Below are 922,746 nucleotides of genomic sequence, written 5' to 3' on the forward strand. Positions count from 1 at the left end.
GATGTGCTAGGCATCGAAGGTAATTGTTTAAGGTGCTTTTGGCTTTGCCATTAATGGAAAAGCTCTGCTCCAATTTGTTCTGGAGTGTGCTGAAACCTGCTACTTCCTCAAAAGCGCGTTCAGCAATGGTTTTACTTTTTTTTAAACATGATATTAGATTTAATATTTAGCTACAAATTAATAAATCTATTACATTTACGCTAGGGACATCCGATCTCAGCTATTCAGGCGGGCTTCCGACCGGTAGGGAGGATTCGTTCAACATCGGCTTCTATAGCAAATGCGGGCAAAACTGCTAAAATAAAAGTAATTACACAAAATGAACTAACTGCTAAATGGATAATTAAGTGCTTTGAAATCTCGCACTTGCCATGGCCTATACGTTACCCTCAAGCAAAAAGTATCAATTAGACTAAGTCAAAATCTAGTGTAAAGCATGTGACTTTAACTTTGTAAACTATGTGCCTTAACGAACAGCTAAAAAAAATGACCATTACACCAAAAATGTTTCCTTTTCCCAAAAACCATTTCCAATAAAAGATTATCAATGTCTATCAAAACTTTAAAAAGGAATTGCTAATTTTAAATATTAATCGTAATATTGCGATTAAGCAATGAATAGATATAAAATATGTACACAGACCATCAAAAAGAAATCGCTTTATTCGCAAAAGTCTTCGGCCATCCTGCCCGAGTAGCTATTTTACAACAATTGTTTAAAATTGATGCCTGCTATTGCGGGGATTTATCCGAAGAAATTGGACTTGCCCAGCCTACTATATCACAACATTTAAAAGAGTTAAAAACCTTAGGACTAATTAAAGGGACAGTTGAAGGTGTTAAAGTCTGTTATTGTATAGACAGTGAAAACTGGACTAAAATGAAAATGTTAATGCATCAATTTTTAGATCAGGACATTCCTAAAGCAGATTGTGGCTAAATTTTTTCATTCAATTCATCGTTAAATCGCAATAAACAAATAAATATAAAGAAATGAAGTTATCAAAAATTAAAAACAAATTGAATAAACTGGATAAGATTGCTTTCCAATTACCAAATGGGGAACTAGTACCCAGCCACTTTCACGTAACAGAAGTTGGAAAAATCACAAAGCATTTCATTGATTGTGGCGGAACCGTGAGAAACGAGGAGGTAGTAAACTTTCAACTTTGGAACGCCAATGACTATGACCATAGATTGCATCCGGAAAAATTATTAAGCATCATTGAACTATCCGAACGCATTTTAGGGATTGAAGATTTAGATATCGAGGTGGAATATCAAGGCAATACGATTGGGAAATTCGGCCTTGACTTTGATGGTAAAAACTTTTTGTTGACCAATAAACAAACCGATTGTTTGGCAAAAGATAAATGTGGGATTCCTGAAGAAAAACCAGAAGCAAAATTATCTGATCTAAAAAATGAATCTTGCACGCCTGGCGGTGGCTGCTGCTAAAATAATAATTGAATATTAAGAAAATGCCAATAACAAAACCAACTTTGTTTTCAGAAATTGAACAAATAATTAAGAGATTAAATCCTCAAACAATTTCAGTTGAACGTAAAGCAATTTTACAGCCGCTAACGGAATTTATTCAGTCTAAAGTTTCAAGCCATCAAGAAATTAGAATCAACTTTATCTGTACTCACAATTCGCGAAGAAGTCATTTATCACAGGTTTGGGCACAAACCTTAGCTTATCATTTCAATATCAAAAATGTATTCTGTTATTCAGGTGGTACAGAAAGTACAGCACTTTTTCCAATGGTTGCAGAAACTTTGCAAAATTCGGGTTTTCAGATTAGAACTATTTCAAAAAACGAGAACCCAATTTACAGCATTAAATATGCGTACAACCAACATCCAATAATCGGATTTTCAAAAAGATTGGATGACGATTTTAACCCGAAATCTGAATTTGCTGCAATTATGACTTGTGATTCAGCAAATGAAGCCTGTCCATTTGTTCCAGGTGCTGAAAAACACATTCCGATAACTTTTGAAGACCCAAAAGTTTTTGACAATACACCACAACAAGCAGTAAAGTATAATGAAAGAAGTCTGCACATTGCAACCGAACTATTTTACATTTTCTCTCAGATAAACCTTTAAAAATGTCAACAAAAAAAATAAGTTTTCTAAATAATTATTTAACGCTATGGATATTTATTGCTATGCTCGTGGGCGTGGGAATCGGATATTTCTTCCCATCTTTTCCAAGCATTATTGATTCTATGAGTCGAGGCACCACTAACATTCCCATAGCCATAGGATTAATCTTAATGATGTACCCACCTTTGGCTAAAGTGAATTATACTCTTCTGCCAAAAGTTTTTAGAAACACTAAAATTCTTTCCATTTCACTTTTTCTAAATTGGATAATTGCTCCCGTTTTAATGTTTGTTTTGGCAATTACTTTTTTACGTGATTATCCAGAATATATGGTAGGCGTTATTTTAATCGGATTGGCTCGTTGTATCGCAATGGTTTTGGTTTGGAACGACCTTGCTGAAGGAGATAGCGAATATGGAGCAGGTTTGGTCGCTTTAAATAGTATTTTCCAAGTTTTTGCCTATAGTTTCTATGCTTGGATTTTTATAACGGTTCTTCCACCGTATTTTGGATTTGAAGGAGCTATTGTCGATATCTCAATTGCTACTGTTGCAGAAAGTGTAGCAATCTATTTGGGACTACCCTTTTTAATGGGAATTTTAAGTAGAGTGATTTTGGTAAGGTTAAAAGGAGAAAAGTGGTACACAGAAAAGTTTATTCCTGCCATTTCACCAATAACGCTAATTGCGTTATTATTTACCATTGTCATTATGTTCTCGCTCAAAGGAGAGTTAATTGTTGAAATTCCAATGGACGTTTTAATTATTGCAGTTCCTTTAATTGTATATTTTAGTTTAATATTCATCATCAGTTTTTTCTTTACTAAAGCAATGGGAGCTTCATATAAGGAAAATGCAGCCGTCTCATTTACAGCAGCAGGAAATAACTTTGAATTGGCTATTGCAGTTGCTATAGCAGTATTTGGACTAAATTCTGGACAAGCTTTTGCAGGAGTGGTGGGCCCATTAGTTGAAGTTCCTGTTCTTATCTTTTTAGTTCGAGTTTCATTTTGGTTAAAGAAAAAATATTATCCCAATGAAAGTATATGATGTCATAATAAATAGAAAGAAAGCCAGTGGGTAACATTGTATAAGTGTAATGCGGGAGAAAGTGCTAAATTTGAACAAATTGAATACCAACAAACAAAATCCTAAACCGAAAGTGAAGTGCTATTAATCCCGCACTACGCCTATGTGTGCCGAGAGTAACGACCGGCTGAAAGTCGTTACGCAAATGTTTATAAGATGGTGGTACCGACCCACCGGTGTTGTCCTACTGGGGAGAGCACCAACTAAACGAAGCGATATCACGACTATCATTTTGAAAATAAGAATACTAGGAGTAAACCACCATAAGGTGCTTTGGTAAAGAGCCAAGGTATTGAGCGTTATGAAAAAGGCTACGCCAAGAGCTGGTCAGGTATGAATAATGGAGATGAATGCAAATGAACCTCTGATGAAGTGTCGAGAAAGTGCAACCCTCTGTCAAAAGTGTTTGAAGTATGACAAACATTATAAGTCCAGCGGTCACCTGTTTATTGGCTGGGCGGCAGGCGTCATTTAGGAGGCATGACCATTATTTGGGCTTATTTACGGAACTCGGGAACCTGTGCCAAGATGCAAAGTGAAATGCACAATAGCACAAACTAGAGGCAGAATAGCGATGTTTGGCATAGGGGCGGACTCATCCGTAGTAGTGATGAAGTTTCTGTAATGGAAATGGAGCAAAGGGGTGAGCTAATTTGATAGACATACTGCCAACTTGAAAGAGGATGAGCTATTTTTGTATATCACTTTAGAAGAGCTGTATGATGGGAGACTATCACGTACGGTTCCCTGCCCGTCCGGCAGGCGGGTGTGAGAGGCTCGGGGTGAAACTCCCCTTGCTTAATCGACACTAAACGTTGTAAGTAATTGACGCAACCATTGCGAATAAAATGCATCTATATTATAAATAAAGTATACATTATGAAAAAATATCTGAAACTTATTTCTATTGGAATTTTTATTTCGCTTATAAGTTGTAGCGATTCTAATGACTCCAACACTTCAAACCCAATTCCTTCTAACGATTCCTTTCTCCCAATGAGTATAGGGAATTATTGGAAAAATAATGAAGAAAATTTTACTGAAATTAGAGACACATTAAGAATACAAGGGGATTTATACTATGAATTTTATTCATTAATTGGTGGAGACGGAGTTAGTATAGAATACTTAAGAATAGATGAAAATCAAAACCTCATAGGTAGCTATCCAAATAATCCAGATTTTAAATATATACATGCTAAATTTAATGAACAACTTGGAAGTACATTTTGGACTATAAATGACCAATCTGTTAATGATTTTAAAACTACTGTTATAGAAAAAGAAGATTCTTCTATAGCTTTTGAATTCCAAAGAGTTTATCATCCCAATGCAAAAGATAAGCACATAGTTAAATATGTAAGAGGATTAGGTTGGAATAATTTTAATGAAATTAAAATTGACGAGGATTTATTCAAATTTTAAATAGCCATTCAAATAAATACAAGAATAAAAACTACTTACAATAACTATGGATTCGGCTCGCCGATTACTCCCCTCGGTTATGAGATCGCTTCGCTAAGTTGGCCAGAGCTGGCTATTGTGTTGACACATCCGGTTGGTTTGCCGAAGGTATAATGATGAACAAGAGATGGACCATGGATGCGTTACAGGAATCGGATACATTTTGAATATGTTTGATGAGAATGTCACAATAGATCATAGTGTATGATTATTTATTTGTTCTATAATTTTCCTTACTTTCCGCTCCTCATATTTTTCTGCGTTTCCAATTTATCCTCAAGAATTTTCATATCATCGCTCACCTTTCTGTCTACAATTTTGGCATAATGCTGTGTGGTTCGGAGTGATTTATGTCCCAACATCTTACTGACCGTTTCAATAGGCACACCATTCGTCAAAGTCACCGTTGTGGCGAAGGTGTGTCGTGCCAAATGCGTAGTCAATGGTTTGGTTATCCCGCAGAGCATCGCAATCTCTTTTAGATAAGCATTGGATTTCTGATTGCTGAATACGGGAATCAATCGATCGCTTTTAATCACTTGCGGATCGTAAGCGTATCGGCTCAGGATTTCCTTTGCAATTGGCAATAATGGAATGCTACTGCGTGTATTAGTTTTGGTGCGTTTGATATTTATCCATTGTTTACCATCAATACCGATACTGATGTCGGATGTGGAGAGTTTTTCAACATCCGAGTAGGCGAGACCTGTGTAACAGGAAAATACAAACATGTCGCGAACCACTTTGAGCCTGTCAAAATGTAATTCTTTATTGTAAAGAATGTCAATTTCTTCGGCATTTAGATATTCTCGCTCAACAGCTTCAAATTGAACTTTGTAATTATAGAAAGGGTCTCTGTCCATCCATTGATTGGCCAAGGCAATCCGGATGATTTTTTTGAAATTATTGATGTATTTCAATGTGGAATTATGATTGCAATTACGAACGGTCTTTAAGAATAATTCAAACCTCTTGATAAAATCGTAATCAATATCCTTAAATCTATAATCCTCTTCCCTAAAGACTTCGTTTATAAATTGGGTTACGTGACTATAGCAAGTCCAATAGCGTTTAGCTGTGCTTTTGGAAATGTCCCTACCAATGAGTAGGTCAACTTCTTCGTTGTGTTTTTTAAATTCTTCTAAAACCAATTTGTTCGGTTTTCCACCAGAATTAAATTCCTGCATGATTCTCGAAGCTGTTATGTACGCTTCATCGTCTTTTAATCTTTGATGTATCTTATTGAGTTTAGAGGTTATCATATCCATATATGTGTTAAGCATATCGGCATCGTGATTTCTTCCCATCACTCGTGAGGAACGTTTGTTCCATTGGTTATCCTCAATTTTTCTATTGATACTCATCTCAGAGCGCTTGCCATTAGCTGTGATTCTTAAATATATATCACATTTATTGCTCTTTTTGCTTCTGCTTTTTCTAATGAAAAAAGTACTGCTAAACCTGTCTTCCATAATGCTGCTATTAAATTGCACACTAAATGTACACTAATGACCAATAATATGCAAATTCTGAAAGGTTTCAAATATCTGAAAAACAGTTAATTATAGTGAATTAGTGTGCAATTTTTAAGTGAGACCTAAGGACACCGAATTGCACACTTTTTAGATGATTTAGTGTGCAATTATCTGACATCAAATAAAATGAAAAACCCTGTAAATCATATGATTACAGGGTTTTTGTTGGGTTTTGATACCCATTAAGTGGAGTCGGAGAGAATCGAACTCTCGTCCAAACAAGTTACTAAAGGGCCTTCTACACGCTTATTCTTTTCTTGGGTTTTCGATTGCAAGCTGGTTAAAGACAACCCACTTACAACTTATCTTCTTTAGTTTCAAGAGCAAATCGAAGCGCTTCACTCTCTATGTCAACATTTACGATGTCTCTGAGCTGACCGCCGCTGACCAGGGCTTTCAAGAGACATTTAGCTTCCCTACCTAGTAGAGATTAGCAAATCTTACTGTGATTCAGATTATGCAGCTAAAGCGTAGTTATTCTCGCCGTTTAAAAGTTTGAAATAGTCTTTTACGTGTTTCAATTTCATTACACGACGTGCTTACCGTTCAATAAATCTCGCTGTCAAAACCAGTCGACCCCAAGTATTGTAATGGTAATTTTTAATAGATGTCAAGGCATAAATTCCGATATTCTGGAGCTTTAGCACTAACGCGGTTGCAAAGTTATCAAAAAACTTCTTCTAATCTTACAACCATCTATTTTATTTCAAAAAGTATGCCACGCCATGAGAATTTCAAATGCATGTCAAACTGACCTGTGTACTGATATAATCTCTAAGAACGGGTTCATGTTGTAGCATCTTTTCTGAACTCTCCTCAAAATCACAATTTTCGGGATAATATAGTATCAAAAATAGCCAATTTAATATAATCCAATCTAAGACTTAAATCTTACTTTTGCGGCTTAAAATGTAAGTGCTTTTTTCCATGACAAAACCAAGAATTGCCCTCGCTGTTGGAATCATTTGTATTTCAATTTTTCCAATTTTGGTGAAGTTGAATTTAACGTCAGGTCTGGTGTCAGCTTTTTATAGAATGGCAATCGCCTCAGTCGTATTAGTGCCTTATGTATTGATTAAGAAACAATTTAAGGTGACTTCCCGAAAAGCATTTTGGCTATCGGTTATTTGTGGTGTTGTTTTTGGCATGGACGTTGGCGTTTGGAATATTGCCATTCAACAATCTACAGCTACCCAAGCGACGCTACTGACCAATTTGTCACCTGTTTGGGTGGGTATTGGAGCCTTTTTGTTTTTAAAGGATAAACCAAAACAGAATTTTTGGATCGGAACGGTTGTGGCCATCATAGGAATGGTGCTTTTAGTTGGTTTTGATCTGTTTTTGAATTTCGATTTTAATCTGGCATTCATTTTTGGAATCTTATCAGGAATGCTCTATGCCGTGTATATGTTGACCAGTAAGCGTATTTTGGGCGAATTGGAAGTGATGACCTTTATGACCGTCAGCCTCGTTTCTTCAGTGGTTGCGTTGGGAATTTTAAGTTATGCTTTGGGAGAGCCTTTCAGCGGATTCTCAAACTCTGGGTGGTTGGTATTGGCAATTCAAGGCATTGTTTGCCAGCTTCTGGCTTGGTTACTCATCAGTTTTGCTACCAAACATATGCGTGCTACACGAGTGTCCGTAAGTTTATTGGGGCAAGCAGTACTCGCGTCAATATTAGCGTGGTGGCTGTTGGATGAACAAATCTCACTGCAAATGGTTATTGGCGGATTCGTACTTCTTTTCGGAATCCGATTGACCTTTTATGAAAAACCGTTCTTAAAAAGAAATCATAGATTTTATTTGATAATTCACTGGTTTTCATAATCCGAGAGGCGCGCTCTAAAAAAGCGTCGAAATCCATCGAATATGACCATGGTTTGTATTGTAAAAATGTAGTTACACAGGTCTAAAGGCTATTTTAGTATCTAATTTTTTGCTTAAGCATTCAAATCCGCTTATTTTCGTAGCCGTTGTGTGAAAAAATCAGTCCGTTGACTTAGGTTGATTGGATTTGGAGCACAATCATTTATTAACGAAGACGATCATAATCCGTATAGCCAATGAAGTTTGCCATTATCAAAGAACGTAAAAATCCACCAGACAGACGTGTCGTGTTTTCACCAGAAAAATTAGCGGAAGTTAGAATGCAATTCCCAAATGCAGAGTTTATTGTAGAGTCCAGTGATATTAGGGTGTTTCCAGATTCGGACTATAGGGCCTTAGGATTTGAAGTGACTGATGATGTTTCAAGCGCTGATGTTATGATTGGTGTAAAGGAAGTGCCGATTGACGCTCTAATTCCAAATAAAAAATACTTTTTCTTTTCACATACCATAAAAAAACAACCTTATAATAGAGGCTTGCTTCAAGCGATTCTTGATAAAAACATCGAACTTTTAGACCATGAAACCATCGTTAAAAAAAGTGGTGCCAGACTCATCGGTTTTGGTCGTTATGCTGGTTTGGTGGGTGCCTACAACGGATTTAGAGGCTTAGGGTTGAGAGAGCAGTTGTTTAATTTGCCAAAAGTTGAAACGCTTGCCGATTTAAACGCGGTGAAGTCTGAGCTTGATAAAATACAGATTCCGAACATTAAAATTCTACTTTCAGGAACAGGGAAAGTGGCTTATGGAGCGAAAGAAATATTGGATCATTTAAAAATTAAAGAAGTCAGTGACGCACTTTACCTAACATCGGAGTTTACGGAGCCGGTGTATTGTATGGTAGATGTGATGGAATACAACAAGCGTTCTGATGGAAAAGTAGGGAATAAGCAGCAGTTTTATAAAGATCCAACGGGTTATGAAAGCAATTTTATGGCCTATGCTAAAGAAACGGATATGTTTATTGCCGGACATTTTTATGGCAATAATGCACCATACTTATATACGCGCGAAGATGCAAAGTCCGCAGATTTCAGGATAAATTTTGTGGCCGATATTAGCTGCGATATTGATGGACCGGTAGCGTCAACAATTCGCCCGTCTACCATTGCCGATCCGTTTTATGGTTATGATCCGCAAACCGAAAAAGAGGTTGCTTTTGATGCTGAAGGTGCTATTAGTGTTATGGCTGTTGATAATTTGCCTTGCGAGCTTCCTAAAGATGCAAGTGAAGGATTTGGCGAAATGTTTTTAGAAAATGTGATTCCAGCGTTTTTTAATGATGATGAACGCGGCATTCTTAAACGCGCTAAAATCACCCAAAACAAAAAACTGACAGAACGTTTTAGTTATCTGCAGGATTATGTAGATGGAAAATAAAATCATAAAAAAAAGCCTGAAAATTTACTTTCAGGCTTTTTTTATGGCTTTTAAAATGTGACTATGATTTTAAGATATCAATCATAATGTCCATTTCATTTACTAGTTTTTCGTTTGAACCACCATAACCTACAGATTTGAATTTCATTCTGCCATCAGGGCCAATAATCACCTTTGTTGGGATGCCTTCAATGTCATATTTGCTGGCAACTTCATAGTTTCTGCTGTCTTCCATAACAGGATCAAAAACCACGTGGAAATCGTATTTGTTGCTCTTAATAAAATCTGCCACCATTTTTTCTCTATTTGGACCTTTTTCAAAAGTATCTACAAATAAAAGGACAACTTTATCGTCGTTTTTGTATTTCGTCACCACTTCTTGCATGCCTGGGAAGGACGCCTTACAAGGTCCACACCACGTTGCCCAAAAATCTAAGATGACCGTTTTTCCTTTTAGCGATGCCAGAGAAACGTCTTTTCCATCCATGTCTTTTAAGGTAAATGCAGGTGCTTCTTCATCCAACATTGTTTTTTTAATTTCAGCCATTTGGGTGTTATAGGCCGCTTTATCAAAAGCCGCTAAATTATCATCCGCATCTTTTGCATCAGGATTCACTTTAAGATACGCCGTTTTGTAAGCCTCTTTAATTTTAGCATTGCCATTGCCCAAGGTGATGTAATTCTCAGCTTTAGCAACAACCTTATCATATTGTTTGTCTGCCATTAAAAACTCAATCAAGCGCTCATTGCCCTCAACGTCCTGTAATTTTGGATGCTGTGCTTTTTCTTGATACGCTATGGCATCTTTTATTTTGCCTTGTTTAAATAAAATTAAAGCATACGTATCAGCATACATGCGGTATTGAGACGCTAAACTTTGTTGGTATTGTTTGGTTGTAACCTGTTCAGGCTTGTCCTTAGAATTATTTTGTAAGGCTGTAATAAGATCTAAGGATTGTTTCGACATTTTTGCAGCTTGCTCTAAGTTTTCACCTTTTTCAGCCATTGGCCATGCTAAACTATTATACGTTGAAGCGCGACGCGTTTTATCGTCAATTTTAGAGACATAGTTTTCAAAGTTGTCCATGTCCTTATTTTGATAAAAACTGCCAGCCAGAGATCCAGCCATATAATTTCCGATGTTACCCAATTTAGGATTCGCCGCTGCATAGTTTTTGAAGATTTCTGCTTTCTTGTTTAAATCCGTTTCTTTCTGAAATTCATTGACCATTTCAAAACTTGCTGTAGTGCCAGAAGGATATTTTTCAAGTACTATCTGTTTTAGGGAATCTACTTTTGATTCTTCGCCAAGAATAGAATACGCTTGAATCAATGAGGTGTATTCTTTTTCAGAGATATCAGATTTGTTTTTCATTGAAGCGGAGTAGGCGTTAATTAGTTTTTTGCCCTCTTCTTTATCATTTTTATAAGCCATTTGTAAATAGGACTGATTCCAATCTGCTTGCAATTCCGGATTCGCAGAAAGGTCCGATTTCATCGCTTCAAAAGCTTCTTTTTCATCAATTTTAATCCCGTAATTTCTACCGTTATTTAAAGCGTAAAAAGCAGTGGCGGCCTTGCTGCCTTGTACATGCTGTCCATCATTGGTGTATAACGGAATTAAATAGCCTTTTTTATCGTTGTCATCATATTTGTTGTCAACTTTTAGGTGAAACGCTAAGGCTACGGCAGAATCTGGAATTTTTATTGCCGCTTTTTGTTCTGAAAACTCAAGATCAACAGGATAATATTTATCGCCAACCAAATACGCGTAAAACGCTTCTAAATCTTGATTAGTGTTATAAATAAGTTCAATGTCATCTCCTGGCATTGGTTGGTCTTTGGAAATGGTCAATTGACCAATAGTAAGCGGTTTTGCTTCTTTCTGCTCTGCCTGTTTACAGGAGAAGCATACCAAAAGCATTAAAAAAGAGTAGGTAGTAATTTTTTTCATATCGCGTTTTTGAATTGTTCAGGACCTAAAATAAAGAATATTAGCGGAATGATAAAATTATGCGCCATGCTATTCACTGCCGATATAGGAGCGCATTTTAATACCACAATTGTAAGTATATGTGAGCTTTGTGTGATTGATGACAGAAGCTTATAAAATAACTCAGTTGAGAGCAATAGGGGTAGAAGCAAAAACACCAATCCAACTATATGAGTGATAGTGGATTGGTGTTTTAAGTGTTGGAATATTTATCGTTTTATAGCGGTGATGATAGTTAAACTATTTAGGAAAATCCATCTCACAACTAACCACAACTATTTTTAAGCATCTCTAAATAAATTTGAAGATACTTGTAAAAAATCTGCGTTCTATAGCGTTCTCGACATCAGATAATTCTCAAAAGCTACGCCTTTGTAATTTCTCTTATACTTTTTTTCTACGTCATAATAATGCGAATCGAAAAAGTCAAATGCATTGGTGCTGGAGTCAACTTTAATTACTTCAAATCCGTTGATGGAAACTCTAGATTCCATTATGCGGAGTAATTTTGAGCCCACGGTACGTCTCAAATAGGTTTTACTAACATAGAGGCCATCTAAATAATAACCATCCTTCAGGTAAGAAAACCCTACAATAACGTCCTTTACTTCAGCCACAATGAAGTAAACGTTTTCAATGCGCTCTTTCCAAAGGTCGCTATCATCAGCACCCGAAGCCCAGGTTTCAATCTGCTTTTCTGAATAAAATTTGCTGCTGATATTGCGAATGGTATCTCTGAAAATTGCTGTAATTTCCGGTAAATCCTCTAATGTTGCTTGTCTAATTTGTATCATAATTATACTCTAAATATGCCGCCTAGGCTAAAAATGCTCTCTGCAAAGAAAAAATGTTGTGAGGCACTATCTTTTGGGTTTGGTGTTGTTTTAATGTCGCCCATGTTAATGTAACCGCCTTTAATATCGCCTTGAATAAAAAAGTGTTTAAAAAAGGTCAGGTTCAATCCAACGCTTCCTGACACTCCAAAACCTGATATATGAAATTTGTCATGTCGCTCTCTGTTGAACAAGGTAGCATTTGTTTTTGGATATAATAAACCTGCGCCCAATCCTTCAGTGAGATTCACCTGAAATTTATCGGTGTTTTGAATGTTAAACAGTGATGAAATATCGTCAAATCTTGCGACTTCAGCAAATACGTAATTCAAGCCATCGGTATGTTCAAACTTTAAAAACTCCTTAGAAATCAAAACGTTTTGGTGATCATAATTACCGTTGTAAATTGATCCGACATCATCAGATGGTAAATCGATATACCCGTCAACTATTCTGTTCACATTGTTATGCATCACATATTTCATATGGTCCACCCCAATGGAAATTGAATAATGGTCAGAAATAAAATATCCCATTTTAAAATTCGTCTGCGGAATGGTAATGCGCGTCGGATTGATATAATCTATATGCCAGCCCTTAGGTTTGTCGTGAGCCGTAGCATTGTTAATGGTGAACTTATAATGTTCGCCTTTAAATGTGATATCAGATTTTGAATACACGCCTCGGTTGCCTCCCCAGCTGAAATATACTTTGCCTTTATTGGATGCTGTGTATCTTTCTGGGAGATTATGGTCTTGAGAATAGCTGTTAAATGAAAGCAAAAAGAGGACTGCACCAACAAGTGGTGAGTAAAATTTATTAAACATTTTAAAGGTAATTTACAAGGTGTTAACTGCCTTTCTGATAGCCACTAAGTTAGTAAGAAGTTTTTCCAGATTGTCTAAATGGAGCATGTTAGCACCATCGCTTTTCGCATTTGCAGGATCAAAATGGGTCTCAATGAATAAGCCATCCACATTATTTACAATCCCTGCTCTAGCAATAGTTTCAATCATATCAGGTCTGCCGCCAGTCACGCCAATAGTTTGGTTAGGTTGTTGCAACGAGTGTGTAACGTCTAAAACCGTTGGTGCATATTGACGCATGGTTGGAATGCCTCTAAAATCGACAATCATATCCTGGTAACCAAACATGGTACCTCTATCCGTAATCCAAGCATTCTCATTGCCAGCATCCTTCACTTTTTGCACGGCATGCTTCATCGCTTCTGGACTCATGAATTGTCCTTTTTTCAAGTTGACCACTTTTCCGGTTTGTGCCGCAGCTACCACCAAGTCTGTTTGTCTAACTAAAAATGCTGGAATTTGTAAAACATCTACATATTCCGCAGCCATTGTAGCATCAGAAACCTCATGAATATCAGTCACTGTAGGGACATCAAAAGTTTCGGAAACTTTACGCAATATTCTAAGTGCTTTTTCATCGCCAATACCTGTAAAACTATCAATTCGGCTACGATTCGCTTTCTTAAAACTGCCTTTAAAAATATAAGGAATTTGTAAATCGTTAGTAATACGTACTACCTTCTCAGCAATACGTAACGCCATATCTTCTCCTTCAATAGCGCAAGGGCCACATAGTAGGAAGAAATTATCGGCTGTAATATGTTTTAATTTGGGAACGTCGTTAAGAGTCATTTGCTTTGTATTATAAAATGCAAAGTTACGGAAAATAATGTGTAGAGCATTGGCTGAACTATAGGGTTTTTCTATAGCAGATGTAATGATTTTATATGGTGCATTTGAGAGCTTTTGAAGTGAAAAACCACAGCCGAAAATCTGGGATTTTAAATCAAATTTAGTGAGGTTTTTGAAGGGTAATTCTCAACTTAAATTTGGAGGTAAAAAGGGTCTTGGTTCGTTCTGTACAGAGATGGGAAAACGGATAAAAACTTAGGGTAAAGAAAGGTGTTGAATCCTAAAATTATGAGATTCAATAATTTATAATTATCTTATTGGGGACTTTTGGAATGGTGTACTTTGAAAAAAAAATCAAAATCACTTCCAAGGGTAACGGCTAGTAAAAAAAAAATAGCGTACATTTGCACGCTGAAAAATGGCACCATATATATGGCAAAGATAAAAAATATTGCAATTATTGCACACGTTGACCACGGAAAAACTACGTTGGTTGACAAAATTATGTACCACTGTAAAACATTTCGTGAAAACGAAAATACAGGTGATTTAATTCTTGATAATAACGATTTAGAGCGTGAAAGAGGTATTACAATTACTTCTAAAAACGTTTCCGTAATTTACAAGGATACAAAGATTAATGTTATTGACACTCCTGGTCACGCGGATTTCGGCGGTGAAGTTGAGCGTGTATTGAACATGGCTGATGGCGTTTTGCTATTGGTTGATGCTTTTGAAGGACCAATGCCTCAAACGCGTTTTGTACTTCAAAAAGCTCTTGATTTAGGATTAAAACCATGCGTGGTTGTTAATAAAGTTGATAAAGAAAACTGTACTCCAGAAGAAGTACATGAATCAGTTTTTGATTTAATGTTCGAATTGGGTGCTGAAGAATGGCAGTTGGATTTCCCAACTGTATACGGTTCTGCTAAGAACAACTGGATGAGTACCGATTGGAGAAAACCAACGGATTCTCTTGAACCATTATTAGATATGGTGATTGAGCATATTCCTTCTCCAAAAATTGAGGAAGGAACTACACAAATGTTGATTACTTCTTTAGATTTCTCTTCATTTACGGGTAGAATTGCTATTGGGCGATTAACTCGTGGTCAATTGAAAACAGGAATGAACATCTCTTTAGTGAAGCGCGATGGAAAAGTCGTGAAATCTAAAATTAAGGAGCTTCACGTTTTTGAAGGTGTAGGCCGTAGAAAAGTTGAAGAAGTTCAAACTGGAGATATTTGTGCGTTAGTAGGATTGGAAGGTTTTGAAATTGGTGATACTGTTGCTGATTTTGAAAATCCTGAAGGCTTGAAAACTATCGCAATTGATGAGCCTACAATGAGTATGTTGTTTACCATTAACGATTCTCCGTTTTTTGGTAAAGACGGAAAGTTTGTAACATCGCGTCATATTAAAGACCGTTTAACTAAAGAGCTAGAGAAAAACTTGGCATTACGTGTCCACGAAACGGACAGTGCTGATAAGTTTATGGTTTTTGGTCGTGGGGTATTGCATTTATCTGTATTGATAGAAACAATGCGTCGTGAAGGTTATGAGCTTCAAATTGGTCAACCTCAAGTTATCATTAGAGAAATCGATGGTGTTAAATGTGAGCCAGTTGAAGAAATGACAATCGATTTACCAGAAGCTGTTTCAGGAAAAGCTATTGAAATGGTGAGTTTACGTAAAGGTGAAATGCTAAGCATGGAAGCTAAAGGTGAACGTATGATCTGTAAATTCCTTATTCCTTCTCGTGGTATTATTGGTTTACGTAACCAATTATTGACTGCTACAGCGGGTGAGGCTATTATGGCACACCGTTTTAAAGAATACCAACCGCTTAAAGGTGGGATTCCAGAACGTCAAAATGGTTCTTTGGTTTCTATGGAAAAAGGTCAAGCTATTCCTTATTCTATTGATAAATTACAAGATAGAGGTAAGTTTTTCGTTGATCCGGGAGAAGATATTTACGAAGGTCAGGTTATTGGAGAGAATTCTCGTGGTGATGATATGGCTGTTAACGTTACAAAAACTAAGAAATTGAGTAACGTACGTTCTTCTGGTGCTGATGATAAAGCGCGTATTATTCCTGCGGTTAAATTCTCTTTGGAAGAAGCGTTGGAGTATATTCAAAAAGATGAGTATGTTGAGGTTACCCCTAATTTCTTACGTATACGTAAAATTTACTTAACGGAAGTTGAGCGTAAAAGAAATAAGATTAACTAAAACATTGTTTTATAAGTTATATAAAAAGGAATTCCAATTGGAGTTCCTTTTTTTTGTTTCATACCTACAGTTGCAAGCTGAAAATTGCCGTATGATGGTGTAATAATTAGTGGCAATTTTTAAACTCTCACTAAAAATATTGTAATTTGGATGTCCATATGAATGATTCTATTTTACAACCACCATTGTGTTTGAAAGAGTTTTCAGTTGAACGCTATCAACCAAAATTCAAGTCGGCTTGGGATATATTTGTATCCAAAAGCAAGAATGGTACGTTCTTATTTCAGCGCGATTTTATGGAATATCATAAGGATCGGTTTGAGGATTTTTCATTAATGGTTTTTGAGAAAGATGAAATCGTGGGTTTATTTCCGGCAAATAGGGTAGGTGATGCCCTTTATTCCCATCAAGGCTTGACCTATGGCGGATTGATTTTAGCATCAGATGTTAAATTCAAAACTGTTCTAAAATGTTTTCAATCGCTCTTGAAATATTTATCAAATGAACACATTGCATCACTTCACATTAAAGAGATTCCTTCCATTTATCATCAGATTCCCTCTCAAGAAGTCCAATATCTGAATTTTATTTTGGAAGCTCAATTGGAAAGACGAAATGTGTTATCGGTTATTGACAATCACAATAAATTAAAGTTTTCAAAGAGTAGGCGGGAAGGTGTTAAACGTGGACAACAACATGACTTATTAATTACAAATGATGACAATTTTGAGGCGTTTTGGAATTCCATTTTGAAGCCTAATTTGAACAAAAAATATAATGCGGACCCTGTTCATTCCCTTGATGAAATTCTATATTTAAAGGAAAAATTTCCAAATAACATCAAGCAATTTAATGTGTATCATGAGGAGCGAATTGTTGCCGGTGCTACTATTTTTGAAACAGCTCAAGTGGCACATTGCCAATATATTTCTGGGAATTCGGACAAAAACATTTTAGGAAGTTTAGATGCGCTGCATAGGTATCTGATTACTGAAGTGTATGCTGACAAGCGTTATTTCGATTTTGGCCCATCTAATGATAATTATGGGAAAACGATCAACCACGGACTCCAATTTTGGAAAGAAGGGTTTGGCGCCCGAACCATGACGCAGGATTTTTATAAAATTGAGACAAAAAATCACCCAAAGTTAGATGCGGTGTTGTTATGATAAAGTTTCTCGACCTACATAAAATCAATGCACGATTTGAACCTGAATTTCAGGAACTGTTCAAACGGTTTTTAGATACAGGGCATTATATTTTGGGCAATGAAGTCGCACAATTTGAATCTGATTTTGCAGCTTATTGTGGCACCAATTATTGCATTGGGACTGCCAATGGGTTGGATGCCCTTACCCTAATTTTTAATTCCTTTATACAGTTAGGGAGATTACAACCCAATGATGAAGTCCTCGTTCCTGCCAACACGTATATTGCCTCAATCCTTTCAATAATTAATGCTGGATTACAACCTATTCTTGTGGAACCTGATTTGGAAACCTATAATCTTTCACCATTAGAACTAGAAAAGAACATCACAAAGAAAACGAAAGCCATATTGGTGGTGCATTTGTACGGTCAATTAGCCAATATGAAAGCGGTAAATAGTATTGCACAGTCGCACGGATTATTAGTTGTTGAAGATGCGGCACAAGCCCATGGTGCGATTGATAATGCTAATTTGAAAGCAGGAAATTTATCAGATGCGGCTGCATTTAGTTTTTATCCAAGTAAAAATTTAGGTGCTTTGGGAGATGGTGGTGCGGTTACCACCAATGATAGCAGTTTAGCAGAAACACTTAAATTGATGCGTAATTATGGAAGCTCCAAAAAATATGAGAATGAAATTATCGGCGTGAATAGTCGGTTGGATGGACTTCAAGCTGCATTTTTAAATGTGAAATTGAAATTTCTTGATGCTGATAATTCCCAACGACAACAGATTGCGCAACGTTATCTTACTGAGGTTAAAAATAAAAAAATCACTCTGCCGTTCTATAGTGGCACTAAAGATCATGTGTTCCATGTTTTTGTGGTGAGGGTTGAAAATCGATCGGAATTTGCGCATTACCTTGAATCGCAAAAGGTCGAATATTTGATTCATTATCCAATTGCGCCACATCGTCAAAACGCATTGAAAGCATTTCAAAATTATAATTTGCCCATAACTGACTATATTCACAACACGGTAATCAGCATTCCTATAAATCCGGTATTGACTGATGATGAAGTTTCCAAAGTTATTGAAATAATAAATGCCTATTAATGAATAGAATTAACAGTTATATTAATGATCATGTGTTGTTTAAGGTGGCCAATCTTAACACCATGACTATCATTACCAAAATTGTTGCGGGTATTTTGACCTCCAAAGCAATTGCTGTTTTTATTGGGGTGGAGGGTATGGCATTGATAGGAAACTTGCGAAATTTTTTGGGCGCAATCCAAACATTTTCAATTTTAGGGTTTTATAATGGATTTGTAAAGTCCATAGCAGAAGTTAAAAATGATGCCTTCAAATTGAGTGAAACCTTATCTACAGCGTATTATTTGGGATTTGCTTCAACACTTCTGATTGCATTTTTGAGTTATTATAATGCCAAATACATTAATCAATTCTTGTTTTCGAACAACTATAACTATTCCTATGTTATTCAAATAATGGCTGTGGCATTGCCATTTTATGCCTTAAACATGTTTAGTTTTGCTATAATGAATGGATTTTCTAAGTATAAAATCCTGCTCATTATTAATATTATAGGACAGTTTATGGGGCTGGCCGTAACCTTGCTTTTAATATATCAGAATAATATTGACGGTGCATTGGTTGCCGCTGTCATTGCGCCATCGCTCATTTTGCTGATTACGTTTGTAGGGTTTGTTAACCAACGCAGTTTGGCATCTTCAATTAAACTATCCAACGTTAATTTAAGGGTTCTGAAGAAATTTGGTCCCTTTGCAGTTATGGGGTTGGTGACCGCCGTTGCAATTCCTATGGTTTCCATTTTTATTAGGAATTATATTATTGATGAAGTAGGCATCAAGGAAGCTGGACATTGGGAAGCCATGCAACGAATTTCAGATTATTATCTCATGTTTATCAACTCCTTGATGACACTGTATTTTTTACCGAGATTTAGTGAGATAGACAGTAAGCAGGAGTTCAGGAAAGAAGTGTTTAGCTTTTATAAAACATCGATTCCAATTTTCGCTATCGGATTGGTGATCATTTATGTGTTGCGATCATTTTTGGTTGAGTTGATTTTTTCTGAAGCGTTTCAACCTACGGAGGAATTGTTTTTATGGCAACTCCTGGGCGATTTTGTAAAAGTGCTTTCCATTGTAATTGCCTATCAATTTATCGCTAAAAAAATGTTTACCCACTTTATAATTATTGAAGTCTTTTTGGTGGTGGTGATGTATTTATCAAGTATTTATTTGATAGATATTTTTGGTGTGAAAGGAGCCGTTATCGGGCATTTTGTGAGTTATGTGATGCATTATGGTATTATTTTGTTGATCTTCGGAAGTTCACTTTTTGGAGTAATTCCTATTTCAGATGAGGATTAACAAGGATCAAAATACATAGGGCTTTTGAAACGAATTCTACATCACATAAATAGCAACCTACTTCTCAAAATAGCCTCATTTAATTCTGTAGCCGTATTAATTAGAGTCATTGCTGGGTTTATAACCTCAAAAGCGATTGCGGTATTTATTGGCGCTGAAGGATTGGCATTGATTGGGAATTTAAGAAACTTTCTCACCACCACGGAGTCCTTTGCCACATTAGGGTTTTCCAATGGGGTTGTGAAATATGTAGCCGAATTCAAAAAGGACGATACAAAACTCAAGCAAGCTGTTGGTACTGTTTTAACAACAGTTTTAATTACGTCAGTTGTTGTTTCTTCGCTTTTTTTCGTGTTAGCAGAACCTCTAAGTCATTGGGTTTTTGGTACTGAGCAATCCTATGTGTATGTTATAAAATTGCTCGCTTTTGCACTGCCTTTTACGGCTCTAAATAGTGTGCTGATTGCCATCATCAACGGGTTGTCAAAATATAAAACCGTTGTTAAAATCAATATTTACGGTCAATTATTTGGGCTTGCCATGACCTTGTTGTTAATCTGGAAAGCACATTTAGACGGCGCTTTAGTGGCATCAGTTGTAATTCCTGGACTCTTGTTTTTTGTGACCTTATTCAGTTTTTTTGATAGTATTGATTTTTTTAAAACTGTCAGACTCTCAAGCGTGAATTTGAAGATTCTTAAGAATTTAAGTTCATATTCTTTAATGGCTTTATTTACCGCCGCTGTAATGCCGCTTGTTTTTGTGCTTATCAGGAATTATTTAATAGATCATGTCAGTTTAAAGGATGCTGGATTCTGGGAAGCCATAAGGCGAATTTCGAATTATTATTTAATGTTTGTGAGTTCTTTGCTCGCGCTGTATATATTGCCTCGCTTTTCAGAAATCAAAACTTCAGTGGTGTTTAGGAAGGAAGTCGTTCACTTTTATAAAACGGTGATTCCAATTTTTGCAGTGGCCTTGATTGTTATTTATGTTTTAAGATCATTTATTATTCAGGTGCTGTTTACGGACGAATTTCAACCTGTAGCGCATCTTTTTAAATGGCAACTCTTGGGCGATTTCCTGAAAGTCATCTCTTCAGTAATAGCCTATCAACTTATCGCAAAAAAGATGGTGCTCTATTATATCGGCATCGAACTATTTTCAATCATCACGTTGTATCTCGCCAGTATTTATTTTATTGATCTATATGGTGTTGAAGGTGCTGTTATTGCTCATTTTGTTAACTTCGCCCTTCATACGATTGTGATTGTAATCGTCTTTAAAAAACTGTTATTTAGTCGCCAAAATTTTGACATATGATGAAGGCATTTAAATTAAAACTCGTAGCGTCGGTGCATTATTTCAGAAAACTGTTTTACAGATGGGTATCTACAAATGAACGTATCAGCGGAACGTTTAGGGATATTCAGCCAGTCATTTGCAAAGGAAATGGCAGCATCACGTTTGGGACTAATGTGAAATTTGGAGTGGCCGATTCGCCCATGTATTACAATACCTACGCCTATATTGAGGCGCGTACGGAACAATCGGCTATTACTTTTGGGAACAACGTGAGCATTAATAATCAATTTACGGTGGTTTCAGAAGATGCTATAACTATTGGTGACGATGTGCTTATCGGATTGAACTGTACCATTTATGACAGTAATTTCCATGATTTGGGCATCGCAAATCGTAATCAATCTGATCCAAATCCTAAAAAAGTTAACATCGCAAACAATGTATTCATCGGGAATAATGTCACCATTTTAAAAGGCGTTTCTATTGGAGAAAATAGTATAGTGGCAGCTGGATCTATAGTGACGCAAAGTTTTCCTGCCAATGTGGTCATTGGCGGAAATCCGGCAAAACTACTTAGGACATTAACTTAGTGTTTTGTCCAGGTTTTCAGATACTGTTGTGCAATGGATTTGTAATGATGATCCTTTTCAATAAAAGCTCTCGCTTGCAAAGAAATTGCGCTTATTTTTTCGGGATGTTCAATCAGCCAACTCAGTTTTTCAACTAAATAGGCAACGTCAGGTAATGCATTAATGGCGACAGAATCTTCCTCTAAATTATAATAATCCAGCCATTCTTGTTCAGCACCCGTAAATACCACTTTGCCTTTCGCCATTGCCTCAAGCGCATTATATCCTTGGTCATACGCATAGACCATATCCAACAGAATATGGCAGTCGTTATAGCGTTGGATATAGTCATTATAGGGAATATTGGTGGTGGAAATTATGGCTACTTTATCGGGATAGCGCTCCTCAATAATTTTTAAAGCTTCAGTAAAATAGGCATTTCCTTTTGTAAGTGCTGCGTGCGAATTAATCCCATGAAAGATTTTTATTTTACCATTGAGTTCTATCGGCAAATAGTCGATTTTATCGGTATTGATAGGGTTTGGAATGAGTCCGCGGTAATTAGGTTTTCCCACCAATGGCAAATGGTAATCCATATCTGTGGCAATGATTCCATTGGTATGATCTAAAATGAACTGGTGTAATGCCGTAAAGTCTTTATTTAAATATTGAAGCTTGAATTTATAATGGTCATTTAAAGACCTATCGTTTAAATAAGGCGTCATGGCGCTGTAAGTAAAGCCATTGTTGAGCATGTATTTTACACTCGAATGATCATAACTACACGAAAGGACAAACAGTTTATCAGTTTTAGTTTTTAAAAACTGGAGTAGCTTTAATTCTGCTTTAGGCTGAATGGTAAATGATGATTCATTGATAAGTTGCACCACATCAAACGGTGGTAAGGAGCTTAGTTTCTTTTTTACCTTATAGGCGATTTCAATGCTGCCTAAATCGATTCCAAAAAGTTTATAAATACCAACTTTAAATTTGTGCAAAAATTTGTTTTGAAACGAATGGTTGATGTAAATATCTACCGGATAATCTTTAAAACCGTCTTTATTACCCATCAATACCACCTCATGACCTAAGACCATCAAGCCTTCCTTTAAGGAGTTGTGAAGTCGGCTGTATTCGCCCACCAATAGAATCCGCATAAAACAATTACATTTGTTTTCAAAAATAATTAATACTAACTGTTTTAAGGTTAATAATGAACATTAAGTTACCAAGTATAGAAATCCTTGTGGCCACCATGAATCGGGAGTCCTTAGATTTTTTATGGGACATGTTCAAACACAATAACCATACAGATTTTAAGATTTTAATCGTCAACCAAACGACCCCTGACAAACAATTGGTTTCCGATTTTGAGCACATAAAAGTGATTAATTGCTTTGAGTTTGGCGTTCCGAAAAGTAGAAATCTGGCCATTAAAAATGCTTCTGCTGATATTTGTTTGATGGCGGATGATGATATTGTGTATCAACCAAATTTAAAAACCATAGTTTTAGATGCACATTTAAAACATCCGGATGCTGCAATGGTGTCTTTTGAAGCTGTAGATGAGCACAGAAAACCTTATACCAATTATGGACCGGAAGGAAGGCATTCAAAAAAGACGCTCCAGAAAATCTATACGTGGGTGATTTCATTTAAACGAGAGGCTAATCATCGCCATCAGGTTTATTATAACGCGCATTTCGGATTTGGCGCAACATTTAAAGGAGGAGAAGAGTATGTGTTTCTTCGTAATGCTTTTGATAAAGGTCTCACTATGGTGCACGTGTCTAGAACCATTGTACAGCACCCTAATGAAAGTTCCGGGCGATTAATGGGAAGTGATAATGCGGTGTTTTCGAAAGCCGCCTTGCAACAACGATTTCATGGGAATTTGAGTTATTTTTGGTTGCCAAAATATATTCTTTTTATTTGGCGCCATAATTACATTGCTACCAAGGAGGTTTTAAATAAATACCAAATCGGCCTGAAAGGCATTCAAGCATATAAAAGATTGAAGCAAACCGGAGAAATAGATCGAACACATGACATTTAAACTCATAGACATACCCAAAATAGAAGACAGACGCGGCAATTTATCGGTCATCGAACACGATTGTATTCCTTTTGATATTAAGCGCGTGTATTATTTATATGATGTGCCTAGCGATTCCTATCGCGGTGGACATGCGCATAAAGAGCAATCGGAATTTTTAGTGGCCTTGAGTGGTAGTTTTGATGTGATTTTGGATGATGGTGTTGAAAAACATACAGTCATGTTGAATAAGCCTAATAAAGGACTTTTGATTCCGACGAAAACTTGGCGTGAACTCGAAAATTTTTCTTCGGGTGCCGTCTGCTTGGTTTTAGCTTCGGGTACGTTTGAGGAAGCCGATTATATCAGAGATTACGATCAGTTTAAATCATTTAAAAGCACTTAAATGAATACCTAAGTGTTGCAAAAGCCCTTTAAATTTATGCAATAGTTTTATGCTGAATGCAGGTTGCTTTAACAGAAATTGCTGTTTCTTATTTAAGTTTACGTAATCAATAGCTTTTTCAAAGTTCTCAAAACTACGAGAGTCGTTTTCAAGCTTTGCCAACATGGCCATCGAGAACCGATTTAAATCCATGAACTTTTTTAAACCCGGATTGGTCGCTTCAAACTGCACATAGTTGTCAAGTGCAGGTTTGTCTTTTAATTGCATTGCGCTGTTAGAAAGACTTTGTTTTTGATATCGGTAAGTTACCAACGCTTGATTTTTGAACACAGTTTTGTAGTGAATACCTATCCTAATCCATAAATCAGTATCCTCTCCTTTTTTTATAGACGTATTATAAGTGCCGATCTTTTCAAATACACTTTTATGCAAAACCACACTAGAACTTGTCAGCAGCGAATTGATAGTACTGGATTCAAAATAGTCCACCACATAAACGTCATTTTCTTTTAAACTATCAATAGAATATACTGACGGAATCACATCGTTTGGCGTTTCTATCAACACTGACGTGGCAAAAACATGTTGTTCGGGAAATGATTGGATGAGTTGATAAATGGTTTCCAAATACGTAGGTTTCCAAAGATCATCAGCATCCAACAGTGCAATATAGGCGCCTTTTGCCTTAGAAATAGCCAGATTTCTAGTGGCGGAAACTCCTTGGTTTTCTTGCTCATAATAGTAGATTCTGTCGTCATAAAATGAAGCTAAAACGCTTTTGCTGGCATCCGATGAACCATCGTTAACTACAATCACTTCAAAATCCTGAAATGTTTGAGCCAAAACACTTTCTATGGTGGATTTAATGTGCGTTTCTTTATTGTAAAGCGGAATGATGATGGAAAAATAGGGAGTCATTTTTGAATGTCTTTAGAGCACATATACCCCAATTTGTAAAATTGCAAACGCGTAATGGAAGGGCTTGAACTTAGGAGGTTAGTGGTTAATTGCGGCTTTAGTCGATTGAAAAGAAAGGCTATTACATAATTCAATTTGAAGCTTTTCAATAATTTAAAGGTTTTCAGAAGGTCGTTGTCGCTTTTTGTGATTTGCTTGTTTTTAAACAGTGTTAATAATGTGTCAACTGCGTGTTCCGTCTTTTTCAAATAGACTGCATTTGTATCAATTCCTAAATGATAGACTTCATTGTTAATGTGTTTGATTTTATAACCCTGTTCCTTCAGCAAGGCTCCGAAATAATTATCGTACCCATAATTTTGGCCTTTTATTTGAGAATTTAAGGCTACGAACACTTCTTTTTTTATCAGGAAATTTCCTGAGATGACAATTTTATACGGTTTTTGATTTCTTATGGCTGCATCAACCTGTTCTTTCGCTGTTCCGTGAGTCCATCTTAAAGTATAATCGCGTTGTGGTGATTTCTCTTCATAGGCGAATCCACCGTAAATTGCATCCTGATTTCCATTGATGACCTCTATATAGCTTTGTATGAAATCAGAATTTTTAGGGATGACGTCAGCATCTAAAAACAATAACCAATCATAATTGGCCTTTTCACTTAGAAGTTGTCGGGTTTGAATTCTGCCGCGATTGACAGTGGACTTTTCAAAAGAAGTAAAGGGTAAGGTCTCAATTTGTGAATTTTCTGCAGTAAATTGACTGTCAGAACAATCGTCCCAGGCAATAATCTCAAACGGCAACTTTGCAGCACTCAATTGCTGGTGAAGTGTATTCACAAGCGATACAATGGCGCAGTTGTATACTGGGATTAAAACTGAAATCATTCCTTTAAATTAAATTTAAAAATACATTTTTTATAGAGAATGCTTTCGTGAAACTTCGTTTAAAAAATGAATATTAAAAAGGAGCGTGGATTGAAAGTTTCTTATGGGATTGCTTATCTAGTAAAAGGTTAAATTAAAACGGTACAGTAATTGTATTTTTAAAATTATGAGAACACTTTACGTATTACTTTTCGGGCTTTTTTTTAGTTTCTTCGTGAACGCACAACAAGAATTCCATGTGTTTCCTGATGGGAAATCTTCAGGAGATGGTAGTCTTTCAATGCCATGGGATTTACAAACTGCCTTGAGTCAAAAAACGGATGTTGTTAATGGAGGAGACACAATTTGGTTGCATGAAGGCATTTATACTGGTCGTTTTGTGAGCACCATCAAAAGCACTAAACCGAACCAATATATTACAGTCATGCCATATAATAATGAAAAAGTGGTTCTGAACGGTAATGTAAAGTCCACAAGTAACGGCGTCCTTCAAGTAAAAGGAGGACAGGTGATTTTTAGGGATTTTGAAATTACCTGGTTGGGCGAATTTTCAAGAGATGAACGGGATACTGATTTTCAGGCTTGCGAAGGCATCTCGCATACTACTGGTGAAAACTGCAAATTCATTAATTTAAAAATTTATAATAATCCGGGATTAGGTTTTGGCTCATGGAAACATACGGCCGGAACTATTATAGAGGATTGTTTTATTTATTTTAATGGGTATGTTGCTAAAACTGGCAAAGGCGCAGGTGAGGGCATGTATGTTCAGAATCAGAGTGATCAGACTCGGATAATTCGCAACAATATCATCTATAATAATTACTACAAAGGCATCGAAGTGTGGTCCGCTGGGAAACGGAAAGATTTTGAGTTTGTTAAAAATATCACCTTAAAAAATAATGTCATTTTTAATAGTGGTGCGATTTCTGGAAATTCTCGCGATAATCTAATAATCGCCACTGATGATCGGAATGGGATTAATATCGCTAAAAATATTAAAGTACTAGATAATGTATTTTACCATAATACTGATTTTGTAAACAATGAAATTAACGGTGATGCGGCTTCTTTAACGTTAGGCTTTAGAAGTAGCGCTCCAATAGAAGATGTTTTAGTTCAGAACAATGTAATTATTGGTAGGAATAATGCCTTAAGACTGCTTCACGTAAAATCTTTAACCTTTAAAAACAACATTGTGTACTCCGGATATGTCGCTTTAAATAAAGAGGAAATGACATACACTTCAAATTGGAATTTTGATAACAACCGTTTTTATACCAAAAAGTCAAAGGCATTCCGTATAGATAATAACACATTGTATACACTTCAGGAGTGGCAAGCTGGTCAGAAACTGGATAAAAATAGCCAATGGGAACACAATAGTAAATTTGACTTAGAGCCAATTTTGGCTGTTACGCCTAGTGCTGATCGGAAGAATCGCTTTACGGTAGTGCTTTTTGACAAGCAAGGAAAGAATGTTGCTGTCGATTTTTCAAAGTATAATGTAGATAAGAAGAAAGCTTATAAAATATATGATGCAGAAAATAGATCGAAAATTATCGCATCAGGAACTATAAATGCCAATCAGATTATCGAATTCCCAATGGATTTAACGACCTACGAAAGTCCATTGAATGCTACTGCACAAAAGACTTCATCGAATTTCGGTGTATTTATCGTCGAATTTCAAAATGAAGAATCTAATGAGGCGACAAAACCATTATTGGAGCGCTTATTAGATTGGATAGGGATTTAACCTTTACGCTGGACCACTTCAAACACCTTGTTTTCGTCACATTTTAAGGTCTTGCTTGGGTAACGTAAAAGAAGGGCATAATCATGAGTGGCCATCAAAATAGTATTACCGTTTTTGTTGATTTCACGTAACACTTCCATAACTTCAATACTTGTCTGCGGATCTAAATTACCCGTTGGCTCATCGGCCAAAATAAGTTCAGGATCGTTTAAAAGTGCTCTTGCAATTGCAATACGTTGCTGCTCACCACCAGATAATTCGTGCGGATATTTAAAGCCTTTGGTTTTCATCGCCACCTTATCTAATACTTTTTCAATACGATCTTTAATTTCGTTTTTGTCCTTCCAGCCCGTAGCTTTTAAAACAAATTCCAAATTACCATTCACCGTTCTGTCTGGTAACAATTTAAAATCTTGAAAAACAACGCCCAATTTGCGTCGTAAAAATGGAATGTCTTTCTCTTTTAATGTTCTCAAATCGAAATCTACAATATGGCCTTCACCTTCTGTCAATTGTAAATCGCCATAAAGCGTTTTCATAAAACTACTTTTTCCGCTTCCTGTTTTTCCAATAAGATATACAAAATCACCCTTTTGCATTTCTACATTCACTTCAGATAACACCATGCTGTCCCCTTGATATATGGAGACATCCTTTAATTCTAAAACAGTTTGAGACATTTTTGTACGTGAGTTTTTAAGAGTTGTAAATGTATTATTAAAATAATCAAATATCAAATTTTTGCGAGGCGCTTGCGTAAACCCTCATATATGCTGCTGTTAGAATAAATTCATATTTGTAACATACTCATAATGTTGTTCTTAATTAATTTTTGTCAAACGCTTAACATGGAAATTATCGAATTATTAGTGTAATGAATATTTATTACCATACTTTATTTAACTTTGGAAAAAAAGTTATGACACAGGATATCGTTTCGCGCAACAACGTGATTATTAAGGGGAAAGGTGACAAAACGATAGTGTTTGCTCATGGATTTGGTTGTGACCAAAACATGTGGCGCTTTGTTACGCCTGCATTTGAGGATGATTATAAAATTGTTCTTTTTGATTATGTGGGTTGTGGAAAATCTGATATTTCTGCTTACAATGTTGAGCGTTATTCCAATTTAGAAGGGTATGCGCAAGATGTATTGGATGTATGTAAAGCGCTTGAAATAGAAGATGCCATATTTGTTGGGCATAGTGTCAGTGCCATGATTGGAGCCCTTGCTGCAATTGAACAACCGCACATTTTTTCGAGCATGATTTTCATCGGACCTTCAGCACGATATATTAATGATGTGGATTATTTAGGCGGATTTTCTCAAGAAGATCTCGAAGGTCTGTTAGATGTAATGGATAGTAATTACATAGGATGGGCTAACTTTTTAGCGCCTGTAGTGATGAAAAATGACGATAGACCAGAATTGACCAAAGAACTCGAAGAAAGTTTTTGTTCTACGGATCCGGTTATTACGCGTAAATTCGCTGAGGTCACATTTTTTTCAGATAATCGAGAGGATATTTCCAATTTACAGCTTCCTTGTTTAGTGCTACAATGTTCTGATGATGCCATTGCACCAGATGAAGTAGGTATATATGTGCACCAACAAATTAAAGGAAGTACCTATCAAAAAATGGAGGCAACTGGTCACTGTCCACATATGAGTCATCCGCAAGAGACTATTGAACTTATTCAGGAATTCTTAAACCAACAACCTCATTAAACACGACGATACCAATCCTAATTCTTGGGAAACCGTTTATGACGACATTCCGTGCATTTTGTTTTCACTTTCTGAAAGTGGAAAGATTATCAAAATGAATGCTGAAATGCGTCAAAAACTCGGATTAGAGACCGATGAGGCGATAGGACGGCCATTGGAAGAATTGCTCACCATTGGCAGTAAAATATTTTATTAGACGCATTTTTATCCACTCATAAAAATGCAAAAATCCGTTCGTGAAATTTATTTGGTATTTAAGGGTGCCAAGGATGCCCATGTCCCTGTTTTGTTAAATGTTGAGGTTAAGCAAACCGCTACCATGACAGAAATAGTTTGTGGTGGAATGGAAATAGCCAATCGTAACCGGTTTGAAAAAGAACTATTGGAAGCGAAAAAGATAGCTGAAGAAGCCTTGAATGAAAATGCTGAGCTCATAAAAGCGAAAAATGCTTTAGTTGCACATCAGAAAATTTTAGAATCCCAATACAGAAAGGTTAATTCATTAAAGGAGCAACAGCAGGAAGTATTTAAACTCATTGCGCATGACTTGCAGGAGCGTAAATCGATATTTTCGAGCAATTATATATTGACAAAAGGGAAAGCGTTGCCACAAGCGGTAGTGGAACAGTTGCATAGGATTATCAGCTTTAATAGTAACATGAGCGATATGTTGTTGACATTACTGCATTTTAAGGAGCTTGACAATATGGAGTTGAATTACACTGAGATATCATTATCGGAGGTTATAAATGACGCTATTGTCGATTCGCAACTCCAAAATGCTGAACGGCTGGTCATCACTTATCCAGAAAAAGACCTTAGTTTTTTTGCGGATAATCGGTTACTGATGCGCCTTTTTAAAGAGTTGTTGAAAAACTCCCATAAAGAAAGAAATCCTGACGCTCCCATCTTGAAAATCGATATCTCTGCCATCGAAACCGTAAAAAATTCCTTCTTGGAACTTTCCGATCAATATCATTATGATAAATTCATAAAAATCACTTATACCGACAATAGCACAGGTTTTAGGACTAAATTTTCTGAAATTATTGAAAAATGTGTTCAGTTCAATAAGATTAATATCGGTTTGGCGTATTGCAAGCAAATTGTTGAAAAACATTCGGGAATTATAACTGCAGATTCAACAAAATGTAAGGGTGTGCGTTATACAATCATCCTTCCAATGAAACAACCTTCTCATTAATCCCAATTCAAGCATTCCATCTACGCATTAACTTCACAAGACAAAAAAATAAGTATAATCTGACTAAGTCCTTATAGCATCAATTGATGAAATTAGTGCATATTATGAAGTAGTGTCGGCTCTTTTATCATCGTGTATAGTGTTCATAATTAGTACTTAGTATTAAACTCCTCTTTTTAATAACTCCGTGTATAATTAAACGATTTTTCCTTCGTTATAGATTTAAGATTCAAGTATCTTTGAGTGTCAAAAAAAAAACGGATTTAATGGCTTATAAAAAAATTACATTCTTAGTAAGTTTCCTAATGATTATAGGATTTTCTTACGCACAGCAATCGGCAACTTATACTAATGACCTAGTCGATTTTCAAAAAGCACTAACTCTTTATAATAACAAGCAATATCAGGCAGCGCAAAGCATGTTTGATAAGGTGAGGGATGAAACAGACAACGAACAGTTGGAGGCAGATTGCACCTACTATTATGCAAATTGTGCAGTACGCCTTAATCAGCTTAATGCCGATGCGCTTATTGAAGAGTTTGTTGAGAAATATCCAACAAGCATCAAACGCAACAGTGCATTTTTAGATGTGGCAAACTATTATTTTGATAATGGGAGATACGCCTATGCCAGAAAATGGTATGAAAAGGTTGATGAAGGTAGTATGGCCAGAGCTGAACGTGATCGTTTTTCTTTCAATTACGGCTATAGTTTGTACACGACCAAGGATGAGGTTAATGCACAAAAATATTTAAGCCGTGTAGTGAACTCTAAGGAATACGGTTCTCAGGCCAAATACTATATAGGATTTATGGCTTATGAAGGTGATGATTATGACCGAGCCAATGAGTATTTTGAACAAGTAAGCGATAATGAAAAGTATCAGGAAAAGCTGTCATATTATCAAGCAGATTTAAACTTCAAATTGGGCAAATTTGAAAAAGCGATTGAGCTTGCACAAGCCCAAATGAGTAAAAGCAATCCAACTGAAAAATCTGAATTATCTAAAATCATTGGAGAGAGTTACTTCAATATGCAAAAATACAAGGAAGCTATTCCTTATTTAACGGCATATAATGGTAAAAAAGGAAAGTGGAGCAACACAGATTACTACCAATTGGGTTACGCGTATTACAAACAAAACGATTTTGAAAAGGCAATTTCCGAATTCAATAAAATTATTGGTGGTAATAACAGTGTGGCTCAAAATGCCTATTACCATTTAGGTGAAAGTTATGTGAATTTAGACAAAAAGCAAGAAGCATTAAATGCTTTTAGAAATGCTTCACAAATGGATTTTGATCTTAAAATTCAGGAAGATGCTTGGTTGAATTACGCAAAATTGAGTTATGAAATTGGAAATCCGTACCAATCTGTGCCTCAAGTTTTGACCAGCTACTTACAAAAATATCCACAAGCGGCTAACAAAGCTGAAATTGAAACCCTTTTGATCGATTCTTATATCACTTCAAAAAACTATGAGGAAGCGCTTCGATTATTGGAAGGAAAAACAAGCTTTGAGAATAAAGTCGCTTTTCAGAAAGTGGCCTTTTACAGAGGGATTGAAGTTTATAATGAAGGCAACTATAAAGAAGCAAAATCCTTGTTTGAAAAAGCAATCAAGGAACCTCGTGATGCAAAATTCACCGCAAGATCTATATTTTGGAAAGCTGAAACCGATTATAATATCGGGAATTATAACGACGCGTTAATTGGTTTTAAGCAATTTATGCAACAAAGTGAAGCTGCTGGAACACCAGAAATGACCAACATCGATTATAATTTAGGCTACACTTATTTTAAACAGAAAAATTATTCAAAATCGTCCGAGCATTTCAAGAATTTCGTCAACAAACGTCAGGATGATAAATTGCGATTGAATGATGCGTATTTGAGATTGGGAGATGGTTATTTCGTATCGTCCGACTATCAAGCTGCGATTTCAGCTTACGATAAAGCCATCGCTTTAAAACAGATTGAACCGGATTATGCAGATTTCCAAAAGGCGATGAGTTATGGTTATATCGGTCAGGGCAGTACTAAAATTCAAGAGTTAAATAATTTCATCAACAGATATAGCAAATCATCATTAAGAGATGACGCGATGTATGAATTGGCTAATTCTTATGTAAAGGCCAATCAAAATGACAAAGCTATTGCAATGTATGACCGTTTGAATGCAGAGTATAAAAACTCGGTGTTCAATTCAAAATCCATATTACGTCAAGGGCTTATTTACTACAATGCAAGTCAGAATGACCTCGCTTTAGCGAAATTTAAACATGTGGCTAGAAATTACCCGAGCAGTGAAGAAGCCATTCAAGCAGTATCTACAGCACGTTTAATCTATATTGATTTAGGACGCGTTGATGAGTATGCGGCGTGGGTTAAAACCTTAGATTATATGGAGGTGTCTGATTCTGATTTGGATAATACAACTTACTTGGCTGCTGAAAAGCAATATTTAGAGAACAAAACGGATAACGCTATTAAACAGTTCAATAACTATCTTAATCAGTTTCCAAACGGAATTCATGCTTTAAAATCGCATTTCTACTTGGCAGAGTTGTATTCCAAAAAATCATTGCCAGATAACGCGAGACCTCATTATGAGTTTGTCGTGAATAAACCGAAAAGTGAATTTACCGAGCAGGCTATCGTGAAACTGTCAGAAACGTATTTAAACAGTTCACAATGGAATAAAGCAATTCCTTTATTAAAGCAGTTGGAGGTTGAAGCAGATTATCCGCAGAATATTATTTACGCACAATCTAATTTGATGAACGCGTATTACCAATTGGAGAAATATAAAGATGCTGAAAATTATGCCGAGAAAGTATTATCAAATTCAAAATTGGATAATAAGGTGAAGAGTGATGCACAAATTATCATTGCACGTTCAGCAATTAAAACTGGTAATGAATCTAAAGCAAAATCAGCATATGCTACAGTTGAAAAAATAGCGACTGGCGCTTTGGCTGCTGAAGCACTTTATTACAACGCTTATTTTAAAAATAAGGAACGTAGTTATGAAGCTTCCAACGCGACTGCGCAACGATTGGCAAAAGACTTTAGTAGCTATAAATACTTTAGCGCAAAAGGATTGGTGCTAATGGCTAAAAATTTCTATGCCTTAAAAGATGCGTTCCAAGCCACTTATATTTTAGAAAGTGTCATCTCTAACTTCCCGGAATTCAAGGATGTTGTCCAGGAAGCAAGAACGCAATTAAGCATCATAAAAGCTGAAGAAGCAAAAACAAATTCATCAATAAATACTGATAATTAATTTCTAGGAAAGCTTATAGTAATCAAATGAGTTATCAATTTATTATGCCAATAACTCACGGAATTAGAGTCTTTATCTTCGGAATTCAATACTTATAAAAATGCTAAAAAAAATCAAATATATTTTCACAATTGCAGTTGTTTCAAGCGCTGCAACGTTTGCTCAAGAACGTACTAAGGACACTTTAGACACTGAAGTCGTTACCGTTGTCAAGGCTTACACACCAACAGTTGCGGACGCGTTCAAAATAAAGGAAACTCCAGTTTTGGATGACGATACCAACACTACAAAAAAAGAGATTAAGTATAATATTTTCTCAATCCCGGTAGCTTCAACGTTTACGCCGGCCAAAGGGAAAGCTGCTACAGTTAATAAGCCTAAAGCGGTTAAGTTATATGACAATTACGCGTCATTGGGCTTAGGTACTTATACTACCATTTTGGGAGAGGTGTATTTAAATCACGAATTGGGCAGAGGAGAGAATATTGGTGGCTACCTAACGCACCATTCTTCTAGCGGCGGTATTGAGGAAGTGCTGATGGATGATGATTTTATTGACACCAAACTAAATGTAAATTACAGCCAGAAGCTACGTGATTTATCGTGGACGGTTGATGCAGGTGGATTATATCAAAAATTCAATTGGTACGGATTGCCACAACCTTATTTTAATAGAATTACAGCTGATACCTTGGATGGTGGTCATTCTTTTTATGGTGGTAATGTTGGTGCAAAAGTGAAGTTGCACGATTATTTATTTAAAGATGCCAGTGCACGTTATAGAAGATTTGGTGATAATCAAGGTTCTGGTGAAAATCGCTTTGTAGTGAAAGCTTCCGCAGATTTACCAATTCAGGACGAACTGTTTTCTACTGAAGTGACTGTCGATTATATTGGTGGTTCTTTTGAAAGAAATTATTACAATGACACTGAGTTGAAATATGGGAATGTTGCTTTCGGAATTGCACCAAGTTATCAGCTTACGCAAGATGATTTAACGCTTAATTTAGGGGTGAATTTGGTGTATGTGAAGCATACTGAAGTTAGTGATAACGATTTTTATATTTATCCAAATATTACTGCAACTTACAGATTAGTGGACGAATTGATGATTGCTTTTGGTGGTCTTGAAGGTGGTTTGATCCAGAATTCATATTATGATTTTGCACAGGCAAACCCATACGTGTCGCCTACTTTAGAAATAGCGCCAACAGATAAAAAATATAATGGTTATGTAGGATTGAAAGGTAAACTTTCAAATAGCATCGGGTACAGTGTTAGTGGTGGATATATGAATGAAGGCAGTAAAGCATTATACAAAGCGAACCCTGTATTATTTGGCGCTACGGAACATTACCAATATGGCAATTCTTTTGAATTGGTTTATGACGATGTAAAAACGATTTCTTTTGCAGGTGAAGTAAATGTAGATGTTAACAGAAATTTCAAATTAGGCATTAAAGCTGAATATTTCTCATATAACACCTCTTCTCAAGCTGAAGCATGGAATTTACCAGATTCAAAAGCATCCTTATTCTTGGATTACCAAATCGATGAAAAGTGGTTTGCAGGTGCTGGGTTATTCTATGTTGGAGAGCGTAAAGACCAATTTTACTTAGCCAATTTAGCTGAGCCTATGATGCAAACAATGACTTTAGATAGTTATTTTGATGCTAATGCTCACGTAGGCTACAGACTTAATGATCAGCTTTCTTTTTATATAAAAGCGAATAATATTGCGAATCAAGATTACCAACGTTGGTTAAATACACCAGTACAAGGAATTCAAGCTTTGGCTGGCGCTACGTACCAATTTGATTTTTAATCCATCTCCGCGGGGAGCCCGTTTGAGTACAATAAATCAAGGTCTAACAGACATTATAGTAAAAAAGCATCCACATTTGGATGCTTTTCTTATTTTTACAATACACTAACTGAAACCATTCCCGAAAATGAAAAAAATATTCACCCTTCTTCTTATAGCCACGCTATTTTCTTGTGAAAACGAAAAAATAGAGGTTGATTCCATCGTTATTAACGGAAACGTATATACCGTAGATGACAATTTCGGAAAAGCGGAAGCTTTCGCTATTAAAGACGGAAAATTTCTAGAAACAGGAACTACGAAAGCCATACAAGAAAAATACGCTTCATTGAATGTTATCGATGCGAACGGTCAAACCATCGTGCCTGGTTTTATTGATGCGCATTGCCATTTCTTAGGATTGGGACTGAACCAACAATCTGTCAACTTAGTTGGAACGAAGAGTTTTGAAGAAATCATTCAGCGTATTACTGAATTTCAAAATGAGAAAAATCAAGATTTTATATTAGGTCGCGGTTGGGATCAAAATAATTGGGAAGTGAAAGAATTTCCGAATAAAGCCCTATTGGACGAATTGTTTCCTGATACGCCAATTGCATTGACACGTATTGATGGCCACGCGATTTTAGCTAACCAGGCAGCTTTAGATTTAGGAAAAGTTACTGTTAATAGTAAAGTGGACGGTGGTGAAGTAGTTGTGGAAAATGGGCAGCTTACAGGAGTGTTGGTCGATAACGCTGAGAATTTAGTGATGAATTATTGGCCAAAATCGTCTAAACAGGAAATGATCAATGCGCTTTTAGATGCACAAAAGATTTGTTTTGATTATGGATTAACTACCGTTGACGATGCTGGCTTATCTCGACAAGCTATTGAGCTGATTGATAGTTTACAGCAAACTGGCGATTTGAACATCCGTGTGTATGCGATGATTTCAGGATCTAAAGAAAACGTCGATTATTACTTGAAAAAAGGCACCAGTAAAACAGACAAACTCAATGTAAGTAGTTTTAAGTTTTATGCTGATGGCGCATTAGGATCAAGAGGAGCCATGTTAAGAGCGCCTTACAGTGATAAACCTAATCATTACGGATTGATGGTTACTGATTTGGAAACGTTTAATAATGCTGCAAAACGTATTGCTAATTCTGATTTTCAGATGAACACACATGCCATCGGCGATTCTTCAAATCATGCGGTGTTACAAACGTATAACAAAGTTTTAAAAGATAAAGCAGATAGACGTTGGCGTGTAGAACATGCCCAAATCATTTCTCCTGAAGATTTTGCCATGTATAAAAATATCATCCCATCTGTACAGCCAACACATGCAACTTCTGATATGTATTGGGCGGAAGATAGATTGGGACCAGATCGTGTTAAAGGTGCCTATGCATTCAAACAATTGTTGGATGCCCACGGAAAAGTAGCTTTAGGAACTGATTTCCCGGTAGAACAGGTGAGTCCGTTTTTAACCTTTTATGCAGCTGTAGCGCGTCAGGATTTGGATAAATATCCGAAGAATGGGTATCAAATGGAGAATGCGTTAACCCGAGAAGAAACCTTACGAGGCATGACCATTTGGGGTGCCTATTCAAATTTCGAAGAGAAAGAAAAAGGCAGCATCGAAAAAGGGAAATTCGCAGATTTTATCATTCTAGATAAAGACATCATGACTGTAGATGTGCATGACATTCCTAATATTAAAGTGCAGAAGACTTTTGTAGGCGGGGTGAAGCAATAATTGGACGTGTTTATTCCACAGAGAAACGCAGAGTACCGCTGAGGTTCACAGAGCGATTTAAAATATCATAATGCTCTGTGATTCTCTGTGTTTTCTCTGCGCATCTCTGTGTAAGAACTTTTAATGTATACGGGCAAGATAATCGTAATGGTCTCCCTCCATCACTAAATCGCATTGCAATCCGACAGATTCGCAAGAGGTTGCTAAGGTTTCAAAATCTAAATATAACCACGTGATCATTGGTTCTGACTCGCCTTTATAGCTCAACAAATAATCGAGTTCGCCATAATAATTGGAATGCAAATCTTGCCAATAGCCGCCATCTTCATCCTCATACATGTATTTAATATCTGTAGAATCAATCAAAATTTGGCCTCCAGGATTTAAAAGCGACTTAAGATGCTTCAAATACATGGGTGTCTTTGCAAGTTCTTGAAAAATTCCAGTGCCATTCATCATTAATAAAATGGTGTCAAACTTCTCGGTTTCGTCTAAAATGGAGATTAGTTCCGCATTTTTTACACCGCGTTTCTGGGCCACTTCTATAGCGCCTTTCGAAACATCAATCGCTTTCACGTGGAGTCCTTTTTCTTGAAGATATAAACTGTGGCTTCCTGCGCCACAACCAACATCGAGCACACTTCCTTTTGAAAGATCTAGTGCTTTTTGTTCTAATTTGGACATGTCTTTATAATCCCTGAACAAATAGGAGAGAGGCAATTCATCTTCATCAGAAATATTAGTAGAAGTAACAATGTCTTCCGTAAAATTCCCGTTGAAATAATCTAATAATGCGGTTCCGAAAAGATCTTTCATTGAAAAGTTTTTTACATTTCCGCACAGACGGAAATCTTATGTTCTAAATGTATTATTTTTACACTATGCAAGACATTATTCAAAATCTTCCAAAGCTGTCCAAAGATAAGCATAAGGAGAATAAAACCTTCTTTACGAAGCTTAAAAAGAAACCGCCCAAGCAGCTCGATTATATTATGCAGGAATTGCATGAGGACGAATTTAATCAAACAGACTGTTTAAAATGTGCCAATTGTTGCAAAACTACAGGGCCATTGTTTACAGATAAAGATGTGGATAGGATTGCCAAACACTTCAGGTTAAAGCCTTCGCAGTTTATTGAGCAATACTTAAGAATAGATGAAGACAATGATTATGTACTGCAGAGCGTGCCCTGTACATTTCTGGGTGCGGACAATTATTGTTCTATTTATGAGGTGAGACCTAAAGCTTGCCGAGAGTTTCCGCATACGGATAGAAAAAAGTTTCAACAAATTTCTAATCTTACAATGAAAAATGTTGCAATTTGTCCTGCGGCCTATAATATTGTAGAGGAAATGAAACGCCGAATAAAACTTTAAAGTGATTCCATGAAAAAATACATTCTGTTAGTATTATTAATGCTCGCATCTACGAGTATCTCCTTTTCTCAAGAGTGGATGACGTCATTAGATGCAGCCAAACGCATCGCTTTAGTTCAGGATAAGATGTTATTCATGGTTTGGGAGGAAGCGTCGTTAATTCCATATCCTGTTGTGGTTAACGATGAAAAGGGTATTGAGTTAGTGTTTGAGGATTTGTTCGGACACCCAGAGATCAATCGGATTATTTGGGAATATTTTGTCCCTGTAAAGGTAAGTGAGAGTCTTTATCCTGAACTTTATGACGAGATAAAAGACACTAGAAATAGCACGTATATTAAGCAATTTGAGGATGATAATATTAAAATCATGGACGTCAATGGCATGATTATCAATACGTCAAACTCGCCAGAAGCCTATTTTAATTTAACAAAATTCATTACGGCTTATGCCCTAAATACTTCCTATTTGAAATTGGAATTAGATAATTATTCTAAGCACCAAGATTATAATACGGCTTTTAGGTTAGCATCAAAATATATGGATTTTGCAATTATTGTGAATGCTAATATTAGAGAAGATATTATTCAAGTGGCCAAGATGTATTTGGATAATGCCGATAAACATTTATTGACCAATACAACTCAAGATAAGGACCATTTGCTTCGTAAAACCGAATTGTTACGACTCACGGAATACCTTCTCAATGACCGTCCTAAGAAAGTGCTTCGGGAGCTAAAGAAAATGGATCATTCAGCAATAGACGAAACCAATAAAGCGCTTCTTGCTTTTCTATATTATGCGGCTTATAAGTTAGATAAGGATGAAAAAAATGCGGAAGCGTGGAAAAGTGAAGTTTCTTCAGTAAATTTGAGAAAAGCACAATTGATCACTAATATTCACATGTAATCTTATGGAAAGCATTATCAATTATTTCGAAACCATACCAACGCTCCACAGAAGTTTGATTCTTGTAGGAGGGATTACGTTGTTTTGGCTTTTGGAAGGTATTCTGCCACTTTTCAAGTTTACCTACAAGAAATGGAATCATGCGTTGCCTAATATTTTTTTCACCTTAACGACGGTGGTAATCAACTTCGGACTGGCTTTTTTGCTGCTAAGTACGGCAGATTGGGTTAAAGTCAACGATTTTGGAATCATCAATTGGTTGCCCGAAATGCCTTTATGGTTATATGCTTTGTTGGGTGTTTTACTACTCGATTTTGTAGGCGCGTATTTGCCGCATTATGTAGAGCATAAAGTTAAGGTCTTATGGATGGTGCATTTGGTGCATCATACCGATCATAATGTGGATACAACAACTGCTAATAGACATCATCCATTGGAAAGTGTGATCCGTTTTGTTTTTACACTTTTTGGCGTATTTATCATTGGGACGCCAATCGCCTTGGTGTTTTTATACCAATCCATGTCTTTAATCGCCACCCAATTTACCCATGCAAATATCAAAATGCCACGAACATTAGACAAGCTGATGAGCTATGTGTTGGTGTCGCCAGACATGCATAAGGTGCACCATCACTATGTGTTGCCTTACACCGATAGTAACTACGGAAATATATTTTCAATATGGGACCGCATGTTTGGTACATTCATGGTGCTGGACAGAGAAAAAATCGTCTATGGCGTAGACACCTTTCCTGATGAAGTTGCCAATGGAAACATAGGTGAACTCTTAAAACAGCCGTTTCATAAGTATAGAAAGCCCACCACAAGTAGCATTGAAGCGGTGGAATAATTCCTCGGACGCCTTTTATGGATATAAGGTATACCGTTTTCTAACGTCCTTAAATTCTTGAAGTCCTTTGGCCCATGTCGCTTTAATTTCCTTTTCAGAAAGCCCCTGTTCAATTTGTTTTTGAAGTTGTGATGTGCCCGCTAATTTCACAAAAAACGAATTGAAAAACGTCTTCTTGTTTGATGTGTGTCTATAAGCTTCAATCACATATTCTAAATTAATTCCTGGCGCTACTTCAGATTGGGTCAAATTTCTCCCATAACACAATTTTCCTAACTGTGGCGGTGCTGTTGCCCCAGGTTTAGACTGTGGTGTGAAGCGATAATTAAAATGATTTTCATCCAATTCTGGACTTCCAAATACTTGAAATTGGGTGTCAGTGCCACGACCAACGCTCACATTGGTGCCTTCAAAAAAACACAAGCTTGGATACAAGGCAATGGACTGGTCATTGGGTAAGTTTGGCGAAGGTTTTATAGGTAAACTATAAGGCATATTATGCGTGTAGTTTTCCATTGAAATAATTGTCAAGTCACACTGAATGCCGTTTTTCAACCATTTTTCGCCGTTGATCATTTGAGCGTATTCCGCAATAGTCATTCCGTGCGCAATCGGGATCGGATGCATGCCCACAAAACTGGTATGTGCCTTTTCTAAAATTGGGCCGTCTATGTAATGGCCGTTCGGATTTGGTCTGTCTAAAATTAGTAATGGAATGTTGGCTTCGGCACAGGCTTCCATCACATAATGCAAGGTGGAGATATACGTGTAGAAACGCACACCAACATCTTGAATATCAAAAACCATAATATCTAAACCTTCAAGTTGTGCCGGCTTCGGTTTTTTATTATCGCCATATAAAGAGATGATTGGTAACTTCGTTTTTGGATCTAAGCCATCCTTGATTTCTTCGCCTGCATCTGCCGTGCCTCTAAACCCATGCTCTGGAGAAAAAACTTTTTTCACATTGATGTTCAAGCTTAACAATGAATCTACAAGGTGCGTATAAGCAGCGCCTTTATCGCTCTTACGCCTGCCATCTTTGAAAATAACGCTCGATTGATTGCCCACAAAGCCCACACGTTTACCTTTTAACAATTTCAAATAATTTTCTGTTCGATTGGCGCCAACTTTTATGGGCTGCTGGCTCAAGTCTGCGGTTGGCGATTCGTTTTTTGCAATCCCCTGACCGTGGTCAGCAGTCTTAATACTTCGTTCTTGATACTTAGTACTACTAACCCCATTCCCACAGGAAATCAAAATCAAAACAAGTCCTATTATTATCGGGAAAAACGTATTTTTGAACATCTTTAATCGCATTTTAAATTTTGAATTACGAGTTTTTTTTAGCTAAACGTATTATAGGCAGTAAAGCGTATAAAAGTAGTGTATCAGCACCGATAATAAAAATTGGTATTACTGCTATTGCTATCGGTATTGTGGTGATGTTGATTGCGATTGCAACAGGTATCGGACTTCAGCAAAAGATTCGGGATAAGGTGGTGGCTTTTAATGGCCATGTAACCATCACTAATTTTGATAGTAACGCATCAGACGAATCTGAAATTCCAATCAGTAAAAACCAAGACTTTTATCCAAAATTTAAAGATGTTGAAGGCATTAGCCATGTGCAAGCCACCGCAACAAAATTCGGGGTTGTTCGTACAGAAACGGATTTTGAAGGTATTGTGCTTAAGGGTGTGGGCTATGATTATAATTGGCGCTATTTCCAAGAGTTTTTGACCGAAGGCCGATTACCGGATTATTCAGGTGAGATGAGCAATGAGGTGCTTATTTCACAATATTTGGCCAACCGTTTGCAGTTCAAGTTGGGCGATAGTTTTCAAACCGTTTTTAAGAAAGAACGAATTGATCAGATGCCGTATTTAAGGGCTTTTGAAATTGTCGGGATCTACAATTCAGGCTTTAAAGAATTGGATGAAAAGTTTGTGATGGGCGATATTCGCCACGTGCAGCGACTCAATAAATGGGATGAAAACCAAGTCGGGAATTTTGAAGTGTTTATTGACGATTTCAATCAAATCGAGTTGAAAGGCATGGAGATTTACGATACGATTCCGTCAGATCTTGATGCCGTTACCGTGCAACAAAAATATGTGTCCATTTTTGAATGGATCAGCATTTTTGATAACAATACCTATGGTATTATTGGGATTATGATTCTCGTAGCGGGTATTAATATGATTACGGCCTTATTAGTTTTAATTCTGGAACGTACCCAAATGATAGGGATTCTCAAAGCCTTAGGAAGTAATAATTGGAGCATCAGAAAAGTATTCCTCTACAACGCCACCTATTTAATTGGATTGGGATTGTTTTGGGGGAATTTAATCGGGTTGGGGCTCTTATTCACTCAGAAGTTTTTTGGATTGGTGCCATTAAATCCTGAAGTGTATTATGTGTCAGAGGCTCCGGTGTATCTTAGCCTCGATTATATACTATTACTCAACTTAGGAACTTTAATCGTGTGTTTGTTGATGCTCTTAATTCCTTCAGTGATCATTACCAAAATATCTCCGGTTAAGGCGATGCGGTTTGATTAGTTTTCAGTTTTCAGTTTTCAGTCTTCAGTAGGCAGTTTTCAGTTGGCAGAACCTCATTAAATAAATAATAATTTCTTCATCGGATTTTGAAGATTGTAGCAGATGATCCAGTATTCCTTTGTGATGAAATTGATTTCAAAACGTCTTTGTGAAACTTTGTGCTCCTACGTGCAACTTTGTGCAATAGATTTTTAGATCTGATTATAATCATACGGCATGTTTCAACAATCAAATTTTCTCCGTGTAACTCTGTGACTTCTCTGTGGATCTCTGTGCAATTCCAAATTCAATAAATCAAAAAATCCCCTTACCTTTGCAGTCTTAAAATGAAACAGATGCAATACGCAGAAAATATACTTGAAACCATTGGGAACACCCCACTGGTTAAACTGAATAAATTGACCAAGGACTTACCGTGTTTGGTGTTGGCCAAATACGAAACCTTCAATCCGGGGAATTCTGTAAAAGACAGAATGGCCGTTAAAATGATTGAAGATGCTGAAGCGCAAGGTCTCTTAAAACCAGGAGGAACCATCATTGAAGGGACTTCAGGAAACACGGGAATGGGATTAGCTTTAGCCGCCATCGTAAAAGGCTACAAATGTATTTTTGTGCTTTCCGATAAACAATCCAAAGAAAAAATGGATATCCTTCGTGCTGTCGGTGCTGAGGTGATCGTTTGTCCGACAGATGTAGAGCCAACAGATCCGAGAAGCTATTATTCGGTTTCTAAACGCTTGGGTGAGGAAACGCCAAATTCTTGGTACGTTAATCAGTATGATAATTTAAGCAATACCAAGGCACATTACGAAAGCACTGGTCCGGAAATCTGGAAACAAACTGGTGGAAAGATTACCCATTTTGTGGTTGGTGTTGGAACTGGAGGCACCATTTCAGGTGTTGGAAAATATTTGAAGGAACAAAATCCGGATATTAAGATATGGGGAATTGACACGTATGGAAGCGTGTTCAAAAAATACCACGAAACGGGAATTTTTGACGAGAATGAAATCTATCCGTATGTGACTGAAGGTATTGGTGAAGATATTCTTCCTAAAAATGTCAATTTTGATATTATCGACGGATTTGAGAAAGTAACGGACAAAGATGCCGCCGTTTACACGCAATTATTGGCAAAGGAGGAAGGCATGTTTTTAGGGAATTCTGCTGGAGCTGCGATTAAAGGGTTATTGCAATTGAAAGATCATTTTACAAAAGACGATGTTGTGGTGGTGTTATTCCATGACCATGGAAGTCGTTATGTAGGAAAGATGTTCAACAATGAGTGGATGAAGAAGATGGGGTATATCGATTAGGTGTAATTAGTTCTTCACTATAGATTGGAAATGATAATAGACCGCTTCGCTGTTAGAATAGAGAGTATAGACTATTTATTTTAGAGTTGAAGCGAGTTGAGGTATAAATTTAAAAAGCGTCATGAAAATTAATTTCATGGCGCTTTTTTTATAAAATCTAATGTGTGATTATTTCACATGCACGCGAACACCTTCACTATGGCTAGTGAATTCAGGAGCATACATACTTTGGATGGTGGTAATCCCATTGCTCATGTTTCCTTTGTTATTCACGCGTAAGTCATATTCAAAAACATAGATGCCTTTTGGTAAATAATCGAAGAAGAAATTTGTTGCAGCGTCTTTAGTGCTTTCATAATAGCCTAATCCGTCTTGATATTTATAGGAGGATATGACATTGATTGGCTCAAAACCTGCCGCTCGCATATCTTTCATATGAATAAATTCCATGTCCCTATCGCTCCGTAATTCGATGCGTACGCGCACCAAATCGCCAACTTTTAATGCTGTTTCATTGGTGATTTCAGAAATTTTCTCGCCTGTGTCGGTATTGGTTTTTAAGAATAATTTCTTTTGTAATTGCAAAGGCGTTTCAGCAAAGGTGATTTTGTCCAAATCCTCAAAATACTGCCAGTACAATCCGCCCCAAGCAATGCCGTCACCTTTTTTGGTCAGCGTAACGTTTGCCATTTCTGGTTGTATCTCAGAACCAGTCCAAGAAGTTTTGTAATAACCGGTTCCAGCTTCAACCTTTACATTCTCCAGTTTTGATGGCGCAATTTTTTTACCCCCTAATGTCACGTCTACTTGTTCTATGACGCTTAACCAATCGCTACCTTGTAATAGTAAAGCATACACGGCTTCAGTAGTCGCTTTGGTGGTGTTCCAACTATTGGTCTGCTTGTTTTTAAGTAGCCAAATTTTTAAATTATCGACTATTTTGGTGTCCTTTTGAATCTCTGAAAACGCTTCAATCATAAGCGCTTGCGTTTCCACTGGCGCTTGATACCAGAACCAAGATGGTTGATTATCTTTCCAATACATTCCTAATTCGTCCGAAGTAATACTATTTTCTCTTAACGATTTTAAAATGCCTTCAGCAGTTTTAGAATCTTTGGAGCGGTGCGATACTAGTGCCATTAATCCTTTGGCGTATATGGATTGTTTCAACCAATACTTTTGAATTTGAGTCTGGTAATATTTTGTAATGGTTTCTACTTCTTTAGATTTTGGAATATTCGTAAAAAAGCTGCGCATGTATAAATAATGCAATTGGGTGTAGCTCAAATGATCTTTCGTTAAGTCAACCTTTTTATCGTATTTACGAAGGTCTTTATATTCCTGAACAAATTCTGCATCTAAATAGGCGATTGCTTTTTTAATCATGGCATCATTAGACCCTTCGGCTGCGCTCAGGGAAACATTCAACTGTTTTAAATGTCCAAATCCAGTAATAATCTGCTGGGTAATAAATCGATTTGGGCGTCCGCCTTCGAACCAAGCCCAAGCCCCATTATTCATCTGACTGTTTTGAAGTTTGCGTTGCGCAGCTTGCAATTCATTACTCATTTTATTCATATCGAACAATAGCGCAATACGCTTTTTTTGTTCGGTTTCCGATTGTGCATCTCGAAGCCAAGGTGTTTCCGAAATCAAGATACTTATCAGATCGGCATTCTTTTCCAAATTGCTTAGCAAGGCATCCGTTGCAGCCCACTGATCAAACACTTCCTTGATTCTCGGATTGCTGTTGGCAATATGGCTCGCTAAGGCATTGGCGTAATATCTGCTGAACGTTTGCTCATTATTATCATATGGATATTCCATCAAATAAGGTAATGCCTGAACGGCATACCACGCCGGATTGGATGTCATCTCCAAAGTCAGTTTATGGTTTTTAAGTGTGGAAGAGGTGTTGGACTTTAATTTATCTAAAGTGAAGGTTCGCGTTTCATTGGAGCGAATCCACATTGGTAAAGTTTCAGTCACTAACATTCTGTTCGATAGGACAGGAAGTACATTTTGCTCGCCATCACTAAAATTGCCAGACTTAGCAATGATTTTATATTGCACCGCATCTACATCGTCAGGAATGGTCAAACTCCAGGTTAAATCGGTATTGCCTTTTGCATCCACAGAAAAGGATTTACGATAATCGGCATTATTGAGTTTTGCATCAATTGCTTGTCCAGTAATGGCATCAAATAGCTGTAAAACCGCTTCGCCAGATAACTGTTGTTCCGTCAGATTCGCGATTTTAGTGCTGATAGAAATGTCGTCCCCATGACGTAAAAAACGCGGGGCATTAGGAATGACCATCAATTCTTTTTGGGTAACAGTTTCTAAAGTGGTGGTTGCACTCTCTAAACCTTTGGTATGCGCAAGCAATTGTAATTTCCACTTGGTCAATGCCTCAGGAGTGGTAAAGCTAAACGTAACATTGCCTTCAGCATCCGTTTGTAATTGTGGATAGAAAAACGCGGTTTCTTGCAGGTTTTTACGGATGGTGACGGATTCTAGATTTTCTTTTTGTGAAGAGGCTGATTCCTCATTTCCAGAGGTTGCAGAACCAACGGTATGGCTTTTAGGTGGCGTACCATAACCTACCGTAACTACTTCATCTAATTCTGCATCAGCTTGTTCATTGACCATATTCGATTCAAGCATTTGAACACCACTAACTTTCCCTCTTAACATTATTGAAATATTCCTGTCATTCCCAAAATTGAATCCAAACCAATTCCATTGGTCATAATTTTGATGAGGGAAATTGAAATTGCTGTTTGGTAGATACACGTAAAAATTAGTGTTCCCAAAACTTTTCAGGGCTTGCCTTTTAGAGTTGCTATAATAAATAGGTTGGTGCAGCGGACTAAATTGCCATTGGTGCGGCGTAAATTGGTCTAAAGACATGTCATACATGCTGGCTAACAATTCAGCACTCACTTTATCACCTTGAGGACCTTTGATGTTAAAACTCCACGTTTCATCAGTTCCCGGTTCCAATTTGTTTCTAAAGGTCTTGGTTTCAACGGTCAATTCTGATTTTGGATACGGCACAGTAATGGTTTTTGTACCCGATTGAAAACTATTAAAAGCGGCGAAACTGTAATGAATCGCGAATCCGCCCAAATCTGCTTCAGTTACCGGAATAGCAATCGTTTTTTTGTTGTTGCTTAACGGAATCAAATAGGTTTTGATGATGTTCTGATTTTTTTCAACATCAACCGTAACCATCACGTCGTCAGCCGCGCTGCCAAACGTCATAATCACATTTTGACCTATGGTGTAAGATGATTGGTCAGTGGTTACACTAAATAATTGATGATCAGGTAGTGTTTTGTCATCCGGACTGAATACAAACGTCTGCGCTTCATCTTTAACCAACTGGCCATATCTATCTTTGCTTTCTAAAACGACCACATAATTCCCGGAATCCCATTTTTTTATAGTGCCTAAGTCGATGGTTTTCGATTTGGAAGTATCAAAATGAGTTTCAAAAACAAGGGCGCCTTTCTCCCAAGTATTCGAGTTATGTTCGTCTTGATACGCTTCATGTGGAAATAGTTTTTTAAATTCTTCACGAGATAATGCTTGATAATCTGGTGCTGCCCACGGACGAGGTCTTAACACTTCATTTGGGGCCTTGAGTTTGTAAATTTTGACAGTTCCTGTGGCGGGCACAAATTCGCCATTTAAATTTTTTGTGGTTAAGGTCAATTGATGATCTTTTTTGGTTTTATCCAATTGATCATTAATGGTGACAGTAGCCAAAAGCACATGATAACCGACGTTTACGATGGTTGTAGCGCTTCGCGTTTCGCCATTGAGATCTGTAACGTCAGCGGTAATTTCATAATTGAAGACCGGCAGATTGGTTTTATCCACACTGTCATCAGGAATGGCTTTAAAGTTGATCTTAAAATCCCCATCCTTATCAGTGCTGGTTTCACCGTGGGCAATTTCTTGTGGTCGACTGTTAAAATAAGGTCTGGACCAATAATACCAACGCGGATATTGCACTTTTCTATGCACGCGATACACTACTTTAGCATCTGTGATGGAGCTTCCGGCATAAGCCAACGCTTTGCCCTTTATTGAAATAGAATCATTGACTTTGAAGGTTTCTGTGATTGGACTAAACGTCGTTTCAAATTTTGGACGCTTGTACTCTTCAACCGAAAAATTGGTAGAGCTCGAACTTCCGGCCAACATAATTATTGAATAATTACCGTTTAGGCCGTCGTTTGGCAAGATAAATTCGCCAGAAACAGATCCATAATCATTGGTTTTGAGGTTCATTTCCTTCACCAATTCGCCATTTACATTCTTTAAACTAAGTTTCGCTTCTTGATTGGCATAAACGACCGTTTTTCCATTTTCAGTTTTCGTTGCAATCCCTTTAAAATAAACGGTTTGCCCTGGTCTGTAAATGCTCCTGTCGGTGAATACGAAAGGCTTGAACGTTATCTTTGCCTCATCGTCATTTTCGTTATAATACCCGTTAGTGTAATGATCCTTAAAATATGCAACGTCTCCATTATAATTGACGGTGATATCCATATTATAATAACGATTCTTTGCAGTCTTCAAGGTGAATTCGCCCTTTGAATCCGTTACAAAGTCCTCCGTTTTAAAACTGTTGTTGTAATTTTCTTGATACTTAATGGTCACTTTTGCTCCAACTAAAGGGTGGCCGTTGGTTCTATTTATGATTTGAAATAATTCTTTCTCCGCATCCGATTTGGTTACTAAGGCACTATTGGTGACTTGTATGACTTCAAACCCGTAAAATGAATCATCAGATTTCTCAGGCGTTGCAACAATTAAATACTGACCATTTGGTAATTTAGGAATGACAACTTCTGTGCTGTGCTGTTGGTAATCCTGCTCGTCTTTTAGTTGACTTTGCCATACTTCCGTGCTTTTTAGCGATTTAATAAAGGCGAGACGCTCTTCTTTTCTGTAGATTTTATTAAAGCGATCTAATTCAGTTTCTGTGAGTTTATTGGCTTTGAATGCTAAACTTTTCAAATTGGAATAACGCACCAACATCAAGCTGTGGGTTTGGACAGGAATATTCTTTTCAACGGTTAGTTGGAGTGTAGGCTTAAGAATGCGTTGTTTTAAAACTTCACATTTTTTAGCCCCTTTACTTTTAGGGAATTGTTTCAGTACCGCATCACATAGCGCTAATGCTTCTTTAAGTTTCCATCGATTTTTATCTATTTCGTTTTGAGAACGATCGTCTTGATGTGATGCCACTGTATTATTGTAATACCCCAGCGATGCAATTTCAAAATTATAAAGTGCTGACACCTCATGGGTTTTATAGGTTTCAGCAGCCTTTTTGAGTGTGTTTAAGTAAATAATATCTTTATCCACTAAACTACTGTTGGTTTTCACGAACTGCAGACGCTTGATGTCTACATCAGCTAAGGCTTGTGGATCTTTATCTTTCAGATGAAAATCGATCAGATTTTGATAGATTTTGAGCGCTTTTAGTTGTAAAGATGTAGAATCTTGATGTGTGATTTTTAATTCAGAAAAGGTTTTGGCATCCGCTAAAAATTCAGGAGCATCAATGGTGAATTTATAGGCAGGTTGGGTGATGCTATTTTCATCGGTTTGGTAAAATTCCAAAGCATTATGACTTAAAAAATCAAAAAGTGTAGGTCGGAAAACTTTTGATCCTTTCTCTAATTGTAGCAAATCGTCAAAATTTGATAACGGAGTTTTTTGAAGCTGGGCCTCATTTTGAAGTGAATTTCCATAATGACAATCAATTTCTTCAAAGAGGGTTTTTAAATCCCAAGTTCTGAAATCGTCGGCATTGACCTTCTGCTCAGTTTGTGTACGATTGTAAAATCGGTACCTGTTGTTCTGGAAATACTGCCAAAAAACATTGGCGAGCATATTTTCTAAAATATTCTTAGTTGGGGCTTCACTTTTTGCGATTTGTGATTTAAAATCGTTAACCACTTTAAGTTGTGCATCCTCTTCTAAAATGAGAGCATATTTACTTTTATAGAGTAAACTCTTTACGTTTTGCGTCGTATTGTTTTCGGCAACGGCCATTTTTGAAATCTGCTCAACAACTTCCAAAGCCGATTTTGGCAAGCCATCACTTTCGAATTTATCTACTTTTTTCCATAGATTTTCGTAAGAATTAGATTGCGCTTGGGCAAAATTTGAAAAAAGAAAGACCATACATACTGCTATAATTTGTTTCATTGTTTTGATAGTTTAATTCTTAAATAGAATTTTTTGTAAGCCACTTAACAAAAATCGTTATCGAAATAGACGAAATTCCAGCTACTTACGTTTATATGAGTGAAGTTAACATATTTTGAAGTTAACTTTTCCTACTTTTTATCAATTTGCAAAAACAATACCATAAGTATCCCTATTTTTGAATTCATAAACTTTCATATGAAATTATCTCTCTCTTTCTTCTTTATGTCTATAGTGGCTCTAGGTCAGGCCGAATTTCAAAAAGCAGAACAATTATTCGCAACGAATCAATTTAGTAAAGCCGAAAATTTGATGGTTTCTTATGTAAAAAACTATCCCAATGATGAAAAGGGACTAGAATTATTGGGTGACGCGTATGGGCATCAAAAGAAATGGGATGAAGCCATTGAGAGTTATAAAAAGTTGGTGGAGATAAGCCCAAGAACTGCGAATTACCATTATAAATATGGTGGCGCTTTAGGGATGAAAGCGTTGTCTGTTAGTAAGATTCAGGCGTTGGGAATTATTGGCGATGTGAAAGAAGCTTTTACGACTGCGGCAGAATTAGACCCAAAGCATATTGAAACGCGATGGGCTTTGGTGAAATTGTATATGCAGTTGCCGGGGATTATTGGGGGAAGTAAGAGTAAATCCCTGAGTTATGCGGATGAATTACAAAACATTTCAAAGGTAGATGGTTTTTTGGCGAAGGGTTATATTTATGAATATGACAAGGATCTTAATTCTGCAGAAAAATATTATAAACTTGCCGTTACAGAAGGAGGCTCTTTGCATTGTTATGAGCAATTGACCAATTTATATGAAGCTAAAAAGCAGCCAGAATTAATGATTTCCACTATGGAGGCAGCCTATGATAAGCATAAATCGAATGTGCTAAACTATCAAATTGGGAAAGTTTCGGCAGATTATAAAATTCAATTGGATAAAGGCGAGGCGCATCTCCAACACTATCTTGAGAATTATAAAAAGGAAGATGGTATTTCAAAATCATGGGCTAATTACCGTTTGGCGCAAATTCACAAACTTCAAAAAAATAAAGCAGAGGCCTTAAAATATATTGATTTGGCAATTGGCGAATCACCAAGAGCGGATGCCTTTAAGAAAGAACGTGTTGCGATTTTGAAACTTTAAAGTTTTTTCAAAGGGTATTAACTTCACGGATTGTGCGATTTTATCTGATAAATTCTCAGTTAAAGCTTTCTTGCTTCATCTATAAAATCATTCGTCATTTCGCATCAAAAAAACTATCTTTGATCCTTTCAAAATTTAACTATGAACGTACATTTTATAGCTATTGGTGGCAGTGCCATGCACAATCTTGCCATAGCGTTACACAATAAAGGGGAGCAGGTTACGGGGAGCGATGATGAAGTATATGAACCTTCAAAATCGAGATTAAAAGCGAAGGGTTTGTTGCCGGAGAGCTTTGGTTGGTTCCCTGAAAAAATCAATACATCTTTAGATGCTATAGTTTTAGGGATGCATGCAAAAGCAGACAATCCTGAACTTTTAAAGGCGCAGGAATTAGGCTTGAAAATCTATAGTTATCCTGAGTTTTTATACGAGCAATCCAAACATAAAACCCGAGTGGTCATTGGTGGAAGCCATGGAAAAACCACCATTACATCCATGATTTTGCATGTGATGCATTACCATGACAGAGATGTGGATTATATGGTAGGGGCGCAGTTGGAAGGTTTTGATGTGATGGTAAAATTGACGGATGACAATGATTTTATCGTTTTGGAAGGCGATGAATATTTAAGTTCCCCAATTGATAGACGACCTAAATTCCATTTGTATCAGCCAAATATTGCCTTATTAAGCGGTATTGCCTGGGATCATATTAATGTGTTTCCGACTTATGACAACTATGTAGAGCAATTTAAAATCTTTGTAGACAGTATTGTCAATGGTGGCAGCATCACTTACAATGAAGAGGATGCAGAAGTGAAGCTCGTGGTGGAAGCCTCAGAAAACACTATTAGAAAACTGCCATATCATACTCCGGAATATACGGTTGGAAACGGCGAAACGCTTTTGGAAACCCCTGAAGGACCGTTGCCAATAGAGGTTTTTGGAAAGCATAATTTGAATAATCTTGCTGGCGCCAAATGGATTTGTCAGCATATGGGCGTAGATGAGGATGATTTCTATGAAGCTATTGCCAGTTTTAAAGGTGCGAGTAAGCGATTGGAAAAAATAGGAGAGGGCAGTACCAGTATTGCGTTTAAAGATTTTGCGCATTCGCCAAGTAAAGTGCAGGCGACTACAAATGCTGTAAAAGAGCAATTTCCTGACCGAACAGTGGTGGCGTGTTTGGAATTGCACACCTATAGCAGTTTGAATGCGGAATTTTTAAAAGAATATAAAGGGACGCTTGATGCTGCCGATGTTGCCGTTGTGTTCTATTCGCCGCACGCAGTAGAAATTAAAAAACTTAAAGAAGTCACACATGAACAAATTGCCACAGCCTTTGAGCGTGATGATTTAGTCATTTATACCAATCCGGACGATTTTAAAAACTTCTTGTTCTCGCAGAATTTTGATAACAAAGTGTTGTTGTTGATGAGTTCAGGGACGTATGGTGGATTAAATTTTGATGACGTTAAAAAGATGATGGTTTAGATGATCTATTTATTTTGATGTCACTCAATATAAAAAAAAGCCATTTACAAGTGTAAATGGCTTTTTAATTAAATATCGTTTAATCTTATCTAATCTCAACTAATTCTAGTTCGAAAACTAAATCTTGACCTGCTAATGGGTGATTTCCATCAACCACAATATGATCATCTTTTACATCGACTACTCTAAATTGGTGCTCTGTTCCGTCAGGGCCTTTAGATGCTAATCCCATTCCAACTTCTGGTTGAATATCTTGAGGTAATTGTTCCTTTTGTACTTGATGAAACAATTCTTGTTGAACATCGCCGTAAGCTTCTTCCTTAGCAATTTCAACAGTTTTCTTTTCGTTTACCTTCATATCAAGAATGGCATTTTCAAAACCAGGAATCAATTTGCCTTCACCAATAGTAACTTCTAATGGCTCACGCTCCAAAGACGTGTCAAAAACTTGTCCGTTGGTTAATTTTCCTGTGTAATGTACTTTTACCGTATCATTCTTCTTTACTTGACTCATAAATCTTTTTTAATATTAATATATGATGCAAAATTATGATTTATAAGGCGATAGCCAAGATTTTGACGTCTTAATCCGATTTAATTAAGAAAAGCTTAACGTAAAGCGCTCATATGCGCGGTTATGTGGGGTAAAAAAAAGAGAGGGTGTGCTTTTGCTCACCCTCTCTAATTAAATGTTACTATTCAATCTATCAACTATTTTAAATCGATGGATCTGCAGGTGTATTTGGGTTGTTTTCACGCTCAACTGACGGATAAGGATAATAATTCCTGTTTCTTTCATTTTTGGTATTCGCTTCTAACGGAACAACGAAATTAGGATGGAAACGTTTACTGTCCTCAAATCTCAATCCCGTTAAGAATAACTCGATGCTTCTGTTTTTGTATATTTCTTCCAAAATAGCATTCTGGTTGGTGTTGTCGCCCGACCAAGCAGGAAGGTTGGCATTGACGCCCAATGGGTCATTATTTTTTTGTCTTACTAAATTCAATTGCTCAACAGCTTTGCCTAATTCGTTTTTTCTAGCGTAAGCCTCTGCCTTAATTAATAGCATTTCACCCGGAAGATATATTGGAATCGAAGACGTGTTGGTTGCAAAAAAGCCGAGCATTTCACTTATGGCTTGTCCTCCCGCATCTGCATTTGCAAATCCAAGATCAGCGCCTAAATAAAAACCAACTCTGCCATCTCCCGGCTCAGGTTTATAAGCACCCAATAATCCAAAATTTGTTTGCGGTTTTAAGTCGGTGGAATTAACGGTTCTGTTCCAAATTGGATTTTGGTTATTCGCGTCATAAATCCACATAGAATTGGTAGCGTCACTATGATTTAAAACGGCACTTGCGGAGGTTATGGCGCCGTCATAATTCCCTGCCATCAATTCGTATCTTGCAAGGTAGGCGTTGATTGTTTTTTCCATATTAAATTCCGACCAAAGCACTCTCGATTTAAATTCTTCTGACATTGGGGTGGTCGCCAATATATCCCTTGCTTCTTTTAACAATGAAATGGAGGTTGCCAGTACTGTTGCACGGTCACTAAATTGAGCGGCACCATCAGCTGAGTTGTTGATGGGTACTTGTTCAAACATTTCAATTAAGGAACCTAAGGTCATCGCTTTAAATAAGTTGCCATAAGCTAATAATCCACTTTTGGTTCCACTAGAAAGTTCAACGGTTTTAGCGCCATTAATCAATGATTCAGACATTCCTTTAGCTCGTAAAAAAACGATCCACGGGTTTGTAATACCTCCGCTTTCACTTGGTAGTTCAGCGCCTCCTCTGGCGAGTTCATTAATATTCAAAAAGGTATTGGTTACGCCCAATTCCCTGGTGGTAATGCCTGGGGCTTCTATTATTTGGCGCAATGCAAACACTGAATAGTATTGTCTGACACCAGTAGCGAGTGCAAAAAGTCCTCCTTTAGTCCCTAAAACAACATCTTCCGTTGGGTTGTTCGGATTTTCAAATTCGGTGTCGCAAGCAGTAAAGAGACTACTACCAATAAGCAAAGCACCTATAATTGTATATATTTTTATATGTTTCATCTTTTTAAAATTTATTGATTATGATACTTAAAACGTAGCTACGAGACCAAGTTTAATAACCCTAGGAATTGGAACTAGTCCCATAACACCTCCTCTTGAACCGTTACTTTGCCCATCCATATTAACTTCGGGATCATAACCTGAGAAATCGTCAATTGAGAACAAATTACGCCCAGAAATTGTGAATTTAATACTATTCACTCCTTTTAAAGGATCCTTTAATAAGTATGAAGTGGACAATTCTCGAAGTTTGATATAAGATCCATCTTCAACATATGATTCTGCAATTCCAAATTTAGCGGCGCCTGTGCCTCTTACGCTTTCGCCTCTTAATTCCTTAGCTGTTTCCGGACCTCCACCAAAACGGTAGAACATACGTGTGTCCCAACTTAAAACATCACCACCTTGTACAGCATCAAACTGCATTCTGAATGAGAAGTTTTTATATTTCAGTTCGTTAGTTAGCGTTGCTGTAAAGTCAGGGTTCGGATCTCCAATAACCTTGCTTAAATTTGCACCACTAGGTTGCCCTGAAGCATTTCTCTCTGGAACAGGATTTCCGTTGGCATCAAGTGAACCTTTCTCTCTTTGAGGTAAGCCTCCAGGAGTTAAAAGCAACGTGCCATCAGGATTTCTTGCGTAAAAACCTTGATAGAAAACCCCTAAAGGTTGTCCGTTCTTAGCAACCGAAAATCCAAAGTTTCCAATGCCAAACTGCTCTCCTTCAATATTGTTTACTTCATTTTTATTTGTAGAATACGTTCCTGTCACTGTCCAACTAAAATCGTTGGTTTGAATAGGAGTGGCTGTAATCAATGCTTCAAAACCTCTATTGGTCATAATGCCAATATTTTCTACCCTTGATCCAAAACCTGTAGAAGGGGACAAGGTTCTTGCCAATAAAAGATCCTCAATATCTTGTTTGTAATAGGTTAACTCTAAACCTATTCTGTTGTCAAATAATCCCATATCAATACCAAACTCCAATTCCGTCTGTCTTTCTGGTTTAAGGTTAGCATTACCCAATTGAGTAGGGGCAATTAACCCAGAACTTCCGTCAATACTTATGGCTGAATAATTGGATAACCTATCAAATGGACCAATGGCCGTTAAATTTCCAGCTTGACCCCAAGCGGCTCTGACCTTAAAACTATTGATTGATGACCCTAAATTGTCCTTCCAGAAATCTTCTTCCGAAACTAAATAAGACATACTTGCTTTTGGATAAAATTGATTTCTTTCATCTTTTCCAAATACCGAAGATCCATCTAATCTTATCGCTCCGGTCAGGAATAATTTTCCACTTATACCAAATGTCTGTTGTAAAAATCCTCCCCAAAATGATCTTTCGCTTCTACTTTCATTGGTAGAAATTGAAGCCGCACCGTTGGTGGTTTTAACGCCTAAAGCCAGACCGCTTCCGGAAATTGAGCGATACATAGTTTGATCTGATTGCCAAGAAAATCCTGCTGTAGTGGTTGATTTAAAGTCATCATTAATGTCAGTGTCAAATGACCCATTTAAATCGCTATTAAATTGTTTTGTGCTAACTGTCGTAGTGTTTGCATTACCTATTGTCATTGTGGTAGTTCCAATTGGTACATACGAATTTCCGATAGATTCTGAATTGTCATAACCAAGAATATAGGTGATTTTAAGTCCATCTGCAGGTTTTAAGTTAAGCTGTAAATCACTAATGGTTCTATTGTTCTTTTGGTTGAAATCGAAGGTATTTAGGTACTCCAAAATATTTGGATAGAATGTCATCGTTGGGTAATTACCCTCTGCATCTGGGTTCGGATCTATCGTATTGTTTGTGAATAAGATTGTTGGTAGTATCCCTGCAACATAACCACCATTAGGTTGGTCTTGACTATTGCTTGTTGAGAAATATGTTCCAATAGAAGCAGAAGCCCAATCATTTATAACTTGATTGACCCGAATTCTTCCTCCTTGTCTTTCATAGTTAGTAGTTTTAAGAATTCCATCATTATTTAAATATGAAAAGGACGCAAAATAATCTGTATTTTCACTCCCTCCAGAAATAGAAACATAATTATCCGTTCCCATTGAATTTTCAAACACCATATCCTGGTAGTCATATCGTGTTACGGGAACTTTGTTGAGGTTAGTAATATCACTAGAAGACCAATCAAATGGTTCCTGATTGAAATCGCGCTTCTTTCTTAAGGAATTAAAATTCATGCTAGTAGAAAGCGTAATAACTGGTTTGCCCGATTTTCCTTTTTTTGTAAAAATCTGCACCACACCATTGCTTGCTCGAGACCCATATATAGCTGCTGCAGCTGCACCTTTTATAACCTCAATTCGGTCTATGTCTTGTGGACTTATATCAGATAACCTGTTTTGAACAACACTAGATGTGCCTAAAACATCGGTAGAATTATTGTTAACAATAACACCATCAATAATATACAAAGGGTCAGAACTACCATTAACTGTACTTGCGCTTCTTAACCTAACGCTGATACCTGCAGCTGGATCGCCTGAATTTTGAGTTACTTGAATACCCGAGAGTTTTCCTGAAAGACCTCCAGTGATATCAGTAGCGCCTGATTCTGAAATCTCCGAACCTTTAACACTTGAAATGGTATTTCCAAGTTGTTTTTTAGCTGTTAAAGCTCCTGCTCCCGTTATGACCACTTGGTCCAAACCCAGAATGTCATCAGTCATTACGACATCAGTTACAACATCAGTCTGTTGACCTAAAGTGATTTTAACCTCCTTGGTTGCCAATCCTAAAGATCTAAAAACAAGTGTGTAACTTCCTGCTTCAATAGGTGCTTTCATCTCATAAGTTCCATCTAGGTCGGTTATGGCTCCATGATTGGTGTTTTTTATTTGAACCGTAACTCCCGTTGCCGGGCCGCCTAAATTATCTTTTACGTTACCACGTAATGTGTAAGTCGATTGGCTATGAGCTGCAAAGCCAAACATGAACAGCAGCAAAAAGCTGCTTAAAAATCGAAATCTCTTAGCAAGTAAGAGCGTCTGATTGGTTATTTTCATTTGAATAGAGTTATTTGTTAGTTAGGTTAAAACCATGAAATAAAATCAAAATTAACGCTATTATATGCGCTTTTTATGTCTATTTTTGTTAATATATTGTGATTTTTTAATCAAAATGTGCATAAAATTGCGCTTTATTAAATTGCTGTTTTTATGGATGTGAGAGACGATTTTAGAAGGAGTTATTCTTGAAGAAATAGGTGTATAATATTAATCGGAAAAAAAGATATCTTTAGGGATAGTTCAAAATATAACGTGTATGCCCATTAAAATATTTAGTTCACTGGTTTTATTGCTCTTAATTCAGTCTATCTCTCTTGGGCAAAACAGGAATAAAACAGAAGTTCTTGCGGCTGAGATCAATGCTATATTGCAGGCCGCTGCAGATAATTCTGAAATACCCGGGGCGGTTATTTTGGTAAAGCAAGGGAATCAAGAGATTCATAAAAAAGCCTATGGATATATCTCTCTTAAGGGGTATGATCAGCAAACTCTTGCTAATCCTGAAAAAACGAGTGTCGAACATCTCTATGATATTGCATCACTTACAAAAGTTATTGGCACCACTACTTCTATTATGCTGTTGGTTGATAAGGGGCTTATAAATATTGAAGATCCTGTCGCAAAATATATTAAGGGATTTGATACTCCGGAGAAAAACAAAATAACCATTAAGCATTTACTGACGCATACTTCAGGGCTTTATGAATGGTATCCTTTATATTATTTTTCAAATGACAAGCATGAAGTTTATAAGCTAATTGATGATCTTGCTTTGAAATATCCTGTTGGAATCGGTAGGCATTATAGCGATTTAGGGTTTATCGTATTAGGAGAGATCGTTGAAATTGTATCCAAACTTTCCTTAGAACAATTTATGGATCAGCATATTTTTAAGCCACTTCGTATGGAACACACTATGTTCAATCCGGTAAAAAATGGATCTGAGTTAAGAATAGCCGCGACATCTCATGGCAATCCCTATGAAAGAAGAATGGTCTCTGATTCGGCTCTTGGGTTTGCTATTGATAGCATCAATCCTAATCAATGGGATGGATGGCGTAAATATACCTTAAAGGGAGAAGTAAATGATGGCAATGCTTGGTATGCCAACAATGGTGTATCGGGACACGCTGGACTTTTTTCTACAGTTTCGGACTTACAAAAAGTAGTAGATATGTTGAGGCACAAAGGACAGGTGGGAAATCTCCAATTTATTTCTGAAAAAACCATCAACTTATTTTTAACCCAAGATAAATTTAAGAATGGATTAGGGTGGGTAATGGACACTTCTAGCTCGTTTATGAAGAATGCCCCAAAAGGAAGTTATGGACATACCGGCTTTACGGGAACAAGTATCGCCGTTATTCCGCAATATGATATATCAGTTGTGTTATTAGTAAACCGTCAGAACATGGGATTATTACCAAATCAGACTTATTATAATCTCAATAAAATTAGGGCGCAGATTTTTAAAGCAGTGATGGATTATTGCACTCATAAATAGGATTGAATAAGTCCTTAATAGTATTTTAATGAAACCCAAGAATTGTTAAAGGAAAAGCTATGCAATTCGGAGAATAGCCTTGTGAAAAATTTATAGAAATAAAAAAGCTTAACGTAAACCTCTGATTTGAGAGCAATAGCGTTAAGCTTTTTTTTATAATGAAGATATATTACTTTAATATGGATGAAAGTCGTCATTCCGGTAATTAGACTTCGACCAATCCAAATTCTATTTCATAATTAGATGCTGAATAAAGAATTCCATCATTCGGTTGAAGTTTACAGCAGTATGACCTTTATCAGGACCCACTTGCACTTCAAAACTCTTTTCAGCCTTTTGTAACGCTTGTATCAGTTGCAAAGAATTTGATGGATGCACGTTATTATCGTTGGTACCGTAAAAAATCATTAATTCCCCTTTTAAATCGTTCGCGTAATTCATCAAATTAGAAGCTTCGTAGCCTTTCGGATTGTTCTCAATAAGGTTCATGTAGCGCTCCGTATAGATGTTGTCGTAGTTCCTCCAATCGGTTACTGCAGAATTTGCAACCGCCGCATGATAGACATCAGGGAATCTTAACAAACTCATCGCTGCAACAGTGCCACCGTAAGACGTGCCGTATACGCCAACTCTAGTGGTGTCAAAATACGGGCGATTGTATAAGGATTTGACGCCAGCTGCAAAATCGTCCATTTCAACAATGCCTAAATTGCCGTATAATTTGTCGAGCATTTTTTTGCCTCGTCCTCCAACATTTCTACCGTCAATATTGACCACTAAGAAGCCAAATTCGGTGATGGCGTTTGGAAACTGAAAGGTTTCTCTAAAGGCGTTTACTCCAGGGCCTCCGTAGTTGCTTAATATTAACGGGTATTTTTTTGAAGGGTCAAAATTTGATGGAAAATGGATCATTCCGTGCAATTGGGTTTCGCCATCTGCAGATGTGAATTCGAACACTTCAACCGTTTTGAAGCCTAATTCCTTGAATTTGGTCAAGTCGGTTTTTATAAGTTCTTTCTTAATAGTTCCCTTGTCGTCCACAAGGCGCATCACCGGAGGGATGTTATGGGTTTGAGCGATATCAATAAAATGTTTCCCTGTAGGTGATAGATTGACGTTATGATTGTAAGCCGGATCTGTTAAGCGCACATCATTTGTCCCGTCAAAATTAACGCGGTGCAATTGGGATTTCATGTGGTTTTCGCCACTTGCGGCCATATAGTACACTTGCTTTTTAGCTTCATCAACGTCAACAATGCGCTGAACTTCAAAATTATGATTGGTCAGTTGGTTGACTAAAGTGCCATTAAAATTGTAGAGGTAATAATTTTTAAATCCGCTTCTTTCCGATGCCCAGATAAAATGTTCTTTGTCTTTTAGCTTATAGATTTCTGGCGAATTCTCTGTAAAACTTGGAAGCCATTCTTCTCTTACAATCACTCTTGTCTTGCCAGTTTCAGGGTTGGCGGCTTTAAACTCCATAATGTCTTGCTTTCTATTAGTACTGTGAAAAAGCAGTTCCTTCCCATCTGGAGACCATTCGATGTCATATAAATAAGTACCAAGTTCGCCATCGTTAAACGGCTTGCCGTCACGCGTATCGAGCGTGATGATTTTTTTGGTTTCTAAATCATACACCATCAAGTCGACCGGGAGGTTTTTAGCGCCTACTTTTGGATAGGCTTCCACTTCCAATGAATCTTGGATTTTAGTTTGATGGTACAGCACATAATACATTTGAGCATCCTTCTCATCAAATTTGTAAAAGGCTACTTTTTTACTGTCTGGAGACCACCACATGGCGGTGTTTTGACCAAGCTCTTCACCATAAACCCATGTCGCTATTCCGTATTTTATTAGGTTTTCAGTAGTACCATCTTCGGTAATGGCGATAACATTGGAACCATCAGGATTGCTGAGGTACATGTTTCTATCCTTTGTAAACGCTTTTAAAGTAGAATCTGGCGAGATTGCTGATGCATATTGCCTTCCTCTATCTGGTCGTTGTTGTCTTCTGTTTGATGTTCTTGGTGAAGTTTTATACGCTTCTGATTTGATGACTTTATTTTTTTTGACATCAAAAGTATGAACGATATCACCCTCCTGATATGTGAAACGTTTTCCATCGTCACTCCACACCACATTTGACGAGATTCTTGGCACAGAACTGTATAATTGTGGCGCCATTTTTTGATACTGATCGTATCCTGGCATGTTTTTTATTTTCCCTTGGGCGTAACCTGTATTGACCGACACCATTGCTGATAATGTCAGTATGCACAAATGAATGTATGTTTTAAATAGGTTAAATTTCATGTATTTTATTTTAAAAGTTTAAATGAATTAAGACCCTAGCGCATTTGGAATGAACAAAGAGCCAAGAATCAAGATGTGTTGTTTGTCTCTTATAATGTTTCCTTCAACCATTTGAAGAATTCATTTTGCCATACCAACGCATTTTGTGGTTTTAGCACCCAATGGTTTTCCTCAGGGAAATACAACAGTTTGCTCTTGATGCCCAATAATTGTGCGGCTTGGTAAGCGCTTAAGCTTTGCTCAATTGGCACACGGTAGTCTTTCCCGCCTTGAATAATCAACATAGGCGTGTCCCATTTAGAAACATTAGTAATCGGATTAAATTCGTTGTAAACCTTTTGTGCGGTCATATTATCTTTATCCCAATACGGGCCACCAAAATCGTGGTTCACAAAAAACAGCTCTTCTGTGGTGCCATACATGGTTCGGGTATCAAAAACACCATCATGAGAAATGAACGTTTTAAAACGTTTGTTGTGAATACCTGCTAAATAAAATACAGAGTAACCGCCATAGCTTGCACCAACCGCACCCAAGCGATCCTTATCCACATATGGCTCTTTTGCAACATCATCAATTGCTGAAAGGTAATCGTCCATTACTTGGCCGCCCCAGTCCTTACTAATCGCTTCATTCCATTCCACACCATGGCCCGGCATCCCGCGACGATTAGGCGCCACGACGATATAGCCTTGAGAAGCCATCAATTGAAAATTCCAACGGTAAGAATAAAACTGTGATAGGGCTGATTGCGGTCCGCCTTGCGCATATAACAACGTAGGATATTTCTTAGAAGCATCAAAGTTTGGAGGTAAAATCACCCAAACTAACATTTGTTTTCCATCGGTAGTAGTTACATAGCGCTTTTCAACTTTAGGCAAATCAATACCATTGTATAAATCTTGATTGATGCTGGTTAAGGCTTTAAAGTTTTTGCTCTTTAAGTTAAAACTGAAAATTTCAGCGGCATGATTCATATCGGTTCTCGTTACCAACAGCGTGTTGTCTTTTTGGGCAATGATGCTAGTCACATCAAATTGACCTTCTGAAAGTTGTTCTACTACAGGCGCGATTCGTTTTCTACCCGGATAATTCACTTTAAAAAGTTGAACAGTGCCATCAACCGGCGCCGTGAAATAGATGTCGTTTCCATCCTTACTCCATAAAAAACTATTCACGGTACCATCCCATCGCTCGGTTAAATTTTGTTTAACACCATTGTTAAGTACAATAATGTCGTTTTTGTCTGCTTCGTAACCATCAGTTTTCATTTGTAACCATGCCAAAGCGCCTTGTGAGGAAAAAGCAGGATGGGTATCATAACCTTTATTGTCTTCCGTGATATTTATAGTGGACTTAGTCTCGAGATTATATTTGTAAATATCCGTATTGGTGCTCGTCGCATAGGCTTTGCCCTTTAATTTCTTACTCACATAATAGATGTCTTTACTGTCTGGAGACCAGATATAATCTTCGTCGCCACCAAAAGGACGCTGTGGCGTGTGGTGTGGTTCATTTGGCATAAGGTCTGTGCCATCTTCATCTTCAGTACCAACTTTTTTGTAAAACACATGGTTGTACTTGCCGTCTTGCCAAGTATCCCAATGACGAATATCGAGATCTGAATAAATATAAACATCAGATTTCTCCAATTCTTTGTAAACGTCGCTGCCTTTGATGTTCTCAATCGCTACTTCATTATGAAAAAGTTTGTAGTTTCCATCTGGCGAAATGTTTTTGTCTATTGCATTAACATCATCTTTTTCAATTTCGACCATTTCACCTCCATTGACGGGCATTTTGTAGTATTTAGAGTCGAAGTTATTTTCTTGAATGTTTGGTGTTTTTACCTCTAAATAAATAGTAGAACCTGCTTTGTCTAGTCCCTTAACGCTTAAGCGCTGTACCTTCCATAATAATTCAGGTGTCATTTTTTGTTGTGCAATTACTGCATTACTACTTACTATTAAGCTCATAATTAGAAGTGCCTTTTTCATAATTGATTTGTTTATAATTGAATGGTTTTTGGTTGACAGAGAATCCATATTTCGAAATGAAAAAATATGATTTTCATAAAGATGCTAAATTTATAAAATTCCTTTGAGATGGGGGAGTGAAGCGCTGTTTATTACTGCTATAAATGCATTTTGAAAATATGAGGAAATTACACGGTGAAACCCCGTGACTTTCTTTATGAATGCGGACTTTTAGTAAAAAGGAATATTTAAGGTTTTATTCAATTTCAACGCCTTCCGTGGTGAATAAAAACGATTTATTCCCTAATCCACCAACCATGACGGCCTGAAATATTGGGTTAAGTTTTTCGCTACCGTACCATTCGATGATAAAATTGGCTCCAGAACCACTAGTTTCATTACCTTGATCAACCATATACTCAAGGGTTTGAAGCGTATTTAAAAAAATAGGAGCTTTAATGTGTTTTCGCACCAACTTGCCTTTAGTATTATAATAATCTATTCGACTAATAAAAAGAGTGTCGGTTTCACTAGTATTGTGAATACTCAATGTAGAGGTCAATAATGTTCTTTCATTCCTCGTCCTCTGATAGATGTGGGAATATATTGGAACATAGACCTTCTTTATCTTGAATTCTGCTTCTGTTTTGATGGTATTGCCCAAATGGTGCTTTGTAGAAATTGTTTCGGTTTTATCGTAAGGTTTTTTAGTGTCGCAGCTCACCAATACACTAACGAAGACAGAAAGAATGATAGGGAGATTTTTCATGTGTAGAGGTCAAAAACTTCAGTGTCTTGCGCCGTCTAACAAATATAATAAAGAATAATACAGGATTTTTAGGAAAATGCATTGATTTTCAGTTAGATACAGTTCTGCATTATGGAGATGACTTAAATGAAAAAAAGCCTAAAAAATCTTACGATTTATTAGGCTTTCTGGTGGTACACATTAGGTGTATCCAAGTGGTAATTGATTAATTTCGATATAACGAAAATATATACTCTTAGTATCCTGGATTTTGTTGACTCTCAATTTCAGGATTCGCATTGATCTCTTCCTGAGAAATTGGTAACACGGTTTTGTAAAATGTGCGATCAATTGTTTTTTCTCTAGTCGAAATTGGCACTCCTCCAAGATCGTCATTAAAGGTGATTTGCTTATTCAATCTCAACATATCAAAAAATCGTTGTCCTTCAGTGAACAATTCTTTACTTTTTTCATCCAAAATCATATCGATACTAATGGTCTCCGCGGTTGCAGGAGCTAAGTTAGGTGCTCGTTTTCTAATCGCTTTAAGATACGTGGCCGCCAAAGCTTTGTCTGAATGAAATGCTGCTTCGGCTGCAATCAGATAAATTTCAGATAAACGAATAACTTTAATATTTACTGCTGTTGCTGTAGACTTTCCATCGCCAGATAGTGCAATGTCCCCGCTATATTTGTAGCTCGCTCCCATGTGGGTTGGGCCAACTTCATCATAATCAAGGACGCCCCATCTTACGTCATTGGTGTCTTCTCCTAAACGGTTCAAATAATAATCACTAGCTATAAATTGACCAATGGCACTTGACGATTTATGTCCGGCTCTTCTCAGATAAACACTAAGACTTGAGTTGCCTAAATCTGCTTCACTTGGCAGGATTGCCAATTCAAATATAGATTCCGATCCAAATTGTCCAGTCCAAGAATTGACCCATTCAGAATTGGAATACAAAGAATAGGCTCCAGAATCTATAATTTCTTGAGCGGCAGCAAGAGCTTCCGGATATTGTTCCATATTAAGGTAGACCCTTGCTTGCATGGCCATGTTGGCATAGTAATTTAAATACCCGTTATTCTTGGTTTTTGAAAGGAGTGGCTGAGCTTCTTTTAAATCAGAAATAATTTGATTATAATTTTCTGCTACCGTAGCTCGCAATGGTTGCGCTAAAGCATCTAAAGGTTCAAGAATATTAGGCACACCATAGGAGGCTTTGTCATAAGAATAAGGTTTCCCATAGATGCGAACCAAATCAAAATACATTAATGCCCTTGCTGTTAAGGCTTGTCCCTTTACATCGCTAAAATCAGCTTCCACACCAGAGGCTTCCAAGCGTTCAATATTTACAATTAGATTATTGGTTTGAAGGATGCTATTGTAAATGCTATTCCAGAATCCGGAATACGATCCGCTGGTTGGTGAATGGTTAAAGGAATAGAGGCCATCTAAACCTCGTCCCATTGAAAATGTTGTGAGATCTCCTCCTTTGGCGTCCCCATATAATATGAAATTACGACCATAATAATTTGAGGAAGTCATGTTACTCATAATTCCGGTCAACATCACTTTTGCATCAGCAAGTGTTTTGATAGATGTTGAAGCATCTCCGGAATTACTTGGGGTAACATCAAGAAAATCAGCATCGCATGAGCTTAACCCAAGGAATAGAATAATAATTATGACAGATTTTATATTGTTCATTTTTCAGTTGTTTTTAATTAATTATAATGACAATTCAATTCCAAAAGTATAATTCTTCATAAAAGGGGTTTCCCATCCTCTTGCTGCAAATTGATTTACTTCAGGATCTGCATTTTTATACTTTGAGAAGGTTAGCAGGTTTGTACCAATTACATATAATCGTACGTTTTCGAGCCCAATTGGATTTATTAATTTTGTCGGTAGATCATAGTTCAATCGGATATTCTTCAATCTCAGGAAACTTGCATCGTAAATATGTCTTCCACTTTTTTGAATGGCATCTGTTAGGTCTGTTCCTCTAACCATCGGCAATCCAGCATTTGGATTATCCTCAGTCCACATATTATCATAAGCATATTGTGAACGGATTCGCTCCCAGTAATATCCATCATCTGCGACATCTTTTTCAGCCCCGTCGTATAGTTTTCCACCCAATTTGTAGATGAAATCTAAACCTAAGGAAACACCTTTATATTTAACTTGAGTATTTATACCTCCAAAAACATCAGGTATACCATCACCTATAATTGTGTAGTTTGCGTCTTTGTAATCATATGTTGCGCCTCTTCCATTAAGAAGAAAGCTTCCAGCTTGAGGATTGTCTTTGTCATTTACATAATATCTACTCTTGCCGTTAGCGGGATCTACCCCGGCATATTCATACCCATAAAAAGCTAATGTAGATTCGCCTTCCCTGTAAATGTATTGGGCGGTTGCGTCTCCATCATTAACCCATATAATATCGGCGCCTTCGCTTAATTCAAGAACTTTTGAATCGACAAAAGATGCATTTACGGAAGCACTCCATGTGATATCGTTAGAACGGATAATATCTCCTCCTAAGGATAGCTCAAGGCCTTTATTTCTAATAGACCCAATATTTTTTAGGGTAGAACTAAAACCTGTGATGCGTGAAATTGGCACACTTTGCAATAAATCTTTGGAGTCACGCGTAAAATATTCGATAGTTCCATAAATTCGATTTTTGAAAAAGCCAAATTCCAAAGCAACGTCTGTGGAGTAGTTTGTCTCCCAAGATAAATTTTCATCAGCAACATTGCTCAGTACTCCGCCGGCGGTTTCCATATATTTAGCACCATAGCCGGTAAGCGATCTCCATCCAAAATTAGAAGGTGGCAATGTACCATTGACCCCGTAAGAAGCTCTCAAGCTTAAGTTGCTAACTGCTTCTACATCCTTTAAGAAAGCTTCTTTACTGATATTCCAGGAGGCGCCAACTGACCAAAAGTTACCCCAACGCGCGTCTGGACCAAGTTTTGAACTTCCATCACGACGGTAGGAACCAGAAAGAAAATATTTTTTATCAAAACTATATTCCAACCTAGAAAGGATAGACATCATATTATTGCCCCAGTAGTAAGCGCTAGCATCTGTGTCTCCAGCAGTGGCCACAGTGTGCAAATTACTTGAAGGTAAATCTTTACCGGAAGCACGTATGAAATCGGTTTTATTTTTTTCGACTTCATAACCAGCCAAGAAATCTAAGTGATGTGCGCCAAAATCTTTAGCATAATTCAAGGTGGTTGAAGACACTAAGCTTGTGGTGTTTGTGGACATTTCATTTACGGTGCCAAGGCCTTGTCCATTATAATGTAAACGGCTGTAGTACAAGTGGTCTTTAGTTTCGATATTATCATAAGAAAAAAGAGTCTGTACACTCAGTTCTGGGAGAATATTGACTTTCAAGCCTTCTATGGCACTAACTCTTAAAGTTTTAGAGGAGTTTTCCCACTCATTATCGTAGTAGACATTGTTTTGTGCCAAACTACCGTAACGTGCTGTCCACGGTTCGCCAGTTTTATAATTGGTTGGCCAATATAAGCCCCAAAGAAGGTTACGAGTTTGCTCATAATAGTTAGAACTAAGATTTCGGCTATCATTAAAACCAGATAATTCGGTTTGTGCTACATTCACTTTAGCCGTAAATTCTATGTGCTGGCCGATTTTCTGTTCTAAATTAACCCTTCCTGAGATACGTTCATTTCCATTTATTTTCACTCTACCTTCATCTTTGCTATAAGAAAAAGAAGAATAATAATTTGTGTTGTCACTTCCTCCACTTACTGAAATGTCTTGGGTCTGATTTATAGCAGTTCTGAAATAAGCATCTTCCCAATCAAAATATTTGCCTTCCCGATTTTCGATGCCATCGGTCATACCTCTAATGATTAGATTTTCACCTACGCCCGTACCATTCGTTTCAAAATAATAGCCATGTTTATTGAACTTAACGTTTAATCGTCTGATAGCATCTGCATTTGCTACTGCGTCATCTTTTCCGTTTGAAGTATTATAGTCATGGAATACGCGATATAAATAATTGATGTTCTCCTGCGTGCTGGCAGGCTCATAGTTGTCGGTTGCCCAAGATGGACTAAAACCAACTGAAGATTTCAATGTAATTCGCGGCACTCCTTTTTTTCCTCTTTTGGTCGTAATCATGACCACACCGTTAGCGGCTCTAGAACCATACAATGCAGATGCTGCAGCATCTTTTAATATGGTAATTGATGCGATGTCATTTGGATTCAAGGTGTTCATTATATTATTGGTCACCATAATTTGGTCGGATAGTTGGCCTGAATTTCCTGAGGTCACAGGAACGCCGTCAATAACATAAAGTGGTTGTGTGGAGGCATTCATCGAGCCAATACCACGAATTTGAATACTGGTTGAGGATCCTGCCTGTCCTGATCCTTTTGTAACATTTACGCCTGGAGCTTTTCCTGCCAATGCATCTTGAAAAGATGCGGCTGGCACGTCTTCAATGTCACCGCTTTTAACCACAGAAGCCGATCCTGTATAGGTTTCCTTTGTAGACGTTCCATAAGCTACTACAAAGACCTCATCTAAGGCGGTGGCGGATTCTTTTAAAGTAACATCAATAATGCTTGATGATCCCACGGTTATCAATTGATCTTCAAATCCTACGCTAGTAAATCGTAAGCTTTGTCCCTCATTGACTTCCAATGAATACTTTCCATCAATATCTGTAACGGCCCCCTGTGAGGTACCTTGAATAATGATGTTTACACCCGGCAGTGGAAGTTGTTTATCATCGGTCACTGTTCCAGTAACTATTTTTCCTTGTGCAAAACTCAACTGTGCAAGAAATAGCATTAACAGTGTGAAAAATCGAGTTAGGTTTACTTTCATAATTTAAGTAAATAAATGATTAGTTAATATTTTTTTTAAGTCTCTAGTTAACAAAATGTTATGTAGACCTTAACAAATATAGATTTATTTTTATGAAATCCAAATCCCACAATATGGGTAATCAATGCTAAATATGTTAAAGTTTTAAGTTTCTATTAAATTTTTCAATTTAATTGTCAAAAAAGGGATTTTTAATAGAAGCTTTGGGAATCAATTTAGTTTTTAGTACTAGGAATCAAGAATCTAGTTGTTGCTTTTAAAGTGTAATAAAACTAATAGCTGAATGAAACCTTTAGAATTATGTTGGTAGTAGTGGCAGGATTAACTACGTTGATCCTGGATATGGGGCGTTGCTCATTAAAAGCCTAAAACCGCGAAGAGCGGTTTTTACGTCTTTTTTTCATTTGTTAGCTTATGCGCAATTGCGTTGGCAACGCCACAAATAAAAAAAAGCCTAACAAATCTTATGATTTATTAGGCTTTTAGTGGTCGGGGTGGCAGGATTATACCCTTTCCCCATAATATTATATATATCAACCAGTTACAGATTCCGAAACTTTACTGTTAGCCGATTTGTTGACGATATTATAAATGAACTTAAAGTAAAATGCTTTACTTTCTGATGGTGCAAATATATAATTTGTATTATTTCAAACCAACATAAAAAGTCATTTATTTTATGACTCTTAATACTGCTTCAAATTTGGTTCATTATGCCTAATCATTTCTACTAAATATCTTTAAGTTAATCATTCTGGAAACACATTAAATCGAGTAATCAACTATTTCATTATAGGTCTTTTAAGTGATGAACTTCTATAGAAAAATTTGAGGTAGAGAGTATTCATACAATATTACCGAAATATAAACGTCGCAAAATATTTTTCGGAAAAGGGACGGCATAAAGCCATCGCTTCTTCCCTCGCTTATTTATTCCGTTTCCTTTCCACTCTAAAATTTTGTCTTCCGTTTGGGTTTTGCTCAAATATTGTTTAATCTAAAATCATTTAATTATGGAAACAAAAGTAAAATCAAACGGAACAGCAAAAAAAGTAAATGCAACCGTTAAAAAGGAAGTTCAAAAGAAGTTGACCGAGGAAGCTATCGGAAAAGCTGTTACACCGGAAAAGCTCGTGGTAGCCAAAAAACCAGAGATTAATTTGGATGACAGAATTCAAAAGTTTGAAAAATTGAGAGGTTTGGCCACGCAACGTGAACGACTTACGGAAACCTTGAGTGAACTTACCAAGTTCAATTACAATCAGGACGGTTCAAGTTCCTTTCATATTAGGGACTCACGCAATCTGGAATTCAAGACGACCAACACGAATTTAATCAAGTTGGTAACTACACATTTACAGTCCACTTTGGAACAACGTAAATCAGAGATTGAAGAACAGATTCTAAAATTTGAACTTTAATGAAGCTAATGTCTTCAAATGTGAAAGCCTGCTCGCAAGAGTAGGCTTTCTTTTTTTAATCATATCTGTCTTCAGACAGGTCTAAAATCAAATATTATGTATTTAAATCGTTTACAACAAGATGAAATTTTCGTTTCAAATGAAATGAAATCGTTAAAAATTATTACTGGTATGGAGTCTCGAAGAGGGCTTGAAAATGCCGTTATTTCCAATGACAAAATTGTGAATGTGGTCTCGAACAGTTATGGCCATATTCCAAATGAACTGTTTTTCAAAAAAGCCGAAGGGTTATTAATAGATGCCAATTTGAAATATCATAAACGCACTATCAACAGAAATGACAGGTCTTTCATTACCGATTTTATAATCGAGGACGATAATCAGTTTTCTTTAAAAGAAGGACAGGACAAGATTCTGCCAATGTTACGTTTCAAAAATTCTTATGATGGAAGCGAGAAAACTTCCGGACATTTCGGTTTTTATAGGGAAATATGCACCAATGGATTACACGTTGCACAAGCAGAAATCGCATTTTCGATAAAGCACAGCAAGAACAATACAGATTTAATAATGCCAAAATTGAACTTGCTATTTGATAAGTTTCTAAATAATGAATACTACGAAATCACAAGGAAATTCAGGGAAATGGAAGAAATCGAACTTATCGATACCGAGGCATTTGTAAAGGACATATTGGAAAAAACGAAATTGTTCCGATATGAATGTAGCGACAAAAACGATGACCCATCAAAAAAATCCCGTGAGGTTATAGAGCTTATCAACGATGAACCGTTTCCAGCTTATTCAAAACCTAATTTATGGGTAGGTTACAACGCCTTTAATTGGATGCTTCACAATACCTTGAAAAAGACCTTTTCACAACAAGAAAAGTTGGATAAGGTTTTGTTCGATGAAATATATGCAATGGTTTAAAGAAACATTGTAAAAGGTTTATCCAGTACCTAACTAAACTGGATTTTTAATTTTACTTCTGCCTTATCATTCCGTTTAGCACATTTCCCTACATTCCGTTGCTCTACATTTCGGAAAATGAGCTGCTCTCAAAAAAGGTCTTGGACACAACTTCAAAGATTCCGATTTCCATTCCACTTGCCCACTCATTCCCGAGAAAATTCGGGAAGTGGTCAAACTCTATTCCAATCTACATCTTTAAAGTCAAGTCCGCTTTAAAACCCTACTTCAAAAGAATAATTCGTTTTATAAACCGTTCAGCACTTTACCGCTACATTTCGCGAAAAGCTACATTTCGGGCAAAGAGCTTCTCTATAAAAAATCTTGGACCCAATCCCCATTTTTGGTTTTCCATTCCGCTTCCCCTTCCCGCTTCGATGGGAAGGAACGCTACATTCCCAAGCCAAAACCGTGAATCCAGTCCGCTTGTAATCGGAAAGTCAAAGCCTCGATTTTCTTAACAGAATTAACGGCAAAGCCTACTTTGGTCTTTGCTCGATAATTCTTAAAAACCGAACCTTTGCCTCACACATTTTAAGGGGTTTATAATAGATGAAGCCTTTAATGTTTTTCGGGACAGCGAAAAACAGGTATGGCATAACCAATTCTAAAATAATGCCATTTGCTCTGTTCGCTTAACTGTCGGTACGCTCTCGCCACAAATGGCTTTATAAGAATTGCTAATACCATTATGGAACTTGTCAAGACTGTACAAGTTTTAGGCAAAAATAAGGTTTCTACTTCCTTGAAAATCCAAGGATTTTACTACGTCGCAAACACACCTGATTTATTCCCTAAAAGTCTTGACAAAACCCACTTCATCTATTGTGCGGAGCACGAAAGAAATCATACAAACACCCCTTAAAATTTAATTCAGTTTAAACCTAATAGGGAAATTATTAATCTTTTAAATCTTTTATTATGAGTACTATTAAAAATCACGTACAGTTAATTGGAAATGTTGGACAAGAGCCAACCATTACGAACCTTGAAAGTGGTAAAAAAGTAGCCCGATTCTCATTGGCAACCAATGAATACTACAAAAACGGCAAGGGCGAGAAACAAACGGACACCAATTGGCACACCGTTGTCGCTTGGGGCAAAACTGCTGAAATTATCGAAAAGTATGCCGAAAAGGGCAAAGAAATCGGAGTTGTTGGAAAACTAAAGACCCGAACCTATACCACGGACGATGGCAACCAACGCTATGTTACCGAAGTGGTAGCCGATGAAATCCTATTAATGGGTAGTAAGTAAAAAGTAAAGAGGGCACTAATACCAGTTTTCAATTAGTTTGTGCCCTCTTCTTTTCATCATTAAATCTAAAAAAGACATTACAATGAAAGCACAAGTTAACGAAATAAAAGAAGGATTGCAACATTTTCACGGTTCTGAAATGTTATATCAAATCCCATTGATACGCACCCGATTTACAAACGGATTGAAATATTTAGCCAATGTAGCAGAATGTTTTTGGCTCATTACTGATGTTTCAGTAATCGCCAAAAGTTTGCTGAACCGAAGCCATTTTATCACAATAGATTTTAAAAGGCTATCGGAAGATGAACAAGATTTTACGGGCTATGAAGCTGAAATAATTTATAGCGATGGAAATGGAAATGTTTTTGAAACGCATCAATACAACTTTACTGATTTTCCTTTAGATGAATTGCGTTTATATTTTGTGGATAATACGCTGATGTTACCAAGTGAATACTAAAAACAAAGGCTATGATTTATCTAAATTATAACAACCTCGATGACGAAACCCAACAGCATCTACTTTCAGTTTCAAAAGAAGATATAGAGAACAAATTTGGGAACGACCTTAAAGCCTACGCCAATAAACATCATTTAGATTATAATACCATATTGGACGAAGAAGCGATAAAGAATTTATATACATATAAGTACATTTTTAACATCTAAATTGCAACGCAAAAATTTGGACCTTTGAATTTTCAGAGGTCTTTTTTTGTGCCTTATTTTTTCAAAATTTAAAGAGCCAATAATCCAAAACTCGACGTCCTAAATTTGCATTTTCATAAAAATCCTATTTTTTGGTATCAAAACCTACCATTTGAAAACAATCCGTATTTGAATATTATTTGCAAATAGAATATCTTTAAAAGGCTTTTAAGCAGTACCATTTTAAGTATCATTATCCCATTTTGATTTGACTTTCGCCGATAATGATACACACCAAAAATTAAACATATCGGAATTTTTTATTCCGAAAAAAAGCAACTGACTTTTTAGTCAGGTTGTTTGAAAAATTTTGTCCCTGCGGGACGAATTTGAGAAGCAAGAGGGTAACACGCCAAGGCGATGTTAACGGTTGATTTTTAGTTGTAATTATTTGAAAAACAAATAATTACTGTTTAAAGGGTTTAAGAAAATAATAAAATTTTACAGTAAATCCTTTTGAAACCCTTATAAAACGGCAATTTTTTACAGTAAATGAGTTCAAATCATCAAAAGAAATACAGTTTTTCTGCCATTAGTATTAAACCTAATGTGGCAACTCGTTTTCGGAAATTTTCCAAAAGAATTTCACGTTCGCACACCGATACGCTGGAAACAATGATGAACTTTTTTGATTTGAACGAGCTATCCCCAAATGAATCTTTGGGTCCGAATATGCAGACCTTGGAGAATAGTCTCAAAAAACGAATCAATGCCCTTGTAGCCATTATTAGAGATATTGAAAAAAACCAGACCAAGCCCACCAATGCAATGTTGGAATTGCTTTTTCAAGAAAACCCAAATGAGAAAGAGTTACAAGAAGAACCATTTGAATTTGAACAACAAGAATTGATTACCGAAAACGAAGAACTAAATCATTACCGAAATCGTTACGAAGAAGTTCAGCAACAATTTCATTCCGTAAAATATGATTTGGAAAAAATCATCAATAAGACCACTTATGTAAAAAGCAGTTTTGGAGGTGGCTATTTAAAACTGGAACTGACCAAAGATGAATTTGAAAACATTAAACAAAAAATATAAAATGTATATCACGGTAACCAAACAGACATTAGACGGTAATTATGCACAGAGCGTTTCCGATTTTGTCGCGTATCTCGAAAAAGAGAATGAAGGAAAATCCATTGATGAGATGGAACATTTTTTTAACCAATATGGCGAAGAAATATCAGGTAAGGAAGTCATTAAAGAAATTGACGGAAATACGGCTAAACTCAAAAAGACCGAACCAAAGTTTTATTCCATTACAGTCAATCCGAGTGCTTATGAATTGAAGCGATTGCAAAATCATTCCGAGGAACTGAAAAAGTACACCCGAGAATTGATGAAAGAGTACGCTAAATCTTTTAATCGGGAAATAAACGGACGAGCTGTAACCGTAGATGACATTAAATATTACGCGAAGATTGAACATCAACGCACCTATAAAGGAACGGACAAGAAAATTCAGGTGAACCAACCTTATGCCACCAAGATACTTCAAATTAAGAACGATATCTGGAAAATTGAAAGTGGCGAATTAGAAGGCAACATCAAAAAACTACAGCAAACGATGTTCCGATTGGAAAAAGAAGCACCACATCAACAAGACGGAAAACGCATTGTTAGAGGTATGCCAAAAGAAGGTTCTCAAAGCCATATTCATATTATTGTAAGCAGAAAGGATATGTCCAATAAATACAGTTTGTCCCCTGGAAGCAAATACAAAGCTTCTGAAACTGTTTTTAATGGAAAGCCTGTGAAGCGTGGTTTTGATAGGGATAAATTCTTTAAGGCTTCAGAAAAGACCTTTGACACTTTATTTCAGTATAAACGAAACTATGTTGAAACCTATAAGGCACGCAAAACATTTCTTAAAAACCCAAAACTGTATTTCTCAATTCTTTCGGGATTGCCAACCAATGAAAAGGCAACTGCCTATAAAATACTTGCCAAATCTGGTGTACCCATAATGAATATTCCAACAAACAAAGTACAGTTGGCATTGAAGATAATCAACAAATTTAAAAAGGGAATCGACCGAGCCATACAGTCGGGTTCTATTGGGATATGAGTATTTCAATACCACATATCATCCTTTTTATTGTTGTTCCGGTATTGTTTGTCAGTACAGTTTTATATGTGTTTCTTCATCAAGAGCAACCCAAAAACGGGGATAAGAAATATCAGGTACGCTTTAAACTTCGACGAGGCAAATTTCGAATCGATAATATAAAAAGAGGTGCATCAGTCATCGGGTCTGCGGGAAGTGGCAAAACAGAAAGTGTCATCTATAACTTTTTACAGCATTTTAGCACGCATCAATTTTGTGGAATCATACACGATTACAAGGATTTTGAACTTACCGAAATAGCCTATCCATTATTTAAAGAAAAGGACATAAAATTCTACACCATTGCTTTTGACCAAATCCATTATCGTGTAAACCCAATTGCCCCAAGATATTTGCCCAATGAGGAAAGTGTGAATGAACTATCCAAGGTACTTATTGAAAACCTTTTGGAATTCAACGAATCCAATACAAACAGTACCACAAAATTCTTCAGTGATGCTGTGGAAGGTTTGATGGGCGGGATGATTTGGAAACTAAAAACGTCCTATCCTCAATACTGCACCCTGCCCCATTTGATTGCTATTTTTCAATCGATGACTACCAAACAGTTGGTTACTTTTGTGAGCTCAAACATCACTTCCCGAAGTATGGCAAGTGCTTTTATCAACGGAATGGATTCTGACAAACAAACGGCAGGTGTAAAAAGCACCTTAGCTAATGCCTTTAAAAAAATAAGTTCCCAACAATTATTTATGGTTTTGTCAAAAGATGAAGTACCGTTGAATATAAATAGCCAAGAAAACCCTGCAATTATTTCTATCGTGAACCACCCTAAATATGAATCGGCTTATTCCCCGATCATTGCAGCGATTATACACACAGTCATCAAGCAAATGAGCGTGAGAGGTCAACAGTCGTCATTTTTAATGATGGAAGAAGCCCCAACCATTAAACTACTTAATATGCACCGCATTCCCGCAACTTTAAGAAGCTATGATATTGCCACAATTTACGTTATGCAGGATAAAATTCAGAATGATATGCTTTATGGAGACAAAGCGAGTAAGGCTATTTTGAGTAACCTTTCCTATCAGTTTTTCGGCAAAGTTAATGACCCAGATACTGCAAAATATTATGAGCGTTTCTTTGAGATTGTTCGTATGGAAACTACAAGTATAAATCGTGGACACAATCTAAATTTTGATACGAGAATTACCAAAGGCGAAAAAGAAGTTTCCAAACGCAGGGCAGATGTTTTCTTTCGTTTGAAACAAGGCGAGTTTATAACTTTTGCGGATGGCAAGGATAAAAGAGTTCAATTTAAACTACAAACGATTAAAAGAGAAATACCAAATGCTCATCAACATTTCACAACCGATGAATTAAAGCTCAATTTTGAACGGATTTATAGAGAAGCAAAATCTATATTTAAGGTCAACTAAAATTAGTTAATAAAGAACAACCGTAGTTTTTGCACAACCTGTGCATCGATTAATTTGTATCTTTGTGAAACTTTATGAAAATATTCTTTTCTATATCAATGTCTATTTTATTCTTTTTTCAGGGAATTAGCATTGATATGGATTTTTGTGGGCCAATTAAAGAAATTTCAAGCATTATTACCCATTATCAAGACCATAAAGTTTATGGAGACTCTTTCCTTGAATATGTAGTTGAAGATTACATTGACAATGATGCAAAAAATGAAGGGCATCATAATAACCCAGATAAGGAGAATACACCAGTCCATTCCCATCATCAATGTTGTCGCCCTCTAGTATTAATTATTGCGAACAACAATTCGGCTTTAACCAATCAACTAAAGTTTGAAGGGAAAAAACAGTTTACCTTACATAAAGTAAACTTCACTTCCAGATATCTGGAATCGCTTTTCCAACCCCCTAAAGTATAATTCAGTTTTTTAAGGATAGCTATATCCTTACGTGATGCTTTTCAAAGTAAGCATCCCATTATAAACGCATTGCATCTAATTGCATTGCGAGGTTTAAACTGAATTAATACTTTTTCTATGATTAACAAAATCATTTCATTTTCCATTAATAACAAGTTTATTATTGGGCTCTTTATAGTGGCACTTGTAGGTACGGGCATTTGGTCTATGGCCACTATAAATCTGGGTTCTGTACCCGATATTACCAACAACCAAGTACAGGTTATTACAGTTGCCCCAAATTTAGGTACTGAAGATATTGAGCAATTTGTTACCTATCCGGTAGAATTGGCAATGGCCAATCTTCCTGATGTTATTGAGCTGCGTTCGGTGTCTCGTTTTGGGCTGTCCGTGGTTACCATTGTATTTAAGGACGAGGCAGGCACATATCTTCCCCGGCAATTGGTACAAGAGAAATTAACCGAAGTTGCTGGAGAAATCCCCGAAGGCTTCGGCACGCCATTTATGGCACCAATAACTACAGGGCTTGGCGAAATCTACCAATACACCTTAAAATTAAAAGAGGGCTACGAAGATAAGTACGATGCAATGGAGCTTCGTACCATCCAAGATTGGATTGTAAAACGTCAAATGGCATTAGTCCCCGGAGTGGTCGAGGTCAATGCTTTTGGAGGTTATGTAAAACAGTATGAAGTTGCAATAAATCCTAATAAGCTGAAAAGTTTCGGTATTACAATGAATCAGGTCTTTGAAGCCTTGAAAGTCAACAATGCCAATACTGGTGGTGCTTACATTGAAAAAAACCACCAAGCCAATTTTATCCGTGGCGAAGGGCTGGCACGAAGTATTGCCGATTTGGAAAACACGGTTGTAACCACACAAAATGGAAGCCCGGTTTTAATACGTGATGTCGCGGAAAAAGTAGGCTATGGTAATCAAGTGCGTTATGGTGCGTTTACCCAAGATGGACACGAAACTGTTGGTGGACAAATTTTAATGCTGAAAGGCGAAAGCCCAGGCGACGTGATTGAAAATGTGGAAAAGCGTATTGTAGAAATTCAAAAATCCCTGCCGGAAGGTGTTTATATTGATGCTTTTTTAAGCCGAAGTGAACTTATTGAGGCAACCACAAGTACCGTTAAAAACAATCTAATAGAAGGAGCCCTAATCGTCATATTTGTTTTGGTCTTACTTTTGGGAAGCTTCCGTGGTGGCTTGATAGCAGCTTCGATAATCCCTTTATGTCTATTATTTGCATTTATTTTGATGAAACAATTTGGCATTTGGGCAAATTTAATGTCCTTGGGTGCGATCGATTTTGGAATTATTGTAGATGGAGCGGTGATTATCGTGGAAGGAGCGGTTTTCCACATTCATCAACGGATGAAAAAATCCACAACCGCCATCAACCAAGCTGAAATGGATGAAATCGCCTATGATTCTTCAAGTAAAATGATGAATTCTGCCTTCTTCGGTCAACTAATTGTTCTTATAGTTTTTACACCGATTCTTTTTTTGACCGGTGTGGAAGGGAAAATGTTCCGGCCAATGGCATTTACATTTGGTTTTGCCGTTTTAGGAGCGATTATCCTTTGTCTTACCTACGTGCCAATGATGTCATCATTATTTTTAAAACCTGCTAAAAATCAAAATAGTTGGTTCGCCAAGTTTGAAAACAAGATTGATAGGTTCAGTGATAAAATTATGGATGTTCTGAATCGTATCTATCTGCCTATATTAAATTTTGCACTTCGCTTTCGGGCAGGTGTGGTTATAGGCACGGTTTCCTTGCTTTTGATTTCAGGATTTATTTTCAGCAATATGGGAGCAGAATTTGTCCCTAAATTTGATGAAGGCGATATTGCATTTCAAGCATTGATAAAACCGGGGAGCAGTCTTACAGAATCTATTGAGGCTTCAGAGAAACTTCAGAAGTTAATCAATGAGTTTCCGGAAGTAAAAACAGTAGTTTCTAGGATTGGTGTGGCCGAAATACCGACAGACCCGATGCCTATGGATATTGCCGATAGTTATATTATTCTTGAAAAAGATAAGAGTAAATGGACTTCCGCAGATAGTAAAGAAGAACTGATAGAAAAAATACAGGAAAAAATTTCAGTAGTTCCCGGCGTAAATTTCGTGTTTACCCAACCTGTAGAACTTCGTTTTAATGAATTGCTTACAGGGGTTCGTGAGGACGTGGCAATCAAACTGTACGGAGAAGATTTAGGCGTTTTGGCAGACAAGGTACAGGAAATCGCAGCGGTCATCAGAACCGTTCCCGGAGCGGCTGACCTCAATGTAGAAGCTACAAGCGGTTTGCCACAAATGACAGTGGTGTATAACCGGGCAAAAATGGCACAATACGGTGTAACCGTTGACAAGCTGAATGATTATGTAAGTGCTTCATTTTCTGGAGAACAGGCAGGAGTCATTTTTGAAGGGGAAAAACGATTCGATGTGGTCATTCGTTTGGCAGAGGAATATCGACAAGACATCAATAGCTTAAAAAACCTTTTCATAGACCTGCCAAACGGTGCACAAGTACCTTTAAAGGAGGTTGCAGATATCAGCTATAAGCCAGGTCCGATGCAGATTTCAAGGGACAATACCTCCCGTCGTATTTCGGTAGGGGTCAATGTTCGTGGGCGCGATGTAAAATCGATGGTCGAGGAAATTCAACAAAAATTGGAAACGGACGTGAAACTGCCACCAGGTTATTTTGTAACCTACGGAGGTTCTTTCGAAAACCTTCAACGTGCTTCAGACCGATTGATGATTGTAGTTCCAATCGTTCTATTAACAATATTTGTTCTGCTTTACTTTGCTTTAAATTCAGTTACACAGGCCTTGATGATCTATATGGCAGTGCCTTTGGCGACCATTGGTGGTGTTTTCGTTTTGTTGATTCGTGGAATGCCTTTCAGTATTTCTGCCGGAGTCGGGTTTATCGTGCTCTTCGGAGTTGCCGTATTAAACGGACTCATACTCATAAACAAATTCAATGAATTAAAAGACAGTGGAATGACAGATTTAAAAAAACGTATATACGAAGCAACGCACGAACGTTTACGTCCAATTTTATTAACAGCCATTACAACAATTATGGGTTTTATCCCAATGGCGATTTCTACCTCTGGTGGTGCAGAAGTACAGCGACCTTTGGCGACAGTAGTCATTGGAGGAATGCTTACGGCAACATTTCTGACCTTGGTGGTTATTCCTATTCTTTATTATTGGCTGGAATCCCGAAAAGAAAAGAAGGACAATGGTGGAGATGTAAGTTATATTAAAAAATCAACCAATATTGTAACCGTATTATTGATGGTTGGAGGTTTGATGGCTTCTGGTACTTCATTTGCCCAAGACACCAATCAAGATGGTACAATCCCAAAGACCTTGACCATTGATGAGGCTATTGCTATGGCTAAACAGAATTATCCATCACTTAAAGAGAGCCAAGCATTTATTGAACGGGAAAAGGCACTAAAGGGAACGAGTTTTGACCTTGGTAGCACTCAAGTTTTCACGGGCAAAGAAGAATATGGAAATAATCTTCCTGGAGTGCAGACAACCGTTGGTGTGCAACAGGGCAACATTGATTTGCTTTCCGGTTTTTCAAAATCGAAGTTTTACAAAGAGCGTATTGCCTTGGGAGAAAAGTTTTATGTGGCCAGTGAACAACAATTGGTGCGTAATGTGATGCAAGCGTATGACCAAATAAATTATTATAAGGCGCAGTTGCGCTTTGCAGACCAACTGGACAGTATTTATGCCAATTTTAAGACCGCTGCCCAACTTCGGTATGATACGGGAGAAACAGGCAAATTGGAATTTATTTCAGCCTCTTCCGAATTTCAACAGATTCAAGTATTAAGGCAACAAGCCTTTGATGATATTGAAATAGCCAAACGTGCCTTAAAACAATATTTGGGAACGGATGAATCCATTGAAACGATTAGTGAACCATACAAAACATTGGATTTTATGGCGACATTAGATTCCACTTCGGTAGCGAATAACCCAATGTTGCAATATGCCTTGCAAAATGCCGAAGTAAGTAAAGCAAACGTGGGCGTTGAGAAATCACAATTCCTACCGAAATTCAGCTTATCGTATGGCAGACAGGTTGTGGATGAAGTGTCAGGCTTCAACACCTATCAGGCAGGTATTAGCATTCCGTTATGGTTTTTTCCCCAGAAGTCGAGGGTCAAGGCAGCCAAGGCAGACGCAATGGTAGCAGAGAATCAATATTTGGAACAAAAGGCGGTCACGGAAAGTCGTGTGTCGCAATTGACCAAATCCCTTGAAAAAACAAAGAAGATTTTGCAATATTACGAAGAAGGCGCACTACTCTTGGCAGAAGAACAAATTACCACCGCACAATTGGCATCTAAAGAAGGCGAAATAGATTACGTCAATTACATCACGATTCTCAATAGTGCCATCCGCATTAAACAAAACCATTTACAATACATCAATCAGTTTAACCAGCAGACCATTGATATGCAATATCAATTGGGCAATTTATAACCTTAAAAAAAGAGAAATGAAGAATATACTATTAGTAAGTACCGTATTATTTACACTTATGTTTATGAGTTGTAATGATGCCCCAAAATCTGAACTTGGGCATAACGAAGCCGAAGGCGTATCAAAAACCAATGAAGCTGGAGAAGATGCACACGGCGAGGAAGGCCACAGTGAAGGAGAAGAAGAAGGTCACAGCGAGGAAGAAGGCGTTGTGGAACTCACAAAGCAACAGGCCGAAACCATAGGTTTGGAAATGAAACTTTTGGAGGAACGCAATTTAGGGAACAACATTAAGGTAACAGGAACGCTGGAACTTTTCCCACAGGACAAGGCGAACATAAGTCCTTTTGTTGGTGGAAATGTGAGTTCCATAAAAGTAATACCCGGAGATAACGTAAGCAAAGGACAGGTGTTGGCATATATAGAACACCCTGATATCATTGCAATGCAACAAGATTATCAGGAAAAAAATGATGAATTGGTCTTTTTGAAACAGGATTTTGAGCGCAAGCAGACTCTTTATGATAAAGGTGTTTCTTCTGGCAAGGAATTTCAAATGGCACAGTCAAAATTTCGTTCTACAACATCCAGCGTCAATGGTTTGCGGTCCCAATTGAGACTGTTGAGCATTAACCCGGACAAAGTGGCGGAAGGACAGATATATTCCGCTGTTCCCATTACCTCGCCTATAAGTGGGTATGTGGATGAAGTAATGATTAGCCTTGGCGATTACGTGGCACAACAATCCAAAATGTTCTCGATAAGCGACAACTCAAAAATTTATGTCAACTTCAAAGTATATGAGAAGGACATAAAGCAAATCAAGCAAGGGCAACAGATATATTTTTCCACGGCCTCTCGTCCAGATGAACTGCTTAAAGCAACCGTTCGGTCTGTTGGTAAAACCTTCAATACAGACCCAAAAGCTTTGGAAGTTCTGGCAGATATTGAAAACAAGGATAAAAACCTATTGCCGGGTATGTATGTGGAAGGGCGAATAGTGCAAGGCGAGAAAAAGGGTTTTGCCGTACCGGAAGCTGCCATTATAAAAGAAGGCGAGCAATCCTTTATTTTTATTTTGGATGAAGATGAAGAAATGGAAGCGGACAAAATGAAATTTAAAATGATACCCGTAACGGTTGGTATTACTGATTTAGGCTTTGTTGAAGTCAACCTGCCTGCCGAAGTTTCAAAGGATGCCAAAGTCGTGATAAACGGAGCTTATAACCTGTCTTCGGAAATGGTCAAGGGCGAACTGGAACACGGACATTAATTCAATAACAATCAAAGATTTTGATTCCGAGTTTGTTTATCGTCTTAATTAGTTAGTTAAAAATTAAAAAACAGGCTCGGTTCAAAATCGATTAAAAATTTAAAAATATGAAATGAGCTATAACAATGTGGATACCAACCACAATGTTGATTGGGGAATTACATATGACCATTAAAAAACAAATAAATATCAACAGATGAAAGAAATAAAAGCATTTATAAAACCAAACCGAATCCAAAGAGTCATTGAAGCACTTTCTGACAATGGATTTGAAAGTATGACCCTTTCACAAGCAGAAGGCACGGGCGCATTCAAGGCAAAAGGTGCAAGACCGTCGCTAGATTTTCACGTAACAGATAGTCCTGTGGTAAAATTGGAATTGGTCTGTCAAAATGAGGAAGCCCAAGCGGCCATTGAAACAATTATAGCCAACGCCAAAACCGACGGGCCTGGAGATGGTATTATTTATATAGCAAATATTGAAGATGCCTTTCAGATTAAAACAGGAGATTCCTTAAAACGGCACGACCTGTAAATCTCTTTTTAAACAAATGGAAAAAATAGTTCAATTTTTAGAAAGCAAAGGAATACGACCTACAGCTATGCGCCTTATGACATATAAGCGGTTGGCAGAGTTGAATGTGGCCATCAGCCTTGGCGACTTGGAAAAGGATTTTAAGGTCAGTGAAAGAAGTACCCTATTTAGGACTATGAAAGCGTTTGAAGAAAAAGGTATTGTGCATCAAATCGAGGATGGTACGGGAGTTATAAAATACGCCCTTTGCGAAGAAAATTGTGAATGCGAGGTCGGCAACGACCTTCATTTGCACTTTCATTGCAACAATTGTAATGAAACGGTCTGTTTAACAGAGCATAAAATCCCTCACATCAACTTACCTGATGGTTATATTACCGAGGATATCAACTTGGTGGTAAAGGGCATTTGCGAAAAATGCAGTGGCAATTAGGATTAAACGTTTGGTTTTTAAATTTAATTATCATTTATAAATAGTGAGTAATGATGTCAATCTATAAAAAAGAAGCTACTGTATATATGGTGGCAGAGAAAAAGCTGGATGCCAAGGATTATGAAAACTTGATACCAGTCTTAACAGAACATATAACTGCCCATCCGGAAGTTTTCTGGTACATCGAGATGGAAAATTTTGAAGGTTGGACAGCAGAGGCACATTGGAAGGGAATTGAATTAGACCTTCCGAATGAAAAGCATTTAAAGCGTGTTGCTTTGGTGGGTAGCGTTAAATGGCAGGAGCAATTTACCGAGGTATTGCTTCCTTTTTCAGAAGCTCATATAAAATTTTATAAGACCGAAGAAAAAGACGATGCCAAAGAGTGGATAAAATAAAAATAAAAAATGGAAAAACTACAACTAAAAATACCGGTCATCCTTCCGCAAGTTCCTAACGAAAAAGATTCTTGTGTTGAAAGGCTTATTCAAAAACTACAAGCTAAAGAGGGCATCGAAAAAGTGCACATTGCCGATGCAAACGGAGATGATGTGCCGCAGCTCTGTTTTCATTATGACCCAGATATCATTTCCATTGACCGCATTCAATCCCTCGCCGAAAGTACTGGTGCCGAGATTACCGAAAAATACGGGCATTTGCTCATTGAAGTTAAAGGAATCAGACACACAAGGCAGGCTCGTTCCATAGAGAAAAGCCTTTTGACAATCAATGGAGTTTTGGAAGTTTCCGTTTCAGGCTCTGGAATGGTACGACTTGAATTTGATAAAAAGCAAACGAATTTTGATGAAATAAGTAAACAAATTGAAAAAGAAGAGCTTCAGATTCAGCGGAGTTCTTCAAACGAAAATGATTACACCAAAGCATCCAAAAAACAGGAGCGTTCAAAGAAGGAAGATACTAAAGAACAAACTTCCACAGAGGGCGAGACCCACGATGAAGGAGAAGATCACGCCCACGGTGGTATTTTCGGTAAAAATACGGAGCTCATTTTTTCCATTATCTGTGGGGCACTTCTCGGAATAGGTTTCGGACTTTCCTATGTAGAATCCATCCCAGATTGGGTCAGTCTTACTTTATATATTGGTGCTTACTTTTTCGGTGGTTTCTTTACGGCCAAGGAAGCAGTACAGACCGTCGCCAAAGGCGGTTTTGAAATTGACTTCTTAATGCTTGTTGCAGCCATTGGGGCAGCCATTTTGGGAGAATGGGCAGAAGGTGCCTTGTTGCTGTTCCTGTTTAGTTTGGGTCACGCCCTTGAACATTATGCAATGGAAAAGGCCCGAAAGTCCATTGCGGCACTGGCAGATTTAGCACCAAAAACGGCATTGCTCAAAAAAGATGGCAAGACCGAAGAAGTTGGAATTGAGGAATTGAGTATTGGCGATATTATAGTGGTCAAGCCCAATAGTAAAATATCCGCAGATGGCGTCGTGGTCAATGGAAAAAGCAGCGTCAACCAGGCACCTATTACCGGGGAAAGTGTACCCGTGGACAAAATTCCCGTGGAAGATACGAGCAGGGACTATTCCGCAGATGATGATATAAATGATGAAAACCGCGTGTTCGCCGGAACTATCAACGGTAATAACACGCTGGAAATAAAGGTAATCAAAGAAGCCAAAGACTCTACGCTGTCCCGACTGGTCAAATTGGTCAACGAGGCACAGACCCAGAAATCCCCAACCCAACTGTTGACCGACAAGTTTGAAAAATACTTTGTACCATCCGTACTGATATTGGTGGGTATCCTACTCTTTGCCTTTTTGGTCATCGACGAGCCATTTAGTGCCAGCTTTTATAGGGCGATGGCGGTATTGGTCGCAGCAAGTCCCTGTGCATTGGCCATTTCAACACCAAGCGCCGTATTGAGCGGTGTGGCACGGGCAGCACGGGGCGGTGTACTTATTAAAGGTGGGCGACCTCTGGAAGACTTGGGCGAATTGACCGCCCTTGCTTTTGACAAAACAGGCACGCTTACCGAAGGAAAGCCTAAACTTACCCAAGTTGTTCCACTTGGGGATATAGAAGAAAATGAACTTATAAAAATAGCCGTAGCTGTTGAAAATTTGAGCGACCACCCTTTGGCAAAAGCCGTTGTAAGGGATGGAAAAGAACGTCTGGAAGGCACTTCAATACCCGATGCGACCGATTTGGAAGCTGTTCTTGGAAAAGGTATCAAAGCTTCTTTGGGCAAGGATAAAATCTATATTGGAAACCTTGACTTGTACGAAGACCTCGATGAAGCAAAACCACCCGAAGAAATATCGAATAAAGTAAAAGAACTTGAAGGTGGTGGAAATACCACAATGCTCATAAGAAGGAACAAAGAATATATCGGTATCATCGCCCTGATGGATACCCCACGGGAAGCGGCCAAGGAAACACTGAAAAAATTAAAGGAAATCGGCATCAAACGGATGATAATGCTAACCGGGGATAATCAAAAGGTTGCCGATGCCGTTGCTAAAGAAATTGGGTTGACCGATGCCTGGGGAAGCCTGTTGCCAGAGGAAAAGGTTGATGCCATTAAAAAATTAAAAGAACAGGAATCCAAAGTCGCAATGGTAGGCGACGGTGTGAACGATGCCCCTGCAATGGCAAACAGCACCGTAGGAATCGCAATGGGTGCTGCGGGCAGTGATGTAGCATTGGAAACAGCTGACATTGCCCTAATGGCCGATAAACTGGAAACCCTGCCCTTTGCCATAGGTTTGAGCAGGAAGGCAAAAACCATTATTAAGCAAAACCTTTGGGTAAGCCTCGGTATTGTGGCATTGCTCATACCATCGACCATTATGGGTTGGGCCAATATCGGTATTGCAGTGGTCATCCACGAAGGCTCAACGTTACTTGTGGTTTTTAATGCGTTAAGGCTTTTGGCTTATAAAAAATAAATTTAATAAAAAAGGGTTGCTTTTGAAAAGGTTAAAATGACCAAAACGGAAAAGATACTATCATATCACGGGATTCGACCTACTAAAATGAGGTCGAAGATATACAAGTTCCTAAAAAGGAAACAAAGTGCCGTGTCCTTTTCCGATTTGAAAAAGGCCTTTGTTCAAAAGAGCGAAACCAATAAAACAGCAAACAGAACGACCTTTTATCGCAATCTCAAGATTTTTGAGGATAAAGGGTTGATTCATCAGATTAATGATGGGGTCGGAGTGGCAAAATATGCGATTTCTGATGAAAACGCCAAAGGTAAATACGGTACAGATTTACATATGCACTTTCATTGTACCGATTGTAGGAAAACAATCTGTTTACCAAATAAAATATCGGAAGAGAGCTTGCCAGACGATTATGAAGTGAACGATGTGAACCTTGTATTGAAAGGAATATGTGAAAAATGCAGGAAAAAATAACAGGTGGGAGTACTTGAACCTTGAACCTTTGCGCCCAATGGTCCAGTTCAGGTTTTTTCCACCCTCTTTAACTAAAAAATATGGCAGAACTAAAAAAATCTTTGGGTACGCTTCGACTTACCTTTTATGGCGTTGGCACGATTGTGGGTGCAGGAATCTATACCGTGATTGGTGCAGCTGCTGGACAAGCGGGCACAGACCTTTGGTTGAGTTTTATTTTTGCAGCAATTGCGGCTAGTGTCTCTGCAATGTCCTATGCAGAGTTGTCCTCTACCTATCCCAATGCTGGTGCGGAATTTATTTTTGTACGCAAGGCATTTCCAAAAATTGATATTCCGTCTTTTCTCACGGGTTGGACGATTGCGTTTCATAGTTCGGCCACCATTGCAGCCGTGTTACTTGCCTTTTCGGGGTATTTCAATACGTTTTTTAATATGCCCTCTCTTCTAATAAGTTATGGCATTTTATTGGTGTTGTCATTAATTAGTATTACAGGCATCACAAAATCGTCGACAGCAAATATTATTATGGTCAGCATTCAACTTTTGGGATTGTTATTATTGATAGTATTTGGACTTTTGGAAACTGGTCCACCCAAAGCAGAATTTTTTAAAATTGAATCGATTTCTGGAACTTTGGCGGCCACAGCTACACTGTTCTTTATCTATACTGGTTTTGAACATATGGCAGCTTTGGGTTCGGAAGTTAAGAACCCAGGGAAAACAATTCCCCGTGCATTTTTAATGACTATGGTAATAACTACAATAATTTATTTATTTATTGCTTTTACGGTTTTGAATATTGCAGACCCTTCCGCTTTGGCAAACGTGGATTCGCCACTTTCTCTTGCAGCTTCCAATCTCAACAATTGGTTGCCTGTGGTATTGGCTATCGCTGCACTTTTTGCTACGGCTAATGCTGCTTTTAGTGGTATCATATCCATAAGTAGGCTGCTTTTTGGAATGGCCAGTGTCGGAGAACTTCCAAAGTTTATGACCAAAACCAATGCACAGAAAGTACCGTGGGTTACTACTATTGTAGTTATGGCAGCAGTTGCGGGATTTTTATTGTTGGGCGATATTAAGATTGTAGCAGGTATGTCTTCTTTAGGCGCTTTACTTGTTTTTGTTGCCGTAAATGTCGCACTTATCGTGCTTCGGTTTAAAGCACCAGAGCAAGAACGACCATTTAAAGTTCCTTTGGCTATAGGACGAGTGCCGATTTTACCCATTTTGGCGATACTTATAAGTCTATCATTGATAATCCAATTTAATTGGCAGGTTTATTCAGCGTTCGTAGGTGCTGTTATCGTGGGTATTGTGCTTGATTATTTTTTGGACAAAAAGTCAAAAGATGAAATAGACCCTGAAAAAGAAAAGGAACTTTTTAACCATTAAAATGAAGCTATGGACTGGATGTTTGAAGATTTTAAAACTGACCTAGATACCTTAAATCCTATTGTACGAGAAAAAGCCCTGTCCATAGCAAAAGAACTAATTGAAAAAAAAGATATTTCAGCAAAAGAAGCTTTATCAGAAGGCATCATAAGGGCGGAAGAATGGTTTTACGATTTAGAAGGATAATTATTAATTAAAAACTATATAAAATGTTACAGATAATCGAATTAAAAGAAAAAAATATTGTTGCAACAAAAGCTTCGGGCAAATTGAGAAAAGAAGATATAGAAAAAATCCATCCACTTATCCACGCCATACTGGACAAAGGAATGAAAGTCCGGTGGTATTTTGAGATGGTCAACTTTACAGGTTGGGATTTACCTGGTTTATGGGAAGACCTAAAAATGGACACAGCCCACGCCACGGACTATGAAAAAATAGCAATGGTAGGAGATAAAAAATGGCAGAATTGGATAACCCAATTTATGAAGCCTTTTACCAATGCCGATATTAAGTATTTCAATATAGACCAAAAGGAAGATGCCAAAAATTGGATTGAGAGCCAGTAAGCTTACTTCCGTAAAAGACAGACGATGAATAAAAAAAGCATTCTTATTACCATTTTAATTGGGTTTGCCATAGGTGTTTTTATCCTTCAACCTTTTGGGATAACAATTTTCACGTTTAGCAGCCAGAATTACGAAATCAATTGATGGCAATATTTAATAAATAATTTCATTGAAATTTTAAATATCAACAATGGGAATCAAATTTTTGAGAACACTCTGTTTGGCTTATTAGGTGCAAGTGTTGCGCTAATTTATTATTTCGGTAAACGAGAAAAGGATATAGATAACAAGTAGCGGTAAATCGTTATAGGAATGAGCGAAATTTTTTATTTAAATAAGTTAAGTGAAAACTTAATTAATAGCAGGCAGCTTTTATGATGCTTTTTAAAGCAAAATGATTAATAGTATTAAAAGCAAAAGTAGAAGCTGCTTTTTTAAATTATACAAGTAAAGATGCGCATTATGAATATTAAACATTGTTTTTTAATAATCTTGTTGGTTAGTTATTATAAGGTAAATGCCCAAAAAGTTTATACAACTGAAGAAGGTCATATTATGATGATGACTTTGGTTGATGATAAACCCATCAAGGCAGAAAGCCATAAATTGGCACTATATCTTGATTATGATTCCAAAGTGGTCAATGGTGTACTCGACCTTAAGACTTTATCAACATATAGTCCTAAAATCAATGCCCTTTTAGAACAGCGGGAAGACCCTTTAATACTTCGGTTTACTGGCACTATTCCATCACAGGATTTTTTATCAAAACGGCACGACCCTATCAACTTTAATTGGCTGATAGATGTTACTTATCAAGGGAAATCCTTTAAATCACAATTTAAAGCAACCATTACCCATATAGAACAAGGAGTAAGTATGTCCTGCCTGATAAGTGCAACCGGACAATTATTGGTTTCAAATACTGGTTTGGATTCCTTAATAGAGGGTATCGATGATACCATAGAGGTGCAGTTTGCCCAATTGGTGTTGAGATTGGAATGACTGTGAATTTAAATAAAATTATAATTGATATAAATGAAAAAAAAGAAACTGAATTTAAGAGATTTAAATAAAACTTCATCCGATAATCACAAGCGCAATGATGGCCACAACCATAGCAGTCCGGAAAGTATAGGGAAATTTAAAATTTATGTACCAGCAATTTTCAGCTTTGTAATGCTGATTATTGGTATTGCGATGGATTATTTTGACGTAGCTTTTTTTAAAGATTGGATACGTATTGTCTGGTATGCAGTCGCATATCTTCCAGTAGGTTTTCCTGTGATAAAGGAAGGTTGGAACAGCATCAAAAATGGCGATTTCTTTACCGAGTTTTTATTGATGTCCATCGCAACCATAGGTGCATTCGCCATTGGCGAATATCCCGAAGGTGTGGCAGTAATGTTGTTTTATGCGGTAGGCGAATTGTTCCAAAGTGCCGCCGTTAAAAGAGCCAAGAGAAGCATCAAGGCATTACTAGATGTAAGACCTAATGAAGCCTTGGTCTATAGGAACAACAATTATGTTTCTGTAAATCCCGAAATCGTTGCTATTGGCGAAAAAGTGCAAGTCCGTGTGGGCGAAAAAATTCCTTTGGATGGTATTTTATTGTCCGAAAAAGGCTCGTTCAATACCGCAGCATTAACGGGCGAAAGCAAACCTGACACCATTGCAAAAGGAGAAAAAGTATTTGCAGGAAGCATCAACCTTGATGGCGTTATTGAAATCGAAACCACCAAGGAATTTAAAGACAGTTCCATTGCCCGAATCCTTGATATGGTCCAGAATGCCACGGCTCGTAAATCAAAAACCGAATTGTTCATTAGAAAATTTGCAAGAATCTATACACCTATTGTGGTATTCTTGGCGATTGGATTAACATTTTTGCCCTACTTTTTTGTGGATGATTATGTGTTTAACGATTGGTTATATAGAGCATTGATATTCTTGGTAATTTCCTGTCCGTGTGCCTTGGTTATCTCTATTCCGTTGGGTTATTTTGGTGGATTGGGAGCAGCTTCAAAAAATGGAATTCTCTTTAAGGGAGCATCTTTTTTAGATGAAATGACAAGGATAACCACAGTGGTAATGGACAAAACCGGAACCGTGACCAAAGGTGTTTTCAAAATCAAGGAAATAAAAACCATTGATTGGGATGAACCCGAATTTATGAAATACCTAATGGCAATGGAAGAACAATCCACCCATCCCATTGCCAAGGCCATAATGGAATATAAAGCCGATGGCGAAGATTTTCAGGCAAAAGAAGTAACCGAAGTCGCGGGTAAAGGATTAAAAGGCAAAGTAAATGGCAAAACGGTCTTGGTAGGCAACAAAGCATTGATGACTTCAAATAATATCGAAGTTCCATCTGAAACCGACAACATTGTAGAATCCATCGTAATGGTTTCCATTGATGGTAAATTCGCTGGCTATGTCATCATTGCAGACGAATTGAAAGAAGATGCCCACGAAGCCATCAAACAAATTAGAGAATCTGGAATTTCCAAAATCATAATGCTTTCCGGCGATAAGGATTCCATAACCCAACAAGTGGCAAAAGAAATGGGTATTGATACTGCAAAAGGCGGTTTGTTACCAGAAGATAAGCTCAACGAAGTTGAGCATTTGAAAAAACAATTTAATACTAAAGTAGCCTTTATAGGCGATGGCATCAACGATGCACCGGTTTTGGCAGCGAGCGATGTTGGCATTGCAATGGGTGGTTTGGGCAGCGATGTGGCGATAGAGACCGCAGATGTAATCATCCAAACAGACCAACCAAGTAAAATAGCTAGAGCCATAAAAATAGGACGTTCTACAAGACGCATCGTTTGGCAGAATATTGGGTTGGCCTTTGGTGTAAAAGCAGTGGTTTTGGTTTTGGGCGCAGGTGGTCTGGCAACGATGTGGGAAGCAGTTTTTGCCGATGTAGGCGTGGCCTTGTTAGCCATTCTGAATGCGGTTCGATTACAGAAGATGAATTGGAAATAGTATAAAAGAATGTCTCAAAAAAGAAGAAATAGAAGAAACAAAAAAAATCGGAAATCATCGAATACCGACATCACAAAAAGAGATAAGGTCAAAGGTATTCTTATGATAATCCTTATGGTAATAGCCGCATTTCTGCTTTATTTTTTTGTGCTAAAAGGAAATATTCATAAGCATTAATGAATTAAGATAATAAAATATTCCAAGTGGTTTGTGTGGCTACAAAAATTGAAGTGGAAATGATTGATATATAGTAAAAATGATATTCTATGTCGGAAAATAGACGGAATAGACGAAATAAAAAAAGCAATAAAGTACCCTCTGTAAAAAATAGTATTACCAAAAAAGATAAAATAATTTGGATTAGTATTCTAATCGTTGTTATTGTGTTAATCTTCTTTGTACTGTTCTTGCAATTCCTAAAGTACTTTATATCTATTTAATTAATTACAATTTTAAATGCAACGTTATTGCAGAAGATTAAGTGAAAATAATGATACCCAGAATGAATGACGACAAATTACGACGATATATTAAAAAAATTAGACAATAAATTAGATATTCTTGAAATAGAAGAACAAGATATTTTACTCAAAGCTGAAAAAGGGATTAAACTTGCAAAACAGACCCTTAAATCAGTTAGAAGTATCGTAGTTGATTATGAATTTGAAACCAAATTAGAGGAAATTCATTTCTTTAAATGTACTAAACCAAAAATTTATAGCAAACTTATTTATTACGTAAAATTATTTAACATTGAAAGTAAAAGACCCAGGGGAAGCAATAAATCGCAAGTAAAGTATTTGAACAATTATATTGAGAAACTTCAAACCTACTTTAACGACAATCTTGATTTTTACCATTATTACCGCAGGGAAGCTACTGTATTTGATGAGCAATATTTTTTAAGAGGCAAGGCAGATATTCGGTTGTTCCCAGACTCATTTCACTTTTTTGTTGATGAAGAATTTGCAACAAGCCACGATAGTACCGTGGCCTCAATTTAGATGGCACACAAACAGTTAAAACCAATTATCGCTTACAAATGCGGTTGATAAAAGATGCTACCATTTATGGACAACGCTATTCCAAGAATACGCCTATTTATGGATTTGTCAATTTTAAACCCAATCGCACCATCATAGACATTGAGAATATCAATCATCAACCAGTAAAATTGAAAGCCTATGATTTTCAGGATGGTAGCGAAGGCATTTATGTTGAAAACAGTTTTAGAGCAGAAGTTACCAATGAAATTGTTGGCGATATGGTGGACGACATTAATATTACTGGTGTTCCGCAAGTAAGCGGTTTCAAGAAAATATTCCAACGTAACCATAAAAACGTAAAGGTTACGATAACCGATAATTACAAACTCATTTTAAGACTTCCTAAAACAAAATATCAAGGAAAGCCCATAATGGGCAATTAATAAACTCACTCTTATGAAAACATATATCACATTACTGTTATTGATTTGTTCAATGTCAATTTCAGCACAGCAACCCCTTGACACTATTTACGCCAACGACCAGAAAAACGTTGCCCTGTTTTTTCCAAACCCTATTCGACAAGGAATTACAGGAGCTTCCAATTTTGTATTCACCTATAATCGTGAGAAAGAGCAGTATTTCGGTTTGTTACAGGCGAAGCCTGGAACAGAAAGCAACCTATTGACCGTTACAAGTGATGGTCGCGTTTATTCTTATATTTTGAAATATTCTGAAAAACTTCCAGAACTGAATTATTTTATCAATGAAAATGAAAGCATTGGCAGTGAACTTCCGGAAAAGATTAAGCAGAAGCCAGAAGTTAAACCGTTGAACGAATATGCAAATAGAATAACACATTTTCAAAAATTCAGCGAGTATTTATTAAAATCCAACTTTGAGCGTATTGAAACCAAACGCAAAAAAGGAATTAAAGTCCAATTACAAAAAATAGCGTATGATGCTTCTGAAGTGTATTTGGTTATAGAGGTCAAGAACAGGTCTGGAATCGATTTTGAAATTGACTACATTAAAGTTTATAGAACCAACGGAAACAAAAAGCGTAAAGCCTCTTACCAAAGATTACAACAAGAAGTTATTTACAAACACAAAATGCCATATTCCATTACTGATGGAGAAAGTCAATGCTTTGTGTATGTAGTTCCAAAGTTTGTTTTAGGCGACAACGAAAAGTTAATGCTGGAGCTGAAGGAGCTAAAAGGGAGCAGAAAAATGATTTTGGAAACCAAAATTTAAGAGGTGTTTATCACCTCTTTTTTTTGTGATTAAAAAAGTATCTTTGTTATAAATATAACAAATTTATTGACAACTAAAATTAGAATGAATAACGAACAAACCGCAATACGAACAACTTATTTCAGCATAATTGGGAATACTGCTTTAGCCTTAATTAAAGGACTTGCGGGATTTTTTGGAAATTCTTATGCTTTAATTGCAGATGCGATTGAATCGACAACGGATATTTTTGCTTCATTTTTAGTTTTATTAGGTTTTAAATATGCAAAACGACCAGCGGACGAAAATCATCCCTATGGACACGGCAAAATTGAGCCATTAATTACCTTTGGAGTTGTTACATTCCTTGTTGTTTCTGCCACAATAATCGCCTATGAAAGTATTCAAAACATTCAAACACCTCATAAAATCCCGAAATCTTGGACTTTGATTGTGCTAGGTCTAATAATAGCTTGGAAAGAAATCTCATTTCAAATTGTAATTAAAAAAAGTAAACAAACAAATAGTTCATCATTAAAAGCAGATGCTTGGCATCATAGAAGTGATGCCATAACTTCGGTAATGGCCTTTATCGGTATTTCGATAGCAATCATATATGGAAAAGGTTATGAAACAGCAGATGATTGGGCTGCCTTATTCGCTTCTGGATTCATTTTATATAATAGTTATTTAATATTACGTCCAGCTTTAGGAGAAGTTATGGACGAACAACTTTATGACGAACTGATAATTGAAATTAGAGAAAAATCAACAGAAGTTCAAGGTGTTTTAGGAACAGAGAAATGTTTTATTAGAAAATCCGGAATGAAATTCCACGTGGATTTACACGCAATTGTGAATAATGAAATTTCGGTAAAATCTGGTCACGACATTGCTCATAAGTTAAAAGACCATTTACAAAAAGAAATACCGAATTTAGGACACATACTAATTCATATTGAACCGAATTAATAAAAGCAATATATTCATAAAAATTGTCTATTCTGATAAGCAAAGAAAAGTTACTAATCTTTCCTATCCGTTTTAAAACCAATTCGTTCCCTGTTATGCTGTTCAATCTGTACCTTGTCCTTTTGCAGTAAATAATTCAAAGCCTGATGAATGTCCTTAAATTTGATATTCATTTCTTTTTCAAGTTGGGCTATATGTTCTTTAAGGTTGCTATAATCTGTAAGATGCTGCCGTAACGCTACAAATGCACGCATAATAGATATATTTACGTCAATGGCCTTGTCGCTGTTAAGTACGCTAGAAAGCATTGCCACGCCCTGTTCGGTAAAGGCAAACGGAGTGGCAGGACTAAATTTAATGTTCTCTGGAAGGTTGTCACAATTTGTGATAACCTCTTTCCACTCATCTTTTGAAAGCTGAAACATAAAATCATCGGGGAAACGTTTAAGATTACGTCTAACCGCTTGTTTTAGTACTCTAGTTTCTACTTCATAGAGTTCAGCAAGGTCAAAATCAAGAATAACTTTGTTTCCTTGAATATTATGGATTTTATTTTTTATTATAGATAGTTCCATTGTATTTTTAATTAACTGGAATTATGAATTTTGAGAAACCACTTTAGAGATAGATTCATTTTCTATCTCATTGAATTGAGCCCTTAATTTTTGCATATCATCACTTACTTTACGTTCAATGACTTTAGCATAAATTTGGGTTGTAGATATTCGGGAGTGACCCAACAATTTTGAAACCGTCTCAATGGGCATACCATTACTTAATGTAACCGTTGTAGCAAATGTATGTCGGGCAATGTGGAAAGTAAGGTTCTTTTTAATACCACAAACATCAGCAATTTCCTTTAAATAAGAATTTAGTTTTTGATTTGAGATTTTAGGAAATATACTTCCTTGTGATATTGATTTACGGTTGCTCTTGTATTTTTCAACAATTTGCATCGCCTTTGGCAACAAAGGTATTCGTATGGGCTTTGTCGTCTTTTCCCGTTTGTAATAAATCCAAAGTTCGCCATCGATGCCAATACAGATATTATCCGCAGTTAAATGGATGACATCGATATAACTTAAACTGGTATAGCAACTAAAAACAAACAAATCCTTTACCAATTCCAATCTTGGAATGCTAAATTGTTTATTTTCTATCTCTTGAAGCTCTTCGAGACTTAAAAAGCCTCTTTCGTTTTTAATGAATTTAGATTTGAAATTGATAAATGGGTCGCGTTGAATCCAACCCAATTTAAACGATAAATTTATCATCTTTCTAAAACGCTCGATATGCTTCATTACGGTATTGTTGCCCATTGGCTTTTGATGGTCTTCTGGTATGTAGTCCCGGAGATATTTCTCAAACTTTATGATAAAGTGATAATCAAGTTCCCGTAAATAAAGGTCTGTGGTCTTATAGGATTTCGATAAAAATTTGGAGATATAACTCTGTGTAGTGTAATAATTTTTTTGTGTTCCCCACTTTAATTTGTTTACCATATCTTCATTATGGTAATTGATAATATCTGTAATGGAACGATTATTTTCGTCATTACCGAAATATCGAGCCTTAACGACCTGTGCGGTAATCAATTTATGCTCATTCATTAAATCGCGATAACATTTAAACAGATGATTGTAAGTTTCATCTAAATAACTGTTTAGAATTCTTGATTTCTGATTTGTTCCCCGAGCTCTGTTTTTATGGACATCCCAATCAGACACTAAAACTTTTCGTTTTAGACTGATGGTAGCTCGCTTGCCATTTACCGTAATTCTTGCGTAAATAGATGCTTGGTCATTTTTTGCCCTGGAGAAGTCCGCCCAGAACAAAATACTGAAGGTGGTAGATGTTTTCATTATTTCGTCTTTTAGTTAACAATAATTCGTTGTTATCAGACGAAAGTCAAATCACTTATAAAGATACATTTATTTATTGATTAGCAGACCGTTGGTCATAAATCTGGTCAACACTTTTTGAAATTTTAATTTGTTATCCGATTTGTTGACATTTTTAATCAAAACATATCAATTCTTATGATATTCTTAAAAACAGAAAAACCTGAAAATCATACGATTAACAGGTTTTTGTTATAGATTGATACTATAATTTGTCGGGGTGGCAGGATTCGAACCTGCGACCTCCGCGTCCCAAACGCGGCGCGATAACCGGGCTACGCTACACCCCGAAGTGGTTATCTTTGTCTCGACTCCTGGAAATCGAGGTGCAAATATATGGTTTTTCTTTAAATTGTAACAAATTTTATTTCTAAATTTATAGATTAATCTCTAACTGTATGAAAATCAAAAATTACGTCGCCATAATAATGGCTTTTGTTGGTCTCAGTTCATGTGCCCAAGATAAAAATCCTGTGAATACCAATCATGATTATGAATTGGTTGTTTCGGAATTGACTAATCCCTGGGGATTTGTGTTTTTGCCTGACAATTCCATGTTGATCAATGAAAAGGAAGGTAAAATCATTCATTTTAAAGAGGGCCAGAAAACATTCATAGAAGGTGTCCCGGAAGTATATAATAGAGGTCAGGGCGGATTATTGGATATAGCCCTTCATCCAAATTATAAAGAAAACGGGTGGATCTACATCACCTACGCATCTTCCGAAGGGGAAGGCGATGGTGGGAATACGGCATTGATGCGTGCAAAACTCGAGAACAATACACTTATTAATAAGGAACTACTTTATAAAGCCACTCCAAATACAACTAAAGGACAACATTTTGGTTCACGAATAGTTTTTGATAGGGATGGTTATTTGTATTTTACCATTGGCGAAAGAGGCGATCGGGATGTGAATCCGCAGGATATAACAAGAGATGGTGGTAAAGTGTATCGCTTAAATGATGATGGGTCGATTCCTAATGATAACCCTTTTGTGAATGAGGCTAATGCCAAAAAAGCAATTTATTCCTACGGGCACCGTAATCCGCAAGGAATGGTTCTGCATCCTGAAACCGGTGCCATTTGGACTCATGAGCATGGCCCAAGAGGCGGGGATGAAATAAATATTATAAAAAAAGGCGCCAATTATGGGTGGCCAGTCATCAGTTATGGTATCAACTATGTTGGCACTAAATTCACTGATATTACTGAAAAAGAGGGCATGGAACAACCGCTGCATTATTGGGATCCTTCTATTGCACCGAGTGGTATGGCCTTTATTACTAGTGATATTTATCCGGGTTGGAAGGGCGATTTATTGGTAGGTTCGTTAAAGTTTATGTATGTGGATAAAGTGGTGTTGAAAGATGGGAAAGTGGAAAAGGAAGAGCGCCTTTTAGATGGGTTAGGGCGTGTTAGATCAATTAATCAAGGGCCTGATGGTTACATTTATGTAGGCATTGAAAATAAAGGCATTGTAAAGTTGTTACCTAAAAAATAATGAAAACAATGATAGCTATAATTGTATTTTTAAGTGTGTTATTTTCTTGTAATACCACACCAAAGCAAACCCCAGAATTAAAAGAGAGCATGGCAAGAGGTGCAGTAGTTTATGAGAATTTCTGTATGAACTGCCACATGCCAAACGGAGAGGGTATTCCCAAAGCGTTTCCGCCTTTGGCGAAAGCTGATTATTTAATGAAAAAACGTCAAGAAAGTATCAAAGCGGTTAAATACGGATTGTCTGGAGAAATTACTGTTAATGGTGTTGTTTATAATAGCAGTATGGCGGCTTTAGGACTTTCTGATAATGAAGTTGCTGACGTTATGAATTATGTTTTAAATTCGTGGGGAAATGACGACGGGAAAATAGTTACACCCTCAGAAGTTTCTAAAATTGAGCCGTAGTAGTTCTTAATAATTGGTTAAATTTGCCCTGAAATTTAAAAATTAAAAGATGCTGATTATAGGAATAGCTGGAGGTACAGGATGTGGCAAAACTACCGTTGTCAATCAAATTTTAAAAGAACTGCCTGAAGGTGAAGTAGGTGTTATTTCTCAAGATTCCTATTATAAGGATACCACACATTTAAGCTTTGAAGAACGTGTAAAAATTAATTTTGACCATCCACGATCTATCGATTTTGAGCTGTTGGAAAGTCATTTAAAAGATTTAAAGGAAGGTAAGGATGTCCACCAACCTGTTTATTCGTTCATTAAGCACAACAGAACAGGAGATACCATCTTGACACATCCACGTAAAGTGATGATTGTTGAGGGGATTTTGATTCTGACCAATCCGGAATTGCGCGACATGTTCGACATTAAAATATTTGTGCATGCAGATAGTGACGAACGCTTAATTAGACGTTTAAAACGTGATATCTCTGAACGAGGACGCGATTTAGATGAGGTATTGGCGCGTTATCAAAATACGCTAAAACCAATGCACCAACAATTTATTGAGCCGATGAAGGAATACGCAGACCTTATCATCCCAAATAATAAGTACAACACCGTAGCAGTAGATATCGTTAAAAGTATCATTAACCAACGCTTAGTATAAGTTGAAAATCAAAACTAAATACCTGAAGTTCTTCAAGAACATGTACGTACTCATATTTATTGTGTTCGTAGGATGGATGCTATTTTTTGATGCCAATTCGTACTTAATCCATCGTGAATTGAATAAGGAAATGGAGGATTTGGAAGATGAGCGCGATTATTATAAAAAGGAAATCCTGAAGGATAAAAAAGCGATAAAAGCTTTAAGTACTGAAGAGGGACTTGAGCGATTGGCTCGAGAGAAATATTACATGAAGCGCGAGAATGAAGAAATTTATATTATCGAATATGAAGATAGTATAAGAAATCAAGAAGATAATGAGTAACACGCTATTTGATGAATTTTCCGAAGCTACTTCCAAACAATGGAAACAGCTCATTCAATATGATTTAAAGGGAGCTGACTACAATGAAACCTTGGTCTGGAAGACAGATGAAGGCATTCACGTCAAGCCGTTTTATCATGCTGATGAGTTTGAAAAGCTTCCCGAAGTTTCTGATACGAAAGCAACAGATTGGCAAATTTGTCAAGCCATTTATGTTGCCAATGTTGAAAAATCCAATCTCAAGGCTGTCAATGCCATTGCGCGAGGGGCGGAAAGTATAACATTTATTTTACCCTCAGAAGCTATCGTTATTAAAGACCTTTTGGTCAACATCAATCTGACAAAAGTCACCGTATATTTAGAGTGTCAATTCTTGTCTGAAGCTTTTGTTAAGCATTTCGATTTTATTCCAAGTAAGGAAAATATCCATATCTACACTGATATTATTGGCAATCTGGCCAAAACAGGCAATTGGTTTAAAAACCTGAAAGCGGACCATCTAGAGTTTGAAGCTATCGTAAAACACACAAACTCGTTTTCAATCAATCTCAATTTATATCAAAATGCTGGTGCCAATATGGTGCAGCAATTAGCATACGGTTTGGCTCATGCCAATGAGTATTTGAATCATTTTGAGACTGTACTTTCAGCTGAGGAGAAACAAAGTTTTAAAGTGATTTTCAATGTTTCTGTGGGAACAAATTATTTCTTTGAAATAGCAAAACTACGCGCATTAAGAGATTTGTGGCGCGCTTTGGCAGATGCTTATCATTTTAATCCAGAATGTGTAATTGTTGTAAAACCAACAAAACGAAACAAAACGCTTTACGATTATAACACCAATATGTTGCGAACTACCACGGAATGCATGAGTGCTATTTTGGGAGGCGCAAACACGATATGTAATGTGCCTTATGATGCTATCTATCACAAGGATAATGAGTTTTCAGAGCGAATCGCAAGAAACCAAATGTTGGTCTTAAAACATGAAAGCTACCTTGATAAGGTAAACAATCCTGCTGATGGCGCATATTATATTGAAAGTCTAACCGATCAATTGGCAGAGAAATCTTTAGCATTATTCAAAGATATTGAAGCTACAGGTGGATTTTTACATCAGCTAAAAGAAGGTATTATTCAAAAGAAGATAAAGGAAAGTGCGGCAAAAGAGCAAAGCCAATTTGATAAAGGCGAATTGATCTTGTTGGGCACAAATAAACATCCTAATGCTGATGATAAAATGAAACAGGAATTGGAATTGTATCCTTTCGTAAAGAAAAATCCTGTAAAAACTTTAATAGAGCCTATTATTGAAAAACGTTTGGCAGAAGCTGTTGAACAAAAACGACTGGATGATGAGTAGAAAGAATGTACAAGATATCGTTTTAAAGCCTAAAGATTCTACAGCAAAAAACCTGAATTCGGAACCGTTTCAGACCGCAGAAGATATTGATGTGCAACCAACATACTCTAAAGCAGATTTAGAGAATGTAGAACATCTTAATTTTATTGCAGGCTTGGCGCCAAATTTACGCGGACCGTACTCAACCATGTATGTACGCAGACCTTGGACCATTCGTCAGTATGCGGGATTTTCTACAGCTGAAGAAAGTAATGCATTTTACAGACGAAATTTAGCAGCTGGACAAAAAGGTTTATCCGTAGCTTTTGATTTGGCAACCCATCGCGGTTATGATTCTGACCATGAACGAGTGGTTGGAGATGTTGGTAAAGCTGGTGTGGCTATTGATTCTGTCGAGGATATGAAAATCCTCTTTGATCAAATTCCTTTAGATAAAATGTCAGTGTCCATGACTATGAATGGCGCTGTATTGCCTATTATGGCGTTTTATATCGTTGCAGCAGAAGAACAAGGCGTGAAACCTGAGCAATTGGCCGGCACGATTCAAAATGATATTTTAAAGGAGTTTATGGTGCGGAATACTTATATCTATCCGCCAACACCATCCATGAAAATCATCTCTGATATTTTTGAATATTCGAGTAAAAACATGCCAAAATTTAATAGTATCAGTATTTCTGGATACCATATGCAAGAAGCTGGTGCTACGTGTGATATTGAATTGGCATACACATTAGCTGACGGTCTGGAATATATCAGAAAAGGACTGGATGCGGGAATGGATATTGACACGTTTGCACCCCGATTGTCCTTCTTTTGGGCTATTGGCATGAATCATTTTATGGAAATCGCCAAAATGCGTGCTGCACGTATGTTATGGGCGAAAATGGTGAAACAATTCAACCCTAAAAATGATAAATCGCTTTCTTTGCGTACCCATTGTCAGACGTCTGGTTGGAGTTTAACCGAACAAGATCCATTCAATAACGTGGCAAGAACTACTATTGAAGCCGCCGCAGCAGCATTTGGAGGTACTCAGAGTTTGCACACCAATGCCTTAGACGAAGCAATTGCATTACCAACAGATTTTTCGGCAAGAATCGCTAGAAATACCCAACTTTTTCTGCAGCAGGAAACCCACATCACCAAAACGGTTGATCCTTGGGCAGGTAGTTACTATGTGGAGAAACTGACTCACGATATTGCCCAAAAAGCATGGGAACTGATTGAAGAAGTTGAAGCGCTTGGAGGAATGACCAAAGCTATTGAAGCTGGGATTCCGAAGTTACGAATTGAGGAGGCTGCTGCCCGCAAACAGGCACGAATTGATTCTACACAAGATATAATTGTTGGCGTGAACAAATACCGATTGGAAAAGGAAGATCCAATTTCAACATTGGAAGTCGATAATCAAACGGTAAGACTATCACAAATAGAACGTTTAAACAGAATTAAATCTGAACGTGACAATGCAAAAGTGAAAGCTGCATTGTCAAAATTAACTGAAGTTGCACGTACGGGTGAAGGTAATTTATTAGCTTTAGCTGTCGAAGCCGCTCGAGAACGCGCTACTCTAGGTGAAATTAGCGATGCATTAGAAGACGTTTTCGGTAGGTATAAAGCTCAGATAAAATCATTTTCAGGCGTGTATAGAAAAGAGATAAAAGACGACAGCTCCTTTAAAAGAGCGCGGGAATTGGCTGATAAATTTGCGGAACAAGATGGACGTAGACCACGAATTATGATCGCAAAAATGGGGCAGGATGGTCATGATAGAGGCGCAAAAGTGGTCGCTACAGGTTACGCTGATGTTGGTTTTGATGTTGATATTGGTCCGTTATTCCAAACCCCAAAAGAAGCTGCAAAACAAGCCGTGGAAAATGATGTCCATATATTAGGGGTGTCTTCATTGGCAGCCGGACATAAAACCTTAGTGCCACAGGTTATTGAAGAGCTTAAAAATTATGGTCGTGAAGATATTATGGTCATTGTCGGTGGTGTGATTCCAAAACAAGATTATCAATATTTATTTGATGCGGGAGCCGTGGCTGTTTTTGGTCCTGGTACACGAATCAGTGACGCCGCTATTCAAATTCTCGAAATCTTAGTGGATTAATATCCTGAATATTTTTTGAAATTAGAACTCTACAATAGTAAGCTAAGATAATTAGCTGCTAAATTTTATTGCTGAAATAATCGCCCTAAACACCTCAAATTTGTTCGACAGAGACTTCTTATTAAAGCAATTAGAGCAGAATACTGTTTGGGATGTGATTATTATAGGAGGCGGAGCAACCGGTTTGGGAGTTGCGATAGATAGCGCCACAAGAGGCTACAAAACTTTACTCTTAGAGCAGTCTGACTTTGCAAAAGGGACCTCGAGTAGGAGCACCAAACTAATTCATGGTGGCGTTCGGTATTTGGCTCAGGGCAACCTGGATTTGGTTAAAGAGGCCCTTTATGAAAGAGGTTTATTGCTAAAAAATGCGTCGCATTTGGTCCGAAACCAATCTTTTATAATTCCGACATATAGTTGGTGGGATACGTTTTTTTATACGTTTGGGTTAAAAACATACGATTTCTTCTCTGGAAAACTGAGTTTTGGTAAATCTGAATGGATTTCCAAAACTAAGACTGCATCCCGACTTCCCACAATCAAAAGTGAGCATCTTAGTGGAGGTGTTGTATATTCCGATGGTCAATTTGACGATGCGCGTTTAGCTATCAATATGGCACAAACGGCTATTGAACAAGGCGCAACCGTGTTGAATTATGTTAAGGTTGGCGGTTTACAAAAAGATTCACAAGGACAAATCAAGGGCGTAAGTGCTATTGATGTCGAAACTCAACATCACTATTACTTAAGCACAAAAGTGGTCATAAATGCTACAGGTGTGTTTACGGATGACATCCTTCAGATGGACGATCCGGAAGCCAAACATACGGTGAGGCCGAGTCAGGGAATTCATTTGGTTTTTGATCGTTCCATATTGTCAGGGAATGACGCAGTGATGATCCCGAAAACGGTAGATGGCAGAGTTCTGTTTTTAGTCCCATGGCATAATAGAGTGGTAGTAGGAACCACAGATACTTTAGTAGAGCGGCATCAGTTAGAGCCGGAGCCCTTAGAAAATGAGGTCGATTTTATTTTAAATACATTAAATACGTATTTAAAGGTAAAGGTCACAAAAGCTGATGTTTTGAGTCAGTTCGCTGGGCTACGACCACTTGCTGCTCCAAAAAATGCTTCGGAAAAAACCAAAGAAATTTCCCGAAGTCATAAAGTTATTGTTTCTGCATCCGATTTAATAACGATTACTGGAGGTAAGTGGACCACGTATAGGCGTATGGCGCAGGACACCATTAATAAAGCGATTGCATTAGGGAAGTTGCCTAAAAAGGTCTGTGTGACAGAGAAACTAAGTATCCATGGCGCCGATGGATCAGCAGATGATACGGATCATCTTTATATTTATGGTACGGATCAGAAATTTATTGAAGCACTTATTGAGGAAGCTCCGGAATTAGGTGAGAAATTGCATCCGCGTTTGGAGTTTTTAAAAGCGGAGGTGGTGTGGGCAATCAAAAATGAAATGGCAAGAACCATTGAAGATGTGTTGGCTAGACGCGTACGAATCTTATTTTTGGATGCTAGAGCAGCACTGGAAGTAGCTCCAATTGTCACTGAATTATTCGGAAAGTACCTTGGAAAAAATGCTGAATGGCAGCATTTACAACTTCAAGAATTTAAGAAATTAGCCGAGCGTTATATTCTAAAGTAAAAAAATAACTTGTTGTGATTTATTCAATTCGTTTGTAATTCTCAGAGTAAATACGATTTCCTAAATCATCAACTTCAATTTGAATGAATTTATCTTTATCTAAATGGAGTTCGTATTTAAATTCCTTCTTTTCATCTATGATTTTTTTCATCATTTCTGAGCCGTATTCAAGTGTTTCCTTTAGTTCTTTATCAGTGTTATTATAATTGCCATACCCAAACCATTCCGTAGAATCTCCAGGAACGTTTTTGCTCCACATCACTTTATTGTCTGTGTACATTTTAACCTGCCTAAAGCCATGATTGATTTTAAATGAATCAGCAATTTTGTTATCAACATAATTATAATACCCTACCATTTCCCATGTACCATTGAGCTTCATGGCTTGTTCTTCCATATGTGATTCAGTGATAATATTTGATTTTTCGTGATCGTTGCAAGCTGTAAAAGTGAATAACACAATTAAAAGGAAAGAAAGTTTCATGACGCTAAGTTTTTGATTATTAAGGAATAACTATTCCTAATTTACAAAAAAAAGTGGACTTTCTTGAATATATTTTTCTTAACTAGGTCTGAATTTTTTATCAATCCCTCAATTTATGCCTTTCACCTCCTTGTAGGGTGTTTTAGAGTATGCTGTTGCAATCCATTATTTAATGTTTAATATAGACTGTTTTTCTATTTACAAATTCGTGAATTCCTTCTTTGGAAAGTTCTCTTCCATAACCAGATGCTTTTGTGCCGCCAAAAGGAAGTCGCGCGTCCGATTTTACAAGTTCATTTACAAAGTAAGCACCGTCGTCGATGATGGAGATATATTCTTGTGCAAGCTCAATAGATTGTGTAAAAACCATAGTGCCTAGACCAAATCTACTATCTGACGCTATCTTGAAAGCTTCTTCAGCATTTTTGACCTTCATGATGGGTGCGACAGGGCCAAAGGTTTCTTCTTTGAACACAGGCATGTCCTTGGTGATATTTGTTAGTATTGTAGGGGCAAAATAAGCATTGTCTTGCTCATTCCCGATAACTAGAGTAGCTCCAAGCGCAATAGAATCGTCCACTTGTTTTTTTATAATATCAGCGATATCTTTTCTTGCCAAGGTTCCAAAGGTGGTGTCAGACTTCAGGGGGTCATCATGTTTAAGTTTGGATACCTTGTCTTTAAATCGTTTTAGAAATTCGTCATAAATAGATTCCGTGACGATAAAGCGTTTGGCGGCAATACAGCTTTGTCCCGCATTTTGCATCCTCGCATTCACAATCGTGTCCATATAGGTATCCAAATCGGCATCATCAAGAATAATGCAAGCATTGTTTCCACCTAGTTCTAAAACAGTTTTCTTTAAGTTTTTACCGGCTGTTTCAGCAATTTTTCTACCTGCTTTCTCACTTCCTGTTAAGGTGACAGCCTTAATGCCATCATTGGCTATAAGTTCCTCAATCGCATCATGACCAGCCAAAATGGTCGTAAAACAACCTTTAGGGTAGCCTGCTTTTTCAAAAAGCTCTTCAATGGCCAACGCACAACCAGTTACATTGCCGGCGTGTTTAAGGATTGCGGTATTTCCTGCAGTTAATGTAGGAAGTGCAAATCTCATAACCTGCCAAAATGGGTAATTCCATGGCATTATGGCCAAAATAGTGCCCAGGGGATCATAACTTATAAAACTTTCTGTAGCTTCCGTTTCAATAAGTTCATCGGCTAAGAAATCGTCAGCATTAACGGCGTAGAAATCGCATAAAGTGATACACTTTTCAATCTCAGCAATACTTTGACTGATAGGTTTCCCCATTTCTTGCGTCATTAATTCGGCAAGTTCCTGTTTGTCATCGTCCATTACTTGCGCCAGATTCAATAATAGTCTGCAGCGCTCCTTAATAGAGGTGTGTCGCCACTCGTAAAAACGCTTATTGGCAGTGTCCAGGATGGTTTTTAATTCGGTTGCGGTATGTAGTTGATATTCCTTAAGGGTCTTATTGTTGAAAGGATTGACTGTTTTTATAGAATTTTTCATAATCAAGCTTATTAATGTTAAATTAGTCGTAAAACCTTTACATTTTAGGATATGATACGTAATTTTACTAATATATAATTGAGTGTTTACCGAAATTATAGGAATTTAACAAGGTCTGCAAGTACTATTGTGTAATAGTCAAAATATTATCGTAATGAGGTAATATAGATCTAAATAGGTATCTATTTTTGTTAAACTTAAAACAATTAATAATTAATAATTTAAAATAAAATTATGGGAAATAATAGTAGTAATACGCTTATCGGTATTTTAGCTGGTACAGCAATTGGAGCAACTTTAGGAATTTTATTCGCACCGGATAAAGGTATTAATACAAGACAACGAATTTCAGACGAAGCTTTGTCGGCAAAAGACAAGTTAGCTGAAAGTGCTATGTCAGCAAAAGATACTCTTGCGAGTAAAGCATCTCATTTAAGAGATAGTTTTGTTGACACTGTAGCGTCAAAAAAAATGACTTTAGATGAAAAGGTTGATCATATTATGTCTGATGCAAGCCACAAGACTGAAGATGTTATCTCAACATTGGAAAACAAATTGGCGATGTTAAAAGATAAAAATAAGAAATTCCAAAAATTCTAAATTGACTCTATGAATGTTTTTGAATCTATAAATAATACATCCAATAAAGCTACTGATATTGGAGAACAATACCTTGATAAAACTCAAGAGTATATTAAGTTAAAAGTTTTTCAACAAGTTTCCTATACTGTTAGTATGTTAGGAAAGGCGTTAGCTATTGGTGGTGTATTATTTATAGGTTTAATTTTTTTAGCTTTCGCTTCAGCTATTTCCATTGGTGATGCTATAGGCCATGTGGCTTGGGGTTACCTCATTGTGGGAGCTGTTTTTGTAATTGGCGCTCTTGTAATCTATAAAACGAGACATTTGATTGACAGTGCGATAATTAAAAAAATTCAAACCAAAATATTTAAATAATTTATGAAAACTTACCAATCCTTTGACGAAATCGAGTATGATTTGAACAGGCTTAAACTTGAAAGACAGATTGCTTGGGAAGAACTGAAGGGTGTTAAGAATCAGTTTCAAGAAGACATGCAACCACTTAATTGGGTGTCAACAGGTGTAAAGTTTGCAGGTAAATATGGCATTTTTGTCTTATTGAAAAAGTTATTTAGAAAATAAATCCTAATCACGGATTTCATTATCATCATCTAAAACAATCACTTGCTTCTTAAATGCGTGAGGCGTCATATTGTATTTGTCCCTGAAAATTTTCGAAAAATAACTTCTACTCGTAAATCCAATCGTGTATACGATTTGAGAAATATTCAAATCAGTAGTATTCATTAAATCTCTAGCAGCCTCTAATCGAACATGTCTTATGTATTCGGTTACTGTTTTAGCATATAAAAATTTAAATCCTTCTTGTAGTTTGGCTTGAGAAAGTCCAGAATCTTTCGAAAGTTGATCTAATTTATAATTAACGGAAGGGTCCTTCAAGATTTTATTCGCAAACTTACTAATCACCTTTAATTCATTCTTCAATAATGTATTTGGAATGGGATGGTTATTTTCATGTTTGTCATGTCGAGCGATATGCATCGCCAATAATTGGTACACTTTGCCCTCAATTTGAAGTATTCTTGTCATGCCTTCAGCTTTCAGATCACGCAATGATTTTACATGATCTTCCATTCTTAAGTGGATAGGACTGTAATAAGCATAGGTTGTTTCATTGCTTTCGTCTACAAACACCCGATACAAATTTTCGGTTAATTCAGACAGTTGGTTGTTTCGTTTTTTTAAAAACTCCGTTCTTATAATTCGGATATTATTAAAAATGATGTGTGTTGCTTTTGGGAGTAGTGTATAATGTTTGATGTTATCTTCGGCAACTATAATAGAGGAGTGGTATTGACCAATAGTCTGGAATTCCTCCTGATTTTCAAAACGGTGTTTGTAACAACCATGGGAGCAGTAAGTGAAATGAATGGGATTGGCATTTTTGTGAGGATCTATAAACAAGATGTCTTCAAAGAAAATAGAATTTAATTCAAATAAGCTCACACCCCAGTCAAAACTGATACATCTGATGCATCCTTTTCCAATGGCATTATCAAATCTTAAGGTGTATTCTCCCCATCGCTCATGAATTTCGCCACCTAAAAAACTTTTCATCTGTTTTAAGGCCTCTTCCGTACTATCAGCTTCAATAGTGATTTTTATCATTACTCCCGGATTTTAATAAAAAACTAATCTATAAATATTCGTAAAAACCTAGAGATTGAGGTAATGTATCACAAGTAACTCTAACTTGTTGATTAACAAATATACACAATGTTCATTTGAAAAACCGAACCTTAATAATTTCTGTTTACATTTTATAATTTTTACTACTTAAAAATAAGGAATTGTATACAGTTAAATTTTTCTCCGATTGAGGACTCAAAGTAGGGATAATACCTTTAATTTAGTGGTATAGAAAAGGAGTCTTGTACTCTTTTTATACTGGTTGGTTAGTTAGGAAGAATGACCTCAGCACAACTACAAAATTGCTGAGGTATTCTTTTATCCTATTGTGAATGATCTGCAGGTCATATCTTATTACATTCTTGTCTCGATTCCAGTCTTTAAATTCCTAAATCACACATGCTTTAGTTCCTATTTCCCTTTTGAAAAATTGACTTCAATTGGAACATCTTCTTCAATTATTTCAAGACTACATTTTTAATGATTTCTCATGTCAATTATTAATGAAATGTTAATTTGTTGACAGTAAACTGAATGGGTCAATTTTAATCGGAATTGAACTAACTGTCCACTTTAATGATATGTAGTTTTATATAAACTAAAAAACATATATTATGAGTGATTACACAGATAAATTAGGAAATAGGTTAAATGATTTGTTGGAAAAAAATTATGACGCCGAAAAGGGTTTTAAAAAAGCCGCTGAAAACGCAAAACATGTCGGTCTTAAATCTTATTTCTCAAACAAAGCGCAAGAACGCTACAACTTTGGTCACCAATTGAAATCTGAATTGAGGAATTTTGGACAAGAACCACAAGAAAGCGGTAGTGTTGCAGGTGCTGCTCACAGGACTTGGATGGAGGTTAAATCTTGGTTCTCCGCTGATGACGATGAGTCTATGCTTGAAGAAGCGATCAGAGGAGAGAAAGCTTCAGTAAATGAATACCAAGAGGTGCTTTCAGAAACAACAATTCCTGGGTCTACTAAACAATTGTTGCAAACTCAAAAAACTGCAATTGAACAAGGCTTAAACAACATTAAAAGATTGGAAGATTTAAGTTAATACCCCACATTATTAATTGTAAAGGACACTTATTGTAAGTGTCCTTTTTTTTTCTGATTCTCCGCAAACACACCTAATATTTTTAGTATATTAGCGCTCAAAAAGCAGGGATTATGAACATATTCAGTTTTACGGCTCATTTCGGTTCGGAGGAAGATTGTCGTTTGCATTTCAAGGAGCAGCGTGATAAGGAAGGGGTTGTCTGCAAGCGATGCGGGGGCACTTCCCATTATTGGTTACAGGGTAAATGGAGTTATGAATGCAAAGGTTGCCGTTTCCGCACCTCGTTGCGCAGCGGTACGATCATGGAGAGCTCCAAGCTGCCGTTTCTGGTGTGGTACAAAACGATGTTCCTGATGAGTTGCACAAAAAAGGGATTCTCCACCAACGAACTCCAGAAGCAATTAGGATTGAAGCGTTACGAACCGGTATGGGCGATGGTACACAAACTCCGCAGGGCGATGGGCAACCGGGATGCAAGGTATACACTGGAAGGGATGATAGAACTGGATGAGGGTTACTTTTCGGTGGCCAGTAAGGAAATCGAGCGAGGCAAGGGTACACGTGGCCGGGGAGCCGAGGGAAAGCAGAACGTTGCGGTGATGGCCGAAAGCACCCCGTTGGAAGATATCGAAACGGGCAAAAAGGAGAAGCATGTGCGTTATTTCAAGGCCAGGGTACTGGATAGCCATCAAAGTGAAGGAATCAACGGCGTGGTCAGGGACTGCATGGAGGATGATGCCATCGTATTTTCGGACAAAAGCACTTCTTACGTTGACATCTCCGATCTGGTGGAATTGCACGTCACCGAGAAATCAGACGCCAAAACCACCAAGGAAACACTCAAATGGGTGCATATCGCAATCAGTAATGCAAAACGGACATTGCTGGGCAACTACCATAAAATCAAAAGGAAATACTTACAGTTGTATCTCAACGAGTTTATTTACAAATTAAACAGACGGTATTTTGGAGACAAACTCTTTGACAGACTAGTAATTGCGAATATAACAGGTGCATAAACGGATAATCAGAATCTTTAAACATCCTAATTAACTACCTGCGGATTTTAGGTATTATTATAGAAGCCCCCATGAATAAATCGCTCATCATTTTCGGCATCGTCAACATAACCTCGGACAGTTTCTCCGATGGAGGCCGGTATCTGGCGCCAGACGCAGCCATTGCGCAGGCGCGTAAGCTGATGGCCGAGGGGGCAGATGTGATCGACCTCGGTCCGGCATCCAGCAATCCCGACGCCGCGCCTGTTTCGTCCGACACAGAAATCGCGCGTATCGCGCCGGTGCTGGACGCGCTCAAGGCAGATGGCATTCCCGTCTCGCTCGACAGTTATCAACCCGCGACGCAAGCCTATGCCTTGTCGCGTGGTGTGGCCTATCTCAATGATATTCGCGGTTTTCCAGACGCTGCGTTCTATCCGCAATTGGCGAAATCATCTGCCAAACTCGTCGTTATGCATTCGGTGCAAGACGGGCAGGCAGATCGGCGCGAGGCACCCGCTGGCGACATCATGGATCACATTGCGGCGTTCTTTGACGCGCGCATCGCGGCGCTGACGGGTGCCGGTATCAAACGCAACCGCCTTGTCCTTGATCCCGGCATGGGGTTTTTTCTGGGGGCTGCTCCCGAAACCTCGCTCTCGGTGCTGGCGCGGTTCGATGAATTGCGGCTGCGCTTCGATTTGCCGGTGCTTCTGTCTGTTTCGCGCAAATCCTTTCTGCGCGCGCTCACAGGCCGTGGTCCGGGGGATGTCGGGGCCGCGACACTCGCTGCAGAGCTTGCCGCCGCCGCAGGTGGAGCTGACTTCATCCGCACACACGAGCCGCGCCCCTTGCGCGACGGGCTGGCGGTATTGGCGGCGCTGAAAGAAACCGCAAGAATTCGTTAACTGCACATTCGGGATATTTCTCTATATTCGCGGTTCAGCAGGCATGTCCCCTTTGAGGGCGACCCGACGACAGGATAATCGACCTTATGGTGCGCAAATATTTCGGCACAGACGGTATTCGTGGCAAAGCCAACGAAGGCGCGATGACGGCGGAAACCGCCTTGCGCGTCGGCATGGCGGCTGGCCGTGTCTTTCGTCGCGGTGACCACCGCCATCGTGTCGTGATCGGCAAGGATACGCGCCTGTCGGGCTATATGCTTGAACCCGCGCTCACAGCCGGTTTCACCTCGATGGGCATGGACGTATTCCTTTTTGGCCCGCTGCCGACAACGTATAGGAAGAATAAACGCCCTTTTCACCCAAGTCCAACAGCTTTGGACCGCAGTTGACTCTTTCGACACCCCTGCGATGCAACCCAATCCGGCTGACGGGGAGCCAGCAACGCTGAAAATTTACCCTCCTCTTTCCCACTAGCGGCTCCTTTTCCGACAACCAGCACGGCGGATCCCTGCCGCGGCGCTGTGAACGCAGCATTTTGATTGGTATCGTTGGCCTTCAGGCTCGTCAGTCAAACAGACCCAGGAGCAGCTCAGCCGGTGGCGCCCGGCTTTCGGGTAACGCCCTGGTCCCGCTGGTTTCGGCTTTGTGCTTCAGGTGATCAAGGATCTGCTTGATCACTATAGGGTCTTCAATGCAGGCGATGACTTTCATGGCGCCGCCGCAGCCGCTGCAGGTCTCGATGTCGATATTGAAAACACGCTTGAGCCGTTGCGCCCATGTCATCGACGCTCGCCGTTGTGCTGGTGTTGCCGGTTCATCAGCCACCCTGACCTTGTTGCCCCTGCCCCGTTTTGCCGGCGTGACCAACGCCCGGTGCCGACTGTTGGGTGCGAACACCCCGTGGAAGCGGGTTAGGTTGACTCTGGGCTTCGGTACCAGGGCGGCCAGCCTTGCAATGAAATCCAATGGTTCGAAAATGACGTGCGTGGTGCCGTCCCGGTACGGCGTCTTGAGCTGGTAGCGCACGTTGCCGCCTCGTGTTAACGACAGCCGCTTCTCGGATACCGCCGGGCGGCTGATGTACCGGCACAGCCGTTCGAGCTTCTTGCGTTCATCGGCCCTGGCCGCCACGCCGGCGTGCAGGCTGGACCCGGCTACCTTGCCAATCCCGTCACCGAACGGATCACCACTGGTCGGCAGAGTTTGCAAAGTGAACACCTTTCGCCCCGCCTGTGAACCGACAGCGATACGGTAAGTGATCGAGTGCCCCAGCAGGGGTGTCATCGGGTCGTCATCCACCGCATCCGAGGCCAGATAGCTGTTTTCGACATCCCGTTCCAGCAGGCCTTGCCGTTCCAGATAGCGACCCACCCGGTGGGCGATGGTGTGCGTCAGCTGGGTGAGCTCTGGGCTGGTCGGCGCCTTGACCCAGCGGAAACGCGCTGAGCCGTGGGATTGCTCGACATACACACCGTCGAGAAACAGCATGTGGAAGTGAACATTCAGATTGAGCGCTAATATACTAAAAATATTAGGTGTGTTTGCGGAGAATCAGATTTTTTTTTATGTGTAAAGGTTCATACAAACACCAATTAGTTAAAGTTTATATGCGTTAGTAATTGAAGCGAACAAGTCAAATTTTACAATGGATTTTAGGTTATTTAGATGTAGATATTTAGTACAATGTTTTATAAGATTTCCAACATCGCAAGTAAGAAAGCTATTGAAAGAAAATTTCATGCCAGTTTTCAATTTCCCAATCTTTATGAACCACTAGATCTCATTGAAGGTCTTTTAGAATCTACTGTTGCAATTATTTCAATCAATGACCCTAAAAAAGTACTGTATGCCATATGGGGCTTGCTTCCTGAAAATTTTGAAGATAACTGGAGTGTTTTTCAAGATGTGTTTAACACCTTAAATGTTAGAGTGGAAACACTTCAAAGCGGAACAGAAGTCTATCATAACGCACTAAAAGAACGAAGATGTGTCATTATAGCCACCGGCTTTTATACTACTTTTTTAGCCAATGGAAGTGTCGAAAAATGTCATGTACATCTTGCAAATTTTGAACCCTTTCCGATTGCAGCCATTTTTAATGAACTTAGTGACGGATTTTTAACCTGTTCATTAATTCTAATAAAGGCAAACGACTCATTCAAGAATATTCCAAACCTCTCCGATTCAAAACCGCTCGTGTTAAATGACGCCGAATTAAAACAATGGTTGGATGCGTCCACTTCGTTAAATGAAGTGAATAAAATTTTTGAAAACCATAGTTCTTTAGATTTTGTCTTTGAACTAAGCATGGCTTAGGACTGATATACGCTCAGTTGTTCTATTGTTATGAGTTAAATTCTATTTTGATACGGTTAAACCTCCGCAGCATTAAACTATACCTTTATTTCATAAACTTAAAAACTCAAAATTATGTTACGTTGGACTATTATTTTTATTGTAATTGCTATTATCGCCGGGATCTTAGGATTTGGTGGAGTGGCTGGAGCATCAGCAGGAATAGCTAAAATATTCTTTTTTATTTTTATAGTCCTGTTCATTTTGTCTTTATTGAGAGGCGGATTAAAAAAATAAAGCTATATTTAATAACTAAAACCAAAATTTAAATTATGAAAAAACTAATGATGACATTCGCAGTCCTATTCACTTTAGGAACTGCAATGACAACTTTAACAAGTTGCAGAGAAACAAATAAAAGCTCTTTAGAAAAAGCAGCAGATGACGTAGGAGACGCGGTTGAAGATGCGGCTGACGACGTTGAAGACGCTTTAAATTAATAATGTAATTCTACATTTTACAAAAGAAAAGGTCATCACTAAAATGATGGCCTTTTCTTATTCTATCCCTTTACTATCGGGCTCAATATATTTAATGAAATCTGATGGCGATGTCAATTGGATAAAATGATTCCCAATAATTGCTATAGGGGAGGTAAGTACTTCCGGGTGCTTCTCAAGAATTTTCAACCAATCTTCTTGTTCTAAATCCACCAGTTCACCGTAGTTCTGGGTAAAATCAGGATGCTCTTTATTAATGAGGTCGGAAATTCGCACTCCTAAACCTACTGCCAATTCCGCCCATTGTGTTCCGGTAACTTTGGTTTTGGAAATGTCGATTGTTAAAACTTTCTTGTCTGAAGCTAAAACATAGGCTTGTATTTGTCTTCCTATTGAATTTCCAGAATGGAAGTATAATTTTATTTCGTTTTTGTCTGTTGAAATCACGCCCATTGAGTATTATAGTTAATTATTAAAACTTATTTATGTCCTAGGTAGATAGCCTTAAAACATCAGCTTAAATGCTGTATTTCAGAGGATATATCCCGAATTAAAATTAAGAAAAAAAAACGAGAAAGTGTATAGTGAAAGGCAATTGTTAAATAATAACTTTTAATGATAATAATGAGGGTTTTACAGCAAAATATCTATTTTTGTAAAGTTCAAAATTTAATACATATTATGTCAGATTCAATCGAAAAAGTAAAATGCCTAATTATAGGTTCGGGACCAGCAGGTTATACTGCTGCTATTTATGCGGCTAGAGCAAATATGTTTCCTGTTCTTTACCAAGGAGTGCAACCAGGTGGCCAATTGACAACTACTAATGATGTCGAAAACTTCCCTGGATATCCAGATGGTATTACAGGACCTGCAATGATGATGGAGTTACAAAAACAAGCCGAACGTTTTGGTACTGATGTTAGAGATGGCTGGATTACTAAAGTCGATTTTTCTGGAGATATTCATAAAGTATGGGTGCAAGACACTAAGGAGATCCACTGTGAAACTGTAATTATTTCAACTGGTGCTTCAGCAAAATATTTAGGATTGCCTTCAGAACAAAAATACCTTCAATTAGGTGGCGGTGTTTCGGCATGTGCGGTATGCGATGGATTCTTCTATAGAAATCACGAAGTGGTTATTGTAGGTGCTGGCGATTCTGCTTGTGAAGAAGCACATTATTTATCTAAACTTTGTAAGAAAGTAACAATGCTTGTAAGACGTGATGAATTTAGAGCATCGCAAATCATGCAAGCTAGAGTTAAAAACACTAAAAATATTGAAATCTTGTTCAACACAGATACTGAAGAAGTATTGGGTGACGGGCAAGTTGTAACTGGTGTTAGAGTACGAAATAACGTGAGTGGCGAAGTGAGCGAGATTCCAGCAACTGGATTTTTTGTTGCAATTGGTCACAAGCCTAACACAGATATCTTTAAAGACTATTTGGAGTTGGATGAAACTGGTTATATTATCAATGTTCCAGGTACAGCCAAAACTAATATAGAGGGTGTGTTCGTTTCTGGAGATGCTGCTGATCATGTCTACAGACAGGCTATTACAGCTGCCGGTACTGGATGTATGGCTGCATTGGACGCTGAGCGCTATCTAGCAGGAATTGATTCTAATTTTGAGGTTAATACAGCTACCAATTATTAAGATAAACCTTTAAATACTTAAAATATAAAAGCCTAAAGCGTAGTGTTGAACTATTCTTTAGGCTTTTTTTATTCTGAAATAAATTGTGACTGATTAGGCTGTTGGAGGTTATTGCTTCATCTGAAGTTTTGATGTCCCAACAAACTTAGGGAGTGTAATTTTAGGTGAGTTGTACAAGTACACTTCGCTATTGCCCGTAGCTTCAATAGTCACACTTTCATTAACACGAACTGTAGCAGAACTGCTCATATCTGCAGTGATAGTACAAGTTGTAGTCAGGAATTCTTTTCCATTAAACGTTGACGAATTGTCCAAGCGTAACTGCGTAGTCGTTAAAGTGCCCTCCATATTGGCAGTTGCACGTTGATAAAGGTCAAATTTGGCAATTTTTGCATTAAGCAAGGCTTCCATCTTCACATTGTCATTCAGCACAACCACGGCATTTGTGGCGTTGACATTCAATTTTACTTTCGCCTTATCTGAAGCTGTATAATTGAATTCATTAGTCTTAATATTCAAATAAGCACGTGAAGATCCCGTGGTTTTTAAGGTTGTGTTTTTTAACTCTAAGGACGTTAGTGACCTGAGTTCGCCATCTTCGATCACTTCAATAGTTTCCAATCCGTCGCTATAGTTGACCTTAATATTCATACGGCGGCTAGAAGTGATTTTTTTAGTGGTTTTGAAGGTGAGGGTGCCGTTAATTACTTCAAAGAGAATGTATTCATGTAGATTACTGTCGGCTTCAACTTCAACGGAAGGTTTACTGTTATAGATAATTTCAACTGAAAAATCTTCTCCTACAACAATTTTGTTGAAAGGATCAATATAGGTTTGCTTAATGGTTACATTTCTATCGCCTTTAATTTTCTCATCATCTTGAGCGGACGTGTAGGCGTTAAAACTTAGTGCCATTAAAAATGCAAAAATGATTTTATTCATTATAACTATTTAAGAGGTTATACTAACAAATATAAACAAAAACCATCCCAAACTTTTAACAAGCTTTGAAATGGTTCGTAATAGTGGTGCATAAATAGGTGATAGTATCTTCTTTTGGTTGCTTTTTAGTTAGCAATTACCTTAAAAATCACTGCATATTTTAAAAGTTTTCTATAGGATTGATATCGCTGGTATTGCTATTTGTACCTCTTTCTTTAGTTATGACGTTCTCACCACCGTTTGCAGTTGATTTAACATCTGTGCTACAGGAAAAAAGGCTAAAACTCAGAATGGAAGTGATGATGATTTTTATTATTGTACTCATGACTGCTGGTTTTTGGTGGTGTGATTTGTATGCTACACTGTTGATTATAGCGTGCTAATTATTGGTATTAGTCTGTTGTAATTTTTATACCATTCCCATCAATATTAACCTTTACACGTTCTGAATTTGATTTGATGCCGTCTTGATTAATTTCGACTGAATTCGAATCATTTTTAATTTTGATACCGTTTTCGTCAATCCTGATTCCAGAAGCATCATCATCACCGTCATCGTTATAATCAGAGTCTTGTTTAAGATCTTCAGGACAATCCAAGCATTTGATTTCGTTATCCAACATCTGTAAATAATGGCCCTTCACGTTTTTATCTCTTGAATTCGATCTTAAATATTGATTTCTATGAAACGAATGCGTGTTTTGATCAGCATAGATAACGGTGCCTTCAGGGATATAAAGTGTGACTTCGACTTCTTGATCTCTGAATTTATTTTGAAAAGCAGTCGTTAAAAACCCATCAAGTTCTAATCTATTATTCACAATGGTATAGTTGTAATTGATTTTTTCTGCTCTGGCTTTGGCACTTTGATAGGTACTTCCTTTAGAGCTTTTATCAATTCTGATGGAGGCCACAGAATCTTTAGTCGATTTCAAAATCAGTTCAACATCTGTTAAATACAGTAGTTTGTTGTCTTTTTCATCATAAATTGGACGCCATTGGCTACTGTTTCTTCCAAACTGTTTGCTAAAAGTACTGTTGTGCGCCATGTTAACATACAAGGTGTCTCTAGCTGTGATATTTAAGTTCTCAGTGTGTTGCACCATAGCATCTTCAGTGTATTCACTGGCTTGTTTTACACCAACAACTACCAGTCCAATAAGCGACATGAGCCACAATCCGAAGAGTGAAAATTTAGCAATTGCACCAATGGATTTTAAGTTGTTGACCAATATTTTCAAACCTAAATAGAAGAGGAAGAAAAACGGAATGCCTATCGCAAAAAGCAACATTAAAGACATGAGCCAAATAGGAACATTCGCAGCATTTGTAGCTTCTAGAAAATCCATACCAGGAATCTCAATAACGTCAGCAACACCTACTGAAAAGAATGCGATGATAAGTCCTATTAACGTGCTGGCACCAATAATGATGAGCATGATACCAATGAACTTGGCGAAAATTTTAAAGACAAACATGATCACCTCTCCCAACGCATCAAAAAAAGTTTTAGACCCCGATTTTATTTTATTGCCTTGTTTGGGCAGATCTAAGTTTTTTACGGCTTCAGAGACATTTTCAAAGCCGTCTTTAATTTTTTTTTCGATGTTACTGATGTTAACCGGTTCGCCCGTCATTGTCAGCTTTTCAGCGGTTGTTCGCGCTTCAGGAACTAAAATCCAGAAGAGGATATAGATTAAGATAAATGTACCGCCAGAACCTAAGGCCAATAATATCCAAAGTAAACGCATCCAAATAGCATCAACACCTAAATAATGTCCCAAACCTGAAGAAACTCCACCTATATAAGAGTTGTCTGTGTCTCTAAACAACTTTTTAGAAAAAGTACTTTGGCTTTTCTTATGATAACTTTTTTCTGGTTCATCTTCAAAGATTTCATCATCTACCAAATAGTCTTCAGGTTGTCCCATAATGGAAATAACGTCGTCAACTTCTTGAACTCTGATGACCTGTCTGTCATTTTGAACGCGCTCATTAAAAAGTTCGGCAATACGCGCTTCAATGTCCGCTATAATTTCAGATCGGCCCTGAGAATCCGTAAATGAACGTTTGATGGCCTCCAAATAGCGTTGTAATTTTATATAGGCATCTTCATCAATGTGAAAAAATATACCTGCTAAATTTATGTTGACTGTCTTATTCATCTTTTGCTTTTTTTGTGTTGGTAACTAAGTTGACTGCGTTTTGTAATTCACTCCAGGTTGTATTTAATTCCATTAGGAATAATTTGCCTGTTTCTGTCAGACCATAATATTTACGTGGCGGTCCGGAGGTTGATTCTTCCCATCTATAATTTAAAAGCCCTGCATTTTTAAGCCTTGTCAGTAGTGGATAGATGGTGCCTTCTACTACAAGCATTTTTGCATCCTTAAGTGTTTCCAGAATCTCGGCTACATAGGCATCTTCATCTTTTAAGATGGAGAGTATGCAGTATTCTAGGACACCTTTGCGCATTTGTGCTTTTGTGTTTTCAATTTTCATAGGTCTCTTCTGTTTTTTTAATCTGATGTTCTTTAACGCTCCAAAGCTGCACAACAGATGCTGTTTGATTAATGATGTTTGACAATGTTTGTGTCATGTTCATTAGTGATTAATGGTTAAACTGTTCGTTTTTTGATTGTGCCCTAAGGCAATTGATGATTTGATTGATGACTACGACTATCGTAGTTGATGAAAATTTATTTTAAAAAATTGATTGTTAATGGGTAATTGTAAAGTTCGCCATCTCTTGCCTTTAAACTTGCTACGACTATAAATACGAGTTCTAAAATAAAACCGATAACGGCCAGTAATCCCAAGCTAAAAGCAGTAATCAGTAATGGACTGAAGTTTACAAAGTCGAATTGGATGGTGTCAAAATCGTTGAAATCTAAAATATTTACAGATCCCAAAACACTCAATAGCAATACGGGAATGGTAATAGCTGCAAGAATAACGGCATATAGTAAAATGCTGATTTGAAAATTAATGGCTTGCTTTCCATGTGCATCTACAAACTCCGACTTTTCCTTATTGGTCATCCATAAGATGACTGGACCAATAAAATTCCCAAAAGGAATTAGGAATCCTGAAAAGGTGGATAAGTGAATAAATGTGGCGATGTTTTTTTGGTGATTGCTTATCATTTCTAAAAGTATATAATAGTGTCTTATGCAAATATATATCTAAAGGAAGGTATTATGCAAAACATAGTAGTGTAATTTAACATAAAATTAACAAATTGATATCTGAGATAAAAATGATAATTTAGCAACAATAAAAACTTGATAATGAATATATCCCCAAGAAAACTGAATGCTTTCTTAAGCTTTAAACTGCCATCAGCCTATTTGTGCGGCGTGAGAACAACGTATATTGATGATGTGCAATGTAAGGTGAGTGTGAAGCATAGATGGATCAACCAAAATCCATTCAACTCTATGTTTTGGGCCGTACAGGGCATGGCTGCGGAATTGACAACAGGCGCATTAGTCATGTCTAAAATTAAAGCAAGCGGAAAACCGATATCGATGTTGGTGGCAAATAACAATTGTTCCTTTACTAAAAAGGCGACCGGCAGAATAAATTTTATATGCAATGAAGGGGCTAAAATTGATGAAGCCATTAAAAAAGCTATTGCAACTGGAGAAGGGCAAACCATTTGGATGAATTCTGTGGGTAGGAACGAGGAAGGCATTGAAGTATCTAATTTTAATTTTGAATGGACCATTAAGCTGAAGAATTAAAAGTCTGAGACTTTTCTTTTTACTACTTGAAGCAGGATGAATTTAGATATGAAAATTTACCCGTTTGTAACAATTTTATAAAACTTCCTACCAATACACTAGAAAATAAATCATAGCACTAATATTTGGGAATTATGAGAGCACACGAAATTGACTATAGAATTTACGGCGAAGAAATGCAGTATGTCGAGATAGAACTCGATCCGCAGGAAGCCGTTATAGCGGAAGCCGGAAGTTTTATGATGATGGATGACGGCATAAAAATGGAAACTATTTTTGGTGATGGATCTGAGCAAACCAAAGGGTTTTTAGGATCAATATTAGGTGCGGGAAAACGTATCCTTACCGGAGAAAGTTTATTTATGACCGCATTTTACAACGTTCTTTCTGGGAAACGAAACGTCTCGTTTGCATCGCCATACCCTGGAAAAATTCTCCCAATTGATCTCACAGAATTTAGAGGTAAATTTATCTGTCAAAAAGATGCTTTTTTATGTGCTGCCAAAGGTGTAAGTGTTGGTATTGAATTTTCTAAAAAGATTGGGCGTGGATTTTTTGGAGGCGAAGGATTCATCATGCAAAAACTGGAAGGCGATGGCATGGCATTTATTCATGCAGGAGGCACTATGGCTAAAAAAGTGTTACAATCTGGCGAAACCTTACGTGTAGATACCGGATGTTTGGTAGGATTTACGCAAGATGTAGATTATGATATTGAATTTATTGGAGGCATCAAAAACAAACTATTTGGTGGAGAAGGTTTATTCTATGCGAAACTTCAAGGACCGGGTACGGTTTACATTCAGTCGTTACCTTTTAGTAGATTGGCAGCGCGTGTGTGGGCGAGTGCACCACAAGCTGGTGGGAAAGATAGAGGAGAAGGAAGTGTGCTTGGAGGCCTCGGAAATTTGCTTGACGGAGATAACCGTTTTTAACGATATTGGGTATTATTTGTTAAAGTAACAGAAGTCGTTGGCTGATGTCAATTATTTTTACTAAATTTAAACAACTAAAATAAATATGCCTATTATTCATATCTACTTATTAATCATCACCTAAACTAAATAATAATGGCAAGAGCAATGTTTGAGTACACTAAAACCGTACTAAGCAAAGTAAGTTTTGATGCTGCGTTGTTCTGTAGAGAAGTACAAAAAGCTATTCACCGTTTATTACCTTATGAACTAGAAGAGCTAAAGGTTTTTATTAAATCTTTAATACTACAGAATCCAGATCTAAACCAATGTTTAATCTATTTAAAAACAGAATAATGAAAAAGCGACCAACCGGTCGCTTTTTTATTTTGCTAATGGACTGATTATTTTTACATTTTGAAAGGCTATCGCACCTCTAATAATGCCGGAGATAATCCCGTGTAAGGCATCAATGATTTGCATTTTCAACTCACTTTTATGATAAATGATACTCACCTCACGCGCCGGTGTAGGCTCATTAAAGTGATGAAGATTATTGACTAAATTTTCATTAAGCTCTAGCGTATGTAAGTATGGCAGCAATGTCATGCCCAATCCTTCATTGGATAGTTTGATGAGCGTTTCTATGCTCCCACTTTCCAACTGAAAATTCTCATTAGTCTGGTCTTTAAACGCTTTACATAAATTAATGACGCCATCCCTAAAACAATGGCCATCCTCCAGTAACAACATATCATCTATCTCTAAATCAGAAACATCAATGGTTTTCTTTTTGTAAAGGCGATGGTGTTCAGGGATGTAACCAACAAAAGGTTCGTAATACAATACGCGTTCTTTAATGTTTTCACTTTCTAAAGGCGTAGCGGCAATGGCAGCATCTAAGTGACCATCCTTTATACGTTCAATAATATCTTCAGTGGTCAACTCTTCAATTTTAAGCTTCACTTTAGGATATTTCTTAATAAAAGCTTTTAGAAACATGGGAAGTAAGGTAGGCATGACCGTAGGAATAATGCCGATTCTAAATTCGCCACCAATAAATCCTTTTTGCTGATCGACGATATCTTGAATGCGCTCAGATTCATTTACAATATTGCGAGCCTGGTGTACAATTTTACGACCGACTTCAGTTAATTCGATAGGTTTTTTGCTTCGGTCAAAAATGAGTACGCTCAGTTCTTCTTCCAGCTTTTGTATTTGCGTACTTAATGTAGGTTGCGTCACAAAACACTTTTCCGCTGCTTTCGTGAAATTCTTATGTTCAGCAATCGCTAAAACATAAGTTAATTGTGTTATCGTCATAGATATTCATTTAAACTATAAAAATATAAAAACTATCTATAAAAACTATAGTAAAGTCAGTTAATTAAAGCTTAAATTTGAATTAACTCAAAAAATTATAAGAAGATGACATTAAATACGATTGGTTTAGATGCCAAAAAAGCGAAGGATTTAGCAAATGATTTGAATGAATTACTGGCCGATTTTCAAGTGTATTACCAGAATCTGAGAGGAATTCATTGGAATATTAAAGGAAAGCGCTTCTTTGATTTACATGTCAAATTTGAAGAGCTTTATACCGATGCCAATATAAAGGTGGATGAAATAGCGGAGCGAATCTTAACTTTAGGGGAAACACCTTTACATACTTTTGAAGATTACAGTAAAATAGCCAAAGTTAAAGTTGGTAAGAACGTTTCACAAGATGAAAAAGCTGTAGAATTAATCGTTGATTCTTTATCTGAACTGCTTAAAATTGAACGTATGATTTTGGATAAGGCAGCCGAAACAGGAGATGAAGGAACAAATTCTATGATGAGCGATTTTATCACAGAACAAGAGAAAACGGTTTGGATGATGAAAGCTTGGTTAGGAGAAACGGTTTAAATAGAATTTCACATTAATAAATATAAAAAGAGGACTAGCTGTCCTCTTTTTATTTGCACTTAATCACAGGTTGCCCTAGCTATATTTTCGATGACATTTTCCTAAATACAAGTTAAAGCAAACCTCTCGATTTAATCTCCAAATATTTATTAATGGTATCGATAGTTAAGTTTTCTGGAGTGGTCAGTATCGAATAAATGCCATACTTTTTTAATTCTTGCACGATGAGCCGCTTTTCAAAAGCGAATTTTTCAGCAATCACTTTATCATAAACCTGTTGAATGGTAGTGGCCTTATGGTCAACAATCGCATTCAGTTCTGTGTTTTTAAAAAAGATCACCACCATCAGATGGTTCTTGGCAATTGCCTTTAAATAGGGCAACTGACGATTAAGACCGTCTAAGGTTTCAAAATTGGTGTAGAGTAGGATGAGGCTGCGTTGGGTGATGTGCCGCTTCATGTTGGCGTACAATCGGCTGAAATCACTTTCAAAATAATCTGTTTTTACATTATAAAGTGATTCCAAAATCAAACGCATTTGTGAACTACGACGTTGCGCCACGACTATGTTTTCTACACTTTTGGAAAACGAAAGCATACCCGCTTTGTCGTGTTTTTTCAAAGCCACATTACTGATTACCAAAGTCGCATTGATGGCATAATCCAACAGACTCAAGCCTTCAAAAGGCATTTTCATCATTCTGCCTTTATCAATGATTGAATATATGGGTTGCGACTTTTCGTCCTGAAACTGATTCACCATTAAACTATTCTTCTTAGCCGTCGCCTTCCAATTAATGGTGCGTAAATCATCACCCAATACATAGTCCTTAATTTGCTCGAACTCCATGGTATGGCCAATTCTACGGATTTTCTTGACACCATAATCCTGTAAATTATGATTGATGTTTAGCAATTCAAATTTTCGCAACTGCTTAAAGCTAGGGTAGGTGGGCACCATGGCTTCCCCATTAAATTGAAAACGTTTTGCTACCAGCCCGATTTTTGACGACGCGTAAATATTCAAGTGACCAAAATGGTATTCGCCGCGTTGCGTAGGCTTTAGTTGATAGGTTAACGACTTTTCCTTTTTTGGTGGAATGCTCAGTTTAATGTTAAAGTCACGCATCTGGAATTGTACAGGCACTTCGTCAATAACAGTTGCGTCAATTGCAAACGGGTAATGATTGTTTATTATAATGTCAACTTGATTGGCATCGCCATTTGAGAACTTATCTGGTAACACGCGTTTCCCGCTAATCTTGGTGCTTCCTGCGAATACCATTGCCACATCCACTACAAATAGGATCACCACCACTAAAATTAAAAGTTGGGCCACTCCAAACAGTACAGGCACAAAATAGCTGAATACGAATAGTGCTATAATGCACAATCCACTATAAAAAAACCTAGGCTGTATGTAGAAGGATTTAAAGAAGTTCAAAGTGATGATGGGTTATTGGCTATAAATTCAGGAATTAAAAATGTTTTTATCTAGGAATTTCTACGTTTTCAATAATCTGTTTAATGACATCTGTGCTAGTAATGCCTTCCATTTCACGTTCTGGCGTAACGATAACACGATGGTGTAACACCGGAATCGCTGCACGTTTAATGTCTTCAGGCGTTACAAAATCACGACCTTCCATCGCTGCAAAGGCTTTACTGGCTTTTAAAATAGCAATCGATGCTCGTGGTGAAGCCCCTAAATATAAAAATGGGTTGTTCCGGGTAGCGACAATTAAATCGGCTATATATTTTAATAGATGTTCTTCTACCAATACTTGGGTCACCAGGGATTGATAGGACACGATTTGCTCTGCCGTCAAAAACGGTGTAATGGCATCTGTTTTAACGCGGTTTTGAAGTTGTTGTTCGCGCACTAAGATCTCTACTTCATCTTCATGATTAGGGTAATCCACCACGATTTTAAACAAAAAACGATCTAATTGCGCTTCAGGCAAACGGTAGGTACCTTCTTGCTCAATAGGATTTTGGGTGGCCAATACCATAAAAGGCGACTCTAATTTATAAAAGTGCCCATCAATGGTGATTTGCTGTTCTTCCATCACCTCAAAGAGTGCAGCTTGTGTTTTTGCAGGAGCACGGTTTATTTCGTCAATCAAAATCATTTGACTGAAAATAGGTCCTTTTTTGAATTCAAATTCGGTTGTTTTTAGGTTGAACACCGAGGTTCCTAAAATATCGCTCGGCATTAAATCGGGCGTAAATTGAATTCTGCTAAATCCGACACTTAAAGATTTGGCCATTAATTTTGCGGTAATGGTTTTAGCAACACCCGGAACGCCTTCAATTAAGGAATGGCCTTTGGCGAGTAAGGATGCTAAAAGCATGTCAACCATGTCCGTTTGCCCAACAATTACCTTGCCTATTTCCTGCTTAATGTTTTGAACGTTCTGTTGCAATTCCGAAAGATCCAAACGGTTGGTAAAGGTTAAATCTTGGGTGTTTTCTTCTTGAGTTATATCGGGACCAGACGAATGTGGTGTTTGTCCTTCTAAATTTTGTTCGTGTGCTTCCATATAATTATGAATAAAATTCTTCAATATATTTATTGAGCTTTAAGAGGTTTTCCTCAAAAAACTCATTTTTAGTCCGTAACCAGTTGATGAAAGTAATGGTTTTTTGAACGGATTCTTTTTTCTTCCCTGATTTTTGAGAGAGTTTCGTAATAAACTCATCATTTAATGTGGTGGTGTCCAAATTATAATCCGATCGTATTTTCTCTAAAAAATAGGTGATTTTCTTTTCAATTAGATTCTTATGATCTTCAGTTTCATAATACAAATTGGAAATTGTCTTTACAAAGCCAACGGTAGTATTCTCTAACGGTTTCACAATAGGGATGATGCGTTGTCGCCTTTTCGCATTAAAAACCATAAAAAGCAACGTCAAGATAATCGTTAAATACCATGCCCATTTAAACGATGGCTGTTCTAAAAACCAGCTCAATTGCGATTTTTTCTCTGCATCGCCATATTGAGAATTAAGGTATTTGGTATACGAATCGAAATAAATGGTAGCATCTGGCAGATAGGAGAGAGCGCCCTCTGTGTAACGGTACCGGTTATCTTTTAAAATATTATAATTGGTGAAAATTTTTGGTTCTAAATGCAAATAGATGTTGCCCTCTTCAAATGGAACTTTTAAGAAGTTGATTACATCAGGATTGTCATTAATGTATCCTAAAGCCGTTAAATTTTCATTGTCGATTTTAGAAAAATACGCAGTGCTGTCACTTTTATCAATGTCGACGTTTTTAGATCTTAAAGCTGCATCACTAAAGCTTAATTTGCTGATGCTGTCCTTGTTTTTAATATCATCTACTGTTAGCTGTAATGTGTCCAAAAGCATTTTTGGAAAGGTGTAGTCGGACATGAATAAGGTATTGCCCTGACCAGCAAATATCAGGAGTTCCTCAATGTCTGCGTCGTCTAGATAATCTGAGTTGCCAATCAATAGATAATTACCTTCAGCAATATGATCGCCATAACCATCCTCTGAATTCGCATAAAAATAATTATAGGGGGTATAATAAATGGTTTTGATTTTTTGGTCCTTAAAGAGTTTGGGTAATTCTTTATAAAGCACACTGACACCATAAGGTTTGTTGCTTTTTTCATTAAAGCTCTCTGTCCAATCTACGGTACGGTTGCTATTATAATCAATAGTGATGGCAATGCTGATGATTGCAATGATGATAACTACTATGGTGATGACGTTTTTATTCACGAGTTCACCTTTTTTATAAGTTGAACAAAACTCTCTTTTGCCAATTGATACTGCTCAGCATTTAGTGCAAACTCACCGTACCAGGTGTAATTATAAATATAGGAGGTATAGGCAAAATCTTTACTGAATTTTTGAGAAGCAATAGCCTGCATATAATCTGCATTGGTTTTGTCTTCCTCGTAGGTAATAAAGTTTTTTAGCGTCAACTGTTTCAGCACTAATAGATAATAATATCTGATGGCTAAACGGTAATCATTTGTGTTTTCAGCATTCTTGATGAGTGTTTTAATGTCGACATGCGCTATGTTTTCAGCAGAAATGTCCGTGAATGAGTTGATCTGCGTGTTTTTTCGTGACGAAAACAGCTTGCTACTCCCATCATTTAAAAGTGTGTAGGCTAAATAGCCGACAGCAAGAAACAGAATGACTACAAACATCCAATTTAAACCATTGAAGTTGAATGAAAATCCGTCAGCGCTTTCTTCTGGAATGTAAGGCTGGTCCTCTGAATATTCGGCGTTTTGTTGTTGGTGAGCAGAAGATGAACGCGCTTTTGGAGTGCCTTTGTAATTGTATTTTCTACCGGAATACGACTCTTTAAAGCCATCGTTAAACTGACGTTCAGTTGGTGGTTGTTGCACGGTGGCTTCTGCCCAGAGCGATGTGTTCGCATTGAGCAAAAAGGTGCAGACCAGAAAAATAAGCGTCAGGTTAAGTTTCATTTAATTGAAGGGCGTCAGTTCAGCTTTCAATCTCTTCTGTACCCTAAAAGGATATACGAGATAATAATAGCTGATAATTCCTAAAGTGACTAAGATAATCCCAACGGATATCATTTTGGGCATCTCTTGTGAATATCTGGTGATAAACCCTTCTAAAAAGCCTGCGAAAAAAGTAAATGGGAAGGTGCTAATAACGATTTTTATCCCTGTTTTGGCACCTTCTTTAAATGATGTGAATCTTGAATAGGTTCCAGGAAATAGAATGCTTGCGCCTAGAATCAGTCCTGCAGCTGCTTCAATTACAATGGCGAAGATTTCCATTGATCCGTGTATCCAAATGCCTCTAACACTTTCCCAAAACACATTCTTTTCATAAAAGAAATATTGAAATGAGCCCAGCATGATGCAGTTTTTGAACAGGATATACACGGTGCCGAGTCCGCCAAAAACGCCCATGACAAAGGCAATGATGCCCACACGCAAATTATTTACCGTAATGCCAATAAAACTCCCCCAATTGCTACCACTTTTATAGACCCCTACCGGATTTCCCGCCTCTATATTCTCTAAAGTCATATTGACGTACTCATCGCCTAAAATAGACCGTACAAACTCCCCATCATTAGCAGCGGAAATAACGCCAATTGCGGTAAATACGGTAAAGATGGCAAAGGCGATATACACAAACTTCCGATAGTGGAACATGATTAAAGGCACTTCGGTTTTCCAGAAAGAGACAATTCGGTTACTGTCCTCGCGCTTGGTTTTGTAAATTTTTTGAAAAGCCTTGGCAGCTAATTGATTTAAGTAGGTAATTATTTTACTTTTGGGGTAGTAGGTTTGTGCGTAAGATAAATCGTTGATCAGTTGGATGTATTGAGAGGCGAGTTCGTCAGGATTTTTAAAGTCATTATTGAAAATAGCGGTTTCAAAGCTTAGCCATTTTTCCTTATTTTGCTTGATAAACGCTACTTCTCTCATACAGTTGTTAAATTAAAATATAAAATGGCAGAGTTACAAATTAACACCACTCAAAATGTAAAAATAAATTTTACGGCAGCCGGAGCTGGTGAGCGTTTGTTGGCATTCATTATTGACAGCATAATTAAAATCGGCTATCTGACCATTTTAAACATGACTGTTGGTGCGTTTCAGGATATGGATCAATGGTCTCAAATTGGAATCAATACGGTGTTAGGGCTTCCTGTGGTGTTTTATACGCTGGCATTGGAATCTTTAATGGAAGGACAAACCATTGGGAAGCGAATCATGAATATAAAGGTGGTAAAAATAGATGGCTATCAAGCTTCCCTAGCAGATTATGTGGTGCGATGGTTTTTTAGGATTGTCGATATATACATTCTGGGTTTGGGGTTTTTCGTAATCATATTTAATAAAAGATCACAGCGATTTGGCGATATGGCCGCAGGTACTTCGGTGATTTTACTAAAAGACAAAGTCAATATCAGCCATACCATTTTAGAAGAATTGCACGACAATTACAAACCGACCTATCCTACGGTCATCAAACTTTCAGATAATGACGCGCGGATTATAAAAGAAACGTTTACCATGGCAAAATCCACCAACGATTACCAAACCCTAATTAAGTTGCGAAATAAGATTACGGAAGTGATAGGGGTAAAGGCTATTAATGGCAACGACATTCAGTTTATCGACACCATTTTAAAGGATTATAATTATTACACTCAAGGGATGTAAGCAGAGAGCCAAGTTTTGTTTTTACAAAACTTGTGCGAATCGCTTATCCCGCCTTTTCGCGGGATCTCAAGAGTGTAACCTATATTTTGTTAAGAAGGTCTAACTTGTGCGAATCGCTTATCCCGCCTTTTTTGCGGGATCTTAAGATTATAATCTGAATTATTTTATTAGATGGTCACAAAAACTTGTGCGAATCGCTTATCCCGCCCTTTTGCGGGATCTTAAGAATACTACCGTAATTTATTTATCAAAATTCTCCTTGTGCGAATCGCTTATCCCGCCTTTTTTGCGGGATCTTAAGATTATAATCTGCATTACCTTATTAAATGGTTTCAAAACTTGTGCCAACCCCTTATTCTTCCAACAATCAGCATCTTAAAAAAAAACAAATATTGTATCAAGCGCAATTCACCAAACCTATTAATCCAGTTTGTCCTGAGCGCAGTCGAAGGGCCAATCCGGGATTTTAGGATAGTTGTCAAAATAAATTCTATTATTTTAAATCCATCCTTTTCACCCTCAATTCCCCCACAAAAACACATTTCTCCCATTAAAGTTTAAATTCATTCTAAGGCTTCCTATCTTTGGACGCTGAACTTTTTACAATAAATCTATGTTTCTACTTACCATTGATGTTCTTGGAACCATTGCTTTCGCAATCTCAGGTGTATCTATAGCGATGGATAAAAGAATGGACGCCTTTGGTGTTTTGATCATTGCTTTCGTAACCTCGGTAGGAGGCGGTACCATGCGAGATGTCTTAATTGGTATTACGCCAGTAACGTGGATGACTAACATGACCTATGTTTATGTGATTTTTGGTGCGACCATTTTCACAGTTCTCTTCCGTCAAAAAATCAATTATTTACGTACTTCCTTATTCTTATTTGATACTATCGGAATAGCTCTTTACACGGTTGTAGGTATACAAAAAGGATTGGCGATAGGTTTGCATCCCATTATTTGCATTTCCTTAGGGACCATGACCGCATGTTTTGGAGGCGTGCTAAGAGATATGTTGTGTAATGAAATTCCTATCATATTCAGAAAGGAAATTTATGCAACTGCTTGTATTTTAGGGGGCATTGCTTATTTTGCTTTAAGTCAATTTCCTATTGAAGAAAATATTGTGTTTATGGTTGCGGGGGCTATCGTTATTACGGTGCGATTGATAGCCGTTAAATTCAAAATTAGTTTACCAAGCTTATATAAAGCATAAAAAAAATGCCACGCTTTAAAACGTGGCATTTTTATTAAAAATTAGATGTTCATTATTTTTTAGGAACCGGGAAACCTCTGTCTCTCATTAAGGCTTCAATCTTAGCATCACGTCCTCTAAACAAACGATACGCTTCTGCTGGATCCATAGAATTTCTTGGAGCGAATAGATAGTCTACCAATTTCTTAGCAACATCAGCATCGTAGAATCCTCCTGGAGCTTCCTTAAAAGCTTCCGAAGCATCACTCGTTAACACATCAGCCCACATATAGCCGTAGTATGCAGTAGCATAACCTTCACCGGAAAACACGTGACCAAACTGTGGCGTTCTGTGACGCATTACCAATTCTTTAGGCATTTTCAATTCCTTTAAGGTTTCACGCTCAAACTTAGCGATGTCGATATTTTCAGGATCAGCTAAATGCAATTTCATGTCAATCAATGCTGAAGCTAAGTATTCTGTAGTGCCAAAGCCTTGATTAAATGTTGATGCCTTCTTGATTTTTTCAACCAATGATGCTGGGATAGGCTCGCCAGTTTTATAGTGCACCAAGAATTGATTGATCACTTCATCCGTAGATAACCAACGCTCTAATAATTGCGATTGGAATTCTGTGTAATCTCTTACGCCACCGTTTAAGGTTGGGTATTTCACGTTAGAAGAGAAGAAGTGGAGTGCATGTCCAAATTCATGGAAAAATGTAGTAGCATCATCCCATGACACTAAAACAGGCTCACCAGGAGCTGGTTTCACGAAGTTAGAGTTGTTAGAAGCCAAAACGGTTTCATCTCCATCAAAAGTTGTGTGGCTTCTGTACGTAGTTGCCCAAGCTCCAGAACGTTTTCCTTCACGTGCAAACGGGTCTAAATACCATAATCCGATATGTTTTCCTGAATCCTTATCAGTTACTTCCCAAACTTTCACGTCGTCATGAAATACAGGAACTGATCCTTCAGCAACTGGCGTAAACTCATAGTTGAATAATCGTCCAGCAGTATAAAATAAAGCTTGGGTTAATTTATCAAGTTGAAGGTATTGTTTTACTTCTTCACTGTCTAAATCGTATTTTTTCTGACGTACTTTTTCAGCGTAGTAGCGGTAATCCCAAGGCTCAATAGTAATGTTGTCGCCATTGGCATTAGCCACAGCTTGCATATCAGCTACTTCTTCCTTAACTCTTGCAATAGCCGCTGGCCAAACAGCCATCATTAAATCCATTGCATTTTCTGGAGTTTTAGCCATTCTGTCCTGTAAGCGCCATTCTGCATAATTATCATAGCCCATTAAGCCAACACGCTCTTTACGAAGTTTTAAGATTTGTGCGATTAGCTCTTTGTTGTCATATTCGTCACCATTATCACCACGAGAATAGTAATTGTTCCACACTTGTTTGCGTAACTCACGCTCTGTTGAGTACGTCAAGAACGGATCCATTGAAGAACGCGTGTTGGTAATTGCGTATTTGCCATCTTGTCCTTTATCTGACGCTATTTTAGCTGCAGATTTTGTAAAAGATTCAGATAAGCCTCCTAATTGTTCTTTAGTCAAATACGTTACATAGTTCTCTTCGTCGTGCAATACATTGTTTGAAAACTTCGTGTAAAGTGAAGATAATTCCTTGTTGATTTCAGCATAGCGCTTCTTTTTCTCAGCATCCAAGTTGGCACCGTTCATTTCGAAGCTTTTGTAGGTTAAATCAACTACACGTTGTTGGTCTGCATCTAAAGGCGTGGTTTGTGAAGCATCATAAACTGCTTTTATACGTTGAAATAATTTCTCGTTTTGGGAGATTTTAGAATTGTATTCAGATAATTTAGGAGCTAACTCTGTTTGGATATCTCTAAACTCAGGAGAAGACATGTTGCTGCTTAAGATACCATAGTAGGTAAACACGCGGTCCAACTCTTTTCCAGAGCGTTCCATGGCAGCAATAGTGTTTTCAAAAGTTGGAGGTTCTGGGTTGTTGGCGATTTTTTCAATATCCTCCAAACCGAGTTCCATTCCTTTTTCTACAGCTTCCTTAACGTCCTTGACGTCCATTTTGTCAAATGCAGGAACACCGTCAAATGGGCCTGTCCATTCTTGTAGCAGAATGTTTTCATTATTAGCCATTGTGTCTTCTTTTTTTTCTTCGTCTTTACAACTGGTCGTAAAGGCAATTAGTGCACATAAACTCAAGGTTTTAATGTGTCTGAGGTTGTGTTTTGTCATTAGTATAAGTGTTGATTTTTAAAGTTTCCAAGATATTGAATTTAAGCCTCAATTTTCTTAATTAATTTATAATTTCCACGCTACGGATATAGATATTATTCAATGGCCATTCAGAGCCATCTGTTTCTTGGGAAGCAATTTTATCTACAACGTCCATACCGTCAATTACCTTTCCAAAAACAGTGTAGCTGCCATCAAGATGATGGGCGCCACCATGTTTTTGAACGATAAAAAATTGATAAGGGGAGGCTAGTTTGTGTGGGTTTTCAATTTCACTACTTGGCATACTGATGACGCCTCTGTCATGAACAAATCCGCGGTTTGTATCTGTTGGGAGTAAGTATTGACCGATTTTTTGCCGTCTTTCAGCAATAGATAGGTCGTCACTACTGCCGCCCTGAATAACAAAATTTTTGACAATGCGATAAAATTGGGTATTATCGAAATAGCGTTGTTTAGTAAGGAAGATGAAATTAGCACGGTGAAACTTGGTCTCATCAAACAGAAGAATGTCTATCGTACCAAAATCGGTGGTAATGCGGACCTTATTTTCTTTATGTTCTTTCTCATATTCCAGAAAGAATTCCATCGCATTTTTATCGGTGAGTTTAGGGTATTTGCGCTGGGGTTTTTGTGGTTCCTTTTTCTCCTCCACAATTGTTGAAGTGGTTAAGGAATCTGCTGCTGAATTGTTTGCTTTTTGGCGAGATTGTTTATCTTCACAGTTGAGAAAAACGAAAAATAAGCCAATGAACACTAAAATTCTCATGACTAAATGAATTTTGAAATATTTTTAAAATCTATCTCAAAAATAGAACATATTCCCCTTCCCGGGCAAGATTCACAGTTTAAAATGTCGCCTCCTTATCGTACCCAACTGATTCTTCAGCAACAAGAAGCCATGAAAAACGCTAAAAAAGCGGGGGTAATGGCCTTGTTCTATCCTGATGTTCAGCAAAACACCAAGCTGATTTTAATATTGAGAAAAACCTACAAAGGCGTCCATTCTGCACAAGTTGGTTTTCCTGGAGGCAAATTAGAACCTAACGATCCGTCGCTAGAATATGCTGCCTTACGAGAAACTTATGAGGAAATTGGTGTGCCATTTGGTGCCATAACCGTGTTACGACAAATGACCGAATTGTATATTCCGCCGAGTAATTTTACGGTATATCCCTTTTTGGGAGTCACAAATGAGACGCCAAAATTCCTTAAACAAGATGATGAGGTTGAAGATCTCATTGAGGTGACCTTCAATGATTTCATTAATGATGAATATGTTACATCGCAACGGATAATGACCTCCTTAAATAAGGAAGTTGAGGTTCCGGTATTTAAATTAAACGGACACACGGTTTGGGGGGCAACGGCCATGATGCTCAGTGAAATAAAAGACTTGTTGAAAATAGTAGTCTAAGTTGTGGTTTTTATTAAATTTGTTTTTTGGAATATGCTGAAGATTGATCATGTGTAACCAGTATATCATAATTCGTAAAAAGAAATAATGGGATTATTTAAGAAAAACCCTTTTGGACATATACTTTTTGTAAAAAAATGGCTCATCCGAATCTTGGGAGCCTTGACCCACAGACGATTTAGAGGCTTTAATGAGCTTCAAATTGATGGTTCTGAGATTATAAAAAATCTGCCGGACACCAATGTGCTGTTCATTTCCAACCATCAGACCTATTTTGCTGATGTTGTGGCTATGTTCCATGTGTTCAACGCAAGTTTGAGTGATCGTGATGATAATATTAAGAACATTGGGTATTTGTGGAATCCGAAATTGAACATTTATTATGTTGCTGCTAAGGAAACCATGAAGGCAGGCCTGTTGCCAAAAATATTAGCTTACGTGGGTTCTATTAGTATTGAACGTACTTGGAGAGCAGAAGGTAAGGATGTGAAAAGACAGGTTAAGATGAGCGATATTACCGCTATCTCTAAGGCTTTGGATGATGGTTGGGTGATTACCTTCCCGCAAGGTACTACAACCCCGTTTAAACCGATTAGAAAGGGTACGGCGCACATTATTAAACGCTATAAGCCAGTCGTTGTTCCTATTGTGATTGACGGATTTAGACGTTCCTTTGATAAAAAAGGGATTCGTATCAAGAAAAAGAACATTCTTCAATCTATGGAGATTAAGGCGCCATTAGAAATTGACTACGACAACGAAACAATCGATCAGATTGTTGAAAAAATTGAATACGCCATTGAGCAACACCCTTCTTTCTTAAAGGTGATTCCTCAGGAAGAAATCATGGCACAGCAAGAGTTGAACAAACTTCGTAAATGGAAAGTTGAAGAATAGAAATGCTAAAATTAGTTTAGCATTTCTAATTTTTTCAATTCTTTATAGTTTCTGTTCAATTTTCTAAGTAACAGGCCGTATATCAGCCAATAGAATAGTAGTAAGATTCCTGCAAAAACAGCAATTACACCAGCAACAATCAGTATGATCTTGGCGTAAAACATAAAGACATCGCCGTTGGCTGCTGCAATTTGAGCTTTGCTGATCATGGTTGGATCTTGATCCAATTCGATATATAAAACCGAAGCAAAGGAAGCTACCATAAAAATCAAGTTGAAAATCACGTAATTTTTGACTGTTTTCCTGGTCTTTAAAATATTCTCCATTAACACTTTCGCGCTGTCCGTCACAGAAATACGTCTGTAGTTTCTGTAAAACAAATAGAAAAAATAAGCTAAGATGATGTAGCCTGCTACGCTTAACGGTATGAGGAGGTAGTCTGAATCTAGTTTGTCAAAATTCTGTGTGCCTTTTGAGTCTTTAAAGATCAGCGCAAGGCTTGTCCAAAGGCCAAACTCCAATAAACTGATGATAAGCACCCATTTAACGATAGATGATGATCGTTTCAAGATCATTTTATATATGGCATTCGCAGAGACATGAGGATACTCGGTATCTTCTCTCTTCCAATGTTTTTTTAATAATTCTAATTCATCCATAAGATTACGGATTAAGTATTGTCTTTAATTTGTTTTTGATCCTGTTCATTTTCACTCTGGCATTAACCTCACTAATTCCTAAGGTTTCGCTTATTTCTCTATAATCTTTATCTTCTAAATAAAGGAAAACGAGTGCTTTTTCGATGTCATTCAGCTGCCTGACGGCATCATAAAGCAATTTTAACTGTTGTTCTTCAGTGTCGTCATAATCTTCAGCAGTAAGCTTGAATTGGTACGTGTCTAACTCATACGTATTAATTGTACGCTTGGATTTTCTATACAAAGTGATGGCTGTATTCAGACCAACACGATACATCCACGTGCTGAATTTTGCATCGCCTCGAAACTTCGGGTACGCTTTCCATAGCTGAATAGTGATCTCCTGAAACAAGTCATTGTGCGCCTCTCTATGGTTTGTGTAAAGTCTACAAACTTTGTGCACAATGTTCTGATGCTCCTCTAGCAACGCGACAAAATTATGTTCTAAATCTTTGTCCAAATCGGGTAGTTAGTTACAGTGTTAGTAGAGCGATCATGCAAATTGTTACAAGGATTATGATTTATTTTTTAAAAAATACTACTGATGATTTTTTTTTAAACTAAAGATTTAATTGTTAATAGTTAAAGAACTGATTTTAAACAATTTAAATTACTATCATAGATAAAAGCTATCGTTGTTTTAAGACTCCCAAGACGATAAAATATTGTGCTAAGCCGTACGTCAGCATGATGTAAATGGCAGAGAATTGTATCGGTGAGTAAAATTTATTCAGCGCTAAAATACTGTCGGATATCGCAAATAAAAGCGCTCCCGAAAATACTAAAATAAAACTTTTTTCAGGTACTTTTTTATGTCTTAAGTAGGATGTGATGACCATCATCAAAATGACCATCATGTAAATTATAACAGGAATTAACAAGTCGTTTAATCCATCTTTTAGGAAGTAGAAAAATCCTAAAGCGTAACCCAGTAAAATTAAAATGATGCCTAACGGATTTGTTTTTGGATTTCTATAGTTAAGAAAAACGAAGCAGTAAACTAAGTGCGCCAACAAAAACGCCACTAATCCTAACATGAAATAAATGGCTGATTGGTCATCAAACATTAATAGGATATCGCCCAATAATGAGAATGCAAGGGCGGCTAACATCATAATTCTTGTCTTTGACCCTAGACCTTTGCTTTGGCTATAAAAATAGAATAGCAAGCTTATAAGCAAGGATGGCTTAGTGATGTAATGCCATGTGGAAAGGTTTTCTACGCTGCCGCAGATAAGTTCGGTAATGAGTAGAAATGAAAAAATCAGTGCAAATAGTTTGTCGGTTTTGGTGAGCATGGGTTGGAATTTGGTTCTAAGATACTAAAAGGGCGGAATTCTTTATGCCCAACAATGATTCGTCATAGACTATTGACCGCTTTTCAATAAAATAAAGGATTAAATTCCAAAGTTCTAATATCTCAACTACGACGGATTATTATTCGAAGCGTTCTTTTCCTTGAGTTTCTCCAATTGTTCTTTCGCCTTTTCGAGCTGTTCCTTTGTGACTGGCTTGGGAAGTTGTTCTTTGGCGCGATCCGGTTCATAGGTCAATTCTACATACAAGGGGAAATGATCTGAATCGATGGAATTTCCAACAATTAAATCAGCCAATCGAAATTCTGGAGACACGAAAATATGGTCTAAAGGCCAGCGGAATAAGTGTTTGTTTGCATCGAACGTGCTGTAAAAACCACGTCCCACTCTTGTCAAGCAATTCGCCTGTGGCTTGGAATAAAAGTGTCGTTGGAGACCAGGCAACATCATTAAAATCGCCAATTACAATCACTGGAATTCTTGAATTACGCGCTAATTCTGATGTCATCATGAGTTCGGCATCTCTGTCCGTCGATAATGGGTTTTCCTGTGGCATTGGTGGTGTTGGATGTATGGCGTAAACCTGCGCAAGATCGCCTTGTGGTAAGCGTACCTTGGTGTGAATGGATGGGATGGAATCAGTCACCATGAATTTTACCTCCGGATTGACCAACTCTAATTTGGAGTACATCAAAATGCCATACGTATTGTCTAAGGGCAATTCTACCTTGTACTTGTAATCGGATGAAAGTGTTCTCACTATAGCGTCTCTCCAACGGTTGTTCGCTTCTGTGAACACCATAATATCTGCATCCAACTCTTTGATGATGTTTTTAAGCTCATCATCTTTCTCATTTTTCTGCAACACATTTGCCGTGAGTAGCTTTATTTTCGGTTGATTCTTATCGGTGGAAGCATCTAAGACTTCTTTATTATAAAAAGGAGTAAAGGGAACGATTTTAGCAAATTGGAAAATAAAACACGCTATCAGCAAAGTTATAAAGGCGTAATCTTTAATGTTTCTAAAATCGAATTTTATATAGTAAACCAAAATGGCGATAAACGTCAGGGAAGTCAATTGGATGTGAGGAAAATCGAACATTCGTATCCACCAATAGTCAGCAGGTATTAAGGGGATTAACGTGAAAACTATGGCAGTAATTCCAAATCCGATCAAGAATTTTTTTAGTAGCATATATTTTGTTTGCCTTGAAATTAATAATAAGTCACGTAAAAAACATGCTATTTTAAGATAAATGTTTTAGCGTTAAAGCTTTTGGCAATTGAAACACAATTGTTATTGTAGTTTTTAGAAATTGTGTAGAAAATCTTTTTATTATGAAAACGGTGTATCAAAATTGTATTGAAGCCTGCCAAAAGTGTTTGGTAGATTGCCAAAATTGCCTCATTGAAATGGCTGGCAAAAAGAGTATGAACGACTGTCCAAAATGTTGTGTGGAATGTATAGATGCCTGCTTGGTGTGTATAAAAATGATGTCCGCAAACAGTAATTTTGTGGCTGAATACTGTGAGTTGTGTGCTGAAATTTGCGACTGGTGTGCCGAGCAATGCAGTCAACACGATCATGCGCATTGTCAAAAATGTGCTGAATCTTGCAGAGCATGCGCTGAAGAATGTAGAAAACTAGCGGCTTAAATTCTTCTTAATCTTTATCTTTAATCTATGGCAATACTCGGAAATATCATTAAGGGATTCATTGATGTCAAAGAATCTTTTTCTTCGGAACACAACCCTGTAAAGGAACAACAGGAAGTTTTAAAAAAACTGTTATCAAAAGCTAAAGACACGGCCTTTGGAAAGCATTATGACTTTGAATCGATTTTAAATTCAGAAAATCCTGCGGAAACTTTTGCCAACACAGTGCCTTATTTTGATTACAATAAGATTCACGAAGAATGGTGGTATCGCTTACAGGATGGGGAGGAGGATGTGACCTGGCCTGGGCATCCAAAATATTTTGCTTTGAGTTCAGGAACTACCGGAAAATCGAGTAAACGTATACCTGTAACGGATGATATGATAGATGCCATCAAACAAACAGGTATCCAGCAAGTTTTTGCCTTGAGTAATTTTGATCTACCTGCAGATTTTTTCGAAAAGGAGATCATGATGCTAGGGAGTTCTACGGAGCTTAAGGAACACAATGACCATTTGGAAGGAGAAATTAGTGGAATTAGTGCTAGTAATATCCCGTTTTGGTTCAGATCGTATTACAAACCAGGAGAAGAGATTGCAAAAATTGACGATTGGGATGCGCGCGTACAGCGGATTGCCGAAAATGCAGAAAATTGGGACATTGGTGCCTTAAGTGGAATCCCATCGTGGATTGAACTCATGCTTCAAAAAGTCATCAGCCATCATAACTTGAACAACATTCATGAAATTTGGCCAAATCTTCAAGTGTATACGTCAGGTGGAGTTGCCTTTGGGCCTTATGAAAAAAGTTTTAATGCCTTATTAGGGCATCCCATAACGGTTATCGATACGTATTTGGCTTCAGAAGGATTTGTGGCATTTCAATCGAGACCAGAAACTAATGCTATGAAATTGGCTACTGATGAAGGGGTTTATTTCGAATTTGTCCCTTTTAAGCCAGAATATATCAATGAGGATGGATCTTTGGTTAAAGATGCGCCGTCAGTGACTTTGGAGAACGTAACAACTGATCAGGATTATGTGTTAATTATGAGTACCGTTAGTGGTGCTTGGCGCTATGAAATTGGCGATACGATTGCTTTTACAGATGTGGAACGCGCTGAAATTAAAATTACAGGACGCACCAAATTTTTCCTGAATACCGTCGGATCTCAGCTTTCTGTCAATAAAATGGACGATGCCATGAAGCATTTGGAGGAAGCCTTTTCAACAAAAATTCCAGAATATACGATTTGCGCCAAACGTTGTGAAGATGGCGAGTTTTACCATTGCTGGTATATTGGTTCGGAAGATCTTCTCAATGAAGAGGAGGTTGCCAATAGTATAGATGAATTCTTAAAGGAAGCGAATAAAAATTACAAAGTTGCTCGAAGTAAAGCCTTAAAAGGTGTTAGGGTTAAGGCAGTTCAGCCCACAGTTTTCCATGAATGGAGTGGTGCCAACAAGAAAAAAGGGGGACAGGTTAAAATGGAACGCGTAATGAACGAAGATAAATTTAAAGAGTGGGAGGACTTTGTTACTGAACAATAGATTCACTCTCCTTAGTTTCGGCATTCCTATGTTCAATCATGTCCATAATTTCTTCAGGAGATAAATAATATTTTTTTATCCGAAGTTTATAAGCTTCGTGAATGTCTGCGTTATTTAAAATGAAATCTTTCGTTTTAAGGATGTACTCTTCCATGTTATGCTGTACGGCATACGTGTCGGCAGCGCGTTCAGCCTCAACTATATGGTGGTCTGATAATAAATATCTAATTCCAAACCAAATGAGATTGAGTTTACTTCTATCTCTATAATCCATGATGTGTCCCAATTCATGGCCAATCCAACCTACTAAAATATCTGATGGAATATGCGTAGTTAAGAATTGTTTGTCGGCAATTTTAAATGATTCGCTGATAAGCACCACATAAGTTCTGTTTTTACGACTTTTAAAAAAACTGCCAAACGTAGGTCTGGCCTGCATGGTCGATTTCTTAATATGAGGTTTGAATCTAAATTCAATAGCCGTCTCGTTTAATTCTGGATAAAACTCAAGAGCTTTATTGATTTCCTTAGAGATGGAATTGGGTATGATATGTTGTGCGTTCATTGACGTAGTGAGGATTAAAAATAAATATAGAATATGTTTCATAGCGTAGAAACTTGAAAATACATTTATTTTAAAGAAAAAATCCAGGTTTTAATTTAAATTAACTAAAAAATGCATTCGGTTAAATTATATGTCGATTGAGGCAAACCCTTGGGCTGAATTAAAATATTTTTGAATACGGAAGCCTTAGAAATAGGTTTTCTCTGATCTTTTTTTTGCCCCCACTTTGAAAAAGACGGTTACTTGACCGTTTTTTTATGCCTAAGAATTTCTGGGCTTAATAGCATTCAAAACACTTCAAATAATGCCCGTTAAATTGTACATCATCTGAGCCTTTTAAAGGTGTCGTTGGGTATTCCTTTTCGTTTAATATCCGCTTAAAGGCCATGGCATAGTTGAGCAATTCATTTCTTCTACTTTTAAGTTTTGCCTCGATAGTTTTGCCGTCCAAATCATAAATTTGAGGTGGCCACTGGCGTAGTGCTTTTTCAATTACAGTATCCGTTAAAAGCTGTTGGAGTTTCTGTGCTTCTTCTATAAATACAGATTCTGGAGTGCTTTTCAAAAAATAAACATCAAAATCATGGATCAGTCCAGGCATGTAATCGATGTCCGATTGAAACGGGCGCATTTCCGGAGTTACGTTTTTATTGGCGATAATAGTAGGAATAACGCCACTAATATTAAAAAATGCGTTGTCCCTATCAGCCGGTAGCGGAATTGCAATTTGACTGTCTCCATTTTCCTTTATAATCCAGCCCCATTGTTTAGCATGTCGGTCCCAATCTCCAATAACCAAATCGAATAAGCGCGCTCTTACAAGTGCGTGTTCGTCTAGCTTTAGGGCATCACCCCGTTCTAATTTTAGTTCTTGTAAGTCGTCTGTTTCTATAATTTTGCTAACATTGTCAACGCTTGTCCAATTGGTCCCGCTTTCCGTTTCATGTTCAAAAACAAAGACCTTGTTGCCGTAGTTTTCATTAAACTCCTTTAAAGATGCTTGTTTCGGAATGAAATATATTTTGGGATTTGTATGTTGAATTTGAGCGGCATCAGCTAAAATTGCCACAACGGTAGCGGCATAAGGATGTTGTGCTGAAATGCCATCTACAATAATATTTTCTAGCCCCAGGGTTTTAGCAAATTCAGGCACTAGCGGTGCTGGGGTTTTATTGATGCTTCTTAGAGTGTATTTATTTCCAATACTATCTTCAAGTTTTAAAGATTTGGTTTGATTGCCGCCGCCTTCTTTTACAACAGTCAATCCGCCTAATAACGTATCCAAAAACGCGATTTTCACTTTAATAGGCGTAGACCATGCCTCACGGTAATGCTCGCCTTGCATTATCTTTTTTAAGTCGTTTGCCTCATACAGCGTACTGGCAGCAATAGTTAGTGAATCATGTTCTTTAAAATTAATATGTTCTATGTTTTTTGGTCCGACAATAGTTGAGGTTTTGTAATCCTCAGGAGTGCTATTTAATGACCAATAAATTAGGATGATAAAAAGGACGAGTATCGCGCCTAAAATTATAATGATTTTTTTCATGAAGTGAGCTTTTGACTATTTCTAAGTTGGTATAACAATGCTATGTCCAACATTAAAAATATGTTTTTACTTAGTTTTTATTTTCTTTGCGCCATTTGATATTACATCCAATACTTGGCTTTTGGTTTTGTGGTGGCGATTGATTGTTTAAAAGTAAATTGATTGCATTAGCCATATCTTCTCCGGTAACAGGAATACTATTTCCTGGACGTGAACTATCTAATTGCCCTCTATAAAATAATTCTAATTTCGAATCAAAGAGATAAAAATCCGGGGTACATGCAGCATCATACGCTTTTGCTACACTTTGGGTTTGATCATATAGGTATGGAAAAATATAACCTTCTTCAATTGCTGTTTGTTTCATAAACTTAGGCGCGTCTTGCGGGTAATTTTCCACGTCATTACTGGAAATTGCTACAAATTCAATACCCTTAGATTTATATGCCTTGGCGAGCTGGGTAAGTTTGGCATTTACATGTTTTACAAAAGGGCAGTGGTTACAAATAAACATAATGACTGTTCCTTTTACGCCTTTGCACATGTCCAGCGTAAGCATTTCATCGCTCACGATATCCAGTAGTTCAAAATTAGGAGCTTTCGTGCCCAGGGGTAACATATTTGACGGAGTGTCGGCCATAAGTTTATTTTTTTATCTTGTAAATTATTAAGAATATAAAGTATGGAAAAGATAATAACTTTTGAGGAGTTCACCAAAGTCGATTTGCGTGTAGGAACGATAATTGAGGTCAAAAACTTTCCTGAGGCACGAAATCCCGCATATCAGTTAATAATTGACTTCGGAGCCCTCGGCATCAAGAAATCTTCAGCCCAAATTACAACGCTTTACGCTAAGGAAGATTTGTTGCATAGGCAGATTGTTGCGGTGGTCAATTTTCCAAAAAAGCAGATTGGGAAATTTATGAGCGAATGCCTAGTGGTTGGCGCGGTAAAAGAACGGGATGTTTTTTTGTTACATCCAGAAAAGCCCGTTAAAAATGGGTCGGTAGTAGTATAAAGTGTATTGTTGGCGAATTATTTTATGCCATCGATTACTTAAGGGATAAAAAATGAACAACCCAAAGTTTTGCAGTTTGCTACAAAGCTTTGGGTTGTTTCATGTGATGAAATGGATTTGGATTAAAGCTCTTCCCTAAAAAAGATAGCGTTCATCATTAATTTATTTGTTCCAAACCAGAATGCTCTAAAGTTAGTGTTATCCGTAAATGCAACTACTTTGCCTCGTTTTAAACGTTGCATTTGGTAAGGCACGCTCAACGCCAAACTATCCAAATTTGGTTTGGATACATAACCGCTCAGCAATGGGTTTTTAGTGTACTGAATTGGGTTGTTATAACTCTGTTTGTCGGGATTAATAAATATAGTGGTGCCTCTAAACATCGGTAGTTTGTCATTTTTGTATCCAAAATTAATAGGGTGGGAGCGGTCTAATTTTGCTTCAAAAATGGCACCGCCAATTACTTGAGCGCCATTATAGTCGCTGCGGTCTTCAAAAGTTACATTCTTAGCAATGCGTTCGGATTTTTTAAAATCTAGCTTCATAAGTTTATTGGTATCGAACCATTTTACAGCATTTTCAAATCCAATGAGCGTCCCACCATTTTCAACCCACGCGGTTAATTTTTCGGCAGCACTTTTGCTGAGATTGGCGCTTGGTAGGATGATGGTGTTGTAACGGCTTAAATCAGCGCGCTCTAAATTATCAGTATCCAATTTTGTTAAGGTCATGTCATAACGTTGATCGAGCAAATGCCATATTTCTCCAGCGTCATAAGGTGATACACCACGGCCTACAATTAATGCTACTTTTGGTTGAGAAAGCGATCTGAATTGATTGCTGCCCAAATCAATTCCTTGGGTCAATCCAGTAGAAACGGCATCTAATTGCACATGTCCTTCTTTTGCCAAGTCATTTAAAAAGGTGTACAATTCATCGCTGTTTTTCGATTGATTTTGAACAGGAATCATAATTGTGCCATAATCGTACGCTTTACCGTTAGCGGTAAATTGCTTCATGGCGACTTTGGCGCGTAAATCGTTTTTTAGAATTTGATTAAGGACTTTTGGCGTGTAATACTCATGCCATTCCATTAAATAAGCATAATTGCTCTTTGCTGAAACTTGGCCAACTTTCATTTTTAAATCGGTCACTTGCGCGCCCATATACGAGGTTGAAATGCCTTCAGCATAATCTAAATTGAATGCCAATGGTAAAGTCCAAGCGGAAATGTCGTAAAACAAACTGTCTTGAAAAGTGATGCGTTTTTCAAACATGGCATTAATCAAGCGCGTGTTTTTTTGATTTTTAGGAATGACATAACTATAGCCTTTTTTGAATTTTTTACCGTCAATAGTAGTATCATCCTTAAGTTCGTACAATTTGATTTGATGTCTTCTTAAGATTTCTGCTAACTCAAAAGTTTTCGCAGCATCTTTTTCATCGCCAAAAACTATGGTTTTAGCAGATTCTTTCTTGGCTTCAGCACGTGCATTTTTGAAGAAATCATGTTGGTATTTTAAAATGTCTTCGCGCATGATTTTTGCTGCTTCCAAAGTAGAAAGTGCCGCGGTAAACTGATTGCGAATGGTAAATGGAAATGTTATCAATCCGTTGTCACTTTCCTGAACATGGCCTCTAGAACTTGCTTGTTCAAAAAGAATACCGATGCCGCCATTAATATCTGGAAACGTTGATCCTTTCCCGTAAAAGAAATCATCAAAACTTTCCTCTGTATAATAGAAAGACCCAATTTTGTCCAGTGCTTTCGCATGGAAATCTCCAATACGCTTGGTCAGTTCTTGATTTAATGTTGGTGTTAACGGATGTGTTCTGCTAGGGATTCCTGGTTGAAAAAAGAAAGTGGAGTTGGTACCCATTTCATGATGGTCAGTTAAGATATTTGGTAGCCATTTATGGAATGTTTCTAATCTGACTTTAGATTCCGGAAGTTGTACGGGCAACCAATCTCTATTCATGTCAAACCAATAATGGTTGGTTCTACCGCCAGGCCAAACCTCAGAAAACTCACGATCATTAGGGTCAGGATTTAAGTTTTTGCTTCTGTTGGAATTCGCCCAATAAGAGAATCGCTGCAATCCGTCAGGATTGAATGAAGGATCAAAAAGAATAATCATGTTATCTAACATCTCTTTAACCTCGCTACTTTCTGCGGCAGCGAGATAATAAGCTGCCAAAAGTGCTGCGTTAGAACCACTTGGTTCATTGCCGTGAATTGAAAACCCTTGATTGACTACAACAGGCATGGTGCTAACGTTTACAGAAGCATTATCCTCTGTAGCAGCAATATGTTGCTCACGGATGGCATCAATGTTTTGATGGTTTTTTGGGGACGTAATGGTCAATAAAATGAGCGGTCGGCCTTCAAAGGTAGTACCTCTATTTTCGAGTGTGATTCTATCGGAACTTGCCGCTAACGCTTTCATGTATTCTACAAGTTTGTCATGCGTAACATGCCATTCGCCAACCTCTTGTCCAATAACCGATTGAGGTGTCGGGATGGTTTGGTTATAACTTGTGTTTTGCGGTAAATAATACGATAAGTCAGTTTGCTTTTGGCCAAATATGAAACAAGACCATAAAAAGAGGAGCGTGTACAGAAATTTCATAAGTAGATATTATAAAAAGTGTTTGGTTAGTTGAAATTTAAATATAAAAAAAACCGCTCATAATGTAGCGGTTTTAATGGTGTTTTATGTGCTTTCAGATTAGATATCCTCAAAATTGATATCTGTAAATTTCTCTGTAGATTTAAGTGGCTCTGAAATTAAATCAACTTCTTCAGAATCAAATTCATCCTTTTTGAAATCTTTTTGATGGCGCTCGCTGATTACTTCATCACCTTTTTCATTAATGACATAATCTGTCATTTCTTTTAAAATCTCATTGAATTCGCTAAAATCCTCTTTGTAAAGATAAATTTTATGTTTTTTGTAGTGAAAAGAACCGTCGTCATTGGTGAATTTTTTACTCTCTGTAATAGTAAGGTAATAATCTCCAGCTTTAGTGGCTCTAACGTCAAAAAAATAGGTTCTTCTTCCTGCGCGCAATACTTTAGAGAATATTTCCTCTTTCTCCATCATTCCGTGATCACTCATAGATTTTTATTTTTATTAGTAACAGTTTACGTACCAAAAATCTAAAAAAAAAGAATAGTAACCAACAATTTCTGTTATTTCTTTTCAGTTAGTTTTCAGAAATGTGTTACAATGCTTTAAATGATTTTGGAGCAAGGGTAGAAGGCATTCTATCCGCCTTAGCTATAGCTGACATAACACAAACAATAGAGGTTTGCTTGATAGGTTTATCCGAAAAAAAATAATTGGTATTCTTTATACTTCTTAATGATTTTCAGTAAGCTGTTTGATGTAAAGTTCTTTGTAATAACCATCAACATCAATGAGCGAATCATGTGAACCGGTTTGAATAATCTTCCCGTCTTCCAACACAATAATTTTGTCCGCACTTTTAGCTGAAGAAACTCTATGACTCACGATAATAGTGGTTTTGTCCTTAGTGATCGTTCTCAGGTTATTCAGGATTTTCTCTTCTGTTTCAGTATCTACGGCAGATAAACAATCGTCAAACAACAGAATCTGTGGAGCCTTTATAATGGCTCTCGCAATAGAGATACGCTGCTTTTGTCCGCCAGAAAGTGTAATCCCACGTTCGCCCAAAACAGTATCATAACCTTTAGCAAAACCTTTAATGTTTTTATGGACATCAGCGTTTTTGGCAGCGTTTATGACTTCTTCTTCAGTGGCATCTTCTTTTCCAAACATGATGTTGTTTCTAATACTATCGGAGAACAGGAACGCTTCCTGTGGCACGTAACCCATATTGTCCCTTAAACATGTTAAATTAAGATCGGCAATTGGAGTGTTGTCAATTTTAATTTCTCCTGAAGTGACGTCGTAAAGTCGCCCAATAAGATCTAAAATTGTCGATTTTCCAGAACCTGTTTTGCCAATTATAGCCATCGTTTCCCCTTTGTCAAGTTTAAAACTGACGTTGTTAAGCGCTTGGATATTGGTGTCTGGATATGTGAAAGAAACGTTTTTGAATTCAATTTCACCCTCAATATGAGAAGGATTAGGATTGGTGTTTTTTATGGTTGGTTCCTGTTTTAAGAACTCATTGATACGCTTTTGGGAAGCTTCGGCTTGTTGTACCACAGAGGTCACCCAGCCAACAGTGGCTACGGGCCAAGTTAAAAGGTTGACATAGATTATGAATTTAGCAATGACGCCTAAACTTTCAATTTCGCCATCAATATATTGTTTGCCTCCAATGTAAATAACGATAATGTTACTAAGCCCGATTAAAAAAATCATCAAAGGGAAAAATAACGCTTGAATTTTAACCAAGGCAATATTTTTTTGTCTGCTTTCCGCAGATAATCTGTCAAAATCAGCATTGGTACCACCTTCTAAACCGTATGATTTGATAACGCTAATACCGCTGAATGTCTCTTGACTAAACGTAGAAAGTTTGGAAAGCCATTGCTGAACAATTGTACTGCGCTTATGGATCGATTTACTTAAAATATAAATAAAATAGGAGAGAATAGGTAATGGGATGATGGTATACAATGTTAATGTAGGCGCAGAATTGAACATTAATATCAGCGCAATGATAAAAAGCGTTGCAGTATTGATGCTGTACATTAAAGCAGGGCCCGCATATTCCCTCACTTTTCCAACATCTTCACTAATTCGGCTCATCAAATCTCCGGTGCGGTTAGATTTATAAAAATCTAAGGATAACCTTTGGTATTGCTGATACACTTCGTTTTTTAAATCGTATTCAATCTCGCGAGACACATATATAATGGTCTGACGCATCAAAAAAGTGAAAACGCCCCCAATGACGGCAGCGCCAACGATATAAAGAATATTAATGAGTAATTCCGTTTTAACGACACCAATATCTGTGGTGATACCTTTTCTATAATTGTCAATAACATCTACAGAATTTCCCACCAATTCCGGTGTAAATAGAAGGAAAATTCGTGCAACAATCGTAATTAAAATACCTGCAAGCAACTTATAGCGGTACTTATAAAAGTATTTATTGACGTGTTGTAACTCTTTCATATGTAATAGCAGACCGTTTTGTATTGATAATATGATAATTTAGGGGCTATATCCTTGCTATAACTCTATTATTGATTTATTTTTGAGCTTAGTTTTTAGATAATCTAAAAACCCCTGAATAAATTTAAAATATATGAATTCAAAAGTTATAAGTACTAAGGAACTTGCAAAGGCAGATCCTGTCTTTGGACAACTTTCTTTTGATGATCACGAACAAATTGTTTTTTGCAACGACAAAGATACTGGTTTAAAAGCAATAATAGGTATTCATAATACGGTTTTAGGACCAGCTCTTGGTGGTACTAGAATGTGGAATTATGCTAATGAATGGGAAGCATTAAATGATGTATTGAGGCTCTCTAGAGGGATGACTTTTAAATCAGCTATTACTGGCTTGAATTTGGGGGGTGGAAAAGCCGTTATTATTGGGGATGCTAAAACCCAAAAAACACCTGAATTGATGCGTAAATTCGGTGAGTTTGTACACTCCTTAAGCGGTAAATATATTACGGCTGAAGATGTTGGGATGACCACTGAAGATATGGATACGGTAAGAGAAGTGACGCCTTATGTTACTGGAATTTCCGAAAGTAAAGGTGGCGCAGGCAATCCATCTCCAATTACAGCGTATGGTGTTTTTATGGGAATGAAAGCTGCCGCTAAATATAAATTTGGCTCCGATGTTTTAGAAGATAAATCAGTATTTGTACAAGGTATTGGTAATGTTGGCGAAGCTTTAGTGGAACACTTGGTAAATGAAGGTGCAAAAGTGACCATTACAGATATTAGCCAAGAACGCATGGAAAATGTGAAAAGTAAATATGGTGTCACTATATATACAGGTAATGATTTTTATAGTGAACCTATGGATATTTATGCGCCTTGTGCACTTGGAGCTACCATAAATGATGACACAATCAATAAAATTAAAGCGAAAGTTATTGCAGGTGCGGCTAACAACCAATTAGCTGAAGATAGACATGGAGTAATGTTGCAAGAAAAAGGAATTGTATATGCTCCGGATTTTCTGATCAACGCCGGAGGCATCATTAATGTCTATGCTGAACTTGAAAACTATGGTAAACAAGAGATAATCCGTAGAACGGAAAATATATACAATACAACTTTAGAGATCTTAGAGCGTGCGGCAACAAATGGTGTTACAACTAATGTGGCAGCGGTAAATATTGCTAAAGAGCGTATTGCAAAACGAAAAAGCGAAGATTCAAAATAAGGTAATATATCTTAGAAATTTGTTTTGAAGTTATAAATTAATACTATTTTTGCAGGGCGAAAAGTCAAATAGACTTTTCGCCCTTTTTAATTTAATAAGTTCTTACAAATGCTAAATAGAAGACATATTCGTATTAAAGTGATGCAAACCCTTTATGCGTTTAAAGGTGGAGAAAGTGATGATTTCCACAAAGATGAGCGATTCTTGCTTCAAAGTCTTGATCACATGTATGATTTACACCTCTTAATGTTGTCGCTTTTAATTGAAGTGCAAAAACGCGCAGAGGATCATCAGGAGAAATCCCAACGTAAAATTTTAGCAACCAAAGAAGACAAAAATCCCAACACAAAATTTATTAATAACGAAGTTTTACAACTCTTAAGAGAAGACAGATCGCTTCAAATTGAGATTGAAAAACGAAAAGTAGATTATTGGTATCTCGATTTTGAGTATGTCGATATTATCTTTAAAAGTATCGTGGAAAGTGAGTTGTATAAAGATTATATGGCTACCACTGTTTCTACCTTTAAAGAAGATAGGAACTTTATAGCGGATGTGTTTAGTGAAATCATTGCGCCTAATGAGAAGCTTTACGATTATATTGAGGATAAGAGATTGACTTGGTTAGACGATTTACCGGTTGTAAATACGGGAATTCTGAAACTGCTGAGCAAAGTAAAGAAAGAGAACAGTGCCATCTACTTTACACCAAAGCTTTTTAAAGACACGGAAGATAAGGAGTTTGCTACGACGTTGTTTAAGAAAACGGTTCTTAATAAATCGAAGTTTAACGAAGAAATTGCGGCTAAAACCAAAAACTGGGATGCTGATCGTATTGCTAGTTTAGATGCGGTTTTACTTCAAATGGCAATTTGTGAATTTCAAAAATTCCCATCCATCCCTGTAAAGGTAACCATCAATGAATATATTGATATTGCAAAAGAATATTCGACGCCTAAAAGTAGTTTCTTCATCAATGGTATTTTAGATAAAATTGTTAAGGAATACACTGAAAAAGGCGAGTTAAATAAAATAGGACGAGGGTTGATGTAATAAGAAATTATTGCTATTTTTACATTCTCATATTTTATTTGAATTAAACATTTAAAAAAAAGAGTATAATGAAAAAAATAATGTTAGGTGTTAGCGCACTATGTATGGTAGCTTTTATGTCTTGTAAAGAAGATGCTACAGCAAAAATCAAATCGGAAAATGTAGCTGAAGCTGCAGAAAGAGATGCTAATTCAGGAAATTTCGCAGTAATCGAATTTGAAGAAACTGAACACGACTTTGGAACTATTAAAAATGGAACTCCAGTAGAAACTGTATTTAAATATAAAAATACTGGTACATCTCCATTAGTTGTTAGTGATATTAAAAGTACTTGCGGTTGTACAGTACCATCAGATTGGACAAGACAAGTTGCTCCTGGAGAAACTGGTGAGTTCAATGTAAAGTTTGACGGTAAAGGAAATGGAATGGTTACAAAATCAATCACCATGTCAACCAATACTGAAAAAGGATCAGAAACAGTAAGAATTAAAGCAATGGTAGAAGGTGATGCTGGTTCAGTACAACCTGCTGCACAAGGAAACGTTCAATCTATCATGCAACAACCAGCTGTTAAATCAAGCACACAACCTGGCCACGAAGGTCATAATCACGACTAATAATAATTAAGAATTAATGGGAGAAGGAATAAGTTCATTTTTGCCTTTTATAGCAATGTTTGCTGTAGTGTATTTTTTTATGATTGCACCACAAATGAAACGTGCCAAAAAGGAGAAAAAGTTTGCAAGTGAATTAAAAAGAGGCGACAGAGTAATTACCAAAAGCGGAATGCACGGTAAAATTGTTGACCTAAATGATAAAGATGGCAGTTGTGTTATTGAAACGTTGGCTGGAAAGATCAAGTTTGATCGTTCTGCAATTTCAATGGAATTGAGTAGCAAGCTTATGGCTGACTCAGCAGCAACTACTACAACAAAATAATTTTTATTTATTGAATTTAAAAAAGCCACTGTAAAGTGGCTTTTTTTTGTTTTAACAATTTTTGTATTTGTCGTGAAGTCCGACGCCTTTTAAAATCATCGGTTTTATTTTTTCCAATCTGGAAAGTTTAGTAGCATCGCGTTTTGCCGTTTCAATATGGTCAGCGTATTCTCTCTGTTTTCCTGGTGTGAGCTTTTTAAAGGACTCCTTTAACTCTGCATCTTCTTCAAATGCCTCCTTTAAGAACTCCGGAAGAGCCACGGTTTTGCCTTTGCGTTCAGGTTGTAATTCCTTCCCCAGTTGCTGATTGTCGATGGCTTCTTTTACGTAAGCCAACACTGATGATTTATCAATGTCTTCTACAGAATTAAATCGCATTTGTCGTAAGCCTTTGGTTTTCTCTTGAGCTTGTTCCAACAACTTTTTTTCGTCTTTTAAAAAGACACCGTTAAAGAACCAAATGCAGAAATGGTTTTTAAACGCACCAAGGCCCAACACATTTTTTCCGTTAAGGGAGTATACTGGAGCATTCCATTTTAAAGTTTCCTCCAATTCAGTAGAAGTGATAATTTCTCGTAAAATTTGAAGCGCTTCACTAAAATGCGCATGAACTTCAAAATAGTCTTCAACAGAATTTACTTTTTGCATAAGGTGCTTTTTAATTAAAAATTTGTCGTCTTCTTAAAATCTGCAATCAATTATTGAATAGAATCAAAACCGAAAGCAACTCAGTATTTTACTGCTTTAATGCTGTCAATTCTGCAATCTTACAAATTACCATCGTAGCTTTAATCATACTTTCAACAGGAACATATTCATAACGTCCGTGGAAATTATGACCTCCCGCAAAGATGTTAGGGCATGGTAAGCCCATATAACTTAATTGAGAACCGTCAGTTCCACCGCGTATTGGTTTGATGATAGGTTTGATATTAAGAGCAAGCATCGCTTCTTCTGCAATATCTACAATGTGCATTACCGGTTCAATTTTCTCTTTCATATTGAAATATTGATCCTTAATATCTATCGTAACCACTTCACGCTCATATTGCGTGTTCAAATCGAAAGTCAATTGGCGCATGGCTTCTTTTCTGGCGTTGAAATGGTCCTTGTTGTGGTCTCTAATAATATATTTTAAAACCGTCTCATCAACACTGCCATCAATGCTTGCAAGGTGGAAGAATCCTTGGTAATCCTCAGTATGCTCAGGCGTTTCCAACATAGGAAGCGAGTTGATAAACTCAGTAGCAATGTACATGGAGTTGATCATTTTGCCTTTTGCATAACCAGGATGTACAATTTTACCTTGAATTTTCACTGTTGCACCCGCCGCATTGAAATTCTCATATTCCAATTCGCCAATTTGACTACCGTCCATGGTGTAAGCCCATTCAGCGCCGAATTTCTCTACGTCAAATTTATGAGCCCCACGACCGATTTCTTCATCTGGAGTAAAACCTACACGAATTTCGCCGTGCTTAATTTCAGGATGCTGAATGAGGTACTCCATTGCAGATACAATCTCAGTAATTCCTGCTTTATCATCCGCACCTAAAAGCGTAGTTCCATCAGTGGTGATGAGTGTTTGACCTGTATATTGTAATAAATCATCAAACAAATCAGGCGATAGAATAATGTCTTGCTCAGCATTTAAAACGATGTCTTTGCCATCATAATTCTCAATAATCTGTGGTTTGACATTCGCTCCTGTAAAATCTGGCGACGTATCAAAATGAGATACAAATCCAATTACAGGCACCTCATGGTCCACATTACTGGGTAAGGTTGCCATGATATATGCATTCTGATCAATGGAAACGTCTTTCATGCCAATAGCAGTGAGCTCTTTAACCAGCGCATGTGCTAAATCCCACTGTTTTTCAGTGCTCGGCGTAGTATCTGAATTAGGATCAGACTCAGTGTCAATAGTGACGTAACTTATAAATCTATCAATGATGTGTTTTTTGTCAATCATGTTTTTTTTCTTTTACTATGCAAAATAAAGCATATTCAAATGAACAATTACAATGTTAAATAAATTTTCAATAAATATCCTCTATTTAACATGGGGTTCTAATTTGTATTATGGAATAAATAAATGTATCAATTCAATTATTTTCTTATATTTGATTGATATTCTTATGATTATGTAAGTTTTTAAGATAATATGTAATAAAATTGTATAGTCTTTAGCTTATTTAATGAAGATTTTAAATAGTTGGCTTTTATGTTCATTATGGTTTCGATTCATAGCAAGAACGTTTATTAAATCAACCTACCTTTTTTGCTTCCTAATGCCAACTTTTTATCAGATTTTAATTCTGCCCCTTTTATAGTTTTTAAATAATTCAGACGTAAAACAGTGTCCATGTGGATTGCTACAAGTGTTGTACTTGACCATGTAAACTCTTTCGGCGTGTAAACTGATTTTTAATAATTAATCCTTAATTCAATATATTATGAAAAAAAATTACCTTTTATTTTTTCTGATTATGTTTTCCTATTCATTGTATGCCCAAAAAGTGACGGGTATTGTGAAAGATGAGAACGACCAAGCCTTAAGTGGTGTCACCATTATGGTTAAAGGCACTTTAGCGGGCACAATTTCTGATTTTGATGGTAAATACGAAGTAAATGCTGATATAGGAGACAAGTTGATTTTTTCCTATGTCGGTTATAATTCGCAAGAGATTACCGTAGAAGGTACTACGCTTAATGTAGCCATGAAGCCTGGAGTATCCTTAAATGAAATTGTACTCGTGGGGAGTAGAAATCCTGCAAGGACTGCCGTTAATTCCTTAGCACCAGTAGATGTAATTGACGTTTCTGAGCTTGTAGCAAGTAGTCCGCAAGTCAACTTGAATCAAATTTTAAATTTCGTAGCACCTTCTTTTTCATCCAATACGCAAACAATTGCTGATGGGACGGATCATATTGATCCTGCTTCTTTAAGGGGCCTCGGTCCAGATCAGGTATTGGTGCTTATTAACGGGAAACGACGCCATACATCATCTTTGGTTAATGTGAATGGAACCTTTGGAAGGGGAAGTGTCGGAACCGATTTAAACGCGATTCCTACAGCGGCTATTAGACGTATTGAAGTGTTAAGAGATGGTGCTGCTGCGCAATATGGTAGTGATGCCATTGCAGGGGTGATCAATATTGTACTTGACAATGCGACTAACGAATTAAAATTGAATGTGACCACAGGCGCTCATTTTACTAAAAATGCGAATGAACAAACTGGCGGCGTGGATGGTGCAACAACCAATATTAGTGCTAATTATGGTTTGAAGATAGGGGAGAGAGGCGGTTACATCAACTTCACTGGAGATTTTGATTACAGAGATGATTATAATCGTATGAAAGAGTGGGAAGGAACTATTTTTAATAAATATAATACGATAGAGCGCTTAGCTTCCGCAGAGGGTTACGATCTTACTAAACTATTGGATAATGATGTCAGTGATGTGATTAAATACGGAAATCAAGCAGGTTTTAACCTCGATCCAAATGCGACAAAAGCAGAACTTGGGCCTATTTTGAAAATCGATAATACGGCGGCTGAATTGGCCAGTAGAAACCTAACGCGATCAGATTTTAACATGCGCGTTGGACAATCTCAAGTGAGAGGAGGGCGATTCTTTGCAAACTTTTCTTTACCGTTAGATGATAATGGGTCTGAAGTCTATTCTTTTGGAGGTTTGAGTTCCCGTACTGGTAATTCTGCAGGGTTTTATCGTCTGCCTAACCAAAGTAGAACGTATACTCCAGCTTATATCAACGGGTTTTTACCAGAAATCAATTCCACCCTTACAGATCAATCACTTTCTGTTGGTGTAAAAGGTAAAATAGGGGATTGGAATGCTGATTTCAGTAACACCTATGGTAAAAACGCATTTCTATATACTATTGGAAACACGTTTAATGCATCCTTACAAAATGCATCTCCAACAACGTTTGATGCGGGTGGCTTTAACTTTTCTCAAAACACAGTTAATTTAGATCTGAATCATTTTTATGAGGATATATTTTCTGGGCTTAACGTTGCGTTTGGAGCAGAATATCGTCTTGAAAACTATCAAATAGTTGCAGGAGAAGCAGCTTCGTACTTACAATATACTGCCCAAGGCGAGGGTATTACATTGGCCAGTCAGCAACCTTCCTTAGACTTCTTTGGTAATCCAAGACCGGGTGGCGCACAAGTGTTCCCAGGCTTTAGTCCGAAAAACGAAGTCAATAGAGGTCGCAATAGTATTGCAGGATATGTCGATTTTGAAGCTGATATTACGGAATCCTTCTTGTTGAGTTTTGCTTCCCGATTTGAGGATTACTCTGATTTTGGATCGACCATTAATTTCAAACTGGCAGCACTTTTAAAAGTGAATGAAAGCTTGAATTTAAGAATCGCAGGTAATACCGGATTTAGAGCACCTTCATTACATCAATTAAATTTCAATTCTACATCTACTATCTTTGATCAAGCAGGAAATCCACAGGAAGTGGGAACTTTTGCGAATGATAGCCGTGCGGCAAAATTGTTGGGAATTCCAGAACTTAAGCAAGAAACTTCAAAAAGTTTAAGTCTAGGTTTTACAATGAAATTGCCTGACGCAGGAATTAATATAACCGTGGATGGTTATTATGTAGGTATTGATGATAGAGTGGTTTATACAGGTCAATTTGTGGGCCCTGGTACAGGTACAGAATTGGATCGATTGTTAGCGCAAGCCAATGCAACGGCGGCTTCCTTTTTTGCTAATGCCATTGATACCGAATCTAAGGGGTTGGATTTAGTTTTTACCCATAGAATGAGTCTTGGTGCTAATATGTTGCTTAAAAATGATTTGGCAGCAACATTCTCAAAAACCAAAAAAGTGGGAGCCATAAACGCATCTCGCGTTTTGGAAGATGCTGGTTTAGTGAACACTTATTTCGCAGAAGATAGCCGCATATACTTAGAGGAGGCAGTGCCGAATACAAAAGTAAACTTATCACATACTTTGAGTTCTGGCGATTTTAACTTTTTCCTACGTAACGTGTATTTTGGAGAAGTTACTGAAGCAACAACCATCGTAGCGTTTCAGGAGGTGTTAAGTTCAAAAATAGTCACAGATCTTTCTGTAGGATATAAATTTGCAGATAGTTTTATGCTTACCGTTGGGGCTAATAATTTGTTCGATATTTATCCGGATCGTCTTGGTAAGGACCTTGATGGCAAAGGGAATAATAATCGTAGTGAAGGCCGTTTCGATTGGTCACGAAGAGCACAGCAATTTGGAATGGGCGGACGATTTTTATTTGCAAGACTAAGCTTTAACTTTAAATAAATTTTTTTAATGATTCACTTTAAAAACTACCCTATATTTGGGTAGTTTTTTATTTTTGTGACCTATGTATAAAACCTTACTTCGACCACTTCTTTTTTTATTCGATCCGGAATCCGTTCATCATTTCACCTTTAAATTAATAAGGTTTGCCAATACTGTAGGCTTTGGCAGTGTTTTTAAAAGCACCTATCAAGTAGCCGATAAGGCTCTTGAACGTCAACTTTTTGGACTAAAATTCCCTAATCCTGTAGGTCTTGCTGCCGGTTTTGATAAGGACGCGAAGCTTTATAAAGAACTTTCAAATTTAGGTTTCGGTTTTATTGAAATTGGAACCGTGACCCCTAAGCCACAACCTGGTAATGAAAAACCACGCTTATTTAGGCTTAAAGAAGACTCCGCTATTATCAATAGAATGGGTTTTAATAATGGTGGGGTAGAGGAAGCGGTTGAACGTTTAAAGGAAAATGCTGCGGTGGGTAATAAAAACCGTGTATTGATTGGTGGCAACATCGGTAAAAATAAGATAACGCCAAATGAAGACGCCGTTAATGATTATATCATCTGCTTTGATGCACTTTTTGATTATGTCGATTATTTTGTGGTTAACGTAAGTTCACCAAATACGCCAAACCTTCGTGCGCTACAGGAAAAGAAACCATTGACTGATTTATTGCAAACGCTTCAGAATAAAAATAATCTAAAGCAAAAACGAAAACCAATTCTTTTAAAAATTGCTCCTGATTTAACTGATGAGCAACTTTTAGATATTATTGATATTGTTAACGTCACCAAAATTGACGGAGTTATTGCTACCAATACGACTATTTCAAGGGAAGGACTGCAAAGCGAAAATAAAGAGGAAATGGGCGGCTTAAGTGGGCGTCCGTTAACAAAAAGATCTACGGAAGTCATTCGGTTTTTAGCTGAGAAAAGCAATAAGGCATTTCCAATTATTGGAGTGGGAGGGATTCATTCGCCAAAAGATGCCTTAGAAAAATTGGATGCTGGCGCTGATTTAGTACAATTGTATACTGGATTTATTTATGAAGGGCCTCAGTTAATAAAAGATATTAATAACGCAATTTTAAATAGGGCATAAGATGCAATAATGCCAGTTTAGACGTTCAACAATGAACGGTCTAATTTACCATGATAGAAGCTCTCATCTCTTTTTCAGTCGCTACCCTTGCATTGGCCATTTCTCCAGGTCCAGATAACATTTATGTGCTCACACAATCGTTGATCAATGGGACTAAAAGCGGTATTGCTACAACGGCAGGATTGATAAGTGGTTGTATTGTTCACACGACCTTATTAGCCTTCGGAATTTCCGCAATTATCACCACTTCAGAAACACTTTTTTATGGCATAAAAGTTTTAGGAGCTTGTTATTTACTCTTCTTAGCTTATAAAGTGTATCAAAGTGATGATGCCATTTTATTAACTACCGATGCACCCAAGAAATCTTATTGGGAACTTTTTAAAACTGGGGTAATTATGAATTTGCTCAATCCGAAAGTGATGATTTTCTTTTTGGCATTTTTCCCTGGTTTTTTGTGGGATAAAGATGGGAATACGGTGACGCAGTTTTATGTGTTGGGCATTGTGTTTATGGTGGTGTCCTTTCTGACTTTTAGTAGTATTGCAGTAATGGCTGGACGAATTTCTAATATTATTGTTGAGAAAAAAGGCGTTGGGGTGTTTTTGAAATGGCTCCAAATACTTGTCTTTGTAGGTATAGCCCTGTACATAATTGCAGTCTAAATAACATCGCTTTAAGTGTAAATGTCTGTAAATCATATTTTTAAAATGTGATTCTTGGGTTTTTGGTATTGCTTATGTGTATGAAATGCTGTACATTAGTCTTTAACTCAAGTAAGCACTTATGAAAAACTCGGCAATTCTTATAGGAATAATTCTAATATGTTATTCCTGCAATTCTGGTGATAAGAAAACTTCAGATTCAGTATCTAAAAATAATACCGATCAGGTCAGCAGTAAGGCAGGGCAAAAATCGTACGATTGTCTTAAAAATTATCAAGAAGATTACAGTAAATTACTCACAAAAGAGGAAATGGCTGCGGCGTATCCTATCGATTTTGAAAAGGCAAAACACGAATTGCGATCAGGAAGTTATGGTGAGTATGTGTATAGATGGCCAAGTGATCGTCCGTCGTTCACCATTGAAGTCAGTGGAATGAAAATCCAGAATCCCGACCAAAATACGATAGGTATAAAAATGCTTTCTTTTTTCTCTGACAAAACTGATGCTCAATCAGCTGCGGAAACTTTTGATATGGCTTACAAACAATTATCCGATGAAGAGTTGGATAAAATTAAAGCTAATCTCGATAAACAAAATGATGAGATTAAAAAGACTGGGGAAGATATGATGAAAGTCCGTGCCAAGCGCAGTTGGGAGTTTGTAGAAGGTTTGGGATCACGGGCTTGGTATAAGTGGGATGACCAATATGGAGGTGAATTGGCAGTGTTGGCTGGAAAATCTAAATTTTATATCATTAATAAAATCAGTAATGATCCACGAGAAAATCTCGAGGTTGCGAAAAAATTGGCTGAAAAGGTCATTGTAAAATGTGATTGATCACTTATCAGAATAGTATAATTGCCGACTTTTGATAGATGTAAATTTTATGTTTTTCCGAGTTTATTTGGGAGTAAAGAACTGAAATGCTAATTTGGTTTCTCGAAAAATAATTCTGAAGTGATTTTTTTATAGGGATGGATTTTGTGTTCAAATGAATTCCTATCTTTGAACCCATGCAACACGTTAAAATCATAGAATGTCCAAGAGATGCCATGCAAGGCATCAAGGACTTTATTCCAACAGATAAAAAAGTACAATACATCCAGTCGCTGTTGCGTGTCGGTTTTGATACTATCGATTTTGGAAGTTTTGTATCGCCAAAGGCCATTCCGCAAATGGTGGATACCGCTGAGGTGCTATCCAAATTGGATCTTTCCAAAACGAAAAGCAAGCTCCTTGCAATTATCGCCAATACCAGAGGTGCGGAAGATGCTTCTGTACATCCTGAAATCAATTATTTGGGCTATCCATTCTCCATTTCTGAAAATTTTCAAATGCGGAATACCCATAAAACGATTGCAGAATCTGTGGTGACCTTAAACGAAATATTAGAAATTGCCGATAAAACCAATAACGAGGTGGTAGTGTATATTTCTATGGGATTCGGTAATCCTTATGGTGATCCATGGAATGTTGATATTGTGGGCGATTGGACAGAACGCTTGGCGAATATGGGCGTGAAAATTCTATCGTTGAGTGATACCGTTGGAACTTCTAATCCGGAGAATATCAACTATTTGTTCTCTAATTTAATTCCGAAATATCCGCATATCGAATTTGGTGCACATCTCCATACAACACCTTTATCATGGCATGAAAAAGTAGATGCGGCGTATAACGCAGGCTGTCTGCGGTTTGATGGTGCCATTCAAGGCTTTGGAGGTTGTCCTATGGCAAAGGATGAATTGACCGGCAACATGCCAACTGAAAAATTACTTTCCTATTTTACGACAAAACAACGTTGCGATCTTAACGCATTAAGCTTCGAAAGTGCATATAATGAGGCCACAAAAATCTTTAAGGCCTACCATTAATCATTTTTATATACTGTTAGTCGGCGTATTTTCAATCCGTTAAGGCTTTGTTAAAAATATTATTTTAAATTAATCTAAATAAGCTTTGTGGAATTAAATTCCTGTTTTATTTTTGCCGAATAATTAATTATACATAATCATTCTAAATAAAAATAAATTCAAACTTTCAAGATGAAAAATATTTTATTGGTAGTAGCGCTATTAATTTCAGCTGTTACTTTTTCGCAAAAGGATCAAGATTCCATCAAAAACAACAAAAAAGAACAGAATTCTGCTGAACGTATTCTTTCGGGAAATATTAGCTCTGGGGTAACAGTTGGCGGTTATGGTGAAATTACTTACAATCAGCCAGAAGGCGATAATGGCGAACTTGACGTACAGCGTTTGGTATTAATGTTCGGTTATAAATTTAATGACAAAGTGCAATTTGTAACTGAAGTAGAATTCGAACACGTTAGTGAAGTTTACGTAGAACAAGCTTTTTTACAGTACAGTTTAAATGATAATGTGAACCTTAGAGGTGGATTGATGCTTGTGCCGATGGGAATCATCAACGAATACCACGAACCAACGACTTTTAATGGTGTTGAACGCCCAAGTATGGACAACAGCATTGTGCCAACAACGTGGAGAGAAATTGGTGTTGGTGTTGCCGGTACTATGGATGACGCATCATTACGCTACCAAGCCTATATTTTTAATGGATTTGCATCAGTTAATGGATCTAAGTTTTTAGGCGGAAAAGATGGCTTGAGAAACGGAAGACAAAAAGGAATAAAATCTACAGTTGATTCTCCTAACTTTTCAGCAAAAGTAGATTATTACGGATTGCCAGGTTTACGTCTTGGATTATCTGGTTATGTTGGACGCTCACAAGCTGAAGATGACGTAGAGGAATTAGAGGGCTCAAGTATTGGTATTTCTATGGTTGGCCTTGATGCACGCTACAATTTCAAACGTTTTGCAGCTCGCGGACAGTTTGTATATTCATCTTTGACTGATACGGAAGCATATAATGAATTGCATTATGATTTAGATGCTAACCCGAAACAAGGTTTAGGAAGTGCGATGCAAGGTTGGTATTTAGAGGCTGCGTATAACTTGTTACCAATGACCAAAAAACAACAACTATATGCTTTTGCACGCTATGAAGAATACGATACTAATGCATCTGTTAGTGGCGATTTGTTAGTGAATGATGCCTATAACAGAAGTGATTGGACTGTAGGTCTATCTTATAAATTAGCTCCTGGAGCAGTATTAAAAGCCGATTATCAGTTTAAAAATGATGCCACGACTGCTAGTTTGGCAAACCAATTAAACTTTGGTATTGGTGTTTGGTTCTAAAACCATTCAATACTAAAAAGTAGCCAAATGCTAGAGAAAAAAATGCTCTAGCTTTTGGCATATTTATTGGACAAGAGAAACATTTAAATATCTTTGTTACATGAATTTGAAATTAACCATTATCCTTTTTATACTTACGGCTTTTCAAAATGTTGAATTGCCTAAAAATATACAGAAGAAAGTTGATAAGCAAATTACCGAAACGTTCGAGACAACTGCGTTTAAGTACGACGCATTAAAAGTGACTTCAGAAGTAGCGAAGGGCTTGCCGTCGAAATTTGGATCGGATAATTTTTTTAAAATTCATTCCAAAAACAAATTGATAGGTTATGCTTATGTTTCCAAAGCACCAAGTAAAACCGATGAATTTGATTATTTGGTGTTATTAAATCCTGACCTTGTTGTCTTAAGTACAAAGGTTTTGATATATCGTGAAGATTACGGCGGAGAGATTGGCAGTAAGCGTTGGTTAAAACAATTTACTGGAAAGACCCAAAATGATAATCTGCGTTATGGCGATAATATAATGGCTATTTCCGGGGCTACTATTTCAGTGAGATCAATGACTTCTGCAATGAACGATTTGTTGAAATCTCTAAAAATTCTTCATTCCAAAAACATCATTTAGCATGCAACTCAATGGCTTAATTTTCACATTTCCTAAGGAAATAAAATTTTTAATTGCAGCTTTTATAATCGTGTTAAGCGTTGGGTTTTATACGGGGTTACTTTTTGTAGGTGATACCTCAGGCGCTCAGCCCAAAGGCATAGAAGAACAGTATTTAGGAAATGAAAATGACGAAGCCGCTACGGTTATGAAATTTAAAAAAAGTGAGCAGGAGATGCTTACCTTGGTTCATAACCACATCTTATCCATGTCGATAATTTTCTTTCTGGTTGGATCCATCCTAAGTACAACGCAGTTAAATAAAAAATTCAAACTCTTTCTAATAGTTGAGCCTTTTCTATCAGTAATCTTAACATTTGGAGGGCTTTATTTTCTTTGGTCAGGCCACCTTTGGATGAAATATATCGTCATGTTTTCAGGAATGTTGATGGCACTTACGTTCACCTGCTCTGTAGTGATAATTTTAGTACAATTATTCCAGTCTAAGAAGAGAGCATTGACGCAGTAAGTTGGTTATTTTTAAGGAATTTTCCTGTTGATGAATTTAATTACTGAGCATCAGCAAGTCCTTTTATCACACATTATTCTTCATATCAAGTTTTATAAATATTAAAAGTGCATTTAGTACAGAATAAAATAATTATTTTATGAGAATCCGAAAACTATTTTCGGTATAAATATTGTATATTTGCACGCAATTAAAACGTAATTGCAATGACAGCACACGAAAGCAAAATAGTAGGTGAGGGATTAACCTATGATGATGTCCTACTAATTCCCGCATATTCTGAAGTCCTTCCACGAGAGGTCAATATTCAAACCCAGTTTACACGTAATATCAAGATCAACATTCCAATTGTGTCCGCAGCTATGGATACGGTTACTGAAAGTGCTATGGCCATTGCTATTGCGAGAGAAGGTGGTATTGGCGTGTTGCACAAAAACATGACCATTGCACAGCAGGCCAATGAAGTGCGTAAAGTGAAGCGTGCTGAAAGCGGTATGATCACTGATCCAGTGACCTTGCCTTTAACGGCAACTGTTTTGGATGCTAAGCAAAATATGGCGGAACACAGTATTGGTGGGATTCCTATTACTGATGAGAATGGCGTTTTAAAAGGGATTGTTACAAATCGTGACCTGCGTTTTGAAAAAGATGGTACACGTCCTATTGTTGAGGTGATGACCAAAGATAATTTGGTAACCGCTGCAGTTGGTACGTCATTGCGAGATGCTGAAGGCATTCTTCAAAAAAATAAAATCGAAAAATTGCTGATTGTTGACGAGAATTATAAACTCGCCGGATTAATCACTTTTAGAGATATCACAAAATTAACTACAAAACCAATTTCAAATAAGGACACTTTTGGTCGCTTGCGCGTTGCTGCTGCTATTGGAGTTACTGGAGATGCGGTGGAGAGAGCAGAAGCTTTAGTGAAATCTGGAGTAGATGCAGTCATTATTGATACCGCTCACGGACATACGAGAGGTGTGGTGACTATTTTAAAAGAAATCAAAAAACAATTTCCTGAACTAGAAGTAGTCGTTGGTAATATAGCTACTGCTGAAGCTGCAAAGTATTTGGTAGAAGCTGGTGCTGATGCTATTAAAGTAGGAATCGGACCTGGTTCAATTTGTACTACAAGAGTAGTTGCAGGTGTTGGATATCCTCAGTTTTCGGCAGTTTTAGAAGTTGCAGCCGCTATAAAAGGTTCAGGCGTTCCAGTTATTGCTGATGGTGGAATTCGCTATACTGGTGATATTCCTAAAGCAATTGCCGCTGGTGCTGACACTGTTATGTTAGGTTCCCTATTGGCAGGTACAAAAGAATCTCCTGGAGAAACTATTATTTATGAAGGTCGAAAATACAAATCCTATAGAGGGATGGGTTCAGTTGACGCCATGAAACAAGGTAGTAAGGACCGTTATTTCCAAGATGTTGAAGATGATATCAAGAAATTAGTTCCAGAAGGTATTGTTGGACGCGTACCATACAAAGGAGAGCTTTTTGAAAGCATTCACCAATTTATCGGCGGTTTACGTGCTGGAATGGGATATTGTGGTGCAAAAGATGTTGAAACGCTTAAGGAAACTGGCCGTTTCGTGAAAATCACCTCTTCTGGTATTAACGAAAGTCACCCACATGATGTGACCATTACCGAAGAGTCTCCTAATTATTCAAGATAATTTCACGGATTTCATTATATATAAAACACGACCTTTATGGGTCGTGTTTTTTTTTTATGGAATTATAAAGTTTTCAGTGTCTAAGTGTTGAAATTCTACAGTTGCGAATTATGGATATTCAATGTTCATAATTTCAAATGTGCGGTCTTCTTTTGCCAATTTTAAAACAGCGATGTCGCCCACATTCTTATCGGTCAATAATTTGGCAATTGGCGATAAAAATGAAATCTTACCCTTTGATATATCAGCTTCATCAACCCCTACGATTTGATATTTTTGAAGTTTTTTGTCGTTGCCTATTTTTAAGGTGATTATTGCTCCAAAGCGCACTTCGTCTTGGGGTTGGGTAGAAAGGTCCACGATTTTAGCGGTTATAATGCGATTGTTTAGCAGTTGTAATTTGGCATTTATATAATTTGTGGCGATTCGTTTTTCCTTTTCATCGGTCATATCTAAGGCATCACGTTCCGCATTGAGCCGTTCTTTCTCCTCCAATAATTCATCCATACCAGCCTGTGTCATATAATTGATAGCGCCCTCTGGTAAATCAGCTCTTGGCGGAACCATTGGTACTTCTTCTTGATCTTCTTCTTTAACAAATCCTCTGCTCATGATTTTTGCTTTTGATGTTTGAATACTCAGAATTAGCCCTATTAAAGGCTAAAACGATGATTTATGAAGATACTAAGAATACTGCAAACCTCTTGTCTGTATACGTTGATTAATGAATGCTATGACTATTAGCACTGCAAATTGGTGACCATTTACGTACTCAGGATGATTAGGATTCTTTAAGGAGTTCCGTTAATACTTGTTTAAAGACATCAACTGGTTGTGCGCCAGTAACGGCACTTTTCCTGTTGAATACAATCGTTGGCACCGAAGTTACACCTAATTGACGCCAAAATTCTTCAGCATTCTTTATGTCAGTACGTGATTTTTCATCCTCGAGCTTTGCTAAAGCTTCATCAGCATTTAAACCTACTTCCAATAAAATTTGTTTTAAGACGGCTCTATCTGAAACATCTTTACGTTCGCTAAAAAAGGCTTTAGTCAAACCCATTTTTAGTTCAGTTTGCTTGTCAAATTCCTTAGCATAATCCAATAAAACATGAGCGTCAAAGGTGTTGACAATTCGCATATCATCAAAATAATCGAACTTGAAATCAACTTCTTCACCTGCAGCAATCATGTGTTGGTGAGATGCATTTTGCTGTTCCGGCGTAGAACCATATTTTTCTGCCAGATGTTCCTGTAAATTTTGGCCTTCTGCAGACATGTTTGGATTTAATTCAAAAGGTTGCCATTCAATCTCAACCTGATCTTGAATGCCCATTTCAGTAATCGCTTTTTCCAAACGTTTGTAACCTATGGTGCACCATGGGCATACCACATCTGAAACGATATCAATTTTTAAATTTTCTTTCATTGTTTTAAATTTTGTCTAATTCTTAATCGTAAAAAATTGCGGAAACTTTCAATTAAATTTTTAAAAATCCTCGAAAACCGCGACCAGCATAGTAAGCTTGAGCCCCGTTGTGATACACAAAAACCGTGTTAAATCGGAAATCTCCAAAAATAGCACCACCTAACTTCCTTATTTTTGGAGGTGTTTGTAGCCAACTGGATGTTTTTGTATCGAAATCGCCGAATTTTTGCAATTCTCGATATTGGTCTTCAGTTAATAATTCAATTCCCATTTCTGAAGCCATATCAACAGCATTGTTCTTAGGTTTATGTTCTTTTCTCGATTCTAAACCTTCTCTGTCGTAACAAACACTTCTTCTGCCTTGAGGACTTTCCGCAGAACAATCATAGAAATGATAATTAGTTTTCGCTGTGCCATCAGCAATCACATCAGGTTCGCCACCGGTTCTCTCCATTTCCTTGAGTGACCACAACGCATTGGGATTAGCCCTTAACGTTTCATCCACCGCAGTCCAATCAACCTGGGCATGCCTGTTCATGTTTTCAGTAAAACGTTTTTTTAAAATTGTAATTAAGTCTTCTTGTTGTTCAGCAGATAACTGTTTTTGAGATGTCATGGTCAAAATTTTTATAGTGCAATGATGTTCTTTATTAAAAATTATTGATGTTAACGCTAACACTATAAAAAAAACAGTAACGGTTTTAATTTTGTTCTATTTGCGAAACGTTTTTCACACCCATTTTACGTCTAATTTTTTTAATTCTGATTTTAAATCCGCAATTGAATCTTTGTGGATAGGCGGAATTTGTATTTTCATTCTTTCAGTAGTGGAGCTCAAGATATATTCACCCGAGGCATGTTTAATTTGTGTGATTTCCTCTAATTTCATTTGCTTTCCGAATAGCCAATTCTGCTTTATGATGCCGTTATCAATAGATAAATAACCCTTAGTTTTCTGATTGTAATAGACTATGAGGTGAAAGGCAGGGAGTAAAAACCAAAAACAATTTAACCAATTTGGGTTTTCATTCATTGTGACTTGTAAAATGGCATTTAAAAGCCAAATAACACCTGAAATCAAATTGAGGGTCGTCTGCTTTTTTGAATACTGTATTCTAATCATATAATAATTTTTCCGCTATAATTCCTGTTGCCCAATGAATCCTTATTTTATCTAATATAATCCATATTTTCATTTTGCTCCTTTTTCTGAAGTGAAAAATCTGCTTTGCGATGCCCATTTAGTCATCATAAATCTTTTAAAAAGTAAACTATAGCTTTCCTGGAACATCTTAAAAAGTTCCTAAACAGGTTCCCTCAATAAATATAAAGTCATAAAATCCAAGTTTATAAAACCATAAAACTGTAATTTCGCGCCAAATAATGATAACATTCAATGACGGATTTTAAACCTATAATTAAGGTTCTTGAAGAGGCTTATGAAATTCCGCATTTGCAGGCTACCAGAAAAATATCTGCGTTGTTGCCTTACAATTACTATGAAACGGATAAACATTTCCCTGTGCTTTATTTACAGGATGGGCAAAATTTGTTTAACCCCATGTCTCCTTTTGGCGATTGGGCTATAGATCAGTCGTTGGCAAAACTGGCCGAGCAGGGCATGAGTGATATTATTGTCATTGCTATAGATCATGGAGAAGACGAGCGTATCACTGAGTATCTGCCGTATTACCATCCGAGATATGGTGACGGGAAAGGCAATTTCTATATTCAGTTTATCCTTGAAAAATTAATTCCTTACATTAACAGTAATTATAGGACGCTGCCTGATTTTCAAAATACGGGGATTGGTGGGAGTTCTTTGGGAGGGCTGATTAGCCTACACGCGGGATTGTCAAATCCGGGTGTTTTTGGTAAAATGATGATCTTTTCACCAAGTCTGTGGATTGCGAAAACAATTTTCAATCAAACGGAATCATTTCAGCCTTTACAGGAGTCTAAAATTTATTTGTATTCAGGAGGTAATGAAAGTGCAGAACATTTGCCAAATGCCCAAAAATTAGAAGCCATTTTTAGAGAAAAAATGGTTGAAAACCATGCGATAGATTTCCATTTTTCAATCAATGAAATAGGAAAGCATGCGGAAATTTATTGGAAACATGAGTTTCCAAAAGCTGTGAAATGGCTTTATTTTTAATTTGAAATTATGATTTATAAACACATTACCCAACTCAATATCCATCAAGATGTCATTGTGCCATGTCGTAAAGGGCAATTGGACCATCTTAGTCAGTATACCACTGTAAAAGACCCAGATTTTAATGGTGAGTTTTCAACCGTTCAAATGCTTTACGGAGCAGAAGACAATAGAGTTTATTTGTTAGGACTAGGAGAGGAGAAAGATGCCGTTAATATTGATGACGCCTTCAGAAAACTCAGCTTCGATTATAAAAAATATTGGAAAGAGCCTGTTCAAATTATAACAGAAGGTTTTTCTGATGCTGAACTTCGCAAAGTGGTGATTGGTTTAGAAATGTCGGCTTATAATATAGGCGCTTTTAAATCTAAAAAGGAGCAGGAGGGGGCAATTACATTTGAAATTGTGAATTCTCAAGACGTGACCGCTCTTCTCGAAGAATCTCAAGCGATTGGCGCTACTATTAATAGAATTAAAACTTTAGTAGATGCGCCGGCCAATCAAAAAACACCTGAGTTTTTAGGGCAGTGGGCACAGGCCTCTGCGCATGATGCTAATTACACGTGCACGGTGTTGCACAAAAAGGAACTTGAAGCACAAGGTTTTCACGCCGTTCTGGCCGTTGGGCAAGGCAGTGTGAATTCGCCAGTGGTTATTGTAACCCAATATATGCCGAAAAAAGGAATGGCCGTAGATATCGGTTTGGTAGGTAAAGGGATCACCTTTGATACCGGCGGTTTGTCAATTAAGCCTTCAACCAATCTTCATTATATGAAGAGCGATATGGGTGGCGCTGCTGTTGTACTAGGCGTTGTAGAACTGGTGGCAAAATTAAAACTCAACGTCAATGTTGTTGGGGTAGTCGCTTCAGCAGAAAATGCGGTGGACAGCAATAGTTACCGTCCGGGAGATGTTATTAACAGTTATTCTGGCAAATCTATTGAAATTATTGATACTGACGCTGAAGGCCGTTTGATCTTAGCAGATGGTTTGAATTATATTATCAAGGAATTCCAACCCAAACAAGTCATTGATCTTGCTACTTTAACTGGGAGTGTAGTACAAACCTTAGGGTATTCGGCTGCGGGTATGTTTACTAACAATACCGAGATGGCTCAGAATCTTTCAAAAATAGGTTTTGAAATAAATGAACGGGTGTGGCCGTTACCGCTGTTCTCTGACTTTGATAGTGATTTGCACAGTGACATTGCGGATCTTAGAAACTTTAGCGGGAAACCTATTGCAGGTGCAACTACCGCAGCAAAGTTTTTAGAAGCATTCACGGAGGAGCATCAAGCATGGATGCATTTGGATATTGCGGGCGTATCGTTTGGCGACTCTAAGTATGCTAAAATGAAAAGTGCAAGTGGCTATGGCGTGCAATTAATGGTGAATTATATCAAATCTATTTCTGAGAACTAAAGGTTTATTTTGTATTTTGTGTGTGAATTAAGCTGAAGTAACCGTTGCTTCAGTTAATGATTTTAATTAGGGCAGCTTATTTAAAATCCTTTATCATTAAAAATCCCACCAAAATATGTCTACAAAACGACCACTCAATTTTCTATGTGTTACCACGTATCATAAAGGCGCCGATTTTATAAAAAGCTGTAAAGCTGAAGGCAATAATGTGTATTTATTGACCAAAAAGAAATTGGAACACGAGGTGTGGCCGTGGGAAGCCATTGATGATGTGTTTTACGTGGAAAATTGGAACCAAAGTGATGTCACCAAAGGTATCGCTTATAAATTCAGAACGATAAAATTCGATCGTTTTGTGGCCTTGGATGATTTTGATGTCGAAAAAGTAGCGCTTTTACGCGAACATTTCAGAATGCCCGGCATGGGCAGAACAACCTCTCATTATTTTAGGGATAAATTGGCCATGCGTATGAAAGCGCAGGAGGAAGGCGTCAATGTGCCCAAATTCACGGCGCTTTTTAATAATATCGACATTAATGCTTATGCGGATAATGTGAGTCCGCCGTGGTTCCTAAAACCACGTTTGGAGGCCTCGGCAACCGGCATAAAGAAGATCAACAATCGGGAAGAACTTTGGCAAATTATTAATGCATTACAGGACGAACGCGATAATTATTTAATTGAAAAGTTTGCCCCAGGCGATGTGTACCACGTAGACAGTCTGACGGTTGATGGAAAAGTCGTGTTTAGCAGAGTGAGTAAATATTTGGATACGCCGTTTGAAGTGGCACATGGCGGCGGAGTATTCCGATCTGCAACTTGTAAAATTGGCACTACAATCGAAAAGGCATTAACTAAAATGAATGCTGAGGTCATCACCGCTTTCGGAATGCAGTTTGGAGCGTCACACACTGAGTTTATCGAATCTAAAGACACTGGCGAATTGTTCTTTCTTGAAACATCTTCACGAGTAGGAGGCGCTAATTTAGCGGAAATGGTAGAGTTGGCATCCGGCATTAATCTTTGGGGAGAATGGGCGCGTATTGAAAGTGCCACCTTAAAAAAGGAAGTATATACCTTGCCTGAAGTCAAAAATCAGTATGCGGGAATTGTGGTGTCCTTAAGTAAATTTGAAACTCCGGATACGTCAAGTTTTGACGATCCTGAAATTGCATGGCGAATGGATAAGAAATGGCACATTGGGATGATTGTAGTATCTGAAAATGCAGACCGGGTGATGGAGTTGTTAGATGACTATACCCAACGTATTGCGACCGATTTCCATGCGAGTATTCCTGCACCAGATAAAAGTTTGTGATATAGAACGCTGACGACACTGATTGTTTTTGATATTCACTGATTTTTAAAAAGAAATTTCCGAGAATCCGCTTCACCCACCTGAACGGTCGGGCAGGTCAGTGTTCCAATTAAAGGAACTTAAGATTAAGAAATCCTATTTTCAAGATTTCGAGCAGAGTGATGAACGGTCAAAATGTCTATACGTGATGGAGTGACAACTTTATAGATAATTCTATAATGGCCTTCAATTAATTGTCTTGTATGATGCTTGTTTATTTCAGGAACGATTTGTCCAGAATAAATTTGAGAATGTAAAATCTTCGTGCGTTTCTTGATTCTTATAATTTGAAGCTTTGCGTAGTTTTTAGAATCTTTTGAAATGTAAACAAAAATAGCTCTTAAATCTGCTACAGATTGATGGGTCCAATTTATTTGAACCATTTTTCTAGTTCAGTAGTTAAATCAGATTCAGAAACATAATTCCCACTCTCAGACTGTTGGTACCCGCTCTCTATTTTTTCAATTAAAATTAATCGCTCAACGAGTTCATCAATAGTAAACTCTTCAGGTAAACTTTCGATCTGTTCTTTTAATTTAGTCTTTGTAATCATCACACAAGATTGAAGTCTAATATACAAAATTATTGATTTGGTCTACTTAAAAAGAGAATTAACTTGGTAATCCGATGGAACGCTGACGACGCTGATTGTTTATGATTTATAAATAGATATCTGTGATAATCAGTTAAATCTGTGTCCTCAGTGTTCCAGCTATCTCAAGGCTCAAAAAAGCCTGTGCTGCCACCAACCCAAGTTTTATTCTTGTTGTATTTTACGCCCACCATTTCGCCTTTACTGAGTCGCATCAAATTACTGACAATTTGAGTTTGATTGGTTTTGCTATTATGGAGTAACATCATCCGAATCTCACACTTTGCCGGTTCGTCCATCGTTTGTATGATAGGCGCATAGGCTACTTTTTCTTGCAATAGGTAATTCGATTTATCTTTAACAGCATCAATCTTCGCTTGGTCAACATGAATTTCAACACCAGCACCCGCAAAAGAGTAGAGTGGTTTTAAAACATAATTTTCTAAATCAGTCGGGATGTTTTCGAGTTGGTCCAAATAATAGGATTTTGGAACATAGTCGCCTTTTAGTAATGGCATCGTGTATTTGCTAATTCTGAAAAACCAATTGGGGTGGCCTATCCACTCAATATCCACTTCGTCTTTAAAATCAAATTCCCGGTCTAAATCTGGCCGTTGGTCCAATTCATCAAAAATGATACGGTTATAAATCTTTAAGACTCTAATTTCTTCGCCATTAGCATCTACATAAAATAATTGCTTTCCTCTTTTAATCAATTTGGAAATGCACAACACTTTAATTCCTAATAACACTTCCGTGGCATAAAAGTCGATGGCTGTAGCCTGTTTTTCAGGCTCAATTTCTAAAAGAATCACTTGTTTTGGAGCGGTGTCTCCAACAATCTCGGTTCTTAACAATTCAAGATATTCCTCAGAAGTTAATCCGTTAAGGTGCTGTGAAAAATCATCAGGGATGCCGTCGTAATGTTTGCGATACATTCTGCCCATCAATTCCTGAAAAAAGTAAAGGGACGGAAATCCCTGCAATTCGATCAGTTTTGGGGTGAGTTGTCCTTTTTCATCTAAGCATACCCCGAAATCCAATTGTAGAAATTTTGCTTGTGCATCTTCATAAGGCACTCTCATAGCCTCGTTAAAAAATGCACCATCAGTAAGGTCTTTAAAATTAGGCTGATTGATCACTTTCATGACGTCCTCACAAGCTTCTATCAACTGCTTTTTTAATGCTTTGGGAATAAAAACAGGCGTTTCAGCCACTTTAAATTGTGGCGTATAGTCGAATTGCGTATTGAGATCTGCCAGCATGCCAGCATATTTATCATCCGTAAATTGCGCGTTAAATGCTTGGCGTAATGAGGCAATCATAGTATTATGAGATTAGTTCTGGTGACAAGTGTTTAATAGCGCTTGCAATATAGTTGGGTAGAATGATTTTATGGGTTCTGATGATTTTATCCGGGTCGTCCATTTTATCCATCATATCATCATATTTTTCTTCGCCAAAATTGGCAATGACTTTGTGCTTATTGGCATCGGCTAAAAAATGCGCACGCATCCCGATAGGATCTGCTTCGGGGTGGAATTGTGTACCTACAAATTCCTTAGAAAAACGTACCGCCATAATGGCGCGCTCATAACTGACGTGGCTGCGGATTTTTTCTAAACTTAAAATAGAAGCGCCGTGCTCCTTAAAGACTTTCAGTCGGGGTTGTACCAATTGCCAATCCCGAGAATCTACAGCATAAAACGGATCGTCCAAACCTTCTAAAAGCGGGTCTTTTAGCCCTGCTTTAGTTTTGTGGATGGGCAAAACCCCAAAAGAAGTGCTGCGTCTTGGTCGCATTTCTCCTAATTTAAAATAATCGCATACCACTTGAAAGGAGTAGCAAATGAAAAACATGTATTTTTTTTGATCTGTTGAACTCTTATTGAAATCCCACAATTCTTGAACCAAATTCAGATAGGGAATGCGCCAAGGTCCATCCTCAAGAGGACTGTCCGGTCCGCCACTCGAAATATAAATATCGTAAGAGCTGTCTGGTAATTCATCAGCACCTCTCACATTAAATATGGCATAATCAACTTCATCTTCAAAGCCTCTCACAATATCAGCAATACAACGCAAGCCCTGATTGGGTTGGTTGTTGTTCATATCCAGTATGGCTATTTTTATCTTTTCTTTAGGCATGTATAGTTTTCTAAGTTCCTAAAACGGTCTGTGCAATAATATAATCGACCACCTTGGTCAAATCCTTGGTGTCTTCATAAACAGCAATTTGCCGATCAGCTCCCGTTCCGTTAACTAACATAGTCTTAATATGCTCTATTTCCTTACGCGATCCGAGCTCATCCACAACATCATCCACAAATTCAAGTAATTCGAGCATCAATTCTTTGGTAGGAACTTCAATTTCCTTTCCAAAATCAATCATTTTACCTTCAAGTCCGTATCTGCTGGCACGCCATTTATTTTCATTGATCAAGGCGCGGTGGTAGAGCATAAAATTAAGATTTTGAGTTCTTAATTTATAAAGTTTAGCAACTAGAGCTTGAATTAAGGCGGCAATGCTCAGGGTTTCTTCAATAGTCATTGGCACGTCGCAAATTCGCACTTCCACTGTTGGGAAAACTGGATGGATGCGGATGTCCCACCAAATCTTCTTCGGATTGTCAATACACTTCGTTTTGATCAGGATGTCAATATAGTGCTCATATTCGGCCACGGTTTGAAATACTCCAGGAATTCCTGTCCTGGGGAATTTGTCAAATATCTTGGAACGAAACGATTTAAACCCTGTGTTACGGCCTTCCCAAAATGGTGAATTTGTTGACAACGCGTATAAATGCGGTAAAAAATAACGCATGGCATTGGTTAAATGCAAGGCCAATTGTTTGTCTTCAATACCAACATGTACGTGGAGTCCAAAAATTAAATTAGAACGGGCGGTATCTTGGAGTTCGTTGACAATCTCGTCATAACGAGGGTTTGGTGTCATCAATTGTGTTTCCCATTTGGTAAACGGATGGGTGCCAGCTGCGGCAATTTTAAATCCTAAAGTACCAGCAATATTGGAGATTGATTTTCGCAAATGGGTCAGTTCTCTCCGAGCTTCACTGATATCCTTACAAATATTGGTGCCCACCTCCACAACAGCCTGATGCATTTCAGCTTTTACCTGCTCATTTAGGAGCTTGGCAGCTTCCGATACAATTTGCTGATCATGGGAAATCAATTCTCGGGTTTTCGGACAGATGACTTGATATTCTTCTTCAATGCCTAATGTGAATTTCATAAAATACAAATGGTTTTAAATTACTTTTGTGGCATAAAATGCTGACCTTTCAAATCTATTGAAAGATTAAAATACAGTTATTTGTAAGTGGTTTTTTTACCGGTAATTTGGTCTTTAACAAAAGTTCCCCAAGTGAGATTCATCTTGTCTTTTTTATATTTCTTAGCCTTCGCAATGGCCATGTTGGCCGCGTTTTCAACAATCCATTCAAAATTGTCCTGACCTACTGAATTAATATCAGCATCTGGTGCTGGATTACAAAAATCTATGGCATAGGGGATGCCGTCTCTTACGGCAAATTCCACCGTGTTAAAATCGTAGCCTAAGGCTTTATTGAGTCGGATACAGTATTTTTTAATCAAATCTAATAGCTCTTGTTTTATCGGTGGCCCGTCAATGACATAGCGTAAATGATGCGGATTTCGCGGTTCATACTGCATAATATGCACGTTGTCCGTATCTAACACATAACATCTGAAATACTCGGTAAAATTGATTTCTTCTTGCAACATCATTACCAAGTTTTCAGTTTCGCCGTGTTTTTTCCACAAATCTTGCGAATTTTCAACACGATACACACTTTTCCAGCCGCCACCATCATGAGGTTTCATATAGGCAGGAAAGCCAATGGTATCGAACATATGTTCCCAAGCAAAAGGGAATTTCATGTTTCTAAAGGAGTTTTCATCAGTATCTGGCGGACGATGTGAAGACGGTAAAATGAATGTTTTTGGTACCGGCACACCCACTTTTTCTGCCAAGGCATTATTGAAGAATTTTTCGTCGGCACTCCACCAAAACGGATTGTTGATGACCGCAGTCCCAGAAATTGCCGCGTTCTTTAAATAAGCGCGATAAAATGGGACGTCCTGAGATATTCTGTCAATTATTACCGCATAATCCGTAGGTTTTGCCTGTTCTACCATGTCGATAGAAACGGCTTCCGCCATAATATTTTTTACTTTCTTCTCATTAACACGATCTATAAAAGCCTGTGGAAACGTGTTTTCTTTTCCGAATAGGATGCCAATTTTTTTCATATGTATAAATTTTTGGTGGTGTATCTTAATTAGTTTAAAGTTTTGAAAGGTATTCTGGAAACATCTCGCGCCATAATGGCCAATCGTGTTTTGCCCACTTACGGACATCATACCAAAAGGGAATATTTTTATCGCGGAGTATTTGGGCCATTTTTTCGTTCGCTTCCAAACAAATATCCCATTCGCCGACGCCAAGGATGATCTTCATTTTCCATAAATCGGGATGGTTATTTCCGGGTAGAAAATCGATGGGATTATTGAAAAATACATTGTTATCATAATGACCGTCTACAAACGATTTGATATCAAAAGCGCCGCTCATACTATACATATGGCTTACTTTTTCTGGATGCTTAAACGCGAAATTTGAGGCTTGATAGCCTCCAAAACTCGGTCCTGCTACCGCAACCTTAGGCAATCCTTTGTCCTGACAAATAGGGTTGACTATTTCATTCATAATAAACTGATCGTACCATTCGTGGTTTTTTGCACGTTGTGATGGATGGATTTTTTTATTGTACCAACTCAGTTCGTTAATACCATCAGGACAATAGATTTGGACTTTACCTTGCTCCACAAACCATCGGACAGATTCTACAAGTTTCATGTCTTTACATTCGTTGTGTTTCCCCATGGTCGTTGGAAATAGGATCACAGGATACCCTGCGTGTCCAAAAACGAGCATTTCTATATCCTTGCTAAGGGTTGGAGAGTACCATTTGTGATGTTGTTCTTTCAATAGTTGAGTGCTTTAGTGTGTAAGGTGTCCTCGTAAAACTATGTGTGGACGCAGTGGTCAGTCATAGGTTAAGCTTGTTCTGTTTTAACTTGATACAGATACAACAATATACTTTTTTTAATTATAAATTGCCATAAAATACGGTGAGATTCTTAAATTATTATGAAGTCTATAATATTTTAGATTTAAATTCAGATTTTTGAGATGTTATGGTGCTAAAACAGTATTGTTCTCTAAGTCGTTTTGCTTTAATTCGCCAATCGGAGAGCTGTAGTGGTAAAAAAAATGGTTTTATTAGAGGCATGGTGCTTTGAATTGACAGTTCAGCCTTGTTATTCAACAACTGGGTGATCTTAATTATTTAAATAGGTCATACTCAGGGATATTTGTTGGCATCATCATAAACACATATCCTTATGAATCATCTTATCATTATCATCGTAAGTTTTATTACCGGAGTGGCTTCAGCACACTTCGATAGTCGTCGGTTAACTTTAGAAAAAGCACCATTTACTCTCTTCAGTACAATGAGTAGAGGGGAACAGCATGTTGATTTGAATTTTGAGGATTCAAACAAAAATCTGTAGAGCAAACCACTCGAATTTTTAAGCATTATAAATTCGAAAAACTTTTTCCTAATTTTAAACCAGTATTTCGAAGCCTTTTTAAGAATATCTCATGAAAAACATCCTCCTTACTTTTTTTATCGGTTGTGCAGTTTTTGTTTTTGGGAATGTGCTTTATGATGGTTTTCAATTTGAAAGCTTTACAGAATTTTTACAGAGTTTTAGTTTCTACCAACTGTACGGTTTCTTATTGGGTTATTCCAATTATTATTTCTTCGCATACCTTGAAAAGTTAAGTTGGAGGGGCGAGGAGCGTTTTAAAAGGATAGGTATCGGACTAATAGGCTCTGTGATCATTACTATGATAGGCCTTGTCCTATTAAACGGATTGCAATACGTGATTTATCGCGGGTCTTCTTTTTCCGATTTCATACAAACCCAAACTTGGGGTAAATATAGTTTTGGATTGTGGATTACACTGACTATCGTAATTATTTTTCACGTAGTGTATTTTTATATTCGCTATCAGCAAACCAAGATAAAAGAACAAAAAGTCATAGCCAATACGGCCAGCGCCCAATTTGAGAGTCTAAAAAATCAGATTGATCCACATTTTTTATTCAACAGTTTGAATGTGCTGACCTCATTAATAGAAGAAAATCCGGTTAATGCGCAGCGCTTTACCGTTTCCCTGTCAAAAATATACCGCTACGTTCTAGAGCAAAAGGACAAGGAATTGGTAACTGTCGCAGAAGAATTGGAATTTGCAAAGACCTATATGAATCTGTTAAAAATGCGTTTTGAAAACAGCATCAATTTTGAAATGCCAGAACATTTTAATAATGAAGATGCCAAGGTGGTGCCTTTATCCTTGCAATTGCTTTTAGAAAACACCATTAAACATAACACGGTAAGCGAATCTAAACCGTTGAACATTACCATTTCAGTTGAAGATAACCTCCTGGTTGTACGAAATAATTTACAAAAAAAAGGAGTGCTTCAAACCAGAAAAGGGGTAGGCCTTCAAAATATTGTCAATAGATATGGTATCCTCACCAAACGGTACGTGTTGATTGACGAATCAGCAACAGACTTTAAAGTGAAAATACCCATTTTAACTAAACAAACATCACACATGGAAACAAGATTTTTATACAATGAACAAGACGCCTACTACCGCGCAAAAAAAAGAGTAGAAGCTATTAAAGGATTCTTTGGCAATCTAGTATCCTATTGTGTCGTCATCCCATTTTTAATTTTCATCAACTATAAAACCTCATGGAATTTTCAATGGTTTTGGTTCCCAATGTTGGGATGGGGGATGGGAATCATCTTTCATGCCTTTGGTGTATTCGGCTTCGGAAAAAATTGGCAAGAACGAAAAATTAATGAAATCTTAGAGAAAGAACAAAACTCAAAAACATGGAACTAATGGAACCTAATTATTTTGAAAAGGAACGTTACGAACGAGCTAAAAAACGGGTCAAACAAATCACCGGATTTTATACACATTTCTTGGTATATATAGTGATCAATATAATGATTGTCATCTTAAACTTCCAGCAATTGGATTCCGGAGAAAGCTATTTTAAATGGCAGAATTTTACCACACTGTTTTTCTGGGGCATCGGACTTTTAGCCCACGGATTGTCCGTTTTTATGCCATATATTATACTGGGTAAAGACTGGGAAGAACGGAAAATTAAGGAGCTTATGGAAAAGGAACGCAAAAGTAAATGGGAATAATGCCCATAAAAAAGATCTAAGATATCTCACAACTCATTACCTAATACTTAATACTAAATAAGCATGGACGTCATTATTATAGAAGATGAAAAACCATCAGCAAGACGGTTGCAACGGATGTTAGGAAATCTGGATCTTGAAGCGCATACCATGTTGCATTCCGTTGAAGAATCTATTGCGTGGTTTTTAGAACATCCGCATCCAGATTTGATATTCTTGGATATTCAGTTGAGTGATGGCTTGTCTTTTGAGATTTTTGAAGCTTTGGAAATCAATTCTGCGGTCATTTTCACTACGGCTTTCGATGCTTATGCCTTACAAGCGTTTAAACTGAACAGTATCGATTATTTATTGAAACCGATTGATGAGGATGAATTGGCCAACGCGGTAACTAAATATAAACAGCGTTTGCCTGCGAAAAATCAGGTGGTGCTAGATTTTAATGACATTCGAAAAATGTTGGTGAATCCGATAGATCGCTCGTATAAAAAGCGATTTTCGGTTAAGGTGGGGCAGCATCTCAAATTGATTGCTACTGAAGATATTGAATGTTTTTATAGTGAAAATAAAGGTACTTATGCCTACACAAATGATGGTCGGAATTATCTTTTAGATGTGACTTTAGAACAGTTGGAACCGGACTTGGAACCTCAAAGCTTCTTTAGGGTTAGTAGAAAGTTTTATGTTAATATTGAAGCGATAAGGGATATGATCAGTTACACCAACTCGCGCCTTCAAATAAAATTAAACACCTATGATGAGCAAGAGGTTATCGTGGCCAGAGAGCGCGTAAAAGATTTTAAGGATTGGTTGGAATAGTTATTCATCAATCCTATTCTCATCAAATGCTGAAGGGAGTAATTTCGGGATAAACTTGATAAATAAAGGCAGTAAAAGCGCACCTCCTGGCAACATAAAGATGGCTAAACTTGGTATCGATTTAAAGATGTCCATCAATTGTTCTTGAACTTTTTTATGTTCAGCCGCTGTGAGTTCGCGTGTGGTGGACTTGGTTAAAAGCACCATCAATTCTTTACTCTCTTTTAATTCCTGTAAAAGTCTTTTGCTGTTTCTGCTAATCAGCTTCATGACCATCTTGCTCGAGTTGTCATAAAAACTCTGCACAAAATTTTTAGATCCTAAGGCAGCAATTTTACTTTTATTTGAGCTATAAAAAAGGTCAATATCCACAATAGACTGCGTTAATACCGCTAATTCCAGATCTAGATGTTCACAAAATTGAGCTAAAAACAGGTTCTCACTCTTGTCAATCACATTATCTGTCCAGGATGCCATGCAGGCAATATCAATGATATACCGTTTTTCTAAAGAGGTCTTGAGCGTGGCGATGGCTTCACCATAATCTAAAGGGCCGTTGGAATGGTAGCGTCTTGATAATTTAAAGAGCTTGGTTAAACTGTCGTCATACTTACTCTTTTGCAGTTTCGATTCAAAAACTTCTATGACAATAGTCTCAATAGACGTTTCAATGTCTTGTAGATATTTGTCTGAAACGGTGTTAGTGTCCAAATATTTCTGATACGCTAAGACATCTACAAATAAAAGGGCATTGGTAATGAAATAATTGAAATTCTTGGTAAACACGTTGTCATCAATATGTACGCGTTTCTCAATAAGGTCTTCCAATAGCGCCGCAGATTTCTTTTTGATTAACAGGGATTGAAAAACGGAAGTTTTACTGACAGTAATGGCACTATAGAAATTGATAACCGTGTCTATGAATTTTTCTTCGGAGGGGTTTCGCTTATAAAAATAGAAAAACGCCAGTATTAAATTGACTTTACACAATTCTTCGTCGGTCAGGTCTTTCTTGGGAATAGCATTGCTGACAACGTCCACATTACTACCATAAATAAATCCACACTGCTTAAGTTCCTGATAAAAGCTTTCAAGAGTATTGTTCAGAAAAGTTTCATCTACAGAAACTTCCTTCAGTAATTTTTTAATCCAACCAGAGGCAGAGGGATTCATAGTCGCTATTCAATTAGACTGCAAAGATACTTTTAAAAATAAATTTGCGCAGTTTTTTATGTTAACAAAACTTTAACAAAACCGGCCTCTTTAATTTTCCGTAGGTATGCACAGAGACATTAATAATTAACAAAAATCTCATTATTATGAAAAAATCAAAACTTTTATTAGGAGCAGCAGTTATCGCGGTAACGGGCTTCTTCGCAATTGCGGCAGATCATATTGATGCGCCAGCAGTTACAGGTGGTACAAATGACATCACCGATTTCTATGCCTTTCAAGGGCAGAACACTAACAATATTGTTTTTGTAGCCAACATTCAGGGACTTTTATCTCCTACGGCAACTCAAAAGGCAAAATTTGATGAAAACACCATGTTGGAAATTAATATTGACACCAATGGTGATGCGATTGAAGATTTAGTCATCCAAGCTATTCCTAAAGATGGCAAAATGTATTTCTTTGGTCCAGTTGCTCCCGGGCAAACAGGAATGAGTAGTACGGTACGCACCTCAGGGACAATGTCTAGTGTAGACATTACACCAGCGGGTTCAAATGCTATGGTAGCGACTAATGCAGGCATGAGCTTTTTTGCTGGCCCACGTGATGATCCCTTCTTTTTTGACTTTGATCAATATACCGCAATTTTAGCTGGTAATGCGAGTGGTTTTAATAACCCAGGAACAGACAAATTTAAAGGTACAAATGTGTTATCAATTGTGGTAGAAGTGCCAAAATCAATGATTGGTGGTAGTGGAAATATCAACACATGGATAGAATCAAAAAGAAAACAATAAACTCTAAAAAACTTATATTATGAAATTCAATAACATAAAAATTGCTGCACTAGCAGTATTGGTATCATTAACTGCATATAACTGTAGTAATGACGACGACGCGATGGATAACTCAGGACCTGACTTTTCAGGCAACTACGTCCAAGAAGATCAAATGGCAAGGCCAGCGATTAACACGGTATTTGTAACAACTGGGAACAAAGATGCTTTTAATACAACGGTGCCTTCTAAACAAAATGCTGCTTTTCAAGCTTCATTTCAAAGTAGATTACTTGCTTTAAATTCTGGATATACTACAAATGCATTAGGCATGGATGCTGCAACTTTTACCGGTGCGCTGGCTACTGATGTTTTGACGGTTTCCTTAGATGGAAAAACTACATTTTTTGACGGTACGAATGTCTTAACAGGTCGTGCATTAGCTGATGATGTGATTGACACAGAATTACTCCTGATTTTTGGTGGCCCAACAGGTGGCGATAATGGTGCTGTAACGAGTGATAATGTAAGTGCGAATGATAAACCATTCTCTAATTCATTCCCTTACTTGGCTGCGCCTCACATGTAATTATATAATCCCTGAATTCGCACTCACGTTAGTTCAGGGTTATTTTACAATACTCATAACAAAAACTCAAAAACTCAAACTCATGAATCCACACTATATCTTATCACTTTTTACTTTGGTGACCCTAAGTAGTTGTAGCACATCTCCAAATAAAGTTAGCAATGTTTCAGATTATAATGATTATCTGAATATTGCAGAAAACAAAACGATGATGGATGCGCAAAAAGACTACGATTTTTGGACTGCAAAATCTGCAGAGGCTCATAATCCATATTCTTATGCAAGTCAGATTGCAAATTCACAGTCGGCTTTATTTGCTACAACTGGAAATATCGATTACTTAAAATCAGCCGAAGCACATTTAGTTCAACTGAATCAATCTAGCAACTACAGTGTTTCTGGCCCAATGAAAAGCTTAGCGGCCAATTACATATCACAACATAAATTTAAGGAAGCTTTGCAATTATTAAACAAAGCTGAAATGAATGGTGATAATCTTGTCGGCACTCAAAAAATGTTGTTTGATGTGCATTTGGAATTAGGCAATTATCAACAGGCAAAATCTTATTTGGAAAAATTTGAAAACATGTCTGATTTCGATTATCTGATCCGACTATCAAAATGGAGTGACCATCAGGGCAATTTGAATGCTGCCATTACCTATATGGAGAAGGCAAAAGCAATTGCCGAAGCATCCAATATGGATGGTGTCAAACAATGGTCTTATACCAACTTGGCCGACTTTTACGGACATGCCGGTAGAATTGAAGATTCTTACAATCATTTTTTAAAAGCATTGGAACTTGATCCAAATGATGCTTATGCTAAAAAAGGCATTGCATGGATTGTTTATTCCCACGAGAAAAATGCGGATGAAGCTTTACGTATTTTAAATTCAGTGATGAAAGATTATCAAGCTCCCGATTATTATCTGCTAAAATCTCAAATTTTTGAATTTAAGGGAGATATGCTTGCTAAGAATGAACAATTGGCCCTCTATCAAAATGCCGTTAAAAACACTGCTTACGGTGCCATGTACAATCAATATAACGTGCAATTGTACACCCAGGAGAATCATAATTTGCTGGAGGCCATTGCCATTGCAAAAACAGAAATCGAAAATCGTCCAACGCCACATTCCTATGATTTATTGGCTTGGTCTTATTTTAAAAACGGACAATTGCAAGAAGCATTACAATTGACTAAGAACAATGTATTAGGACATACTTCGGAACCTAAGGCGTTATACCATAGTGCTGAAATATTAAAGGCTTCCGGTAATTTAGAAAAAGTAAAGGAACTCAAGCCAGATCTCATGGCAAGCGCATATGAATTGGGACCGATAATGGCAGAAAAAGTAAGCCAACTATAAAAGTGGACCCCTATGAAACTTGTAAATTTAACAACATTGTTTGCGGTGTTGGGTGGTATCGCTCTGGCGCATTCCCAACAAATAAAAGGTAAGATTACTGATCAACAAAACCAACCCTTAGAAGCCGCTTACGTATATAATATTAACAGTAAAAGTCATGCCCACACGTCGGAAAACGGTGTGTTTATTATCGAAAACAATAGGGTAGGTGACAGTCTAAAAATAGGACTGTTAGGCTACGAAACTAGAATTATTGCTATGAACGATTCCAACTTTTCACAGTCAATCACCACAATTCTTCAAGAAAAGGCATTTCAGTTGGATGAGATGGTGCTTACAGAAGAGCTGAATCCGGTAAGTACAATCAGTCGTTTAGATTTGAATACCAATCCCCTGAATTCCTCCCAGGAAGCCTTGCGGAAAATTCCAGGTTTGATTATCGGTCAGCATGCCGGTGGCGGTAAGGCAGAGCAAATATTTTTGAGAGGTTTTGATATTGATCATGGTACGGATATTTCCATTTCAGTAGACGGGATGCCAGTAAATATGGTTTCTCATGCCCACGGACAAGGGTATAGCGATTTGCATTTCCTAATCCCAGAAACCGTCAATAAGATTGATTTTGGAAAAGGCCCCTATTCTGCGAAGCATGGCGATTTTGCCACTGCGGGTTATGTCGATTTTTCAACGCGAGATGTTTTGAAAGAAAGTTCAGTATCCGTCACTGCAGGACAGTTTAGTAGTTTGCGGACCTTAGGTTTATTCAATCTATTGGAAACTACGACAAATCAAAATGCCTATATCGCAGCCGAATATTTAGCGAATGATGGACCTTACGAATCCCCTCAAAACTTTGATCGGATCAACATTTTTGGGAAGTATGTGGTGTTTTCTCCCAATAATGATAAGCTATCCTTAACAGCGTCGCATTTTACAAGTGGGTGGGATGCTTCCGGGCAAATACCGCAGCGTGCTGTTGATAGTGGAATGATTTCAAGATTTGGAGCCATTGACGCTACTGAAGGTGGCGAAACGGAACGCACCAATTTAAATGTGCAACTCAGCAAGCGCTTATCCAATAAAACAACGTTTAAAACCAACGCCTATTATTCGCATTACGCATTTTTACTGTATTCTAATTTCACCTTCTTTTTAGAAGATCCTATTAACGGTGATCAAATTAAACAAAAGGAAGATCGAAACATATTCGGCTTGAATACGTCACTAATGCACGATACCAATTTAGGAAACACGCCATTGACGTTAACCTCAGGTTTAGGCTTCAGAAACGATAGGGTAGATGGTATTGAGTTATCGCACACCTTAAACAGAAGCACGATTTTAGAACACCTGCAATTGGGCGATTTAAATGAAACGAACGTGAATGCCTTTATAAATGCCGAATTTGAATTAGGGAAATTCAGAATTGCCCCAGCCTTACGTTTGGATTATTTTAAATTTCTATACCAAGATCAATTGCAAACAGAATACCAAAATCTTTCAGAAACTAAGGCCATAGTGAGTCCGAAGTTGAATTTTTACTGGGATGTAAAAGATAACTATCAAGTCTTTTTAAAGTCGGGCATTGGCTTTCATAGCAATGACACTCGGGTTGTTGTCGCCAATCAGGGTAAACAGATATTGCCACGAGCCTATGGTGTGGACTTAGGCGATATTTGGAAACCATTTCCAAACTTAGTTGTAAACACTACGCTATGGTATTTGTTTTTGGAACAAGAGTTCGTCTATGTGGGCGATGCTGGAATTGTAGAGCCTAGTGGCAAAACAGAACGTTACGGCTTGGATTTTGGATTTCGTTATCAATTGAGTGATTATCTGTTTTTAGATACTGATATGACACTGACCCACGCAAGAAGTACAGAAGATCCTAAAGGCCAAAATTACATTCCGCTGGCGCCAAACTTTACTATGGCAGGAGGCTTATCCCTTAACGAATGGAACGGTTTTTCTGGAGGTTTGCGTTACCGATTTATAGATGACCGACCTGCAAATGAAGATAATTCTATAGTGGCGAAAGGTTATTTTATTACGGATATGAATGCCAATTACAAGTTTGATAGTATCACGATAGGATTTGCTATTGAAAATCTATTTGATGTGGCCTGGAATGAAACCCAGTTTGCCACGGAATCAAAACTTCAAAATGAAGCGCAAGCGATAGAAGAAATTCATTTTACACCTGGAACACCATTTTTTATTAAAGGCACTATTGCCTATACCTTTTAAATAATACGATTTTAAGTCTGATGTGGTTAAGACATTAAGACTTGCACAAATGAATAGAGTTCATTTTGTAAAGAGACCACGTGAGTTGTGGTAGTTTTTTAGAGTTTTTTGTTAGTGGAAAGCACTTGGCCGTAGAGATAGGGTTAGGTGCTTTCCTAATTTAAAGCTTTGGAGTATGTTGGGTGATTTATGGCCAACAGGTAGGTCATTTAAGAATTATTATAATTCAAATATTTGAAAGTGTATTTGTAAGATATTGGATGATGAAGATTTTCAATATTGAGGATAGGATTGAGTATTATTCTTTAGTTGGTGGTGGCAATTTTTTTATTGAAGAATTAAGAACCCTCCTTTCCCACGTAAGAAATCCAATTAAGATTGATAGGTGCAACTTAAATTTGGACATAATGGACAAAAGGGAATTTTAAAAAAAAAGAAGAATTTCTGTTGAAATTTTTAAGAAGTGATTTAATAGTTTTGTTAATAACCAAAGATGTTTAATTGTAGTAGATGATGGTTAAAACACAATAACACTGATTAGTAGTACATTTTTTGATGTTATAACTAAGTGCATTCTGTTTTATTGAGTTTGTTAATATACTAGTAATATTTTATTGGACATAGGTATTAAAATAGATAGATATGGCTTAAATTTGTGTAGTATTAAAAACTTATATAAAAAAACGCCAATGCTGTAACATTTACGTTTTAAATTGTAACCTTTTGGGTTTAGCTATAAGCTTATGAAACGAATACTATTTCCTTTCTCCTCTAAATTTGTTGCTAGAGACTTATAAAAGATTACATTTTGAGTTGAGTATGTTAAACTCGATTTTAATTATGGCTAATGGGACCATCTAAAACCCTCATTGAAAATGAAATAAAAGCATCCAAATGGGTGCTTTTCTTATTTGGTAAAATTAGACTAAAGGGTCTGAAGGTGAAAGTCAATTTTATAAACATTGTAAACAAGTTCTTAACAAACGTCTCAATAGTGATTCAATATCGAATTTCAATTTGATTTCAAAGTAAATTATATTTCGCTGAATAGTGGGGTTTAGGTTGATTTGATCCAAGTCGAATTGTGCGAAATATGAAGGAATAATTGCTTGTTTTGCAAACTTTTGATTAAGCGATCTCTGATTTTTAATACGTGAATTAAAAGTCATTTAAAATTTGCCTGACCAGATTATGTTTTATCAAAGAAGAGTGTCTATCGGAACACATATTATTTTTATATATAAAATCATAAATTTATTTATATTTCAACGATTCATGAACTTTAATATATTCTTGTTGATCATCAGCCAGAACCATTAAAGTGTCGCCTGCTTTTATCTCAGTGGAGCCGCCTGGGCGGATAAACTGATTGTCGCGTTTAATCATGATGATGAACGCCGATCTTGGGAAATTCAAATCTACAATACGCTTATTGACTGCGAAAAAATCGGGTGAAATCGAGAATTCCTGTAGTGACGATTTTGGTAATTCTAAAAGCAATTGGTCTACCTCATTAATGATTTTCGATTTTTCAGGCAATCCAACATTGAGCCATTTTGCTAAAATGGACAAAGTGGTGCCTTGAATCAAAATTGACGTCACAGAGATAAAAAAGACGATACTGAAAATAATATTTGCTTTTTCAATTCCTGCTAAGAGTGGATACGTCGCAAATACAATTGGTACGGCGCCTCGCAATCCTACCCAAGAAATATAGAAACGGCGTCTTAATTTCATTTTGAAAAACACTAAACTGATAAAGACACCAACAGGGCGAGCAATGAAAATGAGAAATAATGAAATCAGCATGCCAATGCCAATATAAGGCACAATTTGTGAAGGAAACACTAACAATCCTAAGGTAAGGAAGAGTACAATTTGCATCAACCATGCTAATCCATCAAACATCTTTAAGATGGTTTTTTTATGGATGATGTCTTGATTTCCTAAATAAACGGCACAAATATAAATGGCAAGAAATCCGTTTCCACCCACAAAATCCGTAGCTGAAAAAGTCATGAACATAAGCGCAATGACCAAAACAGGGTAGAGCCCTTCAAAGTCAAGTTTAATTCTGTTGATTATAAATTTGCTCGCCACACCAAATCCGAATCCTCCGGCAGTTCCCACAATCATTTGTTGTAGAAACATCGGGATTATCGATACAAGATCTTGGTCTTGATTAATGACTAAAGTTAAAAAGGCAATCGTCAGCACATACGCCATGGGATCATTACTACCACTTTCCAATTCTAATGTTGGCCTGAGGTTTGTTTTTAAGGCGAGATTTTTAGAACGTAAAATGGAGAATACCGCTGCTGCATCAGTAGAAGACACGATAGATCCTAATAGCAAGCTTTCATAAATCGTGAAGTCGGTAACATAAAATACAAAGGTTCCTAAGGAAACTGCGGTTAACAAAACCCCGAGAGTGGAGAGCATAATTCCTTCCCTTAGCACTGGTTTTATAGAGCTCCAGTTGGTGTCCAATCCACCAGAAAATAAGATGAAATTTAGTGAAACGATGCCAATAAGTTGAGCGATTTTAGGATTGTCAAAACGAATGCCGCCAATACCATCTGAGCCTGCCAACATACCAATAGCCAAAAACAAAATTAATGTTGGTACGCCAAATTTATAGGATGTTTTTCCGACAACAACGCTGATTAAAAGTAATAACGAACCAACTAATAAAATGTTTTCAATGGTTAATTGCATGCGCTTATCTTTTTTTTATGGATTCAAGCGAAGATACTTTTTTTTTTTCAAAAATTTGAGAGTGATTATAGGAATGGTTTATTATGATATTAATAAGTTACGTAATAAAAAAAGCACCAACAAATGTTAGTGCTTAAAGATATAAGTTTAAGGTCTTATCATGGTGCCGCAGCTACCACAACTCCTAAGGTATATAACTGCTCCATGGTAGGTGCTTCACTACCGCCTTCAGGCTCTAAAGTGATCCCAAAGGCTTCACTTTCGTGAGCGTTGGCAATGGCAAATATTTTGTTGTCATCAGTATTGAAATCGTCAATAGTACCTAAACTCGTAGGTGTTAACGGATTCAATTTTAAAGACCATACTTGATACACTTTCCCAGCAGGCGCATCAGGCAAGCCTTGGGCATCTAGATAAATACTATTGTCATTTTTGTTCCAATACACTTTAGCATAAGTGTTTGCAAATTCACCCTGTCCACCCAACGGTATTGAGATAATATCTTTGTCACGTAAAAAGTTCAACAAATTTTTTGACGCAGCAAGATCTGTTTTCGCATTGGCAATTTGTTCTTCCAAATATGCCTTTTCTATTTCGGCAGTGGTCAAATTGGACTCGAGATCGTTATTTTGATTTAATGTCCAAAGCAATCCTGCGCCAATAATAAAGGCAGCAGCCCAGCCTGTATAGGTTAACCAGTCGTATTTAGGTTTCACTATAGAAATCACTTTTGGTTCCGACTCTAGGTTTTTAGATTGGTTTTGAACCTTTGTTTTAATAGGTTCAAATAAATCAGCAGTGGTATTCGGAGCTGCAGCAGCAGTTAGTTTTTTGATGGCAGCCTCAATCTGTTCTACTTCCTTCTGTATCTCCGGATGTTGTTGCATCAATCGGTACACCTCTTTGTTTTCTTGATCCGAAAGGGCGCCAGCAACGTACAATTCTAAAATTCCAGATGCTATGTAAGCGGTTATGTCCATATTATTGAAGTACAATAGTTCTTAATTCGTTTATGCAATTTCTGTTCCGTGTTTTAATTGTGCCAATAGGCATGTCAAGTGTTTCTGAAGCTTCTTTTTGGGTATAACCTTTAAAGTAAAGCAGTTCAATAACCTCTATGCACTTTTTAGCAAGTTGACTCACAAATTTTTTAATCCCAATGGCGTCAGTTTGATCATCCAAACTATCACCGTGGGCCAGAATATCTACGAAATATTCGGCATCTAGGTTTTTTTTAGAATTTTTAAAGGCTTTAGACCGTGTTTTGTCTATCGCCGCATTTCTGGAAATGTTCAGGATCCAAGTGAAGAATCGACCCTTTTCTGCCGAATAGCTAGCGGCATTGTTCCAGGCTTTTATAAACACATCCTGCATCAATTCTTCAGCAATATCATGATCTCTCACAATGTTGTAGATAACGCCATGCATGCTTTTGCTATACATGTTGTAAAGTTCCTCAAAAGCTTTGACGTCTTTTTGTTGGAATTTTGAGATCAATAATTCTAATTGCTGCATAAAGTATTGTTTTAGGAATGACTGCTGAAAACTAAAAAAGCCACTTTTTAAAGTGGCTTTTAGTGTTATTTAGATATAACGTATATAATTACTTAATAATTCCTCCACAACTAACGCGTCCACCTGCATTACCTGTTGGTTGCGTTTTAAAGTCATCAACACCTTCGTGAATTATGATAGCTTTACCTACAATATCTTTGTTGGCATCGCCACATCCAATACACCATTCATCTGTTGTAACCGTTATAGTACCGTTTCCATTGGCATCAGCTTTAAAGTTGCCAATATCGCCTTTATGGTAGCCATCTGGGCTTCCCCACTTACCATGTGGTTGATTTGTTGGGTTCCAGTGTCCGCCTGAAGATGTTCCATCATCTGCTGAACAATCTGCTTTTTCATGAAGGTGTATCGCATGTTCACCTTCTTTAAGTCCACCTACGACTGCAACCATAGTTACAGCGCCATCTTCTTCAGTAAACACAGCGTTTCCTTTTACAGTACTTCCGCTTTTCGGCTCTAAGGCTACTTGCATTTTCTTAATGTCAACAGTCTTAGTTTCCTTTATTTCTTCTGTTACTTCTGTTTTGGTTTCTTTCTTGTCATTTTTACAAGATGTAGTCATGGTCAGTGCAAATACAGCAATGAAAATGAGTGATAATCGTTTCATATATTTAAGTTATTTAGTGTTTAATGATTAAAGTTACTATTTATTTAGGGCTTAAACAACCATCGGCCCTAATTTCAGTGGGCACTCAAGGGTTGTAATTTGATAATCAATTCATAAAATTAAAGCAAAGGGAATCGGTTAGATGACTTATATCATATTTTTTATAGCCGATTTAAAATAGTTTTGAATCAAATTTAAGAACATAGACAATGACGCCCTCTTTAATTGATAAATATAATGTTGCTGGACCAAGATATACGAGTTATCCTACAGTTCCATATTGGGATACGAGTACATTCACGATGAAAACATGGAAAGATTCATTAATCAACGCATTTAATGAAAGTAATGAAACCGAAGGCATCAGTTTGTATCTGCATTTACCTTTTTGCGAAAGTTTATGCACCTTTTGCGGATGTCATAAACGGATTACCAAGCAGCACAGTGTAGAAACGCCGTATATCAGTGCGTTAATAAAAGAGTGGGATTTATATTGTGATATATTACCTACAAAACCCAAAATTAAAGAGTTGCATTTGGGCGGTGGCACCCCGACATTCTTTTCGCCTGAAAATTTGAACTTACTCATTAGGAGTTTGTTAAATCGCGCCACATTGGCTGATGATTATGAGTTTAGCTTTGAGGGACATCCAAATAATACTACTGAAGAACATCTACAAACGTTTTATGACTTAGGGTTTAGACGCGTTAGTTATGGTGTTCAAGATTATAATGAAACCGTCCAAAAAGCCATCCACAGAATACAACCTTTTGAAAATGTAAAGCGCGTTACAGAACAAGCTAGAGCTATCGGATACACTTCCGTTAGTCATGATATTATATTTGGATTGCCATTTCAAACAAAGGCGCATGTGAGCGAAACCATAGCTAAAACTAAATCTTTGAAGCCTGATAGAATTGCCTTTTACAGCTATGCCCATGTGCCTTGGATTAAAGGTAATGGCCAACGTGGTTTTGATGAAAGCAATTTGCCATCCGGAACAGCCAAACGTCAGCAATATGAATTGGGTAAAACCTTATTAGCAGAAGCTGGCTATCACGAAATTGGCATGGATCACTTTGCATTGCCATCAGATTCTTTGTACCAATCCATGACCAACAAAACCTTACATCGGAATTTTATGGGGTATACAGCTTCAAAAACAAAAGCGATGATTGGTTTGGGCGTATCTTCAATTAGCGATAGTTGGTATGGGTTTGCACAAAATGTAAAAGGTATTGAAGAGTACTACAGTTTAATAAAAGAAGGCATCCTTCCTGTTGTGAAAGGTCATATTTTAAATACAGAAGATTTAATCATTAGAAAGCATATTCTCAATTTGATGTGTCAATTTGACACCTCTTGGAGTGATGATGAACTGTATTTTGATGAATTACCAGAAGTACTATACGGTTTGGAAGAGATGGAACAAGACGGATTATTGATCCGAAATGAGAATCAGTTGAGGGTGACCGAAAAAGGGAAACCTTTTGTGAGAAATATTTGTATGGCTTTTGATTTACTATTAAAACGGAAACAGCCGCAAACGCGAATTTTCTCCATGACCGTTTAGGTGAAATGTGCTGAATTTTAGCGAATTGATAAATACTTTCTTCGCAGCTTTATTTTTATATCACTACCTTTCTAAGTAAAGGCATAAATAATTAAAACCATGGAAAAAATAATTGTACCAATAGACTTTTCAAAATATTCAGAGCATGCCTTGGAAGCTGCTGCTATTTTAGCAAAAAAAAATAATGCGGAAATTTTAGCCTTACATATGCTAGAAATGTCTGACGGACTTTTTTCAAGTTCTGATGCAGGTCAAAAACCAAAAGTGTTATTTTTTCTGAAACTGGCCGAGCAAAAATTTGAAGAATTCTTAAACAAGGATTATTTAAAAGGCATAAAGATCACCCCAATTGTAAAACAATTTAAAGTGTTTAGTGAGGTGAGTGAGGTAGGAGAACAACATAATGCTGACCTTATCGTCATGGGATCTCACGGCGTAAGTGGCTTTACAGAAGTTTTTGTGGGCTCAAATACTGAAAAAGTAGTGCGCCATTCTAAAATTCCGGTATTGGTCATTAAACAAAAGCCGAACAATTTAAATTTTGAAACGGTGATTTTCGCCTCAAATTTCTCAGAGGAAGCGGTTGGCCCTTATATTAAAGCTCTAAAAATGTTACCTGAGACTTCCAAAATGCAGTTGTTGTACGTTAATGTTCCTGGTGAAAATTTTAAAAGCACATCAGAAATGGAGCAGCAGGTTGCAAGTTTCTTAAAAAAAGCAGATGGGAATTTAGACCAACTGAATACTGTAAATTATGTCTCTGACTACTCCATTGAAAAAGGAATTGTAAATTTCTCCAACCTTGTTGGCGCTGATTTGATCATGATGCCAACGCATGGCAGAAAGGGCCTAGCCCACTTTTTTGAAGGTAGTATTTCTGAAGATTTAGTAAACCACGCCAACTTACCTGTAATGACTTTTAAGATTTGAAGACAGGTATAATTACGACTATAAACTATGAAAGCTGGACGAGAGTTCAGCTTCTTTCGCATCTAACTTTATATAGGACTAATTTATCCTATATATGACAACCGTCATATTTTTCCTATATTTAAAATTTTAATTTTGATCACTAAATAATTTATCACATGAAATCACAAACTCTATTAAAATCAGTGTCGCTGCTGTCCTTACTTTTAATGTTCAGTTGCTTTAAAGAAAAGAAAACTGAATATGCTTCGGCCGAGGAGATTCCAGTAAGTCGAGAAATGATGGCTGAATTAACAGCACCACCCCATGTACCTACGCCAGTAGGGAAACGTAAAGCGAAAAAACTAATCGTTAAAATGGAAATTCTTGAAGAGGAAGGAGAAATTACAGATGGTGTACGTTATGTATATTGGACTTTTGGAGGTTCAGTGCCTGGCAGTTTTATCAGAGCTCGTGTAGGAGATGAAATTGAATTCCATTTACAAAATCACCCAGATAATAAATTACCACATAATATTGACTTGCATGCCGTAAACGGACCAGGTGGTGGTGCAGAATCTTCTTTTGTTGCTCCAGGCCACGAAAAAGTGTTTTCCTTTAAAGTGTTAAATCCTGGTTTATACGTGTACCATTGTGCTACAGCTCCTGTAGGGATGCATATTGCTAACGGAATGTATGGCCTAATTTTAATTGAGCCAGAAGGTGGCTTAGCTCCTGTAGATAAAGAATATTACGTAATGCAAGGTGACTTTTACACAAAAGGTGCCAACGGCGAACGTGGATTGCAACCATTTGACATGCAGAAAGCAGTAGATGAAAATGCAGATTATGTTGTATTTAATGGCAAAGTTGGGGCTTTAACTGGAGACGGTGCCTTAACTGCTAAAGTTGGAGAAACGGTACGCTTATTCGTCGGTAATGGTGGACCTGGGTTGGTATCGTCCTTTCATGTCATCGGGGAGATTTTCGACAAAGTTTATGTTGAAGGTGGCGATTTGGTGAATACCAATGTCCAAACGACCTTGATTCCTGCTGGAGGCGCTGCCATTGTTGAATTTAGGGTTGAAGTGCCAGGAACATTTATTCTAGTGGATCACTCTATTTTTAGAGCCTTTAATAAAGGTGCTTTAGGAATGTTGAAAGTGGAAGGAGAAGAAGATAAGAAAATATTTTCTGGAGAGTTGATGGATAATATCTATATCCCTGAAGGTCCTGGAATCCAAACGATGCCGACTACAGATGAAATTAAAGAATCTGATATTCCAGCAAAATCGTTTGCTGAGCAAATGGAATTTGGAAAACAAATCTATGGACAAACTTGTATTGCTTGTCACCAATCAGAAGGACAAGGTATCCCAGGTGCATTTCCTCCATTGGCAAAATCAGATTATCTTAATGCTGATGTAGACAGAGCGATTAGTGCTGTGCTTCATGGATTAAGTGGCGAAATTACCGTAAATGGTGAAAAATACAACAGTATCATGACCAAGCAAATGATTTCCCAAGAGGAAGTTGCTAATGTGATGACCTATGTGTATAACAGTTGGGGCAATAACAAAACAGTTGTAACGCCAGCAATGGTTAAAAAAGTAAGTGCTAAAAAATAATTAGTTCTCTACGATCAATTCTATAATAAAACTCTTTAAAACTGTAATCATGCGTACCAAAATCTTCAGATTGTCTTTTGTTCTAATGTTTGTGCAACTGTTTAGTTACGGACAATCTGAAGGTATGGCGCGTATTGAAGGCGCACGTTATATCCCTTTATATGGAAGGGATTCGACGGTAGTTGCTGTTAATGATTTCGATTTGGATGTGTACCCTGTAACCAATAAGGAATATCTCGATTTTGTAAAGAATTTTCCTAAATGGCAAAAATCGAAAGCCAAAAAAATATTTGCAGATGGCTCGTATCTCAGAAATTGGAAAAATGACTTAGAACTAAATGACGGTGCCTTGCCTAATAGTCCCGTAACTTACGTTAGCTGGTTTGCGGCAAAAGCATATTGTGCTAGTCAAGGCAAACGTTTGCCAACGATGGATGAATGGGAATACGCCGCAATGGCTGATGAAAAGCTGAAGGATGCCAGAATCAAAAAATCCTACAATGAACAAATCTTATCGTGGTACGAAGCTCCGCGTTCTAATGAAAATGTCATCGGACAACATCCAAAAAACTATTGGGGAGTTCACGATTTACACGGACTGGTTTGGGAATGGACCTCAGATTTTAACTCCGTTTTACTATCTGGAGAATCGCGAAAAGATAATGAGAAAGATAACAATCTCTTCTGTGGAAGCGCCTCGTTGGGTGCAACAGATTTGATGAATTACGCGGCTTTTATGCGCTATGCTTTTAGAGGAAGCGTTAAGGCAAATTATGCTATTAAAAATCTGGGATTCAGATGTGCAAAAGACGTTGAAAACATAAAATAAACATGAAAAATACGTTACTAATATTATGTAGCATTCTTTTTATCGGATTGACCTCTTGTAAAAACGAATCGGCTAAAACTTCAGATGCTATTGCTTATTACTGTCCAATGGAATGTGAAGGAGACAAAACCTATGATGAACCTGGCAGTTGTCCAGTTTGTAATATGGATTTGGTACGCGTTGAAGCGGATACAGAGACTTCCTCCGATGAGATTTCAGAAACTTCAATCTTCAATCTCACCTCCACATGGACCAACCAAAATGGCGAAGACCTTCAATTGGAAGATTTAAAAGGCGATGTTTTGGTAATGGTCATGGTGTATACCTCGTGTAAGGCAGCTTGCCCAAGATTGGTGGCGGATATGCGTAACATTGAAGGACGATTACCTAAAGATGCCAAAAACAATTTAAAGATGGTTTTTGTAAGTATTGATCCAAACACGGATACGCCAGAACGTTTAAAGGCGTTTGCAGAAGAAAATGTAATGGATAAAGAACCGTGGTTATTCTTAAGATCTTCCGTAGATAATACACGAGAGTTTGCGGCTGTATTGGCTGTAAATTATATGAAAATTTCGCCTATCGATTTTTCGCATTCTAATATCATCAGTGTATTTAATAAACAAGGTGAATTGGTGTATCAGCAAGAAGGACTCGGTGTTAATTCTGATGCAACCGTGCAGCATATTAAAGACGCTATGGCAAACTAATACGTTTGCTCAACCTTGGTAATCTAATTCCAGAATCATGAAAAAACTAGTCATTTTAGCATGCCTCGGCATGTTGAGCCTCACTACCTATGCCCAAGAATTTGGGATCGATTTACAGTTAAGGCCGCGTGTTGAGTATCGTCATGGCTACAAAACCTTGATTCCTGATGCTATTGATGCTGCGACATTTGTGTCCCAACGATCTCGGCTTAATCTGAAGTATGGCAGTACAAAACTCAATGCTTACATATCCTTGCAAAATGTAAGAGTTTGGGGCGATGTAAGCACTTTATCTGCGACAGATGCTAACGGTACAGCCATTCATGAAGCATGGGCGTCACTTAAATTAGATTCGGTTTTGAGCTTTAAAATGGGGCGTCAGGAAATAATTTATGACGATTCTAGAATTTTCGGCAATGTCGATTGGGCGCAAACGGGCAGAAGCCACGACGCTTTTATTGCTACTTACCAGCCCAACACAAAAAATCGATTAGATCTTGGAATCGCTCTGAATGAAGAAGATGAAACGCTTTTTAAAACGGATTATAATGTCAATAATTACAAGGCTTTTCAATATGTGTGGTATCATACAAACTTTGATAATTTGAATTTAAGTTTGTTGGCACTAAATACAGGGTTTACATTTGATAACGATGGCAACCAGGAAGTCGATTACAACCAAACTTTTGGTGCGTATGTCACTTTCAGGAAAAACGTGTTCAAAGCAGATGCTTCAGCCTATTATCAAACGGGGAAAATTGCGAATCGTGACTTAAGTGCTTTTAATTTATCTGGGAATTTACACGTTCAAGCAACTTCAAATTTAAATATTGGTATTGGTGCTGAATATGTATCGGGTACGGATATGAACAGTACAGATTCCGATATAAAATCGTTCAACCCGCTATTTGGGACCAATCATAAATTTAACGGTTGGATGGATTATTTTTATGTAGGCAACCATATCAATTCTGTGGGTTTGGTGGATATCAATCTACCCGTAAAATATCAACAGGATAAATGGACACTTCAATTGATCCCACACCTTTTTTCATCTGCGGCAACGGTTGTAGATCTTATGGGCAATGAACAGGATGCTTATTTAGGCACCGAAATTGATTTCTCATTGGGCTATAAAATCGCTGATGCTATCGATTTTCAATTAGGATATTCACATATGTTCGCTTCCGACACGATGCAATTGCTGAAAGGCGGTAATAACGACAACACGAATAATTGGGCTTGGGCCATGTTTGTTTTCAAACCAAATTTATTTACGCATTCCAAATAACAGTTCGGTTAGCTAGCGCCAAAACTCGTCTTCCACATTATCCACAAAGGCTTCTTCGTAATGAATTTCCGCTATGAGGGCCAACTGATCTTCAGTTGCTGTTTTTTGAATTTCCGGAAACAAAATGCGTTCTTCAAAACGGATATGCTGTTCTAATTCTTCCTCAATTTTATGAAGGTTTTTAACGGCATCATCGTCATTGGTAAATAAACGTTTTAAACGTCTATGTTCAGCTAAAGCGCGCTTGACCAATTCGTGGTCTTTGTTTAAGATGGTGAAGATATGCGTCTCTTCCAATTCGAAGTGGGGAATCAAATGGTTTTCAAAAAACCAATCAGCATACTTTTTAATGCGATCAGTTTCAATATGTTTACTGAAACCGTTTCTAATTTTCCAAGATAATAATAATCCATGGTGATGCTCTCTGCTTAAAGGTTGCAATGCTTTATGTCGTTTTAATGGTTTTGGTGTCATAATTTCTGAGATTTAAGATGAACATTAAGATGCCTACAGGCAATAAGATGCTGCATAACAGCAGAATTAGGTAATAATGTGGCAACATTCCCAAGTCTAAAAAATAATAGATTCCTTGAAGCATGAGTAATACTTCTGTGGAAACGAAGCCTAATATAAAGGTGTAAATTCCAAAGTTAAGGCTTATGCTAGTATCGCTTTTTGGAAATTTCTGTACTAAAACCGCAAACAAAAATCCGCTAATAACGCCCAACATCATTAAATGAATAAACCCGATGACGAAGTTACGGTATTGGTACGCCATTTCAGCAACTTGTGGGATAAGGGATGCTGTTTGCAGTATAATTTTCAGGATAAAAGAGAGTAGCGCCAAACCATAGAGCGCTTTCGTCGGTTTGGAAATGCGCGTCCAAAATTCAGTCCAATGTGGTTTTAAAAATAGCAGGAAATAATATCCTGAAAGTAGTTGTAACATAACACCTAATCCGTTTATGATCAGCCAAATTGGGTGGTAGGCAAACCAACTTATTGGCAAGGCGAAGGTTAAGATGGTGGCAGTTATAAGGGTGTTAAAAAATCGTTTAAAGAGTCTTGTGTCACCTAAGTTGAATTGATTCACAAACACCGCCAATACGGCCAACATAAACCAGCCATTAAACTGAAAATGTAAGAAGAATTGAATGGCGATTTGATAAAATGCGGAGGCTTGACCCAAGGTTACAACTGCGGGACCCAGGCACCAAACGCCTATGGTACTCAAAACCATGAACATCAAAGACGATTTCAGTAAGTAGCGCACAGGCATCGAGGTCACTTTATGGTGTTTCCAGGCTAACCTCACAAAATAGTAGCTACAGAAAATATGCAAACATGAGAACGTTATGGAAATTGCAGCATAACCGGTGAATGGAAAGCAGACCATCATTCCGATTACCGCAATTTGGGTTGCCCAAAACAAGCGTTTGTAAATGGGTTTTTTGTCCGGAATAAAATAGTGAACAATGAGAAGGTAGAGCATTAAATACACCCAACCAAGCATCGCCACGTGCGAATGTGCATGTGTGAGATACCTGAAATTAATCGGTAATGGTTGCACAAATTGGTAGCGCAATAGCAAACCCATGAGAGCGGCAATCAAAAAATTGATTAAGCATACAGCAATAAGTTTTTTCTGCATTTAAAAGAGATACGGTTGTTGAAAGTTACGACTATTAGAAAGATAAAAAACACTTCTTTTCGTCATTCATAGTGCTGATATTCAATTCCCCTCAAAGAAATAAACAAAATCACAGTAAATTGAAATTAGAAAAGAAGTGCTACCTCAACAATTAAAATCAAACATATTTATTTTAAGGATGCCTCCAGTTTTATAGCCTCTGGAAACAAGATGTTATTTTCTAGATGGATATGTAAATGCAAATCCTTTTCAAATTCTTCTAACATCGCAAAGGTTACTTTATAAGTGTTGCATGCATCAGCCGGTGGTGTGTAATTATCAGTCAATTCTGCAATTTTTCTGAAACGTTCACCTTCAGCTTCATGCTCATCTTTCATCATGGCAATGGGGCTTTCAACCGTATTAAATTGTGGCGATTCAACATTGAGGCCTTCCATTTTTGCTTTAACCATACGTTTGATAAAAGGGAAGAGGATCAACTCTTCTTTTTTCATATGTGAAGCCAATTCTTTTGTTGAGCCAATAAATAATGCGGTTATTTCAAGAAGTTCAGGATGGTTGTGTCCATGGACTTTACAGAGTTTGTCTAAAAACTGACGCACTATTGGCGATTTTTCCTCAACATAACGGTGGTGTTTTTTCTCAATATAATCTGCCAATAAATCTAAAGGCCATGATTTGTAATCAATTGATTGCTGGTTGTTTGAAGATTGCGCAGCTTCTAATTTTGATAACAATTCATCTACCTCGATCTTGTTTTTTGTGCAAACTTCTTCAATGGTGCGATCTCCCTTACAGCAAAAATCGATGCCATAGTTAGAAAATACAGCGGCAGTTCTAAAATCTTCAGCCACAAATTGGCCGATTTGTTTTTGTGAATCTTTATGTAGTGTTTCCATAAATTTAGCCCAATCCTGAAAATCAAGGATTTTTTCTGGGTGTTTTAAATTAGACTTGTTAATTCGGATAAAATTATCCTATTTATATTCAAATTTTTTTTACAGTTTTAGAAAACTTACGCCAGATTTTATGTCCAATGCCAACTGTTCAAGATTGGTGTTTTCCAACATGTTTTTCAACTGCGTTCTAACGGCTTTAAACTGATCATGTACAGGGCAGGGGTGCTCTTCATCGCAAACATGCAATCCTAATCCACACCCTCTATAAATGTTATCTCCGTCAATGGCATTTACAATTTGCGAGAGCTTGATGGTAGAAATCTCGTTTTTCGGAATTTCAAATCCGCCGTAAGCTCCTTTAACCGATTTTATAATGTTATGTCTGACTAAATCTTGTAATATTTTGGCGGTAAACGCTTCTGGAGAATCAATTTCCTTTGCGATTTCCTTTAAGCTGACACGTTTACCATCATAAGAAATGGTGGCTATATAAATTGATGCTTTAAGACCGTATTGACAAGCTTTAGAAAACATGGATTACTTATTTTGGTAGTTTAAAGATACGCTATTATTTTAAATAGGACAAATTTATCCTCATTAAGATTCATGTAAAATTAAAATTAGTTTTAATGGCATTCTATGTCGCTTTGAACCATTTCCGTGACCGGAGCGGGAGAGATGTAAGGGATACCAAGTCCCAAACCGCGTACTATGAATAATAGGCCAATAACCACAACAAATACTGGGATAGCTTTTTGGATGCGCTGTTTTACGGTCGCATTTAAAAACTTTCCAAGATAAATGGCGGACGTCATTAAAGGAATAGTGCCCAAACCGAACAACGCCATATACAAACTACCATGAAGTGCGCTGTTCATGGTCAACGATGCAAATACCGCCATATAAACCAATCCACAAGGTAAAAATCCGTTAAGAAACCCAATTGTTAAGAACGTGTCTGCTGTCTTTTTCTTGAGCGCTTTTCCTAAAGACGATTTTACTTTTGATATGAGCTTATAAATCGGTTTGGAAAAATTATACTTATTGAAGGTTTTTGTCGGAATTACAACAACTACAATCATCAAAACACCTATAATGATAGAGAGCTGTTGTTGCATCCCAAATATGTAAAGGCTTTTGCCAATCAATCCGAAAAAAAGACCAATAAGACTATACGCTAGAATTCGTCCAAAATGGTAGGTGAAAATCTGAACTACTTTTTTGGTGGAATTGGTCCGATCCACAGGAAGCATAAAGGCAATAGGGCCACACATGCCAACGCAGTGAAAACTTCCCAATAATCCGAATATGAGTGCAGACCACAACATTTAGTAGACAATATCTTTTTTATAGATGTACGAATCTCCTTGGTATTCCCAATCTACTTTAATGTTCCAGCGACCACCTAATAAACGTTTGTCAGGTATGAGCAAATTATGGTCAGACAATGAAATTGTACTTTCAAAGTCTAATTGTTTATTAGATGGTCTATATAGGAACACTTTACCTTTAATTTCTGATGGCGTCATGCTTTCAGGAAACGTAATCACCAATCCGTCTACAGTATGCGTCCAGGAAAGATCTTCTTCTAAGGTTTGCGCATGGCGCTGCTTGTGTAGATCGTTTTCGAATTCCAACTCTTGGACGTAATAATTTTCTGTAACTAAGTCGTGTTCATACTTTTTGTTGACCGTCATGGTTATCACAAAATATAATATAAAGCTTATAAAGCCTATAAACGCTAATACAATTCCAGTACCCCAGTTGATTTTCATAATCTCAATATTCCTGCGAAGGCAGGAACCCTTTTTTAGTTAATAGTCTATTTCTTTAGTTCATATCAAAACGACTAGAGTATTGATATGCAGTTTCCACTGATGATAGTGCCACCTACTTAAAACTTCTTGGTCCTAAGAAATTAACAATCGTGGTTTCAATCAAATCATCATCACTATACACCTCAATCATCAATTTATTTTTATCCGATCCCAATTCGCTTTGCGAAATTTCAATAAACATAGTGCCTTCAGCCATACCTTGCTTAGGAACCGTAAATCGATCTTCGGCTGAAACAACTTTAATTGTGCCTTTATAGCTTCTCAATTTGAAGTTTATTTCAGGGATATCTCGTGTTGTTTTATTAATCAATTTATAGGTGAACACATTACTGATAATGTTGTTTTCCTTATGTTCAAACAGCTGACCTGGAAGTCTTAATACGCGTGCTTCCACATCATTTCTTAACATCAACATGCCGATAAGAAGTCCAGTTAAAATAACCAATACAGCAGTATACCCTTTAAGGCGTGGCGTAAACTCAAATTTCTTTTTATTTTCGATGTTTTCTTCACTCGCATATCGGATGAGACCCTTTGGAAGGTTGATACTTTCCATAATATGGTCGCACTCATCAATGCATGCGGTACAGTTCACACACTCCAACTGCGTCCCGTTTCTAATATCGATGCCGGTAGGGCAGACGTTTACACATTGGAAACAATCAATACAATCGCCATGACCGAGTGCTTCTCTGTCTTCGTTTTTACGGAATTTTTTTCTGCCATTTTCACCCTCACCACGTTTATGGTCGTAAGCTACCACAATCGATTTATTGTCCAACAACACACCTTGAAGTCTTCCGTAAGGACATGCGATGATACATACTTGTTCTCTAAACCAAGCAAACACAAAATAGAATACCGCAGTAAAAATGGCTAACGATAAAAAGGTGCTGGCATGCGCCACGGGGCCATCACTGACATAGGTGATTAATTTATCGCTCCCAATCAAATACGCTAGAAACACATTAGCAATAATGAATGAAATCACTAAAAAGAGGGACCATTTTAGCGCGCGTTTCCTAATTTTTTCAGCGTTCCAATCTTGTCTGTCCAATCGCATTTGGGCACCTCTATCGCCTTCAATCCAATATTCAATGCGTCTGAAAACCATTTCCATAAATATGGTTTGTGGGCAAATCCATCCGCAGAAAATTCGTCCGAAAGCTACCGTAAACAGTGCAATAAAAATCACCCCAATCAGCATAGAAATCACAAACAAATGAAAATCTTGAGGCCAAAAAGGAAATCCGAAAATATTAAATCGGCGTTCTAAAATGTTAAACATCAAGAACTGGTTACCATTTATTTTGATAAAAGGCGCCAATAAAAAGAAGGCCAAAAGTCCATAACTGACCCATTTACGATAGTCGTAAATTTTTCCACTTGGTTTTTTTGGATAAACCCATTTGCGCTTCCCATCTTCAGTAAGGGTGCCAATAGTATCTCTAAAGCTTTCGTTTTGGGGAGTTTCCACTTGTGTTATATTTTTAATTCAATTGAATGCTATCGGTTGTTTACCAATATTTTATTCCTCTGCACTATCATCTACCCAAATGTCACCTTCAGGCTCTTTCGGTTTCGCCGGCGTTGTACCTTGAAATGTCAGAATATAGCTTGCTACCTGAGCCATTTCATTAGGTTTTAAGGTCGATTTCCATGAAATCATTCCTTTGCCGCTACGGCCACCTTCACTAATAGTGTTGAAAATATTTTTGATGCCGCCACCTAAAATCCAGTGTTCATCTGCAAGGTTAGGACCAATTCCACCGCCACCATCTGCCATATGACAAGCCACACAGTTGGATTCATAAATTGTCCGTCCACTTGCCAAATCGGATGGATCAGTCAATACGGTTACGGAATTGATATCTACCAAATCTTTGGCTGTTTTTTTATACTCTTCTAACTCTGCTTTGGCAATTTCTAAAGTGTTTTGCAGTTCTTCATATTGATTTTCACCATCAAATACATGGTAACGGATTAAGTATACGGCAGCAAAAATGATAGACGCATAAAAGCCATATAACCACCATGGTGGAAGATCATTATCTAATTCTTTGATGCCATCATAATCATGATCAAGAATAATTTCACCTTCTTTTTCGATAGGCTTCGTACCTAACATTTTTTTGTAGGTCTTCTTGATCCATTCACCAATTTTTGATGGTGATGATTTAGCAGCTAAAAAACGTGCTTTTGCCGCTGCATCTAAACTTTGATACATCACATTTTCTAATGCTGCTACAATGGCTTCTGTTGCAACTATAATAGCCAGTACCAACAATAGGAAAAGTCCAATCATCGGGTTTTTTATAAATGCCGGTTGATCTCCGGAGTCCACAAAAAATTCAATTAGACCCCAGATGGTAAAGAATACCAATGGCACCCTAACGTAAGATGGAATTAAATGTCTCATAGTGTAGTTTCGTTTTGGTTGTCTAAAGGAATATTGCTCATTTGTTTGATGTACTCTTTTTTAGCGGTAAATACCCACCAGAAAAGCAATACGAAGAATGTGAAAAATATTAGTAAGGAAATCACCGGGTATATTTCAATGCCCGCAATGCTATCCATATGGTTTTTTACAAATTTTAGCATGGTTGTTAGTTTTGTGTTGTTTCTAAATCTTGTATTTTAATGTCAGTTCCTAAGCGCTGTAAGTAAGCAATGATGGCTACAATTTCACGATTACGCATTTCCACGAAGTCATCGCCACTACTGTTCTTATCTGCTTCATAAGATTCTACAAAGTCAGGATCAGCATAAAGGTTCTTTTCAATTTGAGTCCCTTGTTCAGCCATGTGTTGTTGGGCGTTTGCAATCTCTTCGTCAGTATAAGGCACGCCCATACGCACCATAGCTCTCATTTTCGTTTCTGTGTTGGACTTATCCAATTCATTTGTAATCATCCATTTATAAGCAGGCATGATAGAACCTGATGAGGTGCTTTGTGGGTCATACATATGATTGAAGTGCCAGTTGTCAGAATATTTGCCACCAATTCTATGTAAGTCTGGCCCTGTACGTTTACTTCCCCATAAGAATGGATGGTCATAAACATATTCACCAGCTTTAGAGAATTCGCCGTAGCGTTCTACTTCATCCCTAAACGGTCTAATCATTTGAGAGTGACAGCCCACACAGCCTTCACGGATGTAAAGATCTCTACCTTCAAGTTCTAATGGCGTATAAGGTTTAACACTAGTAATGGTAGGGATGTTTGATTTCACCATAATGGTTGGCACAATTTGAATAATTCCACCAATAAGGATCGCAATAGTGGCTCCAATTGTTAACTGAATTGGTTTACGCTCCAACCAGCTGTGCCAGTGTTCACCAGCTACACGGCTTTTTGAAACACGCTGTAATGCTGCTGCTTCAGCAAGCTCGTCAGTTACTTCACTTCCTTTTCTGATGGTTTGAATCACGTTATAGCACATGATTAACATTCCTGTGATAAATAAGGTACCACCAATAGCGCGCATCCAGTACATTGGCATAATTTCCGTAACAGTTTCTAAGAAGTTACCGTATACCAGCGTGCCATCAGGATTGAATTGTTTCCACATACTCGCTTGGGTAAACCCAGCAACATATAGAGGCAGCGCATACATAATGATTCCCAAGGTGCCAATCCAGAAATGAAAGTTGGCTAAACCGATAGAATGCAATTTACTTTTGGTCATACGCGGAATTAACCAGTAGATCATTCCGAAGGTTAAGAATCCGTTCCAAGCTAAGGCGCCAACGTGTACGTGCGCAATAATCCAGTCTGTGTAATGCGCAATGGCATTGACGTTTTTCAAGGATAACATTGGTCCTTCAAAGGTTGCCATACCATAACCGGTGAGGGCAACGACCATGAATTTTAAAACAGGGTCAGTTCTTACTTTATCCCAAGCACCACGAAGTGTCAGAAGTCCGTTGATCATCCCACCCCAAGAAGGCATTAATAACATAACAGAGAATGCCACACCTAAATTCTGTGCCCATTCTGGTAATGCGGTATATAATAAGTGATGTGGTCCGGCCCAGATATAAATAAAAATCAATGACCAGAAGTGAATAATGGAAAGTCGGTAAGAATACACCGGTCTGTTGGCCGCTTTTGGTACAAAATAGTACATCAATCCTAAGAATGGTGTGGTTAAGAAAAACGCCACCGCATTATGTCCGTACCACCATTGTACTAACGCATCTTGAACCCCTGCGTATACCGAGTAGCTTTTAAATGCACTTACAGGTAAGGCTAAACTATTAAAGATGTGGAGTACGGCAACGGTTACGAAGGTTGCAATGTAAAACCAAATGGCCACATACAAATGACGTTGCCGTCTTCTTAAAATGGTTCCGATAAGGTTCCAACCGAATGCCACCCATACCACCGCAATGGCAATATCAAAAGGCCATTCTAATTCGGCATATTCTTTAGATGATGAAAAGCCCAATGGAAGCGTTATAGCAGCACCAACGATAATTAATTGCCATCCCCAAAAGTTGAAGTTACTTAAGGCATCGCTAAACATGCGGGCTTTTAATAAACGTTGCGACGAATAGTAAATCCCGGCAAAAATAGCGTTCCCTACGAAGGCGAAGATGACTGCATTGGTGTGCAATGGTCTTAATCTACCAAAGCTCAACCATGAAATGCCGTCCGTAAGATTTGGGAAAAGAAATAAGAAAGCCAGTAATAGGCCCACCAACATTCCTATAACGCCCCAGAACATAGTGGCATAAAGGAATTTTTTGACGATTTTATTATCGTAATAAAATTGTTGCATTTCCATAGTAAAATAATTAGTCTTGATTAGTTAGTTTTGATGTTTTTGGTTTTTCTTTTATGAGTTCGTCTTCAAAAAGCATACGAACGGAAGGGGTGTAACTGTCGTCATATTGTCCGCTCCTGACGGCCACTATAAAGGCAATAAAAAAGATGACAGCAACGATGATGCTGATAGTCAATAAAATATAGATAACGCTCATACCTAATTAGAAGTTATGGGCCAAAATTACATTTGACACCAAAGTTATTTTATGATATAAATCATATTTGGTCATTTTTCTACCGATTTATACCTCACATTTTCAAATTAATTTCTCTCTATTTCTTTCAAGACAATACAATGTTTTCATTGTCCCAATGCACTTCATTTATTTCAATTTTCGAGACACCCAATTGGTAGCTATGGTTGTAAATACCACGACACTTATTGAACTTAAAGGCATCAAGATGGCGGCAATAACGGGGGCTAATTGACCGGTGACCGCAAAATACACCCCGATCACATTGTAGAATAAGGACAACATAAAGCTCCAATTCACAATTTTTATGGCGGATTTCGATAAACTGAGGAAATCTCCCAGGCGGTTAAAATTTTCCGCATCTAAAATGGCGTCACAAGCAGGGGAAAACACATTGACATTTTCAGATAGTGCAATCCCTACATTACTTTGTGCCAAAGCACCAGCATCATTCAATCCGTCGCCAAGCATCATCACTTTAGCGCCTTCACTTTGATGGTATTTTATATATTCGAGTTTGTCGTCTGGTTTTTGGTTGAAGAGCATCTTGGTTCTTACCGGCAACAATTTTTTCAGATTCTCCAATTCACCTTCGTTATCGCCCGATAAAATGGCCAAATCGTAGTGTTTTTTAAGCCTGTTGAACAATTGTGCCAATCCTTTTCGGTAACTGTTATAAAACGTGTACTTGCCTTTGTAGGTGTCATTGCTGCTAATATGAACGGCAGTATTGAGTAAGGCCGTTTCGTTGGTTTTCCCAACAAACTTGGCCGATCCTATTTTAATTCGATCGTCTTGGTGTACGCCTTCAATCCCTTGGCCTAAATGCTCTTCAAATTGATCGAGGGTAATGATGTCATGTTCTTCCAAAAGTGCATAAAGCGTTCTGCTAAGTGGGTGATTTGAGCCTCTCAAAGTGTTTTTTAGAAGTTTCTCTTCGGAAGCCGATAAAGTAGCCCCTTCATACGTTGCAGTACTTTGTTTATTGGAAGTTATCGTCCCTGTTTTATCGAAGATAATGGTGTTGATGGCCGCCATTTGCTCAATAACCGTGGCATTTTTCAGATAGAATTTATGTTTTCCGAAAATCCGAAGCATATTCCCAAGGGTGAAGGGCGCGGCCAAAGCAATAGCACACGGACAAGCAATAATTAAAACCGAAGTGAATACGTTTAGGGCTTTACTGGAATCGGCAAACAACCAAAATGTTGTAGAGATAAATGCAATACTTAAGACCACAATGGTAAAGCGTTTACTGATGACGTTGGTTAGCGTAGTAAAGCCATCTTCCTTAGATTTGTTAAACACATCATTTCCCCACAATTGGGTCAAATAACTCTGCTCCACACTTTTTAAGGCTTCCATCTCAATACTTCCCGAGGTTTGCTTGCCACCAGCAAAAAGTTTATCGCCTGATACTTTTCGGACCGCTTCAGATTCGCCAGTTACAAAGCTGTAATCTATTTTTGCATTACCTTTTATGAGCACCCCATCTACAGGAATGAGTTCCTCATTTCTGATCAACAATCGGTCACCTTCCTTAATATCATAAACTTGAACGGGTTGTTCTTTGCCATCCTTGGTTATTTTGGTAATGGCGATAGGGAAATAGGACTTATAATCCCGTTCAAACGATAAAAAAGAATAGGTTTTTTGTTGGAAGAATTTCCCTAACAATAGAAAGAATAAGAGGCCGGTTAAACTATCAAAGAAACCAGAACCGAAATCGAACATGATGTCTATCGTACTTCTTAAAAAGAGCACAATAATGCCTAACGCAATAGGCACATCAATATTTAGGGCTTTTGCACGTAACCCTTTATAGGCGGATATAAAATAATCTGACGACGCATAAAACACTACTGGTAATGAGAATGCAAACATTAACCACCTAAAGAATGGTTTATACTGTTCCAACCAAAATTCATTCACTTCAAAATATTCTGGAAACGATAAAAACATCACATTCCCAAAAGCGAAACCGGCAATACCGAGTTTGTAGATTAGGGAGCGGTTAACGTGGCTCTTTCCAGTAGAAAAATCTTCCAAACTGATATAGGGTTCGTAGCCTATGGAACTCAATAAAATGACGACTTCCTTTAAACTGTAATGTTCTGAGTTGTATTGAAGTCGCACCGTTTTCTTACCGAAGTCGACTTGAGGCGATGAAATATTCGGGTTGAGTTTGTTGAGGTTTTCAAGGATCCAAATACAAGAACTGCAATGGATTTGCGGAATATAAAGTGTTACAATTTGCGATTTGCCATCATCAAACTCTACTAATTTGTCAATAATATTCTGTTGGCTAAGAAAATCATAATTCCCCTGAATATCATTTGGCGTGGTGCCAGGGTTAGATTGTAAATCGTAATAACAAGTCAGGTCGTTTTCTGAGAAAATTTCATAGACCGTTTTACAGCCCTGACAACAAAAAGATTTGTCATCGTAGTGCATAGTGGATGTGTCACATGGATCGCCACAGTGGAAACAACTTAATTGCGCCATATTAATGCTCATTTATACCTGGCGCAAATGTTCTATTTATATTCTCTTTAAAAAATGATATATGTCATAGTTTGAATCCACATCTAATGATTCACGATTAAGTTTTTTTTGAAATTTACTTGGTGTTTCTTAGACGGTTGATATATAGAGTTTTGTGAAAATAAAAACCCAAAGCTGTAAGCTTTGGGTTTCTAGAATTGTAAAATTTATTTTTGAATTTAGATTAATCTTCAGCTTTAATTTCTGTTGATCTCAATTCACCATCTACAGGTTGTTTGTCCGCTTTTAAATATTTGTCCAGAAATTGCACTACTCGGCTATACGCTTCAATCTGATTCTCTTTTTTGACAAATCCGTGGCCTTCATCTTCAAAAAGTACATATTCTACAGGAACACCATTTTTACGTACGCCTGCAACAATTTCATCTGATTCCACTTGTAGGACTCGAGGATCTTGAGAACCTTGTAAAACGATGAGTGGTTTAGTGACTTTATCTGTGTGGAATAATGGCGAAATACGTTTCAATCGGACAGAATCAGCCGTATAGGGATCGCCCAATTCTAAATACAATGATTTTCGCATCGATTCCCAATATGGCGGAATACTTTTAAGCGTTCTAATCCAGTTGGTTACACCAAATAAATTCACACCAACATCAAATTCCTCCGGAGCATAGGTAAGGGCTGCCATAGTCATATAACCGCCATATGAACCGCCAATAATTCCGATTTTGCTACCGTCAATTTCCGGTTGGGTGGCAAGCCAGTTTTTACCTTCCACACAATCTTGCAAATCCTTTTCACCGTGATTTAAATCGTCCATTTGATAAAACGTCTTCCCGTAGCCACTACTTCCGCGGTTATTGACCGCTAAAACAGCGTAACCATGATTCACCATATATTGAATCATCGAACTGAAATTCTGACGTGTTTGCCCACCAGGACCACCGTGAACCCAAACCATAGCAGGTACTTTATTGTTTTCAGAGGCTTGGTGAGGGAGGTAATAAATGGCCGGAATTTCTACACCATCAAAAGATTTGTAGCGCACCACCTTGGCCGAAACCAAATCTTCAGGGTGAATCTCGTCATTTAATACATTGGTGAGTTGGTGTTGTTCTTTCGTTTCAAAATTGTAAGTGTATAAATTGGATGGCATATTAGAGCCTCCAACATATAATCGCATCCATTTTTCATCATTGCTAAATCCAACGCTAGTAATGCTTTGGTCGCCAAAATTTGGTAACTCAATAGGTTTATTGGTTTTGGTGTCTATCACTTCAATAGCATTTTTGCCATCTTCATTCACATAAACCACCATATAAGAGCCTTTTTCAGTAAAGCCAGCACCCATAATGTCCCACGGTTTCTGTAACACGTTAGAAGTTTCTTTAGTGTTTAAATCGTATTTCATTAAATAGCTAAATTCTACGCCATCATCTGTAGTATAATATAATGCACTACTGTCATTTGAAAAATCTTGTGCGGAATTGCCGCTTTGGTTGGCGTTAATTTTAGTTTTCTGTCTTGTTTTTACATTGTAAACATACAAATCGCTGTCATTGGTATTTAAGGATTGTACCAAGGCAATATGATTTTTGTCCTTAGAAATGGCGCTGAAATTGAGGCCGTCATTATTTTGATAAATCATTTTAGCATTGAAATTGGTGACATCCATTTCATAAACATCAAAGAATTTCGGATTCATTTTGTTAGATCCAAAGTAGAATGATTTTCCATCATCGGCCCATCCATAAAATTCAGCTTTGGCCCCTTTTTCAGGAGTTAAATCTTTGATGGTTCCTGTAGTGTCCCGCAAATAGATGTGATTTATTTCATCCCCATTGCCATCAGCAGACAACAGCATACGGTCGTCATTTGGGAAAAATGATTCTGCAAAATAAGACGTACTGTCTGATGCTGTAATAGGTGTGTAGTTGCCGCCTGATGTTGGCACAGTGTACACATTAAAAATTCCCGAGCGGTTGCTTGAGATTAAAAGTTTGGAGTTGTCATAAGAAAAACTACCACCACTGACGGCTTCGTTATCCATAAATTGTTCAATGGTATACTGCTGAACGGTCACGGCAGTATCTTCCTTTTCTGCTTTTTTGTTGTCCTTGCAACTTGTGCCTAAAAGAATTAAGAAGATGAAAATAAAATGTTTCATGAGGTTGGTTTTTGTGATGATTAGTTACAATTATTAGTATTAGGTTTTTTGAAAATAGCGCCAACTGACAATCTGTATGTCAATCAGTTCCTATAAAGATAACAAAAACGCATTACCTGATTTGTAAAATCGATGTTAATAGCGAGAGTGATCAGGCAAAAAGTCGTATTTTTATAAGGCTATGACAAATAACAAAAACAAACGAAAAGGCTTTATTTTTAAAACTTACGAAGCGCCGTTTCAATCTCCCTTTGATAAACTATTTGAAATTTTTAAGGAGTTGATAACGCACACTTCTGGCGATTTTGATGAGGCGATAGATTGGTTGCGGGAGTTGGACAAAGAATACAAATTGACCACAGCAGAATATAACATAGATGATTTTATTGAAGACCTTAAGAAGAAAGGTTATATCAGGGAAGAAATTGATCCTGATGGCAATGGCGGCATGGCCATTACCGCGAAAACGGAACGCGCCATTAGGCAACAAGCATTAGACCATATTTTTGGGAATATCAAACGCAGTGGACAGGGTAATCATAAAAGCAAAAGTCCAGGAATAGGCGATGAGCACACGGGCGATTACAGAGATTATCAGTTTGGGGACGCTTTGGATAAAGTCTCCATGACCGAGAGTTTAAAGAATGCTCAAATCAACCATGGTATAGGCGATTTTAGATTATCAGAAGATGATTTGGTGGTTGAGGAAACGCTTCATAAATCGCAGATGAGCACCGTTTTGATGATTGACATCAGTCACAGTATGATTTTATACGGCGAAGACCGCATCACTCCAGCGAAAAAAGTGGCGATGGCATTGGCAGAATTGATAACTACGCGCTATCCGAAAGATACTTTGGATATCATTGTGTTTGGAAATGACGCCTGGCAGATTGAAATCAAGGATTTACCGTATTTAAAAGTTGGCCCATATCACACCAATACCGTTGCTGGTTTGCAATTGGCGATGGATTTACTCCGAAGAAAACGTAATACCAATAAACAGATTTTTATGATTACGGATGGAAAACCAAGTTGTTTGCGACTTCCGGACGGCCAGTATTATAAAGATAGTGCAGGTCTGAATCCGTACATCACCAACAAGTGCTATGATATGGCGCAACAAGCCAGAAAACTTCATATTCCGATTACTACGTTTATGATTGCGCAAGACCCATATTTAATGCAGTTTGTGAGAGAATTTACATATGCTAATCAAGGGAAAGCTTTCTACACCGGATTAAAAGGTTTGGGTGAAATGATTTTTGAGGATTATGAAACGAATCGGAAGAAGCGAATTCGGGGGTGATTTTTTAGAAAAAGAGAATAGAATAGAGAATAGAGAATAGAGAATGCTGATAGTACATGATGCTTACACCAATAATTATCTGTTGGCGTTCTCAGTACACAAAATATTGAAATAAGAATATGAACATAGAAAAAATTACGACCCTAGGCGAGTTAAAAAAGGCTGGGTACCAAAGCAAGTCCATAAAAGATGAATTACGAGATAATCTGATTCGGAAAATTAAGAATAAAGAAACCACTTTTGAAGGTGTTCATGGCTACGAGAATACCGTAGTTCCAGAATTGGAACGTGCCATTTTATCAAGACATAACATTAATTTATTAGGGTTGCGCGGACAAGCGAAGACTAGATTAGCGCGTTTGATGCTAAATCTTTTGGATGAATATATTCCAGTAGTGGAAGGTTCAGAAATTAATGATGATCCATTACATCCAATTTCAAGATTTGCTAAAGAATTGATTAAAGAGAAAGGCGATGATACGCCGATTTTTTGGTTGCACAGAAGTGAGCGTTTTGCTGAGAAATTGGCAACGCCAGATGTTACCGTAGCCGATTTAATTGGTGATGTAGATCCGATTAAAGCAGCCAACTTAAAATTGAGTTATGCAGATGATCGTGTGATTCATTACGGCATGATTCCACGTGCCAACCGCTCTATTTTTGTGATTAATGAGCTACCAGATTTGCAGGCACGAATTCAGGTGGCCTTATTTAATATTTTACAGGAAGGTGATATTCAAATTAGAGGATTCAAATTGAGACTGCCGTTGGATATTCAGTTTTTATTTACGGCAAACCCTGAAGATTATACGAATAGAGGGAGTATCGTAACCCCATTGAAAGATAGAATTGGGTCTCAAATTCTGACTCATTATCCTTCAGATATTGAAACAGCACGCTTAATTACAGAGCAAGAAGCACGCTTAGTAGAAGGTCAGAAGGACATGGTTGAGGTTCCAGATTTGGCTCGGGATTTATTGGAGCAGATTGTTTTTGAAGCCCGTGATAGCGACTTTATTGATGCTAAAAGTGGTGTAAGTGCACGTATGAGTATTACAGCTCTTGAGAATTTATTGAGTACTGCAGAACGTCGCGCTTTAAAAGCAGGTGACGATAAAACGATGGTCCGCTTGAGCGATTTTGTAGGTATTATTCCTTCCATTACTGGGAAAGTGGAGTTGGTTTATGAAGGAGAGCAGGAAGGAGCGGCCGTTGTGGCTTATAATTTAATTGGCGAAGCAGTTAAAAGTCTGTTTGAAGAGTTTTTCCCGAAGATTGAAAAATTGAAGAAGGAAGATGCTGAAACGGATTATGATGATATTATCTCATGGTTCTTTAACCAAAAAGATGGGTTCGAATTGTTAGATGATTTAACTGATAAGGAGTATAAAGCAGTGTTAGATTCTATTTCGCCTTTAGATGAGTTGTTGACAAAACATCAACCGAACCTATCTAAGGCCGAAAGTTATTTCGTGAAAGAATTCGTGCTTTGGGCGTTGGTTGAGTTTAAACAATTAAATAAGTTCCGATTTTCAGAAGGCACACACTTTAAAGATCCTTACGGAAGTTTTATAAGCGGTATTTAGGGAATACGTATGGATTCAACTCATTCCATTTAGTATTTGTCATTCCTCTTAGTATTTGTCATTCCGACGTAAGGAGGAATCCCATAACAGTAATACGGGGGAGACTTCTATAATGTGATGTCTCACTGCGTTCGACATGACAAACTGTGTCGCGATCATAGTATTTGTCATTCCGACGTAAGGAGGAATCCCATAAGAGTAATGCGGGGTAGACCACTGTTATGTGATGTCTCACTGCGTTCGACATGACAAACGGTATGTTGTCTCATTGCATTCGACATGACAAATTATGTCTCACTTCTTCCGATTCCTCTTGGGGTTTGTCATTCCGACGTAAGGAGGAATCCCATAACAGTAATACGGGGTAGACCATTGTTATGTGATGTCTCACTGCGTTCGACATGACAAACAGGATGTTGCCTCTTTGCATTCGACATGACAAAATAATATGTTCCCTTTTAATTCAAGAACAAAAAACTCAGTAGCATCACTACTGAGTTTTTTTGTTTTTGAATTAAGAGCCGGAGTCTATAGCTGCTTTGAGTCTACGTAATAATCAGGTTCAACAGTTATAGTTTTTCCTTTTACTTTTAATGTGGACCAACTTGCTTTTGGACCTATTTTCTGATTTTTCCCATCGATAGTTATTTCAATAGGCATTTCAAAATTAGCCACTGTATTGGTCCAACGGTATTTTAAGTGTTCATCTTTAAGTTCGTATTCTAATGTAGGGATTTTAGAATCTCTTAAATATTGATTAAAGAACGCGTTTAAATCAATACCTGACATTTCAGAAATATAGTTTTCAATTTGGGCTGTAGTCACGGTTTTGTGGTAGAATGTTTCGTTTAATCCTCTTAATATTTGTCGCCACTTGTCATCATCATTAACCCACTGTCTTAAGGTGTGTAACATATTGGAGCCTTTGTAATACATGTCGCCTGAACCCGATTGGTTCACGTCATACTGCCCAATAATTGGGCTGTCGTTTTGAATAGCGCGACGTGTTCCAATAACATATTCCGCGCCTGCATTTTTTCCGTAGAAATACTCTAAAAACAAACTCTCCGAATAAGCGGTAAAACTCTCATGAATCCACATGTCTGCAATGTCTTTGTAGGTAATGTTATTTGCGAACCACTCGTGGCCAGATTCATGAATAATGATAAAATCAAACTTTAAACCCCAACCAGTGCCTGATAAATCGCGTCCTAAATAGCCTTTTTTGTAATCATTTCCATAAGTGACTGAACTTTGGTGCTCCATTCCTAAATAAGGCACTTCCACCAATTTAAAACCATCTTCATAAAATGGATAAGGCCCAAACCAATATTCAAAAGCTTCCATCATTCGTGGGGCATCCTTGAAATGTGTCTTTGCCTTTTCGAGATTGTCCCGTAATACATAATAATCCATTTTTAACGGTCCTTTTTCGCCGTTATAAACTTCTGAAAAATGGACATAATCCCCGATGTTGACATTCACACCATAATTATTGATAGGATTATTGACGAACCAATTGTAAGTCTTTTTTCCATTGTTATGTTCTTCAATACTGCGTAATTGCCCGTTAGAAACATTCATCAACTCCTTCGGAACAGTCACGCTTATAAGCATACTGTCAACTTCATCATACATATGATCTTTGTTAGGCCACCAAACGCTAGCGCCAAGTCCTTGGCAAGAAGTCGCTACAAAATCATTACCGTTGTCATCTTTTTTCCAAGAGAATCCACCATCCCAAGGAGCTCTTATAGCTTCTTTAGGCTGACCTTCATAATACACATCTAAACTTTGAATGCTTCCTAATTCCTGAGCATTTTTCAAGGTGATAAAATGCGCATTGCCGTCATGAGAAACCTCTAAAGGAATATCGTCTTGAGTGACTTTGGTAATGGTTAAAGGGGATTGTAAATCAATTTGAAGCACGTTATGTGGCTCCAAAACCTTATACTGAACAGTGTTTTTCCCTTTAATAGATTTTGTTGAAGGGTCAACTTCAACATCCAAATGATAATAGGTCAAATTCCACCAAGCGCGTTCTGGCGTTATAGAGCCTCTCAACGTGTCCTGTTTTGTAAAGGATTTCTCTTGAGCTGTTACCGTTTGAAATGTTAATGCAATAACTATTAAAATATACTTGTTCATTGGTTAATTTCTTAAAATTGAATTTGGGAATACTACCACGCTTTCATGACCATTTGCGCCCACAGAAGCGACGCCAAAATAGTAATTATCTATGACAATGCCATCGAGCGTGAATTCTTCACTATTGCTAACATATCTGGAATGGTCCCAAGTTGGTGAGGTTGTGTCTCTCCAATAAATTTTATAACCTATAGCCCCGTCTACTTTATCCCATTTTAATTTAGCCGATGGTTCCACAATGCCGCCAATAGCAACAGTTTTAGGTGGAGGAGGAGCGGATGCTAAACTAGCCATGCTAATAGCGTTGACTGCGGTTAATTTAGCCGCATAAGGAAAATTAACGTGTTCAAAAGTATCACCATAAGTAATGCCGTTTTCGGTACGAATGTCTTGATGTTGTTGGGTGTAATTCTCATGAGCTTCCATAATTCGGATGCCAGGAAACCCTAAATCGTTAAAGGGACGGTGGTGCCCGCCACGACCAAATCGATCTAATCTGTACACCAGCATCGGATTCATTTCTGGCATATACGTTTGTGTAGTTTTGTGCACATAACGTGCCAATTGACGTGAAATTCCATCGACTTCACCACCGTAAAATCGGCGCATTTGACGCTCCTTTTCAGTTTCAGTAGGAGGGACGGGTTCAGAAAAAATTCGGAAGCTGCGGTTATCGATTACGCCATCTACACCTTCAATATTGCCAATCATATCATTATTCAAAACGCCAATAATGTCCCAACCTTTTTCTTTAGCATAAGCAGCCAACCCAGTGCCACCAAATAGGCCTTGTTCTTCTCCCGATAAGCCAACATAAATAATGCTATTTTCGAATTTATATTTTGATAAGACACGAGCTGCCTCAATGGTTCCTGCCATTCCCGAAGCGTTATCATTAGCGCCGGGAGCATCTGTTGTAAAATCCATGGTATCACTCCCGCGCGAATCAATATCGCCACTCATGATGATATAGCGGTTGGGATATTTAGTGCCTTTCTGAATGGCTACTACATTAACAATCCAAGCGTCATGCGGTACACGGCTATTTCCTTCCTTGGTTACAAAATCCTTTTGGTAAGAAACCGCCAAACAGTTATTGCATGCTTTGGAGATGTTTTCAAATTCTTTTTTAATCCAACGTCGTGCAGCGCCGATTCCCCGAGTTTCTGAAACCGTATCGCTAAAGGTATTTCGGGTTCCAAAATTAACGAGTGTTTGGACATCTTTTTCAATGCGCTGTGCAGAAACAGCATCAATGATATCGTAGATTTTTTGATCTGTTTGGGCGTTGAGGCTCACACAAAAACAAAGTGTAAGACCATATTTTAAAAGATAATTCATAGTAGCTTAATTTGATAGATGATGTGGCAATTTTATTTTTTATAATTGAATCTCACGTTCTCGATACTGCCATCTTTTTGTTTTATATCGACGTACACGTTCATTTCATTAGCGCTTATTCTTTCAAAGGTCATGCCTTCAAATACCACTTTATTTGAGGTGATTTCCTTTAATGGAAAATCGATGGTTTCATCTTTTTCCTCCCATCCTTTAAGGTCGTTGCTAAAATGTTTTAGCTGCAGCATCAAGGTGTTGTCCACTTCACGAATAATTTCAATCTCATAAAAGACCACAGTGCCCTTTTCAATCAATTTAAATGTCGCCATCATCGATCCGCCTGTAGGTTCGCTCCAATTTTCTTCCGTTTGTCCGCCAAACGCTTCACCTTTCCAATTGCCAGCAATCCATTTGATGTTTTCAAGAGTTGGCGCTAAAGGAGTGTCCGGAGCAACTTCATTTTTTGCTGTTAGTTCACCAACAATCGCTAACTTTTTGCCGTTAGGGCTAATCGCTAAACGTGAAAGGTTTGATATGCCAAACTCCTTCAAGGTAGCTACTTCATTCCATTCTGTAGGATTCCTCGTGTTGAGTTTGTAAATGGCATCGCCTTTGGTCATTAATATCTGTCCAATTTCCAGCCAATACATGTCCTCAACGCCCGGGAGTGCTGTAGCAATAGTTTTAATAGTTCCGTTTGCGGGATTTAATGATTTTATTTCCGAAGGCCCAGTGGTATTCTTAGAAATAAAACTGATCAAATTTGAGTTCGGAATTTGATGTAACGATCGGCCAATATGTGTCGCTACTCTTTTGTTTTCCTTCGTTTTTAAATTAGAAACATACAGGGATAGATAGTCGTTTTCCAAAACCGCCGAAACGATCTGATTTTCGTTTGACCAAACATGGTAACCAACTACCAAGGTGTCAAGTATAACTTCGTTTGTGCTGTTATTTAGATTATAGCGATAAAGGCGTTGCTTTCCGTCAGGATCCAATCTAATTGCGGCAACGGCATCTTGATTTGGGATTTTTAAGGGCGAATATTCACCGCCTTCCGTAAAGCAAATCCATGTTTTTAAGCCATAATTAAGGTCATATTTGATGATGTCCGTTTGTCCATTTCTCGATCCTGCAAAGAGAATCGATTCATTGTCTATAAACGAGGGTTGGTTGTCATAGCCTTCATTGTTGGAAATATTTTTAATATTAGACAGTTGTAAAGTTTCTTTTTTGGGATTCAAATCAAATAGAAATACTTCGGTATTCGGTTGAGAGAAACTGTAGCAAAAGCTAAATACAAACAAGATTAAAAAGCGTGATCTCATGGAAGTTAATTTTCATAAAGATATAATTTTTGACGCTACGGGAGCATAAATTGAGCATAGCAGTTGGTACATTTCAATAAAATCCAATTGTATTTAAAAGCAAAAAGCCAATTCAAATTAATGAATTGGCTTTTCTTAGTTAATAAAATTTATGTTAGTCAGAATTTTAGAAACTATATTTATTGTCAGCTTTTACTTTTTCAGCAATTGCTTTACGTAAATCCACAATATCTGGATAGTTGGTATATTTCACATAACGCTTCAGACCCATAAGCATCATACGTTGTTCATCTCCTTCAGCGAATGAAATAATACTTTCCTTACCATTCTTTTCTACTTTAGAAACGGCATTGTATAAGTATAATTTAGCCATTGCAATCTGAATTTCTTGAGACGCTTCACCAAAACGTTTTGCGTTTTTCTCAGTTCTCAAGATAGTGGATTCTGCCATGTAAATTTCAATCAGAATATCAGAAGCAGCCAATAACAATTGTTGTTGACCATCTAATTCTGGACCGAATTTTTGAACAGCAGCACCTGCAACCATTAAGAAAACTTTCTTCAGTTTAGCAATCATTTCCTTTTCTTCTGCAAATAGTTCAGAGTAATCAGGCGTATCAAAAGAAGGGATTCCCATTAATTCATCAGCCACCGCTTGAGCAGGACCTAATAAATCGACATGGCCTTTCATTGCTTTTTTAACCAACATTCCTACAGATAACATTCTGTTGATTTCATTGGTGCCTTCGTAAATTCTTGCAATACGTGCATCTCTCCAAGCAGCTTCCATAGGCGTATCTTTAGAGAAGCCCATTCCACCAAAAATTTGGATGCCTTCATCAGCACAATGTTGTACATCTTCAGAAACGGCAACTTTTAGGATAGAACATTCGATAGCGTATTCTTCAACACCTTTTAATTCAGCTTCTTGATGTGAATTACCTGCAGCTTCACGAAGCGCAATACGGTCTTCAATATTTTTAGCAGCTCTGTATGATGCAGATTCACCAGCATAACAGTTAGTTGCCATTTCAGCCAACTTTAACTTGATCGCACCAAAGTCTGAGATTGGCGTGTTAAATTGCTTGCGCTCATTAGCATATTGCACGGCATTGGTGGTAATTCTTCTTTGAGAATCTAAACACGCCGCAGCAAGTTTAATACGACCAATATTTAAGGCGTTCATAGCAATTTTAAATCCTTCGCCACGACCAGCCAACATATTTTCAACAGGAACCACTGTATCACTAAAGAATACTTGACGTGTTGAAGACGCATGAATACCTAATTTATGCTCTTCTTCACCTAAAGAAATGCCGTTGTTAAGATCTTTCTCAACGATAAATCCGGTGATGTTTTTATCATTTTCTATACGCGCAAATACAATAAACAAGTCGCAGAATCCAGCATTGGAGATCCACATTTTTTGTCCGTTGATTTTATATGATTTGCCATCTTCCGAAAGCGTAGCGGTAGTTTTACCAGAATTGGCATCAGATCCAGCGCCTGGTTCTGTTAATGCATAGGCACCAAACCATTCGCCTGTAGCTAGTTTTGGAACATATTTTTGTTTCTGCTCTTCAGTTCCATAAAGTGTAATTGGCATTGTTCCAATTCCTGTATGTGCTCCAAAGGCTGTACTAAAAGATCCTGTTCCACTAGAAATGTACTCACATACAATCATGGTAGAAACAAACCCCATTCCCAATCCGCCATAAGCTTCAGGAACAGACACACCTAAGAATCCCATTTCTCCTGCCTTACGCATGACTTCTTCAGTAAGTGCATAATCTTTAGCCTCAAAACGATCTCTGTTTGGTATAATCTCACGGTCATTAAATTCAATAACCGAGTCGCGCATCATCTTTTGCTCTTCGTTAAAATCTTCAGGTGTAAATACGTCTTCGCATTTTGTTTCCTTTACGAGGAACTGTCCACCTCGTAATATTTCTTTTTCTTGTTGTGCTTCCATGTTGTTAGTAGTATTAAGTATTTGGTATTAAGTATTAAGATTAAAAAAGTTGAATTTTATTCATCTTGATACTTAATACTAACGTCTTTGTTCTGTTATTTAAATCAATCAAGAGCCAAGAGTCAAGAGCCAAGACTAAAAAATTAGTCCAGATTGAAATCTTGAAATCATTTTTTGAATGTGTATTATTTTTTGTTCTAGTTCTTTAAATTTTTCTTGTGACAAGTAGTTTTCGTTAAATGCCACTATCAATTGTGTTTCCCATTCGAATGCTGAACCTAAACTGTCTTCAAGATATTTATTAAAATGTTTGTCAGTGCTTTTGCTCGATCCTTCTGATATGTTCGAAGGAATTGATACTGCACATCTGTTCATTTGTGTCACTAAAGCAAATTTTTCAAAATCTGGAAAAGTTCGCGTCAGCCTATAACTATGTTGAACTAGACTGATTGACTCTTCCCAAATTTTTAATTTTTTAAAATTATGCATTAGTCTTGGTTCTTGATTCTAGTAGTCCTGATTCTAGTTGAGGAACTCAAATATCCCACAAGCGCCTTGACCTGTACCTACGCACATCGTCACGGCTCCGTATTTTCCTTGCATGTTACGCTGACGCATTTCATCAAATAACTGTACGGATAATTTTGAACCTGTACATCCTAGTGGGTGACCTAAGGCAATGGCGCCTCCATTAACGTTAATGATGTCTGGATTTAAATCCAATTCTCTGATAACGGCAATAGATTGTGAAGCAAACGCTTCGTTTAACTCAATTAATTCTAAATCTTTTTGCTGTAAACCTGCTTGCTTTAATGCTTTTGGAATCGCTTTTACTGGACCAATACCCATAATGCGCGGTTCAACACCTGCGGCAGCATAATTCACTAATCGTGCAATAGGTTCAAGATTTAATTCTTTAACCATATCTTCACTCATGATCATTACAAACGCAGCACCGTCACTCATTTGTGATGAGTTTCCTGCGGTTACACTTCCGTTGGCAGCAAATACTGGACGCAATTTCGCAAGGGCTTCTAAACTTGTTCCTGCTCTTGGGCCTTCATCTTTAGTAACTGTGTAAGATTTCGTAGCTTTTTTACCGTTGGCATCAATATACGTTTGATCAACAGTAATCGGTACAATTTGTTTTTGAAAACGATCTTCTGCTTGTGCTTTTAAAGCTTTCATATGCGAATGATAGGCAAACTCATCCTGATCTTCTCGAGACACTTTGAATTGGTTGGCAACTGCTTCCGCAGTATTTCCCATTCCCCAATAATAATCTGGGTGACCCGCTTTTACGGTATCGTAATTTAATTCCGGTTTAAATCCGGTCATCGGTACAGCACTCATACTTTCAGCACCACCTGCAATGATGCAATCGGCCATGCCTGCTTGAATTTTAGCGGTGGCAATTCCAATAGTTTCGATACCTGAGGCACAAAAACGATTGATAGTTACACCAGGAACATCCACAGTGTCCAATCCGATCAACGAAATGAATCGTGCCATGTTAAGGCCTTGTGCACCTTCTGGCATTGCGTTACCCACAATAACGTCGTCAATACGTTTCTTGTCGAGGTTAGGCAATTCTTTCATCATGTACTGGATGGTCTCAGCAGCGAGCTCGTCCGTTCTTTTAAATCGGAAAACACCTTTGGGCGCTTTACCAACAGCAGTTCTGTATGCTTTTACTATATATGCTTGTTTCATTGAAATAGTATTAAGATTTTAGTATTTAGTATTAAGATTTTGTGAGCGTGTTTTGTAATGAAAAATTCATTTTACATACTTCTACAATGTCATTAATAATCGGTTTAATTGTTTCTTTTGTGACTAATTTTAAGCGTTCTGAAAGATATAACTGGGTTAATAATTCGTAGGAAGACCCATTGGCAATACCTAAAAACTGTTTAAATTCTCCATTAGAATTTCTTCCAGCACCTTCTGCAATGTTTGATGGAATAGAGACGGCACTTCTTCTAATCTGAGAAATTAAATTAAATTTTTCTTCAGATGGGAATTTTGCGGTAACGCGATAACAATGCTCTGTCACATCCATTGCTTTCAGCCAAATCTTTAAATCCTCAAACCTATGCATAATCATAAATTTAGTCTACATGTATCTTTGTACTTAATTCTGAGTACTTAATACTTAATTACGTAACGGTTTCCCTGTTTTCAACATGTGCTGAATTCTTTCCAAAGTTTTTCTTTCGGTACACAATGATAAGAAGGCTTCACGCTCCAAATCCAATAAATATTGTTCCGATACTAAGGTAGGTTCTGATAAATCGCCTCCAGCCATTACATAAGCTAGTTTGTTGGCAATTTTCTGATCATGTTCACTAATGTAGTTGCTGTCTTCCATAGAGTCTGTTCCTACTAAGAACATTCCTAAGGCTTGTTTTCCGAGTACTTTAATATCTGTACGTCTTATAGGTTGGGTGTAACCAGCATCTGCCATTAATTTAGCATGTGCTTTAGCTGTCGCTAACTGTCTATCTTTATTGACCACCACAACGTCTTTTCCTTTTTGTAAGAGGCCTAAATCAAAAGCTTCATAAGCAGAAGTAGAGACTTTAGCCATTCCAATAGTTAGGAAATATTCTTGAAGCGTATTCAATTCCACATCACCCTTTCTAAACGTATCTTGAGCGCGAAGTGCCATTTCTTTAGAACCGCCACCACCAGGAATCACACCAACACCAAACTCTACTAGTCCCATGTAAGTTTCAGCTGCAGCAACTACCATATCAGCATGTAAGGAAATTTCGCAACCGCCACCAAGTGCCATACCATGTGGTGCAGCAATCGTTGGGATAGCAGAATAACGCATACGCATCATCGTATCTTGGAAATATTTAATCGCTGCGTTCAACTCATCATATTCCTGTTCAGCAGCCATCATAAAGATCATTCCGATGTTTGCTCCAACTGAGAAGTTTGCTGCTTGGTTACCAACAACCAATCCTGCGAAATCTTTTTCAGCGATGTCTAAAGCTCTATTTAAGCCTGAAAGCACATCACCTCCAATAGTGTTCATTTTAGATTGGAATTCAACATTTAAAATGCCATCTCCTAAATCTTCAACAACAACACCTGAGTTTTTAAAGACTTCTTTCGACTTGCGGATGTTATCTAATATGATAAAGGCATCCTGTCCTGGAACTTTCTCTTGTTGTTTTGATGGAATATTATAGAAAAACGTGTTGCCTTCCTTAACAGTATAAAATGATGTGCTACCCGATGCAATCATCTCTGTAACCCAAGCTGCAGGCTCTAAACCTTCCGCTTTCATCAATTCGATACCTTTTTCAACACCGACAGCATCCCAAATTTGGAAAGGTCCGTGTTCCCATCCAAATCCAGCTTTCATAGCGTCGTCTATTTTGTATAGCTCATCGGTTATTTCTGGAATTCTATTAGAAACATAAGCAAACATGGCTGCAAAGTTCTTTCTATAAAATTCGCCTGCTTTATCTTTTCCTGAGATTAAAATCGGGAAACGGTCTACAACTTTATCCACAGTTTTTGTGAGTTCTAAGGTTGCAAATCGTGCAGATTTTTTATCTCTATATTCTAAGGTATTTAGATCTAATGTTCTAATATCCTTGCCTTCTTTTTTGTAGAAACCTTGTCCAGTTTTACTTCCCAACCATTTATTTTCCATCATGGTGTTGATGAAATCTGGTAATTTGAAAAGTTCGTGAGCTTCATCTTCTGGACAGTTGTCATAGATGCCATTTGCCACGTGGACTAATGTGTCTAATCCAACCACATCAACAGTTCTAAAAGTTGCCGATTTTGGACGGCCAATAACAGGTCCAGTTAATTTATCGACTTCTTCAACCGTTAAGTCCATTTCCTTAACTTGATGGAATAAACTTTGGATTCCGAAGATTCCGATACGGTTTCCGATAAATGCCGGCGTATCCTTAGCAATAACTGATGTTTTTCCTAAGAATTTTTCACCATAACCATTTAAGAAATCCAACACCTCTGGAGATGTTTTTGGTCCAGGAATGATTTCAAATAATTTTAAGTAACGTGCAGGGTTAAAAAAGTGAGTTCCACAGAAATGCTTTTGGAAATCTTCACTTCGGCCTTCACTCATAAAATGGATAGGAATACCAGAAGTGTTAGACGTAATTAACGTACCAGGTGTTCTGTGTTTCTCAAGTTTTTCAAAAACTTGTTGCTTAATATCCAAGCGTTCCACAACAACTTCCATAATCCAATCCACATCCTTTACTTTGGCAATGTCATCTTCAAGATTACCTGTAGTAATTCTACTTGCAAAAGATTGGTGGTAAATAGGAGAGGGTTTCGATTTTAGAGAGGCAGTCAGAGAATCATTTACAATTCTGTTTCTAACGGCTTTGTCCTCTAAAGTTAATCCTTTAGCTTTTTCAGCATCTGTCAATTCTCTTGGAACAATGTCAAGAAGCAACACATCCACACCAATATTGGCAAAATGACATGCAATACCGCTTCCCATAATTCCGGAGCCAACAATGGCTACTCTTTTTATTCTACGTTTGCTCATATTATTATAAACTATTTTCTTTTTGATTGTAAATATTTTTATTTGAAATCATGTTGTTGATTTTTTCGGCAACTTCATAAAAGTGGGTCAACTGTTCTTCAGTCACATTCTTGCGAATGGCTTCATTGAAAATCAGAACTTTTTCTCTCGAGTAGGCACGTTTTTCTTTTCCAAAATCGGTTAGAAAGATCAAAACGCCACGTCCATCTTCCGGATTGGGTCGACGTTCAATTAATCCACGTGCTTCCATAGCTTTTAAAGTTCTGGACAAGCTCGTGGCTTCCATGCCCATTTTCGGTCCCATAGCGGTAGAAGGGGTTCCTTTTTCGGGATCAATACTTAATAGTGCGAAGCCTGTTGCCATTGTGGTGTCAAACTTAGATGCTTCTTCATTATACATTTTTGTAACTGCTAACCAAGTGGTTTTTAGTACATAATCAATGGTTTTATCTTTCATTGTAAATCATAAGGAATCCAAATATACAAAAATTTATTATGCATGCATAGTAAATTGGGATAAATTATTTAGAAATTTTTGGAGTAATGAATTGATATTTTGGAGACTATTAAATAACAATTTTATAATACTGCGCGCGTTATTTGTACTTTTGCCGCCAATATTCACCAGGAAATTATTGATATGACGTTATTTTTTCGAAAACAGGAATACAAAATCTTACTCTACCGTCTGTTTTTGGTCTATGTGTTTTATTTTGTTGCCAGAGTTTTATTCTTCCTATACAACTATGATGTTTTGGAAGTTCATACCGTAGGGGAGTTTTTTAAACTGTCTTATTATGGATTGGCTTTTGACACAGCGGCCATTTTATATGTGAACCTCCTTTTCATCGTGCTTTCTATTATACCGCTACGTGCCACCACCGCACCTTGGTACCGAAAGTTGTTATTCTATGTGTATTTTGCAACCAACCTGGTGGCGTATACGCTTAATTTTGTTGATTTTATCTATTACAAATTCAATTTTGCTAGAACAACGCTATCAGTTTTGGATGTGGTTAAGAATGAAGGCAATAAAACAGAAATGTTCTTCAGATTCCTGATCAGTTATTGGCACGTTTATGTGCTATTTATATTGGTGAGTGTCCTTTGGATTTATCTCTATAAACACGTCAAACTTCCTCAGACAGAACAGCGTCTCTCTACGAAGACTTATTATTTGTCGTCCATAATCGGATTTGTCATTATCGGAACTTTAATTGTTGGTGGAATTAGGGGAGGCGATTTCAAAAAAAGTACGCGTCCAATTAACTTGGTGGATGCCAGTAAGCACGTCAAAAAAATGGAACAGGCCGATTTGGTTCTCAATACGACCTTTGCCTTTATTAGGACCTTTGGAAATAATAGCTTTAAGAAAGTGGATTACGAAATTAGTGATGAGGAAGTGAAATTCTACATCAAGCCGATTAAGCAATACACTACGAATGCACCAACAAAGCCGAATATTATTGTCATTATTACTGAAAGTATGGGCAGGGAATATATTGGAGCGTTTAATAAGGATTCTGGGATTCCCAATTACGAAAGTTATACGCCATTTCTAGATTCTCTAGCACAGCACAGTCTCATATTCCCCAATGCTTTTGCTAATGGTGCAAAGTCAATTCATGGGATGTCGTCTGTATTATCCGGGATTCCGTCGTTTGTTGATGCCTTTACGTCTTCTAGTTATTCCAATCAGAAGATTCAAAGTTTGGTTTCTATAATGAATGATTTGGATTATGATACCTCATTTTTTCACGGCGCTCCCAATGGTTCTATGGGTTTCTTAGGGTTTAGCAATATTTTGGGGTTTGATCATTATTATGGTATGGAAGAATATGGTAATGATGATGATTTTGATGGGAGTTGGGGTATTTGGGATGAACCATTTATGCAATTCATGAAAACGACACTCGACAAGAAAACCGAGCCTTTTTTCAGTTCTATATTTACCGTGTCGTCTCATGAGCCATTTAATATTCCGGAAAAATATGATGGAAAGTTTCCAAAAGGACATGTAGCTATGCATGAGCCTGTTGGGTACACTGATTATGCATTTAAAAAGTTTTTTGAAGCAGCTAAAAAAGAACCTTGGTTTGACAATACTATTTTTGTGATTACGGCCGACCATTGCAACCAAGTGTATTTTGATGAATATAATAAGGTTGTGAACCGTCGTGCAGTACCAATTATGTTTTACAAATCTGATGGCAGTTTAGTTGGCACACAGAATGAATTGGCTCAGCAAATTGATATTTATCCTACTATAATGGATCTGATTGGGTACAACAAACCATTTAGGAGTTGGGGCAGGAGCCTGGTTTCTGATGACGGTGTGGAACCTTTTGCGATAAATCATAATGCCTCTCAATACCATTTACAACGCGGCAATTACATTTGTACATTTGATGGAAAGCGCGCCACAGGGTTTTATGATATTAACGATAAAAGCTTAGAGCATAATCTGATTGCGAACAAAACGCCAGAAATGGAAGAGGTAGAATTGGCCTGCAAGGCATTTTTAAAAGATTACTTTGAACGCATTGTAGATAAAAAGCTGAACCAATAACTAAAAAAAAGAGCTTCAATTTATGAAGCTCTTTTTTATTATGGTCTGTAAATCTTTTCGATAAGATCTTTATACATTTCTTTGATAATCTTTCGTTTCATTTTCAAGGTTGGTGTCAAATGTCCACCTTCAATGGTCCATATATCTGGAGTGATTTCAAATCTTTTAACTTGTTCCCATTTTGCAAAATGTTCATTGGCGTCATCAATTTCTCTCTGAATGCGAGCAATTACGACGTCAGATTTCATGATAGATTCATTGTCCAATGGAATGTTTTTATTTTTCTTTTTGATCCATTCCTTAATAAATTCAAAATTAGGTTGAATTAAGGCAGCAGGCATTTTTTCGCCTTCGCCAATCACCATAATTTGTTCTATAAATCGAGATTGCTTTAATTGATTTTCGATTAGGGCAGGAGCCACATATTTACCACCAGAAGTCTTAAACATTTCTTTCTTACGATCCGTAATCTTTAAAAAGCCGTCAGCATCAATTTCACCAATGTCGCCAGTGTGAAAATAATCGCCAGACATAACTTCCTTAGTCTTTTCAGGTTCTTTAAAATAGCCTAACATAACGTTTGGTCCCTTTACAAGAATCTCTCCGTCAGCAGCAATTTGAACATCTACCTTATCAATAATTTTTCCAACAGTGCCAACTCTAAAGCCACCATTACGCATATCATTTACTGCAATAACTGGAGAGGTTTCGGTTAAGCCGTAACCTTCCATAATAGGCATACCTGCCGCAGCAAAAGTTTTCGTTAATCGAGGTTGTAACGCGGCGCTTCCAGAAACCATTAAGTCCAATTCGCCACCAAGGCCTTCTTTCCACTTGCTAAATATGAGTTTTCTGGCTAATTTAAGTTGTGTTTCATACCACCATCCATTAGCGCCGTATGGTTCATATTTAAGGCCTAATTCAATCGCCCAAAAGAATAATTTTTTCTTGATTCCTGTTAAATCACTTCCTTTAGCAACAATCTTATCGTAAACTTTCTCATAAAGTCTTGGGACTGCAGTCATCACATTTGGCTTGACTTCCTGCAGATTCTCACTCATTTTATCAATAGATTCTGCAAAATAGATTTCTACACCGCAGACTTGATAAAGATAGATTACCATGCGCTCAAAAACGTGACACACGGGTAAAAAGCTTAAGGATTTAGACTTCCCATTTTCGAACGGAACGCGTTTTTGACTTGCTAAAACATTTGAGACTAAATTATCATGGGAAAGCATGACGCCTTTTGGTCGGCCAGTAGTTCCAGAAGTATAAATTAAGGTTGCCAAATCTCCTGGTTTTACAGCAGCCATTCGTGTTTCTACCTCATTTTGGTTACTCTCGTCCTTGCCTAATTCTAAAACCTCATTCCAACTTTTTTCTCCTTTTACATCATCAAACGTGTAAACTGCTCTTAGTTTTGTGTTGTCTTTAATGGCATTCACTTTAGCCATCACTTCTGCATCAGAAACAAAACAGATAACAGATTCAGAGTGATTTAGAATATACTCATAATCTTGTTCGGAAATAGTAGGGTAAATTGGTGTGTTTTGCGCACCAATTTGAAGGATTCCAATATCCAAAACATGCCATTCTGTTCTATTATTCGTAGAAATGACGGCAATTTTATCATTCGGTTGGATTCCTAAGCGTAGTAAACCTCTACTTATAGCATTGGCTTTCTCAACATATTCCTTTGAAGAAATTGATTTCCATTCGCCATTATATTTAGTAATTAGCGCTTTATCAAGATTATAATTCTCTAATTGATATTTAGGAATATCAAAAATTCTGGTAATACCTGTCATTAGTTATGTGAAGTTTAGTCTCTGCAAAGTATGAAATTAAATAGGATTTTCAAATGTAGACCAAAAAAAAGGGGTTTTTGTTAATAAAAACCCCTTGGCAATCTTAATATGATAACTGAATATTATCTGTTTTCAATCCATTTGCGAGCATTCACAAAGGCCTCTAACCAAGGTGAAACTTCATCTTTTCTAGCGTCTGGGTAATGTGCCCAGTTCCACTGAAAAATAGAACGTTCAATATGTGGCATGGTTACCAAATGACGTCCTGTTGTATCGCACATCATGGCCGTGTTGAAGTCAGATCCATTTGGATTTGCAGGATAACCTTCGTAGCCATATTTTGCTACAATCTGATAGTTGTCTTCTGAAAGTGGTAATTTGAATTTTCCTTCGCCATGAGAAATCCAAACCCCCAGTTTGCTACCTTCTAAAGTTGAAAGCATTACCGAGTTGTTTTTCTGAATTTCTACAGATATAAATCCACTTTCGTGTTTTTTCGAATTGTTATACGTCAACTTTCCATGAGTTTCATGTTCCGGATTTACCAACTCCAATTCCATCCAAAGTTGTGCACCATTACAAATACCTACTGAAAGTGTATCTTCTCTTTTAAAGAAATCCTTGATTACTTTATTAGCTTTCTCGTTGTATTTTATAGCACCTGCCCAACCTTTAGCAGAACCTAATACGTCAGAATTTGAGAAGCCACCTACAGCACCTAAAAATTGAATGTCTTCTAAGGTTTCACGGCCTGATATTAAATCGGTCATGTGGACGTCTTTTACATCAAATCCGGCAAGGTACATGGCGTTTGCCATCTCTCTTTCAGAGTTTGAACCTTTCTCACGTAAAATAGCCGCTTTTGGACGGTTTTCTGAACCTCTGGCGTTCTCTAATACTCCCGTAAAATGCTCAGGGAATTTAAATTGTAAGGGTTGATTTTTATAATTATCAAAACGGTCTTGCGCTAATCCGTTGGCTGTTTGCTTCTGATCGAGTAGGAAAGAGGTTTTGAACCACGTATCTCTCAGTTTTGAAACCGTTAGATTATAAACATCTGTACCGTATAATATGTTCAAGTTGTCGCCTTCAACAACAGTTCCTATTTTGAAAAACTCAATATTTGCGTTAGTCAGGAGGTCTTCTGCGGAAGTGTCAATGGTTTGAAAAACAAGACCTGCATTTTCAGAAAATAACAGTTTAAAGGAATCTTCTTCACCGATAGTCGTCAGATCCAATTTCGCACCCAAATTGTTATCTGCAAAACAAAGTTCCAATAAGGTGGTTATCAATCCGCCTGAAGCCACATCATGGCCGGCAACAATTTGATTGTCCTTAATTAAATTTTGAATTGTGTTGAAAACCGTTTTCACATACGCAGCTTGTTGAACTTTAGGTGTTTCATCACCAATTTTATTCACAATTTGCGCGAAAGAACTGCCACCTAATTTAAAATCGTCTTGTGATAGATTAATATAGTAAACAGGTCCCGCATCCTTTTTGAAAACAGGCTCTACTACTTTGGTGATGTCGTTACAGTTTGCTGCTGCAGAAATGATCACCGTTCCTGGAGAAATAACCTCTTCATTAGGGTATTTCTGCTTCATAGAAAGCGAATCTTTTCCTGTCGGAACATTGATTCCTAAGTCAATTGAAAACTCAGAAACTGCTTTTACAGCTTCGTAAAGGCGTGCATCTTCACCTTCGTTTTTACAAGGCCACATCCAGTTAGCTGAAAGTGACACACTTTGCAAGCCGTCTTTTAATGGCGCCCAAATAATGTTGGTAAGCGCTTCAGTAATTCCATTTCTACTTCCTGCTGCAGGGTCAATTAAACCTGAAATTGGCGAGTGCCCAATGGATGTTGCTACACCTTCTTTTCCTTTATAATCTAAAGCCATTACCGCCACGTTGTTCAGTGGTAATTGCAATGGGCCAGCACATTGCTGTTTTGCAACTTTACCGCCAACACAACGGTCAACTTTATTGGTAAGCCAATCTTTACTTGCTACAGCTTCTAACTGTAATAATTGGTCTAAGTAATCATTAAATTTATCTTTAGCATAGGTAACCGCTTCATAATTACGAGTAACCGTTGTGTCTGTCATGATTGTTTTTGGAGAACTTCCAAACATGTCATTCATTTCTAAATCCATTGGTTTTGCACCAGTAGTTTTAGATTCAAACGTAAATCGGTTATTTCCTGTAACATCTCCAACAGTATACATTGGGGAACGCTCACGATCAGCTATTTTTTGTAAAGTTTCTACGTGTTTTTCAGCAATGACCAAGCCCATACGTTCTTGCGATTCATTACCGATAATTTCTTTTGCAGAAAGGGTAGGGTCGCCAACAGGTAATTTATCTAAATCGATAAGTCCACCAGTTTCTTCTACCAATTCGCTCAAACAGTTTAAATGTCCGCCAGCACCATGATCATGAATGGAAACGATAAAGTTTTCGTCACTTTCAACCATTCCACGAACCGCGTTGGCAGCACGTTTTTGCATTTCAGGATTGGAACGTTGTACGGCATTTAAAGTGATTCCTGTAGAAAACTCTCCAGTATCAGCAGAAGATACTGCAGCACCACCCATACCAATACGGTAGTTTTCGCCACCTAATATAACAACTTTATCACCAGTTTTAGGGCTGTCTTTTAAAGCTTGATCCGCTTTTCCATACCCAATTCCTCCTGCTTGCATGATGACTTTATCATAGCCTAACTTTCGTGCGGACCCTTCGGCTGCGCTCAGAGTGCTATCCGAGTTTTCGTCATGCTCAAACGTCAAAATTGAACCGCAAATTAATGGTTGACCAAATTTGTTTCCAAAATCGGAAGCACCATTACTTGCTTTTATTAAGATATCCATTGGTGTTTGGTACAACCAAGGACGTGCATCCATTTTTTGTTCCCAAGGACGGTTTTCTTCCAATCTTGAATAAGAGGTCATATACACAGCAGTTCCTGCCAATGGCAAAGAACCTTTTCCACCTGCGAGTCTGTCTCTAATTTCTCCACCTGAACCAGTTGCAGCACCATTAAAAGGCTCTACAGTAGTTGGGAAGTTATGCGTTTCAGCTTTTAATGAAATAACTGATTCGAATGGTTTTGTTTGATAAAAATCGGGCTTGTCAGCTGTTTTTGGTGCAAATTGCTCCACAGTTGGCCCTTGTATAAACGCTACGTTGTCTTTGTATGCCGAAACAATAGAGTTCGGATTTTTGTTTGAAGTCTCGCGAATCATCTTAAATAACGATGTTTCTTTTTCCTCTCCATCAATCACAAATGTGCCATTGAATATTTTATGACGGCAATGCTCACTATTGACTTGTGAGAATCCGAAGACTTCAGAATCCGTTAATTTTCTTCCAATTTTTTTAGATACACCTTCTAAATACTCAATCTCTTCATCGTTCAGCGCTAAGCCTTCTTTTTGGTTATAGGCAGCGATATCTTCAATTTCTAAAATTGCTTCTGGTTGAATGTGAATGGTGAAGGAATCTTGGTTGAGCCCTTGATACTTTTCAGAGATCATAGGGTCATAATCTTTGAAATCTTCAGCTACAGCTTGAAATTCCTCAATACGAATGATGTCAGAAATCCCCATGTTTTGAGTAATTTCAACAGCATTGGTACTCCAAGGAGTAATCATTGCAGCTCGAGGACCAACAAAAAAAGCATCGAGAGATGCTTGTTCTATTTTCGGTTGATTGCCAAATAACCACACTAATTTAGCGATGGTTTCAGCGTCTAATTCTTTTGTTGTTTGAACAGCGAATAGCTTGCTGCTTGCGTTTCCAAAGAAATGAATCATTATGTCTTAGTTTGTGGCCGCCTTTGAAGCAGTCATGTTGTGTTTTGAAAGTGCAAAATTAATCTTTTTTAAGCATATTTTTTTAAAATGTATCATAAAAAAAAGCGACTTGTTGAAGGTCGCTTTTTGTACTAATTTATGGGTTCATTTTTACGATATCTATAGTTCCTGAAACTTAATTTTTTAGGGTAGATAAAGTGTTATGCCTTAATTTTTCTGGATCAATGCCATATAGAATCCGTCAAATCCTGATTTATGAGACATGATTTTTTCGTCTTTAACAAAAGTAAAGTCTTTTCCGATTTCAGATTTTAGAAATTCATTTACCTGATCTTGGTTTTCTGATGGCAATATCGAGCATGTTGCGTACACCAATTGACCTCCAGATTTCACGATTCTTGCGTATTGTTGCAAAATTTCCTGTTGGGTTTTTTTGATGTTCTCAATAAATTCTGGTTGCAATTTCCATTTAGCATCCGGATTTCTTCTCAGTACGCCCAAACCTGAACAAGGTGCATCAATCAATACACGATCAGCTTTATCATATAGTTTTTTGATGACTTTGGTGCTTTCAATCGCACGTGTTTCAACATTAAAAACGCCGTTACGTTTCGCTCTACGCTTCAATTCATTCAGCTTATTGCCATAAATATCAAGAGCAATCACCTGACCTTTATTTTGCATTAAGGTAGCAATATGTAAAGCTTTCCCACCTGCACCCGCACACGTGTCTACAACGCGCATTCCTGGTTGCACATTTAAAAATTCAGCCACCAATTGAGAGGACGCATCCTGCACTTCAAAATGGCCATTTTTAAAAGCTTCAGTTTGAAAAACGTTAGCACGTTCTTTTAATTTTAAAGCATCTGGGTAATCTGCTAAGAATTCTGTTTCAATATCCAAGTCGAATAATTCCGCTTGAAGTTTTTCCTTAGTTGTTTGAAGCGTGTTGACCCTTAAAATAACATCGGCTTGCTGATTTAAAGCACTGATTTCTTTGGTCCAAAGTTCAGCACCCAATTCTTTCTCTCCCATTTCATCCATCCAATCAGGAATAGACTCTCTGTATTTTCTAATTTTAGAAAGTTCATCAAATTTTCCTTTGATTTTGCGGGTAGGGGTATTTTCAAAATAAGACCAATCCGGAAGTTTAATGCCTTTTAAGGTTGCCCAAACAGCAAACATTCTCCAAATATTATCTCTATCAAAAGGTTCTTTTACTTCAGCAATTTCAGCATAGAGGCGTTTCCATCTTACAATGTCATAAGTAGTTTCTGCCACAAAAGCGCGATCGCGGGCTCCCCAACGTTTGTCGCGTTTTAATAGTTGTTGTATGACTTTGTCAGCGTATTGACCTTCATTAAAAACGAGCATCAATCCATCAATAACTGCAAAACATAGATTTCTGTGTAACCTCATTTGTTAAGTTGTATATTGTAAGTCGTATAATTGAACGACTGTAGTTTAATATAAAAAATTGCGATTGCAAAGTTACGCTAAAATGCTGCGAATGTATCCTTATTTTAATATTTTTAATGCGAAAACAATTACCTTTCCATAAAAAATATAATGATGAGAATTTTACTCTGTGTTTTGCTGGTTTCAACGCTATTTTCTTGTAAAAACGACGATCAAAAAGTCAACAAAAATAGAGACTCAGTTCAGATAGAAACCATTTTGAATGATTCGCTTTTAAGTATAAGAGCCATTGATGTGGCTTCTGATAGGAGCATGGCTTTTGCTGCCAATAACGGCGTTTTTGGATTGTACAATCCGCTCACTGATCAATGGGGAACGGCAAAACAGAGTTATGATACGTTAGATTTACAGTTTAGAGCTGTAGCCAGAACGGTTAATGATTTCTTTATGTTAAGCGTTGGAAATCCAGCATTGCTATATAAAACAGGCGAAACAGGAGCAATGGAAATTGTTTATAAGGAAGAACATGAAAAGGTGTTTTATGATGCTTTGGCGTTTTGGAATTCGAAGGAAGGCCTCGCTATTGGTGATCCAACAGATGATTGTATGAGCATCATTTTTACGCGTGATGGAGGGGAAACGTGGAACAAAATTGCGTGCGATCAATTACCAAAAGTAAAAGAAGGGGAAGCGGCATTTGCAGCCAGCAACAGTAATATTGCCATTGTAGGCGACAATACATGGATTGCGACCGGTGGAAAAACCAGCCGTATTTTATTTTCTCCAAATAAGGGGGAGTCTTGGGAGGTTTTTGAAACCCCAATGGTTAACGGAGAAGAGACAACGGGTATTTATTCCATTGATTTTTATGATGCCAAAAACGGATTTGCAATTGGCGGCGATTATACAAAACCTGAGCAAACCAAAGCTAATAAAATGAAAACTACAGATGGAGGTAGAACTTGGAAAATAGTTGGCGATGGTGAAGAACCGGGCTATAGAAGTTGTGTGCAGTATGTTCCTAATAAAGGAGGGAAGGAGTTGGTTGCTGTAGGATTTAAAGGCATTGATTATTCATACGATTCTGGTAACACATGGAAACATTTAAGTGATGAAGGCTTTTATACCTTACGCTTTTTAAACGATAGTGTAGCGTATGCTGCCGGGAAAGGAAGAATCTCGCGATTGAATTTTAACTAACCAATTAGTGTATTTATAAAAAAATCCCAAATTCCTTTTCGTTGGGATTTGGGATTTTAATTTTTAAAGTGGTCCGTCTTGAAGGTTTAATCCTTGCTATGACGCTTTTTATATTCTTGAAGCATTTTTCGGTTGAATTCTTCTTCTGCCAGTTTTAATTGAATGATTTTTTTAGCAGGCATGACTTTCAACAGACTTTCCACAAAATTGGAGCGTAAGTCTTCACGTTCTTTTTCGAATGCTACAAAGTCTTTAAGCATGGCTTTGGCTTGCGCTTCAGTCATGTCTTCCGAAATTTGTTTACGCTTTTCATAACCCATTCTACGTTGCTCATCTTTCTTATTTTCATAAGTGTTATAAATAGGCCAGAATTTTTGAGCTTCAGTTTCAGTTAATGCCAAACGTTCTGTAATAAAAGCGACTTTAAGTGCCTTTATTTTTTCTCTTCGGTCAGAATTTTGGGAAAATGTAGACCATGAGGTTAAGACTACACATAATGTGATAATAATTTTTTTCATTTGTCGTTTATTAAATCTTCAATAGAAGCATTATTAATTAAGTAGTTTTCTAAAGATTCATCAGTAAAAGTGTTTGCTACAAAATCATCCACCACAATATCCTCAGCATTCAATAATGAGGTAATGTCATAAATATTTAAGTTTTCATTATTAAGATAACTTTCAATAGAGGCTGTTTCCACCTGATTTATTGTTAAGATATTATCAGATTTCAGGAAAACTGTAAACATCAAAACGAGAACCGCGGCAGCACCCGAAATATAGGCGGCCTTTCGCCATGACACCAACGATCTCACTTTAGGTTGTTGAACATCTTTAAGTCGATTTTCTAATTTAGCATCAAAACTCTCAAAGTAATGTTCCGGTACTTTATAACCAGGACCATCCATCTCTGACATTTCCTTTTGAACCGCCATTTTTTTGAATAGACGTTCATCAAAATTGTCAAAATAAGAGTCAGGTGTTTTAAAACCTGGTTCCTTAATTGTATGTAACTTACTTTTTTTCATGCTATTAGTATGACGTATTATTTAACGAAAGGTTTAATCGCTTGTTAAATAAGCTTCAATTTTCTTCACTGCTATATGATAAGATGCCTTTAATGCGCCTTCACTTGTTTCCAAAATCTCAGACATTTCTGAATATTTCAAATCATCAAAATAGCGCATATTAAAAACTAACTGCTGTTTTTGAGGCAACGTGGCCATGGCTTGCTGTAATTTTAATTGAATGTCGTTGCCTTCAAAATACACATCAGCTTCAAGATTCGCCATGGTCTGCTCTTGTAATTCTTCGCTGTTGATGTTTTTTAATTTGGCATTGAGCTTTAAATGGGTGATGGCTTCATTAGTGGCAATACGATACATCCAAGAAAACAGTTTGCTTTCCCCTTTAAAGTTATGGATATTTTTGTAGACTTTAATGAAGGTGTTTTGTAGCACATCATCAGCATCATCATGAGATCTTACAATCTTACGGATATGCCAATATAAACGTTCTTTATAGAGCGCTAGTAACTCCTTAAAAGCCGAGTCTTTGGTCTTTTCGGAAGTCAATCTTAAGATGAGAGCGGCGTCATTATCCACAAAAACGTTTTTTTATAAGACTGCTCAAGGTATAAAAAGTTTAATATTTAATTCAAAAATTATAGGTAATTGTAACGTATTGTAAATCAATGATTAAAGGTTTGTTGTATCGATTAAACGCAAATAAATACGATAAAATGCGATTTTTTCTTGTTTTATATTATGAAATGGAATATATTTGTATCACTAACCTACTTAAGATTAATGCCTCCCCAAGCATTGATTGTTATAAAAAAAAGGATGCTTCACGATAGTGGCATCCTTTTTTTAATTTAAAGTGGGTTGGGTTTATTCAAAACTTTGCATATCCACAAGCATTTTGTAAACGCCATTTTTTTGAATGAGTTCATTGTGCGTTCCTTGCTCTACAATTTCACCTTTTTGCATCACTACAATTTCGTCCGCATTTTGAATGGTAGACAAGCGATGGGCGATAACAATTGACGTTCTGTTGCGCATCATATTTTCGAGAGCAGATTGTACTAAGCGTTCACTTTCAGTATCTAAAGCAGATGTTGCCTCATCAAGAATCATGATTGGTGGATTTTTAAGCACCGCTCTGGCAATACTCAATCGTTGCTTCTGACCGCCAGATAATTTATTTCCTGAGTCACCAATATTAGAATCTATGCCATTTGGAAGGTCTTTAACAAACTCCCAAGCGTTGGCAATTTTTAAGGCTTCAATGACTTCTTCATCAGTAGCGTTTTGCTTACCAATTTTTAGATTGTTTTTAATGGTGTCATTAAATAAGATAGAATCTTGAGATACCACACCTAACATCGCGCGAAGTGAGGTTTGGGACAAATCTTTAATATTTACACCATCAATAGAAATAGTACCTTCATTTACATCATAAAACCTGGTAAGAAGGTTCGCGATGGTGCTTTTTCCACTTCCAGACTGTCCAACGAGTGCTACTGTTTTTCCTTTCGGAACATTGAGATTAAAGTTTTTAAGGACTAAATCATCTTGATATTTAAAGGAAATGTTATCTACTTTAACGTTCGACTCGAATTGTTCCTTAACAACAGGATTTTCAATTTCCTGAATGGTATTTTCAGATTCTAAAAACTCCAAGATCCTGTTTGCCGCACCGTTTCCTTTTTTAACGCCATAACTTGCTTTTGCAATTGCCTTTGCTGGCGTTAAAATGTTATAGGCAAGAGTGATATAGCCAATAAAGAAACTGGCATCCATAGAATTGTCCACAAACACCAAATATCCACCATAGACCAACAAAATCCCGATAACAATGATGCCTAAAAACTCACTAATTGGCGACGCTAAATTTTGACGATTTAGCAGTGTGTTGGAATATGTATAGTAACGCTGGTTGGAATCTTCAAACTTTTTGGCAAACACATGTTCTACATCAAAAGCTTTGATAATGCGCAAACCTGACATGGTTTCTTCCAATATTGAAAGAAAGATTCCTTGTTCCTGCTGTACTTTTAAAGATCCTTTTTTAAGTGATTTACCAACTTTTGAGATGATAAAGCCTGAAATCGGAATGAATATAAAAACAAATAAGGTCAGTTTAGCGCTCAAAATAAGCATCGCTATCAAAGAGAACAAAATGGTTAAAGGTTCTCTGACAATCATTTCTAAAATAGCTAAAAATGAGTTTTTTACTTCGTCAACATCACTGCTGACGCGGGAAATGGTATCTCCTTTAGTTTTTTCAGAATAGAAGGCGAGTGGTAAGGTGACTATTTTATCAAACAGTACATTTCTGATGTCTTTTAATACCCCATTTCTTAAAAATGTGATGTAAAACATCGCAAGGTAATTGAAGAGATTTTTCAGTAAAAAGATACTGATAATCACGCCTACCATGAGCATTAGCACTTTGAAGTCGCCATAAACCTCAATTTTATCACTGATAAAGTAATTGAGATAATCTTCAACATAGCTCTTAATGCTGCCTATACCTTCAAAAGTAGGTTCAGTCACCACTTCGCGTTGATCATTAAAAATAACCTTAAAGATCGGAATTAACGCAACAAACGATAGGGTGCTGAATAGTGCATATAGGATGTTGAAAAAAATGTTGAGGTAAGCATATTTTTTATACGGAATAATAAACCGATAAAACTTTTTTAAATATTCCATTTAATTCAGGTGCATGTCTTTAAGTATCGCATCAATTTTTTGCTGTAGTTGTGCATCTACTTTTGAAAATTCTTCAACAGATGACAATGGTGTATTGACGCTCAAATAAAACTTTATTTTTGGCTCTGTTCCACTAGGTCTCAAAGCTATTTTACTGCCATCTTCAGTGTAATAAATAATAACGTTCGATTTTGGGATGGCTATTTCTTCTTCTTGATTCGTTATAAAATTCTTTGCTTTTGAAAGCTGATAATCTTCAATGCGCGTCACTTTGGAACCATTAATTTCTTTTAATGGGTTTTCTCTGGCGTCAATCATCATCTGATTGATTTCTTGTGCGCCTTCCATGCCTTTTTTGGTAATAGACACTAAATGTTCCTTATAAAGACCATGTGTCACATATAATTGTAATAATCTTTCGTAAAATGAGCTGCCTTCAGCTTTTGCCTGTGCAGCAATTTCACAAGCCAATAGGGTGGAAGTGACCGCATCTTTATCGCGCACAAAATCGCCCACCATAAATCCGAAACTTTCTTCGCCACCACCAATAAAGTCGAGCTCAGGAAAATCCTTGATCATTTTGGCAATCCATTTAAATCCGGTTAAGCCTTCTTTGTAATCAACACCGTAGGATTTTGTTAAAACTTCCACCATTGGCGTAGACACAATTGTTGAACCTACAAATTCATTACCATCAAGTTTGCCTTCTTTTCTCCATTGTTGCAGTAGGAAATCGGTCATTACCAACATGGCCTGATTACCATTAAGAAGCACTAATTTATTATCCAAATCTCTAACGGCAACGCCAAGTCGGTCGCAATCAGGATCTGTACCAATTACGATATCGGCATTTAATGTTTCTGCGAGTTCTGTGGCCATTTTTAAAGCTTCAGGTTCTTCAGGGTTAGGCGATTTAACCGTTGGGAAATCACCATTTGGAACCTCTTGCTCCTTCACAAGATGCACATTTTTGTAGCCTGCACGTTTTAATGTTTCAGGAACTGTCGTAATAGATGTCCCGTGAAGCGATGTGAACACCATGGTTAGGTCTTCTTTAGCTTCCTTGTTGGTGAAATTTCCGTTTTTAACTGAAGCATTGATAAATGCATCATCCACTTCTTTTCCAATATAATTGATGAGATTTTCGTTTGCCTCAAATTTGATTTCAGAATAATCCAGACTGTTGATTTCTTTAATAATTTCTGCATCTTGAGGTGGCACTAATTGTCCGCCATCTTGCCAATACACTTTGTAACCATTATATTCTGGAGGATTATGAGAGGCCGTAAGTACGATGCCGCAATGACAATCCAAATGTTTTACTGAAAATGATAATTCTGGCGTGGTGCGTAAATCTTCAAATAAATAAACTTCAATGTTATTTGCTGAAAATACATCAGCGACAACTTTAGCTAAGGATTTACTATTATGTCTACAGTCATAAGCAATGACCACCTTGAGTTTTTCATTAGGAAACTGCTCATGCAAATAATTGCTCAAGCCTTGTGTATTTCTTCCTAAGGTATATTTATTAATACGGTTGGTGCCCACACCCATAACGCCGCGCATGCCACCGGTACCAAATTCGAGATCCTTATAAAAAGCATCCTGGATTTCTTTAGGTTGGAAAGCAATACTGTCTTTAATCTTGTCTTGCGTTTCCTGATCAAAAGTTGGTGTTAGCCACGTATTGATACGTTCTAAAATTTTTGGTTCGATGTAGATCATGCTGCTGTGATTATGATTTATAATGCAAAAATAAGGAATTCAATAAATGTGGACTTGAAATCGATTTTAAATGTGAAGAACTAAAAGTTCAATTCGTCATTGATAAGATAACGTTTCTTGTCTTCTTTGGTTCTTAAAACGATCTCCCCTAAAAATCCGGCTATAAAAAATTGTGTCCCGATAACCATTGTGGATAAGGCGATATAGAATTGTGGACGATCAGTAATTAAGCGTCCTCCAGGATTTATAAAGACTTTATCAATGCCTAAATAAAGCGTGAAACCAAGTCCGATAAACAACATGATAACTCCTAAAGCGCCAAAAAGATGCATTGGCCGTCTTGCAAATCGAGATAGAAACCAAATAGTTAGCAAGTCTAAAAAACCGTGAATAAAACGGTTCATTCCAAATTTAGTAGTGCCATATTTTCGAGCTTGGTGGAGTACAACTTTCTCTCCAATTTTAGAAAAACCTGCATTTTTAGCCAAAACCGGAATGTAACGGTGCATTTCGCCATTAACATCAATGTTTTTCACGACTTCAAGGTTGTAAGCTTTCAATCCGCAGTTAAAATCGTTCAATTTTACTCCTGAAGTTTGGCGCGCCGCCCAATTAAATAATTTGGAAGGCAGATTTTTGGAAATTACAGAATCATATCGCTTCTTTTTCCAACCAGATACCAAATCATAATGTTGATTGGTAATCATTGCATAAAGTTCTGGGATTTCTTCTGGATTGTCCTGCAAATCGGCATCCATGGTAATAACCACGTCGCCCTGAGCTTTTTCAAAACCGGCATGCAGTGCTTGAGATTTTCCAAAATTCCGCAAAAAACGAATCCCTTTTACGTTATGATCTTTTTCTGATAATTGTTCTATCACCTTCCACGAATCATCGGTGCTGCCATCATCAATAAAAATGATTTCATAAGAAAATTGATTGGATAGCATCACTCTTGCAATCCAATCATGTAATTCAGTTAACGATTCTTGTTCGTTGAGTAGTGGTATAACTACTGATATGTTCATTGATGTGTTTTCAAATGGTGATGATATAAAAGTAACGAAATTAGAGATAACCTTACTTTAATCTTTCTTCATGATTAATCCGGCAATTACAGAAACCACAAGTCCAAACAATAAAGACCCGATAACAGTTGTTAAACTGAAGAACATAGGCGTCATAAAGATGTTGCTTATTTCCATGGTTTTAGAAATCTGTTCTTCGCTCATATTTGGATTCTGTGTAGATATTTCAAGGTAGGCTTGATCTCTTGCGATATCAATAAATTCCGGATAGATGTATGCGTAATGTAAATATGCATAAATACCCGCAAGAATCCCTCCAATAACGGCAATAGCTAATCCAACTTTCATGGCATCGCTTATGGTTAAGAAGCCAGCATTTTGATGTTTGTAGGTTTTAATTCCATAAACAAAAACAACAATGGAGGCAAGGGAGCTCGCGATGGAGAGCATCCAACTTTTTTCTAAATTAGCAACATACATGATTACTAAAACGATGACGCTAACAAGTGCAAGGTATAATCCGTAAGTATATGCAATTGGTTTAATGGCTGGTTTTTGTGTTTCCATAATTATATAGTAAGTTGGTTCATTTGTTAGTTAGTAAGCAAATATATGCAAACGTTACAATTTATACCCACGAAAGTGTGAATCTCGCTCTAATAAATTCCATATATTCGCGATATCGAAGGTGAATTTTAAGTGACGTATTTGTTGGTTTTTATTTGACATACAATAAAATGACAAAAAATAAAAGCAAATCTATTGCACAGACGGAAAAAATACTTAAATTTGCACTTCCAAAAATTGAACGATATTAAAGTATTTAGAGATGAAAAAAGGTATACATCCAGAAAATTATAGACTAGTAGCATTTAAAGATATGTCAAATGAAGACGTGTTTTTGACTAAATCTACAGCAGATACAAATGAAACTATTGAGGTTGACGGCGTTGAGTATCCACTTGTGAAGATGGAGATTTCAAGATCATCTCACCCTTTCTACACTGGTAAATCTAAGTTGGTAGATACGGCAGGTCGTATTGATAAATTTAAAAATAAATACGCTAAATTCAAGAAATAATTTAGTGTTCAAGATATTAAAAGCCTTCAGATATTGTCTGAAGGCTTTTTTTGTTTTCTATAAATAACTTATTTTTGCGCCCTGAAACAGTTGCAATTACAAAGACTACAATAGTTAAACTTAGGTTTTACTTAGGTTGGATGTGATTTCTCTCTTTTTCTTATGTTATCAATTTTTATTAAGAATTTATTTTTTGTACTCAATTAACTTCTAATATAATCCATGAACTACATCCTTTTCGACGGTCCATCTAGAAATAATCTTTTGCCCTTTACCTACACGCGACCAGTTGCAGAAATTAGAATTGGAATATTGACCATAAGAGAAAAATGGGAAATGTTTTTGGGTACCACAACTACAACGATTACGGAAGAGTATTTATCTGAGAAGTATCCGATGGTGGAGCTGGAGAATAACGTGTTGATTAATGCGTCATATCTTCCTACAGATGAATTGGTCGATATGATTAAAAATCTTGAGGAAAATCAGGCGATTTTTAAGGATGAAGATGTCATTGCTTTTTATACCAAAGATGCTCAAGAAGATATCGATTTTGATTCTTATGAAGCAATTGAATACGATGGAGATGCTATTAAAGTAGAACACACTTGGGATATTTTCAGCAAAAACGGAGAAGCTATTCAGCAAGATTTCGATTTAATTACAGAAGGAAGGACTTCACAGCCTTTATCTTCAACCAATAATGTATTAGGAGCCCATAATGTGTTTTTAGAAGAAGGTGCTGTTGTAGAGTTTGCGACGCTTAATGCGAGTAAAGGACCTATTTATATTGGTAAAGATGCAGAAATTATGGAAGGTGCCCTTATTAGAGGTCCTTTGGCAATGTGTGAGCACTCTATAGTTAAGATGGGTAGTAAGATTTATGGGCCAACTACCGTTGGGCCGTATTGTAAGTTAGGAGGAGAGGTTCATAGTTCAGTATTATTTGGTTATAGTAATAAGGGGCATGAAGGATTCCTTGGGAATTCTGTTCTTGGCGAATGGTGCAATTTGGGTGCAGATACCAATACCTCCAATCTTAAAAATAATTATGCTGAAGTGCGAATTTGGGACTATGACAGCGAAAGTTTTGCCCGAACAGGATTGCAATTTTGCGGCCTAATGATGGGTGACCATAGTAAATGTGGAATCAATACCATGTTTAATACGGGTACGGTTGTAGGTGTAAGCGCCAACATCTTTGGTAGTGGCTATCCACGTAACTTTATACCAAGTTTTAGCTGGGGTGGCGCAGCAGGATTTACAACGTATTTGACTAAAAAAGCATTTGAAGTCACTGAAATTGTTATGACCAGACGTGAATTGGAATTTACTGATGCCGACAAAGCAATCTTAGAGCATGTATTTGAAATCAGCAAGAAATTTAGGAGAGATTAAATCTGCTGTTGCTGAACTTTTCAAGTAACAATCATTCTTTCTGTTTTCTGTGATCAATGCTATAATGAACGTTTTCTGTGTCATTGTAAATGCTCATTTATGCTGGAAATTTCGTTTGATTAGAATTTTATTCCCCATAATAGCTTCACTAGTGTTTGATATTAGTATTACTTTCAAACAATTGCGTAACTTTGCATTTCCAAATCCAAAAACAAGGTAAAATCTTATTTTACTTTTTAAAACAGATGCTAATGTTCTATTGATTAGTGTCTTAGTTTAAGAATTGAAGACTATACTATGAATAAAAAAGTAGCATTTTATACCTTAGGTTGCAAGCTGAACTTTTCAGAAACCTCTACTATTGCTAGAAGTTTTACTAATGAAGGTTTTGATCGTGTAGAGTTTAATGAGGTTGCAGATATTTATGTTATTAACACTTGCTCTGTAACTGAAAATGCCGACAAGCGCTTTAAATCTATTGTAAAACAGGCCCAGAAAGTTAACCCTGATGCTTTTGTGGCAGCAGTTGGTTGCTATGCGCAATTAAAACCACAAGAATTGGCTGATGTTAATGGTGTGGATTTGGTGCTTGGTGCTACTGAAAAATTCAATTTGACAAGTTATATAAATGAGTTGATCAATAATCCGGAACGCAATAGAGGTGCGGGAGAAGTACATTCGTGCGAAATCGAAAATGCCGATTTTTATGTAGGCAGTTATTCCATTGGCGATAGAACTCGAGCGTTTTTAAAAGTTCAGGATGGCTGTGACTATAAATGTACCTATTGTACAATTCCGTTGGCAAGAGGTATTTCACGAAGTGATACCATGGAAAGTGTCATTAAAAATGCCAAGGAAATTGCAGCACAGGATATAAAGGAAATCGTTTTAACTGGTGTCAATATTGGTGATTATGGAAAAGGGGAATTCGGCAATAAAAAGCATGAACATACTTTCTTAGATTTGGTTAAAGAATTGGATCAGGTAGAAGGCATTGAGCGTTTGCGTATTTCGTCCATCGAGCCGAACCTTCTTAAAAATGAAACGATTGATTTGGTCTCAAAATCGAGAGCATTTGTCCCTCATTTCCATATCCCATTACAAAGTGGAAATAACGACATTCTTAAAAAAATGAAACGTCGCTACATGAGAGAACTTTATGTAGACCGTGTTTCTAAAATTAAAGAAGTTATGCCACATGCCTGTATTGGTGTTGATGTTATTGTTGGTTTTCCAGGTGAAACTGATGAGCATTTTCTAGATACTTATAACTTCTTGAATGAATTAGATATATCTTATTTGCATGTCTTTACGTATTCGGAACGCGATAATACGGAAGCGGCAGTTATGGATGGTGTAGTTCCTAAAAAAGTTAGGGCAAAACGCAGTAAAATGCTACGAGGATTATCTGCTAAAAAACGTCGTGCATTTTATGAAAGTCAATTAGGAAGCACACGAATTGTATTATTTGAAAGCGAAAACAAAGAAGGCTATATCCACGGATTTACTGAGAACTATGTTAAAGTTAAAACACCTTGGAATCCGGAATTGGTAAATACATTACATGAGGTTGAACTTACCAAGATTGATGAAGATGGCATGGTCAGATTCGATTTCGTAAAAACATTGGCCTTCTAAATGGCTTAATGTGAAATGGTAAAATGGCTTTCGTCTGTCTTTTGGGCTGTTCGTCTTGTTTTTTTTAGTACATGGACGCTTATCTATAATTTTGGTTAGATCCCAACGTCTAACTAAAATCGGCAATGAAAAAATCATTTTTCCTACTACTCATATCTACATGCTTTCTTGTTTTTTCTTCTTGTTCTAATGATGACGCCAGCAATCCTGTAATTGGGAGTTGGAAGTTAATTACGTGGTCTATTGCAATTCCTGTTGATTTAAATTCTGATTCAAAATTCAGTACCAATCTTTTAGATGAAATAGCGTGTGACGCCAATGAAATCTTGAGTTTTGATGCACATGGATTAGCGTATTCAAGCAATACTTTTAATCCGGAACTTAGCATCAGTTTAAAGGATGATACTTCTGATGAGTACATCATAGACGTCACATGTGATGAAGGATCAATTGGGTTTGCTACTGAATACGCTCAAATAGGTCAGGAAAGTGTCAGTTTTAATGATGCTGTAGGAGTTGTTAGTGGTTCTAGACTTTCTATTGTCTACCCAAATGCTATTAAAGTTTACAATGAGACTTTTACAGAAGTTGTAGAGACCAAAAACTTAACATTGATTTACGAAAAGAACTAATCCAATAAAATACAGTCGCAAGGCGGCAAAAAAAATATCCAAAGTTTATGTTGGATATTTTTTTGTTTGTGCTTTATTGATATTTGAAATTAAATTCTAATTCCAACAGGAAGCATTTTTTGATACTTCCTATTTTTCCTAATAAATTTAGCTATTTCAGGACTGGTAGGAACAACACTAATGTTGCGTTCAGAAATATTTTCAAAAACCAGGGTTAAAAAATCACTCTCAAATTCTTCAGAAGTAATGTTTTCTGGAATCACCATTTTAGTTAGAAAGATCTTACGGTCTTGTAGGGAATACTCAATTTTGGCCATGTCGTCTTCAACTTTAAGCTCAAATTGACGTAAGAAGTCATTGTCAACTAATTCTGCTGCATCAATCATAATAATATATTTAAGTTATTTTCAACTATTGGAAAGATAAGGTCACTACATTTTTATATAGCTTTGTTGCACAAATTTACGAATAATTACGGTAAGAATGAATTTATTAGGTGTTAAATGCTTAGGAAATAAACCGTTACACTCATAATAGACATAAGGTTTTTTTATATTTAACAATAGCGTTGCTATTTTATAGCTACCTTTTGAAAAGTGCACATGGAAAAAGAAATTATACCTGTATATCTCATGCCAGGAATGGCAGCAAAACCAACCATTTTTGAACGTCTTAGATTACCCGAAGATCAATTTAAGGTGTATTGGCTGGAATGGATGATTCCTGAAGAGAATGAGACTTTTGAACATTATGCCAAGCGCATGATCAAAAAAATCGAACATAAAAACCCAGTCTTATTAGGGGTTTCATTTGGAGGCGTACTTGTTCAGGAAATGAGTAAGTACATGAGCGTGCGCAAACTAATTGTGGTAAGCAGTATAAAATCGAAGCATGAACTTCCTAAACGAATGAAGATTGCCAAGTTTATGAAAGCTTATAAATTTGCGCCTACACAATTGCTATCCAATTTAGACGTTCTTAAAAAATATGCTTTCAATGATATGATCTCCAAGCGGATTGATTTGTACAAAACCTATCTCGCCGTAAATGATAAACGATATTTGGATTGGGCCCTAAAAGAAATGTTACTTTGGGACCAAGAGGAACCACATCCGGATGCCATTTATATCCATGGCGATAAGGATGCCATTTTTACACATTCTTGCAATGGGAATTGTATTGTAGTAGAAGGCGGAACGCATATTATGATCGTTACAAAATCACAGTGGTTCAATAAAAACCTGCCTTCAATAATAGTAGGGTCGAATTGAATACTATAGATTTATTTTTTTACATTTATAAAAAACTTACAGAATGAAAATTATTAAGAATTTATTAGCCATCGTCGGACTTGTTTGTATTTCTGGGCTGTTCATATTTGCCGTACAGAAACCAGCAGACAGTGTAGATAATGAAGGAGGAGCAGAGCAAAAGATGGTCAATGATTACAATGTGTACGCTATTAAATTACCTGATAACCTAAATTTTGCAGGAGAGAAAGTCCCAGTGTCAATTCCTGATGTTTATGAGCGTATGGACAGGGAGCTTTTGGTGAACACCTATTGGCAATCCAACGGATTACTGATGTTTAAGCGTGCCAAAAAATACTTCCCAATTATTGAGCCTATCCTGAAAAAGCATGGTATTCCTGACGATTTTAAATATTTGGCCGTTATTGAAAGTGGATTGACCAATGCCGTTTCGCCTGCAGGTGCAAGAGGTTTTTGGCAAATTATGCCAGCAACGGGCAGAGAAAATGGTTTAGAAGTTAATGACAATGTAGATGAACGCTACAACTTAGAGAAGGCAACTGAAGTGGCTTGTAAATATTTATTGCAGTCAAAAAATAGTTTAGGGTCATGGACTTTAGCGGCGGCAGCGTATAATGCTGGTAATGCTGGCATTTCAAGACGTTTAAAAGAACAGGATGTCGATGATTATTATGATTTGTTGTTAGGTGAAGAAACAGGACGTTATATGTTCAGAATCGTTGCGTTAAAAGAAATATTGAAGAACCCAAAGATGTATGGATTTAATTTTGAAGAAGAAGATCTCTATACGCACATTCCAACCTATAAAGTTACGGTTGATACAGACATAAAGGATTTTGCTGCGTTTTCTAAAGAACATGGCATCAATTATAAGATTCTCAAAATCCATAATCCTTGGTTGAGAGAACCGCATTTGAATAATAAATCAAGAAAGAAATACACTATTGAGATTCCGGAAAAGGGATATTATAACAAATCTTAATGAGAGCCTTTATTTCAGATAATATTTGGATAATACTTATCAGTATTAACTACCTCTTAGTCATTTTGGCTGCCTTTACTGTGCTGACCAAAAACATCAATCCAACCAAAACGATATCCTATATTATCGTTTTGGTTTTTTTTCCTTTTTTCGGACTCATCGTGTACTATCTCTTTGGACAAGAGTATCGAAAAAATAAAATCTTCAACAGGAAAAATATCCTCAATCAAAAATTGATTACAGACGTTAATAAACGCCTGAAACCAGATAAACAGGAAATCACCGATTTAAAAAATGATCTTTTAGACGATAAAATTAAACTTGTAAAGTTACTTCACAGCAGTGAAAATGCTCCATTAACAACGTATAACAGCGTCGATATCATAAAAAACGGAGAAAATAAGTTTAAGGTTCTTATAAAAGATTTGAAGAATGCTAAAAAGCATATTCACATGGAGTATTATATTCTCCGTGATGATAAAATAGGATTGGAAATCATAGATATTTTATGTGCCAAGGCAAAAGAAGGTGTTAAAGTCAGATTAAGCATTGATGATGTAGGCAGTAGTGTTTCCAGAAAGAACAAGAAGAGAATGGGGGCCAACGGTGTGGAATGGCACTCGTTTATGCCAGTTTTGTTTCCTGGGTTTACAGGTAAAATGAATTACAGGAACCACCGTAAGATTGTTGTAATTGATGGCCAAGTTGGGTATATCGGGGGTATTAATGTTTCAGACACTTATGTTAATTATGATGATTCTCCAGATTATTGGAGGGATACGCATTTGCGACTCGTTGGTGAATCTGTAAAGTCTTTACAAATTCATTTTCTGATGAACTGGGAATTCGTTTCCGGTCGTAAAATTGAAATGGAAGAAAGCTTTTTTCCTAAGGAAGATTGTAAAGAGTTTGTCGCAATGCAAATTGCTGCCAGTGGTCCGGATACGGATTGGGCCAATATTATGGAGGTTATTTTCACCGCTATTGTTACGGCAGATAAGTATGTGTATCTGACAACACCATATTTTATTCCAAATGAGCAAATCATCACAGCGCTACAGGTGGCTTCAAAAAGTGGAGTAGATGTCAGGCTTCTAATACCGAAGGAATCTGATTCATGGACCGCAAAACACGCTACCAACTCCTATATTGAATGTTTGTTGGAGGCTGGTGTCAAAATTTATAGATATCACAAAGGTTTTGTACATGCGAAAACAATCGTCATTGATGATGTGTTTTCTACAGTTGGGACCACCAACATGGATTACAGAAGCTTTAATATCAATTTTGAGATTAATGCGATCATCTATAATGAAGAAAAAAGTTTGGAGTTAAAAGCGCACTTTTTTGAAGATTTAGAAGATAGTGAGATCATTGATGGCGAGCGTTGGCTAAACCGACCAAAAAGTGAAAAGCTTAAAGAATCCTATTGCCGTCTTTGGGCACCATTATTATAAATTAAGGCTCATCAAGTGTAGTCACGTTGATGTTCAGGCTCGATTGAATGCCGTTATTCTGTGTTTCTAACAAGGCCGTAATGCTTTTATGGGCTTTCTCCAGAAATAACTTTTTTGTTGCGGTATTCAAATTCTTCAAAAAGAACTTTCTATCAATGTCAAATATTTGTTTGTCTTGATTGATGTAGAAACAAACAGGCACGCCAAATGAATGTTTGTAAATGGAAAGCGCATTGTTCGATTTATTATTGCGTTCATCAGCATATACAACGGTGATATTGTTGTTATAACTTCTGGCTTTCTTTTTTGCTGTTCGTTTTTTATCCCAGTAAAGCACAATTATACTCACCCGGTCTTTATATTCAGTAGCTAAGTCGTTAATTTTAGTGATTTCGGCTTTCCTTTGAATAATTGCAGAATTTTTAGTGATCAATAAAAAGGGTTTGTCCAGCTTTTCAGTATTAAGTTTACCACCTGTCGCTTTTTTGAACTTTAAATCAGCTATATAAGTGTTCCGTAAATGATTTTTCACCAGGGAATCAAAAAGAGCGTCCACTTCTTCCGGTCTGTCGTTTTTAATAGCCAAATCAGACTTATTATTGAACGTTCTTAAGTGTTGAGAAAGGGCGTCGTCAAAGTACACTTTGTTCTCTTGGGCATAGAGAAGTGAGAAGTAGGTAAAAAGTAAGAGTGTGAGTAGTTTTTTTATGGCCATTAGCAGCTCATTTTAGTTAGGTCCGAAAATTAGTGCTTGTAGGCAACAATCTCAAAATTTCTCGATAAGGTCTTAAAAAACAATGTTAATTTACAAAAAAAAAAGCACTTCAACTAGAAGTGCTTTAATTATAGTTTCGGTTATATATGCTAACCTTCAGCAGACTTTATATTAGCGTCTTCTGCCTTGTCTGTTTCCACCGTAATGTTGGTTGGGAATTTGTGCTTTCTTCATGTTGTCCTTCATCATTTTAATTTGATCAGCCAACATATTACGCTTATCTAATTTTTGGGCCTCGTTCAATAAGATTTTAGCTTCTTGTGGGCGTCTTTTACTAAAGGCGATTCCAGCAAGGTTCAATTTAGCCATAGCCATATCATGATCCATTGCCAATCCGAAAGTCAGCGCTTTTTTGAAATATTTTTCAGCTTCATTCATGTTAGATTGAGACACCATGATGCCATGCAAATAGTTGTAATAGCCTTCTTGCTTCTTAACCAAAGCGGTTGAAGGGTTTTTAATTTTATCCAACCAACGTTTTGCTCCTGCAAAATCTTGCTTTCGCAATTTTAAAAATGCTAACAGGATAAATTCGTTTTTGAAGTATAGAAATACAAAAATTAAAGAAAATAAAATAAGCATGATGCCATTACCAATATAGCCTTCAGTAAATTGATAAACGGCAAAAGCTAGGATTAAAGCAGTAATAACAAGTTTTAAATTTTTATTGTACATGATTTAATTTAATAATTTATAAGTAATTGTAGAGGTTATTTTTGTTGGTATGGTCATGTTTGCAGCATGCACTTGGGTATCTCCCGAATAGATGCCTTTAACCGTAATGTTATTAAACAGTCCCGTTTTAGAATTGGCATTGATGGTAGTTTCTTGAGTACCTGCAAGCACCATCGTAACGTTTTCGTCAATATTGGACATCGTCGTGTCTGCAGCTCCAGAGATGCTGTAGGTGTCTTCTGAATGGCTCGTTAAAGTCCATTTGTTATTTGATTGTAAATCTCCCTTATACGCATTCTGCCATGTGTCTTCAATTTTTACTGGTTTGGCAGGAAGGAAATACGTCATTTGCTCAAAGCTGTTGGAAAGTGCTTCGCTTCCAAATTGCTTTTCAAATTGTGGCTTGCTTGCTTCAATGGCAGCGGCATCAGTAATATTAGCGACTTTAAACATGGACGCAATTAGTTTTTCTCCGCCAGTAATAGATCTGATTTTGCCTGTTTTTTCCATTGTCATGGTAACAGGAATGTTTAAAGTACCCTTAAACATCTTCGAAGTCATATCAGTATCATCATTAATAGCCGTATCAGCACTTAGTAATTCGCCAAGTGTTGGAGAACTCATGGTCATCTTCATATGGGTAAACACCATTTCTAAAGTAATAAGGTCTGCTGAGACATTTACTACTTTAAATTGCATGGTACTTTTTAAATTGTTGTCAATTATCTGATCTACACCTCCAATATCTTGGGTTATGTGTTGTTTAGCTTGTTGCTCAACCTTAAAAGTATCATCAACCTTAAGCTCATATTGTAGCGTTTTTTGAGCGCAGACAGCTAAGGATGAAAGGAAAACAAGCAAAAAAGCACATACTTTCATAAATCGATTTATGGATTCTTTTTTAAAAACACAAAGAAACTAATTTTTTTTAAGTTGACATTCATAATTCAGCTTATTAGTCGCTTTGTCTACGTATTATTTATGTTAATTTTGAGCTTAAATTCCTAAGATGAAAAATTCATTAAAATATTTTAAAATTAGATTTGTCAGAGTAAAAAGTCTTTGTATATTTGCCCGCAGTTTTGGAGAAAGAATCCAAATGATATTTTAGACTATACAAGATTATTTTAAAGATATAAGACAATGAGCAAAAGAACGTTTCAACCATCGAAAAGAAAGAGAAAAAACAAACACGGTTTTAGAGAAAGAATGGCTTCTGCTAATGGTAGAAAGGTCCTTGCACGTAGAAGAGCTAAAGGAAGAAAAAAATTATCTGTTTCTTCAGAAGCTAGACATAAAAGATAATGATTAACATTTGTTAATATATTAAGGTGTTACTTAGGTGTAACGCCTTTTTTTGTACCCAAATCATATTTACTTTTGCAAAACAAAATCCATCAAAATGCCTAGAAATAAAAACATCAAATCTGTACTAATTATTGGCTCAGGACCAATTGTTATCGGACAAGCTTGCGAGTTTGATTACGCTGGTACCCAAGCATTACGTTCACTTCGTGAAGACGGTATAGAGACTATCCTCATCAATTCCAATCCTGCAACAATCATGACAGACCCAACTATGGCTGATCATGTTTATTTGTTGCCGCTTACTACAAAATCCATAATTCAAATCTTAAAAGAACATCCACAAATTGATGCTGTTTTGCCAACAATGGGAGGTCAGACCGCATTAAATTTATGTATTCAGGCTGATGAAAAAGGCATCTGGAATGATTTCGGTGTAAAACTTATTGGTGTTGATATTAAGGCGATTAATATTACTGAAGACAGGGAAGAATTTAGAGAGTTGATGCTTAAGATTGGTGTGCCGATGGCGCCTCAAGCTACAGCAACGTCTTATTTGGAAGGTAAGGAAATTGCTCAAGAATTTGGTTTTCCTTTAGTTATTAGAGCTTCTTTTACGCTTGGTGGCGAAGGAGCATCTTTTGTACATACAGAAGATCAGTTTGATGAATTACTGACACGCGGGTTGGAAGTTTCGCCAATTCACGAGGTCATGATTGATAAGGCTTTAATCGGATGGAAAGAGTATGAACTTGAGTTATTGAGAGACAAAAATGACAACGTCGTTATTATTTGTACCATTGAAAATATGGACCCAATGGGAATCCATACAGGAGATTCCATTACAGTGGCGCCTGCAATGACCTTATCTGACAAAACGTTCCAGCGTATGCGTGATATGGCCATCCATATGATGCGCAGCATTGGTGATTTTGCTGGAGGATGTAACGTTCAATTTGCGGTGAGTCCTGATGAAAATGAAGAAATAATTGCTATCGAGATTAATCCACGTGTATCAAGATCGTCAGCATTAGCAAGTAAAGCAACAGGATATCCTATCGCGAAAATTGCTGCAAAATTGGCTATCGGATATAACTTGGATGAATTAAGTAATCAAATAACAAAATCGACTTCTGCATTATTTGAACCGACTTTAGATTATGTAGTGGTGAAGATTCCAAGATGGAATTTCGATAAGTTCGAAGGTTCTGACAGGACTTTGGGGCTTCAAATGAAATCGGTAGGAGAGGTAATGGCTGTTGGTCGTTCATTCCAAGAGGCGCTTCACAAAGCAACACAATCTTTGGAGATTAAGCGTAACGGACTTGGTGCTGACGGAAAAGGTTATAAAAATTATGATCAAATTATCGACAAATTAACCCATGCGAGTTGGGACCGTGTATTCGTTATTTATGATGCCATTCAAATGGGGATTCCTTTGAGCCGTATTCATGAAATCACGAAAATTGACATGTGGTTCTTGAAGCAATATGAAGAATTATATCACATAGAAAAGGAAATTTCAACCTTTACGATTGATACAATTGACCGCGATTTGTTATTGGAGGCAAAGCAGAAAGGTTATGGTGACAGACAAATAGCGCATATGCTAGACTGTTTGGAAAGCCAAGTCTACAACAAGCGTGAGGAATTAAATATTAAGCGTGTTTATAAATTGGTGGACACTTGTGCTGCTGAGTTTAAAGCGCAAACTCCATATTATTACTCCACTTTTGAAAACGAAATGGAAACGCCAGACGGCACACGTCTTTCGGCCAATGAAAGTGTGGTAACTGACAAGAAAAAAATCATTGTTTTAGGATCAGGACCTAACCGAATTGGACAAGGTATTGAGTTCGATTACTGTTGTGTACACGGTGTAATGGCGGCTTCAGAATGTGGCTACGAAACCATCATGATCAATTGTAATCCTGAAACGGTTTCTACAGATTTCGATATCTCTGATAAATTGTATTTCGAACCGGTGTTTTGGGAACACATATATGACATTATTCGTCATGAAAAACCAGAAGGCGTTATTGTACAATTAGGCGGACAAACAGCATTGAAACTTGCTGAAAAGTTAGACCGTTACGGTATAAAAATTATAGGAACAACTTACGAAGCGCTAGATTTAGCGGAAGACAGAGGTAGTTTCTCAAAATTATTGCAGGAAAACGATATTCCTTACCCAGAATTTGCTGTAGCAACAACTGCAGATGAGGCTTTGGATATTTCTGATAAGCTAGGTTTCCCGATTTTAGTTCGTCCTTCTTACGTACTGGGAGGTCAGGGTATGAAGATTGTTATCAATAGAAATGAGTTAGAGGAGCATGTGGTGAATTTACTTCGAAGCATGCCTAACAATAAATTACTTTTAGACCATTATTTAGATGGCGCGATTGAGGCTGAAGCGGATGCAATTTGTGATGGTGAAAATGTCTACATCATCGGAATTATGGAGCATATTGAGCCTTGTGGTGTCCATTCTGGAGATAGTAACGCAACCTTGCCACCATTTAACTTGGGTGAATTTGTATTGCATCAAATAAAAGACCATACTAAAAAGATTGCCTTAGCACTTAACACTGTGGGGTTAATCAACGTTCAATTTGCGATAAAAGATGATGTTGTTTACATCATTGAAGCGAACCCTAGAGCTTCTAGAACGGTGCCTTTTATTGCGAAAGCATACAAAGAACCTTACGTTAATTATGCAACAAAGGTCATGTTGGGTGAGAAAAAGGTAACCGACTTTAATTTCAATCCGCAGTTAGAAGGATTCGCCATTAAGCAACCTGTCTTCTCTTTTAACAAGTTCCCGAATGTGAACAAGCAGTTGGGACCTGAAATGAAGAGTACTGGAGAAAGCATCTTGTTTATTGATAATCTGAAAGATGACGAGTTCTATAACTTGTACTCAAGACGTAAAATGTACTTGAGTAAGTAATAAAAAAGTTAATTTTTTATAACGCGCAGTGTATCTTATTAATAATTTGTAACTTAGTGATTGTTAATAAGATGCTGTGCGATAATTCTGCTTTTATTCCACAGTATTTAGATTAAAAAATAGATTTAGTAGCGTTGATATAAAACAGGTTATCTATGAAAAAAATTACTTTATCCCTTTTGGGCTTTTTATTAATCTCTTTGAGCGCTAGTGCAGATAATCTGATAGCGGTCTATGAGGATGCAGCTGTGGATTATAGTGATGTTAGAGGATTTCCGTTGCAAAGTATTGCTTATGATCAAGAAGTGACTTTCAATGATTTTAAAATGACACCTAATCCATCACATTCCAAATTTGAGTTGAAATTACCTAGCGGTCTTAACAATGTGAAATTGGATATTTTTGATGTGCTTGGTAAAAAGGTCCTAACAAAAGCGCTATCTAAGCTGTCAAGTACTATTGATGTTTCAAAATGGAATGACGGTGTTTATTTGGTGAAAGTAACTTCAGATAGTGGCACACACATCAAAAGATTTATAAAACAGTAACATCAGGTTAAGAGTTCAAAACACCTTTTTTAAATATATAAAACCACCAATTTGGTGGTTTTTTTATGGAGTTTTTAGAAGATCATCAGATACATTAAACCGACCAGGATGGCGATTCCGAAACTGATTAATGTGCCAATCAATATATATTCTGTCAGTTTTCGTTCCTTGGATTCTTTTAAATCGCCAAACCGAAATACAGATTTAGCGGTAATCAAGAAGCCAACTGCTTCCCAATGATTTAAAATCACGAATACAAACACCAATATACGCTCGAGAATTCCAATATACATTCCCGCATCCTTAAGCGATTCGTTTCCTTCAGTAAGCTTTGAAATATCCCATTTCATAAAAATGGTCTTCATGATAATGGAGGTTGGTAGCGTTAGGAATAAAATACAGGTGAGTAGGATGAGGGTGTTATTCGTAAAGATCTCCCCTAAAAATCCATTGTTGGAACTACCAAACCAATACACCGCAACAAGCACCATAATATGTAGTAATTGGTCTATAAAAAATAGCAGTCGTTTTGTTTTTTTCTTTTGAATTAGGAGTTTAAGCGCATCAATAACAAAATGGGAAACACCTATAATGAGGATGATTGGCCATTTGGAAAGGTCCCAAAGCACAAGAAATAAGAGGGCAACATGAATCAGAACGTGCAAATATAATTTTGGCGATTTTAATTTTTGCTTTTCCTTTTCTTTAACCCAAGATGTAGGTTGTAGAAAGAAATCACCAATGAGGTGCGCGAGAATCAGTTTTATCAGTATCATGGCTGTAATGTTGTTATCTTTTGTCGGTAGAGTGCTTCTAACTGCATTATAACGTCCAAATGCGCACGTTTCTGTCTGCTACTCACTGCATTTTGGTTAATGCCTAATTGTTTTCCAAGCTCTTCTTGTAGAGCCTGTGGTTGTTCTATGTGCAACTTCACAATTTCAGCCGAATTAGCAGTCCAATGATCCATAATGGTCAAGGCTAACTTAAAATATAAATTAAGCTCTTGATCTAATGTTGCATTGGTGGTCTTTATTTTAAGATTTACTTTTTCCTTTTTTAACTGCTCCAGCGTTTCGCCAGAAAATTGAAAAGCTTCTCCATTAGACTCGACAACACTTTTACCTTCAAAAGTTTTATCGCCAATGCCTATAGCAATGCGTACGTCCAAACCTTTTACTGTCTTAACGCAAGCTTTGATATATATAGCAGCTTTTAAGCTTTCTTCAATGTTTGGTGTTTCCAGTTGAAAACTATCACCTCTGTAAATATCCCATTGCGAAGTGTTTTCAGCACAAGCGGTTAGGGCATCCTTTAAAACAGAAAGCCATACGTCAGAATCTTTTATAGATCTGGATTTGATAATATCTCCCGTTAATATGCTTGTCATAACAGTTAATTTAGTGATAATTGATTGTATCGCTTTTAATCGTAATAGAGCTAATTATCATCTATTTGATTGATAAATTAAAATATCACCTTATTAAGTGATATTCAAATATATTGCATATTTACGAGATATCCTAATTAGGATAGGTTCACTTTCACCTTGTAATCTTCTAGAATATGCAGATAATCATTTGGAGAAAAATCTTTTTCCTCAAATTCTTGTTTTCGCAATTGTTTCATTTCAAGTCGTTTCAAGCATTTTAAAAAACGTCTGATTTCTTGCTTGTCCTTTAAAATTAAGCCAGGAACTTCAACCGAATTTCCTTCAGTATCTTTGGCTACCATTGTAAAGTAAGACGAGTTACAATGTTTTATAACGCCGGTTCTAATATTTTCAGCTTCTACACGAATGCCCACCACCATTGAGGTGTTGCCGACATAATTTACCGAGGCTTTCATAGTTACCAATTCGCCAATTTCAATAGGATTTAAAAAATCGACGGTATCAACAGATGCTGTAACGCAATAGGTTTTGGAATGTTTTGAAGCACATGCAAATGCAATTTGATCCATTAAATTAAGGATATATCCGCCATGGATTTTACCATTAAAATTGGAATTGGACGGTAACATTAATTCTGAAATTAAGATTCTAGAGGCATCTACTTTTTTATATTTCTTTTCGTCTTGTTTTTTATTCATCTTCAATAGCGCGTTTCAATAATTTTTCGTTTTGTTGTTTACAGGCTTTAGCACCAAGCGTTTTTAAAGTTTCTACACGTTTAATCAAATTGCCTTTTCCGGTCAATTTTACCATTGCATTGTCGTACGATTTTTGAACAGTTCCTAATTGATTACCCACCTTGACTAACTCTTCAGTTAAATTAACAAAAGAATCATACAAACGTCCTGCTTGGGTAGCAATTTCGATGGCATTTGCTTTCTGTTTCTCATTTTGCCACATGGTATCGATGGTTTTCAAAACGGCAAGCAACGTAGTAGGAGTCACAATAATAATGTTTTTTTCAAAAGCATCGCTATACAGCGCTGGGTATTCCATAGAGGCAATGGCAAAGGCCGATTCGATGGGAATGAACAAGAGCACAAAATCAGGACTTTCCATGTCGTAGAGTTGTTGGTAATTTTTTTCTCCCAATTCGCTCACACGTTTCCTTACCGATAACAGGTGATTTTTTAAATGCGTAGCGCGTTCTGATTCGTCAACTTCATTAATGTAGCGCTCGTAGGCCACTAATGATACTTTTGAATCTACAATCATTTTTTTATCGCCAGGCAACGAAATAACCACATCAGGCATCACGCGTTTGCCATCTTCCGTGGTAAAACTTTGTTGTATAAAATACTCGCTGTCCTTTTGAAGTCCGCTGCGTTCCATAACACGTTCTAACACCAATTCTCCCCAGTTTCCTTGCATTTTAGTGTCACCTTTTAAAGCTTTGGTCAAGTTATTGGTTTCCTTACTCATTTGCTCATTCAGCTCTGTCAAACTAATAATTTGACGTCTTAAATCGGCACTTCTAGTGATGTCTTCTTTATTGGTTTCTTCCACACGTTTTTCAAAATGTTGGATTTTCTCTTGTAACGGTTTTAAGATGGCATCGATATTTTCTTTGTTCTGAAGCGTAAATTTGCTCGATTTTTCATCCAGAATCTTATTCGCCAAGTTTTCAAATTCTTTCGCAAATTTTTCCTGCAATTTTTCTACTTCAGCTTTTTGTTCCTGGTTTTTTAAGGCGAGGTTTTCAAAATCGGAGTTTCTACGTGTCAACTCAGTATTTAAAAAATCTTTTTCTCTGCGGATATGTTCGCGCTCAATTTCAAGTTTGTCCAATGATGCCTTCATTGACAATAGCTGCGCGTCCTTTTGTTGCTCTATTTTCTGAACATCTGATGCGTGTTGTTCTTTCGAATCTTTAAGCTGATATTGAAAACTTGTAATACGTTCTTCAAGTACGCTTTATTCGCCCTTAGTTTTAAGTCGGGTGATGGTAATACCGATATAGGCTCCAATTCCGCCAGAAACTACGATGGAAATGATGAGAATGATAGTGTCGTTCATTTAAAATTTCAATTTTACCAAAGATAGATTTTTTTAAGCGACGTTCGAATTTGGAAAATGTAAGATTTGGTTGTTATTGAAAAGTAAATGCTCCTAATAGAGTAGGGCACCAACCGTAAAAGTGCTGTTGACGAAAGCTTATTTTTTAACCTTAAAACTTCCCGTATTTTGATCGAAGGCAATCAAATCTTCAGGGAATAAGGTATTAAAAGTACCGTCTGAAATCAAGTGACAAGGCGTGCCTGAGATTACCGAAGTACTATTCATCACAATCATCACGTCACACAGTTGAATGGCCAAATCTATTTCATGCGATGAAAATAATATGGTTTTCCCGGTTTCTTTGGCCAATCTTTGAAGTAATTTTAAGATGTAGGCCTTGTGGTACATGTCCAGATGCGTAGTAGGCTCATCCAAAATAATCAAGTCGGTGTCTTGTGCAAGAGCTCGTGCAATCATCACTTTTTGGAGCTGGCCATCACTCAATTCAAAACACTTTTTATCTTTTAGAGGAACAATATTTGTTTGTTGAAGTGCATTTTCGATAATCGCTAAATCATCTGCAGAAAGGCTGCCAACCCAATTAGTGTAGGGTTGTCGCCCTAAAGCTACCAATTCGAACACAGAAAGGTTTTTAGAAGCTATTTGTTCAGTGAGTACCAAACTTAGTTGTTTTGCCAATTCCACCGTAGTGTAATCTCTTATAGACTTTGAATTGATGAAAATATCCCCTTGTAGCGGTTTTTGAACTGTGGTTAACGTACGTAAAAGTGTTGATTTCCCAATCCCATTTGCACCCACCAATCCGATGAGTTGTCCTTTTTGTAATGTGATATTTATACCATCAGCAATCACATTGGTACCTTTTTTAGAAGTGTAACCAACGGAGAGGTTTTTAGTTTCGAGGACGATATGTTGCTCTTTTTTTATCACTTAAAAAAACATTTTGCGTTTTCGTGTCAATAACCAAATAACTACTGGTGCGCCTACCAATGACGTGATAGCGTTAATTGGTAAGGTATAATCGCTGGTTGGTAATTGTGCGATACTATCGCAGATTAACATTACGATGCCACCAAATAAAAACACTGCCGGCAATAAAATTTTATGATTGGAGGTATGGAAAATTTGACGTGTCATATGTGGTATCGCTAATCCGATAAACGCAATTGGACCCGCAAATGCAGTAATGGTTCCTGCCAATAAACTTGTTGCTATAATGATAACCAATCGGCTTTGCTTTAATTTTAACCCTAAACTCTTGGCGTAGTTTTCCCCCAATAATAAGGTGTTCAAACCTTTTATAGAACTGATGGTCATCAAAATTCCTGCAAGATAGATTAAGAAAAAGATAAACAATTCCTTCCACGAAAGATTGCCCAAACTTCCAAATCCCCAAAAGATATACTGTTGTAATTCTTCGGCAGAACTAAAATAAGAAAGCACACTCACCACAGCCGAAGTGATACTTCCAAACATTAATCCGATGATAAGAATTGCCATCGTATCTCTAACTCGTGAAGATACGATCATGACTGCCAGTAACACAAGGAAACTCCCTAAACTGGCAGCCACCACGATGCTCCATTTAGAGGTTAATAAACTAGCAAATACTCCTCCGAAGAGTCCAGATCCCAAAATGACGAGCGCCACGCCCAAACTTGCGCCTGAACTGATGCCCAGTACAAACGGTCCCGCTAATGGATTTCTAAATAATGTTTGCATCAACAATCCTGAAATCCCTAATCCTGATCCGACTAAAATGGCCGTAAAAGCTTTTGGCAAGCGGTAATTTTGAATGATATACTGCCAAGATTCATTATCAATATCGCCCACAAGACTTTTGAAAATCTCTAGGGTAGGAATCGACACTGAACCTAAACTGATGTTTACGAAAAAAAAGATGATGAGCAACGCTATCAAACTTAGAAATGGATATGTGTATTTAGTGTTCAATCAGCTGTATTGGTGTTGATGAAAAGAGATTTAGATAAAAAATTAATTCAATTTTTTAAAGAAGGAGGGCTCATAATCTTCCATTAATTCAGGATGGCAGACTTTTATCAAATCCTTTAAAACTAAATCTGGACGCGCCATGCCCATTTCAAAGTAGGAAACGCCGCCTGTTTTACCCGTTGAATTAACAAAAGAATACACTTTTCCTTGTTGGAAAGCCTTAAACTTGGTATAATGTGGATTTGCCTTTTCAATACCTTCCAAACTTGGATGATACGACGGACTGATCCAAATATCTGCATCTTGAGCCTCATTGAACACATTTTCAAAACTTAGCGAAAGACTACCTTTTGCTGTAGTTTCACTCCATAAATAATTGGCATTCGCATCTTTTAATAACATAGCTTCTGAGCTCGTTCCACTTGGCAAATACCAAACATCTTTGTGCATGGCACCACTTAATACTGTAGGTTGATTGGTAGCTTGTTCAGCTAAGGCTTTAGCTTCCAAATAATCAGTAACGATAGTATTAAAGATGGTATTGGCTTCTTTTTCCTTATCGTAAAGCGCTCCGAAAACTTTTATCCACTCTGCTTTTGCCAAAGGAGAAGCTTCTACCCATTCGCCATTAAAAATAACAGGAATACCCGCTTTTTGAATGTTATCAAAGGTTTTGTTATTCCCATCAATTCCAAAACCGATGACTAATTCTGGTCTGAGTTCTAGTAAAACTTCTGTATTAATGCTTTCATTTTTGCCCAATTCTCTTACGTTGCCACTGTCAATCAAAGCCCTCGTTTTTTCAGAAGACACATAATCAGTTCCTGGAAAGCCAATCAATGTTTGCTCAACATTTAATAATTCCAATCCGGGGATGTGAGTAGTGGAAGTCACTACAATTTTTTCAATAGGCGTAATCAAAACCGCGTTATAATCATCTTTATTTAAGGTGATTTTTGGCGCCATGTCTTTGTTGATCAATGCATAGCGAAAGGTTTGTTCAGATTTTGGCCATGGATTTTTAATGGTCAAGACCTTAAAATCCTTATGGTCTTCAATTGAAAAGCCTTGCGCATATAAGAGCGTGTCTGTTTGGGCAGCGGGCGTTTGGTTTATTTTTGATTGTGTTGTTTCCTTGCAGTTTACAAGGAAAAGGAAGAGAAAAAGAAACGGAATAGTCTTCAAAGCATTTTTAATTTGAATGTCAAATTTAAGATTATTTAATTGATTTAAACACGGCCATATTTTTAAAACCGTTCTCGCAACCAACTACAATCCATTTAAAATGATTAATTTTGCGCAGAATTTTGGTTTGACATATTCATCTATGTCGATTAAAAGGGAATCTGGTTAGAATCCAGGACTGTTCCCGCAACTGTAAGTTTTTGTCCACTGTTTTGGACTGCTCAAATTGAGATGTTACACACTTCAATTGCCACTGGTTTAACAACTGGGAAGGTATTGTAACATAAAACAAGTCAGGAGACCTGCCAATTTCATCCATCACGAGCGGCTTTCGGGTAAAGAGCCTTAAGATTATGAGAAAACTAGTATACATTTTTTTAGGTTTAGTTATTGGTAATTTCACTATTGCCCATGCACAATTGGATTCCATTCAACAATTGGATGAAGTTATTTTGAGCGATAATAAATTAAAAAACTTCTCCAAGGGTTACAAAATAACAGTACTATCCGATTCTGTATTGCAAAAAAGTAATGGGTCTTTGACGGATTTACTGCGCTATAATTCCAATCTCTATTTTAAGGAAAGTGGATATGGCATGGTGTCTTCAGTGTCTTTTAGAGGGACAAACGCCTCACAAACTGCAGTAGTTTGGAATGGCATCAACATCAATTCACAGCTTAACGGTCAAGTCGATTTTAATACGTTTAATAATTCTAATTATGATGCTGTTGAAATCAGAAGTGGCGGCGGAAGCGTACAATATGGTAGCGGTGCAATTGGTGGAAGTGTGCATTTAAGTAACGCCTTGTCATTTAAAAAACATGCTGATCATAAAGTCAAAATGAGTTATGGAAGTTTTGATACCAAACGTGCAAATTACCAACTTTCAACGGGGGATGAGCAATGGTCCGTTAATTTTGGTGTGGGCTATGTGGATTCTGAAAATGATTACAAATACCTTGGGTCGAATAAAACCAATGTCAACGGGCAATATGAGAACTTAAGTTTCAATGTTAATGCGGGATATTTTTTGAATAACAAGAATGTTTTAAAGCTCTACCATCAAAGTTTTCTTGGCGATCGTAATTTTTCAGGAACACGAGTCGCGCCTTCCAAATCGCGATATGAAGACACCAATCATAGGTCGATGTTAGAGTGGGGGCTTTTTCATAATAATCTTTCATCAAAATTAAAAGTTGTTCACCTTTTTGAGGAATTTAAATATTTTGAGAATAAAGACGCAGAGCACTATTCATTTGGAAACGTTAAAAGTTTTATAGGAAACCACAATTTCAATATCAAACTGAATGATGCCATTGAAGTACGTTCAATTCTTGAGTTTTCTAAATATATTGGTGAAGGTGATAGTTTTGGAAGCCCGGAAAGAGAGGCATTTTCTGCCACAGGCTTGTTAAGGCATCAAGTGTCTGATGCCTTTATTTATGGACTGAATATTAGAAAGGATTTCACCTCAGGTTTTAAAAGTCCTTTGGTGTTCTCTGCAGATGCTGAATATCGCTTCAGCGATTCGTATACCTTGAAATTAAATGGATCACGGAATTTTAGAGTGCCATCTTTCAATGATTTGTATTGGAAGCCGGGCGGTAATTTGGATTTGCTTCCAGAATTATCACATCAAATAGATCTCGGTCAGGAATTTTCGTCACGCTTTTTCGATGTAAAAGTCAACACGTATTATATCAAAACTAAAGATATGATTCAGTGGATTCCTGATAACACGGGATTATTCAGGCCACAAAACGTCAATAAAGTGAAGAGTTATGGTGCTGAGTTGGAACTGTTTTTAAGGTATCACATAAATGGTCATCAGTTCAACTTAAATTCAGGCTATTCCTATACGGTTTCTAAAAATGAAGCAACAGGAAAACAATTAATCTATGTGCCTTTACATAAAGCTAATTTAAACTTCAGCTACAGTTTTAAGGCTATGGAGTTGGTTTATCAACATCTTATAAATGATGAAGTAGATATTATTGGAGGGCAGCTTAAAGGTTATAACGTAGGCAATATTGGGCTCGCCTATCATTATGATGTGTTTGAAAACGTGAATAGTATTTTACAATTTAATATCAATAACCTCTACAATTCAAATTACGAAAACGTGGCTTTGAGGCCAATGCCAAATAGAAATTATCAATTACAATTAACACTGAAATTTTAAATTTATGACACTTAAAAAACATTTAGTATTAGGATTATCTCTTGTGATGTTATCTTTCGCTTGTAGTAATGATGACAACAACAATGAGCCAGAAGCAAGTGGCGCTTACGAAAACGGAATATTGATTACCAATGAAGGTGGCTATAGTCAGGGTAATGGTTCTGTATCTTTTGTATCAATGGATTTTTCATTTGCGGAAAACTCTATATTTTCAAAGGTTAACGGAAAGTTATTGGGCGATACCGTACAAAGTATGGCTTTCCATGAAGATTTAGCCTACATCATCGTGAACAACTCTCAAAAAATTGAAGTGGTAAACCGTTACACATTTGAGTCGGTTGCTACTATTGACGCTGGATTGAATAACCCGCGCTTCATGACTATTTTATTAGGAAAAGGATATGTGACCAATTGGGGTGATGGCTCTAATCCGTCTGATGATTATGTTGCAGTAATCAATTTAGAAACTAAGGAAGTTACAAGCACTATTCCAGTGGAAGAAGGCCCGGAAAGAATCGTTTCTAATGGTACGGCAGCCTATGTAGCACACAAAGGTGGTTATGGTCAAAACAATATTGTTTCAGTGATTAATCCGAATGGCACTGTTTTAAAAACGATAGCTGTTGGTGATGTGCCAAATTCTTTGGTGTTTGATAATTTAGGCAGATTGCACGTATTGTCAGAAGGTAAACCATCTTGGACAACAGACGAAACTGGAGGTAAATTGAGCATGATTGATGTGAATTCTAACACGGTGGTTAGCACTTTAGAATTTGGTGCAAAACAACATCCTGCTAACCTGGCTTACGAAGGATCACTTTATTATACTTTAGACGGCGACGTTTTTAAACTTGAAGTTGGAAGTGCTAGTTTGCCAACCACTTCAGTAGTACAAGGTGTTAGCTTTAATTATATGACTATTAATAATGGCGTTTTATATGGTGCTGATGCAGGTAATTATACGACAAATGGAACTTTAAAAAGCTATGATTTAACCACTTTTGCTGCAAAGAATTCTAAAGAAGTAGGCATTATTCCTGGTGGAATTTATTTCAATAATTAGTAAGATTAAAAATTGAATCTTTTTTGTCCCGAACTGAAAGTTCATTAAATAAAAAAAACCGCTGAAAAGCGGTTTTTTTATACTCTATACTGTAAATGATATTACTTCAAGTTGTTGAAAATTGAAATGTTATCATCAAAATCAATGTACATTTCATTATCTAAAAACTTCGCATCAACATTATCTTTTAAAGGAACTAGGTTGTTATCCACAGAAGGGAATGGACGACTCTTACCTGTAATGTCAGCAATTGCTTTTGCTAAAAATGGCTCATTAACATCGCCTAAAACACCAAGGTTGTTGACCATTTCTCTCATTTTAAACTGTTCCAAAGCACTTTCCATACCCGTTGGAGCAACAGGCTCATTGTTTTTGTTGATTGACATAGCTACAAGAGGTTGCAATGCATAGGTGTGATTTGGATTAGCGTTTTGACGCGAAAAATTAGCCGAGTCATAAAGAGTAATCGACGCTTGCGATTTTCCAGTAGTTTTTTCTCCAATTTGAACCACGGTAATATATGGTGCAAGACTGTTTAAAATCAATTCACTTGCAGATGCAGTTCTGTTGGTTGTCAACACATAAATCTTATCTAAGTTAAGAGAGTTGATGGCTCCACCAGCTTCTTCAGCAAAGTTTCTGAAATTGAATGATGTGTTTTCTGACTGTAAGTTTTTGTTATAAACAAGTTTGGAGAAAACCTGACCATTAAATTGACCTGTAATCATACTTGCTAAGTTAGCAGCAGTATTAACGGATCCACCACCATTATATCTTAAGTCTAAAACTAAATGTTGAACACCTGCAGTTTTAAATTCGCCAAAAGCAGCATTTAATTGTTTGTCATAATTTCTTGTAAAACCATTGTACATTAAGTATCCAATTTTCTTTCCTTCAACTTCAATGACTTTGGAAACATGGATCGGGTTTTCATTATATTCTACTTTCGTAATCGTAGATGATGTGTTGTTAGAAACAATTCGGTCATCATCAGTAGTAGCCGTTCCGTTGGTGTTATAATCAGCAAAATTTAAGGTGTAAGTATCAGGTCTTAAAAGCGTAGCAAAATTATTTACCGTCATTGGAACACCGTCAATAGCGTTAAATATTTGTCCACGTTTTACGCCTTCAGTCTTCGCAGGGCTATCGTTAAGCACCATACGTACAAGACCAAATACAGCATTAGGATCTTGAGGTTGTCTGTAGAAATTAAATTCTAAACCGTTACTTTTAAAAACACCCGTAAACTGCTTTTCTAAAGCAATATAATCTGAGGTTATAAAACTAAAACGGTCAACAAGTTCTGGCTTGTGAAGTAAACTTTCGAATAAATCTTCAGGCTTTTCAAAACTGTTAATATAATCTGCGTAAGCTTTTTCAGTCGTAAAACGAGTATCTGCTAAATTTGGAATTTCATCTTTATACAGATAAAATATATTCATCGCTTTCCAAACAAAGTCATTAACCTCATTTAATTTGGTTTCAGTAGGTGGTTCAATGGTGTCATCTTTGTCTTTAGAACAACTCGTGTTAAGACCAAATGCAACAAGTGCAAACAGGGCAAACTTTAAAATTTTCATAATTTTTCTTTTTCTATTAAATAACTTGAAGCGTTATTTTGGTCTAAATTTACAGACATTATTGTAAAATCAAAACTATTTGTAACAAAACTGACGCTCTATCGTCGTAAGTAAAGAAACAGGTTTAACTCACTTGTTATAAACTAACCATAATGACACAAACTAATTTTTTGAAATTGGTAATGCCTTTTAAGGATAAGATCTTTAGGCTTTCAAAGCGCCTTTTAGTTTCTAATGAAGAGGCGGAAGATGCCACGCAGGAGATCTTGTTGAAATTATGGAATAACAATAAAAGCATTGAGAAGTATAACAATGTAGAGGCTTTTTCAATGACAATGACGAAGAATTTGTGTTTGGACCGATTAAAATCCAAACAGGCACAAAATTTGAAGATTGTACATAGTAATTATCAAGATCATAATGTGTCTTTGCAAAAACAGATTGAAAACAATGATAGCGTTGACTGGGTTGCGAAAATTATGGATGAGCTACCAGAGCAGCAAAAAATAATTGTACAGCTCAGGGATATTGAAGAATACGATTTTGATGAGATTGCTGAAGTATTGGAAATGAATGAAACCGCAGTGAGAGTTGCGCTATCAAGAGCGAGAAAAACGATAAGAGAAAAATTGACAAATAAACATAACTATGGCATTAGATAATATAGATCAGCTATTAGAAAAGTACGATAATGCTGAAACAACATTGGCTGAGGAAGCACAACTTAGAGCCTATTTTGCACAGGAAGATATTCCGCCGCATTTAGAATCTTATAAACTATTGTTCCAATATGTTTCCAATTCACAACAGGAGCAATTTACGAAAACGGTGCCTTTGCAATCCAATCGTAAAAAAGTTGGGCAATGGGTTGCTGTTGCAGCAGTGGCCGTATTGATGTTGGGCGCTTATTTTCAAGTGAATCAAATGAATCAAAAAACAACTTTAGATGATTTGAGTCATGAAGAATTATTGGCCTATAATCAAACCATAGAGGTTTTTAGTTTAGTGTCATCGAAACTTAATAAAGGAACAGAAAATTTGGAAGCGTTTAAGTTAGTATCCACCAAGCTGAACAAAGGCGCGGAAAACCTTAATCACCTTCAAGAATTTAATAAAACAACAAACAAATTATTTAGAAACCAGTAACAAGATAAAAATTAAGAAATATGAAAAATGTAATCAACCTTCGCGCATATCTTCAAAACAGAACATATGTCAGTAAAAAAGCACTCCTTTTACTAGCTATAATGATAGCGCCAATGGTATCCTTCGGACAAAGTTTTTTTAGTAAATATGAGTCTATGAAAGGCGTTACCTCAGGGGTAATCAGTCAAAAAATGTTTAAAATGATTGCGACCATCGATGTGGATCTCGACGATCCGGAAGCCCAAGGCTTTTTAGATATGGTTAAAAAAATTGAAAGCGTTAAAGTATTAAGCACGGGAGATAAGACCATTTCTTCAAATTTGGCGGCTGATGCGGAAAAGTATATTGGCAGTTCAAAATTGGATGAGTTGATGCGCTTTAAAGATGGCAACCAAACGGTAAAATTTTATGTAAAAGAAGGCCGTGATGAAAACCATGTGAAAGAATTGTTGATGTACATCAATGGTTTGAAAGAATTGACAAAAGAAGCCAACATTGAAATTAATGGCGAAAAGAGAGATATTGAAACGATTGTTGTGTCTATTATTGGCGATATCGATTTGAGAGAGATTTCTAAAATCACCAGTAAAATGAATGTACCAGGTGGTCAACATCTTGAGAAAGCAAGTAAAGGTAAAAAACAGTAGTCATGACAGCAATAATGAAAAATATGACGGTAATGGTTTTATTGATTGCAACGGTTTTTAGTTGCAATCAAGGACCATCGTTACAAACTTATTTTGTAGATAATCAGGAAAAAGCTAATTTCTTGGCTGTAGATGTGCCTTTAAGCATGTTGAATATTGATAAAATGCAGTTGACGGATGACCAACGTGATGCTTATGAGTCCATTCAGAAATTGAATATGTTGGCTTATAAGATGAAACCGGATAATGTGATTGAATATCAGGAAAAATTGGTAGAAGTCACCGCTATTTTATCTGACCCAAAATATGAAGAGTTAATGCGTGGTGGAAATCCTGAAGAAGGACAATTTATTGTTAAGTTTTTAGGGGATGAGGATGATGTTGAAGAATTTATTGTCTTTGGAAATATAGACGGCAAAGGATTTGCAGTGGTAAGAGTTGTTGGAAACGATATGAACCCTGGTAAAATTGTGACGTTGGCTTCGGCATTAGACAAATCAACAATTGACGATTCGCAGCTTAGCCAATTTAAAGAGTTTTTTAAATAGTAAGTATTAGCAAATCATATATCAAAATAAAAAATCACCCAGAAACATTAAACTTCTGGGTGATTTTCGTTTTTAAATAAGCTGACAAACATAACGATTACAAGAATGCTGAAAATTAGAAAAAGTAAAAGCTTCACTATAAAATAATCCAGCACGTTAAAAATAGCAGCGATTAAAAAACCGAAAACAACTACTCCTGTAAGTGTGCGCGCTATGAAGTCCGCTTTGATCATTTCTTATATCCCAGTATAATTACTAGGTGTAATTTGCTTAAGTTCTTCTTTGATGGCATCTGACACTTCTAACGTATTGATAAAATCAGAAATCGATTTTTGGTCAATTTTCGTGTTGGTTCTGGTCAAGCCTTTTAACGCCTCGTATGGATTTGGATAAGCTTCTCTTCTTAAAATAGTTTGGATAGCTTCAGCTACAACGGCCCAGTTGTTTTCAAGATCTTCTTGAAATTTAGGCTCATTCAATACCAATTTATTCAAGCCGGTTAAAGTGCTCTTAAATCCAATAAGCGTATGTCCAAAAGGAACACCTACGTTTCTCAAGACTGTACTGTCAGTAAGGTCTCTTTGTAATCTTGAAATAGGAAGTTTAGCCGATAGATGTTCAAAAATTGCATTTGCAATCCCTAAATTACCTTCACTATTTTCAAAATCGATAGGGTTTACTTTGTGTGGCATCGCGCTACTTCCAACTTCTCCCGCTTTAATTTTTTGTTTAAAGTAATCCATAGACACATAGGTCCAGAAATCTCTATCTAAATCTATTAGGATATTGTTGATGCGTTTAAGCGTGTCAAACAAAGCAGCCATATGGTCATAATGCTCAATTTGTGTGGTCGGAAATGAATGGTGCAAACCTAATTTACCTTGAACAAATTCCTGTCCGAAAGCTTTCCAATCTACCGTTGGGTAAGCTACTTTATGCGCATTGAAATTTCCAGTAGCACCACCAAATTTAGCAGCACTTGGGATGTCATTTAATAAGTTGAACTGCTCTTCCAAACGCACTACAAATACTGAAATCTCTTTTCCTAATCGGGTAGGGGAAGCAGGCTGTCCGTGCGTACGTGCCAACATAGGGATGTTAGCCCATTCTGAAGAAAGCTCTTTTAATTTTTTAACGATATTCAAATATTCAGGAACATACACATCATTCATAGCTTCCTTGATACTTAGCGGAATTGCCGTATTGTTGATGTCCTGAGAAGTCAATCCGAAGTGGATAAACTCTTTAAATTGATTCAGATTAAGGGTGTCAAATTTCTCTTTTATAAAGTATTCAACCGCTTTTACGTCGTGATTGGTTACTTTTTCAATGTCTTTAATTGCTTGTGCATCTTCTGTAGAAAAATCTTTGTAGATAGCTCTTAAATCATCAAATTTTGAAGCGTCGAAGTCTTTTAGTTGCGGTAATGGCAACTCGCATAAAGCGATGAAATAATCGATTTCAACTTGAACACGGTATTTAATTAGTGCTTCTTCTGAAAAATAATCAGCTAAACTGTTGACTTTGTTTCTGTACCTTCCATCAATTGGAGAGATGGCATTTAAAGATGTTAATGACATTGGTTGTGTTGTTTTGTTGTGTTAAAAGAAGCTGCAAAGATAAGAAAGAAAGTTATAAGCAGGAAGCTTGAAGAAAGTTTAAACTGTTGGTTTTGGTAAATAGTTTTAAGGTTCTAAAAACTTACAATCAGAAAAAATAATTCCAAAGAAATCTGCTTAATTTATAGGCAACCACATTTTGATTGTACTGACAAACTCGTTGCTTTTTCATACTTTTAACCTAAAATCAACACAGATGAGAAATTCAAAGAAAGTTTTAGGCGTGCTACTAGTTGTTTTTATCGCAGTTCAATTTATCGATCCTGAAGAAAATGTGGGTAGTACGGCATCTTTTGAATCGTTTTTGAAGGATACCAATCCGAATGAAGAAGTGACTGCCATTCTAAAAACCACCTGTTTTGATTGCCATAGTGACGTCACTAATTATCCTTGGTATAATGAAATTACACCGCTTAATTTTTGGCTGTCAGATCATATAAAAGATGGGAAGAAGCATTTTAATATTTCTGCATGGGATGGGTATTCCGTCAAAAAGAAAGATCATAAATTTGAAGAGCTTATTGAGATGGTAGAATCTAAAGAAATGCCGTTAAAATCTTATACCTATGTCCACTCAGAAGCGAAATTGACTGATTCTCAAATAGCCGCTGTTATTGACTGGGGCAAAAAAGTAAGATTCAAATACAGTTTAGCGCCTCAGCCACAATAATTATAAAATCCATAAAATCGGAATTCCAAAATCTAATAAGCTGTAGAAGCCATCTTAGAATTTGGAATTTTATATTTGAAACTTAACCTTCGAAGTTGTTATGAAATTTAAATTACTCATTATTGGTCACGTATGGCCAGAACCAAGAAGTTCTGCGGCAGGCAGTAGAATGATGCAACTGATTGAAGGTTTTCAAAAGGAAAATTATGAAATCATTTTCGCGAGTGCTACTGCTAAAAGTGACAAAGCTTTTGATCTTTCTGAAATTGGGATTGTACAGGCAAATATTGAGATGAATAACTCCAGCTTTGATCATTTTGTAAAAAGTTTCAATCCTGATGTGGTTCTTTTTGACCGTTTTATGACCGAAGAGCAATTTGGTTGGCGCGTCTCAGAACAATGCCCGAATGCCCTGAAAGTCTTAGACACTGAAGATTTACATTGTTTAAGAAAAGGAAGGCATCAAGCCTTTAAAGACGGCGCTAATTTTGATCATTCCTATCTTTTTAATGACTTTGCAAAGCGAGAGATTGCCAGTATTTACCGTTGCGATGTGTCGTTGATCATCTCTGAGATTGAAATGGAGGTCTTAAAAAATGATTTTAAGGTTCCGGAGACGCTATTGTGTTACTTGCCATTTCAATTGGATGCTATTTCTGTAGCAACTGTAGAGCACTTACCTTCTTATGCTAATCGTCAAGATTTTATAACCATTGGCAATTTTCTTCACGAGCCTAATTATAACGCGGTTTTATATTTAAAAGAAGCGATTTGGCCATTGATTAAACAACAACTCCCGGGGGCGAAGCTGCATATTTATGGCGCCTATGAATCACAAAAAGTTAGGCAGTTGCATCATGAAACGAGTGGATTTTTAATAAAAGGCTACGCTGAAGATGTGCATGAAGTGATGGCAAAAGCGAGAGTTTGTTTGGCGCCTTTACGTTTTGGTGCAGGTCTAAAAGGAAAATTGGTTGATGCGATGTTGAATGGTACGCCGTGTGTTATGACTTCAATTGCTGCGGAAGGTATGTTTGGCAATTTACCGGCAAATGGACTTATTGAAGATGATCCACAAGTGTTTGCAGATAATGCCGTTCAGCTCTATCAAAATGAATTGTTATGGAAGGAAATGCAACAACACGGATTTAAAATCATAAACGAACGATTTAATAAGGCTCATTTCCACGAATTATTCTTTAAGACTTTAAACGATATTACTTCGGAACTCCAAAAGCATCGTCATAGTAATTTTACAGGGCAAATGTTGCAGCATCACGCATTACAATCCACTAAATATATGAGTAAATGGATTGAGGAAAAGAATAAATAATTTTAAGTGTGTGCTAGCTATCGGTTTTCTCTAAAATATAATCCGCAAATAAATTTTTCGAATCCGTCAAACGATCAATAATTTTTAAGTCCGAATGCCCTAAAATCTCTTTTAAAATGTGGTCATTATATTTTCTGCTCGTTTCTGTATGAATCTTTTCACCTTTTGAAAAATAAAAGGTCTTATTCATGCTGTTAATCGTGACACTTTGATCTTTGGTGCTTACTAAAAAACTTCTTGCTACGCCTTCAGTTTCGGTGTATTCCGGTTTGTGCTCAAAATTATTGATATCAAAATCGGCATCCAATTCATTATTAATACGGGTCAATAAATTGAGATTAAAACGCTTGGTGATGCCTTGTGCATCGTTATACGCAGGAAGTACAATGCTTTTTGGTTTAATCAAATCGACACCCAATAAAACACGGTCGCCGACTTTAAGATTGTCATTCAATTTTTGGATAAATTCTATTGCACGTGCATCGGGAAGATTGCCAATATTTGATCCTAGGAACAGCACAATAATTGGGTGTTCCGTTTGTTTTAAATCGGCCAGCACATTAAAATAATCGCCTTGTTTAGGGCAAATTTTAACATTGGGCAATTCAGAATTTACAGTTGCTTTCAGATTTTGCAAAGCATGTTCTGAAATATCAATAGGGGCGTAAACGAAGTTGAAGTGCTGTTCATCGAGCGCATTTAGTAATTGTTTGGCTTTTGTACCATCACCGGCGCCTAATTCTACCAATTCAAAAAAGGTTGAAGGCTTTAATTTTAAGGCTTTGATAAGGTCATTGGTCTGATTTTTAAAAATGTCCAACTCTGCTTTGGTGAGATAATATTCGGGCATTTTCATGATTTCCACAAACAAGGCATCACCAATTTTATCATAAAAATATTTAGATGGTAAGGTTTTGTTAGTGGCACTCAAGCCCAGTTCTATGTCTTTTTGGAAGGTTGTATTCATTTGTTATTTTGCAAGTCTGATTCCTGAAAATTGCCATTGAGATTGCGGATGGAAAAAGTTTCTGTAGGTATGACGGCTATGATCGGGCGCGGTAGCACTTGAAGCGCCTCGTAAGACCATCTGATTGATCATAAATTTACCATTGTATTCTCCAACGGCTCCCACGGCAGTTTTGAATTTGGGGTATGGTAAATAAGCGCTATTGGTCCATTCCCAATGTGTTCCCCAATCTAATTGGTTTGAGGCAACTTCCCATTCAAATTCGGTGGGAAGCCTAAGGCCTTTCCATTGCGCATAAGCTGAGGCTTCATAAAATGAGATATGGGTTAGAATAGTGCTTTTATCGATAGGCTCTAATCCAGATAAGGTATATTGAAACCATTTGCCATCTTCTTGCTTCCAATATAATGGTTGAGTGATATGATTTTCCTGTATCCAGAACCAACCTTCATCCAGCCAATATTCGGCTTTTTTATAGCCGCCATCTGCCATGAATTCCATAAACTCGCCACACGTCACTAAGGCTTGGGATATTTCAAAAGATTCCAAAAATACCCGATGCACACCTAATTCATTATCAAAAGAGAATGAGTGATTGTCATGTCCGATACGATAAATTCCTTCATCTATATTTAACCAGCCCTTTTTAGAATTGTAGTGACTCACAAAATTGGAGTCATACAATTTTGGGTACAACGGATTTTTCGAAAGCGTATATTTTATGTCTGTCAGAAGTAATTCTTGATGCTGCTGCTCGTGATTGATCCCTAAAATTGTTAAGGAGTTGATGTCTTCATTGGGTGAAGATTCCAATAACCTTATCATCGCCTTGTCAACATGGGCTCTAAAGTCATAAACACGTTCAAGTTTCGGTCGTGTCAATAATCCTCTGTTGTGGCGCTCAATACGTTCGCCAATACTATTGTAATAGCTATTAAAAAGGAAACCGAAATCGGCATCAAAAACGGTATAATTAGGCAAGTGTTTTTTTAAGATCATTTCCTCAAAAAACCAAGTGGTATGCGCTATGTGCCACTTAGGCGGACTTGTAAAAACGGCCGATTGTGGTGTGTAATCTTCTACTTGTAAAGCCTCGCACAAGTGTTCTGTGCGTTGGCGGGTCTCCATATATTTTTCGGTAAGTGTCTTCATGGTCTTCTAAATATACTAAGGATTTTGCTCTTGAAGAATGAAAAACTTAATTGGAGCCGTTTTTATCTCAAATGAGCTACAGTTGTAAGTGGTTGGAATTCATTTGAAATCACTAAAATTCATTTTGTTTTGATTCAATGCCATCGGTCACTATTACTCTTGATAAGAATGTCCTTTTCAGGAAATTTATAGTCAGCAGTTATCAAAATAAATTATAGTTTTGCAGCTCTAAAAATAGAACTATGATTTCAGTCGATAATTTAGCTGTAGAATTTGGTGGAACTGCCTTATTTAGTGATGTGTCTTTCACCATAAATGAAAATGATAAAATAGCCCTAATGGGGAAAAATGGTGCAGGAAAATCTACAATGATGAAAATTATTGCTGGGGAGCAAAGGCCGACGAGAGGACATGTGCGTTTCCCAAAAGATGCGATTATCGCGTATTTACCGCAACATTTGCTTACTGAAGATGAGTGTACCGTTTTTGAGGAGGCCTCTAAAGCTTTTGCGCATGTGTTTGAAATGCGTGATGAAATGGAGGCGCTAAATAAAGCTCTTGAAACCAGAACAGATTATGACTCCGATGAGTACATGCAAATCATTCAAAAAGTGTCTGATTTAGGCGAAAAGTACTACGCTTTAGAGGATGTTAATTATGATGCTGAGGTTGAAAAGGCTTTAGGCGGATTAGGTTTTAAGCGCGACGATTTCTCAAGAATGACCAGCGAATTCAGTGGGGGATATCGTATGCGAATTGAGCTTGCGAAAATTCTGTTGCAAAAACCAGATTTAATTCTGTTGGATGAGCCTACCAACCACATCGATATTGAATCGGTGATCTGGCTTGAAGACTTTTTACTGAATAAAGCCAACGCCGTCATGGTTATTTCCCATGACAAGGCTTTTATTGACAATATTACCAATCGAACTATTGAAGTAACAATGGGGCGTATTTACGATTATAAGGCTAACTATTCGCATTATTTACAATTGCGAGAAGATAGACGCGCCCATCAGATTAAAGCATTTCAGGAACAGCAAAAGTTTATTGCGGATAATATGGCGTTTATTGAACGATTTAAGGGAACGTATTCCAAAACCAATCAAGTCAATTCTCGCGAGCGCATGTTAGAGAAGTTGCAAATTATTGAAGTTGATGATATTGATACATCTGCTTTGAAATTACGTTTTCCACCAGCACAACGTTCGGGAGATTATCCTGTGACTATAAAGGATTTATCAAAATCTTACGGTGATCATGTTGTCTTTAAAAATGCCAATATGTCCATTTCAAGAGGGGAGAAGGTGTCTTTTGTTGGACGAAACGGTGAAGGTAAATCTACCATGATTAAAGCCATCATGGGCGAAATTGACGTAGAGGGCACCTGTAGTTTGGGCCATAATGTTAAGGTGGGGTACTTTGCTCAAAATCAAGCGGCATTATTAGATGAGAATTTGACCATTTTTCAAACCGTAGATGAAGTCGCTCAAGGCGATATCAGGACTCAAATCAAAAATATCTTGGGTCGATTCATGTTTAAAGGCGATGATATAGATAAAAAAGTGAGTGTGCTTTCAGGCGGGGAAAAAACCCGATTGGCAATGGTGAAATTACTTTTGGAACCTGTCAATTTATTGATTTTGGATGAGCCTACAAATCACTTGGATTTAAAGTCGAAAGACGTTTTAAAGGAAGCCCTATTAGATTTTGATGGCACCTTGATTTTGGTATCGCATGATCGTGATTTCCTTAAAGGACTATCTCAAAAAGTTTTCGAATTTAAGGACCAACGTATCATTGAACATTTTGAAACAATTGACGATTTCTTGGTAAGAAATAGAATCGAGAATTTGAAGGAAATCGATTTAAAAAAATAAGGGTTCAGTGTGATATGCGCACATAAACTTCCATTTGCGCTCATTGGTTTAGCTTTTTTTGATTAAAATTAGTGCGTCAAAAAGATTGAAAAATCTGTACTTTAGATTTTTAGTTGTGAACACCACTATTTATGAGAAATACCGTTAAACTTTTAATTGATAATTTAAGGACCTTTTTAAGGGATAAATTTCATCAGTATGATGTGACATTGCCCTATATCATTACCGTTATAGTGGCACTCATTGTTGTGGTTGGCGGAATCAATCTGTTTATCGAACTTACGGAGACTTTGAAGTCAGATGTATTGGCAGATTTTGATTATAAGATTACCGAGTATGTAATTTCCCATCGTTCTGCAGCACTGACTAAATATTTTGTTTTTGTAACCCATGTGGGTGATGTTTATGGCTACGCGTTCGTTTTAATTGTATTTGCCATCATTTCCTACTTCGTATTGAAACAATGGAAGCTCATGCTTCAAGTCTTTTTTGTGTTGGCGCTATCGGCAATATCAAACTTAATATTAAAGCGCTTTGTAGATCGTGCAAGACCTGGAATTGAGCATATGGTGTCCGTAGAAACATTGAGTTACCCGAGTGGGCATGCTATGAGTGCGATGGCATTCTACGGATTTTTGATGTATCTGATCTATAGGTTTAATATCAATAGGTATTTGAAAATTGGCGTTATGCTGCTATTGGGAATACTGATTTTAAGCATCGGTATCAGCCGTATTTATCTTGGTGTACATTTCCCATCTGATATTGCTGGAGGCTTTATAGCAGGCTTTATTTGGGTCGTATTTTGTATTTTAATATTCGATCTGATAGAAGTGTTCCGTAGAGATCCACAAACGCCTACCGTTTAGGAGAAGTCACAAATTAATTTCTATTTTAATTTGTAATTACTCCAATGATTTCAATTCTTCCATTAATTTCTTAACGCCTTTAGTGGCGGTTTCAGCTATGACGGTTAAAGTCCCGCGACTTTCCATTGCAGGTTTAGGGTCAATAAAAAACGTAGGCGTTCCTTCAGGGACATAATGCATCAAACTGGCTGCAGGGTAAACTTGCATAGACGTGCCAATAATAATGAGTACATCTGCAGTAGTACATACTTCAATTGCCTTGTCAATCATCGGAACTGCTTCTCCAAACCACACAATATGAGGTCGTAATTGATGACCTTTTGGACAAGTATCGCCTAGATTAATGTCACTTTTATGTTCAAAATACTCCTCTTCATTAATGATATTTCTCGCTTTGAGCAATTCACCATGCAAATGAATTACATTGGAACTTCCTGCACGTTCATGTAAATCGTCCACATTTTGTGTAATAATAGACACTTCATAATCCGTTTCAAGTGATGCCAAATCAAAATGAGCACTGTTCGGCTGCACACTTAACAATTGTCGTCGGCGTTGGTTATAAAATTCCAACACCAACTCTGGATTATTTCTAAATGCTTCAGGCGTTGCCACGTCCATGACATTGTGGCCTTCCCATAAGCCGTCAGCATCCCTAAAAGTCTGTAATCCACTTTCCGCGCTAATTCCCGCGCCCGTAAGTACAACGATATGTTTCATTTTTATAAGTTTAAGTGTATGATATTCAAATTCCTGATTCAAGATATCGGAAATAGCCTATCAAAAGCAAGAAATAAGATGTAGGATTTCAGGCTACACGTTATCTTTGTTCCATTAATTTGTCTAAATATAAACTTTTTCAATGATTGATCTTCAACTTCTAGAGCATTTAGAAACCTATCTCACTCCTGAACGAAAAGCGCGTTTTGATGCGGTACTTCCTAATAGAACCAAACATTTTACCGTTGCTACGGAAGATGTATATCAATTGCATAATACAAGTGCCGTGATACGTAGTTGTGATGTTTTTGGGATTCAGGAAGTTAATATAGTTGAAGAGCGCAATTCAAAACGTATAGATAGGGAAATTGCGATGGGGTCTCAAAAATGGGTCGATTTAAATCGATTTCATTCCGTAGCAGACTGTATTCAGGATTTAAAGCAAAACGGATATCAAATTGTGGCCACCACGCCGCATGAACAGGATCAAGTTCTAGCCGATTTTGACATTTCTAAAAAGTCGTGTTTCTTTTTTGGAAGAGAGACAGAAGGGTTATCTCAAGAGGTAATGGAAGCGGCCGATTGTTTTTTGAAAATCCCGATGGTTGGTTTTACGGAGAGTTTGAATATTTCAGTTTCTGCAGCCATCATTTTACAAGATGTAACTAATAAACTTAGACGATCTGATATCAATTGGCAGTTGACGGAACAGGAACAATTGCAAAAACGCTTGGATTGGATATCCAAGACATTAAAAAGCTATGGTAAGATTGTGGAACGGTTTTATGAAACCGCAGAGCGCTAGTATCTTTTTTTGCTTCGGCTCAAAATTTTGTATTCTTCGTAACATTCGCTAATGGCATCCAAAATTTGAAGGTCGTTTGCTGTCTGAATGAAATCTCGAGAATAGTTGCATTGACTCACAATTTCATCTAAATCAACACGGTTTAAATCTAGAAGTACCATCAACATCTCACGATCAAAACGAGAGGCAAGCAAATTGCGGATTTCGTCATCCTTTTTCATTTGCTTAAGCTTACTGAGTTCGTTAGGTTTCTTTCCGAACATATTGTAGAGAAAGTCGGCTGGATTAAAAATCGCACCTAAAACTTTATTTACGGCCCCAGCATCACCTGCTTCGTAACCAGCTGTAGAAAGTCCAGAAATGCTATAACGGTAATTGGTTCTTATAGGCACTTGATTCATATCGACCTCTAAGAAACCGGTAAGGCGTAACTGATTCACCACGACTTCCTCTAGCGCAAGCGCAAGCTCTGTCAGTTCAATTTTAGTTTCACCAAACTTAAGCCAGTCGTTTGTTACCCGTACTTTAATTGATTTGTATCCTAAGAAAGAAAAATGAAGCGTATCATTTGCAGTGGCTCTAATTTCGAATTTACCAGAACTGTTTGTGGTAGTTCCCACAACTTGATTCAAATTGACAATATTTACACTTTCCAAGGTTTCATTGGTGGTGGTACTATACACCACACCTTTAATGGTGGTTGGCTCTTGTGCCACACTGAGAAACGAAATAAATAGAAAAGCAGTAAGTACTAGTAGGTGCCTCATTGGAAAATTTAAGTGATAAAAGTAAGAAACTAAACTTAAAAACATATTGAAACCTTACAATTTTGATATAATATTAACTTTCAAGATAGCACTTATTGTATTGCTATTGATGCGTCACTAGAATACGAGATTTATAAAACTAAAAAAACGAAGTGAAAAAGTTTAAGTTTCCACTTCGTTTAATAATTACTATATATTCAGTTATGCGTTTGCTAACTAATCTTTACGTCTAGAACGTGTTGGTCTTGAAAACCCAGCTTCAGCTGTAGGTCTTTCACTAGCGCCAGAACGTCTGTCTCTTCTATTTGGTCCAGAACTGTCTCCAGAACGTCTTGGTCTTGAAGCATCAGAACTTCTTCCGCCTCTACTTCCAGCTGCTTTGAAATCGCCTCCAGAACGTCTTTCGCTACGCGGTTTGAAATCGCCACCTGAGCGTCTTCCACCACCATCGCCGCCACTAGAACGTCTTTTGTTTCTGCTTGTGCCTCTGCCTTTATCTTCGCTAACTTCAACATTTACAAAACGACCATTGTGTTTGTAATCGTTGAAAAACGCTAATATTTTATCTTGTAAGCTTTTATCGGTATTAAAGAAAGAGAAACTATCCTTCACATCAACTTTAAAGACATCATCTCTTCCAAGATCTAAAATGTCTTTTAAGAAATCTTTCAAGCTCATCCAATCAAAGCCGTCTTTTTGACCAACGTTGATGAAATAACGAGCAGAATCGTCATTACTTCCGTAATCCTTACCAAAATCGCCATCTCTATCGCTTCCACGTGATTCAGCTACTGATAAGTTTTTGGATTTATTGTAGTAGTTAAAGAAACGTGTGAATTCAACAGAGAAGAATTTTTTGATCAATTCATCTTTTGAAGTGTCTTCAAACAATTCGTTAATACTAGTAAGGTATTTTTCAATCTCAGGATTAATTTCCGTAGTATGGATTTTGTTTGCCAAAGACATTAATTGTACTTCACAAATTTCCATTCCGTCAGGAATTTCTTTCTTGTCAAAGCTCTTGTTAATGATACGCTCAATACTTTTGATTTTACGTAATTCACTTTTAGAAACAATAACTATAGAGACTCCAGTTTTTCCTGCACGACCTGTTCTACCTGAACGGTGTGTATAAGTTTCAATTTCATCAGGTAATTGGTAATTGATAACGTGTGTAATGTTATCGACATCAATACCACGGGCAGCAACATCCGTAGCCACCAACATTTGAATTTGGTTTTTACGGAACGAATTCATGACCATGTCACGTTGGTTCTGGCTTAAATCGCCATGTAAAGCACCAGCGCTGTAACCATCTTCAATTAATTGCTCAGCTACTTTTTGAGTATCGCGTTTTGTACGACAGAAAATTACTGAGAAAATATCAGGATTAGCATCAGCCAAACGTTTTAAAGCTTGGTAACGGTCACGAGAATTTACTAAATAGTATTCGTGAGTAACCTGATTTGTACTTTCATTTTTATTTCCAACAGTGATTTCAACCGGCGAATCCATGAATTTTTTCGCAATGGTAGAAACTTCTTTTGGCATGGTTGCAGAAAACAACCATGTGTTTTTATCTTTTGGAGAATGGGAAAGAATATCAGTGATATCCTCATAAAAGCCCATGTTCAACATCTCATCTGCCTCGTCAAGTACAGCGTATTCAATTTTTGAAATGTCAACCATATTACGGTTGATCATATCTTTCATACGACCTGGAGTAGCAACAATAATTTGTGCACCTCTCTTAACTTCTCTTGCTTGGTCAGTAATGCTTGCACCACCATAAATAGCAGCAACATTAAAACCTTTACAGTATTTACCGTAGTTTTTTAATTCGTTGGTAATTTGTAAACAAAGCTCACGAGTAGGAGAAAGGATTAAACCTTGAGTGGTTCTACTTTCAATGTTGATTTTTTGTAGCATTGGGAAACCAAAGGCAGCAGTTTTACCTGTTCCTGTTTGTGCCAAAGCCACTAAGTCTGTGTCTTTTTCTAATAAAATTGGGATTGCTTTTGCTTGGACGTCACTTGGGGTTTCAAAACCCATGTCGGTAATAGCGCGTAAAAGGTCATCATTAAGACCTAAATCTTGGAATGTGTTCATTCGTTTTAATAAGTATTCGATTATGTTCTTTGGTGTTACAACAGAAGCGAATCGACATACTTAACCTAAACTCCCCGTAACACATCCTCACCTTGAGGAAATTTTTCAAGGTGCAAATGTATGGTTTTATTTTTTATTTATAATTATAAACTTGCGTTTTATTTTGAAGTTTTTTTGAGACGGATATAAATCTCTGCGGATTGACATTCAATTCGTTAGGGTTTTATAAGCTTGAAAAAGCCAATTCTAGCCAATTGAATTTAAGAAGTTTACCAACTGATTTACGGCTTTTCCACGGTGACCAATTCTATTTTTTTCTTCCAAAGAAATCTCCGCGAAAGTTTTGTCGTAACCTTCTGCTTTAAAAACCGGATCATAGCCAAAACCTTCATTTCCGCTTTTGCTTTTTGTGATTTCTCCTTTGCAAATACCCGTAAAGGTGTGTTGTGAACCATTTAGCTCTAACGCAATGACCGTTTTAAATTGTGCTTGTCTATTGGTATGGTCTTCTAGTTCGTGGAGTAGTTTTTGAATGTTATCTTCTGAATTTCGCTGCTCACCAGCATAGCGCGCTGAATATACTCCAGGTTCACCATTTAATGCATCCACTTCCAAACCGGTATCGTCTGCAAAACAGTCATAGCCATATTTTGTTTTGATGTATTCCGCTTTTTGGATGGCATTGCCCTCAATAGTCGATTGCGTTTCAGGAACATCTTCTAAGCAGCCGATGTCTTCCAAACTTAAAAGTTTTATGTTATCAGGAATCAAACGCTGAACTTCCTTTAATTTATTAAGATTGTTGGTGGCGAATACGAGTTGCATATAATATTATTATAGTGTGATAAGGTTGGGCTGGTAAAATTAAAGGAAAAATTTTAATCTCATTTTATAAAACGATTATTGAGGTGAGGTGAACGGCAACTTTAAGCATATTTTATGATTTCTGTCAGCTTGAATTCCTTTTAAAACCCTTAATTTAGTCTTATAACTAAAAAACAATATTCATGACAATAAACATTCAATTCGTAAACTTAGACTATAGCGATTCACTTGCTGAACATACCACTGAGAGATTAAAAAAAATGGCCGAAAAATATGATTGGTTGATCAGTGCAGATGTGTTTTTCAAAGAGGAAGGTAATGAACCTGAAAAGGGTAAAATCTGTAATATCAAATTAAGTGCGCCAGGACCACAGATATTTGCTACTTCTGAAGAAAAAAATTATGAAATGGCAGTAAAAGAGACCATTAATGACTTGGAAATTCAACTTAAGAAGAGAAAACAAACTTTTAAAACATTTTAATAAAATGCGAATCTATCTGTGATGGTAAGGTTCGTTTCGTAAAATAGTAAATGCACGATACAATTGTTCAATCATGAACAAACGGATCATCTGATGGGAAAATGTCATTTTTGAAAGTGATATTTTCCCATTTGATTTATTATAAACGTCTTGCGAAAATCCGTAAGGACCACCAATAACAAAAACCACTTGTTTTACACCCGAGTTCATGTGTTTTTGTAAATAGTCTGAAAATCCTACAGAATCGTACTGTTTTCCATTTTCATCCAGCAAAATCAGAACATCAGTGGGGTTGAGCTTGGCTAAAATCAATTCGCCTTCTTTCTGTTTCTGCTGCTCTTCACTTAAATTCTTTACTTTTTTCAGATCAGGAATGATCTCGAAATCAAATTTGATGTAAAATCCCAAACGTTTTTGATAATCGTCAATGAGCGTTTGCAATTGTTTATTGTCGGTTTTGCCTATGGCCAGGAGTTTTATTTGCATGGTGTAAAATTACAAATTTGTCGGGATATGGAATTTGAGTTTTGTAATTTGAGTATTTCCATTTTCAATTAGTATTTTTACGTTAAATATCTCAAAAAAATGATTTCAAAAGAGCAGTTCAATAAAGAAATAGAAGGTATCATCAGTAATGCCATTAGAGAAGATGTAGGCGATGGCGATCACAGTTCATTGGCATGCATCCCCGCATCAGCCCAAGGAAAAGCAAAATTATTAGTAAAAGATAACGGCATTATTGCCGGTGTTAAATTCGCAAAACAAGTTTTTCACTATGTTGATAAAGATTTAAAGATTGAGACTTTAATTGAAGATGGTGCGGCGGTGAAACATGGCGATATTGCATTTTATGTGGAAGGCGCATCCCAATCTATTTTAAAGGCAGAGCGTTTGGTGTTGAATGCCATGCAACGAATGAGTGCTATTGCGACCAAAACCAAAACTTTTGTGGATTTATTGGAAGGTACCGGAACCAAAATTTTGGATACAAGAAAAACGACCCCTGGAATACGCGCTTTAGAAAAATGGGCGGTAAAAATTGGAGGTGGCGAGAATCATCGATTTGCATTGTATGACATGATCATGCTTAAGGACAATCACATTGACTTTGCTGGAGGCATCACCAAAGCCATCACAAAAACCAAAGATTATTTAAAGCAAAATAACTTAGATCTTAAAATTATTGTCGAAGCGAGAAACCTTGAAGAGATTGAAGAAATTCTTAAAACGGATGGTGTTTATAGAATCCTGATCGATAATTTTAATTATGAAGATACTAAAAAGGCCGTCGCTTTAATTGGTGATAAATGTTTGACTGAATCATCTGGTGGAATTAACGAAGTAACAGCGCGAGAGTATGCCTTATGTGGCGTGGATTACATTTCTTCGGGAGCGCTTACCCATTCCGTATATAATATGGATTTAAGCTTAAAAGCTGTTTAAATGTCTGAGAAACCTGATGCAAATATTGAGGATGAAATCGAGGATAAACTCGATCGCATCCCCATTTTAAAACATCTCATTAGGCTTCTTAAAAAAATAGAGCTGCCTGCTTTAGAAGGGTTAACGCTCTATTATTTTTTAAGACTTTACGGGAAAGGGATTATTAAAGGTGCGGTAACCAGTAGGGCGAGTGCCATTGCATTTAGTTTCTTTACGGCCATTTTTCCATTTTTATTGTTCATTATTATTCTCATCCCTTATATTCCCGTGGAGGGATTTGAATATGAGTTTAAAGGATTTTTGAACTCCGTGTTGCCACCGCAAACTTCCGATTTCTTTTTTGAAAATATCTTTCAAAATATCATGAAGGGGGAAAATGGCGGATTGATATCTACCGTTTTTTTACTGTCCATTTTCTTGATGGCAAACGGGATTAGTGCACTTTTTTCGGGATTTGAAAGTTCATACCATCAGCAACTCACCAGAAGTGTCGTTAAGCAATATTTGTATTCGTTGTTTGTCGCGCTTATTTTGGTGTTTCTATTGATTATAACCATTGCGGTAATTGGATATTTTCAAATTTATGTCATTCAGCGTTTGCTGTATTATATGGATAAGCAGGGGTACGAAACCTATCAGGAAGGATTGTTTATGGCCGCTATAGCAAAATATGTGTTTTTTGTATTTATGGTTTATATTGCCACGGCTACCTTGTATTATTTCGGAACCAAAGAAGGGAAACATTCTAAATTCTTTTCAGCGGGCGCCTTATTGACCACCATATTAATTATCGTTTTTTCCTATCTATTTGGCATTTATGTGACGTATTTCTCGAGTTATAATGAGCTTTATGGTTCTATTGGAGCCTTATTGATTCTGTTATTTTATTTGTGGCTGAACTCCAATATCCTTTTGTTAGGGTTTGAATTGAATGCTACCATCAGACGATTAAAGAAATATAACGATTCTAAAAAACGGGATCAAAACCTACTGTAATTTCCAGCATGCAACATTTTATTGACGTCATTCTTCCAATTCCGCTTGAAAAACTATTCACGTACAGTATTACTGCTGCCGAATCTGAATTTTTAAAGCCAGGGATGCGTGTGGCGGTACCATTTGGTAAAAGTAAAATCTACACGGCATTGGTCTTTAATGTGCATCAGCAGAAACCTGTGGCGTATGATGCGAAAGACATTCATCAGATTTTAGATGAGGCGCCAATTACAACGCCTACGCAGTTAAAACACTGGCAGTGGATTGCCGATTATTATATGTGTACTTTAGGTGATGTACTACGGGCTGCGCTACCGAATTCGTTTTTGCTTGAAAGTGAAACGATCATCACTAAAAATTTGGATAAAATCATTAATGACGACGATTTAAAAGACGAGGAGTTTTTGGTTTATGAAGCGTTGCATCACCAATCGTCATTAAAAATTCAAGATTTAGTCACTATTCTCGATAAAAAGAATGTATTTCCAATAATCAATTCGCTTCTCGATAAAGATGCCATTGTGCTTCAAGAAGAAGTGTATGAGAAATACAAGCCGAAATTAGTGCGTTATGTGAAGTTGAATCCGCAGTATGCTGAACAGGCAAAACTGCAACAATTACTAGAAGACTTAAGTAGGGCGCCAAAACAAAGGGATGTGGTGATGACTTTGTTTTCAATTTCTGCACAAACGAAAAAGCCTGTAAAAGTATCTGATCTGTCTGAGGCTAGTGAAGCGTCTTCATCCATTATTAAAACCCTTATTGATAAAGAAATTTTAGACGAGTATCATATCCAAGAAGATAGGGTCGGTTATTCGGGCGATGCTAATGAAGATTCTAAAACATTAAATGTTTATCAGGAGAAAGCTCTGGAAGAAATAAAGCAGACATTTGAAGACCATAATATCACCTTACTTCACGGTGTGACGTCTTCCGGGAAAACAGAAGTGTATGTAAAGCTTATTGAAGATGTCATCGCCACGGGGAAACAAGTGTTGTATTTGCTTCCGGAAATTGCCTTGACCACACAATTGGTGACGCGTCTTGAAAATTATTTTGGAGGAAAGGTTTCGGTGTATCACTCAAAATATTCGGCTCATGAGCGTTTTGAGTTGTGGCATAATGTGTTGGAAAACCAGCCGAAAGCACAAATCATCCTGGGAGCACGCTCGTCCATCTTTTTGCCGTATCACAACTTGGGATTGGTAATTGTAGATGAAGAGCATGAAACCTCCTTTAAGCAGTTTGATCCGGCACCACGTTACCACGCTCGGGATGTTGCCATTGTGTTGGCGGCATTGTTTAACAGCAAGACGCTGTTGGGGTCGGCAACGCCAAGTTTGGAAAGTTACCATAATGTGCAGCAAGGAAAGTATGGCTTGGTGGAAATCACCCAGCGTTTTAATGATGTGTTGATGCCGGACATTGAATTGGTAGATATTCAGGATAAACACAAACGGAAGCGTATGAATGGCCATTTTAGCGATCGGTTGATTGAGGAAATGACCGACGCGCTGAAGGAAGGCCATCAAATTATTCTGTTTCAAAACAGGCGTGGTTTTTCGCCCATTGTAGAGTGTAATACTTGTGGCCATGCACCGCAATGTTCAAATTGCGATGTGAGTTTGACCTATCATCAATATAAAAATGAATTGCGTTGCCATTATTGTGGGTACTATACCGCAATGCTCAAAACCTGTATGGCTTGCGGCAGTGTGGATTTAGATAATAAAGGATTTGGAACAGAGCAAGTGCAGGAGGAGGCTCAAGCCATTTTTCCGGAGCACAAAGTGGCGCGAATGGATTTAGATACCACGCGCGGTAAATTCGGCTATGAAAAAATAATTAGGGCTTTTGAAGAAAAAGAGATTGACATTTTGGTAGGCACGCAAATGCTGACCAAAGGTCTCGATTTTAGAAATGTGAAGCTGGTGGGCATTATGAATGCTGACAATATGCTGAATTTTCCTGATTTCAGAGCGCACGAGCGTAGTTTCCAATTAATGCTACAAGTTTCGGGTAGGGCAGGACGGACAGATGAACGCGGGAAAGTGTTGATTCAAACCTACAATCCGCATCATCGGATTTTACAGCAAGTCTCCACGAATAATTATGCTGAGATGTTTAAGGAGCAAATGGATGAGCGCCATAATTTTAACTATCCTCCAGTTTATCGTTTGATAAAAATCACGTTGAAGCATAAAGACTATAATAAGGTGAATATTGGAGCCGAGTGGTATGCCACAGCATTGCGACAAGTGTTTAAAAGCCATATTTTGGGACCTGAATTTCCGCCGGTTTCCAGAATTAGAAATCAGTTCCATAAGAATATATTAGTGAAGATTCCGCCGCAACAGTCGTTAGGAAAAACGAAAAAAGCCATCGTTAAGGTTAACAATAGCTTTTTGAGCATTAATGAATTTAGGTCGGTTAGGGTAATTCTTAATGTCGATAATTATTAGTGAGATAGAAATTTGGTACAAATTTCGTGATCGAACTAATCCCGCTATTTTGCGGGATCTGATTATCTTATTACTTTATATGTTATAGAAATTTGGTACAAATTTCGTGATCGAACTAATCCCGCTATTTTGCGGGATCTGATTATCTCAATGCTTTATATGTCATAGAAATTTGGTACAAATTTCGTGATCGAACTAATCCCGCTATTTTGCGGGATCTGATTCTCTTATTACTTTATATGTTATAGAAATTTGGTACAAATGTCGTGATCATAAAAATCAAACTGAAATACCAGTCCTTCTGTATGAATATCTAGAGCAGATTTAGAAAATCGGGGCAAATCCTCAAAAATCATTCTAGCTATACTTTCAAGTAATTGTTTAATCTATAATTTCAGCAATTATAATTTTATGTTTGATAAAAACTTCAGTGTGTAGAATTGATTAACGCTTAAATGTTATTCAACGCGTCTACAAGTTCTGATTTTTTATTTCTACTCAACGGAATTTCATAAGCGCCAACTTCAACATTTTTACTATTGAAACGGTCTACTTTGTCCAGATTGACAATGTACGACTTGTGAATTCTTAAAAATTTACCTTCAGGGAGTTCCTGTTCAAAAGCTTTCATGGTAGAAAGAACTACCAAGCTGTTTTCTTCAGTCACTAATTTAACGTAATCGCCAAGGGCTTCAATCCATTTGATGTCCTTAATATATACCTTACGTTTTTTGAGATTACTTTTTACGAAAATATGTTCACCATCAGTTTCATTGAAATCGAGTTTCAATTTATGTTGTTCCACTGCTTTTTCAACAGCAATGTTAAAACGCTCTCTGGTGATTGGCTTTTGTAAATAATCGGTAGCATCATAGTTAAACGCTTTAAAAGCGTATTCTGTTTTGCCGGTAACAAAGATAATTTGGGGTTTGTTATTTAGAACGTCCAGTAGCTCGAATCCGTTAAGGACAGGCATTTCGATATCCAAGAAAATAAGATCGACTTTATGGGTATTTAGGCCGTTTTTGGTTTCTAATGCGCTACTATATTCTGCAATAAGATTGAGCGATGAATGATTTTCAATTAACTTTACAATCGATAACCGTTGTATCGCAGAGTCATCAACTACTACACAGTTTAAAGTCATAACATTTCATTTGTTTAGGTTAAGATATCGACAATAGTACAAAAAATTCGGATAAAAACCAAAAAACGTCGTTAAAGTGTTTAATTTAACAATATCTTTAGTCTATAATTTACAAATAAAAATACTAAGAATTTAGTTGTCAGTAAAGGAAATAATGCCTATTTTTGCACTCATTTTTAATTAATAAATAGAATTTATATGAATCATTATGAAACTGTTTTCATCTTAAATCCCGTTTTATCTGAGACCCAGATAAAGGAAACAGTAGAGAAATACGAAGATTTTCTTGTTTCTAGAGGAGCGAAGATGGTAGCCAAAGAAGATTGGGGCTTAAAAAAATTAGCTTACCCAATTCAAAACAAAAAAAGTGGATTCTACCACTTATTTGAGTACACTGTAGATGGTGAAGTTATCAATCCACTAGAAGTAGAGTTCAGACGTGACGAGCGTTTTATGCGTTATTTAACTGTAAAGTTAGACAAACATGCTATCTCTTGGGCTGAAAGAAGAAGAACTAAACTTAAACAAAAAGCATAATTATGTCATCAATAGAACAACAAGCTAAAGGAAAAAAAGATGGTGAGATCAGATATTTGACACCATTGAATATTGACACAAGCAAAACAAAGAAATACTGTCGTTTTAAGAAGTCAGGCATTAAATATGTTGATTATAAAGATGCAGATTGGTTGTTAGGTTTTGTAAACGAACAAGGTAAATTGTTACCAAGACGTTTAACAGGAACTTCATTAAAATACCAAAGAAAAGTTTCTGTTGCAGTAAAAAGAGCGCGTCACCTTGCGTTGATGCCTTATGTAGCGGATTTATTAAAATAATTAAAACATAACTATGGAACTTATATTAAAACAAGACGTTGAAAATTTAGGATTTAAAGACGATGTTGTAACGGTAAAGAACGGTTATGGTAGAAATTTTTTGATTCCTCAAGGACAAGCGGTTATGGCAACGGCTTCAGCTAAAAAAGTATTGGCTGAAAACCTAAAGCAACGTGCGTTCAAAGACAAACAAATAATTGAAGAAGCTCAAAAAGAAGCTGAAGCAATTAAGGCATTAGAAATCAAATTAACTTCTAAAGCTGCTGCTGGTGCAACTGCTGGAGATAAGATTTTTGGTTCTATTACCAATATCGATTTAGCAAATGCATTGAACAACGAAGGCATTTCAATTGATAAAAAATATATCGCTATTACTGGTGGAAACATCAAACGTTTAGGTCAATATAACGCTGTTATCAGACTACATAGAGACGTAACAGTAGATATGACTTTTGAAGTTATTGCAGAAGCATAATTTTTAAAACACCTTTTTAAGAAGCCTCAATCCTTTACTGGAATGAGGCTTTTTTCATAATTAAAAATAAATATTCGATGAAATATACAAGACTCACTAAAGAACAATTTGAAGAACTTCACCAGGAATTCATCAACTTTTTGGCCACGCAATCCATTACTGCAGATGAGTGGGCAGATATTAAAGCTAACAAACCTGAAGTTGCCGAGGAAGAGCTGGATATTTTCAGCGATTTAGTTTGGGAAGGTGTTTTGAGAAAAGTGACGTATTTAGAACATATTTCACCACAGCAAATGCACTTGTTTCATTTAAAGGAAACGGACATGCAGTTAATTGCTGTAAAATTAAATATTGATACGGTCGATTTAACCACATCAGAAGGTTTTGATTGGTTTAGAAACAACCTATTGTCTGATGACGTAGAGTTTTTAACGGCCAATAAAGCCTATTCAGAAGACAAAGCATTGGATAAATTCAAGCTCATCCAACAGGGCGGCGTGATTACAAAAGGTGATTTATACAGGTATTTCGAAAAGTTAGTGGTGAAATAAGCCACTTTCTTTTCTCTTATCTATTTTCTCTTCTCTCTTCTCTGAAAAAATTATTCGTAACGCAACGACTCCACAGGGTCCAATTTAGCCGCTTTAACTGCTGGAAGCAATCCCGCAACCACAGCTACAATAAAAGCGATGGTGAAGGCGCTAAACATGGCTAGCCACGGTGTAGAGAACTCGAAGTCTGCCGCTGCCGATACAGCATACCCAATCAGCACACCCAATACAATCCCGATAATGCCACCTAATTGGCCAATAATGATTGCTTCCATAAAGAATTGTGTGGCTATTGTTTTCTTTTTTGCACCTAAGGCTTTACGCACGCCAATCTCCCGTGTACGTTCAGTTACAGATACAAAAAGGATATTCATAAGGGCTATGGATGAACCTAAAATAGTGACCATACTTATTACCCAAGCAGCAATATAGAGGTAGTCTGTTATAGAGCCGATACGGTTTAGTAGATCGTCACTTCGTTCTATACCAAAATCATTTTCTTCAATAGGATTAAGCGCTCTAATATTTCTAAAGGTCAAAATAGCGTCATCCTGAGCGCCTTCCAGCATGTCTTTTTTATCGGTTTTGACACTCAAACTGTAATTGATATTCGGACTCGTAAAGAGTGTTCTGGCTTTTTGTATCGGAATCATCACACGCAAATCTTGATTGTTGCCAAAAGTGGAACCCTTCGATTTTAACACGCCAATCACCTTAAATTTGGCGCCTCTTACACTTATCGTCTGTCCAATTGGGTTGACATCATCTAAAATGGCTTTCACCAAATCGCTACCAATAACGCATAAGTTGGAACTATTATCAATATCAAACACATTAAACTCACGACCTTCACTGATTTCCAATCCGGAGTTTTGGATAAAATTCTCATTGACTCCTAATACCGTAACTTCAGGATCCGTTTTTCTATTTTCATATTTCACTTCAGCCGTTTGCGTCCCTGCGAATGATACAGATACTTTCGTATAAGGGAATTGGTACTTCTCCTCAAATTCTTTGACATCGCGATAACTGATAATCGGATTTACTTTTTGGACTTCTTTCCCGCTTTGACGTTGGGTTGTAAACTCATAACGCTGGATGTTGAAGGTATTGGCTCCCATTGAAGAGAAATCGCTCGAAATGGTGTTTTCCAATGCTGAAACTGCGCTCAAAATCCCCACCAATGCCGTTATGCCAATGGCAATTATTAAAACCGTCAAAATGGTTCGAAGCAGTTGTGTGCGAATGGAATTTAAGGCAATTCTAATATTCTCTCTGAATAATGAAAACATAAACGTGTGGTGTTCTTATTTAGGTTGATAGCTATAAGACTACAAACAGTGAATAAAGTTACTACAAATTTGGAATAACCGCTGTATTTTTTCTTTTTCCGGCTATTAACTCGACTGTTTCCGCAATTATTTAGTAAAACGTCTCGATAAATGTGGAAGAAAACATCCACAATAGTATTTGCTCCTTCTTTTGGTTTTATATTCTTCAAATTATAATATTTTTGCAGGAGTAAATTATTAACTGAGATTCCTGCCCGTGCAGGAAGATAAAACAGATTCCCGCTTTTGCGGGAAGTGAACATGGCAAAAAAACCTAGCATCCCAAAAGGCACGAGAGATTTTAATCCGGAAGAAGTAGCAAAACGCAACTACATTTTTAATACGATTCGTCAAAATTTTGAACGTTTCGGATTTCAACCTATAGAAACTCCAAGTTTTGAAAATTCAGAGACCTTAATGGGGAAATACGGCGATGAAGGTGATCGGTTGATTTTTAAGATATTGAACTCCGGCGATTTTTTAAGTAAAGCAGATCAACAGGCGTATGACGCGAAAGATTCCACTAAAATAACGAGCTCTATTTCAGAAAAAGCGTTGCGTTATGACCTGACTGTTCCATTTGCGAGATACGTGGTACAACACCAAAACGAAATTGAATTTCCATTTAAACGCTATCAAATTCAACCTGTTTGGAGAGCTGATAGACCTCAAAAAGGACGTTTTAGAGAGTTTTTCCAATGTGATGCTGATGTTGTTGGGTCACAATCCTTATGGCAGGAAGTAGAGTTTGTACAATTGTATGATGCGGTATTTACGGCCCTAAAATTGGAAGGTGTAACGATTAAAATCAACAACCGAAAAATTCTATCAGGGATTGCTGAAGTTATTGGAGCACAAGATAAATTGATAGATTTTACGGTTGCTTTAGATAAATTAGATAAAATAGGCGAGGAGAAGGTGAAGGAAGAAATGCTGGGCAAAGGGATTCCGCAATCTGGTATTGATAAATTACAGCCTTTGTTTAGTCTCTCAGGAACGTTTGATTCTCAAATTGAACAATTAAAAACCATTTTATCAACGTCGGAAGAAGGTAAAAAAGGTATTGAAGAATTAGAATTCATTGATAAAGCCATTTCAGAATTAAAATTACAAACAGCAAGTTTACAATTGGATGTGACTTTGGCTCGCGGACTCAACTATTATACTGGGGCTATTTTTGAAGTTGCAGCACCAAAAGGTGTAGAGATGGGATCTATTGGTGGCGGTGGTCGTTATGATGATCTTACTGGAATTTTCGGATTGAAAGACGTTAGTGGTGTCGGTATTAGCTTCGGATTGGACCGCATTTATTTAGTGTTGGAAGCCTTGAATTTATTCCCGGAGACCATCACTAATTCCGTTAAAGTGTTGTTCATCAATTTTGGGGAAGCTGAAGCTATGGCCAGTATGAAAGCCGTAAAAGAATTGCGAGCAAACGGTATTAATGCTGAATTGTTCCCTGATAATAAGAAAACCATCAAACAGTTCAATTATGCTAACAAACGCAACATTCCAAATGTGGTGTTGGTGGGCGAATCAGAATTGCAATCTCATACGTTTACGCTTAAAAACATGGCGTCGGGAGAGCAACAGTCGGTGGATTTGAAGACGCTGGTGACTCTGTTGAAGGAAGCTTAGAACGTTGTTTCGCGGCGATACACTGAGTTGTCTTTAGACTTATAATATATTAGGTAATCAATCTCAATATAAACCTCACAGGTTTTTAAAATCTGTGAGGTTTTTTGCGTTTTAAGGAATTCAATTCTTCAATACATTGACAAAAAAATCGCCCATTCTCATATAAAGAATGGGCGATTGCAAAAATTGGTTGGTTAAATTTTCTGTAAGAAGAATCGTTACTGGTTTCTAATATAGTAATTATTTTAGAATGATGAACTCTACACGTCTGTTGATTGAATGTTCCTCATCGCTACACTTATCACCACAATCAACAAGTGGTGCGCGTTCGCCATAACCTTTCGATCTTAAGCGCTCACGGTTAATGCCATTCTCAACAAGATATTCAAGCGTTGCAGCAGCTCTCTGATGCGATAAATGCAAATTATAGAGGTCTGAAGCTCTATTGTCAGTATGAGCTCCCAATTCGATTTCCATACGAGGATATTTATTCAACAGTCCTACCAAAACATCTAATGTACGTGCAGCTTGAGGTTTGATATCCCATTTATTGAAATCAAAATAAATGTTCTCTAATTCAATATAAATATAACCATCATCTTTGGTGACAACTATTTCTTCAGCGTCATCGTAAGACTCAATCGCTAATTCAATATTAAAAGTGATATTGCCGTCATCATTAGTGGTGAATTTTTCTGTGGTAGGGATATAAAACGCCTGATGTCCTTCTATGGTATAGGTTTTATTAGGTTCTGTATTGAACACATATTGTGCGTCTTCACCAACCACCATCTGACCAACTTGATTGCCATCCTCATCAAACAAGGTTACCGTTGTACCTGGGAGTAGGTTTTTGGAGTTTTTATCTCTTACATCACCCACCACGGTAAACTGACGTTGGTTGTCCTTACGTGTAAATGCGTATAAATTGTCATGTCCAGTACGGTTAGAGGCAAAATAACCAGTGTCTTCATCTTCCTTAAGGATATAGCCAAAATCATCCAATTCTGAGTTGATGGTTTCTCCTAAATTTATAGGTTTGGAATACACACCATCAAATACTTTACTCATGTAAATATCCAATCCGCCCATCCCTTGATGCCCATCTGATGCAAAATAAAGGGTGTTCTCCGAATCGATAAATGGAAATTGCTCTCTGTGGATGGTGTTTATGGTGCTGCCCATATGAACAGGTGCACTATACTGGAATTTTTCATCACCTTCAGAGTTTTCTGTAATATCCACATAAAAAATATCGAAAGAGCCCATGCTTCCCGGCATATCACTAGAAAAGTACAATTTCGTGTTATCTGTACTTAACACAGGATGTTGGGTAGAGTAGAGCTCACTGCTAAAAGGGAGTTCTTTCACATTGGTCCATACGGTATCTATCAATTCTGCTCTATAAAGTTTGACAGTTGCTACCAATTCTTCTCCTACAAGCACCCGTTTATCATTGGTTCGGGAAAAATACATGGTTTTGCCATCTGTTGTAAACGTGGCATTACTTTCGTGTGTTTTCGTGTTGATTTCGTCAGAAAAAGGCACGATGTTAACGAGCTTCTTATCCTTGGTAACGTCCGCTCTAAATAAATCTAAATACGGTTTGTTGTTCCAAGAATATATAGGATTTTTAAGGTTTCTTAAAGAAGAAAACACCACTTGGTCTTTGTAATAGGTAAGCCCAAAATCGCCAGTTCGAGCACTCTGATTCATAATTTGAATCTCGTAGGTAAAAGGTACAATTTTGTTAAGGTTTTCGATGAACTTTGGAGTATCCACGAAATAACCAAGGTATTCGCCCATAATTTTATCGGCGTTTTCATAGTCTTTTACACCCAGTAAAGATTGGGCATATCTAAAATAAACTTCCCGATCTAAGCTATCTTTATATTTGGTAAATAACCCTGTATATGGGGTTCTTGCCAACTTCATTTCTGAATTATAGTAATAGGAATCTGCTAATTTCTGAAGCACTTCCTGACTTGGGTCTAAGGCTTGGTACATTTTTGCCGCCTCTACATAAGACTTTTGTTCAAAAAGGATATTGGCCCTTTTTAAACTCGGTCGTTGCGCCTGGACTGTCCATTGCGTAGCAAGTAAAAAGAGGAGTATGCAAATGTTTTTCATGAGTATATTTTTAGAAAAATCTTGGCGATTTATCATATCCTTTTGGGTTTCCTAGTTTGTCAATATCTAATAAAATCATGATTTCATGAGATCCTGAATTAAATCTTCCAAGATTGGAAAGTGTATGGTCATACGCGTAACCTATACGCATGGACGGACTAATTTTGATATTAGCAAGTCCTGACACCGAATCATCAAAACGATATCCAGCTCCAACTTCAACCATATTATTTATGAGCATATTTGCTGTTACATCTATTGATAAAGGTGCTCCGCTGACCGCTTTTGTCATGAAAGCAGGTTTGAATTTTAAATTGTCGTTCAAATCAAATACATAACCTCCAGTTAGAAAAAAGTGAAGTTCTTCTGCTGCATTGGTGACCATACCACTATCTCTTTCAAGATGTTTTGTGTTGAGCAGATTCGGTACAGAAAATCCAACATAATAATTGTCACCAAACACATATGCACCGGCACCAACATTCGGAAAAGTTCTGCTCAGGTTATTGGCAAATGCTGGATCTGGTGTATCATCAGAATATATAAATCCATCAAAATTGGTACTAAAAAAAGTAGCACCAGCTTTAACTCCTAAAGATAGTTTTGTTCTATCTCCAAGCGGTAGGATATACGCAAAATCAGCATACACGTTGGTTTCATTCACAACATCCCCAATTTGGTCATTAATGACTGAAAGTCCAACTTGAATTTTTTCCTGTAAAGGCACGTTGACAAAAAACGACCCCGTTTTTGGGCCACCAACACTACCTACCCATTGTGAACGGTATAACACCCCCACATTGATATCTTCGCCTTCAGTAGCATATGCAGGATTAATGACGCGCATATTATACATGTATTGTGTGTACTGCGGATCTTGCTGTGCCATACTGTTAAGTCCTGTGCAAAACAGAAACAAAATCAGCGTATATTTTAAAATTTTAATGTTCATAGATACATTTATTCACTTTACCTATTAAGGTAGACTCTACCTTGGATCGTTTTAGTGGTTTGGTCGTTAAACTCCAATATATAAAAATAGACTCCTACTGGTAAAACGCCATTTCCAACTTCTCGACCTTGATTTGATGTGCCATCCCAATTTGGCGTATTGATATCACCTTTATAAAGAATGTTACCATACCTGTTATAAATTTGTAATTTAAAATTAGGATAGAGTTCGTGTAAGTCTTTAATATGGAACGTGTCGTTGATATTATCGCCATTTGGACTAAATCCGTCAGGGATAACAAGAACCAAAGGCTCACATCTTTCTACACTTACCGTTACTTCTAAACGGATGCCATTTGAACAGCCATTTGCAGTGCTGTTTTCAGCATAGTAAGTCGTTCCATCCACTAATGGTGTATCTTCATCATAAGCAGTACCATTTTCTGAAGCATCAGACCACGTAATGCGATCGCCTCCAATAAGGTTAGCAGTTAAATTAGCAATAGTAGGAGAGTCTTCTGAACAGAAGTTGTCACCATCCGTTGTCAATTGTGGTGTCTGTGCTTCTTCAACATTAAATTGAACCGTAGGGATTGTTCCTGATGTCGTTCCGCAATTTGTAACAGGATCGATAAGTTCCACAATGGTGAACGTTGTTGATCCTACATTTGTTAATTGTGAAGCAGGAATAGTAACTGTTGCACTACCATTTGAAAAATCTAAATTAATAGTGTTTTGTGACGAATTAGCACCTGTTAAAGTGTAATTAACTTGATAGTTTCCATTGGCGATTTGTGTTGCTCCTGAAATTGCAACAGTAGCAGCTTCAGTAAGGCAGATGGCATTAGCCGTAAGTGTAATTCCAGTACTATTTGGTGGCGAAACTGTTTCTACAGTTACTGTTGCCGTTTCAGTACCACAAGCAGTAGTTACGGTATAGGTATAGGAACCGGCCTTATCTTTTGAAGGATCAAAAATTCCAGGACCACTTGTTAACGCAGGAGACCATGTTCCTCCAGTATCTGGAGAACCTCCTAAGCTGTCAAACAGATTTGTAGGTGCATCATTGCTGCAAACTTTTAAATTGCCATCCGAACCGGCATTAGGGACCTTATCAACAGTTACCGTTACGGTTGCAGAAGCAACATCACACGGACCATTTGCTGCAATGGTGTAGGTGTAAACGCCAGCAGTATCTTTTTTAGGATCAAAAACTCCAGTGCCACTTGCTAACGCAGGGGACCAAATGCCGCCAGATTGAGGTGTTCCACCTAAACTATTAAATAGATTCTGAGGTGCACTTTCAATACAAATAGTGAGGCTGCCGTTGATACCAGGTTGAGGAGCAGGACTAACAGATACGGTTACAGTTGCTGTTGCGTCACCACAAGACTGTTTTCCTTTTACGGTATAAGTATATAGGCCAGCGGTGTCTTTTGACGGATCAAAAATACCAGTACCGCTTGCTAGCGCAGGCGACCAAGTTCCACCAATTTCAGGCGTGCCTCCTAAGCTGTTAAATAAATCTTGAGGGGCTTCATTACTACATAAAATTAAAGAGCCATTGCTACCTGCATCTGCTAACGGATTAACCGTAACGGTTACTGTAGCAGAAGCATTGCCACAAGGCGCAGTTCCGGCAACAGTATAGGTATAAGTACCTGCAGCATCTTTAGACGGATCAAAAATACCCGATCCACTTGCTAATGCTGGAGACCAAGTGCCACCAGTTTCAGGTGTACCTCCTAAACTATTGAATAAATTTACAGGACTATTATCAACGCATAAGGTTATCGCTCCATTTGTTCCAGGTTCCGCTTTCGGATTGAGGGTGACATTTACTGTTGCTGACGCATCGCCACAAGGAGACGCACCTTTCACAGTATAGGTGTAAATTCCTGCAGTATCTTTTGATGGATCAAAAATGCCAGTGCCACTTGCTAATGCTGGAGACCAGGTGCCGCCAGTTTCTGGCGTTCCACCTAGGCTGTTAAATAAATCTTGTGGTGCATCAGTGTTGCATAACACCAAAGTGCCATTGCTACCTGCATCTGCCAACGGATTGACCGTAACTGTTACTGTAGCAGAAGCATCGCCGCATGGCGTCATTCCGGCAACAGTATACGTATAAATACCTGCAGCATCTTTTGAAGGATCAAAAATACCTGACCCACTTGCTAAAGCTGGAGACCAAGTGCCGCCAGTTTCAGGCGTACCACCTAAACTATCGAATAAATTTACAGCGCTGCCGTCTACACATAAGGTTATTGCGCCATTTGTTCCAGGTTCCGCTTTAGGATTGATGGTGACATTTACTGTTGCTGACGCATCACCGCAAGGAGACGCACCTTTTACAGTATAGGTGTAAATACCTGCAGTATCTTTTGATGGATCAAAAACTCCCGATCCGCTTGCTAATGCTGGAGACCAAGTTCCTCCAGTTTCAGGCGTTCCACCTAGGCTGTTAAATAAATCCTGTGGCGCATCATTAGTACATAACACCAAAGTGCCATTGCTACCTGCATCTGCCACCGGATTGACAGTAACTGTTACTGTAGCAGAAGCATCGCCACATGGCGTCATTCCGGCAACGGTATACGTATAAGTTCCTGCAGCATCTTTTGAAGGATCAAAAATTCCCGATCCACTTGTAAGTGCAGGGGACCAAGTTCCGCCAGTTTCAGGCGTTCCGCCTAAACTATCGAATAAGTTAACAGGGCTGCCATCAACGCATAGTGTTATTGCGCCATTTGTTCCAGGTTCTGCTTTAGGATTGATGGTGACATTAACTGTTGCTGACATATCGCCGCAAGGAGACGTTCCCTTTACAGTATAGGTGTAAATCCCTGCAGTATCTTTTAGAGGATCAAAAACTCCCGTGCCACTTGCTAACGCTGGAGACCAAGTACCACCCGTTTCAGGCGTGCCTCCTAAGCTGTTAAATAAATCCTGTGGCGCATCATTACTACATATTATTAAGGCACCATTATTACCTGCATCTGGTAACGGATTAACAGTGACGGTTACGGTAGCCGAAGCATTCCCACAAGGCGCTGTTCCGGTAACGGTATACGTATAGGTTCCTGCAGTATCTTTTGAAGGATCAAAAACACCTGTACCACTTGCTAGCGCCGGAGACCAAGTGCCTCCAGTATCAGGAGTACCTCCCAAACTATTGAATAAATCTGCTGGACTGCTATCAACACACAATATCAGTGTGCCATTAGTACCCGGTTGTGGTTCTGGATTGATCGTAACACTCACTGTTGCAGAAGCATCTCCACAAGGTGCGGTACCAGCTACAGTATAAGTGTAAGTGCCTGCAGTATCTTTTGATGGATCGAAAACTCCTGTACCACTTGCTAATGCAGGGGACCAAGTGCCGCCCGTTTCCGGCGTACCACCTAAACTATTGAATAAATCTTGAGGCGCATCATTGCTACATAATACCAAACTGCCGTTGATTCCTGCATCTGGAGGAGGAATGATATTTATACTTACGGTTGTAGTACTTGTCGGACAAGTGTCTGAAGTAACATCATATGAAAATACATACGGACTTCCCGCTACAGTCATTGCTGTAACGCTAACGGTGCCTTGGCTTCCGTTGGTGGTTGAAAAAGGACCACGCCACACGCCGTTAGTACTAGGGGTGCCGCCCAAGGCATCAAATAAATTAACAGTACCTGTACTTGTAAGGTCGGTAAAACAAAGATCAATATTTCCAATGGTTCCTGAATCGTTAGGTGCTATAAATTCAACAGTAACCTCCAAACGTTCTTCACTTTCACAAATGTCAGTATAGGTTGTGGCGAAATAAGATTCCCCATCTACTAAAGGTGTGTCTAATGGTAATGCCGATCCTGAGGATTCAGTACTGTACCACTTATTGTTTCCACTTGCTTCTAAATCCGCCACTGTTGGTTGAGAGTCAGCACAAAATTGCTGAAGTGATTCTCCTGTAGGCACAGGCACCACACCAACACTTACAAGTACCGAACGTCTAGATGATCTACAGCCAGTATCTGGATTGGATTGATCTACATAATAAATGGTATTATTTGTTAAGACTGTTGTTTCTGCTAACGGAGTTCCTCCAAAAGGAACATCATACCATTGAATGTCATTACCAGTAGCAAACAATCGAGAAATTGTTGCTTCATTTGGCTCATCTACACAAGGGCCTTGAAAACCTAAAGCTTTTGGTGGTCCATATATTGTAACTTTTACAACTTGTCTCGTACCACAAGTTCCAGCAGCATTACCAGCGTAATACTTTTCTCCGTCAATAAGACCTGTAGTATTTGATAGTGGGGTAGTTGATGTTGCTGTAGCATACCATTTAATGCCACCACCGTTATTGGTCGCCACTAAGTCGGAAACCATTGGCGCTTGAACATCACAAAAACTTTGCGTTGGGTTAGTCACCGTTGGACATTGTGAAAATCCAGCATTAACGCCTCCTAAGAAAAACAGGGTAGCAAGTATGAACGTATAATAAAGGTTGGATGGGGTAGTTTTTTTCATAAATAATAAAGATGGTGCATGGCATGCAACCGTTCCAATGTATTCAAGTTAGTTAGCTTCCTTTATGGTATTGTCTGAATCATATTGTAATATATAAATCCCTTCATTGCTAAAGCCTCCCAACGCATTCTTTTCATAATCAAATTTAAGTTTTGTGTATTCAGTAGTTTTATCTTCTGCCGAATTTTGAAAACTTTCTTGTTGGAGCATTCTTAGCAAGCTGTCAAATGTAATATCAAATCCTAACATCACATTCGTTGTTGGCTGCAAGTTATACTTTTTTTGATATGAACGAATAAATTGTTTCGAGCTCAGTGTAGGTATAGCAGGTCCTAATGAAGGATAAATCATTTTTAAAATGCGGAATCTCAATTGGGATACGTCGTTTGCATCAGGAATTAATGACGATTCCAATACTGCTAATTGCAGCTTGTAATTTGATGACTCACTCAGCATTGTGGTGGTAGCACTTAAAAAGACACTGTTTCTCTCACTATCCAACACCACAAAGTTAAGTTGGTTCTTTTTAAATTTAGCAATCAACTCTTTTTCATTAAAGGTGCCGTTCTTCTTGATGTTTATAAAATCAGCATTTGGGATGTGACGCTCTATAAACGCTTTGCTTTCCCCGCGGTTAACATCACTCAGCACAATAATATGCGCTTGTTTTGACTTCATATAATTCAACACTTTTAAACGCTGTTGATTTATTGAAGGTAATGCACTGTATAAATTATTGGTATTGCTTTGGCGCGCAATCGTAGATGCTGTAATTACCGGAGTTTTACTTTCTGCGGTAAATGCCGCGATGTCTTCCTCTATATTGTCATAAAATGGTAACACAATGGCATCATATTTAGTGATGTCTTTTTCTTTGGCCACTTCTAAGACTTTAGAATTACGCTGTCCGTTTAAGGTTTCAATAATGTCAACATTCAATTGAAGGTTAAGCTTTTTTAAAGAATCTATTGCGATGGATGCACCTTGATAAAATTCCAAACTATTTTTTTTGAACTCATCGGAAACAACATCGAATTTATACCCAGTTACGGCATGATTTTGAAATTCTGTTTGCGAAAATGGCAAAAAGAACAACAGATTTTTCGATTGTGAAGTATTCGCAGACGCTTTTAAATCGGTATAACGCGCTGTAGATTTTGGAGCAACAGGAACGTTGGCAACTTCTGTGCTGCCTAATCCGTCTTTTGGCATCTTGATAACTGCACCAATTTGCACAGATTCCTTTAACTGCGGATTTAAAACAAGAAACTCAGGAATGGTCATTCCTGCTCTTTTAGATAATCCGAATAATGTTTCCTTAGGTTTAATTACATAAGTACTGTATGCTCTGTTGGTAAGAGGAGTGCTTGAAGTGTTATCCTTAGTAGTTGGCTCAGAACTTTGCTCTTTAATGTCTTCAACCGGCGCTTCATTTGTAACGACGTTTTCAGTAGTAGGAGTTTCCTTCACGACAACGTCATTCTCAACAGGCGTTGCAATAACAGGTTCTGGTTTGGTAACTTCTGGCAATGTGTCTTCATTTTTGACGACCTCTGTAGGTGGAGTCACTTGAGCTTGAACTTCAGGTGCATCGGTGGTTGTTGTACCACTTGACGTTGGAATCTTGATTTTATGTCCCGTTACCAACATTGAAATGATGTGCGGATTCTCACGCTCTAAATCGGCAATTGAAACGTTGAATTTTTGAGAAAGTCCGAATTTAGAATCGCCTTTCTGAACCACATAAGTGTCAAAACTAGTTGGAGTATTGACTGGTTGTGATGTAGCGGTTTGTTCTTCAGGAGCATCTTGCTCATCGGTAGGGATTTTTACAATCTGATCTTCTTTAAGGACGCCATTGATTAAGCTTGGGTTGGCATTGGTTAATTCAACAACCGTCAAACCATTGGCTTGTGAGATACTCCAAAGTGTTTCGCCTTTGCTAACACGATGGTTTTTCGTGTTTGTGAAAGTTCTTGCAGGTGGCGTCGCCGCTACAGGATTGTTTGTGGTAGCATTTTGATTACTAAAAGGAGCGTAGGTGTGAATTTCTAAAACCTGTCCTATTTGCAGGCCGCCCACAATTTGTGGATTTTGCGATTCGAGTTCAGGAACAGTCAAATCAAAACGTTTTGAAAGTCCAAATTTCGTATCTCCTTTTTTAACGGTATAACTGATGGACGAACGTTTTACCGAAGCCTTCAAGGAATCCGCCAAGCTGTTTACAACTGGTGTTTTAATTTTACTGGTTGGGATAATCAGGACGTCACCAACCTTGAGATTCGCAATCACTCCAGGATTTGCTAATTGCAAATCATAAGGTGTCACATTATATTTTTTAGCAATAGAACTTAACGTTTCATCACTGCTTATGGTATGTTTTTTAAGGTCTTCTTGCGCTGTCCCTATAGTAAAGCACAGAAAAAAGAGCGTAAAAAACATATAAAGTCGCTTCATTTCAATCACAGACTATGGTTGTTTGTTTTAGTGTCATAATAATCTTATAAAAATACCAAAAAAACCGATAAGCGCACCTTGAAATGTTAAATAAATTTGGATCCTTTCAATAATAATAAGGCATTTTCGAGTTTTTACATGGAAATGACGCTCTTAAAAACAGCTAAGAATTACGATTAGTTGCTCATTTTATTCGGATTAGTATGTTAAATACATGTTCTTCAGAAGTTATGGATAAGGTTGTTGGGATGGTCTTTGACAATTTCCTTCAAACAATTGATAGCTGCTATTTTTTATGTCATTATAATTTTTTATCAAATTTTGTTTGTATCATCGGGTGTAATGCAGGTTTTGAAGGTTTTTTTGGTTTCCATAGAGCTTAAAATTTTATTAAAGAAAACCATTAAAAAGTTTCACATTAAGGCTAGGTATTTCGTCTTAAGTTTCTACTTTTAACAGCTTCCTTAAGGTGGTATTTAGCACTGTTATATTTAAATTCTATCCAACGTTATTAAATTAAGGAACTTGAATTCTATAATACACATACGTAGACATAACCTATGAAAATACTTCATACTTCAGATTGGCATATTGGTAAACAATTGCACAAAATTGACTTAGAACCAGACTTGGATTTGTTTTTTGATTGGCTTTTAAAAACCATTAAAGAAGAGCACATCGATTTGTTGTTGGTTTCTGGTGATGTGTTTGATCAAGCAAATCCGTCGCAAGCCTCATTAAAACAGTATTACAATTTTTTAAAGCAGATGATTAATACGGATTGTAAAATCATCATTACAGGTGGAAATCATGATGCGCCATCCGTTTTAAACGCTCCAAAGGAGATTCTGGGATTTTTGAATATTGATGTTATTGGCGGAGCTCCTGAAGCGACCGAAGAATTGTTTTTTAAGTATAGTAAAGGTGATGAAGAAGTAGTGATTGCTGCCGTACCATTTTTACGGGATAAGGATATTAGAAAGTCGGTTGCTGCGGAAACCTATAGTGATAAAATTGAACAGATTAAGGCAGGAATTCAATCCTATTTTTCAAATATCAATGCGCATTATAATCAACATTTTAAAGGGCGCTGCTTTATCGTTATGGGACATTTATATGTTCAGGGAGCACAGGTTTCTGAGAGTATGAGAGACATTCAAATCGGGAACCAGGCTGGCGTTATGGGGAGTATTTTTGGAGAGGAACCTGACTATGTTGCCTTAGGACATATTCATAAACCCTATGCGGTGTCTGCCTCAAGAAACGTGCATTATTCGGGTTCACCGGTATGTTTGAGCTTTAGTGAAAAGGAAGAAGTAAAGCAGGTCAATATTATAACGGTTCGAGGAAAGGACTTAGAGGTGGAAATTGTACCGATTCCGAAATTCAGGAATTTAGTCACTTTTCAAGGATCCTTAAAAGAGGTTAGGAGGCAGTTGAATGAGCATAAAGTAAATACACAATTAGTATCATTAGCTGAAATTATTGTGAACGAACCCAATGAAAATGTGCAAATCAGACGAGATTTAGACGAATTGTTGGAAGCTTTTGCCAACGATGATTTGGTTATTGTTAAGTCGAAACTAAATTTCACCAATAAAATCCGCGGTGCCTCCGAGGCGTTTCAACCAGGAATTAGCGTTGCTGATGTCACTCCGATGGAAATGTTTGAAAAACGATTGGAATTGGATGGGCAACACGAAAATGCGGAGGAGTTGAAAAATGCGTTTCGTCAAATTTTAGAAGAACTTAACCTGTAGGCTATGAAGATCAGTAAAATTAGTTTTAAAAATATCCACTCGCTTCGTGGTGAACATCATATTGATTTTATGAAAAATCCGTTGGCTGACAGCGGGTTGTTTGCCATTACCGGGCCTACGGGTTCTGGGAAATCGACATTATTGGATGTGATTACCTTGGCTTTGTATAATAAAGTACCGCGGATTGGTGCCATCAGCAAATCGGTTATTGATGGTGAAGGCGGAATTATGACCAGGAATACCCAAGACTGTTATGCAGAAGTAGAATATATTGTTAAAGGAAAAACGTATCGCTCGCATTGGTCTATTGAGCGTAATCGCAACGATAATTTAAACGATAGAAAACAGGAAATAATTGATGTTGCTACAGGTACAATTATTGAAAGTGGCAAGGCTTCGGTCCCTACTAAAAATGAAGAAATAATCGGGCTTAACTATGATCAGTTTGTAAAAGCGATGGTGCTGTCTCAAGGGCAATTCAGTAAGTTATTGCAAGCGAAAAGAGATGAACGCAATAAGTTACTTGAAGATATTACAGGGGCCAAAAATTATCGCGCTATCGGGATTGCTGTATTTAAAAAGTTTAAGGCTGCGGCAGAAGCTACCAAGGAACAGGAAATTAGGTTGGGTGAAATTGAATTGATTCCTGAAGAAGAAAAGAAAGACTTGAATGCCCAAGTAGGAACGCTGACTAAAGGAAAGGAAAGTCAGAAAAAGGAACTCGATGAATTAAAAGTTGAGATAGAGAATCGAAAAGGTATTCTCAAACAACAGACCATTTTAACCACCAACGAGCAACATCAAAAGGCATTAGCAAATGCCCTCGAAAGTTTTAAAAAGGAGGAAGGGTTATTGGAAAAACATGCAACATATGTGATTCATAACGCCCTCATTTCCAATTTTGAACAAAAAGACAAATCGCTAATAGAGCATACAGAAGCACTCAAAACACACAAGGCTACGGAAGCAGCCGTTGTAAAGGAGAAATCCGATTTATTGGAGATAGCTTCCGCTATTTTGGGTCAAAAAGTAGAAGAAAGCAATTATGTCGATCATTTAACGCAGCTTCGTAAAGAGGTTAATACGTTAAAACATGAAGAAAACCTTGCAGTGGAACAGGCTAAACTTCATGAAGATCAGATTAGAAAAATTCTTCAGGATGTCAACGTTGGTACCGTAAGAATTCCTTTTAATGAGAACCCAATCGATTTCAGCAAAACGATTCATCCGCTTGAGGAAAAAATCCAACAGTTTTTAAATTCGGTTCAAGTTGATAACGAGGCACAATTATCCGAAAAAGAAGCTAGTTCTAAGGAGAAATCAAGTCTTGTCGGTGACTTAAAAATGGCGGTTACACAATACAATTCAGAATTAAAAAACAAAAATGCAAAGGAGGATGAATTAAAACAATCCAAAGCATTGGTTGAAAAGTATCAGTTGCAGCTAAAACAAACAGAATCAGAGCTCAAACCTTTGGAGTTGGAAGTAGAGCAATTGACCAAAGCTGAAGAGACGCGTAAACAACATCAAAGTTTGGAAGCGCATAGAGCGACTTTGGTAGATGGCGATCCTTGTCCGCTCTGTGGTGCTCTAGAGCATCCTTATGCAACCCATAAACCGCACTTTGACTTTCAAGCTGAAACCCTAAAAACGAAGCAGGAATTACTGAAAGCGAAGCGTGACTTAAAGATTGCAACTGAAGCTAACTTAAAAAGTGAGCAACCCAAAAGTGATGCTTTAAATAAAACTTTAAAGCAGCTTACCGAAAATTTAAAACCAAAGGTTGAAGACATTGAAAAATTGTCCAGAGTGCTCAAAGTGGAATTTGTCCAGAGTGTTGACACTATCAGTGACTTAGAAAACGCTGTAAAGGCGGAAATACAACTTGTAGAACAGGTTAAAAAAGCCTTTGGTTTAAGAAAATCGTTGTTAGATTTAAAACAGACCACTGAGAAATGGATAAAAAGTTCAGAACAGAAAACCCAAAAAGAGGCGGCACGCAAGAAATTATATGCTGCAGATGATATTGACGCAAAAGTGCAGTCGTTACTGAATAAATGGACAAAAACACTTGAGCAAATCAACCAAACCACGAAACTTATTTCGGAGCTTAATGGTAAGTTAAAGATGGTTTCTGAAGAAAGAGCGGACTTAGAAAAACAATTACAGCATATTCTGGAAAAGGAACGCATAGAAAGTGTATCACAATTAAAAACATTTATCCTTTCAGAAGAACAGGCAGAAGATATTCGCAAGAAAAAACAAGGCTATCAATTGCAACAGGAGCGTTTAAAAATTGAAAAGGAAAGTGCTGTAAAGGAAATCGAAACGTTCAAATCTGTAGTAAAAACGTCACTGCCAATTGCGGAACTGGAATCAAAATATGTGAAATTGGAGGAGGAATTCAGCAGTTTAAATGAGCGCATAGGGGTTATTAAAACGCGATTGGAAGCTGATGAAAAAGCGAAAGAAAAACAGGGCATACTACAGACAAAATTAAACTCCCTGAAAAAGAAGGAAGCCTTGTGGAAAACGATGAATGGGTTGATTGGTGATGCTAATGGCAAGCGCTTTTCTAATTTTGTGCAAGATCTGACCTTGGAACAATTGATTGGCTATACCAACCTGCGATTGAAAGATTTAAGCGATCGCTATCGGGTGGATATTCCAACGGCGGACGAAGCGGATAAAAACGATTCCTTAAAAGTGTTTGATAGCCATCAAGGCGATGCGCGTCGGTCGATCAATACACTTTCAGGAGGAGAAACATTTATGGTGAGTTTGGCAATGGCGTTCGCGTTGTCCGATTTGGCGGCTAAAAATGTCACCATCGAATCCATTTTTATCGATGAAGGTTTTGGAACCTTAGATCCGGATACCTTAAATCAGGCGATATCCATACTGGAGAAAATGCAAAATGAAGGGAATAAATCCATTGGTGTTATCTCACATGTGGAAGCATTAAAAGAACGAATCACCACTCAAATACGATTGGAAAAAACAGGAGCAGGTTATAGCAGATTTGATATTGTTTAAGTTGATGATGACAAAATAAGCACCTTATTTTATTGGTTAAAAAATATCTAAAACCAGCGTTTGGTTCTTTATCATCATAAATATTCTGTATTCTTGTAAGTTGAACATCTTTGATTATGGGACCACAACACGACACCACGAACGATACTCGTAAACCTATTCCTTTAGAATCTGAAGCAGAAATTCAGGAGACTCAAAATGAGGAGGAATTGAACGAAGCCGTTCCTGTTTCAGAACCTAACATAGAGAAGAAATCGTTTGGTGAGCGCTGGAAAACACATCGGTTCTGGCTTTTTAGAGGCACCTATTATGTCCTCTTTTCCGTTTGGGCAATTGTGATGGCTATTGGCGGTGCCATTGCATGGTTAATTGCGATGCTCTTTATATGATGTCAAGCTTGCCATTAAAGTTTTTACGCACCTATTTTCTTTTGTCTTTGCTCGTTTTTTTAGGCGTACAGAGTTTAAAATACTTCTCAATTGCCAGCCCTGATTGGATCATCCACCACCTTAATGATTTCTTGGTAATACCTATGGTCGCTACTTTGGGGTTGCATGCGGTTTGGGTTATCAAAAAAGATGATACGATTCGTCTCAACCTATTGACAATCTTTAGTTTGGTCGCGCTTTTCTCAATTGTATTTGAATATTACCTACCGCAACACTCTTACCGTTACACCGGCGATTGCTGGGACGTTTTCGCCTATGTTTTAGGAGGATGCGTATTTTTTGTGCTGCAGAAAATGGAATAAGTGCCGAATTCGGTATTAATACGTGCAGTTCACCTCTTCATTTAGCCTCCAAATTTCCAATTATCGTATTTATTCAACTATTTGTCAGAAGTTGTATTTTATTCATTCTTAATTTGTTAGATTTATTATAAAACTCTACTAGTGTTGAATCGAGGCGTGAAATGGTTATTAATTGTGCTAACAGGTATATTCCTGTTAATTTTCGCATTAAAAATAGTGACCAAGCGAGAGATAAATGAGCTCGACGAGACGCGAACAGTTTACATTAAAAAGCAGGATAAGGGCTTTACCCTCATAAGAAATGGAGCGCCTTTTAAAATTAAGGGCGCCACTGGCAATAGTCATTTAGATGCCTTAGCGGCAATTGGCGCTAATACACTTCGCGTTTACGATTATGAAAATATAAAGTCCATATTGGATGAAGCACAGCAGCATAACTTGGCGGTTATTGTAGATATCCCTTTAGCGAAATATACTGATGATGCCAATTTTTATTCTGATGAGATACAGATAGCTCGGTTCAGGGATACACTGAAAAAATTAGTGAGGACCTATAAAGATCATCCTGCACTTTTGTTTTGGAATTTAGGGAATGAGCTCGATTATCCGTTGGTGTTAAGAAAGAATGAGTTTATAAAAACCTTTAACGGATTTATTGATTTAATTCACAAAGAAGACCCTAATCACCCGGTCGGGACGAGTATTATTCCTTCAAAAACCGAAACTTTAAGTATCCATTTGCACTCTCCACAATTAGATTTAATCGGTTTCAACGCGTTTGGTAATTTAAACATGATCAAACCTCTGCTAAATAAAATAACTTCATAAGCCATATGATGCCTTATTATATTAGTGAATACGCAAATAATGGGCCTTGGGAGGAGCGGAAAACATTATGGTCGGTTCCCGTGGAACAAACAAGTGCTAAAAAAGCCGAGCAATATGCTGACAATTATCGGACCTATATCCTTTCAGATACCCGATCAATGGGAGATCTTGTGTTTTATTGGGGACAAAAACAAGAACACACGCATACTTGGTTTAGTATTTTTGATGAAGAAGGAAGGAAATCCCAAGTCTATTATAATTTAAAATCACTTTGGGGGCAGCATACCAGTAAAGCCGAAATGCCGCCTCAAATAAAATATATGCTCATTAATCAACAAGGTTCAAAAGACACTTTAATCTATAACGCAAAAGACATTAAAACCGCTCAGATTTTAATGGAGGATAAAGCGGACACTACTTTACAATATAAATGGGAAATTTTTAAGGAAGGGTGGAGTTATAAAGTGGCAGAAAAAGAGAAAAGACCAAAAAATGTTCCCCTTAAAATTATAGAAAAACACGACAACATCTTAACCTTCAGGGTACCGGAAAAGGATGGACCATATCGCATTTTTGTCTATGTATATGATCAGAAAGGAAATTTTTCGACTACAAACGTTCCCTTCTATGTGCTCAATCAATGAATGATCAGAATTCAATAACCCATCCAAATCGAAAGGAGCTCCTCATAGTCCGCACAATTATAGTAATTGCGCTGCTGAGTATTGGTAATTTCTTTTATTGGTTTCTTCAGGCTGAATTGATAGAGACCCCAATTTTATTTGGGTTATTGACCTCTGTTATTGTTTTTGACACCATCCGTGTTGTTTATATATGGTACCATTACTGGACTATTAGCATCCCTAAAAAACCTGTTTCTAAGACACAATTTACTGTAGATGTTCTGACCACTTATTTTCCGGGGGAGCCCTATGAAATGACCACTGAAACGCTTTTGGCGATTAAAAGAATGAGGTATCCCCATACCACGTATTTATGCGATGAAGCTAATGATGCCTTTCTAAAGGATTTCTGTGAAGCACATCATATTGTCCATGTTACCCGGACGAATAGGAAAGATGCCAAAGCAGGTAATATCAACAATGCACTATTGCAGGCTACAGGCGATCTTTGTCTTATTTTGGACCCTGATCATATCCCTAAACCTGAGTTTTTAGAAGAAATCGTTCCTTATTTTGAAGATGACGCTATCGGTTATGTGCAATCCGTTCAGGCCTATTATAATGTAGAAGGATCTTATGTTGCTGAAGGCGCGGCCCAACAAACGTTTCATTTTTACGGACCTATGATGATGTCCATGAACTCCTACGGAACGGTTAATGCCATTGGTGCCAATTGCATGTTCAGACGGAAAGCGTTAGATAGTATTGGTGGGCATGCCCCTGGACTGTCGGAGGATATGCATACCGCCATGCAATTACATGCCAAAGGATGGAAGTCAGTTTATGTGCCCAAAGTGTTTACAAAAGGATTGGTGCCTGCAACCTTAACTGCGTATTACAAACAGCAGTTAAAATGGTCTCGAGGCACCTTAGAATTGTTGGTGTCCGTGTATCCTAAACTTTTTAAAGAATTTACCTGGAGGCAGAAACTGCATTATGGCATATTGCCATTGCACTATCTGTCTGGCTTGTTTTTCTTAATAGGATTTTTAATTCCTATAATTTCCTTGTTTAATGCCTCGCTGCCGTGGCGTGGAAATGTAATCCGATTTGGACTTCTTTATTTTCCCGTCGTCATGTCTATTATCTGTATTAGAATATATGTTCAGAAGTGGGTGATGCACAAAAGTGAACGTGGTATTCATATTCAGGGCGGATTGTTATTAATGTGTACGTGGTGGGTTTTTCTGTTAGGCGCGCTATATACCGTAATAAGGAAAAAAGTGCCCTACCTGCCAACGCCCAAGGATGATAAGGAAGTGACTAATTTTAAAATTGTTGTCCCTAATTTAGCGGTTGGTATCATTTCAATATTGGCCATTATTTATGGCTTGTCAATAGACTTTACACCGTTTTCAATAGTTATGTCAGGGTTTGCATTGCTGAATGCCGTGATCATGTTTTATACCTTGGCGTTTGCCTATCAAAAGAATGCAGCGGTTGAAATACCAACATATGAACACCCCAGAATTTATACAAAAACCACCAGCAATAATGTGTTTAACTTCTTTAGCAATGCTGCACTTGCCATAGTACTGATAAGTGTTATTGGATGTGCTGGACTTCAATATTATGGCGATTACGTAAAATGGGCTGGGGTAACGCCGCCCAAAAACGAGAAACATACCATCAATTATATCGGAATTTTTGCGCCTAAGGAAGATAATGGGCTTACGGATATTAAAGAGGCTAATAAGATTTCAAACAGGGTAGACAATCAGTTCAATCTGATTTCCCTCTATCTGGCATGGGATAAAGACCTTGATAAAAGCTTTCCATCAAATTTGATGGATTCTATTTACAAACAAAAATCCATCCCCGTCATTACTTGGGAGCCTTGGATCAATACGTTTGAAGAGGACATACAAGATCAGCATGTTTATGATTTGATAGAAATTGGCTATTTCGATGCGTATTTGGTGGAATTTGCTCATACACTAAAAAAAATAAACAAGCCAGTTTTTTTAAGGTTTGCTCATGAGTTTGATAATCCATTTTATCCGTGGTATATGTATGGCAATGGTGCTGCTGATAAATTTAAATCGGCATGGATCAACGCTTATGAGATTTTCAAGAAAGAAGGAGCAGACAATGTAATGTGGATCTGGAATCCGTGGAAACCAAAAAATGTCGCCGCCTTTTACCCGGGAAAGGCCTATGTGGATTGGATAGGGGTGAATGCTTTAAATTATGGCAACTTAAATGATGATGGTGTTTGGCATGAATTTGAAGCGCTCTATGAACCATACCATGAGGAATTTAAAAAACTGCCCCAAACACCCGTAATAATTACAGAATTTGGCTCCTTAAAAAACAATCCAAACGAAAGCTCGTCCGATTGGATAAATAATGCGGTCAGTGCTATAGAAAACAATTTTAAGGAAATTAAATCCATTATATATTTTAATAGCCAAGTGGATAATAATTGGCCTACAGGTGAGAAACCTGATGACTATCTCGATTGGTCCATTCCTTCTAGTCAGACTAAAATTAACCTGTTTGCCAATAAGGTGGTGCCTAATTATATTCCGACGCCATTACAGCAAATTAAGACCGAGGTTATTGAGCTTGAAAAGACGGATGAAATATTAAAAGATGTTAAAGGCATTAACCTTAAGCAAGGGCAAAACTGGGAAAATGATTACCATGTTTTAAATCGTAGAAAATTAATGGGTGATTTTAAAAACCTTAAAAATTTAGGCATTAATACCATAAAATATCAAGGTAATTCCATTTATGACTACAATGTGATGGAAGTCAGTAGACTGTCAGGTTTAAACATTGCATATAGTTTTTGGATTCCTGAAAATATCGATTTTATGATGGATAGCTTAAAAATCCGAGAATTAAAAGCGGACATCCTTAAATCGATAAAGTCCTATAAAAACACGAATCATATTTTATCGTGGCATCTCGAGAATGACGTCCAATTTACCCAAAACCATTTCTTCCATAAACCGTCCCTGCTTTATCAGAACAGAGCATACCTCCTTTGGTTAAAAGACGTAGCTGCTGAGATTAAAAAGCTCGATCCTAAACGTCCCTTGATTGTGGATGTTGAGGTGAATCCCAATGCGATTTTCCATATCACACGCATTGTGTCTAATATTAAGGATATTGACGCCATCGGTTTGGTGGTGAAGGATGCTACATATTTAGAGGAGGTAAAATCTTATCTAAACAACATCAACCAACCGTATGTTTTTAGCGGCATAGACAGCGATGATCTGGCAGCGCATCATATTGTGGACGCAAAGGCCTCATTTTTTATTACCTCCTGGCAAGACAAGCATGAAAGTAATACGCTGGATTTTGATGGTGTTATTGACCGAAAAGGGAGGTTTAAAGAGGATTATGTGACGCTTGCCTCGCATTTAAACAAGCCTAAGATTGACGTAACTATTCCTAAAGTAAAAATACTAAAACCTTCAAAATTGATTTACGAGGGCAATACCCATACGTTTTATGCGATGGTGTACAGTGATAAAAATAATTGGCAATTGGCCTCTAAACACAAGAATTTAAAATTTGAATGGGCATTGGTTAAATGTGACGCGTATGGGAATTACTTGGCGATTAAAGAAATGGGAACTGAAGCAAAAATATCTATTAAAATTCCTGAAAATTACACCTATTATCAATTGCATCTGACCGTTATTAATGGCGATTACATAGCCACAGATATTACAGGCTTGAACACCCCATTAATTGTAAACTGATGCTTTGTTGTAGGATTTAAAAAATCGAATTTCAGCATGTAAATCTTTGTGAACAGGTAAAAGCATGAGCGCTTTTAAACGGATAGTTCAAAATAAGAGTTGCCCGTAACCAATAATTTATTAGATTTATTGCAACTATTTTTACTAACATAACACGAAAGCAACCGATATTCTTGCAAAAAAAAATGCAGTAATCCTGCAACTATTTGTCATGGATATCCTCTAAAAATAACATACGCTACATGAAAAACCCAAACCGCTTCACCCAAATTTTCTACTGTTTATTTGTTGGAATCTTAGCCTTAGGATGTTCAACTTCTAAATCGGTGGTAGCAAGTCCAACGCCAAATTTGGAAATTGACATCATCCCAAAGCCTCAGGTGTTAACTATTGACAATGGGGTGTATGAAGTGCCAAAACAGAATACAGTGTCCTATTCCGGAACGTCTCAAGATGCAGCCGTTTTGCTGAACACATTACTACAATCCGTAAATGTGAGTAGCAACATACAAGCCACATCTAATCGTGCGAATTTTAAACTGATACAAGACCAAGCTTTTGCCCAAGAATTAGGTGATGAAGGCTATATTTTAGATATCAAAAGTAATGGTGTCACACTAACCTCAGCGGGAGCAGCGGGACTGTTTTACGGCATCCAAAGTCTGAAGCAACTTCTACCTTCAGGTGTGGAAAATGGAGCAATAGCTTCTAAAAATATAGTGTTGCCACAGCTTCACATTAAAGATGTTCCAAAATACAGTTGGAGAGGAAATATGATTGATCTGGCGCGTAGTTTTTTTGGTGTGGATTATTTAAAACAGCACATGGACCGAATGGCGTTTTATAAACTCAATCGTCTTCATCTTCATTTAACCGATGATCAAGGTTGGCGATTGGAATTAAAAAGCAAACCCTTACTGTCAGAAATTGGCGGGAAAAGCGCGGTTAAGGGTGGCAGATCTGGATTTTTAACCACGGAGGATTATAAAGAATTGCAGGCTTACGCAAAAGAGCGACACATTGTAATTATCCCTGAAATCGATTTGCCGGGACATATTTATGCGGCTTTAGTGGCGTACCCAGAACTTAATTGTGAGGAATTGACCAACCTGAATCCGAAAATGGCCACGCCTCCAGATTTTTATGATGGCTATAAAGTAGGGTGGAGTAAATTATGCCTTACTAATCCGGCGGTTTATGATTTTGTAGCTGAGGTTTTAAAAGAAGTTTCAGAATTGACTGATGGTCCTTGGGTGCATATTGGCGGTGATGAAATTGATGATGACCTTTACGAAACTTTTGTGGTTAAAGCCGATTCTATGGTCAGAAGCTATGGAAAAGTGCCGATTGGATGGGAGGAAATGTCTAAGGCTGATGTGAGTAAAGAATTTATCAGCCAACGCTGGAATGCCAAAACCACTCCAAAACATAAATCGAAAGTCATCGAGTCAATTTGTACCAGTTTTTATTTTGACCATGCGAATGTCACCGGGCAGGAGCAAACCAACAATTGGTGTCAGAAAGCAGGTGTGTCTTTGGAAGATGTGTACCATTTTAATGATAAGGAAGACGAAATTATTGGTGTGGAAGCACCTGTTTGGTCAGAATTGGTCCTTACGGATGCCATGATGGATAACCGTCTATGGCCACGGTTAATGGCCGTTGCAGAAGTTGGTTGGTCGGCTTCACATGACGATTTTAATGATTTCCTCAAACGCCTACGTGCCCATGAATCGAGGTTGGAAGCGCTTAATATTGAGTATCATCCATTGCCTGAGCTTAATTAAAAATTAATGTCATTTCAGTAGATGAACATCATAATCCTTCAAAGTGAGCAGATTCTTGTCTGCCATTTTGAAGGATTGTGTATGTAAATCACATAAAAATCCCAAAACAGAATATCAAATCCTCCTAATTTAGGTTGTCTGACAAATTTAGAATTCCTGAAATCATCCAAAATCGCCTAAAATCTGAACGAATTACGATATTCTATTTGCATTTGTTGAATGTTTAAAAATGCACGTTTTGCACTCTATAACTGCAAAACAGAAAAAAAACAACGAACAAAATTAACATTTACTTAACTTTTTTAGAAGTTTTTCCGCAATACTCACAAAATTTTCTTAATATTATACTACGAAAATTGTCGCAACAACATTTTAAATAATTGAAGTGTTGAACTAAAAACAATAATGGTGTAATTAATAGACTTAAAATTATGGAAAAACGATTACTCTTAATTTTACTCTGCTTTATCGGGTTTCAGGCATTTGCCCAGGAGCGGATTTTGACCGGAGAGGTTAGTGATAAAAACGGAATCCCGGTTGTTGGGGCCTCTGTTTATATCAAGAACACGACCAAAGGTGCCGTAACGGATTTAGACGGTAAATTCTCATTCAGTGCCCCAGATAAGAATGACGCCGTATTGGTAATTTCATCTGTTGGGTTCAATACGCAAGAAATTACCATTGGTGCCAACGCCACCTTTAAAGTGACACTTTTGGAAAATCTTGAAGATTTGGATGAGGTAGTCGTAACGGCACTCGGTATTAAACGGGAGAAAAAAGCGCTTGGTTATGCCGTAACCGAAATAAAAGGTGCAGTTATTGCCGAAACACAACGTGAAAACTTCATTAACGGATTGGCAGGAAGAGTTGCCGGAGTAGAGGTCAATAGTACTTCTGGTCTGCCAGGATCTTCGTCTTCAATTGTTATTAGAGGAATCAGTTCTTTAAGTGGTAATAACCAACCGTTATTTGTGGTAGATGGATTGCCAATCAGTAACAACACCACCTCAACGTCAGTATTTGCATCATCACTTAGTGGGTCGACATCTTTTGAAAACAGAGGGATTGACTTTACCAATAGAGGTGCGGACATTAACCCTGAAGATATTGAGTCGGTTACCATCTTAAAAGGACCGGAAGCGGCTGCGCTATATGGTATTGAAGCGGCGTCAGGTGCAATTGTCATCACTACTAAAAGAGGTAAAGCTGGTAAAACACGCATCGATTATAGCAATAGCTTCAGAATGGATAAAATTGTTGAATACCCAGAAATCCAACAGGTTTATGATAGAGGCGCTAACGGGTATACCAATGAAGGGAATGAAGAGCTGTACTATTTTGGTGAGCCTTATCCTGCAGGAACACAGTTTTTTGATAACGTAAAAAACTTCTTCGGCAATGCCTACACGCAAAAGCATAACATTTCTTTTTCTGGAGGTAGTGAACAAACACAATATAGAATTTCTGCATCGCATACCGATGCTGAAGGATTTGTGCCTACCACAGGATTGGAGAAATTAAATATTTCGTCTTCTGTAACAACGGAGTTGAACAGATTTATCTCGGCTGATGTGTCTTTTGATTACACCCGTTCTGATAACGATCAAACCTTTAGAGGTTCAGGCGGACCTTTATTACACTTATTGTTATGGCCATCAACGGATGATGCCAGCAATTATTTGACACCTGGTGGCGATCGTAGAGATTACGCAGATTATTCAAATGCCGTAGAGAATCCATTCTTTAATGTGAACAAGAATATTCTTAATTCGCTAACCGATCGTTATAAATTGAATACTCAAGTTACCATAACGCCATTAAATTGGTTAAAATTTGTAGGACAGGTAGGGGTCGATTATTTCACTACAAAAAATACGATTGTTAGACATCCACAATCCAATTCAGGAAAAGACTTCGGCGGAATCTTCGATCAGGCCTTAGTCACCACACGAAATCTTACATTTCAATACTACGGACAAATTACACCTCCAAAATTATTGAATGACAAGCTTGTAACGGATATTAAAGTGGGTAGTGCGGTTTATGATTATAACACATTTAGCGCTGCTGCTGGAGGTCAAAACTTTCAAGCGCCAGATTTATGGTCCATTAACAACACTGAATTAAGTACGCATAGAGCGTTTAATAATTTAACTGAACGTCGTTTGGTTGGTGCTTTTGCGAGTATCAACGCGAGTTATGACAACATGCTGTTTTTAACCTTAACTGGTAGAAATGACTGGAGTTCTACATTGCCAGTTAAAAATAATTCATTCTTCTATCCTTCCGCAGGGTTGAGTTTCATTTTTACAGAACTCGACGCGTTCAAAGGTAAGAGTGATGTGTTAACTTACGGTAAATTAAGAGCTTCTGTGGCTCAGGTGGGTAAAGATGCGAATCCTTATAGTATACGTCCATTTTATACCAATGCTTTAACTACTGGCGGCGGATTCAGATACGGATTTACAGGACCTAGTTTAGATTTAAGACCAGAGATGACAACGTCTTATGAGTACGGACTTGAACTTAAATTCTTCAAAAACAGATTAGGGATTGATGCGACGTATTTCAACAAGAAATCTGTAGATCAAATTGTTCAAAATCTACGTTTGAGCTACGCTACAGGATTCGTATTAATGACGTTTAATGCGGGCGAGATTCAAAACGAAGGAATCGAGCTTCAGTTGAATGCAACACCTATTTTAAATGATAATTTCTCATGGGATATTTTGGCAAACTTCACCCAAAACTGGAGTGAGCTTGTAAAACTTCCTGGTGATGTTTCAGAATTCTACAACTCTGATACGTGGTTATACGGAAACGTGCGTGTAGGATCGAGAGTTGGTGGTCCATTAACAACGTTTACGGGGTATGATTACCAAAGAAACGATAATGGTGATGTGTTGATCAATCCTTCCAACGGATTACCGCTTCAAGATACGAGCGAGTGGATTGTTGTTGGTGATAGAAACCCAGACTTTACAGTAGGTCTTACCAATACGTTCAGATACAAAAACTTCTCATTGAACTTCTTACTGGATTTCCGTGTTGGCGGCGATGTGTATAATGCAACAGAGCATTACTTAACTACAAGAGGTTTAAGTAAGCGAACGTTAGATAGAGAAGTACCACGTATTGTTACGGGGGTTTTAAAAGATGGAAACGAGAATTCAGGAAACCCTACAACAAATAACATTCCTATTGACTTGTACCGCAATTCAAGCTATTGGTCTTCCATTTATCCACACCAAAGTTTTATCGAAAAAGATATCAATTGGATGCGTTTAAGAGATGTCACCTTTAGCTACAACTTGCCATCAAGCTTTTTGGACAGCACTAAATTCTTAAGATCAGCGAGCGTATTTGTAACAGGAACGGATTTGTTTTTGTTCACTAATTATTCTGGACTCGATCCTGTAGCAAATGGAAATTCTGCTGCAGTTGGAGGCGCTGGTGGAGCAGGGTTAGATTATGGTAACTTCCCGTTACCAAGAGGATTGAATTTTGGATTGAGAGTTGGATTTTAAATTAAGAGAGCGATGAAAAAAATACTATACACATGTTTAATGATTGCCGGCACACTTACATTTTCAGGTTGTGACGATTATTTAGACGTAAATACAAACCCAAATGGTCCGGATGCACTGTTGCAGCCCGAGCTATTTCTACCACAAATCCAGTCTGAGTTAGCAGTAGCAATTCAGTGGGATGGAAGGTTCACTGGTTTTTACACCCAAAACTGGGCCTATACCTCAGGAGAATCTTATTCTTTAAACCTGCATAGTAATCCACTGTCTGATTCTTATGCGCAGCTGTGGAGAGCCGTTTACTGGAGTATGGGCTATAATTTATCTGATATGATAGAAAGTGGCCTTAAAAACAAGAAATATGATTTTGCAGGCGTAGGCTACATTTTACGTGCCTATGGATGGCAAATGCTAACTGATTATCACGGTCCTGTAATTGTTACGGAAGCTTTTGATTCTGACAGACGCGTTTTTAATTATGATGATGAAGCGACGGTTTATGCAGAAATTCAGCGATTGTTAGCCTTAGGGATTGAGCAATTGGACCGTACCGATGGATTAAGTCCGGCAGATTCTGGATTGAGCCAAGCCGATTTAATTTACAATGGCGATCGTGAGAAATGGAAGCGTTTCGCTTATGGATTATTGGCCATCAACGCACACCGATTAACAAATAAGGGCACATACAATGCTGATACTGTTATAGGTTATGTTGATAAAGCGTTATCAGGAAATCAAGACGATGCGAGTATTCGTTTTGATGGTATCGTAAGTGCAAATACTAATTTCTTCGGACCACTGAGAGGGAATATTGGCTACTACCGTCAAACCAAATTTATCATGGGCTTATTGGATGGTACCAATCCTGAGCTGACCGATCCTAATTTAATTGGCGCCGATCCGGTATTTAATGATCCTGAAGCGCATCTTAAAGATCCTAGAATTACAGCAATGATGGCACCATCGCCAGACGGGCAATACCGAGGGATTTCTCCTATAACCGGAATCAATGAATGGTCGTCAGCGGAAGCAGCTATGGTTCCTAAGAATTTCTGGAATGTAGCTGGCTATTCGGGAACAACGCCATCACCTCAGATTTATTTCTTTAACAACGATGCGCGTTTCCCATTAATGACCTATGCGCAATTACAGTTTATCAAATCTGAAGCGGCATTTCTTTCCAACAAACCAGATGTGGCCTTAATGGCGTATCAAGCCGGGGTGAAATCGCATATGGATTTTGCAAAACAATATGCGCCAGATCCTTCAGTGTTTGAAGCCCGTAAAGCGGCCTATTTAAGCAGTGAAGAGTTATTTCCTGTAACGACCAGTGAGTTGACACTTTCTAAAATCATGTTGCAAAAATACATCGCCACTTGGGGATGGGGCTTCTTTGAAACATGGTCTGATATGAGAAGATACCACTATGATATTGAAGCTACAGATCCGGTGTATAAAGGGTTTGAATTGCCTGATCCATTATATATCACGAATAACGGCAATCCTGCCTACCGCGCAAGACCGAGATATAATTCAGAATATATGTGGAACAAGGATGCACTGGAGGTTCTTGGAGCTTATGAGGAAGATTATCATACTTACGAAACTTGGTTTAGTAAACCTGAATAATTAAAACATTATGAGAAAAGCAATCAATAAATTAATAATACTATGTGCGGTAAGTTTGGTGTTTACTGCATGTGATGAGAATGCCATCCCTGAAATTACAGAGCCAGTTTCTGACACCGCAACCTTTGTGAAGTTTTTTCTTCACGCTGAAGATGCACCGGCTGTAAATTTCTATTTGGATGATAAAAAAGTGAGTGCCATAGCGTCGAGTTCTTCTGATGAAGAGCGTGGCAATAGCTACGGTTCTGTATTTCCATCCAATGCGTATGCCTTGATTCCTTCTGGAACCTTCAATTTGTATGCGAGAGATTTGGAGGGCAATGTGATCGCCACCAATTCGGTAACCTTTGATGCTGATAAACATTATTCAGCATATTTGGGAGGTACGGCAGAAAGCGGCTATGAGATATTTACTATTGTAGACCCGCTTCCGGCGCCAGATAATGTAAAAATCTATTGGAGATTTGTAAATACCATGTCCAATATGCCATTTTCAGTAGATGTGTATGCGGTAAAAGCGGCTGTGCCAGCCACTGAAACGACGCCTGCAGAACCTGTTAAAATTATCAACTTAGGTATGGATTTGGACTATAAGGAAGCAGGGGAGTATAAGGAATTGGAACCTGGCAGATATAATTTTAGAGTGTTTGCATCAGGAACAGAGTACGAGGTTGAAACCTCTACACCTTATATCCAGAACACCCTCACCTTGGCAAGTAAAGGTCGCGTGTACTCTACGCAAATTAGAGGTTCTTATAAAGAAACGCCGACTTCCAAAAATATAGATTATTGGAGAGAACGTTAATTAGCCTAATTATGATTCTTATTAAAGAAAGAGACACGTGTTGTGCCTCTTTCTTTTTTTATAAACGCATTTTGTCCGTTGCCACGGCATTTTGAAATTTGTCTCATTTTAATTCACAATCCTATGTCCTTCAATTTTAAATCCACCACCATCCTTTTACTGTGTCTTACAGTATTAAGCGCGTGTAAATCGTCCAAGCCTTTGGTTTCTACAAATGAGTCTACTGACCAAACCGTAACGTCCAGGCCTGAAGTGATGCGCGAATTTCGTGCCGCATGGATTGCTACTGTGGCGAATATCAACTGGCCAAGCCAACCCGGTTTAACCCCAAAAGAACAGCAGGATGAGGCGATAGCACTGTTGGATCTGTTAAAAACGCATAACTACAACGCTGTTGTTTTTCAGGCGAGACCGCAGGCAGATGCCATGTATCCGAGCCAATTGGAACCTTGGTCCTTTTTCTTGACCGGAGAGATTGGAAAAGCACCAGAACCGTTTTATGATCCGTTGGAGTTTTGGATAAACGCCGCGCACGACCGTGGCTTGGAATTGCACGTATGGTTAAATCCGTACCGCGCGCACCATTTTGATGGTGGCGAAGTGACCGATAAGTCGTTAGTTACAAAGCACTCAGAATTTATAGTCGGATTAAAAAATGGCATGTGGTGGATGGATCCGTCCAAAAAAGCCACACAAGACCATTCTGCCGCGGTGGTAATGGACCTTGTAAAACGCTATGATATTGATGGCGTTCACTTTGACGATTATTTTTATCCGTATGCTTCGTATAATGAGGGCAAGGATTTTCCTGATGCTGAAAGCTATCAAGACTATTTAACTTCGGGAGGAACACTAGCGAAGGCGGATTGGCGAAGAGCCGCCGTAAATACGTTTGTGGAGCGTGTGTATACGGAGATTAAAGCAGAAAAGCCAGAAGTGAAGTTCGGGATTAGTCCGTTCGGGATTTGGCGTCCTGGCCATCCAGCATCCATTGCGGGAATGGATCAGTATAATGAGTTGTATGCGGATGCGAAGTTATGGTTGAATAAAGGGTGGATCGATTATTTCACCCCACAGTTGTATTGGAAAATCAATCAGTCGGCACAAAGTTTCCCGGTGCTTTTAGGGTGGTGGGAACGTGAAAACACACAGAAACGCCACTTATGGCCAGGCATGAGTTTGTATGCTGGTGGCGATGCGGCAGCTATTGATGAGGTTATCAATCAGATTATGATTACTCGCGGCATGGTGCCAGAAAGTAAGGGTACGGTGCATTGGAGTATCAAACCCTTGGTAACACACCCAAGTCTTGCACAAGCGTTGTTAGACGGACCTTACAAGCAACAGGCGTTGGTGCCTGCAAGTCCGTGGTTGGATCATAAAGCGCCGAAAGCCCCTGTGGTTACCACAAAAAAGAATGCTGATACAGTAACCATCACTTGGCAGCATACCGAGGTAAACGATGTGTTTCAGTGGGTCGTGTTTTATAAATACGGCACCCGTTGGACTTATAAAATATTGGACAAAAATCAGCGGACTTTTGAATTGGCCATGTATGCTGATGCCGAGAAAAAGAATGCCTTAACGGCCATTGGTGTATCTGCAGTTGATAGAACCGGAAATGAAAGTCCTTTTAAGGAGATTGTGATTCCTGCAAATTTGAGCAACGATTAAGGTGTTTCAAACTATTTAAAAATAGGCTATGCCTTTAAAACAAAATCCCTTGCCGAAGTGGCAAGGGATTTTTTATACGCTCTAAATTGTAATGCGGCAATCTCAACATCAAATTTAAGCACTGCCAATGTCTACAAATACTTCTTGTACAGATTATTGAGCACTTTTAAATCATAATCGGTGAGTGTGTCATTCACTTCCGTCTGAATAAAATGGAGTTTAAACGCTTTGATGGCGGCAGGTAAATTGCTCACATCATACCCGATAATTTTCAGGGCAACTTCTGGCGCTACATCCAATAACGGCGCTTTAATTGCTGTTGGTGCTGGCGTGATGTCCACCGCTTCATTCCCAATGTCTATAACATCTTGTGGGATGTTGCTACTCACCACAGCGCTATCTTCTATAGGCTGTAGCGGTTCTTCAAGAATATCATCATACCACAATCCGAAACCTTCTTCGGCCAATTTTTTCCAAGGAAAAGTTTTATTAGGGTCACTTTTACGTGTTGGTGCAATATCAGCATGGCCTATAAAATTGGCGGTCGGAATTTTGTATTTCTCTTTGAGGTCTTTTAATAATTCCAGCAGACTTTCAATTTGAAGCGGTGAGAATTCAGTAAATCCATTATTGTCCAATTCGATGCCAATAGAAGACGAATTGATATCGGTATTCGAGCCCCATTTGCCACTGCCACCATGCCAAGCGCGGTAGAGGTCGTTTAGCATGTGGTAAATCTCGCCGTTGGCGCCAATCACATAATGGGAGCTCACTTGAGTCCTCGGCAACGTAAAGGTTTTTAAAGTATGTTCAACGGAATCTTGTGCCGTATGATGGATGATCACTAAATTAGGCCTTCTAAGGCTGAAATTAGTGGTGCCTACCCACGTGTCCGCATATTTAGGAGCGCTGGCAGTACCAGGTGGCGGTGGCGGAAGGGCCACTAACACTTTACTCAATGCTTTCGATTGTTTTTTATGGGCTCTGTTGGTAGGCGCATACGGATTGCTTGCGCAGGACGCGAGCATAAAGGCCGTAGCGACTAGTAGGAGTGTGGCATTGTATGTTTTCATTTCTGTAATCAATTAGTGGTTCTATAAAAATGGTTATTCCGAGGTAATTATAGCTGCCGAAGCTCATCTAACTACTCTGAATTTGGGCTATAATAAAAAGAATGATCGGTCAGTACCTGGTAGTAAGTTTTAAACAATACACTTGTAAGTGGTAAGCAGTACGGGGTCCTAAACAATACAGTTTTGCCGCAACCCGAGCAGCTCTAGGCGGTAGCGTTTTCAATTTGCCCCGAAAACGCACACCAAAAAAAGGGGCTGGCACTCGCCCCGACCATTCCGCCTTTCGGCTTATGCTTTTAATACGGTGAGCCAATTGAGTTCTTGAATCTTACTGTCAAGTTCTCTAAAGGCGCGTCCCGTTTGATCCATTTCAACTTGGAGCTTTTTAATGTCGATGGTGGTTTTCAGATTCGTTTCGCCGCTATTATTAATTTGTGCCGCGTACCGAATGGTTCTGAGTTTCTCCGAAAGCATTTTTAGCGCATCCCGTTTGGCAAGGGCTTCCATAAGTGTGCCTTCGCCTTCAACGAGGGTGTCATTATTGGTTTTGTTGATGCGGACCACCAGAGTTTCTAAATCTTGAATGGCTTTTCTCAATTGCGCGAGTAGTTTATCCGGATCTTCTTGTGGTTGCTTATCGTCAGACACAATTAATACAGGTCTGATTCTGTTTTGAAGCTGCTCAATCTTTTTCAAAAGATCAGCTCTGAGCAAAAGCCCTTCAGCAAGTTTCATTGGTTTATGTTGTAATTCTTCCTGTTTTGACATTTCTAATAGTTTATTTTTTAATAAGGATTAACGCCACATCCAGCTGTAATATATAATAGTGGACTAAAATCGTGAGTCGCTAATACCCCTCAATGCTACACATTATTCTCTTATACTCCAAATTTCGTTAATAGGAGCGCCTTTGCTCGACAAGCCTTTGTGATGCCAATGGCCGTCAATCAATTCATAGTCAAACTGTAAACTGTTGCCCACACGCGAATTGTCTCTCGAAAAGAATTCGATGTGCTCCGTATAGGCGCCATTATTGCTGGTGTAGGTTCCGCCGCCGGTGCCCATAAATTGTTTAGTTTCTGTATTGTAAGCAATCCATTGGAATCGGGTGCCCGATAAAATTTTCATCGTTTTCCGTGGGCCACTCGTATCACGTGATTGAGCAGTCCCATCCACCACACGGCCAGACATTAACCAAGCACCTTGTAAGGCACCTGGAGTACCAGCATCAATTCTGTGAAATTTTAAGTTGCCTTCAGTGAGTTCCAATTCGGTATCACCAACACTCATCTTAAAATGATGTTCCGTACCAACACGCTCAGGAGCTTCAGTATCAAATTCGATGGTTTGTATTAAGGTATCACTTTCCAAATGCCATGAGCCACCGCTGGTCTTTATGAAAGTTCCTGTAGAAGTATAGGTGGTAGACGCGAAATACCCATCGGCATAAATAACTACGGTTTTTACGGCGTCGCCAGAGTTGGTAGTGGATCGGTTTTCCCAAGCACCCATAAGGCTTTGCGCATGCATCCCAAAGGACAACACTACACAACTGAGCACTAAAATAAGTTGTTTCATAATTTTAGAGAGTTACGTATTTCAAAAATAGTTAAAATGAGGCACATAAGTGCAGTTTTAGGACTCTAGCAATGGTTTTTGAGGTTTTTTTTGGCGATAAAAATCCGTGACAAAGCTGTTTGTGTGGTAGATTTCGGAAAATATTCATTTCTGATCACAAAAAAGAGGTGTTAGTGAAATATGCCTCAGGATGTGTTACGCCTTCAATTTACAGTTGTCAGAATCCCCTTTCTTAGAAAAAATCTTTAAAAATTTAAAATAATCGAAAATTACTTTGGAAGTGACGCAGGAATTCAATTTCTTACGATAAGAAAATTTTGCCACCCTATGGATAACCTCATTACCTTTTCAATTACCGTTTTTACCGGGTTTTTTGCGATTACCAATCCCATATCAAACATGACGGTTTTTTTATCCTTAACGCAAGGTGCGGATGAAACCACAAAACGAAAGATCAACAAAAAGGCCAATATTATTGCCTTTATCATTGTGACCGTTTTTATCCTATTGGGGAAATATATTTTTGAACTGTTTAATATCAGTATTCCTGCCTTTAAAATCACCGGGGGTATTCTTATTTTCTACATCGGATTTGAAATGCTACAATCCAAGAAATCCAATGTAAAGAACATCAAAGACGTCCATATAGATGAAGATATTGCGGTGTCTCCATTGGCAATTCCTATTTTGGCGGGCCCTGGCACCATTGTTACCGCCATGAACTTCGTGTCGGACGTTTCCACCGTGCAACTGCTTTTAGTGATTGCTATTTTCGGGTCGATGAGTTTATTAACCTACATCACCTTCAGGATTAGTAGGTTTATTGTGAAAGGCGTAGGCTACAACGTGATTTCTGTAATCGGAAAAATCATGGGATTAATTATCGCGATTATCGGTACCGGAATGATTATTGAAGGGATTAAATTATCTTTTAATTTGTTTTCTTAATTTAGAAGTGGGCAAGGGGTTTTAAGGGGATGATGGCAGCTTCAATTTTCTTACATTTCACCATTCCTAGAATCTGAAGTCAATTGATCAGACTGACTTTCTTTCCAGTTTTTATAATCTTCAATATCGCTAGAAAGCAATCGTATACAAAACGCGAATACAGCGGCGTCATCTATAAATCCAACTATAGGAATAAAATCTGGGATGGCGTCAATAGGAGATAATACATAAGCCAATGCTGCACCTATGGAAACAATGCTCAACCACGGAATTTGAGTATAGACACCTTTGGAATAATCTTTTATTAAGGAGAACAACAGCTTGAAATCCTCCCAATATTCTAAGAGGTTTTTGTTGTTTTTAAATTTAGATTTAAGGGCTTCATTATTTTTTATAAGGTTACTCAAATCTTCTTTCGAAAACTTTTTAGCCGCCTTTTCATGCTCCTCTTTAGCTTGTTGATTTGTAAACTTCATTCTGTTTATAAATTGGTTTAATGATAGATTTTATAGATCGTTTTGAGTAAAACGACTAAATTTTTATTCCATTGTGCCTGATACCTGAAATTGATGTTTTCAGAGTCTCAAACGCTCTGTTTTTTATGAAAATTACTTCAAATCTATGATTTTTAGTAGATGAAAAGAACAATTTAAAGCAATAATTTTAGAATGCCAATAAGCTTCCATTTCTAATATTTTCAGCATAGTCGTGGCATAATTTAATAAATGCGGAATTCCGCACAGGCATAAACGTGCTTCTACGTATTTTGTCGGAAATTTCGTGGATAGAGTTGAGAAGCGTGTAGAATTTTCAAAAAACTTGCTATATTAACCAATTCGAATCTTATAATTATTGTGCTAATATAAATAGACCATGAACGAAATAAAAAAGACAATTGATAAATTGCTAAAGTTCAGAGATGAAAGAGAATGGGAGCAATTTCATAATTCAAAAGATTTGGCATTGGCATTATCAATTGAGGCTAGTGAATTATTAGAGCTTTTCTTATGGAAGGAGAATGAAGATTTTGATAAAGAGAAGTTAGAAGATGAATTGGCCGATGTTTTATCTTATGGATTATTGTTGGCTCACAAACATAACTTGGATATAGCCGATATCATAAATAAGAAAATCCTCAAGAATTCTAAGAAATATCCGGTCACAAAAGCGAAAGGGACTTCAAAGAAGTATAACGAATTATGAATGCATCCTTTGAGTTATCTGTTGAAGTTTCTGAGCGCTATGATTTTAATAAAAATTCATTAGATGTTATCAATGAAAATATTTGGGTTAAAAATCAATGGCCATTAGTTTATTTTATACAAAATGATTCGAAAAAAGTAGCTTACGTTGGAGAGTCGACAAATTTTTCGAGTCGGATTAAAAACCATTTAGCTAATCCCGATAAAGCAAAGGCTTTCAATCAAATTTCAATTATTGGTTCTGATAAGTTTAATAAGTCTGTCGCTTTAGATATTGAATCGAAATTAATTCAGTATATATCTTCAGAAGGGTCCTACGAGCTGCACAATGGCAACTATGGCTTAATAAATCATAATTACTATCAACAAGATCTTTACAAAAATCTGTTTACAACCATTTGGGACAAGTTAATAGAGAATAAAATTGTAAGTAAGTCGCTAAAGGAAATTGAAAACACAGAACTTTTTAAATACTCTCCGTACAAATCGCTTAATGAGGATCAATATAATTCCGTAATCGAGATTATGGAAGCCCTACAAAAAGAAAATTCTAGTAAGATATTTATCAAGGGGAGTGCAGGAACAGGAAAAACAATTCTTGCGACATATTTGATCAAGCTTCTCATATCAGATGTGTCAGAAGCTAATAAAGATGATTTCAGTGAAAACGAAATCTATGAAATATCACTAATTAGGGCTTTCAAAGATAAATATCCAAATGCAGAAATTGGATTTGTGGTCGCTATGAGTTCCTTAAGAACAACTCTACAGAATGTGTTCTCTAAAACTCCTGGTTTGAACAAATCTATGGTTATTAGTCCTACCGAAACCTTTAAGAAAAAATATGACTTACTTATTGTGGATGAAGCCCATAGATTAAGGCAATATAAAAATATAAGTTGGCGCGGTGCTTTTAAGAAGGCTAATGAGAGATTAGGATTAGATGATACAGGAACAGAACTAGATTGGATAATTGCAAATAGTAGGCATCAAATATTTTTTTATGATTCGGCTCAATCAGTAAAACCATCTGACATTGATGCTTCTAAATTTGAAACACTTATTACTGATTCAGACTCATTAATAATTGAATTAAAATCGCAAATGCGTTCGCAGGGAGGTAATGATTACATAAAATTTGTAGATGACATTTTGAATGTTAAGCGCGACAATAAAGAAAAGTACATTTCCGACAAATATGAATTAATGGTTTATGACTCTTTAAAAGATTTGTACGCAAAGCTTAAGATTAGGGAGGAAGAGCATGGTCTTTGTCGATTAGTCGCAGGGTTTTCATGGCCGTGGCTATCAGATGTACGAGGAAAGACACCTGAAGCCATAGATATTGAAATTGACGGACTACAGTTTCAGTGGAATAGAACACCTAATGATTGGGTGAGTTCACCCAATGCTTTTAATGAAATTGGTAGTATTCATACTACCCAAGGTTATGACTTGAACTACGCCGGAATTATTTTCGGTGAAGAAATTGTCTTTAATAAGCAAACTCAAGAAATCGAGATTGACAGGGCGAAGTACTTTGATAAGTATGGGAAACAACAAACGAACGATAGCGAATTAAAATCCTACATTATAAATATTTACAAAACAATCATGTATAGAGCTATTAAGGGCACCTATGTCTATGCTTGTGATGAGGGTTTAAGAGACTATTTAAAAACATACATTCCTACCTATAAAGCAGAAAGTAAGTTGCGAATCCTTCAATTTGAAGATGTTAAACCATTCGTAAACTCGGTGCCAGTAGTTGATATTTATGCTGCGGCTGGAGGATTTAGCGATTTACAAATTCAATCACAACTTGAAGAGTTTGATTGGGTTGAATTGCCCATAAACATATCTGTTTCCGAAGGATACTTTGTTTGTCAAGTCATTGGAGAATCTATGAACAAAATGATCCCGAACGGTTCCTGGTGCTTGTTCAAGCAGTATTCAGGGGGTTCTAGGGAAGGGAAAATAGTTTTGGTCGAACACTATAATATTCAAGATTCAGATTTTGGAGCTGGTTATACAATAAAGTCATATCACAGTGAAAAGCTATTTACTGAGGATGGTTGGTCTCATCAGTCCATTGTACTAAAACCCCTTTCTTCTGATTCAACACATGAAAACATTATTTTGGAAGATAATGAAATTGAAGAACTAAAGGTAATAGGAGAGTTTGTTAGGGTGTTAGATATATAATTCATAGGGTAAATGAAGTAATTCGAATATCTCTTGAATTGATTTTGTAAGAACTATTATTTATTGAAGATGGTTTTAGAAGTCAGATTATTGAATATAATAATTTATGACTTGAAATGGCAATGTGGTTTATAGTCTTATTATAAATATTATTCAAATAACTCGAATGTGGTATTGAGTGTTATTTGATCAAGACAAGTAGAAATGCTTATTAACTTAAAAAATGAAATATGTTTAGCAAAGTCGACAAAAATCACATCCTACTTGGTATTAGGGACTTTGAAGAAAGAGGATTGCCAAATGAATTTGGACCATCTTCAACTTATGATGTAGTGATCGATGGAAAGTCATACCCACCAAAAGCTGTTATGGCTTATGCAAACTATCACGCTTCTGGAAGAGAAATAGAAAATTATTTTAAAGGGGGAGAAGGAACAGAATGTTTTAATGCCTTTATAAACAATGGGTTTAATGTGGTTAAAAAAGAAAATAAAAATATGCATCAAAAGCTTTACTTGCTAAAACAACAATTTTTAGACACGTGGCCAATTGAAAAATTGGAGCGAATGACATTAGAAGAATATACCAATCTGGACAAAACTTCTTTTTGCTACTGGGTGGAAGCTATTACAACCGATTTAGGAAGCATTTGGGGAGGATCGGCCTACAAATTTGGAATATTTAAAAGAAGAGAATTAGAATCGGAAAATTATAATGAAAAAAGAAAAACAGACGGCGTTTATGCGTGGTATGGAAAATACGGCGATACTAAAGAGGAGGTTTTTGAAAATATAAAATCAATTGTAATTAGTATAGCCAAGTCAGTGCAATCAAATAATCTTGAAGACATTGACAAGATAGATTTAGGAAATGGCTTAAAATGGAAGATTGCTTTCTTATATGGCGATTTTAATTGTTTAAACGTGTTTAAGTTAGATGCTTTAAGAGTTATTGCCTCTAATTTAGGAATTGAGTATTCCAATAAAACACCAATTTCTCAATTTCATAGAAAAATTGTGGCAATAAAATCAGAGTCAGACAATTATTTTACTTGGAGTCATGAACTTTGGAAACAATATGAAACCGGGTTAATTGATGTAAAAAGGGACTTTGCGCTATGGCTTAATAAAAACACCTTTGAATCATATCGCGCGTATTTGGGATATTCCACTGAAGGAATTGAAAAGAGGTTAGATGAAATTAATGGTTATTTTGATGACGTCAATTTTTTTCTAGTTGACCCAAAGAAAATTAATGATTTAGTGAATACCATCTTGTTTATGATGAGTAAAAAGGAGCGTGTAAAAAATCCAAACTTTGTGGAGTATGACTCTAAAAATAGTAATGGTATACCAAAAGCAATCTTGGGTAAAAATAACTACATTAAATATTTAAAAGAGAAATTTGAATATTCAACTCCAAACTATTGGATTTTTCAAGGTAATCCAAGCATTTATAACATCACTGAAGCCTTATATGCAGGTCATTTAAAAAGTTGGAAAGTAGCAGCCCATAAAGAAAGTATTCGCGTTGGAGATAAAATAATTCTTTGGCAAACGGGAGGGAATGCAGGATGCTATGCTTTTGCTGAGGTGGCTTCAGAAGTTGAAGTATTTAAAGAGGATGAAATTGAGCTAAGATATTATAGTAATCCAAGTGCGAATTCTGAAGCAGAAAGAGTAAAAATTAGGATCATTAAAAATTTAGCTGATGCCCCTATTTTGTGGAGCGACATAAAGGATAACCTAATTTTTTCAAATTTTAAAGCTGGGAATCAAGGCACAAATTTTAGCGCCACTGAAGAAGAGTACCAAATGCTTTTGGAGATTTCTGAAGCTCGTAAATACCCTGAAATGGATGCGGAAAAAGAATTGCTAGAGATTATAGGGTTTCATGCTAGACATGATGTCTTGGATTTTTTCGAGTTTTTAGATGCTATTATGGAACGTTTCAATATCACAATTGATGATGAACGTGTTGTTACTGGAACATCCCATAAAAATTTGAATCTTACCATCGGTCAGCGGTATTGTTTTAATTTATTTCCGCCATTTCGATCAAAAGGGAGATTTGGAATAATATCATCACACCGTTTAAATGATACCAGCGATCCTTTTAAAGGAAATGGAGAACAGCCATTTTACACGCATTTTAATGGCTTCCAGGATGTTTTAGCAAATAAAAATGCTACATTCTCCGCTATTGAAAATGAACTGAATCGTTCCACGAAATCAAGCTTTTCAGAGTTTAATAATCCTTTTTATCGTAAAGCAATATTTGATAAGGAGTATAGAAAATTAATTTTAGGCACTTCAGCATCTAGTTTAAATGAAGCGTCATTATCCTACAAGAAAATGCCAAGCAATCCTACAAACCAAATTTTATATGGGCCTCCAGGAACAGGGAAAACTTATTATTTAAAAGATCAATTGTTTGATCGATACATTTCAAAAGAAACATCAATTTCAAAAGAACAGCACTTTGAAACAGTGGTGAGTAAGTGTTCTTGGTGGCAAGTCATTGCAATCGCACTTTTAGATTTAAAAAAGGCTAAGGTTTCAGATATTTTTAATCATGAGTGGGTTCAGAAAAAAGCAAGTTTGTCTAACTCGAAAACCATAAGACCGACACTTTGGGGACAACTCCAAAGTCACACCACTCTAGAATGTGACTATGTGAATGTTACAAATAGGCAACAGCCTTTAATATTCAACAAAACAGAAGATTCCTACTGGGAAATTCTAGAAGAAGAGGTTGAAGAATTGGTGCCTGAATTATTTACATTAAGAGACTCAGTTGAAAATTACAATCCAAGTCCAAATAAAAAGATTAAACATTATGATTTTGTAACCTTCCACCAATCCTTCGCCTACGAAGATTTTATAGAAGGTATAAAACCGATACTTCCAGAGACAGATGTGGATTTGGAGGAATCGAAAGATTTGGGTTATAAAATTGAGGATGGAGTTTTCAAAAGCATCTGTATTCGAGCCAAAAATGATCCCGATAATAGATATGCCATTTTTATTGATGAAATTAATAGGGGCAATGTTTCTGCAATTTTCGGAGAGTTGATTACGTTGATTGAAGTTGATAAACGACTGGGTAAAAAGAACGAAATCGTTATTAAATTGCCATATTCAAAAAAAGAATTTGGTGTTCCTTCAAATCTAGATATTTATGGCACAATGAACACGGCAGATCGCTCTGTGGAAGCGTTGGATACCGCTCTAAGGCGTCGATTTGAATTTAAAGAGATGATGCCAGATTGTAGTGTTATTGAAGATGAATGGGTTGAGGGCATTCAACTTTCGGAAGTATTAAAAAGAATTAACCAGCGTATAGAATTGCTAATTGATAGAGATCATACCATTGGGCATTCATATTTTGTAAATGTAAATACGCCTAAAAAATTGTCTGAAGCCTTTAATAACAAGATTGTGCCATTGTTACAGGAATATTTTTATGGCGATTATGGTAAAATTGGATTGGTGTTAGGGAAGGGATTTGTAGAAATTTTAAAAAATGACAAAATTGGTTTCGCAAACTTTACTTATGAAAATGCTGATGATTTTAAAATGCCAAGTTACAATCTTAAACAAGTTACTGAAGAGAATGTACTTGATGCTGTAGCACAATTACTTGGTATAAAAGAAATGGTGTCCGAATAATTGAAAAAACTGAGCAACATATCTGTTTTTGAGCATCAACGCCTAGTTGTTGGTGACCATGGATTTAAACAAACCCATTTGGATGCTTTACTTAAATTGAATGAATATCATGATGGGAATTATTTTGAACCCATTGCTAAAGGCATTAAATTTAATCAGTATGTAGGCGTCATTCAGGTGGATGGCTTAACTATTGAAATTAATCCTAAGGCGGATAAAGATGACGATGATTATAAGTGGAAAGGTGTGTTGCTAAAGATGCTTCGCGCATGCGGTAAGCTAAAAGCAGAATCTTCTGGTGCAGCAAACGTCAAAAGACAACATCTTAATCTATTAGAAGTGTATTTTGAATTGTATCTGCATGAGGTAGAATCCCTAGTCAGAAAAGGACTAATTAAAAAGTATAGAAAACAAACCCATAATACAAAAGCTTTAAAGGGTAAGTTAGAATTCTCAGATCATATTCGGCATAATTGTATTCATAAAGAGCGTTTTTACACCACGCATCAGGTGTATGATCATAATCACTTTTTACATCAAGTCTTATTTAAGGCCTTAACAATTGTGGACCAGTTTACAAAAGGATCAAGACTTCAAGATGTCACAAATAGAGTCCTACTAAATTTTCCAGAAGTAAACACTAAACCAATTACAGCAAAACAATTAAATGCTATTCAAATAGACAGGAAAACTAAAAGCTATACTTATGCTTTAGAATTGGCAAGACTCATTATCTTAAATTATTCGCCAGATATTTCAAGTGGAAAAGAAAAAATGTTGTCGCTTTTATTTGATATGAATGAACTGTGGGAAACTTATATCCTAAAAGAACTTCATAAAGCATGTCATGGAACCACAATTGAAGTTTCCGGGCAGGAATCGAAGTCTTTTTGGGGGAATAACAGCCTAAGGCCAGATGTTGTATTGCGGCAAGGGAACAAAGTATTTATAATTGACACCAAATGGAAGCGACCTCATAAAAGTTCAGCTTCTGTTAGTGATTTACGTCAAATGTATGCCTATTGCCGTTTTTGGGATGCAGAAAAAGCGATGCTTTTGTATCCTGGGACGTATTCTGAAAACAAATTTAAATCCTATTTGACTGATGATTATTCAAAAGATCATGAAGATAATCACAATCAAATTGAGCATCAATGTAAAATGGGATTTGTATCGGTTTTAAATGATTTTAATAATGACTTGGATTCTAGGATAGGGGATAAAATATTGGGGTTGTTGTTTGAGTAGGTTGTTGATTGGAAAATATCAAACTTTAAATAAATTACCTTAAATCCACTATAAATGTTAAATCCTTTCTCACATTCGATTTAAATTTTAACATTTGCCAATTATTATCTCCTAACTTTTATGTCGCTTAAACTTAAGTCTGTTTTAACACTCATGCTCTTTAGTGTAGCATTCCATTCGTCTATTTCTCAGGAAGTCACACGACCTGAAATTTCAACTAATGAAGTGCCAAATGTGGGTGAACTATCGCAGCCCTCAGGTTCCGAAACCCAAAAGGATAGTGCTACAGAATTTACAGCCGACGACACAGAAGGCCTTGTTGAATTTACGGCAGATAGGGAAACAGCAGCACCAACTAACGACGTTCCAAAATTTATACAAAGTCCTTATGTGATGCGCGAGTTCAGAGCCGCGTGGGTGGCTACCGTTGCCAATATCAACTGGCCAAGTAGAAACGGGTTGTCCACCCAACAGCAGCAGGATGAGGCCATCAAATTATTGGATTTCTTAAAAGCACATAATTATAATGCGGTTATTTTTCAGGCACGTCCTCAGGGAGATGCCTTGTATGAAAGCCATTTGGAGCCATGGTCGTTCTTTTTATCGGGCGAAGTTGGTGCAGCACCGTCGCCGTGGTATGATCCGCTTCAGTTCTGGATAGATGCCGCGCATGAACGCGGGTTGGAATTGCACGTGTGGTTGAATCCGTATCGCGCACATCACAGTACAGGTGGTCCCGTGGCGCCTAAATCCTTAGTGAAAACCAGTCCTGACATTATGGTGAGTTTAAGGAATGGTATGTGGTGGATGGATCCTTCCAAAAAGGCGACCCAAGACCATTCTTCAGCTGTTGTGATGGATATCGTAAAACGCTATGATATTGACGGCATTCATTTTGACGATTACTTTTATCCGTATGCGGAATATAACGGCGGGCAGGATTTTCCAGATGCTGAGAGTTATCAGGCCTACCTAAAATCGGGAGGGAAACTCTCAAAAGCAGATTGGCGAAGAGCCGCAGTAAATACTTTTGTAAAGCGCATCTATAACGAAATTAAAGCGGAGAAGCCGGAAGTGAAATTCGGCATTAGCCCGTTTGGCATTTGGAGACCTGGCTTCCCGAAATCGGTTAGGGGCTTAGATCAATATAATGAACTGTACGCTGATGCGAAGCTGTGGTTGAATGAAGGGTGGATTGATTATTTTACACCGCAATTGTATTGGAAAATCAATAAACCAGGCCAAAGTTTTCCGTTGTTGTTGGAATGGTGGGAGACTGAAAACACCCAAAAACGCCATTTATGGCCTGGAATCAGAATTGATTACGGTAGAAATGCCGCCAATGTGGATGAAACCATCAACCAGATTGAATTAACACGTAACAAGGCTGCTGTAAGTATGGGCACGGCGCATTGGAGTATTGGGTCCTTAGTAAACGACCCAAATCTTACCAAAGCCTTGGTGGAAGGTCCGTATAAAAAACAAGCCTTGGTACCTGCAAGTCCGTGGCTCAAATCTGCGCTGCCGGAAGCGCCTGTCGTCAAAGCTAAAATTGAGGGTAATGTGGTTTCCATTTCCTGGGATCATGAAACATCAGAATCGGTGTTCAGATGGGTGCTATTCTATAAATATGCCGATACTTGGGAATATGTGATTTTAGACAAGACTAAAAGCACGGTTGAATTGCCACTGCATCGCGGCACATTGAAGAGTAAAAAACCTTTAACCAGTATTGGTGTTACTGCGGTAGATCGTATAGGAAACCAGAGCAGTTTTAATGCCATTGCGATAGGGAATACGCTGCTTGGTTCTTCTTAGACGAATAGTGTGATTGGATTCTGAAATTATTCACGTGTTTTTTCCTTTTGTAAACCCCGAGTTTAGTAGCGTAGAAGTGGTATGCTAAAAACCGCTATAAAACAGTTAAAATTAAAATATTGTGACTGTAAATAATTGAATTGCAGTAGTTTGGGTTGTTTATTTTTTGAAAAAAGCGACTTTAATTCAATCACGGCATTCATTAATTCCTTAATTTAGACCTATCCAAATTTCCAAAAAATTTAGCCTTTTTTTTAAATAAAAAAGGTATGAAAAAGCGAAATAAACCCCTGTTTTGGATCGTCGTGATCCTTGTCATTATTATGATATCCGCAGTAGGCTACCTCAAGTTTTACCTGCCAAACGTAGGGCAGATGGAAGACATTACTATTGAAAGCACTCCTGAACAAATTGCCCGCGGCAACTATTTGGCCAATCATGTAACCATTTGTATGGATTGCCATTCCGAACGGGACTGGTCTAAATTCTCCGGCCCGCCCATACAAGAATCACTCGGCATGGGCGGCGAACTTTTTGATCAGAAGTTTGGATTTCCTGGCTCTTATTACGCTAAAAACATAACGCCGACAGGTATTGGTAGGTATTCCGATGCCGAGCTTTTTAGGGCCATCACCACTGGTATCACTAAAGAGGGCAGGGCCATGTTCCTGATAATGCCCTATCCTTATTATGGCCAAATGGACAAAGAAGATATTAAAGCCATCATTGCCTACATCCGCACTTTAAAACCCATAGAACATACGGTGCCCGAATCGTCGTCCGATTTCCCAATGAGCTTGATTATTAATACCATTCCGCATAAAGCCAATTTCACCATACGCCCCGAAAAAACCGATGTGGTTAATTATGGAAAATATTTGGTTTCCGCCGCAAGTTGTATTGAATGTCATACGCAAACGGATAAGGGCACATTGGTGGCGGGCCTTGAATTTAGCGGTGGACGCGAATTTCCGTTTCCTAACGGCGCCATGTTGCGCTCAAAAAATATTACCCCAGATATGGAAACAGGCATAGGGACCTGGACAGAGCAAATGTTTATTGACTTGTTTCATTCGCGTTCCAATGCGGCTATTACAGATAAAATGCTGACTTCGGATGGTTTTAATACCGTGATGCCTTGGACCATGTATGCTGATATGGAAGAGGATGACCTAAAAGCGATTTACGCCTATTTACGCACCGTTAAGCCCATAGGAAATTCGGTTGACTTCTTTACTCCCGCACCTGAACAGTAAGGCAGCCACAATGTAAGTGGTGGATGTTTTCTTTTGTATGTTACTTTTTTGATAGCGACAACAGTTAAAATTTGGCAAGCGCCTCATACAATGTATCATTGTTGATTTTGGTTAATCGAGGTGATTGCAGCTATCTTAAATAATAGTAGATTAATTTTCCTGTTTCCCGCCATAGTTCCGTGTCAAATAAAAGTATTTCCACCACATTTTCAATGATGATAAGGATGCCGCCATAAAGCAAAACAGGGTGGATGCGACCATTTTGTTTTTTGTCCAAAATCCAAGCCAACAGAATTAAACTGTCGGATAGCACGACCCCAAACCAAATATCCGGCCGGGGAACTTGAGGGAAATAGTGCCTAAATCTGAACCACGCCGGCCATAGCACCAAAATGGTTGCCAAAAGCATAAAGCGTTTATGAACTTGTGGCCGTTCTCTGTTTAGGACGCCTAATAGGACTAGTACTAAAAAAATAAAGCCAGAAGTAATCGTGCCAATAGTGTTTAAATACGCAAAGTCACCAAAGCCTTGTGCCAATTCTTTTTCGGTGGCAAAAATGCCAACAGGAACCATAGTAATGGCGGTCCCAAAAGCGAATGCCACCCCAAACACTCCTGAAATGATGTGTGCTTAATAGTTTTTGTAATGAATTAAAAAGGTTTGGCTAGCATAGAGTAATATCCAACTAAAAGCCAAAGCACCGTGAATATAGATGATTGTTGGCGCTTTAAAAACGCCTTTGGAAATCGGAATAAAGAAGGTACTCATAAAGCCTCCAAACGCGCCAAATAATCCAATTAATCCAATAATGAGAAACAATGAAAATCTGGATTTTATTGGACTAGCAGCTTTCATAAGTGTTAAGCTATGTTGATGGATCCTATGTTTTTTGGCAAGGTTGCGGACAGGCGGTTACAGGCCGCCTCACAACCAATTAAAAATACAAAATATTCGCGAATATTTTGAGGTAATCGCATTAAAATCAATTATTTATAGTAAAACAGTTATCTTTAATCTTATGACAACAGCTGATTTCTTATTGCGGTTAAGTGCTGCTGCATTGGCAGGATTATGTATAGGGTTCGAAAGGCAATGGCAACACAAATCGGCAGGCCTAAAGACCAATATGCTGGTCACTGCGGGCGCTGCAATTTTTACCATGTTTTCCATTCAATTGAGTCATGATGCTGGTGAAGTAGATGTGACGCGCATAATTGCACAAGTGGTTTCGGGCGTGGGATTTTTGGGTGCTGGAATTATTTTTAAAGAAGGATTCAACGTTCACGGACTTACAACTGCTGCAACCATTTGGTGTAGTGCAGCTATAGGATGTGTGGCAGCCGCAGGTTTCTTTTTGGAGACTTTAATAAGTGTGGCTTTGGTGCTGATCATCAATATTGCCTTACAGCCTTTGGACAGATGGCTTAAAAGTAGGAAATGAGTTTTAATTGGTGGTTGCAGACAAATTAGCTTCTAAATAACAGATATTTAGCTGCTATTTCCTTCGTGAATAATAAAAAATGTTAAGAATTTATGGGTATTAAAAAAGGCAGTTACAAAGTGATGTCACTGCCTTTTTTTATCAAGTAGCGAGAAGGGGACAAGGACTCCCAACTCCGGGTTATGAAGTAAACAATTTACAAGGAAATACAAGTGATATTCGTTCCAGGCTTCACAAGTTGCTTCTATTTTTTTATATGACCCATTAATCCCTGTTTTGGTGTATACCCGAAAGTTTTTTTGAAGGTACTTATAAAATGGGATACACTTTTGTAGCCAAGGATGTCCGCCATTTCCTGAACGGAATGCTGTTCAGCCAACATTGTTTGTGCTTTTTCCATTTTCAATTTGATCACATAGGCATATATAGAGGTATGGTATACTTGTTTGAATCCCTGCTTTAATTTTAGCTCATTTAAAAATACGATTCTTGAGAGTTGTTTTGCAGTTGGCGGATGGTCATAATGCAATGTGAGATAAGCCTTAGCAGCCTCTATTTTATCATATTCGTCGCTGTTTAATATGGTTTTATTGGTAATTCCTTCAGAGAACGTTATTAGAATATGCAAAAACAGTTCTTTTAGTTTGAGGTCCGTGAGATGTTTTGCGTGCTTTTCAGGAAATGCCTGCAAGATCAATTCATTTAAAACGCGCTTTAATAACGTGTCTAACGGAAAGGTGACCTCGCCGTACTCCACTGTCTTTCGCTCAATAACGGCTCTGTAAAATTTAGAATGGCGGATCCAAGGTTCATGAAAACATAATTGCAAATAATAGTTCCGACTCATAACAACAGATAGATAGCGAGATTTCTGTTGCGACACAATCTCTAAGGACCTTTCTAAACCTTTGCAATAAGCGAGATGCATAATCCCTAAATTGAATTCGCATGTTTTGTTACACGAATTTTTCCCCAAAGAACAGCCGTCCATCATGCAAAAGATGTGTACATAATCTTCAGTAACCGTCATCTGATCGGTTAGTTGGTGTTGCGGTGATACGGAAGTTTCTATGAGACATAAGCCTTTCGTACAAATTAAATTACTTGTAATCTCCGACTCATTAGTTACCCTTTCCTGTACTGATAAAGCACCCATTCGGTCTTCAATCATCTCATTACTGTTGAGATCAATGTTATAAACGATTCGATCGAGTTCAATTACTTTTGATTGCACATACATAATCCTATTTCCGATATTTTTAGTCCCAAATCCGATATTTAATGGAGAGGCCTATTTATAGATTTGCAAATCTATTTATAATTAATCTAAATAAAAATAGTCTTGGAAAAATTTTTAGTATTTAGACGTTTTCGTATCGGAAGTAGCATCTCTAAAGTAGTCCAAAAGTCTGCCGCATTTGATAGCGTTAGGCAAGGTGGAGGTCACCTCAATCGCTATGCTTCACTAACTATTTTCCAATCAGGTCAAATCGACCCATTTAAAAATCATTATGACTTACGACATCTCTATAAAAAAACGGAGGCATGCAATGATCCTTAAGGTCAACCAAGTCTAATAAATGAGAGGAGGGAGTCTTCTCAAAAAGTAAACTATTCTAAAGTAAAAATTTAAACAATCAAATCTTATGAAATTACCGCTATTAATGTTGTCAAAAGATGACCATACCAGTGCGGTTGCCGCCAATGGTTTGGAACCGCAAAAATCACAACTCACATCACTTATTTACACATTCATATACATCAAAAAATCTATTTAATTATGCTCAAATATATAAGTCTATCATTGCTTTTTGCAGTACAACTTTCTTTTGCACAATCAAAAATCAGTGGCCTTATTACCAGCCAAAACAACGACATAATTCCGTTTGCTTCCGTGCTGGTTGAAAACACGACCATGGGAACTTCTGCCGATGAAACCGGTTATTATGAGTTGCATAATTTGGCTCCTGGTGACTATAAGATTAAAGTGTCATTTGTTGGCTATAAATCTATTACCAAAACAGTTACAGTTAATGGTGACGAACAAATAAAATTATCGTTTCAATTGCTGGAGGATTCTCAATTAGAAGAAGTTGAAATTTTTGGAAGTCGATTTGTACATCCAGATAAAATAGAAGCTCTGACCCGCTTGCCTTTGGCACCATATGAGCAAATACAGAGTATATCTATAATTTCAGATAAGCTCATAGCGCAACAAGGGAATCTAACAATTTCAGACGCGACCAAAAATGTGCCTGGAGTATACACTTTTGCAACCTATGGTAATAAAAGAGAAAGCATGTCATCCCGTGGCTTTAGGGGCATCCCTATTTTAAAGAATGGGGTTCGTGTCCATTCTGATTTTAGAGGAACAGGTATTTTAACTGATATGCAAGGTGTTGATAATATTCAGGTGTTGAAAGGTGCAGCTTCAATTACGCAAGGTGTGGCCACTGATTTGGGAAGCCCAGGTGGAGTAATCAATTTAGTGACTAAAACTCCAAAATATGTTTTTGGCGGAACTGCAGGATTAAGAATTGGAAGTTATGGTCAGGCGAGATCTACCTTTGATGTATATGGTCCGTTGGTAGAAAGCCAAAAAGTTGCATTCCGGGTAAACACGGCTCTTGAACGGTCCGACAGCTATAGAGCTATAGTAACTTCTGACCGCTTTTACATCAATCCTTCCTTAGAATGGAAACCAGATGATCATACAACATTTACTTTTGAAATGGATTATTTTGAAGACAGCCGAACACCTGATCTTGGTACCGTAAATTTAGGAGAAGATGACGTCAATACTATTAACGATCTGTCTCATGATACATTTTTAGGATTTGCCAATGACAAATCTTTGACCTCTAATACGACTTACGCTATACGATTTAACCGAAATCTTAGCGATAAGTTAAGTTTGAAAGCAGCTTTTTACAAATCAAATTTAGATTTAGATGATAAAGGTGCCAGCTTGGGCAATGTCGTTAAAGACGCTTCAGGAGCGCCTATCTATAACCAAAGACATCGCGGGTATTCTATTTCGACCCGAAAGGATAATAATAGTGTCCTCCAATTTGATTTAATAGGTGATAAAATTGAAACTGGTGGCATTTCACATACGTTTCAAGTAGGGTTCGATTATCGCACTACAGATTATAGTACAGCATCGCAAAGTATTTCCAATATTGATATTATAGATGTCTTCACTTCAAATACTAATGATTTACCTGATGGTCTTAGTCTTCCCGATGCTAAGGTTTTAGGGGCAAAGTCGAAAGCTATAGGATTTGTGGCCCAAGATGTGATAACCTTTAATTCCTACTTTAAAACATTCTTAGGGGCTCGGTATAGTAAAACACAAACTATAACAGCTACAGAAACGACACAAAATGATGCTTTCAATCCGTTGGGAGGTGTTATCATAACGCCATTTGAGAATCTTAACGTATTTGCATCCTACACCAGTAGTTCATACCCAAGAACAGCGACTCGTTTAGACGTCAACGGAAATGAATTGGGAAATGAACGCTTTGACCAGTTTGAAACAGGAATTAAAACAAATTGGGCAAACAATAGATTACGCTTTAACCTAACCTTTTTCAAAATTAATAATAAGGGCATCAATCTACCTGTTTACGATGAAAACTGGGTGGCCACAGGCTATTATCAGAAGGGGGGCAATGATGAACGAAAAGGTTTAGAAGTAGAGCTTACCGGTCGTCTGTTGGATAATTTGGAAGTCATAACGGGCTACTCCTATATCGATGCGCAATATAAGGAGCACACGTCCTATGTATATGGATCAGCCCCTTTAAACACACCAAAACATACATTTAATGCGTATGCCAATTACAGTTTTAAAGAAAAGTTTGAGGGTCTATCCGTTGGCGCCGGAATATATTTTACCGGTAAACGCCCAATAAACGATTGGAGTTCTGGAGCAGTAACCCATGAAGGGATTGTACCTAATCAAAAACCTTTTAATGTTGAAGCCTATACTCAGGTGAATGCACAGGTGGGATACAGAATAGATGCCCATTGGAATCTCAGACTATTACTTAATAACGTCTTTAATGAAATAGGCTATAATGCTTATAGAACGCGTTATATCAACCAAACGGATCCTCGAAATTTCGCAGGAGTTCTAAGCTATTCATTTTAATAAATACCCATAGAAAGTGTACTCATTCCGAGTGCACTTTCTTTTTAATTCTCGATTCCTTATGAAGAAAAACAAAAAATATAGTTTCAGAAAATTTATAAATGATGTGCATTTATGGTTAGGTTTAGCCAGCGGCATTATATTATTCATAGTGTGTTTTACGGGTACCATTTTAGTGTTTGAACAGGAAGTAAAAGACTTTTTTGCTGAGGATTTTACGGTAGCAGCTAATGGAGAAAAACAAACAGTAACCATTTTAACCAAAGAGTTAAAAACTTCCATCGATTTACATGTTATAGGAGTTACGATACCATACGATGACTCAGAGGCCTATACGTTTTTGGTTAAAGAGGATTTAAAGGAAAAACGGGCGAGTAAAATCCTTGTAAACCCGTATACAAAGGCCATAAAAAAAGCGAAAAAAACAAAGGCAGATGCATTCATGTTAACCATTTTTAAACTGCACAGATGGCTATTGTTGGACACTTATATAGGAAGACCAATTGTAGGCGTTGCAACGATTATTTTTATGATCTTAGCGATTTCCGGTATTGTACTTTGGCTTCCTAAAAGAGTCAAGTGGAAGACCCTTAAACAAGGGTTTAAGATAAAAACCAATGCCAATTGGAAGCGAGTTAATCATGATTTACATAATACCTTAGGTTTTTATGCTTGCATTTTTTTGCTTGTTATGGCAATTACAGGGTTGTGTTGGTCTTTTGAATCTTATAGAGAAGGTTTAGGTTCTGTTATTGGCACTAAAATATTTGATAGGTCGAGTCCTGAATTTCAAATAGACGATCGACCGGAGGCTACGCCGATCTCATATGATGATGCCATCAACATAGCAAATGAAAATTTAAATTATACAGGGGAGCTTACGGTAACATTCCCAAGCCCAAAGAATAACTATTTTAGTTTTAGGAAGTTTAATGTTCAAAATTGGTCGCCTGTCACTGCTGATAATGTATACATAGGTCTTGAAGGAACAGTTTTAAAAGTTGAGAGGTTTAATGAGAAACCTCTAAATCAGAAATTTGCAGCAGTAATAAAGCCACTTCACACTGGGGAAATTCTTGGGACTTTTTCAAAATGCATTTATTTCTTAGCCTGTTTAATAGCGACTAGTTTGCCAATAACAGGAACCATCATATGGTTGAATAAGTTGAAAAAGAAGCGACAGAAGAAAAAGTAAAACTCATAAAGTCCTTTTTATGGGTTTAAAGTTCATGGTGTTTTTTCGCCAACATGAAAAACGTTTGTGTCCTGGTTTCTGTTTCAAACCGTGTTCGTTATGATGGGCGAAGGGAAGCAAAACATAACTATTTTGCATAAAAAAAACGGTTTAGAGTGAACTAAACCGTTAATAGGTATGCATTTAACATAAGTAGCGAGAAGGGGGCACGATCCCCTGACCTCCGGGTTATGAATCCGACGCTCTAACCAACTGAGCTACCTCGCCATAAAATTAAACTATTACAAGTGTCAGAACTGAATCCGACGCTCCCCGCCCGAACGTACCTTTTTCGGTGCGGGCTAGTAACCAACTGAGCCTGTCCGAATCAATTCATTCAGGCCGGCTACCTCGCCATAATTTAAGGCTGCAAAGATAAAAACAAAATTAATGTGCGCAAACATAATCTGCATTAAAAATCAGATAAAATTATTTTGTAGCAATTTGTTTTTAAACTAAACAATTAATTATATATTGAGCGGGCTAACAAAAAACATCTATGGAAGAAAAAATTAAATTTGAAATGGAATTCCCAATTCATTCATCTCCCCAACTTTTGTACCAATACATTTCGACACCGTCTGGCTTATCAGAGTGGTTTGCCGACAATGTGAACTCACGTGGAGAGCTGTTTACGTTTATTTGGAATGACAGTGAAGAGAAGGCAAAATTACTTAGTAAAAAGAGTGGCGAACGCGTTAAGTTCAGATGGCTTAATGACGATGAAGATGGACAGTCCTATTATTTTGAAATTAGAATACAAGTGGATGAAATCACTAAAGATGTCTCCATTATCATTACAGATTTTATTGATGAAGATGAAGTTGACGAAGCTAAAATGCTCTGGGAAAATCAAATTTCAGATTTGAAACAGGTTTTAGGATCTGCTTAGGAAGACTCTTTTTTTAATGGTATATTTGTCTCGATTTTTTTAAAACTTCGAGACTTTTTTTATGGTTAATTTTAACGGAACACTATACGATTCTTCATCCAATTTATTGTCAATAGAAAATAGGGGCTACGCTTATGGCGATGCACTTTTTGAAACCCTGAAAGTGGTACATGGCAAGGTGTTGTTCTGGGAAGATCATTATTTTAGGTTAATGGCTTCTATGCGTATTATGCGGATGGAAATCCCTATGAATTTTACCATGGAGTTTCTTGAAAGTGAAATCCTAAAAACAATTGAGGCCAACCAATTCTCCAACGCTACAGCAAGAGTGCGCATTAATGTGCACCGTGTTGAAGGTGGAAAGTACCGTCCAAACTCCAATGACATTGCCTACAATATGATTGCAGAGCGCTTAGATGCTGACTTTTATAGCTTAAGTGAGTCGCCTTATGTTGTGGAACTCTTCAAGGATTTTTATGTGGCACCAGGATTGTTATCAACCTTAAAACACAACAATAAAAGCATCAATGTTTTGGGAAGTATTTTTGCCAAAGAAAATGACTTTGACAATTGTTTGCTGTTAAATACTGAAAAAACCGTGGTGGAAGCGCTTAACGGAAATTTGTTTTTGGTAAAGGATCGCGTGATAAAAACACCACCATTATCCGCAGGATGTCTTAAAGGGATTATGAGAAAGCAACTTATGGAGCTTATCGAAAAATTAGAGGGTTATACTTTAGAGGAAGCTGCAATTTCGCCATTTGAACTTCAAAAAGCGGACGAAATATTCATCTCCAATGTGATTACGGGGATTCAACCGATAACTAAATACAGGAAAAAAGAATTTAAGAGTGAGGTGTCGAAGTTGTTGTTGGATAAACTCAATACTAAAATCAGGCTTTCCTAATTATAGCTTGGATTTTCAGGTGCGTTACACCAGATGCTGTAATGGTCGCCGAGTTCGACCATTTTTTCTTTCCAAAAACTGTCATCCTTTTTTTCAATGATGGACTTTTCGTAGATGTTTTCAGTCACGATCCATGAGTTGGTTTCTAGTTCTTCCTCTAACTGAAAAGGTTCCCAGCCGGAATAGCCCAAAAAGAAGCGAATGTCTGAGGCTTTAATTTTACCTTGGTTGATGAGTGACAGTACCGTATCAAAATCGCCTCCCCAATAAATGCCCAATGAAATTTCGATACTATCAGGTATGAGTTCTGGTACTTTATGAATAAAGTAAAGATTATCTTGTTCTACTGGGCCACCGTTATACACTTTAAACGTTACTAAGGTATCAGGAACAAGATCTCTCAACGTGTATTCCAAAGGTTTATTTAAAATAAACCCGATAGAACCTTCATTGGTATGGTCTGCTAATAATACTACGGAACGGTTAAAAGACGTGTCGCCGATTATAGAAGGTTCGGCTATTAAAAGGTGTCCTTTTTTGGGTTTGATTGTAATCATAAATCATGATTTGATACTAAAACTAAAACTATTTTTCTAAAAATCCAATAAATTTGTTAAAAAACAGCAAAAAAAAATCTGCTCAATTGAGCAGATTTTTAAATATATTTGGTAAGTTGTTAGTTTACAGCACCACTTAAATCAGAACCAGCTTTAAACTTTACTACGTTTTTAGCTTTGATGTTGATAGTTTTTCCTGTTTGTGGGTTTCTTCCTTCTCTTGCTGATCTTTTAGAAACTGACCAAGATCCAAATCCTACTAAAGATACTCTATCTCCTTTTTTCAAAGTGCTTTCAATATCAGTTAATAAAGAATCCAATGCTTTTTTTGCTGCTGCTTTAGTAATTCCAGCGTTTTCAGCCATTCCATTGATTAAATCTGTTTTGTTCATAAAATTATAATTTTTAATTATTAAATAATAGTTCGGTTAAACATTTTGTCAAATCCTTCTACAAATTTATACGGATTATTCATTCAAGCAAGTAATAGCAAGGGAAATACAAAATATTGTTAATAACTTCGACGAATTGTTAATAAAGTCGGACGTGATTACGATAAATTTCGCAATATCAGTGTACACAAGGGTTTACAGCATTTTGTCGCCTTCCGAAAAACTATAACCGTTCAAAAGCGACTTAATATCCATTTTTTTCTTGCCAGGCAATTGCATTTCCTTAATAATAAGGTAACCATCTTTAACTGCGACTTTTAGGTCATTTTTAGTGGCAATTAATGTTCCAACAGATTCTAATGGTGCTGTTTTTTCCTTTTCCACTTCAAATAATTTCACCATGGCGGTGCCTGAAGCGGTTTGAAGGTTGCTCCACGCTGCAGGAAACGGATTTAAGCCTCTGATTTTGTTGTAAATCTGATCTAAATTGGCAGTCCAATCTATCTGACAGTTCTCCTTGTTCAGTTTGTAAGCAGTTTTAGGTTGCTCTACTTTTGGTTGAATGGTGGTTTTAACAGCATCATTTTCTATAAGCTTCAGCGTGTCTATCACTAATTCGCTACCTATGTTTTGTAACGTGTCATGCAGCGTGCCAACGGTTTCGTCATCTTTTATGGCAACTTCCTTCTGTAAAATGATAGCGCCTGTATCAATCTTCTCATCAATGAAGAAGGTAGTCACGCCCGTTTTCTCTTCCCCATTAATAACGGCCCAATGTATTGGTGCAGCACCTCTATAATCGGGTAGAAGGGAAGCGTGCAGGTTAAATGTTCCATATTCAGGCATTTTCCAAACGGCTTCTGGCAACATTCTAAACGCTACAACAATGTGAACATTGGCGTCTAAGGATTTTAATTCGGATAAAAATCCTTCATCCTTTAGATTTGTAGGTTGTAAGAGTCGTAAATTTTGAGAGAGCGCATATTTTTTCACATCCGATTGGTGCAGTTTTTGGCCGCGCCCGGCTGGCTTGTCTGGCGCCGTTATAACGCCTACAATGTTGTAATCATGTTCTACCAATAGTTTTAAAGTGCCCACCGCGAATTCCGGTGTGCCCATAAATACAATTCTTAACGCGTTCTTTTTCATGTATGTTTTATTTTATACGAATTGTTACTTGTAACCTCTAAAATCTCATTTGAAAGCATCAGTCTGAGGGTTTCTAAAATTTCCTGTTCGGAATAGTCCAAGTGTTCAACCAACGCTCTTGAGGTGAGCGGTTGTTGTTCTAACTGTACTATAATCTCGTAGGATATGTTTTTTGACTTTGATGGTTTTGCTTTTGAAGATTGTGAAAGACACACCGTGCAAATGCCGCAAGGCGTACTGTTTTTCTCTCCAAAATATTCTAAAAGCTGAATGCTTTTGCAGTGCTCGTCATCAGAAATGTAATTAATTACGGCATCAATCTGACTTTCCTTTAAGCGTTGCTGTTGCTCGATTGTTTTGGCAATTCGGTTGATGGTTTTATCGTCTTCGCGCGATTGTAAAAAGGTCAATTCAGAATCGGTGTTGGAATGGTGAAAATCGACAACCCCATCTTTTTCCAATTGGTGCAGCGTACTAATGATTTTATCTTCGCTCAGCATCGCTTTCTCAGAGACTAAAGCGAGGTTGATTTTCATGTTCTGATCAAAAATCCCGCCGTATGTCCTTAAAATTGCTTTTACAACAGGTTCAAAGGCTTTATGGGTATTCAAATAGCCGAATAATGCGGGACTGCTGATTAGAAACTGAAGCTTGGTTTGGTAATTGAACTGCTGAGACAGGCTGATAATACTATTCCTATCCAAAATCTGGACAGCATTATAAGCCGTCGCTGTTGGAAATCCGTAAGTTTTGCAAAAGACGTTGAAGTTAAACTGATGCTGGGTTAAAAAACCTTCACCATACGAAATCTGAAAATAGTTGCAGAGTTTACGGTACACTTTCTTGATGAAATCTACGGAAGGCAGCGTGCTCAAAAACTGATGTTTCAACTGTTGCTCGTCCGTTGAATTTTTTAGAATAACCGCAAAGGCTTTTTCTTCATTCCGTCCGGCGCGTCCTGCTTCCTGATAATAGCTTTCCAAACTTTCAGGCAAATTAACATGGATAACGGTCTTGACATCAGGTTTATCAATGCCCATCCCGAATGCCGTGGTGGCTACCATAACAGCTTTCTGGTTATTGGTCCACTGCTCTAAATGGTCGTTCTTTTCCTTGTTGCTTATGCCGCCATGATAGTAGGTAGCCGAAATGCCTTTCGATTCCAAAAAGGAATGCAGCTCTAAGGTCGCCCGTCTGGTACGTGTGTAAATGATGGAGGAACCAGGATATTTCGTCAGAATTTGACCAATTTTATAATGTTTATCCTGAGTATCTAGAACCATATAGGCAATATTTGGTCTTTTAAAGGATGCTTGAAACACCTTTGGCGCCATAAAATCCAACTCGGTCATGATTTCTGTTACCACTTTAGGCTTTGCGGTAGCCGTAAGTGCAATGACATTAACGGAAGGGTGCAATTGGCGTAATATGGCAATATTTTTATAGGCGGGCCTAAAATCATTTCCCCATTGGCTAATGCAATGTGCCTCATCCACCGCAATTAAATTGACCGGCATCTGCTGTATTCTGTCCTGTACCAACGTCTGCTGTAAACGCTCTGGTGAGAGGTAAAGAAACTTATAATTGCCATATATGCAATTATCCAAAAGCGTATCTAAAGTACTGTAGGGAATGCCACTGGTAATCGCCATGGCTTTGATGCCTTTTGCCTTAAGTTGATCCACTTGGTCCTTCATCAAGGCAATCAACGGGGAAACAACAATACAAATGCCGTCCTTTATCAAGGCTGGCACCTGAAAACAGATGGATTTTCCTCCGCCTGTAGGCAATAACACAAACGTATCCTCATTATTTAAAACGGCATCGATGATCTCCTCTTGCAATGGTCTGAAAGACGTGTGATTCCAATAGCGTTCTAAAATAGTGATCGGGTGTGACATCACTATAAATTTAAGGAATCTATAATGAAATCAGCGCGTTTTTCTACAGTATCAAAAGGGATGTCAATTAAATTATAATTGAACCGGTTATAAGTGTTTAAAAGGTGTTCGTGGATCAGCTCAGACTGCTCAAAAGTTTCATAACGCACACTATCGCTTCTAAAAATTTCTTTCCATGGCGCTAAGATAAATACCCCTTCGTACGTGTTATTCTGGCAGATTTCAACAAAGTCTTCTGGATATTCACTGCCAAAGTAGTCCATGTATGCCAAAACATCAGGCAGGCCTCTGTCTAAAAAAACAGTGCTGTTTTTATAGTTAGTGGCTTCCATAAACTGTTTTGTCCTGCCCTCTAAAAGCATCTGACTGAAGAGTAGGGGTTGTTTTAAAAACAGCTGATCTACACCGCTTTTCCTAGCCTCAAGAGTGACCTGTCGTGAAATTTCCTCAAAACAAATGTGTCCTCTTTGCTTTAATTCTTCTATAATTGATGATTTCCCAGTTCCTGGTCCACCAGTAATAACAATCTTTTTAGTGTTCAATTTGGCAAGGTTTTGGCAACAAAAATCGTAATTTTAATAGGAATTAAAAAATGTAAAGTAAAATGTATCTTTGCAGCTGAATTAAGAATCATTATGAGTGCAGATAAAAAACAAAAAGAATTTTACGATAAATTAAGGTCGCAACTTTATGAAACATCAAGTTGGCCTTCAGAATATCTTTATAAATTTATAGTCAAGACAGATGTTGAAAAAATAGGAAAAATAGAGTCTATTTTCAATAATATGGGGGCTGTCATCAAAACGAATCCTTCCAAAAACGGTAATTATACCAGCGTTTCTGTTAACGTACAACTACCAACTCCTGAAGCTGTTATTGAAAAATATAAAGAAGTTGCAGAAAAAGTTGAGGGTGTAATTACATTGTAATTCCAAACAACATTGCAGCCGACAAGGCGTAAGTCCATTTGTAATTGCAGATTTGAGTAATGAGTCGTTCGCTAATTTGCGGTGTGCAAATGGTGAGAACACGAAAATAAATAGACAAATAGCATCGTTTTTTTTATAAAATAACATCGGATTAAGCCGGCTGTCATTTGCTATTTCTCGAAACTTTTGAACGACAATTAAAGTTGCTTTATTATTTTTTCGTATTTTGCAGGCCTGCACAACGTACTCCGCTGCAAAACAATTAATACTACACATTTTATATTTTGATAGATAATTTAGAATACAATACTGAGCGTGAACATTTGATCATTCCCGAATACGGAAGACATCTACAAAAAATGATCAATTACGCCAAAGAGCGCCCTACAAAAGAGGAGCGCAATGAAGTTGCAAAAGCCATCATTTCTGTAATGGGTAATTTGCAACCACATTTAAGAGACGTACCTGATTTTCAACACAAACTTTGGGATCAGTTATTTATAATGGCCGATTTTGATTTGGATGTTAATTCGCCTTATCCAAAACCGCTAAAAGAAGAATTACAGGCACATCCTGAGCCATTAGAATATCCGCAGAATTTCCCGAAATACCGTTTTTATGGTAACAATATCAAAACAATGATTGATGTTGCCAATACATGGGAAGAAGGCGATTTAAAGGAAGCTTTGATTTATACCATTGCCAATCACATGAAAAAATGTTTCCTAAATTGGAACAAAGATACTGTTGAGGACGATGTCATTTTTAAGCATTTATATGAATTGTCAGGAGGTACCATCAATTTAAAAGCGGAAGATGAAGACTTGTCTGATGCTTCTACCTTAATGCGAAACAAGAAAAAGTACACTGCTACAAGTAATAAGAAAGTACACAGTAAAAAAAGCAATACCAACCGCAACAGAAAACGCTACTAACCATACATGGCAACATTTATAATTGAAGGAGGTCATCAATTAAAAGGAAGTATCCAACCTCAAGGTGCAAAAAACGAAGCATTACAAATTCTTTGTGCTGTTTTATTGACACCAGAAACCGTAACTATTCATAATATCCCAGACATCATTGATGTTAATAAACTGATTTCGCTTTTAGGAAATTTAGGGGTCAAAATCAATAAAATTGGTTCAGGCTCTTATACGTTTAAGGCGGATGAAGTCAATATGAAGTATCTCGAATCGGCTGAATTTAAAGAAGACGGTAAAGGTTTGAGAGGTTCCATCATGATTGTTGGGCCACTTTTAGCACGTTTTGGAAAAGGCTATATTCCAAAGCCAGGAGGTGATAAAATTGGACGCCGTAGATTGGATACCCATTTTGAAGGGTTTATCAATTTGGGCGCAAAATTCCGCTACAACCGTGAAGACCATTTTTATGGCGTAGAAGCTGACCGATTAAAAGGGGCGTACATGCTGTTGGATGAAGCGTCTGTAACCGGAACAGCCAATATTGTCATGGCGGCCGTTTTAGCGGAAGGTGTAACCACTATTTATAATGCAGCCTGTGAACCGTATTTGCAACAATTGTGCAAAATGCTGAACAGAATGGGTGCCAAAATTAGTGGTGTTGGTTCTAACATGCTGATTATTGAAGGTGTAGATGCATTAGGAGGCACAGAACATAAAATGTTGCCTGACATGATTGAAATTGGAAGCTGGATAGGATTGGCGGCCATGACCAAGAGTGAATTGACCATAAAAAACGTGAGTTGGGATGATTTGGGACAAATTCCTGATGTCTTTAGAAAATTAGGCATTACGATTGAACGTAAAGGAGAGGATATATTTATTCCTGAACATAAAGACGGCTACGAAATTCAAAACTATATTGACGGCTCTATTTTAACCGTTGCTGATGCCCCTTGGCCTGGATTTACGCCAGATTTGTTAAGCATCGTGTTGGTAATCGCCACACAGGCAAGAGGAGCTGTTTTAGTACATCAAAAAATGTTTGAGAGCCGATTGTTCTTCGTGGATAAATTGATTGATATGGGCGCTAAAATCATACTTTGTGATCCGCATCGTGCTACCGTAATTGGGCATGACTTCAATTCGAGTTTAAAAGCGACAACAATGACCTCGCCAGATATTAGAGCTGGTGTTTCATTACTAATTGCTGCATTATCCGCAAAAGGGACGTCTACCATCCATAACATCGAGCAAATTGATCGTGGATATGAGCGTATTGATGAGCGTTTGCGAGCGATAGGAGCAAAAATAACAAGGGTAAGTTAATTGCTTTAGACTATAATCATACAAATACAAAATGCCTCGAAAAATTCGAGGCATTTTTTTATTCTTTAAATTTAGTCTATTCGCTCAATTGCCGATTGATCAACTCAAACTTCTTAATCAAAGTATCTAATTTTTCCTCTTGTTTTTTAATAGTTTTTGGTCTGAGATAAAACCAAACGAATGCCAACCATGCGAGTGTTAAGACACCAAACGACACTCCTACAACTCTTGGCATCATGATGAGGTATTCATATAGATAGAGACAGATTCCGAGGGAGAGTAAAATGAAATACACTTGCAACATCGTTGTTTGTATAAACTTCTGTTTGCCTTTAACAACAATTAAACTCTGTAAATATGCGCTATTGCTTTCAGTTTCTGGAGTAGCTTTATAATATTTAAATAGCGAATTATAGGAGAGCACAAAAATGACCATTGCGAATATGGAAATAAGAATTCCAATTTTAGTAGTGATCAATTGTGGTTGAAAATAATACCAGATCATTATTAAGCACATTATTGTAATGAATAATAAAACATTAATCAATATTAGGCGTTTCAGACCTTTGCTTTTGTAATGTTTTAAATTACGCATCAACTCCTCGAAATGGGGTTGCTGAACCTCTTGCTGTCTCCAAAGGTTTTTAAAATCGATATTAGCGCTCATAAACTTTGAATTTTTCTGTTAAAATAGCTTTGATTCGGTGAATCCTTACTCTTATATTGCCTTCTGATAAGCCAATAATTTTGGCAATTTCAGCCTGTTTGACATCTTCTAGTTCTAGTGATATAATTATACGATCGGTTTCCGGTAATTCTGAAATACAGGCGTATAAAAAATGGATTTGTGGTTCAATGGAAATAGGATTGTCCGCTTTAAGTTGATAGGGCAATTCTGATTTTTGAAACCGTTTGTTGGTTTCAAGTTGTCTCAAACATCTATTGGAGGCAATTCTGTAAATCCAAGTACCAATACTCGATTCATTCCTGAATTTCGGTAACTGTTGCCAAACGATGATGAAGGTCTCTTGGGTCAAATCTTGTGCCAAGGCATGTTCATTCACATAACCCATGCACAGACGGAAAATTTTAGCCCAATAGTGATTGTAGATTTCTTCAAAAGTCATTAGTTGACAGTAATAAATTGTTTTAATTCATTAAAATACCAATCTTTATCATCGTACATAATAAAGTGCAGACCTTTATTCGCATAGCGCAACTTACCAGTTTTTAGGTCTTTATATTGAGCTTCTATGGCGGGTTTGAAATTTACAAAATAAGATTGCAAAAGAATGAGAGCGGGGCTTTCAATCTTTTTGAGGTATGGTCTTAAATCAGTGTTTGTGAAATCGCAGTACATTTTGGCAAAGGTTTCTCTGTCTGATGCCACGCTCCAACCAAGAACAGCGTCATGCATTTCTGAATTTTCCATCATCATGGGCAGACTTGATTTTTGCATTTGATAAAATTGCAGGTCCTCCATTTCTTGAAAACGCTTAACCTGTTCAGAACAGTCTAAATTTTCGGTAGGCTTGAAATCGGGGTTGCTCAGTGCCATCAGCGCCGGAAGTGCGTCAACAATAACAATTTTTTTAATGAGCTCTGGGTAATCTGCGGCAATTGCTAATGCCAAGCCGCCTCCCATACTATGACCAATAAGGATGGGCTGCTCAATCTTTTCATTTTTGATGTAATTAGCAATCTCTGATTTCCAATTTTCAAAAGTGATAGGTTGTTGCGGTGCGACACCCGCAAATCCTGCCATTGTAAAGGTGTAACAGGTAAAGCTTCCTTCAAATTGTGTTAACGTATCTTTCCAGACATCTCCAGAACTGGCGAAGCCTGGAATAAAAATGATCGATTGATCACCTTGTCCTGATATTTTAACTGTGAAGGGATAGTTGGCGTTAGAACCGAAAGTGGTAGTGGCAAAACAAAATACAATTAAAATTATGGTAATGTTGATTTTCATAATAGTCTCAGGAAATTAAGTTAGTATTCTTTTATTTTCCTTTTGGATACGAGCATATCAGAAATGTTACAGAATTTATAACAAAAAATTAGATTCAATCAATTCTATTGGTCAAAGTTAGGTGAGTTACTAGTTTGGATTGTTACGCTGTTATTCCACGCAGCCACTAGTCTTTACCACGCACCATGATTGGTATTCTTTGGTCATTGATGGTGTTTTCCACCATTAATTCATTTTTTAGTAAGCCTATTTATTCGCTTTCTATTTTAATTTAAAGCGCGCTTATAAGTTGCCAAGCAGCGTTCCCGCGCTTCTTTATGATCTACGATAGGTTTAGGATAGCTGGATGTGTCAAACTCGGGCACCCATTTTTTGATGTATTTTAGATCTTTATCGAACTTCTCAATTTGGGTTGTCGGATTAAAAATTCGGAAATAAGGCGCAGCATCAACGCCACATCCCGCAACCCATTGCCAATTGCCAACATTGCTCGAAAGTTCATAATCGTGTAGTTTTTCAGCAAAATATGCTTCGCCCCAACGCCAATCAATTAACAAGTGTTTGCACAGAAAGCTGCCCACCAGCATGCGCACGCGGTTGTGCATAAATCCAGTGGCGTTCAGTTCACGCATGCCCGCATCTACAAGAGGATAACCCGTATTACCGTCGCACCATAGTTTAAATTCTGTCGTGTTATTGCGCCATTCAATGCGGTCATATTTGGGTTTGAAACTTTGGTCTACTGTATGCGGGAAATGCCATAAAATCTGCATAAAAAATTCACGCCAAATGAGTTCTTGCCAAAAGATTTCATTGTTTTCAGCAATTGCTTTTTTAATCATTTTACGAATACTGACAGTGCCGAAGCGCAGGTGCGGACCAAGGCGCGAGGTGCCATCTTGGGCTGGGAAATTTCTGGTTTTTTCGTAATCTTGAATGAGCGTAGGCGTTGTGTTATAAGCTGCAATCTTCTGAGTTGATTTTTTAAAACCGAGTTCCGACAGACTTACATGAGGCAGATTGGAAGTTTTGATAAGATTATTTAGCATCAGTTTGGTATTGTAAATCCCTAAGTCACTAGTATTGAATTTCTCTTTCCAAACCTTCATATAGGGCGTGTACACCATATACGGCGTGCCATCTTTTTTGACTACTTCATTTTTCTCAAAGATGACCTGATCTTTAAACGTCTTAAATTCGATTCCGTTTTCTGATAAAAATTCCTGTAGTTCTGAATCGCGCTTTTGGGCATAAGGTTCATAATCGTGATTGGTGTATACGGCAGAAATTTGATAATCTTTTAGGAGCTGTTTATAAATCTCCAAAGGTTTTCCGTGAAACATGGCCAATCCGCTTTCGTGTTCCTTTTGTAAGGTCGTACGCATTGTTTGAAGGGTGTCGTAAATGAAGGAGACGCGCGCATCATCTTTAGGAAGTTCATCTAAAATTTCAGTGTCAAAAATAAAAATGGGTAACACAGGATGTTCCGACTTTAAAGCTTCGTACAGCCCGACATTGTCATCTAATCTTAAATCGCGACGAAACCAAAATATAGTGATAGGATTTTTCATCTGTTATAATGCATTTTACGTTTTATAGACCCCAAATAATGCTTCTAATTTTTGTGTGCGATACTTGAAAATCTCTTCCAATTTAGGCTTTACTATAATAGGGTGGACCAGCTGTCCTAAAATTCCGAAAGGCAGTTTATAATCGATGATGTCTTCCATTTCCACACCGCCATCAATGGGTTTGATAAAGTGTTTGTGGTGCCACATGGCATACGGCCCATAGCGTTGCTCATCTACAAAATAGTCGTTTTTCACACTATGTGTAATCTCTGTGACCCATTTGGTTTTGATGCCCATCACAGGCGTGACAATATATTGAATAATTTGTCCAGCAAACATTGGACGATCTGCACCAGAGAGAATATTGAACCCCATATAATCAGGGGTAATGGTCTTTAGGTTTTTAGGATCTGACAGAAAATCCCACGCCGTTTCCATGCTTATGGGGAGCTTTTGTTTTTGATGAAGCGTGTATATTTTCATGGGAATAGCTTTGAGTCCTTCGGAAAAAGATGTCTAAAATTAATTATTGACTAAGATATAGAGGTTAAGTGATGTGGCTATTACAATCCACACCATATAGGGAAGGATGAGTAAACTCCTGAGGTGCATCAGCTTTGAAAAAGTGACCAAAAAAGCAGCAATTACAAGCGTCAATGCGGTTATGATGATAAACCCTAAAGTAACCAACTGTTGATTGAAAAACACAAAGTTCCAAGCGACATTCAGTATAAATTGGAAAGCGAATAAGGTGATGACTTTTTTAGTAGGCTGTTTTAGATAAAGCAATGCCATATAGATGGAAAAACACAGCATTACTAAGGTCCAAGCAGCACCGAACATCCAATTTGGTGGTGTCCAAGGCGCTTTATTCATAGAGGTGTACCAGTCACTTGTCGCGCCATCTCCCATTAGTAAAACACCTAGTGCCAAAGCACTGAAGTTGATGAAAAGAAAGAGGAGAAATGGTTTTAAAAATTTCATTGCTGCTGATTAGTTCAGGTGCTTGGTAATTTTGGAGCTCGACGGTTTGGTAAGCGAATAAAAATAATCAATCAGCTGACCATCTTGGTCGATCAGGTATTTTTGGAAGTTCCACTTAACTGACGATCCTTTTACACCGTTTTCTTCCTTTTGGGTTAACCACTGGTAAAGCGGGTGTTGGTTTTTGCCTTTCACGTCAACTTTTTCTGTAAGCAAAAATGTGACGCCATAATTGAGCTCACAAAACGCGTTAATGTCGTCAGCATCACCAGGCTCTTGTCCGCCAAATTGGTTACAAGGCGCACCTATGATTACTAATTGGTCTTTATAACGCTCGTGTAAGGCTTGTAAATCTTTGTACTGTGGTGTAAATCCGCATTTAGAAGCCACGTTCACTATAAGAATGTGTTTCCCTTTAAAATCGGTAAGCGCTATGGGTTGCCCCGTCAGACTGTTGATTTTTAGATTGTAGAATGATGTCAATTTTTTCGGATTTTTTTGAGTCTATTGTAAAAAAAAGGTGGTGAAGTAGCTTTGCTGTTTAAAGCAGCTGCCATCTCACCACCCAATTAATTTATACGGCCTATTTTGGCCTATGTTGACGCTATTGCACAAGTTATGATGTGACGACCTCAAATTCTAGGTCGCCAGTTGTTATCATTTATGCAACTAAAGGTCTTCCGTTCAATCGTTTTTCAACTTTACGTTTTATAGCTGTCAATCGCTTCATGATGTCCATAATCTGTTCATCTTTTTTGCGTTTATAAATTTCGTTCAAGCCTAAAATTAATGTTTTAGCTTGTCTAGAAATCTCGATACGATCACTTGTTGTAAGTGATTTTAGTTTTCGTTGCTCAAATTCAAGTGCTTCATTAATAATGTCCATAATCTTAATCTTTTAAATAATTTTGCAATTCGGCAATTTTTTCCGGTGTGCCAAATTTTCCACCGTAATATGAGGTTACTGTTGCTGATGATTCATCCTTGATGCCTCGTGAAGACACACATAAATGCTTCGCATCAATAATAACAGCAACATCTTCTGTTCCTAAAATATGTTTTAATTCTTCCGCAATCTGATTGGTCAAACGTTCCTGAACTTGCGGGCGTTTAGCATAATACTGAACAATCCTGTTCAATTTTGAAAGGCCAATTACTTTGCCGCAAGAAATATATGCCACGTGGGCTTTTCCGAATATTGGAACAAAATGATGTTCACAATTGGAGTAAAGGGTAATGTTTTTCTCAACCAACATCTGATTGTATTGATATTTATTATCAAACAATGCAATCTTAGGTTTGTTGGCAGGATTCAAGCCTGAAAATATCTCATCAACATACATTTTAGCAACACGTTGTGGGGTGCCTTTTAATGAGTCGTCCGTGAGATCCAGTCCCATCACATCCATAATTTCTTCAAATAACCCCGCAATGCGCTGTTTTTTTTCTTTGTCAGAAAGTTTGAAGGCATCGGGTTTTAGTGGGGTTTGTAATCCTGTGTATAAATGGTCGTCGCCAATATCGTCAACGCTAAATCCATTTAATTTATGATTGGGGTGGGGTATTTTTAATTCTTTGTCGGTAATCATTATTGTCTTTTATATGTGCTGTCTTCGGAAATTAAATTTGCGAAGCAAAGCAACGTTAATATTTTGAACTTAAGTTATCTGGCATTAAAATCAAGACTAAGCGAATGTGTTGGTCACATTTTGGAACTGTCTGATTTTATGTTGTAACACCTGTTAAAGTGAGTACTCATTTTAAAGTTCAAAATTGATATGCTCAAGGTGCTTTTTGTTAATTTGAGCGGTCTCGAATATCAATTTATAAATATAGGTTATTTAAGTCATTGTTTAAGTTTGTGTGTCAAACATTAAACAATTTTTAACATTTGAAATTTGATGGTGCAGCAAAGCCACTTGCTTTAGTAGCGGATTACTGATAATACTTACAGAATGGAGGCACTATTTTAATTCATCTTCATGGAAGATTAGAAATTTAAGAATTATGGCCACAGGGAAGTGCTGCATTTATAAAATGCGGTAGTCGTTAATTAAAATTAAAAGGTAGTTATGTGTTCAACATTTGGTTATCCTCAACTTCAACAAGTTTGTTGATCATGCCTCGAAAGATAAACCCATGAAACGGCAATACACTATACCAGTACAAGCGGCCAGCCAATCCGCGAGGTCTGAATGTAGCGGTTTGTTTAAGAAGTCCATCTTCAATTTTAAATTCCAACCAGGCTTCACCAGGAAGTTTCATTTCGGCATATAATAATAGTTTGCGTTCGTCCCGATCACTAAAAATCACCCGCCAAAAATCCAGCGCATCTCCAGCATCTAATTCTGAAACATGCGTCCTGCCGCGTCTCAATCCAATACCTCCGAACAGTTTGTCAAGATGGCCTCTAATTTTCCATAAATAGTTGCCGTAATACCAACCTGTGGTACCACCAATAGACCAAATTCGGTTAATCGTGCGGTCCATATCTATAATTTTTCGCTCCTTATAATCGGTAAAACAGCCATAAGTAGGCACATTGATATATTTGTGAAGACTGTTTTTTAGGCGACCGCTGCTAACGAGGGAATCTTTCCAACTGGACACAATGCTGTTCTGTTCAATCTTTTCAAATGCTAAATCTACGGCTTCACGATAGGTGATGGGCTGCACATCAAGAATGCTGTTAATATCACTTTTATTACCAATAATTTCAATGCCCATACTATCTACCAAGGAAGACGCGAGTTTATAGGAGGTAGACGTCACAAAATACAACCAATAGGAAGATAGTTTTGGAGTCATCACAGGCACTGTCAAAATGTACCGTTTTAATTTCCTGGCCTCTGCAAATTTGAGCAACATTTCCTTATAAGTCATCACTTCGGGGCCAAAAATATCGAAGGATTTATTGTATAGTTCTTCTCGTCCTTTGGCCTTGGATAAAAATGCCAAAACATCTCTAACTGCTAAGGGCTGCGTTTTGGTGTTCAACCATTTTGGAGCAATCATTACCGGTAATTTTTCAACCAAATCCCTAATGATTTCAAACGATGAACTTCCAGAGCCTACAATAATCCCTGCTTTAAAAATGGTGAGCGCATAGCTTTCTGACGCTAATAACTCTTCAACGTTTTTACGTGATTGCAGGTGTTTGGAGAGATTTTCATCATTGGTAATACCACTTAGATAGATGACCTGTTTTACTTGAGTGGTAGAAAAGTAGTTTTCAAAATTTTCAGCACATGTGGCTTCCAGTTTTTCAAAATCTTTAGAAGTGTTAGACATGGAGTGTATGAGGTAATAGGCCACATCAATATCTTTCGGAATGTTTTGAAGTGTTTCTGGTTTTAAAAAATCGGCTTCAACAATCGTGATATTTGGGTCTTCGCGGTAAGTTTTGTCTACTCTGAGTTGGTCTCGTACCGCACAAACTACGTGATGGCCTTCATTGATGAGTATAGGAATGATGCGCTTGCCAATATAGCCTGTAGACCCAGTAACGAGAATTTTCATATAAATTTTATAATGTTAGAGGCCGTCAGATACTATTGAGACCAGAATGTACTATTTAAAGGTACTGAAATTATTGATGTTGATGGCCTTCGCTTTTAAATCGAACATCAAATTATACAACCCAAAAAAGGTACGGTTCATATAAATGAAGTGTTTTGAGCCTCTATTACCGTTCATTTTTCTTAGTTCCGTATTTTTAGAATAGCGTTGGCCCAGTTCCGTTATTTTTCCGAAGAATTCACCATCTGAGAAATCGAAAGTTTCGGCATGAAACGGTTGGGTGAACAAGCTTAATAATTCGTGAAACATTTCCGTAAAAAATGCCACTTCCTCTTCAGAATCGTCCTCACGTAAAATTTCTAATTGGTACAATTTTTCGACAAAAAAGGCCTTGTTGGAAATATTTTCAGGTTTCGCCAATTCAAAATAGGGAGCATAAAATTCGTCCGGAATGGTTTTCATACAGCCAAAATCCAGCGCAATTAATTGGTTTGTTTTTGAAATTAGAAAATTTCCAGGGTGCGGATCAGCATGAACTTTTTTGAGCACGTGAATTTGGTACATATAGAAATCCCATAGCGCCTGGCCTATCTTGTTGGCAGCCTCCTGATTGGTGTTGTGAGCCGTGAATTCCGAAAGGTGTTCACCCTCCATATAATCCATCGTAATAATGCGTTCTGAGGATAAGTCTTCGTAATACTGCGGAAAATGCAGATTAGGAATATGGGCACAAGCGGCAGCAATTTCTTTGCTCTGTTGCACTTCCAATATGTAATTGGTTTCCTCAATGAGCTTTCCTTCAACTTCCTTAAAGTATTTGTCAGAATCTTTTCCTTTGATATTGAACATTTTCATGGCAATAGGTTTTACAAGGGCAAGATCAGACGAAATACTTTGGGCAACTCCCGGATATTGGATTTTCACAGCAAGTTTCTTCCCGTTTTTTTCTGCAATATGGACTTGGCCTATGCTTGCAGCGTTTACAGAAGTTGTGTTGAAGGAATCATAAAGCTCATTAGGTAATTTACCAAAATAGGTTTTAAACGTTTTTAGTACTAAGGCCGGCGATAATGGCGGTACTGAAAATTGTGCCAAGGAGAATTTCTCAACATAAGCTTGCGGCATAATGCTTTTCTCCATACTCAGCATTTGAGCCACTTTCAGAGCACTCCCCTTAAGTTGCTTTAAACTGTCGTAAATATCTTCAGCATTATTTTCATTGAGTTTTGAACGCGCTTCCAGTTCAGTTTTGGTCAATTTATCACCGTAATATTTGAGGTAATTGACACCAACTTTGGCACCTGTCGATACTAATTTAGAGGCACGTTGAATTTTTGATACTGGAATTTTATTTATGGTTTTCATTTAGGCATGTGTATTTTTTCCTTGAAAAGAAATTTTCCAAGATCGATTACGCTTTTTAATGGCGTAATATTTAAAACATCAAAACTGGTATTGACTGATTTTTCAATAAAAATGTCTGTTTTTTCAAACGAAGGCGAGCTGTCATCCATCCAAAATTTTAAGGTCACCAGTAACTGAATCCAAGCAGATTCCTGTAGGGCACGACGTTGAAATTTGTCGATGCGTTCTTCTTTAAGATCTATGGTTTCTATATCTAAAGCATTGATGAATTGTGAAAAACCTTGTTTAAGTTCGGACAGTACGGCAAGTCCTTTCAGACTGTTTTTATGGCGATTTAGCGCAAATAATACATAGCTTCTGTTGGCAGTTAAATTTTCAAAAAATGTAAAGTAGAAGCTTAACAATTTGTTGCGGGCATCGAACAATTGATAGTCTTCACTTTCATTTAATACGAGTATGGTGTTATCAAAAAAAGCTTTGAAAATGTGTTTTTCAATCGCTTCAAAAGAACCAAAATGTTCGTAAAATGTAGACTCTTCAAAGTTGTTTGCTTTTGAAAATATATATACGGACTTGGGTTGTTTGCCGTGTTCTAGAACATAATCCATATAATAGGTGATGATGTTCTGTGCTGAAATAGGATGTCGTTTTGCCATGATTTTTTAAAATATAAGTAAAGGTACGTAATGTTTAACTTTTTAATGATAACATTAAACAAAGTTTAACAGCGCTTTATGATATTCTAATTTTAGATTTAAGGGTTTGAATTGCAGAAGATTGAACTTAAAACAAGATTTATTTTAAGATTTCATTAACAATTGAGGGTTTTAAAAGCTGTAATTTTACGTAATACTTAAAATAACCATCTAAAATATAGATTATTATGAAAAAAATTATGCTTTGTCTCGCTGTAATCGGGATGTCCTTTTCAGTGAATGCACAAATTAAAACCCCACAACCGAGTCTTTTTTCCACGATTGAACAAAAGGTTGGTTTGACGGATGTCACTTTAGAATATTCTCGTCCTAACATGAGAGGTCGTACCGTTTTTGGAGATTTAATTCCTTATGGACAGGTTTGGAGATTGGGAGCGAATGAAAACACTAAGATTACTTTTAGTACAGATGTTACCGTAGGTGGCAAAACCTTAAAAGCTGGAACGTATGCATTATATGCAACGCCTAACGATAAGTCTTGGGACGTATTTTTCTATACGGATTCTAACAATTGGGGGAATCCTGAAAAATGGGACGATTCTAAAGTTGCTGCAAAAGTATCTGCTGAAACCTATCCGTTGCCAATGGATATCGAAACATTTACAATGTCATTTGATGATTTAAGAAGTGGCGGTGCAACCCTTGGTATGATGTGGGCAAATGTATATGTAGGCGTTAAATTTGACGTGCCTACCGATAAGTTGGTGTCTTCTTCAATTGAGAAAGTCATGAACGGCCCTGATGCTGGCGATTATTACAATGCTGCAGTGTATTATTTACAAGAAGGCAAGGATATGAAAAAAGCTAAGGAATGGATTGACAAAGCGATGGCAATGACTCCAAAACCTATGTTTTATCAATTAAGACAACAATCGTTGATTTATGCAAAAGCAGGCGATAAGAAAGGCGCTATTGAAATTGCTAAAAAATCTTTAGCGGCATCAGAAGCTGCTGGTAATGCGGATTATGTTAAAATGAACAAAGATTCCTTGAAAGAATGGGGAGCAATGTAGTTGCATAAACCGATTAAGACTTTATAAATTAGTAAGCCTCACAAATACTGTGAGGCTTATTTTTTTTGCTATACGGAACATTAAAAGTTGGGAGTTTTTTTAATCGTATCTTAAATTGATGAGATGCCTGACATCATCTAATATAAACATAAGGTTTTTACTAAAATCGTGGGTCATTATCGGGCTTTCAACTTTGTTGGTTCGTAACAGATCATTAAAATGTTCAGTTTCATAGCTGTAACCGATTGTGGTGTATCCGAACTCGTGCGTTGTTTCTTGTCCTTTATGTGTGATGGTTACGGTAGAAGGTTGATGGAATCTGGTGTTGATTTTAATGGTGCCGTGTTCACAATGAAAAATTGCTTCGGTGGGTGTTTCTTCCAACAACGTGCTTTTTAAAAACGCCTTCACACCATTATTGTAATTGAAAATAACATCACAAGTGGCATCCACACCATTATCAAAAAACGTGGCTTTAGCTTCAATATCTATTGGTTTTCCTAAGGTGGATAAGGCAGCGAAAATAGGGTAGATGCCAATATCCAACAAACTACCGCCACCGAGTGATTTTTTGAATACTCGTGATTCCATGTCTATGGTCGGTTGAAAACCAAAATCGGCTTCTAATTTTTGGATCGCACCGTATTTATTTGATTTCAATTCACTTAAAACGAATTGGTAATGCGGTAAAAAATAGGTCCATAAAGCTTCCATAAACAATACATTGTTCAACTTGGCGCTGGCAATCATCGCTTCTACGTCCTTAAGATTCAAAGCTAATGGTTTCTCGCACAATACCGCTTTTTTATGGTTCATGCACATGATGGCATGCTCCTTATGATAACTGTGAGGTGTCGCTATGTAAATAGCATCAATATTAGGGTCAGCCGCTAAAACTTCATAAGAATCGTAAGCTTTAATGGCATTATATTGCTTGGCAAACGAATTTGCTTTTTCCTGATGTCTTGAGGCCACCGCATAAAGTTCGCAATGGGTAACCGATTGCAGGTCTGTAGCAAACTTATTGGCAATTTTACCGAGCCCGATAATGCCCCATCTTATAGTTTTCATGACATGGAATTTTTATAGATTAAATAACTGAAATAGGCCAGGAGGCTAATCAAAAATAGTAATGTGAGTCGGTTGTTTTTTGATATACCTTTGAAATCAATGAGCATGGCGATAATAATGGCTAAAAAGCAGCCCACAAAATTCAACCATAAATACGGAAGATTGATGTAATTGTATTCATCTAAAAAGTATAAACTCAACACAAGGGCTTGGGTAATAAGTGCGGAAATAAATACCGCATTGCCTCTAACATGTTTAAAGAAAAAGGCCAACAGGAAAATGCCCAAAATATTGCCATAAAAAATGGAGCCAATGATATTGACCAACTGAATTAAATTATCCGCCAAATAGGCTGCTGAAGCAAAAATAATAGCTAAAACGCCCCAAGCCAGGGTAAACCATTTAGAGGCTTGTAAGTAGTGCTGTGGACTTTTATCTTGAGCGTAGCTGCGCTTGTACAAATCCATAGTCGTGGTTGAAGACAAGGCATTAAGCTCACTCGCAGTGCTCGACATGGCAGCGCTTAAAATTACTGCCAGTAGCAAGCCGATCAATCCGCGTGGTAGGTTGTTTAAGATGAAATGGATAAACACATAATCTTTATCGTTTGTTTCTACAGAAAGTACGCGTTCTGTATTGGCTTTGCTGATCAATTCTTTTGCAGCCTCTCTATTGGCTCTATCTTCATCATTATAGAGTGCAATTTGCGTTGCTAAGAGCTCACTTTTGTTACCCGCATACTGCATCATGACTTCCTTTTTCTCCTCAAAAATGTCATTTTGTTGTTGTTGCAATTTGGTGTAATCTTCAGCATATGAGGAATTCATCACGGTTTCTGTGGCGGCCGGATTAAAATTGATAGGCGAGGTGTTAAATTGGTAAAACACAAAGACCATCACCCCGACCAACAGAATAAAAAACTGCATCGGTACTTTTAAGAGCCCATTAAAAATCAGTCCCATTTGCATTTCCTTAACTGATTTCCCTGACAGGTAACGCTGCACCTGACTTTGATCTGTCCCAAAATAGGAGAGCGCCAAAAATGAACCTCCAATAACCCCACTCCAAAAGGTGTAACGGTTATTGAAATCAAAGGAAAAATCCAGAATTTCCATTTTTCCGCTTGCCCCAGCAATTTCTAAGGCTTTGGTAAACGTGATGTTTTCTGGAAGGTAGCTGACAATGAGAAAAAACGCAATGAACATGCCCGTAAAAATAACCGCCATTTGCTGTTTTTGGGTGATGCTGACCGCTTTCGTACCTCCTGATACTGTATAAATAATTACCAAAATTCCAATAATGATAATCAGTAAGTTCAGATTCCAACCCAATACCGCAGAGAGGATAATGGCAGGTGCGTAAATGGTAATCCCTGCAGCCAAGCCGCGTTGGATTAAAAATAAAATAGCGGTCAAGCTTCTGGTTTTTAAATCGAATCGATTTTCCAAAAATTCATAAGCGGTGTAGACTTTGAGTCGGTAATACAGCGGAATAAACACCAAACAAATGATGATCATGGCAATGGGCAATCCAAAGTAGAATTGCACAAAGCCCATCCCGTCGTGAAATGCTTGTCCAGGCGTGGATAAAAATGTAATCGCACTGGCTTGGGTGGCCATCACACTTAAGCCTATGGTCCACCATTTAGCTTCATTGCCGCCTTTTAAATAATCCTCAACATTTTTGCTGCCGCGCGTTTTCCAAGTGCCATAAATAACAATGGCCAATAGCGTTCCGATGAGTACAATCCAATCTAATAGCTGCATGTTAGAAGGATTTCATGATAAAATAAAACAAAACAATATAAAGCGCATTAGCCACAAGGACTAAGGTGTACGATTTTTTCCAGCGCTCTTTTGGTGGTTGTTGTAGTTTCATGAATAAATTTATTGTTTTAATTGTTGATTGGCTTTGATATTTTCTTTTCCGATAGAAAGCATATTTGCAAATAATCGAAACGCTCCTGCAACCCCTTCTGGGAATTCTCTAAAAAAGCTCAATCCCGTATAAATATAATGTCCTTTTCCGTATTTGGCCACTAATAAGCTCCCTTCTTTTGGGGTTTCACCGGTATCGTGCATGGATAATACGGGAGTGAAGGCCTCTGACCACGTATCAGGAAAATAGAGTCCGCGTTCTTGAGTCCAACCTTCAAAATCGGTTTGGGTGATTTTGTTGGGATAGTTGAGCAATTCGTGTTGCGGATTGAGAAACGTTACCTCAGAATTTTCATCCGTTACACGGTCTCTTGAAAGTTTCATTGGATATGGCGCTAAATCATCTACCACAAGTCCTCCGCTTGTATTGTACTGCACAATTAAATTGCCGCCCTGATTAACAAATTCGAACAATTGGTGTTGTTTAAATTTCAGTGCGTCTATAGTATTGTAAGCTCTGATTCCGACTACAATAGCGTCAAATCGATTAAGATTGTCTGTAGTAATATCTTCAGGTTTTATGATCACAACGTTGTAGCCAATTTGCCTTAGACTTTCTGGGACCACATCTCCTGCGCCTTCAATATATCCGATATTTTCACCCTTTTTCTTTATGTCCAAACGTACAATTTTGCTCTCGCTTGGCATTAATATGGTTTGAAAGGGAATGTGATTATAGTCCATTTCAATCAGCTGTTTTGTGTAGACCTCATTGCCGATATGAACCATTGGCGATAAAAGTCCTTCACTTTGATTTTTAGGCGGAATCACCGTAAATACTAAGGTTTTTTCTTCACCTTTATGAAGGAGCGATACTTTTTGCTTCTCAGGATATACATTCCAGCCTTTAGGATGGGCTAATTGTACAAAACCTTCTAAGTTTTCTCGCTGTGCTTTGACGATAACTTGAATATCCTTTTGCTGATCATCGGCGAAAATGATGACTGGTTCCGCGATATGTGCTGAAACCTGCGGAACGATTTCAAACGGTTTGTAGACCTCACCTTTTACAGGGTCGTTGGTTTTGTAAATTACAGGTCTGACGTATGGAATCACTACACCGTTAATGGAAATATTGAAGGTTGCCGTTACATTTCTAGGGGTTTCCGGTAAGCCGATAAGTTGTTGATCGTCCACCTTGTACATGCCCAAACTCCCCTTGGAGTCCAACCAATATGGAGTAGAGTAGGACGTAGTTGGAGCAATTGTCATCTCAGATTTAAAGCGATGGGAGTCATTATTTTGTAAATCGGTATTTTTTTGAATTCTGGAACCATCCGAAAATACTACAGATAATAATTTGATGTTTTGCGGACTTCTGTTGATGGCTTCTAAACTTAAATTTATGACGCTTTTTGGTGAAGCAGTATTAGATGCGGCTGCAACTTCAAGATACAGGCCGGCACATCCTGCAATTACCTCTTTGATAGCTTCAGATTTCACGGTTTTCCAATGGTTGTCCTCTAATTTCTGAATCAATTTGTAGGCTTCAACTAATTTTTGAATAGAGGCTGAAGGATTGTTGAAATCATAATTTTCTTGAACGCTTTTAAGTAGTTCACCGATAGGTTTTCCTCCTTTTACGCGATTCCAACTCGTATCAATTCCTTCAAAAATATTTGTTTTATCGGTTGGTTTGTTGCCTTTTATCAATTCCAAATATTCGGTTTCACTACCACGAGAGCCGGTATTTCCAAAGCCTTGCGATTGATGAGAGCTTCTACTTAACGCTGCAATCTCGGCATTGGAGAGTCCGAGGGCAGGGTAGAAGTTGCCCACTTCCAATTCGTAAAAGTTTGTTTTATCGGCGGCATCAAATTTTTCTTGACTGCCATAAAACCACCACGACGGATTGAAAAATTCACGTTTTGGTTGCCACACTTTTACATGTTTAAGCTGCTCAGGATATTTTGTAGGGTCAGCCGCTGCATCAAAAGCTTCCATGCTTAACATGGCGGAACTGGTATGATGTCCGTGGGTAGACCCAGGACTACGGTGGTCAAAACGGTTGATGATAATATCTGGCTGAAATTTACGAATGGCCCAAACCACATCACTCATAACCTCATCTTTGTTCCAAATGGCCAAAGTTTCATCCGGATGTTTAGAATATCCAAAATCATTAGCTCGGGTAAAGAATTGTTCACCTCCGTCAATTTGTCGTGCTGCAACCAATTCTTGGGTTCTGATCACTCCTAAAAGCTCTCTGAGTTCAGGTCCGATAAGGTTTTGGCCACCGTCGCCACGGGTTAACGAGAGGTAAGCGGTTCTTGCCTTAACGGCATTCGACATGTGTGAAATGAGTCGCGTGTTTTCGTCATCAGGATGCGCTGCAACATACAATACAGAACCTATAAAATTGAGTTTTTCTATGGCTTCATATAATTCTGAACTCGTTGGTTTTTTTGGCTGCTGGGCTTGTATCGAAATACAAGACATTAAAATAATTAAAAGTAATAACTGACGTCTGAACATTTGAAGTGCATTAGCTTGAACTTCAAATATAAAAAAGATGGGACGTAATTTTAACTTTTAGATTTTATTTAACTTGAATTTTACTGAGATTTCAGGCGATTTTGAGAAGTATGGAAATTTTAAACTTTTAATAATAAGATTTTAATGATGGCGCTTCAAATTGTGCTTAAATCATGTCCGTATTATCTTCAAATAATTCGTCAATAGCATCTTTTTTAATTAGTGTGACTGCTTTTTGTAGCATTAAGTTATTGGGATAGGTTACCAAATCGCCATTTTCAATGCGTAAATGCAGTTGAAAGGCTCTAATATCTTCTATAATACCTTCAAGCGGAAAGTCTTTATCATGAATTTGTATTTTATCACCTACTTTATAGGGAAATGAGAAAAACATAATGATGCCTGAGGTGATATTGCTGAGAATGGACCAGATAGCGAACAGACCGATACCAATAACGGCAAATACCGATGAAAACAGCAGAATCAAATCTTTGGCCTCTGTTCCAAAAATAAAAGGAATAATCAACAGTGCAACAATAAATAGTGCAACACTAACATAGCGTTGCATTAAGTGAATGCGCGCAATGTTAATGCCTTGTTTTTTTGAAACTTTAGCAATAACCTTGTTAACGAAAAATCGTATGATCAGTAGAAACAGAAGTAAAAAACCGGTATAGATAAAACCGTCCTGATAGTCTTTAAAAAACATAGATTTTTTTTAAAATTTGATTAATAGCAAAGATACATACAAATCTATTGTTTCTGTTTTAAACCAAGGCTTTCTCTGAGGCTTGCATCTGCATTGGAATTTTTGTTCCAATAATCGGATTTGATAGACTTCATCCTTGTCGCTTTTGTGGTCAATTCTTTAGCTTTTTCCCCCTGACCACTAATAAAGGTCTCTTCCCAAGAAATGATGTCAAATGGGGATTTTGGATTGAAGGAGATGCTAATGCTTCGGTTTAATTCTGGATACGATAGCGTGTATCGGTCCTGTGTCAATTCTGCGGAAGCGTTATAAGCCTTAAAAGGAATGTGTCTTAAACGTAAAAATTCGAAAGCCGGAATGATCTCCACATTGCCGGTAGGTAAACTTTTAGGGTCGATACGTAATTGTGTCCATAGTTCGTTTTCGAGGATGTTTTTATTGAAATCAAACTCTTCATCAGCTTCGCCTTCAAAATAAGAATGAGATCGCACCTCAAAATCTGAGCGGTTGTTGAGTTGGATGTACACTTGACCACACCACTCCTGCACGGAACACGTAACCTTTAAAGCATGCTGATTGTTCGCTGCGGGATAAAACACACTTTGCATGATGCTATAGGGGTAAATGCCGGTATTGAAATTTTTAGTGGCATTCAATTTTAATACCGGAATACTATTGGAGGACGCTTGGTCTGCTTTTACTTGTTCGGATTTCAAAAAAGGCTCGGTGACATAAACTAATACAGCGGTGCCTTTACGGATTTCGCCATAACGTGCTTGCTCTAAAGCATAGGAAGTGATTTCCGCCTCGCCCTGATACCAGTAGTCCTTAAAATCTTGCGATAAAGGTTGTGCTTTTTTTAGTTTCTCTCCTGAAGTTTTATGTTCTTGTAAATCAGTGTTTTGAATTGGTTTGTTTTCATCTTTACATGAAGAGAACATCAAAAGAAAACAAGCACTAAACACTAAGGTAATTGACGATTTCATAGCGATAAAATTTGTATAAAAATACAAAGTTAATTGCTTTTAACAATGTCATTTAACGTTTGATATACGAGGTGTGTCGGCAAACCCATGACATTAAAATAAGACCCTTCAATTTTGGTAACACCAATTTGGCCTATCCATTCTTGAATGCCATAGGCACCCGCTTTATCAAAAGGTTTGAAGGTGTTTATGTAGTAGTTGATCTCCTCATCGGTCAAATTTTTAAAGGTGACTTTTGTGACCGAATTCACCGTTTTTTCAATACTTGTAGTTGTAAAACAAACAGATGTAATGACTTCGTGCGTGGCATTGCTCAAGGATTTAATAAGCTCAAAAGCTTCTGCAGCGTCCCTTGGTTTGCCCAATGCTTTTGTGTTGTGCCACACAATGGTGTCGCTGGTAATGAGAATATCTTTGGGGCGAAGTTCGTTTTTGTAAGGCAGTGCTTTGAGCTGTGCTAAATAATCGCTGATTTCAAAATGTACCAACCGTTGTGGGTAATCTTCCAAAACAGGCTTTATACGGATTTCAACATCCAATCCTAAATCTTTAAAAAACTGTTGTCGCCTTGGTGAATTAGAGGCTAAAATAACATGGTAGTCTTTTAAGGTGTCGTTAAGCATGGTATCTAATTTTCAGTCTCGATTTGGATAAACTTTAAGTGATATATGGGCTGTTATTTCAAAACTATCGGATATAATAACAGCGACAGCATCCCAAAAAGCATTACTAATTTAAACATATTACTGATATGGGAATAGTCTTTTTTAGATTTTGCGCTAAAGATTCTAATGGCAATATAAATGAGTGGTGCAATGATGAATATTAGAAAATATCCGATAAACAGTTCATATTTAAAAAGGTATGTGACCACATAATAAATAGAACCCAAAAGAGGCACTAACGTTACAACTAATGCAATTTTAGCAGCTCTGTCTCGCCCGATGGCGATAGGCAAAGTGTTCATCCCGGCTTTATAATCGCCATCTACGTCTTCCAAATCTTTGATGAGTTCCCGCACCAAATTGATTAAAAATGCAAAAAGGGCATAGTCCAATAAGATTTTAAAAAAGGTGAGCTGTGTTGCTTTATTTTGTTCGGTAATAACAGGAATCAATTCGAAGACACCCACAATCAAAATACTCAGAGCCACCAAGACGGAAATGATAATATTTCCTATTAAAAGTGTTGGTTTTAAATAGGAAGCATAGACATAGAGCAATGCAGAAATAATCACAAAAAGGGCGAAAAACCCGCTGCGGCCCACTAAATTGGAGAGGTAGAACCCAATAAGAACACCAATAACATTAAAGGTGATAAACAGAATGTTTGCTGTTTTTTCAGAAATTTTAGAACCTACAATCACTTTTGAAGGTTTATTCACCAGATCGGTTTCGACATCATAAATATCATTAATGATGTTCCCGGCCGCCGCAATGCAGAGTGTGGAAAACACCAATAATCCAAAACCAAACCCATTGAGTGTGATGGTCAGATTTGTGGTTTCTAAAAACGGCTCAAAAAGCGCGTATTTTATAAGTAATTGCACAAGGGCAATCAGCAATAAATTTTTCCAGCGGATTAAGTTTAGGATATGCAATGGGTGGCTATGTGTTGGTTAGTTTTATAGTTGGCAGTATTCAGTGTTCAGTATTCAGTGTTCAGTATTCAGTATTCAGTGTTCAGTGTTCAGTATTCAGTAGGCAGTATTCAGTTTGCAGTCTTCAGTGTTCAGTGTTCAGTATTCAGTATTCAGTGTTCAGTTGTGAATTTTTCATCATCAATCAACAATCAACAATCACCAATCACCAATCATCAATCAGCAATCGTCAATCATCAATCAACAATCCTCAATCCTCAATCCCTCTAGTCATATTTCGCGCTAAAGTTTCCATTCCATTTGTCCTGTACTTTTAAGACTTGTTCAATAACGTCTCTTACGCAACCTTGGCCACCGTTTTTATGGGAAATGTATTTAGAAATGGCCTTAATTTCTGGTACGGCATCTTGCGGACACGTTGGTAAGCCCACACGTTTCATCACCGGATAATCAGGAATGTCGTCGCCCATATACAACACGTTTTCAGGTTTGATATTATGAAGCGCTAAATACTCCTCCATCTGCTCAATTTTGTTATGTGCACCTAAATAGATCGCGTTAACGCCCAAACCTTCTAATCGTTTACGAACACCTTCATTGCTGCCTCCAGAAATAATGCAAACATTAAAGCCTTCCAGTAGCGCGGTTTTCATGGCGAAACCATCTTTAGTGTGCATCGTGCGCAACATTTCGCCAGAGGTAGTCAAGGTAATGGTGCCGTCTGTCAATACGCCATCAACGTCAAAAATAAAAGTGGTGATATGTCCTAGGTATTCTTTATAACTTTTTTCTTCCATGTGTTTTTTGGATGCTTGCTGTCATGAGTTCATAAATAGCTTTATGTTGCTCGTTTTCTAGCAATTTTAAATGTTTTTTAATCGTTTTTTTATCGTTGCGTTTAGCAGGACCTGTTTGCGCCATATACGGGGACATGTCTTGCACTTTTTTCGCGGTTTCAAGTATTAATGGCTTTAAAATGTCAAATTCGACACCTTTTGATTCGGTGATTTCATGTGCCACACGATACAGCTGATTGGTGAAATTATTCACGTAAACAGCAGCTAAATGCAACGCTTTACGCTGTTGTGTGTTCACTTTGTGCGCATTGCAGCCAATTGCTTTTGCCAACGACTTTAAAGTCTTCAAATCCGCCTTATCCAACACCTCCAAACAAATAGGTACGGTAGCAAAATCTAACGTTGCCGCTTTGCTAAAGGTTTGTAAAGGATAAAATACGCCGCGTCTGTTTTTCTTGTCCAAATCATGGACATTCACAGATCCTGAGGTGTGCACAACCAATTTGTTTTCAAAGGACAATTGGGTAGAGAAATTAGCAATAGCATCATCACTTACTGCAATAATATAAACGTCAGCGTCCACCAATTCAGAAAGGTTATCTGTAATGGCAACTTTGTTTTTGTAAGATTGGATGCTTTTGATAGATCTGTTATACCATTGTTTAACCTCTACTTGTTCTGCTTTCTCAAAAGCATTGAACAAATGGGTGGCAACATTGCCCGCGCCAAGAATAATTACTGATATCATGCCGCTAAATTAATGAAGAAATAAGACATAGGAATTATGAATTTTGAATTTTCATGCTGATGATAACGCCTTAGAGTGATTTGTCTTTAAAATCTTTTAATGGTAACAGACTTTAAATGACTACTTTCCGGTCAATAATAGCCAAGGCTTTTGATTTTTCAAGCTTTTTTATGGCTCTGATTACGGTTTCCACGCGTAGTCCTGTCAATTCTGATATTTGTTGTCGCGTTAGTGGCACTTCAAAATCGGTTTCTACTTTGGCATTGGATTTTAAATGATTCAACAAGGTTAGAATCCGATGTTCCGGCGGGTAAATAGACACTTCCCGGGCTATTTTCGCTTTGTAGATCATGCGCTTACATATCATTTTGGTGAATGTGAGATGAATGTCAGGATGCATTTTCAACAGCTCAAAAAAGGCGGATTTTGAAAGTAGATAAAGTTCAGTATCCTCTAACGTCTGCGCTGTCGCAGGATATTTATAATCTCCAAATAGAGGCGGCTCTCCAAATGAATCATCATTTTTAAAGAATCCCTGCACAAATTCTTTTCCATCTTCCGTGAGGTTAAACATTTTTACATGTCCGGTTTTTATCTGGTAATAAAAATCGGCGTGCTCTCCTTCGTTAAAAATGGTGCGGTCTTTTGAATAGGTTTTCAAAGTGCCTCCAAAAGATTGAATGATCTGTTCTGGAATCATGGTCTTATGATTTGAGTCATAAAAATACGGATAATCATTTAGGAACTTTGTAATAACCTAAAAAGAAAGATCATGACATTATACAATAAAGGCTTATTCGACTTCAAAGAGCACCTTACATTATATGTACCATTGAGCATCATTTTTCAAAGCTGCATTGGCTCTATAGCGGCAATGCTGATTTTAATGAACAGTAGCGACACCTTTCATTTTCTCGATTTGACTATGGTGGTTATTTTTGCGATGGCCTATAATGGTTCGCTGTATGCCCAAATGAAACCAAAGGTGATTTTCAATTTATTGATTGTGACCGTTTTGGTACACATTACATTTATTGTCATAAATTTGTTGCGAATGGCATAAGATAGAATGGAAAAAAAAGATATTCAAAGTAGGGAAGATGTATTTCTACTCGTTTCAGAATTTTACAAAAAAGTTAGAAAAGATAAGGTTTTAGGCCCTTTTTTCAATCGCGTGATTACAGATTGGGATGCGCATATTGAACGCTTGACCACCTTTTGGGAAAGTAGTTTGTTTATGTCCAAAAAATTGGAGCAACGCTACCATGGTAATCCTTTAGAGGTCCATATTAAGGTGGATGAAGAGAATAATAACACCATAACTTCAGAGCATTTTGGCTTGTGGCTCAATCTGTGGTTTGAAACTCTAGACCAACTTTTTGAGGGTGAGTATGCCGATAACGCAAAAAATCGTGCGCGTAAAATGGGGACTTTTATGTTTATGAATATTTTTCAAGCAAGGCAGTCATAAACCGACTTTTTATGAAGAAGTCAGTGGGTTTTTGGCTTTTTCTGATTGTAATTTCCTGATCTCTAAAATATATCAACTTTAACATCTTTTAACTCTTCCTCAATCAACAAAATTGGCTAATTTTGCACTGCTTCAAGGAAAGCCCAGAAAACCGACCTTATATCATGCAAAAAAGACTCGCTAACATTCTTTTCTCCACCCGATTAACAGCCATTTTATTTGTTGTTTTTGCCTTAGCTATGGCAATCGGTACATTTTTAGATGCCAATCAAGACACCTCTCCAACACCGTACACACGACATTTAATTTACAATGCGTGGTGGTTTGAGGCTATTATGGGTATTTTCATGATCAATTTTATTGGTAATATGTATCGCTACCGTTTATTGCGATGGGAAAAATGGGCCACCTTAACTTTACACTTAGCTTTCGTATTAATCATATTTGGTGCTTTTGTAACGCGATATATCGGATACGAAGGAATGATTGCCATTAGAGAAGGCGAAACCGAAAAGCAGTTTTTATCCCAAAAAACCTATGTCACCGCTTATATTGATGGTGATTATATGGTGGATGGCATGGCACAACGAAAGATTGTTGAGCGTGAAGTTGACTTTTCATACCGATTGAACAATAAATTCAAGGCTGAAACCGACTATAATAACATCCCAGTTTCTATTGAACTTGAAAAATATATTAAATCAGCTGAAATTGATGTGATTCCTGACGAATCTGGAGAAACCTATTTAAAAATTGTTGAAGCCGGAGATGGACTACCTCATAATCACTTTTTAAAATCTGGCGAAGTACAAAACTTGCATAATGTTTTAATCGCCTTAGATAAACCAACACCAGGTGCAATTAATATTACCAGCACTCCTGATGGACTAACCATTGAGTCTCCTTATGAAGGCGATTATATGACGATGGCCACACGTGCTACAGGAGTTGTAGTAAAAGATAGTGTGCAGCCATTGGTGTTGCGCTCACGTTACCAAATTGCCAATATGTCTATGGTATTCCCAAAACCTATGGTGAAAGGTGTTTTTGATGTGGTTAAAAAATCAGAAATGCTTAAAGGTGATGAAGATGGAGTGGTGATGAAAGTAACCGTTAATGGTGAAACAAAACGTGTTAATCTGTTGGGCGGTCCTTATAAAAACAACCCATTTGAACAGGTTGAATTCGGGAATATTATTGTGTCTTTAAAATATGGTTCTAAATTGATTGATCTACCGTTTGAAGTGAAACTGAACGATTTTATCGCTCAAAAATTCCCAGGAACAGAAAAGAGTTATTCTTCTTATGAAAGTAAAGTGACTGTTTTGGATAAAGAGCAGGGCGATTTTGATTACCACATTTATATGAATAATATTTTAGATCACCGAGGATACCGATTTTTCCAAGCAAGTTTTGATCCAGATGAGAAAGGAACAATTCTTTCTGTAAATCATGATTTCTGGGGAACTTGGATCACTTATATTGGCTACTTCCTCCTTTATATTGGGTTGATGGCGATTTGGTTTGATAAGAATACACGTTTTGCAGATTTAAATAAGATGCTTGAAAAAGTTAAAAAGCAAAAGCGAAAAATCACCACGATTTTCCTTTTAGGATTTACCACTTTTGGTTTCTCACAAACACATTCTGCAGATGATGGCCATAACCATGGTCTACCAACAAAAGCGCAAATTGACTCTGTGTTGAGGGCCAATATTACCCCAAAGGAACATGCTGATAAATTTGCACATCTTGTAGTCCAGGATTACAGTGGCCGTATGATGCCAATGGATACCTATGCGTCAGAGATTTTACGAAAACTGAGCAAGAGTGATACTTATGAGGAGTTTGACGCTAACCAAATTATGCTATCTATTCAGGAAAGCCCATTGTTATGGTACAATGTGCCGGTTATTTATTTAGCACCACAAAAGGCGGATACCATTAGAAAAATTATTGGGGTGCCAATGGATAGAAAACACGTCGCTTTTGTTGACTTTTTCAAACCTGATGGTACTTATAAATTGGAGCCTTATCTTAATGATGCGTACAGAGCTCAAGTTCCAAACGGAACTCAAAAGGAATTAAAAGAAGCTGATCAGCGTGTCAATTTGATGCACAATGCACTTGAGGGCCGCGCAATGAAAATCTTCCCGGTACCTAATGATGATAATAATAAATGGATTTCTTCGAAAGAGTTTCGTGATGGAAATTATAGAGAAAAAATTGAAGATTCCCTTTTAGGGAATTTCATGAACAATGGATTTAGCGCGTATTTATTAACGTTAAATAAAGCTAAGCATGACGGCGATTTTTCAAAAGCGGAAGATGTGCTGAATGGCATCAAAAAGACTCAACAAAAGTACGGAAGTGAAGTGATGCTGTCTGATGAAAAAGTCAAGACTGAAATCGCCTATAACAAATATGACATTTTCAAAAACCTGTTCAGTTGGTATATGTATGCCGGAACATTGATGTTTATTGTGTTAATCATGCAGATTTTTAACGGCAACAATAAAATAATCAACATCAGTGTAAAGGTGTTTGCCTTTATCATCTTAGGTTTATTCCTTTTACATACGGCCGGACTCGGGGTACGTTGGTACCTTGCTGGGCATGCACCTTGGAGTGATGCGTATGAATCCATGATTTATGTGGCGTGGGCTACAATGTTCTTTGGATTGGCATTTGGTAGAAAGAGTGATTTAACCATTGCGGCAACAGCATTTGTAACTGCAATTATTTTGATGGTAGCGCATTGGAATTGGATGGATCCTGCAATATCAACCTTAGAGCCTGTATTGGATAGTTATTGGTTGATGATACACGTTGCGGTAATCGTGATGAGTTATGGTCCGTTTGCGCTCGGTTTGATTTTAGGATTGGTATGTTTAATCTTAATGATTGTTACTACTAAAAAGAATCGCAGCAAGATGTTGCTTAATATTAAAGAGTTGACCATTATTAACGAAATGGCTTTGACTACCGGTTTAATCCTATTGACCATTGGTAACTTCTTAGGAGGTATGTGGGCCAATGAGAGTTGGGGTCGTTATTGGGGTTGGGACCCTAAGGAAACTTGGGCATTGATCAGTATTATGGTTTACGCATTTGTAATCCACATGAGATTGGTTCCTGGACTTCGAGGTCGTTTTGGTTTTAACTTGGCTTCTATTATTGCATTTGCGAGTATTATGATGACGTATTTCGGGGTAAATTTCTATCTTTCAGGACTTCATGCCTATGCAAGTGGAGATCAAATTGTGAGCTTGAAGTTTATTGCAATAACAGCGGCTATTGTTGCTGTGATAGCAATTTTAGCTTACCGTAAATATGTTATATATTATAAAAAATAAGAACTAAATACCTACTATAATACATCAGCCATAAGCATTTTTTGTTTATGGCTTTTGCCATTTATGGCGTAAAAATTAGAGTATCGTTTGAAGACTAAATCTTAAGAATAGATGAAAATATTTAAAGAATTCAAGGAATTTGCTGTTAAAGGGAATATGATGGACATGGCCATCGGGATTATTATTGGCGCGTCTTTTAATAAAGTGATTGACGTGTTGGTGAAAAAAGTGTTGATGCCACCATTATCCTTAATGACCGATGGTTTAAATTTTCAGGACAAGCGATTTGTTTTAAGAGAGAAAATTGTAGATGCTACTGGAAAGCTAATTACAGACGAAGTAGCCATCGGGTATGGCGAACTTTTCGAAACTTTCCTTGACTTTTTAATTATTGGATTCACTGTTTTTATCCTTGTCAGATTCCTAAATGGCCTTAAAAACAAAGCGCAGGATCCCAAAGATAAAACGGTTCAAACACCTAAGGATATTGAACTGTTATCGCATCTTACCGAGTTGATGGAAGAGCAAAATCAGTTGCTTAAAAAACAACAGAAGTAATCTGCTGTTTTCAAGAAGTTAGAAAAACTAAAAAAAAAGAATAGTTTTATTTCTGAGGAACCATAGCATTAAAATGCTGTGCTATTTTCGCGTAGGCGATGTCTTTAAAATTGCTGACTACTAAATCTGCAAGGCCATAATCTTGGTCATGGGAATGTAGACTATCATAACCCACACAAAAAATACCTGCATCTTTAGCGGCTCTAATTCCGTTAGTGGAATCTTCAATAACGATACATTCATGAGGCTTATACCCTGAAGCCATGGCTGCTTTTTCAAAAATTTCAGGATGTGGTTTAGATGCTTTTAAATCGGCACCACTCAATTTAGCCACAAAATAAGGGTTCAAATGGAAGCGATCAAAGATATTGTTGATGTTGTCCATTGAGGCCGAAGAAGCCAAAACTAAGGTCAATCCGTTATTGTGGTAATCTTGAATTAAGTCCAGAACACCAGGCAAAAGATCCAATTCGTCATCGTTTTCAAATAAATATTTAAAATGATCACGTTTGAGATCTACCAAGGTTTGCGGACCTAAAGGCAGATTAAAATGTTCTACCAATTCTTCACAAATGGCTCTCGTGGCTTGACCCGTGAACGAGGCATAGAGTGATTCTGAAACATTAATGTTAACATCCCTAAACATGAGATGATACGCTTTGTGGTGTAGCGGTTCAGTGTTTACGATAACACCGTCCATGTCAAACAATACGGCTTTAAGCATTTGGAGAGTAATTAATTAATAGCTCTACGAATATAAGGGAATTGGACTTCAATCCATAAAAAATGGTTTAAACTTTTTATTATTTCTCAAACGTTATCGATTTATCAAGGCCTTTAGGAGTTATAAATAAGCTTTAATTAAACTAAAACCGGTAGATGGAATAAAAATTCTGGGATGTAACGGAATTGTTATTTCTTATAAAAAGGACTCTTCTAATGAGTGCAGGTGTTGTCAATTATTTGTAATTTTAAAGCTTACTAAATGTCAGATCTAATGTCTATATCAAAATACGGATTAAATACCATTTGCACGCATGTTGGCGAAATTAAGGATCAACAGTTTAAAGGTGCAGTGTCACCAATTTATATGTCTACGTCCTATGAGTTTGAAGATGTGGATGTAAAACGTTATCCACGCTATTTCAATACGCCAAATCAGGAGTTCACCTCTAAAAAAATCGCTGCGTTGGAGCATGCTGAAGCAGGAATGCTTTTTGGAAGCGGAATGGCTGCCATTAGCACTGTTTTCTTGGCATTTTTAAAACATGGCGATCATATTGTTGTTCAAAATACGCTTTATGGTGGCACGAGTAATTTTATTAGGGAGGAATTTCCAAAATATGGAATCGAATTCACGTTTACGGACGGCTATGAAGTTTCCGATTTTGAAGCGGCAATTCGTCCAAATACCAAACTTATTCATATTGAGACACCATCCAATCCGTTGTTAACCATTACAGATATTAAAGGTGTTGCTGATTTAGCGAAATCCAAGAATCTGATCACAACCATCGATAATACCTTTGCAAGTCCCGTCAATCAAAATCCAATCGATTTTGGAATTGATATTGTCATGCATTCCGCCACAAAATATTTGGGTGGACATTCTGATATTTTAGCGGGTGCCATTGCCTGTAGTGATGCGCATATGAAGATCATTTGGAATGTTGCCAAAAATTTAGGCGGTAGTTTGAGTGATATGACCGTTTGGATGTTGGAGCGCAGTATGAAAACATTGGCTTTACGCGTTAATGCTCAAAATAGAAATGCTAAAAAGTTGGCAAAATATTTAGAGAAGCACGAGGATGTGAAACAGGTTTTCTATCCTGGTCTTAAAACCCATCCGCAATACGAATTGGCAAAATCTCAGATGAAAGGATTTGGAGGAATGATGTCCTTTGAATTGGCTGACGGATTGGATGCCATGGCTTTTCAAAAGGCATTAAAATTGATCAAATCGTCTATGAGTTTGGCAGGTGTGGAAAGTACGGTATTGTCGCCACATAAAACATCACATTCATTGCTGACCCAAGCTGAACGTGATGCTATGGGGGTGAGTGATAATTTAATTCGTTTTTCTGTGGGAATCGAATCTAAAAAAGATTTGATTGATGATATTGAGCAAGCCATCAACAAGGTGAAAAACGCATCATATGTGTCTTAACATTTTCATTAAAAATTTCAAACCATCAAAAATTAAATAATTTGCATAAAAAATCACTTCATAATAATAAATACAATTTTGATGAACTCGTTAAACATCACGAGGCTTTAAAACCGCATGTGTTTGTAAACGATTATCAAACCCAAACGATAGATTTTTCAAATCCAGCAGCCGTAAAAGCTTTAAATACGGCGCTCTTGGCCACATATTATGGTGTAAAGTACTGGGAGTTTCCTGATGAAAATTTATGTCCGCCCATTCCGAGTCGTGCTGATTACATGCATCATTTAGCGGATGTTTTAAGACGAAGTAATCTAGAAGACAACGTTACTGTACTGGATGTGGGAACGGGCGCCACATGCATTTATCCGTTATTGGGCAATGCGCTTTATAACTGGAATTTTGTAGGGACTGATATTGATAAAAAATCACTTCAAATCGCTCAAAAAATCATTGATAAAAATAATTTATCGGAAGCTATTGAAGTGCGATTGCAGCCGGACTATCAGCAGATATTAAAAGGAATCATCAAACCATCAGATAAGTTTACCGCTTCAGTGTGTAATCCGCCATTTTTCAAAAGTCAAGCAGATGCTTTTGAAGCTACCAAAACGAAATTGAAAGGATTAGGTAGGGAAGGGGACAAAGTGGTTAGAAACTTTAGTGGTACGCCAACAGAGTTGTGTTATGCAGGAGGCGAGAAGGCTTTTTTACATAATTATCTATACGAAAGCTCACAGTATAAACAACAGTGTTTTTGGTATACAAGTTTGGTGTCTAACGTTAACCACGTCGAATCTATGAAAGCATCTTTAAAGAAATTGGGCGCTACAGAGTTTCAGGTTGTAGATATGATTCAAGGCAATAAAGTGAGTAGAATAGTGGCTTGGAGTTTTTTAACCAAGCAAGAACAAAACGAGTGGAATAAAAATTAAATACATGAAATTAGATATTTTGGCTATCGGAGCACATCCTGATGATGTAGAATTGGGTTGCGGCGGAACCATAGCAAAAGAAGTACATAACGGGAAAAAAGTAGGCATTATTGATCTTACTCGAGGCGAATTAGGAACACGCGGTACGGCAGAAACAAGAAAATCTGAAGCTGAAGAAGGCGCCAAAATTTTAGGAGTTGCCGTACGGGAAAATTTAGGGTTTGCGGATGGTTTTTTTGTCAATGATAAAGAACACCAATTGCAAATTATTAAAATGATCAGAAAATATCAGCCTGAAATTGTGTTATGCAACGCCATTGATGATCGTCATATTGATCATGCTAAAGGCAGTAAATTGGTAAGCGACGCTTGTTTTTTAAGCGGATTGATGAAAATTGAAACAGAATTGGATGGCAAAATGCAAGAACAATGGCGTCCAAAATTTGTTTACCATTACATTCAATGGAAAAATATTGAGCCAGATGTGGTAGTGGATGTTTCTGGATTTATGGATATAAAAATTGCAGCGGTCCACGCTTATAAAACGCAATTCTTTGATCCTGAGAGTGAAGCGCCACAAACACCTATCAGTAGTAAAAACTTTACAGATAGCATAGATTATAGAGCGCGGGATTTAGGAAGATTAATCGGAACTGAACACGCTGAGGGGTTTACGGTAGAACGTTACCCTGCTGTGAAAAGTTTATTCGATTTAGTGTAATTTTTTTTCAAAAAGACTTTGTAAACATTAGTAAATAATATACATTTGCACCTCCCAACCAATACAGGTTGGATCGCATCGCAAGATGTGGCTACATGGTGGTTGTAGCTCAGTTGGTTAGAGCATCGGTTTGTGGTACCGAGGGTCGCCGGTTCGAGCCCGGTCTTCCACCCAAAATATAAGCCTTCAAAGCAATTTGAGGGCTTTTTTTGTGCCCAACGCTGAACTAAACACGTCTAGGGCGAGAAAGCTTGTACTGAGCGTAGTCGAAGAACCTGTACTGAGCGCAGTCGAAGAACCTGTACTGAGCGCAGTTGAAGAACACGTACTGAGCGTAGTCGAAGAACCTGTACTGAGCGCGGTCGAAGAATCTGTACTGAGCGCAGTCGAAGTAAGGGATAATTCTCAAAAGTTGTGGGATTTCTATGCTCTGTCATTCCATTCCAATTTGTCATTCCGACGTCAGGAGGAATCCCATAACCGTGGAGGCACTATGGGACAAAGATGATGCGATGTCTCATTACATTCGACATGACAAAAATGGGACGAAGTCGAAAAATTGTGGGATTTCTACGCCCTGTCATTCCATTCAAATTTGTCATTCCGACGTCAGGAGGAATCCCATAACCATGGCGACTCTATGGTACAAAGATGATGTGATGTCTCATTACATTCAACATGACAAAAACGGGAAGTGTCATTCCCTATCGCCGTTGTGGTTTTGTCATTCCGACGTTAGGAGGAATCCCATATCCGTGGAAGTTCTATGGTACAAAGATCATGTGATGTCTCATTACATTCGACATGACAAACCTGGGAAGTGTCATTCCGACGTCAGGAGGAATCCCATGACAGTGGTGATTCTATGGTACAAAGATGATGTGATGTCTCATTACATTCGACATGACAAAAATGTTAATTAAAACAAATCATTCAAGACCTTAGCGAGTCTAATACCTGCAATTTGCATTTGTGTACGCGCCGTATTTAAATATTTATAAGAATATTCATAACGTAAATTTTCACCTGCTTCAGTAGCATTGTAAACGTCTTTTGCAAGAACTTGTGTTTCATTCACCCAATCAACGATAGAACCTTGTTGCAAATATTTCACTTGGGCTTTTGATAACTGGTCAGCATTTGCTGATAGTTCACTATAGGTCATGCCGTAGGATTCCAGCATTTGACTGTCCCATACTCTATGAAGGTTTGTGTCTTTATTGAACCATTTTACCCTAACATCATTACCGCCTTTGTCTTCCTCACGACCAACATGCAACGGCTGATGTAAATCGCCAATCAAATGAATGAGCATTTTTAAGTAAAATGCTTTATCGTCATCGGACGCATTTTCATCTGTGATGATGCTTTTGCATTTTGCTATTCCTGTCACTAAATCGCCTTCTGGATTTTTTGTAGACGTTTCATAGGTGTCCTCAAAAGACATATTAACGTAATGCCAAACGCCAAATTCCCTGTAGCGTGGATCAGATTTTATTTCATCGCTAAACGTAGATACCAACGCTAAAGATTGGTGGTTTAATAGCTTTTTGAGCTTACGTTTGGTTTTGTTGGTTGTATGTTGATCAGCAATAGCACCCACCACACGATGTCCTGTGGCGCCCCATTTTTTAGTAGCGAAACTCTGTGTATTAAAAAGTAAAGCAAGGAGTAATAGAAGTACTGGAATTGGTCTCATAAAATTTAATATCGTATTATTTTTTGTTACGTCTGTTGTAGTTTTTGTCGCCACGTGTTTTAGGCTTTTTGTATTTTTTTACGATTTCTCGCCTGTAGGAACCTCCCAAATTTTCCTTTTGGTTTTTCTCCTTTTTCTCATGAAAAGCAGGTCCTGGAGCATCTTCGTCGCGTCGTTTTATCGGATTATAGCGTTCCTTGTATTGTGGGCGTTCTTCTTCAAGAAGTTCTGTAGACATTTCAACGCCTTCAGGGATTTCTTTTAGCGGAATTTCCATCTGCATCAATTCTTCAATGCCTGTCACCATTTCCTGTTCAGCTTCTGTTGAAAAAAGTAAGGAATGTCCTTCGCGTTCTGCACGACCGGTACGTCCAATTCGGTGCATATAATTCTCAGGGAAACTTGGCGTGTCAAAATTGATAACATGGCTGATATGATCAATATCGAGTCCACGTGCCATCACATCTGTAGCAATTAAGATGCGATTGCTGCCTTCTCTAAATTGTTCAATACTCCTAAGTCGGTAATTTTGTGTTTTGTTGGAGTGAATAACGCAACTTTCATCACGAAAGTGTTCTTCTATTTTGTCAAATAATAAATCTGCCATTTTTTTATAGGCGACAAAAATCAACACCTTATTATAGGTTTCTTTATCTGCCAATAAATGTTTTAAAACATTCACCTTTGAATAAAAGTTAGGCACATTATAGCGTTCTTGACTAATATTTTCTAATGGCGTTCCAGACACAGCAATCGTTACTTTTTCAGGTTTAATGAAAAAATTAGTAATCAATTCATCCACATCCTCAGTCATAGTTGCTGAAAACATGATGTTTTGTCTGCGCTCCGGAAGAATGTCAAAAATGTTCAAAAGTTGATGTCTAAACCCTAAATCGAGCATCACATCTACTTCATCAATCACCATTTTTTGAATGGATTTAAGTTGCAGCACGTGACTCACCGCCAAATCGAACAAACGTCCAGGAGTGGCTACTACGATATCTAAACCTTGGGCAACAGCATGTTTTTGGGTGTTGATATTGACACCTCCATAAACGCCAAGTACTCTTACATTGATGTATTTGGTAAGTTTTTCAATCTCATCTACAACCTGAACAACCAACTCTCGCGTTGGTACCAATACAAGGACGCGTGGATTGTTTTGTTTGGAATATGGCAGATTCCTAAGAATCGGCAACATATAAGCATAGGTTTTTCCCGTTCCTGTTTGTGCAATTCCCACCATGTCTTTTCCTGAAGCCACCACATTAAAGGCTTCTTCCTGAATAGGTGTAGGAGTGGTAAACCCTAAATCGTCTAGGGCGTTATATAATGGGGTATTTAAGTTCAGGTTTTTAAAGCTCAAGGTATTTAATTTTAAATGATGTTTAATATGTTGTGTTGAAGCTTCAGTTTTAAGTAACTACATGGCTTTTTTACACAATTGGCAAAGTTAATGCTAATTAATAACTTATGCTAAATGCGTTTTATGTATTTCAATGGTGTAGGAGGCGCTGTAAGTCTTGCTCTTGTCTAATGCAATAATACCTTCTTTGTCTTTTAAAAGTTGTGTACTGTTTTCAGAATCGGCAACACCTTGCCAAGGTTCTATACAGACAAAATGGGCTTTTGGCTTGGCCCAAATTCCCATAAAAGGAAAATCAGCAAAGCGGACGTTAAGAATTTCGCCATATTTTTTACTGGTTAAGGTGATTTTATCCGATTTAAGATCTTTAAATACAAGCGCATCCTTATCAAATAAATGTTCATGTAAATTGATGGTGTTTGGTGTCGAAAAAATAGGTTCAGTGTTTAAGTTTAAGAGACCATTCTCCATATTGATGAGATGTGTTAAGCTGTTTTCTGCTTGATTAAACTCTAGAGTATAATTAGAATAATCTTCATCAGAATATAGCGGACATTTAAATGCAGGATGTCCACCAACCGAGAAATACATGGTTTTTTCGTCCTTGTTTTTTACGGTATAGGTGATCTTAATGCGATTGTCCAGCAACTCATAACTGACCAAATATTCAAATTCGAATGGATAGTTTTTAAGTGTTTCTTCTGATGATACTAATTTTAAAGTCAGTTGTTGGTCACATTTTTCTTCAACCGAAAAGGAAGTGTTGTGCCTAACGAAGCCATGTTTTGGTAAAGTGTATGATTTGTTGTCATGAATGAACGTGTTTTCTTTTAAAGCACCTACAATTGGAAATAAATTGGGTGCATGTCCAGTCCAAAACTCAGGATTGCCATCCCACATGAATTCCATATTATTTTTTACGGCGGATATTTTTTGTAATTCCGCGCCAGTTGGATGAATGGCGAGTTCTAAAAGTCCATTTTTTAAGCTAAACATGAGCAATATATTTTCAACTAAAGTACAAAGTTCTTAATAAGTTTGCAGAATGTGATTAACTTTACTTCGGAAAATTGAGCCTTGAGAACACGACATACTTTTACGATAGCGAACCCAGATTTTAAAGCACAACTTTTACAGTGGAGCCAACAATTTGAGGAAGTAGTTTGGTTAGATTCCAATAATTATCAGCAAAACTACAGCACCTATGATGTCGTTTTGGCGGTAGATGCTTTTACATGTATTTCTACGGATAGTCATCAGGGATTCGATCAATTGCAAGAATATCAAGCCATCACTAAAGACTGGATTTTTGGCTACTTAACCTACGATTTGAAAAATGATCTTGAAAACCTAAAATCGGAGCATTTTGACGGTTTAGAGTTTCCAGAACTTTTCTTTTTTCAACCTAAAAAGATTTTCTTAATTAAGGGTGATATTGTCGAAATGGACTATCTAAAAATGGTGGATGACGAATTTGAATCTGATCTAAAAGAAATTGCCGCAATTGACTTCGATGAACCAACAAAACCGAGAAAACCTGTAAACATTCAAATGCGATTGACTAAAGAGCAGTATGTTGCTAAAGTCAATACCATGTTGGACCATATTCATAGAGGCGATATTTATGAAGCTAATTTTTGTCACGAATTTTATGCTGATAAGGCCCAGATTGATCCTCTAACGACCTATAAAAAACTGAATGCCATTTCTAAAGCACCCTTTGCGGCGTATTTCAGGAACCATGATCACTTTCTATTGTCTGCCTCTCCGGAAAGATATCTAAAGAAAATTGGGAACAAGGTAATTTCTCAGCCTATTAAAGGGACGGCTTCGCGATCAAAAGATCAATTGTTAGATGAAAATTTAAAAAACGAACTTCAAAACAATCCAAAAGAGCGAAGTGAGAACATCATGATTGTTGATTTGGTACGTAATGATTTGTCACACACCGCGAAAAAAGGAAGTGTCACCGTTGAAGAATTGTGCGCCATCTATACCTTTGAACAAGTACACCAAATGATATCGACAATTACGTCTGAAGTAGAAGCTACAATTCCGCCGGTTCATATTTTAAAAACTACGTTTCCTATGGGAAGTATGACGGGAGCACCAAAAATTTCTGCCATGCAAATTATTGAGGACCTGGAAGAAAATAAGCGCGGATTATATTCTGGGAGCATCGGTTATTTTACACCTTCGGGCGATTTTGATTTTAATGTGGTTATCAGAAGTATTCTTTATAATGCCGATAACAACTATGTTTCCTATTCTGTAGGCAGCGCCATTACTTCAAAAAGTGATCCTCTTAAAGAATATGAGGAGTGCTTGATTAAGGCGAAAGCAATGAAGGAAGTGCTGGAAAATTAATTATATTTAAAGACAACCGTGGCGAAGAGAAAATGCTGAGTTCCGCCATTCCAGTCTTTAAACGCCTAATACAAAACTTATGCTAGAAACTTTTCAAAAACATCTTGGGACTAATTTAAATATGCTTCATGACAGCCGATTGTTGCTGGCAATTTCTGGAGGTCTTGACAGTGTGGTTTTAGCACATTTATGCCATCAATTACATTTAAAAGTGTCCTTGGCACATTGTAATTTCAATTTGAGAGGTGATGAAAGTGATGCTGATGAAGATTTTGTATTGCAGTTGGCTGAAGATTTGGATATGGAAGTATTTATTGAAAGTTTTGATACCGAAACCTACGCTAAAGAAGAGGGACTTTCCATCCAAATGGCTGCTCGCGAATTGCGTTACACATGGTTTCATGAACTGGCTGAACAACTGAAATTTGATTATATCCTCACTGCACACCATGCGGATGACAATCTGGAAACCTTTTTAATCAACTTAACTCGTGGAACGGGCTTGGAAGGCTTGACCGGAATTCCAGAAATGGCGGGTAATATTGTCAGACCTTTATTGCCATTTTCTAGAGAAACGTTAGAGGTGTATGCTATTGGACAGGGAATGTCATGGCGTGAAGATAGTAGTAATGCCTCCACAAAATACTTGAGAAATAAATTGCGACACGATATCATTCCGGTATTGAAACAAATGAATCCGCAATTGCTTCAGAATTTTCAAACCACTATTTCAAATCTGCAGGATAGTCAAGATCTTATTGACGACAGTGTTGTACGCATTCAGAAGAAATTCACTAAAGTTGAAGACGATCAGATTAAATTGGATGTTCATAAACTTAAAAAGCTCTCTAATCCTAAAGCATATCTCTACCAACTTTTAAAGGATTTTAATTTTACGGCGTGGACTGATGTGGTGAATCTATTGGATGCACAATCGGGGAAACAGGTGTTTTCATCCACCCACAGACTGCTCAAGGACCGGGATTTTTTGTTGTTGAGTGAAATTGACTCTGAAACTGCAGCACAGCCTATATCTATTGAAGAAAACGAGAAAGAAATTGCACTGCCTTTTGGAACATTAGCTTTTGACAAGGTGGATACAATTTCAGAAACAGCTCCAAACATTCTTTATGTTGATGCTGAAAAATTGATATTTCCGTTAACCTTAAGAAAATGGGAGGAAGGCGATGTGTTTTATCCTTTAGGAATGAAAGGAAAAAAGAAGTTGAGCAAATATTTTAAGGATGAGAAATTCTCCTTGATTGAAAAAGAGCAAGTGTGGATTATAGAATCTGCTGGAGATGTGGTTTGGATTGTGGGGAAACGTGCAGATGACCGATTTAAAGTCACCGAGAACACCACTAATATTTTAAAAATAGAAGTACAGTAAATGAAGTTACAAGGACAGATCGTCGATATTCAAAATAGACGCATTTATAAAGGAGAAGTCACCATTGCACATGGGAAAATCACCAATATTACCGAGAAGTACCACAGCATTGAACATTATATTCTCCCGGGTTTTGTAGATGCGCATATCCATATAGAAAGTTCAATGTTGGTGCCGAGTGAGTTTGCCCATTTGGCAGTTGCCCATGGTACCGTTGCCACCGTTTCTGATCCGCATGAAATTGCCAATGTGCTAGGTGTAGAAGGCGTTGAATTTATGATTGCCAACGGAAAGAAAGTACCCTTTAAATTTAATTTCGGGGCGCCTTCATGTGTGCCAGCTACTGATTTTGAATCGGCGGGTGCCATTATCGATGCTGACGGCATCAAGGAACTGCTAGAGAGCCCCGACATCAAATATCTGGCGGAGATGATGAATTATCCCGGCGTATTGTTTGATGATCCTGAAGTGATGAAAAAAATCGAGTGGGCAAAACATTATAACAAACCGGTAGACGGCCATGCGCCAGGTGTTGTAGGAGACGATATCACCAAATATATCAAGGCAGGTATTACTACAGATCACGAATGTTTTACCTACGATGAAGCACTCGAAAAACTTCAAAAAGGGATGAAAATCTTGATTCGGGAAGGAAGTGCAGCCAAAAACTTTGAAGCCCTTATCGATCTTTTACCGGAACATTTTGAAAACATGATGTTTTGTAGTGACGATAAACATCCTGACGATTTGCTGTTGCATCATATCAATGATCTTTGTGCAAGAGCTGTCGCAAAGGGCATGGATGTTTTTAAAGTCTTACAAGTGGCATGTCTTAACCCTGTAAAACATTACGGATTGGATGTGGGTACATTAAATAGTGGAGATGCTGCCGATCTAATTGTAGTTGAAGATTTGAAAGCATTTAAAACCCTGCAAACATATATTGATGGCGAGTTGGTTTTTGATCAAGGAGAGTCATTGCTTAAAAAAGTAACATTCCAAAATCTAAATAATTTCAATACGTCGACAAAAGAAATCAGCGAATTTAGATTCCCATCCAACTCCAAACACATTCGTGTCATTGAAGCTCTGGAAGGTCAATTGGTCACCAATGAAGTTATCGAAGAAAGTTTGGTTGAAAATGGGAATGTGGTTTCAAATATAAAAACTGACGTTCTTAAAATGACTGTTGTAAATCGATATCAAAATCTACCGCCAGCTATCGCATTTATCAAAAATTTTGGTTTAAAAGAAGGTGCTATTGCAAGTTCCGTGGGGCACGATTCGCATAATATTATTGCCGTTGGTGTTTCTGATGAAATGATTTGTAAAGCGGTCAATTTGGTGATAGAACATAAGGGCGGAATTTGCGCAGTTTCAAATGCAGATGAACAGATCTTACCTTTGCCAGTTGCCGGAATTATGAGCGATAAGGATGGTGAAACTGTAGGCAAAGCGTATGCTCAATTAGATAAAATGGCGAAACAATTGGGGAGCACTTTAAATGCACCGTACATGACGCTATCATTTATGGCGCTTTTAGTTATTCCTGCATTAAAACTCAGTGATAAAGGCCTTTTTAACGGGAAAGAATTTAAGTTTACTACTGTTGCCGTCGATTAAAATTTCAATTAACCAGTTAATTTACAATCAAAAATGCCCATTATAGAATCTTCATTTAAAGCACCATTTTTATTCCGAAAGGGATTTGTTGCTACCGTTTATTCTGGATTGTTCAGAACAGTCAAATTAGAGCAAAAACGTGAACGTTTAGAGTTGGCAGATGGCGATTTTATTGACTTAGATTGGAGTTATGCCGAGCAAAAATCTGATAAAGTGATCATTTTACTTCATGGATTGGAAGGCAATGGCCAACGTCCGTATTTAACGGGAACGGCAAAATTATTCAATCAGAATGGGATTGATGCCATCAGCGTAAATTTTAGAGGCTGTAGTGGCGAGCCTAACCGAAAATATTATGCCTATCATTCTGGAGCAACGGACGATTTGCACGACATTGTAATGCACGCCATTGAGGATAAAAACTATGCTGAGGTTTTTATTTATGGGATCAGTTTAGGAGGGAATTTAGCATTAAAATATTTAGGGGAACGCGATGTTCCATCAGAAGTGAAAGCGGGTATTGGAATCTCCGTGCCATGTAGTTTAAAGCATTCCGCCAAACGTTTGCACAGTTTGGAGAATAAATTATTTCACGACCGATTTAAAAACAAATTAGTGGACAGTTTAAAGCTTAAGCAGGCGTTATTCCCTGAGCATTTATCGCTGGAAGAGGTGAATTCCATAAAAACCTTAACTGAATTTGATGAGGTATACACTGCAAAAGCTCACGGATTTGAAAACGCTCAAGATTATTATGAAAAAAGCAGTTGTCTGCAATTTTTACCTTCTGTTAAAGTCCCAAGTTTAATCATCAATGCGCTCAACGACTCATTTTTAACCCCAGAATGTTTCCCAGTAAAAGCAGCCAAAAATAATCCCAACCTCTATTTAGAAATGCCAAAACATGGTGGGCACGTTGGTTTTGTGCAACGCGGCGGATTTTATTATACGGAGAAACGTGCCTTGGAATTTGTAAAGGAGCACTCGACTAAGGACTCGTAAAACAATGACCGTTTCGCGTCAATTCGTGAAATTCGTGTCTCTAAAATCTCATCGTTTCAAAGCCTCAGGAAAGCCTTCCACCGTCAAATCCCATAGCATTGGCAACATAAAATAGACAAACAAGGTCAGAATGACGATAGATATAACATTCATCACAACACCTTTACTTACCATATCAGGAATGCGCAAATACCCAGAGCCGAAAACCACGGCATTTGGAGGTGTAGCTACGGGTAACATAAACGCACACGACGCAGCCACCGCGGCGCCCACCATTAGGATAAATGGATGAATGTCTACAATAACCGCCATGGGAGCCAGTACAGGTAACAACATGGCCGTAGTTGCGGTATTGGAAGTGATTTCCGTTAAAAAGTTGATGGATGCAATCAGTAAAAGAATTAAAATGATGGTAGATAAACCAGCAAACGTGGTCATTTGATTGCCGATAAACACCGCTAATCCGCTCGATTCAAATCCGCTTGCAATGGCTAATCCACCGCCAAATAATAGGATTACACCCCAAGGGAGTTTAACGGCATCTTCCCAAGTCATTAATTTTTCTTTTTTATTTTTTGAAGGGATGAGGAATAGGACTATTGTAAAAATGATGGCAATAATGGTGTCATCTAATTTCGGAATCAATTTGTCAAATAGGAGGGAACGGGTTATCCAAAAGAAGGCTGTTGTTCCAAAAACAATCGCTACCATTTTTTCTTCATAACTTATGTTACCGAGCAATTTTAGCAGTCGTTTGATTTCTGTCTTTCCTCCAGGAAATTCTTTTTGAGTAAAATTAAATGCGTAGGAGGTTAAATATTTCCAACAAATAAGAAGGAGCACAAGGGAAATTGGCAATCCGAACATAAACCATTGTAAGAAGGTGATTTCGTAGTCATAAATATTTGAAACGACACCCACTAAAATCAAGTTTGGCGGAGTGCCGATTAAGGTCGCAATGCCACCAATAGAGGCGCTGTAGGCTATGGCCAGCATTAAGGCTTTTCCAAATAAATTAGTTTCGTTTTCAATGGTATTTGGATTGTCTTTAAGTTGTGTAATAATAGCAATGCCAATAGGTAGCATCATGACAGCCGTTGCGGTATTTGAAATCCACATGCTCAAAAAAGCGGTGGCCACCATAAATCCGAGGATGATTTTTTTAATGTCCGATCCAATAAAATTGATGATGTTGAGGGCTATTCGTTTATGGAGGTTCCATTTTTCAATGGCAATTGCAATGATAAATCCGCCAATGTATAAGAAGATGTACTTATGGCCGAATGAAGCCGTTGTTGTGCTCAAATCTAACCCTCCAGATAAGGGAAAGAGCACAATGGGTAACAAGGCTGTGGCTGCAATAGGAATTGCTTCAGTAATCCACCAAATAGCCACCCAAGCTGTGGAAGCCAATATGGCTCTGGCTTCTGTGGAAAGTCCTTCGGGTTTAAAAAATAATAAAATCAGGATAAAAGCTAGTGGTCCTAAGATAAAACCGATGCGTTTAATAGTGCTCATAGTGTTTGGTTGGTGCAACTAAGATATGTTTTTTAGCGCAATGATTGATGAAAATGTGAGTATCTCGGCTGATGCATTAAATTCATCATTCTTTAAGTATATTATCGTTGATCTCTATTTTCCCCTTTGTAGTTGAAGGCATTCTTCCTACATTTAACAAATTGTATGCATTATGCTCAAGAAATTTTTTGGTAGTGCCGTTTTTGGACAAAACCATGGTATCAAAATCGCAAAAGCAAAAGGCACTTACAAGAGGTCGTAAGATAGGGGCAATGTAGTCTGATACTGATTGCTTGAATCGTCGTAAAGATGTTTTAGAACTCCTTAAAAGACGGTTTGTCATTGAACAAAACATCGAAGTGTACTGAAAAATCTTTTGTAACTGTTAAAGCAGTAAAATTGAGAATGGAACAAGTTGCTTAATGATAATAATAAATTTATTTTTTATCAAAAAGATTTACTTTACCATCGTCAAAATCCATAAGGAACTTTTCCTTATTAATATAAATATCAAAAATTATTGTGCTGAGAGTTTTTTCTTCGTCAAATTCATTAATAAATTTCCTAAGAAGGCCACCGCAATATGATTTTGCTTTCCAAGCATAGTATGGTAGAAGAGTATTGTCATAATGAGCATTATGGACAATTAAATTTCGAATTCTAGCAATCATTAATATATCAGTTTTTATGTTGGAGATATGTTGATTGATAATTGACTTTGTATAATCTAAATCTTCATAAAATTTTGAAGCGGCATTAATTTTATCTAATATAAATACATTGGTTTCGTGTTTTTTGATTTCATCTAGACAGTCGATAAAGTTTTTTAGATATATTTCATCGCCTGCTTCTACCTTAATTTGGGCTTTCTTTATAAGTTCATGTGGTAACTTACTTTTATAATAATTTTTATTTCTATAATACCAATATAGCTCCCATCCATAATCATATACAAAATTATAGACCTCTCTCGATGCAACAATTTCTTGAACTATATGTGCTTTTCCGATTCTAGGCTTATCCAATATGTTTTCTATTAAGTTACTTTCCATATTACATAATGTCTCAAGTGCAATCCAATAATTGAGAATTCTATCTTCATCTCGATGTGATTGTTCAGCCTTTCGATGCCATCTTAATGCATTTTTAATTTTGGATAATGTCTCGTTATTATTACTATCGTTCCATATAAAACTAAATTCTTGAATATTATCTATTTGTTTTTCATTCTGTGAAATGTCTAAAGAATTAAAATGCATTATATTTTCATCGGGATATTTATCACCTCCTTTTGAAAAAATCATTTTTCCGTTCTCGTCATAAATTATATAACCATATTCATTGTATGATAGAGGTGATTTTATATTGAAATAGCAATGAAGTACGTCAATAGCTGTCTCTAATTTTCGTTTGGCAATTTTCGATGATGATTTAGGCATTAGATAATCAACTTCTACTTTGGCTTGAAGGTATTTCTCACTAGGCTCACTATCTCTTTGTAGATTTTCCCAATAGTCCAAATCGTTTGGTGTATCAATATCAGGAGTATAGAAAGTAACACCTAAAACATTTTTATTTATAATATTTTCACTTTTTAAACCGCGGATCACAAAAATATATTTAACTTTTTCCGTTTCCTTGTTGTAGTAGTAGCCAAGTGCATTAATTCTATCCCTTAAACTAAGATTGTCTATTTTTTCTTTTTTAACTTGAGTATACTTTTCCTTATCTAGTTCTCCAAATTCATTTTTGTAGTCATTATGATTTATCTCTACAGGGAATTTTGTATTTAATAAGGTAGAATTTCTGTAATAAGAATAATTATCAAAGATATTAGTTAGGAAATTTTCAATATCCTCTAATACGTAGGTCTTCTTAATGAAATCAACGATTAAGCTTTGCGAATAATAATTAATTTTATTTACGAAATTCAAATTAATTTCGTCATCAGATAAGATTATATTTTCAACTAATTCTAATGTGTGTTTAAAATATAAGCCTTTTTCCAGTATTGTTTTTATTTGCTTACACAGAGAAAGAGTGTATCCATCTTTTGTAGTGTTTATTGCTTTTTGAAGTAAGGAGAATTCAGATTTTAAAATAGTTTTGATAACTTCATCATTGTTCTTGTATTCTGCAACTTTTGCAGAAAAATATCTTTTATTATCGGCATTTTTAAACTTATTATCTTCAATTTCAGTGATGATATCCTCAATTAAGATTTGAGGAGAATACAAGTTAAACCCATAGGATCGTTTAAGAAAATTACTAATTAGATCAGTCCATAACTCTTTCCAAAATTCGATTTTTAAATCTGTATTATTCATTGACTATAATTTTGTATCAAAGTAGAAAGATTAATCTTAATGGCAGATGTTTTTAATTAATATTAAATAGAAAATTTTAAGCGATGTTGTTTTCAAATCTCCTGTCCAAATAATGTTTGGTACGGTGCTTCTTTGTATATTTATACTGATACTTTACGGTGATAATCATGGTTAATTCTTTTCGCCAATTAGTTGAAAATATCAATACTAGTCAGCACTAATTCTTATTCATCTATAGTTGGAAATACGAAATCTTCTACGATATAAACTTATGTGTAATTAGTTGAACATGCGATATTTTAAAAACTCTTCTTCTGATTAATGACAACATAATTCGACAAAACAGTATCGTTTTTCAGTTAATTCCTGCGATCCTAATTTTCCCCTTTGTAGTTGAAGGCATTCTTCCTACATTTAACAAATTGTATGCATTATGCTCAAGAAAGTTTTTGGTAGTGCCGTTTTTGGTGTTGAGGCCACAACAATTACTGTTGAGGTTAATGTAGATAATGGCGTAGGATATCATCTCGTTGGGCTTCCCGATAATGCCATTAAAGAAAGCAACTACCGTATTGCTGCTGCTCTTCAGAATAATGGGTATAAAATTCCAGGTAAAAAGATCATCATTAACATGTCGCCTGCCGATTTACGAAAAGAAGGTTCCAGTTATGATTTGACTTTAGCCATCGGGATTTTAGCGGCAACAGGTCAAATTGAAGCTGATAATTTAGGCGAGTACTTAATTATGGGCGAATTGGCTTTGGATGGCAATTTGCAACCCATAAAAGGATCATTGCCAATCGCTATAAAGGCTCAAGAAGAAGGTTATAAAGGATTTATTCTTCCGCTGCAAAATGCCAAAGAGGCTGCCATTGTTTCAGATTTGGAAGTTTATGGTGTAGATAATATAAGGCAAGTCATCGATTTTTTTGATAAAAACGAACCGATTGAACGTACCGTCATTAACGTTCAGGAAGAGTTTTATAAGAATTTGGATTTTCCCGAATTTGATTTTTCCGATGTGAAAGGCCAAGAATCCATCAAACGCTGCATGGAAATTGCAGCGGCGGGCGGACATAATATCATCTTGATTGGACCTCCAGGAGCTGGTAAAACAATGTTGGCAAAACGATTACCCAGTATTTTGCCACCCATGACCATGCGGGAAGCATTAGAAACAACTAAAATTCATTCTGTTGCTGGACGCGTTAAGGACAACACAGGCTTAATGTCGCAACGACCGTTTAGGAGCCCACATCATACCATATCGAACGTTGCCTTGGTTGGTGGTGGGAGTTATCCGCAGCCAGGAGAAATCTCATTATCTCACAATGGGGTTTTATTTTTAGACGAATTACCAGAATTTAAACGCGATGTCCTGGAGGTGATGCGACAACCTTTAGAAGATCGGGAAGTGACCATCTCTAGAGCAAAATTCACAGTAACTTACCCATCATCATTTATGTTGGTGGCGAGTATGAATCCGAGTCCCGGCGGTTATTTCAACGATCCTAATGCGCCCGTAACTTCATCTCCTGCTGAAATGCAACGCTATTTAAGTAAAATCTCGGGACCACTTTTAGATCGGATTGACATTCATATTGAAGTAACACCTGTCCCTTTTGAAAAATTATCTGACGAGCGTAAGGGCGAAGCATCTATTGACATCAGAAAACGAGTTACAGCTGCCAGAGAACGACAAACCGAGCGATTTTCAGACAATCAGAATGTGCATTACAATGCGCAAATGAATACCAAACAAATCCGGCAACACTGCATTTTGGATGACGCCTCCAAAAATCTCTTAAAAACAGCCATGGAGCGCTTAAATCTTTCGGCGCGAGCCTATGATCGCATATTAAAAGTCTCAAGAACTATTGCCGATTTAGAAGGTGTGGTTGAGGTAAGTGGCGCGCATATAAGTGAAGCCATTCAATACCGAAGCTTAGACAGAGAAGGTTGGTTGGGTTAATCGTGTTCACTATTAGAAAATATCATATTTAATGAATCAAAATAGAAGTACCATATATTAAAAATTACACCACCTTAATGAAATCACTACTACTCAGCATTCCATTTTTATTAGTCTTAAGTTGTAACCAATCCGAAGAAAAGAAAGCTAAAACCCCCATACAAACTACTACAGAAGTAGCACAGGTAACTGCACCTACACTTCATTTGGAAGAGGCCAATCGGTTGGCCCAATTGCCCATCCATTGCATCCAGACAGAATATCCTAACAAGCTTGGGCAAACTATAGGAGGTAAGGACGATTTACAAGAGCCAAAGACACTTCACCCAGCATTTTACGGGTGTTTTGATTGGCATTCCGCAGTACATGGCCATTGGAGTTTGGTGAGTTTATTAAAGCAATTTCCTGAACTTGAGAATGCAGAAGAGATCAAACAAATGCTTCAGCAAAACATCTCAAAAGAAAATATTCAAAAGGAAGTCGAATATTTTTTCGGGAAACATAATACGAGTTACGAGCGCACTTATGGTTGGGCGTGGCTATTGAAACTTGCTGAAGAATTGCATACTTGGGATGCCCCGTTGGCAAGAGAATTGGAGACCAATTTGCAACCACTAACAGATCTTATTGTAGAAAAATACATCGAATTTTTACCAAAGCTTAATTATCCTATTCGTGTTGGCGAGCATCCTAATACCGCTTTCGGACTATCCTTTGCTTATGATTATGCTGTAACGGTAGGTAATGAAACATTATCATCAGTTATTGCACAACGCGCAAAAGATTTTTATTTAAAAGATGCTAATTGTCCATTGTCGTGGGAGCCAAGTGGATTTGACTTTTTATCGCCATGTTTTGAAGAAGCGGCATTAATGAAACGGGTGTTGCCAAAAGAGGAATTTAAAACTTGGCTTGCCGATTTTCTGCCACAATTAAAAGATAAGAACTTTAAGTTGGAACCTGGGATAGTGAGCGATAGAACTGATGGGAAATTGGTGCATTTAGATGGCGTCAATTTTTCAAGAGCGTGGAGCTTATATGAAATAGCTAAAGATTTACCAGAATATGTACATCTGGAAAACACCGCAAATGCACATATCAACTATTCCCTGCCAAGTATTGTAGGAGATAGTTATGAAGGTGGGCATTGGTTAGGCAGTTTTGCCATTTATGCCTTAAACACCGTAGCGCGTGATTGAAAAAAAATGGTTTAAAACTATAGGTCACGGACTAACGTGAGAAAAAATTTACATTTAAGATGCTGTATTAATAGGATAAAACCATAAATCTTGATAGTTTAGGGGTTGATATTCAGAATTATATCACCTTCAATACATAACCAACTTATACCAACCAAATATGAAAAATCTATTACTACTCATTTTAGGAATCCTTATTGGCGCATTTATTACGTATTTCTATTTTTCTAAAACCGATGCGGATTTTGCTATAAACGCACCCAAAGGACTCATTTCTCCTGAGCAAATCAAAACCTTGGATAACGCCTATAACCCGCGTTACAAATTAATCAGTGATTCCATCGTGACCAGGGAAGGCGGCGATAACCGTTCATCATGGTACGGATTAGATCAAGTTCGGGACTATCTCAATTATGCAGAAGACGAAGCTAAACAACGTGGTTACACCATGGATGGCGTTCGTATTTATTTGGGGGCACATCCTGATCAGGATGGTAAAGCAGGCTATACCACGATGTTTTTTGTGCCGACAGGAAAACTTGTCAAAACTGAAGCCTCCATGCTTAATTTTTCTTTGCAAAATGGAAGCAGTGACATCCCTGATGGTGAGGGCTTAGACATGGGCGGTCATGGGTATCCTCCAAGTGCTAATTATCCTCAATAGGCTAAAGGAAATGGACGAATTTTTGAGGCAAAATTATTTCATAATCACGCGTTCAGTTGAGTTTCTAGCGGCTGCTACTGGATTAATTTGTTTCTATAAGTATAGAAAAACGGCAGTTAAATATTTTATCCTGTTTTTAGTCTATGCCGCTCTAGGGGATTATTTGGGTGGTTATCCAACATTTTTTGCACGTTTTAATGCCTTACACCTTATTGAAAATACGGTGTTTGAAAAAAATTATTTCTATTATGCTGTGTTTTGGGGAATTGGAACAGCAGTGTTTTTTCCGTTTTTTTATAGGAAAATCCTTTCAGATTCGGTTAGAAAGCGATTTTTATTCTTTGCAACGCTCTTGTTTTTTGTCGGATCTGTAATTTACTTGGCGCTGAATGCTCAGTTGCTCAACCACAAGTTCTATATCCCGATATTTGTATGGGGTTCATTCCTCATTTTACTTTGTGTTTGTTTTTATTTTATAGAAGTTTTGGAGAGTGATAAAGTGTTGACCTTCTACAAGTCGATTTACTTCTGGATAAGTTCAGTCATCTTGATATGGTTCTTAATTACAACACCATTATTGTTTTATGAGACTTATTTTTCCACTGCCGATTGGAATTTTGTTTTTTTAAAATGGCAACTTTATTTAGCTGCCAATATGTTTATGTATGTATCCTTTACAATTGCTTTATTATGGTGCAAACCGGAGAACAACTGATTAGTACTGATGCCCAAAGGTATCTGTTGCTTTATATGATTGCTGTTTTAGTAATTGTGACAACGCTTATTATTGTGTTTTTTATCGTTTTTCAGAAGCGAAAGAACAAGCTGTTAATAGATAAAATAAAGCAGCAAAAGCAATTTGAAGAAACGGTTTCTAAAACCAAAGAGGAAATTCAGGAGCAAACACTTAAATATATTGGCCAAGAACTTCACGATAATATCGGTCAATTACTTTCTTTGGCCAGTATGCAAATGGGAATGTTAGGCGTTAAAATTGGAGCGGATATTAAAGAGCCATATGTTGAGACCCAAAGTATAATCAAAGAGAGTTTGGGTGAAGTGAGAGCGCTTTCTAAGTCCTTAAATACCGAAGTCATTCAAAATAGAGGATTTGTTGAATCCATTAAATTTGAAATTGCACGTCTCAATAAGTTGAAATTAATGACAGCGGATTTTGTTATTACAGGTGACGTTATCCCTTTTAAAAACACTAAAGATAGTACCATCTTGTTTCGTATTTTGCAGGAATTTATTTCCAATTCTGTAAGACATTCTAGGGCATCAAAGCTTACGATAGCATTAGATTTTTCGCCAAATGAATTGCTAATTGAAGCGTCGGATGATGGTGTAGGGTTTGCGATAGATGAGGTTAAGGACAGTTCAGGATTGTTAAATATGAAAAATAGGGCAGAGCTGGTAGAATCCGTTTTCAAGTTGACTTCTCAACCAAATCAGGGTACAAAGCTTAGTATAGCGTATCCAATTTCGAAACGTGTTTTAAAGGACAGTGAATTTTTATAATAGTAAGCCCAATATTCTGTTTTAAGCCATAAACCATTTGCAAAAAAAATGAGTAAATATTGATCCTTTCTAAATTTTGTAATTAGACCTTTCAACAAGTCTCTTCTCTCTTTTCTCTTCTCTCTTTTCTCTCTTCTTAGAATGTTAAAAACTGTTCCTACAAACAAGCATCCCAAAGTGGGGCACTAGGCAAAGGTGCTTCAACATGAATATTCTCATTAGAAACAGGATGGACAAACGATAAGGAGCGGGCATGTAAACTAATGCTTGCATCCGGATTGCTTCTATCAAAACCATATTTTAAATCGCCTTTAATAGGGCATCCAATACTCGATAGTTGCGAACGAATTTGATGATGTCTACCTGTTTCCAAAGCGACTTCAATCAAGTAATAATTGTCTAAATTCTTAAGGACTTTATAATGTAGAATGGCTTTTTTGCCGTCAGCTATTTCTTTGGTGTAGGCAGTCGATTTGTTAATCTTCGGATTCTTTTTAAGCCAATGAATTAGGGTGTCTTCTGTTTTAGGAGGCATCTGCTTAACGAGTGCCCAATAGGTTTTTTTAGCGTCCTTTTCAGCGAATAATTTATTGAGACGTGGTAAGGCTTTACTCGTTTTTGAGAATACGATTACCCCTGTAGTTGGTCGGTCTAACCGATGCGCTACACCCAGGTACACGTTTCCAGGTTTATTGTATTTTTCCTTGATGTACGATTTAACAACTTCACTTAAGGGTTCGTCCCCGGTTTTATCACCTTGAACAATATCACCAGCACGTTTATTGATGATGATAATATGGTTGTCTTCGTATAAGACCTGTAAGTTGTCTTTATTTGAGAGTACTTTAGCCACGGATTTTTTTAGATAAGTTTTTGGATAAGAATTGCACTACGTTTACAAAAGACACCGAATTACAGTCATTTTAATTAACCCCAGACTGCCAACTGTCTTACTGCTAACTGCCAACTGAATACTGCTTACTGAATACTGCCTACTGAATACTGCCAACTGAACCCTAATACTGTTCTTCCTCATTCGGAAAATCCAAATCCTTCACATCTTTCACATATTGTGAGATTGAATTGGTCATGTCTTCATACAAATTCATGTATCGGCGTAAGAATCGCGGATGGAACTCATGCGTCATTCCCAACATATCATGTAGGACAAGCACTTGTCCGTCAACGCCATTACCAGCGCCAATTCCAATAACCGGAATAGAGATGCTTTCTGCCACTTCTTGAGCTAATTTTGCCGGGATTTTTTCTAAAACAATGGCGAAACAGCCTATGCGTTCCAACATCAGTGCGTCTTCTTTTAGTTTTTCTGCTTCTTGCTCTTCCTTGGCTCTAACAGTGTAGGTTCCAAATTTATAGATAGATTGTGGAGTGAGTCCTAAATGGCCCATCACAGGAATTCCCGCATTTAAAATACGTTTGATAGATTCCTTTACTTCTTTTCCACCTTCTAATTTTACAGCATGTCCGCCACTTTCCTTCATGATTCTGATGGCAGATCGTAAGGCTTCTTTTGGATCACTTTGGTAACTTCCAAAAGGCAAATCGACCACCACTAATGAGCGCTCAATAGCACGAACGACACCTGCAGCATGATAAATCATTTGATCTAAAGTTATTGGCAGCGTCGTTTCATGACCGGCCATTACATTACTTGCAGAATCACCTACCAAAATTACATCTACACCAGCGCCATCTACAATTTTAGCCATTGTATAATCGTAGGCGGTAAGCATGGATATTTTTTCACCATTGGCTTTCATATCCACCAATGTTTTTACGGTAATTCTTTTGTAATCTTTTTTAGCTACTGACATGTGTAATAATTTAGTGGTGTAAAAATAAGTGTTTTTAAATAAATGATGGTTTTTGAATTTAAAAGCACTTAGTTCAATGACAAAATTCCAAAATCATCTAGATTTTAGAATTCCGTATGTATTAATTATAAATTTTTATTTTAACAATCTGACAAATGTACGCCAACGGCTAAACCACCTTCAGAGGTTTCTTTATACTTCGTATTCATGTCCTTGGCGGTTTCCCACATGGTTTGAACCACTTTATCCAAAGGAACTTTTACGTTTTTAGGATCTGTATTTAGCGCCAATTCTGCAGCATTAATAGCTTTAAGCGCACCCATGGCGTTACGTTCTATACACGGAATTTGAACCAGTCCCGCAATAGGGTCGCAAGTCAGTCCGAGATGGTGTTCCATGGCAATTTCAGCGGCAATCAATACTTGTTCAGGGGAACCTCCCATCAATTCACATAACGCAGCTGCTGCCATTGACGATGACACGCCAATTTCTGCCTGACAGCCACCCATTGCGGCAGAGATGGTCGCATTTTTCTTGAAAATACTGCCAATTTCTCCTGCAACCAATAAGAATTTCTTGATTTCCTCAAAGCCAGCGTCATGATTTTCAATCACTAAATAATACATCAAAACTGACGGAATAACGCCAGCACTGCCATTGGTAGGTGCAGTAACTACGCGCCCTAAAGCCGCATTTACTTCATTGACACTCAGCGCAAAACAGCTTACCCATTTTAGGATCTGTCTGAATTTGACTTCTGTTTTTCGGATGGTTTCTAACCATTCCTTTGGATTGTTATAAGGAAGGTCACCTTTTAAATTCTCGTACATGTCATACGCACGACGTCTGACATTTAATCCGCCAGGTAAATTACCTTCGGTATGACAGCCCGTGTACATACATTCTAACATGGTGTCCCAAATACGGTGCAATTCAAAATCGATGGTTTCCATATCCCTGATCGATTTCTCATTTTCCAATACCACACTAGAAATTGGCAAGTCTAACTCCTTACAATACGCGAGAAGTTCAGTACCTAATCGGATAGGGTAAGGGAAAGTGTTTTCGAAAATTTTACAATTCTTCTTCGACACTTTTCGCTCTTCTTTAACTACGAATCCGCCGCCAATGGAGTAGAAGGTAGAACTGGATCTTCTGCCATCAATCATTGCGGTGAATTTCATGCCGTTGGCGTGAAACGGTAAGAATTTTCTATTGAAAACAATATCAGCTTTTGGATCAAAAGTGATTGGTATTTCATTGTTAAACAGTAAGGTGTTGGTGCTTTTAACCGTCGCAATAATAGATTCAAGAGAATCTATTGGAATTCTTTCAGGATCTGCGCCATAAAGCCCTAAAATTACCGCATAATCTGTAGCATGGCCTTTACCGGTAAGTGATAGAGAACCATAAAGATCTACGGTAATGCTTGTAACCTTATCAAATTTATTGCTATCCTTTAACTCTTTAATCCAGCGTTCAGCAGCACGCCAAGGTCCTAAAGTGTGGGAACTTGATGGGCCAACGCCAATCTTTAACATATCAAATATAGAAATACACTCCATTAACGCAAACGATTTAGAGCTACAAATATAGCCTCTTTTTATTTCAAAATGGAATTGCAATCACCTAGAAATAAATTATCGGAATATCTGCCTGAGACCCTATTAATTACGATTGTTTATACTTCAAAAAACGAATAAACATCTTTCCATAACTAAATAAAGAAAGGACGTTCATATCACAAGTAATCGTGACAACAACATCCTTTTTTAAATTTAAATGAAACGTAGAAAATCTACTATTTTATATCAAAATGTGTAATATTAGTGGCTTGCATCACTTCGTTAAGATTAGAAATGTCTACACCATCTACATTATCTGCAGGAACGACAACCACTCTAAAAGTTTGGTTTTGTGTCCATTCAGCATCTAAGGTGTTGAATTTTTTAGTGCCATCTAAAAAGAAACGCACATCGGTTCGGGTAAAATCGTAGTTGTATACTAAAGTGCCATCATCAAAATAGACACTTTGTGGTAACATACGCCAAATGTCTGTGCCGTTATTAGTTTCCCATAAAATATAAACTAAGGTCACGTCAGAAGGTAAAACTTCAAAGCCATAATTTTCTGTGTACGAATAATTATTGTCAGCTGTGAAATTGACATCAATTTCAAATGCCGAGGAGACAATAATTCCGCCGTCAGCACCATCTACACCATCAATGCCGTCAAAACCAGGAGGTCCCATTGGTCCTTGGTCGCCTGTACAGGCCGTCAGTGTTATAGCTAATACAAATAATAAGGTTGCGATCTTTTTCATATGAATTCGTTTTTAAGTGATTTGTAAATTTACGAATCCTTATCTATATATGGTATAACTATGTCAAAACAAAGCATAAAAATGACACCTTGTCAGATTTTCTGTCATGGCACAATGATTGACATATAGAAAGAGAAATTAAAAAATTAATAATTCAACACAAAACATATATTATGAGTAAAATAATTGGAATCGATTTAGGTACAACCAACTCTTGCGTTTCGGTAATGGAAGGTAACGAGCCAGTTGTAATTCCTAATGCAGAAGGTAAAAGAACTACACCATCTGTCATTGCTTTCGTAGAAGGTGGTGAAATTAAAGTTGGTGATCCAGCAAAACGTCAAGCGGTAACAAACCCTACAAAAACGGTTTCTTCCATTAAACGTTTCATGGGTAACAAGTATTCTGAGTCTAAAAACGAAGCAGAACGTGTACCATATAAAGTGGTAAAAGGTGATAATGATACGCCAAGAGTAGATATTGACGGTCGTTTATATACACCACAAGAATTATCAGCAATGATTCTTCAAAAAATGAAGAAAACTGCAGAAGATTATTTAGGTCAAACAGTATCTGAGGCTGTAATTACAGTACCAGCTTACTTTAATGACTCTCAACGTCAAGCTACAAAAGAAGCTGGTGAGATTGCAGGTTTAAAGGTACGTCGTATCATTAACGAACCAACTGCTGCTGCTTTAGCTTACGGATTGGACAAAAAAGGAACAGACCAAAAAATTGTTGTTTTTGACTTTGGAGGTGGAACGCATGACGTTTCTATCCTTGAGTTAGGTGATGGTGTTTTTGAAGTATTGTCTACAGAAGGAGATACACACTTAGGTGGTGATGATGTTGATGAAAAAATCATCGATTGGTTAGCTGACGAATTCAATAAAGAAGAAGGTATCGATTTACGTAAAGATCCTATGGCGCTTCAACGTTTAAAAGAAGCATCAGAGAAAGCGAAAATTGAATTGTCATCTTCAGGACAAACTGAAATCAACTTGCCATATGTAACAGCTACAGCTAGCGGACCAAAGCACTTGGTAAGAACGTTAACTAAAGCGAAATTTGAGCAATTGATTGACGATTTAGTAAAACGTACTATCGAGCCTTGTAAGAATGCAATGAAAGCTGCAGGTCTTTCAATATCTGATATTGACGAAGTTATCTTGGTAGGTGGATCAACACGTATCCCAGCTGTACAAGAAGCTGTTGAAAAATTCTTCGGTAAAAAACCTAGTAAAGGTGTAAACGCTGATGAAGTTGTTGCCGTAGGTGCTGCAATTCAAGGTGGTGTATTAACTGGAGATGTTAAAGATGTATTGCTTCTTGATGTGACGCCGTTGTCTTTAGGTATTGAAACAATGGGTAACGTGATGACGAAGTTGATTGAAGCTAACACTACAATTCCAACTAAGAAATCGCAAATATTCTCAACAGCTGCAGACAATCAACCTTCAGTGGAAATCCACGTATTACAAGGTGAGCGTGCTATGGCAGCCGATAACAAAACAATTGGACGTTTCCATTTAGATGGTATTCCACCAGCAAAACGTGGAACTCCTCAAATTGAAGTAACGTTTGATATTGATGCCAATGGTATCATTCACGTAACGGCTGGAGATAAAGCTACAGGAAAAACACAAGACATCCGTATTGAGGCGTCTTCTGGATTGACTGAAGAAGAAATTAAGAGAATGAAAGCTGATGCTGAAGCAAATGCTGAAGCTGATAAGCAAGCGAAAGAAAAAGCAGAGAAATTAAATGCTGCTGATGCAATGATTTTCCAAACAGAAAGTCAATTGAAAGAGTTTGGTGATAAATTATCTGATGATAAGAAAAAACCAATTGAAGAAGCGCTTGAAGAATTGAAAACAGCTTTCGAATCTAAAGATATCGCAGTAATCGACCCAGCTCTTGAGAAAATCAACGAAGCTTGGAAAGTTGCTAGTGAAGAAATGTACAAAGCACAAGCAGAGGCTCAAGGTGGACAACAAGGACCTGATGCTGGAAACGGAGCTCAAGGTGGTCAGTCTAATGAAGGTAGCGACGTTGAGGACGTAGACTTTGAAGAAGTAAAATAAGCTGAAACCTTATTTTGATAATCATAATAAAGTGAATAGCTAATTCCGAGCTAGACTTGGAATACTAATAAAAACGCAACCTTAAATTAAGGTTGCGTTTTTTATTTGGTTGATTTTTAGAGAGACTGTTATTGCTTAGCACTTAAAACCTCGCCATCACCATCTACTTTAATGTTCATCTTTTCACTGCCTTTTGAAATTTGCAGATGATAGGTTCTTTCAAGATCTCTATTGCTCGCAAACTTCACACGAAATACCGTTGAGTTCAGTTTCCAATTAGGATACTTGTCTAAAAGCGATAATCTCACTTTTTCAGTCAGTTGCACATTCTCAAATCTTTCTATAGATTTTAACAACTCTCCATCATTATTATATACCGCTCTAATTTTACCTGCATGATTTTTAAATATAATTAAATAGGATTCATATTTACCATACAAGTCAGAGCTGGTAATGTCGTACTTAGCAGCTGCCGTTTCAAGTCCCTTTACTGCTGTGGATGCAGTTGGATCGTAAACAGCATCATAATAGGTTACATTTTTAATAGGTGATAAAATAATTTCATCTAAATCTACATAAGCTATCGTAGTTTCAGGATCCTGTGCATTAACCAAGTTACTTAGGCCTATAATTGCTAGCCCAACAAGCATTAGTTTTACTTTTTTTATAGTTTTCATGATTTCTAGGTGTTTAAGTTACAGATTGAATAGTTGGATTTATTTAGGATTTAAAAGAACTCCATTATTATCAATCTTTAGATTCATTCTTTTGTTGTCTTTAATCAGTTGTACCTCGTATACCCGTTTGATATCTTTGTTCAACCAATAATTTACCCGATATTTTGTAGTATTAAGTCGCCAGTCCGGATAGGTGTTCTTGAGTGTCGCGACTACAATTTGTGGCAAAATGATACCTTCAAACTTTTCATTTGAATAAGTGATTTCACCATCACGATTAAATAGCGCCCAAACTTTGCCATGTTCAGATTCAAATAACACTTCATAATTAGAATTCTCTTTAGAAAATACCGTTGCCGTTGTAATATCATATTTGGCAACTAGCTTTTCTAATTTTATAGCTCGTTTAGGAGCATTTGGATCATTAACTAAGTCGAAGTATTTTGCATTCTTATAAGGTGAAACAACAACCTCGTCCAGTTTCTCTTCACTTACCATTGTGGTAACAATTTGAGAGTTCATCATCAGGCTGGTCAGACCTAAAAAGAGACCAATCAGTAAAGTTTTCATAATATTTATATTTAGGAGCAGGTACGATCAACCTTGAGAATTATAAAATAGTTAGATGCGATTAAAACGCTCAGTCTTAAAAAGGTCTACACTAAAATTGGGACATTAGCTTGCAGTAGCACCTTCACGTAAATCGTGTTGCTATTGACAAAATGCTAGTACTTGAATATCTTAAAATGATTTTTTTTGATACCTAAAAGGTAATGTTGATGACTTGGGAGCCGAGGGGAAGTGTAATGATATAAAGGTAGGTAAAACTTAAAGAAGGCTATGCTACTATAGTAGTTTTTAGTATGCTTTTTCTTATGTTTTATTTTTGGTATTGGTTGTAAATCATAGAGTTGTGTGGTTTGGGGCTTTTGAAGGTTGTAATTAGCTGTCATATAAAAACGCAACCTTTTTATAGGTTGCGCTCTTTAAGGATGACATTATTTAATTAATTATAGTGAGGCGAAACAACCTGATTTTAATACATCTCCATCACAATTTACTTTTACATTCAATTTATCTGTGCCTTTTTGAATTTGTAAGTAATATGCTTTTTCAACATCTTTATTGTGGGCATACTTTACACGGAACACAGTTGAATTAAGTCCCCATCCAGGATATTTGCTTAAAAGTGCTAATCTTACTTTTTCTGGCAATTGGATGTCTTTAAATTTTTCTATAGAAGTAAGAAGCTCTCCATCTTTATCGTACATGGTCACAATTTTCCCTACACTATTTTTGAATATGAACATGTAGGAGTCATAGTTGCCGTATACATCTGAAGCGGAGACATCGTGTTTAGCGACTATAGTTTCAAGATCTTTTACACCTTTTGCGGCATATGGATCATAAACGGCTTTATAATAGCTTACGTTTTTGATTGGCGAAATAATAACTTCATCTAATTTTACTCTATTTGTAGAAGTTTCAGGGGTCTGAGAGTGAACAAAATTGGAAAAGCTTATAAAAGCCAACCCAATTAATATTGTTTTCATCGTTTTCATGATTTCTAGGTGTTTAACATTGAATTTTAATTTTATTACTAGCTGTTATTTAGGATTTGGAATGACGCGATTACGGTCAATTTAATTTCATTTTTTATTGGATTACATCAAAATAAGCAGTGTTTTTAAAGGCGTTTAGACAAACTTCATTTAAGACCACTTCACTTATGTATGTTAAGGTTCGGGTGTGCCTAAGGCTGGTCGGACCTAGAAAAGACCATTCAGTGAGTTTTTCATATTATTGTATTTAGAAGCAGGTTGTTCCCAATGAGAGATAACTAAAAGCTACTAAGGATTAGCGCTCAGAGGTGCACCGTTCAGTACGAGAATTAGGGCAGTAGTGTGAAGTAGCAGATTTATGACATGACTCTGCTAACTTAATTTTATACGAGTTTTTGATTCTAAATTGGAACTATTTCTGACTTGGGTTTCGTGGGGGAAGTTTTATAGGATAAAGGTAAAAAATACTTGAAGTTGGTTTTGCTATTTAAATAGCATAAAATGTTATTTTAACTGATTTTTTTGCTTTTTTTAACGTTGTCAAATCGTTGTTGTGTATGGCTTTATAAGGGTTTCTTGGAGATGAACGCAAATCAAGAACGCAGTCTTTTTATAAGATTACGTTCTTGATTTGATTAGTTGCTTATGTTGAAATTAAAGGTTTTTAGGATTCATTATTACCCCGTTACAATCAATTTTCAAATTCATTTTTTTATCATCTTTTGTAAGTTGTACTTCATACATCCGTTTGATATCCTTGTTCAAATTGTATTTTACTCGGTATTCAGTTGTATTAAGTCTCCAATCTGGATAGGTGTCTCTAAGCGAAAGTCTTACAGTTTCCGGTAATCGAATACCTTCAAATTTTTCGTTAGAATTTAATAGTTCTCCTTCGCCACTAAATGACGCCACAATACTTCCGTAGTTAGACTCAAATAAGACTTCATAGCTATTGTGATTTTTTGAGTATACTGTTGCAGTTTTAATGTCATATTTACCAACTTCATGTTCAAGTTGTTTGGCCTGGCTTGGCGCATTAGGATCATTTACTAAATTAAAGTATTTGGTGTGGATTACGGGCGATACTATTACCTCGTTCAGGGCAACTTCTTCTACATTTACCGAAGCGTTCGGAGTTTGGGAGTACATAAGGGTGGTCAGACCTAAAAATAGACCAATCATTAAAGTTTTCATAATATATTTGTTTTGAAGCAGGTGATCTCTTAATGAGAAATAATCGCAAAGCAACTCATGCATTATCGCTCATTCGTCAACGGTTCAATACTAAATTTGGGACATTATTGTGGTGTAGCAAGTTCACAAAAAGCGTGATGTCGCTAACTCAATTTTAATAATGGCTATTAGGGTTCTAACTAGGGAAATAAATTAACTGTGGGAATTTATATTGCTAAGAATTTGATTTGGTGCGCGGGGAAGTTTAATGATGTAAAGGTAAGATAATCACTAAGGCGACTTTGCTACTTATATAGCACTCAGGGCGTTTTAACAAAATTTTTTGTTTTTTAACATTCGGAAACCATGCAAATTATGATGGCATTCCAATGTTAAAAACGCAACCTCATACTAACTTCGGAGCGTGTGCTGGTGTTGCCATTTCTCTAAAATTATGGCGATTTTTTATACGGTTTAATTTGTGATTTAATCGGAAGGTTTAAAGGAAAGGATCTTTTGTGTCACTTTGTTCTTTTAACAATTGAAGGTCTAATATTTTAATGTGTTTGCGACTGACATCGATAATTCCTTCTTTTTTAAATAGTTGTATGTGGCGATTAAAAACAGCACGTGAAGTGCCAATTAATTCTGCCAACTGCTCATGGGCTAAATTATCAATGTGTTCTATTTTACCGGTACTCTCATTATAGTGTCGCAATAATAAATTTGCCAATCGAGCAGTAACGGTATTTGTACCAATATCTAAAATATGCGACTCGAGTAATTTAAATTGTTGAATGGTGTATGTGAAAAAAGCCTTTAAAGTGTCAGGATTGGTTTTTAACCAGTCTCTCATAATATCCATTGGAACCACTAATAGATCTAAATCTTCCAATAGTTCATAACAGACATCATGTTGAATGGTATTGATTAGTGTAAAGACATCAAAAACATCATTTTTGGTGAGTATAAATAGCGTGAAATGTTTATCTGACTGGTTTAAATTGTAGACTTTTATTTTGCCTTTAACAATAAAATGAAATTTGTAGAGCGTACATTCTTTATCAATAGTGTGTTCTCCTTTGATAAGATGTTTCAAAGTACAACTATTTACCAAACTTAAAAGTGAGTGTTCAGTAGTAGTCTCGAAAATTGAATTGTTTCTTAACAGGTGTATGTATAAATCGCATTTGTTTTGGTCTGCAGCCATTATAAAAAATTGTGCAGGCAGCCCATAGTATAAAGGGGTAAAAATGCCAATGAAGTTACGATATTAATTTGTAATTAGAGAATTATGTTTGTTAACTTCAAAATACTATGCATGCATAATATTTCCTATATTTGTAAAAACAGCACGTATATATATGTCAAAACTTAACCAACTTCTCAATATAAAATACCCAATTATTCAAGCGCCAATGTTTTTGGTTTCAAATACCGCTATGGTTATTGAGGCTATGAAGTCAGGTATTGCAGGGTGTATTCCTGCTTTAAATTATAGAACCTTGCCCGAATTGAAATCTGCCATTCACGAACTGAAGGCGGCAAAGGTAGAAGGTGGTTCTTTTGGATTTAATTTGATAGTTAACAAATCTAATATCAAATACAAAGAGCAGTTACGCGTATTGTGTGAAGAAGGCTGTGATTTTATCATCACCTCATTAGGCAGTCCTGAAGAAACAATAAATCAAGCTCACAAAGCGGGCATTAAAGTGTTTTGTGATGTCACAGATTTAAAATTTGCGCAAAAAGTGGAAGCCTTGGGTGCGGACGCTATTATAGCGGTTAATAATGAAGCAGGTGGGCACCGCGGAGAGATTTCGCCTAAAGACCTCATAGATCTTTTAAAAAGCAATTGTAATATTCCTATTATTTCAGCTGGTGGTGTTGGGACAAAAGCCGATTTGGATAAAATGTTGGCTTATGGTGCAGATGGCGTTTCTATTGGCAGCCCATTTATCGCATCTGTTGAAGCTGGGGTGACGGAGGAATATAAACAAGCTTGTGTAGACTATGGCGCTGATGATATTGTGATGACACAACGTATTTCGGGTACACCATGTACGGTCATTAATACGCCTTATGTCCAAAAAATTGGAACCAAGGAGTCGTGGTTGGAATCTGTGCTGAACAAGAATAAAAAGCTTAAGAAGTGGGTGAAGATGATCCGTTTTTCAATCGGTATGAAAGCCACAGAAAAAGCGGCCAAGGAAGCAACTTATAAAACCGTATGGGTGGCCGGGCCGAGCATTGAATACACTACACAAATCCTTCCGGTAAGAACAATTGTTCAAAATTTAACTGTCTAAGATTTTGGAATTGGATTAATGTTTTGGGCAAATGGTTAAGTTAAACGGTTTAACTTTATCAGTGTTTAAAATATAACACTATGCGCTTAACATCTTCGGAACCTTTTTGGTTGGTTAAAAATGGTATCATTCACTCGTACCCTTCATTAAATGAAGATATTGATACCGATATTGTAATTATAGGTGCCGGAATTACCGGGAGTCTTATTGCGCACCAATGTATTGCCGATGGTTATAATACTGTTATTGTTGATAAACGGGAAGTTTGCCATGGGAGTACATCAGCCACGACTTCAATGCTGCAATATGAGATTGACAAACCTTTATATGAACTGATTGATCTGATTGGTGAAGAAGGCGCCGTGCTCAGTTATAAAGCTTGTTTTGATTCTATAGATCAACTTCAATCCATTTCAAATCAGATAAAGTCTACCTGCGGATTTAAAAAAAAGGAATCACTCTATTTTGCATCAAGAAAAAAAGATGTGACTTGGCTGAAAAAAGAATTTGAAGCCCTTAAAGAGCATGGATTTCCTGTGAAATGGTTAGAACCCAAAACGATTTCAAAAAACTACCAGCTTGAACATACCTATGGCGGCATTCTGTCCGGTCAAGGTGGCAGTATTGATGCCTTTCAGTTGGCTCATGATCTTTTACACTATAATCACAAAAAAGGGCTGCAGATTTTCGATAAAACTGATGTTGTTACTATTGAATACCGCAGTAAAGACGTTATCATTCATACTGAATTCAAAAAGTCCATAAAAGCCAAAAAAGTAATTTTCTGTAACGGATTTGAAAGCACTGAGATTATTCCCGAAAAATTTGTAGACCTGTTATCCACTTATGCCGTTGTAGGTGAACAAAAAGAGGACGACCTATCTCATCTTAATACTACTTTGTTTTGGAATACTGCAGATCCTTACAACTATATGAGAACTACTGATGATAACAGGCTGCTTATTGGTGGCGAGGATGAAGATTTTGTAAACGCCGATAAAAGGGATGCTCTTATCAAAAAGAAGTCTGCCAAATTGGAAAAAACAGTAGAAAAAATCCTTCCAAATTATGATTTTAGAATCGATTTTGGTTGGGCAGGCACTTTTGGTGAAACTAAGGATGGTCTACCTTATATAGGTAAACATCCCGACTTTAAAAATGCCTATTTTGTTTTAGGTTTCGGCGGTAACGGCATTACTTTTTCTGTCATTGGTATGGATATGGTTTCAGCTATGTTACATGGCAAAACGCACGAGCTCTCCAAGTATTTTAAGTTTGGGAGGTAGACGATAAGCCTGAATATTCTTCGATTACAATACGACACAATAGATCATAATTACATTTTGAAGATGGAACTTCTTGACGAAGTCATGCTTCTTATTTCTCGTTCTTCAGAGATGAAATTAATTGGTTTTAAGGCTTTTAATGTATTATTTGATGTTGTCGTTTCGATGCTTTGTTTAATTATTTGAAAAAAAACAATAAAAATTTAAAGCAATTGTCATTTTCGCCAAGCATTGATAAATTAAGGCAATTTGTGATGTTTTGATCATAATTTTATTTCAAATTAGTGTAGTTATTTATTAATAATCAGTCAATTGTGTTAATTGTCTGTTGATTCTGTTGATATATTTTATATATTTGATTTTTCCTCCTAGAAATTTAATAATCAATCTTTTAAATAGATTAATAGCAGATTTTTTGATTAATAGCATTTTCAAAAATCAAGGTATCCTAACTATGCCTTTTATTTTTTAATTGCCCAATCCAAATTTACTGGTGTGCGACTTATTTATATGTTCATGTAAATGAATTTATTAATTAAATCAAATGCTATGCTATTATTCTACGTTACCAAAAACGGTAGACTCGAGAGGTCTATTATGAATCTGATTTGTTGTGCGTTAGTTTTGTTCTTTTCTGTCCAGTCAAGTCCAGAACTTTTTGCACAAAATGACACACCTTGTGAAGGTGCACAGAGGTGGACAAGAGGAGCTTCTTGGAATCAAAATGGATCCATTAATGATTCTAATCAAGCACCCTCTCCCAACGGTATCATACGTTGCGGGAGTTCTGCTGAAACTCAGTCGCAACTCGTCCCCTTTAATAATTCAGTTTATAATTCCAGTCAATTCGCCATTAATGTTGAAGGCTCAAATGCCTGTATAGATCCAAGTAATGGTCAGCCTGTCAATGTTAAAAATCCTACTAATGGGCAACCTATCATTTGGTTGAATTTTGACGTAAGACCTAAAGCGGGCAGCTTTGAAATTCAATTGAACGATAATTCAGGCGATAAAGTAGGGTGGGCACTTTATGTTTCTAATGTTCATCAAACAGGAACTACTTTAGCTGCCAATGGAAATATATTGAGTGGCGATTGTTCCAATTTAACAAAAGTAGCATGTGGTGTTGAAAGTTCAAGTATGTGGAATACCATACCCATTGATGGGGCCGATTTTATTGAAGCTACCAATTTCTACCTCGCCATTTGGGATCAAAATGCAGATGGCAATTTATCTATTAATAATTTTAAAGCACGGTATGGCTGTGGTGATGCAGATTTTGAAACCTGCTCATTAAGTAGTGGGACACCAGAAGAAGTGTGTAATAATGACGGCACTTTTACTATTAATGTGCCGATAGAAGGAATTAATGGAGAATATATTGGATATGACGCTAATGCTAAAAATGGCGGCTTATCAAATAGAGTTTGTTTGACCAATTCCGGTGAAGCAGGGAGTACGTCAGGTGTCATTTCCTTAACCTACGATCAAGGGGTTGATTATAATATTCAAATTTTTGAAACGACTAATTCTAACCCACCAACACCTGTAATACCAAGTGCAGGTTGTGATCATCCAGATCCTTATCCTGGAGATCCTAATAATGGAAACGCAGATAGTTGTGTGGCAACAGTTACCGGTACGGCACCGGAGTGTTGCGTAGCACCTACATTAGTAACAGCTAACGGCTCGGTGTGTGCAGAATCGCAATCTGATATTGACTTAACGACGTTGGTTACTTCTAATGGAATTGTCAGTTTTCATGAAACTCAAGCTGAGGCAAATTCCAAGTCCAATCCAATCAACTCGACAGTAAGTCCACTAGCGCCCAAAACATATTATGTCAGAAGTGAAGTTGATGCATATTGCTTTGTGACAGCTATAATAGAAATCAGTATTGATCCATTACCAACAGTGACCGTTTCGGGCGGCTCCTGGTGTACGGATGCTGGACTTGTTCAAAATATAGCAGGTTCTGGAATGCCTTTGGGCGGTACATACAGTGGAACCGGCGTTACCGACAACGGTGACGGCACGTTCAATTTTGATACCTCAATGGGTACGCAGACGCTGACCTATACCTATAGTGATGGAAATGGCTGTGAAAACTCAGCAACAGCTTCGCTAGAGATCAACGATCTTCCAACAGTGACCGTTTCGGGCGGCTCTTGGTGTACGGATGCTGGACTTGTACAGAACATTGCAGGTTCCGGAATGCCTTTGGGCGGTACCTACAGTGGAACGGGAGTTACCGACAACGGTGACGGCACGTTCAACTTTGATACCTCAATGGGCACGCAGACACTTACCTATACCTATAGTGATGGTAATGGTTGTGAAAACTCAGCAACAGCAAGTCTAGAGATCAATGATCTACCAACGGTGACCGTTTCGGGCGGATCCTGGTGTACAGATGCTGGACTTGTACAGAACATTGCAGGTTCGGGAATGCCTTTGGGCGGTACCTATAGTGGAACCGGCGTTACCGACAATGGTGACGGCACGTTCAACTTTGACACCTCAATGGGCACACAGACGCTGACCTATACCTATTCCGATGGAAATGGTTGTGAAAATTCAGCAACAGCAAGTCTAGAGATCAACGATCTTCCAACAGTGACCGTTTCAGGTGGATCATGGTGTACAGATGCGGGACTTGTACAGAACATTGCAGGTTCTGGAATGCCTTTGGGCGGTACTTATAGTGGAACCGGCGTTACCGACAACGGCGACGGCACGTTCAACTTTGACACCTCAATGGGCACACAGACGCTGACCTATACCTATAGTGATGGAAATGGTTGTGAAAACTCAGCAACAGCTTCTTTAGAGATCAACGATCTTCCAACGGTGACCGTTTCGGGCGGATCCTGGTGTACAGATGCTGGACTTGTGCAAAATATAGCAGGTTCTGGAATGCCATTGGGCGGTACCTATAGTGGAACCGGCGTTACCGACAATGGTGACGGTACGTTCAACTTTGATACCTCAATGGGCACACAGACGCTGACCTATACCTATTCGGACGGAAATGGTTGTGAAAACTCAGCAACAGCTTCGCTAGAGATCAACGATCTTCCAACAGTGACCGTCTCCGGCGGCTCCTGGTGTACAGATGCTGGACTTGTTCAAAATATAGCAGGTTCTGGAATGCCTTTGGGCGGTACTTATAGTGGAACCGGGGTTACCGACAACGGTGACGGTACGTTCAACTTTGACACTTCGATGGGCACGCAGACACTGACCTATACCTATTCCGATGGAAATGGATGTGAAAACTCAGCAACAGCTTCGTTGGAAATCAACGATCTTCCAACGGTGACCGTCTCCGGCGGATCCTGGTGTACAGATGCTGGACTTGTTCAAAATATAGCAGGTTCTGGAATGCCTTTGGGCGGGACTTATAGTGGAACCGGGGTTACCGACAACGGTGACGGTACGTTCAACTTTGATACCTCAATGGGCGCACAGACACTGACCTATACCTATTCCGATGGAAATGGTTGTGAAAACTCAGCAACAGCTTCTTTAGAGATCAACGACCTACCAACAGTGACCGTCTCCGGCGGCTCCTGGTGTACAGATGCGGGACTCGTACAAAATATAGCAGGTTCTGGAATGCCTTTGGGCGGTACCTATAGTGGAACAGGGGTTACCGATAATGGTGACGGTACGTTCAACTTTGATACCTCAATGGGCACACAGACGCTGACCTATACCTATTCCGATGGAAATGGATGTGAAAACTCAGCTACAGCGAGTCTAGAGATCAACGATCTTCCAACAGTAACCGTTTCGGGCGGATCCTGGTGTACGGATGCTGGACTTGTTCAAAATATAGCAGGTTCGGGAATGCCATTGGGCGGTACATACAGTGGAACGGGCGTTACCGACAACGGTGATGGCACGTTCAACTTTGATACCTCAATGGGCACGCAGACGTTGACCTATACCTATAGTGATGGAAATGGTTGTGAAAACTCAGCAACAGCAAGTCTAGAGATCAACGATCTTCCAACAGTGACCGTTTCGGGCGGAGCCTGGTGTACAGATGCTGGACTCGTTCAAAATATAGCAGGTTCTGGAATGCCATTGGGCGGTATCTATAGTGGAACAGGAGTCACCGACAACGGAGATGGCACGTTCAACTTTGATACCTCAATGGGCACGCAGACGTTGACCTATACCTATTCCGATGGAAATGGTTGTGAAAACTCAGCAACAGCTTCGTTAGAGATCAACGATCTTCCAATAGTGACCGTTTCGGGCGGATCCTGGTGTACGGATGCTGGACTTGTACAGAACATTCCAGGTTCGGGTATGCCATTGGGCGGTACATACAGTGGAACCGGCGTTACTGACAACGGTGACGGCACGTTCAACTTTGACACTTCGGTGGGCACGCAGACGTTGACCTATACCTATAGTGATGGAAATGGATGTGAAAACTCCGCAACAGCTTCTTTAGAGATCAATGATCTTCCAACAGTGACCGTCTCCGGCGGCTCATGGTGTGCAGATGCTGGACTTGTTCAGAATATAGCAGGTTCTGGAATGCCAGCAGGCGGTACCTATAGTGGAACAGGCGTTACCGACAATGGTGATGGCACGTTCAACTTTGATACCTCAATGGGCACACAGACACTGACCTATACCTATAGTGATGGCGACGACTGCAGCAACAGTGCAACGGCAACATTGGACGTAAATGCATTGCCAACAGTGACCGTCTCCGGCGGCTCCTGGTGTACGGATGCTGGACTTGTTCAGAATATAGCAGGTTCGGGAATGCCAGCAGGTGGTACCTACAGTGGAACCGGGGTTACCGACAACGGTGACGGCACGTTCAACTTTGATACCTCAATGGGCACGCAGACGCTTACCTATACCTATAGTGATGGAAATGGATGTGAAAACTCAGCAACAGCTTCTTTAGAGATCAACGATCTTCCAACAGTGACCGTTTCGGGTGGCTCTTGGTGTACAGATGCTGGAATTGTTCAAAATATAGCAGGTTCCGGTATGCCAGCAGGCGGTACCTATAGTGGAACAGGAGTTACCGACAACGGTGACGGCACGTTCAACTTTGATACTTCAATGGGCACGCAGACGCTGACCTATACCTATAGTGATGGCGATAACTGTAGCAACAGTGCAATGGCAACCTTGGACGTAAATCCATTGCCAACAGTGACCGTTTCGGGTGGCTCTTGGTGTACAGATGCTGGACTTGTTCAAAATATAGCAGGTTCTGGAATGCCAGCAGGTGGTACCTATAGTGGAACCGGCGTTACCGACAACGGTGACGGTACGTTCAACTTTGATACCTCAATGGGCACACAGACGCTTACCTATACCTATTCGGATGGTAATGGTTGTGAAAACTCAGCTACAGCGAGTTTAGAGATCAACGATCTTCCAACAGTGACCGTTTCGGGCGGATCCTGGTGTACAGATGCTGGACTTGTTCAAAATATAGCAGGTTCGGGTATGCCATTGGGCGGTACCTATAGTGGAACCGGCGTTACCGACAATGGTGACGGTACGTTCAACTTTGATACCTCAATGGGCACGCAGACACTGACCTATACCTATAGTGATGGCGATGACTGCAGCAACAGTGCAACAGCAACATTGGACGTAAATCCATTGCCAACAGTGACCGTTTCGGGTGGCTCTTGGTGTACAGATGCTGGACTCGTTCAAAATATAGCAGGTTCAGGAATGCCAGTAGGTGGTATCTACAGTGGAACCGGCGTTACCGACAACGGTGACGGCACGTTCAACTTTGATACCTCAATGGGCACGCAGACGTTGACCTATACCTATTCCGATGGAAATGGTTGTGAAAACTCAGCAACAGCTTCGTTAGAGATCAATGATCTTCCAATAGTGACCGTTTCGGGCGGCTCTTGGTGTACGGATGCTGGACTTGTGCAGAACATTGCAGGTTCAGGAATGCCAGCAGGTGGTACTTATAGTGGAACCGGGGTTACCGACAATGGTGACGGCACGTTCAACTTTGATACCTCAATGGGCACACAGACACTGACCTATAGCTATTCCGATGGAAATGGATGTGAAAACTCAGCAACAGCTTCGCTAGAGATCAACGATCTTCCAACAGTGACCGTCTCCGGCGGATCCTGGTGTACTGATGCTGGACTTGTACAGAACATTGCAGGTTCTGGAATGCCATTGGGCGGTACCTATAGTGGAACAGGGGTTACCGATAATGGTGACGGTACGTTCAACTTTGATACCTCAATGGGCACACAGACACTGACCTATACCTATTCCGATGGAAATGGATGTGAAAACTCAGCTACAGCGATTCTAGAGATCAACGATCTTCCAACAGTAACCGTTTCGGGTGGCTCTTGGTGTACAGATGCTGGACTTGTACAGAACATTGCAGGTTCTGGAATGCCTTTGGGCGGTACCTACAGTGGAACGGGCGTTACAGACAATGGTGACGGCACGTTCAACTTTGATACTTCGGTGGGCACGCAAACGCTGACCTATACCTATAGTGATGGCGATAACTGCAGCAACAGTGCAACGGCAACATTGGACGTAAATGCATTGCCAACAGTGACCGTTTCCGGCGGATCCTGGTGTACTGATGCTGGACTTGTACAGAACATTGCAGGTTCTGGAATGCCTTTGGGCGGTACCTATAGTGGAACCGGCGTTACCGACAATGGTGACGGCACGTTCAACTTTGACACCTCAATGGGCACGCAGACACTGACCTATACCTATTCGGACGGAAATGGTTGTGAAAACTCAGCAACAGCTTCTTTAGAGATCAACGACCTTCCAACAGTGACCGTTTCGGGCGGATCCTGGTGTACGGATGCTGGACTTGTACAGAACATTGCAGGTTCTGGAATGCCATTGGGCGGTACCTATAGTGGAACAGGGGTTACCGATAATGGTGACGGTACGTTCAACTTTGATACCTCAATGGGCACACAGACGCTGACTTATACCTATTCCGATGGAAATGGATGTGAAAACTCAGCTACAGCGATTCTAGAGATCAACGATCTTCCAACAGTAACCGTCTCGGGCGGCTCTTGGTGTACGGATGCTGGACTTGTTCAAAATATAGCAGGTTCAGGAATGCCATTGGGCGGTACCTATAGTGGAACAGGGGTTACCGACAATGGTGACGGTACGTTCAACTTTGATACCTCAATGGGCACACAGACGCTGACCTATACCTATAGTGATGGCGATAACTGCAGCAACAGTGCAACGGCAACATTGGACGTAAATGCATTGCCAACAGTGACCGTTTCGGGCGGCTCTTGGTGTACGGATGCTGGACTTGTACAGAACATTCCAGGTTCGGGTATGCCTTTGGGCGGTACATACAGTGGAACCGGCGTTACCGACAACGGCGACGGTACGTTCAACTTTGATACTTCGGTGGGCACACAGACACTGACCTATACCTATTCCGATGGAAATGGTTGTGAAAACTCAGCAACAGCTTCGTTAAAGATCAACGATCTTCCAACAGTGACCGTCTCCGGCGGCTCCTGGTGTACAGATGCTGGACTTGTACAAAATATAGCAGGTTCAGGAATGCCATTGGGCGGTACCTATAGTGGAACAGGAGTTACCGACAATGGCGACGGCACGTTCAACTTTGACACCTCAATGGGCACGCAGACGTTGACCTATAGCTATAGTGATGGCGATAACTGCAGCAACAGTGCAACGGCAAGATTGGAGGTGAATCCATTGCCAACAGTTACAATTACACCATTGGAACCAGTATGTATTGAGAATGGACTAGTTCAAATTATGGCAAGTCCATCGGGTGGAACATTTAGTGGTTCTGCTGCGATTAATCCAATTACAGGTTTATTTGATCCGATGATTGCTGGTAACGGTACACATACAGTGACTTACACTTATAATAGTTCAAATGGTTGTGAAGGAAAGGCAACAATTGATATTTCAGTAATTACCTGCCAAGCAGAACCGGAATGCGACACTGTATTTGCTTACAATAGTGAAACCTCCACGTGTTTCTCAGAAATTTCAGAGCTTAAAAACAACAATCGTTGGGGCTGGACAAATGAGATTACTGCACCAGGTACTTATAATTTCACCTTATATGGTGGCGCAGCACACTGCGATATCGATAAAGGTCATAATTATGGCAATGCGAGAGTGGTTTATGCTGACAATGGCGATGTGACAGTCTATTATGAAATGACTGGAGGCAGCGTGTTAAGTGAAGCCCATGTGTATATTGGATGTACGCCTGTACCAATGGTAACAAAAGGTAAGAAAACCCAAGCTACAGTAGCGCCAGGTCAATACAACTTTAATCCTAACTTAGGTGGTGGTGTTCAAAACTATCAAGTTGGACCAGTTAATGTGTCTGGTGGTTCATTCTATCTTATTGTTCATGGTGTAGCTTGTTCTTCAGGAGTTGTAGATGGTAATGAGAATGGCATATCGTTTAATAAACGAGCCTCTGTGAAATGCGCAACGCCAAGTATGGCATCTGTGGACAGCAATGTAAGTCTGCAAAAATCTGGAGATATCCTAATTTCACCAAACCCATTTGTTGATAAAGTGGATGTATCATATAAATATGATTATGATACTGATGTTTCAATCGAGATTAGAGATATTAGAGGTCTGTTAATTGATTCTTACATAAACAATTCCTATAAGAAAGGTCAAAAGGTCAAAGTGAAATTTGATTTGACTAAAGCTGTAAAACATATGTTATTTGTACAGTTTACCACTAATAAGGGGGTTGAAATTAAGAAAGTAATTTCCTCTGATGCCAAACGATAATTAATCTAATAACTTAAAACAAAAGCGACCATCTAAAAAATGGTCGCTTTTTATTTATACCAAATCGTTTAGAAGTGTTTTGTTGACCACATGTCCACCTTCAAAAGGAGTGATTTGTAAATTGCAATGCCCAAATAATTCAAAAGCTCTATTTTTTTCTGAGACGAGACGATCTTCATCCAAATACTCATCAGAAGTCCCATAAATTAAAGAGACTTTGGTATTTGAATTTAAAAATTGAAAATCTGTAGCAACAAGTTCTTTTGGAATTCCGCCCGACATCATTACAATTTGAGCACATTTTAATTGCCTTTTTGCAATGTATCGTAAGGCTACTGATACGCCTTGGGAATATCCTAAAACGATTAAATTTAAATCTTTGGAGATAGCTTCAGCCTCAAAGACGGCGTCAAAATACCGGAGTACATTTTCTGTTTCTTTTACGGTATTTTCCTTGGTCAACCAACTTGCACCAACATGCCTAAATTTTGGTGGCGTATAATATTTACTTGGTGCTTGTGGGGCAATGATAAAGTTCTCCTCAGGATTTAAATCGGTAAAATATTTTAGAAAATACCGACTCAAATAACCCATGCCATGACACACAAACCAAACATTTTTAGTCTTATCCGATATCTTATTTAAGGTGGAGTAGGTGTTTGTAGTTTGGTATGCTATTTCTTTTTCGTTTGAAGTCATGCTGCTTATTTATCTTAAGTGTAAAGGTAATGAGAACTAAATAGAATCATAAAATTTTTGAATTTCTATAATGACAGCTACCCATTCATATGAATATTGGTCACATCTCATATTGTTTTGTACCTTTACCTTTGGTTTAAAAAACATGAAATATCTATGCAATTAACTAAAGAAGATTTATTGGCTAAAGCAAATGCAGCCAGTAAAAACACACTGATGGAAACACTCAATATTGAAATGATTGATTATGGTCCTGATTTTTTAGTCGCTAAAATGCCGGTCAATTCTAGAGTTTACCAACCAGATGGAGTGCTTCATGGTGGTGCTACTGCTGCTCTCGCGGAAAGCGTAGGAAGCTTTGCGTCTCATATTTTTTTAGATACAGAACATTTATTTGTGCGCGGACTTGAAATTACAGCCAACCATTTAAAATCTGTAAAAGAGGGCCATGTGTATGCCAAAGCAACGTTTCTTCACAAAGGGCGAACTACACAGCTATTAGACATCAGAATTACGGACGACCATGATAATTTAGTGTCCATTTGTAGATTATCGACCATCACGCTGCCTAAAAATAAATAGAATGCTTGCAGACGACTTTTTTGAGCAAATAGAAGTGCAGTTTGAACAGGAATTGCCTTTTGTTGCCTACAAAAAACCAGATACATTAGTTGTAAAAGGCGTGCTTCAAAAGGATAAGGAGCTTCATTATTCTCGTGATTTTACCGAAAGCGGATTTGTTTTTGCACCATTCGACGCAGAAAACGATGCGTTTTTACTTCCTTTTGAAAACGCTGCAATTATTACCCATGATTTTGTAAAGACGGAAGATTTGGAATTGTCGCAAAATTCAATCCAGAGTATTAGCACTCAGAAGGACTTTCATGTCAACCTTGTTCAGAAAGGAATCGATGCCATTGCTAAGGATTATTTTAAAAAAGTAGTGCTGTCGCGTCGTGAAGCTGTCGAAACGTCAGATAATAATCCAATTCATTTATTTAAAAAATTATTGAATACCTATCCAACAGCCTTTGTGTATTGTTGGTACCATCCAAAAGTGGGATTATGGTTGGGCGCCACTCCTGAAACCTTATTGAGCATCAGAGGTAACCGCTTAAAAACGATGTCATTGGCAGGAACGCAAGCCTATAAAGGGAAAACAGCCGTTGTTTGGAAAGAAAAAGAGAAAGAGGAACAGCAAATTGTCACTGATTTTATCGTAGATAGTTTACGTGATTCTGTTGGCCAAGTGGATTCTAATACTCAACATATTGAGGTTTCAGAGCAACATACCGTAAGAGCTGGTAATTTATGGCATCTAAAAACGGACATCCAACTTAATTTAACTCCCGGAACTAAAACCCTAAAACCTATTATAGACGCGTTGCATCCAACCCCTGCAGTTTGTGGGTTTCCAAAAGATGAAGCCAAAGCTTTTATTCTAGAGCATGAAGGTTATCCACGGGAGTTCTATGCTGGATTTTTAGGCGAATTGAACCTCAAAGAAACCATCACCAGAAACACCAACAGACGTAACGTTGAGAATAATGCCTACGGAGTTTCAAAAACTGTTTCTAATCTGTATGTGAATTTGCGTTGCATGCAAATTAAAGATGAAAAGGTTCATATTTATGTTGGTGGAGGAATCACCAGAGATTCCGATGCAGAACAAGAATGGGAGGAAACGGTTCATAAATCTCAAATTATAAAACGCGTGCTTTTGTAGAAAAGATAGTGTAGAGGTATTGAAATAAATTAATAGGATGCTTTAAATAACAATCTCAATAATTTCAATCCTATTAAGCATCATCGATTTTCATCTTAAACCATCAATTTTTCAATCTAAATAGCTTCATTTAGCGCACCTAATTTTGTATTTTTGTTTCAAGATTAGCTATGAATGAAATATCCTAAAATTCCCCTTGCACAAACCGTAATTCAGCTTTGTAAAGCAAAAAACATTAAACATATTGTTATTTCTCCAGGAAGTAGAAATGCACCGCTGACCATTGGGTTTACCAATGATCCGTTTTTTAAATGCTACAGTATTGTAGATGAGCGTTGTGCGGCGTTTTTTGCTTTAGGAATTGCGCAACAAATAGAAGCGCCTGTTCTGGTAGCTTGTACTTCTGGTAGTGCGCTGCTTAACTATTATCCGGCTGTAGCGGAAGCGTTTTACAGTGAAATTCCATTAATTGTTCTTTCTGCTGATCGACCAAAACACCTTCAAAATATTGGTGATGGACAAACCATCAATCAGAAGAATGTTTTTGAGAATCACATTTTACATTCTGCCAATTTAAAGCTGGATTTAAAAGATGAATTGAATATTCCCGTCACTGAAGACATTCCTATTTTCAAGAATTTAGAAGATAAATTGGAACGCTTATTAGGGTTGCAAAAGGATATTCAAAAACATAATGAGCAAGAGTTGAATGACGCCCTTAACAAGGCTGTTATTAAAAAAGGCCCGGTGCACATTAACGTGCCATTTGACGAGCCTTTATATGATATGGTTGATGCTTTAAAGGTGGCCCCAAAAAATATTCCTATTGAACTGGATGAACCCAAAATAGATACTTATATTTTAGATCAATGTTTGAATGATTGGCGTAAAGCCAAGCGAAAAATGATTTTGGTAGGGGAGTATGCACCTAACAAGATTGATCAAAAGTGGTTAAATTTATTGGCGAAAGATGAAAGTGTTATCGTACTTACTGAAACCACTTCAAATTTAGATCATGGTACCTTTATTACAAGTATCGATAAGCTCATTGCGCCACTAAAAAAGGACGATTTCAAAAAATTACAACCTGAAATCCTCATCACGTTTGGTGGAATGATCGTTTCTAAAAAGATAAAAGCATTTTTAAGGGAATATCAACCTAAAGAGCATTGGCATATTAGTGAAACTAGAGCTTACGACACATTTTTCTGTTTAACCCAACATATTAAGGAAACACCAAATTACTTTTTTAGCGAATTCTTACCGAAAGCTAAACAGGTAAAAACCTCCTATAAAAACTATTGGACAGGAATTAAATTGGACCGCGCCAAAAAGCACCTTACGTATGTTGAAGACCTTCCGTTTTCAGATTTTAAAGCGTTCGATATCCTTTTTAAAAACTTGCCAAATGATTCTATTTTACAAGTTGGCAACAGTTCTGCCATTAGGTATGCGCAGTTATTCGACATTCATAAATCAATAGAAGTCTTTTGTAACCGAGGCACGAGTGGGATTGATGGAAGCACATCTACCGCAATTGGCTGTGCTGTGGCCAATAAACGTCCGACGACTTTTATAACGGGAGATTTGAGTTTCTTCTATGATAGTAATGCACTTTGGAACAATTACATTCCGGCATCGTTTAGAATCATCATCATTAATAATGGTGGTGGTGGCATTTTCAGAATTCTTCCGGGACATAAGGATACTGAAAATTTTGATACTTATTTTGAAACCAAGCATACCTTAACAGCACAACATTTGGCTGAAATGTATAATTTTAAATATAAAAGAGTGTCTAGCCAAAGTGATTTGAGCAATGCCTTAAATTCATTTTTCAAGGAAAGTAATCAGCCAAAAATCCTGGAAATCAACACTGCTGGTCAGCCTAATGACGAGATATTGCTCAATTATTTTAAACACGTTAAATAGTTGGCAATAATTTTCACAATTTTTGTGCAAGTATGTTAAATTTTATTATCTTGAAACTTGATTCGAAATAAATTAATAATTAACTATAAAAATTTAGAAATGAGCAAAAGAGATGAATTAATTACCAAATACGCAGCAGACTTAAAAGAAAAATGCGGTGTTAATGCTGATATGGATTTATTGACCAAAGTAGTTATTGGTTGTGGTCCGTCTATTTATAATGCAGATGCATCTACAGTTTCTGGTTCTGATGCTGGTGAATTAGCAACTGTAAAAAACAACTTTTTGATCAAAAAATTAGGGTTGAAAGACAGTGAAGAATTGGATAAAGGCATCGAAGCGGTTATCGAAACTTACGGTAAATCTAACAGAAACAAATATAGAGCTGTAGTGTATTACTTATTGACAAAACATTTCAAAAAAGAATCCGTTTACAAATAAGATTTTAACACTTTAAGTTTAGAAAGCGATACATCTGTACTCTCAGAACTGTATCGCTTTTTTTTTATGTGATAAACACTAATATTCTTACATTTGCATCATGATACATATTGGAGAATTTAACACCCTAGAAATACTACGAGAAGCTGAGCAAGGCCTTTATATTGCGGACACTGAAGGCAATGAAGTGCTGTTGCCAAACAGATATGTTCCTGAAACCTATCAAATTTGGGACAAAATTGAAGTTTTCGTGTATTTAGACAACGAAGAACGCCTTGTTGCTGTAACTGATAGACCTTACATTACGCGTGGCGAATTTGCTATGTTACGTTGTAATCAAGTTACTGGTCATGGTGCTTTTTTAGATTGGGGCCTTGTTAAAGAGCTGTTCTGTCCGTTTAAAGAACAAGCCTTCAAAATGAAAGCTGGCGGTTGGTATTTGGTACATTGTTATTTAGATGAAAAAACCGGACGCTTGGCAGCTTCTAGTAAAACCAATCATTTTCTTGACAATAAAGAATTGACGGTTACCCAATTTGAAGAGGTAGATGTTATCATTTCCCATCCTTCAGAAATTGGTATGAATGTTATTGTCAATAATCGCCATGCGGGATTGATTTTTCAGGATGATATTTATAAGGAATTGAGTATCGGTGACCGTATGAAAGGTATCGTTAAGAAAATCAGACCTGACAATAAACTTGATATCACCTTAGAGCAGATTGGCTATAGAAAAATCGAGCCAAATGCAGATGCCATCATGTATGAGTTGGAAGACAATGGAGGGTATCTCAACTTAACCGATAAGTCAGATCCGGAGGATATTAAAGCGGTTTTACAAATGAGTAAAAAAACCTTTAAAAAAGCCGTCGGAACATTATACAAACAGCGATTAATTGAAATTAAGGACGACGGAATCTACCTTATTTAAATCGTAAAAAAATATACGACATGAGTCAAATTAAGTGGGAAACGGTAAAAGAGTACGAAGATATCACCTATAAAAAATGTAACGGCGTTGCCAGAATTGCATTCAATAGACCTGACGTTAGAAATGCCTTCAGACCTAAAACGACAAGCGAATTATACGATGCATTTTACAATGCTAATGAAGATGTGAACATTGGCGTGGTGTTGTTATCTGCAGAAGGGCCTTCATCTAAAGACGGCGTATATTCATTTTGCAGTGGTGGCGATCAAAAAGCCAGAGGACATCAAGGCTATGTTGGCGAAGATGGTTATCACCGATTGAATATTTTAGAAGTGCAACGTTTAATTAGATTCATGCCTAAGGCCGTTATTGCGGTTGTTCCGGGATGGGCAGTCGGTGGCGGCCACAGTTTACATGTGGTTTGCGATTTGACTTTGGCAAGTAAGGAACATGCCATTTTTAAGCAAACTGATGCTGACGTAACGAGTTTTGACGGAGGTTACGGTTCAGCGTATTTGGCTAAAATGGTAGGTCAGAAGAAAGCTCGAGAAATCTTTTTCTTGGGAAGAAACTATTCTGCACAGGAAGCTTTTGAAATGGGCATGGTCAATGCGGTTATTCCACATGCTGAATTAGAAGATACTGCTTACGAGTGGGCTCAAGAAATATTGGCAAAATCGCCAACCTCTATAAAAATGCTGAAGTTTGCCATGAACATGACTGATGATGGAATGGTTGGCCAGCAAGTTTTTGCAGGCGAAGCTACACGTTTGGCATATATGACTGATGAAGCTACTGAAGGGCGTAACGCCTTTTTGGAAAAAAGGAAGCCTAACTTCGAGAAAAAATGGATTCCATAATCCAATCAGAATCATAGAATGAGCAATTTAAAACTCTGGTTATCAGCGTTCAGACTACGGACGCTGCCATTATCTATTTCAGGAATTATCATAGGCGGCTGCTTTGCGGCCTACGAAGGTGCTTTTGATCCTTTCGTGTTTGCTTTAGCGTTATTGGTTACGGTGGCGTTGCAAGTGCTTTCTAATTTGGCCAATGATTATGGCGATGGGGTGAAAGGGACAGATAATGAAAACAGAGTAGGGCCAATGCGTGCCATTCAGAGTGGTAAAATCACACCAGAACAGATGTTTGATGGGCTAAAGATCAATGTCCTTATTGTTATCTTTTTAACTGTGCTACTTATTTACTTCGCATTCGGGCATGGTTATTTCTTATATTCATTATTCTTTTTTGTTTTAGGTGGACTTGCGGTTTATGCGGCGCTAAAATATACTATGGGCGATTCTGCTTATGGCTACAAAGGTTTGGGTGATATTTTTGTGTTTATTTTCTTCGGATTGGTAAGCGTCGTGGGAAGTTATTTTTTATTCACTAAACAATTTGATCACATTGTTATACTGCCATCTATAGCTGTTGGTTTATTGAGTGTTGGTGTTCTTAATCTTAATAATATTAGAGACATTGAATCTGACACACTTTCTAATAAAATAACCATGGCGGTGAGAATGGGGAAAGAAAAATCAAAACGCTACCAATTGCTATTGGTAATAACGGCCATGATTTTAGGAGTTGTCTTCGCGGTTTTGTACTATCACTCACTTTGGAATTTTTTATTTTTACTGTCATATATTCCGTTGACCATCCATGTCTTAAAAATCAGAAAAGCAGAAAGTTCCTCTGATTTTGATCCGCAGCTCAAAGTATTGGCCTTGTCTACATTTTTATTCTCTTTATTATTAGGCCTCGGCTATATCATTGACATCGTAAAATTCGGCGAGTTGTTCTCGTAAACGTTCCCATTTTTGTAATGTTCAGATAGAGTACACCAAATATTTTGAATATATTTAAGTCTTATAAAAATTAACACATCAAATTTCCAACCACATGAAAATCACATATTACGGTCACGCAAGTTTAGGTATTGAAGTTAATGAGGTTAACATTTTAGTAGATCCTTTTATTTCAGCAAATGAAAAAGCGTCGCATATAGACATCAATACGTTAAAAGCTGATTATATTCTGCTGACGCATGCACATCAAGATCATATTTTAGATGTGGAAGCCATTGCTAAACGTACCAATGCAGTGATAGTTTCTAATTTTGAAATAGCGAGTCATTTTGAAGCGATGGGTTTTGAAGTGCACCCTATGAACCACGGTGGATCTTGGGATTTTGAATTTGGAAATGTGAAATATGTGAACGCCATCCACACGTCGTCATTTCCAGATGGATCTTATGGCGGTCAGCCAGGCGGTTTTGTGATTGAAGGCGAGCGCAAGAACATCTATATTGCTGGAGATACCGCGTTGACCATGGATATGAAATTGATTCCGATGTACGTAAAGCTCGATTTGGCTATTTTACCAATCGGCGATAATTTTACAATGGGTATTGACGATGCCATAATTGCCAGCGATTTTATCCAATGCGATAAGATTATGGGGTATCATTATGACACTTTTGGCTATATCGAAATTGATCACGAAGAAGCGAAACGTAAATTCTTTGATAAGAATAAGGATTTAATGTTATTACAAATCGGTGACGATATTGAATTGTAATAATCCATTCCTAGAGAAATTGTCATTGCTTTTACAACTGATTGATGAATAAATTTAGTACTGAAATTGTCAAAACAAAAACCTATAATAAAACTTTTATTATTGTGTTTTCGATATTTTATGTGATGGCAGGCTTATATAGCTTTTTATTAATCAGTGACTATCCAAACGTAATTTTAAAATACGCCTCTGCAGCTATCCTGGTAGTTGGAATCTACTATATGTTTGGACAGTCTTTTTTGAAACCTAAATCGGTAGGAACCTTTGAAATTTTTAATGATGCAATTCATTTAAAATTCGATAAAACGCACGAAACCATACCTTTTAATCAATTGGAAGAAATTATTCTAAAATATACAGGATATGGGAGTTGGTGCAACCATTCAATTTATGGTAATAAGAATTTTTTGCAGATTACAGATAAAATGGACCACACCCATCAAATAGAAATACTATTGAAAAATAGAAGTGCAAAAAACATTTTAAAAAGCATAATGACTGCTGAAAGGCTATCTGAAAAGTTTTATCAGTAAATTGAACAATAGCAAAACCGAGTTCTAATCAGGTTTTACTGATATATTACCTCACAGCACTCCTCAGCACGTACCAATGCAAAATTTTAGGGAAAAACCGTTTTAGGTATACGCCTAAGATTTCTTTTTTGCCAATATAAGCTTCAAACTTTTCCTGATCAATCGCTTTCAACATGCGCTTTGCAAATTCATCTACATGCAAGCCATTTTCTGTAGCTTCATCTTGATAGTTTTGTTGGCTACCATCACCAGTTAAGGCGTTTTTAGCAACGTCAGTATTCACAAATCCGGGACAAATCATGGTCACTTTGATGTTGTCTTTATCATGCTCTAAACGTAGAGCATCAAAAAATCCGTGTAAAGCGTGTTTGGCACCACAATAACCTGAACGGTAAGGACTGCTGAATTTTCCCATTAAGCTCGTTACCGTTACAAAATGTCCACATTGGCGTTCTATAAAATGCGGCAACAATGCTTTAGAAAGGGCCACAGGACCTAAATAATCAACTGCCATCAATTTCTCATCCACACTAATATCCGTATCGATAACTAACGACCGTTGACTTATGCCACCATTATTGATAAGGATATCAATTTTACCAAAAATGTTGATTGCGTTGATAACTACAGGTTTCATCTGCTCATAGTCTGATAAATCGAATGGTAAAATGGCAACTTTCTCTGGATGTTGACATTGATTTTGGACGTCTTCAAGCGCTTCTTTGCGTCGCGAAGATAATATCAAATGGCAATCCTGCTGAGACAACGCTAAAGCCAATGCTTTGCCAATCCCACTTGAAGCGCCCGTAATCCAAATAACTTTAGTGTTGAAATTCATTTATGAAGTTGAAGTTGAAGTTGAAGTTGATGTTGAAACGAACAGAGTGAATAAGTTGGACTCATCAAAGTATCACAAATCATTCACTCACTGCCGACTGCCCCCTGTCAACTGAGAACTGTTTACTGCCAACTGAAGACTGAACACCGCCAACTGAAGACCGCCATTCCCTCCGTAAATCGTCACTTGATTTTCCTGTACCATCGTGTTTCCATCCTGGGGGTTTTACAATATATTTTACACGATCTCGCAATGATTTTTTACCAGTAAACACATCCTTTCCCATGGCCATCCATTCATGGAATGCTACTTTTAACGGGTTATGGGTGCCAATATTTGTAACTAAGCCATATACAACTTTTTCTTCTTTGAGTTCCGGTTGAAACGTCCCAAACAACTTATCCCAAATAATAAAGATTCCTGCATGATTTCTATCTAAATATAGCGGATTACTCCCATGGTGCACACGATGGTGGGATGGTGTATTCATGACGGCCTCAAACCATTTTGGCATTTTGTCAATCGCTTCAGTATGAATCCAAAATTGATATAATAAACTCACCGACATCTGTAAAATGATCATTCCGGGATGAAACCCAATCAAGGGCAGCCATAGCCAAAAAATAAAGGTGTAAAAGCCGCCAGACCAGGTTTGACGCAACGCGGTACTTAAATTATAATGTTCTGAAGAATGATGCACCACATGCGAGGCCCAAAATAATCGGTTTTCATGAGAAATACGATGGAACCAATAATAGGCGAAATCGTCAGCAAATAATAGCAGAATAAAACTCCACCACGCGAACGGGATGGTGAAAATTCGGAAGTTTTCGTAAATCAGCATAAATGCAAACAACACAATTCCTTTACTTAAAAAGCCCAACATGACATTTCCCAATCCCATGGTAATTGAGGTAACTGCATCTTTCGTGTTGTATGATTTCTTGTTTTCTTTGATGCTGCCGTAGATTTCCAACCCGATAGAAATAACGAAAAATGGGATGGCATAAAGAATGATATTTGGAAATTCAGGCATGATGACTTACGTGTTCTAAACAGTGAGTATTTATATAGGGTGTCGTTAATTTACGATGTTTCTTTCTAAAGAATGAAATTCATGGAAATACCCGCTTTTCATTTCTTAAAAATACAACATTTTTTGACTATTTTTGACAAGAATATGATAGCGACCTACCAAAAATACACCCTCAACTTTAAACAACCTAGTGGCACTTCCCGTGGCGTTCTGAAAACCAAGGATACGTGGTTCATTACTATTGAGTCTGACGGTAAAAAAGGGATTGGAGAATGTGGCATGTTTAGAGGTTTGTCTGTTGACGATCGGCCAGATTTTGAATCTGTATTGCGTTGGACCTGTAAGAATATTTTTTTAGGAAAAGAGGTGCTGCTCTCTAAGTTGAAAGAGTTTCCAAGCATTCAATTTGGATTGGAAATGGCATTTTTAGATCTTGAAGCTGAAGCGCCTTTTGAGTTGTTTCCATCTAAATTTACAAAAGGTGAAGCGGCTATTCCCATTAATGGATTGATCTGGATGGGAACTGAAGGGTTTATGAAAGAGCAAATCACTTCTAAAATCGATGCCGGTTTTAACTGCATCAAGCTTAAAATAGGTGCTATAGATTTTCAAACGGAACTCGATCTTCTTAAGTCTATCCGAACACATTTTTCCGCAAAAGACATCGAATTGCGTGTGGATGCTAATGGCGCATTCACGCCCGAAGACGCTTTAGAGAAATTAAAACGTCTATCTGACTACGATTTGCATTCTATTGAGCAGCCTATCAAACAGGGGCAAGTGGAGGAGATGGCTAAACTGTGCGACATTACTCCATTGGATATTGCATTGGATGAAGAATTAATCGGTGTTTTTGACGTTACAGATAAGCAAGATTTATTACAGACCATAAAACCACAATACATCATTTTAAAACCAACGTTAGTGGGCGGTATTAAAGGAAGTAACGAATGGATTGAAGCTGCCAATGCCAATAACATAGGCAATTGGATTACCAGTGCCTTAGAAAGTAATATAGGTTTAAATGCCATCGCACAATGGACATATACGCTACAAAATGCCATGCCGCAAGGTCTTGGAACAGGAAGTCTGTTTACCAATAATTTTGAAAGTCCACTCGTAGTGAAGAATGGCGGATTGGAGTACGATAATACAATTAATTGGAATTTTAATTTATAAATACATATGTACATAGCTCAAGCTTATAAAGGATTACATGATTGGTGGCGATATATTGTAGGTGTCATAATTGCTGTAGTAGGCGTCACTATATTTTCGATTCCTCATGCATTGGGAGTATTAATGAAAACCATGCAAGGTGGGGAGCTTGATCCGTCCAAAATGGACGATACAGCGTATCTTATGGGCTTATTTGAGCCAAACCTGAATTTGGTGTTTATTCTGCTTCCTTTTGCGGGTGGGTTGTTGTTTTTATTTGGAGCAGTAAGATGGTTGCATAAACAGTCCATTACATCGCTTACAACGGCAAGGCCAAAAATTGATTGGAAACGCTTTTGGGTCATCTTTTTCGCTTGGGGGGTTTTGTCCTCGGGTTTGGTGTTGGTAGATTACTTCATGTCTCCTGAAGATTATGTCTTTAATTTTAACTTACAACCGTTTTTAATCCTCTGTGTGATTGCCATTATTTTGGTGCCATTACAAACGAGTTTTGAAGAATATTTATTTAGAGGGTACATCATGCAAGGCCTTGGTGTAGTTACAAAGTACAAAGTAATCCCATTGATTTTTACCTCGGTAGTTTTCGGATTATTGCACATTGCCAACCCTGAAGTTGACAAACTCGGACCTGTGATTATGGTATATTATATTGGGACTGGATTGTTTTTAGGAATTATGACCTTAATGGATGATGGTTTGGAATTAGCTTTAGGTTTTCATGCCGCCAACAATTTATTTACCGCTTTGTTGGTGACTGCAGATTGGACTGCATTTCAAACACACTCCATATTAAAAGATTTGTCTGATCCTGAAGCAGCAGGTTTTACGGATGTTTTTATCCCTGTGTTTGTGCTGTTCCCAGTCTTACTATTTATCCTTTCAAAAATGTACAATTGGACGGATTGGAAAGGGAAATTATTCGGCAAGGTAGTTGAACCACCAAAAGAAAATTATAAAGTGTTAGAAGAAATTGACACTATCGGCACTGAACAATAGCTGATTTATTGAAATTACTTACTTTGTTTTCGTCGGAATCAATTACCTTGGTTCACTTAAAATAATTAGATTACCATTCTAAAATAACATAAAAATGACGCCAACTTTTGATAAAATCCATAATAAATTTAAACTAAACGGTAATGCCTACGATACTGAGGAACTTAAAGAGGTAGCGTATAGTTTGGTTAAAGAGGGCGCCTATTATGAGCAAGTTATGGGTGATTTCCTCATGGATTGGTTAGATGCAAAGGACTATATTAAAGTGCGTACTTCAGGCTCTACAGGCAAACCAAAATTGATGATGGTGAGTAAACAAGCCATGGTCAATTCAGCAATTGCGACCGGTAATTATTTTAATATGGAACCGGGACAACGCGCATTACTTTGTTTGCCTACCCACTACATTGCCGGTAAAATGATGTTGGTAAGAGCTATGATTTTAGGATTGGAACTCGATTTTGTTGATCCTACGTCGCAGCCTATTTTTGACTATGGTCAGACTTATGATTTTTCAGCGATGATTCCGCTACAATTAAAAAATACCATCGATTATATTTACAATATCAAGACGTTGATCATTGGAGGTGCTTCCATCTCAAAACCATTGGAAGATGCTATTCAGGGGTTAGAAACTAAAATTTATGCCACTTACGGGATGACTGAAACGGTGAGTCATGTGGCTGTAAAAGCAATGAATGGTAAAGACAAGATGAACTACTTTACAGTGTTTCCTGATGTTACCATTTCTCAAGATAAAAGAGGTTGCTTGGTAATTGATGCTCCAAAAGTAGCTTCTGGACAGTTGGTGACCAATGATGTGGTTAACATCCATTCTGAAACAGAGTTTGAGTTGATTGGTCGTGTGGATAATATGATTAATTCTGGAGGAGTAAAATTGTTTCCAGAACAGATAGAAGCAAAACTTGCAGATAAAATTAAGGAACGCTTTATAATCGCTTCTAAACCTGATCAAGACTTGGGCGAAAAACTGATTCTTGTTTTGGAAAGCGATAAAAATACAATCGACAATAAAGTGTTTAACGGTTTGGATAAGTTTGAGGTTCCTAAAGAAATTTATGTTACACCTCAATTTAAAGAAACTGCCACAGGAAAGATTCAGCGTAAAGGCACTCTTAAATTGTTAGGAAACGATGTGCTCTAACACGTAAATCCTAGATATAGAATATAAAAAAAGGAGCGAAGACTATATGTTTTCGTTCCTTTTGTTTTATTCTTTAATTGATAATCTAAGGTCTAAACTTATGAACGCTGTTGATTATTCGCCAGCTTCATTGTCAGTAGTATGAAGAAAATACATACGTTGTCCTGTTTTTTTTAATACTTCTTGCGCTCTTGCATGTTGTTCGTCAAAAGTTTTGAGATCGGTCCCTTTACATATGCCATAAGAATAATGATATTTTAAAAGTTCCAGGTCCATCGGGGTCAACTTTTTATTTGGTGAGTAACAATTTGAAAAATAACTATCACAGTCAAAGTCACGGATAAATTTAAAATACCCAAGGGATTTAATAAAGAATTCTCGCATTTTAAATTGCAACAAGTCATCACTTGAAAGCTCGTTTTTATCTAACCTTATTGCACCTTTATAAATCTTATTGTGATTCCATGAAATGTAATAATTGGAAGTCTTAGAATTATACAGTCGCGGATCGTATTCATAATCACCAGCATAATAAATGGTGTAATTTGAATCCTCTAATTTTTTTACTTCCTTAATCCGTAAGGAATCCACTGCATTGTCAATCTGTTTTAAAAAGGACATAAACTCCTTTTTCGATTTTTTGGAGACACTCTTTGAAAAGAAGATACTGATGTCATTTTTCCAATATTTCATTGAGGTTTTGTTACTGTAAATGCCATTCCTATGTTGGAAAGCTACTTTTCTGTAATAGGATAAAAATGTAGAATCTTTTGGTTCATAAGGCACTTTAACGCCCTTTGGTAGTGTTTGGTCTTCTAACATTACCAAAGTGTCATTGTCTATAATTCTAATATTCAATGAATCTTTTTTAGTCAGTGGCTTATTGAACTTAGCCTTGTACATTTTGATAGGCATGTAACGTCTCACGATAGACTCAGTAGGAGTTTGGGCAAGAACAACGGAAGTAAATAATAATATGGCGATTAAGATTATAGACTGTTTCATTAATAGGTTTTAGTTAGTTAGTTAGTTAGTTAGTTAGTTAGTTCACTAAATTGAATTAGCGCTTTTAGTTTTTTTTCTGGTCAACAACGAGAATGCAAGCGCTGCTGCAAAACCGATAATTGAGAAAGCTGCCATCCCTAAAAATACGTGCTGATGTCCTAACTCTCCTGGTGAATTATCTAACAACAAGCCAATCAAGGGGCCAGCAAAAACATCTGGAGTGTAACCCACTACTGAAATAAATCCGACAGCAGTTCCCGTAATAACCAAAGGTAAATTGGCTTCTTCCATGATGGCAAAATAAAGAACTCTGGTGGCATAAACTCCAATCGCCATAAAAATAATGGATACGGTAAAAAGACCAATAGTATGATCTGAAATAATTCCCGAAGCAAAAAGTAAACTGCTGAGCAACATGATGACAAAACCAATAACAATCCATAGGGAAGCCCGTGTTCTATCCGCCAGAAATCCAATGGCAACTCCAGTCACAGGTCGTATGTAAAGTAAATATGTGCCAATTTCAGCTGATTTTATGGCATCAAACCCTAACACGTCTTTAGCGTACAAACTAAAAATATCTGTGATTTTATAGCCTACGTAAGCACATAAAATAATAAGCATCATCAGCCAAACAGTAGGATATTTTAGTACTGCTTTAAAATTTTCAAGCGTATAAACCTTACGTTTTGTAATGCTGGTTTCGGCATTGTCAGATAATGGTTTAAGAAAATAAAAAACAAGAATTCCAATCAGAGTAACTATTCCAGAAGAAATCCAAATAACATATTTAAAAGCATCTTGCCGTTCTGGCAGCGAGGCTTCTGAAACATCTACTGTAAGCATATATGAAAATACTAAAACGCTAAGAGATCCAAAACTTGCAGCAACAAGGCCCCTGCCACCATCTAGAAATCCGAAGGCCATCCCTTGCTTGTCCTGTCCGCCCCAAACCCTTGTGGCTTTAATCATAGGTGCCCAAAACAAAAAAATGGTGGTAAAACCATAATAACCAAAAAGTAGTTTTAATGCAGTATAAGATGGAAATGTCGCCATATAGAACCCGCCCAGTGCAGTCATCAATAGTGCAACAGCCATTAAGGTTCTTGGCGCATACTTATCGGCTAATGAACCCCCGAAAAAGTAAGAAAGTAAAGCTACGATTCCATAAATTGAGAAGCAACTGCCCAATTCATAGTTGTTAATATTAAAAATCTCTAGAAATGTAGGTCTAAATATTCGTGCCAAAACAAAGGGAAGCACAAATATGGCCTCCCCTGCTAATATTAATAATAGGATAATAAATAGTGAATGTTTTGGTTTTTTAGCCTCCATTAAACCTGTAGTACCCCCATATTGAATTTCTTCTCAATAGGAGCGTGGTTGGCAGCTTCAATTCCCATACTGATCCAAGTTCGAGTATCTAAAGGATCGATAATGCCGTCGGTCCAAATTCGGGCCGCTGCGTAATAAGGCGACACTTGGTCATCATAACGGTCTTTGATTTTCTTGAAAAGTTCGTCTTCTTTTTCTTTGGTTATGGTTTCGCCTTTCTTTTTAAGAGAAGCGGTCTCAATTTGTAACAATACTTTTGCGGCACTGTTTCCGCTCATCACGGCTAATTCAGCACTTGGCCATGCCACAATCAATCGTGGATCATAAGCTTTGCCACACATCGCATAGTTTCCGGCACCATAACTGTTACCAATTACAATAGTAAATTTTGGAACAACAGAATTACTCACCGCATTTACCATTTTAGCGCCATCTTTAATAATTCCGCCGTGTTCACTTTTACTGCCCACCATAAATCCAGTCACATCTTGCAAAAAGACTAACGGAATTTTTTTCTGGTTACAATTCGCTATAAAACGCGTGGCTTTATCAGCAGAGTCGTTATAAATGACACCACCAAATTGCATTTCGCCTTTTGCAGTTTTCACTAGTTGACGTTGATTGGCAACAATCCCAACTGCCCAACCATCAATCCTTGCATAAGCTGTAATGATGGTTTGTCCGTAGCCTGCTTTATATTCATCATACTCTGAATTATCAACCAAACGTTTGATAATCTCATACATATCGTACTGTTCAGCGCGGCTTTTAGGAAGAATTCCGTAAATATCTTCAGGATTTTCCTTTGGTTTTACGGCTTTGGCGCGGTTAAATCCGGCTTTGTCATAATCGCCAATCTTATCTATAATATTTTTGATAGTGTCTAACGCATCCTTATCATCTTTGGCCTTATAATCAGTAACACCAGAAATTTCACAGTGTGTCGTTGCACCACCTAGCGTTTCGTTGTCTATGGTTTCGCCAATTGCCGCCTTCACTAAATAACTACCCGCAAGAAAGATACTTCCAGTTTTGTCAACAATAAGGGCTTCATCGCTCATGATTGGTAAATAGGCACCACCGGCAACGCAACTGCCCATGACCGCAGCAATTTGAGTAATGCCCATGCTGCTCATAATGGCGTTATTTCTAAAAATACGTCCGAAGTGTTCTTTATCAGGGAAAATTTCATCCTGCATTGGCAGATAAACACCTGCAGAATCCACTAAATAAATAATTGGTAATCGGTTTTCGATAGCAATTTCCTGAGCTCTCAAATTCTTCTTTGCCGTAATAGGAAACCAAGCGCCCGCCTTAACCGTCGCATCATTAGCCACAACCATACATTGCTTGCCTCTAACGTAGCCGATTTTGATAACCACACCTCCAGAAGGGCAGCCACCATGTTCTTCATACATGCCTTCGCCAGCAAAAGCAGCAATTTCAATCGATTTCGCTTTAGGGTCTAAAAGATAATTTATGCGCTCGCGAGCGGTCATTTTACCTTTTTCATGATGTTTATCGATTCCTTTTTGTCCGCCACCTAATTTTACTTTGGCAAGGCGTTGACGTAAAGCAGAGAGTAGAAGTTTATTGTGATCTTCGTTTTTATTGAAGTTAAGGTCCATTACAAATATTTTAGTTGACGCTAAAATACGAACTTTAAAAGTTATAGAAAAGTAGGAAATTAGGTTAAAACAGAATTATTTATTTAATAACCTGCCATGGATATAGTTTCCTTGGAAGATAATAATTATTGTTATATATTTGCCATGGAATATAAATTATATCGTTCATGAAGACAAATAAAATTGTTTATTACGCCTCAACAGGATTGTTGACACTATTGCTGCTTTTTTCGGCAGGTATGTATTTTTTTAATTATGATGAAGTATCTGTAATGTTTACACAATTCGGTTACCCAACATATCTTATCTATCCTTATGCTGTATTAAAGCTATTAGGATTGATTGCACTGTGGAGCCTTGGTTTTAAAATTTTAAAGGAATGGGCGTATGCAGGCTACTTTTTTGCATTCATTTTGGCTTTCTTCGCACACTATATGATTGGGGATGGAGAGCAAATGGCAGCTTTAATTGCGCTTGTTTTATTGACGGTTTCTTATATTTACAACAAAAAAATAACCCAATAATATGAAGAATATCATCGCATTTGCAGGAAGTAACAGCTCAAAATCGATTAATAAGCAATTGGCTACCTATGCTGCCAGCTTGGTAAAAGACGTTCAAACCACCATTCTTGATCTTAATGATTTTGAATTGCCAATTTTTGGCGTCGATTTAGAAAAGGAGATAGGAATTCCTGAGAATGCTCAAAGATTTCTAGAATATATAAGAAAGTCTGACGGAATTATCATCTCTCTTGCTGAGCACAATGGTGCCTATGCAACAGTTTTCAAAAATATATTTGATTGGATGTCACGCGCAGAACAAAAAACATTTATGGGCAAACCTATGTTGTTAATGGCCGCTTCCCCTGGCGGAAGAGGAGGAGCTTCAGTGTTAGGAATGGCAAAAGATAGATTTCCGAGACATAATGCAGATATTGTTGCAACGTTTTCATTACCAAATTTTGCCGATAATTTTAAGAATGGTGAGCTCGTTGAACCTGCGTTAAATTCCGAATTGGAATCAGCCATCAAAACTTTACATCAGGCAGTCTTTGCAAAGGAATTGGAACAGACCGAAGCCGACCAGTAGATCCCTGAAAAAGGCTTTCATAAATTGCAATAGTAACGCTAAAGTGATTGCGTGTTTTTTGTGTAATAATATGAAGAATGAAAATTTGAATAGTAGCAACTGAACTATGGGAGATTTATCAAAAGACATAAAATCTAAATTTGCCAATGCTAAAATTAAGGCTCTGATCAACGTGTTGTACACCGCCAATTGGATTACGAGTTTTCAAAATGAGTTTTTCAAACCCTATGGAATTTCTCCACAGCAGTACAATATTCTTAAAATATTGAGAGGCGCCAATGAACCGTTAAGAGTTCAGACTATTAAAGATCGGATGATCGACCGGTCGCCCAATGTAACACGTTTAATGGATAAATTGTGTGCAAAAGAGTGCATTGTTCGTTTACCTTCACCAACCGACAGGCGTGTGGTTTATATTGAAATTACCGATACAGGAAAGGCTCTGTTGGATTCAATTTCTGAGGATTTTAATGATGAATTGGTAGAAAATATCACAGAAGAAGAAGCACAGATTCTGAGTGATTTATTAGATAAGATGCGTTAGTAATAAGATGCAGGATCAACAACTGAAGCGTCAGAAATAGTCTTTATTGAAGTGCCTATGGCATAATCATAAACTTCAGATCGTATAGAAAAGCACTTATGAAAATGAGTGCTTTTCTACGTTTTTAGTCTGCCGTTTTTTCAACATTAAAATGCCTATAGCTATCAATACGCCTGTGCCAGCCATGGCCGCTCCAACCCAATCTGCTGATGTGTAGCCGTAACCCATCGCGATAGGTAATCCTGCAAAATAGGCGCCGGAGGCATTTCCTATATTAAAAGCGCTTTGGTTTAGTGAAGAACCCAATGTTTCCGATCCTTTCGACGCTTTTATGATCAACATCTGTATAGGCGTGGAAATTGAAAACGTTACAATTCCTATAATAAAGGTCATTACCAATACCATTATTTTGTCGGAAGCCAAGTAGGCATTGAGCGATAGGGAAATGGCCATACAAACCAAGACAAGTGTAACGGTATGTAATGGTGAAAACTTTTCAGTTAGTTTGGCGCCAACAAAATTACCGATGACCATTCCTAAACCTGCTAAAATCATCGCATAGGCCACTACGTTTTCAGCATGTCCTGCAACTTCTGTTATTAAAGGTGAGATATAGCTGTACCATGCGAAAAATCCCCCCGTACCAATGGTTGTTAGTAATATGATGAGCCATAGCTCTAAGCGTTTAAATATTTTTAATTCGCTTAAAAATTTAGTTTCTGACGATTTCTCTAATAAAGGCATCCAGAATTTAACGCCTAAAACGGCCGCAACACCCACGGCACCAACTAATAGGAATGACATGCTCCAATCGAGATTTTTACCCAAATACGTGCCTAAAGGTACACCGAGAAGGTTCGCAAAGGTCAGTCCGCTAAACATTATGGCAATACCCTGTGCTTCTTTACCTTTTTTGGATAATTTCCCAGCGACTACTGCACCTATTCCAAAAAATGCACCATGAGGTAACCCTGATAAAAAGCGTAATGCCATAAAAGAGTTATATCCTGTGGCAAAAGCTGAAAGCGTATTAAAAACGGTAAACCACAACATGAGCACCAATAAAACTTTGTTAGCAGGCCATTTACTTCCAAATCCGGTAAGTATTGGCGCACCAACGACGACACCTAAAGCGTAGGCTGAAATGAAATGTCCAGCTTCGGGAATGCTAATATGGAATGCATTGGCGACATCGGGTAAAATACCCATGATGACAAATTCCGTTAGTCCTATTCCAAACCCACCAATAGCTAATGATAATAAAGCTTTATTCATGTCGTAAAAAATTTTTATGCTGAAAAAAATAAGCGGCAAAATTAAGGTCTTGCTTGTTGTTGGAAGCACAATTCCTGATAATTAAAAGTTAATTTGAGAGTTGGTAATATTAGGTTGATTAAATTATGGGAAACACAGTAAAATAGCTGATATTTTAAATATATGTTATTTTTAATAAGCTAAAAAGCATTTAATAAGTATAACTTTAAAGAAGATCGGTTTTTTATAAAAATCCTTTTAAAATCCCTCTTTAGGGGCGATTTTATGTTAAAATAATCGATATTTGTAATTCCCTTAAAAATGAAGATTTATGTCAATGAATAAAAATACTGTGTTGGCTTGGGCCACAACAATCATGATTATAGTTGGAGTAGCATTAATCGCTCTTGGCGCATTCAGATATGATGATGTCGCTGGGTACGGCTTTGCATCAGTGGGTATTGGTTTCTTCGCCATTGCCTGGGTTTTCAACGCACTTAAAGGACGGGTATAACTAATTCACGGTTATCATCTGCAGTCCATACCAAGCATTCAAGCTAGTGTTATGCTTGAATTATAATTGTATAATAACAACTAACTTATTTTCGAAATGAGCGACGACAAAAAAATAATTTTCTCGATGCGAGGTCTTACAAAGACCTTTAAAGGCGCTGATACGCCAGTCTTGAAAAATATTCACTTGAGCTTCTTCTACGGAGCAAAAATTGGAATTTTAGGACTTAACGGTTCAGGAAAATCCACTCTTTTAAAAATTATTGCTGGACAGGATAAAAACTATCAAGGAGACGTCACGTTTCTTCAGGATTATTCTGTAGGATTCTTAGAGCAAGAGCCGCAATTGGATGATGATAAAACGGTAATGGAAGTGGTACGTGAAGGTGCAGCTGAAACCGTTGCTATTCTTGATGAGTACAATAAAATCAACGATATGTTTGGTTTGGAAGAAGTGTATTCTGATCCGGACAAGATGGAGAAATTGATGAACCGTCAGGCCGAATTGCAAGATAAAATTGATGCTTCTGATGCGTGGGAATTGGATACCAAGTTGGAAATTGCCATGGATGCCTTAAGAACTCCAGATGGCGATAAGAAAATTGGTGTCCTTTCTGGTGGTGAGCGTCGCCGTGTGGCTTTATGTCGTTTACTGTTGCAAGAGCCAGATGTATTGCTCTTAGATGAGCCTACCAACCACTTGGACGCAGAGTCTGTGCATTGGTTAGAGCAACATTTATCTCAATATAAAGGTACTATTATTGCCGTAACGCACGATAGGTATTTCTTAGATAACGTTGCCGGTTGGATTTTAGAATTGGATAGAGGTGAAGGTATTCCGTGGAAAGGAAACTATTCTTCTTGGTTAGATCAAAAGTCTACACGTATGGCGCAAGAAAGCAAAACAGCTTCTAAACGTCAAAAAACACTTGAGCGTGAGTTGGAGTGGGTGCGTCAAGGTGCTAAAGGACGTCAAACGAAACAAAAAGCGCGTTTGAACAACTACGACAAACTGATGAATCAGGATCAAAAACAACTGGACGAAAAATTAGAGATCTACATCCCTAATGGACCACGTTTGGGAACAAATGTTATTGAAGCCGTTGGCGTCAGTAAAGGTTTTGAAGATAAATTGCTTTATGAAGATTTAAATTTCAACTTGCCTCAGGCAGGAATTGTTGGTGTTATTGGTCCAAATGGTGCTGGTAAAACCACAATTTTCAAAATGATCATGGGTGAGGAAACTCCAGATAAAGGCGAATTTATTGTAGGCGAAACTGCAAAATTGGCTTACGTAGATCAAAAACATTCCAATATTGATCCTGAAAAGTCAATCTGGCAAAACTTTAGTGATGAGCAAGAGTTGATTTTGATGGGAGGTAAGCAAGTCAATTCAAGAGCATATTTAAGCCGTTTCAATTTCTCGGGAAGTGAGCAAAACAAAAAAGTAAAATTGCTTTCTGGTGGTGAGCGTAACCGTTTGCATTTAGCGATGACGCTAAGGGAAGAAGGTAACGTATTGCTTTTAGATGAGCCTACTAACGACTTGGATGTTAATACATTAAGAGCGTTAGAGGAAGGTCTTGAAAACTTCGCTGGTTGTGCGGTAGTGATTAGTCACGACAGATGGTTCTTAGACAGAATTTGTACGCATATTCTAGCATTTGAAGGTGACTCGCAAGTCTATTTCTTTGAAGGAAGTTTTAGTGAATACGAAGAAAATAAGAAAAAACGTTTGGGTGGCGATTTGACGCCTAAGCGAATTAAGTATAAAAAGTTAGTACGCTAATACAGAAAATGCCGCTCATTGAGCGGCTTTTTTTTTATTTTAAATTATTCTATTCCTTAGTCGAATTAGTGAAGCTTCCTAAAATTTACTTGTTGTCATATAAATGACCTTCAGTAAAATCTTTATAGCCTTCATCAACTTTAGCTTTAAAAGCATCGCTTTCTGTCAGACGTTTATTTTCAGCCTTAAGTTTGTACATTTTGATCACAGCTATGGCAATAAAAAACAAAAAAATAGCTGCAGTAATGAGTAAGACTACTGTAAGTTGTTCTGTGCTGACCATCAGAAGTGTATTTAATTTATAGTCAATAGCGAACATGGTTCAATGCAATTAGATTTGGTTAGGGTACCAAATATACACTTTTAATTTATTCGGTAACTATTTCATCCTAAAAAAGTTATGAAGTCAGTGTGTTTTTAATCGATAGAATTAATCGATAATCTGCTATTTATACCACTCCAATTGCACCACTTCTATATCGGAATTTTCCTTCTTTACGAGCGATTTAAACTGGTTCACATCGCTCATGCCTTCGGTGCCTCTAAAGTGGTAAGGGTATACTTTATTCGGCTTAAAATCTAGTACAGCGCTTGCAGCACTTTCAACAGTCATTGTGTACGGTAAGTTCATACATACAAAGGCGATATCAATATTTTTAAGTTGTCGCATTTCCGGAATATCTTCAGTATCACCAGAAATATAAATTCTTTGTCCGCCAAGAGTTAATACATAACCATTACCTCTCCCTTTTTCATGAAATTTTAAGGCTTCAGGTCTTAAATTATACATCGGAATCGCTTCAATGGCGTAGTCCTCAAATTTTTTTGTATCGCCATTTTTCATCACCACCAAATTCTTAACCTTAAGTTCAGGCAATTTAACTTTTACCGCTTTCGGAACCACTAGAATTGTCGAGTCCAAAGTCATGGCCTGTAAAGTTTTAACATCAAAATGATCGCCGTGAATATCCGTAATCAAAATGTAATTTGGCTTTTCCTGTTCAGCAAATGCTTCCGTTCCTCCAACAGGATCCACATAAATAACAACATCCTTATGGGCCAAAATCATCGTTGCGTGATTTATCGGAATGATGTTTATGGAGTCTGGCGCCGTAGTTTTATGCATGTCATTGGCCGTCTCTGAAGCCATTTCAACAACTTTTTCAGTGCTGTTTTTGCAACTACAAAGGAGTAAGATATTAAGTGCGGCAATAAAGAGTGCTCGTTTCATTTTATGGAAATTTATTTCCTTAAATATACTGACTTTTCAACATATTTGAAAAGAGTGTAACAATTTACTAATAATCACTACCAATAATTTAAGGAGTAATAATTTTGAAACCGATATTTTTTAACGAAATTGCTACTTACTAAAATATGTCCAACGCACTAAAACAAGTTACCCTATGTCTGATGATTTTGATTTATTAGAAACCAATTCCAACGAAAAAACAGGAAAAGTAGATGTCAATTGGGGAAAAGCAATTGATACCATGAAATCTAAATTGGCTCAAGAAGAAGATCCGCAATCGCGTCAAAAAATTCTGAATGCCACGTTGGATGATGTGGTACATATGGCCGAAAAAGACAGAACTACCTTGTTGGACGCCATTAAGGATTTAACCGATTATCAGGATGAAGTTGGTATCATATTCGAAAAGTTCTCGTCTCTAAATGCCGATGAACAACGCGTAATAGACGAGGCTCAGAAAGCTTTAGAACGTGCCCGTATTGAATTGGAAGATGCACGAAACAAACCGGATACTTGGTGGAATAACCTGTGGGGACGTAAAAGCAGAATTAAAAAAGAAGAACAAGAATTTAAAGAAGCCGAAAAAGTACGCGCAGGAGCTGATAATAAAGCCAAGGCAATGTTTCAGGAGCGTATTGAAAGCGCCGATGTACAAACCTTGTTAAGCGAATTATCATTTAAGAGTCAAGCTGCAGTTTCTCGCTTAAAAAATAGAGAAGTTGAAATCAAAGAAGTGGAAGATAAACTTCAAGTGGCGATTGTTGAAGCGACTAAAAATCATACCCGCGCCTTAGAAAAAAAGAAGGAAGTAGAAGGAAAGCTCGATGAAGACTATGCGTTGTTGAGACAGGCACGTCAGGAATTGGAAGAAATTGTAGATAAACAATCTGCTGATTACGCCCAAGCCGTAGGTAAAGTAACCACGCTAGAGCAAAAAATTGAGGAGTTGGAAGGTCTTAAAAATGCCTACACCACGCTGGCGGCCAGTAAAGACAGTTTTGTGCACAAGCATAATCTGACCATTAAAGTGTTGACCTCTTTACGCAGCAATTTACAAACCCACCGTGCCAAATTAAAAAGTGATACGGAAGAGCGTCTAAAATATTATGACGGTTATGTGGTGGCTTTAAAAGCGCGTACCGATCAGGAATTTGCCGCTATTTTAGAACATTTGGGAGTTAAGACCGATGAGCATATTGGCGAAACTTTAGCCTCAATGCATACCGCAAGTGCTAAAGCACGTCAGGAAATGATGGAAAACATTCCGGTGCACGAAAAAGTGATGCAAGGTGTATACAGCAGTTATGCTGAGGCTTTACAGGAAATTCGCGCTAAAGACAGCGACATTCAAAAGAATTTTGCGGAGCGTTATGGCATCGACATGAAAGAGATTTTTGAAGATTACTATAAGGCAGATGCTACCAAACCTTCAGGAACTCCGGAGCCTAGCAAACCAACGCCTAAACCTGAAAATTCAGGCGACGAGTTGTTATCTTAATAGTAAAGCTGAATAGGGTTGATGTTTAATTTGGGCGTTCCCACGCAAAAAAGCGTGGTCAGGTTTTCCGCTGTATCTTTTTTCTGAAATAGAAAAAAGGATGCCGCTGCAACACTTAACGCAACTCCAGATTGAAAATGCAATTTAGGCTTACAATACTAAACCTTCAATATTCATTTTAACCATACTAAAGTGTCCATAAATCACATTGTAACACCATTAGATTCTGCCTACCTCGATTCTAAGTCGCAGTATGTATTCTATCATAAAATGGTCGATTTTGCTTTAAAGGAATTAATTGTAACTGCGCAACAAAATCAGTTGTGTACCACGCAAGAGATAATTTTCTTTAAACAATATGCTGATTTGCTGTTGTATTCTATTGAAGCCATGCGTGTCAAATACATGTATGACGAAGAGGAACATATGAGAGTGGATTTAACGGAGTCTGGTTTTCCTAATTATTTAGAGTTCCGTTATCTTTTTAACGATTTGTCTTTAAAAGAGAATTACGTCAATAAACTCAAAGATGTTAGTGAACTTCAGGAAGAATTTTTAGACACCTTATTGAGGAAAAAAGAACCCGTGAGCAGAACCAAATTGTTCCAAGCGGCTTCAATTGTGTATTACACATCTGTAGAACAAAAATTTATTTTCAATCGGTTTGTTCAAGGTAAGATCATTAAGGCGCCTGAAGGTTCTGAAGGCGCATTTATGACCAGTTGGAGTTTCTTTGATGTGGGTTGCAACCGTCCATTTGTGTGCTATATGTATTTCGATTTTGAGGGTAGTAACATAGATTCCGTCAAAGAACTGGTATATGAAGTGCTTAAAACCACTGCAGATAGAGAAATGAATCTGGATGTAATGGCCTACGGCATTGATAGAAAATTAAAAGACATCAAACCAAAACACATCAAACGTATCGATTTAGGGCCTTTCCATAACGTGTTTGCTAAAGATGAAAACCTGATTACTCATACCATATTAGAAAGTATTGCAGCAAAAGATGTGCCTTTAGAATCGTATGTTTTATCATTAAAAATTGATGAAGTGTCGTCCGGAGGCGAATTCTCAGAAGGCGGTTATTTTTCAAAGCAAACCTTACAACGATGGAACCAACCCGACAATAAAAGTTACGTATTGGCCCCGCATCGCATCATTCAATTGCTATATAGTAAAAGACCAGAAATTATGAATGGATTGGCAAAACCGCCTATTCAGATTGCGGATATGAAAAATTGAGTAGGCAGCAGGCAGTCTTCAGTAGGCAGTAGGCAGTATACAGTAGGCAGTAAACAGTTTGTAAAGAAAGAAGATTAAACTTATGATGAACACTATAGATTGAAAACCAAATACTGAACACTGAACACTGAACACTGAACACTGAACACTGAAGACTGAAGACTGAACACTGAAGACTGAAGACTGAAAATTTTACAAAATAAAATGAGTTTTAAAAAGCTAATGGCATATCAAAAAGGATTTGATTTAGCGATGGAAATTTTTCATCTGACCAAAGGCTTTCCTAATTCAAAGCAGTTCATGTTGACATCTCAAATGGTGCGATCGAGTAGAGCGGTATGTTCGGCGATTGCTGAAGCTTACCGGAAGAGACCATATGAAAAGCATTTCAAAAGCAAATTGACTGATGCTGACAGTGAGAATTCCGAAACACAGTTATGGTTGGATTTTGCATTCGCTTGTCATTATATTGATGTGCAAAAGAGAGCAGCGTTACAATTGAAAAGTGAAGAAATTGGAAAACTCTTGAATTATATGATAAATCATCCAGAAAAGTTTGGATCTAATTAATAACGGCAATCTAAAAACTGAAGATTGAAGACTGAAGACTGAAGACTGCCAACTGAGGACTTATAAAAACTATGCAACAAAACTCCACATTTCCCATAAAACAAAACGAACTCGATATGCTTCGCGATGAAGCAGCATCATACCTAAAAAGCATTCAATGGGAGCAAGGGCAGCGCGCCAAAAACAAAGATAAGGAGGCGAAAGACGAATCGATTCTCCTGTATCTTTCTCGTGCCAACAACGGCTCTAATGTTGCAGAAACAACATCTGTTTCTAAGACCATTTTAGAGCTTAAAAAACGGTTGTTGCCGGATTCTATTGCAATCCCAGTATTGCTCAATCAAACCTTATATGCGGTTCAGGAAGGGTTGACGCTTGGCGTATGGATAAAGGATAGTTATTATGATGCCTCCGGTTTGTCCAGCTTAAATGAGCGGAAAGCGTCCTTAGATAGTATGGGAAAACGGGAATACGAAAGCAAAATGCACACGGCAACGGCGTTCATGTTATTTTCAGCTGCTTATTATATTCTGCATCATCTAAAACCGTATGCTTCTGACGATTTAAGCGTCATGAAACAAAAGTTCGCGGGGATTCCTGAGATTTCACTTTTATCACCTTTGAAAGGTGTGGCGTGTATCCTGTTTTATTACGACAAGTATTTAGGACATCCCGATATTATCAAAAGTGATAAGGATGTGGCCGATTTTACAGTCGTGTTTTTTGAAGCGCTGATCGACGAAATCCAAATGCGAAAAGCCACTTTGGAACACCAAGAAACCATTTTGGACAGAACCTATAAATTGGAGCATTCAGATTTCGCAATTTCTGGATGGAATAATGTGTTTGCTGGAGCCGCTAAAAACGTCGAGTTTAATAAAATCCAATTTGAACAGATTGTTGGTAATAAAGATGCTAAGCATTTCGCCCGACGATTGACCGAGCGTATGTTGAGTTATGATTTTACGGCAAAGAAAAATCCGTTTCAAGAATTGGGCGGCTTTATGCCCGTATTTATGGGTTACGGAATTCCAGGAACAGGAAAAAGTATGCTCATCGCAGCCATTGCGACGCGGTTAAAAGAACACTGTGAGCATTTGGAGCTCCCGTTTTTATTTCATCCTATGCCGGACACTTTAATCTCTACATTTCAGGGAGGTTCTGCAGAAAAGATGGTAGAATGGATGAAACCCATGCAAGATCCTACAAAACTGATTTTTGCACCAATAGATGATGCTGAAAACAATTTACAAGAACGTACCGCGCAAGGTGTGTCGGCAGGCGTAAAGGAAGTTATCGGTGTGTTTTTAAGATATACTGAAGGCGCTTATGCGGTAAATTACGGAAATAGTGCTATCGGTTTGTTCACTAATTTACCTGAAATGTTGGATAAGGCGGTGATTTCGCGTGTGCAAGGCCGATTCAAAATTGACGGCGCACAGACGGAACACGATTTTTTAGATCAGGATCATTTATGGTGGCGAAAGTTGCAACATACGATGCCAGATTTTATCAATATGAAAAATCCGGAGCAATACCAATATCTTCAAGATCAAGGTGTGGCTAAAAATATGGGAGAGATTCTCAAATCGGTCGGTAAACCTTCAGAAGAGCGCGTCCATGCGGTTTATGACAAGGTAGAAAGTCAATTCCAAACCAACGAACATCAATTTTACGCCAATCTGTATAAAGAAATGCAGCGCGTGTTTCCATTCTTTTCGTCCAGGGATGTTCGGAATATCCAATCGGCCATTTCATTGCGACTTACTGATTTTGATTTGGAGAGCTCGTGGTTTGATAATCCTGAAGTGTATTTTAAGCAAGATTACGACACCAAGTTTAATATGCTTCAAGAATTGATGCGCGCCAATATGAAAGGCCTCGATTTTTCTGAAATACGGCGTCAGGAAGTGGTGCGGTATCTAGATAATGTGGCCACAATTGCGGATACCGATTTCAAACGCCAGGTGGATTCTAGAGTTAACGACCTTAATATTGAATTGGCAGCACGTCGTCAATTCGATAGTTAAAAATAAAATCTAAATCAGACAAAATTTATAGAATGTCAGAAAACATCAAAAATATTACTATTAAAACGCTTTCTAAAGCTTGGGCAACCTTGTCAGAAATCAATTATGATTACCAATTTAAAAATGGCTCTTGGAAGCGCGTCTCACGCGAAAGTTATGATCGTGGGCACGGCACCGGAATTTTATTATACAATTCAGAAAAAGGAACGGTTATTTTAACCCGGCAATTTCGGATGCCAATTTTTCAAACCAATAAGAACGAAGGCATGTCTATTGAAGTCTGCGCTGGAGCCATCGATGATAACGACTCGCCGGAAGTTACAATTATAAGAGAAGTGGAAGAGGAAGTCGGCTACAGAATCACCGATGTTAAAAAAGTGATGGAAGCCTATACTTCACCTGGAGCCTTGACCGAAAAAATGTACTTATTCGTCGCACCGTATTCCGACACTATGAAAGTACATGAAGGCGGAGGAGTTGCAGGGGAACTCGAAGAAATTGAAGTGATAGAACTATCGTTCTCAAAAGCTTTACAAATGATTGCATCGACTGAAATTCGTGATGCGAAAACGATTATGTTGTTACAATATGCACAGATACATGGATTGTTTGGGGTAGAGAATAGAAAATAGAAAAGAGAGAAGAGAGTAGAGAGATGAGACACAATTCATTGAGATAAAATTATTGACATTTTTTAATGGAAAAATTAAAAGCAGCACAATTATATAGAGACGAACTCATTCCCATTAGTGGGAAATTGGTTGAGCGTTACAATCAGTGCCTTAAAATATTAGGGTTTACTGAAACGAAACTTACTAATTTTTCTATCGATGGTATTGGTTGGAGCCCTGAAATTGCTGAAGAGAAGCAGGAAATCCATTATTTGAATAACGGTGAAGCCAATCCGAATGCCATTATCATTACCCCGTTGCAAAAAGGAAAACCAGTCTATGTGCCTTTCCATACGTTCGATCGGGAAATGATGCAGCATGTGTTTAGAACTCATGGTGATAAAATCAACGATATTACCAGAGATTGCGCCATTTGCGTGCACTTTGATCAACATATTGATGCGTTTTATGAGCCTTTGGATGTCTTGAAATATGGCGATATTTCTATGACGTTTAAACTGATCAATAATCTGGATAAAGTCCAAAAACAGCAGTTTGGGTTAATAGATAAGTTTAAACAAGGCCATAATTTTATTGACGAAGGTTTGCACCAACAGTTGTTGGAATCGGCTAAAACGTATGGCGATTTAAGACATCGGAATCTTGAGCTCCCACAATTGTATTACACCACAGACTCGTTTTATACCAAAGCCTTTGGCGGTGTGTTTGTGTTGCGCGATTTTATTTCTCCAATCGTTGTTTTTCAAGACGAAAAGTGGCATAAGGAAGCTATTAAGGATATCACTTATGATGTGTTAATCTATCATATTTCTCAGCCAGAATTGATGGATAAATTGCGCGATCATTTAATCGTCGGATACGATTTAGATGCTGCTGTAAAAACACCACGGTATAACCGAATCAAAAAATTTATGTTCGCTCAGTATTTAAAGGATACACCACACCCTATTCAAGATATTTTGGAGGATAATGTGTTATTTAAGGGGTATTTGAATAAACTAAGTATTGAAGACCGGAAAAATGTAATGAGTGTTGAGCTCTATTTGGAGAAAATGGAAATCAGCAATCAGCATAAATTGGCGGATATTGTTGATGTAGAATTATTTGAAGCATTAAATGAACCACATTCGTCATTGAATGTCAAACATCAGGATTTAATCTGGAAATTGTTGGTCAATATAGCTCCATTGGATGTTTTATTTCTGTATTGGTATGATAAAGAGCTGTTTTATAAAAACTATGACACTTGGGATGATTCCTTGAAAGATTGGGTAATTGCGACGATTCGTAACAATATTTAAGTATTATAGACTAATTTTAAGGGAGGCGGAATGTTTAATTGAGGAAAGGCTGAATTAACCACCTCGTCTTCAGTTTCTTTACTGAAACTGAATCCACTCCTCCTTAAAAAGGAGGAGAAGTTTTAAGCTTTTTAAAAAACGCAATTAATAACTATCACAAAAGTTCCTTCCCTTTATAAGGGAAGGTGGATTTAGGCTCCACAAAGAGCCTAAAGACGGAAGGGTTATAGAATTATTAAACTTTTAAGCATTAAAAACTCGACATCATGACATTAGAAATCATTGTTTTCATCGGCTCCATTTTATTCGGAATCTTGCTGTATTGGCGGGAATCAACAGGCAACCGACTCTATCGCTTTATAAATAAGTTGATGTATTCCAAAAAGCTACAAATGTCACCGGACAATCCAACGGGTTTTGTATACCAACAAAAATTTCTATTACGTCTGGTATTCATCACGATGATTTTTTTGGTTGGTATTTTAATCGCTCGATTTTTAATTCCGATAGATATAGCAACAATTTCAGTATTCGCTTCTAGTATTGTAGGGACGCTTATTGGGACTTATATTGGAGGTTTTGTGCTGAAATCTGAAAAAGTAATCGATGCCCATAGTGATACCATAGAAGAAAAATTTGATAATGCTATAGATCAAGGGCGCGATTTTATTCAGGATATCACGTCTAGAGAACCAAAAGTGGTGGAAGAAGCTAAAAAGGAAATCGAAGAAAATCCTGTTGAGCCTAAGAAGAGCGCCCGAGAGCGATTGAAGGATAAAGGGCTGATGTAGATAGGTGTGAGGTTTGAGGACTGAGGTTTGAGTTTGATGTTGTAATAAGTTTAATAATAGAACAGCGTAATTATGATAAAGAATTATTGGAATAGAGGCAGTAGACAAAAAACAATCACCATCGTTGTTACCTTGGTTTTGATGTTGTTATTGTTTTTTCTTCGAGATGATTACCAACCGTTTTTACTATGGATAAGAAAGTATATCTTCCTCATTCTGGTAATCGGTTTGGTCATGTTTTTCGGGTTGCGAAGCTTTAGAAACTCGGCAAGCGTAGGACGTCGCATCATGATTCTTGTCTTTCTATTACTCTTTTTCGGGATGCTGTATGTCATTGGCGGACACTTTAAAATGTACGATTATGTGAAAACCTACAATGTGTTCAATAACTTGAATAAGGTTCAAATTAACGAATTGCCGCTCACCCAAAATGAGCGTATTCAGCCGTTGCGTAATATCTTTTCAATGGCGAATGAATCGGTTGGGGAGACCAAAGATGTGTCTCTACCACACTTGGTAAGGGTTGATGGTGAAAACAAATGGACTATGGCCATCCAACCTTCCGAAAAATATACCATGCAGCAAATCAGTGAAAATACGGAGGAGGTATTTGCGGTATCCAGTACATCGCCATTTCCTAGGTTTTCTAATGAAAACCGTATTCCAGTGACCTTTTCAATTGGCGAATCTCTAAAATTCAGCAGAAACACCTATAATGCTGTGGTGCAACGTTTCAATATTTGGCAATTGTTTACCATGGAACCTGGCGATACGTTTTATATGAAAAATGATTCCGGTAAATGGGTGGAAGTGGTGAGCTTAATCAAATGGAAAGGCTTCTTTTTTCCTTATCCAACCTTTGGTGGCGTAATGATAATCGATAGTGGGGAACACGATTTTAACGACTATATAGAGCGGGTTTTAATTGGAAAAGGCACGTATGTCAGTCCCGAGAATATGAAAAATTACCCGTTTTTAACCAGACAAAACACGCTATCTGAAAAAGTATCTCGATTACAAGCCGAGTCTTTAAAATTTTTAGGTGGATTTACGGACCCATTACCATGGAAAATGGAAACTGCTGTGAAAATACCAGACTTACCAGAAGACCAAAATCAGCAGCCTTTTGTTACCGATTTTGATTTTTCATCGGTTGATGCCAAAGCATATAACGGCTTATACCACTGGTTTGGATTGGAGCCTATTGGAGAAGAGCGCACGAGTTTGACCTATAGTGTTTTTGTACCTGCAGATGGTACTGATAAGTTGTTTTATTATGATCATGCCGCCAAGAAACAAGGCTATGCGGGAGTTTCAGCAATGCCTTTAAAAATAATTGAGTCTCGTAAAGAATATGATTGGTCGGTTAATAAGCCAGTAGAGTTCAGACCTTATATAAAAGATATCGCAGGTCGCAGACGGATGTTTTTCTTAGGAACAGTATCCGCCGTTAAAGATGGTTCTGCAAAATTTGACGGATCAGCAACCCCGGACTTGGCGTTGGTTGATAGCGAGTATCGCGACGTGATTTGGATTGATGTCAAACGACCAAGCACATGGGATGAAACCGTATACGATCAGCTCAATGAAGCTTGGAGAGCAAGTGAAGGGATAGGATATTTTTATGAAGAAGAAAACCGAACTTCCGATTTAGACTTGATGCAACGGGAAATGGATTCAATACGATCTATTCCAAAGATTAATGCTAATGCTCAAGAAATAGAAAAGTTACAACGTAAAATAGACTCGTTGAATTCCGCTGGGAATTAATAAGGAATTTATCATTCCAACTTACTTTTTGTCATTCCGACGATAGGAGGAATCCCATAACGGCGCATCCAAGTAGCCTTGGATTCTGATTATGAGATGTCTCATTACATTCGACATGACAAACCAGTTTCATTGTCATTCCGGCTTAGGTTTGTCATTCCGACGTCAGGAGGAATCCCATAACAGTGAAACCGTGGAATATGATTATGAGATGTCTCATTGCATTCGACATGACAAAACAATTTTATTGTCATTCCGACACAATTTTGTCATTCCGACGATAGGAGGAATCCCATAACGGCGCATCCTAATAGCCTTGGATTATGATTATGAGATGTCTCATTGCATTCGACATGACAAAATGATTATTCGTCATTCCAACGACGAGTTTGTCATTCCGACGTCAGGAGGAATCCCATAGCACTAATCATCAGTTTACTTGCTTTATGCGATGTCTCATTGCATTCGACATGACAAAAGCTCGCATTGTCATTCCCACCCAGTTTTGTCATTCCGACGCTAGGAGGAATCCCATAACAGTGTAACCGCGGATTATGATTATGAGATGTCTCATTACATTCGACATGACAAACCAGTTTCATTGTCATTCCGACTGGGCTTTGTCATTCCGACGTCAGGAGGAATCCCATAACAGTAATCACCAGTTTACTTGCTTTATGCGATGTCTCATTGCATTCGACATGACAAAATAAGACCTCATTCCATTCATCACAAAACCAAAAACACACTACCCAAACCGCTTCTGTAAATCCGCTACGACCGTCTCAATCTGCGCATTTTTGTTTTTCCGCTCAAGTAAAATTGGTGGCGCTTGTCTCACCTCACAATCAGCAATCGCACAACGTTCACAAGTTACGCCAACCTTTGTAGTCTTAATTTTAGGGTCATCTAAAAAGGCTATTTTGCGTTGCAGTTGTTTGTTAATCAATAAACCGATGCTTATACTTCTGTATTGATTGTCTCTAAAAGGGTCTTTTGTAGCGGATGATAACAGTAAATATTTCATATCATCATCAGGATAATCCGATATCTGAAGATCAAAAACATGATCTTCTTTGGTGCTGCTGATGGTTTTTAAAACTCTTAAAGATACCCAACGGCGACAGTAATGTTCATTAGTTTCATTGGCGCGTGGTGAGTGTTGGTGCGATAAATGCAATTCTTTTTTGAGGTGAAAACGTTCACTTCCTGCACGATGTGTAAAGCGTAAAAAGAATAAATCTTGAATATTAAACTCTTTTGGGAGCACATTGGTCAAGCGTTGATAGAAGGATTCTGGTGACGCGTTATAGGAATTTAATATTTCTAAAAACAAGTGCTCATCAAACGTCTCTTTTTCAAATAACGTAGTGAGTTGTTCGGTTATGCTGGCTTTAGGTAAAATTAAAGCGCCAGCAAAATACGAGGCATAAAAATTATTCAATACCTGATCAAAGTTTTCAAATTTAATCCATGAAAAGGTGTAAAGTCGTTCTTTGTATTGCAGAAAATTATATGCCAGCTCTTTGGCATAAATGAACGTCCGCTGAGCATCATCCATTTGGTTAGCAAGCAAAAGTGTCTTTGTTTTTGGTACAAATACAGAACGTAACGAATCTAATGCCTGATGTTTGTCTAATTCAGTTTCATTAAACACATAACCGTATTCCTCAATTAGAATTTCCTTTAATTCATCAGAATCGATTGGTTTGGTTAAATCAATTTGATAAGCCTTAGCGAATTTCAAAACGGCCTGTTCAATTTCTTCAAAATAATTATGGTTCGCCTGTTGGAAGGATCTTACGGAAGCTAAGTAAAAACTCTCACGACTGAAATTGTAATTCTGCGCGATTTCAATAATAGTACTTATAAAGGCATTCACCTTTGCTGGCGCATTGGAAACGATATCAATGAGGGTGCTTTCTTGGATTCCAAAAAGGTCTAATGGAATTTCTTTTAAAATTTTAGATTTTAAAATATCGCCAATAGGGGCCAAGTTTTTATCCAGTTTTAAAGATACCATTTGGTCATATGGCACTTCCAATTTGTCTGAAAGCATCGAAATTTTATCCGGTTTCGGATATTTTTTGCCCTTTTCAATTTCGTTCAAATAGGACTTCGATAAGCCCGATAATTTAGACAAGCCAAATAGGGACAAATTCTTTTCTGTCCTGATCTGCTTGAGTTTTAACCCGAATATAAGTTTAATGTAGTCTTCTTCCATAATCACAAATATAATCGTTTTTTGCGAATAACTATTTTTAGCGAATTTATTAATTTAGCGAACGTTCGCTTGTTTTTTAAAAAAGTTATTTTTATCATTGTACTATCAAAACGACAACATCATGGAAAACAACATTTTAAGCGCACCGAAAATTCAATATTCAAAGGAGGTAAAAAACTACTATCCTGAAATCTTAACCGATAAAGCCCTTGAGTTTTTGTCCGCTTTGCACGAAGAGTTTAACCATCGTCGCTTAGAATTGCTAAAATCGAGAGAAGCACAGCAACACGTATTTGATACAGGTGCCTTTCCGGATTTCCCTGCAGAAACTAAAGCTATCAGAGAAGGCGATTGGACAGCGGGCTCTATTCCGCAAGATTTATTGGATAGACGTGTGGAGATTACAGGTCCTGTAGACAGAAAAATGGTGATCAATGCACTTAATTCTGGAGCGAAAACATTTATGGCCGATTTAGAAGATAGCAATGCACCAACTTGGAAAAATGCTATTGAAGGGCAACAAAATCTGATTGATGCCAATAAAAGAACCATTTCGCTTCACGATGCTAAACGCAACAAATCGTATCAATTGAATGACAATCCGGCGGTGCTTTTAGTACGTCCTCGAGGTTTGCACCTTAACGAACGCCACATTTTAATCAATAAGGAAGTAACCTCTGGAAGTTTAGTTGATTTTGGATTGTATGTATTTCACAATACAAGAACGCTATTGGATAATAATACAGCGCCCTATTTCTACCTACCAAAATTGGAACATTATACGGAAGCTAGATGGTGGAACGATGTTTTTGAGTTTGCTCAAGAGTATTTAGGAGTTCCAAAGGGAACCTTTAAAGCAACGGTTTTGATCGAAACCATCACTGCAAGTTTTCAGTTGGATGAAATCATCTACGAACTAAAGGATCATATTGTTGGCCTAAACTGTGGTCGTTGGGATTATATCTTTTCCTATATCAAGAAATTTAGAAATCACGAGAATTTTATCGTGCCCAATCGCGATCAGGTTACCATGGCAACGCCATTTATGGCCGCGTATTCAAAATTGGTGATTCAGCGTTGCCATAAACGTGGCATCCATGCCATTGGCGGAATGGCGGCTCAAATCCCGATAAAGAACAATCCTGAAGCTAATAAAGCAGCATTAGAAAAAGTTCGAGTGGATAAGGAACTCGAAGTGAAAAACGGTCATGACGGCACTTGGGTGGCACATCCAGCATTGGTAGAAGTGGCGATGAAAGAATTTGACAAACATATGCCAACGCCTCATCAATATCATGTGACCCGAGACGATGTTTCAATAACCAAAGAAGATTTAGTAGAGCTTCCAAAAGGGACTGTAACTGAAGAAGGGGTGAGAAAAAACATCAACGTGGGACTTTTATATACTGAAGCTTGGTTGCGAGGCCATGGTGCCGTTGCGCTCTATAATTTAATGGAAGATGCAGCCACCGCTGAAATTTCTAGAAGTCAGGTTTGGCAATGGCTGAAGAATGAAGTGGTATTAGAAGATGGGCGCAACTTTACGAAGGCACTTTACACTTCTATTTTTGATGATGAAGTTGAAAAAATCATCAGAGAATATGGAGAGGAAAATATTAAAAACACCAAATTCAATTTAGCGATTGAACTGTTTGATAGGTTGGTTACGAATGAAGAATTTGAAGAGTTTTTAACCTTGCCAGCATATCAATACATCTAAAAAAATAAAAAAAAATGTCTCGCAACTACGGGAATAGTGTACGAGACGTAATTATCAAAATCTAGAAAACCTTAATAATCAAACACAAAATTATGAAAAATTTAGCACAAAGTAATTATAGTTCAGCTTTAGAAACTGTAAGGAACCTTAAAGCAAAGTATGGGACAACCTGGAATGCTATAAATCCTGAAAACGCTGCGAGAATGGTCACTCAAAACCGTTTTAAAACCGGTTTGGATATCGCTAAATATACCGCGGCTATTATGAGACAGGATATGGCTGATTATGATGCAGATGCTTCAAATTATACGCAGTCTTTAGGTTGCTGGCATGGGTTTGTGGCGCAGCAAAATATGATTGCGGTTAAGAAACATCATAAAACAACCAATAAACGATACTTATATCTTTCAGGTTGGATGGTGGCCGCGCTTCGTTCAGAATTCGGACCCTTGCCAGATCAATCCATGCACGAAAAAACCGCTGTTCCATCTTTGATTGCTGAGATTTATGATTTCTTGAGACAGGCGGATGCCATCGAATTGAATGATTTATTCCGCAGACTTGAAAATGGCGAGGATGTTCAGGATAAAATCGATAATTTTGAAACACATATTGTTCCTATCATAGCAGATATTGATGCTGGTTTTGGTAATGAAGAAGCTACTTATTTATTGACCAAGAAAATGATTGAAGCTGGCGCTTGTGCAATTCAGATTGAAAATCAGGTGTCTGATGCTAAACAATGTGGCCATCAGGATGGAAAAGTGACAGTGCCTCATGAAGATTTTATAGCCAAATTAAACGCTATCAGATATGCATTTTTAGAATTAGGTGTGGATGACGGTATTATCGTAGCACGTACAGATTCAGAAGGTGCAAGTCTGACCCAGAAATTACCGGTTAGTAAGGAACCTGGCGATTTGGCTTCGCAATATTTAGCGTTTGTTGAAGCTGAAGAAATTGATATTAATGATGCGAAAGAAGATGATGTGCTTTTAAAAAGAGACGGGAAATTGGTGCGCCCTGTGCGATTGCCAAATGGTTTATACCAATTTAAGGACGGTTCTAATATTGATCGTGTGGTGTTAGATTGTGTAACGAGTCTTCAAAATGGAGCTGATTTATTATGGATTGAAACGCCAACGCCAAACGTGAAGCAAATTGCACATATGGTGAACAGGATAAGAGCGGTGGTGCCAAATGCGAAATTGGTATATAACAATTCGCCTTCATTTAACTGGACTTTAAATTTCCGTAACCAAGCTTATGATGAAATGCTTGCGGAAGGCGAAAACATGACTAGTTATGACAGAAATAATTTAATGGATGTGGCCTATGATGGTTCAGAATTGTGCTATCGTGCAGATCAGAAAATAAAAACCTTTCAGATAGATAGCGCTAAAGAGGCCGGTATTTTCCACCATTTGATTACGTTACCTACCTATCATACAACAGCATTGCATATGAATGATTTAACTGAAGGATACTTTGGAGAAGAAGGCATGTTGGCGTATGTAAGAGGCGTTCAGAGGCAAGAAATCCGTAAAGGTGTTGCTTGTGTAAAGCACCAACGTATGGCAGGATCTAACCTTGGAGACGATCATAAAACATTTTTTGCTGGTGACAAGGCTTTAAAAGCGGATGGCGAAAAGAATACGTCAAATCAGTTTGAAGGCATTGCGGAAGATGCTGCTGTTGAGCAACCCTTAAGTGTTGTCGCTTAATAACAAATCACTACTAAATACGATCATAAAAGACTCCAGATTAATTTCTGGAGTTTTTTGATTTAAGTAAAATCTGAATTTTTATTAATCCTTATTGCTCATTCAATTTTAGTATCATTTTAATATCACTACGTTTGTAAACGCAATTGGGCTCCATAGGAACTTCGATAAAACCATATTTTTTATAAATGTAAATAGCGTTTTCAAGCTTGGTGCTGGAATAGAGGAGAAGCGAGATTAATCTGTTCGCTTTAGCAAAGTCAATACAATGCTGCATCAATTGCTGTCCTATTTTATAGCCTCTATGTTCCGGAGATACGGCCATTTTTGTAAGTTCAAAAACATCAGCATCCTCAGTTGGCATTAAGGCTACGGTTCCGACAATTTCCTCATGAAGTTTTGCGAAGAAAATATAACCACCCTTTTCAATGACGTATCCTTCAGGCTTGCTCAACACTTCTTCATCAAAAGGTTCTACACTAAAGAATTTCTGAAGCCACTCTATATTTAATGCGTAAAAATCTTTCGCATATTTATTTTTAAAGGGAATAATTTCAATCATTACAATAACATGGTATAACCTATCATAAAGGCGGTTAATAAAGAGAACAGCATCGTTAAAATGGCCAAGCTTTTTTGTTCGGTTTTTTTAGATATTCCCCTAAAAATCACAATTATTGGAATGACAGCGCCAACACTAAAAACTGGAACCGTAATCACTTCCATGAGCGACTTTAATGCTGTGTTGCTATTTTCTCCATCAAACATAACATTCATCAATAAAAGATATAGCAGCACAATAACACTCCCAATAAATAACCATAAATCGATGCGATATTGTCTATTTAGTTTCATAAATGGATTGATTAGCCCTTATAAAATCGGTAATGAGATAGGTGATGAGCTTTCCAACGATAACTTCAGTTTCTGGCGTTGGTGCTGCTTCACAAATATGTAAATACGCGGCCTTGTTTTGATTTCCAAAATAGGTAACAAAAGCTCTCGCTTTTTTAACACTGAATCCACTCGGCGTAATAGCGCTACTAGGAATGAACTTAATAGCATCACAGTCTACTTCCACACCAAAAGGTTTCTCAGCAACGTGCTTCGCAGCGCGTTCCAATTCTGATTTGAACTTTTTATCCTTTCGGACAGTTAAGGCTTCAAATGTATTATACTTTAAAGCTTTGAATTTGTCCAACGTTTTAAAAATTAATTCTGATGTGTAATTTTCATGTAGCCCGAAAATGAAATAGTTTTTTAAAAACCCTTCGGCATAGGCATAACTAAATCCGTTGCCACTATGTCGACCTTCTTCTTTTCTAAAATCAGAATGGGCATCAAAATTAACAACGTTGATTGGTTTTTTATAAGCTAATGATGTGCCTTTGATATTGCCATAAGCATTGTTGTGGCCACCTCCAATAACTATTGGTTTTTTACCTGCACTCACAATTAAATGCACCAAATCCGTAACATGTCGGTCAATTTTTTCTGTGAGCTTTCTGGCTTTTGCAATATTCTTGTCAGAGGTATCAAGGTGATCGATCTTTTCCATCTCCTTGCTAAAATCTAAATGTCCTAAAATTAGTACTTTACTTGCTTTAGTATGGCTGTTACTTTGTATATTTAACAGAACCTTTAAAGTTGCATTCCATGCTTTGGCCGTACCTCGATTTCCATAGTTGGCAAACACACCTATATCTTCAGGTAGTCCAAATATTACATACTCAACGTCTAAAGTTGTTAAAGATTCGTATATATTGGTAGTGTCGGAAAGTAATTTAATGTGTTCTCCAAATTTGGATTCATTTGGTCTTTTTTTTAAGAACGTGTCTAAATCGTTTATATTAAATAGAACAAGTTTGTTCATTGTGGAGTTTAATTTTAAATTTGAAGTATTAAAAATACATTAATATTTAATTCTACAATTAAAAACAGAGTAAAACCAGTGTTAATTTAACCTTATTAACTAAAAAGAAAACTTATGGAAAGTTCAAGTAGTAACAAAAATACCGGATTAAAAATTGCTTTAGGTATCTTATTGGCCTTATTTATTGGAACAGGTTTCTATACCTCCAAATTATACAATGAGAAAAAAGAAAATGAGGCTACCCTGATTAAAGAGAAACAATTGGTCATGACAGATTTAAATAATATGGCCAAACAATATGATATTGCGATTAGTGAGAATAAAGTGGCTAATGAAGATTTAGTAGATGCTAGAAATAGAATTCAAAATTTAATGGATTCTTTAAAAATCTCTCAAAACAGTGTCAACAGCTTATGGAATTATAAAAAGAAATATTTATCACTTCAAGAAGAAATGAATGTGCTTTTAGCTGAAAATGATAAGTTGAAAGTCGAAAACTCTTTGTTAGCGAGCTCATTGGATAGTACCAATGTAAAGTTGAGAGAGCGTAATATGTTTACCGATTCATTATTGGTTCAAAATACAGAATTGGCATCCGTAGTTGAAAGTGCTGCCGTTTTACAGACTGTAGGTTTAAAAGCCTTTGGTGTGATCGAAAGAAGCTCAGGGAAATTAATTCCTACAGAAAGAGCACGTCGTAGCGATAAAATCAGAATTTGTTATACCGTTGCAAAAAACACTTTAGTGGGTGCTGGTGACAAAGAATTATATGTTCAGGTATTAGATCCTAAGGATAATGTTTTAGGAGCGAATGAGCAGATTCAGTTTGGTGATAAAGTATTAAATTATAGTATTGTGAGTAAATTCAATTATGAAAACAGAAACTTAAACATTTGTGAGTTTGTTTCTCCAAGAGGTGAGTTTGCTGAAGGACGCTATACTGTTAATGTTTACAACAAGAAAGAAATAGTTTCTACAACTGAATTCACTTTGGAATAGGCTTTAAAAATTATAAAATGAAAAAACCCGAAAATCAATGGATTTTCGGGTTTTTTTATGCTCTATAGTTTAATGTGAAGTTTATTTATCTAAAATTTTTCCACTTACAATTACCGTATCGATCAGGTTATCACCAAAATTATAAGGCAGGTTGTTGTAGCTCGGAATTTCTTTTGTGATGATAATATTAGCCTTTTTTCCTCTACAGATGCTTCCATATTGATTGGAGATGCCCATAGCATACGCACCATTGATGGTTGCTGCATTGATAGCTTCTTCAGGAGTCATTCTTAATTTAATACATGCCGTACTCACTACAAAATTCATATTCCCGCTTGGCGTTGATCCTGGGTTGTAATCGGTTGCTAATGCTAATGGCAGTCCAGCATCTATCATTTGGCGTGCTGGAGAGTAAGGAATACTTAAGAAATAGGAACAGGAGGGAAGCGCTACAGGCATCGTACTGCTATCTTTTAAAGCATCAATATCTTCCGGTCTCATTTCCTCCAAATGATCTACAGAGCGCGCGTTGTGCTTTACGGCAAGCGCTACACCACCAAAAGCATTGAATTGGTTGACATGGATTTTTGGCGTCATCCCGTGTGCTGCTCCAGCAACCATAATACGTTCCGTGTCTTCCAGATCGAAATAGCCTTTTTCACAAAACACGTCAATATAATCGGCTAGTTTAGATTTTCCAACTTCTGGAATCATTTCAGAAACTACAAGATCTACATATTTTGTTTTATCGTCCTTAAACTCTTTAGGTACTGCATGCGCAGCAAGTAAGGTTGTTTTTATAAATGCTAATGATTCTTTTTTCAATCGTTTTATGACGCGGAGCATTTTTAATTCGGCTTCCACAGTCAGACCGTAACCAGATTTTATTTCAATAGCACCTGTACCCAATTTCATCACGCTGTTTAATCGTTTCAAGGATTGTTGATACAGTTCCTCTTCAGACGTATTTTGTAGTACTTCAGCAGAATTTAAAATTCCACCACCACGTTCCGCTATTTGTTCATAGGTTAATCCGTTTATTCTATCTACAAATTCCTGAGAGCGGTCTCCCGCATATACAATATGTGTATGGGAATCACACCATGCAGGAAGCACGATTTTCCCTGTAGCATCAATAACTTCATCTGCTTCATATTCTAAATAATCTGACATAAGTCCATATTCAACTATGGTGTCATGTTCAATAATTAGATAGGCATTTTTGAGGGTTGGCAAGGTTTTCATGTCTTCACCTTTAACAATGGTCACGTTGGTTTCCCTTACCTGAAGCAGTTCTTTAATATTTTTGATGAGTATGGACATAGTATGAATCTAAATTTGAAATTGAAATAAAAAAAAGCAAGTTATTAAATTTAACTTGCTTTTTTGGTAAATATCTAAGGCTTTATGATTTTTGAAACCTCTATTTGGTGTGGCTTATTTAAGTCCGCCAACCATATCTTCTGGTTTTACCCATTCATCATATTCTTCTGCAGTCACATAGCCTAAATTAACAGCTTCTTCTTTTAAAGTTGTACCGTTTTTATGAGCTGTGTTAGCAATTTCAGCTGCTTTATAGTATCCAATTTTTGTGTTTAACGCCGTCACCAACATTAAAGAATTATTTAAAAGGTGTTTAATGACATCGTGGTTAGGTTCAATACCTTGTGCACAATGCTCGTCAAAACTTCTACATGCGTCACCTAAGAGTTGAGCAGATTGCAAAACGTTAGCAGCCATCATCGGTTTAAAAACGTTTAATTCATAATGTCCTTGCGTACCACCTACAGTTACGGCAACATCATTCCCCATAACCTGAGCACAAACCATAGTTAAAGCCTCACATTGCGTAGGATTTGCTTTTCCAGGCATGATAGAACTTCCAGGCTCATTTGCAGGAATGATGATTTCACCAATACCACTTCTTGGACCAGAAGCCATCATACGAATGTCATTCGCTATTTTGTTTAAGCTTACAGCTAATTGTTTTAAGGCGCCATGCGTTTCCACCAAAGCGTCATGAGCAGCTAATGCTTCAAACTTGTTAGGAGCCGTAACGAAAGGTAAATCCGTGAATTTTGCTATATATTCAGCAACGAGTTTGCTATAGCCTTTTGGAGTGTTTAATCCAGTACCAACTGCAGTCCCACCTAAAGCTACTTCGCTCAAATGTGGTAAAGTGTTTTGTAATGCTTTTAAGCCATAGTCCAATTGCGCTACATAGCCTGAAATCTCTTGACCCAATGTAATAGGAGTAGCATCCATTAAATGTGTACGACCAATTTTTACGACATCCTTAAACTCGCCAGCTTTATTGTGGAGTGTGTTGCGTAATTGAATCACACCGTTAATAGTATTCTGAACTACTTTTTTATAAATGGCAATGTGCATTCCTGTTGGGAATGTGTCATTTGAGGATTGAGATTTGTTAACATCATCATTAGCTTTAATAACAGGCTCGTCTTCACCAATCTTTTTGCCCGCTAATTGCTGCGCTCTATTAGCAATCACTTCATTAACGTTCATGTTGCTCTGTGTACCAGAACCCGTTTGCCAAATAACTAATGGAAATTGGTCATCATGCTTACCTTCTAAAATTTCGTCGCACACCTGAGCTATCAAATCGCGCTTTTCCTCAGGTAAAACCCCTAATTCGCAGTTTGTATAAGCCGCTGCTTTTTTAAGATATGCAAAACCATGAATGATTTCTAAAGGCATGGATGCAGGAGCACCAATTTTGAAATTATTTCGGGAACGTTCAGTTTGTGCGCCCCAAAGTTTATCTGCAGGGACCTTAACATCGCCCATTGTGTCTTTTTCAATTCTGTATTCCATAATTTTTTTGATGATTAATTACCACACAAAGTTAAGATTTTGAGGAAGATTAAAGAATAGTTTTTGAGGTTTAATTTTTAAGGTTCTCTCTAATCCTCCATTAAACTAAAAAAGTGATATGTGATTGTCTAAATTTTGTTGTGAGGCGCTTTAATTTATATCGAGAGTATTCAATTGATGGGCTTCGTTGAAAAGTTTTATTGCATAATGGTGATGATGTATTCAATAGTAATGATTAATTTTATTAGGATAATAATCTCAAAATTAATCAATTATGGAGGCGAAAAATCCAATAGTATGGTTTGAAATATATGTTGACGACCTGAATAGGGCCCAAAAATTCTACGAAACAGTTTTAGATATAAAACTAACAACACTGCAATCACCAGAAATGAGTGAAGATGATAGCGGATTCAAAATGATTGCATTTCCGATGGATATGAATGGTGCGGGAGCCTCTGGAGCCCTAGTTAAGATGGAAGGCGTGAAGGCAGGAGGTAATTCAACTTTGGTATATTTTGCAAGCGAAGATTGCAGCATTGAAGAGGCGCGTGTGGAGAACGCTCGAGGAACAGTTTTTAAGCCAAAGATGTCCATTGGTGAATACGGATTTATCACCTTGTTTTACGATACGGAAGGGAATATGGTTGGACTCCATTCAATGGCATAAAGAATACAATATTATGGCAACAGAAATTTTTATAAACCTTCCTGTAAATGACTTAGAAAAATCCATAACCTTTTTTAAGCAACTTGGATTCACTTTCAATATGCAATTTACAGATGATAAAGCAGCCTGCTTGGTTTTGGGCGACAATATATATAGTATGTTACTCTCCAAGCCAATGTTTGAATCCTTTACAAATAAGCCTGTCGTTGATGCTAAAAAATTCACTGAAGTGTTGATTGCAATAGATGTAGAAAGCAAAGATAAAGTTGATGAGATGGTCCAAAAGGCAGTATCTGCAGGAGGTAAACTATATAGGGCGCCTCAAGATTATGGTTGGATGTATCAGCATAGTTTTGAAGACTTAGATGGTCACCAATGGGAGATTCTATTCTCCGATATAAGTAAATTACCAAAGGATTGATTCGTATATGAATCACGATTAGTTTCCTTATCTTAGTACTATTAATTAATTCAAAATAATGTATTTATGAAAACGATTCGATTAGGTGATGAAGCACCCAATTTCAATGCGCAAACTACAGAAGGAGATATTAATTTTCATGAATGGTTAGGGGATAGCTGGGGAATTTTATTTTCGCATCCTGCAGATTTTACACCTGTATGTACTACAGAACTAGGCACTGTTGCCAAGTATAAAGAAGAATTTGACAAGCGCAACACCAAGGTTATTGCACTAAGTGTTGACGGATTGGAATCTCATAAAGATTGGATAAAAGATATTAATGAGACCCAACAAACCACTGTCAACTTTCCAATTATTGCTGATGAAGACCATAAGGTCGCTCGTTTATACGATATGATTCACCCTAATGCCGATAGCAAACATACTGTAAGATCAGTATTTTTAATTGCTCCTGATAAAACGGTGAAATTGACCATTACCTATCCAGCATCTACGGGTAGAAATTTTGACGAATTGCTACGTGTCATTGATTCCTTGCAATTGACTGCCTATCATAAAGTTGCAACGCCTGCTAATTGGAATGATGGCGATGACTGTGTAATTGTTCCTGCGGTAAGTAATGAAGAAGCCACAAAACTGTTTCCAAAAGGTTATGACGAAGTGCGCTCATATTTAAGAATGACGCCACAACCAAACAAGAATTAAGGTCTTAACAACCTTGTTAATAAAAGTTAATTTTGGTATTGTATAACACAATGCTTTCTTATATCTTTGCTTTAATTATTAAAAATAACTCTCGGCATGTTTGAATTTGAACAATATTTAGGATTTTTAGCGTTTTTGACCATTTTAACCATTGGGTTTTGGTTAATGATATTTTTGATGACTTTCGTAATCCCTTACTGGATTTTTGGTTCTTCAATAGAACGTTTTAAAGAAATTCAAGCGGAGCGTAAAGCTAAAAGAGAAGGTACTACCTTAAATCAATAATTATTTTATTTCTTATATAAAAAAAAGCGGTTTCAATTTGAAACCGCTTTTTTTATGCCTTGGTGTGTAGATTTTATCCTTCAAAATCCATATCATCTCCACCATTACGACGCTCCATATCACGTTGCTGTTTCTTTTGTTGGTTGAAACGGTAAGTGAATGACACGTTGAAGCTACGTTGTCTCCATTGGAATTCAGCACTACTGTTGAATGTAGGTGTTGTAGATTCCATGCTACGTTTTCTGGTATTGAACAAATCACTTACGTTGAAAGCGAGTGAAGCGCGGTCATCAAATAAATCTTTGCTAAATGCCATATCTGTAGAGAACATGCCTTTTCTTTTGTTCTGAGCATCTTCACTTGGTCCCATATAGAACACACGTGTTTGCCAATCAATATTTCCTGGTAATGTGTATTTGTTGTTTAATCTTGCAAACCAGCTTAAGTTTTCTGCACCGTAATCAAATCCGTTATAGAATCCTTCTGTGTTCGATTGGAACAAGTTGAAGTTACCATTAATGTTCCAAACTTTTGACGGTCTGTAAGACACTGTGAACTCAAAACCGTAACGGTCATTTGTCGCTAAGTTGATAGGTGTACGACGAATAATTGGGAATTCAGTTCCGTTAATAATTGCAACCTCGCCAGTATCTTCACTAATAAAAGTGAAAACATCAGTAGCACGCTCATAATAAATAGAGCTATTTAAGGTGAATTTTCCAAATCTGTTTAAATAACCTAAGTCAACTTTGTTAGAATAACTAGGGTTGATGTCTGGATTTCCTTGAAATAGGTTAGTAGCACTACTTCTTGATGGGAATGGATTGATAAATCTAGATCTTGGACGGCTAATTCTGCGGTTGTAGCCTAATTGTAAACTTTGTTTATCATTTATTTCATACCCTAAATTAACAGTAGGGAATAAGTCTGCATAATTTTTTCTTTGAAAGTCATTACTTGTTAATTGATCAATCGTCAATCTTGTAGATTCCATACGAAGACCTAACAAATAAGAGAATTTGCTTTTTATTTTACTACCAAATTGAGAGTATACAGAATTGATGTATTCTCTATAAATAAGGTTGTTGCTCACGTCAGTATCTAATACAAACTCACCGTTATCATTGAATTCTAAACTATAGTCCGTATCCAATTCATTAAAATTACCACGGTATCCAAATTCAAATTGACTGTTTTCACCTAATGGTAAAACGTAATCTGATTGAAGTAAAATTTCATCTTGAGATCTTAGAGTCCCAACGCGCTCAGCAGCATCTCCATCTTGAGAAATTAAAGAGCGTTCGTTTTCATCACTCGTTTCATATTGAAAATCGAATGTCAATTTATGTTGGCTGTTGCCACCAAACTGCTTGTCAAAGTTTAATGAATATTGAATGGTTTTATCGTCTTCCAATTCTGGATCATAACGCATAGATTCATTTAAAATATCGCCAGCCGCGTTAAATTCTTTGATATAGTTTGAAGTGTTGTTTTCTTCATCACTTTTTCTATAAACTACAGAGGTTGTTAAAGAAGCTGAATCGGTAATGTACCATTCCAAACCTAAATTGGTTGTAAAGTTTTTGTTTTGTCTGTCCGTTTCACGATTTTCATTTAAAAACGTATCAGGATTATCTATTAAAAGATTGCCGTTTTCATCAAACTGTCTGTTGAAATATTGCGTCTCAGTAAATGATTTACCTGGAGATTCTCTATAGCTGTAACCTGTTGTGTTGAAAAAGTTGAAGTCGCCAGTTCTGTAATTAATGTTACCAGAAACACCAGCATTGGTTGGATGACCTGCGTTTGCAGTGATGGCACCATTTAAACCTTGAAGTTTACTTCTTCTTAAGATGATATTTAAGATACCTGCAGTACCTTCAGCATCGTAGCGTGCAGAAGGTGAGGTGATGACTTCAACACGTTCAATAGACTCCGCTGGCAATTGGCGTAAGGCATCTGTTGAATTAAGACCAACCAAACCAGATGGTTTACCGTTGATTAAAATGGTCACGTTTTCATTTCCTCTTAACGATACATTACCTTCAACGTCTACTGATACTGAAGGAACGTTATCTAGAACGTCGCTCACAGTTCCACCTCTTACAGTAAGATCTTGGCCAACATTATAGATTTTTTTGTCTAATTTGATTTCCACAGTGGTACGTTCCGCAATAATGGAAACTTCACCTAAAGATTGTGCATCAATAGCAATGCCTACAACACCTAAATTTGTGTCTTTATTTAAGGTCTTATTTGGGATTTTATATGTTGTATATGAAATATATTCAACAGAAATATCATAGGTGCCTTTAGGAACTTTAATATCGAATTTTCCATCAATATCAGTAATACCACCTGTTACAATTCTATTTTCTGCTTTACTGAAAAATGCAATAGTTGCATATTCCAGTGGTTGGTTAACATCTTTGTCCATTACAACACCAGTAATGCTCACCTCTTGGGCGGAAATGAGATTTGATGTCAATAAAAAAAGAAGGGTAAATACGTAGGGAATTAGTTTCATTTTAATTTAGTTGTTTTTCTTGGTTTTAGTTTTTTGCAATTTTTTTATTTCCGATTTATTATCTTCTACAAAACGTTGGACTGAGGCAATCGTCTCTTCCGTATAAAGTTCTTTAACATCAGCAAAATGTGATGTCTTTAACTCTTCAATTAAGGTTTCTTTTTCGAAAATTTGGTGGAGTTCAGACATGGCAATTTGATTCCGTTTTTGGTAGAAATCATCAATTTTTTGCTTGAGAATTTCACCTTTAAAATCGTCTATGTCTAAAAGTTTGACAAATGTGGAAACACGTTCTCTGTACTGCTCCATTTGTTTTTCCATATATTGTTCCTGCTCTCTTTCATGCGCTTCTTTCCGTTGGGCATAGGACGGAGTGACGCCTAAAATGAGCATCAAAACAATAACCTTAACTACTTTTGCAACCATAATAAATCGGTTTTATTATTGAGAGTGCAAAAATAGAACTTGGTTTAATGGTGTTTGGTTAAAGTTGTGTTAAAGGTCCCCTTAAAGGATGTCGAGGATTTTTTGTGGAGGTCGGCCAATAGTAGCTTTATTGCCATTAATGACAATTGGACGTTCAATAAGTTTAGGATGCTTTGCCATGGCGGCGATAATTTCTTTATCGGTCAAGTCTAAACCTTTATACTCATCTTTCCAAATGGATTCATTTTTTCTGACGAGTTCAATAGGTTTGATTTTTAATAAGTTGATGATTTCTTCTAGAGCTTTTTCATCTAAAACATCGTCAAGATATTTGATAACCTTAAAATCATTGGTTTTGGTTTCAAGTATTTCCAAGGCTTCCCTTGATTTGCTACAACGTGGATTGTGATAAATAGAAATCATTAGTAATGGTTTTAAAGATCCGGCAAAGTTAAGAAATTTGCCAGCATCAAGCAATTCATCATGTCTCTAGGATTAAAGTTGGATGTTGAACGCTTTTAATTCTTCTTCTAATTTTTCAGGAGTATTAAAAAGAATGGTATTAATGCCCATGTCTTTGGCAGCAATGATATTCCGCAGATTGTCATCAATAAAAATAGCGCGTTGTGCCTCGATATTAAAACGATTCAATGTCAACTCGTAGATGTCCTTAAATGGTTTTCTTGTTTTTTCTTCGCCAGATACTACAATACCCTCAAACCAATGTAAAAAATCAAATCGCTCAAGTGCAATAGGAAAGGTTTCGTGGCTCCAATTTGTTAGTGCTACCACTTTATAATCTTCATGGTCAATTAACTTTTTTAAAATGGCCACAGTTCCCTCAATTGCTTCTCCTAACATCTCTTCCCAACGCCCGTAAAACATCCTGATTAATTCTTCATGTTCAGGAAAAAGCGCCACACGTTCTTCAGTTGCTTTGGCTAACGGATAGCCTGCATCTTGATTCTCGTTCCACTCATGCGTACATACATTATCGAAAAACCATTGCATTTTTTCGCGATCGCCATTAAAAACGTCTAAATATACATACTCAGGATTCCAGTCAATAAGAACGCCACCGAGGTCAAAAATAATCGTGTCAATTGTTTTCATTTAGATAATGCTGTAAATTAATAATGCTCCTAAGAGTATTGAAAATGGTGAAATTATTTGAAAATATAGAGGTTTTAGCATCCGTGTCCATTTTTGAGAATAGTTATAATGCCATTGCCTCGGTATTAAAAATAACACAACCGAGGTTAGTGCCATAAACCATCCTATAATGGATAATGCCATTGGATATTTGGAATGTGCAGCATAAATAATGAGCGCTATTGCGGGAACCATTCTTAAACCGATTTCAGTATAATTGATAATGGTAGTGCTTGCCGCTTTATTCAATAGGCCTCTGGCAATTTCGGGTTTTAATAACATGAGGAAGCCCACGCCAATTAAAAATAGCCCGAATAAAATAAGGATGAATTTGGCAAAAAGAACCATAATCTTGATTGAAACTTAATCAAGATACGCTATAATTCATTCGGATTGTCATCCTTTTGTCCCATCATCATCAAATAAGCTTTCAGGAACTCGTCAATCTCGCCATCCATTACATTGTCCACGTTTCCAGTTTCATGCCCAGTTCTCACATCCTTCACTAATTTATAAGGATGCATGACATAGTTGCGAATCTGGCTTCCCCATTCGATCTTCATTTTTCCAGCCTCAATATCTTCACGCTGTGCCAACTGTTTTTGCAGTTCAATCTCGTACAATTGCGATCTAAGCATTTGCATAGCTCTAGCCCTGTTATCGTGTTGAGAGCGCGTTTCAGAACAGGAAATTTGAATTCCCGTCGGTTTATGGGTCAACTGCACCTTAGTTTCTACCTTGTTGACGTTCTGTCCACCAGCGCCACTGGAGCGTGCGGTAGTAATTTCAATATCAGCAGGGTTTATCTCTATTTCAATGGTATCGTCAACAAGAGGGTAGACATATACAGAAGCGAAACTGGTATGGCGTTTGGCATTACTATCAAACGGAGAAATTCGGACCAATCTATGGACACCGTTTTCACCCTTTAACCAACCAAAGGCAAAAGCGCCTTCAATCTCAAAGGTTACTGTTTTGATACCTGCAACATCGCCTTCCTGAAAGTTCAGTTCCTTAACCTTAAATCCGCTATTTTCAGCATACATCAGGTACATGCGCATGAGCATACTTGCCCAATCACAGGATTCCGTACCGCCAGCGCCGGCAGTAATTTGGAGGACTGCACTTAAACTATCACCTTCCTCAGAAAGCATGTTTTTAAACTCTAGCTTCTCAACGTGTGCTAAAGTTTTGTTGAAATGGTCTTCTAATTCTTGTGCTGAAAGTTCTTCGGCTTTGTAGAATTCATAAAACACCTCCAAATCCTCAATTAGAGTTTTGGCAGTATTATAATCTTGAACCCAACTTTTTTTCTCTCTAATGGAGCGCATCACCAGCTCTGCAGCTTTAGAATCGTTCCAGAAATTAGGATCAAAAGTTTGTTCTTCTTCGTTTGTTATCTCAATAGTTTTGGCATCTATGTCAAAGATACCTCCTCAACGCTCCAAGGCGTTCTACAAGACCCTTAATTTGATCAGATGTAGTCATAATAGTGTGAATTTTTCACAAATATATCATTAAAACGGAGGACAGTTATAGAATTTATCAGATAATTTTTTCAGTTTATTTGTGTAGTTTTATAAGCTAATTAACAATTATGAAAAATTACAGTCTACTTCTCATTTTAGTTTTATTTGCAACCAGTTCATACTCACAAGTATTAAAAAATAAAAAGCTCGAAAATTATAAGGGTTTTTTTAACTTCTATTACGAAGCGAAACAAGATAAAATTTATCTTGAGGTAGCCGAGTTGGATAAGGAGTTTCTTTACGTGAATAGTTTAGCCAGCGGCATTGGCTCTAATGATATCGGGCTTGATAGAGGACAGTTGGGTTCTGATCGACTTGTTAAATTCATTAAGGCCGGCAATAAAATATTGTTGGTGCAACCCAATCAGAATTTTAGAGCAATTACAGATAATTCTCTAGAGAAAAAAAGTATAGAGCAGGCATTTGCAACCTCTGTACTATATGGGTTTAAAATTGAAGATACGATTGCAGGAAAGTATGTGATAGACCTCACGCCCTTTTTATTACAGGATACGCATGGGGTGGCGGAACGATTAAAATTTCAAAACGAAGGCACTTATAAATTAGATCTTTCAAAAAGTGCACTATCCTTAGAACGTACCAAAGCATTCCCAAAGAATGTTGAGTTTGAAGCCTTATTAACTTTTGATGGTGAAGCAAAAGGTAGAAACATAAGAAGCGTTGCACCTACAGCATCATTGATTAGTGTGATTCAGCACCATTCGTTTGTAGAGCTTCCAGACAATAATTATAAGCCTCGTGCTTTTGATCCGCGAAGTGGTGCCATATCAATATCCTATATGGATTATGCCACGCCTATTGAAGCGCCAATTGTAAAACGGTTTGCCATCAGACATCGGTTACAAAAAAAACACCCAGAATTAGCAATGAGTGAGGCTGTTGAACCAATTATTTACTATTTGGATCCTGGAACACCTGAACCTGTGCGTTCGGCATTGTTGGAAGGTGCGCGCTGGTGGAATGAAGCTTATGAAGCCATTGGTTATAAAGATGCGTTCCAGGTAAAAATGTTGCCAGATGATGCTGATCCTATGGACTGTCGATATAATGTGATTCAATGGGTCCACCGTTCTACAAGAGGATGGAGTTACGGCGCCTCAGTTGTCGATCCTCGGACAGGAGAAATCATAAAAGGTCATGTAAGCTTGGGGAGTTTGCGCATTCGGCAGGATTTTATGATCGCTCAGGCTTTGTTGAACCAACCTTTTGCCAATTCTGATACTAATAACGAACCCATGTTAAAAATGGCTTTGTCTAGAATCCGACAACTAAGTGCACATGAAATTGGCCATACGCTTGGATTCGCTCATAATTTTGCGGCAAGTAGTACGGCGGATGCTTCCGTTATGGATTATCCACACCCTAAAATTACTTTGAAAGACGGAGAAATTAGTTTAGAAAACGCCTATACCGACGGCATTGGGGTTTGGGATAAAGTCACGGTGGCTTACAGTTATTCTGAGTTTGATGAAAAGATGAGTGAGCAGGAAGCCTTACGTGATATTTTGAAACAAGCCCAAGACAAAGGATTACGTTTTATATCAGATTACGATGCGCGCGCTTCAGGAGGAGCACACGCTTATGCGCATTTATGGGATAATGGCAACAGTGCTTCTGAAGAATTGCAGCGTGTATTGGAAGTTCGCGCTCAAGCCATTTCAAACTTTTCTAAAGACAACATAAGAACTTACGAACCGTATTCAGTATTAGAAGATGTTTTTGTTCCCTTGTATTTTTTCCACAGATATCAAGCTGAAGCTACTTCAAAATTAATAGGTGGATTGGACTATAATTATGCCGTTAAAGGCGACGGACAATTAATTTCAAAAACTATAGATGTAGCACTTCAAAACGATGCTTTAAGCGCTTTACTAAAATCTATAGCTGCGGAAACATTAGCAATACCAAGAGATAAATTAGCCTTGTTTCCTCCGAGGGCGTTCGGTTATGGTAAGTCGCGCGAATCGTTTTCAGGTAAAACCGGCGTTTCTTTTGATGCCTTAAGCGCCCCTGTAACAGCTAGTGATATGGTGTTGGAACTGTTGTTGAATCCGCAGCGCGCAAATAGACTCGTACAGCAAAAAAGTCTGGATAAAAAACAATTGGGTCTCCAAGATGTGCTTCATCAACTTGTGGAAAGTACATTTGCCAAATCCCATAAAGATGATTATTTATCTGAGGTGCAACATTCAATTAACGTGAACGTCCTTAAATATATTATGAATCTATCTGTGGCTGATGCGTCTACATTTCAGGTGCAGGCGATTGCTAATGATGCCATAGACCATATATCCAAACGCATATATGACAAGAACTATGGCGCAAAATCTTATGCGGCACAATATGGGCGACTCATAGCTCAGTTGCGTGAGTACCCTGATAAATTTAAAATTGAAGCCGCTCCGAGAATTCCTGATGGAGCACCAATAGGCACCGATGCGTGTAATTATACTACAAAATAAAAGCAATGATTATAGATTTAAGAAGTGATACCGTTACCAAACCCACACCGGGTATGTTGGATGCCATGATGAGTGCTGAGGTTGGTGATGATGTATATAAAGAAGATCCTACGGTAAATGCATTAGAAGAGCGATTAGCCGATATGTTTGGGAAGCCAAAAGCTTTGTTTTTTCCAACCGGAACCATGGCTAATCAAACAGCTTTAAAACTGCACACCAATCCTGGAGATCAGGTTATTTGTGATTCTAATGCCCATATTTATCATTATGAAGGCGGTGGTGCCTCATTTAACAGTGGTATTTCCTGCAAATTGTTAGAAGGAAACCGTGGGATGTTTACAGCTGAACAAGTCGTTGAGGCCATTAATCCACCGGATTTTTATCACAGTCCGCTTACGGCGATGGTGGAAGTGGAAAACACGGCCAATAGAGGCGGAGGTTCATGTTGGGATTTTCAAGAGTTAAAAAAAATAAGACAGGTCTGTGATGATCATAATTTAGGATACCATTTGGATGGCGCTCGTATTTGGAATGCATTGGTTGCAAAACCGGAAACTGCGCGAGATTACGGACAGTTGTTTGATACGATGTCTGTGTGTTTAAGTAAAGGATTGGGCTGTCCTATCGGTTCAGTATTGATTGGTGATGAAGCCATTATGCAGAATGCATTGCGAATTCGGAAGATTCTTGGTGGCGGAATGCGGCAAGCTGGTTATTTGGCAGCAGCTGGATTGTATGCGTTAGATAACCATATGGACAGACTTAAGGAGGATCATCAAAAAGCGAAAGACATTGAAAAAGTCTTATCTGGGTTGGACATCATTAAAAATGTAGAACCTGTAGAAACCAACATAATAATTTTTGAGTTGACCGATAAGAAGAATGATACCAGCTTTATAAATAACCTTGCGGCTAAACATGTTCGTTTGAGCAATATGGGCGGCGGTAAACTACGAATCGTAACCCATTTAGATTATACAGATGAAATGCACGATAAATTTCTTTCACTCTTGAAAAGCATTTAGTTTTTTTCAGGATTTTAAATCCAAGTAAAATAAGAATCATTGTAGATTTTATAGGTATAATGTGTAATGGTGAATGGTGGTCTTTAAATCCTTTGTAATCAAAAAGATAATTCCTGAAAAAACTAATATGGATGCGTTGGTTTATTAAGTTTTGAATATCTTAGTGTATAAATAAGCTTATCGCAGTTAATGAAATTAAGTATCATCATTCCGGTGTACAATGTTGAAAAATACATTGCTCAATGTTTAGATAGCATGCTAGATCAAGATTTAGGTCCTGATGAGTATGAAATTATCTTGGTCAATGATGGCTCTACGGATAGTAGTTCTGCAATTGCGCATAGCTATGCGGGTAAACACTCCAACATTATAGTTATAGACAAAGAGAATGGAGGCGTTGGTAGTGCTAGAAACTGCGGAATGGGCCAAGCGGTAGGTAAGTACATATATTTTATTGACTCTGACGATTATCTCATTTCAAAGTGTCTAAAAACAATTGTGAGTACCTGTGAGCAGCATGATCTGGACATCTTGACGTTCGTGTCGACTGCTTTTACGACTTCAGATTCAAATAAGGAAATAGTATTAAAGAATAAACCCTTTAAACCGTCCTTTGGTCCCGACAAACTATCTCCCATTGTAAACGGTGAAGAGTATTTAGCGAACGTTAAGTATAGGGGTGAAATTTGGTGGTTTATTATAAACCGGGAATTTCTAGTGAATTCCAAAATTCGGTTTATAGAAACAGGTTGGATGGAGGATGCTATTTTTACCTTGCAGCTTATGTTGGAAGCAAAAAAAATGGCACATCTTAAACTGAATGCCCACAGACATCGGTATGCGCCAGGAACAGCAATGTCGAGTAGGGAACCTAAACATTTCCTTAAAGTGATAAGAGATCTTCATAATGCAGCGGTTGTACATGTGCCAATTATTGAAAAATTGGAGAACACCAATGCCCATCCAGAAGCTATAACGCGCATAAAAGCCAGGCAACAGTCTTTTGTGTTTTTTTCAATGTTACGGATGATTGAATCGACCATGAGTTTTGATGAAGTTAAACAACGGATGAATGACATGGTCCAAATCAAAGCGTATCCTTTAACTTCCTTTTTGGGAAAGGATTATAATGGGGTGCCTTATCAAATGTTAAGTATCCTTTTGAATAGCAAAGGCAGGTTTTATTTCATCTTTAAACTTCTAAATCCTATTTTTAAGCTGAGGTATAAGTTTTTGAAACCCGTATAATTTTAAAAAGAAAGCGGTCGTCACTTAAATTAAATGACGACCGCTATTTATATACTATTTATCGCATGTTTATTTAAACATATCCAAACCAGGAATGTTTGGCATCCCATCCTTGGCTACTGCAGCCAATTCAGCTTCGTTCACCTGCGTTGCTTTCTCAATTGCTTTATTTAAGGTCATGATTAAATAGTCTTCAAGCATTTCTTTATCTTCAAGCAATTCATCATCAATAGCAATCGATTTTATTGTTCTGTTAGCAGTTAAAGACACTTTCAACTTCCCGTCCGTACTTTGTTCATCAACCAACACATGGTTTAAACGTGCTTTTGTTTCCTCAACTTTTTTTTGGGTCTCTTTGAGTTTATTCATCATGCCCATCATATCTCCAAACATATTCTTCAATTTTAAAATTAGTAGGACAAAATTAATAAAAGATTAGATTCCTTCTAAGTCTGATATGTTATAAATCTCACAAAACCCTCGAAAATAGATGAGGTAATATGTTGTGTTAACTTTTTTATCAATTCTATAGGGCGGTCTTTTATTATCACTTCTTATAAATGAGTACTTTTGCAATCTGTAAAAAACATATCTAATGACACATCATATTCAGCCTCCAAAAGCAAACAAAGTACTTAAAACATTGAGTATTCATGACGACGAACGCCACGACGAGTATTTTTGGCTAAATGAACGCGAAAACGAAGAGGTTATCGATTACCTGAATGCGGAAAACGAATATTATGAAGCGATGACTTCAAAATATAAAGATTTTGAACATTCGCTTTTTAAGGAAATGAAAGCCCGAATAAAGGAAGATGACGAGTCTGTGCCGTACAAATACAATGGGTATTGGTATATTGTTAAATATGAAGTAGGGAAAGATTACCCTATTTATATCAGAAAAAAAGACACGATGGATAATCCTGACGAGCTGCTTTTTGATTGTAACAAAATGGCTGAAGGTCACGATTATTTTAAATTAGTTGGGTTGAGCGTGAGTCCTGATAACTCAATGATTGCCTATGGTATTGATACGGTTGGAAGACGTAATTATACGTTACATATTAAAAGTTTAGTCACTGATGAGGTGTTCTCTGATGCCATTCAAAACACGACAGGTTCAGCAACATGGGCTAATGATAACAAAACCTTGTTCTACACCGTAAAGGACGAAAAAACATTGCGTTCAGATAAAATTTATAAACATAAATTAGGAAGTGCTTCTGCTACTGACACCCTTATTTTTCATGAGGATGATGATACGTTTGGCGTGGCAGTTTATAAATCGAAATCAAAAAAGTATCTAATTATAGCGTGCTACAGTACACTCACAAATGAGTATCATATTCTAAACGCTGATATTCCAGATGAAGAATTTACTGTTTTTCAAGAGCGTGTAAGAGGATTGGAATATAGTATTTCGCATTATGGCGATCAATTTTACGTTGTTACAAATGCAGATGGTGCCATCAATTTTAAGTTGATGAAAACGCCAGAAAATGAAACTAAATTCAACAATTGGATAGAAGTTATTCCGCATAGAGAAGAGGTCTTACTTGAAGATATTGATATTTTCAAGGATTTCTTGGTTATAAGTGAACGTTCCAATGGACTGAATCATATCCGTATCAAACGATGGGATGGCACCGCCGATTATTATCTGCCATTTGATAATGAAACGTATACAGCCTATACATCCACCAATGTTGAGTTTGATACCGACATCTTAAGGTATGGCTACAATTCCATGACAACACCTTCTTCAAGTATTGACTTTAATATGGTCACAAAGGAGAAAACTATTCTGAAGGAACAACAAGTTTTAGATCCTAATTTTGATAAGGATAACTATACCTCGGAAAGAGTTTGGGCAACGTCCCACGATGGTGTTAAAGTGCCAATTTCCATGGTTTATAAAAAAGGAATCAAAAAAGACGGCTCCAATCCGGTGTTGTTATACGCTTACGGATCTTATGGTCATACTATAGATCCTTATTTTTCAAGTATCCGTTTGAGTTTATTGGATAGAGGTTTCATTTATGCTATTGCGCACGTCAGAGGTGGTGAATATTTGGGTCGTATGTGGTATGAAAATGGAAAATTACTTCAAAAGAAAAACACATTTACGGATTTTATTGAATGCTCCAAATTTTTAATCGCTGAAAACTATACCTCTCCAAAACACTTATATGCGTTAGGGGGAAGTGCTGGTGGACTGTTGATAGGTGCAGTAATCAATGAGGCGCCTGAGCTTTATAATGGCGTTATTGCGGCTGTTCCTTTTGTGGATGTGTTGACGACTATGTTGGATGATTCGATTCCGTTAACAACAGGGGAGTATGACGAATGGGGCAATCCAAATGATCCGGAATATTATGAATATATGAAATCCTATTCGCCTTATGACAATGTGAAGAAGCAGGATTATCCGCATATTTTAATTACAACGGGGTTGCATGATTCTCAGGTGCAATATTGGGAGCCTGCAAAATGGGTGGCTAAATTAAGAACCTATAAAACGGACAACAACAAATTGCTTTTAAAAACCAACATGAAAGCTGGTCATGGAGGTGCTTCTGGACGTTTTGAAGCTTTAAAAGAAGATGCTGAAGAATACGCGTTTTTATTAGACTTGGAGAACATTCATGCCTAATTGAAAAAAAATCGTACTTTTGCAACGTTTTAGGTTACAATTTTCTAAATTGTAATCGGTGAATAGCATTTATGAAATCGCGATGGTATTTCATAGTTTTTAGAAATACTATTAAGGATAACAATCGCGATACAGTACGTACTATTGAAACGAATAAGAAACACGTATGAAAAAAAACATCCAGGTATTTGATAACGTATTACAACTTATTGGTAATACACCCCTTATCAAATTAAGCAAAATGACGGCTAACTATGAAGGCGAATTTTACGCTAAAGTAGAAGCATTTAATCCAGGTCATTCTTCAAAAGATCGTATTGCACTACATATTATAGAGGAAGCTGAAAGGCAAGGCATTTTAACTCCAGGAGATACCATTATTGAAACTACTTCAGGTAATACAGGTTTTAGTATTGCTATGGTGAGTATCGTTAAAGGTTATAAATGTATTCTTGCAGTAAGTTCTAAATCTTCTCCGGATAAAATTGACATGCTAAAATCAATGGGAGCACAAGTTTATGTGTGTCCTGCTCACGTTAGCGCTGATGATCCGAGATCGTATTATGAAGTTGCAAAACGTTTACACCAAGAAACTAAAGGATCAATTTATATCAATCAGTATTTTAATCAGTTAAATATTGATGCTCATTATAGTAGTACAGGTCCTGAAATTTGGGAACAAACAGAAGGCCAAATCACGCATTTAATCGCTTGTAGTGGTACAGGAGGAACAATCTCCGGAACCGCTAAATACTTGAAAGAGCAAAACCCAAAAATAAAAGTGATAGGTGTTGATGCTTATGGCTCGGTTCTGAAAAAATATCATGAAACGCGTGAGTTTGATCACAATGAGATTTATCCATATAGAATTGAAGGTTTGGGGAAAAATTTGATTCCTACAGCTACAGATTTTGATATGATTGACGAGTTTGTGAAAGTAACAGATGAGGAAAGTGCACATACAGCACGTGAAATCTCCCGTACTGAAGGTTTATTTGTAGGGTATACGAGCGGCGCAGCAATGCAAGCTATTAAACAACTTCAGGAAGAAGGCGAATTTAAAGCCGGAGACAAGGTAGTTGTGATTTTTCCAGACCATGGATCGCGTTACATGAGCAAGGTTTATAGTGATAAATGGATGGAAGAGCAAGGCTTTTTTGATAGTAAGAAAGCGGCTGCATTGGAATCTATACAATACGTTAAGTAATTGAATATCTATAACTTAATCCTGTAACAATCCCATTTGTTATAGGGTTTTTTATGGATTGAAATGTTATAAACAGCGGTTTATAACTAAATTATGCTATGAAAAGTAATTTAGTTAATTTTGCGCGAACTAATTAGACTAATTGAAGATGATGACGTCAAAGTGCTTTAACCCATATAAAGGTTGAAAAACTTGGCTGCTTATGTCCGAATAATACTAATATTACATGAAAGACTTATTTGATAAAATTTACAGAGATAAAGGCCCTCTAGGTAAATGGGCTTCACAAGCTGAAGGCTATTTTGTATTTCCAAAATTGGAAGGTCAGATCTCTAACCGTATGAAATTCCGTGGTAAAGATGTTATTACTTGGAGTATCAATGATTACTTAGGATTGGCAAACCATCCTGAAGTCAGGAAAACGGATGCTCAAGCTGGTGCAGATTATGGTTCAGCGTACCCAATGGGCGCGCGAATGATGTCTGGTCATACAGATCTTCACGAAGTCTTACAGAAGGAATTGGCAGAATTTGTTAATAAGGAAGCAGCATATCTTTTAAATTTTGGTTACCAAGGAATGGTGTCTACAATTGATGCGTTGGTATCTAAAGATGATATTATTGTTTATGACGTAGATGCTCACGCATGTATTATTGACGGTGTGCGTTTACATATGGGGAAACGTTTTACTTATAAGCACAATGATGTTGAAAGTTTAGAGAAAAACTTAGACCGTGCTACTAAAATGGCAGAACAAACAGGTGGAGGAATTCTTGTAATTTCTGAAGGTGTGTTTGGAATGCGTGGTGAACAAGGTCGTTTAAGAGAAATTGTTGCACTTAAAGAAAAATATAACTTCCGCTTTTTAGTGGATGATGCTCACGGTTTTGGTACGCTTGGTAAAACAGGTGCTGGTGCAGGTGAGGAGCAAGGTGTTCAAGATGGTATTGATGTGTATTTTGCAACCTTTGCAAAATCGTTGGCTAGTACTGGTGCATTTATTGCAGCAGACCAAGAAATCATCGATTACTTAAAATACAACTTACGTTCACAAATGTTCGCGAAATCACTACAAATGCAATTGGTAGTTGGAGCGCGTAAACGTTTGGAAATGTTGAAAACCATGCCGGAATTGAAAGCTAAGCTTTGGGAAAACACAAACGCTTTACAATCTGGACTTAAATCTCGTGGTTTCGATATTGGTACAACACAAAGTTGTGTGACGCCAGTATATTTAAAAGGAAGTATTCCTGAAGCAATGGCTTTAGTGAAGGATTTACGTGAAAATCACGGAATTTTCTGTTCTATTGTTGTGTATCCAGTGATTCCTAAAGGATTGATCTTACTGAGAATGATTCCAACAGCAACACATACTTTAGTTGATATTAATGAAACTTTAGATGCGTTTGAATCTATCAGAACGCGTTTAGAAAATGGTACTTATAAAAGATTATCCGCTTCTGTAGCAGCTGCGATGGGTGAGTAATTCATAAGATCCAATAACATAAAATAAAAAATCCCAATATCATATTGGGATTTTTTTTGTTTTATAAAGCGATTAAATGAATGGTGCTTTTTTTGGAAACCATCCGATTTATAATTCGCATTTGATTATTCAATGGGCTTTCTAACCGTCTTTCTTCTTTTAAAAACTTCAGGGTTGAAATGCTTCCAAATTTGATGGATCGCTAAATTGTCTTCCAATTCTGGAGTTCTGATACAGTTTTCAATTCCTTTTTCAGTAAACACCTTGTAGTATTCATTGAAAATAACAGCTGTAACCCCTTTGTTTTGGTATTCCGGCTGAATCCCTATCAAATAGAATACAACTTCCTTACTGTGCTTCTTAGCATGAAGGATATGGGTGAAACCGAATGGAAATAACTTTCCTTTAGTTTTTTGTAACGCTTTTGCAAACGAAGGCATGACAATAGCAAATGCTACTAATTCATCATTTTTATCAACAACAAATTTGATATACTCAGGATTGACAAAACTGATAAACTTTTTCTTGAAATACTCTTTTTGAATATCCGTAATGGCAACAAATGAAGATAAAGAGGCGTAAGATTTATTGAAAAGATCAAACATCTTGTCAACATAAGGCATAACTTCCTCTGTTTTAGTAAATCCTAAAGCCTTTAGTTCATAACGTCTTTTAATCAGTTCTTGGGCCTTATGAAACTGCTCAATTTTCACATTTGAAAATGGGAAGCGGCTTTCAGAATATAATTTTTCATCCTTATACCCTAATTCTTTAAAATGGTCTACATAATAAGGATAGTTGTACCAGGTAATCATATTGCCCATATGTTCATAGCCTTCGGTCATGACACCAACTTTGTCTAAATTTGAAAATCCTACAGGGCCTTCAACATATTCTAAGTTATTTGCCTTACCAATCTCATGGACTTTCTCTAAAAGAGCTTTGGTCACTTCAATATCATCAATCACATCGAACCAACCGAAACGCATTTTTCTTTGGTTCTGATTTTTCACTTCCAACCAATTGATAATAGCTGCAACTCTTCCAACAATGTTATTGTTTTTATACGCTAAAAAGAACGTCGCTTCAGCATCATTAAAGATTGGGTTTTTCTTCTTGTTAAAAGTTTCCAGTTCCTGTTTAATGATAGGAGGCACCCACTGTGATGAGTCTTTATAAAGTTCAAAAGGGAATTTAACAAAAGCCTTTAATTCCTTTGGGGAACTTACTTGTTTAATTGTAATCATAAAGTGGTCTTAAAAATTGCCGTTACTGTTAAAGTCAGTTTCTTTTTTTCTTTGGATATCGCGTTCTTGCATTCTTAGTTCATCTCTAGCAGGGATGCCGTTGTCAATTTCCTTGTCCTTATGAAAATCAAAGCGGTAGGACATTCCGAAATTCACTCCAAGAACAGATGGCGTGTCTTTTGTATTAAACGTTAAAGCGGTATCCAACTGAAAATTCTTATTCCAAAGGTAAGCACCTCCAAAACGGAATAATTCATCGGCATAAAAGTCGCTGATAATACCTTGCGCCTCCCCGAAAACTGCCCATTTTGGGTTGAATGAATGCGTTAAGGTGAAGATATATTGATAATCTGATTGGTCTGTTCCAATTCTATCGGCAATTAAATTGATAACAAAAACCCATCCACCCACAAAATTATTTTGCGAAATTAAGGCAACTTTCGGGCTGAATCCTTCAATTCCTGGAGCTGTATAAGGATTGTCTTTTGTATCAAAATTGGCACCAGCGTAAATAGCCACTGCTGGTATTAATGATTTCCATTTAAACTGTCGGTTGGCTTTCCAACTGTATAAATTTGGTTTTTCTTCTCCTGCTTTTCGGTACGGATCATAAATCATGTATTTCGCACCAATTGTCAAATTTTTGAAATTACCACGATCATATTCGGTTGGGGTGCCTGAGGAATTATAAGTTTGGGTATCGTTTTGATAGGTGCCCTGGATGTTCAATTCCAATTCTTCAAAAAGCAATCCGTAACGTGCTGCAAAATCGGCTCCAAACCCTGAAACCTCATAATTTAAAAGCGAATGCTCTTCCTTAAGAAGATAAGGGCCAGCCTCAAATTGAAGGACATTAGTGCCAACTGAAAAGGCGCTTTGTGAAACGCCGGGCCTGTTGGAATTGATGACTTCAGTATATTGAGCTACTGCGAAATTGGTGAACGTGAAAATTAAAAATATTAAGGATATTTTGATGGATTTCATTTTCGAATCGATTAGGCTCAAAACTACATATTTTTTTTGATTTTGAATTGCTTTTAATCGATGGAAAGGAGGATTGTTTTAACATATAAATTTTTGTCACAAGTGAGCAAACTCCACCAAACAGCGGTATTTTATATTTTTTTTAAGTATTTAAAACGGATTATAAAGGCGAAGAATCGTACTTTTGGAGAAAAATTATTTGACTATGCAAATGGCGTCCTTCACGGGTTTTTTAAGAACCATTTTGATTATTTTATTGGTTTGGTATGGCGTTAAGATTCTTATGAGACTTTTCGCTCCGTATTTTGTGCGCTATATGTCCAAGAAAGTAGAAGAGCGTTTTGGTGGTCAGTTTCAGCAACAGCAGCAGGACAGAAATCGTCCTAAAGAAGGTGAGACCGTTATTGACAAAATACCTGAGCAACGCCGAACTTCTGATAAAAAAGTAGGGGAGTACGTGGATTACGAAGAAATTGATTAATTTTCCGCAATCAAACAATCGCAATACTTCATGGCTTCGTCACTAAAAAGATTCCTACCACATTTCTTAATAATTATTGGTTTTATCGCACTGTCACTGGCTTATTTTAGCCCGGTTTTGAGTGGGAAGCAAATATTCCAGAGTGACATCATGCAGTATATTGGAATGTCTAAGCAGCAAACCGATTTTAGAGCTGCCACTGGCGAAGAAACCTATTGGACCAACAGTGCATTTGGAGGCATGCCTACATATCAATTAGGAGCCAAATATCCGCACAATTACATAAAAAAATTAGATTCGGTTTTACGTTTTCTACCAAGGCCGGCAGATTACTTGTTTTTATACTTCATCGGCTTTTATATTCTATTACTAACGCTAAAAGTCAATTATAAATTGGCTGCACTGGGCGCATTGGCCTTTGGGTTTTCTACTTATCTTATTATCATTCTTGGCGTTGGACACAACAGTAAAGCACATGCTATTGCCTATATGCCTTTGGTATTAAGTGGGATATTACTGGTCTTTCAAAAAAAATATATTTTCGGGTTTTTATTGACTACTGTTGCGATGGCGCTTGAACTTGGTGCTAATCATTATCAAATGACCTATTATTTATTGTTGTTGGTACTGATAATGGGAGCGGTCTATTTATTTGATGCCTATAAAAAGAACCTATTGCCTCACTTCTTTAAATCGGTGGGCATTATGTTTATAGCGGTTGTTCTTGCCATTGGCATGAACGCCACAAATATTTTGGCAACTCAGGAGTATGTAAAAGAAAGTACCCGTGGCAAAAGCGAATTGACCATCAATCCGGATGGCACTCCTAAAGAAATAACCTCTGGGTTGGACAAAGAGTACATTACAGAGTATAGTTATGGCTTTTTAGAAACTTTCAATCTTTTTATTCCAAGACTTTTGGGTGGTGGTAACGGAGAAGATGTTGGTAAGGATTCTGAAATGTATAAGTTTTATACGGGAATTGGTGCAAGTCCGGTAGAGGCTATGCGCGAAGTGAAACACACACCAACGTATTGGGGAGACCAACCAATTGTAGAAGCACCTGCCTATGTTGGCGCCGTGGTATTATTCCTTTTTGTATTTGCACTTATTGTTGTAAAAGGCCGTTTAAAATGGTGGCTCGTTGGTGGTACCATTGTGTCTTTATTATTGTCTTATGGGAAGAACCTCGGCTTTTTAACAGACTTCTTTATTGATTATGTGCCGATGTACGATAAGTTCAGGGCTGTAAGTTCTATTCAGGTCATTTTGGAGCTTTGTATTCCTGTGTTGGCAATATTTGGATTAGTGCATCTGTTCAATGATTTTGAAAAGAATGAAGGCAAGTTGAAGGCGTTAAAGATTGCTGCTGGAATTTCTGGAGGACTTGCTATTTTATTCTTACTGTTTAAGGGCTCCTTCGACTTTGTAGGCGTTAATGATGGGTATTTTAGACAGGCTTATGGCGAATATGGACAGAGCTTTGTAGACGCCTTAAAAGCGGATAGAAAGTCAATGTATACTACAGATACATTGCGGACCTTAATGTTGGTATTGCTTTCTGCTGGTGGTATTTGGTTGTATTTACAAAAGAAGTTATCTCAAAATGCATTAGTTGTTGTATTTGCAGTACTCATACTTTTTGATTTGGTCAATGTTGATAGGCGTTATGTTAACAATGAGAATTTTGTATCGGCACTTCAGGTGAGCAAACCTTATCAGGCCAATGCTGCAGATTTGGAAATCCTAAAGGATGATGGCCATTTTAGGGTGTTTGATGTGGCTTCAAGTGGGGCTCGAGCATCTTATTTCCACAATTCGCTTAGTGGTTATCATGCCGCAAAATTAGGTCGCTATAATGAGTTATTTAATTTCTATATCGCTAAAAATAATATCAATGTATTGAATATGCTCAATACGAAATACATTATTGCTGATGATGAACAAGGCGGAATTTTTCCTTATGAAAATGAGGACGCCAATGGCAATGCTTGGTTTATTTCTGAGATAGAAAAAGTGAATTCTGCTAATGCAGAAATGACTGCTTTAGAAAATTTAGATACTAAAATTAAGGCTGTAACTACGCAAGATTTGGCTGCTGCTAAATTCAAGATAGATTCAACTGCAACACTATCATTATCAGAATATAAACCGAATTACTTAAAGTATAGCTCTAACAATAGTAACGATGGATTTGCAGTGTTTTCTGAGATCTATTATGGCGATGGTTGGAACGCATATGTAGATGGAAAGTTGCAACCACATTACCGAGTCAACTACGTGTTACGCGGAATGCCAATTCCGAAAGGACAGCACACCATCGAATTTAAATTTGAACCGCAGGTTGTTAAAACTGGAAGTACAATTGCCTTAGCGAGTAGTGCATTGGTTGGACTGTTAATTTTGGTTGGGATTGTATATATGCGAAAGCAGATTCGTGAGAAAGGTGACACCATCTCATAAATAGGCCCTTTAGAATTTATAAACGATAATTATATCAAAAGATTCCCGCCTTCGTTGGAATAAAGATTATGCCAAAAAAAGCACTTATCATTACGTATTATTGGCCCCCAGCAGGTGGGCCTGGAGTGCAGCGTTGGTTGAAATTCGTAAAATATCTTCCTGATTTCGGCATACATCCAATAGTATATATTCCGGAAAACCCTAGTTATCCTTTATTGGATCAAACCTTGTTGGATGACATCCCAAAAGAGGTCACTATTCTAAAACAACCCATAACCGAGCCCTATAGATTAGCAGAGATCTTTTCAAAACAAGCTTCGAAAACCATTAGTTCTGGTGTCATTCCCAAAGAGAAGAAACAAACGGCTATTCAGAAATTAATGCTCTATGTGCGTGGTAATTATTTTATTCCAGATGCCAGAAAAGAATGGGTAAAACCTTCCGTGAGCTATTTATCTTACTACATTAAAGAACATCAAATTGAAACAGTAATCACGACCGGTCCGCCGCATAGTTTACATTTAATTGGCTTACAACTTAAAGCGCGGTTAGGGATAAAATGGATTGCCGATTTTAGAGATCCGTGGACCACAATTGGTTATCATAAAAAATTAAAACTCAGTGCAAGTGCCGCTAAAAAACATGAGCATATGGAAAAGCAGGTGCTCACTACCGCTGATCATATAATTGTTACTAGTGGGAATACCAAAACGGAATTTGCAGCAAAATCAAACCGGCCTGTCACCGTAATTACCAATGGTTATGATTACCAACAACTCCCTAAGACAGAAAAAGACCAAAGGTTTTCTGTAGCGCACATTGGATCCTTATTGTCTGAACGTAATCCAAAAGCATTGTGGAAAGTTTTAGGTGAACTCATTCAGGAACACGACCATTTTAAAGATACCTTTATTCTAAAATTAATCGGTGTGGTAAGTGACGATGTGCTTAATACAATCCGACAATTCATACCGGAAAATAATATTGATATTGTGGGCTATGTCACTCATAAGGAAGCTTTAGTGCATCAAAGACAATCTCAATTGTTATTATTGATTGAAATAGATTCCGAAGATACCAAAGCCATTATTCCTGGAAAATTGTTCGAATATATGGTGGCTGAAACTCCTATAGTTGCGGTAGGTCCGCCAGATTCTGATGTTGAAGGTATTATAAAGTCTACAAATACAGGTCGATATTTTGGTTATCACTCAGAGCCGGAATTAAAAGCCCATCTTTTATCTTGTTACGAAGCTTATAAAAATTCAACCCTCGCCACGCACCCGATAGGTTTGCAGCAATACAGCAGAAAGGCCTTAACCCAAAAATTGGCAGAACTCATCTGACACTTGTCTTGCAACTCAAAATTCTTATCTTCGGGTTTTAATATTCTATGGGAATAGTCACCAACCAATCTTTTAAGAATACCATCACCACGTATTTAGGGTTTGCCATTGGCGCTTTGAATACTTTGTATTTGTATGCGTTCTTTATTTCTGATGTGCACTATGGCTTGATTTCCTTTATGTTATCTACCGCTACTATCATGATGCCTTTAATGGCTTTTGGTGTGCACAATACCATTGTAAAATTCTATTCCACATTTAAAACCAAGAACTCACTCAATAGTTTCTTAACACTGATGCTGTTTTTGCCCTTAGCCCTTATCATTCCTACGGGGTTAATTGGTGCGCTGGCTTATGAAAACATCGCTAGTTTATTGTCGCAAAAGAACCCAATTATTGGCGATTATGTGTGGTATATATATTTTGCCGCCATAGTTATGGCTTATTTTGAGGTGTTTTTTGCATGGGCAAAAACCCAAATGCAAACTGTTTTTGGGAATTTTTTAAAAGAAGTCTTCCATCGCATAGGTATTATGGTGCTGCTTTTTTGTGTCTATTTTGAATGGATCTCGGTGGACACCTTTATAGCTGGAGTAATTGGGGTATATGCCTTACGCATGTTGATTATGATGTTCTATGCGTTTAGTATCCGTTTACCTGTTTTTAGGTTCAACAGAATTGATAAGTTAAGCTCAATTTTAAAATATACGTTTCTAATCATTATTGCTGGCTCTATCGCAACTGTCATTTTAGATATTGACAGTTTTATGTTGGGAATGTATATTCCTATTGAAAAGGTAGCCTATTATGGCGTTGCTATTTACATCGCTACAGTAATTGTTGTGCCTTCAAGATCCATGCAGCAAATCCTTCAGCCGTTAACGGCAAAATACCTCAATGAGAAAAATAAAGTGGCTTTGGAAGATTTGTATGTAAGGAGCTCGCAGACTTTATTTATTATTGGTGGACTTATTTTCTTGCTGATTATATTGAATATCAATTCACTTTATGAAACGATTCCAGCTCAGTTCAGCGGTGGATTAATTGTGGTGTTTTTGGTGAGTTTAGCCAAGCTATATGACTGTTTAATGGGGTGTAATAACGTGGTACTGTTTAATAGTGATTATTACAGAGTAGTGTTGCTATTTGGTGTTATCTTGACCATCCTTACCGTGGTTCTCAACATGATATTTATTCCGAAGTATGGCATCAACGGATCGGCATTTGCGACCTTCTTGGCCGTCTCAGTATACAACTCCATTAAAATCTATTTCGTAAAACGGAAATTCAATATGATGCCTTTCACCATGGACACAGGAAAAGTGGTGCTCGTGTTAATTGTAATGATTGGACTGTTCTATTTCTGGGAATTCCCATTTCATCCATTGGTAAATATTGCTTTAAAATCGGGTTTAATTGCGATAGTGTATATCGTTGTGATTTTAAAAATGGAGGTGTCAGATGATATTAGCGCGCTGATTCGGAAGTATTTGAAATTGAAATAGGAGTGAAGATCAGATATGTTGGATTTCAGTTAATATCAATCCCTCCATTTCGGTAGGTATAAAAAAAGGAAAATCCCGCAAGGTGCTTTGAGGCATACTACTTGCAGGACATTCCCACTAACCAACCAATTATTTTATAGAGAGTTAATTATCTCTACCTTGCGTAGATCTTGACCTAGTGTTAGACGCTTGTCTGTCCATTTTGGTGTTTGCTCTACTGTTGTTTTGCCTTGCACGGGTATTTCTACTAGTGCTTTCTGCTTTATTATATGTACGCGACGGCGCTGCGTTTGGTTTTCTTTCAACCGATTTTTTTTGTTCTACTCTCGTGTTTGCAGGTCTAGAAGGAGCAGATGCTGTGTTCTGTCTTCTGCTGTCTCTTCCTACTGCACCTTTACTTGTGTTTTCATTTCTAGGGGCACGAGCTGCATTTCTGCTATCCGCACTTCTTTCGCCAGACCTTGAAACATTCGTATTGGCAGGACGTTCATTGCCTCTTGTTGCCTGCACATTACGTTGGCCTTGTGTTCTACCTGATGTTTCTCTGTTCATAGTTCTTGGCGCACTTGCATTACCTCTCGAACTCTCAACACTTCTTTGTGAACTTTGAGAACGTGTTGCCGAACTGTTTACTCTCGCATTGCTTCCTCGTGAAGATGACGCATTACTTCTATGAGACACAGCATCTTGTCTGTAACGATCACTGATGCGGGAATTAGTAGCAACTGCATTTCTTCTGCCAGAACTGTTAGAATATTGACGTGGTTGCGGCGTATATCTTACAGGTGTTCTATAGTTATTTGCGTATGGTCTGTAATAATGGTGTCTTATAGGTTTGTAATGTTGTCTATAAGGTTTTACGTAAACTACACGGTATTCACGCGCAGGTACGACATAATAATTATGCCATGGACGGTGTACATACACACGGTTATAGACGTTGATATACCCGGAATAGTGCGTAAATCTATGGTGACGGTCATAAAACACCTGTAAGCCACCTACACGACTCACATAGCCGTTATGATTATAATGGATATTAACATTTCCTGCTTGTGTTATACGTCCGTAGTAATCATAGTAAATTGGAACATTTTCAATTTGTATGATGGCACCATAGTCGTCATATTGCAGATAAGGGCTATAGTCGTAACCATTATTGAAACTAAATGACACGTTTGGTGTGTTTATAGTAACATGAGTATTAGGACCATAATTTGGAGCATAGAAGTCAAATTGACCATCTGGGAACACAGAAAATTCAATACCACCTTCAGTGAAAATAAAGGAATTGCCATACCCTTTTTTACCCTTAGGGTGTTTTTTACTGTATGAATTATCTTTAGCTGTTGTGGTGGTTGTTGCGTTTACTGACATCCCAATAAGGAACATTGCAGTAAAAAGTAAAGCTAACTTTTTCATGAATGTTTGTTTTTAAGTATTTATACGCTATAGGCAACACAAACAATGTGCCAAAAACTTTAAGATAATATTATGATATTGGATTACAGGCAGTTATGTGTTTGAAGACTGGTTATAAAGAGGGATATTAAAGCGTCAAGCGCCTAATATTTGAATTAAAAAAGACAAAATTCAGGTGTGATTTTGTGATTTTATTAAGTATCTATAATAAAGTCAAGTGATGGTCCACATTCACATAGCCCTTAAAACATTGGCAGACAAACTTGATAAAAAGGCTTTTAGAAGTGTTTACTCTAATACTTCATGAAATTGCGTTCTGTAAACCGTAATGAAACCTAAATACTATAAAATCATTCTTATTAACCTGTTTTTATCAATTATGCGAACGTCTCTTCGTGAACCCGGTTTTAAATGCTTATCTTTTCCGATTTAACAATAAAGTCTATATATTTAGGCTATTTTAATTATTTATATGGATTTTACAAATCCCCTGGTATATGGGGTTCCTTTCTTTTTAGGGTTGATTTTATTAGAGCTCACCTACAGCAAAACACATAATCACAAAGAATTATACAAATGGAAAGATCTCGTCTCTAGTCTCGGCATGGGCGTAGGTTCAGCAGTTATAGCGCCACTTGTTAAAACTGTTACGGTCATTCTTCTATTTAATTTAGTGTATGACTTTTTCAATCCCTTGGTAGATGGTGTTCGCACCAATATTATGGGATATGAATCATTTGGATATGCTTGGTATATTTGGGTTTTATGTATGTTGTGCGATGATTTCTCCTATTATTGGTTTCACCGACAGAATCATATGGTAAGGTTCTTTTGGGCTGCACACATTGTACATCATTCGTCCGATAATTTTAATTTAGGTACTGCCGTAAGAAACGGTTGGTTTACCATATTCTATAAACCTTTATTTTATGTCTGGATTGTAGCCATTGGTTTTCCTCCAGAAATGCTCGTAGTATGTTTAGGTATTGAGGCGCTTTGGCAGTTTCAATTGCATACGGTATTTGTTCCGAAATTGGGCTTTCTCGATAAATTTCTGAACACCCACACTATGCATCAGGTGCATCACGCCTGTAACCTTGAGTATATGGATAAAAATCATGGTGGGATTTTAAATGTTTTCGACCGAATTTTTGGAACGTGGAAACCTCTGGACGAAAGCATCGATATCACGTATGGCGTTACTAAACCACCTGAATCCTATAATTTATGGGTGATTTTGACGCACGAATATACCGATATTTGGAACGACATGAAGAAGTCAAAAAATCTTTATCATAAGTTTATGTACGTTTTTGGACCTCCAGGCTGGAGTCATGATGGGAGTACAAAAACTGTAAAGCAGATCAGGCAAGAGATGGCCATGTAACAAGACCTTCAAGAGGAACCGGAATCTGAAGTTTTGGTGTCTCGTACCCAGTTGTGAATTTTCTGTAGGAATCCCTGCCTGTCAAAGATGGGATTAGGCATTTTTCACTACATTTAGAGCTCTAATAGAAACGTATGTCGAGATCTTTAACGGAATGTAAAAATTGTTTACAACGGTTTAAGAGTCATTATCCTTACTGTCCATACTGCGGACAAAAATCAGGTCATCAATTAACTTTAGGTGTTCTATTCAATAATACATTAAGCAATTATTTTTCAGTAGACGCGCGATTCTTTAAGAGCTTCATTCCCTTAATGATTAAGCCAGGATATCTTGCAGAGCAATTTGTGCAAGGCCGACGCTTGCTATACTTGCATCCTGCGCAGATGTATTTGTTTATCTCCATCGTGTTTTTCTTCTTGTTTTCTTTTATCAGTCGAAACCAGGTAGAATATATTGATAGTGAAATCAAGAAAGATATTGAACGTAGTCATCGTTATAAAGATTCAATTAATAAGAGTGTTGAAGCGAATAAAAACTTCACGTTGATGAGTGATGATTCATTAACTGCCTTAACACAAGCGCCTAAAACGGATAGTATAATTCAACCGAAAAAGAAAAAAAGCAGTGGCGGATTTTTCGATAGTTTTAATGAAATGGAAATAGATTCCATGCTAAGAGCTGGAACCTCTGACGAAGTCATTTACAGAAAAATGGGGATGACGGCGGACGATGGTTTTATTACAAAACGGGCTTATAAACAAGCGCTTAAGTTCTTTAAAAGTAAAAGTGGAGGCTCCATTCTAAATGCCTTTACGGACAGTATCCCTTTGGCAATGTTTATTTTACTGCCAATTTTCGCGCTGATTTTAAAAGTCTTTTATTATAAAAAGGGGAGGTTTGCGCATCACTTGGTCTTCAGTTTCTACTTTTTTGCGTTTATTTTTGCGATGCTCACGCTCATTGTCATTGCCAATTTAATATGGGCTGATTTCCCAGGCGGGATTGTGACGTTAATGATGCTATCTATTTTTATTTACTTGATTATAGGCGTAAAACGATTTTATAATCAAGGATGGTTTTTGAGTTTTGTTAAAACCACCATGATCACTTTTGTGTTTTTATCGTTCGTTTTACCTTTGGCCATCGTTATAATGGGATTGATGGCGTTCTTATTCTATTGATAAACTGTTTATTGTTATAGTTTTTCCTTCAAATATTTACCAATCACTGATTTTTTGTTTTTCACCAATTCTTCCGGCGTGCCTACAGCAATCACTTTTCCACCTCTTTCTCCGCCTTCCGGACCTAAATCAATAATGTAATCAGCACATTTGATTAATTCGAGATTGTGTTCAATCACTATGATGGAATGTCCTTGTCCGATTAATGCTTGAAAGGATTTCAAAAGTTTTTTGATGTCATGAAAATGAAGTCCTGTGGTAGGTTCATCAAAAATAAATAAGGCATTATCGCTTTTTGATCCTTTTCCGAGAAAAGTTGCCAATTTAATACGTTGTGCTTCACCACCAGAAAGTGTAGAGGAGCTTTGTCCTAAGGTCACATAGCCTAAACCAACATCTTGTAAAGGCTGTAATTTGCTTTGTATTCTAGTCTCCTGGTGTTCTTCAAAAAACGCAATGGCATCATCAATAGTCATGCTCAACACATCATCTATGTTTTTGCCTTCAAAAGTTACTTCTAAAACTTCTTTTTTGAAACGCTTACCATTACAAGCTTCACATGTTAAATGTACATCGGCCATAAATTGCATTTCGATGGTAACTTCACCATCTCCTTTACATGTTTCGCAGCGGCCACCATCCACATTAAAACTAAAATGTTTAGCCTGATAATTTCTGATTTTACTCAGTTTTTGACTCGCAAAAAGAGCTCTAATATCGTCATAAGCCTTCACGTAAGTAACAGGATTGGATCGTGAAGAACGACCAATTGGATTTTGATCAACAAACTCAATATGTTTGATGTTTTTATAATTGCCTTTCAATTCAGAAAATTGTCCTGGCTTATCACCAAAACCGGTTAATTCTTTCTGAATGGCCGGAAATAGAATTTTTTTAACCAATGTACTTTTTCCACTTCCAGAAACGCCAGTTATAACGGTCAGCATCTCTAAAGGAAGCGTAACATCAACATTTTGTAAATTATGTTCTCTTGCTCCAACAATATCAATATGATATTTGGATGTGCGTCGCTTTTTTGGTACTTCTATCTTGAGTTTGCCGTTTAAGTATTTTGCAGTTAAAGACTCAGATTTCAGAATATCATCATAGGTGCCTGCAGCAACAACTTCACCACCAAGCGTTCCAGCTTCGGGTCCAATATCGATAATTTCATCGGCCGCCTGCATAATATCTTCATCATGTTCTACCACTATAACAGTGTTTCCTAAATCGCGTAAGGCTTTAAGAACCATAATCAGTTTTTCGGTGTCTTTTGGATGCAGGCCGATACTTGGTTCATCCAAAATATACATAGAGCCTACTAAACTACTGCCTAATGAAGTTGCCAGATTAATACGCTGACTTTCACCGCCCGATAACGTATTGGACTTTCTGTTAAGCGTTAAATAATCGAGTCCCACATTAGATAAAAACTCGAGCCTGTTGGAAATTTCCTTTAATAGGCGCTTGGCAATGGTGGTATCATGTTCATTCAGCTCAAGGTTCTTAAAAAATACAATCAGTTTATCTAAAGGTAAGGTTACCAAATCGGTAATTGTAACACCTCCAACTTTTACATAATTGGCTTCCGGTCTCAAGCGTTTTCCATGGCATTTGCTGCATTTAGTTTTGCCTCTGTAACGCGAAAGCATCACCCGATTCTGGATTTTATAAGCCTTCGATTCCAATTCTGCAAAGAAACTGTTCAAGCCTTCAAAATGAGAATTGCCTTCCCAAATTAATTCTTTTTGAGCATCTGTTAATTGGAAATACGGTTTATGGATAGGGAAATCAAATTTATGGGAACTGTTGACCAGTTGATCTTTATACCAGCTCATGCTTTCACCACGCCAAGGGAAAATGGCGTTTTCATAAACTGATAATGCCGTATTTGGGATGACCAAATCTTCATCAATTCCAATAACATCTCCATAACCTTCACATTTGGGACATGCACCATAAGGATTGTTGAAACTGAACAAATGCACATTAGGTTCCAAAAACGTCATCCCGTCTAACTCAAACTTATTATTGAATTCGGTTTGTTTGTTATTGGAAAGCGACTCTATAATAGTGGTGCCTTTCCCTTCAAAAAAAGCAGTTTCAATAGCGTCTGCCAAGCGGTTGTAAAAATCTTCCTCATGTTTCACAACAATCCTGTCAACCACTAAAAAGACTTCTTTTTTAAGATCTTTTTCTAAAGCATCTTCAATACGCAACACTTCATTCTTGTACTGTACGCGGGCATAACCTTGTTGCTGAAGCACCTTTAGTTTATCAACCATTGTACGGCCTTCTTCTAAAGAAATAGGAGCGAGGAGCAGTAATTTTTCGCCATCCTCAAAAGATTTCACCAAATTGAGAACATCAGCAGTAGTATGTTTTTTTACTAATTCCCCAGAAATAGGAGAGTAGGTCTTGCCAATTCTGGCGAACAATAATTTTAAATAATCGTAGATTTCAGTAGTAGTTCCAACCGTAGATCTCGGGTTGGTGGAATTGACCTTTTGCTCTATCGCAATTGCTGGAGCAATCCCTTTAATGTAATCTACCTTTGGTTTGTTAAGTCGCCCTAAAAACTGACGCGCATAACTGGACAAGCTTTCAACATAGCGCCGTTGTCCTTCAGCATATAAGGTATCAAATGCCAAACTCGACTTTCCTGAACCTGACAGCCCAGTTATCACCACCAATTTATTACGAGGAATCACCACATCCATGTTCTTCAGATTGTGGAGATTGGCCCCTTTAATAATGATGTTTTGCTTCGGATTTACTTCGGAAAGATTAACGTACATAGTCATTTTGGCATATAAGAATGCAAAGATACTACTTCTAAATCAGTCATAAAATAAAGTTATTGTGCAATAAATTGTTAAAGTTTCAGTTGTTTTTTTGTTTTTTTGATTTGAATATTGTTATATTTGACGCCATACATCCAAATAAAACAGACGCCTATACCATACAATTACTTTATATAGATTAACCCCAAGCAAGGAAATTTCCTGGCATTTAAAGTAATTATTATGGAACTCGAACTTATCACAGACGCTGTTTTAGTGAACAATTATATCAAGGGAGAAGAGAATGCGCTCTCAGTATTGATCACCAGGCACAAGCAAAAAATTTATAGTTTTATCTACTCTAAAGTTTACGATAGAGATATCACTGAAGATATTTTTCAGGATACGTTTATCAAGGTCATCAAAACCCTTAAACTAGGAAAATACAATGAAGAAGGTAAGTTTTTACCTTGGGTGATGCGTATTGCGCACAACTTGGTAATTGACCACTTCAGAAAAAGCAACCGTATGCCTAAATTCGACAATACTGGGGAATTTAGCATTTTTTCTGTGTTGAGCGATGCTTCATTAGATGCGGAAAAAGGAATGATTAAAGAGCAGATTGAATCTGATTTAAGACGCTTAATTCAGGAATTGCCAGAAGATCAAAAGGATGTGCTTGTGATGCGCATGTACAACGACATGAGTTTTAAGGAAATATCAGAAAAAACAGGTGTGAGCATCAACACAGCATTAGGGAGAATGCGCTATGCTTTAATCAATTTGAGAAAAGTTATTGAGGAGAAAAACATAATTTTGACAAATTAGTTATACTAAAGTTAAATTTGCTGCGTTTATAGGTTTATAATCAAACAAACTCTCCTATAATGGCAAAACTTTACTCTGAGTGTCCCCAAAAAAACAACAACCTGAATCCAAAAGAAGAAACTGTTGATTTTCTTTTGAATTATTCTAAGGCTTTAACTGTTATACATTGTAATAAATGGAAGTTTGAAGCACTTCTAAACTAAGATTTAAAAAGTCCCGAGAATTAGCTTAACGGGACTTTTTTTATGCGCCATAAATGCGATATTCTTAGAGTTTGCTTAGAAGATTATAGGATGAATTTTGGATTCTTTTTATAATAGTCTTTAATAACACTTGCTCTCCCAATTGTTTTGGTGATGATGTCTTTTTCTAAATCCCAGCCACGCGCCGGAGAATATTCCCTTCCATACCAAATAATTTGAAGGTGTAAGTCATTCCATAATTCTTTCGGGAAAAGGCGTTTGGCATCCCGTTCTGTTTGCACCACATTTTTCCCGTTTGTAAAATTCCAACGGTACATTAGTCTGTGAATATGCGTATCTACAGGAAAAGCAGGAATACCGAAAGCCTGAGACAGTACCACAGCTGCCGTTTTATGTCCTACAGCTGGAAGTTCTTCCAACGCTTCGTATGTTTTAGGTACTTCACCATTGTGCTTGTCAATAAGGATATGGGATAAGCCATGAATCCCTTTGCTCTTCATCGGGGAAAGACCAACAGGTTTTATAATTTCACGTATTTCTTCAACCGAAAGCTTAATCATGTCATACGGATTATCAGCTTTTTCGAAAAGGAGTGGTGTAATCTGATTCACCCGAACATCTGTACTTTGTGCGGATAACAATACGGCGATTAAAAGGGTATAAAGATCTTTATGGTCTAAAGGTACAGGGATTGTTGGATACAGTTGCTTTAACGTATTTATAACAAAATCTACCTTTTCTTGTTTGGTCATAAGTTGTATTTTTACAAATATCAAATTTAAAACAGTTATGACCAAATTAAAAGCAGGAGACAAGGCGCCAAATTTTTCGGCAAAAGATGAACAAGGAAATACGATTTCGTTATCAGATTATAAAGGGAAGAAATTAGTCGTTTTTTTCTATCCAAAAGCTAATACGCCAACCTGTACAACCGAGGCATGTAACCTAAGAGATCATTACAAGGAATTAAAAGAGCAGGGATATGAAATTTTGGGTGTGAGTGCTGACAGCCAAAAAAGGCAATCCAATTTTAAAGAGAAATACGATTTTCCTTATCCTCTGTTGGCAGATGAAGACAAAGAGGTTATTAAAGCGTTTGATGTGTGGGGAGAAAAGAAATTTATGGGACGCACCTTTGATGGAATTCACCGTGTCACCTTTGTAATTGATGAAAATGGCATTATAGAAAAAGTGATTGATAAAGTAAAGGCCAAAATACATACAGAACAGATTTTGGCGGAATAAGTAGTCATATAGAATCATAAAAAAAAGACCTTAGATGTTATTCTAAGGTCTTTTTTTTATTCCTCTCTAAAAACTTCTTCAGCTTCATACCCGAAGAGGCTCTTTTCTTTTATGATTTTTGCAACACCCGGTGGAAGCATTGACTCCCAACCTTCATCTCCTGAAGCAATTGCTTTAAGTACCGATCTTGAGAAAATAGTGAGGATGCTCGGATCGAAATCTGTGATATCCACCACTTTGCCATTATACTTAAAGAATTTATATAATTCCTTCATTCGCGGATGTACTTTTAAGGTTTCGCTATCCGTCAACGTGCCATCTTCATTTACCATCGGGTAAAGATACACTCGTAAATCCTTAAAGAACAGCTTACCAAAAGCTTCCAAAATACCACCACTTAAATGACGGTAATATTTCTCATCAAAAATGTCCACTAAATTGTTGACACCCATGGCAAGCCCCATTCTGTTTTTAGAATATTGAGAAAAATATTCCACCAATTTATAATACTCCTGAAAGTTGGAAATTAAAACGGTATGGCCCAATGAACACAGTAATTTTGCTCTGTCCATAAAGTCCTGTTCGTCAATTTCTCCTTCAGCTCTTAAGTTGGAAAGCGTAATCTCAAAAACAACTTGGGTGTTATTAGGGTCAACCTTGTTTTCTTTGACGAACATTTCATAAGATTTCTCAAACATGTCAATATTGACCTTGGTAACGGGTCTGAAACTACCGCGTAAAGCCAAAATGTTTTTCTTATAAAGTATTTTTGCAGGAAGAACGTTATTTCCATCAGGAGCAAACATAACCGCATCCGTCATGCCGTTTTTTACCAATTGTAAACTCATCAAACGGTTGTCGACATTTTCAAATACAGGACCTGCAAAGTTAATGGTGTCAATTTCTATTTGATCCTTATCTAAATGGTCATATAAATAGCGCAATAACTTTTTAGGCTCATTGTATTTATAGTAGGCACCGTATATAAGGTTCGTCCCTAAAATTCCGAGGGTTTCTTGCTGTAGTCTGGCGTCATTCTCTTTAAAACGCAAATGCAGAATGATTTCATTGTAAGGTTTGTCCTGCTCAATTTGATATCTGATTCCTACCCAGCCATGGCCTTTGTACTGTTTTGCAAAATCGATAGTGGCTACCGTATTTGCATAAGAAAAGAACATCTTATTTGGATGTTTATCTCTCGAAAGACGTTCTTCAATCAAGTTGATTTCGTGATCTAACATTTTACGCAAACGCGCTTCTGTTACATAACGGCCGTCACTTTCTATACCGTAAATAGAGTCACTAAAATCTTTATCATAAGCTGACATTGCCTTAGCGATGGTACCTGAACCTCCACCAGCTCTAAAGAATTGACGAACAGTTTCCTGTCCTGCGCCAATTTCTGCAAAAGTTCCGTATATATTCTCATTGAGATTAATACGAAGTGCTTTAGTTTTAAGCGACGGAATATCTTCGAATTCCTTGTCGCCCTTTAAGGTAATCTCCATGTTATAGATTGAGTTTTGTCAGGCACAAAGGTATCGAATTGCTATCTTAAAAGAAAAAATAAACTTACTTTTGTTCTAAACTAATCACCTTTGAAAGTAACATTTTTAGGAACCGGTACATCTCAAGGAATTCCAGTTATAGGAAGCACTCATCCCGTATGTTTAAGTGAAAATCCGAAGGACAAACGGCTACGTGTTTCAGTATTAATTGAATGTGATCGGTTTACTTATGTGATCGATTGTGGTCCTGATTTCAGGCAACAAATGTTGAATGCGCAGTGCACGCGATTGGATGGAATTATTTTTACACACGAGCATGCTGATCATACTGCAGGTTTGGATGATATAAGGCCATTTTATTTTAAACAAGGAGATATTCCAATTTATGCCCATACGCGCGTTTTAAAATCCCTTAAAGAACGCTTTGGTTATATATTTGAAACCGAGAATAAATATGCTGGAGCTCCTGGAGTTACGCCAATTAAGATTGAAAACAAGCCTTTTGAAGTTGGAAATTTAACCGTTGTTCCTATTAATGGAATGCACTATAAGCTTCAAGTATTTGGCTTCCGATTTAATGATTTTGCCTATTTAACCGATATGAAATCAATTAAGGAGGAAGAGATTAAAAAATTGAAGGGCGTTAAGGTTCTTGTGGTAAATGCATTGCGGGAAACGGAACATATTTCTCACTTCAATTTAGAGGAAGCGTTAGAGGTGATTGATAAAGTTAAGCCAGAACGCGCTTACCTGACGCATATAAGCCATATGCTTGGGTTTCATGATGAAGTTGAAAAGAAGCTGCCTAAAAATGTCTTTTTGGCTTATGACAACCTACAAATTAAACTGTAAAACTTATGAAAGGTAAAATCTTTACGTATGCATTCATCTTTGCATTACTATTAATGGTATTTCAATATGTAAATTCCAAAAATATCTTTGAATCATACCAAGAGAAAATGACAAAGCTGATTGAGCGCGAAGCAATTCTCAAAGATTCTATCGCACAATTAAATAAGGAATTACAGAAATATAAGTCCCAACCGGAATAACGCAGTAGCGTAAAAATCCAATTATAGCGCTTACTTTTCTAATCGCTGATTCAACCAGCTTCTAAATTCGTAGAAATTTTGTGGCGCTACGCCATGACCTGTGGGAAATTCACTATACGTGTGTTTTACGCTTAGCGAATTTAAAAACTGCGGTACTTTTCTTGCCCATTCAACAGGAATTACCTGGTCTTGACTTCCGTGCGAACAATAGAATGCCAAACGTGAATAATCTTTAGTTTCAATATCGTCCGGCAACATCTCAGGACTGATATAGCCACTTAATGCAATAACATTTTTAACTTTTTCAGGATAGGTGAGTGCCACGGCGTAACTCAATATGGTGCCTTGGCTAAAACCTAAAAGCGAAACTGTATTTTTATCAATAGGATACGTCTCTTTAACTTCATCAATAAATTTTGAAATCAAATCTCTCGATTTAATGGCCTGCTCATTATCATTCCATTTGTTCATTTCTGCATCAAAATTAATGGCATACCACGCATTTCCGTAAGGTTGGATTGGGTAAGGCGCTCTTGCAGAAATAATGAACAACTCTTCTGGCAATTCTGAAGCGAATCCGAAAAGGTCGTTTTCATCACTTCCATATCCATGAAGCATGATAAGTACAGGTGCGTTTTCTGTTAAAATTGATGGTCTTGTAACGTGATGTAATGAAAGATCAGACATAATTAATTGATATTTTTAAACCATTCTTGGAATTTTTCACCTAGAACAGGAATCGGTTTGTATTGTTCTTTAATGGCATGATACAGCCCAAAAAGCCAAGCCACGAAGGTAATGGTCCAAAATGCAGTTCCCAAAAAACTATTGATGTATTTTTCGACCATGTTTGAAACAAGGAGCATTATAATCAACCCCAACATTTGACGGATATGGAATGATGTAAATGGATTGCGCTTTTCCAAATTCATGATGATGGCAATAATGAGGCCTACAAATGTGAAATAGCTAACAATGGCCAGTGTTTTGCCTTCTTTTACGGTGGAATTTTGCATCTTAATTTAGAACTAATTGATTGTTTGAATAAATACCGTAAACCTTACCTTTTAATTTAAAGTCCTCAAAAATTGTGTTTTTTGAAGTGGAATGAAGTATTTTCTTAGTAAAAGTGTAATTTTCTGTAGGATTGAACAAGGTCAATTTTGCTTTTTCTCCAACTGAAATTGAATTGGAATTTATGCCGTAACGCTCTTTTCCTTTGGTCAATAAATCAATGGTTTTCTTTAAAGTGAACACTGTATTTAAAGCTCCAAAAGCGGATTCTAAACCAACCGTGCCATATTTAGCGTAATCAAATTCAACTTTTTTATGCTCAATATCTATCGGATTATGATCAGATGTGACCATGTCAATTGTGCCATCTTTTAACCCTTCAATAAGCGCATCACAGTCTGATTGTGTGCGTAATGGAGGCAAAACCTTAAAGCGTGTATTGAAGGTTTTTAACTCTTCATCTGTCAATATTAAATTATGAATTGCAACGCTACAACTCACATCAAGCTTTTTAGCTTTCGCATTTCTGATGAGCTCAACAGATTTCGCAGTAGATATGGTTGGGATATGGAGTTTTCCGCCAGTATATTCCAATAAAAACAAATCACGTACAATTTGCAATTCTTCCGCCAATGTCGGATTTCCTTTTAAACCGAGAGATGTACTCATGACATTCTCATTCATCACGCCTAAGCCTGAAATTTTAGATTCCTGAGGAAATGAATACACTAAGCCATCAAAATTGCTTGCGTACTGCAGGGCTAATTTCATCAAATTCGGATTTCGGACAGGCTTTTGGTAATCATAAAAGGCAATGGCACCAGCATTCTTCATATCATAAAGCTCTGCAAGGTCTTCGCCTTCACTGTTTTTGGTTAATGCACCCACAGGGAACAAGTTGACCGCATTGCCCTGTGCTTTTCCTTTTACAAATGAAATATCAGCATTACAATCAATTGCCGGATTGGAGTTTGAATTCATCGCGACATCTGTAAAACCTGACAATGCAGCGGTTTTAAGTCCGTTAGCGATGGTTTCGCGTTCTTCATAACCTGGCTCACCGAAACTCACACTACTATCAAACCAGCCTTGGGAAACGTGTAGGTTATCCAAAGTAATCTCTTTGAATTTAGAAGGGGCTTGAATGTCTTTCTGAATTTGGGTAATGATGCCCTTTTCTATAAGGATATCGCAGGTTTCATTGTGAAAATCGCTTTTGGAATCTACTATCGTAGCCGATTTTATGAGTACGTTCATTTAAGAAATTTTAAGATGAGCATTTCAATAATTAAAAAAGCTACTGCAAAAATAACAAACCATTTCCATAGCTCATTAACATTTGTCATACTTTTTATATCCTCAATTGCGGTAGCAACAGAAGTGTTTTTTGCACTGTGTTTTACGTCAGCAAGATTCATATAACTAAGCGCGCTTTCTGTTCTGTCGTAGTTATAACTGAGGTGTTGCACCACATTCTCCTTGTTCTTGACTTCAAAAATGCCAGCAGTATTTGGAAACTCATCTGTAACCATCTGAACTTTATGAGTATATGTTTTTTGTTGTGGAATAATAGAGGTTTCTCCTTGTTCTAATTTTAAAATCGCGTCCTGTTGCAGTGTGGTGTTAATATCAATGGTGTTTTGGGTCCCCACAGTATAATATAAGCGCGGTAATTTTAAACTTTGCTTTCCAATATTGTAAAGTACAGGAACAATTAAAGGCGAATTTTTAAAATTTGAGTTGCCGTCATCCAAAGCTGCGGAAAAAGCATATGTATTATTTGACTGTATTAAAAATGGCGTGTTGTCTTCATAACTTAAAATTGAAATCCCTGAATTAGTAAAACCATAATAGGAATTGACTTTTGGATATTGGAAATTATCCACTTTTTTGTCGAATACATTGTCTAAAAGTGGGTGAGAAAAGTTGATTTTTGTAATACGTTTTTCTAGTGCTTTTTTTGGCGATAGATTAGGTAATAAAAAATTGTTATGTAATTGATTGTAAGATGTTAAATCAGATTCATTTGAAGGAATGATTAAAACACTTCCGCCATCTTCTGAAAACGATTTTAAGGAGGTTGTTAAGCTTGCAGGGATACTTTTTAATTGATTGAGGATAATCAAATTTTGGTTGACGATACTATTATAATTAAGTGCATTAGAATTGACTAAAGTCAAGTCGAATTCATCTTTTGTATATAATTTTTTCAAGAACTCAGCGTCCGCTTCGTTGATTGCTAAAACTTTGATGCGTTCATTCGAATCCAGATTGAAATAGAAGGTATTATCATAGGTGAGTTGTGCATCGTCTATGGTGATTTTCCCTTTAAAAGCTTGATTGTTGGGGATGGTAAAAACGGTTTCAGCTGATGAATTGATATTCACTGCGCTTTTCGACATGAGTTGATCATCTTGAAATAACGACACTGGCAACGTTTCAATCGGTTCCCCTTGATTGCTGAGAAGCACTGTTAATTCGAGTGTTTCTACCCCTTTTTTTGAGATGTACAAAGAATCGATGCTGACATTAGCGCTTTTTGTAGGTTTTAATTGCACCAAGCAATAATTGATGAGACTATCGTTTTTAATTGATAAATCATCTTTATTGTGTTGAAAATCAGAAATTAGAACAAAGTTTTTGGTGCTTCCTTTGTCTTTAGAAAAAGTCTTTTCTCCTTTTAAGAGGATGGCTTCGTAATCTAACTGGTTGGGAGTATAGGATAATTCGATTAAATCATTTCTAATAGCCTTGATGCTTGTATTGATAAACTGGAGATCATTGGTGAAAATGCTGATGGTTTCATTCTCGTCAACATGTTCTAATAAATCTTGAACGGCTGTATTTAAAAGCGTTCCATTAGCGCCCTTAGCTTGCATGCTAAACGAGTTATCCAAATAAATAACCGTTTCATTCTTAGTGTTGAAAGCGCTTGTATTGGTCTGATAAGGTTGCGCAAATGCGATAACTATACAGGCTAAAAGAAGTAAACGCGTCAATAAAGTGAGCCATTTTTTAATTTGCGAACTTTTGCGTGTTTGTATGGTGATGTTTTTAAGGAGCTGAACGTTGGTAAACGCTACTTTTTCAAAACGTCTGAGTTGAAATAAATGAATAATGATAGGAATGACAAGCAGTAGAAGCGCATAAAGAATTTCTGGATTTTTAAACTGCATTCCTTTTTCTGATTTTTAGCTGTTGAAGACGCGTGTCAAATATAAAAAATACGTCAGGATAAACGCCCTCTAGTTTTGAGAATTTTAACCGTAATATACTGAGTTTACTAACAAAAAAAGAAATAATCTTCTGCTTTTGCCAACCCAAGATTTTCTAATACTGATGTGATTCTTTTTTGAGAAGTTTTATTGGCTACCGTTACGATTACCTGAGGATGTTCTAATTCGTTTAGAACGGATACCGCCTGCAGTTCAATATGATAGATGATATGGCCAATCTTCTTCGGATTATTGCAAATCCATACAAATGGAATCTTGCGTTTTTTTAAGAATCTAGCACAAAACTTACCTTTAAATCCGGCGCCCCAAATCACTAAGGGTTGACCTGGACGTCTGTCGAGCTCCAAAAAGTAATCTAACTTTAATTTCAAAAAATGATTTGCCGCATAATTGTCATCTGTTCTAGAGGTTCTTGTAGTGTAATCCCGCCAATGATGAAGCGTTGAGTCACTGGGAATACATTTTAAACCGTGTTTATAAAACCGAAACGCCAAATCATAATCTTCAGGATACATATCGCTTTCAAAAGCACCACAGGCAATTAAATCTTCCCGATGGACCATCCAGCAAGGTGAGGGGATAACGCATTCTTTGTAAATGTCAGTGTAGTTAGTTCCTTCTAATGTCAATCCGTTGAGCCATTTTTCATAATTCTGATAGCCTTCACCAAGCGCTTCATCAGAAAAATAGTTGACCAAACCCAGTGCGACATGGCCTCTGCCTTCTGTTTTTAAATCCTCTAACATGACTTCTAACTTAATGGGCGCCATTAGGTCGTCACTATCCATACGTGTAACATAAGCGCCTGAACTGTTTTTAAAAGCCAATCTTAAGGCATCAATAATACCACTGCCGGAATTTTTAAACAGTTTAATTCGGTCGTCCTTTTGAGCAAACCCCGCTACAATGTTATAACTGTCATCTGTAGAGTGGTCATCCACAATTAGTAATTCCCAATGGGGATAGGTTTGATAGATTATGGAGTTGAGACAGTCTTCTAGATATAAAGAACTGTTTCTAAAAGGTGTTAAAATGCTGATTAAAGGTGATGACATACTGCTAAAATATAAAAAAGCCTGATGATTGGTGTCATCAGGCTTTTTTTAAAGGTAACTAGTGTCTTAATATTTGGCAGGTTTTCCTTTAGAATCAGAATCCTTAATAAATTGTCTGATATCATCCGTTGCCAATTTCAAATCTTCTTTTCTCAAATACATCATGTGGCCACTGCGATAGCCTTTAAAGGACACGCGGTCTTTCATTCGTCCACTAGGATCCATTTGGCCTACAGTATATTTGGCGGCAAAATAAGTGGTTGCACCATCATAATAACCAGACTGAACCAATACTTTTAAAAATGGATTTTGGGCCATTGCCTGACGTAAGCCATCTCTTGTGTTATCATTCTGTCTGTCCCAAGGATGTACATCGCCAAACATATTGTATTTAATGTCGGTTTTAAATTTTAGCTTTTCCCTGATATAATAATTGATTGCAGGAGTGAAGGAGTGAAGCCATGACGTTAATTCTGCGTTATAATCTGGTCTATCGCCAGCGGTCATTTTATCAATACCTAAATAGCGTGAATCCAATCTTCCAATGGTGTAGCCATCTTTACGAAGTAATTCTTTCCAGAAAAAATTGGTCGGAACATTCAAATTATGATCAATAATTGAGGTTTTGCTCAATCCAGAATACAAACTCATTTTTTCAGCCACTTCGTTTCTTTCTGCATCAGAAATAAAGCCTCCTTTTGCAATTGCTGGCATCACTTTATCAATGGTATAGGATTCCACTTCAGGCAGGATTTCTAATAAATCTTTTTGTTGTAACGCAGGTGATAACGCTTTTTGGTACCAAGCTGCAGCGGTAAAATAAGGTAAATTTAAAGCGGAATAAATCGGCTGATCTGTAGAATATATTTTATAATCGGCTGGAGAAACTAAAATAACGCCGTTTAAATACATCCATTGGCTATTTTGCAGTTCGCGAGACAAGCCCATCACTCTTGGTCCGCCGTAACTCTCGCCAATTAAATATTTTGGAGATTCCCAACGATTGTTTCGAGTCACAAATGTGTTCATCCATTCTGCCAAATATCTAATATCCGCATTGATTCCAAAAAATGATTTTCGGTCAGGAAGTTTTCCGTCTTTATCTTCAACCATACGTGAATAACCAGTATTTACAGGATCGATAAAAACAATGTCCGCAACATCTAAAATGGAATTAGGATTGTCTTTTACACCGTATGGTTGTACAGGGTAACCTTCCTCGTCCATATTCAGAATTACAGGACCCGTATAGGCAATATGCATCCATGCAGATGCGGAACCTGGTCCGCCATTAAATGAAAAAATGATTGGTCGTTTTTCTTTTTCACTGTTGCTTTTTCTATAGTACGTATAAAATAAGGTCGCTGTAGGTTCACCTTTGTCATTCCATACGGGTTGCGTTCCCGCGATAGCTTGGTAGGCCAAATTTTGACCATTAATGTTAATAGAATGATTGGTGACAACCATGGTGTCTAAAGGAATTTTTTTAACCTGCGAAAACAGCAGGCTTGTAGAAAATGTAGCAATTAGTAAAAAGAGGTTTTTCATGTTGTTGGAATTTTAACCTTTAAAGATAAAACGATTTCTTAAATGCCGTTTTAAAATCTGTTAAAAATTGATGAAATACATCCTTTTTTTATATGCTAAAAGCTTCTATTGGATAGTTGCGAAATGTATATTGATACTTAAAAAAATTTATATCGCGTCTTACAATATTATGTATGAAGAGTTTATCAAAAGCGGTTGATTTATTTAGCAATTGTAAACGTGAACACACTTCCTTTTCCTAGTTTTGAACTCACATGGATATCACCTCCTAATTTGATCACCAAATTTTTAATGGTGCTCAGCCCGATGCCTGTACTAGGTTTTGTATCATTTTTATGAGGAATGGAAGTGAATAGCTGAAAGATTAACTCTTGTTTGTTTTTTGCAATACCAATGCCATTATCCGAAACCGAAAATTCATGGTATTCTGGTAGTGATGTGTAAGAAACATCAATTATGCGTTCGTCTTTGTCATTATATTTTAAAGCATTATCCACTAAATTAATAAGTATTTGAGTTAATACCGATTTGTTAATATTTTGAATTGCTTCTGTCGCGTGACAGTTTAAAACATCTGATTTCGTTAATAAAAGTTGCTTTAAATCTTCGCAAAGTTCTGATAACTGAACATCTTGATGTGCTGCTTTTAATAACTCATCAGCTTTATAATGGAGTAGAATTCCGTCAATATAATCTTTAAGAATTAAGGCGGAGTCGTTGATGTAATCTAAGTATTCTAAAGATGAACTTGATATTTTCTCCGACAAATCATCTTTTAAAAGCTGCGTCAACGAAATGATATTAGCCAAAGGCGATTTCAAATCGTGGGACACATGGCTTGCAAACTTTTTAAGTTCTACATTATGCAAAGTCAGTTGCTTTTTAGCAGTTTCCAACTTCATGTTCTGACGTCTTAACTCCATCGAATTAACCACCTGTTTTGCTAGAATTATAAGCGCGTCTTTTTGAGTGTCGCTTAAAGTTCTCGGTTGATGGTCAAATATGCACAAGGTTCCCAACGCATAGCCTTCCGGGTTGACCAATGGTACGCCGGCATAAAAGACCGCATCTGCAGTATTTACAAGCGGATTGTCAATAAACCGCTCATCCATTCTGGCATCTTTGATAATGAAAATTGGATCTTCAGTGAGAATAGCATGTCCGCAGAACGAAATATCTCTCGGTGATTCTTGAAAGGGTACACCGTAATGCGCCTTAAAAAAATTACGATCACGATCAAGAATGGTAATTAAAGAGATAGGAACTTCACAAATTGTAGAAATAAGCTTCGTTATATTATCATAATCGCCTTCAGGAATTGTGTCTAGTAGGCGGTATTCTTTAAGAACCTCTAATCGTTGTAGTTCATTTGCAGGCAATTTGGGGATGATCATGGTGTTATATTAGTTTAATAAGGTACGAAAACTGATTTTTATTGGTTTTATTATTTTGAAAAGTTTTCAAAAACGCCCAATCCAAATAATGCAAAATCATATTTTACAGGATCATCTTTATCCAAAGACCTTAAGTTATTATCAAGTTCCGTCAACGCCTTTGCGTCATTCTGTGTTCTTTTTAACAATCCTAATGAGCGCGCCACATTGCCAGAGTGTACATCTAATGGGCAAGATAATTGAGCAGGAGTAAGGGTTTGCCAAATTCCGAAGTCGACGCCATTGTTGTCATTTCTCACCATCCATCTTAAAAACATATTAATGCGCTTGGCTGCAGAATTCTTTAAGGGATCGCTGACGTGTTTTTGTGTTCGTGGCATATGGTCAATTTCAAAGAAAAGTTTTTTAAATTTATGAATCGCATTTTGGGTTGAGAATGCTTCTGAATGTTGCGAAAAAACAGCTTCCAATCCGCCGTGTTCCTTATAAATATGCTTTAGACTTTTAACGAATTGTATAAAATCGTCCTCATTGAAGGTTCTATGAACAAAACCTTGTAGTTTCTCCAAATCGGTAGACTCATGATGCATTATAAAGTCGTAGGGAGAATGCTCCAGCATGTTCATCATTTTATTGGCATTGGTAATGATGCTTTTTCTGTTGCCCCAAGAAATGGTAGCAGTCAAAAATCCAGCGATTTCAATGTCTTCCTTTTTAGAAAATTGATGCGGAATTTGAATAGGATCACTTTCAATAAATCGCGGATGATTATAGGTAATGACTTTAGCGTCTAAAAATTCTTTAAGGTCTTGTTTGTTCAATGGGAATAGGGCTTTTACATTGTAATTTAAAACAGTATATGAGTTAGCAATTTCCTTGCCATTATTAGATTTTATTCAATCCGTTTTTATTGGGGCGATTTAAGGTTTAACGCAATAAGTGAAATTTTAGACTCATTACAGTTTTATGTTTCTCGAGTGATTTAAATTGGTTAATTTAGATCAAATCATTCAAATAAAATGCTAATGAAATCTCTTATAAAATTTGGATTAAAATCAGCTATAGCGCTTTTTGTCATTGGTATTGGTACCAAGTTGGGCAAGGATGCTATTGACGACTTAAAAGATTTTCAAGATAACCGTAAACAAGTAAATGATGGAGAACACAGATGATATTGTAGATTCAACTTTAAATGTTGTAAGTAATTCTATAACCAATTTCGATAATGTTTTAGGCCACGTGCCTTTGTACAAAAGTGGCCACCAAATGGGTGGGGCTATAAGTCGGTTGATTGATCGTATCGTGGATAATATTCCAGGAAACAAACAAGAAATCTAGACTATTTTCCCATCCACCATGACTAATTTCCGGTCGGCCATGTCTGCCAATTCTTCGTTATGGGTCACTATAACGAAGGTTTGGCCGAATTGGTCACGGAGTTTAAAAAATAGATTGTGAAGGTTTTCAGCACTTTCACTATCTAAATTCCCCGATGGCTCATCGGCAAATATTAATTCAGGGTTATTGATCAAAGCTCTAGCCACAGCAACACGTTGTTGCTCACCGCCTGATAATTCGCCTGGTTTATGATGGTAACGATGACTCAATCCTAAGAAATCCAACAATTCTTTAGCGCGTTTTTCAGCGTCTTCTTTAGCTGTTTTTTTAATAAAGGCAGGAAGACACACGTTTTCTAACGCTGTAAATTCTGGCAATAATTGGTGAAATTGAAAAATGAAACCTATATGTTCATTTCTAAATTTGGCCAAATTTTTATCGGATAGCGCCATTATGTCCACATCATTAATAAATAATGTGCCTTGATCTTTGGTTGACGCTCTGTCCAACGTACCTAAAATATGCAAGAGGGTGGTTTTTCCTGCTCCGGAAGCCCCAACAATAGATACAATTTCTCCTTTTTGAATATTAAGATCGACGCCTTTTAAAACGTGTAGGTCAGTGTAATATTTATGGATATTGGTAGCTTTAATCATAGACTTAAAAAATGAAAGGCAATTTAGCATTTTGTTTCTTGCTGTACAATTATGAAACGGTATTCTTCAAAAACTGTATTTTCAATTTATTAGGTGAAATTTTCTGTTGCCTAAGCAGTGTCATTCCGATTTTTTTTTTAATAAATTTCGATCTATTATTTTTTCAATTCGAATTCTGATGATTGTTACTGATTTTTAAGGTTTGATTTTCAATAATATCGTGTATTTTTATCATAACTAAAACAAGAAAGTAATGCCTTACCAACATTTTGAAGAATATGATATTCAGGTTACAGAAGCTATTAAAGAGCGCTTTGAACATATTATTACAGATTTAGGTGAAGATGTAACGAGGGATGGGTTGCTGAAAACACCCGAGCGTGCTTCTAAAGCCATGCAGTTTTTGACGCAAGGGTATCATCAGAATGCTGAAGAGATTTTAAAGAGTGCCATGTTCGAAGACTCTTATAATGAAATGGTAATTGTTAAGGATATTGAGGTGTATTCACTTTGTGAACATCATATTTTGCCCTTTTTCGGAAAAGCTCATATTGCCTACATTCCGAATGGGAAAATTGTTGGTTTGAGCAAACTGCCCCGCATTGTGGATGTGTTTGCAAGGCGCTTACAAGTTCAGGAGCGTTTAACGAAACAAATATTGGATTGTATCAATGATACGATTAAACCAAAAGGAGTGGCCGTTGTCATTGAAGCTTCGCACATGTGCATGATGATGAGAGGAGTTCAGAAGCAGAACTCTGTCACTACAACCTCAGGATTTAGAGGGCAATTCGAAAAAATAGAAACTCGTAATGAGTTTTTGAAATTGATTAGCGATAAATTCTCATAATATTTTTTTGGTATATTTTTTGTAATAATTAATCGAATTAATATTTATACCATGAATTTAGATAACTTAAGTAAAAATCAAAAGTTAGTTCTCGGGATCCTTTTTGATGCCATTGGAATGATCACTTTTATTGATATTATATGGGCGCCTCTTTCAGGGTTCCTTATGACAAAAATGTACGCAGGACGAAAAGGTAGGGTAGCAGGTATGTTTTCATTTATTGAGGAAATTCTACCAGGCTTTGATGTTATTCCGTCATTCACCATTATGTGGTTTTACACCTATGTGTTTGCAAAGAAACCGAAAACAATTCAAGTCAAATAAAAAAAATCCCTTTCAAATTTGAAAGGGATTTTTAGTTTTTAAAGCGTGTAAGTCAATCCTATATTGATATTACGGCCCATATTAAAAATACCTTCCGATTTTAATCGGGATAAATGATTGATGTATTTTTTATCGGTCAGGTTACTTCCTGAGATTTTAACGTCCAAATCATTATTGAATACTTTTACAACACCACCCAAGCCAGCGCCCAAAAGGTTGTACCCATCGGTTGACGTCTCAAAATCACCCAAATTATTTTGTTTAAAAGTAGATTTAAGCCTTACAAATCCATAAAACTTTTGAATGGATTTTGGATTAAATTCTACACGTAAGGTATTTGTCAGGCTATTAGCGGGAATAAGCGGTAAATAGCTGTCGTTATTTTGTTTTCCAGTAACCGTCTCAAAACTACTCTCAATATGCAACCAATCTAAAGGGTGAGGGTGGAAGTGCAATCCTATTTCGCCACCATATAAATTGGCGTCTGCCTGTAAATAATTATATACAGGTGTATTTTGAATTAATTCGCCATTTGGTGAAAGGAAAATATAGTTGTTCACTTTATTATAGAACGCATTCACAAATACTTCAACATGCTCATTCTTGAATTCTATAGCCAAATCAGCTTGAAAATTCTGCTCATTCTCTAACTGATCATTTCCAATTTCGTACCTGTTAGTGCCTTCATGAGTACCGTTTGATGTCAATTCAGCTAAATTTGGAGCTCTATAACCAGAAGCTAAATTTAATCTGGTTGTAATATTTTGAGCCAGATTAGTTTTGACTCCAATAGCGCCATTAAAACTTAAAAAATTCTTGTTGATACCTGATAGCACGTCGATATTGCGATAGTCATAACGTGCACCAATTTGAATGTCAGATTTGTCAAAGTGGATGTGCGATGTTGCCAATATCCCAAAATCGTTAGTAGTAGCATCTGGGATTAATTGCTCTTCACCATAATTGGTGTTGCTTTGGCTCATTCCTTGAACGCCTACGATAGTTTCAAATCTTCCAATTGTTGGCAAGTTATATTTGACATCATAGTTAAGCGTTTTTAATTTCATTTGGAGTGCTGCCTCTAAATGTTCAGCTTCATCATCGTCATGTTCCTCATGGTCGTCGTCCTCGTCATGATGATGGTGGTGTTCTTCGAATTCTTTTCGGTCATTATAAAGCAGGCCTAAATTGACGTCTAAACTCGAGTTGTTGAAAAATACGGTAGATTTTGAACTCAATACGTGATTAGTCACTTCTTGAAACGGAAGTAAAGGTGTTTTGTTGGTAGATTGTGCACCAACTGTTTCAGGAATGCCGAGTTTGGAATTATTTACATTATAACGTAATTCTGTCTTAAAGTTTGCAATTTGATACCCTAAACCAGCCTTCAGGTCTTGTTCTCTAAAGCGCGTATTTGTCACCCTGTAGTCGGCCGTATTGTAATCAGCGTGTTCTGCAATACTACCTCTAAATAAAAACTTGAATTGATCGCCAGAAGCTTTATAGCCTACGTTTGTATTAAAACCTTTGGTGTTGCTAAAATAATTATAGCTGGCATCCGCTTGATTGGTATGAGATTGTGCAAATCTTTCAGGATTTAAATACAATACACCACCCAAGGCATCGCTTCCATAGAGTAGGGAAGCAGGTCCTTTAATGACCTCAATGCTCTCGATGCCTGAATCGCTCAAACCAAGTCCGTGTTCATCGCCAAATTGCTGATTTTCTAAGCGTACACCTTGTGCATACACCAATACGCGATTGGAACTTAAGCCTCTAATTACTGGTTTTCCGATACTCACACCGGTGGTAACACTTTCAACTCCCGCAATGGACGTGATGCCATCAGCTAAGGTTACAGCGCCTTTAGTTTTTAAATTTGCGATAGTGGCGCGTTCAACCTTCATAACGTTTTCACTTTGTAGTTTGTGAAAAGGCGTGGAGATAATAATTTCTTCCATTTCAATAGCAGAAGGGATTAAATTAATATCAAAAGGTGTTGTGTACGGAAACGTAATACTTTGGGAAAAGGTTTCGTAACCAATGATGGAGACAATAATCTTATAGGTGCCATTTGGAATATTAGAAATAAGGTAGCTGCCATTTTCATCAGTGGTAGCGCCTTTTTCCAATTGTGGAACGTAAATATTGGCAAAAGTTAAAGGTTCATTTGTGTTTTTGTCCACTACATTTCCTTGTAGTGTGTTTTGTGCGTAAACGGCTGGTATTGCTAAAAATAGCAACAAATAGCATATGTATTTCATAGATGTATTTTAATTAATTTAATGTGAATTGCGACTGAATTAAATTCAGTAATCCTAGATTAAATTAATTGAAGGGGGACCTCGAAGTGAAAAATGAAGGGTTTGAAATTCACTTAGAAACGAATAATGTGTAGGGATTATACTTTCAATGTGTGGAAATTCAAGGACTACCACATTGTTTTCAGGAATGGTAAAAGGAGTGTTTAATTTGAATTTATAAAATTCACATTCAACATCCTGTGTATGGAAATGTGCGTTAGATTCACCCAAACATACTTCATGATGATGCTCTTCAAAAATATGCATGAATTTGGCTGCAGAAGGCAACAAAAAAGCCAACACTAAAACAAGTGTCAGTCCTTTGAAAAAAATATGTAGCCTTATTGTATTCATTAATTTAAAAATCGTTCCAAACCGAATCTACGTAACATTTTCTTTTCAAATTCCCAGAAGAATTTGAACTGGCCAAACAGCCATCCGTAAGCAACCAATAAAATTTGATAAAAGATGATGCCTACAATAATATACAAAATCCAATACAACACAATATTAAGGTTGTCTTTGGTTATACCGATTAATGCTATAATAGGTCTTCCAATAAAAACTGACGAGGAACCTGTAATTGCAAAAACTATAAACACGCGGATCATTTCCCAACGGTAATCCACAGACCATTTGCGTTCAAATTTATCAAATAGGAACAAGGTCAGTTTTAAAAATCCAAAAAACAAGACAATGGTAAGTATGATTACCATAAATAAATTGATGCCACCAACTACAACATCAGCCAATCTATAGGAGGAATAACCTAGTATTAGGACACCTAAAACCGGAAAAAGTAGCTGCCAGTTATGTTGTATTTGCCAATTTTTTTTAAAATTTTCCATTGCGCCATTTTGCCGGGCAAAGATACTGTAATTCCTCTAAATTCGAGGTTCAAATGGGCCTAATCTTTGTTTGTAGGTTAATTGGAAGTAAATGAAATAGTTGTAAAGTTTGTAATTCACGTCATACCCATAATTGATATTCGGCTGATAGTCAATCTGAAGTTCATATAAATTACCATTATAACGTTGTGGTTGCGTTACACGTTGGTTCCATTCTATAACATATATTCTGTTTCTTCTTTCCAAATATTCTTGAGAGTAAAAGCCTTCGGGTTTTGCTCTCGAAGCAAGCCAGGAGTTAAAACCAGGTTCGATGATGAGGATCTCATATTCTAACGAATCGTTGGCAATCCTGACCGTATCTTGAGCGGTGCTATTGCTCATGGAATTCGTCTTGTTAGTTGATTTTGTGCTATTACAAGAGATAGTGAAAAATCCTAACAGCAAAATAAAGGTTACAATGGTTTTCATAGCGATTTAATTTGCTATTTAAATTACAATAATTATACCTAAAAGTCTGAGATTGAATTGTTTTTAACAAAAAAAAAAGTCATGCTTTTAAAAGCATGACTTTCTGAATTATAAAGATTTTTTTTGTGGTGATTTTATTTATTTCCACCAAACAAACCGCCAAGCAATCCGCCTAGTCCACCTTTCTTTTTATTTCCGCCCATGGCCATTCCTGCAATATCATCCATAATACTACCATCGCCGTCAGCGTCAAGAATTGATTCTAAAAAGCTTTGATCGCCACGACCTTGCGTTGAATTACCTTGTAACAAACCTCCTAACATACCTTCTAAACCACTTGGGCTATTCACATTTTGCTGTTTGGCTTGGCTACCCAACATCCCCATTAAGATTGGCGCAGCAACTTTTAAGATTTGAGATACAGATCCTGCATCAATCCCTGATTTTGCACTAATAGCACTTTCAACAGTGTGTTGTTTGTTCCCTAGCACATGACCTAAAATTTTGCTGCCGTCATTCATTACGCTATCATCAACACCGCCACCAAATAAACTGCCTAAGTTATTTAAAATGCTTCCGTCGTGTTTACTATTTATAGCATTTAATAAGCCTTCAGCTCCTTGAGGAGAAGATGCATTACGCTTCATTGCGGCCATTAAAAGCGGCATCGCCATCATTAAAACATCTTGTGTTTTACTTTCCGGTTGATTGGTTTGACCAGCCACACCGTTGACAATAGATTTTCCAATATCACTATTTAATAGATCTAAAATTCCAGACATAATTTTTATTATTAAGTTTCACAACCTTAAAAATACAAAAAATGCTTACAATAAGATTTATGTAAGCATTATAAGTTGTGTAATGTTGATATCTTTAAACTGCTTCAGTTTTTAAAATACTGATGATTTGAGCAGCCAATTCGGTGCCAATTCTATCCTGTGCCTCGTTAGTCGCAGCACCAATATGTGGCGTTAATGAAATACTACCATTCATTAAAACCTGAACCGCTGGTGTTGGCTCACTTTCAAAAGTATCTAATCCTGCAAATGCAACTTTACCACTTTCGATTGCTTTAACAAGTGCAACTTCATCAATTACACCGCCTCTCGCTGCGTTCACGATGCCTACGCCATCTTTCATTGCCTCAAATTGCTTTTCTCCAATAACATAGCCTTCTTGGGCAGGCACATGTAAAGTGATAAAATCAGAGTGCTTCAAAATCTCTTTCATCGGTTCAGTCTCAATTTCAACATTGATAAACTGGCCGTTATAGAATTCCACTTTTATAGTCGCTTTACCTACAAATTTATCGCTAGCAATAACTCGCATCCCAACACCAAGTGCTATTTTAGCAACTTCGCGACCAATACGTCCAAAACCGATAATTCCTAAGGTTTTTCCTCTTAATTCTGATCCTTTAGCATAATTTTTCTTCAGATTGTTAAATCTGGAATCGCCATCTAAAGGCATGTTTCTGTTGGCATCATGTAAAAACCTAACGCCACCAAATAAGTGAGCAAATACTAATTCCGCAACCGATTGTGAGGAAGCAGCGGGTGTGTTGATCACATGTAATCCTTTGCTGCGTGCATAGTCTACATCAATATTATCCATCCCTACGCCACCACGCCCAATTACTTTAAGGCTTGGGCAGCTGTCAATAAGTTCTTTTCTCACAGTTGTAGCACTTCTTACCAATAATACATCAATAGCTTTGTTGTTGATGTAGTTTGCAAGTTGTTCTTGGGCTACTGTAGTAGTGATTACTTCAAATCCAGCTTCTTTTAACGCATCTTGTCCGCTTTGAGAAATTCCGTCGTTTGCTAATACTTTCATAAAATTTTTATTTTTTATCCCCTGGATTAAAATCGGGAGGGAACATTTTTATATTTTGTTTTGACTAGTTCTACTGATGTTTTGGTAATCAATAGATTTCGATTTATGCTTTTGTTTCCAATTCGCTCATCACTTCAACAAGTGCCTTAACACTATCCAAAGACAAGGCGTTATACATGGAAGCTCTATAGCCACCAACACTTCTGTGACCATTTAATCCACTGATTCCAGCCTCTTTAAGCATGGTGTCAAAAGTGTCTTTTAAATCGTCGTTAGCAAGTGTAAAGGTTGCGTTCATCATGGAGCGGTCCTCTTTTGCAGCATATCCTTTAAATAGCGGATTAAGATCGATTTCTGAATAAATTACGCGAGCCTTCATTTCATTCAATTTTTCCATTGCTTTAATGCCGCCCATTTTTTTAATCCATTCCAACGTCAACATTGAAGTATATACAGCAAAAACAGGAGGAGTGTTGAACATGCTGCTTTTTGCAATATGAACTTGGTAGTCTAAGATGGAAGGAATTTTACGGGATACTTTACCTAAAATTTCTTCTTTTACCACCACAAGTGTTGTTCCGGCAGGGCCCATGTTTTTTTGAGCACCAGCATAAATAAGATCAAACTTAGAAAAATCCAATTCACGCGAAAAAATATCGCTACTCATGTCACAAACCATAGGGATTGGCGAATTCGGGAATTGTTTTATTTGAGTTCCGAAAATGGTATTGTTGGAAGTGCAGTGAAAATAATCATAATCTTCAGGGATTGTGTACCCTTTAGGAATGTAATTAAATCCTGCATCTTTTGACGAGGCTACTTCATGAATGTCATCGTAAATACGAGCTTCTTTAATCGCGTTATCACTCCAAGTTCCAGTGTTAAGATAACCGGCACGCTTTTCGAGTAAATTTTGAGCAACCATGATAAATTGCATGCTTGCACCACCTTGAAGGAATAAAGCTTTATAGCCTTTTCCTTCAAGACCCAAAAGCTCTAATACCAATGCTCTGGCATTCTCCATCACGTCCACAAAATGTTTGCTTCGATGCGAAATTTCCAATAAGGATAATCCTATATTATCGAATTCCACAACAGCCTCTGAGGCTTTTTGTAAGACTTCTTGAGGTAATATTGATGGGCCAGCGCTAAAATTGTGTATTTTCATAGGTTTTTGGTTTTGGAAAGTTACAAAGGTGCTAAATTCATAAAGAAAAGTGGTTAATAATATAATAATTTATCCACTATATTTTTGTCAAAAATGCAATTGTGTCTACATTGTCAGCATAGTCCCATAGCTTTGGATGTTGCGACTGTCCAAATGCTACAGAATTTTCTATGACGCCTTTAGACACTACACATTGAATGTTTTTTTCGTTATTATTTAAGATCGATTTTAGGTCGTCTAAATCGTTATAATATTCATAGAAAATAGTGGCAATTGGAGATCCGTAGCTCGCATCTTCCTTAATCATTAAAAATCCATTTTCTAAGAGATCAAATTCGCTCATTAGATACACCGCCTTATTGTAATCGTAATTATTGGCATATTTATGTTGATTGATGATAGGATGCCAATCATACAGCCCTTTGAAGAATCCATCAAAGCTGTAATCTTTAGGTACAAAGAGTTTTGACACGTTTCTGCAACCTAATCCATAATACCTAAAAATATCTTCTGACAGTGCCTTGAGTTCTTCATCGCTTTCTTCACCAGTCAAAACGGCTACAGAGTTCCTGTTCTTTCTAATAATGGACGGTTTCCCTTTAAAATAATGTTCAAAATACCGCGCGGTATTATCGCTGCCAGTTGCAATAACAGCGTCAAAAGCGGTTAGTTTTTCTTCTGTAAAAGTGATTTTACCTTTAAAGCCTGGCTCTACATGTTCTAAATATTTTGCTAAATAGGGTAGAAGTTGTTTGTCGTTAGAGGATTGCTTTACAATAACATCATACCCCGAAATAAGCACAGATAAGAAGTCATGAAAACCTACCAAAGGAATGTTTCCAGCCATAATAATGGCTACTTTTTTAGCAGATATATCGTTAAAGTTATAAGTGCTCAACCATTGGTTAAGTGTATTGTCTTTTAGTGAGTTAGACCAACCTTCTAAAGCAAAGGCGATGTTTTCTTTTGTAAACCATGCATTGTGCTCATGAGCCAATGTAATTTGATGTTTGAAACCATCAAAGAATAAGTCATTAGCATTGGTGTTGTCGTTCTTCTGAAAGCCTTGTCTTGAGAATTGTCCTATAAATTCTCCTAATTTTACAAAAGCATTAATTCTTTGCTGTAAATCCATTCTGTATTTGGTTATGAATTGTTTTGGCGTTATTTTTGCTTCGCAAAGTTAGAAAAATGAAATGAAGGAGATTTGTTTAAGTCCCACTTTTTCTAAAAGGGTTTAAAAATCTACAGAATCGGTTAAAAACCTATAAAATCTCATCAGTTTTTCTAAAGTAAAAATTTTAATGAAAAGAAGTTATGGCAATTATAATAACAGATGAATGTATTAACTGCGGTGCTTGTGAACCAGAGTGTCCAAATACTGCTATTTATGAAGGTGCTGACGATTGGAGATATAAGGACGGTACGAGTTTAAATGGCACTGTTGTGCTTCCTGATGGAAAGGAAGTGGATGCTGAGGAGTCTCAAGAGCCGATTAGTGATGAAATTTACTATATAGTTCCGGATAAATGTACGGAGTGTAAAGGGTTTCATGAAGAACCACAATGTGCGGCAGTATGTCCTGTAGATTGTTGTGTTCCGGATGACGACCATATGGAAACAGAGGAACAGTTGTTGGCTAAACAACGTTTTATGCATCCTGAAGGATAAAAATAAAAATATCAGAAATAAAAAAAACCGAGCAAATTGCTCGGTTTTTTAGTTTTAATAACTAATTGAAATTAGAACCTGTAGTTTATTTTAGCATAATAGTATGAACCACCAAAGCCCATCTGTACAGCATCCCAATAGCCACCGCCTTCCGTCCAATCATCTTGTTGGTCAGGGTACACATTGAATAAATTATTGCTTCCAACATTCAATTTAAGGTTGTCAGAAATTTTAAAACCTAAATTAAGGTCGGTCACCATCTTTGCGCCATAAGTATCAGTTGCAGCTATAATTTGCTGTGCGAACCCACCATAATCTGCCGCGTCTTCAAATGTTTGAAAATCCAGCAAGTGCACTTCACTAAAGCGGGTAAAGCTCAAGCCTGCATCAAACCATTTTTTATTGTAATTAAGGGATAGACTCAACTTATTATCCGGTGCAGAGGCCAATAAAAAGGCTTTATCGCGTTCGCCAAAGAAGGTTTGTTCGTCTAAACTGCCATTGAGCACTTTGTCAATTTTCATATCGTTAAAGTTACCTAAAAAGGTTGCTCCAAATGAGCTGTCTTCGCCAAGATTAGCTTTCCAAGATAAGATGACATCCAATCCGGTAGTTTTGGTGTCCACACCATTTGTGAAGAATTGTGCGGTGTCTACGCCTTCAATATCTGGCGCTTCAAACGTACCTGTTAAAACGATTCTGTCTTTTACATTAATATGGTACCCATCAATAGTAGCGGAAAACTGCCCGAAATTTGCAGTGAAACCTAAAGCTGCATTAAAAGCTTTTTCTTCATGTAACGGACCTATTCCGAAGGCAGCAGTCACCGGACTGTTGTTTGGTGATAGCAATTGATCACTGGCAACACCGCCAATAAAATTGGTGAATCTTAAGTTGTAATAAATCTGCGCTAAGGATGGTGCTCTGAACCCCGTGCTAACGGAACCACGAATGTTGATGTTATCTGTGGCTTTTAAGCGGGCAGCTAACTTTCCATTGATCGTGCTTCCAAAATCGCTGTAGTTTTCAAAACGAGCAGCCAAACTAACTAAAAAGGCATCGGTAATATCAAATTCGCCATCTGCATACAAACTGATGTTGCTTCTGCTTCTATCAACCTCATTGGCTGGCGCATAACCAGGGAACCCTTGAGAGCCTCTTGGACGTGGAATAGCGTTTCCATCATCATCTAAAATAAGATCGCCATTGGCATCCATATAATTTACGGTTGAAGAATCAGGTGTGTTGGCATTAAAAGGGACGCCATTTATATCATAAGTGGCCCATGAGCCTTCTTCACCGGCAAAAATTAGGAAGTTTTCAGTTCTGTATTCCGCACCAAACGCCAAGTTCATGCCGCTTAACACATCATCATAATATTTAGAAACATCAAAATTGATTGTATTTTGACTCAAACTATGTCCGCCCGCATCAAAATCAGTTGGAGAAACATCTACCAAGGAAGCATTGAGCGTTCCCTTTATATAGTAGTTGAATTTGTTAATACCGTAGGTGTTACTTATATCCACTTTCCAACCGCTCGCAGTTTCAGTGCGCACACCGGCAACAACAGAATTGTCAATAATAATAGATGTGATTCGTGGTGTGTAACCATTAGGGTAAATGGATTCCACTACACGCTCACCGTCATTCCTGGTGAATGCGTAGGCATTGGTGTCTCTATAATTTCGTCCGCCAAACGCATAAACTTCTGTTTTGTCAGATACTGGGACTGCTATATTTCCAAAGAAATTAAAGCCATCAATAGCGGCTTCTCCAAAACCTTTTCTAAAATCAAACGTAGGGCGTAACGTGTGATTTTTGCTTAAATATTCCGTTGTGAAATTAGCATAACCGCCCTTGTTGCCAACTTTAACGCCATAATTGGCCGTTACTTTAAGAGAGCCTCCATCAAAGTTTTTGTTTTTTCCAATGGCATTACCATCTCTTTCGGTGTCTAAAAAGAAACCGTCAGTATTCCAAAGCCCATAATTATCTTCTTGAAAAGCACTTGTGTCAACGTCAGCATTAGTGCTGTAAAAACCATAGTTAACACTACCTGTGGCCACATCGGTATCATTTTTCAACACAATATTAATAACACCAGCAATCGCATCTGAACCATATTGAGCGGAAGCACCATCACGTAAAATTTCAATACGCTTAATGGACGAAGCAGGAATGGCGTTCAAGTCTGTTCCAGTATTCCCACGACCACGGGTTCCAAATAAATTGATTAATGACGATTGGTGACGTCTTTTTCCGTTGATTAAAACAAGTGTCTGGTCAGGACCCAAACCACGCAACGATGCTGGATCGATATGGTCAGCACCATCACTACCAGATTGCTTATTGGCATTAAATGAAGGCGCGGCATATTGCAGCAATTCATTGATTTCTACCTTTCCAAGCTGCGTCGTAACTTCAGAAACATCAATAACGTCAATGGCTACCGCGGTATCCAAGGAGGTGCGTTTAGGACTTCTGGAGCCTACTAAAACAACTTCTTCTAAGCTGACGCCATCTCCGAGTGTGACATCGATGGTGGTGCGGTTGTTTACAGGAATTTCTTGGGTGTTTGAGCCCACATAGCTAAAGACCAATGTGGCCGTGCCGCTCACGGAAATGCTGTAGCGCCCTTCAAAATCAGTTTGCACACCATTTGTGGTTCCTTTTTCAATAACATTTTACGCCAGCCATTGGATTGCCATCAGAATCCTTTACGGTTCCTGAGACGTTCTGGGCTAAACATAAAGACATGCTAAACACGGTTAGCATTAAAGTAAAGATGTATTTCATAGTTAAGTTGTTATGTATTAGTTAACATAAATATAAGAAAATATGTTAAAGCGATGAAAATCTGTAATAAAATGCTTAAAAAATTTAATTAAATTTAAATTGATGGTAAAAATTCAAGATTATTGTCATCTGATGGTCTTCAATTTTTTTCGTGCGATTTATTCAGATAATTGACTAAATTTGCACCCTGAAATTCAAGAACACACTTTATACCTGATTCTTGATACTTAATACCACTATAACATGAAAGCCGGAATTGTAGGATTACCAAACGTAGGAAAATCAACCTTATTCAATTGTTTATCTAACGCAAAAGCGCAAAGTGCAAACTTTCCGTTTTGTACCATTGAACCAAATATTGGTATTGTAAACGTTCCAGACCCGCGATTAGAGCGTTTGGAGGCGTTGGTAAAACCGGTACGTGTGCAACCTGCTACGGTAGAGATTGTTGATATTGCAGGCTTGGTAAAAGGAGCGAGTAAAGGTGAAGGATTGGGAAATCAATTCTTGGCAAATATCCGTGAGACTGACGCTATTCTTCACGTATTGCGTTGTTTTGATAATGACAATATTGTGCACGTTGACGGAAGTGTGAATCCTATCAGAGACAAGGAAACTATTGATATGGAGCTTCAATTGAAAGATTTGGAGACTGTAGATAAAAAACTTGAAAAAGTAAAACGTGCTGCAAAAACCGGGAATAAAGAAGCACAGAAAGAAGAAGCGGTATTGTTGAAGATAAAATCAGCACTAGAAGCGGGGATTTCTGTAAGAGCTTTAGAGTTTGACAAGGAAGATTATGAAGAATTTGTGAATCCTGCGCAGTTCATCACAGATAAACCGGTGATGTATGTTTGTAATGTAGATGAAGGTTCTGCCGCTACTGGGAACGCATATGTTGAGAAAGTAAGAGAGGCTGTTAAAGATGAAAACGCTGAAATTTTAGTGTTGGCAGTCGGTACAGAAGCGGATATCAACGAATTGGACAGTTATGAAGAGCGTCAAATGTTTCTTCAAGATATTGGATTGGAAGAGCCAGGATCTTCAAAATTAATCAGATCAGCATATAAGCTTTTAAAGCAACAAACCTATTTTACAGCGGGTGTTAAAGAAGTGCGTGCTTGGACAATTGATGTTGGCGCAACAGCTCCTCAAGCAGCAGGCGTTATCCATACTGATTTTGAAAAAGGATTTATTAGAGCAGAAGTTATTGCTTATGAGGATTTTTCAGAATTAGGAAGTGAAGCTAAAGTAAAAGAAGCAGGAAAAATGCGCGTGGAAGGGAAAAACTATGTTGTTAAGGATGGCGATGTGATGCATTTCCTATTTAACGTATAGTAACATAAAAAAACAGGACGTTGCTGTTGATGAAATCTTTGAAAACAGTTTCTTCAGCAGCAATGCCCCACTTTTTCTAAAATCTCGATTAGTGCAGTTTAGGCTATGAAATGAGCTTGTAGAGCATCTGGATTAACAATATTTCATTTAACGATAATTAAATGCTTATCTTTAAAACAGATAAAAAATTTAAGTTTTATGAAAATTATACTATGGATCGCTGCAGCAATCATCTTCTTCGTGGTGCTTTTTTACGTTTTTAAATTCGTATTTATTACCTCTTTAATTATTGCGCTTGCAATTCTTATCATACCCATTTTGTATTTTACATTTAAAGGGAAAAGCTAATAGTACTGTTGCTTTTGCTTTTTTTAGCATTTACACACTATTTTTAACACTTTGTTAATTACTTTAGACCATTGCGGTTTTAAGTTTTATAGCGAAATGTTATATTAGCAACCTATCTAAATTTTTCACGCTTTTATGTCTCAAGAAACCGACTATACCGAAGATAATATACGTTCGCTCGATTGGAAAGAGCATATCCGTATGCGTCCTGGGATGTATATTGGTAAGCTTGGTGATGGTTCTTCACCAGATGATGGTATTTACATTCTTCTAAAAGAAGTTTTGGACAACTCCATTGACGAATATGTTATGGGGGCTGGAAAAACTATTGAAGTTTCCATCCAAGGCAACAAAGTCATTGTCCGAGATTACGGTCGTGGTATTCCATTAGGGAAGGTTGTGGACGTGGTTTCTAAGATGAATACTGGTGGAAAGTACGATTCTCGAGCCTTTAAGAAATCGGTAGGTCTTAATGGTGTTGGTACAAAGGCGGTAAATGCATTGTCTCATTTTTTCCGTGTAGAATCTACGCGTGACAATAAGTCCGCTTCCGCAGAATTTTCGCAAGGAAATCTCATCAATCAAGAATTGTTGGATGACACATCCAGAAGAAAAGGGACTAAGGTGTCTTTTGTTCCGGATGAAACTATCTTCAAAAAATATAAGTTTCGCAACGAATATGTTGAAAAAATGCTCAAGAACTATGTGTATCTCAACACAGGTTTGACCATTGTTTTCAACGGCGAAAAATATTATAGTGAGCATGGATTGAAAGATTTGTTGGAAGAAAACATCAACGAATCTGATATGGTTTATCCAATCATTCATCTTAAAGCTGACGATATTGAAATAGCGTTAACTCACAGTAAAACACAATATAGCGAAGAATACCATTCTTTCGTGAATGGTCAAAACACAACCCAAGGTGGGACACATTTAGCGGCATTCCGTGAAGCGCTTGTAAAAACCATTCGTGAGTTTTACGGCAAAAATTTTGATGCTTCTGATGTTCGTAAATCTGTTGTAACTGCAGTTGCCATTAAGGTAATGGAACCTGTATTTGAAAGTCAAACGAAGACCAAGTTGGGTTCTACAGATATGGGAGGCGATTTGCCAACTGTAAGAACATTTGTTAACGACTTTGTAAAGACACATTTAGATAATTATCTACATAAAAATCCTGAAACGGCTGATAAAATCCAACGCAAAATCCTTCAAGCAGAACGTGAGCGAAAGGAATTATCAGGCATTAGAAAACTGGCTAAAGACAGAGCGAAGAAAGCCAGTTTACATAATAAAAAACTACGTGATTGTCGTGTGCATTTTGGAGACACAAAAAATCCTCGTTACTTAGAATCTACCTTGTTTATTACTGAGGGTGATTCTGCATCAGGAAGTATCACAAAATCACGAGATGTAAACACACAAGCAGTGTTCAGTTTACGTGGTAAGCCTTTGAATTCTTATGGCATGAGCAAGAAAATTGTTTATGAAAATGAAGAGTTCAACTTGTTGCAAGCTGCTCTAAATATTGAAGAAACTATAGAAGACCTACGTTACAACAATATTGTAATCGCTACCGATGCCGATGTGGACGGGATGCATATCAGGTTGTTGTTGATTACGTTCTTTTTACAATTCTTCCCAGAATTAATTAAAGAAGGCCATTTGTATATCTTGCAAACACCGTTGTTTAGGGTGAGGAATAAAAAGGAAACTATCTATTGTTATTCTGAGCAGGAACGTCGTGATGCCATCGAAAAATTAAAACCTAAACCAGAAATCACCCGATTTAAAGGTTTGGGTGAGATTTCGCCAGATGAGTTTGTTAATTTCATTGGAGAAAGTATTCGATTGGATCCTATTATGTTAGATAAAGACATGTCCATTGAAGCACTTCTAGAATTTTACATGGGCAAAAACACACCAGACCGACAAGAATTTATAATTGATAATCTTAAAGTAGAATTAGATATCGTAGAGGAAGTTCATGAGAACTAATAATGGGAGAGTAAAAAATATCATTGTATCAGTCTACTTTATTCTGATTGTGCTTGCCATAGTGCTAGCTACGATTTTTAGTGCCTTCAGTCATCTAACTTCCAATCCATTTCTCACTTTTGTAATTCTTTTGGTTGGATTTTTAGTCCTATTTTTTTCAGTTCACGCCATTTCAAAATATTTTGAATATGATAGTGATGGTGTAAAAGTAGTCGTCATAAACAAAGGACTTTTACTGACGGAATATTTGAATTACAGGGAGCACAAATTAGAATTTGATAAAGACAGATTAATGGCTTTTAAATTCAAAAATTATATTTTTTATAAGAGCCTGACTTTTTATATTAAAAATTCGAGAGATAAAATCAAAAAGGAAACTTTTAATGTGACTTTGGTTACTAAAAAGAAAAGACGCTTTATTGGACAATCCTTAAGCAAGATCGTTAAAAACAATACAAAACCTACTAACTAATACCCGCGAAATTGGAAGAAGATCACCTACAAAATGATGATGAGAATATTCAGGAGCATTCTAGTAATGAAACCATTACAAGGGTTACCGGAATGTTTAAGGATTGGTTTCTAGACTATGCTTCCTATGTTATTCTTGAACGTGCTGTTCCGGCTATAGAGGACGGATTTAAACCTGTGCAACGCCGTATTATGCAATCCATGAAAGATTTGGATGACGGACGTTATAATAAAGTGGCGAATATTGTGGGGCATACCATGCAGTACCATCCTCATGGGGATGCGAGTATTGCAGATGCCATGGTGCAAATTGGTCAAAAGGATATTTTGATTGACACCCAAGGAAACTGGGGAAATATTCTTACGGGAGATAGTGCCGCAGCGTCTCGTTATATTGAAGCGCGGTTGTCAAAATTTGCGTTGGATGTTGTTTTTAATCCGAAAATCACATCTTGGCAGGCCTCATATGATGGGAGACGAAAAGAACCTGTCAATCTTCCGGTCATGTTTCCTTTATTGTTAGCGCAAGGAGGAGAAGGGATTGCGGTAGGGCTTTCTACAAAAATATTACCTCATAATTTTATTGAATTGATTGATGCGTCAATCAAACATCTGAGTGGAAAGAAATTTACTATTTATCCTGATTTCCCAACGGCTGGGATTATAGATGTTACCGATTATAAAGACGGAATGCGCGGCGGAAAGGTGCGCGTTAGGGCTAAAATTTCTCAGTTGGACAAAAGTACTTTGGTGATTACTGAAATACCATTTAGTACCAATACTTCGTCATTAATCGATTCAATCCTTAAAGCGAATGAAAAAGGGAAGATCAGAATTAAGAAAATAGAGGATAACACCTCATCTTCAGTAGAGATATTAGTGCATTTACCTACAGGAATTTCACCTGATAAAACGATTGATGCATTGTATGCTTTTACCAATTGTGAAGTTTCCATTTCACCTTTGGGTTGCGTTATTGAAGATAATAAACCATTATTTGTTGGTGTTACTGAAATGTTGCGTCGTTCTACTGACAATACGGTGCAACTGTTAAAGCAGAATCTTGAGATTAAACTTGATGAGCTTGAAGAGCAGTGGCATTTTGCATCTTTGGAACGTATTTTTATTGAGAATAGAATTTATCGTGATATTGAGGAAGAAGAAACTTGGGATGGCGTTATTACAGCCATTGATAAAGGGTTACTGCCTCACATCAAACATTTAAAACGCACGATTACTACTGAAGATATTGAGCGTTTAACTGAAATCCGGATCAAGCGTATTTCTAAATTTGACATTGATAAGGCGCAGCAAAAAATTGATTCGCTCGAAGATCAAATTGCTCAAGTGAAACATGACTTGGCAAATCTGGTAGATTATGCGATTGCATATTTTACAAGACTTAAAAATGAGTACGGGAAAGGGCGTGAGCGTTTAACCGAAATTCGTTTGTTTGATGATGTAGATGCTACAAAAGTGATTATCAGAAACACCAAACTTTATGTAAATCGTGAAGAAGGTTTTGTAGGGACATCACTAAAAAGAGATGAATACGTCTGCGATTGTAGTGATATTGATGATATTATCGTCTTTACTAGAGACGGCAAAATGGTGGTCACTAAAGTAGATGCCAAAACGTTTATAGGCAAGGATATTATCCATGTTGAAGTATTCATTAAAAAAGACAAGCGCACCATTTACAATATGATTTACCGAGATGGCGCCAAAGGTCCTTCATACGTAAAACGTTTTGCTGTAACTGGAATTACGCGCGACAAGGAATATGATTTGACCAATGGTAGTAAAGGTTCTATGGTTTGGTACTTCTCTTCAAATCCTAATGGCGAGGCAGAAGTTATCACTATCTTTTTACGACAAGTAGGAAGTGTCAAAAAACTGAAATGGGATCTTGATTTTGCGGACATCCTTATTAAAGGACGAAACTCAAAAGGAAATCGTGTCACAAAATATGCTATCAAGAAAATTGAACTTAAAGAGAAAGGTATTTCAACCTTAAAACCTCGCAAAATATGGTTTGATGATACCGTTCAGCGTTTAAATGTTGATGGTAGAGGTGAGCTGATTGGCGAATTTAGAGGCGAAGACCGCTTGCTGATTATTAACCAATCTGGTACTGTAAAAACAATATTACCAGAATTGACCACGCATTTTGATAATGATATGATCGTTTTGGAAAAATGGGTTCCCAAAAAACCTATTTCAGCCATTTATTTTGACGGTGAAAAAGAACGGTATTATGTGAAGCGCTTCTTTATTGAACAAGAAGGCAAAGAAGAATCATTTATCTCTGATCATCCTAAATCGCACCTCGAAATTGTTTCTACAGATTGGAAGCCAATGGTGGAAGTAGAATTCACGAAGGAACGCGGTAAAGACAGAAAAGATAATTTAGAAGTCAATTTAGAAGAATTTATCAGTGTAAAAGGAATTACCGCTTTAGGGAATCAGTTAACCAAGGAGAAGGTGAACCAAATAAACTTGTTAGAGCCGTTGCCGTATGAGGCTCCGGAGGAAGTGCCTGCGCAAGATATTGAAGTTGTTGATGAGGATGAAGTTTCAGATGGAAAAACTAATAAGGATGCAGAGCAGAATGATGACGATCAATTGGATGAAAATGGACAGGTAAAGCTGTTTTGATCATTTAGCTGATTATAACTATGAGGATTAAAACGTTATCATAGCTTCAATAAAACTTAAAAAAGCACTTATATCATTTGATGTAAGTGCTTTTTTTGGTTTTATTTTTATCTGTAGTTACTGTCGAATTTTCTTGACCGAAGCGTAGAAAGCAGATCTTGAATCCTTATAAAGAAGCATATATCACTTTCCCTATAGAAATCTCAAAAATAGTTCTGGCTATAAGCTTTTACGATCTATTTTACTTTGGTTGCAGTACCTTGTTCAACACGTTTCTTTTGACTCCCTGGTTGTACTGCCAAGCTGTATTCAAATGTATAGGAATCCTCTGAAGTAGTTAGAATTTTCATATGGATTGCTTTTTCTTCACTCATGTTTTTCGGATTGATATGTTTCATGATAAACTCACAGTCATTAATCCAACGTATGGAGGCGGTATCAATCTTGTTTTCATAATAGTCGATATTTAAATCTTCAGTTCTCACAAAACGTCCGATTTTTTCAACGCCATCAGTAGTGTACTTAAATTCAAATGTTCCAGTTTTAAAATCTTGACAGTTTCGTTCTTTATTATAACAACTGGTTAATAGAACTAAAAAAATAAGGGGTAAAAGCAATTTCATGTGTAAAAGGTTTAAATGCAAAATTAGTCAAAAGTAAACTATTCTGGAACTTAAATCCTGATAGAAGGCACGGTGATTAAAGCTGTCAATACTTACATCTTGACAAAATCCTTAAAAGTTCCGTCTTTATAAAAAATCACAATTTTCTCGATGCTTTTGTCTGAAGTGTCAATTGTTGGTAGGGGTGTTTTTTCAACCTTTTTTTCCGGGATATTTTCTGGTGTATGAACTTGTGAAGGAGAAATTGGATTGGATTGTGAAGGGAATTCACCTTTACCATTTAGGAGCCAATAGAGTTCAACTTCCGGATAGGAGGACAAAACTTTCAACACAAAATCCAGACTAGGTTTATTTCTACCAGATAAAATATGTGAAATACTAGAACGCTGAACACCTATTTTTTCAGAGAAAGATGAGGCGCTTTCAGAGTAGTAATCGATGACTTTTTGAAGTCGTTTTGAAAAATCATCACTGTTGATCATTGTAAACTAGCATTTGAAAATATAGGCGTTACAAATGTAACGAATACAATCAATATAGCCATATTAATTACTAAATATTGTTTAATTTTATTAAAGTTTAGTTTTAAGTCGTTAGACATAATTAACTAATTTAAAGTAATTTAAATGTAATTCAGCAAGCACCTTAAATTCAGCACACTAAAACGTATGATGTATTAAGGTGTGAGATATCAAACTGTATATAAATGTAAACAAAGTGTTAGGGATTTCTTGTTTACAAATGTAAAATATCATTTGTTTACATTTGTCATCACAATAAATTGAATATGGAAATAGCACGCTTATCACATCCTTATAAACACTATTATGAGTCCTCTCTTTTTGGGCGCTATATTAATTTAGACCATATTCAACCTCTGCTCAAAAAACATAGTAGGACTTTTGAAACTGCAATTCTTGGAAAGTCAGTTTTAGGTGAAGACATTTATTTTATAAAAATCGGCACTGGCAGAACAAAGATTTTGATGTGGTCTCAAATGCACGGAAATGAAAGCACAACCACGAAAGCCATATTCGATTTATTGAACGTGTTGTCTGAACAGCAGCATGAAGCTGTCCGTAATCTTTTAAAAAATATTACGATTGGTATTATTCCAATGTTGAATCCTGATGGCTCAAGGGCTTATACACGCCTAAATGCGAATCAAGTAGACTTAAATCGGGATGCTCAGGATTTAACGCAGCCAGAAAGCAGGGTGCTGAGATCTTGTTTTGATAGTTTTATACCTGATTTCTGTTTTAACCTTCATGGGCAACGGACTATTTTTAGCGCGGGCACTACAAATAAGTCAGCAACGGTGTCTTTTCTTTCTCCTGCACAAGATGCAGCTTGTGCTGTGACCGACACACGAAGAAAGGCTATGGATGTTATTGTTGCAATGAATAAAATGCTTCAGGAGTACATTCCGGGCCAAATTGGTACGTATGATGACGCCTTTAATATAAATTGTGTTGGTGATACCTTTCAGACGTTAAATGTGCCCACTGTTTTGTTTGAGGCTGGGCATTTTGCAAATGATTATGCAAGGGAGAAGGTGAGAGGTCTCATTTTTAAATCCATATGGACAGCGCTTTTGAAAATCGGTTTTGAAGACGTTCAAGGAATTCATGAATCTGATTATTTCCAAATCCCAGGAAACGAAAAGTTATTTTTTGACATAATTGTAAGAAATGCAAAGTTAAAAACAGAGAACGGCTATGAAATTTTAGACTTTGCAGTTCAATACGAGGAGAAATTAAAACAAAATGAGGTGGAATTTATTCCTAAAATTGAAAAAATTTCAGACTTATCTCATTTTTATGGACATAAAGAAATTGATGCTAAAGGTACGCTTGTGATTTTGGATGAAATGAAACAGTTGAAAGCGGGTATCGAAATCGATTTCGTAATGATAAATAACGAAAAACACTCCTTTAATGTAGAAATAAAGTAGGTTTTAATGTATTATCTTCAGTAAATTTCTATTATTTTTGTAAAAAATTTAATAATACACTAAAAATGGGAAAGTTCAAATTGGATGAAATTGATCATCAAATTTTAGACATGTTAATTGATAATACGCGAATTCCGTTTACCGATATTGCTAAAAAATTAGTGATTTCTGCAGGAACAGTTCACGTGAGAGTTAAAAAAATGGAAGAGGCAGGGATTATTCAAGGCTCTTCATTGACTTTGGATTATAAAAAACTGGGGTATTCCTTTATTGCATATGTTGGTGTCTTTCTTAATAATACCTCCCAAACCAAGTTTGTTTTGGAGCGTATCAATGAAATTCCATTTGTAACTGTGGCGCATATTACTACAGGTAAATTTAATATCTTTTGCAAGGTGAGGGCTAGAAATACGTCCCACGCTAAGGATATTATCTTTATGTTAGACGATATTGAAGGAATTTACAGAACGGAGACCATGATTTCGTTGGAAGAAAGTATAAACGACAAAAAGCGTCTTATGCATTCTATTTTTAACGAACTATAATATTTTTTGCATTTATAAATCTATACCCTTTGTTGAGCAATCGATAAAGGGTATTTTTATGATCAATATTTAAATGTTTCCCTATGAGTGTACGAAATTTAAGTTCTGACGAGTATAATGTGTATTATCAGCCTTACCTAGATAAAGTTGGGGAAGGTGGCGCATTGGAAATTTTAAAGGGAAGCCGCAATATTGTTTCTTCATTTTTGGAAGGTATAAAAGAGGAAAAGTTCGCTTTTAGATATGCCGAAGGAAAATGGACCATAAAAGAAGTGCTTCTACATTTAATTGATACAGAACGGGTGTTTGCATACCGTGCATTATGTATTGCAAGAAAGGATCAAACCAAATTCTCGGGCTTTGATCAAGATGATTACGTCGCAAATAGTCAAGCTAATGAGAGAAGTGTGGAAAGTCTCTTATTGGAATATAAAAACGTTCGATCGGCTACGATATCTCTATTTGAAAGTTTCAATGATGAAGCGCTATTACAAACAGGCTATGCTAGTAATAGTCAGCTTTCTGTTAGGGCTATTGCGTTTATTATTGTCGGACATGAAAATCATCATCTGGACATCATTAAATCGCGCTATTTATAATTTGTAATAGTCAAAAGCTTTAATAATTAATTTATTTTCTACCAAGCAGTCAATTTTTGGCTTCCCAATTTGCTCTAACAGTACAAAGTTGATATTGCCATGCTCATTCTTCTTGTCATATTTCAAAAGATCTATAATGGCCTCGTGGTCTGAATTATCGATCTGTACTTTGTCAAAAATGTCAAGGAATGCTTTTTTTATGATTTCTAAGTCAGTTTTAGGAAATTCTAATAGCTCAGATGAAATGTATGATTCCATAATCATTCCAATAGCAATCGCTTCGCCGTGCAGTAATTCCGGTTTATCAGTTTGACTTAAAAAATAAGATTCGATAGCGTGCCCTAGAGTATGTCCGAAATTAAGCGTTTTACGCAATCCGTTTTCAAAAGGATCTTCAGTAACTATGGTGTTTTTTATTTGAACTGATTGATGAATTAAATCATCTAAATCATTTAAGGTTAAGCTATCTAAATCTAAAAACTTGTTCCAATAAGCTTCGTCGTAAATAAGTCCGTGTTTGAGCATTTCTGCCAATCCGCTTTTTAAATGATTTTTCGGTAGCGTGTCCAGGAAGCCTGTGTCCACCAAAACCATATCCCCAGAAGAAATCACGCCTACCTGATTTTTTAGAGCTCCAAGGTCGACACCGGTTTTTCCACCTACAGAAGCATCAACCATTGCTAAAAGTGAGGTAGGGATATTAATATACTTCAAGCCGCGCTTAAAGGTGCAGGCTATAAATCCGCCAAGATCAGTAACAACGCCGCCGCCAACATTAATGACAAGAGCTTTCCTGTCAGCACCTAAATCGGACAATGCATTCCATACCCCTACGCAAGTGTCAATATTTTTGTTGATTTCTCCAGCTTCAATTTCGATTATTTCGCACTCTAAATTAGTTTCCAATTTAGACATGAAATGAGGTAGGCAATGTGTATGTGTATTGGTGTCTACAATGATAAATATTTTAGAAAACCGATTGTCTTTCAGGTAGTTGTTGAGTTTTTCGTATGCATTAGCATTAAAGTGAACGGTATAGGTGTCATTGGTAATTGAGGTCATTATAAATAAGGCTTTTAATAAAGGATGAAATTAAGCAGTTTTTAATTAAATTATAGCGAATGAATAAATATATTTGCCATTATTTTTCCACAATGGCTATACCTAAAATTTTTGAAAATACAGAAGTTGCTTTTAGTCTTAAAAGCGACTCAGAACTAGAGCGTGCTTACTTTCTTTTTAAGATGATATCTTATGAACCTTTGGTGAAGATTGGCACAGCTGCTACCAATTTTGCTTTAAAAGCACATTTGCCTGTAGAAGGTCTGATCCGTTCAACCGTTTTTGACCATTTTTGCGGGGGCGTCAATGAAGAGGATTGTTTACCTGTTATTGATAGCATGTATGAGAAAAACGTGAGTTCAGTTTTAGATTTTTCTGTTGAAGGAAAGGAAACAGAGTCACATTTTGATGCGGCTATGGAAAAAACGCTCAAGATCATCAATTTTGCTGATGAGAAGAAATCGATGCCAATTGCTGTTTTTAAACCAACAGGATTTGGTCGTTTTTATTTGTATCAGAAAAAAGGTGAAGGAAAACCATTTACTGCAAAGGAGCAGGAAGAATGGGATAGAGTGGTGGCTAGGTTTGATACCGTATGTAAATTAGCGAAAGAAAAGGATGTTGAGATTTTAATTGACGGCGAAGAAAGCTGGATGCAAGATGCGGCAGATGATTTGTGTGAAGCAATGATGCGTAAATACAATATAGGTGTTCCTATTGTTTACAACACTTTGCAGTTATACAGATGGGACCGATTGGACTATCTAAAAAAACTACATGAACGTGCAAAAAAAGACGGCTTCAAAATAGGCGTGAAAATTGTACGTGGTGCTTATATGGAGAAAGAGCGTGATAGAGCCCAGGAAAATGGCTATGATTCGCCGATTTGTGCTACAAAGGAAGCTACTGATTTAAATTTTGATGAGACTTTAGAATACATTTTAAAAAATTTAGATACAATTTCATTGTTTATTGGAACCCATAATGAGCGTAGCAGTTATTTGGCTATGCAGATGATGGAAGATTTAAAAATTGATAAAAGTGATAACCGTGTTTGGTTTGGTCAATTATATGGAATGAGTGATCATATCAGTTTTAATTTGGCAGCTCATGGCTATAATGTTGCCAAATATGTGCCTTTTGGACCCGTAAAAGATGTGATGCCTTATTTGATTAGAAGAGCAGAAGAGAACACGTCCGTTGCAGGGCAGACTAGTAGGGAGCTCATGTTGCTTAAAACAGAAAAACAGAGAAGAAAGTTATAAAAAAAACTCCGATGCAAATGCATCGGAGTTTTTATTTTAAAATGGTCGAAATTCATACCATTTTTTCTTTCTATTAATATTAGGGTCATTACCATACCCATAGCCATATCCACTCTTCGAAATAGTACCATTTAATAAGACAGTCATATTTGGTAACCTTTTTTCATTATACATTGTTTGCGCTATATGGAGTTGACGTTTGTCAATATTGTTAGCGCTAATAACATAAATTACCATATCAGCATATTTTGATATCAATAAAGTGTCTGTAACAAGTCCTACAGCAGCAGTGTCGACAATTATATAATCATACTCATCTCTAACTTGTTCAAAAACTGTTCGAATTCTTTCGTTCATTAATAATTCTGCAGGGTTAGGGGGGATGGTGCCAGAAAGGATGATATTAAGATAAGGGTTATTTTCTACTTGAATTATAACATCTTCCAGTCTTAAAGATGGATCAGAAATATAGTCAGTTAATCCAATTCTAGTGTCCATTTTTAAGTATTTTTCTACTTTTGGAACCCTAATGTCTGTTTCAATTAGAAGCACACGTTTTTGTGAAAAAGAGAGGGAGTGTGCTAAATTAATTGACGTGTGGGATTTACCTTCTTGGCTTGTAGTAGAAGTTACAAAAATAGTCTTGCCATTGGTGTTTTGACCTTTTAGCATGAAATCAATGTTGGATCGAATTATTCTAAAAGCTTCCGCCTTAGGTGTGTAATCCACCTTTTTTATGACATTACTTTTGCCCTTAGACATTGGTATATCTCCCAAGTAAGGAATTGATAATATATCCATTACATCTTGTTTGTTGTGTAATTTAGTATCAAGTATGCTTGATATATAAATTGTAATTAATGGTATTAAGAAGCCAAGTACTAAAGCTCCTAAAAACAAGATTTCTTTAATTGGCCAAACCGGTACAGATGAAGCGTATGCTTTGTCAATAATAATAGCGTTAGGATTGGATATACCGTTCGCAATCGCTGCCTCCTCACGTTTTTCGAGAAGATACAGATATAGAGATTCTTTGATGCTCTGTTGACGTTGTAAATCTCTAAATTGTCGCTCCTTTTTTGGAGCGGCGTACAATTGAGAAGATATTTTGGAATCTTGTCGATTTAAAGCATTCAATCTAATTTCATTTGTAGATTTTGAGTTGGATAGACCAGCACTTAGGGCTGTCTTCAAACTATTGATTTCTTGATCTAAATTAATGATAACTGGGTTGTTTTCAGTTGAGGATTTTAATATCCTATTACGTTGCGCAACTAATTCATTGTGTCTTCGAGTCAAATCGTTTATAGAATTATCTTCAAAAGACATGTTTGCAGGTATCATATCACTATTCGAATTATTTTTCTCAAGATAACCCTTCATATAATCGATAAGCTGCAGTTGTGTTGCTGTATTGACTTGTTGATTCTCAATTTCTTTTTCACTTTGCAGAAAAATATTGGCTTGTGATGATAAATCAGTTAATTTGTTATCTTTCTTTATAGTTTCTGCGGTTAAATCTACTTCTGATAATTCTTTGGAAATGACTAATAATCTATTATTGATAAACTCAGAAGTGAGTTCAACGACTTGTTGTTTATTGTCATTAACATAACCGTTATACTCATCAATTAATGTATTTATGATATCCTCTGCCTTTGCAACAACTGGATCTTTTAGAGAAATAGATACGACGCTAGATTCCTTGTCAGCAGGTACAACTTCCACTTTTTGTTTGTAATAGTTGGTTACTTGATTTATATCCGAAAGTTTGATGATAATATCTTTGCCAACAGCCATTTCCTTTTGTTCAAAATTTGGGGTAATAATTATTTCACCAAAGGAAGTCTTAATTTTATGACCGAAATTGTATGTTTTACTATCGTTTTCAAAAGTGAATTCACTTTTTGATTTAACATTCAAAACCATTGAGGTATTGGTGTGTCGAACAATAGAATCATTACTCAAGAAACTAATAGAAAGGGGTGGGTTTTTATATATTTCAAGAGATTTTACTTTGCCCTTTATGAAATACTGCACATTGAGTTGTAGTTTATTTACAACTTCAGTCATTAAAGTTTTAGATTTAATAACTTGAATTTCATCATCAACTTTACTAAAACTTTTCCCAAAAAAACCATAGGTGTTAACGGCATTTAATTCACTTAACGGATTCTTGTTTTTATCGTCATTAGCTATTTTGATATTAGCCTTTACTGTATATTGATTAGTGGCATATCTTAAGTAAAGAAAAACTAATGAAAAACAGATTACAATACTAATTAAAAACCAGTTTTTATTATTAAGATATTTGTCAAACTGTTCTCTTATTAGGTCTTTGTTTGGTGTAGGATTATTCATTTTACGTTATTTAATTAATATTGCGACAATAGTTGCTAATGTTGCAATAGCAGAAATAAGTACGCCATTATTAGGGTTAAAAGAGGACTGTCTTACTTTAGCGTTATTAGGCTCAACATAGATAACATCATTCTGAGTTAGATAATAAAGAGGGGAGTTGAGAATTCTTATTGATGTTAAGTCTAATTTTTTATATTGTTTTTTGCCATTAATATCCCTAATTAAAAAAACATTGTCTCTTCTTCCGTATATAGTCAAATCGCCGGCAAGTGCTATGGCTTCCGTTAGCGATACGCGCTCATCATCAATTGTAAAGGTTCCAGGTTTATTAACCTCTCCAATAACCGAAATCGTAAAATTTGCTAATCTAATGTTGACAATCGGATTTTTTAAATATTCAGAGAGTTTTAACTTAATCATTTCTGTAGCTTGAATACTATTTAATCCTTCAAGCTTTAGGGTGCCAAGTACAGGAAACTCAATCGTGCCATCATTTTTAATTAAATAAGTTTGCATTTTTAGTGCACCTTGAGCGCTAATTGCTGACCCGGAGTAAGATACGGCAGGTAAATTGAAAGGTCTAATTGCCTCAGGGTCGGGGCCTGAAATATCAATTGTTAACATGTCTCCAGTTTTATAGATCAGATCAGGAGCATAAATTATATCATCAGAAGGAGTAGCAATTTTATCTTGAAAATAAATTATTTCTTCTCTCGGTGCACAAGAGGAAATTAAGACAATCATAATAAGATAAAATAGTTTAATGCTTCGGTTAGATTTTATGTTTAATATCATTTTATAATTTTTTAATTATTAATTCGGTTTTTATTTTTTTTATCATCAAGAACTTCAAAAGTAGAGTTGTTTGAGATGTATTCTGGAATTAATGCTTTCAACGTAGATACGATCTCTAAAGGCTGGGTCGCGGAATTTATGGAAGTGAGCTTATTGATTTGCTCTTCTAAATTATGCGAATCAATATTCCTGGTTTTCGCAATCATTATTTTTTCATGATATGTACGCTTAGTGTTTTCTCCATCGGCCAGAAGTTCTTCATAAATCTTTTCACCTGGTCTTAACCCTGTTATTTTGATTTCTATATCATCTGGATAGCGTAATCCTGACAGTATGATCATATTTGTGGCGAGAGTGAATATTTTAATAGGTTCTCCCATATCAAAGACAAAAATTTCACCACCAGTTCCCATAGCAGCGGCCTCTAAAACAAGTTGACAGGCTTCAGGAATGGTCATAAAATAGCGTGTAATATCTTTATGAGTAACCGTAATAGGGCCACCTTTTTCAATCTGTTTTTTAAATAAAGGTATTACAGATCCGTTGGATCCTAGAACATTCCCGAACCTTGTAGTGATAAACCTAGTTTTTCCTTTTTCACCCAAACAGGTGACATATAGCTCAGCCGTTCGTTTAGTGGCTCCCATTACATTTGTCGGGTTAACTGCTTTGTCTGTAGAAATTAAAACAAATTTTTCTACACCATGTTTCACGGCTATGTCTGTCACGTTTTTAGTCCCTCCAACATTTACGCTCACGGCCTCATATGGATTATTTTCCATCAAAGGTACATGCTTGTAAGCTGCAGCGTGGAACACGACATTGGGTTTGTGTTGATTAAATATTTGATCAATTCTTAGTTTGTTTCTGACATCGGCTACAACGATTTCAATGTTTGAAATGCCTTTTGAATTAAATTCTTGCTGAACATCATACAGTGCCGATTCTGCATTATCTACTAGAATCAACCTTTTATAGTTATATAAGCTTACTTTTCTGCTAATTTCACTTCCAATGGAACCTGCAGCTCCTGTAATGAGTATGACTTTATTCTCGTATTCATTTATAAGTGTAGGATTAATTATGGATATTGGTTCTCTGCCTAATAAATCTTCAATTTTAATATTTTTAATTTGACCAATACTTAAATCGCCATCGATCCAATGTTGCACTGGAGGTACTATTTTTACATGTAGTCCCAAATCAAATAAATATCCAGTTATATTTAGCAAACGAGGAGGATCAATAGTTTGAATTGAGACAATAACCTCCTCCAGATGGTTTTTTGAAACCAGTTCTGGTGTTATACTTTTGAGATTATAGACAGGGAGAAGGTCTATTTTTTTTCCAACCTTGCTTTCATTGTCATCTATAAACCCAATAACTATATAACTTTTTTTAGGGTCATTACTAATCGCGTCATAGGTTATCATACCATTATTTCCTGCTCCATAAATCATGATTTTCTTAGTGTCAACGAAATCACTACTTAGTGCATTATACATAGACTTTATGAACAATTTAAAACCTATTAGAAAAAAAATATTTAGTAAGAGATGTATATATATGATAGATCCAGGGACGTTAAATATTTCATTTTGAATATACTTCCGGCTAAAGAAAGTCGAAACAATCAAGAGTGTAGCCAAAATATTGACGCCAATTATGATGTTTATGATATCCTTAAAACCTGTGAATCTAACGACGCCCTTGTGAGATCCTACAGCTATAAAACTCACTATTGCTGCAAAGACCACAAAAGGAATTTGAATCAACATCGAATTGAAGTCAAATTCAAATTTGAAATTAAACCTAATAAAATAAGAAATGAAGAAGGTAATTGTTACAATCAATAAATCTATTGATAGCACCAACCATCTGGAGGCGTACTTTTGAGATATGTTATGTAAAATTTTATTTTTCATTAATTAAAAAACTTGTTTATCGTTTTAAAAACTCTTTCAAGTTCAGCATCGGACAAATTTGATCCACTCGGTAAACAGAGGCCTTTGTCAAACAATTCGTCTGAAACTCCATTAATGTAGCTGGGCGAATTTTTAAAAATAGGCTGTTGATGCATTGGTTTCCATAGTGGTCTGGATTCTATGTTCACTTTATCCAAAGCGAGTCTTAAATCTTCTCGTATGCTTTTGGAACTAAGTAATATACATGATAGCCAACGGTTAGAGAAGTATCCCTTTGGTTCATTTAAAAATGTGATGTTTCTATTATTTTCAAAAGCGTCTGAATAAAATTGATAATTAGATCTCCTTTTGGCAACATGGTTATCTAAAACAGTCATTTGCCCTCGACCAATTCCTGCAAGGATATTTGACATTCTGTAATTGTAACCAATATTAGAATGTAGGTAATGAGGAGCGTTGTCTCTAGCTTGTGTAGCTAAAAAAACTGCCTTATCTTTATCTTTCAATGACTTTGTTACTAATGCGCCACCACCTGAAGTTGTGATTATTTTATTGCCATTAAAAGATAATATTGAAAGATCACCAAAGGTTCCGCATTTCTTACCATTATATTGACTTCCTAACGCCTCGGCACTATCTTCAACAACTGGAATATTATATTTTAATGCTATTTCCATTACCTTATCAACGTTATATGGCATACCGTAGAGGTGTACAGCAATAATAGCTTTAGGCTTGTTGCCTTTATCTATCCTGTCCTTTATTGCAATTTCCAATTGAATAGGGCATATATTCCAAGTCTCTCTTTCACTATCCACAAAAACAGGGGTTGCGCCGAGATAAACAATTGGATTTGCCGAAGCTGAAAAAGTTTTACTCTGACAAATAACTTCATCGCCAACTTTAACATCTAATAAAATTAGGGCTAGATGAAGAGCAGCGGTTCCAGAACTCAATGCTGATACAAATGTCTCTTCTCCAAGATAGCCTTTAATATCGTTTTCAAAACCAGTAACATTTGGACCTAAAGGAGCAATCCAGTTTGTGTCAAAAGCTTCTTTTATATAAGATTGCTCATTGCCACTCATGTGTGGTGATGATAGCCAAATTTTAGGATTCATAAGTAATAACTATTTCTTAATTAGTTTATTTGCTATTTCATTTAATGTAAATAGAGGGGTCTAGTACGATGCTTTAACGTATAGTTAAATATGCGTTAATATGTTATAAAACCCCAATTAAAACGATGAGAAGCAGATATTTACGTTGTTGTATGTATTCGAAATTTTAAAAACAACAAATCCTGTTCCTGAACTAATTATGTATTGTGTAAGGAATAAAAATTGATAGTCTTCCTTTTAAAAAATTAATTTTCGTTCAGATCATATGGAATTTTATCTATGAAAATGAAATATACATAAACTAAATAGCTTGAAATGACATTAGTTTGGTATTTGCGCATAATTTATGGTGACCTTATTGATTTGGGTTATTATGGTTACAAAATTTTTTATAGCAGTTTAAAATTAACTATATTATATAATAGGCATATTTAAGGAAATCGTTACATTAATAAATTCACAACATGAACCATGATTCTTATGCTTGACTTGTTTAATTTTTATTATGTCCTGATTTTAAGTTGTATATCGTTAAAATCTCATTTATAATTAAATTTTTAATAAATTGGTAGTATAAACTATGGGAATGAATATTTTGATAACGTCCGCGGGACGTAGAGTTTCTCTTGTAAGATCATTTCAATCAGAGATTAAAAAAACGGGTTTAAAAGTTAAAGTGTTTGCGGCAGATGCGAGCCCAATTTTATCTGCTGCATGTCAAGTTGCAGATGCATTTTTTGAGGTGCCTCATTTGGATTCTCCAAATTATATTGATGATCTCATAAACCTTTGTTTATTCCACGATATTTCCTTAGTTATTCCAACAATTGATACAGAACTTCTTCATCTTGCAAAAAGTAAAGAACGTTTTAATGTCGAGGGAATCGAGGTTGTTATTTCTTCTGTTGAATTTGTTGTTAAGTGTAGAGATAAACGATTGATTCATAATTTCTTTTTAGAACATAATGTAACCGTTGCGAAAGAATATACTAAAGAGGATTGTGAATTTCCACTTTTTATTAAACCATTTGATGGGAGTCGAAGTGTGAATACTTATATAGTACGTTCAAGAGGTGAATTAACAGAATATCATCTCAATAATACTTCATTGATGTTCCTAGAATATTTGGATCATAATGAATTCAATGAATATACATGCGATTTATATTATAGTAGAGATCATAAATTAAAATGTGTTGTTCCAAGGAAGAGAATTGAAGTTAGGGATGGTGAAGTTTATAAAGCTTTGACTGATAGATGTTATTTGAATTCCTTTATAAAGGAAAATTTCAGTTACATTGAAGGGGCTGTTGGTTGTCTTACTTCTCAGTTCTTCGTTCATAAAAGAAATGATAAAAAAATTTACGGAATTGAAATTAATCCACGATTTGGCGGTGGGTATCCCTTAACATATTTGTCTGGTGCTAATTTCTCACAGTGGATCATTGAAGAGTATTTATTAGGAAATACAATTGACGACAAATTTGATGTCTGGGAGAGTGACTTATTAATGATTCGATATGATGATGAAGTTTTAGTTCATGGATATAAAGGTTAACGAAAATACAGTAATTGTCTTCGATTTGGACGATACTTTATATAATGAGTTGGATTTTTTAAAATCAGCATATAGGTCTATTGCCTTATTCTTGGAACCTAAAGATTGGAAACAATTATATTCAAGAATGTTTTCTCTTTACCGATCTAAAATCAATGTTTTTGAGTTTCTCATTAGTCGATATGAAGTTAGTAAGGAGAGTTTGATTTCAATGTATCAGAACCATTATCCAGATATTCAATTGTTTAATGGTGTGATTGAAGTTTTAGAGGCAATAAAATCAAATAAGGGTAGGATAGGAGTTGTAACTGATGGGAGAGTTATAACCCAAAGTTCTAAACTAAAAAGTTTAGATATATTGAAATATATTGATAAAATAATTATCTCTGAAGAATTTGGTTCTGAAAAACCAAATGTGGAGAACTTTAAAGCTATTGAAGCTTGTTTATCTGGATTGGAGTATTATTATATCGCAGACAATTTAAAGAAAGATTTTATTGGACCTCACTTTTTAGGTTGGACATGTATTGCTGTAGTTGATAATGGGAAAAATATTCATCATGACTCTTATAAATACATGGATTTATTAGAATTGCCTATAAATTTTATAGTTGATTTTAGTGATTTAAAAATCATTTAATAATTAAGGAACCTATTGATTGGAACCTGTGAACTCTGGCATATTTATATTTTCAGAATTATTAATATCATTTCTTCCCAACACCTTTTGGATCGTTTTAAGCATTATTTTTAAATCAAGAAGAAATGATTGGTGCTCCACATAATAGACATCATACTCAAATTTTTTATCCCATCCTATGGCGTTTCTTCCATTAACTTGTGCCCAACCAGTAATTCCCGGCATCACTTCATGTCTCCTAATTTGCTCTTTATTATAATATGGTAAATATTTTGGCAAGAGTGGACGTGGACCAATTAAACTCATGTCCCCTTTAAGGATGTTAATTAATTGAGGTAATTCATCTAACGAAAATTTTCTACAAAGATTTCCAATTTTTGTTACACGTTGTAGCGCAGGCAACAGCTCTCCATTAGAATTGGTTTTATCATTCATGGTTTTGAATTTAATAATTGTAAAAGGTCTACAGTTTTTGCCAGTTCGGGTTTGGTAGAAAAATGGTTTCCCATGATTAGAGATGCTTAATATAATAATTAATAAAATCAATAATGGGGAAATCAAGATTAAACCTATTAAGGTTGCTGTGACATCTATAAATGGTTTGATAAATTTGGAATACATAATTATGTTTCTAATGATCGATATAAATCTAATAATTCTTTCCAAACGATCTCATTTTTATAATTTTTTAAAATTACTGTCCTGGAAGAATTCGCAAAAACTTTAGTTTTGTCAGGGTTGTTTATGAGATATTGCATTGCTTGAAGTAGGGATTCTTCGTCTTTAGGTCTAATTAAAAGACCATTTTTATTATGAGTTATTATTTCGTTGCAACCATTGATGTCTGTTGCTATACAAGCTAACTCCATAGCGCACGCTTGTAAGACCGCATTAGGAAAACCCTCTCTGTAACTTGGAAAAACTAATGCGTTTGAAATTGCAAAATAGGGCCTTACGTCTTCTTGCCACCCTAATGCAATAATGTTTTTATTTAATTTAATTTCTTTTATTGTTCTAGAGCTCAAAGGGTCTAACTCTGACTCTGTTGAACCTACTAATAATAGTTTTATTTTTTTGTAATTTATAAAAATTCTTTTGAAGGCGCTAATTAACTCGTTGATGCCTTTATCTGCAACAAGTCTTCCAACGAAGATAAACACGAAATCATCATCAGAAATATTTAAAGTTTGTTTTAATTCATTTTGCAGGCTAGCACTTATATTGATTTTGTTGAAATAATTTGTGTTAATTCCATTTGAACTTCCTTTTCCAATTATTTTTAATTTTTTATCAGAAGTGAATTTATGCTCCTTAATAATAAATTGTAAACCATATGAATTTGGTAAGATAAGGGTTGCGTTTGCGTATGTGATTTTTTCAACTAGGTTTAATAATTGACGCTTTAGACCGGTTGCTTCAAGTAGGGGCAGACCGGCAACAGTATGGAGCCGATTTGGAACTCCTGCCAAACGGGCAGCTAACATGCCTAAGGTGCCGGCCTTTGGAGTATGAGTATGAATAATAAATGGTTTTTCTTTTTTAAAAATTAGATAAAGTTGATAAAGGTTTTTAAGGTCCCTGAAAGGGGTGATGGTTCTAGACATGTCTACAGCAATTGTTCTGATCCCTTCATCTTTGCCAACAATATCTAGCATATCGGCTTTATTAGCAATTCCAATTATTTCATAATGGTTGTTCATGAAGCGTAACTGTCCTTTCAATAGTGTGCCTAAAGATTGTGCTACTGTTGATATGCGTATGATTTTTTTCATTATTGATAAATCATAACGTAGGTGTTTAAATACCATTTTTGGAATGCATAGAAAGCCCATAATTGCATACTTCTGTCTTCCTTTCTGGAAATATGATTATTTACCAAATTAGAAATGTAATTATAATTAAATAAACCTTGAGTTTCTATAAATTTAGGTTCTATATACGACTCCAATTCAGGTCTTAAGCTTCCTCTAAGCCAATCACCAACAGGAATTCCGAACCCCTGCTTTGTTTTATCCAAAAAACCAGGCGGGAACTTATTCGAAAAAGCTTCCTTAAGAATATGTTTTTTATTCCAGCCTTTTAATAAGAAGTTTTCAGGTAACGAATTAGTAAAATGCCATAAGTTCTTGTTGAGAAAAGGGGCTCTACATTCGAGAGAATTAAGCATACTGGTTCGATCTACTTTTACTAGCATATCTCCTTCTAAGCTAATTTCCTTATCCACCATTCTGAAGTCGGTTAAGCTTTTCGGATGGAACTGATTCAGCAGTTCTTTATATTCCGCAAATACATCGTTTATTATTTTATTGGATTTTAATAATTGATTTTTTTCTAAATCGCTAAATGCTAATGAGATAATGTTCCAATATTGATTTCCATTGTAATTAAATGCTTTTAATAGTCTATTTATTTTAAATCTGTTCCCTCGGTTGTCATCCTTAGTATTGAGCACAGTAGATGATAATTTAAGGATCTGATTATGTGCAAATTCAGGCACAATAGAGGTGTAGTTATTATTTAACTTACCCATATAATACTTGTTGTATCCACCAAATACTTCGTCGCCACCATCTCCGGTTAGTGCCACTTTTACATGATTTCGAGCATGTTTGGAGACCAAATATGTAGGAAGGGCAGAAGAGTCTGCAAAAGGTTCATCGAAGTTTAATAAAATCTCATCGATACTATTTTTAAAGTCCGCTTCTCCTACTATAAATTCGCGATGATCACTGTTGACAAGTTTGGCTACTATTTTAGATTTATCAGTCTCATCAAATGCCTTTTTTTCAAAACCAATTGAGAATGTTTTTATCTTCTTATCTGAAAGTTCTGCCAAACAATGTGTGACTACTGAAGAATCTACACCCCCAGATAAAAATGTACCAATGGATACATCAGCAACAGATCTACTGTCAACACTTTCCATTACTTTGTTGTACACTTCTTTTTTCGCAGATTCAAAAGAGATGTCTAACTTTTTAACAGCTTTTATTTTTTCAATTTCAAGGATAGAAAATGTACCTGTAATTAAATCATAATCAATATAGTGATTGCTTGGTAATTTAAAAATGTTCTTATATATAGAATGGGGTGCAGGAATATAAGTTAATCGAAAGTAAAGGTTTAGGCCCTCTGTTGAAATTTCAGGTTTATTAGGAAGGATATTTATTATAGATTTTAACTCAGAACCGAAAATAAAATCAGATTTATTCTTTGTGTAGTATAATGGTTTTTCACCAAAAAAATCCCTAGCAATAAGAATTTTATCTTTTGTCTTATCATAGATACACATAGCGAACATTCCGTCTAATTCTTTAAATGCTAAAACGCCTTTTTGCTCATAAAGTTTAAGGACAACCTCTGTGTCACTAGTTGTTTTAAAAGTTACACCACCATTTTCTAATTCTTTTTTTAAAGCTTTATAATTGTATATCTCTCCGTTGAAAACGATTATAATTTTATTGTCTTCAGAATACATGGGTTGTTTTCCTGTACTTAAATCAATAATTGATAGACGACGCATGGCCAATGCAACGGTGCCGGAATCACAAGAATCGACGTGAAATCCGTCATCATCTGGTCCACGGTGAAGTATAAGCTGATTCATTTTGGTTAATTTACTCATTAGTAAATCAACATCATTACTGTTCTTGCTTACTATTCCGTTTATTCCACACATTGATGAGCTGACTTTTTAAGTTATGTTTTTGTTTTAGTTCGTGTTACCTATAAATGTATGAATCTATTTTATATATTTAAATGTTTTTCAATGTATTATGCAGTTTGAGTTAAATATTAGTAATTACTTTAAAATTTCAAGGAAAAATAATGAAGATTTAAGCTAAAACTCAGTTAGAATGTGCATGAAGTTACACCTGTAAAGTCTTATAAAGACTTGAGTTTTAGATGAAATATTACTCAATCTTTTCAATTGTAATTTCAGGTTCTATAGGGTTGTTTTTAATCCTTTTTGCATAAAATAACACCCCTAATGAAATCCAGAATAATGGAATTCTTAAGGTCATATGTACATTAGCAAATATGCTAAGTATCAAAAATAGGATAATGATATCCCGATAGGAATTAAACAATAACGTTGCAATTGACCTCATATAAAAATAAAACCCAATAATACCATAACTAAAAATCAAATTAAGAAAAGTGGAATGTAGTTCCAAATTGGCATTAAATCGAGAGTCAAAACCTTCTCCAGCACCAAAAACAAGATATTGAGGGAATCTAATGATCCGATCAAACCCTCGTTCACCTAACCCACCATCACTATCTCCTCCACTTGAAATTCTTTCATAAATATAATTAATTTGGGTTAAATTATCTAAACTGAAACTTCCGGTTGATATCACCAATAATAACATAATCGTAACCACAGAAGAAATGAGAATAAAGTTCTTTTTAGATTGGAATAGGAAAAATAGCCAAAATATTAAACTACATACAGTTGCAGATCTTGATGCCGATAAGAAAATAAATAAAGTAGCCAAAAAAGAAATCGCCAAGGTTAAATTATATTTTTCTTTTGTTATACTATAAATGCCATTAATAATAATTAAAATGCAAAGTCCCCATAAGGCTAATTGATTCGGATTATTAAAAAGGAGTTGAAGCCGTACGCCTTGATCAGGGATAGTTTGCCATACAATTAATTGGGTTAGCATGCTTATGAAAATTGCTATTCTTGTGAACTTAATAAAACCTTTTTGTTGAATTTTTTGGAGAACAGCCATCATAAATAAAAAACTGTATAGATAAAAAATACTGCTTTTAAAAATATAAAAGTTTCCCAGGATCAACATGAAGGTTGTATTCACTAAAAAACTGTAAATGACAAAATATAACAAATATTTGGTAAAAATGTTGGACGTTAGATTTTCTAAAATTGACTTGCCATTGAGTATGATGAATAAAGAACCTAGAATATCAGCAATTTGAGGATTTCCTTCTGAAAAAAAATAGAAAGGAAATAAGATTAAATAAAGAGACCAAATATAAAAGCTAAATTTCATTAGGTTCGATTAATTCTTTTACTACCCGATTATTGTATATAAAGGATAAGACAGCCTTGATACTTAGTGCTGTGACAATGGATATAGCGCCGCCTATATAAAAATATTTAGGAATTAAGATTAAAGCTGACAAAAGGCCCGAAATTGAACCTATTGCAACAATAATCATATATAATCTATCTTTCTTATGTATTAACAGACCGTTTACACCAAATATAGAAATAATTGAAGATAAAAGAGGTGTGGGACTCAACAATTTAACAACCAAAACTATCTCAGAATAATCCTCTTGAATCCACAGGCTAATTAAATATTCAGAGCAGAAAAACATAATCAAGGATAATAGAAAACCCATAGAGAGGAAAATGTACTTTACCTTGTTAAATATGCCTTTATTTCTATTTAAAATTGGAAAGAAAATATTGGTCAATATCGTATTAAGTACACTAAACGCTCCAGATACTTTAGAGCCAATTTGCATATAACTTACATATTGTGGGACTCCAAAAAAACCAATTAAAAAGATTGAAGTGTTAGTATAGATTGTTGGAGTTATTAGTGTTAAAAATGCGCTTATGCCATCCTTAAGCATATATTTTACATCTGTGATTTTTGCTATATAAAAACTTAATTTAAAACTTTTAAAAATAATGATTTGGGCAGCAATACCTGAAATGATATACCCAATAGATTGGAATAATGAAATAAAAATGTAATCTGATTCCTTTTGAATAAAAATAAATGTCAATACAGCAAAAGTTGATTTAGATAAAAGATTAATCATCGTAATATACCTCATTTTTTCAACTCCTAAAAAGAACCATATCGGGGTCATAAGTTCTCCAATAATTAAAATTACAAAGAATAAGTAGATAATATAATCTCGGTTGAATATATCAATAAAAACTACTAACCCTGCTAAAAGTAACAATACCGCTATAGTAAGGTAAATCTGGGTTGTAAACACCTTGTTGTAAATCTGGTTTAATTCATTTTTGTCATCTCTATTAGTTGCAATCAGTCTGACAGCAGATAGTGTGAATCCATATTGAATAATATTCATTAAATAGAAAACTAATGCAAAAGCAAATGCATAAATGCCATAATTTTTTGTGCCAACAACTGAAATTAAGTATGGGATAATTATTAATGGAATAACAGCGTCAATAGCTTTAATAAGAGAAAATGAAATAAAATTCTCAATAAATCTAAAATATTTTTTTAAGCTAAAATTCACGGGTATAGTTCGGCTGATTGGGATTTGTTCTATCAAATATATAAGGATATAAAATACTATTTATTTTGAGATGATCTAAATCGATGAAATGCACGTATATACGATGAAAGTAAATTTTAAGTGGTCTTTTCAATGTGAATCCAATCGATTTTGTAAGAATTATTTTTCATATCATAACATGTTATCGAAAAATAATGGCTTTTAACGTCGTTTTAAGGTGTTTACATTAATTTCGCCACATAATGCCTCAAATTAATAGCAAATGATTACAATCCTACGAACCAAACTTGCTTTGGTAATTATGCTTGTGTGCCTTTTGAATACGTTAAATTCTCAGTCACAAGATTATCAGTTAGATACCTCTAGTGAATTACACTGGCCTATTCCCAGTATGCCAAAACCAGAATATTTAAAAACTGTTGTTGACCCCGTCTTTGATACTAAAATAACAAGAATTAGTGGAGATGTTGGAACAAGCATCCCTAACACTAATGAAGTCTGGCGGAATATAGCGCGACATGGATATTCTGTTAGACAGCCTTGGAATGCCGATGAAAGTCTTATTTATTTAGAACAAAATAAAACTTCCGGAGGTGGTTGGGGCTCAAGTTTGTTTTTAGATGGGCAAACATACCAGGTTATTGGAAAAGCAAATGTGCCAAGTTCAAATGAAAAGAGATGGCATCCAACAAATCCTAACCTGATGTACCTTCTTACGAATAGTTCGATTAAAACATGGAATCATGTGAATGGTCAGCAAAATACATTAATATCTTTTTCTGGATATTCAAACACAACTTTTGGATCCTATACAGGGAACTTTTCTAAGGACGGATCGAAAGTGGGTGTACTAGGAACAAGAAACTCAGATGGGAAAACAGTTGCTTTTGCCGTCGATGTTAGCAACGGTAAAAAATATAATGATTTGGATTTGAGTGGAGTAAAAGTTGATTTTATAACAATGTCTCCATTAGGTAATTATATTGTCGTAAATGCTGATTTTGGAACCGGGTCTGATCGAACAAAAATTTATGATTTAAATGGTAATCAAGTAGGACCATTTTGGAGTGAGTATGGAAGGCCAAGTCATTTTGACGTTGCTGTTGATCAGAATGGAGAGGAGTTTGTTGTTGGGACATCGAAGTCCAAACCTGATGACGGTCGTATTATAAAAAGAAGGATGCGAGATGGTCAGGTAACTGTGTTAACTTCTGGTGGATATGGAAGTCACGCTTCTGCTAGAAGTATAAATAGGCCTGGTTGGATTATAACGAACACCTCAAAATCTACAAGTTGGTTACCTTACTTAGATGAAATCATTGCAGTTAAAATGGATGGTTCTAGGGTTGAACGAATTACTCATACAAGGGGAGTGTGGTCCGTTTATGATAATCAAGCACAAGCTTGTCCATCACCTAGTGGAAGTCGTATTATGTATGCGTCAGATTGGGGTAGTGGTGGAGTACCTATCCAAACCTATGTTGTTGATTTTCGACATAAAACTAATGGAGCAGCAAAAGTGGAGGCTAATGCAGGACAAGATTTAGATCTTTGTAAAGGAGCAAGCGTCACACTCACCGCTACTGGAGGTTCAACCTACCTTTGGAGTACCGGGGCTAAAACGGCAAGTATCAAGGTGTCGCCAAGCGAGACCACTACCTACACTGTTACAGCATATGATGCTTCAGGAAACAATTCTGATACCGATGATGTAATTGTAACTGTAAATCCATTGCCCACAGTTAATGCGGGACAGGATGTAACTATAAATACGGGAGAAACGATTACTTTAACCGCATCAGGCGCAGATTCTTATGTATGGAGTACGGGCGAAACTACGCCAACCATAAAAGTGAGCCCGCAAACCACCACCGAATACACAGTTGTAGGAACGAAAAATAATTGCGAAGCCTCCGATACCGTCACCGTTTTTTCGGTAGACGCCAGCGTTAAGGCCAACGCTGGCCAAGACACTGAGATTTGCCAAGGTACAACCACTACCTTAACCGCCACAGGAGGTTCGACCTACCTTTGGAGTACAGGTGCGACTACGGCAAGTATCAAAGTGTCCCCAAGCGAAACCACTACCTACACTGTTACAGCATATGATGCTTCAGGAAACAACTCTGATACAGACGATGTTATCGTAACAATAAACCCACTACCTACAGTCGATGCAGGACAGGATGTGTCTGTAAATTCAGGCGAGAGTGTCACATTGACCGCTACCGGAGCAGAAACTTATAAATGGAGTAACGGAGCTACAGGTGCGAGTATTACCGTGAATCCTACAGCAACACAGACTTATACTGTCATTGGTACATCAAACGGTTGTGAGGCGACGGACACTGTAACCGTTACGGTTCAAAATTCAACAGAAGTTGTTGCTAATGCCGGAACCGATCAAACTATATGTGAAGGTACTAGTGCGACCTTAACCGCCACAGGAGGTTCAACCTATCTTTGGAGTACAGGTGCGACTACGGCAAGTATCAAGGTGTCGCCAAGCGAGACCACTACCTACACAGTTACAGCATATGATGCTTCAGGAAACAACTCTGATACAGATGATGTAATTATTACGGTAAGCCCACTACCAACAGTTGATGCAGGAAAGGATGTGTCTATCAATTCAGGCGAGAGTGTCACATTGACCGCTACCGGAGCAGAAACTTATAGATGGAGTAACGGAGCAACCGGCGCAAGTATAACAGTAAATCCAACTGCCGCGCAGACCTATACTGTCACCGGAACATCAAATGGATGTGAGGCAACGGATACCGTTACTGTTACGATTCTAAATTCTACTGAAGTTGTTGCCAATGCCGGAACCGATCAAACTATATGTGAAGGCACTAGTGCGACCTTAACCGCCACAGGAGGTTCCACCTACCTTTGGAATACAGGTGCAACTACGGCAAGCATCGAAGTATCACCAAGCGAAACCGCGACCTTCACTGTTACAGCGTATGATGCTACAGGAAACAAATTTGATACTGATGATGTAATGGTTACGGTAAACCCATTACCAACGGTTCATGCAGGAAAAGATGTGTCTGTCAATTCAGGCGAGAGCGTCACATTGACCGCTACCGGAGCAGAAACTTATACATGGAGTAACGGCGCAACCGGCGCAAGTATTACCGTGAATCCTACGGCAACACAGACTTATACCGTAATTGGAACATCAAATGGTTGTGAAGCGACGGATACTGTAACCGTTACGGTTCAAAATTCAACAGAAGTTGTTGCTAATGCCGGAACCGATCAAACTATATGTGAAGGTACTAGTGCGACCTTAACCGCCACAGGAGGTTCCACCTACCTTTGGAATACAGGTGCAACCACAGCAAGCATTGAAGTATCACCAAGCGACACCGCGACCTTCACTGTTACAGCGTATGATGCTACAGGAAACAAATCTGATACTGATGATGTAATTGTTACGGTAAACCCATTACCAACGGTTGATGCAGGAAAAGATGTGTCTGTCAATTCAGGCGAGAGCGTCACTTTGACGGCTACTGGGGCAGACACTTATACATGGAGTAACGGCGCAACCGGCGCAAGTATTACCGTGAATCCAACGGCAACGCAGACTTATACTGTCACCGGAACATCAAATGGATGTGAGGCAACGGATACAGTTACTGTTACGATTCTAAATTCTACTGAAGTTGTTGCTAATGCCGGAACCGATCAAACTATATGTGTCGGTAGTAGTGCGACCTTAACCGCCACAGGGGGTTCAACCTATCTTTGGAGTACAGGTGCAACTACGGCAAGCATCGAAGTATCACCAACTGAAACCACTACCTACACTGTTACAGCGTATAATGCATCAGGGAAGAATTCTGATACTGACGATGTAATTGTAACAGTAAACACACTTCCAACGGTTGATGCAGGAAATGATGTATCTATCAATTCAGGCGAGAGTGTCACCTTGACCGCTACTGGAGCAGAAAGTTATAAATGGAGTAACGGCGCTACCGGCGCGAGTATTACAGTAAATCCTACTGTAACGCAGACTTATACTGTCACTGGAACATCAAATGGTTGTGAAGCGACGGATACCGTCACTGTAAATGTAGGAAGTACTGATAAAGTAGCAGTAAGGGCTAATGCTGGTCCAGATCAGAATATCTGTAATGGTTCAAGTACAATCTTGACAGCCACAGGCGGAGATACTTATCTATGGAATACTGGAGACACCACGCCAAGTATAAGTGTGAATCCTACGGTAACTACCAAGTATACGGTTACCGCCTATAAAGGAGAGGCAGCTGATACTGATGAGGTAATTGTTTATGTAGATGCTAAACCTATTGTGACCATAACCAATGGATCAGAGGCTAGCATACTAAAAGGAGAATTTATCACTTTATCTGCTACTGGAGCTAAGACTTATAAATGGAGTAATGGTGCAACAGAACCAAATATCGCTGTTAGTCCTAAATCGACAACATCTTTCGAGGTTACTGGATTTGTAAACAATTGCGTTGCTCAAAAATCGATTACGGTTAATGTATTTGAAACGATTGTTGCTAATGCGGGTACAGACGTTACAATTTGTAAAGGAGAAAGCACAACGTTAACTGCTGAAGGTCCTCAAAACAGTAAATTCTTGTGGAGTACAGGTGAGACTACTAAGAGTATTACGGTAGATCCGAAAAAGGACACAGAATATTCTGTGAAGGTGTATCATGACTTAGATTCAGATACTGATAATGTCCTAGTTAAGGTTGTCAACTGTAAAAATCCTAATATAGCTATTCAGCCTACTTCTGATGAGATAAAAGAGCCGAAAGAACTGGATTTCACAATTTATCCAAATCCTACGCATGGAGATGTTAATATTAAGATTTCAGGGCTTACCAATCTGTCAAGTATTCACTTGTACGATTTGTCAGGAAAATTATTATATACAGAAACAATTAATGAAGGTAACGACCAGAATTACGCAAAAACATTAAACCTTTCCGATTATCCATCTGGAGTTTATTTGTTGCAATTGGTTGATGATTACCGCGTGCTTACCAAAAAGATTATATTGAGGTAAGTCCTTAATAGAATCTAATTAATCAAATAAGCCACTGTTGAAAAACGGTGGCTTAATTGTTTTTATAAGGAACGATAGATTCAATTGTTGCCAGCGAGTCACAGTTTTTAATTTGCAGCCTAAAATCCTGCTTTTTAAAACTGTTTTCGATGACGTAAGTTTTGCAAGGTTCAGATTTAGTATCACTTTCAGAAAAATTAACAGAACCATGTTTGATCATTTCAGAAACAATTGTGGTATCCATTTCAAAAGATTGCATGGCGTACATTGCTTCTTCTGAATAAGATTTCTTTTTTAGAGAGATCGTTTTGGTAGTTCTAGCATTTGGACCGTAAGCGCAAGAAGTTTTTTTTCCACTTAAAAAAAATGCTAGAATAATTAAACCTATAGAAAAGCCACCTAAATAATAGCCCAAGCGATGAATGAATTTCATTTTAAAAAATTAAGAGATTGACGTCACTGTATTTTAAATCGAACCAATCGGCAACCGATTTATTAGTTAAAATACCGTGGTAAAAGTACAATCCATTTTTTAAACCTCTATCAAAACGCAGCGCATTTTCGATTCCGCCGTCTTCAGCAATTTTTAAAAGATAAGGCGTAAACATGTTACTGATTGTTACTGAGGCTGATCGGGAATAGCGCGCAGGAATATTAGGCACGCAATAATGAACAACGCCATTATGCTCAAATGTAGGTTTGTCATGTGTGGTAACCTCACTCGTCTCAAAACAACCGCCCATATCAATGCTCACATCGATAATTACAGCGCCTGCTTTCATATAGTCTACCATCGCTTCAGTAACCACAACAGGAGCTCTATTCGACCCTCTTACGGCGCCAATGGCAACATCACATCGTTTTAAAGCCTTTACTAAATTTTTTGGTTGTAATGTTGAGGTGTAAAGTGTTCGTCCTAGATTGGCTTGAACTCTTCTTAACTTGGTGATGGAATTATCAAAAATTTTCACGTTTGCACCTAGACCAATGGCGGAGCGTGCAGCAAATTCACCTACGGTACCAGCACCAATAATAACAACTTCCGTTGGTGGAACGCCGCTAATGTTGCCGAACATTAATCCGTTGCCACCATTCATGTTCGACAATAATTCCGACGCAATAAGAATGGATGCTGTTCCTGCAATCTCGCTTAAAGCTCTGACAGCAGGGTAGGAGCCGTCCTCATCTTTTATAAACTCAAATGCCAAAGCGGTAATTCGCTTGGAAGCTAAAGTTTCAAAATATTTTTTGTTCTGTGTTTTTAATTGAAGCGCTGAAATTAATAATGTCTGCGGATTGATCATCTTAATTTCATCCAGAGATGGCGGCTCTACTTTTAAAATGATAGGGCAAGAGAACACTTTTGCGGTGTCTCTCGTAATTTCGGCACCGGCTTCACTATAACTTTTATCTTTGAAATTTGCACCATCACCAGCGCCAGCTTCAATCATAACCCGATGGCCATTAGAGACAATAGCGGATACCGCATCAGGCGTTAGACAGACCCGTTTTTCTTGAAAATAAGTTTCTTTGGGGATGCCAATAAAAAGATTTCCTTTTTTTTTATAGATTTCTAGAGTCTCTTCTTGAGGTAGCAATTGTGCTCTAGTAAAAGGGGAAATGGATTTGCTCATTTGTATTTGAAATAAGAACTCAAATTACAAATATTTTTTTTAATAAATAGGTAATAAATTATTAGAAATAATCACCAAGTTTTTCAAAAATACTTTTCGGTTTGATTTTAAATTCATCCTCTAATTCCTGCATTGTTTTCCCAACATCATTTATTTTGCTGAAAACCTTAGCTCTAACTAAATAAATTGATGGAATTATTAATGCCATTATAGGAAGCATATAAATAATATTAAACTTATCAAGAGGAGTGTTGTCTTGGAGAATAGCGTCAATTATTTGATATATATACATGACTATGGGGACTAACAGCGAATGATACCACCAATGTCTGCAAGTGAAGAACCAGATAGTTAAAAAGAAAAGAGTTATAACTTTTCCCGTGAGAATCCACATTGCAGTTTGGGCATTCTCATAAATACCACTATGATAGGTAAATAATAATGTATCCCATTCTGCAGTTGGAGGAACATATTCATATAGGTAAAACAAAAAGGGAGATCCTGCCAGTAATGTTGCAAGGATACTCCCAATAAGAAATTTTTTCTTTATTGTAATTTTATCCGCTTCTTGGGATTTTAATAGATGCTCTGTCGACATTGGTTGTTTGTTGTCCATGTAAATCAATAAGATTTGTTGCTTGTGCAGTGAACAATGCACCTCCGAAAATTGCTAGTGCAATTACGTACTTTTTTGTTTTCATAATTCAAGGGATTTAATTAATTAATTGATTCAAATTTAATAGAACACCTCTAATAAAATGTTAAATAAATGTTAAAATTAATTGCTTAACCCTTGTAAACATTACGGTTTTCCCGTACTCTTCAAAAATGACGCGGGGTGTAGTTGGTAAATTTTTTACAAAATTTTCTGCTTTTTTGTTTGAAATATATTCGCTTTAGTTCCTTTAACCAAATTTTAAAGTTCTAGACCCATCATTATTCAATGTGATGTCAACTTTATTAGCATCCTCTGGAAGTAAATCTACTATCCTTTCTGGCCATTCAATAAAAATATAATGATTCGAAAATAGATAGTCTTCTATTCCAAAATTCAGTGCTTCTTCTTCATTTTTTATTCTATACAAATCAAAATGATAGATGAGGTCGTTGTCGATTTCGTATTCGTTAACAATGGAGAATGTAGGACTATTCACAGTCGTGGAACTTCCTAATTGTTTTGACAACGCTTTAATTAAGGTTGTCTTGCCAACACCCATATCTCCGTAAAATAAAAAAGTTTTAGAAGTGGCATGTTTTAAAACAGCATCTGCAACCGATTCAATATTTTCTAGTGGATATGTGAGTTCCATGTATATCTTAATTGCTTTATTAAGCAATATTACAGATTTTTAATGAAATCTACTAATAAAAACGTATTTCATCGGGTTTTTTGTGTATTACATGGATTTATTTCGGATTTAGTACCACAAATGGAATAATCATTTCTTCCAATGAAACACCTCCGTGTTGATACGTGTTTCTGAAGTAACTCACATAATGATTGTAATTGTTTGGATATGCTAAAAACATATCATTTTTAGCAAAAATAAAGGAGCTACTCATTGTTATCGAAGGTAAATGGATATCTTTGGGATCTTTCACAACAAATACATCTTTAGCTTCATAAGTTAAGCTTCTCCCGGTTTTGTAACGTAAATTCAAACTCGTTTCTCTATCTCCAATTACTTTGGACGGGTTGTTAACGTTAATGGTGCCATGATCAGTGGTTAGAATTAATTTAAACCCCATTTGCTGTGCTTTCTGAATCATTTCTAAGAGTGGCGAGTTCTTAAACCAGCTTAAGGTTAAAGAGCGATAAGCCTTGTCATTAGAAGCCAACTCTTTAACTACTTCCATTTCCGTTTTAGAGTGGGAGAGCATGTCCACAAAATTATAGACCACAACCGACAAATCGTTGTTTTTTAAGGATTTAAAATTGTCAACTAATTTTTTTCCAGATTGAAGGTTAGTGATTTTATGATATTCGGTTTTGAGATTCTGAAGTCCCAATCGTTTCAATTGTGCTTCCATAAATTCGGCTTCAAACAGGTTTTTTCCGCCATCATCGACATCATTTTTCCAATATTCTGGATGACGTTTTTCCATTTCTATCGGCATTAAGCCTGAGAAAATTGCGTTACGTGCATACTGTGTGGCCGTAGGGAGGATGCTGTAGAAGGAACTTTCTGAAGTCTTTTTGTAATAATTGCTTACAATGGGTTCAAAAGCTTTCCATTGGTCATAACGTAAATTGTCAATCACAATTAATAATGTAGGTTGATTATCCGTAAGCTCGGGTACAATCTTGTTTTTAAATAAATTATGCGACATTGTTGGCGCATCGGCATTTTTATCAAACCAACTGGTATAGTTTTTCTCGATAAATTTCCCAAACTGTGCATTGGCTTCGGTTTTTTGGGATTCTAAAATTTCTGTCATCCCTGCATCCTCAATATCTTCCAATTGCAGTTCCCAATAAATTAATTTCTGATATAAATCTGCCCATTCCTCATAACTGTTCACCATAGACATGTCCATTGCTATCTTTCTGAACTCTTGTTGATAATTGGACGTCGTTTTTTCTGAGATTAGTCGTGAATGATCCAAATTCTTTTTTAAACTCAGTAATATTTGATTCGGATTAACCGGTTTTATGAGATAATCAGCTATTTTATTGCCAATAGCTTCTTCCATTATAAATTCCTCTTCACTTTTGGTGATCATCACCACGGGAAGATTGGCGCGACGTTCCTTAATTTCATTTAGTGTTTCCAAACCTGTTAAGCCTGGCATATTTTCATCTAAAAAAAGAATGTCAAAGTTGGTGTCATCAATTATTTCCAAAGCTTCAGTACCGCTTTTGCAAGTCGTCACATTGTAATTCTTTTTTTCTAAAAATAGAATGTGTGGTTTTAGTAAATCAATTTCGTCGTCAACCCAAAGAATATTTATACGGTTCATGTATATTTGTTTATAATTAAATTAAAATCTCAAGTTTGAATAAAGTAAACAAACTCAAAATATTTAACGACCCAATTTACGGATTTATTACCATACCTAATTCGTTAATCTTCGATTTGATTGCCCACAAGTACTTCCAAAGACTCCGCCGCATTTCTCAAATGGGGATGTCGTATTTAGTATATCCTGGCGCTCATCATACACGGTTTCATCATGCAATGGGAAGTATGCATTTAATGCAGAAAGCTGTGAATGTACTTCGTTTTAAGGGTGTTGATATTTCTGAAGAAGAAGAAAATGGATTGTTAATCGCTATTCTTCTACATGATATTGGCCACGGACCGTTTAGTCACGCCATGGAACATAGTATCGTAACAGGTATCTCTCATGAAGCTATTTCGCTTCGTTTTATGGAACATTTAAATGCTGAATTTAACGGAAGTTTAACGCTGGCCATTCAAATTTTCAAAGGTGAATATGAGAGAAACTTTATGTGTCAGCTTATTTCTGGTCAGCTCGACATGGATAGAGCCGATTATTTAAAACGTGATAGCTTTTATACCGGAGTCGCCGAAGGCAATATCAATGCTGAACGCTTAATCACCATGCTTAATGTTGTGGATGATGAATTAGTAGTGGAAGAAAAGGGAATTTATAGTGTTGAGAAATTCCTTGTAGCCAGAAGGCTCATGTATTGGCAAGTTTATTTGCATAAAACCAGTGTTGTTGCTGAACAATTATTGATGCGTGTTTTAAAACGTGCCAAAGAACTTACAGATAAAGGTGTCCATTTAAAAGCGAGTAGGGCATTGACTTATTTCTTGATGAATGAAACCAACAGCACTAATTTTAATGATGAAACATTGGATGTTTTTGCTCATTTAGACGACTATGATATTGTATCAGCAATGAAAGAATGGCAATATCATGATGATTTTGTTCTGAAGAATCTGTGCGATATGATTATCAATAGAGATCTTTTAAAAGTAAAGTTAAAAGACAAAAAACGAAAGATTGAGAAAGTAAGAGAACATAAAGATGTGCTGATGCAGCGCTATAATATTACGTCTCAAGAAGCCGATTATTTCGTGTTTACGGGTCAAATCACAAATCAAGCTTATCAACTTAAAAGTCAGAATATAAATATTTTGCACAAGTCTGGGAAGATTCAGGATATTGTAAAAGCATCTGATCAATTAAATCTAAAAGCGCTCTCTAAACCAGTCACTAAATACTATATCTGCTATCCGAAGCCTGAGTCTATTTCGTAAAACGCTTAATTTTAAAGGAACTTATTAGCGAAATGGTATCTTTGGGCCGTTAATAACTCCGTTATAAACAACTCTACAACAAACGAGAATATATGGTACATTTTTTCTATTTTTGCGACTGATGAAATTTACAGCATTACAAATAGCAGAAATTTTAGATGGCGATATCGTGGGCAATCCTGATGTTGAGGTCTCTAAACTTTCCAAGATAGAAGAGGGGACTGAAGGGTCGTTGACTTTTTTGGCTAACCCCAAGTATAAACCGTATATCTATTCTACAAAAGCATCTATTACTATCGTTAGTAAAACTTTTGAAGCGGAGAACGCCATAAGTACAACACTTATAAAAGTTGAAGATGCCTACAAATCCTTTTCAAAATTATTGGAGTATTACAATCAAGTAAAACTCAATAAATTCGGAATTGAGCAACCGTCTTTTATTGCAGACAGCGCTACCTATGGAGAAGATGTATATATTGGAGCCTTTAGTTATATAGGTGAAAATGTAAAAATCGGTCAAAACGTAAAGATTTATCCTAATGTTTACATTGGAGAAAATGTTACCATTGGCGATAATACAGTAGTGTTTGCTGGTGCTAAGGTGTATTATGACTGTGTTATTGGTAACAATTGTGTTATTAATTCGGGCGTTATCCTTGGTGCTGACGGATTTGGATTTGCGCCGAATGAAAATGGAGAATACTCTAAAGTTCCCCAAACAGGAAACGTTATTTTAGAAGACTTTGTAGATGTAGGAGCGGCAACTACAATAGATAGAGCTACATTGGGCTCAACTATTATTAGAAAAGGAGTAAAACTTGACAATCAAATCCAAATTGCACATAATGTGGAAATAGGTAAAAATACAGTTATTGCAGCGCAAACTGGCGTTGCTGGTTCTACCAAAATTGGAGAACATTGTATTATTGGAGGTCAAGTTGGCATTGCCGGACATATTGTAATTGGTAATAATGTAAAAATACAAGCACAGTCAGGAGTGGGAAGAAATATTAAAGATGATGAAGCTATTCAAGGTTCACCAGCTTTTTCTTATTCTGATTTTAATAAATCTTACGTGTATTTTAAGAACCTACCAAAAATCATGAAAGAAATTAATGTTATTGATAAAAAAGTAAATGGGAATAGTTAAGACTAATATCAAGCAGAAAACCATTAAAGAGAGCGTATCTCTTACGGGTGTTGGGTTGCATACAGGTAAAGATGTAACAATGACATTTTCACCTGCACCAGTTAATTCTGGATTTTCATTCAAACGTTTAGATCTCGAAGGCACGCCAATTATTGAAGCAGATGCTAGTTTTGTAACAAATACACAACGTGGTACTTGTTTAGAGAAAAATGGTGTTGTTATTCAAACCTCAGAGCATGTTTTGGCAGCGCTTGTAGGGATGGATCTCGACAATGTTTTAATAGAAATGAATGCTTCTGAACCACCTATTATGGATGGTTCTTCTAAGTTTTTTGTTGAGGCTCTTGAAAAAGCTGGAGTTGCTGAACAAGATGAGTTTAGAGAGGAATACGTCATTACGGAAGTGGTTTCTTATATTGATGAAAACTCAGGAAGTGAGATCATCATTATGCCTGCTAAAGAATACCAAGTCACTACAATGGTCGATTTTGGTACTAAGGTCCTAGGCACTCAAAATGCAACTTTAAATACGATTTCAGATTTTAAAGAAGATATATCAGATTCAAGAACGTTTAGTTTCCTTCACGAAATTGAAATGCTTCTTGAGCACGGATTAATAAAAGGAGGCGACTTAAACAACGCTATTGTTTATGTTGACAAGGAATTGTCTGCTGAAACAATGGAAAAGTTGAAGGTAGCTTTCAAAAAAGATAATATTGCAGTAAAACCAAATGGCATTTTAGATAATTTGACGCTGCATCACCCAAATGAGGCGGCGCGTCATAAATTATTGGATGTTATTGGCGATTTGGCACTTGTCGGTGTGCGATTAAAAGGTAAGGTTATTGCAAATAAACCTGGACATTATATCAACACGCAGTTTGCGAAGAAAATGTCTAAAATGATTAAAATCGAAAGAAGGAGCAATGTTCCTGTAATCGATTTGAATCAGGAACCTTTAATGGACATCAACCAAATCATGGACATGTTGCCACACAGACAGCCGTTTTTGTTGATTGATAAGATTTTTGAATTGACAGATTCTGGCGTTATTGGTGTGAAGAATGTCACTATGAATGAACCGTTCTTCGCAGGACATTTTCCTGGTGCACCAGTTATGCCAGGCGTTCTACTTGTAGAAGCAATGGCGCAAACAGGAGGAATTTTGGTGTTAAGTACCGTTCCAGATCCTGAAAATTACTTGACGTTCTTCATGAAAATCGATAAAGTTAAGTTCAAGCAAAAAGTAGTTCCTGGAGATACATTAATCTTCAAATGCGATTTAATTACCCCAATACGTAGAGGTATTTGTCATATGCAAGGTTATGCCTATGCAAATGGAAAACTTTGTGCGGAGGCCGAGTTGATGGCTCAAATTTCAAAAGTTAAATAATAATAAAGTAAGTTATCTGTTAATGACAATTATTTAAAGTCATGTAATGGAATCTGTAACAAATAAACAAAAGTAAATGAACCAGCCACTCGCATATGTACACCCTGGAGCTAAAATAGCAAAGAATGTTGTGATTGATCCTTTTACAACCATACACAATAATGTGGTGATTGGAGAAGGTACTTGGATAGGGAGTAACGTGACCATTATGGAAGGTGCTCGCATTGGGAAAAATTGTAATATTTTCCCTGGAGCTGTAATTTCAGCTGTCCCACAAGATTTAAAGTTTAAAGACGAAGATACGACCACCGAAATTGGTAATAACGTCACTATTAGAGAGTGTGTTACTATTAATAGAGGAACCACTGACAGAATGAAAACCGTTATTGGGGACAATTGTCTTATCATGGCCTACTGTCATATTGCACACGATTGTATTGTGGGTAACAATTGCATTTTCTCTAATAACAGTACCCTTGCAGGTCATATTACTGTGGGAGACTATGTGGTTTTAGCAGGAATGACTGCAGTACACCAATTTTGTTCTATTGGTAACCATGCGTTTGTTACAGGAGGATCTTTGGTGCGTAAAGATGTACCACCTTTTGTGAAAGCAGCGAGAGAGCCGCTTTCTTACGTCGGAATTAATTCTGTTGGATTAAGAAGACGTGGGTTTTCTACAGACAAAATCAGAGAGGTACAGGATATCTATCGTATTCTGTATCAGAAAAACTACAATAACACGCAAGCTTCAGAGATTATTGAAGCTGAAATGGAGGCTACGCCTGAACGTGATGAAATCTTACAATTCATAAAGAACTCTCATAGAGGAATTATGAAAGGCTACTTTAAGTCTAATTAAATCAACGACCAATATATTAAGCATAACAACAAACACAATTAAAAATGGCAACTACATCAGATATAAGAAATGGATTGTGCATTAGGTACAATAATGATATTTATAAAATTATAGAGTTTTTACACGTAAAACCAGGAAAAGGACCAGCATTTGTAAGAACAAAGATGAAGAGTGTTTCTAACGGTAAAGTTTTGGAAAACACTTTTTCTGCCGGACATAAAATTGATGAAGTAAGAGTTGAAACTCATAAATTCCAATTTTTGTATAACGATGGTGAGTACTATCATTTCATGAACCAAGAAGATTATACGCAAATCAGATTATTGGAAAGTGCTTTAGATAGACCAGACTTGATGAAAGAAGGTGAAGTAGTTACCATTCAAATCAATACAGAAGACAATATGCCGCTTTCAGTTGAGTTGCCTGCTACAGTAACTTTGGAAGTGACTGCGACTGAGCCTGGCGTTAAAGGAAATACAGCAACTAATGCAACAAAACCTGCAACTGTTGAAACTGGAGCCGAAGTAAATGTGCCGTTGTTTATTAATGAAGGTGATAAAATTAAAATTGAAACAGAAAAAGGAACTTATAAAGAGCGTGTAAAAGAGTAGGCTTTTAAGTTTATAAAAAAAGTTAAGGAGTTTATTAAGTTTAAAAAAGTTTAGAAATAGTTTAAAAGTTTAGGAGTTTATAAAGATTAATAGAGTTGATGGGAAAGAAGGGAAGATGTGCTTAGTGAAAACACTAGATAATTTGAATTCTAAACAAAACATAATATTTCATCTCTAAACCCCTAAACCCCTAAACATTTAAACTCCTCAACTAATAAACCAATAAACTCCTCAACTCAAACCCCAACACACACCAACTAACAAAAATGAAATTTCCAAAACCACATACATTAAAGCAAATTGCAGAAATCATAAACACCACTTATGTTGGGAATGATGATTTTCCTGTTTTGGGTATGAACGAAATCCATGTTGTGGAACCTGGAGATATTGTGTTTGTAGACCATCCAAAATATTACGATAAAGCATTAAAATCGGCCGCTACCATTGTATTGATCAATAAGGAAGTGGAGTGTCCTGAGGGGAAAGCGCTTCTTATAAGCGATGATCCGTTTAGGGATTTTAATAAATTGACCCAACATTTTAAACCTTTTAAAAGCGCGAGTCAGAGTATTTCTGATTCTGCTAAAATTGGATATAATACCATTATCCAACCAAATTGTTTTATTGGTCATAATGTGGTTATTGGTGACAATTGCTTAATTCATCCAAATGTTATAATTTACGATGACACTATTATAGGTAATAATGTTACAATTCATGCTGGTACAGTTTTAGGAGCAAGTGCTTTTTATTATAAAAAACGTCCTGAAGGCTATGATCAGCTGATTTCTGGAGGTCGTGTAGTGGTTAAAGATAATGTTCATATCGGTGCACTTTGTACTATTGATAGAGGTGTTACTGGAGATACGATTATTGGTGAAGGATCAAAACTCGATAATCAAATTCAAATCGGACACGATACCGTAATTGGTAGAAAGTGTTTAATTGCTTCTCAAGCCGGAATTGCAGGTTGTGTTGTTATTGAAGATGAAGTGACAATTTGGGGTCAAGTAGGAAGTACGAGCGGAATCACAATAGGCAGTAAAGCTGTTGTTCATGCGCAAGCAGGAATTAGTAAGTCTTTAGAAGGAGGAAAAACGTATTGGGGTAGACCAGCTCAAGAAGCCAAAGCAGAATTGAAAGACAAGGTATATATTAAGAGAATACCTGAAATCATAGAACAATTAAAAAAGAAGTAATGTCTCCAAAAGAAATTGTAAAGTCGTTTTATGAGTCCAATTTAGCTAATGGTATCGAGCTAGTTCCTGAATATTTCCATCCAGAATGCGAATTACATTGGAATGGCTCCACAGGCTACAGTGTTATGGATTATGATGGTGTAGTAAAGTTTTTCGAAAACATCAAGGCATCTTATCAATGTATAAGAACCCAAATGAGTCATTTGTTGGAAGATGGCAACCATGTAACCATACGTTATACCTTGTTTGCCAGCACCATAGACGACCCTGATAATGAGTTGCCTTTGGCCAATTTTATTAGTATTTGGGAAATAAAGGATGATAAACTTTATAAACGCTATGAAATAAGTCAAATAGCCGATGATAATATAGAAAGTTACAAATCATTTTCAGAAATAAAAGTTTAACAAAGACTTCCTAAGTGCTGTTAAATAGATTACTTTTGCGAAGTCTTAAAATTTAAAAAATAATATAAATGAGCGTTTTAGTAAATAAAGATTCAAAGATAATTGTTCAAGGTTTTACAGGCAGTGAAGGAACTTTTCACGCTGAACAAATGATAGAATACGGAACAAATGTGGTTGGTGGTGTTACACCTGGCAAAGGTGGACAAACCCACTTGGACAGACCTGTTTTCAATACTGTAGAAGACGCAGTAAAAGAAGCAAATGCAGATACGTCTATTATTTTTGTACCACCAGCTTTTGCTGCTGATGCTATTATGGAAGCTGCTGATGCTGGTATTAAAGTGATTATTTGTATTACGGAAGGAATTCCTGTTGCAGATATGATTACAGCTTCAAATTATATTAAAAATAAAGATTGCCGTTTAATCGGTCCTAACTGTCCAGGAGTTATTACTCCAGGTGAAGCTAAAGTTGGTATTATGCCAGGTTTCGTTTTCAAAAAAGGGACTGTAGGTATTGTTTCTAAATCAGGAACTTTAACTTATGAAGCGGCTGACCAAGTGGTAAAACAAGGTTTAGGTATTACAACTGCTATTGGTATTGGTGGAGATCCAATTATTGGAACAACTACTAAAGAAGCTGTTGAATTATTGATCAACGATCCAGAAACAGAATGTGTAGTAATGATTGGTGAGATTGGTGGACAATTGGAAGCTGATGCTGCAAACTGGTATAAAGAAAGTGGTAGTAAAAAACCAATTATTGGATTTATCGCTGGCGAAACTGCACCTGCAGGACGTACAATGGGTCACGCTGGAGCAATTGTTGGAGGAAGTGATGATACTGCTCAAGCTAAAAAAGCAATTATGAGAGCTTGCGGAATTCACGTAGTAGATTCTCCTGCTGAAATTGGTAAAAAAGTAGCCGAAGTTATGGCTTAATTAGCACCTATAAATTATTAAGAACCTCACATTTTTGTGGGGTTTTTTTATTTGGTACAGCATCTAATCCTTATATTTGAAATGCGAATCAACAACCTAGTGAGAGTGCAGAAATTCATTAATGTCAGCATTCACTACTAAATTTATATTTATGAAATTATTACAAGGAAAAACAGCCATCATAACTGGAGCCAGTAGAGGTATAGGAAAAGGTATAGCTCAGGCTTTTGCAGAACATGGCGCGAATGTAGCATTTACATACAGCTCTTCGGCTGAATCAGCTAAAGCTCTTGAAGACGAATTGAATCAATTGGGTATCAAAGCTAAAGGCTATCAAAGTAATGCGGCCGATTTTGATGCGGCACAAAAGTTGGCTGAAGAAGTTCTAGCCGAATTTGGAAGCATCGATATTTTGGTGAACAACGCAGGAATCACTAAAGATAATCTCTTAATGAGAATGGGTGAGGAAGATTTTGATAAAGTGATTGAAGTCAACCTTAAATCTGTTTTCAACATGACCAAAGCTGTTCAGCGCACCATGCTTAAACAACGTAAAGGCTCTATCATTAATATGAGTTCTGTTGTTGGTGTTAAAGGAAATGCTGGTCAAGCAAACTACGCGGCTTCTAAGGCAGGAATTATTGGTTTCTCTAAATCTGTAGCATTAGAACTTGGATCCCGTAATATCAGAAGCAACGTCATCGCGCCAGGATTTATCGAAACTGAAATGACTGCTAAGTTAGATGAAAATACGGTTAAATCTTGGAGAGATGCTATTCCTTTAAAACGTGGTGGAACGCCTGAAGATATCGCAAATGTATGCGTATTTTTAGGTAGTGACATGAGTGCATATGTTACCGGTCAGACCATAAATGTGGATGGCGGTATGCTTACCTAATAGTTTCTCCTTTTGAATTGCGAATTACGATTTTACGAATCTTAATTTTCGTAAATTGTAATTCGCAATTCATAATTCTATAATGCAGACAGAAACGATTCTATACATTATATTGGCTGGAATTATAGCGCTTTCATTAGCGCTTTTTCAGTATATATATAAATCGAAAAAACGGACTAAGGTCACGTTATTGTTGACGTTCTTACGTTTCATTACCTTGTTTGCTGTATTTCTTTTACTGATCAACCCAAAATTTGATAAAACCACCTACTACAACGAAAAGCCAAACCTGATTGTCGCTGTAGATAATTCAGAATCCATTGGTTTTTTAAATCAGAATCAAAATACCAACGATTTCTTAGCGCTGCTGAAAAATCATGAGGAACTGAACGATCGTTTTGATTTGGAGTTTTATAGTTTCGGAAAGGACGTTAATTCCTTAGAAACATTAACGTTTGACGAAAAACAAACCAATCCTACGATAGTCTTTGACCAAGTTTCTCAAGTATATGGGAATGCTATTACGCCTTTAGTTTTGGTAACTGACGGCAATCAAACCTACGGAAATGATTACGAGTTTGTAAGTCAGAAGTACAAACAACCTATTTTTCCTTTGATTTTAGGAGATACCACGCGTTATATCGATTTAAAGATTGAACAGCTTAACGTCAACAAATACGCTTACTTCAAAAATAAATTTCCTGTAGAGATCATTGCCGTTTATAATGGTAAAGAAGACGTAGATACACAATTAATCATTTCTTCCGGAAACACTCCTGTTTTTACTCAGAATCTAACTTTCAATCAAGAACAATCGAGTAGGGTTGTAGCGCTGACTTTACCAGCCAATACTTCTGGAGTTCACACTTACAAAGCGGAATTAAAACCATTGTCAAACGAAAAAAACACCGTCAATAATATTAAAAATTTCGCGGTTGAAGTCATTGACAGAAAGACTAATGTGGCCATTATTTCTGATATGCTGCATCCTGATTTAGGTGCTTTAAAAAAGGCAATTGAAAGTAATGAGCAGCGCCAAGCTTCTATTATTAAGCCTTCAGAATTTATAAATTTAAGCGTTGATTTTCAACAAGTAATCCTCTATCAGCCAAACAATAGCTTTAAGTCTGTTTATGATGTTTTAGACAATCTTAAGATCAATACGTTTACTGTTCTCGGAACGAAAACAAACTGGTCTGAGCTGAATAAACTTCAAGCTGATTTCAAGCAAACGGTCACAAAGCAGTATGAAGATTATCAGTCTGCATTGAATTTAAATTACAACGATTTTATTGTAGATGATTTAAATTTTGCTGAATTTCCACCTTTGCAGACCGAGTTTGGACCTCTCGAATTTTCATCGCCAACAGAAACAATATTGTACAAAACTGTTAATGGCATTCAGTTGAAGGAACCTTTGCTCTTGACATATGAAGTTAATCAGAAGCGGGCGGCAGTTTTAAATGGCGAAGGAATTTGGAGGTGGCGAGCACAGAGTTATCTAAATGAAAAGTCATTCCTCAATTTTGACAGCTTCATCGGGAAAATTATTCAGTATTTAGATTCTAATCAAAAGAGAAATAGGCTTAACGTGTCTTATGAATCATTTTATGACGGCAACGATAATGTGGTGATTTCAGCTCAATTTTTCAATAAGAACTATGAATTTGACAATGCCGCAAATCTTGAAATTTTAATTACAAACAAGGAATCAAAACAGTCTCAAACGCTTCCATTCCTTTTAAAGCAAACCAATTATCAAGTTGATTTGAGTGGTTTGCCTGCTGGCGATTATCAGTTTACTGTGAATGCCAAAAGTGAAAACATTTTGAAATCTGGAGAGTTTAAAATTTTAGACTATAATGTTGAGCAGCAGTTTTTAAATGCGAATGTCTCAAAATTACAAAATTTGGCCTCTAGTAGTCAAGGTGCTGCTTATTTTATTGATGATAGCAACCGCCTTGTTGATCAGCTTTTAAAGGACGAAAGGTTCGCTACCCTTCAGAAAAGCACTAAAAAAGTTGTACCTTTGATAGATTGGAAATTTCTACTCGCATTAATCGCGTTAAGCCTTTCTTCGGAATGGTTCATTAGAAAATACAACGGATTAATTTAAAAACAAACTATTTATTATTTATGGAAAAATTACCTAAAGTCGCATTGCCTATTATTATTGGTGCAATCATCTTAATTATTATCATTGCTAAATCAGCAGTTACAGTCGATTCTGGAAAAGCAGGAGTGTTATATAAAACCTTTGGAGGTGGTGTTGTTACAGATGAACCCGCTCTAGGAGAGGGCTTTCATATTGTTGCACCTTGGAATAAAGTGTTTATTTATGAAGTAAGACAGCAAGAGATCTTTGAAAAAATGAGTGCTTTATCTTCAAACGGATTGGACATTAAATTGGATGCGTCAATTTGGTTTCAACCAGAATATGAAAATCTCGGAAAATTGCATCAAGAAAAAAGTGAAATGTACAAAGAACGTATTTTATTGCCTGCAGTTAGATCGGCAGCGAGGAGCGTTGTAGGGCGTTATACACCTGAACAGTTGTATTCTAGTAAAAGAGATGCAATTCAGTCTGAAATTTTTGAAGAAACTAAGAATTATGTAGATGATCAATACATTCAACTTATTGATATTTTAGTACGTGACGTCACTTTACCACCAACTATTAAAGACGCTATTGAACGTAAATTAAAACAAGAGCAAGAATCTTTAGAATATGAGTTTAGACTGGTTACAGCGGCAAAAGAAGCTGAAAAAGTAATTATTGAAGCTCAAGGTAAAGCAGACGCGAATAAAATTTTGAGCGCTTCTTTAACGGACAAAATTCTTCAAGATAAAGGTATTGAAGCAACAGTTAAATTGTCTCAATCCACTAATAGTAAGGTTATTGTGATAGGTTCTGGAGATACTGGATTACCAATTATCTTAGGCAACCAATAAGCTTAATAAAAAAAATAATCTGCTAAGATTAGGAATTGTAAAATATAATTCCCAATCTTTGTAACACAAAATAAGAACATGAAGTTTATTCAATCACATCATCACCATCATCATATTTGCACTCAAGCGAACTGAAGATGTATTGAATAAAGTCAACATATTTTAAAACCGTTTGAGTAAATCAAGCGGTTTTTTTGTTTCTATATATTTAGGAATTCCTCTCCAGAAGATTTACTCAGACAAAATTTAAGTTAAACTTAAAACTACCCATCATTGGGCACTAAGATGAGTAAATTAAAAATAGCAGTACAAAAATCGGGGCGTTTACACGACGACTCCATGAAACTCCTCAACGATGTAGGAATTTCAATAGACAATGGTAAGGATCAACTCAAGGCATCTGCCAAAAATTTTCCTTTAGAAGTATTTTATCTTCGAAATGGCGATATTCCACAATATCTCCGTGATGGTGTAGTAGATGCGGCAATTATAGGCGAAAACATTCTGATAGAAAAAGGTACGGATATTTCTGTGATTGAAAAACTGGGGTTTTCGTCATGTAAAGTGTCTATTGCGGTTCCAAAATCATTTAAATACAAAGATGTCAGTGATTTGGAAGGGAAGCGTATAGCGACCTCATATCCAAATACGGTGAACCAATTCTTAGAGAAACACAAAATTTCAGCTCAATTACACATCATTAACGGTTCTGTAGAAATTGCGCCAAATATAGGTCTCGCAGATGCTATCGTGGATATAGTTTCGAGCGGAAGTACGTTATTCAAGAATAATTTGAAGGAAGTTGAAGTGTTGTTGAAGTCTGAAGCTGTTTTGGCTGCGTCACCTTTAATATCTGCTGAAAAAGAAGCTGTTCTTAAGCGTTTACAGTTTAGATTTCAGTCGGTTTTAAAAGGGCGACAGTCGAAATATGTGCTTTTAAATGCTCCTAATGATAAACTCGATAAAATTATCAGTGTTCTTCCCGGAATGAGGAGTCCAACAGTTTTACCTTTAGCTCAAGAGGGCTGGAGCTCAATTCATTCCGTGATTAGTAAAAATGAATTTTGGGATGTGATTGATGAGTTGAAAGCAAATGGAGCAGAAGGAATTTTAGTCTGTCCAATTGAAAATATGGTCGTTTAAATATAAAAATCTAAGTCACTTTTTGTTGTTCATTATTAAAAGTATTGATTTAATAATAGCATATAAAAGTTTTTAAAATCAGGAGTATGCAAATCATAAAAAATCCAAATAAAAACGCTTGGTCCGAATTGATTAAAAGGCCAACGCAATCTGTGGAAAGCATTGAAGAAACTGTCGTTCAAATCTTTGATGATGTCAGTAGAAATGGCGACATAGCAGTTCAAAAGTACACTTCACTTTTCGACGGTATTGATGCGCAAGTATCTGTAGTTTCTGAAGAAGAAATTAAAGCGGCAGCTCAAAATGTGCCTCAAGAATTAAAAGCGGCCATTCAACAGGCGAAGCAGAACATTGAAAGCTTTCATAAAGCTCAAAAAACTGAAAAAATTGAGGTCGAAACCATGCCGGGCGTTAATTGTTGGCAAGAAAAACGCCCGATAGAAAAAATTGGTTTGTATATTCCAGGCGGTACAGCCCCGTTATTTTCCACTGTACTCATGTTGGCAGCTCCTGCTAAAATTGCTGGATGTAAGGAAATTATTCTCTGTACACCACCAAATAAAAATGGAGTTATTGCCAATGAAATATTATTTGCAGCGCAATTATGTGGAGTTACCAAAATTTATAAAGTTGGCGGGATACAAGCAATTGCGGCCATGACTTTCGGAACGGAAACGATTCCACAAGTTTATAAAATTTTCGGACCCGGGAATCAATTTGTCACGGTTGCAAAACAATTAGCCACTAAATACGGCGTAGCAATCGACATGCCTGCGGGTCCTAGCGAATTATTGGTGGTTGCTGATGATAGCGCCAATGCAGCGTATGTAGCTTCTGATTTGTTAAGTCAAGCCGAACATGGCGCCGATAGCCAAGTGATTTTGGTTTCCAATTCAGAGTTGTTTTTAACTGCTGTTGAAACCGAGATCAGCAAACAGATTGCAGTATTGCCAAGAAAGTCAATGGCGCAAAAAGCCATAGATAATTCGAAATTAATATTGATTAGTGATGATCAGGAGGCTTTGGATTTTATCAACGCCTATGGGCCAGAGCATTTTATTATTTGTTCGAAAAATGAAGAATTATTTTTAAACGGGATTAGTAATGCCGGGTCTGTTTTTGTTGGTGATTATACCCCTGAAAGCGCTGGCGATTACGCATCGGGCACTAATCACACCCTTCCGACTAACGGCTATAGCAAAGCGTATTCTGGAGTTAATTTGGATAGTTTTTCAAAAAGCATGACGTTTCAGAGAATCACTAAAGAAGGTTTGCAAAATATTGGGAAATCCATTGAGCTGATGGCGGAAGCTGAAGGGTTGCAAGCTCATAAAAATGCAGTGTCCATTCGATTAAATGATTTAGCAAAATGAGTATACAGCACTTAATACGGCCCACAATAAAGGCCTTAAAACCATATTCGTCCGCACGAGACGAATTTAAAGGAGCCAAAGACGATCTGATTTTCCTTGATGCTAATGAGAATCCGTTTGAGAATGGTATTAATCGGTACCCAGATCCTCAGCAGCGCGAATTAAAGTCTATAATTTCTGATTTAAAACATGTTCCTATAGAAAATATACTCTTAGGAAACGGAAGTGATGAAGTGTTGGATTTGTTGATTAGAATGTTCTGTGAGCCAAATAAAGATAATGTAATCATATTGCCTCCAACCTATGGGATGTATGAGGTTTTAGCAGATATCAATGCGGTGGAAACGCTAAAAGTGAATTTATCTGCTGAACAATTTCAACCAAAGACAACGACAATTTTGGAAGCAGCAAATGAGCATAGTAAAATTCTGTTTTTATGCTCACCAAATAATCCAACAGGCAATAGTTTTGAAGCGTCAACTATAGAAAAGTTATTAAAAAACTTTAAAGGTATTGTTCTAATTGATGAAGCTTACATCGACTTTTCTAGTGTCGAAAGTTGGTTGGCGCGACTTGAGGAATTTCCTAATCTGGTGGTGACACAAACCTTATCAAAAGCCTACGGAATGGCGGGAATTCGTTTGGGAATGTGTTTCGCTTCAACAGAAATAATTGCTACGTTAAACAAAATTAAGGCACCTTATAATATCAATGAGCTTACTCAGAAGAAAGCTATTGAAGGGTTAATGAATAATTCTAAAATTAATTGTCAAATTGACTCTCTGTTAAAGGAAAAAGAGGTTTTAGTTAAAGCTTTGGATGAAGTGAAATTTGTTCAAAATATTTATCCGTCTGATGCGAATTTCGTCATGATTAAAGTAGATGACGCTAACAAGCGCTATCAACAGTTGATTGAAAAGGGTGTTGTTATCCGCAACAGAACTTCGCAGCCACTTTGTGAAAATTGCTTGCGACTGACTATAGGGACAAAGGAAGAAAATTTGCGCTTGATTGAAATATTGAAAACTTTATAAAGAATTAGAACATGAAGAAAAAAGTATTATTTATAGATCGTGATGGTACTATTATTATTGAGCCTGAAGATTATCAAATTGATAGTTTTGGTAAGCTGCAGTTTTATCCAAAAGTGTTTCAGTATTTAGGTAAAATAGCGCGCGAATTGGATTATGAACTTGTGATGGTCACCAACCAAGATGGTTTAGGAACCGAATCTTTTCCTGAAGATACGTTTTGGCCAGTTCATAATTTTATGGTGAATACCTTTCAATCAGAAGGGATTGAATTCAAAGAGCAGTTTATTGATCGTTCATTTGAAGAAGATAACGCACCAACACGAAAACCTCGAACTGGTCTCTTGAATCAATATTTCTCTGAGGACTATGATTTGGAAAACTCCTTCGTTATTGGAGATCGGTTGACAGATGTGGAATTGGCCAAAAACCTAGGGGCAAAAGGGATTTTTATGAATGCGTTTCCTGAAAACAAACCCTCTACGGAAGAATTACGTAACTATATCGCACTTACATCCACAGATTGGGAAACGATATATAATTTCCTTAAAACTGAAGATCGAACTGCTACTTTGGAACGAAACACCAATGAAACCAAAATCGCTATCCAATTGAATCTCGATGGTACCGGAAAAAGTAATATTGATACTGGCATTGCCTTTTTTGACCATATGTTAGATCAAATTTCGCGTCATGGGCAGTTGGATTTGGATATTAAAGTAAAAGGTGACCTAGAAGTGGATGAACACCATACCATTGAGGACACTGGGATTGCCTTGGGTGAAGTTTTTGCGAAGGCTTTGGGGGATAAATTAGGTGTTGAGCGTTACGGATTTTGTTTGCCAATGGACGACTGTTTAGCACAAGCGGCAATTGATTTTGGAGGACGAAATTGGTTGGTTTGGGATGCTGAATTTAAGCGTGAAATGATAGGGAAGATGCCGACCGAAATGTTTTTCCATTTTTTTAAATCGTTTACTGATGGTGCAAAATGTAATTTGAACATTAAGGCGGAAGGCAGCAATGAGCACCATAAAATAGAGGCTATTTTTAAAGCCTTTGCTAAATCGATTAAAATGGCAATCAAACGTGATATGGATAAAATGATTCTGCCGTCAACAAAAGGAGTGCTATAACATTTAAAAATTGAATTCAAACATGAATATCGTTGTAATAGATTATGGTGCCGGAAACACCAAAAGCGTACAATTTGCTTGTAATCGATTGGGTTTTGACCCTGTATTGAGTAAGGATTCGCAGGTTATACAAGATGCTGATAAAGTGATATTTCCTGGTGTGGGTCAAGCAAGCAATGCTATGGACATGTTGATAGAATCCGGGTTAGATGCTGTGATTCCCTCGCTAAAACAACCTGTTTTGGGTATTTGTTTGGGAATGCAATTATTATGTAATAGCACGGAAGAAGGTAATGCAAAAGGTTTGGGAGTGTTTGATGTGTCCGTAAAACGATTTTCAAATAATGTAAAAGTGCCGCAGATGGGCTGGAATTCGATTTTTAATCTTGAATCAGATCTTTTTGAAGGCATAAAAAACGAAGCTTATATGTACCTTGTGCATAGTTATTATGCAGAAGTGTGTGAACATACCATTGCACAGACAAATTACGATTTAAATTACAGTTCTGCGCTTAAGAAAGACAACTTTTATGGGGTGCAATTCCATCCGGAAAAAAGTAGCACTGAAGGCGCTCAGATATTAAGAAATTTTTTAAAATTATAAGATGAGGATAATACCAGCAATAGATGTTATAGACGGCAAATGTGTGCGTTTGACAAAGGGAGATTATAATACAAAGAAAATTTACAATGAAAATCCGTTAGAAGTGGCCAAACAGTTTGAGGCTTCAGGAATTGAATATTTACACTTGGTGGATTTGGATGGTGCTAAGGCACAACATATTGTGAACTATAAGGTTTTGGAGCAGATAGCTTCAAAAACCAGTTTGAAAATCGATTTTGGTGGCGGACTTAAATCTAATGAGGATCTTCACATCGCTTTTAATTCGGGTGCCAAACAAATCACAGGAGGAAGTATTGCGGTTAACGACCATAGAACTTTTGAGTCTTGGTTGGATAAATATGGATCCGCTAAAATTATTTTAGGAGCAGATTGCAACAATGGCAAAATAGCCATTAGTGGTTGGCAGGAAGAAAGCAGCTTAGAAGTGATTCCGTTTATTAAAAACTACCAACGCCGAAATGTGCAATACGTTATTTGTACTGACATTGCGAAAGACGGCATGTTGGAGGGACCTTCATTCGACTTATACAACGAAATTATTCAAGAATGTACTAATAACAGTTCAGACCAATCCATAAAATTGATTGCTTCTGGTGGAATTTCACATATCGATGAATTGCCTAAACTAAAAGAGCTTGGCTGTGAAGCTGTGATAATTGGAAAGGCCATTTATGAAAACAAAATCAGCCTTCAAGATTTAGAAAAGTACTACTAGAAAGCAGAATTATAGGGGGCAACTAAAATCTAATGAAGTAACAAACTATACAATGCTTACAAAACGAATAATTCCGTGTTTGGATATAAAAAATGGCAGAACCGTAAAAGGTGTGAATTTCGTTAATCTTATAGATGCGGGAGATCCTGTGGTTTTGGCAAAACAATATGCTGAAAAAGGCGCTGACGAATTGGTGTTTCTGGATATTTCAGCAACCTTGGAAGGTAGGAAAACTACCTTGGAAATGGTTTTGAAAGTCGCTGAACAAGTTAATATTCCGTTTACAGTTGGTGGTGGCATATCTTCAGTTGAAGATGTTGATTTACTTTTAAAATCGGGCGCTGATAAAGTCTCTATAAATTCTTCCGCCATAAATCGTCCTGAGCTTATTGATGAATTGTCAAATAAATTTGGAAGCCAATGTGTGGTCGTTGCAATTGATGCAAAACAAATTAACGGACAGTGGATTGTGCACTTGGCAGGTGGAAGTATTCCTACAGAATTAGATCTTTTTGATTGGGCTAAAGAAGTGGAAATGCGTGGTGCTGGAGAAATATTGTTCACCTCCATGGATCATGATGGCACTAAAGACGGATTTGCAAATGAAGCTTTGGCAAGATTGTCAACAGCGTTGAATATTCCCATAATCGCCTCTGGTGGCGCAGGAACTATTCAGCATTTTGTGGACACGTTCCAAAAAGGAAAATCTGATGCAGCGCTTGCGGCAAGTGTTTTTCATTTTGGCGAAATTGAAATCAAAGAATTAAAAGAAAATTTGAAGAAAAATAATATTAAAGTTAGACTTTAAAATTGAGCTCTCAATGTTCATATAACTAACGATGTAAAATGTAAGCGATAATTTAGATTATAAATCTTCGCTTATCAAAAAAAGAAATAATGGATTTAAAATATAATTCAGATGGATTGATTCCCGCAATAATTCAAGACGCTACAACTAAAAACGTACTGATGCTCGGCTATATGAATAAAGAAGCGTTTAAGCAGACCAAAGAGCTTAAAAAAGTCACGTTCTTCAGTAGGAGCAAGCAGCGGTTATGGACTAAAGGGGAAGAAAGTGGAAATGTTCTAAATTTGGTAGATATTAAGGTTGATTGTGACAATGATACCTTATTGATTCAGGTCAACCCAGAAGGTCCAACCTGTCATAAAGGTTCTGACACCTGTTGGAATGAGCAAAATACATCCAATTTTGGTTTTATTTCTCAATTGGAGCACACTATTGAAGAGCGCCGTAGTAATTCCAATCCGGAAGAATCGTACGTAGCATCGCTTTTTGCGAAAGGGGTTAATAAATTAGCACAAAAAGTAGGTGAGGAGGCTGTTGAAGTGGTTATTGAGGCGAAAGACAATAACGATGAGCTATTTTTAAATGAAAGCGCAGATTTGTTATTTCATTACTTAATGTTACTTCAGGCCAAAGGTTTTAAATTGGAAGACATTGAGCGCGTCCTTAAAAACCGTGAGAAAAAGTAATTATGAACTATTTTTATCTTATCCATATTCAATATTTGGGTTTTCGTTACCATGGTTGGCAGAAGCAACCGAAGCTTAAAACGGTCCATTTAATGATTGATAAAACATTGAATTACGTTTTTGGAGGTGTCCTTAAGTTCAAAACCTTGGCAGTTGGTAGAACTGATGCTATGGTGTCAGCGAATGAAACTGCATTTGAGCTATTTGTCGAAACCCCAATTTTAAATGCTGACATATTTCTAGAGCATTTTAATTATTATTTGCCTCAAGATATTAAAGCCTTATCCATGAAAGAAGTTGATAAGGAATTTAACGTCATCCAAAACGCAAAACTCAAAGAATACAACTATTTGTTTGCTCATGGGCAGAAGGCACATCCGTTTTGCGCGTCACTTATGACCACTTTTAGGGACGAGCTTGACATTGATTTAATGACCCGAGGCGCTAAGCTTTTTGAAGGCACCCATAATTTCAAAGGCTATTGTTCTAAGGTTACAGATATTGGATTGTATACACGAGAAATTGTGTCCTGTGATTTGGTTGAAAACACGACGATTAGCGCCAGTTTCTTTCCTGAGAAATCTTATATACTAAAGGTGAAAGGTGAAGGATTTGGCTATAATCAAATTAGAACAATGATGGGCGCTTTAGTGCAACTTGGCAAACATGAAATCACCTTAACAGATATTTCTGAGAGTTTAAAGCCAGAAAGCACCACTACAATGGATTATATAGCACCAGCTTCGGGTTTGATTTTAAATTTGGTGGAGTTTCAATAGACAACTCATTTAAGCCATTGTCGCGCCAATGCACGTCTTGAAAACCAAACTAGAAATGTAGAGACTACAATAATGGTGAGACTTAAAAAGATATCACGCGGATAGATTTCCGTTACAATATATAATTGTTGCAGACCTACGGCTAAAAGGGAGACAACAAAAAAGGAATACGCCCATCGTTTGCGTAATACTAATGAAATAGCGCCCAATAATCCTGCAAATACAGCAATGGCGAACGCTCCAATATACCATGAAGGGAGGTTAGCGTATAAATTTTGATCTGTTTTTGAGAGTTGATCAAGATCTTCCTGGGTCATATAGGCTTGCATAAGGTAATTAAAAACACCAAAAGCGTTCCATAACACAGCAATAATGCTGATGACCCAAAAATAGACTGGAGGTTTGTTTGAAGCAGAAAAATTCATAAACGGAAGGTTTTTAGAGATCTAAAACACAACAATTTATGAATTTTTTAATTAGTAACAGTGATTTAATCTTAAATGACTGCTTTGTGGAATGAATTATTTCTCATCTACAACATGAAGTACTGGGGTTTTGTTGACCCATTTTCCGTTTTTAGATTCACCTAAAATGTAAACTTCTTTTGTCTGTTCATACTCTTTAATCGTACGAAGCATGTGTTCTTTAGTGTCTCTATGAATTTTAATACCTGTTGTTTTACCTTTATTTCTTATTTCTATATAAAAACCGTCTCTAAATTTGATCGGTCTTGTAGGTGGTCTTCCCATGAATTTAATTGTTTGATGTATATAACTCGCATATTAAACAAAATTATGTCAAAAAGCAAACGTTAATTGAACTTTTCAAATATAGGCCGCTTTCCTTTCAAATCCTTTTTAATCTGATAGTAATTATATATTCATTAATTGAGCCATACTATACGGAAAAAATATTTACTTTTAAAGCATAGATGACTACGAGAATTCCATAAAAAATGAGATCTAAAAAGAAGAAAAAATCCTATAAAACTGTCAATCGTTCGCCGGGTTCGATCCTTTATCGAGGTAAGAAACAGTCTACTGTTACCGCTATAGATATCATTAATTATAGTAAGGAATCCTATTCAAAAATTGAAACTCAAAATGTAGCGGATGCCTTTCATTTTAAGGGGAAAGATACGGTGACTTGGATTAATGTTAACGGCCTTAATAACACGTCTGAAATTGAAAAATTAGGCAGTCATTACGGATTGCATCCACTTACTTTAGAGGATATTTTAAACACCAACCATCGACCTAAATTGGACGAGTTTGATAATTATTTGTTTCTTGTTTTAAAGATGCTCTATTTCAAAAACGATGAGGAACTTGTCTATGAACAGATGAGTATTATTGTGGGTGAAGGGTATGTCTTGACGTTTCAGGAAGCTGATGGCGATGTCTTTGACGATTTGAGAGAGCGCATTGAAGCCGGTAAAGGTCGCGGTCGCAATATGGGTGCTGATTATTTGATGTACACCATTATTGATGCCGTAGTGGATAATTATTTGACCGTTATTGAAGCTTTTGGAGATAAAATTGAGGACATTGAAGATCACATTTTTGATGCAACCACTGAAGATAGTCAAACGGCGAGCACCATTCAGGGGTTAAAACGAGAGGTTCTTAAAATTAGACGCTCAGTGTTTCCTTTGCGTGAAGCCATTAATCGACTGGAAAAAATGGAGCATCCAATTATTGATGATAAAACCCGAAATTTCTTGAGGGATTTATACGATCATATCGTTCAAGTTAATGAAAGTATTGAGGTTTATAGAGAGATGGTGTGGAGTTTGTTGGAAATGCATATGTCGCTCATCAGCAATAAGATGAACGAAGTCATGAAAGTGCTGACTATCATCGCCACTATTTTTATTCCGTTGACTTTTATAGCTGGGATTTATGGGATGAATTTTGATAACATTCCAGAATTACATTATAAAAATGCTTATTATATCTTGTGGGGCGTCATGATTTTTATTTTCTTGATGATGTTAATCTATTTCAGAAGAAAGAAATGGCTTTAAGAGGTTTAAGCCATTAATTTTAACCATTTGCAATTATCTCTTGTGATAATTCCCTAGCGTAATTTTCTACAGAACTATTTTTAGTGGAATTTCTATTCCAATAAAATAGTGATCAGACCATTATCGAGCGCTGCAATTACCTAATTAATAATAGAATAGCCATTCTAAAATTTATATATGAAAGACGAATTAAACAGATCATTTGAACGCTTAGTTGAGAAATTATTGGGTTGGATGAATTCCATTATTGAAAATCTTCCAAACCTTGCCTTGGCCTGTATGGTCATGGTTATTGCCTACATATTAGCAAAATATGTGAGTAGATTAATGCTCCGCCTCGTTGGAAGTCGCGTTAAGCAAAAATCTGTAGGCAATGTTATTTCGAGACTAACCGCCATATTTGTGGTGTTCTTAGGTTTGTTTTTAGCCCTCGGAATTTTAAATCTTTCGCAAACATTAACCTCGCTTATTACAGGTGCGGGTGTGTTAGGGTTGGTCATTGGTCTGGCTTTACAGGGCACGCTGTCCAACACTATTTCGGGGATTGTAATCTCGTTTAGAGATAAAATACAGATTGGCCACTGGGTTGAAACCAATGATTTTGCTGGAGAAATTGTCGATATCAATCTTAAGAATTTTACTTTAAAGGAATCGGACAATAATTTGGTGTTTATTCCCAATAAGACCATTTTGGAAACTCCAATGAAAAACTATTCGCTGACACCCTATATTAGAGTGGATTTATCCTGTGGCGTGGGGTATGAGTCAGATTTAGAATTTGTAGAAGCCTTAACTAAAAAGACGTTGGAACAAACCTTTGAAAAAATTGACAACCTGAAACCTGTGGAGTTTTTCTTTACAGAATTTGGAGACAGTTCCATTAATTTTAAATGCCGTTTCTGGATTGAAGGCACCAAAAACGTCCATAAATTAACTGCTACCAATAAGGCGATTATCGCTATTAAGAAAGCATTTGATGCAGAAGGAATCAACATCCCATTCCCAATCAGAACGGTGCAATTTAAAAATAAATTGACTTTGGATAACCCTACGGTTGAAAACGAGGATTAACATTACGATAGCTTTTAAAGAACTTCATTTCAACAGCATATTTTAAAAAATGACAACATCATCTACATTTTCGAAGGACTTATTGGAATTTCTTAAACTATTAGAAGACAATAACGATAGAGATTGGTTTAATGAACATAAGGCAGAATTCACAAAACTCCAATCTGCTGCAAAACGAAACTTCAATTCACTATTCGAAGCGCTCAAAATGCATGATGATGTTGATCGAGTGAAGATTTTTCGAATTTATCGCGATGTCCGATTTTCAAAAAACAAGGCACCTTATAAAACACATTTTAGCGGGTCATTCCATAGAAGGAAACCAGAACTCAGAGGCGGTTATTATCTGCATATCCAACCAAATAATGAATCTTTTATTGCAGTGGGTTTTTGGGATCCATCAAAAGAAGATTTGTTAAGAATCCGAAAGGAATTTGAAATGGATGATGAAGATATACGTGCTATAATTAGCGATAAAAAGCTTCGTGATGTTTGGGGCGATTTAATTGGAGATGAACTTAAAACAGCTCCGAAAGGATTCGACAAAGAGCATAAGGCAATTGATATGATTCGTAAAAAGCAATTCATTTTTACCAAGAAATATACAGATGCAGAAGTTGTGTCCACTAATTTTTTAGAGGATGTAAATACATCATTTAAAGTCATCAGGCCTTATTTTGATTATATGTCTGATGTTTTAAATACCAATATCAATGGAGAGTTACTTATATAACTTCCGTAATGGTGAAAGTGTTGCCATTAAATTCAATACGATCTCCCACGGTTTTGTTGTTAAGCAGCATCCCAATTGGCGAACCAGATGAAATTGCATACACCGTTAAGTCGTCAATATCAATTTTGCCCGCACTGATGGAAATAAAAAAGGTATTGGTAGTTGTTTTAACCAAACTCCCTAGCGTCACAGTACTATTCGCCATTTTCGGATTGATGGCTTTTAAACTGTCCAACATTTTTTGGGCATCAATTAAATGCAGCGAATTTTTTTCCAGATCGTTAAAGAGCTTTCCATTTCCTGAATCGTCATCATCTCCGTTGCCCTTATCATTGCTTTCAAGAGAATCCTTGATGGTTTCGATTTCATTTTTGTAATTGGCAATCCGCTTGTTAGCATAGTCATAACAAGCTTGCAGAACATCACTTTTTATTTTCATATAACAGTTGCCATCTCTGGCCTAAATAGTTGGATGTGGCTAACCAAACGCTCTTTTACAAGATTCATCATGCGTTTGTTTAAGGCTGATGAATTTTCCATATAAATCTCATACTCTTCAATGGTAAAATGACCAATGATCATTCCTTTAATTGAATTTCTGAACTTTATATCCTTGTTAATAGCACTTTCAATATAGTCCAATTGTTTCGGCAAAGATAGGTTATAAAACATATTTTTATGTTTGGTAATATAATTTTTAAATACTACAATTATAAGGTCATTTTGAAGCTTGAGTATGGGTCTCAAAGTGCCGTTTTGAAAACGTTCATCGCTACTCATAGTATCATACATTAAAGCACTGGAAATGATTGGTCTTATTTGGTTAAGAGCTTCTGTTCTGTTTATCATGGCTTTAGGTTTTATTAAATGTAGGGATAATGGATTTCTTAGAAGGAAAAGCCGTAAGATGTTGTTAACCGCTTTATTAACAACCATGCATTTTGAACACTTGTTTTTAGGTCAGGTAAAATTGAAATGTGCTCTACAATGGTATAATCGCATTGAAGTCAGTAAAAATATCAATATCATTAATGATGCCAGTGCAAGTGAGCTACCTTTGTAGCTAATCAGTAAATTTTTAAAAGAGTATCGTCCAATATTTGAATAATTAAGGAGGCGATATTCCTAAAACACAAAAACCTAAATCATTAAATGAGATTTCACACACGTAAATGGGTTAAACCTGAAGATTTAAATCCTAACGGCACCTTATTTGGAGGTCAATTGCTGGCTTGGATTGATGAAGAGGCGGCACTCTATACCGTCATCCAACTCGAAAATTCCAAAATTGTCACCAAATATATTTCTGAAATCAATTTTATGAGTTCAGCTAAGCAAGGCGATATTATTGAAATTGGAATGGACGTAGTGAAGTTTGGAGCCACATCTATTACTCTAAAGTGTGAGGCTCGTAATAAAATGACACGGGAGACCATTCTTACCGTAGACAACATTATTATGGTGAATTTGGACAAAGATGGAAAGCCAGTGCCTCATGGCAAAACCGAGATAGAATTCGTAAAGAATCGGTTAAAGTAATTGGTTATTTTTATTTCATTAACAAATAATGGGAATTCCTTAACAACCAATATGTAGTAGAATTCGTATATTTAATACAAACCAATTTATACTTATCAAAATGAAAAAATTAGGAATATTACTACTTATCTCGACACTTTTTGTGTCGTGCTCTTTATCAAAAGTAGAAAAATCGGCGCGGAAAACCGTTGATGGCAACTGGGTTCTGAATTCAGTTACTTATGACACACCGGGCGTTTTTAACACCGTTTTATTCAACGATGCTACTGCATCCTGCTTTAAGGACAGTCAGTGGTTTTTTAGATCCAATAACAGTACGGGTACTTTTAATATTATAAATACCGACTGTTCAACTGGCGTAAGAAACTTTAGATGGGCCGCGAATGAAATAGGTAAAGACACTGGGAACTTCGATTTTACAATGAAGTTTACTGATGGAAAAAACAAGGACTTGCAAGAAGATGCCGGTTATAGAATGAATTTGAAATACTTAGATGAAAACAGTATGCAAATCACTCAAACCATTCAGTTTGAAGGCAAACCTTTTAATATCAATTTAAATTTTACAAGAACAACTTTATAAACATAAACACATGAAAAATACAATAAAAACATTCGCATTACTATTTATGGTAGTCGCATTAGTAAGTTGTGAGGCAACTAGAAATGCTAATAACAAACAAAAAGGAACGGTCATTGGAGCTTCTAGTGGTGCTGTAATTGGCGGCGTTATAGGCAATAATGTAGGTAACAAGAACAACACGGCTTTAGGCGCTATTATTGGTGCTGTAGTTGGTGGTGTTGCCGGTAATTATATTGGAGACCGTATGGACAGACAGGCCGAACGTATTGAGCAGGAGATTCCTGGAGCTCAAGTGGAACGTGTAGGTGAAGGTATTAATGTCGTTTTTGATGAAAGTAGTGGTGTTTATTTTGATACCAACAAATACAATATCAACAGCGCATCTTCAGCAACGTTAAATAAATTGGCGGCTATTTTTAAGGAATATCCTGATACTAATATTTTAGTTGAAGGTCATACAGATAGTACTGGTCCGATGGATTTTAACATGACGCTTTCTAAGCAACGTGCTAATGCAGTAACGTCTTTCTTGTCAAGTCAAGGTCTTTCTTCTGGTCGTTTTACTACCAATTGGTATGGTCCTAATCAGCCTAAATACGACAACTCTACTGTAGAAGGAAGAGCGAAAAACAGACGTGTTGAGTTAGCGATTATTGCTAATGACAAAATGAAAAAAGAAGCGATGGAAAAAGCTGGAAATTAAACAGTAGTTTTTTTATAGCAATGCAGCCTTATTTCAGTTGAAATAAGGCTGTTTTTTTATGCGCTATTTTTTGTCTGCAGGGAAAAGTGAAGGTGTCAATTCGAAAAGTTCCAAATCGAAATATGAAATGGCTGACAGAATATGATCAAAGATATCAGACATAATGTATTCATAATTCACCCAGCGTTTATCGCTGCTAAATGCATAGATCTCTAAAGGAATCCCTTGAGATGTTGGTGCCAATTGTCTGACCATAATGGTCATGTCCTTATTAATACCGGAATGACCTTCAATATACGTTTGGACATATTTTCTAAACACCCCTAAATTGGTAAGATTTCGCCCGTTGATTAACGTGGATTTATTCACGTTATTAGCCGTGTTGTACTCTAATAATTCAGTTTGTTTGGTTGTCAGATAAGCTGTAATCAACTCAATTTTCTTTAACTCTTCAATTTCAGCATCTGTAAGATAATGGATACTTTTAGATCTAATTAAAATAGATCTTTTAATTCGTCGTCCACCAGAAGACTGCATTCCGCGCCAATTTTTGAACGATTCAGAAATAATCGCATAGGTAGGAATATTTGTAATGGTCATGTCAAAGTTTTGCACTTGCACGGTAGAAAGGTTGATTTCTATCACATCACCATCGGCACCATATTTTTCCATCGTTATCCAATCTCCAATTCTTAACGTATCGTTGATGGCTACTTGAATACTTGCTACAAATCCTAAGATAGTATCTTTAAAAATCAACAAAAGCACTGCTGATGCGGCACCAAGAGTTGTGAAAAACTTTAAAAAGGATAAATTGATAATTGCTGCAAGACATGAAGCAATCCCAATAACCCAAACAAAAAGCATAACCACTTGAATGTAGCTGTCAATTGGTTTGTCTCTTAAACGAGGAAGGGTTTTAAAATAGGATTCTAGACTTCTGAGGACACTTCTTACAATCCAAATGGCGAGTAAAATACCATACACCTTGAGAGCCATAAGGATAAAAGACTCAAAATGAGGATAATCATAAAAGACAATCGGAAATAATTTGATGGTAATAAACAAAGGCACTACATGTGCAATATTTCGAGGGGCTTTATGACCGACTAAAAAATCATCAAATTGAGTTTTAGAACGCTTTGCAAACCTATTAAACGCCTCCACCAATATTTTTCGCGTCAAATAATCTGAAATAAATATGATCACACATAAAATTAAGAGAAGTGCGAGCATATTTAAAAACGTGGCCCATTTATCGGTGAAACCAAGATTTAAAAAATAATTGCAAAAAATATGACTGTATTCGGACATTATGCCGTGGTATTTAAATATTTCCGTTCAATGTAAAACGTAGCAAATGGAATTAAGGATGCCAAAAGAACAATTCCTAAAGTCTTAAACGACCATTTTAATTTAGAACCTACTAAAAGCGCCAAAAGCACGTAGGCAATGAATAATAATCCGTGACTCATCCCAATTGGGTAGAGGAGGGTTTTGTAGATTTCTGGCTGGAATGGTTTAACAAGTAACATGTTACCAAACAGCACTAAATAGGAAATGCCTTCTAAAACGGCAACAAGTTTGAAGCTCTTTAATAGTTTAAACATGGGTCTTTAATTTTTATGCAAAAATACCTATGTTATACTGTATTAGCTAATTTTTTGAAGCGATTTTATGTAAAGAAAATGGCGGTTTTACTACTAATTTCTTTAAATGAAGCTAAAAATCAAAATCCCGTTAAGATTCATAATCTGATAAATACAACCATTCAAAGTGATCCTCATTTTTGAGCGATTTAATTCGCGTAAACCCATTTTTTACATAAAACTTATGCAATCTATTTTCTTCAGTAAGTAGGAAGTACTTATCATGATTTTCGGCTTTCTTCAATTCTGTAAGCCAATAGGATCCTAGGTTATTACTGCGTTTGTGTTTTGCAATCCAAATAAAACCAAGGTAGAGATAACCCTTACTAAACCAATAATTCGCTTCATCTTCAAAATAGGTGAAATTAGGAGGGCAAGCAGAAAACATGATGCCACTACCAATAATGACGTTATCTTCTTCAATAACGTAAATTTTGGCAACAGATTCGTAATCTTTCCAAAAAGGTGCGATTTCTTTCTGCCATTCCGATGGGAGCATATCAAAAAACTGTTGTACTTCTGTAGTCAGCTGTCTGAAAGTTAGGGATTCCATAATATGTATTTAAGGGAATTAATATTGGGTGTAAATTTAGAAATTTTGTGGACAAATCGGTTATAAAAGTCCCCAAGACCATAAACGGTCAGAATCTTCAAACCATCTATCGCCAATATCGGTTCTATAATAGCCGTTATTGAGAATCACATTGCTGATCCTGTTGTTCATCATTTTTTGGGCATCCTTCATTGTAATCCCAGTCCCGCTAACCATGAGAGCAATTCCCGTATTTCCAGTAATTAGCCATTCTTCATTCACTTTTTTCAGGTGCATCGGGTGGATGCCTTCCTTTAAATCTTTCCTGAATACAACAACGGCATCTTTAGAAAATAATTCAAATGTTTTTTTATCGTCATAAGGAAATGGAGGCACAACCATAAAGGCACCAACTTGAAAGCCTTTTTTAGTTGCAATCTTGAATTTTTGACCAGAAGCCACTTTATAAAGCATTTCTCCAATTGGTTCGTTAATGCCCGCGCGTTGAATGAATATTTGTGGAAAACCGAAACGGGAGGTGAATTCTAACGGATAAATTCCGTTACCATTGACGATGCAATTAATGTCTATGTGACCAATAAATTTATGCTTGGCCAATGAAGGCTCAAACTTATGTAAAGTAGCATTAAAAATAGGAGATTGGTTGACCCAAAACATGCTAGAACCCATTTCTCCGGTAGAGACACCTAATTCCTTAGGGAATAGCTTTTTATGCTCAAAGGTGACGTTGATAGGTTTTATAAACTCTTTTCCATTAAAAAAAGCAGAAACTGAAATTTCAACCCCTTTTACTTTTTTCTGTAATTGGAAATTTCCAAAATCGTCTCCCCAAGATTTGTCGTAGGCTTTCAAAACGCGAATAACATCCAAACCTTCATCATCACTACCAACAAACAATAGTTGTTTCAGTTCTTGAGTTTCGCCCGAAGGTTTAATAACGTAAGAATCTGGATTCTTTTCAACATATGTAATGGCCTCCTGAAAACTTACGAATTCTTTAAACGGTAAGGTTTTAATCTTATGTTTTTGAAGTTCCTTTTGCCCAAAATTCCGATCTAATTCTAGCAGATCTGTATATTCACTTCCACCAAAAACAATCTTTCCGGCAGCTCTTAAATCGGCACATTCCTTGCCAAAGCCTGTATAGTCAAAAATCAGGATATCAGCCCAATCTATATATTTCTTCCAATCTTTTACTTTCTTTACAAACCCGGTTCCGATCTCTCTGGAAGGCTTGTCTTCAATATATAATTTGACATCGTTACCTTCATTTTGCGTCGCGTAGGCAATGTCAAGAATTTCTCCCCAACGGGAAATGAATAAGAATTTTTTAGGTAAGTAATTTTGCTTTTTCAAGGTGTGTACAAGATGAGTTATGTGCAACGAAATTAATTAAATTTTCGTCTTTAAAATCATTTTAAAAATAAAAAAGACCGTTATTTCTAACGGTCTTTTTTGAAGTAATTAATTAAAAAGTGATGCTTATTCTTCAGTACCCATTAAGGCAAAGAATTTATCTAAGTTTGGAAGGATCACGATACGTGTTCTTCTGTTTTTAGCTCTATTATCTTTAGTGTCATTATCAGCAAGTGGCTTATAAGAACTTCTACCTGAAGCAATCATTTTTTCAGGAGCAACACCATACTCATCTTGTAATTTTCTTACTACAGAAGTGGCACGTAACACACTTAAATCCCAGTTGTCTGCGATTTTACTTGTACGGATGCTTCTTGCGTCAGTATGACCTTCAACCATAACTTCAACGCTAGGCTCAGAATTGATCACATTAGCAATTTTCTGTAAGATATCGTTTGCTTTGTTACTTACTTTATAACTAGCTGTATTGAATAACATCTTGTCAGAAATTGAAATCATAACAACAGTTTCGTTGATGTCAATTGAAATATCTTCGTCTTCGTTAAGAGTACTATTATCCAAAGATTTGTTCAAGTTGTATGACAATGCAAGATTCATTGAATCTTTTAATGTTTTAGCTTCTGCAAGTTTTGCTGCATCTACATTTTGCAATGTTTTGCGCATTGCTTTTTTAGTGTCGTTAGAAATCACTGCAATATTGTCTACATTGACAAGCATTGCGTTATTTTCTTCGGTAAGTGAATTGATTTTTTTATTGTAGCTGTCCACTCTTGCTTGAATAGCATCAAACTTAGCTTCAAGATCTTCTTTTTCAACTCTTGTCTTAGTTAGTTCACTCTTAATTTGACCATTTTCTTGCTCAAGAGCAACGTATTTCTTTTTAGAAACACAAGACGTAAACATTATAACGGTGAATAATGCAATTGAAATTTTTTTCATAATTATAAATTTATTGGTTTAGTATATGTACGATCATCTATGCCTTATAGACGTTATCGTTTCTCATATTTTTGATTATTTTAACATTTTGATCTGTTAATGCAACAGAATCTGATAGTTAAGTATTTTCTGTCATTTAACATTTTTTGTTTTATGTTAAACTATTTAATACAAATTGCGCGAGATTTTCTTGAATGACCTTGCTGCATCCTTGTTTTAGGTGTTTTAAAAGTGTCCTTTTTTTAATCTCACAGGAATCCTATCTCGTCACCATACACCCCGATACCTGGAGTTGATCATAAAAATTATTGTAAAGGTTAATGAGCGATGTGTAACAGCCCATGTTTCGTATTACATAGGTTTGTTCAGTCGGCACTAACATGACAACTTAATCGATCTCTGTCGGATCCGTTTCCTCTAAATGTTCATTGCCGGGACCGCCTTGACTGTATAGCTGATTCTCTTCATCTTTCAATTTTCTTTTAGGGTTATCATCTGGTAGATTCCTACCGGGAATATCTAAGTCCTTACCTTCAAAATCTACAGGCGCAGTTCTATTTGCATCATCCAGTAGCGTGTCGTCACCGCCATCGGTCCTGAGATTTTTGCGCTTTTCACCAAGAATCTCTTTGTCATGTTCAGTGATGTTTGGGTTGTATGTTTTCTTATCCTTATCCTTATGATCCATAGTTATTGTATTTATAATTTAATATTCCTAAGGTACATCAGTTATATTTTAACATTTAACCGGTTCGATAGTAATCTTAATCCATTAAGAATCACTTATATATAGTAAGTTCGAAATGAGTCCAGTTTTAAATGGGTTGCATCAATTAATTAGGCAATGAGGTTATATTTTTGAGTTTAGTGTTGAAATCACACGCTAATGAAAATCAGTTATTAAAGATTGACTCAAACCTTTAACGAATTCAATAGTTACCTCGAATGTATTATGGATTGCTAAGATGATATAGAATGGCTCATGCCGTTTTCATGGCAGAGGTGCTAAAGCGTGCAGTTCAATATCTATAGGGTATAGTAAAAAGTAACAGTTTGGACCACCGGAATTCAAGACAAAAACCGTTGTAGCTGACCAGAAAAAATTTTCAATTTAAAATATTTTAAATCAGTTTTTTGCAGCTCTGGTTTGAGCAATAATTTCAAATTTATAAATTATGAATACAGATAAAAAGACGTTTTCTACAGTTAATCCTGCTACAGAAGAGGAGATTGCATCATATACATATATGAGCAGCGAGAACGCATTCAAAGCGGTGACGGATTGCCATAACGCTTACTTGGAATGGCGTAAGACTCCAATTGAAGATCGCGCAAAAATTATTAGAGCTATTGGAAAGGAATTGGTCAACCAAAAGGATAAATTGGCGGGATTGATGACTGCAGAAATGGGGAAACTCTTAAGGCAGGGGCATCAAGAAATTGACCTTTGTGCAGGAATTTGCGAATTTACATGTACTGAAGGCATAAATTACCTTAAGGATGAAGAGAGAGAGCTTGCAGAAGGCGGAAAAGGAATAATTACCTATGCTCCAATAGGTGTCATTTATGGTATTCAGCCTTGGAATTTTCCAACCTATCAGGTCATCAGATATTCTATAGCCAATTTAATGGCAGGTAATGGCATCTTACTTAAACATGCTAAAAATGTAACTGGCTCAGCCTTGTTGTTGCAAGAAATTTATGAAGCGGCAGGACTTCCAAAAGACCTCTTTAAGGTTCTCATTATTGACCATGAATTGTCGGATAAAATTATTGAACATGAATTGGTGCGTGGAGTTACCTTAACCGGAAGCTCTGGTGCTGGCCGAATTATCGGAAAAAAGGCAGGTGCGGAGTTAAAGAAAACGGTTCTCGAATTAGGAAGTAATGATGCCTATCTTGTGTTAGATGATGCTGACGTGGTGCTTGCTGCAAAAACTTGTGTACAAGGCCGAGTTTATAACAACGGTGAAACGTGCGTTTCCGCAAAGCGTTTTATCGTAACAGAAAAAGTTTACGATCAATTTAGAGCGGCATTTATTGAAGGCATGAAAACTATCGTCGCTGGAGATCCCACTGAAAAATCTTCTAAAATGGGACCTCTAGCACGTAAAGATTTACGCGAAACACTCCATGAGCAAGTTGAAGAAAGTGTGAAAAAAGGTGCCAAAATCAGCTTAGGTGGCGTAATGCCTGAAGGGAAAGGTTATTATTATCCGGCTACAGTCTTAGAAAACGTTACTCCAGGACAACCCGCATATGATGATGAGTTGTTTGGGCCGGTAGCCTCATTGATTAAAGCCAAAGATAATGAAGACGCTATAAGAATTGCCAATGATAGTGAGTTCGGACTTGGTGGTGGTATTTTTTCCAAAGATGAGGATAAGGCTATCGAATTGGCGAGACAACATTTTGATACCGGAATGATTAACATCAATTCTTACGGACTGGCAAGACCAAATATGCCTTTTGGTGGAATTAAAAATTCAGGTTTTGGTAGAGAACACGGCGGATTCGGAATTCGTGAGTTTGTGAATGCTAAATCTATTTTTATTCCGAAGAAAAATTAGACTTTAATATGAACCATGTAGTAATTAAGAATAAGTAATTTAGTAGAACAAAGAGTTAACTATAAATATAAAAATTATGAAATTTAATCGAACAGCAAAAGCCCACTGGGAAGGTGGCGGAAAAGACGGAAAAGGATCATTAACTACGGAAAGTGGCGTGTTGAAGGAATCTCCGTATGCCTTCAAAACACGATTTGAAGATGCGGTAGGAACCAATCCGGAAGAGTTAATTGGAGCAGCGCATGCAGGCTGTTTTACAATGCAATTGAGCTTCTATATAGTTGAGGAAGGCTTTACGGCAGAACGTTTAGATACGCAAGCGAGGGTTCATTTCGAAGATGGGAGCATTCCTAAAATAGAGTTGGAATTAACAGGGAAAGTTCCAGGGATGGACGAAAGTAAATTTAAGGAGCTGGCTACAAAATCTAAAGAAAACTGTCCGGTATCAAAATTGTTGAATGCCGATATTACGCTAACAACCACTTTTGATAACTAAAAATCACCCATCTCATCACTTTGCTTACCTCCGCCATTAATGAGTACAAAACATAAAATTATGAAAACAACTATCAAAGCTTACGGAGCAGAGGATGCTAAAGCCGATTTAAAACCAATGAATATCGATCGTAGGGCTTGCGGTGATGATGATGTGAAAATTGATATTACCTATTGCGGGGTTTGCCATAGTGATATCCATACCGTTAGAAATGATTGGAAAAACTCTAAATATCCAGTTGTTCCTGGTCATGAGATTATAGGTCGCGTGGTTGAAGTTGGGAAAAACGTGAGCAAGTTTAAGGAAGGCGATTTGGTAGGTGTTGGCTGTATGGTCGATTCTTGTCAGGAGTGCGCATCGTGCAAGGAAGATTTAGAACAATATTGTGAAGTTGAAATGGTCGCCACATATAACGGCAGGGATAAACATTTGGGTGGTCATACTTTTGGCGGATATGCTACGTCAGTTGTTGTCGATAAAAAGTTTGTTTTAAGCATTCCTGAAAATATTGACGAAAAAGGAGCGGCACCTTTGTTGTGTGCTGGCATTACAACGTGGTCGCCACTACGCACATGGAACGTTAAAAAGGGTGATAAAGTAGGCGTAATAGGATTAGGCGGACTTGGACATATGGGTGTGAAATTTGCTAATGCACTAGGCGCACATGTGGTTATGATTACCACATCGCCAGACAAAGCTAATGATGCGAAAGCTCTTGGGGCACATGAAGTTCTCATTTCTAAAAATACGGACGACATGAAAAAGCATCGAAACAGTTTCGATTTTATTTTAAACACGATTCCTGTTGGTCACGAAATGGATCCGTATATTGGACTGTTAAAGCGTGATGCTACGATGGTTCTTGTCGGCGCAGTAGAACCGCTGAAACCATTTCATGGTGGTGGAATTATACTTGGTCGTAAGCGAATTGCGGGGTCTTTAATCGGTGGCATTAAAGAAACTCAAGAAATGTTAGATTTTTGTGGAAAGCATAATATAGTGTCAGACATTGAGCTGATTGATATGAAAGATATTAATACTGCCTATGAACGAATTATTGCTGCGGATGTCAAATACCGATTTGTAATCGATATGGCGTCGTTGAAAAACTAATAGATTATTGAGAAATATAAAACTTTTAAAGAGGCGTTTCAGCGCCTCTTTTCTTATTTTTGCCTATTACTTTTTATGACTCCCCGCTATAAATAAACCATGAGCAGTTCAAAAAATACAATTCTTATTATCCTTGCTTTTTTCTCCATTTATGTTATTTGGGGTTCTACCTATTTATTGAATAAAATTGCCGTTACAGAACTGCCACCATTTATGTTGGCTTCGATGCGATTTATTACAGCAGGTGTTCTGATTTTTATAATTGCTAAACTCATGGGCAAGCCATTGGCAATTACTAAAAGACAGTTAATAAATACCGCAATTGCTGGGTTTTTATTTTTGACTTTTGGCAACGGCATCGTGGTTTGGGCACTTAAATATGTAGATAGTGGTTTTGCAGCGTTGGAAATCTCTGCGCAGCCATTGGTCGTTTTAATTTTGATGCGAGTTTTTCAAGGTAAAAAGATTAAAGCCATGTCTGTTTTAGGAGTGATTTTAGGGATTATTGGCATCTATTTGTTGGTGAGCCAAAACGAGGTGGTCAGCAAAGAAGGATCAGTTCTGGGAATGATTATGATTTTTGTGTGTATGGTAAGTTGGGCTACAGGCAGCTTATTTGTAGGGAAAGCAGATTTACCATCTAATTATTTCGTGAATACTGGCTACCAAATGCTCATGGGAGGCGTAATGCTTCTTGTACTAAGTTTGCTATTTGGAGAATCCTGGAGTTCACCGCACGTATGGAGCGAAAAAGTACAATGGTCTATGCTGTTACTTGTGGTTTTCGGAAGTATCGTCGCATTCACCTCATTTAATTTCTTATTGAAAAGGGTGTCGCCAGAAAAAGTAGCAACCTCCACATATGTCAATCCAATTATCGCTTTATTGTTAGGGTGGTATTTCTTAAACGAAGTGATAACCACCCAATCCATAATTGCTGCTATAGTCTTATTAACAGGTGTTTATTTTATTAATACGAAGAAAAAACTGGTCCTCTTTGCAAGGTTTCGTAATAGAATTTAAATATCTTTAAGTTTTAATGTGCCATGGACAAACAAACGCTACTCGATACTAGTCAACGGATTTCCCCATACATTCATAGTACACCAATTTTTACATCGCAATTACTGGATGAGATGGCTGATGCAAAACTATTCTTTAAGTGTGAAAACTTTCAGAAAATGGGTGCTTTCAAAATGCGAGGCGCCGTCAATGCCATTTTACAACTGACCGCAGCGCAACAGGAGCGAGGCGTGGTGACGCATTCTTCTGGGAATTTTGCCCAAGCATTAGCATTAGCAGCCAAAAACTTGAATGTTCCCGCGTACATTGTGATGCCTGATAATGCGCCTAAAGTAAAAAAAGATGCGGTTTTGGGTTACGGCGGAATTATAACGGAATGTAAATCTACTATTGCCGCTAGAGAAGAGGCTGCAGCAAAGATTGTAGCTAAAAAGGGAGCTACGTTTATTCATCCTTCTAATGATTTGAATGTTATTTTAGGCAATGCAACTGTTGGAATGGAGCTTTTAAATGCACACCCTGATCTTGATATGATTGTCACACCAGTAGGTGGTGGCGGATTGGTTGCAGGTACCGCCTTGGCGTCACATATTTTTGGAACGGATTGTAAGGTTATTGGTGGTGAACCTAAGGTTGCTGATGATGCATTTAGATCATTAATAAGTGGTCAAATCGAGACAAATATGGCGCCTAACACCATCGCTGACGGATTAAGAACGAATTTAGGCGATATCAATTTCCCAATCATTCAACAGTATGTAGATCATATAATTTGTGTTGAGGAAGCGGAGATTATTCAAGCTATGAGGTTACTTTGGGAACGTTTAAAAATTGTTGTTGAACCTTCAAGCGCAGTGGCTTTTGCAGCGGTCTTAAAAAACAAGGCTTATTTTAAGGATAAATTGGTGGGCATCATTTTGTCTGGTGGAAATGTGGATTTGGAAAACATTAAATTTTCATAGAAAATTTCAATATAATCCATAAAATAACCCACAGTTAGTGGGTTTCTTGTTTATTGATGCTTTCTTTAGCTTTTATTGGCTAACTCACTCGCCTCAGTCTTGATCTCTTGAGCACTATTTTTTAAACTGTCCAAGTTTGATTTTACAGAAGACTCAACTTCAGTGTATGTGTCTTTAACTTTTTGCCCAACTTCATTAACTTTTGAGTGAAGTTGTTCCTTCTTTTCAGGAGATAAGTTTTTGTATTTATACCAGGCAAAAACACCTGCTCCAAGTCCTAATAAGGCTAAAAGACCTTTTCCTTGTTGTTTTTTCATGTTCTAAGTTTTTTTAGTTTAAATTCTCTGATTTAAAGGTAAGATAATTTTAAACCAAACGGAAGATTTTGTGATTGATTGTGAGAACTTTAAGATAATTTTATAAGATAATTTTGATTGTAAATTATTGTTCGAAATTTAGTTGTTCAACTCAACCAAATGTATGTTTGCGGCGCCCCCAACAGATTCATTGGAAATATAGAGATCACCATTCTCGTTAAACGTCATTCCTTCGGGTTGTGGGAAATTGACTTCGTCTAATTTATAAACTGATTTTGCTGTTCCAGCTGAATCCATAATCAGTAATTTAGGATGCTTTCCTTCCAAAATATACATATCATGAGATTTAGGATGAATTGCTATTTCGGATGGGAAAAAAGTTTTGCGGGCCTTCTTTTCTCTATAAGGTGCTAATACGTCGGAATTCATGTCGATTTTATACGCTGGTGAATCCGTGTCTAAATTTTTAATAGGCAAGGATATCTTGTAGACGCCTTTATAATCCTCTTGCGAGTCCTTGTCCTTTGGAACTGTTAGCAACGCAGCATCATTTGACGAATAGGTGAGCGATTCCATATTATTGGAAGATTTAAAACCAGTTTGATGAGAACTAACAACTCGATTAGCATCGTTCCAATTCTTGATTTCATAAAGTAATCCATCACTTTGCATGACATATAAAGTATCACCATTAAGTGCAATTCCTTCATAATCGCCATTACCAGCAAACGGAATTTCTTCAACTATTGATTTCTGGTCTAAATTATAGATGTACACTATACCATCCTCATCTTGTATGCAGGCTAAAGTGTTGTTGCCAAGCCAAGTTATACCACTAATTTCTTCAAGTTCTTTGGGAAGTTCCCATGTTTCAGTAATGCGATAATGTTTGCTAGCTTCAACCATTTGCTCATTTGCCTTGCTAACTTTTGAAAACCCAATTATTGCAATTCCTACTAAAACAGCACTAAATACTGCTACATATATAGCTGATCTTTTCATTATTTAAGATTTGTGGTACAAAGTTCCATGATAAAACTTAAATTGCTAAAAATCTGGGTACAATTAGTATTTATTTAATACAATTTTAACGGCTTTTAAGAAAGGTAAATATAATGACTACCGATCAAGTTTAGAGCAACTTATATAATATGATATTATATTTATAAATGAAAACCAATTATGATAAAATGCCTTTTCTAGTATTACTCAAATAACTTCAAAAGAATATTACTCATGATTATCCGGTTTATTTTCCTTTTTGCTGTTCATCATAAAGTTTATAATAATGCTCACTAAAGTGATACAAACTATTGCGAAAATGCCGATCATGATGACGCCATTGTTCCAGTTGGAATTTAAAAAAAAGAGTTGAAACATAATATTTGGTATTATTATTTCGATAAAAATATACTTTAGCCGCCTTTCAAAATATGATATTTGTCAGTGTTTCCTAGTAAAATCACGCTATTAGGTAATGGGTTAAAAAATGTTTCATTTCAGGCTCTAAATTTGTATTGAAATCTGCTTTTAGATATGGGAATTGTATAATTTTGCAACGTCTTAAAACTCAGTTAAAATGAAACCATATACAGTATTGATTCTTATGCTATTTTCAATAGGATCAGTCGCACAAGTTGATTACAAAAGGCAGTTAGATAGCTTGACTACGGTACATAAAGTATGTACAATAGAAAACACGATTAGAAATCATCGGGTAAAACTCGATCAATTGAAAAAAGAAAAGAGACGGCTGAATACGCAGTTAACTGAAATTCAAAGCTTTAAATTAGGTCGTACCGATGCTGAAAAGGAAGAGCAATTATTGGAGATCAATAAATTGATTGAGGCAAATGCCGTAGCACTTACCAATGCAACTGTTCATTTAACGTCACTTATTAATGATTTAGTGATAGCAAACGACGACGTCAAACAATTGCAAAGAAAATAGGGATTTGTAATAAAATGGAGCGTTTCTTAAAGGTCCCACTTGATAATAATTCATCAAATGATTCGTATTAAAAAACGCTCCAATAATCCTTATGAATTAAACATTCTTTGGAGGTAAAGCAAAGGCCACAGCATCATGTTCAAAATGATTACGGTGTGCGCCATCGCAAAAAGGTTTATTAGCTGACAATCCGCATCTGCAAAGAGAGATCACATCACGACCACCAAGATCGTAAGCATTTCCATTCTTATCAACTATTTCAAAATCACCTTCTATTCTTAAAGAACCGTTGTTGTTTACTTTTAGGGTTGTTTTACTCATAGCACTACTTTTTTTATTATTAATTTCTGATATAGCGTGCTAATTTAAAGTAAGTTTTTCAATTACTGATGGAAACAATTTTTTATCATAATTATAGAATGGTTTAGGATTAACAAAATCATAACAAAGCGACTGAATATAATCTTGTATTTTAGTGGTTTTCGGTGAATTCTACGCCTTTTAAAAGATATACATATCAAAACATCCTATGAAACCCATACATACAGCATATTCAATTTTAGATTTGGCCTTAGTTTCAGAAGGCCATAGTCTTAAGCAAACATTTAATAATTCACTTTTATTGGCACAACATGCGGAACGTTATGATTACACACGTTTTTGGCTGGCTGAACATCATAATGCCGTTAATATTGGTAGTAGCGCCACCTCCGTGCTCATTGGATATATTGCGGAAGGAACAAACACGTTACGAATAGGTTCTGGAGGAATAATGCTACCTAACCATTCGCCATTAATTGTGGCTGAACAATTTGGAACCTTAGGTTCATTATATCCCAACCGTATCGACTTAGGACTGGGGAGAGCACCAGGAACTGATAGAGAAACGGCGGAAGCAATAAGATCAGACTTTATGCAAGCTGCACATTCCTTCCCTGAGGATTTGGAAGCCATACAACAGTATTTTTCAATGGATAACGCAAAATCTAAAATTAGGGCTACTGTCGCAGAAGGCGTAGAAGTACCTATTTATATTTTAGGTTCTAGCACCGACAGCGCGCACTTGGCAGCACGAAAAGGATTGCCTTATGCTTTTGCCAGTCATTTTGCGACTCGACATTTGGAAGAAGCCATAGCGATTTATAGAAAGGAATTTCAGCCATCAGAAGCCTTAGCTGCGCCGTATGTAATGGCGGGAGTAAATATTATTATTGGAGAAACCGATGCTGAAGCAGAAAGTTTTGCCACGTCTTTAATCCGAATGTTTTTAGGCATATTTACAGGGAAGCGCGATTATATGCAGCCACCAACTGCCATGACTCAGGAGTATAGAGAAATCATGGCGCATCCGCAAGTGCATCAAATGTTGAAATATTCTTTTATAGGTAGCAAGGCAACCGTTAAAGCTCAAGTGAAGGATTTCTTAGAGACTCACAAAGTAGATGAGCTTATTGCGGTAACCAACATTTATGACATTCAAGATCGAATTCGTTCTTACGAATTGTTTGCGGAGATTATGGAGGAGTTGAATGATGAGTAAATTGTGTCGCATTTAAGATTATTTCCGCTCTATTGTAAGACTTCCCACACCATTAATACCCCAAAGGGGGTTATTCTCTGCAAAAGTGTGGTTATCTTTGCAAAAAATATAGTTTATGTCACAACAGTTTTCAGATTTAGGAATTAATGATCAATTGCAAAAAAGTTTAGAAACTTTAAACATTTCTGTACCTACAGAAATTCAAAAAAAGACCATTCCTGTTGTCCTAAATCAGAAAGAAGATGTTGTGGTATTGGCAAAAACTGGGACAGGAAAAACCGCAGCTTTTGGTTTGCCTTTGTTACAATTAATTGATGCTGAAAACACGACTGTCCAAGCGTTAGTTTTAGCGCCGACGAGAGAGTTAGGACAACAAATTTTTAATAATATTACGTCATTTGCTGGAGAAAATCCACAGCTTTCAATTGCATCGGTGTGTGGCGGAATCCCTATTAAACCTCAAATAGAACGTTTAAAATCGACCACTCATATTGTAATTGCAACTCCAGGAAGATTACTTGACTTGGTAAATCGTGGCGCCATTGATATCAAACATGTTCAGTATTTAATATTGGATGAAGCAGATGAAATGGTCAGCGCCTTAAAAGAGGAGGTCGACACCATTATTAAAAGCATCCCAAAATCGAGACGGACCTTATTGTTCACCGCTACCATGCCTGGAGCCATCAAACAATTGGTTCAAAATTACATGTCAAAACATGTGGTGCATATAGAGGCTGATATGGCATCTGTTGGACATCAGGGTATAGATCACCAATATGTGGTGGTGGAACCTATTGAGAAATTAGAAGTGTTACTTCATTTTTTAAATTCAAAAGAAGGTGAACGTGGTATTATCTTTTGTAAAACGAAAGCAGCCGTTAATAAACTGGCTAAAAATTTAGCCATCAATAAATTTCCTTCCGGTGCGCTTCACGGGAGTCTGACTCAGGGGATTCGCGATCGAATTATGGGACAATTTAGAGAAGGTTATATAGATATTTTAGTAGCTACGGATCTGGCAGCTCGTGGTATAGACGTTAAAGAAGTGTCCTATGTTGTCAATTATCATTTGCCTGATACTTATGAAGCTTATGTGCATAGAAGTGGGCGTACGGCAAGGGCAGGTGCTAAAGGATTATCATTAACCATTTTGCAACAGGAAGAAGTTGAAGATATTGTCGATTTTGAAAATGAACTAGGCATCGTTTTTAGTAAATTCAAGAAAGCAGATGCCCAAAGTATTGAAGAGAATAACACCCTATTATGGGCCAAAAAAATATTTAAGACCAAGCCTAATCGAGACGTTTCAGAAGATCTAAAATCGAAGATTAAAACCATTTTTCATCATTTAACCAAAGAGGAGTTGGTGGATAAAATTCTAGCGAATTACTTGGCGCAATCTCATATTGAAACGCCTAAACCGGCAGTTTCTAAGTCACCTAAAAAGAACAAAAAATAATGGCAAATACAATCAAAGACCAACAGGATATTTTAGACAAATTAAATATCCAAACCTTGCACCCAATGCAGGAGGAGGCCATTTCCGTAATTTCAGAAAATGTCAACACCATTTTATTGTCCCCAACAGGTACAGGAAAAACATTGGCGTTTTTATTACCATTATTAGATACACTAGATCCAACAGAAAGTGATGTTCAGGCACTCATCATTGTGCCATCGCGAGAACTCGCCATTCAAATTGAGCAAGTTGCTCGAAATATGGGTTCCGGATTTAAAATCAATGCAGTTTACGGTGGAAGGCCAATGGCTAAAGATAAAATTGAGTTGAAGCATACGCCAGCGGTTTTAATTGGTACACCTGGTCGGATTTTAGATCATTTTGATGCCGACCGATTCTCGAAGAAAAGTATCAAAACCCTTATTTTGGATGAGTTCGACAAATCTCTTGAAGATGGATTTGAAGATGAAATGAAGCAAATTATTGGTCAGTTGCCAAGTATTAATAAGCGAATTCTAACGAGTGCCACTGAGCTCGAAAAGATTCCCGGATTTGTGCGTTTGGATAAACCCGTGACAGTTAATTATCTTAATGTAAAACGCAAATCAACTTTGGCCATTAAAACGGTGGTGTCTCAAAAGCCAAATAAATTGCCAATTTTGCTAGAGTTATTACAACATATTGGTAATGAGCAAGGGATTATATTTTGTAATTTAAGAGAGAATATTGACCGATTGAGTCACTTTCTAAAACGCAACAAAATCAGTCACTCTGCTTTTTCTGGAGGAATGGAACAGCAGGACAGAGAACGATCTCTCATCACTTTCAGAAATGGAACCAGTCAAATATTGTTGGCAACGGATTTAGCCTCTAGAGGGATTGACATTCCTGAGCTCAACTTTATCATTCATTACGAATTACCGAAACATAAGGAAGAATTCATCCATAGAAACGGTAGAACTGCGAGAGTGAATAGTAAAGGCACCGCTTACATTTTAAAAGGTAGCGATGAAACGCTGCCAGATTTTGTCAAAGATGCGCAAGGTGTCAATATTTCAAAAAAGGCTCCAGTTTCAGCACCAAAATGGGAAACTCTGTTTATTTCTGGCGGCCGAAAAGACAAAATCTCAAAAGGTGATATTGTGGGGCTTTTTATGAAACAAGGAGGACTGACACAGGAACAATTGGGAACTATCGAGCTTAAACAAGACTGTGCATTTATTGCAGTGCCAATCAACGAAGCGAAACGCATCGTTAATCTTTTGGATAATACACGATTGAAAAAGAAAAAAGTAAGAATAAGGGTTTTGTAATTTGAAATATAAATCCTTATTCCTTTATCCTAATTGGTTTTAACTGAATTAGACCAACAGCATCAAGGACTTTAATGACTAAATAAGTCATGTCAATTTCATACCATTTCACGCCAAAGTTCGCTCTACTGGCGTGTCGGTGGTGGTTATTGTGATAGCCTTCACCCATCATTAAAAAGTCAAAACGGAATAGATTCTTGCTGGTGTTTTTCATCTGATAATTGACATATCCATAAATATGACCAAACCAATTGATGATCACCCCGTGAATCGGTGCCATTAAAAAAGTAATAGGCAATAAAAGCCATTGCCACCATGCCGTAGCAAAGTATACAAACACTAAAACATAAATAGCAATCCAAAGTAATCTTGACAAACGAGAGCCTGCAAATTTATCAAAGGCAGCCCATTGTGGAACATTTTTGGTGAATTTCTGATCTACCTCTACACGCTGATCATTAATATCTTGGTAAATAGTTTTTGTTTTCCACATCATCGCAAATAAATTATCGTCGTAAGAAGGGGAGTGTGGGTCTTTTTCAGTGTCTGTATAAGCGTGGTGCATACGGTGCATAATACCGTAACCATACGCACTTAGGTAACTGGAACCTTGAAAAATCCAAGTAAGGACAAACGTAATACGCTCCATAGTTTTAGACATCGTAAACACCTGATGTGCTGCATAGCGATGTAGAAAGAAAGACTGAAAGAAAAGGCCGCCGTACCAAAGTACTAAAACGAAAATAACAATAACCATAATAATTTTTTTACAAAGATAAACTGATACTAGGTTCAAAACAATGAACCTAGGTCAAGTATTAGTGCTACAAGCGCCTTCTAATTCGGCTAAGTGCCTGAGCTGTAATGCCAATGTAAGAGCTGATGTATTTTAATGGAATCACTTTTAAGAGTTCTGGACGTTCTTTAAAAAGTTTCATATACCGTTCTTCAGCACTAAGATTCAATAGATTCTGTTCGCGTTTAGATTTGATTAAGAAAAGACGTTCTGCTGTTAATCGGCCGATAAGGTTACCAATTTGTGTGGTTTTATAAATTTCTTGCAAATCATTATAAGAAATGCTTAAAAGTGTGGTCTCCGTCAGTGCTTGTACGTGATATGCAGATGGCGTTTGGGTTAGGAATGAATCGTAAGCACTTACAAACTGATCTTTAAAACTAAAGCCAAAAGTGATTTCTTTTTCTGGATTGTCTTTAGGAATAAACAAACGCACGACACCCGATTCTATAAACGAAATATGATTTTCAATCTCGTTGACTTTTAAAAAAATAGTCTTCTTAGGAATAACACGACGGTGCAATTTTGAAGTGAAAAAATCCCAATCTTCGTTAGATATGGTTGCAATTTGATCAAGATATGCTCTGATTTGATTCACGGTGATGTTATGAGGGTTTTATGAAAAGTGCAAAGATAAGTATTTGGCTCGGTTTAGCAATTTCGATCGAATCAGTTTGACATAGAAGATGTAAGCAGAAGTATTGTGTCACAAGATTTATGGTGAATAAAAGAGCATTCAACACCTTGAAATTATAAGAGTAGTTAAGGTTAAATAAAAAAGAGGCCAGTATATACTACTGACCTCTTATATTCATATTAAAAGTAATTAATGTCCAACTTTTTTTCTTTTGAAGTTATAAAGTGTTTCATCTATAGTAAACCAGCAGAAGTAAAAAATTCCCACTGAGAAAATAACATCTCCAATCATGCGTAACCATTTTAAGGTTTGGACAACAGGAGAGTATAGTAATTCCGAATCTCTCGCAAATGAATAGCCTTGGGTTATGGAAGTGTACGCTTGAATAATCCCAATTGGTAATAAACTAAATACAACCATGGCCACCAATCCGATGTTTAACAACCAGAAAGCACGTTTCAATTTTGTGTTTTGCCATACACGATCAGAATAAAAGCGGAGGCAAATAATAATAAAGCCCATACCTAACATGCCATATACTCCGAATAAAGCGGTATGTGCATGGACTGCCGTGGTATTTAAACCTTGAATATAATACAGTGCAATGGGCGGATTGATCAAGAATCCGAAGACACCGGCACCAATAAAATTCCAGAAGGCAACGGCAATAAAGAAAAAGATCGGCCATTTGTATTTCTGAATCCAATCTTTACTTTTTAATAGGTTCCAGTTTTCTCTAATTTCAAAGCCCATTAAGGTTAAAGGCACAACTTCTAGCGCACTAAATGTGGCGCCTAGTGCGATGGCCTGAACTGGGGTCCCAGAATAGTACAAATGGTGTAAGGTCCCAATAATACCTCCTGCCAAAAATATGGCTGCCGAAGCTACAGAGACACGACCAGCAGTTTTTGTAGAAATCACTTTCATTCTCGAAAATATAAAGGCGATTACTACGGTGGCAAACACTTCAAAGAAGCCTTCAACCCACAGGTGAACTAACCACCATCTCCAATAATTTATAACCGGTAGACTACTATTTTCACCATACATTAAACCAGAGAAAAAGAACAGACCTATGGCCACGACTGAAACGAGTAAGATAATTATAAGATCTCTAGATTCATCTTTCTTATTAATGGCGTACATTAAATGTCTTCCCACCATTATCACCCATAATACAAGGCCAATGGCTAAGAAATATTGCCAAAAACGACCTAAATCCATATACTCATAGCCTTGGTGCCCAAAGAAGAAATTGGTGGTTAAATCTAGGAACTGATGTACTCCCAACCATTCTCCAAGCATAGAGCCTAACACAATAATTATTAAGGCGAAGAACAGGAAGTTGATGCCAAAAACCTGATATTTCATCTCTTTCCCTGAAATCATCGGGGCCAAGAAGAGTCCAGTAGCTAACCAAGTTGCGGCAATCCAAAAGATAGCCAGCTGCGTATGCCAGGTTCTGGTGATGGAATAGGGTAAAAATCGTGACAGATCATATCCAAAGAAGGCTTGCCCTTCTACAGTATAATGCACGGTGAGTGCCCCTAACACCACTTGTAAGGCAATTAGCAAGGAAATGACTATAAAATATTTTAACACCGCTTTTTGCGAGCCAACTAATTGCAAGTTTGACAATGGATCAAAATCTGGTTTTTCTAAAATCTCGCCCTTTTCGTGATTTCTTAAATAATAATACGTTAAGATTCCGATGAATAATAACAGTAATACAATAGATAAACCGGACCAAATAAGGGAGTCATCAGTGATTAAATTGTCAATTAAAGGCTCATGTGGCCAGTTAGACGTATAGGTATAATCTTTTTCCGGTCGATTGGTACTAGCTGCCCAAGACGTCCAAAACAAAAAGGCATTAAGTTGTCCTAATTTTACGGTATCAGTTAAAGCACCTTTCGGAATGGCATATTGCTCATGTCCATCAGAAAAAATAGAACTGTAATGGTTGATGTTTTTTGAAATAGCATCCCAGCGTACCTGAGATATAGTGATGGTTTTGGTAGTTGGATCAAAGGTGTTTGTTTTAACATCTTTAATTAAACGGGCCTTGATGGCTGCTTTTTTTTCTACATCAAGGTCGTCATAAGCGGTATTGTAATCCGTTTGTGCCCAATGCTCAAGCATATATACCGCTTCTTTATGTATCCAATCTGCCGTCCAATCAGGAGCCACATAACTTCCGTGACCCCAAATAGATCCAACTTCCATACCTCCGATAGACTCCCATACATTTTGTCCAATCTGAATATCGGCTTTGGTGTAAACTACTGTGTTGGTTTCTTTAATAATGACCTGTTCAGGGATGGGAGGTTGGGTTTGATATACCTCAGTACCAATCCATATGAGGACGACAAATGACAATACAACTACGCTAATAAAGGCGATCCAAATTTTTCTCATGTTTTCTAATAGGTTTGGGGTTAGTCTACAACATTATTAACGCGTTCAACACTGTCATTTTTTGATAGCGATAAGCGTACAATGGCGTCTTGGGTACAGTGTAAATCGTGAGGCACATTCGGGTCTAAAGCGATTAGATCCCCTTTTTTAAGCTGTAGTGTTTTGCCCTCTACGCCAAAATCTATAGATCCTTCAAAAATTTCTACAACAATAGAAGAGGGGGCTTTGTGTTCTTTCATTTGATGGCCTTTGCGCATCGTAATTCTAATTTCCTTACTGTGGTCGCTTTCCAATAAAACGCTGATGGCAGGCTTGTCCGTTTTATAGACCAATTGGTCTGTAAGTGATGCTGTTTTCATAAATTATAAGTGTATTATTATTAATTAATATAAAAAGGTCTTTTTATCCTTTATTGGTGTAAATAATTTAAATTTTTAAGTGGAATGGCTGTGATTTTGTGTCATTGGCCAACAGTATTGATGTGGTGTTGTGTAACATATTTTCAAATCCTTCTCTAATTCCTGCAAATATTTCCTTCAAAGTTTCACGTACTATAAAAGAACTGCCATATGAACTTTTTGGAGATTCGAAGAGATTGCACTCTGCCAACTGATCCAAAATTTCAGCTTTAAAAGCAGGAGGGAAGTCTTCCGCTTTTAAAATAGTTATTACATTCATTTTTTCTCCAAAAAAAGTTAATGTTGCTCTAAAAATGACGGCTCTTAATCCGTACTCACAAGACTTAGAAAACATAGTAGTGAATTAGTCTGCAAAAGTAAATCAAAAATCAATAAAGGACAATTTTATCCTATATAAAATTACTAGTATTTTCTATATTGATTTATGTGGTTGAATGCCAATAAATTATACTACATAAAAGTCAACTCAAATTGCTATTATAGATTAGTTATTTAAAAAGTCATACTTTGAAAAAAATGCGCTATGTTTACGATTCATCAGAATTTATACCATATTACATAAAAGTCGTACCCTAAGAATTGAAAAAAAAGATAACAATCAAAACATAAAGTTTGTTATTTGTTTTCAAACATTTTAAAGTAATGATTGCATCAGAAACCTTAGTGACTTATATGTGGATTTTATTGGCTGTTTACGCAGCGGTCATTTTATTTTTTGTGATTAGAGGTGCACGGAAAAATAAAGATCTTCAGGATTATGCGGTTGGGAATATTGGGTTCCCTGCTTGGGTAGTCGGATTATCTTTAGCAGCATCTATGACCAGTGCGGCAACCTTTATCATCAATCCAGGATTTATAGCGCTATACGGTATTTCAGGTGTGATTTCTTTTGCATTAGTACTGCCCATTGCAGCGTTTATTTCGTTGATTGTGTTTACCAAAGGTTTTGCCAAACAAGGGAAAGCCGTTAAAGCCACTACAATGGCACAATGGATTGGAAAGCGTTATGAAAGTAAAAACTATGCTATTTTCTTCGCGTTTGTCGCGCTCTTATTAATGACATTTATTGTATTGATTAATGTTGGACTTACCCAAGTCATTTCAAAATCTCTGAATGCAGAACCTTTTTACGTGTTGATGGGGATTACCACGTTTGTATTTGGATATATGATGTTTGGCGGTGCAAACTCTATGGTATATACCAATACTATTCAAGCAATAATCATGTGTATTGTGGCCATCATTTTAATTGGCTCTGGTGCGGAATATTTTACGGACGGGATAGATGGTTTTATGCAAAAATTAAATGCTATCGACCCTAATTTAACTAAGCCAACCAATCCATCAAGTTTCCTTTTTCGTGATTATTTTGAAATTATCGTCACCCAAATTGTCATAGGTGTCGCTATTGTTTGTCAACCGCACATCATCACCAAATCCTTATTATTAAAAGATTCAACTAAAGTAAACACGTATCTTATTAGTGGAATATCGTTTATGGTCATCTTCTTTTTGGTGGTTATTGTTGGGCTTTACGCCCGTATCAGTTTTCCGGATTTCACCGTCAACGGCACAACCTTAAAAATGGATGAAATCATTCCAACTTATGTAGTCACAAAATTCTCCGTAGGTGTTGGACTAGTAATTGTGGTGGGGCTAATTTCCGCAGGATTATCTACCTTGGAGAGTTTGATACAATCCTTATCCATCACCATTACATCAGATATTATTAATCCGCTGTTTAAGGATAAGTTTACTAAAAACACCATTTCTATCAATAAAGCGGTAATCGTAGTACTAGGAATTGTGAGTTTCCTGTTGAGCTGGAACCAAATTAAAAATCCGGATATTAGTGTGGCTATTTTCGCGCAAAACGGTGTGTATGCCTATTTTGCCGCTGCTTTTGTACCGGTGTTATTCGGAACATTCTTGAAAAACGTTTCTACAAGGTCTGTCTTTATTGCCAGTATCACCGCTATTGTGGTTCATTTTGGAATTTATTATGGCAGATTAACCCCGTATATGCAAGAGCCGGTTAACAATCCTGGAGTATCTGCAGCAATTGGAATTGTAGTATCACTCATTGTAGGGTATATATTTTATAAATTAGACGAAAAGAAACAACGTGGACACATTAGATTGGATAGCTAAATGGGCGGATTATACGCCTGAAAAAATTGCAATCACTTCGTATGACTCGAATAAAAGTTATACGTATAGCGACTTACACAACTATGCCAATCAATTAACTAAAAAATTTGCTGCACTCCATATAGAAGAAGGTGACAGAATAGCTGTGTTATCTGAGCACGGTTTGGAATATATTGTACTGTTTGTGGCGTGTCAGAGAATGGGCGTGATTATGGTGCCTCTAAATTACCGACTGTCGCAACGTGAGATTTCAAAGCTCATTGCCGACTGTACGCCAAGTTTACTTATTTATAATCATAACCATCAACCTAAAGTAGCACAACTCGCCAATCAAAATTTAAAAACAATTTCGTTTGATGCCTTAAGAGATTACTATGAATCCCCTAGTGCTACTCCAGTAAAAAACTTCGAGATTAAAGAGGATAATCCTTTATTTATATTTTACACTTCCGGCACCACGGGTACTCCAAAAGGCGTTATTTACACCAATAAGATGTTATTTTGGAACAGTCTCAACACGTCTATGCAACTCGGAATCACTTTTAGGGATTCTACCATTAACATTTTGCCTCCTTACCACACTTCTGGGTGGAATGTATTTATCACACCTTTATTGCACAAAGGTGCTCATATAGGCATGTTAGAGAAATTTGATGCTGAAAAAACCTTGTGTTTGTTAGAACTTAACAAGACCACCTTGTTTATGGCGCTTCCAACAATGCTCTTGATGATGCAAAAAGCACCTATTTTTAAAAATGTTAACCTCCGCAAATTACGTTATATCATTTCAGGAGGCGAGAAAGTCCCTTCAGAACTCGTTGCCTATTGGAAAGAAGAAAAAAACATTTACATCAGGCCAGGCTATGGTTTAACGGAAGCCGGACCAAGCATTACCTCGTTACATCATAAAATGGCGCATCTTAAACCAAATTCCATTGGGAAACCCAACTTTTATTTAAGTATAAAAATCGTCAATAAAAAAGGAGATGTGGTGCCGCCAACTGAAGTAGGGGAACTGTGCATTAAAGGCGATATTGTTACCCCTGGATATTGGAATAATTCGGTAAAAACAAATAACAAAATAAAAAAAGGATGGCTTTTTACGGGCGACTTCGCCTATAGTGATGCAGAAGGGTTTTTGTATATGAAAGGCCGAAAAAATGACATGTATATTTCAGGTGGCGAAAATATTTATCCGCAGGAAATAGAAACCCAATTGGAAGCTATGGAAGCTATTGATAAGGCGGTAGTGTTAAGTGTAAAAGATGAAAAATGGGGCCAATGTGGCATTGCCTTTGTAGCCTCATCAGACGAACAACTCTCTGTAGCTGAGATCAGGACATTTTTAAAACCCAATCTCGTCGCATTTAAACATCCTAAGTATATCTTTATATTAAACGACATTCCGCAGACAAGTTTAGGGAAAGTATCCCGAAAACAACTCTTAACGTACTATAATACAATCACAGCCAACCCATGAAACAGCTAAGCTTCCTTTTCGCATTTATTCTTATTAACGCTTGTGTATATTCTCAAAAACCTATGAAAGAGCTACTTTCTGATTATGATTTTAAAAGCCAAATGGTTACAGTGGACGATTTGGAAATCAGTTATATCAAAGAAGGTTCAGGAGAAAAAACATTGCTTTTTGTACATGGGTTGAGCAGTAATGCTGATGCATGGTCTAAAAATATTGATGTTCTTAAAAATGAGTATACCTGTGTGGCTTTAGATTTACCTGGTTATGGAAAATCATCTAAACCTGAGGCAGATTACACAGCATCATATTTTGCTGAAGTTGTATACAAATTTATTGAAAAGTTAGCCTTGAAAAACATTATTTTGGTAGGTCATTCAATGGGTGGGCAAGCAAGTGTTAAATTGGCTGTACATCATCCTGAAACTATAGAAAAACTGATTCTTGTGGCACCAGCAGGTTTAGAGCAGTTTTCTGAAGCTAGCGGTAACCTTATGAAATCCTTTTTAACACCGGAATCTGTTAAAAACACCACGGATGAACAGATTGTAAAAAACTACGCCTTAAATTTTCATGATCAGCCTGAAGAGGTTTCAAAAATGATAGCGGACAGAATCCGAATTAAAGAAGCTTCAGATTTTGATGCCCATTGCAATGCCATTGTCAACAGTGTTTCTGGTATGTTGAATGATCCAATTCACAACGACCTCAAATCTATTTCGCAGCCCACATTGGTTATTTTTGGAGATAAGGATATGTTGATTCCAAACCGTTATTTTAATCCAACGCTCACTACTAAAGCGGTTGGTGAAATCGCGTTAAAGCATATTCCAAATGCTCGTTTGGAATGTATTGAAAATGCAGGTCATTTTGTACAATTTGAAAAGCCATCTGAGGTTAACGCACTCATTCAAGAATTTGTGTCTGGATACTAAATCAATTTTAAATTTAACATCATTCTATTTTTTTAGAATCACAAGTACGGTGCCTTATAACCTAAAGTTTCTGCTATATTTGAGACCATGAAGACGAAGCTTAAAAAATTCACTGAATTCAGCAAAACGATATTGCCAAACGAAGCAAAATACCTTCAGGGACAATATCAATTTGTCGATGAAGAAAAGCTTCAAATTATCCAATTGGTTATTGCCAATGCACTGTCTCAATCCACAAGAAAGGATTTTGACGATGCCATAGATAAGCGAAAATATTCTTACATAAAAGATTGGATTGAACGGAAATTACTAAGCATAGACGTTGATGCCACTATTGGTTGGATCATGTCATTGAATCAGAAAATCCTAACGGATGCCATATCATCAAATGAAGAAAAGCAATTCCTGAACTATATCAGTGGTTATAAGGCAGTCGATTTTAATTTTCAGAATTTATATGAATTAGCCAAAGAATATAAGTCATTTCTATTGGTGAGGATGCGGTATAAGGACCATCAAGTCGTGGCTGATTTTATTAAGGAATTCAATCCTTCCTATTCAAAAGCCATCACTATAAAGGAAAAATTATACACCGCCACAACTGAAATCACCAATCAATACACCCTCAATAATAACGAAACGAAGCATCTGGAAGCGTGGTTATTGGAAGTTTTTAATGATGATTTCATTAGCGGTAAAAACAGGTATCAGGCCTTTGTGTTACTCGCCTTCATGTATACCAATTACAATGAAAATGATAAGTTAAAAGTGTTATTCGATCAAATTGACTTTTACTTCAGTCAAGGAAAAATGTATTCAAGACGTTTGTTATCCAATTATTATGCGAGTCGTGTACTTCTGCATTCCAAACAAGATGAATTGAAAGAAGCTGAATATTATGGCTATCTCTCCATCCGTCAAAACAACAATGACACCCTGATGTATTTGAATAATCTGGTTGCCATTTTGTTGCGTAATAACAAACCTGATAAGGCATATCTGTTATTGGAGAAACATAAAGATCTTTATAAGGAAACCCATAATTACCATCAAAAAATAGGGTATTGTTCCTACCAAATTCGCGTATTATCTGAACTTCATAAAAATGAACTTGCGGAAGCTACCGCCAAAACTTTCTTGAGAAAGTATAAAAACGAAGTCTTAAAACATCGTTGGCACCATTTTTTTACCTCCTATATTGGAACCTTAATCGCGCAGGAAAAATATGAAGACGTTTTAAAACTCTCCACAAAATTCGGACTTACGGAAAAGGAGGAAGAACGACAGAAACAAAAGAATTATGTGCCAAATATTTCCTGGAGTATTTCCTTGTCGCGCTATATGGAAGGCAAGATCAATTCCACGCGTTTATTGGACGAAATAAAGTCACCACTCATAGATATCAAACCCACCACAAATCAAAAACAATTGATGATTAAGGTGATTGATCGGCTTTCAAAAAACTTACCTGAAGCCTTTTTAAAACTAAAGTCACATATATAATGTTTTACAGTAATTACTGTAGTTGTAATTGGCTTTACTAGCATCAAAGTGTTTTTTTATTTAATAGTCACACTCTAAACCTTCCGTTTTCTCAAGACTTTGTTTTGTAATTCATAATAGATTGCCACCTAAACGAACTCAATCCATATTCACAATTATGAAAAAACTACTCTTTTTACTAACCTTAATTGGTTCTTTTGTGGTTAACGCCCAAGATACAGGAACCATTAGCGGATTAATTACAGATGCGAAAGGCGTGCCTTTACCTGGTGCATCAGTGTCTATTAAAATTATCAATAAAGGCGCAATGACTGGTTTTGATGGACAATATACCATTGAGAATGTTAATGTTGGTACTTATATTATATCTATTTCCTTTATCGGTTATGAGACGAGTTCCAAAAATATTTTGGTGACTGCTGGTCAAACAACTCAAGTAGATGTGTCCTTAAAAGAGTCCGATACAGTTTTAGATGAAATCATTTTAACGGCAAACAAAAAACCACAAAAAATTACGGATGTACCTGCTACGGTAAACGTTATTACAGCTAAAGAAATTGAAGAATTTCCAAGTTTTAATATTGGTGAGTTGGCTGCAAGACAGAAAGGTGTAGATTTTGTAAGAAGTGGTGTTTTAGGAACCGGAATTAACATAAGAGGTTTCAATTCTGCTTTCAACTCAAAAAACTTACAAGTCACTGATGATCGTTTGTCTTCTCTGATTGCCACCGGATTGCCATTAGGCTCTTTTTCTACGGTAACTAAAGATGATATTGAACGTGTTGAAATTCTGTTAGGACCTAATGGAACACTTTACGGACCTAATGCACATAACGGGCTTGTGAGTACCATTACAAAAAATCCTAGAACTTCTGAAGGCACAACTTTTGCAATTGGCGCAGGTAACCAAAGTGTTTTAACTGCAAGATTGAGACATGCTCAAGTAATTGACGACAAATTTGCATATAAATTTCATTTTGAAAGATCTCAAGGAACTGAATATGATTATGTAGATAGTGTATATGTAGGCACAAAAGCTTACAAAGAACTTGATTTGGATCGTGATTTCGATTCTCAAAAATATGGTGCGTCTCTTTACTACAAACCAAGCGCAGGATCTGAATTGATTGGATATTATGGACACAGCAATAGTAATAATATTGGTGCAACTAATGCAGGTCGTAACCAGATTAAAGATTGGAGTATTGATGAAGCTCAGATAAAATTTGTTTCTAAAAACTTCTTTGCAAATACGTACTATACTTGGAGTAAAACAGATGACACCTATGCCATGAACCAGCGTACACAAAACTATGTATCTTTTATTAATAATGGATTTACTGAACAAGAAGCCCGTGAGCGTTCTTTATTAGAGCAATGGGTTCCTACAGGTGAAGGCACAGGGTTTTCATTGCCTCGTGGAGCACTTTTTAAAGACGCTTCAAAACGATTTAATGCTGAAGCGCAATACAATAACAATTGGGATGAATTCTATTTGACATTCGGTGCGCAATATCAAAAAGATATGGCGGATTCTGATGGTACGTATCTATTGGATGAAGGCGGAATTGATTTGGCACAAACTGGTGTGTATACGCAGTTGGAGTATAAAATGGAAGATTCTGGATGGGGCTTTTTACTAGGTGGACGTTTGGATAACCACGATTTGTATGGGTCTAACTTTATCCCTAAAGCGGCAATTACTAAAAAAGTGAATAACGGTACTTTTAGAGTAACTTATGGTAAAGGAATTGCTGTACCATCTATTCTAAACCTTAAAGGCAACTTGTTTGGCGGCTTGGTATTAGGTAATGGCGAAGGATTTACTTTGAAAGATGGAACTAAAATTGCCAAATTGGATGTAGAAACCATCAACTCTTATGAAATTGGGTTTAAAGGAAAACTATCAGACAAATTATTTATTGACACGAATGCGTATTATAATCAGTCGGATAATTTTATTAGTCCATTAGTGAATGTTGCTGGTACGGCGACAGGAAACTTTGTGACGCATGTTGGAGACACGCCAATTGGAGAGGTTGTTCAAGGGTCTAACGGTGCATTTATATTAACCTATTTAAACTTTGGCCATGTAGATACTTACGGACTTGATGTTGGCTTAAACTACTATTTTAGCGACAGTTTTAGAGCGGCGTTCAATTACTCTTATTTTGATCGTGATCTTGACTTAACTGATATGGCCAACGACGGTAATTTAGATGGTAAAGTTCTTGAAAGTGAGTTGCCTATCAATACACCAAACCATAAATTTAGCTTAGGATTCCACTATAATCAAGGGAAATTTTACGGTTCTATCTTTGGGCGTTTTGTACAAAAATATGATTTCTTCTCAGGAATTAATGTCGCTGCCAAAACACAAGACATGGATGGAGATGGCGTGAATGAAATTGTTGAAAATGCTAGAGTAGGTAGAACTTGGAACTACGGTCAGTTGGGAGGTTTTACAGTAGATGCTAATGCGGGTTACAACTTTACAGATAATTTGTCTTTAGGGATGAGCATTACAAACTTATTCAATGCTGAAGTAAGAGAATTTGTGGCATCACCAGTAATCAATACGTTGATTTCATTTGAGTTGAAATACAAAATCAACTTTTTTAAAAATCAGGCAGTAGCAACCAACTAAGTTTCTAAAACATGCCAAAGATACAAGTGAACAACATTGAACTTGATTATGAAGACCATGGAAACGGAAAAGTGCTTCTATTGCTTCACGGATTAGGATCAACAAAAAAAGATTGGGACGCTCAAGTCCCTTTCTTTTCTAAAAAATACCGTGTCATTGCTTTAGACTTGAGAGGACATGGCAACTCTAGCATACCAACAGATGCTTATGGCGTAATGGTGATGACTGAAGATGTCAAAGCATTTCTTGATCATTTAAAGATTGATAAGGCCACGTTTGTAGGGTTTTCTATGGGTGGTGCCATCGCTTTTCAAATGGCTGCAAGTTATCCTGAATATGTAAATAATTTGGTGATTGTAAATAGTGGACCAGATTTTAATAATATGGGAACCATTGGCGAAGAATTGCTAAGAAGTAGAACGCAATTTTTGGAAACTAAAGGCTTGAAGCTTTTAGCGAAAGAGATTTCTTATAATATGTTTCCTGAGGATGATCAATTGGAATTGAGAAAGGCCTTTGAAGAACGTTGTAAAAACAATGATTATAATGCGTATTACCAATCTTTCGTGACTTTGATGAACTGGGGATTGGGAGACCAATTAGAAACAATTAAAGCCAGAACACTTGTGGTGGCGTCAGATATGGATTATACACCGGTAGCTTTTAAACAGGAATATGTCGATCGGATGCAAAACGCTAGTTTGACTGTGATCAAAAACTCAAGACATGGTGTGGTCATCGATCAACCGGAGGGGTTTAACAAAGTCCTCGAAAAATTTTTAGAAGATGAATAAAATCGTACTCATTACAGGAAGTACCAGTGGTATTGGTTTGGCTATTGCAAAGAGATTTGCCAAAAAAGGCTATGATATTATGTTTCATGGTTTAGAAGCTAACGGTGCGGAAATTGCAGAAAAAGTAGGTCAGAAGCATAACGTGAAAGTAGCTTTTTCTAATGCGAATTTATTACAATCTGAAGCTGTTGAAGGCTTGATTGCGGAGACAATAAAAAAACTTGGGGAGTTGCATGTATTAGTGAATAACGCCGGAATTCAACATGTGTCGCCAATCGAAGACTTTCCAAATAATAAGTATGAAAACATCATTGCAATCAATATGAATGCGGTATTTTATGCTTCTAAGGCGGCTTGGGGTCAGATGAAACAGCAGAAATTTGGTAGGATTATCAATATTTCTTCCGTCCACGGATTAAGAGCATCCGAATTTAAATCGGCTTACGTGGCGGCCAAACACGGCGTCATTGGGATGACTAAAGTGATGGCTTTAGAAGGCGCGCCCTTTAATATTACCTGTAATGCCATTTGTCCTGGCTACGTCAAAACACCTTTGGTAGAAGGTCAGATTAAAGATCAGGCCAAAGCTCATAACATGACGGAAGAAGAAGTGGTTGAAAAAGTCATGCTTAAAAAGCAAGCCGTGAAACAATTTGTTCCAGCTAAAGCCATTGCAGATATGGCAATTTTGTTAGCCAAAGAGTCTTCAACAACAATTACAGGAACTTCATTCGCCCTAGATGGCGGTTGGAGTGCCCAATAATACTGCTGCTAATTTAATTTTAATAGTTGAGTTCTCAATGCCCCGAAGGTTACGCCTTCGGGTTTTGTGTTTAATGATGTTTACATAATGGTTATTTCAATTTAAGTCTGTATTGAATGAATTTATAAAATTAATCGTATCCCTAAATTCTCCTCCTTTTTAAGGAGGAGTGGCTTCTGCTTCCGTAGAGAAGCAGAAGACGAGGTGGTTTTTAAAATTATTCTCACTTGATTTCACATTCCCAATTTTCGTAAATTGTAGGGATCTAAATTTATACACAATGGATCAGGTGACGTCTTTTGATTGGGCTCGAATTTTTGTAGGGGAGCAACCTTTATTTTTTATTGGGGAATTGTTTTTACGTGTAGTCGTTATTTATATCATGGCTTTGCTTCTGTTGCGACTTGCTGGGAAGCGTTCTCGGCAGCAGCTTACTACGTTGGAGTTATTGTTGGTCATTGCTTTAGGCTCAGCTGTAGGCGATGTCATGTTTTACCCGAGTGTGGCTATTTTATATACTGTTATCGTCATGCTGACGATTTTAATCCTCCAACTCATTATAGAGAAATTCAAAAGGAGATTCCCGCATTTTGATAAGTTTGTAGATTCTAAACCAACGTTAATTATAAAAAACGGCAAATTTGTAGATGACGGAATGAATACAGAGAATCTTACTAAAGCTGAAGTTTATAGTTCATTACGCTTGGAAGGAATTCGCAATATGGGCGAAGTAGAATATGCCTATTTAGAAATTCCCGGACAGATCAGTGTCTTTAAATTTGAAAAAGGTCAAGAACGAGATGGCTATGTTTTGGTACCGTATCAAGAGGAATAATATGGATTTTTGTTAACACTGAAAATTTGTGAAATACATCAGAACCAATAATTCTCCTCCTTTCTAAGGAGGAGTGGCTTCTGATTCCGCAGAGAAGCAGAAGACGAGGTGGTTCTGAAGCAGAATCAAACCTCATTCCTCAATCCTAACCCCTAAAACCTCCTACCTTACTTCACCAAAGGCCCCAATGTTTCCCAAACTGTTTCTGCCAAAATCTTATGACCTTCCACATTCGGGTGAATGCCATCACCTTGATTTAAAGCAGCAATTCCACCAACATCCTTCAATATAAATGGAATAAATTCTAGGTTATTTTTTTCGGCAAGATTAGCATACAATTCTCTAAATTCAGTAGTGTATGCTTTACCCATATTTGGAGGTAGTTCCATTCCTGCAAGTATAATGGTCGTTTCTGGACTTTTTGACTTTACCACGTCAATTATCGCTTGTAAATTAGCGCGCGTTTCAGACAAGGCCACACCACGTAGACCGTCGTTGGCACCTAATTCTAACAAAAAGATATCAATAGGTTGCTTGATGACCCAGTCGATCCTACTTTTTCCACCGGCAGTCGTTTCGCCGCTGACGCCTGAATTGATAACCGTATAATTCAAGTTTAAAGAATCAATTTTTTGTTGCACCAATGCCGGATAAGCTTCAGTCGTATCATCCAATCCATAACCTGCCGTAATACTATCCCCAAAACATAAAATAGTTTTTGTGGCAGTTGTTGGCGTTGTTGATTCCTCAACTTGGGTGTCGGTCTGTTCGTTATTTGTAGTTTTTTTTGTATCAGATTCACCACAGGAAAACAACAATAATGGTAAGATAAAATAACAAAACTTTATGAGTTTATGCCCGCTGGACGTTGGTAGATGTAATTGCAATTGTTTATTTTGAGCCTCGAACATAAATCGCTATTTAAATTAAAATTAAATGTCAAAGATATTAAAGATAACCGGGTTGGAAAAAACATATACCAGTGGTAACAAACAATTGACGGTCTTACACGACATCTCTTTTGAGGTTGAGAAGGGCCAAACCTTTTCAATTGTCGGACCTTCCGGTAGTGGAAAGACCACCTTGTTAGGAATTTGTGCTGGTTTAGACCAACCTAATGCCGGCAATGTGGAGTTATGTGGACAGAATTTAAATAGCTTAAATGAAGACCAACGCGCACAATTGCGGAATAAAAACGTTGGATTTATTTTTCAAAATTTTCAGTTGTTACCAACCCTTACCGCCCTCGAAAATGTAAGTGTGCCTTTAGAATTACAGGGCGCGAAAGATGCCACCCAGAAAAGTAGGACTTTATTGGAAAAAGTAGGACTCGGTGATCGAGTGCACCATTATCCGTCGCAACTCTCGGGTGGCGAACAACAGCGTGTGGCCCTAGCGCGCGCGTTTGCAAATTCACCATCCATTTTATTTGCTGATGAACCAACAGGGAATTTAGATGAAGAAACAGGAGAGAAGGTTATTCAATTATTATTTGACCTCAATAAAGAAAATGGCACCACCTTGGTGATCATCACGCACGATTTAGAATTGGCCAACCGAACCCAACAAATCCTAAAACTTAAAGGCGGCAAAATAGTAACCAATCAACTGACTACTGAACTGTGAATAATTCCGATAACAACACTTCCTTACAAATACCTTGGCTTTTTAAAATGGCTTGGCGTGATGCCAAAGCCAGTAAAGTACGATTACTTTTATTTATGGCGTCCATTATTTTGGGCATTGCTGCCGTGGTATCGATTCAATTATTTAGTACGAATTTAAAAGACAATATTCAGCGTCAGTCAAAAAACTTGATTGGTGCTGATTTTATCATTGATTCTCGACAAGTACCTACTGCACGTGCGCAAGCCATTATCGATTCTTTACAGCCTGACGCTTCTGAAGTCAAGTTTGTATCGATGATTGCGTTTCCAAAAAATGGCGGCACAAAATTGGTACAGGTGCGTGGCCTTGAAGGTGGTTTTCCATTTTATGGAAGCCTCGATACAGAGCCATCTGCTGTTTCCAGAACCTACCAAGAATCTGGTGGCGTGCTGGTGGATGCCACTTTAATGTTGCAGTTTAACGTAAACCCTGGAGATTCCATCAAGATTGGAGAACTGACACTTCCAATTGCCGGCGCATTAAAATCGATTCCGGGAAGTTCTGCGTTTTCGAGTTCTGTAGCGCCGCCAGTGGTTGTTCCGTATCGATTTATAGAAGCCACACAATTATTGCAATTTGGAAGCCGAAAGGAATACCAATATTATTATAAAGTTTCAGATACTGTTAATCTGAAACAACTTCAAGATCACTTAGAGCCGCAACTCGATTTGGAGAATGCCGATTTAGACACACATACCAGTACTACCAACCGCTTAGGAAGGCGTTACGACAACGTGGGCAAATTCTTAAATTTAGCCGCTTTTATTGCCTTGTTATTAGGGTGTATTGGTATTGCCAGCTCCGTACATATTTATATTAAAGAAAAATTACGGGCCATCGCTGTTTTAAAATGTATGGGTGCATCCCGACTTCAAAGTTTTCTGATTTTCTTGATTCAAATTGCGGGTATCGGAATTGTTGGCGGACTGGTAGGCTCGCTGATTGGTGTGGGACTTCAACAATTATTTCCATATCTGCTTAAAGACTTTTTACCGTTCACACTGGTCATCAATATTACGCCAGCACCTATTTTGATTGGGGTGTTTTTAGGGCTGTTCATGTCCGTATTATTTGCGCTGTTGCCCTTATTGCGCACTTGGTATGTATCACCTTTGGATGTGCTGCGCGTGGATGAAAAAGCCTCTCAAGAACCTACTAAAATCCGACTTCTTGTATTTGGAGCCATATTGGTGTTCTTGTATTTATTTTCATTGTGGTTGATAAAGGAGCCACTTTATGCCTTGGCATTCGTGGCCGGTACCGTGATTACTTTTATGATTTTGGCCGGAGTCGCCTTAGGATTTATCAGAGCCGTAAAACGCTTTTTTCCTAAGCACTGGAATTTCACCGCGCGTCAAAGTTTGCTAAATTTATTCCGCCCCAACAATCAAACTGTAGTTTTAGTGGTTGCGATTGGCTTGGGAACATTTTTAATCAGCACCCTGTATTTCACTAAAGGCATTCTGTTGTCAAAGACAGAAGTAGGGCAGACTTCAGAAAATGCCAACATCATTGTTTTAGATGTGCAACCGCCGCAATTGGATTCGGTAGCTCAAACTATTACGGCTAACAGTTTATCTGTTCTTAATAACATTCCGTTGGTCACCATGCGAATGCACAGCCTTAATGGAAAATTGGTGAATGAATTGCGTCAAGATACCACTCTCCAAATTCGAGGTTGGGTCTTAAACCATGAGTTTAGAACGACCTATCGGGATGCCTTGACGCCATCCGAGGAAGTGGTAGAAGGCGAGTGGGTTTCCCAAATCAATGCCAATGATCCTATAGCCATTTCAATTTCAGAGAATTTAGCTGATGATGCCAAACTGAGTGTAGGCGATCCTGTAGTTTTTAATGTTCAAGGTGTATTGATGGAAACCACCGTAGGCAGTATCCGTAAAGTAGATTGGGCACAAATGCAACTCAATTTTACCATTGTTTTTCCTGCAGGTGTATTGGAACAGGCACCACAATTTAATGTGCTGACCACATCTGTACCTGACGATGCCAGTTCGGCAGCGCTGCAACAGAATTTGGTGTCCAATTTCCCCAATGTCACCATCATTGACTTGCGCCAGGTATATACACTTGTGGAGGATATTTTAGATCAGGTTTCTTGGGTGATCAACTTTATGGCCTTTTTCAGTATCATTACGGGAATTATTGTCTTGATTGGCTCCGTAAGAACCAGCAAATACCAACGGATTAAAGAAAGTGTATTACTCCGAACCTTGGGTGCAAAAAATTCACAGATTTTACAAATTTCAGCTTTTGAATATGTGTTTTTAGGGTTGTTGGGAAGTTTGGTAGGGATTATCCTTGCCCTCATCAGCAGTTTGTGTTTGGCACTTTTCGTATTTAAAGAACCTTTTATACCCTCACTAATTCCGTTTGTAGTGTTTCTACCAGGTATTACCTTATTGGTGGTGGCCATTGGCTTGAGTAACATTCAAACCGTGTTGAGAAGCTCACCGTTAGAGGTGTTGCGGCGCGAAGCATAAACACAACTAATTATTAAAATCTAACCGTTCCGAATTCTTCGGGACGGTTTTTTATTTTATAGCCGCACTTAATCGGCTACTATTTAATTCATATTCACTGATTTATTCCGTAAATTGAGTGCTAATCATTTATTCATAAAAAATGCTAAACTTACTATATTCATTACTCATCCAATTACCTCAAGGAACTCGAAACCCAGATGATAACAGTCCTATGGATTTTTCCAACCCCTTTGATCTGATCGTCTATATCATTCTGCCCATTCTATTGATCATCTTTTATATATTATGGAGAAGGAGCAAAAGACGCCATAGAGACTAGAATCTGTTTAAGACTTGAATTAATCCACTAACAATAACCTTTCCATGTTACAAAATGTTTTAATAGAACGTCAAATTTATGCTTCAGAAGAACATAAAATGATGCAACAAATGATTCAAGATTTCATAAAAAATGAGATCATGGATCATATAGACGAATGGGAAAAAAATGGCATGGTCAGTCGCGAGATTTGGGAACGTGCTGGCGAATTGGGCTTGTTGTGCATTGACATGCCCGAGCAGTATGGTGGCAGTGGACTGGATTTTAGTTTTAGTGCGCTCTTTATTGAAGAATTAGGCAAAGAAGGAGTTAACGGCCCAGGGTTTTCATTGCATTCAGATATTGTAGCACCTTACCTTTTAAAATATGGGACGGAGGCTCAAAAAGAGAAATACCTCTCAAAAATGGCTTCCGGTAAAATGATCACGTCCATAGGCATGACCGAGCCCAATTGTGGAAGCGACTTAAAAGCCATAAGAACCACCGCTGTTGACAAAGGCGACCATTATTTGGTAAACGGACAGAAAACTTTTATCACCAATGGGTATATGTGCGACATGTCTATTGTTGCTGTAAAAACCCATCCTGGGACAGAAAAAGAAGGCGTGTCCTTATTGATTATGGAAAGTGCTTGGGATGGATTTGAAAAGGGCATTCCGTTTAAGAAAATAGGCATGAAAGCTCAAGATACCTGCGAGCTGTTTTTTGACAATGTCAAAGTCCCCAAAGAAAATTTATTGGGAGAAGAAGGTTTAGGCTTTAAAATCATGATGACTGAATTGGCCAGAGAACGCTTAACAGTAGCACTAAACGCCATTGGTGGGGCAGAAGGTGCCATAGAAAAAACCATTGCTTATACCTCTACCAGAACGGCGTTTAAACAACCTATTGCCGGTTTCCAGAACACCCAATTCAAGTTGGCCGAATGTGCCACGCAACTACAATTACATCAAGCCTTTTTAGACCGCTGTACCGAATTGTTATCGACACATCAACTCACTGCTGAAAGCGCTTCTATGGCAAAATATTCCGCCACCGATATGCACAGTAAAGTGGTGGACGAATGTCTACAACTGTTTGGAGGTTATGGTTATATGTGGGATTACCCAATCGCGCGGATGTATGCCGATAACCGTGTGGCCAGAATTTACGCTGGAACCAACGAGATCATGAAAATATTGATTGCACGTGGCTTGTTTAAGGAAGTGTTTGAGAAGATTAAGCAAGAATCTAGACCGCTTCGCTGATAGAATTAAGAATTAAGATCGCTTCGCTGATAGAATTAAGAATTAAGACCGCTTCGCTGTTAGAATCAAGAATCAAGATTTGGATGGGATGTAGTGTATATGTTTTAATTTTAGATTTAAAATTCGTGGAATTCGTGAAATTCGTGTCCAATAGAATTAGGACCGCTTCGCTGTTAGAATAGAGAATCAAGACCGCTTCGCTGTTAGAATCAAGAATCAAGACTTGGTTGGTGGAAATGTTTATGTTTTAATTTTAGATTTAAAATTTCGTGAAATTCGTGAAATTCGTGTCAAAAAAACGCGCACCTCATTAAAGATGTTTTAAAATTGGAGTTTCGTAACTGTATGTTTCTTGTATTTTCTCAAAGTAGATGCGTTAGAAACATGAATTCTAGCTTCAGCTCATCAAAAAATCACGTATCTTTAGCATTCCTATATAAGCAAAAATCCCAATGAATTTATGAAGTATGTGATCTCCTTACTGTTTGTCGTCTTATTATTTGGCTGCAAAGAAGTGAATTCTAATGACGAAAATAAACTACGAAAATTTGTAGAACAATGGAATGAGGCGCATACACTTTTAAAATCGCCTTACTTAGCGCCTAATTACATGAATGTGGTCTCCTATTATGGGAAACAACGCACCAGAGCACAAGTCATGCAGGACAAAAAGATGCTATTTGAACAATTTCCTGACTATACCCAAAGTATTTTAAACGATGAAATTGAAGTTACGGAAGAAGCAGGAAAATATTTGGTGACCTTTACCACACACGTTAGGTATAACGGAATAGAAGCTGATTACGATTCTTATCTTTCAGTAACCATCAAAAACGGCGATTTTAGAATCCTACGAGAAGGCGTGGCTGAATCAGTTAACGATTTGGATGCTCCTATTTTTCCGAAGGCACGGGAAAATAATCGCATTATAGCTAATAAAAGGCAGCTTTTTGGCGATTTTAATGGTGATGGATTATCAGATTACGCCACGGTCATTTCCCCGGAAATAATCGCATCAGAGACTATTGAAGGTCAAAATAACGATGCCGTAAAATGTAAAGGTGGGTGTGATAGCATTATCGTTTTTAGTAGTAGCGACTTAGAGAATATCACCATAAAAGGCGCGTATAAATCGGAGCTAGAAAACCTCAAGGACCTGAATAGAGATGGTGCTGATGAGATTGGTTTTTGGGATATCAAGCCCACATCCAAGACCTTATACGTGTTTAATGCCACCAATGGCGCCTTACTTACCGAACCAATTTTCATTAACACCACAGTGCATAAAGGCTTAAAGCTTATTGATGTTTTTAAGAAATCAGGTGTCAATAAAATTACGGTTACCCGCAGTGTGGAGCAAGATGGCAAATGGGCACTAAAAAGCCAAATTATTATGTTGGACTAGACGATTATTTCGATTCCCAAAGTAATTTTCTGGCCGTCCCATAGTTCCCTAATTGATACAGCGCTAAAGTAGGGGCCTTAAATTTAGTGGGATGGAAATGGTGGGTCTCTAAACTGTCTAAAACGGACGTATCTGCTACGCCTAAACTGATGTGCGGATTATAGTTTTCATAGCTGTGATCACTCACAAACTTCGGTACGTAGGCAATTGTAAAATCGTCAATAGGCGTTCCATCCTCATTTTGCACATACGATGCTTGGGAACCATTGCTCACACTGAACGGTTCTAAAATTTTAATCACCTTTTCATGTAGTCGCATGAGCGCTTCACTTTTTTCAATTCCCATAGAAGCGAAACTGGCTTGTTTGCCCTTATTATATTGGAGTTTGTCCACCAAAAGGGTGTCATTTTCTATGGTTTCATAAAGCCCCACGAGTACTTTTTCTATTTCAGGTACATCACTTTCATTAACATAGGCCTGTATTAGGGTGATGTGGGGAATATGTTGGGCGTCTAAAGTAAAATTGTTTGGATTGTTTTCAAGCACCGATTTGTTCAAATCGACCGCTTGATTATATACATCTTGGGGAAGCGTGAGAAGCACATCAATAGCGATGACGTTTTCTTGTTTTTGTCCACAGGAATAGGTGAGGGTCAGGATTAAAAAGGAAATGATTAGGTACTTCAACTTCATATTAACACGTAAATTAATTCGGTCAAAAGTAACCAAAATGTGACACATTCCCTTTTTTAAGGCTTTAATAACGCACACTTCGTTGTTCGCTTTCAACCAGGAACATTTTAATTGTTATTGATTAAGCATCCAAAACCACAGTTTCCTTTTTCGCCGTTTTATTAATTTTTAATTGCAACAAAAACACCATCGCTATAAATGCCACTCCAAAAATGAGCAATAACATTGTGATTTCTGAAGATACGGAGGCAAAATCGCCACCATAAAAAGCGATTTTACGAAATGCACTCAAAAATTGCGTCACCGGAATAAACTGCGCCACACTTGCAATAACCTCAGGAATTGCAGCGGTTGGCCAGGTAAATCCGCTCAAAATAAATGCAGGCGTAGAGATGACCATCAATAATTCGGTTGCTTTTAACTGACTTGGGATGGCGATAGAAAATAACATTCCAATAGCCATAGACGCCAAGGTCAACAGAATGGTTAGGACCAACATTGGGAAATTAAAAATATCTGCCGTAATTCTAAAAAATGGGAAAAATGAGCTAACAATTCCCCAAATAAAAGGCAACATGATTAAAAATGGTGTTGCTTTTAGGAAAATAAGGTATAACGACGACTTGTGATTTTTTACCAAATTAGCAAAATACCCATCTTCAAAATCTCTTGAAAACGCCAGTGCCATTGCTAAGAATATAATTTGTTGCATGATTGCAGCCAAAATCCCTGGCAACATAAACGTCACATAGTTTCCGGTAGAATTATAGAGCTTATTAAAGTTGATTTTAAAACTTTCAAAGGAAGCTTTGGCCTGGTCTGGATGCATTCCTTGTTTTTTTAATCCTTCAATTTCAATCCCTGCATTCATCGTCATCAACACGGTATTAATGTGATTGCTCGCCGTGTTGGCGTTAACGATGTTGGCCATGTTCAAATCTACGCGGATTTCAGGGTGCTTTTTTTGTAGCACATTCTTTTCAAAATCGGTAGGAAAGGTAATAACAGCCGCATATTGCTCGGTAGGCATTTCGGCAACAATATTCCCAGAAGTTGGGCGCACATCCTTTACAAGCAAACCTTCATTTGCTATAAACGCATCAATAATTTGATCGGTTACCGGGCTGCGGTCTTGATCTACAATAACAATCGGTAAATCTTTAACCTTGGCCTGTTGGTATACAAAGCCGAACAAAATTCCGTACCCAATTGGGGCTCCGAAAAAGATAGCCATCAATACGCTATTTGAAAAAATACGCTTGAATTCTACCTTAAGTAAGCTTTTGAAATCTTTCATGGGTTACTATTTGATAAGAATGGTTGCGTTAGTATAAAACTTTTGTTTGGATACATCTGATGTTGGCACCACTTTCAATTCATAGATAGACTCAGACAAGTTGTATAAAGGCGCCGTACTGGTAATGTCAGCATACTGTGCCATTTGTTTAATAGCGACAATTTTAGCGCTTGTCTCATCTTTTGTATAAGGATTGATTAAGGTCAATTCCTGACCCAATTTGAAGTCGTAAATTTTAGATTCTGGAATGGTAAATCTGAAATAGAGACTGTTGGTTTTATAGCCATTAAACATGGTATAGCCCGGCGTTAACAATTCGCCTTCCTCTAAACTGATGGTCTCCACAGTCATATCTGCTGGGGCAATCATATATTGTTCATCAGAGGCTGACAGAACTTCTTCCTTAGCACCTACGGCACGGTCCAATTGGCCTTGTGCCTGTGCGATTTGTTCTGAACGCGCTCCTTTTCTAACCTCATCACGCTTGGCTTCCAAAGCTTTTACTTGAGCTTTAGCCATATTGAGTTTCATACGTACCTCATCAAATTGCTGTTGGCTTACCAGCGAATCCTGATACATGTTTTGCAATCTGTTATACGACTCTTGGGCAAACTCCAATTGCGCTTTACCAGAGTTTAATTGGCCTTCAATTTGGTTCAACTGTTCAATTGTAGCGCCGTTAGTAGCCAGATTTAATTGACCTTTGGCAGCCGTTATAGCTCCTTCAGCCTGTGCAAGTTTTGCATTGACTTCAGGGGTATTCATCAATGCTAGAGTATCACCTTTTTTAACCGTTTGACCTTCTTCAACGTAAATTTTTTCAATTCGTCCACCAATTTTGCTGCTAACTGCAATGGTTTCAAATTTCACTTTCCCGCGGTTGGAAGTGATTTTATCGTTTTTACAAGCGTTTAAAGAGAGTAGGGCAAAAGCGCCTAAAAGTATGTGTGTATATGTTTTCATGTCTTAAGTTGTTGTAAGGTTAGTAAGTGAGGATGCCTTTGGCGTGTAACAAATCGGCTACAGCACGGCGTTCGTTAAAATAGGATTCTTGTAGTTTGAAATTGGCTTTTTCAACATCATTTAATACATCTAGCACATCGTTAATGGACGCTAAATTGTTTTTATATTGTTTGTTGATCATTTCGTAAGTGTCATTTGCCAATTCAATTTCTTTCTGCACAATTGTGGTGTTTTGCAATGCTGCCTGATATGTTAATTCTGCTTTTGTAATACTTAAAGCAACCATCTCTTCAGCATCTTCTATTTGGTCACGGTATCTTTGACTTTCCAAAAGCGTTTTTTTGCTGTTCAATCGGGATTGGTTACCATCAAAAATAGTCCATCGCACACCTGCGCCAATAAACCACTTAGGATCTAGGAGCGATAAATCGTCTTCAATAAATTCATAATGACCTTTCACTGCAATTTTCGGAATAAAACTGCTTTTCTCCATTTTAGCTTTATAAAGCGTCGCTTTTTCAGCTTCTTCCAAAGCCTTAATTTCGTTGCGCTTTTCAGCATTAGCGGCTTCTGAAACTGCAAAGGATTGCAATTCTGGATCTAACAATCTTAAATTTTCTTTCGTTTCGCCTGTCAATTGGTGTAGAAGTTCAATCAGTAAAATGTTGTTGTGTTCAAACTCTAATTGTTTACCTGCCAATTGCTGTTGCGCCAATTCAATTTTTTTCCTGCTGATAGGTGTCGCTAAGCCATTTTCAATCGCTTTTTTCACATAAAACACCTGTTCTTTTAAATAGTCTTCAGATGCCGAAAGAACTTTTTTAGAGGCTTTTACCAAGGCTAATTTGTCATAAGCTTCAATAATTTGTAAAGCGACTTTATCTTTTTCGGCCAGTCCTACATATTTTAGGGACGATTCTTTATGTTGACTTGCTTTTAGGGCATTTGTGGCTTCGAAACCACTAAACAATACCCAATCTAAATCCACCGACGATTTTAAAATGTTTTTATTCTGAAGATTGGGAACCTCCGTTAAAGGAATATTGTCAGGAAATGGTGTGTTAAATGGAATCCCAATAGCATCCTTTATGACCAATTTCTGAGTCCCAATCAATAAATTTTGCGTGTTTTCATCAAATGTAATGTCGTCATTCAGCCTTGTGTAGCTCCCGTTAAGAGTGATTTTTGGCAAGAAAACAGACTTCGCCAATTGCTGATCTACTTGCGCTTGCGCGGCATCAATTCGGTTGGAATTAAGCTGATGATTCTTATTGATGCCTTTCTGAATCAATTCTTGCAACACAGGATCCAATTGCTGTGCTGATAGAGACGTTGGCACTGCGATTGCCACGACCATCAAAAATAGTTTTAAGACACTTTTGAGTAAATTCATTGCTACTTTGTTTTAAGTACAGACAAATTTACGGATCAATATCTTGATTTCCTTTGACCTATGTCAAAAAATGACGGAGTTAGGTTTAAATTGTAGGTGTGAGGTGGATTTCAAAATGGTGAATAGTGTGTGCTCTACTTACGGATGCGGCTGAGGGTTTCCTGAGACATACCCAGATAAGAAGCGATATGGCCAAGTGGCACTTGATAGGCTATCTGAGGGAATTCAGCGAGCATATAATCATACCGTTCTTTGGCGGTTTGAAATTGAATGGCGTTCAGTTTATTCACAATTTTGGTGAGCATTTCTGTAGTCACCAATCGTCCTAATTTTTCCATTTTGTGGTATTTCGCAAAGAGTTGGTCTATGTCTTCTTTTGATATGCTAAATACCACGGAATCTACCAAGACTTCCAAATTGTACAAGCTCGGTGTTTGTTGAAAAAAACTATCGGCACTGGTCATAAATTTTCCAATCCCAAAAAACCATTGGGTAATTTCCTTTCCGTTTTCATTAGTGTAGAAACTTCTGCCCATACCTTGTTCCATAAAATACAAGGTTTTACAAATATCACCTTGATGGACAAGAATCTGATTTTTGGGAACTAATTCTTTTTTGAAATGACTTTGGATGTCATTCAATTCGTCTTGTGTAAAAGGTACTATGGAGCTTAAAAATTCAGTTATACTCATGTGTTTTGGTAGTATCGTGATTGTTTTTACCACTGAGCGACAAGATAAGTAAAATTGTTAAGTGCAAACAATCGGTAAAATCAAAATAACAGATTTTTATGAGCAGGTTAACTCGCTTCGGAATGGTAAAAAATGGCCTCAACGATGTGTTTAAAGGAAGTATTTTTACCAAAAATAACTGAAGTGATAAAATTTAACAAATTCATTGTTAATTCTGTAAATATTCTTGTAAAATGCAATGTTATATTTACTATTTTAGAAGGCAAGATAGAAGACTATCAAAAAAAAACTTATTATTAATAACAATTAATCAATCCATGTTTATGAAGAACACATTAAGAAAAAATTATCGAGGGCTTATTGCGCTTGGTTTAATGTCCTCCGTTTTTTTATTTCCCTCGTGCTCCAACTCGGCTATTGACTCAGAAATTGACCCAGCTGAAAACAAGGTATTAACCTTGATTCCGGATCCTAGTGAACTTTTGGTCGTAAATGGCTTTGGGCCAAACTACAAGGGAGAGGCAAATGGAAGTCCTGATGACAGAGGACGCTTTGATATCACATTGAGATATCTAACACCAACAACAGAAAGACAACGCGAAGTTTTTGCTCAAGCTGTTGCGCGTTGGGAGCGCATTATCATTGCTGATGTGCCTTCCTTTACAGGGACACTTCCGTCAGCTTTTCTTGGCGTACCGCCCATAGAGGGAACCATCGATGATATCATTATTGAAGTTGCTCTTGTCAATATTGACGGAAGAGGTGGGATTCTTGGATCAGCTGGACCAAGATATGTGCGTAATAGTGATAATTTGACCTTATCTGGAGTGATGCAGTTTGATGTGGCTGATTTAGCATTTTTAGATGAGATAGATTTATTTGAAGAAGTGATAGTTCATGAAATGGGGCATGTTTTGGGTGTAGGTACACTTTGGAATTTCAGAAGATCTTTAAGAGCAGGTCCTGCAAGCAATCCATATTTTACAGGCGACAAAGCCAACGTTTTCTGGAACGCAGAAGGTGGCAAGTTTGAATTGCCTATAGAAAATAGCGGTGGTCCAGGTACTGCAGGAGGTCACTGGCGTGAATCTGTCTTAAGAAACGAATTGATGACAGGTTATCTTAATTTAGGAGAAAATCCATTAAGTAGAATTACCGCAGGTTCTATGAGAGATCTTGGCTATGGTTCCTCGTCTGTTGGAGAATCATATGAATTGCCACGTGGTACCAAAGGGGTTGAAGTTATTGCGTCTGGAACACCAGGTAATCAAGGTTTGAATATAGCGGAAATGGAAGAGATTCTTATGCCTATTGGTATCGCTATCGATAATTAAATGAATTAAGTTTTTAAGAATACCTTTAAAATCGATTCACACATGTTCGAATTTGAGGTAAATTTTATAGGAGAGCTCATCATTAATGGTGGGCTTTTTTTTATAGTTTAAGTTAAAAGCCATCAAGCATTTGTAAGTAGATTTTTTATATAGTTCACCTAATTATAATAGAGTACAGCTGGAAAACCGTCTGCTAAAACGCCACATTTTAATTTAATTACTGTAACTTACAGTCTCATTATCAATACTATGCCTTTATTTATGGATTTGCATGAACTTCCTGAAGGTATTTCGGCCCAACACGTAGCTGAAATGCATCAGGCAGATTTGAGTATAGAGCATAAATTCAATTGTAGAGGACTTACCTACTGGTGTGATGAAAAACGAAAAACTGCTTTTTGCTTAATTGATGCACCCAATGAGCAAGCGGTCATTAATTTGCACAAAAACGCCCATGGTGCCATTCCGATGCGAATTATTCAGGTGAACGATGCTATAGTGGAATCTTTTTTAGGTCGGATAGAAGATCCTGAAAAATCAAAAGACGTCAGTTTAAACATCATCAACGAGCCGGCATTTAGGTCGATTATGGTAGTGAAATTGAATCGCAAAAACTTAATTCCGACCGATACGAGCCTCTTAAAAACTACCATTAAAAATTGCTCACGAACTATAAAGAGAATTACGGCAATCTGCAATGGCCGAATTGTGAAACATAAGGCAGACAGTTTTTTAATATCCTTTAAATCTGTTACCGATGCCATTACATGCGGCATCAAAATTCAAGAGTTTCAGAGAACTATTAATCCTAATTTGGAATTGAAAATCGGGATCAGCGCTGGCGTTCCTGTAACCGACAAGCTAGCTATTTTTGAAGACACCATCAGAACTTCTGATTATTTAAGTGATATTGCAAAAGGTGATTTTTCAATCACAAGAGCTCTAAAAGATCTTTACGAAGGGGAGAACCAAAATAGGCCAATCCCAAATGGAAATGCTCTTCAGATTGTAAACAGTTCTGAAGAAAATTTTATAACCCATTTGATGGCATATACAGAAGCTGTTTGGGCGCATTCTTCTATAAATGTGCATGACTTCGAACGACACCTTGGTTACAGTAAATCTAAATTCTACAGAACAATTGTTGACGTTGTCGGCCAATCTCCCAACTTGTTTTTAAGAGATTATCGCTTAAAAAAAGCACTACTATTATTAGAAAAACAATCTGCCAACATTTCTGAAATCGCATATCAAACGGGATTTAGTTCGCCTGCTTACTTTTCAAAGTGTTTCTACAAAAAATATGGAATTCTTCCTTCAAACCTTTGCAGTTAATTTATCTGCCCCGTTTGTAACCACAATAATCATAATCTCTCGATCTTCTAAAAACAAAAGCCTAATTTTGTAATCTTTTTGTTAGCATGTCCTTTTGCACTTCAATCAGAAAATGGAATGTAAAAGCATCACATGGTGTTGGTGCATTTTTATTTATAAGACAGAAGTAAAGGTTGAATTTTTAAAACAAATGCGAAACATAGACAACTAGGACATTTATATGTCCTTTATTTTTGATGGATATGGGAACACAGGATTCAAACAGATTAAACAAAGCTTCACGAACGCTATTGCTTGTAGGGGTTTTATTTGTGGCTATTAATTTAAGACCAGCACTTTCAAGTATTGGACCTTTGGTTGATATGATTCGTGCTGATGTTGGCCTTTCTGAAACCTTATTAGGATTGCTCACCACCTTGCCGTTAATAGCTTTCGGTATCGTTTCTACAATTACGCCGTTATTTACCAAGCGTTTTGGTATTGGGAACACCCTTTTATCTGCTTTAATTTTACTGGCGCTGGGCATCATAATTCGTTCCTTAGGTGGCATCTTTGGATTGTATTTAGGGACAATAATGTTGGGGATAGCCATTGCTTTTGGGAATGTGTTGCTTCCTGCGTTAATTAAGAGAAATTTTCCTCACAAAGCCGGATTTGTTACAAGTTTATACTCCGGTATTATGTCGCTTGGAGCTGCTATTGCTGCGGGTTTGAGTTTTCCTTTGGCTGTTGAGTTTAATTTAGGTTGGCGTGGATCTTTAAGTGTTTGGGCGGTTTTGGCGGTAATTGCCTTAATTATTTGGATTCCTAATATCAAACGCATCAACCGTACTGTACCAAGTAGAAGTTTCAAGGAGGCCATGAAGAAATTGAGTGGTTCCATGTTGGTTTGGAAAATGGCACTCTACATGGGGCTTCAGTCGTGGGCGTTTTATGTGATTTTAGCGTGGTTGCCAGCAATCTTGATTGATAGAGGATTTGATGCTTCTTATGCAGGTTGGATGCTATCCTTATCACAAGCAACAGGAATTATCGGTGCCATTGCTATTCCTGTATGGGCCGGTTCAAGAAAGGATCAACGCTTGATTATTGTTTCTTTAATTATCATTGAGGTTTTCGCGTTAATCGGGTTAATGATACCCGAACTGGGAATGGTTGAGCTTTGGGTAGGCCTGATTGGAATGGTCCTTGGCGGCACATTCGGATTAGCGTTATTGCTCATCGTTTTAAGATCTAAAGATGCCGAAACTGCTGCTGAACTTTCAGGAATTGTTCAATCAATCGGATATTTAATAGCGGCAACAGGACCTTTTATTGTCGGTTTAATTTATGACCTTACTGAGACGTGGAATTATGCTTTGGCCTTATTGGTAGCCGTTTCCGTTATCAAACTTGTTATGGGCATTGATGTTGGAAAAGATAGAAAGGTATAGCTTTCGCCATTTTTTTTTCAATACCTCCCAGAATAATTCATTTACGCAATTCCAGTTTCTATTTAGACAAATACTAAACGGTTTTGACGCTATATACTTTCCTTTTAACTCCTTTTACCTCTCTCGTGGATTGTAAGATCGTCTTGGTCTAAAAGTCTTTTTATTTGGTCAATATGTTGATTTAAAGATGGTTATTCTCATCTACATTTGTTATGAACCAAATAAAAAGAGGAACAGTTTTAAAACCAAATAAGATGAAAACTACGATAAAAGAAATTACACCAAATACGATAAAAGCCTTTGTGGAACAATTAAATGGTCGCGTTGTACTTCCCGAAGATTCGGATTATAACGAGATGCGGAAAGTGTATAATGCGATGATAGATAAACGACCTGGATTGATTGCGATGTGTGAAAACGTTGAGGACGTTATAGCCGCTGTAAATTTTGGTCGAGTTAATAATCTGTTGGTTGCCATAAGAGGCGGCGGCCATAATGGTGCAGGATTAGGATTATGTAATGACGGATTGGTCATCGATTTATCAGGAATTAAATTCGTTGAAGTAAATACATCCGATAGCACTGTAAAAGTTGGAGGTGGCAATATTTGGAACGAAGTAGATCAGGTGACTCATGAGTTTGGCCTGGCAATTCCTTCAGGAATGGTTTCCACAACTGGTGTTGGCGGCCTTACTCTTGGCGGTGGAATAGGATATTTGACACGAAAATACGGATTGACGATTGATAATTTATTGGAAGCCGATATGGTATTGGCAGATGGTAAATTTGTGACCGTTAACGCTAAAGAAAATACCGATTTATTTTGGGCCATTCGCGGTGGCGGCGGGAATTTTGGTGTGGTGATTTCCTTTAAATTCCAAGCACACCCTGTTAAAATGATAATGGGCGGTCCAACCTTATGGCCAATTGAAAAGGTTGAAGAAGTCATGTCGTGGTATGATAGTTTCATCAAAAACGTTACAGAAGATTTAAACGGATTTATTGCCACGATGATTATTCCGAAATCGCCATTTCCTGAACATTTACACAATAAAATGTTCTGTGGAATTGTATGGTGTTATGTGGGAGATCCCGATAAATTCGACGAAATATTTAAGCCAGTATTAGATCAAAATCCGGTCTTTTCACATGTGGGAGAAATCCCTTATCCTGCCTTACAAACCCTATTTGACGGGTTAATGCCAAAAGGCCTTCAATGGTATTGGAGAGCAGACTTTTTTAATGAATTAGGCCCAGAAGTAAGAGCCCAGCATTTAAAATTCGGATCTAAAATTCCAACACCGTTATCTCAAATGCATCTCTACCCTATATCCGGAGCTGCAAGTAGAGTAGGAGCGGACGAAACGCCATGGGCCTATAGAGATGCCAAATATGCAGGCGTATATGTTGGCGTAGATCCTGATCAGGCAAATGCAAGTAAAATAACAGATTGGTGTAAAGACTATTATAATGCATTACATCCTTATTCTGCTGGTGGTGCGTATTCCAATTTTATGATGGAGGAGGGTGAAGACCGAGTAAAGGCCAGTTATAAACATAATTATGAGCGATTGGTCAAAATAAAACGAGTTTTTGATCCTGAGAATCTATTTAGGGTGAATCAGAATATTAAAGTGTGATGACGTAGTTATTTAACTGACAAGGCTATAAAAGGAGGTATTAGAAATCCATCAATTTGGTATTGTGCTTAATGTAATATTGTTGATTATCAATTATTTAGTGCTTATAAATATTTATCTTTAGAGGAACTAATGTTTATACGTCATCTAAGTTGAAACAGTATTATTTATCAGTGTTGCTGTGGCTATGGTTTTCAAATGCTCATTTATGTGCACAGAATGCGACATTGTCCAGTGATGAAGCATTCATTCAATATAAAGCCATCAGTGATTCCATGGCGATTTCATTTCCTGAAGATGATATAAAAACTTTTAGGCGCACGTCATTTAATGAAACCCAATTGCAAAATTATTTGTCCATGCATTTTAAGCGTATGGACCTCTTAACTCAGATTGAAGGTCATCACGTATTTGTACTGAATAGTTATCTGCATTCGGGCAATTGGTTTAAAGACATTGGTTTTCCGAAAGAATCTATTAAATCCTATAAAGCCTTCTTTCGCCACTATAAGTTGGTAGAACATGAACTATCACCGGAGGATCAGGAAGGTTATAACGTGATGCGGTTCTATGCACGTAGTGTTCTTGCTGAAAATTATGCGAATCTTCGACAACTGGATAGCGCGGAAAAACAGCATCAACTGAACATGGACTTCACCAGAAATCTTGATAACTTCTATTATCCTTCTGCGATTAACAACTATGGATTGCTCTTATATTGGCATAAAAAAGAATTGGATTCAGCGCTTCATTATTTTCAAAAAGCTTATCAGATTACAGAATCCAAATTCCCTACGCATACGTTGATCGGGAGTATTCGCGATAATATTGCCGATGTTTATGTTGATCAAAATCTTCATGAAAAAGCGCAACCGCTATATGCACTCAATTTTGATTTTTATAATACCACTATCAATGAAAGAACCTTAGAAAAGGACATTCCGCGTTTAATCAGTGCAGGGGCGCAATTAGTAACCAGCAACATACATCTAAACAGGCTAGACGAAGCTCAGCAGGCTTTTACAGCATTGGAACGGATTGTAACAAATCAGGAAAATTCAAACTTAATAAATCCTGAATCATACTTGGAATTTTTGAATGCGAAGCAGCTTCTATTACAGGAACAACATAAAATTGACGCTGCTTATGCCACTGCAAGGCGCATCAATGCTTATGCAGATAGTATTTATAAAGTTGCGGCCATAACCGATAAGCGTTGGCAAAAGGAGTTTAATGACGTCACCATTGATAGGATTGCGCTTAATTTTAAGATTGATCAATTGGAAAAGGAGGATAAAGTTAAAAGTCAGCGCGGAAAATTAAGATTAATAGGGTTGGTCTCCTCTGTGTTTATTTTAATCTTATTGATTCTATTTTTAAGCAGACGCCAACATTTGATCAATGCCAAGAACAAACAATTGCTGGCAGAACAACAATTGGAAAACGCAGCCTTAAAGGTGAAGCAGCTACATTCTGAAATTAAATCTAAAGAACGCGATTTGTCAGATTTTGCTATTAGTTTGACCCAAAATCAAGACTGGACCAAACACCTTGCAGATCAATTGGAAGCGATCAAAACAGCCCGTCCTGAAGATCACGAAGCGCTTTTGGAATCCTTAAATCAGGACATTAAGAATAAAATAACTTTTGACAGTGATTCTCAGGAATTCTTTGAGCGGTTAGACAAATTAAGTGATGCTTTTTACAGTAAACTTACGACGATGTATCCTAACCTAAGCAAAAATGAAATTAGATTGTCTTCTTTAATTCGTCTGAAAATTGAAAGTAGAAATATTGCTACGCTCCAAAATATAACAATGGCTTCACTCAATACAAGCCGTTACCGGCTAAGAAAAAAACTTGATCTTTCCGAAGATGTGGATTTGGATACTTTTATTCAAAATTTGTAATCCGCTATAAAACAGCTATTTAAAGGTATAAATCACCCTGTGTCTATTAATTGTCTATAGTTTGTGCATCAGCTGTCTATACCAATTATATGGTATATAAGCCTATCTCATCTAATTTAGTAATGTCCTAAAATCGGAATTAATACCTCAAATTTCCTAAGTGTTTATAGCGTCACACAATCGTTTAATTTTAAAACCTTACACTCATGAAAACATGTATCCTCGGTCTAATATTTTTAGGAATGACCAGCCTGATGTCCGCACAAAATGATTTCGCAATGGTTACACCTGAATATAGCCACAGCGAAACCTCTGAAAAAACCGCAATCAAAAATGGACAGTATTTATCGGAAATGACCTTACAACCAGAAGCTGTGCGCGTCACAAAATTACAATCTATAGCCACAAAATTACAATCTATAGCCGCCAACTATGACATTAGTGCACTGTCTATTTATAATGCGAAGACCTCACAAACCTATTCAGTAGTATTTAAATCGGCTGAGAATTATATTATAGCTATCTACGACAATGATGGGACCATTATTAAATGTGACGAGTTTTACGATAATGTAAGAATGCCCTACGAGCTCAGCAGCGGATTGGCGAAAGAATATCCAGGTTGGGAGTTTCACAAAATTCATTACACGATAGATTACGCTATAAATGAAACGCCAAACTTTGTTTATGAAGTCATATTAAAAAAAGGGAAAACCTCTAAAAAAGTACAAATTACACTATAAACATTCTAAGTGTTAAGGTACAAGAAATTAAAAAAGGCTGTCCTATTGAAAAGACAGCCTTTTTTGATATTCAAAAGAATTGAGGGTTCTATTTCAAACTTTCCAATAACTTTTCTGCTACCAATTCAGAAGACGCTGGATTTTGACCTGTAATCAAATTCCCATCTTGAATGGCATAAGCTGCCCAGTCATCTTTTTTCGAGTAAATACCACCGTTTTTAGTCAGCATATCTTCCACTAAAAATGGCACGATATCAGTTAATTGAACTGCAGCTTCTTCAGTATTTGTAAAACCAGTTACTTTTTTGCCTTTGACTAATGGATTGCCTTCAGCATCTTTAACGTCTTTTAATGCCGCAGGTGCATGACATACAAAAGCAATAGGTTTCTTCTGACTGTTGAATTTTTCAATTAGAGCTACAGATGTTTTATCATTTGCTAAATCCCATAATGGACCGTGACCACCTGGATAAAATACCGCGTCAAAATCGTCGGGATTCATGTCCGCCAATACTTTGGTGTTTGCAATTAATTTTTGCGCTTCTTCATCCTTATCAAAACGTTTTGTGGCTTCAGTAGCTGCATCTGGAGCATCACTACTTGGGTCAATTGGTGCAGCACCGCCTTTTGGCGTGGCAAGAGTAATGTTGGCACCTTTGTCTAATAAAGTGTAATATGGGTTTGCAAATTCTTCAACCCAAAAACCTGTTTTCTTTCCTGTATCTCCTAATTGATCGTGAGATGTTAATACAAATAAAATGTTCATCTTTTTGTCTTTTTTAATGTCTGTTTGTGCTTCTGAAACGATTTCAGAAGTTCCTTCGTTTGTACTATCCTTACAACTTGACGCCGTAACGATAGTCAAAATCACTGCTAACGATTGTAATAACTTCATATCTTAAATTAGTAAGCCATTTTAACAATCTTCTCTACCTTGTCTGGCGACAGGGTTTGGTGTTCTCCTAATCCTAACCATCCACGTTCTGTAAAACGTTTCGAAATGGTTTCGGCGGTACCTTCGTAATCTTTAGTATAATCAGATAGTTTCGTGTCTATTCCCAATTCGTGGAAAAATGCCACCGTACGTTCAATAGCTGCATAAGCTTTATCATCGGTACTTCCTTCAGTGATATTCCAAACACGTTCACCATATTGTGCCAATTTTTCTTTCTTAGCTTCAAAATTATACTTGTAATGGCTTGGAGCAATGACTGCTAAAGTTCGGGCATGGTCAATTCCGAATAGTGCCGTTAATTCATGGCCCATAGCATGTACTGCCCAATCTGTAGGAACTCCTTTTTGTAGCAATCCGTTTAAAGCCATGGTACAACTCCACATAAAGTCTGCAGCAGCTTTATAATCTGTAGGATCCTTTAATACTTTTGGAGCCACTTCAATAATGGTTTGTAAAACGCTTTCCGCAAAACGATCTTGTAAAAGAGCACCGTTAGGATAGGTCATATATTGTTCCAATACATGTGTAAAAGCATCTGTTAATCCGTTAGCCAATTGACGTTGAGGAATTGAACTGATAACTTGCGGATCTAAAATAGAAAACTCAGGGAATAATCCAGGACCTCCCATGGCGAGTTTTTCTTGGGTTTCTGCTCTGGTAATTACAGCGCCCGAATTCATTTCAGAGCCTGTTGCAGGTAACGTTAAGACCGTTCCAAATGGCATTCCTTTTTCAGTTTTAATATTTTGGGTTAAAATATCCCAAGGCGTATCTCCATTAAATAGGGCAGCAGCCGATAAAAACTTGGTACCATCAATCACTGATCCGCCACCTACAGCAAGTAAATATGTGATTTTTTCATCTTTGATAATCTTTAAGGCTTCCATTAATACAGCATATTCTGGATTGGCAGGAATACCTCCAAACTCAATAATATTGCTGTTTTTTAAGGCAGATTTCACTTGATCATAAATCCCGTTTTTCTTAATACTTCCACCACCATAAAGTAATAATACTTTGGCGTTTTGAGGGATTTCATTTTCTAGTTTTGCTATGGTGTCCTTTCCAAAAATAATTTTGGTCGGGTTTTTAAATTCAAAATTGTTCATCGTTTTGTGTTTTATTTTTTTAGTTAACTATATTTTGACAATCATTTTCCCAGTGTTTTTACCTTCAAATAAGTCGATAAAAGCCGTTGGGATATTGTCAAAACCTTCTACAACAGTTTCAGTGTAGGTGAGTTTGTCTTCAGCCAACCATTCCGATAGTTGTTTCATGGCTTCTGGGAATTTTTCAGCGTAGTTTGATACGATAAACCCTTGCATGAGCGCACTATTTTTGACTAAAAATGGCTGCACGCTTAAGCCCTTTGGCAATTCGGTGTTGTTATACGCTGAGATGGCGCCACAGATGACCATTCTTGCAAATTTGTTGATGCTAAATAACACAGCATCTGAAATGGATCCGCCAACGTTATCAAAATAAATATCAACCCCGTTTGGTGCGGCTTCTTTGATCGCTGCTACCATATTTTCCGTGGTATTGTAATTGATGCCTGCGTCAAAACCAAATTTCGATTTTAGCATCTCAAGCTTTTCGTCCGTACCTGCAATTCCAATCACTCGTAGTCCAAGGATTTTCCAATTTGTCCTACTACAGATCCAACGGCTCCAGCAGCGCCAGAAACTACAAGTGTTTCTTTTGCAACAGGTTTGCCTATTTGAGTTAAACCTAAATAAGCGGTCAAGCCGGTCATTCCTAAAATTCCTAAGTAGGCACTTAATGATGCTTTCGACGGATCGACTTTTAGAAGCCCTTCACCAGTTGAAATCTGTTGGGTTTTCCAATCGAGCATTCCCGAAACATAATCGCCTTCCTTAAAATTATTATTTTTAGAATCGATGACTTTGGCAATGACGCCAGAATGGATCGGTTTATTGAGTTCAAAAGGAGGCACATAGGATTTGGCATCGCTCATGCGGCCTCTTAGATAAGGATCTACAGAAACATACACTGTTTCTAAAAGTAACTCGCCATCAGCAACAGTTAGCTGTGCATCTTCAGTCACAAATTCGAAATCTGCAAGTGTCGGAGTTCCTTTTGGTCTGTTTTTTAATAGGATTGTCTTTGTCATAATGTTTTTTTTTACTGAATTACAGTTACTAAATCGGACATAGGTTTTCTCACCTTTACCAAATTTACCAACCAATCTTCCTCTTCTTTTCTATAGCCTAATGGTAATAACACTGCACTACGTAAACCTTTTTCGCGAAGGCCTAAAATGGCATCCACGGCATCTGGATCAAAACCTTCCAAAGGTGTGGCGTCTACACCTTCAAAAGCAGCCGCTGATATGGCTTGAGAGAATGCGATATAGGCTTGCTTTGCAGCATGGTGATAATTTTCTTCGGAATCTTTTTGAGGATAGGAACCGAGTAACATCTGACGGTAATTTTCCCAACCTTCATTTTTAAACCCACGAATTTCATTGGTCAAATCGAACATATAATTGATGCGATCTTCAGTATAAGTATCCCAAGCCGCAAAAACAAGAAGGTGTGAACAGTCGGTAATCACCGATTGGTTCCAAGCCACCGGACTGATTTGCTCTTTAATATCCTGATTTTTTATGACCAAAATTTCAAAAGGCTGTAACCCACTTGAGGTTGGGGCTAAACGTGCCGCTTCTAAAATGCGTTCAATTTTATCTTCAGGGACACTTTTGCCGTTCATTGCTTTGGCCGCATAGCGCCAGTTTAATTTATCCAATAATTCCATATCTATATTATCGTACTATTTGTTAATAATTTCAGCTCTAATAAAAGCTTCTTTTAAAAGTTTAATTCTGTTACACATTGCCTATTTGCAATACACCAGATCGTGAATCTTTATACTTTATACTTAAATCTTAATACTCAATTCTTAATACTGCTCCAAGCCGATTGGTAGGCATCTTCAAGTTGTGATGCATCCAATTGAAATGCGCCACGTTTTTGGGCCATCATTAAAAACGACAGCGGATTGATGGCATACGCATACAATAAATAGTTGGACATATTTTTTATCAGCCCTTCCTTTTTACCGCGTTCCCAAAGGTCGAGTAGGGGTTGTAAATGTTTAATCCCTTCCTGTAAACTCGGTTCGTCTATAATTGGGGTGTTATCGCATTGTGCAAGAAACATAGCGTTTTCAGACTCGTTGAGTTTGAAATCGGCTATGCGTTTCCAGATCACCTCAAAACCCTTTTCAACACTCATATCCTCAGAATATGTGTCGAATGCAAATCGCGTGTATTGTGCTTTAACGTCGATATAGGTTTTATTGACTAAGTCTTGCTTATTTTCAAAATACAAATAAATGGTAGCAGGAGAGACGTTGGCCATTTTCGCAATCTTACTCATTGGTGTAGCGTGAAAACCATTGTTATTCACCAACTCAATGGTGGCCTTGATTAGTGCGTTACGTTTGTCTATACTTTTTTGAAGTGTTGCCATGTTTAATTTAATTATGGTACAAAGATACAATAAAATGAATGTTCATTCTTTTTTTAACACGGTTTTGTGTTTGTATGCAAATTAAGGTGATGAGATTAGCGGTAGATTAGCTTAGTTAAGCTATTGTATTCAAGATAATTACAATATTTTATGGTTTCTCTTGAGGACAATAAATAATATTGTTGAAATCAAAAGCAATAGTAAATACCATGTATTAGAAATCAAATCGACATAGGTAATAGAACCCTTGGCGAAACTTAAAATCATCAATACTTGTGCGCCATAAGGCAAGATTCCTTGTGTAATACAAGCGAAAATATCCAAAGTAGAGGCCGTTTGCTTGTTATCTAAGCCATACTCGTCATTGATAGATTTTGCAATAGAGCCCGAAATTATAATAGCAACTGTATTATTGGCAATGGCGAGATTGACGCTCGATACTAATGCGGCAATTCCGAATTGTGCAGATTTTTGATTTCGTATCAAGGTTTTTATTTTCACTAGAATAAACTCGATGCCACCATTAAAGGCTACCAGCGCTGCCAAACCACCCGTTAGTAAGGAGAGTAAAAATATTTCTGTCATATCGGTAAAACCTGTATAGGCGATACGCGTGAATTCGATGATTGAGAAATCCCCATAAAATAGACCTAAAATACCTGCCGTAAGTACGCCTAATACCAAAGTGACAAATACATTCACCCCGATAACCGACAAGCCAATCACGATTAAATAAGGTACAATTTTTAAAAGTGAATAAGTATAGTTTGCAGATTCAGAAGTATTGGTCTCTAAATGTATGCCTTGGTAGATAAGAATACCGATGGTCGCCACGGCTGCGGGGATAGCAATTTTGATATTGGCTTTAAATTTGTCGCTCATTTTGACGCCTAAAGATTGGGTGGCCGCAATAGTGGTATCGGAAATGACTGATAAGTTATCGCCAAACATAGCCCCGCCCAATAAGGCGCCAGAAAGGATACCCAATGAGAAGTCGCCCGTATCCGCAAAGCCAATGACGATAGGTGCCAAAGCGACGATGGCGCCCACGGACGTTCCGGTAGACACAGATAAAAATGCGGCAATCACAAACACCCCAAAATAAATATACTGGCTACTGATCAGGTCCATACCCAGATGCACAATAGTATCTACACTTCCGGTGGCTTTGGTGACCGCGGCGAAAGCTCCCGCCAGGAGGTAAATCAAACACATCGTGAGGATCTTAGGATCGCCACAACCTTCTAAAAGTGTCTTGATCTTAACTGCTACGGATTGTCTAAACAGTAAAAACGCCACGAAAATTCCGGCAATGACGGCAATAGGCGCGGGGAGGGCATAAAAATCATCTTGGATGATGCCAACACTTAAAAAGGTGATGATAAATACAAAAAATGGGATTAAAGCTTTAAAACTGGGGGTCACTGTACTGGTCATGAGTCTGTCTTTACAGAATTGCAACGGGAGGAGGATAGCAAATAATGAGGACATGGGATAACGTTTGTTCCAAAGTATTTGGCTTATCTATTTAGCACCTTGCTCGTTAATGCAGGTTGCTATCTCTCTTTGAGATTCTTGATAATTAAGTGGGCAAAAATAGTGGTTTTTATTTTTAAAACTGAAGAATTTTAATAAAGTTTTAGGTTAGATAATTAGCATGTAGCAACGCTATCGGAATGAAGTTATTAGACTTTGCTGAAGTGTATATCACAAGATAGCTCAGCCTTTACTTATTAAATAAATCAATCGTCTTTTCAATCGCTTTATCAAATTTGTCCCAAGACTCTTGAGAAGATAAATCTGTTGTGATAAACTTTTTATTGAATTTAGACAACAATGTAAAGTAAATGTAGCCGCCTATCATGAGTTGAAAGGCATGATTTAAGGAGGTGTCCTTATCTGAAATAGCAAACATTTTAGCCATTTCTTTATTGCTATACTTAAACAAATCGCGAGTAGCTTCATTGTTTTCGAGTAATTGCCAGCGCAGAATTTCTTGCGTGAGTTTATTTTTACGTAGTTCTTGTGTTCCAGCTTTAGCAAAATCTTTTAGATCTTCCGTGGAATTTATCTCTCTGTCTTGCAAGGATAGCATAGATTTAAAAAAATCACCTTTTTTAGCCAAATGCAGGAGCAGACCTTCTAATCCGCCGTAATAGCGGTAAATAAGTTCCTTAGAAACACCAGCTTTTTTAGCAATAGCATTAATGCCTACGGCTTGAGGTCCTTTTTCCTCTAATAGGCTTAAAAAACTTTCATAAATTTTTTCTTTTGTTGCAGCTCTGTCTTTCTTCATTACAATTCATTAAGGTTTAGCACCATTCCCAATTCAATATTTTTTTCTCGTAATAACGGATAGGTTTCCTTCATTAAATCGAGCATATAGGGTAATGGCACGTGGTCAAATGTACCATAATCTTCTAAATACTCCATAAATTCTGTCGTGCCCGAATTATCATAATATTGAAACAACGAATCATTTTTCCCATCAAAATCTAAGGGTTCAACGTTCAATTTTTCACATAACGTTTTATTAAAAGCTGGCGTGGCTTTTACCCATTTGCCATCTAGGTACATTTCAACATAACCATGTGGCACAAGCACATCGTTACCAAATTTTGCAACAATTTCATCAACCGCAATATGATTTTTGACTTTGGCTAATCCTAATCGGGCTGGAATGTTTTTAGCACGTAAAACAGAGATTAATAAAATGGCTTTATCCAAACAATGTCCACTGTTATGTGTACAAATTTCAGACGCTATCCAATCGGTTTCTATTAAACTAAAGCGGTACGGATTGTAATGCCATGCATCTCTAATATAATAATAGGCTTTTAATGCAAATTCTAATGGTGTGTCTTCTGTGTTGCCATCACTTATTTTTTCAATCAGTTTTTGAATAGTCGCTGACGAATAATCAAAATTATAATTGGCTTCTAAATATGTCATATTCGTTATCTTTTACTGATTTCTATGATTAAATCGGCAACAGTAAAGGTGATTTAATAGTATGTTAATAAAAATAAAGTCTTTTTTTTGACAAATATAATTCTTTAGTCTAAGTTTGTAACCATGTGGTCACATATTTTTTATACTATATGGTATCACTAGCAACTTTAAAAAATTAAAAGGAATGGATGCATATATTTATGATTCTGTAAGAACACCTAGAGGAATCGGAAAAAAAACAGGAAGTTTATCTCAAGTAAGCCCAGTTCAATTAGTAACCACGTTGCTGTCAGCACTGAAAGAACGAAACAATTTAAATACCTCCTATGTTGAAGATTTAGTCCTGGGTTGCGTTACTCAAGCAGGAGAGCAAGGTGGGAATATTGCAAAAGTTGCTGCACAGGTAGCCGATTATGGCGATCATTTAGCAGCAGTTTCTTTAAACCGTTATTGTGCTTCTGGCTTAGAAGCAGTAAATCAAGCAGCTGCTCGAGTAAGATCAGGTTGGTCAGATTTAATTATTGCTGGAGGCGTAGAATCTATGTCGCGAGTGCCTATGGGAATTGACGGTTCTGCCTGGGTAATGGAACCTGATGCTGCTTTCGGAAAGTTTGTACCACAAGGAATTTCGGCCGATTTAATCGCTACAAAATATGGTTACTCACGTAACGATGTGGATAGTTTTGCAGTCGCATCTCAAAATAGAGCCAATGCTGCTTGGGCTAAAAATGCATTCAAAAAATCCATAATCCCTGTTACTGATGTAAATGGTATGGAAATTTTAGCAATTGACGAATATATTCGTGCCAACACCACCTTAGAAGCATTAGGCAAATTAAATCCGTCGTTTGAGAAAATGGGCGAGATGCTATTCAACCAAACGGCTTTAGATACATATATTGAGATAGAACGGATTAAGCATGTACACCATGCTGGTAATTCTTCTGGACTTGTAGATGGTGCGGCTTTGATGCTAATTGGCTCTAAAGAAATTGGAGAAAAATTAGGACTCACACCAAGAGCAATAATTAAAATGGGAAGTATCATAGGTTCAGAACCCTTAATTATGTTGGAAGGTCCAACACCAGCAACAAAAAAAGCATTGAAAAAAGCAGGGATGACAGCTTCAGACATCGATTTATGGGAAGTAAATGAAGCCTTTGCTGTTGTACCAATGCGATTGATGGAAAACATGAAAATTGACCACTCTATTGTGAATGTAAATGGAGGAGCAATCGCTATGGGACATCCTTTAGGAGCAACAGGGTGTATGATTCTTGGTACTGCTTTAGATGAATTAGAGCAGCAAGATAAAAGCACTGCTTTAGCAACACTATGTGTTGGTGGAGGAATGGGAATAGCAACTATAATAGAACGTGTTTAATCGCTAAAAATGAAAAGAAAATGCAACATATAAAATATACAATAGATACAGACGGGATTGCTTTTATTACTTGGGACGTGGCAAACTCGCCAGTGAATATTATGAATGCAGAAACCATCTCAGAGTTTTTTGCAACAACCGATAAAGCCATTAATGACGCTACTGTAAAAGGTATTGTTATCAATTCAGCCAAAAGAGATTTTATTGCTGGAGGTGATCTAAAATGGTTTTTAAACTTTGACGGTACTAAACAAGATTGCTATGATATGCTAGCAAAAACGCATCAAAACATGCGGCAAATGGAATTATCGTCTAAACCCATTGTTGCTGCAATAAGCGGATTGGCTTTAGGTGGTGGTTTAGAGATTGCCTTGGCCTGTAATCATCGTATTATGCTTAATCATCCAGCAAATAGAATAGGATTGGTAGAATGTTCTGTAGGTTTATTTCCTGGAGCAGGTGGTACACAGCGTTTTTTAAGACTATTAGGTCCCAGAAAAACGATTGAATATATTACACAATCCCGTAAACTAACAGCAGAGCAAGCCTTAAAAGACACCTTAGTTAATCAAATATGCAGTCCTGAAGACGATATTAACGCTTTAGCTAAAGATTGGATATTGCAAAATCCAGAAGTGCAACAACCTTGGGACTATAAGCGCTTTGTAGTGCCTGGAACACCAAATGGAATAGGTCAAGTATCTGGTTTTACGGAGTTTTATTCGGTATCCAATGCTATGGCATATAAAACTACTCATGGTAATATGCCACATATTAAAAATGTGTTAAGCGCAATTTATCATGGAAGTTCTACAGGAATCGATAAAGCTTTAGAAGTTGAAACACGTTATTTTGTAGACACTTTATTCACTAAAGAAACGAAAAATATTATTAGAGCTGCTTTTATTTTTATAGGTGATGCAGCCAAAGGAAAAGCCAAACCGAAAGGTTTTGAAAATACGACCTATAAAAAGGTTGGTGTCATAGGTGCTGGAATGATGGGGGCAGGCATTGCCTATGTTTCTGCAAAAGCTGGATTAGATGTCGTTCTTAAAGATGTTTCTATGGAAGGTGCCGAAAAAGGAAAAAGCTATTCTTCAAAAATAGAACACGATAGGATTGCAAAAGGAAGAAGCACCGAAGACAAATCGAAGCTATTATTAGATAAAATTCAACCTACAGCTTCAGTTGAAGATTTAAAGGATTGTGATTTAATTATTGAAGCCGTTTTTGAAAATTTAGACCTTAAATATAAGGTAACTCAAGAAACCGAAGCACTGATTGCAGATGCAGTAATTTACGCAAGCAATACCTCTACATTGCCTATTACAGCATTGGCAAAAGCATCAAAAAAACCAGAAAAATTTATTGGTTTACATTTTTTCTCACCAGTTGATAAAATGCCTTTAGTAGAAGTTATCGTAGGAAAAAAAACATCCGATGAAACGGTTGCGGCTGCTATTGACTATGTCACAAAAATTAAAAAAGTACCTATTGTTGTTAATGACGGACGTGGATTCTTTACCTCTCGTGTATTCGGAAAATTTGTAAACGAAGGTATTAAGATGTTAGCAGAAGGAATTCCACCAGCAGTGATAGAAAATGTAGCCAAGAAAATTGGTATGCCAGTTGGTCCTTTAGCTATTTCAGATGAAGTCACTCTAAAATTGATGTTAGATATCATGAACGAAAGTCCTGATTTAACTGAATTTGAAAAAGAATTAAAAGATACCATTGACACTATTGTGAATAAACATGGTAGAGTAAGTAAAAAATCTGGTAAAGGATTTTACGAATATCCAGAAGGCGGAAAGAAATATTTATGGGAAGAATGGCCAATTATTTTTGAGCAGCAAACCGAATATGATAAAGAAGAAGTTGGCAAGCGATTACTATTCGCCATGGTTATAGATTCTTATAAGTGTTTAGATAGTGGTGTATTGCGTGAGCCTAGAGATGCTGATATTGGTTCTATCTTAGGACTTGGTTTCCCAATTCATACAGGAGGTGTGATGTCTTATATCGATTATATAGGTGCACAAGAATTCAAAAACTATGCAGCTGGTTTAGCTAAAAAATATGGCGAGCGTTTTCAATTACCAGACTCACTTTTAGAACGTATAGAAAATGCGGGAAACAAGCGTGTTTTTTATAAAAACTAAGTTAGTATTAACAAAAAAAATAAGCACAGATGTTACAAAACGTATTATTAGAAAGAAAAATATATGCATCAGAAGAGCATAAAATGATGCAAGGCATGATTCAAGATTTTATTGCTAATGAGCTTGCGCCTCAAATGGAAGAATGGGAAGAAAAAGGTATGGTAAGTCGTGAAATTTGGAAAAGAGCAGGCGAATTAGGTTTGCTTTGTATCGATATGCCAGAACAATATGGAGGTTCTGGACTCGATTTTAGTTTTAGTGCCTTATTTATGGAAGAATTGGCCAAAAAAGGAATCAGTGGCCCTGGTTACTCATTGCATTCAGATATTGTAGCACCGTATATCCTAAAATGGGGAACAGATGTTCAAAAAGAGAAATACTTGCCACTTATGGCTACTGGTGAGATGATTACGTCTATTGGAATGACAGAGCCTAACTGTGGTTCAGATTTACAAGCACTTCGTACAACAGCCAAAGACGCAGGAGATCATTATATAGTTAATGGTCAAAAAACATTCATTACTAATGGTTATTTGTCAGATATGTCAATTGTGGCTGTAAAAACAAATTCCGGTACACCTGAGGAGGGCGTTTCATTATTAATTATGGAAAGTTCAATGGAAGGTTTTGAAAAAGGCGTTCCTTTCAAAAAAATTGGAATGAAAGCACAAGATACTTGCGAGCTGTTTTTTGATAACGTAAAAGTTCCCAAAGAAAACTTGCTAGGTAAAGAAGGCTACGGTTTCAAAATAATGATGACAGAGTTAGCACGTGAGCGATTAACAGTTGCTATAGCAGCAATCGGTGGTGCACAAGGTGCAATTGAAGACACTATTGAGTATACTTCTGTAAGAACAGCATTTAAGCAACCCATTGCCGGCTTTCAAAATACCCAATTTAAACTAGCTGAGGCTGCAACAATGTTACAAATTCATCAAGCTTTTATAGACCGTTGTACAGAAGATTTAATTGAAGGTAAACTTTCTGCTGAAAGTGCTTCTATGGCAAAATTTTCTGCAACAGATATGCATAGTAAAGTGGTGGATGAATGTCTACAATTATTCGGTGGCTATGGTTATATGTGGGAATATCCTATTGCAAGACAATATGCCGATAATAGAGTAGCACGTATTTACGCTGGTACCAATGAAATTATGAAATTAGTAGTGGCTAGAGGCTTGTTTAGAGAGTTGTTTGCTCAAATGAAAGCCATGCGTAAGCAACAAAAGAAATAATGAGGCAAGTAACTATAGCAGATTTTAAGGTGCAAACTACTATTAATGTGCAATGGGGAGAAATGGATGCTTTTCAACATGTAAATAATGTGAGTTATGTGCGTTGGGGAGAAACAGCTCGAATTGATTATTTTAAAGCAATGGGTTTTTTTCTAAATGAAGAACCTAAGAAAATGAAATATGCCCCTATTTTAGGATTTCAATCTGTTAAATATATTTCACCCGTTGTTTATCCTGATACTATTATTATTGGTACAAAGACTGATGAGATTAAAGACGATCGCTTTATTTTAAAATCTTATTTTTTTAGTACCCAACAAAACCGATTGGTGGCAATAAAAACACATGAAGTTATAATTGTTGATTATAACAAGCAACAAAAAATAGCTTTGCCAGAAGAAATTATAGATTTTATTCATCAAATAGAAAATTAATGCAACAAAAAAAACCATTAGAAGGTCTTACAGTTGTTGATTTTACACGATTACTGCCAGGGCCTTTAGGCACGCATTTATTAAGTCAGTTAGGTGCAAAAGTAATTAAGATTGAAAGCCCAAAACGTTTAGATTATACGCGTTTTTACGAACCTAAAATTGACGATAGTTCTTATATGTTTTATGCCATGAATCATTCAAAAGATCAGCTTATAGTTGATTACGAAACGGAGGAAGGTTATAATAAAGTTCGGGATTTAATAGCTTCTGCTGATTTGTTGATAGAGCAATTTCGTCCTGGCGCCATGAAAAGTTTCAAATTAGATTTTGAAACTGTAAAATTAATAAACCCAAACATTGTTTATGTTTCAGTTACAGGTTATGGTCAAACAGGAGAATTACACACCAAAGCAGGTCATGATCTTAATTATTTGGCTACTGCTGGTTTATTAGATTTAAATAGAGACGAGAAAGGAAAACCTGTAATTCCTGGTTTTCAAATTGCGGATATTGCAGGTGGTTCTTATATGTTACTTTCAGCTTGTACATCTGGACTGTTAGCTCAAAAATTGCAGAATAAACCACAGTATATAGATTTGAGTTTGTTGGATGCAACTATCCCTTTAAATGCTATTGCACATAGTATGCTTCAAGGTGGCGCTTCGTATAAGCAAACACCTATTTTAAGTGGTATGCTTGTAAACTATAATGTATATGAAACTTCCGACGGAAAATGGATGGCTTTGGGTGCATTAGAAATGAAATTTTGGAACGGCTTCTGTGACCTGGTAGATAAACCTGATTGGAAGCGTAAATCGGAACTAGAATTAATCAATGGTGTTTTTCCGAAGAAAGATTTAGAAGCACTTTTTAAAACCAAAACGAGAGATGAATGGACAAGCTTAAGTGTCGATCAAGATACTTGTTTGTCTCCAGTTTTAGAGATAGAAGAAGTAACAGAACATCAACACATAAAAGAACGAAATGTCTTCAAAAAAGCTACCATAAAAGATAGCACCATAAAAACCTTTGCTTCGCCTTATAAAACCTACAGTTAATCTCTAACAATCTGTATTATGCCACAAAACTTAACACGTTTATTCGATTTAGCAACATATCAATTAAAACATACACCACAAGAAAAAGCCTTTAACACAAAGGTAGGAGGCAAGTGGCTGTCTTTAAGCACACAAGACTACTGTAATCAAATAGATATTATAAGTAATGCTTTGATTGAATTGGGTGTTAAAGTAGGCGATAAAATTGCTATTGTAACAGAAATAAACTGTGTAGAATGGCATATTTTAGACATGGCAATTTTACAAGTTGGTGCAATTAATGTGCCCTTATATGCAACCTTGTCCACAAACGATTATGAATTTATTTTAAACCATTCTGATTCAAAATTTTGTTTTGTTTCCAATAAGGATTTATATGAAAGAGTACAATCCGTTAAAAAAAACACAACAGTAGCTACAATTTTTTCTTTTGATAACACTGTTTGCAAAGACAATTGGCAAGGGCTGATGACATTAGGGCGACTATCGGATAATCACAAAGAAATTGAAGAAAGAAAAGCAAGTGTTTCACCAAAAGACCTTGCAACTATTGCTTATACTTCCGGAACCACAGGAGTTCCTAAAGGTGTTATGATTGCGCATGAAGAATTACTACATACTGCAACTACGTGTAAGGATCTTATTAATCTCCATGAGCCATACCTTCCAATGCTTAGCTATTTACCAATTAGCCATGTTTTTGAGCGACTAGTAACGTATTATTACCAATACATGGGAATGGAGATCTATTTTGCTGAATCTCTAGAAAAACTGGTTGATAACTTTCAAGAAGTAAAACCAGCATTTTTACCTATTGTGCCTCGCTTATTAGAAAAAATATTTGATAAGATCATAGCAAAAGGCAATGCGCTAACTGGTGTAAAAAAAAGCCTGTTTTTCTGGGCAGTAAGGCTAGCCGAAAACACAGAAATTGGACAAAAAAGAGGATTACAACACAAGATAGCAGATAAATTAATTTATAGTAAATGGCGTGCCATATTTGGTGGCGATTTACGATTTTTTATATCTGGTTCAGCACCTTTACAAGAACGCTTAATAAAAGTGTTTACGGCAGCAGGATTACCAATTTATGAGGGTTATGGTATGACAGAAACCTCTGGAGTGATCTCTTTAAATAGCTATAAAAAAGGTGGTGTAAAAATGGGAGCGGTTGGAAAAATTATGCCAGGATTAGAGCTTAAAATTGCAGAAGATGGCGAAATTCTCGTTAAAGGGAAAAATATTTTAAAAGGGTATTATAAAAATGAAGAAAAAACATATGAAGCTATAAAAAATGGTTTTTTTCATACAGGTGATATAGGCGAAATTTGTAAAGATGGGTTTTTAAAGATTACAGACCGAAAGAAAGAAATGTTTAAAACTTCAGGAGGCAAATACATTGCGCCAGCCATCATCGAAAACGTTATGAAACAGTCGTCTTTTATAGAGCAAATTATGGTTATTGGAGAAGGTTATAAAATGCCAACAGCACTCCTACAAGTAAACTATGAATTTGTTAACGATTGGGCAAAACGAGAAAATCACAAAATCACGGATATTTCTAACGACAAAGTTCTTATAGCCAGAATTCAAGAAGATATTGATTTATACAATCAAAATTTAGGGAAATGGGAAAGAATCAAAAAATTTGAAATCACACCGGATGAATGGACTATTGAAGCTGGGCATTTAACACCGACGATGAAATTGAAACGCAAGGTCATTAAGGAAAGATATCAGGATCTTTTTGCCAAAATATATTCGAGTTAATCTTCTATAAGTTCTGATTAAATGATATCGTTAAAAATAATTGTTTGATGAAAAATTGTTTGACGAAGTATTGAACCAATAATGACAGAATTATTAATGATTGACTATTCAGGTGACATTTGATATGTAATTTTGCTCTATAATTTATATTATGTAAAATAGAATTTTATAGCAGAAAGAACGGCCACTATTCTCCTTTGTCTTCCAATCTACTTACACGTCCTGTATATTCAATTGAAGTCCTTGTTGTCGACTGTACTCGGATGATGCTTTTCATATTTGGATATAATGTAATCATCATATCGTAATGTTCGCTGTTACGATATTTGTCGTCTATCTTTAATCTGATTTCAACCGCATGTTTTTGATCATCATGTGTTACTACATAATCTTTTGGAATATCATCAAATTCAATACTCGTTTTGTTGCTACCATAGCCACCGCTTCCAAAATTCTGTTCTCCAAAATATGGCAAATAGCCCTGAATACTATCGCCCTTGATAGTCAACTTATTAGCATTTGTGGTAATGTCAATATTATTGGCGTTGTTTCCTGGTCCTAGAATATTTGAATTCGCAACTCTTGAAAATGCTGCAGATGCAAATGGTGACGCGCTATTGGAAATAATTACAAGGGATTGTGAATCAACTAAATCCTTTAAATTTTGATATGCTAAATCATCCTGTGCTGTAAATTCTTTGGATGAACCACAAGCCATTAACATCAGAAAAAGTGCGCTAAATAGGAATAAGTTTTTCATAGACATTAATTTACGATTTTTTTTGAATAGAGAGACCCGAATTTCACGAATTAGCACTAATTAATTGACATTCTCTCCGTGTATCTCTGTGGTAATTCGTCGTGTCAAAACAAAAAATAGAGACACGAATTACACGAATTCACACGAATTTTTGATCTATAAATTCTCAAGATTTACTTTTATAAACCACCGCGCATTAATGTGTTTACTCCATATTATACCTGTTTTTCCGGCATCATTCGTGTCATTAGTGTAATTCGTGTCAAAAGAAATAGAGACACGAATTTCACGAATTTGCACTAATTAATTGACATTCTCTCCGTGGATCTCTGTGGTAATTCGTCGTGTCAAAACAAAAAATAGAGACACGAATTACACGAATTCACACGAATTCACAAGAATTTATAATTTATAAAGACTCAAGATTTGGTCTTGTAAAGCATTGGGCATTATTGTCATTTCACCATTATACTCTTTTATCCGGCATCATTCGTGTCATTAGTGTAACTCGTGTCAAAAAAATAGAGGTGGTTTTAAAAAATTTGCACGAATTAAAAAGACCCTATCCAATTACAGATAAGGTCTTATTTATACTATCCAAATAATGAGTTTACATTAACGATTCGAGTTCTGCTCTATTCACAGATTTTCCATATATTTTTTGTTCTGGATCCATGATTTTCGTTTTACTTAAATCGCCTACATATACGGCATCAAATCCAATATCCTCAATGAGTTGTTGGGTAACGCGCTTGCTTTCTTCATCCTGTGCAGCAAAAGGCACCGCTACACGATCCTGATCACGCCAAGCTTTCGTTTTTAAATGGTCAGCTTTAATAGTATTAAAGGCCTTGCCTGTTCTTGCCGTACCAAATTTCATGGCCGTATATTCCGAGGCATTTCTATTGCTGTCTCTTACCTCCTGTGCCAAAGCACCATCGCGTTCCGGATAAGGGTTTGTCGCGTCAATGATCACGCGATTCCCATATTCTCCTGCATAAAGTTCAGCCAATTCATCTATCGCTTTAAATGGAACTGCTAACAAGTACACGTCAGCATTGGCTTCAAAGGCTTTTTCAACACTTACCGCCTTTGCATTGCTGCCGCTATCTCTCACCAAATCATTTAACTGTTCTGGATGGCGCGAACTGAAGAGCACTTCATGTCCTGCTTTCGCCCAATGTTTTCCTAAGTTTCCACCTATATTTCCGCTTCCTATTACTCCTATTTTCATCTGTTTTTGATTTTAACTGTTATTATAATGTATTGCCGTTAGCAATAGTCATCTTGGAGTTCAAGATTGATAATTGTAAGTTAATCTGAATAAAACAGGAAATTTGGTTGAATAGCACAAATTATTGACCCTATCCAATTAGTACATTGGAGAAAGTAAACAGATGTAAATGATAAAGCTTATTGATTCAGTAGCCAGTCTTTTATTCTTCTGGTGGATATCCGTGGATTTCTTCAAAAACGGTATCGAAGTTTTCTCTGATATAAGCACGTAATTTCATACGATAATCCTCATGCAACCATTTCACAAAATTGAAAGTACTTTTACTGATGCATTGGGTGTAACGCTCCAATCTGTGATTGATATCGTCTTCCAATAATTTCATCAGCGCTAAAGCATCATAAACATCTTCACTGTTTTCAACACAAATTTTTGTGTGATGTGCAATAGATTGCTCTAACAAAACCTTTGAGGAATCCCCTTTATTAACCGAGTCAATATAAGCTTGTTTCATATCAAAATATACTTCCTCAGAATTGGCGAATTCCTTACGGATGGCATCCGGCATTTCATATCTGAAATTGGACTCAATATCATGATCATTTATAATGCTATCCAAGTAGTAATTTGGAGATCCGAAGATTTTCTGCCAATCAATATCCGCACCCCAAGGCCCGAAACGATGCATATTATTACCTAAATCGATAATTTTAAATACCTCTTTACCTTCATAAATACGAGATCCACGACCTACCATTTGGTAATACAATGCTAATGATTTGGTAGCTCTATTAAGAATAATTGTATCTACAGATGGCTCATCAAAACCTGTGGTCAAAATACTTACAGATGTTAATATGGCATTTGGTGTTTCCTTAAACCATTTCAAAATGGCTCTACGTTCTTTTTTAGAAGCGGTATTGTCTAAATGCGCAATGGTATACCCTGCTCTTTTAAACGTGTCATAAACATGTAAAGACGTGTTGATTCCGTTGTTGAAAATCAATGTTTTCTTGCCTAAAGAGTGCTGCTCGTAAGCATACACTACTTTTTTCAGCATGTCTGTATTGGTGTAAAGATCTTCTGAAGATTTTACGGTATAATCACCGTTCGATCCGACTTCCAAAGACGTCAATCCCACATTATATTGGTATGTTTCAGCCGGTGAAAGGAATTTATTTTCAATAAGCGATTCGATAGTTTCTCCCGTAATCAGCTCATTGTAATTATCCTTCATTGGCAAATCTTTATTTGAACTTAACGGGGTTGCCGTTACACCAAGAATAAACGATTTTTCAAAATATTTGAACAGTTTAGTGAAAGAGTTGTAATGCGCCTCATCAATAATCACCAATCCAACATCAGAAATATCTAACATGTCTTCCTGGAGCCTATTGTTCAGCGTTTCCACCATAGCCACAAAACAGCTATATTCTGCTTGGTCATCTAAATTGGCCTTGCTGTCTACCACCTTGTTGCTGACATTAAATTCTGTCAACATTTTTGAGGTTTGTTTCAACAACTCAATACGGTGGGTTAAAATCACAACTTTTTTATCGTGATTCTTCAAATACTGTCTTACAAATTCAGAGAAGATAACCGTTTTTCCACCACCAGTAGGCAATTGGTAAAGTAAATGATAATCTTCAGGTGCTTCATCAAAAGCTTTAAAAACCTTATCGATAGCTTTCTTCTGATAGTGGTATAAATCTTTTCCGGTTTGACGTTCTAAATTTTCTGAAAGAGTTTTTACAGACATGCGTAATGTAGCTTAGGCGTTTGGATTAATAAGAAGCTGCAAAGGTAAGTGTATTAGAGGGGTATTGCAATATTTGTCTAAAAGATATTTGTAATTTGCAACGAATAATTATGGATAAAGCTAATTTACAACGGAATTTTGAAGGGTATGTAAATACACCTCTATTATGGACTGATGCTCCTGTTTATGGATTATCACCTTATATTTTTAAGCCGATAAGCAATCAACATTTTACAGATGAAACTGTTAATCGGCTCAGGTTAGGGAAAATGATCGAGCATTTTGTGTTCCATCAATTGGCAACAGATCCGTCGATTACTATTCTGGCAAAAAATATTCAGATACAGGATGGCAAACGCACCATTGGCGAATTGGACACGCTCCTTTTGACGGAAGTTGGACCTGTTCATTTGGAAATTATCTATAAATTTTACCTGTATGATCCTGATGAAGGTGAAACTGAATTAGCACATTGGATTGGTCCGAATAGAAAAGATGCGTTGCTACAAAAACTGACCAAACTTAAAGAAAAGCAGTTACCACTACTCTATCATCCCAAAACACAAACCATGTTGGAGCGTTTGTCGCTCAAAAGTGATGATATAAAACAATACGTGTTCTTTAAAGCGCAGTTATTTTTGCCTTTAGATTTCTCGGATGATGCCTTTTCGCAATTGAATCCTGCATGTGTAAACGGGTTTTATCTTAAGAAAGATGAACTTATCCGTTTTAGAACGGCCGAATTTTACATTCCTCAAAAACAAGATTGGATTATGGATGCCCACGATTCCGTTGAATGGATGACTTATCATAATTTTGTTGCTGAAGTGTCACCTTGGCTTGATGACAATCGGTCGCCTTTATGTTGGATGAAAGAGGGAACTAAAACCCAAAAAATATTTGTCGTTTGGTGGTGATTTCCGTAACCATTTCATCTCCAAACACATTGCGGGTTTAGTTGGATTCCTTGCCAAATGTCCTCAAAAAGTTTTACTTTGCACACGCAATTTTAAAATGAAAATTGGAGAAGCTATGATCATCCAATGTTTCAAGAATTTCAGTTGGTTTGGATGTTATGTTGCCATCTAACGCGTTGAAATACTTTACAATCCATAAACCATTCATTAAAAACTAAACTCTTATTTTGAAAGTCTGTATTGCCGAAAAACCAAGTGTAGCCCGAGAAATTGCGGCTATTTTAGGAGCCAATAGTAAACATGATGGTTACTATGAAGGTAATGGTTATGCAGTAACCTATACGTTTGGACATTTGTGTACTTTGATGGAGCCAAACGATTATAAACCGCATTGGAAGAGCTGGGATCTGAATAATTTGCCCATGCTGCCTGAGAAGTTTAAAACTAAGGTGGTGAGTAATTCTGGCATTCAGAAGCAATTTAAAATTGTAAAGAAATTATTCGAAAATGCAGAACTCGTGATAAACTGCGGGGATGCTGGCCAAGAAGGAGAATTGATTCAACGTTGGGTTCTGGATCAGGCCAATTATAAAGGCAAAGTGCAGCGTTTGTGGATTTCGTCATTAACGTCTGAAGCTATTAAAGAAGGTTTTGAAAACTTGAAACCCTCTGAGCAGTATGACAATCTCTTTTATGCTGGATTTTCCAGAGCCATTGGCGATTGGCTATTAGGGATGAACGCTACCCGTTTATACACCTTAAAACATGGTGGTTATAAGCAAGTATTGTCCGTTGGCCGTGTGCAAACTCCAACGTTGGCTATGGTGGTGAATCGTTTTAAGGAGATTGAAAATTTTGTGCCTCAACCCTATTGGGAATTGCAAACACTGTATCGTGACACTCTTTTTAGTTATGAAGAAGGCCGATTCACCAAAATGGAAGATGGTGAAGTATTGGCCAATAAAGTAAAGGAACACGAGTTTGAAATTGTTTCTATTACCAAGAAAAAAGGCAAGGATTACGCACCAAAATTGTTTGACCTTACCGGATTACAGGTGTATTGCAATACTAAATTCGGATTTTCAGCTGATGAAACACTAAAGATTGTTCAAAAATTATATGAACAGAAAGTGGTCACCTATCCAAGAGTTGATACGACGTTTCTTCCAACTGATATTTATCCTAAAGTTCCTGGAATTTTAAAAAACCTATCAAAATATGCGCATTTAACCGCGCCAATTTTAGATAAAAAGATTAAAAAATCACCAAAAGTCTTTAACGATAAGAAAGTTACAGATCACCATGCCATCATTCCTACTGGTGTGGAAAGTCAGTTGCAATACAATCAGCAACAGGTTTATGACATTATCACTAAGCGATTTATAGCCGTTTTTTATGACGATTGTAATGTCTCTAACACCACGGTGATTGGTAAGGCAGCAGATGTCAATTTTAAAGCTACTGGAAAAGAAATTTTGAGCAAAGGTTGGCGTGTGGTTTTTGAAAGTGCTGACGGCAGTAATAGTGGTTCAAAAGAAAACTTATTACCAAGTTTTGTGAAAGGGGAAAAAGGACCTCACGAGCCTTCCTTTTTAGAAAAACAGACCAAACCACCTAATCAATTTACGGAAGCCTCCCTCCTACGTGCTATGGAAACTGCGGGGAAACAGGTTGATGATGATGAAATGCGCGAATTGATGAAAGAGAACGGAATTGGTCGTCCGTCAACCCGTGCGAATATTATTGAGACCTTATTTAAGCGAAAATACATCGAGCGGAATAAAAAACAGGTGTTGCCTACACAAATCGGAATTCAACTGATCGATACCATTCAGAATGAATTGTTGAAATCGGCTGAGCTGACTGGAATGTGGGAAAAACAGTTGAAGGATATTGAAAAAGGCACTTATAGCGCTGCACAGTTTATCGCCAACATGAAAAAGATGGTCGATGCGTTGGTGTACGAGGTCCGCAGTGAATCAACACGTGCAAACATTTCGCATACCAAGGTGGAGCAAAAGGCGGTTGCCAAGAAAGAAGCAAAAAAGAAAGCAGGCATCACGTCTGAACAATGCCCTAAATGCAAACAAGGTTACTTAATTAAAGGGAAATCGGCCTATGGATGTAGCGATTTTAAGAATGGATGTCGTTTTGTTTTGCCCTTTAAGTTTAAGGATAAAAAGATTTCTGAAAAACAATACTTAAGGTTACTTCAAAAAGGTTCAACGGTCAACTTAAAAGGTTTTAAAACTGAGTCTGGAGAATTGGAAGGACTGATCCGTTTTAATGAGGAGTATCAATTGGTTTTAGAACCGAAAAAATCGGCCAAAAAAGAGCTTCCAGATACGTTAACATGTCCAAAATGTAAGAAAGGAACCGTTATAAAAGGCAATTCTGCTTATGGGTGTAGCGACTATAAAGCGGGTTGTGATTTCAGGTTTACGTTTGATGACGTACGTAAGAAATCGGAAGGAAAAACCATGAGTAAAGAGTTGGTATTTAAGATTTTAAATGGAGACATCTAAATTGAATCAGCATGTGTATTATGCGCTTCATAAACCTTTCGGCTATCTGAGCCAATTTATGAGTAACGCCAAGCATGAGCGCAATAAAAAGTTTTTGGGAGAACTCTATGACTTTCCTGAAGGCGTGATGCCTGTGGGACGTTTGGATAAAAATTCGGAAGGACTGTTACTCTTAACCACCGATGGATTCTTGAGTAATGAAATAAACAGCCGCCAAGTTGAAAAGGAATATTATGTTCAAGTAGATGGCGACATCACATCGTCAGCTATTGAAGAACTGCAAGGCAGTGTCAATATCGGATTTAAAGGCATCAAATATGATACAAAACCCTGTAAAGTTTTCAAATTGGAGAGTCCGCCTGATTTTCCAGAACGGTCAAAAAAAATAAGAGATCCACGTCATGGCCCAACCTCATGGTTGTCGATTACAATAAACGAAGGGAAATTTAGACAAGTACGCAAAATGACTTCTGCGGTTGGTTTTCCTACCCTGAGATTGGTACGTATACGTATAGGCACCATTCATTTAAACAGAATGGCACCAGGTGATGTTATAAAATTGGATGAATTATAGGTAGATTAAACGCGCTTAACTCTTACGGCATTCATGCCTTTCATTCCGCGTTCTAACTCAAAAGTTACTTTGTCATTCTCAGCGATATCATCTAAGAGTCCGCTAACGTGACAGAAATACTTTTCATTATTTTCTAGGTCAATTATAAATCCGAAGCCTTTAGAACTATCGTAGAAAGACACTTTTCCTTGTCTGATTGGATCTTCTTCTTCGCCTTCTTCTTTTTTAGGCACACCTAAGACAATATCCTCAGCTTCAACTTTAATCTTGTCTGCAGGATTTGGTGGTGTATCTGTTAAATTGCCGTAAGCATCAACGTAAGCAAATTGGATACCATCGGTTCCTCCTTCAGCTTTACGGGCTTCTTTTTTCTTTCTTTTATCTTCACGTTTTTTAGCACGTGCTTTTTCTTTTTCAATTTTGTTAAAGGTCTGTTGCGACTTAGCCATTCTTTTTTTTAAATATGTTTTAAGGATTATACTTGAAATACCAATCAATACTGAAGATAGGCAATTTTCGGGAAATTGAAATGTCTAAAGATTAATGTAGTGATTACAATGTAAGTAAATATTGTAGAGTTCTAAGTCTCTAAATATCTAGATACCTTACAAATATAAGATATTGATTTCAATTAGCCATCTATCCATGGGTTATTATTTGCATTTGAGTTGTTTGTTTCAACCCTCTAAGCCTTGTTGTAGCTTAAATTTTTGATTATTGAGTTCCGGAAAGCTATCCGTAGTTATTGTTTTTAAAAGCGATGCTCAATACGTTAAAAATGCCTTTAGAGTTCTTGTTTTATTAAGAGAACGTCTGCTTTCTTAAAGGTGTTTTAGGATATTTTATATGTCGGTTTTAAAAAACGGACTATTTAGATCCGTAATTTCATCTGCTTCACAAATTATAAATGATAATCTATTCTATAGTGTCCATAGGAGTTATTCCAAGATATAAAACTCATAGAAAGCGAAATTCTGTTAGGTGAAGTGTAATTAATTATCTAAATTTATAGGAAGCATTACAATAAAACACACATAAAATGACATACATCACTGAAAATATAATCCCTGGGAATTACGGCAAAAAATTCACGACAGATGTTGACGATGCCTCAGAAAAATCAAAACTCGAAGCTGCTATTTTGGAAGTTGAAGGCGTTACAAAAGTGATTTTCGAGGAGAACGTTTACCCGTTAGTGTTCACTATTCATACAGATCAGGTGGTACACGTTAGCGAGATACAGGATAAAGCGAAGGCGTTAAAATGTCACGTGATTGCTAAAGAACCGTTCTTTCCGTTGTTTTAAAATTACTCTCCTTCTTTTACAATAATAACGCTAGCGGTCACGCCAGTTAAGAGATTCCATTTTTTGGAAGATACAAGCACGCCATTATCATCAAAAACATGAAATTCGGCAGTGTTCGGGCCAGACTCACCTTGGTTGAGTGCCACAAATTCTATTTTATTGATGCCTTCTACTAACGGCACATCAAAAGACTTGAAAGTACCAGTCAGTAACAGATTTGGAATAAAAACGACACCGTTTACAAAAACACGTACCCGGTCGCCATCAGGATATTCGTGGTCTCTACAGCTAATATTGGCTTTGTTTCCAGTCATTCTAAAACTCCCCAAGAACTGATCTTCCATGGTTGGCATTTTAAAACCTTGTTCCACAGCTTGACTGTTCCATTTTTTATCGAAAATTTCTCCCGGATCTTTTAGGTTGGAATCATCAAACATTGAAAATTCCTTTTTCTTTTTATTGATGGTGATAGGATATTCAACAGGAGCGGTTTCTTCCTTTTTAACGGGCTCGATTTTTACTGGTTCAGGGGCCGGTTCTTTCTTTTCATCCTTTTTTTCTACGGCAGGAATTGGAATGCTTCTAATTGGAAATTCTTGTGCGTTCACTTGAAAAATCGCAACGAGAAAGAATATGCCCAAAAGGTTGTATTTGTAGGATGCCATAAGTTTGAAAACTATTTCGGATACTTTAATCAATAACTGTACCTATTAGCGAAACTAACAATTAATTTTCACTATAATTTTAAAGAAAACGTTAAAACTTCCCGTTAAAACTCAGCCTTAACTTTCTAATATACTCTTCCATAAGCCAGTCTTTATAATTTTTGGTGCTGTTCATCATACAATACGAATATTGTTTGATGCGATATGAAATATCATCTTGCAAATATTTGATCATATCGCGGGCATCAAAAATAGTATCGACGTTTTCAATAATCATCTTCGAGTGTTGCTCTATAGATTTTTCAATAGCACTTATCGATTTCTGACCATCCAAAATGGCTTTTTCATAAGCTTCCTTAACGTCAAATTCGATATTTTCAGTATTGCTGAAACGTGCGCGTATGGAGTCTGGCATCACATATACAAAGTCGCGTTCAATATCTTCATCATTCCTAAGATTTTCAAGATAAAGATCAGGATATTTAAAGATATGTTGCCAATCTACGGCTTGATCCCACGGACCGAAACGGATTGCATTATTACCTAAATCTAAAACAGTAAACGATTTTTTGTTTTCAAGAATACGGGACCCACGACCTATCATTTGGAAATATAGTGTCAATGATCGAGTGGCGCGATTTAATATCACTGATTCCACGCTTGGCTCATCAAATCCGGTGGTTAAAATACTCACCGATGTCAAAATTCCATCAGGCGTATTTTTGAACCACTTCAAAATGTCCTTACGTTCTTGCTTGCTGCAGGTATTATCTAAATGTCTCACGTTATAGCCCGCACGTTGGAACGAATAACACACTTCTTTTGAAGTTTGAATTCCGTTATTGAAAATCAGTGTCTTCTTGCCTTTCGACATTTCTTCGTAAGCAAAAATCAGCTTACTCAACATATGCGAGTTGGTATAAAGCGCTTCTGAAGATTTTACGGTGTAATCGCCATTAATCCCAATTTTCAAAGTGTTCAATTCCACATCAAAATTGTACAACTCTGCTTTCGCCAAGAAACCATTTTTTATCAAGGTTGAAATGTCATCACCAACAATCAGTTTTTGGTAATTATCTTTCATTGGCAATTTGATATTCGAACTCAATGGCGTTGCTGTAACACCAAGGATAAAACAGTTTTCAAAGAATTTAAAAAGCTTTCTAAAGGAGTTGTAATGTGCTTCATCAATAATCACCAAGCCGATATCTTCCAAACGCAGTTTCTTATCATTCAGACGGTTGTTCAGCGTCTCAACCATCGCTACGAAACATTGATACTGATCTTGGTCTGGCAGCTCCTTAACTTTACTGTTGATGATCTTGTTATGAACATCAAAATTGGTCAACATTTTTGAAGTCTGCTTGCACAACTCAATCCGATGGGTCAAAATGACCACTTTCTTATTATGGTTTTTTATGTAACGTCTAACAATCTCTGAGAAAATAACCGTCTTCCCTCCTCCCGTTGGAAGTTGGTACAACAAATTAAAATTATCTGGAGACGTTTCCAATACCTCAAAAATCTTGTTCAAATCAGCGAGCTGATAATCATAAAGATTCTTCTTGGTTTTGGTTTCGTTAATGTTTTCGGACGTTTCTAACATAAAATAAGGGCGTTCGGAGAAAATTTGCACAAAATTAAGACATTATAAGAGTTATAAAGAGGTATTCATGAAAAGATTTTAGAAAGGCTAGACTCTAGTAACATGTCTTTCTTATAGATAGTTGCCTGCACATAAGCATAGATGCATTTTACTACAACAAAAAAGAGAACCAATTAGGTCCTCTTTTTTAAGGTTTGATTCTTATAATTAGCTTAAGAAACGGTAATACGTTTCGCAGGTTTCTCTTTGGCTTCTTCTTTCTTTGGTAAATGCACCGTTAAAATACCATCGGTATATTTGGCGCTAATGTTATCAGACTCAATGGTGTCTGGTAAAGTAAACGTTCTTTTGAAAGACGCATATCCAAATTCACGACGTGTGTAAGTTTCTTCTTTAACTTCGTTTTCTTCCTTACGCTCTGAAGAAATGGAAAGCACTTTATTATCGACATCAATATTAAAATCAGATTTTTTCATTCCAGGAACTGCAATTTCCAAAAAGAATTCCTCAGCATTTTCTTTAATATTCACTGCTGGAAGCGTCATTCCTGTATTGAAATTAGACAAAAAACCTGTGCCCCTTCCATTGTCAAACATATCCTCTATCCAAGATGAAAATGTTGGTAAAGAAGAGGTATGTCTTGAAGCTGTATTTCTTTGTGTAGAAACATCATTTCTATTTTTCTGAATTGTTGCTAAACTACTCATGGTTCATCAAATTTTTAAGTTAAACTTCATTTTCGATACCTCTATTTCAAAATCGATACCAAAGCTAAATTTGTGTGAATTCGGTTGAATTTTTACCTTAAAACCGTCATTTTGACATAGTTAATCGTCTAAATACTAACAAAATGACAGTTTTTAGGAATTAAAAGTATTAGCGAAGAAAGTTTACTTTGATGCTTTTTTTATAGTTTCTTTTGATAGTTTGTAATCGATACAGACTTGGCGTCGCCCCCATTCTCTTGCTGCCTCAATATCATCACCCATATAAATATCAATATGATTACGCCATTTGCGATGCATTTTATCCTTTACCAAATACACATCGTCAAAACCTTCAATCATGACCGGTGTATTATGTTTAAAGCCCTTGCGTAACAAATCAGGGGAAACGGCAATATATCTCATTCCTGGTTTTAGACTATCACCAAATGCTGTAAGGTGAGGCCTACTACTTGTTTGATCGACAGTGGAATTATAGGCACTTGCGATAACAGTAACAGAATCCCATATTTCTAAAGGCTCTTCTTTAGGGGATTTCTTACAACCTGTTACTATTAAGAATAACAATAAAAAACGTATTTGCATGAAATAAATATACAACTTATAGAAACATTAATTCATTTTTGTAACTTGTCACGTCACAAATATATTATTGAAACCTATGAAAAAAACTATTCTCTCTTTAAGTTTATTAACGCTTTTTATGAGCTGTAAAGACGACACTAAAAAAATGGCTGAACCTGATTCAAAACAAGATTCCATTGCGCTTATAGAACGTGCAAAAGCCATTCACGAACGTGTCATTACGCTAGATACGCATTGTGATTTTAATGTTGCTAATTTTACAGATGAAACCAACTATACGCAAGATTTGTCATCGCAGGTTACCTTGCCTAAAATGGACCAAGGCGGCTTGGATGTTGCATGGTTTATAGTGTATACAGGGCAAGAGGAATTAACGGATGCTGGTTTCAAAAAGGCTCATGAAACTGCTATGGGGAAGTTTAATGCCATTCACAAATTGGTAGATGACATTGCTCCAGAACAAATTGAATTGGCGGTTACTTCTGATGATGTGAGACGTATCGTGAAAGCCGGAAAAAAAGTGGCTATGATTGGTATTGAAAATGGCTATCCTGTTGGTAAAGACCTCGCAAATGTTGAGAAGTTTTACAACTTAGGTGGTCGATACATGTCTTTGTCGCACAACGGACACAGCCAATTAAGTGATAGCAATACTGGGGAAGAAGATTCTGTTTGGTTGAATAATGGACTGAGCGAATTAGGGAAGAAAGTTGTAAAAGAGATGAATCGTTTAGGGATGATGATTGATGTGTCTCACCCAAGTAAGGAAGCGATGAAGCAGATGATTGAATTATCAGAAGCTCCAATTATAGCTTCTCATTCTTCAGCAAGAGCTTTGTGTGATCATAGTAGAAATTTAGATGATGAACAATTAGAGTGGTTAAAGAAAAACGGTGGCGTTGTGCAAACCGTTGCTTTTGCTGCATATTTAAATACGGAAAAGGCTGAGAAATATGCTGCTTTTCAAAAAGAAGTGGGCTTAAAAGTGATGGATTCTATGAATGTGGCCTATTTAGAACGCAGTGATCTTAAGGAATTGTCTAGCGAAGAGCGTGACGCTTATTATTCTGTTTTAGAAAAGGTAAGACCTATTGTTGATGCAAAAATTAAGGGTATGAAAAATGCTCCAAAAGCAGTAAATGTTGCTGATTTTGTAGATCATATTGATTATATGGTGAACAAAATTGGAATTGAGCATGTTGGCATCAGTAGCGATTTTGATGGCGGAGGTGGAATTGATGGCTGGAACGATGCTTCAGAAACCTTTAATGTGACTTTAGAACTTGTGAAACGCGGTTATACCGAAGAACAGATTGGATTTCTTTGGAGTGGTAATTTACTACGTGTGCTAGATGATGTGCAAGCTTATGCGAAAAGCGTACAGAAAAGCTAACAAGATATATCAGTTATTAAAAAAGTCCGCTATATGCGGACTTTTTCATTTTATAATTATTACCATTTTAGGATGTGGTGCTTTCTAAAAGCATCTGTGCCTTTTCGGCATCAGCATCCGCTACGTATATTTCTATGTCTCCATCAATAACAAGAAAAGATGAATCTGATTTATTCAATACTTGGTATTCGATGTTTTCGTTTTCCAAAAGGTTTTTGATTTCCATGACCCTAACCTGAGAAGTCCCTGAATATATTTTTACGTCGCTCATAATGCTAGAATTTAAAAGTGAGGTTTATCTTTCTAAGATAATGAAAAAAAGCGACTTAAGAATGACGATATTAAAATCTCATGATTTTGAAAATTAGATTTCCCACTAAAAATAAAACCAGTGCTTGAAGTACTTACAAACACTGGTTTAGATCAATTTATTTTATCTGAATTTCAGGATTCAGTAATAATCACTAACGATTAATATTCTAAAACTCCTCGCAACGCTTCTTCAAACTTGCCTTTTGCTAAGTATTGTTCTTCCAATTGATTGATAAAAGGAATTGGAGTTTCCATACTTGCCACACGTTTTACTGGTGCATCCAAATACTCGAAACAGTTCTCCATAATCATCGCGCTTAAATCGCTCGCAATTCCACCGAACATGGAGTCTTCTTGAAGAATTATAGCACGTCCCGTTTTCTTGACCGATTTATAAATTGCTTCAACATCTAATGGCTGGAGGGTTCTTAAATCGATAAGGTCAGCATTAATGTCTTCGTTTTTAGCTAAAGTATCCAACGCCCAATGTACACCAGCGCCATAAGTAATAATGGTAATATCACTACCTTCCTTTAACAAGGCAGCTTCACCAAATGGAATTGTGAAATAATCAGTAGGAACTTCTTGACGTATACTTCTGTACAACGCTTTATGCTCAAAAAACAACACCGGATTTGGATCATTGATGGCAGTTGCCAACAATCCTTTTGCATCATAAGGAAACGCAGGATAAACCACTTTTAATCCAGGAGTTTTGGTAAACCAAGCTTCATTGGTCTGCGAATGGAAAGGTCCGGCAGCAACACCAGCGCCACAAGGCATTCTGACTACAACATCTGCTTTTTCGCTCCAACGGTAATGGGATTTCGCTAAATAGTTAACAATTGGATTAAAACCTGAACTTACAAAGTCGGCAAATTGCATTTCTACAACCGATTTCATTCCAGCAATAGAAAGTCCCATTCCAGTCTCGACAATGGCAGATTCACAAATTGGTGTGTTGCGAACACGGTCTTTACCAAATTCAGCTACAAAACCTTCTGTGATTTTAAATGCACCACCGTATTCTGCAATATCCTGACCCATGATGACAAGGTTTTTATGACGTTGCATACTTTGTCTTAAACCTTGGGAAATAGCGTCAATAAAACGAATATCTTCGGTATTTGATTTCGGCTCAACATTCTGATAATCAAATGGTGCATACACATCACCTAATTCAACACTTTCATCTGCTTTAATTGCTTCTTCTGCGCCTGCAGCTTGCAATGCTTGATCAATTTCAGCTTTAATTGCCATTTGAAATTGCTCATCTTGAGCCGTTGTTAAAACGCCTAAATTAAGCAGGTAATTTCTATAGTTATTGATAGGATCTTTTGCTTCCCATTCCTTTATTAATTCGCTAGGAACATATTTTGTACCACTGGCTTCTTCATGGCCACGCATTCTAAAGGTCTTAAATTCGATTAAAATTGGACGTGGACGTTTACGGATGCTTTCGGCAAGCTTTAAAACTTTGCCGTAGACTTCAAGAATATTATTTCCATCTAAAATAAAGGAGTCAATGCCATAGCCCTTGCCTCTATCTGCTAAATCTTTACAAAAGTATTGCTCAGAAGTTGGCGTGGATAGCCCATAACCGTTATTTTCAATACAGAATATGACAGGTAATTGCCAAACTGCAGCCACATTTAAAGCTTCATGAAAATCGCCTTCACTTGTGCCGCCTTCTCCTGTAAACACTGCTGTTACTTGATTTTTGTTTTGGAGCTTACTTGCAAGTGCAATCCCATCAGCTACACCCAATTGTGGCCCTAAATGGGAAATCATCCCTACAATATGAAACTCTTGAGTACCAAAATGGAACGAGCGGTCGCGCCCTTTTGTAAACCCATTGGCTTTACCTTGCCATTGGCTAAAAAGTCGTTCTAAAGGAATATCTCGCGTGGTGAAAACTCCAAGATTACGGTGCATTGGTAAAATATATTCGTCAGATTGTAAAGCCATGGTCACCCCCACAGAAATAGCTTCCTGGCCAATGCCTGAAAACCATTTTGATACTTTACCCTGACGAAGTAGGATTAACATCTTTTCTTCTATCAATCTAGGCTTAAGCATAGTCTTGTATAGCTGAAGAAGTGTCTTGTTATCGAGATTCTTTTTATCGTATTGAATCGCGCTTTTGGTAGATGTCAACATAAGGTTAGCGTTTTAAATTCCAAATGTAAATAAAAATAGAGAGAATGACTCTAAACCCTAGTTTTTTTAGCGTAATAAAGCGACTTCCTTTTACAGTATTTTCGTTACTTTTGTGATAACACAGTTAAATATAAAAACAGATATAGCAATGAATGTGATTCCAAGTGTAAACCTTCAGGATTTTGTCTCAGGAGATCCCGTTAGGAAACAAAAGTTTATTGACGAAATTGGGAAAGCCTATGAAGAGATAGGTTTTGTTGCCCTAAAAGGTCACTTTTTAGATGATGCCTTGGTGGATGATCTTTATGAAGAGGTAAAGAATTTCTTTTCGTTGCCTACAGACGTCAAACAAAAATATGAGATTCCAGGAATTGGTGGTCAGCGAGGCTATGTGTCTTTTGGAAAAGAAAGTGCAAAAGGCCAAAAGCAAGGCGATTTAAAAGAGTTTTGGCATTTTGGACAGTATGTTGAAGATGATCCTGTTCGCGCTAAAGAATATCCTGAAAATGTTCAGGTTGCGGAATTGCCAAGATTTAATGAAATTGGTAAGGAAGCCTATGCCATGCTAGAAAAGACTGCAAAATATGTGCTTAGAGCATTGGCGTTGCATTTAAATTTAGAGGAAACCTATTTTGATAACTATATTCATAATGGTAATTCTATATTAAGACCTATTCATTATCCGCCAATTAAAGAAGAGCCTAAAGATGCGGTTCGTGCGGCAGCGCATGGCGATATCAATTTGATAACGCTTTTGATGGGTGCACAAGGTCGTGGATTGCAAGTACAAAATCATAAAGGCGAATGGATTGATGCTATTGCTGAGCCTGATGAATTGATGATTAATGTTGGGGACATGCTTTCAAGACACACCAATAACAAATTGAAATCTACCATTCACCGTGTGGTCAATCCGCCAAGGGAATTATGGGGAACGTCGCGTTATTCCATCCCATTTTTTATGCATCCTATAAGTGAAATGAAACTGGACGTTTTAGAAGGTTGTATTGATGATGAGAATCCGAAGCAGTTTGATGATATCACTGCTGGCGAATTTTTGACGGAACGCTTGATTGAACTCGGATTAATTAAAAAATAAAAAGTAGTTGGTAATTGCTATGGGTTTCTTTGTAACTCATAGCAATTTCTGATTGAAGACTGAAGACTATGGATTTAGAAGACCAACTCAAAAAGTTGTTCCCAGAACATACACCCGAAGAAACTCCCGAAGAAGAAGCCTCCAATATTTGGTTGCAAGATGATCCTATCATTTGCAAATATGAAAAGCGAAAAGGCAAGCCAATTACCATTTTAGAAGGCTATACTGGAGCTACGGAAGATTTTAAATTATTGGCCAAAGAACTCAAGACCAAACTCAGTGTTGGCGGCAGTTTTAAGGATGACAAAATTATTATTCAAGGTGATTATAGAGATAAAATTATGGCAATATTAAAAGAAAAAGGTTTTGCTGTAAAACGTGTAGGTGGCTAATGGCATCTAAAATTCTACATATCACTAATGGAAATAATCTGACCAATTATTTAAAGGAACTGCGTTATAAAGGCCACTTTTTAACCTGGCAAGAAATGTTGTGCGAAGGGCCAACTACCGAGCGCATTACTACCGTAGAGTTCTATAATCTTAGAAAAGAGTTTCTGCAGGAGTTTTATGATATTGAGATAAATGAAGATGAACTGATTCATGAAATTGATATTTTAAACCATACAGAGAAATTCGATGAAATTGTACTATGGTTTGAATATGATTTATTCTGTCATATCAATCTCATCGCAATAATAACGCTGATTCAGCAAAAACACATTACGCTCCCACTCTCTTTGGTGTGTAGTGGTCGTATAAAAGGAGAAAAGGAATTTAAGGCATTGACCGAATTAAATCCTGAGCAACTTCTTCAGCATTATGAAACCCGGATTAAGTTGACCTCAGAAGATGCTGAATTGATGAAATCCTTGTGGCGCGTGTATTGTGGTAAAGATCATAATCTTTTTAAACCTTATATTGTCCAAAAATCGTCTTTTCCGTATTTGAGTAGTTGTTTAAAAGCGCATTTGGAACGCTTTCCAGATTCAAAAACGGGACTTTCAACATTAGAAACACACACCCTTCAAATGATTGAAGACCATAACATAAAATCGAAACGTCATTTGTTAGGCTATATTCTTAATTTCCAAGGCTATTATGGATTTGGAGACCTTCAAATTAGTCGAATGATTGATTTGTTAGATATCTTTTATGACCAGGAAGATGAGCGGTTAGTCCTTAACAGAAAAGGATTTGAGGCTATTGAAGGTGTACGCGATTTTTCATCAGAAATTAAATCTCCAATGATATTTGGAGGCGTTAAAAAATTAGATTTTCAGTTTAGCAAAGCTGAAAATAAACTTATAAAATCAATTTAATGGCACTAGCGGCATCAGAACTTATATTAAACCCAGACGGCAGCGTTTATCATTTAAATTTAAGGCCAGAACACTTGGCCAATACCGTTATAACTGTAGGTGATCCTGACCGAGTGGATAGTATTACGGAGCATTTTGATACTGTAGAATTTCAAACTCGAAAAAGAGAATTTCACACGCAAACTGGTATTTATAAAGGCAAACGCATCACCGTGATTTCTACAGGAATTGGTACGGATAACATCGATATTGTGTTGAATGAATTGGACGCGTTAGTCAATATAGACCTGCAAACACGCACCATTAAAGAGACGTTGACTACATTGGAAATCATCAGGGTTGGCACTTCGGGCTCTATTCAAAAGGAAATTCCCGTAGATTCTTTTTTAATCAGCAATTATGCAGTGGGGTTTGATAGTTTGTTGCATTTTTATAAGAATGAAGACATTCAGGATCACGACATTTCAGATGCGCTTGTAAAGCATACCAATTGGAGTACTTTAAAATCTAAACAGTATATTGTTAAGTGTAATGACGAGTTGTTTAATAGATTTAGTTCTGATAAAACCGTAAAGGGCTTTACAGCAACAAACGTAGGTTTTTACGGGCCTCAAGGCCGAGTTTTGAGACTTCCTGTGGAAGATGGTACGCTAAATGATAAATTGGCAAGCTTTAGATACAACAACATGCCGATTACAAATCTTGAAATGGAAACCGCTGGAATTTATGCGCTTTCAGCTCTTTTAGGTCATAAAGCGTTGTCTATGAATGCGATTATTGCCAATAGAGCCACAGGGGAATTTAGTGATGATCCTGCAGAGGTGGTCAATGAGCTTATAACCTATACATTAGATAAATTAGTGCAGTAAGTAAATTGCACTTAAAAACGAAAACGAAATCAACACACTTCCTAGCAAATTTGGGAGGTGAAATATATTATTCTTGATGAAGACAGTAAAAATTGGTGGTGTCCCAGAGCATTTTAACTTGGCGTGGTATTTAACGCTTAAGAATGGTGAATATAAAGATGAAGATATCAATTTGCGTTGGCAAGATTATCATGGTGGTACAGGCGCTATGACGGAAGCCTTGAGAAATGGTGATATTGATATGGCCGTTATTCTTACTGAAGGTATCGTTAAGGATATTGCTGAAGGAAATCCTAGTAAAATTGTTCAGGTTTTTGTTGAAACGCCGCTTATTTGGGGGATTCATGTTGCCAATGGCTCTGAATTTAAGTCCATTGAAGATCTAAAAGGGAAACGTTGCGCCATCAGTAGATATGGATCAGGGTCTCACCTCATGGCGTATATCAACGCTGAGAATAATGGTTGGGATTTAGAAACTGACCTGAAATTTGAAGTCGTTCAAGATTTGGAAGGTGCGGTTAAGGCATTAAGTAATGGTGATGCAGATTACTTTATGTGGGAGAAATTTATGACGAAACCTCATGTAGATTCGGGAGTTTTTAGACGTGTTGCCAATTGTCCAACACCTTGGCCGTGTTTTGTTATTGCCGTAAGGAATGAGTTTCTGGAAGCCAATGAGAATATTGTAAAGATTATATTGGAAATCATTAACAATACCACTATCGATTTTAAGGACATCCCAAGTATTGACCGAATGATCGCCAATCGCTATGCATTGGAATTAGAAGACGTTCAAGAATGGTTATCGCTAACCGAATGGTCGCAACGCCATTTGGACGAATCGACAGTAACTAAAGTACAGCAAAAACTATTGAAACTTGATATCCTTTCGAAACAACTACCATACAAGCAAATTGTAAAGAATATTTAGATTGCAGGTTTCGAGTTGCAACAACTTAATAGTGTACTACTGAAAGATTTTTAGAGATTTACCAAAGAATTGGAGCTTTGCCAACCTGTTCCAATTCCATGTTGGTTTTACTGAAGCAGTTGTTTCCAAACCAATACCCTCTGTTTGCACTTAACGGCGATGGATGGCCGGAGGTGATAATGGTATGTTTTGATTGATCAATAAATTTTGCTTTTTGTTTTGCAAATCCGCCCCAAAGCAAGAAAATGATCTCTTGTTTTTGCGCGCTAATCGCTTTTATAACTGAGTCGGTGAAGGTTTCCCACCCTTTTTTTTGGTGACTGCCTGCTGCGCCTGCCCTTACTGTTAAGGTCGCATTGAGTAAAAGTACGCCTTGTTTTGCCCAAGGCTCTAAATTTCCAGATATCGGATACGGTTTATCTAAATCGGCTTCCAACTCTTTAAAAATATTTCTAAGCGATGGCGGATGCGCAATGCCGTCATTGACAGAAAAACACAATCCGTTGGCTTGACCTGGACCGTGATAGGGATCTTGCCCTATGATGACAACTTTGACGTCATCAAATGGACACCATTCAAATGCGTTGAAAATAGCTTCCGCTTCTGGATAACAGGTATGTGTTTCATATTCTGCCTTAACGAATTTGGTTAATTCTTGAAAATAAGGTTTTTCGAACTCTGATTGTAACTGTTTTTTCCAACTGTGGTGTAGGTTGAAGTCCATATATGCATTTTCATTTGGAATAAAAATAAGGTGATTTTCGGTTGTGATAAAATTTATATTCCAAAACTTTAAATTTCCTTAAATTTGAACATAATTAAAAGACCCACATCAAGCGAATGCACATTCACGAGAAAACCCTTAAAGATATTGAATTCTATACCGTCCTCGATCAGATGGCGGCGCATTGCATTACACATTTAGGAACAGAAAAGGCATTACAAGTTACTCCATATTCAAAAAAGGAGGATTTGTTGACCGCTTTAGCGCTTACCAACGATTATTTGGCATCGTTTGAAAACGATAATCGTATCCCAAATCATGGGTTTGAACCTATTACCAATGAAATCAAACTTTTAAAAATTGAAAATTCGTTTCTTGAAACCATAAGTTTTAGAAAGATTAAAGCCATTTCCATTGCGAGTAATGAGATCATCAATTTTCTAAAAAAGTTTAAAGAATACTACCCAAGCCTGTTCGAGTATTCCTCAAATATTACGGTCACAACGGAGTTAATTACGCAGATTGATGCTATTATTGATCGTTTTGGAGATGTGAAGGACAATGCTTCCGACGAGCTTTTTAGACTGCGTCAGGAGATTAATAATGTGAGAGGTAAAATCAACCAAAGTTTTGGATCTGCACTAAATTCATATAGTGCGATGGATTATTTGGATGATATTAGAGAGTCTGTCGTTGAAAATAAACGTGTTTTAGCCGTAAAGGCAATGTACAGGCGAAAAGTAAAAGGTGCTATTTTAGGTGGAAGTAAAACGGGGAGTATCGTTTATATTGAACCAGAAGCGACTTTTAAATATACACGTGAGCTCCATAATCTTGAGTTTGAAGAAAAAGAGGAAGTCACACGAATTTTAAAACAGCTTACCAATTACATCCGACCATTTCAGCCTTTGTTAAAGGAGTATCAACGCTTTTTAACCGAAATTGATGTTATTTTCGCAAAGGCAAAATATGCACAATCCATCAATGGAATTTTACCGGAAATTACTGAAAGCAAAGATTTCGTCTTACGAGATGCCATTCACCCTTTATTATTTATTTCAAATAAAAAGAAGAATAAACCCACGTTTCCTCAATCCATTGAATTGCATCCCGAAAACAGAATAATCGTTATTTCCGGGCCAAATGCTGGTGGAAAAAGTATCACCCTAAAAACGGTCGGTTTGTTGCAGGTGATGTTGCAAAGCGGATTGTTGATTCCTGTGCATGAGCGCAGTAAAGTATGTTTATTTGATAGGATATTGACAGATATTGGTGATAATCAATCGATAGAGAATCATTTAAGTACGTATAGCTACCGCTTAAAACAGATGAACTACTTTCTTAAAAAGTGCAATAAAAACACACTCTTTTTGATCGATGAGTTTGGTACTGGGAGTGATCCTGAGTTGGGTGGTGCGTTAGCAGAAACGTTTTTAGAAGAGTTTTATCATAGGGAAGCCTTTGGGATTATAACCACCCACTACTCCAACCTCAAAGTTTTGGCGAACGAATTACCGTTTATGCAAAATGCCAATATGATGTTTGATGAAAAGAGTTTGGAACCTATGTTCAAATTGGCTTTAGGCCAAGCGGGAAGCTCCTTTACTTTTGAAGTGGCACAAAAAAATGGTATTCCATACAGTTTGATCAACCGTGCGAAAAAGAAAATTGAACGTGGCAAAGTACGTTTTGATGCGACTATCGCAAAACTACAGAAAGAACGCAGTAAGCTTGAAAAAACCGAACAATCTTTAAAGATTAACGAACGTAAAACGCAATCTGAAGCTGAAAAATTAGAAGAGATCAATCTTAAAATCCAGAAGAAACTTGAAAGCTATCAAGAATTGTATGATAGCAACCAACGCTTGATTTATTTAGGTCAGAAAATGAATGATCTGTCTGAACGTTATTTTGAGAACAAGAAAAAACGTGAGCTGATGGATGAATTGTTCAAATTGGTGCAGATTGAGAATTCCAAACGTAAAAAAGTTTCGGCTAAAGTGAAGAAAGTTCAAAAAGCGAAAGAACAAAAAGTCATTAAAGAAGCTGAAAAAACTGTTGAAGTGATTCGTCAGAAAAAGAAAGCCGCCAAGCAAAAAGTGGAAGCGTCACCAAAACCAAAACCAACGTTTAAAATTGGAGATCGCGTACGATTACAAGATGGAAAAGCTGTAGGAAGTATTGATAAAATTGAGAAAAACAAGGCGTTTATAGATTACGGCATGTTTACGACAAGTGTAGATATGGAACAGTTGGAATTAGTGGAACGCATGAAATAGTACGTGTTTATACTGATAACTGAAGTGAACTTGTAAAGTGAATTATTAGAATAGTTTAAATAGAACCGATGTCCATACCATTAGAAAAAAATAAACAACTGATCCTTTTTGATGGTGTTTGCAATTTGTGCAATACCTCCGTCCAATACGTCATCAAGCATGATCAAAATGATGTGTTTCGGTACACCGCGTTGCAAAGTGAGGTTGGGCAAGAATTATTGAAACAATTTAAGATCGACACTAAAAAAACAGATTCTATTCTCCTGTATTCTGAAGAAAATGGAATCTCCTATAAATCTACTGCCGCATTAAAAATAGCTTCAAAATTGGGTTTTCCAAGAAATCTTATTGCCGTTTTTTTGATAGTTCCTGCATTCATTAGAAATTGGGTGTATGATTTTATCGCTAAAAACAGATACAAATGGTACGGTAAGAAAGATGAATGTATGATTCCGACGGCGGAATTAAAATCGAAATTTCTATAACATATTAGTAAAACAAAAAGTCCTCAAATGAGGACTTTTATATTTAGAATTCAATAGTGAATTCAGTTTAATAAACTCTAACCGACTATAATGTTGCCAATCGGCTATTGTAAAGATAGTCGTTGTACATGCTTTTGTAGTATACTTTTCGTTCTATGGATTCAATTACTGGGGTTGCAAAATCGGCTTCATACATCTGCCCCATCACGTTTAAGCCACCTGGACTAAAAACATTAATCTCCATTAATTTGGAGCCTACAATATCAATCCCTACCAAGAACATTCCATCTTGAACAAGCTTAGGTTTTACGATATCCGCCAATTCCATAATTTGGTCAGTCATTTTGACTTTTTGAGGTTTTCCACCCGCGTGAATATTGCTTCGGATATCTCCAGAGGCATTCACCCTTTGCATTAAGGCATATTGCCCATTAACCTTCAGCGGTTCCCCATTCATTATAAATAATCTCGTATCACCTCCAGTAGCTTCCGTGAGATATTCTTGAGCTATCACAAAGCCATCTCTACAAATGGCATCAATGGTTTGGCTGAGATTGTGTTCGTTTTTCTTATCCATCATAAAAACGTTTGTTCCTCCAGAGCCTTGTAAAGGCTTCAGAATCATCTTCTGCTTTTGCTCTTTGAAGAACTCTTTTATTTCATTATGATCTCTTGTTATAATTGTTTTTGGGCGAATAATTTCTGGGAAATGCTGGAAATACATCTTATTAACGGCACCCGCTAAACTACTTGGGTGGTTGAGTACAATCACACCATTTCTCATGGCGATTTCACCAAATATAAATGCTGCATTATAAGCCCAATCACGTTCATTGATCTCATCAGCAGGATTGTTTCTTAAAAAAAGCACATCTAAATCTTCCGATGACAAGGTTGTAAACTCTTCCTTTTGTAGCGCTTTAAAATAGGTTTCTTCGCTCTTAAATGTGCGCTCTTTTATCGTTTTACAACGTACGGAAAGATGGCCTTGTGAGGCGTAAGACAATTCGCCAACGCCAATAAAATAAACTTCGTGCCCTCTTTTATAGGCAGCAAAGCCTAAAGCAGGTGTTGTATAATTCCACTTCTCTGTGGCATGATCATTTATTATAAACGCTATTTTCATTTTTATATAATTTTAATTAACAAGTTCAACAATATTGATGCCCTCACGTAATTTTTGTAATCGTATTTTTACATCGTCACGCTTTAAAAATCGAGGTAAAACGGGCTGTTTTAATACCTCTCGATAAAGTAATTCTTCTATTAATTTAATATGGGTTACATTAAACTTGCCTGTATAAAGCGGTTCAAGTTTGCCTCCATTTTTTAAATAAGCCATTAAGTCTATAAGGCCAGCTAAATACACGGCATCTTTGGTAAGTCCACCACCTCTATAAACGCGCATGCTAATGTAATAGGCCACACGAGCAGGAAATGCGTATGATGATCTCAACAGATTAAAAGTCTCAATAAAACTGGCATTATCAACCATAGATTGTACAGCAATGACTCTTCCGGCCAATAAGCGCAGTCTGTTTATAGTTAAACCGCCTACGAGGTATTCTGCGATTACAGCTAAACCTTCCTGCAACTGGTCATAGCCCTCAAAACCTTCGTGCATTTGCTTTAGGGGTTGACTTTTTCCGTTACAATAGGTTAAAATATGAGTGCCAATTTCGTGCTGTATGAGGGCATCACACCTATTGACATCTAAATTCATTTCTTCATTAATAAGTAATTTCGATTTGGATACCATAATTCCCGCGACATCATCGCGTATTTCTATACCCAAATCCACTTCGGGAAACAGTTGGGTATAATAGTCCATTTCTCGTTGCGCAAATTCGGCAAACTCTACCCCATTGTAGCGCTTTGAACTTCTTATAGTTTCGCCTTCAGGATACACTTGCAAAATGTGTTTTGCTACTTGCAAAATGTCTTCCCTAATGACGCCATACAGGCTTTCGCCTATAAATCTGAAATTTTCTGTACCACGCTCTTCCAACATGATGAGTTGCTTTTCAATTTCAAGACGTTTTCCCCTTAAAATAAAGGCGATAGTAGGATCTTCTATAAGATCTATGGGGATATTGAATAGTTTCCGTTTTTCAAGCTCAGGATCAACGGCAAGCAGTCGGTATTTAAAAGAAGGAGGCTTTTCGAAGTTATTCTGCTCAAATTTATCCCATTCTTCATTACTGTTTACAGGCGTGACACGCAGTAAAAAGGACATGCCTTCACTAATTTCAGCCAATTTACTGTCAGCAGATAAGGTAATTGCATCAATATGGGTTTTGCCCAGCATTAAATAATTTTCAAAGGCATCGGTGGTTTGTACTCTTATAAATTCGTGTACTGCTCTTTTAATCGTTTCAGAAAATATGGTGTAGAATTTCCTAAAAAACAACGAAAACAACTGATTGGTAGCGGTGTTTTCATAAACAGTAGGTATTGATACCCCAATAATCAGTGTGCCTTGTTTTTTAGACTGCTCAACACCTAATAAAGGTGTGAGGTGTTTTGGATGTCTGAATTCTGTATGAATAATTTTAGAATCTACATAAGACAATGTTTTTCTAATTTCACTAAACCCTTCACGTAAGGCATTAAGTGTCTCTAACGATTTAGTTTTCGGTCCATAAATTTGAAACTGATGTTTTAAGGAATCATTATTTGGCCATAATTCTAGAATTAAAAATGTATCAAACCTTTCTGAAGTAATTAATCTGATGGCTTCCAGAAGATGGGAAATATCAATGTCCTCATCTACGATAAGGTAAGATGCTTGAGTTTTCAATAATCTGGAAAAATAAACATCGCGCTTTTTATACCGATAGACGCAAATATAGGGCAGCAGTTTATCAATATGTAAGAGTCCTTTATTGGGGAACTCCACAGTTACAGGAACATTTTCTGTAACATTTTTACAAATTGTTTCAACTACATCAGCTTCTATATGATAATCTTCAGTCATTTAAATGGAATATATATTATAAAAATTAGCAGCGTGTTCAGGCAATCTTTTTCGGAGTCCTTTTCTGATCGCAGAAACAACTTCCGGATAGACTATTTGTCCTTCTTCATCACAGTAAATTTTTGCCACTTCAGTCGCTACAACAAGGGTGTTATTAAAATTATTGGTGATATACTTCAAAAAATAACCATTGCCCTGGAACGTGTCGTTTATTTTAGCTGTAGTCGGGATGCCATTTGGCAATTTAATCTCAGAGAGCTCGTGTCTCCAATCTTCTATCGAATTTTTAAAACGTTCATTGTCGACATTGGACGTTCCTAAATTCCAAGTTGGAACTTCCCTATCCCAACGTTTCCAATTGTAACTGTGCATGTCATAAACAATACAGCAGCCAAACTTTTTTTCGAGGGTTTTAATGAGTGCATGAACAACCTTATAAAAATTACGGTGTTTCTCTAAACTTAATGCTTTCTCATCAGCCGTTAAAGATTCTTTCCACAATTGTTTGCCCCATGCATCATCATAAATGGCATTGTCAGGATCACGATTTAAATCATATTCAAATCTAGAATCCAAGCCCGAAATGACAATTGGAAAGTCATTTACCATTGTTTTAGTCTCAGGATCCTCTTCGTACCAACGTTCATATTCTGAATGTGAACACTTTTGCCATAGTTCTTTCCTGAATTGATGTCCGTTATGTACAGCAGCGCAGGCATAAGGTACATATTCGTCAATTTTAATGGTGAAGGAATAATCTGAAGCCACGGCATGAAATGAGTCATGTGCTTCTATTTTTGAGAGTATATCTTCAAGTGTTAATCTTTGCATTTCCTTTTAAAAATATCATTAAAAATGAAATTAAAGCTTTAAAAACTGAAGGGTGGACTCATATCATAACAATTGTATCGATTTCTGAAAATGAGCACCGTATTAAGAAAACCTTATGAAATTATGCAGCTAAACCATTCTTTCGTAGACCTAAAACTTCTTTAAATTATAATATTATAGGCATGGTTTTTTAAAATACCTTTGCAAACTTATTTCAAAACCATAGCGATGAACACTAAATATTATGTTGCAGTTATCACGGCCTTTACAATATGGGGCTTTTTTAGTGTAGTGCTAAAGTCGCTAGACGATTTTACTGCATTTGATATTTTGAGTTATCGCACGCTTGGATCGGTGGTTATTATGCTTTTTGTGTCGTTAGTGCTACGGCCAAAAGCGTTGAAAGCTAATCTAAGCATATTTAAGTCGTTGGGGAAACTTGACAAGCGCAGAATTGTTATTGTCAATATCCTAAGTGGTTTGTTCCTCGCGCTTAACTGGTACATCTTCATTTATGTGATGAATAATGTGAGTGTCAGCGCAACGTCTTTAGCGTACCTCATTTGCCCTATCTTAACCATGGTTTTGGCGTATCTCATTCTGAAGGAAAAGCTTCTTAAATTACAATGGGTAGCTGTAATATTGAGTTTAATAGGATGTTTGTTGCTTTCTTTAGGGAATTTTACGGACTTGTTTTACAGTATGATCATTGCACTCACTTACGCGCTGTATTTAGTCCTGCAGCGAAAAAATCAAGAAATGGATCGGTTTTTAGTATTGACGTGCCAAGTGTTCTTTGCAGTTGTTTTTCTGCTCCCATTTCTTGTGACCTACGATTCACCGAATGAAAAAACGCCATTTTTCTATGGTATGTTGGCACTGATTGCAGTGGTATTCACCATCATCCCTATGTTTCTTAATATCTATGCACTGAGAGGTTTAAACTCTTCTGTGGTGGGCGTATTTATCTATTTAAATCCGCTGATCAACTTTGTGCTCGCCATTTTCTATTTTAAAGAAGAAATTAGTCTGTTAGAAGCGATATGCTATATCCTGATTGTTATTTCTATCGTCATCTTTAATTTTGCAGCGATAAAAAACAGAATTAACAGAAGGCGAGCCGCACATATTTAAGTTTAGGAATCTAAGTCGAATGTTTCCGTTGGACTTTTCTTGTCTTCATAATCCAACATGTTTTCACCATCGGCGATGATGGAACACACTGTAGCATCACCAGTAACGTTAACTACGGTTCTGAACATGTCCAAAATTCGATCTACAGGAAAAATAATAGCAATCCAAGCCGGATTAAGTCCTACCGAATCCAATACAATAATCAACATAACCAAACCTGCGCTCGGTACCGCCGCCGATCCGATAGACGCCAACGTGGTTGTCATAACTACCGTTAATTGTTGACCTATGGTTAAGTCAATCATGTGCAATTGCGCCAAAAAGATAACGGCTACAGCTTGATAAAGACTTGTTCCATCCATATTAACCGTCGCTCCAATTGGGAGTACGAAACTGCTTATTTTCTTGTTGACACCAAGGTTTTGCTCCACACATTCCATAGTCACAGGAAGCGTCGCTGCACTACTAGACGTGGAAAACGCTAGGGTTTGTGCCGGACTCATCGCCTTAAAGAAACCTGCATAAGGAATCCGTTTGACGAAGCCCTTCAAAATTAAAGGGTAGGTTACAAATATCATGGTAAGGAGACCAATCATAACCGTTAAAGAATACCAGCTTAATCCTTTGAAGATTTCCATGACTTTCCCAATGTCATCGCCTGCCATTTTACTAACGACACCGGCCAATAATGCAAATACAAAAAATGGCGCTGCCTGCATAACCAAGTCCACCATTTTAAGGAAAACTTCATTGATGCCGTCTACCAAACTTAATACAGGTGCAGATTTGTCATTAGGGATAAACAGTAAAGAAACACCAAAGAATATCGCGAAAAAGATGATTTGTAACATCAATCCGTTATTGGAAAGGGAATGAAAGAAGTTGTCAGGTACAATATCAACTAATGGTTGCAACGGTGTAGATTTCTTGCGTTTACCTGCCGTTTCAAGTTTATCTGATAACGACGCCTCCTTTAAGTCTTGTTTTGTTAAATCAGAAATTTCTTGAGCACGCTTAAAATATTCAGGATCTTTTAAATAACTGATTCCGTCTTTAATTTCATAGCCTTGTGAATCCGCCCAAATTTCATAGTTGATACGGTTATCTATTCGGCTTTGTTCGTCAATAAGTTTACCTGGTTTTATGGTGTTAACTAAAATAAGTCCCAGGGAAATTGCAAAAACCGTTGTCAGTAAATAAATACCTAAAGTCTTCCCTCCCATGCGTCCCAAACTTTTTGGGTCTCCAATATTAGCAACACCACTGATGATGGAAAACAATACTAATGGAACCGCAATCAACTTTAATAAATTGATAAAAATAGTTCCAAACGGATCAATCCAATTTATGGTAAAAGCGCTCCAACCCATTGAGCTAGAAACTAATGCCCAAATGATACCAAGGACCATTCCGATGATGATTTTCCAGTGTAGTGCTAATTTCTTCATGTAAATAAATATAATTTTATTCCCGATAATACCGGAATATTTTCAATTCTAACTCAATAATTTAGAATGCTAAAAGTTTCGTTTCTACGTATTGATCTCTTGTCTGCGCAAAAGTTGGTAATCAGCCAAAACTAAGGCGGCCATGGCTTCCACTATAGGGATCGCTCTTGGCACCACGCATGGATCATGACGACCTTTGCCTTGCATTTCTACAATATTACCTTTATTATCGAGTGTGTTTTGTTTTTGAATAACTGTTGCAACAGGTTTGAAAGCAACTCTGAAATAGATATCCATACCATTACTGATTCCGCCTTGAATTCCTCCAGATAAATTAGTTTTGGTGCTGCCGTTAGGATTAAATTGATCGTTATGATCACTGCCCTTCATTTTAGCGCCACAGAAACCGCTGCCGTATTCAAAACCTTTTACAGCGTTGATAGAAAGCATTGCTTTACCGAGTTCTGCATGCAATTTATCGAAGACAGGTTCTCCAAGTCCGACAGGTAAATTTTGAATCACGCAGGTCACAGTTCCGCCAATCGTATCACCTTCTTTTCTGATTTCTCTAATACGCTCAATCATCTGATTTGCAATATTTTCATCAGGGCAACGTACAGTATTACTTTCAATCTTTGAGAAGTCTAAATCTTGGTAAGGTTTCTCTAAAAACAAGTCGCCAACTGATGATGTATACGCGTGGATTTTAACGTCTTTGAGCATTTGTTTTGCAATGGCTCCCGCTACAACTCTACAAGCCGTTTCTCTTGCAGAACTTCTTCCACCACCTCTATAATCCCGTATACCATATTTTTGATCATAAGTGTAATCGGCGTGACTTGGGCGGTAAACGTCTTTTATATGTGAATAATCGTTTGATTTTTGATTCGTGTTTTTAATGATAAAACCAATAGGCGTTCCTGTGGTTTTACCTTCAAAAATTCCCGATAGGAATTCAACAACGTCCGATTCTTTCCGTTGTGTTACAATGTCAGATTGGCCCGGTTTGCGACGGTCCATTTCCAATTGAATGGCATCAAAATCTAATTGTATTCCTGATGGACAACCATCAATTACGCCACCAAGAGCGGCTCCGTGAGACTCGCCAAATGTGGTGAGCTTGAATAATTTTCCGAAGGAATTCCCTGCCATATATCTTATTTTATGCTAATGTAATTGTATTCTGAGAGAAACAAAAATAGAATTTTAAAACCTTTTTGGTTTTTTTAATTGCAGAAAGGTAACAATTACTTAATAAAAACCTCATAATTAATTAATTGTGTGGTAACCTTCAGAATATATTTAATTTTTTAATTTGTCTATATAACTAGAATCGAAACTATTGAAATTAAAACGAAAAGTAGAAGTTGCAGTCATCTCAGATGTGCATTTGGGAGCCTACGGCTGCCGTGCAAAGGAATTACTGACCTATCTGAACAGTATTGACCCAAAGACATTGGTCTTGAATGGTGATATTATGGATGTCTGGCAGTTTAGTAAACACTATTTCCCGAAATCGCATTTAAAAGTGATTAAGAAGCTTATCGATATGGCTTCTGATGGTGTTGAAGTAATTTACATTACAGGCAACCATGATGAAATGCTGCGAAAATTTAGCGGCACTTCCATTGGAAATATTTCTATTGTAGACAAGGTGGCATTGGAATTAGATGGCAAGAAAGCATGGATTTTTCATGGGGATGTGTTTGATATGTCTATTCAAAACGCCAAATGGCTCGCCAAGCTTGGTGGTTATGGTTATGATTTGCTGATTGTGCTAAATGGGCTTATTAACTGGTGCTTAGAAAAAACCGGGAGAGAGCGGTATTCGCTATCCAAAAAGATAAAAAACAGCGTTAAAAGTGCTTTAAAATACATCAACGATTTTGAAAACGTTGTATCAGACCTCGCTATTGAAAAAGGGTATGATTACGTGATCTGTGGACATATCCATCAGCCCAACATGTTGTTGAAAGAAAACAAATTAGGTAAAACGATGTATTTAAATTCAGGCGACTGGGTTGAAAACTACACCGCCTTGGAATATCAATTTAAACGTTGGAAAATCTATAATTACCAGCAAGATAAACTGACTCCGTTCTTTGGCGATGAAGATTTAAAAGATTTGGACATCAACGCTTTGATTGCGGCCATAACGATTATCGACCCAAAGATAAAATAATTCGCATACCATCCTAAAACAACATCCACCAAGCTCAAATAAAGAGCAGCTTACAAAAGAGCGCGTCTCAAAATGGTAATTGGATGAAATGCTTCTCTGTCTGTGCCATCCTTAATTTGATGTCTGCAGCTCGTTCCATTTGCTGAAATCACCGTATTCTCATCGGCCATTCTCACTGCAGGGAATAAGGTTTGCTCACCTACATTCATACTCACTTCATAATGCTCTTTTTCGTAACCAAAACTTCCTGCCATGCCGCAGCATCCACTCGGAATTATAGTCACTTTATAGTTTTCTGGCAGATTCAATACCGCAAAACTCGACATTTGATTACGAAGCGCTTTTTGATGGCAGTGGCCATGGAATTTTATGGTTTTGGCTTCTTTGCTAAATTGTGAAGCAGTAATGTTGTTGGACGCTATTTCTCTTTGGATAAATTCCTCTATCAGTAAGGTGTGTTTTGCAATGTTTTTTGCGGCTTCTTTATTATCGGCCAATTTTGGATATTCATCTGTAAAAGTCAAAATTGCGGAAGGCTCAATACCAATTAACGGCGTTTCCGCAGTAATGAGATCCTTAAAAATAGTGACATTTTCATTGGCTACTTTTTTAGCCTGCTCCAACAATCCTTTTGATAAAAATGCACGCCCGGATTCTGAGTGGGAAACGAACTTGATTTTGTAGTTTAAACCCAATAATAAATCGATAGCATCTTGGCCGATGCTCGCATCTAAATGATTGGTGAATTCATCATTAAAGAAGTAAACTGTTTTAATATATTTTTTTTCAACTGATTGATTTACATTGTTTTTAATGTAGTTGCTTAAACTTTTAGTTGATACTAAAGGCAAGGTCCGTTCTTTGGCTATTTTGAATGCGCTTTTTATAATTGATGACGTCAATGTGTTGGTGAAAAAGAAATTCGTGAGCTGAGGCACCTTGCTTGCAACGTTGTTCAAATCGTTGTTATAAGCAAACAGTTTTGTTCTTAAAGAGACACCATTTGCCTTCTGATATTGGTATTGGAATTCTGCTTTTAAACTCGCCACATCAACACTGCTTGGACATTCACTTGCACAAGCTTTACAGCTTAAGCACAGATCAAACGCATCCTTTAATTCTTGATGATCAAATTTGTTAGCCTTCTCTGAATTGGTTAAAAATTCACGTAACGCATTTGCTCTACCACGGGTAGTGTCTTTTTCATTTCTGGTAGCTCTAAAGCTCGGACACATCGTGCCTCCAAATTCAGGAAGCTTTCTACAATCGCCAGAGCCATTACATTTTTCAGCTTCGCGTAAAATCCCTAATGATGCTGAAAAGTCTAATAATGTTTCTATTTTTGGTTCCGTTCTGTCCGGTTGATAGCGTAAATTTTCATCCATTGGGTAAGCATCAACAATTTTGCCTGGATTGAAAATATTGTGCGGATCGAAGACACTTTTAATGCGTTTTAATAACTGATAATTTTCATCACCAATCATCAATGGAATAAATTCAGCCCTAACAATGCCGTCGCCGTGCTCACCACTCATTGAACCTTGATACTTTTTAACAAGATGCGCCACATCAGTGGTAATTTGCCTGAAAAGCGCTACATCTTCACTCTTTTTAAGATTAAGTATCGGTCTTAAATGTAATTCTCCCGCGCCCGCATGTGCATAATAAATGGCTTTTTGACCATGACCTTTCATCAATTGTGTAAACTCACTGATATAATTGGCCAAATCTGGTAGTGCAACTGCGGTGTCTTCAATACATGCTGCCGATTTCTTATCGCCAATCATATTACCTAAAAGTCCCAATCCGGCTTTTCTAAGTTCTACTGCTTTATCAATTTCATCGCCTATTAAAACAGGCACAGCATAGCTTAATCCAGAATCTTGAATGGCTTTAACAAGCGCTTCGGTTTGTTTTTCTACAGCTTCATAGGTTGTTGCTCGCACTTCACACATTAAAATTGCTTCAGGATCATCAACAATAAAAGCTCTGTTTTCTGCTTGAGTTTTATTTTGTTTGGTACAATCCAAGATGGTTTTATCCATCATTTCACAGGTAAACAAATGGTGTTGCATGGTCATTTCAACACTTTGCAAACAGGCCTCAATACTATGGAAATGTGCTGCTACCATCATGCTTTCGCTTGGTGGAAGTACATCCAATTGCAAGGTGATCTCAGTGGTAAACGCTAAAGTACCTTCACTCCCCGATAATAATTTGCACATGTTGAACTGCTCCGCATTTGTACTGAAAATTTCATTCTTTAAAAGCTCATCAACTGCGTAACCTGTATTCCGTCTATGGATTTCAGGTTTTGGGAACTTGTCAGCAATGCGTTGTTGAACATGTTCTGGTTGGAGTTCCTTATAAACTGTTTGATAAATTTGGCCTTCTAAAGTGCTGAGCTTGGTTTTTTCAAAGAAATCATCCTTAGTAATGTTTGTGAAAATAGCTTCACTTCCATCGCTTAAAATAGTTTTCATTCTGAGAACCTTATCTCGGGTAACACCATACTGAATTGAAGTTGTTCCAGAGGAGTTGTTCCCTACCATCCCACCAATCATACAGCGATTGGATGTAGACGTGTTAGGTCCGAAAAACAACCCGAAGGGTTTCAAATAGTTATTAAGTTCGTCACGCACCACACCTGGTTGAACAGTCACTGTTCGGGCCTTTTCATTAACGTCTAAAATTTTTGTAAAATGTTTAGAAACGTCCACAACAATGCCTTCACCAACACACTGCCCCGCTAAAGACGTACCTGCTGTACGCGGAATCAAAGAGGTTTGGTGTGTTTTTGCAAAATTGATCAATACTTTCAAATCTTTTATGGACTTTGGATAGGCCACAGCAAGAGGCAATTTCCTGTAAACAGAAGCATCTGTAGCATACAGCGCCTTCATTAAATCGTCCGTAAAAAATTGTCCTTCCAATTGATTTTTAAGCTCTTGGAATGGGATGTTTAAGTCTTTAACCATCGGTATTTGTGAAATTCAGGTACGTTGTTAAAAATAGGAGTTAAAATTAGGTTTTATTAAACCAATTTTAACATAAAGTTGGCCAATTTTTTTAAGAATCATAACAATTCAAAATGTATTTTTGTTAAAACTTAAAAACTAACATTATGAAAAGATTATTTTTAATTGCAGTTGCTTTTATTGGCGGCTCTATGATGGTGAATGCTCAGGATATTGCTGACAACGCTATTGGTCTACGTCTAGGAGATAGTGACGGATTTGGCGCAGAAGTATCTTACCAACGTGCGTTAGGATCAGAGAATCGTTTAGAATTGGATTTAGGAATTAGAAATGGAAAACACTATGACGGATTTAAACTAGCTGGTATTTACCAATGGGTTTGGAATATTGATGGTGGATTTAACTGGTACGCTGGTCCTGGTGCTGGTCTTGCAAGTTATAGCTACGATTATAAAGACAAAGATTTCCGTCGTGATGATAGTGAAACTTTTGTATTTCTTGCAGGTCAAGTAGGTATCGAATACAATTTTGATATCCCATTAATGTTATCATTGGATTTCAGACCAGAATTTGGTTTTGGTAATGAAGATTTCGACAACAATGATTTAGATTTTGATATCGCTTTAGGGATCAGATTCCAATTCTAGTAAATGCATTGCTTCTTTTTGAAGTTTATAAATTAGAAAACCATCATTTAAACAATGATGGTTTTTTTTATGTCTATTTTAGATGTCTATTGCGATATTCCGTGGGTGTCATCTGATAATTATCCTTAAAGATTTTCGAAAAGTAACTGCGACTTGTTAAGCCAATTTTATAGACCACTTCTGAAATGTTGAAGTTTTTATCTCTTAACAATGTTGATGCAATATCCAAGCGTATATCAGTAATGTAATTGTTGACAGTGGTATTAAACAGAATTTTAAAACCCTCCTGAAGTTTGGCTTCGGTCAGTCCTACTTCTTTCGCAATGTCACTAATATTATAAGTTTTTTCTAAGTTGAGTTTAATAAACTGCACGGCCTGTTTTATTTTAAACACTTCGTTCTGCCTTAATACGTGCTGTTTGTCCTCATTATTTAAATCATCCTGGTATTGCACAATATGATTCCCCAATAATTGATATCCGGAACTAATCATGAAGATACGCCTTAAGAAGAAGTTGTCCTTAAAAGACTTGATATCCTCAAAAATTTCGGCAAGCGCCAAACTGTAATAGCCTTCATGGTAAAAGCTCTTAGCAGCTTTAATGTCGCCAAATAGATCATGAAGATCAGACGTAATCAGTTCTGAAGCGCAGTCATCATTTAATAAAAAACGCTCTCTATCCATTTCTAAACTGTAAAGATGAATTGCCTTATCCTTTTTGAATCTAAGCACATGCCCATTATTGTCCTTACTGGCAACAATAGCTTGTTGGTATTCCTGCAATTCGTGGAGTTGTTCCTCATTTGAAAAACGGTGATCAAAATTGCCCTTTGTACAGTATAAAAATTTTAATGGATGGGTGAGATCTTTAACAAACTGGATTTCCACATCCTTGTTAAATTGGCAGTTATATTCGATGATTCCCAAACCAGATTCAAGCATCATGGCTTTTATAAAACCGTCGCCTATGTCGCTGGTCAGTTCTAAGTGATACTCCTTACAATTGAGTTGGTATGGGATTTGCAAAGCTGCAGCCAAATCTTGAATGACCAAATCTACAGGCAAAGAATTCACTTTAAGAGTTACCATGTGCTAGAGATTTTCACTTCCAAAACTTAGATAAAGGAAGACTATAAATATAATACTATTTTGCTAATGCACACTCGTTTAGTGTTCTAAGATAGATGGATTCATATTGTGGAACCACTTTTTCAATTCCAAATTTCGCAGCTTCTTTTGTTGCATTTAGCTTAAAAGTTTCTAAGCGTTCGTCATCACTTAAAATGTAAATGGCATTTTTAGACATGTCGTCAACATCATTGACATCACTCAAAAATCCAGTGACGCCTTCAACATTTACTTCAGGAATTCCACCAGTATTACTAGAAATTACGGGTACTCCTGAAGCCATCGCTTCTAAAGCAGCCAAACCAAAACTTTCGGTTTGAGAAGGCAGAAGGAACAAATCACTAAAACAAAGAATTTTATCAATTTCATTACTATTGCCAAAGAAAACCACTTTGTCTTCAATTCCCAATTGTTCGCAAAGACGTTCAGCTTCCATTTTTTCAGGTCCCTCACCTACCATCATTAACTTTGCGGGCATTTGTTTCTGAATGTTATAGAAAATCTTAACAACATCAGGAATCTGTTTTACTTTTCTAAAGTTACTGATATGGGTAATGATTTTTTCATCGTCATTTGCCATCAGGCTTCTCTGGCAGTCCGTAAATTCTATTTTATGTCTACTGAAATCGATGAAATTAGGCACAACATCAATCTCTCGTTTAATATTGAAAAGACGCATCGTATCGTCCTTCAAACTTTGAGAAACAGACGTTACAGCATCAGATTTATTGATGCTAAAGGTCACTGCAGGTTTATAGAACGGATGGCTGCCAACAAGGGTAATATCTGTGCCGTGAAGCGTTGTCACAATAGGTACATAAATGCCTTCTTCCTGCAACATCTTTTTTGCCATATACGCTGCATAGGCATGCGGAATGGCATAATGCACGTGTAAAATTTCAATTCCGTGCAATTTTACCATGTCTACGAGTTTGCTCGACAATGCTAACTCATAAGGTTGGTACAAAAATAATGGATATTCAGGAACTGTAACCTCATGAAAATGAACATTGTTACCCAACAAATCCAATCGTACAGGCTGGCTATAGGTGATAAAATGGATTTCGTGACCACGTTTAGATAATGCGAGACCCAACTCGGTTGCCACCACGCCACTGCCTCCAAAAGTTGGATAACATACAATTCCTATTTTCATGTTTTAGTTTTAAGGGATAAGTACCAAAAGGCACTTATGGTTTTGATGTAAAGTTATAGATTTTAAAATTAAATTTTAAAAACCCGTTAAGATTGTCGCTCCAAATTTAAAGAGCTTACAATGGTGGTCTGTTTAATCGATAATTGCCTCGTAAATTAATCTCTGAATTTCAGTTCTGATGCCATCCTTAATCAGGGTATTATTAGAAGCGCTTGGATAGGTTCTGTTTGATAAAAACACGTATACAATTTCCTGCTCAGGATCTGCCCAAGCGTAAGTTCCTGTAAATCCTGAATGGCCAAAGCTAGCAAGAGACACGCATCCACACGTTGGTCCTGCGGTTCCTAATTGCGGTTTATCAAATCCGACACCACGTCTCACACCACTTTCACAATAATAACAGGTATTAAACGTGTCTAAAGTTTCGGCTTTTAAATACCGTTTCCCGCCATAAAATCCTTTTTGAAGGTACATCTGCATAATTTTCGCAACATCATTGCTCGTGCTAAATATTCCGGCATGACCTCCTACACCATTTTGCATGGCGGCTCCCATGTCGTGCACATAGCCTTGAACGGTTTGATATCTGTAATAATCATCTTCCTCAGAAGGCACCAATTGCGAATTGCTAAATTGAGACGACGGATTGTAAGTTGTATGATTTGCTCCCAACGATTGGTAAAAATGTTCCTGTACCAACTCATCCAAGCCTTTGTCATAATGACGTTCAATATATTTTTTTAGAATGAAAAATGGGAAATCACTATATCTGTAACGTAAACTTGGCAATAAATCAGAATCCCTAATGATTTTTTGGATGCTATCAGGGTAGTCATGTCTCAAATACATTTCTTCCGCCACTTTAATATTAAACTTAGGGCTAGACGTTCTTCTGTAATATTTTGGATCTGGTTTCTTCGCGGCATCTAAAGTTGCCGTATAAAATGGAATCCATGGTTTTAGTCGCGCATAATGCGACAACATTTGTTTTAATGTGATATTCCTTTTGTTGGACTCTCTGTATTCAGGCAAAATCTGTGATAATTTGGTATCCATAGAGACCACGCCTTTTTCTTCCAATTCCATGAGCAACGGCAAGGTTGCTAATATTTTGGTAAGGGAAGCAACATCATACATGTCATCCAAATCAACCATTTCGTTGCCCTTATACGTATGTTTTCCGAAGGCTTTGTTGTAAATCACTTTTCCTCGTCGCGCCACTAAAAGTTGTAACCCTGGTGCAGCTTTACGAGAAATTGTTAGCTTGGCCATAGAGTCCAATTTTTTAAGCTTTTCTGAACTCATTCCTACAGATTCTGGAAGTCCATAACTTAAAGACTGGATGCTGTTGTAAAGATAGCCTTGGCCAACTTTAAAATTCTCTCCGCTGGAAACTGGCAAAGTCCCTTTTGCTGGAATGGCACCAAAAATGAGTTGTGCCGATTTACGCATAGAGATATCACTATTTTGATAACTCACCACAATCCCTTCAATATTTTCTACTGAATGCAAATCGATAAGGGCGTATGGACGCGCAAAAACATCTAATATGACAGTATTGGTCCGGGCAATTTCATAGAGCCAAGTCATTTCCTTTTGCGAAAACTGATACGGTTTCCACGGATTGACATTCGATTTATGAAAACCAACAATAACGGTATTGTAATTCTGAAGTTTCGTCAATAATTCATCTAGCTTATCTGCTTTAATTTCGTGGACTTTCGTGTATTTTCTTAATTCCTCTAAGTATGCCGAATTATCTACAGCATCACCCATTTCTACATAGGCGATTTTCTTCGTCTCCAAATTTCTCAAAGGAAGAATTTGCTTCTGATTTCGGACAACGGTAATGGCATTTTCCATAAGTTGCTCATAAAGCAAATCATCTTTCAATCTGTTAAGATCAGCCACGAGATTCTTCGTGCCAATTGGAACATATTTATTAAGGCCCACTTTATATTTGGCCATTAAAATTTTCTTTACTGAATGTGCCAATCGTTCTTCTGTATACACTTTATTCTCATAAGCTTCCACCATTTTTTCAATGGCTAAGGGTATATTTTCAGAAATTAAAAGCACATCATTACCTGCCATAAAAGCCGCTAAATCTATATCTCCTGGCTTACTAAAATTAGAAACACCTTTCATTTCTAAAGCATCAGTAAAAATCAAGCCTTCAAACTGCAAGCGTTCCTTTAATAAATCGGTGACTATACGTTTTGATAAGGATGATGGCGTGCCCACTTTAGGTTCTAAGCTTGGTACATTTAAATGCGCCACCATAACACTAGACAAGCCTTCTTGAATCAGTCGTTTATATGGGTAAAGCTCAATGGAATCAATACGTCTTTCATTAAAGTTTATTGTAGGTAGCGTTTTATGACTGTCCGTATCCGTGTCCCCATGGCCGGGAAAATGTTTCGCATTTGCCAAGACTCCAGCGCTCTGAATTCCTCTCATAAATGCTAAGGATTTCGCAGTTACATTATCTCGATCTTCACCAAAAGACCGGTTACCAATAATTGGATTCTTAGGATTGGTGTTAATATCTACATCAGGTGCAAAATTAAAATGGACACCAATACGTTTGCAATGCTCACCAAGCTGTCTGCCCATTTGCTCCACTAAGTTATTATCGGTAATGGCGCCAAGCGTCATGTTATATGGGAATGCATAGGTAGAATCTAAGCGCATGCTCAAACCCCACTCTGCATCCATACCAATTAACAATGGCACTTTAGAAATTGCTTGATATCTATTGTTTAATTTGGCTTGTTTTACCGGACCTCCTGTAGAATAAATGAGTCCGCCAATGTGATAGTCATTAATAAGTTTGGCAACTTCAGCTTCATTAGCTCTATTGTTGTTAGATACCGCTCTTGCCATAAACAATTGGCCAATACGCTGACGAAGATCCATGTTGTTATAGATATCGTCTACCCATTTTTGTTGCGCTGCCGCATCCTTTGTTACCAATGGATTTTTCGAGTTCTGGGCGGAACTTTTAAAAATAAAGAAACATAAAATGAGGGAAACTATTAATCGCATAGAAATTTAGGTCTTATAACTAGATGTTGGGTTATGTAAAGATGGCAAAATACCACTTTTCACTTAAGTGAATAAAATTTTAAGATAGATTTATAACGGACAAAGCTATCAATTAGTATGACCTAAAAGAAAGCTTGTTATAAATGCAAAATGGCATCCAAAAAGTTCAAAGATTTGAAATCAATTTGGATGCCACAAATTAGGATGCACTATTATTTCAGAAAACGGCTGTGCCAGCTTTCACTTGCCGGAACTTCCCAATTTTCATTGAATTCGGCAATATTATTGACTAAATTATTAAAGACAATTGTGTTTTTGGACACGGCTTTTTCCTTGGCCATTTTTTTGAAATCTAGAAGCGTCTTATAGGCAATGAAATCTCCTTGTTTGTAGGAAACATTCATCTTATCCATTAAATCGACATTATAATCTTTTTCCAATTGTTGGATAAAGCGCACGGAAGCATCAATACTGCAACCTGTTGCTTTGGTAAGACTTTGATTTAAAGCAAACACTATAAATCGTTTGTATTTTATGGTATAACCTGCTTCTAAATCAGTGCCGTGGGCTGTCCAATTGGAAATAAAAGTCTCTAATTTAGATTCCAATTCCACTATTTCTTCATCGGTAAATGAACGATTGGCTTGATAAATCCAAATTCTGGATTCTTCTGGTAATGTATTAAAATCAACTAGCATAATTCTATTTTTTTTCTGTTACAAAAATACACTTTTACATCCAATTTCTGTCTTGAGATTCCACCTTAAATAACAGATAATCATAAATGGAACTTGCGTTTTCTTCTGTAATATATGGGATTCTTACCGTATTTGAAGCTGTAGCAATGTATACCGACGCGATATGTCGTTGCTTTTGAAATATGGTCTGTTTCAGTACTACGGACTGAATTTTATGAAGTTCGCTAATATTCCGCACCCGATCTATAAATCCACTGTTTATGGTCAGGTATTCATCGGTAATTTGAAAGCTCGCATTCTTATAAGTATAATGTACAAATAATACAATCCAGGTTATAATGAGAAGATTTATCAGCCAAAAATAATCTCCTAAGATAAAATAGGCAGGAATATTAATCAGAGCTCCAATAAACATTGATCGCAGCATAAGCACTCGTTTGTAGTAGGCTTCTGGTTTATGGTTTTCACCAAGGCCGTCATATTCAGAGAAAATTTTCTGAACTAAGTGAGCCACCTGATGTTTTTCTAAAGCTACTATTTTGAAATGTTTCTGCTGTTTTTTATTGACCATCGCTTGTTTGATGGAGAGCGTGTGCAAACCTAAATAAGCTTTTAATCGGTTGGTTTTAATCACCAGATTTTGAATCTTAACCGGTGTTAATATCAAAGACATCTTATTGAAAAGCCCTTTGTTGATTTCAATGGTATCATCATTTTCAACAACTTCCAAATTGAAATTAGAAACAAATGTTTGTAGTACTGAAAACAGCATCGATCCTAAAATACCGATTGCCACAAGAAACAAATTGGCTAACAAAAAATTGAGGATGCTTCCGGTTTCTATATTGATGGTTGATTTAAGTCGGTCAGCAATCCCTAATTCTTGAAGATATTTTTCAAATTCACTATATAACCCAACAACAAAGGAAACAATGACCAAAAGACTTTTGATATGGTTTTGTGAGATGCCTTCTAAAAACAATCTGCTTATTGAGGCTTTAAAATACACCGTTCTTTCTTTGGGTGTTTCATCTAACGACGCTACTTCAGCTTGCTTTTTACTGAATAATTGATCTTTGAGTTCTAGAGCGGTATGCCGATCTAAAGCATTAATTTCAATTTCAGCCTTATCATCACCAGCGGTTTCAATAGTTAGCGAAACCACATTAATCAATTGCTGGATGAAATTTTGTTTGATGTAAACGTTTTGAATTTTTGATTTTGGAAGGATGGTTGCCTCCTTATTTATAATTCCTGTGGATAGATGAAACTCGTCCTTTTCTAAATGGAATTTAAAATTGAGGTACTTAAGAACTGCGAAAACTAAAATGACTAGAAAAATTCCTAGAATAATGAGCGTGATATTGGTTGTGGTTAAAAATGAAAAAGATTCCTTTTTAGAGAGTGATAATCCCAATGCTAAAATAAGCACAAAAAAACGCGTAATAAATTTGTAGGTGTTGAGTGCAAAGATGATAAGAATCCCTTTTGGAGATTGCCTTGCAGGTTGGGAGAAATCAATCGGTTCCATTGACTTTTTTACTTAAAAAATCATTGATTTTCTTGGCCTCACTGTAGTTTAAACCTTCAATGCTCAAGTCAATCCCCGCTTCGCCTGCAGTAAAGATGTTTAAAGTTGCCAAATTAAATTTCCGAGCTAACCAACTCCTTGAGATTTCTATATGTTGAATACGCGAAATAGGTACCGCTGCAATGGAATTCACCAATACTCCTTTGGTATAAATAACATCCTGCTCCCTAATGGCGTATTTGCGGGTTTTAAACGCAAGGATGGTAAATACCAAATTTAGGATAGCGAAAAGAACAAATGCACCAAATACATACCAAAACAGCATTCGGAAATTAACATCATTAACCATGGATTTGGCAACAAACAACGCTATAATGACCAGCGTGAAAACCAAACTTCTATTTAAAATAATGATGCTGAGATACTGTTTTGAAATGGGTTTGAAATCTACGTCATCAATAGAAGGCAAAGTATCTAAATTAATTTGCTGATTGGTGAACATAGATGTATGGTTTGTTATTTAGGAAGTGTCTTACTTTTTATTTTGTTTTTTAAAATTACGATAGCTCAAAAATCCGTAGACAACCACCGCAAAAGGGAAATAAAATGCCAAGCGTTCCCAACGTAATCCGCGGCCTAAAATATAATCGAAAATCAACACGACGACACAAAAGATGGTACCACCAACAAGCGCTGCTACCAGTACCCTCTTTTTATTGACTTCAGCCATTTTTACAAATCTTGAGCGTTGGCAATCAATTCAGCAATATCCATCACAGCAATTTCAGACTCTTTATCCTTAGCTTTTACGCCATCAGTCATCATGGTATTACAAAACGGACACCCTGCAGCAATAATTTCAGGTTTTACGTCAACAGCTTGCTCGGTACGTGCAACGTTCACTTCTTTATTTCCTGGTTCAGCTTCCTTAAACATTTGAGCTCCACCAGCACCACAACATAATCCGCGAGACTTGCAGCTTTTCATTTCGACCAACTCGGCATCCAATTTTCTGATAAGATCTCTTGGAGCTTCATAAACATTGTTAGCACGACCTAAATAACAAGGATCGTGGAAAGTAATGCGCTTTCCTTTAAATTGGCCACCTTCAATTGTGAGGCGTCCTTCATCTAAAAGCGATTTTAAAAACTGCGTATGGTGCATCACTTGGTAATTACCACCAAGTCCTGGATATTCATTTTTTATAGTATTGAAACAATGTGGGCAAGCTGTAACAATTTTCTTGATTTCATAAGCATTCAGCACCTCAATATTGGTAACTGCCTGCATTTGAAAAAGAAATTCGTTTCCTGCGCGTTTTGCAGGATCTCCCGTACAACTTTCTTCAGTTCCTAAAACAGCAAAATCTACATTGGCTCTGTTCAATAACCTTACAAAAGCTTTGGTTACTTTCTTTGCTCTATCATCAAAACTTCCCATACAACCTACCCAAAACAGGACTTCTGGTTGCTTTCCTTCTGCCATATATTCTGCCATTGTAGGCACTTTCAATGTGTTGCTCATATTGTAATCTTTTATATCTTATTCATCTTGCCTAAGCAAGAGATTGGTCTAATCATGATGACCGTCATCAAAAACTTGGATGGTCACATTTTTATCTACAAGTTCAGTAAACTTGCCTTTATATTGTGTTGCTTTTACTAAGTGATTGTCTATCCAATGGTAATTACCGCCACGTGGTTTTCCCATTAATAAAGTATGGTATTTAAAACCATGTTTTTTTAACCATGTTTCAGTATACTCACGGTGTTCTTCCATACGCGATGTAAAGAAACAAATCATATGACCTTCATCATACCATTTGTTACACGTAATTAAGGCATCAGGATACACTTCAGCGGTAAGCATACGTTCTGGTTCCTCATTAGGGATATCATCGCAAATGGTACCATCAATATCAATTAAGTAATTTTTTACGCCTTCAGGAAGCACTGGACTCACCTTCTCTCCTTTTTCTACTTTGTCATGTAAAAACTTATCTGCCTCTTCTCTTTTCATAAATGTTTACCCTTGTCATCTTAGGGATTTTTTTATTAATTATACACTTGATTTTAATCAATTCAAGCTTAAAACTAATATTATTCTTTCAAAAAGTCGTTGGTAGCGGTTTAATTATCAGCTTTTTCAATATTACTCAAAAAACAACGCTATCTGTTGAGTTATGTTTAAATATTAGAATGATTTTTAGTAATTGAGAAATCACCTCATTTTAAAATCTATTCGTTTTTCCAGTTCAATCTATCCATTTGATTATAAGGCCATGGAGCGCCATTATTCTCAACATTGGTCATCATATTGTTCAACTCCATTGGTGCTGCAGATTGCTCCATCACCAAGTAGCGACGCATATCCATAATAATAGATAACGGATCAATACTAACTGGACAAGCTTCTGTACACGCATTACACGTAGTACACGCCCAAAGTTCTTCTCTCGTAATATAGTCGTCCAATAGCTGTTTGCCATCTTCCTTAAACGTTCCGCCGTTAGCATCAATATTTTTACCTACTTCTTCAAGACGGTCTCTGGTATCCATCATGATTTTACGAGGCGACAATTTCTTGCCGGTTTGGTTTGCAGGACATTCACTTGTACAACGTCCGCATTCCGTACAGGTATAAGCATTTAGCAATTGTACCCAATTGAGATCTTGAACATCACTCGCGCCAAACTTTGCTGGGGCTTCAGTGCTTTCTGGCTGCGCTGCAAAGGGATCAACATTAGGATCCATCATCAATTTCACTTCTGCGGTTACTGATGCCAAATTGTCTAATTCACCTTTAGGCTTCACTTTTCCGTAATATGTATTTGGGAATGCCAAAAGGATATGTAAATGTTTCGAGAAATACAGGTAGTTTAAGAATCCTAAGATCCCTAAAATATGCATCCACCAAGCGCTACGTTCAATAATATGAATTGTGCCTTCTGAAAGTCCGCTAAATAGTGGTGCAATAAATTGACTGATTACATTACCATTATTCATGGCTTGAAATTTCAAATCTGTAGCATTCATTACTAAGAACAAAAGCATCAGCGCCATTTCAATATAAAGAATGTAGTTGGCGTCATTTTTTGGCCAAGCAGTCATTTCTTTAGACCAAAAACGTTTGATTTTAATAGCATTTCGTCTTAACCAAAAGATGATTACCGAAACGAATACGAGAAGTGCCAAGACTTCAAATGCGCCAATTAGTACGCCATATAATGGGCCAATGCCAGAAAAGATTCGATGTGTACCTGCAAGACCATCAATAATAATTTCTAAAACCTCAATGTTTATAATGATAAATCCTACATAAACGATAATGTGTAGAAAACCTGCAATTGGTCGTTTTACCATCTTGCTCTGACCTAAAGCGATCATTGCCATATTTTTCCAACGTTGCGAGGTGTTATCGCTCACATCAACATCGTGGCCTAATTTAATATTGCGGATCAGCTTTTTTACATTTTTTGCAAAATAACCAATGCCAACAATTAGTGCTATAGCAAAAAGGATATTTGGAATGTAATTCATTATGGAGTTGGTTAGTTATTTTCTAATTCTATATGAATCGCTTCTGGTTGGGTTTTCTCATCTTCAATGATATTGCCTTCTGCGTCAAAACGTTTTGGTTTCTTTCCGAAAACAGAAAAATGCACATAACGTTTAGGGTTCAATTTAAAGTCTTGTAAGAGTTGTTCGAGCTGTAAAGACGCCCCTTCTAGATTCACGTAAAGTTTGTCGTCATTTAGCATTTTACCTAATGAGCCTTTGCCATCCTTCACACTAGCCAATAAAGTGTTAACTTCTTGAAGTGTTTTATCGAGGTTTTCGAAGGTTTTTGATATTTCAACTTGTTTAAACTCGGTAGTAATTTCCGCAAGGTTACCAGATAAGGTGTCAAAATTATTGATAGCTGAAGATAAGGCCGCATCATTTTTAACTACCAAGGTATTCATTGCGGCAGACATGTTTCTGAAAGAAATAATGGTTCTATTCAATTCAGCAATGGCAGCTTTAAGTCCATCTTCACCATCGTTAATAATTAATGAGTTGAAGTTGGTCATCAATGAATCGGCCGTTTTTAAGGTCACCCCTAAATTACTGCTGATCCCAGAAAAGTTCTTAGTTAAACTGGTAATTAGGCCTTCCTCTATTTCTGATTCTAGAAAATCGCCATCCTTAGCAAGTTCTGGCCCAGGCATAGGTACAATTGCTAAAGCATTTCCACCCATAAGTCCAGTTTCATACATGCGTATTTTACTGTTTGTAGAAAACTTTACATCTTCAGTAATCACGAATGTGACAATGGTTTTACCTGTTTTGTCATCATAAGCGATGGTTTCAATTTTACCAATATTGTTTCCTTTGATTGTAACTAAAGAAGAGGAATTTAAAGCATTGTAATCAAATTGTGTTTGGTAGCGATTGTGTTTTTTAAGGATATTGATACCCTTTAAGTAGTTGATCGTAAAAACCATTAGGAGAATCCCACAGATTACGAGTATCGCAGTTTTAACTTCTCTTGTTATTTTCAAAGTCTTTGAGGTTTAGTTGCACAAAATTAGGTATAAATATATTAAGAATCTTTTTAATTTGCCTGAGATTTCAGAACCTTAGAAAGGTCTTCGCGCTCACCATTTCTATAGGCAACTATAAAAGACGACGGATAACCTTTTGATTTTGCAATTTCTGCCAGTTTTTTAGCTTCATTATAATCAGAAGTATATCCGTAAAAATATTTAAATAATTTACCTTCTTTTTCTCTTGATATATCAGTTAAGCCTTTAAAATTAAAAGGTTTTGGTTCTATCTTATTACTGCTTGCCGCTAATTGGACTTTAAAAACGGTATTTGGATAAATAAGTTTAGAAGTCTCTTCAGGTTTGATTTCTTCAGTGACCGCATCTTTAATGCTTTCTATATTAGGAACATCTTTATAAACGTTTTCTCCTACGTTTCTATCCAAGATCATTTTATAATCCATGATGCCTTTGTAAATAGATAAAGACATTTCATTCTGTCCTTTAGATGAATTTAGGTAAGCGCCTTCAGGTTGGTACGTTAGGAATCCAGTTTCAATTAAAACACTAGGCATATAAGTGTTGTGCAACACCCAAAAACCTGCTTGTTTTACACCTCTATCAGTACGTTTTAAACTTTTAGTAAAATTATCCTGAACCAATCGTGCCAACTGCGTACTTTGATCCAGATAATCTTCTTGCATCAAGGTTAAGCCAATAAAAGATTCTGGAGCATTTGGATCGAAACCATCGTAGTGCGATTTATAGTCTTCCTCCAAAAAGATTACCTCGTTCTCTTTTTTGGCAACTTCAAAGTTGCGTTGGTTGGCATGCAATCCCAAAACAAAAGTTTCGGTACCGTGCGCATTGGAGTTATGAGCGTTACAATGTACGGATACGAATAAATCAGCATCTGCATCATTTGCTATTTTGGCGCGGCCTCTTAAGGTTACAAACTCATCCGTTTTACGTGTGTAAACCACCTTAATATTGGGATGCTTTTCTAAAGCTTTCCCCACGGTTAAAACAATATTGAGTGCAATATCTTTTTCTTTATAGCCATTCCCAGTGTTTCCTGGGTCGTTACCACCATGGCCAGCATCAAGCACTACAACAAATTTGCCCTTGTTTTTTTGAAAGGCGTGTGCAGAGGAAATAAAACTGGCGAATAAAAATAGCTGTAATACGAAAATGTAATGTAGGTGCGTTCTCATAAAGGTCTTAACGAATAAAAATCTCGGTTTATTTTAATTTTAAATTTTAAATGAATAATAATTAATCACAAAAAAATATATGTAATTTTGACTTTTCAAAAACCGAGCCATACTTTTACAAAAATACACTTAAAAGCATTGCATACAAATAGCTTTCATATTCTTTTTTTTCTGAGTTTTACAGTGTTTGTTAACACTTTGGGGTTCTCCCAAGAGCTTCCTAAAAAACAAACTCCAATACTACCAAAAACAGAAAATGATTCTATGAGGGTGACGGTTAACGTCGATTCTCTATTACAGCCAACGGTCAATCTCAAAGAAACCGATTCTACACTACAAGACACACTTCCTAAAAAGAAGGAATTTTTAACCGATGTTGTCAATTATAAAGCTTTAGGCTATGTGTCTCTTAACGAAAAGTTGAAGCAAACCACTTTATATGATCAAGCGGAAGTCAATTATCAGGACATGGAAATCAAGTCTGGAATTATTGTGATTGATCATAATAAAAACTTGGTATATGCTGGGCGTTTAAAGGATTCGGCAGGGGTTTATTCGCAAGCGCCTACTTTTAAACAAGGTGCCAATTTGGTGGAACCTGATTCTATTATATTCAATACAGAAACCAAAAAAGCGCTGATCTATAATTCGAGAACAGAACAAAGTGGCGGATATATTATTGCAGATATCACTAAAAAAGAGAATGACTCGGTTTACTTTATTAATCGCGGGAAATTCACCACTTCTGAAAACAGAGAAGATCCGGAATTCTATTTCTTAATGCGAAAAGCTAAGATTGTTCCTAATAAAAAAGTGGTTACCGGTCTGACCAATATGTACATCTATAATGTACCGACGCCTATTGGGTTGCCTTTTGCCTATTTTCCATTGACAAAAAAACAAACGTCAGGCATCCTCTTCCCTACTTTTGGTCAGGATAGCAGACGTGGTTATAACTTGCAAAATGGTGGGTATTATTTTGCCATTAGTGATTATGTAGATTTGGCAGCATATGCCGATTATTATACCAACGGGAGTTACGGGTTACGTACAGAAAGTAGTTATGCCGTTCGTTATAAGTTTAGAGGGAATTTCGGATTAAGATATGAGAATTTAATCAATAGTGAACGCGGTTTCCCTGACTATTCAAAATCGTCAATCTATAACATTAGATGGTCACATTCTCAAGATTCAAAAGCGAACCCGAGTTCTCGCTTTTCTGCTTCTGTCAACTTAGGAAGTAGTAAATACTATCAAGAATCCGTGAACCAAATTAACGCTTCCAATTTCTTGAACAACACCTTGTCATCTTCTGTTTCTTATTCTAAATCGTTTACAGGAGAACCACAAGTTAATATGAGTGTGACGGCTACACATTCACAAAACACAAGAACGCAACAAATAGATATGACATTGCCGACGTTTCAAGGTAGTGTGAGCAGAGTTTACCCGTTCGCTCCAAAAGTGGGCACCAAAAAAGGGATTATTGATAACATCAACTTTCAGTATAACATCAACGCACAGAACAGGATAAACACTACTGATTCGCTGTTTTTCAAAAAGGAAATGTTTGATGAAGCTAGAATTGGCGTTCAGCAAAGCATTCCAATCTCTACCAACTTTAAGGTTTTTAAATATTTTAGTGTGAGTGCGAACACAAATTTTGAAGAAAATTGGACGCTGAATACGGTTCGTAAATATTATGATGAGGAAACCAATCAGATTTTAACCCAAGATCTCACCGGATTTGATGGCTTTAGAACCTACAATTTCAGTACAAGTGTAGGAACTACGGTTTATGGGATGTTCAATTTTGAAAAGAAAGGCAAAGACACCAAAATTAAGGCAATAAGACACATTATGAGGCCGTCTATCAGTTATAATATCAATCCTGCGTTTGATGAATATTATGACACGTTCGACTATATTACAGCTAACGGTGATATTACCCGTGCTGAGTACAGTAGGTTTGAAGAATCACTTTATGGTGCACCAAATAAAAACTTTTCAAGTTCTTTAGGCTTGAGTTTAGGAAATAACTTTGAAGCGAAAGTTAGAGATCGCGATTCCACCAAAACGGAGCCTAAGAAAATCATTTTATTGAATAACCTTAACTTCTCCACGTCTTATAACTTTGCTGGCGATTCCTTACAATGGAGTCCGGTTAGAGTTTCAGGAGGTACTCAGTTTTTCGACAATAAAATGAGTGTGAATTTTGGGATGACTTTAGATCCATATGCACTTGACAATAATAACCGTCGTGTAGATAAATTTAATGTTAGTAATGGGGGAAGTTTGTTTCGTATGACTTCAGCCAGTATGAATTTAAGCTACAGTTTGAGCAGTTCTAGTTTCTCTGGAAAGAAGGAACCAGATCAACGTGCTATTGACGAATCTGTACGAAGTGGTGGCCGTGCCGATGATTTATTTGGGAAGCCACAAAACTTTGCTGATGATCGTTTGGGTGACGACACAAAAGACAAGGACAAAGAAGTTGATTCTGAATATTATAACTTTACAATACCTTGGAGCTTACGAATTGCGTATGCAGTAAATTACTCCAATAATGCAAGACAGAATGAAATTTCATCAAATTCATTGATGTTTTCTGGAGATATCGATTTATCACCACGCTGGACCGTTGGTGTGTCTTCTGGTTACGATTTTAAAAATCAAGGGTTCACGTATACTCAACTCCGTTTTGAGCGTGATTTGATGAGCTGGCGTATGAATTTCAGTTGGATTCCATTCAGTCAACGTAGTTCATGGAACTTCTTTATCGGAATTAAATCGAGCTTATTGAAAGACATTAAGTACGACAAGCAACGTGAACCAGACAAAAGGTTATAGTTAAGTGCCCATTTCAAAATAAAAACTTCTAAAAAGTAAACTTATACATTATGAAAAAAATCATCAATACACCAAATGCTCCTGCTCCTATCGGGCCATATAATCAAGCGGTTTTAACTGGTAATACATTATATACTTCAGGGCAGATTGCTTTTGACCCGAAGACTAATGAATTGGTTTTGGATTCTATTCAAGCAGAAACAAAGCAAGTTATGGAAAACCTTAAAGCGGTTTTAGAAGCTGCTGATATGACTTTTGAAAACGTAATTAAGTCGTCAATTTTTATCAGCGACATGAATAACTTTGGTCAGATCAACGAGGTTTACGGCACTTATTTTAATTCAGAAACTGCTCCAGCAAGAGAAACTGTTGAAGTAGCAAACTTGCCTAAATTTGTGAATGTTGAAATCAGCATGATCGCTGTAAAATAAATTTCTTTAAGTTATCAACTAAAAAAAGCAGTGGCCTTAATTAGAACACTGCTTTTTTTTATTGAACAAAACCTGAGGTTTATTTGAGCTTTTTAGTATGATAGGCCACCAAACCTTCAATAGGTCGGCGGACAACGTTTCCTACAGTGAATCCCATTTCTTCCGCAACTTCCTTTATTTGCGTTTCAGCAAAAAACGCAATAGAGCCCGCAAAATGTACTGGTACTTTTTCTACTTCATTTTTATACTGGAAAATCATGTTTTTCGCGAATAGTCGAATCCCATCTTTAATCATATCTTGGATATATGGCGAATCTATATTTAAAAACATAAATTCTGCAAAACTTGCCAAATACGCATTAGGCGTCGGATTTTTGTAAAGGTTATATTTGATATAATCTGCATCCATATTGTACTTGTCAGCAAAAGATACTTTTATGGCTTCTGGCATATGATTAAAATAATAATCACGTATCATTTGTTTCCCATAAAAATTACCTGAAGCGTCATCCATTAGCGAGTATCCTAACGATTGAACACGTTGGTCTATACGTTCACCATCATAATAACTACAGTTAGAACCGGTGCCCAAAATACACACAATTGCAGCTTCATCGTCATGATTTAATGTTGCTCTTACAGCAGCCATTGTATCTTCTGTAACCTCCACTTCTGCGTTTACGAAAATATCTTCCAAAACACCTTTTAAAAGTAATCTTGGGCTTTCTGTACCACAACCTGCGCCGTAGAAGAAGATGTGCGTCACCTCACGCTTGTGCTTCATCAACTCCTCACTCTTACGAATGGTTTTATAAAGTTTTTTTTCCTTGAGAATTTCAGGATTTAAGCCACTTGTGCGGATTTTTTCCAGAAGTTGTTTCCCATTATTGTCTACTGAAATCCAATCGCATTTTGTAGAACCACTATCAACTATTAATATCATGTGTTTATTTAATAAGAAAATCCGTATATGTTAAGCTATAAATATAAAACACATACGGATTATATGGAATTACTTAATTGAGTGGATATGTTGTGCCAATTCTACCAATTTTGTAGAATATGCAAATTCGTTATCATACCAACCTACAACTTTGAAAAATCTTGAGTTCAATTCAATTGAAGCATCAGCATCAAAAACACAAGTGTTTGTTTCTCCAACAAAATCTTGAGAAACTACTAATTCTTCAGTGTATCCAACAATACCTTTTAAGGCTCCTTCAGAAGCATCTTTAAACGCTTTTTTGATTTCTTCCAAAGACGTTTCTTTAACTGTTCTCACTGTTAAATCTACAACAGATACATCAGCAGTTGGAACACGGAATGCCATCCCTGTTAATTTCCCGTCTAACTTAGGAATTACTTTACCTACAGCTTTAGCAGCGCCAGTAGATGCCGGAATGATGTTCATTAAAGCACTTCTTCCACCTCTATAATCTTTTTTTGATGGGCCATCAACCGTTAATTGCGTTGCAGTAGTTGCATGGACTGTAGTCATTAATGCTTCTTCAATACCAAAGTTGTCATCAATAATTTTTGCCATTGGCGCTAAACAGTTGGTTGTACAAGATGCGTTAGATACAATCTTGTCAGTAGCTTTTACTTCAGTATGGTTAACACCCATTACAAACATTGGCGCATCTTTACTTGGTGCAGAAATAACTACTTTTTTAGCACCTGCTTCAATATGATAATGTGCAGATTCCATAGTAGTGAAAATTCCAGTACAATCCGCAACAACATCAGCTCCTACTTCATCCCATTTTAGGTTGCGTGGATCTCTTTCAGCAGTTACACGAATCTTTTTTCCGTCTACTACCAAATGACCATCTTTTACTTCAATTTCTCCGTCAAATCTTCCGTGTACAGAATCGTATTTTAATAAGTAAGCTAAATGCTCTACATCTAACAAGTCATTGATTGCTACGATATCTACATTTGGTTTTTTTAATGTTGCTCTGAAAACGATTCTTCCAATTCTTCCAAAACCGTTAATTCCTAATTTTAAATTTGACATGTTCTTTTTATTATTTATTACTATTATTATTTTTTGTTTGAGTTCTGAAACTCCTTTTGTTGCTTATTCCTGTTTGATAAATATTACGTTGACATAATCTCAGAAACGCGCAATAATTCTCTATTGATTTGAGATTTACCTTTAACCGCTTGCTCTAATGGCGTTAAGGTCATTTTGTTGTTGAGAAGACCTACCATAAAATTGGATTTGCCTTCCAACAGACTTTCTACAGCCTTTACTCCCATTCTACTGGCTAATACACGATCAAAACATGATGGAGGCCCACCACGTTGCATATGGCCTAAAACGGAAACCCTTACGTCATACTCGTCTAAGTTGGCTTCCACATAATCTTTAAGTTCGAAAACGTTTTTACCAATTTTATCACCTTCTGCAACCACCACAATACTTGATGATTTTCCAGAACGTTTACTACGTTGTAACGATTCCAAAAGACGCTCAAGACCTAAATTTTCTTCAGGAATCAAAATCTCTTCGGCACCAGCACCAACACCTGCATTCAATGCAATGTGGCCAACGTCACGTCCCATAACCTCCACAAAAAATAAACGGTTATGTGAACTTGCTGTATCCCTGATTTTATCGATACACTCTACAACAGTATTTAAAGCGGTATCAAAACCAAGCGTATGTGAGGTTCCAAAAATATCATTATCAATAGTTCCTGGAATTCCTATAATTGGAAAATTATATTCTGCATTAAAAACCAATCCACCGTTAAAGGTACCGTCTCCACCAATAACAACTAACGCCTGTATGCCGGCATCTGTGAGCTTTTGATGAGCGATTTTACGTCCTTCAGGGGTTCTGAATTCCTTTGAACGAGCAGATTTAAGAATCGTGCCGCCTTTATTGATGATGTCTTTTACACTACGTGCATCCATCGGTTTGAAATCGCCTTCCATTACACCCTCGTAACCACGATAGATTCCAACACATTCAACGTTATGATAAGCGCAGGTTCTGACAACGGAACGAATGGCTGCATTCATTCCAGGAGAGTCACCTCCTGAGGTCATTACCCCAATTTTTTTTATGCTATTTGACATTTATTTATTTGTTAGAATAGTAAAACTACTAAACATATATTATAAAAAAGGCAGGATTAGTCATATTTTCAACGAGCGACTGAAATTCAATCGTTTTCGTTAATAACTAATTGGAAATTGTAAGAAAAAAATCGGGACTAATTCTCTTCTTCTTCCTTTCTGACCTTCATTTTAATGAAATCAGAAAGTGGGTTTTCTTCAGTAACGGTCGATTTTTCCTCTTCAATGAGCGCTTCTTTTTTTCTATTCTTCCCAGAGAATATTATTTTCAGCAACTCCCTAAAGGTGTCAAATTCTACGTTATAGGATAAACCTACTCCTTGTGTATAGCCAATTTCTTCACCGAAATTCCGAATGTTATTTTCTCGGTTGAAAAACTTAGCCGATAAAGTTCCGTCTTCGTTTAATAAGAGTTCTATCTCAGCATCACCAGCAATCACCGTTTCATTGACGCCACCAATTGGCACTCCCACTTTCCCATTAAACAACACACGATCGCTAATTTTAGTGCTTAAGGTCAACCCTAAACGGTCATCAGTTCTATAGTCAGGTGTTTGTTCTCCTGCCTGAAAATTCAAGCCCAATTTAAGCTTATCATCATCACTGGACAGCAAACTGTTAAACAAACTATTCACACGATCTGCGATGGTTCCATAAGCTTGTTGTCCTAAACTTAGCTCACTTGCAAATGATCCGGTAGCCAGTAAAAATAATGCTTGATTCTCTCTACTTTCTTTAGTTTCCAATCGGTATTCCAATTCTGATCTTACGGTTGAACTCGCATTAGGAAAGGTTACGGCGAAATCTGGCGTAGGTTGTTCCAATTGCCCTGTCAGACTGATTTCTACATTTACAGGAATACTTCTGTTGATAGGATTGTCTAATAATATGGAAGGATTGGCTTCCGTTTTATAAACAGCCTTCAGATTGATTTGTGCTTTTAAGGCATCGCCTTCCCAAATAATACTTCCGCCTGGCTCCACGACAAGATCCTTTTGAATCAACCCACCATAGGAGAAGTTGTAAATACCTTTAAAGACAGAAAAATCGCCCCACATCTTAAACTTCCCATTCGTATTGATTTCAAACAGAAGGTTTCCTTCTCCGTTTCCACGAATGGTACTTCCTGAACTTCTGTCAATTACAATCTCGATATCTGCATTCTGGTTCACATCTAAATCAAACTTAAGCTCCAGGCCTTTTACTTGGGTTTCAGTAATAATTTCTCCGTTCAATCGCGCTGCTTTCTCCTCAGGACTTAAGAAATGGATGTAAGAGTTGTCTCCAAAACTTTCCACATCATTTAAAGGAATCTTGAACACCGTACCTTGAGATGTGCTACCATCTACTTCAATAACCAATTGGTCTGTTGGTCCAAAAATTCGTGCTGTACCATTCATAAAAGCGGTACCATAATAGAGTGCGTCTTCAGCATCATCAGTGTTTAGCACCAGTAATCTGTTGGTGGCAATGTCTAAACCAAGCTTCCAATCAGAGAAATTTTGATGGGACATATACCCATTCAAGGTCGCTTTTGAAAAGAATTCTGAATCGGTAAATACAACGTCATCTAAAATAAAACGTTGGTCTTTCAGGGTGACTTCCGTATCAAAGTCGAAGGCATAATCCACATTTAAGTATGGAATTGCTATCCCGGCATTGTCTAAGATTAATTTACCTTCTATTTGTGGTTTTTTCAAATCACCAGTAACCTGCACATTTCCTGACGCCAGCCCTCTTATATTATTGATGACATCGGCTCCAAAAACATTTAGTGGCTCTAAATCGAACTCGTCAAAATCAATATCCAAATTGATACTTGAGTTATTGGCACTAACATCGATATTTCCTTTTGCATCTAATGATTTTAAGTTGTCATTTCGTAAAAATAGATCGACTTCATAATTTGTAAGTGATTGGTTCCCTAGGATATCTGCTTTCAAATCACCCAATAAATACTCATTAAATTGGAAATTTTCGATGGTTACATTGGAATTCGGGACGTAAACACCATTCTGTTGGAGCACATCTAAATTCCCATTCAGAATTCCGCCAAAAGATAGGCTGTCTATGGTTGGTGTAATTTTATAGAGATCAACGTCCTTAAAGCTTAACTTGAGGTCTTTGTATGTGGAATCCCTTAACGCTCCAGATAACTGAATTTCTTCATCCTGATGACTAAATATAACCTCTGAAATATTAAACTCTCTAAATTGTCTGTCGAAAGCGACTTTATTAAGCTGATTCTTTTGCTCGTTGATAAACCATTTGTTGTCTTTTATGATGACATCAGATTTTTTAAAACCAACTACCGATTTGTTGTCCTTATCTATGGTATAAAACAAACTCAAGTTGAATTGGTCCTTATTTTCCTTTCCACCATTAAATTCAGATTTGATAAACAGCGTATCTCTAACGGTCACATTAATCAAGCTGAATTTTGAAATATTATAAAAGTTAGTATTTATGGAATCAACTTCTATATAGGTGTTATATAATGGATTGCTATTATCTACAGTAATCTGAATATCATTGGCAAAATAATCCAGTAATTTTATTTGAGGCGAATTGAAGGTTAAATCAAATCCGCGCTCATCACTTTCAATTCGGCCTTTTAGCGATGTGTTTTTGCCGAGTTCCAAGTCAGGATAAAAGACCTCTACAATCTTGTTGTAAATGGTAAAATTGAAGTCCAAATACTGTTCAGACAACACTTTATGCGGCACATAGTTGGTGTAAATGCTACCTATTGAATTTTCTACCAACTTGCCAATATCCTTAAACTTAAAGATGCCGCTAACGGTTCCTTGAACAATATCTGGGGAATTGATTTCAATAATGCGTTCCTTTTCTTCAAAACGAGATACGATTTCAAAATCCTCAAAGTAGTAATAGTCGTGTTCGTTAATATATGTTGTGTTACTAAAGGTGAGCTTTCCGTAAGCATCGTCAATGGTTGAACCATCCATATCCATGGTGATGGTACCCATAAATACGGACATGCTATCCTTTTGCACAAAATTCATCTCTTTAAGGTTGGCATATTCTACATCAGCCGTAAAATCTAAAGAGCTGACTTTCTTGGACATGTCTGCTAACCCATTAAACCTAAACTTGAAATTTTCGTCGTGTGATACCAAGTTCCCGTTAAACACCTTATTCCCTAATTGGCCTGCAACGTCAATGTTTCTATAATTGTAGTTGTTGTAATTGATGTTGAATACCTGACCTTGAACGTTCGTTTTTAAGTTTTCGAGCGTAAAGCCTTTCCCATCGACATCTAAATCAAAACTGGTTTCTTTTACATTAGGATCATTTAATAGCTCGCCTACATTGAAATTCTCAACGATGATATTTCCTTTATAACTTGCATTATCAATATCATTAAAGCGTAATAAATTCAACCTAGAATCAATATGACCGAGCGCCGTATTAATCTTTAAATCAGCAAAAATATCAGTAGAGGTAATTTTAGTATGCCCGTAAATTGTAAATCCACCCAATTTTGAAAAAATACTTGGCATTGAAGCGCCGAGTACATTAGGCATAAGGGATTTTAAATCGTAGTAATTGGAAGATAGATTACTGAAATTGCCATCCATTGCAAACGTATTTTCCTCACTGTTGAATAAGTTTTTGAAATTGATATCCCCATAAATTTTAGTCTGACTGCTGGTATTGAGTCTGAGGTTATTCATGTTCAAATTATTCAGTGTTCCCGTTAAATTGACACTAAACTGTGCATGATCTTCTTTACCAAACTCGTTGTAAAACGTATTCAATTCGTTCAGCATTACATTAGAATCCCTAAAAGTGGCTATGACTTCAACTTTATCGGTAAAGTCTATAAAATCTTCCCTCTTATATTTAAAGGTCAATTCACCATTCAAAAAGGACTTCGGTGTTTTTATGGACAGATTTGCAAAGGTCATATACTCCAATGTGTATTCAAAATCGGTCATCATATTCTGAATCGTCAATCCTCTACTATCCCTAAACGTCAACGTGTTGATACGCGCACTGACGTTACTGCCATTAATCAGGAAATTTGTGGCATTAAGATTAAGCTTGTTAAACTCAAGGATTTTTGGAGTCTCCTTATTGTCATCAATCATTCTGAAGACACTATTATAAATGGAAACATCGCTGGACGACAATAAAAAATCACTTGTTTTAGATGGATTATCTTCCGCAAAACGCTCTACAAACACATCTAAATTGGTCTCATTTTCCCCTAAATACGTTCTGACATTAAAAGTTAAACCATGAACATCAATATCGCCAAAAACCAATTTTCCATTGATAAGATTCCTGTAACTGCGGATGGAAGTATTCAGCTCGTCAATACCAATTAAGGTGTCTTGTTTGTAATCTTCAATAAAAACACCTTTAAGTTCTACATCGCCGTTTAATTGAAGCGCCACTTTTTGAATGTAAATATGTGTTCCGTAAGTATCGTTAATCCGCTGGGTGACCTTTTTTCCAAGGAAAGTTTGAACTGGTGGGATAGAGAGAATCAGCACCAAAATGATGAATAGCAATAGAAATATCGCTACAATTTTAGATGCTATTTTTAAAAGTTTTTTGATACGTTTTAAAAGTTATAACTTTGAAGCCAAAATTAACAATTATTGTGCCCAATTCTAACTAATGGCTACACAAAATATTTATATTCTTGCTATTGAGTCTTCCTGTGATGATACAGCAGCCTCTGTAATGCTTAACGGCAAAATCCTGAGCAATGTTGTGGCGGGCCAAAGTATTCATGAAGCTTACGGTGGGGTGGTTCCAGAATTGGCGTCTCGGGCACATCAGCAAAACATTGTACCTGTTGTAGATCAGGCTTTAAAAAGGGCTAATATTGATAAAAATCAACTGAAGGCCATTGCTTTTACACGCGGCCCAGGATTGATGGGATCGTTGTTAGTTGGTACTTCCTTCGCTAAGTCTTTGGCATATGGTCTTAATGTCCCTCTGATTGATGTGAACCATATGCAAGCCCATATTTTGGCACATTTTATTGATGAAGAAGGATTTGAAAAACCTCCTTTTCCGTTTTTGGCGATGACCATTTCTGGAGGACACACTCAAATTGTTAAGGTGAATTCCTATTTTGATATGGAGGTGATTGGCGAAACTATTGATGATGCCGTTGGTGAAGCCTTTGATAAAAGCGGAAAAATACTCGGACTTGGTTATCCTGCAGGACCAGAAATAGATAGACGTGCTAAATTAGGAAATCCAAAAGCCTTTAAGTTTACTAAACCTAAGGTTGATGGGCTTAATTTTAGTTTTTCAGGTCTAAAAACGGCCATTCTTTATTTTATTCAGAAAGAGACAAAAGCCAACCCTAATTTTATTGAAGAGCATTTAAATGATATTTGTGCTTCCATTCAATATACCATTATCGGTATTTTGATTGATAAGTTGAAACTTGCAACTAAAGAAACCGGTATCACCCATATTGCTATTGGTGGTGGTGTTTCAGCGAATTCAGGCATCAGACAGGCTTTAAAAAATGGGGAATCCAAATTTGGGTGGACTACTTATGTACCTAAATTTGAATTTACTACAGATAACGCCGCAATGATTGCAATTGTAGGCTATTTGAAATATTTGGAAGGTGATTTTGCCGAGCAAAGTGTGACGGCTTCATCACGTCTCAAAATATAAAATTCTATAAATTACTTTATGCAGCTGTTTTACAATCCGACTATTGACGAAAATACCACTGAGATTTCCTTTTCTAAGGAAGAAAGCAAGCATATTGTAAAAGTACTCCGTAAAAATGGTGGCGATCAGCTTCAAATCACCAATGGCAAAGGCTGGTTGTTTGTTGCTGAAATTACTGTAGCAGATATGAAAAAATGCTTGGCGACCATTTTATCCAAATCTTTTGAACCGCCACGCGATTATAAAATCCATTTGGCTGTCGCGCCTACAAAAATGAACGATCGTTACGAGTGGTTTTTGGAAAAGGCGACCGAAATCGGGATCGACACCATCACTCCTATTATCTGTGACCATAGTGAGCGTAAAGTGATCAAAATTGACCGATTTGAAAAAATCTTACAATCGGCAATGAAACAATCTTTACACAACTATTTGCCGGAACTACATGAAGCTATTCCGTTTAATGAATTTATAACCACAGATTTTATCGGACAAAAATTCATTGCGCATTGTGAAGAAACGGATCGAAAATCACTTAAAACAAGTTTAGAACCAAAGAGAGATGTCCTTATTTTAATAGGTCCTGAAGGCGATTTCAGTACTAAGGAAATTTCTTCCGCTATAGCTTCAGGATTTAAACCGGTAATGTTAGGAAATACACGTTTACGGACCGAAACGGCAGCAATTGTAGCATGTCATAGTGTTGTGTTTTCTAATGAATAAATAGTTTAGATTAATTCATATAAACTATTGTAATTCAATATATTGACAGTTTATATTTTGAATTAAAATAGATTATTATCGACTATCTATTCGCACATTCTCGATATTGAAATTCATAATTAGAAATCCTTTTTATTAGGAACATAAGCAACCTTTACACCATTTTTATTTCTATTTTTGAAAATATGAAAATGAGCCTCAACATGTCTAAACGCTTTTTTACTATATTCCTTTTTAGCATGTGTTCAGTTATGCTAATGGACGCTCAAGACATTGCTGTGTTAAAGTATAAAGGTGGTGGCGATTGGTATGCAAACCCCACGTCGTTACCCAATTTGATTTCGTATTGCAACACAACAATCAACACTAAAATAAATCCTAGACCTCAAACCGTCGAGTCTGATAGTCCAGATATTTTTCAATACCCATTCATTCATATGACAGGTCATGGCAATGTATTTTTCAACGAAAATGATGCTGAGAACCTCAGAAATTATCTCATTTCCGGCGGATTCCTACATATTGACGATAATTATGGGATGGAACCTTATATCGTAAAAGAACTTAAAAAAGTATTCCCAAATAAGGAACTGATTGAATTGCCAAAAACACATCCTATTTTTAGCGCCGCATATAGATTTCCTGAAGGTCTTCCAAAAATTCATGAACATGATGGCAAAAGACCACAAGCATTTGGGATTTTTGAAAACGAAAGACTCGTCTTATTATTTACCTATGAAAGCGATTTAGGGAATGGCTGGGAAGATGAAGAAGTCCACAATGACCCTTTAGAAGTTAGAGAAAAAGCTTTGAAAATGGGCGCTAACATAATAAAGTACGTTTTTGAAAACTGATTCGGTATAACTGTTTAGCCATCATAATAATTCAACAATCTTCAATCATCAATCAACAATCGTAAATCCCATGCAACTCACCCATTACACCTCTAAATTTAACCAAAAATCGTTTCCGATTATTCTAGTCTGTGATAATGTGACCAATGCACCCAATATTGGAAGTCTGTTTAGAACCGCGGATGCCTTTGGGATAGATAAGATTATATTTTGCGGTAGTCCGATTCCACTGGGGAGGAAAATGACAAAAACATCACGTGCTACCGAAAAATACGTGAATTATGAAAATCAGGAGGACACGTTGGACACCTTAAATACACTCAAAAATGCAGGCTATCAAATCGTAGTTTTAGAAATCACATCGAATAGTACACCAATTGACAACATGAAATTCGAGGTTAATCAGCCAATTGCTTTACTTGTGGGCGATGAAAATTTTGGGATTTCTGACGCTTGTTTAGAGCTATCTGACCACATCACGCACATAGAAATGTTCGGGCAAAATAGTAGTATGAATGTTGCGCAGGCAACGAGCATCGCGCTTTATGAAATTACAAGGCAAATGCACGGCGCATAATTTGGGTTGATATGCTATAGCAATATTTTGGAAACCGTTAAAGTTTATTGCAAATACATCCTAAATTTGGTTAAATTTAAAACATGAAATCGAACACTATATCTAAGGGGCTTTTACAAACAATTGTCGTTGTATTCGGCATTATTTTACTCTTATATTTTCTTTATCAGATAAAGTCGCTCATACTCTACCTCTTTATAGCGGGCGTTATTTCACTTGTTTTCAGACCTGTTGTCTACTTTTTTAAAAACACACTCAAGCTGGGTAAAAACCTCTCGTCCTTTATTACCTTATTATTAATTGGAGGGATTTTCACTCTCATTTTATGGATTTTTGTTCCGATTATATTAGAACAGAGCAAGAATATTTCAGAAATTGACTTTGAGATGGTTAAAAAGGATTTGAATGAGTTGAACATTCAAGCCAGTGAATATATAGGTGTTGAGAAGATAAATATTATTGAAGCCATAAAACGAACGGATTCTGTCAAGGAATTTGATTCTGAATTCATAGAAAGTTTTGTAGATATTTTTGTAAACAACATCACCTCTTTTATAGTTGGGCTTTTTTCAGTGTTGTTTATATCGTTCTTTCTATTGAAAGATGAACGGATGATTTCCAATGCAGTGGCCGTATTTGCAGCGGAAGGAAAAGAACGTCGTTTTTTGAGAGTTTTAGAGAAATCGAAAGAATTATTATCGCGATATTTTATTGGCCTGATGATTCAAACCACAATAATGGCCGTTTTCTACCTGATATTACTCATGATTTTGGATGTTAAAAATGCACTCGCCATTGCTATCATTTGTGCCATGCTTAACATTATTCCTTATTTAGGACCACTTCTTGGCGGTGTTGTTATGATTTTGGTTGTAGTTTCGAATAATTTAGGAGCGGATTTTTCATCAGATTTATTGCCGCTACTTGTAAAAGTATTGATTGGTGTTGGCGTTGCTCAACTCATTGATAATCTTGTATCCCAGCCTATTATTTTTAGCCATAGTGTTCGGTCGCATCCTTTAGAAGTGTTTATCGTAATTATTTGCGGTGGTCTCTTGTTCAATATTCCAGGAATGATTTTAGCTGTTCCTGTTTATACCACGCTGAAGGTAATTTCCAAAGAATTTTTGTCAGAATATAAAATTGTAAAGCATTTAACGAAGGACCTGTAGTTTCTTTTTGATAATTTCGCGGTAAACCGATTTTAATGAATGCAGCTATTTTAGATCTTGATGTTCAAGAATTCATCAATAACAACCTTAAAACTGATGCCACTGCACTGATTTTAAAAGGTGTTCCATTCACAAAAGTATCGGTTCAGGAAGTGGTTGAGCAGATTGAGGCAAAGAATAAATGCGAAAAGAAGCTACTAACATGGTTTCAAACACCTAAAATCTATTTTCCCAATAAATTAAATATTGAACAGACTTCCTCTGAAGTTACGGCAGATTATAAATCGAAATTAATTGAAGGGAACACCCTTATTGACCTCACTGGAGGCTTTGGTGTGGACGCTTATTTTTTTGCAAATCATTTTCAAGACGTGACGCATTGTGAATGGAATGAAGCGCTAAGTAGCATCGTTCGCTATAATTTTGAGACATTAAACGTGTCTAATGTTAATTGCATCGCAAACGATGGATTATCGCAGCTACAAAACTCCAAATCGACTTATGATTGGATTTATGTTGATCCATCAAGACGTCATGATAGTAAAGGAAAGGTGTTCTTTCTAAAAGATTGTTTACCAAATATTCCGGAACATCTTAAATTGCTTTGGTCCCGTTCCAAAAATGTAATGATTAAAACTTCACCCTTATTAGATCTTACAGTAGGTTTAAATGAACTGGAGTTTGTTAAAACCATTCACGTAGTAGCGGTAAATAATGAGGTTAAAGAATTATTGTGGATTTTAGAGCACGGTTTTCAGGCCGAAATTGAAATAGCAACCACTAATTTGAAAACACAAGATGCTGAACATTTCAATTTCTTTATGCATGAAGAATCTGACGTAGAAGCGGAATTGAGTGAACCGCTTGCCTATCTATATGAACCAAATTCAGCCATTCTTAAATCGGGAGGCTTCAATGCGTTAACGAAAAGATTACCTGTTAAAAAACTTCATAAACATTCGCATCTCTATACCAGCGATACTTTAGTTGAATTTCCTGGGAGAGCTTTTGAAATACTTCAAATAGTACCTTACAACAAAAAACAGATCAAAGCATTAGCCATTGGAAAGGCGAATATAACCACGCGTAATTTCCCTGAAACGGTGCAAAATATTCGCAAAACGTTTAAAATCAAAGATGGTGGAAATCAGTATCTTTTCTTTACCACGAATGATGATAATGAGAAAATTTTGATAGTCTGTAAAAAAATTGAGTAAAACGAATCAAGCTGAATGATCTGATAAATGCATTTCTACATTTAAGGCCATTCAGCTGATGCTATATTGAAAAGTTGTAGTGTTATTTAAGCCTACTTCGACTTAGAACAAATTAAATACTGGTCCTAGTAGAACATAGATAATTATAAACACTACAATGGTACCAATGCAACCGCATTTTCCACCGCCAACTTTTTTTGCTCCCCAACCTGCAAGAAGCGCTCTAAGAATATTTTTCATCTTTATAAATTTTAAAGATTAAAGATAGCTAAAAATGAGATTAATAGGGAGCGCATTAAATAGAAATCATAGCTCAAATAATGATTTTTCAGTAAATCCATAGCATACGGAAGCCTCCACGGTACGTTTAGTATTGAGTCCTGTAAATTCACTAAATGCTGGCAAGATTAAGCGCTGTTCAGAAACTTCAAAACAGGGCAGTTTAATAAATACCTTCCCTCGGCCTTTAATGGTAACACCAGGATGCGTATGTCCTGAAACACAAAAAACGGTTGGTTCACAATGCTGTTCATCATGAACAAACCTGATTTCCCCAACATCTTTATGCGTTTTAAAAACAGAAATTCCCAAAGCCTCATAAAAACTATCTTTTAGTCGGTCGTGATTACCTTTGATAAGCTCAATAGTGATGGAGGCATTCTTTTGGATAAAAGTCTGAAATTGATCAATATCAGTATTGTTTTCCGCATGAAAAAGATCGCCAACCACCAAGATGGTACGCACATTAAAACGGTCAATCAATGCTTGCAAACGCTTTAAATCTGTATCCAAAACTGCGGACGGGATAGCGATGCCTGCTTTTCTAAAATGTGCAGTCTTACCGATATGCAAATCAGAAACCACTAATGTAGCCTCAGTTTCCCAATATAGCGCGCGCTGATTGGTAAGTGTTAAGGTGGTATGTTGAACCGAAATGTCTTTGGTAATAATGGTCATAGCTGGGTTTGCTTCATCACCTCATCACGGATACGTCGGATTCGTGCATCCAGATCTTCACTGGTAAGCGATTGACGTAAACTATCCACTTTTATAGGGAAGCTTAAAGGTGAAAAAGATTTTGCAAATTTAAGAATAAGTTTGCTTTTAGAGATCCGTTCAAATGCTTCTTTTAAACGCACTTCTTCCAACTGCTGATTAAAGACTTCAGTATAAGCTTGTCGCAACAGTAAATTTTGAGGTTCATAGTCTTCCAATACTCTAAAAATAAGTCCCGAAGACGACTGTAAACTTTTATTGTTTTTCCGATTTCCGGGCTGACTTTGCACAACGAGTCCTGAAATGACCGCAATGTCACGGAATTTTCGCGAGGCCATTTCTGAAGCGTTGATACTTCCAATAACATCTTCCATCAAATTTTCCTTTGACAGAATTGCTTTTATAGTGTGTTCATCAATGGGAATGGATTGGTCACTCAACAATTCAAAACCATAATCGTTCATAGCGATGGTAAAGGTCAACGGTTTTATCAAACTTAATCGATAAGCGATTAATGCCGCCATCACTTCGTGAACCAAGCGTCCTTCAAAAGGATACATGAATACATGATGTCCATCCTTCGTTTCAATCAGTTCAATTAAAAACTCATCTTTTTCAGGAATGTGCGAATACTTTTCTTGTTGCGAAATCAGCGGATGTAAAAATTTAAGTTCCTTTTCAGTTGTTTTAGGATGTAAGGATTCTGACAGTTTCTCGCGTAAATAATGGCTTAAATAAGACGACAAAGGCAAGCGTCCGCCCAACCAACTTGGCGTTACGGCCGATTTCCGTTTGCTGCGTTTTACTAAAACCGTCATGTCCTTGATGGTGACAATTTCTAAAACACGCCCCGCCAAAATGAAATGATCATTAGGTTTTAATTTGGAAATAAAATACTCTTCCACCATCCCAATATAACCTCCGGAGAAAAATTTTACTTTTAACATGGCATCGCTGACAATGGCACTAATATTCATACGGTGCAACATCGCAATACGTCTGCTTTTCACTTTGTATAATCCATCATCGTCAATGATGACTTTATGGTATTCTTCATAAGATTTCAAGGTGTTCCCACCTTCGGTGATAAAATGTAAGGCCCAGCGCCAATCCTCTTCGGTCATATAATGAAAGGCATGCACTTTTTGGATGGCAGCGAACAACTCTTTTTCATTGAATCCTTCACCAACCGCCAAAGACACCATATATTGAATCAGCACATCAAAAGTGAGCACCATGGGTTCCCGTGCTTCAATACGTCTGTCTTTTACCGCTTGTTTTAGAGCTGCAGCTTCAATCAATTCTAATGAATGCGTGGGCACAAAATAGATTTTTGAAGTTTCATATGGCGAATGCCCACTACGACCGGCACGTTGCATAAATCGGGCAATGCCTTTTGGCGATCCAATTTGGATGACACAATCTACAGGTTTAAAATCGACGCCCAAATCTAATGATGATGTACAGACCACAGCCCTTAAAAGTCCTTCAGAAATAGCGTCTTCAATCCAATTCCGCAACTCTGCGTCAATAGACCCGTGGTGAATGGCAATTTGACCCGCCAGATCGGGTTCAATTTTTAAAATTTGTTGGTACCAAATCTCCGACTGATTTCGGGTATTCGTAAATATAAGCGTGGTGTTATTCTCATATATTATGGGAATTATTTTGGCGGCCATTTTCACACCCATATGCCCTGCCCAAGGCAAGACTTCAATTTCATCCGGCAAAACTGAGACGATTTCTATTTTCTTTTTTTCCTTGGCAACGATGCGTTTAGTTTTTATATGCTCATAGGGAATCAAGACCTTTTGTGCTTCGTCCAAATTTCCTATGGTGGCGGTGATGCCGTAAATAAGAATTTTTGGAGATAGCGTCAATAATCTTGAAATCGCCAATTCAGTTAACACGCCCCGTTTGGAACCTAAAAGTTCATGCCATTCATCAATGGCAATGCAATTGAGGTTTTTAAAGAATCGTGAATTGTTTTTTTGAGAAAAAAGTATGTGTAACGTTTCGGGAGTGGTCAACAATACATCCGGCATCAAACGTTCCTGACGCCGACGGTCTTTTTGTGGGGTGTCGCCATTTCGGACCTCAACTTCCCAATCCAAGCCAATTTCTTCCACAGCAGTGGTCATAGCTTTGGCCAAATCTTTTGCCAAGGAGCGCAATGGACTTACCCATAACAGTTTCATCCCTTTTTTATAGGCTTCAGGTTGGTTTAAATAATCAATCACAACGGCTAAAAACACTGAAAATGTTTTCCCAAAACCCGTTGGTGCCACCACCATACCGCTATAGCCATTATGATATTGGTTCCAAGTTTGCAATTGAAAATCGAACGGCTTCTGCCCTTTCTCGTGCATCCAATCCGCAATAATCTGATAGCCTTGTGAATCCTGAACGTTTTTCAATTTGGATTGGTGATTAAAAGTTTAACTTGTTCAATGGTATCTATCTCCTCTACTAATTTATCACGGCGCCACCTTAAGATACGTGGAAACCGTAAGGCTACGCCAGATTTATGGCGGTTGCTAAACGCAATCCCTTCAAAAGCGATTTCAAACACAAGCTCCGGTTTGACCGTTCGTACGGGTCCAAATTTCTCAATAGCATTCTTATTGACGAATCTCGAAATTTCTGTGATTTCTTTATCGGTTAAGCCCGAATACGCTTTCGCTACGGTTACTAAACCGTCATCTTTTTTAACCGCAAAGGTATAATCGGTGTATTTGCTACTGCGGCGGCCACTCCCCTTTTGCGCATATATCATCACGGCATCAATGGTCAGCGGATCTACTTTCCATTTCCACCAATCGCCTTTTTTTCTGCCGGTATGGTAGGGCGAGTTTTTCTGCTTTAGCATCAAGCCCTCGCTGTTAAATTCTCGAGCTTTATTGCGTATAGCATCCAGTTCATTCCAATGTGTAAATTCTATAATTTCTGATATAACAAGGGTGTCATGGGCGCTATTCGAAGTTAATAGCTGCTCCAATAATTGCCTCCGGTACTGTAAGGGTTGCATACGAATGTCATCGCCATTCCATTCCAAAACATCATACACATAAAATCCGACCGGCACCTCCTCAAGCATCTTTTTACTGACATTTTTCCGGTTGAGACGTTTTTGTAAATCGTTAAATAACAATACAGCGTTATCCTTGAGCGCAAGAATTTCACCATCAATAACAAAGTCTTCCTTAAAGTTTTCCAATAGCGCTACAAGTTCAGGAAATTGACTTGTCACCAACTCTTCACCTCTAGACCAGATAAAAATCTCAGTGTTGCGTTTAACGATTTGCCCTCTAATGCCGTCCCATTTATATTCCACTTGCCACTCCTCAGGTTGTCCCAATTCTGCCAATTCTTTTTCTAAGGAATAGGCCAAGCAAAATGGATACGGTTTGGAATTGTCATAATTAATATGCTCCCCATTAACGAGGTCGTCAAAGCTAATGGTATCAATATCCCAGTGACCAATAATACTATGCATGAGTTGGTTGGCATCAATACCTGAATATTTCGACAAGGCATTTACTAAAGTTTTTTTAGACACCCCAATTCTAAAACTTCCCCCAATCAACTTGTTGAAAATAAGCCGTTCTTGCACTTGCAATCCAGACCAAGCATGGCGCACATATATTTTTTTTTCTGCATCAGATTTTGGCTTAAGAGCTTTTAGTTCGGTCATCCAATCGCTTAAGGATTTATCGATATGATGATTGGGATCGGGTAACATTAAGGCAATAGTTTCGCCTAAATCGCCCACACTGCTATAGCTTTCCAAAAACAACCATTCCGGAAGTCCCGTAATTTCTAAGCACCATTGACGCATGAGCGTCGTTTTAACGGGACGCGGTGGGCGCTTGCCAGTAAACAAAGTAATCAGCCATAATTTATCCTTTTCGGGAGCAATTTTTAAATAATCGACCAAGGCATCAATTTTTGCATTGGTTTTATTAGTGATTTCAATGGCGCTAATAAGGTCAGAAAAATGCTTCATGGGCTAACGGTTTTTTCTGTGATTAGTTCTGCCTCTTCTTCTTCCGTGCCGTATTCTGTTTTCACTTCCGCAGATGAAATCCCTATTTCATTTAAATATTTGGAAAATGTGGCTTGACTGCCATGGGTGACATAGACTTTTTCAGCTTCAGTTGCTTTCACTGCAGATAGAAGTCCATTCCAATCTGCATGATCACTTACTGCAAAACCTGCATCTACAGCTTGCCAACGTCTATTGCCTCTAATTTGCATCCAACCAGAGCAAATAGCGGTAGCCGCATTAGGTATTTTCTTGATTAATTTTGATCCCAATAAACCTGGGGGTAAGATGACTATTTTATTTTGAACGTCCTCCTTCTTAAAGTCATAGTTCAGGAGTTCTGTTTCCGGAAGCGGAATGCCGGAACCTTGAATGGCAGTATTTAAATTATGGATGGCGGAGTGCACAAATATTTTATCCACACCTTCCATAAGTTTCATCAGCCGTTGGGCTTTACCCAGAGAATACCCTAAAAATACACTAGTTCTATTATGCGCTTGATTTTTCTGCACCCAATCATGCATCTGTTGTTGTAATTGCGCTTCACTTAGCCAATTATAAATGGGAAGTCCGAAGGTGCTTTCGGTAATAAATTCGTGACATTTAATAGGTTCAAACGGAACGGTTATATAATCATCCTTCACTTTATAATCGCCCGTAAAAACCACAACAAATCCTTTGTATTCCAATCTAATTTGGGCTGAACCTATAACGTGTCCGGCAGGGAAAAAGCTCACCTGAACCCCATTGATTATTCTAGGCTCATTATAATTTAATGATTCCACGTGAATATCAGCACCCAAACGATGCTTAAGAATGGCTTTGGAATCTGTTTGACACAAATAGAATTTATTTCCACGTCGCGCATGATCGGCATGTCCGTGAGAAATAATGGCATAATCTACCGGCAACCACGGATCTAAATAAAATTTCCCAGGGATGCAATAAATACCTTTTTTTGTGAATTTAACGAGTTTCAAATGTGCTGTTCCTTCTCTTAAAAATAAGCAGAATTAATCAAAGACTCGAACTGACGCCCGAATAATCTATCTATTGGTTTTAATTACGGTTTTAGTTTTCCTGTATCCATCGTGTCCGGTTGATTGCCTGTGATGGCACCAATCCCCATTTTCACTAATGAAACCAATTTTCCATTCTTAGGATCCCAGTAAAAAGCTTCCGTCGGTTGTACTGAAATTGCGGTAATGTTCGGGTCATCCTTTCCTTCAAACCACATATCATCCGCACTTCCGTAAAGTTCATCAATAATAGCTCTATCCGTAGTAATAGTGGCCATACCATAAACGTTTAAAAACTGCATGTCGCTTTTATCGGCATAAATGAGGTGCAAGTTGGCGTCATTCATGATATTTTGATTGTGCGTGCTATCTTTATTGCTCAAAAACCAAATATTACCATGATCATCCACCTTCTTAGTGCTCATCGGAATCATATGGAGTGGCGCTTGTTTCAAATTGGTGGCCATCATCGTGAAGTCAATATCTTCTGCCATCTCTTTTATCTTTTTCCTGGCATCTTCGTTGTATAAATTTTCATTGCTCATAAAACAAAATTATAGTAATTAATCTATTTAATATCTAGCTAAAACTACACTGTAAATTATGAAGTGAATAGTTCAATCCAATAAAATAATAGCCTAATAACAAACAGCTCTCTTGGCCCTTATCATTTCTAACACACTTATTTTTTGTGATTGAGGTAATCAAACTACGCTAAAAACCCTTACTTTATCATTCATTAAAAATTTGAAATTATGAATACAAATAGATTATCAGATAAGATTCAAAATATGTTAAACAACCAAGTAGCCAAGGAAGCGGAAGCTGCACAAGTATTTCTGAGTTATGGCTGTTGGGCAGATTCTCAAGGCTATGGTGGTATTGCTAATTTCTTTTTCAGACATGTGGGTGAAGAGCGTGACCATATGATGAAAGTGATGCAATATATTATGGAACGCGGTGGCAAAGTAAAGATTACTGCAATTAAAGCGCCGCCAGAAGACCCTACAAGCTTGAAGGATTGTTTTGAAAAGACTTTTCAGCACGAAGTGGACAATACGACTGCCATTTACGAAATCGTCAATTTAGCGCATGAGGAACGTGATTGGGCCACTTACAATTTTGCACAATGGTTTGTGAAAGAACAAATAGAGGAAGAAAAACTGGTGATGGACTTATTGGATAAACTTAAAATTGCTGGAGGTGATAACGCGACGAGCGAGTCCTTATTCAATCTAGACCGATTTATTGGCGAGTCGCCAGATGATGTGCCGTTAGCTCGAGATGCTTCAATGGATAAACCGGAGTGATTCTAAAAACACTTTCATATAAAATAATGCCTGTAGATTTTCTACTAGGCATTTTTTATTTAAATAATGATTCTACAAGTTATGGGGAAAATCTGAAGACGACAACCTATTAAATAGTTAAATGACCTCCTACAAAACATGGTTTATAAATCCAGTTAAGAACTTCAATTAATTAATCTTTAGCTCCTTACAAGAGCTGTTTTTGAATAATGGGGTCAATTATTTTTTGAAATGATTTATAATTGCTTAACTTCATTACCTTTTAAAATGTCATTTATAAAACTCAAAATAACAACTAATTCTAACTTAAAATCAATTGTAATTATGAAACAAACAAAACATTTTCTGGTTGCTTTAACATTAGGACTAACGCTGGCGTCCTGTAGTAAAGATGAAGCTATCTCCGCAGATCCTGCATCAGCAGACATGAATGAAAATGCGGTATATTCTAGAAGTGCATTGCCAGCTACAACTGAAGGCAACATCACGTGGGAAATTCCAGGACTTAAAGCGCAAGACTTTTCTTTTAAGTACAACAATCTAGTCGAACCAAGCGAATGTGGTGCTACACCATTTAATAGCGTGACTGCTTATTATAACAATGCACTTATCGAAGGGTTTATATCTAGTTGGGATTTCAACAGGGATGCTATTGGTGTCATTCTGGAAGACTATTTTACAATCAATCAAATTGCTGCTCTAATAGGGAAGAATACAGATACGTTTGGTGCAGAAGGAGAGTATACTGCATACGTACAAAATAGAGTAAGAAGTCTTGAGAAATTTTGGAACATGTCCGATTTGATAAGTGTTAGAGGTCAGCATACTTCTACATTGGAGGATTTGGATTTTATCCGTTTTATCTATGAGAATTTTTCTGAAGCTACCCCAGATCAAGTTGATTACTTAGTAGGCATTGCAAATCATTTCAATACCACAAGTGATCAAATCCCAGAAAACCCATTTTACGCTTCTGATGGATTTGCAACTTCTTCAGGAGTAATAGTCATTGGCGATGGTATCGTATCTATGTTAGCTGAAACTGGTCTAGATCCTAAGGTGGTTTGGTCAGGCATTCTTGCGCATGAGTGGGGTCATCAAATTCAATTCCAAAATTATGGGAATTGGGAGTATCCAGTACCAGCGTTTATTGGGACTCCAGAATCAACACGTATGACAGAATTGGAAGCTGATTTTCTTACTGGGTATTATTTAACTCATAAGCGCGGAGGAACCTATAACTGGAAGAGAGTTGAGGATGTATTGCTATCCTTTTATAATATAGGGGATTGTGGTTTTGAAAGTTCAGGTCATCATGGAACACCTCTTCAACGTTTAGAAGCAGCAAGACAAGGCTATATATTGGCCGCAAGTCAACAAAAAGCTGGTCATATCTCTGAACCGCAAGCAATACACGATGCATTTATTGAAAAGTTACCAAGCATAATTGGAGGTGCATTGTAATTCTTAAAAAATCAATTATAACCAGATTGATATTGTAAAGGCCATCTTTAGGGGTGGCTTTTTTTATTAGTGAATATCGGGTTACTATAATTTTTAATATTCGCCAAGTTTACAAATGTTAGGGTAACCATATAAAACGCAAAAAGCGCACTATAAAGTGCGCTTTTGTAATGTGAGCCCGATAGGATTCGAACCTATGACTGTCCCGACCTAAGTCGGGATGCTCTTTTACTAAAGTTTGAACTGATTGTTTTGACTTCAATCTACAAGAAATAATAAAAGCGCACTATAAAGTGCGCTTTGTTAATGTGAGCCCGATAGGATTCGAACCTATGACCGTCCCGACTAAAGTCGGGATGCTCATTTACTAAAGTTTGAATTGGATTATTTTGACTTCAATCTATAAGAAATAAAAAAAAGCGCACTATAAAGTGCGCTTTTGTTGATGTGAGCCCGATAGGATTCGAACCTATGACCGCCTCCTTAGAAGGGAGGTGCTCTATCCAGCTGAGCTACGAGCCCATTCAAGAACTAGTGTTCTGAAATGGTAAGACGATAAAAAATGAATTTCATTTGTCTTACGGTCGGCAAATATACAATTTCTATTAAAACATCATAAATAAAATGTAAAAAAAATGCAGATTAATTTTAATGTTTTTCAGTCCTGCAAAAACACAAAATAAAATGACTTAATTATGAATTAGTTACGAGCAACGTTTCTTTTTATTGTGTTTGATCTAAAATTCAACTTTTTTTGAAAACACATTAAATTCATGTAGAGATTAAGTGCTTTTCACCTTATTCACCATATCGAAATGATGAAGTGTTTTTGAAAATTCTTCTCGGTGGTACCAATCATTATGAACTAACTCTAGCTTATCCACTGCAAAGGTGCCGAAATCAAAATCTCTATACTTCTCTAAAATTTCTAAAAATTTGTCCTTTTGTTGTAGTTTGTCACTAAAACGACAAACGGTACTGTGTGCAGTTTTAATGAGATAGCGTTCATCCATGCTCTGTTCCACGTCAACACTTTTAAATGTAGCTCTGAGGTTGTCTCGCAACTCATTTAACCAAGTACCGTAATAATATCCTTGCACCATCACGCAAGAGGGAGATGCTGTAAGGCCTTTAAAACTGATATTTCGGTTTTGCATAAACTCTACACTTTGGTCAACCAACGTAATATAGTCTTGAACGTTAATTTTTGAAATATCAAATCCTTCATAACAAGATATGATGGAAATGACCGTAACATGAATGTCAGTGCTTGGATAATAATATTGATTTGGAGCAACATTTTTAAGTTCATTTAAGAAGCCCTGTATGTTGTTTTTGATATCTTCAGGAGGTCTTATAATCAGTGACAAACCAAACCTCAGGTCATTATTAGAATGAATCAAAGTGTCGATTTCATAGGTGTCTGAGGTAATCCTTTCAATGGATTCTCTATAAAGTAGATTATAATACTCCTTAAGGTTCATTATTGACTTCAATTTTACCTGTTAAACAGTCCTAAATAAATATACCAATTTTATGGTGAGGGACTTGATTAAAAAAAAAGTAGCATCAAAAACTGATGCTACTCCTAATTAACACAAAACATCGAGAGCATTAATTCAGCAAATCAAAAGCTTGTTTTGCAATCTCTAATTCCTCGTTGGTTGGAATGACCAAAATTTTCACTTTTGATTCCGATTTATTAATTTCTCGTAACTCACTTGATTTTACTTCATTTTTGGCCGCATCCAAGTAGATTCCGAAGACTTCCAAATCGGAACACACTAATCCTCTGATTACACTTGAATTCTCCCCTATTCCAGCGCTAAATACAATGGCATCCAAACCATTCATCGCTGCAATATAAGCGCCAATATATTTCTTAATGCGGTAAGTGCTTATTGCCAATGCTAATATGCATTCTTTATTTCCCTTTTCTGCTTCTGCCTCAATATCTCTTAAATCCATTTTTCCGGTAAGCCCCAGCATGCCGCTTTTATTTGTAAGTAGTGTTTTGACCTCATCAAGAGAATACTTCAAGTTATTAACCAAATGAAAAATAACGGCATGATCAATATCACCACTTCTTGATCCCATAACCAAACCATTTGAAGGCGTAAAACCTAAGCTCGTATCGATACTTTTGCCATCTTTAACAGCGGTCATACTACACCCATTACCCAAATGAATGGTAATAATTTTAGAGGATCCCATACCGAGATATGCAACAGCTTTTTCAGTTACATATTGGTGACTAGTACCGTGGAAACCATACACCTGAATGCCATGTTTTTCATACAATTCGTTAGGAATGGCATACTTTTTAGCCTTTTCCGGAATTGTTTGATGAAATGCAGTATCAAAAATTGCGACCTGTTTTGCCGAAGGGAAAATTTCTTCAGAGACTAAAATCCCTTCCAGATTCCCCGGATTGTGCAAAGGTGCCAACGCAGCGTATTCGTGTATCTTTTCCTTAACTTCAGCAGTGATCAAGGTGGTATTGGAAAAAGAATTTCCGCCATGAACAACGCGATGTCCTACCACTTCAATTTCATTAGTATTATTAATAACACCCTTATCCGCATCCAGCAATAATTCTACAATTTTATTCAATCCGTCTTTGTGCGACTTTATAGGATAAGTCTGTTTATAGCTATCACCATTCGGTTTATAGTTTATTATGGCATCGTCATAACCAATACGCTCTACAAGTCCACTACATATCAATCTTTCAGAAGGCATATCCATGAGTTGGAATTTGATGGAAGAGCTTCCGGAATTAATTATTAAAATCTTCATTATAAATTAAATTTAAATGCCTTGTGCTTGAATGGCAGTCACAATTACCGTGTTATAAATATCGTCTATCGTACAACCCCTACTTAAATCGTTAACCGGCTTATTTAACCCTTGAATTATAGGTCCGATAGCCAATGCTTTTGTTTCGCGTTGAACTGCTTTATAGGTGTTATTTCCAGTATTGAGATCAGGGAAAATAAAGACATTTGCTTGTCCTGCAACTTCAGAATCTGGAAGCTTTAACTTCCCAACCTTAGCATCTACCGCAGCATCGTATTGAATTGGACCTTCAACTTTAAGATCAGGTCGCTTTTCCTTAACAATTTTAGTGGCTTCACGCACACGTTCTACATCCTCACCTACACCTGAAGTACCCGAAGAATAAGAGAGCATCGCAATTTTAGGGTCTATTCCAAAAATCGTACTTGTCCCTGCCGATGAAATAGCGATATCAGCCAACTGAAATGAAGTCGGATTGGGGTTAATGGCACAATCGCCATAAACAGAAACACGATCATCCAAACACATAAAAAACACAGAAGATACAATAGGCGCTTCAGGTTTGGTTTTAATAAATTGGAGCGCAGGCAGAATGGTGTGTTGGGTTGTATGCACTGCTCCGGAAACCATCCCGTCGGCATCGCCTTTATAAACCATCATGGTACCAAAATAGGACACGTCTTCCATTAAATCTTTTGCCATCGCTAAATTGACATTCTTATGCTTTCTCAGCTCAAATAAAGTTTCTGCATACGATTCAAAATTAGGAGATTCAATTGGGTTGATGATATTGACTTTTTCTAAATCCAATCCAATATCCAATGCCGTTATTTTATCATCTATCTGTTTTCTGTCGCCTAATAGTGTAATTGTAACGACATCGAGGTCCACAAGTCGTTTTGTGGCTCTTAAAATGCGCTCATCCAATCCTTCTGGCAACACAATATGTTTTTTGTTCGTTTTTGCTCTTTGGAACAGATTGTACTGAAACATTCGAGGCGTAACGCCGCTTGTTTCGAAAGTAATGAGGCGTTCTATTAGCGATTCCACATTAACGTATTTTTCAAATTCCTTAATGGAAGTTGTTATCTTTTCTGTGTTTTCTGCGTAAATTCTCGATTTGATATTCCCAAGTCTATTGGTCACCGAGAACGTCCCTCCTTCTACCAAAATAATCGGTACAACATCAGAAAGACCTTCAATGAGCTTAAGAATTGGCTCTTCAGGCATTAATCCGCCAGTTAGCACAATACCAGAAATGGATGGATAATTATGCGAAATATGTGCTTGTAGTGCTCCTAAAATGATATCAGCCCTATCGCCTGGAGTGATCACCAAAGCGTTTTCTTTTAAATGAATAAGGTAATTACGCAGTTGCATAGCACCTACACTAAAATTACCCGCTTGATTGTTTATGAATTCTTCACCAAAAAGAACTTTAGCATCCAAAGTCTCCACAATTTCCTTGATGGATGGATGTGCCAGACTATAATTTAACGGAATGGCGCTTACCAGAACATCTTTAGGCAAATATTTTTCTAACTCGGTAGTGACCAGTTTCAGGTTCTTTTCTTCTATTTTATTGGCGATGACTGATAACACTTCAACACCTTTATCTTTAAAGGAATCGAACGCCATTTGTAAGTTGCCGACAAATTCGTCCAAAGTTTTACCTACGCCACCGCCAACGATTAATGCAGGAACACCCAAATTTTTAGCAATTAAGACATTCATGTCAAACTCCATTATGGAGCCTTCACCAATAAAACTTGACCCTTCTACCAATACGAAATCGAAACGATTTTCAAGCGCTTTATATTTTTCAATGATGTTGCCTATAATCTCATCATCCTTATTTTCATTTATTTTTTTGATCACTTCGCTTCTTGTAAAAGCATAAGCATCTTCAAACTTAATGTCTAAATTAAAATAAGTGGTGACGGTATTGATATGGTTATCAATCTCTCCCGGTGCAAAGTTGTCGATGATTGGCCTAAAATAGGCGACTTTAGCTGCCTTTCCCAATAAGGATTGCATCAATCCGAGGGAGATTATAGATTTACCAATGTTTGGTTCAGTTGTGGCAATATAAATGCCTTTATTGGTTGCTTTTTTTGTCATAGGATTACACAACTATAGTGTTATATTTCTAGTAGGTATTATGACAAAAATACTGATTTCATTCAGTAAACCAAGGACAGTTTCATATGACTTTTGTCATTGTTCAGAAGTTATTTTTTCACAATTTCAGAAGAGTCCATCAATTTTTGTTTAAAATCGATTTGAATTGTTTGAAATGCAAAATACAGTGTCATGATAAATTAATTGTGAACTGCTCATCTATTTGCTAATCAATAACTTTTTATGCTCAGCTTGTTACATTTATAATTTATATGCATAATTTTAGTAAATCAAAGTAATTAATTATGGGAACATTAGAATTATACCAACGCGTAGCTCAAGCAATTAAAGAGAAAGATTTTGATAACCTGAAAGCTCTCATTCCCGAAAAACCAGAGTATTTTAATTGGGTCACCGATATTTTTGAGCCACTTAATGTAAATGAACACCCCAATGTCAAGGCTTTAATATGGAAGTATAATGATGACCGAGAAGATTTTACTTTTGCTGAAATTTCCGCACGCTGCAATCAGTTTTTGAATTTAATGAGAAAACATGGCATTGAAAAAGGCGATAAAATGTTTATTCAACTGCCACTTTTAGCGCCCAATTGGTATAGTTATTTGGCAGGTATTAAAGGCGGAATTGTGATTATCCCTGCAGCAACGAGTTTGGAAATTCGTGATTTGGAATTTCGTTTTAAATCCGTTTTGCCCCAAGTAGCGCTTGCCGATGCTGAAAATGCTGTAAAAATTGATGCTGCCGAAAAAAATATTGGTCAAGAAATCAAATTAAAAATTATAACTGAAGGCAGCAGAAAAGGCTGGGTTTCCATTCATGAAATTCTTAGAGAATCGACCGAATCTAAAGGCGCTAAAACAGGATCTGATGACGACTTGTTTTACTTTTTTACCTCAGGAACTACGGGCATGCCAAAAATTGTGGTCCACACCCATTTTGGCTATCCTACAGGTCATTTAACTACCAGCTGCTGGATTGGCTTGCAGCGTGGTGACGTCCATTATAATATTTCGCAACCTGGGTGGGCTAAATTCTCTTGGAGTAGTTTTTTCGGTCCTTGGAATGTGGGTGCCACAATTTTGGGCTATCACATTGATCGCTTTGTAGCGAAAGAACAATTACAAACTATACAAGATTTTAAAGTGAATACCTTTTGCTCACCTCCTACTTCGTTGCGCATGTTAATTCAGGAAGATTTAAACTCCTATAAGTTTTCACTCCGCGAATGTGTTGCTGCTGGTGAGCCTTTAAACCCGGAAATCATTGAAGTCTGGAAAAAAGCTACCGGCATCCTTATCCGTGACGGTTACGGACAAACTGAAGCGACTGCCTTGGTTGGGAATTTACCAGGCAAAAAAGTAAAATTCGGTTCTATGGGGAAACCAACGTTTATGTATGATGTGGTAATTGCGGATGATGATGGCAATGAGGTTGTAACATCAGAAGAAGGAAATATTTGCTTAAAGCATGATGTTAATTTAGTAACCGGCGTTTTTAAAACCTATTTAATCGATACTGAACGTAATGATTTGGTCTTTAAAAATGGGCTATATTATACGGGAGATAAGGCTTACAAAGATGAAGAAGGATATTATTGGTTTGTGGGTCGTGATGATGATGTTATAAAAGCTTCAGACTTTAGAGTGGGGCCTTTTGAAGTTGAAAGTGTGCTTTTAGAGCATCCAAAAGTTTTAGAAACTGCAGTAGTTGCTAGTCCGCATGAATTGCGAAGCAATGCTGTAAAAGCTTTTGTGGTATTAGCAAGTGGCGCAACTGCTTCACAAGAATTAGCTAAGGAATTATTCGATTATTCTGAACAGCATTTGTCCCGCTATAAGATTCCAAGAATTATTGAGTTTACAACAGACCTTCCTAAAACCATTTCAGGAAAAATTAGAAGAGTTGAACTTCGCGCTCAAGAAGCGCTCAGTAAACAGCAAAAAGAAACACGCGTTAATGAGTATTTTCATGACAAATATTGAGCATTATCGGTTGTTTGCGTAAAGGTTTTAAATGCTGATTAACTTGCTAGTAAAACAACAATTCTAAATACCTGTTTTTATTTATAGGCTATCGCAGCACTAGTCGCTCCTGTTAAAGGCATCAACTCGGTGGATGTAAATCCCGCTTGTTTTGTCCACTTATTGAAATCTTCAAAAGTGAAATCAAAGCCATTTTCGGTTTCAATTAGCATATTCAAGGACATTAATAATCCAAAAGCATTTTCACGTCTGGCATCGTCAATAATGTTTTCTATGACCACCAATGCACCTCCACTTGGCAATGCCTTATAAGCTTTGTTGATAAGCTTGATTTTGTCCTCTTCTCCCCAATCATGTAAAACGTTGCCCATAGTAATGATATCAGATTGTGGAAAATCATCAGTAAAGAAATCGCCAGAAATAAGCGTGATGTTAGTATTCAAATTCATCTTAGTGATAACCTCTTTCGCAATTGGCTCCACTTGAGGTAAATCAAAAGAACTACACTTCATATGAGGATTTTTCAAAACCACATGTGCGGATAAATGGCCCCCACAACCACCTATATCACAAAGTGTGGTGTATTCTGAAAAATCAAATTTTTCAGAAAAAGCCATGAAATTTCCCGTTTGCACACCTGCCATAGCCTGAATAAATTCACGCAATTTATGAGGATCATTATAAATGACCTCAAATAAAGGTTGACCATTATGTTTGGTTTCATTTTGTGGCAACCCAGTTTTAAGTCCAATTTCCAAATCGTTCCAAAAAGGATACAATCGATTATTGGTCATTTCTAAAATACCACCAATATATGACGGTTTGTTCTTGTCGAGAAAGAGATCTGTCTCTACCGTATTCTCATAAACAGCAGATTCTTTTATTCCTGAGCGGTTTAAAAACCCCAAGGCCACTAATGTATCCAAAAAGTCATAGAGACTTCTTGAATGCAGACCTAATTTATGTTGAATTTCTAGTCCTGATTTTTCACCTTCAGACAAAAAAGTAAATACCTCCATATTTACTGCGGTAAGTAAGGTTTTTGATGCCCAAAACCCCATCCCTACTTGAAGAATTGCAGCCGGCGTAGCTTGTAGTGTTTCCATTTTGAATTTAATTTAATGGTTCATTTTGATGGATTTTCAAGTGCCCATCCCACTATCATAAAAACTAAAAATGTGCGATACAATTTGTACATATCGCACATATAAATCTCTATTTATTTTCTTTCAGCAACTTTTACATCGCCGTTCATGCCACTCAAATCTGGACGAAATATCCATAATTCTGTTTCAAGACCATCGGTAACGGCCATCCAATCATTTATAAATGTGCTCCAGCTATTTTTGCCGTACACTGTTTCATATTTTGTAACAAAAGTGTTCTCCCTACTTAACCAAGCTGATTTTTCAAAAAATGAAATTACTGCCAAGTCACGACCTTCTTTTGTACTTGAAAACTCATTGGTGTAAATACCATAAGTGTCGTCAGGACTTTGTTCAGTATAAACTTTGTTAATTTTCTCCACCAATTTCTTAGCGTCACTCATTTTTCCACGTTTAACATCCCAGAAATTGACTTCTAAGTTTTTAATGGCAAAATCTTTAGGAAACCTAGAGAGGTCAGCCGCAAATCGCCAATAACTTGTATAACCACTTCCAGTTGTGGTGTAAGGCGCTACATTTGTATTCCAATCGGTATCGTGCCCGTCCTTTTGGGCAGGTCTGTTATCTAAGGAACTCCAAGGAAATGGCCCCATCGTCCAAATATAACTTCCCGTATTTGGACCATTAGAAATCCAATATACACGAGCGCCATAGGCCCCATTGCCATGGAATTTCTTGTTGTGTGCCGTAAGTCCTTTTTCGAATTGTGTTATTTGATGTGGATTGACTGTTAATAGTGCGTTTTCAAATACACCGTATTCGGTACTATTTTGTGATAGCGCCAAAAACGGTACAAAAAGCATGATTAAAATTATTTTTTTTACAAAGCCCAAAAGTGACTTGTCATGGGTATGCTGATTTTTATTAATAATATTCATAATGTTCAATTTTGTGTTCATCAGTGATGAACTGATTTGTATTATTTTGCTCATTTAAGAGTGAGATAACTACGAAACTAATTGATGATTAGTCCAATAATTTGGCGTTGTAATAAGCGGTTTCTGTTGTGATTTTTCCGTCTTTATTGAAATCCATCAAATAGTGAATTGGCAAGACAATGGCTTTTTTATCAGCTTTACGGACCAGGTTGATATTCCACCAAGATTGCACCACACGAGCATCGCCCATTTCGTAGTGTAAATAATCCGGATAGCCTACCATATCGATACTTCCAATATCATACTTATCCATAATTTGTTTGTCAATTACTTTTTGTTCGGTTAACGAAATCCCCTCAAACGAAGGAGAACTAGAATCTAGGAATCGTACGCCTTCATCATAAAAACTATACACTTTTTCCCAATCATTTTTCTCAATGGCATACATCATTTTCCTAACGGTATTGATGTTTTCGTGATGGTTGTAAATAGTTCCATTTGTTCTATCGGCGAAGCTTGCCATGATTTCACTGATAACCCCTTCATTGCCGTAATTAATAATAGTTTTAATCTTATGGTCTTTAGTAAGCGCATAAAGTCTATGCGATGCGGCATCAAGTTTTACTCCAGTTTTTTTGTGCACACCTTTTAGTAAATCCCAAGTTTGAACCCACACTTCTTTGTTTGGATTGTCCTTTTTGTATTCAATGGCGTCAGGATATGATCCTGGATAAGTTTCTATGGCATAATAATCAAGTTGGTCATGATACACCATTTGATTGTCGAGGAAGGCTTCTTTGTCTCTCCCCTTGTCGGTTTGTTTGGTAGACATGCCGTTATAAGCTTTAAAATCTTCTGTTAAATAACTCGCCATTTTAGTTCTGTCTCCAGCAACGGAAGCTTTTACAAATTCCTGCACAACATCAATTGTAGGATGTTCCATATACACGGTTCCATTGTTTTTTTGGGCGTAATTCACAAACGCGGATAGCATCAGTACTACTAGGATCATTTTTTTCATAATATTTGGTTTTGTGTCCGCTATATGCGAACGGGTTCGTAATATTTTGATGTTTTCGCTTCAAAAATCAAGTCTTATAACTACGCTTGATTTATCAAAGTTTTCATACATATTAAATTTTAAAAATCGCCCAACGTGGATTTGACTGGTCGGAACGGAATGCCCAATTCACCCTGAGCCATACTATTCTGATAAATTATTTTAGGTTGATTTTTAGGCTGTTTTCCATTCAACATCAAACTCAAATCAGAAACAGGATAGCTTTCGCTAGAGAGTAAATAATTCTTGCCATGCAATCCGGAAATTGTAGCGGCATTATATATGCCCTTTGCTACATCCTCTACGTCCACAACAGCGAATTCTGCATTGGTGTCAAAAAGCATTTTTACGAACCGATTTGGCGCAAGATTATTTTTAATTAAAAACTGCAGCCCGGTTGAGGTAGAATCATCTCGCTCTGACATGGACTTTCCAAAAACAGCCACAGGTGAAACACTTGTAATTTCAATGTCGAGATTTGGATGGCTTTTTATAAACTCATTTACGGTTTGATTGGCCATAAATTTTGCCTGAGCATACGGATGGCTTTCTTTGTTGATAAAAGGTGTATCAACTTCACTAAAAATATCTGATGCTGATTTTCCTTCTGCTGGCAATGGAAAATTGGTGTTCCATGCAGCGACGGATGCAATAAAGATGATCTTTTTTACTTTGTGCGATTTTGATATCACTTCCAAAAAATTTTCCGTCCCTTTAATGGTAGGGTCAATAAGTTCCTTTTGCGGGTCGGTTACATCCAATTGAAACGATGTACCACCATGGATAACGATCTCACAATCTTTAATGAAGGATTTTAATTGCGCTTTGTTTTTAACATCCAATTGACTGATGTGCAAATGGTCTGAATGGTCAAGTTTTTCTAAATGGGTGTATTTTTCTTTTTTGGACAGATCGGTCGCAGAAACTTTTACTTCGAATCCGTTATCCAAAAATTGCTTCGTAATATGACTTCCTATAAATCCGGAACCGCCAATAACGCCAACTGTTTTCATAGTCCTGGTATTTTAATGTTTGTTGTAACTAAATAGGTTTGAGCAGTGTGCTTCATAATAATTGTATGGATGGGTACAAACTTCAAAAATCTATGTTTTATAGAATTTTGAGTGTTGTGTGCTATCAATTACTATAAGCCGAATCAGTTTCTAGGGGAAGTGGGTTCGCTTAATTAAAAAGTGCGATTTCTGGCAACTGTTTTAATGACCACTAAATTACGAGGTATGGTCTTCATTGTCAATCACATATTAATGTGGTTTTTAAGTCTAACTTTTTGTATATTTGATAGTTACCTAATCCGCACCCTTAAAAAGCTTTGAACCCTCTCGTAAAGAAAATAGCTTTTGTTACCCTTATTTATTTGCTTCTTGTAAATAATGTGCTAAATGCACAGAATCCCTCACAAATTGACGTCCTTACTACTGAACAAGGTTTAATCTTTAGAGATATCACATCTATTACTCAAGACAGTAATGAGATGATGTGGTTTGGAACGGACTTAGGATTGGTACGGTATGATGGTTATGATTTTAAGGTTTATAACGCCGATAAAAACAATCCGTTTTATATTGAAAAGGAATTAATTACAGGGGAATTGGTTTTTGATGATGCCACCAATGAACTTTGGTTTATGGCGAATGAAAGTCTATTCAAAATCCAATTGTCTACGGATGAGGTCACTTCGTTTGACAAGTCACATCATTTAAAGGGAACCGTATTGCGCTTATTAAAAGGTCTGAAAGGCGGAATTTGGGTTATTACCGATGATTTTTTAACCGCAAAAAGTGGCCAAGCTAAACAATATCTGCAAAAATTAGTCAACGGTGAATTTGTCGTGAAGTACGCCATACCCAGAAACAGACACCCCTATAGCAGATTGACCCATGATAATAATGGCAATATTTTATGGAGTTCGCCAATGGCAAGTTTAAAATTTGATCCTGACGGCAATCTATTACAAACGTTTCATTTTACCTCTTTTCTATGGCATGGCAATGAACTACAATTTACTGTATCCTTTTATGATAGTCAGAATACACACTATTACTTTCCGCAGAAGGAACGTGGCGTTTTTAGTTTAAACGAAACAGATTTAACTTCAAAACGCGTGTTTGATATCGTGCATCAATTTTATTATGGCATAGAAGACCATCAAAAACATTTGTGGTTTGCTGGCAATAAGGAACTATTTCGGATGAGTCCCGATGGTGTTTTTACGGACTATACAAATCAATTACAATCCCGGTTTGAATACACTAAAATCAACGCGCTCTTTATCGACACCAACAAATTGCTGTGGGTAGCAACGGATAACGGATTGTTTAAAATTCGCATTGGTAAAACCTTATTTTCACCATTATTTAAATCGAATACGGATGGTTGGGGCAATACCATGCGTGGGGTATTTGAAGATGCCAACGGTACTATTTTTGCAAAATGTGAAAATAGAAATAAGCTTATTTATAGAACAAAAACAGGAAAAATTGATACGCTCACCATTCAATTGGAGAGCTTGTCTTTAGAAGGATTTCAATACACTGCAAATTTTTATGTGTTAGATGCTAAAAAGCAACACGTCTTTACTTTGGGAGAAAACCTCTTAAAAATAAATTTAAAAGACGGCTCTACAAAAAGCTATAATGAATTTAGGCCGAATGTCACCTTTAAGGAGCATAACCCCTTAATTAAACTTAAGGATGGAAGACTACTTTTCGGACAAAGTCTTTCCCGATTGGTACTTTTTAATCCTGAAACCGAAACGAGTGAACCCATCTTTAAAAACTTTAATGGCGACACTGATATCACTGACTTTACGTATTTTAAAGAAAGTGTAACGGACAGTGTTTTTTGGATTGGCACCCGTAATGATGGCCTTTTAAAAGTGCATCTCGGCGGTAAGATTGAAGCTGCCTACACCACCAATACATCGCCCAATATTTCTCGAAATTTTGTGCTTGTTATTGAGGAAGAACCCAATGGCAGTTTGTGGGTAGGTACTTACGGCGGTGGCTTGAACCATATTTCTGCAGATGGCAAAACAGTAAAGTTTTATAATAAATATCAGGGGTTGCCTGATGAGAATATTGTTGGAATTTTAACTGACGATCAAGACAACCTATGGATCAGCACCTACAATGGCTTATCACATTTCAATAAAACAACTGAAATCTTTCAAAATTTTTATCCTGAAGATGGTCTGTCGCATTATGGGTTTAATTACACCTCATTCTTTAAAGATAGTCACGGTAATTTTTACTTTGGAGGGATGAATGGCCTTAACCAATTTAAACCTGGTGAAGTTTTAAAGTATTCAGAACCTCCAACCTTGCGTTTATTAGGTGTTTCAGGATACAATAACAAAACAAAGACGAACTTTTTTAAAGACTATACCCAAACAGATTTTGCCACTTTAGATTTGTCGCCTTACGATCAATATTTTGAGATTAATTGGACCATGCCAAGCTACTTTCAAAATCAAAAAAACTCCTATAGTACCAAATTAGAGGGATTCGAAGACCAATGGTTTAATCGGGGCAACGTGGCGTCTATTCGTTACAATCAATTACCGGCTGGTAATTATGTCCTAAAAATTAAAGGCAAAGATTCGCGTGGTAATGAAAGTGCAGAAATACTAGCGATTCCCATTCAGGTACACAAAATATTCTATAAAAAATGGTGGTTTATAATTCTTGTCATGCTTCTCATTATTGGTTTGATGTATCTCATATTTCGCTACCGATTTCAACAAGCGTTGGCCATGGAACGTTTGCGTACTAAAATATCAAGCGATTTACATGATGATGTTGGCTCCTTACTCTCGGGGTTGGCAATGCAAACAGAATTAATGGAAATGAATGCCAGTGACACCGATAAATTTAAACTTCAAAAAATTGCTAGTATCAGTAGAAATGCCATTTCGCAAATGCGCGACTTGGTTTGGAGTATAGACAGCAGACGCGAAACTGTTAAAGATTTGATTGAGCGCATGCAGGAACTTGCTGAAGAGTTGCTACTGCCAAAGAACATCTCATTTCAAATAGATAGTTCGAGTGTAAAACACCCTAATAGAAAACTGTCAGCGCAAACAAAACAACATCTCTTTATGATCTATAAGGAAGCAATTACCAATATTCTTAGGCACTCTAATGCTACACGTGTCGTTACTAATATTATAAATCAACCTAAAGGCTGTGATATAAACATTATAGACAATGGTAGCATAAAAATGCCACATAAATCCACAGGGTTCGGATTGACAAATATGGTAATGAGAGCGGAAAAACTAAAGGGCAAAATCAGGTTTAAGAAAGACGATGGTTTTCGGGTGCATTTGCACTTACCTTTTCATTTGTAATACCACATCATAATGTGATTGTACAAGCGCTTTAATATTACTAATTTACATTAACAATGAATTGCAGGAGATTATGAACAACATTAGGCTAGCCATTATTGAAGATGATACCTTGGTACAGGAGAGCTTATGTGCATTTTTTGATGCTATTTCACATACCGATTGTGTATTGGTAGCGTCTTCCATTGAATCCTTTCTTATTGATTTACCGACTTTAGAAAATCACCACATATCATCCTATTGGATATTAATTTATTAGGAATGTCAGGCATTGATGGCATTCCATTACTTAAGAATGAATTACCAAATACTGATATCATCATGCTAACCACATTTGAAGATAGCGATAGTATCTTTAAAGCTTTATGTGCAGGTGCGTGTTCCTATTTGTCTAAAAAAACGTCTTTGAAAAAAATTCAGGAAGCTGTTGAAATAGTAGTTGACGGTGGTTCTTATATGTCGCCTTCCATTGCCAGAAAAATCGCAAATCATTATGCTCCAAAATCTATAAAAAATCATTTGCTTACACCACGACAACAAGAAATCGTGACAGGTATCGTAGATGGAAAAAGCTATAAAATGATTGCAGATGATTTATTTGTATCGATAGATACCGTACGTAGTCATATCAAGAACATTTACAAAACCTTAGAAATTAACAGTAAAGCTGAATTAATCAGGAAATCGTACGACAAGGAAATTTGAGATTTTTAATGTTTTCCAGTGATATTTTCTTGTGGCGGCTGGATTAACTGCGTTGGCAACGCTACAAATGAAAAAAGCCTAACAAATCTCATGATCTGTTAGGCTTTTACTGGTCGGGGTGGCAGGATTCGAACCTGCGACCTCCGCGTCCCAAACGCGGCGCGATAACCGGGCTACGCTACACCCCGAAATCAACTATTAAAGTTGAATTCTTTTAAACTTGCTATCCGGTACTATTAGCAAATCTTGCGGAGAGACAGGGACTCGAACCCTGGCGACAGTTTCCCGTCGACAGATTAGCAATCTGCTCCATTACCACTCTGGCACCTCTCCTATTTTGTTAAAGAACATCCTTAAATGCGGATGCAAATGTAGCCCATCATTCCAAAGAAAACAACTATTTTTTAAAAATTTTAAAGAAATTTTTTTATTCCGGATATTCTATCCTGAGATGGAAGATGTTAGCTAATTTATTTTTTAAAATTTTCTTGATGGATTCGATCTCTTTAAAGGTAATATTGGCATTTAAAAACTGTCCATCCTCCATTTGTTTGTTAATAATATTCTCCACAAATAGATTGATTTTTGTCGATGACGGGTCTTTTAAACTTTTTGAAGCTGCCTCTACACTATCGCACATCATCAAAATCGCAGTCTCCTTACTGAAAGGTTTTGGACCAGGATATCTAAAATCGGCCGCATCCGTGGCTGTGTCAATTTCCTTTTCTTTCATATAGAAATAATACACGAGGCTCGTGCCGTGATGCGTTCTAATAAAATCGATAACGCGGTCTGGTAAATTGTTCTTTTTAGCAATTTCAATGCCATCCAACACATGCGAGAAAATAATGGAGGCACTTTCTTGTGCTGATAATTCATCGTGTGGATTCAGTCCCGTCGATTGGTTTTCTGTAAAATAAGTTGGATTTTTCATTTTCCCAATATCATGATACAGCGCTCCCACCCTAACCAACATGGCGTTCGCTCCAATTTCATTAGCTGACGCTTCCGCTAAATTGGCTACGTTTAAGCTATGGTGAAAAGTGCCCGGAGCCTTATTGGACAATTCCTTTAAAAGCTTTGCATTCGTATCTGAAAGTTCTAATAGCGATACATCCGACACCAATCCGAAGAGTTTTTCATAAATATAAATCAACGGTTGCACGAACAACATCGCCAATCCACATAAAATGAACATCCCAAAAGCTTCAAAATTGAGGTCAATAATACTGCCTTCGTGGATCACGAAAAATGCAAAATAAGTAATGATATAAATGAGCGTAATCTGTCCTACAGATATAAATAAATTGGCACGTTTATACAATTCTGACACTGTAAGAATGGTCACAATCCCAGCGGTAATCTGCAAAAACATATATTCATAGCTATTAGGAACAACAAATCCTAATAAGAGTACGGTCAATACGTGCGAAAACAAGCCCAATCGCGCATCAAAAAACGCCTTTAACACCAATGGCAACACACATAACGGCACCACATATACATATTTGGCATTGTATTTTACTATAAGTGTTGTAAGCAATACCATTAAAAAAATATTGAAAAATATAAAGGTGACCTTCGTGTTGTCTAAAAAGACATCTGTCCGGTATTTCTTTAGAAATAACAACAGCATTAACAGCGTTAACGCTACTAAAATTGAATAGGAAATTACTACCCAAGTGTAATTGGAAGAACTCCAAACTTGCGACTGGTACTCTGATTCCAGCGATTTTAAAACGTCATATTTATGGCCTTCAACCAATTCGCCCTTAGCAATGATGAGCGTTTCACGTTCTATATTTCCGCGCGTTTCGGAAATCTTATCGAGTTCTTCATTTAAGGCTTTCTCGGTTATCGATTTGTTGATCTTTAGATTAGGTTCTATCAGATCAAAAAACAGGGATACAAAAACGGGACTAAAATTAGCGTTCTTCTTATCTTCCAACTGCTTTTCCAAAAGTACCCTGAAAGCTTCAATTTTAGAGAGTTCGGAATAAGTGGTTGATGCAACTTGATTTTGGCCATCTAATAAAATGACGTTCTTGTCATTAGGATAGTTATAGTCTTCTTCGAGAACACCGTTTTTATAAATGTCATCCAAAACCAATTTTCCAATCCTATAGAGCTCGGTCTTTTTCCTTCCTAGTGAATCATCAAAGGTTGCATTGAACTTTTTATTGTAATCTTCATACACAAAATCCTTCACCTCTTCAATGAGATCAAAATAGACCGTACTGTTTTCTACAACAGCAGATTTTTCCTTTTCTAACTCTTCGGGTGATTTTTGAATCGCAAAATCGAATGGCGCATAAAGATTTTCAGATTGCCACGGTTTATTTTTATCAAAATTATATTTGAATTTACCACTCTTGGGAAAGAGATAAACAATCAAAAAAGTAGTTCCTATAAAAAGGAGGATTTTGTAAATAAGCGCATGATTCTTGTACCACTTACTAATAAGATTTTTCATCAAAGTCGTCTCAATTGTCCTTCAAAAGTAATAAAATATTAAAGGATTTGTGGGTTTAACGTGAGGTTTCATTCCCAAATCAATTAAAAAATGTTTAATTTTGCGTTAATCAAATCAAAACCCATTTAAAATGAGTAAAGAAGTCGTTATTGTATCAGCAGCAAGAACTCCAATTGGCAGTTTTTTAGGAGCCTTATCAACAGTTACAGCACCCAGATTAGGAGCCGTAGCCATTAAAGGCGCATTGGATAAAATCAATTTAAATCCGGAGTTGGTACAAGAAGTGATTATGGGTAATGTTGTACAAGCAGGAACAGGACAAGCACCTGCCCGCCAGGCGGCTCTTTATGCCGGAATTCCAGATACCGTACCTTGTACAACAGTCAATAAAGTATGTGCTTCTGGTATGAAAGCGGTTATGCAAGCTGCCCAAGCAATTGCGTTGGGAGATGCTGATATAATTGTTGCCGGTGGTATGGAAAACATGAGTTTGATTCCTCATTATTTACATGCAAGAACGGGTTCTAAATTTGGTCCTGCTACGTTAATAGATGGCATGCAAAAAGACGGATTGGTGGATGCTTATGATGAAAATGCGATGGGCGTTTGTGCCGATGCATGTGCTACCGAATATAATTTTAGCAGAGAAGATCAGGATGCGTTTGCCATTCAATCTTATGAAAGATCTTCTGCAGCTTGGGAAGCAGGAAAATTTGATAATGAAGTTGTACCTGTAGAGGTTCCTCAACGTCGTGGAGATGCTATTGTAGTTTCAAAAGATGAAGAGTATACCAATGTAAGGATGGATAAAATTCCGTCATTAAGACCTGCGTTCACAAAAGATGGTACTGTGACGGCTGCTAATGCTTCAACTATTAATGATGGTGCTGGCGCTGTTGTTTTAATGAGCAGAGAAAAAGCTGATGAATTAGGCTTAAAACCATTGGCTACTATAAAAGGATATGCTGATGCGGCCCATGAACCAAAATGGTTTACTACTGCTCCTGCTAAAGCCTTACCAAAAGCGCTTGATAAAGCTGGAGTTTCTATAGATGATATCGATTTCTTTGAGTTTAATGAAGCTTTTGCTGTAGTTGGTTTAGCGAACATGAAACTTTTAGGACTTAATGATAGTAATGTGAATGTTAATGGAGGTGCCGTTTCTTTAGGCCATCCATTAGGGTGTTCTGGCGTTAGGATTATTATTACATTGTTGAATGTATTAGAGCAAAACAATGCTAAGCTTGGTGCAGCAGCCATTTGTAATGGTGGTGGTGGTGCTTCAGCGATTGTTATTGAACGTGCTTAAAAGTGATTTTTAATTAGGAACACTTTTTACAAACAACAGAATAATCCATCAAAATAGTCAAAAGACCATTTCACCTTTATGCAATACGGAATTGCCAATTTAAGCATCGTCCCTTTAAGAATTGAACCTGCTGATACTGCTGAACTTTTATCCCAGGTACTTTATGGCGAAATTTTTAAGGTTGTTGAACAACGAAAAAAGTGGAGTAAAATCCGTTTAACGTTTGATCAATTTGAAGGTTGGATTGACAATAACCAATATTTAGAAATCTCTGAAACAGATTATGAATCTTTAGTAGAAAAGCCTTCACAGCTTTCTGCTGATTTACTTGAATTTGTACAGGATAATCAAAACCAATTAATCACAATTCCGCTAGGATCTTCCCTGGCTGCTCTCAATTTTTTAAACCATTCTTATGACGGGGAAACGATAATTGGTGTCCTACCAAAATCGAATGTCATAAATACGGCTTTTATGTATCGTAATGCACCTTATTTATGGGGAGGCAAAACACCGTTTGGTATTGATGCTGCAGGTTTTACGCAGATGGTCTATAAACTGAATGGCTATACATTGTCTCGTGCGGTCGAGCAACAAGCAAAGCAAGGTGAAGCATTAAGTTTTATTGAAGAAAGTGAAGTTGGCGATTTGGCGTTTTTTGACGATAACGAAGGACAGATTATCCACGTTGGAATTATCATGCAGGACAATTATATTATCCATGCCTACGGTAAAGTCCGCATTGACCGTATAGATCATTCAGGTATTTATAATGTAGATACTAAAATGCACACCCATAAGCTGCGCGTCATTAAAAAAATCATATAAAAAAAAGGCTATCTAATTCAGATAGCCTTTTTCTTTACTTATAATTTTCAGTGTCTTATTGACCACCTTCTAAAGCATCCACTTTAAGTTTCATTTCTTTCATCTTTGCAGTATCACCCAAAGCGCTATAAATGTTTACTAATGTTTTAGCCGCTTGTAAATCTGTTGGACGTAACTTTAAAGTTGTTTCCAAATAAGGAACAGCCTCTGCATATAACTTAGATCTTTCCGCTTTTAACTCATCGTATTTTTTGTTATCAGCTGCTGAACTACCAAGTGCATTCATTTCCTCAATAAGAGCTTGCTCTTTACTCAAGATTAAAACTGCCATGTTGTTATGAACGTCAGTATAATCTGGCTTAAGTTGTAATGCTTTTTCATAATAACCTTTAGCTGCAGCAGTATCTCCAGCTTCAGCAGAAACAATACCTAAGTTGAATAACAATTCAGGGTTGTTAGGATCATTTACCAAAGCTTCTTCAATAAGTTTTTTAAACTCATCTTTGTTACCCATTTTCAATTGCATGTTAGCTTCAGAAATAATCAAACTTGCATCATCAGGATTAGCTTTTCTCGCATCTTTCATTGCTGCGATTGCTTTTTCATCTTTACCTTGAGTCATATAGATAAGAGCGATATTCTTAACAATCTCTCCTTTCTTAGAATCTGTTTTTCTAACCATTGGCGTGATATGCGACCCAGCTTTTACAGAAATATCCATTAAGCTTTTTGAAGGAAATGGCTCTTCTACACCAGTTTCTTTGTTAACAGCTACATATTCAGTTTCAACACCAACATAGCCTAATTCTTTAAGCTTCTCATAATGTTTCAAAGCATTGTCATAATCTTGACCATTTACAGCTGTTGCAGCTGCATAGTAAAGATAAACAGTGTCTTTACTTGACAATCTGTAAGCTTTTTCAAATCCGCTAGAAGATGCAGCGTAGTTTTTGTTTTCTAAAGCTGTAGTTCCTTTAGATACAAAGCTCGCTAACATTTGTTGCTTTAAATCGGCAACATCTTTAGCATATTTACCATTAGCTCCTTCTACTTTCTCTACCATTTCAATGCTTTCAATAGCGGCATCAATATCAGCGTTTGATCCTGTACCGTTAGCATAAAGCGCTTGTCCTTTTAAGATGTAAAAGTTTGCTTTTAACTTATCGTCAGCATTAGCTATTAAAGCTTCTGCAGCGTTTATTGCAGATTTCGCTTCTGCATAATTGTTTTTCTTTATTGCTTTTTCGGCATCTTTTAGTTCACTCTTTTGCGCGAAGGAAAAAGAACCTACTAAAAGTGCTAAAGCGACTGTGACTTGTTTTTTCATTTTTAGTTGTTTAAATATTAGGATTAATTGTTAATTATTGATTTCGTCTTCTGTATTATCAAGAGTTGTGCCATTATCTGTAGCACCATCATTTTCTGATAGCTCATCCAAGGCTTCCTCAATTAATGGATCCTCTTCATCTTTCATCACTTTAGCAACTGCTGCGATTGAATCGTTTCCTTTTAAATTAATCAATTTCACACCTTGTGTCGCACGACCCATGACCCGTAAATCCTGAACAGCTAAACGGATAGCAATACCTGATTTATTGATAATCATTAAATCATTATCATCACTCACCGATTTGATTGCTACAAGACTTCCAGTTTTCTCAGTAATAGAAATGGTCTTCACACCTTTTCCACCCCTGTTGGTAATTCTATAAACTGCTTCCCCATCTTCTGGATCGTCAATATAGGTACGCTTACCGTATCCGTTTTCAGACACTACCAACACAGATTCTTCCTGTGGGTTTTCAATGGTAACCATTCCAATTACTTCGTCTTTATCATGCGCTAAAGTTATACCTCTTACACCAGAAGCATTTCTTCCCATTGGACGCGTTTTTGCTTCCTCAAAACGAATTGCTTTACCAGATTTAAGAGCCAACATCACCTGACTGTTTCCAGTAGTTAATTTTGCTTCTAATAAAATATCGTCATCCTTAATAGTAATGGCGTTGATACCATTTGTTCTTGGACGAGAATATTGCTCTAAAGATGTTTTCTTAACCTGACCTTGTTTAGTCGCCATAATAACATAGTGACTGTTTATGTACTCTTCATTCTTAAGGTCTTCAGTACAAATAAACGCTTTCACCTTATCATCTTGTTCAATATTGATCAAGTTTTGGATGGCTCTACCTTTAGATGTTTTAGTCCCTTCTGGAATTTCATAAACACGCATCCAGAAACATTTTCCTTTTTGGGTGAAGAACAACATGTATTGGTGATTGGTACCAACAAATAAATGCTCTAAGAAATCCTCATTACGAGTAGTCGACGCTTTTTGACCTACGCCTCCTCTATTTTGAGTTTTGTATTCTGTTAATGAGGTACGTTTAATGTAACCAGCATGAGAGATTGTAATAACCACTTGCTCATCAGGAATCATATCCTCAATGCTCAAATCGCCTCCAGCATACTCAATTAAAGAACGACGCTCATCACCATATTTATCTTTTATAACAGCTAATTCATCTTTAATGATTTGCATACGACGTTCTTTCTTATCAAGAATGTCTTTCAAATCTTCAATAGTTTTCATTAACTCTTCGTACTCTGAACGTAATTTATCTTGCTCCAGACCTGTCAATTGACGCAAACGCATCTCAACAATAGCTTTCGCTTGAATTTCAGAAAGTTTAAAACGTTCAATTAATTTCTCGCGAGCTTCATCTGCATTAGAAGACGCACGGATTAACGCAATGACTTCGTCAATATTATCAGAAGCAATAATTAAACCTTCTAAAATATGAGCACGCTCTTCAGCTTTACGAAGTTCGTAAGTAGTTCTTCTTACAACAACTTCATGTCTGTGCTCCACAAAATAGTGAATCAGCTCTTTTAAATTCAATAATTGTGGACGCCCATTAACCAAGGCGATATTATTAACACTAAAAGAAGTCTGTAAAGCGGTGTATTTATATAAGGTATTTAAAACGATATTAGGAATCGCATCACGTTTCAAAACATAAACGATACGCATCCCGTTTCTATCTGACTCATCACGAATCATTGAAATACCATCAATTTTCTTTTCATTTACCAAATCAGCCGTTTTCTTAATCATGTCGGCTTTATTGACTTGATAAGGGATTTCAGTCACAACAATGGACTCTTTCCCTTGAATCTCTTCAATATTGGCTTTTCCTCTAACTACAATTCGACCACGACCAGTTTTAAAGGCTTCAATAACCCCGTCATAACCATAAATGGTTCCACCTGTAGGGAAATCAGGTGCTTTAATATGGGTGATCAATTCGTCGATTTCAATATCTTTATTATCGATGTAAGCAATAATACCATCAACAACCTCACTTAAATTATGAGGAGGCATATTGGTAGCCATACCTACAGCAATACCAGATGCACCATTAACTAACAGTCCAGGGATTCTTGTTGGTAAAACCGTTGGCTCATGTAAGGTGTCATCAAAGTTTAACTTATGATCAACAGTTTCCTTTTCTATATCTGCCAACATGTCCTCTGAAATCTTACGCATACGTGCTTCCGTATAACGCATTGCTGCAGGACTATCGCCATCTACTGAACCAAAATTCCCTTGCCCATCAACTAACATGTAACGCAAACTCCACTCTTGAGCCATACGTACCATTGCGTCATAAACTGAGGTATCTCCATGTGGATGGTACTTACCTAATACTTCACCAACAATTCTTGCTGATTTTTTATGAGCTGTGTTAGACCTTATTCCAAGTTCATGCATGCCAAAAAGCACACGTCTGTGTACTGGTTTCAGTCCATCTCTAACATCTGGTAACGCACGTGACACAATGACCGACATTGAATAATCAATGTAGGCCGATTTCATTTCATCTTCAATGTTGATAGGAATCAATTTTTCTCCTTCTGCCATATATAAATTAATTAGATTTTTCTAGGTTTTCAAATCGTGCTAAGATAACCATTTCATGAGTTATAATGCCACTTTAATGAGGGATTTTTGGTGTTTTTTATTAACAAATCCGTATCTTTTATATTTGATAAGTATCTCGTTAAATATTTTGAAATTGTGAAGTTTTTTTTGTCACTTAGCAACTATAAAACATTTAAGGAATAGTTTTTGCCCTAATACGGTTGTTTTTACTATTTTTAATGCAGAAAGGATTTTACTATGGATGATAATTTTTCCCCAAGAGTCAAAGATGTTATAGCCTACAGCAAGGAAGAAGCCTTAAGGTTAGGACATGATTTTATTGGAACAGAACATTTAATGCTAGGATTGCTAAGAGATGGCAATGGTAAAGCTATTGACATATTAAGCGCGCTAGAAATCGATTTAAACCACTTACGACGTAAAGTGGAGATCTTAAGTCCGGCAAACCTTAGCAATATTGCCCTATCAAACGAAAAGAAAAACTTGCATCTTACCAGGCAAGCAGAGCGTGCACTGAAAACGACCTTCCTAGAAGCGAAGTTATTCCAGAGCACCGCTATTAATACGGCACACCTATTATTGTGCATCTTAAGGAATGAAAATGATCCTACTACCAAGCTTTTAAATAAGCTTAAAGTGGATTATGATAACGTAAAAGAACAATTCAAGTCTATGATAACTAATAATGATGACTATACGGAATCTCCTAAAGCAGAGTCGTTTTCAGATGATGACATGAATGAGGATGATGTTTCAAAACAGAATCCATTCGGTCAATCCACCTCGAAAGGTGCGAAGAAATCTAAAACACCCGTTTTAGACAACTTTGGTCGTGATTTAACAGTTATGGCCGAAGAAGGGAAACTTGACCCTGTTGTAGGAAGAGAAAAAGAAATACAACGCGTCTCACAGATTTTGAGTCGACGTAAAAAAAATAACCCATTACTAATTGGAGAACCTGGTGTTGGTAAATCTGCCATTGCTGAAGGTTTAGCGCTTAGAATCATCAAACGTAAAGTGTCCAGAATCCTTTTCAATAAAAGGGTTGTCACTTTGGATTTGGCAAGTTTAGTAGCCGGAACCAAGTACCGAGGACAGTTTGAAGAGCGTATGAAAGCTGTAATGAACGAGTTGGAAAAGAATGATGACATTATTCTTTTTATCGATGAGATCCATACCATTGTTGGCGCTGGTGGTGCTACAGGAAGTTTGGATGCTTCAAACATGTTCAAACCTGCTTTAGCAAGAGGCGAAATTCAATGTATTGGTGCAACAACGTTGGATGAATACAGACAGTATATTGAGAAAGATGGTGCTTTAGAACGTCGTTTCCAAAAAGTAATCGTGGAACCGACAACTGTTGAAGAAACCATTGAAATTCTTAATAACATTAAAGGAAAATACGAAGAACATCACAACGTGCAGTATACGCCAGAAGCTATTGAAGCCTGTGTAAAACTGACCAATAGGTATATGACCGAGCGTTTCTTGCCGGACAAAGCTATTGATGCTTTAGATGAAGCAGGTTCTCGAGTCCATATTACCAATATTGATGTTCCTAAGAAAATCCTGGAGCTCGAAAAGCAGTTAGAGGATGTTAAAGAGACCAAGAACTCTGTGGTTAAGAAGCAGAAATATGAAGAGGCCGCCAAATTGCGTGATGATGAAAAACGTTTAGAAAAAGAATTGGCTACAGCCCAAGAAAAATGGGAAGAAGAAACCAAGCTTCATAAAGAAACGGTTACTGAAGATAATGTTGCTGATGTAGTGTCTATGATGACTGGAATTCCGGTAAATAGAATTGCACAAACTGAAAGTAATAAACTGGCAAAATTACCAGAACTCATCAAAGGAAAAGTAATTGGCCAAGATGAAGCTGTTGCCAAAGTGGTGAAAGCCATTCAGCGTAATCGTGCCGGACTTAAAGATCCTAACAAGCCAATTGGTTCGTTTATCTTTTTAGGTCAAACAGGTGTTGGTAAAACGCAGTTGGCCAAAGTGTTGGCAAGGCAACTTTTTGATAGTGAAGATGCACTCGTCAGAATTGATATGAGTGAATACATGGAAAAATTTGCTATTTCAAGACTTGTAGGTGCACCTCCAGGATATGTAGGCTATGAAGAAGGCGGACAATTAACGGAAAAGATCAGACGTAAACCTTACGCTGTTGTCTTATTGGATGAGATTGAAAAAGCGCATCCTGATGTGTTCAATATGTTGTTGCAAGTGTTGGATGATGGTTATTTAACTGATAGTCTTGGTAGAAAGATTGACTTTAGAAACACCATTATCATCATGACTTCCAACATTGGAGCTCGTAAATTGAAAGACTTCGGTCAGGGCGTCGGATTTGGAACAGCAGCTAAAGTTGCCCAAGCCGATGACAACTCAAGAAGCATCATTGAAAATGCCCTTAAAAAAGCATTTGCTCCTGAGTTCCTGAACCGTATTGACGATGTGATGGTATTTAACGCTTTAGAGAAAGAAGATATCGATAAGATTATTGATATTGAGTTGGCACAATTGATATTGCGTATTAAAGATTTAGGATACGCTCTTAAATTAACGCCAGCGGCTAAGGATTATATTGCAGAGAAAGGATTCGACAAACAATATGGTGCACGACCATTAAAGCGTGCTATTCAGAAGTATGTTGAAGACACTTTGGCAGAAGAAATCATTACCGCTCACATCAATGAAGGCGACACTATTACTATGGATTTGGATGCAAAAACCAATGAGTTAGTAATATCTATTGAAAAGCCTGAGGAAGAGACAAAATCGGAATAGTCTTTATTCCATTATAAAAAAGCATCTATAAATTATAGATGCTTTTTTTTTGGTTTTGCCCAATTATTTCTTAACTTCAGATATGATTGATTTTTTAAAATTAGACTTTTGCGAAATTCAAATCCACGAGAGTTATGTTATTGTAACTATTGATGCTGGTATTACAGTTATGCCGAAACATAACACTGTACTGGTGAATATTGTAGATACTTATTTTAGGAATCGCGAATTTGTGTACATCACGCATCGCATTAATTCTTATGCCGTAGATCCCTCTGTCTATTTTGAAACTTCAAAAATCAAGAATCTCCGAGCTTTTGTAGTGGTGTCCAATGATTATAAAGCCAAATCAAATGCTGAAGTGGAGATGTTATTTTCTTCAAAACCATTTAAAATATTTGACAATTTGGAAGATGCTGTGTCTTGGACAAAATCTATTGTACTGGTGTGATTTTCTAAAACCCACAATTAGCTTCTTCAGTTTGTCAATTCGAGTGAATTTCACGATTGAAATGAGTGGAATTTGTATCGAGAATTTATTGCGCTTTTTGAACGGTTCTCGATACGATTTTTTCGTCCCTCAAAAATCACTTGAACTGACATTGCACAGCCTTTGTCAATTCGAGTGAATTTCACGATTGTAATGAGTGAAATTTGTATCGAGAATCCATCTCGATTATTGCACGGTTCTTGATACAATTTTTTCGTCCCTCAAAAATCACTCGAACTGACAATGTCAGTGGTAAACAAGAATGTTAATTAATCAAACAACAACTCATTTTCTATTGAAAAATCAGTGATAAACTGCACCGATTTCTTCATGAGATCATGAAAAATTAAATCCTGAGTCACAAATTGCACTTCACTTTGATAACTATTTAAAAACGCTTCTATTAATGGTGAAGATGTTGTTGGTTTTCTGAATGTGATGGCCTGTGAAGCATTCAGCAATTCGATTGCCAAAATCTTTTCTACATTATACACTAAGGTATAGGCTTGAGTTGCAGAGTTGGCACCCATGCTCACATGGTCTTCTTGCCCGTTAGAGGACACAATAGAATCTACACTTGCAGGCGTTGCCAATTGCTTATTGGCACTGACAATACTTGCAGCAGTATATTGCGGAATCATAAATCCGGAATTTAATCCAGGATTATCAACCAAGAATGTTGGCAATCCACGCAAGCCTGAAATGAGTTGGTAGATTCGTCTTTCGGAAATGTTTCCAAGTTCTGCCATTGCAATCTTTAAGTAATCTAAAGCTAAGGCTAATGGTTGACCGTGGAAATTACCACCAGATATAATTTCGTTCTCTCCAACAAACACATTTGGATTATCGGTGACTGAATTGATTTCAGTTTTTATGGTTTTATGGATAAACTCCAAAGTATCCTTGGTTGCGCCATGCACCTGTGGAATGCATCTAAACGAATACGGATCTTGAACATGTTGCTTTTGCTGAGAAATCAACTGACTGCCGTCCAAAAATTCCCGAACGCGTTCTGCCGTTTTTAGTTGCCCATTATGAGGTCGTACTAAATGTACCAATTCATTAAATGGCTCGATTCTTCCGTCAAAAGCATCCAAAGAAATACTGCCAATTAAATCGGCTAAATAAGAAAGTTTATATGATTTCAATAATAAGTGCACACCATACGCACTCATAAATTGCGTTCCATTTAATAAGGCCAACCCTTCTTTAGACAACAAAGTAATAGGTTGCCAATTAAATTGCTCCATAATTTCAGAAGCTGGCTTTACTTTACCGTCGTGAAAGACTTCACCCTTCCCTATCAATGGCAACGCTAAGTGAGCCAAAGGTGCAAGGTCTCCAGAGGCGCCTAATGAACCTTGAGTATATATTATTGGCAGGATATCATTATTATAAAAATCGACCAAACGCTGTACCGTTTCAAGCTGTACACCGCTATGGCCATAACTTAACGACTGAATTTTTAACAATAACATCAACTTAACAACTGCATTTGGCACCTGATCTCCAATGCCACACGCATGAGACATGACCAAGTTTTCTTGTAGTTGTGTTAATTTATCTTTAGAAATTTTCACATTATATAAAGATCCAAATCCGGTATTGATACCATAAATAGGATCATCCTGCTCAAGCATTCGGTTATTTAGATAGTCTCTACACGTATTTATTTTGGAAATCGATTCCTCTGAAAGTTCCAAGGTTTTGTTATAGAACAGAATATCGCTTATTGTAGATAATTCTAAAGTCTCTGAAGAAATGGTATGTACTAAATTCATTATTGTTGTTTAAAGGCCCAAAAATCAACAATACCTTTGCATTATGCAACAAATGTTAATAATTAATAAAAGATTCTATTATATATCTCCAATCTCTTATTTTTGGCTACTTAAAATTATAAAAATGAAAAAAATATTTATTTTCTTATTTGCATTAGCTATCATTTCTTGTGAAGAAAAACCTAAGGATTATGTGACTTTATCAGGAAAAATTACAAATAAAACCAGCGATTCGATTTTGTTGAGAAATAGATCGATGATCAAAACAATTGCGTTAGCATCTGACGGCACTTTTTCTGACACGATTAAAATCGACCAACCTGAAGTATTTGGTTTTTTTAATGGCCGAATAGCGGCTCCAATTTTCTTGAAGAACGGATTTGATATTACTATTAATGCGGATGGCGAAAATTTTGAGGATACCGCAGAATTTTCAGGAGATGGATCTGAGCATAACAACTTTTTAATTGAGCGTGTGCGCTTAGAACGAAAATTATTGGATCAGGAAAAACTGACCAATTTAAGCTCTGAAGAACTGAGAGAGGAAATGAACACTATTAGAAAAGAGCTCCTTACTTTTTATGATCATGACAAAACCATAGATAGCACGGTTGTGGAAATGGCTAAAGGCGATTTGAATCCGATGTTGAATATGTTTTACAATCACTTTTCTGAAATTATCGCCATAAGAGAGGCATTTCCTGTAGGCTCCCCTTCTCCAACATTCAATAATTATGAAAATTTCAAAGGTGGAACGACGTCACTAAAGGATTTGGAAGGGAAATTTGTATACGTCGATGTGTGGGCGACCTGGTGTGGACCTTGTATTGCTGAAATTCCTTCTTTGAAAAAATTGGAAGCTGATTATGCTGATAAAAATATTCACTTTGTAAGCATTTCAATTGATGACGCTATGAGAAGCGGTGGCGGAGATTTGGAAGTGGCTAAAACAAAATGGAAAACGATGATTCAGGAAAAAAATCTTGGCGGAATCCAATTGTTTTCTGATAAAAACTGGCAGTCAGACTTTATATTAGGTTATAAGATTACGGGCATCCCGAGATTCATCTTAATCGATCCAAAAGGAAATGTAGTGGATGCCAATGCTCCAAGACCTTCTAATAAAAAACTTACAGAATTATTTGATAGTTTAGGCATCTAATACTAGAAAAATATACTAAAACTAAAACCGCACTTATTTAAAGTGCGGTTTTTTTAGTTATGAATTGTCCTGTTCGTTCTGCTCATTGGCTACTTGTGGAATTTGTGGTTTTTCAAAGAGACTGAGATATGCTCTGCCTAAATCCTCAATCACATGACTTGCGGTCAAACTTTGATACCCATAATCTTCAACTGCAATATCAGCTGATTTCCCGTGAAGATACACTCCAAAAACACTTGCGGTTAACGGCGCATATCCTTGACAAATAAGGCCTGTGATAATACCTGTCAGCACATCTCCAGTGCCAGCGGTTGCCAATCCTGGGTTACCAGTTGAATTGACATACAGTTTGCCATCAAAAACGATAATTGTATGCGCACCTTTAATCACCAAGATACATTTGTACTTCTTAGAAAATGCTTTAGCTTTTTTCAGCTTATCAAAATCATTTTTCCACTTCCCTATAAGACGTTCCAATTCTTTTGGATGTGGCGTTAACACCGTTTGCGGTTTTAACAACTTAAGATCATCCTTATGTTTGGAGAGTAAATTGATGGCATCAGCATCTATAACCAATGCTGAGGAATTCGTTTTCAAAAAATCTTGAAAAGCCTCATGTGTTGCTTTATCAGTCCCCATGCCCATTCCGATACCAATGGCTGTAGGTTCAATATCAAAATCGATGTTAGTGAGTTTGTTTTCGTCTTGGTCAGTAATGGTCATTGCTTCTGGAAAAGCCGATTGTAATGGAATATAGCCACATTTAGGAGTGTAAGTAGTTACCAAACCAGCTCCTGAAGCCAATGCGGCTCTTCCTGATAGCATCACCGCTCCTATTTTTCCATAACTGCCACCAATAATAAGTGCGTGTCCATAACTTCCCTTATTGGAAAATTTGTCTCGAGGCTGGTAAATAGGCAGCATTTCCAATTTGCCCATTAACTCTACTTCGGTTTCTGTTTCCTGCAAAAAACCAGGGTCAATACCAATGTCAATGGCTTCCCACTGTACGGTATATTTTGATGTTTGAGGCAGAAAGAATACCAATTTAGGCGATTGAAAACTCAAGGTGTAATCTGCCCAAACCACACCATTTTCATCTTCAGGTATTTGATCTGCATAAAGTCCTGAAGGAAGGTCTATAGCCAATGTAAAAGCTTTTGAAGCTCTAAAATGTTGGAACAGTCCTTTCACCCACTCGTTAGCTGGTCGGTTAAGACCAATACCAAAAACGGCATCTACAATGATATCATCAGGGCCGATTTCAGGAAAATCAGCTTCACAATTTAGCATTATAGGCCACTTTTTTGTGGTTTGTTTAATGCGATCATAATTAACCAAAAAATCTTCCGTGCGTTTGTCACTACAGTTAACGACGTAGGTGTGCACATTATAACCGTAAATTATCAAATGACGGGCGACTACCAATCCGTCACCTCCGTTATTGCCAATTCCGCAAAACACATGAATTGGCACTTGCGCGCCCTGCATACGTTGGTGGATCCAATTGAAAATCTGCACCCCAGCACGTTCCATTAATTCGGTGGAGCTGATTTTTTGCCGCTTTGCAGTGACTTGATCGCCTTTATAAATTTGTTCTTTTGAGAATATCTTCATATTTAGAGTCTTTTTTTAAGATATATTTATTAATTCAGTGATTAGCTTCAAAAATGAAGCTGTTTATTTTTTTATTAAAGTAAAAATAATACATTTGAGAGGTATAGACCAAGATATGTATAGCATACATTACATTAAAAATCTTTTTAGCACCTTTATTTCTACTAAAGGCACTACGTCTATTATTGGTATTACCCCTTGGGGTTAATACTATCTTTTCTACTCGTCTCTATATTCCATTTTCATTTTTTTAAAGTACTTACTTTAACTCATTATATATCCAACCATGAACGTATTAAAATTTGGAGGAACATCAGTTGGTTCCTCAGAGAACATAAAGAAGGTTATCCAAATTCTAGAAGATTATTCACAAACTGAATCCGTTATTTGCATTGTTTCGGCTGTTGGTGGCATCACCGATAAATTGTTAAAAGCAGGTGAATTGGCTCAGCAAAAAAACGAAAGCTATCTATCTGAATTTAAATCAATTAAAACAATTCATTTAAATCTTTTGTCTGAACTTATTCCAACACAGAATGATACGGCAAAAGACTATGTTGAAAGCACATTATCTAGCTTAAAAAACCTATTGGATGGTATTTATCTTATAAATGAACTATCTCCTAAAACAACCGATAAGCTTGTGAGTTTTGGAGAACTTCTATCCTCCTATATTATAGCTGAATCAATGAAAAGTAAAGGCTTGAATGTGGTTCGAAAGAACAGTCAAGATCTTGTGGTTACCAATGCTAATTTTACAAAAGCGGAAGTTAATTACAGCATTACGAACGAAAATATTCGAGAGTATTTCAATTCTGCCAACCAGAATATTACGATACTCCCTGGCTTTATTTCGAAATCGGAATCAGGAGAGATTACAACATTGGGACGTGGCGGTTCTGATTTTACGGCTGCCATTGTTGCCGCTGCTTTAAAAGTAAACCGATTGGAAATTTGGACTGACGTTAGCGGCATGTTTACGGCCAACCCTAAACTTGTTAAACAAGCCTATCCTATCGAAAAACTGTCGTATCAGGAAGCTATGGAGTTGTCACATTTTGGCGCTAAAGTGCTCTATCCACCTTCTGTTCAGCCTGTGTTAAATTTGGGCATCCCAATTCATATTAAAAACACTACGGAGCCTGAAGCTCAAGGCACTATTATCACTAACGACAAGAGCAATGGGTTCTCAAAAGCTGCTAAAGGCATCACCAATATTAGCAACATAGCACTTCTAACGCTACAAGGCCACGGAATGGTTGGGATTCCAGGTTTTTCTAAACGATTGTTTGAAACTTTGGCCCATGAGAAAATTAATGTGATTTTTATCACCCAAGCATCCTCGGAACACTCTATTTGTTTTGGTATTGATGAAAGCGATGCCAATCTTGCAGCAACGAGTATCAATCAGACCTTCGAAAATGAAATTGCGTTAAAGAAGATAGATCCGATTATTGTAGAGAAAGACTTGTCCATCGTGGCGCTTGTAGGCGATAACATGAAAAATCACCAAGGAATTAGCGGGAGAATGTTCAGTGCTTTAGGGAAAAATAATATAAACATCCGAGCGATTGCCCAAGGTGCTTCTGAGAAAAACATATCGACAGTTATTGCTCAGAAGGACGTTAAAAAAGCGCTAAATACAATTCATGAACGCTTTTTTGAAGATCAAACTAAACAGTTGAACGTTTATATTACTGGTGTTGGAAATGTTGGTGAACGCCTTGTTGAACAAATCAAACAGCAACGAAAATATCTTAAGGAACAACTGAAAATCAACTTGAGAGTTATTGGACTATCCAATTCTAAAAACATGATTTTTGATGAATCTGGACTCTCTCTAAAAAACTGGAAGGAACAATTGACTTCGGGAGAAAAAGCGTCGTTAGAAGGATTTTTAGAACGTAATAAAACCTTAAACCTTCGCAATAGTATTTTTGTGGATGTTACTGCAAATGAAGACGTTTCAAAAATTTACGCCGATTATCTAAAAGAAAGTATTGCCGTGGTAGCGTGTAATAAAATTGCATGTTCTAGCGCCTATGAAAATTACAGTACTCTTAAAAGACTATCGGTAAAATATAACGCGCCTTATTTATTCGAAACCAATGTGGGTGCGGGTTTACCTATCATTGATACCCTGAACCATTTAATTGCTTCTGGCGATCAGATAACTTCCATTCAAGCGGTACTTTCAGGAAGTTTGAATTTTGTATTCAACAATTTTAATGACCAAACAAAATTCCATGACGTTGTAAAACAAGCTCAAAAGGAAGGTTATACTGAACCCGATCCAAGAATCGATTTGAGCGGTGTAGATGTGGCTCGTAAAATTCTAATTCTAGCGAGAGAAAGTGGCACTGAAATGAATTTGGAGGACATCGAAAACTCGTCATTTTTAACTGAGGCGAATCTTAATAGTGGTTCGGTGGATGATTTTTATCAAACCCTAATCGATGATGAAGCCCATTTTCAGCAATTATATGCGTCTGCTAAAAAGAACGACTGCCAATTGAAATATGTAGCCGAATTCAATGATGGAAAAGCAAAAGTTGGATTGAAAGAGATCCCTAAAGACCATCCATTTTACAACTTACAAGGCAAAGATAATATCGTCATGTTCTATACGCAACGTTATCCAGAACAACCAATGATTATTAAAGGTGCTGGAGCCGGTGCAGATGTTACCGCCTCAGGATTATTTGCGGATATTATCAGGATTGGGAATTAGGATTCAGTGGGCAGTCTTCAGTCTGCAGTTTTCAGTAAGCAGTTTTCAGTCTGCAGTTGGAAGTTGAAAATTTAGTAGAAAGATTTAGTGATAATTCGTGCCATTCGTGTCAAAAAAGATAGAATATAAATTCAAATAAAGTACTTGTGATAAAAAACGAAATCAAAATATTTTCCCCGGCAACGGTAGCCAATGTGTCCTGCGGATTTGACGTCCTCGGATTTTGCTTAGATACCATTGGTGATGAGATGATCATCCGAAAAACAGACAAAAAAGGCATATTCATCACGAAAATTGAAGGGTTTGATCTCCCTTTTGAAGCTGAAAAGAATGTGGCTGGTGTTTCTGCTTTGGCCATGATTGCCGATGCGAAACCCGATTTCGGATTTGAAATCGAAATTTATAAACGTATTAAACCCGGAAGTGGAATTGGAAGCAGTAGCGCCAGTGCTTCAGGAAGTGTGTTTGCCATTAACGAGCTTTTAGGACGACCTTATAATAAAACACAAGTAACTGATTTTGCAATGAAAGGTGAAGCATTAGCTAGCGGAAGTGAGCATGCTGATAATTTAGCACCTGGGATTTTTGGAGGCTTTACCCTCGTAAAAAGCACATTTCCCTTAGAAGTGTTACAATTACCTACGCCCAATGATATTTATGCCACCATTATCCATCCGCAAATAGAAATCAAAACTGCTGATGCAAGAGCCATTTTACCCAAAGAGTTTGCGTTGAAAGATGCGATTACACAATGGGCTAATGTGGGGAGTTTTGTACATGCTCTACACACCAACGACTATGAATTGCTGAAAAGAGCATTGCAAGACGTTATCGTAGAACCACACCGTAGTCAATTGATTCCATTTTTTAAAGAGGTAAAATCTGCAGCGCTCAATAATGGTGCCTTAGGTGCGGGGATTTCTGGTGCTGGACCTTCAATTTATGCGTTATCAAAAGGGATTGAGAATGCGAAAAACGTTGAGAAAGCGATGCGAGCCGTATATTCCGAAACAAATATTGCGTTTGAAACACATGTATCTAAAATTAATACAGAAGGCATAAGAGAAATTTAAATTGTGAAGTTAGGTCGCGGAGTTTCACAGAGAAATGTGTAAAATATTCGTGAATTCGTAACGAAAAAATAAAATTGAAAATGAACTACAGATCACTTAATAAAAAAGCAGCAAATACAAGCTTTAAAGACGCCGTTATTAGAGGAATTGCTCCGGATAAAGGCTTGTATTTCCCGGAAAGCATCACCCCTTTACCGTCATCGTTTTTTGAAAGTATTGACGATTTATCTTACGAGGAGATTGCTTTTGAAGCTATCAAACAATTCGTTAGTCCTGATATTCCTGAAGCTGTGTTAAAAACGATTATTGCGGAAACCTTGTCATTTGATTTCCCCGTGGTCAACATCAACGAGAAGATTTCTACCTTAGAATTATTCCATGGTCCAACCATGGCATTTAAAGATGTTGGTGCAAGATTCATGGCGCGTTGTTTAGGGTATTTCAATCAGAATAACACTAAAGAAGTTACTGTATTGGTTGCCACTTCAGGCGATACTGGCGGTGCTGTGGCAAATGGATTTCTCGGCGTGAAAGGCGTGAATGTGGTCATTCTATATCCTAGTGGAAAAGTGAGTGACATTCAAGAAAAGCAGTTGACCACTTTAAAGCAAAACATCACAGCTTTAGAAGTAGATGGTGTTTTTGACGATTGTCAAGACATGGTGAAACGAGCGTTTTTAGACGAAGACTTGACTTCTAAAATGCAACTAACATCAGCAAACTCCATTAATGTCGCCCGTTGGTTGCCTCAAATGTTTTATTTCTTTTTCGCATATAAACAATTACATAAAACACATCAAAACATTGTGTTTTCGGTGCCAAGTGGCAACTTTGGAAATATATGCGCAGGAATGATGGCGCAACAATTAGGCTTGCCAATCCATCATTTTGTGGCGTCTAACAACCAAAATAACGTGGTCACGGAATACCTCACCACAAAATTATACCAACCAAAACAATCTGTACAAACCATTAGCAATGCCATGGATGTTGGTAATCCGAGTAACTTTATCCGAATTCAGGAAATCTACAAGAATGATTTTGAGTCCTTAAAATCGAATCTGTCTTCTTATAGTTTTACCGATGATGAAACTCGCGAAGCTTTAAAAGAACTTTATGAGAATTTTGAATATGTTGCTGATCCGCATGGCGCTGTCGGCTATTTAGGTTGTAAAGCCTATCTAAAAAAGCAAGACAATGCGCATTGTGTATTTTTGGAAACCGCTCACCCTACAAAGTTTTTGGATGTTGTTACATCTGTCATCAACAAGGATATAGAATTACCGCCACAGATTGAAGCTGTAATGGACAAGAAGAAAGAATCCATTTCAATTGGAAATTATGATGATTTAAAATCGGTGCTTTTAAACACCATATCATAAAAAAAAGAGGCAAATGCCTCTTTTCTTATATTAAAACTTAATATTCTTAAAAATCAAACATTTTCAAGGGCTCTACCTATCAAAGTATCTCCATTTAAAATCTCAAATGAGACCTTATTTGCAGTATCATCATTAAGCACACGTACCAGTGTTTGTGCAACATCTCCCCTACTTATTTCGCCCTGTTGCGATAATTTAGGTTGTAGCTGGATATGATTTGTTGGTTTTTCATTGTTGAGACTTCCAGGTCTTACAATCGCATAATTGAGGCCACTACTTATTAAGTGTTCATCAGCATTTTGCTTTGCTTTTAAATAGTCTTGCAGTTGTTCCGCTTCCTCTGGAGCATCTGCCCCCATGGAACTCAACATTACGAATTTTTTAATCTTCGCATTTTTTGAAGAGTCAATCAAGCGTTTTGCACCTTCTTGATCTACGCCTATCACATTTTTACCGCCAGAACCAGCAGCAAAAATAACTTTATCTATATTTTCGAGTGTATGTGAGACATCCTTTTCTAAATCGCCCAAAACAGTTTGTATCCCATCCTTCTCAAATTGACGGGCCTGATCTTTCGATCTCACCATCGCCACAGGCTTGAAATACTGCGTTTCTGATAATAATTGAACAATTTGTTTTCCAGTGGTGCCATTTGCACCGGCTACTAATACGTTTTCCATAACTACAATCTAATAGAATTTCCATCATGACCAATTTTGAGACCCGCTTTAACTTAAGTTTATCACTACAGCAAAAGGATTATATGCTATTAAAATCATCCTTTTAATCGTCTCTATTCATTTTTAAAACAGATAATTTTCGATACTTTTGTGCTGCAACTATGGAAGATTTTTTAGTAGGAATATTGAAGTTTTTCGGCAATACCATCGAAAACGTGGTTTCAGGCCTAAGTTTAAAAAAAAGGACTTTTTTATGCATTCTTAATTCTCGCCATATGTTTCGCCATCGTTTACTATCTAACAAAGAATTTTTAAATAAACTTTCTGCAACTGAATTGTGATAAACAGTTACACGGAAATTAAACAAACAATTTATGAAAAACACAGCATTAACATCTACACATGAAGCTCTAGGAGCAAAATTAGTCCCTTACGCAGGTTTCAACATGCCTGTTCAATATGAAGGTGTCAGCATTGAACACGAAACCGTCAGACAAGGTGTAGGTGTGTTCGATGTATCGCACATGGGTGAATTTTTAATTGAAGGTCCACATGCGTTGGAATTGATCCAAAAAGTGTGTAGCAATGACGCTTCCAAACTCACCATTGGGAAGGCGCAATACAGTTATTTGCCAAATGAAACTGGTGGTATTGTAGATGATTTGATTGTTTATAAAATTGAGGAAGAGACCTATTTATTGGTCGTCAATGCTGGAAATATCGAAAAAGATTGGAACTGGATCAGTGCTAAAAATGATGTAGGTGCCACTATGAGAGACCTTTCTCCTGAGTATTCTTTACTGGCTATTCAAGGTCCAAAAGCTGTGGAAGCTATGCAAAGCTTAACAAGCCATGATTTGTCTGCAATTAAATTCTACAATTTTGTGGTGGGCGATTTTGCAGGTATCGAGAATGTTATCATTTCTGCAACAGGTTATACAGGTAGTGGCGGATTTGAAATCTACTGCAAGAATTCAGAAGTAAAACAAATTTGGGACAAGGTATTTGAAGCAGGTGCTTCTTACGGCATCAAACCAATTGGCTTGGCTGCACGTGACACCTTGCGTTTAGAAATGGGCTATTGCTTGTACGGGAATGATATTGATGAAAACACCTCTCCTATTGCTGCTGGTTTAGGTTGGGTAACAAAATTCACCAAAGAGTTTACCAATAGTGAAGCGTTAAAATCAGAAAAAGAACACAGTCCAGAAAATAAATTGGTCGGTTTTGAGTTAGATGAACGCGGTATTCCTCGTCACGGTTACGATATTGTAGATGGTAATGGCAACAAAATTGGAGTCGTTACTTCTGGTACCATGTCGCCATCATTAAATAAAGGAATTGGTCTAGGATACGTACCAGCCATTTTTGCCGAAGCAGGTAGTAAAATTAATATTCAAATTCGTAAAAATGCCGTTCCAGCAACTGTTGTGAAAACGCCATTTTATAAAGTCTAATACATGATAGATTACCAAAATGTCATCAATACCATACATCAAAATTTAAAAGACGAGGTCAATAGAGGCGTTGTTGCTTCTTATATCCCGGAATTGGCTGGTGTTGATATTAATAATTTTGGTATTCATCTGAGGCTTATCAACGGGGAAACATATGCTACTGGCGATTGGGATAAGAAATTGTCCATTCAGAGTATTTCAAAAGTTCTGACACTCGCCATGGCATTACCTATGTATCCGGAAAATTTATGGCAGCGTGTAGACGTTGAGCCTTCAGGAAATCCTTTTAACCATTTATCGCTTTTAGAATTGGAAAAGGGAATTCCTAGAAATCCGCTGATTAATGCGGGCGCAATTGTTATTGCCGATATTCTGGTAACGCTTCTGGACAATCCTAAAGAAGAGTTTTTAAATTATGTCCGTTCTGTAGTTGATGATCCTACCATCAATTTTAACGAGACTGTTGCCAATTCTGAACGTATGACGGGGTATAATAATTTTGCGGCGGCAAATTTATTAAAGGCTTACGGCAACTTGCATAATGATGTAGATACGGTGTTGGATTTTTATTTTCATCAATGCGCTATTGAAATGACCTGCGAACAACTCACCAAAGCATTTTTTATGTTTGCAAATCATGGCGCTTGTTGTCAAGAAAATGTACTTATTTCTGCAAGTCAAGCCAAACGGATAAATGCGCTCATGCTCACCTGCGGATTTTATGATGAAGCTGGAGAGTTTGCTTTTGAAGTTGGATTGCCAGGAAAAAGTGGTGTTGGTGGCGGAATTGTAGCCCTTTTACCAAATCAATTTACCATTTCAGTGTGGTCGCCAGGATTAAATAAAAGAGGTAATTCTCTATTGGGAATGAAAGCTTTAGAACAGTTTACAACCATGACCAAACACTCTATTTTTTAAAGAAAGTGCCCCAAAATCATGATGACACCAGACAACAAACACCGCATCCTTATCCTTGGAGCCAGTGGCTTTATAGGCAATGCCCTGTACAAGGAGCTGTGTTCTTATTTTAAAACCTTTGGTACGTATCATCTAACAAACGCAACTTTTGAGAACAATAAACACTTTTTTCAATACCGTGTGGAAGAAGATGATGTTTTTGAGATTCTGGAAGCGGTCAAACCATCAATAATTATTTCTTGTTTACGAGGCGATTTTCACGCTCAGGCTATTGCACATCAGCATATGGCCGAGTATGTAGTAAATCATGATTGTAAAATTATTTTCTTTTCTTCAGCTAATGTCTTTGATGCCTATAGCCAATACCCGAGCTATGAAGATGACAAAACATTGAGTGGCAGTATTTATGGCCATTTCAAGATAAAGATCGAAAACATGCTGATGCGATTGCCTAAGAAGAAAGTGGTGATTGTCAGACTTCCGATGATTTTCGGTACACAATCTCCCAGAGTTAAGGAACTCAAGCAGCATATTGCTGATAAAACAGCCATTGAGTTGTTTCCTAATTTGATCATGAATGTAACGACAGATTTTAAGTTGACGCAGCAAATTCATTACATCATCAACAGGGATAAATTCGGCGTGTTTCATTTAGGAAGTTCTGATTTAGTGCACCACGACGATTTTATAAAGGAAATGGTATCTTTAATCACATCAGAAACGGTGTATTACAAACAAGTGTATACCACCAATGAAGATCGTTATTTAGCCGTGATGCCTAAATTGAATACCTTACCTAAGCATCTTCAAATTAGCAGCACAGAACTTCTTGAAGAATTGGACAATTACATCAATTATAATCCGTAGTCTTAGAAATTGTCAATTATAATTGATAATTTTAGGAAACTTTAAATTATAAATTATGTCTCCACTATCTGAAGAAACCATTGAAAAAAAATTATTGCATTTTCCTGATTGGGAATATTATGACAACGCACTACATGCAGAATTTGAATTTGATAATTTCAAGGATTGCTTTAGTGCCATGAGCAGAATTGCTTTTGAATGTGAAGCGCAAAATCATCATCCAGATTGGAAGAATGTCTATAACCTGCTCACCATTTCATTAACAACACACAGCGCGAAAGGTGTGACAGAAAAAGACTTTAAATTGGCTGAGGCAATTGAAGCCATTGTTGAAGTTCAAGATTAATTTCACATAAAAACCCTTGCATTTTACAGATTAAAACAGCCTCCTACAAGGCTGTTTTTTGATAGTACTATTAAAGAACATAGTCATTGTGTAACAGCTACTCAAATAATCTGGTTTTATACATAATTTTAAGCACGCAAATACCTACTCATAAATGGATTTTTTTAAATTTGCTTAGAATTTGGGATGATGCAAGGCTGATCTGATTACTAATAACTGTGGCCTGAGAAACATCTCAGACTTAGAATTTTAAACTTTAAACTTAGAACTTAAAATGGGAAGAGCTTTTGAATTTCGTAAAGCACGTAAAATGAAACGCTGGTCAGCAATGAGCAAGGCCTTTACGCGTATTGGTAAGGACATTGTAATGGCCGTTAAAGATGGCGGTCCTGATCCTGACACCAATGCAAGGTTGAGAGCTGTTATCCAAAATGCTAAGGCTGTGAATATGCCTAAGGATAATGTGGAACGTGCTATTAAGCGTGCTTCTGATAAAAGTTTGGGCGATTTTAAAGAGGTCCTTTTTGAAGGTTACGCACCTCATGGGATTGCCATTTTGGTCGAAACGGCTACAGACAACAACACGAGAACAGTTGCTAATGTGCGTAGTTATTTTAATAAATGTGATGGAAGTTTAGGGACTTCAGGTTCTGTGGTGTTTATGTTTGACCACACTTGCAACTTCAGAATTGCTGCTGAAGGTTTAGATCCTGAAGAGTTAGAATTAGAGTTCATTGATTTTGGTGCTGAAGAGGTATTTAAAGATGAAGATGATATTCTAATTTACGCACCATTTGAAAGTTTTGGTGCTATACAATCTGAATTGGAAAAACGTAAAATTGAAATATTATCTTCAGGATTTGAACGTATTCCGCAAGTGACTAAAAAATTGACACCTGAAGAAGCTGAAGATGTTGAGAAACTTTTAGAAAAATTAGAAGAAGATGATGACGTGCAGAACGTGTATCACACTATGGAAGAAAGCACAGAAGAATAGATTACAATTCTTATTTATATTAAAAAGGCCAACAATGATGTTGGCCTTTCTCTTTTTCATAGCAATGATTTCACAATAACAAACACGATATTTCTTTCATGTAGTTGAGCCTGAAAATCATCAAATTTGATCTGCTCTATATTATATACGCCACACCATAGGAAAAGGTTTACAACTTTTTGTGATTTAACAAAATTTTAAACTTGTTATGGGCGGTAAACCTAATGTGAACACCGGGTTTTACTCACTTTTGACAATTTGATATGAAAAAAGCCATCTCAGTAGAAGACGGCTTTTTGCATTGCAGAATTGATTATTGTTTCTCTTTAGGGACATAAAATGTTTACTGTATGTTTCAGCAATCAACACTATTAATTATAATTCAAATTTCATGCCGTTTTGCAACATTATAATTCTAAATATTTCATAATTAAGAGTATGCATGAACTTTCCCTTTAACCCCGTGAAAGAAACTCTTCATATATTTAAAATCGGCTTCTAAATCGTCCGTTGGATAAAACGGTTCAGAGATTTTATTTTGTTTATGTTCAAAATCAAAAGTAAACATGATAATAGGCACATTTGCCTTTTTTGCGATATAGTAAAATCCGGTTTTCCACTCCTCTACTTTCTTTCGTGTCCCTTCTGGCGATAAGGCCAATCGGAATTCGTCTCTATTTTCGAATAGTTTTGCAATGGCTTCTACTTTATTTTGTCCCGGGCGTCTGTCTAACGGTGCGCCTCCTATCGCTTTAAAATAATAGCTAAATGGCCATTTGAAAAGTTCTTTTTTAGCGATAAAATTTGATTTTACACCAATAACCTGTCGCATTAAAAGGGCGATATAAAAATCTTCCCAGCTGGTATGTGGAGCGCCAATAATGACTGCTTTTTTAATAGTGTCCTTAGACATTGTGACATTTCCCACCACTTTCCATCCTAACACTTTAGAATAAATAAACTTCGATAACCATCTCATATTACATTTTCTCGTATAAGGTTCTCAATTTTTCCCTGGTGATGATTTGTTTCCATTTTTTACCAAGGGCATTTTCCCATAAGGGCTCCAATCCTAAAGCAACATCAATCATGATGTTAAATTCGTCGTCAGTTAATTGAGCACAAATCCCTTGTGGAAGATTAATGCCATGTATTTTCTTCATTTCTTTAAAAATAGCGACGTCCTTTGGGTAAAACTCTTCAAGATGGTCAAACACAATACAATTTCCGATGCCGTGTTTTACTCCTAAATGATAACCCAATCCGTAGCTCATAGCATGTGCCACACCTACTTGAGAATAGGCAATACTCATTCCGCCGTGCCATGACGCCATCATTAGTTTGTCTTGCATCTCTTCAGCTGAACCGTTTCCGTCCATGAATATTTCCTTACACAGGTCGTAAGCTTTCTCACCATAACTTTGACTAAATGCATTCAAGTAGGTACCATTTAAAGATTCCACACAATGGATAAAACAATCCATCCCTGTGTAGAACCATTGGTCTTTAGGAACGTCTTTTGTCAATTCCGGATCTAATATAACTTGATCGAATGGCGTAAAATCTGAGTTAATGCCGAGTTTTCTATCAGGGCCTGTCAATACGGTTGTACGAGAAACTTCTGCGCCAGTTCCTGAAATTGTAGGTACGCCAACATGATAGATTGCGGGAGATTTTACCAAATCCCAACCTTGATAATCTTTAGCTCCGCCTTCATTGGTGAGCATAATGGCTACTGCTTTCGCTAAATCTAAAATTGTTCCGCCGCCAATACCTATAATCCCTGACGGATGATCTTTATGGTTCAAAATAATTTGTTCCACCAATTCATCCACTTGTGATGTTGAAGGTTCTTTATCGGCAGAAATAAAAAGAAGTTGATCTTCATATGCTAACGAAATTCTAGAAGTCAACCATGCATTTCCTTTAAAAACATCATCCACTAAATAGATAAATGGCGCCTTAACGTTTAATCGCTTTGGTGCTAAAATATCGCTCAATTGGCTAAAACTGCCTCGCCCAAAAACTACTCTGGACACCATTGGATGATTTTTATAAGTCATTATGTATCGTCTTAAACTTTAGATTTAGAGTTTTTCTTCAGCATTGGAAGAACGTCCAATAAACTCGATAAGGTTTTATATTTCTTATGATCCTTTTCATTGGGCACCACTAGTTCATGAATCCATGTGGTATGAAATGGCACATGAATGGCGTGGGCCTTAATATTTATCAAAGGCAATATATCTGATTTTAATGAATTGCCAATCATTAAAAATTCAGAAGGTTTAATGTCTAAATGGTTCAATAATTTAGAATAATTAGCTTCTTTCTTTTCACTCAGAACTTCAATATGATGAAAATAATCCATTAAACCTGATTTTTCCAACTTCCGTTCCTGATCTAACAAATCGCCTTTAGTAACCACTATCAACCGATAATCTTCAGATAATGTATGAAGCACCTCCTCTACACCTTCCAATAATTCGACAGGTTTATTGAGCATGTCCTTGCCTACATTTAGGATAGCTTCTATTGTTGTGTTGCTAATGGAATTGTTTGAAAGTTCCAGCGCTATTTCAACCATCGAAAGGATGAAGCCTTTAATGCCGTAGCCGTATAATGGTAAATTCTCTATTTGGCGTTTAAACAGTTCTTGATCTATTTTGTTTGCTGTTTCATAAGGAGCCAACAGTTTTGCAAACTCGAGTTCAGCGTCCCTGAAATAGGTTTCATTAACCCACAACGTGTCATCAGCATCAAAACCAATTACTTTTATGTTCTTATAGTCTATTTCCATAAACGTTTTGCGCGTTCCAAGTCTTCTGGTGTATCAATTTCAACACCTTCTACGTGCGTTTCGACCATTTTAATTCGTTTGCCATATTCCAAATAACGGATGCATTCTATCTTTTCAGTCGCTTCAATAAATTGCATTGGTAACTTGTAAAAATCGAGAAGGGCCTGTTTTCTAAATGCATAAATTCCTTTATGTTTAAAATAACGGGCGCCTGCTTCTTTATCTCGTGGATAAGGAATCGGGCTTCTTGAGAAATAGAGTGCGAAATTGTTTTGATCAACAATAACTTTTACCGTATTAGGATTGCTGATATCCTCCCAATCATGGATTTCTACCATTAACGATGCCAAGTCAATTTGTTTGTCATGGTCGTCTTTAAAGGCATTGAGTACCTTTTCTAAACTTTCACGTTCAGTAAACGGTTCATCACCTTGTACATTGACAACAATATCGACATCTAAATCTTCAACAGCCTCTGCAATCCTATCGCTACCAGATTCATGTTCTTTTTTGCTCATGATGGCTTTTCCACCATTATTTACAATTTCGTCATAAATAATAGGACTATCAGTTACCACATAAACGTCATCAAACAAGTTGGTTGCAACAGTGGCTTCATAAGTTCTAAGAATTACGGTTTTACCCGCCAAATCCTTCATTAATTTACCTGGAAATCGTGATGCGCTATAACGCGCCGGAATCATTGAAATTATCTTCATAGTTGACCTTGAATTCTAATCAAAAATAAAACTTTTTAAGGTATTTCAGGGCTTGGAAGGTTTAATCTTTTTATAAAGTTTGAAAATGATAAACAGTACAAAAATGACCAAGACGAAAGCGATGATTGGTAAGAAAATTGAAAAGATGGACATGACAATGGAAGTGCCTGTTTCAACGGTAGATACCAACGGATTTCCAAATCCTGCAGTAGACACAGTTGAGGTCACCCGCGAAGCTCCCGCAGCACTTTTAATGGTTGCTGCTGTACCGCCTCCTGCAATAATTGCCAGTGCCCAGGTAATGACAGGACTTAAATCGGCAACAGTAGATACCATTACCGCTGTGCCTGCAATTGCTGCCAATGGAATTGCAATGGTGTCCAATGAATTATCGACCACAGGAATGTAGTAGGCTAAAATTTCAATGAATGTGGCCACACCTAATGTGATTACTGCAGTGAGACTGCCAATCCAAACCCATGAAGAATTCAATTCCCATATATTAAAGTAGGATGCTAAACTGAGGGCGAATAAAGGCAAGAACACCCTAAAACCCACCGATGCGGCCAATCCGATACCCAAAAAGATGCTTATAAGTGTTTCAGTCATATAAATCCGGAAATCTTAGAAAAGGATATTGTATCCATTAACTATTCCTTAAAGTTATAAATTTCATTCGGATGTAGGCTAAAAATTTAGCATAGAAAACATGGGCAGCTATTCTAGATAGATATATTATATTAAGATTCGAAAAACTCATCGGGAAACCCTATCAAATATAATTTCTCTTTTGCACGGGTCATTGCGGTATAAAGCCATCTCAAATAATCTTTATCAATACCGTTTGGCAAATAAGGTTGTTCCACAAAAACCGTGTGCCACTGTCCACCTTGCGATTTATGACAAGTAATGGCGTAAGAAAATTTTACCTGTAAAGCGTTGAAATGCTTATTGTTCTTAATCTTTAGAAATTTTTTATAATTGGAAGTTTCCTCTTCGTAATCTTTTTGCACTTCAAGGTACAATTTGTTAGATTCTTCATAAGGTAAGGATGGGGATTCCGCTTCAATAGTATCTAAAAGTAAAACCGTTTCAAAAGGTGCCATTTTTGGATAATCGACCATTTGCACTTTCACTTCTGCAAATCTAAATCCATATAAATCCTGAATGCTAAAGATTTCCAACACCTGAATAATATCGCCATTAGCAATAAAACCGGCTTCTGAAGTTGGTTTTACCCAAAAATAATTATTCTTTACGACCATTAGAAAATCGCCTACGGTAAGCTCATTCTCATTATTTAAAATACGCTCCCTAATTTGCTTGTTGTACAAATTGGCACGTTTATTACTCCTTACAATGATGGCCGTCTCTTCATTTCCTTGATCGGAATATCCATCATTGATAGCATCCATAATCTCATAGCCATCCACAAGCCTGACAATATCTGAATAGCCTTTCAGATTAATTTTAAAAGACTCATAAAATTCACCTTCCAAAACATCGCGGAGGTTGGTGGCATTCATCAAAATACCTGAACCCTCTGCTTGACGCATCACCTCGTCCAATTCCATGGAAATGACGCTTTTGTTATAATTAAGATTTAGTTGCACACTATCTAACGCCGGACTTAAATCAGACTTTACAGGTGGCAACTGCGCTTTATCTCCAATAAGTAAGAGTTTGCAATTGTGTCCAGAATAGACGTATTGCATCAAATCATCCAATAAAGAGCCGTTTTCAAACAATTTGGAATCCGAAGGTGCATCAGGAATCATCGAGGCTTCATCAACAATAAATATGGTATTGCGATGTTTGTTGGGCTGCATCACAAACTTCACCCCACCGCCTTTGTCTTTTTTAGGAAAGTAAATTTTCTTATGTATGGTAAAGGCTTCTTTGCCCGAGTAATTAGAAATCACTTTAGCAGCTCTTCCAGTTGGAGCCATTAATACCGCACTTTTCTTAATATGCCATAAATTGGATACTAATGTTCCAATAATACTAGTTTTTCCGGTACCTGCGAATCCTTTTAGGAGATAGATTTGGTTATTATTGGTATCAAAAACAAAATTAGAAAGCTGATCTAGTACAATATTCTGTTTTAATGTGGGTTCAAAAGGAAATTTTTGTTTTAAAAGTTTATAAAAATCGGAGGCATTCATATTTCTGTCGTTCATTTTTCTTAAAGCCGAAAGATAAGGTTTATAAGGGATTGTTGTAACTTTATACCTCAATATTTGTAAGCTTTCTACAATATATAAGACCTCACATTTTTTAATTTTGTCATTTTTATAGGGATTGGTTTTCGTGAATAAAAAAAAATTGTAGATTTGCGTTAGACCATTTATAAAAATAAACTCACAAACTATGCTAACAGTAATTCTTGCTATTGTAATTGTTATCCTTCTTACGATTGGAATCGTTTGGTTGATTGACAAATTTGTTCCTAAAAACTTTAAGCCAATCTTACATATTGTTCTATGGGTGGCTATTGCTTTTCTAGGCTATTCTACCTTTATGTCAGTATATGGAGAAATCCAATTCAATCAACTTAAAGAAAAGCGTTATGCTGCTGTTATTGAAAAACTAATCGATATTAGAGATGCTGAATTAGCATACAAACAAGTAAACGGCAAATTCACTGATAACTTTGATGCTTTAATAAAATTTGTTGATACAGGTAAATATGTAATCACACAACGAAGAGATTCTTCTATTGTAGATGCGGAAGCTACAAAACTTTTTGGAGGCGTTACAATAATGAAAGACATTGTACTTATTGATACTTTAGCTTTTGTATCTGTTAAGGATTCTTTATTTGGAGCTGATACACGTTATAAAACAATGATGAATGTGCCTGTAGGTAAACCAGGTACAAAGTTCTCATTGAAAGCTGGTAAATTAGAAAACATTCCTGTTTTTGAAGCTAGCGTTGATAAAGCTCTCATCTTAGATGGCGAAGACAAAAACTTAATTGCTAAAGAAAAGCAAGTGGTTTCTGTTGATGGCGTTAACGGACCAAAACTTATGGTAGGTTCAATGGATGAAGTTAAAACTAACGGAAACTGGCCGAAAAACTACTCAACGAGAGATTAAATTGGAATCACATATCTTAAAAAAACTGTCCATTCAAATTAGTTTGAGTGGACTTTCTTTTTGTATACTAAACAGTGCTGACACTAAAGTGGACTATTTAAAGCGCATCGACTTTAAAAATAAACTTACACCAGAAGCTGTTTTGGACCATCTCAAAAAAGCCATTGCTGAAGAATCGCTTTTAAGAGAGCACTTTGATAGCGTTTTGGTAATTTTCCAAAATGACCTGTCCAACTTAGTTCCGGCAGAATATTTTAACGAAGAACATTCAGCCGACTATTTAAAGTTCAGTTCTAAAATTATCAAAACCGATTTCATTTCCCACGATACCATTGCGGCCAATAATAGTGTGAATGTTTTTGTACCTTATGTGAACATCAATAATTATGTTTTTGATGTCTATGGGGAATTTGAATACAAACACGCCTCCACCATTTTAATGGAACATGCATTAAAAGAAGAACAAGGCGCTGAGGATGACAAAATGTATATTAATGTGGCACCGTTTCATTATGAGATGGTCGTGGTCAAAAAAGGACAACTGCAACTTTACAATACGTTTGAATACGACACCAAAGAAGATTTTATCTACTTTATACTCTTTGCAATTGAGCAGCTGCAGTTGGATCCGGAAACCCTTATTGTTAAATTAACAGGGATTATTGAGAAGGATGATGCACTCTTTAATATGCTTTATACCTATATTCGATTTGTAGAGTTTGATAAACCATCACAATCATTTACGTTTGATAGTATTGACATCAATGCATCCAAACATCAACACACCCTTATTTTAAACAGTTTTAACTCATGCGAATAATCTCAGGTAAATTTAAAGGAAGACGCATTACGCCGCCAAAAAAACTACCAGTGCGTCCAACCACGGATATGGCCAAGGAAGCGCTTTTTAATGTGATCAACAATAATTATTATTTTGACGAGATTTCCGTTTTAGATTTATTTGCGGGAACAGGAAGCATCAGCTATGAATTTGCATCTCGAGGCACAGAAGATATTACTTGTGTGGATGAAGATGCAGGTTGTATTAAATTCATCAATAAAACTGCTGAAGAATTTGTAATGGACATCAAAACTGTTAGAAGCGATGTCTTTAAATTCTTAGAAACTGCAAAACTACAAGCAACGGTGATTTTCGCTGATCCGCCTTATGGAATTAGCATGGAATTGTTTTCGAAAATTCCGGAGTTGGTTTTTCAAAATAACCTTTTGGAAGACGATGGCATTTTAATTGTGGAACACGCTAAACAGATGGATCTTTCTGAACTTCCTTATTTTAGTTACTCAAAGCATTATGGAAGCAGCGTATTTAGTTACTTCGAAAGACCTGAATTGACTATAACCTAGACCATATACATTCATCAATAAATAAAACAAAGCCCTTTAGATCACTCCAAAGGGCTTGTTTATTTAAGTAAATCTATAAGCCGAATTCTGTACTTCTTCAGTATAAAATAAATTATAAAAAGAAAAAGCCCTTATCATTTATCTGAGTGTACTGTTACCAGCACACTTTAGCTGTCTACCCTCCAACAATCGAGCGTGCCGCCCTCAAACGTTGGTATACATGACATTGCACCACATAGAGTTTACCTGGTTTCACTACAGCATTACCTGTACATACTTTCTGTTGCACTTTTCCTGATCTCACGACCGATGGCCATTAACCATTATGTTGCACTACGGTGTTCGGACTTTCCTCCAAATGTCCAAGCTAGTTGAGCATTCAGCGATAAGGCGACTTACTTGGGGTCAAAGTTACTTTAAAGTTTTAACTACTTAAAGTTTTAAATGCCTAAAGTTGACTCTAAATCCAAAATCTCGCTTTCGTTAAACCGAAATTTTTTGAAGAGCGTCAACATCTAACATTTTTTGTTAATAACTAATACTAAAATCGGCCGTTGTGACTACGTATTTAGAACTGATTTTATAACTTTGTTACTTCTAGTTTAGCATCCATGATGTTGTACTAAATTCAGATTTATCAATGGAACATTTCATCGTATCGGCACGCAAGTATAGACCTCAAACATTCAAGGATGTTGTGGGCCAGCAGGCTATTACCAATACGTTACTGAATGCCATTGAACATAACCATTTAGCCCAAGCCCTACTCTTTACGGGTCCGCGTGGTGTTGGTAAAACAACCTGCGCACGTATTTTGGCAAAAATGATTAATAGTGATGGTTCTGAACAGGAAGATGAGGATTTCGCTTTTAATATTTTTGAATTGGATGCCGCGTCTAACAACTCGGTAGATGATATCAGAAATTTAACGGATCAAGTTAGGATTCCGCCACAAGTTGGAAAGTATAAAGTCTATATTATTGATGAGGTGCATATGCTCTCTCAAGCCGCTTTTAATGCATTTTTGAAGACTTTAGAAGAGCCACCAAAACATTGTATTTTTATTTTAGCAACTACAGAAAAGCACAAAATCATTCCAACGATTTTATCCCGTTGTCAGATTTTCGATTTCAAACGCATCACTGTTAAGGACGCTAAACACTATTTAAAATATATTGCTGAAGAACAAGGAATTGATGCTGAAGATGATGCGCTCCATATTATAGCTCAAAAAGCTGATGGTGCCATGCGTGATGCGCTTTCCATTTTTGATAGAGTAGTCAGTTTTTCTGGCAAAAACTTAACAAGACAAGCGGTAACTGAGAACTTGAATGTTCTTGATTACGAAACCTATTTTACAAGTACCGATTTAATTTTAGAGAATAAAATCCCGGAATTGCTCATTCAATTTAATGACACCTTATCTAAAGGTTTTGACGGGCACCATTATATTGCCGGATTGGCATCTCATTTTAGAGATTTAATGGTTTGTAAAAATGAGCATACCATAGAACTTCTTGAGGTTGGTGAGGACACCAAACTTAAATATATGGAGCAGTGTAGAAAAGCTTCCTATGAATTCCTGATGAAGGGCATAGAGTTGGCCAACGACTGTGATCTCAAATTTAAAAGTAGTAAGAATCAACGCTTACTCGTTGAACTGACTTTAATGCAGCTTGCCTCTATCACTTTTGATGGAGAAAAAAAAAATAGCAAACATTACATAATTCCTGCCTCTTACTTTAAGGCAAAAGGTATAAAACCCGTTCCCGTAACGGTTCCAAAAAAAGAAGTACCAGTTACCAATACGGTCGCTGAACCTACACCCGTAACACCACAACCTTCTAAACCACTGGCAACGCAGAATCCGTATGCGCAGCAAACGATTCCTAAAATTGATTTAAAACTTGATAGCAAGCGGACTTCAGGCTTATCATTAAAAAGTATTAAAGCAAAAAAGGAACATCTCATCAGACAAATGGAAGTGGTCATTGATCCCAATGACTTACCATCCGAGGATTTTACAAAGGAGGCTTTCGATGAGGCGTGGACAACATACATCAATTCTTTAAACTCAAAAGGTGAAAAGATTATGATGTCCATTTTAGAAATGAGCAAGCCCGTTTTAAAAGGCACTGAAATTCACGTTGAGTTCCCAAATGAATCTCTTAAGATTGAATTGGAACGCTCGCAATTTCCGTTGATGGAACATCTGAGAAAATCACTTCGGAATTTTAATTTATCTTTAGAGATTCATGTGAATGAGGAAATCTCTAAAAAATATGCCTTTACTCCCATTGAGAAATACGAAAAATTCAAAGAGAAAAATCCAAACATTGAGCTTTTGAGAAAGACCTTTGGTTTGGATATATAAATCGTTTGTCGCAATATTTTTCAGGATTGATTTTGATTAAATAGCTTGACTATGAAACACATTTTACTGTTAGTAGCTTTAATGTCTATAGCATTTGTTAGCTGTGATGGGCGGAAGACCAAGAAAGAAGCTTTGGAACAAGCGGTAGCCGAGTTTAATCTAAAAGCTACGCCGATTCAGGTGGTTACTTATAATCCGGAATCGTATGTAGAAATAGTCACTGATACAATAATTGCAAATTTTGTAAAGGTCAGGATTAAGAACTATGCGCTTATGGATGATCAAATTCTGATTTCAAAGACTTCAAGTGATCATACAAAAAGCATAAATTATCAACGGGTATTTGAGTCAGAAGTAACCATTTCTACGGCTACTAAGGACATTCTAAACACGCATATTTCTGCAAAACAATTTCAAGGTTTAGACACCGATCCGTTTTGGAAGAATGCGACCCTGCAACATGCTTGGGTAAATCAGGAACTGTCTTCCTCGGATGACATAAAATTGGATATTTCATTCATCAACCCGAATACGACAGCGTACAAACTTTTCAGAATGTCCATTGCTATTGATGGTCAACAAACACTTAATTTAATTGAAGAACGCAGTTAAATTCAAAGATTAATACTTTAAAAATCGTTCGTTTTTATAAACGATTGATATCAAAATAAACTTAAAATTATGCTCGGATTAAAATTACCTACTGATCCACGTTGGGTCAATATCGTTGAAAAAAATATTGAAGAGATCTTAACTGATCATGCGTATTGCGAGCAAAAAGCCACCAGTACCGCAATTTCATTAATCGTTAGTTTTCCTGAATATACCGAGTTGGTTCAAGAAATGGTGGCGTTAGTTAAGGAAGAAATCAGTCATTTTAAAATGGTACATGATAAGATTCTTGAAAAAGGTTGGACGTTAGGAAGAGATAGAAAGGATGAGTATGTTATTCAACTCCTTACCTTCTTCCCTAAAGGAGGCAGTAGAACGACGCAGTTGGTTCATAGACTGCTCTACGCCGCTTTAATTGAAGCACGAAGCTGTGAGCGTTTCCGTTTGTTATCTGAAGAATTAGAAGATAAAGAATTGGCAGAGTTTTACAGAAAATTAATGGTAAGTGAAGCCAACCATTACACCATGTTTTTAGGATTCGCAAGACAATATGGCGACAGGAAAGAGGTCGATAAAAAATGGAATACCCTTTTAGAATTTGAAGCTGAAATCATGAAAAACTTAAGCAAAAGTGAAACGATTCACGGCTAATTCATGTAGAATTCATAATCAGATTTAAATATTTAAAATAAAAAAGCTCCAACAGTATTGGAGCTTTTTTCATGAGTTATACTAAATAGAAATCGATAGTAAATCGAAATAAAACAAACTGTTTAAAGCATATTTACACTGGAAACGGAGCCAAAATAAACACTCTTAATAATCCCATCTGAAAGTCCGATTTTCGGTACATATATATATTTGGCATCGCTCCATTTCATAGCAGAAAGATAAATTCTCGTCGCCGGAATAATAACGTCTGCCCTATCCTGATTTAAGTCCAATTCCGTAATACGCTCTTCATAACTATACGTTTGAAGCATGTTATAATAAGATGTCAAATAGAAATACGTTAGGGGTTTACCCATCGCTTTTCCTGAGATTTTGAATATTTTATTGATATTCCCTCCAGAACCTAAAAGATCAATTTTTTCAAAATCTTTTGTATTCTGCTTGATCCATAGTTCCAGTTCTTGCCAAACTTCTTTTTGAACAATATCATTTAACAATCTTACCGTACCAATTTTGAACGATTTGGAAGCCGTCGTAATGCCTTTATCAATCACTGAAAATTCTGAACTACCACCACCAACATCTACATATAAATAGGTTTTACTTTTGTCGATAAAACTATTCAAATCTGTAGCAGCAATAATCGCAGCTTCTTCTTCACCATCAATAACATCAATCTTTATCTTGGAGTGCTTTTTAATGTTTTTCACAATAGCATCGCCATTTATAGCTTCACGCATTGCCGAAGTTGCACACGCTTTATAAGCCACAACTTTATGTGATTTCATGAGCAGTTTAAACGCATTCATAGTGTCTATCAAGCGTTGTTCATTTTCCGGAGAAATTTGCTGATTTAAAAACACATCAGCTCCCAAACGAATAGGTACACGTACCAAAGAACTCTTTTTGAAAAGGGTTGGTTTTCCTTTCTGTTCAATAATATTTGAAATCAGCAAGCGCACCGCATTGGAGCCAATATCTATTGCCGCATATTTTTTGATAGTCAACATAGTCTATTCCTGTAATTTATTGACATAATAATCATAAATGGCAAACTGTGCCCTTACCTTTGGCAAGTTATTATGTCGGTATTTATTTTCGTGTGAGCCACACAACAAACGGGCTTTTACGTTATCCTTCCAAGTGATTTCAAAAATATCCATCAATTCATTCTTGATATCCTTATCAAAAATAGGACAGGTAACTTCTACTCTATTTTCGATATTTCGAGACATCCAATCTGCTGATGAAATAAACACTTTTGGATCATTATTGTTGCAAAATACCAATAATCTGGTATGTTCCAAAAACTTATCAATAATACTCACAACCTCAATGTTTTCACTCATTCCCTTGATTCCTGGCACTAAACAGCAGATGCCTCTTACAATCATCTGAATTTTAACACCGGCCCTACTCGCTTCATAAAGTTTATCTACCATCATATAGCTTGAAATGCTATTGAGCTTCAACTTAATATAGGCAGGTTTGCCATTTTTGGCATTATCAATTTCGGTATCAATCAGTTTAAAAAGCTTCGTCTTTGTATAATGAGGAGAAACGATAATGTGCTTATACCTGAAAATCTTGTAATTGGTTTCGAAGAAGTCAAACACCTTTACAACATCCTTTAAAATCTTCTGATCGGATGTAAACAAAGTGAAATCCGTATAAAGTTTGGCGGTCGATTCGTTAAAATTCCCCGTACTCAAAAAGCCGTAGCGTTTTATTCTTTTATTCTCTTCACGCTCAATGACGCACATTTTACTATGCACTTTCAAGCCTTTTACGCCAAATAGCAAATTTATACCATCGGATTCCATCTGTTCCGCATAGTCGATATTGGCCTGTTCATCAAAACGTGCCTGTAATTCAATAGCCACGGTCACTTTTTTACCGTTTTTAGCTGCATTTATTAATGCACTGGCAACGTGGGATATTTGTGCCAATCGGTAAATGGTAATCTTTATATGTTTTACCTGCGGATCTAAGGCTGCTTCCCTTAAAAACTTAACGATGTATGAAAACGTGTGATATGGCGTGTGGAGTAAATAATCTTTTTTTGCGATATTTTTGAAAATACTGGTCTCCAAACTTAACCCCTTAACTGGTAAAGGACTTATTTTTTCATATAATAAATCTGTTCTTCCCAAACTTGGGAAATCCATGTAGTCGCGTCTATTATGGTATCGGCCGCCAGGAATAACACTATCCTTCGAATCAATTCCCATCATATTTAATAGGAAAAGTAACGTTTCCTGATCGATGGTTTTATCGTACACAAATCTCACCGGTTCACCCGTTTGGCGATGCTTGACACTATCAGAGATTTTCTCGATGAAACTCTTACTCAAATCACTTTCAAAATCCAATTCGCCATCACGCGTAATTTTAATCATGTGGGCAGATGCCGATTTATATTCAAAAATATTGAAGATGTCATCCAAGCAATAGCGCAACAAATCGTCCAACATGATGATGTAATTGTCCTGTCCTTTTTTTGGAAGCACAACAAAACGGTCCATTGTTTTCGGGATTTCAATAAGCCCATATTGCTTTTGATTATTGCCCAACTCCATTTTAACAGCCAAATAAGCGGCGTTATCCTTTAAGGTTGGCACCTTTACCAAATCGCTCAAGATAATCGTCACCAGCGCTGGACTTACATGTTGAATAAAGTATTTTTTTATATACTTATGTTGGGAGTCATCGATTTGTGTTTCGTTGACAATATGAATATTTTCATCTTCCAACCGTTTGTGGATGGTTGCTAAAATCTCGAGACTATCACTTTGTTGCTTGATAACAATTTGGGTGATGATCTCTAACAATTCACCTGCAGAAATTCCGCCCAATTCACTTTTACCTGTTTTTCCGGCTTCATAAATACGCTTGACTGTGGCATATCTCACCTTAAAAAATTCGTCTAAGTTATTGGAGAAAATACCTAAAAACCGAAGTCGCTCAATGAGGGGCACGCCTTCGTCTTCAGCTTCTTGTAAAACACGCTCGTTAAACTGTAACCAGCTCAACTCTCTATTGATGTATGTATTGGAATTTATATCTGTAACCATTAAATGCAAACTGAAGTTAATCTCTGACAAATATATTCTATTTATAACTCAAAATAAAGGGAGTAGATAAGGAATAGTTATTTGTTAACATTGCGAGAAGCTCACAAGGCAACGCTTGATTAAAACCATTGTGAACCAATTACCTACCTAAAGTCTTTCGGTTTTAGGATCATTTTGGTAGTGCCCTTCTTTAAGTCTTTCCACTGATCAATGTCAAATTGAATCATTGCGATACCTGAAGTTGGTAAATTATCGAGCGGCTTGTCCCCTAGACTGTTGGTCAATTCTGTAAAAGCGTGGTTATGCCCAAAAATCATGACCTCATTAAACGCATCGTCCATATGCTTCAGAAATCTCAAAACACGATTGCCACCAAAGTCATAAATCTGCTCATCGATAAACAGCAACGATTTTGGAGAATTTAAATTTCTCATAAATATTTCACAAGTACTTGAAGCTCTGAGTGCTGGACTTGAAAATATAACGTCAGGCTGAAAATTGTAATCTTTAAAGATCTCTGACAGTAAATTCGCATCAGAGATGCCCTTCTTGCTCAAAGGACGCTGTAAATCAGTGATATTGTGCTCCCAAGAGGATTTTGCATGCCTTATAAATACTATAGTCTTCATATTTTCATTCGATTAAATGCATTTTTTATCGATAAAGTGTTGTTTATATCCGTTTGAACGATTATTTTAGTCCCTTCAACACGTAAATTTGTTTACTAAATGAGTTATATGTTGTTTTGTTACAGTAAATTAATGTTGACCCCAAAATCAAAAACATGTTAATAGATCCATAATTTTCGGCTCTGGTCTCCAGCGTCGGTCTTCCCTCAAGATATACATTTAAGAAGTTACAGATTTTGATTTGACGTATCACGTCAATTCTTGACTAAACTTCTATAAGGTAATTAAATCAATTTAATTAAAACATTCGCTATGCGATTAATTAATCAATTTATGGCTTTAATTATTACATCACAACTAGAAATGTTCTATAAACAACGTAAAGTTAAATACTTATAAGAGGACTTCGCAAGTAAATAGAAATTTAATAACAGTAACACAACAAAATTAGTCACACCAACTAATTCCATAATTTAAAAATTAGGGCTTATGAAAACAATTACTCATGAAATCATTATAAAACGTTGCCTGTTTTTGATGGTTTTCCTTATTCAAAGTTTTGTGTTTTCGCAAACACAAACGAACATATTAGAATCTAGTTCTATAGATTCTAGTGTTATTACCGTCAATGGAGATGAAATTCTTTCTAAAGACACTCAAGCTAGTTGTAGTGCGAAGGATTTCATCCTAGAAAAATTGTATTTGGGAGATGCGAATGGAGCGCCGTTGGGGAACTCATGTACTCCAGGGTCTACTGTTGCCGCTTCTATATATGCCTATTTCGATGGGCCAACAAATGCAGATAGATATAGTCTATATATGGACTATGATATCTATATCAACGGCGTGTACAGTTCTCATGTTAATACTTGTTTATATACAGGACAAGTTGTCCCTATTCGACAAAATTTAAAATTAACAGATATATCTTGGCAATGTGGTGACCGAGTTGAGTTAAAGAACTTTTATATGGCTTGGCAAACCACACCTGGAAAACCATGTTCTACTCATCCTTCTAAATGTTATTTTAACGGAGAAGGTTACCATGTAGATGCGCCATTAATCGCTAATTTCTCATCTACTACTACATGTGATTCTTATAAGGTAGATTTTACAAGCACCACAACTGGTGGAGATACTGATCACCCTTACACTTATAAGTGGGACATTAATAATAATGGAAGTGTTGAATACACAACTGCCAATCCTAGTCACACGTTCCCTGGCCCGGGAACTTATTCTGTTAAACTTACAGTAAACGATTATGCCGGTAAAGTAGATTCACAAATCTATTCAATAACGGTAAATTCATTATTACAGAATTTAAGCTTGACAACTACTAACATTGCTTGTAATGCTAGCAATACTGGTGCAATTACAGCTAGTGGTGTTACTGGTGGTGACGGCAACTACACCTATTCAATTAGCCCTGTACCAACTGGCTATATTCAAAATGGTGCTCAATTCACAAACTTATCAGCGGGTACTTATACTGTAACTGTTACAGATGGCAGTGGTTGCTCAGTTAGTGCGACTGCCACAATTACAATGACGGAAGGCACAACACCTGCAATAACTGCACCTGCAAACCTAAGTGTGGAAGGTTGTTCAATTGCTGATATTAAAAACAATGAGACTACGGCTTTAGATTTTAGTGCAACTCCTATAAGCATTAGTACAGCACAATTTGAAACAGAAGGTGGAACCTTTGTTGAAGAGAATGTTGATACAATTACTTACCAAGATACTGCATCTGGTTCATGTCCTATAGTAATAACCAGAACGTTTACTATTACAAATGATTGTGGCTTATCTGCTACTGCAACGCAAACTATAAACATTGCTGATTCTGTCGCGCCTGTTTTTGCAGCATTACCTGCGCCATCAACTATTGAATGTGGTGTAACACCAAACTTTGCTCAAGCAAGCGTTTCAGATGCATGTGGTTCAGACCTAACATTGACATTTGAAGATGTAACAACTGATGGCGAGTGTGAAGGTGCCTATGCCATCACTAGAACTTGGACTGCAACTGATGCTTGTGGTAATACTTCTACTGCTTTTCAAACTATCAACGTTGAAGACAACACTGCTCCAGTATTTGCAGCATTACCAGCCGAATCAACAATTGAATGTGGTGAAACACCAAACTTCGCTCAAGCAAGCGCAATTGATGCATGTGGATCTGAAGTAACATTGACTTTTGAAGATGTTACAACTCCTGGTTCAACTGCAGGTGTCAACGTGATCACAAGAACTTGGACAGCGACTGATGCATGTGGAAATTCTTCAACAGCATCTCAAACAATAAACGTTCAAGATAGTACAGCTCCAGTTTTTGCCGCGTTACCTGCGCCATCAACTATCGAATGTGGCGAAACGCCAAACTTCGCTCAAGCAAGCACAACGGATGCATGTGGTGCTGAAGTAACCTTAACTTTTGAAGATGTTACTACTCCTGGCGAATGTGAAGGTTCATACGCAATTACAAGAACTTGGACAGCGACTGATGCTTATGGAAATGCTTCAACAGCATCCCAAACCATCAACGTTGAAGATAATACAGCTCCAGTATTCGCAGCATTACCTGCGGAGTCTACAATAGAATGTGGTGTAACACCAAACTTCGCTCAAGCAAGCGCAACGGATGCTTGTGGATCAGAAGTGACCTTGACTTTTGAAGATGTTACCGCTCCTGGCTCTACTTCGGGTGTTAGCGCGATCACAAGAACTTGGACAGCAACAGATGCTTGTGGAAATACTTCTACTGCCTCTCAAACGATCAACGTTCAAGATAATACAGCTCCAGTTTTTGCTGCATTACCTACGCCATCAACTATCGAGTGTTCAGAAACTCCTAATTTTGCTCAAGCAACTGCTACGGATGCATGTAGCTTGGAAGTCACCTTAACTTTTGAAGACGTCACTACTCCTGGCGAATGTGAAGGTTCTTACACGATTACAAGAACATGGACCGCAACTGATGCTTATGGAAATGCTTCAACAGCATCCCAAATCATCAACGTTGAAGATAACACCGCTCCAGTATTTGCAGCATTACCTGCGCCATCAACTATTGAATGTGGTGAAACACCAAACTTCGCTCAAGCAAGCGCGACTGATGCATGTGGATCTGAAGTAACATTGACATTTGAAGATGTAACAACTCCTGGTTCAACTGCAGGTGTTAACGTAATCACAAGAACTTGGACTGCGACTGATGCATGTGGAAATGCTTCTACAGCATCTCAAACAATAAACGTTCAAGATAATACAGCTCCAGTATTTGCTGCATTGCCTGCGCCATCAACTATCGAATGTGGCGAAACTCCAGAATTTGCTCAAGCAACTGCGACGGACGAATGTGGATCAGAAGTAACATTGACTTTTGAAGATGTTACTACTCCTGGCGAATGTGAAGGTTCTTACGCAATTACAAGAACTTGGACAGCGACTGACGCTAATGGAAATGCTTCAACAGCATCCCAAACAATAACTGTTCAGGATAATACAGCTCCAGTATTTGCTGCATTGCCTGCACCATCAACTATCGAATGTGGTGAAACGCCAAACTTCGCTCAAGCAAGCGCAACTGATGCTTGTGGATCTGAAGTAACATTAACTTTTGAAGATGTGACTACTGATGGTGAATGTGCTGGTGCTTATACTATCACTAGAACTTGGACAGCAACTGATGCTTGTGGTAATGCTTCAACGGCATCACAAACTATCAATGTTCAGGATATCACGGCACCTGTTTTTGCAGCATTACCTGCTCCATCAACTATTGAATGTTCAGAAACTCCAAACTTTGCGCAAGCCAGTGTAACTGATGCTTGTGGATCTGACGTGACATTGACTTTTGAAGATGTAACGACTGATGGCGAATGTGGTGGTGCTTACGCAATCACTAGAACCTGGACAGCAACTGATACATGTGGAAATACCTCTACGGCATCACAAACAATAAATGTTCAAGATAATACAGCTCCAGTAATAAACACAATAGCAACTGATCTTGTAGTTGAATGTGATGGAAATGGCAACAGTGGTGCTTTTGATGCTTGGTTGAATTCAAACGGTGGTGCTACTGCAACAGATGCGTGCTCAACTAACTTAACATGGTCAAACAACTATGACGGCTCAACTTCTGATTGTTCTAAACCAGTTGTTGTTACTTTTACGGTAATTGATGAATGTGGAAACGCTTGTTCAACTACAGCAACCTATACCATTCAAGATTCTCATCCTCCTGTCATTACTGCTGCAGCTGATGTAACGGTTGAATCTGATGGAAAAGGAAATAAAAGTGACTTACAAACGTGGTTAGAGAATAACGGTGGTGCTACTGCAACAGATGACTGTTCTGCTATCTCATGGTCTAATAACTTTACAAGCTTATCTGACTTATGTGGGGCAACAGGTGCTGCTACTGTAACTTTTACGGCAACTGACGCTTGTGGAAACTCAGACAGTACAACGGCTACATTTACAATTGTAGATACTACAGCACCAATTATATCACCATTACCAGATGTAACAACAATTGAGTGTACAGAAACACCAAACTTTGCTCCGGTAACGGCTATTGATTCTTGTGGATCTCCAGTAACATTATCTTTCCAAGATGTTACGACTCCAGGAGAATGCGATAATACATATTCTATAACAAGAACATGGACTGCAACTGATTTTTGTGGGAATGCTACAACGGCATCGCAAACAATCAACGTTGAAGATACAACAGCTCCTGTTTTTGCAGCATTGCCTGCGGAATCGACTATTGAGTGTTCAGAAACTCCAAACTTTGCTCAAGCAAACGCTACTGATGCTTGTGGATCTGAAGTGACATTGACTTACGAAGATGTTACAACGGATGGCGAATGTGCAGGTGCTTACTCAATCACGAGAACTTGGACAGCAACTGATTCATGTGGAAATGCTTCAACAGCATTACAAACAATCAACGTTCAAGATACTACAGCTCCTGTTTTTGCAGCATTACCTGCAGAATCAACTATTGAATGTGGTGAAACACCAAACTTCGCTCAGGCAAGTGTAACGGATGCTTGTGGAACTGAAGTAACATTAACTTTTGAAGATATTACAACTGACGGCGAATGTGCTGGTGCTTACGCTATCACTAGAACATGGACTGCTACTGATTCATGTGGAAATGCTTCAACAGCATCACAAACAATCAACGTTCAAGATACTACAGCTCCTGTTTTTGCGGCCTTACCTGCAGAATCAACTATCGAATGTGGTGAAACACCAAACTTCGCTCAGGCAAGTGTAACTGATGCTTGTGGATCTGAAGTAACATTAACTTTTGAAGATATTACAACTGACGGCGAATGTGCTGGTGCTTATGCAATCACTAGAACTTGGACAGCGACGGATTCTTGTGGAAATGTGTCTACAGCATCACAAACTATCAACGTAGAAGATAACACAGCTCCAGTATTTGCAGCATTACCTGCGGAATCCACAATTGAATGTGGTGAAACGCCAAACTTTGCTCAAGCGACTGCAACGGATGCTTGTGGATCTGAAGTTACTTTAACTTTTGAAGACGTTACAACCACAGGTTCAACTGCAGGTGTTAGCGCGATCACAAGAACTTGGACAGCAACGGACACATGTGGTAATTCTTCTACTGCATCTCAAACTATCAACGTTCAAGATAACACAGCTCCTGTATTTGCAGCATTACCTGCAGAATCGACCATTGAATGTGGTGAAACGCCAAACTTTGCTCAAGCATCGGCTACTGATGTTTGTAGTTCTGACGTTACCTTAACTTTTGAAGACGTGACTACTGCTGGTGATTGTGAAGGTACATATTCGATTACAAGAACTTGGACAGCGACTGATGCTTATGGAAATGCTTCTACTGCATCACAAACTATCAACGTTCAAGATACTACAGCTCCCGTTTTTGCAGCATTACCTGCAGAATCAACAATAGAATGTGGTGTAACACCAAACTTCGCTCAAGCAAGTGCTACTGATGCATGTGGCTCTGAAGTAACATTGACTTTTGAAGATGTTACTACTGATGGCGAGTGTGCTGGTTCATACGCCATCACTAGAACATGGACTGCGACTGACGCTTGTGGAAATGCTTCTACTGCATCACAAACTATCAACGTTCAAGATACTACAGCTCCCGTTTTTGCAGCATTACCTGCAGAATCAACAATAGAATGTGGTGTAACGCCAAACTTTGCTCAAGCAACGGCCACTGATGCATGTGGCGCTGACGTAACATTAACTTTCGAAGATGTTACTACGGATGGCGAGTGTGCTGGTGCGTACTCCATCACTAGAACATGGACAGCGACTGATGCTTGTGGAAATGCTTCTACTGCATCTCAAACAATAAACGTTCAGGATATGACTGCACCTGTGATTGCTGCTTTACCTGCAGAATCAACAATAGAATGTGGTGTAACGCCAAACTTCGCTCAAGCAACGGCAACGGATGCTTGTGGATCTGATGTAACATTAACTTTTGAAGATGTTACTACTGATGGCGAGTGTGCTGGTGCATATTCTATCACTAGAACTTGGACTGCGACTGATTCTTGTGGAAATGCTTCAACAGCATCACAAACTATAAACGTTCAAGATAACACAGCTCCTGTTTTTGCCGCTTTACCTGCAGCATCAACAATTGAATGTGGTGTAACGCCAAACTTCGCTCAAGCAAGTGCAACGGATGCATGTGGATCTGACGTGACATTGACTTTCGAAGATGTTACTACGGATGGTGAGTGTGCTGGTGCATATTCTATCACTAGAACATGGACAGCGACTGATGCTTGTGGAAATGCTTCAACAGCATCTCAAACTATCAACGTTCAGGATATGACTGCTCCAGTAATTGCTGCGTTACCTGCTGAGTCTACAGTAGATTGTGGTGTAACTCCAAACTTCGCTCAAGCAACGGCAACGGATGCTTGTGGATCTGACGTGACATTGACTTTTGAAGATGTAACAACTGACGGCGAGTGTGCTGGTGCATATTCTATCACTAGAACTTGGACAGCGACTGATGCTTGTGGAAACGCTTCAACAGCATCACAAACTATAAACGTTCAGGATATGACTGCGCCTGTTATTGCTGCATTACCTGCTGAATCTACAGTAGATTGTGGTGTAACTCCAAACTTCGCTCAAGCAACGGCAACGGATGCTTGTGGATCTGACGTCACATTGACTTTTGAAGATGTTACTACGGATGGCGAGTGTGCTGGTGCATATTCTATCACTAGAACTTGGACAGCGACTGATGCTTGTGGGAATGCTTCTACAGCATCACAAACAATCAACGTTCAGGATATGACTGCGCCTGTTATTGCTGCATTACCTGCTGAATCTACAGTAGATTGTGGTGTAACACCAAACTTTGCTCAAGCAACGGCAACGGATGCCTGTGGATCTGACGTCACATTGACTTTTGAAGATGTTACTACGGATGGCGAATGTGCTGGTGCATATTCTATCACTAGAACTTGGACTGCGACTGATGCTTGTGGAAATGCTTCAACAGCATCTCAAACAATCAACGTTCAGGATATGACCGCTCCTAGCCTAGTTACTGAATACGATACAGAAATCACAATTTCGTGCGACAATATTCCTGCCGCTCCAGAATTGGTTTTTGAAGATTCTTGTTCAAGCAACATCAATGTAGCGTTCACTGAAACGTCTACTGCTACTGATAGTGCTTCTAGCTATGTCATCACAAGAACTTGGACAGTATCTGATACGTGTGGCAATGAAGCTGCTTACACACAAACTATAAATGTGAATCCAGCTGCTGCAATTACTGTTACTGATACAGAACTTTGTAATGGTGATGACCTAAACTTTGACCTCTTCGATTTATTAAGTGGCACTTATGACACTAATGGAACTTGGTCAGTTGTTGCAGGAAACACCTCATTGGATGGTAGTTTATTTAATCCATACCAATTGGAAATAGGTACTTACACCTTTAAATACACATTAGCTGATGACTACTGTACTTCTGAAACTTTGGTAAACATTACCTTGAATGATGATTGTGTGGTATTACCATGTGGCGCTGAAGATGTAGTGATTTCTAGAGCGGTAACTACTTATGCTGACGGAAAGAATGATTTCTTTACAGTTACTGGTGTTGAAACTTGTGGATTTACTGTAGAACTTCAAATATTCAACCGTTGGGGTGCATTGATCTATGAGTCTAAAAACTATCAAAATGATTGGAATGGAACATCATCAAAAGCATCCGTTGGTAATTCAAACTATGTACCAACAGGAACATATTACTACATCGTTAACCTAAAAAACAGTGGATTAAAACCTTTTACAGGTCCAATCTACGTTGCAACCAAATAACTATTAACCTATGAAATTTTTAAAGTTTAACATTATCGTTTTCATACTGTTCACTAGCTGGATGGGAGTTGCACAACAATTACCACAGTTTACACAGTATATGTACAATACCATCTCCATTAACCCGGCGTATGCTGGTAGTCGCGAGACGTTGAGTATGGTAGGTCTGCACAGGAGCCAATGGGTAGGACTTGAAGGAGCACCTACAACCCAAACAATCTCTGTACATGCACCATTGCGTAATGAAAAGATTGGTCTTGGGATGTCATTTATTAATGACGAACTAGGATACCAAAATTTCCAATACCTCTACGCTGACTTTTCATACACAATTCAAACAAGTCAAAACACTAAGTTGGCATTTGGATTAAAAGCTGGATTCACCGGATTTAGTCTTGATTCAGAATTTAGAGAAGCTGAGTTTGATGATCCTGTAATCTATGGTTATGAAAACAGATGGAAACCTAATATTGGTGCTGGTGCGTATTGGCATTCTAACAGATGGTACTTAGGGCTTTCAGCGCCTCGATTATTGAACTCTGATTATAACGGAGAACAAGAGTTTGAAGCTTTAGAGCGCTTAAGCTACTACTTTACTGGAGGTTATGTGTTTGATCTTGGTGCAACAACCAAATTTAAACCTGCATTTATGGTGAAAGCCACCAACGGTGCTCCCCTATCTTTAGATCTTACGGCCAATTTCCTTTTCAACGAAGTATTGTGGATTGGTGGTGGTTACAGAATTGATGAAAGAACGTCTGCTTTAAGTGGAATTGCTGATTTTCAAGTGACGAAACAATTACGTATCGGTTACGCTTATGAGTATCCATTCTCAGATCTAAGACCTTATACAAGTGGAACTCACGAAATCCTCTTGATGTTCGAAATCTTTAAAAGTAAACGTATTAAATCGCCTCGATACTTCTAAAACTTATGACTATGAAAACAAAATTATTTATATTTCTTTTTGCGCTTAGTAGCACGTTCATGGTTGCTCAAAAGAAACTGGCAGATAAATTCTTCGAGAATTATGCCTACGTAAAAGCAACGGAACTCTATGAAGAGGCAGTAAAAAAAGGCGACAGCAGCGAGCATGTTTTAACCAGATTGGGCGATTGTTACTATAACAACTCCAAGTCTCAAGAAGCTGCACTGTGGTACGGGAAAGCTGTTAACAAATACAACAAAGTCAATCCAGAATATATTTTTAAATACATTCAAAGTTTAAGAAGTATTGGCAATTATGTTGAAGCTGATAAGTGGATGGTGAAGTTTAAGGAGATTCAAAGTGGCGATACCCGAGTTAAGGATTTTGATGCCAATAACCTCGATATGTATGAAGAATTAGCTTCTACGGATGATGCGGTTGTTCAAATTGAAAACTTGCCTTTTAATTCTGAATTCTCTGATTTTGGCGGATATATCGCTAATGGAACACTCTATTTTGCATCTGCAAGACATAAAGATTTGAAGAAGAATTACGGATGGAATGATGAACCGTTCTTAGATTTATATACACTAGCGGTTACAGAAAAAGAAGGTAAAAAAGAATATGGAGATCCTGAATTTATCAGTTCAGAGAAAATTAACTCTCCTTATCATGAAGCTTCAGTTGCCATTACAAAGGATGGAAAAACAATGTACTTCACTAGAGATAATCTAAACAAAAGAAACAAGTTAGGTTATGACCGTAAAGGGACTTCACATCTTAAACTGTATAAAGCTACTTTAGAAGATGGGCAATGGGGATCTATAGTTGAACTTCCTTTTAATGACACTTACTTTTCTAACGGTCACCCTGCGTTAAGTCCAGATAACTCGAAGTTGTATTTTGTGTCTGATCGCGAAGGCGGATTTGGTCAAACTGATATTTACGTCGTAGACATTTTAGACAATGGAAAGTACGGTACACCTCAAAATTTAGGTCCTAAAGTAAACACTGCAGGACGCGAAATGTTTCCTTTTATAGCGAAGGATAGCACCTTCTACTTTTCTTCTGATGGGTACTTAAATTTAGGTCTTTTGGATATTTATAAATCCAACATCCTAAAAGATGAAAATGCCGAACCAGAAAATCTTGGAGCGCCTTACAATAGTGGTTATGATGATTTTGCATTCTTTATGAATGACAGCACCAAAACAGGCTACTTCTCTTCAAACAGACCAGGTGGCAAAGGTGGTGATGATATTTATAGTTTTAATGCAGAACCTTGCAAACAAAAAATTGAAGGTATTGCTAGAGATATCAAAACAAATGAAGTTCTTGCCAATGTTGAGGTGAAATTGATCAATAAAGCTGGGAAAATCATTGCTACGGTAATGACTACTGAAACTGGAGCGTTTGCATTTGATGCTGATTGTGACAAGACTTATACAGTTTTAGGCAGCAAGAAAGATTATAAAGATGATCTTAAACAGGTGGCTACTAATTTCGAAAACGGAAAAGTCAACAATGCTGATCTATTCTTAACACCGTTAATTGATAATAACCAAATTGTAATCAATCCTATTTTCTTTGATTTTGATAAATGGAATATCAGAACAGATGCTGAGTATGAATTGGAGAATATTGTTGATGTGATGAGAGCGCATCCAGAAATGGTGATCAAAATTGAATCGCATACAGACAGTAGAGGAAGTGATAGCTACAACATGAAGTTATCTGACCGAAGAGCAAAATCTACAAGAGATTATATCATCTCTCGTGGAATAGCTGCAGAGCGCATAGAAAGTGCAATTGGCTATGGTGAAACTCAATTATTGAACAAATGTTCTAATGGGGTTAAATGTAGCTCAGAAGAGCACCAAATGAACAGACGTTCTTACTTCTATATTTTGAAAGATTAATTATAACACATATTTGAATTGGAAAAGCAGACTTTAGAGTCTGCTTTTTTTTGTCCTTATAGTTTATGATTCAACTTGAGTAAACAGTATTAATTTTACAGAATTAGTCAGGGAAAACAGCGTTTGCTTTGACACTATTCCTTCGTACGCAAATTGGAATAATGCATATAGGAAGCTGAATTTTGATCGATGAGAATTGCAGCGTAGAAGATAAAGTTTAATGAGAGGAACTGTATCTTCTGATGTACAAGAAACCGGATGGCCTAGTTGAGTTCATTCTTAATGTATGATAATATGTATATCAAATCAAGTTTCGAATGAGCTATGTTCAAAAAAGCTAGTAATTCAAATGCCTTCCCAAGTGATCAAAAATTGATATTTAAAAAAGGTGTGTTGAGAGCTTTTGAAGATTCGTGAGGCATCCTCAAAATCAAATTTGTGGAAAGGCATTAGGGACAATCACACGCTGATTTCTGCATGGTACAAGAGAATGTATTTAGTTTAATCGACAACATTGAGCATAAAAAAAAGCCACTTCAGGAGTGGCTTTAGAATAACTAACTAAACTTAAAAATCAATATTATTCTAACGTTTAATAAATATATTAGTAAAGTACCATTTACCTTCAGAATTCTTTTCTGCAGAGATATCAAAATCAGTGAAATCTCCTTCAATATTTGCTTTATGACCTGGGCTATTTAACCAAGCTTTTACGACTGTTTCAGCAGTTGTATAAGAGTATGCTACGTTTTCAGATACTTTTAAAGCATCAGCATTATTTACTAAGCTCTCTTTACGCTTGAAAAAATTATCATGGTTTACTTGGTTAACGGTAACCATATAATCGGTGTGTGTGAATGCAACAGATTTAATGATACTCAAATTGTTCAATGGTTGTAAATCCATTCCTATTCTATGAGCATTGATCAATTCTAAAATTTCAACTTCAATTGCCTTAGTTGCTGGCGTATGAATTGCAGAAGGATCTAACTTTTGATCATCTATATCCTCAGAGGAACAAGAGAACGTGAACATGGCAATTAAAGCCATCATTGGCAGTAATAATGTAGGTTTCATAGTCGGTTAATTAGATTTGGTGGAGCTAAATTAGAAGACTAATCCAAAAAAACTGTTAAAGAAATGTTAAAATCGATGAAAAACACACACTTTATCGATTTTATAAGTCAATCACCGATGAAATACACGTTTTTAAGTAACACATATTGATTACACCGATTAATTTCGCCTTTAATCGGACACAAAATCGGCTATTTCTTGCATAAAAATCATAAAAATGATTAACGCCTGATTTCTAATAATTTAAAATCCAAAAAATCCTATAAATAGCAGTGGAGATCGATGCTACTTTACCGTAAAACATAAATTATGGAACAAATAAGGAATCCAAGTCAACAGTGACTAAGAGTAAAACTGATGAAGATTAGGTAGTAACCGAAGCAATAATAATACTGACGTAAATCATGAGAAACCCAAATAAGGCGGAGCCACGCTGGGGTTTAAAGAAGGAAAATAAAATTTCTAAATATGGATTATTATATCATGGGGAAAGTCGCTCCATAACCCAATCAAACTCTTCATTTAACGTAAATCTGATACGGTCATGCAATCTATTAGGACGCCCTTGCCAAAACTCCATCGACACTGGTTTCACTATAAATCCACCCCAATAGGCAGGTCTCGGAATTGCCTTCTCTTTATAGTCTTCTTCCAGTTGGCGCAAATTAGCTTCAAGAACATCTCTGTTCTTTACCACTTCACTTTGATGGGACACCAAAGCTCCTAATTGACTGCCATGCGGGCGCGATTCAAAGTAACCATCGCTCATATTAGGTGCGATTTTTTCAGCAACGCCTTTTATAATGACTTGTCGTTCTGCCTTAGGCCAAAAAAAGGATAAACAAACGTTTGGGTTATTTAGGATAGCTTTACCTTTTTCGCTTTCATAATTGGTATAAAAAATAAAGCCTTCATGGGTGAATTTCTTTAGCAGCACTACCCTACTTTTAGGAAAACCATCCAAACCAATTGTAGAAATAGTCATGGCATTGGTTTCGCCTTCATCAAAGTTGGCATCTACTTCGTGAAACCATTTCTGAAAAACTTCAAGTGGATTATCACTAATATTAGCTTCTAACAACTCTTGTTTCTCGTAAGATTTTCTATAATTACCTAAGTCTGTATTCATTATCTCTTTCTGTGCGTTAAAGGAATTTTTAGAGCTTCGCATCCTATAAATTTAAGCATATTTTGCTTTACATCTTATTTGAGGATCCTAAATATCAAGTATTAAAACACCCGCGGACCTCAATAATTATCCAAAATTAAAAGATTTCCCATCTTTGGCCAGCTTGACCGGTTTAAAAATAGTCTCGGCCTCACGTTTAAATTCATTCAAATCGTCATAACGTGTAGAATAATGCCCTAAAATGAGGGTTTTTACATTGGCTAATTTTGCTATTTGCGCTGCTTCCTTGGCTGTAGAATGTTTCGTTTTTGGCGCTAAATGCGCATGCTTATCTAAGAAAGTAGATTCATGATAGAGCACATCTACATCCTTAATAATAGGAACTATGCTTTCCTTATAGGCCGTATCACTACAAAATGCATAGCTTTTTGGTGGATGTGGTGGTGAAGTCACTTTTTTATGATCAATGAGTACACCGTCATTATTGACGACATCATGACCTTGTTTTAATTTGTTGTAATACGCAATATCGATATTGGCTTCTATAACGGACGGCATATTCAAGTGACGTTCGCCTTCTTTCTCTCTGAATAAAAAGCCGTTGGTATACACGCGATGATCCAAAGGAATGGTCCACACCTCTACTTTATCATCTTCAAAAATAAGTTCTGATTCATCCGAAGTCAATTCGTGAAAAAACAACGGATAATTGGTCCAGGAATCGGCCAATTTCATTTGAAGCGTTATCACTTCCTTTAAGCCTTTTGGGCAGTGAATATGCAATTCTGTCTCGCGCGTCAGTAATCGAAAAGTAGAAATCAAACCTACCAATCCAAAGAAATGATCGCCATGTAAATGTGAAATAAAAATGTGCTTGATGCGCGCAAATTTGATTTTATTGCGTCGTAATTCCACTTGGGTACCTTCACCACAATCAATCAGGAACAGATGGTTATTAATCTCCAAAACCTGAGCGGTAGGATTGGTATCCTTTCGTGGCGTTGCACTGAAGCAACCAAGTATGGTAAGTTTCATAGTATGCGTTTAGAAGTTTTTCGTTTAGGAATTCAGTAAATGTCCAAAAGAACTTTTGAGGACTTTACACTAAGTACATCTAAACTTCAAACTCCTCAACTTAAAAACTAATTTTTAGATTCCCAAGTCGCGCTCCATCTCCTCCATTTCAATAACGTCATAAGCTTCTTTAAGTGTTGGAACTACCACAATTTCATCTGGTACTTCATCTAAATTAGCTTGATTGGTTACAATAACGAACGAATGCTTAGCACGTCGGTGGGTATTTGAGATTTCCAAAAACTCAACAATATCCTGTAATGTTACCTCGCGGATTACAGATAAGTTAATGATGACATCATCATTTTTAAATTTTGGATAGGTCGCTTGAAGTTTTTTTACCAATTCAACGATGGTACTTTTTTCCTGCGTAATGAGGGTAATATTGTTGTTTTTATCGAAAAGCATATCTCTAGGTTTTAACGTTTAATTTTAGAAGCTAACAAGTATATGACGGCCATTCTAATAGCCACACCGTTTTGAACTTGGTCCAAAATTATAGCCTGATCTGAATCTGCAACGTCACTGGTAATCTCTACCCCACGGTTAATTGGTCCTGGGTGCATGATGGTAATTTCTTTATCCAACGAGTTAAGCAACGCCATATTAACGCCATATTGTTGCGTATATTCTCTGGTAGACGGAAAATAAGTCATATCCATGCGTTCATTCTGTACACGAAGCATATTGGCAACATCACACCATTCGAGCGCTTTTTTAAGATTGGTTTCTACTTTTACGCCAAGTTTGTCAATGTACTTTGGCAATAAAGTTTTAGGTCCGCAAACCATAACATTGGCACCTTGCAATTGCAGAGCAAAAATATTAGACAATGCCACGCGACTGTGCAAAATATCGCCTACAATAACCACGTTTTTACCTTTAACTTCACCCAAACGTTCTCTAATAGAGTAACTATCCAATAACGCCTGTGTAGGATGCTCATGTGCACCATCTCCTGCATTTATGATACTTGCGTTAACATGTTGTGATAAAAACACGCTAGCGCCAGGATTTGGATGTCTCATGACTACCATATCTACTTTCATAGACAGGATATTGTTGACGGTATCAATGAGAGTTTCTCCTTTTTTAACGGACGATTGTGAAGCTGAAAAATTAATTACGTCGGCTGAGAGTCGTTTTTCTGCTAATTCAAAAGAGAGTTTTGTACGCGTAGAGTTTTCGAAAAATAAATTGGCAATGGTAATATCTCGGAGCGAAGGTACTTTTTTGATGGGTCTGTTAATGACTTCCTTAAAATGATCGGCAGTTTCAAAAATAAGTTGGATATCTTTTGAGTTAAGATATTTAATTCCCAATAAGTGATTGACACTTAATTCGCTCATTGTTTGCTGTATTTATATACTATTAGTTATTCCTTGCATAGTTACGCTTCAACTAAATAAACCGCATCTTCTCCTTCATTCTCTACCCAATTCACTTTCACCTTTTCTTTATTTATGGCATCTACTTGTCGGCCTCTATAATTGGGTTGGATAGGTAAATGTCTGCTAAAGCGTCTGTCAATTAAAGTAAGGAGTTCAATTTCATTAGGGCGTCCAAAAGATTGAATAGCTGTTAAAGCTGACCGGATACTTCGTCCCGTATAGAGCACGTCATCAATAAAGACAATATTCTTGTTCTCGACAATAAAATCGATTTTAGTGGTATTGGCCTCTAAAGGTTTTTCACCACGACGGAAATCGTCTCTAAAAAATGTAATGTCTAAATGTCCTAATTGAATGTGCTTAATTTTATAATCGTCCTTTAAAATTTGAGCAAGTCTATCCGCAAGGTATTTCCCTCTGGGTTGAATGCCTATAAGAACGGTATTAGTAAAATCGTTATGTTTTTCAATCAGTTGACAAGCCAATCTATGGAGAATGATGTTGATCTCTTTTGCGTTAAGTAGAACTTTTTGGCTCATAGTTTTCCAAACGTATTTGGTTTACAAATTTAGGATAAATATTTGTGTGTGCAATGCTTTTCTGCACTAAGACATAAAGTCTGGAGCAATAATATAAAAAAAGCCTTCAACATATGTTGAAGGCTTTGATTTACAAATGTTTTGAAAGATTACTTCTTCCCGTCCATTTTATCTTTAAGAGCTTGTAAAGCATCATTAGCATCACCAAGTGTTGGTTTTGCTTCTGCTGCAGAAGCTTCTGCTTTAGCAACAGCAGCTTTTACGTTAGCAATTTCTTCTTGTTTAAAGATAGCAGTATGAGAAGCGACAACACGTTTGAACTCTTTATTGAACTCAATAATTTTGAATTCAGCAGTATCACCTTTTTTCAATTTCTTACCATCTTCCATTTCTAAATGACGTGAAGGAACGAAAGCAACGATATCTTCGTTAAACTCTACTGTTGCACCTTTGTCAACCATTTCAGAAATTTCAGCTTTATGTGTTGTACCTAGAGCGAAATCAGTTTCGTATTTATCCCAAGGGTTAGTCGTTGTTTGTTTGTGACCTAAAGATAATTTACGTCCTTCAACATCCAATTCTAATACAACAACATCTAATTTATCACCTACGTTACAGAACTCACTTGGATGTTTGATTTTCTTAGTCCAAGATAAGTCAGAGATGTAAATCAATCCGTCAATACCTTCTTCTAATTCTACGAACACACCAAAGTTTGTGAAGTTACGTACAATACCTGTATGGTTTGAACCAACTGGGTATTTAGTAGTAATGTCAGTCCATGGATCTGGAGTCAATTGTTTGATACCTAATGACATTTTACGGTCTTCTCTATCAAGAGTTAAGATAACCGCTTCAATTTCATCACCTACTTTTACGAAATCTTGAGCAGAACGTAAATGTGTTGACCAAGACATTTCACTTACGTGAACTAATCCTTCTACACCTTCTTCTACTTCAATGAATGCACCGTAATCAGCAATAACAACAACTTTTCCTTTTACTTTGTCTCCAACTTTTACGTTTTCGCCTAAAGCTTCCCAAGGATGTTTGCTTAATTGTTTAAGACCTAATTGGATTCTTGATTTATCTTCATCAAAATCAAGGATTACCACGTTAAGTTTTTGATCCAATTCAACAATCTCGTTTGGATGGTTGATACGTGACCAAGAAAGGTCAGTAATATGAACTAAACCATCTACACCACCAAGATCAATAAAGACACCGTAAGAAGTAATGTTTTTAACAACACCTTCTAATACTTGACCTTTTTCTAATTGACCAATGATTTCTTTTTTCTGTTCTTCGATATCAGCTTCAATAAGAGCTTTATGAGAAACTACAATGTTTTTGAATTCGTGGTTGATTTTAACAACTTTAAATTCCATTGTTTTATTAACATACTGATCGTAATCTCTAATAGGTTTCACGTCAATTTGAGAACCTGGTAAGAAAGCTTCAATACCAAATACGTCAACGATCATACCACCTTTAGTACGACATTTAACAAAACCGTTTACGATTTCGCCAGTGTCATGTGCATTGTTTACACGATCCCAAGCTTTGATTACTCTAGCTTTACGGTGAGATAATACCAACTGTCCGTTAGCATCTTCACGTACGTCAATTAATACTTCTACTTTGTCACCAACTTTTAAATTTGGGTTGTAACGGAACTCGTTAAGAGAAATTACACCTTCAGATTTTGCATTGATATCAATAATAGCGTCACGATCAGAGATATGGATCACTACACCTTCAACAACTTCATCATCAAGGGTGTCCACGAAATTTTCTGATACTAACTTTTCGAATTCCTGAAGTTTCTTTTCGTCAACTTGCTCAATTCCTTCTTCGTAATTGTGCCAGTTAAAATCGTTTAAGAATTTCTCAGGATTTGCTTGCGCTTCTGAAACTACAGGAGCTGCGTTTGCTGTAGCGTTAGTAGCATCTACTTCCGCTTGGTTTGTTTCTTTTTCAGACATGTGCTGAATACTAAATTTGTATTCTGGGTGTTCTTGGAAGTTTTATGCGATCAACACACAGAAGTGTTATTTGCTTTTTGTTTTCATTCCTCTTATCTTCCAATGGGTATCGCTAAAAGGAGTGCAAAAATACAATATAATTCTCTCATTTACAAATTATTTAAAGTTGCATTATTTACCAATCAATTTCTCAATGGCAATGGAGTTAAAATTGATGCGCAATGGGTTACCAAATTAGGGCCAAATTTGGTATATTTACAATTACATTAATTTATATTATAAAAAATCAATTATTATGGTAAAATCTAAGTATCAAAGTGTTTTAGATCTTGGTCAAGAACTAAACATTCAAAATGGTGATGTTTCTGAGGAAAATGGTGTATTGAAAATTAAAGGAACAGCTAAAAACCAATATGAGAAGAATTTATTATGGGATAAAATCAAAGCTGTTGGTGGCGAAAATCCTTCAGATATAAGTGCTGACATTAAAGTAGCTGACACTTCCGTTTATGCACGACACACTGTTAAATCTGGTGAAACTCTTGGTAAAATAGCGAAACAGTATTACGGTGATGCATCAAAATACCAAAAGATATTTTCAGCTAATACTGATATTTTGAAAAATCCAGATATGATCCATCCAGATCAAGAACTTATTATTCCTAACGAATAGTTTGCAAATTGACTGAATAAAAAAGAACGATCTGAAAAGGTCGTTCTTTTTTTTGTCTTATAGTTGAAATGGACGTCACTCCTATTTCTTAAATTATTATTGGTTGATGATAGTCTGCGCCAATTCATGAAGGGTTTCAAATTGCGCTACCAATGATAAATTAGAGTTATCAATTTCTATAGCGTCTTCAGCTTTCATTAATGGCGAATCTTCCCGTGTAGAATCTATTAAATCCCTTGATTCCACATTTTTCAATACATCGTCATAACTGACAACTTCGTTGCGTTCCAATAATTCTTTATAACGTCGTTTCGCTCTCGTTTCTGCGGAAGCGGTCATGAAAAACTTTAATTCGGCATCAGGAAAAACCACAGTTCCTATATCACGGCCATCCATTACCACACCTTTTTCCTTGCCCATTTGCTGTTGTTGCAGGACTAACATTCTGCGGACTTCTGAAATTTCAGCCACTTGACTGACATTTTGTGAAACTTCTAAAGTTCTGATATCATTTTCAACATTCTTACCATTTAAATACACTTCAGCAAAGCCTAAATCGTCATTATATGTAAAGCTGACTTTTACATTGTCCAATTCTGAAATCAATCGGTCAATATCAAAAGAATCTTTGGTAATGATCTGGTGTTGCATCGCGTATAATGTAACCGCACGATACATAGCGCCTGAATCTACATACACATACCCTAAGGCTTTAGCCAATTGTTTGGCAACAGTACTTTTTCCTGTGGATGAAAATCCGTCTATAGTAATTGTAATCTTCTTCATATATATGTCCGTTAAAACGGGAATCTTTTTAATTATCTTAAGTCTATTTGTAATCCGAAAAAACTGGTGTTTGATGCACCAGTATAACGTGCATGCGTATAACTGAAACGCAATTTATTAAGTTTGATGCCAATCCCAAAGGAAAGACCTGAAAAGTTACGCTGGTCCACAATCCGAAGTTCTTCTGCGCGCCTAAAATTGTAACCTAATCTCACATTAAATCCTTTATCAGGAAACAACTCCGCACCAATAATAGTGTGACGCATCAGTTCATTTAAAAACCCAACTTTTTCTTCGGTTTGATTGCCATCTAAATCGGTTGAAGCCCGCGCAGGGTTTGAAAATCCGATAGGCCATTGTTGTAAATTATCAAAAGTTAAGTGCCATCTAATAGGTACATGTTGCAAAGTTTGAGACAATCCTAAATTTACCTCTAACGGTAATTTTTCATTAAGATCGGCATAGGTCGTAAATTGTGTACCTAAATTCCGAACGGTCACCGCTGCATGAAAATCGAGCTTTTCATTGATGTAAATCACGCCGACATCTAGTGCACCACCCACCGAATTATACTGTTCCAATTTTGAAGTAATCAACTTCGCATTGGCACCAACATAAAAATCAGAATACGGAATCTTATATGAATATCCAAAAGACAATGCGGCTTCGTTTCCAGAAAAAGTAACTGTAGATTCGCCGTTTTGATCATAGCCATCAAACTCGCCATAATTAATGTAAGTCATCCCAACATGAAAAGTCTGCACGTGGCGGTCCCAGGTATAAGCATAAGCGCCAGTCCCGTAACTAATGCCACCCAAATAACTCGAATAATTTAGAGCGAGTTGATTATCCATTTCAGGATTGATGGTTGCCGGATTATACAAGCCTCCGGTAACGTCATAATCAAAATTGGTAATGACCTTCCCTCCTAACGCAGCTTGACGGGGTGAGGACACCAAATTCAAAAATTGATAGGTAGATTCACCGCCAAGTTGCGCGAAAACTGAAACGTTCGAGACAATAAAGAATATGGCGGCAATCCTCTTAATCATACAGGAACAAAAGTAAGATTTCTTAGGTAATGCCGTTGTATGTTTACTTTATTTTAAACCAAAAAAAAAACGGCAACAAATTGTTGCCGTTAAAGTTATAAGGTTTTAGCGTTCTTGACTTTTTCCTCTGTCAAGGCTAATTTTAAAACATCACTCATATCGGTGACATAATGGAAGGTTAAACCTTTTAAATATTCTGGTTTTATTTCGTGAATATCACGTCGGTTATCTTCACAAAGCAGGATTTCCTTGATTTTAGCACGTTTTGCGGCTAAAATCTTTTCTTTGATGCCGCCAACAGGCAATACTTTACCTCTTAAAGTGATTTCTCCTGTCATCGCCAAGTTGTTTTTAACTTTTCGCTGCGTAAATAGAGACACCAATGACGTTAACATCGTCACACCTGCACTTGGCCCATCTTTAGGCGTTGCACCTTCTGGTACGTGAATGTGAACGTTATATTTTTCAAATACTTCAGGGTCAATACCAAATTCATCGGCATTAGATTTTATATACTCCATAGCAATGGTAGCAGATTCCTTCATCACCGTTCCTAAATTACCGGTAATCGTTAAGGTCCCTTTTCCTTTAGAAAGGATGGATTCAATAAATAATATATCGCCTCCTACCCTTGTCCAAGCCAATCCGGTGACAACACCAGCAACATTATTATTTTCATATTTGTCGCGCTCCATTCTTGGCGATCCTAACACTTCCATCACATCTTCGTTAGAAACCTTCTTATTATAAGGTTCTTCCATGGCAATGTTTTTGGCAGCATAACGGACCATTTTAGCCAATTGTTTTTCCAAGCCTCTAACACCTGATTCTCTAGTATAGCCTTCAACAATTTTTTCTAACTGTGGTTTCGCTATTTTCAAATCGTCCTCTGTCAATCCGTGTTCCTTAAGTTGCTTTGGCAATAAATGACGTTTGGCAATTTCCACTTTCTCTTCAATGGTATAACCTGTAACATCAATAATTTCCATACGGTCCAATAACGCTGGCTGTATGGTGCTTAAGCTATTAGCAGTAGCAATAAACATAACTTTAGAAAGGTCAAAGCCCATTTCTAAGAAGTTATCATGAAAATCGCCATTTTGTTCTGGATCCAACACTTCCAACATTGCAGAAGACGGATCTCCTTGATTGCTGTTAGACAGTTTATCGATCTCGTCCAATACAAAAACAGGGTTTGACGTTCCTGCCTTCTTCAAACTTTGAAGGATTCGCCCTGGCATTGCACCTATATATGTTTTTCTATGTCCGCGGATTTCAGCTTCATCACGCAATCCACCTAAGGACATACGCACGTACTCGCGGCCCAAAGCTTCAGCAACCGACTTTCCTAAAGAGGTTTTACCTACTCCTGGAGGTCCGTATAAACAAAGTATTGGCGATTTCATATCATTACGCAATTTTAAAACTGCGAGATACTCTATGATTCTCTTTTTAACATCGTCCAATCCATAATGATCACGATCTAAGATTCGTTTAGCGCGTTTTAAATCGAATTTATCCTTACTGAACTCATTCCAAGGTAATTCCAAGAAAAGATCTAAATAATTTCTCTGAATTGAATATTCTGCAACTTGCGGATTCATGCGTTGCAACTTCATCAATTCCTTTTGGAAATGCGTATCTACTTTCTCATCCCATTTTTTGGATTTTGCGCGCGTTTTCATTTCATCAATCTCTTCGTCATATGACACGCCACCCAATTCTTCTTGAATGGTTTTCATTTGTTGATGTAAGAAATATTCACGCTGCTGTTGGTTCATATCACTCTGAACCTTAGATTGAATGTCATTTTTAAGCTCCAATTTTTGGAATTCGACATTCATATATTTTAAAGTCGCTAATGCACGCTCCTTCAAATCATTGATCTCTAACAGATTTTGTTTCTCCTCAACAGAAAGATTCATGTTAGAAGACACAAAATTCACTAGGAATGAATTGCTTTCAATATTCTTAATTGCAAAAGTTGCTTCCGTTGGAATGTTTGGACTGTCCTTGATAATTTGAAGCGCCAAATCTTTGATAGACTCAATAATAGCTGAAAACTCCACATTATCTTCAGCAGGTTTCGCTTCAGCAACATCTTTTACCGTTGCCGTCATGTATGGCTCTTCGGTAGTTACTTGATCAATTTCAAAGCGTTTTTTCCCTTGAATAATGATCGTTGTATTTCCATCAGGCATTTTCAACACGCGAAGAATACGCGCTACAGTTCCTGTTTTGTAAATATCCTTTCCTTCAGGGTCTTCAATACTACCATCCTTTTGGGAAACCACACCAATCACCTTGCTTCCTTTGTTGGAATCGTTGATCAATTTTATAGATTTATCCCTACCGGCGGTAATCGGAATCACCACTCCAGGAAACAATACCGTATTACGCAATGGTAAAATTGGCAATGTTGCTGGTAATTCTTCGTTGTTTATTTGTGCTTCATCTTCTGGCGTCATTAAAGGAATTAATTCCGAGTTTTCATCAAACTCCTGAAATGACAAACTGTCAAGACTTAAAAATTTAGATTCTTTCATATATTTTCAAAGGTCATTATGTCATAAAACCGACATAATATTGTTTTTTCAATTAGTAAATTATCTTAATTAATCTCTGATAACCAATGCCTTGCTAGGTTATACACTAATATAGACACCCTATGTTTTCAATAGTTATGCCATAGTGATGTATTTAAGGGATGTTTCTTGCTAAGATCTTACCGCCAAAAATAACAGATTTTGGAAGCCTCAATCTATTTTACAATTATTTTTTATTAAAACTGTAACATTGTTTAAGTAACTTCATCATTATAACAAAGCAATTGTTTTTTGAATCCAATCCTTCCAAATATTAATGACTTGCTGGAACAGTGCAAATCTGGCAATCAACGTGCCCAGATGGAAATTTATACCAGGTATTACCATGCCATGTATAATACGAGTTTTAGAATTGTTAAGGACAGATTTAAGGCGGAAGACATCATGCAAGAATCATTTTTGACGGCTTTTACTAAACTCGAAACGCTGAACGATTTAACCTTATTTGGACCATGGCTGAAGCGGATCATAATCAATAACAGTATTAGTGAATTCAATAAGAATCAGAAAAACAGCGAGGTGCCTTTAGAGGATGTACTTTATAAAGTTGAGGACGATCAAGGTATTGAAGAAGATTATCATTTTACAAATGTCAAAGCTGCACAAATACTAGCGTGCATGAAGACCTTAAAAGATAATTATCAAATAGGCTTGACTTTGTATTTGATTGAAGGTTATGATTATGAAGAAATCTGTGAGATTATGAATATCAGTTATGCTAACTGCAGAACGATGATTTCCAGAGCAAAAGACAGTTTGAGACAAAAATTAAAACCTCTAATGGGTAGTTAATACAACACTTATGAAAAAGGATACGATAGACCAACTTTTTGAAGATTTACGAAATGAATTCGATATGGAAATTCCAGAAGAAGGTCATGAACAACGATTTTTAAAGAAGTTGCAATCACCACAGAAACGTAAAGTCGTGAAATCATCACGACCACTATTTTACAAGTCTTTAATGGCAGTAGCAGCAGTTTTAGTGATTTGCTTTGGATTTTTCACTGTTCTAAAACAAGAACCTAAAGTGAATGATTTGGCGAGTGTATCGGAACAATTATCACAAACACAAGATTTTTTTACCACGGCCATAACTTTGGAATTGAACAAGATTAAAACCGTAAGAACGCCAGAAAATGAAGCCCTCGTTTCAGATGCTTTAAAGCAAATGGAGCTTTTGGAAAAAAATTATGAGCGACTCAAAGTCGACCTAAAAGTAAGTGGTAATGATCAACGTGTGATATATGCCATGATCAACAATCTGCAAAGCCGTATTGACTTACTGCAAACTGTGTTGGCCTCCATAGAAAATTTGAAACAACTACAATCACAACAACAATTGACACTTTAATAACAGAATCATGAAAACTAAACACTTTTTTATCGCTATAACCCTAATCCTCTTTCAAGTTTCATTTGCAGGACCTGTAAAGAAAGATAAACACACTAAAGAAAAAACCATAAAGAAGGAATATGCCGTTAATAGTGATGCCTTACTAAAAATTGACAATAGTTATGGAAACATCAATATCATCACCTATTCTGGAAAAACTGTCAGTATTGAAGTCAAAATCAAAACCAGTGGCAATAATCTGGAAAAGGTTGAAGAAAAATTGAATGATATTACTGTCGAGTTCCAAGCTTCATCCAACCGCGTATCAGCCAAAACAATTTTCAGTAAAAGCAGATCCAATAATTGGTGGAATTGGGGACGAACTTCCAACGTCAACATGGAAATCAATTACCTTATAAAATTACCAATCACCAATAGCGTCGATTTGAACAATAACTATGGGAGCATTAATTTGGACCGATTGGAAGGCCATGCAAAAATCAATTGTGATTATGGTAAAATAACGACCAAAGAATTAATGGCCGATAATAATTCGATCAGTTTTGATTACACCAATAACAGTTTTTTTGAATACATCAAAAGCGGGAAAATTAGTGCCGATTACAGCGGATTTACAGTTGCTAAAACTAAGAATCTAGACATTGAAGCCGACTATACCAAGTCAGTAGTTGAAATTGCGGAAAACGTCACTTATACCTGTGATTATGGTTCGATAACTATTGAAAAAGCAAACCATATAAAAGGAGACGGCGATTATATAACCGCTCGCTTTGGAGAAGTTTACAAAAGCATTCAATTGTCTTCCGATTACGGTTCTATTAAAATTGACAAAATGACAGCTAATGCTGGGAATGTTACTATAGATTCCGATTACACGGGCATTACAATTGGTTACGATACGGATTATCAATTTAAGTTTGATATTGACCTTGACTATGCATCATTGAGAGGCGCTGACAATTTTCAATTCTCCAGCAAAAAAGAAGGTTCTTCCAGCAAAAACTACCAAGGTTATAGTGGCGGTTCAAATACCAATAATTTAATTAAAATAACCTCTGATTACGGAAGCGTGACCTTTAAGAGAAACTAAAAAACATATAAATCATGAAAAAATCACTTGTATTACTTGTGCCCTTATTGATGGTAAGCACAATCCATGCTCAAAATAAAATTAAAGGAAATGGTAATGAAACCACCATTACCAGATCAACCGCAGATTATGAAGCTGTAAGTTTTGCAGGACCTTTTGATTATGTTTTAGTTGCCGGAACTGAGGGTGAAATTGTTCTGGAAGGTGAAGAAAACCTCTTAGAACATATAATTACGGAAGTAAAAAATGGCACTTTGGTGGTTAAAACCGATAATAAAGTCAATTTACAGACCACTAGAAACAACACTATTAAAATAACAGTACCATTTAAAGACCTTAATGCCGTTGCACTTGCAGGATCAGGGAACCTATGGACTGAACATAAGATTTCTGGAAAGAATTTAAAAGTGTCTCTTGCAGGTTCTGGCGATGCGAAATTAGATGTTGCTGCTACCAACACAAAAGTGAATGTGGCCGGATCAGGAGAACTAGAATTAACAGGGAAAACAATTAAACTCGAAGTTGATTTGGCGGGATCAGGAGAGTTTAAAGGATTTCATTTAGAAACGGATGATGCCGATGTAACCGTGGCAGGCTCAGGAAGTATTGATCTGGTCTGCCATGGCCATTTAAAAGCACGTGTAACCGGATCTGGAGATATTAGATATAACGGCAATCCAAAAACCGAAGACACTAAAGTTACGGGCTCAGGAAGCATCAGCAATTAAAATTCGCCTACATATTAGACGATATCTAAATCAACACCTATTAATTGGTTTTAGGCACTCTCAAAAGCAAAATAATTCCGACTAAAAAGAAGATAAACAAGAATAAAATGGCATTGCGCATGCTGCCTGTAATTTGATCAATCGTTGCGAAAATGACCATTCCTATGACGATACCAATTTTTTCGGCCACATCAAAAAAGCTAAAATAGGACGTAGTGTCCTTCGTTTCAGGTAAAAATTTAGAGTATGTTGAACGTGCTAAAGATTGAATACCGCCCATAACAAAACCAACAAAGGCAGCGGCTATGTAAAAGTCTTTTGGCGTAATCATGAAATACGCATAAAAACACAGTGCCATCCAAATACAATTAACTACAATCAGGGTTTTTATATTTCCGAATTTATAGGAAGCTTTGGAGGTTAACGTTGCGCCAGCTACAGCCACCAATTGAATGATTAGAATACTGGTTATTAAGCCCATGGTTTTCTCTCCACTATCGCCCCAAGCAATTTCTTCTTCTCCAAAATAAACAGCCACCAACATAATGGTTTGCACCGCCATACTGAATACGAAAAATGCTAATAGGTATCGTTTCAATCTTAGATTTTCAGTCAAATCTTTCCAAACTAACTTCAATTCCCTAAACCCATTAAACACAATAGCCTTGGTCACTTTCTGCCCTGAAGAAACCCCTTTTGGTAAAATATAAAAAGTGTATTGGCTAAACAAAATCCACCATAGACCAACAGTTATAAAAGACACTCTCATAGCGTTCATTGATGCAGCATTATTTGCCGCTTCTGTTGCCGATGCAATTTCTGATGCATTACCGCTTGCTAGAATTTCTGGTGCTATGGACACATCAAATCCGAAGAACTCAGGCTTCATGACCATAGCCAAATTGAAAACCAATAATAAGACGCTTCCAATGTACCCCATTGAAAAACCTCTAGCACTCACTTTATCCTGTTGTTCCGGAAATGCAATATCAGGCAGGTAAGAGTTATAAAACACCAAGCTTCCCCAATAACCAATCAAACCCATGAAGTAAAATAAAAGGCTGATATGAATATGTTCTAAGCTAAACCAATAAAGTCCAATGCACCCGAGTCCACCTACATAACAGAAAAACTTCATAAAATTTTTCTTATTGCCTACATAATCGGCTATACCTGATAAAATTGGTGAAGTAAGCGCAACTATTAGAAATGTAAATGCCGTGACAAAAGTTATCAATGCCGTGCTTTTAAACTCAAAACCAAAGGCGGTGACTTTTTTGACTTCTGACATAAATAACGCAGAATAGAAAATCGGGAAAATTGAAGACGCGATCGTGAGCGTGTAAACAGAATTCGCCCAATCATAAAAAGCCCATGCATTCAGCAATTTCTTGCTTCCTTTTTCAAGTTGTTTCATTGGTGTAGGTTGGTGTTTTCAAAAATCATTTAGATCTGTTGGTCTTGCATAAGCACTATGTCAAATGCCTAAAAAAGAAAAAAAGCTGTCTGCCACAATGTTGTAGCAAACAGCTTTTAAAAATAGAGTTTTTATTTAAAACAAGAGGATCTTATTTTTTAAATGTGGTAGTTCCAAATTTATTAGCCTCCAACCTTGCTTTAGCAGCAAGTGATTCAATGTTTCTAATACGTGTTTCATTTGCAGGGTGAGTGCTTAAAAATTCTGGTGGTGCTTGTCCTCCACTCTGAGCATTCATACGTCTCCATAAGTTAGCCGCTTCTAAAGGCTCATAACCTGCGATTGCCATTAAGTAAAGTCCGATTTCATCAGCTTGAGTTTCATGACTTCTACTAAAAGGTAACATAACACCTACTGTAGATCCGACGCCATAAGCTTGGTTAAATAGATTTAAGGTTTGTGGATCCTTAATGGCCACATTTCCTGCTACAGCACCCAATTGTTGCAGCATACCTGCACTCATACGTTGCTGTCCGTGATTTGCAAGTGCGTGAGATACCTCATGCCCCATAATGGCAGCTAAACCAGCTTCGCCATTTGCAATAGGTAAAATACCTGTATACACTACAATTTTACCGCCTGGCATAGCCCATGCGTTCACGGTTTTGTCATCAATTAAATTATATTCCCATTGATAGTCCTTTAAATACCCCTGATAACCATTGGCATCCAACCAACGTTCAGCCGCTACTGCAATTTTCTGACCGATACGCTTCACCATTTCAGCGTCTTTAGTACCAGTAACCACTTTATTTTCGGTTAAAAATTGATCATACTGAGCAAAAGCAGTTGGGAAAATCTGGGAATTAGGCATAAGCGCTAATGTTTTATTTCCAGTAAATGGATTTGTAGCGCAAGACAGAAAAAGCGTTAAAGCTCCTAATGCGATTATTGAATTTTTATGTTTCATTTTATTAAGTCTTTGGTTATGGTATCTAAAATACAAAAACCGTTCCTAATTTGATGAACTCATTTAGAATTAGTTTTTGCTTATAAATTTTATGTTGATTTTATTAGTGTTCAAAAATATGTAACTGTGAGAAACTCTTATCGATTATCATGGTATTATCTCCATTCATTTTAACATCACTCAGAGAAATTTCTTCATTATCAATTTGAATTCTGCTCACTGAAAACGGAAGTCCATGGAATTTCACTTTAAACCTTTGGTATCCGGCGTCAAACTTTCCTTCTTTATGCTGTTGGATGATTAATTCATTCGTTTTCCCCGTTAATTTGTAGGTTCTTAGACTATAACGTCCTTTAGTGTAATCATAGCCATCATGTGCATCATCAAATAAGGTTGAAGATTCCTTTCCATGTTTATAATACACGTCTAGCGTGACTTCCTCAATATCCAATTCTCCCACATATTGTTGGACTGGATATTTTGGAATGATAGCACCTGCTTTTACAAAAATAGGAATCGTTTCAATATCAGCATCTACCCACATTTCCTTTCCGCCTGAAACCAGTTGGTCGGTCCACATATTAAACCATTCGCCACGCGGAATAAACATACGTCTACCGCGCGCATTAGGTTCTAAAATTGGACAAACCAGGATATGATCTCCAAAGATAAATTCATCCGATCTATAATGGGTGTGTTCATCATCCTGGTCGAAAATAACGAGCGATTTCAGCATTGGAATGCCTTCTTCCACATATTTCCAGAAAGTGGTGTATAAATATGGAAGTAACTGATAGCGCAACTCGATAAATTTACGTACGATATTGGTCACGTCTTCATCAAAAGTCCAAGGTTCCTGATTGCCATGATCTCCCGAAGAATGCACTCTAAAAAACGGATGGAAAACGCCCAATTGGATCCAACGCGTAAACAATTCGCCGTGCGGTTGCTCAGCAAATCCGCCAATATCACTCCCCGCAAAAGAAAAACCAGACATCGCTAAACGTTGCGCTTGAATGTTGGCAATCCATAGATGCTCCCAAGTGGCGACGTTATCTCCCGTCCAAGTGGATGTGTAACGTTGCGTCCCTGAATACGCCGCCCGCGTAATTACAAACGGACGTTTTGGGTAAGCGAATTTCTTAACGCCTTGATAGGTTGCTCTCGCCATTTGCATGCCGTACACATTATGAGCCTTTCTATGGCTACAACGGTTACCGTCATACTCATGACGCACATCATCAGGGAAGGTTTTATTAGGTACTTCCATTACCGCAGGCTCGTTCATGTCATTCCAAACGCCCTTAACACCAATATCTTCAATCAATTCCCTGTAAAGTTCAGACCACCAATCGCGTACTTCTTTATTAGTGAAATCTGGGAAATAACATTCGCCAGGCCACACTTTTCCTTTCATATATGGGCCATCAGCACGCTTACAGAAATAATCATTTTCTAAAGCTTCTCTAAACACCGAATAGTCTTTGTCAATTTTAATTCCCGGATCAATAATGACCACGGTTTTAAAGCCATCATCCAACAATTCCTTAACCATACGTTTTGGATCAGGGAAATGATTTTTATCCCATGTAAAACATCTAAAACCATCCATATAATCAATATCGAGGTAAATGGCATCACAAGGAATTTTCAATTCCCTGAATTTTGAGGTGATTTCTTTTACTTTAGATTCTGGATAGTAACTCCATTTACATTGGTGAAAGCCCAATGCCCATAACGGTGGCAATTGCTGTGGTTTCCCTGTAAGGTCAGTATAATTAGAAACGACATCTTCCATTTTAGGACCGTAGATAAAATAGTAATTCATTTCACCTCCTTGTGCCCAAAAACTGGTCACGTTCCGTCGTTCCTGACAAAAGTCGAAATAAGTTCTAAAACTGTTATCGAAGAAAACCCCGTAGGCTTTCTTATTGTGCAAACCTGTATAAAACGGAATGGCTTTATAAATAGGATCTGTGCCTTTTCCGTACGCGTAACTATCCGTCACCCAATTTTCAAAGCGCTTGCCTTTTAAATTAAGTTCTACGGGCTTATCTCCAAGTCCGAAAAAACTATCGCCATCATGAGACGTTTTGCTCACTTTCACGATGTCTCCGCCGTACTCATAGCTTTCTTCCCAATGGAAACCCAGTTCATCTTCATTGATGAGCTTATGGTCTTTAGCATCAAAAATATGGACCTTGAGATTGTCTTTTCTGATATGGCAGATCAGTTTTGAGGTTGTCACTTTATAAGATTCCGCCTCGTCTTCAATTTCTAGAAGATTATAACCTTTACTGGCATGTTTTGAAATCCCATAAGAAAAATCCATTTCAAATGTTCCGGTTGTAGTATACCTGAAACGGATCACACTGTCTCTCAAAATAGTCATTGCCAGAACGACATCATTCTCAGTTGTAAAAAAGAACGTATCTACATCTTTTTTATAAGAAACTATTTTTGATGGAAACAAATTCCCTTTGTGTTCTAATTCGGTATTTACAATCATAATTTTATTATATAGTTCACAAAAAAACGCATTAGTTTAGTAAAATAAAATTTAAGTTAAGAGCACTTATTAACGATATCGATTACGTTTTGACTATTTGATGCTCTTAAATCGATACTTATTTCTTCTTTTTAACAGCATCCAAAGTTGATTTCTCGCGGATAGATTTTGCCTTTAATTTCTTCTCCTGTGCCTCCCCTTTTGCTAAACACTTATTAGATAATTTAGCTTCTGCAGTATACTTGAACACTACCATCCCTAATGGAGGAATTATAATTTCTGCAGAATGTTCGCGGCTGTGCATTTCAACATTTTTGGTAGTGATGACTTTATTGATAAAATCGCCTGTTCCATTATATATGGTTGCATCACTGTTAAAAATCTCCTGCAATTTCCCTTTTTTAGGCACCCCAATTCCGTAGTTGACCATTGGTGTAGGCGTCATATTACACGCGATAACCACCTGATCTTTCGGGTCGTTCCCCTTTCTCGTATACACCAAAACTGAATTTTGATGATCGTCATAAGCAATCCACTCAAAACTTTCACCAGAAAACTGCTTTTCATAAAGTGCAGGTTCAGATTGATACAAGCCATTCAAATCCGTTATCAAACGTTGAATTCCCTGATGGTATTCTGAATCTAACAGATGCCAATCTAGTCCTTGACTAAAATTCCATTCATTTTGCTGTCCAAATTCACATCCCATAAACAACAATTTACCTCCTGGGTGTGTAAACATATAACTGTACAACAATCTTAAATTGGCAAAACGCTGCCAATCATCGCCCGGCATGCGTCCTAAAATAGACTTTTTACCATAGACGACTTCATCATGACTTAGAGGCAACATAAAGTTCTCTGAAAACGCATAGGTCATGGAAAAGGTCAAATCATTTTGATGGTATTGCCTATAAATTGGGGGTTTACTAAAATAATCCAAGGTATCGTGCATCCATCCCATCATCCATTTCATCCCAAAACCAAGTCCGCCGGAAAACGTAGGACGTGACACCATTGGAAATGCAGTGGATTCTTCAGCAATATTCTGAACATCAGGATAGTTAGCATATACCGCTTCATTCATCTCTTTTATGAATGCAACGGCATCTAAATTCTCACGTCCACCATGAATATTCGGTTCCCATTCGCCTTCTTTTCTTGAATAATCTAAGAATAACATGGAGGCTACAGCATCCACACGCAATCCATCAGCATGGTATTGATCAAGCCAAAATAGCGCATTACTGATTAAAAATGATTTGACTTCGTTACGACCGTAATTAAAAATCAAACTTTTCCAATCGTGGTGATAGCCTTTGCGTCTATCCGGATGCTCGTACAAACAAGAACCATCAAAATAACCAAGACCGTGCGCATCCTCTGGAAAATGGGACGGTACCCAATCCAATAAAACACCAATGTCATTTTTATGAAGCGTATCGACTAAATATTTAAACTCCTCTGGATACCCAAAACGTGAGGTCGGTGCAAAATACCCGGTAATTTGGTAGCCCCAACTCGGGTCATATGGAAATTCCATAATAGGCATCAACTCTACATGGGTGAATTTCATTTTTTTGACATAGGCCACAAGATCATCAGCCAATTCCACATAAGACAAAAAACGGTCTTCTGTGGCATGGCGTTTCCAGGACCCTAAATGCACTTCATAAACGGAATGTGGCGCATCTAAAGCATTGTTCTTTTTACGCTTGGACATCCAATTTTTATCCTTCCACTCATAGTCATCTTCCCAAACAATAGATGCCGTTTTTGGTGGATGTTCAGCCCGGCGCGCATAAGGATCTGCTTTTTCAGTTTTGATATCGTTATGATGACTTGTAATTTTATATTTGTAGATATTTCCTTGACCAACGTTCGGAATAAACCCTTCCCAAACGCCACTTTTATCCCAACGAACATTCAAGACATTCTCATTTTCATTCCAATGGTTAAAATCGCCAATTACAGAAACCTTTTTGGCACTTGGTGCCCATACAGCAAAATAGGTGCCTTTTACACCCTCATGCTCCATAATGTGGGATCCAAATTTTTCATAAAGCCTAAAATGTTTTCCTGCCAGAAACAGATTGATATCAAAATCGGTGAAACGACTACAAGGCTTAACTTCTGCCATATTTAAAGGATAAAAGGATTAAAGTTGTTAAGATAGGATAAAATAAAAACCTAAAGTAGTAAAATTTCGTACAAATGGTAGGACGGCGCGACTTTTAAATCCTTGTGATTATCTTAACGCCGCAGGAAGAAAGGAAATAGAATTACCTTCGACTTAAATTTATAACCATAACTCAATTAAAATGAAAACACTACCATTAATACTCTTGTTTAGCCTTGTATTTAGCTGCAATAGCTCTGCACAAAAGAAAGACGAAAAATCAGCACCCAAACCCACTTTTAAAATCACTAAAACTGATGCAGAATGGAAAGCTCAACTGACTGCCGATCAATATAATGTTTTGAGAAAAGCTGGCACAGAACGCCCGTTTTCAAGTCCGTTGAACAACAATCATGAAAAAGGCACTTATGTTTGTGCAGCGTGTAAAACACCGTTGTTTAAAAGTGAACACAAGTTTGATTCTGGCACCGGATGGCCAAGTTTTGATCGCGTAATTGAAGGTAACGTCGCTTTTTCTACGGATACTAAAATCGGTTATATGCGCAACGAGGAGCACTGCGCCACTTGCGGCGGACATTTAGGCCATGTTTTTGATGACGGTCCGAGAAATACCACGGGAAAGCGCCATTGTATCAACGGTGTTGCCTTGGAATTTGTACCTGCAAAGCAATAAAAATCAAACTTTTACATTTCAACACTTATTCAATGATTATTTTGCTTTAAGTTTCATTTTTTATGGGTTTTGATATTCATGATGTGAGCGCTGTTAAGTAACTTTACATTATGGAAACTTCATACATGTCTGGCATTATAAAACAGTTTATTTATTACAAAACTGTAGGCGATAAAACAATAGCACAATTGTCTTTTGAGGACATGAATTATCAACCCAACGAAGCTTCCAACAGCATTTCCGTTATTGTAAAGCACATGGTTGGCAATATGTTGAGTCGTTGGACCAACTTTTTAATGGAAGATGGCGAGAAGGAATGGCGCCAACGTGATCAGGAATTTGAAGCGTCCTATACTACTAAAGAAGAGCTCCAAGAGGCTTGGGATAAAGGTTGGGAGTGTTTGTTTAATGCGATTGCTCCACTTAAGGAAAGCGACATGCAGACCATCGTTTATATCAGAAATGAAGGCCATACTGTTGCGGAAGCCATTTTCAGACAATTGGGACATTATCCTTATCATATTGGGCAGATGGCCTATATTGGTAAATTACTAAAAGGCGATCAATGGGTGAATTTATCCATTCCAAAAGGGAATTCTTCAACTTATAACCAGGAGAAAATGGACAAAGATAAAGGCACGCGTCATTTTACTGATAATCTGTAATTATCTTGTAACATTTACAATATTTCTACAGATACTCTAAATTTCCTCTGATTATTTTTAATTATTCTGACATTGTTTAGAGTTTTCTGAATCTGACATTTAGCATCAATCCTCATAACAATCACCAATTACCAACAATTATTAATAACTAATGGTATTTTAGGAATTGGTAATTTGCAATTTGAAATATACTTTTTGTAACTTCGTGGCTTCTAATCACGATTAAAAAATACTCATGAGTAAATACGATATCATTGTTCTTGGAAGTGGTCCTGGTGGCTACGTTACTGCTATTAGAGCATCACAATTAGGATTCAAAACTGCTGTTATTGAAAAAGAAAGCCTTGGTGGCGTTTGTTTAAACTGGGGTTGTATCCCAACAAAAGCCTTATTAAAATCAGCACAAGTTTTTGAATATCTTAAACATGCTGAAGATTATGGTCTATCTGTAAAGGAAGCCGACAAAGATTTTGATGCGGTTGTAAAGCGCAGTCGTGGTGTTGCTGAAGGCATGAGCAAAGGCGTTCAGTTTTTGATGAAGAAAAACAAAATCGACGTTATTGAAGGGTTTGGAAAATTAAAACCTGGAAAGAAAGTTGACGTTGATGGAAAAGAATACAGTGCAGACCACATTATTATTGCAACGGGTGCACGTTCAAGAGAATTGCCAAGCTTAAAACAAGATGGTAAAAAAGTGATCGGTTATAGAGAAGCGATGACTTTAAAAGAACAACCTAAAAAGATGATTGTAGTAGGTTCTGGCGCTATTGGTGTTGAATTTGCTTATTTCTACAACTCAATGGGCACGGATGTGACTATTGTTGAGTTTTTACCAAACGTTGTTCCTGTTGAAGATGAAGATGTTTCTAAACAATTGGAAAAATCATTCAAGAAAAGTGGCATTAAAATCATGACCTCTTCTGAAGTAACTAAAGTTGATACTTCTGGAGAAGGCGTTGTTGCTACTGTTAAAACTGCAAAAGGTGAAGAAACTCTTGAAGCAGATATCATTCTTTCAGCTGTTGGCATCAAATCTAACATTGAAAACATCGGTTTGGAAGATGTAGGTATTGCTGTTGATAGAGACAAGATTTTAGTCAACAATTACTACCAAACCAATATTCCTGGATATTATGCTATTGGAGACGTTACTCCTGGTCAAGCTTTAGCGCATGTCGCTTCCGCAGAAGGTATATTATGTGTAGAGAAAATTGCAGGACAACATGTTGAAGCGTTAGATTATGGCAACATCCCAGGTTGTACTTACGCTTCTCCAGAAATTGCAAGTGTTGGATTGACTGAAAAACAAGCGATAGAAAAAGGATATGACATTAAAGTTGGTAAATTTCCATTCTCTGCATCAGGTAAAGCAAGTGCTTCTGGCGCAAAAGATGGTTTCGTAAAAGTTATTTTTGATGCTAAATACGGCGAATGGTTAGGCTGCCACATGATTGGTGCTGGTGTAACGGATATGATTGCTGAAGCTGTCTTAGGTCGTAAATTGGAAACAACAGGACACGAAGTTTTAAAAGCTGTACATCCACACCCAACCATGAGTGAAGCAGTTATGGAAGCTGTTGCAGCGGCTTATGGTGAAGTTATTCATTTATAAAAACAGTTTGTTCCTTTATTTAGGAATAGAGTTTATAATAAAAAAGCGATTCAAAATTTGAATCGCTTTTTTTATGCTTAGAAAACTGAATATGCCGAATTTCTATAATTTCTGGTTAACTTAAAGTTTCAAGCCTAAACCAAAAAATAGGCCGTTTGGAGCCAATTCGTCTATACCCAATGCGAATTTAACATGGACATCTAAAGCGTCAGAGAGGTCGTAACTGGAACCAATATCTGCACCTATCTTGACTTTACTTGTATAAAAATCGAAGAAGTAATTCACACTTGGCCCTGCCAATAAATGCAATTTATTTGCCACTTCATATTTGGCGTAAACAGGGACATTCAAAAAATTAAAGTCGCCCACAGAAATATATAACGCCTCCGGTTGAATGGTTAAGAAATCGTCAATAGGAAACGCTACAAATACACCACCATAAAATCCAGTTTCAGTAGTTGAATAAGCTCCTAAATTTTGCTGATCAACAGTAAAGAACGTTAGATTCAATCCACCTTTAACTCCAAACGTGGTATCCAAATTTTGGCCATTTACATAATTTGTAAAGGCTATAAGAAAAGCGACTAAAATCAATCTAGAATACGTCATCCTTATTCACTTAAAAAACTTTGAATTGCCAATTCATAACTCTGTAATCCAAACCCAAGAATCACGCCTTTAGCATTCGGCGCGATATAAGACTGATGCCTGAATTCCTCACGCGCAAACGTATTTGAAATATGAACTTCCACAACGGGCGTTTTTATAGCCTTGACAGCATCGCCAATTCCGACGGAAGTATGCGTATACGCGGCTGCATTCAGTATAATGCCATCAAAACTAAATCCCACTTCTTGAATTTTAGAAATCAATTCCCCTTCAATATTCGATTGGAAATGGAAAATTTCGACGGTTGGATATTTCTCTTTTACAGTATCCAAAAATTCATGAAGCGATAGACTTCCGTAAATATCTGGCTCTCTAGTTCCCAATAAATTCAAATTGGGGCCATTAATGATCATCAATTTTTTCATAAGTTAAATGTATTAAAAATTGAACACATAAGAATAAAAAAAGGAAGCCACGTGGCTTCCTTTTTAAGACTACTAAATAATTGTTTTTTGATTTTTCTTAGAAAGAAAACCCTACTCCAAACTGCCACACAGCGTTTTTCGCATCAACATCGCCCATTATGGTGTTGTCTTTGTAAATATTTGTCAATCCGTGCGTAAATCTTGCAGAAAGAGATAATCCGTTGTCAAATTTGTATCCTGCACCTAGCGCTACACTAGTGTCAAAATTTTTAATTTGAGAATCATCCGAATCAATTACAGTATCGCCACCTTCTGCACCTGGTTTAAAATCGACTTCTTCACTAACCTTAAATCCAAATTGAGGACCAGCTTCAGCAAATAATCCTTTAACCAAATACACTTTAGCCATTAAAGGCACTTGGATATAATTTAATTGATATTCTACATTTTCATCGGTATCAAAAACATTATCCTGATCTCTAGTTACTAATGTAAAACCTTGCCCTGAATACAGCACCTCTGGTTGAAAAGAGAAACGCTCACTCATCGGGATTTCCATGAATAACCCTAAGTTAAAACTAGTTCTGGCATCAAGATCGCCAATGTCGTCTCCAGTAATGTTTGCGATGTTAACACCACCTTTTACACCAAATTGTGTTGTCGTATCATCTGATTGTGCATTTGCAGCGGTAAAGCCGAAAACAGTTACTAAAGTTGCAAAAAATAAATTTTTCATAAGTCTGTTGTTTTTAAGTTCAGAAGGATATACGTTAAGAAAGCACCTACAAGATTTCGTCTTAACAGATTTTAACGTTAAAAAGATTTATTTAACAGTTTATTCATAATTCGTACAAGTAGACCGTCAATTATTGAACATTGAAACAAATATCCTTAATCCTCTGACCTTACAGTATTTAATAGGTGGACACTGGAAAGAGCGTCAAAATTATGGATTATTTAAAACGAGAATTATTGAAATTACTTTAAAAAGTTTATCATTGTTCTATCCAACAAAAGCAATAATACTCCTTCTCTAATGAAATGGAATGATGCACTTAACGACTTTCAATTGTATTTAAAAATTGAACGTGGACTGTCTCCAAATTCGATTGCCAATTATACTTTTGACATTCAAAAGCTGATTGGTTTTTTAGAAGAAAATAAAACTGCCGTCTCTCCTACTACAATTGACCACACTACCCTACAGCAGTTTATATATGAAGTTTCCAAAACGCTTAATGCGAGATCTCAGGCACGGATTATTTCAGGCTTGCGCAGCTTTTTTAGCTACTTAGTATTTGAAGATTATATAAATAACAATCCGTTAGATCATATTGAATCACCAAAAATTGGACGCAAGCTGCCAGACACTTTGAGTTTGGAGGACATCAACAATCTCATAGATGCTATAGATCTGACCAAGGAATATAATGGTGTTCGTATTGGGGAACGTGACCGCACCATATTGGAAACCCTTTACAGCTGTGGACTGCGGGTAAGCGAATTGACACATCTTAAAATATCAGATCTATTTTTTGAGGAAGGCTTTATCAAAGTAACAGGAAAAGGTGATAAACAGCGATTTGTGCCGATTGGACCATCAACCCAAAAATATATTACGATTTATAAGGATGAAGTCCGCACTAAAATAAATGTTCAAAAGGAATATAAGGATACACTTTTCTTAAATCATAAAGGCAAACAGCTTACGCGAGCAATGATTTTTACGATGATTAAAAGACTGGCCGAAAAAATAGACCTCAATAAGACCATTTCGCCGCATACGTTTAGACATTCATTTGCTACGCATTTACTTCAAAATGGCGCCGATTTAAGAGCCATTCAGCTCATGTTGGGCCATGAGAGCATCACTACGACAGAAATTTATATGCATGTAGATAGAAGTCATTTAAAAGAGGTGCTGTTAAGATTCCATCCGAGAAAATAAAGAGGCCTATTTTCAGAAATTTCAAACACTTGTAAATCTCCGGATTTTCGTTTCTACTTGTAGTAATTATCACACAAATAATCTGATTATGGGTTTATTAAATAGCTACACGATAGTGAATCTACCTAAAATAAATTTTAATTTATGTTAGATATTCCCTAACTTGCCTCTAATTCCCACATTTTTAGATTAATAGCATTTTAAAAAGATAAATGATTCCCTAAAATCACTTTGAGAAACTAACTCTCATTTCTAATTTAAAAGCTATGACCTCACTTAGATCAGGACTATTAAAACTTAACTTAAATTCTACGCCCGTGGATACGCGCAAATGGCAACTAGCATTAGAATACTCTGGCATTGGCATGTGGGAATATGATGCAGCCGCCAATCGCGTCTATTTCTCTGAAGGTTCAAAAAAAATTATTGGTGTTACTGATCCATTATTTGGTTCCAATGTAGACGCTTGGAATGAACGTGTTCATCCCGAAGACCGTTTACGTTACTTCAGTAACTTTCAAGACCATTTAACAGGGAAAGTTGAGATGTACGAAAATGAACATCGGGTGCGGTGTGAGGACGGTTCTTATAAATGGATACGCGATAGAGGTAAAATTGTGGAGTGGGACGCCAACAATAATCCAATGCGGATTATCGGGACGCATACCGATATCACCAAGCAAAAACAATTTGAAAATAAAATCAATGAATCCTTATTGGTTGCGACGGAACACAATAACAAGCTCAAAAATTTCGCTCATATTGTAACCCACAATCTGAGGCAGCATACCGCCAATTTTGAAAGTTTATTGGAGTTTTATGATGACACCAATAATCCGATTGAGAAAGAGGAAATAATGTCTCATTTAAGAACCCTATCTACTTCTTTAACCCAAACCATTAGTAATTTGCATGAGATTGTAAATGTGCAGAGTAATAAATCGCAATCAACCAAGAAGATTTATATTGCAGACGCCATTGACCGTGTATTGGAGGTGCTCGACATTTTCATTACAGAGAATAATGCCACCATTTACAATAACATCCCAAAGAAATTATTCCTGTATTATAATTGCTCTTATTTTGAAAGTATCATACAGAATTTACTATCCAACGCCATAAAATATAAGCATCCAGATAGAGACCCAATTATTTCAATTGATTTTGAATTCAACCAAGATGAATTTGAACTTTCTATCACCGATAATGGTATTGGCATCGATTTAGAAAAATTTGGAGACGATATTTTCGGCCTGTATAAAACATTTCATCGCAACTCTGATGCGGAAGGCGTCGGTTTATATTTGATCAAAAATCAGATTGAAAGTTACGGTGGCTCTATTAAAGTAAATAGTAAAGTCAATGTAGGAACCACGTTTACCATTATTGGTCAAAACAAAAAAGTCTAGCAACCTGCTAGACTTTTATATATCACTAAAATTTATTTCTATTTTGCGATGTTTACCGCTCTCGTTTCACGTATTACGGTAACTTTTACTTGACCTGGATAGGTCATATCCGTTTGGATTTTCTGTGAAATTTCGAAAGATAGATTAGCGGCTTGCTCGTCAGAAACACGATCACTTTCTACCATTACACGTAACTCACGTCCTGCTTGAATAGCATAAGCTTTATTTACACCATTAAATCCGAAGGCTACATCTTCCAAATCTTTTAAACGTTGGATGTAAGAATCTAAAACCTGACGTCTTGCGCCTGGTCTCGCACCTGATATCGCATCACACACCTGAATGATTGGCGCCAACAATGTGGTCATTTCAATCTCATCATGATGGGCTCCAATGGCGTTACAAACTTCTGGTTTTTCACCGTATTTCTCAGCCCATTGCATACCCAAGATCGCGTGAGGCGTTTCCATGTCTGCTTCAGAATCTGGCACTTTACCAATATCATGAAGTAATCCGGCACGTTTTGCGATTTTTGGATTTAAACCTAATTCCGCAGCCATCACACCACAAAGTTTTGCAACTTCACGTGAATGTTGCAACAAGTTTTGACCATAAGAAGAACGGTATTTCATACGTCCTACCAATTTGATCAATTCTGGATGCAATCCGTGAATACCTAAATCGATAACCGTACGTTTTCCTACTTCAATAATCTCCTGCTCTATTTGTTTCTGTGTTTTTTGAACTACTTCTTCAATTTTAGCTGGGTGGATTCTTCCATCCGTCACTAATTTATGAAGCGATAAACGTGCAACTTCACGTCTTACAGAGTCAAAACAAGATAGGATAATCGCTTCTGGCGTATCATCTACAATAATTTCAACACCGGTTGCCGCTTCAATGGCACGGATATTTCTACCTTCTCTACCAATGATTCGACCTTTAACATCGTCAGATTCGATATTGAATACCGATACACAGTTGTCAATAGCTTCTTCAGTACCAATACGCTGAATGGTATTGATAATGATTTTCTTAGCGTCCTGTTGTGCGGTAAGTTTTGCTTCTTCTAAAGTGTCTTGTATGTAAGCCATGGCATCAGCCTTAGCCTCATTTTTAAGAGACTCCACAAGCTGTCTTTTTGCTTCCTCAGCAGATAGTCCTGAAATAACTTCAAGCTGCTTAATTTGGCTTTTATGTGCTTTTTCTACTTCTTCCTTCTTCTTTTCCAAGAATTCTAAACGGAAGTCGTAGTCCTTAATTTTCTCTTCTATTTCTTGAGATAGCTTTTTGTTTTTAGCTAATTCATTTGATATTTGTGATTCTTTATCGCGGGTTCTCTTTTCTGCTTCTGCTATTTTCTTATCTCGGGAAAGAATGATTTTTTCGTGCTCAGATTTTAATTCAATAAATTTCTCCTTTGCTTGTAAAAGCTTGTCCTTTTTAATAGACTCTCCTTCGGCATTTGCCTGTCTTATAATTGAATTTGATTCTTCTTTTGCGTTTTGGATAAGTTTTGATGCATTGTTCTTTTCTAGGGTCTTTGCAACAATATATCCAAGTACTACGCCTAATACTACGCCTCCAACAATTAGTAAAATTGTGTTTGTTTCCATGTTTAGTTTAGTTTAATAAAAAAATTGATCTCATCTAAATCTCCGACTACACTCAGATTTAGAATAGCTACAGCATCCACTTTAAAGTGCAACCCATAGCCAAAAAAAAAGCCTACATCAGCTTCGAATTTTGTATAAACTCCTTAAAAACAAGTTTAGGGCTAACAAGCTGATCAAAAATCTGCTCAAAGGCAGCACGGTTTTACAACTTAAACTCACCCTTTTTAAAGAAATAATGTTGAGTTTATCAAATAAAATAACTAATGTAGGCAGTAACCTATTTATTTTAAAAAGAACGTTAAGAGCTTAAATGCGACTGAAGAAGATCATCCAAAGCGGTTAATCTATTTTTGACATCTTCACTTACATTGTCTTTATCTATCATTTTCTGTTCCACTTGAGATGCAAATTGTAAAGCACACATGGCCAAAACATCTTGTTTATCTCTCACGGAATAATTTTGCTCAAATTGACTGATCATAGTTTCAATTTTCTTCGCGGCTTTACGCAATCCTTCCTCCTGATCTGGTGCAATCGTCAATGGATACACTCTGTTCGCTATGGATAGCTTAATTTTTAGCTGTTCTGACATTAAAATACTATGCTTACATTATTCAGATAATTGTGCTATACAATGATCTATATCTTTTATTAATGTATTTATCTTGAGCTTTGTCTCTCGTTTATTTTCATCACTGCCCAACATTGAATTCGCAACTTTGAGGGCTTCATATTTTTCAACCCAAGAGCTCAATGCTTCTTGCTGCTGAATTATTTTTTGCTGATAAATAGCTAATTCTTCAGAAAGCTTTGCATTGGTCTGTTTTAAAACCTCTTGCTTATGTAAAACTTTGCTGATTTTATTCTCTAAAGAATCAACAATATCTTCAACTTTACTCATTTACAAATTTCAATACTGATGTAACAAAGTTAACATACCTTGTCAAAAATCACAATTGTTTTGTCATAAATTTTGAAAATTTTTAAAGTAATAATTTTAAAGCACTTAGCGCATCTAAACTTAACTAAGCATTACACCTTTTTATAAATCATTACATTAATCCATGTCATAAAGTCGCCGTACCTACGTGATGCTAGCTTTAGCTTAAAATTATATATTGAAATATCGTATAATATCTGCCAACAATAGTAGTTATTATGGGTTAAAACGTACAAAACGATAAACCCTATAACTTTAGGCACTCCTAACTTTTTTTAATATTTTTAGACTTTTAAATCTAGCTATGAAATTTCTATTTATCCCTCTTCTACTATCCACTTTTGCGTTTTCTCAAGTTGAATATCCAACAGATTATTTTAGAAGTCCTTTGGACATTCCGATCATCCCATCTGGAACTTTTGGCGAATTACGAACCAATCATTTCCACGCCGGTCTGGACATCAAAACCCAACAGAGAGAAGGCCACAATGTGTACACGGTTGCTGAAGGTTATATAAGCCGTATTAAAGTATCACATTATGGTTATGGGAAAGTAATTTACATAACGCATCCTAATGGCTATACTAGTGTTTATGGGCATTTATCGAGTTATGCACCCATCATTGAGGCTTATGTAAAAGCTGAACAGTACAAACAGGAATCTTATGAAGTTGAAATGTTTCCTGCGGTTGACGAGTTGAAAGTAAAAAAGGATGAAATCATTGCCTATTCCGGAAATACTGGAAGTTCTGGCGGTCCGCACCTCCATTTTGAAATTCGAGATCAACAAGAACGCACCATTAATCCGTTGTTGTTTGGTTTGGAGGTGCAAGATAAGAAAACACCTTTTGTTAATGGCGTTTACGCCTACACCAAGGATGATGCCTCTTCTGTTAACGGGAAAACTGGACGTGTGGAACTGCGCCTAATTCCGACTAAAACTAAAGATTATGTTACAGAAAGTATTAGTGCCCATGGGACTATTGGTTTTGGAATTGTCAGTTATGACTCGCAAGATTTAGCGGTTAATCAGAATGGAATTAACGGACTGGAAACTTTTTATAATGGACACAAAAAGTTTGAAATGGATTTTAACCGATTTGCCTTCTCTGAAACCAGACATATTAATAGATTCATAGATTATGACTACTTTAAAACGAAGCGAAGCCGTATCCAAAAGTTATTTGTAGAACAAGGCAATGTGCTTAGCCTCTATCAAAATCTCGATAATGACGGCTATGTTGTTGTTGAAGATAGCACTGCTTCCGTTTATAAAGTTCGAATTAAGGATTTCCACGGGAATGAATCTTGGGTAACGATTCCCATCAATGGAAAAAAGGCAACAACCACTCCCAAAGAGACGGTTACAACAGCCCAAACTTATATTTTTTATGACCAGCCTACCAATTTGAACGACAAAAATGTGACCGTTTATATCCCTTCCAACAGCTTTTATGAAGATACATCTATCGATTTTAAAGTGAGTAATGACACGCTCTATTTGCACAAGGACATCATTCCGCTTCAAAAAAATATAACCATCACTTATGATGTCAGCAATTATAAAGATGCTGATAAGGACAAATTATATATTGCAGAACTTATTGGATCTAGAAATTATCCGAGCTATCTCAATACAAAGCGTAGTGGCAATATATTAACGGCATCTTCAAACGCGTTGGGAACTTATGCGTTGGTTTTAGATACCCAAGGTCCAAAAATCACCCCTACAAATTTTCAGGATGGCAAATGGTTAAGCAATTTCCGTTATCTTAAATTCAAAATCACCGATAATCTTTCTGGGATCAGTAATTATCGTGCCACAATAAATGGTAAATTTATCTTGATGGAATACGAGTATAAAACCAATACGCTGACTTTCGATTTTAATGATAATGTTGTGACAGATACCAAAAATGAATTGAAACTTATAGTTACTGATAACGTAGGAAATAGTTCTACATTTGAAGCTACATTTTTTAGAAAATAAAACACACTCTTTGAAACCACATTTATACCTGTTCCGCTTTGCCATATTTGTGTTGCCTTTTTGGGGATGGTCCCAATCCGCTACCATTAAGGGAATCCTTATGGACGATGCCCATATGCCTATTGCCAATGCAAATATTACCTCAAATACTTCAGGAACCACGACTAATGAAAATGGTTTCTATGAGATAAAAATCCCTGCGAATAGTGAGGTAGTCCTGGAGTTTACCCATATTCTGCACAAACGCATCGTTGCAACCTTTAATCTCAAAAATGGTCAAGAAATTGAGTTTAATCCCGTGATGAACTTAAAAGTTGAACAAATTGCAACTGTTGTCATCAGGAGTAATCAGCGTCAAAATGTAACAGGTGTCACTACTATTGCGCCCGAAATCCTTAGGACTATTAAAGGCGCACAACCTGGAGTAGAAAACATTCTAAAAACCTTGCCTGGCGTCAATATTTCCAATGAATTAAGCACACAATATTCCGTGCGTGGTGGCAATTTTGATGAAAACTTAGTCTATGTCAATGATATTGAAGTGTACCGACCATTTTTGGTGCGTTCGGGACAACAAGAAGGCTTAAGTTTCGTGAATACAGATTTGGTACAGAATGTGGATTTTTCAGCTGGAGGATTCCAAGCAAAATATGGCGATAAACTATCGTCGGTTTTAGATATTACCTACAAAACCCCGATAACATTCGGTTTAAACGCCGATGTATCGTTAATGGGTGCTAGCGTATCTGCGGAAGCGATATCCAAAGACTCCAAATTATCAGGCATCATAGGATTACGATATAGAGACAATAGCTTAGTCTTAAATTCCTTGGAAACGGAAGGCATGGTAAAACCTGTATTTGCAGACGTTCAGACCTACGTAACGTATAAATTTACAGATAAGTTATATGTCAATTTTTTAGGTAATATTTCAAGAAACAAGTACACGTTTCAGCCACAAAACAGACAAACTAATTTCGGAACAGTAGACAATCCGATGGCTTTATTGGTGTATTATGAAGGTCAGGAAAAAGATGATTACAATACTTATTTTGGAGCTTTTAAAGCCAACTATTTTGCAAATGAAGACCTGACCCTTAGACTTATTGCGTCTACCTACCACACCACTGAAGCCGAGCATTTTGATATCTTGGCGCAATACCGTATGGGTGAAGTGAACAGCAATATTGGTGATGAAAATTTTGGTGAGGTCGAATTTAGTGAAGGCATTGGCTCTCAACTGACGCACGCCAGAAATGATTTGGATGCATTAATTACAACCGTTGAACACAAAGGCGATTACAAGCTGGACGATAACATTTTTGAGTGGTCCTTAAAATATACCCATGAAGACATTCGCGACCGTTTGGTAGAATGGGAAGTGATTGATTCGGCAGGCTTTTCCATAACACCTCCATATTCCAAAATTTTAAAAGATCAGCCCTACCAACCTTATCATGGACCGTTAGAGGCGTTTCAAAATATAAGAGCGACAAATGCTGTTCAAATTGACCGTTTTCAAGCCTATGCGCAGTGGAGCAAACGTTCAGAATTAGGAACGAGTGATGTGTTTTACAATTTTGGCGTGAGAGCACACCATTGGACGGTTAATGGTGAAGGTATTGAAAGCAATTCGCAAACAGTTTTTAGCCCAAGAGCACAATTTGCCATTAAGCCCGATTGGGATAAAGACATGTTGTTCAGGATTGCCGGCGGATTGTATTACCAACCGCCTTTTTACAGAGAACTTCGCGATTCATCGGGCACTGTAAGGCCTGAAGTGAAGGCTCAAAAATCCATTCACCTCGTTTTGGGCAATGAATACAGCTTTAAAATGTGGGACCGCCCGTTCAAATTAGTTTCTGAGGCCTATTACAAACACCTGACTGATGTCAATCCGTATACTTTAGAAAACGTCCGAATTAGATATAGCGCTAACAATAATGCGACGGCTTATGCGTATGGATTGGACTTAAGATTGAACGGCGAATTTGTTCCGGGTACAGAATCCTGGTTTAGTTTTGGTTATTTAAAAACGGAAGAAAATATTGAAGATCGCGGATATATTGCAAGACCAACTGACCAACGTTTGAAATTTGGCGTGTTGTTCCAAGATTATGTCCCAAACATTCCGGAATTGAAAGTCTATCTTAATTTGGTATACAACACTGGCGTTCCTGGCGGTTCTCCAAGTTATGTTGATCCTTATGACTACCAAAACAGATTGCGTGCGTATAAACGCGCTGACATCGGTTTTTCTTATGCCCTAGTGGATAGAGATAGAACATACACCTCTAAGTGGAAAAATGCTTTGAAGGAACTTACCATTGGCGTGGAAGTTTTTAACATGTTCGATGTGCAAAATTCCATTACCAATACGTGGGTAAGAGATGTGTATAGCAAACGCCAATATGCAATTCCAAATTATTTAAGTCCGCGGGTTTTGAATGTGCGACTGTCGATGAAGCTGTAACTTAGTTTAGACGAATTCCTTCAACACTTCAATCACATAATCCACTTCGGCTTTCGTATTAAAACTAGAGAATGAAAATCTGACCGAGGGTTTCATTAAGTGTTCAGGGATTAAAATCTCAGAAAGCACATGCGAGTTTTGATTGCTTCCACTTTGGCAAGCAGATCCTCTTGAACAGGCAATTCCTTTTAAATCGAGTTGAAAATGTAGCATTCCTCCTTTTTCTGGAGTAATTGGCAAACACACATTAATTACAGTGTAGGTACTATTTTCTGAATCGTCACAATTCCCATTAAAAGTGATGTCAGGAGACATGTTTTTCAACTGCTCAATAAAATATGCTTTAAGCTCTGAAATGTGCTTGCGTTCAGCATCAAGATTATCATAACTCAATTTCAAGGCGGTTTCCATACCTGCAATATTGTGGATAGCTTCGGTACCTGCACGATAGCCACGTTCCTGCTCACCACCAAAAATTAACGCTTTAATGCCTGATCCTTTTCTAATAAATGCAAAACCAACACCTTTTGGGCCGTGGAATTTATGGGCGCTTGCCGCTATAAAATCGACAGGAATAGTTTGCAAATCTAAATGGTAATGTCCTACAGATTGTACGGTATCACTATGAAAAAGGGCTTGATGCGCTTTACAAAGTGTTGCTACTTTCTGAATATCGAGTTTGTTGCCAATCTCATTATTCACATGCATCAAACTGACCAACTTTTTGGATGGCGATTGTAACAATTGCTCCAGATGATTTAAATCAATGACCCCATTTTCAAGGAGTTTTACATAACTCACCGTAATGTCGTATTCTTTTTGAAGCTGTTCCACGGTATGTAACACCGCATGATGTTCCAATTTACTAGTAATGATTTCTGTTACGCCTAAATCTCTTACAGCACTGCGCAGTACCAAATTATCCGCTTCTGTCCCTCCAGCAGTAAAAACGATTTCTGAAGCATGTACATTGAAAAATGAAGCAATGGTTTTTCTTGAAGTTTCCATTAAAGATTTTGCTGAACGTCCCATCCCATGTGTAGAAGATGCGTTACCAAAGTTTTGACGCATCACATCAGTCATACGTTCTATAACCGCATCTCGCATTGGTGTTGTTGCTGCATTATCAAAATAAACCTGTTTCATAGCTGTTTTTTGTAGTGAATAATTGTTTTGGAATCAACCTGTTTTCTAAGACGTTCTTAGGAATTTCGATAGTTAACAAACGGTATTTTACAACCGGGTTTCAATAAGAATCGCTTCCAAATTGCAAAAATACTCCAAATAAAATTATTTTAAAGATGGTACGTTATAAATTAGAGAATGCCTTATTTTTGTTGCTTAAACCTTAGAAATGCAGAAAATATTTTACCTTTTAAGTTTATGCGTATTGCTCACTGCCTGTGACGATGGCGATATTATTGAAGTAGAATTGGATTTTGACAAGCAACTTGCCATGTGCGAGTTGAATCCGGAAGTGTATTTCTTATATGAAACCAAAACGGATCCTTCTGAATCTTTGAGTTTAATTTTCCCAAAGAACTCCGCTACCCGACTTATATTCAATCCGGAGACTAATAATTACACCAGTTCATTTGAGATTAACGGATCCACGACCAAGTTCAATTATAGAACTTATGATGGGAAGCCTGAAAACTTAATCTGTAATTTATTACCTGACGCCAATACCCATATTCTTAAGGATTATGCAGCAACGTCGGGCTCGGTGACCACGCTGACTACATTTATTGATGATGATGGTGATGGGATTCCGTCAGCAATTGAAGATAAAAATCTCGATGGCGATAATAATCCTGCAACCAACCCGACAGATTCTGACGGCGATGGTATTCCTGATTATCTTGATGCTGATGATGATAATGACAATGTACTGACCAAAAACGAAGGCCACAACTACACCGAAGCGGATGGCTTGTCTAAAGCTCAAGATACGGACGGCGATGGTATTCCTGACTATCTAGACACTGATGATGATGGCGATGGTGTTTTAACGCGTTTTGAAGATGAAAATCTTAATGGAAATCCGATGGACGATCGTGATGAAAGCTCTCCTACTCCAACTGTTGCAAGGTATTTGGACAAAGTGGCAAAAGACGTTTTTGAATACAAACAATTTAACAAAAATACATACCAACGTATTATCACGGTAAAATTTCAAGTTAAGAATGTCAACTTAGACATTATTAGTTTAACCGATATTGATTTTGGGACGTACACCCAGACTTTTACGATAGAAAGTAAGTAATTACAATTTTATTTCACTTCTTTAAAAGCCATAACCTAAATAAGTTATGGCTTTTATTTTTTGTGCTTAATAATGACGATATTTAGAGATTGTGAGCAAGTTAAAAACTAATCGAACAAATTTAGAATAAATAAAAATGTGACTTTTAAACAAAATCCTAATATTGACTTTCTACTCTGTTATTTGGTCCGTTCTCATTACAAAACCTAGCGGATATTACTTAAAAAACAAAAAAACTTGAATAATATGGCTAAAAAATATCCATCAAAAATATCTTACGGCTTACTCATTTTTGTATTCTTGATGTTTTATGGACCATTGCTTCCCGATTTGCTTAATGGAGAACTCAATGGGAAAATGATTGGATTAATAGGGTTCCTGTCAGTTGTTTTTGGCTTTATTGTGCATCTATTTTTCAATACACATTATACGATTGATCATCGTAAACTCAAAATTAAATCTGGCGCATTTTCCTATCAACCAATTATCATTGACGACATTAAAGAAATATCAAAGACTAACAGTGTATTGTCCTCTCCTGCGGCTTCATTTGACCGAATTAAAATCAACTATGGAACAACTAATTCGGTTATCCTTTCGCCTAAAGACAAGTATCAGTTTGCAGAAGATTTGGTTAAAATAAATCCAAGAATAATAAATAAACTATCTTTAAGCTAGAATATTAGTAGTCTTTTATATACCCCATATGACAAAACAAATCTTCCTCTTGATTCTGACTTTCATTAGCATTAACGTGACAGCACAGAACGCCGATGCATTGAATGATCAGGCAAAACAATTGATAGAACAGCAGAAATTTGAAGAAGCTATTCCTATTTTAAAACAAGCAGCGGAATTAGGTAATGCAGAATCACAATATAATTTAGGCTACTCCTATCGTGCTGGAACTGGAATTGACCAAGATATCGAAAAAGGCATTTATTGGTTTGCTAAATCGGCGGAACAAGGTTTTAATGATGGGCTTTATCAAATGATGATGGCTTATGGCAATGGAGATGGTATTGCGCAAGACTACACCAAAGCTTTTGAATTTGGTTTAAAATGCGCTGAAAACGGAGACGGAACTTGCATGTGGAATGTTATTAATTGCTATTATTCTGGCATGGGCGTTGAGAAAAACATGGATAAAATGCTCGAATGGGCAACGCGTCTTGGAACACTTGAGAATCCAGAAGATTTGACTAAAAGTGGTTATATAACATCCGTTAGGCTACAACTTGCATATATGTATAGAGATGGTTCTGAACTGGAAAAAGACCTATTTAAGAGTTATCAGTGGTTTTTAATTTACAATGAATTCAAAAAGGACTTCTCGTATATGCAACAGCAACAAATTGTAAAGGAAATTGAAGCGTTAGAAACTCAATTGACTTCTGGTCAAATAGCTAACGGACAGCAAGACGCTGAAAAACTACTGGGCAGACCGTTAGTAAATATAGAAAATCTGTATAAAGCAGAATTATAAAATTTGTAATTATTATATTAACTCATTCAATATCAAAACATAACAACATGCAACAAATAATTATAATTCTCACAATTATGTTCAAATGCAGTTTTGGCACAAAGGATTGCGATTGATGGTATTGACAAGTTTACCGACAATTCTATATTTAAGGTTGATGCATCAAAAAGTGGAAATTGGAAAGCATCCGATAAAATCGTCAAAGGGCTTTATAACAACATTTTCCTTTCAACCAAATTAGTTTCAAACCAAAGTAAAATTTCAGCTTTAACTAACTTAAATTTTCAGCTTGGCACAGCTGTTTGTAGAAATCCAAACGAGGGGAAAATTATAATATTATTTACCGATAACAGCAAATTGACCTTAGAACAAGCTTCGGATATTAAATGTGATGACAACCTCGATATTGAATATTATTTGGGTAAATCCTTATCTGACATCGAAGAAACTTTATTTAATTTATCAAATAAAGACATGGACAGTTTTAGAGTATATTTTGCAAAAGGATATAAAGATTTCGCAGTATTAGAAAATAAAAGACAGATAATAAAAGATAATTATAAATTGATTTTTGAACGATCAAAAATTTAAACAAATCGCATTTTACATCGGCCATAATTAATCACCAATGTTTCTTTAATCGCAACTCTACTCTAATCAAATGTTGCTTATTTGAAAACATGACAAATCCTTCTACATATTCAGATAAATGTAAACTTCAGTCGCCCCCAATCCATATTTTTGAAAATCGGCAGCATAAAATTTGACGTTATCATAGCGTCTAAATAGTGTTTCCAGCTCCATTTTAAGCACGCCCTCGCCTACACCATGAATAAATACTACTTTCTGAATGCGTTTTTTAATGGCAAATTCCAATTTGCGTTCGGCCGTAGTCAATTGCAGCATCAACATATCATAGTTTGATAAATGACGCTCGTTTTCAGTGAGATTATGAATATGTAAATCCACCTCCATCGTAGGCTGGCTGCGTTCCTTAGGTTTTACCCTTACAGATTTTCGCTTTGCATTTTGCTCTTTCTCTGATAGTACTTCTTGGAAAGAATGTTCAGAAAAAATGCACGATTTCAACGTATCCTTTTCCGCCATCTTCAGCAATTCATGCGCTTGATAATCCATCAAAAAACCATCTACCGTATCAATGAAAATCGTTGTTCCATCAATTTTTGAGATTGTTCCAGAAATGGCCTCATCCAAAACCGTTACCTTATCGCCTACTTTGAAATTCATGAGTTCTCATTAGTGTCAGAAGAAGATTCTTGATCGTTCTTACTAGGAATATTTTTTGAAATGCGATACACACCAATCATTAAAATAACGATGCCTCCAATAAGGATATATTGATTCTGCTCCGTTCCTGCCTTGGCATAAATAGCCACAATTCCGCCAATAATAATGAGTAAAACACTGATAATCCGGGACGTATTCATAAGTTTTGTAGTTTATTCTTAGACGACGAAATTACACATTTAGTTCTAAAATATTCCGTTGTTGCATACAAATCTAATCTTAAAAATTCCGAGAATCACTTGCTATCTTTTTATACATTTGCGTATGACGTTGATCAATTTTATTAAGCCTGAAAATTATATGCTGCCGTGTTTAAACAAGCAACTATTTGGCTTGGAGTGTTTGGGCTGTGGCATTCAACGTGCTTCACTCTTAGTTTTTAAAGGCGAATTTGTACTGGCTTTTAAAACGTATCCTGCTATTTACACCCTTATTTTATTGGCGCTTTTCCTTATATTTAACCTGTTTATCAGATTCAAGTATGATTACGGCATCAAAATAGGCTTAATCAGTCTCAACGTGATCATCATTGTCGTCAGTTTTCTAATTAAAATAATCAACTAAAACCAATCACATGGAAAAACAACAATTACCAAATTCAACGCTCATTCTAGTCTTCGGTATCATTTCAATTGTCACCTGTTGCTGTTATGGCGTTATCGGTTTGCCATTAGGCATCATCGCGTTAGTAATGGCTAACAAAGCGACTGCTCTTTATGCATCAAACCCTGAGTTGTATACAGGATTTCAGAATGTTAAAACAGGTAAAATACTTGCTATTATTGGTATTGTATTAAACTCGATTTTCCTGCTTTATGTGATTTATATGTTTGCAACCTTAGGAAGTGAAGGCATTCAACAAATGTCAGAGGAATTGATGAGAGGGATGAATGAAGGAATGGAACAATAAACAAACACATTTTAAATATCAAAAAAGCGGCTTAAAGGCCGCTTTTTTATTTCATATCATCTGAAAAAATAATCTTATTGATAATTTACAACTACATCAGTCCTGTAAATAGGGCTCCTACAAAAATCAAAATGTATAAACTGATAATGGCAATAATGAAAATGCCTAAATACTTATAATGCGATTTTAAGTTTGAAAATGCTGCCGTTAAATCGTCGGTATTGTTGGTGGCTAAAGCACTCTTCATCTTTCGTGAAAAATTGAAAAGATAAAGCACAGGGAAAAAGTAAACAAAAGCCATAACCACATAAATAAGTCCAAAATAAGACATATTCATACCCATGGACTCATAAGGATTTCCACCAGGCATTAAGCCCATGACCACGCTAAAAAACGCGCCAAAAAGAACCATTAACCCGATTCCTATAAATCCTAAAATTGATAGAAAATAAGTCCAACTAGAGGTTTCTTTTAAAAACCCCACTACTGCTGGTGGCAAATTCAGTTCAAAATTATCAAAAGCCGATTTTTCTTCTATCATTATGAATTAGGTTCAAATTGTTTTAAAGTTTTGATAATGATGCGCACACAGTCTAACAACTGTTCTTCATTAATTACCAAAGGTGGCGCAAAACGAATGATGTTACCATGTGTAGGTTTTGCTAATAGTCCATTATCACGCAATGCCAAACAAATGTTCCAAGCGGTCTCGCCATCTTCACTATCATTAATTACAATAGCGTTAAGCAAACCTTTACCACGAACTAATTTTGTAATGGCACTCGTTTCAATGAATTTATCCAACTCACTTCTAAAAAGTTGACCTAATTTTTCAGCGTTATCAGCTAAATTTTCTTCTTCAACAACTTCCAATGCCGCCATTGCAACTGCAGCTGCCACAGGATTTCCGCCGAATGTACTACCGTGGTTTCCTGGTTGAATGACGTTCATAATTGCATCATTCGCCAACACAGCACTTACCGGGTAAGCTCCACCACTTAAGGCTTTACCTAAGATTAAAATATCTGGCTTCACATTTTCATGGTCAACGGCCAAAAGTTTACCAGTTCTTGCAATTCCGGTTTGGACTTCATCAGCAATAAACAACACGTTATATTGTTCACATAAGGCTTTGGCTTTTGAAAGATAATTTTCACTTGGCACATAAACACCAGCTTCACCTTGAATTGGTTCCACTAAAAACCCTGCAATATTTGGATTTGACTTTAATGTCGCTTCCAATTCCTGCAGATTATCGTACTCAATTTTAATAAATCCTTCAGTAAAAGGTCCAAAATGCTCACGCGCTACAGGATCATTTGAAAATGAAATGATCGTCGTTGTACGCCCATGGAAATTGTTCTTACAAACAATAATTTCAGCTTGGTGGTTGGCAATACCTTTCACTTCATATGCCCATTTTCTACAGATTTTAAGTGCTGTTTCTACAGCCTCGGCACCTGTATTCATCGGCAACACCTTGTCAAAACCAAAATATTTGGCCGCGTAGGCTTCATACTTGCCCAACATATCATTGTGAAACGCACGAGACGTTAAGGTTAAGGTTTTTGCTTGTTCAACCATAGCATTGACAATTTTCGGATGACAATGTCCTTGGTTGACAGCAGAATAGGCAGAAAGAAAATCATAATATTTTTTTCCTTCAACATCCCAAACATACACACCTTCTCCTTTACTCAATACTACAGGTAACGGATGGTAATTGTGTGCACCATACTTGTTTTCTAAATCTATCGCTTGTTGCGAAGTTAATTGGTCTAAAACAGCCATTTTTAATAAGAATTTAAGGTTTAATGTCTAAAAAGACACTGTTTAACCACTTTTGAAGAGGTAAACATTAATAATTAAATCTCGCTAAGCGAGGAAAATAACCATTCCTACTGTACCTTTATTCTTTCGATATCCCGATAGTTATCGGGACGAAAAAGCAGCGTGGGAGAGAAATCATCCCTAGGGCCTGCAAATTATGAAATTATTAAACCTCTAGAAAATTTTTAGCGCTGTTTTAAGGCTTCGTTTTCTAACTTTATTGTGTCAACTGACTAAAGCAGTATAATTAAAGGGTTTCATTAGCAAAAAAGATAGCGCAGCACAACGTCACATAACTCGTTTAGGACTACAAATCACTTTAAAAAAGTGGCTTGAAGTGACCTTACTCATTTAAATGTGAATTGTTGACATCATTTCCTTGATAAAATGACAAATTGTAATTCGTAAATCGCAATTGGTTTCACTATTTTTGCCGCATGGGAAGACGAAATAAAAAACAAATCTTTGAAAATGTCCTAGTAGTTGATGCTGGTGCAAAAGGAAAATCAGTGGCAAAATCGCCAGAAGGTGCTGTCATTTTTATGCAAAATGTAGTTCCGGGTGATGTTGTTGATGTAGAAACTTTTAAAAAGCGCAAGTCTTATTACGAAGGGAAAGCTATAAAATTTCACGAATATTCTGATAAACGTACCGAACCAAGATGTCAGCATTTTGGCGTTTGCGGCGGTTGCAAGTGGCAGGATATGGCTTATGAACACCAATTGTTCTACAAGCAAAAAGAAGTTGAAGAAAACCTAAAACGTATTGGGCATTTGGAACTTCCTCCAATCACACCAATTTTAGGTTCAGCCAAAGATTATTTTTATAGAAATAAGATGGAATTTTCATTTAGTGATAGCCGTTGGTTAACATTAGAAGAAATTAATTCTGATGAGAATTTTGGCGATAAAAATGCGCTCGGGTTCCATATTCCGGGAATGTGGGATAAAATTCTAGACATCGAAAAATGTTGGTTGCAAGAAGATCCTTCTAATGCTATTAGAAATTCTGTGAAGGAATTTGCTGTGAAACACGGCATGGAATTCTATAATACCCGCAACCAAACCGGATTTTTAAGAACGATGATGCTCCGCACCTCTTCTACTGGTGATATTATGGTGCTTTTCCAATTTTTTAAAGAAGATAAGGCCAACCGTGAGTTGCTATTGAATTATATTGGCGATAAATTCCCAGAAATTACTTCGCTACAATATGTAATTAATGGAAAAGGAAACGATACCATTTATGATCAAGAAGTGATTTGCTATAAAGGTGAAGATCATATTTTTGAGGAAATGGAAGGTTTGAAATTCAAGATTAATGCGAAATCCTTTTACCAGACCAATTCTGATCAAGCCTATGAGCTTTACAAAATAACACGTGACTTTGCCGATTTAAAAGGTGATGAACTTGTTTATGATTTATACACCGGCACAGGAACCATTGCGCAATTTGTCGCTAAAAACGCTAAAAAAGTAGTTGGCGTTGAAGCGGTTGCTGATGCTATTTCCGCTGCGAAAGAAAACGCACAATTAAACGGCATTGACAACGTTGAGTTTTATGTTGGCGATATGAAAAATGTGTTTAATGCTGATTTCATCAGTCAACATGGTCATCCAGATGTGATTATTACAGATCCACCAAGAGACGGAATGCATAAAGATGTGGTACAACAAATCTTAAACATTGCGCCATCAAAAGTGGTTTACGTAAGTTGTAACAGTGCTACACAAGCAAGAGATTTGGAGCTTATGGATGCCATGTACAAAGTGACCAAAGTGCAACCTGTTGACATGTTTCCACAAACACATCACGTAGAAAATGTTGTACTTTTGGAAAAAAGATAAGAAGCGTTACGATTTATGATTGTTGAATGATGATTGTTGATTGTTGATTCACATTTTATTGAAATACCACTGATTTAATAGAAAATTACGAACACTTGAAACAGAACACCTTCTATAAGTACACAAAAATTATATTTTCGTTCGTCATGATTGCCAGTCTTTGGAGTTGTGAGCGTGATGATATTTGTGCTGCTGCAACCCCTACGACTCCTCATTTAATTATCAATTTCTATAATATCAATGATAGAACAGAGGCTAAAACCGTAAGGCGGATGAGTGTTCATGAAGAAAACAGTTCTAAATATATCGTCTTTGATAAAACGTTAGACAAACTTGTATTACCGCTAAGAATTGATGCTTTGGATAATACAAACACCACACGATTTGTAATAGAAAGAGATATTGATTACGCTACGGATGAAGATCCTAACACGATTTCCAATATAGACATCCTCGAAATTAATTACACGCCAGAACTCATCTACGTGTCCCGCGCTTGCGGTTACAAAAGTATTTTTAACAACGTTGACGCCAATCGCGAAGCTGATGGAAGCAACTGGATTATTGATGTTGAAGTTATAAACACCACCATAAACAATGAAGATGCAGCGCATATCAATATTTATCATTAGCCTGATTTTTTTGATGGTGTTGCCCCTAACATCATTCGCTCAGGAAGAAAATAACACTAACGATACCATTGTTGTCAAACAAAAATATGGTTTGCGTTTGGGTGGTGATATTGGCAAATTGGCAAGATCATTTATTGACGACGACTATACCGGATTTGAAATTGGCGCCGATTATAGACTTACTCGAAAATTATACCTTGCAGGCGAATTAGGTTCTGAAGAAAATACCGTTAGAAATGACTATTTGGATGTTACTGCAAAAGGCAGCTACTTTAAAGCTGGTGTAGATTATAACCTTTACAAAAACTGGTTAGATATGGAAAACCTTATCTATACAGGATTGCGAGTTGGCGCGAGCACATTCAGCCAAAATTTGAACAGTTTTACCGTTTACACAACAGACCAATATTACGACACGCCGTTTACGTCTTCAGATTTACAAGAATACAAAGGCTTGTCAGCCATTTGGGTTGAAATGGTAATTGGCGCCAAAGCCGAGCTCGTAACCAATCTTTTTATTGGTGTTAATGTGCAAGTTAAAGGTATGATCACTCAAGATCAGCCTACAAATTTTGAAAACTTATATGTACCTGGTTTTAATCGAACGTTTGATAGTGGCCGATTTGGCTTCGGATTCGGTTATAATCTATCGTATTTGATTCCTATCTACAAGAAAGACAAGAAGATCTCCATCACCGATTAATTCCTTAGTAATACATCTATTTTTTGCTCCGTTAGTTTAAGAATTTTGCTTAACTTTTGCGTATAATTACTTACGTATGCATAAAGATAAGATTGCCGATTTATTGGAGAAAAATTACCATTCCCTTCTGAATTGGCTAGAAGAGCAAGAAGATGAGAAATGGATACAAGGTCCTGAAGGCAAATGGACTACAGGTCAGCAAGCTTTACATTTATTAAAAAGCATCAAACCGTTGAATGATGTTTTAAGCATGCCTCGCTTTTGGTTCAAATATGCCTTCGGTACAAATAAATACGAGTTACAGGACTATGACACAGTGGTAAATCGCTATCTCGACCAATTGGAAGCGTTAAAAACGAGTCCAGGAAAGGCCTCCAAGAAACTCAGGGTCCCGAAAATTAAAGATAAAAACTATATTTTGACGCGGTTGCAGGTGGAAAGCAAAAAGTTGCAGTACAAAATCCGACGCATCTCAGATAAAAATTTAGATACTTTGGTGCTTCCCCACCCTATTATGGGTAAAATGGCAATTAGAGAAATCTTGATGTTGAATGCTTATCATGTAGAACATCACTTAAAGCAACTTCAACAGAAGTATTGAAGTTGCCATTAATGATAAGTATTGAAATCTCAAATTGTAGTTGAAAAAGTTCTAAACTACAATTTAGTCCATATATTTTCCTTTTTTACTGCCTTCGTACATTACATATTTCACTAAACGTGCTTCCAATTTAGCATTCACTAAATGGATTTTACGAGAAGGTCTTAAGCCAACATGTTTTAAAGCATCGAGGTTTGAAGTGATAAACCAAGCATCGGTACCTGGATAATTCTGTTTTAAGGTATCGCCAATATTCTTGTAAAAAGATTCCATTTCAATATCCAAACGCTCACCATACGGCGGATTGAATACCATATGGAGCTTGCCGTTTCCGGCCTTTTGAGTTTTGAAGAAATCTTCGTGACGCACTTCTACAAAGTCTTCCAACTGTGCATTTTTAATATTTTCTTTGGCTTTGGTAACCGCACTTGGCGATTTGTCATAACCGATAATTTTATGATGGAAATCTCTAGTTTTACTCAATAACGATTCTTCTATTTTTTCAAATAAATCGACATCCCAATCTTGCCAACGCTCAAAAGCGAACTCTTTACGCATTAAGTTTGGTGGAATATTACAAGCAATCATAGCCGCTTCAGCCAAAATGGTGCCACTACCACACATGGGGTCCATAAAATCCGATTGACCATCCCAACCTGATAACATAATCAAGCCTGCAGCTAATACCTCGTTAATTGGCGCAATGTTCGTCGCTGTTTTATACCCACGTTTATGCAGAGAATCTCCTGAAGAATCCAGTGAAATATTACAGGTGTTACGATCAATATGAACGTTGATTTTTAAGTCAGGAAACTTCAAATCGACGTTAGGCCTATCGCCTACCGTGTCTCTAAATTTATCAACAACAGCATCCTTCGTCTTTTGCGCTATATATAATGAGTGCGTAAACAAATGCGAGTGCACAGTGGCATCAACAGCGATTGTTCCTGTAGGTTTTACATATTGTGACCAATCCATTTTATAGATTTGATCATACAAATCCTTCTCATTATTCACTCTAAAACTATTGATAGGCTTCAGGATTTTAATGGCAGTTCTCAGCGCTAAATTCGCTTTATACATAAATCCTTTATCACCTTCAAAACTCACATTTCTCACTCCCACTTTAACGTCTCTTGCACCCAACTGAGTCAATTCTTTTGCAAGCAATTCTTCAAAACCAAATAAGGTTTTGGCAACCATACTAAAATTATTATCCATTATTCTCATCATATAGATTACAAAAATAAAGTATTTTTGCAGTCAGACGAATTTATAATGACAAAAGACACAACTCAGTGGTACGCTTCTTGGTTTGATACACCGTATTATCACATACTTTACCAAGACAGAGATTATACCGAAGCGCATCATTTTATGGATAATTTGACCTCGTATTTAAATCTACCAGAAGATGGTAAAATACTTGATCTTGCTTGCGGAAAAGGACGCCATTCCATATATCTCAACTCTTTAGGCTATGATGTTACGGGCGTTGACCTCTCAGTAAACAGCATTGCGTATGCCAAAAAATATGAGAATGAGAAACTTCATTTTGAGGTCCATGATATGTGCCGACCGTTCAATGACCAATTTGACGCCGTATTTAATCTGTTTACCAGTTTTGGGTATTTTGACAGATCAGAAGACAACTTAAATACGATTAAAGCAATTAGAGACGACCTAAACGAGTCCGGTTTTGGCGTGATTGACTTTATGAACAGTGATTTTGTGATTGACAATTTGGTGCCCGAAGATGTTAAAACTGTTGACGGTATCGATTTTCATCAAAAAAGATATGTTGAAGATGGCTATATCATTAAAGACATTCGTTTTACTGATAAGGGTGAGGACTTTCATTACCAAGAACGTGTTAAAGCAAAGAATTTAGCCGATTTTGAAGCTCTTTTTGAAGAAGCAGGCGTGTATTTATTGGATGTTTTTGGTGATTATAAATTGCGAAAATATCATAAAAACACTTCAGAGCGTTTAATAATGATTTTTAAATGATGCACTATCTCTTACCAATTTTTGCCGTTGTTTTTGGTGTTTTATTAGTCTTGATATTCAAGCAGCGTAAATCCAGTTACACAAAATTACTTTTATCGTTTAGTGGTGCATTCTTATTGGCTTTGACGCTTTTTGATTTGCTCCCTGATGTGTATGATCATTTGGATGCGAAAGAAACCGGATTGTTCATCATGTTTGGTATTCTTATCCAGATTCTTTTGGAGTTTTTCTCTAAAGGTGCTGAACATGGACATTTACATGTCAATGAAAATGATACCGCATTCCCGTGGGTGTTGTTTATCAGCTTAAGCATTCATAGTTTTTTGGAAGGGTTCCCAATTCACCAACATAATGATATGGTTTATGGGGTTTTGATTCATAAAATTCCCATTGCAGCACTGATTACAACCTATTTGGTACAATCTAAATTTTCTAAACTTAAAGTCATTGGGTTTTTGGTGGTTTTTGCAGCGATGACGCCTATTGGAACACTCATTTCGAATACCGTTACGTTAGTTGAAGACTATGTGTTTTATATCAATGCCATTGTTATTGGAATATTCTTCCATATTTCAACGGTCATTTTGTTTGAAAGCAGTGAAGGTCATAAATTTAATCTCTCAAAACTTGTGGTCATTATCCTGGGGATTTTGGTGGCCTATGTGATATAGGTTTGAGGTGTGAGGTTTGAGGTTTGAGGTTTGAGGTTTGAGGTTTAAGGTTTGAGGTTTAAGGTTTGAGGTTTGAGAATAGAGAATAGAGAATAGAGAAAATATAAATTTCATTAAAAAGATTCCCGCTTTCGCGAGAAATGATATGTTTAGTAAAGAAGAATCAAGAAAATTAAGAGAAGAATTCTGGATCAGTTTCGGAAAGTCATTTCCTAGAAAATGGATTCTTTATGATACCAAACTAAAAGGGTTTGCCTTCAAATTTCATTTTGACACCAAGTCGGCCATGGTCACTTTAGACCTTGAAGACGATTTGGAAAACCGTATCAAATATTGGGATAGATTACTATCGCTAAAAGCCATTCTAACCGAGGAATTTCTACCTGAAGTGATTTATGAAGAAATGTATTTCTTAGACAACGGTAAGGAAATTTCAAGAATCTATGTTCCCTTAGATCAAAAAGTATCCATTCACAATAAAAACACCTGGAGAGATGTCATGGAGTTTTTTGTAGAAAAAATGAGTCTCTTTGAAGCGTTTTTTGAAGAATACAAGGATTTTATTGAAGCGTAGAAATGTAGTTGGCAGTGATCAGTTGGCAGTATTCAGTTGGCAGTACGCAGTTGGCAGTAGCCCAGTTAGCAGTGCTCTACCAAGAATTCAAAAACTTATTGCATAATTCTTAATCCTAAAATCTTAATACTCAATACTGCTTACTGAATACTGAGGACTGCAGACTCAATACTTAATTCTTAATACTAGATAATAGTACGCAGTTGGCAGTTCTCTGTCAATAAATTCAATTACTAATTACTTAATTCCTAATACTCATTACTGAAGACTGAATACTGAAGACTGCCAACTGAACTACTGAACTACTGAAAACCCTCCCAAACCTTGCTCTTTTCCTGAAATAGTTCGATATTGTTAGCTTACCCAAAAAATTAAAATCCATTATGATTATAGACGTTCACACCCATATCAATAATTACCATGAAGACCGCGTGGTGTCCATAGAAGACAGTCTCAACAAACTGACAGATACGATGGCGGAAAATAACGTTGATTATTCATTGGTTTTATCGTCATATAAAGTGAATGAGCACAGACCTAGCACCAAAAAAGTGGTCGAAGCCATTAGCCATAGAGATAATCTTGGCGTAGTTGCCGGCGTGAGCTACTTGAATTACAATTATAAGGATTTGCGTGAACTAAGCGAATTTCTTGACGCTGGACTCATTAAAGGGCTAAAATTTTACCCTGGTTATGAACCGTTTTACCCTAATGACATTCGGTTTAAGGTGATGTACGATATGGCCATCGAGTTTGATGTGCCTGTCATGTTCCATTCGGGTGACACCTATGCTCCTAATGGAAAAATCAAGTTCTCCCACCCTATTCACATTGATGATTTGGCGGTTGATTATCCTGATTTAAAAATCGTGATTTGCCATGTAGGAAATCCGTGGATTAAAGATTGTATGGAAGTGGTTTATAAAAACAAGAATGTGCATGCTGATATTTCCGGCCTGGTTTTAGGCGATTTTAATGAAAAGTTTGAGCGCTACATGAAAAAGGAAATCGAAGAAATGATTACCTACGCTGGCGATCCGAAGTATTTATTGTACGGAACGGACTGGCCTATCAGCAATATGAATTCATATCTCAAATTCATGGACCAATTGGATTTGGCGGATGATAAAAAGGAATTGATCCTATGGCAAAACGCCGCTGATCTTTTTAAGATTGATGTGAGTAAGTTTAAAAAATAGCCTTACAAAATATATAGGAAAATCAGTAGATAGTGGCAAATGGCGCCTCCTAGTACAAACAGATGCCAAATAACGTGATTATAGGGGATTCTATGTACCGCATAAAAGATAATGCCAATACTATAAAACGCACCACCGGCAAATAACAAAGCAACACCATTAGGCCCAATCAGATTTGATAGCGTACTGAAATCAAAAATGATGAGCCAGCCCATGACTAGATAGAGTAACGTGGACACGGTTTCAAATCTGCCCGTAAAAAACAATTTTAAAATCAATCCGAATCCCGCGATGGCCCAAACACTCCAAAAGAGTGGCCAACCTAAGCTGTTGTTGAGGGCAATTAAGGTTACCGGCGTATAAGTTCCAGCAATTAACAGATAAATGCTGATATGGTCTACAATTCTGAAATAGTGTTTTTTTCTTTCGTCTGAAACAGAATGATAAATGGCAGAAGCTGAAAAAAGAATAATTATGGAGAGGCCGTAAATAATGACGCTAATTAAACTCCAATCGGAAGCGTGTTCTTTATAGCTTACAAGCAGCGCCAATCCTGCAACTCCCAAGAGTGCCCCAAACCCGTGCGTCCAAGCGTTTAATTTTTCTTCGAATTCAGATTGTTTCCGCATTAATTTTTAACCTGTTTAGCCGCCCATTTAGATTTAAGTTCAAAATAATCAATTGGAAACGCCGATTTTTGTCGCTCTAATTGTCCATTTTGAAACGCGCGCTCCAAAATATCTTCAATTAAATAATCTTCACTCACCTCTAACGGATTAAACTCTTTTTTTAGAGAAATATCAAATACTTTCGCCGTATTGTTAAACCAGAAGGCACGCCAACCACTGCGCAATTCCTTAATCAAATCAAAAGTAGTTTTTCCTGTTTGGCGGTGAATCAGTTTTACTAGAATCTGCCCTTCAGTACGCGTCAATTTTTTAAGTTCAGCAGCAAATTCCTCTTCAATATAATTTTGAATAATTTTGGCATACTTACGTTTTTGACTGTTACGCTCTAAAGTTTCCAAACGATCCGTCAATTCCACCAAGCGCTCTGCTGCCAATTTTGCATAAGGATACACTTTGATGGTTTTTCGTTTTAAAATCAAATACCGTATTCGGGCTTCTTTATTATCAAATTGCAACCTGTTTAAAACCACAACTTCATCCAAGTCAATGGTAGTCACGGGAATTGAATCGCCATCAATATAATAATACTCTACAGTGGTTGAATCTTTCTCAACGGGAAGTGTTTGAGCAAAGAGCAGAACAGGGAAAAATATAAAAATGTAGGTCGCTAATTTCATGTGGTGCAAGAGCTCTAAAATCATACCAAAATTAAGAATTTAGAGATGCATTACCCTTAAAATTCTATTAATATTACTAATTTTAGAAAAAATATTAACTCATGCCAGAAAAGAACATTTTAGACAAAAAATCATTAGAATTTTTAGAGACTTATTTAAATAACGCTTCACCGACAGGGTATGAATGGACCGGCCAAAAATTATGGATGGATTACCTAAAACCTTATGTTGATGAATTTATTACAGATACTTACGGAACTGCGGTGGGTGTCATCAATCCAGATGCAAAATACAAGGTCGTCATTGAAGGTCATGCCGATGAAATTTCATGGTATGTCAATTATATATCAGATAACGGTCTTATTTATGTCATCAGAAATGGCGGTAGCGACCATCAAATTGCACCAAGTAAGATTGTAAACATCCATACCAAAAACGGTATTGTAAAAGGTGTATTTGGATGGCCAGCAATCCACACAAGAGACAAAGCAAAGGAAGAAGCGCCAAAACCAGAAAATATCACCATTGATGTTGGTGCAAAAAACAAGGAGGAAGTTGAGAAAATGGGCGTTCACGTAGGATGCGTCATCACGTACCCAGACACCTTCCACATTTTAAACAATGATAAATTTGTATGTCGCGCTATCGATAATCGTATTGGCGGCTTCATGATTGCCCAAGTTGCCCGATTATTGAAAGAGAATAAAAAGACCTTGCCTTTCGGACTTTACATCACTAATTCAGTTCAGGAAGAAATTGGATTGCGCGGTGCTGAGATGATTGCAGAACGCATCAAACCTAACGTAGCCATTGTTACGGACGTAACGCACGACACGACCACGCCAATGATCGACAAGAAAAAAGAAGGTCATTTAGAGCTTGGATTAGGCCCTGTGGTTGCCTATGCGCCTGCTGTTCAACAAAAATTACGCGATTTAATTACAGAAACAGCTGAAAACAAAAAGATACCTTTCCAACGTTCCGCTTGTTCACGAGCAACGGGTACAGACACTGATGCGTTTGCATACAGCGGTATGGGCGTTGCAAGTGCTCTTATTTCCCTGCCATTGCGATATATGCATACCACGGTAGAAATGGTGCATAAAGAAGATGTCGAAAACGTGATTAGATTAATCTATGAAACGCTGTTGAATATTAAAGAAAACGATACGTTTAGTTATTTTGAAGACTAATCACTTTTTCAACATAAAATCATCAAATTGATATTTTTAAGTTAGCTGCAAAAGAAACAACGGCGGAAAATTCGCCGTTGTTTTAAGCAGTAAAATGAACACCATTAACTGTTTTTCTTCATTAAGAATTAGATTGGTTATAATTTTATTTAAAGATAACGTACTTAAAGTAAAGATTTAAATAGTATTTATATCTTACTAATATTAAGCATCTTAAAAAACAAATAAATCTATATAAATTCCATTAGATGCAGGATTTTAAAAAATAATAGGCGCGTTTGATATCTATAACAACTTAAATGGAAACCGAAGAATATATCGCAATTTTAGACGCAGATGGATCGCCAACAGGTAAAACCGCGCTCAAATCTGAAATCCACAAAAAAGGCCATTATCACAACACTTCACATGTCTGGTATTATAATGCCAATGCCGAAATACTTTTAGCACAACGCGCAGCTTCAAAAACAATTTACCCCTTGTTGTGGGACATCTCTGTGGCTGGCCATGTTGACGCCGGCGAAACCATTGAACAAGCAGCTATTAGGGAAACACGAGAGGAAATTGGAATTGAAATTACTGAAGATGCTCTTCATAAAATTGGCGTATATGAGTGCTTTCAAAGCTACCCTAACGGTATTATCGACAATGAATTCCACCATACATTTATTTCAGAAATCAATTGTTCACTAAGTGATCTTACCACAGATCCAGAAGAAGTTGAACAGGCGAAGCTTTTGAGTATACCAGAGTTTAAGGAACTTTTGGAGAATAGCGAAAACAACAGTCATTTCGTCGCCAGCAATACGCCCTACTACCTTGAGGTCATTAAGGCCATCGAAAAAAGAATCGTAAACAAAAAAGCATGACCTTATTACTTTTAGCCATTTCCCCGGTACTCATCATCATCTTTTATATTTTTATAAAAGACAACTACGAAAAGGAACCGAAGCGATTATTGGTCTTCAACTTTATTCTTGGCGCCATTGTCAGCATCATTATTACTACGATGCTGTACATGATTATCGATATCCCATTAAAACTTGAAAACCACACCAGTATTTTTGAGCAATTCGTCAAGGCCTTTTTTGTTGTTGGCCTTACGGAAGAATTCAGCAAATATGTTATTGTGCGCTATTATGCACAACCACACAAGGAATACAATGAGCCGTTTGACGGTATCGTATATGCCGTAATGGTTTCCATGGGTTTTGCAGCCACAGAAAACGTGATGTATGTAATGCAAGGTGGCGTGGAAGTGGCCATCATTAGAGCATTTACCGCAGTCCCTGCACATGCTACGTTCGCCATATTGATGGGCTATTTTATGGGGAAAGCAAAATTTTCTAAAAATCGGAAGATATTAAATTTGACAGGCCTTTTTCTCGCGACCTTGTTTCATGGCGCTTACGACTTCTTCCTATTTATCGATTTTATTCCAGGCATCTGGATAGGCGCTTTTATCTCTTTATTTATTGGAATTGTCTTAGCACAGAAAGCAATCAAGAGACATCAATTCAATTCTCAATTCAACACTCAGAAAAAAGGGTGAAACACTAAACTTTGATTAATTTTATCGGAATGAAAAATACTATAGCCGAAAGAATTGCCGATTTTATCAAAAGCTTCCCTCCTTTTGACCAACTTTCAAAAGAGGATTTATACGCTATTGCACAAGTCGTAACGATTACCTATCTCGAAAAGGATAAAATGGTTTATGCTGCCGGCGATGCGCTGCACGACAAATTCTACATGATCCACAAAGGCGCCATTGCACTGACTAAAGAAATCAACGCTAAATTGGAAACGGTCGATCGTTTTGATGAAGGTGATGTTTTTGGACTTCGACCACTTTTTGCTAAAGAAAACTATGCCACAAATGCCGTTACTGAAGAAGAAAGCATTCTCTACGGAATTCCTTTAGCCACGTTCAAGCCATTAATAAGCCAAAACAAAGATGTGGTTGACTTCCTGATAGAAAGCTTCGCTTCCAATACTGAAAACCCCTTTTCAAAAGAGATACACGGCTCACTATACGACAATCGTTTAGAGGTTTTGGCAAACGATAAAGAGCTTTTTGAACTGCAGCCTGTCCGCTATATCAAAAAAGTGATTACCGCCAAGGCGAACGCTAAAATCAAGGACATCGCACTGCTCATGCAGAAACACCATATTGGCTCGATAATTATAGAAGCTGATGATATTCCCATTGGGATTGTCACCAATGTGGATTTACGAAATAAAGTTATTACTGGTGAATATACCATTGATGCTGAAGTCAAGCACATTATGAGCGCACCGGTGTTGTGCTACCCAAAAGGGGTATCCATTAGTCAAGCACAACTCACAATGATGAAACATAACATTAGTCATTTATGTGTCACTGCGGATGGTACTCCAAATTCAAAAATTATTGGGGTCATCTCACAAAACGACATCAATGTGATGCGGGGCAGCAATCCAACGGTTTTAATGAAAGCCATCAAGCGCTCCCAATCCACAAAACAACTGAAGCATATCCGCAAAAAGATGATGGTGCTTTTAAAGGGTTTTATGAAACAGGACATCCCTTTAACCCAAACCAGTAAGATCATTTTTGAACTGAATGACGCCACCATTAAGCGGATTATTGAGCGCTGTATTGTAAAGATGGGGAAACAGCCTCCTGTGAAGTTTGCTTGGATGTCTATGGGCAGCCAAGGGCGAAAAGAGCAATTATTGCAAACAGATCAGGACAATGCCATCGTGTTTGAGAATGTTGAGGCAGATGAGTTGGAAGATGTAAGAGCCTATTTCCTATTGCTCTCAAAAAAAGTGAATAAACGGTTGAATGAAGTGGGCTTTGACTTTTGCCCGGCCGACATTATGGCGAAAAACCCAAAATGGTGCTTAAGTTTGGATGAATGGAAAAATCAGTTTAACCAATGGACCTCCAACACGGGTGATGATGAAATATTATTATCCTCCATTTTTTTCGACTTCGACATCACTTTTGGCGATGCCAGCCTCACAAACCAACTCTCGGATCACATCTTCGACATCACTAAAAACAATCACATGTTTCTAACCAAACTGGCCGCGAGCGCCCTGAGAAGCGCTTCTCCACTTGGATTCTTTAGGCGATTTTTGGTAGAAAAGGACGGTGAGTATAAAGATTTTTTCGACATTAAAAAACGCGCCATCATGCCAATTGTAGATGCCGGACGACTGTTTGCGCTTTCAAACCAAATTAAAAATATTAATAACACGGCGGAGCGGTTTGAAAAAATGGCCGAATTATTTCCCGCGAATAAAGAACTCTACCTATCCTGTTCCTACGCCTCAAAAGCCCTTCTCAAATTCCGCACAAAACATGGCTTGCTCCATAACGATAACGGTCGATTTATTGAAATTGCCGCATTGACCAAAGAAGAGAAAATGAAATTGAAACGGTGCTTTAACACCATAGCAAGGGTTCAAGAATCAATCAAACTGAAGTATAATCTAAGTAATTTTAAATGATGCTCTGGAACTTCAAAAAAAAGACTTACCCCGACTATTGGGAAGCGTATTTGCATCACTTTGAAAAAAAGGAAAAAAAGACCTTAGATTCTTCACGGTTTGTTGCCTTCGATTGTGAAACCACTGGATTCGATTTCTTTATTGACAGGATATTGTCTATCGGTGCAGTGTCCATTTCTAAGAATGAAATTGCTGTTGCCGATTCCTTTGAAATCTATTTAAAACAGTCCCATTTTAATCCAGATAGCGTTCCTATCCACGGTATTCTCCAACATGATATGTTGCCGAAACTTTCTGAAGAAGAGGCTATAAAGCAATTTCTCAACTATATTGAAGATGCCGTATTGATTGCCCATCATGCTAGCTTTGATATTCAAATGATCAATGCCGCATTGAACCGAATGGGTTTACCCAATTTGAAAAATAAAGTTATTGATACGATGAACCTCTATGCCAACACGCGAATCAAATCAAATTTTATTGATAAACGTGCCCATTACTCACTCGACCATATTGCAGAGGCCTATGCCATTAATTTGATGGATCGGCATACCGCGCCTGGTGATGCGCTAATTGCCGCAATCATATTCCTTAAGACCACAGCGCTTCTCAAAAAATCGAAATCATTTAAGTTGGAGCGCTATTTTCTTAAACCAAATATGTTTTAATATCCCTCATAATATTCGTAACTTTTCCACCATTAATGATAAAACCCTATGAATAAACAACACCAAGTTCTGGTCAATGAAGAGTTGGAACTATCCCTATCCGATAAGGATATAAAATCTTTAGATGCTATCAAGACATCTGACACAAAATACCATATACTTCATGGTGGTAAGTCTTACAACGCTGAAATAATAGACAGCAAGTTTAACGAAAGGTCATATAAAGTAAAGATTAACAATAACAGTTATAACATAAATATAAACAATAGTTTACATCAATTAATAAAGGATTTAGGTTTTGAAATTGGAAGCTCTAAAAAAGTGGATAAAATAACCGCTCCTATGCCTGGGTTAATTTTGGAAATCAATGTCAATATTGGTGATGAAGTCAAAGAAAATGACCCTCTATTAATTTTAGAGGCGATGAAAATGGAGAATGTTATCACGTCTCCACGAGAAGGCATTATCAAATCTATTGCTATTAAAAAAGGCGAAGCGGTTGATAAAAATCAGTTGTTGGTGGAGTTTGAATAAGCCAAGTCTTTTACAATGAAAATCAATCACGGAAGCTTCTCTAAAGCAGCTTTCCGTAACCAAACATAAGATTCCCGCTTTCGCAGGAACAGAAATACATTTTTCAATGAAAAAAATACTAATTGCAAATCGAGGAGAAATCGCCATTCGCGTGATGAAAACAGCAAAAAGAATGGGCATTAAAACGGTCGCGGTGTATTCTACTGCCGATCGTAATTCGCCTCACGTCAAATTTGCAGATGAAGCCGTTTTAATTGGTGAAGCACCTTCCAATCAGTCCTATTTATTAGGAAACAAAATTATAGAAGTCGCAAAAAGCTTGAATGTGGACGCAATTCACCCAGGCTACGGTTTTTTAAGTGAAAATGCCGATTTTGCTGAAGCTTGTGAAGCCAATAATATCATCTTTATTGGTCCAAAATCGAAGGCCATTAGAATTATGGGGAGCAAATTAGCAGCTAAAGAAGCTGTTAAACATTATGACATCCCAATGGTCCCAGGAATAGACGAAGCCATTACCGATGTTGAAAAAGCCAAGTCTATCGCGAATGATATCGGATTTCCTATCCTTATAAAAGCTTCCGCTGGTGGCGGTGGTAAGGGCATGCGGGTGGTTGAAAAAGCTTCCGAATTGGAATCGCAAATGAAGCGCGCTATTAGTGAGGCCACTTCTGCTTTTGGTGACGGCTCTGTTTTTATTGAAAAATATGTGAGTTCGCCACGTCATATTGAAATTCAAGTGATGGCGGACACCCACGGCAATACCATTCATCTTTTTGAAAGGGAATGCAGTATTCAGCGCCGTCATCAAAAGGTTGTTGAGGAAGCGCCTTCTTCTGTCCTAACCCCTGAATTGCGCTCTAAAATGGGTGAAGCGGCCATTAAAGTGGCGCAAGCCTGTGATTATGCAGGCGCAGGAACAGTAGAATTTTTATTGGACGAACATCTCAATTTCTACTTTTTAGAAATGAACACCCGACTGCAAGTGGAACATCCAGTAACGGAACTTATTACCAATACAGACTTGGTAGAACTCCAAATTCGTGTAGCTCGTGGCGAAGTACTACCTATAAAACAAAAAGATCTTAAAATTAAAGGGCATGCTTTAGAGTTGCGTGTTTATGCGGAAGATCCTTTAAATGATTTCTTGCCTAGCGTTGGAAACTTAGAAGTGTACCGCTTGCCAATAGGCGACAATATCAGGGTTGATAACGGTTTTGAGGAAGGTATGGACATTCCTATTTATTATGATCCGATGCTGGCTAAACTGATCACGTATGGCGCTACAAGAGCCGAGGCTATTGAGGAAATGCTGAAAGCCATCTCTAATTACCATATTGAAGGCATTGAAACAACACTTCCTTTCGGAACTTTTGTATTTGAACACGAGGCGTTTCGTTCTGGTAATTTTGACACCCATTTTGTAAAGAAATACTTTTCACCAGAAAGCATTAAAGCCCGTCGTGAAGAAGAAGCGCATTTGGCAGCATTAATCGCTGTAAAACAGTATTTAGAAGATCAAAAAGTGCTGCGTATCCCTGACAACGATTAATATAATACTTGATTGCGTTAAAACCATCAGCAACTAAATGGGATAACGGAACTGTTCAAAAAAAAGATAAAAAAAAGAGAATGCTAACATGTGTTGTCTGCTGAAAATTCGTTTGCATTTTAAGTGAAACAAAAAATATATGGAATCAAAAATAAAAGACCTTAACGAAAAACTTGCGCTGGCTTATCTCGGCGGTGGGCAAGATCGTATTGACAAACAACACGAAAAAAAGAAACTCACTGCAAGAGAACGGGTGGAATATTTATTGGACGAAGGTTCTTTTGAAGAAATTGGCGCCTTAGTTACCCATCGTGCCAAGGATTTCGGAATGGCCGATCAGCAATTCTATGGGGATGGCGTGGTGACAGGCTACGGCACGGTGCATGGTAAATTGGTGTATGTATTTGCACAGGATTTTACGGTTTTCGGAGGTTCATTATCCGAAACCCACGCGGAGAAAATTTGCAAGGTGATGGATTTAGCCGTTAAAGTTGGGGCTCCAATTATTGGCTTAAATGATTCTGGCGGCGCACGGATTCAGGAAGGCGTAAGAAGCTTGGGAGGTTATGCAGATATCTTTTATCGTAATGTCCAAGCATCTGGCGTGATTCCACAGATCTCTGCCATCATGGGACCTTGCGCGGGTGGCGCTGTTTACAGTCCAGCAATGACCGATTTCACGATCATGGTACAAGACACCAGTTATATGTTTGTTACCGGTCCTAATGTGGTAAAAACGGTTACGAATGAGAATGTGACCTCAGAAGAATTGGGAGGTGCCAGTACGCATTCCACAAAATCTGGCGTGGCACATATCACCGCTTCCAATGATATAGAATGTTTGGAGGATATTAAGAAACTCATTAGCTATCTACCCCAAAATAATACAGAAACCACTCCCCTTTTGCCTTTTGAATTGAAAGATGAAGTTAGAGACGTGCTCTCTGATATCATACCTGACAATGCCAATAAGCCGTATGACATGCACAGCGTGATCAATGGGATCATTGATACCGATTCCTTTTATGAAATCCATAAGGACTATGCTGAAAACATTATTGTAGGATTTGCAAGATTAGGCGGCAGAAGCATTGGCATTGTAGCCAATCAACCCATGTATTTGGCGGGCGTTTTAGATGTAAATAGCTCTAAAAAAGCGGCACGTTTTGTACGTTTCTGTGATTGTTTCAACATTCCATTATTAGTTTTAGAAGATGTGCCAGGCTTTTTACCAGGAACGGACCAAGAATGGCGCGGCATTATCGTTCATGGCGCTAAACTACTCTATGCTTTTAGTGAAGCCACCGTACCAAGAATTACCGTGATTACCAGAAAAGCCTATGGCGGCGCTTATGATGTTATGAATTCGAAACACATAGGTTCTGACATGAATTTTGCGTGGCCAAGTGCTGAGATTGCAGTTATGGGCGCAAAAGGTGCGGCAGAAATTATTTTTAAGAAAGAAATCAATAAGGCTGAGGATAAAGATGCTAAACTGAAAGAAAAAGAAGCGGAATATGCACGTCTTTTCGCTAATCCTTATAGCGCTGCGGAACGTGGTTTTGTTGACGAAGTAATCCTTCCAAAGGATACGCGACGCAAATTAATCAAGGCCTTTGCGATGTTAAAAGACAAAAAAGTGGAAACTCCAAAACGAAAACATGGAAATATTCCATTATAAGCAACCTATAGAAACAAAAAAATGACTTCAATTTACATGAAGTCATTTTTTTTATGGTAATACTCAAATCCTAATTAGGTTTTTGAGATCAATTTCTTTTTGTTTCGCGACTGCTTGCTAGGTTTAGCCTGCTCTGCTTTAATTCGCACATAAATGAGTTTATAGTGCCCTTTTGAATCTTCGCGACGCTCAATTTCAAACTCTTTTAAAGACTTAATTAACGGCGTTAATTTCTGGAAACCATAATTACGAGAATCAAAATTAGGCTGCTTCTTTTGCATCAATCCGCCAACATCACCTAAGAAGGCCCAGCCGTCTTCATCCGCAACATCATCAATAGTAGCGGCAATAAACTTAATTTCCTTCTGGGTGATTTTATCGACATTGCTCTTAGCCGTTTTTGACTCTTCTGTAGAAACAACTTCTTCGTCTGAACTTTGATTCTTAAGAATTTCAATATAGATGAACTTATCACAGGCAACAATAAAAGGATTTGGTGTTTTCTTTTCACCTATCCCATACACTTTCATCCCTGCTTCACGCAGTCGTGTTGCCAATCGGGTGAAATCGCTATCACTTGAAACGATACAAAAACCATCTACTTTTGCTGTGTAGAGAATGTCCATCGCATCAATAATCATGGCCGAATCTGTAGCGTTTTTACCTACCGTATACCCATATTGCTGAATTGGCGTAATGGCGTTTTCCAAGAGCATATTCTTCCATTTTGAAAGATGAGGCTTGGTCCAATCGCCATAAATACGCTTAATGGTAGGATTTCCATATTTGGCAATTTCCTCCATCATTTCCTTTACATAGGCTGAAGGGATATTATCCCCATCTATTAATACTGCAAGTTTTATATCCATTATGTCGTGTTGTAATTATTTCGAATTTATAAATATTTTAAAAGTTAAATATACCAATTAATTAGGAAATGTATTGGGGATACTGACTTTAATGACTCCCTAAAAAAATGAAACCATAGCCAAAAAGGCTATGGTTTCTTGCTCAACCAAATATTATAGCATTCAACTAATAAGAAAAACTAAACGAGCAATTTTTGATATACTTTATCTTTTATGGCCTGGTTTTGCGCAACACATGCTGCATATTTTTCAAATACATAGTCATGCTTCTGAATGTAAAACTGATCACATTCGGTGTCATTGCACTCCCTAACATTATTAAATAGATTTCTATAAGAATAGAATTCATTCAACAGATTGATATTTTCATTAATATCATCCAACAATGCATCACGCAGCTCCTTGTCGCCAATTTTATGAGCAACAATTTTTGCAAGTTGATCCGCTTCTACGTTCAAGGCGTCCAAGTGCGATATCCAAGACTGAAGTTCACGACGCATATGTCTTTTAACAATTTCGTCGTCCGTTTCATGTCCGTAATTAACTAAAGGTTTCATTACGCAATATTTAATTTTGTGATATTATTTTGTTTGACATCCAAAATGGTGATGTCCTTATCTCCACCAGGAAACGTCCAACTAATACTATCGTTTTTTGCATAGCCCATAACAGCAGCTCCCATTGGTAATAACAATGAAATTTTCTTTTGCGCATTATTACTTTCAGCAGGTAACACCACCTGGAAAGTATAAGACCAGCCATCTTGAGTAGCAATGGTAATTTCTGAATTGATTCTTACAACATCATCAGGCATTTTATCGTCATCCAAAATTTCAGCGCTTTCCATTTCTTTGGCGAATTTGGTCAGCGAGACTTTTTGGGTTGAATCTTTATAATCATTGGTGAGCGTCAACAAACGTTTTATCGCCACATACTCTTTCTTTTCTAAAATCAAATTACCGTACTTCATGTTTACATATTTATTAATAATTAAGGAAAAATACCACGTTGTATATACGCTCTTTCAATACGCTCAATAGCAATTATATACGCCGTTGAGCGCATATCAAGATTTTTTAACTTAGAGGTTTCATATACTTTTTTAAACACCTCTTTTATTCTTTTTTCTAGTTTGACCATGATTTCATCAAGATCCCACAATTCCCCGTTCCGATTTTGTAGCCATTCAAAATAACTACCAACCACACCGCCTGAATTACAAAGAATATCAGGAATCACGTCGATACCGCGCTCCTGTAAAATCTTTTCAGCTTCAACTGTTGTTGGTCCGTTAGCACCTTCAGCAATCAAAAACGCTTTAATTTTCGACGCGCGATCTTCAGTAATTTGATTGCCTAAGGCTGCTGGAATGCAGATGTCGCATTCCAATTCAAAAAACGCATCTTTATCCATAGCTTCCGATCCTGGAAATCCTACGACACTACCTTTATTAGAGGTGGTGTAATTAAATAGGGACTCAACTTCCAATCCGTTAGGATTCACAATGGTTCCGAATGCGTCTTGCACACCTATTAATTTTGCGCCTACTTCCTGTAAAAAGTGAGAGGCCCAATACCCGACATTTCCAAACCCTTGCACGATGAAGGTTTTATCCTTCAAATCAATATTTTTGTATTCTGCCCAATACTTAATGGTCAAAAACACTCCAAATCCTGTTGCTCTGTCACGTCCTTCAAGACCTCCAGAGCCTACTGGCTTTCCCGTGACCACATGTTGATTTTTAGAACGCTCTGCTGGCGGTTTTGTAGACATGTAAGTGTCCGCAATCCATGCCATAGTTTGCGCATTCGTATTAACATCTGGCGCCGGAATATCATGTTCAGGCCCAATATTATCTCCCAATGCATAAGTGAAACGTCTTGTTATACGTTCCAATTCTGAATCGGAATATTTGGTAGGATCCATTTGGATACCTCCCTTGGCACCACCATATGGCAACCCTGCCAAAGATGTTTTCCAGGTCATCCACATTGCCAACGCCTTAACGGAGTCAATATCAATGGTTGGATGATAACGTAAACCACCTTTATAGGGACCAAGCGCATTATTATGCTGCACGCGGTAGCCTTTAAAAATCTCCACATCACCGTTATCCATTCGCACCGGAAAATGAATGATGAGTTCATTATTGGTTACCGAAAGGATTTTCTTAATGTTCGGATTTAAGTTTATAAGTTCGGATGCCGCATCAAATTGCTTCATCACGTTTTGAAGCATCCCTTGTTTGGGTGCTTCTTTTACTACTTTCTTTTTTGTTAAAGTCATCGCTTCGTATTTAAAGTAAAACCTCTACTTTACTGCCGGAAGCAGATAAACTATTGGCCTCATTAATTATTTTTTGTTGAAACTCCTGATCGTAATCCGCCGAGACCTCATGTTCGCTGCATGACCAAATTGAACTTTTATCATTTGTTAAACAGCAGTAAGCGAGATGCTCACATGATGCACATAAACTGTTTTCGAGAGTTTTCATAACTTAATGTTTATAGCCAAGCTCCTAAAAGCAATTGATGTGCCGTTAAACAATAAGAAGTTCGTTCACTCTTGTAAACTATTGGCAATCAGTAATTTAAATTATTATGTTTAATGTTTCTATGTTTTCAGACTGGGTAAATTCTCCTCACTGAGGAATTATTACGCACTTAAAAACGCTATTTTATTTTGTCTCTCAAGGTTTTACGATCAATCTGAAGGATTTCTGCCGCCTTCGATTTATTATTCCCCATAGCCTCCAACACTTTAAGAATGTGTTTTTTTTCTACTTCCTTGAGCGATAAAAAGATATCCTGTTTTGGGAACTCAATTTGATATTTAAGGTGTTGCGGTAAATTTTCAATTTCCACTTGCTTATCGCACATAATCACCGCGCGCTGAATACTATTTTCCAGCTCCCTAATATTTCCTGGCCAATCATAACGTTCTAGCGCCAACAAAGCCTCTTCTGATATTTTAACGATGCGGTCCTTATACTCTACCCCATATTTGAATAGAAATTTATCAACTAAAAGTGGAATATCAGATTTACGATCCCGTAAAGGTGGCACATCTATTTGGACCACAGTCAATCGGTAATATAAATCTTCCCTAAAACGTCCTTTTTCAATAAGTTCTTTTAAATCAACATTTGTTGCTGCAATCACCCGAACGTCAATTTTCTCCACTTTTTGGGAACCGACCCTCATGATTTCCTTTTCCTGCAGCACCCTAAGCAAACTCAGCTGTGTGGCCATGGAGGCATTTCCAATTTCATCTAAAAATAGAGTGCCTTTATTTGCCGCTTGAAAGAAGCCACTCCGATCTTCATTAGCACCCGTAAACGCGCCTTTCGTGTAGCCAAACAATTCCGCTTCTAAAAGATTTTCAGGAATAGCGCCACAATTGACCGCCACAAATGGTGCTGCCGCAAATTTCCCCATATAGTGAATGGCACGCGCCACAAGCTCTTTTCCGGTTCCACTTTCGCCTTTAATGAAAACTGTAGCCTTATTATCCTTTACTCTATCAATAATATTTGATACGTTCTTAAACGCTTCAGATTGCCCAATAAGTTCCCCAAAAACGGGATGCTGCGAGGTAGCTTTTTTAGGTTTTGAATGTGTTCGTGGGCGTAACGCAAATGATTTCTCTACCGCATTCTTGAGTTCATCTTTGGTGAAAGGCTTGGTTAAGTAGTCCATAACTCCAGACTTCATTGCTGCTAATGCGCCATCAATAGAAGGATAGCCCGTTACCGCCAATTTTGGAATTTCGGGAAAATGTTCAGATACGTATTTTACCAATTGCAACCCATCAACGCCTGGCATTTGGAGATCGGTAATTAATAAATCAATGGATTGATCCTGTAAAATAGCAATTGCTTCTTTTACAGAAATAGCTTTATAGGTATGATAATTTAAGGACTGCAGATGCCTTTGGATAAGTTCTAAAATGTGCACATCATCATCCACAATCAATATGTTTTCCTTTTCCAATGGCATGTTTTACAATTTGGGAAATGTTAATGTAAAAATGGTTCCTTGCGGTTTATTCGCACTATGTTTTATGGTTCCTCTATGGCTTTTCATTATACCATGAACCACACTCAACCCTAAACCTGAACCTTCACCAACAGGTTTGGTGGTATAAAAAGGATTGAAAATGTGTTCAGAAATTTCTTTTGGAATACCTACGCCCTCATCACTTATAATCATAACCACTTCCTTAGCATGGTTGCTAATATCCACCACAATTTTTCCGTTTTGAGGAGAGAAATAAATGGCATTGATTACTAAGTTAAAAACAACTTGTGTGAGTTGAATGGCATCGACTTTAAATGAAATATCTTCTTCACTAAACTGCAACTGACAGTCCAATCCTTTTTTACTGAAACTAGGCTGCAACAAATTTATGGCCTCAGTGATTATCGGATTAATGTTCACCAATTCCATTTGATGAGGCATTTCACAGGAAAAGAACATTAATTTTTTCACCACTTCCCTTGAGAAAATGGCGCTATTCATTATTTTGTCTAAATCCTGAAGGGCAACCTTATCCTTAGCAAAACGTTCTTTTAATAATTCAGAAAACCCTAAAATATTCGCCAATGGCGTATTCAATTCATGCGCGATGCCTGCTGTAATTTCACCTAAAATTGCGAGTCTATCAGCACGCTCCATTTGACGCTTGGTCCGTTCTTCTTTATCAATAATCTGTTTGCGTTCTATGAGATTGCCAATTTCGGCCGCCAAGGTTTTTAAGAGTTTTTTCTCTTCTTCCAAGAACACATTCTCATTATATTTTTCCTTCGGATAGCCGATTTTAATAGCACCATAAGGCAAGTTGAACACCTTAATTGCCGAGAGAATAAACACTTGATCTTCTAACCTTTGGCCTGCATACACATGCTGATCTCCCAACTTTAATTCAACAAAAGCTTCCTCACTATAAAGTATAGCTTCCTTCAAACTGGCAGCAATGGCTTTAAAGGTCGGATCTAAATCATAAAGATTACAATTGGCAATATAGGAGCTGACATTGTACAGACAAGTCAGCTCCTTAATGCGTTCTTTTAATTTATCTTCTGTTGAAACACGGGTTCTCATTTTAATGCTTACAGCCTTTTATCGATAATCTCCTGTACAACTTCCGGATTCAACAAGGTACTTGTATCCCCCAAGTTGCTCATGTCATTTTCTGCAATCTTACGTAAAATACGACGCATAATTTTTCCACTTCTTGTTTTCGGCAAAGCCTCCGTAAACTGAATCTTATCAAGTTTTGCGATTGGCCCAATACGTTCTGATATCAATTGGTTGATTTCTTTGCGCAAATTATCATGGAGCCTGCTTTCTCCTGTTTCCTTTAAAGATATATAGCCATAAAGTGCGTTTCCTTTAATGTCATGTGGGAATCCTACAATTGCACTTTCTGAAACTGCTGGATGCTCATTAATGGCATCTTCCAAAGGTCCTGTTCCTAAATTATGTCCTGAAACAATCACGACATCATCTACCCTTCCTGTAATTCTGTAATATCCAACTTCATCACGCAACGCACCGTCACCCGTAAAGTATTTATTCTCGTAAGTAGAAAAATAGGTGTCTTTATAACGCTGGTGGTTATTCCAAATAGTTCGTGCCATTCCTGGCCAAGGGAATTTTATGCACAAACGGCCTTCTACCTGATTCCCGACTAATTCTTCGCCAGACTCATCAACTAATGCAGGTTGCACTCCTAAGAAAGGCAAGGTGGCGTAGGTAGGTTTTGTTGGCGTTACATATGGCAAAGGCGTAATCATAATGCCTCCGGTTTCTGTTTGCCACCACGTATCAACAATTGGGTTTTTACCTTTTCCAATAATGTCATTATACCAGTGCCATGCTTCCTCATTAATTGGTTCACCTACTGAACCGAGCACCTTAATGGACGATAAATCTACATTTTCAGCAAATGATAAATTCTGCTTTGCTAAGGCACGAATAGCAGTTGGTGCTGTATAAAACTGGTTCACTTTATGTTTTTCGACAATCTGCCAGAATCTTCCAAAGTCTGGATAATGCGGCACGCCTTCAAACATTAATGTAGTCGCACCATTGGCCAAGGGTCCATAAACGATATAACTATGGCCAGTAATCCAACCAATATCTGCCGTACACCAATAGACATCGTTTTCTTTATACTGGAACACATTCTTAAAAGTATACGCGGTGTACACCATATATCCGCCCGTGGTATGCACCATTCCTTTCGGCTTTCCTGTAGAACCAGAAGTATATAAAATGAACAACGGATCTTCGGCATCCATAATTTCGGCTTCAAAAACTGCCGAAGCCTTATCCATTAACGGCTGTAACCATATATCACGATTTTCGACCATTTGTATGTCAGAATTGGTACGATTTACCACCAATACTTTATCTACTTCACATTGTTGTAATGCCTCATCAACAATTCCTTTTAAGTCGATACTTTTATTACCTCTATAGGAACCATCTGCCGTAATCACAATTTTACAGTCGCTGTCTTTTATACGTGTGGATAGTGCGGTTGATGAGAATCCAGCGAAAACTACGTTATGGATTGCGCCAATTCGAGCACATGCCAATAAAGTGACTGCCAATTCAGGAATCATAGGCAAATACACACAAACGCGATCGCCTTTTTTAACTCCTTGATCTTTTAAAACGTTGGCCATTTTACATACGCGCTCATGAAGCTGTTTATAAGTGATGTGTTGGGCAGCTTCATCCGGACTATTCGGTTCAAATATTATGGCTGTTTTATCGCCACGATTGAGTAAATGCCTGTCTAGACAATTTTCTGTAATGTTCAATTTCGCGCCTTCAAACCATTTGATTTCTGGTTTTTTAAAATCCCAGGTGAGTACTTTGTCCCATTTTTTTCGCCATAAGAAATGCTCTTCAGCGATTTCTTCCCAAAAATTTTCAGGCTCACGTACTGATTTTCTATAGACTTGGTAATACTCCTCTAGGTTTTTAATGCTGTAATTACTCATAATTAAATATTCTTTGTCGTGTTGTAAATTTACTTTCTGTTATGTTGGTTTCTTTATTATGTAGGAACGAAGGCGCGTTCTCTCAAAAATATCAAATAATTTTTAAAATCGGCGGAACTTGAACACTACCTGTAACAATTCATATTATTAAGAATGAAACCTATTTTAAACTGTCTCTAATAGCTGCGTTATAGCTGCATTCTTTTAGAATAGGCTTTCATTTCCTTTATCACCTTCGGTGCTAAAATAATAGTCGCCGTCATGGTAGGAATTGCCATCAACGCAAATGTTCCATCAATCAAATTAAGCATCATACTTAATGGTGTTACTGCACCCAGAATGATACTCGCGATATAGAAATAATTGTAATAATGTTTGTTATGTGCCCCAAATAAGAAGGACATGCATTTTGTGCCATAATAAGAATAGGTAAACAAGGACGAAATACTAAAAGTTGCAATACAAATCAACAACAGATAATTCCCATAGCCCGGCATCGCATCATTAAACGCCGCCGCCGTTAAGCTGACGCCATTGGCCTCACTAGTTTGCCATACGCCAGTAACCAAAATTGCGAGTGCAGTTAAAGTACACACCACAAGCGTATCTATTGCAGGCCCTAACATTGCGACCAAACCTTCGCGAACAGGCTCATTTGTTTTTGACGCGCCATGTGCCATTGGTGCGGTACCAATACCAGCTTCATTAGAAAATGCACCACGTCTCACGCCTAATAGTATCAATCCGCCAACAACACCTCCCAAGAACGAGTCGCCTTTAAAGAAATCACCAGCAAAGGCATCCGTAAACATCAATGCCAAATAACGAGGCACTTCTTCAATATATACTCCCAATATGATTAGGACCAAAACGAAATATAAGAGCACCATACTTGGCACTAGCTTGGAAGCTGTTTTACTAATTCTGTCCAATCCACCTAAAATAACAACTGCTGTAATTATAACAAGTATTATCCCGATAATGATATTTGAAGTGTTGGTCACTTCAATACCATTTGGTTCCAAAAGGACAAAGTTGATGGCTTGCTTTAATTGGTTCACGTTAAAAACCGGCAATGCGCCTATCAGTCCGCAAATACTAAAAAACACCGCTAATGGTTTCCAAGATTTCCCTAAGCCTTCCATAATAAAGTACATTGGTCCACCTTGAATATCGCCATTACTGTCTTTTCCTCTATACATAATAGCTAAGGTACAGGTGAAAAATTTTGTAGACATGCCAATTATGGCGCTCATCCACATCCAAAACATTGCTCCAGGACCACCAATATGAATGGCTACCGCTACACCCGCGATATTTCCCATCCCGATAGTTGAAGCTAAAGCCGTTGAAAGTGCCTGGAAATGAGTAATTTCTCCTGGTGCATTAGGGTCATCATACTTGCCTCTTAGGACATTTAAAGCGTGAAAGAAATAGCGAAAAGGTAAAAATTGGGATCGTACCAATAAGTACAATCCTCCTCCAATTAGTAAAATCAATAAAGGTAAACCCCATGCGTAGTCAGCGTAGGCTTGAAAAATTGAATCTAAAGTCTTCATTTGTAAAATTTGGTTAGCGATTTTAAAGATATAGTTTTCGTTTTATAATTTTTAAGAATGTCATAGAAAAAATCTCGAATCCTCGTAAAAGTTATTAATTTTGATTTTTAACATTATATTTACATTTACTAGCCAAAACCTCATTGAAAGCAAACCGACTTTATTTTATTGACGCTGTAAGAGCGTTTGCCATTTTAATGATGCTTCAAGGCCACTTTGTGGATACCCTATTGAATCCAATTTATCGCGATGACTCCTATGTGGCCTACACAGTTTGGTCTTATTTTAGAGGAATTACCGCACCTACATTTTTCACCATTTCAGGTTTAGTCTTTCTATATTTACTGTTGAAAGCGCATGCCAAAGGAAGTGACAAACAGCGTTTGCGGAAAGGTGCTACTCGGGGTGTGATGTTACTTGGTATTGGTTATGCGCTCAGAATTCCATTTTTTTCTTGGTTTAAGGGCGATTTTGATACCTACTTTTTGGTTATTGATGTCCTCCAATGTATTGGATTGTCGCTACTCTTATTAATCGGACTTTATTTACTCTGCAGACGAAACAGTACCATACTTTCTATTGTATTATTGATTATCGGGTGCGTCATATTTGTCACGGAGCCGTTGTATCGCACATTGACTTTAGAAAATGTACCGTTGGTTTTTGCTAATTATTTAAGTAAGTCTAATGGAAGTGTGTTTACGATTTTACCATGGTTTGGCTATGTGGCGTTCGGAGGATTTTTCGCCACCTTATTTTTTAAGTATTCACATAAAAAACATTTCAAACAGATAACGGTGTCTGCATTTTTTATCTTGAGTTTGATCCTGCTATTCTATTCTACGCAGATTTTACAACAATTATATGTAATTACGAATGTAGAATTGTTTGAAAGAGCGGCAAACTATAATTACCTCTTCTTAAGATTAGGGAATGTACTGTTGTATTTCACCTTTTTCTACGCCTTAGAGCGCTTTATGAAGCAGTCCATTGTTACCAGAATTGGAGAAACCACCTTGAATATATATGTGGTCCACTTTATTATTATCTATGGAAGTTTCACTGGGATTGGCCTTAAACACTTTTACTACAAAGCATTAGAACCTTGGGAAGCCGTTTTTGGAGCCTTAGCATTTATTGTAGCGGTATGTATTATTGTGTTCCATATTGGAAAAACCAATGCGTTTATCTACAAATACCTAAGAAAACTATTGCACCTGATAAAACCATCAGATGCAACAGCGAATGAGTCAGAGGAAGACCTCTAGGTTATTTATGATCAGCTAAAAAGCGTTCAACATTGGTTTTTATGCGCTCTTGAATGTGATTAACATCAGCCTTTACAAAAGCTTCACCCATAATATTTTCGTAAAGCTCAATATAACGGTCCGAAACGGCTTCAATATAAGCGTCACTCATTTCAGGAACCGATTGTCCTTCCAAACCTTGAAAACCATTAGTAATCAACCATTGGCGCACAAACTCCTTAGATAGTTGTTTCTGTTGCTCACCACTATCTTGACGGTCTTGATAACCATCTGCATAAAAATATCTTGAAGAATCTGGCGTGTGGATTTCATCAATCAATACAATCTTGCCATCTTTCGTTTTTCCGAATTCATATTTAGTATCCACTAAAATCAGGCCTCTACTTGCTGCGATTTCAGAACCTCTTTGAAAAAGTTTTCGGGTGTAATCTTCTAACACCACATAATCAGCTTCACTAACAATACCGCGTTTTAGGATGTCTTCTCTTGAAATATCTTCATCATGATCTCCCATTTCAGCTTTGGTAGCAGGCGTTATGATAGGCTCAGGAAATTTGCCATTTTCTTTCATGCCTTCTGGAAGGGCAACACCACATAACATACGCTTTCCTGCTTTATACTCGCGTGCCGCATGACCCGACATATAGCCACGAATCACCATTTCAACTTTAAAAGGCTCACATAAATGACCTACAGCCACATTAGGATCTGGCGTAGCAATCAGCCAATTCGGAACCAAATCTTCAGTTTGCTTCATGAACTTGGTCGCAATTTGATTAAGGATTTGACCTTTATAAGGAATACCTTTTGGCATCACCACGTCAAATGCACTCAAACGATCCGTTGCAATCATGACTAACAAATTGTCATTAATATTGTAAACCTCTCTGACCTTGCCTTTGTAAAGTCCTTTTTGTCCTGGAAAATTAAAGTTGGTGTCTATTATGGTATTCATTTTGGCTGAAATTTAAGCTGTTTTATGTAACACAAAAGTAAGGGTATTGCTCATTAGAATGCAAAAAAAAAGAGCAGTAAAAACTGCTCTTTCTAAAAATTTTAAAATTTCTTATTAAAATCTCAAGTTATAGGTTGCTCCAATCCCAAGGACTTTAATATCCAAATCATTTTCAGCAAATGTGTTTTGGTAATAAGCGAAGAAATTCCAATCGTTGTTATGGTATCCAATTTGAGGGTTTAAATAAAGACCTCCATCATTGTTATCACTATTAGTTAAGAATCCGTAACCGAAATCAGCACCTACAAACAAGCCTTTTTTCGCAAAATAATATCTCGCAAAACCAGCTGCTGGAATAACGCCAAAATCTTCACCATTATCTTTACCAAACATATGGGTGTAACCAGTTGCAATACCAATACCAAAATTTGGTGTTACCAAAAATTGTCCTTTCACATCCAATCCAAGGGCGAATGAAGCAAAGTCATCAGTGTCACCCACTGGCAAACCTGTATTCAATCCGACCTTTAACCATGAATTTTTGGAAGTAATGTCTTTTACTTGTACTTCCTGCGCGAAAGTTGTTAATCCCATAAACAACGCAAATACTAAAATAAGCTTCTTCATTTTTTTTAAATAGTTTTAAGTTTATAAAAACTCAGTAGTCAAAATATGTACCACTTTTGAGTTTTAAAATGGGAACTATTCAAAAAAAATAGCAATGGGTTGAAGGTGAAATTATTAACAACAAATAAAATTTGTCATGCTTGTCAGGTCACGTCATATAAGAGAACTTCGAGTAATTGGCAGTCCATTCGCTCCTACTACTCCATGTTTTCACTACTCTTATAAGCTTCAATAATTTTACGGACCAATTTGTGACGAATGACGTCAGTTTCATCCAAATAAATCATACCAACACCTTCTACATTTTTCAGAATTAAAAGTGCTTCTTTTAACCCTGATGTGGTACGTCTTGGTAAATCAACTTGGCCCGGATCTCCGGTCAGTAAAAACTTCGCGTTTTTGCCCATTCTGGTCAAGAACATCTTCATCTGATTATGAGTGGTATTCTGGCCTTCATCCAAAATCACGAAAGCGTTGTCTAATGTACGTCCACGCATAAACGCTAATGGTGCAATTTGAATCGTACCATTTTCAATAAGTTGCGCTAATTTTTCAGCGGGAATCATATCTCTTAACGCATCATATAAAGGCTGCATATAAGGATCTAGCTTTTCTTTTAAATCGCCCGGAAGAAATCCTAAGTTCTCTCCAGCTTCAACTGCAGGTCGCGTTAAAATTATTCTTTTTACTTCTTTATTTTTTAGAGCTTTAACTGCCAAAGCCACACCTGTATAGGTTTTTCCTGTTCCGGCAGGACCAATAGCAAAAACCATATCATTTTGTCGCATACTTTCAACCAATTTTCGTTGATTGACCGTCTGTGCCTTAATAATTTTACCGCCAACACCGTGAACGATCACTTCGCCACTTTTCTCAGTGGTAGTATAGTCCTCACTTTTAACGCTGGTTAAAACCTGCTCAATGGCATTTTCATCAATTTTATTATACTTTCCATAATGTGCAACGAGCATGGTCATGCGCTTGTCAAATTCCTCAAGCACGTCTTGTTCGCCGTAAGCTTTAATTCTATTGCCTCTTGCGACAATTTTTAATTTTGGAAAATATTTTTTAAGTAGTTCAATATTAACGTTATGTGGTCCAAAAAATTCTTTTGGAGCAATTTCTTCCAGTTCTAATATAAGTTCATTCAAAAGCTATCGGATTTAATAAATTAATCTCTTAAGTTTTATTAGTTTTGTGTGGACAAAAAAAGTCTCATAAATTTTCACGCTACTATACAAATCTAGTTGAAAAATATAGAAAAGTTTTATCAAAACATACAATTAATATATTTTTTTTAAATAGATAAAAGAAAGTATCATCACCATAGTAAGCAACCTAAAGAAGAACATTTAAAAGTACATGGCAATCATCACATTAACTACTGATTTTGGAGAAAAGGATCACTTTGTTGGCGCTATTAAAGGCTCTATTTATAGTGAACTTGAAGATGTAAAGATTGTGGATATCTCTCATGCTATTTCTCCGTTCAACGTTATGGAAGCTGCCTATATTATACAAAATGCCTACAGCAGTTTTCCCAAAGGGTCCATCCATTTAATAGGTATTGATTCTGAATTGAATCCTGAAAACAAACATATTGCGCTAAAATTGAACGATCATTATTTTATATGTGCCAATAATGGCATTATGAGTATGATTTGTAATGAAATTACTCCAGAAAAGATCGTGGAAATTAATATTCATGACAAGATAGAGACCAATTTCCCGGTATTGGATGTTTTTGTTAGAGTGGCCTGTCATATTGCACGTGGTGGGACTTTAGAGGTAGTAGGAAAGATAATATCAGAGATTAAACCGATTAAAAACCTGAATCCGTTTGTTAACGAAGATCAATCTCAAATTATAGGGAGCGTTATATATATTGATAATTACGGCAACGTGATTACCAACATCCGTCGCAAATATTTTGAACAAGTCCAAAAAGGACGTGCTTTTGAAATTTCAGCAAGGAGTTATAAGTTTAAGGAAATTCATACAAAATACAGTGATATTGTCAATTTTGACATGCCGGAAGAAGACCGTCAGGATGAAGGCCGCGGATTAGTGGTTTTCAATTCGTCCGATTATTTAGAAATTGCCATTTATAAAAGTGATCTTGCAACGGTGGGCAGTGCATCGAGCTTAATGGGCTTGCAAATGCGTGATACGGTGACGGTGAATTTTTTGAAGGCTTGATGATTGTTGATTGACGATTGAGGATTGTTGATTGTTGATTGTTGATTGTTGATTAACTAAAACTAAAAATAAGCAAACTGAAGACTGAGAACTGAAGACTGAGAACTGAATACTGAATACTGAAGACTGAAGACTGAAGACTGAAGACTGAAGACTGAAGACTGATAAAAATTAAACAAAAAAGATGTTTGTAAGAATTGTAAAAATGAGTTTTGAACCTTCAAAGATTGAGGCGTTTTTGGACTTTTTCGAAACTAAAAAGGAGCTTATCAGAGGCTTTGAAGGCTGCCAATTTTTAGAACTTTACAGAGATAAAAACGATACGAATATATTTTTCACCTATAGTTATTGGAATGCAGAGTCAGATTTGGAAAATTACAGAAACTCTGATTTATTTAAAAGTGTTTGGGCAACAACCAAGCAGGCTTTTAATGCCAAGCCAGAAGCATGGAGCGTGGATAAATTAGTATCACTTAAATAATTTAGAACATAAATACATGTTTGCAATACTTAAAAAAGAAATCAATTCCTTCTTTGCATCGCCAATCGGTTATTTGGTGATTGCATTGTTTTTGGTGCTCAACGGACTTTTTCTGTGGTTATTTAAAGGCGATTTCAATATTTTAGAAAGTGGTTTTGCGGAGTTGACACCATTTTTCCTTTTGGCGCCTTGGATTCTCATCTTCTTAGTTCCTGCGGTTACCATGCGAAGCTTTTCTGATGAAAAAAAGCAAGGCACCTTAGAACTTTTGGTCACCAAACCCCTATCCCATTTACAAATCGTATTAGGGAAATACATTGGCGCACTTATACTGATTGTTTTCGCATTGTTGCCAACACTTCTTTATGTTGTGGCGCTGGACAACTTGAAAATGAGCACTAATATCCTAGATTACGGGAGTATTATTGGCTCCTACCTTGGACTATTCTTTTTAGTGGCGGCATATACGGCCATCGGACTTTTTGCCTCTACCATATCTGACAACCAAATTGTAGCTTTTATTAGTGCTGTTTTTCTTTGCTTTTTCTTTTACTTCGGATTTGAAGGTCTTTCAAATTTAAGTGCATGGCCATTAGAAAAATTAGGTATGGAAGCGCATTTTAACAGCATTAGCAGAGGTGTTTTAGACACTAGAGATTTACTTTATTTTATTACTATTTCAGTCTTTTTTATTGCCCTGACCCAGTTCAACATTCAAAAAAAATAATATGATCATTACGCCCTTACTTATCCTTTTTTCAGTTATTGTATTTGCTTTAACTTTTCTATTTGTGAATACAATTGATGATCGCAAGTGGATTACCATTCCGCTAAGCATTATTTTAACGCCTTTTATCTATTTCTATGCGTTTTACCCGATGTTGAATATCTTCAGCAGCTATCATCATGAAAAATATTTCGATGCCAAACTGTGGCATAAAAATCCTTCGTTCCGTTATGAAATGTATGATAACATCATAGAAACAGATACGTTGATAGGCATCTCCAAGCCAAAAATAAAAGAACTTTTGGGCACCTATGAATGGTTATCTTGGGATGATGCTAAAAACGCACACAACCAGGACCGTTGGAATTACGGCATTGGTATTTTACCAGGGGCGTTCAATAGTCAATCTGAAGCTATGGAAGTTGTATTTGATAATGACACTGTAAGTCAGATAAACACCTATAAAATTACCCTCAAAGTAGATGCTAAAAAATAAATCAAATATTACAAAAATTGCTGTAATCCTTGTTGCGTTAGTGGCTCTTAATTGGGTTGGCTCTAAGGTTTACAAACGGTTTGACCTGACCCAAAACCAAAGGTATACACTATCTGAATCGGCTTTGGCAACAGTTAAGGATGTCAATTCACCTTTGGTTGTAGACGTGTTTTTGGAAGGGAATTTCCCTTCTGAATTTAGACGGCTAAGAAATGAAACCGAGCAATTGTTGGAAGAGTTTGCCTTAGATAATGACCACATCATCTTCAATTTCATCAATCCGTTAGAAGATGAAAAATCGCGCGACAACAACATTGAACAGTTGGTACAACGCGGACTGGAACCTTTGCAATTAAGTGTCAATACCAATGGCAAAACGTCGCAAGAGCTGATATTTCCTTGGGCTTTGGCAAGTTACAATGACCAAACCGTTAAAATTCCACTGATAAAGAATAAAATTGGGGCTTCTCAGCAAGAATTGGTTACGAATTCCGTTCAACATTTAGAATATGCATTTGCGGAAGGGTTTCAAAAATTGGTCACTCCGAAGAGTAAGAAAATTGCCATTTTAAAAGGCAATGGACAGTTGGGCGACGCCTATCTGGCTGATTTTCTTCAAACCATAAAAGAACATTATTTTATTGCACCATTCACCTTAGATAGTGTGGCCAGAAATGCGCAAGGCACTTTAGAAAAACTGAAGACCTATGACTTGATCATTTCGGCAAAACCTTCGCAGCCGTTTTCAGATGAAGAAAAATTGGTTTTAGACCAATACACTATGAATGGCGGTAAAAGTTTATGGCTCACGGAAAGTATTTTAATGGACAAGGACAGCCTTTATAATGATGAAGGCCGTGGCATTGCCATGAGGAATGATCTTAATTTAAATGATTTTTTCTTCCCATATGGCGTGCGCATCAACCCAGTAATTGTGAATGACCTCTACTCTGCTCCTATAACAATTGCTATAGGCGAAGGTAGTAATGCACAATTTCAACCTTTAAAATGGCCTTATTCGCCATTGGCGGCAGGAAATCCTGAACACCCAATTACGAGCAATTTAAACTTGGTAAAATTTGATTTTGCGAGTCAATTGGACACGTTAAAAAGTAGTACTAAAAAAACAATCCTTTTACAGAGTTCGAAGCACACCAAATTGGAAGGTGTTCCTAAGGAGATTTCTTTGGAAATTGTAACGCAAGATCAAGATCCTACGTCATTTACTAAAGGACCACAGACGTTAGCGGTATTATTGGAAGGTGAATTTACATCGGCCTATAAAAACAGGATCAAGCCATTCAACATGGCATCCTATAAAGACAACAGTCCTAACACAAAAATGATTGTGATTGCTGATGGCGATGTGATTAAAAACGATGTCATCAAAAACAAGCCTCAAGAATTAGGATTTGACCGTTGGACGGGACAAAGTTTTGGCAATAAGGAGTTTTTGACAAATGCCGTGAACTATCTCTTAAATGACGACGGATTGTTGGAAGTGAGAACAAAAGATATTAACATTGCTTTTTTAGACCCTGAAACTACGGTAGAAAACAAGTCACAATGGCAGATTATTACTATTGCGCTTCCATTGGTAATTCTTGCAATTTTTGGCTTAGTGTTTAATTTTATCAGACGTAAAAAATACGCATAATTAAATTCGGCGGTCATCATCGTCAAGCTTCAATCTTGGAACGCGCATTATTCACAATTTTGCGGTGATATTTCGGTCCATTTAGAGGCTTCAAACGAGATGCCATTCACGCTAAACACCCAGCAAATTCAGGGGTTTATAATCGCTTTACAGATTAAGCATTGAAAGCTTCAAATAAGCTGAACCTATGCACAAACTGTTAATAAAATTGTATAAGTTAGGCCTACGAGTATCATTTTAAACAAATATATTTGCTTTGTCTAATATCTAACATACAAAATAAACACATACATGAAGTTTATCGTATCAAGTACCTATTTACTCAAACAATTGCAAGTGTTGGGTGGGGTCATCAACAACTCAAACACCTTACCTATTCTGGATAATTTCTTGTTTGAACTTAATGATTCAAAACTCACTGTTTCTGCAAGTGATTTAGAGACTACAATGTCTTCAATTATTGATGTTGAAAGTACAAGTGTTGGTAGCATTGCCTTACCTGCGCGTTTACTATTGGACACCCTTAAAACGTTTCCTGAGCAACCCCTTACGTTTGTTGTAGAAGATAACAATACTGTTGAAATCAGCTCTAACCATGGTAAATACGCCTTGGCTTATGTTGACGGCAACGAGTTTCCAAAAGCAGTAGCGCTAGAAGATCCTAGTACTACAACGGTTATGGGAGATATTTTAGCAACAGCAATCAGTAAAACAATTTTTGCAGCAGGAAATGACGATTTACGCCCAGTAATGAGCGGTGTGTTCTTTCAGTTTTCTACTGAAGGCCTTACGTTTGTTGCCACTGATGCGCATAAATTAGTAAAATATACCCGTGAAGATGTAACTGCCAATCAAGTTGCTGAATTCATTATGCCTAAAAAACCTTTAAATCTTTTAAAAGGAATTTTAGCTGGTAATGATGATGCGGTAACTATTGAATATAACGATTCTAACGCGAAATTTACTTTTGAAAATTCTGTGTTGGTTTGTCGTTTAATTGATGGAAAATATCCTAACTACGAAGCGGTAATCCCTAAGGAGAACCCGAATAAATTGACGATTGACAGAAACCAATTCTTGAATTCTGTTAAACGTGTGAGCATTTTCTCTAACAAAACAACACACCAAATCCGCTTAAAAATTGCTGGTGCTGAATTGAATATTTCTGCAGAAGATATCGACTACAGCAACAAAGCTGAAGAGCGTTTAACATGTGATTACCAAGGTGATGATATGCAAATTGGCTTTAACTCCCGATTCTTAACAGAAATGTTGAACAATCTTGGTGCTAGTGAAGTACAATTGGAAATGAGTTTGCCAAACAGAGCTGGAATTTTGACCCCAATTGATGGTTTAGACGAAGGTGAGCGCGTAACTATGTTAGTGATGCCTGTGATGTTAAATAATTAGAACGACCCTATTTTATATAAAAAACGCCTACTCTAAAAAAGTAGGCGTTTTTGCTTTATCTAATGATTGTTTAACTAATAAAATTAAAAGATAAAGGGTATTTTGGTGTTTCGCCATTGCTGGCTTTAATGGCATTGATGACAGGAAATACAATAGAAAATAGTCCTAAAACTAAAAATCCAATAAATCCTAATCCGCAAATTAAAATTAGCGGTACACAAATGATGCAATAGACGATTAAGCTTAATTGAAAATTGATAATATTCTTACCATGTTGCTCCATTTCATACACTTTCTCTTTTTGTGTGATCCAAATAATTAATGGCAGAATTAAACTCCCAAAACCTAACACCAAGGTCACTAATTGACTTAAATGTGTAATGACGATTAATTGTTTGTCTTCTCTCATGTTGATTGATTTTTGATGATTGATGTATTTATATGACGTGCAAAAATCAAAAATGTTACAACACCTTAAAAGCGATAGTCTATTGAAAGGCCTCCGTAGTAATGACGTGGATTACCCGGATAGTAATAACGCGGTTCAGAATTATTAAATCCAGTGGCATTGATCAGGATGGACGACGCGTAGGTTGTATCGGCTAAATTGTTCACGCCAAAGTGTAATTGATACCCTATCTTTTTAAAAAGCTGACCGCCGTAGTTGAGTTTCACATTTAAGAGATTGTAAGCGTCTCTGTACAAACTATTGGCGTCATTCATAGGCATCTCTCCAACATATAAGTGATTTACAAATAAAGACAGCTGATTCATTTTAAAAGCAATTCCCGAAGCCAAGGTTACATTAGGAACCCCTGTGAGGTCATTGCCTGAATAATCGATATCCTCATTGATAAACTCTTTAAACCTGTGCCAATTAAAGGATGCGTTTATAAAAGGTGAAACACTTAGAGCTTCAGTCACTTGAATTTTATAATCCGTTGCAATCTCCAAACCTTTGTGTAACGTGCGTCCAGCATTTCTACCAATATATTGATCATCTCCTACGCGTTGGGCTACCAACAAATCCTTGATATCTAATATGTAATAGGAAGAAAATACATGCAAGCGTTTCCCAAAGAAATAGGCTTCAGTTCCTAATTCGTAATTATAACCTTTTTCCGGGCTAATTTCAGGATTAATGACACCGTCTGGGGTTAAGGTTTCCTCTAAACTCGGATAGTTAAATCCATAACTCACATTGGCAAAAAGCTGTTGCTGTGGATTAAGATGATAGGACACATTGACATTTGGAGCGATGATAGGATCAAAGTTTCTGGTGGCGCTTTTATCTGCTTCAGCCGAATTAAACTGGTCTTTAAAGTCGTAGGATGTTTTGTTGAAATTCACCCCAAACTGAAGGTTCAATTTGTCTGAAACAGGAAGTGTGACACTTGAAAAGAGATTCAAATTGTTTCTCTTTTCTTGATTTTCACTCAGCAACTCCCCTTCCAAACTTCCCATGCCATTATTTGAAGCATACAAATTCTCAATGGTTTTCCACTGATAGTCATCTTTAAAAACCTCGGTTCCAAAGTCCCATTTGGCCCTTTTTTCTAAAAAGTCAAAAGTGTTTGTGAATACCGAACGTAAACCAACGCCTTCAGTAGATTCATCCAGAATATTAAAAGGTCTTGGTTCATAATGGTCTGAATAGGTATAAAAAATGCTCGTCGTGTTTTCAAATGTGTCAGAGAATTTGTGCTTCAGACTTACACCAGCCAAATTTTGTTTATCCGCTTCATATCCTTTGGCTTTAGCCCAAGTAAATGCTGCTTTGGAAGGTTGCTCCAAATAATCCGTCTTTCCTATGGAACTCGGAATTTGCGCTTGATAATTGGTATGATTTAATACGAGTGACAGTTGGGTGTTCTCGTTTATTTGATAACTCGAATTTAGAAAATAAGAGTTTCTGTTATACCCGCCGTTATCACGAAAACCATCCAGTTCTAAATGGTCGTACGCCAGATGAATCGTGATGTTTTTATCAGAATAATCTGTGGAAATACTATTTTTAAACATTCCAAAAGATCCTACAGAGGTGTTGTTTTTAAAGGAAAATCCTGGCGATTTGGTGTTTTTGGAATTCAATAGTATGGTCCCACCCAAATTAGTCCCGTACAATGTGGCTTTAGGCCCTTTAATGATTTCTATAGATTGCAAATCTTCCGGATCATAAACATCCAAAGCAGTTTCCCCAACGCCATTAGTAATCGGGATGCCATTGAAATACGCCTTAATTTTATTGGTACCATAAAGTGTACGGGATCCCACACCTCTAATGGTGATGCGGTTGGTATTAATGGCACCACTTTGAATATAGGCCCCAGCGGTTTGATTCAAGGCATCAACAAGCGCCACGGGACTTTGTTGTGCGATGGCTTCGCTGGTAACAAAGCTTGTAGGGAGCAGGACCTCGCTCTTAATTTCTGAAGAGGCCATAACTACGACGGTACTCAGTTCCTCAATACCAGGATTTTCTTTCAAAGTAAATAATTGATTGGCTTCTGAAAACCGAAACGACCCAGGTTGATATTTCGGATGTTCCAATTGAATGTCTATAGGAAGAGTTAAATTGTTAGGAAGCACAAAAACACCCTTACTATCGGTTTTTGAAATAAGGCTATTTTCAAAAATCACAGAGACATCAGAAATAGGTATATTTTGTTCAGATGTAACAATACCCGTGGTGTTTTGAGCATTTAGTAGATTAAAAAAAACGGTCATGAATATCATAACCGCCTGTATCTTTAAAGATTTCATCTTAATGTAATTTGTCTTAAAAATGTCCTTCTAAATTAGACGACATCTAAATTTGCCTATTTTATACCATCTCAACGCAATATTGTGAAAAAAGCAATGCATTACTTTGTAGTCCCTCTTAAAATCAATTTCGTTTTGATGGTTTTTGTCTCGTGTTTCGTGCTGTTTTTCTGATTTAAACGCTCTATCATAAGCTCAACGGTAGCTTTTCCAATATCCATCGTGTGCTGGGAAATTGTAGACAGTTTTGGATCGGTAAAAGCGAGGACATTATCATCAGAAAACCCAATAATCGATAACTTTTCAGGAATATTATAACCTAATTTCAATGCTTTATGTTGTGCTACGACGCCAGAAGTATTATCACTGGAAATAATGCCGTCTACATTTTTATGTGACTTGAATAGATCATCGATAACAACTTCCAAATCATCCTCCTTACCGATATTAATAAAAATAGGATCGTTTTTGTAGTTGGCATCTTCTTCAATAGCTTTCAGATAGCCGTTTTTTCTTAATTTACCTACACTCAATTCATCAATATCGCTAATATGAACAATGTGCTTCCGTCCTTCCTTCAATAAATGTTTTGTGGCTTCATAAGATGCTCCAAAATCATCGATAATTACCTTGTCACAATCAAGGTCCTCCGCCACTCTATCAAATAAAACCACTGGAATATCTTTGTTTAAAATAGCCGAAATATGTTCCATATTATTTTCGACTTGCGTCTCTTCGGCAATGGACATAATAAATCCGTCTACGCTACCATTAGACAACAATAATAGGCTCTCTTTTTCCTTAGACAGGAGCTCATTGGAAAGACATGTGATAATGTTGTAGCCTTGTTTTGTCGCTTCCATTTCAATGGCATACAACGCTTTTGCAAAAAAATGATTGAGCACGTTTGGAATAATCACGCCCAAGGTTTTCGTCTTATTGCTCTTTAAACTTAACGCCATTCTATTAGGTTGATAGTTAAGATGTTTAGCCAATTCTTTAACCCGCTGAATAGTGTCTTTGCTTATTTCTTCGCTATTATGCAAGGCCTTAGAAACTGTTGATACAGATACATTTAATTGTTCAGCTAATTGTTTGAGCGTTACCATAGACATTTAAAATTAAAACGAGTGTAAAAGATAAAAGTACTGCCTTTTCAGGATAAAAGTGCTAAACCTATAAAATTATTAGAACCTATTTCTTGAACCATTTATGTGGTTTTCTTGATTATTCTTATCGTTTGTACAATCTCCTTTTTTACGATGGTTTGATTGAAAAATTCGAATACACCATCCAATTGATCAAAAGGAATGTTGGACAACTCATGTTTACCACCAATCACCTTATACAAATAATATGGCATTTCCAATTCCAGCAACCTTTCCACAATAGTTGCCGACCCGTCCAACATGATGTAGCCTTTCTTTTCCGGTTTGCACATATGGTGCGCCGCACTTCCAAAAGGCACGATATTATCAGCAGTGCCATGAAAAAATGCAGACGGCAAAGCATTCTCTTTGGTCATATAATCAGCATTGACCATTGCACCTGCCAATGAAAACACGCCTGCAAACTTTACCTTCTCATACTTTTTCAAGTTTTCTATAAAATATTCACGCATATATACTGCGTTCAGCATGCCTTCTGCTCCAGCGCTACTGCCACCCGCAATCATTTTGGTGACATCAGCCCCTAATAATTTTTTATTGTCATAAATAAACTTGGCAGCGTCTAGAAAATCGATGGCCGCATTTTTAAAGGTGGATAGTTTTTCGCCTTTTGGACAATCACATCCAAATCCTGTTGCTTGCCCTTTTCGAGTTAATCGGTATGAAATAAGCACGCCTAAATAGCCTTTTTCCGCAGCCAATTCGCCAAATTTAACCTCACTTGGATAATTCCTTGCGCCACCCACAAATCCGCCGCCATGCATCCATAACATGACTGGTAGCGAATCATTATTTTTCATGTTTTTCGGACTGTAAACATCCATACGTAACGTATCAAAACCTTTAATAGCATAGGTGTAAGTGGTTACGTTAGTTTGGGAAAAAGCAATACTTGTAATGAAAATAAAAATGTAAAAAATGTATTTTTTCATGGAAAAACCGGTTGTTTTTATAAGCAAATTCATAACGAATTCTATAGGAGTGAATCAACACCTTTTTGATGTTCTAAAATTTCACAGCATAAAAATATCAATTAAAACTCAATAACCATCCCTATGAGAAAATTGTAGGTAAAAAATAACATTAATATTCAGATCGTGCTACAAAAGCCTTTCGATGCACGCCTAAAAATCCCTTTTTGATAACTAAACTCGGGATGGTTTAATGTTTTATTTGCCTTACTTTTGCAAAACGTATGGATTCACTTACTCAAATCATTTTAGGTGCCGCTGTTGGCGAAGCGGTTTTAGGAAAAAAAGTCGGCAATAAAGCGATGCTTTACGGCGCCATAGCTGGTACGATTCCAGATTTGGATATTTTTTCCTCTCATTTTACAGACACCGTTTCTGCTTTACAGATTCATAGAGGTTTTACACATTCTATTGTGTTTTCTGCACTCTTCGCTCCCATTTTTGGATGGCTGGTATCGCGGTATGAACGTTATAAAGATTTTAAAGGATGGGGCTGGTTATTTTTCTGGGCTTTTGTGACGCATCCTATTTTAGACGCACACACCACTTGGGGTACGCAATTGTTTTGGCCTTTAGAAGAACGCCTTGCTTTTAAAACTATTTTTGTCATCGATCCACTATACACCTTACCTTTTCTGGTGTTCTTGATTTTAGCGATGTTCCAAAACAGGACTTCTAAAAAACGTCGTTTTTACAACACTACCGGGCTGATTTTAAGTAGTTCGTATTTACTGTTGACATTCTTTCTAAAATGGATGGCATTTACAAAATTTGAATCGGCTCTAGACCATCAAAATATCGCTTATAATCAAATTGACACAAGACCCGCACCTCTTAATACGATTCTCTGGAGTGCCAATGTTGAGACTGACGACGCTTATTTATTAGGATATTATTCTTTCTTGGACACCCAACCCATAACGTTCGAAACTTACGAGAAGAATCATGAGTTACTCGGCGACCTTGTTAAACATGAAAAAGTGCAACGCATGATTGACATTACGAATGGTTGGTATACCATCATTGAGAAAGACGGCAAGCTACTCTTTAATGATTTACGTTTCGGATTGTTAACTATGGATAAAGGATCTCAAGATTTTGTGTTTCAATATGAAATTGTAAGTGATGAGCAAGGCAATGTGCATTTTGTAGAGGAGGAAAAAACCCAGCGTGATGCCAAAAAGTTGATGGGCGATTTATGGAAGCGAATTAAAGGAAATTAAAAAATCAAACTGTTTTACCTTAATCTAAATAAAACCTCTGTTCACTAATCAACAAGCTATTTACCACCATTAGCTCTTAAATCTGCCATACAATTCGCATCTAGACTAGGCGCAGCACTCATGTTGGCCATGTCCAAAATTCCAGCACCGGATTCGGATTTCCAGAACATCAAACAGTCCTTATTATTGCAATGTTTTGCGTGTGCACCATCTTCATGATTTGTTTGCATTGGACTTCCTAAGTTTGTAAGTCCGAAAATATGACCAAATTCATGCGTCATTACAGTGGTTTCCAACAAAGAACGATTTGGCTCTAATGGGCTATTGCTATAATTATTTAAAGTTTCTTGAAATATAACAAAGGACGTGTTCCAATAGGCCGTACCCAACACTACAGTTTCATCTGCGGCAGAGTCTTTATCAGATTTCCCGTCAGAAAAGTAAGCCCATACGGCGATTCTATTGTCCGTATTATAATATTTTCGGTGCTTCTTCTCTATTTCCGAAATGTCATTAATACTGTATTTGGTTTTGTTTGGTGATGGGATGGCGCGTTTTTCTATAACAATTCCTTGAGGCTTGAATGTTCGCTTCTCTATAAACGACTTCAAATTATTTATAGAACTTTGAGAAGGTTCAAAGCCTTCAACATACACAATCTCTAAAATCATACTGGTATATTTATCAGCAGATAGTAGATCTTTTGCCGACTTTCCGGTAGATTGTCTGTTTGCCGATTGATTAACGCCATTGTCATCTGTTGTTAAGGCATCATCTGTTGAACATGCGTTCAAGAGGATCATCCCTAACATAAGTAATACGATTTTGTACTTCATTTGTGAGTTTTTAAATATCATTAAAACAGCAACCTCATTCGGACAACTGGTATTATATAACGGCAATTTAGGAATTTAATTTTAGCATTAACCCATCGACTTTAACTGATCGATTAACTTAAAAAAGTTTTTTAGGTAGAAAATTGAACTAAAAATTCGATACTGCATCTTGAGTTTCTAAATTAATCAAATGTAAATATCGAGATTGCATTCACGCTTCAACAATCTGATATAAAACCAAGATCAATCAATTTAAATATTGATTATCAACCACATAGATACAATACATTCAATTTATTCTCTATCAATGGATTCGAAGTCTAAAAGAGATAGGTTTATAAATCATCAGAAAATATAAGTCTGATATATGTCATTTTGCTATTACATTTAAAACCTTAATTTTACACTTCTAATTAACCTTAACTTTATTTCAGAGAATCAATTCAATAAAAGCATGAGACATCACATTTTAGTACCAACAGATTTTTCAGATAACGCATGGAGCGCTGCGCTTTACGCCTTAAAATTGTATGCCAATAAACCGTGTACATTTTATTTTTCGCATGCTTGGACGTTTTTGAATTCTGGCTCAAGAACTCATATTTCGCAAAGCTATATTGATCCATTAATTGAAAAAGCGAAAGAACAACTTGAAGAAGTAAAGGAAAAAGCTAAAAAGGAAAGTACCAATAGCGAGCATCAGTTTGAAACCATCTTTAGTTATGGCTCATTAATGGATTCTGTTGAATTTGCCAATAAAGAACACAATATTGATCTTGTAGTAATGGGTACAAAAGGCGCTACTGGTGCCAAAAAGATATTTCTAGGAAGTAATGCCGTAACGGTAGTTAATAGAGTAAGACGCGCTCCCCTATTGTTGGTTCCTAAGAAAAGTAAATTTGAAACCCCTAAAAAGATTTTGTTCCCAACAGCTTTTAACAGGTTTTTTGGCGAAGAAATAAAGCGCGTAAAGCAATTAGCGGAACTGCACCAATCGTCTATTGACATTCTTCATATTAACAAAAAAGAAACCCTAACAGACATCCAAAATTCCAATTTGGAAAGTTTAACAGCAGAATTAGCAGACTTTGATTTTAATTTCAATTGGATGCCTGATTACAACTCAAAAGCCGAAGCCATAACTGATTTTATAAAGGATAACAATATCAATATCCTCACGATGATTAATTATGAGCATAGCTTTATCGAAAATTTAGTTAAGGAGCCTGTGATTAAAAAATTAGGATTCCATTCTAAAATTCCTTTCATGATTATCCCTAGAATTGATTAAGGAAACACTGATATTTTCTGCATCGAAATTGAATACCACACTTATAAAAAATAACAAAGCGACTCCAATTGGGTCGCTTTGTTATTTTAGAAGGCCATTATAAAATAGCTAATTGAATATGTGTGACTATGCTACTTCAGTCAACCAACGTTGTACATACGCATCATTTCTGGCATGCCATTGTGTATGGATGGCATATAGAAAACCGTTTCTCTCAAATTCATAGTCCCACGTGTATCGGTCCATACCTTTTTCATCTTTTATGGCATCAGCTTTCTCTGTTGCTGTAAAATGTGTTGGTACTTTTAATAATAGTGGATTCTTTATATCAAAAACTACTTTTGAATGCGACTTTCTGCAGAACTTGTCTAAATCAGCATCGGATAAATTTTGAAGGGCGTTTGAAATTTTCTCTTGAATTTCAATGTTGGAATATAATCTTTGACTCATAATAAGGGTGACATTATTTTTTGTTTGGTTACTCACTATAACCATTAGCGCTTGTATAACGCTCTACTTGTGGATTATTAGGAAGGGGTCAAAGATAGGGAGATAATTTATATTAATTGCGCTTATAAAAATAAACCCTGACAATGCTACATACTAATAGTAAGTTGTACAGCAAGTCAGGGTTTTGATAAATTACTTTTCAGAAAGGATTTATTCCATATTTTATTCCTTCAAATCCAAAATACCCTCCAAACTTTCAAACGCATACCCACGCTTTTTTAAGATCATAATGAGGTCATCCAATTTTTTATAAAATTTATCAGTACGATCAGGATGCGTTCCTAAATGGGAGAGCAACATAAACCCATTCATGTCATTGGTTTCTTCGTAGCCTAAAATAGAGTTCATGATGTCCTCAGAACTTCTATAATTCTTCATATCTGGTGTTGTATAATCAGCATGAGATAAGGTGCCTTTAGTATAATTGATTAACGTAATACCCATTTGATCTGCCCATTGAGTGATGATGTTGTCGTTCCATTCGAATGGTGGTAAAAAATAGGGCGCCTCTTCTTTTAAAATGCCGAATTTCTCCATTTCAGCATAGTTGGCTTTGAGATCATTTTTAAATTCCTCTTGAGTGACCAAACGTTTTTTATCGGCTGTCCAATCATTATACAACAAGTGTTTATCAGAATGTGCGCCAAGATAATGTCCTACTTTTTTTGCATTTTTAATAAAAGATGAAAAGTTCTCATTTCGGTAGAAATCACCTGTTAAAAAGAATGCTCCTTTAATACCGTGCTTTTGAAGAACGCGTAATATGTCGTCTGCTCCGTCAGCATATTCATCTGCAGAAAATAGTAAGCTTATTGACTTTTTTGAAGTATCACCTCTAACAATGGCACCGGTTTCATCAAAGCTATAATTCTTTTTTTGATGCCCTTTCGCTCTACTTTCACTTTCAAGAGACGCTAGATAATAGACTAAAGAAGCCGTACCATCCATGGTAGGTTCGTTGGTGGCATAACTCCCCACATCGTCCTGGTACACGACCAAATCCGATTGGAATCGGGCATACTCATCGTCATTATGAAGTTCCACGCCTATCAAACTGTTAGCAATGGAGCCATATACCGGCCCGTCTATCAATCCGCCGTTAGTTGGATAACCTTCCAAAAGTGTTAACGAAGAATGCGGATCAACAGGGGTGTCTCCAAAACTTGGTAGTCCAACAATCATTGATGTTCCCCAAATATTACATCCAAAAAGCCAATCCCGAAGTGCGGCTTCCATTTCTAAATACGTTGCATCATCTGTCAAATTATGATACAATTTACTTTGCGTCACAGCGGCAGTTACAAAATTGTTGGAACACCACACAAAAGGAATTCCGATATAAAATGGATTGTCCTTACCCCGTTGGTGAAGCATTTCTAATCCTTTTTGATAATAAGACGCCACTTCCTTTTTTTCTTCGGATGCGAGTGCAGATGCCAATTCGTGATGTCCTGCGTTTAAAAATGGATAATATTGATAATGTAAGATTGTGTCTCGGCCAATCCAAGGCGTTACCTTTTCTTCGGACGCATATTTTAGAGCACTTTTTTTATAGGTCTCATTTCCTGTCAGCTTATAAAGACTACTTGCTGCCAATTCCATGTCATCAACCCAATTGTCCTCTTCGTAAAAATAAGGTGACCGTCCGGGAGCCGTTTGGCTTACCCCTGGATGTAGTTCCCCATAGATATAAGCTTCTTCTGCACGCTTGGTCAAATGTTTAGAATATTCAGGATAAAATTCACTCAGCACTTCCGCCCCAATAGCAAATGCTGAAGCAAATTTTCCGGCAGTAGATGCGGCGCCTGTAGATCTGTTTTTATATTTAAGAATTCCTTGTTTTTCACCACTTGCCATATATACAGGTCGGCCTTTTCTATTAGGATCATAAACTACCGAATCCTTATTTGGCAAGCGGTACCCGGAATGATCACGATCATCAGCAATTTGGTTATAATATTCTGAATCGGAAGGATTCATTCGTTTCAGCCAATCCATTCCAAATTTAGCTTCGTCAATCACATCAGGAATACCGTTCGGACCTGGCAATCCGGCGGAGTCATAAGCATCGCCGAACGACTCAGGATTATCTCGGTATGCGAAAAGCAATTGAAACACGGCATTCGCTGAAGTGGCCGTATATTGCAAATAATCGGAAGCGTCATGCCACCCTCCGGTTGCATCAATACGCTCTCCTTCTCGCTCCGGATTATAGACAATAAATCCGTCATCTAAATGGCAAGATGCCGTTAAAAAAGGATTGTAACCACATCGTTGCTGACGCATATATTCTAATAGGAAATCGGCTGTATGGTCATAAACATCAGCATTGATTCGGAATTCAGGCGATTTGACCCCATTCGCAGAAAGATAATAGTTGCCAGGCGTATTAAATGCACTAAAGTTTAAGCGGTAAGACGATTTAAAAGGGCCATATGCACCCTTAGCTACGGGCGATTTCGAACTAAATACAACTTTATGTGATTGCGCATCATGTAAAGAGAACGCACTAAGCGTTTCGGCTTCAAGGGCACCGAAAACAGCAACTTTAATCGAATTTGGTGTGTATCCTAATTGATTGACCCGAATTACAGCATTTTCTTCAGTTTGTAACGCCATTGCGCTAACAAGAGAAGTAAATAGTATCAGACTAAGAAATAAGACAATTTTTTTCATCTGTTTAGGTTATTTGATTTAGAAAAAATGGATGCTCCAATGCTTAAGAAAATGTTCCGTAAGCAGTCGCATCCATTGATTTTTATGAATTGAAGAGTTTCATTCCTCCATCTGTCACTGAAAAGTTTATTCAAGTGCAGAGGCGACCGTGTTCTCTTCGATTAGTTATACAGCAAGTACTTTGCTCTCGTTTCTTTAAAAGATTCCAATCCTGGTTGCCAAGTTTCTTTTATCGCTTCAATGGACATGCCTTGTTCTATTTGTGCTTGTAATTTGGTGGTTCCTGCCAGTTTCTTGAAGAAATCATTAAAGAATGTTTTTTTATCTGGTGCGCCATTATAAGCATCAATTAACCAATCTAAACGAAGTTCATTAAGCGTTTCCACTTCCCTCAAATCTTTTCCGTAGCAAAGCTCACCTTGATGTTTAGGAGTTTTAGCACCAAAATTAGGTTGTGGTGTAAAGCTGAAATCGAATTGATCTTTTGGTAAATATGGTGCTCCAAAAATTTGAAATTGCATTTCTGTACCACGTCCACAGCTTACAGTTGTACCTTCAAAAAAGCACACACTCGGATATAAATTAATCGATTTGGCATTTGGAAGATTTGGCGATGGTAATATCGGTAAATCGTATTCTGAAGCATAGGTATAGTTCTTCAATGGCACTACAGTTAAATCGCATTGAATCCCATTTTCCAACCATTTTTCGCCATTGATCATCTTTCCATATTCGCCGATGGTCATCCCATAAACAATTGGCACCGGATGCATGCCCACGAAACTTTTAACGTCGCTCTCTAAAATTGGTCCATCAATATAATGTCCGTTAGGATTTGGACGGTCTAAAACGATTACTGGAATATTCAGTTCCGCCGCAATTTCCATCACATAGTGCAATGTGGAAATATAGGTGTAAAAACGAACACCAACATCTTGAACATCAAAAAGCATGACGTCGATATTTTCCATAAATTCTGGTGGTGCCTTTCGGTTTTTACCATAAAGTGAAAATACAGGCAAGCCTGTTTTCTCATCCACACCATCCTCTATATATTCGCCAGCATCAGCAGTACCGCGAAACCCATGTTCAGGAGCAAAAACTGTGGTTACGTTAACGTTCATCGCAATTAACGAATCGACAATATGCGTATGGCTTTCTTCACTAGCATCTTTAAAAATGACACTTGTTTGATTGGCCACAACACCCACTTTTTTGCCTTCTAACAATTTCAGGTAGGCTTCTGTTTGATTAGCACCTGTAATAATCGAAGGTTTTTCAACCGGAGTGTTTTCAGAAGTATCATTGTTAGCTTGGTTTTTCTTAGGCGAAGAATTACAAGCTAAAAGGGTCATAAAACATAGGAACAGATATTTCATAATTTTCAATTTTAATTCGTGATTAGTAAATGGTTTTTATTCATATAGGTTGGAAACAACTCGTAACCAACTTAACAATTTTAAATAAATTAATTGGATTTCAAGATTTTAAACGTCCCCTGCGCTCCCCGCTCATCTTCAATTTCTAAAAAATAAATCCCGTTTTTTAAATGCGACATATTGATCATTTCAAGATCTGAGGTCACTTTTAAAACAGAGGCGCCTAAAACATTGAACAGTTCCATTTTAGAAAATTTTACAGGGCTATTACTTGAAATTTGAATGTAATCAGCTGTTGGATTTGGGTGAATTCTGATAGTTCCCAAATCTGAATCTTTCACTGAAGCCGTTGCACCAAATTTAGATTGGATGAGCTCCCAAAGTTCTGGACGGCCACCATCATAATTTAAAGCCCACATGCCCACGCCGCCCAATTCATTGGCGATAGCCAAATCAAATTTCTTTGAAATACTCAATTCATTATCGGTCCAAACCTGGTTCCAATTGGTACCATCGTTCCATTTATACCATGGGTATTCAAAATCTGAATTCCAAATAAATCCACCATGGGAATCCGCTTCCGTAACCGTGTTTTTATAGCGTGTAGATTTTACATGCGCCACCGTCGTAGATTCCGGTGCATCTGTAGCTGTTTTCCAATGCTGCCCGTAATATGGCACCGCCATTATTAATTTCTCCGGATTCTTTGTGGTCGGCACAGCATAAGTTCCTGTTTCAATTGTACGTTTAACAGAACGTTTCCAAGACGTATGATGCGTCAGTGGTGCAACTGGCCCTGAATTCGCGCCGCTTGCAGAAGTGTAATCGTAAGCCATAATAACAACGTAATCCACACTATCTACCAAGCCATCAATATCCCATCCGCCCCAATTTACAGCAGGTCCGTCAAAAGACACTTCTTTGCCAGGAAGTTCAGCATGGATAAATGTGGTTAAATCTGCCAAGAATTCGTTCAATTCTGCACCTCGGTGCGCGGTAGACATGCCTTCAAAATCAATATTCACCCCATCCAATTTGTAGGTTTCAATTAAGTTTTTGACGTTCGTAAAGAACAATGCTTTTTTGGCAGGATTGGTAACCAATTCCCAAACCACAGCATCTGCGCCATTAGCACCTCCAAAATTAACTACGGTCATGATCACTTTAACGCCCTGTGCATGCGCAGCATTAATTTCATTCGTCCACGGCCAACCTTGAGGTGTGGCGATAGAAGCATCCAATTGCACTAAAAAATCAAAGCATGCCAAATGAGTCAATAGGTCATATCGAATATTCTCATGAGCCCCAGAACTTTGCTCCCAATACGGCAGGAAGCCGAATACTTTTTTATTTAAAGTGGTTACTTTCGAAGTGTTTAGACCTATAATGTCTTCGGTCCGTTGACTTGCATTGAGTTGAATGCTGTAATTATCAATCTTTCCGAACTCATGTTTTTGCTTTTGGTGAGGCCCTTCCAAAATAAGCTCTTGTGAGGTCATGGTTTGAACCATTAAACAACACAACACGAACTGCAATCTGGTAAGTAAAGTTTTTTGCATATGAGTCGGTTTAAAGATTAATAAAAATGTTACTGTGTCGTTATAATTCCTGAATGCACAGGAAAAGCATTAGAAATGGATGCAGGCAAGGTTCCTTTCGCTTCTGCTTCTCCAAAAATCACTTCTGCCGACACTTTATTGGCTATCTCCGAATTCTCATAAGAAATCAGAATGCCTTCCACGTGCTCTAAATTGGTCTCTTTTAAACTATACTGACTTGCGAAAACTGTAAGAATGGTTTTATGTGCTTTAGCTATCGATTCAATTACTTTCTTATCGTCCTCTGAAATGGCATAGGTTAATCGACTGTTTTTTCGATGGTACCCAATAATAACTTTATCATAATTTTTAAGGTCTTCCAGCAGATTTTTATGAGAAACTTCAGTCACAGTAGCTCTCGTTTTTAAAGCCTTTAAAAACGTATCGGAAGGACCCTCACCTAATTTCACAAAAGCGATTTTCTCATTTGCATTTTTATTCAATGGCAGAATTTGACCCTCATTTTTAATCAAAGTAACCGCCTGTCTGATGGCTTCTTCATAGAGATTCGCATTGATATCGCCGTTTAAATCCTTGATAAGATTTTTTGTTTCTATTGGTTGATAGTTATTCAATCCGGCATCGAATTTGGCGGCAAGGATTTTCTTTACAGAAAACGCTAAACGCGCTTCCGTAATCTCCTTATTGGTGTAAGCTTCTACAATTTTAGTGATGGCTTTTGGTGCATCCTCAGAAAAAAGAAGCACATCATTTCCTGCTTTAAATGCGGCTAAATCTATATCGCCAGGTTGCCCATAATCGGCTGCACCTTTCATATTTAATGCATCGGTAAAAATAAGACCTTCGTATCCTAATTTTTCTTTAAGGAGTTCAGTCACAATTTTATAAGATAACGATGATGGTAAACCCGCTTGAGGTTCTAAATTAGGCACGTTTAAATGGGCCACCATCACGCCGCCAACACCTTTTTTGAACAATTCTTTATACGGATACAATTCTACCGAATCAATTCTTTGTTCTGAAAAAGCAACTGTTGGCAATGTTTTATGCGAATCCGTATCGGTATCGCCATGGCCAGGGAAATGTTTGGCAGAACCAATGACGCCGGTACTTTCCATGCCTTTGGTAAATGCCCACGCTTTTTTGGTAACGTTGAATTTATCCTCACCGTATGAACGCACACCAATCACCGGGTTTTTAGAATTTGTATTGATATCCACCACAGGCGCAAAATTGATATGAATGCCCATACGGTTGCAGTCTTTACCAATTTGCTGACCAATTCTTTCAATAATTTTAGTATTGTTTATCGCACCCAAGGTCATATTGTATGGATATCTCGCTGTACTATCTAATCGCATATTCAATCCCCATTCGCCATCAACACCAATAAACATTGGGACTTTAGATAAGGCTTGATAAGTATTGGTCAGATTTGCTTGACGAATTGGTCCGCCCTGAAAAAATATCAGTCCGCCAATTTGATAGTCATTAATAAGTTTCTGAATAGAATCATTATGGGAATCCACACGGTTGGAATATGCGCTCACCATAAACAACTGCCCTACTTTTTCTTGAAGTGACATTTGGTTGTACACACTGTCCACCCATTGCCCTCTATGATCCACCTCTACAGGACGTTTATTGGACGTTTTAGCACAAGAAGCCAACACAAGCATGGCAACAGTGACTATTGGTAAAATCTTTTTCATTTCTTATTCAATTTATAGGTATCAACTGCTTTACGGACACTTTTATGTTCTGCTAACAGGGCTTTTGCCGTAGCCTCATCCACATGCGCTTCATTCATAATCATTTGAACGCCTCGGGTGACCAACTTTTTGTTAGACAATTGCATGTCCACCATTTTATTACCTCTTACCCTTCCTAACTTGATCATGACCGTTGTAGAAATCATGTTTAAGGCTAATTTTTGGGCGGTTCCTGCTTTCATTCGCGTGCTTCCTGTAACAAATTCAGGACCTACAACCAATTCAATAGGAAAATCTACTGCTTGTGACAATGGCGAATCTGCATTACACGTGATACACCCAGTAATAATACCTTGATCTCTTGCTGCTTTTACACCACCAATCACATAAGGCGTGGTACCGGAAGCGGCAATCCCGACAAGCGCATCTTTTGAAGTAATGTTGTGTTTTTTGAGATCTTCCCATGCCAGTTCAGCATTATCTTCAGCGTTTTCAACAGCTTTTCGAAGTGCACCATCACCTCCAGCAATGATACCAACTACCATAGTATCCGGCACACCATATGTTGGCGGGCATTCGGAAGCATCCAACACACCCAAACGCCCACTCGTGCCGGCGCCTATATAAAATAAGCGTCCGCCATCTTTCATTTTAGAATATATGGCATCTACTAAGCTTTCAATTTGAGGAATGGCTTTTTCGAGGGCAAGAGGAACCGTTTTATCTTCAGTATTCATATTTGAGAGCAACTCAAATGTGTTCATTTTCTCTAGGTCATTATAATCCGACGCTTGTTCTGTTGTTAATTTACCTTCCATAGGATTTGATATTTAATTTGCTATTATGATAAAATTTAAGATTGAAGTGGCTTTTTCTTTACAAGTAGTAAGCACACAATTGTTAAAAAGGCATTCACAAAAATGTTCATGAACCCGAAATCAAAGTTATACCAGTTTATAAAAAAGTAATTTAAAAAGTAAGTCACCAAAGGCATCGCAATACATATATACGGCACTGCCGCATCATAAACCTTCACTTTTGTGAAAATTCCTAACAAATACAAGCCCAATAATGGTCCGTAGGTGTAACCTGCTACCTTAAAAATGGTTGAAATCACATCGCCTTTACTTTCTGAAAAGGCCATAATAATTAGAAAAAGAAATGCTGAAAACCCAAACAATGTGCGATTTTTAAGTTGCAGTTTTTTCTTTGTACTCTTCGATTTAATATTTAAAAAATCATGTGTAAACGATGTGGTGAGTGCGGTTAGCGCAGAATCGGCGCTAGAAAATGAAGCTGCCGTAATTCCCAAAATAAAACTAACCCCTGCGAATATTCCAAAATGATTTAAGGACAGCATTGGGAATAAATTATCGGTATTGATGAAATTCCCATTTTCAATATCTAATTGAACGCCAAATTTCTCAGCGTATAAATACAACATCACACCTAAGCCTAAAAATAGAAATTGAGTAACCGCCAAAAAGATGCTGAAGGTCAAAATATTTTTTTGAGCCTCACCTTTAGTTTTACATGTTAAGGTTTTTTGCATCATATTCTGATCCAACCCAACCATGGCTACTGCAATTAAAACACCGGAAATAAACTGCTTAAAAAAGTTGTTTCCTGAATTGAAATCCCAATCAAATACTTTAAAGTACTCGTGATTGGTTACGGATGTGATTGTTTCTGCCACACTTAAATCTAATGAAGTCTTCACTACATAAATTGATATACCTACCGCTGAAAGCAGGAAAAATGTTTGTAAAGTGTCCGTCCACACAATAGTTTTAATCCCAGATTTATTGGTGTATAACCAAATAAGCACCAGGATAAGGATGACCGTAACATAAAACGGAATGTTGAAGGCATCAAAAACGGCATATTGTAAAATTTTTGCTGCCAGCATCAATCGTAGTGCGGCACCAAAAGACTGTGAAATAAGGAAAAACATAGAACCCGTTTTATAGGTTTTGATCCCAAATCGTGTTTCTAAATAACTATAGATTGATACTAATTTTAAATCGTAATAGATTGGAACCAAAACGTAGGTTATAAATACATAGCCTACTACATTCCCGAAGACAAACTGTAAATAATAAAAATAGTTATTGCCCACCATACCAGGAATAGACACGAAGGTGACCCCTGATAATACGGCACCTATCATCCCGAAGGCAACAATTTGCCAAGGCGATTTTCTATCTCCAGTATAATAAGAATCCTCACTTGTGTTTCTGGAAACAACGTGGGAAATCAACATTAATACTCCAAAATAGCAGGCTATGATTATTAGAATTAAAGTTGCGCTCATTTGTTTATTTGGTTTTTATTTTAAAATGGTTGATCTGGTTGTTTTATGAAATGATTTTCAATAAAAAAAAGAGGTGAGAGGATTAAATGTCTCGTGAAATGTTTAATTCCCTCACCTCTAATAATTGACTAATTTAAATAATTCAATTTATTCTTTATCCCACCACATTCTTGTCAGAAGGCCGTCGCCACCTTGTTGCTCAATTCCAGCAGCAAGCATGTCAGGATTGTTTAACTTTTCAGAACCAGGATAAGGTAATCTTCTTGGTATTTTACCATCGGTTAGCAGAGCTGCAACATTTGCAGGAACTAACTCAGGATATCCAGATCTTTTCCAGTTTGAGAATGTTTCCAATCCGTTTCCAAAAGTAGCTACCCAATATTGTTCATTAATCATTTTTAAAGCTTCCGTTGGCTTAAATGGATTTGCAGCCAAATATGCATTTATTTGAGCGGTTGTAATGTTCACGCCATTTCCATAAAGTGAAAGGTATTGCATTGCAGCAGTAACCCCAGCATTATAATGTGCTTCAGCATCACCACCGGCTAATCCCCAACGATGTGCAGCTTCAGCAAGCATAAATTCAACTTCAGCATAAGTTTGGAAGAATAACGGTGCATCGTAAACAATGTTTCCTGAACCTCCAAAAATATTAATGTTTGGCTTAGAATTAGCGTTCCCTCTTGATGGATCATTAATGTCCTGACCTGATTGCAATGCGAAATCAGTGTTGCCATCTACTGTGGAGAATAACACTGAAACTCTAGGATCATTTCTGTCTTTCATATAATCCATAAGCGTTTTAGAGATCTTCACTTGTGTAGCCGCTCTCGATGTAAAACTTTTTGTAAGCGGGTTAACGTTAGGTCCACCATCACTTGCAGAGTTTTCATATTTAGTAAATGCAATATCAGCATTGCTGGTCATTACACCACCTTCAATAGCTTTAGCAGCCCAAGCTTGAGCGCCAGCATTGTCAACTTTTACCATTCTCATTGCCAAACGTAACATTAGAGAATTGGCAAACTTTTTCCATTTTTGAGTATCACCCGCAAATAATAAATCGGCAGATCCATAAGAACTAGGAGTTCCTGTGCTTAAAACTGCAGCAGATGTTTCCAAGGTCTCCAACATGCCTTTATAAATATCACTTTGCTTGTCATATTTAGGAAAACGAATGCCTTCAATAAAACCTTTTCCTGCTTCACTGTATGGAATATCGCCATAAGCATCCGTAAGTCTACTAAAGATTAACACCTTTTGGATTCTTGCAATGGCCAAATCAGTTTCAGCAGTTGGACTAGTGCTTGCTTTTAATTGCTCTTCTAAATCGACAACGTTTTTAACGGTATTTGAAAATTGTTCTTCAAACAACTGGTGCGTATTTCCTTCTTTGTACAAGAATGAAGCATAAGACGTGTTGTTAAGATGCTGAACATTCTGCATCATATGGATCACATTGTAAAACAAAGTCGCCACATAGCTACTTCCACCCGTATATAATTGGATGAAGGTTAACTTTGTTGATGGATCTAGTTGCGTTGGTTTTGTAGGATTTACGTTTAGCTCCTCAAAGCCTTCATCGCATGATCCAAACATCACAACTATAGCTAGTAAAATAAGTATTTTTTTCATTTCTATATTTTTTAAAATTTCATGTTTACAGAAAACCCATAGCTTTTGGTTGATGGGATCCCAAATCTTTCAATACCTTGAGAATTCAAGTTGTTAAGTGCAGCTTCTGGATCCACGTTATCAATATCCTTTTTGATAAAAAACAGGTTTCTACCAATTACAGATAATCTTAAATCGTTGATGAAAAAGTTTTTAAGAACAGAACTTGGAAGACTATAAGACAAGCTTAGTTCACGGAATTTGATGAAATCTGTGCTGTACACAACTTCCTCAGAAATACCTCTACTCTCTTCCAACATCACGCCATAATAAGTTCTTAAGTTTTCTGGCGCTACCGTCATTGTGAATGGGTTTCCGGTTGCATTGTCTACACCTGACACTACCAATCCTGTTTCACGACCTTCTAATGTCTTCTTGTGCAAACCTCTTAACAAAAGCTCTCTGTTTGTACCAGAGTGTACACTTCCGCCATATTTAGCATCAATCAAAAATCCTAAAGTCACATTTTTATATCTGAAGGAGTTATGGAAACCAACAGTATAAGGCGCTACACCTTGACCTAAAATTTTATTTGGCCCTTGGATTGGTTTTGGAATGCTACCCGTAACATCATACATAATATTACCTGATGCATCTCTCTTATAAGAAGAACCATAGATAACCCCGTAGTGTTCTCCAACAATATGAGAAATAATTGCTGTTCTAGAACGCGTTTGGCTACCATCAACATTTATTGGTGTGTCCTCGTCATCAGTTTGAAGAATCTTACTGTCATTATAACCAAGGTTAAGCGAAGTGTTCCAAGAGAAATCGTCAGTTAAAATAGGCGTTCCACCAATTAAAAATTCAAGACCTTTATTTTGTAAGGCTCCAATATTTAAGATTGAAGATGTAAAGCCTGACGATTGAGACGCTGCTGCTCTAACAATATCATTTGTAGTTTCGTTATGGTAATACGCTACGTCTAAATTCAAACGGTTTTGAAAGAAACGTCCTTCTAAACCAAATTCAATTTCGTCCTTTTGGAAAGGCACCAAGTTAGGATTCGGAATAGAATTCCCGTTTAACTGACCAAAAGATTGGCCTTGAAAACTTCCAGTAACCGCATAATCTAAGTTTAAGGCGTAAGCATTTTGTGCTCCACCCGCTACCTGTGCGTAACTAGATCTTAATTTTAAATAATCAATAGCTTCAGGAAGATCGAAAGCTTCACTAAGTAGTAAACTTCCACTTAAAGACCAGTAGAAATCATTATTTGGTGTTTTTTTACCTGGATAAGAAAGTGTAGAGAACCAGTCATTTCTACCTGTGAAAGTCACATATAAAAATTTGTTATAGTCCACTTCAAAAGACCCGTAAAGTGAATTGGTCTTTGTTTTAAAGTAGTCGTTTTTAGGTTCAGGTAAGGTTGTGTTGTTCAAATCTTCCAATCCTATAACGATAAAACCTCTTCCTAATGCACTTAACTGTTCAAAAGTTGAAGAACGCGTATTGGCTCCAATAATTGAATTTGTTCCTATACTACTTGTGAGGTTTTTTGAAATACCCAACATAAAATCGGCATCAAAAGACGTGTAAGTAGATTTTGCTTGGCTCAACTCACCACCTGGGCGGTATGAAGTTCCATAAGGCGTTACCGCTCTTCTCGCAAAATCATAAGTGTCTATACCTGCACGACCCGTAGCATATAACCAATCGGTGATGTCATAACGCAACGTTGTAGACGCCGTTAGTCGGTTCTTTTTGTCATCATTATTGAAATCATTTACCGCCCAATATGGATTTGAGATAAACTCGCTAGGTTGAAATCTAAGCTCAGTACCTTGTTCGTTCGATCCTGGTTTTAAATCATAAATATCCAAACTGCTTGGCAACACATAGGCTACAGTATTCGCATTTCCTGGAGTATCACCAATATTGATACGGTTATGAACCTTTTCAATAATGTACTTTGCATTAACGGTTGAAGTCAATTTAGAATTGATCTTCGCCGTTGCATTTAAAGAAAGTGATTTTCTATTTAAAGTTGAATTTGGAAAAATATCCTTGTTATCTAAATTGGACATTGAAAAACGATAATTATAATCGTCTCCTCCTTTTGATAAGGCCAATGTGTTGATGGCCGTCGTTCCCGTTTGATAAAATTTATCTAAATTATTACCTGTGTAAGAATACGGACGCTTAACACCATCCCAATTGTAAACCATTGATCCGTCCATTCTTGCACCCCAAGATTGTAATGTGCTTACGTAAGAATCGTCAACGGCTTTTTCCATAGTTCCGATTTCTCTCGGATTACCAGCTTCATCGTACTCAAAACCAGGTTTCAATCTGTTGTCACCTTGCCCATACGTAGTTTGGATATCCTGAAGATCCGTATTAATTCTATCAAATGTAAAAGAGCTAGAATATTCAATGCCTAAGCTTTGTTTTCCTTTACCGGATTTGGTAGTAATCATAATAACCCCATTGGATGCTAATGAACCATACAATGCAGCTGCAGAACTTCCTTTTAATACAGAAATTGATTCAATATCATCAGGGTTAAGCGATGAAATATCGTCACCACCATCACCTGTACCATCATTGGTTGGACCAACAACTGAACTTTTTGTTTGGTTAATAACCGGTATTCCATCCACAACATAAAGTGGTTGGTTGTTTCCTGTTAAAGAACTGGCACCACGAATCACAATTCTACTAGAACCAGAAGCACCTGCACTGGTAGTAGAAACATTCACCCCCGCTACTCTACCTTGTAATGAATTGACAGCACTTGTAGATTTTACTTGAGAAATATCATCTCCATCCACAGTAGTCAAGGAATATCCTAAAGCCTTAGCCTCACGTTTAATCCCTAATGCCGTAACCACAACTTCATCTAAACTCGTCGCATCTTCTTGCATCTTAACATTCAATACTTGATTGTTACTCGCAATAGTCATTGTGACTGTTTTGTATCCCACAAAGCTAAAAACCAGCTTTTTTCCTTGTAGATTAGTAGCACTACTGATAGTAAACTTCCCATCAAAATCTGTCACACTCCCAGTTGATGTTCCTTCTACAATCACATTCACACCCAATAAAGGCATTTCGCTACCGACCTCCGTCACCATTCCAGTTACAGTTGAGGTCTGAGCAAAAGAAGCATGCCCAACAAACAACAATAGGATGGCAATTACTTGACCATAATAATTTTTCATACAGTTAATATTTAGTTAATTTAAAATAAAAGTAGTCAAAAATAACAGAAACGTGCATGTTTTTTGCAGTATAATGCGTTTTTAATAATAAAAAATCGAAAAAATGAGAATTTATCAAGGATTCAAGAACCCGTTCTAGATTTTGATGAAGATTTTCTTTCTATAGAGGATATAGCATATCAACCAAAATATGATGATGTGGGTTATTGCGAACATTAAGGAACCATTCATATTTCCAAAAACGGGAGCGAACACGTTAGAAAACAAATAGTTATACATCGACATCGAATTTGTAGAGCCTTCAACAGGCATTTTGATGAGGTAGATAATTGTTTTGGCATAAACCCCGGAAAACACAAATATGAATAGCGGATTAGAACCAAAATGGACAAATGGTTTTGACCAGGAACTGAACTTCTTATAATCAATTATAAAAATTAAGGCGGCCAAAACAAGCGTACCCAAGCCGGCAGTATATAACACGTAAGAACTTGTCCATAACGGTTTATTAATAGGGAATACAATTGCCCATAAAGCGCCTATCACCGTCATAATAGCCCCATAAATAACAAGTTTTTTCATCTTAAGAGTGATGGATTTTGTGCTATTCATTAAATCGCCCACGAGATAACCAATAATCACCGTGCCAATGGCAGGAATTGAGGACAGCAACCCTTCTGGGTCAAACGGAATGCCAAATCCTTTATAAATATGGTTCTCACCAAGCAGGAAAAGATCAAATTTTCTGACAATATTTTCTTCCAAAGAATAAGGATCTGAAGCCGCACCAACAAACAGAAGTGCCCAATATCCTAATAAAATAACCGCTAAAATAATCAACAGTTTAGGCTTCTTGAAATTCACACAAAGCAACGCGCCCGCACCGTAGGCTAAGGCTATACGTTGTAATACGCCCATAATGCGAACAGATTCAAAATTGAAATAAGGATATAAATTCAGTAGCAATCCTATCAGAAATATGATAAGTGTCCGCTTTAGAATTTTGAAAGTTGCGGCTTTGGAAGCGACTTCATTATATTTTTTAAAAGAGAAATAGAGCGACAATCCAACGATGAAAAGAAAAAACGGAAATACCAAGTCTGTTGGCGTACACCCATGCCAAGCAGCATGGCGTAAGGGCGCATACACATAACTCCAGCTTCCCGGGGTGTTTACTAAAATCATAAAACAAATGGTAATGCCTCGCAGGACATCCAATGAAATTAACCTCTGAGAAGTGCTCATAATTCCTTAATTTTAACAAAATTTTTATAAACGCATTCTCAAATGTATACTTTTTTATTATAAAATGCATAGATGAAAGTTGAATCTTGCATTTTTTTGCATACATTTAATAAAATTATTGCATTGAGTTTAGCTTGAGTCGGAATACAGAAAAAACACATGAAGAAAAAAGAGCGCCAGCAAAAAATAGTTGACGAAGTAAGTATCAATAGAAAAGTCAGTTCTACCTACTTGTCAGAAAAACTAAATGTTTCAGAAGACACCATCAGAAGAGACATTAAAGAATTACATGACCAAGGATTATTGGCAAAAGTTCATGGTGGCGCTATTTCAACCGTTCAAAAACTATATCATTATAATGAGGACGTTATCTATAATAGAGAAAATAAAGTCCGAATAGCCTTAAAAGCCATCAAATTAATTGAGGATGGCATGGTTATTATCATGAGTGGCGGTACTACAAATTTAATCTTGGCCAAATTGTTGCCTAAAAATTTAAAAGCCACCGTTTACACCTATAGTTTGCCTATCGCCATGCAATTAACGGAGCATCCCTTAATTGAAACGATTTTTATTGGCGGTAAAATTCAAAGAAGTGCCATGGTTACCACTGGGATTGATGTTATTCAATATCTTTCAAATATTAGAGCCAATATCTGCTTTATTGGCGTGAGTGCGTTAAGTATCGAACAAGGCGTTACTGATGAAGGCTATGAAGTGGCCATGATTAAAAAGGCAATGATCAATGCTTCCCAAAAAACAGTGTTTTTGGTCACACCTAATAAGTTTAATGCGACGTTAAATTATGATGTGTGCAATATTGCGGACATTGGGACGGTTGTAACTGATCTTGCTTCTGAAGACCAAAATTTTAAGAGGTACAAAAAGGCAGGATTAAATTTACTGTAGACCTATTACAGTTCTCCCCTCTGCCTTTACTTAAAGATACCATAGAAAGGAATGGCACTTTCTACAAATGCTTTTAGATAGTCAAATCATTCTTGTTGGCACTTGCAATATTTTGTTTGTTAGCTATTATGGAAGTGATCATAGTTAATATATGAGTCCATCTCCATCAACTTAAAAATGTGAGATTTACGTTTTAACGAATATGCTCACACCCAATAGGTTCAAACCAATGGCTAATCCAATTCACAACATTTTTTAGTTCTCACTCACAACATTTAGAAGTAGTTTTCCCTAAAACTGCAGACTTCATCTAAATGCGCGTTCTTAAATGTTCGTCATACTTACGATAGTTAACTTATAGAAGTTATAAAAATAATATGCGCATCTCAATTGTCATTAGCTTTTAAAACTTTTAATAATAGCGATGTCATTGCCTGGCATATTTTTACAATGCACAAAAAATAATTCAATTCAATTTTAAAAAACTTCAGATTAACTATATCTTTAGAGGATAAAACGCCTTATAGTTGTTGCTCGGTATACTTGAATACAACGTAGACTATAAGATGGTAATCGGGAATATATATTTATAAAAGATGCAATTAAAAGATAAGACAGTTTTAATTACCGGTGGCGCTTCAGGCATTGGTAAAATTATGGGACGATTAATGCTGGAACGTCAGGCAAAAGTGATTATTTGGGATATTAATCAGGAAGGCATTGACACTACAATAGCC

Annotated in this window: 796 protein-coding genes, 6 tRNA genes, 3 other RNA genes, 5 pseudogenes and 2 riboswitches (1 of these 812 only partly in view); of the genes and pseudogenes, 416 read left to right on the plus strand and 394 right to left on the minus strand. The window is 37.1% G+C overall.

Annotated elements, in window-relative coordinates:
• The first annotated feature begins 631 nt into the window (after nucleotides 1-631).
• The 5 genes from Q0947_RS00005 to Q0947_RS00025 all read left to right on the plus strand — a co-directional run bounded on the left by Q0947_RS00005 (nucleotide 632) and on the right by Q0947_RS00025 (nucleotide 4,627).
• Nucleotides 632-940 (plus strand): metalloregulator ArsR/SmtB family transcription factor, encoded by a 309-nt coding sequence (locus Q0947_RS00005; protein ID WP_299389784.1) that lies wholly within the window; start codon nucleotides 632-634, stop codon nucleotides 938-940.
• A 53-nt stretch (nucleotides 941-993) separates the two neighbouring features.
• Entirely contained in the window at nucleotides 994-1,458 is a 465-nt protein-coding gene (locus tag Q0947_RS00010; RefSeq protein ID WP_299389787.1) for a DUF6428 family protein, read from the plus strand.
• Nucleotides 1,459-1,481: 23 nt separating this feature from the next.
• Complete coding sequence (locus Q0947_RS00015) at nucleotides 1,482-2,114, plus strand: protein-tyrosine-phosphatase (RefSeq protein ID WP_299389790.1); 633 nt, start codon at nucleotides 1,482-1,484, stop codon at nucleotides 2,112-2,114.
• Between the two features lie 2 nt (nucleotides 2,115-2,116).
• Nucleotides 2,117-3,163: an ACR3 family arsenite efflux transporter gene (gene arsB / locus Q0947_RS00020; RefSeq protein ID WP_299389792.1), complete on the plus strand. Its 1,047-nt coding sequence runs from the start codon at nucleotides 2,117-2,119 to the stop codon at nucleotides 3,161-3,163.
• A gap of 918 nt (nucleotides 3,164-4,081) precedes the next feature.
• The gene (locus Q0947_RS00025) at nucleotides 4,082-4,627 is read left to right on the plus strand and encodes a hypothetical protein (protein WP_246924536.1); all 546 of its coding nucleotides are present in this window, start codon (nucleotides 4,082-4,084) and stop codon (nucleotides 4,625-4,627) included.
• 272 nt (nucleotides 4,628-4,899) lie between these two features.
• Here the strand turns inward: Q0947_RS00025 and Q0947_RS00030 are convergent, their stop codons facing one another.
• Together Q0947_RS00030 and ssrA are read right to left on the minus strand one after the other, a co-directional pair.
• A complete protein-coding gene (locus Q0947_RS00030; RefSeq protein WP_246924533.1) occupies nucleotides 4,900-6,138 on the minus strand; it encodes a site-specific integrase in 1,239 nt (412 codons plus the stop codon).
• Nucleotides 6,139-6,385: 247 nt separating this feature from the next.
• Nucleotides 6,386-6,781, minus strand: a transfer-messenger RNA (tmRNA) gene (ssrA, locus tag Q0947_RS00035).
• A 347-nt stretch (nucleotides 6,782-7,128) separates the two neighbouring features.
• Here ssrA and Q0947_RS00040 point away from each other — a divergent pair.
• Entirely contained in the window at nucleotides 7,129-8,028 is a 900-nt protein-coding gene (locus Q0947_RS00040) for a DMT family transporter (RefSeq protein WP_299389801.1), read from the plus strand.
• 236 nt (nucleotides 8,029-8,264) lie between these two features.
• Nucleotides 8,265-9,467, plus strand: a complete 1,203-nt coding sequence (locus Q0947_RS00045; protein WP_299389805.1) for an NAD(P)-dependent oxidoreductase — start codon at nucleotides 8,265-8,267, stop codon at nucleotides 9,465-9,467.
• Between the two features lie 61 nt (nucleotides 9,468-9,528).
• Here Q0947_RS00045 and Q0947_RS00050 read toward each other — a convergent pair whose 3' ends face one another.
• The 4 genes from Q0947_RS00050 to kdsA form a co-directional block, all read right to left on the minus strand.
• Nucleotides 9,529-11,421, minus strand: coding sequence for a TlpA disulfide reductase family protein (locus tag Q0947_RS00050; protein ID WP_299389808.1), 1,893 nt, complete (start codon nucleotides 11,419-11,421; stop codon nucleotides 9,529-9,531).
• 368 nt (nucleotides 11,422-11,789) lie between these two features.
• Nucleotides 11,790-12,254, minus strand: a complete 465-nt coding sequence (locus Q0947_RS00055; protein ID WP_299389812.1) for a GNAT family N-acetyltransferase — start codon at nucleotides 12,252-12,254, stop codon at nucleotides 11,790-11,792.
• Between the two features lie 2 nt (nucleotides 12,255-12,256).
• Nucleotides 12,257-13,120 carry a hypothetical protein gene (locus Q0947_RS00060; protein ID WP_299389815.1) on the minus strand — a complete coding sequence of 288 codons (864 nt, stop codon included), beginning with the start codon at nucleotides 13,118-13,120 and terminating at the stop codon, nucleotides 12,257-12,259.
• 12 nt (nucleotides 13,121-13,132) lie between these two features.
• Nucleotides 13,133-13,951 (minus strand): 3-deoxy-8-phosphooctulonate synthase, encoded by an 819-nt coding sequence (gene kdsA, locus Q0947_RS00065; protein ID WP_299389818.1) that lies wholly within the window; start codon nucleotides 13,949-13,951, stop codon nucleotides 13,133-13,135.
• A gap of 432 nt (nucleotides 13,952-14,383) precedes the next feature.
• On the opposite strand from kdsA, the gene typA reads away from it, so the two are divergent.
• From typA to Q0947_RS00095, 6 genes are all read left to right on the plus strand, one after another.
• Entirely contained in the window at nucleotides 14,384-16,183 is a 1,800-nt protein-coding gene (gene typA, locus Q0947_RS00070; protein WP_299389821.1) for a translational GTPase TypA, read from the plus strand.
• Between the two features lie 158 nt (nucleotides 16,184-16,341).
• Nucleotides 16,342-17,352, plus strand: coding sequence for a GNAT family N-acetyltransferase (locus Q0947_RS00075; protein ID WP_299389823.1), 1,011 nt, complete (start codon nucleotides 16,342-16,344; stop codon nucleotides 17,350-17,352).
• Nucleotides 17,349-18,449 carry a DegT/DnrJ/EryC1/StrS family aminotransferase gene (locus tag Q0947_RS00080; protein ID WP_299389825.1) on the plus strand — a complete coding sequence of 367 codons (1,101 nt, stop codon included), beginning with the start codon at nucleotides 17,349-17,351 and terminating at the stop codon, nucleotides 18,447-18,449. The genes Q0947_RS00075 and Q0947_RS00080 overlap by 4 nt, the downstream gene beginning before the upstream one ends.
• Entirely contained in the window at nucleotides 18,449-19,753 is a 1,305-nt protein-coding gene (locus tag Q0947_RS00085) for an O-antigen translocase (protein ID WP_299389827.1), read from the plus strand. Before Q0947_RS00080 ends, Q0947_RS00085 begins: the two co-directional genes overlap by 1 nt.
• A gap of 24 nt (nucleotides 19,754-19,777) precedes the next feature.
• Complete coding sequence (locus tag Q0947_RS00090; RefSeq protein WP_299389830.1) at nucleotides 19,778-21,076, plus strand: O-antigen translocase; 1,299 nt, start codon at nucleotides 19,778-19,780, stop codon at nucleotides 21,074-21,076.
• Nucleotides 21,073-21,648 (plus strand): acyltransferase, encoded by a 576-nt coding sequence (locus Q0947_RS00095; RefSeq protein WP_299389833.1) that lies wholly within the window; start codon nucleotides 21,073-21,075, stop codon nucleotides 21,646-21,648. The genes Q0947_RS00090 and Q0947_RS00095 overlap by 4 nt, the downstream gene beginning before the upstream one ends.
• Here Q0947_RS00095 and Q0947_RS00100 read toward each other — a convergent pair.
• A complete protein-coding gene (locus tag Q0947_RS00100; protein WP_299389837.1) occupies nucleotides 21,645-22,784 on the minus strand; it encodes a glycosyltransferase in 1,140 nt (379 codons plus the stop codon). The genes Q0947_RS00095 and Q0947_RS00100 overlap by 4 nt on opposite strands.
• 56 nt (nucleotides 22,785-22,840) lie before the next feature.
• Between Q0947_RS00100 and Q0947_RS00105 the strand changes: the two genes are divergently transcribed.
• Nucleotides 22,841-23,683, plus strand: a complete 843-nt coding sequence (locus tag Q0947_RS00105) for a glycosyltransferase family A protein (RefSeq protein WP_299389840.1) — start codon at nucleotides 22,841-22,843, stop codon at nucleotides 23,681-23,683.
• Nucleotides 23,673-24,068: an FdtA/QdtA family cupin domain-containing protein gene (locus Q0947_RS00110; protein WP_299389843.1), complete on the plus strand. Its 396-nt coding sequence runs from the start codon at nucleotides 23,673-23,675 to the stop codon at nucleotides 24,066-24,068. The genes Q0947_RS00105 and Q0947_RS00110 overlap by 11 nt, the downstream gene beginning before the upstream one ends.
• Here the strand turns inward: Q0947_RS00110 and Q0947_RS00115 are convergent.
• Nucleotides 24,051-24,986 (minus strand): glycosyltransferase family 2 protein, encoded by a 936-nt coding sequence (locus tag Q0947_RS00115; RefSeq protein ID WP_299389846.1) that lies wholly within the window; start codon nucleotides 24,984-24,986, stop codon nucleotides 24,051-24,053. The genes Q0947_RS00110 and Q0947_RS00115 overlap by 18 nt on opposite strands.
• On the minus strand, nucleotides 24,983-25,873 hold the full coding sequence (locus tag Q0947_RS00120; RefSeq protein WP_299389850.1) for a glycosyltransferase: 891 nt from the start codon (nucleotides 25,871-25,873) through the stop codon (nucleotides 24,983-24,985). Before Q0947_RS00120 ends, Q0947_RS00115 begins: the two co-directional genes overlap by 4 nt.
• Nucleotides 25,874-26,039: 166 nt before the next feature.
• Here Q0947_RS00120 and Q0947_RS00125 point away from each other — a divergent pair, with 166 nt between their 5' ends.
• On the plus strand, nucleotides 26,040-27,632 hold the full coding sequence (locus tag Q0947_RS00125; protein WP_299389853.1) for a hypothetical protein: 1,593 nt from the start codon (nucleotides 26,040-26,042) through the stop codon (nucleotides 27,630-27,632).
• Here Q0947_RS00125 and Q0947_RS00130 read toward each other — a convergent pair.
• A complete protein-coding gene (locus Q0947_RS00130; protein WP_299389856.1) occupies nucleotides 27,629-28,312 on the minus strand; it encodes an ATP-binding cassette domain-containing protein in 684 nt (227 codons plus the stop codon). The two genes, Q0947_RS00125 and Q0947_RS00130, sit on opposite strands and share 4 nt — an antisense overlap.
• A 239-nt stretch (nucleotides 28,313-28,551) precedes the next feature.
• Between Q0947_RS00130 and Q0947_RS00135 the strand changes: the two genes are divergently transcribed.
• The 6 genes from Q0947_RS00135 to Q0947_RS00160 all read left to right on the plus strand — a co-directional run bounded on the left by Q0947_RS00135 (nucleotide 28,552) and on the right by Q0947_RS00160 (nucleotide 37,421).
• Nucleotides 28,552-29,361, plus strand: a complete 810-nt coding sequence (locus Q0947_RS00135; RefSeq protein ID WP_299389859.1) for an alpha/beta hydrolase — start codon at nucleotides 28,552-28,554, stop codon at nucleotides 29,359-29,361.
• Complete coding sequence (locus Q0947_RS00140; protein WP_299392712.1) at nucleotides 29,357-29,557, plus strand: PAS domain-containing protein; 201 nt, start codon at nucleotides 29,357-29,359, stop codon at nucleotides 29,555-29,557. Before Q0947_RS00135 ends, Q0947_RS00140 begins: the two co-directional genes overlap by 5 nt.
• A 24-nt stretch (nucleotides 29,558-29,581) precedes the next feature.
• On the plus strand, nucleotides 29,582-30,565 hold the full coding sequence (locus Q0947_RS00145) for an ATP-binding protein (protein ID WP_299389862.1): 984 nt from the start codon (nucleotides 29,582-29,584) through the stop codon (nucleotides 30,563-30,565).
• 266 nt (nucleotides 30,566-30,831) lie between these two features.
• Entirely contained in the window at nucleotides 30,832-33,852 is a 3,021-nt protein-coding gene (locus Q0947_RS00150; protein WP_299389865.1) for a tetratricopeptide repeat protein, read from the plus strand.
• Between the two features lie 100 nt (nucleotides 33,853-33,952).
• Complete coding sequence (locus Q0947_RS00155; protein ID WP_299389867.1) at nucleotides 33,953-35,677, plus strand: TonB-dependent receptor; 1,725 nt, start codon at nucleotides 33,953-33,955, stop codon at nucleotides 35,675-35,677.
• Nucleotides 35,678-35,804: 127 nt separating this feature from the next.
• On the plus strand, nucleotides 35,805-37,421 hold the full coding sequence (locus Q0947_RS00160) for an amidohydrolase (protein WP_299389870.1): 1,617 nt from the start codon (nucleotides 35,805-35,807) through the stop codon (nucleotides 37,419-37,421).
• 120 nt (nucleotides 37,422-37,541) lie between these two features.
• Here the strand turns inward: Q0947_RS00160 and Q0947_RS00165 are convergent, their stop codons facing one another.
• Nucleotides 37,542-38,237, minus strand: a complete 696-nt coding sequence (locus Q0947_RS00165) for a class I SAM-dependent methyltransferase (protein ID WP_299389872.1) — start codon at nucleotides 38,235-38,237, stop codon at nucleotides 37,542-37,544.
• A gap of 65 nt (nucleotides 38,238-38,302) precedes the next feature.
• Here Q0947_RS00165 and Q0947_RS00170 point away from each other — a divergent pair, with 65 nt between their 5' ends.
• The 3 genes from Q0947_RS00170 to Q0947_RS00180 are packed head-to-tail and all read left to right on the plus strand — an operon-like array spanning nucleotide 38,303 to nucleotide 40,556.
• Nucleotides 38,303-38,797 (plus strand): YkgJ family cysteine cluster protein, encoded by a 495-nt coding sequence (locus tag Q0947_RS00170; protein WP_299389875.1) that lies wholly within the window; start codon nucleotides 38,303-38,305, stop codon nucleotides 38,795-38,797.
• 9 nt (nucleotides 38,798-38,806) lie between these two features.
• On the plus strand, nucleotides 38,807-39,706 hold the full coding sequence (locus tag Q0947_RS00175) for a hypothetical protein (protein ID WP_299389878.1): 900 nt from the start codon (nucleotides 38,807-38,809) through the stop codon (nucleotides 39,704-39,706).
• 4 nt (nucleotides 39,707-39,710) lie between these two features.
• Nucleotides 39,711-40,556, plus strand: a complete 846-nt coding sequence (locus tag Q0947_RS00180) for a sterol desaturase family protein (RefSeq protein ID WP_299389882.1) — start codon at nucleotides 39,711-39,713, stop codon at nucleotides 40,554-40,556.
• A gap of 15 nt (nucleotides 40,557-40,571) precedes the next feature.
• On the opposite strand, the gene Q0947_RS00185 is transcribed toward Q0947_RS00180, so the two are convergent.
• Nucleotides 40,572-41,876, minus strand: coding sequence for a DUF1343 domain-containing protein (locus Q0947_RS00185; protein WP_299389885.1), 1,305 nt, complete (start codon nucleotides 41,874-41,876; stop codon nucleotides 40,572-40,574).
• Between the two features lie 8 nt (nucleotides 41,877-41,884).
• Between Q0947_RS00185 and Q0947_RS00190 the strand changes: the two genes are divergently transcribed.
• Together Q0947_RS00190 and Q0947_RS00195 are read left to right on the plus strand one after the other, a co-directional pair.
• On the plus strand, nucleotides 41,885-43,120 hold the full coding sequence (locus Q0947_RS00190) for an FtsX-like permease family protein (RefSeq protein ID WP_299389888.1): 1,236 nt from the start codon (nucleotides 41,885-41,887) through the stop codon (nucleotides 43,118-43,120).
• Nucleotides 43,121-43,455: 335 nt separating this feature from the next.
• Entirely contained in the window at nucleotides 43,456-44,436 is a 981-nt protein-coding gene (locus Q0947_RS00195; protein ID WP_246924449.1) for a cysteine synthase family protein, read from the plus strand.
• 168 nt (nucleotides 44,437-44,604) lie between these two features.
• Here the strand turns inward: Q0947_RS00195 and Q0947_RS00200 are convergent, their stop codons facing one another.
• On the minus strand, nucleotides 44,605-50,670 hold the full coding sequence (locus tag Q0947_RS00200) for an alpha-2-macroglobulin family protein (RefSeq protein WP_299389897.1): 6,066 nt from the start codon (nucleotides 50,668-50,670) through the stop codon (nucleotides 44,605-44,607).
• A 198-nt stretch (nucleotides 50,671-50,868) separates the two neighbouring features.
• Between Q0947_RS00200 and Q0947_RS00205 the strand changes: the two genes are divergently transcribed.
• Entirely contained in the window at nucleotides 50,869-51,822 is a 954-nt protein-coding gene (locus tag Q0947_RS00205) for a tetratricopeptide repeat protein (protein ID WP_299389900.1), read from the plus strand.
• Between the two features lie 141 nt (nucleotides 51,823-51,963).
• Nucleotides 51,964-53,319: a Mur ligase domain-containing protein gene (locus Q0947_RS00210; RefSeq protein ID WP_299389902.1), complete on the plus strand. Its 1,356-nt coding sequence runs from the start codon at nucleotides 51,964-51,966 to the stop codon at nucleotides 53,317-53,319.
• Nucleotides 53,320-53,404: 85 nt separating this feature from the next.
• On the opposite strand, the gene Q0947_RS00215 is transcribed toward Q0947_RS00210, so the two are convergent.
• The 3 genes from Q0947_RS00215 to Q0947_RS00225 all read right to left on the minus strand — a co-directional run bounded on the left by Q0947_RS00215 (nucleotide 53,405) and on the right by Q0947_RS00225 (nucleotide 58,412).
• A complete protein-coding gene (locus Q0947_RS00215) occupies nucleotides 53,405-53,833 on the minus strand; it encodes a peptidylprolyl isomerase (RefSeq protein ID WP_299389903.1) in 429 nt (142 codons plus the stop codon).
• A 202-nt stretch (nucleotides 53,834-54,035) separates the two neighbouring features.
• On the minus strand, nucleotides 54,036-55,382 hold the full coding sequence (locus Q0947_RS00220; protein WP_299389906.1) for a RagB/SusD family nutrient uptake outer membrane protein: 1,347 nt from the start codon (nucleotides 55,380-55,382) through the stop codon (nucleotides 54,036-54,038).
• Between the two features lie 27 nt (nucleotides 55,383-55,409).
• Nucleotides 55,410-58,412, minus strand: a complete 3,003-nt coding sequence (locus Q0947_RS00225; protein ID WP_299389909.1) for a SusC/RagA family TonB-linked outer membrane protein — start codon at nucleotides 58,410-58,412, stop codon at nucleotides 55,410-55,412.
• Nucleotides 58,413-58,671: 259 nt separating this feature from the next.
• Between Q0947_RS00225 and Q0947_RS00230 the strand changes: the two genes are divergently transcribed.
• Entirely contained in the window at nucleotides 58,672-59,919 is a 1,248-nt protein-coding gene (locus Q0947_RS00230) for a serine hydrolase (RefSeq protein WP_299389912.1), read from the plus strand.
• A gap of 228 nt (nucleotides 59,920-60,147) precedes the next feature.
• Here the strand turns inward: Q0947_RS00230 and Q0947_RS00235 are convergent, their stop codons facing one another.
• From Q0947_RS00235 to Q0947_RS00255, 5 genes are all read right to left on the minus strand, one after another.
• Nucleotides 60,148-62,235, minus strand: coding sequence for a DPP IV N-terminal domain-containing protein (locus Q0947_RS00235; protein ID WP_299389916.1), 2,088 nt, complete (start codon nucleotides 62,233-62,235; stop codon nucleotides 60,148-60,150).
• Nucleotides 62,236-62,324: 89 nt separating this feature from the next.
• Nucleotides 62,325-64,232 (minus strand): S9 family peptidase, encoded by a 1,908-nt coding sequence (locus tag Q0947_RS00240; protein ID WP_299389919.1) that lies wholly within the window; start codon nucleotides 64,230-64,232, stop codon nucleotides 62,325-62,327.
• Nucleotides 64,233-64,467: 235 nt separating this feature from the next.
• Nucleotides 64,468-64,980: a DUF3124 domain-containing protein gene (locus tag Q0947_RS00245; RefSeq protein ID WP_299389922.1), complete on the minus strand. Its 513-nt coding sequence runs from the start codon at nucleotides 64,978-64,980 to the stop codon at nucleotides 64,468-64,470.
• A 235-nt stretch (nucleotides 64,981-65,215) separates the two neighbouring features.
• Nucleotides 65,216-66,673: a RagB/SusD family nutrient uptake outer membrane protein gene (locus tag Q0947_RS00250; RefSeq protein WP_299389925.1), complete on the minus strand. Its 1,458-nt coding sequence runs from the start codon at nucleotides 66,671-66,673 to the stop codon at nucleotides 65,216-65,218.
• Nucleotides 66,674-66,694: 21 nt separating this feature from the next.
• Nucleotides 66,695-69,850 (minus strand): TonB-dependent receptor, encoded by a 3,156-nt coding sequence (locus Q0947_RS00255; protein ID WP_299389929.1) that lies wholly within the window; start codon nucleotides 69,848-69,850, stop codon nucleotides 66,695-66,697.
• Between the two features lie 1,013 nt (nucleotides 69,851-70,863).
• Here Q0947_RS00255 and Q0947_RS00260 point away from each other — a divergent pair.
• The 25 genes and pseudogenes from Q0947_RS00260 to Q0947_RS00380 all read left to right on the plus strand — a co-directional run bounded on the left by Q0947_RS00260 (nucleotide 70,864) and on the right by Q0947_RS00380 (nucleotide 96,511).
• A complete protein-coding gene (locus Q0947_RS00260) occupies nucleotides 70,864-71,271 on the plus strand; it encodes a hypothetical protein (protein ID WP_147865768.1) in 408 nt (135 codons plus the stop codon).
• Between the two features lie 96 nt (nucleotides 71,272-71,367).
• Nucleotides 71,368-72,204, plus strand: a complete 837-nt coding sequence (locus tag Q0947_RS00265) for a DUF932 domain-containing protein (protein WP_147865767.1) — start codon at nucleotides 71,368-71,370, stop codon at nucleotides 72,202-72,204.
• 960 nt (nucleotides 72,205-73,164) lie between these two features.
• Nucleotides 73,165-73,500, plus strand: a complete 336-nt coding sequence (gene ssb / locus Q0947_RS00270; RefSeq protein WP_028281659.1) for a single-stranded DNA-binding protein — start codon at nucleotides 73,165-73,167, stop codon at nucleotides 73,498-73,500.
• 82 nt (nucleotides 73,501-73,582) lie between these two features.
• A complete protein-coding gene (locus tag Q0947_RS00275; protein ID WP_028281658.1) occupies nucleotides 73,583-73,963 on the plus strand; it encodes a DUF6876 family protein in 381 nt (126 codons plus the stop codon).
• An 11-nt stretch (nucleotides 73,964-73,974) separates the two neighbouring features.
• A complete protein-coding gene (locus Q0947_RS00280; protein WP_084553527.1) occupies nucleotides 73,975-74,172 on the plus strand; it encodes a hypothetical protein in 198 nt (65 codons plus the stop codon).
• A gap of 531 nt (nucleotides 74,173-74,703) precedes the next feature.
• Nucleotides 74,704-75,252, plus strand: coding sequence for a BfmA/BtgA family mobilization protein (locus tag Q0947_RS00285; protein ID WP_036596993.1), 549 nt, complete (start codon nucleotides 74,704-74,706; stop codon nucleotides 75,250-75,252).
• Nucleotide 75,253: 1 nt separating this feature from the next.
• On the plus strand, nucleotides 75,254-76,282 hold the full coding sequence (mobB, locus tag Q0947_RS00290) for a MobB family relaxase (RefSeq protein ID WP_219360139.1): 1,029 nt from the start codon (nucleotides 75,254-75,256) through the stop codon (nucleotides 76,280-76,282).
• Nucleotides 76,279-77,724, plus strand: coding sequence for a type IV secretion system DNA-binding domain-containing protein (locus tag Q0947_RS00295; RefSeq protein WP_219360138.1), 1,446 nt, complete (start codon nucleotides 76,279-76,281; stop codon nucleotides 77,722-77,724). The genes mobB and Q0947_RS00295 overlap by 4 nt, the downstream gene beginning before the upstream one ends.
• Nucleotides 77,725-77,798: 74 nt before the next feature.
• On the plus strand, nucleotides 77,799-78,194 hold the full coding sequence (locus tag Q0947_RS00300) for a hypothetical protein (protein ID WP_299389957.1): 396 nt from the start codon (nucleotides 77,799-77,801) through the stop codon (nucleotides 78,192-78,194).
• A gap of 117 nt (nucleotides 78,195-78,311) precedes the next feature.
• Nucleotides 78,312-82,727 (plus strand): CusA/CzcA family heavy metal efflux RND transporter, encoded by a 4,416-nt coding sequence (locus Q0947_RS00305; RefSeq protein ID WP_299389961.1) that lies wholly within the window; start codon nucleotides 78,312-78,314, stop codon nucleotides 82,725-82,727.
• Between the two features lie 16 nt (nucleotides 82,728-82,743).
• Complete coding sequence (locus Q0947_RS00310) at nucleotides 82,744-84,000, plus strand: efflux RND transporter periplasmic adaptor subunit (protein WP_026775393.1); 1,257 nt, start codon at nucleotides 82,744-82,746, stop codon at nucleotides 83,998-84,000.
• 196 nt (nucleotides 84,001-84,196) lie between these two features.
• Nucleotides 84,197-84,535, plus strand: a complete 339-nt coding sequence (locus Q0947_RS00315) for a P-II family nitrogen regulator (protein ID WP_026775392.1) — start codon at nucleotides 84,197-84,199, stop codon at nucleotides 84,533-84,535.
• Nucleotides 84,536-84,551: 16 nt separating this feature from the next.
• Complete coding sequence (locus Q0947_RS00320) at nucleotides 84,552-84,968, plus strand: transcriptional repressor (protein ID WP_026775391.1); 417 nt, start codon at nucleotides 84,552-84,554, stop codon at nucleotides 84,966-84,968.
• 50 nt (nucleotides 84,969-85,018) lie between these two features.
• Nucleotides 85,019-85,366: an STAS/SEC14 domain-containing protein gene (locus Q0947_RS00325; protein ID WP_028281653.1), complete on the plus strand. Its 348-nt coding sequence runs from the start codon at nucleotides 85,019-85,021 to the stop codon at nucleotides 85,364-85,366.
• 9 nt (nucleotides 85,367-85,375) lie between these two features.
• Nucleotides 85,376-87,883 carry a heavy metal translocating P-type ATPase gene (locus tag Q0947_RS00330; RefSeq protein ID WP_044403645.1) on the plus strand — a complete coding sequence of 836 codons (2,508 nt, stop codon included), beginning with the start codon at nucleotides 85,376-85,378 and terminating at the stop codon, nucleotides 87,881-87,883.
• A gap of 36 nt (nucleotides 87,884-87,919) precedes the next feature.
• Nucleotides 87,920-88,354: a transcriptional repressor gene (locus tag Q0947_RS00335; protein WP_026753622.1), complete on the plus strand. Its 435-nt coding sequence runs from the start codon at nucleotides 87,920-87,922 to the stop codon at nucleotides 88,352-88,354.
• Between the two features lie 80 nt (nucleotides 88,355-88,434).
• Nucleotides 88,435-89,751 carry an amino acid permease gene (locus tag Q0947_RS00340; protein ID WP_027126743.1) on the plus strand — a complete coding sequence of 439 codons (1,317 nt, stop codon included), beginning with the start codon at nucleotides 88,435-88,437 and terminating at the stop codon, nucleotides 89,749-89,751.
• 9 nt (nucleotides 89,752-89,760) lie between these two features.
• Nucleotides 89,761-89,937 (plus strand): hypothetical protein, encoded by a 177-nt coding sequence (locus Q0947_RS00345; RefSeq protein ID WP_164674149.1) that lies wholly within the window; start codon nucleotides 89,761-89,763, stop codon nucleotides 89,935-89,937.
• Between the two features lie 23 nt (nucleotides 89,938-89,960).
• Nucleotides 89,961-90,320 carry an STAS/SEC14 domain-containing protein gene (locus Q0947_RS00350; RefSeq protein ID WP_027126742.1) on the plus strand — a complete coding sequence of 120 codons (360 nt, stop codon included), beginning with the start codon at nucleotides 89,961-89,963 and terminating at the stop codon, nucleotides 90,318-90,320.
• A 462-nt stretch (nucleotides 90,321-90,782) separates the two neighbouring features.
• Nucleotides 90,783-91,325: a hypothetical protein gene (locus Q0947_RS00355; RefSeq protein WP_027126741.1), complete on the plus strand. Its 543-nt coding sequence runs from the start codon at nucleotides 90,783-90,785 to the stop codon at nucleotides 91,323-91,325.
• A 33-nt stretch (nucleotides 91,326-91,358) separates the two neighbouring features.
• Nucleotides 91,359-93,317 (plus strand): heavy metal translocating P-type ATPase, encoded by a 1,959-nt coding sequence (locus Q0947_RS00360; protein WP_076547101.1) that lies wholly within the window; start codon nucleotides 91,359-91,361, stop codon nucleotides 93,315-93,317.
• Between the two features lie 506 nt (nucleotides 93,318-93,823).
• Nucleotides 93,824-94,321, plus strand: coding sequence for an RteC domain-containing protein (locus Q0947_RS00365; protein WP_299389996.1), 498 nt, complete (start codon nucleotides 93,824-93,826; stop codon nucleotides 94,319-94,321).
• Nucleotides 94,322-94,332: 11 nt separating this feature from the next.
• Nucleotides 94,333-94,746, plus strand: a pseudogene (gene traM, locus Q0947_RS00370) (conjugative transposon protein TraM); the annotation flags it as partial.
• Between the two features lie 13 nt (nucleotides 94,747-94,759).
• Complete coding sequence (locus tag Q0947_RS00375; RefSeq protein WP_027126729.1) at nucleotides 94,760-95,560, plus strand: DUF4138 domain-containing protein; 801 nt, start codon at nucleotides 94,760-94,762, stop codon at nucleotides 95,558-95,560.
• Nucleotides 95,561-95,644: 84 nt separating this feature from the next.
• Nucleotides 95,645-96,511, plus strand: coding sequence for a cation diffusion facilitator family transporter (locus tag Q0947_RS00380; protein WP_025743359.1), 867 nt, complete (start codon nucleotides 95,645-95,647; stop codon nucleotides 96,509-96,511).
• Nucleotides 96,512-96,564: 53 nt separating this feature from the next.
• Here the strand turns inward: Q0947_RS00380 and Q0947_RS00385 are convergent, their stop codons facing one another.
• From Q0947_RS00385 to Q0947_RS00395, 3 genes are all read right to left on the minus strand, one after another.
• Nucleotides 96,565-97,086, minus strand: a complete 522-nt coding sequence (locus Q0947_RS00385; protein ID WP_025743358.1) for an ORF6N domain-containing protein — start codon at nucleotides 97,084-97,086, stop codon at nucleotides 96,565-96,567.
• A gap of 21 nt (nucleotides 97,087-97,107) precedes the next feature.
• Entirely contained in the window at nucleotides 97,108-98,373 is a 1,266-nt protein-coding gene (locus Q0947_RS00390) for a site-specific integrase (RefSeq protein ID WP_025743357.1), read from the minus strand.
• 254 nt (nucleotides 98,374-98,627) lie between these two features.
• Nucleotides 98,628-98,702: transfer RNA gene (locus Q0947_RS00395), tRNA-Pro, on the minus strand.
• Between the two features lie 108 nt (nucleotides 98,703-98,810).
• Here Q0947_RS00395 and Q0947_RS00400 point away from each other — a divergent pair.
• From Q0947_RS00400 to Q0947_RS00430, 7 genes are all read left to right on the plus strand, one after another.
• Nucleotides 98,811-99,917, plus strand: coding sequence for a PQQ-dependent sugar dehydrogenase (locus Q0947_RS00400; protein WP_299390006.1), 1,107 nt, complete (start codon nucleotides 98,811-98,813; stop codon nucleotides 99,915-99,917).
• Entirely contained in the window at nucleotides 99,917-100,324 is a 408-nt protein-coding gene (locus Q0947_RS00405) for a cytochrome c (RefSeq protein WP_299390010.1), read from the plus strand. Before Q0947_RS00400 ends, Q0947_RS00405 begins: the two co-directional genes overlap by 1 nt.
• A gap of 49 nt (nucleotides 100,325-100,373) precedes the next feature.
• Nucleotides 100,374-100,982, plus strand: coding sequence for a uridine kinase (udk, locus tag Q0947_RS00410; RefSeq protein WP_299390013.1), 609 nt, complete (start codon nucleotides 100,374-100,376; stop codon nucleotides 100,980-100,982).
• A 40-nt stretch (nucleotides 100,983-101,022) separates the two neighbouring features.
• The gene (locus Q0947_RS00415) at nucleotides 101,023-101,307 is read left to right on the plus strand and encodes a septum formation initiator family protein (protein WP_299390016.1); all 285 of its coding nucleotides are present in this window, start codon (nucleotides 101,023-101,025) and stop codon (nucleotides 101,305-101,307) included.
• Nucleotides 101,300-102,670: a methylmalonyl-CoA mutase subunit beta gene (locus tag Q0947_RS00420; protein WP_299390020.1), complete on the plus strand. Its 1,371-nt coding sequence runs from the start codon at nucleotides 101,300-101,302 to the stop codon at nucleotides 102,668-102,670. The genes Q0947_RS00415 and Q0947_RS00420 overlap by 8 nt, the downstream gene beginning before the upstream one ends.
• Nucleotides 102,663-104,786: a methylmalonyl-CoA mutase gene (scpA, locus tag Q0947_RS00425; protein WP_299392716.1), complete on the plus strand. Its 2,124-nt coding sequence runs from the start codon at nucleotides 102,663-102,665 to the stop codon at nucleotides 104,784-104,786. Before Q0947_RS00420 ends, scpA begins: the two co-directional genes overlap by 8 nt.
• 100 nt (nucleotides 104,787-104,886) lie before the next feature.
• On the plus strand, nucleotides 104,887-106,452 hold the full coding sequence (locus Q0947_RS00430) for a glycerol-3-phosphate dehydrogenase/oxidase (protein WP_299390023.1): 1,566 nt from the start codon (nucleotides 104,887-104,889) through the stop codon (nucleotides 106,450-106,452).
• A gap of 19 nt (nucleotides 106,453-106,471) precedes the next feature.
• Here Q0947_RS00430 and Q0947_RS00435 read toward each other — a convergent pair whose 3' ends face one another.
• Both Q0947_RS00435 and Q0947_RS00440 read right to left on the minus strand, forming a co-directional pair.
• Nucleotides 106,472-106,936 carry a hypothetical protein gene (locus tag Q0947_RS00435; RefSeq protein ID WP_299390026.1) on the minus strand — a complete coding sequence of 155 codons (465 nt, stop codon included), beginning with the start codon at nucleotides 106,934-106,936 and terminating at the stop codon, nucleotides 106,472-106,474.
• A 169-nt stretch (nucleotides 106,937-107,105) separates the two neighbouring features.
• The gene (locus Q0947_RS00440; RefSeq protein ID WP_299390029.1) at nucleotides 107,106-108,470 is read right to left on the minus strand and encodes an NAD-dependent succinate-semialdehyde dehydrogenase; all 1,365 of its coding nucleotides are present in this window, start codon (nucleotides 108,468-108,470) and stop codon (nucleotides 107,106-107,108) included.
• Nucleotides 108,471-108,704: 234 nt separating this feature from the next.
• On the opposite strand from Q0947_RS00440, the gene Q0947_RS00445 reads away from it, so the two are divergent.
• From Q0947_RS00445 to Q0947_RS00455, 3 genes are read left to right on the plus strand one after another with little or no spacing between them, the layout of a single operon-like run.
• Nucleotides 108,705-109,070 carry a YtxH domain-containing protein gene (locus Q0947_RS00445; protein WP_299390032.1) on the plus strand — a complete coding sequence of 122 codons (366 nt, stop codon included), beginning with the start codon at nucleotides 108,705-108,707 and terminating at the stop codon, nucleotides 109,068-109,070.
• A gap of 9 nt (nucleotides 109,071-109,079) precedes the next feature.
• Nucleotides 109,080-109,427 (plus strand): phage holin family protein, encoded by a 348-nt coding sequence (locus Q0947_RS00450; RefSeq protein ID WP_299390035.1) that lies wholly within the window; start codon nucleotides 109,080-109,082, stop codon nucleotides 109,425-109,427.
• Between the two features lie 3 nt (nucleotides 109,428-109,430).
• A complete protein-coding gene (locus tag Q0947_RS00455) occupies nucleotides 109,431-109,634 on the plus strand; it encodes a DUF6327 family protein (RefSeq protein WP_299390038.1) in 204 nt (67 codons plus the stop codon).
• A 3-nt stretch (nucleotides 109,635-109,637) separates the two neighbouring features.
• Here Q0947_RS00455 and Q0947_RS00460 read toward each other — a convergent pair whose 3' ends face one another.
• Nucleotides 109,638-110,681 carry a helix-turn-helix transcriptional regulator gene (locus Q0947_RS00460; protein ID WP_299390041.1) on the minus strand — a complete coding sequence of 348 codons (1,044 nt, stop codon included), beginning with the start codon at nucleotides 110,679-110,681 and terminating at the stop codon, nucleotides 109,638-109,640.
• 635 nt (nucleotides 110,682-111,316) lie between these two features.
• Between Q0947_RS00460 and Q0947_RS00465 the strand changes: the two genes are divergently transcribed.
• The 4 genes from Q0947_RS00465 (at nucleotide 111,317) to Q0947_RS00480 (ending at nucleotide 114,064) form a co-directional block, all read left to right on the plus strand.
• Nucleotides 111,317-111,766 carry a PA2169 family four-helix-bundle protein gene (locus tag Q0947_RS00465; protein ID WP_299390044.1) on the plus strand — a complete coding sequence of 150 codons (450 nt, stop codon included), beginning with the start codon at nucleotides 111,317-111,319 and terminating at the stop codon, nucleotides 111,764-111,766.
• Between the two features lie 113 nt (nucleotides 111,767-111,879).
• Nucleotides 111,880-112,788 carry an IS1595-like element ISBbi1 family transposase gene (locus Q0947_RS00470; RefSeq protein ID WP_005807145.1) on the plus strand — a complete coding sequence of 303 codons (909 nt, stop codon included), beginning with the start codon at nucleotides 111,880-111,882 and terminating at the stop codon, nucleotides 112,786-112,788.
• A 71-nt stretch (nucleotides 112,789-112,859) separates the two neighbouring features.
• The gene (gene sul2 / locus Q0947_RS00475; protein ID WP_001043260.1) at nucleotides 112,860-113,675 is read left to right on the plus strand and encodes a sulfonamide-resistant dihydropteroate synthase Sul2; all 816 of its coding nucleotides are present in this window, start codon (nucleotides 112,860-112,862) and stop codon (nucleotides 113,673-113,675) included.
• A gap of 86 nt (nucleotides 113,676-113,761) precedes the next feature.
• On the plus strand, nucleotides 113,762-114,064 hold the full coding sequence (locus tag Q0947_RS00480) for a phosphoglucosamine mutase (RefSeq protein ID WP_000251875.1): 303 nt from the start codon (nucleotides 113,762-113,764) through the stop codon (nucleotides 114,062-114,064).
• A 175-nt stretch (nucleotides 114,065-114,239) separates the two neighbouring features.
• On the opposite strand, the pseudogene Q0947_RS00485 reads toward Q0947_RS00480, so the two are convergent.
• Nucleotides 114,240-115,190 (minus strand): annotated as a pseudogene (locus tag Q0947_RS00485) (IS91-like element ISVsa3 family transposase); the annotation flags it as partial.
• A 168-nt stretch (nucleotides 115,191-115,358) separates the two neighbouring features.
• Here Q0947_RS00485 and Q0947_RS00490 point away from each other — a divergent pair.
• The 3 genes from Q0947_RS00490 (at nucleotide 115,359) to Q0947_RS00500 (ending at nucleotide 116,470) form a co-directional block, all read left to right on the plus strand.
• On the plus strand, nucleotides 115,359-115,991 hold the full coding sequence (locus Q0947_RS00490) for an SOS response-associated peptidase family protein (protein WP_299390055.1): 633 nt from the start codon (nucleotides 115,359-115,361) through the stop codon (nucleotides 115,989-115,991).
• A gap of 114 nt (nucleotides 115,992-116,105) precedes the next feature.
• Entirely contained in the window at nucleotides 116,106-116,267 is a 162-nt protein-coding gene (locus Q0947_RS00495; protein ID WP_084647679.1) for a DUF1328 family protein, read from the plus strand.
• A 35-nt stretch (nucleotides 116,268-116,302) separates the two neighbouring features.
• Nucleotides 116,303-116,470 carry a hypothetical protein gene (locus tag Q0947_RS00500; RefSeq protein WP_299390061.1) on the plus strand — a complete coding sequence of 56 codons (168 nt, stop codon included), beginning with the start codon at nucleotides 116,303-116,305 and terminating at the stop codon, nucleotides 116,468-116,470.
• 57 nt (nucleotides 116,471-116,527) lie between these two features.
• On the opposite strand, the gene Q0947_RS00505 is transcribed toward Q0947_RS00500, so the two are convergent.
• Nucleotides 116,528-116,923, minus strand: coding sequence for a hypothetical protein (locus tag Q0947_RS00505; RefSeq protein WP_299390064.1), 396 nt, complete (start codon nucleotides 116,921-116,923; stop codon nucleotides 116,528-116,530).
• Between the two features lie 228 nt (nucleotides 116,924-117,151).
• On the opposite strand from Q0947_RS00505, the gene trxB reads away from it, so the two are divergent.
• Nucleotides 117,152-118,132: a thioredoxin-disulfide reductase gene (trxB, locus tag Q0947_RS00510; RefSeq protein ID WP_299390067.1), complete on the plus strand. Its 981-nt coding sequence runs from the start codon at nucleotides 117,152-117,154 to the stop codon at nucleotides 118,130-118,132.
• Nucleotides 118,133-118,240: 108 nt separating this feature from the next.
• Here the strand turns inward: trxB and Q0947_RS00515 are convergent, their stop codons facing one another.
• The 5 genes from Q0947_RS00515 to Q0947_RS00535 all read right to left on the minus strand — a co-directional run bounded on the left by Q0947_RS00515 (nucleotide 118,241) and on the right by Q0947_RS00535 (nucleotide 122,220).
• Nucleotides 118,241-119,074 carry a DUF2807 domain-containing protein gene (locus tag Q0947_RS00515; protein ID WP_299390070.1) on the minus strand — a complete coding sequence of 278 codons (834 nt, stop codon included), beginning with the start codon at nucleotides 119,072-119,074 and terminating at the stop codon, nucleotides 118,241-118,243.
• A gap of 160 nt (nucleotides 119,075-119,234) precedes the next feature.
• Nucleotides 119,235-119,399: a hypothetical protein gene (locus Q0947_RS00520; RefSeq protein ID WP_299390073.1), complete on the minus strand. Its 165-nt coding sequence runs from the start codon at nucleotides 119,397-119,399 to the stop codon at nucleotides 119,235-119,237.
• A 67-nt stretch (nucleotides 119,400-119,466) separates the two neighbouring features.
• Nucleotides 119,467-121,239 (minus strand): PspC domain-containing protein, encoded by a 1,773-nt coding sequence (locus Q0947_RS00525; RefSeq protein WP_299390076.1) that lies wholly within the window; start codon nucleotides 121,237-121,239, stop codon nucleotides 119,467-119,469.
• Nucleotides 121,232-121,576 carry a PadR family transcriptional regulator gene (locus Q0947_RS00530; RefSeq protein WP_299390079.1) on the minus strand — a complete coding sequence of 115 codons (345 nt, stop codon included), beginning with the start codon at nucleotides 121,574-121,576 and terminating at the stop codon, nucleotides 121,232-121,234. The genes Q0947_RS00525 and Q0947_RS00530 overlap by 8 nt, the downstream gene beginning before the upstream one ends.
• A 197-nt stretch (nucleotides 121,577-121,773) precedes the next feature.
• Complete coding sequence (locus Q0947_RS00535) at nucleotides 121,774-122,220, minus strand: DUF4870 domain-containing protein (RefSeq protein WP_299390082.1); 447 nt, start codon at nucleotides 122,218-122,220, stop codon at nucleotides 121,774-121,776.
• A gap of 144 nt (nucleotides 122,221-122,364) precedes the next feature.
• Here Q0947_RS00535 and Q0947_RS00540 point away from each other — a divergent pair, with 144 nt between their 5' ends.
• From Q0947_RS00540 to Q0947_RS00550, 3 genes are all read left to right on the plus strand, one after another.
• Entirely contained in the window at nucleotides 122,365-122,820 is a 456-nt protein-coding gene (locus tag Q0947_RS00540; RefSeq protein WP_299390085.1) for a DUF4442 domain-containing protein, read from the plus strand.
• Between the two features lie 134 nt (nucleotides 122,821-122,954).
• Nucleotides 122,955-123,755: a TIGR00266 family protein gene (locus Q0947_RS00545; RefSeq protein WP_299390088.1), complete on the plus strand. Its 801-nt coding sequence runs from the start codon at nucleotides 122,955-122,957 to the stop codon at nucleotides 123,753-123,755.
• A gap of 135 nt (nucleotides 123,756-123,890) precedes the next feature.
• A complete protein-coding gene (locus tag Q0947_RS00550; RefSeq protein ID WP_299390091.1) occupies nucleotides 123,891-124,091 on the plus strand; it encodes a hypothetical protein in 201 nt (66 codons plus the stop codon).
• 27 nt (nucleotides 124,092-124,118) lie between these two features.
• Here Q0947_RS00550 and Q0947_RS00555 read toward each other — a convergent pair whose 3' ends face one another.
• On the minus strand, nucleotides 124,119-125,057 hold the full coding sequence (locus Q0947_RS00555; protein WP_299390094.1) for a LysR substrate-binding domain-containing protein: 939 nt from the start codon (nucleotides 125,055-125,057) through the stop codon (nucleotides 124,119-124,121).
• 105 nt (nucleotides 125,058-125,162) lie between these two features.
• On the opposite strand from Q0947_RS00555, the gene Q0947_RS00560 reads away from it, so the two are divergent.
• Entirely contained in the window at nucleotides 125,163-125,642 is a 480-nt protein-coding gene (locus Q0947_RS00560) for a Dps family protein (protein WP_299390097.1), read from the plus strand.
• 112 nt (nucleotides 125,643-125,754) lie between these two features.
• On the opposite strand, the gene Q0947_RS00565 is transcribed toward Q0947_RS00560, so the two are convergent.
• The 5 genes from Q0947_RS00565 to Q0947_RS00585 all read right to left on the minus strand — a co-directional run bounded on the left by Q0947_RS00565 (nucleotide 125,755) and on the right by Q0947_RS00585 (nucleotide 131,098).
• On the minus strand, nucleotides 125,755-126,981 hold the full coding sequence (locus Q0947_RS00565) for a DUF58 domain-containing protein (protein ID WP_299390100.1): 1,227 nt from the start codon (nucleotides 126,979-126,981) through the stop codon (nucleotides 125,755-125,757).
• A 151-nt stretch (nucleotides 126,982-127,132) separates the two neighbouring features.
• Nucleotides 127,133-128,185 carry a MoxR family ATPase gene (locus tag Q0947_RS00570; RefSeq protein ID WP_299390103.1) on the minus strand — a complete coding sequence of 351 codons (1,053 nt, stop codon included), beginning with the start codon at nucleotides 128,183-128,185 and terminating at the stop codon, nucleotides 127,133-127,135.
• Nucleotides 128,186-128,189: 4 nt separating this feature from the next.
• Nucleotides 128,190-129,395, minus strand: a complete 1,206-nt coding sequence (locus Q0947_RS00575) for a DUF4350 domain-containing protein (RefSeq protein WP_299390106.1) — start codon at nucleotides 129,393-129,395, stop codon at nucleotides 128,190-128,192.
• The gene (locus Q0947_RS00580; protein WP_299390109.1) at nucleotides 129,392-130,117 is read right to left on the minus strand and encodes a hypothetical protein; all 726 of its coding nucleotides are present in this window, start codon (nucleotides 130,115-130,117) and stop codon (nucleotides 129,392-129,394) included. Before Q0947_RS00580 ends, Q0947_RS00575 begins: the two co-directional genes overlap by 4 nt.
• On the minus strand, nucleotides 130,118-131,098 hold the full coding sequence (locus Q0947_RS00585; RefSeq protein WP_299390112.1) for a stage II sporulation protein M: 981 nt from the start codon (nucleotides 131,096-131,098) through the stop codon (nucleotides 130,118-130,120).
• A gap of 24 nt (nucleotides 131,099-131,122) precedes the next feature.
• On the opposite strand from Q0947_RS00585, the gene Q0947_RS00590 reads away from it, so the two are divergent.
• The gene (locus tag Q0947_RS00590) at nucleotides 131,123-131,839 is read left to right on the plus strand and encodes an RDD family protein (protein WP_299390115.1); all 717 of its coding nucleotides are present in this window, start codon (nucleotides 131,123-131,125) and stop codon (nucleotides 131,837-131,839) included.
• A 613-nt stretch (nucleotides 131,840-132,452) separates the two neighbouring features.
• The gene (locus Q0947_RS00595; protein ID WP_299390119.1) at nucleotides 132,453-133,058 is read left to right on the plus strand and encodes a trimeric intracellular cation channel family protein; all 606 of its coding nucleotides are present in this window, start codon (nucleotides 132,453-132,455) and stop codon (nucleotides 133,056-133,058) included.
• A gap of 52 nt (nucleotides 133,059-133,110) precedes the next feature.
• On the opposite strand, the gene Q0947_RS00600 is transcribed toward Q0947_RS00595, so the two are convergent.
• Together Q0947_RS00600 and Q0947_RS00605 are read right to left on the minus strand one after the other, a co-directional pair.
• Nucleotides 133,111-135,270, minus strand: coding sequence for a M3 family metallopeptidase (locus tag Q0947_RS00600; RefSeq protein ID WP_299390122.1), 2,160 nt, complete (start codon nucleotides 135,268-135,270; stop codon nucleotides 133,111-133,113).
• Between the two features lie 61 nt (nucleotides 135,271-135,331).
• The gene (locus tag Q0947_RS00605) at nucleotides 135,332-136,039 is read right to left on the minus strand and encodes a peptidylprolyl isomerase (protein ID WP_299390126.1); all 708 of its coding nucleotides are present in this window, start codon (nucleotides 136,037-136,039) and stop codon (nucleotides 135,332-135,334) included.
• Between the two features lie 6 nt (nucleotides 136,040-136,045).
• Here Q0947_RS00605 and Q0947_RS00610 point away from each other — a divergent pair, with 6 nt between their 5' ends.
• Nucleotides 136,046-136,687: a CoA pyrophosphatase gene (locus Q0947_RS00610; RefSeq protein ID WP_299390129.1), complete on the plus strand. Its 642-nt coding sequence runs from the start codon at nucleotides 136,046-136,048 to the stop codon at nucleotides 136,685-136,687.
• A gap of 87 nt (nucleotides 136,688-136,774) precedes the next feature.
• Entirely contained in the window at nucleotides 136,775-137,584 is an 810-nt protein-coding gene (locus Q0947_RS00615; protein WP_299390132.1) for a lysophospholipid acyltransferase family protein, read from the plus strand.
• Between the two features lie 11 nt (nucleotides 137,585-137,595).
• On the opposite strand, the gene Q0947_RS00620 is transcribed toward Q0947_RS00615, so the two are convergent.
• The 5 genes and pseudogenes from Q0947_RS00620 to Q0947_RS00640 all read right to left on the minus strand — a co-directional run.
• A complete protein-coding gene (locus Q0947_RS00620; protein WP_299390135.1) occupies nucleotides 137,596-138,243 on the minus strand; it encodes a hypothetical protein in 648 nt (215 codons plus the stop codon).
• A gap of 4 nt (nucleotides 138,244-138,247) precedes the next feature.
• Nucleotides 138,248-138,742 carry a sigma-70 family RNA polymerase sigma factor gene (locus Q0947_RS00625; RefSeq protein WP_299390138.1) on the minus strand — a complete coding sequence of 165 codons (495 nt, stop codon included), beginning with the start codon at nucleotides 138,740-138,742 and terminating at the stop codon, nucleotides 138,248-138,250.
• A gap of 169 nt (nucleotides 138,743-138,911) precedes the next feature.
• On the minus strand, nucleotides 138,912-139,580 hold the full coding sequence (locus Q0947_RS00630; protein ID WP_299390141.1) for a lysoplasmalogenase: 669 nt from the start codon (nucleotides 139,578-139,580) through the stop codon (nucleotides 138,912-138,914).
• 126 nt (nucleotides 139,581-139,706) lie between these two features.
• The gene (locus Q0947_RS00635; RefSeq protein WP_299390144.1) at nucleotides 139,707-139,913 is read right to left on the minus strand and encodes a hypothetical protein; all 207 of its coding nucleotides are present in this window, start codon (nucleotides 139,911-139,913) and stop codon (nucleotides 139,707-139,709) included.
• Nucleotides 139,914-140,793 (minus strand): annotated as a pseudogene (locus Q0947_RS00640) (endonuclease/exonuclease/phosphatase family protein); the annotation flags it as partial. It abuts the gene before it with no gap.
• Nucleotides 140,794-141,092: 299 nt separating this feature from the next.
• Here Q0947_RS00640 and Q0947_RS00645 point away from each other — a divergent pair.
• Together Q0947_RS00645 and Q0947_RS00650 are read left to right on the plus strand one after the other, a co-directional pair.
• Complete coding sequence (locus Q0947_RS00645; RefSeq protein WP_299392721.1) at nucleotides 141,093-141,254, plus strand: four-helix bundle copper-binding protein; 162 nt, start codon at nucleotides 141,093-141,095, stop codon at nucleotides 141,252-141,254.
• Nucleotides 141,255-141,281: 27 nt separating this feature from the next.
• Nucleotides 141,282-142,805: a GH3 auxin-responsive promoter family protein gene (locus Q0947_RS00650; RefSeq protein ID WP_299390149.1), complete on the plus strand. Its 1,524-nt coding sequence runs from the start codon at nucleotides 141,282-141,284 to the stop codon at nucleotides 142,803-142,805.
• Here Q0947_RS00650 and Q0947_RS00655 read toward each other — a convergent pair.
• From Q0947_RS00655 to Q0947_RS00665, 3 genes are all read right to left on the minus strand, one after another.
• Nucleotides 142,792-143,412, minus strand: coding sequence for a hypothetical protein (locus Q0947_RS00655; protein WP_299390152.1), 621 nt, complete (start codon nucleotides 143,410-143,412; stop codon nucleotides 142,792-142,794). The genes Q0947_RS00650 and Q0947_RS00655 overlap by 14 nt on opposite strands.
• A 235-nt stretch (nucleotides 143,413-143,647) precedes the next feature.
• The gene (locus Q0947_RS00660) at nucleotides 143,648-144,919 is read right to left on the minus strand and encodes a hypothetical protein (protein WP_299390155.1); all 1,272 of its coding nucleotides are present in this window, start codon (nucleotides 144,917-144,919) and stop codon (nucleotides 143,648-143,650) included.
• Between the two features lie 70 nt (nucleotides 144,920-144,989).
• Complete coding sequence (locus tag Q0947_RS00665) at nucleotides 144,990-145,559, minus strand: thioredoxin family protein (protein WP_299390158.1); 570 nt, start codon at nucleotides 145,557-145,559, stop codon at nucleotides 144,990-144,992.
• Between the two features lie 42 nt (nucleotides 145,560-145,601).
• On the opposite strand from Q0947_RS00665, the gene Q0947_RS00670 reads away from it, so the two are divergent.
• Complete coding sequence (locus Q0947_RS00670) at nucleotides 145,602-145,937, plus strand: tRNA-binding protein (RefSeq protein WP_299390161.1); 336 nt, start codon at nucleotides 145,602-145,604, stop codon at nucleotides 145,935-145,937.
• Nucleotides 145,938-146,059: 122 nt separating this feature from the next.
• Here Q0947_RS00670 and Q0947_RS00675 read toward each other — a convergent pair whose 3' ends face one another.
• The 3 genes from Q0947_RS00675 to Q0947_RS00685 form a co-directional block, all read right to left on the minus strand.
• Nucleotides 146,060-148,567, minus strand: a complete 2,508-nt coding sequence (locus tag Q0947_RS00675; RefSeq protein WP_299390164.1) for a M14 family metallopeptidase — start codon at nucleotides 148,565-148,567, stop codon at nucleotides 146,060-146,062.
• A gap of 99 nt (nucleotides 148,568-148,666) precedes the next feature.
• Nucleotides 148,667-149,056: a PUR family DNA/RNA-binding protein gene (locus Q0947_RS00680; RefSeq protein WP_299390167.1), complete on the minus strand. Its 390-nt coding sequence runs from the start codon at nucleotides 149,054-149,056 to the stop codon at nucleotides 148,667-148,669.
• Nucleotides 149,057-149,299: 243 nt separating this feature from the next.
• The gene (locus Q0947_RS00685) at nucleotides 149,300-151,054 is read right to left on the minus strand and encodes an ABC transporter ATP-binding protein (RefSeq protein ID WP_299390170.1); all 1,755 of its coding nucleotides are present in this window, start codon (nucleotides 151,052-151,054) and stop codon (nucleotides 149,300-149,302) included.
• Between the two features lie 133 nt (nucleotides 151,055-151,187).
• On the opposite strand from Q0947_RS00685, the gene Q0947_RS00690 reads away from it, so the two are divergent.
• The 4 genes from Q0947_RS00690 (at nucleotide 151,188) to yajC (ending at nucleotide 154,280) form a co-directional block, all read left to right on the plus strand.
• Complete coding sequence (locus tag Q0947_RS00690; RefSeq protein ID WP_299390173.1) at nucleotides 151,188-152,288, plus strand: Glu/Leu/Phe/Val dehydrogenase; 1,101 nt, start codon at nucleotides 151,188-151,190, stop codon at nucleotides 152,286-152,288.
• Between the two features lie 108 nt (nucleotides 152,289-152,396).
• Nucleotides 152,397-153,341 carry a transcription antitermination factor NusB gene (gene nusB / locus Q0947_RS00695; protein ID WP_299390176.1) on the plus strand — a complete coding sequence of 315 codons (945 nt, stop codon included), beginning with the start codon at nucleotides 152,397-152,399 and terminating at the stop codon, nucleotides 153,339-153,341.
• Nucleotides 153,342-153,409: 68 nt separating this feature from the next.
• Nucleotides 153,410-153,958 (plus strand): DUF1573 domain-containing protein, encoded by a 549-nt coding sequence (locus Q0947_RS00700; RefSeq protein ID WP_299390179.1) that lies wholly within the window; start codon nucleotides 153,410-153,412, stop codon nucleotides 153,956-153,958.
• A 16-nt stretch (nucleotides 153,959-153,974) separates the two neighbouring features.
• Nucleotides 153,975-154,280, plus strand: a complete 306-nt coding sequence (gene yajC, locus Q0947_RS00705; protein ID WP_299390182.1) for a preprotein translocase subunit YajC — start codon at nucleotides 153,975-153,977, stop codon at nucleotides 154,278-154,280.
• Nucleotides 154,281-154,331: 51 nt separating this feature from the next.
• Here the strand turns inward: yajC and Q0947_RS00710 are convergent, their stop codons facing one another.
• Together Q0947_RS00710 and pepT are read right to left on the minus strand one after the other, a co-directional pair.
• The gene (locus Q0947_RS00710; RefSeq protein ID WP_299390185.1) at nucleotides 154,332-154,928 is read right to left on the minus strand and encodes a DUF1801 domain-containing protein; all 597 of its coding nucleotides are present in this window, start codon (nucleotides 154,926-154,928) and stop codon (nucleotides 154,332-154,334) included.
• A gap of 88 nt (nucleotides 154,929-155,016) precedes the next feature.
• Nucleotides 155,017-156,255, minus strand: a complete 1,239-nt coding sequence (gene pepT, locus Q0947_RS00715; protein WP_299390188.1) for a peptidase T — start codon at nucleotides 156,253-156,255, stop codon at nucleotides 155,017-155,019.
• Between the two features lie 484 nt (nucleotides 156,256-156,739).
• On the opposite strand from pepT, the gene Q0947_RS00720 reads away from it, so the two are divergent.
• The 9 genes from Q0947_RS00720 to guaB all read left to right on the plus strand — a co-directional run bounded on the left by Q0947_RS00720 (nucleotide 156,740) and on the right by guaB (nucleotide 167,411).
• The gene (locus tag Q0947_RS00720) at nucleotides 156,740-159,610 is read left to right on the plus strand and encodes a TonB-dependent receptor (RefSeq protein WP_299390191.1); all 2,871 of its coding nucleotides are present in this window, start codon (nucleotides 156,740-156,742) and stop codon (nucleotides 159,608-159,610) included.
• 64 nt (nucleotides 159,611-159,674) lie between these two features.
• Nucleotides 159,675-160,709: a quinone-dependent dihydroorotate dehydrogenase gene (locus Q0947_RS00725; protein ID WP_299390194.1), complete on the plus strand. Its 1,035-nt coding sequence runs from the start codon at nucleotides 159,675-159,677 to the stop codon at nucleotides 160,707-160,709.
• A 50-nt stretch (nucleotides 160,710-160,759) separates the two neighbouring features.
• Nucleotides 160,760-161,374 (plus strand): LysE family translocator, encoded by a 615-nt coding sequence (locus tag Q0947_RS00730; RefSeq protein WP_299390197.1) that lies wholly within the window; start codon nucleotides 160,760-160,762, stop codon nucleotides 161,372-161,374.
• Between the two features lie 121 nt (nucleotides 161,375-161,495).
• Nucleotides 161,496-162,212, plus strand: coding sequence for a hypothetical protein (locus tag Q0947_RS00735; RefSeq protein WP_299390200.1), 717 nt, complete (start codon nucleotides 161,496-161,498; stop codon nucleotides 162,210-162,212).
• A 176-nt stretch (nucleotides 162,213-162,388) separates the two neighbouring features.
• Nucleotides 162,389-163,249, plus strand: a complete 861-nt coding sequence (locus tag Q0947_RS00740) for a hydroxymethylglutaryl-CoA lyase (RefSeq protein ID WP_299390203.1) — start codon at nucleotides 162,389-162,391, stop codon at nucleotides 163,247-163,249.
• A gap of 171 nt (nucleotides 163,250-163,420) precedes the next feature.
• Complete coding sequence (locus tag Q0947_RS00745) at nucleotides 163,421-164,596, plus strand: porin (RefSeq protein WP_299390205.1); 1,176 nt, start codon at nucleotides 163,421-163,423, stop codon at nucleotides 164,594-164,596.
• Between the two features lie 100 nt (nucleotides 164,597-164,696).
• Nucleotides 164,697-165,224: an FMN-binding protein gene (locus Q0947_RS00750; protein ID WP_299390208.1), complete on the plus strand. Its 528-nt coding sequence runs from the start codon at nucleotides 164,697-164,699 to the stop codon at nucleotides 165,222-165,224.
• 1 nt (nucleotide 165,225) lies between these two features.
• A complete protein-coding gene (locus Q0947_RS00755) occupies nucleotides 165,226-165,732 on the plus strand; it encodes a hypothetical protein (protein WP_299390212.1) in 507 nt (168 codons plus the stop codon).
• A gap of 206 nt (nucleotides 165,733-165,938) precedes the next feature.
• Nucleotides 165,939-167,411 carry an IMP dehydrogenase gene (gene guaB, locus Q0947_RS00760; RefSeq protein ID WP_299390215.1) on the plus strand — a complete coding sequence of 491 codons (1,473 nt, stop codon included), beginning with the start codon at nucleotides 165,939-165,941 and terminating at the stop codon, nucleotides 167,409-167,411.
• Between the two features lie 108 nt (nucleotides 167,412-167,519).
• Here the strand turns inward: guaB and Q0947_RS00765 are convergent, their stop codons facing one another.
• The 4 genes from Q0947_RS00765 to Q0947_RS00780 form a co-directional block, all read right to left on the minus strand.
• Nucleotides 167,520-168,023, minus strand: a complete 504-nt coding sequence (locus Q0947_RS00765) for a GreA/GreB family elongation factor (RefSeq protein WP_299390218.1) — start codon at nucleotides 168,021-168,023, stop codon at nucleotides 167,520-167,522.
• Between the two features lie 169 nt (nucleotides 168,024-168,192).
• Nucleotides 168,193-168,840 (minus strand): DsbA family oxidoreductase, encoded by a 648-nt coding sequence (locus Q0947_RS00770; RefSeq protein ID WP_299390221.1) that lies wholly within the window; start codon nucleotides 168,838-168,840, stop codon nucleotides 168,193-168,195.
• Nucleotides 168,841-168,892: 52 nt separating this feature from the next.
• A complete protein-coding gene (locus Q0947_RS00775; RefSeq protein WP_299390224.1) occupies nucleotides 168,893-169,456 on the minus strand; it encodes a DUF4256 domain-containing protein in 564 nt (187 codons plus the stop codon).
• 114 nt (nucleotides 169,457-169,570) lie between these two features.
• Nucleotides 169,571-169,963 (minus strand): hypothetical protein, encoded by a 393-nt coding sequence (locus Q0947_RS00780; protein WP_299390227.1) that lies wholly within the window; start codon nucleotides 169,961-169,963, stop codon nucleotides 169,571-169,573.
• A 273-nt stretch (nucleotides 169,964-170,236) separates the two neighbouring features.
• Here Q0947_RS00780 and Q0947_RS00785 point away from each other — a divergent pair, with 273 nt between their 5' ends.
• The 3 genes from Q0947_RS00785 to Q0947_RS00795 all read left to right on the plus strand — a co-directional run bounded on the left by Q0947_RS00785 (nucleotide 170,237) and on the right by Q0947_RS00795 (nucleotide 173,738).
• Complete coding sequence (locus Q0947_RS00785; protein WP_299390230.1) at nucleotides 170,237-170,998, plus strand: alpha/beta hydrolase-fold protein; 762 nt, start codon at nucleotides 170,237-170,239, stop codon at nucleotides 170,996-170,998.
• A gap of 9 nt (nucleotides 170,999-171,007) precedes the next feature.
• Entirely contained in the window at nucleotides 171,008-172,420 is a 1,413-nt protein-coding gene (locus tag Q0947_RS00790; RefSeq protein WP_299390233.1) for a leucyl aminopeptidase, read from the plus strand.
• Between the two features lie 115 nt (nucleotides 172,421-172,535).
• Nucleotides 172,536-173,738, plus strand: coding sequence for an ATP-grasp domain-containing protein (locus Q0947_RS00795; RefSeq protein ID WP_299390236.1), 1,203 nt, complete (start codon nucleotides 172,536-172,538; stop codon nucleotides 173,736-173,738).
• Between the two features lie 125 nt (nucleotides 173,739-173,863).
• On the opposite strand, the gene Q0947_RS00800 is transcribed toward Q0947_RS00795, so the two are convergent.
• The 7 genes from Q0947_RS00800 to Q0947_RS00830 all read right to left on the minus strand — a co-directional run bounded on the left by Q0947_RS00800 (nucleotide 173,864) and on the right by Q0947_RS00830 (nucleotide 179,401).
• The gene (locus Q0947_RS00800; RefSeq protein WP_299390239.1) at nucleotides 173,864-174,160 is read right to left on the minus strand and encodes a type II toxin-antitoxin system RelE/ParE family toxin; all 297 of its coding nucleotides are present in this window, start codon (nucleotides 174,158-174,160) and stop codon (nucleotides 173,864-173,866) included.
• Nucleotides 174,148-174,330 carry a hypothetical protein gene (locus Q0947_RS00805; RefSeq protein WP_299390242.1) on the minus strand — a complete coding sequence of 61 codons (183 nt, stop codon included), beginning with the start codon at nucleotides 174,328-174,330 and terminating at the stop codon, nucleotides 174,148-174,150. The genes Q0947_RS00800 and Q0947_RS00805 overlap by 13 nt, the downstream gene beginning before the upstream one ends.
• 164 nt (nucleotides 174,331-174,494) lie before the next feature.
• Complete coding sequence (locus tag Q0947_RS00810; protein ID WP_299390245.1) at nucleotides 174,495-175,694, minus strand: hypothetical protein; 1,200 nt, start codon at nucleotides 175,692-175,694, stop codon at nucleotides 174,495-174,497.
• 4 nt (nucleotides 175,695-175,698) lie between these two features.
• On the minus strand, nucleotides 175,699-176,517 hold the full coding sequence (locus tag Q0947_RS00815) for a GMP synthase (RefSeq protein WP_299390249.1): 819 nt from the start codon (nucleotides 176,515-176,517) through the stop codon (nucleotides 175,699-175,701).
• Nucleotides 176,518-176,527: 10 nt separating this feature from the next.
• Complete coding sequence (locus tag Q0947_RS00820) at nucleotides 176,528-177,622, minus strand: carboxylate-amine ligase (RefSeq protein ID WP_299390252.1); 1,095 nt, start codon at nucleotides 177,620-177,622, stop codon at nucleotides 176,528-176,530.
• A 77-nt stretch (nucleotides 177,623-177,699) separates the two neighbouring features.
• Nucleotides 177,700-178,662, minus strand: a complete 963-nt coding sequence (locus Q0947_RS00825; RefSeq protein WP_299390256.1) for a hypothetical protein — start codon at nucleotides 178,660-178,662, stop codon at nucleotides 177,700-177,702.
• A 34-nt stretch (nucleotides 178,663-178,696) separates the two neighbouring features.
• Nucleotides 178,697-179,401, minus strand: a complete 705-nt coding sequence (locus Q0947_RS00830) for an alpha/beta fold hydrolase (RefSeq protein WP_299390259.1) — start codon at nucleotides 179,399-179,401, stop codon at nucleotides 178,697-178,699.
• Between the two features lie 678 nt (nucleotides 179,402-180,079).
• Between Q0947_RS00830 and Q0947_RS00835 the strand changes: the two genes are divergently transcribed.
• The 3 genes from Q0947_RS00835 (at nucleotide 180,080) to Q0947_RS00845 (ending at nucleotide 182,532) form a co-directional block, all read left to right on the plus strand.
• Nucleotides 180,080-181,399 carry a histidine kinase gene (locus tag Q0947_RS00835; protein WP_299390262.1) on the plus strand — a complete coding sequence of 440 codons (1,320 nt, stop codon included), beginning with the start codon at nucleotides 180,080-180,082 and terminating at the stop codon, nucleotides 181,397-181,399.
• Nucleotides 181,390-181,713 (plus strand): 2TM domain-containing protein, encoded by a 324-nt coding sequence (locus Q0947_RS00840; RefSeq protein ID WP_366915480.1) that lies wholly within the window; start codon nucleotides 181,390-181,392, stop codon nucleotides 181,711-181,713. Before Q0947_RS00835 ends, Q0947_RS00840 begins: the two co-directional genes overlap by 10 nt.
• A 63-nt stretch (nucleotides 181,714-181,776) precedes the next feature.
• A complete protein-coding gene (locus tag Q0947_RS00845; protein ID WP_299390266.1) occupies nucleotides 181,777-182,532 on the plus strand; it encodes a LytTR family DNA-binding domain-containing protein in 756 nt (251 codons plus the stop codon).
• Here Q0947_RS00845 and Q0947_RS00850 read toward each other — a convergent pair whose 3' ends face one another.
• Nucleotides 182,533-183,705, minus strand: a complete 1,173-nt coding sequence (locus Q0947_RS00850; RefSeq protein WP_299390270.1) for an LETM1-related biofilm-associated protein — start codon at nucleotides 183,703-183,705, stop codon at nucleotides 182,533-182,535.
• Between the two features lie 146 nt (nucleotides 183,706-183,851).
• Between Q0947_RS00850 and Q0947_RS00855 the strand changes: the two genes are divergently transcribed.
• The 4 genes from Q0947_RS00855 (at nucleotide 183,852) to Q0947_RS00870 (ending at nucleotide 188,689) form a co-directional block, all read left to right on the plus strand.
• Nucleotides 183,852-184,502 carry a DUF4331 family protein gene (locus Q0947_RS00855; protein WP_299390274.1) on the plus strand — a complete coding sequence of 217 codons (651 nt, stop codon included), beginning with the start codon at nucleotides 183,852-183,854 and terminating at the stop codon, nucleotides 184,500-184,502.
• Nucleotides 184,503-184,521: 19 nt separating this feature from the next.
• Nucleotides 184,522-185,070, plus strand: a complete 549-nt coding sequence (locus Q0947_RS00860) for a DUF4331 family protein (RefSeq protein WP_299390277.1) — start codon at nucleotides 184,522-184,524, stop codon at nucleotides 185,068-185,070.
• 82 nt (nucleotides 185,071-185,152) lie between these two features.
• Entirely contained in the window at nucleotides 185,153-186,442 is a 1,290-nt protein-coding gene (locus tag Q0947_RS00865) for a cell surface protein (RefSeq protein ID WP_299390280.1), read from the plus strand.
• Between the two features lie 12 nt (nucleotides 186,443-186,454).
• Complete coding sequence (locus Q0947_RS00870) at nucleotides 186,455-188,689, plus strand: TonB-dependent receptor plug domain-containing protein (protein ID WP_299390283.1); 2,235 nt, start codon at nucleotides 186,455-186,457, stop codon at nucleotides 188,687-188,689.
• A 1,254-nt stretch (nucleotides 188,690-189,943) separates the two neighbouring features.
• Here Q0947_RS00870 and Q0947_RS00875 read toward each other — a convergent pair.
• From Q0947_RS00875 to Q0947_RS00890, 4 genes are all read right to left on the minus strand, one after another.
• Nucleotides 189,944-191,407 carry a potassium/proton antiporter gene (locus Q0947_RS00875; RefSeq protein ID WP_299390286.1) on the minus strand — a complete coding sequence of 488 codons (1,464 nt, stop codon included), beginning with the start codon at nucleotides 191,405-191,407 and terminating at the stop codon, nucleotides 189,944-189,946.
• Nucleotides 191,408-191,565: 158 nt separating this feature from the next.
• Nucleotides 191,566-192,387 carry an anti-sigma factor gene (locus Q0947_RS00880; protein WP_299390289.1) on the minus strand — a complete coding sequence of 274 codons (822 nt, stop codon included), beginning with the start codon at nucleotides 192,385-192,387 and terminating at the stop codon, nucleotides 191,566-191,568.
• A 1-nt stretch (nucleotide 192,388) separates the two neighbouring features.
• Nucleotides 192,389-192,922, minus strand: a complete 534-nt coding sequence (locus Q0947_RS00885; protein WP_299390292.1) for a sigma-70 family RNA polymerase sigma factor — start codon at nucleotides 192,920-192,922, stop codon at nucleotides 192,389-192,391.
• A gap of 88 nt (nucleotides 192,923-193,010) precedes the next feature.
• Nucleotides 193,011-193,589, minus strand: coding sequence for a superoxide dismutase family protein (locus Q0947_RS00890; RefSeq protein ID WP_299390295.1), 579 nt, complete (start codon nucleotides 193,587-193,589; stop codon nucleotides 193,011-193,013).
• Nucleotides 193,590-193,798: 209 nt separating this feature from the next.
• Between Q0947_RS00890 and hemN the strand changes: the two genes are divergently transcribed.
• The 6 genes from hemN (at nucleotide 193,799) to Q0947_RS00920 (ending at nucleotide 200,530) form a co-directional block, all read left to right on the plus strand.
• Nucleotides 193,799-195,163, plus strand: coding sequence for an oxygen-independent coproporphyrinogen III oxidase (gene hemN / locus Q0947_RS00895; protein WP_299390298.1), 1,365 nt, complete (start codon nucleotides 193,799-193,801; stop codon nucleotides 195,161-195,163).
• A 99-nt stretch (nucleotides 195,164-195,262) separates the two neighbouring features.
• The gene (locus Q0947_RS00900) at nucleotides 195,263-196,093 is read left to right on the plus strand and encodes a universal stress protein (RefSeq protein WP_299390301.1); all 831 of its coding nucleotides are present in this window, start codon (nucleotides 195,263-195,265) and stop codon (nucleotides 196,091-196,093) included.
• Between the two features lie 158 nt (nucleotides 196,094-196,251).
• Nucleotides 196,252-197,700, plus strand: a complete 1,449-nt coding sequence (gene nirK, locus Q0947_RS00905; RefSeq protein WP_299390304.1) for a copper-containing nitrite reductase — start codon at nucleotides 196,252-196,254, stop codon at nucleotides 197,698-197,700.
• Between the two features lie 49 nt (nucleotides 197,701-197,749).
• Nucleotides 197,750-198,529, plus strand: coding sequence for a formylglycine-generating enzyme family protein (locus tag Q0947_RS00910; RefSeq protein WP_299390307.1), 780 nt, complete (start codon nucleotides 197,750-197,752; stop codon nucleotides 198,527-198,529).
• A gap of 2 nt (nucleotides 198,530-198,531) precedes the next feature.
• Nucleotides 198,532-199,239, plus strand: a complete 708-nt coding sequence (locus Q0947_RS00915) for an SCO family protein (RefSeq protein WP_299390311.1) — start codon at nucleotides 198,532-198,534, stop codon at nucleotides 199,237-199,239.
• 37 nt (nucleotides 199,240-199,276) lie between these two features.
• Nucleotides 199,277-200,530: an alginate export family protein gene (locus Q0947_RS00920; RefSeq protein ID WP_299390314.1), complete on the plus strand. Its 1,254-nt coding sequence runs from the start codon at nucleotides 199,277-199,279 to the stop codon at nucleotides 200,528-200,530.
• A 12-nt stretch (nucleotides 200,531-200,542) separates the two neighbouring features.
• Here the strand turns inward: Q0947_RS00920 and Q0947_RS00925 are convergent, their stop codons facing one another.
• From Q0947_RS00925 to Q0947_RS00985, 13 genes are all read right to left on the minus strand, one after another.
• On the minus strand, nucleotides 200,543-201,004 hold the full coding sequence (locus Q0947_RS00925) for a hemerythrin domain-containing protein (protein WP_299390317.1): 462 nt from the start codon (nucleotides 201,002-201,004) through the stop codon (nucleotides 200,543-200,545).
• On the minus strand, nucleotides 200,976-202,181 hold the full coding sequence (locus Q0947_RS00930; protein ID WP_299390320.1) for a hypothetical protein: 1,206 nt from the start codon (nucleotides 202,179-202,181) through the stop codon (nucleotides 200,976-200,978). Before Q0947_RS00930 ends, Q0947_RS00925 begins: the two co-directional genes overlap by 29 nt.
• Nucleotides 202,182-202,348: 167 nt before the next feature.
• Nucleotides 202,349-203,080 carry an iron-sulfur cluster repair di-iron protein gene (ric, locus tag Q0947_RS00935; RefSeq protein WP_299390322.1) on the minus strand — a complete coding sequence of 244 codons (732 nt, stop codon included), beginning with the start codon at nucleotides 203,078-203,080 and terminating at the stop codon, nucleotides 202,349-202,351.
• 99 nt (nucleotides 203,081-203,179) lie between these two features.
• A complete protein-coding gene (locus Q0947_RS00940) occupies nucleotides 203,180-203,614 on the minus strand; it encodes an Rrf2 family transcriptional regulator (protein WP_299390325.1) in 435 nt (144 codons plus the stop codon).
• 92 nt (nucleotides 203,615-203,706) lie between these two features.
• The gene (locus Q0947_RS00945) at nucleotides 203,707-204,408 is read right to left on the minus strand and encodes a sulfite exporter TauE/SafE family protein (protein WP_299390328.1); all 702 of its coding nucleotides are present in this window, start codon (nucleotides 204,406-204,408) and stop codon (nucleotides 203,707-203,709) included.
• Complete coding sequence (locus Q0947_RS00950) at nucleotides 204,409-204,855, minus strand: FixH family protein (RefSeq protein ID WP_299390331.1); 447 nt, start codon at nucleotides 204,853-204,855, stop codon at nucleotides 204,409-204,411.
• 115 nt (nucleotides 204,856-204,970) lie between these two features.
• A complete protein-coding gene (ccoG, locus tag Q0947_RS00955) occupies nucleotides 204,971-206,395 on the minus strand; it encodes a cytochrome c oxidase accessory protein CcoG (RefSeq protein WP_299390334.1) in 1,425 nt (474 codons plus the stop codon).
• 51 nt (nucleotides 206,396-206,446) lie between these two features.
• Nucleotides 206,447-207,337, minus strand: a complete 891-nt coding sequence (locus Q0947_RS00960) for a cbb3-type cytochrome c oxidase N-terminal domain-containing protein (protein ID WP_299390337.1) — start codon at nucleotides 207,335-207,337, stop codon at nucleotides 206,447-206,449.
• Nucleotides 207,334-207,519: a CcoQ/FixQ family Cbb3-type cytochrome c oxidase assembly chaperone gene (locus tag Q0947_RS00965; protein ID WP_299390339.1), complete on the minus strand. Its 186-nt coding sequence runs from the start codon at nucleotides 207,517-207,519 to the stop codon at nucleotides 207,334-207,336. The genes Q0947_RS00960 and Q0947_RS00965 overlap by 4 nt, the downstream gene beginning before the upstream one ends.
• Before the next feature lie 5 nt (nucleotides 207,520-207,524).
• Nucleotides 207,525-209,708, minus strand: coding sequence for a cytochrome-c oxidase, cbb3-type subunit I (ccoN, locus tag Q0947_RS00970; protein ID WP_299390342.1), 2,184 nt, complete (start codon nucleotides 209,706-209,708; stop codon nucleotides 207,525-207,527).
• A gap of 10 nt (nucleotides 209,709-209,718) precedes the next feature.
• Nucleotides 209,719-209,904, minus strand: a complete 186-nt coding sequence (gene ccoS, locus Q0947_RS00975; RefSeq protein WP_299390345.1) for a cbb3-type cytochrome oxidase assembly protein CcoS — start codon at nucleotides 209,902-209,904, stop codon at nucleotides 209,719-209,721.
• 168 nt (nucleotides 209,905-210,072) lie between these two features.
• Nucleotides 210,073-212,448 (minus strand): heavy metal translocating P-type ATPase metal-binding domain-containing protein, encoded by a 2,376-nt coding sequence (locus Q0947_RS00980; RefSeq protein WP_299390348.1) that lies wholly within the window; start codon nucleotides 212,446-212,448, stop codon nucleotides 210,073-210,075.
• Between the two features lie 223 nt (nucleotides 212,449-212,671).
• A complete protein-coding gene (locus tag Q0947_RS00985) occupies nucleotides 212,672-214,618 on the minus strand; it encodes a prolyl oligopeptidase family serine peptidase (protein WP_299390351.1) in 1,947 nt (648 codons plus the stop codon).
• 181 nt (nucleotides 214,619-214,799) lie between these two features.
• Between Q0947_RS00985 and Q0947_RS00990 the strand changes: the two genes are divergently transcribed.
• Together Q0947_RS00990 and Q0947_RS00995 are read left to right on the plus strand one after the other, a co-directional pair.
• On the plus strand, nucleotides 214,800-215,927 hold the full coding sequence (locus tag Q0947_RS00990) for a VWA domain-containing protein (RefSeq protein ID WP_299390354.1): 1,128 nt from the start codon (nucleotides 214,800-214,802) through the stop codon (nucleotides 215,925-215,927).
• Nucleotides 215,928-216,046: 119 nt separating this feature from the next.
• Nucleotides 216,047-217,513, plus strand: coding sequence for a magnesium chelatase (locus Q0947_RS00995; RefSeq protein WP_299390357.1), 1,467 nt, complete (start codon nucleotides 216,047-216,049; stop codon nucleotides 217,511-217,513).
• Between the two features lie 528 nt (nucleotides 217,514-218,041).
• Here Q0947_RS00995 and Q0947_RS01000 read toward each other — a convergent pair.
• The 9 genes from Q0947_RS01000 to Q0947_RS01040 all read right to left on the minus strand — a co-directional run bounded on the left by Q0947_RS01000 (nucleotide 218,042) and on the right by Q0947_RS01040 (nucleotide 229,305).
• Complete coding sequence (locus Q0947_RS01000; RefSeq protein ID WP_299390360.1) at nucleotides 218,042-219,661, minus strand: M1 family metallopeptidase; 1,620 nt, start codon at nucleotides 219,659-219,661, stop codon at nucleotides 218,042-218,044.
• Nucleotides 219,662-219,664: 3 nt separating this feature from the next.
• Entirely contained in the window at nucleotides 219,665-221,002 is a 1,338-nt protein-coding gene (locus Q0947_RS01005; protein ID WP_299390362.1) for a M28 family peptidase, read from the minus strand.
• Nucleotides 221,003-221,034: 32 nt separating this feature from the next.
• A complete protein-coding gene (locus Q0947_RS01010; RefSeq protein WP_299390365.1) occupies nucleotides 221,035-222,327 on the minus strand; it encodes a DUF6265 family protein in 1,293 nt (430 codons plus the stop codon).
• Between the two features lie 166 nt (nucleotides 222,328-222,493).
• Complete coding sequence (locus tag Q0947_RS01015) at nucleotides 222,494-224,299, minus strand: acyl-CoA dehydrogenase family protein (RefSeq protein WP_299390368.1); 1,806 nt, start codon at nucleotides 224,297-224,299, stop codon at nucleotides 222,494-222,496.
• Between the two features lie 135 nt (nucleotides 224,300-224,434).
• On the minus strand, nucleotides 224,435-224,788 hold the full coding sequence (locus tag Q0947_RS01020; protein ID WP_299390371.1) for a four helix bundle protein: 354 nt from the start codon (nucleotides 224,786-224,788) through the stop codon (nucleotides 224,435-224,437).
• Nucleotides 224,789-224,821: 33 nt separating this feature from the next.
• Nucleotides 224,822-226,012, minus strand: a complete 1,191-nt coding sequence (locus Q0947_RS01025; RefSeq protein WP_246924144.1) for an acetyl-CoA C-acyltransferase — start codon at nucleotides 226,010-226,012, stop codon at nucleotides 224,822-224,824.
• A 31-nt stretch (nucleotides 226,013-226,043) separates the two neighbouring features.
• Entirely contained in the window at nucleotides 226,044-226,400 is a 357-nt protein-coding gene (locus tag Q0947_RS01030; RefSeq protein ID WP_299390377.1) for a four helix bundle protein, read from the minus strand.
• A gap of 54 nt (nucleotides 226,401-226,454) precedes the next feature.
• Nucleotides 226,455-228,848: a 3-hydroxyacyl-CoA dehydrogenase/enoyl-CoA hydratase family protein gene (locus Q0947_RS01035; protein ID WP_299390380.1), complete on the minus strand. Its 2,394-nt coding sequence runs from the start codon at nucleotides 228,846-228,848 to the stop codon at nucleotides 226,455-226,457.
• 4 nt (nucleotides 228,849-228,852) lie between these two features.
• Nucleotides 228,853-229,305 (minus strand): MarR family transcriptional regulator, encoded by a 453-nt coding sequence (locus tag Q0947_RS01040; RefSeq protein WP_246924136.1) that lies wholly within the window; start codon nucleotides 229,303-229,305, stop codon nucleotides 228,853-228,855.
• 183 nt (nucleotides 229,306-229,488) lie between these two features.
• On the opposite strand from Q0947_RS01040, the gene Q0947_RS01045 reads away from it, so the two are divergent.
• Entirely contained in the window at nucleotides 229,489-231,417 is a 1,929-nt protein-coding gene (locus Q0947_RS01045; protein ID WP_299390386.1) for an LTA synthase family protein, read from the plus strand.
• 38 nt (nucleotides 231,418-231,455) lie between these two features.
• On the opposite strand, the gene Q0947_RS01050 is transcribed toward Q0947_RS01045, so the two are convergent.
• From Q0947_RS01050 to Q0947_RS01060, 3 genes are all read right to left on the minus strand, one after another.
• Nucleotides 231,456-233,228 carry a long-chain fatty acid--CoA ligase gene (locus tag Q0947_RS01050; RefSeq protein WP_299390389.1) on the minus strand — a complete coding sequence of 591 codons (1,773 nt, stop codon included), beginning with the start codon at nucleotides 233,226-233,228 and terminating at the stop codon, nucleotides 231,456-231,458.
• Nucleotides 233,229-233,350: 122 nt separating this feature from the next.
• Nucleotides 233,351-237,046 (minus strand): phosphoribosylformylglycinamidine synthase, encoded by a 3,696-nt coding sequence (gene purL, locus Q0947_RS01055; RefSeq protein WP_299390391.1) that lies wholly within the window; start codon nucleotides 237,044-237,046, stop codon nucleotides 233,351-233,353.
• 207 nt (nucleotides 237,047-237,253) lie between these two features.
• Nucleotides 237,254-238,465 carry a methyltransferase domain-containing protein gene (locus tag Q0947_RS01060; protein WP_299390394.1) on the minus strand — a complete coding sequence of 404 codons (1,212 nt, stop codon included), beginning with the start codon at nucleotides 238,463-238,465 and terminating at the stop codon, nucleotides 237,254-237,256.
• Nucleotides 238,466-238,618: 153 nt separating this feature from the next.
• Here Q0947_RS01060 and Q0947_RS01065 point away from each other — a divergent pair, with 153 nt between their 5' ends.
• Entirely contained in the window at nucleotides 238,619-239,665 is a 1,047-nt protein-coding gene (locus Q0947_RS01065) for an oxidoreductase (RefSeq protein ID WP_299390397.1), read from the plus strand.
• Between the two features lie 86 nt (nucleotides 239,666-239,751).
• On the opposite strand, the gene Q0947_RS01070 is transcribed toward Q0947_RS01065, so the two are convergent.
• From Q0947_RS01070 to Q0947_RS01100, 7 genes are all read right to left on the minus strand, one after another.
• The gene (locus tag Q0947_RS01070; RefSeq protein ID WP_299390399.1) at nucleotides 239,752-240,183 is read right to left on the minus strand and encodes a sensor of ECF-type sigma factor; all 432 of its coding nucleotides are present in this window, start codon (nucleotides 240,181-240,183) and stop codon (nucleotides 239,752-239,754) included.
• Entirely contained in the window at nucleotides 240,180-240,692 is a 513-nt protein-coding gene (locus Q0947_RS01075; RefSeq protein ID WP_299390402.1) for a hypothetical protein, read from the minus strand. Before Q0947_RS01075 ends, Q0947_RS01070 begins: the two co-directional genes overlap by 4 nt.
• Nucleotides 240,693-240,725: 33 nt before the next feature.
• Nucleotides 240,726-241,268 carry an RNA polymerase sigma factor gene (locus Q0947_RS01080; RefSeq protein ID WP_299390405.1) on the minus strand — a complete coding sequence of 181 codons (543 nt, stop codon included), beginning with the start codon at nucleotides 241,266-241,268 and terminating at the stop codon, nucleotides 240,726-240,728.
• A gap of 288 nt (nucleotides 241,269-241,556) precedes the next feature.
• The gene (locus tag Q0947_RS01085; RefSeq protein ID WP_299390408.1) at nucleotides 241,557-243,383 is read right to left on the minus strand and encodes an ABC transporter ATP-binding protein; all 1,827 of its coding nucleotides are present in this window, start codon (nucleotides 243,381-243,383) and stop codon (nucleotides 241,557-241,559) included.
• Nucleotides 243,384-245,111, minus strand: coding sequence for a phospho-sugar mutase (locus Q0947_RS01090; protein WP_299390411.1), 1,728 nt, complete (start codon nucleotides 245,109-245,111; stop codon nucleotides 243,384-243,386). It abuts the gene before it with no gap.
• An 80-nt stretch (nucleotides 245,112-245,191) separates the two neighbouring features.
• Nucleotides 245,192-246,139 carry a glycosyltransferase family 2 protein gene (locus tag Q0947_RS01095; protein WP_299390414.1) on the minus strand — a complete coding sequence of 316 codons (948 nt, stop codon included), beginning with the start codon at nucleotides 246,137-246,139 and terminating at the stop codon, nucleotides 245,192-245,194.
• A 57-nt stretch (nucleotides 246,140-246,196) separates the two neighbouring features.
• Nucleotides 246,197-246,706 (minus strand): DUF4199 domain-containing protein, encoded by a 510-nt coding sequence (locus Q0947_RS01100; RefSeq protein ID WP_299390415.1) that lies wholly within the window; start codon nucleotides 246,704-246,706, stop codon nucleotides 246,197-246,199.
• A 262-nt stretch (nucleotides 246,707-246,968) separates the two neighbouring features.
• On the opposite strand from Q0947_RS01100, the gene Q0947_RS01105 reads away from it, so the two are divergent.
• The 4 genes from Q0947_RS01105 to Q0947_RS01120 all read left to right on the plus strand — a co-directional run bounded on the left by Q0947_RS01105 (nucleotide 246,969) and on the right by Q0947_RS01120 (nucleotide 250,888).
• Nucleotides 246,969-247,220 carry a type B 50S ribosomal protein L31 gene (locus tag Q0947_RS01105; protein ID WP_299390418.1) on the plus strand — a complete coding sequence of 84 codons (252 nt, stop codon included), beginning with the start codon at nucleotides 246,969-246,971 and terminating at the stop codon, nucleotides 247,218-247,220.
• 222 nt (nucleotides 247,221-247,442) lie between these two features.
• On the plus strand, nucleotides 247,443-248,618 hold the full coding sequence (locus tag Q0947_RS01110; RefSeq protein WP_299390422.1) for a GlmU family protein: 1,176 nt from the start codon (nucleotides 247,443-247,445) through the stop codon (nucleotides 248,616-248,618).
• A gap of 297 nt (nucleotides 248,619-248,915) precedes the next feature.
• On the plus strand, nucleotides 248,916-250,256 hold the full coding sequence (mtaB, locus tag Q0947_RS01115) for a tRNA (N(6)-L-threonylcarbamoyladenosine(37)-C(2))-methylthiotransferase MtaB (protein WP_299390424.1): 1,341 nt from the start codon (nucleotides 248,916-248,918) through the stop codon (nucleotides 250,254-250,256).
• A 125-nt stretch (nucleotides 250,257-250,381) separates the two neighbouring features.
• Nucleotides 250,382-250,888, plus strand: coding sequence for a hypothetical protein (locus Q0947_RS01120; protein WP_299390427.1), 507 nt, complete (start codon nucleotides 250,382-250,384; stop codon nucleotides 250,886-250,888).
• A gap of 89 nt (nucleotides 250,889-250,977) precedes the next feature.
• Here Q0947_RS01120 and Q0947_RS01125 read toward each other — a convergent pair whose 3' ends face one another.
• Nucleotides 250,978-251,274 carry an N-acetyltransferase gene (locus Q0947_RS01125; RefSeq protein WP_299390430.1) on the minus strand — a complete coding sequence of 99 codons (297 nt, stop codon included), beginning with the start codon at nucleotides 251,272-251,274 and terminating at the stop codon, nucleotides 250,978-250,980.
• Nucleotides 251,275-251,490: 216 nt separating this feature from the next.
• On the opposite strand from Q0947_RS01125, the gene Q0947_RS01130 reads away from it, so the two are divergent.
• The 3 genes from Q0947_RS01130 to cls are packed head-to-tail and all read left to right on the plus strand — an operon-like array spanning nucleotide 251,491 to nucleotide 254,598.
• Nucleotides 251,491-252,159 (plus strand): alpha/beta hydrolase, encoded by a 669-nt coding sequence (locus Q0947_RS01130; RefSeq protein ID WP_299390432.1) that lies wholly within the window; start codon nucleotides 251,491-251,493, stop codon nucleotides 252,157-252,159.
• A 43-nt stretch (nucleotides 252,160-252,202) separates the two neighbouring features.
• Complete coding sequence (locus tag Q0947_RS01135) at nucleotides 252,203-253,141, plus strand: lytic transglycosylase domain-containing protein (protein WP_299390435.1); 939 nt, start codon at nucleotides 252,203-252,205, stop codon at nucleotides 253,139-253,141.
• The gene (gene cls / locus Q0947_RS01140; protein WP_299390438.1) at nucleotides 253,141-254,598 is read left to right on the plus strand and encodes a cardiolipin synthase; all 1,458 of its coding nucleotides are present in this window, start codon (nucleotides 253,141-253,143) and stop codon (nucleotides 254,596-254,598) included. Before Q0947_RS01135 ends, cls begins: the two co-directional genes overlap by 1 nt.
• Nucleotide 254,599: 1 nt before the next feature.
• Here cls and Q0947_RS01145 read toward each other — a convergent pair whose 3' ends face one another.
• The 3 genes from Q0947_RS01145 to Q0947_RS01155 form a co-directional block, all read right to left on the minus strand.
• Entirely contained in the window at nucleotides 254,600-255,313 is a 714-nt protein-coding gene (locus Q0947_RS01145) for a hypothetical protein (protein ID WP_299390441.1), read from the minus strand.
• A 171-nt stretch (nucleotides 255,314-255,484) separates the two neighbouring features.
• On the minus strand, nucleotides 255,485-256,048 hold the full coding sequence (locus Q0947_RS01150; protein WP_299390444.1) for a DUF2892 domain-containing protein: 564 nt from the start codon (nucleotides 256,046-256,048) through the stop codon (nucleotides 255,485-255,487).
• A gap of 3 nt (nucleotides 256,049-256,051) precedes the next feature.
• Nucleotides 256,052-256,927, minus strand: a complete 876-nt coding sequence (locus tag Q0947_RS01155; protein ID WP_299390446.1) for a DUF6263 family protein — start codon at nucleotides 256,925-256,927, stop codon at nucleotides 256,052-256,054.
• Between the two features lie 264 nt (nucleotides 256,928-257,191).
• On the opposite strand from Q0947_RS01155, the gene rpmH reads away from it, so the two are divergent.
• From rpmH to Q0947_RS01170, 3 genes are all read left to right on the plus strand, one after another.
• The gene (gene rpmH, locus Q0947_RS01160) at nucleotides 257,192-257,353 is read left to right on the plus strand and encodes a 50S ribosomal protein L34 (protein ID WP_133757770.1); all 162 of its coding nucleotides are present in this window, start codon (nucleotides 257,192-257,194) and stop codon (nucleotides 257,351-257,353) included.
• A 97-nt stretch (nucleotides 257,354-257,450) separates the two neighbouring features.
• Nucleotides 257,451-260,303, plus strand: a complete 2,853-nt coding sequence (gene carB / locus Q0947_RS01165) for a carbamoyl-phosphate synthase large subunit (RefSeq protein WP_299390451.1) — start codon at nucleotides 257,451-257,453, stop codon at nucleotides 260,301-260,303.
• Nucleotides 260,304-260,458: 155 nt separating this feature from the next.
• Nucleotides 260,459-260,851, plus strand: coding sequence for a T9SS type A sorting domain-containing protein (locus Q0947_RS01170; protein WP_299390454.1), 393 nt, complete (start codon nucleotides 260,459-260,461; stop codon nucleotides 260,849-260,851).
• A 74-nt stretch (nucleotides 260,852-260,925) separates the two neighbouring features.
• Here Q0947_RS01170 and Q0947_RS01175 read toward each other — a convergent pair whose 3' ends face one another.
• From Q0947_RS01175 to Q0947_RS01205, 7 genes are all read right to left on the minus strand, one after another.
• On the minus strand, nucleotides 260,926-261,627 hold the full coding sequence (locus Q0947_RS01175; protein WP_299390456.1) for a DUF3307 domain-containing protein: 702 nt from the start codon (nucleotides 261,625-261,627) through the stop codon (nucleotides 260,926-260,928).
• Complete coding sequence (locus Q0947_RS01180) at nucleotides 261,624-262,241, minus strand: transcriptional regulator (protein ID WP_299390459.1); 618 nt, start codon at nucleotides 262,239-262,241, stop codon at nucleotides 261,624-261,626. Before Q0947_RS01180 ends, Q0947_RS01175 begins: the two co-directional genes overlap by 4 nt.
• 137 nt (nucleotides 262,242-262,378) lie before the next feature.
• Nucleotides 262,379-262,942 carry an acyl-CoA thioesterase gene (locus Q0947_RS01185; RefSeq protein ID WP_299390461.1) on the minus strand — a complete coding sequence of 188 codons (564 nt, stop codon included), beginning with the start codon at nucleotides 262,940-262,942 and terminating at the stop codon, nucleotides 262,379-262,381.
• Nucleotides 262,935-264,200: a DNA recombination protein RmuC gene (rmuC, locus tag Q0947_RS01190; RefSeq protein WP_299392730.1), complete on the minus strand. Its 1,266-nt coding sequence runs from the start codon at nucleotides 264,198-264,200 to the stop codon at nucleotides 262,935-262,937. Before rmuC ends, Q0947_RS01185 begins: the two co-directional genes overlap by 8 nt.
• 258 nt (nucleotides 264,201-264,458) lie before the next feature.
• Complete coding sequence (locus Q0947_RS01195; protein WP_299390464.1) at nucleotides 264,459-265,253, minus strand: ABC transporter ATP-binding protein; 795 nt, start codon at nucleotides 265,251-265,253, stop codon at nucleotides 264,459-264,461.
• Nucleotides 265,254-266,276: an iron ABC transporter permease gene (locus tag Q0947_RS01200; RefSeq protein ID WP_299390467.1), complete on the minus strand. Its 1,023-nt coding sequence runs from the start codon at nucleotides 266,274-266,276 to the stop codon at nucleotides 265,254-265,256.
• A gap of 42 nt (nucleotides 266,277-266,318) precedes the next feature.
• Nucleotides 266,319-267,461: an ABC transporter substrate-binding protein gene (locus Q0947_RS01205; protein WP_299390470.1), complete on the minus strand. Its 1,143-nt coding sequence runs from the start codon at nucleotides 267,459-267,461 to the stop codon at nucleotides 266,319-266,321.
• Between the two features lie 106 nt (nucleotides 267,462-267,567).
• A riboswitch (cobalamin riboswitch) is annotated at nucleotides 267,568-267,786 on the plus strand.
• Between the two features lie 28 nt (nucleotides 267,787-267,814).
• Here Q0947_RS01205 and Q0947_RS01210 point away from each other — a divergent pair.
• The gene (locus tag Q0947_RS01210) at nucleotides 267,815-269,644 is read left to right on the plus strand and encodes a TonB-dependent receptor (protein WP_299390473.1); all 1,830 of its coding nucleotides are present in this window, start codon (nucleotides 267,815-267,817) and stop codon (nucleotides 269,642-269,644) included.
• Between the two features lie 4 nt (nucleotides 269,645-269,648).
• The gene (locus tag Q0947_RS01215) at nucleotides 269,649-270,707 is read left to right on the plus strand and encodes a DUF5074 domain-containing protein (RefSeq protein ID WP_299390475.1); all 1,059 of its coding nucleotides are present in this window, start codon (nucleotides 269,649-269,651) and stop codon (nucleotides 270,705-270,707) included.
• Nucleotides 270,708-270,808: 101 nt separating this feature from the next.
• On the opposite strand, the gene Q0947_RS01220 is transcribed toward Q0947_RS01215, so the two are convergent.
• Nucleotides 270,809-272,287: a S41 family peptidase gene (locus Q0947_RS01220; protein WP_299390478.1), complete on the minus strand. Its 1,479-nt coding sequence runs from the start codon at nucleotides 272,285-272,287 to the stop codon at nucleotides 270,809-270,811.
• Between the two features lie 152 nt (nucleotides 272,288-272,439).
• Between Q0947_RS01220 and Q0947_RS01225 the strand changes: the two genes are divergently transcribed.
• From Q0947_RS01225 to Q0947_RS01240, 4 genes are read left to right on the plus strand one after another with little or no spacing between them, the layout of a single operon-like run.
• The gene (locus Q0947_RS01225) at nucleotides 272,440-272,949 is read left to right on the plus strand and encodes an RNA polymerase sigma factor (RefSeq protein ID WP_299390480.1); all 510 of its coding nucleotides are present in this window, start codon (nucleotides 272,440-272,442) and stop codon (nucleotides 272,947-272,949) included.
• Nucleotides 272,936-273,433 carry a hypothetical protein gene (locus tag Q0947_RS01230; protein WP_299390483.1) on the plus strand — a complete coding sequence of 166 codons (498 nt, stop codon included), beginning with the start codon at nucleotides 272,936-272,938 and terminating at the stop codon, nucleotides 273,431-273,433. Before Q0947_RS01225 ends, Q0947_RS01230 begins: the two co-directional genes overlap by 14 nt.
• Before the next feature lie 20 nt (nucleotides 273,434-273,453).
• Nucleotides 273,454-274,080 (plus strand): DUF4252 domain-containing protein, encoded by a 627-nt coding sequence (locus Q0947_RS01235; protein ID WP_299390485.1) that lies wholly within the window; start codon nucleotides 273,454-273,456, stop codon nucleotides 274,078-274,080.
• A gap of 2 nt (nucleotides 274,081-274,082) precedes the next feature.
• Nucleotides 274,083-274,628, plus strand: coding sequence for a DUF4252 domain-containing protein (locus Q0947_RS01240; protein WP_299390488.1), 546 nt, complete (start codon nucleotides 274,083-274,085; stop codon nucleotides 274,626-274,628).
• Nucleotides 274,629-274,864: 236 nt separating this feature from the next.
• Here the strand turns inward: Q0947_RS01240 and purB are convergent, their stop codons facing one another.
• Nucleotides 274,865-276,208, minus strand: a complete 1,344-nt coding sequence (gene purB / locus Q0947_RS01245; protein WP_299390490.1) for an adenylosuccinate lyase — start codon at nucleotides 276,206-276,208, stop codon at nucleotides 274,865-274,867.
• Nucleotides 276,209-276,443: 235 nt separating this feature from the next.
• Between purB and Q0947_RS01250 the strand changes: the two genes are divergently transcribed.
• Complete coding sequence (locus Q0947_RS01250) at nucleotides 276,444-276,917, plus strand: heme-binding domain-containing protein (protein ID WP_299390493.1); 474 nt, start codon at nucleotides 276,444-276,446, stop codon at nucleotides 276,915-276,917.
• 100 nt (nucleotides 276,918-277,017) lie between these two features.
• A complete protein-coding gene (locus Q0947_RS01255) occupies nucleotides 277,018-278,250 on the plus strand; it encodes a glycosyltransferase (RefSeq protein WP_299390495.1) in 1,233 nt (410 codons plus the stop codon).
• A 13-nt stretch (nucleotides 278,251-278,263) separates the two neighbouring features.
• Here Q0947_RS01255 and Q0947_RS01260 read toward each other — a convergent pair whose 3' ends face one another.
• Together Q0947_RS01260 and egtB are read right to left on the minus strand one after the other, a co-directional pair.
• The gene (locus Q0947_RS01260) at nucleotides 278,264-279,217 is read right to left on the minus strand and encodes an L-histidine N(alpha)-methyltransferase (protein ID WP_299390498.1); all 954 of its coding nucleotides are present in this window, start codon (nucleotides 279,215-279,217) and stop codon (nucleotides 278,264-278,266) included.
• A gap of 3 nt (nucleotides 279,218-279,220) precedes the next feature.
• On the minus strand, nucleotides 279,221-280,369 hold the full coding sequence (egtB, locus tag Q0947_RS01265) for an ergothioneine biosynthesis protein EgtB (RefSeq protein ID WP_299390500.1): 1,149 nt from the start codon (nucleotides 280,367-280,369) through the stop codon (nucleotides 279,221-279,223).
• 242 nt (nucleotides 280,370-280,611) lie between these two features.
• Here egtB and Q0947_RS01270 point away from each other — a divergent pair, with 242 nt between their 5' ends.
• Both Q0947_RS01270 and Q0947_RS01275 read left to right on the plus strand, forming a co-directional pair.
• Nucleotides 280,612-282,249, plus strand: a complete 1,638-nt coding sequence (locus tag Q0947_RS01270) for an ABC-F family ATP-binding cassette domain-containing protein (protein ID WP_299390503.1) — start codon at nucleotides 280,612-280,614, stop codon at nucleotides 282,247-282,249.
• A 131-nt stretch (nucleotides 282,250-282,380) separates the two neighbouring features.
• Nucleotides 282,381-283,118, plus strand: a complete 738-nt coding sequence (locus tag Q0947_RS01275; RefSeq protein WP_299390505.1) for a phosphatase PAP2 family protein — start codon at nucleotides 282,381-282,383, stop codon at nucleotides 283,116-283,118.
• Between the two features lie 36 nt (nucleotides 283,119-283,154).
• On the opposite strand, the gene Q0947_RS01280 is transcribed toward Q0947_RS01275, so the two are convergent.
• Nucleotides 283,155-283,838 carry an NAD-dependent deacylase gene (locus Q0947_RS01280; RefSeq protein WP_299390508.1) on the minus strand — a complete coding sequence of 228 codons (684 nt, stop codon included), beginning with the start codon at nucleotides 283,836-283,838 and terminating at the stop codon, nucleotides 283,155-283,157.
• Nucleotides 283,839-283,980: 142 nt separating this feature from the next.
• Here Q0947_RS01280 and Q0947_RS01285 point away from each other — a divergent pair, with 142 nt between their 5' ends.
• Nucleotides 283,981-284,643 (plus strand): RNA methyltransferase, encoded by a 663-nt coding sequence (locus Q0947_RS01285; protein WP_299390511.1) that lies wholly within the window; start codon nucleotides 283,981-283,983, stop codon nucleotides 284,641-284,643.
• Here the strand turns inward: Q0947_RS01285 and Q0947_RS01290 are convergent.
• The 3 genes from Q0947_RS01290 to Q0947_RS01300 all read right to left on the minus strand — a co-directional run bounded on the left by Q0947_RS01290 (nucleotide 284,640) and on the right by Q0947_RS01300 (nucleotide 288,344).
• Nucleotides 284,640-285,410: a carboxypeptidase-like regulatory domain-containing protein gene (locus Q0947_RS01290; protein WP_299390513.1), complete on the minus strand. Its 771-nt coding sequence runs from the start codon at nucleotides 285,408-285,410 to the stop codon at nucleotides 284,640-284,642. The genes Q0947_RS01285 and Q0947_RS01290 overlap by 4 nt on opposite strands.
• Before the next feature lie 216 nt (nucleotides 285,411-285,626).
• A complete protein-coding gene (locus Q0947_RS01295; protein WP_299390515.1) occupies nucleotides 285,627-287,519 on the minus strand; it encodes a DEAD/DEAH box helicase in 1,893 nt (630 codons plus the stop codon).
• 246 nt (nucleotides 287,520-287,765) lie between these two features.
• Complete coding sequence (locus Q0947_RS01300; protein WP_299390519.1) at nucleotides 287,766-288,344, minus strand: non-canonical purine NTP diphosphatase; 579 nt, start codon at nucleotides 288,342-288,344, stop codon at nucleotides 287,766-287,768.
• A 182-nt stretch (nucleotides 288,345-288,526) separates the two neighbouring features.
• Here Q0947_RS01300 and raiA point away from each other — a divergent pair, with 182 nt between their 5' ends.
• Nucleotides 288,527-288,826, plus strand: coding sequence for a ribosome-associated translation inhibitor RaiA (raiA, locus tag Q0947_RS01305; RefSeq protein ID WP_299390521.1), 300 nt, complete (start codon nucleotides 288,527-288,529; stop codon nucleotides 288,824-288,826).
• A 12-nt stretch (nucleotides 288,827-288,838) separates the two neighbouring features.
• On the opposite strand, the gene rlmH is transcribed toward raiA, so the two are convergent.
• Nucleotides 288,839-289,312 carry a 23S rRNA (pseudouridine(1915)-N(3))-methyltransferase RlmH gene (gene rlmH / locus Q0947_RS01310; RefSeq protein ID WP_299390524.1) on the minus strand — a complete coding sequence of 158 codons (474 nt, stop codon included), beginning with the start codon at nucleotides 289,310-289,312 and terminating at the stop codon, nucleotides 288,839-288,841.
• A 99-nt stretch (nucleotides 289,313-289,411) separates the two neighbouring features.
• Between rlmH and nadC the strand changes: the two genes are divergently transcribed.
• From nadC to priA, 3 genes are read left to right on the plus strand one after another with little or no spacing between them, the layout of a single operon-like run.
• On the plus strand, nucleotides 289,412-290,269 hold the full coding sequence (gene nadC / locus Q0947_RS01315; protein ID WP_299390527.1) for a carboxylating nicotinate-nucleotide diphosphorylase: 858 nt from the start codon (nucleotides 289,412-289,414) through the stop codon (nucleotides 290,267-290,269).
• The gene (locus tag Q0947_RS01320) at nucleotides 290,270-291,265 is read left to right on the plus strand and encodes a YihY/virulence factor BrkB family protein (RefSeq protein WP_366915481.1); all 996 of its coding nucleotides are present in this window, start codon (nucleotides 290,270-290,272) and stop codon (nucleotides 291,263-291,265) included.
• Between the two features lie 8 nt (nucleotides 291,266-291,273).
• Entirely contained in the window at nucleotides 291,274-293,727 is a 2,454-nt protein-coding gene (gene priA / locus Q0947_RS01325) for a primosomal protein N' (RefSeq protein WP_299390529.1), read from the plus strand.
• A gap of 451 nt (nucleotides 293,728-294,178) precedes the next feature.
• On the opposite strand, the gene Q0947_RS01330 is transcribed toward priA, so the two are convergent.
• Nucleotides 294,179-294,874, minus strand: a complete 696-nt coding sequence (locus Q0947_RS01330) for a LytTR family DNA-binding domain-containing protein (RefSeq protein ID WP_146889255.1) — start codon at nucleotides 294,872-294,874, stop codon at nucleotides 294,179-294,181.
• Nucleotides 294,875-295,072: 198 nt separating this feature from the next.
• On the opposite strand from Q0947_RS01330, the gene rpsF reads away from it, so the two are divergent.
• The 4 genes from rpsF (at nucleotide 295,073) to Q0947_RS01350 (ending at nucleotide 296,736) form a co-directional block, all read left to right on the plus strand.
• Entirely contained in the window at nucleotides 295,073-295,411 is a 339-nt protein-coding gene (rpsF, locus tag Q0947_RS01335) for a 30S ribosomal protein S6 (RefSeq protein WP_133757805.1), read from the plus strand.
• Nucleotides 295,412-295,413: 2 nt separating this feature from the next.
• On the plus strand, nucleotides 295,414-295,710 hold the full coding sequence (gene rpsR, locus Q0947_RS01340; RefSeq protein WP_033961670.1) for a 30S ribosomal protein S18: 297 nt from the start codon (nucleotides 295,414-295,416) through the stop codon (nucleotides 295,708-295,710).
• Between the two features lie 13 nt (nucleotides 295,711-295,723).
• A complete protein-coding gene (gene rplI / locus Q0947_RS01345) occupies nucleotides 295,724-296,185 on the plus strand; it encodes a 50S ribosomal protein L9 (RefSeq protein WP_299390530.1) in 462 nt (153 codons plus the stop codon).
• A 77-nt stretch (nucleotides 296,186-296,262) separates the two neighbouring features.
• Complete coding sequence (locus Q0947_RS01350; protein ID WP_299390531.1) at nucleotides 296,263-296,736, plus strand: DUF6495 family protein; 474 nt, start codon at nucleotides 296,263-296,265, stop codon at nucleotides 296,734-296,736.
• A 50-nt stretch (nucleotides 296,737-296,786) separates the two neighbouring features.
• Here Q0947_RS01350 and Q0947_RS01355 read toward each other — a convergent pair whose 3' ends face one another.
• Nucleotides 296,787-298,028: an ABC transporter permease gene (locus Q0947_RS01355; protein WP_299390532.1), complete on the minus strand. Its 1,242-nt coding sequence runs from the start codon at nucleotides 298,026-298,028 to the stop codon at nucleotides 296,787-296,789.
• 300 nt (nucleotides 298,029-298,328) lie between these two features.
• On the opposite strand from Q0947_RS01355, the gene hisS reads away from it, so the two are divergent.
• A complete protein-coding gene (gene hisS, locus Q0947_RS01360) occupies nucleotides 298,329-299,705 on the plus strand; it encodes a histidine--tRNA ligase (RefSeq protein WP_299390533.1) in 1,377 nt (458 codons plus the stop codon).
• A 240-nt stretch (nucleotides 299,706-299,945) separates the two neighbouring features.
• Here hisS and Q0947_RS01365 read toward each other — a convergent pair whose 3' ends face one another.
• Genes Q0947_RS01365 through Q0947_RS01380 form a run of 4 tightly spaced genes read right to left on the minus strand, consistent with a single transcriptional unit; the run spans nucleotide 299,946 to nucleotide 309,755 of the window.
• Nucleotides 299,946-301,835, minus strand: a complete 1,890-nt coding sequence (locus tag Q0947_RS01365) for an OmpA family protein (protein ID WP_299390535.1) — start codon at nucleotides 301,833-301,835, stop codon at nucleotides 299,946-299,948.
• A gap of 10 nt (nucleotides 301,836-301,845) precedes the next feature.
• Nucleotides 301,846-302,787, minus strand: coding sequence for a type IX secretion system membrane protein PorP/SprF (locus tag Q0947_RS01370; protein WP_299390537.1), 942 nt, complete (start codon nucleotides 302,785-302,787; stop codon nucleotides 301,846-301,848).
• Nucleotides 302,788-302,804: 17 nt separating this feature from the next.
• Nucleotides 302,805-307,313 carry a gliding motility-associated C-terminal domain-containing protein gene (locus Q0947_RS01375; protein WP_299390539.1) on the minus strand — a complete coding sequence of 1,503 codons (4,509 nt, stop codon included), beginning with the start codon at nucleotides 307,311-307,313 and terminating at the stop codon, nucleotides 302,805-302,807.
• 48 nt (nucleotides 307,314-307,361) lie between these two features.
• Nucleotides 307,362-309,755, minus strand: coding sequence for a LysM peptidoglycan-binding domain-containing protein (locus tag Q0947_RS01380; protein WP_299390542.1), 2,394 nt, complete (start codon nucleotides 309,753-309,755; stop codon nucleotides 307,362-307,364).
• Nucleotides 309,756-310,330: 575 nt separating this feature from the next.
• Between Q0947_RS01380 and sbcD the strand changes: the two genes are divergently transcribed.
• The 12 genes from sbcD (at nucleotide 310,331) to Q0947_RS01440 (ending at nucleotide 329,969) form a co-directional block, all read left to right on the plus strand.
• Complete coding sequence (sbcD, locus tag Q0947_RS01385) at nucleotides 310,331-311,530, plus strand: exonuclease subunit SbcD (protein WP_299390544.1); 1,200 nt, start codon at nucleotides 310,331-310,333, stop codon at nucleotides 311,528-311,530.
• Between the two features lie 3 nt (nucleotides 311,531-311,533).
• On the plus strand, nucleotides 311,534-314,566 hold the full coding sequence (locus tag Q0947_RS01390) for an AAA family ATPase (RefSeq protein ID WP_299390547.1): 3,033 nt from the start codon (nucleotides 311,534-311,536) through the stop codon (nucleotides 314,564-314,566).
• A 116-nt stretch (nucleotides 314,567-314,682) separates the two neighbouring features.
• Entirely contained in the window at nucleotides 314,683-314,955 is a 273-nt protein-coding gene (locus tag Q0947_RS01395) for a hypothetical protein (protein ID WP_299390548.1), read from the plus strand.
• The gene (locus Q0947_RS01400; protein WP_299390549.1) at nucleotides 314,952-315,317 is read left to right on the plus strand and encodes a hypothetical protein; all 366 of its coding nucleotides are present in this window, start codon (nucleotides 314,952-314,954) and stop codon (nucleotides 315,315-315,317) included. Before Q0947_RS01395 ends, Q0947_RS01400 begins: the two co-directional genes overlap by 4 nt.
• A gap of 216 nt (nucleotides 315,318-315,533) precedes the next feature.
• The gene (locus Q0947_RS01405; protein ID WP_299390550.1) at nucleotides 315,534-316,145 is read left to right on the plus strand and encodes a cellulase family glycosylhydrolase; all 612 of its coding nucleotides are present in this window, start codon (nucleotides 315,534-315,536) and stop codon (nucleotides 316,143-316,145) included.
• A 5-nt stretch (nucleotides 316,146-316,150) separates the two neighbouring features.
• A complete protein-coding gene (locus tag Q0947_RS01410) occupies nucleotides 316,151-316,789 on the plus strand; it encodes a hypothetical protein (RefSeq protein ID WP_299390551.1) in 639 nt (212 codons plus the stop codon).
• Nucleotides 316,786-320,547, plus strand: a complete 3,762-nt coding sequence (locus Q0947_RS01415) for a glycosyltransferase family 2 protein (RefSeq protein WP_299390552.1) — start codon at nucleotides 316,786-316,788, stop codon at nucleotides 320,545-320,547. Before Q0947_RS01410 ends, Q0947_RS01415 begins: the two co-directional genes overlap by 4 nt.
• Before the next feature lie 242 nt (nucleotides 320,548-320,789).
• Complete coding sequence (locus Q0947_RS01420; protein ID WP_299390553.1) at nucleotides 320,790-322,334, plus strand: family 20 glycosylhydrolase; 1,545 nt, start codon at nucleotides 320,790-320,792, stop codon at nucleotides 322,332-322,334.
• A 431-nt stretch (nucleotides 322,335-322,765) separates the two neighbouring features.
• A complete protein-coding gene (locus Q0947_RS01425; protein ID WP_299390554.1) occupies nucleotides 322,766-325,861 on the plus strand; it encodes a SusC/RagA family TonB-linked outer membrane protein in 3,096 nt (1,031 codons plus the stop codon).
• A gap of 12 nt (nucleotides 325,862-325,873) precedes the next feature.
• Entirely contained in the window at nucleotides 325,874-327,490 is a 1,617-nt protein-coding gene (locus Q0947_RS01430) for a SusD/RagB family nutrient-binding outer membrane lipoprotein (RefSeq protein ID WP_299390555.1), read from the plus strand.
• 10 nt (nucleotides 327,491-327,500) lie between these two features.
• Nucleotides 327,501-328,295, plus strand: a complete 795-nt coding sequence (locus Q0947_RS01435; protein ID WP_299390556.1) for a DUF4397 domain-containing protein — start codon at nucleotides 327,501-327,503, stop codon at nucleotides 328,293-328,295.
• A 123-nt stretch (nucleotides 328,296-328,418) separates the two neighbouring features.
• Nucleotides 328,419-329,969 carry a family 10 glycosylhydrolase gene (locus tag Q0947_RS01440; protein ID WP_299390557.1) on the plus strand — a complete coding sequence of 517 codons (1,551 nt, stop codon included), beginning with the start codon at nucleotides 328,419-328,421 and terminating at the stop codon, nucleotides 329,967-329,969.
• A gap of 131 nt (nucleotides 329,970-330,100) precedes the next feature.
• On the opposite strand, the gene Q0947_RS01445 is transcribed toward Q0947_RS01440, so the two are convergent.
• From Q0947_RS01445 to Q0947_RS01455, 3 genes are all read right to left on the minus strand, one after another.
• A complete protein-coding gene (locus tag Q0947_RS01445) occupies nucleotides 330,101-331,042 on the minus strand; it encodes an N-acetylmuramoyl-L-alanine amidase (protein ID WP_299390558.1) in 942 nt (313 codons plus the stop codon).
• A 288-nt stretch (nucleotides 331,043-331,330) separates the two neighbouring features.
• Nucleotides 331,331-331,810 (minus strand): DIP1984 family protein, encoded by a 480-nt coding sequence (locus tag Q0947_RS01450; protein ID WP_299390559.1) that lies wholly within the window; start codon nucleotides 331,808-331,810, stop codon nucleotides 331,331-331,333.
• A gap of 102 nt (nucleotides 331,811-331,912) precedes the next feature.
• The gene (locus Q0947_RS01455; protein ID WP_299390560.1) at nucleotides 331,913-332,620 is read right to left on the minus strand and encodes a membrane or secreted protein; all 708 of its coding nucleotides are present in this window, start codon (nucleotides 332,618-332,620) and stop codon (nucleotides 331,913-331,915) included.
• A gap of 327 nt (nucleotides 332,621-332,947) precedes the next feature.
• Here Q0947_RS01455 and Q0947_RS01460 point away from each other — a divergent pair, with 327 nt between their 5' ends.
• Nucleotides 332,948-333,568, plus strand: coding sequence for a MarC family protein (locus tag Q0947_RS01460; protein WP_299390561.1), 621 nt, complete (start codon nucleotides 332,948-332,950; stop codon nucleotides 333,566-333,568).
• A 50-nt stretch (nucleotides 333,569-333,618) separates the two neighbouring features.
• On the opposite strand, the gene Q0947_RS01465 is transcribed toward Q0947_RS01460, so the two are convergent.
• A complete protein-coding gene (locus tag Q0947_RS01465) occupies nucleotides 333,619-334,044 on the minus strand; it encodes a YkvA family protein (RefSeq protein ID WP_299390562.1) in 426 nt (141 codons plus the stop codon).
• 397 nt (nucleotides 334,045-334,441) lie between these two features.
• Between Q0947_RS01465 and Q0947_RS01470 the strand changes: the two genes are divergently transcribed.
• The 6 genes from Q0947_RS01470 (at nucleotide 334,442) to Q0947_RS01495 (ending at nucleotide 344,968) form a co-directional block, all read left to right on the plus strand.
• A complete protein-coding gene (locus tag Q0947_RS01470) occupies nucleotides 334,442-334,771 on the plus strand; it encodes a nucleotide pyrophosphohydrolase (RefSeq protein WP_299390563.1) in 330 nt (109 codons plus the stop codon).
• Nucleotides 334,768-336,975, plus strand: a complete 2,208-nt coding sequence (locus tag Q0947_RS01475) for a DNA/RNA helicase domain-containing protein (protein WP_299390564.1) — start codon at nucleotides 334,768-334,770, stop codon at nucleotides 336,973-336,975. The genes Q0947_RS01470 and Q0947_RS01475 overlap by 4 nt, the downstream gene beginning before the upstream one ends.
• Nucleotides 336,976-337,205: 230 nt before the next feature.
• Entirely contained in the window at nucleotides 337,206-340,646 is a 3,441-nt protein-coding gene (locus Q0947_RS01480) for an EVE domain-containing protein (protein ID WP_299390565.1), read from the plus strand.
• Nucleotides 340,647-341,894 (plus strand): restriction endonuclease, encoded by a 1,248-nt coding sequence (locus Q0947_RS01485; protein ID WP_299390566.1) that lies wholly within the window; start codon nucleotides 340,647-340,649, stop codon nucleotides 341,892-341,894.
• Between the two features lie 120 nt (nucleotides 341,895-342,014).
• Nucleotides 342,015-343,712, plus strand: a complete 1,698-nt coding sequence (locus Q0947_RS01490) for a family 10 glycosylhydrolase (protein WP_299390567.1) — start codon at nucleotides 342,015-342,017, stop codon at nucleotides 343,710-343,712.
• 374 nt (nucleotides 343,713-344,086) lie between these two features.
• Nucleotides 344,087-344,968: a c-type cytochrome gene (locus Q0947_RS01495; protein WP_299390568.1), complete on the plus strand. Its 882-nt coding sequence runs from the start codon at nucleotides 344,087-344,089 to the stop codon at nucleotides 344,966-344,968.
• A 130-nt stretch (nucleotides 344,969-345,098) separates the two neighbouring features.
• Here the strand turns inward: Q0947_RS01495 and Q0947_RS01500 are convergent, their stop codons facing one another.
• Both Q0947_RS01500 and Q0947_RS01505 read right to left on the minus strand, forming a co-directional pair.
• Nucleotides 345,099-345,572, minus strand: a complete 474-nt coding sequence (locus Q0947_RS01500) for a hypothetical protein (RefSeq protein ID WP_299390569.1) — start codon at nucleotides 345,570-345,572, stop codon at nucleotides 345,099-345,101.
• A 27-nt stretch (nucleotides 345,573-345,599) separates the two neighbouring features.
• Complete coding sequence (locus tag Q0947_RS01505; protein WP_299390570.1) at nucleotides 345,600-345,788, minus strand: hypothetical protein; 189 nt, start codon at nucleotides 345,786-345,788, stop codon at nucleotides 345,600-345,602.
• A gap of 199 nt (nucleotides 345,789-345,987) precedes the next feature.
• On the opposite strand from Q0947_RS01505, the gene Q0947_RS01510 reads away from it, so the two are divergent.
• Nucleotides 345,988-346,410: an MgtC/SapB family protein gene (locus Q0947_RS01510; RefSeq protein WP_299390571.1), complete on the plus strand. Its 423-nt coding sequence runs from the start codon at nucleotides 345,988-345,990 to the stop codon at nucleotides 346,408-346,410.
• 244 nt (nucleotides 346,411-346,654) lie between these two features.
• On the opposite strand, the gene Q0947_RS01515 is transcribed toward Q0947_RS01510, so the two are convergent.
• Nucleotides 346,655-347,644: an AraC family transcriptional regulator gene (locus Q0947_RS01515; protein ID WP_299390572.1), complete on the minus strand. Its 990-nt coding sequence runs from the start codon at nucleotides 347,642-347,644 to the stop codon at nucleotides 346,655-346,657.
• Nucleotides 347,645-348,056: 412 nt separating this feature from the next.
• Between Q0947_RS01515 and Q0947_RS01520 the strand changes: the two genes are divergently transcribed.
• From Q0947_RS01520 to Q0947_RS01530, 3 genes are all read left to right on the plus strand, one after another.
• The gene (locus Q0947_RS01520) at nucleotides 348,057-348,188 is read left to right on the plus strand and encodes a hypothetical protein (RefSeq protein ID WP_299390573.1); all 132 of its coding nucleotides are present in this window, start codon (nucleotides 348,057-348,059) and stop codon (nucleotides 348,186-348,188) included.
• A 2-nt stretch (nucleotides 348,189-348,190) separates the two neighbouring features.
• The gene (locus Q0947_RS01525) at nucleotides 348,191-350,569 is read left to right on the plus strand and encodes a TonB-dependent receptor (protein ID WP_299390574.1); all 2,379 of its coding nucleotides are present in this window, start codon (nucleotides 348,191-348,193) and stop codon (nucleotides 350,567-350,569) included.
• A gap of 61 nt (nucleotides 350,570-350,630) precedes the next feature.
• Complete coding sequence (locus Q0947_RS01530; protein WP_299390575.1) at nucleotides 350,631-351,764, plus strand: PepSY-associated TM helix domain-containing protein; 1,134 nt, start codon at nucleotides 350,631-350,633, stop codon at nucleotides 351,762-351,764.
• A 193-nt stretch (nucleotides 351,765-351,957) separates the two neighbouring features.
• Here Q0947_RS01530 and Q0947_RS01535 read toward each other — a convergent pair.
• Nucleotides 351,958-352,031, minus strand: a tRNA-Met gene (locus tag Q0947_RS01535).
• Nucleotides 352,032-352,302: 271 nt separating this feature from the next.
• Between Q0947_RS01535 and Q0947_RS01540 the strand changes: the two genes are divergently transcribed.
• Nucleotides 352,303-352,695 (plus strand): START-like domain-containing protein, encoded by a 393-nt coding sequence (locus tag Q0947_RS01540; protein WP_299390576.1) that lies wholly within the window; start codon nucleotides 352,303-352,305, stop codon nucleotides 352,693-352,695.
• Nucleotides 352,696-352,756: 61 nt separating this feature from the next.
• Complete coding sequence (locus Q0947_RS01545; RefSeq protein WP_299390577.1) at nucleotides 352,757-353,602, plus strand: aminotransferase class IV; 846 nt, start codon at nucleotides 352,757-352,759, stop codon at nucleotides 353,600-353,602.
• Here Q0947_RS01545 and Q0947_RS01550 read toward each other — a convergent pair.
• The 5 genes from Q0947_RS01550 to Q0947_RS01570 form a co-directional block, all read right to left on the minus strand.
• The gene (locus tag Q0947_RS01550; protein ID WP_299390578.1) at nucleotides 353,599-354,159 is read right to left on the minus strand and encodes a YqgE/AlgH family protein; all 561 of its coding nucleotides are present in this window, start codon (nucleotides 354,157-354,159) and stop codon (nucleotides 353,599-353,601) included. The genes Q0947_RS01545 and Q0947_RS01550 overlap by 4 nt on opposite strands.
• Before the next feature lie 119 nt (nucleotides 354,160-354,278).
• The gene (locus tag Q0947_RS01555) at nucleotides 354,279-354,572 is read right to left on the minus strand and encodes an HU family DNA-binding protein (protein WP_299392739.1); all 294 of its coding nucleotides are present in this window, start codon (nucleotides 354,570-354,572) and stop codon (nucleotides 354,279-354,281) included.
• A gap of 174 nt (nucleotides 354,573-354,746) precedes the next feature.
• Entirely contained in the window at nucleotides 354,747-355,700 is a 954-nt protein-coding gene (gene fmt / locus Q0947_RS01560) for a methionyl-tRNA formyltransferase (RefSeq protein WP_299390579.1), read from the minus strand.
• Nucleotides 355,697-357,601 (minus strand): ATP-dependent DNA helicase RecQ, encoded by a 1,905-nt coding sequence (locus Q0947_RS01565; protein ID WP_299390580.1) that lies wholly within the window; start codon nucleotides 357,599-357,601, stop codon nucleotides 355,697-355,699. Before Q0947_RS01565 ends, fmt begins: the two co-directional genes overlap by 4 nt.
• A 2-nt stretch (nucleotides 357,602-357,603) precedes the next feature.
• Complete coding sequence (locus tag Q0947_RS01570) at nucleotides 357,604-358,143, minus strand: ATP-binding protein (protein WP_299390581.1); 540 nt, start codon at nucleotides 358,141-358,143, stop codon at nucleotides 357,604-357,606.
• A gap of 12 nt (nucleotides 358,144-358,155) precedes the next feature.
• Between Q0947_RS01570 and Q0947_RS01575 the strand changes: the two genes are divergently transcribed.
• From Q0947_RS01575 to murA, 3 genes are all read left to right on the plus strand, one after another.
• On the plus strand, nucleotides 358,156-358,530 hold the full coding sequence (locus Q0947_RS01575) for a DUF493 family protein (RefSeq protein ID WP_366915482.1): 375 nt from the start codon (nucleotides 358,156-358,158) through the stop codon (nucleotides 358,528-358,530).
• Between the two features lie 284 nt (nucleotides 358,531-358,814).
• Entirely contained in the window at nucleotides 358,815-359,465 is a 651-nt protein-coding gene (locus Q0947_RS01580; protein WP_299390582.1) for a DUF4290 domain-containing protein, read from the plus strand.
• 6 nt (nucleotides 359,466-359,471) lie between these two features.
• Nucleotides 359,472-360,782 (plus strand): UDP-N-acetylglucosamine 1-carboxyvinyltransferase, encoded by a 1,311-nt coding sequence (murA, locus tag Q0947_RS01585; RefSeq protein WP_299390583.1) that lies wholly within the window; start codon nucleotides 359,472-359,474, stop codon nucleotides 360,780-360,782.
• Nucleotides 360,783-360,858: 76 nt separating this feature from the next.
• Here the strand turns inward: murA and Q0947_RS01590 are convergent, their stop codons facing one another.
• From Q0947_RS01590 to Q0947_RS01645, 12 genes are all read right to left on the minus strand, one after another.
• Entirely contained in the window at nucleotides 360,859-361,449 is a 591-nt protein-coding gene (locus Q0947_RS01590) for a hypothetical protein (protein WP_299390584.1), read from the minus strand.
• Nucleotides 361,439-361,909, minus strand: a complete 471-nt coding sequence (locus Q0947_RS01595) for a sigma-70 family RNA polymerase sigma factor (RefSeq protein ID WP_299390585.1) — start codon at nucleotides 361,907-361,909, stop codon at nucleotides 361,439-361,441. The genes Q0947_RS01590 and Q0947_RS01595 overlap by 11 nt, the downstream gene beginning before the upstream one ends.
• Nucleotides 361,909-362,754: an alpha/beta hydrolase gene (locus tag Q0947_RS01600; RefSeq protein ID WP_299390586.1), complete on the minus strand. Its 846-nt coding sequence runs from the start codon at nucleotides 362,752-362,754 to the stop codon at nucleotides 361,909-361,911. The genes Q0947_RS01595 and Q0947_RS01600 overlap by 1 nt, the downstream gene beginning before the upstream one ends.
• Before the next feature lie 266 nt (nucleotides 362,755-363,020).
• Nucleotides 363,021-364,325, minus strand: coding sequence for a deoxyribodipyrimidine photo-lyase (locus Q0947_RS01605; protein WP_299390587.1), 1,305 nt, complete (start codon nucleotides 364,323-364,325; stop codon nucleotides 363,021-363,023).
• A gap of 15 nt (nucleotides 364,326-364,340) precedes the next feature.
• Complete coding sequence (locus tag Q0947_RS01610) at nucleotides 364,341-364,808, minus strand: SRPBCC family protein (protein WP_299390588.1); 468 nt, start codon at nucleotides 364,806-364,808, stop codon at nucleotides 364,341-364,343.
• A gap of 39 nt (nucleotides 364,809-364,847) precedes the next feature.
• Nucleotides 364,848-365,309 carry a TspO/MBR family protein gene (locus Q0947_RS01615; protein ID WP_299390589.1) on the minus strand — a complete coding sequence of 154 codons (462 nt, stop codon included), beginning with the start codon at nucleotides 365,307-365,309 and terminating at the stop codon, nucleotides 364,848-364,850.
• Nucleotides 365,310-365,318: 9 nt separating this feature from the next.
• Entirely contained in the window at nucleotides 365,319-365,792 is a 474-nt protein-coding gene (locus Q0947_RS01620; protein WP_299390590.1) for a glutathione peroxidase, read from the minus strand.
• A gap of 178 nt (nucleotides 365,793-365,970) precedes the next feature.
• Nucleotides 365,971-366,195: a hypothetical protein gene (locus tag Q0947_RS01625; RefSeq protein WP_299390591.1), complete on the minus strand. Its 225-nt coding sequence runs from the start codon at nucleotides 366,193-366,195 to the stop codon at nucleotides 365,971-365,973.
• A 4-nt stretch (nucleotides 366,196-366,199) separates the two neighbouring features.
• Complete coding sequence (folE, locus tag Q0947_RS01630; RefSeq protein WP_299390592.1) at nucleotides 366,200-366,898, minus strand: GTP cyclohydrolase I FolE; 699 nt, start codon at nucleotides 366,896-366,898, stop codon at nucleotides 366,200-366,202.
• Nucleotides 366,899-367,379: 481 nt separating this feature from the next.
• On the minus strand, nucleotides 367,380-368,828 hold the full coding sequence (locus tag Q0947_RS01635) for an SDR family oxidoreductase (RefSeq protein ID WP_299390593.1): 1,449 nt from the start codon (nucleotides 368,826-368,828) through the stop codon (nucleotides 367,380-367,382).
• A 51-nt stretch (nucleotides 368,829-368,879) separates the two neighbouring features.
• Nucleotides 368,880-370,193 (minus strand): AarF/UbiB family protein, encoded by a 1,314-nt coding sequence (locus tag Q0947_RS01640; protein ID WP_299390594.1) that lies wholly within the window; start codon nucleotides 370,191-370,193, stop codon nucleotides 368,880-368,882.
• Nucleotides 370,190-370,849, minus strand: coding sequence for a TetR family transcriptional regulator C-terminal domain-containing protein (locus tag Q0947_RS01645; RefSeq protein ID WP_299390595.1), 660 nt, complete (start codon nucleotides 370,847-370,849; stop codon nucleotides 370,190-370,192). The genes Q0947_RS01640 and Q0947_RS01645 overlap by 4 nt, the downstream gene beginning before the upstream one ends.
• 227 nt (nucleotides 370,850-371,076) lie before the next feature.
• On the opposite strand from Q0947_RS01645, the gene Q0947_RS01650 reads away from it, so the two are divergent.
• Nucleotides 371,077-371,922, plus strand: coding sequence for a DUF2911 domain-containing protein (locus Q0947_RS01650; protein WP_299390596.1), 846 nt, complete (start codon nucleotides 371,077-371,079; stop codon nucleotides 371,920-371,922).
• Between the two features lie 99 nt (nucleotides 371,923-372,021).
• Here Q0947_RS01650 and Q0947_RS01655 read toward each other — a convergent pair whose 3' ends face one another.
• The 10 genes from Q0947_RS01655 to Q0947_RS01700 all read right to left on the minus strand — a co-directional run bounded on the left by Q0947_RS01655 (nucleotide 372,022) and on the right by Q0947_RS01700 (nucleotide 382,945).
• Nucleotides 372,022-372,993: a Gfo/Idh/MocA family oxidoreductase gene (locus Q0947_RS01655; protein WP_299390597.1), complete on the minus strand. Its 972-nt coding sequence runs from the start codon at nucleotides 372,991-372,993 to the stop codon at nucleotides 372,022-372,024.
• On the minus strand, nucleotides 372,990-374,759 hold the full coding sequence (locus tag Q0947_RS01660) for a sodium:solute symporter (protein ID WP_299390598.1): 1,770 nt from the start codon (nucleotides 374,757-374,759) through the stop codon (nucleotides 372,990-372,992). The genes Q0947_RS01655 and Q0947_RS01660 overlap by 4 nt, the downstream gene beginning before the upstream one ends.
• Before the next feature lie 120 nt (nucleotides 374,760-374,879).
• Entirely contained in the window at nucleotides 374,880-377,369 is a 2,490-nt protein-coding gene (locus Q0947_RS01665; RefSeq protein WP_299390599.1) for a PIG-L family deacetylase, read from the minus strand.
• A gap of 202 nt (nucleotides 377,370-377,571) precedes the next feature.
• The gene (locus Q0947_RS01670) at nucleotides 377,572-378,114 is read right to left on the minus strand and encodes a mechanosensitive ion channel domain-containing protein (protein ID WP_299390600.1); all 543 of its coding nucleotides are present in this window, start codon (nucleotides 378,112-378,114) and stop codon (nucleotides 377,572-377,574) included.
• Between the two features lie 44 nt (nucleotides 378,115-378,158).
• Entirely contained in the window at nucleotides 378,159-379,100 is a 942-nt protein-coding gene (locus Q0947_RS01675) for a septum formation inhibitor Maf (RefSeq protein WP_299390601.1), read from the minus strand.
• Nucleotides 379,101-379,129: 29 nt separating this feature from the next.
• Complete coding sequence (locus Q0947_RS01680; protein WP_299390602.1) at nucleotides 379,130-379,723, minus strand: Maf-like protein; 594 nt, start codon at nucleotides 379,721-379,723, stop codon at nucleotides 379,130-379,132.
• A gap of 53 nt (nucleotides 379,724-379,776) precedes the next feature.
• Nucleotides 379,777-380,700: a geranylgeranylglycerol-phosphate geranylgeranyltransferase gene (locus tag Q0947_RS01685; protein ID WP_299390603.1), complete on the minus strand. Its 924-nt coding sequence runs from the start codon at nucleotides 380,698-380,700 to the stop codon at nucleotides 379,777-379,779.
• A 266-nt stretch (nucleotides 380,701-380,966) separates the two neighbouring features.
• Nucleotides 380,967-381,497 carry an HAD family hydrolase gene (locus Q0947_RS01690; RefSeq protein WP_299390604.1) on the minus strand — a complete coding sequence of 177 codons (531 nt, stop codon included), beginning with the start codon at nucleotides 381,495-381,497 and terminating at the stop codon, nucleotides 380,967-380,969.
• Complete coding sequence (locus Q0947_RS01695; protein ID WP_299390605.1) at nucleotides 381,478-382,245, minus strand: Rossmann-like and DUF2520 domain-containing protein; 768 nt, start codon at nucleotides 382,243-382,245, stop codon at nucleotides 381,478-381,480. Before Q0947_RS01695 ends, Q0947_RS01690 begins: the two co-directional genes overlap by 20 nt.
• Before the next feature lie 112 nt (nucleotides 382,246-382,357).
• The gene (locus tag Q0947_RS01700; protein ID WP_299390606.1) at nucleotides 382,358-382,945 is read right to left on the minus strand and encodes a Crp/Fnr family transcriptional regulator; all 588 of its coding nucleotides are present in this window, start codon (nucleotides 382,943-382,945) and stop codon (nucleotides 382,358-382,360) included.
• 72 nt (nucleotides 382,946-383,017) lie between these two features.
• Here Q0947_RS01700 and Q0947_RS01705 point away from each other — a divergent pair, with 72 nt between their 5' ends.
• The 4 genes from Q0947_RS01705 to mscL all read left to right on the plus strand — a co-directional run bounded on the left by Q0947_RS01705 (nucleotide 383,018) and on the right by mscL (nucleotide 387,630).
• Nucleotides 383,018-383,308, plus strand: a complete 291-nt coding sequence (locus Q0947_RS01705) for a hypothetical protein (protein WP_299390607.1) — start codon at nucleotides 383,018-383,020, stop codon at nucleotides 383,306-383,308.
• 6 nt (nucleotides 383,309-383,314) lie between these two features.
• On the plus strand, nucleotides 383,315-383,716 hold the full coding sequence (locus Q0947_RS01710; RefSeq protein ID WP_299390608.1) for a group III truncated hemoglobin: 402 nt from the start codon (nucleotides 383,315-383,317) through the stop codon (nucleotides 383,714-383,716).
• Between the two features lie 164 nt (nucleotides 383,717-383,880).
• Nucleotides 383,881-387,072: a cytochrome c biogenesis protein CcsA gene (ccsA, locus tag Q0947_RS01715; protein WP_299390609.1), complete on the plus strand. Its 3,192-nt coding sequence runs from the start codon at nucleotides 383,881-383,883 to the stop codon at nucleotides 387,070-387,072.
• A gap of 111 nt (nucleotides 387,073-387,183) precedes the next feature.
• Nucleotides 387,184-387,630, plus strand: a complete 447-nt coding sequence (gene mscL / locus Q0947_RS01720) for a large conductance mechanosensitive channel protein MscL (RefSeq protein ID WP_299390610.1) — start codon at nucleotides 387,184-387,186, stop codon at nucleotides 387,628-387,630.
• Between the two features lie 46 nt (nucleotides 387,631-387,676).
• On the opposite strand, the gene Q0947_RS01725 is transcribed toward mscL, so the two are convergent.
• Nucleotides 387,677-388,354: an HAD family phosphatase gene (locus Q0947_RS01725; protein ID WP_299390611.1), complete on the minus strand. Its 678-nt coding sequence runs from the start codon at nucleotides 388,352-388,354 to the stop codon at nucleotides 387,677-387,679.
• Nucleotides 388,355-388,627: 273 nt separating this feature from the next.
• Between Q0947_RS01725 and Q0947_RS01730 the strand changes: the two genes are divergently transcribed.
• The 4 genes from Q0947_RS01730 (at nucleotide 388,628) to Q0947_RS01745 (ending at nucleotide 391,626) form a co-directional block, all read left to right on the plus strand.
• The gene (locus Q0947_RS01730) at nucleotides 388,628-389,797 is read left to right on the plus strand and encodes a PLP-dependent aspartate aminotransferase family protein (RefSeq protein WP_299390612.1); all 1,170 of its coding nucleotides are present in this window, start codon (nucleotides 388,628-388,630) and stop codon (nucleotides 389,795-389,797) included.
• 41 nt (nucleotides 389,798-389,838) lie between these two features.
• Nucleotides 389,839-390,732 carry a 23S rRNA (adenine(1618)-N(6))-methyltransferase RlmF gene (gene rlmF, locus Q0947_RS01735; protein WP_299390613.1) on the plus strand — a complete coding sequence of 298 codons (894 nt, stop codon included), beginning with the start codon at nucleotides 389,839-389,841 and terminating at the stop codon, nucleotides 390,730-390,732.
• 4 nt (nucleotides 390,733-390,736) lie between these two features.
• Nucleotides 390,737-391,453, plus strand: coding sequence for a bacillithiol biosynthesis deacetylase BshB1 (bshB1, locus tag Q0947_RS01740; RefSeq protein WP_299390614.1), 717 nt, complete (start codon nucleotides 390,737-390,739; stop codon nucleotides 391,451-391,453).
• A gap of 97 nt (nucleotides 391,454-391,550) precedes the next feature.
• Nucleotides 391,551-391,626 (plus strand) — tRNA-His (locus Q0947_RS01745).
• A 746-nt stretch (nucleotides 391,627-392,372) separates the two neighbouring features.
• Here the strand turns inward: Q0947_RS01745 and Q0947_RS01750 are convergent.
• The 3 genes from Q0947_RS01750 to Q0947_RS01760 all read right to left on the minus strand — a co-directional run bounded on the left by Q0947_RS01750 (nucleotide 392,373) and on the right by Q0947_RS01760 (nucleotide 395,514).
• The gene (locus Q0947_RS01750; RefSeq protein ID WP_299390615.1) at nucleotides 392,373-393,152 is read right to left on the minus strand and encodes a S1/P1 nuclease; all 780 of its coding nucleotides are present in this window, start codon (nucleotides 393,150-393,152) and stop codon (nucleotides 392,373-392,375) included.
• 16 nt (nucleotides 393,153-393,168) lie between these two features.
• Nucleotides 393,169-394,518, minus strand: a complete 1,350-nt coding sequence (locus tag Q0947_RS01755) for a DEAD/DEAH box helicase (RefSeq protein WP_299390616.1) — start codon at nucleotides 394,516-394,518, stop codon at nucleotides 393,169-393,171.
• Between the two features lie 105 nt (nucleotides 394,519-394,623).
• Nucleotides 394,624-395,514, minus strand: coding sequence for an aldose 1-epimerase family protein (locus Q0947_RS01760; RefSeq protein ID WP_299390617.1), 891 nt, complete (start codon nucleotides 395,512-395,514; stop codon nucleotides 394,624-394,626).
• 81 nt (nucleotides 395,515-395,595) lie between these two features.
• Here Q0947_RS01760 and Q0947_RS01765 point away from each other — a divergent pair, with 81 nt between their 5' ends.
• The 4 genes from Q0947_RS01765 to Q0947_RS01780 all read left to right on the plus strand — a co-directional run bounded on the left by Q0947_RS01765 (nucleotide 395,596) and on the right by Q0947_RS01780 (nucleotide 400,900).
• Complete coding sequence (locus Q0947_RS01765) at nucleotides 395,596-396,885, plus strand: anthranilate synthase component I family protein (RefSeq protein ID WP_299390618.1); 1,290 nt, start codon at nucleotides 395,596-395,598, stop codon at nucleotides 396,883-396,885.
• Between the two features lie 79 nt (nucleotides 396,886-396,964).
• The gene (gene tilS, locus Q0947_RS01770; RefSeq protein WP_299390619.1) at nucleotides 396,965-398,275 is read left to right on the plus strand and encodes a tRNA lysidine(34) synthetase TilS; all 1,311 of its coding nucleotides are present in this window, start codon (nucleotides 396,965-396,967) and stop codon (nucleotides 398,273-398,275) included.
• On the plus strand, nucleotides 398,276-399,898 hold the full coding sequence (ade, locus tag Q0947_RS01775; RefSeq protein ID WP_299390620.1) for an adenine deaminase: 1,623 nt from the start codon (nucleotides 398,276-398,278) through the stop codon (nucleotides 399,896-399,898).
• 33 nt (nucleotides 399,899-399,931) lie between these two features.
• The gene (locus tag Q0947_RS01780) at nucleotides 399,932-400,900 is read left to right on the plus strand and encodes an alpha/beta fold hydrolase (protein ID WP_299390621.1); all 969 of its coding nucleotides are present in this window, start codon (nucleotides 399,932-399,934) and stop codon (nucleotides 400,898-400,900) included.
• A 48-nt stretch (nucleotides 400,901-400,948) separates the two neighbouring features.
• On the opposite strand, the gene Q0947_RS01785 is transcribed toward Q0947_RS01780, so the two are convergent.
• Together Q0947_RS01785 and Q0947_RS01790 are read right to left on the minus strand one after the other, a co-directional pair.
• Complete coding sequence (locus Q0947_RS01785) at nucleotides 400,949-402,418, minus strand: DASS family sodium-coupled anion symporter (RefSeq protein ID WP_299390622.1); 1,470 nt, start codon at nucleotides 402,416-402,418, stop codon at nucleotides 400,949-400,951.
• A 437-nt stretch (nucleotides 402,419-402,855) separates the two neighbouring features.
• Nucleotides 402,856-404,745, minus strand: a complete 1,890-nt coding sequence (locus Q0947_RS01790; protein ID WP_299390623.1) for a HEPN domain-containing protein — start codon at nucleotides 404,743-404,745, stop codon at nucleotides 402,856-402,858.
• 433 nt (nucleotides 404,746-405,178) lie between these two features.
• Here Q0947_RS01790 and Q0947_RS01795 point away from each other — a divergent pair, with 433 nt between their 5' ends.
• From Q0947_RS01795 to Q0947_RS01815, 5 genes are all read left to right on the plus strand, one after another.
• Nucleotides 405,179-406,717 carry a YifB family Mg chelatase-like AAA ATPase gene (locus tag Q0947_RS01795; RefSeq protein WP_299390624.1) on the plus strand — a complete coding sequence of 513 codons (1,539 nt, stop codon included), beginning with the start codon at nucleotides 405,179-405,181 and terminating at the stop codon, nucleotides 406,715-406,717.
• A gap of 77 nt (nucleotides 406,718-406,794) precedes the next feature.
• Entirely contained in the window at nucleotides 406,795-407,916 is a 1,122-nt protein-coding gene (locus tag Q0947_RS01800) for a DUF2891 domain-containing protein (protein WP_299390625.1), read from the plus strand.
• Between the two features lie 160 nt (nucleotides 407,917-408,076).
• A complete protein-coding gene (locus Q0947_RS01805; RefSeq protein WP_299390626.1) occupies nucleotides 408,077-408,580 on the plus strand; it encodes a hypothetical protein in 504 nt (167 codons plus the stop codon).
• On the plus strand, nucleotides 408,546-409,295 hold the full coding sequence (locus tag Q0947_RS01810; RefSeq protein ID WP_299390627.1) for a hypothetical protein: 750 nt from the start codon (nucleotides 408,546-408,548) through the stop codon (nucleotides 409,293-409,295). The genes Q0947_RS01805 and Q0947_RS01810 overlap by 35 nt, the downstream gene beginning before the upstream one ends.
• The gene (locus Q0947_RS01815; protein WP_299390628.1) at nucleotides 409,271-410,101 is read left to right on the plus strand and encodes a sensor histidine kinase; all 831 of its coding nucleotides are present in this window, start codon (nucleotides 409,271-409,273) and stop codon (nucleotides 410,099-410,101) included. The genes Q0947_RS01810 and Q0947_RS01815 overlap by 25 nt, the downstream gene beginning before the upstream one ends.
• 157 nt (nucleotides 410,102-410,258) lie before the next feature.
• Here the strand turns inward: Q0947_RS01815 and Q0947_RS01820 are convergent, their stop codons facing one another.
• The 4 genes from Q0947_RS01820 to Q0947_RS01835 form a co-directional block, all read right to left on the minus strand.
• The gene (locus Q0947_RS01820) at nucleotides 410,259-410,954 is read right to left on the minus strand and encodes an RluA family pseudouridine synthase (RefSeq protein WP_299390629.1); all 696 of its coding nucleotides are present in this window, start codon (nucleotides 410,952-410,954) and stop codon (nucleotides 410,259-410,261) included.
• A gap of 163 nt (nucleotides 410,955-411,117) precedes the next feature.
• A complete protein-coding gene (gene panB / locus Q0947_RS01825; RefSeq protein WP_299390630.1) occupies nucleotides 411,118-411,936 on the minus strand; it encodes a 3-methyl-2-oxobutanoate hydroxymethyltransferase in 819 nt (272 codons plus the stop codon).
• A gap of 140 nt (nucleotides 411,937-412,076) precedes the next feature.
• Nucleotides 412,077-413,501, minus strand: a complete 1,425-nt coding sequence (locus Q0947_RS01830; RefSeq protein WP_299390631.1) for an L-serine ammonia-lyase — start codon at nucleotides 413,499-413,501, stop codon at nucleotides 412,077-412,079.
• Nucleotides 413,502-413,737: 236 nt separating this feature from the next.
• On the minus strand, nucleotides 413,738-414,259 hold the full coding sequence (locus tag Q0947_RS01835) for a collagen-like protein (RefSeq protein WP_299390632.1): 522 nt from the start codon (nucleotides 414,257-414,259) through the stop codon (nucleotides 413,738-413,740).
• Between the two features lie 173 nt (nucleotides 414,260-414,432).
• On the opposite strand from Q0947_RS01835, the gene dnaK reads away from it, so the two are divergent.
• A complete protein-coding gene (gene dnaK / locus Q0947_RS01840; RefSeq protein WP_299390633.1) occupies nucleotides 414,433-416,343 on the plus strand; it encodes a molecular chaperone DnaK in 1,911 nt (636 codons plus the stop codon).
• 128 nt (nucleotides 416,344-416,471) lie between these two features.
• Here the strand turns inward: dnaK and Q0947_RS01845 are convergent, their stop codons facing one another.
• The 5 genes from Q0947_RS01845 to Q0947_RS01865 all read right to left on the minus strand — a co-directional run bounded on the left by Q0947_RS01845 (nucleotide 416,472) and on the right by Q0947_RS01865 (nucleotide 420,854).
• A complete protein-coding gene (locus tag Q0947_RS01845) occupies nucleotides 416,472-417,020 on the minus strand; it encodes a hypothetical protein (protein WP_299390634.1) in 549 nt (182 codons plus the stop codon).
• 39 nt (nucleotides 417,021-417,059) lie between these two features.
• Nucleotides 417,060-417,590 carry a hypothetical protein gene (locus tag Q0947_RS01850; protein ID WP_299390636.1) on the minus strand — a complete coding sequence of 177 codons (531 nt, stop codon included), beginning with the start codon at nucleotides 417,588-417,590 and terminating at the stop codon, nucleotides 417,060-417,062.
• Between the two features lie 440 nt (nucleotides 417,591-418,030).
• Nucleotides 418,031-418,573 (minus strand): hypothetical protein, encoded by a 543-nt coding sequence (locus tag Q0947_RS01855; protein ID WP_299390638.1) that lies wholly within the window; start codon nucleotides 418,571-418,573, stop codon nucleotides 418,031-418,033.
• Between the two features lie 663 nt (nucleotides 418,574-419,236).
• The gene (locus Q0947_RS01860; RefSeq protein WP_299390640.1) at nucleotides 419,237-419,776 is read right to left on the minus strand and encodes a hypothetical protein; all 540 of its coding nucleotides are present in this window, start codon (nucleotides 419,774-419,776) and stop codon (nucleotides 419,237-419,239) included.
• A 478-nt stretch (nucleotides 419,777-420,254) separates the two neighbouring features.
• Nucleotides 420,255-420,854, minus strand: coding sequence for a Crp/Fnr family transcriptional regulator (locus Q0947_RS01865; RefSeq protein WP_299390642.1), 600 nt, complete (start codon nucleotides 420,852-420,854; stop codon nucleotides 420,255-420,257).
• Nucleotides 420,855-421,119: 265 nt separating this feature from the next.
• Here Q0947_RS01865 and Q0947_RS01870 point away from each other — a divergent pair, with 265 nt between their 5' ends.
• The 3 genes from Q0947_RS01870 to Q0947_RS01880 all read left to right on the plus strand — a co-directional run bounded on the left by Q0947_RS01870 (nucleotide 421,120) and on the right by Q0947_RS01880 (nucleotide 432,179).
• Entirely contained in the window at nucleotides 421,120-422,064 is a 945-nt protein-coding gene (locus tag Q0947_RS01870) for a nitronate monooxygenase (RefSeq protein WP_299390644.1), read from the plus strand.
• 80 nt (nucleotides 422,065-422,144) lie between these two features.
• On the plus strand, nucleotides 422,145-423,350 hold the full coding sequence (locus Q0947_RS01875) for an FAD-binding oxidoreductase (protein WP_299390647.1): 1,206 nt from the start codon (nucleotides 422,145-422,147) through the stop codon (nucleotides 423,348-423,350).
• A 549-nt stretch (nucleotides 423,351-423,899) separates the two neighbouring features.
• Nucleotides 423,900-432,179, plus strand: a complete 8,280-nt coding sequence (locus Q0947_RS01880) for a hypothetical protein (protein WP_299390649.1) — start codon at nucleotides 423,900-423,902, stop codon at nucleotides 432,177-432,179.
• Between the two features lie 54 nt (nucleotides 432,180-432,233).
• Here Q0947_RS01880 and Q0947_RS01885 read toward each other — a convergent pair whose 3' ends face one another.
• The gene (locus tag Q0947_RS01885) at nucleotides 432,234-432,878 is read right to left on the minus strand and encodes an esterase (RefSeq protein ID WP_299390651.1); all 645 of its coding nucleotides are present in this window, start codon (nucleotides 432,876-432,878) and stop codon (nucleotides 432,234-432,236) included.
• A gap of 156 nt (nucleotides 432,879-433,034) precedes the next feature.
• Here Q0947_RS01885 and Q0947_RS01890 point away from each other — a divergent pair, with 156 nt between their 5' ends.
• The 9 genes from Q0947_RS01890 (at nucleotide 433,035) to Q0947_RS01930 (ending at nucleotide 441,024) form a co-directional block, all read left to right on the plus strand.
• Nucleotides 433,035-433,460: a PaaI family thioesterase gene (locus Q0947_RS01890; RefSeq protein ID WP_299390653.1), complete on the plus strand. Its 426-nt coding sequence runs from the start codon at nucleotides 433,035-433,037 to the stop codon at nucleotides 433,458-433,460.
• Nucleotide 433,461: 1 nt separating this feature from the next.
• Entirely contained in the window at nucleotides 433,462-434,604 is a 1,143-nt protein-coding gene (locus tag Q0947_RS01895; RefSeq protein WP_299390655.1) for a chorismate-binding protein, read from the plus strand.
• Between the two features lie 174 nt (nucleotides 434,605-434,778).
• Nucleotides 434,779-436,536, plus strand: coding sequence for a 2-succinyl-5-enolpyruvyl-6-hydroxy-3-cyclohexene-1-carboxylate synthase (locus tag Q0947_RS01900; RefSeq protein WP_299390657.1), 1,758 nt, complete (start codon nucleotides 434,779-434,781; stop codon nucleotides 436,534-436,536).
• A 99-nt stretch (nucleotides 436,537-436,635) separates the two neighbouring features.
• Nucleotides 436,636-436,977, plus strand: a complete 342-nt coding sequence (locus Q0947_RS01905; RefSeq protein ID WP_299390659.1) for a DUF2853 family protein — start codon at nucleotides 436,636-436,638, stop codon at nucleotides 436,975-436,977.
• A 100-nt stretch (nucleotides 436,978-437,077) separates the two neighbouring features.
• Nucleotides 437,078-437,908, plus strand: a complete 831-nt coding sequence (locus Q0947_RS01910) for a S1-like domain-containing RNA-binding protein (RefSeq protein ID WP_299390662.1) — start codon at nucleotides 437,078-437,080, stop codon at nucleotides 437,906-437,908.
• A 20-nt stretch (nucleotides 437,909-437,928) separates the two neighbouring features.
• Complete coding sequence (locus tag Q0947_RS01915; RefSeq protein ID WP_299390664.1) at nucleotides 437,929-438,768, plus strand: 1,4-dihydroxy-2-naphthoyl-CoA synthase; 840 nt, start codon at nucleotides 437,929-437,931, stop codon at nucleotides 438,766-438,768.
• A gap of 18 nt (nucleotides 438,769-438,786) precedes the next feature.
• Entirely contained in the window at nucleotides 438,787-439,719 is a 933-nt protein-coding gene (menA, locus tag Q0947_RS01920; protein WP_299390666.1) for a 1,4-dihydroxy-2-naphthoate octaprenyltransferase, read from the plus strand.
• 94 nt (nucleotides 439,720-439,813) lie between these two features.
• A complete protein-coding gene (locus tag Q0947_RS01925; RefSeq protein ID WP_299390668.1) occupies nucleotides 439,814-440,491 on the plus strand; it encodes a metal-dependent hydrolase in 678 nt (225 codons plus the stop codon).
• Nucleotides 440,492-440,535: 44 nt separating this feature from the next.
• Complete coding sequence (locus tag Q0947_RS01930) at nucleotides 440,536-441,024, plus strand: hypothetical protein (RefSeq protein WP_299390671.1); 489 nt, start codon at nucleotides 440,536-440,538, stop codon at nucleotides 441,022-441,024.
• Between the two features lie 46 nt (nucleotides 441,025-441,070).
• On the opposite strand, the gene Q0947_RS01935 is transcribed toward Q0947_RS01930, so the two are convergent.
• Together Q0947_RS01935 and Q0947_RS01940 are read right to left on the minus strand one after the other, a co-directional pair.
• The gene (locus Q0947_RS01935) at nucleotides 441,071-441,862 is read right to left on the minus strand and encodes an SDR family oxidoreductase (RefSeq protein ID WP_299390673.1); all 792 of its coding nucleotides are present in this window, start codon (nucleotides 441,860-441,862) and stop codon (nucleotides 441,071-441,073) included.
• A gap of 79 nt (nucleotides 441,863-441,941) precedes the next feature.
• Entirely contained in the window at nucleotides 441,942-442,898 is a 957-nt protein-coding gene (locus Q0947_RS01940) for a sterol desaturase family protein (protein WP_299390675.1), read from the minus strand.
• Nucleotides 442,899-443,042: 144 nt separating this feature from the next.
• Here Q0947_RS01940 and Q0947_RS01945 point away from each other — a divergent pair, with 144 nt between their 5' ends.
• The 3 genes from Q0947_RS01945 (at nucleotide 443,043) to Q0947_RS01955 (ending at nucleotide 446,238) form a co-directional block, all read left to right on the plus strand.
• The gene (locus tag Q0947_RS01945) at nucleotides 443,043-444,077 is read left to right on the plus strand and encodes an o-succinylbenzoate synthase (RefSeq protein ID WP_299392748.1); all 1,035 of its coding nucleotides are present in this window, start codon (nucleotides 443,043-443,045) and stop codon (nucleotides 444,075-444,077) included.
• A 6-nt stretch (nucleotides 444,078-444,083) separates the two neighbouring features.
• Nucleotides 444,084-445,073 (plus strand): CPBP family intramembrane glutamic endopeptidase, encoded by a 990-nt coding sequence (locus Q0947_RS01950; RefSeq protein WP_299390678.1) that lies wholly within the window; start codon nucleotides 444,084-444,086, stop codon nucleotides 445,071-445,073.
• Between the two features lie 94 nt (nucleotides 445,074-445,167).
• Nucleotides 445,168-446,238: an AMP-binding protein gene (locus Q0947_RS01955; protein WP_299390680.1), complete on the plus strand. Its 1,071-nt coding sequence runs from the start codon at nucleotides 445,168-445,170 to the stop codon at nucleotides 446,236-446,238.
• 114 nt (nucleotides 446,239-446,352) lie between these two features.
• Here the strand turns inward: Q0947_RS01955 and Q0947_RS01960 are convergent, their stop codons facing one another.
• From Q0947_RS01960 to Q0947_RS01970, 3 genes are read right to left on the minus strand one after another with little or no spacing between them, the layout of a single operon-like run.
• Nucleotides 446,353-447,243 carry a hypothetical protein gene (locus Q0947_RS01960; RefSeq protein ID WP_299390682.1) on the minus strand — a complete coding sequence of 297 codons (891 nt, stop codon included), beginning with the start codon at nucleotides 447,241-447,243 and terminating at the stop codon, nucleotides 446,353-446,355.
• A 45-nt stretch (nucleotides 447,244-447,288) separates the two neighbouring features.
• Complete coding sequence (locus Q0947_RS01965; protein WP_299390684.1) at nucleotides 447,289-448,578, minus strand: nitrate/nitrite transporter; 1,290 nt, start codon at nucleotides 448,576-448,578, stop codon at nucleotides 447,289-447,291.
• Nucleotides 448,578-450,206: a carboxyl transferase domain-containing protein gene (locus Q0947_RS01970; RefSeq protein ID WP_299390686.1), complete on the minus strand. Its 1,629-nt coding sequence runs from the start codon at nucleotides 450,204-450,206 to the stop codon at nucleotides 448,578-448,580. The genes Q0947_RS01965 and Q0947_RS01970 overlap by 1 nt, the downstream gene beginning before the upstream one ends.
• A gap of 167 nt (nucleotides 450,207-450,373) precedes the next feature.
• Here Q0947_RS01970 and Q0947_RS01975 point away from each other — a divergent pair, with 167 nt between their 5' ends.
• From Q0947_RS01975 to Q0947_RS01985, 3 genes are all read left to right on the plus strand, one after another.
• Nucleotides 450,374-450,730, plus strand: a complete 357-nt coding sequence (locus tag Q0947_RS01975; RefSeq protein WP_299390688.1) for a DoxX family protein — start codon at nucleotides 450,374-450,376, stop codon at nucleotides 450,728-450,730.
• A 1-nt stretch (nucleotide 450,731) separates the two neighbouring features.
• Nucleotides 450,732-451,298 carry an NADPH-dependent FMN reductase gene (locus Q0947_RS01980; RefSeq protein ID WP_299390691.1) on the plus strand — a complete coding sequence of 189 codons (567 nt, stop codon included), beginning with the start codon at nucleotides 450,732-450,734 and terminating at the stop codon, nucleotides 451,296-451,298.
• Nucleotides 451,299-451,404: 106 nt separating this feature from the next.
• Nucleotides 451,405-451,842 carry a MarR family transcriptional regulator gene (locus Q0947_RS01985; RefSeq protein ID WP_299390693.1) on the plus strand — a complete coding sequence of 146 codons (438 nt, stop codon included), beginning with the start codon at nucleotides 451,405-451,407 and terminating at the stop codon, nucleotides 451,840-451,842.
• A 96-nt stretch (nucleotides 451,843-451,938) separates the two neighbouring features.
• On the opposite strand, the gene Q0947_RS01990 is transcribed toward Q0947_RS01985, so the two are convergent.
• Complete coding sequence (locus Q0947_RS01990; protein ID WP_299390696.1) at nucleotides 451,939-453,117, minus strand: MFS transporter; 1,179 nt, start codon at nucleotides 453,115-453,117, stop codon at nucleotides 451,939-451,941.
• Nucleotides 453,118-453,427: 310 nt separating this feature from the next.
• Between Q0947_RS01990 and Q0947_RS01995 the strand changes: the two genes are divergently transcribed.
• Nucleotides 453,428-453,610 (plus strand): CAL67264 family membrane protein, encoded by a 183-nt coding sequence (locus Q0947_RS01995; RefSeq protein ID WP_066435655.1) that lies wholly within the window; start codon nucleotides 453,428-453,430, stop codon nucleotides 453,608-453,610.
• Between the two features lie 96 nt (nucleotides 453,611-453,706).
• Nucleotides 453,707-455,398: an energy-dependent translational throttle protein EttA gene (gene ettA / locus Q0947_RS02000; RefSeq protein WP_299390704.1), complete on the plus strand. Its 1,692-nt coding sequence runs from the start codon at nucleotides 453,707-453,709 to the stop codon at nucleotides 455,396-455,398.
• A gap of 85 nt (nucleotides 455,399-455,483) precedes the next feature.
• On the opposite strand, the gene Q0947_RS02005 is transcribed toward ettA, so the two are convergent.
• Together Q0947_RS02005 and Q0947_RS02010 are read right to left on the minus strand one after the other, a co-directional pair.
• A complete protein-coding gene (locus Q0947_RS02005; RefSeq protein ID WP_299390707.1) occupies nucleotides 455,484-455,681 on the minus strand; it encodes a hypothetical protein in 198 nt (65 codons plus the stop codon).
• Nucleotides 455,682-455,843: 162 nt separating this feature from the next.
• Nucleotides 455,844-456,629, minus strand: coding sequence for an MBL fold metallo-hydrolase (locus Q0947_RS02010; protein ID WP_299390709.1), 786 nt, complete (start codon nucleotides 456,627-456,629; stop codon nucleotides 455,844-455,846).
• A 175-nt stretch (nucleotides 456,630-456,804) separates the two neighbouring features.
• Between Q0947_RS02010 and Q0947_RS02015 the strand changes: the two genes are divergently transcribed.
• The 8 genes from Q0947_RS02015 to Q0947_RS02050 all read left to right on the plus strand — a co-directional run bounded on the left by Q0947_RS02015 (nucleotide 456,805) and on the right by Q0947_RS02050 (nucleotide 466,487).
• Nucleotides 456,805-458,148, plus strand: a complete 1,344-nt coding sequence (locus Q0947_RS02015; protein WP_246923889.1) for a microtubule-binding protein — start codon at nucleotides 456,805-456,807, stop codon at nucleotides 458,146-458,148.
• 192 nt (nucleotides 458,149-458,340) lie between these two features.
• Nucleotides 458,341-459,393, plus strand: coding sequence for a hypothetical protein (locus Q0947_RS02020; protein WP_299390715.1), 1,053 nt, complete (start codon nucleotides 458,341-458,343; stop codon nucleotides 459,391-459,393).
• Between the two features lie 222 nt (nucleotides 459,394-459,615).
• Complete coding sequence (locus tag Q0947_RS02025; protein ID WP_366915483.1) at nucleotides 459,616-459,963, plus strand: four helix bundle protein; 348 nt, start codon at nucleotides 459,616-459,618, stop codon at nucleotides 459,961-459,963.
• Nucleotides 459,964-460,034: 71 nt separating this feature from the next.
• On the plus strand, nucleotides 460,035-461,993 hold the full coding sequence (locus tag Q0947_RS02030) for an AAA family ATPase (RefSeq protein WP_299390719.1): 1,959 nt from the start codon (nucleotides 460,035-460,037) through the stop codon (nucleotides 461,991-461,993).
• Between the two features lie 32 nt (nucleotides 461,994-462,025).
• Nucleotides 462,026-462,625, plus strand: a complete 600-nt coding sequence (locus Q0947_RS02035; RefSeq protein WP_299390722.1) for an NUDIX domain-containing protein — start codon at nucleotides 462,026-462,028, stop codon at nucleotides 462,623-462,625.
• 65 nt (nucleotides 462,626-462,690) lie between these two features.
• Nucleotides 462,691-463,926, plus strand: a complete 1,236-nt coding sequence (locus Q0947_RS02040; protein WP_299390724.1) for a DUF6638 family protein — start codon at nucleotides 462,691-462,693, stop codon at nucleotides 463,924-463,926.
• A 266-nt stretch (nucleotides 463,927-464,192) separates the two neighbouring features.
• A complete protein-coding gene (locus Q0947_RS02045; RefSeq protein WP_299390726.1) occupies nucleotides 464,193-464,717 on the plus strand; it encodes a hypothetical protein in 525 nt (174 codons plus the stop codon).
• Between the two features lie 72 nt (nucleotides 464,718-464,789).
• Entirely contained in the window at nucleotides 464,790-466,487 is a 1,698-nt protein-coding gene (locus Q0947_RS02050; RefSeq protein WP_299390729.1) for a hypothetical protein, read from the plus strand.
• 748 nt (nucleotides 466,488-467,235) lie between these two features.
• On the opposite strand, the gene Q0947_RS02055 is transcribed toward Q0947_RS02050, so the two are convergent.
• Complete coding sequence (locus Q0947_RS02055; protein WP_299390731.1) at nucleotides 467,236-468,711, minus strand: helix-turn-helix domain-containing protein; 1,476 nt, start codon at nucleotides 468,709-468,711, stop codon at nucleotides 467,236-467,238.
• A gap of 121 nt (nucleotides 468,712-468,832) precedes the next feature.
• Here Q0947_RS02055 and aceB point away from each other — a divergent pair, with 121 nt between their 5' ends.
• Both aceB and Q0947_RS02065 read left to right on the plus strand, forming a co-directional pair.
• Nucleotides 468,833-470,431 (plus strand): malate synthase A, encoded by a 1,599-nt coding sequence (gene aceB, locus Q0947_RS02060; protein ID WP_299390734.1) that lies wholly within the window; start codon nucleotides 468,833-468,835, stop codon nucleotides 470,429-470,431.
• Between the two features lie 92 nt (nucleotides 470,432-470,523).
• Nucleotides 470,524-472,155 (plus strand): isocitrate lyase, encoded by a 1,632-nt coding sequence (locus tag Q0947_RS02065; RefSeq protein ID WP_299390736.1) that lies wholly within the window; start codon nucleotides 470,524-470,526, stop codon nucleotides 472,153-472,155.
• Between the two features lie 91 nt (nucleotides 472,156-472,246).
• On the opposite strand, the gene Q0947_RS02070 is transcribed toward Q0947_RS02065, so the two are convergent.
• From Q0947_RS02070 to Q0947_RS02080, 3 genes are read right to left on the minus strand one after another with little or no spacing between them, the layout of a single operon-like run.
• Complete coding sequence (locus tag Q0947_RS02070; protein WP_299390739.1) at nucleotides 472,247-472,717, minus strand: GNAT family N-acetyltransferase; 471 nt, start codon at nucleotides 472,715-472,717, stop codon at nucleotides 472,247-472,249.
• Nucleotides 472,717-473,010, minus strand: coding sequence for a hypothetical protein (locus tag Q0947_RS02075; protein ID WP_299390741.1), 294 nt, complete (start codon nucleotides 473,008-473,010; stop codon nucleotides 472,717-472,719). Before Q0947_RS02075 ends, Q0947_RS02070 begins: the two co-directional genes overlap by 1 nt.
• Nucleotides 472,997-474,028, minus strand: a complete 1,032-nt coding sequence (locus Q0947_RS02080) for a formimidoylglutamase (RefSeq protein WP_299390744.1) — start codon at nucleotides 474,026-474,028, stop codon at nucleotides 472,997-472,999. The genes Q0947_RS02075 and Q0947_RS02080 overlap by 14 nt, the downstream gene beginning before the upstream one ends.
• A gap of 114 nt (nucleotides 474,029-474,142) precedes the next feature.
• Here Q0947_RS02080 and Q0947_RS02085 point away from each other — a divergent pair, with 114 nt between their 5' ends.
• Nucleotides 474,143-475,027 (plus strand): chromosome partitioning protein ParA, encoded by an 885-nt coding sequence (locus Q0947_RS02085; RefSeq protein WP_299390746.1) that lies wholly within the window; start codon nucleotides 474,143-474,145, stop codon nucleotides 475,025-475,027.
• Nucleotides 475,028-475,108: 81 nt separating this feature from the next.
• Here Q0947_RS02085 and hutI read toward each other — a convergent pair whose 3' ends face one another.
• Nucleotides 475,109-476,350, minus strand: a complete 1,242-nt coding sequence (hutI, locus tag Q0947_RS02090; protein ID WP_299390749.1) for an imidazolonepropionase — start codon at nucleotides 476,348-476,350, stop codon at nucleotides 475,109-475,111.
• Between the two features lie 114 nt (nucleotides 476,351-476,464).
• Nucleotides 476,465-477,862, minus strand: coding sequence for a class II fumarate hydratase (gene fumC / locus Q0947_RS02095; RefSeq protein WP_299390751.1), 1,398 nt, complete (start codon nucleotides 477,860-477,862; stop codon nucleotides 476,465-476,467).
• Between the two features lie 274 nt (nucleotides 477,863-478,136).
• On the opposite strand from fumC, the gene Q0947_RS02100 reads away from it, so the two are divergent.
• The 4 genes from Q0947_RS02100 to Q0947_RS02115 all read left to right on the plus strand — a co-directional run bounded on the left by Q0947_RS02100 (nucleotide 478,137) and on the right by Q0947_RS02115 (nucleotide 479,946).
• A complete protein-coding gene (locus Q0947_RS02100; RefSeq protein WP_299390753.1) occupies nucleotides 478,137-478,532 on the plus strand; it encodes a VOC family protein in 396 nt (131 codons plus the stop codon).
• A gap of 13 nt (nucleotides 478,533-478,545) precedes the next feature.
• Entirely contained in the window at nucleotides 478,546-478,953 is a 408-nt protein-coding gene (locus Q0947_RS02105; protein WP_299390756.1) for a VOC family protein, read from the plus strand.
• A gap of 66 nt (nucleotides 478,954-479,019) precedes the next feature.
• Nucleotides 479,020-479,661 carry a peroxiredoxin gene (locus Q0947_RS02110; protein WP_299390758.1) on the plus strand — a complete coding sequence of 214 codons (642 nt, stop codon included), beginning with the start codon at nucleotides 479,020-479,022 and terminating at the stop codon, nucleotides 479,659-479,661.
• A 96-nt stretch (nucleotides 479,662-479,757) separates the two neighbouring features.
• Nucleotides 479,758-479,946, plus strand: coding sequence for a hypothetical protein (locus Q0947_RS02115; protein WP_299390761.1), 189 nt, complete (start codon nucleotides 479,758-479,760; stop codon nucleotides 479,944-479,946).
• Nucleotides 479,947-480,019: 73 nt separating this feature from the next.
• On the opposite strand, the gene Q0947_RS02120 is transcribed toward Q0947_RS02115, so the two are convergent.
• The 6 genes from Q0947_RS02120 to prfB form a co-directional block, all read right to left on the minus strand.
• Nucleotides 480,020-482,473, minus strand: a complete 2,454-nt coding sequence (locus Q0947_RS02120) for a TonB-dependent receptor (RefSeq protein WP_299390764.1) — start codon at nucleotides 482,471-482,473, stop codon at nucleotides 480,020-480,022.
• A 6-nt stretch (nucleotides 482,474-482,479) separates the two neighbouring features.
• A complete protein-coding gene (locus tag Q0947_RS02125; protein WP_299390766.1) occupies nucleotides 482,480-482,899 on the minus strand; it encodes a hypothetical protein in 420 nt (139 codons plus the stop codon).
• A gap of 81 nt (nucleotides 482,900-482,980) precedes the next feature.
• The gene (gene arsC, locus Q0947_RS02130; RefSeq protein WP_299390769.1) at nucleotides 482,981-483,322 is read right to left on the minus strand and encodes an arsenate reductase (glutaredoxin); all 342 of its coding nucleotides are present in this window, start codon (nucleotides 483,320-483,322) and stop codon (nucleotides 482,981-482,983) included.
• Nucleotides 483,323-483,394: 72 nt separating this feature from the next.
• Nucleotides 483,395-484,012 (minus strand): HAD family hydrolase, encoded by a 618-nt coding sequence (locus Q0947_RS02135; RefSeq protein ID WP_299390771.1) that lies wholly within the window; start codon nucleotides 484,010-484,012, stop codon nucleotides 483,395-483,397.
• A complete protein-coding gene (locus Q0947_RS02140) occupies nucleotides 484,013-484,399 on the minus strand; it encodes a hypothetical protein (RefSeq protein ID WP_299390774.1) in 387 nt (128 codons plus the stop codon).
• 29 nt (nucleotides 484,400-484,428) lie between these two features.
• Nucleotides 484,429-485,539 (minus strand): peptide chain release factor 2 gene (gene prfB, locus Q0947_RS02145; RefSeq protein ID WP_299390776.1). Its coding sequence is split into 2 segments (ribosomal slippage): nucleotides 484,429-485,475 and nucleotides 485,477-485,539, totalling 1,110 coding nucleotides; the frame shifts between segments, so codons are not numbered across the junction.
• 109 nt (nucleotides 485,540-485,648) lie between these two features.
• Here prfB and Q0947_RS02150 point away from each other — a divergent pair.
• The 3 genes from Q0947_RS02150 (at nucleotide 485,649) to Q0947_RS02160 (ending at nucleotide 490,336) form a co-directional block, all read left to right on the plus strand.
• Entirely contained in the window at nucleotides 485,649-488,063 is a 2,415-nt protein-coding gene (locus tag Q0947_RS02150; protein ID WP_299390779.1) for a zinc-dependent metalloprotease, read from the plus strand.
• Nucleotides 488,064-488,068: 5 nt separating this feature from the next.
• Nucleotides 488,069-489,088 carry a GntG family PLP-dependent aldolase gene (locus Q0947_RS02155; protein ID WP_299390781.1) on the plus strand — a complete coding sequence of 340 codons (1,020 nt, stop codon included), beginning with the start codon at nucleotides 488,069-488,071 and terminating at the stop codon, nucleotides 489,086-489,088.
• Nucleotides 489,089-489,277: 189 nt separating this feature from the next.
• Entirely contained in the window at nucleotides 489,278-490,336 is a 1,059-nt protein-coding gene (locus Q0947_RS02160) for a glycosyltransferase (protein ID WP_299390784.1), read from the plus strand.
• Between the two features lie 69 nt (nucleotides 490,337-490,405).
• Here Q0947_RS02160 and Q0947_RS02165 read toward each other — a convergent pair whose 3' ends face one another.
• Nucleotides 490,406-490,729, minus strand: coding sequence for a YbaB/EbfC family nucleoid-associated protein (locus Q0947_RS02165; protein WP_299390786.1), 324 nt, complete (start codon nucleotides 490,727-490,729; stop codon nucleotides 490,406-490,408).
• Between the two features lie 202 nt (nucleotides 490,730-490,931).
• Here Q0947_RS02165 and Q0947_RS02170 point away from each other — a divergent pair, with 202 nt between their 5' ends.
• The 3 genes from Q0947_RS02170 (at nucleotide 490,932) to Q0947_RS02180 (ending at nucleotide 495,685) form a co-directional block, all read left to right on the plus strand.
• A complete protein-coding gene (locus Q0947_RS02170) occupies nucleotides 490,932-492,992 on the plus strand; it encodes a S9 family peptidase (protein WP_299390789.1) in 2,061 nt (686 codons plus the stop codon).
• Between the two features lie 166 nt (nucleotides 492,993-493,158).
• Nucleotides 493,159-494,199, plus strand: coding sequence for a cysteine synthase family protein (locus Q0947_RS02175; protein WP_299390791.1), 1,041 nt, complete (start codon nucleotides 493,159-493,161; stop codon nucleotides 494,197-494,199).
• A gap of 226 nt (nucleotides 494,200-494,425) precedes the next feature.
• Nucleotides 494,426-495,685: an aminotransferase class I/II-fold pyridoxal phosphate-dependent enzyme gene (locus tag Q0947_RS02180; RefSeq protein WP_299390794.1), complete on the plus strand. Its 1,260-nt coding sequence runs from the start codon at nucleotides 494,426-494,428 to the stop codon at nucleotides 495,683-495,685.
• A 125-nt stretch (nucleotides 495,686-495,810) separates the two neighbouring features.
• Here the strand turns inward: Q0947_RS02180 and Q0947_RS02185 are convergent, their stop codons facing one another.
• Both Q0947_RS02185 and Q0947_RS02190 read right to left on the minus strand, forming a co-directional pair.
• Nucleotides 495,811-496,932 carry a GTP cyclohydrolase gene (locus tag Q0947_RS02185; protein WP_299390796.1) on the minus strand — a complete coding sequence of 374 codons (1,122 nt, stop codon included), beginning with the start codon at nucleotides 496,930-496,932 and terminating at the stop codon, nucleotides 495,811-495,813.
• A gap of 9 nt (nucleotides 496,933-496,941) precedes the next feature.
• Nucleotides 496,942-497,916, minus strand: coding sequence for a transporter (locus Q0947_RS02190; RefSeq protein ID WP_299390798.1), 975 nt, complete (start codon nucleotides 497,914-497,916; stop codon nucleotides 496,942-496,944).
• Between the two features lie 211 nt (nucleotides 497,917-498,127).
• On the opposite strand from Q0947_RS02190, the gene Q0947_RS02195 reads away from it, so the two are divergent.
• From Q0947_RS02195 to Q0947_RS02210, 4 genes are all read left to right on the plus strand, one after another.
• A complete protein-coding gene (locus tag Q0947_RS02195; protein WP_366915484.1) occupies nucleotides 498,128-498,397 on the plus strand; it encodes a DUF4834 family protein in 270 nt (89 codons plus the stop codon).
• 30 nt (nucleotides 498,398-498,427) lie between these two features.
• Nucleotides 498,428-500,860, plus strand: a complete 2,433-nt coding sequence (locus tag Q0947_RS02200) for a YfhO family protein (RefSeq protein WP_299390801.1) — start codon at nucleotides 498,428-498,430, stop codon at nucleotides 500,858-500,860.
• Nucleotides 500,861-500,928: 68 nt separating this feature from the next.
• On the plus strand, nucleotides 500,929-502,206 hold the full coding sequence (locus Q0947_RS02205; protein ID WP_299390803.1) for a glycosyltransferase family 4 protein: 1,278 nt from the start codon (nucleotides 500,929-500,931) through the stop codon (nucleotides 502,204-502,206).
• 47 nt (nucleotides 502,207-502,253) lie between these two features.
• Nucleotides 502,254-503,711, plus strand: a complete 1,458-nt coding sequence (locus Q0947_RS02210; protein ID WP_299390805.1) for an oligosaccharide flippase family protein — start codon at nucleotides 502,254-502,256, stop codon at nucleotides 503,709-503,711.
• Between the two features lie 144 nt (nucleotides 503,712-503,855).
• Here Q0947_RS02210 and Q0947_RS02215 read toward each other — a convergent pair whose 3' ends face one another.
• Entirely contained in the window at nucleotides 503,856-505,133 is a 1,278-nt protein-coding gene (locus tag Q0947_RS02215) for a hypothetical protein (RefSeq protein ID WP_299390807.1), read from the minus strand.
• A gap of 472 nt (nucleotides 505,134-505,605) precedes the next feature.
• Between Q0947_RS02215 and Q0947_RS02220 the strand changes: the two genes are divergently transcribed.
• Complete coding sequence (locus Q0947_RS02220) at nucleotides 505,606-506,520, plus strand: sterol desaturase family protein (RefSeq protein ID WP_299390809.1); 915 nt, start codon at nucleotides 505,606-505,608, stop codon at nucleotides 506,518-506,520.
• A 134-nt stretch (nucleotides 506,521-506,654) separates the two neighbouring features.
• The gene (locus Q0947_RS02225) at nucleotides 506,655-507,704 is read left to right on the plus strand and encodes a DUF3667 domain-containing protein (RefSeq protein WP_299390811.1); all 1,050 of its coding nucleotides are present in this window, start codon (nucleotides 506,655-506,657) and stop codon (nucleotides 507,702-507,704) included.
• A gap of 14 nt (nucleotides 507,705-507,718) precedes the next feature.
• Here Q0947_RS02225 and uvrA read toward each other — a convergent pair whose 3' ends face one another.
• The gene (gene uvrA, locus Q0947_RS02230) at nucleotides 507,719-510,502 is read right to left on the minus strand and encodes an excinuclease ABC subunit UvrA (RefSeq protein ID WP_299390814.1); all 2,784 of its coding nucleotides are present in this window, start codon (nucleotides 510,500-510,502) and stop codon (nucleotides 507,719-507,721) included.
• Between the two features lie 228 nt (nucleotides 510,503-510,730).
• Between uvrA and Q0947_RS02235 the strand changes: the two genes are divergently transcribed.
• On the plus strand, nucleotides 510,731-511,315 hold the full coding sequence (locus Q0947_RS02235; protein ID WP_299390817.1) for a sigma-70 family RNA polymerase sigma factor: 585 nt from the start codon (nucleotides 510,731-510,733) through the stop codon (nucleotides 511,313-511,315).
• A gap of 286 nt (nucleotides 511,316-511,601) precedes the next feature.
• Here Q0947_RS02235 and nth read toward each other — a convergent pair whose 3' ends face one another.
• The gene (nth, locus tag Q0947_RS02240) at nucleotides 511,602-512,270 is read right to left on the minus strand and encodes an endonuclease III (protein ID WP_299390819.1); all 669 of its coding nucleotides are present in this window, start codon (nucleotides 512,268-512,270) and stop codon (nucleotides 511,602-511,604) included.
• A 37-nt stretch (nucleotides 512,271-512,307) separates the two neighbouring features.
• Here nth and bcp point away from each other — a divergent pair, with 37 nt between their 5' ends.
• Nucleotides 512,308-512,763 (plus strand): thioredoxin-dependent thiol peroxidase, encoded by a 456-nt coding sequence (gene bcp, locus Q0947_RS02245; RefSeq protein ID WP_299390821.1) that lies wholly within the window; start codon nucleotides 512,308-512,310, stop codon nucleotides 512,761-512,763.
• A gap of 56 nt (nucleotides 512,764-512,819) precedes the next feature.
• Here bcp and Q0947_RS02250 read toward each other — a convergent pair whose 3' ends face one another.
• The gene (locus tag Q0947_RS02250; protein ID WP_299390824.1) at nucleotides 512,820-514,271 is read right to left on the minus strand and encodes a TonB-dependent receptor; all 1,452 of its coding nucleotides are present in this window, start codon (nucleotides 514,269-514,271) and stop codon (nucleotides 512,820-512,822) included.
• Nucleotides 514,272-514,361: 90 nt separating this feature from the next.
• Here Q0947_RS02250 and Q0947_RS02255 point away from each other — a divergent pair, with 90 nt between their 5' ends.
• Complete coding sequence (locus tag Q0947_RS02255; protein ID WP_299390826.1) at nucleotides 514,362-515,123, plus strand: MBL fold metallo-hydrolase; 762 nt, start codon at nucleotides 514,362-514,364, stop codon at nucleotides 515,121-515,123.
• Nucleotides 515,124-515,128: 5 nt separating this feature from the next.
• Nucleotides 515,129-515,323 carry a hypothetical protein gene (locus tag Q0947_RS02260; protein WP_299390828.1) on the plus strand — a complete coding sequence of 65 codons (195 nt, stop codon included), beginning with the start codon at nucleotides 515,129-515,131 and terminating at the stop codon, nucleotides 515,321-515,323.
• 30 nt (nucleotides 515,324-515,353) lie between these two features.
• Here Q0947_RS02260 and Q0947_RS02265 read toward each other — a convergent pair whose 3' ends face one another.
• The 8 genes from Q0947_RS02265 to Q0947_RS02300 all read right to left on the minus strand — a co-directional run bounded on the left by Q0947_RS02265 (nucleotide 515,354) and on the right by Q0947_RS02300 (nucleotide 524,391).
• Nucleotides 515,354-516,010, minus strand: coding sequence for an alpha/beta fold hydrolase (locus Q0947_RS02265; protein WP_299390830.1), 657 nt, complete (start codon nucleotides 516,008-516,010; stop codon nucleotides 515,354-515,356).
• Between the two features lie 2 nt (nucleotides 516,011-516,012).
• Complete coding sequence (locus Q0947_RS02270) at nucleotides 516,013-516,339, minus strand: hypothetical protein (RefSeq protein WP_299390833.1); 327 nt, start codon at nucleotides 516,337-516,339, stop codon at nucleotides 516,013-516,015.
• 1 nt (nucleotide 516,340) lies between these two features.
• Complete coding sequence (locus Q0947_RS02275) at nucleotides 516,341-517,594, minus strand: dihydroorotase (protein ID WP_299390835.1); 1,254 nt, start codon at nucleotides 517,592-517,594, stop codon at nucleotides 516,341-516,343.
• On the minus strand, nucleotides 517,591-519,513 hold the full coding sequence (locus Q0947_RS02280) for a BatA domain-containing protein (protein ID WP_299390838.1): 1,923 nt from the start codon (nucleotides 519,511-519,513) through the stop codon (nucleotides 517,591-517,593). Before Q0947_RS02280 ends, Q0947_RS02275 begins: the two co-directional genes overlap by 4 nt.
• A gap of 107 nt (nucleotides 519,514-519,620) precedes the next feature.
• Complete coding sequence (locus Q0947_RS02285; RefSeq protein WP_299390840.1) at nucleotides 519,621-520,628, minus strand: glycosyltransferase family 2 protein; 1,008 nt, start codon at nucleotides 520,626-520,628, stop codon at nucleotides 519,621-519,623.
• Between the two features lie 66 nt (nucleotides 520,629-520,694).
• Nucleotides 520,695-522,176 carry a carboxypeptidase gene (locus Q0947_RS02290; protein ID WP_299390842.1) on the minus strand — a complete coding sequence of 494 codons (1,482 nt, stop codon included), beginning with the start codon at nucleotides 522,174-522,176 and terminating at the stop codon, nucleotides 520,695-520,697.
• A 200-nt stretch (nucleotides 522,177-522,376) separates the two neighbouring features.
• Entirely contained in the window at nucleotides 522,377-523,570 is a 1,194-nt protein-coding gene (locus Q0947_RS02295; protein ID WP_299390845.1) for a GAF domain-containing sensor histidine kinase, read from the minus strand.
• Nucleotides 523,571-523,620: 50 nt separating this feature from the next.
• Nucleotides 523,621-524,391 (minus strand): TIGR02757 family protein, encoded by a 771-nt coding sequence (locus Q0947_RS02300; RefSeq protein ID WP_299390847.1) that lies wholly within the window; start codon nucleotides 524,389-524,391, stop codon nucleotides 523,621-523,623.
• 204 nt (nucleotides 524,392-524,595) lie between these two features.
• On the opposite strand from Q0947_RS02300, the gene Q0947_RS02305 reads away from it, so the two are divergent.
• Complete coding sequence (locus tag Q0947_RS02305; RefSeq protein ID WP_299390850.1) at nucleotides 524,596-524,742, plus strand: hypothetical protein; 147 nt, start codon at nucleotides 524,596-524,598, stop codon at nucleotides 524,740-524,742.
• Nucleotides 524,726-524,908: a hypothetical protein gene (locus Q0947_RS02310; RefSeq protein ID WP_299390852.1), complete on the plus strand. Its 183-nt coding sequence runs from the start codon at nucleotides 524,726-524,728 to the stop codon at nucleotides 524,906-524,908. Before Q0947_RS02305 ends, Q0947_RS02310 begins: the two co-directional genes overlap by 17 nt.
• Here Q0947_RS02310 and Q0947_RS02315 read toward each other — a convergent pair.
• A complete protein-coding gene (locus Q0947_RS02315; RefSeq protein ID WP_299390854.1) occupies nucleotides 524,905-525,564 on the minus strand; it encodes an ABC transporter ATP-binding protein in 660 nt (219 codons plus the stop codon). The two genes, Q0947_RS02310 and Q0947_RS02315, sit on opposite strands and share 4 nt — an antisense overlap.
• A 253-nt stretch (nucleotides 525,565-525,817) precedes the next feature.
• On the opposite strand from Q0947_RS02315, the gene folE (Q0947_RS02320) reads away from it, so the two are divergent.
• Together folE (Q0947_RS02320) and Q0947_RS02325 are read left to right on the plus strand one after the other, a co-directional pair.
• Complete coding sequence (gene folE / locus Q0947_RS02320; protein ID WP_299390857.1) at nucleotides 525,818-526,414, plus strand: GTP cyclohydrolase I FolE; 597 nt, start codon at nucleotides 525,818-525,820, stop codon at nucleotides 526,412-526,414.
• A 51-nt stretch (nucleotides 526,415-526,465) separates the two neighbouring features.
• Nucleotides 526,466-526,738, plus strand: a complete 273-nt coding sequence (locus tag Q0947_RS02325) for a hypothetical protein (RefSeq protein WP_299390859.1) — start codon at nucleotides 526,466-526,468, stop codon at nucleotides 526,736-526,738.
• 38 nt (nucleotides 526,739-526,776) lie between these two features.
• Here the strand turns inward: Q0947_RS02325 and Q0947_RS02330 are convergent, their stop codons facing one another.
• The 8 genes from Q0947_RS02330 to Q0947_RS02365 all read right to left on the minus strand — a co-directional run bounded on the left by Q0947_RS02330 (nucleotide 526,777) and on the right by Q0947_RS02365 (nucleotide 534,502).
• On the minus strand, nucleotides 526,777-529,002 hold the full coding sequence (locus tag Q0947_RS02330) for a TonB-dependent receptor (protein WP_299390861.1): 2,226 nt from the start codon (nucleotides 529,000-529,002) through the stop codon (nucleotides 526,777-526,779).
• A 54-nt stretch (nucleotides 529,003-529,056) separates the two neighbouring features.
• Complete coding sequence (locus tag Q0947_RS02335; RefSeq protein WP_299390864.1) at nucleotides 529,057-529,395, minus strand: hypothetical protein; 339 nt, start codon at nucleotides 529,393-529,395, stop codon at nucleotides 529,057-529,059.
• Nucleotides 529,395-529,889 carry a DUF6787 family protein gene (locus Q0947_RS02340; protein WP_299390866.1) on the minus strand — a complete coding sequence of 165 codons (495 nt, stop codon included), beginning with the start codon at nucleotides 529,887-529,889 and terminating at the stop codon, nucleotides 529,395-529,397. Before Q0947_RS02340 ends, Q0947_RS02335 begins: the two co-directional genes overlap by 1 nt.
• A gap of 36 nt (nucleotides 529,890-529,925) precedes the next feature.
• Nucleotides 529,926-530,360, minus strand: a complete 435-nt coding sequence (locus Q0947_RS02345) for a DUF6146 family protein (RefSeq protein WP_299390868.1) — start codon at nucleotides 530,358-530,360, stop codon at nucleotides 529,926-529,928.
• A 134-nt stretch (nucleotides 530,361-530,494) separates the two neighbouring features.
• Complete coding sequence (locus tag Q0947_RS02350) at nucleotides 530,495-531,142, minus strand: DUF937 domain-containing protein (protein ID WP_299390870.1); 648 nt, start codon at nucleotides 531,140-531,142, stop codon at nucleotides 530,495-530,497.
• Nucleotides 531,143-531,236: 94 nt separating this feature from the next.
• A complete protein-coding gene (locus tag Q0947_RS02355) occupies nucleotides 531,237-532,199 on the minus strand; it encodes a D-2-hydroxyacid dehydrogenase (RefSeq protein ID WP_299390873.1) in 963 nt (320 codons plus the stop codon).
• A 103-nt stretch (nucleotides 532,200-532,302) separates the two neighbouring features.
• A complete protein-coding gene (gene serC, locus Q0947_RS02360) occupies nucleotides 532,303-533,367 on the minus strand; it encodes a 3-phosphoserine/phosphohydroxythreonine transaminase (RefSeq protein ID WP_299390875.1) in 1,065 nt (354 codons plus the stop codon).
• Nucleotides 533,368-533,443: 76 nt separating this feature from the next.
• Nucleotides 533,444-534,502, minus strand: a complete 1,059-nt coding sequence (locus Q0947_RS02365; protein WP_299390878.1) for an acyl-CoA reductase — start codon at nucleotides 534,500-534,502, stop codon at nucleotides 533,444-533,446.
• A 182-nt stretch (nucleotides 534,503-534,684) separates the two neighbouring features.
• Between Q0947_RS02365 and Q0947_RS02370 the strand changes: the two genes are divergently transcribed.
• Nucleotides 534,685-535,038, plus strand: a complete 354-nt coding sequence (locus Q0947_RS02370) for a 4Fe-4S dicluster domain-containing protein (RefSeq protein ID WP_299390880.1) — start codon at nucleotides 534,685-534,687, stop codon at nucleotides 535,036-535,038.
• Between the two features lie 71 nt (nucleotides 535,039-535,109).
• Here the strand turns inward: Q0947_RS02370 and Q0947_RS02375 are convergent.
• A pseudogene (locus Q0947_RS02375) lies at nucleotides 535,110-537,837 on the minus strand (TonB-dependent receptor).
• A 243-nt stretch (nucleotides 537,838-538,080) separates the two neighbouring features.
• Here Q0947_RS02375 and ychF point away from each other — a divergent pair.
• From ychF to Q0947_RS02395, 4 genes are all read left to right on the plus strand, one after another.
• Nucleotides 538,081-539,175: a redox-regulated ATPase YchF gene (gene ychF, locus Q0947_RS02380; RefSeq protein WP_299390883.1), complete on the plus strand. Its 1,095-nt coding sequence runs from the start codon at nucleotides 538,081-538,083 to the stop codon at nucleotides 539,173-539,175.
• A gap of 483 nt (nucleotides 539,176-539,658) precedes the next feature.
• Nucleotides 539,659-541,524 carry a DNA topoisomerase IV subunit B gene (locus Q0947_RS02385; protein ID WP_299390886.1) on the plus strand — a complete coding sequence of 622 codons (1,866 nt, stop codon included), beginning with the start codon at nucleotides 539,659-539,661 and terminating at the stop codon, nucleotides 541,522-541,524.
• Nucleotides 541,514-541,996, plus strand: a complete 483-nt coding sequence (locus Q0947_RS02390) for a hypothetical protein (protein ID WP_299390888.1) — start codon at nucleotides 541,514-541,516, stop codon at nucleotides 541,994-541,996. Before Q0947_RS02385 ends, Q0947_RS02390 begins: the two co-directional genes overlap by 11 nt.
• An 11-nt stretch (nucleotides 541,997-542,007) precedes the next feature.
• Nucleotides 542,008-544,653: a DNA gyrase/topoisomerase IV subunit A gene (locus Q0947_RS02395; RefSeq protein ID WP_299390891.1), complete on the plus strand. Its 2,646-nt coding sequence runs from the start codon at nucleotides 542,008-542,010 to the stop codon at nucleotides 544,651-544,653.
• A gap of 236 nt (nucleotides 544,654-544,889) precedes the next feature.
• Here the strand turns inward: Q0947_RS02395 and Q0947_RS02400 are convergent, their stop codons facing one another.
• Complete coding sequence (locus Q0947_RS02400) at nucleotides 544,890-545,276, minus strand: hypothetical protein (RefSeq protein ID WP_299390893.1); 387 nt, start codon at nucleotides 545,274-545,276, stop codon at nucleotides 544,890-544,892.
• Nucleotides 545,277-545,368: 92 nt separating this feature from the next.
• Nucleotides 545,369-545,758: a helix-turn-helix transcriptional regulator gene (locus Q0947_RS02405; RefSeq protein WP_299390895.1), complete on the minus strand. Its 390-nt coding sequence runs from the start codon at nucleotides 545,756-545,758 to the stop codon at nucleotides 545,369-545,371.
• A gap of 305 nt (nucleotides 545,759-546,063) precedes the next feature.
• Here Q0947_RS02405 and Q0947_RS02410 point away from each other — a divergent pair, with 305 nt between their 5' ends.
• The 3 genes from Q0947_RS02410 (at nucleotide 546,064) to Q0947_RS02420 (ending at nucleotide 548,374) form a co-directional block, all read left to right on the plus strand.
• Nucleotides 546,064-547,230: a M14 family zinc carboxypeptidase gene (locus Q0947_RS02410; RefSeq protein ID WP_299390898.1), complete on the plus strand. Its 1,167-nt coding sequence runs from the start codon at nucleotides 546,064-546,066 to the stop codon at nucleotides 547,228-547,230.
• 65 nt (nucleotides 547,231-547,295) lie between these two features.
• Nucleotides 547,296-547,775 carry a winged helix-turn-helix transcriptional regulator gene (locus Q0947_RS02415; RefSeq protein WP_133758037.1) on the plus strand — a complete coding sequence of 160 codons (480 nt, stop codon included), beginning with the start codon at nucleotides 547,296-547,298 and terminating at the stop codon, nucleotides 547,773-547,775.
• Nucleotides 547,776-547,858: 83 nt separating this feature from the next.
• Complete coding sequence (locus Q0947_RS02420; protein WP_299390904.1) at nucleotides 547,859-548,374, plus strand: DinB family protein; 516 nt, start codon at nucleotides 547,859-547,861, stop codon at nucleotides 548,372-548,374.
• Here the strand turns inward: Q0947_RS02420 and aroB are convergent.
• Complete coding sequence (aroB, locus tag Q0947_RS02425) at nucleotides 548,369-549,436, minus strand: 3-dehydroquinate synthase (RefSeq protein ID WP_299390906.1); 1,068 nt, start codon at nucleotides 549,434-549,436, stop codon at nucleotides 548,369-548,371. The genes Q0947_RS02420 and aroB overlap by 6 nt on opposite strands.
• 98 nt (nucleotides 549,437-549,534) lie before the next feature.
• Here aroB and Q0947_RS02430 point away from each other — a divergent pair, with 98 nt between their 5' ends.
• On the plus strand, nucleotides 549,535-550,701 hold the full coding sequence (locus tag Q0947_RS02430) for a proline dehydrogenase family protein (RefSeq protein WP_299392755.1): 1,167 nt from the start codon (nucleotides 549,535-549,537) through the stop codon (nucleotides 550,699-550,701).
• Between the two features lie 36 nt (nucleotides 550,702-550,737).
• Here Q0947_RS02430 and Q0947_RS02435 read toward each other — a convergent pair whose 3' ends face one another.
• From Q0947_RS02435 to Q0947_RS02450, 4 genes are read right to left on the minus strand one after another with little or no spacing between them, the layout of a single operon-like run.
• Entirely contained in the window at nucleotides 550,738-553,062 is a 2,325-nt protein-coding gene (locus Q0947_RS02435; RefSeq protein WP_299390909.1) for a polysaccharide biosynthesis tyrosine autokinase, read from the minus strand.
• 6 nt (nucleotides 553,063-553,068) lie between these two features.
• Nucleotides 553,069-553,857 carry a polysaccharide biosynthesis/export family protein gene (locus Q0947_RS02440; protein ID WP_299390912.1) on the minus strand — a complete coding sequence of 263 codons (789 nt, stop codon included), beginning with the start codon at nucleotides 553,855-553,857 and terminating at the stop codon, nucleotides 553,069-553,071.
• Between the two features lie 11 nt (nucleotides 553,858-553,868).
• Nucleotides 553,869-555,782: a nucleoside-diphosphate sugar epimerase/dehydratase gene (locus Q0947_RS02445; protein WP_299390915.1), complete on the minus strand. Its 1,914-nt coding sequence runs from the start codon at nucleotides 555,780-555,782 to the stop codon at nucleotides 553,869-553,871.
• Complete coding sequence (locus Q0947_RS02450) at nucleotides 555,782-556,903, minus strand: DegT/DnrJ/EryC1/StrS family aminotransferase (RefSeq protein WP_299390918.1); 1,122 nt, start codon at nucleotides 556,901-556,903, stop codon at nucleotides 555,782-555,784. The genes Q0947_RS02445 and Q0947_RS02450 overlap by 1 nt, the downstream gene beginning before the upstream one ends.
• Before the next feature lie 586 nt (nucleotides 556,904-557,489).
• On the opposite strand from Q0947_RS02450, the gene Q0947_RS02455 reads away from it, so the two are divergent.
• Both Q0947_RS02455 and Q0947_RS02460 read left to right on the plus strand, forming a co-directional pair.
• The gene (locus tag Q0947_RS02455; protein ID WP_299390921.1) at nucleotides 557,490-558,461 is read left to right on the plus strand and encodes an ATP-grasp domain-containing protein; all 972 of its coding nucleotides are present in this window, start codon (nucleotides 557,490-557,492) and stop codon (nucleotides 558,459-558,461) included.
• The gene (locus Q0947_RS02460; RefSeq protein WP_299390923.1) at nucleotides 558,445-559,101 is read left to right on the plus strand and encodes an HAD family hydrolase; all 657 of its coding nucleotides are present in this window, start codon (nucleotides 558,445-558,447) and stop codon (nucleotides 559,099-559,101) included. Before Q0947_RS02455 ends, Q0947_RS02460 begins: the two co-directional genes overlap by 17 nt.
• A 12-nt stretch (nucleotides 559,102-559,113) precedes the next feature.
• Here the strand turns inward: Q0947_RS02460 and Q0947_RS02465 are convergent, their stop codons facing one another.
• The 5 genes from Q0947_RS02465 to Q0947_RS02485 all read right to left on the minus strand — a co-directional run bounded on the left by Q0947_RS02465 (nucleotide 559,114) and on the right by Q0947_RS02485 (nucleotide 565,398).
• Nucleotides 559,114-559,722, minus strand: coding sequence for a sugar transferase (locus Q0947_RS02465; protein WP_299390926.1), 609 nt, complete (start codon nucleotides 559,720-559,722; stop codon nucleotides 559,114-559,116).
• A 2-nt stretch (nucleotides 559,723-559,724) separates the two neighbouring features.
• On the minus strand, nucleotides 559,725-560,873 hold the full coding sequence (locus tag Q0947_RS02470) for a glycosyltransferase family 4 protein (protein ID WP_299390928.1): 1,149 nt from the start codon (nucleotides 560,871-560,873) through the stop codon (nucleotides 559,725-559,727).
• Nucleotides 560,873-562,780: an asparagine synthase (glutamine-hydrolyzing) gene (gene asnB / locus Q0947_RS02475; RefSeq protein WP_299390931.1), complete on the minus strand. Its 1,908-nt coding sequence runs from the start codon at nucleotides 562,778-562,780 to the stop codon at nucleotides 560,873-560,875. Before asnB ends, Q0947_RS02470 begins: the two co-directional genes overlap by 1 nt.
• Nucleotides 562,781-563,015: 235 nt before the next feature.
• A complete protein-coding gene (locus Q0947_RS02480) occupies nucleotides 563,016-563,849 on the minus strand; it encodes a hypothetical protein (protein ID WP_299390932.1) in 834 nt (277 codons plus the stop codon).
• A 265-nt stretch (nucleotides 563,850-564,114) separates the two neighbouring features.
• Nucleotides 564,115-565,398 (minus strand): oligosaccharide flippase family protein, encoded by a 1,284-nt coding sequence (locus tag Q0947_RS02485; protein ID WP_299390933.1) that lies wholly within the window; start codon nucleotides 565,396-565,398, stop codon nucleotides 564,115-564,117.
• Nucleotides 565,399-565,624: 226 nt separating this feature from the next.
• Here Q0947_RS02485 and Q0947_RS02490 point away from each other — a divergent pair, with 226 nt between their 5' ends.
• A complete protein-coding gene (locus Q0947_RS02490; protein ID WP_299390935.1) occupies nucleotides 565,625-570,424 on the plus strand; it encodes a T9SS type A sorting domain-containing protein in 4,800 nt (1,599 codons plus the stop codon).
• 52 nt (nucleotides 570,425-570,476) lie between these two features.
• Here Q0947_RS02490 and Q0947_RS02495 read toward each other — a convergent pair whose 3' ends face one another.
• The 5 genes from Q0947_RS02495 to Q0947_RS02515 all read right to left on the minus strand — a co-directional run bounded on the left by Q0947_RS02495 (nucleotide 570,477) and on the right by Q0947_RS02515 (nucleotide 575,019).
• A complete protein-coding gene (locus tag Q0947_RS02495; RefSeq protein ID WP_299390937.1) occupies nucleotides 570,477-570,857 on the minus strand; it encodes a hypothetical protein in 381 nt (126 codons plus the stop codon).
• 1 nt (nucleotide 570,858) lies between these two features.
• Nucleotides 570,859-572,058 (minus strand): alanine dehydrogenase, encoded by a 1,200-nt coding sequence (locus Q0947_RS02500; protein ID WP_299390939.1) that lies wholly within the window; start codon nucleotides 572,056-572,058, stop codon nucleotides 570,859-570,861.
• 61 nt (nucleotides 572,059-572,119) lie between these two features.
• Nucleotides 572,120-572,674, minus strand: coding sequence for a hypothetical protein (locus tag Q0947_RS02505; RefSeq protein WP_299390941.1), 555 nt, complete (start codon nucleotides 572,672-572,674; stop codon nucleotides 572,120-572,122).
• Between the two features lie 289 nt (nucleotides 572,675-572,963).
• Nucleotides 572,964-573,368, minus strand: a complete 405-nt coding sequence (tsaE, locus tag Q0947_RS02510) for a tRNA (adenosine(37)-N6)-threonylcarbamoyltransferase complex ATPase subunit type 1 TsaE (protein ID WP_299390944.1) — start codon at nucleotides 573,366-573,368, stop codon at nucleotides 572,964-572,966.
• 97 nt (nucleotides 573,369-573,465) lie between these two features.
• Complete coding sequence (locus Q0947_RS02515; protein ID WP_299390947.1) at nucleotides 573,466-575,019, minus strand: bifunctional response regulator/alkaline phosphatase family protein; 1,554 nt, start codon at nucleotides 575,017-575,019, stop codon at nucleotides 573,466-573,468.
• 35 nt (nucleotides 575,020-575,054) lie between these two features.
• Between Q0947_RS02515 and Q0947_RS02520 the strand changes: the two genes are divergently transcribed.
• From Q0947_RS02520 to Q0947_RS02615, 20 genes are all read left to right on the plus strand, one after another.
• Nucleotides 575,055-576,290: an HD domain-containing protein gene (locus Q0947_RS02520; RefSeq protein ID WP_299390949.1), complete on the plus strand. Its 1,236-nt coding sequence runs from the start codon at nucleotides 575,055-575,057 to the stop codon at nucleotides 576,288-576,290.
• 121 nt (nucleotides 576,291-576,411) lie between these two features.
• A complete protein-coding gene (gene lpxD / locus Q0947_RS02525) occupies nucleotides 576,412-577,440 on the plus strand; it encodes a UDP-3-O-(3-hydroxymyristoyl)glucosamine N-acyltransferase (RefSeq protein WP_299390952.1) in 1,029 nt (342 codons plus the stop codon).
• A complete protein-coding gene (locus tag Q0947_RS02530; protein ID WP_299390954.1) occupies nucleotides 577,427-578,833 on the plus strand; it encodes a bifunctional UDP-3-O-[3-hydroxymyristoyl] N-acetylglucosamine deacetylase/3-hydroxyacyl-ACP dehydratase in 1,407 nt (468 codons plus the stop codon). Before lpxD ends, Q0947_RS02530 begins: the two co-directional genes overlap by 14 nt.
• 76 nt (nucleotides 578,834-578,909) lie before the next feature.
• Complete coding sequence (gene lpxA, locus Q0947_RS02535; RefSeq protein ID WP_299390957.1) at nucleotides 578,910-579,695, plus strand: acyl-ACP--UDP-N-acetylglucosamine O-acyltransferase; 786 nt, start codon at nucleotides 578,910-578,912, stop codon at nucleotides 579,693-579,695.
• Between the two features lie 44 nt (nucleotides 579,696-579,739).
• A complete protein-coding gene (gene efp / locus Q0947_RS02540) occupies nucleotides 579,740-580,306 on the plus strand; it encodes an elongation factor P (protein WP_299390960.1) in 567 nt (188 codons plus the stop codon).
• A 266-nt stretch (nucleotides 580,307-580,572) separates the two neighbouring features.
• Nucleotides 580,573-581,508 (plus strand): UDP-3-O-(3-hydroxymyristoyl)glucosamine N-acyltransferase, encoded by a 936-nt coding sequence (locus Q0947_RS02545; RefSeq protein ID WP_299390962.1) that lies wholly within the window; start codon nucleotides 580,573-580,575, stop codon nucleotides 581,506-581,508.
• On the plus strand, nucleotides 581,508-581,915 hold the full coding sequence (locus Q0947_RS02550) for a nuclear transport factor 2 family protein (protein WP_299390965.1): 408 nt from the start codon (nucleotides 581,508-581,510) through the stop codon (nucleotides 581,913-581,915). The genes Q0947_RS02545 and Q0947_RS02550 overlap by 1 nt, the downstream gene beginning before the upstream one ends.
• A 68-nt stretch (nucleotides 581,916-581,983) precedes the next feature.
• Complete coding sequence (gene sucD, locus Q0947_RS02555) at nucleotides 581,984-582,856, plus strand: succinate--CoA ligase subunit alpha (RefSeq protein ID WP_299390967.1); 873 nt, start codon at nucleotides 581,984-581,986, stop codon at nucleotides 582,854-582,856.
• A 151-nt stretch (nucleotides 582,857-583,007) separates the two neighbouring features.
• Nucleotides 583,008-583,754 (plus strand): 3-oxoacyl-[acyl-carrier-protein] reductase, encoded by a 747-nt coding sequence (gene fabG / locus Q0947_RS02560; protein ID WP_299390970.1) that lies wholly within the window; start codon nucleotides 583,008-583,010, stop codon nucleotides 583,752-583,754.
• An 82-nt stretch (nucleotides 583,755-583,836) separates the two neighbouring features.
• The gene (locus Q0947_RS02565) at nucleotides 583,837-585,870 is read left to right on the plus strand and encodes a VWA domain-containing protein (RefSeq protein ID WP_299390972.1); all 2,034 of its coding nucleotides are present in this window, start codon (nucleotides 583,837-583,839) and stop codon (nucleotides 585,868-585,870) included.
• Between the two features lie 20 nt (nucleotides 585,871-585,890).
• Nucleotides 585,891-586,706, plus strand: a complete 816-nt coding sequence (locus tag Q0947_RS02570) for a prohibitin family protein (RefSeq protein WP_299390974.1) — start codon at nucleotides 585,891-585,893, stop codon at nucleotides 586,704-586,706.
• 285 nt (nucleotides 586,707-586,991) lie between these two features.
• Nucleotides 586,992-587,849, plus strand: coding sequence for an ATP phosphoribosyltransferase (gene hisG / locus Q0947_RS02575; RefSeq protein WP_299392759.1), 858 nt, complete (start codon nucleotides 586,992-586,994; stop codon nucleotides 587,847-587,849).
• 86 nt (nucleotides 587,850-587,935) lie between these two features.
• Entirely contained in the window at nucleotides 587,936-589,222 is a 1,287-nt protein-coding gene (gene hisD, locus Q0947_RS02580; RefSeq protein WP_299390977.1) for a histidinol dehydrogenase, read from the plus strand.
• Nucleotides 589,219-590,256: a histidinol-phosphate transaminase gene (gene hisC / locus Q0947_RS02585; RefSeq protein ID WP_299390979.1), complete on the plus strand. Its 1,038-nt coding sequence runs from the start codon at nucleotides 589,219-589,221 to the stop codon at nucleotides 590,254-590,256. The genes hisD and hisC overlap by 4 nt, the downstream gene beginning before the upstream one ends.
• A gap of 11 nt (nucleotides 590,257-590,267) precedes the next feature.
• Nucleotides 590,268-591,389 carry a bifunctional histidinol-phosphatase/imidazoleglycerol-phosphate dehydratase HisB gene (gene hisB / locus Q0947_RS02590; RefSeq protein WP_299390982.1) on the plus strand — a complete coding sequence of 374 codons (1,122 nt, stop codon included), beginning with the start codon at nucleotides 590,268-590,270 and terminating at the stop codon, nucleotides 591,387-591,389.
• 22 nt (nucleotides 591,390-591,411) lie between these two features.
• Entirely contained in the window at nucleotides 591,412-591,993 is a 582-nt protein-coding gene (gene hisH, locus Q0947_RS02595; RefSeq protein WP_299390984.1) for an imidazole glycerol phosphate synthase subunit HisH, read from the plus strand.
• A 1-nt stretch (nucleotide 591,994) separates the two neighbouring features.
• Nucleotides 591,995-592,729, plus strand: coding sequence for a 1-(5-phosphoribosyl)-5-[(5-phosphoribosylamino)methylideneamino]imidazole-4-carboxamide isomerase (hisA, locus tag Q0947_RS02600; protein WP_299390986.1), 735 nt, complete (start codon nucleotides 591,995-591,997; stop codon nucleotides 592,727-592,729).
• Between the two features lie 52 nt (nucleotides 592,730-592,781).
• Nucleotides 592,782-593,537, plus strand: coding sequence for an imidazole glycerol phosphate synthase subunit HisF (gene hisF / locus Q0947_RS02605; protein WP_299390989.1), 756 nt, complete (start codon nucleotides 592,782-592,784; stop codon nucleotides 593,535-593,537).
• 86 nt (nucleotides 593,538-593,623) lie between these two features.
• Nucleotides 593,624-594,223, plus strand: a complete 600-nt coding sequence (gene hisIE / locus Q0947_RS02610) for a bifunctional phosphoribosyl-AMP cyclohydrolase/phosphoribosyl-ATP diphosphatase HisIE (protein ID WP_299392764.1) — start codon at nucleotides 593,624-593,626, stop codon at nucleotides 594,221-594,223.
• Nucleotides 594,224-594,315: 92 nt separating this feature from the next.
• On the plus strand, nucleotides 594,316-595,002 hold the full coding sequence (locus tag Q0947_RS02615) for a tRNA pseudouridine(38-40) synthase TruA (RefSeq protein WP_366915485.1): 687 nt from the start codon (nucleotides 594,316-594,318) through the stop codon (nucleotides 595,000-595,002).
• A gap of 5 nt (nucleotides 595,003-595,007) precedes the next feature.
• On the opposite strand, the gene Q0947_RS02620 is transcribed toward Q0947_RS02615, so the two are convergent.
• Complete coding sequence (locus Q0947_RS02620; RefSeq protein ID WP_299390993.1) at nucleotides 595,008-595,427, minus strand: hypothetical protein; 420 nt, start codon at nucleotides 595,425-595,427, stop codon at nucleotides 595,008-595,010.
• A gap of 96 nt (nucleotides 595,428-595,523) precedes the next feature.
• Nucleotides 595,524-595,751 carry a hypothetical protein gene (locus Q0947_RS02625; RefSeq protein WP_299390995.1) on the minus strand — a complete coding sequence of 76 codons (228 nt, stop codon included), beginning with the start codon at nucleotides 595,749-595,751 and terminating at the stop codon, nucleotides 595,524-595,526.
• 206 nt (nucleotides 595,752-595,957) lie between these two features.
• Here Q0947_RS02625 and corA point away from each other — a divergent pair, with 206 nt between their 5' ends.
• The 3 genes from corA (at nucleotide 595,958) to Q0947_RS02640 (ending at nucleotide 598,832) form a co-directional block, all read left to right on the plus strand.
• Nucleotides 595,958-597,028 carry a magnesium/cobalt transporter CorA gene (gene corA / locus Q0947_RS02630; protein WP_299390998.1) on the plus strand — a complete coding sequence of 357 codons (1,071 nt, stop codon included), beginning with the start codon at nucleotides 595,958-595,960 and terminating at the stop codon, nucleotides 597,026-597,028.
• 177 nt (nucleotides 597,029-597,205) lie between these two features.
• On the plus strand, nucleotides 597,206-598,099 hold the full coding sequence (locus Q0947_RS02635; protein WP_299391000.1) for a mechanosensitive ion channel family protein: 894 nt from the start codon (nucleotides 597,206-597,208) through the stop codon (nucleotides 598,097-598,099).
• Nucleotides 598,100-598,148: 49 nt separating this feature from the next.
• Nucleotides 598,149-598,832, plus strand: a complete 684-nt coding sequence (locus Q0947_RS02640; protein ID WP_299391002.1) for a DUF2461 domain-containing protein — start codon at nucleotides 598,149-598,151, stop codon at nucleotides 598,830-598,832.
• Here the strand turns inward: Q0947_RS02640 and Q0947_RS02645 are convergent.
• Both Q0947_RS02645 and Q0947_RS02650 read right to left on the minus strand, forming a co-directional pair.
• A complete protein-coding gene (locus Q0947_RS02645; protein ID WP_299391004.1) occupies nucleotides 598,825-599,271 on the minus strand; it encodes a transcription elongation factor in 447 nt (148 codons plus the stop codon). The two genes, Q0947_RS02640 and Q0947_RS02645, sit on opposite strands and share 8 nt — an antisense overlap.
• Nucleotides 599,268-599,681 carry a glyoxalase gene (locus Q0947_RS02650; protein WP_299391007.1) on the minus strand — a complete coding sequence of 138 codons (414 nt, stop codon included), beginning with the start codon at nucleotides 599,679-599,681 and terminating at the stop codon, nucleotides 599,268-599,270. The genes Q0947_RS02645 and Q0947_RS02650 overlap by 4 nt, the downstream gene beginning before the upstream one ends.
• Before the next feature lie 303 nt (nucleotides 599,682-599,984).
• Here Q0947_RS02650 and Q0947_RS02655 point away from each other — a divergent pair, with 303 nt between their 5' ends.
• From Q0947_RS02655 to Q0947_RS02665, 3 genes are all read left to right on the plus strand, one after another.
• Nucleotides 599,985-600,371 carry a hotdog domain-containing protein gene (locus tag Q0947_RS02655; RefSeq protein WP_299391009.1) on the plus strand — a complete coding sequence of 129 codons (387 nt, stop codon included), beginning with the start codon at nucleotides 599,985-599,987 and terminating at the stop codon, nucleotides 600,369-600,371.
• A gap of 100 nt (nucleotides 600,372-600,471) precedes the next feature.
• The gene (locus tag Q0947_RS02660; protein ID WP_299391012.1) at nucleotides 600,472-600,954 is read left to right on the plus strand and encodes a lipocalin family protein; all 483 of its coding nucleotides are present in this window, start codon (nucleotides 600,472-600,474) and stop codon (nucleotides 600,952-600,954) included.
• Nucleotides 600,955-600,964: 10 nt separating this feature from the next.
• The gene (locus Q0947_RS02665) at nucleotides 600,965-601,657 is read left to right on the plus strand and encodes an OmpA family protein (protein ID WP_299391014.1); all 693 of its coding nucleotides are present in this window, start codon (nucleotides 600,965-600,967) and stop codon (nucleotides 601,655-601,657) included.
• 63 nt (nucleotides 601,658-601,720) lie between these two features.
• On the opposite strand, the gene Q0947_RS02670 is transcribed toward Q0947_RS02665, so the two are convergent.
• The 6 genes from Q0947_RS02670 to Q0947_RS02695 form a co-directional block, all read right to left on the minus strand.
• Nucleotides 601,721-602,971 (minus strand): mechanosensitive ion channel domain-containing protein, encoded by a 1,251-nt coding sequence (locus tag Q0947_RS02670; protein ID WP_299391017.1) that lies wholly within the window; start codon nucleotides 602,969-602,971, stop codon nucleotides 601,721-601,723.
• A complete protein-coding gene (locus Q0947_RS02675) occupies nucleotides 602,971-603,267 on the minus strand; it encodes a DUF3817 domain-containing protein (protein WP_299391020.1) in 297 nt (98 codons plus the stop codon). The genes Q0947_RS02670 and Q0947_RS02675 overlap by 1 nt, the downstream gene beginning before the upstream one ends.
• 130 nt (nucleotides 603,268-603,397) lie before the next feature.
• Nucleotides 603,398-603,859: a GNAT family N-acetyltransferase gene (locus tag Q0947_RS02680; protein ID WP_299391022.1), complete on the minus strand. Its 462-nt coding sequence runs from the start codon at nucleotides 603,857-603,859 to the stop codon at nucleotides 603,398-603,400.
• Between the two features lie 60 nt (nucleotides 603,860-603,919).
• Nucleotides 603,920-605,215, minus strand: a complete 1,296-nt coding sequence (locus tag Q0947_RS02685) for a phosphoribosylamine--glycine ligase (protein WP_299391024.1) — start codon at nucleotides 605,213-605,215, stop codon at nucleotides 603,920-603,922.
• A 126-nt stretch (nucleotides 605,216-605,341) separates the two neighbouring features.
• Nucleotides 605,342-606,175, minus strand: a complete 834-nt coding sequence (locus tag Q0947_RS02690; protein ID WP_299391026.1) for an OmpA family protein — start codon at nucleotides 606,173-606,175, stop codon at nucleotides 605,342-605,344.
• Between the two features lie 388 nt (nucleotides 606,176-606,563).
• Nucleotides 606,564-606,863: a hypothetical protein gene (locus Q0947_RS02695; RefSeq protein WP_299391028.1), complete on the minus strand. Its 300-nt coding sequence runs from the start codon at nucleotides 606,861-606,863 to the stop codon at nucleotides 606,564-606,566.
• 487 nt (nucleotides 606,864-607,350) lie between these two features.
• Between Q0947_RS02695 and Q0947_RS02700 the strand changes: the two genes are divergently transcribed.
• From Q0947_RS02700 to Q0947_RS02720, 5 genes are all read left to right on the plus strand, one after another.
• Entirely contained in the window at nucleotides 607,351-608,745 is a 1,395-nt protein-coding gene (locus Q0947_RS02700; protein ID WP_299391030.1) for an NAD-dependent succinate-semialdehyde dehydrogenase, read from the plus strand.
• A gap of 76 nt (nucleotides 608,746-608,821) precedes the next feature.
• The gene (locus Q0947_RS02705) at nucleotides 608,822-609,241 is read left to right on the plus strand and encodes an OsmC family protein (RefSeq protein WP_299391033.1); all 420 of its coding nucleotides are present in this window, start codon (nucleotides 608,822-608,824) and stop codon (nucleotides 609,239-609,241) included.
• Nucleotides 609,242-609,301: 60 nt separating this feature from the next.
• Nucleotides 609,302-610,354, plus strand: coding sequence for an NAD(P)-dependent alcohol dehydrogenase (locus Q0947_RS02710; protein ID WP_299391036.1), 1,053 nt, complete (start codon nucleotides 609,302-609,304; stop codon nucleotides 610,352-610,354).
• A 99-nt stretch (nucleotides 610,355-610,453) separates the two neighbouring features.
• Nucleotides 610,454-611,377 (plus strand): EamA family transporter, encoded by a 924-nt coding sequence (locus tag Q0947_RS02715; RefSeq protein ID WP_299391038.1) that lies wholly within the window; start codon nucleotides 610,454-610,456, stop codon nucleotides 611,375-611,377.
• 23 nt (nucleotides 611,378-611,400) lie between these two features.
• Nucleotides 611,401-612,339, plus strand: a complete 939-nt coding sequence (locus Q0947_RS02720) for a pyridoxal-phosphate dependent enzyme (RefSeq protein ID WP_299391041.1) — start codon at nucleotides 611,401-611,403, stop codon at nucleotides 612,337-612,339.
• Nucleotides 612,340-612,404: 65 nt separating this feature from the next.
• Here Q0947_RS02720 and Q0947_RS02725 read toward each other — a convergent pair whose 3' ends face one another.
• The gene (locus Q0947_RS02725) at nucleotides 612,405-612,656 is read right to left on the minus strand and encodes a YtxH domain-containing protein (protein WP_299391043.1); all 252 of its coding nucleotides are present in this window, start codon (nucleotides 612,654-612,656) and stop codon (nucleotides 612,405-612,407) included.
• A 138-nt stretch (nucleotides 612,657-612,794) separates the two neighbouring features.
• Nucleotides 612,795-613,658, minus strand: coding sequence for an SdiA-regulated domain-containing protein (locus tag Q0947_RS02730; RefSeq protein WP_299391045.1), 864 nt, complete (start codon nucleotides 613,656-613,658; stop codon nucleotides 612,795-612,797).
• Nucleotides 613,659-614,235: 577 nt separating this feature from the next.
• On the opposite strand from Q0947_RS02730, the gene Q0947_RS02735 reads away from it, so the two are divergent.
• Nucleotides 614,236-614,607 carry a hypothetical protein gene (locus Q0947_RS02735; RefSeq protein WP_299391048.1) on the plus strand — a complete coding sequence of 124 codons (372 nt, stop codon included), beginning with the start codon at nucleotides 614,236-614,238 and terminating at the stop codon, nucleotides 614,605-614,607.
• Between the two features lie 96 nt (nucleotides 614,608-614,703).
• Here Q0947_RS02735 and Q0947_RS02740 read toward each other — a convergent pair whose 3' ends face one another.
• The gene (locus Q0947_RS02740) at nucleotides 614,704-614,928 is read right to left on the minus strand and encodes a CDGSH iron-sulfur domain-containing protein (protein WP_299391050.1); all 225 of its coding nucleotides are present in this window, start codon (nucleotides 614,926-614,928) and stop codon (nucleotides 614,704-614,706) included.
• A gap of 208 nt (nucleotides 614,929-615,136) precedes the next feature.
• Here Q0947_RS02740 and Q0947_RS02745 point away from each other — a divergent pair, with 208 nt between their 5' ends.
• The 3 genes from Q0947_RS02745 to Q0947_RS02755 all read left to right on the plus strand — a co-directional run bounded on the left by Q0947_RS02745 (nucleotide 615,137) and on the right by Q0947_RS02755 (nucleotide 618,922).
• A complete protein-coding gene (locus tag Q0947_RS02745; RefSeq protein ID WP_299391052.1) occupies nucleotides 615,137-616,147 on the plus strand; it encodes an LLM class flavin-dependent oxidoreductase in 1,011 nt (336 codons plus the stop codon).
• A gap of 115 nt (nucleotides 616,148-616,262) precedes the next feature.
• A complete protein-coding gene (locus Q0947_RS02750) occupies nucleotides 616,263-617,609 on the plus strand; it encodes a DEAD/DEAH box helicase (protein ID WP_299391055.1) in 1,347 nt (448 codons plus the stop codon).
• Nucleotides 617,609-618,922: a DEAD/DEAH box helicase gene (locus Q0947_RS02755; protein WP_299391057.1), complete on the plus strand. Its 1,314-nt coding sequence runs from the start codon at nucleotides 617,609-617,611 to the stop codon at nucleotides 618,920-618,922. Before Q0947_RS02750 ends, Q0947_RS02755 begins: the two co-directional genes overlap by 1 nt.
• A gap of 16 nt (nucleotides 618,923-618,938) precedes the next feature.
• Here the strand turns inward: Q0947_RS02755 and Q0947_RS02760 are convergent, their stop codons facing one another.
• From Q0947_RS02760 to Q0947_RS02780, 5 genes are all read right to left on the minus strand, one after another.
• Nucleotides 618,939-619,679 (minus strand): acyl-CoA desaturase, encoded by a 741-nt coding sequence (locus Q0947_RS02760; RefSeq protein ID WP_299391059.1) that lies wholly within the window; start codon nucleotides 619,677-619,679, stop codon nucleotides 618,939-618,941.
• 67 nt (nucleotides 619,680-619,746) lie between these two features.
• Nucleotides 619,747-620,316 (minus strand): Crp/Fnr family transcriptional regulator, encoded by a 570-nt coding sequence (locus Q0947_RS02765; RefSeq protein WP_299391062.1) that lies wholly within the window; start codon nucleotides 620,314-620,316, stop codon nucleotides 619,747-619,749.
• A gap of 228 nt (nucleotides 620,317-620,544) precedes the next feature.
• Nucleotides 620,545-622,773 (minus strand): nitric-oxide reductase large subunit, encoded by a 2,229-nt coding sequence (locus Q0947_RS02770; protein ID WP_299391064.1) that lies wholly within the window; start codon nucleotides 622,771-622,773, stop codon nucleotides 620,545-620,547.
• 20 nt (nucleotides 622,774-622,793) lie between these two features.
• Complete coding sequence (locus Q0947_RS02775) at nucleotides 622,794-623,132, minus strand: cupin domain-containing protein (protein ID WP_299391066.1); 339 nt, start codon at nucleotides 623,130-623,132, stop codon at nucleotides 622,794-622,796.
• A 67-nt stretch (nucleotides 623,133-623,199) separates the two neighbouring features.
• Nucleotides 623,200-623,526, minus strand: a complete 327-nt coding sequence (locus Q0947_RS02780) for a hypothetical protein (RefSeq protein ID WP_299391068.1) — start codon at nucleotides 623,524-623,526, stop codon at nucleotides 623,200-623,202.
• 308 nt (nucleotides 623,527-623,834) lie between these two features.
• Between Q0947_RS02780 and Q0947_RS02785 the strand changes: the two genes are divergently transcribed.
• From Q0947_RS02785 to Q0947_RS02820, 8 genes are all read left to right on the plus strand, one after another.
• Nucleotides 623,835-625,343, plus strand: coding sequence for a sodium:solute symporter (locus Q0947_RS02785; RefSeq protein ID WP_299391070.1), 1,509 nt, complete (start codon nucleotides 623,835-623,837; stop codon nucleotides 625,341-625,343).
• Complete coding sequence (locus Q0947_RS02790) at nucleotides 625,318-626,823, plus strand: class I adenylate-forming enzyme family protein (protein ID WP_299391072.1); 1,506 nt, start codon at nucleotides 625,318-625,320, stop codon at nucleotides 626,821-626,823. Before Q0947_RS02785 ends, Q0947_RS02790 begins: the two co-directional genes overlap by 26 nt.
• Before the next feature lie 62 nt (nucleotides 626,824-626,885).
• Entirely contained in the window at nucleotides 626,886-627,755 is an 870-nt protein-coding gene (locus Q0947_RS02795; RefSeq protein ID WP_299391075.1) for an alpha/beta hydrolase, read from the plus strand.
• Between the two features lie 87 nt (nucleotides 627,756-627,842).
• Nucleotides 627,843-629,258, plus strand: a complete 1,416-nt coding sequence (locus tag Q0947_RS02800; protein ID WP_299391077.1) for a hypothetical protein — start codon at nucleotides 627,843-627,845, stop codon at nucleotides 629,256-629,258.
• 157 nt (nucleotides 629,259-629,415) lie between these two features.
• Nucleotides 629,416-631,905, plus strand: coding sequence for a TonB-dependent receptor (locus tag Q0947_RS02805; RefSeq protein ID WP_299391080.1), 2,490 nt, complete (start codon nucleotides 629,416-629,418; stop codon nucleotides 631,903-631,905).
• Between the two features lie 11 nt (nucleotides 631,906-631,916).
• Nucleotides 631,917-632,699 (plus strand): alpha/beta hydrolase, encoded by a 783-nt coding sequence (locus Q0947_RS02810; protein ID WP_299391082.1) that lies wholly within the window; start codon nucleotides 631,917-631,919, stop codon nucleotides 632,697-632,699.
• Complete coding sequence (locus Q0947_RS02815; protein WP_299391084.1) at nucleotides 632,692-633,462, plus strand: 3-hydroxybutyrate dehydrogenase; 771 nt, start codon at nucleotides 632,692-632,694, stop codon at nucleotides 633,460-633,462. The genes Q0947_RS02810 and Q0947_RS02815 overlap by 8 nt, the downstream gene beginning before the upstream one ends.
• A gap of 280 nt (nucleotides 633,463-633,742) precedes the next feature.
• The gene (locus Q0947_RS02820) at nucleotides 633,743-634,297 is read left to right on the plus strand and encodes a YetF domain-containing protein (protein WP_299391086.1); all 555 of its coding nucleotides are present in this window, start codon (nucleotides 633,743-633,745) and stop codon (nucleotides 634,295-634,297) included.
• A gap of 167 nt (nucleotides 634,298-634,464) precedes the next feature.
• On the opposite strand, the gene Q0947_RS02825 is transcribed toward Q0947_RS02820, so the two are convergent.
• Complete coding sequence (locus tag Q0947_RS02825) at nucleotides 634,465-635,208, minus strand: arylesterase (protein ID WP_299391088.1); 744 nt, start codon at nucleotides 635,206-635,208, stop codon at nucleotides 634,465-634,467.
• A 25-nt stretch (nucleotides 635,209-635,233) separates the two neighbouring features.
• Here Q0947_RS02825 and Q0947_RS02830 point away from each other — a divergent pair, with 25 nt between their 5' ends.
• From Q0947_RS02830 to Q0947_RS02845, 4 genes are all read left to right on the plus strand, one after another.
• Nucleotides 635,234-635,923: an ABC transporter ATP-binding protein gene (locus Q0947_RS02830; RefSeq protein WP_299391090.1), complete on the plus strand. Its 690-nt coding sequence runs from the start codon at nucleotides 635,234-635,236 to the stop codon at nucleotides 635,921-635,923.
• A gap of 47 nt (nucleotides 635,924-635,970) precedes the next feature.
• The gene (locus Q0947_RS02835; protein WP_299392769.1) at nucleotides 635,971-638,466 is read left to right on the plus strand and encodes an FtsX-like permease family protein; all 2,496 of its coding nucleotides are present in this window, start codon (nucleotides 635,971-635,973) and stop codon (nucleotides 638,464-638,466) included.
• A 366-nt stretch (nucleotides 638,467-638,832) separates the two neighbouring features.
• A complete protein-coding gene (locus tag Q0947_RS02840; RefSeq protein ID WP_299391093.1) occupies nucleotides 638,833-640,035 on the plus strand; it encodes an acyl-CoA dehydrogenase family protein in 1,203 nt (400 codons plus the stop codon).
• A 460-nt stretch (nucleotides 640,036-640,495) separates the two neighbouring features.
• Nucleotides 640,496-641,440 (plus strand): hypothetical protein, encoded by a 945-nt coding sequence (locus tag Q0947_RS02845; protein ID WP_299391096.1) that lies wholly within the window; start codon nucleotides 640,496-640,498, stop codon nucleotides 641,438-641,440.
• A gap of 4 nt (nucleotides 641,441-641,444) precedes the next feature.
• Here the strand turns inward: Q0947_RS02845 and Q0947_RS02850 are convergent, their stop codons facing one another.
• From Q0947_RS02850 to Q0947_RS02870, 5 genes are all read right to left on the minus strand, one after another.
• Complete coding sequence (locus Q0947_RS02850; RefSeq protein ID WP_299391098.1) at nucleotides 641,445-642,230, minus strand: 2'-5' RNA ligase family protein; 786 nt, start codon at nucleotides 642,228-642,230, stop codon at nucleotides 641,445-641,447.
• 25 nt (nucleotides 642,231-642,255) lie between these two features.
• The gene (locus tag Q0947_RS02855; RefSeq protein ID WP_299391101.1) at nucleotides 642,256-643,431 is read right to left on the minus strand and encodes an ABC transporter permease; all 1,176 of its coding nucleotides are present in this window, start codon (nucleotides 643,429-643,431) and stop codon (nucleotides 642,256-642,258) included.
• A 6-nt stretch (nucleotides 643,432-643,437) separates the two neighbouring features.
• Complete coding sequence (locus Q0947_RS02860) at nucleotides 643,438-644,394, minus strand: biotin/lipoyl-binding protein (protein WP_299391104.1); 957 nt, start codon at nucleotides 644,392-644,394, stop codon at nucleotides 643,438-643,440.
• Nucleotides 644,395-644,413: 19 nt separating this feature from the next.
• A complete protein-coding gene (locus Q0947_RS02865) occupies nucleotides 644,414-645,787 on the minus strand; it encodes a TolC family protein (RefSeq protein WP_299391106.1) in 1,374 nt (457 codons plus the stop codon).
• A gap of 134 nt (nucleotides 645,788-645,921) precedes the next feature.
• Complete coding sequence (locus Q0947_RS02870) at nucleotides 645,922-646,479, minus strand: Crp/Fnr family transcriptional regulator (RefSeq protein WP_299391109.1); 558 nt, start codon at nucleotides 646,477-646,479, stop codon at nucleotides 645,922-645,924.
• A gap of 323 nt (nucleotides 646,480-646,802) precedes the next feature.
• On the opposite strand from Q0947_RS02870, the gene Q0947_RS02875 reads away from it, so the two are divergent.
• The 6 genes from Q0947_RS02875 (at nucleotide 646,803) to Q0947_RS02900 (ending at nucleotide 654,874) form a co-directional block, all read left to right on the plus strand.
• The gene (locus tag Q0947_RS02875; protein ID WP_299391112.1) at nucleotides 646,803-647,813 is read left to right on the plus strand and encodes a leishmanolysin-related zinc metalloendopeptidase; all 1,011 of its coding nucleotides are present in this window, start codon (nucleotides 646,803-646,805) and stop codon (nucleotides 647,811-647,813) included.
• A 249-nt stretch (nucleotides 647,814-648,062) separates the two neighbouring features.
• Complete coding sequence (locus Q0947_RS02880; protein WP_299391114.1) at nucleotides 648,063-649,148, plus strand: nickel-binding protein; 1,086 nt, start codon at nucleotides 648,063-648,065, stop codon at nucleotides 649,146-649,148.
• Between the two features lie 242 nt (nucleotides 649,149-649,390).
• Nucleotides 649,391-650,581 (plus strand): MFS transporter, encoded by a 1,191-nt coding sequence (locus Q0947_RS02885; RefSeq protein ID WP_299391116.1) that lies wholly within the window; start codon nucleotides 649,391-649,393, stop codon nucleotides 650,579-650,581.
• A 254-nt stretch (nucleotides 650,582-650,835) separates the two neighbouring features.
• The gene (locus tag Q0947_RS02890) at nucleotides 650,836-652,221 is read left to right on the plus strand and encodes an FAD-binding oxidoreductase (RefSeq protein WP_299391118.1); all 1,386 of its coding nucleotides are present in this window, start codon (nucleotides 650,836-650,838) and stop codon (nucleotides 652,219-652,221) included.
• 152 nt (nucleotides 652,222-652,373) lie between these two features.
• On the plus strand, nucleotides 652,374-654,131 hold the full coding sequence (locus tag Q0947_RS02895; RefSeq protein ID WP_299391121.1) for a tetratricopeptide repeat protein: 1,758 nt from the start codon (nucleotides 652,374-652,376) through the stop codon (nucleotides 654,129-654,131).
• Nucleotides 654,132-654,337: 206 nt separating this feature from the next.
• Complete coding sequence (locus Q0947_RS02900) at nucleotides 654,338-654,874, plus strand: hypothetical protein (protein ID WP_299391124.1); 537 nt, start codon at nucleotides 654,338-654,340, stop codon at nucleotides 654,872-654,874.
• An 88-nt stretch (nucleotides 654,875-654,962) separates the two neighbouring features.
• Here the strand turns inward: Q0947_RS02900 and Q0947_RS02905 are convergent, their stop codons facing one another.
• The 8 genes and pseudogenes from Q0947_RS02905 to Q0947_RS02940 form a co-directional block, all read right to left on the minus strand.
• On the minus strand, nucleotides 654,963-655,769 hold the full coding sequence (locus Q0947_RS02905) for a type 1 glutamine amidotransferase domain-containing protein (protein WP_299391126.1): 807 nt from the start codon (nucleotides 655,767-655,769) through the stop codon (nucleotides 654,963-654,965).
• Between the two features lie 8 nt (nucleotides 655,770-655,777).
• Entirely contained in the window at nucleotides 655,778-656,938 is a 1,161-nt protein-coding gene (locus tag Q0947_RS02910) for an iron-containing alcohol dehydrogenase (RefSeq protein WP_299391128.1), read from the minus strand.
• 27 nt (nucleotides 656,939-656,965) lie between these two features.
• Nucleotides 656,966-657,963 (minus strand): annotated as a pseudogene (locus tag Q0947_RS02915) (NADP-dependent oxidoreductase).
• Nucleotides 657,964-657,974: 11 nt separating this feature from the next.
• Nucleotides 657,975-658,607 carry an NAD(P)H-dependent oxidoreductase gene (locus Q0947_RS02920; protein ID WP_299391130.1) on the minus strand — a complete coding sequence of 211 codons (633 nt, stop codon included), beginning with the start codon at nucleotides 658,605-658,607 and terminating at the stop codon, nucleotides 657,975-657,977.
• 137 nt (nucleotides 658,608-658,744) lie between these two features.
• Nucleotides 658,745-659,323 (minus strand): TetR/AcrR family transcriptional regulator, encoded by a 579-nt coding sequence (locus Q0947_RS02925; RefSeq protein WP_299391132.1) that lies wholly within the window; start codon nucleotides 659,321-659,323, stop codon nucleotides 658,745-658,747.
• A gap of 138 nt (nucleotides 659,324-659,461) precedes the next feature.
• Nucleotides 659,462-660,760 carry a Na+/H+ antiporter NhaC family protein gene (locus Q0947_RS02930; RefSeq protein WP_299392773.1) on the minus strand — a complete coding sequence of 433 codons (1,299 nt, stop codon included), beginning with the start codon at nucleotides 660,758-660,760 and terminating at the stop codon, nucleotides 659,462-659,464.
• A gap of 53 nt (nucleotides 660,761-660,813) precedes the next feature.
• Nucleotides 660,814-660,910, minus strand: a riboswitch (SAM-I-IV-variant riboswitch).
• Nucleotides 660,911-661,049: 139 nt separating this feature from the next.
• Nucleotides 661,050-661,619 (minus strand): TetR/AcrR family transcriptional regulator, encoded by a 570-nt coding sequence (locus Q0947_RS02935; protein ID WP_299391135.1) that lies wholly within the window; start codon nucleotides 661,617-661,619, stop codon nucleotides 661,050-661,052.
• Nucleotides 661,619-662,275 (minus strand): transglutaminase family protein, encoded by a 657-nt coding sequence (locus Q0947_RS02940; RefSeq protein ID WP_299391137.1) that lies wholly within the window; start codon nucleotides 662,273-662,275, stop codon nucleotides 661,619-661,621. Before Q0947_RS02940 ends, Q0947_RS02935 begins: the two co-directional genes overlap by 1 nt.
• A 184-nt stretch (nucleotides 662,276-662,459) precedes the next feature.
• Here Q0947_RS02940 and Q0947_RS02945 point away from each other — a divergent pair, with 184 nt between their 5' ends.
• Genes Q0947_RS02945 through Q0947_RS02970 form a run of 6 tightly spaced genes read left to right on the plus strand, consistent with a single transcriptional unit; the run spans nucleotide 662,460 to nucleotide 670,318 of the window.
• The gene (locus Q0947_RS02945) at nucleotides 662,460-663,659 is read left to right on the plus strand and encodes an acetyl-CoA C-acetyltransferase (protein WP_299391140.1); all 1,200 of its coding nucleotides are present in this window, start codon (nucleotides 662,460-662,462) and stop codon (nucleotides 663,657-663,659) included.
• A 20-nt stretch (nucleotides 663,660-663,679) separates the two neighbouring features.
• Complete coding sequence (locus Q0947_RS02950) at nucleotides 663,680-665,821, plus strand: 3-hydroxyacyl-CoA dehydrogenase NAD-binding domain-containing protein (protein WP_299391142.1); 2,142 nt, start codon at nucleotides 663,680-663,682, stop codon at nucleotides 665,819-665,821.
• Between the two features lie 29 nt (nucleotides 665,822-665,850).
• Nucleotides 665,851-667,056 (plus strand): acyl-CoA dehydrogenase family protein, encoded by a 1,206-nt coding sequence (locus Q0947_RS02955; protein ID WP_299391144.1) that lies wholly within the window; start codon nucleotides 665,851-665,853, stop codon nucleotides 667,054-667,056.
• On the plus strand, nucleotides 667,056-667,490 hold the full coding sequence (locus Q0947_RS02960; protein ID WP_299391147.1) for a thioesterase family protein: 435 nt from the start codon (nucleotides 667,056-667,058) through the stop codon (nucleotides 667,488-667,490). Before Q0947_RS02955 ends, Q0947_RS02960 begins: the two co-directional genes overlap by 1 nt.
• On the plus strand, nucleotides 667,490-668,548 hold the full coding sequence (locus Q0947_RS02965) for a CaiB/BaiF CoA-transferase family protein (RefSeq protein WP_299391149.1): 1,059 nt from the start codon (nucleotides 667,490-667,492) through the stop codon (nucleotides 668,546-668,548). The genes Q0947_RS02960 and Q0947_RS02965 overlap by 1 nt, the downstream gene beginning before the upstream one ends.
• 18 nt (nucleotides 668,549-668,566) lie before the next feature.
• Complete coding sequence (locus tag Q0947_RS02970) at nucleotides 668,567-670,318, plus strand: long-chain fatty acid--CoA ligase (RefSeq protein ID WP_299391152.1); 1,752 nt, start codon at nucleotides 668,567-668,569, stop codon at nucleotides 670,316-670,318.
• Between the two features lie 187 nt (nucleotides 670,319-670,505).
• Here the strand turns inward: Q0947_RS02970 and Q0947_RS02975 are convergent, their stop codons facing one another.
• The 3 genes from Q0947_RS02975 to Q0947_RS02985 form a co-directional block, all read right to left on the minus strand.
• Nucleotides 670,506-671,078 carry a DUF4251 domain-containing protein gene (locus Q0947_RS02975; RefSeq protein WP_299391154.1) on the minus strand — a complete coding sequence of 191 codons (573 nt, stop codon included), beginning with the start codon at nucleotides 671,076-671,078 and terminating at the stop codon, nucleotides 670,506-670,508.
• 610 nt (nucleotides 671,079-671,688) lie between these two features.
• Nucleotides 671,689-672,312, minus strand: a complete 624-nt coding sequence (locus tag Q0947_RS02980) for an NAD(P)-binding domain-containing protein (protein WP_299391157.1) — start codon at nucleotides 672,310-672,312, stop codon at nucleotides 671,689-671,691.
• 202 nt (nucleotides 672,313-672,514) lie between these two features.
• A complete protein-coding gene (locus Q0947_RS02985; protein ID WP_299391159.1) occupies nucleotides 672,515-674,071 on the minus strand; it encodes a DEAD/DEAH box helicase in 1,557 nt (518 codons plus the stop codon).
• A 110-nt stretch (nucleotides 674,072-674,181) separates the two neighbouring features.
• On the opposite strand from Q0947_RS02985, the gene Q0947_RS02990 reads away from it, so the two are divergent.
• From Q0947_RS02990 to Q0947_RS03000, 3 genes are all read left to right on the plus strand, one after another.
• On the plus strand, nucleotides 674,182-674,988 hold the full coding sequence (locus Q0947_RS02990) for a DUF1853 family protein (RefSeq protein ID WP_299391162.1): 807 nt from the start codon (nucleotides 674,182-674,184) through the stop codon (nucleotides 674,986-674,988).
• Between the two features lie 227 nt (nucleotides 674,989-675,215).
• A complete protein-coding gene (locus tag Q0947_RS02995) occupies nucleotides 675,216-677,513 on the plus strand; it encodes a type IA DNA topoisomerase (RefSeq protein WP_299391164.1) in 2,298 nt (765 codons plus the stop codon).
• Nucleotides 677,500-678,087, plus strand: coding sequence for a pseudouridine synthase (locus Q0947_RS03000; protein ID WP_299391167.1), 588 nt, complete (start codon nucleotides 677,500-677,502; stop codon nucleotides 678,085-678,087). Before Q0947_RS02995 ends, Q0947_RS03000 begins: the two co-directional genes overlap by 14 nt.
• Before the next feature lie 5 nt (nucleotides 678,088-678,092).
• Here Q0947_RS03000 and Q0947_RS03005 read toward each other — a convergent pair whose 3' ends face one another.
• A complete protein-coding gene (locus Q0947_RS03005) occupies nucleotides 678,093-678,536 on the minus strand; it encodes a cold-shock protein (RefSeq protein ID WP_246923268.1) in 444 nt (147 codons plus the stop codon).
• A 590-nt stretch (nucleotides 678,537-679,126) separates the two neighbouring features.
• Here Q0947_RS03005 and Q0947_RS03010 point away from each other — a divergent pair.
• On the plus strand, nucleotides 679,127-679,393 hold the full coding sequence (locus Q0947_RS03010; RefSeq protein ID WP_299391203.1) for a heavy-metal-associated domain-containing protein: 267 nt from the start codon (nucleotides 679,127-679,129) through the stop codon (nucleotides 679,391-679,393).
• Between the two features lie 2 nt (nucleotides 679,394-679,395).
• On the opposite strand, the gene Q0947_RS03015 is transcribed toward Q0947_RS03010, so the two are convergent.
• The 4 genes from Q0947_RS03015 to Q0947_RS03030 all read right to left on the minus strand — a co-directional run bounded on the left by Q0947_RS03015 (nucleotide 679,396) and on the right by Q0947_RS03030 (nucleotide 682,974).
• Nucleotides 679,396-680,058, minus strand: coding sequence for a hypothetical protein (locus Q0947_RS03015; protein ID WP_299391204.1), 663 nt, complete (start codon nucleotides 680,056-680,058; stop codon nucleotides 679,396-679,398).
• Between the two features lie 91 nt (nucleotides 680,059-680,149).
• Nucleotides 680,150-681,664, minus strand: coding sequence for a DEAD/DEAH box helicase family protein (locus Q0947_RS03020; protein WP_299391206.1), 1,515 nt, complete (start codon nucleotides 681,662-681,664; stop codon nucleotides 680,150-680,152).
• A gap of 212 nt (nucleotides 681,665-681,876) precedes the next feature.
• Nucleotides 681,877-682,371: an Hsp20/alpha crystallin family protein gene (locus tag Q0947_RS03025; protein ID WP_299391209.1), complete on the minus strand. Its 495-nt coding sequence runs from the start codon at nucleotides 682,369-682,371 to the stop codon at nucleotides 681,877-681,879.
• A 183-nt stretch (nucleotides 682,372-682,554) separates the two neighbouring features.
• Nucleotides 682,555-682,974 carry a hypothetical protein gene (locus Q0947_RS03030; RefSeq protein ID WP_299391212.1) on the minus strand — a complete coding sequence of 140 codons (420 nt, stop codon included), beginning with the start codon at nucleotides 682,972-682,974 and terminating at the stop codon, nucleotides 682,555-682,557.
• 76 nt (nucleotides 682,975-683,050) lie between these two features.
• On the opposite strand from Q0947_RS03030, the gene Q0947_RS03035 reads away from it, so the two are divergent.
• Nucleotides 683,051-684,367: a dipeptidase gene (locus Q0947_RS03035; protein ID WP_299391214.1), complete on the plus strand. Its 1,317-nt coding sequence runs from the start codon at nucleotides 683,051-683,053 to the stop codon at nucleotides 684,365-684,367.
• Between the two features lie 67 nt (nucleotides 684,368-684,434).
• Here the strand turns inward: Q0947_RS03035 and Q0947_RS03040 are convergent, their stop codons facing one another.
• Together Q0947_RS03040 and Q0947_RS03045 are read right to left on the minus strand one after the other, a co-directional pair.
• Entirely contained in the window at nucleotides 684,435-684,638 is a 204-nt protein-coding gene (locus Q0947_RS03040; RefSeq protein ID WP_299391217.1) for a DUF2007 domain-containing protein, read from the minus strand.
• Between the two features lie 200 nt (nucleotides 684,639-684,838).
• Entirely contained in the window at nucleotides 684,839-686,839 is a 2,001-nt protein-coding gene (locus tag Q0947_RS03045) for a dehydrogenase E1 component subunit alpha/beta (protein WP_299391219.1), read from the minus strand.
• A 148-nt stretch (nucleotides 686,840-686,987) separates the two neighbouring features.
• Between Q0947_RS03045 and Q0947_RS03050 the strand changes: the two genes are divergently transcribed.
• The 5 genes from Q0947_RS03050 to Q0947_RS03070 all read left to right on the plus strand — a co-directional run bounded on the left by Q0947_RS03050 (nucleotide 686,988) and on the right by Q0947_RS03070 (nucleotide 691,059).
• On the plus strand, nucleotides 686,988-687,938 hold the full coding sequence (locus Q0947_RS03050) for a 2-oxoglutarate and iron-dependent oxygenase domain-containing protein (protein WP_299391222.1): 951 nt from the start codon (nucleotides 686,988-686,990) through the stop codon (nucleotides 687,936-687,938).
• Nucleotides 687,939-688,006: 68 nt separating this feature from the next.
• A complete protein-coding gene (locus Q0947_RS03055) occupies nucleotides 688,007-688,330 on the plus strand; it encodes a translation initiation factor (RefSeq protein WP_299391224.1) in 324 nt (107 codons plus the stop codon).
• Nucleotides 688,330-689,259, plus strand: coding sequence for a DUF1835 domain-containing protein (locus tag Q0947_RS03060; protein ID WP_299391226.1), 930 nt, complete (start codon nucleotides 688,330-688,332; stop codon nucleotides 689,257-689,259). The genes Q0947_RS03055 and Q0947_RS03060 overlap by 1 nt, the downstream gene beginning before the upstream one ends.
• Complete coding sequence (locus Q0947_RS03065; RefSeq protein WP_299391234.1) at nucleotides 689,259-690,128, plus strand: nucleoside phosphorylase; 870 nt, start codon at nucleotides 689,259-689,261, stop codon at nucleotides 690,126-690,128. The genes Q0947_RS03060 and Q0947_RS03065 overlap by 1 nt, the downstream gene beginning before the upstream one ends.
• A gap of 76 nt (nucleotides 690,129-690,204) precedes the next feature.
• Nucleotides 690,205-691,059 carry a substrate-binding domain-containing protein gene (locus Q0947_RS03070; protein ID WP_299391249.1) on the plus strand — a complete coding sequence of 285 codons (855 nt, stop codon included), beginning with the start codon at nucleotides 690,205-690,207 and terminating at the stop codon, nucleotides 691,057-691,059.
• A gap of 58 nt (nucleotides 691,060-691,117) precedes the next feature.
• Here the strand turns inward: Q0947_RS03070 and Q0947_RS03075 are convergent, their stop codons facing one another.
• Nucleotides 691,118-691,783: a uracil-DNA glycosylase gene (locus Q0947_RS03075; RefSeq protein WP_299391252.1), complete on the minus strand. Its 666-nt coding sequence runs from the start codon at nucleotides 691,781-691,783 to the stop codon at nucleotides 691,118-691,120.
• Between the two features lie 116 nt (nucleotides 691,784-691,899).
• Between Q0947_RS03075 and Q0947_RS03080 the strand changes: the two genes are divergently transcribed.
• The gene (locus tag Q0947_RS03080; RefSeq protein WP_299391255.1) at nucleotides 691,900-694,062 is read left to right on the plus strand and encodes a DNA mismatch repair protein MutS; all 2,163 of its coding nucleotides are present in this window, start codon (nucleotides 691,900-691,902) and stop codon (nucleotides 694,060-694,062) included.
• A gap of 68 nt (nucleotides 694,063-694,130) precedes the next feature.
• Nucleotides 694,131-694,547, plus strand: coding sequence for a thiol-disulfide oxidoreductase DCC family protein (locus Q0947_RS03085; RefSeq protein WP_299391258.1), 417 nt, complete (start codon nucleotides 694,131-694,133; stop codon nucleotides 694,545-694,547).
• A gap of 85 nt (nucleotides 694,548-694,632) precedes the next feature.
• Here the strand turns inward: Q0947_RS03085 and Q0947_RS03090 are convergent, their stop codons facing one another.
• From Q0947_RS03090 to Q0947_RS03100, 3 genes are read right to left on the minus strand one after another with little or no spacing between them, the layout of a single operon-like run.
• Nucleotides 694,633-695,673, minus strand: coding sequence for a glutathione synthetase (locus Q0947_RS03090; RefSeq protein WP_299391261.1), 1,041 nt, complete (start codon nucleotides 695,671-695,673; stop codon nucleotides 694,633-694,635).
• A gap of 12 nt (nucleotides 695,674-695,685) precedes the next feature.
• Complete coding sequence (locus Q0947_RS03095) at nucleotides 695,686-697,524, minus strand: tyrosine/phenylalanine carboxypeptidase domain-containing protein (RefSeq protein ID WP_299391264.1); 1,839 nt, start codon at nucleotides 697,522-697,524, stop codon at nucleotides 695,686-695,688.
• Nucleotides 697,525-698,355 (minus strand): N-formylglutamate amidohydrolase, encoded by an 831-nt coding sequence (locus Q0947_RS03100; protein WP_299391267.1) that lies wholly within the window; start codon nucleotides 698,353-698,355, stop codon nucleotides 697,525-697,527.
• 228 nt (nucleotides 698,356-698,583) lie between these two features.
• Here Q0947_RS03100 and Q0947_RS03105 point away from each other — a divergent pair, with 228 nt between their 5' ends.
• Nucleotides 698,584-699,489, plus strand: coding sequence for an EamA family transporter (locus tag Q0947_RS03105; protein WP_299391270.1), 906 nt, complete (start codon nucleotides 698,584-698,586; stop codon nucleotides 699,487-699,489).
• Nucleotides 699,490-699,491: 2 nt separating this feature from the next.
• Here the strand turns inward: Q0947_RS03105 and Q0947_RS03110 are convergent, their stop codons facing one another.
• Complete coding sequence (locus Q0947_RS03110) at nucleotides 699,492-700,937, minus strand: dicarboxylate/amino acid:cation symporter (RefSeq protein ID WP_299391273.1); 1,446 nt, start codon at nucleotides 700,935-700,937, stop codon at nucleotides 699,492-699,494.
• Between the two features lie 84 nt (nucleotides 700,938-701,021).
• Nucleotides 701,022-702,089, minus strand: a complete 1,068-nt coding sequence (gene aroC, locus Q0947_RS03115; RefSeq protein WP_299391275.1) for a chorismate synthase — start codon at nucleotides 702,087-702,089, stop codon at nucleotides 701,022-701,024.
• Nucleotides 702,090-702,279: 190 nt separating this feature from the next.
• On the opposite strand from aroC, the gene Q0947_RS03120 reads away from it, so the two are divergent.
• On the plus strand, nucleotides 702,280-703,119 hold the full coding sequence (locus Q0947_RS03120) for a UDP-2,3-diacylglucosamine diphosphatase (protein WP_299391278.1): 840 nt from the start codon (nucleotides 702,280-702,282) through the stop codon (nucleotides 703,117-703,119).
• Between the two features lie 50 nt (nucleotides 703,120-703,169).
• On the opposite strand, the gene Q0947_RS03125 is transcribed toward Q0947_RS03120, so the two are convergent.
• Nucleotides 703,170-706,097 (minus strand): FAD-binding and (Fe-S)-binding domain-containing protein, encoded by a 2,928-nt coding sequence (locus Q0947_RS03125; RefSeq protein WP_299391281.1) that lies wholly within the window; start codon nucleotides 706,095-706,097, stop codon nucleotides 703,170-703,172.
• 146 nt (nucleotides 706,098-706,243) lie between these two features.
• Between Q0947_RS03125 and Q0947_RS03130 the strand changes: the two genes are divergently transcribed.
• Nucleotides 706,244-706,744: a hypothetical protein gene (locus Q0947_RS03130; RefSeq protein WP_299391283.1), complete on the plus strand. Its 501-nt coding sequence runs from the start codon at nucleotides 706,244-706,246 to the stop codon at nucleotides 706,742-706,744.
• A 73-nt stretch (nucleotides 706,745-706,817) separates the two neighbouring features.
• On the opposite strand, the gene Q0947_RS03135 is transcribed toward Q0947_RS03130, so the two are convergent.
• The 12 genes from Q0947_RS03135 to Q0947_RS03190 form a co-directional block, all read right to left on the minus strand.
• The gene (locus Q0947_RS03135; protein WP_299391286.1) at nucleotides 706,818-707,834 is read right to left on the minus strand and encodes an AraC family transcriptional regulator; all 1,017 of its coding nucleotides are present in this window, start codon (nucleotides 707,832-707,834) and stop codon (nucleotides 706,818-706,820) included.
• 55 nt (nucleotides 707,835-707,889) lie between these two features.
• On the minus strand, nucleotides 707,890-709,029 hold the full coding sequence (bshA, locus tag Q0947_RS03140; RefSeq protein ID WP_299391289.1) for an N-acetyl-alpha-D-glucosaminyl L-malate synthase BshA: 1,140 nt from the start codon (nucleotides 709,027-709,029) through the stop codon (nucleotides 707,890-707,892).
• Nucleotides 709,030-709,161: 132 nt separating this feature from the next.
• Entirely contained in the window at nucleotides 709,162-712,077 is a 2,916-nt protein-coding gene (locus Q0947_RS03145) for a glycoside hydrolase family 3 N-terminal domain-containing protein (RefSeq protein WP_299391292.1), read from the minus strand.
• Nucleotides 712,078-712,289: 212 nt separating this feature from the next.
• Nucleotides 712,290-712,775, minus strand: a complete 486-nt coding sequence (locus tag Q0947_RS03150) for an ABC transporter ATPase (RefSeq protein WP_299391295.1) — start codon at nucleotides 712,773-712,775, stop codon at nucleotides 712,290-712,292.
• A 34-nt stretch (nucleotides 712,776-712,809) separates the two neighbouring features.
• Nucleotides 712,810-714,306: a PH domain-containing protein gene (locus tag Q0947_RS03155; protein ID WP_299391298.1), complete on the minus strand. Its 1,497-nt coding sequence runs from the start codon at nucleotides 714,304-714,306 to the stop codon at nucleotides 712,810-712,812.
• On the minus strand, nucleotides 714,293-714,808 hold the full coding sequence (locus tag Q0947_RS03160) for a PH domain-containing protein (RefSeq protein WP_299391301.1): 516 nt from the start codon (nucleotides 714,806-714,808) through the stop codon (nucleotides 714,293-714,295). The genes Q0947_RS03155 and Q0947_RS03160 overlap by 14 nt, the downstream gene beginning before the upstream one ends.
• 30 nt (nucleotides 714,809-714,838) lie before the next feature.
• Nucleotides 714,839-715,036 carry a hypothetical protein gene (locus Q0947_RS03165; RefSeq protein WP_299391304.1) on the minus strand — a complete coding sequence of 66 codons (198 nt, stop codon included), beginning with the start codon at nucleotides 715,034-715,036 and terminating at the stop codon, nucleotides 714,839-714,841.
• Between the two features lie 2 nt (nucleotides 715,037-715,038).
• Nucleotides 715,039-715,830 carry a (Fe-S)-binding protein gene (locus Q0947_RS03170; RefSeq protein WP_299391307.1) on the minus strand — a complete coding sequence of 264 codons (792 nt, stop codon included), beginning with the start codon at nucleotides 715,828-715,830 and terminating at the stop codon, nucleotides 715,039-715,041.
• A 48-nt stretch (nucleotides 715,831-715,878) separates the two neighbouring features.
• A complete protein-coding gene (locus Q0947_RS03175; RefSeq protein ID WP_299391309.1) occupies nucleotides 715,879-716,325 on the minus strand; it encodes a phosphoheptose isomerase in 447 nt (148 codons plus the stop codon).
• A gap of 218 nt (nucleotides 716,326-716,543) precedes the next feature.
• On the minus strand, nucleotides 716,544-717,845 hold the full coding sequence (locus tag Q0947_RS03180; RefSeq protein WP_299391312.1) for a (Fe-S)-binding protein: 1,302 nt from the start codon (nucleotides 717,843-717,845) through the stop codon (nucleotides 716,544-716,546).
• An 11-nt stretch (nucleotides 717,846-717,856) separates the two neighbouring features.
• Entirely contained in the window at nucleotides 717,857-718,849 is a 993-nt protein-coding gene (locus Q0947_RS03185; protein WP_299391315.1) for an MlaD family protein, read from the minus strand.
• A gap of 53 nt (nucleotides 718,850-718,902) precedes the next feature.
• The gene (locus Q0947_RS03190; protein WP_299391318.1) at nucleotides 718,903-720,048 is read right to left on the minus strand and encodes an N-acetylmuramoyl-L-alanine amidase; all 1,146 of its coding nucleotides are present in this window, start codon (nucleotides 720,046-720,048) and stop codon (nucleotides 718,903-718,905) included.
• A gap of 87 nt (nucleotides 720,049-720,135) precedes the next feature.
• Here Q0947_RS03190 and Q0947_RS03195 point away from each other — a divergent pair, with 87 nt between their 5' ends.
• Both Q0947_RS03195 and Q0947_RS03200 read left to right on the plus strand, forming a co-directional pair.
• Nucleotides 720,136-722,898 carry a putative LPS assembly protein LptD gene (locus tag Q0947_RS03195; protein WP_299391321.1) on the plus strand — a complete coding sequence of 921 codons (2,763 nt, stop codon included), beginning with the start codon at nucleotides 720,136-720,138 and terminating at the stop codon, nucleotides 722,896-722,898.
• 50 nt (nucleotides 722,899-722,948) lie between these two features.
• Nucleotides 722,949-723,329 carry a Rid family detoxifying hydrolase gene (locus Q0947_RS03200; protein ID WP_299391323.1) on the plus strand — a complete coding sequence of 127 codons (381 nt, stop codon included), beginning with the start codon at nucleotides 722,949-722,951 and terminating at the stop codon, nucleotides 723,327-723,329.
• Between the two features lie 79 nt (nucleotides 723,330-723,408).
• Here Q0947_RS03200 and Q0947_RS03205 read toward each other — a convergent pair whose 3' ends face one another.
• The 4 genes from Q0947_RS03205 to Q0947_RS03220 all read right to left on the minus strand — a co-directional run bounded on the left by Q0947_RS03205 (nucleotide 723,409) and on the right by Q0947_RS03220 (nucleotide 730,957).
• Nucleotides 723,409-724,272, minus strand: a complete 864-nt coding sequence (locus Q0947_RS03205; protein WP_299391324.1) for an N-acetylglucosamine kinase — start codon at nucleotides 724,270-724,272, stop codon at nucleotides 723,409-723,411.
• A 69-nt stretch (nucleotides 724,273-724,341) separates the two neighbouring features.
• A complete protein-coding gene (gene gap / locus Q0947_RS03210; RefSeq protein ID WP_299391326.1) occupies nucleotides 724,342-725,346 on the minus strand; it encodes a type I glyceraldehyde-3-phosphate dehydrogenase in 1,005 nt (334 codons plus the stop codon).
• 83 nt (nucleotides 725,347-725,429) lie between these two features.
• Nucleotides 725,430-726,416, minus strand: a complete 987-nt coding sequence (gene pfkA / locus Q0947_RS03215) for a 6-phosphofructokinase (protein WP_299391329.1) — start codon at nucleotides 726,414-726,416, stop codon at nucleotides 725,430-725,432.
• Nucleotides 726,417-726,553: 137 nt separating this feature from the next.
• A complete protein-coding gene (locus tag Q0947_RS03220; protein WP_299391332.1) occupies nucleotides 726,554-730,957 on the minus strand; it encodes a translocation/assembly module TamB in 4,404 nt (1,467 codons plus the stop codon).
• A gap of 109 nt (nucleotides 730,958-731,066) precedes the next feature.
• Between Q0947_RS03220 and tsaD the strand changes: the two genes are divergently transcribed.
• From tsaD to Q0947_RS03250, 6 genes are all read left to right on the plus strand, one after another.
• Nucleotides 731,067-732,089 carry a tRNA (adenosine(37)-N6)-threonylcarbamoyltransferase complex transferase subunit TsaD gene (tsaD, locus tag Q0947_RS03225; RefSeq protein WP_299391335.1) on the plus strand — a complete coding sequence of 341 codons (1,023 nt, stop codon included), beginning with the start codon at nucleotides 731,067-731,069 and terminating at the stop codon, nucleotides 732,087-732,089.
• 18 nt (nucleotides 732,090-732,107) lie between these two features.
• Nucleotides 732,108-732,812: a 16S rRNA (uracil(1498)-N(3))-methyltransferase gene (locus Q0947_RS03230; RefSeq protein ID WP_299391338.1), complete on the plus strand. Its 705-nt coding sequence runs from the start codon at nucleotides 732,108-732,110 to the stop codon at nucleotides 732,810-732,812.
• Nucleotides 732,813-733,015: 203 nt separating this feature from the next.
• On the plus strand, nucleotides 733,016-733,666 hold the full coding sequence (locus Q0947_RS03235; protein ID WP_299391341.1) for a DUF4159 domain-containing protein: 651 nt from the start codon (nucleotides 733,016-733,018) through the stop codon (nucleotides 733,664-733,666).
• Nucleotides 733,667-733,736: 70 nt separating this feature from the next.
• Entirely contained in the window at nucleotides 733,737-734,243 is a 507-nt protein-coding gene (locus Q0947_RS03240) for a TrmH family RNA methyltransferase (RefSeq protein WP_299391344.1), read from the plus strand.
• 83 nt (nucleotides 734,244-734,326) lie between these two features.
• Nucleotides 734,327-735,415: an AI-2E family transporter gene (locus tag Q0947_RS03245; RefSeq protein WP_299391347.1), complete on the plus strand. Its 1,089-nt coding sequence runs from the start codon at nucleotides 734,327-734,329 to the stop codon at nucleotides 735,413-735,415.
• Between the two features lie 35 nt (nucleotides 735,416-735,450).
• The gene (locus tag Q0947_RS03250; RefSeq protein ID WP_299391350.1) at nucleotides 735,451-736,632 is read left to right on the plus strand and encodes a class I SAM-dependent methyltransferase; all 1,182 of its coding nucleotides are present in this window, start codon (nucleotides 735,451-735,453) and stop codon (nucleotides 736,630-736,632) included.
• A gap of 102 nt (nucleotides 736,633-736,734) precedes the next feature.
• On the opposite strand, the gene Q0947_RS03255 is transcribed toward Q0947_RS03250, so the two are convergent.
• From Q0947_RS03255 to Q0947_RS03280, 6 genes are all read right to left on the minus strand, one after another.
• A complete protein-coding gene (locus Q0947_RS03255; RefSeq protein ID WP_299391352.1) occupies nucleotides 736,735-736,872 on the minus strand; it encodes a hypothetical protein in 138 nt (45 codons plus the stop codon).
• A gap of 66 nt (nucleotides 736,873-736,938) precedes the next feature.
• Entirely contained in the window at nucleotides 736,939-737,589 is a 651-nt protein-coding gene (pdeM, locus tag Q0947_RS03260; protein WP_299391355.1) for a ligase-associated DNA damage response endonuclease PdeM, read from the minus strand.
• Nucleotides 737,586-740,045 carry a ligase-associated DNA damage response DEXH box helicase gene (locus Q0947_RS03265; protein ID WP_299391358.1) on the minus strand — a complete coding sequence of 820 codons (2,460 nt, stop codon included), beginning with the start codon at nucleotides 740,043-740,045 and terminating at the stop codon, nucleotides 737,586-737,588. Before Q0947_RS03265 ends, pdeM begins: the two co-directional genes overlap by 4 nt.
• Nucleotides 740,042-741,634: an ATP-dependent DNA ligase gene (locus tag Q0947_RS03270; RefSeq protein WP_299391360.1), complete on the minus strand. Its 1,593-nt coding sequence runs from the start codon at nucleotides 741,632-741,634 to the stop codon at nucleotides 740,042-740,044. The genes Q0947_RS03265 and Q0947_RS03270 overlap by 4 nt, the downstream gene beginning before the upstream one ends.
• A complete protein-coding gene (locus Q0947_RS03275) occupies nucleotides 741,631-742,653 on the minus strand; it encodes a ligase-associated DNA damage response exonuclease (RefSeq protein WP_299391363.1) in 1,023 nt (340 codons plus the stop codon). The genes Q0947_RS03270 and Q0947_RS03275 overlap by 4 nt, the downstream gene beginning before the upstream one ends.
• Before the next feature lie 83 nt (nucleotides 742,654-742,736).
• On the minus strand, nucleotides 742,737-743,237 hold the full coding sequence (locus tag Q0947_RS03280; protein ID WP_299391365.1) for a pyridoxamine 5'-phosphate oxidase family protein: 501 nt from the start codon (nucleotides 743,235-743,237) through the stop codon (nucleotides 742,737-742,739).
• Nucleotides 743,238-743,447: 210 nt separating this feature from the next.
• Here Q0947_RS03280 and Q0947_RS03285 point away from each other — a divergent pair, with 210 nt between their 5' ends.
• Complete coding sequence (locus Q0947_RS03285; RefSeq protein WP_299391368.1) at nucleotides 743,448-744,002, plus strand: ferritin; 555 nt, start codon at nucleotides 743,448-743,450, stop codon at nucleotides 744,000-744,002.
• A 324-nt stretch (nucleotides 744,003-744,326) separates the two neighbouring features.
• Nucleotides 744,327-745,466, plus strand: coding sequence for a hypothetical protein (locus Q0947_RS03290; protein ID WP_299391370.1), 1,140 nt, complete (start codon nucleotides 744,327-744,329; stop codon nucleotides 745,464-745,466).
• A 448-nt stretch (nucleotides 745,467-745,914) separates the two neighbouring features.
• On the opposite strand, the gene Q0947_RS03295 is transcribed toward Q0947_RS03290, so the two are convergent.
• The 4 genes from Q0947_RS03295 to pta form a co-directional block, all read right to left on the minus strand.
• A tRNA-Arg gene (locus Q0947_RS03295) sits at nucleotides 745,915-745,988 on the minus strand.
• A gap of 260 nt (nucleotides 745,989-746,248) precedes the next feature.
• The gene (locus tag Q0947_RS03300; protein WP_299391372.1) at nucleotides 746,249-746,950 is read right to left on the minus strand and encodes a mutarotase; all 702 of its coding nucleotides are present in this window, start codon (nucleotides 746,948-746,950) and stop codon (nucleotides 746,249-746,251) included.
• Between the two features lie 130 nt (nucleotides 746,951-747,080).
• Nucleotides 747,081-748,265 carry an acetate kinase gene (locus tag Q0947_RS03305; protein ID WP_299391374.1) on the minus strand — a complete coding sequence of 395 codons (1,185 nt, stop codon included), beginning with the start codon at nucleotides 748,263-748,265 and terminating at the stop codon, nucleotides 747,081-747,083.
• A 12-nt stretch (nucleotides 748,266-748,277) separates the two neighbouring features.
• The gene (gene pta / locus Q0947_RS03310; RefSeq protein WP_299391377.1) at nucleotides 748,278-750,386 is read right to left on the minus strand and encodes a phosphate acetyltransferase; all 2,109 of its coding nucleotides are present in this window, start codon (nucleotides 750,384-750,386) and stop codon (nucleotides 748,278-748,280) included.
• A gap of 305 nt (nucleotides 750,387-750,691) precedes the next feature.
• On the opposite strand from pta, the gene Q0947_RS03315 reads away from it, so the two are divergent.
• Nucleotides 750,692-752,389, plus strand: a complete 1,698-nt coding sequence (locus Q0947_RS03315) for an AMP-binding protein (protein WP_299391379.1) — start codon at nucleotides 750,692-750,694, stop codon at nucleotides 752,387-752,389.
• A gap of 77 nt (nucleotides 752,390-752,466) precedes the next feature.
• Here the strand turns inward: Q0947_RS03315 and Q0947_RS03320 are convergent, their stop codons facing one another.
• The 4 genes from Q0947_RS03320 to Q0947_RS03335 all read right to left on the minus strand — a co-directional run bounded on the left by Q0947_RS03320 (nucleotide 752,467) and on the right by Q0947_RS03335 (nucleotide 756,506).
• Entirely contained in the window at nucleotides 752,467-753,495 is a 1,029-nt protein-coding gene (locus tag Q0947_RS03320) for a methyltransferase (protein WP_299391382.1), read from the minus strand.
• Between the two features lie 113 nt (nucleotides 753,496-753,608).
• A complete protein-coding gene (locus tag Q0947_RS03325) occupies nucleotides 753,609-754,433 on the minus strand; it encodes a hypothetical protein (protein ID WP_299391384.1) in 825 nt (274 codons plus the stop codon).
• A gap of 88 nt (nucleotides 754,434-754,521) precedes the next feature.
• Complete coding sequence (locus tag Q0947_RS03330; protein WP_299391386.1) at nucleotides 754,522-755,454, minus strand: nuclear transport factor 2 family protein; 933 nt, start codon at nucleotides 755,452-755,454, stop codon at nucleotides 754,522-754,524.
• 119 nt (nucleotides 755,455-755,573) lie between these two features.
• Nucleotides 755,574-756,506 carry an NAD-dependent epimerase/dehydratase family protein gene (locus Q0947_RS03335; protein WP_299391389.1) on the minus strand — a complete coding sequence of 311 codons (933 nt, stop codon included), beginning with the start codon at nucleotides 756,504-756,506 and terminating at the stop codon, nucleotides 755,574-755,576.
• A gap of 317 nt (nucleotides 756,507-756,823) precedes the next feature.
• Here Q0947_RS03335 and Q0947_RS03340 point away from each other — a divergent pair, with 317 nt between their 5' ends.
• From Q0947_RS03340 to Q0947_RS03350, 3 genes are all read left to right on the plus strand, one after another.
• Nucleotides 756,824-759,862 (plus strand): two-component regulator propeller domain-containing protein, encoded by a 3,039-nt coding sequence (locus Q0947_RS03340; RefSeq protein ID WP_299391392.1) that lies wholly within the window; start codon nucleotides 756,824-756,826, stop codon nucleotides 759,860-759,862.
• A 73-nt stretch (nucleotides 759,863-759,935) separates the two neighbouring features.
• A complete protein-coding gene (locus Q0947_RS03345) occupies nucleotides 759,936-760,121 on the plus strand; it encodes a hypothetical protein (RefSeq protein ID WP_299391395.1) in 186 nt (61 codons plus the stop codon).
• A gap of 2 nt (nucleotides 760,122-760,123) precedes the next feature.
• Nucleotides 760,124-760,567, plus strand: a complete 444-nt coding sequence (locus tag Q0947_RS03350) for a response regulator transcription factor (protein WP_299391398.1) — start codon at nucleotides 760,124-760,126, stop codon at nucleotides 760,565-760,567.
• Nucleotides 760,568-760,677: 110 nt separating this feature from the next.
• Here Q0947_RS03350 and Q0947_RS03355 read toward each other — a convergent pair.
• From Q0947_RS03355 to Q0947_RS03365, 3 genes are all read right to left on the minus strand, one after another.
• A tRNA-Pro gene (locus Q0947_RS03355) sits at nucleotides 760,678-760,755 on the minus strand.
• 61 nt (nucleotides 760,756-760,816) lie between these two features.
• Nucleotides 760,817-760,900, minus strand: a tRNA-Ser gene (locus Q0947_RS03360).
• 94 nt (nucleotides 760,901-760,994) lie between these two features.
• Entirely contained in the window at nucleotides 760,995-763,040 is a 2,046-nt protein-coding gene (locus Q0947_RS03365; RefSeq protein WP_299391400.1) for an HDIG domain-containing metalloprotein, read from the minus strand.
• 130 nt (nucleotides 763,041-763,170) lie between these two features.
• Here Q0947_RS03365 and Q0947_RS03370 point away from each other — a divergent pair, with 130 nt between their 5' ends.
• Both Q0947_RS03370 and Q0947_RS03375 read left to right on the plus strand, forming a co-directional pair.
• Nucleotides 763,171-764,349 carry an acetyl-CoA C-acyltransferase gene (locus Q0947_RS03370; protein ID WP_299391402.1) on the plus strand — a complete coding sequence of 393 codons (1,179 nt, stop codon included), beginning with the start codon at nucleotides 763,171-763,173 and terminating at the stop codon, nucleotides 764,347-764,349.
• A gap of 78 nt (nucleotides 764,350-764,427) precedes the next feature.
• A complete protein-coding gene (locus tag Q0947_RS03375; RefSeq protein ID WP_299391405.1) occupies nucleotides 764,428-765,177 on the plus strand; it encodes a C40 family peptidase in 750 nt (249 codons plus the stop codon).
• A gap of 55 nt (nucleotides 765,178-765,232) precedes the next feature.
• On the opposite strand, the gene Q0947_RS03380 is transcribed toward Q0947_RS03375, so the two are convergent.
• Both Q0947_RS03380 and gyrA read right to left on the minus strand, forming a co-directional pair.
• Complete coding sequence (locus tag Q0947_RS03380; protein ID WP_299391407.1) at nucleotides 765,233-766,504, minus strand: tetratricopeptide repeat protein; 1,272 nt, start codon at nucleotides 766,502-766,504, stop codon at nucleotides 765,233-765,235.
• A 30-nt stretch (nucleotides 766,505-766,534) separates the two neighbouring features.
• Nucleotides 766,535-769,102, minus strand: coding sequence for a DNA gyrase subunit A (gene gyrA, locus Q0947_RS03385; RefSeq protein WP_299391410.1), 2,568 nt, complete (start codon nucleotides 769,100-769,102; stop codon nucleotides 766,535-766,537).
• A 258-nt stretch (nucleotides 769,103-769,360) separates the two neighbouring features.
• On the opposite strand from gyrA, the gene Q0947_RS03390 reads away from it, so the two are divergent.
• Complete coding sequence (locus Q0947_RS03390; RefSeq protein WP_299391412.1) at nucleotides 769,361-771,913, plus strand: ATP-dependent Clp protease ATP-binding subunit; 2,553 nt, start codon at nucleotides 769,361-769,363, stop codon at nucleotides 771,911-771,913.
• Between the two features lie 82 nt (nucleotides 771,914-771,995).
• On the plus strand, nucleotides 771,996-772,364 hold the full coding sequence (locus Q0947_RS03395; protein WP_299391415.1) for a hypothetical protein: 369 nt from the start codon (nucleotides 771,996-771,998) through the stop codon (nucleotides 772,362-772,364).
• A gap of 308 nt (nucleotides 772,365-772,672) precedes the next feature.
• Here the strand turns inward: Q0947_RS03395 and hutH are convergent, their stop codons facing one another.
• Entirely contained in the window at nucleotides 772,673-774,184 is a 1,512-nt protein-coding gene (hutH, locus tag Q0947_RS03400) for a histidine ammonia-lyase (RefSeq protein ID WP_299391417.1), read from the minus strand.
• Between the two features lie 124 nt (nucleotides 774,185-774,308).
• Here hutH and Q0947_RS03405 point away from each other — a divergent pair, with 124 nt between their 5' ends.
• Nucleotides 774,309-775,346, plus strand: coding sequence for a TlpA disulfide reductase family protein (locus Q0947_RS03405; RefSeq protein ID WP_299391420.1), 1,038 nt, complete (start codon nucleotides 774,309-774,311; stop codon nucleotides 775,344-775,346).
• Nucleotides 775,347-775,403: 57 nt separating this feature from the next.
• Here Q0947_RS03405 and Q0947_RS03410 read toward each other — a convergent pair whose 3' ends face one another.
• Complete coding sequence (locus tag Q0947_RS03410; protein ID WP_299391422.1) at nucleotides 775,404-776,963, minus strand: NAD(P)H-hydrate dehydratase; 1,560 nt, start codon at nucleotides 776,961-776,963, stop codon at nucleotides 775,404-775,406.
• A gap of 286 nt (nucleotides 776,964-777,249) precedes the next feature.
• Here Q0947_RS03410 and thrA point away from each other — a divergent pair, with 286 nt between their 5' ends.
• The 3 genes from thrA to thrC all read left to right on the plus strand — a co-directional run bounded on the left by thrA (nucleotide 777,250) and on the right by thrC (nucleotide 782,149).
• A complete protein-coding gene (thrA, locus tag Q0947_RS03415; RefSeq protein WP_299391424.1) occupies nucleotides 777,250-779,694 on the plus strand; it encodes a bifunctional aspartate kinase/homoserine dehydrogenase I in 2,445 nt (814 codons plus the stop codon).
• Between the two features lie 149 nt (nucleotides 779,695-779,843).
• Nucleotides 779,844-780,767: a homoserine kinase gene (locus Q0947_RS03420; RefSeq protein ID WP_299392776.1), complete on the plus strand. Its 924-nt coding sequence runs from the start codon at nucleotides 779,844-779,846 to the stop codon at nucleotides 780,765-780,767.
• 80 nt (nucleotides 780,768-780,847) lie between these two features.
• Entirely contained in the window at nucleotides 780,848-782,149 is a 1,302-nt protein-coding gene (gene thrC, locus Q0947_RS03425; RefSeq protein ID WP_299391427.1) for a threonine synthase, read from the plus strand.
• Nucleotides 782,150-782,202: 53 nt separating this feature from the next.
• Here thrC and Q0947_RS03430 read toward each other — a convergent pair whose 3' ends face one another.
• A complete protein-coding gene (locus Q0947_RS03430) occupies nucleotides 782,203-782,829 on the minus strand; it encodes an SDR family oxidoreductase (RefSeq protein ID WP_299391429.1) in 627 nt (208 codons plus the stop codon).
• A 374-nt stretch (nucleotides 782,830-783,203) separates the two neighbouring features.
• Here Q0947_RS03430 and gcvT point away from each other — a divergent pair, with 374 nt between their 5' ends.
• The 5 genes from gcvT (at nucleotide 783,204) to Q0947_RS03455 (ending at nucleotide 787,414) form a co-directional block, all read left to right on the plus strand.
• On the plus strand, nucleotides 783,204-784,286 hold the full coding sequence (gcvT, locus tag Q0947_RS03435; protein ID WP_299391432.1) for a glycine cleavage system aminomethyltransferase GcvT: 1,083 nt from the start codon (nucleotides 783,204-783,206) through the stop codon (nucleotides 784,284-784,286).
• A 3-nt stretch (nucleotides 784,287-784,289) separates the two neighbouring features.
• The gene (locus Q0947_RS03440; protein ID WP_299391434.1) at nucleotides 784,290-785,204 is read left to right on the plus strand and encodes a glutaminase; all 915 of its coding nucleotides are present in this window, start codon (nucleotides 784,290-784,292) and stop codon (nucleotides 785,202-785,204) included.
• A gap of 18 nt (nucleotides 785,205-785,222) precedes the next feature.
• Nucleotides 785,223-786,071, plus strand: coding sequence for a sugar nucleotide-binding protein (locus Q0947_RS03445; protein WP_299391436.1), 849 nt, complete (start codon nucleotides 785,223-785,225; stop codon nucleotides 786,069-786,071).
• Nucleotides 786,072-786,126: 55 nt separating this feature from the next.
• Complete coding sequence (locus tag Q0947_RS03450) at nucleotides 786,127-786,417, plus strand: 4a-hydroxytetrahydrobiopterin dehydratase (RefSeq protein WP_299391438.1); 291 nt, start codon at nucleotides 786,127-786,129, stop codon at nucleotides 786,415-786,417.
• A 274-nt stretch (nucleotides 786,418-786,691) separates the two neighbouring features.
• Nucleotides 786,692-787,414, plus strand: a complete 723-nt coding sequence (locus Q0947_RS03455; RefSeq protein ID WP_299391441.1) for a YebC/PmpR family DNA-binding transcriptional regulator — start codon at nucleotides 786,692-786,694, stop codon at nucleotides 787,412-787,414.
• A 430-nt stretch (nucleotides 787,415-787,844) separates the two neighbouring features.
• Here Q0947_RS03455 and Q0947_RS03460 read toward each other — a convergent pair whose 3' ends face one another.
• From Q0947_RS03460 to Q0947_RS03485, 6 genes are all read right to left on the minus strand, one after another.
• The gene (locus Q0947_RS03460; protein WP_299391444.1) at nucleotides 787,845-788,393 is read right to left on the minus strand and encodes a 1-acyl-sn-glycerol-3-phosphate acyltransferase; all 549 of its coding nucleotides are present in this window, start codon (nucleotides 788,391-788,393) and stop codon (nucleotides 787,845-787,847) included.
• A gap of 1 nt (nucleotide 788,394) precedes the next feature.
• Complete coding sequence (locus Q0947_RS03465) at nucleotides 788,395-789,477, minus strand: iron-containing alcohol dehydrogenase family protein (protein WP_299391446.1); 1,083 nt, start codon at nucleotides 789,475-789,477, stop codon at nucleotides 788,395-788,397.
• Nucleotides 789,478-789,488: 11 nt separating this feature from the next.
• Nucleotides 789,489-790,214, minus strand: a complete 726-nt coding sequence (locus tag Q0947_RS03470) for an HAD family hydrolase (protein WP_299391449.1) — start codon at nucleotides 790,212-790,214, stop codon at nucleotides 789,489-789,491.
• Complete coding sequence (gene kdsB, locus Q0947_RS03475) at nucleotides 790,205-790,933, minus strand: 3-deoxy-manno-octulosonate cytidylyltransferase (RefSeq protein WP_299391451.1); 729 nt, start codon at nucleotides 790,931-790,933, stop codon at nucleotides 790,205-790,207. The genes Q0947_RS03470 and kdsB overlap by 10 nt, the downstream gene beginning before the upstream one ends.
• Before the next feature lie 45 nt (nucleotides 790,934-790,978).
• The gene (locus Q0947_RS03480) at nucleotides 790,979-791,542 is read right to left on the minus strand and encodes a DUF4126 domain-containing protein (protein ID WP_299391454.1); all 564 of its coding nucleotides are present in this window, start codon (nucleotides 791,540-791,542) and stop codon (nucleotides 790,979-790,981) included.
• Nucleotides 791,543-791,673: 131 nt separating this feature from the next.
• The gene (locus Q0947_RS03485; RefSeq protein WP_299392780.1) at nucleotides 791,674-793,098 is read right to left on the minus strand and encodes an ATP-binding domain-containing protein; all 1,425 of its coding nucleotides are present in this window, start codon (nucleotides 793,096-793,098) and stop codon (nucleotides 791,674-791,676) included.
• 205 nt (nucleotides 793,099-793,303) lie between these two features.
• Here Q0947_RS03485 and Q0947_RS03490 point away from each other — a divergent pair, with 205 nt between their 5' ends.
• The 3 genes from Q0947_RS03490 to Q0947_RS03500 are packed head-to-tail and all read left to right on the plus strand — an operon-like array spanning nucleotide 793,304 to nucleotide 795,397.
• On the plus strand, nucleotides 793,304-794,032 hold the full coding sequence (locus Q0947_RS03490) for a hypothetical protein (protein ID WP_299391456.1): 729 nt from the start codon (nucleotides 793,304-793,306) through the stop codon (nucleotides 794,030-794,032).
• Nucleotides 793,980-794,852, plus strand: coding sequence for a DUF3822 family protein (locus tag Q0947_RS03495; protein WP_299391458.1), 873 nt, complete (start codon nucleotides 793,980-793,982; stop codon nucleotides 794,850-794,852). Before Q0947_RS03490 ends, Q0947_RS03495 begins: the two co-directional genes overlap by 53 nt.
• Entirely contained in the window at nucleotides 794,843-795,397 is a 555-nt protein-coding gene (locus Q0947_RS03500; protein WP_299391461.1) for an RsmD family RNA methyltransferase, read from the plus strand. Before Q0947_RS03495 ends, Q0947_RS03500 begins: the two co-directional genes overlap by 10 nt.
• Before the next feature lie 60 nt (nucleotides 795,398-795,457).
• On the opposite strand, the gene rnpB is transcribed toward Q0947_RS03500, so the two are convergent.
• Nucleotides 795,458-795,799, minus strand: an RNA gene (gene rnpB, locus Q0947_RS03505) — RNase P RNA component class A.
• Between the two features lie 238 nt (nucleotides 795,800-796,037).
• Between rnpB and dnaX the strand changes: the two genes are divergently transcribed.
• The 3 genes from dnaX (at nucleotide 796,038) to Q0947_RS03520 (ending at nucleotide 799,034) form a co-directional block, all read left to right on the plus strand.
• Complete coding sequence (gene dnaX / locus Q0947_RS03510; RefSeq protein ID WP_299391463.1) at nucleotides 796,038-797,771, plus strand: DNA polymerase III subunit gamma/tau; 1,734 nt, start codon at nucleotides 796,038-796,040, stop codon at nucleotides 797,769-797,771.
• A gap of 51 nt (nucleotides 797,772-797,822) precedes the next feature.
• Nucleotides 797,823-798,383, plus strand: coding sequence for a hypothetical protein (locus Q0947_RS03515; protein ID WP_299391465.1), 561 nt, complete (start codon nucleotides 797,823-797,825; stop codon nucleotides 798,381-798,383).
• Between the two features lie 69 nt (nucleotides 798,384-798,452).
• Nucleotides 798,453-799,034, plus strand: a complete 582-nt coding sequence (locus tag Q0947_RS03520; RefSeq protein ID WP_299391468.1) for a tRNA-(ms[2]io[6]A)-hydroxylase — start codon at nucleotides 798,453-798,455, stop codon at nucleotides 799,032-799,034.
• A gap of 122 nt (nucleotides 799,035-799,156) precedes the next feature.
• Here the strand turns inward: Q0947_RS03520 and Q0947_RS03525 are convergent, their stop codons facing one another.
• The 3 genes from Q0947_RS03525 to Q0947_RS03535 all read right to left on the minus strand — a co-directional run bounded on the left by Q0947_RS03525 (nucleotide 799,157) and on the right by Q0947_RS03535 (nucleotide 802,758).
• Complete coding sequence (locus Q0947_RS03525) at nucleotides 799,157-800,065, minus strand: rod shape-determining protein (protein WP_299391470.1); 909 nt, start codon at nucleotides 800,063-800,065, stop codon at nucleotides 799,157-799,159.
• A 3-nt stretch (nucleotides 800,066-800,068) separates the two neighbouring features.
• On the minus strand, nucleotides 800,069-802,129 hold the full coding sequence (gene ppk1, locus Q0947_RS03530) for a polyphosphate kinase 1 (RefSeq protein ID WP_299391473.1): 2,061 nt from the start codon (nucleotides 802,127-802,129) through the stop codon (nucleotides 800,069-800,071).
• A 143-nt stretch (nucleotides 802,130-802,272) separates the two neighbouring features.
• The gene (locus Q0947_RS03535) at nucleotides 802,273-802,758 is read right to left on the minus strand and encodes a histidine phosphatase family protein (protein WP_299391475.1); all 486 of its coding nucleotides are present in this window, start codon (nucleotides 802,756-802,758) and stop codon (nucleotides 802,273-802,275) included.
• 489 nt (nucleotides 802,759-803,247) lie between these two features.
• Between Q0947_RS03535 and Q0947_RS03540 the strand changes: the two genes are divergently transcribed.
• From Q0947_RS03540 to Q0947_RS03550, 3 genes are read left to right on the plus strand one after another with little or no spacing between them, the layout of a single operon-like run.
• On the plus strand, nucleotides 803,248-811,149 hold the full coding sequence (locus Q0947_RS03540) for a gliding motility-associated C-terminal domain-containing protein (RefSeq protein WP_299391478.1): 7,902 nt from the start codon (nucleotides 803,248-803,250) through the stop codon (nucleotides 811,147-811,149).
• Between the two features lie 10 nt (nucleotides 811,150-811,159).
• Nucleotides 811,160-812,077, plus strand: a complete 918-nt coding sequence (locus Q0947_RS03545) for a type IX secretion system membrane protein PorP/SprF (protein ID WP_299391480.1) — start codon at nucleotides 811,160-811,162, stop codon at nucleotides 812,075-812,077.
• 11 nt (nucleotides 812,078-812,088) lie between these two features.
• Entirely contained in the window at nucleotides 812,089-813,996 is a 1,908-nt protein-coding gene (locus Q0947_RS03550) for an OmpA family protein (protein ID WP_299391483.1), read from the plus strand.
• Nucleotides 813,997-814,581: 585 nt separating this feature from the next.
• Here the strand turns inward: Q0947_RS03550 and Q0947_RS03555 are convergent.
• The 7 genes from Q0947_RS03555 to rpsA form a co-directional block, all read right to left on the minus strand.
• Nucleotides 814,582-815,073: a CAP domain-containing protein gene (locus Q0947_RS03555; RefSeq protein ID WP_299391485.1), complete on the minus strand. Its 492-nt coding sequence runs from the start codon at nucleotides 815,071-815,073 to the stop codon at nucleotides 814,582-814,584.
• Nucleotides 815,074-815,554: 481 nt separating this feature from the next.
• Nucleotides 815,555-816,202 (minus strand): pyridoxamine 5'-phosphate oxidase, encoded by a 648-nt coding sequence (pdxH, locus tag Q0947_RS03560; RefSeq protein WP_299391488.1) that lies wholly within the window; start codon nucleotides 816,200-816,202, stop codon nucleotides 815,555-815,557.
• A gap of 126 nt (nucleotides 816,203-816,328) precedes the next feature.
• Nucleotides 816,329-817,237: a ribonuclease Z gene (locus tag Q0947_RS03565; protein ID WP_299391491.1), complete on the minus strand. Its 909-nt coding sequence runs from the start codon at nucleotides 817,235-817,237 to the stop codon at nucleotides 816,329-816,331.
• Between the two features lie 114 nt (nucleotides 817,238-817,351).
• Nucleotides 817,352-817,684: a ribonuclease Z gene (locus Q0947_RS03570; protein ID WP_299391494.1), complete on the minus strand. Its 333-nt coding sequence runs from the start codon at nucleotides 817,682-817,684 to the stop codon at nucleotides 817,352-817,354.
• A gap of 11 nt (nucleotides 817,685-817,695) precedes the next feature.
• Entirely contained in the window at nucleotides 817,696-818,625 is a 930-nt protein-coding gene (locus tag Q0947_RS03575) for an aspartate carbamoyltransferase catalytic subunit (RefSeq protein WP_299391496.1), read from the minus strand.
• A 41-nt stretch (nucleotides 818,626-818,666) separates the two neighbouring features.
• On the minus strand, nucleotides 818,667-819,206 hold the full coding sequence (gene pyrR / locus Q0947_RS03580) for a bifunctional pyr operon transcriptional regulator/uracil phosphoribosyltransferase PyrR (protein ID WP_299391499.1): 540 nt from the start codon (nucleotides 819,204-819,206) through the stop codon (nucleotides 818,667-818,669).
• Nucleotides 819,207-819,355: 149 nt separating this feature from the next.
• The gene (gene rpsA / locus Q0947_RS03585; protein ID WP_299391502.1) at nucleotides 819,356-821,191 is read right to left on the minus strand and encodes a 30S ribosomal protein S1; all 1,836 of its coding nucleotides are present in this window, start codon (nucleotides 821,189-821,191) and stop codon (nucleotides 819,356-819,358) included.
• Between the two features lie 295 nt (nucleotides 821,192-821,486).
• Here rpsA and Q0947_RS03590 point away from each other — a divergent pair, with 295 nt between their 5' ends.
• Nucleotides 821,487-821,864 carry a LysM peptidoglycan-binding domain-containing protein gene (locus Q0947_RS03590; protein WP_299391505.1) on the plus strand — a complete coding sequence of 126 codons (378 nt, stop codon included), beginning with the start codon at nucleotides 821,487-821,489 and terminating at the stop codon, nucleotides 821,862-821,864.
• 96 nt (nucleotides 821,865-821,960) lie between these two features.
• Here Q0947_RS03590 and cmk read toward each other — a convergent pair whose 3' ends face one another.
• The 3 genes from cmk to lon all read right to left on the minus strand — a co-directional run bounded on the left by cmk (nucleotide 821,961) and on the right by lon (nucleotide 826,248).
• Complete coding sequence (gene cmk / locus Q0947_RS03595; protein WP_299391508.1) at nucleotides 821,961-822,650, minus strand: (d)CMP kinase; 690 nt, start codon at nucleotides 822,648-822,650, stop codon at nucleotides 821,961-821,963.
• Nucleotides 822,651-822,682: 32 nt separating this feature from the next.
• Nucleotides 822,683-823,702: a type IX secretion system protein PorQ gene (gene porQ, locus Q0947_RS03600; RefSeq protein ID WP_299391511.1), complete on the minus strand. Its 1,020-nt coding sequence runs from the start codon at nucleotides 823,700-823,702 to the stop codon at nucleotides 822,683-822,685.
• 95 nt (nucleotides 823,703-823,797) lie between these two features.
• The gene (gene lon, locus Q0947_RS03605; RefSeq protein ID WP_299391513.1) at nucleotides 823,798-826,248 is read right to left on the minus strand and encodes an endopeptidase La; all 2,451 of its coding nucleotides are present in this window, start codon (nucleotides 826,246-826,248) and stop codon (nucleotides 823,798-823,800) included.
• Between the two features lie 360 nt (nucleotides 826,249-826,608).
• Between lon and Q0947_RS03610 the strand changes: the two genes are divergently transcribed.
• From Q0947_RS03610 to Q0947_RS03625, 4 genes are read left to right on the plus strand one after another with little or no spacing between them, the layout of a single operon-like run.
• Nucleotides 826,609-827,100 (plus strand): RNA polymerase sigma factor, encoded by a 492-nt coding sequence (locus Q0947_RS03610; protein WP_299392784.1) that lies wholly within the window; start codon nucleotides 826,609-826,611, stop codon nucleotides 827,098-827,100.
• Nucleotides 827,101-827,110: 10 nt separating this feature from the next.
• Nucleotides 827,111-827,662 carry a hypothetical protein gene (locus tag Q0947_RS03615; RefSeq protein ID WP_299391514.1) on the plus strand — a complete coding sequence of 184 codons (552 nt, stop codon included), beginning with the start codon at nucleotides 827,111-827,113 and terminating at the stop codon, nucleotides 827,660-827,662.
• A gap of 10 nt (nucleotides 827,663-827,672) precedes the next feature.
• Entirely contained in the window at nucleotides 827,673-828,755 is a 1,083-nt protein-coding gene (locus Q0947_RS03620) for a hypothetical protein (RefSeq protein ID WP_299391515.1), read from the plus strand.
• Nucleotides 828,756-828,769: 14 nt separating this feature from the next.
• Nucleotides 828,770-829,483 carry a head GIN domain-containing protein gene (locus Q0947_RS03625; RefSeq protein ID WP_299391518.1) on the plus strand — a complete coding sequence of 238 codons (714 nt, stop codon included), beginning with the start codon at nucleotides 828,770-828,772 and terminating at the stop codon, nucleotides 829,481-829,483.
• A 40-nt stretch (nucleotides 829,484-829,523) separates the two neighbouring features.
• Here the strand turns inward: Q0947_RS03625 and Q0947_RS03630 are convergent, their stop codons facing one another.
• From Q0947_RS03630 to glgB, 4 genes are all read right to left on the minus strand, one after another.
• Nucleotides 829,524-830,900 (minus strand): MFS transporter, encoded by a 1,377-nt coding sequence (locus tag Q0947_RS03630; RefSeq protein ID WP_299391520.1) that lies wholly within the window; start codon nucleotides 830,898-830,900, stop codon nucleotides 829,524-829,526.
• Nucleotides 830,901-831,051: 151 nt separating this feature from the next.
• On the minus strand, nucleotides 831,052-831,870 hold the full coding sequence (locus tag Q0947_RS03635; RefSeq protein WP_299391522.1) for a M48 family metallopeptidase: 819 nt from the start codon (nucleotides 831,868-831,870) through the stop codon (nucleotides 831,052-831,054).
• A 103-nt stretch (nucleotides 831,871-831,973) separates the two neighbouring features.
• Nucleotides 831,974-834,379 (minus strand): glycoside hydrolase family 31 protein, encoded by a 2,406-nt coding sequence (locus Q0947_RS03640; protein WP_299391525.1) that lies wholly within the window; start codon nucleotides 834,377-834,379, stop codon nucleotides 831,974-831,976.
• A 118-nt stretch (nucleotides 834,380-834,497) separates the two neighbouring features.
• Nucleotides 834,498-836,519, minus strand: coding sequence for a 1,4-alpha-glucan branching protein GlgB (gene glgB, locus Q0947_RS03645; RefSeq protein WP_299391527.1), 2,022 nt, complete (start codon nucleotides 836,517-836,519; stop codon nucleotides 834,498-834,500).
• Nucleotides 836,520-836,700: 181 nt separating this feature from the next.
• On the opposite strand from glgB, the gene msrB reads away from it, so the two are divergent.
• The 3 genes from msrB (at nucleotide 836,701) to lpdA (ending at nucleotide 839,469) form a co-directional block, all read left to right on the plus strand.
• On the plus strand, nucleotides 836,701-837,192 hold the full coding sequence (msrB, locus tag Q0947_RS03650; protein ID WP_299391530.1) for a peptide-methionine (R)-S-oxide reductase MsrB: 492 nt from the start codon (nucleotides 836,701-836,703) through the stop codon (nucleotides 837,190-837,192).
• A 110-nt stretch (nucleotides 837,193-837,302) separates the two neighbouring features.
• Nucleotides 837,303-837,857, plus strand: coding sequence for a DUF1572 family protein (locus Q0947_RS03655; protein WP_299391533.1), 555 nt, complete (start codon nucleotides 837,303-837,305; stop codon nucleotides 837,855-837,857).
• 235 nt (nucleotides 837,858-838,092) lie between these two features.
• Nucleotides 838,093-839,469, plus strand: a complete 1,377-nt coding sequence (gene lpdA / locus Q0947_RS03660; protein ID WP_299391535.1) for a dihydrolipoyl dehydrogenase — start codon at nucleotides 838,093-838,095, stop codon at nucleotides 839,467-839,469.
• A gap of 120 nt (nucleotides 839,470-839,589) precedes the next feature.
• Here the strand turns inward: lpdA and Q0947_RS03665 are convergent, their stop codons facing one another.
• The 3 genes from Q0947_RS03665 to Q0947_RS03675 all read right to left on the minus strand — a co-directional run bounded on the left by Q0947_RS03665 (nucleotide 839,590) and on the right by Q0947_RS03675 (nucleotide 841,239).
• Entirely contained in the window at nucleotides 839,590-840,078 is a 489-nt protein-coding gene (locus Q0947_RS03665; protein ID WP_299391538.1) for a hypothetical protein, read from the minus strand.
• Between the two features lie 2 nt (nucleotides 840,079-840,080).
• Nucleotides 840,081-840,503: a type II 3-dehydroquinate dehydratase gene (aroQ, locus tag Q0947_RS03670; protein WP_299391540.1), complete on the minus strand. Its 423-nt coding sequence runs from the start codon at nucleotides 840,501-840,503 to the stop codon at nucleotides 840,081-840,083.
• A gap of 97 nt (nucleotides 840,504-840,600) precedes the next feature.
• A complete protein-coding gene (locus tag Q0947_RS03675) occupies nucleotides 840,601-841,239 on the minus strand; it encodes a porin family protein (RefSeq protein ID WP_299391543.1) in 639 nt (212 codons plus the stop codon).
• A 300-nt stretch (nucleotides 841,240-841,539) separates the two neighbouring features.
• On the opposite strand from Q0947_RS03675, the gene xerD reads away from it, so the two are divergent.
• Both xerD and Q0947_RS03685 read left to right on the plus strand, forming a co-directional pair.
• Nucleotides 841,540-842,451 carry a site-specific tyrosine recombinase XerD gene (gene xerD, locus Q0947_RS03680; protein ID WP_299391546.1) on the plus strand — a complete coding sequence of 304 codons (912 nt, stop codon included), beginning with the start codon at nucleotides 841,540-841,542 and terminating at the stop codon, nucleotides 842,449-842,451.
• 266 nt (nucleotides 842,452-842,717) lie between these two features.
• Nucleotides 842,718-843,860, plus strand: a complete 1,143-nt coding sequence (locus Q0947_RS03685) for a PAS domain-containing protein (RefSeq protein ID WP_299391549.1) — start codon at nucleotides 842,718-842,720, stop codon at nucleotides 843,858-843,860.
• A 38-nt stretch (nucleotides 843,861-843,898) separates the two neighbouring features.
• On the opposite strand, the gene rny is transcribed toward Q0947_RS03685, so the two are convergent.
• The 4 genes from rny to Q0947_RS03705 form a co-directional block, all read right to left on the minus strand.
• Nucleotides 843,899-845,476, minus strand: a complete 1,578-nt coding sequence (rny, locus tag Q0947_RS03690) for a ribonuclease Y (protein ID WP_299391551.1) — start codon at nucleotides 845,474-845,476, stop codon at nucleotides 843,899-843,901.
• 136 nt (nucleotides 845,477-845,612) lie between these two features.
• Nucleotides 845,613-845,720: non-coding RNA, 6S RNA (gene ssrS / locus Q0947_RS03695), on the minus strand.
• A gap of 54 nt (nucleotides 845,721-845,774) precedes the next feature.
• A complete protein-coding gene (locus Q0947_RS03700) occupies nucleotides 845,775-846,068 on the minus strand; it encodes a cell division protein ZapA (RefSeq protein WP_299391554.1) in 294 nt (97 codons plus the stop codon).
• Between the two features lie 18 nt (nucleotides 846,069-846,086).
• The gene (locus tag Q0947_RS03705) at nucleotides 846,087-846,377 is read right to left on the minus strand and encodes a hypothetical protein (protein WP_299391557.1); all 291 of its coding nucleotides are present in this window, start codon (nucleotides 846,375-846,377) and stop codon (nucleotides 846,087-846,089) included.
• Between the two features lie 343 nt (nucleotides 846,378-846,720).
• On the opposite strand from Q0947_RS03705, the gene Q0947_RS03710 reads away from it, so the two are divergent.
• Together Q0947_RS03710 and Q0947_RS03715 are read left to right on the plus strand one after the other, a co-directional pair.
• Nucleotides 846,721-848,406: a M23 family metallopeptidase gene (locus Q0947_RS03710; RefSeq protein ID WP_299391560.1), complete on the plus strand. Its 1,686-nt coding sequence runs from the start codon at nucleotides 846,721-846,723 to the stop codon at nucleotides 848,404-848,406.
• Between the two features lie 100 nt (nucleotides 848,407-848,506).
• Entirely contained in the window at nucleotides 848,507-850,879 is a 2,373-nt protein-coding gene (locus Q0947_RS03715) for a TonB-dependent receptor plug domain-containing protein (protein ID WP_299392790.1), read from the plus strand.
• A gap of 6 nt (nucleotides 850,880-850,885) precedes the next feature.
• On the opposite strand, the gene Q0947_RS03720 is transcribed toward Q0947_RS03715, so the two are convergent.
• Entirely contained in the window at nucleotides 850,886-852,025 is a 1,140-nt protein-coding gene (locus Q0947_RS03720) for a cysteine desulfurase family protein (RefSeq protein WP_299391562.1), read from the minus strand.
• Nucleotides 852,026-852,233: 208 nt separating this feature from the next.
• On the opposite strand from Q0947_RS03720, the gene Q0947_RS03725 reads away from it, so the two are divergent.
• From Q0947_RS03725 to Q0947_RS03740, 4 genes are all read left to right on the plus strand, one after another.
• Complete coding sequence (locus tag Q0947_RS03725) at nucleotides 852,234-853,145, plus strand: hypothetical protein (RefSeq protein WP_299391565.1); 912 nt, start codon at nucleotides 852,234-852,236, stop codon at nucleotides 853,143-853,145.
• A 246-nt stretch (nucleotides 853,146-853,391) separates the two neighbouring features.
• Entirely contained in the window at nucleotides 853,392-853,823 is a 432-nt protein-coding gene (locus Q0947_RS03730) for a PH domain-containing protein (RefSeq protein WP_299391568.1), read from the plus strand.
• A gap of 28 nt (nucleotides 853,824-853,851) precedes the next feature.
• A complete protein-coding gene (locus tag Q0947_RS03735) occupies nucleotides 853,852-854,631 on the plus strand; it encodes a tetratricopeptide repeat protein (protein ID WP_299391571.1) in 780 nt (259 codons plus the stop codon).
• A 93-nt stretch (nucleotides 854,632-854,724) separates the two neighbouring features.
• Nucleotides 854,725-855,222, plus strand: coding sequence for a hypothetical protein (locus Q0947_RS03740; RefSeq protein ID WP_299391574.1), 498 nt, complete (start codon nucleotides 854,725-854,727; stop codon nucleotides 855,220-855,222).
• 102 nt (nucleotides 855,223-855,324) lie between these two features.
• Here the strand turns inward: Q0947_RS03740 and Q0947_RS03745 are convergent, their stop codons facing one another.
• The gene (locus Q0947_RS03745) at nucleotides 855,325-855,879 is read right to left on the minus strand and encodes a Smr/MutS family protein (protein WP_299391577.1); all 555 of its coding nucleotides are present in this window, start codon (nucleotides 855,877-855,879) and stop codon (nucleotides 855,325-855,327) included.
• Nucleotides 855,876-856,079, minus strand: a complete 204-nt coding sequence (locus Q0947_RS03750) for a hypothetical protein (protein WP_299391580.1) — start codon at nucleotides 856,077-856,079, stop codon at nucleotides 855,876-855,878. Before Q0947_RS03750 ends, Q0947_RS03745 begins: the two co-directional genes overlap by 4 nt.
• A gap of 124 nt (nucleotides 856,080-856,203) precedes the next feature.
• Between Q0947_RS03750 and Q0947_RS03755 the strand changes: the two genes are divergently transcribed.
• A complete protein-coding gene (locus tag Q0947_RS03755) occupies nucleotides 856,204-856,503 on the plus strand; it encodes a DUF2752 domain-containing protein (protein WP_299391583.1) in 300 nt (99 codons plus the stop codon).
• A 10-nt stretch (nucleotides 856,504-856,513) separates the two neighbouring features.
• Nucleotides 856,514-856,849: a CCC motif membrane protein gene (locus tag Q0947_RS03760; protein ID WP_299391585.1), complete on the plus strand. Its 336-nt coding sequence runs from the start codon at nucleotides 856,514-856,516 to the stop codon at nucleotides 856,847-856,849.
• Between the two features lie 91 nt (nucleotides 856,850-856,940).
• Here the strand turns inward: Q0947_RS03760 and Q0947_RS03765 are convergent, their stop codons facing one another.
• On the minus strand, nucleotides 856,941-857,390 hold the full coding sequence (locus Q0947_RS03765; protein WP_299391588.1) for a DUF5362 family protein: 450 nt from the start codon (nucleotides 857,388-857,390) through the stop codon (nucleotides 856,941-856,943).
• Nucleotides 857,390-858,640, minus strand: coding sequence for an ornithine--oxo-acid transaminase (gene rocD, locus Q0947_RS03770; protein ID WP_299391591.1), 1,251 nt, complete (start codon nucleotides 858,638-858,640; stop codon nucleotides 857,390-857,392). The genes Q0947_RS03765 and rocD overlap by 1 nt, the downstream gene beginning before the upstream one ends.
• Before the next feature lie 476 nt (nucleotides 858,641-859,116).
• Between rocD and rlmD the strand changes: the two genes are divergently transcribed.
• From rlmD to Q0947_RS03790, 4 genes are all read left to right on the plus strand, one after another.
• Nucleotides 859,117-860,526 carry a 23S rRNA (uracil(1939)-C(5))-methyltransferase RlmD gene (rlmD, locus tag Q0947_RS03775; RefSeq protein WP_299391594.1) on the plus strand — a complete coding sequence of 470 codons (1,410 nt, stop codon included), beginning with the start codon at nucleotides 859,117-859,119 and terminating at the stop codon, nucleotides 860,524-860,526.
• A gap of 95 nt (nucleotides 860,527-860,621) precedes the next feature.
• Nucleotides 860,622-861,158: a DUF6452 family protein gene (locus Q0947_RS03780; RefSeq protein ID WP_299391596.1), complete on the plus strand. Its 537-nt coding sequence runs from the start codon at nucleotides 860,622-860,624 to the stop codon at nucleotides 861,156-861,158.
• The gene (locus tag Q0947_RS03785) at nucleotides 861,130-861,861 is read left to right on the plus strand and encodes a DUF6048 family protein (protein WP_299391599.1); all 732 of its coding nucleotides are present in this window, start codon (nucleotides 861,130-861,132) and stop codon (nucleotides 861,859-861,861) included. Before Q0947_RS03780 ends, Q0947_RS03785 begins: the two co-directional genes overlap by 29 nt.
• Nucleotides 861,862-861,937: 76 nt before the next feature.
• Nucleotides 861,938-862,462 (plus strand): DinB family protein, encoded by a 525-nt coding sequence (locus tag Q0947_RS03790; RefSeq protein ID WP_299391602.1) that lies wholly within the window; start codon nucleotides 861,938-861,940, stop codon nucleotides 862,460-862,462.
• 63 nt (nucleotides 862,463-862,525) lie between these two features.
• On the opposite strand, the gene Q0947_RS03795 is transcribed toward Q0947_RS03790, so the two are convergent.
• A complete protein-coding gene (locus tag Q0947_RS03795) occupies nucleotides 862,526-863,683 on the minus strand; it encodes a THUMP domain-containing protein (protein ID WP_299391605.1) in 1,158 nt (385 codons plus the stop codon).
• A 57-nt stretch (nucleotides 863,684-863,740) separates the two neighbouring features.
• Between Q0947_RS03795 and Q0947_RS03800 the strand changes: the two genes are divergently transcribed.
• The 4 genes from Q0947_RS03800 (at nucleotide 863,741) to Q0947_RS03815 (ending at nucleotide 866,916) form a co-directional block, all read left to right on the plus strand.
• Nucleotides 863,741-864,472: a methyltransferase domain-containing protein gene (locus Q0947_RS03800; RefSeq protein WP_299391608.1), complete on the plus strand. Its 732-nt coding sequence runs from the start codon at nucleotides 863,741-863,743 to the stop codon at nucleotides 864,470-864,472.
• The gene (locus tag Q0947_RS03805; protein WP_299391611.1) at nucleotides 864,469-865,143 is read left to right on the plus strand and encodes a ZIP family metal transporter; all 675 of its coding nucleotides are present in this window, start codon (nucleotides 864,469-864,471) and stop codon (nucleotides 865,141-865,143) included. The genes Q0947_RS03800 and Q0947_RS03805 overlap by 4 nt, the downstream gene beginning before the upstream one ends.
• 145 nt (nucleotides 865,144-865,288) lie before the next feature.
• Nucleotides 865,289-865,717 (plus strand): DUF4268 domain-containing protein, encoded by a 429-nt coding sequence (locus Q0947_RS03810; RefSeq protein WP_299391614.1) that lies wholly within the window; start codon nucleotides 865,289-865,291, stop codon nucleotides 865,715-865,717.
• 383 nt (nucleotides 865,718-866,100) lie between these two features.
• Nucleotides 866,101-866,916, plus strand: coding sequence for an amidohydrolase family protein (locus Q0947_RS03815; RefSeq protein ID WP_299391617.1), 816 nt, complete (start codon nucleotides 866,101-866,103; stop codon nucleotides 866,914-866,916).
• 2 nt (nucleotides 866,917-866,918) lie between these two features.
• Here Q0947_RS03815 and Q0947_RS03820 read toward each other — a convergent pair whose 3' ends face one another.
• Both Q0947_RS03820 and Q0947_RS03825 read right to left on the minus strand, forming a co-directional pair.
• Entirely contained in the window at nucleotides 866,919-867,545 is a 627-nt protein-coding gene (locus Q0947_RS03820; protein ID WP_299391620.1) for a hemolysin III family protein, read from the minus strand.
• A complete protein-coding gene (locus Q0947_RS03825) occupies nucleotides 867,545-868,222 on the minus strand; it encodes a DUF4294 domain-containing protein (protein WP_299392793.1) in 678 nt (225 codons plus the stop codon). Before Q0947_RS03825 ends, Q0947_RS03820 begins: the two co-directional genes overlap by 1 nt.
• A gap of 101 nt (nucleotides 868,223-868,323) precedes the next feature.
• Between Q0947_RS03825 and Q0947_RS03830 the strand changes: the two genes are divergently transcribed.
• The 8 genes from Q0947_RS03830 (at nucleotide 868,324) to Q0947_RS03865 (ending at nucleotide 877,351) form a co-directional block, all read left to right on the plus strand.
• Nucleotides 868,324-869,415 carry a M42 family metallopeptidase gene (locus Q0947_RS03830; RefSeq protein ID WP_299391623.1) on the plus strand — a complete coding sequence of 364 codons (1,092 nt, stop codon included), beginning with the start codon at nucleotides 868,324-868,326 and terminating at the stop codon, nucleotides 869,413-869,415.
• A 299-nt stretch (nucleotides 869,416-869,714) separates the two neighbouring features.
• Nucleotides 869,715-870,284: an NUDIX domain-containing protein gene (locus Q0947_RS03835; protein ID WP_299391625.1), complete on the plus strand. Its 570-nt coding sequence runs from the start codon at nucleotides 869,715-869,717 to the stop codon at nucleotides 870,282-870,284.
• Nucleotides 870,281-870,967 (plus strand): PrsW family glutamic-type intramembrane protease, encoded by a 687-nt coding sequence (locus Q0947_RS03840; protein ID WP_299391627.1) that lies wholly within the window; start codon nucleotides 870,281-870,283, stop codon nucleotides 870,965-870,967. The genes Q0947_RS03835 and Q0947_RS03840 overlap by 4 nt, the downstream gene beginning before the upstream one ends.
• Nucleotides 870,968-870,996: 29 nt before the next feature.
• Nucleotides 870,997-872,916, plus strand: a complete 1,920-nt coding sequence (locus tag Q0947_RS03845) for a DUF294 nucleotidyltransferase-like domain-containing protein (RefSeq protein WP_299391629.1) — start codon at nucleotides 870,997-870,999, stop codon at nucleotides 872,914-872,916.
• Nucleotides 872,913-873,584, plus strand: coding sequence for a 3'-5' exonuclease (locus Q0947_RS03850; RefSeq protein WP_299391632.1), 672 nt, complete (start codon nucleotides 872,913-872,915; stop codon nucleotides 873,582-873,584). The genes Q0947_RS03845 and Q0947_RS03850 overlap by 4 nt, the downstream gene beginning before the upstream one ends.
• Nucleotides 873,585-873,632: 48 nt before the next feature.
• Nucleotides 873,633-874,118, plus strand: coding sequence for an acetyl-CoA carboxylase biotin carboxyl carrier protein subunit (locus Q0947_RS03855; protein ID WP_299391635.1), 486 nt, complete (start codon nucleotides 873,633-873,635; stop codon nucleotides 874,116-874,118).
• A 106-nt stretch (nucleotides 874,119-874,224) separates the two neighbouring features.
• Complete coding sequence (accC, locus tag Q0947_RS03860; protein ID WP_299391638.1) at nucleotides 874,225-875,670, plus strand: acetyl-CoA carboxylase biotin carboxylase subunit; 1,446 nt, start codon at nucleotides 874,225-874,227, stop codon at nucleotides 875,668-875,670.
• 139 nt (nucleotides 875,671-875,809) lie between these two features.
• Nucleotides 875,810-877,351 (plus strand): acyl-CoA carboxylase subunit beta, encoded by a 1,542-nt coding sequence (locus tag Q0947_RS03865; protein WP_299391641.1) that lies wholly within the window; start codon nucleotides 875,810-875,812, stop codon nucleotides 877,349-877,351.
• 74 nt (nucleotides 877,352-877,425) lie between these two features.
• Here Q0947_RS03865 and Q0947_RS03870 read toward each other — a convergent pair whose 3' ends face one another.
• The 8 genes from Q0947_RS03870 to Q0947_RS03905 form a co-directional block, all read right to left on the minus strand.
• On the minus strand, nucleotides 877,426-878,220 hold the full coding sequence (locus tag Q0947_RS03870; RefSeq protein ID WP_299391644.1) for an NYN domain-containing protein: 795 nt from the start codon (nucleotides 878,218-878,220) through the stop codon (nucleotides 877,426-877,428).
• 179 nt (nucleotides 878,221-878,399) lie between these two features.
• A complete protein-coding gene (locus Q0947_RS03875) occupies nucleotides 878,400-878,777 on the minus strand; it encodes a hypothetical protein (protein ID WP_299391646.1) in 378 nt (125 codons plus the stop codon).
• The gene (locus tag Q0947_RS03880) at nucleotides 878,777-879,190 is read right to left on the minus strand and encodes a GreA/GreB family elongation factor (RefSeq protein WP_299391649.1); all 414 of its coding nucleotides are present in this window, start codon (nucleotides 879,188-879,190) and stop codon (nucleotides 878,777-878,779) included. Before Q0947_RS03880 ends, Q0947_RS03875 begins: the two co-directional genes overlap by 1 nt.
• A gap of 20 nt (nucleotides 879,191-879,210) precedes the next feature.
• Nucleotides 879,211-880,506 carry a Glu/Leu/Phe/Val dehydrogenase gene (locus tag Q0947_RS03885; RefSeq protein ID WP_299391652.1) on the minus strand — a complete coding sequence of 432 codons (1,296 nt, stop codon included), beginning with the start codon at nucleotides 880,504-880,506 and terminating at the stop codon, nucleotides 879,211-879,213.
• A gap of 386 nt (nucleotides 880,507-880,892) precedes the next feature.
• Entirely contained in the window at nucleotides 880,893-882,218 is a 1,326-nt protein-coding gene (locus Q0947_RS03890; protein WP_299391654.1) for a sigma-54 dependent transcriptional regulator, read from the minus strand.
• A 3-nt stretch (nucleotides 882,219-882,221) separates the two neighbouring features.
• Nucleotides 882,222-883,322 carry an ATP-binding protein gene (locus Q0947_RS03895; protein ID WP_299391657.1) on the minus strand — a complete coding sequence of 367 codons (1,101 nt, stop codon included), beginning with the start codon at nucleotides 883,320-883,322 and terminating at the stop codon, nucleotides 882,222-882,224.
• 8 nt (nucleotides 883,323-883,330) lie between these two features.
• On the minus strand, nucleotides 883,331-885,235 hold the full coding sequence (gene acs / locus Q0947_RS03900; RefSeq protein ID WP_299391660.1) for an acetate--CoA ligase: 1,905 nt from the start codon (nucleotides 885,233-885,235) through the stop codon (nucleotides 883,331-883,333).
• Nucleotides 885,236-885,423: 188 nt separating this feature from the next.
• Entirely contained in the window at nucleotides 885,424-886,794 is a 1,371-nt protein-coding gene (locus Q0947_RS03905; RefSeq protein WP_299391663.1) for an alanine/glycine:cation symporter family protein, read from the minus strand.
• Nucleotides 886,795-886,937: 143 nt separating this feature from the next.
• Between Q0947_RS03905 and Q0947_RS03910 the strand changes: the two genes are divergently transcribed.
• On the plus strand, nucleotides 886,938-888,062 hold the full coding sequence (locus Q0947_RS03910) for a heparan-alpha-glucosaminide N-acetyltransferase domain-containing protein (protein WP_299391666.1): 1,125 nt from the start codon (nucleotides 886,938-886,940) through the stop codon (nucleotides 888,060-888,062).
• A gap of 1 nt (nucleotide 888,063) precedes the next feature.
• Here Q0947_RS03910 and Q0947_RS03915 read toward each other — a convergent pair whose 3' ends face one another.
• The 3 genes from Q0947_RS03915 to Q0947_RS03925 form a co-directional block, all read right to left on the minus strand.
• Nucleotides 888,064-889,017, minus strand: a complete 954-nt coding sequence (locus Q0947_RS03915; RefSeq protein WP_299391668.1) for a phosphoribosylaminoimidazolesuccinocarboxamide synthase — start codon at nucleotides 889,015-889,017, stop codon at nucleotides 888,064-888,066.
• Nucleotides 889,018-889,131: 114 nt separating this feature from the next.
• A complete protein-coding gene (locus Q0947_RS03920; protein WP_299391671.1) occupies nucleotides 889,132-889,644 on the minus strand; it encodes a hypothetical protein in 513 nt (170 codons plus the stop codon).
• A gap of 197 nt (nucleotides 889,645-889,841) precedes the next feature.
• Nucleotides 889,842-890,795 carry a PhoH family protein gene (locus Q0947_RS03925; RefSeq protein ID WP_299391675.1) on the minus strand — a complete coding sequence of 318 codons (954 nt, stop codon included), beginning with the start codon at nucleotides 890,793-890,795 and terminating at the stop codon, nucleotides 889,842-889,844.
• 211 nt (nucleotides 890,796-891,006) lie between these two features.
• Between Q0947_RS03925 and Q0947_RS03930 the strand changes: the two genes are divergently transcribed.
• The 6 genes from Q0947_RS03930 (at nucleotide 891,007) to dnaN (ending at nucleotide 896,614) form a co-directional block, all read left to right on the plus strand.
• Entirely contained in the window at nucleotides 891,007-891,843 is an 837-nt protein-coding gene (locus tag Q0947_RS03930; RefSeq protein WP_299391678.1) for an SAM-dependent chlorinase/fluorinase, read from the plus strand.
• A gap of 184 nt (nucleotides 891,844-892,027) precedes the next feature.
• Complete coding sequence (locus tag Q0947_RS03935) at nucleotides 892,028-892,324, plus strand: antibiotic biosynthesis monooxygenase family protein (RefSeq protein WP_299391680.1); 297 nt, start codon at nucleotides 892,028-892,030, stop codon at nucleotides 892,322-892,324.
• 16 nt (nucleotides 892,325-892,340) lie between these two features.
• Complete coding sequence (gene gldF / locus Q0947_RS03940) at nucleotides 892,341-893,051, plus strand: gliding motility-associated ABC transporter permease subunit GldF (RefSeq protein ID WP_299391682.1); 711 nt, start codon at nucleotides 892,341-892,343, stop codon at nucleotides 893,049-893,051.
• A 64-nt stretch (nucleotides 893,052-893,115) separates the two neighbouring features.
• Nucleotides 893,116-893,547, plus strand: coding sequence for a hypothetical protein (locus tag Q0947_RS03945; RefSeq protein ID WP_299391685.1), 432 nt, complete (start codon nucleotides 893,116-893,118; stop codon nucleotides 893,545-893,547).
• Nucleotides 893,534-895,204, plus strand: a complete 1,671-nt coding sequence (gldG, locus tag Q0947_RS03950; protein WP_299391687.1) for a gliding motility-associated ABC transporter substrate-binding protein GldG — start codon at nucleotides 893,534-893,536, stop codon at nucleotides 895,202-895,204. Before Q0947_RS03945 ends, gldG begins: the two co-directional genes overlap by 14 nt.
• Before the next feature lie 291 nt (nucleotides 895,205-895,495).
• Nucleotides 895,496-896,614, plus strand: coding sequence for a DNA polymerase III subunit beta (gene dnaN, locus Q0947_RS03955; RefSeq protein ID WP_299391690.1), 1,119 nt, complete (start codon nucleotides 895,496-895,498; stop codon nucleotides 896,612-896,614).
• A gap of 70 nt (nucleotides 896,615-896,684) precedes the next feature.
• Here the strand turns inward: dnaN and Q0947_RS03960 are convergent, their stop codons facing one another.
• From Q0947_RS03960 to Q0947_RS03975, 4 genes are all read right to left on the minus strand, one after another.
• A complete protein-coding gene (locus Q0947_RS03960; protein WP_299391692.1) occupies nucleotides 896,685-897,023 on the minus strand; it encodes a DUF4870 domain-containing protein in 339 nt (112 codons plus the stop codon).
• A 65-nt stretch (nucleotides 897,024-897,088) separates the two neighbouring features.
• Nucleotides 897,089-899,377: a TonB-dependent receptor gene (locus Q0947_RS03965; protein WP_299391695.1), complete on the minus strand. Its 2,289-nt coding sequence runs from the start codon at nucleotides 899,375-899,377 to the stop codon at nucleotides 897,089-897,091.
• 101 nt (nucleotides 899,378-899,478) lie between these two features.
• Nucleotides 899,479-900,486: a LacI family DNA-binding transcriptional regulator gene (locus Q0947_RS03970; protein WP_299391698.1), complete on the minus strand. Its 1,008-nt coding sequence runs from the start codon at nucleotides 900,484-900,486 to the stop codon at nucleotides 899,479-899,481.
• Nucleotides 900,487-900,587: 101 nt separating this feature from the next.
• Nucleotides 900,588-901,478 carry an alpha/beta hydrolase gene (locus Q0947_RS03975; protein ID WP_299391702.1) on the minus strand — a complete coding sequence of 297 codons (891 nt, stop codon included), beginning with the start codon at nucleotides 901,476-901,478 and terminating at the stop codon, nucleotides 900,588-900,590.
• A 263-nt stretch (nucleotides 901,479-901,741) separates the two neighbouring features.
• On the opposite strand from Q0947_RS03975, the gene Q0947_RS03980 reads away from it, so the two are divergent.
• Nucleotides 901,742-902,740: a metal-dependent hydrolase gene (locus Q0947_RS03980; protein ID WP_299391704.1), complete on the plus strand. Its 999-nt coding sequence runs from the start codon at nucleotides 901,742-901,744 to the stop codon at nucleotides 902,738-902,740.
• Nucleotides 902,741-902,796: 56 nt separating this feature from the next.
• On the opposite strand, the gene Q0947_RS03985 is transcribed toward Q0947_RS03980, so the two are convergent.
• Nucleotides 902,797-903,576 (minus strand): membrane metalloprotease, encoded by a 780-nt coding sequence (locus Q0947_RS03985; RefSeq protein ID WP_299391707.1) that lies wholly within the window; start codon nucleotides 903,574-903,576, stop codon nucleotides 902,797-902,799.
• 454 nt (nucleotides 903,577-904,030) lie between these two features.
• On the opposite strand from Q0947_RS03985, the gene Q0947_RS03990 reads away from it, so the two are divergent.
• Nucleotides 904,031-904,867 (plus strand): universal stress protein, encoded by an 837-nt coding sequence (locus Q0947_RS03990; protein ID WP_299391710.1) that lies wholly within the window; start codon nucleotides 904,031-904,033, stop codon nucleotides 904,865-904,867.
• Nucleotides 904,868-904,993: 126 nt separating this feature from the next.
• Here the strand turns inward: Q0947_RS03990 and Q0947_RS03995 are convergent, their stop codons facing one another.
• From Q0947_RS03995 to Q0947_RS04040, 10 genes are all read right to left on the minus strand, one after another.
• Nucleotides 904,994-905,317 (minus strand): hypothetical protein, encoded by a 324-nt coding sequence (locus Q0947_RS03995; protein WP_299391713.1) that lies wholly within the window; start codon nucleotides 905,315-905,317, stop codon nucleotides 904,994-904,996.
• 222 nt (nucleotides 905,318-905,539) lie between these two features.
• Nucleotides 905,540-908,053: a glycoside hydrolase family 9 protein gene (locus Q0947_RS04000; RefSeq protein WP_299391715.1), complete on the minus strand. Its 2,514-nt coding sequence runs from the start codon at nucleotides 908,051-908,053 to the stop codon at nucleotides 905,540-905,542.
• A gap of 161 nt (nucleotides 908,054-908,214) precedes the next feature.
• Nucleotides 908,215-909,432 (minus strand): DUF1343 domain-containing protein, encoded by a 1,218-nt coding sequence (locus Q0947_RS04005; RefSeq protein ID WP_299391718.1) that lies wholly within the window; start codon nucleotides 909,430-909,432, stop codon nucleotides 908,215-908,217.
• Nucleotides 909,433-909,521: 89 nt separating this feature from the next.
• A complete protein-coding gene (locus Q0947_RS04010) occupies nucleotides 909,522-910,991 on the minus strand; it encodes a glycosyl hydrolase family 18 protein (RefSeq protein ID WP_299391721.1) in 1,470 nt (489 codons plus the stop codon).
• A 29-nt stretch (nucleotides 910,992-911,020) separates the two neighbouring features.
• On the minus strand, nucleotides 911,021-912,703 hold the full coding sequence (locus tag Q0947_RS04015) for a glycoside hydrolase family 3 protein (protein ID WP_299391724.1): 1,683 nt from the start codon (nucleotides 912,701-912,703) through the stop codon (nucleotides 911,021-911,023).
• Nucleotides 912,700-913,521 carry an N-acetylmuramic acid 6-phosphate etherase gene (murQ, locus tag Q0947_RS04020; protein WP_299391726.1) on the minus strand — a complete coding sequence of 274 codons (822 nt, stop codon included), beginning with the start codon at nucleotides 913,519-913,521 and terminating at the stop codon, nucleotides 912,700-912,702. The genes Q0947_RS04015 and murQ overlap by 4 nt, the downstream gene beginning before the upstream one ends.
• 35 nt (nucleotides 913,522-913,556) lie before the next feature.
• Nucleotides 913,557-915,017 carry a sodium:solute symporter gene (locus tag Q0947_RS04025; protein ID WP_299391729.1) on the minus strand — a complete coding sequence of 487 codons (1,461 nt, stop codon included), beginning with the start codon at nucleotides 915,015-915,017 and terminating at the stop codon, nucleotides 913,557-913,559.
• 147 nt (nucleotides 915,018-915,164) lie between these two features.
• Nucleotides 915,165-916,652: a SusD/RagB family nutrient-binding outer membrane lipoprotein gene (locus tag Q0947_RS04030; RefSeq protein ID WP_299391731.1), complete on the minus strand. Its 1,488-nt coding sequence runs from the start codon at nucleotides 916,650-916,652 to the stop codon at nucleotides 915,165-915,167.
• A gap of 11 nt (nucleotides 916,653-916,663) precedes the next feature.
• Entirely contained in the window at nucleotides 916,664-919,855 is a 3,192-nt protein-coding gene (locus Q0947_RS04035; RefSeq protein WP_299391734.1) for a SusC/RagA family TonB-linked outer membrane protein, read from the minus strand.
• Nucleotides 919,856-919,990: 135 nt separating this feature from the next.
• Nucleotides 919,991-921,100, minus strand: coding sequence for a DUF5009 domain-containing protein (locus tag Q0947_RS04040; RefSeq protein ID WP_299391736.1), 1,110 nt, complete (start codon nucleotides 921,098-921,100; stop codon nucleotides 919,991-919,993).
• A gap of 159 nt (nucleotides 921,101-921,259) precedes the next feature.
• Here Q0947_RS04040 and Q0947_RS04045 point away from each other — a divergent pair, with 159 nt between their 5' ends.
• Nucleotides 921,260-922,009 (plus strand): DeoR/GlpR family DNA-binding transcription regulator, encoded by a 750-nt coding sequence (locus tag Q0947_RS04045; protein ID WP_299391739.1) that lies wholly within the window; start codon nucleotides 921,260-921,262, stop codon nucleotides 922,007-922,009.
• Nucleotides 922,010-922,605: 596 nt separating this feature from the next.
• Nucleotides 922,606-922,746 carry the beginning of an SDR family oxidoreductase gene (locus tag Q0947_RS04050; protein ID WP_299391742.1) on the plus strand. It continues 663 nt past the right edge of the window, so only the first 141 of its 804 coding nucleotides appear in the window; its start codon is at nucleotides 922,606-922,608; its stop codon lies beyond the right edge, outside the window.

Source organism: uncultured Gelidibacter sp. (genome assembly GCF_947500795.1).
In the GTDB taxonomy this organism is placed as follows: Bacteria; Bacteroidota; Bacteroidia; order Flavobacteriales; family Flavobacteriaceae; genus Gelidibacter.

What these genes read in the sequence shown, in the direction of transcription:
- Q0947_RS00005 (WP_299389784.1), top strand. Translation starts at nt 632, where the DNA reads ATGTACACAGACCATCAAAAAGAAATCGCTTTATTCGCAAAAGTCTTC.
- Q0947_RS00010 (WP_299389787.1), top strand. Translation starts at nt 994, where the DNA reads ATGAAGTTATCAAAAATTAAAAACAAATTGAATAAACTGGATAAGATT.
- Q0947_RS00015 (WP_299389790.1), top strand. Translation starts at nt 1,482, where the DNA reads ATGCCAATAACAAAACCAACTTTGTTTTCAGAAATTGAACAAATAATT.
- arsB (WP_299389792.1), top strand. Translation starts at nt 2,117, where the DNA reads ATGTCAACAAAAAAAATAAGTTTTCTAAATAATTATTTAACGCTATGG.
- Q0947_RS00025 (WP_246924536.1), top strand. Translation starts at nt 4,082, where the DNA reads ATGAAAAAATATCTGAAACTTATTTCTATTGGAATTTTTATTTCGCTT.
- Q0947_RS00030 (WP_246924533.1), bottom strand. Translation starts at nt 6,138, where the DNA reads ATGGAAGACAGGTTTAGCAGTACTTTTTTCATTAGAAAAAGCAGAAGC.
- Q0947_RS00040 (WP_299389801.1), top strand. Translation starts at nt 7,129, where the DNA reads ATGACAAAACCAAGAATTGCCCTCGCTGTTGGAATCATTTGTATTTCA.
- Q0947_RS00045 (WP_299389805.1), top strand. Translation starts at nt 8,265, where the DNA reads ATGAAGTTTGCCATTATCAAAGAACGTAAAAATCCACCAGACAGACGT.
- Q0947_RS00050 (WP_299389808.1), bottom strand. Translation starts at nt 11,421, where the DNA reads ATGAAAAAAATTACTACCTACTCTTTTTTAATGCTTTTGGTATGCTTC.
- Q0947_RS00055 (WP_299389812.1), bottom strand. Translation starts at nt 12,254, where the DNA reads ATGATACAAATTAGACAAGCAACATTAGAGGATTTACCGGAAATTACA.
- Q0947_RS00060 (WP_299389815.1), bottom strand. Translation starts at nt 13,120, where the DNA reads ATGTTTAATAAATTTTACTCACCACTTGTTGGTGCAGTCCTCTTTTTG.
- kdsA (WP_299389818.1), bottom strand. Translation starts at nt 13,951, where the DNA reads ATGACTCTTAACGACGTTCCCAAATTAAAACATATTACAGCCGATAAT.
- typA (WP_299389821.1), top strand. Translation starts at nt 14,384, where the DNA reads ATGGCAAAGATAAAAAATATTGCAATTATTGCACACGTTGACCACGGA.
- Q0947_RS00075 (WP_299389823.1), top strand. Translation starts at nt 16,342, where the DNA reads ATGAATGATTCTATTTTACAACCACCATTGTGTTTGAAAGAGTTTTCA.
- Q0947_RS00080 (WP_299389825.1), top strand. Translation starts at nt 17,349, where the DNA reads ATGATAAAGTTTCTCGACCTACATAAAATCAATGCACGATTTGAACCT.
- Q0947_RS00085 (WP_299389827.1), top strand. Translation starts at nt 18,449, where the DNA reads ATGAATAGAATTAACAGTTATATTAATGATCATGTGTTGTTTAAGGTG.
- Q0947_RS00095 (WP_299389833.1), top strand. Translation starts at nt 21,073, where the DNA reads ATGATGAAGGCATTTAAATTAAAACTCGTAGCGTCGGTGCATTATTTC.
- Q0947_RS00100 (WP_299389837.1), bottom strand. Translation starts at nt 22,784, where the DNA reads ATGCGGATTCTATTGGTGGGCGAATACAGCCGACTTCACAACTCCTTA.
- Q0947_RS00105 (WP_299389840.1), top strand. Translation starts at nt 22,841, where the DNA reads ATGAACATTAAGTTACCAAGTATAGAAATCCTTGTGGCCACCATGAAT.
- Q0947_RS00110 (WP_299389843.1), top strand. Translation starts at nt 23,673, where the DNA reads ATGACATTTAAACTCATAGACATACCCAAAATAGAAGACAGACGCGGC.
- Q0947_RS00115 (WP_299389846.1), bottom strand. Translation starts at nt 24,986, where the DNA reads ATGACTCCCTATTTTTCCATCATCATTCCGCTTTACAATAAAGAAACG.
- Q0947_RS00120 (WP_299389850.1), bottom strand. Translation starts at nt 25,873, where the DNA reads ATGATTTCAGTTTTAATCCCAGTATACAACTGCGCCATTGTATCGCTT.
- Q0947_RS00125 (WP_299389853.1), top strand. Translation starts at nt 26,040, where the DNA reads ATGAGAACACTTTACGTATTACTTTTCGGGCTTTTTTTTAGTTTCTTC.
- Q0947_RS00130 (WP_299389856.1), bottom strand. Translation starts at nt 28,312, where the DNA reads ATGTCTCAAACTGTTTTAGAATTAAAGGATGTCTCCATATATCAAGGG.
- Q0947_RS00135 (WP_299389859.1), top strand. Translation starts at nt 28,552, where the DNA reads ATGACACAGGATATCGTTTCGCGCAACAACGTGATTATTAAGGGGAAA.
- Q0947_RS00145 (WP_299389862.1), top strand. Translation starts at nt 29,582, where the DNA reads ATGCAAAAATCCGTTCGTGAAATTTATTTGGTATTTAAGGGTGCCAAG.
- Q0947_RS00150 (WP_299389865.1), top strand. Translation starts at nt 30,832, where the DNA reads ATGGCTTATAAAAAAATTACATTCTTAGTAAGTTTCCTAATGATTATA.
- Q0947_RS00155 (WP_299389867.1), top strand. Translation starts at nt 33,953, where the DNA reads ATGCTAAAAAAAATCAAATATATTTTCACAATTGCAGTTGTTTCAAGC.
- Q0947_RS00160 (WP_299389870.1), top strand. Translation starts at nt 35,805, where the DNA reads ATGAAAAAAATATTCACCCTTCTTCTTATAGCCACGCTATTTTCTTGT.
- Q0947_RS00165 (WP_299389872.1), bottom strand. Translation starts at nt 38,237, where the DNA reads ATGAAAGATCTTTTCGGAACCGCATTATTAGATTATTTCAACGGGAAT.
- Q0947_RS00170 (WP_299389875.1), top strand. Translation starts at nt 38,303, where the DNA reads ATGCAAGACATTATTCAAAATCTTCCAAAGCTGTCCAAAGATAAGCAT.
- Q0947_RS00175 (WP_299389878.1), top strand. Translation starts at nt 38,807, where the DNA reads ATGAAAAAATACATTCTGTTAGTATTATTAATGCTCGCATCTACGAGT.
- Q0947_RS00180 (WP_299389882.1), top strand. Translation starts at nt 39,711, where the DNA reads ATGGAAAGCATTATCAATTATTTCGAAACCATACCAACGCTCCACAGA.
- Q0947_RS00185 (WP_299389885.1), bottom strand. Translation starts at nt 41,876, where the DNA reads ATGCGATTAAAGATGTTCAAAAATACGTTTTTCCCGATAATAATAGGA.
- Q0947_RS00195 (WP_246924449.1), top strand. Translation starts at nt 43,456, where the DNA reads ATGCAATACGCAGAAAATATACTTGAAACCATTGGGAACACCCCACTG.
- Q0947_RS00200 (WP_299389897.1), bottom strand. Translation starts at nt 50,670, where the DNA reads ATGAAACAAATTATAGCAGTATGTATGGTCTTTCTTTTTTCAAATTTT.
- Q0947_RS00205 (WP_299389900.1), top strand. Translation starts at nt 50,869, where the DNA reads ATGAAATTATCTCTCTCTTTCTTCTTTATGTCTATAGTGGCTCTAGGT.
- Q0947_RS00210 (WP_299389902.1), top strand. Translation starts at nt 51,964, where the DNA reads ATGAACGTACATTTTATAGCTATTGGTGGCAGTGCCATGCACAATCTT.
- Q0947_RS00215 (WP_299389903.1), bottom strand. Translation starts at nt 53,833, where the DNA reads ATGAGTCAAGTAAAGAAGAATGATACGGTAAAAGTACATTACACAGGA.
- Q0947_RS00220 (WP_299389906.1), bottom strand. Translation starts at nt 55,382, where the DNA reads ATGAAACATATAAAAATATATACAATTATAGGTGCTTTGCTTATTGGT.
- Q0947_RS00225 (WP_299389909.1), bottom strand. Translation starts at nt 58,412, where the DNA reads ATGAAAATAACCAATCAGACGCTCTTACTTGCTAAGAGATTTCGATTT.
- Q0947_RS00230 (WP_299389912.1), top strand. Translation starts at nt 58,672, where the DNA reads ATGCCCATTAAAATATTTAGTTCACTGGTTTTATTGCTCTTAATTCAG.
- Q0947_RS00235 (WP_299389916.1), bottom strand. Translation starts at nt 62,235, where the DNA reads ATGAAATTTAACCTATTTAAAACATACATTCATTTGTGCATACTGACA.
- Q0947_RS00240 (WP_299389919.1), bottom strand. Translation starts at nt 64,232, where the DNA reads ATGAAAAAGGCACTTCTAATTATGAGCTTAATAGTAAGTAGTAATGCA.
- Q0947_RS00245 (WP_299389922.1), bottom strand. Translation starts at nt 64,980, where the DNA reads ATGAAAAATCTCCCTATCATTCTTTCTGTCTTCGTTAGTGTATTGGTG.
- Q0947_RS00250 (WP_299389925.1), bottom strand. Translation starts at nt 66,673, where the DNA reads ATGAACAATATAAAATCTGTCATAATTATTATTCTATTCCTTGGGTTA.
- Q0947_RS00255 (WP_299389929.1), bottom strand. Translation starts at nt 69,850, where the DNA reads ATGAAAGTAAACCTAACTCGATTTTTCACACTGTTAATGCTATTTCTT.
- Q0947_RS00260 (WP_147865768.1), top strand. Translation starts at nt 70,864, where the DNA reads ATGGAAACAAAAGTAAAATCAAACGGAACAGCAAAAAAAGTAAATGCA.
- Q0947_RS00265 (WP_147865767.1), top strand. Translation starts at nt 71,368, where the DNA reads ATGTATTTAAATCGTTTACAACAAGATGAAATTTTCGTTTCAAATGAA.
- ssb (WP_028281659.1), top strand. Translation starts at nt 73,165, where the DNA reads ATGAGTACTATTAAAAATCACGTACAGTTAATTGGAAATGTTGGACAA.
- Q0947_RS00275 (WP_028281658.1), top strand. Translation starts at nt 73,583, where the DNA reads ATGAAAGCACAAGTTAACGAAATAAAAGAAGGATTGCAACATTTTCAC.
- Q0947_RS00280 (WP_084553527.1), top strand. Translation starts at nt 73,975, where the DNA reads ATGATTTATCTAAATTATAACAACCTCGATGACGAAACCCAACAGCAT.
- Q0947_RS00285 (WP_036596993.1), top strand. Translation starts at nt 74,704, where the DNA reads ATGAGTTCAAATCATCAAAAGAAATACAGTTTTTCTGCCATTAGTATT.
- mobB (WP_219360139.1), top strand. Translation starts at nt 75,254, where the DNA reads ATGTATATCACGGTAACCAAACAGACATTAGACGGTAATTATGCACAG.
- Q0947_RS00295 (WP_219360138.1), top strand. Translation starts at nt 76,279, where the DNA reads ATGAGTATTTCAATACCACATATCATCCTTTTTATTGTTGTTCCGGTA.
- Q0947_RS00300 (WP_299389957.1), top strand. Translation starts at nt 77,799, where the DNA reads ATGAAAATATTCTTTTCTATATCAATGTCTATTTTATTCTTTTTTCAG.
- Q0947_RS00305 (WP_299389961.1), top strand. Translation starts at nt 78,312, where the DNA reads ATGATTAACAAAATCATTTCATTTTCCATTAATAACAAGTTTATTATT.
- Q0947_RS00310 (WP_026775393.1), top strand. Translation starts at nt 82,744, where the DNA reads ATGAAGAATATACTATTAGTAAGTACCGTATTATTTACACTTATGTTT.
- Q0947_RS00315 (WP_026775392.1), top strand. Translation starts at nt 84,197, where the DNA reads ATGAAAGAAATAAAAGCATTTATAAAACCAAACCGAATCCAAAGAGTC.
- Q0947_RS00320 (WP_026775391.1), top strand. Translation starts at nt 84,552, where the DNA reads ATGGAAAAAATAGTTCAATTTTTAGAAAGCAAAGGAATACGACCTACA.
- Q0947_RS00325 (WP_028281653.1), top strand. Translation starts at nt 85,019, where the DNA reads ATGATGTCAATCTATAAAAAAGAAGCTACTGTATATATGGTGGCAGAG.
- Q0947_RS00330 (WP_044403645.1), top strand. Translation starts at nt 85,376, where the DNA reads ATGGAAAAACTACAACTAAAAATACCGGTCATCCTTCCGCAAGTTCCT.
- Q0947_RS00335 (WP_026753622.1), top strand. Translation starts at nt 87,920, where the DNA reads ATGACCAAAACGGAAAAGATACTATCATATCACGGGATTCGACCTACT.
- Q0947_RS00340 (WP_027126743.1), top strand. Translation starts at nt 88,435, where the DNA reads ATGGCAGAACTAAAAAAATCTTTGGGTACGCTTCGACTTACCTTTTAT.
- Q0947_RS00345 (WP_164674149.1), top strand. Translation starts at nt 89,761, where the DNA reads ATGGACTGGATGTTTGAAGATTTTAAAACTGACCTAGATACCTTAAAT.
- Q0947_RS00350 (WP_027126742.1), top strand. Translation starts at nt 89,961, where the DNA reads ATGTTACAGATAATCGAATTAAAAGAAAAAAATATTGTTGCAACAAAA.
- Q0947_RS00355 (WP_027126741.1), top strand. Translation starts at nt 90,783, where the DNA reads ATGAATATTAAACATTGTTTTTTAATAATCTTGTTGGTTAGTTATTAT.
- Q0947_RS00360 (WP_076547101.1), top strand. Translation starts at nt 91,359, where the DNA reads ATGAAAAAAAAGAAACTGAATTTAAGAGATTTAAATAAAACTTCATCC.
- Q0947_RS00365 (WP_299389996.1), top strand. Translation starts at nt 93,824, where the DNA reads ATGACGACAAATTACGACGATATATTAAAAAAATTAGACAATAAATTA.
- Q0947_RS00375 (WP_027126729.1), top strand. Translation starts at nt 94,760, where the DNA reads ATGAAAACATATATCACATTACTGTTATTGATTTGTTCAATGTCAATT.
- Q0947_RS00380 (WP_025743359.1), top strand. Translation starts at nt 95,645, where the DNA reads ATGAATAACGAACAAACCGCAATACGAACAACTTATTTCAGCATAATT.
- Q0947_RS00385 (WP_025743358.1), bottom strand. Translation starts at nt 97,086, where the DNA reads ATGGAACTATCTATAATAAAAAATAAAATCCATAATATTCAAGGAAAC.
- Q0947_RS00390 (WP_025743357.1), bottom strand. Translation starts at nt 98,373, where the DNA reads ATGAAAACATCTACCACCTTCAGTATTTTGTTCTGGGCGGACTTCTCC.
- Q0947_RS00400 (WP_299390006.1), top strand. Translation starts at nt 98,811, where the DNA reads ATGAAAATCAAAAATTACGTCGCCATAATAATGGCTTTTGTTGGTCTC.
- Q0947_RS00405 (WP_299390010.1), top strand. Translation starts at nt 99,917, where the DNA reads ATGAAAACAATGATAGCTATAATTGTATTTTTAAGTGTGTTATTTTCT.
- udk (WP_299390013.1), top strand. Translation starts at nt 100,374, where the DNA reads ATGCTGATTATAGGAATAGCTGGAGGTACAGGATGTGGCAAAACTACC.
- Q0947_RS00415 (WP_299390016.1), top strand. Translation starts at nt 101,023, where the DNA reads ATGTACGTACTCATATTTATTGTGTTCGTAGGATGGATGCTATTTTTT.
- Q0947_RS00420 (WP_299390020.1), top strand. Translation starts at nt 101,300, where the DNA reads ATGAGTAACACGCTATTTGATGAATTTTCCGAAGCTACTTCCAAACAA.
- scpA (WP_299392716.1), top strand. Translation starts at nt 102,663, where the DNA reads ATGAGTAGAAAGAATGTACAAGATATCGTTTTAAAGCCTAAAGATTCT.
- Q0947_RS00435 (WP_299390026.1), bottom strand. Translation starts at nt 106,936, where the DNA reads ATGAAACTTTCTTTCCTTTTAATTGTGTTATTCACTTTTACAGCTTGC.
- Q0947_RS00440 (WP_299390029.1), bottom strand. Translation starts at nt 108,470, where the DNA reads ATGAAAAATTCTATAAAAACAGTCAATCCTTTCAACAATAAGACCCTT.
- Q0947_RS00445 (WP_299390032.1), top strand. Translation starts at nt 108,705, where the DNA reads ATGGGAAATAATAGTAGTAATACGCTTATCGGTATTTTAGCTGGTACA.
- Q0947_RS00450 (WP_299390035.1), top strand. Translation starts at nt 109,080, where the DNA reads ATGAATGTTTTTGAATCTATAAATAATACATCCAATAAAGCTACTGAT.
- Q0947_RS00455 (WP_299390038.1), top strand. Translation starts at nt 109,431, where the DNA reads ATGAAAACTTACCAATCCTTTGACGAAATCGAGTATGATTTGAACAGG.
- Q0947_RS00460 (WP_299390041.1), bottom strand. Translation starts at nt 110,681, where the DNA reads ATGATAAAAATCACTATTGAAGCTGATAGTACGGAAGAGGCCTTAAAA.
- Q0947_RS00465 (WP_299390044.1), top strand. Translation starts at nt 111,317, where the DNA reads ATGAGTGATTACACAGATAAATTAGGAAATAGGTTAAATGATTTGTTG.
- Q0947_RS00470 (WP_005807145.1), top strand. Translation starts at nt 111,880, where the DNA reads ATGAACATATTCAGTTTTACGGCTCATTTCGGTTCGGAGGAAGATTGT.
- sul2 (WP_001043260.1), top strand. Translation starts at nt 112,860, where the DNA reads ATGAATAAATCGCTCATCATTTTCGGCATCGTCAACATAACCTCGGAC.
- Q0947_RS00480 (WP_000251875.1), top strand. Translation starts at nt 113,762, where the DNA reads ATGGTGCGCAAATATTTCGGCACAGACGGTATTCGTGGCAAAGCCAAC.
- Q0947_RS00490 (WP_299390055.1), top strand. Translation starts at nt 115,359, where the DNA reads ATGTTTTATAAGATTTCCAACATCGCAAGTAAGAAAGCTATTGAAAGA.
- Q0947_RS00495 (WP_084647679.1), top strand. Translation starts at nt 116,106, where the DNA reads ATGTTACGTTGGACTATTATTTTTATTGTAATTGCTATTATCGCCGGG.
- Q0947_RS00500 (WP_299390061.1), top strand. Translation starts at nt 116,303, where the DNA reads ATGAAAAAACTAATGATGACATTCGCAGTCCTATTCACTTTAGGAACT.
- Q0947_RS00505 (WP_299390064.1), bottom strand. Translation starts at nt 116,923, where the DNA reads ATGGGCGTGATTTCAACAGACAAAAACGAAATAAAATTATACTTCCAT.
- trxB (WP_299390067.1), top strand. Translation starts at nt 117,152, where the DNA reads ATGTCAGATTCAATCGAAAAAGTAAAATGCCTAATTATAGGTTCGGGA.
- Q0947_RS00515 (WP_299390070.1), bottom strand. Translation starts at nt 119,074, where the DNA reads ATGAATAAAATCATTTTTGCATTTTTAATGGCACTAAGTTTTAACGCC.
- Q0947_RS00520 (WP_299390073.1), bottom strand. Translation starts at nt 119,399, where the DNA reads ATGAGTACAATAATAAAAATCATCATCACTTCCATTCTGAGTTTTAGC.
- Q0947_RS00525 (WP_299390076.1), bottom strand. Translation starts at nt 121,239, where the DNA reads ATGAATAAGACAGTCAACATAAATTTAGCAGGTATATTTTTTCACATT.
- Q0947_RS00530 (WP_299390079.1), bottom strand. Translation starts at nt 121,576, where the DNA reads ATGAAAATTGAAAACACAAAAGCACAAATGCGCAAAGGTGTCCTAGAA.
- Q0947_RS00535 (WP_299390082.1), bottom strand. Translation starts at nt 122,220, where the DNA reads ATGATAAGCAATCACCAAAAAAACATCGCCACATTTATTCACTTATCC.
- Q0947_RS00540 (WP_299390085.1), top strand. Translation starts at nt 122,365, where the DNA reads ATGAATATATCCCCAAGAAAACTGAATGCTTTCTTAAGCTTTAAACTG.
- Q0947_RS00545 (WP_299390088.1), top strand. Translation starts at nt 122,955, where the DNA reads ATGAGAGCACACGAAATTGACTATAGAATTTACGGCGAAGAAATGCAG.
- Q0947_RS00550 (WP_299390091.1), top strand. Translation starts at nt 123,891, where the DNA reads ATGGCAAGAGCAATGTTTGAGTACACTAAAACCGTACTAAGCAAAGTA.
- Q0947_RS00555 (WP_299390094.1), bottom strand. Translation starts at nt 125,057, where the DNA reads ATGACGATAACACAATTAACTTATGTTTTAGCGATTGCTGAACATAAG.
- Q0947_RS00560 (WP_299390097.1), top strand. Translation starts at nt 125,163, where the DNA reads ATGACATTAAATACGATTGGTTTAGATGCCAAAAAAGCGAAGGATTTA.
- Q0947_RS00570 (WP_299390103.1), bottom strand. Translation starts at nt 128,185, where the DNA reads ATGGAAGCACACGAACAAAATTTAGAAGGACAAACACCACATTCGTCT.
- Q0947_RS00580 (WP_299390109.1), bottom strand. Translation starts at nt 130,117, where the DNA reads ATGAAACTTAACCTGACGCTTATTTTTCTGGTCTGCACCTTTTTGCTC.
- Q0947_RS00585 (WP_299390112.1), bottom strand. Translation starts at nt 131,098, where the DNA reads ATGAGAGAAGTAGCGTTTATCAAGCAAAATAAGGAAAAATGGCTAAGC.
- Q0947_RS00590 (WP_299390115.1), top strand. Translation starts at nt 131,123, where the DNA reads ATGGCAGAGTTACAAATTAACACCACTCAAAATGTAAAAATAAATTTT.
- Q0947_RS00595 (WP_299390119.1), top strand. Translation starts at nt 132,453, where the DNA reads ATGTTTCTACTTACCATTGATGTTCTTGGAACCATTGCTTTCGCAATC.
- Q0947_RS00600 (WP_299390122.1), bottom strand. Translation starts at nt 135,270, where the DNA reads ATGACAAAACACAACCTCAGACACATTAAAACCTTGAGTTTATGTGCA.
- Q0947_RS00605 (WP_299390126.1), bottom strand. Translation starts at nt 136,039, where the DNA reads ATGAGAATTTTAGTGTTCATTGGCTTATTTTTCGTTTTTCTCAACTGT.
- Q0947_RS00610 (WP_299390129.1), top strand. Translation starts at nt 136,046, where the DNA reads ATGAATTTTGAAATATTTTTAAAATCTATCTCAAAAATAGAACATATT.
- Q0947_RS00615 (WP_299390132.1), top strand. Translation starts at nt 136,775, where the DNA reads ATGGGATTATTTAAGAAAAACCCTTTTGGACATATACTTTTTGTAAAA.
- Q0947_RS00620 (WP_299390135.1), bottom strand. Translation starts at nt 138,243, where the DNA reads ATGGATGAATTAGAATTATTAAAAAAACATTGGAAGAGAGAAGATACC.
- Q0947_RS00630 (WP_299390141.1), bottom strand. Translation starts at nt 139,580, where the DNA reads ATGCTCACCAAAACCGACAAACTATTTGCACTGATTTTTTCATTTCTA.
- Q0947_RS00645 (WP_299392721.1), top strand. Translation starts at nt 141,093, where the DNA reads ATGTCCGCAAACAGTAATTTTGTGGCTGAATACTGTGAGTTGTGTGCT.
- Q0947_RS00650 (WP_299390149.1), top strand. Translation starts at nt 141,282, where the DNA reads ATGGCAATACTCGGAAATATCATTAAGGGATTCATTGATGTCAAAGAA.
- Q0947_RS00655 (WP_299390152.1), bottom strand. Translation starts at nt 143,412, where the DNA reads ATGAAACATATTCTATATTTATTTTTAATCCTCACTACGTCAATGAAC.
- Q0947_RS00660 (WP_299390155.1), bottom strand. Translation starts at nt 144,919, where the DNA reads ATGAAAAAAATCATTATAATTTTAGGCGCGATACTCGTCCTTTTTATC.
- Q0947_RS00665 (WP_299390158.1), bottom strand. Translation starts at nt 145,559, where the DNA reads ATGGCCGACACTCCGTCAAATATGTTACCCCTGGGCACGAAAGCTCCT.
- Q0947_RS00670 (WP_299390161.1), top strand. Translation starts at nt 145,602, where the DNA reads ATGGAAAAGATAATAACTTTTGAGGAGTTCACCAAAGTCGATTTGCGT.
- Q0947_RS00675 (WP_299390164.1), bottom strand. Translation starts at nt 148,567, where the DNA reads ATGAAATTTCTGTACACGCTCCTCTTTTTATGGTCTTGTTTCATATTT.
- Q0947_RS00680 (WP_299390167.1), bottom strand. Translation starts at nt 149,056, where the DNA reads ATGAGTGATCACGGAATGATGGAGAAAGAGGAAATATTCTCTAAAGTA.
- Q0947_RS00685 (WP_299390170.1), bottom strand. Translation starts at nt 151,054, where the DNA reads ATGAAAGAGTTACAACACGTCAATAAATACTTTTATAAGTACCGCTAT.
- Q0947_RS00690 (WP_299390173.1), top strand. Translation starts at nt 151,188, where the DNA reads ATGAATTCAAAAGTTATAAGTACTAAGGAACTTGCAAAGGCAGATCCT.
- nusB (WP_299390176.1), top strand. Translation starts at nt 152,397, where the DNA reads ATGCTAAATAGAAGACATATTCGTATTAAAGTGATGCAAACCCTTTAT.
- Q0947_RS00700 (WP_299390179.1), top strand. Translation starts at nt 153,410, where the DNA reads ATGAAAAAAATAATGTTAGGTGTTAGCGCACTATGTATGGTAGCTTTT.
- yajC (WP_299390182.1), top strand. Translation starts at nt 153,975, where the DNA reads ATGGGAGAAGGAATAAGTTCATTTTTGCCTTTTATAGCAATGTTTGCT.
- Q0947_RS00710 (WP_299390185.1), bottom strand. Translation starts at nt 154,928, where the DNA reads ATGCAAAAAGTAAATTCTGTTGAAGACTATTTTGAAGTTCATGCGCAT.
- pepT (WP_299390188.1), bottom strand. Translation starts at nt 156,255, where the DNA reads ATGATTGACAAAAAACACATCATTGATAGATTTATAAGTTACGTCACT.
- Q0947_RS00720 (WP_299390191.1), top strand. Translation starts at nt 156,740, where the DNA reads ATGAAAAAAAATTACCTTTTATTTTTTCTGATTATGTTTTCCTATTCA.
- Q0947_RS00725 (WP_299390194.1), top strand. Translation starts at nt 159,675, where the DNA reads ATGTATAAAACCTTACTTCGACCACTTCTTTTTTTATTCGATCCGGAA.
- Q0947_RS00730 (WP_299390197.1), top strand. Translation starts at nt 160,760, where the DNA reads ATGATAGAAGCTCTCATCTCTTTTTCAGTCGCTACCCTTGCATTGGCC.
- Q0947_RS00735 (WP_299390200.1), top strand. Translation starts at nt 161,496, where the DNA reads ATGAAAAACTCGGCAATTCTTATAGGAATAATTCTAATATGTTATTCC.
- Q0947_RS00740 (WP_299390203.1), top strand. Translation starts at nt 162,389, where the DNA reads ATGCAACACGTTAAAATCATAGAATGTCCAAGAGATGCCATGCAAGGC.
- Q0947_RS00745 (WP_299390205.1), top strand. Translation starts at nt 163,421, where the DNA reads ATGAAAAATATTTTATTGGTAGTAGCGCTATTAATTTCAGCTGTTACT.
- Q0947_RS00750 (WP_299390208.1), top strand. Translation starts at nt 164,697, where the DNA reads ATGAATTTGAAATTAACCATTATCCTTTTTATACTTACGGCTTTTCAA.
- Q0947_RS00755 (WP_299390212.1), top strand. Translation starts at nt 165,226, where the DNA reads ATGCAACTCAATGGCTTAATTTTCACATTTCCTAAGGAAATAAAATTT.
- guaB (WP_299390215.1), top strand. Translation starts at nt 165,939, where the DNA reads ATGACAGCACACGAAAGCAAAATAGTAGGTGAGGGATTAACCTATGAT.
- Q0947_RS00765 (WP_299390218.1), bottom strand. Translation starts at nt 168,023, where the DNA reads ATGAGCAGAGGATTTGTTAAAGAAGAAGATCAAGAAGAAGTACCAATG.
- Q0947_RS00770 (WP_299390221.1), bottom strand. Translation starts at nt 168,840, where the DNA reads ATGAAAGAAAATTTAAAAATTGATATCGTTTCAGATGTGGTATGCCCA.
- Q0947_RS00775 (WP_299390224.1), bottom strand. Translation starts at nt 169,456, where the DNA reads ATGACATCTCAAAAACAGTTATCTGCTGAACAACAAGAAGACTTAATT.
- Q0947_RS00780 (WP_299390227.1), bottom strand. Translation starts at nt 169,963, where the DNA reads ATGATTAGAATACAGTATTCAAAAAAGCAGACGACCCTCAATTTGATT.
- Q0947_RS00785 (WP_299390230.1), top strand. Translation starts at nt 170,237, where the DNA reads ATGACGGATTTTAAACCTATAATTAAGGTTCTTGAAGAGGCTTATGAA.
- Q0947_RS00790 (WP_299390233.1), top strand. Translation starts at nt 171,008, where the DNA reads ATGATTTATAAACACATTACCCAACTCAATATCCATCAAGATGTCATT.
- Q0947_RS00795 (WP_299390236.1), top strand. Translation starts at nt 172,536, where the DNA reads ATGTCTACAAAACGACCACTCAATTTTCTATGTGTTACCACGTATCAT.
- Q0947_RS00800 (WP_299390239.1), bottom strand. Translation starts at nt 174,160, where the DNA reads ATGGTTCAAATAAATTGGACCCATCAATCTGTAGCAGATTTAAGAGCT.
- Q0947_RS00805 (WP_299390242.1), bottom strand. Translation starts at nt 174,330, where the DNA reads ATGATTACAAAGACTAAATTAAAAGAACAGATCGAAAGTTTACCTGAA.
- Q0947_RS00810 (WP_299390245.1), bottom strand. Translation starts at nt 175,694, where the DNA reads ATGATTGCCTCATTACGCCAAGCATTTAACGCGCAATTTACGGATGAT.
- Q0947_RS00815 (WP_299390249.1), bottom strand. Translation starts at nt 176,517, where the DNA reads ATGCCTAAAGAAAAGATAAAAATAGCCATACTGGATATGAACAACAAC.
- Q0947_RS00820 (WP_299390252.1), bottom strand. Translation starts at nt 177,622, where the DNA reads ATGAAATTCACATTAGGCATTGAAGAAGAATATCAAGTCATCTGTCCG.
- Q0947_RS00825 (WP_299390256.1), bottom strand. Translation starts at nt 178,662, where the DNA reads ATGAAAAAAATTGGCATCCTATTCGGAAAAGAAAACACGTTTCCACAG.
- Q0947_RS00835 (WP_299390262.1), top strand. Translation starts at nt 180,080, where the DNA reads ATGAAAAACATCCTCCTTACTTTTTTTATCGGTTGTGCAGTTTTTGTT.
- Q0947_RS00840 (WP_366915480.1), top strand. Translation starts at nt 181,390, where the DNA reads ATGGAACTAATGGAACCTAATTATTTTGAAAAGGAACGTTACGAACGA.
- Q0947_RS00845 (WP_299390266.1), top strand. Translation starts at nt 181,777, where the DNA reads ATGGACGTCATTATTATAGAAGATGAAAAACCATCAGCAAGACGGTTG.
- Q0947_RS00850 (WP_299390270.1), bottom strand. Translation starts at nt 183,705, where the DNA reads ATGAATCCCTCTGCCTCTGGTTGGATTAAAAAATTACTGAAGGAAGTT.
- Q0947_RS00855 (WP_299390274.1), top strand. Translation starts at nt 183,852, where the DNA reads ATGAAAAAATCAAAACTTTTATTAGGAGCAGCAGTTATCGCGGTAACG.
- Q0947_RS00860 (WP_299390277.1), top strand. Translation starts at nt 184,522, where the DNA reads ATGAAATTCAATAACATAAAAATTGCTGCACTAGCAGTATTGGTATCA.
- Q0947_RS00865 (WP_299390280.1), top strand. Translation starts at nt 185,153, where the DNA reads ATGAATCCACACTATATCTTATCACTTTTTACTTTGGTGACCCTAAGT.
- Q0947_RS00870 (WP_299390283.1), top strand. Translation starts at nt 186,455, where the DNA reads ATGAAACTTGTAAATTTAACAACATTGTTTGCGGTGTTGGGTGGTATC.
- Q0947_RS00875 (WP_299390286.1), bottom strand. Translation starts at nt 191,407, where the DNA reads ATGCAATTAACCATTGAAAACATTTTATTAGTTGGTTCGTTATTACTT.
- Q0947_RS00880 (WP_299390289.1), bottom strand. Translation starts at nt 192,387, where the DNA reads ATGGACATAACCGCTTACATAGCATCTGGAATTTTAGAATTGTACGTT.
- Q0947_RS00885 (WP_299390292.1), bottom strand. Translation starts at nt 192,922, where the DNA reads ATGCAGCAATTAGAATTATTGATCTCAAAATTCCAACAAAAAGACGTC.
- Q0947_RS00890 (WP_299390295.1), bottom strand. Translation starts at nt 193,589, where the DNA reads ATGAAACGATTATCACTCATTTTCATTGCTGTATTTGCACTGACCATG.
- hemN (WP_299390298.1), top strand. Translation starts at nt 193,799, where the DNA reads ATGACGCCCTCTTTAATTGATAAATATAATGTTGCTGGACCAAGATAT.
- Q0947_RS00900 (WP_299390301.1), top strand. Translation starts at nt 195,263, where the DNA reads ATGGAAAAAATAATTGTACCAATAGACTTTTCAAAATATTCAGAGCAT.
- nirK (WP_299390304.1), top strand. Translation starts at nt 196,252, where the DNA reads ATGAAATCACAAACTCTATTAAAATCAGTGTCGCTGCTGTCCTTACTT.
- Q0947_RS00910 (WP_299390307.1), top strand. Translation starts at nt 197,750, where the DNA reads ATGCGTACCAAAATCTTCAGATTGTCTTTTGTTCTAATGTTTGTGCAA.
- Q0947_RS00915 (WP_299390311.1), top strand. Translation starts at nt 198,532, where the DNA reads ATGAAAAATACGTTACTAATATTATGTAGCATTCTTTTTATCGGATTG.
- Q0947_RS00920 (WP_299390314.1), top strand. Translation starts at nt 199,277, where the DNA reads ATGAAAAAACTAGTCATTTTAGCATGCCTCGGCATGTTGAGCCTCACT.
- Q0947_RS00925 (WP_299390317.1), bottom strand. Translation starts at nt 201,004, where the DNA reads ATGACACCAAAACCATTAAAACGACATAAAGCATTGCAACCTTTAAGC.
- Q0947_RS00930 (WP_299390320.1), bottom strand. Translation starts at nt 202,181, where the DNA reads ATGCAGAAAAAACTTATTGCTGTATGCTTAATCAATTTTTTGATTGCC.
- ric (WP_299390322.1), bottom strand. Translation starts at nt 203,080, where the DNA reads ATGGAAACACTACATAAAGATTCACAAAAACAAATCGGCCAATTTGTG.
- Q0947_RS00940 (WP_299390325.1), bottom strand. Translation starts at nt 203,614, where the DNA reads ATGTTTTCTAAAGCTTGTCAATACGGTCTTAAAGCATCAATTTATATA.
- Q0947_RS00945 (WP_299390328.1), bottom strand. Translation starts at nt 204,408, where the DNA reads ATGTTGTGGTCTGCACTCATATTCGGATTATTGGGAAGTTTTCACTGC.
- Q0947_RS00950 (WP_299390331.1), bottom strand. Translation starts at nt 204,855, where the DNA reads ATGAAAATCAACTGGGGTACTGGAATTGTATTAGCGTTTATAGGCTTT.
- Q0947_RS00960 (WP_299390337.1), bottom strand. Translation starts at nt 207,337, where the DNA reads ATGAGACATTTAATTCCATCTTACGTTAGGGTGCCATTGGTATTCTTT.
- Q0947_RS00965 (WP_299390339.1), bottom strand. Translation starts at nt 207,519, where the DNA reads ATGCTAAAATTTGTAAAAAACCATATGGATAGCATTGCGGGCATTGAA.
- ccoN (WP_299390342.1), bottom strand. Translation starts at nt 209,708, where the DNA reads ATGGAAATGCAACAATTTTATTACGATAATAAAATCGTCAAAAAATTC.
- ccoS (WP_299390345.1), bottom strand. Translation starts at nt 209,904, where the DNA reads ATGAGCGTTATCTATATTTTATTGACTATCAGCATCATCGTTGCTGTC.
- Q0947_RS00980 (WP_299390348.1), bottom strand. Translation starts at nt 212,448, where the DNA reads ATGGCGCAATTAAGTTGTTTCCACTGTGGCGATCCATGTGACACATCC.
- Q0947_RS00985 (WP_299390351.1), bottom strand. Translation starts at nt 214,618, where the DNA reads ATGAAACATTTTATTTTCATCTTCTTAATTCTTTTAGGCACAAGTTGC.
- Q0947_RS00990 (WP_299390354.1), top strand. Translation starts at nt 214,800, where the DNA reads ATGACAAATAACAAAAACAAACGAAAAGGCTTTATTTTTAAAACTTAC.
- Q0947_RS00995 (WP_299390357.1), top strand. Translation starts at nt 216,047, where the DNA reads ATGAACATAGAAAAAATTACGACCCTAGGCGAGTTAAAAAAGGCTGGG.
- Q0947_RS01000 (WP_299390360.1), bottom strand. Translation starts at nt 219,661, where the DNA reads ATGAACAAGTATATTTTAATAGTTATTGCATTAACATTTCAAACGGTA.
- Q0947_RS01005 (WP_299390362.1), bottom strand. Translation starts at nt 221,002, where the DNA reads ATGAATTATCTTTTAAAATATGGTCTTACACTTTGTTTTTGTGTGAGC.
- Q0947_RS01010 (WP_299390365.1), bottom strand. Translation starts at nt 222,327, where the DNA reads ATGAGATCACGCTTTTTAATCTTGTTTGTATTTAGCTTTTGCTACAGT.
- Q0947_RS01015 (WP_299390368.1), bottom strand. Translation starts at nt 224,299, where the DNA reads ATGGAAGCACAACAAGAAAAAGAAATATTACGAGGTGGACAGTTCCTC.
- Q0947_RS01020 (WP_299390371.1), bottom strand. Translation starts at nt 224,788, where the DNA reads ATGCATAATTTTAAAAAATTAAAAATTTGGGAAGAGTCAATCAGTCTA.
- Q0947_RS01025 (WP_246924144.1), bottom strand. Translation starts at nt 226,012, where the DNA reads ATGAAACAAGCATATATAGTAAAAGCATACAGAACTGCTGTTGGTAAA.
- Q0947_RS01030 (WP_299390377.1), bottom strand. Translation starts at nt 226,400, where the DNA reads ATGCATAGGTTTGAGGATTTAAAGATTTGGCTGAAAGCAATGGATGTG.
- Q0947_RS01035 (WP_299390380.1), bottom strand. Translation starts at nt 228,848, where the DNA reads ATGAGCAAACGTAGAATAAAAAGAGTAGCCATTGTTGGCTCCGGAATT.
- Q0947_RS01040 (WP_246924136.1), bottom strand. Translation starts at nt 229,305, where the DNA reads ATGAAAGATAAAACCATTGATTATGTACTAAAAACCACTTGGTTAGCA.
- Q0947_RS01045 (WP_299390386.1), top strand. Translation starts at nt 229,489, where the DNA reads ATGACGTTATTTTTTCGAAAACAGGAATACAAAATCTTACTCTACCGT.
- Q0947_RS01050 (WP_299390389.1), bottom strand. Translation starts at nt 233,228, where the DNA reads ATGACAGGTATTACCAGAATTTTTGATATTCCTAAATATCAATTAGAG.
- purL (WP_299390391.1), bottom strand. Translation starts at nt 237,046, where the DNA reads ATGATTCATTTCTTTGGAAACGCAAGCAGCAAGCTATTCGCTGTTCAA.
- Q0947_RS01060 (WP_299390394.1), bottom strand. Translation starts at nt 238,465, where the DNA reads ATGAGGTTACACAGAAATCTATGTTTTGCAGTTATTGATGGATTGATG.
- Q0947_RS01065 (WP_299390397.1), top strand. Translation starts at nt 238,619, where the DNA reads ATGAGAATTTTACTCTGTGTTTTGCTGGTTTCAACGCTATTTTCTTGT.
- Q0947_RS01070 (WP_299390399.1), bottom strand. Translation starts at nt 240,183, where the DNA reads ATGAAAAAAATTATTATCACATTATGTGTAGTCTTAACCTCATGGTCT.
- Q0947_RS01075 (WP_299390402.1), bottom strand. Translation starts at nt 240,692, where the DNA reads ATGAAAAAAAGTAAGTTACATACAATTAAGGAACCAGGTTTTAAAACA.
- Q0947_RS01085 (WP_299390408.1), bottom strand. Translation starts at nt 243,383, where the DNA reads ATGGAATATTTAAAAAAGTTTTATCGGTTTATTATTCCGTATAAAAAA.
- Q0947_RS01090 (WP_299390411.1), bottom strand. Translation starts at nt 245,111, where the DNA reads ATGATCTACATCGAACCAAAAATTTTAGAACGTATCAATACGTGGCTA.
- Q0947_RS01095 (WP_299390414.1), bottom strand. Translation starts at nt 246,139, where the DNA reads ATGAACATATCAGTAGTTATACCACTACTCAACGAACAAGAATCGTTA.
- Q0947_RS01100 (WP_299390415.1), bottom strand. Translation starts at nt 246,706, where the DNA reads ATGGAAACACAAAAACCAGCCATTAAACCAATTGCATATACTTACGGA.
- Q0947_RS01105 (WP_299390418.1), top strand. Translation starts at nt 246,969, where the DNA reads ATGAAAAAAGGTATACATCCAGAAAATTATAGACTAGTAGCATTTAAA.
- Q0947_RS01110 (WP_299390422.1), top strand. Translation starts at nt 247,443, where the DNA reads ATGAACTACATCCTTTTCGACGGTCCATCTAGAAATAATCTTTTGCCC.
- mtaB (WP_299390424.1), top strand. Translation starts at nt 248,916, where the DNA reads ATGAATAAAAAAGTAGCATTTTATACCTTAGGTTGCAAGCTGAACTTT.
- Q0947_RS01120 (WP_299390427.1), top strand. Translation starts at nt 250,382, where the DNA reads ATGAAAAAATCATTTTTCCTACTACTCATATCTACATGCTTTCTTGTT.
- Q0947_RS01125 (WP_299390430.1), bottom strand. Translation starts at nt 251,274, where the DNA reads ATGATTGATGCAGCAGAATTAGTTGACAATGACTTCTTACGTCAATTT.
- Q0947_RS01130 (WP_299390432.1), top strand. Translation starts at nt 251,491, where the DNA reads ATGGAAAAAGAAATTATACCTGTATATCTCATGCCAGGAATGGCAGCA.
- Q0947_RS01135 (WP_299390435.1), top strand. Translation starts at nt 252,203, where the DNA reads ATGAAAATTATTAAGAATTTATTAGCCATCGTCGGACTTGTTTGTATT.
- cls (WP_299390438.1), top strand. Translation starts at nt 253,141, where the DNA reads ATGAGAGCCTTTATTTCAGATAATATTTGGATAATACTTATCAGTATT.
- Q0947_RS01145 (WP_299390441.1), bottom strand. Translation starts at nt 255,313, where the DNA reads ATGGCCATAAAAAAACTACTCACACTCTTACTTTTTACCTACTTCTCA.
- Q0947_RS01150 (WP_299390444.1), bottom strand. Translation starts at nt 256,048, where the DNA reads ATGTACAATAAAAATTTAAAACTTGTTATTACTGCTTTAATCCTAGCT.
- Q0947_RS01155 (WP_299390446.1), bottom strand. Translation starts at nt 256,927, where the DNA reads ATGAAAGTATGTGCTTTTTTGCTTGTTTTCCTTTCATCCTTAGCTGTC.
- rpmH (WP_133757770.1), top strand. Translation starts at nt 257,192, where the DNA reads ATGAGCAAAAGAACGTTTCAACCATCGAAAAGAAAGAGAAAAAACAAA.
- carB (WP_299390451.1), top strand. Translation starts at nt 257,451, where the DNA reads ATGCCTAGAAATAAAAACATCAAATCTGTACTAATTATTGGCTCAGGA.
- Q0947_RS01170 (WP_299390454.1), top strand. Translation starts at nt 260,459, where the DNA reads ATGAAAAAAATTACTTTATCCCTTTTGGGCTTTTTATTAATCTCTTTG.
- Q0947_RS01175 (WP_299390456.1), bottom strand. Translation starts at nt 261,627, where the DNA reads ATGATACTGATAAAACTGATTCTCGCGCACCTCATTGGTGATTTCTTT.
- Q0947_RS01180 (WP_299390459.1), bottom strand. Translation starts at nt 262,241, where the DNA reads ATGACAAGCATATTAACGGGAGATATTATCAAATCCAGATCTATAAAA.
- Q0947_RS01185 (WP_299390461.1), bottom strand. Translation starts at nt 262,942, where the DNA reads ATGAATAAAAAACAAGACGAAAAGAAATATAAAAAAGTAGATGCCTCT.
- Q0947_RS01210 (WP_299390473.1), top strand. Translation starts at nt 267,815, where the DNA reads ATGAGAAAACTAGTATACATTTTTTTAGGTTTAGTTATTGGTAATTTC.
- Q0947_RS01215 (WP_299390475.1), top strand. Translation starts at nt 269,649, where the DNA reads ATGACACTTAAAAAACATTTAGTATTAGGATTATCTCTTGTGATGTTA.
- Q0947_RS01220 (WP_299390478.1), bottom strand. Translation starts at nt 272,287, where the DNA reads ATGAAAATTTTAAAGTTTGCCCTGTTTGCACTTGTTGCATTTGGTCTT.
- Q0947_RS01225 (WP_299390480.1), top strand. Translation starts at nt 272,440, where the DNA reads ATGACACAAACTAATTTTTTGAAATTGGTAATGCCTTTTAAGGATAAG.
- Q0947_RS01230 (WP_299390483.1), top strand. Translation starts at nt 272,936, where the DNA reads ATGGCATTAGATAATATAGATCAGCTATTAGAAAAGTACGATAATGCT.
- Q0947_RS01235 (WP_299390485.1), top strand. Translation starts at nt 273,454, where the DNA reads ATGAAAAATGTAATCAACCTTCGCGCATATCTTCAAAACAGAACATAT.
- Q0947_RS01240 (WP_299390488.1), top strand. Translation starts at nt 274,083, where the DNA reads ATGACAGCAATAATGAAAAATATGACGGTAATGGTTTTATTGATTGCA.
- purB (WP_299390490.1), bottom strand. Translation starts at nt 276,208, where the DNA reads ATGTCATTAACATCTTTAAATGCCATCTCTCCAATTGATGGAAGGTAC.
- Q0947_RS01250 (WP_299390493.1), top strand. Translation starts at nt 276,444, where the DNA reads ATGAGAAATTCAAAGAAAGTTTTAGGCGTGCTACTAGTTGTTTTTATC.
- Q0947_RS01255 (WP_299390495.1), top strand. Translation starts at nt 277,018, where the DNA reads ATGAAATTTAAATTACTCATTATTGGTCACGTATGGCCAGAACCAAGA.
- Q0947_RS01260 (WP_299390498.1), bottom strand. Translation starts at nt 279,217, where the DNA reads ATGAATACAACCTTCCAAAAAGACATAGAACTGGGCTTGAGTGCCACT.
- egtB (WP_299390500.1), bottom strand. Translation starts at nt 280,369, where the DNA reads ATGAAGACACTTACCGAAAAATATATGGAGACCCGCCAACGCACAGAA.
- Q0947_RS01270 (WP_299390503.1), top strand. Translation starts at nt 280,612, where the DNA reads ATGATTTCAGTCGATAATTTAGCTGTAGAATTTGGTGGAACTGCCTTA.
- Q0947_RS01275 (WP_299390505.1), top strand. Translation starts at nt 282,381, where the DNA reads ATGAGAAATACCGTTAAACTTTTAATTGATAATTTAAGGACCTTTTTA.
- Q0947_RS01280 (WP_299390508.1), bottom strand. Translation starts at nt 283,838, where the DNA reads ATGAAACATATCGTTGTACTTACGGGCGCGGGAATTAGCGCGGAAAGT.
- Q0947_RS01285 (WP_299390511.1), top strand. Translation starts at nt 283,981, where the DNA reads ATGATTGATCTTCAACTTCTAGAGCATTTAGAAACCTATCTCACTCCT.
- Q0947_RS01290 (WP_299390513.1), bottom strand. Translation starts at nt 285,410, where the DNA reads ATGAGGCACCTACTAGTACTTACTGCTTTTCTATTTATTTCGTTTCTC.
- Q0947_RS01295 (WP_299390515.1), bottom strand. Translation starts at nt 287,519, where the DNA reads ATGAACACATTCCAAGATTTAGGTCTTAATGATGACCTTTTACGCGCT.
- Q0947_RS01300 (WP_299390519.1), bottom strand. Translation starts at nt 288,344, where the DNA reads ATGCAACTCGTATTCGCCACCAACAATCTTAATAAATTAAAGGAAGTT.
- raiA (WP_299390521.1), top strand. Translation starts at nt 288,527, where the DNA reads ATGACAATAAACATTCAATTCGTAAACTTAGACTATAGCGATTCACTT.
- rlmH (WP_299390524.1), bottom strand. Translation starts at nt 289,312, where the DNA reads ATGCAAATAAAACTCCTGGCCATAGGCAAAACCGACAATAAACAATTG.
- nadC (WP_299390527.1), top strand. Translation starts at nt 289,412, where the DNA reads ATGATTTCAAAAGAGCAGTTCAATAAAGAAATAGAAGGTATCATCAGT.
- Q0947_RS01320 (WP_366915481.1), top strand. Translation starts at nt 290,270, where the DNA reads ATGTCTGAGAAACCTGATGCAAATATTGAGGATGAAATCGAGGATAAA.
- priA (WP_299390529.1), top strand. Translation starts at nt 291,274, where the DNA reads ATGCAACATTTTATTGACGTCATTCTTCCAATTCCGCTTGAAAAACTA.
- Q0947_RS01330 (WP_146889255.1), bottom strand. Translation starts at nt 294,874, where the DNA reads ATGACTTTAAACTGTGTAGTAGTTGATGACTCTGCGATACAACGGTTA.
- rpsF (WP_133757805.1), top strand. Translation starts at nt 295,073, where the DNA reads ATGAATCATTATGAAACTGTTTTCATCTTAAATCCCGTTTTATCTGAG.
- rpsR (WP_033961670.1), top strand. Translation starts at nt 295,414, where the DNA reads ATGTCATCAATAGAACAACAAGCTAAAGGAAAAAAAGATGGTGAGATC.
- rplI (WP_299390530.1), top strand. Translation starts at nt 295,724, where the DNA reads ATGGAACTTATATTAAAACAAGACGTTGAAAATTTAGGATTTAAAGAC.
- Q0947_RS01350 (WP_299390531.1), top strand. Translation starts at nt 296,263, where the DNA reads ATGAAATATACAAGACTCACTAAAGAACAATTTGAAGAACTTCACCAG.
- Q0947_RS01355 (WP_299390532.1), bottom strand. Translation starts at nt 298,028, where the DNA reads ATGTTTTCATTATTCAGAGAGAATATTAGAATTGCCTTAAATTCCATT.
- hisS (WP_299390533.1), top strand. Translation starts at nt 298,329, where the DNA reads ATGGCAAAAAAACCTAGCATCCCAAAAGGCACGAGAGATTTTAATCCG.
- Q0947_RS01365 (WP_299390535.1), bottom strand. Translation starts at nt 301,835, where the DNA reads ATGAAAAACATTTGCATACTCCTCTTTTTACTTGCTACGCAATGGACA.
- Q0947_RS01370 (WP_299390537.1), bottom strand. Translation starts at nt 302,787, where the DNA reads ATGAACATTAAAATTTTAAAATATACGCTGATTTTGTTTCTGTTTTGC.
- Q0947_RS01375 (WP_299390539.1), bottom strand. Translation starts at nt 307,313, where the DNA reads ATGAAAAAAACTACCCCATCCAACCTTTATTATACGTTCATACTTGCT.
- Q0947_RS01380 (WP_299390542.1), bottom strand. Translation starts at nt 309,755, where the DNA reads ATGTTTTTTACGCTCTTTTTTCTGTGCTTTACTATAGGGACAGCGCAA.
- sbcD (WP_299390544.1), top strand. Translation starts at nt 310,331, where the DNA reads ATGAAAATACTTCATACTTCAGATTGGCATATTGGTAAACAATTGCAC.
- Q0947_RS01390 (WP_299390547.1), top strand. Translation starts at nt 311,534, where the DNA reads ATGAAGATCAGTAAAATTAGTTTTAAAAATATCCACTCGCTTCGTGGT.
- Q0947_RS01395 (WP_299390548.1), top strand. Translation starts at nt 314,683, where the DNA reads ATGGGACCACAACACGACACCACGAACGATACTCGTAAACCTATTCCT.
- Q0947_RS01400 (WP_299390549.1), top strand. Translation starts at nt 314,952, where the DNA reads ATGATGTCAAGCTTGCCATTAAAGTTTTTACGCACCTATTTTCTTTTG.
- Q0947_RS01410 (WP_299390551.1), top strand. Translation starts at nt 316,151, where the DNA reads ATGATGCCTTATTATATTAGTGAATACGCAAATAATGGGCCTTGGGAG.
- Q0947_RS01415 (WP_299390552.1), top strand. Translation starts at nt 316,786, where the DNA reads ATGAATGATCAGAATTCAATAACCCATCCAAATCGAAAGGAGCTCCTC.
- Q0947_RS01420 (WP_299390553.1), top strand. Translation starts at nt 320,790, where the DNA reads ATGAAAAACCCAAACCGCTTCACCCAAATTTTCTACTGTTTATTTGTT.
- Q0947_RS01425 (WP_299390554.1), top strand. Translation starts at nt 322,766, where the DNA reads ATGGAAAAACGATTACTCTTAATTTTACTCTGCTTTATCGGGTTTCAG.
- Q0947_RS01430 (WP_299390555.1), top strand. Translation starts at nt 325,874, where the DNA reads ATGAAAAAAATACTATACACATGTTTAATGATTGCCGGCACACTTACA.
- Q0947_RS01435 (WP_299390556.1), top strand. Translation starts at nt 327,501, where the DNA reads ATGAGAAAAGCAATCAATAAATTAATAATACTATGTGCGGTAAGTTTG.
- Q0947_RS01440 (WP_299390557.1), top strand. Translation starts at nt 328,419, where the DNA reads ATGTCCTTCAATTTTAAATCCACCACCATCCTTTTACTGTGTCTTACA.
- Q0947_RS01445 (WP_299390558.1), bottom strand. Translation starts at nt 331,042, where the DNA reads ATGAAAACATACAATGCCACACTCCTACTAGTCGCTACGGCCTTTATG.
- Q0947_RS01450 (WP_299390559.1), bottom strand. Translation starts at nt 331,810, where the DNA reads ATGTCAAAACAGGAAGAATTACAACATAAACCAATGAAACTTGCTGAA.
- Q0947_RS01455 (WP_299390560.1), bottom strand. Translation starts at nt 332,620, where the DNA reads ATGAAACAACTTATTTTAGTGCTCAGTTGTGTAGTGTTGTCCTTTGGG.
- Q0947_RS01460 (WP_299390561.1), top strand. Translation starts at nt 332,948, where the DNA reads ATGGATAACCTCATTACCTTTTCAATTACCGTTTTTACCGGGTTTTTT.
- Q0947_RS01465 (WP_299390562.1), bottom strand. Translation starts at nt 334,044, where the DNA reads ATGAAGTTTACAAATCAACAAGCTAAAGAGGAGCATGAAAAGGCGGCT.
- Q0947_RS01470 (WP_299390563.1), top strand. Translation starts at nt 334,442, where the DNA reads ATGAACGAAATAAAAAAGACAATTGATAAATTGCTAAAGTTCAGAGAT.
- Q0947_RS01475 (WP_299390564.1), top strand. Translation starts at nt 334,768, where the DNA reads ATGAATGCATCCTTTGAGTTATCTGTTGAAGTTTCTGAGCGCTATGAT.
- Q0947_RS01480 (WP_299390565.1), top strand. Translation starts at nt 337,206, where the DNA reads ATGTTTAGCAAAGTCGACAAAAATCACATCCTACTTGGTATTAGGGAC.
- Q0947_RS01490 (WP_299390567.1), top strand. Translation starts at nt 342,015, where the DNA reads ATGTCGCTTAAACTTAAGTCTGTTTTAACACTCATGCTCTTTAGTGTA.
- Q0947_RS01495 (WP_299390568.1), top strand. Translation starts at nt 344,087, where the DNA reads ATGGAAGACATTACTATTGAAAGCACTCCTGAACAAATTGCCCGCGGC.
- Q0947_RS01510 (WP_299390571.1), top strand. Translation starts at nt 345,988, where the DNA reads ATGACAACAGCTGATTTCTTATTGCGGTTAAGTGCTGCTGCATTGGCA.
- Q0947_RS01520 (WP_299390573.1), top strand. Translation starts at nt 348,057, where the DNA reads ATGAAATTACCGCTATTAATGTTGTCAAAAGATGACCATACCAGTGCG.
- Q0947_RS01525 (WP_299390574.1), top strand. Translation starts at nt 348,191, where the DNA reads ATGCTCAAATATATAAGTCTATCATTGCTTTTTGCAGTACAACTTTCT.
- Q0947_RS01530 (WP_299390575.1), top strand. Translation starts at nt 350,631, where the DNA reads ATGAAGAAAAACAAAAAATATAGTTTCAGAAAATTTATAAATGATGTG.
- Q0947_RS01540 (WP_299390576.1), top strand. Translation starts at nt 352,303, where the DNA reads ATGGAAGAAAAAATTAAATTTGAAATGGAATTCCCAATTCATTCATCT.
- Q0947_RS01545 (WP_299390577.1), top strand. Translation starts at nt 352,757, where the DNA reads ATGGTTAATTTTAACGGAACACTATACGATTCTTCATCCAATTTATTG.
- Q0947_RS01550 (WP_299390578.1), bottom strand. Translation starts at nt 354,159, where the DNA reads ATGATTACAATCAAACCCAAAAAAGGACACCTTTTAATAGCCGAACCT.
- fmt (WP_299390579.1), bottom strand. Translation starts at nt 355,700, where the DNA reads ATGAAAAAGAACGCGTTAAGAATTGTATTTATGGGCACACCGGAATTC.
- Q0947_RS01565 (WP_299390580.1), bottom strand. Translation starts at nt 357,601, where the DNA reads ATGTCACACCCGATCACTATTTTAGAACGCTATTGGAATCACACGTCT.
- murA (WP_299390583.1), top strand. Translation starts at nt 359,472, where the DNA reads ATGGCAACATTTATAATTGAAGGAGGTCATCAATTAAAAGGAAGTATC.
- Q0947_RS01590 (WP_299390584.1), bottom strand. Translation starts at nt 361,449, where the DNA reads ATGAGCGCTAATATCGATTTTAAAAACCTTTGGAGACAGCAAGAGGTT.
- Q0947_RS01595 (WP_299390585.1), bottom strand. Translation starts at nt 361,909, where the DNA reads ATGACTTTTGAAGAAATCTACAATCACTATTGGGCTAAAATTTTCCGT.
- Q0947_RS01600 (WP_299390586.1), bottom strand. Translation starts at nt 362,754, where the DNA reads ATGAAAATCAACATTACCATAATTTTAATTGTATTTTGTTTTGCCACT.
- Q0947_RS01605 (WP_299390587.1), bottom strand. Translation starts at nt 364,325, where the DNA reads ATGAAAAATCCTATCACTATATTTTGGTTTCGTCGCGATTTAAGATTA.
- Q0947_RS01610 (WP_299390588.1), bottom strand. Translation starts at nt 364,808, where the DNA reads ATGAAAATATACACGCTTCATCAAAAACAAAAGCTCCCCATAAGCATG.
- Q0947_RS01615 (WP_299390589.1), bottom strand. Translation starts at nt 365,309, where the DNA reads ATGAAATTTTTAAAACCATTTCTCCTCTTTCTTTTCATCAACTTCAGT.
- Q0947_RS01625 (WP_299390591.1), bottom strand. Translation starts at nt 366,195, where the DNA reads ATGGACATTATTAATGAAGCACTTGAATTTGAGCAACGAAAACTAAAA.
- folE (WP_299390592.1), bottom strand. Translation starts at nt 366,898, where the DNA reads ATGATTACCGACAAAGAATTAAAAATACCCCACCCCAATCATAAATTA.
- Q0947_RS01635 (WP_299390593.1), bottom strand. Translation starts at nt 368,828, where the DNA reads ATGAAAATTCTCGTTACTGGGTCTACAGGCTATATTGGCAAGCGCATC.
- Q0947_RS01640 (WP_299390594.1), bottom strand. Translation starts at nt 370,193, where the DNA reads ATGAAAACCATAAATAAAATTCCAGTATCAAAAATTCAACGTGCCTCT.
- Q0947_RS01645 (WP_299390595.1), bottom strand. Translation starts at nt 370,849, where the DNA reads ATGGCAAAACGACATCCTATTTCAGCACAGAACATCATCACCTATTAT.
- Q0947_RS01650 (WP_299390596.1), top strand. Translation starts at nt 371,077, where the DNA reads ATGAAAAAAATTATGCTTTGTCTCGCTGTAATCGGGATGTCCTTTTCA.
- Q0947_RS01655 (WP_299390597.1), bottom strand. Translation starts at nt 372,993, where the DNA reads ATGAAAACTATAAGATGGGGCATTATCGGGCTCGGTAAAATTGCCAAT.
- Q0947_RS01660 (WP_299390598.1), bottom strand. Translation starts at nt 374,759, where the DNA reads ATGCAGCTATTAGATTGGATTGTACTCATCGGAACGCTATTGGCCATT.
- Q0947_RS01665 (WP_299390599.1), bottom strand. Translation starts at nt 377,369, where the DNA reads ATGTCTTGTATTTCGATACAAGCCCAGCAGCCAAAAAAACCAACGAGT.
- Q0947_RS01670 (WP_299390600.1), bottom strand. Translation starts at nt 378,114, where the DNA reads ATGTTTTTTAAAGACTATCAGGACGGTTTTATCTATACCGGTTTTTTA.
- Q0947_RS01675 (WP_299390601.1), bottom strand. Translation starts at nt 379,100, where the DNA reads ATGAAATCGTCAATTACCTTAGTGTTTAGTGCTTGTTTTCTTTTGATG.
- Q0947_RS01680 (WP_299390602.1), bottom strand. Translation starts at nt 379,723, where the DNA reads ATGCTTAACGACACCTTAAAAGACTACCATGTTATTTTAGCCTCTAAT.
- Q0947_RS01690 (WP_299390604.1), bottom strand. Translation starts at nt 381,497, where the DNA reads ATGGAAGAAAAAAGTTATAAAGAATACCTAGGACATATCACCACTTTT.
- Q0947_RS01695 (WP_299390605.1), bottom strand. Translation starts at nt 382,245, where the DNA reads ATGATATCAGTAATTATTCTTGGCGCGGGCAATGTTGCCACCCATTTG.
- Q0947_RS01700 (WP_299390606.1), bottom strand. Translation starts at nt 382,945, where the DNA reads ATGATTCCAGAACAGATCATTCAATCTTTTGGAGGCACTTTGAAAACC.
- Q0947_RS01705 (WP_299390607.1), top strand. Translation starts at nt 383,018, where the DNA reads ATGACATTATACAATAAAGGCTTATTCGACTTCAAAGAGCACCTTACA.
- Q0947_RS01710 (WP_299390608.1), top strand. Translation starts at nt 383,315, where the DNA reads ATGGAAAAAAAAGATATTCAAAGTAGGGAAGATGTATTTCTACTCGTT.
- ccsA (WP_299390609.1), top strand. Translation starts at nt 383,881, where the DNA reads ATGCAAAAAAGACTCGCTAACATTCTTTTCTCCACCCGATTAACAGCC.
- mscL (WP_299390610.1), top strand. Translation starts at nt 387,184, where the DNA reads ATGAAAATATTTAAAGAATTCAAGGAATTTGCTGTTAAAGGGAATATG.
- Q0947_RS01725 (WP_299390611.1), bottom strand. Translation starts at nt 388,354, where the DNA reads ATGCTTAAAGCCGTATTGTTTGACATGGACGGTGTTATCGTAAACACT.
- Q0947_RS01730 (WP_299390612.1), top strand. Translation starts at nt 388,628, where the DNA reads ATGTCTATATCAAAATACGGATTAAATACCATTTGCACGCATGTTGGC.
- bshB1 (WP_299390614.1), top strand. Translation starts at nt 390,737, where the DNA reads ATGAAATTAGATATTTTGGCTATCGGAGCACATCCTGATGATGTAGAA.
- Q0947_RS01750 (WP_299390615.1), bottom strand. Translation starts at nt 393,152, where the DNA reads ATGAGACCAATTCCAGTACTTCTATTACTCCTTGCTTTACTTTTTAAT.
- Q0947_RS01760 (WP_299390617.1), bottom strand. Translation starts at nt 395,514, where the DNA reads ATGTTTAGCTTAAAAAATGGACTTTTAGAACTCGCCATTCATCCAACT.
- tilS (WP_299390619.1), top strand. Translation starts at nt 396,965, where the DNA reads ATGCTAGAAACTTTTCAAAAACATCTTGGGACTAATTTAAATATGCTT.
- ade (WP_299390620.1), top strand. Translation starts at nt 398,276, where the DNA reads ATGAAGTTACAAGGACAGATCGTCGATATTCAAAATAGACGCATTTAT.
- Q0947_RS01780 (WP_299390621.1), top strand. Translation starts at nt 399,932, where the DNA reads ATGCCCATTATAGAATCTTCATTTAAAGCACCATTTTTATTCCGAAAG.
- Q0947_RS01785 (WP_299390622.1), bottom strand. Translation starts at nt 402,418, where the DNA reads ATGAGCACTATTAAACGCATCGGTTTTATCTTAGGACCACTAGCTTTT.
- Q0947_RS01790 (WP_299390623.1), bottom strand. Translation starts at nt 404,745, where the DNA reads ATGAATAATACAGATTTAAAAATCGAATTTTGGAAAGAGTTATGGACT.
- Q0947_RS01795 (WP_299390624.1), top strand. Translation starts at nt 405,179, where the DNA reads ATGCTCAAGAAAGTTTTTGGTAGTGCCGTTTTTGGTGTTGAGGCCACA.
- Q0947_RS01800 (WP_299390625.1), top strand. Translation starts at nt 406,795, where the DNA reads ATGAAATCACTACTACTCAGCATTCCATTTTTATTAGTCTTAAGTTGT.
- Q0947_RS01805 (WP_299390626.1), top strand. Translation starts at nt 408,077, where the DNA reads ATGAAAAATCTATTACTACTCATTTTAGGAATCCTTATTGGCGCATTT.
- Q0947_RS01810 (WP_299390627.1), top strand. Translation starts at nt 408,546, where the DNA reads ATGGGTATCCTCCAAGTGCTAATTATCCTCAATAGGCTAAAGGAAATG.
- Q0947_RS01815 (WP_299390628.1), top strand. Translation starts at nt 409,271, where the DNA reads ATGGTGCAAACCGGAGAACAACTGATTAGTACTGATGCCCAAAGGTAT.
- panB (WP_299390630.1), bottom strand. Translation starts at nt 411,936, where the DNA reads ATGTCAGTAGCTAAAAAAGATTACAAAAGAATTACCGTAAAAACATTG.
- Q0947_RS01830 (WP_299390631.1), bottom strand. Translation starts at nt 413,501, where the DNA reads ATGGAGTGTATTTCTATATTTGATATGTTAAAGATTGGCGTTGGCCCA.
- Q0947_RS01835 (WP_299390632.1), bottom strand. Translation starts at nt 414,259, where the DNA reads ATGAAAAAGATCGCAACCTTATTATTTGTATTAGCTATAACACTGACG.
- dnaK (WP_299390633.1), top strand. Translation starts at nt 414,433, where the DNA reads ATGAGTAAAATAATTGGAATCGATTTAGGTACAACCAACTCTTGCGTT.
- Q0947_RS01845 (WP_299390634.1), bottom strand. Translation starts at nt 417,020, where the DNA reads ATGAAAACTATAAAAAAAGTAAAACTAATGCTTGTTGGGCTAGCAATT.
- Q0947_RS01850 (WP_299390636.1), bottom strand. Translation starts at nt 417,590, where the DNA reads ATGAAAACTTTACTGATTGGTCTCTTTTTAGGTCTGACCAGCCTGATG.
- Q0947_RS01855 (WP_299390638.1), bottom strand. Translation starts at nt 418,573, where the DNA reads ATGAAAACAATATTAATTGGGTTGGCTTTTATAAGCTTTTCCAATTTT.
- Q0947_RS01860 (WP_299390640.1), bottom strand. Translation starts at nt 419,776, where the DNA reads ATGAAAACTTTAATGATTGGTCTATTTTTAGGTCTGACCACCCTTATG.
- Q0947_RS01870 (WP_299390644.1), top strand. Translation starts at nt 421,120, where the DNA reads ATGTCAAAACTTAACCAACTTCTCAATATAAAATACCCAATTATTCAA.
- Q0947_RS01875 (WP_299390647.1), top strand. Translation starts at nt 422,145, where the DNA reads ATGCGCTTAACATCTTCGGAACCTTTTTGGTTGGTTAAAAATGGTATC.
- Q0947_RS01880 (WP_299390649.1), top strand. Translation starts at nt 423,900, where the DNA reads ATGCTATTATTCTACGTTACCAAAAACGGTAGACTCGAGAGGTCTATT.
- Q0947_RS01885 (WP_299390651.1), bottom strand. Translation starts at nt 432,878, where the DNA reads ATGACTTCAAACGAAAAAGAAATAGCATACCAAACTACAAACACCTAC.
- Q0947_RS01890 (WP_299390653.1), top strand. Translation starts at nt 433,035, where the DNA reads ATGCAATTAACTAAAGAAGATTTATTGGCTAAAGCAAATGCAGCCAGT.
- Q0947_RS01895 (WP_299390655.1), top strand. Translation starts at nt 433,462, where the DNA reads ATGCTTGCAGACGACTTTTTTGAGCAAATAGAAGTGCAGTTTGAACAG.
- Q0947_RS01900 (WP_299390657.1), top strand. Translation starts at nt 434,779, where the DNA reads ATGAAATATCCTAAAATTCCCCTTGCACAAACCGTAATTCAGCTTTGT.
- Q0947_RS01905 (WP_299390659.1), top strand. Translation starts at nt 436,636, where the DNA reads ATGAGCAAAAGAGATGAATTAATTACCAAATACGCAGCAGACTTAAAA.
- Q0947_RS01910 (WP_299390662.1), top strand. Translation starts at nt 437,078, where the DNA reads ATGATACATATTGGAGAATTTAACACCCTAGAAATACTACGAGAAGCT.
- Q0947_RS01915 (WP_299390664.1), top strand. Translation starts at nt 437,929, where the DNA reads ATGAGTCAAATTAAGTGGGAAACGGTAAAAGAGTACGAAGATATCACC.
- menA (WP_299390666.1), top strand. Translation starts at nt 438,787, where the DNA reads ATGAGCAATTTAAAACTCTGGTTATCAGCGTTCAGACTACGGACGCTG.
- Q0947_RS01925 (WP_299390668.1), top strand. Translation starts at nt 439,814, where the DNA reads ATGAAAATCACATATTACGGTCACGCAAGTTTAGGTATTGAAGTTAAT.
- Q0947_RS01930 (WP_299390671.1), top strand. Translation starts at nt 440,536, where the DNA reads ATGAATAAATTTAGTACTGAAATTGTCAAAACAAAAACCTATAATAAA.
- Q0947_RS01935 (WP_299390673.1), bottom strand. Translation starts at nt 441,862, where the DNA reads ATGAATTTCAACACTAAAGTTATTTGGATTACGGGCGCTTCAAGTGGG.
- Q0947_RS01940 (WP_299390675.1), bottom strand. Translation starts at nt 442,898, where the DNA reads ATGCCTGAATTTCCAAATATCATTCTTTATGCCATCCCATTTTTCGTT.
- Q0947_RS01945 (WP_299392748.1), top strand. Translation starts at nt 443,043, where the DNA reads ATGATAGCGACCTACCAAAAATACACCCTCAACTTTAAACAACCTAGT.
- Q0947_RS01950 (WP_299390678.1), top strand. Translation starts at nt 444,084, where the DNA reads ATGTACATAGCTCAAGCTTATAAAGGATTACATGATTGGTGGCGATAT.
- Q0947_RS01955 (WP_299390680.1), top strand. Translation starts at nt 445,168, where the DNA reads ATGACGCCAACTTTTGATAAAATCCATAATAAATTTAAACTAAACGGT.
- Q0947_RS01960 (WP_299390682.1), bottom strand. Translation starts at nt 447,243, where the DNA reads ATGAAACAGTCTATAATCTTAATCGCCATATTATTATTTACTTCCGTT.
- Q0947_RS01965 (WP_299390684.1), bottom strand. Translation starts at nt 448,578, where the DNA reads ATGGAGGCTAAAAAACCAAAACATTCACTATTTATTATCCTATTATTA.
- Q0947_RS01970 (WP_299390686.1), bottom strand. Translation starts at nt 450,206, where the DNA reads ATGGACCTTAACTTCAATAAAAACGAAGATCACAATAAACTTCTACTC.
- Q0947_RS01975 (WP_299390688.1), top strand. Translation starts at nt 450,374, where the DNA reads ATGAAGACAAATAAAATTGTTTATTACGCCTCAACAGGATTGTTGACA.
- Q0947_RS01980 (WP_299390691.1), top strand. Translation starts at nt 450,732, where the DNA reads ATGAAGAATATCATCGCATTTGCAGGAAGTAACAGCTCAAAATCGATT.
- Q0947_RS01985 (WP_299390693.1), top strand. Translation starts at nt 451,405, where the DNA reads ATGGGAGATTTATCAAAAGACATAAAATCTAAATTTGCCAATGCTAAA.
- Q0947_RS01990 (WP_299390696.1), bottom strand. Translation starts at nt 453,117, where the DNA reads ATGAATAAAGCTTTATTATCATTAGCTATTGGTGGGTTTGGAATAGGA.
- Q0947_RS01995 (WP_066435655.1), top strand. Translation starts at nt 453,428, where the DNA reads ATGTCAATGAATAAAAATACTGTGTTGGCTTGGGCCACAACAATCATG.
- ettA (WP_299390704.1), top strand. Translation starts at nt 453,707, where the DNA reads ATGAGCGACGACAAAAAAATAATTTTCTCGATGCGAGGTCTTACAAAG.
- Q0947_RS02005 (WP_299390707.1), bottom strand. Translation starts at nt 455,681, where the DNA reads ATGGTCAGCACAGAACAACTTACAGTAGTCTTACTCATTACTGCAGCT.
- Q0947_RS02010 (WP_299390709.1), bottom strand. Translation starts at nt 456,629, where the DNA reads ATGAAACGAGCACTCTTTATTGCCGCACTTAATATCTTACTCCTTTGT.
- Q0947_RS02015 (WP_246923889.1), top strand. Translation starts at nt 456,805, where the DNA reads ATGTCTGATGATTTTGATTTATTAGAAACCAATTCCAACGAAAAAACA.
- Q0947_RS02025 (WP_366915483.1), top strand. Translation starts at nt 459,616, where the DNA reads ATGGCATATCAAAAAGGATTTGATTTAGCGATGGAAATTTTTCATCTG.
- Q0947_RS02030 (WP_299390719.1), top strand. Translation starts at nt 460,035, where the DNA reads ATGCAACAAAACTCCACATTTCCCATAAAACAAAACGAACTCGATATG.
- Q0947_RS02035 (WP_299390722.1), top strand. Translation starts at nt 462,026, where the DNA reads ATGTCAGAAAACATCAAAAATATTACTATTAAAACGCTTTCTAAAGCT.
- Q0947_RS02040 (WP_299390724.1), top strand. Translation starts at nt 462,691, where the DNA reads ATGGAAAAATTAAAAGCAGCACAATTATATAGAGACGAACTCATTCCC.
- Q0947_RS02045 (WP_299390726.1), top strand. Translation starts at nt 464,193, where the DNA reads ATGACATTAGAAATCATTGTTTTCATCGGCTCCATTTTATTCGGAATC.
- Q0947_RS02050 (WP_299390729.1), top strand. Translation starts at nt 464,790, where the DNA reads ATGATAAAGAATTATTGGAATAGAGGCAGTAGACAAAAAACAATCACC.
- Q0947_RS02055 (WP_299390731.1), bottom strand. Translation starts at nt 468,711, where the DNA reads ATGGAAGAAGACTACATTAAACTTATATTCGGGTTAAAACTCAAGCAG.
- aceB (WP_299390734.1), top strand. Translation starts at nt 468,833, where the DNA reads ATGGAAAACAACATTTTAAGCGCACCGAAAATTCAATATTCAAAGGAG.
- Q0947_RS02065 (WP_299390736.1), top strand. Translation starts at nt 470,524, where the DNA reads ATGAAAAATTTAGCACAAAGTAATTATAGTTCAGCTTTAGAAACTGTA.
- Q0947_RS02070 (WP_299390739.1), bottom strand. Translation starts at nt 472,717, where the DNA reads ATGATTGAAATTATTCCCTTTAAAAATAAATATGCGAAAGATTTTTAC.
- Q0947_RS02075 (WP_299390741.1), bottom strand. Translation starts at nt 473,010, where the DNA reads ATGAAACTAAATAGACAATATCGCATCGATTTATGGTTATTTATTGGG.
- Q0947_RS02080 (WP_299390744.1), bottom strand. Translation starts at nt 474,028, where the DNA reads ATGAACAAACTTGTTCTATTTAATATAAACGATTTAGACACGTTCTTA.
- Q0947_RS02085 (WP_299390746.1), top strand. Translation starts at nt 474,143, where the DNA reads ATGGAAAGTTCAAGTAGTAACAAAAATACCGGATTAAAAATTGCTTTA.
- hutI (WP_299390749.1), bottom strand. Translation starts at nt 476,350, where the DNA reads ATGTCCATACTCATCAAAAATATTAAAGAACTGCTTCAGGTAAGGGAA.
- fumC (WP_299390751.1), bottom strand. Translation starts at nt 477,862, where the DNA reads ATGGAATACAGAATTGAAAAAGACACAATGGGCGATGTTAAGGTCCCT.
- Q0947_RS02100 (WP_299390753.1), top strand. Translation starts at nt 478,137, where the DNA reads ATGGAGGCGAAAAATCCAATAGTATGGTTTGAAATATATGTTGACGAC.
- Q0947_RS02105 (WP_299390756.1), top strand. Translation starts at nt 478,546, where the DNA reads ATGGCAACAGAAATTTTTATAAACCTTCCTGTAAATGACTTAGAAAAA.
- Q0947_RS02110 (WP_299390758.1), top strand. Translation starts at nt 479,020, where the DNA reads ATGAAAACGATTCGATTAGGTGATGAAGCACCCAATTTCAATGCGCAA.
- Q0947_RS02115 (WP_299390761.1), top strand. Translation starts at nt 479,758, where the DNA reads ATGTTTGAATTTGAACAATATTTAGGATTTTTAGCGTTTTTGACCATT.
- Q0947_RS02120 (WP_299390764.1), bottom strand. Translation starts at nt 482,473, where the DNA reads ATGAAACTAATTCCCTACGTATTTACCCTTCTTTTTTTATTGACATCA.
- Q0947_RS02125 (WP_299390766.1), bottom strand. Translation starts at nt 482,899, where the DNA reads ATGGTTGCAAAAGTAGTTAAGGTTATTGTTTTGATGCTCATTTTAGGC.
- arsC (WP_299390769.1), bottom strand. Translation starts at nt 483,322, where the DNA reads ATGATTTCTATTTATCACAATCCACGTTGTAGCAAATCAAGGGAAGCC.
- Q0947_RS02135 (WP_299390771.1), bottom strand. Translation starts at nt 484,012, where the DNA reads ATGAAAACAATTGACACGATTATTTTTGACCTCGGTGGCGTTCTTATT.
- Q0947_RS02140 (WP_299390774.1), bottom strand. Translation starts at nt 484,399, where the DNA reads ATGGTTCTTTTTGCCAAATTCATCCTTATTTTATTCGGGCTATTTTTA.
- Q0947_RS02150 (WP_299390779.1), top strand. Translation starts at nt 485,649, where the DNA reads ATGAAAAATTACAGTCTACTTCTCATTTTAGTTTTATTTGCAACCAGT.
- Q0947_RS02155 (WP_299390781.1), top strand. Translation starts at nt 488,069, where the DNA reads ATGATTATAGATTTAAGAAGTGATACCGTTACCAAACCCACACCGGGT.
- Q0947_RS02160 (WP_299390784.1), top strand. Translation starts at nt 489,278, where the DNA reads ATGAAATTAAGTATCATCATTCCGGTGTACAATGTTGAAAAATACATT.
- Q0947_RS02165 (WP_299390786.1), bottom strand. Translation starts at nt 490,729, where the DNA reads ATGTTTGGAGATATGATGGGCATGATGAATAAACTCAAAGAGACCCAA.
- Q0947_RS02170 (WP_299390789.1), top strand. Translation starts at nt 490,932, where the DNA reads ATGACACATCATATTCAGCCTCCAAAAGCAAACAAAGTACTTAAAACA.
- Q0947_RS02175 (WP_299390791.1), top strand. Translation starts at nt 493,159, where the DNA reads ATGAAAAAAAACATCCAGGTATTTGATAACGTATTACAACTTATTGGT.
- Q0947_RS02180 (WP_299390794.1), top strand. Translation starts at nt 494,426, where the DNA reads ATGAAAGACTTATTTGATAAAATTTACAGAGATAAAGGCCCTCTAGGT.
- Q0947_RS02185 (WP_299390796.1), bottom strand. Translation starts at nt 496,932, where the DNA reads ATGATTACAATTAAACAAGTAAGTTCCCCAAAGGAATTAAAGGCTTTT.
- Q0947_RS02190 (WP_299390798.1), bottom strand. Translation starts at nt 497,916, where the DNA reads ATGAAATCCATCAAAATATCCTTAATATTTTTAATTTTCACGTTCACC.
- Q0947_RS02195 (WP_366915484.1), top strand. Translation starts at nt 498,128, where the DNA reads ATGGCGTCCTTCACGGGTTTTTTAAGAACCATTTTGATTATTTTATTG.
- Q0947_RS02200 (WP_299390801.1), top strand. Translation starts at nt 498,428, where the DNA reads ATGGCTTCGTCACTAAAAAGATTCCTACCACATTTCTTAATAATTATT.
- Q0947_RS02205 (WP_299390803.1), top strand. Translation starts at nt 500,929, where the DNA reads ATGCCAAAAAAAGCACTTATCATTACGTATTATTGGCCCCCAGCAGGT.
- Q0947_RS02210 (WP_299390805.1), top strand. Translation starts at nt 502,254, where the DNA reads ATGGGAATAGTCACCAACCAATCTTTTAAGAATACCATCACCACGTAT.
- Q0947_RS02215 (WP_299390807.1), bottom strand. Translation starts at nt 505,133, where the DNA reads ATGAAAAAGTTAGCTTTACTTTTTACTGCAATGTTCCTTATTGGGATG.
- Q0947_RS02220 (WP_299390809.1), top strand. Translation starts at nt 505,606, where the DNA reads ATGGATTTTACAAATCCCCTGGTATATGGGGTTCCTTTCTTTTTAGGG.
- Q0947_RS02225 (WP_299390811.1), top strand. Translation starts at nt 506,655, where the DNA reads ATGTCGAGATCTTTAACGGAATGTAAAAATTGTTTACAACGGTTTAAG.
- uvrA (WP_299390814.1), bottom strand. Translation starts at nt 510,502, where the DNA reads ATGTACGTTAATCTTTCCGAAGTAAATCCGAAGCAAAACATCATTATT.
- Q0947_RS02235 (WP_299390817.1), top strand. Translation starts at nt 510,731, where the DNA reads ATGGAACTCGAACTTATCACAGACGCTGTTTTAGTGAACAATTATATC.
- nth (WP_299390819.1), bottom strand. Translation starts at nt 512,270, where the DNA reads ATGACCAAACAAGAAAAGGTAGATTTTGTTATAAATACGTTAAAGCAA.
- bcp (WP_299390821.1), top strand. Translation starts at nt 512,308, where the DNA reads ATGACCAAATTAAAAGCAGGAGACAAGGCGCCAAATTTTTCGGCAAAA.
- Q0947_RS02250 (WP_299390824.1), bottom strand. Translation starts at nt 514,271, where the DNA reads ATGGAGATTACCTTAAAGGGCGACAAGGAATTCGAAGATATTCCGTCG.
- Q0947_RS02260 (WP_299390828.1), top strand. Translation starts at nt 515,129, where the DNA reads ATGAAAGGTAAAATCTTTACGTATGCATTCATCTTTGCATTACTATTA.
- Q0947_RS02265 (WP_299390830.1), bottom strand. Translation starts at nt 516,010, where the DNA reads ATGTCTGATCTTTCATTACATCACGTTACAAGACCATCAATTTTAACA.
- Q0947_RS02270 (WP_299390833.1), bottom strand. Translation starts at nt 516,339, where the DNA reads ATGCAAAATTCCACCGTAAAAGAAGGCAAAACACTGGCCATTGTTAGC.
- Q0947_RS02275 (WP_299390835.1), bottom strand. Translation starts at nt 517,594, where the DNA reads ATGAACGTACTCATAAAATCGGCTACGATAGTAGATTCCAAAAGCGAT.
- Q0947_RS02280 (WP_299390838.1), bottom strand. Translation starts at nt 519,513, where the DNA reads ATGCAGTTTAAAAATCCAGAAATTCTTTATGCGCTTCTACTGCTTGTC.
- Q0947_RS02285 (WP_299390840.1), bottom strand. Translation starts at nt 520,628, where the DNA reads ATGTCATCACCTTTAATCAGCATTTTAACACCTTTTAGAAACAGTTCT.
- Q0947_RS02290 (WP_299390842.1), bottom strand. Translation starts at nt 522,176, where the DNA reads ATGAAAAACCTCTTTTTACTAATTGCTACATTTTCTACAAGCCTGCTG.
- Q0947_RS02295 (WP_299390845.1), bottom strand. Translation starts at nt 523,570, where the DNA reads ATGATCATCCCCAAATTGCCTGCAAATGAACTACAACGATTAGAGGTT.
- Q0947_RS02305 (WP_299390850.1), top strand. Translation starts at nt 524,596, where the DNA reads ATGAAATCTCTTATAAAATTTGGATTAAAATCAGCTATAGCGCTTTTT.
- Q0947_RS02310 (WP_299390852.1), top strand. Translation starts at nt 524,726, where the DNA reads ATGGAGAACACAGATGATATTGTAGATTCAACTTTAAATGTTGTAAGT.
- Q0947_RS02315 (WP_299390854.1), bottom strand. Translation starts at nt 525,564, where the DNA reads ATGATTAAAGCTACCAATATCCATAAATATTACACTGACCTACACGTT.
- folE (WP_299390857.1), top strand. Translation starts at nt 525,818, where the DNA reads ATGCCTTACCAACATTTTGAAGAATATGATATTCAGGTTACAGAAGCT.
- Q0947_RS02325 (WP_299390859.1), top strand. Translation starts at nt 526,466, where the DNA reads ATGAATTTAGATAACTTAAGTAAAAATCAAAAGTTAGTTCTCGGGATC.
- Q0947_RS02330 (WP_299390861.1), bottom strand. Translation starts at nt 529,002, where the DNA reads ATGAAATACATATGCTATTTGTTGCTATTTTTAGCAATACCAGCCGTT.
- Q0947_RS02335 (WP_299390864.1), bottom strand. Translation starts at nt 529,395, where the DNA reads ATGAATACAATAAGGCTACATATTTTTTTCAAAGGACTGACACTTGTT.
- Q0947_RS02340 (WP_299390866.1), bottom strand. Translation starts at nt 529,889, where the DNA reads ATGGAAAATTTTAAAAAAAATTGGCAAATACAACATAACTGGCAGCTA.
- Q0947_RS02345 (WP_299390868.1), bottom strand. Translation starts at nt 530,360, where the DNA reads ATGAAAACCATTGTAACCTTTATTTTGCTGTTAGGATTTTTCACTATC.
- Q0947_RS02350 (WP_299390870.1), bottom strand. Translation starts at nt 531,142, where the DNA reads ATGTCTGGAATTTTAGATCTATTAAATAGTGATATTGGAAAATCTATT.
- Q0947_RS02355 (WP_299390873.1), bottom strand. Translation starts at nt 532,199, where the DNA reads ATGAAAGTATTAGCAAACGACGGAATTTCTCAAAGCGGACAAGATGCG.
- serC (WP_299390875.1), bottom strand. Translation starts at nt 533,367, where the DNA reads ATGAAAATACACAATTTTAGCGCTGGCCCATCAATATTACCTCAAGAA.
- Q0947_RS02365 (WP_299390878.1), bottom strand. Translation starts at nt 534,502, where the DNA reads ATGGATTTACAGCAAAGAATTAATGCTTTTGTAAAATTAGGAGAATTT.
- Q0947_RS02370 (WP_299390880.1), top strand. Translation starts at nt 534,685, where the DNA reads ATGGCAATTATAATAACAGATGAATGTATTAACTGCGGTGCTTGTGAA.
- ychF (WP_299390883.1), top strand. Translation starts at nt 538,081, where the DNA reads ATGAAAGCCGGAATTGTAGGATTACCAAACGTAGGAAAATCAACCTTA.
- Q0947_RS02385 (WP_299390886.1), top strand. Translation starts at nt 539,659, where the DNA reads ATGTCTCAAGAAACCGACTATACCGAAGATAATATACGTTCGCTCGAT.
- Q0947_RS02390 (WP_299390888.1), top strand. Translation starts at nt 541,514, where the DNA reads ATGAGAACTAATAATGGGAGAGTAAAAAATATCATTGTATCAGTCTAC.
- Q0947_RS02400 (WP_299390893.1), bottom strand. Translation starts at nt 545,276, where the DNA reads ATGAAATTGCTTTTACCCCTTATTTTTTTAGTTCTATTAACCAGTTGT.
- Q0947_RS02405 (WP_299390895.1), bottom strand. Translation starts at nt 545,758, where the DNA reads ATGATCAACAGTGATGATTTTTCAAAACGACTTCAAAAAGTCATCGAT.
- Q0947_RS02410 (WP_299390898.1), top strand. Translation starts at nt 546,064, where the DNA reads ATGGAAATAGCACGCTTATCACATCCTTATAAACACTATTATGAGTCC.
- Q0947_RS02415 (WP_133758037.1), top strand. Translation starts at nt 547,296, where the DNA reads ATGGGAAAGTTCAAATTGGATGAAATTGATCATCAAATTTTAGACATG.
- Q0947_RS02420 (WP_299390904.1), top strand. Translation starts at nt 547,859, where the DNA reads ATGAGTGTACGAAATTTAAGTTCTGACGAGTATAATGTGTATTATCAG.
- aroB (WP_299390906.1), bottom strand. Translation starts at nt 549,436, where the DNA reads ATGACCTCAATTACCAATGACACCTATACCGTTCACTTTAATGCTAAT.
- Q0947_RS02435 (WP_299390909.1), bottom strand. Translation starts at nt 553,062, where the DNA reads ATGAATAATCCTACACCAAACAAAGACCTAATAAGAGAACAGTTTGAC.
- Q0947_RS02440 (WP_299390912.1), bottom strand. Translation starts at nt 553,857, where the DNA reads ATGATATTAAACATAAAATCTAACCGAAGCATTAAACTATTTTATCTT.
- Q0947_RS02445 (WP_299390915.1), bottom strand. Translation starts at nt 555,782, where the DNA reads ATGAAAAATAAAATTTTACATAACATATCTCAAAAGTACGCCTCCAGA.
- Q0947_RS02450 (WP_299390918.1), bottom strand. Translation starts at nt 556,903, where the DNA reads ATGAATCCTAAAATTTGGCTATCATCACCACACATGAGTGGCAATGAG.
- Q0947_RS02455 (WP_299390921.1), top strand. Translation starts at nt 557,490, where the DNA reads ATGAATATTTTGATAACGTCCGCGGGACGTAGAGTTTCTCTTGTAAGA.
- Q0947_RS02460 (WP_299390923.1), top strand. Translation starts at nt 558,445, where the DNA reads ATGGATATAAAGGTTAACGAAAATACAGTAATTGTCTTCGATTTGGAC.
- Q0947_RS02465 (WP_299390926.1), bottom strand. Translation starts at nt 559,722, where the DNA reads ATGTATTCCAAATTTATCAAACCATTTATAGATGTCACAGCAACCTTA.
- Q0947_RS02470 (WP_299390928.1), bottom strand. Translation starts at nt 560,873, where the DNA reads ATGAAAAAAATCATACGCATATCAACAGTAGCACAATCTTTAGGCACA.
- asnB (WP_299390931.1), bottom strand. Translation starts at nt 562,780, where the DNA reads ATGTGTGGAATAAACGGAATAGTAAGCAAGAACAGTAATGATGTTGAT.
- Q0947_RS02480 (WP_299390932.1), bottom strand. Translation starts at nt 563,849, where the DNA reads ATGATGGCTGTTCTCCAAAAAATTCAACAAAAAGGTTTTATTAAGTTC.
- Q0947_RS02490 (WP_299390935.1), top strand. Translation starts at nt 565,625, where the DNA reads ATGATTACAATCCTACGAACCAAACTTGCTTTGGTAATTATGCTTGTG.
- Q0947_RS02495 (WP_299390937.1), bottom strand. Translation starts at nt 570,857, where the DNA reads ATGAAATTCATTCATCGCTTGGGCTATTATTTAGGTGGCTTTTCTATA.
- Q0947_RS02500 (WP_299390939.1), bottom strand. Translation starts at nt 572,058, where the DNA reads ATGAGCAAATCCATTTCCCCTTTTACTAGAGCACAATTGCTACCTCAA.
- Q0947_RS02505 (WP_299390941.1), bottom strand. Translation starts at nt 572,674, where the DNA reads ATGGACAACAAACAACCAATGTCGACAGAGCATCTATTAAAATCCCAA.
- tsaE (WP_299390944.1), bottom strand. Translation starts at nt 573,368, where the DNA reads ATGGAACTCACATATCCACTAGAAAATATTGAATCGGTTGCAGATGCT.
- Q0947_RS02515 (WP_299390947.1), bottom strand. Translation starts at nt 575,019, where the DNA reads ATGAACCGTATAAATATTCTTTGGGTTGACGACGAAATTGATTTACTA.
- lpxD (WP_299390952.1), top strand. Translation starts at nt 576,412, where the DNA reads ATGAAATTTACAGCATTACAAATAGCAGAAATTTTAGATGGCGATATC.
- Q0947_RS02530 (WP_299390954.1), top strand. Translation starts at nt 577,427, where the DNA reads ATGGGAATAGTTAAGACTAATATCAAGCAGAAAACCATTAAAGAGAGC.
- lpxA (WP_299390957.1), top strand. Translation starts at nt 578,910, where the DNA reads ATGAACCAGCCACTCGCATATGTACACCCTGGAGCTAAAATAGCAAAG.
- efp (WP_299390960.1), top strand. Translation starts at nt 579,740, where the DNA reads ATGGCAACTACATCAGATATAAGAAATGGATTGTGCATTAGGTACAAT.
- Q0947_RS02545 (WP_299390962.1), top strand. Translation starts at nt 580,573, where the DNA reads ATGAAATTTCCAAAACCACATACATTAAAGCAAATTGCAGAAATCATA.
- Q0947_RS02550 (WP_299390965.1), top strand. Translation starts at nt 581,508, where the DNA reads ATGTCTCCAAAAGAAATTGTAAAGTCGTTTTATGAGTCCAATTTAGCT.
- sucD (WP_299390967.1), top strand. Translation starts at nt 581,984, where the DNA reads ATGAGCGTTTTAGTAAATAAAGATTCAAAGATAATTGTTCAAGGTTTT.
- fabG (WP_299390970.1), top strand. Translation starts at nt 583,008, where the DNA reads ATGAAATTATTACAAGGAAAAACAGCCATCATAACTGGAGCCAGTAGA.
- Q0947_RS02565 (WP_299390972.1), top strand. Translation starts at nt 583,837, where the DNA reads ATGCAGACAGAAACGATTCTATACATTATATTGGCTGGAATTATAGCG.
- Q0947_RS02570 (WP_299390974.1), top strand. Translation starts at nt 585,891, where the DNA reads ATGGAAAAATTACCTAAAGTCGCATTGCCTATTATTATTGGTGCAATC.
- hisG (WP_299392759.1), top strand. Translation starts at nt 586,992, where the DNA reads ATGAGTAAATTAAAAATAGCAGTACAAAAATCGGGGCGTTTACACGAC.
- hisD (WP_299390977.1), top strand. Translation starts at nt 587,936, where the DNA reads ATGCAAATCATAAAAAATCCAAATAAAAACGCTTGGTCCGAATTGATT.
- hisC (WP_299390979.1), top strand. Translation starts at nt 589,219, where the DNA reads ATGAGTATACAGCACTTAATACGGCCCACAATAAAGGCCTTAAAACCA.
- hisB (WP_299390982.1), top strand. Translation starts at nt 590,268, where the DNA reads ATGAAGAAAAAAGTATTATTTATAGATCGTGATGGTACTATTATTATT.
- hisH (WP_299390984.1), top strand. Translation starts at nt 591,412, where the DNA reads ATGAATATCGTTGTAATAGATTATGGTGCCGGAAACACCAAAAGCGTA.
- hisA (WP_299390986.1), top strand. Translation starts at nt 591,995, where the DNA reads ATGAGGATAATACCAGCAATAGATGTTATAGACGGCAAATGTGTGCGT.
- hisF (WP_299390989.1), top strand. Translation starts at nt 592,782, where the DNA reads ATGCTTACAAAACGAATAATTCCGTGTTTGGATATAAAAAATGGCAGA.
- Q0947_RS02615 (WP_366915485.1), top strand. Translation starts at nt 594,316, where the DNA reads ATGATTGATAAAACATTGAATTACGTTTTTGGAGGTGTCCTTAAGTTC.
- Q0947_RS02620 (WP_299390993.1), bottom strand. Translation starts at nt 595,427, where the DNA reads ATGAATTTTTCTGCTTCAAACAAACCTCCAGTCTATTTTTGGGTCATC.
- Q0947_RS02625 (WP_299390995.1), bottom strand. Translation starts at nt 595,751, where the DNA reads ATGGGAAGACCACCTACAAGACCGATCAAATTTAGAGACGGTTTTTAT.
- corA (WP_299390998.1), top strand. Translation starts at nt 595,958, where the DNA reads ATGAGATCTAAAAAGAAGAAAAAATCCTATAAAACTGTCAATCGTTCG.
- Q0947_RS02635 (WP_299391000.1), top strand. Translation starts at nt 597,206, where the DNA reads ATGAAAGACGAATTAAACAGATCATTTGAACGCTTAGTTGAGAAATTA.
- Q0947_RS02640 (WP_299391002.1), top strand. Translation starts at nt 598,149, where the DNA reads ATGACAACATCATCTACATTTTCGAAGGACTTATTGGAATTTCTTAAA.
- Q0947_RS02645 (WP_299391004.1), bottom strand. Translation starts at nt 599,271, where the DNA reads ATGAAAATAAAAAGTGATGTTCTGCAAGCTTGTTATGACTATGCTAAC.
- Q0947_RS02650 (WP_299391007.1), bottom strand. Translation starts at nt 599,681, where the DNA reads ATGATAAACAGAACAGAAGCTCTTAACCAAATAAGACCAATCATTTCC.
- Q0947_RS02655 (WP_299391009.1), top strand. Translation starts at nt 599,985, where the DNA reads ATGAGATTTCACACACGTAAATGGGTTAAACCTGAAGATTTAAATCCT.
- Q0947_RS02660 (WP_299391012.1), top strand. Translation starts at nt 600,472, where the DNA reads ATGAAAAAATTAGGAATATTACTACTTATCTCGACACTTTTTGTGTCG.
- Q0947_RS02665 (WP_299391014.1), top strand. Translation starts at nt 600,965, where the DNA reads ATGAAAAATACAATAAAAACATTCGCATTACTATTTATGGTAGTCGCA.
- Q0947_RS02670 (WP_299391017.1), bottom strand. Translation starts at nt 602,971, where the DNA reads ATGTCCGAATACAGTCATATTTTTTGCAATTATTTTTTAAATCTTGGT.
- Q0947_RS02675 (WP_299391020.1), bottom strand. Translation starts at nt 603,267, where the DNA reads ATGTTTAAACTATTAAAGAGCTTCAAACTTGTTGCCGTTTTAGAAGGC.
- Q0947_RS02680 (WP_299391022.1), bottom strand. Translation starts at nt 603,859, where the DNA reads ATGGAATCCCTAACTTTCAGACAGCTGACTACAGAAGTACAACAGTTT.
- Q0947_RS02690 (WP_299391026.1), bottom strand. Translation starts at nt 606,175, where the DNA reads ATGAAAAAAATTTCAATTGCATTATTCACCGTTATAATGTTTACGTCT.
- Q0947_RS02695 (WP_299391028.1), bottom strand. Translation starts at nt 606,863, where the DNA reads ATGGATCATAAGGATAAGGATAAGAAAACATACAACCCAAACATCACT.
- Q0947_RS02700 (WP_299391030.1), top strand. Translation starts at nt 607,351, where the DNA reads ATGAATACAGATAAAAAGACGTTTTCTACAGTTAATCCTGCTACAGAA.
- Q0947_RS02705 (WP_299391033.1), top strand. Translation starts at nt 608,822, where the DNA reads ATGAAATTTAATCGAACAGCAAAAGCCCACTGGGAAGGTGGCGGAAAA.
- Q0947_RS02710 (WP_299391036.1), top strand. Translation starts at nt 609,302, where the DNA reads ATGAAAACAACTATCAAAGCTTACGGAGCAGAGGATGCTAAAGCCGAT.
- Q0947_RS02715 (WP_299391038.1), top strand. Translation starts at nt 610,454, where the DNA reads ATGAGCAGTTCAAAAAATACAATTCTTATTATCCTTGCTTTTTTCTCC.
- Q0947_RS02720 (WP_299391041.1), top strand. Translation starts at nt 611,401, where the DNA reads ATGGACAAACAAACGCTACTCGATACTAGTCAACGGATTTCCCCATAC.
- Q0947_RS02725 (WP_299391043.1), bottom strand. Translation starts at nt 612,656, where the DNA reads ATGAAAAAACAACAAGGAAAAGGTCTTTTAGCCTTATTAGGACTTGGA.
- Q0947_RS02730 (WP_299391045.1), bottom strand. Translation starts at nt 613,658, where the DNA reads ATGAAAAGATCAGCTATATATGTAGCAGTATTTAGTGCTGTTTTAGTA.
- Q0947_RS02735 (WP_299391048.1), top strand. Translation starts at nt 614,236, where the DNA reads ATGAAACCATATACAGTATTGATTCTTATGCTATTTTCAATAGGATCA.
- Q0947_RS02740 (WP_299391050.1), bottom strand. Translation starts at nt 614,928, where the DNA reads ATGAGTAAAACAACCCTAAAAGTAAACAACAACGGTTCTTTAAGAATA.
- Q0947_RS02745 (WP_299391052.1), top strand. Translation starts at nt 615,137, where the DNA reads ATGAAACCCATACATACAGCATATTCAATTTTAGATTTGGCCTTAGTT.
- Q0947_RS02750 (WP_299391055.1), top strand. Translation starts at nt 616,263, where the DNA reads ATGTCACAACAGTTTTCAGATTTAGGAATTAATGATCAATTGCAAAAA.
- Q0947_RS02755 (WP_299391057.1), top strand. Translation starts at nt 617,609, where the DNA reads ATGGCAAATACAATCAAAGACCAACAGGATATTTTAGACAAATTAAAT.
- Q0947_RS02760 (WP_299391059.1), bottom strand. Translation starts at nt 619,679, where the DNA reads ATGGTTATTGTTATTTTCGTTTTAGTACTTTGGTACGGCGGCCTTTTC.
- Q0947_RS02770 (WP_299391064.1), bottom strand. Translation starts at nt 622,773, where the DNA reads ATGAGAAAAATTTGGATCGCCTTTATTAGCGTAGTTGTATTGTCATTT.
- Q0947_RS02775 (WP_299391066.1), bottom strand. Translation starts at nt 623,132, where the DNA reads ATGAAAACAGCATCACTTACAGACCAATTGGTCTATAAAACGGACAAG.
- Q0947_RS02780 (WP_299391068.1), bottom strand. Translation starts at nt 623,526, where the DNA reads ATGTTTTCTAAGTCTTGTGAGTACGGATTAAGAGCCGTCATTTTTAGA.
- Q0947_RS02785 (WP_299391070.1), top strand. Translation starts at nt 623,835, where the DNA reads ATGATTGCATCAGAAACCTTAGTGACTTATATGTGGATTTTATTGGCT.
- Q0947_RS02795 (WP_299391075.1), top strand. Translation starts at nt 626,886, where the DNA reads ATGAAAGAGCTACTTTCTGATTATGATTTTAAAAGCCAAATGGTTACA.
- Q0947_RS02800 (WP_299391077.1), top strand. Translation starts at nt 627,843, where the DNA reads ATGAAGACGAAGCTTAAAAAATTCACTGAATTCAGCAAAACGATATTG.
- Q0947_RS02805 (WP_299391080.1), top strand. Translation starts at nt 629,416, where the DNA reads ATGAAAAAACTACTCTTTTTACTAACCTTAATTGGTTCTTTTGTGGTT.
- Q0947_RS02810 (WP_299391082.1), top strand. Translation starts at nt 631,917, where the DNA reads ATGCCAAAGATACAAGTGAACAACATTGAACTTGATTATGAAGACCAT.
- Q0947_RS02815 (WP_299391084.1), top strand. Translation starts at nt 632,692, where the DNA reads ATGAATAAAATCGTACTCATTACAGGAAGTACCAGTGGTATTGGTTTG.
- Q0947_RS02820 (WP_299391086.1), top strand. Translation starts at nt 633,743, where the DNA reads ATGGATCAGGTGACGTCTTTTGATTGGGCTCGAATTTTTGTAGGGGAG.
- Q0947_RS02825 (WP_299391088.1), bottom strand. Translation starts at nt 635,208, where the DNA reads ATGTTCGAGGCTCAAAATAAACAATTGCAATTACATCTACCAACGTCC.
- Q0947_RS02830 (WP_299391090.1), top strand. Translation starts at nt 635,234, where the DNA reads ATGTCAAAGATATTAAAGATAACCGGGTTGGAAAAAACATATACCAGT.
- Q0947_RS02835 (WP_299392769.1), top strand. Translation starts at nt 635,971, where the DNA reads ATGGCTTGGCGTGATGCCAAAGCCAGTAAAGTACGATTACTTTTATTT.
- Q0947_RS02840 (WP_299391093.1), top strand. Translation starts at nt 638,833, where the DNA reads ATGTTACAAAATGTTTTAATAGAACGTCAAATTTATGCTTCAGAAGAA.
- Q0947_RS02845 (WP_299391096.1), top strand. Translation starts at nt 640,496, where the DNA reads ATGAAGTATGTGATCTCCTTACTGTTTGTCGTCTTATTATTTGGCTGC.
- Q0947_RS02855 (WP_299391101.1), bottom strand. Translation starts at nt 643,431, where the DNA reads ATGAAAGATTTCAAAAGCTTACTTAAGGTAGAATTCAAGCGTATTTTT.
- Q0947_RS02860 (WP_299391104.1), bottom strand. Translation starts at nt 644,394, where the DNA reads ATGAAAACATATACACACATACTTTTAGGCGCTTTTGCCCTACTCTCT.
- Q0947_RS02865 (WP_299391106.1), bottom strand. Translation starts at nt 645,787, where the DNA reads ATGAATTTACTCAAAAGTGTCTTAAAACTATTTTTGATGGTCGTGGCA.
- Q0947_RS02870 (WP_299391109.1), bottom strand. Translation starts at nt 646,479, where the DNA reads ATGAGTATAACTGAATTTTTAAGCTCCATAGTACCTTTTACACAAGAC.
- Q0947_RS02875 (WP_299391112.1), top strand. Translation starts at nt 646,803, where the DNA reads ATGAAGAACACATTAAGAAAAAATTATCGAGGGCTTATTGCGCTTGGT.
- Q0947_RS02880 (WP_299391114.1), top strand. Translation starts at nt 648,063, where the DNA reads ATGCCTTTATTTATGGATTTGCATGAACTTCCTGAAGGTATTTCGGCC.
- Q0947_RS02885 (WP_299391116.1), top strand. Translation starts at nt 649,391, where the DNA reads ATGGGAACACAGGATTCAAACAGATTAAACAAAGCTTCACGAACGCTA.
- Q0947_RS02890 (WP_299391118.1), top strand. Translation starts at nt 650,836, where the DNA reads ATGAAAACTACGATAAAAGAAATTACACCAAATACGATAAAAGCCTTT.
- Q0947_RS02900 (WP_299391124.1), top strand. Translation starts at nt 654,338, where the DNA reads ATGAAAACATGTATCCTCGGTCTAATATTTTTAGGAATGACCAGCCTG.
- Q0947_RS02905 (WP_299391126.1), bottom strand. Translation starts at nt 655,769, where the DNA reads ATGAAGTTATTACAATCGTTAGCAGTGATTTTGACTATCGTTACGGCG.
- Q0947_RS02910 (WP_299391128.1), bottom strand. Translation starts at nt 656,938, where the DNA reads ATGAACAATTTTGAATTTAAAAACCCGACCAAAATTATTTTTGGAAAG.
- Q0947_RS02920 (WP_299391130.1), bottom strand. Translation starts at nt 658,607, where the DNA reads ATGGAATTATTGGATAAATTAAACTGGCGCTATGCGGCCAAAGCAATG.
- Q0947_RS02925 (WP_299391132.1), bottom strand. Translation starts at nt 659,323, where the DNA reads ATGGCAACACTTCAAAAAAGTATAGACAAACGTAACGCACTAATCAAG.
- Q0947_RS02930 (WP_299392773.1), bottom strand. Translation starts at nt 660,760, where the DNA reads ATGACCAGTACAGTGACCCCCAGTTTTAAAGCTTTAATCCCATTTTTT.
- Q0947_RS02935 (WP_299391135.1), bottom strand. Translation starts at nt 661,619, where the DNA reads ATGAAGAAAGACAGAGCTGCAACAAAAGAAAAAATTTATGAAAGTTTT.
- Q0947_RS02940 (WP_299391137.1), bottom strand. Translation starts at nt 662,275, where the DNA reads ATGACATATTTAGAAGCCAATTATAATTTTGATTATTCGTCAGCGACT.
- Q0947_RS02945 (WP_299391140.1), top strand. Translation starts at nt 662,460, where the DNA reads ATGGATGCATATATTTATGATTCTGTAAGAACACCTAGAGGAATCGGA.
- Q0947_RS02950 (WP_299391142.1), top strand. Translation starts at nt 663,680, where the DNA reads ATGCAACATATAAAATATACAATAGATACAGACGGGATTGCTTTTATT.
- Q0947_RS02955 (WP_299391144.1), top strand. Translation starts at nt 665,851, where the DNA reads ATGTTACAAAACGTATTATTAGAAAGAAAAATATATGCATCAGAAGAG.
- Q0947_RS02960 (WP_299391147.1), top strand. Translation starts at nt 667,056, where the DNA reads ATGAGGCAAGTAACTATAGCAGATTTTAAGGTGCAAACTACTATTAAT.
- Q0947_RS02965 (WP_299391149.1), top strand. Translation starts at nt 667,490, where the DNA reads ATGCAACAAAAAAAACCATTAGAAGGTCTTACAGTTGTTGATTTTACA.
- Q0947_RS02970 (WP_299391152.1), top strand. Translation starts at nt 668,567, where the DNA reads ATGCCACAAAACTTAACACGTTTATTCGATTTAGCAACATATCAATTA.
- Q0947_RS02975 (WP_299391154.1), bottom strand. Translation starts at nt 671,078, where the DNA reads ATGAAAAACTTATTCCTATTTAGCGCACTTTTTCTGATGTTAATGGCT.
- Q0947_RS02980 (WP_299391157.1), bottom strand. Translation starts at nt 672,312, where the DNA reads ATGAAAATAGGAGTAATAGGAAGCGGAAATATAGGTGGAAACTTAGGA.
- Q0947_RS02985 (WP_299391159.1), bottom strand. Translation starts at nt 674,071, where the DNA reads ATGTCTGTAAAAACTCTTTCAGAAAATTTAGAACGTCAAACCGGAAAA.
- Q0947_RS02990 (WP_299391162.1), top strand. Translation starts at nt 674,182, where the DNA reads ATGGATAAAGCTAATTTACAACGGAATTTTGAAGGGTATGTAAATACA.
- Q0947_RS03000 (WP_299391167.1), top strand. Translation starts at nt 677,500, where the DNA reads ATGGAGACATCTAAATTGAATCAGCATGTGTATTATGCGCTTCATAAA.
- Q0947_RS03005 (WP_246923268.1), bottom strand. Translation starts at nt 678,536, where the DNA reads ATGGCTAAGTCGCAACAGACCTTTAACAAAATTGAAAAAGAAAAAGCA.
- Q0947_RS03010 (WP_299391203.1), top strand. Translation starts at nt 679,127, where the DNA reads ATGACATACATCACTGAAAATATAATCCCTGGGAATTACGGCAAAAAA.
- Q0947_RS03015 (WP_299391204.1), bottom strand. Translation starts at nt 680,058, where the DNA reads ATGGCATCCTACAAATACAACCTTTTGGGCATATTCTTTCTCGTTGCG.
- Q0947_RS03020 (WP_299391206.1), bottom strand. Translation starts at nt 681,664, where the DNA reads ATGTTAGAAACGTCCGAAAACATTAACGAAACCAAAACCAAGAAGAAT.
- Q0947_RS03025 (WP_299391209.1), bottom strand. Translation starts at nt 682,371, where the DNA reads ATGAGTAGTTTAGCAACAATTCAGAAAAATAGAAATGATGTTTCTACA.
- Q0947_RS03030 (WP_299391212.1), bottom strand. Translation starts at nt 682,974, where the DNA reads ATGCAAATACGTTTTTTATTGTTATTCTTAATAGTAACAGGTTGTAAG.
- Q0947_RS03035 (WP_299391214.1), top strand. Translation starts at nt 683,051, where the DNA reads ATGAAAAAAACTATTCTCTCTTTAAGTTTATTAACGCTTTTTATGAGC.
- Q0947_RS03040 (WP_299391217.1), bottom strand. Translation starts at nt 684,638, where the DNA reads ATGAGCGACGTAAAAATATATTCAGGGACTTCTCAGGTTAGGGTCATG.
- Q0947_RS03045 (WP_299391219.1), bottom strand. Translation starts at nt 686,839, where the DNA reads ATGTTGACATCTACCAAAAGCGCGATTCAATACGATAAAAAGAATCTC.
- Q0947_RS03050 (WP_299391222.1), top strand. Translation starts at nt 686,988, where the DNA reads ATGAATGTGATTCCAAGTGTAAACCTTCAGGATTTTGTCTCAGGAGAT.
- Q0947_RS03055 (WP_299391224.1), top strand. Translation starts at nt 688,007, where the DNA reads ATGGATTTAGAAGACCAACTCAAAAAGTTGTTCCCAGAACATACACCC.
- Q0947_RS03060 (WP_299391226.1), top strand. Translation starts at nt 688,330, where the DNA reads ATGGCATCTAAAATTCTACATATCACTAATGGAAATAATCTGACCAAT.
- Q0947_RS03065 (WP_299391234.1), top strand. Translation starts at nt 689,259, where the DNA reads ATGGCACTAGCGGCATCAGAACTTATATTAAACCCAGACGGCAGCGTT.
- Q0947_RS03070 (WP_299391249.1), top strand. Translation starts at nt 690,205, where the DNA reads ATGAAGACAGTAAAAATTGGTGGTGTCCCAGAGCATTTTAACTTGGCG.
- Q0947_RS03075 (WP_299391252.1), bottom strand. Translation starts at nt 691,783, where the DNA reads ATGGACTTCAACCTACACCACAGTTGGAAAAAACAGTTACAATCAGAG.
- Q0947_RS03080 (WP_299391255.1), top strand. Translation starts at nt 691,900, where the DNA reads ATGCACATTCACGAGAAAACCCTTAAAGATATTGAATTCTATACCGTC.
- Q0947_RS03085 (WP_299391258.1), top strand. Translation starts at nt 694,131, where the DNA reads ATGTCCATACCATTAGAAAAAAATAAACAACTGATCCTTTTTGATGGT.
- Q0947_RS03090 (WP_299391261.1), bottom strand. Translation starts at nt 695,673, where the DNA reads ATGAAAATAGCGTTTATAATAAATGATCATGCCACAGAGAAGTGGAAT.
- Q0947_RS03095 (WP_299391264.1), bottom strand. Translation starts at nt 697,524, where the DNA reads ATGACTGAAGATTATCATATAGAAGCTGATGTAGTTGAAACAATTTGT.
- Q0947_RS03100 (WP_299391267.1), bottom strand. Translation starts at nt 698,355, where the DNA reads ATGCAAAGATTAACACTTGAAGATATACTCTCAAAAATAGAAGCACAT.
- Q0947_RS03105 (WP_299391270.1), top strand. Translation starts at nt 698,584, where the DNA reads ATGAACACTAAATATTATGTTGCAGTTATCACGGCCTTTACAATATGG.
- Q0947_RS03110 (WP_299391273.1), bottom strand. Translation starts at nt 700,937, where the DNA reads ATGAAGAAATTAGCACTACACTGGAAAATCATCATCGGAATGGTCCTT.
- aroC (WP_299391275.1), bottom strand. Translation starts at nt 702,089, where the DNA reads ATGGCAGGGAATTCCTTCGGAAAATTATTCAAGCTCACCACATTTGGC.
- Q0947_RS03125 (WP_299391281.1), bottom strand. Translation starts at nt 706,097, where the DNA reads ATGGTTAAAGACTTAAACATCCCATTCCAAGAGCTTAAAAATCAATTG.
- Q0947_RS03130 (WP_299391283.1), top strand. Translation starts at nt 706,244, where the DNA reads ATGAAAAGATTATTTTTAATTGCAGTTGCTTTTATTGGCGGCTCTATG.
- Q0947_RS03135 (WP_299391286.1), bottom strand. Translation starts at nt 707,834, where the DNA reads ATGGTAACTCTTAAAGTGAATTCTTTGCCTGTAGATTTGGTCATTCAA.
- bshA (WP_299391289.1), bottom strand. Translation starts at nt 709,029, where the DNA reads ATGAAAATAGGAATTGTATGTTATCCAACTTTTGGAGGCAGTGGCGTG.
- Q0947_RS03145 (WP_299391292.1), bottom strand. Translation starts at nt 712,077, where the DNA reads ATGCGATTAATAGTTTCCCTCATTTTATGTTTCTTTATTTTTAAAAGT.
- Q0947_RS03150 (WP_299391295.1), bottom strand. Translation starts at nt 712,775, where the DNA reads ATGCTAGTTGATTTTAATACATTACCAGAAGAATCCAGAATTTGGATT.
- Q0947_RS03155 (WP_299391298.1), bottom strand. Translation starts at nt 714,306, where the DNA reads ATGGAACCGATTGATTTCTCCCAACCTGCAAGGCAATCTCCAAAAGGG.
- Q0947_RS03160 (WP_299391301.1), bottom strand. Translation starts at nt 714,808, where the DNA reads ATGTTCACCAATCAGCAAATTAATTTAGATACTTTGCCTTCTATTGAT.
- Q0947_RS03165 (WP_299391304.1), bottom strand. Translation starts at nt 715,036, where the DNA reads ATGGCTGAAGTCAATAAAAAGAGGGTACTGGTAGCAGCGCTTGTTGGT.
- Q0947_RS03170 (WP_299391307.1), bottom strand. Translation starts at nt 715,830, where the DNA reads ATGAGCAACACATTGAAAGTGCCTACAATGGCAGAATATATGGCAGAA.
- Q0947_RS03175 (WP_299391309.1), bottom strand. Translation starts at nt 716,325, where the DNA reads ATGAAAAGAGAAGAGGCAGATAAGTTTTTACATGACAAAGTAGAAAAA.
- Q0947_RS03180 (WP_299391312.1), bottom strand. Translation starts at nt 717,845, where the DNA reads ATGAATTACATTCCAAATATCCTTTTTGCTATAGCACTAATTGTTGGC.
- Q0947_RS03190 (WP_299391318.1), bottom strand. Translation starts at nt 720,048, where the DNA reads ATGAGAACGCACCTACATTACATTTTCGTATTACAGCTATTTTTATTC.
- Q0947_RS03200 (WP_299391323.1), top strand. Translation starts at nt 722,949, where the DNA reads ATGAAAAAAATCATCAATACACCAAATGCTCCTGCTCCTATCGGGCCA.
- Q0947_RS03205 (WP_299391324.1), bottom strand. Translation starts at nt 724,272, where the DNA reads ATGATATTAATAGTTGATAGTGGTTCTACAAAATGCGATTGGATTTCA.
- gap (WP_299391326.1), bottom strand. Translation starts at nt 725,346, where the DNA reads ATGTCAAATTTAAAATTAGGAATTAACGGTTTTGGAAGAATTGGAAGA.
- pfkA (WP_299391329.1), bottom strand. Translation starts at nt 726,416, where the DNA reads ATGTCAAATAGCATAAAAAAAATTGGGGTAATGACCTCAGGAGGTGAC.
- tsaD (WP_299391335.1), top strand. Translation starts at nt 731,067, where the DNA reads ATGGCTACACAAAATATTTATATTCTTGCTATTGAGTCTTCCTGTGAT.
- Q0947_RS03230 (WP_299391338.1), top strand. Translation starts at nt 732,108, where the DNA reads ATGCAGCTGTTTTACAATCCGACTATTGACGAAAATACCACTGAGATT.
- Q0947_RS03235 (WP_299391341.1), top strand. Translation starts at nt 733,016, where the DNA reads ATGTCTAAACGCTTTTTTACTATATTCCTTTTTAGCATGTGTTCAGTT.
- Q0947_RS03240 (WP_299391344.1), top strand. Translation starts at nt 733,737, where the DNA reads ATGCAACTCACCCATTACACCTCTAAATTTAACCAAAAATCGTTTCCG.
- Q0947_RS03245 (WP_299391347.1), top strand. Translation starts at nt 734,327, where the DNA reads ATGAAATCGAACACTATATCTAAGGGGCTTTTACAAACAATTGTCGTT.
- Q0947_RS03250 (WP_299391350.1), top strand. Translation starts at nt 735,451, where the DNA reads ATGAATGCAGCTATTTTAGATCTTGATGTTCAAGAATTCATCAATAAC.
- Q0947_RS03255 (WP_299391352.1), bottom strand. Translation starts at nt 736,872, where the DNA reads ATGAAAAATATTCTTAGAGCGCTTCTTGCAGGTTGGGGAGCAAAAAAA.
- pdeM (WP_299391355.1), bottom strand. Translation starts at nt 737,589, where the DNA reads ATGACCATTATTACCAAAGACATTTCGGTTCAACATACCACCTTAACA.
- Q0947_RS03270 (WP_299391360.1), bottom strand. Translation starts at nt 741,634, where the DNA reads ATGAAGCATTTTTCTGACCTTATTAGCGCCATTGAAATCACTAATAAA.
- Q0947_RS03280 (WP_299391365.1), bottom strand. Translation starts at nt 743,237, where the DNA reads ATGAGCAATGAAAATTTATACAACGAAGATGCCAGGAAAAAGATAAAA.
- Q0947_RS03285 (WP_299391368.1), top strand. Translation starts at nt 743,448, where the DNA reads ATGAATACAAATAGATTATCAGATAAGATTCAAAATATGTTAAACAAC.
- Q0947_RS03290 (WP_299391370.1), top strand. Translation starts at nt 744,327, where the DNA reads ATGAAACAAACAAAACATTTTCTGGTTGCTTTAACATTAGGACTAACG.
- Q0947_RS03300 (WP_299391372.1), bottom strand. Translation starts at nt 746,950, where the DNA reads ATGAACCTTAAGGAGTATTATAATCTACTTTATAGAGAATCCATTGAA.
- Q0947_RS03305 (WP_299391374.1), bottom strand. Translation starts at nt 748,265, where the DNA reads ATGAAGATTTTAATAATTAATTCCGGAAGCTCTTCCATCAAATTCCAA.
- pta (WP_299391377.1), bottom strand. Translation starts at nt 750,386, where the DNA reads ATGACAAAAAAAGCAACCAATAAAGGCATTTATATTGCCACAACTGAA.
- Q0947_RS03315 (WP_299391379.1), top strand. Translation starts at nt 750,692, where the DNA reads ATGGGAACATTAGAATTATACCAACGCGTAGCTCAAGCAATTAAAGAG.
- Q0947_RS03320 (WP_299391382.1), bottom strand. Translation starts at nt 753,495, where the DNA reads ATGGAAACACTACAAGCTACGCCGGCTGCAATTCTTCAAGTAGGGATG.
- Q0947_RS03325 (WP_299391384.1), bottom strand. Translation starts at nt 754,433, where the DNA reads ATGAATATTATTAATAAAAATCAGCATACCCATGACAAGTCACTTTTG.
- Q0947_RS03330 (WP_299391386.1), bottom strand. Translation starts at nt 755,454, where the DNA reads ATGAAAAAAATGATCCTAGTAGTACTGATGCTATCCGCGTTTGTGAAT.
- Q0947_RS03335 (WP_299391389.1), bottom strand. Translation starts at nt 756,506, where the DNA reads ATGAAAACAGTTGGCGTTATTGGCGGTTCCGGATTTATAGGAAGTCAT.
- Q0947_RS03345 (WP_299391395.1), top strand. Translation starts at nt 759,936, where the DNA reads ATGAACAACATTAGGCTAGCCATTATTGAAGATGATACCTTGGTACAG.
- Q0947_RS03350 (WP_299391398.1), top strand. Translation starts at nt 760,124, where the DNA reads ATGTCAGGCATTGATGGCATTCCATTACTTAAGAATGAATTACCAAAT.
- Q0947_RS03365 (WP_299391400.1), bottom strand. Translation starts at nt 763,040, where the DNA reads ATGAAAAATCTTATTAGTAAGTGGTACAAGAATCATGCGCTTATTTAC.
- Q0947_RS03370 (WP_299391402.1), top strand. Translation starts at nt 763,171, where the DNA reads ATGAGTAAAGAAGTCGTTATTGTATCAGCAGCAAGAACTCCAATTGGC.
- Q0947_RS03375 (WP_299391405.1), top strand. Translation starts at nt 764,428, where the DNA reads ATGCAATACGGAATTGCCAATTTAAGCATCGTCCCTTTAAGAATTGAA.
- Q0947_RS03380 (WP_299391407.1), bottom strand. Translation starts at nt 766,504, where the DNA reads ATGAAAAAACAAGTCACAGTCGCTTTAGCACTTTTAGTAGGTTCTTTT.
- gyrA (WP_299391410.1), bottom strand. Translation starts at nt 769,102, where the DNA reads ATGGCAGAAGGAGAAAAATTGATTCCTATCAACATTGAAGATGAAATG.
- Q0947_RS03390 (WP_299391412.1), top strand. Translation starts at nt 769,361, where the DNA reads ATGGATGATAATTTTTCCCCAAGAGTCAAAGATGTTATAGCCTACAGC.
- Q0947_RS03395 (WP_299391415.1), top strand. Translation starts at nt 771,996, where the DNA reads ATGATTGATTTTTTAAAATTAGACTTTTGCGAAATTCAAATCCACGAG.
- hutH (WP_299391417.1), bottom strand. Translation starts at nt 774,184, where the DNA reads ATGAATTTAGTACATACCATTTCTTCAGAGACTTTAGAATTATCTACA.
- Q0947_RS03405 (WP_299391420.1), top strand. Translation starts at nt 774,309, where the DNA reads ATGAAAAAAATATTTATTTTCTTATTTGCATTAGCTATCATTTCTTGT.
- Q0947_RS03410 (WP_299391422.1), bottom strand. Translation starts at nt 776,963, where the DNA reads ATGAAGATATTCTCAAAAGAACAAATTTATAAAGGCGATCAAGTCACT.
- thrA (WP_299391424.1), top strand. Translation starts at nt 777,250, where the DNA reads ATGAACGTATTAAAATTTGGAGGAACATCAGTTGGTTCCTCAGAGAAC.
- thrC (WP_299391427.1), top strand. Translation starts at nt 780,848, where the DNA reads ATGAACTACAGATCACTTAATAAAAAAGCAGCAAATACAAGCTTTAAA.
- Q0947_RS03430 (WP_299391429.1), bottom strand. Translation starts at nt 782,829, where the DNA reads ATGGAAAACGTATTAGTAGCCGGTGCAAATGGCACCACTGGAAAACAA.
- gcvT (WP_299391432.1), top strand. Translation starts at nt 783,204, where the DNA reads ATGAAAAACACAGCATTAACATCTACACATGAAGCTCTAGGAGCAAAA.
- Q0947_RS03440 (WP_299391434.1), top strand. Translation starts at nt 784,290, where the DNA reads ATGATAGATTACCAAAATGTCATCAATACCATACATCAAAATTTAAAA.
- Q0947_RS03445 (WP_299391436.1), top strand. Translation starts at nt 785,223, where the DNA reads ATGATGACACCAGACAACAAACACCGCATCCTTATCCTTGGAGCCAGT.
- Q0947_RS03450 (WP_299391438.1), top strand. Translation starts at nt 786,127, where the DNA reads ATGTCTCCACTATCTGAAGAAACCATTGAAAAAAAATTATTGCATTTT.
- Q0947_RS03455 (WP_299391441.1), top strand. Translation starts at nt 786,692, where the DNA reads ATGGGAAGAGCTTTTGAATTTCGTAAAGCACGTAAAATGAAACGCTGG.
- Q0947_RS03460 (WP_299391444.1), bottom strand. Translation starts at nt 788,393, where the DNA reads ATGAGATGGTTATCGAAGTTTATTTATTCTAAAGTGTTAGGATGGAAA.
- Q0947_RS03465 (WP_299391446.1), bottom strand. Translation starts at nt 789,477, where the DNA reads ATGACTTATAAAAATCATCCAATGGTGTCCAGAGTAGTTTTTGGGCGA.
- Q0947_RS03470 (WP_299391449.1), bottom strand. Translation starts at nt 790,214, where the DNA reads ATGGAAATAGACTATAAGAACATAAAAGTAATTGGTTTTGATGCTGAT.
- kdsB (WP_299391451.1), bottom strand. Translation starts at nt 790,933, where the DNA reads ATGAAGATAATTTCAATGATTCCGGCGCGTTATAGCGCATCACGATTT.
- Q0947_RS03480 (WP_299391454.1), bottom strand. Translation starts at nt 791,542, where the DNA reads ATGACTGAAACACTTATAAGCATCTTTTTGGGTATCGGATTGGCCGCA.
- Q0947_RS03485 (WP_299392780.1), bottom strand. Translation starts at nt 793,098, where the DNA reads ATGAATGCCTCCGATTTTTATAAACTTTTAAAACAAAAATTTCCTTTT.
- Q0947_RS03490 (WP_299391456.1), top strand. Translation starts at nt 793,304, where the DNA reads ATGCTAACAGTAATTCTTGCTATTGTAATTGTTATCCTTCTTACGATT.
- Q0947_RS03495 (WP_299391458.1), top strand. Translation starts at nt 793,980, where the DNA reads ATGAAGTTAAAACTAACGGAAACTGGCCGAAAAACTACTCAACGAGAG.
- Q0947_RS03500 (WP_299391461.1), top strand. Translation starts at nt 794,843, where the DNA reads ATGCGAATAATCTCAGGTAAATTTAAAGGAAGACGCATTACGCCGCCA.
- dnaX (WP_299391463.1), top strand. Translation starts at nt 796,038, where the DNA reads ATGGAACATTTCATCGTATCGGCACGCAAGTATAGACCTCAAACATTC.
- Q0947_RS03515 (WP_299391465.1), top strand. Translation starts at nt 797,823, where the DNA reads ATGAAACACATTTTACTGTTAGTAGCTTTAATGTCTATAGCATTTGTT.
- Q0947_RS03520 (WP_299391468.1), top strand. Translation starts at nt 798,453, where the DNA reads ATGCTCGGATTAAAATTACCTACTGATCCACGTTGGGTCAATATCGTT.
- Q0947_RS03525 (WP_299391470.1), bottom strand. Translation starts at nt 800,065, where the DNA reads ATGTTGACTATCAAAAAATATGCGGCAATAGATATTGGCTCCAATGCG.
- ppk1 (WP_299391473.1), bottom strand. Translation starts at nt 802,129, where the DNA reads ATGGTTACAGATATAAATTCCAATACATACATCAATAGAGAGTTGAGC.
- Q0947_RS03535 (WP_299391475.1), bottom strand. Translation starts at nt 802,758, where the DNA reads ATGAAGACTATAGTATTTATAAGGCATGCAAAATCCTCTTGGGAGCAC.
- Q0947_RS03540 (WP_299391478.1), top strand. Translation starts at nt 803,248, where the DNA reads ATGAAAACAATTACTCATGAAATCATTATAAAACGTTGCCTGTTTTTG.
- Q0947_RS03545 (WP_299391480.1), top strand. Translation starts at nt 811,160, where the DNA reads ATGAAATTTTTAAAGTTTAACATTATCGTTTTCATACTGTTCACTAGC.
- Q0947_RS03550 (WP_299391483.1), top strand. Translation starts at nt 812,089, where the DNA reads ATGAAAACAAAATTATTTATATTTCTTTTTGCGCTTAGTAGCACGTTC.
- Q0947_RS03555 (WP_299391485.1), bottom strand. Translation starts at nt 815,073, where the DNA reads ATGAAACCTACATTATTACTGCCAATGATGGCTTTAATTGCCATGTTC.
- pdxH (WP_299391488.1), bottom strand. Translation starts at nt 816,202, where the DNA reads ATGAATACAGACTTAGGTAATTATAGAAAATCTTACGAGAAACAAGAG.
- Q0947_RS03565 (WP_299391491.1), bottom strand. Translation starts at nt 817,237, where the DNA reads ATGAAACTTACCATACTTGGTTGCTTCAGTGCAACGCCACGAAAGGAT.
- Q0947_RS03570 (WP_299391494.1), bottom strand. Translation starts at nt 817,684, where the DNA reads ATGCTTTTCGATAAAAACAACAATATTACCCTCATTACGCAGGAAAAA.
- Q0947_RS03575 (WP_299391496.1), bottom strand. Translation starts at nt 818,625, where the DNA reads ATGAGCGAATTAAGTGTCAATCACTTATTGGGAATTAAATATCTTAAC.
- pyrR (WP_299391499.1), bottom strand. Translation starts at nt 819,206, where the DNA reads ATGAGCCAAAAAGTTCTACTTAACGCAAAAGAGATCAACATCATTCTC.
- rpsA (WP_299391502.1), bottom strand. Translation starts at nt 821,191, where the DNA reads ATGTCTGAAAAAGAAACAAACCAAGCGGAAGTAGATGCTACTAACGCT.
- Q0947_RS03590 (WP_299391505.1), top strand. Translation starts at nt 821,487, where the DNA reads ATGGTAAAATCTAAGTATCAAAGTGTTTTAGATCTTGGTCAAGAACTA.
- cmk (WP_299391508.1), bottom strand. Translation starts at nt 822,650, where the DNA reads ATGAAGAAGATTACAATTACTATAGACGGATTTTCATCCACAGGAAAA.
- porQ (WP_299391511.1), bottom strand. Translation starts at nt 823,702, where the DNA reads ATGATTAAGAGGATTGCCGCCATATTCTTTATTGTCTCGAACGTTTCA.
- lon (WP_299391513.1), bottom strand. Translation starts at nt 826,248, where the DNA reads ATGAAAGAATCTAAATTTTTAAGTCTTGACAGTTTGTCATTTCAGGAG.
- Q0947_RS03610 (WP_299392784.1), top strand. Translation starts at nt 826,609, where the DNA reads ATGGAAATTTATACCAGGTATTACCATGCCATGTATAATACGAGTTTT.
- Q0947_RS03615 (WP_299391514.1), top strand. Translation starts at nt 827,111, where the DNA reads ATGAAAAAGGATACGATAGACCAACTTTTTGAAGATTTACGAAATGAA.
- Q0947_RS03620 (WP_299391515.1), top strand. Translation starts at nt 827,673, where the DNA reads ATGAAAACTAAACACTTTTTTATCGCTATAACCCTAATCCTCTTTCAA.
- Q0947_RS03625 (WP_299391518.1), top strand. Translation starts at nt 828,770, where the DNA reads ATGAAAAAATCACTTGTATTACTTGTGCCCTTATTGATGGTAAGCACA.
- Q0947_RS03630 (WP_299391520.1), bottom strand. Translation starts at nt 830,900, where the DNA reads ATGAAACAACTTGAAAAAGGAAGCAAGAAATTGCTGAATGCATGGGCT.
- Q0947_RS03635 (WP_299391522.1), bottom strand. Translation starts at nt 831,870, where the DNA reads ATGAAACATAAAAATTCAATAATCGCATTAGGAGCTTTAACGCTTTTT.
- Q0947_RS03640 (WP_299391525.1), bottom strand. Translation starts at nt 834,379, where the DNA reads ATGATTGTAAATACCGAATTAGAACACAAAGGGAATTTGTTTCCATCA.
- glgB (WP_299391527.1), bottom strand. Translation starts at nt 836,519, where the DNA reads ATGGCAGAAGTTAAGCCTTGTAGTCGTTTCACCGATTTTGATATCAAT.
- msrB (WP_299391530.1), top strand. Translation starts at nt 836,701, where the DNA reads ATGAAAACACTACCATTAATACTCTTGTTTAGCCTTGTATTTAGCTGC.
- Q0947_RS03655 (WP_299391533.1), top strand. Translation starts at nt 837,303, where the DNA reads ATGGAAACTTCATACATGTCTGGCATTATAAAACAGTTTATTTATTAC.
- lpdA (WP_299391535.1), top strand. Translation starts at nt 838,093, where the DNA reads ATGAGTAAATACGATATCATTGTTCTTGGAAGTGGTCCTGGTGGCTAC.
- Q0947_RS03665 (WP_299391538.1), bottom strand. Translation starts at nt 840,078, where the DNA reads ATGACGTATTCTAGATTGATTTTAGTCGCTTTTCTTATAGCCTTTACA.
- aroQ (WP_299391540.1), bottom strand. Translation starts at nt 840,503, where the DNA reads ATGAAAAAATTGATGATCATTAATGGCCCCAATTTGAATTTATTGGGA.
- Q0947_RS03675 (WP_299391543.1), bottom strand. Translation starts at nt 841,239, where the DNA reads ATGAAAAATTTATTTTTTGCAACTTTAGTAACTGTTTTCGGCTTTACC.
- xerD (WP_299391546.1), top strand. Translation starts at nt 841,540, where the DNA reads ATGAAATGGAATGATGCACTTAACGACTTTCAATTGTATTTAAAAATT.
- Q0947_RS03685 (WP_299391549.1), top strand. Translation starts at nt 842,718, where the DNA reads ATGACCTCACTTAGATCAGGACTATTAAAACTTAACTTAAATTCTACG.
- rny (WP_299391551.1), bottom strand. Translation starts at nt 845,476, where the DNA reads ATGGAAACAAACACAATTTTACTAATTGTTGGAGGCGTAGTATTAGGC.
- Q0947_RS03700 (WP_299391554.1), bottom strand. Translation starts at nt 846,068, where the DNA reads ATGTCAGAACAGCTAAAAATTAAGCTATCCATAGCGAACAGAGTGTAT.
- Q0947_RS03705 (WP_299391557.1), bottom strand. Translation starts at nt 846,377, where the DNA reads ATGAGTAAAGTTGAAGATATTGTTGATTCTTTAGAGAATAAAATCAGC.
- Q0947_RS03710 (WP_299391560.1), top strand. Translation starts at nt 846,721, where the DNA reads ATGAAATTTCTATTTATCCCTCTTCTACTATCCACTTTTGCGTTTTCT.
- Q0947_RS03715 (WP_299392790.1), top strand. Translation starts at nt 848,507, where the DNA reads ATGGACGATGCCCATATGCCTATTGCCAATGCAAATATTACCTCAAAT.
- Q0947_RS03720 (WP_299391562.1), bottom strand. Translation starts at nt 852,025, where the DNA reads ATGAAACAGGTTTATTTTGATAATGCAGCAACAACACCAATGCGAGAT.
- Q0947_RS03725 (WP_299391565.1), top strand. Translation starts at nt 852,234, where the DNA reads ATGCAGAAAATATTTTACCTTTTAAGTTTATGCGTATTGCTCACTGCC.
- Q0947_RS03730 (WP_299391568.1), top strand. Translation starts at nt 853,392, where the DNA reads ATGGCTAAAAAATATCCATCAAAAATATCTTACGGCTTACTCATTTTT.
- Q0947_RS03735 (WP_299391571.1), top strand. Translation starts at nt 853,852, where the DNA reads ATGACAAAACAAATCTTCCTCTTGATTCTGACTTTCATTAGCATTAAC.
- Q0947_RS03745 (WP_299391577.1), bottom strand. Translation starts at nt 855,879, where the DNA reads ATGAATTTCAAAGTAGGCGATAAGGTAACGGTTTTGGATGAGGCCATT.
- Q0947_RS03750 (WP_299391580.1), bottom strand. Translation starts at nt 856,079, where the DNA reads ATGAATACGTCCCGGATTATCAGTGTTTTACTCATTATTATTGGCGGA.
- Q0947_RS03755 (WP_299391583.1), top strand. Translation starts at nt 856,204, where the DNA reads ATGACGTTGATCAATTTTATTAAGCCTGAAAATTATATGCTGCCGTGT.
- Q0947_RS03760 (WP_299391585.1), top strand. Translation starts at nt 856,514, where the DNA reads ATGGAAAAACAACAATTACCAAATTCAACGCTCATTCTAGTCTTCGGT.
- Q0947_RS03765 (WP_299391588.1), bottom strand. Translation starts at nt 857,390, where the DNA reads ATGATAGAAGAAAAATCGGCTTTTGATAATTTTGAACTGAATTTGCCA.
- rocD (WP_299391591.1), bottom strand. Translation starts at nt 858,640, where the DNA reads ATGGCTGTTTTAGACCAATTAACTTCGCAACAAGCGATAGATTTAGAA.
- rlmD (WP_299391594.1), top strand. Translation starts at nt 859,117, where the DNA reads ATGGGAAGACGAAATAAAAAACAAATCTTTGAAAATGTCCTAGTAGTT.
- Q0947_RS03785 (WP_299391599.1), top strand. Translation starts at nt 861,130, where the DNA reads ATGCAGCGCATATCAATATTTATCATTAGCCTGATTTTTTTGATGGTG.
- Q0947_RS03790 (WP_299391602.1), top strand. Translation starts at nt 861,938, where the DNA reads ATGCATAAAGATAAGATTGCCGATTTATTGGAGAAAAATTACCATTCC.
- Q0947_RS03795 (WP_299391605.1), bottom strand. Translation starts at nt 863,683, where the DNA reads ATGGATAATAATTTTAGTATGGTTGCCAAAACCTTATTTGGTTTTGAA.
- Q0947_RS03800 (WP_299391608.1), top strand. Translation starts at nt 863,741, where the DNA reads ATGACAAAAGACACAACTCAGTGGTACGCTTCTTGGTTTGATACACCG.
- Q0947_RS03805 (WP_299391611.1), top strand. Translation starts at nt 864,469, where the DNA reads ATGATGCACTATCTCTTACCAATTTTTGCCGTTGTTTTTGGTGTTTTA.
- Q0947_RS03810 (WP_299391614.1), top strand. Translation starts at nt 865,289, where the DNA reads ATGTTTAGTAAAGAAGAATCAAGAAAATTAAGAGAAGAATTCTGGATC.
- Q0947_RS03815 (WP_299391617.1), top strand. Translation starts at nt 866,101, where the DNA reads ATGATTATAGACGTTCACACCCATATCAATAATTACCATGAAGACCGC.
- Q0947_RS03820 (WP_299391620.1), bottom strand. Translation starts at nt 867,545, where the DNA reads ATGCGGAAACAATCTGAATTCGAAGAAAAATTAAACGCTTGGACGCAC.
- Q0947_RS03825 (WP_299392793.1), bottom strand. Translation starts at nt 868,222, where the DNA reads ATGAAATTAGCGACCTACATTTTTATATTTTTCCCTGTTCTGCTCTTT.
- Q0947_RS03830 (WP_299391623.1), top strand. Translation starts at nt 868,324, where the DNA reads ATGCCAGAAAAGAACATTTTAGACAAAAAATCATTAGAATTTTTAGAG.
- Q0947_RS03835 (WP_299391625.1), top strand. Translation starts at nt 869,715, where the DNA reads ATGGAAACCGAAGAATATATCGCAATTTTAGACGCAGATGGATCGCCA.
- Q0947_RS03840 (WP_299391627.1), top strand. Translation starts at nt 870,281, where the DNA reads ATGACCTTATTACTTTTAGCCATTTCCCCGGTACTCATCATCATCTTT.
- Q0947_RS03845 (WP_299391629.1), top strand. Translation starts at nt 870,997, where the DNA reads ATGAAAAATACTATAGCCGAAAGAATTGCCGATTTTATCAAAAGCTTC.
- Q0947_RS03850 (WP_299391632.1), top strand. Translation starts at nt 872,913, where the DNA reads ATGATGCTCTGGAACTTCAAAAAAAAGACTTACCCCGACTATTGGGAA.
- Q0947_RS03855 (WP_299391635.1), top strand. Translation starts at nt 873,633, where the DNA reads ATGAATAAACAACACCAAGTTCTGGTCAATGAAGAGTTGGAACTATCC.
- accC (WP_299391638.1), top strand. Translation starts at nt 874,225, where the DNA reads ATGAAAAAAATACTAATTGCAAATCGAGGAGAAATCGCCATTCGCGTG.
- Q0947_RS03865 (WP_299391641.1), top strand. Translation starts at nt 875,810, where the DNA reads ATGGAATCAAAAATAAAAGACCTTAACGAAAAACTTGCGCTGGCTTAT.
- Q0947_RS03870 (WP_299391644.1), bottom strand. Translation starts at nt 878,220, where the DNA reads ATGGATATAAAACTTGCAGTATTAATAGATGGGGATAATATCCCTTCA.
- Q0947_RS03875 (WP_299391646.1), bottom strand. Translation starts at nt 878,777, where the DNA reads ATGAAACCTTTAGTTAATTACGGACATGAAACGGACGACGAAATTGTT.
- Q0947_RS03880 (WP_299391649.1), bottom strand. Translation starts at nt 879,190, where the DNA reads ATGAAGTACGGTAATTTGATTTTAGAAAAGAAAGAGTATGTGGCGATA.
- Q0947_RS03885 (WP_299391652.1), bottom strand. Translation starts at nt 880,506, where the DNA reads ATGACTTTAACAAAAAAGAAAGTAGTAAAAGAAGCACCCAAACAAGGG.
- Q0947_RS03890 (WP_299391654.1), bottom strand. Translation starts at nt 882,218, where the DNA reads ATGCCATTGGAAAAGGAAAACATATTGATTGTGGATGATGATGTGCAC.
- Q0947_RS03895 (WP_299391657.1), bottom strand. Translation starts at nt 883,322, where the DNA reads ATGAGAACCCGTGTTTCAACAGAAGATAAATTAAAAGAACGCATTAAG.
- acs (WP_299391660.1), bottom strand. Translation starts at nt 885,235, where the DNA reads ATGAGTAATTACAGCATTAAAAACCTAGAGGAGTATTACCAAGTCTAT.
- Q0947_RS03905 (WP_299391663.1), bottom strand. Translation starts at nt 886,794, where the DNA reads ATGAAGACTTTAGATTCAATTTTTCAAGCCTACGCTGACTACGCATGG.
- Q0947_RS03915 (WP_299391668.1), bottom strand. Translation starts at nt 889,017, where the DNA reads ATGAATACCATAATAGACACCAACTTTAATTTTCCAGGACAAAAAGGA.
- Q0947_RS03920 (WP_299391671.1), bottom strand. Translation starts at nt 889,644, where the DNA reads ATGAAGAAGCTTATTTTAGTATTTGCGTTGTTTATGGGATTAACAACT.
- Q0947_RS03930 (WP_299391678.1), top strand. Translation starts at nt 891,007, where the DNA reads ATGGCAATCATCACATTAACTACTGATTTTGGAGAAAAGGATCACTTT.
- Q0947_RS03935 (WP_299391680.1), top strand. Translation starts at nt 892,028, where the DNA reads ATGTTTGTAAGAATTGTAAAAATGAGTTTTGAACCTTCAAAGATTGAG.
- gldF (WP_299391682.1), top strand. Translation starts at nt 892,341, where the DNA reads ATGTTTGCAATACTTAAAAAAGAAATCAATTCCTTCTTTGCATCGCCA.
- gldG (WP_299391687.1), top strand. Translation starts at nt 893,534, where the DNA reads ATGCTAAAAAATAAATCAAATATTACAAAAATTGCTGTAATCCTTGTT.
- dnaN (WP_299391690.1), top strand. Translation starts at nt 895,496, where the DNA reads ATGAAGTTTATCGTATCAAGTACCTATTTACTCAAACAATTGCAAGTG.
- Q0947_RS03960 (WP_299391692.1), bottom strand. Translation starts at nt 897,023, where the DNA reads ATGAGAGAAGACAAACAATTAATCGTCATTACACATTTAAGTCAATTA.
- Q0947_RS03965 (WP_299391695.1), bottom strand. Translation starts at nt 899,377, where the DNA reads ATGAAATCTTTAAAGATACAGGCGGTTATGATATTCATGACCGTTTTT.
- Q0947_RS03970 (WP_299391698.1), bottom strand. Translation starts at nt 900,486, where the DNA reads ATGGTAACGCTCAAACAATTAGCTGAACAATTAAATGTATCTGTATCA.
- Q0947_RS03975 (WP_299391702.1), bottom strand. Translation starts at nt 901,478, where the DNA reads ATGAAAAAATACATTTTTTACATTTTTATTTTCATTACAAGTATTGCT.
- Q0947_RS03980 (WP_299391704.1), top strand. Translation starts at nt 901,742, where the DNA reads ATGGATTCACTTACTCAAATCATTTTAGGTGCCGCTGTTGGCGAAGCG.
- Q0947_RS03985 (WP_299391707.1), bottom strand. Translation starts at nt 903,576, where the DNA reads ATGAAGTACAAAATCGTATTACTTATGTTAGGGATGATCCTCTTGAAC.
- Q0947_RS03990 (WP_299391710.1), top strand. Translation starts at nt 904,031, where the DNA reads ATGAGACATCACATTTTAGTACCAACAGATTTTTCAGATAACGCATGG.
- Q0947_RS03995 (WP_299391713.1), bottom strand. Translation starts at nt 905,317, where the DNA reads ATGAGTCAAAGATTATATTCCAACATTGAAATTCAAGAGAAAATTTCA.
- Q0947_RS04000 (WP_299391715.1), bottom strand. Translation starts at nt 908,053, where the DNA reads ATGAAAAAAATTGTCTTATTTCTTAGTCTGATACTATTTACTTCTCTT.
- Q0947_RS04005 (WP_299391718.1), bottom strand. Translation starts at nt 909,432, where the DNA reads ATGAAATATCTGTTCCTATGTTTTATGACCCTTTTAGCTTGTAATTCT.
- Q0947_RS04010 (WP_299391721.1), bottom strand. Translation starts at nt 910,991, where the DNA reads ATGCAAAAAACTTTACTTACCAGATTGCAGTTCGTGTTGTGTTGTTTA.
- Q0947_RS04015 (WP_299391724.1), bottom strand. Translation starts at nt 912,703, where the DNA reads ATGAAAAAGATTTTACCAATAGTCACTGTTGCCATGCTTGTGTTGGCT.
- murQ (WP_299391726.1), bottom strand. Translation starts at nt 913,521, where the DNA reads ATGGAAGGTAAATTAACAACAGAACAAGCGTCGGATTATAATGACCTA.
- Q0947_RS04025 (WP_299391729.1), bottom strand. Translation starts at nt 915,017, where the DNA reads ATGAGCGCAACTTTAATTCTAATAATCATAGCCTGCTATTTTGGAGTA.
- Q0947_RS04030 (WP_299391731.1), bottom strand. Translation starts at nt 916,652, where the DNA reads ATGAAAAAAATACTTATTTTACTAGCTATAGTTGTGATGTTTGGATCA.
- Q0947_RS04035 (WP_299391734.1), bottom strand. Translation starts at nt 919,855, where the DNA reads ATGAAAAATTATTATGGTCAAGTAATTGCCATCCTATTGTTGTTTGTT.
- Q0947_RS04040 (WP_299391736.1), bottom strand. Translation starts at nt 921,100, where the DNA reads ATGAGCACTTCTCAGAGGTTAATTTCATTGGATGTCCTGCGAGGCATT.
- Q0947_RS04045 (WP_299391739.1), top strand. Translation starts at nt 921,260, where the DNA reads ATGAAGAAAAAAGAGCGCCAGCAAAAAATAGTTGACGAAGTAAGTATC.